The 922,746-nt window shown below is 44.6% G+C and carries 969 protein-coding genes, 4 tRNA genes, 1 other RNA gene, 69 pseudogenes, 1 CRISPR repeat array, 4 riboswitches and 4 other annotated features (2 of these 1052 only partly in view); of the genes and pseudogenes, 830 read left to right on the top strand and 213 right to left on the bottom strand.

Features of this window, described 5'->3' with window-relative positions:
- Window positions 1-6: the beginning of a hypothetical protein gene (locus BXP28_RS10525; protein ID WP_052304415.1), read on the bottom strand. 189 nt of this gene lie to the left of the window's left edge; the window shows 6 of its 195 coding nt (coding positions 1-6); it begins with the start codon at window positions 4-6; the stop codon falls past the left edge of the window.
- Between the two features lie 345 nt (window positions 7-351).
- Here BXP28_RS10525 and BXP28_RS25095 point away from each other — a divergent pair, with 345 nt between their 5' ends.
- The 3 genes from BXP28_RS25095 to BXP28_RS10510 all read left to right on the top strand — a co-directional run bounded on the left by BXP28_RS25095 (window position 352) and on the right by BXP28_RS10510 (window position 3,491).
- Complete coding sequence (locus BXP28_RS25095) at window positions 352-570, top strand: hypothetical protein (protein ID WP_077585035.1); 219 nt, start codon at window positions 352-354, stop codon at window positions 568-570.
- 501 nt (window positions 571-1,071) lie between these two features.
- Window positions 1,072-1,530: an integrase core domain-containing protein gene (locus BXP28_RS10515; RefSeq protein ID WP_051428005.1), complete on the top strand. Its 459-nt coding sequence runs from the start codon at window positions 1,072-1,074 to the stop codon at window positions 1,528-1,530.
- Window positions 1,531-2,267: 737 nt separating this feature from the next.
- Entirely contained in the window at window positions 2,268-3,491 is a 1,224-nt protein-coding gene (locus tag BXP28_RS10510; RefSeq protein ID WP_023483236.1) for an IS256 family transposase, read from the top strand.
- A 249-nt stretch (window positions 3,492-3,740) separates the two neighbouring features.
- Here BXP28_RS10510 and BXP28_RS10505 read toward each other — a convergent pair whose 3' ends face one another.
- Entirely contained in the window at window positions 3,741-4,685 is a 945-nt protein-coding gene (locus BXP28_RS10505; protein WP_036657613.1) for an L-lactate dehydrogenase, read from the bottom strand.
- A gap of 504 nt (window positions 4,686-5,189) precedes the next feature.
- Between BXP28_RS10505 and BXP28_RS10495 the strand changes: the two genes are divergently transcribed.
- Window positions 5,190-5,924: a class I SAM-dependent methyltransferase gene (locus BXP28_RS10495; RefSeq protein ID WP_023484957.1), complete on the top strand. Its 735-nt coding sequence runs from the start codon at window positions 5,190-5,192 to the stop codon at window positions 5,922-5,924.
- A gap of 9 nt (window positions 5,925-5,933) precedes the next feature.
- Complete coding sequence (locus BXP28_RS10490; RefSeq protein WP_023484956.1) at window positions 5,934-6,917, top strand: MBL fold metallo-hydrolase; 984 nt, start codon at window positions 5,934-5,936, stop codon at window positions 6,915-6,917.
- Window positions 6,918-7,168: 251 nt separating this feature from the next.
- Here BXP28_RS10490 and BXP28_RS10485 read toward each other — a convergent pair whose 3' ends face one another.
- The 3 genes from BXP28_RS10485 to BXP28_RS10475 are packed head-to-tail and all read right to left on the bottom strand — an operon-like array spanning window position 7,169 to window position 9,633.
- Window positions 7,169-8,410 carry a tyrosine-type recombinase/integrase gene (locus BXP28_RS10485; RefSeq protein WP_023484955.1) on the bottom strand — a complete coding sequence of 414 codons (1,242 nt, stop codon included), beginning with the start codon at window positions 8,408-8,410 and terminating at the stop codon, window positions 7,169-7,171.
- A gap of 54 nt (window positions 8,411-8,464) precedes the next feature.
- Window positions 8,465-8,944, bottom strand: a complete 480-nt coding sequence (locus tag BXP28_RS10480; protein WP_046655220.1) for a hypothetical protein — start codon at window positions 8,942-8,944, stop codon at window positions 8,465-8,467.
- Between the two features lie 5 nt (window positions 8,945-8,949).
- Entirely contained in the window at window positions 8,950-9,633 is a 684-nt protein-coding gene (locus BXP28_RS10475; protein ID WP_051428006.1) for a helix-turn-helix transcriptional regulator, read from the bottom strand.
- 110 nt (window positions 9,634-9,743) lie between these two features.
- Here BXP28_RS10475 and BXP28_RS10470 point away from each other — a divergent pair, with 110 nt between their 5' ends.
- The 68 genes and pseudogenes from BXP28_RS10470 (at window position 9,744) to BXP28_RS10150 (ending at window position 49,572) form a co-directional block, all read left to right on the top strand.
- Complete coding sequence (locus BXP28_RS10470; RefSeq protein WP_036656239.1) at window positions 9,744-9,980, top strand: helix-turn-helix transcriptional regulator; 237 nt, start codon at window positions 9,744-9,746, stop codon at window positions 9,978-9,980.
- Between the two features lie 225 nt (window positions 9,981-10,205).
- Window positions 10,206-11,030: a hypothetical protein gene (locus tag BXP28_RS10465; protein WP_023484953.1), complete on the top strand. Its 825-nt coding sequence runs from the start codon at window positions 10,206-10,208 to the stop codon at window positions 11,028-11,030.
- A 19-nt stretch (window positions 11,031-11,049) separates the two neighbouring features.
- Complete coding sequence (locus BXP28_RS10460) at window positions 11,050-11,439, top strand: hypothetical protein (protein WP_023484952.1); 390 nt, start codon at window positions 11,050-11,052, stop codon at window positions 11,437-11,439.
- Window positions 11,436-12,200 carry a Rha family transcriptional regulator gene (locus BXP28_RS10455; protein WP_023483804.1) on the top strand — a complete coding sequence of 255 codons (765 nt, stop codon included), beginning with the start codon at window positions 11,436-11,438 and terminating at the stop codon, window positions 12,198-12,200. Before BXP28_RS10460 ends, BXP28_RS10455 begins: the two co-directional genes overlap by 4 nt.
- Window positions 12,197-12,490, top strand: coding sequence for a helix-turn-helix domain-containing protein (locus BXP28_RS10450; protein WP_036656242.1), 294 nt, complete (start codon window positions 12,197-12,199; stop codon window positions 12,488-12,490). The genes BXP28_RS10455 and BXP28_RS10450 overlap by 4 nt, the downstream gene beginning before the upstream one ends.
- 15 nt (window positions 12,491-12,505) lie before the next feature.
- Window positions 12,506-13,144, top strand: coding sequence for a hypothetical protein (locus tag BXP28_RS10445; RefSeq protein WP_051428007.1), 639 nt, complete (start codon window positions 12,506-12,508; stop codon window positions 13,142-13,144).
- Between the two features lie 22 nt (window positions 13,145-13,166).
- The gene (locus BXP28_RS10440) at window positions 13,167-13,382 is read left to right on the top strand and encodes a hypothetical protein (protein ID WP_036656244.1); all 216 of its coding nucleotides are present in this window, start codon (window positions 13,167-13,169) and stop codon (window positions 13,380-13,382) included.
- Window positions 13,379-13,510, top strand: coding sequence for a hypothetical protein (locus BXP28_RS24205; protein ID WP_257125685.1), 132 nt, complete (start codon window positions 13,379-13,381; stop codon window positions 13,508-13,510). The genes BXP28_RS10440 and BXP28_RS24205 overlap by 4 nt, the downstream gene beginning before the upstream one ends.
- A complete protein-coding gene (locus BXP28_RS10435; protein WP_036656245.1) occupies window positions 13,507-13,764 on the top strand; it encodes a hypothetical protein in 258 nt (85 codons plus the stop codon). The genes BXP28_RS24205 and BXP28_RS10435 overlap by 4 nt, the downstream gene beginning before the upstream one ends.
- 7 nt (window positions 13,765-13,771) lie before the next feature.
- Window positions 13,772-13,915: a hypothetical protein gene (locus BXP28_RS10430; protein ID WP_155116250.1), complete on the top strand. Its 144-nt coding sequence runs from the start codon at window positions 13,772-13,774 to the stop codon at window positions 13,913-13,915.
- Window positions 13,899-14,171 carry a DUF7667 family protein gene (locus BXP28_RS23270; RefSeq protein ID WP_051428008.1) on the top strand — a complete coding sequence of 91 codons (273 nt, stop codon included), beginning with the start codon at window positions 13,899-13,901 and terminating at the stop codon, window positions 14,169-14,171. Before BXP28_RS10430 ends, BXP28_RS23270 begins: the two co-directional genes overlap by 17 nt.
- A gap of 22 nt (window positions 14,172-14,193) precedes the next feature.
- The gene (locus BXP28_RS10420) at window positions 14,194-14,412 is read left to right on the top strand and encodes a hypothetical protein (protein ID WP_036656248.1); all 219 of its coding nucleotides are present in this window, start codon (window positions 14,194-14,196) and stop codon (window positions 14,410-14,412) included.
- A gap of 34 nt (window positions 14,413-14,446) precedes the next feature.
- A complete protein-coding gene (locus BXP28_RS10415) occupies window positions 14,447-14,680 on the top strand; it encodes a hypothetical protein (protein ID WP_040931267.1) in 234 nt (77 codons plus the stop codon).
- A complete protein-coding gene (locus BXP28_RS10410) occupies window positions 14,673-14,861 on the top strand; it encodes a hypothetical protein (RefSeq protein ID WP_036656252.1) in 189 nt (62 codons plus the stop codon). Before BXP28_RS10415 ends, BXP28_RS10410 begins: the two co-directional genes overlap by 8 nt.
- A 15-nt stretch (window positions 14,862-14,876) precedes the next feature.
- Window positions 14,877-15,266: a hypothetical protein gene (locus BXP28_RS10405; protein WP_036656254.1), complete on the top strand. Its 390-nt coding sequence runs from the start codon at window positions 14,877-14,879 to the stop codon at window positions 15,264-15,266.
- A 5-nt stretch (window positions 15,267-15,271) separates the two neighbouring features.
- Complete coding sequence (locus tag BXP28_RS10400; protein ID WP_036656256.1) at window positions 15,272-15,511, top strand: hypothetical protein; 240 nt, start codon at window positions 15,272-15,274, stop codon at window positions 15,509-15,511.
- 14 nt (window positions 15,512-15,525) lie between these two features.
- The gene (locus tag BXP28_RS22735) at window positions 15,526-15,684 is read left to right on the top strand and encodes a hypothetical protein (RefSeq protein ID WP_155116251.1); all 159 of its coding nucleotides are present in this window, start codon (window positions 15,526-15,528) and stop codon (window positions 15,682-15,684) included.
- Between the two features lie 282 nt (window positions 15,685-15,966).
- On the top strand, window positions 15,967-16,182 hold the full coding sequence (locus BXP28_RS10395) for a hypothetical protein (protein ID WP_036656257.1): 216 nt from the start codon (window positions 15,967-15,969) through the stop codon (window positions 16,180-16,182).
- Between the two features lie 6 nt (window positions 16,183-16,188).
- Window positions 16,189-16,887, top strand: a complete 699-nt coding sequence (locus BXP28_RS10390) for a DNA cytosine methyltransferase (RefSeq protein WP_023484470.1) — start codon at window positions 16,189-16,191, stop codon at window positions 16,885-16,887.
- Between the two features lie 8 nt (window positions 16,888-16,895).
- A complete protein-coding gene (locus tag BXP28_RS10385; protein ID WP_036657628.1) occupies window positions 16,896-17,117 on the top strand; it encodes a hypothetical protein in 222 nt (73 codons plus the stop codon).
- An 18-nt stretch (window positions 17,118-17,135) separates the two neighbouring features.
- On the top strand, window positions 17,136-17,486 hold the full coding sequence (locus tag BXP28_RS10380) for a hypothetical protein (RefSeq protein ID WP_036656259.1): 351 nt from the start codon (window positions 17,136-17,138) through the stop codon (window positions 17,484-17,486).
- Window positions 17,483-17,737 (top strand): AbrB/MazE/SpoVT family DNA-binding domain-containing protein, encoded by a 255-nt coding sequence (locus BXP28_RS10375; RefSeq protein ID WP_023484469.1) that lies wholly within the window; start codon window positions 17,483-17,485, stop codon window positions 17,735-17,737. Before BXP28_RS10380 ends, BXP28_RS10375 begins: the two co-directional genes overlap by 4 nt.
- A gap of 142 nt (window positions 17,738-17,879) precedes the next feature.
- Window positions 17,880-18,071, top strand: a complete 192-nt coding sequence (locus BXP28_RS10370; RefSeq protein ID WP_036656261.1) for a hypothetical protein — start codon at window positions 17,880-17,882, stop codon at window positions 18,069-18,071.
- A 5-nt stretch (window positions 18,072-18,076) separates the two neighbouring features.
- The gene (locus tag BXP28_RS10365; protein WP_023484468.1) at window positions 18,077-18,463 is read left to right on the top strand and encodes a hypothetical protein; all 387 of its coding nucleotides are present in this window, start codon (window positions 18,077-18,079) and stop codon (window positions 18,461-18,463) included.
- Complete coding sequence (locus tag BXP28_RS10360) at window positions 18,460-19,647, top strand: DUF2800 domain-containing protein (protein ID WP_023484467.1); 1,188 nt, start codon at window positions 18,460-18,462, stop codon at window positions 19,645-19,647. The genes BXP28_RS10365 and BXP28_RS10360 overlap by 4 nt, the downstream gene beginning before the upstream one ends.
- Window positions 19,648-19,652: 5 nt before the next feature.
- Entirely contained in the window at window positions 19,653-20,252 is a 600-nt protein-coding gene (locus BXP28_RS10355; protein ID WP_023484466.1) for a DUF2815 family protein, read from the top strand.
- A 67-nt stretch (window positions 20,253-20,319) separates the two neighbouring features.
- Window positions 20,320-22,284, top strand: coding sequence for a DNA polymerase (locus tag BXP28_RS10350; protein ID WP_036656262.1), 1,965 nt, complete (start codon window positions 20,320-20,322; stop codon window positions 22,282-22,284).
- A gap of 17 nt (window positions 22,285-22,301) precedes the next feature.
- Window positions 22,302-22,484, top strand: a complete 183-nt coding sequence (locus BXP28_RS10345) for a DUF7167 family protein (RefSeq protein ID WP_036656265.1) — start codon at window positions 22,302-22,304, stop codon at window positions 22,482-22,484.
- 46 nt (window positions 22,485-22,530) lie between these two features.
- Entirely contained in the window at window positions 22,531-22,863 is a 333-nt protein-coding gene (locus BXP28_RS10340) for a hypothetical protein (RefSeq protein WP_036656266.1), read from the top strand.
- Window positions 22,864-23,084: 221 nt separating this feature from the next.
- Complete coding sequence (locus BXP28_RS10330) at window positions 23,085-23,471, top strand: YopX family protein (RefSeq protein WP_051428009.1); 387 nt, start codon at window positions 23,085-23,087, stop codon at window positions 23,469-23,471.
- Window positions 23,461-23,673 carry a hypothetical protein gene (locus BXP28_RS10325; protein ID WP_036656271.1) on the top strand — a complete coding sequence of 71 codons (213 nt, stop codon included), beginning with the start codon at window positions 23,461-23,463 and terminating at the stop codon, window positions 23,671-23,673. The genes BXP28_RS10330 and BXP28_RS10325 overlap by 11 nt, the downstream gene beginning before the upstream one ends.
- Window positions 23,670-23,828, top strand: coding sequence for a hypothetical protein (locus BXP28_RS22730; protein WP_158225724.1), 159 nt, complete (start codon window positions 23,670-23,672; stop codon window positions 23,826-23,828). The genes BXP28_RS10325 and BXP28_RS22730 overlap by 4 nt, the downstream gene beginning before the upstream one ends.
- Before the next feature lie 50 nt (window positions 23,829-23,878).
- A complete protein-coding gene (locus tag BXP28_RS10320) occupies window positions 23,879-24,079 on the top strand; it encodes a hypothetical protein (protein ID WP_036656273.1) in 201 nt (66 codons plus the stop codon).
- Window positions 24,080-24,093: 14 nt separating this feature from the next.
- Window positions 24,094-24,609 (top strand): hypothetical protein, encoded by a 516-nt coding sequence (locus tag BXP28_RS10315; protein WP_036656275.1) that lies wholly within the window; start codon window positions 24,094-24,096, stop codon window positions 24,607-24,609.
- Between the two features lie 21 nt (window positions 24,610-24,630).
- On the top strand, window positions 24,631-25,221 hold the full coding sequence (locus BXP28_RS10310) for a hypothetical protein (protein WP_036656278.1): 591 nt from the start codon (window positions 24,631-24,633) through the stop codon (window positions 25,219-25,221).
- A gap of 19 nt (window positions 25,222-25,240) precedes the next feature.
- Window positions 25,241-27,568 carry a virulence-associated E family protein gene (locus BXP28_RS10305; protein ID WP_023484463.1) on the top strand — a complete coding sequence of 776 codons (2,328 nt, stop codon included), beginning with the start codon at window positions 25,241-25,243 and terminating at the stop codon, window positions 27,566-27,568.
- Window positions 27,569-27,853: 285 nt separating this feature from the next.
- Window positions 27,854-28,132: a VRR-NUC domain-containing protein gene (locus tag BXP28_RS10300; RefSeq protein ID WP_036656280.1), complete on the top strand. Its 279-nt coding sequence runs from the start codon at window positions 27,854-27,856 to the stop codon at window positions 28,130-28,132.
- A complete protein-coding gene (locus BXP28_RS10295) occupies window positions 28,129-29,520 on the top strand; it encodes a DEAD/DEAH box helicase (protein ID WP_023484462.1) in 1,392 nt (463 codons plus the stop codon). The genes BXP28_RS10300 and BXP28_RS10295 overlap by 4 nt, the downstream gene beginning before the upstream one ends.
- A complete protein-coding gene (locus BXP28_RS10290; RefSeq protein ID WP_198963592.1) occupies window positions 29,510-29,764 on the top strand; it encodes a DUF3310 domain-containing protein in 255 nt (84 codons plus the stop codon). The genes BXP28_RS10295 and BXP28_RS10290 overlap by 11 nt, the downstream gene beginning before the upstream one ends.
- Window positions 29,730-30,353: an RNA polymerase subunit sigma-24 gene (locus tag BXP28_RS10285; protein ID WP_036656282.1), complete on the top strand. Its 624-nt coding sequence runs from the start codon at window positions 29,730-29,732 to the stop codon at window positions 30,351-30,353. The genes BXP28_RS10290 and BXP28_RS10285 overlap by 35 nt, the downstream gene beginning before the upstream one ends.
- Before the next feature lie 174 nt (window positions 30,354-30,527).
- On the top strand, window positions 30,528-30,734 hold the full coding sequence (locus BXP28_RS10280; RefSeq protein ID WP_036656285.1) for an Acb2/Tad1 domain-containing protein: 207 nt from the start codon (window positions 30,528-30,530) through the stop codon (window positions 30,732-30,734).
- Between the two features lie 63 nt (window positions 30,735-30,797).
- The gene (locus BXP28_RS10275; RefSeq protein ID WP_036656288.1) at window positions 30,798-31,022 is read left to right on the top strand and encodes a type II toxin-antitoxin system HicA family toxin; all 225 of its coding nucleotides are present in this window, start codon (window positions 30,798-30,800) and stop codon (window positions 31,020-31,022) included.
- A complete protein-coding gene (locus tag BXP28_RS10270) occupies window positions 31,012-31,422 on the top strand; it encodes a type II toxin-antitoxin system HicB family antitoxin (RefSeq protein WP_309555729.1) in 411 nt (136 codons plus the stop codon). The genes BXP28_RS10275 and BXP28_RS10270 overlap by 11 nt, the downstream gene beginning before the upstream one ends.
- 48 nt (window positions 31,423-31,470) lie before the next feature.
- The gene (locus BXP28_RS10265) at window positions 31,471-31,743 is read left to right on the top strand and encodes a hypothetical protein (protein ID WP_036656290.1); all 273 of its coding nucleotides are present in this window, start codon (window positions 31,471-31,473) and stop codon (window positions 31,741-31,743) included.
- A 233-nt stretch (window positions 31,744-31,976) separates the two neighbouring features.
- Window positions 31,977-32,327, top strand: coding sequence for a hypothetical protein (locus BXP28_RS10260; protein ID WP_023484460.1), 351 nt, complete (start codon window positions 31,977-31,979; stop codon window positions 32,325-32,327).
- Between the two features lie 11 nt (window positions 32,328-32,338).
- A complete protein-coding gene (locus tag BXP28_RS10255) occupies window positions 32,339-32,683 on the top strand; it encodes an HNH endonuclease (protein WP_036656294.1) in 345 nt (114 codons plus the stop codon).
- A gap of 103 nt (window positions 32,684-32,786) precedes the next feature.
- The gene (locus BXP28_RS10250; protein WP_023484127.1) at window positions 32,787-33,101 is read left to right on the top strand and encodes a P27 family phage terminase small subunit; all 315 of its coding nucleotides are present in this window, start codon (window positions 32,787-32,789) and stop codon (window positions 33,099-33,101) included.
- Window positions 33,079-34,806 carry a terminase large subunit gene (locus tag BXP28_RS10245; RefSeq protein ID WP_036656295.1) on the top strand — a complete coding sequence of 576 codons (1,728 nt, stop codon included), beginning with the start codon at window positions 33,079-33,081 and terminating at the stop codon, window positions 34,804-34,806. The genes BXP28_RS10250 and BXP28_RS10245 overlap by 23 nt, the downstream gene beginning before the upstream one ends.
- 32 nt (window positions 34,807-34,838) lie before the next feature.
- Window positions 34,839-36,056, top strand: a complete 1,218-nt coding sequence (locus BXP28_RS10240) for a phage portal protein (RefSeq protein ID WP_394804618.1) — start codon at window positions 34,839-34,841, stop codon at window positions 36,054-36,056.
- A complete protein-coding gene (locus BXP28_RS10235) occupies window positions 36,007-36,762 on the top strand; it encodes a head maturation protease, ClpP-related (protein WP_036656299.1) in 756 nt (251 codons plus the stop codon). The genes BXP28_RS10240 and BXP28_RS10235 overlap by 50 nt, the downstream gene beginning before the upstream one ends.
- Window positions 36,759-37,901 (top strand): phage major capsid protein, encoded by a 1,143-nt coding sequence (locus BXP28_RS10230; protein WP_023484582.1) that lies wholly within the window; start codon window positions 36,759-36,761, stop codon window positions 37,899-37,901. The genes BXP28_RS10235 and BXP28_RS10230 overlap by 4 nt, the downstream gene beginning before the upstream one ends.
- A 125-nt stretch (window positions 37,902-38,026) precedes the next feature.
- Window positions 38,027-38,290 carry a head-tail connector protein gene (locus BXP28_RS10225; RefSeq protein WP_036656301.1) on the top strand — a complete coding sequence of 88 codons (264 nt, stop codon included), beginning with the start codon at window positions 38,027-38,029 and terminating at the stop codon, window positions 38,288-38,290.
- Complete coding sequence (locus BXP28_RS10220; RefSeq protein WP_023484581.1) at window positions 38,287-38,607, top strand: phage head closure protein; 321 nt, start codon at window positions 38,287-38,289, stop codon at window positions 38,605-38,607. The genes BXP28_RS10225 and BXP28_RS10220 overlap by 4 nt, the downstream gene beginning before the upstream one ends.
- Window positions 38,604-38,996 (top strand): HK97-gp10 family putative phage morphogenesis protein, encoded by a 393-nt coding sequence (locus BXP28_RS10215; protein WP_036656302.1) that lies wholly within the window; start codon window positions 38,604-38,606, stop codon window positions 38,994-38,996. The genes BXP28_RS10220 and BXP28_RS10215 overlap by 4 nt, the downstream gene beginning before the upstream one ends.
- The gene (locus tag BXP28_RS10210) at window positions 38,993-39,322 is read left to right on the top strand and encodes a hypothetical protein (RefSeq protein ID WP_036656304.1); all 330 of its coding nucleotides are present in this window, start codon (window positions 38,993-38,995) and stop codon (window positions 39,320-39,322) included. The genes BXP28_RS10215 and BXP28_RS10210 overlap by 4 nt, the downstream gene beginning before the upstream one ends.
- Window positions 39,323-39,357: 35 nt before the next feature.
- Window positions 39,358-39,954: a major tail protein gene (locus BXP28_RS10205; RefSeq protein WP_046655268.1), complete on the top strand. Its 597-nt coding sequence runs from the start codon at window positions 39,358-39,360 to the stop codon at window positions 39,952-39,954.
- A 71-nt stretch (window positions 39,955-40,025) separates the two neighbouring features.
- Window positions 40,026-40,397, top strand: a complete 372-nt coding sequence (locus tag BXP28_RS10200) for a hypothetical protein (protein WP_023484578.1) — start codon at window positions 40,026-40,028, stop codon at window positions 40,395-40,397.
- A gap of 233 nt (window positions 40,398-40,630) precedes the next feature.
- Entirely contained in the window at window positions 40,631-41,062 is a 432-nt protein-coding gene (locus BXP28_RS10195) for a hypothetical protein (protein WP_077584888.1), read from the top strand.
- Window positions 41,008-44,334: a phage tail tape measure protein gene (locus BXP28_RS10190; protein ID WP_077584889.1), complete on the top strand. Its 3,327-nt coding sequence runs from the start codon at window positions 41,008-41,010 to the stop codon at window positions 44,332-44,334. The genes BXP28_RS10195 and BXP28_RS10190 overlap by 55 nt, the downstream gene beginning before the upstream one ends.
- A complete protein-coding gene (locus tag BXP28_RS10185) occupies window positions 44,335-45,201 on the top strand; it encodes a phage tail family protein (RefSeq protein ID WP_023484576.1) in 867 nt (288 codons plus the stop codon).
- Between the two features lie 2 nt (window positions 45,202-45,203).
- A complete protein-coding gene (locus tag BXP28_RS10180) occupies window positions 45,204-46,322 on the top strand; it encodes a siphovirus ReqiPepy6 Gp37-like family protein (protein ID WP_023484575.1) in 1,119 nt (372 codons plus the stop codon).
- A gap of 5 nt (window positions 46,323-46,327) precedes the next feature.
- Window positions 46,328-47,401 (top strand): hypothetical protein, encoded by a 1,074-nt coding sequence (locus BXP28_RS10175; protein WP_051428011.1) that lies wholly within the window; start codon window positions 46,328-46,330, stop codon window positions 47,399-47,401.
- Window positions 47,402-47,410: 9 nt separating this feature from the next.
- Entirely contained in the window at window positions 47,411-47,752 is a 342-nt protein-coding gene (locus BXP28_RS10170) for a YomQ N-terminal domain-containing protein (protein ID WP_036656307.1), read from the top strand.
- Window positions 47,749-47,910: a hypothetical protein gene (locus BXP28_RS23265; RefSeq protein WP_167552488.1), complete on the top strand. Its 162-nt coding sequence runs from the start codon at window positions 47,749-47,751 to the stop codon at window positions 47,908-47,910. The genes BXP28_RS10170 and BXP28_RS23265 overlap by 4 nt, the downstream gene beginning before the upstream one ends.
- Window positions 47,891-48,121 carry a BhlA/UviB family holin-like peptide gene (locus tag BXP28_RS10165; protein WP_036656310.1) on the top strand — a complete coding sequence of 77 codons (231 nt, stop codon included), beginning with the start codon at window positions 47,891-47,893 and terminating at the stop codon, window positions 48,119-48,121. The genes BXP28_RS23265 and BXP28_RS10165 overlap by 20 nt, the downstream gene beginning before the upstream one ends.
- Window positions 48,121-48,609 (top strand): annotated as a pseudogene (locus BXP28_RS10160) (peptidoglycan recognition protein family protein); the annotation flags it as partial. The gene BXP28_RS10165 and the pseudogene BXP28_RS10160, both read left to right, overlap by 1 nt.
- A gap of 400 nt (window positions 48,610-49,009) precedes the next feature.
- Window positions 49,010-49,249: a hypothetical protein gene (locus BXP28_RS10155; RefSeq protein WP_036656312.1), complete on the top strand. Its 240-nt coding sequence runs from the start codon at window positions 49,010-49,012 to the stop codon at window positions 49,247-49,249.
- A gap of 143 nt (window positions 49,250-49,392) precedes the next feature.
- Window positions 49,393-49,572 (top strand): hypothetical protein, encoded by a 180-nt coding sequence (locus BXP28_RS10150; protein ID WP_036656314.1) that lies wholly within the window; start codon window positions 49,393-49,395, stop codon window positions 49,570-49,572.
- 82 nt (window positions 49,573-49,654) lie between these two features.
- Here the strand turns inward: BXP28_RS10150 and BXP28_RS10145 are convergent, their stop codons facing one another.
- The 4 genes from BXP28_RS10145 to BXP28_RS10135 all read right to left on the bottom strand — a co-directional run bounded on the left by BXP28_RS10145 (window position 49,655) and on the right by BXP28_RS10135 (window position 50,661).
- Window positions 49,655-49,927, bottom strand: coding sequence for a hypothetical protein (locus BXP28_RS10145; RefSeq protein WP_036656316.1), 273 nt, complete (start codon window positions 49,925-49,927; stop codon window positions 49,655-49,657).
- A gap of 13 nt (window positions 49,928-49,940) precedes the next feature.
- On the bottom strand, window positions 49,941-50,213 hold the full coding sequence (locus BXP28_RS10140; RefSeq protein ID WP_036656319.1) for a hypothetical protein: 273 nt from the start codon (window positions 50,211-50,213) through the stop codon (window positions 49,941-49,943).
- Window positions 50,214-50,291: 78 nt separating this feature from the next.
- The gene (locus BXP28_RS22725; RefSeq protein ID WP_158225779.1) at window positions 50,292-50,465 is read right to left on the bottom strand and encodes a hypothetical protein; all 174 of its coding nucleotides are present in this window, start codon (window positions 50,463-50,465) and stop codon (window positions 50,292-50,294) included.
- Window positions 50,443-50,661: a hypothetical protein gene (locus tag BXP28_RS10135; protein WP_036656321.1), complete on the bottom strand. Its 219-nt coding sequence runs from the start codon at window positions 50,659-50,661 to the stop codon at window positions 50,443-50,445. The genes BXP28_RS22725 and BXP28_RS10135 overlap by 23 nt, the downstream gene beginning before the upstream one ends.
- A 413-nt stretch (window positions 50,662-51,074) precedes the next feature.
- Between BXP28_RS10135 and BXP28_RS10125 the strand changes: the two genes are divergently transcribed.
- Together BXP28_RS10125 and BXP28_RS10120 are read left to right on the top strand one after the other, a co-directional pair.
- Complete coding sequence (locus BXP28_RS10125) at window positions 51,075-51,227, top strand: Arc family DNA-binding protein (RefSeq protein WP_077585034.1); 153 nt, start codon at window positions 51,075-51,077, stop codon at window positions 51,225-51,227.
- 158 nt (window positions 51,228-51,385) lie between these two features.
- Window positions 51,386-51,472 carry a putative holin-like toxin gene (locus BXP28_RS10120; protein ID WP_077584997.1) on the top strand — a complete coding sequence of 29 codons (87 nt, stop codon included), beginning with the start codon at window positions 51,386-51,388 and terminating at the stop codon, window positions 51,470-51,472.
- Between the two features lie 323 nt (window positions 51,473-51,795).
- Here BXP28_RS10120 and BXP28_RS10115 read toward each other — a convergent pair whose 3' ends face one another.
- A complete protein-coding gene (locus BXP28_RS10115) occupies window positions 51,796-52,275 on the bottom strand; it encodes a hypothetical protein (protein WP_023483154.1) in 480 nt (159 codons plus the stop codon).
- 379 nt (window positions 52,276-52,654) lie between these two features.
- Here BXP28_RS10115 and BXP28_RS10110 point away from each other — a divergent pair, with 379 nt between their 5' ends.
- The 3 genes from BXP28_RS10110 to BXP28_RS10100 all read left to right on the top strand — a co-directional run bounded on the left by BXP28_RS10110 (window position 52,655) and on the right by BXP28_RS10100 (window position 53,959).
- Entirely contained in the window at window positions 52,655-53,236 is a 582-nt protein-coding gene (locus tag BXP28_RS10110; RefSeq protein WP_023485250.1) for a TetR/AcrR family transcriptional regulator, read from the top strand.
- 67 nt (window positions 53,237-53,303) lie between these two features.
- Entirely contained in the window at window positions 53,304-53,645 is a 342-nt protein-coding gene (locus BXP28_RS10105) for a DMT family transporter (protein WP_023485249.1), read from the top strand.
- Window positions 53,645-53,959 (top strand): DMT family transporter, encoded by a 315-nt coding sequence (locus tag BXP28_RS10100; RefSeq protein WP_023485248.1) that lies wholly within the window; start codon window positions 53,645-53,647, stop codon window positions 53,957-53,959. The genes BXP28_RS10105 and BXP28_RS10100 overlap by 1 nt, the downstream gene beginning before the upstream one ends.
- A 222-nt stretch (window positions 53,960-54,181) precedes the next feature.
- On the opposite strand, the gene BXP28_RS22720 is transcribed toward BXP28_RS10100, so the two are convergent.
- A complete protein-coding gene (locus BXP28_RS22720; protein ID WP_155116279.1) occupies window positions 54,182-54,349 on the bottom strand; it encodes a hypothetical protein in 168 nt (55 codons plus the stop codon).
- A 128-nt stretch (window positions 54,350-54,477) separates the two neighbouring features.
- On the opposite strand from BXP28_RS22720, the gene BXP28_RS10095 reads away from it, so the two are divergent.
- The 7 genes and pseudogenes from BXP28_RS10095 to BXP28_RS22715 all read left to right on the top strand — a co-directional run bounded on the left by BXP28_RS10095 (window position 54,478) and on the right by BXP28_RS22715 (window position 57,593).
- Window positions 54,478-54,660 (top strand): hypothetical protein, encoded by a 183-nt coding sequence (locus BXP28_RS10095; protein ID WP_226989752.1) that lies wholly within the window; start codon window positions 54,478-54,480, stop codon window positions 54,658-54,660.
- A gap of 24 nt (window positions 54,661-54,684) precedes the next feature.
- On the top strand, window positions 54,685-55,668 hold the full coding sequence (locus BXP28_RS10090; protein ID WP_152659182.1) for a hypothetical protein: 984 nt from the start codon (window positions 54,685-54,687) through the stop codon (window positions 55,666-55,668).
- Window positions 55,668-55,826, top strand: a complete 159-nt coding sequence (locus tag BXP28_RS23260; RefSeq protein WP_167552501.1) for a hypothetical protein — start codon at window positions 55,668-55,670, stop codon at window positions 55,824-55,826. The genes BXP28_RS10090 and BXP28_RS23260 overlap by 1 nt, the downstream gene beginning before the upstream one ends.
- A 155-nt stretch (window positions 55,827-55,981) precedes the next feature.
- Window positions 55,982-56,217: pseudogene (locus BXP28_RS10085) on the top strand (BhlA/UviB family holin-like peptide).
- Window positions 56,217-56,699: pseudogene (locus BXP28_RS10080) on the top strand (peptidoglycan recognition protein family protein); the annotation flags it as partial. The pseudogenes BXP28_RS10085 and BXP28_RS10080, both read left to right, overlap by 1 nt.
- A gap of 201 nt (window positions 56,700-56,900) precedes the next feature.
- A complete protein-coding gene (locus BXP28_RS10075; protein ID WP_024094803.1) occupies window positions 56,901-57,131 on the top strand; it encodes a hypothetical protein in 231 nt (76 codons plus the stop codon).
- Between the two features lie 285 nt (window positions 57,132-57,416).
- Window positions 57,417-57,593: a hypothetical protein gene (locus tag BXP28_RS22715; RefSeq protein ID WP_158225777.1), complete on the top strand. Its 177-nt coding sequence runs from the start codon at window positions 57,417-57,419 to the stop codon at window positions 57,591-57,593.
- A gap of 22 nt (window positions 57,594-57,615) precedes the next feature.
- Here BXP28_RS22715 and BXP28_RS10070 read toward each other — a convergent pair.
- A protein-coding gene (locus tag BXP28_RS10070; protein WP_104932612.1) for an IS630 family transposase occupies window positions 57,616-58,661 on the bottom strand; the annotation gives its coding sequence in 2 pieces (ribosomal slippage) (window positions 57,616-58,155 and window positions 58,158-58,661; 1,044 coding nt in all).
- A 116-nt stretch (window positions 58,662-58,777) separates the two neighbouring features.
- Here BXP28_RS10070 and BXP28_RS10065 point away from each other — a divergent pair.
- The 4 genes from BXP28_RS10065 to BXP28_RS10050 all read left to right on the top strand — a co-directional run bounded on the left by BXP28_RS10065 (window position 58,778) and on the right by BXP28_RS10050 (window position 61,011).
- Window positions 58,778-59,389, top strand: a complete 612-nt coding sequence (locus tag BXP28_RS10065) for a class I SAM-dependent methyltransferase (RefSeq protein ID WP_077585033.1) — start codon at window positions 58,778-58,780, stop codon at window positions 59,387-59,389.
- A 226-nt stretch (window positions 59,390-59,615) separates the two neighbouring features.
- Window positions 59,616-60,455 (top strand): ribonuclease domain-containing protein, encoded by an 840-nt coding sequence (locus BXP28_RS10060; RefSeq protein WP_051428012.1) that lies wholly within the window; start codon window positions 59,616-59,618, stop codon window positions 60,453-60,455.
- A gap of 13 nt (window positions 60,456-60,468) precedes the next feature.
- Window positions 60,469-60,741, top strand: a complete 273-nt coding sequence (locus tag BXP28_RS10055) for a barstar family protein (protein WP_023484983.1) — start codon at window positions 60,469-60,471, stop codon at window positions 60,739-60,741.
- 141 nt (window positions 60,742-60,882) lie between these two features.
- The gene (locus BXP28_RS10050; RefSeq protein WP_367869701.1) at window positions 60,883-61,011 is read left to right on the top strand and encodes a helix-turn-helix domain-containing protein; all 129 of its coding nucleotides are present in this window, start codon (window positions 60,883-60,885) and stop codon (window positions 61,009-61,011) included.
- A 101-nt stretch (window positions 61,012-61,112) separates the two neighbouring features.
- On the opposite strand, the gene BXP28_RS10045 is transcribed toward BXP28_RS10050, so the two are convergent.
- Window positions 61,113-61,586, bottom strand: a complete 474-nt coding sequence (locus BXP28_RS10045) for a hypothetical protein (RefSeq protein ID WP_036656340.1) — start codon at window positions 61,584-61,586, stop codon at window positions 61,113-61,115.
- Window positions 61,587-62,334: 748 nt separating this feature from the next.
- Here BXP28_RS10045 and BXP28_RS10040 point away from each other — a divergent pair.
- On the top strand, window positions 62,335-62,517 hold the full coding sequence (locus tag BXP28_RS10040; protein WP_036656341.1) for a hypothetical protein: 183 nt from the start codon (window positions 62,335-62,337) through the stop codon (window positions 62,515-62,517).
- 230 nt (window positions 62,518-62,747) lie between these two features.
- On the opposite strand, the gene BXP28_RS10035 is transcribed toward BXP28_RS10040, so the two are convergent.
- Both BXP28_RS10035 and BXP28_RS10030 read right to left on the bottom strand, forming a co-directional pair.
- The gene (locus tag BXP28_RS10035) at window positions 62,748-63,557 is read right to left on the bottom strand and encodes an MFS transporter (protein WP_023484303.1); all 810 of its coding nucleotides are present in this window, start codon (window positions 63,555-63,557) and stop codon (window positions 62,748-62,750) included.
- 111 nt (window positions 63,558-63,668) lie between these two features.
- Complete coding sequence (locus BXP28_RS10030; protein WP_036656345.1) at window positions 63,669-64,184, bottom strand: phosphatidylglycerophosphatase A family protein; 516 nt, start codon at window positions 64,182-64,184, stop codon at window positions 63,669-63,671.
- 236 nt (window positions 64,185-64,420) lie between these two features.
- Between BXP28_RS10030 and BXP28_RS10025 the strand changes: the two genes are divergently transcribed.
- The 3 genes from BXP28_RS10025 (at window position 64,421) to BXP28_RS10015 (ending at window position 67,162) form a co-directional block, all read left to right on the top strand.
- On the top strand, window positions 64,421-65,452 hold the full coding sequence (locus BXP28_RS10025; protein WP_023484301.1) for a GerMN domain-containing protein: 1,032 nt from the start codon (window positions 64,421-64,423) through the stop codon (window positions 65,450-65,452).
- Window positions 65,453-65,787: 335 nt separating this feature from the next.
- Window positions 65,788-66,543 carry a ribonuclease PH gene (gene rph / locus BXP28_RS10020; RefSeq protein ID WP_023484300.1) on the top strand — a complete coding sequence of 252 codons (756 nt, stop codon included), beginning with the start codon at window positions 65,788-65,790 and terminating at the stop codon, window positions 66,541-66,543.
- A complete protein-coding gene (locus BXP28_RS10015) occupies window positions 66,530-67,162 on the top strand; it encodes an XTP/dITP diphosphatase (protein ID WP_023484299.1) in 633 nt (210 codons plus the stop codon). The genes rph and BXP28_RS10015 overlap by 14 nt, the downstream gene beginning before the upstream one ends.
- A 67-nt stretch (window positions 67,163-67,229) precedes the next feature.
- Here BXP28_RS10015 and asnB read toward each other — a convergent pair whose 3' ends face one another.
- Window positions 67,230-69,074, bottom strand: a complete 1,845-nt coding sequence (asnB, locus tag BXP28_RS10010; protein WP_023484298.1) for an asparagine synthase (glutamine-hydrolyzing) — start codon at window positions 69,072-69,074, stop codon at window positions 67,230-67,232.
- A 288-nt stretch (window positions 69,075-69,362) separates the two neighbouring features.
- Between asnB and BXP28_RS10005 the strand changes: the two genes are divergently transcribed.
- From BXP28_RS10005 to ispG, 10 genes are all read left to right on the top strand, one after another.
- Window positions 69,363-69,716 (top strand): hypothetical protein, encoded by a 354-nt coding sequence (locus BXP28_RS10005; RefSeq protein ID WP_024094796.1) that lies wholly within the window; start codon window positions 69,363-69,365, stop codon window positions 69,714-69,716.
- A gap of 165 nt (window positions 69,717-69,881) precedes the next feature.
- Window positions 69,882-70,358, top strand: a complete 477-nt coding sequence (locus BXP28_RS10000) for a PH domain-containing protein (protein WP_036656348.1) — start codon at window positions 69,882-69,884, stop codon at window positions 70,356-70,358.
- Window positions 70,351-71,865 (top strand): PH domain-containing protein, encoded by a 1,515-nt coding sequence (locus BXP28_RS09995; RefSeq protein WP_024094794.1) that lies wholly within the window; start codon window positions 70,351-70,353, stop codon window positions 71,863-71,865. The genes BXP28_RS10000 and BXP28_RS09995 overlap by 8 nt, the downstream gene beginning before the upstream one ends.
- Window positions 71,866-71,919: 54 nt before the next feature.
- The gene (locus tag BXP28_RS09990; protein WP_024094793.1) at window positions 71,920-72,033 is read left to right on the top strand and encodes a DUF4023 family protein; all 114 of its coding nucleotides are present in this window, start codon (window positions 71,920-71,922) and stop codon (window positions 72,031-72,033) included.
- 226 nt (window positions 72,034-72,259) lie between these two features.
- Complete coding sequence (locus BXP28_RS09985) at window positions 72,260-73,480, top strand: CapA family protein (RefSeq protein ID WP_023484294.1); 1,221 nt, start codon at window positions 72,260-72,262, stop codon at window positions 73,478-73,480.
- Window positions 73,481-73,610: 130 nt separating this feature from the next.
- A complete protein-coding gene (locus BXP28_RS09980; RefSeq protein ID WP_046655164.1) occupies window positions 73,611-74,513 on the top strand; it encodes a hypothetical protein in 903 nt (300 codons plus the stop codon).
- A gap of 178 nt (window positions 74,514-74,691) precedes the next feature.
- Complete coding sequence (gene tig / locus BXP28_RS09975; protein WP_023484292.1) at window positions 74,692-75,993, top strand: trigger factor; 1,302 nt, start codon at window positions 74,692-74,694, stop codon at window positions 75,991-75,993.
- 164 nt (window positions 75,994-76,157) lie between these two features.
- The gene (gene clpP / locus BXP28_RS09970) at window positions 76,158-76,748 is read left to right on the top strand and encodes an ATP-dependent Clp endopeptidase proteolytic subunit ClpP (protein ID WP_036656352.1); all 591 of its coding nucleotides are present in this window, start codon (window positions 76,158-76,160) and stop codon (window positions 76,746-76,748) included.
- Window positions 76,749-76,763: 15 nt separating this feature from the next.
- Complete coding sequence (clpX, locus tag BXP28_RS09965) at window positions 76,764-78,023, top strand: ATP-dependent protease ATP-binding subunit ClpX (RefSeq protein ID WP_023484290.1); 1,260 nt, start codon at window positions 76,764-76,766, stop codon at window positions 78,021-78,023.
- Between the two features lie 104 nt (window positions 78,024-78,127).
- On the top strand, window positions 78,128-79,249 hold the full coding sequence (gene ispG, locus BXP28_RS09960) for a flavodoxin-dependent (E)-4-hydroxy-3-methylbut-2-enyl-diphosphate synthase (protein ID WP_023484289.1): 1,122 nt from the start codon (window positions 78,128-78,130) through the stop codon (window positions 79,247-79,249).
- 50 nt (window positions 79,250-79,299) lie between these two features.
- Here the strand turns inward: ispG and BXP28_RS09955 are convergent, their stop codons facing one another.
- Window positions 79,300-79,998, bottom strand: coding sequence for an N-acetylmuramoyl-L-alanine amidase family protein (locus BXP28_RS09955; RefSeq protein WP_024094789.1), 699 nt, complete (start codon window positions 79,996-79,998; stop codon window positions 79,300-79,302).
- 224 nt (window positions 79,999-80,222) lie between these two features.
- Between BXP28_RS09955 and lonB the strand changes: the two genes are divergently transcribed.
- The 18 genes and pseudogenes from lonB (at window position 80,223) to BXP28_RS24200 (ending at window position 100,793) form a co-directional block, all read left to right on the top strand.
- Window positions 80,223-81,941, top strand: coding sequence for an ATP-dependent protease LonB (lonB, locus tag BXP28_RS09950; RefSeq protein WP_046655163.1), 1,719 nt, complete (start codon window positions 80,223-80,225; stop codon window positions 81,939-81,941).
- 149 nt (window positions 81,942-82,090) lie between these two features.
- The gene (gene lon / locus BXP28_RS09945) at window positions 82,091-84,424 is read left to right on the top strand and encodes an endopeptidase La (protein WP_024094787.1); all 2,334 of its coding nucleotides are present in this window, start codon (window positions 82,091-82,093) and stop codon (window positions 84,422-84,424) included.
- An 18-nt stretch (window positions 84,425-84,442) separates the two neighbouring features.
- Entirely contained in the window at window positions 84,443-85,057 is a 615-nt protein-coding gene (yihA, locus tag BXP28_RS09940; protein WP_023484285.1) for a ribosome biogenesis GTP-binding protein YihA/YsxC, read from the top strand.
- 390 nt (window positions 85,058-85,447) lie between these two features.
- Complete coding sequence (locus BXP28_RS09935; RefSeq protein WP_023484284.1) at window positions 85,448-86,035, top strand: hypothetical protein; 588 nt, start codon at window positions 85,448-85,450, stop codon at window positions 86,033-86,035.
- A gap of 372 nt (window positions 86,036-86,407) precedes the next feature.
- On the top strand, window positions 86,408-86,791 hold the full coding sequence (speD, locus tag BXP28_RS09930; protein WP_036656356.1) for an adenosylmethionine decarboxylase: 384 nt from the start codon (window positions 86,408-86,410) through the stop codon (window positions 86,789-86,791).
- A 155-nt stretch (window positions 86,792-86,946) separates the two neighbouring features.
- On the top strand, window positions 86,947-87,480 hold the full coding sequence (locus BXP28_RS09925; protein WP_023484282.1) for a hypothetical protein: 534 nt from the start codon (window positions 86,947-86,949) through the stop codon (window positions 87,478-87,480).
- A 171-nt stretch (window positions 87,481-87,651) separates the two neighbouring features.
- Window positions 87,652-89,051, top strand: a pseudogene (hemA, locus tag BXP28_RS09920) (glutamyl-tRNA reductase).
- 31 nt (window positions 89,052-89,082) lie between these two features.
- Complete coding sequence (locus BXP28_RS09915) at window positions 89,083-89,925, top strand: cytochrome c biogenesis protein (RefSeq protein WP_023484280.1); 843 nt, start codon at window positions 89,083-89,085, stop codon at window positions 89,923-89,925.
- On the top strand, window positions 89,922-90,659 hold the full coding sequence (locus BXP28_RS09910) for a precorrin-2 dehydrogenase/sirohydrochlorin ferrochelatase family protein (RefSeq protein ID WP_051428016.1): 738 nt from the start codon (window positions 89,922-89,924) through the stop codon (window positions 90,657-90,659). Before BXP28_RS09915 ends, BXP28_RS09910 begins: the two co-directional genes overlap by 4 nt.
- A 48-nt stretch (window positions 90,660-90,707) precedes the next feature.
- A complete protein-coding gene (gene hemC, locus BXP28_RS09905) occupies window positions 90,708-91,652 on the top strand; it encodes a hydroxymethylbilane synthase (protein WP_023484278.1) in 945 nt (314 codons plus the stop codon).
- A gap of 16 nt (window positions 91,653-91,668) precedes the next feature.
- Window positions 91,669-93,219: a uroporphyrinogen-III C-methyltransferase gene (gene cobA, locus BXP28_RS09900; RefSeq protein ID WP_023484277.1), complete on the top strand. Its 1,551-nt coding sequence runs from the start codon at window positions 91,669-91,671 to the stop codon at window positions 93,217-93,219.
- 20 nt (window positions 93,220-93,239) lie between these two features.
- Window positions 93,240-94,235: a porphobilinogen synthase gene (gene hemB, locus BXP28_RS09895; RefSeq protein WP_024094779.1), complete on the top strand. Its 996-nt coding sequence runs from the start codon at window positions 93,240-93,242 to the stop codon at window positions 94,233-94,235.
- Window positions 94,236-94,436: 201 nt separating this feature from the next.
- Window positions 94,437-95,501: a uroporphyrinogen decarboxylase gene (gene hemE / locus BXP28_RS09890; RefSeq protein ID WP_040931466.1), complete on the top strand. Its 1,065-nt coding sequence runs from the start codon at window positions 94,437-94,439 to the stop codon at window positions 95,499-95,501.
- Window positions 95,498-96,427 (top strand): ferrochelatase, encoded by a 930-nt coding sequence (gene hemH, locus BXP28_RS09885; RefSeq protein WP_023484274.1) that lies wholly within the window; start codon window positions 95,498-95,500, stop codon window positions 96,425-96,427. The genes hemE and hemH overlap by 4 nt, the downstream gene beginning before the upstream one ends.
- 40 nt (window positions 96,428-96,467) lie before the next feature.
- Window positions 96,468-97,907, top strand: coding sequence for a protoporphyrinogen oxidase (gene hemG / locus BXP28_RS09880; RefSeq protein WP_036656358.1), 1,440 nt, complete (start codon window positions 96,468-96,470; stop codon window positions 97,905-97,907).
- Between the two features lie 62 nt (window positions 97,908-97,969).
- Window positions 97,970-99,271, top strand: coding sequence for a glutamate-1-semialdehyde 2,1-aminomutase (hemL, locus tag BXP28_RS09875; RefSeq protein ID WP_023484272.1), 1,302 nt, complete (start codon window positions 97,970-97,972; stop codon window positions 99,269-99,271).
- A gap of 244 nt (window positions 99,272-99,515) precedes the next feature.
- Window positions 99,516-100,471, top strand: a pseudogene (gene coaA, locus BXP28_RS09870) (type I pantothenate kinase).
- 79 nt (window positions 100,472-100,550) lie between these two features.
- Window positions 100,551-100,793, top strand: a complete 243-nt coding sequence (locus BXP28_RS24200) for a hypothetical protein (RefSeq protein WP_237089043.1) — start codon at window positions 100,551-100,553, stop codon at window positions 100,791-100,793.
- On the opposite strand, the gene BXP28_RS24195 is transcribed toward BXP28_RS24200, so the two are convergent.
- Entirely contained in the window at window positions 100,786-101,253 is a 468-nt protein-coding gene (locus BXP28_RS24195; RefSeq protein ID WP_257125684.1) for a phosphodiester glycosidase family protein, read from the bottom strand. The two genes, BXP28_RS24200 and BXP28_RS24195, sit on opposite strands and share 8 nt — an antisense overlap.
- Window positions 101,220-101,876, bottom strand: a complete 657-nt coding sequence (locus BXP28_RS24190; protein WP_257125683.1) for a hypothetical protein — start codon at window positions 101,874-101,876, stop codon at window positions 101,220-101,222. The genes BXP28_RS24195 and BXP28_RS24190 overlap by 34 nt, the downstream gene beginning before the upstream one ends.
- A gap of 303 nt (window positions 101,877-102,179) precedes the next feature.
- Here BXP28_RS24190 and BXP28_RS09860 point away from each other — a divergent pair, with 303 nt between their 5' ends.
- Window positions 102,180-102,623, top strand: coding sequence for an RluA family pseudouridine synthase (locus BXP28_RS09860; protein ID WP_313779487.1), 444 nt, complete (start codon window positions 102,180-102,182; stop codon window positions 102,621-102,623).
- A gap of 241 nt (window positions 102,624-102,864) precedes the next feature.
- Complete coding sequence (locus BXP28_RS09855) at window positions 102,865-104,001, top strand: LysM peptidoglycan-binding domain-containing protein (protein WP_023484268.1); 1,137 nt, start codon at window positions 102,865-102,867, stop codon at window positions 103,999-104,001.
- 63 nt (window positions 104,002-104,064) lie between these two features.
- On the opposite strand, the gene BXP28_RS25760 is transcribed toward BXP28_RS09855, so the two are convergent.
- Window positions 104,065-104,229 carry a YszA family small membrane protein gene (locus BXP28_RS25760; RefSeq protein ID WP_024094773.1) on the bottom strand — a complete coding sequence of 55 codons (165 nt, stop codon included), beginning with the start codon at window positions 104,227-104,229 and terminating at the stop codon, window positions 104,065-104,067.
- A gap of 190 nt (window positions 104,230-104,419) precedes the next feature.
- Window positions 104,420-104,689, top strand: a binding site (T-box leader).
- A 104-nt stretch (window positions 104,690-104,793) separates the two neighbouring features.
- Here BXP28_RS25760 and BXP28_RS09850 point away from each other — a divergent pair.
- From BXP28_RS09850 to murC, 3 genes are all read left to right on the top strand, one after another.
- Window positions 104,794-107,460, top strand: coding sequence for a valine--tRNA ligase (locus BXP28_RS09850; protein WP_036657666.1), 2,667 nt, complete (start codon window positions 104,794-104,796; stop codon window positions 107,458-107,460).
- A 71-nt stretch (window positions 107,461-107,531) separates the two neighbouring features.
- Window positions 107,532-108,905, top strand: a complete 1,374-nt coding sequence (locus BXP28_RS09845) for a bifunctional folylpolyglutamate synthase/dihydrofolate synthase (protein WP_023484266.1) — start codon at window positions 107,532-107,534, stop codon at window positions 108,903-108,905.
- A gap of 7 nt (window positions 108,906-108,912) precedes the next feature.
- The gene (gene murC / locus BXP28_RS09840) at window positions 108,913-110,301 is read left to right on the top strand and encodes a UDP-N-acetylmuramate--L-alanine ligase (protein ID WP_023484265.1); all 1,389 of its coding nucleotides are present in this window, start codon (window positions 108,913-108,915) and stop codon (window positions 110,299-110,301) included.
- 124 nt (window positions 110,302-110,425) lie between these two features.
- On the opposite strand, the gene BXP28_RS09835 is transcribed toward murC, so the two are convergent.
- Window positions 110,426-111,471, bottom strand: a protein-coding gene (locus tag BXP28_RS09835; protein WP_104932612.1) for an IS630 family transposase whose coding sequence is annotated in 2 segments (ribosomal slippage) — window positions 110,426-110,965 and window positions 110,968-111,471 — 1,044 coding nt in all. Because the reading frame shifts where the segments join, the coding sequence is not laid out codon by codon here.
- A gap of 119 nt (window positions 111,472-111,590) precedes the next feature.
- Here BXP28_RS09835 and BXP28_RS09830 point away from each other — a divergent pair.
- Entirely contained in the window at window positions 111,591-112,001 is a 411-nt protein-coding gene (locus BXP28_RS09830; protein WP_077585030.1) for a hypothetical protein, read from the top strand.
- A gap of 65 nt (window positions 112,002-112,066) precedes the next feature.
- Window positions 112,067-112,879: a hypothetical protein gene (locus BXP28_RS09825; protein ID WP_040932310.1), complete on the top strand. Its 813-nt coding sequence runs from the start codon at window positions 112,067-112,069 to the stop codon at window positions 112,877-112,879.
- A 100-nt stretch (window positions 112,880-112,979) separates the two neighbouring features.
- Here the strand turns inward: BXP28_RS09825 and BXP28_RS09820 are convergent, their stop codons facing one another.
- A complete protein-coding gene (locus BXP28_RS09820) occupies window positions 112,980-114,197 on the bottom strand; it encodes an N-acetylmuramoyl-L-alanine amidase (RefSeq protein WP_023482962.1) in 1,218 nt (405 codons plus the stop codon).
- Window positions 114,198-114,372: 175 nt separating this feature from the next.
- Between BXP28_RS09820 and BXP28_RS09815 the strand changes: the two genes are divergently transcribed.
- From BXP28_RS09815 to obgE, 18 genes are all read left to right on the top strand, one after another.
- Window positions 114,373-114,615 carry a DUF4321 domain-containing protein gene (locus BXP28_RS09815; RefSeq protein ID WP_036656363.1) on the top strand — a complete coding sequence of 81 codons (243 nt, stop codon included), beginning with the start codon at window positions 114,373-114,375 and terminating at the stop codon, window positions 114,613-114,615.
- A gap of 69 nt (window positions 114,616-114,684) precedes the next feature.
- A complete protein-coding gene (locus tag BXP28_RS09810) occupies window positions 114,685-115,281 on the top strand; it encodes a Maf family protein (RefSeq protein ID WP_023482963.1) in 597 nt (198 codons plus the stop codon).
- An 80-nt stretch (window positions 115,282-115,361) separates the two neighbouring features.
- On the top strand, window positions 115,362-115,793 hold the full coding sequence (locus BXP28_RS09805; protein WP_024094765.1) for an RrF2 family transcriptional regulator: 432 nt from the start codon (window positions 115,362-115,364) through the stop codon (window positions 115,791-115,793).
- Between the two features lie 485 nt (window positions 115,794-116,278).
- Window positions 116,279-116,968 (top strand): RadC family protein, encoded by a 690-nt coding sequence (gene radC, locus BXP28_RS09795; protein WP_046655088.1) that lies wholly within the window; start codon window positions 116,279-116,281, stop codon window positions 116,966-116,968.
- 66 nt (window positions 116,969-117,034) lie between these two features.
- Window positions 117,035-118,066, top strand: a complete 1,032-nt coding sequence (locus BXP28_RS09790; RefSeq protein WP_024094763.1) for a rod shape-determining protein — start codon at window positions 117,035-117,037, stop codon at window positions 118,064-118,066.
- 30 nt (window positions 118,067-118,096) lie between these two features.
- Window positions 118,097-118,966 carry a rod shape-determining protein MreC gene (mreC, locus tag BXP28_RS09785; protein WP_024094762.1) on the top strand — a complete coding sequence of 290 codons (870 nt, stop codon included), beginning with the start codon at window positions 118,097-118,099 and terminating at the stop codon, window positions 118,964-118,966.
- Entirely contained in the window at window positions 118,966-119,496 is a 531-nt protein-coding gene (gene mreD / locus BXP28_RS09780; RefSeq protein ID WP_051428017.1) for a rod shape-determining protein MreD, read from the top strand. The genes mreC and mreD overlap by 1 nt, the downstream gene beginning before the upstream one ends.
- A 69-nt stretch (window positions 119,497-119,565) precedes the next feature.
- Window positions 119,566-120,204: a septum site-determining protein MinC gene (minC, locus tag BXP28_RS09775; protein WP_023482969.1), complete on the top strand. Its 639-nt coding sequence runs from the start codon at window positions 119,566-119,568 to the stop codon at window positions 120,202-120,204.
- Window positions 120,205-120,301: 97 nt separating this feature from the next.
- Complete coding sequence (gene minD / locus BXP28_RS09770) at window positions 120,302-121,096, top strand: septum site-determining protein MinD (protein ID WP_023482970.1); 795 nt, start codon at window positions 120,302-120,304, stop codon at window positions 121,094-121,096.
- A gap of 12 nt (window positions 121,097-121,108) precedes the next feature.
- On the top strand, window positions 121,109-122,281 hold the full coding sequence (locus BXP28_RS09765; RefSeq protein WP_023482971.1) for an FtsW/RodA/SpoVE family cell cycle protein: 1,173 nt from the start codon (window positions 121,109-121,111) through the stop codon (window positions 122,279-122,281).
- A 128-nt stretch (window positions 122,282-122,409) separates the two neighbouring features.
- On the top strand, window positions 122,410-123,324 hold the full coding sequence (locus BXP28_RS09760; protein WP_023482972.1) for a M23 family metallopeptidase: 915 nt from the start codon (window positions 122,410-122,412) through the stop codon (window positions 123,322-123,324).
- Complete coding sequence (locus tag BXP28_RS09755) at window positions 123,317-124,192, top strand: M50 family metallopeptidase (protein ID WP_023482973.1); 876 nt, start codon at window positions 123,317-123,319, stop codon at window positions 124,190-124,192. Before BXP28_RS09760 ends, BXP28_RS09755 begins: the two co-directional genes overlap by 8 nt.
- Window positions 124,193-124,370: 178 nt before the next feature.
- Complete coding sequence (locus BXP28_RS09750) at window positions 124,371-124,700, top strand: ribonuclease E/G (RefSeq protein ID WP_023482974.1); 330 nt, start codon at window positions 124,371-124,373, stop codon at window positions 124,698-124,700.
- A 65-nt stretch (window positions 124,701-124,765) separates the two neighbouring features.
- Window positions 124,766-124,869, top strand: a sequence feature (ribosomal protein L21 leader region).
- 12 nt (window positions 124,870-124,881) lie between these two features.
- Window positions 124,882-125,193, top strand: coding sequence for a 50S ribosomal protein L21 (gene rplU / locus BXP28_RS09745; protein ID WP_023482975.1), 312 nt, complete (start codon window positions 124,882-124,884; stop codon window positions 125,191-125,193).
- Between the two features lie 15 nt (window positions 125,194-125,208).
- Window positions 125,209-125,556: a ribosomal-processing cysteine protease Prp gene (locus BXP28_RS09740; RefSeq protein ID WP_024094758.1), complete on the top strand. Its 348-nt coding sequence runs from the start codon at window positions 125,209-125,211 to the stop codon at window positions 125,554-125,556.
- Window positions 125,557-125,561: 5 nt separating this feature from the next.
- Entirely contained in the window at window positions 125,562-125,873 is a 312-nt protein-coding gene (gene rpmA, locus BXP28_RS09735) for a 50S ribosomal protein L27 (protein WP_024094757.1), read from the top strand.
- 218 nt (window positions 125,874-126,091) lie between these two features.
- A complete protein-coding gene (locus BXP28_RS09730) occupies window positions 126,092-126,856 on the top strand; it encodes a Spo0B domain-containing protein (RefSeq protein WP_051428018.1) in 765 nt (254 codons plus the stop codon).
- A gap of 9 nt (window positions 126,857-126,865) precedes the next feature.
- Window positions 126,866-128,167, top strand: a complete 1,302-nt coding sequence (gene obgE / locus BXP28_RS09725; RefSeq protein WP_023482978.1) for a GTPase ObgE — start codon at window positions 126,866-126,868, stop codon at window positions 128,165-128,167.
- Window positions 128,168-128,205: 38 nt separating this feature from the next.
- On the opposite strand, the pseudogene BXP28_RS09720 reads toward obgE, so the two are convergent.
- Window positions 128,206-129,574: pseudogene (locus BXP28_RS09720) on the bottom strand (aldehyde dehydrogenase).
- 73 nt (window positions 129,575-129,647) lie between these two features.
- Window positions 129,648-130,154 (bottom strand): NUDIX hydrolase, encoded by a 507-nt coding sequence (locus BXP28_RS09715; protein WP_036656373.1) that lies wholly within the window; start codon window positions 130,152-130,154, stop codon window positions 129,648-129,650.
- Between the two features lie 205 nt (window positions 130,155-130,359).
- Between BXP28_RS09715 and BXP28_RS09710 the strand changes: the two genes are divergently transcribed.
- The 14 genes and pseudogenes from BXP28_RS09710 (at window position 130,360) to yajC (ending at window position 144,104) form a co-directional block, all read left to right on the top strand.
- Entirely contained in the window at window positions 130,360-130,842 is a 483-nt protein-coding gene (locus tag BXP28_RS09710) for an ACT domain-containing protein (protein WP_023482981.1), read from the top strand.
- 24 nt (window positions 130,843-130,866) lie between these two features.
- Window positions 130,867-132,153 carry a homoserine dehydrogenase gene (locus BXP28_RS09705; protein WP_024094752.1) on the top strand — a complete coding sequence of 429 codons (1,287 nt, stop codon included), beginning with the start codon at window positions 130,867-130,869 and terminating at the stop codon, window positions 132,151-132,153.
- A 24-nt stretch (window positions 132,154-132,177) separates the two neighbouring features.
- A complete protein-coding gene (thrC, locus tag BXP28_RS09700; protein WP_036656376.1) occupies window positions 132,178-133,242 on the top strand; it encodes a threonine synthase in 1,065 nt (354 codons plus the stop codon).
- Window positions 133,243-133,311: 69 nt separating this feature from the next.
- The gene (gene thrB, locus BXP28_RS09695) at window positions 133,312-134,277 is read left to right on the top strand and encodes a homoserine kinase (protein WP_023482984.1); all 966 of its coding nucleotides are present in this window, start codon (window positions 133,312-133,314) and stop codon (window positions 134,275-134,277) included.
- On the top strand, window positions 134,274-135,140 hold the full coding sequence (gene pheA / locus BXP28_RS09690; RefSeq protein WP_023482985.1) for a prephenate dehydratase: 867 nt from the start codon (window positions 134,274-134,276) through the stop codon (window positions 135,138-135,140). Before thrB ends, pheA begins: the two co-directional genes overlap by 4 nt.
- 18 nt (window positions 135,141-135,158) lie before the next feature.
- Window positions 135,159-136,037, top strand: coding sequence for a branched-chain-amino-acid transaminase (ilvE, locus tag BXP28_RS09685; protein WP_023482986.1), 879 nt, complete (start codon window positions 135,159-135,161; stop codon window positions 136,035-136,037).
- A 171-nt stretch (window positions 136,038-136,208) separates the two neighbouring features.
- Window positions 136,209-138,086 carry a LysM peptidoglycan-binding domain-containing protein gene (locus tag BXP28_RS23510; protein WP_052304517.1) on the top strand — a complete coding sequence of 626 codons (1,878 nt, stop codon included), beginning with the start codon at window positions 136,209-136,211 and terminating at the stop codon, window positions 138,084-138,086.
- Between the two features lie 358 nt (window positions 138,087-138,444).
- Window positions 138,445-139,125 (top strand): BofC C-terminal domain-containing protein, encoded by a 681-nt coding sequence (locus BXP28_RS09675; protein ID WP_023482761.1) that lies wholly within the window; start codon window positions 138,445-138,447, stop codon window positions 139,123-139,125.
- 154 nt (window positions 139,126-139,279) lie between these two features.
- On the top strand, window positions 139,280-139,783 hold the full coding sequence (ruvC, locus tag BXP28_RS09670) for a crossover junction endodeoxyribonuclease RuvC (protein WP_036656380.1): 504 nt from the start codon (window positions 139,280-139,282) through the stop codon (window positions 139,781-139,783).
- On the top strand, window positions 139,780-140,403 hold the full coding sequence (gene ruvA / locus BXP28_RS09665; RefSeq protein ID WP_023482763.1) for a Holliday junction branch migration protein RuvA: 624 nt from the start codon (window positions 139,780-139,782) through the stop codon (window positions 140,401-140,403). The genes ruvC and ruvA overlap by 4 nt, the downstream gene beginning before the upstream one ends.
- An 18-nt stretch (window positions 140,404-140,421) precedes the next feature.
- Window positions 140,422-141,426: a Holliday junction branch migration DNA helicase RuvB gene (gene ruvB / locus BXP28_RS09660; RefSeq protein ID WP_023482764.1), complete on the top strand. Its 1,005-nt coding sequence runs from the start codon at window positions 140,422-140,424 to the stop codon at window positions 141,424-141,426.
- Between the two features lie 109 nt (window positions 141,427-141,535).
- Window positions 141,536-142,629 (top strand): annotated as a pseudogene (queA, locus tag BXP28_RS09655) (tRNA preQ1(34) S-adenosylmethionine ribosyltransferase-isomerase QueA).
- A gap of 5 nt (window positions 142,630-142,634) precedes the next feature.
- A complete protein-coding gene (gene tgt, locus BXP28_RS09650; RefSeq protein WP_024094745.1) occupies window positions 142,635-143,771 on the top strand; it encodes a tRNA guanosine(34) transglycosylase Tgt in 1,137 nt (378 codons plus the stop codon).
- A gap of 18 nt (window positions 143,772-143,789) precedes the next feature.
- Window positions 143,790-144,104: a preprotein translocase subunit YajC gene (gene yajC, locus BXP28_RS09645; protein WP_036656384.1), complete on the top strand. Its 315-nt coding sequence runs from the start codon at window positions 143,790-143,792 to the stop codon at window positions 144,102-144,104.
- Between the two features lie 252 nt (window positions 144,105-144,356).
- Here yajC and BXP28_RS09640 read toward each other — a convergent pair whose 3' ends face one another.
- Window positions 144,357-144,737, bottom strand: coding sequence for a TIGR04086 family membrane protein (locus BXP28_RS09640; RefSeq protein ID WP_023482768.1), 381 nt, complete (start codon window positions 144,735-144,737; stop codon window positions 144,357-144,359).
- 206 nt (window positions 144,738-144,943) lie between these two features.
- Here BXP28_RS09640 and BXP28_RS09635 point away from each other — a divergent pair, with 206 nt between their 5' ends.
- A complete protein-coding gene (locus BXP28_RS09635; RefSeq protein WP_023482769.1) occupies window positions 144,944-145,630 on the top strand; it encodes a DUF421 domain-containing protein in 687 nt (228 codons plus the stop codon).
- A 47-nt stretch (window positions 145,631-145,677) separates the two neighbouring features.
- Here the strand turns inward: BXP28_RS09635 and spoVB are convergent, their stop codons facing one another.
- On the bottom strand, window positions 145,678-147,243 hold the full coding sequence (gene spoVB / locus BXP28_RS09630; protein ID WP_023482770.1) for a stage V sporulation protein B: 1,566 nt from the start codon (window positions 147,241-147,243) through the stop codon (window positions 145,678-145,680).
- A gap of 159 nt (window positions 147,244-147,402) precedes the next feature.
- Between spoVB and BXP28_RS25565 the strand changes: the two genes are divergently transcribed.
- The 6 genes and pseudogenes from BXP28_RS25565 (at window position 147,403) to BXP28_RS09600 (ending at window position 154,052) form a co-directional block, all read left to right on the top strand.
- A complete protein-coding gene (locus BXP28_RS25565; RefSeq protein WP_023482771.1) occupies window positions 147,403-147,735 on the top strand; it encodes a post-transcriptional regulator in 333 nt (110 codons plus the stop codon).
- A gap of 109 nt (window positions 147,736-147,844) precedes the next feature.
- Window positions 147,845-149,076 (top strand): annotated as a pseudogene (gene secD / locus BXP28_RS09620) (protein translocase subunit SecD).
- Entirely contained in the window at window positions 149,066-150,046 is a 981-nt protein-coding gene (gene secF, locus BXP28_RS09615; protein WP_023482773.1) for a protein translocase subunit SecF, read from the top strand. Before secD ends, secF begins: the two are co-directional and overlap by 11 nt.
- A gap of 75 nt (window positions 150,047-150,121) precedes the next feature.
- Window positions 150,122-151,078 (top strand): cation diffusion facilitator family transporter, encoded by a 957-nt coding sequence (locus BXP28_RS09610; RefSeq protein ID WP_023482774.1) that lies wholly within the window; start codon window positions 150,122-150,124, stop codon window positions 151,076-151,078.
- Between the two features lie 23 nt (window positions 151,079-151,101).
- A complete protein-coding gene (gene recJ / locus BXP28_RS09605) occupies window positions 151,102-153,543 on the top strand; it encodes a single-stranded-DNA-specific exonuclease RecJ (protein WP_036656386.1) in 2,442 nt (813 codons plus the stop codon).
- Window positions 153,540-154,052: an adenine phosphoribosyltransferase gene (locus BXP28_RS09600; protein WP_023482777.1), complete on the top strand. Its 513-nt coding sequence runs from the start codon at window positions 153,540-153,542 to the stop codon at window positions 154,050-154,052. Before recJ ends, BXP28_RS09600 begins: the two co-directional genes overlap by 4 nt.
- A 66-nt stretch (window positions 154,053-154,118) precedes the next feature.
- Here BXP28_RS09600 and uraA read toward each other — a convergent pair whose 3' ends face one another.
- Window positions 154,119-155,384, bottom strand: a complete 1,266-nt coding sequence (uraA, locus tag BXP28_RS09595; RefSeq protein WP_023482778.1) for a uracil permease — start codon at window positions 155,382-155,384, stop codon at window positions 154,119-154,121.
- Window positions 155,385-155,615: 231 nt separating this feature from the next.
- On the opposite strand from uraA, the gene BXP28_RS09590 reads away from it, so the two are divergent.
- The 5 genes and pseudogenes from BXP28_RS09590 (at window position 155,616) to BXP28_RS09575 (ending at window position 162,253) form a co-directional block, all read left to right on the top strand.
- Window positions 155,616-157,802, top strand: a complete 2,187-nt coding sequence (locus BXP28_RS09590; RefSeq protein ID WP_077585028.1) for a RelA/SpoT family protein — start codon at window positions 155,616-155,618, stop codon at window positions 157,800-157,802.
- A 32-nt stretch (window positions 157,803-157,834) separates the two neighbouring features.
- Window positions 157,835-158,287, top strand: coding sequence for a D-aminoacyl-tRNA deacylase (gene dtd, locus BXP28_RS09585; protein ID WP_023482780.1), 453 nt, complete (start codon window positions 157,835-157,837; stop codon window positions 158,285-158,287).
- Between the two features lie 143 nt (window positions 158,288-158,430).
- Complete coding sequence (locus BXP28_RS22710; protein ID WP_158225731.1) at window positions 158,431-158,607, top strand: hypothetical protein; 177 nt, start codon at window positions 158,431-158,433, stop codon at window positions 158,605-158,607.
- Between the two features lie 123 nt (window positions 158,608-158,730).
- Window positions 158,731-160,263, top strand: coding sequence for a coproporphyrinogen III oxidase (locus BXP28_RS09580; RefSeq protein WP_023482781.1), 1,533 nt, complete (start codon window positions 158,731-158,733; stop codon window positions 160,261-160,263).
- An 86-nt stretch (window positions 160,264-160,349) separates the two neighbouring features.
- Window positions 160,350-162,253, top strand: a pseudogene (locus BXP28_RS09575) (FAD-dependent oxidoreductase).
- 58 nt (window positions 162,254-162,311) lie between these two features.
- On the opposite strand, the gene BXP28_RS09570 reads toward BXP28_RS09575, so the two are convergent.
- A complete protein-coding gene (locus tag BXP28_RS09570; RefSeq protein ID WP_023482783.1) occupies window positions 162,312-163,670 on the bottom strand; it encodes an MATE family efflux transporter in 1,359 nt (452 codons plus the stop codon).
- 523 nt (window positions 163,671-164,193) lie between these two features.
- Between BXP28_RS09570 and BXP28_RS09565 the strand changes: the two genes are divergently transcribed.
- From BXP28_RS09565 to BXP28_RS09545, 5 genes are all read left to right on the top strand, one after another.
- Window positions 164,194-164,499 (top strand): winged helix-turn-helix transcriptional regulator, encoded by a 306-nt coding sequence (locus tag BXP28_RS09565; protein ID WP_036656391.1) that lies wholly within the window; start codon window positions 164,194-164,196, stop codon window positions 164,497-164,499.
- Window positions 164,500-164,934: 435 nt separating this feature from the next.
- The gene (gene hisS / locus BXP28_RS09560) at window positions 164,935-166,209 is read left to right on the top strand and encodes a histidine--tRNA ligase (RefSeq protein ID WP_023482785.1); all 1,275 of its coding nucleotides are present in this window, start codon (window positions 164,935-164,937) and stop codon (window positions 166,207-166,209) included.
- A 14-nt stretch (window positions 166,210-166,223) separates the two neighbouring features.
- Window positions 166,224-168,011 (top strand): aspartate--tRNA ligase, encoded by a 1,788-nt coding sequence (gene aspS, locus BXP28_RS09555; RefSeq protein ID WP_023482786.1) that lies wholly within the window; start codon window positions 166,224-166,226, stop codon window positions 168,009-168,011.
- 85 nt (window positions 168,012-168,096) lie between these two features.
- Window positions 168,097-168,843: a tRNA threonylcarbamoyladenosine dehydratase gene (locus BXP28_RS09550; RefSeq protein WP_023482787.1), complete on the top strand. Its 747-nt coding sequence runs from the start codon at window positions 168,097-168,099 to the stop codon at window positions 168,841-168,843.
- A gap of 301 nt (window positions 168,844-169,144) precedes the next feature.
- Window positions 169,145-170,449 (top strand): replication-associated recombination protein A, encoded by a 1,305-nt coding sequence (locus BXP28_RS09545; protein ID WP_023482788.1) that lies wholly within the window; start codon window positions 169,145-169,147, stop codon window positions 170,447-170,449.
- A 153-nt stretch (window positions 170,450-170,602) separates the two neighbouring features.
- Here the strand turns inward: BXP28_RS09545 and mnmA are convergent, their stop codons facing one another.
- Complete coding sequence (gene mnmA, locus BXP28_RS09540) at window positions 170,603-171,697, bottom strand: tRNA 2-thiouridine(34) synthase MnmA (RefSeq protein ID WP_023482789.1); 1,095 nt, start codon at window positions 171,695-171,697, stop codon at window positions 170,603-170,605.
- A 252-nt stretch (window positions 171,698-171,949) separates the two neighbouring features.
- On the opposite strand from mnmA, the gene cymR reads away from it, so the two are divergent.
- The 18 genes and pseudogenes from cymR to BXP28_RS25560 form a co-directional block, all read left to right on the top strand.
- Window positions 171,950-172,369 carry a cysteine metabolism transcriptional regulator CymR gene (cymR, locus tag BXP28_RS09535; protein WP_036656394.1) on the top strand — a complete coding sequence of 140 codons (420 nt, stop codon included), beginning with the start codon at window positions 171,950-171,952 and terminating at the stop codon, window positions 172,367-172,369.
- A gap of 16 nt (window positions 172,370-172,385) precedes the next feature.
- Window positions 172,386-173,534, top strand: a complete 1,149-nt coding sequence (locus tag BXP28_RS09530; protein ID WP_023482791.1) for a cysteine desulfurase family protein — start codon at window positions 172,386-172,388, stop codon at window positions 173,532-173,534.
- 59 nt (window positions 173,535-173,593) lie between these two features.
- A complete protein-coding gene (locus BXP28_RS09525) occupies window positions 173,594-174,109 on the top strand; it encodes a PRC-barrel domain-containing protein (RefSeq protein ID WP_023482792.1) in 516 nt (171 codons plus the stop codon).
- 83 nt (window positions 174,110-174,192) lie between these two features.
- Window positions 174,193-174,387 (top strand): YrzR-like zinc ribbon domain, encoded by a 195-nt coding sequence (locus BXP28_RS09520; protein ID WP_023482793.1) that lies wholly within the window; start codon window positions 174,193-174,195, stop codon window positions 174,385-174,387.
- Between the two features lie 190 nt (window positions 174,388-174,577).
- Window positions 174,578-175,057, top strand: coding sequence for a MarR family winged helix-turn-helix transcriptional regulator (locus tag BXP28_RS09515; protein WP_024094726.1), 480 nt, complete (start codon window positions 174,578-174,580; stop codon window positions 175,055-175,057).
- An 86-nt stretch (window positions 175,058-175,143) separates the two neighbouring features.
- A complete protein-coding gene (locus BXP28_RS09510) occupies window positions 175,144-176,214 on the top strand; it encodes an AI-2E family transporter (RefSeq protein ID WP_036656396.1) in 1,071 nt (356 codons plus the stop codon).
- Window positions 176,215-176,567: 353 nt separating this feature from the next.
- Window positions 176,568-179,191 (top strand): annotated as a pseudogene (gene alaS / locus BXP28_RS09500) (alanine--tRNA ligase).
- Window positions 179,192-179,288: 97 nt separating this feature from the next.
- Complete coding sequence (locus tag BXP28_RS09495) at window positions 179,289-179,552, top strand: IreB family regulatory phosphoprotein (RefSeq protein ID WP_036656400.1); 264 nt, start codon at window positions 179,289-179,291, stop codon at window positions 179,550-179,552.
- A 20-nt stretch (window positions 179,553-179,572) separates the two neighbouring features.
- Window positions 179,573-179,983, top strand: a complete 411-nt coding sequence (gene ruvX / locus BXP28_RS09490) for a Holliday junction resolvase RuvX (protein WP_023482798.1) — start codon at window positions 179,573-179,575, stop codon at window positions 179,981-179,983.
- An 11-nt stretch (window positions 179,984-179,994) separates the two neighbouring features.
- Entirely contained in the window at window positions 179,995-180,303 is a 309-nt protein-coding gene (locus BXP28_RS09485; RefSeq protein ID WP_023482799.1) for a DUF1292 domain-containing protein, read from the top strand.
- Window positions 180,300-180,596, top strand: a complete 297-nt coding sequence (locus BXP28_RS09480; RefSeq protein ID WP_036656402.1) for a DUF1292 domain-containing protein — start codon at window positions 180,300-180,302, stop codon at window positions 180,594-180,596. Before BXP28_RS09485 ends, BXP28_RS09480 begins: the two co-directional genes overlap by 4 nt.
- 67 nt (window positions 180,597-180,663) lie before the next feature.
- Window positions 180,664-181,731, top strand: a complete 1,068-nt coding sequence (mltG, locus tag BXP28_RS09475) for an endolytic transglycosylase MltG (protein WP_226989747.1) — start codon at window positions 180,664-180,666, stop codon at window positions 181,729-181,731.
- 30 nt (window positions 181,732-181,761) lie between these two features.
- On the top strand, window positions 181,762-182,694 hold the full coding sequence (locus BXP28_RS09470) for a peptidase U32 family protein (RefSeq protein WP_023482801.1): 933 nt from the start codon (window positions 181,762-181,764) through the stop codon (window positions 182,692-182,694).
- Between the two features lie 55 nt (window positions 182,695-182,749).
- The gene (locus tag BXP28_RS09465) at window positions 182,750-184,051 is read left to right on the top strand and encodes a peptidase U32 family protein (protein WP_036656404.1); all 1,302 of its coding nucleotides are present in this window, start codon (window positions 182,750-182,752) and stop codon (window positions 184,049-184,051) included.
- Between the two features lie 213 nt (window positions 184,052-184,264).
- Entirely contained in the window at window positions 184,265-186,412 is a 2,148-nt protein-coding gene (locus BXP28_RS09460) for a methyl-accepting chemotaxis protein (RefSeq protein ID WP_077585026.1), read from the top strand.
- A 137-nt stretch (window positions 186,413-186,549) separates the two neighbouring features.
- Window positions 186,550-188,418, top strand: coding sequence for a peptidoglycan D,D-transpeptidase FtsI family protein (locus BXP28_RS09455; RefSeq protein WP_077585025.1), 1,869 nt, complete (start codon window positions 186,550-186,552; stop codon window positions 188,416-188,418).
- An 89-nt stretch (window positions 188,419-188,507) separates the two neighbouring features.
- The gene (locus BXP28_RS09450; RefSeq protein WP_023482805.1) at window positions 188,508-189,314 is read left to right on the top strand and encodes a lipoate--protein ligase family protein; all 807 of its coding nucleotides are present in this window, start codon (window positions 188,508-188,510) and stop codon (window positions 189,312-189,314) included.
- A 334-nt stretch (window positions 189,315-189,648) separates the two neighbouring features.
- Window positions 189,649-189,726, top strand: a pseudogene (locus tag BXP28_RS25560) (DsbA family oxidoreductase); the annotation flags it as partial.
- A gap of 6 nt (window positions 189,727-189,732) precedes the next feature.
- Here the strand turns inward: BXP28_RS25560 and BXP28_RS09445 are convergent.
- Window positions 189,733-190,778 (bottom strand): IS630 family transposase gene (locus tag BXP28_RS09445; protein ID WP_096761125.1). Its coding sequence is split into 2 segments (ribosomal slippage): window positions 189,733-190,272 and window positions 190,275-190,778, totalling 1,044 coding nucleotides; the frame shifts between segments, so codons are not numbered across the junction.
- A gap of 39 nt (window positions 190,779-190,817) precedes the next feature.
- Between BXP28_RS09445 and BXP28_RS09440 the strand changes: the two are divergent.
- From BXP28_RS09440 to BXP28_RS09425, 4 genes and pseudogenes are all read left to right on the top strand, one after another.
- A pseudogene (locus tag BXP28_RS09440) lies at window positions 190,818-191,449 on the top strand (DsbA family oxidoreductase).
- Between the two features lie 52 nt (window positions 191,450-191,501).
- A pseudogene (locus BXP28_RS09435) lies at window positions 191,502-191,630 on the top strand (nitroreductase family protein); the annotation flags it as partial.
- A 3-nt stretch (window positions 191,631-191,633) separates the two neighbouring features.
- Window positions 191,634-191,774 (top strand): annotated as a pseudogene (locus BXP28_RS23255) (nuclear transport factor 2 family protein); the annotation flags it as partial.
- Window positions 191,775-192,045: 271 nt separating this feature from the next.
- Window positions 192,046-195,063, top strand: coding sequence for a putative mucin/carbohydrate-binding domain-containing protein (locus tag BXP28_RS09425; RefSeq protein ID WP_158673681.1), 3,018 nt, complete (start codon window positions 192,046-192,048; stop codon window positions 195,061-195,063).
- 42 nt (window positions 195,064-195,105) lie between these two features.
- Here the strand turns inward: BXP28_RS09425 and BXP28_RS09420 are convergent, their stop codons facing one another.
- Entirely contained in the window at window positions 195,106-196,329 is a 1,224-nt protein-coding gene (locus tag BXP28_RS09420) for an IS256 family transposase (protein WP_023483236.1), read from the bottom strand.
- Window positions 196,330-196,484: 155 nt separating this feature from the next.
- Here BXP28_RS09420 and BXP28_RS09415 point away from each other — a divergent pair, with 155 nt between their 5' ends.
- Entirely contained in the window at window positions 196,485-197,099 is a 615-nt protein-coding gene (locus BXP28_RS09415) for a putative mucin/carbohydrate-binding domain-containing protein (RefSeq protein ID WP_077585024.1), read from the top strand.
- 645 nt (window positions 197,100-197,744) lie between these two features.
- Here BXP28_RS09415 and BXP28_RS09410 read toward each other — a convergent pair.
- Complete coding sequence (locus tag BXP28_RS09410) at window positions 197,745-198,473, bottom strand: alpha/beta hydrolase (protein ID WP_024093479.1); 729 nt, start codon at window positions 198,471-198,473, stop codon at window positions 197,745-197,747.
- 233 nt (window positions 198,474-198,706) lie between these two features.
- Between BXP28_RS09410 and pdhA (BXP28_RS09405) the strand changes: the two genes are divergently transcribed.
- The 6 genes from pdhA (BXP28_RS09405) (at window position 198,707) to BXP28_RS09380 (ending at window position 205,575) form a co-directional block, all read left to right on the top strand.
- Window positions 198,707-199,771 carry a pyruvate dehydrogenase (acetyl-transferring) E1 component subunit alpha gene (gene pdhA, locus BXP28_RS09405; protein WP_036656413.1) on the top strand — a complete coding sequence of 355 codons (1,065 nt, stop codon included), beginning with the start codon at window positions 198,707-198,709 and terminating at the stop codon, window positions 199,769-199,771.
- A gap of 49 nt (window positions 199,772-199,820) precedes the next feature.
- Window positions 199,821-200,801 (top strand): alpha-ketoacid dehydrogenase subunit beta, encoded by a 981-nt coding sequence (locus BXP28_RS09400; protein ID WP_023482753.1) that lies wholly within the window; start codon window positions 199,821-199,823, stop codon window positions 200,799-200,801.
- Between the two features lie 67 nt (window positions 200,802-200,868).
- A complete protein-coding gene (locus BXP28_RS09395) occupies window positions 200,869-202,167 on the top strand; it encodes a dihydrolipoamide acetyltransferase family protein (protein ID WP_036656417.1) in 1,299 nt (432 codons plus the stop codon).
- 4 nt (window positions 202,168-202,171) lie between these two features.
- The gene (gene lpdA / locus BXP28_RS09390; protein WP_023482751.1) at window positions 202,172-203,587 is read left to right on the top strand and encodes a dihydrolipoyl dehydrogenase; all 1,416 of its coding nucleotides are present in this window, start codon (window positions 202,172-202,174) and stop codon (window positions 203,585-203,587) included.
- 244 nt (window positions 203,588-203,831) lie between these two features.
- Window positions 203,832-204,572: a glycerophosphodiester phosphodiesterase gene (locus BXP28_RS09385; RefSeq protein ID WP_023482750.1), complete on the top strand. Its 741-nt coding sequence runs from the start codon at window positions 203,832-203,834 to the stop codon at window positions 204,570-204,572.
- Window positions 204,573-204,597: 25 nt separating this feature from the next.
- A complete protein-coding gene (locus BXP28_RS09380; protein WP_023482749.1) occupies window positions 204,598-205,575 on the top strand; it encodes a D-2-hydroxyacid dehydrogenase in 978 nt (325 codons plus the stop codon).
- On the opposite strand, the gene BXP28_RS09375 is transcribed toward BXP28_RS09380, so the two are convergent.
- Window positions 205,562-206,467 carry a diacylglycerol/lipid kinase family protein gene (locus tag BXP28_RS09375; protein WP_023482748.1) on the bottom strand — a complete coding sequence of 302 codons (906 nt, stop codon included), beginning with the start codon at window positions 206,465-206,467 and terminating at the stop codon, window positions 205,562-205,564. The two genes, BXP28_RS09380 and BXP28_RS09375, sit on opposite strands and share 14 nt — an antisense overlap.
- A gap of 375 nt (window positions 206,468-206,842) precedes the next feature.
- Between BXP28_RS09375 and BXP28_RS09370 the strand changes: the two genes are divergently transcribed.
- Window positions 206,843-207,163, top strand: coding sequence for an early set domain-containing protein (locus BXP28_RS09370; RefSeq protein WP_144029554.1), 321 nt, complete (start codon window positions 206,843-206,845; stop codon window positions 207,161-207,163).
- Window positions 207,163-208,785 (top strand): annotated as a pseudogene (locus tag BXP28_RS25085) (glycosyl hydrolase family 18 protein). Before BXP28_RS09370 ends, BXP28_RS25085 begins: the two are co-directional and overlap by 1 nt.
- A gap of 157 nt (window positions 208,786-208,942) precedes the next feature.
- Here the strand turns inward: BXP28_RS25085 and BXP28_RS22700 are convergent.
- On the bottom strand, window positions 208,943-209,278 hold the full coding sequence (locus BXP28_RS22700) for a transposase (RefSeq protein ID WP_104932553.1): 336 nt from the start codon (window positions 209,276-209,278) through the stop codon (window positions 208,943-208,945).
- A 17-nt stretch (window positions 209,279-209,295) separates the two neighbouring features.
- Window positions 209,296-209,808 carry a helix-turn-helix domain-containing protein gene (locus BXP28_RS22695; RefSeq protein WP_023484369.1) on the bottom strand — a complete coding sequence of 171 codons (513 nt, stop codon included), beginning with the start codon at window positions 209,806-209,808 and terminating at the stop codon, window positions 209,296-209,298.
- Between the two features lie 138 nt (window positions 209,809-209,946).
- Here BXP28_RS22695 and BXP28_RS09345 point away from each other — a divergent pair, with 138 nt between their 5' ends.
- From BXP28_RS09345 to nagZ, 9 genes are all read left to right on the top strand, one after another.
- Window positions 209,947-210,408, top strand: coding sequence for a hypothetical protein (locus tag BXP28_RS09345; protein WP_077585021.1), 462 nt, complete (start codon window positions 209,947-209,949; stop codon window positions 210,406-210,408).
- A gap of 61 nt (window positions 210,409-210,469) precedes the next feature.
- A complete protein-coding gene (locus tag BXP28_RS09340) occupies window positions 210,470-211,528 on the top strand; it encodes a hypothetical protein (protein ID WP_077585020.1) in 1,059 nt (352 codons plus the stop codon).
- 172 nt (window positions 211,529-211,700) lie between these two features.
- The gene (locus BXP28_RS09335) at window positions 211,701-212,744 is read left to right on the top strand and encodes an ABC transporter substrate-binding protein (RefSeq protein ID WP_023483808.1); all 1,044 of its coding nucleotides are present in this window, start codon (window positions 211,701-211,703) and stop codon (window positions 212,742-212,744) included.
- On the top strand, window positions 212,656-213,249 hold the full coding sequence (locus BXP28_RS09330) for a carbohydrate ABC transporter permease (RefSeq protein WP_309555798.1): 594 nt from the start codon (window positions 212,656-212,658) through the stop codon (window positions 213,247-213,249). The genes BXP28_RS09335 and BXP28_RS09330 overlap by 89 nt, the downstream gene beginning before the upstream one ends.
- 178 nt (window positions 213,250-213,427) lie before the next feature.
- Entirely contained in the window at window positions 213,428-213,892 is a 465-nt protein-coding gene (locus tag BXP28_RS25080) for a carbohydrate ABC transporter permease (protein ID WP_311795155.1), read from the top strand.
- 12 nt (window positions 213,893-213,904) lie between these two features.
- Entirely contained in the window at window positions 213,905-214,102 is a 198-nt protein-coding gene (locus tag BXP28_RS25075) for an ABC transporter permease family protein (protein WP_023483811.1), read from the top strand.
- Window positions 214,103-214,130: 28 nt separating this feature from the next.
- Window positions 214,131-214,526 (top strand): hypothetical protein, encoded by a 396-nt coding sequence (locus BXP28_RS09320; RefSeq protein WP_023483812.1) that lies wholly within the window; start codon window positions 214,131-214,133, stop codon window positions 214,524-214,526.
- A 39-nt stretch (window positions 214,527-214,565) separates the two neighbouring features.
- Window positions 214,566-214,880, top strand: a complete 315-nt coding sequence (locus tag BXP28_RS09315) for a helix-turn-helix transcriptional regulator (RefSeq protein ID WP_023483813.1) — start codon at window positions 214,566-214,568, stop codon at window positions 214,878-214,880.
- Complete coding sequence (gene nagZ, locus BXP28_RS09310; protein ID WP_023483814.1) at window positions 214,867-216,477, top strand: beta-N-acetylhexosaminidase; 1,611 nt, start codon at window positions 214,867-214,869, stop codon at window positions 216,475-216,477. Before BXP28_RS09315 ends, nagZ begins: the two co-directional genes overlap by 14 nt.
- Window positions 216,478-216,592: 115 nt before the next feature.
- Here the strand turns inward: nagZ and sda are convergent, their stop codons facing one another.
- Window positions 216,593-216,736, bottom strand: a complete 144-nt coding sequence (gene sda, locus BXP28_RS09305) for a sporulation histidine kinase inhibitor Sda (RefSeq protein ID WP_024093490.1) — start codon at window positions 216,734-216,736, stop codon at window positions 216,593-216,595.
- A gap of 340 nt (window positions 216,737-217,076) precedes the next feature.
- Here sda and BXP28_RS09300 point away from each other — a divergent pair, with 340 nt between their 5' ends.
- The 5 genes and pseudogenes from BXP28_RS09300 to nrdG all read left to right on the top strand — a co-directional run bounded on the left by BXP28_RS09300 (window position 217,077) and on the right by nrdG (window position 223,012).
- Window positions 217,077-217,742 (top strand): YjgB family protein, encoded by a 666-nt coding sequence (locus BXP28_RS09300; protein WP_051428023.1) that lies wholly within the window; start codon window positions 217,077-217,079, stop codon window positions 217,740-217,742.
- A gap of 195 nt (window positions 217,743-217,937) precedes the next feature.
- Entirely contained in the window at window positions 217,938-218,858 is a 921-nt protein-coding gene (locus BXP28_RS09295; RefSeq protein WP_036656425.1) for a cysteine hydrolase family protein, read from the top strand.
- Between the two features lie 83 nt (window positions 218,859-218,941).
- On the top strand, window positions 218,942-220,405 hold the full coding sequence (locus tag BXP28_RS09290; protein ID WP_077585018.1) for a nicotinate phosphoribosyltransferase: 1,464 nt from the start codon (window positions 218,942-218,944) through the stop codon (window positions 220,403-220,405).
- Between the two features lie 293 nt (window positions 220,406-220,698).
- A pseudogene (locus BXP28_RS09285) lies at window positions 220,699-222,560 on the top strand (anaerobic ribonucleoside triphosphate reductase).
- The gene (gene nrdG, locus BXP28_RS09280; protein WP_046655039.1) at window positions 222,509-223,012 is read left to right on the top strand and encodes an anaerobic ribonucleoside-triphosphate reductase activating protein; all 504 of its coding nucleotides are present in this window, start codon (window positions 222,509-222,511) and stop codon (window positions 223,010-223,012) included. The pseudogene BXP28_RS09285 and the gene nrdG overlap by 52 nt, the downstream one beginning before the upstream one ends.
- Window positions 223,013-223,158: 146 nt before the next feature.
- Here nrdG and BXP28_RS09275 read toward each other — a convergent pair.
- Window positions 223,159-224,114, bottom strand: a pseudogene (locus tag BXP28_RS09275) (MFS transporter).
- Window positions 224,115-224,300: 186 nt separating this feature from the next.
- On the opposite strand from BXP28_RS09275, the gene BXP28_RS09270 reads away from it, so the two are divergent.
- The 36 genes and pseudogenes from BXP28_RS09270 to BXP28_RS25545 form a co-directional block, all read left to right on the top strand.
- Complete coding sequence (locus BXP28_RS09270; protein ID WP_023483822.1) at window positions 224,301-225,029, top strand: NAD-dependent protein deacylase; 729 nt, start codon at window positions 224,301-224,303, stop codon at window positions 225,027-225,029.
- 736 nt (window positions 225,030-225,765) lie between these two features.
- Entirely contained in the window at window positions 225,766-227,028 is a 1,263-nt protein-coding gene (locus BXP28_RS09265; RefSeq protein ID WP_158225786.1) for an MFS transporter, read from the top strand.
- A gap of 53 nt (window positions 227,029-227,081) precedes the next feature.
- Complete coding sequence (locus tag BXP28_RS09260; RefSeq protein ID WP_051428024.1) at window positions 227,082-227,531, top strand: GtrA family protein; 450 nt, start codon at window positions 227,082-227,084, stop codon at window positions 227,529-227,531.
- A 229-nt stretch (window positions 227,532-227,760) separates the two neighbouring features.
- Window positions 227,761-227,958, top strand: a pseudogene (locus tag BXP28_RS09255) (RNA polymerase subunit sigma-70); the annotation flags it as partial.
- A 369-nt stretch (window positions 227,959-228,327) separates the two neighbouring features.
- Window positions 228,328-228,789, top strand: a complete 462-nt coding sequence (locus BXP28_RS09245) for an RNA-guided endonuclease InsQ/TnpB family protein (protein WP_051428025.1) — start codon at window positions 228,328-228,330, stop codon at window positions 228,787-228,789.
- A gap of 213 nt (window positions 228,790-229,002) precedes the next feature.
- Entirely contained in the window at window positions 229,003-229,230 is a 228-nt protein-coding gene (locus BXP28_RS22690) for a hypothetical protein (RefSeq protein ID WP_152532845.1), read from the top strand.
- Window positions 229,231-230,157: 927 nt separating this feature from the next.
- Window positions 230,158-230,892, top strand: a complete 735-nt coding sequence (locus tag BXP28_RS25555) for an ABC transporter substrate-binding protein (RefSeq protein ID WP_420898944.1) — start codon at window positions 230,158-230,160, stop codon at window positions 230,890-230,892.
- A complete protein-coding gene (locus BXP28_RS25060; RefSeq protein ID WP_309564044.1) occupies window positions 230,889-231,164 on the top strand; it encodes an ABC transporter substrate binding protein in 276 nt (91 codons plus the stop codon). The genes BXP28_RS25555 and BXP28_RS25060 overlap by 4 nt, the downstream gene beginning before the upstream one ends.
- A 78-nt stretch (window positions 231,165-231,242) precedes the next feature.
- Window positions 231,243-231,757: pseudogene (locus BXP28_RS09235) on the top strand (ABC transporter permease); the annotation flags it as partial.
- 17 nt (window positions 231,758-231,774) lie between these two features.
- Window positions 231,775-231,933 (top strand): hypothetical protein, encoded by a 159-nt coding sequence (locus tag BXP28_RS25550; protein ID WP_155116277.1) that lies wholly within the window; start codon window positions 231,775-231,777, stop codon window positions 231,931-231,933.
- Window positions 231,920-232,732 (top strand): annotated as a pseudogene (locus BXP28_RS09230) (ABC transporter ATP-binding protein). The gene BXP28_RS25550 and the pseudogene BXP28_RS09230 overlap by 14 nt, the downstream one beginning before the upstream one ends.
- An 89-nt stretch (window positions 232,733-232,821) precedes the next feature.
- Window positions 232,822-233,915: pseudogene (gene pdhA / locus BXP28_RS09225) on the top strand (pyruvate dehydrogenase (acetyl-transferring) E1 component subunit alpha).
- On the top strand, window positions 233,912-234,895 hold the full coding sequence (locus BXP28_RS09220) for an alpha-ketoacid dehydrogenase subunit beta (protein ID WP_036656433.1): 984 nt from the start codon (window positions 233,912-233,914) through the stop codon (window positions 234,893-234,895). Before pdhA (BXP28_RS09225) ends, BXP28_RS09220 begins: the two are co-directional and overlap by 4 nt.
- 28 nt (window positions 234,896-234,923) lie before the next feature.
- Window positions 234,924-236,255 carry a dihydrolipoamide acetyltransferase family protein gene (locus BXP28_RS09215; RefSeq protein WP_036656434.1) on the top strand — a complete coding sequence of 444 codons (1,332 nt, stop codon included), beginning with the start codon at window positions 234,924-234,926 and terminating at the stop codon, window positions 236,253-236,255.
- The gene (gene lpdA, locus BXP28_RS09210) at window positions 236,256-237,698 is read left to right on the top strand and encodes a dihydrolipoyl dehydrogenase (protein WP_023483833.1); all 1,443 of its coding nucleotides are present in this window, start codon (window positions 236,256-236,258) and stop codon (window positions 237,696-237,698) included.
- A complete protein-coding gene (gene paaA / locus BXP28_RS09205; RefSeq protein ID WP_036656437.1) occupies window positions 237,691-238,677 on the top strand; it encodes a 1,2-phenylacetyl-CoA epoxidase subunit PaaA in 987 nt (328 codons plus the stop codon). The genes lpdA (BXP28_RS09210) and paaA overlap by 8 nt, the downstream gene beginning before the upstream one ends.
- Window positions 238,674-239,015 carry a 1,2-phenylacetyl-CoA epoxidase subunit PaaB gene (paaB, locus tag BXP28_RS09200; protein WP_023483835.1) on the top strand — a complete coding sequence of 114 codons (342 nt, stop codon included), beginning with the start codon at window positions 238,674-238,676 and terminating at the stop codon, window positions 239,013-239,015. Before paaA ends, paaB begins: the two co-directional genes overlap by 4 nt.
- 6 nt (window positions 239,016-239,021) lie before the next feature.
- The gene (gene paaC, locus BXP28_RS09195; RefSeq protein ID WP_023483836.1) at window positions 239,022-239,855 is read left to right on the top strand and encodes a 1,2-phenylacetyl-CoA epoxidase subunit PaaC; all 834 of its coding nucleotides are present in this window, start codon (window positions 239,022-239,024) and stop codon (window positions 239,853-239,855) included.
- A gap of 13 nt (window positions 239,856-239,868) precedes the next feature.
- Window positions 239,869-240,360 carry a 1,2-phenylacetyl-CoA epoxidase subunit PaaD gene (gene paaD / locus BXP28_RS09190; protein ID WP_023483837.1) on the top strand — a complete coding sequence of 164 codons (492 nt, stop codon included), beginning with the start codon at window positions 239,869-239,871 and terminating at the stop codon, window positions 240,358-240,360.
- A 78-nt stretch (window positions 240,361-240,438) separates the two neighbouring features.
- Entirely contained in the window at window positions 240,439-241,899 is a 1,461-nt protein-coding gene (locus BXP28_RS09185) for an NAD-dependent succinate-semialdehyde dehydrogenase (RefSeq protein ID WP_077585016.1), read from the top strand.
- Between the two features lie 34 nt (window positions 241,900-241,933).
- Window positions 241,934-242,235: pseudogene (locus BXP28_RS09180) on the top strand (EthD family reductase).
- The gene (locus BXP28_RS24165; protein WP_257125680.1) at window positions 242,232-242,426 is read left to right on the top strand and encodes a PaaI family thioesterase; all 195 of its coding nucleotides are present in this window, start codon (window positions 242,232-242,234) and stop codon (window positions 242,424-242,426) included. Before BXP28_RS09180 ends, BXP28_RS24165 begins: the two are co-directional and overlap by 4 nt.
- Before the next feature lie 17 nt (window positions 242,427-242,443).
- Window positions 242,444-242,629 carry a PaaI family thioesterase gene (locus tag BXP28_RS24160; RefSeq protein ID WP_257125679.1) on the top strand — a complete coding sequence of 62 codons (186 nt, stop codon included), beginning with the start codon at window positions 242,444-242,446 and terminating at the stop codon, window positions 242,627-242,629.
- A gap of 36 nt (window positions 242,630-242,665) precedes the next feature.
- Window positions 242,666-243,452 (top strand): annotated as a pseudogene (locus BXP28_RS09170) (enoyl-CoA hydratase-related protein).
- Between the two features lie 11 nt (window positions 243,453-243,463).
- Window positions 243,464-244,819, top strand: a complete 1,356-nt coding sequence (locus BXP28_RS09165) for a phenylacetate--CoA ligase family protein (RefSeq protein ID WP_036656439.1) — start codon at window positions 243,464-243,466, stop codon at window positions 244,817-244,819.
- Window positions 244,816-245,589, top strand: coding sequence for an enoyl-CoA hydratase-related protein (locus BXP28_RS09160; RefSeq protein ID WP_036656441.1), 774 nt, complete (start codon window positions 244,816-244,818; stop codon window positions 245,587-245,589). Before BXP28_RS09165 ends, BXP28_RS09160 begins: the two co-directional genes overlap by 4 nt.
- Before the next feature lie 12 nt (window positions 245,590-245,601).
- Window positions 245,602-246,391, top strand: a pseudogene (locus tag BXP28_RS09155) (enoyl-CoA hydratase-related protein).
- 3 nt (window positions 246,392-246,394) lie between these two features.
- Complete coding sequence (locus tag BXP28_RS09150) at window positions 246,395-247,255, top strand: 3-hydroxyacyl-CoA dehydrogenase family protein (RefSeq protein WP_023483847.1); 861 nt, start codon at window positions 246,395-246,397, stop codon at window positions 247,253-247,255.
- Window positions 247,245-247,988, top strand: coding sequence for a 3-hydroxyacyl-CoA dehydrogenase family protein (locus BXP28_RS09145; RefSeq protein ID WP_023483848.1), 744 nt, complete (start codon window positions 247,245-247,247; stop codon window positions 247,986-247,988). The genes BXP28_RS09150 and BXP28_RS09145 overlap by 11 nt, the downstream gene beginning before the upstream one ends.
- Window positions 247,989-247,992: 4 nt before the next feature.
- Window positions 247,993-249,190, top strand: a pseudogene (locus BXP28_RS09140) (thiolase family protein).
- A gap of 62 nt (window positions 249,191-249,252) precedes the next feature.
- Complete coding sequence (locus BXP28_RS09135; protein WP_036656444.1) at window positions 249,253-249,684, top strand: thioesterase family protein; 432 nt, start codon at window positions 249,253-249,255, stop codon at window positions 249,682-249,684.
- Window positions 249,685-249,844: 160 nt separating this feature from the next.
- Window positions 249,845-250,680 (top strand): annotated as a pseudogene (gene paaX / locus BXP28_RS09130) (phenylacetic acid degradation operon negative regulatory protein PaaX).
- A gap of 459 nt (window positions 250,681-251,139) precedes the next feature.
- Window positions 251,140-251,343, top strand: coding sequence for a hypothetical protein (locus tag BXP28_RS22680; protein ID WP_144029700.1), 204 nt, complete (start codon window positions 251,140-251,142; stop codon window positions 251,341-251,343).
- Window positions 251,309-252,973, top strand: coding sequence for a hypothetical protein (locus BXP28_RS09125; protein WP_152532846.1), 1,665 nt, complete (start codon window positions 251,309-251,311; stop codon window positions 252,971-252,973). Before BXP28_RS22680 ends, BXP28_RS09125 begins: the two co-directional genes overlap by 35 nt.
- Window positions 252,974-252,987: 14 nt before the next feature.
- Entirely contained in the window at window positions 252,988-253,365 is a 378-nt protein-coding gene (locus tag BXP28_RS09120; protein WP_023483853.1) for a hypothetical protein, read from the top strand.
- 29 nt (window positions 253,366-253,394) lie between these two features.
- Window positions 253,395-253,674 (top strand): annotated as a pseudogene (locus tag BXP28_RS25545) (transposase); the annotation flags it as partial.
- Between the two features lie 210 nt (window positions 253,675-253,884).
- Here the strand turns inward: BXP28_RS25545 and BXP28_RS09115 are convergent.
- Window positions 253,885-255,225, bottom strand: a complete 1,341-nt coding sequence (locus tag BXP28_RS09115) for a TrkH family potassium uptake protein (RefSeq protein ID WP_023483854.1) — start codon at window positions 255,223-255,225, stop codon at window positions 253,885-253,887.
- 239 nt (window positions 255,226-255,464) lie between these two features.
- Here BXP28_RS09115 and BXP28_RS09110 point away from each other — a divergent pair, with 239 nt between their 5' ends.
- The 4 genes from BXP28_RS09110 to BXP28_RS09100 all read left to right on the top strand — a co-directional run bounded on the left by BXP28_RS09110 (window position 255,465) and on the right by BXP28_RS09100 (window position 258,627).
- Window positions 255,465-256,043, top strand: coding sequence for a hypothetical protein (locus tag BXP28_RS09110; RefSeq protein WP_077585015.1), 579 nt, complete (start codon window positions 255,465-255,467; stop codon window positions 256,041-256,043).
- Entirely contained in the window at window positions 255,938-256,774 is an 837-nt protein-coding gene (locus BXP28_RS09105; RefSeq protein ID WP_198041835.1) for a PASTA domain-containing protein, read from the top strand. Before BXP28_RS09110 ends, BXP28_RS09105 begins: the two co-directional genes overlap by 106 nt.
- Window positions 256,775-256,837: 63 nt before the next feature.
- Window positions 256,838-256,984, top strand: coding sequence for a hypothetical protein (locus BXP28_RS22670; protein WP_024093524.1), 147 nt, complete (start codon window positions 256,838-256,840; stop codon window positions 256,982-256,984).
- A gap of 32 nt (window positions 256,985-257,016) precedes the next feature.
- Window positions 257,017-258,627 carry a recombinase family protein gene (locus BXP28_RS09100; RefSeq protein WP_046655038.1) on the top strand — a complete coding sequence of 537 codons (1,611 nt, stop codon included), beginning with the start codon at window positions 257,017-257,019 and terminating at the stop codon, window positions 258,625-258,627.
- 89 nt (window positions 258,628-258,716) lie between these two features.
- Here BXP28_RS09100 and sigK read toward each other — a convergent pair whose 3' ends face one another.
- Window positions 258,717-259,262, bottom strand: a complete 546-nt coding sequence (gene sigK, locus BXP28_RS09095; RefSeq protein ID WP_023483857.1) for an RNA polymerase sporulation sigma factor SigK — start codon at window positions 259,260-259,262, stop codon at window positions 258,717-258,719.
- 273 nt (window positions 259,263-259,535) lie between these two features.
- A complete protein-coding gene (locus BXP28_RS09090; protein ID WP_036656451.1) occupies window positions 259,536-259,742 on the bottom strand; it encodes a DUF1657 domain-containing protein in 207 nt (68 codons plus the stop codon).
- A 165-nt stretch (window positions 259,743-259,907) separates the two neighbouring features.
- Here BXP28_RS09090 and BXP28_RS09085 point away from each other — a divergent pair, with 165 nt between their 5' ends.
- The 17 genes from BXP28_RS09085 to leuS all read left to right on the top strand — a co-directional run bounded on the left by BXP28_RS09085 (window position 259,908) and on the right by leuS (window position 276,576).
- Window positions 259,908-260,771: a DUF421 domain-containing protein gene (locus tag BXP28_RS09085; protein WP_023483858.1), complete on the top strand. Its 864-nt coding sequence runs from the start codon at window positions 259,908-259,910 to the stop codon at window positions 260,769-260,771.
- A gap of 31 nt (window positions 260,772-260,802) precedes the next feature.
- On the top strand, window positions 260,803-261,279 hold the full coding sequence (gene spoVAC, locus BXP28_RS09080) for a stage V sporulation protein AC (RefSeq protein ID WP_036656454.1): 477 nt from the start codon (window positions 260,803-260,805) through the stop codon (window positions 261,277-261,279).
- Between the two features lie 2 nt (window positions 261,280-261,281).
- Window positions 261,282-262,295 carry a stage V sporulation protein AD gene (gene spoVAD / locus BXP28_RS09075; RefSeq protein WP_023483860.1) on the top strand — a complete coding sequence of 338 codons (1,014 nt, stop codon included), beginning with the start codon at window positions 261,282-261,284 and terminating at the stop codon, window positions 262,293-262,295.
- A 12-nt stretch (window positions 262,296-262,307) separates the two neighbouring features.
- Window positions 262,308-262,658, top strand: a complete 351-nt coding sequence (gene spoVAE, locus BXP28_RS09070; RefSeq protein WP_036657721.1) for a stage V sporulation protein AE — start codon at window positions 262,308-262,310, stop codon at window positions 262,656-262,658.
- A 221-nt stretch (window positions 262,659-262,879) separates the two neighbouring features.
- On the top strand, window positions 262,880-263,845 hold the full coding sequence (locus tag BXP28_RS09065; protein WP_023483862.1) for an AAA family ATPase: 966 nt from the start codon (window positions 262,880-262,882) through the stop codon (window positions 263,843-263,845).
- A complete protein-coding gene (locus tag BXP28_RS09060) occupies window positions 263,842-265,098 on the top strand; it encodes a DUF58 domain-containing protein (RefSeq protein WP_023483863.1) in 1,257 nt (418 codons plus the stop codon). The genes BXP28_RS09065 and BXP28_RS09060 overlap by 4 nt, the downstream gene beginning before the upstream one ends.
- Entirely contained in the window at window positions 265,091-267,319 is a 2,229-nt protein-coding gene (locus BXP28_RS09055) for a transglutaminase TgpA family protein (RefSeq protein ID WP_046655037.1), read from the top strand. Before BXP28_RS09060 ends, BXP28_RS09055 begins: the two co-directional genes overlap by 8 nt.
- A 111-nt stretch (window positions 267,320-267,430) precedes the next feature.
- Window positions 267,431-267,928, top strand: coding sequence for a YqeG family HAD IIIA-type phosphatase (locus BXP28_RS09050; protein WP_023483865.1), 498 nt, complete (start codon window positions 267,431-267,433; stop codon window positions 267,926-267,928).
- A gap of 108 nt (window positions 267,929-268,036) precedes the next feature.
- Complete coding sequence (yqeH, locus tag BXP28_RS09045; protein ID WP_023483866.1) at window positions 268,037-269,149, top strand: ribosome biogenesis GTPase YqeH; 1,113 nt, start codon at window positions 268,037-268,039, stop codon at window positions 269,147-269,149.
- Between the two features lie 41 nt (window positions 269,150-269,190).
- A complete protein-coding gene (gene aroE, locus BXP28_RS09040; RefSeq protein WP_023483867.1) occupies window positions 269,191-270,051 on the top strand; it encodes a shikimate dehydrogenase in 861 nt (286 codons plus the stop codon).
- Window positions 270,052-270,064: 13 nt separating this feature from the next.
- Window positions 270,065-270,355 (top strand): ribosome assembly RNA-binding protein YhbY, encoded by a 291-nt coding sequence (gene yhbY, locus BXP28_RS09035; protein WP_023483868.1) that lies wholly within the window; start codon window positions 270,065-270,067, stop codon window positions 270,353-270,355.
- A 49-nt stretch (window positions 270,356-270,404) separates the two neighbouring features.
- Window positions 270,405-271,010, top strand: coding sequence for a nicotinate-nucleotide adenylyltransferase (locus tag BXP28_RS09030; RefSeq protein ID WP_023483869.1), 606 nt, complete (start codon window positions 270,405-270,407; stop codon window positions 271,008-271,010).
- Complete coding sequence (gene yqeK / locus BXP28_RS09025) at window positions 270,997-271,575, top strand: bis(5'-nucleosyl)-tetraphosphatase (symmetrical) YqeK (RefSeq protein ID WP_023483870.1); 579 nt, start codon at window positions 270,997-270,999, stop codon at window positions 271,573-271,575. The genes BXP28_RS09030 and yqeK overlap by 14 nt, the downstream gene beginning before the upstream one ends.
- A gap of 57 nt (window positions 271,576-271,632) precedes the next feature.
- A complete protein-coding gene (gene rsfS, locus BXP28_RS09020; protein WP_023483871.1) occupies window positions 271,633-271,980 on the top strand; it encodes a ribosome silencing factor in 348 nt (115 codons plus the stop codon).
- Complete coding sequence (locus tag BXP28_RS09015) at window positions 271,977-272,870, top strand: CvfB family protein (protein ID WP_023483872.1); 894 nt, start codon at window positions 271,977-271,979, stop codon at window positions 272,868-272,870. The genes rsfS and BXP28_RS09015 overlap by 4 nt, the downstream gene beginning before the upstream one ends.
- Window position 272,871: 1 nt before the next feature.
- A complete protein-coding gene (locus tag BXP28_RS09010; RefSeq protein WP_023483873.1) occupies window positions 272,872-273,666 on the top strand; it encodes a class I SAM-dependent DNA methyltransferase in 795 nt (264 codons plus the stop codon).
- 58 nt (window positions 273,667-273,724) lie between these two features.
- Window positions 273,725-273,970 (top strand) — a binding site (T-box leader).
- A 161-nt stretch (window positions 273,971-274,131) separates the two neighbouring features.
- Entirely contained in the window at window positions 274,132-276,576 is a 2,445-nt protein-coding gene (gene leuS, locus BXP28_RS09005; protein ID WP_023483874.1) for a leucine--tRNA ligase, read from the top strand.
- 3 nt (window positions 276,577-276,579) lie between these two features.
- On the opposite strand, the gene comER is transcribed toward leuS, so the two are convergent.
- Window positions 276,580-277,407, bottom strand: coding sequence for a late competence protein ComER (gene comER / locus BXP28_RS09000; protein WP_036656457.1), 828 nt, complete (start codon window positions 277,405-277,407; stop codon window positions 276,580-276,582).
- A 168-nt stretch (window positions 277,408-277,575) separates the two neighbouring features.
- Here comER and BXP28_RS08995 point away from each other — a divergent pair, with 168 nt between their 5' ends.
- The 4 genes from BXP28_RS08995 to BXP28_RS08980 all read left to right on the top strand — a co-directional run bounded on the left by BXP28_RS08995 (window position 277,576) and on the right by BXP28_RS08980 (window position 282,008).
- The gene (locus BXP28_RS08995) at window positions 277,576-278,109 is read left to right on the top strand and encodes a ComEA family DNA-binding protein (RefSeq protein ID WP_023483876.1); all 534 of its coding nucleotides are present in this window, start codon (window positions 277,576-277,578) and stop codon (window positions 278,107-278,109) included.
- Window positions 278,110-278,207: 98 nt separating this feature from the next.
- Window positions 278,208-279,500 (top strand): homocysteine synthase, encoded by a 1,293-nt coding sequence (locus BXP28_RS08990; protein WP_036656460.1) that lies wholly within the window; start codon window positions 278,208-278,210, stop codon window positions 279,498-279,500.
- Between the two features lie 25 nt (window positions 279,501-279,525).
- A complete protein-coding gene (locus BXP28_RS08985; protein ID WP_077585013.1) occupies window positions 279,526-280,020 on the top strand; it encodes a deoxycytidylate deaminase in 495 nt (164 codons plus the stop codon).
- 74 nt (window positions 280,021-280,094) lie between these two features.
- Window positions 280,095-282,008, top strand: coding sequence for a DNA internalization-related competence protein ComEC/Rec2 (locus BXP28_RS08980; RefSeq protein ID WP_051428029.1), 1,914 nt, complete (start codon window positions 280,095-280,097; stop codon window positions 282,006-282,008).
- 11 nt (window positions 282,009-282,019) lie between these two features.
- On the opposite strand, the gene BXP28_RS08975 is transcribed toward BXP28_RS08980, so the two are convergent.
- Complete coding sequence (locus tag BXP28_RS08975; protein ID WP_023483880.1) at window positions 282,020-283,252, bottom strand: tyrosine-type recombinase/integrase; 1,233 nt, start codon at window positions 283,250-283,252, stop codon at window positions 282,020-282,022.
- Between the two features lie 67 nt (window positions 283,253-283,319).
- A complete protein-coding gene (locus BXP28_RS08970) occupies window positions 283,320-284,045 on the bottom strand; it encodes a helix-turn-helix domain-containing protein (RefSeq protein ID WP_023483881.1) in 726 nt (241 codons plus the stop codon).
- 268 nt (window positions 284,046-284,313) lie between these two features.
- On the opposite strand from BXP28_RS08970, the pseudogene BXP28_RS24150 reads away from it, so the two are divergent.
- The 4 genes and pseudogenes from BXP28_RS24150 (at window position 284,314) to BXP28_RS08950 (ending at window position 285,962) form a co-directional block, all read left to right on the top strand.
- Window positions 284,314-284,529, top strand: a pseudogene (locus tag BXP28_RS24150) (helix-turn-helix domain-containing protein).
- A gap of 139 nt (window positions 284,530-284,668) precedes the next feature.
- Window positions 284,669-285,493, top strand: a complete 825-nt coding sequence (locus BXP28_RS08960; RefSeq protein WP_077585012.1) for a phage antirepressor KilAC domain-containing protein — start codon at window positions 284,669-284,671, stop codon at window positions 285,491-285,493.
- Complete coding sequence (locus BXP28_RS25055; protein WP_077585011.1) at window positions 285,426-285,686, top strand: helix-turn-helix domain-containing protein; 261 nt, start codon at window positions 285,426-285,428, stop codon at window positions 285,684-285,686. Before BXP28_RS08960 ends, BXP28_RS25055 begins: the two co-directional genes overlap by 68 nt.
- 15 nt (window positions 285,687-285,701) lie before the next feature.
- Entirely contained in the window at window positions 285,702-285,962 is a 261-nt protein-coding gene (locus BXP28_RS08950) for a hypothetical protein (protein ID WP_024093542.1), read from the top strand.
- Here BXP28_RS08950 and BXP28_RS08945 read toward each other — a convergent pair.
- Entirely contained in the window at window positions 285,939-286,196 is a 258-nt protein-coding gene (locus tag BXP28_RS08945; protein WP_036656462.1) for a hypothetical protein, read from the bottom strand. The two genes, BXP28_RS08950 and BXP28_RS08945, sit on opposite strands and share 24 nt — an antisense overlap.
- 99 nt (window positions 286,197-286,295) lie before the next feature.
- Here BXP28_RS08945 and BXP28_RS08940 point away from each other — a divergent pair, with 99 nt between their 5' ends.
- From BXP28_RS08940 to BXP28_RS08635, 68 genes and pseudogenes are all read left to right on the top strand, one after another.
- Window positions 286,296-286,673 (top strand): hypothetical protein, encoded by a 378-nt coding sequence (locus BXP28_RS08940; protein WP_042118685.1) that lies wholly within the window; start codon window positions 286,296-286,298, stop codon window positions 286,671-286,673.
- The gene (locus BXP28_RS08935; protein WP_036656465.1) at window positions 286,670-286,891 is read left to right on the top strand and encodes a hypothetical protein; all 222 of its coding nucleotides are present in this window, start codon (window positions 286,670-286,672) and stop codon (window positions 286,889-286,891) included. The genes BXP28_RS08940 and BXP28_RS08935 overlap by 4 nt, the downstream gene beginning before the upstream one ends.
- Window positions 286,892-287,028: 137 nt before the next feature.
- Window positions 287,029-287,262 (top strand): AbrB/MazE/SpoVT family DNA-binding domain-containing protein, encoded by a 234-nt coding sequence (locus BXP28_RS08930; protein ID WP_023485299.1) that lies wholly within the window; start codon window positions 287,029-287,031, stop codon window positions 287,260-287,262.
- 29 nt (window positions 287,263-287,291) lie between these two features.
- A complete protein-coding gene (locus tag BXP28_RS22660; RefSeq protein ID WP_155116273.1) occupies window positions 287,292-287,456 on the top strand; it encodes a hypothetical protein in 165 nt (54 codons plus the stop codon).
- Window positions 287,457-287,484: 28 nt separating this feature from the next.
- Window positions 287,485-288,240 (top strand): phage antirepressor, encoded by a 756-nt coding sequence (locus BXP28_RS08925; protein WP_024093547.1) that lies wholly within the window; start codon window positions 287,485-287,487, stop codon window positions 288,238-288,240.
- Window positions 288,237-288,545, top strand: coding sequence for a hypothetical protein (locus BXP28_RS08920; RefSeq protein ID WP_023485301.1), 309 nt, complete (start codon window positions 288,237-288,239; stop codon window positions 288,543-288,545). The genes BXP28_RS08925 and BXP28_RS08920 overlap by 4 nt, the downstream gene beginning before the upstream one ends.
- 35 nt (window positions 288,546-288,580) lie before the next feature.
- Window positions 288,581-288,769 carry a hypothetical protein gene (locus BXP28_RS08915; RefSeq protein ID WP_024093548.1) on the top strand — a complete coding sequence of 63 codons (189 nt, stop codon included), beginning with the start codon at window positions 288,581-288,583 and terminating at the stop codon, window positions 288,767-288,769.
- A complete protein-coding gene (locus BXP28_RS08910) occupies window positions 288,766-289,449 on the top strand; it encodes an ORF6N domain-containing protein (RefSeq protein ID WP_036656467.1) in 684 nt (227 codons plus the stop codon). The genes BXP28_RS08915 and BXP28_RS08910 overlap by 4 nt, the downstream gene beginning before the upstream one ends.
- A 165-nt stretch (window positions 289,450-289,614) precedes the next feature.
- Window positions 289,615-289,806 (top strand): hypothetical protein, encoded by a 192-nt coding sequence (locus BXP28_RS08905; RefSeq protein WP_036656470.1) that lies wholly within the window; start codon window positions 289,615-289,617, stop codon window positions 289,804-289,806.
- A 36-nt stretch (window positions 289,807-289,842) separates the two neighbouring features.
- Complete coding sequence (locus BXP28_RS08900) at window positions 289,843-290,106, top strand: hypothetical protein (protein WP_024093551.1); 264 nt, start codon at window positions 289,843-289,845, stop codon at window positions 290,104-290,106.
- A 7-nt stretch (window positions 290,107-290,113) separates the two neighbouring features.
- The gene (locus BXP28_RS08895; protein ID WP_023485303.1) at window positions 290,114-290,545 is read left to right on the top strand and encodes a hypothetical protein; all 432 of its coding nucleotides are present in this window, start codon (window positions 290,114-290,116) and stop codon (window positions 290,543-290,545) included.
- A complete protein-coding gene (yyaC, locus tag BXP28_RS08890; protein ID WP_024093553.1) occupies window positions 290,542-291,120 on the top strand; it encodes a spore protease YyaC in 579 nt (192 codons plus the stop codon). Before BXP28_RS08895 ends, yyaC begins: the two co-directional genes overlap by 4 nt.
- A 69-nt stretch (window positions 291,121-291,189) precedes the next feature.
- The gene (locus tag BXP28_RS08885; RefSeq protein WP_023485305.1) at window positions 291,190-292,818 is read left to right on the top strand and encodes an AAA family ATPase; all 1,629 of its coding nucleotides are present in this window, start codon (window positions 291,190-291,192) and stop codon (window positions 292,816-292,818) included.
- 3 nt (window positions 292,819-292,821) lie between these two features.
- Window positions 292,822-293,646, top strand: a complete 825-nt coding sequence (locus BXP28_RS08880; protein ID WP_023485306.1) for a hypothetical protein — start codon at window positions 292,822-292,824, stop codon at window positions 293,644-293,646.
- Window positions 293,627-294,439, top strand: coding sequence for a PD-(D/E)XK nuclease-like domain-containing protein (locus BXP28_RS08875; RefSeq protein WP_023485307.1), 813 nt, complete (start codon window positions 293,627-293,629; stop codon window positions 294,437-294,439). The genes BXP28_RS08880 and BXP28_RS08875 overlap by 20 nt, the downstream gene beginning before the upstream one ends.
- A gap of 15 nt (window positions 294,440-294,454) precedes the next feature.
- Window positions 294,455-294,787, top strand: a complete 333-nt coding sequence (locus BXP28_RS08870; protein WP_024093556.1) for a hypothetical protein — start codon at window positions 294,455-294,457, stop codon at window positions 294,785-294,787.
- Window positions 294,788-294,835: 48 nt separating this feature from the next.
- Window positions 294,836-295,723 carry a DnaD domain-containing protein gene (locus tag BXP28_RS08865; protein ID WP_024093557.1) on the top strand — a complete coding sequence of 296 codons (888 nt, stop codon included), beginning with the start codon at window positions 294,836-294,838 and terminating at the stop codon, window positions 295,721-295,723.
- A gap of 78 nt (window positions 295,724-295,801) precedes the next feature.
- On the top strand, window positions 295,802-296,248 hold the full coding sequence (locus BXP28_RS08860; RefSeq protein ID WP_257125678.1) for an ATP-binding protein: 447 nt from the start codon (window positions 295,802-295,804) through the stop codon (window positions 296,246-296,248).
- Window positions 296,249-296,257: 9 nt separating this feature from the next.
- Entirely contained in the window at window positions 296,258-296,434 is a 177-nt protein-coding gene (locus BXP28_RS24145) for a hypothetical protein (protein WP_023485474.1), read from the top strand.
- A gap of 118 nt (window positions 296,435-296,552) precedes the next feature.
- On the top strand, window positions 296,553-296,762 hold the full coding sequence (locus BXP28_RS08855) for a hypothetical protein (RefSeq protein WP_036656473.1): 210 nt from the start codon (window positions 296,553-296,555) through the stop codon (window positions 296,760-296,762).
- A gap of 1 nt (window position 296,763) precedes the next feature.
- Window positions 296,764-297,138: a RusA family crossover junction endodeoxyribonuclease gene (locus tag BXP28_RS08850; protein ID WP_036656474.1), complete on the top strand. Its 375-nt coding sequence runs from the start codon at window positions 296,764-296,766 to the stop codon at window positions 297,136-297,138.
- A gap of 61 nt (window positions 297,139-297,199) precedes the next feature.
- Window positions 297,200-297,307: a DUF8096 family protein gene (locus BXP28_RS25755; RefSeq protein ID WP_472462630.1), complete on the top strand. Its 108-nt coding sequence runs from the start codon at window positions 297,200-297,202 to the stop codon at window positions 297,305-297,307.
- 21 nt (window positions 297,308-297,328) lie between these two features.
- The gene (locus BXP28_RS08845; protein WP_024093562.1) at window positions 297,329-297,694 is read left to right on the top strand and encodes a hypothetical protein; all 366 of its coding nucleotides are present in this window, start codon (window positions 297,329-297,331) and stop codon (window positions 297,692-297,694) included.
- A gap of 14 nt (window positions 297,695-297,708) precedes the next feature.
- A complete protein-coding gene (locus tag BXP28_RS08840; RefSeq protein ID WP_023485190.1) occupies window positions 297,709-298,230 on the top strand; it encodes a phiTE_072 family protein in 522 nt (173 codons plus the stop codon).
- Between the two features lie 74 nt (window positions 298,231-298,304).
- On the top strand, window positions 298,305-298,970 hold the full coding sequence (locus BXP28_RS08835) for a DNA methyltransferase (protein ID WP_077585242.1): 666 nt from the start codon (window positions 298,305-298,307) through the stop codon (window positions 298,968-298,970).
- Window positions 298,971-299,063: 93 nt separating this feature from the next.
- A complete protein-coding gene (locus BXP28_RS08830; RefSeq protein WP_023485192.1) occupies window positions 299,064-299,372 on the top strand; it encodes a hypothetical protein in 309 nt (102 codons plus the stop codon).
- 462 nt (window positions 299,373-299,834) lie between these two features.
- Window positions 299,835-300,005, top strand: a complete 171-nt coding sequence (locus BXP28_RS22650; RefSeq protein ID WP_155116272.1) for a hypothetical protein — start codon at window positions 299,835-299,837, stop codon at window positions 300,003-300,005.
- Window positions 299,992-300,525, top strand: coding sequence for a sigma factor-like helix-turn-helix DNA-binding protein (locus BXP28_RS08820; RefSeq protein ID WP_077585010.1), 534 nt, complete (start codon window positions 299,992-299,994; stop codon window positions 300,523-300,525). Before BXP28_RS22650 ends, BXP28_RS08820 begins: the two co-directional genes overlap by 14 nt.
- Window positions 300,526-300,646: 121 nt before the next feature.
- Window positions 300,647-300,850, top strand: coding sequence for an Acb2/Tad1 domain-containing protein (locus BXP28_RS08815; RefSeq protein WP_024093566.1), 204 nt, complete (start codon window positions 300,647-300,649; stop codon window positions 300,848-300,850).
- 271 nt (window positions 300,851-301,121) lie between these two features.
- Window positions 301,122-301,289, top strand: a complete 168-nt coding sequence (locus BXP28_RS23585; RefSeq protein WP_158673683.1) for a hypothetical protein — start codon at window positions 301,122-301,124, stop codon at window positions 301,287-301,289.
- A gap of 58 nt (window positions 301,290-301,347) precedes the next feature.
- Window positions 301,348-302,088: a phage terminase small subunit gene (gene terS / locus BXP28_RS08805; protein ID WP_023485194.1), complete on the top strand. Its 741-nt coding sequence runs from the start codon at window positions 301,348-301,350 to the stop codon at window positions 302,086-302,088.
- On the top strand, window positions 302,081-303,352 hold the full coding sequence (locus BXP28_RS08800) for a PBSX family phage terminase large subunit (RefSeq protein WP_023485195.1): 1,272 nt from the start codon (window positions 302,081-302,083) through the stop codon (window positions 303,350-303,352). Before terS ends, BXP28_RS08800 begins: the two co-directional genes overlap by 8 nt.
- A 72-nt stretch (window positions 303,353-303,424) precedes the next feature.
- Complete coding sequence (locus BXP28_RS08795) at window positions 303,425-304,831, top strand: phage portal protein (RefSeq protein WP_235430650.1); 1,407 nt, start codon at window positions 303,425-303,427, stop codon at window positions 304,829-304,831.
- Window positions 304,828-305,847 carry a minor capsid protein gene (locus BXP28_RS08790; protein WP_023485197.1) on the top strand — a complete coding sequence of 340 codons (1,020 nt, stop codon included), beginning with the start codon at window positions 304,828-304,830 and terminating at the stop codon, window positions 305,845-305,847. Before BXP28_RS08795 ends, BXP28_RS08790 begins: the two co-directional genes overlap by 4 nt.
- A gap of 37 nt (window positions 305,848-305,884) precedes the next feature.
- Window positions 305,885-306,508: a phage scaffolding protein gene (locus tag BXP28_RS08785; protein ID WP_036656478.1), complete on the top strand. Its 624-nt coding sequence runs from the start codon at window positions 305,885-305,887 to the stop codon at window positions 306,506-306,508.
- A gap of 14 nt (window positions 306,509-306,522) precedes the next feature.
- Window positions 306,523-306,879 carry a hypothetical protein gene (locus BXP28_RS08780; protein WP_036656480.1) on the top strand — a complete coding sequence of 119 codons (357 nt, stop codon included), beginning with the start codon at window positions 306,523-306,525 and terminating at the stop codon, window positions 306,877-306,879.
- A 15-nt stretch (window positions 306,880-306,894) separates the two neighbouring features.
- Window positions 306,895-307,941, top strand: a complete 1,047-nt coding sequence (locus tag BXP28_RS08775; RefSeq protein ID WP_023485200.1) for a major capsid protein — start codon at window positions 306,895-306,897, stop codon at window positions 307,939-307,941.
- 11 nt (window positions 307,942-307,952) lie between these two features.
- The gene (locus tag BXP28_RS08770) at window positions 307,953-308,186 is read left to right on the top strand and encodes a DUF7210 family protein (protein ID WP_024094434.1); all 234 of its coding nucleotides are present in this window, start codon (window positions 307,953-307,955) and stop codon (window positions 308,184-308,186) included.
- On the top strand, window positions 308,167-308,541 hold the full coding sequence (locus BXP28_RS08765; protein WP_226989734.1) for a DNA-packaging protein: 375 nt from the start codon (window positions 308,167-308,169) through the stop codon (window positions 308,539-308,541). The genes BXP28_RS08770 and BXP28_RS08765 overlap by 20 nt, the downstream gene beginning before the upstream one ends.
- Window position 308,542: 1 nt before the next feature.
- Window positions 308,543-308,902: a hypothetical protein gene (locus BXP28_RS08760; RefSeq protein WP_023485201.1), complete on the top strand. Its 360-nt coding sequence runs from the start codon at window positions 308,543-308,545 to the stop codon at window positions 308,900-308,902.
- The gene (locus BXP28_RS08755) at window positions 308,902-309,312 is read left to right on the top strand and encodes an HK97 gp10 family phage protein (protein ID WP_023485202.1); all 411 of its coding nucleotides are present in this window, start codon (window positions 308,902-308,904) and stop codon (window positions 309,310-309,312) included. Before BXP28_RS08760 ends, BXP28_RS08755 begins: the two co-directional genes overlap by 1 nt.
- Window positions 309,309-309,719: a phage tail terminator family protein gene (locus tag BXP28_RS08750; RefSeq protein WP_023485203.1), complete on the top strand. Its 411-nt coding sequence runs from the start codon at window positions 309,309-309,311 to the stop codon at window positions 309,717-309,719. Before BXP28_RS08755 ends, BXP28_RS08750 begins: the two co-directional genes overlap by 4 nt.
- Window positions 309,712-309,894 (top strand): hypothetical protein, encoded by a 183-nt coding sequence (locus BXP28_RS08745; protein WP_036656485.1) that lies wholly within the window; start codon window positions 309,712-309,714, stop codon window positions 309,892-309,894. The genes BXP28_RS08750 and BXP28_RS08745 overlap by 8 nt, the downstream gene beginning before the upstream one ends.
- Window positions 309,895-311,226, top strand: a complete 1,332-nt coding sequence (locus BXP28_RS08740) for a phage tail sheath family protein (protein ID WP_023485204.1) — start codon at window positions 309,895-309,897, stop codon at window positions 311,224-311,226.
- 1 nt (window position 311,227) lies between these two features.
- A complete protein-coding gene (locus tag BXP28_RS25050; RefSeq protein WP_309556412.1) occupies window positions 311,228-311,425 on the top strand; it encodes a hypothetical protein in 198 nt (65 codons plus the stop codon).
- Window positions 311,359-311,691, top strand: a complete 333-nt coding sequence (locus BXP28_RS08735; RefSeq protein ID WP_309556483.1) for a phage tail tube protein — start codon at window positions 311,359-311,361, stop codon at window positions 311,689-311,691. The genes BXP28_RS25050 and BXP28_RS08735 overlap by 67 nt, the downstream gene beginning before the upstream one ends.
- Before the next feature lie 26 nt (window positions 311,692-311,717).
- Window positions 311,718-312,143, top strand: a complete 426-nt coding sequence (locus BXP28_RS08730; protein WP_023485206.1) for a phage tail assembly chaperone — start codon at window positions 311,718-311,720, stop codon at window positions 312,141-312,143.
- Complete coding sequence (locus tag BXP28_RS23245; protein ID WP_024094427.1) at window positions 312,143-312,313, top strand: hypothetical protein; 171 nt, start codon at window positions 312,143-312,145, stop codon at window positions 312,311-312,313. Before BXP28_RS08730 ends, BXP28_RS23245 begins: the two co-directional genes overlap by 1 nt.
- A gap of 53 nt (window positions 312,314-312,366) precedes the next feature.
- Window positions 312,367-314,475 carry a phage tail family protein gene (locus BXP28_RS08725; RefSeq protein WP_036656487.1) on the top strand — a complete coding sequence of 703 codons (2,109 nt, stop codon included), beginning with the start codon at window positions 312,367-312,369 and terminating at the stop codon, window positions 314,473-314,475.
- Complete coding sequence (locus BXP28_RS08720; RefSeq protein ID WP_023485208.1) at window positions 314,472-315,110, top strand: LysM peptidoglycan-binding domain-containing protein; 639 nt, start codon at window positions 314,472-314,474, stop codon at window positions 315,108-315,110. The genes BXP28_RS08725 and BXP28_RS08720 overlap by 4 nt, the downstream gene beginning before the upstream one ends.
- Before the next feature lie 4 nt (window positions 315,111-315,114).
- Entirely contained in the window at window positions 315,115-316,098 is a 984-nt protein-coding gene (locus BXP28_RS08715) for an XkdQ/YqbQ family protein (protein ID WP_023485209.1), read from the top strand.
- Window positions 316,098-316,340, top strand: coding sequence for a DUF2577 domain-containing protein (locus BXP28_RS08710; RefSeq protein WP_023485210.1), 243 nt, complete (start codon window positions 316,098-316,100; stop codon window positions 316,338-316,340). Before BXP28_RS08715 ends, BXP28_RS08710 begins: the two co-directional genes overlap by 1 nt.
- Before the next feature lie 2 nt (window positions 316,341-316,342).
- Complete coding sequence (locus BXP28_RS08705) at window positions 316,343-316,753, top strand: DUF2634 domain-containing protein (RefSeq protein WP_023485211.1); 411 nt, start codon at window positions 316,343-316,345, stop codon at window positions 316,751-316,753.
- Window positions 316,746-317,822, top strand: a complete 1,077-nt coding sequence (locus tag BXP28_RS08700; RefSeq protein ID WP_036656489.1) for a baseplate J/gp47 family protein — start codon at window positions 316,746-316,748, stop codon at window positions 317,820-317,822. Before BXP28_RS08705 ends, BXP28_RS08700 begins: the two co-directional genes overlap by 8 nt.
- The gene (locus BXP28_RS08695; protein WP_036656491.1) at window positions 317,815-318,396 is read left to right on the top strand and encodes a putative phage tail protein; all 582 of its coding nucleotides are present in this window, start codon (window positions 317,815-317,817) and stop codon (window positions 318,394-318,396) included. Before BXP28_RS08700 ends, BXP28_RS08695 begins: the two co-directional genes overlap by 8 nt.
- Window positions 318,393-318,671, top strand: a complete 279-nt coding sequence (locus BXP28_RS08690; protein ID WP_024094419.1) for a hypothetical protein — start codon at window positions 318,393-318,395, stop codon at window positions 318,669-318,671. Before BXP28_RS08695 ends, BXP28_RS08690 begins: the two co-directional genes overlap by 4 nt.
- A gap of 3 nt (window positions 318,672-318,674) precedes the next feature.
- Window positions 318,675-320,078: a Kelch repeat-containing protein gene (locus BXP28_RS08685; RefSeq protein WP_024094418.1), complete on the top strand. Its 1,404-nt coding sequence runs from the start codon at window positions 318,675-318,677 to the stop codon at window positions 320,076-320,078.
- A gap of 12 nt (window positions 320,079-320,090) precedes the next feature.
- A complete protein-coding gene (locus BXP28_RS08680; RefSeq protein WP_024094417.1) occupies window positions 320,091-320,486 on the top strand; it encodes a hypothetical protein in 396 nt (131 codons plus the stop codon).
- Window positions 320,479-320,637 (top strand): hypothetical protein, encoded by a 159-nt coding sequence (locus tag BXP28_RS22645; RefSeq protein WP_155116215.1) that lies wholly within the window; start codon window positions 320,479-320,481, stop codon window positions 320,635-320,637. The genes BXP28_RS08680 and BXP28_RS22645 overlap by 8 nt, the downstream gene beginning before the upstream one ends.
- A 34-nt stretch (window positions 320,638-320,671) precedes the next feature.
- Complete coding sequence (locus BXP28_RS08675; protein WP_036656495.1) at window positions 320,672-320,911, top strand: BhlA/UviB family holin-like peptide; 240 nt, start codon at window positions 320,672-320,674, stop codon at window positions 320,909-320,911.
- Window positions 320,911-321,408 (top strand): annotated as a pseudogene (locus BXP28_RS08670) (peptidoglycan recognition protein family protein); the annotation flags it as partial. The gene BXP28_RS08675 and the pseudogene BXP28_RS08670, both read left to right, overlap by 1 nt.
- 186 nt (window positions 321,409-321,594) lie before the next feature.
- Window positions 321,595-322,059 carry a Mom family adenine methylcarbamoylation protein gene (locus BXP28_RS08665; protein ID WP_024094413.1) on the top strand — a complete coding sequence of 155 codons (465 nt, stop codon included), beginning with the start codon at window positions 321,595-321,597 and terminating at the stop codon, window positions 322,057-322,059.
- Window positions 322,060-322,076: 17 nt separating this feature from the next.
- Complete coding sequence (locus BXP28_RS08660) at window positions 322,077-322,355, top strand: hypothetical protein (protein WP_024094412.1); 279 nt, start codon at window positions 322,077-322,079, stop codon at window positions 322,353-322,355.
- Between the two features lie 12 nt (window positions 322,356-322,367).
- Window positions 322,368-322,610 carry a hypothetical protein gene (locus BXP28_RS08655; protein ID WP_036656497.1) on the top strand — a complete coding sequence of 81 codons (243 nt, stop codon included), beginning with the start codon at window positions 322,368-322,370 and terminating at the stop codon, window positions 322,608-322,610.
- 312 nt (window positions 322,611-322,922) lie between these two features.
- A complete protein-coding gene (locus BXP28_RS08650) occupies window positions 322,923-324,035 on the top strand; it encodes an AAA family ATPase (RefSeq protein ID WP_023484264.1) in 1,113 nt (370 codons plus the stop codon).
- 19 nt (window positions 324,036-324,054) lie between these two features.
- On the top strand, window positions 324,055-326,334 hold the full coding sequence (locus BXP28_RS08645; protein WP_023484263.1) for a S8 family peptidase: 2,280 nt from the start codon (window positions 324,055-324,057) through the stop codon (window positions 326,332-326,334).
- Between the two features lie 254 nt (window positions 326,335-326,588).
- Window positions 326,589-327,656 carry a helix-turn-helix domain-containing protein gene (locus tag BXP28_RS08640; RefSeq protein ID WP_051428031.1) on the top strand — a complete coding sequence of 356 codons (1,068 nt, stop codon included), beginning with the start codon at window positions 326,589-326,591 and terminating at the stop codon, window positions 327,654-327,656.
- A 248-nt stretch (window positions 327,657-327,904) separates the two neighbouring features.
- Complete coding sequence (locus tag BXP28_RS08635; RefSeq protein ID WP_024094407.1) at window positions 327,905-328,387, top strand: Panacea domain-containing protein; 483 nt, start codon at window positions 327,905-327,907, stop codon at window positions 328,385-328,387.
- Window positions 328,388-328,588: 201 nt separating this feature from the next.
- On the opposite strand, the gene BXP28_RS08630 is transcribed toward BXP28_RS08635, so the two are convergent.
- From BXP28_RS08630 to BXP28_RS08620, 3 genes are all read right to left on the bottom strand, one after another.
- Window positions 328,589-329,140, bottom strand: a complete 552-nt coding sequence (locus BXP28_RS08630; protein WP_024094406.1) for a hypothetical protein — start codon at window positions 329,138-329,140, stop codon at window positions 328,589-328,591.
- 809 nt (window positions 329,141-329,949) lie between these two features.
- Complete coding sequence (locus BXP28_RS08625; RefSeq protein WP_023483534.1) at window positions 329,950-330,699, bottom strand: Panacea domain-containing protein; 750 nt, start codon at window positions 330,697-330,699, stop codon at window positions 329,950-329,952.
- A 2-nt stretch (window positions 330,700-330,701) separates the two neighbouring features.
- Window positions 330,702-331,463, bottom strand: coding sequence for a RelA/SpoT-related domain-containing protein (locus BXP28_RS08620; RefSeq protein WP_023483533.1), 762 nt, complete (start codon window positions 331,461-331,463; stop codon window positions 330,702-330,704).
- A gap of 749 nt (window positions 331,464-332,212) precedes the next feature.
- On the opposite strand from BXP28_RS08620, the gene BXP28_RS08610 reads away from it, so the two are divergent.
- From BXP28_RS08610 to holA, 9 genes and pseudogenes are all read left to right on the top strand, one after another.
- Complete coding sequence (locus BXP28_RS08610) at window positions 332,213-333,775, top strand: M4 family metallopeptidase (protein ID WP_077585009.1); 1,563 nt, start codon at window positions 332,213-332,215, stop codon at window positions 333,773-333,775.
- 1,367 nt (window positions 333,776-335,142) lie between these two features.
- A complete protein-coding gene (locus tag BXP28_RS08605) occupies window positions 335,143-335,487 on the top strand; it encodes a ComEC/Rec2 family competence protein (RefSeq protein ID WP_023483628.1) in 345 nt (114 codons plus the stop codon).
- Window positions 335,488-335,499: 12 nt separating this feature from the next.
- A complete protein-coding gene (locus BXP28_RS22640; protein WP_144029639.1) occupies window positions 335,500-335,781 on the top strand; it encodes a hypothetical protein in 282 nt (93 codons plus the stop codon).
- Window positions 335,782-335,894: 113 nt separating this feature from the next.
- Window positions 335,895-338,402 (top strand): FtsX-like permease family protein, encoded by a 2,508-nt coding sequence (locus tag BXP28_RS08600; RefSeq protein WP_023483629.1) that lies wholly within the window; start codon window positions 335,895-335,897, stop codon window positions 338,400-338,402.
- 11 nt (window positions 338,403-338,413) lie between these two features.
- On the top strand, window positions 338,414-339,088 hold the full coding sequence (locus BXP28_RS08595; RefSeq protein ID WP_024094571.1) for an ABC transporter ATP-binding protein: 675 nt from the start codon (window positions 338,414-338,416) through the stop codon (window positions 339,086-339,088).
- Window positions 339,089-339,612: 524 nt separating this feature from the next.
- A pseudogene (locus BXP28_RS08590) lies at window positions 339,613-340,166 on the top strand (RNA polymerase sigma factor).
- On the top strand, window positions 340,156-340,914 hold the full coding sequence (locus BXP28_RS08585; protein WP_036656505.1) for an anti-sigma factor family protein: 759 nt from the start codon (window positions 340,156-340,158) through the stop codon (window positions 340,912-340,914). Before BXP28_RS08590 ends, BXP28_RS08585 begins: the two are co-directional and overlap by 11 nt.
- A gap of 29 nt (window positions 340,915-340,943) precedes the next feature.
- Window positions 340,944-341,180: a hypothetical protein gene (locus BXP28_RS08580; protein WP_036656506.1), complete on the top strand. Its 237-nt coding sequence runs from the start codon at window positions 340,944-340,946 to the stop codon at window positions 341,178-341,180.
- 331 nt (window positions 341,181-341,511) lie between these two features.
- Window positions 341,512-342,537, top strand: a complete 1,026-nt coding sequence (gene holA / locus BXP28_RS08575) for a DNA polymerase III subunit delta (protein ID WP_036656508.1) — start codon at window positions 341,512-341,514, stop codon at window positions 342,535-342,537.
- Window positions 342,538-342,635: 98 nt separating this feature from the next.
- On the opposite strand, the gene rpsT is transcribed toward holA, so the two are convergent.
- Window positions 342,636-342,908 carry a 30S ribosomal protein S20 gene (rpsT, locus tag BXP28_RS08570; RefSeq protein WP_036656512.1) on the bottom strand — a complete coding sequence of 91 codons (273 nt, stop codon included), beginning with the start codon at window positions 342,906-342,908 and terminating at the stop codon, window positions 342,636-342,638.
- A gap of 185 nt (window positions 342,909-343,093) precedes the next feature.
- On the opposite strand from rpsT, the gene gpr reads away from it, so the two are divergent.
- The 18 genes and pseudogenes from gpr to BXP28_RS08480 all read left to right on the top strand — a co-directional run bounded on the left by gpr (window position 343,094) and on the right by BXP28_RS08480 (window position 360,577).
- Window positions 343,094-344,089 (top strand): GPR endopeptidase, encoded by a 996-nt coding sequence (gene gpr, locus BXP28_RS08565; protein WP_024094568.1) that lies wholly within the window; start codon window positions 343,094-343,096, stop codon window positions 344,087-344,089.
- A gap of 201 nt (window positions 344,090-344,290) precedes the next feature.
- Window positions 344,291-345,487: a stage II sporulation protein P gene (gene spoIIP, locus BXP28_RS08560; protein ID WP_036656515.1), complete on the top strand. Its 1,197-nt coding sequence runs from the start codon at window positions 344,291-344,293 to the stop codon at window positions 345,485-345,487.
- Window positions 345,488-345,523: 36 nt separating this feature from the next.
- Window positions 345,524-345,967, top strand: a complete 444-nt coding sequence (locus BXP28_RS08555) for a hypothetical protein (protein WP_023483637.1) — start codon at window positions 345,524-345,526, stop codon at window positions 345,965-345,967.
- Window positions 345,968-346,043: 76 nt separating this feature from the next.
- A complete protein-coding gene (gene lepA / locus BXP28_RS08550) occupies window positions 346,044-347,858 on the top strand; it encodes a translation elongation factor 4 (RefSeq protein ID WP_023483638.1) in 1,815 nt (604 codons plus the stop codon).
- 80 nt (window positions 347,859-347,938) lie between these two features.
- The gene (gene hemW, locus BXP28_RS08545) at window positions 347,939-349,090 is read left to right on the top strand and encodes a radical SAM family heme chaperone HemW (protein WP_023483639.1); all 1,152 of its coding nucleotides are present in this window, start codon (window positions 347,939-347,941) and stop codon (window positions 349,088-349,090) included.
- Window positions 349,091-349,232: 142 nt separating this feature from the next.
- Window positions 349,233-349,649, top strand: a complete 417-nt coding sequence (locus BXP28_RS08540) for an N-acetyltransferase (RefSeq protein ID WP_042119652.1) — start codon at window positions 349,233-349,235, stop codon at window positions 349,647-349,649.
- A gap of 95 nt (window positions 349,650-349,744) precedes the next feature.
- Window positions 349,745-350,185, top strand: coding sequence for a GNAT family N-acetyltransferase (locus BXP28_RS08535; protein WP_023483641.1), 441 nt, complete (start codon window positions 349,745-349,747; stop codon window positions 350,183-350,185).
- A gap of 43 nt (window positions 350,186-350,228) precedes the next feature.
- Window positions 350,229-351,260, top strand: a complete 1,032-nt coding sequence (gene hrcA / locus BXP28_RS08530; protein WP_024094564.1) for a heat-inducible transcriptional repressor HrcA — start codon at window positions 350,229-350,231, stop codon at window positions 351,258-351,260.
- Window positions 351,261-351,382: 122 nt separating this feature from the next.
- Window positions 351,383-351,982 (top strand): nucleotide exchange factor GrpE, encoded by a 600-nt coding sequence (gene grpE, locus BXP28_RS08525; RefSeq protein ID WP_023483643.1) that lies wholly within the window; start codon window positions 351,383-351,385, stop codon window positions 351,980-351,982.
- A 56-nt stretch (window positions 351,983-352,038) separates the two neighbouring features.
- Window positions 352,039-353,892, top strand: a complete 1,854-nt coding sequence (gene dnaK / locus BXP28_RS08520) for a molecular chaperone DnaK (protein ID WP_036654816.1) — start codon at window positions 352,039-352,041, stop codon at window positions 353,890-353,892.
- Window positions 353,893-354,047: 155 nt separating this feature from the next.
- Window positions 354,048-355,169, top strand: coding sequence for a molecular chaperone DnaJ (dnaJ, locus tag BXP28_RS08515; RefSeq protein ID WP_023483645.1), 1,122 nt, complete (start codon window positions 354,048-354,050; stop codon window positions 355,167-355,169).
- 150 nt (window positions 355,170-355,319) lie between these two features.
- Window positions 355,320-355,460, top strand: coding sequence for a YfhD family protein (locus BXP28_RS08510; protein ID WP_024094561.1), 141 nt, complete (start codon window positions 355,320-355,322; stop codon window positions 355,458-355,460).
- Between the two features lie 16 nt (window positions 355,461-355,476).
- Window positions 355,477-355,847: pseudogene (locus tag BXP28_RS08505) on the top strand (hypothetical protein).
- Window positions 355,848-356,062: 215 nt separating this feature from the next.
- Complete coding sequence (gene prmA / locus BXP28_RS08500; protein WP_036654815.1) at window positions 356,063-357,031, top strand: 50S ribosomal protein L11 methyltransferase; 969 nt, start codon at window positions 356,063-356,065, stop codon at window positions 357,029-357,031.
- Window positions 357,032-357,039: 8 nt separating this feature from the next.
- A complete protein-coding gene (locus tag BXP28_RS08495; RefSeq protein ID WP_023483648.1) occupies window positions 357,040-357,717 on the top strand; it encodes a site-2 protease family protein in 678 nt (225 codons plus the stop codon).
- Window positions 357,718-357,884: 167 nt separating this feature from the next.
- Entirely contained in the window at window positions 357,885-358,652 is a 768-nt protein-coding gene (locus BXP28_RS08490; RefSeq protein WP_024094559.1) for a 16S rRNA (uracil(1498)-N(3))-methyltransferase, read from the top strand.
- 2 nt (window positions 358,653-358,654) lie between these two features.
- Window positions 358,655-360,004, top strand: a complete 1,350-nt coding sequence (mtaB, locus tag BXP28_RS08485) for a tRNA (N(6)-L-threonylcarbamoyladenosine(37)-C(2))-methylthiotransferase MtaB (protein WP_036654813.1) — start codon at window positions 358,655-358,657, stop codon at window positions 360,002-360,004.
- Window positions 360,005-360,151: 147 nt separating this feature from the next.
- Entirely contained in the window at window positions 360,152-360,577 is a 426-nt protein-coding gene (locus BXP28_RS08480) for an NUDIX hydrolase (RefSeq protein ID WP_036656879.1), read from the top strand.
- Window positions 360,578-360,588: 11 nt separating this feature from the next.
- Here BXP28_RS08480 and BXP28_RS08475 read toward each other — a convergent pair whose 3' ends face one another.
- Window positions 360,589-361,647: a Na/Pi cotransporter family protein gene (locus BXP28_RS08475; RefSeq protein ID WP_024094556.1), complete on the bottom strand. Its 1,059-nt coding sequence runs from the start codon at window positions 361,645-361,647 to the stop codon at window positions 360,589-360,591.
- Window positions 361,648-361,776: 129 nt separating this feature from the next.
- Here BXP28_RS08475 and BXP28_RS08470 point away from each other — a divergent pair, with 129 nt between their 5' ends.
- Together BXP28_RS08470 and BXP28_RS08465 are read left to right on the top strand one after the other, a co-directional pair.
- On the top strand, window positions 361,777-363,141 hold the full coding sequence (locus tag BXP28_RS08470) for a class I SAM-dependent rRNA methyltransferase (protein WP_023483653.1): 1,365 nt from the start codon (window positions 361,777-361,779) through the stop codon (window positions 363,139-363,141).
- Window positions 363,142-363,232: 91 nt separating this feature from the next.
- Window positions 363,233-363,769: a GNAT family N-acetyltransferase gene (locus BXP28_RS08465; RefSeq protein WP_023483654.1), complete on the top strand. Its 537-nt coding sequence runs from the start codon at window positions 363,233-363,235 to the stop codon at window positions 363,767-363,769.
- Window positions 363,770-363,822: 53 nt separating this feature from the next.
- On the opposite strand, the gene BXP28_RS08460 is transcribed toward BXP28_RS08465, so the two are convergent.
- Window positions 363,823-364,089, bottom strand: a complete 267-nt coding sequence (locus tag BXP28_RS08460) for a hypothetical protein (protein WP_024094555.1) — start codon at window positions 364,087-364,089, stop codon at window positions 363,823-363,825.
- A gap of 273 nt (window positions 364,090-364,362) precedes the next feature.
- On the opposite strand from BXP28_RS08460, the gene BXP28_RS08455 reads away from it, so the two are divergent.
- From BXP28_RS08455 to BXP28_RS25040, 10 genes and pseudogenes are all read left to right on the top strand, one after another.
- Entirely contained in the window at window positions 364,363-365,091 is a 729-nt protein-coding gene (locus tag BXP28_RS08455; RefSeq protein WP_036654811.1) for a hypothetical protein, read from the top strand.
- A 46-nt stretch (window positions 365,092-365,137) separates the two neighbouring features.
- Window positions 365,138-365,689 carry a DinB family protein gene (locus BXP28_RS08450; RefSeq protein WP_036654810.1) on the top strand — a complete coding sequence of 184 codons (552 nt, stop codon included), beginning with the start codon at window positions 365,138-365,140 and terminating at the stop codon, window positions 365,687-365,689.
- Window positions 365,690-366,313: 624 nt separating this feature from the next.
- Window positions 366,314-369,916, top strand: coding sequence for a helicase-exonuclease AddAB subunit AddB (addB, locus tag BXP28_RS08445; protein ID WP_023483657.1), 3,603 nt, complete (start codon window positions 366,314-366,316; stop codon window positions 369,914-369,916).
- A pseudogene (gene addA, locus BXP28_RS24140) lies at window positions 369,894-374,067 on the top strand (helicase-exonuclease AddAB subunit AddA). Before addB ends, addA begins: the two are co-directional and overlap by 23 nt.
- Window positions 374,068-374,083: 16 nt before the next feature.
- Complete coding sequence (locus tag BXP28_RS08435; protein ID WP_024094548.1) at window positions 374,084-375,256, top strand: exonuclease SbcCD subunit D; 1,173 nt, start codon at window positions 374,084-374,086, stop codon at window positions 375,254-375,256.
- A 13-nt stretch (window positions 375,257-375,269) separates the two neighbouring features.
- Window positions 375,270-378,722, top strand: coding sequence for an AAA family ATPase (locus BXP28_RS08430; protein ID WP_023483660.1), 3,453 nt, complete (start codon window positions 375,270-375,272; stop codon window positions 378,720-378,722).
- Window positions 378,723-378,826: 104 nt separating this feature from the next.
- A complete protein-coding gene (locus BXP28_RS08425; RefSeq protein ID WP_024094546.1) occupies window positions 378,827-379,051 on the top strand; it encodes a hypothetical protein in 225 nt (74 codons plus the stop codon).
- A gap of 242 nt (window positions 379,052-379,293) precedes the next feature.
- Window positions 379,294-381,730, top strand: a pseudogene (gene nirB, locus BXP28_RS08420) (nitrite reductase large subunit NirB).
- Window positions 381,731-381,754: 24 nt separating this feature from the next.
- On the top strand, window positions 381,755-381,940 hold the full coding sequence (locus tag BXP28_RS25045; RefSeq protein WP_313779407.1) for a nitrite reductase (NAD(P)H) small subunit: 186 nt from the start codon (window positions 381,755-381,757) through the stop codon (window positions 381,938-381,940).
- Window positions 381,937-382,092: a Rieske (2Fe-2S) protein gene (locus BXP28_RS25040; protein WP_313779406.1), complete on the top strand. Its 156-nt coding sequence runs from the start codon at window positions 381,937-381,939 to the stop codon at window positions 382,090-382,092. The genes BXP28_RS25045 and BXP28_RS25040 overlap by 4 nt, the downstream gene beginning before the upstream one ends.
- 166 nt (window positions 382,093-382,258) lie before the next feature.
- Here BXP28_RS25040 and BXP28_RS08410 read toward each other — a convergent pair whose 3' ends face one another.
- Window positions 382,259-382,981: a Crp/Fnr family transcriptional regulator gene (locus BXP28_RS08410; protein WP_024094542.1), complete on the bottom strand. Its 723-nt coding sequence runs from the start codon at window positions 382,979-382,981 to the stop codon at window positions 382,259-382,261.
- Between the two features lie 220 nt (window positions 382,982-383,201).
- Between BXP28_RS08410 and mobA the strand changes: the two genes are divergently transcribed.
- On the top strand, window positions 383,202-383,813 hold the full coding sequence (gene mobA, locus BXP28_RS08405; protein ID WP_023483665.1) for a molybdenum cofactor guanylyltransferase: 612 nt from the start codon (window positions 383,202-383,204) through the stop codon (window positions 383,811-383,813).
- Window positions 383,814-383,955: 142 nt separating this feature from the next.
- On the opposite strand, the gene BXP28_RS08400 is transcribed toward mobA, so the two are convergent.
- Together BXP28_RS08400 and BXP28_RS08395 are read right to left on the bottom strand one after the other, a co-directional pair.
- Window positions 383,956-384,159 (bottom strand): hypothetical protein, encoded by a 204-nt coding sequence (locus tag BXP28_RS08400; protein WP_052752951.1) that lies wholly within the window; start codon window positions 384,157-384,159, stop codon window positions 383,956-383,958.
- Window positions 384,123-384,485 (bottom strand): hemerythrin domain-containing protein, encoded by a 363-nt coding sequence (locus tag BXP28_RS08395; RefSeq protein ID WP_023483666.1) that lies wholly within the window; start codon window positions 384,483-384,485, stop codon window positions 384,123-384,125. The genes BXP28_RS08400 and BXP28_RS08395 overlap by 37 nt, the downstream gene beginning before the upstream one ends.
- A 285-nt stretch (window positions 384,486-384,770) precedes the next feature.
- On the opposite strand from BXP28_RS08395, the pseudogene adhE reads away from it, so the two are divergent.
- The 7 genes and pseudogenes from adhE to BXP28_RS08360 all read left to right on the top strand — a co-directional run bounded on the left by adhE (window position 384,771) and on the right by BXP28_RS08360 (window position 395,604).
- A pseudogene (adhE, locus tag BXP28_RS08390) lies at window positions 384,771-387,382 on the top strand (bifunctional acetaldehyde-CoA/alcohol dehydrogenase).
- 125 nt (window positions 387,383-387,507) lie between these two features.
- Window positions 387,508-389,772 (top strand): formate C-acetyltransferase, encoded by a 2,265-nt coding sequence (pflB, locus tag BXP28_RS08385; RefSeq protein ID WP_023483670.1) that lies wholly within the window; start codon window positions 387,508-387,510, stop codon window positions 389,770-389,772.
- Between the two features lie 168 nt (window positions 389,773-389,940).
- Window positions 389,941-390,684 carry a pyruvate formate-lyase-activating protein gene (gene pflA, locus BXP28_RS08380; protein ID WP_036656873.1) on the top strand — a complete coding sequence of 248 codons (744 nt, stop codon included), beginning with the start codon at window positions 389,941-389,943 and terminating at the stop codon, window positions 390,682-390,684.
- Between the two features lie 247 nt (window positions 390,685-390,931).
- Entirely contained in the window at window positions 390,932-391,891 is a 960-nt protein-coding gene (locus tag BXP28_RS08375; protein ID WP_051427886.1) for a polysaccharide deacetylase family protein, read from the top strand.
- Window positions 391,892-392,086: 195 nt separating this feature from the next.
- Window positions 392,087-393,457 (top strand): hypothetical protein, encoded by a 1,371-nt coding sequence (locus tag BXP28_RS08370; protein WP_036654808.1) that lies wholly within the window; start codon window positions 392,087-392,089, stop codon window positions 393,455-393,457.
- Window positions 393,458-393,485: 28 nt separating this feature from the next.
- Window positions 393,486-394,196, top strand: coding sequence for a response regulator transcription factor (locus BXP28_RS08365; protein ID WP_036654806.1), 711 nt, complete (start codon window positions 393,486-393,488; stop codon window positions 394,194-394,196).
- Window positions 394,183-395,604 (top strand): sensor histidine kinase, encoded by a 1,422-nt coding sequence (locus BXP28_RS08360; protein ID WP_036654803.1) that lies wholly within the window; start codon window positions 394,183-394,185, stop codon window positions 395,602-395,604. The genes BXP28_RS08365 and BXP28_RS08360 overlap by 14 nt, the downstream gene beginning before the upstream one ends.
- Before the next feature lie 87 nt (window positions 395,605-395,691).
- On the opposite strand, the gene BXP28_RS08355 is transcribed toward BXP28_RS08360, so the two are convergent.
- Window positions 395,692-397,551 (bottom strand): FAD-dependent oxidoreductase, encoded by a 1,860-nt coding sequence (locus BXP28_RS08355; RefSeq protein WP_235430634.1) that lies wholly within the window; start codon window positions 397,549-397,551, stop codon window positions 395,692-395,694.
- Between the two features lie 473 nt (window positions 397,552-398,024).
- Here BXP28_RS08355 and BXP28_RS08350 point away from each other — a divergent pair, with 473 nt between their 5' ends.
- From BXP28_RS08350 to rnpB, 21 genes are all read left to right on the top strand, one after another.
- The gene (locus tag BXP28_RS08350) at window positions 398,025-398,360 is read left to right on the top strand and encodes a histidine triad nucleotide-binding protein (protein WP_077585241.1); all 336 of its coding nucleotides are present in this window, start codon (window positions 398,025-398,027) and stop codon (window positions 398,358-398,360) included.
- 154 nt (window positions 398,361-398,514) lie between these two features.
- Window positions 398,515-398,688 (top strand): 30S ribosomal protein S21, encoded by a 174-nt coding sequence (gene rpsU / locus BXP28_RS08345; RefSeq protein ID WP_024094532.1) that lies wholly within the window; start codon window positions 398,515-398,517, stop codon window positions 398,686-398,688.
- A gap of 14 nt (window positions 398,689-398,702) precedes the next feature.
- A complete protein-coding gene (locus BXP28_RS08340; RefSeq protein ID WP_023483678.1) occupies window positions 398,703-399,143 on the top strand; it encodes a GatB/YqeY domain-containing protein in 441 nt (146 codons plus the stop codon).
- Window positions 399,144-399,336: 193 nt separating this feature from the next.
- Window positions 399,337-399,618: a sporulation protein YqfC gene (gene yqfC / locus BXP28_RS08335; RefSeq protein ID WP_024094531.1), complete on the top strand. Its 282-nt coding sequence runs from the start codon at window positions 399,337-399,339 to the stop codon at window positions 399,616-399,618.
- 23 nt (window positions 399,619-399,641) lie between these two features.
- Window positions 399,642-400,820 carry a sporulation protein YqfD gene (yqfD, locus tag BXP28_RS08330; RefSeq protein ID WP_023483680.1) on the top strand — a complete coding sequence of 393 codons (1,179 nt, stop codon included), beginning with the start codon at window positions 399,642-399,644 and terminating at the stop codon, window positions 400,818-400,820.
- Between the two features lie 18 nt (window positions 400,821-400,838).
- Window positions 400,839-401,810, top strand: coding sequence for a PhoH family protein (locus BXP28_RS08325; RefSeq protein ID WP_036654800.1), 972 nt, complete (start codon window positions 400,839-400,841; stop codon window positions 401,808-401,810).
- Between the two features lie 38 nt (window positions 401,811-401,848).
- Window positions 401,849-404,089 carry an HD family phosphohydrolase gene (locus BXP28_RS08320; RefSeq protein WP_036656868.1) on the top strand — a complete coding sequence of 747 codons (2,241 nt, stop codon included), beginning with the start codon at window positions 401,849-401,851 and terminating at the stop codon, window positions 404,087-404,089.
- A gap of 91 nt (window positions 404,090-404,180) precedes the next feature.
- Entirely contained in the window at window positions 404,181-404,693 is a 513-nt protein-coding gene (ybeY, locus tag BXP28_RS08315) for an rRNA maturation RNase YbeY (RefSeq protein WP_023483683.1), read from the top strand.
- Window positions 404,690-405,406, top strand: a complete 717-nt coding sequence (locus BXP28_RS08310) for a diacylglycerol kinase family protein (RefSeq protein WP_023483684.1) — start codon at window positions 404,690-404,692, stop codon at window positions 405,404-405,406. The genes ybeY and BXP28_RS08310 overlap by 4 nt, the downstream gene beginning before the upstream one ends.
- Window positions 405,407-405,422: 16 nt before the next feature.
- Window positions 405,423-405,833 (top strand): cytidine deaminase, encoded by a 411-nt coding sequence (locus tag BXP28_RS08305; protein ID WP_023483685.1) that lies wholly within the window; start codon window positions 405,423-405,425, stop codon window positions 405,831-405,833.
- Between the two features lie 87 nt (window positions 405,834-405,920).
- Entirely contained in the window at window positions 405,921-406,823 is a 903-nt protein-coding gene (gene era, locus BXP28_RS08300) for a GTPase Era (protein ID WP_023483686.1), read from the top strand.
- 104 nt (window positions 406,824-406,927) lie between these two features.
- Entirely contained in the window at window positions 406,928-407,080 is a 153-nt protein-coding gene (locus tag BXP28_RS08295; protein ID WP_104932500.1) for a YqzL family protein, read from the top strand.
- A gap of 41 nt (window positions 407,081-407,121) precedes the next feature.
- Entirely contained in the window at window positions 407,122-407,874 is a 753-nt protein-coding gene (gene recO / locus BXP28_RS08290) for a DNA repair protein RecO (RefSeq protein ID WP_023483687.1), read from the top strand.
- 225 nt (window positions 407,875-408,099) lie between these two features.
- Window positions 408,100-408,927 (top strand): pyruvate, water dikinase regulatory protein, encoded by an 828-nt coding sequence (locus tag BXP28_RS08285; protein WP_023483688.1) that lies wholly within the window; start codon window positions 408,100-408,102, stop codon window positions 408,925-408,927.
- A gap of 81 nt (window positions 408,928-409,008) precedes the next feature.
- On the top strand, window positions 409,009-409,482 hold the full coding sequence (locus tag BXP28_RS08280) for a YaiI/YqxD family protein (RefSeq protein WP_023483689.1): 474 nt from the start codon (window positions 409,009-409,011) through the stop codon (window positions 409,480-409,482).
- A gap of 42 nt (window positions 409,483-409,524) precedes the next feature.
- Window positions 409,525-411,351: a DNA primase gene (gene dnaG / locus BXP28_RS08275; RefSeq protein WP_023483690.1), complete on the top strand. Its 1,827-nt coding sequence runs from the start codon at window positions 409,525-409,527 to the stop codon at window positions 411,349-411,351.
- Window positions 411,352-411,397: 46 nt separating this feature from the next.
- Window positions 411,398-412,525, top strand: coding sequence for an RNA polymerase sigma factor RpoD (gene rpoD / locus BXP28_RS08270; protein ID WP_036654798.1), 1,128 nt, complete (start codon window positions 411,398-411,400; stop codon window positions 412,523-412,525).
- Window positions 412,526-412,668: 143 nt separating this feature from the next.
- Window positions 412,669-413,499 carry a hypothetical protein gene (locus tag BXP28_RS08265; RefSeq protein WP_023483692.1) on the top strand — a complete coding sequence of 277 codons (831 nt, stop codon included), beginning with the start codon at window positions 412,669-412,671 and terminating at the stop codon, window positions 413,497-413,499.
- Window positions 413,500-413,502: 3 nt separating this feature from the next.
- On the top strand, window positions 413,503-414,261 hold the full coding sequence (locus BXP28_RS08260; protein WP_036654796.1) for a tRNA (adenine(22)-N(1))-methyltransferase: 759 nt from the start codon (window positions 413,503-413,505) through the stop codon (window positions 414,259-414,261).
- Window positions 414,237-415,352 carry a Nif3-like dinuclear metal center hexameric protein gene (locus BXP28_RS08255; protein WP_024094521.1) on the top strand — a complete coding sequence of 372 codons (1,116 nt, stop codon included), beginning with the start codon at window positions 414,237-414,239 and terminating at the stop codon, window positions 415,350-415,352. Before BXP28_RS08260 ends, BXP28_RS08255 begins: the two co-directional genes overlap by 25 nt.
- Before the next feature lie 72 nt (window positions 415,353-415,424).
- Window positions 415,425-415,836: RNase P RNA component class A (gene rnpB, locus BXP28_RS08250), an RNA gene on the top strand.
- Between the two features lie 129 nt (window positions 415,837-415,965).
- Here rnpB and BXP28_RS08245 read toward each other — a convergent pair.
- The gene (locus BXP28_RS08245; RefSeq protein WP_023483695.1) at window positions 415,966-417,801 is read right to left on the bottom strand and encodes a S8 family peptidase; all 1,836 of its coding nucleotides are present in this window, start codon (window positions 417,799-417,801) and stop codon (window positions 415,966-415,968) included.
- Between the two features lie 197 nt (window positions 417,802-417,998).
- Between BXP28_RS08245 and BXP28_RS08240 the strand changes: the two genes are divergently transcribed.
- The 14 genes from BXP28_RS08240 (at window position 417,999) to BXP28_RS08175 (ending at window position 429,478) form a co-directional block, all read left to right on the top strand.
- Window positions 417,999-418,499 carry a YpuI family protein gene (locus BXP28_RS08240; protein ID WP_024094520.1) on the top strand — a complete coding sequence of 167 codons (501 nt, stop codon included), beginning with the start codon at window positions 417,999-418,001 and terminating at the stop codon, window positions 418,497-418,499.
- A 183-nt stretch (window positions 418,500-418,682) separates the two neighbouring features.
- Complete coding sequence (locus BXP28_RS08235; RefSeq protein ID WP_024094519.1) at window positions 418,683-418,892, top strand: DUF1540 domain-containing protein; 210 nt, start codon at window positions 418,683-418,685, stop codon at window positions 418,890-418,892.
- A 33-nt stretch (window positions 418,893-418,925) separates the two neighbouring features.
- Window positions 418,926-419,231, top strand: a complete 306-nt coding sequence (locus BXP28_RS08230) for a hypothetical protein (protein ID WP_023483697.1) — start codon at window positions 418,926-418,928, stop codon at window positions 419,229-419,231.
- A gap of 143 nt (window positions 419,232-419,374) precedes the next feature.
- Window positions 419,375-420,298 carry an ABC transporter ATP-binding protein gene (locus BXP28_RS08225; RefSeq protein WP_023483698.1) on the top strand — a complete coding sequence of 308 codons (924 nt, stop codon included), beginning with the start codon at window positions 419,375-419,377 and terminating at the stop codon, window positions 420,296-420,298.
- Window positions 420,295-421,071: a DUF2705 family protein gene (locus BXP28_RS08220; RefSeq protein WP_036654794.1), complete on the top strand. Its 777-nt coding sequence runs from the start codon at window positions 420,295-420,297 to the stop codon at window positions 421,069-421,071. The genes BXP28_RS08225 and BXP28_RS08220 overlap by 4 nt, the downstream gene beginning before the upstream one ends.
- Window positions 421,072-421,192: 121 nt before the next feature.
- Entirely contained in the window at window positions 421,193-421,978 is a 786-nt protein-coding gene (locus BXP28_RS08215) for a lytic transglycosylase domain-containing protein (RefSeq protein WP_036654792.1), read from the top strand.
- A gap of 131 nt (window positions 421,979-422,109) precedes the next feature.
- On the top strand, window positions 422,110-423,282 hold the full coding sequence (locus BXP28_RS08210; protein WP_023483701.1) for a cysteine desulfurase family protein: 1,173 nt from the start codon (window positions 422,110-422,112) through the stop codon (window positions 423,280-423,282).
- Window positions 423,283-423,284: 2 nt separating this feature from the next.
- On the top strand, window positions 423,285-424,493 hold the full coding sequence (gene thiI / locus BXP28_RS08205; RefSeq protein WP_023483702.1) for a tRNA uracil 4-sulfurtransferase ThiI: 1,209 nt from the start codon (window positions 423,285-423,287) through the stop codon (window positions 424,491-424,493).
- A gap of 264 nt (window positions 424,494-424,757) precedes the next feature.
- On the top strand, window positions 424,758-425,429 hold the full coding sequence (locus tag BXP28_RS08200) for a TerC family protein (protein WP_023483703.1): 672 nt from the start codon (window positions 424,758-424,760) through the stop codon (window positions 425,427-425,429).
- A gap of 277 nt (window positions 425,430-425,706) precedes the next feature.
- Window positions 425,707-426,192: a hypothetical protein gene (locus tag BXP28_RS08195; protein WP_036654791.1), complete on the top strand. Its 486-nt coding sequence runs from the start codon at window positions 425,707-425,709 to the stop codon at window positions 426,190-426,192.
- 170 nt (window positions 426,193-426,362) lie between these two features.
- Window positions 426,363-428,204 carry a translational GTPase TypA gene (gene typA / locus BXP28_RS08190; RefSeq protein ID WP_024094514.1) on the top strand — a complete coding sequence of 614 codons (1,842 nt, stop codon included), beginning with the start codon at window positions 426,363-426,365 and terminating at the stop codon, window positions 428,202-428,204.
- A gap of 116 nt (window positions 428,205-428,320) precedes the next feature.
- Window positions 428,321-428,620 (top strand): YlaH-like family protein, encoded by a 300-nt coding sequence (locus tag BXP28_RS08185; protein ID WP_309556360.1) that lies wholly within the window; start codon window positions 428,321-428,323, stop codon window positions 428,618-428,620.
- 20 nt (window positions 428,621-428,640) lie between these two features.
- Entirely contained in the window at window positions 428,641-428,919 is a 279-nt protein-coding gene (locus BXP28_RS08180) for a hypothetical protein (RefSeq protein WP_024094512.1), read from the top strand.
- 106 nt (window positions 428,920-429,025) lie between these two features.
- Window positions 429,026-429,478, top strand: a complete 453-nt coding sequence (locus BXP28_RS08175) for a pyridoxamine 5'-phosphate oxidase family protein (RefSeq protein ID WP_023483706.1) — start codon at window positions 429,026-429,028, stop codon at window positions 429,476-429,478.
- Window positions 429,479-429,591: 113 nt separating this feature from the next.
- Here BXP28_RS08175 and BXP28_RS08170 read toward each other — a convergent pair whose 3' ends face one another.
- Window positions 429,592-430,152 (bottom strand): YhcN/YlaJ family sporulation lipoprotein, encoded by a 561-nt coding sequence (locus tag BXP28_RS08170; protein WP_023483707.1) that lies wholly within the window; start codon window positions 430,150-430,152, stop codon window positions 429,592-429,594.
- A 283-nt stretch (window positions 430,153-430,435) separates the two neighbouring features.
- Between BXP28_RS08170 and BXP28_RS08165 the strand changes: the two genes are divergently transcribed.
- Window positions 430,436-431,767: a PhoH family protein gene (locus BXP28_RS08165; RefSeq protein WP_023483708.1), complete on the top strand. Its 1,332-nt coding sequence runs from the start codon at window positions 430,436-430,438 to the stop codon at window positions 431,765-431,767.
- 317 nt (window positions 431,768-432,084) lie between these two features.
- On the opposite strand, the gene BXP28_RS08160 is transcribed toward BXP28_RS08165, so the two are convergent.
- Window positions 432,085-432,978 (bottom strand): coiled-coil domain-containing protein, encoded by an 894-nt coding sequence (locus BXP28_RS08160; protein WP_036654788.1) that lies wholly within the window; start codon window positions 432,976-432,978, stop codon window positions 432,085-432,087.
- 280 nt (window positions 432,979-433,258) lie between these two features.
- Here BXP28_RS08160 and BXP28_RS23240 point away from each other — a divergent pair, with 280 nt between their 5' ends.
- The gene (locus BXP28_RS23240; protein ID WP_167552498.1) at window positions 433,259-433,597 is read left to right on the top strand and encodes a class I SAM-dependent methyltransferase; all 339 of its coding nucleotides are present in this window, start codon (window positions 433,259-433,261) and stop codon (window positions 433,595-433,597) included.
- Complete coding sequence (locus tag BXP28_RS08155) at window positions 433,597-434,388, top strand: SAM-dependent methyltransferase (protein WP_257125677.1); 792 nt, start codon at window positions 433,597-433,599, stop codon at window positions 434,386-434,388. Before BXP28_RS23240 ends, BXP28_RS08155 begins: the two co-directional genes overlap by 1 nt.
- Before the next feature lie 69 nt (window positions 434,389-434,457).
- Here BXP28_RS08155 and BXP28_RS08150 read toward each other — a convergent pair whose 3' ends face one another.
- Window positions 434,458-434,691: a DUF2626 domain-containing protein gene (locus BXP28_RS08150; protein ID WP_036654785.1), complete on the bottom strand. Its 234-nt coding sequence runs from the start codon at window positions 434,689-434,691 to the stop codon at window positions 434,458-434,460.
- A 405-nt stretch (window positions 434,692-435,096) separates the two neighbouring features.
- Here BXP28_RS08150 and BXP28_RS08145 point away from each other — a divergent pair, with 405 nt between their 5' ends.
- The 10 genes from BXP28_RS08145 (at window position 435,097) to BXP28_RS08100 (ending at window position 446,395) form a co-directional block, all read left to right on the top strand.
- A complete protein-coding gene (locus BXP28_RS08145; RefSeq protein WP_023483712.1) occupies window positions 435,097-435,750 on the top strand; it encodes an RsfA family transcriptional regulator in 654 nt (217 codons plus the stop codon).
- 186 nt (window positions 435,751-435,936) lie between these two features.
- Window positions 435,937-436,881 carry a ketopantoate reductase family protein gene (locus BXP28_RS08140; RefSeq protein ID WP_023483713.1) on the top strand — a complete coding sequence of 315 codons (945 nt, stop codon included), beginning with the start codon at window positions 435,937-435,939 and terminating at the stop codon, window positions 436,879-436,881.
- Between the two features lie 11 nt (window positions 436,882-436,892).
- The gene (locus BXP28_RS08135; protein WP_023483714.1) at window positions 436,893-437,297 is read left to right on the top strand and encodes a DUF3397 domain-containing protein; all 405 of its coding nucleotides are present in this window, start codon (window positions 436,893-436,895) and stop codon (window positions 437,295-437,297) included.
- A gap of 372 nt (window positions 437,298-437,669) precedes the next feature.
- A complete protein-coding gene (locus BXP28_RS08130; RefSeq protein WP_023483715.1) occupies window positions 437,670-439,325 on the top strand; it encodes a peptide ABC transporter substrate-binding protein in 1,656 nt (551 codons plus the stop codon).
- A gap of 98 nt (window positions 439,326-439,423) precedes the next feature.
- Window positions 439,424-440,356 carry an ABC transporter permease gene (locus tag BXP28_RS08125; protein ID WP_036654781.1) on the top strand — a complete coding sequence of 311 codons (933 nt, stop codon included), beginning with the start codon at window positions 439,424-439,426 and terminating at the stop codon, window positions 440,354-440,356.
- A 2-nt stretch (window positions 440,357-440,358) separates the two neighbouring features.
- Window positions 440,359-441,294, top strand: coding sequence for an ABC transporter permease (locus tag BXP28_RS08120; protein ID WP_024094504.1), 936 nt, complete (start codon window positions 440,359-440,361; stop codon window positions 441,292-441,294).
- 14 nt (window positions 441,295-441,308) lie between these two features.
- Entirely contained in the window at window positions 441,309-442,346 is a 1,038-nt protein-coding gene (locus BXP28_RS08115; RefSeq protein WP_023483718.1) for an ABC transporter ATP-binding protein, read from the top strand.
- Window positions 442,339-443,298 carry an ABC transporter ATP-binding protein gene (locus tag BXP28_RS08110; protein ID WP_023483719.1) on the top strand — a complete coding sequence of 320 codons (960 nt, stop codon included), beginning with the start codon at window positions 442,339-442,341 and terminating at the stop codon, window positions 443,296-443,298. The genes BXP28_RS08115 and BXP28_RS08110 overlap by 8 nt, the downstream gene beginning before the upstream one ends.
- 174 nt (window positions 443,299-443,472) lie before the next feature.
- Window positions 443,473-445,110 carry a bacillithiol biosynthesis cysteine-adding enzyme BshC gene (gene bshC / locus BXP28_RS08105; RefSeq protein WP_036654779.1) on the top strand — a complete coding sequence of 546 codons (1,638 nt, stop codon included), beginning with the start codon at window positions 443,473-443,475 and terminating at the stop codon, window positions 445,108-445,110.
- A gap of 22 nt (window positions 445,111-445,132) precedes the next feature.
- Window positions 445,133-446,395, top strand: coding sequence for an adenosylhomocysteinase (locus BXP28_RS08100; protein WP_023483721.1), 1,263 nt, complete (start codon window positions 445,133-445,135; stop codon window positions 446,393-446,395).
- A gap of 65 nt (window positions 446,396-446,460) precedes the next feature.
- Here BXP28_RS08100 and BXP28_RS25035 read toward each other — a convergent pair whose 3' ends face one another.
- Together BXP28_RS25035 and BXP28_RS08095 are read right to left on the bottom strand one after the other, a co-directional pair.
- On the bottom strand, window positions 446,461-446,589 hold the full coding sequence (locus BXP28_RS25035) for an IS3 family transposase (protein ID WP_158225753.1): 129 nt from the start codon (window positions 446,587-446,589) through the stop codon (window positions 446,461-446,463).
- Window positions 446,570-447,145 carry an IS3 family transposase gene (locus BXP28_RS08095; protein WP_235430635.1) on the bottom strand — a complete coding sequence of 192 codons (576 nt, stop codon included), beginning with the start codon at window positions 447,143-447,145 and terminating at the stop codon, window positions 446,570-446,572. Before BXP28_RS08095 ends, BXP28_RS25035 begins: the two co-directional genes overlap by 20 nt.
- A 137-nt stretch (window positions 447,146-447,282) precedes the next feature.
- Between BXP28_RS08095 and BXP28_RS22620 the strand changes: the two genes are divergently transcribed.
- The 30 genes and pseudogenes from BXP28_RS22620 (at window position 447,283) to BXP28_RS07945 (ending at window position 478,881) form a co-directional block, all read left to right on the top strand.
- A complete protein-coding gene (locus tag BXP28_RS22620) occupies window positions 447,283-447,423 on the top strand; it encodes a hypothetical protein (RefSeq protein WP_144029665.1) in 141 nt (46 codons plus the stop codon).
- A 177-nt stretch (window positions 447,424-447,600) separates the two neighbouring features.
- Complete coding sequence (gene mraZ / locus BXP28_RS08090; RefSeq protein WP_036656856.1) at window positions 447,601-448,038, top strand: division/cell wall cluster transcriptional repressor MraZ; 438 nt, start codon at window positions 447,601-447,603, stop codon at window positions 448,036-448,038.
- 44 nt (window positions 448,039-448,082) lie between these two features.
- Window positions 448,083-449,036 (top strand): 16S rRNA (cytosine(1402)-N(4))-methyltransferase RsmH, encoded by a 954-nt coding sequence (gene rsmH / locus BXP28_RS08085; RefSeq protein WP_024094499.1) that lies wholly within the window; start codon window positions 448,083-448,085, stop codon window positions 449,034-449,036.
- An 11-nt stretch (window positions 449,037-449,047) separates the two neighbouring features.
- On the top strand, window positions 449,048-449,458 hold the full coding sequence (locus BXP28_RS08080) for a hypothetical protein (protein ID WP_023485598.1): 411 nt from the start codon (window positions 449,048-449,050) through the stop codon (window positions 449,456-449,458).
- 15 nt (window positions 449,459-449,473) lie between these two features.
- Window positions 449,474-451,576: pseudogene (locus BXP28_RS25030) on the top strand (penicillin-binding transpeptidase domain-containing protein); the annotation flags it as partial.
- Between the two features lie 32 nt (window positions 451,577-451,608).
- Window positions 451,609-451,764 carry a PASTA domain-containing protein gene (locus tag BXP28_RS25025; RefSeq protein WP_367869712.1) on the top strand — a complete coding sequence of 52 codons (156 nt, stop codon included), beginning with the start codon at window positions 451,609-451,611 and terminating at the stop codon, window positions 451,762-451,764.
- A gap of 75 nt (window positions 451,765-451,839) precedes the next feature.
- Window positions 451,840-453,795 carry a stage V sporulation protein D gene (locus BXP28_RS08065; protein ID WP_023485596.1) on the top strand — a complete coding sequence of 652 codons (1,956 nt, stop codon included), beginning with the start codon at window positions 451,840-451,842 and terminating at the stop codon, window positions 453,793-453,795.
- Window positions 453,796-453,875: 80 nt separating this feature from the next.
- The gene (locus BXP28_RS08060) at window positions 453,876-455,363 is read left to right on the top strand and encodes a UDP-N-acetylmuramoyl-L-alanyl-D-glutamate--2,6-diaminopimelate ligase (RefSeq protein ID WP_023485595.1); all 1,488 of its coding nucleotides are present in this window, start codon (window positions 453,876-453,878) and stop codon (window positions 455,361-455,363) included.
- Entirely contained in the window at window positions 455,360-456,760 is a 1,401-nt protein-coding gene (locus BXP28_RS08055) for a UDP-N-acetylmuramoyl-tripeptide--D-alanyl-D-alanine ligase (protein ID WP_036654772.1), read from the top strand. The genes BXP28_RS08060 and BXP28_RS08055 overlap by 4 nt, the downstream gene beginning before the upstream one ends.
- 169 nt (window positions 456,761-456,929) lie before the next feature.
- Window positions 456,930-457,892 carry a phospho-N-acetylmuramoyl-pentapeptide-transferase gene (gene mraY / locus BXP28_RS08050; protein WP_023485593.1) on the top strand — a complete coding sequence of 321 codons (963 nt, stop codon included), beginning with the start codon at window positions 456,930-456,932 and terminating at the stop codon, window positions 457,890-457,892.
- Window positions 457,893-459,284, top strand: coding sequence for a UDP-N-acetylmuramoyl-L-alanine--D-glutamate ligase (gene murD / locus BXP28_RS08045; protein WP_023485592.1), 1,392 nt, complete (start codon window positions 457,893-457,895; stop codon window positions 459,282-459,284).
- A gap of 139 nt (window positions 459,285-459,423) precedes the next feature.
- Window positions 459,424-460,520 (top strand): annotated as a pseudogene (gene spoVE, locus BXP28_RS08040) (stage V sporulation protein E).
- An 8-nt stretch (window positions 460,521-460,528) separates the two neighbouring features.
- The gene (gene murG / locus BXP28_RS08035) at window positions 460,529-461,647 is read left to right on the top strand and encodes an undecaprenyldiphospho-muramoylpentapeptide beta-N-acetylglucosaminyltransferase (RefSeq protein ID WP_023485590.1); all 1,119 of its coding nucleotides are present in this window, start codon (window positions 460,529-460,531) and stop codon (window positions 461,645-461,647) included.
- Between the two features lie 222 nt (window positions 461,648-461,869).
- Complete coding sequence (gene murB, locus BXP28_RS08030) at window positions 461,870-462,775, top strand: UDP-N-acetylmuramate dehydrogenase (protein WP_023485589.1); 906 nt, start codon at window positions 461,870-461,872, stop codon at window positions 462,773-462,775.
- 15 nt (window positions 462,776-462,790) lie between these two features.
- Entirely contained in the window at window positions 462,791-464,047 is a 1,257-nt protein-coding gene (gene murA, locus BXP28_RS08025; protein WP_023485588.1) for a UDP-N-acetylglucosamine 1-carboxyvinyltransferase, read from the top strand.
- A gap of 247 nt (window positions 464,048-464,294) precedes the next feature.
- Window positions 464,295-465,047 (top strand): cell division protein FtsQ/DivIB, encoded by a 753-nt coding sequence (locus tag BXP28_RS08020; protein ID WP_023485587.1) that lies wholly within the window; start codon window positions 464,295-464,297, stop codon window positions 465,045-465,047.
- Window positions 465,048-465,438: 391 nt separating this feature from the next.
- Complete coding sequence (ftsA, locus tag BXP28_RS08015; protein WP_036654770.1) at window positions 465,439-466,692, top strand: cell division protein FtsA; 1,254 nt, start codon at window positions 465,439-465,441, stop codon at window positions 466,690-466,692.
- 71 nt (window positions 466,693-466,763) lie between these two features.
- Window positions 466,764-467,888, top strand: a complete 1,125-nt coding sequence (gene ftsZ / locus BXP28_RS08010) for a cell division protein FtsZ (RefSeq protein WP_036654768.1) — start codon at window positions 466,764-466,766, stop codon at window positions 467,886-467,888.
- Between the two features lie 183 nt (window positions 467,889-468,071).
- Window positions 468,072-468,992 carry a sigma-E processing peptidase SpoIIGA gene (gene spoIIGA, locus BXP28_RS08005; RefSeq protein WP_023485584.1) on the top strand — a complete coding sequence of 307 codons (921 nt, stop codon included), beginning with the start codon at window positions 468,072-468,074 and terminating at the stop codon, window positions 468,990-468,992.
- Window positions 468,993-469,021: 29 nt separating this feature from the next.
- On the top strand, window positions 469,022-469,744 hold the full coding sequence (gene sigE / locus BXP28_RS08000; protein ID WP_024094492.1) for an RNA polymerase sporulation sigma factor SigE: 723 nt from the start codon (window positions 469,022-469,024) through the stop codon (window positions 469,742-469,744).
- A 433-nt stretch (window positions 469,745-470,177) separates the two neighbouring features.
- Window positions 470,178-470,960 carry an RNA polymerase sporulation sigma factor SigG gene (gene sigG / locus BXP28_RS07990; protein ID WP_024094491.1) on the top strand — a complete coding sequence of 261 codons (783 nt, stop codon included), beginning with the start codon at window positions 470,178-470,180 and terminating at the stop codon, window positions 470,958-470,960.
- Between the two features lie 185 nt (window positions 470,961-471,145).
- Window positions 471,146-471,448, top strand: coding sequence for a YlmC/YmxH family sporulation protein (locus tag BXP28_RS07985; RefSeq protein WP_036656851.1), 303 nt, complete (start codon window positions 471,146-471,148; stop codon window positions 471,446-471,448).
- Window positions 471,449-471,565: 117 nt separating this feature from the next.
- Window positions 471,566-472,435 carry a peptidoglycan editing factor PgeF gene (gene pgeF / locus BXP28_RS07980; protein WP_023485580.1) on the top strand — a complete coding sequence of 290 codons (870 nt, stop codon included), beginning with the start codon at window positions 471,566-471,568 and terminating at the stop codon, window positions 472,433-472,435.
- An 18-nt stretch (window positions 472,436-472,453) separates the two neighbouring features.
- A complete protein-coding gene (locus tag BXP28_RS07975) occupies window positions 472,454-473,137 on the top strand; it encodes a YggS family pyridoxal phosphate-dependent enzyme (protein ID WP_023485579.1) in 684 nt (227 codons plus the stop codon).
- Window positions 473,138-473,162: 25 nt separating this feature from the next.
- The gene (locus BXP28_RS07970) at window positions 473,163-473,594 is read left to right on the top strand and encodes a cell division protein SepF (protein ID WP_023485578.1); all 432 of its coding nucleotides are present in this window, start codon (window positions 473,163-473,165) and stop codon (window positions 473,592-473,594) included.
- A 93-nt stretch (window positions 473,595-473,687) separates the two neighbouring features.
- Window positions 473,688-473,912 carry a YggT family protein gene (locus BXP28_RS07965; RefSeq protein ID WP_042119643.1) on the top strand — a complete coding sequence of 75 codons (225 nt, stop codon included), beginning with the start codon at window positions 473,688-473,690 and terminating at the stop codon, window positions 473,910-473,912.
- A gap of 11 nt (window positions 473,913-473,923) precedes the next feature.
- Window positions 473,924-474,706: a YlmH family RNA-binding protein gene (locus tag BXP28_RS07960; RefSeq protein ID WP_023485576.1), complete on the top strand. Its 783-nt coding sequence runs from the start codon at window positions 473,924-473,926 to the stop codon at window positions 474,704-474,706.
- 110 nt (window positions 474,707-474,816) lie between these two features.
- Entirely contained in the window at window positions 474,817-475,320 is a 504-nt protein-coding gene (locus BXP28_RS07955; RefSeq protein ID WP_023485575.1) for a DivIVA domain-containing protein, read from the top strand.
- Between the two features lie 67 nt (window positions 475,321-475,387).
- Window positions 475,388-475,671: a binding site (T-box leader), on the top strand.
- Window positions 475,672-475,716: 45 nt separating this feature from the next.
- Window positions 475,717-478,485 carry an isoleucine--tRNA ligase gene (ileS, locus tag BXP28_RS07950; RefSeq protein ID WP_024094486.1) on the top strand — a complete coding sequence of 923 codons (2,769 nt, stop codon included), beginning with the start codon at window positions 475,717-475,719 and terminating at the stop codon, window positions 478,483-478,485.
- A 120-nt stretch (window positions 478,486-478,605) separates the two neighbouring features.
- Window positions 478,606-478,881: a DUF5665 domain-containing protein gene (locus BXP28_RS07945; RefSeq protein WP_374049676.1), complete on the top strand. Its 276-nt coding sequence runs from the start codon at window positions 478,606-478,608 to the stop codon at window positions 478,879-478,881.
- Window positions 478,882-478,892: 11 nt separating this feature from the next.
- Here the strand turns inward: BXP28_RS07945 and BXP28_RS07940 are convergent, their stop codons facing one another.
- Window positions 478,893-479,624 carry a TraR/DksA C4-type zinc finger protein gene (locus BXP28_RS07940; protein ID WP_024094484.1) on the bottom strand — a complete coding sequence of 244 codons (732 nt, stop codon included), beginning with the start codon at window positions 479,622-479,624 and terminating at the stop codon, window positions 478,893-478,895.
- Window positions 479,625-479,768: 144 nt separating this feature from the next.
- Between BXP28_RS07940 and lspA the strand changes: the two genes are divergently transcribed.
- The 10 genes from lspA (at window position 479,769) to pyrE (ending at window position 491,686) form a co-directional block, all read left to right on the top strand.
- Window positions 479,769-480,290: a signal peptidase II gene (lspA, locus tag BXP28_RS07935; protein ID WP_023485571.1), complete on the top strand. Its 522-nt coding sequence runs from the start codon at window positions 479,769-479,771 to the stop codon at window positions 480,288-480,290.
- On the top strand, window positions 480,280-481,215 hold the full coding sequence (locus BXP28_RS07930) for an RluA family pseudouridine synthase (RefSeq protein ID WP_023485570.1): 936 nt from the start codon (window positions 480,280-480,282) through the stop codon (window positions 481,213-481,215). Before lspA ends, BXP28_RS07930 begins: the two co-directional genes overlap by 11 nt.
- Window positions 481,216-481,369: 154 nt before the next feature.
- Entirely contained in the window at window positions 481,370-482,620 is a 1,251-nt protein-coding gene (locus BXP28_RS07925; RefSeq protein WP_023485569.1) for an LL-diaminopimelate aminotransferase, read from the top strand.
- A 341-nt stretch (window positions 482,621-482,961) separates the two neighbouring features.
- Complete coding sequence (gene pyrR, locus BXP28_RS07920) at window positions 482,962-483,507, top strand: bifunctional pyr operon transcriptional regulator/uracil phosphoribosyltransferase PyrR (protein WP_023485568.1); 546 nt, start codon at window positions 482,962-482,964, stop codon at window positions 483,505-483,507.
- A 52-nt stretch (window positions 483,508-483,559) separates the two neighbouring features.
- Complete coding sequence (locus tag BXP28_RS07915; RefSeq protein WP_206764681.1) at window positions 483,560-484,417, top strand: aspartate carbamoyltransferase catalytic subunit; 858 nt, start codon at window positions 483,560-483,562, stop codon at window positions 484,415-484,417.
- A gap of 52 nt (window positions 484,418-484,469) precedes the next feature.
- Entirely contained in the window at window positions 484,470-485,786 is a 1,317-nt protein-coding gene (pyrC, locus tag BXP28_RS07910) for a dihydroorotase (RefSeq protein ID WP_023485566.1), read from the top strand.
- A 22-nt stretch (window positions 485,787-485,808) separates the two neighbouring features.
- The gene (locus tag BXP28_RS07905) at window positions 485,809-486,966 is read left to right on the top strand and encodes a carbamoyl phosphate synthase small subunit (RefSeq protein ID WP_036656848.1); all 1,158 of its coding nucleotides are present in this window, start codon (window positions 485,809-485,811) and stop codon (window positions 486,964-486,966) included.
- Window positions 486,967-486,973: 7 nt separating this feature from the next.
- Window positions 486,974-490,183: a carbamoyl-phosphate synthase large subunit gene (gene carB, locus BXP28_RS07900; RefSeq protein ID WP_023485564.1), complete on the top strand. Its 3,210-nt coding sequence runs from the start codon at window positions 486,974-486,976 to the stop codon at window positions 490,181-490,183.
- 77 nt (window positions 490,184-490,260) lie between these two features.
- Entirely contained in the window at window positions 490,261-490,986 is a 726-nt protein-coding gene (gene pyrF / locus BXP28_RS07895) for an orotidine-5'-phosphate decarboxylase (RefSeq protein ID WP_023485563.1), read from the top strand.
- 49 nt (window positions 490,987-491,035) lie between these two features.
- Complete coding sequence (gene pyrE, locus BXP28_RS07890) at window positions 491,036-491,686, top strand: orotate phosphoribosyltransferase (protein WP_023485562.1); 651 nt, start codon at window positions 491,036-491,038, stop codon at window positions 491,684-491,686.
- A gap of 179 nt (window positions 491,687-491,865) precedes the next feature.
- On the opposite strand, the gene BXP28_RS07885 is transcribed toward pyrE, so the two are convergent.
- Window positions 491,866-493,239 carry a dipeptidase gene (locus tag BXP28_RS07885; RefSeq protein WP_023485561.1) on the bottom strand — a complete coding sequence of 458 codons (1,374 nt, stop codon included), beginning with the start codon at window positions 493,237-493,239 and terminating at the stop codon, window positions 491,866-491,868.
- A 368-nt stretch (window positions 493,240-493,607) separates the two neighbouring features.
- On the opposite strand from BXP28_RS07885, the gene BXP28_RS07880 reads away from it, so the two are divergent.
- Both BXP28_RS07880 and BXP28_RS07875 read left to right on the top strand, forming a co-directional pair.
- Window positions 493,608-494,189: an extracellular solute-binding protein gene (locus BXP28_RS07880; protein ID WP_077585003.1), complete on the top strand. Its 582-nt coding sequence runs from the start codon at window positions 493,608-493,610 to the stop codon at window positions 494,187-494,189.
- Window positions 494,186-495,085, top strand: a complete 900-nt coding sequence (locus tag BXP28_RS07875) for a type 2 periplasmic-binding domain-containing protein (protein ID WP_077585002.1) — start codon at window positions 494,186-494,188, stop codon at window positions 495,083-495,085. Before BXP28_RS07880 ends, BXP28_RS07875 begins: the two co-directional genes overlap by 4 nt.
- Before the next feature lie 146 nt (window positions 495,086-495,231).
- Here the strand turns inward: BXP28_RS07875 and BXP28_RS07870 are convergent, their stop codons facing one another.
- Window positions 495,232-495,744 carry a 2'-5' RNA ligase family protein gene (locus tag BXP28_RS07870; RefSeq protein ID WP_023485559.1) on the bottom strand — a complete coding sequence of 171 codons (513 nt, stop codon included), beginning with the start codon at window positions 495,742-495,744 and terminating at the stop codon, window positions 495,232-495,234.
- Window positions 495,745-495,987: 243 nt separating this feature from the next.
- Here BXP28_RS07870 and BXP28_RS07865 point away from each other — a divergent pair, with 243 nt between their 5' ends.
- The 8 genes from BXP28_RS07865 to BXP28_RS07835 all read left to right on the top strand — a co-directional run bounded on the left by BXP28_RS07865 (window position 495,988) and on the right by BXP28_RS07835 (window position 498,865).
- The gene (locus tag BXP28_RS07865; protein ID WP_024094475.1) at window positions 495,988-496,161 is read left to right on the top strand and encodes a hypothetical protein; all 174 of its coding nucleotides are present in this window, start codon (window positions 495,988-495,990) and stop codon (window positions 496,159-496,161) included.
- Window positions 496,162-496,263: 102 nt separating this feature from the next.
- Window positions 496,264-496,428, top strand: a complete 165-nt coding sequence (locus tag BXP28_RS23235) for a hypothetical protein (protein WP_024094474.1) — start codon at window positions 496,264-496,266, stop codon at window positions 496,426-496,428.
- A gap of 75 nt (window positions 496,429-496,503) precedes the next feature.
- Window positions 496,504-496,577 (top strand) — tRNA-Met (locus BXP28_RS07860).
- A 13-nt stretch (window positions 496,578-496,590) separates the two neighbouring features.
- A tRNA-Ile gene (locus BXP28_RS07855) sits at window positions 496,591-496,667 on the top strand.
- Between the two features lie 9 nt (window positions 496,668-496,676).
- A tRNA-Leu gene (locus BXP28_RS07850) sits at window positions 496,677-496,762 on the top strand.
- 323 nt (window positions 496,763-497,085) lie between these two features.
- Complete coding sequence (locus tag BXP28_RS07845) at window positions 497,086-498,042, top strand: alpha/beta hydrolase family protein (protein WP_024094473.1); 957 nt, start codon at window positions 497,086-497,088, stop codon at window positions 498,040-498,042.
- Between the two features lie 119 nt (window positions 498,043-498,161).
- Entirely contained in the window at window positions 498,162-498,689 is a 528-nt protein-coding gene (locus BXP28_RS07840; protein ID WP_023485556.1) for a hypothetical protein, read from the top strand.
- A gap of 103 nt (window positions 498,690-498,792) precedes the next feature.
- A tRNA-Val gene (locus BXP28_RS07835) sits at window positions 498,793-498,865 on the top strand.
- Between the two features lie 88 nt (window positions 498,866-498,953).
- Here BXP28_RS07835 and BXP28_RS24135 read toward each other — a convergent pair.
- From BXP28_RS24135 to BXP28_RS07815, 5 genes are all read right to left on the bottom strand, one after another.
- Window positions 498,954-499,643, bottom strand: coding sequence for a site-specific integrase (locus tag BXP28_RS24135; protein ID WP_226989738.1), 690 nt, complete (start codon window positions 499,641-499,643; stop codon window positions 498,954-498,956).
- Window positions 499,640-500,074, bottom strand: a complete 435-nt coding sequence (locus BXP28_RS24130) for an Arm DNA-binding domain-containing protein (protein WP_023485554.1) — start codon at window positions 500,072-500,074, stop codon at window positions 499,640-499,642. Before BXP28_RS24130 ends, BXP28_RS24135 begins: the two co-directional genes overlap by 4 nt.
- 125 nt (window positions 500,075-500,199) lie before the next feature.
- Complete coding sequence (locus BXP28_RS07825; protein ID WP_024094470.1) at window positions 500,200-500,616, bottom strand: ImmA/IrrE family metallo-endopeptidase; 417 nt, start codon at window positions 500,614-500,616, stop codon at window positions 500,200-500,202.
- Between the two features lie 31 nt (window positions 500,617-500,647).
- On the bottom strand, window positions 500,648-501,058 hold the full coding sequence (locus BXP28_RS07820; protein ID WP_024094469.1) for a helix-turn-helix domain-containing protein: 411 nt from the start codon (window positions 501,056-501,058) through the stop codon (window positions 500,648-500,650).
- A gap of 532 nt (window positions 501,059-501,590) precedes the next feature.
- Window positions 501,591-502,636, bottom strand: a protein-coding gene (locus BXP28_RS07815; protein WP_096761125.1) for an IS630 family transposase whose coding sequence is annotated in 2 segments (ribosomal slippage) — window positions 501,591-502,130 and window positions 502,133-502,636 — 1,044 coding nt in all. Because the reading frame shifts where the segments join, the coding sequence is not laid out codon by codon here.
- 593 nt (window positions 502,637-503,229) lie between these two features.
- Between BXP28_RS07815 and BXP28_RS07810 the strand changes: the two genes are divergently transcribed.
- A complete protein-coding gene (locus BXP28_RS07810) occupies window positions 503,230-503,730 on the top strand; it encodes a hypothetical protein (protein ID WP_036654758.1) in 501 nt (166 codons plus the stop codon).
- 336 nt (window positions 503,731-504,066) lie between these two features.
- Window positions 504,067-504,615 carry a hypothetical protein gene (locus BXP28_RS07805; RefSeq protein WP_036654757.1) on the top strand — a complete coding sequence of 183 codons (549 nt, stop codon included), beginning with the start codon at window positions 504,067-504,069 and terminating at the stop codon, window positions 504,613-504,615.
- A 336-nt stretch (window positions 504,616-504,951) separates the two neighbouring features.
- On the opposite strand, the gene BXP28_RS07795 is transcribed toward BXP28_RS07805, so the two are convergent.
- The 3 genes from BXP28_RS07795 to BXP28_RS07785 are packed head-to-tail and all read right to left on the bottom strand — an operon-like array spanning window position 504,952 to window position 505,625.
- Complete coding sequence (locus tag BXP28_RS07795; protein ID WP_036654753.1) at window positions 504,952-505,164, bottom strand: hypothetical protein; 213 nt, start codon at window positions 505,162-505,164, stop codon at window positions 504,952-504,954.
- A gap of 3 nt (window positions 505,165-505,167) precedes the next feature.
- Complete coding sequence (locus tag BXP28_RS07790) at window positions 505,168-505,437, bottom strand: hypothetical protein (protein WP_036654728.1); 270 nt, start codon at window positions 505,435-505,437, stop codon at window positions 505,168-505,170.
- Window positions 505,434-505,625, bottom strand: a complete 192-nt coding sequence (locus BXP28_RS07785) for a hypothetical protein (RefSeq protein ID WP_024094464.1) — start codon at window positions 505,623-505,625, stop codon at window positions 505,434-505,436. Before BXP28_RS07785 ends, BXP28_RS07790 begins: the two co-directional genes overlap by 4 nt.
- Before the next feature lie 496 nt (window positions 505,626-506,121).
- Between BXP28_RS07785 and BXP28_RS07780 the strand changes: the two genes are divergently transcribed.
- Window positions 506,122-506,343: a helix-turn-helix domain-containing protein gene (locus tag BXP28_RS07780; protein ID WP_024094463.1), complete on the top strand. Its 222-nt coding sequence runs from the start codon at window positions 506,122-506,124 to the stop codon at window positions 506,341-506,343.
- Between the two features lie 1,004 nt (window positions 506,344-507,347).
- Here the strand turns inward: BXP28_RS07780 and BXP28_RS07775 are convergent.
- Window positions 507,348-507,872 (bottom strand): hypothetical protein, encoded by a 525-nt coding sequence (locus tag BXP28_RS07775; protein ID WP_077585001.1) that lies wholly within the window; start codon window positions 507,870-507,872, stop codon window positions 507,348-507,350.
- A gap of 1,017 nt (window positions 507,873-508,889) precedes the next feature.
- Entirely contained in the window at window positions 508,890-509,279 is a 390-nt protein-coding gene (locus tag BXP28_RS07765; protein WP_023484756.1) for a hypothetical protein, read from the bottom strand.
- Between the two features lie 215 nt (window positions 509,280-509,494).
- On the opposite strand from BXP28_RS07765, the gene BXP28_RS07760 reads away from it, so the two are divergent.
- The 5 genes from BXP28_RS07760 to BXP28_RS22615 all read left to right on the top strand — a co-directional run bounded on the left by BXP28_RS07760 (window position 509,495) and on the right by BXP28_RS22615 (window position 513,371).
- Window positions 509,495-509,761: a hypothetical protein gene (locus BXP28_RS07760; protein WP_144029544.1), complete on the top strand. Its 267-nt coding sequence runs from the start codon at window positions 509,495-509,497 to the stop codon at window positions 509,759-509,761.
- 624 nt (window positions 509,762-510,385) lie between these two features.
- Window positions 510,386-510,514 (top strand): hypothetical protein, encoded by a 129-nt coding sequence (locus tag BXP28_RS24115; RefSeq protein ID WP_257125676.1) that lies wholly within the window; start codon window positions 510,386-510,388, stop codon window positions 510,512-510,514.
- 107 nt (window positions 510,515-510,621) lie between these two features.
- Window positions 510,622-511,995 carry a glycoside hydrolase family 10-like protein gene (locus tag BXP28_RS07755; protein WP_077585000.1) on the top strand — a complete coding sequence of 458 codons (1,374 nt, stop codon included), beginning with the start codon at window positions 510,622-510,624 and terminating at the stop codon, window positions 511,993-511,995.
- Window positions 511,996-512,690: 695 nt separating this feature from the next.
- Window positions 512,691-513,077, top strand: coding sequence for a hypothetical protein (locus BXP28_RS07750; protein WP_024094456.1), 387 nt, complete (start codon window positions 512,691-512,693; stop codon window positions 513,075-513,077).
- A gap of 126 nt (window positions 513,078-513,203) precedes the next feature.
- Window positions 513,204-513,371 carry a hypothetical protein gene (locus tag BXP28_RS22615; protein ID WP_155116365.1) on the top strand — a complete coding sequence of 56 codons (168 nt, stop codon included), beginning with the start codon at window positions 513,204-513,206 and terminating at the stop codon, window positions 513,369-513,371.
- Here the strand turns inward: BXP28_RS22615 and BXP28_RS07745 are convergent.
- The 5 genes from BXP28_RS07745 to BXP28_RS25750 all read right to left on the bottom strand — a co-directional run bounded on the left by BXP28_RS07745 (window position 513,359) and on the right by BXP28_RS25750 (window position 517,293).
- Window positions 513,359-514,690 carry an NCS2 family permease gene (locus BXP28_RS07745; RefSeq protein WP_394804670.1) on the bottom strand — a complete coding sequence of 444 codons (1,332 nt, stop codon included), beginning with the start codon at window positions 514,688-514,690 and terminating at the stop codon, window positions 513,359-513,361. The genes BXP28_RS22615 and BXP28_RS07745 overlap by 13 nt on opposite strands.
- 438 nt (window positions 514,691-515,128) lie before the next feature.
- On the bottom strand, window positions 515,129-515,362 hold the full coding sequence (locus BXP28_RS07740) for a hypothetical protein (RefSeq protein WP_036654752.1): 234 nt from the start codon (window positions 515,360-515,362) through the stop codon (window positions 515,129-515,131).
- A gap of 208 nt (window positions 515,363-515,570) precedes the next feature.
- A complete protein-coding gene (locus BXP28_RS07735; RefSeq protein ID WP_036654750.1) occupies window positions 515,571-515,855 on the bottom strand; it encodes a hypothetical protein in 285 nt (94 codons plus the stop codon).
- Window positions 515,856-516,539: 684 nt separating this feature from the next.
- Complete coding sequence (locus tag BXP28_RS07725; RefSeq protein ID WP_036654747.1) at window positions 516,540-516,746, bottom strand: hypothetical protein; 207 nt, start codon at window positions 516,744-516,746, stop codon at window positions 516,540-516,542.
- Window positions 516,747-517,116: 370 nt separating this feature from the next.
- On the bottom strand, window positions 517,117-517,293 hold the full coding sequence (locus tag BXP28_RS25750; protein ID WP_496543685.1) for a BLB8/JUQZ-1 family protein: 177 nt from the start codon (window positions 517,291-517,293) through the stop codon (window positions 517,117-517,119).
- A gap of 188 nt (window positions 517,294-517,481) precedes the next feature.
- On the opposite strand from BXP28_RS25750, the gene BXP28_RS07720 reads away from it, so the two are divergent.
- Window positions 517,482-518,579 (top strand): AI-2E family transporter, encoded by a 1,098-nt coding sequence (locus BXP28_RS07720; RefSeq protein ID WP_172423549.1) that lies wholly within the window; start codon window positions 517,482-517,484, stop codon window positions 518,577-518,579.
- A gap of 82 nt (window positions 518,580-518,661) precedes the next feature.
- Here BXP28_RS07720 and BXP28_RS07715 read toward each other — a convergent pair whose 3' ends face one another.
- Entirely contained in the window at window positions 518,662-519,027 is a 366-nt protein-coding gene (locus tag BXP28_RS07715) for a nitrous oxide-stimulated promoter family protein (protein ID WP_036654745.1), read from the bottom strand.
- Window positions 519,028-519,562: 535 nt separating this feature from the next.
- Between BXP28_RS07715 and BXP28_RS07710 the strand changes: the two genes are divergently transcribed.
- Window positions 519,563-519,934 carry a GNAT family N-acetyltransferase gene (locus BXP28_RS07710; RefSeq protein ID WP_023483574.1) on the top strand — a complete coding sequence of 124 codons (372 nt, stop codon included), beginning with the start codon at window positions 519,563-519,565 and terminating at the stop codon, window positions 519,932-519,934.
- A 74-nt stretch (window positions 519,935-520,008) separates the two neighbouring features.
- Entirely contained in the window at window positions 520,009-520,530 is a 522-nt protein-coding gene (locus BXP28_RS07705; protein ID WP_023483575.1) for a hypothetical protein, read from the top strand.
- A gap of 169 nt (window positions 520,531-520,699) precedes the next feature.
- Here BXP28_RS07705 and BXP28_RS22610 read toward each other — a convergent pair whose 3' ends face one another.
- From BXP28_RS22610 to BXP28_RS07685, 5 genes and pseudogenes are all read right to left on the bottom strand, one after another.
- A complete protein-coding gene (locus BXP28_RS22610) occupies window positions 520,700-520,837 on the bottom strand; it encodes a hypothetical protein (RefSeq protein ID WP_024094454.1) in 138 nt (45 codons plus the stop codon).
- A gap of 42 nt (window positions 520,838-520,879) precedes the next feature.
- A pseudogene (locus tag BXP28_RS07700) lies at window positions 520,880-521,723 on the bottom strand (ABC transporter ATP-binding protein).
- Window positions 521,716-522,684: pseudogene (locus tag BXP28_RS07695) on the bottom strand (ABC transporter ATP-binding protein). Before BXP28_RS07695 ends, BXP28_RS07700 begins: the two co-directional pseudogenes overlap by 8 nt.
- Window positions 522,633-523,040, bottom strand: a complete 408-nt coding sequence (locus BXP28_RS07690) for a hypothetical protein (RefSeq protein WP_023483578.1) — start codon at window positions 523,038-523,040, stop codon at window positions 522,633-522,635. Before BXP28_RS07690 ends, BXP28_RS07695 begins: the two are co-directional and overlap by 52 nt.
- Before the next feature lie 298 nt (window positions 523,041-523,338).
- Complete coding sequence (locus BXP28_RS07685; protein ID WP_023483579.1) at window positions 523,339-523,764, bottom strand: CBS domain-containing protein; 426 nt, start codon at window positions 523,762-523,764, stop codon at window positions 523,339-523,341.
- A gap of 155 nt (window positions 523,765-523,919) precedes the next feature.
- Between BXP28_RS07685 and BXP28_RS07680 the strand changes: the two genes are divergently transcribed.
- Window positions 523,920-524,372 (top strand): divergent PAP2 family protein, encoded by a 453-nt coding sequence (locus tag BXP28_RS07680; protein ID WP_023483580.1) that lies wholly within the window; start codon window positions 523,920-523,922, stop codon window positions 524,370-524,372.
- 357 nt (window positions 524,373-524,729) lie between these two features.
- Complete coding sequence (locus tag BXP28_RS07675) at window positions 524,730-525,173, top strand: GNAT family N-acetyltransferase (RefSeq protein WP_096761174.1); 444 nt, start codon at window positions 524,730-524,732, stop codon at window positions 525,171-525,173.
- Between the two features lie 5 nt (window positions 525,174-525,178).
- Here the strand turns inward: BXP28_RS07675 and BXP28_RS07670 are convergent, their stop codons facing one another.
- Window positions 525,179-526,807 (bottom strand): ATP-binding protein, encoded by a 1,629-nt coding sequence (locus tag BXP28_RS07670; RefSeq protein WP_024094452.1) that lies wholly within the window; start codon window positions 526,805-526,807, stop codon window positions 525,179-525,181.
- A 156-nt stretch (window positions 526,808-526,963) separates the two neighbouring features.
- On the opposite strand from BXP28_RS07670, the pseudogene BXP28_RS07665 reads away from it, so the two are divergent.
- Window positions 526,964-527,211 (top strand): annotated as a pseudogene (locus BXP28_RS07665) (DUF3892 domain-containing protein).
- A 130-nt stretch (window positions 527,212-527,341) separates the two neighbouring features.
- On the opposite strand, the gene BXP28_RS07660 reads toward BXP28_RS07665, so the two are convergent.
- The gene (locus tag BXP28_RS07660; protein WP_230460703.1) at window positions 527,342-528,088 is read right to left on the bottom strand and encodes an MBL fold metallo-hydrolase; all 747 of its coding nucleotides are present in this window, start codon (window positions 528,086-528,088) and stop codon (window positions 527,342-527,344) included.
- 176 nt (window positions 528,089-528,264) lie between these two features.
- Here BXP28_RS07660 and BXP28_RS07655 point away from each other — a divergent pair, with 176 nt between their 5' ends.
- Window positions 528,265-528,741 carry a CcdC family protein gene (locus BXP28_RS07655; RefSeq protein ID WP_036654742.1) on the top strand — a complete coding sequence of 159 codons (477 nt, stop codon included), beginning with the start codon at window positions 528,265-528,267 and terminating at the stop codon, window positions 528,739-528,741.
- A 6-nt stretch (window positions 528,742-528,747) separates the two neighbouring features.
- Here the strand turns inward: BXP28_RS07655 and BXP28_RS07650 are convergent, their stop codons facing one another.
- Window positions 528,748-528,930, bottom strand: coding sequence for an aspartyl-phosphate phosphatase Spo0E family protein (locus BXP28_RS07650; protein WP_036654741.1), 183 nt, complete (start codon window positions 528,928-528,930; stop codon window positions 528,748-528,750).
- Window positions 528,931-529,031: 101 nt separating this feature from the next.
- Here BXP28_RS07650 and BXP28_RS07645 point away from each other — a divergent pair, with 101 nt between their 5' ends.
- Entirely contained in the window at window positions 529,032-530,042 is a 1,011-nt protein-coding gene (locus BXP28_RS07645) for an alpha/beta hydrolase (protein WP_077584999.1), read from the top strand.
- Window positions 530,043-530,099: 57 nt separating this feature from the next.
- Entirely contained in the window at window positions 530,100-530,414 is a 315-nt protein-coding gene (locus tag BXP28_RS07640; RefSeq protein WP_023483587.1) for a DUF1292 domain-containing protein, read from the top strand.
- A 74-nt stretch (window positions 530,415-530,488) separates the two neighbouring features.
- Here BXP28_RS07640 and BXP28_RS07635 read toward each other — a convergent pair whose 3' ends face one another.
- Together BXP28_RS07635 and BXP28_RS07630 are read right to left on the bottom strand one after the other, a co-directional pair.
- Window positions 530,489-530,908: a DUF1885 family protein gene (locus BXP28_RS07635; protein ID WP_023483588.1), complete on the bottom strand. Its 420-nt coding sequence runs from the start codon at window positions 530,906-530,908 to the stop codon at window positions 530,489-530,491.
- 143 nt (window positions 530,909-531,051) lie between these two features.
- Entirely contained in the window at window positions 531,052-532,521 is a 1,470-nt protein-coding gene (locus BXP28_RS07630; RefSeq protein WP_036654739.1) for an aminotransferase class I/II-fold pyridoxal phosphate-dependent enzyme, read from the bottom strand.
- Between the two features lie 161 nt (window positions 532,522-532,682).
- Here BXP28_RS07630 and BXP28_RS07625 point away from each other — a divergent pair, with 161 nt between their 5' ends.
- A complete protein-coding gene (locus BXP28_RS07625; RefSeq protein WP_235430728.1) occupies window positions 532,683-533,966 on the top strand; it encodes an MFS transporter in 1,284 nt (427 codons plus the stop codon).
- A gap of 511 nt (window positions 533,967-534,477) precedes the next feature.
- Here BXP28_RS07625 and BXP28_RS07620 read toward each other — a convergent pair.
- Window positions 534,478-535,101, bottom strand: a complete 624-nt coding sequence (locus BXP28_RS07620) for a YktB family protein (RefSeq protein ID WP_023483591.1) — start codon at window positions 535,099-535,101, stop codon at window positions 534,478-534,480.
- Window positions 535,102-535,313: 212 nt separating this feature from the next.
- Here BXP28_RS07620 and BXP28_RS07615 point away from each other — a divergent pair, with 212 nt between their 5' ends.
- From BXP28_RS07615 to BXP28_RS07575, 10 genes are read left to right on the top strand one after another with little or no spacing between them, the layout of a single operon-like run.
- Entirely contained in the window at window positions 535,314-536,018 is a 705-nt protein-coding gene (locus tag BXP28_RS07615) for a GntR family transcriptional regulator (protein ID WP_023483592.1), read from the top strand.
- A gap of 14 nt (window positions 536,019-536,032) precedes the next feature.
- On the top strand, window positions 536,033-536,461 hold the full coding sequence (locus BXP28_RS07610) for a PTS sugar transporter subunit IIA (RefSeq protein WP_024094442.1): 429 nt from the start codon (window positions 536,033-536,035) through the stop codon (window positions 536,459-536,461).
- An 11-nt stretch (window positions 536,462-536,472) separates the two neighbouring features.
- Window positions 536,473-537,252 carry a PTS mannose/fructose/sorbose/N-acetylgalactosamine transporter subunit IIC gene (locus tag BXP28_RS07605; RefSeq protein WP_023483594.1) on the top strand — a complete coding sequence of 260 codons (780 nt, stop codon included), beginning with the start codon at window positions 536,473-536,475 and terminating at the stop codon, window positions 537,250-537,252.
- On the top strand, window positions 537,245-537,757 hold the full coding sequence (locus tag BXP28_RS24110) for a PTS system mannose/fructose/sorbose family transporter subunit IID (protein ID WP_257125675.1): 513 nt from the start codon (window positions 537,245-537,247) through the stop codon (window positions 537,755-537,757). Before BXP28_RS07605 ends, BXP28_RS24110 begins: the two co-directional genes overlap by 8 nt.
- Window positions 537,655-538,035, top strand: a complete 381-nt coding sequence (locus tag BXP28_RS24105; protein WP_257125674.1) for a PTS system mannose/fructose/sorbose family transporter subunit IID — start codon at window positions 537,655-537,657, stop codon at window positions 538,033-538,035. The genes BXP28_RS24110 and BXP28_RS24105 overlap by 103 nt, the downstream gene beginning before the upstream one ends.
- Before the next feature lie 13 nt (window positions 538,036-538,048).
- Entirely contained in the window at window positions 538,049-538,534 is a 486-nt protein-coding gene (locus BXP28_RS07595) for a PTS sugar transporter subunit IIB (RefSeq protein ID WP_023483596.1), read from the top strand.
- Window positions 538,535-538,553: 19 nt separating this feature from the next.
- Complete coding sequence (locus BXP28_RS07590; protein WP_023483597.1) at window positions 538,554-539,270, top strand: SIS domain-containing protein; 717 nt, start codon at window positions 538,554-538,556, stop codon at window positions 539,268-539,270.
- Window positions 539,271-539,283: 13 nt separating this feature from the next.
- A complete protein-coding gene (locus BXP28_RS07585) occupies window positions 539,284-540,456 on the top strand; it encodes a glycoside hydrolase family 88 protein (RefSeq protein WP_023483598.1) in 1,173 nt (390 codons plus the stop codon).
- Window positions 540,457-540,469: 13 nt separating this feature from the next.
- A complete protein-coding gene (locus BXP28_RS07580; RefSeq protein ID WP_023483599.1) occupies window positions 540,470-541,219 on the top strand; it encodes an SIS domain-containing protein in 750 nt (249 codons plus the stop codon).
- A gap of 12 nt (window positions 541,220-541,231) precedes the next feature.
- A complete protein-coding gene (locus BXP28_RS07575) occupies window positions 541,232-543,634 on the top strand; it encodes a polysaccharide lyase 8 family protein (protein ID WP_023483600.1) in 2,403 nt (800 codons plus the stop codon).
- Here BXP28_RS07575 and BXP28_RS07570 read toward each other — a convergent pair.
- Both BXP28_RS07570 and BXP28_RS07565 read right to left on the bottom strand, forming a co-directional pair.
- On the bottom strand, window positions 543,607-544,299 hold the full coding sequence (locus tag BXP28_RS07570; protein WP_046655202.1) for a response regulator: 693 nt from the start codon (window positions 544,297-544,299) through the stop codon (window positions 543,607-543,609). The two genes, BXP28_RS07575 and BXP28_RS07570, sit on opposite strands and share 28 nt — an antisense overlap.
- A 64-nt stretch (window positions 544,300-544,363) precedes the next feature.
- Window positions 544,364-544,573: a hypothetical protein gene (locus tag BXP28_RS07565; protein WP_036654735.1), complete on the bottom strand. Its 210-nt coding sequence runs from the start codon at window positions 544,571-544,573 to the stop codon at window positions 544,364-544,366.
- A 357-nt stretch (window positions 544,574-544,930) separates the two neighbouring features.
- Here BXP28_RS07565 and BXP28_RS07560 point away from each other — a divergent pair, with 357 nt between their 5' ends.
- The 3 genes from BXP28_RS07560 (at window position 544,931) to BXP28_RS07550 (ending at window position 546,274) form a co-directional block, all read left to right on the top strand.
- Window positions 544,931-545,290: an ABC transporter permease gene (locus BXP28_RS07560; RefSeq protein ID WP_077584998.1), complete on the top strand. Its 360-nt coding sequence runs from the start codon at window positions 544,931-544,933 to the stop codon at window positions 545,288-545,290.
- Window positions 545,291-545,295: 5 nt separating this feature from the next.
- Window positions 545,296-545,487 carry an ABC transporter permease gene (locus tag BXP28_RS07555; RefSeq protein WP_024093472.1) on the top strand — a complete coding sequence of 64 codons (192 nt, stop codon included), beginning with the start codon at window positions 545,296-545,298 and terminating at the stop codon, window positions 545,485-545,487.
- A 190-nt stretch (window positions 545,488-545,677) separates the two neighbouring features.
- Window positions 545,678-546,274, top strand: a complete 597-nt coding sequence (locus tag BXP28_RS07550; protein ID WP_024093473.1) for a YkzI domain-containing protein — start codon at window positions 545,678-545,680, stop codon at window positions 546,272-546,274.
- A 101-nt stretch (window positions 546,275-546,375) separates the two neighbouring features.
- Here the strand turns inward: BXP28_RS07550 and gbsB are convergent, their stop codons facing one another.
- Together gbsB and betB are read right to left on the bottom strand one after the other, a co-directional pair.
- Window positions 546,376-547,584, bottom strand: a complete 1,209-nt coding sequence (gbsB, locus tag BXP28_RS07545; protein ID WP_036654732.1) for a choline dehydrogenase — start codon at window positions 547,582-547,584, stop codon at window positions 546,376-546,378.
- A 19-nt stretch (window positions 547,585-547,603) separates the two neighbouring features.
- On the bottom strand, window positions 547,604-549,076 hold the full coding sequence (betB, locus tag BXP28_RS07540; RefSeq protein ID WP_023483604.1) for a betaine-aldehyde dehydrogenase: 1,473 nt from the start codon (window positions 549,074-549,076) through the stop codon (window positions 547,604-547,606).
- Window positions 549,077-549,423: 347 nt separating this feature from the next.
- Here betB and BXP28_RS07535 point away from each other — a divergent pair, with 347 nt between their 5' ends.
- The gene (locus tag BXP28_RS07535) at window positions 549,424-550,647 is read left to right on the top strand and encodes an IS256 family transposase (protein ID WP_023483236.1); all 1,224 of its coding nucleotides are present in this window, start codon (window positions 549,424-549,426) and stop codon (window positions 550,645-550,647) included.
- Window positions 550,648-550,692: 45 nt separating this feature from the next.
- Window positions 550,693-551,172, top strand: coding sequence for an ETX/MTX2 family pore-forming toxin (locus BXP28_RS07530; RefSeq protein WP_036654730.1), 480 nt, complete (start codon window positions 550,693-550,695; stop codon window positions 551,170-551,172).
- A gap of 567 nt (window positions 551,173-551,739) precedes the next feature.
- Here BXP28_RS07530 and BXP28_RS07525 read toward each other — a convergent pair.
- From BXP28_RS07525 to BXP28_RS24100, 3 genes are all read right to left on the bottom strand, one after another.
- Window positions 551,740-552,009: a hypothetical protein gene (locus tag BXP28_RS07525; protein ID WP_036654728.1), complete on the bottom strand. Its 270-nt coding sequence runs from the start codon at window positions 552,007-552,009 to the stop codon at window positions 551,740-551,742.
- The gene (locus BXP28_RS07520) at window positions 552,006-552,197 is read right to left on the bottom strand and encodes a hypothetical protein (RefSeq protein ID WP_024094464.1); all 192 of its coding nucleotides are present in this window, start codon (window positions 552,195-552,197) and stop codon (window positions 552,006-552,008) included. Before BXP28_RS07520 ends, BXP28_RS07525 begins: the two co-directional genes overlap by 4 nt.
- Window positions 552,198-552,385: 188 nt before the next feature.
- Window positions 552,386-552,514, bottom strand: coding sequence for a hypothetical protein (locus BXP28_RS24100; protein WP_257125673.1), 129 nt, complete (start codon window positions 552,512-552,514; stop codon window positions 552,386-552,388).
- 137 nt (window positions 552,515-552,651) lie between these two features.
- Between BXP28_RS24100 and BXP28_RS07515 the strand changes: the two genes are divergently transcribed.
- Window positions 552,652-552,867, top strand: coding sequence for a helix-turn-helix domain-containing protein (locus BXP28_RS07515; RefSeq protein ID WP_036654725.1), 216 nt, complete (start codon window positions 552,652-552,654; stop codon window positions 552,865-552,867).
- 154 nt (window positions 552,868-553,021) lie between these two features.
- On the top strand, window positions 553,022-553,108 hold the full coding sequence (locus BXP28_RS07510; protein WP_077584997.1) for a putative holin-like toxin: 87 nt from the start codon (window positions 553,022-553,024) through the stop codon (window positions 553,106-553,108).
- Window positions 553,109-553,328: 220 nt separating this feature from the next.
- On the opposite strand, the gene BXP28_RS07505 is transcribed toward BXP28_RS07510, so the two are convergent.
- Entirely contained in the window at window positions 553,329-553,784 is a 456-nt protein-coding gene (locus BXP28_RS07505; protein ID WP_036654721.1) for a hypothetical protein, read from the bottom strand.
- 605 nt (window positions 553,785-554,389) lie between these two features.
- On the opposite strand from BXP28_RS07505, the gene BXP28_RS23230 reads away from it, so the two are divergent.
- Window positions 554,390-554,725 carry a hypothetical protein gene (locus BXP28_RS23230; RefSeq protein ID WP_144029498.1) on the top strand — a complete coding sequence of 112 codons (336 nt, stop codon included), beginning with the start codon at window positions 554,390-554,392 and terminating at the stop codon, window positions 554,723-554,725.
- Window positions 554,676-555,197, top strand: coding sequence for an accessory gene regulator B family protein (locus tag BXP28_RS07495; protein WP_036654716.1), 522 nt, complete (start codon window positions 554,676-554,678; stop codon window positions 555,195-555,197). Before BXP28_RS23230 ends, BXP28_RS07495 begins: the two co-directional genes overlap by 50 nt.
- A 41-nt stretch (window positions 555,198-555,238) precedes the next feature.
- On the opposite strand, the gene BXP28_RS07490 is transcribed toward BXP28_RS07495, so the two are convergent.
- Window positions 555,239-556,284 (bottom strand): IS630 family transposase gene (locus tag BXP28_RS07490; RefSeq protein WP_096761125.1). Its coding sequence is split into 2 segments (ribosomal slippage): window positions 555,239-555,778 and window positions 555,781-556,284, totalling 1,044 coding nucleotides; the frame shifts between segments, so codons are not numbered across the junction.
- 209 nt (window positions 556,285-556,493) lie between these two features.
- On the opposite strand from BXP28_RS07490, the gene BXP28_RS07485 reads away from it, so the two are divergent.
- From BXP28_RS07485 to BXP28_RS07435, 11 genes and pseudogenes are all read left to right on the top strand, one after another.
- Window positions 556,494-556,880: a LytTR family transcriptional regulator DNA-binding domain-containing protein gene (locus BXP28_RS07485; RefSeq protein WP_023483042.1), complete on the top strand. Its 387-nt coding sequence runs from the start codon at window positions 556,494-556,496 to the stop codon at window positions 556,878-556,880.
- A 225-nt stretch (window positions 556,881-557,105) separates the two neighbouring features.
- Window positions 557,106-557,354 carry a hypothetical protein gene (locus BXP28_RS07480; RefSeq protein WP_152532816.1) on the top strand — a complete coding sequence of 83 codons (249 nt, stop codon included), beginning with the start codon at window positions 557,106-557,108 and terminating at the stop codon, window positions 557,352-557,354.
- A 103-nt stretch (window positions 557,355-557,457) separates the two neighbouring features.
- Window positions 557,458-557,763 (top strand): annotated as a pseudogene (locus tag BXP28_RS07475) (CpaF family protein); the annotation flags it as partial.
- A 72-nt stretch (window positions 557,764-557,835) separates the two neighbouring features.
- The gene (locus BXP28_RS24095; protein ID WP_077584996.1) at window positions 557,836-558,153 is read left to right on the top strand and encodes a hypothetical protein; all 318 of its coding nucleotides are present in this window, start codon (window positions 557,836-557,838) and stop codon (window positions 558,151-558,153) included.
- Window positions 558,150-558,749, top strand: a complete 600-nt coding sequence (locus BXP28_RS22600) for a type II secretion system F family protein (protein WP_257125672.1) — start codon at window positions 558,150-558,152, stop codon at window positions 558,747-558,749. The genes BXP28_RS24095 and BXP28_RS22600 overlap by 4 nt, the downstream gene beginning before the upstream one ends.
- Before the next feature lie 21 nt (window positions 558,750-558,770).
- On the top strand, window positions 558,771-559,622 hold the full coding sequence (locus BXP28_RS07460) for a type II secretion system F family protein (RefSeq protein ID WP_144029676.1): 852 nt from the start codon (window positions 558,771-558,773) through the stop codon (window positions 559,620-559,622).
- Window positions 559,623-559,651: 29 nt separating this feature from the next.
- Window positions 559,652-559,870, top strand: a complete 219-nt coding sequence (locus BXP28_RS07455) for a Flp1 family type IVb pilin (protein WP_036654710.1) — start codon at window positions 559,652-559,654, stop codon at window positions 559,868-559,870.
- A 68-nt stretch (window positions 559,871-559,938) separates the two neighbouring features.
- Window positions 559,939-560,877: a hypothetical protein gene (locus tag BXP28_RS07450; protein WP_051427880.1), complete on the top strand. Its 939-nt coding sequence runs from the start codon at window positions 559,939-559,941 to the stop codon at window positions 560,875-560,877.
- 11 nt (window positions 560,878-560,888) lie between these two features.
- Window positions 560,889-562,976: a hypothetical protein gene (locus BXP28_RS07445; protein ID WP_052304455.1), complete on the top strand. Its 2,088-nt coding sequence runs from the start codon at window positions 560,889-560,891 to the stop codon at window positions 562,974-562,976.
- A gap of 134 nt (window positions 562,977-563,110) precedes the next feature.
- Window positions 563,111-563,815, top strand: a complete 705-nt coding sequence (locus BXP28_RS07440; protein ID WP_023483047.1) for a TadE/TadG family type IV pilus assembly protein — start codon at window positions 563,111-563,113, stop codon at window positions 563,813-563,815.
- A gap of 7 nt (window positions 563,816-563,822) precedes the next feature.
- Window positions 563,823-564,290, top strand: coding sequence for an A24 family peptidase (locus tag BXP28_RS07435; protein ID WP_023483048.1), 468 nt, complete (start codon window positions 563,823-563,825; stop codon window positions 564,288-564,290).
- A gap of 67 nt (window positions 564,291-564,357) precedes the next feature.
- Here the strand turns inward: BXP28_RS07435 and BXP28_RS24090 are convergent, their stop codons facing one another.
- The 3 genes from BXP28_RS24090 to BXP28_RS07425 all read right to left on the bottom strand — a co-directional run bounded on the left by BXP28_RS24090 (window position 564,358) and on the right by BXP28_RS07425 (window position 566,320).
- On the bottom strand, window positions 564,358-564,945 hold the full coding sequence (locus BXP28_RS24090) for a site-specific integrase (protein ID WP_237087293.1): 588 nt from the start codon (window positions 564,943-564,945) through the stop codon (window positions 564,358-564,360).
- Window positions 564,946-565,080: 135 nt separating this feature from the next.
- On the bottom strand, window positions 565,081-565,581 hold the full coding sequence (locus tag BXP28_RS24085; RefSeq protein WP_237087281.1) for an N-terminal phage integrase SAM-like domain-containing protein: 501 nt from the start codon (window positions 565,579-565,581) through the stop codon (window positions 565,081-565,083).
- An 85-nt stretch (window positions 565,582-565,666) separates the two neighbouring features.
- Window positions 565,667-566,320: a LexA family protein gene (locus BXP28_RS07425; RefSeq protein WP_023483051.1), complete on the bottom strand. Its 654-nt coding sequence runs from the start codon at window positions 566,318-566,320 to the stop codon at window positions 565,667-565,669.
- 168 nt (window positions 566,321-566,488) lie between these two features.
- On the opposite strand from BXP28_RS07425, the gene BXP28_RS07420 reads away from it, so the two are divergent.
- The 38 genes from BXP28_RS07420 (at window position 566,489) to BXP28_RS07255 (ending at window position 588,439) form a co-directional block, all read left to right on the top strand.
- On the top strand, window positions 566,489-566,701 hold the full coding sequence (locus BXP28_RS07420) for a helix-turn-helix domain-containing protein (protein ID WP_036654705.1): 213 nt from the start codon (window positions 566,489-566,491) through the stop codon (window positions 566,699-566,701).
- 46 nt (window positions 566,702-566,747) lie between these two features.
- Entirely contained in the window at window positions 566,748-567,038 is a 291-nt protein-coding gene (locus BXP28_RS07415; RefSeq protein ID WP_036654702.1) for a helix-turn-helix domain-containing protein, read from the top strand.
- Between the two features lie 448 nt (window positions 567,039-567,486).
- A complete protein-coding gene (locus BXP28_RS07410) occupies window positions 567,487-568,113 on the top strand; it encodes a hypothetical protein (protein ID WP_023483052.1) in 627 nt (208 codons plus the stop codon).
- A 21-nt stretch (window positions 568,114-568,134) separates the two neighbouring features.
- Complete coding sequence (locus BXP28_RS22595; RefSeq protein ID WP_155116299.1) at window positions 568,135-568,311, top strand: hypothetical protein; 177 nt, start codon at window positions 568,135-568,137, stop codon at window positions 568,309-568,311.
- Entirely contained in the window at window positions 568,308-568,475 is a 168-nt protein-coding gene (locus BXP28_RS22590; RefSeq protein ID WP_155116298.1) for a hypothetical protein, read from the top strand. Before BXP28_RS22595 ends, BXP28_RS22590 begins: the two co-directional genes overlap by 4 nt.
- A 4-nt stretch (window positions 568,476-568,479) precedes the next feature.
- Window positions 568,480-568,881: a helix-turn-helix domain-containing protein gene (locus tag BXP28_RS07405; protein ID WP_237087282.1), complete on the top strand. Its 402-nt coding sequence runs from the start codon at window positions 568,480-568,482 to the stop codon at window positions 568,879-568,881.
- 238 nt (window positions 568,882-569,119) lie between these two features.
- Window positions 569,120-569,491: a hypothetical protein gene (locus BXP28_RS07400; protein ID WP_036654698.1), complete on the top strand. Its 372-nt coding sequence runs from the start codon at window positions 569,120-569,122 to the stop codon at window positions 569,489-569,491.
- 132 nt (window positions 569,492-569,623) lie between these two features.
- Window positions 569,624-569,926, top strand: a complete 303-nt coding sequence (locus BXP28_RS23225) for a hypothetical protein (protein WP_167552496.1) — start codon at window positions 569,624-569,626, stop codon at window positions 569,924-569,926.
- Complete coding sequence (locus tag BXP28_RS07390) at window positions 569,886-570,278, top strand: hypothetical protein (RefSeq protein WP_051427877.1); 393 nt, start codon at window positions 569,886-569,888, stop codon at window positions 570,276-570,278. The genes BXP28_RS23225 and BXP28_RS07390 overlap by 41 nt, the downstream gene beginning before the upstream one ends.
- A 16-nt stretch (window positions 570,279-570,294) precedes the next feature.
- Complete coding sequence (locus tag BXP28_RS22585; RefSeq protein WP_023483053.1) at window positions 570,295-571,137, top strand: DUF3102 domain-containing protein; 843 nt, start codon at window positions 570,295-570,297, stop codon at window positions 571,135-571,137.
- A 12-nt stretch (window positions 571,138-571,149) separates the two neighbouring features.
- Complete coding sequence (locus tag BXP28_RS24080; RefSeq protein WP_257125671.1) at window positions 571,150-571,272, top strand: hypothetical protein; 123 nt, start codon at window positions 571,150-571,152, stop codon at window positions 571,270-571,272.
- 2 nt (window positions 571,273-571,274) lie between these two features.
- Entirely contained in the window at window positions 571,275-571,802 is a 528-nt protein-coding gene (locus BXP28_RS07380) for a hypothetical protein (protein WP_036654695.1), read from the top strand.
- Between the two features lie 10 nt (window positions 571,803-571,812).
- Window positions 571,813-572,079 carry a hypothetical protein gene (locus BXP28_RS07375; RefSeq protein WP_036654693.1) on the top strand — a complete coding sequence of 89 codons (267 nt, stop codon included), beginning with the start codon at window positions 571,813-571,815 and terminating at the stop codon, window positions 572,077-572,079.
- Between the two features lie 7 nt (window positions 572,080-572,086).
- On the top strand, window positions 572,087-572,857 hold the full coding sequence (locus BXP28_RS07370; RefSeq protein WP_023483054.1) for a P-loop NTPase family protein: 771 nt from the start codon (window positions 572,087-572,089) through the stop codon (window positions 572,855-572,857).
- Window positions 572,854-574,230: an AAA family ATPase gene (locus tag BXP28_RS07365; protein WP_023483055.1), complete on the top strand. Its 1,377-nt coding sequence runs from the start codon at window positions 572,854-572,856 to the stop codon at window positions 574,228-574,230. Before BXP28_RS07370 ends, BXP28_RS07365 begins: the two co-directional genes overlap by 4 nt.
- A gap of 12 nt (window positions 574,231-574,242) precedes the next feature.
- Window positions 574,243-575,193: a toprim domain-containing protein gene (locus tag BXP28_RS07360; protein ID WP_051427876.1), complete on the top strand. Its 951-nt coding sequence runs from the start codon at window positions 574,243-574,245 to the stop codon at window positions 575,191-575,193.
- Window positions 575,194-575,245: 52 nt separating this feature from the next.
- Complete coding sequence (locus BXP28_RS07355) at window positions 575,246-575,809, top strand: hypothetical protein (protein ID WP_051427875.1); 564 nt, start codon at window positions 575,246-575,248, stop codon at window positions 575,807-575,809.
- 62 nt (window positions 575,810-575,871) lie between these two features.
- Entirely contained in the window at window positions 575,872-576,396 is a 525-nt protein-coding gene (locus tag BXP28_RS07350; protein WP_036654689.1) for a hypothetical protein, read from the top strand.
- A 93-nt stretch (window positions 576,397-576,489) separates the two neighbouring features.
- On the top strand, window positions 576,490-577,227 hold the full coding sequence (locus BXP28_RS07345) for a hypothetical protein (RefSeq protein WP_023483057.1): 738 nt from the start codon (window positions 576,490-576,492) through the stop codon (window positions 577,225-577,227).
- Between the two features lie 172 nt (window positions 577,228-577,399).
- The gene (locus BXP28_RS07340; RefSeq protein WP_036654686.1) at window positions 577,400-577,615 is read left to right on the top strand and encodes an Acb2/Tad1 domain-containing protein; all 216 of its coding nucleotides are present in this window, start codon (window positions 577,400-577,402) and stop codon (window positions 577,613-577,615) included.
- Between the two features lie 144 nt (window positions 577,616-577,759).
- A complete protein-coding gene (locus tag BXP28_RS07335) occupies window positions 577,760-578,173 on the top strand; it encodes a PDDEXK-like family protein (RefSeq protein WP_036654684.1) in 414 nt (137 codons plus the stop codon).
- 205 nt (window positions 578,174-578,378) lie between these two features.
- Window positions 578,379-579,188, top strand: coding sequence for a hypothetical protein (locus tag BXP28_RS07325; protein WP_023483058.1), 810 nt, complete (start codon window positions 578,379-578,381; stop codon window positions 579,186-579,188).
- A gap of 141 nt (window positions 579,189-579,329) precedes the next feature.
- Window positions 579,330-579,881, top strand: coding sequence for a 3'-5' exonuclease family protein (locus BXP28_RS24075; protein ID WP_023483059.1), 552 nt, complete (start codon window positions 579,330-579,332; stop codon window positions 579,879-579,881).
- A 111-nt stretch (window positions 579,882-579,992) separates the two neighbouring features.
- Window positions 579,993-580,985, top strand: coding sequence for a DNA polymerase (locus BXP28_RS24070; protein WP_237087294.1), 993 nt, complete (start codon window positions 579,993-579,995; stop codon window positions 580,983-580,985).
- Between the two features lies 1 nt (window position 580,986).
- Window positions 580,987-581,319, top strand: a complete 333-nt coding sequence (locus tag BXP28_RS07315; RefSeq protein WP_036654678.1) for a DUF7296 family protein — start codon at window positions 580,987-580,989, stop codon at window positions 581,317-581,319.
- Complete coding sequence (locus BXP28_RS07310; RefSeq protein WP_023483061.1) at window positions 581,309-582,475, top strand: DNA polymerase; 1,167 nt, start codon at window positions 581,309-581,311, stop codon at window positions 582,473-582,475. Before BXP28_RS07315 ends, BXP28_RS07310 begins: the two co-directional genes overlap by 11 nt.
- On the top strand, window positions 582,476-582,673 hold the full coding sequence (locus tag BXP28_RS07305; RefSeq protein ID WP_036654676.1) for a hypothetical protein: 198 nt from the start codon (window positions 582,476-582,478) through the stop codon (window positions 582,671-582,673).
- A complete protein-coding gene (locus BXP28_RS07300; RefSeq protein ID WP_023483062.1) occupies window positions 582,670-583,284 on the top strand; it encodes a 3'-5' exonuclease in 615 nt (204 codons plus the stop codon). The genes BXP28_RS07305 and BXP28_RS07300 overlap by 4 nt, the downstream gene beginning before the upstream one ends.
- A 32-nt stretch (window positions 583,285-583,316) precedes the next feature.
- On the top strand, window positions 583,317-584,288 hold the full coding sequence (locus BXP28_RS07295) for a hypothetical protein (protein ID WP_023483063.1): 972 nt from the start codon (window positions 583,317-583,319) through the stop codon (window positions 584,286-584,288).
- A 277-nt stretch (window positions 584,289-584,565) separates the two neighbouring features.
- On the top strand, window positions 584,566-584,796 hold the full coding sequence (locus BXP28_RS25020; protein ID WP_040931725.1) for a crossover junction endodeoxyribonuclease RuvC: 231 nt from the start codon (window positions 584,566-584,568) through the stop codon (window positions 584,794-584,796).
- A 78-nt stretch (window positions 584,797-584,874) separates the two neighbouring features.
- Window positions 584,875-585,372 carry a dUTP diphosphatase gene (locus BXP28_RS07285; RefSeq protein WP_052304451.1) on the top strand — a complete coding sequence of 166 codons (498 nt, stop codon included), beginning with the start codon at window positions 584,875-584,877 and terminating at the stop codon, window positions 585,370-585,372.
- 29 nt (window positions 585,373-585,401) lie between these two features.
- Window positions 585,402-585,563 (top strand): hypothetical protein, encoded by a 162-nt coding sequence (locus BXP28_RS22580; RefSeq protein WP_155116291.1) that lies wholly within the window; start codon window positions 585,402-585,404, stop codon window positions 585,561-585,563.
- A gap of 50 nt (window positions 585,564-585,613) precedes the next feature.
- Complete coding sequence (locus BXP28_RS07280) at window positions 585,614-585,835, top strand: hypothetical protein (RefSeq protein ID WP_036654670.1); 222 nt, start codon at window positions 585,614-585,616, stop codon at window positions 585,833-585,835.
- A gap of 14 nt (window positions 585,836-585,849) precedes the next feature.
- The gene (locus BXP28_RS07275) at window positions 585,850-586,239 is read left to right on the top strand and encodes a SprT-like domain-containing protein (RefSeq protein ID WP_051427871.1); all 390 of its coding nucleotides are present in this window, start codon (window positions 585,850-585,852) and stop codon (window positions 586,237-586,239) included.
- 1 nt (window position 586,240) lies between these two features.
- Complete coding sequence (locus BXP28_RS07270) at window positions 586,241-586,558, top strand: AbrB/MazE/SpoVT family DNA-binding domain-containing protein (protein ID WP_036654668.1); 318 nt, start codon at window positions 586,241-586,243, stop codon at window positions 586,556-586,558.
- Complete coding sequence (locus BXP28_RS07265) at window positions 586,552-587,016, top strand: Panacea domain-containing protein (RefSeq protein WP_036654666.1); 465 nt, start codon at window positions 586,552-586,554, stop codon at window positions 587,014-587,016. The genes BXP28_RS07270 and BXP28_RS07265 overlap by 7 nt, the downstream gene beginning before the upstream one ends.
- Window positions 587,017-587,019: 3 nt before the next feature.
- On the top strand, window positions 587,020-587,895 hold the full coding sequence (locus BXP28_RS07260) for a hypothetical protein (protein WP_023485387.1): 876 nt from the start codon (window positions 587,020-587,022) through the stop codon (window positions 587,893-587,895).
- Window positions 587,879-588,439: an AAA family ATPase gene (locus BXP28_RS07255; protein WP_036654664.1), complete on the top strand. Its 561-nt coding sequence runs from the start codon at window positions 587,879-587,881 to the stop codon at window positions 588,437-588,439. Before BXP28_RS07260 ends, BXP28_RS07255 begins: the two co-directional genes overlap by 17 nt.
- Here the strand turns inward: BXP28_RS07255 and BXP28_RS07250 are convergent.
- The gene (locus BXP28_RS07250; protein ID WP_077584993.1) at window positions 588,396-588,779 is read right to left on the bottom strand and encodes a hypothetical protein; all 384 of its coding nucleotides are present in this window, start codon (window positions 588,777-588,779) and stop codon (window positions 588,396-588,398) included. The genes BXP28_RS07255 and BXP28_RS07250 overlap by 44 nt on opposite strands.
- Before the next feature lie 126 nt (window positions 588,780-588,905).
- Here BXP28_RS07250 and BXP28_RS07245 point away from each other — a divergent pair, with 126 nt between their 5' ends.
- From BXP28_RS07245 to BXP28_RS07075, 34 genes and pseudogenes are all read left to right on the top strand, one after another.
- Window positions 588,906-590,072 (top strand): HsdM family class I SAM-dependent methyltransferase, encoded by a 1,167-nt coding sequence (locus BXP28_RS07245; protein WP_023485386.1) that lies wholly within the window; start codon window positions 588,906-588,908, stop codon window positions 590,070-590,072.
- A gap of 13 nt (window positions 590,073-590,085) precedes the next feature.
- Window positions 590,086-591,363 carry a DNA (cytosine-5-)-methyltransferase gene (gene dcm, locus BXP28_RS07240; protein WP_023485385.1) on the top strand — a complete coding sequence of 426 codons (1,278 nt, stop codon included), beginning with the start codon at window positions 590,086-590,088 and terminating at the stop codon, window positions 591,361-591,363.
- The gene (locus tag BXP28_RS07235) at window positions 591,351-591,758 is read left to right on the top strand and encodes a DUF134 domain-containing protein (RefSeq protein WP_051427870.1); all 408 of its coding nucleotides are present in this window, start codon (window positions 591,351-591,353) and stop codon (window positions 591,756-591,758) included. The genes dcm and BXP28_RS07235 overlap by 13 nt, the downstream gene beginning before the upstream one ends.
- Entirely contained in the window at window positions 591,748-592,200 is a 453-nt protein-coding gene (locus tag BXP28_RS07230) for a hypothetical protein (protein WP_051427869.1), read from the top strand. Before BXP28_RS07235 ends, BXP28_RS07230 begins: the two co-directional genes overlap by 11 nt.
- A gap of 1,196 nt (window positions 592,201-593,396) precedes the next feature.
- Window positions 593,397-593,789 (top strand): helix-turn-helix domain-containing protein, encoded by a 393-nt coding sequence (locus tag BXP28_RS07220; protein WP_036654658.1) that lies wholly within the window; start codon window positions 593,397-593,399, stop codon window positions 593,787-593,789.
- A gap of 296 nt (window positions 593,790-594,085) precedes the next feature.
- Window positions 594,086-595,309: an IS256 family transposase gene (locus BXP28_RS07215; RefSeq protein ID WP_023483236.1), complete on the top strand. Its 1,224-nt coding sequence runs from the start codon at window positions 594,086-594,088 to the stop codon at window positions 595,307-595,309.
- A gap of 180 nt (window positions 595,310-595,489) precedes the next feature.
- Window positions 595,490-595,708 (top strand): hypothetical protein, encoded by a 219-nt coding sequence (locus BXP28_RS07210; RefSeq protein WP_036654652.1) that lies wholly within the window; start codon window positions 595,490-595,492, stop codon window positions 595,706-595,708.
- On the top strand, window positions 595,698-595,865 hold the full coding sequence (locus BXP28_RS22575; protein ID WP_158225710.1) for a hypothetical protein: 168 nt from the start codon (window positions 595,698-595,700) through the stop codon (window positions 595,863-595,865). The genes BXP28_RS07210 and BXP28_RS22575 overlap by 11 nt, the downstream gene beginning before the upstream one ends.
- 1 nt (window position 595,866) lies before the next feature.
- Complete coding sequence (locus BXP28_RS07205; RefSeq protein ID WP_023484125.1) at window positions 595,867-596,286, top strand: hypothetical protein; 420 nt, start codon at window positions 595,867-595,869, stop codon at window positions 596,284-596,286.
- Window positions 596,276-596,665 (top strand): phBC6A51 family helix-turn-helix protein, encoded by a 390-nt coding sequence (locus BXP28_RS07200; RefSeq protein WP_023484124.1) that lies wholly within the window; start codon window positions 596,276-596,278, stop codon window positions 596,663-596,665. Before BXP28_RS07205 ends, BXP28_RS07200 begins: the two co-directional genes overlap by 11 nt.
- Before the next feature lie 891 nt (window positions 596,666-597,556).
- On the top strand, window positions 597,557-597,808 hold the full coding sequence (locus tag BXP28_RS07195) for a hypothetical protein (RefSeq protein WP_036654649.1): 252 nt from the start codon (window positions 597,557-597,559) through the stop codon (window positions 597,806-597,808).
- Window positions 597,809-598,095: 287 nt separating this feature from the next.
- Window positions 598,096-599,208, top strand: coding sequence for a hypothetical protein (locus BXP28_RS24065; RefSeq protein ID WP_235430726.1), 1,113 nt, complete (start codon window positions 598,096-598,098; stop codon window positions 599,206-599,208).
- 72 nt (window positions 599,209-599,280) lie between these two features.
- The gene (terL, locus tag BXP28_RS24060; RefSeq protein ID WP_023484122.1) at window positions 599,281-599,862 is read left to right on the top strand and encodes a phage terminase large subunit; all 582 of its coding nucleotides are present in this window, start codon (window positions 599,281-599,283) and stop codon (window positions 599,860-599,862) included.
- 8 nt (window positions 599,863-599,870) lie between these two features.
- Window positions 599,871-601,382 (top strand): phage portal protein, encoded by a 1,512-nt coding sequence (locus BXP28_RS07185; RefSeq protein WP_023484121.1) that lies wholly within the window; start codon window positions 599,871-599,873, stop codon window positions 601,380-601,382.
- Window positions 601,383-601,477: 95 nt separating this feature from the next.
- Window positions 601,478-602,242, top strand: a complete 765-nt coding sequence (locus BXP28_RS07180) for a phage minor capsid protein (RefSeq protein ID WP_317221666.1) — start codon at window positions 601,478-601,480, stop codon at window positions 602,240-602,242.
- Window positions 602,243-602,329: 87 nt separating this feature from the next.
- The gene (locus BXP28_RS07175) at window positions 602,330-602,983 is read left to right on the top strand and encodes a phage scaffolding protein (RefSeq protein ID WP_023484119.1); all 654 of its coding nucleotides are present in this window, start codon (window positions 602,330-602,332) and stop codon (window positions 602,981-602,983) included.
- A 55-nt stretch (window positions 602,984-603,038) separates the two neighbouring features.
- The gene (locus BXP28_RS07170; RefSeq protein WP_023484118.1) at window positions 603,039-603,974 is read left to right on the top strand and encodes a major capsid protein; all 936 of its coding nucleotides are present in this window, start codon (window positions 603,039-603,041) and stop codon (window positions 603,972-603,974) included.
- Window positions 603,975-603,988: 14 nt separating this feature from the next.
- Complete coding sequence (locus tag BXP28_RS07165; RefSeq protein ID WP_036654646.1) at window positions 603,989-604,372, top strand: hypothetical protein; 384 nt, start codon at window positions 603,989-603,991, stop codon at window positions 604,370-604,372.
- Window positions 604,373-604,705: a hypothetical protein gene (locus BXP28_RS07160; RefSeq protein ID WP_023484117.1), complete on the top strand. Its 333-nt coding sequence runs from the start codon at window positions 604,373-604,375 to the stop codon at window positions 604,703-604,705.
- Window positions 604,702-605,127, top strand: a complete 426-nt coding sequence (locus BXP28_RS07155; protein ID WP_036654643.1) for a hypothetical protein — start codon at window positions 604,702-604,704, stop codon at window positions 605,125-605,127. Before BXP28_RS07160 ends, BXP28_RS07155 begins: the two co-directional genes overlap by 4 nt.
- Complete coding sequence (locus BXP28_RS07150; protein WP_036654641.1) at window positions 605,124-605,498, top strand: minor capsid protein; 375 nt, start codon at window positions 605,124-605,126, stop codon at window positions 605,496-605,498. Before BXP28_RS07155 ends, BXP28_RS07150 begins: the two co-directional genes overlap by 4 nt.
- A 12-nt stretch (window positions 605,499-605,510) precedes the next feature.
- Complete coding sequence (locus tag BXP28_RS07145; RefSeq protein ID WP_036654638.1) at window positions 605,511-606,080, top strand: hypothetical protein; 570 nt, start codon at window positions 605,511-605,513, stop codon at window positions 606,078-606,080.
- Between the two features lie 66 nt (window positions 606,081-606,146).
- Window positions 606,147-606,404, top strand: a complete 258-nt coding sequence (locus tag BXP28_RS07140) for a hypothetical protein (RefSeq protein WP_036654636.1) — start codon at window positions 606,147-606,149, stop codon at window positions 606,402-606,404.
- 2 nt (window positions 606,405-606,406) lie between these two features.
- Window positions 606,407-606,784, top strand: a complete 378-nt coding sequence (locus BXP28_RS07135; protein ID WP_036654634.1) for a hypothetical protein — start codon at window positions 606,407-606,409, stop codon at window positions 606,782-606,784.
- Window positions 606,757-607,134 (top strand): hypothetical protein, encoded by a 378-nt coding sequence (locus BXP28_RS07130; RefSeq protein ID WP_036654632.1) that lies wholly within the window; start codon window positions 606,757-606,759, stop codon window positions 607,132-607,134. Before BXP28_RS07135 ends, BXP28_RS07130 begins: the two co-directional genes overlap by 28 nt.
- 27 nt (window positions 607,135-607,161) lie before the next feature.
- Window positions 607,162-608,529: pseudogene (locus BXP28_RS22565) on the top strand (phage tail tape measure protein).
- Window positions 608,445-609,386: a hypothetical protein gene (locus BXP28_RS07115; protein ID WP_158529819.1), complete on the top strand. Its 942-nt coding sequence runs from the start codon at window positions 608,445-608,447 to the stop codon at window positions 609,384-609,386. Before BXP28_RS22565 ends, BXP28_RS07115 begins: the two are co-directional and overlap by 85 nt.
- 143 nt (window positions 609,387-609,529) lie before the next feature.
- A complete protein-coding gene (locus BXP28_RS07110; RefSeq protein WP_077584990.1) occupies window positions 609,530-610,054 on the top strand; it encodes a hypothetical protein in 525 nt (174 codons plus the stop codon).
- 1 nt (window position 610,055) lies between these two features.
- Complete coding sequence (locus BXP28_RS07105) at window positions 610,056-611,513, top strand: distal tail protein Dit (RefSeq protein WP_023484113.1); 1,458 nt, start codon at window positions 610,056-610,058, stop codon at window positions 611,511-611,513.
- Window positions 611,504-612,553: pseudogene (locus tag BXP28_RS07100) on the top strand (phage tail spike protein); the annotation flags it as partial. The gene BXP28_RS07105 and the pseudogene BXP28_RS07100, both read left to right, overlap by 10 nt.
- Window positions 612,554-612,595: 42 nt before the next feature.
- Window positions 612,596-613,837 (top strand): hypothetical protein, encoded by a 1,242-nt coding sequence (locus BXP28_RS07095; RefSeq protein WP_257125699.1) that lies wholly within the window; start codon window positions 612,596-612,598, stop codon window positions 613,835-613,837.
- Complete coding sequence (locus BXP28_RS07090) at window positions 613,834-614,271, top strand: XkdW family protein (protein WP_158225709.1); 438 nt, start codon at window positions 613,834-613,836, stop codon at window positions 614,269-614,271. Before BXP28_RS07095 ends, BXP28_RS07090 begins: the two co-directional genes overlap by 4 nt.
- A 67-nt stretch (window positions 614,272-614,338) precedes the next feature.
- Window positions 614,339-614,674: a phage holin family protein gene (locus BXP28_RS07085; protein ID WP_367869699.1), complete on the top strand. Its 336-nt coding sequence runs from the start codon at window positions 614,339-614,341 to the stop codon at window positions 614,672-614,674.
- Window positions 614,667-615,471, top strand: a pseudogene (locus BXP28_RS07075) (N-acetylmuramoyl-L-alanine amidase family protein). Before BXP28_RS07085 ends, BXP28_RS07075 begins: the two are co-directional and overlap by 8 nt.
- Before the next feature lie 222 nt (window positions 615,472-615,693).
- On the opposite strand, the gene BXP28_RS07070 reads toward BXP28_RS07075, so the two are convergent.
- Window positions 615,694-615,969, bottom strand: coding sequence for a hypothetical protein (locus BXP28_RS07070; RefSeq protein ID WP_036654626.1), 276 nt, complete (start codon window positions 615,967-615,969; stop codon window positions 615,694-615,696).
- Between the two features lie 18 nt (window positions 615,970-615,987).
- Entirely contained in the window at window positions 615,988-617,001 is a 1,014-nt protein-coding gene (locus BXP28_RS07065; RefSeq protein ID WP_023484108.1) for a hypothetical protein, read from the bottom strand.
- A 139-nt stretch (window positions 617,002-617,140) separates the two neighbouring features.
- Between BXP28_RS07065 and BXP28_RS07060 the strand changes: the two genes are divergently transcribed.
- The gene (locus tag BXP28_RS07060) at window positions 617,141-617,386 is read left to right on the top strand and encodes a helix-turn-helix domain-containing protein (protein ID WP_046655200.1); all 246 of its coding nucleotides are present in this window, start codon (window positions 617,141-617,143) and stop codon (window positions 617,384-617,386) included.
- 415 nt (window positions 617,387-617,801) lie between these two features.
- On the opposite strand, the gene BXP28_RS07055 is transcribed toward BXP28_RS07060, so the two are convergent.
- From BXP28_RS07055 to BXP28_RS25745, 4 genes are all read right to left on the bottom strand, one after another.
- Window positions 617,802-618,152 carry a hypothetical protein gene (locus BXP28_RS07055; protein WP_036654623.1) on the bottom strand — a complete coding sequence of 117 codons (351 nt, stop codon included), beginning with the start codon at window positions 618,150-618,152 and terminating at the stop codon, window positions 617,802-617,804.
- 46 nt (window positions 618,153-618,198) lie between these two features.
- Window positions 618,199-618,624 (bottom strand): hypothetical protein, encoded by a 426-nt coding sequence (locus BXP28_RS07050; RefSeq protein WP_023484106.1) that lies wholly within the window; start codon window positions 618,622-618,624, stop codon window positions 618,199-618,201.
- A gap of 173 nt (window positions 618,625-618,797) precedes the next feature.
- Window positions 618,798-619,424: a coiled-coil domain-containing protein gene (locus BXP28_RS07045; protein ID WP_077584987.1), complete on the bottom strand. Its 627-nt coding sequence runs from the start codon at window positions 619,422-619,424 to the stop codon at window positions 618,798-618,800.
- Window positions 619,425-619,497: 73 nt separating this feature from the next.
- On the bottom strand, window positions 619,498-619,821 hold the full coding sequence (locus tag BXP28_RS25745; protein WP_479684928.1) for a YhjD family protein: 324 nt from the start codon (window positions 619,819-619,821) through the stop codon (window positions 619,498-619,500).
- Between the two features lie 374 nt (window positions 619,822-620,195).
- On the opposite strand from BXP28_RS25745, the gene BXP28_RS07035 reads away from it, so the two are divergent.
- From BXP28_RS07035 to kapB, 9 genes are all read left to right on the top strand, one after another.
- On the top strand, window positions 620,196-621,938 hold the full coding sequence (locus BXP28_RS07035; protein WP_046655198.1) for a DUF6382 and FHA domain-containing protein: 1,743 nt from the start codon (window positions 620,196-620,198) through the stop codon (window positions 621,936-621,938).
- 139 nt (window positions 621,939-622,077) lie between these two features.
- The gene (locus tag BXP28_RS07030; RefSeq protein ID WP_023483491.1) at window positions 622,078-623,634 is read left to right on the top strand and encodes an ABC-F family ATP-binding cassette domain-containing protein; all 1,557 of its coding nucleotides are present in this window, start codon (window positions 622,078-622,080) and stop codon (window positions 623,632-623,634) included.
- Window positions 623,635-623,659: 25 nt separating this feature from the next.
- Window positions 623,660-623,950 carry a Dabb family protein gene (locus BXP28_RS07025; RefSeq protein WP_036656764.1) on the top strand — a complete coding sequence of 97 codons (291 nt, stop codon included), beginning with the start codon at window positions 623,660-623,662 and terminating at the stop codon, window positions 623,948-623,950.
- A gap of 316 nt (window positions 623,951-624,266) precedes the next feature.
- Entirely contained in the window at window positions 624,267-625,310 is a 1,044-nt protein-coding gene (locus BXP28_RS07020; RefSeq protein ID WP_036654503.1) for a M42 family metallopeptidase, read from the top strand.
- Window positions 625,311-625,344: 34 nt separating this feature from the next.
- A complete protein-coding gene (locus BXP28_RS07015; protein WP_036654499.1) occupies window positions 625,345-627,258 on the top strand; it encodes an ABC-F family ATP-binding cassette domain-containing protein in 1,914 nt (637 codons plus the stop codon).
- A 30-nt stretch (window positions 627,259-627,288) separates the two neighbouring features.
- Complete coding sequence (locus tag BXP28_RS07010) at window positions 627,289-628,908, top strand: ABC-F family ATP-binding cassette domain-containing protein (RefSeq protein WP_036656763.1); 1,620 nt, start codon at window positions 627,289-627,291, stop codon at window positions 628,906-628,908.
- A gap of 82 nt (window positions 628,909-628,990) precedes the next feature.
- On the top strand, window positions 628,991-629,524 hold the full coding sequence (locus BXP28_RS07005) for a hypothetical protein (RefSeq protein WP_023483495.1): 534 nt from the start codon (window positions 628,991-628,993) through the stop codon (window positions 629,522-629,524).
- A gap of 22 nt (window positions 629,525-629,546) precedes the next feature.
- Window positions 629,547-629,885: a thioredoxin family protein gene (locus BXP28_RS07000; protein ID WP_023483496.1), complete on the top strand. Its 339-nt coding sequence runs from the start codon at window positions 629,547-629,549 to the stop codon at window positions 629,883-629,885.
- Window positions 629,886-629,963: 78 nt separating this feature from the next.
- Window positions 629,964-630,347 (top strand): kinase-associated lipoprotein KapB, encoded by a 384-nt coding sequence (gene kapB / locus BXP28_RS06995; protein ID WP_023483497.1) that lies wholly within the window; start codon window positions 629,964-629,966, stop codon window positions 630,345-630,347.
- 206 nt (window positions 630,348-630,553) lie between these two features.
- Here kapB and BXP28_RS24055 read toward each other — a convergent pair whose 3' ends face one another.
- From BXP28_RS24055 to BXP28_RS06960, 7 genes are all read right to left on the bottom strand, one after another.
- Window positions 630,554-631,006 (bottom strand): AAA family ATPase, encoded by a 453-nt coding sequence (locus BXP28_RS24055; protein ID WP_077584986.1) that lies wholly within the window; start codon window positions 631,004-631,006, stop codon window positions 630,554-630,556.
- The gene (locus BXP28_RS24050) at window positions 631,003-631,611 is read right to left on the bottom strand and encodes an ATP-binding cassette domain-containing protein (protein ID WP_023483499.1); all 609 of its coding nucleotides are present in this window, start codon (window positions 631,609-631,611) and stop codon (window positions 631,003-631,005) included. The genes BXP28_RS24055 and BXP28_RS24050 overlap by 4 nt, the downstream gene beginning before the upstream one ends.
- Window positions 631,612-631,672: 61 nt before the next feature.
- Complete coding sequence (locus BXP28_RS06980; RefSeq protein WP_023483500.1) at window positions 631,673-632,323, bottom strand: ABC-2 transporter permease; 651 nt, start codon at window positions 632,321-632,323, stop codon at window positions 631,673-631,675.
- Window positions 632,313-633,179, bottom strand: coding sequence for an ABC transporter ATP-binding protein (locus tag BXP28_RS06975; RefSeq protein WP_023483501.1), 867 nt, complete (start codon window positions 633,177-633,179; stop codon window positions 632,313-632,315). Before BXP28_RS06975 ends, BXP28_RS06980 begins: the two co-directional genes overlap by 11 nt.
- Entirely contained in the window at window positions 633,176-633,559 is a 384-nt protein-coding gene (locus tag BXP28_RS06970; protein WP_023483502.1) for a GntR family transcriptional regulator, read from the bottom strand. Before BXP28_RS06970 ends, BXP28_RS06975 begins: the two co-directional genes overlap by 4 nt.
- Window positions 633,560-634,024: 465 nt before the next feature.
- Window positions 634,025-634,207 carry a hypothetical protein gene (locus BXP28_RS06965; protein ID WP_051427858.1) on the bottom strand — a complete coding sequence of 61 codons (183 nt, stop codon included), beginning with the start codon at window positions 634,205-634,207 and terminating at the stop codon, window positions 634,025-634,027.
- Window positions 634,208-634,853: 646 nt separating this feature from the next.
- Window positions 634,854-636,077, bottom strand: coding sequence for an IS256 family transposase (locus BXP28_RS06960; protein ID WP_023483236.1), 1,224 nt, complete (start codon window positions 636,075-636,077; stop codon window positions 634,854-634,856).
- Window positions 636,078-636,221: 144 nt separating this feature from the next.
- On the opposite strand from BXP28_RS06960, the gene BXP28_RS06955 reads away from it, so the two are divergent.
- The 4 genes from BXP28_RS06955 (at window position 636,222) to BXP28_RS06940 (ending at window position 638,242) form a co-directional block, all read left to right on the top strand.
- The gene (locus BXP28_RS06955; protein ID WP_036654496.1) at window positions 636,222-636,458 is read left to right on the top strand and encodes a glycosyltransferase family 39 protein; all 237 of its coding nucleotides are present in this window, start codon (window positions 636,222-636,224) and stop codon (window positions 636,456-636,458) included.
- Window positions 636,459-636,530: 72 nt separating this feature from the next.
- A complete protein-coding gene (locus tag BXP28_RS06950) occupies window positions 636,531-637,007 on the top strand; it encodes a hypothetical protein (RefSeq protein WP_023483985.1) in 477 nt (158 codons plus the stop codon).
- Window positions 637,008-637,144: 137 nt separating this feature from the next.
- Complete coding sequence (locus tag BXP28_RS06945) at window positions 637,145-637,840, top strand: glycosyltransferase family 2 protein (RefSeq protein ID WP_023483986.1); 696 nt, start codon at window positions 637,145-637,147, stop codon at window positions 637,838-637,840.
- Between the two features lie 15 nt (window positions 637,841-637,855).
- On the top strand, window positions 637,856-638,242 hold the full coding sequence (locus tag BXP28_RS06940) for a DUF2304 domain-containing protein (protein WP_036654490.1): 387 nt from the start codon (window positions 637,856-637,858) through the stop codon (window positions 638,240-638,242).
- Between the two features lie 97 nt (window positions 638,243-638,339).
- Here the strand turns inward: BXP28_RS06940 and BXP28_RS06935 are convergent, their stop codons facing one another.
- Both BXP28_RS06935 and BXP28_RS06930 read right to left on the bottom strand, forming a co-directional pair.
- Window positions 638,340-638,639, bottom strand: coding sequence for a TIGR04104 family putative zinc finger protein (locus BXP28_RS06935; protein WP_036654488.1), 300 nt, complete (start codon window positions 638,637-638,639; stop codon window positions 638,340-638,342).
- 78 nt (window positions 638,640-638,717) lie between these two features.
- A complete protein-coding gene (locus BXP28_RS06930; protein ID WP_036654486.1) occupies window positions 638,718-638,936 on the bottom strand; it encodes a DUF2905 domain-containing protein in 219 nt (72 codons plus the stop codon).
- A gap of 106 nt (window positions 638,937-639,042) precedes the next feature.
- Between BXP28_RS06930 and BXP28_RS24045 the strand changes: the two genes are divergently transcribed.
- The 13 genes and pseudogenes from BXP28_RS24045 to BXP28_RS06865 all read left to right on the top strand — a co-directional run bounded on the left by BXP28_RS24045 (window position 639,043) and on the right by BXP28_RS06865 (window position 648,350).
- Entirely contained in the window at window positions 639,043-639,264 is a 222-nt protein-coding gene (locus tag BXP28_RS24045; protein ID WP_051427857.1) for a Gfo/Idh/MocA family protein, read from the top strand.
- A gap of 37 nt (window positions 639,265-639,301) precedes the next feature.
- Window positions 639,302-639,604: a hypothetical protein gene (locus BXP28_RS24040; protein WP_237703292.1), complete on the top strand. Its 303-nt coding sequence runs from the start codon at window positions 639,302-639,304 to the stop codon at window positions 639,602-639,604.
- A gap of 76 nt (window positions 639,605-639,680) precedes the next feature.
- Window positions 639,681-640,164 (top strand): annotated as a pseudogene (locus BXP28_RS06920) (trimeric intracellular cation channel family protein).
- Between the two features lie 156 nt (window positions 640,165-640,320).
- Window positions 640,321-640,506 (top strand): hypothetical protein, encoded by a 186-nt coding sequence (locus BXP28_RS06915; protein ID WP_024093861.1) that lies wholly within the window; start codon window positions 640,321-640,323, stop codon window positions 640,504-640,506.
- A gap of 657 nt (window positions 640,507-641,163) precedes the next feature.
- Window positions 641,164-641,370, top strand: a complete 207-nt coding sequence (locus tag BXP28_RS22560) for a hypothetical protein (RefSeq protein WP_144029517.1) — start codon at window positions 641,164-641,166, stop codon at window positions 641,368-641,370.
- Window positions 641,371-641,498: 128 nt separating this feature from the next.
- Window positions 641,499-641,834 carry an activator of nitric oxide reductase-like protein gene (locus BXP28_RS22555; protein ID WP_023483338.1) on the top strand — a complete coding sequence of 112 codons (336 nt, stop codon included), beginning with the start codon at window positions 641,499-641,501 and terminating at the stop codon, window positions 641,832-641,834.
- A 13-nt stretch (window positions 641,835-641,847) separates the two neighbouring features.
- Window positions 641,848-642,324, top strand: a complete 477-nt coding sequence (locus tag BXP28_RS06895) for an acyl-CoA thioesterase (RefSeq protein WP_023483339.1) — start codon at window positions 641,848-641,850, stop codon at window positions 642,322-642,324.
- A gap of 326 nt (window positions 642,325-642,650) precedes the next feature.
- A complete protein-coding gene (locus BXP28_RS06890) occupies window positions 642,651-643,760 on the top strand; it encodes a sulfate ABC transporter substrate-binding protein (RefSeq protein ID WP_023483340.1) in 1,110 nt (369 codons plus the stop codon).
- Window positions 643,761-643,816: 56 nt separating this feature from the next.
- Window positions 643,817-644,650 (top strand): sulfate ABC transporter permease subunit CysT, encoded by an 834-nt coding sequence (gene cysT, locus BXP28_RS06885; RefSeq protein ID WP_036654479.1) that lies wholly within the window; start codon window positions 643,817-643,819, stop codon window positions 644,648-644,650.
- Window positions 644,651-644,660: 10 nt separating this feature from the next.
- Entirely contained in the window at window positions 644,661-645,533 is an 873-nt protein-coding gene (cysW, locus tag BXP28_RS06880) for a sulfate ABC transporter permease subunit CysW (protein WP_023483342.1), read from the top strand.
- Between the two features lie 22 nt (window positions 645,534-645,555).
- Window positions 645,556-646,620, top strand: a complete 1,065-nt coding sequence (locus tag BXP28_RS06875) for an ABC transporter ATP-binding protein (protein WP_023483343.1) — start codon at window positions 645,556-645,558, stop codon at window positions 646,618-646,620.
- A gap of 36 nt (window positions 646,621-646,656) precedes the next feature.
- Window positions 646,657-646,863, top strand: coding sequence for a YezD family protein (locus BXP28_RS06870; protein WP_024093866.1), 207 nt, complete (start codon window positions 646,657-646,659; stop codon window positions 646,861-646,863).
- Window positions 646,864-647,007: 144 nt separating this feature from the next.
- Window positions 647,008-648,350: pseudogene (locus tag BXP28_RS06865) on the top strand (NCS2 family permease).
- Window positions 648,351-648,360: 10 nt separating this feature from the next.
- On the opposite strand, the gene BXP28_RS06860 reads toward BXP28_RS06865, so the two are convergent.
- The 6 genes and pseudogenes from BXP28_RS06860 to fadR form a co-directional block, all read right to left on the bottom strand.
- On the bottom strand, window positions 648,361-648,657 hold the full coding sequence (locus BXP28_RS06860) for a DUF2500 domain-containing protein (RefSeq protein WP_077584985.1): 297 nt from the start codon (window positions 648,655-648,657) through the stop codon (window positions 648,361-648,363).
- 251 nt (window positions 648,658-648,908) lie between these two features.
- Window positions 648,909-649,157 carry a substrate-binding domain-containing protein gene (locus BXP28_RS06855; RefSeq protein ID WP_023483345.1) on the bottom strand — a complete coding sequence of 83 codons (249 nt, stop codon included), beginning with the start codon at window positions 649,155-649,157 and terminating at the stop codon, window positions 648,909-648,911.
- Window positions 649,150-649,227: pseudogene (locus tag BXP28_RS06850) on the bottom strand (LacI family DNA-binding transcriptional regulator); the annotation flags it as partial. The gene BXP28_RS06855 and the pseudogene BXP28_RS06850, both read right to left, overlap by 8 nt.
- A gap of 638 nt (window positions 649,228-649,865) precedes the next feature.
- Window positions 649,866-650,843 (bottom strand): electron transfer flavoprotein subunit alpha/FixB family protein, encoded by a 978-nt coding sequence (locus BXP28_RS06845; protein ID WP_023483346.1) that lies wholly within the window; start codon window positions 650,841-650,843, stop codon window positions 649,866-649,868.
- A gap of 16 nt (window positions 650,844-650,859) precedes the next feature.
- Window positions 650,860-651,621 (bottom strand): electron transfer flavoprotein subunit beta/FixA family protein, encoded by a 762-nt coding sequence (locus BXP28_RS06840; RefSeq protein ID WP_023483347.1) that lies wholly within the window; start codon window positions 651,619-651,621, stop codon window positions 650,860-650,862.
- Between the two features lie 81 nt (window positions 651,622-651,702).
- Window positions 651,703-652,296 (bottom strand): fatty acid metabolism transcriptional regulator FadR, encoded by a 594-nt coding sequence (gene fadR / locus BXP28_RS06835; RefSeq protein ID WP_023483348.1) that lies wholly within the window; start codon window positions 652,294-652,296, stop codon window positions 651,703-651,705.
- 280 nt (window positions 652,297-652,576) lie between these two features.
- Here fadR and BXP28_RS06830 point away from each other — a divergent pair, with 280 nt between their 5' ends.
- The 11 genes from BXP28_RS06830 to BXP28_RS06780 all read left to right on the top strand — a co-directional run bounded on the left by BXP28_RS06830 (window position 652,577) and on the right by BXP28_RS06780 (window position 666,387).
- Window positions 652,577-654,748, top strand: a complete 2,172-nt coding sequence (locus BXP28_RS06830; protein ID WP_036656752.1) for a (Fe-S)-binding protein — start codon at window positions 652,577-652,579, stop codon at window positions 654,746-654,748.
- 88 nt (window positions 654,749-654,836) lie between these two features.
- On the top strand, window positions 654,837-657,233 hold the full coding sequence (locus tag BXP28_RS06825) for a 3-hydroxyacyl-CoA dehydrogenase/enoyl-CoA hydratase family protein (RefSeq protein WP_023483350.1): 2,397 nt from the start codon (window positions 654,837-654,839) through the stop codon (window positions 657,231-657,233).
- A gap of 68 nt (window positions 657,234-657,301) precedes the next feature.
- The gene (locus tag BXP28_RS06820) at window positions 657,302-658,486 is read left to right on the top strand and encodes an acetyl-CoA C-acyltransferase (protein WP_036654474.1); all 1,185 of its coding nucleotides are present in this window, start codon (window positions 657,302-657,304) and stop codon (window positions 658,484-658,486) included.
- Between the two features lie 61 nt (window positions 658,487-658,547).
- Window positions 658,548-660,326: an acyl-CoA dehydrogenase FadE gene (locus BXP28_RS06815; RefSeq protein ID WP_023483352.1), complete on the top strand. Its 1,779-nt coding sequence runs from the start codon at window positions 658,548-658,550 to the stop codon at window positions 660,324-660,326.
- Window positions 660,327-660,359: 33 nt separating this feature from the next.
- On the top strand, window positions 660,360-662,042 hold the full coding sequence (locus tag BXP28_RS06810) for a long-chain-fatty-acid--CoA ligase (RefSeq protein ID WP_036654471.1): 1,683 nt from the start codon (window positions 660,360-660,362) through the stop codon (window positions 662,040-662,042).
- 121 nt (window positions 662,043-662,163) lie between these two features.
- Window positions 662,164-662,595: a PaaI family thioesterase gene (locus BXP28_RS06805; protein WP_023483354.1), complete on the top strand. Its 432-nt coding sequence runs from the start codon at window positions 662,164-662,166 to the stop codon at window positions 662,593-662,595.
- 88 nt (window positions 662,596-662,683) lie between these two features.
- Complete coding sequence (ytxJ, locus tag BXP28_RS06800; protein ID WP_023483355.1) at window positions 662,684-663,025, top strand: bacillithiol system redox-active protein YtxJ; 342 nt, start codon at window positions 662,684-662,686, stop codon at window positions 663,023-663,025.
- A gap of 351 nt (window positions 663,026-663,376) precedes the next feature.
- A complete protein-coding gene (locus BXP28_RS06795) occupies window positions 663,377-664,105 on the top strand; it encodes an amino acid ABC transporter ATP-binding protein (RefSeq protein ID WP_036654468.1) in 729 nt (242 codons plus the stop codon).
- 22 nt (window positions 664,106-664,127) lie between these two features.
- Window positions 664,128-664,982 carry a transporter substrate-binding domain-containing protein gene (locus BXP28_RS06790; protein WP_023483357.1) on the top strand — a complete coding sequence of 285 codons (855 nt, stop codon included), beginning with the start codon at window positions 664,128-664,130 and terminating at the stop codon, window positions 664,980-664,982.
- Between the two features lie 73 nt (window positions 664,983-665,055).
- Entirely contained in the window at window positions 665,056-665,709 is a 654-nt protein-coding gene (locus BXP28_RS06785; RefSeq protein WP_023483358.1) for an amino acid ABC transporter permease, read from the top strand.
- Between the two features lie 24 nt (window positions 665,710-665,733).
- Window positions 665,734-666,387 (top strand): amino acid ABC transporter permease, encoded by a 654-nt coding sequence (locus tag BXP28_RS06780; RefSeq protein ID WP_036654464.1) that lies wholly within the window; start codon window positions 665,734-665,736, stop codon window positions 666,385-666,387.
- 86 nt (window positions 666,388-666,473) lie between these two features.
- Here BXP28_RS06780 and BXP28_RS06775 read toward each other — a convergent pair whose 3' ends face one another.
- On the bottom strand, window positions 666,474-667,649 hold the full coding sequence (locus BXP28_RS06775) for a M20 family metallopeptidase (RefSeq protein WP_036656750.1): 1,176 nt from the start codon (window positions 667,647-667,649) through the stop codon (window positions 666,474-666,476).
- 400 nt (window positions 667,650-668,049) lie between these two features.
- Window positions 668,050-668,688 carry a PAQR family membrane homeostasis protein TrhA gene (gene trhA / locus BXP28_RS06770; protein ID WP_024093878.1) on the bottom strand — a complete coding sequence of 213 codons (639 nt, stop codon included), beginning with the start codon at window positions 668,686-668,688 and terminating at the stop codon, window positions 668,050-668,052.
- 567 nt (window positions 668,689-669,255) lie between these two features.
- On the opposite strand from trhA, the gene BXP28_RS06765 reads away from it, so the two are divergent.
- The 27 genes and pseudogenes from BXP28_RS06765 to ung all read left to right on the top strand — a co-directional run bounded on the left by BXP28_RS06765 (window position 669,256) and on the right by ung (window position 701,636).
- Entirely contained in the window at window positions 669,256-670,053 is a 798-nt protein-coding gene (locus tag BXP28_RS06765) for a transporter substrate-binding domain-containing protein (RefSeq protein ID WP_023482517.1), read from the top strand.
- A gap of 123 nt (window positions 670,054-670,176) precedes the next feature.
- A complete protein-coding gene (locus tag BXP28_RS06760) occupies window positions 670,177-670,830 on the top strand; it encodes an amino acid ABC transporter permease (RefSeq protein ID WP_024093880.1) in 654 nt (217 codons plus the stop codon).
- Window positions 670,823-671,545 carry an amino acid ABC transporter ATP-binding protein gene (locus tag BXP28_RS06755; protein ID WP_023482519.1) on the top strand — a complete coding sequence of 241 codons (723 nt, stop codon included), beginning with the start codon at window positions 670,823-670,825 and terminating at the stop codon, window positions 671,543-671,545. Before BXP28_RS06760 ends, BXP28_RS06755 begins: the two co-directional genes overlap by 8 nt.
- 77 nt (window positions 671,546-671,622) lie before the next feature.
- Window positions 671,623-672,468 carry a DegV family protein gene (locus tag BXP28_RS06750; protein WP_023482520.1) on the top strand — a complete coding sequence of 282 codons (846 nt, stop codon included), beginning with the start codon at window positions 671,623-671,625 and terminating at the stop codon, window positions 672,466-672,468.
- An 83-nt stretch (window positions 672,469-672,551) separates the two neighbouring features.
- Window positions 672,552-673,391, top strand: a complete 840-nt coding sequence (locus BXP28_RS06745; RefSeq protein WP_036654460.1) for a DegV family protein — start codon at window positions 672,552-672,554, stop codon at window positions 673,389-673,391.
- A 141-nt stretch (window positions 673,392-673,532) separates the two neighbouring features.
- On the top strand, window positions 673,533-673,724 hold the full coding sequence (locus BXP28_RS06740; RefSeq protein WP_024093883.1) for an HTH domain-containing protein: 192 nt from the start codon (window positions 673,533-673,535) through the stop codon (window positions 673,722-673,724).
- Window positions 673,725-673,726: 2 nt separating this feature from the next.
- Window positions 673,727-673,945 carry a hypothetical protein gene (locus tag BXP28_RS06735; RefSeq protein ID WP_024093884.1) on the top strand — a complete coding sequence of 73 codons (219 nt, stop codon included), beginning with the start codon at window positions 673,727-673,729 and terminating at the stop codon, window positions 673,943-673,945.
- Window positions 673,921-674,334, top strand: a complete 414-nt coding sequence (locus BXP28_RS06730) for a PRD domain-containing protein (RefSeq protein WP_077584982.1) — start codon at window positions 673,921-673,923, stop codon at window positions 674,332-674,334. Before BXP28_RS06735 ends, BXP28_RS06730 begins: the two co-directional genes overlap by 25 nt.
- Before the next feature lie 21 nt (window positions 674,335-674,355).
- Window positions 674,356-674,748, top strand: coding sequence for a PRD domain-containing protein (locus tag BXP28_RS06725; protein WP_023482523.1), 393 nt, complete (start codon window positions 674,356-674,358; stop codon window positions 674,746-674,748).
- A gap of 151 nt (window positions 674,749-674,899) precedes the next feature.
- Window positions 674,900-675,622, top strand: coding sequence for a PTS sugar transporter subunit IIA (locus tag BXP28_RS06720; RefSeq protein ID WP_023482524.1), 723 nt, complete (start codon window positions 674,900-674,902; stop codon window positions 675,620-675,622).
- Window positions 675,619-675,909, top strand: a complete 291-nt coding sequence (locus tag BXP28_RS06715) for a PTS sugar transporter subunit IIB (RefSeq protein ID WP_024093887.1) — start codon at window positions 675,619-675,621, stop codon at window positions 675,907-675,909. Before BXP28_RS06720 ends, BXP28_RS06715 begins: the two co-directional genes overlap by 4 nt.
- Window positions 675,910-676,415: 506 nt before the next feature.
- Window positions 676,416-676,913: a metallophosphoesterase family protein gene (locus BXP28_RS06710; protein ID WP_023482525.1), complete on the top strand. Its 498-nt coding sequence runs from the start codon at window positions 676,416-676,418 to the stop codon at window positions 676,911-676,913.
- A gap of 179 nt (window positions 676,914-677,092) precedes the next feature.
- On the top strand, window positions 677,093-678,604 hold the full coding sequence (locus BXP28_RS06705; RefSeq protein WP_052304515.1) for a spore germination protein: 1,512 nt from the start codon (window positions 677,093-677,095) through the stop codon (window positions 678,602-678,604).
- A 14-nt stretch (window positions 678,605-678,618) separates the two neighbouring features.
- A complete protein-coding gene (locus BXP28_RS06700; RefSeq protein WP_023482527.1) occupies window positions 678,619-679,716 on the top strand; it encodes a GerAB/ArcD/ProY family transporter in 1,098 nt (365 codons plus the stop codon).
- Window positions 679,713-680,852, top strand: a complete 1,140-nt coding sequence (locus BXP28_RS06695) for a Ger(x)C family spore germination protein (protein ID WP_023482528.1) — start codon at window positions 679,713-679,715, stop codon at window positions 680,850-680,852. Before BXP28_RS06700 ends, BXP28_RS06695 begins: the two co-directional genes overlap by 4 nt.
- Window positions 680,853-681,463: 611 nt before the next feature.
- Entirely contained in the window at window positions 681,464-682,759 is a 1,296-nt protein-coding gene (locus tag BXP28_RS06690) for an L-cysteine desulfidase family protein (RefSeq protein ID WP_077584981.1), read from the top strand.
- A 51-nt stretch (window positions 682,760-682,810) separates the two neighbouring features.
- Window positions 682,811-684,214, top strand: a complete 1,404-nt coding sequence (locus BXP28_RS06685; protein WP_023482530.1) for an L-cystine transporter — start codon at window positions 682,811-682,813, stop codon at window positions 684,212-684,214.
- A gap of 27 nt (window positions 684,215-684,241) precedes the next feature.
- Window positions 684,242-685,576, top strand: a complete 1,335-nt coding sequence (locus BXP28_RS06680) for a CoA-disulfide reductase (protein ID WP_023482531.1) — start codon at window positions 684,242-684,244, stop codon at window positions 685,574-685,576.
- Between the two features lie 385 nt (window positions 685,577-685,961).
- Window positions 685,962-686,747: a 2,3-dihydro-2,3-dihydroxybenzoate dehydrogenase gene (locus BXP28_RS06675; RefSeq protein ID WP_023482532.1), complete on the top strand. Its 786-nt coding sequence runs from the start codon at window positions 685,962-685,964 to the stop codon at window positions 686,745-686,747.
- Between the two features lie 27 nt (window positions 686,748-686,774).
- A complete protein-coding gene (gene dhbC / locus BXP28_RS06670) occupies window positions 686,775-688,001 on the top strand; it encodes an isochorismate synthase DhbC (protein WP_036654449.1) in 1,227 nt (408 codons plus the stop codon).
- 19 nt (window positions 688,002-688,020) lie between these two features.
- Window positions 688,021-689,646, top strand: coding sequence for a (2,3-dihydroxybenzoyl)adenylate synthase (locus BXP28_RS06665; protein ID WP_036654448.1), 1,626 nt, complete (start codon window positions 688,021-688,023; stop codon window positions 689,644-689,646).
- 33 nt (window positions 689,647-689,679) lie between these two features.
- Entirely contained in the window at window positions 689,680-690,606 is a 927-nt protein-coding gene (locus BXP28_RS06660; protein WP_023482535.1) for an isochorismatase, read from the top strand.
- A gap of 5 nt (window positions 690,607-690,611) precedes the next feature.
- Window positions 690,612-697,774: pseudogene (locus BXP28_RS06655) on the top strand (amino acid adenylation domain-containing protein).
- Entirely contained in the window at window positions 697,774-697,974 is a 201-nt protein-coding gene (locus tag BXP28_RS06650; protein WP_023482537.1) for an MbtH family protein, read from the top strand. The pseudogene BXP28_RS06655 and the gene BXP28_RS06650 overlap by 1 nt, the downstream one beginning before the upstream one ends.
- A 28-nt stretch (window positions 697,975-698,002) precedes the next feature.
- Window positions 698,003-698,572, top strand: coding sequence for a hypothetical protein (locus tag BXP28_RS06645; protein WP_023482538.1), 570 nt, complete (start codon window positions 698,003-698,005; stop codon window positions 698,570-698,572).
- A gap of 140 nt (window positions 698,573-698,712) precedes the next feature.
- Window positions 698,713-700,980: a type IA DNA topoisomerase gene (locus BXP28_RS06640; protein ID WP_023482539.1), complete on the top strand. Its 2,268-nt coding sequence runs from the start codon at window positions 698,713-698,715 to the stop codon at window positions 700,978-700,980.
- Window positions 700,955-701,636: pseudogene (gene ung, locus BXP28_RS06635) on the top strand (uracil-DNA glycosylase). The gene BXP28_RS06640 and the pseudogene ung overlap by 26 nt, the downstream one beginning before the upstream one ends.
- Before the next feature lie 130 nt (window positions 701,637-701,766).
- On the opposite strand, the gene BXP28_RS06630 reads toward ung, so the two are convergent.
- Window positions 701,767-702,708, bottom strand: coding sequence for a zinc dependent phospholipase C family protein (locus BXP28_RS06630; RefSeq protein ID WP_077584980.1), 942 nt, complete (start codon window positions 702,706-702,708; stop codon window positions 701,767-701,769).
- 161 nt (window positions 702,709-702,869) lie between these two features.
- On the opposite strand from BXP28_RS06630, the gene BXP28_RS06625 reads away from it, so the two are divergent.
- Together BXP28_RS06625 and BXP28_RS06620 are read left to right on the top strand one after the other, a co-directional pair.
- A complete protein-coding gene (locus BXP28_RS06625) occupies window positions 702,870-703,196 on the top strand; it encodes a sensor histidine kinase (RefSeq protein ID WP_051427854.1) in 327 nt (108 codons plus the stop codon).
- A gap of 42 nt (window positions 703,197-703,238) precedes the next feature.
- Window positions 703,239-704,207 (top strand): ROK family protein, encoded by a 969-nt coding sequence (locus tag BXP28_RS06620; RefSeq protein ID WP_023482544.1) that lies wholly within the window; start codon window positions 703,239-703,241, stop codon window positions 704,205-704,207.
- Window positions 704,208-704,301: 94 nt separating this feature from the next.
- Here the strand turns inward: BXP28_RS06620 and BXP28_RS06615 are convergent, their stop codons facing one another.
- Complete coding sequence (locus BXP28_RS06615) at window positions 704,302-704,532, bottom strand: hypothetical protein (RefSeq protein WP_077584979.1); 231 nt, start codon at window positions 704,530-704,532, stop codon at window positions 704,302-704,304.
- Between the two features lie 189 nt (window positions 704,533-704,721).
- On the opposite strand from BXP28_RS06615, the gene BXP28_RS06610 reads away from it, so the two are divergent.
- On the top strand, window positions 704,722-705,798 hold the full coding sequence (locus tag BXP28_RS06610; protein WP_023482545.1) for a DUF3900 domain-containing protein: 1,077 nt from the start codon (window positions 704,722-704,724) through the stop codon (window positions 705,796-705,798).
- Between the two features lie 46 nt (window positions 705,799-705,844).
- Here BXP28_RS06610 and BXP28_RS06605 read toward each other — a convergent pair whose 3' ends face one another.
- Window positions 705,845-706,960: an aminopeptidase gene (locus BXP28_RS06605; protein WP_023482546.1), complete on the bottom strand. Its 1,116-nt coding sequence runs from the start codon at window positions 706,958-706,960 to the stop codon at window positions 705,845-705,847.
- 554 nt (window positions 706,961-707,514) lie between these two features.
- Between BXP28_RS06605 and BXP28_RS25015 the strand changes: the two genes are divergently transcribed.
- A complete protein-coding gene (locus BXP28_RS25015) occupies window positions 707,515-708,153 on the top strand; it encodes an MFS transporter (protein ID WP_367869711.1) in 639 nt (212 codons plus the stop codon).
- Window positions 708,105-708,716, top strand: coding sequence for an MFS transporter (locus tag BXP28_RS25010; RefSeq protein ID WP_367869710.1), 612 nt, complete (start codon window positions 708,105-708,107; stop codon window positions 708,714-708,716). Before BXP28_RS25015 ends, BXP28_RS25010 begins: the two co-directional genes overlap by 49 nt.
- 82 nt (window positions 708,717-708,798) lie before the next feature.
- Here BXP28_RS25010 and udk read toward each other — a convergent pair whose 3' ends face one another.
- Entirely contained in the window at window positions 708,799-709,425 is a 627-nt protein-coding gene (udk, locus tag BXP28_RS06595) for a uridine kinase (protein ID WP_023482548.1), read from the bottom strand.
- Window positions 709,426-709,603: 178 nt separating this feature from the next.
- Window positions 709,604-709,918 (bottom strand): hypothetical protein, encoded by a 315-nt coding sequence (locus BXP28_RS06590; protein ID WP_023482549.1) that lies wholly within the window; start codon window positions 709,916-709,918, stop codon window positions 709,604-709,606.
- Window positions 709,919-710,149: 231 nt separating this feature from the next.
- Between BXP28_RS06590 and BXP28_RS23215 the strand changes: the two genes are divergently transcribed.
- From BXP28_RS23215 to BXP28_RS06550, 8 genes and pseudogenes are all read left to right on the top strand, one after another.
- On the top strand, window positions 710,150-710,287 hold the full coding sequence (locus BXP28_RS23215) for a hypothetical protein (protein ID WP_167552492.1): 138 nt from the start codon (window positions 710,150-710,152) through the stop codon (window positions 710,285-710,287).
- A 187-nt stretch (window positions 710,288-710,474) separates the two neighbouring features.
- Complete coding sequence (locus BXP28_RS06580; RefSeq protein ID WP_036656740.1) at window positions 710,475-711,326, top strand: patatin-like phospholipase family protein; 852 nt, start codon at window positions 710,475-710,477, stop codon at window positions 711,324-711,326.
- A gap of 77 nt (window positions 711,327-711,403) precedes the next feature.
- Window positions 711,404-711,515, top strand: a riboswitch (TPP riboswitch).
- A gap of 83 nt (window positions 711,516-711,598) precedes the next feature.
- Window positions 711,599-712,628, top strand: a pseudogene (locus BXP28_RS06575) (ABC transporter substrate-binding protein).
- A 42-nt stretch (window positions 712,629-712,670) separates the two neighbouring features.
- Entirely contained in the window at window positions 712,671-712,961 is a 291-nt protein-coding gene (locus tag BXP28_RS06570) for a thiamine-binding protein (RefSeq protein ID WP_024093907.1), read from the top strand.
- A complete protein-coding gene (locus BXP28_RS06565; protein ID WP_024093908.1) occupies window positions 712,958-713,725 on the top strand; it encodes an ABC transporter permease in 768 nt (255 codons plus the stop codon). The genes BXP28_RS06570 and BXP28_RS06565 overlap by 4 nt, the downstream gene beginning before the upstream one ends.
- 11 nt (window positions 713,726-713,736) lie before the next feature.
- On the top strand, window positions 713,737-714,519 hold the full coding sequence (locus BXP28_RS06560) for an ABC transporter ATP-binding protein (RefSeq protein WP_024093909.1): 783 nt from the start codon (window positions 713,737-713,739) through the stop codon (window positions 714,517-714,519).
- A 4-nt stretch (window positions 714,520-714,523) separates the two neighbouring features.
- Window positions 714,524-715,309, top strand: a complete 786-nt coding sequence (locus tag BXP28_RS06555; protein WP_023482554.1) for a TatD family hydrolase — start codon at window positions 714,524-714,526, stop codon at window positions 715,307-715,309.
- A gap of 28 nt (window positions 715,310-715,337) precedes the next feature.
- Window positions 715,338-715,916 (top strand): DNA-3-methyladenine glycosylase I, encoded by a 579-nt coding sequence (locus BXP28_RS06550; protein ID WP_036654441.1) that lies wholly within the window; start codon window positions 715,338-715,340, stop codon window positions 715,914-715,916.
- 54 nt (window positions 715,917-715,970) lie between these two features.
- On the opposite strand, the gene BXP28_RS06545 is transcribed toward BXP28_RS06550, so the two are convergent.
- Complete coding sequence (locus BXP28_RS06545; protein ID WP_036654439.1) at window positions 715,971-716,270, bottom strand: hypothetical protein; 300 nt, start codon at window positions 716,268-716,270, stop codon at window positions 715,971-715,973.
- A gap of 139 nt (window positions 716,271-716,409) precedes the next feature.
- On the opposite strand from BXP28_RS06545, the gene BXP28_RS22550 reads away from it, so the two are divergent.
- Window positions 716,410-716,571, top strand: coding sequence for a hypothetical protein (locus tag BXP28_RS22550; RefSeq protein WP_024093912.1), 162 nt, complete (start codon window positions 716,410-716,412; stop codon window positions 716,569-716,571).
- 137 nt (window positions 716,572-716,708) lie between these two features.
- Here the strand turns inward: BXP28_RS22550 and BXP28_RS06540 are convergent, their stop codons facing one another.
- The 5 genes from BXP28_RS06540 to BXP28_RS06520 form a co-directional block, all read right to left on the bottom strand.
- Window positions 716,709-717,536 carry a MetQ/NlpA family ABC transporter substrate-binding protein gene (locus BXP28_RS06540; RefSeq protein ID WP_023482556.1) on the bottom strand — a complete coding sequence of 276 codons (828 nt, stop codon included), beginning with the start codon at window positions 717,534-717,536 and terminating at the stop codon, window positions 716,709-716,711.
- A gap of 68 nt (window positions 717,537-717,604) precedes the next feature.
- Window positions 717,605-718,264, bottom strand: a complete 660-nt coding sequence (locus tag BXP28_RS06535) for a methionine ABC transporter permease (RefSeq protein ID WP_023482557.1) — start codon at window positions 718,262-718,264, stop codon at window positions 717,605-717,607.
- A 3-nt stretch (window positions 718,265-718,267) separates the two neighbouring features.
- Complete coding sequence (locus BXP28_RS06530; protein WP_024093913.1) at window positions 718,268-719,272, bottom strand: methionine ABC transporter ATP-binding protein; 1,005 nt, start codon at window positions 719,270-719,272, stop codon at window positions 718,268-718,270.
- 81 nt (window positions 719,273-719,353) lie between these two features.
- Window positions 719,354-719,478, bottom strand: a riboswitch (SAM riboswitch).
- A 183-nt stretch (window positions 719,479-719,661) separates the two neighbouring features.
- Window positions 719,662-720,372, bottom strand: coding sequence for a DUF6483 family protein (locus BXP28_RS06525; protein ID WP_023482559.1), 711 nt, complete (start codon window positions 720,370-720,372; stop codon window positions 719,662-719,664).
- 6 nt (window positions 720,373-720,378) lie between these two features.
- The gene (locus tag BXP28_RS06520) at window positions 720,379-721,353 is read right to left on the bottom strand and encodes a YpdA family putative bacillithiol disulfide reductase (RefSeq protein ID WP_023482560.1); all 975 of its coding nucleotides are present in this window, start codon (window positions 721,351-721,353) and stop codon (window positions 720,379-720,381) included.
- Window positions 721,354-721,570: 217 nt separating this feature from the next.
- On the opposite strand from BXP28_RS06520, the gene BXP28_RS23210 reads away from it, so the two are divergent.
- From BXP28_RS23210 to BXP28_RS06480, 7 genes and pseudogenes are all read left to right on the top strand, one after another.
- Window positions 721,571-721,999 (top strand): GNAT family N-acetyltransferase, encoded by a 429-nt coding sequence (locus BXP28_RS23210; RefSeq protein ID WP_036654437.1) that lies wholly within the window; start codon window positions 721,571-721,573, stop codon window positions 721,997-721,999.
- 233 nt (window positions 722,000-722,232) lie between these two features.
- Window positions 722,233-722,559, top strand: coding sequence for an ATP-binding cassette domain-containing protein (locus tag BXP28_RS24035; protein ID WP_023482562.1), 327 nt, complete (start codon window positions 722,233-722,235; stop codon window positions 722,557-722,559).
- Window positions 722,560-722,663: 104 nt separating this feature from the next.
- Window positions 722,664-724,349, top strand: a complete 1,686-nt coding sequence (gene ilvD, locus BXP28_RS06505) for a dihydroxy-acid dehydratase (RefSeq protein ID WP_023482563.1) — start codon at window positions 722,664-722,666, stop codon at window positions 724,347-724,349.
- 170 nt (window positions 724,350-724,519) lie between these two features.
- Window positions 724,520-724,792, top strand: a pseudogene (locus BXP28_RS06500) (hypothetical protein); the annotation flags it as partial.
- A 273-nt stretch (window positions 724,793-725,065) separates the two neighbouring features.
- Window positions 725,066-725,302: a glutaredoxin family protein gene (locus BXP28_RS06495; RefSeq protein ID WP_036654434.1), complete on the top strand. Its 237-nt coding sequence runs from the start codon at window positions 725,066-725,068 to the stop codon at window positions 725,300-725,302.
- Between the two features lie 122 nt (window positions 725,303-725,424).
- Window positions 725,425-726,378, top strand: a complete 954-nt coding sequence (trxB, locus tag BXP28_RS06490; RefSeq protein ID WP_023482565.1) for a thioredoxin-disulfide reductase — start codon at window positions 725,425-725,427, stop codon at window positions 726,376-726,378.
- Window positions 726,379-726,731: 353 nt separating this feature from the next.
- Entirely contained in the window at window positions 726,732-727,550 is an 819-nt protein-coding gene (locus tag BXP28_RS06480) for a methyltransferase domain-containing protein (RefSeq protein WP_023482566.1), read from the top strand.
- 57 nt (window positions 727,551-727,607) lie between these two features.
- Here the strand turns inward: BXP28_RS06480 and BXP28_RS06475 are convergent, their stop codons facing one another.
- Genes BXP28_RS06475 through BXP28_RS06465 form a run of 4 tightly spaced genes read right to left on the bottom strand, consistent with a single transcriptional unit; the run spans window position 727,608 to window position 729,472 of the window.
- Complete coding sequence (locus BXP28_RS06475) at window positions 727,608-728,192, bottom strand: CBS domain-containing protein (RefSeq protein ID WP_023482567.1); 585 nt, start codon at window positions 728,190-728,192, stop codon at window positions 727,608-727,610.
- Complete coding sequence (locus BXP28_RS06470) at window positions 728,173-728,325, bottom strand: hypothetical protein (protein ID WP_230460850.1); 153 nt, start codon at window positions 728,323-728,325, stop codon at window positions 728,173-728,175. The genes BXP28_RS06475 and BXP28_RS06470 overlap by 20 nt, the downstream gene beginning before the upstream one ends.
- A 17-nt stretch (window positions 728,326-728,342) precedes the next feature.
- Window positions 728,343-728,486 carry a hypothetical protein gene (locus BXP28_RS22540; RefSeq protein ID WP_155116341.1) on the bottom strand — a complete coding sequence of 48 codons (144 nt, stop codon included), beginning with the start codon at window positions 728,484-728,486 and terminating at the stop codon, window positions 728,343-728,345.
- Window positions 728,483-729,472, bottom strand: a complete 990-nt coding sequence (locus BXP28_RS06465) for a LacI family DNA-binding transcriptional regulator (RefSeq protein WP_023482568.1) — start codon at window positions 729,470-729,472, stop codon at window positions 728,483-728,485. The genes BXP28_RS22540 and BXP28_RS06465 overlap by 4 nt, the downstream gene beginning before the upstream one ends.
- Window positions 729,473-729,708: 236 nt before the next feature.
- On the opposite strand from BXP28_RS06465, the gene BXP28_RS06460 reads away from it, so the two are divergent.
- From BXP28_RS06460 to BXP28_RS24030, 4 genes are all read left to right on the top strand, one after another.
- The gene (locus tag BXP28_RS06460) at window positions 729,709-730,521 is read left to right on the top strand and encodes a Cof-type HAD-IIB family hydrolase (RefSeq protein WP_024093924.1); all 813 of its coding nucleotides are present in this window, start codon (window positions 729,709-729,711) and stop codon (window positions 730,519-730,521) included.
- 321 nt (window positions 730,522-730,842) lie between these two features.
- A complete protein-coding gene (locus tag BXP28_RS06455) occupies window positions 730,843-731,160 on the top strand; it encodes a hypothetical protein (protein ID WP_077584975.1) in 318 nt (105 codons plus the stop codon).
- Window positions 731,161-731,261: 101 nt separating this feature from the next.
- A complete protein-coding gene (locus BXP28_RS06450; RefSeq protein ID WP_036654361.1) occupies window positions 731,262-731,462 on the top strand; it encodes a hypothetical protein in 201 nt (66 codons plus the stop codon).
- Window positions 731,463-731,488: 26 nt separating this feature from the next.
- Window positions 731,489-731,611, top strand: a complete 123-nt coding sequence (locus BXP28_RS24030) for a hypothetical protein (protein ID WP_257125670.1) — start codon at window positions 731,489-731,491, stop codon at window positions 731,609-731,611.
- 89 nt (window positions 731,612-731,700) lie between these two features.
- Here BXP28_RS24030 and BXP28_RS06445 read toward each other — a convergent pair whose 3' ends face one another.
- Both BXP28_RS06445 and BXP28_RS22535 read right to left on the bottom strand, forming a co-directional pair.
- Window positions 731,701-732,225 (bottom strand): hypothetical protein, encoded by a 525-nt coding sequence (locus tag BXP28_RS06445; protein WP_023485095.1) that lies wholly within the window; start codon window positions 732,223-732,225, stop codon window positions 731,701-731,703.
- Window positions 732,226-732,429: 204 nt separating this feature from the next.
- A complete protein-coding gene (locus BXP28_RS22535) occupies window positions 732,430-732,573 on the bottom strand; it encodes a DUF1796 family putative cysteine peptidase (RefSeq protein WP_024093927.1) in 144 nt (47 codons plus the stop codon).
- A gap of 296 nt (window positions 732,574-732,869) precedes the next feature.
- On the opposite strand from BXP28_RS22535, the gene BXP28_RS06440 reads away from it, so the two are divergent.
- Both BXP28_RS06440 and BXP28_RS06435 read left to right on the top strand, forming a co-directional pair.
- Entirely contained in the window at window positions 732,870-733,769 is a 900-nt protein-coding gene (locus BXP28_RS06440) for a TetR/AcrR family transcriptional regulator (RefSeq protein WP_036654358.1), read from the top strand.
- Window positions 733,770-733,812: 43 nt separating this feature from the next.
- The gene (locus tag BXP28_RS06435) at window positions 733,813-735,429 is read left to right on the top strand and encodes an MDR family MFS transporter (RefSeq protein WP_077584974.1); all 1,617 of its coding nucleotides are present in this window, start codon (window positions 733,813-733,815) and stop codon (window positions 735,427-735,429) included.
- Between the two features lie 182 nt (window positions 735,430-735,611).
- On the opposite strand, the gene BXP28_RS06430 is transcribed toward BXP28_RS06435, so the two are convergent.
- Window positions 735,612-736,157 (bottom strand): helix-turn-helix domain-containing protein, encoded by a 546-nt coding sequence (locus BXP28_RS06430; protein ID WP_024093930.1) that lies wholly within the window; start codon window positions 736,155-736,157, stop codon window positions 735,612-735,614.
- A gap of 152 nt (window positions 736,158-736,309) precedes the next feature.
- Here BXP28_RS06430 and dsdA point away from each other — a divergent pair, with 152 nt between their 5' ends.
- Complete coding sequence (gene dsdA / locus BXP28_RS06425; RefSeq protein ID WP_023485099.1) at window positions 736,310-737,671, top strand: D-serine ammonia-lyase; 1,362 nt, start codon at window positions 736,310-736,312, stop codon at window positions 737,669-737,671.
- A gap of 237 nt (window positions 737,672-737,908) precedes the next feature.
- Here dsdA and BXP28_RS06420 read toward each other — a convergent pair whose 3' ends face one another.
- Entirely contained in the window at window positions 737,909-739,750 is a 1,842-nt protein-coding gene (locus tag BXP28_RS06420) for an LTA synthase family protein (RefSeq protein WP_036654356.1), read from the bottom strand.
- A 195-nt stretch (window positions 739,751-739,945) separates the two neighbouring features.
- On the opposite strand from BXP28_RS06420, the gene BXP28_RS06415 reads away from it, so the two are divergent.
- The gene (locus BXP28_RS06415; RefSeq protein WP_051427846.1) at window positions 739,946-741,367 is read left to right on the top strand and encodes a basic amino acid/polyamine antiporter; all 1,422 of its coding nucleotides are present in this window, start codon (window positions 739,946-739,948) and stop codon (window positions 741,365-741,367) included.
- A 312-nt stretch (window positions 741,368-741,679) separates the two neighbouring features.
- Here BXP28_RS06415 and BXP28_RS06410 read toward each other — a convergent pair whose 3' ends face one another.
- Window positions 741,680-741,976 (bottom strand): hypothetical protein, encoded by a 297-nt coding sequence (locus tag BXP28_RS06410; protein WP_024093934.1) that lies wholly within the window; start codon window positions 741,974-741,976, stop codon window positions 741,680-741,682.
- 214 nt (window positions 741,977-742,190) lie between these two features.
- Here BXP28_RS06410 and BXP28_RS06405 point away from each other — a divergent pair, with 214 nt between their 5' ends.
- The 3 genes from BXP28_RS06405 (at window position 742,191) to BXP28_RS06400 (ending at window position 746,088) form a co-directional block, all read left to right on the top strand.
- Window positions 742,191-742,790 (top strand): DUF1049 domain-containing protein, encoded by a 600-nt coding sequence (locus BXP28_RS06405; RefSeq protein WP_036654354.1) that lies wholly within the window; start codon window positions 742,191-742,193, stop codon window positions 742,788-742,790.
- Between the two features lie 180 nt (window positions 742,791-742,970).
- A complete protein-coding gene (locus tag BXP28_RS23580; protein ID WP_024093936.1) occupies window positions 742,971-743,120 on the top strand; it encodes a hypothetical protein in 150 nt (49 codons plus the stop codon).
- A gap of 211 nt (window positions 743,121-743,331) precedes the next feature.
- Window positions 743,332-746,088 carry an endo-beta-N-acetylglucosaminidase gene (locus BXP28_RS06400; RefSeq protein ID WP_023485103.1) on the top strand — a complete coding sequence of 919 codons (2,757 nt, stop codon included), beginning with the start codon at window positions 743,332-743,334 and terminating at the stop codon, window positions 746,086-746,088.
- A 131-nt stretch (window positions 746,089-746,219) separates the two neighbouring features.
- On the opposite strand, the pseudogene ptsG reads toward BXP28_RS06400, so the two are convergent.
- Window positions 746,220-747,725 (bottom strand): annotated as a pseudogene (gene ptsG / locus BXP28_RS06395) (glucose-specific PTS transporter subunit IIBC); the annotation flags it as partial.
- 520 nt (window positions 747,726-748,245) lie between these two features.
- Between ptsG and BXP28_RS06390 the strand changes: the two are divergent.
- Complete coding sequence (locus tag BXP28_RS06390; RefSeq protein ID WP_024093939.1) at window positions 748,246-748,863, top strand: sterol desaturase family protein; 618 nt, start codon at window positions 748,246-748,248, stop codon at window positions 748,861-748,863.
- A 19-nt stretch (window positions 748,864-748,882) separates the two neighbouring features.
- Here BXP28_RS06390 and BXP28_RS06385 read toward each other — a convergent pair whose 3' ends face one another.
- From BXP28_RS06385 to serS, 3 genes are all read right to left on the bottom strand, one after another.
- Window positions 748,883-749,335, bottom strand: a complete 453-nt coding sequence (locus BXP28_RS06385) for a DUF441 domain-containing protein (protein WP_023485106.1) — start codon at window positions 749,333-749,335, stop codon at window positions 748,883-748,885.
- A gap of 116 nt (window positions 749,336-749,451) precedes the next feature.
- Window positions 749,452-751,083 (bottom strand): formate--tetrahydrofolate ligase, encoded by a 1,632-nt coding sequence (locus BXP28_RS06380; protein WP_077584973.1) that lies wholly within the window; start codon window positions 751,081-751,083, stop codon window positions 749,452-749,454.
- A 558-nt stretch (window positions 751,084-751,641) separates the two neighbouring features.
- A complete protein-coding gene (gene serS / locus BXP28_RS06375; RefSeq protein ID WP_024093941.1) occupies window positions 751,642-752,931 on the bottom strand; it encodes a serine--tRNA ligase in 1,290 nt (429 codons plus the stop codon).
- A 638-nt stretch (window positions 752,932-753,569) separates the two neighbouring features.
- A riboswitch (Lysine riboswitch) is annotated at window positions 753,570-753,759 on the top strand.
- Between the two features lie 109 nt (window positions 753,760-753,868).
- Between serS and BXP28_RS06365 the strand changes: the two genes are divergently transcribed.
- From BXP28_RS06365 to BXP28_RS06340, 7 genes are all read left to right on the top strand, one after another.
- Window positions 753,869-755,311 carry an amino acid permease gene (locus BXP28_RS06365; protein ID WP_412070813.1) on the top strand — a complete coding sequence of 481 codons (1,443 nt, stop codon included), beginning with the start codon at window positions 753,869-753,871 and terminating at the stop codon, window positions 755,309-755,311.
- Window positions 755,312-755,649: 338 nt separating this feature from the next.
- Entirely contained in the window at window positions 755,650-755,916 is a 267-nt protein-coding gene (locus tag BXP28_RS06360; RefSeq protein ID WP_077584971.1) for a YuzC family spore coat inner layer protein, read from the top strand.
- A gap of 387 nt (window positions 755,917-756,303) precedes the next feature.
- Window positions 756,304-756,927 carry a YhbD family protein gene (locus BXP28_RS06355; protein WP_036654351.1) on the top strand — a complete coding sequence of 208 codons (624 nt, stop codon included), beginning with the start codon at window positions 756,304-756,306 and terminating at the stop codon, window positions 756,925-756,927.
- A gap of 108 nt (window positions 756,928-757,035) precedes the next feature.
- Entirely contained in the window at window positions 757,036-757,254 is a 219-nt protein-coding gene (locus tag BXP28_RS06350; protein WP_023485112.1) for a hypothetical protein, read from the top strand.
- A 563-nt stretch (window positions 757,255-757,817) separates the two neighbouring features.
- Window positions 757,818-757,934 carry a hypothetical protein gene (locus BXP28_RS22525; RefSeq protein ID WP_024093945.1) on the top strand — a complete coding sequence of 39 codons (117 nt, stop codon included), beginning with the start codon at window positions 757,818-757,820 and terminating at the stop codon, window positions 757,932-757,934.
- A 128-nt stretch (window positions 757,935-758,062) separates the two neighbouring features.
- Window positions 758,063-758,959 (top strand): polysaccharide deacetylase family protein, encoded by an 897-nt coding sequence (locus BXP28_RS06345; protein WP_023485113.1) that lies wholly within the window; start codon window positions 758,063-758,065, stop codon window positions 758,957-758,959.
- A gap of 158 nt (window positions 758,960-759,117) precedes the next feature.
- The gene (locus BXP28_RS06340; RefSeq protein ID WP_023485114.1) at window positions 759,118-760,323 is read left to right on the top strand and encodes an MDR family MFS transporter; all 1,206 of its coding nucleotides are present in this window, start codon (window positions 759,118-759,120) and stop codon (window positions 760,321-760,323) included.
- A gap of 71 nt (window positions 760,324-760,394) precedes the next feature.
- On the opposite strand, the gene BXP28_RS06335 is transcribed toward BXP28_RS06340, so the two are convergent.
- From BXP28_RS06335 to BXP28_RS06310, 6 genes are all read right to left on the bottom strand, one after another.
- Window positions 760,395-761,066, bottom strand: a complete 672-nt coding sequence (locus tag BXP28_RS06335) for a YIP1 family protein (protein ID WP_023485115.1) — start codon at window positions 761,064-761,066, stop codon at window positions 760,395-760,397.
- A gap of 16 nt (window positions 761,067-761,082) precedes the next feature.
- A complete protein-coding gene (locus BXP28_RS06330; RefSeq protein WP_023485116.1) occupies window positions 761,083-761,406 on the bottom strand; it encodes a stage II sporulation protein M in 324 nt (107 codons plus the stop codon).
- Window positions 761,407-761,593: 187 nt separating this feature from the next.
- Window positions 761,594-761,800: a hypothetical protein gene (locus tag BXP28_RS06325; RefSeq protein WP_036654348.1), complete on the bottom strand. Its 207-nt coding sequence runs from the start codon at window positions 761,798-761,800 to the stop codon at window positions 761,594-761,596.
- The gene (locus BXP28_RS06320) at window positions 761,801-762,544 is read right to left on the bottom strand and encodes an ABC transporter ATP-binding protein (protein WP_024093950.1); all 744 of its coding nucleotides are present in this window, start codon (window positions 762,542-762,544) and stop codon (window positions 761,801-761,803) included.
- Window positions 762,541-764,229 carry a hypothetical protein gene (locus tag BXP28_RS06315; protein ID WP_023485118.1) on the bottom strand — a complete coding sequence of 563 codons (1,689 nt, stop codon included), beginning with the start codon at window positions 764,227-764,229 and terminating at the stop codon, window positions 762,541-762,543. Before BXP28_RS06315 ends, BXP28_RS06320 begins: the two co-directional genes overlap by 4 nt.
- 124 nt (window positions 764,230-764,353) lie before the next feature.
- Window positions 764,354-764,569 (bottom strand): uberolysin/carnocyclin family circular bacteriocin, encoded by a 216-nt coding sequence (locus BXP28_RS06310; protein WP_036654347.1) that lies wholly within the window; start codon window positions 764,567-764,569, stop codon window positions 764,354-764,356.
- 424 nt (window positions 764,570-764,993) lie between these two features.
- Between BXP28_RS06310 and BXP28_RS06305 the strand changes: the two genes are divergently transcribed.
- The 3 genes and pseudogenes from BXP28_RS06305 to pyrH form a co-directional block, all read left to right on the top strand.
- Window positions 764,994-765,428, top strand: a complete 435-nt coding sequence (locus BXP28_RS06305) for a MarR family winged helix-turn-helix transcriptional regulator (protein ID WP_023485119.1) — start codon at window positions 764,994-764,996, stop codon at window positions 765,426-765,428.
- A gap of 79 nt (window positions 765,429-765,507) precedes the next feature.
- Window positions 765,508-766,149 (top strand): YczE/YyaS/YitT family protein, encoded by a 642-nt coding sequence (locus BXP28_RS06300; RefSeq protein WP_237703253.1) that lies wholly within the window; start codon window positions 765,508-765,510, stop codon window positions 766,147-766,149.
- A 167-nt stretch (window positions 766,150-766,316) separates the two neighbouring features.
- Window positions 766,317-766,677: pseudogene (pyrH, locus tag BXP28_RS06295) on the top strand (UMP kinase); the annotation flags it as partial.
- Between the two features lie 114 nt (window positions 766,678-766,791).
- Here the strand turns inward: pyrH and BXP28_RS06290 are convergent.
- Window positions 766,792-767,529 (bottom strand): DUF1836 domain-containing protein, encoded by a 738-nt coding sequence (locus BXP28_RS06290; protein WP_023485122.1) that lies wholly within the window; start codon window positions 767,527-767,529, stop codon window positions 766,792-766,794.
- A 285-nt stretch (window positions 767,530-767,814) separates the two neighbouring features.
- Between BXP28_RS06290 and BXP28_RS06285 the strand changes: the two genes are divergently transcribed.
- The 7 genes from BXP28_RS06285 (at window position 767,815) to BXP28_RS06255 (ending at window position 774,140) form a co-directional block, all read left to right on the top strand.
- A complete protein-coding gene (locus BXP28_RS06285; protein ID WP_023485123.1) occupies window positions 767,815-769,104 on the top strand; it encodes a hemolysin family protein in 1,290 nt (429 codons plus the stop codon).
- A 432-nt stretch (window positions 769,105-769,536) separates the two neighbouring features.
- Window positions 769,537-770,439, top strand: coding sequence for a PhzF family phenazine biosynthesis protein (locus BXP28_RS06280; protein ID WP_077584968.1), 903 nt, complete (start codon window positions 769,537-769,539; stop codon window positions 770,437-770,439).
- Between the two features lie 180 nt (window positions 770,440-770,619).
- Window positions 770,620-771,222: a YdcF family protein gene (locus BXP28_RS06275; protein WP_036654343.1), complete on the top strand. Its 603-nt coding sequence runs from the start codon at window positions 770,620-770,622 to the stop codon at window positions 771,220-771,222.
- 84 nt (window positions 771,223-771,306) lie between these two features.
- Entirely contained in the window at window positions 771,307-771,759 is a 453-nt protein-coding gene (locus BXP28_RS06270) for a hypothetical protein (protein ID WP_036654340.1), read from the top strand.
- A gap of 129 nt (window positions 771,760-771,888) precedes the next feature.
- A complete protein-coding gene (locus BXP28_RS06265; protein WP_023485127.1) occupies window positions 771,889-772,575 on the top strand; it encodes a thioredoxin domain-containing protein in 687 nt (228 codons plus the stop codon).
- Between the two features lie 88 nt (window positions 772,576-772,663).
- Window positions 772,664-773,497: a sugar-phosphatase gene (yidA, locus tag BXP28_RS06260; protein WP_036654337.1), complete on the top strand. Its 834-nt coding sequence runs from the start codon at window positions 772,664-772,666 to the stop codon at window positions 773,495-773,497.
- A gap of 208 nt (window positions 773,498-773,705) precedes the next feature.
- On the top strand, window positions 773,706-774,140 hold the full coding sequence (locus BXP28_RS06255) for a GNAT family N-acetyltransferase (RefSeq protein ID WP_036654335.1): 435 nt from the start codon (window positions 773,706-773,708) through the stop codon (window positions 774,138-774,140).
- Between the two features lie 122 nt (window positions 774,141-774,262).
- On the opposite strand, the gene BXP28_RS23205 is transcribed toward BXP28_RS06255, so the two are convergent.
- The 3 genes from BXP28_RS23205 to BXP28_RS06240 form a co-directional block, all read right to left on the bottom strand.
- The gene (locus tag BXP28_RS23205; protein WP_024093962.1) at window positions 774,263-774,574 is read right to left on the bottom strand and encodes an IS3 family transposase; all 312 of its coding nucleotides are present in this window, start codon (window positions 774,572-774,574) and stop codon (window positions 774,263-774,265) included.
- A 161-nt stretch (window positions 774,575-774,735) separates the two neighbouring features.
- Entirely contained in the window at window positions 774,736-775,416 is a 681-nt protein-coding gene (locus BXP28_RS06245; RefSeq protein WP_036654089.1) for a helix-turn-helix domain-containing protein, read from the bottom strand.
- Window positions 775,417-775,514: 98 nt separating this feature from the next.
- A complete protein-coding gene (locus BXP28_RS06240; RefSeq protein ID WP_023483505.1) occupies window positions 775,515-776,546 on the bottom strand; it encodes a LacI family DNA-binding transcriptional regulator in 1,032 nt (343 codons plus the stop codon).
- A gap of 399 nt (window positions 776,547-776,945) precedes the next feature.
- Between BXP28_RS06240 and BXP28_RS06235 the strand changes: the two genes are divergently transcribed.
- From BXP28_RS06235 to BXP28_RS06225, 3 genes and pseudogenes are all read left to right on the top strand, one after another.
- Window positions 776,946-778,229 carry a sugar ABC transporter substrate-binding protein gene (locus BXP28_RS06235; RefSeq protein WP_024093965.1) on the top strand — a complete coding sequence of 428 codons (1,284 nt, stop codon included), beginning with the start codon at window positions 776,946-776,948 and terminating at the stop codon, window positions 778,227-778,229.
- Window positions 778,230-778,311: 82 nt separating this feature from the next.
- Window positions 778,312-779,554: pseudogene (locus BXP28_RS06230) on the top strand (carbohydrate ABC transporter permease).
- The gene (locus BXP28_RS06225; protein WP_023483509.1) at window positions 779,551-780,396 is read left to right on the top strand and encodes a sugar ABC transporter permease; all 846 of its coding nucleotides are present in this window, start codon (window positions 779,551-779,553) and stop codon (window positions 780,394-780,396) included. The pseudogene BXP28_RS06230 and the gene BXP28_RS06225 overlap by 4 nt, the downstream one beginning before the upstream one ends.
- A gap of 65 nt (window positions 780,397-780,461) precedes the next feature.
- Here the strand turns inward: BXP28_RS06225 and BXP28_RS06220 are convergent, their stop codons facing one another.
- The gene (locus BXP28_RS06220) at window positions 780,462-780,878 is read right to left on the bottom strand and encodes a DnaJ family domain-containing protein (RefSeq protein WP_023483510.1); all 417 of its coding nucleotides are present in this window, start codon (window positions 780,876-780,878) and stop codon (window positions 780,462-780,464) included.
- Window positions 780,879-781,077: 199 nt separating this feature from the next.
- Between BXP28_RS06220 and BXP28_RS06215 the strand changes: the two genes are divergently transcribed.
- From BXP28_RS06215 to hcp, 3 genes are all read left to right on the top strand, one after another.
- Complete coding sequence (locus BXP28_RS06215) at window positions 781,078-781,557, top strand: GNAT family N-acetyltransferase (protein ID WP_023483511.1); 480 nt, start codon at window positions 781,078-781,080, stop codon at window positions 781,555-781,557.
- Window positions 781,558-781,623: 66 nt separating this feature from the next.
- Window positions 781,624-782,697: an NAD(P)H-dependent flavin oxidoreductase gene (locus BXP28_RS06210; protein WP_024093968.1), complete on the top strand. Its 1,074-nt coding sequence runs from the start codon at window positions 781,624-781,626 to the stop codon at window positions 782,695-782,697.
- A 231-nt stretch (window positions 782,698-782,928) separates the two neighbouring features.
- Window positions 782,929-784,218, top strand: a complete 1,290-nt coding sequence (gene hcp, locus BXP28_RS06205) for a hydroxylamine reductase (protein ID WP_036654333.1) — start codon at window positions 782,929-782,931, stop codon at window positions 784,216-784,218.
- 117 nt (window positions 784,219-784,335) lie between these two features.
- On the opposite strand, the gene murB (BXP28_RS06200) is transcribed toward hcp, so the two are convergent.
- Together murB (BXP28_RS06200) and BXP28_RS06195 are read right to left on the bottom strand one after the other, a co-directional pair.
- Entirely contained in the window at window positions 784,336-785,259 is a 924-nt protein-coding gene (gene murB / locus BXP28_RS06200) for a UDP-N-acetylmuramate dehydrogenase (protein WP_036656704.1), read from the bottom strand.
- 215 nt (window positions 785,260-785,474) lie between these two features.
- On the bottom strand, window positions 785,475-785,699 hold the full coding sequence (locus BXP28_RS06195; protein WP_024093970.1) for a hypothetical protein: 225 nt from the start codon (window positions 785,697-785,699) through the stop codon (window positions 785,475-785,477).
- 488 nt (window positions 785,700-786,187) lie between these two features.
- Between BXP28_RS06195 and BXP28_RS06190 the strand changes: the two genes are divergently transcribed.
- Window positions 786,188-786,550, top strand: a complete 363-nt coding sequence (locus tag BXP28_RS06190) for a replication termination protein (protein ID WP_023483515.1) — start codon at window positions 786,188-786,190, stop codon at window positions 786,548-786,550.
- A gap of 36 nt (window positions 786,551-786,586) precedes the next feature.
- On the opposite strand, the gene hpaB is transcribed toward BXP28_RS06190, so the two are convergent.
- On the bottom strand, window positions 786,587-788,062 hold the full coding sequence (hpaB, locus tag BXP28_RS06185) for a 4-hydroxyphenylacetate 3-monooxygenase, oxygenase component (protein ID WP_023483516.1): 1,476 nt from the start codon (window positions 788,060-788,062) through the stop codon (window positions 786,587-786,589).
- Window positions 788,063-788,252: 190 nt separating this feature from the next.
- On the opposite strand from hpaB, the gene BXP28_RS06180 reads away from it, so the two are divergent.
- On the top strand, window positions 788,253-789,206 hold the full coding sequence (locus tag BXP28_RS06180; RefSeq protein WP_036654329.1) for a D-alanyl-D-alanine carboxypeptidase family protein: 954 nt from the start codon (window positions 788,253-788,255) through the stop codon (window positions 789,204-789,206).
- A 60-nt stretch (window positions 789,207-789,266) separates the two neighbouring features.
- Entirely contained in the window at window positions 789,267-789,458 is a 192-nt protein-coding gene (locus BXP28_RS22520; protein WP_144029525.1) for a hypothetical protein, read from the top strand.
- Between the two features lie 111 nt (window positions 789,459-789,569).
- Here the strand turns inward: BXP28_RS22520 and BXP28_RS06175 are convergent, their stop codons facing one another.
- From BXP28_RS06175 to pfkB, 3 genes are read right to left on the bottom strand one after another with little or no spacing between them, the layout of a single operon-like run.
- The gene (locus BXP28_RS06175) at window positions 789,570-790,448 is read right to left on the bottom strand and encodes a tagatose bisphosphate family class II aldolase (protein WP_023483518.1); all 879 of its coding nucleotides are present in this window, start codon (window positions 790,446-790,448) and stop codon (window positions 789,570-789,572) included.
- A 57-nt stretch (window positions 790,449-790,505) separates the two neighbouring features.
- Window positions 790,506-791,939, bottom strand: a complete 1,434-nt coding sequence (locus BXP28_RS06170) for a PTS fructose transporter subunit IIC (protein WP_023483519.1) — start codon at window positions 791,937-791,939, stop codon at window positions 790,506-790,508.
- Entirely contained in the window at window positions 791,939-792,868 is a 930-nt protein-coding gene (pfkB, locus tag BXP28_RS06165) for a 1-phosphofructokinase (RefSeq protein WP_024093975.1), read from the bottom strand. The genes BXP28_RS06170 and pfkB overlap by 1 nt, the downstream gene beginning before the upstream one ends.
- A 170-nt stretch (window positions 792,869-793,038) precedes the next feature.
- Between pfkB and BXP28_RS06160 the strand changes: the two genes are divergently transcribed.
- Together BXP28_RS06160 and BXP28_RS06155 are read left to right on the top strand one after the other, a co-directional pair.
- The gene (locus BXP28_RS06160; RefSeq protein WP_023483521.1) at window positions 793,039-793,821 is read left to right on the top strand and encodes a MurR/RpiR family transcriptional regulator; all 783 of its coding nucleotides are present in this window, start codon (window positions 793,039-793,041) and stop codon (window positions 793,819-793,821) included.
- 82 nt (window positions 793,822-793,903) lie between these two features.
- Window positions 793,904-794,461 carry an NUDIX hydrolase gene (locus BXP28_RS06155; protein ID WP_023483522.1) on the top strand — a complete coding sequence of 186 codons (558 nt, stop codon included), beginning with the start codon at window positions 793,904-793,906 and terminating at the stop codon, window positions 794,459-794,461.
- Here the strand turns inward: BXP28_RS06155 and BXP28_RS06150 are convergent.
- The 7 genes and pseudogenes from BXP28_RS06150 to BXP28_RS06115 all read right to left on the bottom strand — a co-directional run bounded on the left by BXP28_RS06150 (window position 794,456) and on the right by BXP28_RS06115 (window position 799,839).
- A complete protein-coding gene (locus BXP28_RS06150; RefSeq protein WP_024093977.1) occupies window positions 794,456-794,860 on the bottom strand; it encodes a DMT family transporter in 405 nt (134 codons plus the stop codon). The genes BXP28_RS06155 and BXP28_RS06150 overlap by 6 nt on opposite strands.
- Window positions 794,853-795,185: a DMT family transporter gene (locus BXP28_RS06145; protein WP_036654326.1), complete on the bottom strand. Its 333-nt coding sequence runs from the start codon at window positions 795,183-795,185 to the stop codon at window positions 794,853-794,855. The genes BXP28_RS06150 and BXP28_RS06145 overlap by 8 nt, the downstream gene beginning before the upstream one ends.
- A gap of 5 nt (window positions 795,186-795,190) precedes the next feature.
- Complete coding sequence (locus BXP28_RS06140; protein WP_036654324.1) at window positions 795,191-795,730, bottom strand: TetR/AcrR family transcriptional regulator; 540 nt, start codon at window positions 795,728-795,730, stop codon at window positions 795,191-795,193.
- Window positions 795,731-796,767: 1,037 nt separating this feature from the next.
- Window positions 796,768-797,526: a YheC/YheD family protein gene (locus BXP28_RS06130; protein ID WP_023483525.1), complete on the bottom strand. Its 759-nt coding sequence runs from the start codon at window positions 797,524-797,526 to the stop codon at window positions 796,768-796,770.
- Between the two features lie 368 nt (window positions 797,527-797,894).
- Window positions 797,895-798,950: pseudogene (locus BXP28_RS06125) on the bottom strand (site-specific integrase).
- A gap of 54 nt (window positions 798,951-799,004) precedes the next feature.
- On the bottom strand, window positions 799,005-799,529 hold the full coding sequence (locus tag BXP28_RS06120) for a helix-turn-helix domain-containing protein (protein ID WP_051427843.1): 525 nt from the start codon (window positions 799,527-799,529) through the stop codon (window positions 799,005-799,007).
- A gap of 139 nt (window positions 799,530-799,668) precedes the next feature.
- On the bottom strand, window positions 799,669-799,839 hold the full coding sequence (locus BXP28_RS06115; protein ID WP_158225778.1) for a helix-turn-helix domain-containing protein: 171 nt from the start codon (window positions 799,837-799,839) through the stop codon (window positions 799,669-799,671).
- A gap of 202 nt (window positions 799,840-800,041) precedes the next feature.
- On the opposite strand from BXP28_RS06115, the gene BXP28_RS06110 reads away from it, so the two are divergent.
- The 4 genes from BXP28_RS06110 to BXP28_RS25540 all read left to right on the top strand — a co-directional run bounded on the left by BXP28_RS06110 (window position 800,042) and on the right by BXP28_RS25540 (window position 803,688).
- Window positions 800,042-800,581, top strand: coding sequence for a hypothetical protein (locus tag BXP28_RS06110; protein WP_077584964.1), 540 nt, complete (start codon window positions 800,042-800,044; stop codon window positions 800,579-800,581).
- A gap of 2 nt (window positions 800,582-800,583) precedes the next feature.
- A complete protein-coding gene (locus BXP28_RS06105) occupies window positions 800,584-802,116 on the top strand; it encodes a S8 family serine peptidase (protein WP_077584963.1) in 1,533 nt (510 codons plus the stop codon).
- Between the two features lie 453 nt (window positions 802,117-802,569).
- Window positions 802,570-803,118 (top strand): hypothetical protein, encoded by a 549-nt coding sequence (locus BXP28_RS06100; protein WP_024093982.1) that lies wholly within the window; start codon window positions 802,570-802,572, stop codon window positions 803,116-803,118.
- A gap of 450 nt (window positions 803,119-803,568) precedes the next feature.
- Window positions 803,569-803,688, top strand: coding sequence for a YjcZ family sporulation protein (locus BXP28_RS25540; RefSeq protein WP_374049658.1), 120 nt, complete (start codon window positions 803,569-803,571; stop codon window positions 803,686-803,688).
- A gap of 74 nt (window positions 803,689-803,762) precedes the next feature.
- Here BXP28_RS25540 and BXP28_RS06090 read toward each other — a convergent pair whose 3' ends face one another.
- Together BXP28_RS06090 and BXP28_RS06085 are read right to left on the bottom strand one after the other, a co-directional pair.
- On the bottom strand, window positions 803,763-803,966 hold the full coding sequence (locus BXP28_RS06090) for a hypothetical protein (protein WP_024093984.1): 204 nt from the start codon (window positions 803,964-803,966) through the stop codon (window positions 803,763-803,765).
- Window positions 803,967-804,257: 291 nt separating this feature from the next.
- Window positions 804,258-805,670 carry a golvesin C-terminal-like domain-containing protein gene (locus BXP28_RS06085; RefSeq protein ID WP_046655016.1) on the bottom strand — a complete coding sequence of 471 codons (1,413 nt, stop codon included), beginning with the start codon at window positions 805,668-805,670 and terminating at the stop codon, window positions 804,258-804,260.
- A 791-nt stretch (window positions 805,671-806,461) separates the two neighbouring features.
- Here BXP28_RS06085 and BXP28_RS06080 point away from each other — a divergent pair.
- Window positions 806,462-806,704, top strand: a complete 243-nt coding sequence (locus BXP28_RS06080; protein ID WP_036654320.1) for a hypothetical protein — start codon at window positions 806,462-806,464, stop codon at window positions 806,702-806,704.
- Window positions 806,682-806,828 (top strand): NUDIX domain-containing protein, encoded by a 147-nt coding sequence (locus BXP28_RS25000; RefSeq protein ID WP_077584962.1) that lies wholly within the window; start codon window positions 806,682-806,684, stop codon window positions 806,826-806,828. The genes BXP28_RS06080 and BXP28_RS25000 overlap by 23 nt, the downstream gene beginning before the upstream one ends.
- A 221-nt stretch (window positions 806,829-807,049) precedes the next feature.
- On the opposite strand, the pseudogene BXP28_RS06070 reads toward BXP28_RS25000, so the two are convergent.
- A pseudogene (locus tag BXP28_RS06070) lies at window positions 807,050-807,331 on the bottom strand (MarR family winged helix-turn-helix transcriptional regulator); the annotation flags it as partial.
- Window positions 807,332-807,793: 462 nt separating this feature from the next.
- On the opposite strand from BXP28_RS06070, the gene BXP28_RS06065 reads away from it, so the two are divergent.
- From BXP28_RS06065 to cynS, 6 genes and pseudogenes are all read left to right on the top strand, one after another.
- Window positions 807,794-808,375: a TetR/AcrR family transcriptional regulator gene (locus BXP28_RS06065; RefSeq protein WP_023483537.1), complete on the top strand. Its 582-nt coding sequence runs from the start codon at window positions 807,794-807,796 to the stop codon at window positions 808,373-808,375.
- A gap of 94 nt (window positions 808,376-808,469) precedes the next feature.
- The gene (locus tag BXP28_RS06060; protein WP_023483538.1) at window positions 808,470-809,336 is read left to right on the top strand and encodes a substrate-binding periplasmic protein; all 867 of its coding nucleotides are present in this window, start codon (window positions 808,470-808,472) and stop codon (window positions 809,334-809,336) included.
- A gap of 36 nt (window positions 809,337-809,372) precedes the next feature.
- A pseudogene (locus tag BXP28_RS06055) lies at window positions 809,373-810,016 on the top strand (amino acid ABC transporter permease).
- 21 nt (window positions 810,017-810,037) lie between these two features.
- Window positions 810,038-810,784, top strand: coding sequence for an amino acid ABC transporter ATP-binding protein (locus BXP28_RS06050; RefSeq protein WP_023483541.1), 747 nt, complete (start codon window positions 810,038-810,040; stop codon window positions 810,782-810,784).
- A 44-nt stretch (window positions 810,785-810,828) separates the two neighbouring features.
- On the top strand, window positions 810,829-811,251 hold the full coding sequence (locus BXP28_RS06045; RefSeq protein ID WP_023483542.1) for an OsmC family protein: 423 nt from the start codon (window positions 810,829-810,831) through the stop codon (window positions 811,249-811,251).
- A gap of 83 nt (window positions 811,252-811,334) precedes the next feature.
- Window positions 811,335-811,745, top strand: a pseudogene (gene cynS, locus BXP28_RS06040) (cyanase); the annotation flags it as partial.
- Window positions 811,746-811,993: 248 nt separating this feature from the next.
- Here the strand turns inward: cynS and BXP28_RS06035 are convergent.
- Window positions 811,994-812,194, bottom strand: a pseudogene (locus tag BXP28_RS06035) (sterol desaturase family protein); the annotation flags it as partial.
- Between the two features lie 75 nt (window positions 812,195-812,269).
- On the opposite strand from BXP28_RS06035, the gene BXP28_RS06030 reads away from it, so the two are divergent.
- The 5 genes from BXP28_RS06030 (at window position 812,270) to BXP28_RS06010 (ending at window position 814,301) form a co-directional block, all read left to right on the top strand.
- Window positions 812,270-812,566 (top strand): hypothetical protein, encoded by a 297-nt coding sequence (locus BXP28_RS06030; protein ID WP_144029621.1) that lies wholly within the window; start codon window positions 812,270-812,272, stop codon window positions 812,564-812,566.
- Window positions 812,567-812,701: 135 nt separating this feature from the next.
- Window positions 812,702-813,094, top strand: coding sequence for a phosphotransferase (locus tag BXP28_RS06025; protein ID WP_077584961.1), 393 nt, complete (start codon window positions 812,702-812,704; stop codon window positions 813,092-813,094).
- A 211-nt stretch (window positions 813,095-813,305) separates the two neighbouring features.
- Complete coding sequence (locus tag BXP28_RS06020; protein ID WP_036654315.1) at window positions 813,306-813,491, top strand: hypothetical protein; 186 nt, start codon at window positions 813,306-813,308, stop codon at window positions 813,489-813,491.
- A gap of 161 nt (window positions 813,492-813,652) precedes the next feature.
- The gene (locus tag BXP28_RS06015; RefSeq protein WP_036654313.1) at window positions 813,653-814,078 is read left to right on the top strand and encodes a hypothetical protein; all 426 of its coding nucleotides are present in this window, start codon (window positions 813,653-813,655) and stop codon (window positions 814,076-814,078) included.
- Window positions 814,079-814,106: 28 nt separating this feature from the next.
- Window positions 814,107-814,301 (top strand): hypothetical protein, encoded by a 195-nt coding sequence (locus tag BXP28_RS06010; RefSeq protein ID WP_036654311.1) that lies wholly within the window; start codon window positions 814,107-814,109, stop codon window positions 814,299-814,301.
- 592 nt (window positions 814,302-814,893) lie between these two features.
- Window positions 814,894-815,262: a CRISPR direct-repeat array (repeat unit 32 nt; unit sequence GTCGCATCCTACGCGGATGCGTGGATTGAAAT).
- 350 nt (window positions 815,263-815,612) lie between these two features.
- Here the strand turns inward: BXP28_RS06010 and BXP28_RS06005 are convergent.
- Window positions 815,613-816,149, bottom strand: coding sequence for an O-methyltransferase (locus BXP28_RS06005; protein ID WP_257125669.1), 537 nt, complete (start codon window positions 816,147-816,149; stop codon window positions 815,613-815,615).
- Window positions 816,150-816,442: 293 nt separating this feature from the next.
- Between BXP28_RS06005 and BXP28_RS06000 the strand changes: the two genes are divergently transcribed.
- Entirely contained in the window at window positions 816,443-817,075 is a 633-nt protein-coding gene (locus BXP28_RS06000; protein ID WP_023483488.1) for a pyridoxamine 5'-phosphate oxidase family protein, read from the top strand.
- 992 nt (window positions 817,076-818,067) lie between these two features.
- Here BXP28_RS06000 and BXP28_RS05995 read toward each other — a convergent pair.
- From BXP28_RS05995 to BXP28_RS05970, 7 genes and pseudogenes are all read right to left on the bottom strand, one after another.
- Window positions 818,068-818,463, bottom strand: a complete 396-nt coding sequence (locus BXP28_RS05995) for an IS3 family transposase (protein WP_077584959.1) — start codon at window positions 818,461-818,463, stop codon at window positions 818,068-818,070.
- A gap of 120 nt (window positions 818,464-818,583) precedes the next feature.
- On the bottom strand, window positions 818,584-818,772 hold the full coding sequence (locus tag BXP28_RS24995; RefSeq protein WP_367869709.1) for a helix-turn-helix domain-containing protein: 189 nt from the start codon (window positions 818,770-818,772) through the stop codon (window positions 818,584-818,586).
- A gap of 176 nt (window positions 818,773-818,948) precedes the next feature.
- Window positions 818,949-819,269 (bottom strand): helix-turn-helix domain-containing protein, encoded by a 321-nt coding sequence (locus BXP28_RS05985; RefSeq protein ID WP_024093998.1) that lies wholly within the window; start codon window positions 819,267-819,269, stop codon window positions 818,949-818,951.
- Window positions 819,270-819,326: 57 nt separating this feature from the next.
- A complete protein-coding gene (locus BXP28_RS05980) occupies window positions 819,327-819,626 on the bottom strand; it encodes a helix-turn-helix domain-containing protein (protein ID WP_024093999.1) in 300 nt (99 codons plus the stop codon).
- Window positions 819,627-819,716: 90 nt separating this feature from the next.
- Complete coding sequence (locus BXP28_RS05975; protein WP_036654309.1) at window positions 819,717-820,460, bottom strand: MerR family transcriptional regulator; 744 nt, start codon at window positions 820,458-820,460, stop codon at window positions 819,717-819,719.
- Window positions 820,461-820,755: 295 nt separating this feature from the next.
- Window positions 820,756-821,112 carry a GIY-YIG nuclease family protein gene (locus tag BXP28_RS23435; protein WP_036656690.1) on the bottom strand — a complete coding sequence of 119 codons (357 nt, stop codon included), beginning with the start codon at window positions 821,110-821,112 and terminating at the stop codon, window positions 820,756-820,758.
- 20 nt (window positions 821,113-821,132) lie between these two features.
- Window positions 821,133-821,890 (bottom strand): annotated as a pseudogene (locus BXP28_RS05970) (DUF2087 domain-containing protein).
- A gap of 83 nt (window positions 821,891-821,973) precedes the next feature.
- Here BXP28_RS05970 and BXP28_RS24990 point away from each other — a divergent pair.
- From BXP28_RS24990 to BXP28_RS24020, 4 genes and pseudogenes are all read left to right on the top strand, one after another.
- A pseudogene (locus BXP28_RS24990) lies at window positions 821,974-822,286 on the top strand (helix-hairpin-helix domain-containing protein).
- A 192-nt stretch (window positions 822,287-822,478) separates the two neighbouring features.
- Window positions 822,479-822,931, top strand: coding sequence for an FUSC family protein (locus BXP28_RS05960; protein WP_077584956.1), 453 nt, complete (start codon window positions 822,479-822,481; stop codon window positions 822,929-822,931).
- Between the two features lie 257 nt (window positions 822,932-823,188).
- Entirely contained in the window at window positions 823,189-823,341 is a 153-nt protein-coding gene (locus tag BXP28_RS22515; protein ID WP_155116373.1) for a DUF6886 family protein, read from the top strand.
- Window positions 823,342-823,605: 264 nt separating this feature from the next.
- On the top strand, window positions 823,606-823,734 hold the full coding sequence (locus tag BXP28_RS24020) for a hypothetical protein (RefSeq protein ID WP_257125668.1): 129 nt from the start codon (window positions 823,606-823,608) through the stop codon (window positions 823,732-823,734).
- A gap of 23 nt (window positions 823,735-823,757) precedes the next feature.
- Here the strand turns inward: BXP28_RS24020 and BXP28_RS05950 are convergent, their stop codons facing one another.
- On the bottom strand, window positions 823,758-824,027 hold the full coding sequence (locus BXP28_RS05950) for a DUF3951 domain-containing protein (RefSeq protein ID WP_367869698.1): 270 nt from the start codon (window positions 824,025-824,027) through the stop codon (window positions 823,758-823,760).
- A 502-nt stretch (window positions 824,028-824,529) separates the two neighbouring features.
- Between BXP28_RS05950 and fdhF the strand changes: the two genes are divergently transcribed.
- The 20 genes and pseudogenes from fdhF to BXP28_RS05860 all read left to right on the top strand — a co-directional run bounded on the left by fdhF (window position 824,530) and on the right by BXP28_RS05860 (window position 840,410).
- Entirely contained in the window at window positions 824,530-827,478 is a 2,949-nt protein-coding gene (gene fdhF, locus BXP28_RS05945; RefSeq protein ID WP_023484253.1) for a formate dehydrogenase subunit alpha, read from the top strand.
- Window positions 827,479-827,480: 2 nt separating this feature from the next.
- Window positions 827,481-827,972 (top strand): helical membrane plugin domain-containing protein, encoded by a 492-nt coding sequence (locus tag BXP28_RS05940; RefSeq protein WP_023484252.1) that lies wholly within the window; start codon window positions 827,481-827,483, stop codon window positions 827,970-827,972.
- 16 nt (window positions 827,973-827,988) lie between these two features.
- On the top strand, window positions 827,989-828,792 hold the full coding sequence (gene fdhD / locus BXP28_RS05935) for a formate dehydrogenase accessory sulfurtransferase FdhD (protein ID WP_023484251.1): 804 nt from the start codon (window positions 827,989-827,991) through the stop codon (window positions 828,790-828,792).
- Between the two features lie 302 nt (window positions 828,793-829,094).
- A complete protein-coding gene (locus BXP28_RS05930; protein ID WP_024094004.1) occupies window positions 829,095-830,048 on the top strand; it encodes an ABC transporter permease in 954 nt (317 codons plus the stop codon).
- A complete protein-coding gene (locus BXP28_RS05925) occupies window positions 830,038-830,991 on the top strand; it encodes an iron chelate uptake ABC transporter family permease subunit (RefSeq protein WP_024094005.1) in 954 nt (317 codons plus the stop codon). The genes BXP28_RS05930 and BXP28_RS05925 overlap by 11 nt, the downstream gene beginning before the upstream one ends.
- Complete coding sequence (locus BXP28_RS05920; RefSeq protein WP_023484248.1) at window positions 830,985-831,743, top strand: iron ABC transporter ATP-binding protein; 759 nt, start codon at window positions 830,985-830,987, stop codon at window positions 831,741-831,743. Before BXP28_RS05925 ends, BXP28_RS05920 begins: the two co-directional genes overlap by 7 nt.
- A 126-nt stretch (window positions 831,744-831,869) precedes the next feature.
- Entirely contained in the window at window positions 831,870-832,787 is a 918-nt protein-coding gene (locus BXP28_RS05915) for a siderophore ABC transporter substrate-binding protein (RefSeq protein WP_023484247.1), read from the top strand.
- Between the two features lie 223 nt (window positions 832,788-833,010).
- On the top strand, window positions 833,011-833,268 hold the full coding sequence (locus BXP28_RS05910; protein ID WP_024094007.1) for a YqkE family protein: 258 nt from the start codon (window positions 833,011-833,013) through the stop codon (window positions 833,266-833,268).
- Window positions 833,269-833,298: 30 nt separating this feature from the next.
- The gene (locus tag BXP28_RS05905; RefSeq protein ID WP_046655018.1) at window positions 833,299-834,438 is read left to right on the top strand and encodes a lactonase family protein; all 1,140 of its coding nucleotides are present in this window, start codon (window positions 833,299-833,301) and stop codon (window positions 834,436-834,438) included.
- 137 nt (window positions 834,439-834,575) lie between these two features.
- Window positions 834,576-834,692, top strand: a pseudogene (locus tag BXP28_RS24015) (transposase); the annotation flags it as partial.
- A 26-nt stretch (window positions 834,693-834,718) separates the two neighbouring features.
- Window positions 834,719-834,874: a hypothetical protein gene (locus BXP28_RS24010; protein ID WP_162471813.1), complete on the top strand. Its 156-nt coding sequence runs from the start codon at window positions 834,719-834,721 to the stop codon at window positions 834,872-834,874.
- Between the two features lie 120 nt (window positions 834,875-834,994).
- Entirely contained in the window at window positions 834,995-835,309 is a 315-nt protein-coding gene (locus BXP28_RS05895; protein WP_023484245.1) for a metal-sulfur cluster assembly factor, read from the top strand.
- A gap of 158 nt (window positions 835,310-835,467) precedes the next feature.
- Window positions 835,468-835,947, top strand: coding sequence for a cysteine dioxygenase (locus BXP28_RS05890; protein WP_023484244.1), 480 nt, complete (start codon window positions 835,468-835,470; stop codon window positions 835,945-835,947).
- 156 nt (window positions 835,948-836,103) lie between these two features.
- Window positions 836,104-836,865, top strand: coding sequence for a 2,3-diphosphoglycerate-dependent phosphoglycerate mutase (gene gpmA, locus BXP28_RS05885; protein ID WP_023484243.1), 762 nt, complete (start codon window positions 836,104-836,106; stop codon window positions 836,863-836,865).
- 52 nt (window positions 836,866-836,917) lie between these two features.
- Complete coding sequence (locus BXP28_RS22505) at window positions 836,918-837,073, top strand: hypothetical protein (RefSeq protein ID WP_024094011.1); 156 nt, start codon at window positions 836,918-836,920, stop codon at window positions 837,071-837,073.
- Between the two features lie 17 nt (window positions 837,074-837,090).
- Window positions 837,091-837,756, top strand: coding sequence for a GTP pyrophosphokinase (locus tag BXP28_RS05880; protein ID WP_023484242.1), 666 nt, complete (start codon window positions 837,091-837,093; stop codon window positions 837,754-837,756).
- 145 nt (window positions 837,757-837,901) lie between these two features.
- Complete coding sequence (locus tag BXP28_RS05875) at window positions 837,902-838,315, top strand: BlaI/MecI/CopY family transcriptional regulator (protein WP_023484241.1); 414 nt, start codon at window positions 837,902-837,904, stop codon at window positions 838,313-838,315.
- A gap of 2 nt (window positions 838,316-838,317) precedes the next feature.
- Window positions 838,318-839,163 carry a M56 family metallopeptidase gene (locus tag BXP28_RS05870; RefSeq protein WP_023484240.1) on the top strand — a complete coding sequence of 282 codons (846 nt, stop codon included), beginning with the start codon at window positions 838,318-838,320 and terminating at the stop codon, window positions 839,161-839,163.
- 87 nt (window positions 839,164-839,250) lie between these two features.
- The gene (locus BXP28_RS05865; protein ID WP_023484239.1) at window positions 839,251-839,967 is read left to right on the top strand and encodes a DsbA family protein; all 717 of its coding nucleotides are present in this window, start codon (window positions 839,251-839,253) and stop codon (window positions 839,965-839,967) included.
- A gap of 8 nt (window positions 839,968-839,975) precedes the next feature.
- The gene (locus BXP28_RS05860; protein WP_024094013.1) at window positions 839,976-840,410 is read left to right on the top strand and encodes a disulfide oxidoreductase; all 435 of its coding nucleotides are present in this window, start codon (window positions 839,976-839,978) and stop codon (window positions 840,408-840,410) included.
- Between the two features lie 42 nt (window positions 840,411-840,452).
- On the opposite strand, the gene BXP28_RS05855 is transcribed toward BXP28_RS05860, so the two are convergent.
- The 3 genes and pseudogenes from BXP28_RS05855 to BXP28_RS05845 form a co-directional block, all read right to left on the bottom strand.
- Window positions 840,453-841,175, bottom strand: coding sequence for an SDR family oxidoreductase (locus BXP28_RS05855; RefSeq protein ID WP_023484237.1), 723 nt, complete (start codon window positions 841,173-841,175; stop codon window positions 840,453-840,455).
- Between the two features lie 104 nt (window positions 841,176-841,279).
- Window positions 841,280-841,402, bottom strand: coding sequence for an ATP-binding protein (locus tag BXP28_RS05850; protein ID WP_237087285.1), 123 nt, complete (start codon window positions 841,400-841,402; stop codon window positions 841,280-841,282).
- A gap of 216 nt (window positions 841,403-841,618) precedes the next feature.
- Window positions 841,619-842,014, bottom strand: a pseudogene (locus BXP28_RS05845) (winged helix-turn-helix domain-containing protein); the annotation flags it as partial.
- A gap of 181 nt (window positions 842,015-842,195) precedes the next feature.
- Here BXP28_RS05845 and BXP28_RS25535 point away from each other — a divergent pair.
- Both BXP28_RS25535 and BXP28_RS25530 read left to right on the top strand, forming a co-directional pair.
- A complete protein-coding gene (locus BXP28_RS25535) occupies window positions 842,196-842,381 on the top strand; it encodes an ABC transporter permease (RefSeq protein WP_024094014.1) in 186 nt (61 codons plus the stop codon).
- Window positions 842,382-842,432: 51 nt separating this feature from the next.
- Entirely contained in the window at window positions 842,433-842,765 is a 333-nt protein-coding gene (locus BXP28_RS25530; RefSeq protein ID WP_023484234.1) for an ABC transporter permease, read from the top strand.
- A gap of 35 nt (window positions 842,766-842,800) precedes the next feature.
- On the opposite strand, the gene BXP28_RS05835 is transcribed toward BXP28_RS25530, so the two are convergent.
- Window positions 842,801-843,256, bottom strand: a complete 456-nt coding sequence (locus tag BXP28_RS05835; RefSeq protein ID WP_023484233.1) for an Lrp/AsnC family transcriptional regulator — start codon at window positions 843,254-843,256, stop codon at window positions 842,801-842,803.
- Between the two features lie 181 nt (window positions 843,257-843,437).
- Here BXP28_RS05835 and BXP28_RS05830 point away from each other — a divergent pair, with 181 nt between their 5' ends.
- From BXP28_RS05830 to BXP28_RS05805, 6 genes are all read left to right on the top strand, one after another.
- Window positions 843,438-844,271 carry a sulfite exporter TauE/SafE family protein gene (locus tag BXP28_RS05830; protein ID WP_023484232.1) on the top strand — a complete coding sequence of 278 codons (834 nt, stop codon included), beginning with the start codon at window positions 843,438-843,440 and terminating at the stop codon, window positions 844,269-844,271.
- Window positions 844,268-844,663 (top strand): DUF1634 domain-containing protein, encoded by a 396-nt coding sequence (locus BXP28_RS05825; RefSeq protein ID WP_024094017.1) that lies wholly within the window; start codon window positions 844,268-844,270, stop codon window positions 844,661-844,663. The genes BXP28_RS05830 and BXP28_RS05825 overlap by 4 nt, the downstream gene beginning before the upstream one ends.
- Before the next feature lie 244 nt (window positions 844,664-844,907).
- A complete protein-coding gene (locus tag BXP28_RS05820; protein WP_235430636.1) occupies window positions 844,908-846,776 on the top strand; it encodes an FAD-dependent oxidoreductase in 1,869 nt (622 codons plus the stop codon).
- Between the two features lie 70 nt (window positions 846,777-846,846).
- Entirely contained in the window at window positions 846,847-848,364 is a 1,518-nt protein-coding gene (locus BXP28_RS05815) for a UDP-N-acetylmuramoyl-L-alanyl-D-glutamate--2,6-diaminopimelate ligase (protein ID WP_158529817.1), read from the top strand.
- Entirely contained in the window at window positions 848,351-848,881 is a 531-nt protein-coding gene (locus tag BXP28_RS05810) for a peptidoglycan bridge formation glycyltransferase FemA/FemB family protein (RefSeq protein WP_051427840.1), read from the top strand. Before BXP28_RS05815 ends, BXP28_RS05810 begins: the two co-directional genes overlap by 14 nt.
- On the top strand, window positions 848,878-849,576 hold the full coding sequence (locus BXP28_RS05805) for a lipid II:glycine glycyltransferase FemX (protein ID WP_051427839.1): 699 nt from the start codon (window positions 848,878-848,880) through the stop codon (window positions 849,574-849,576). The genes BXP28_RS05810 and BXP28_RS05805 overlap by 4 nt, the downstream gene beginning before the upstream one ends.
- Window positions 849,577-849,700: 124 nt before the next feature.
- Here BXP28_RS05805 and BXP28_RS05800 read toward each other — a convergent pair.
- A pseudogene (locus BXP28_RS05800) lies at window positions 849,701-849,835 on the bottom strand (ammonium transporter); the annotation flags it as partial.
- A 209-nt stretch (window positions 849,836-850,044) separates the two neighbouring features.
- Between BXP28_RS05800 and BXP28_RS05795 the strand changes: the two are divergent.
- From BXP28_RS05795 to wecB, 3 genes are all read left to right on the top strand, one after another.
- Entirely contained in the window at window positions 850,045-851,412 is a 1,368-nt protein-coding gene (locus BXP28_RS05795; RefSeq protein WP_023484228.1) for an amino acid permease, read from the top strand.
- A gap of 120 nt (window positions 851,413-851,532) precedes the next feature.
- Window positions 851,533-852,699 carry a nitric oxide synthase oxygenase gene (locus BXP28_RS05790; RefSeq protein ID WP_077584950.1) on the top strand — a complete coding sequence of 389 codons (1,167 nt, stop codon included), beginning with the start codon at window positions 851,533-851,535 and terminating at the stop codon, window positions 852,697-852,699.
- 958 nt (window positions 852,700-853,657) lie between these two features.
- Entirely contained in the window at window positions 853,658-854,818 is a 1,161-nt protein-coding gene (gene wecB, locus BXP28_RS05780; RefSeq protein WP_023484226.1) for a non-hydrolyzing UDP-N-acetylglucosamine 2-epimerase, read from the top strand.
- Between the two features lie 306 nt (window positions 854,819-855,124).
- Here wecB and BXP28_RS05775 read toward each other — a convergent pair whose 3' ends face one another.
- Together BXP28_RS05775 and BXP28_RS05770 are read right to left on the bottom strand one after the other, a co-directional pair.
- The gene (locus BXP28_RS05775; protein ID WP_023484225.1) at window positions 855,125-855,466 is read right to left on the bottom strand and encodes a hypothetical protein; all 342 of its coding nucleotides are present in this window, start codon (window positions 855,464-855,466) and stop codon (window positions 855,125-855,127) included.
- A gap of 54 nt (window positions 855,467-855,520) precedes the next feature.
- On the bottom strand, window positions 855,521-855,706 hold the full coding sequence (locus BXP28_RS05770; protein WP_036654294.1) for a hypothetical protein: 186 nt from the start codon (window positions 855,704-855,706) through the stop codon (window positions 855,521-855,523).
- Between the two features lie 653 nt (window positions 855,707-856,359).
- On the opposite strand from BXP28_RS05770, the gene BXP28_RS05765 reads away from it, so the two are divergent.
- Both BXP28_RS05765 and BXP28_RS05760 read left to right on the top strand, forming a co-directional pair.
- Window positions 856,360-857,016 (top strand): bis-aminopropyl spermidine synthase family protein, encoded by a 657-nt coding sequence (locus tag BXP28_RS05765; protein ID WP_023484224.1) that lies wholly within the window; start codon window positions 856,360-856,362, stop codon window positions 857,014-857,016.
- 257 nt (window positions 857,017-857,273) lie between these two features.
- Window positions 857,274-857,795: a methylated-DNA--[protein]-cysteine S-methyltransferase gene (locus BXP28_RS05760; RefSeq protein ID WP_036654291.1), complete on the top strand. Its 522-nt coding sequence runs from the start codon at window positions 857,274-857,276 to the stop codon at window positions 857,793-857,795.
- Here BXP28_RS05760 and BXP28_RS05755 read toward each other — a convergent pair.
- Window positions 857,792-859,591 carry a glycerophosphodiester phosphodiesterase gene (locus BXP28_RS05755; RefSeq protein ID WP_023484222.1) on the bottom strand — a complete coding sequence of 600 codons (1,800 nt, stop codon included), beginning with the start codon at window positions 859,589-859,591 and terminating at the stop codon, window positions 857,792-857,794. The genes BXP28_RS05760 and BXP28_RS05755 overlap by 4 nt on opposite strands.
- A gap of 309 nt (window positions 859,592-859,900) precedes the next feature.
- On the opposite strand from BXP28_RS05755, the gene BXP28_RS05750 reads away from it, so the two are divergent.
- The 4 genes from BXP28_RS05750 (at window position 859,901) to rodA (ending at window position 866,786) form a co-directional block, all read left to right on the top strand.
- Window positions 859,901-861,418, top strand: a complete 1,518-nt coding sequence (locus tag BXP28_RS05750; protein ID WP_036656678.1) for an extracellular solute-binding protein — start codon at window positions 859,901-859,903, stop codon at window positions 861,416-861,418.
- Window positions 861,419-861,427: 9 nt separating this feature from the next.
- Window positions 861,428-863,248 (top strand): cache domain-containing sensor histidine kinase, encoded by a 1,821-nt coding sequence (locus tag BXP28_RS05745; RefSeq protein WP_174567574.1) that lies wholly within the window; start codon window positions 861,428-861,430, stop codon window positions 863,246-863,248.
- Window positions 863,245-864,846, top strand: a complete 1,602-nt coding sequence (locus tag BXP28_RS05740; protein WP_023484219.1) for a response regulator transcription factor — start codon at window positions 863,245-863,247, stop codon at window positions 864,844-864,846. The genes BXP28_RS05745 and BXP28_RS05740 overlap by 4 nt, the downstream gene beginning before the upstream one ends.
- A gap of 302 nt (window positions 864,847-865,148) precedes the next feature.
- A riboswitch (M-box (ykoK) riboswitch) is annotated at window positions 865,149-865,321 on the top strand.
- A 307-nt stretch (window positions 865,322-865,628) separates the two neighbouring features.
- Complete coding sequence (gene rodA / locus BXP28_RS05735; RefSeq protein WP_024094024.1) at window positions 865,629-866,786, top strand: rod shape-determining protein RodA; 1,158 nt, start codon at window positions 865,629-865,631, stop codon at window positions 866,784-866,786.
- Here the strand turns inward: rodA and BXP28_RS05730 are convergent.
- Entirely contained in the window at window positions 866,766-867,416 is a 651-nt protein-coding gene (locus BXP28_RS05730) for a DUF1232 domain-containing protein (protein WP_023484218.1), read from the bottom strand. The two genes, rodA and BXP28_RS05730, sit on opposite strands and share 21 nt — an antisense overlap.
- Before the next feature lie 130 nt (window positions 867,417-867,546).
- On the opposite strand from BXP28_RS05730, the gene ytaF reads away from it, so the two are divergent.
- Entirely contained in the window at window positions 867,547-868,173 is a 627-nt protein-coding gene (ytaF, locus tag BXP28_RS05725) for a sporulation membrane protein YtaF (protein ID WP_023484217.1), read from the top strand.
- A gap of 152 nt (window positions 868,174-868,325) precedes the next feature.
- On the opposite strand, the pseudogene msrA reads toward ytaF, so the two are convergent.
- A pseudogene (gene msrA / locus BXP28_RS05720) lies at window positions 868,326-868,848 on the bottom strand (peptide-methionine (S)-S-oxide reductase MsrA).
- A 458-nt stretch (window positions 868,849-869,306) separates the two neighbouring features.
- Here msrA and treR point away from each other — a divergent pair.
- The 3 genes from treR (at window position 869,307) to treC (ending at window position 873,581) form a co-directional block, all read left to right on the top strand.
- Window positions 869,307-870,029, top strand: coding sequence for a trehalose operon repressor (gene treR, locus BXP28_RS05715; protein WP_023484215.1), 723 nt, complete (start codon window positions 869,307-869,309; stop codon window positions 870,027-870,029).
- 419 nt (window positions 870,030-870,448) lie between these two features.
- Complete coding sequence (gene treP, locus BXP28_RS05710) at window positions 870,449-871,882, top strand: PTS system trehalose-specific EIIBC component (protein ID WP_023484214.1); 1,434 nt, start codon at window positions 870,449-870,451, stop codon at window positions 871,880-871,882.
- A 16-nt stretch (window positions 871,883-871,898) separates the two neighbouring features.
- Entirely contained in the window at window positions 871,899-873,581 is a 1,683-nt protein-coding gene (gene treC, locus BXP28_RS05705; protein WP_023484213.1) for an alpha,alpha-phosphotrehalase, read from the top strand.
- Between the two features lie 312 nt (window positions 873,582-873,893).
- On the opposite strand, the gene BXP28_RS24005 is transcribed toward treC, so the two are convergent.
- Together BXP28_RS24005 and BXP28_RS24000 are read right to left on the bottom strand one after the other, a co-directional pair.
- Complete coding sequence (locus BXP28_RS24005) at window positions 873,894-874,301, bottom strand: thiamine pyrophosphate-dependent enzyme (protein WP_241466819.1); 408 nt, start codon at window positions 874,299-874,301, stop codon at window positions 873,894-873,896.
- Window positions 874,198-874,560, bottom strand: coding sequence for a hypothetical protein (locus BXP28_RS24000; RefSeq protein WP_051427837.1), 363 nt, complete (start codon window positions 874,558-874,560; stop codon window positions 874,198-874,200). The genes BXP28_RS24005 and BXP28_RS24000 overlap by 104 nt, the downstream gene beginning before the upstream one ends.
- On the opposite strand from BXP28_RS24000, the pseudogene BXP28_RS24985 reads away from it, so the two are divergent.
- Together BXP28_RS24985 and BXP28_RS05695 are read left to right on the top strand one after the other, a co-directional pair.
- Window positions 874,550-874,609, top strand: a pseudogene (locus BXP28_RS24985) (MarR family transcriptional regulator); the annotation flags it as partial. The gene BXP28_RS24000 and the pseudogene BXP28_RS24985 sit on opposite strands and share 11 nt — an antisense overlap.
- An 18-nt stretch (window positions 874,610-874,627) precedes the next feature.
- Window positions 874,628-874,822: a hypothetical protein gene (locus BXP28_RS05695; RefSeq protein ID WP_326110444.1), complete on the top strand. Its 195-nt coding sequence runs from the start codon at window positions 874,628-874,630 to the stop codon at window positions 874,820-874,822.
- 106 nt (window positions 874,823-874,928) lie between these two features.
- On the opposite strand, the pseudogene BXP28_RS05690 reads toward BXP28_RS05695, so the two are convergent.
- Window positions 874,929-875,893: pseudogene (locus BXP28_RS05690) on the bottom strand (IS3 family transposase); the annotation flags it as partial.
- A 364-nt stretch (window positions 875,894-876,257) separates the two neighbouring features.
- Here BXP28_RS05690 and BXP28_RS05685 point away from each other — a divergent pair.
- Both BXP28_RS05685 and BXP28_RS05680 read left to right on the top strand, forming a co-directional pair.
- Entirely contained in the window at window positions 876,258-877,847 is a 1,590-nt protein-coding gene (locus BXP28_RS05685; RefSeq protein WP_023484210.1) for a M4 family metallopeptidase, read from the top strand.
- 585 nt (window positions 877,848-878,432) lie between these two features.
- Window positions 878,433-878,816 (top strand): phosphatase PAP2 family protein, encoded by a 384-nt coding sequence (locus tag BXP28_RS05680; protein WP_311847774.1) that lies wholly within the window; start codon window positions 878,433-878,435, stop codon window positions 878,814-878,816.
- A gap of 95 nt (window positions 878,817-878,911) precedes the next feature.
- On the opposite strand, the pseudogene BXP28_RS05675 reads toward BXP28_RS05680, so the two are convergent.
- Window positions 878,912-879,813, bottom strand: a pseudogene (locus tag BXP28_RS05675) (SDR family oxidoreductase).
- Between the two features lie 453 nt (window positions 879,814-880,266).
- On the opposite strand from BXP28_RS05675, the gene rpoD (BXP28_RS05665) reads away from it, so the two are divergent.
- The gene (gene rpoD / locus BXP28_RS05665; RefSeq protein WP_036656673.1) at window positions 880,267-881,370 is read left to right on the top strand and encodes an RNA polymerase sigma factor RpoD; all 1,104 of its coding nucleotides are present in this window, start codon (window positions 880,267-880,269) and stop codon (window positions 881,368-881,370) included.
- Between the two features lie 85 nt (window positions 881,371-881,455).
- Here rpoD (BXP28_RS05665) and BXP28_RS05660 read toward each other — a convergent pair whose 3' ends face one another.
- The 6 genes from BXP28_RS05660 to BXP28_RS05640 form a co-directional block, all read right to left on the bottom strand.
- Window positions 881,456-881,878: a spore germination protein GerPE gene (locus BXP28_RS05660; protein WP_023484205.1), complete on the bottom strand. Its 423-nt coding sequence runs from the start codon at window positions 881,876-881,878 to the stop codon at window positions 881,456-881,458.
- Between the two features lie 7 nt (window positions 881,879-881,885).
- Window positions 881,886-882,065 carry a spore germination protein GerPD gene (locus BXP28_RS05655; RefSeq protein WP_023484204.1) on the bottom strand — a complete coding sequence of 60 codons (180 nt, stop codon included), beginning with the start codon at window positions 882,063-882,065 and terminating at the stop codon, window positions 881,886-881,888.
- 6 nt (window positions 882,066-882,071) lie between these two features.
- On the bottom strand, window positions 882,072-882,497 hold the full coding sequence (gene gerPC / locus BXP28_RS05650; protein ID WP_023484203.1) for a spore germination protein GerPC: 426 nt from the start codon (window positions 882,495-882,497) through the stop codon (window positions 882,072-882,074).
- A 4-nt stretch (window positions 882,498-882,501) separates the two neighbouring features.
- On the bottom strand, window positions 882,502-882,654 hold the full coding sequence (locus BXP28_RS22500; protein WP_155116314.1) for a hypothetical protein: 153 nt from the start codon (window positions 882,652-882,654) through the stop codon (window positions 882,502-882,504).
- Window positions 882,655-882,716: 62 nt separating this feature from the next.
- The gene (locus BXP28_RS05645; RefSeq protein ID WP_077584946.1) at window positions 882,717-882,959 is read right to left on the bottom strand and encodes a spore germination protein GerPB; all 243 of its coding nucleotides are present in this window, start codon (window positions 882,957-882,959) and stop codon (window positions 882,717-882,719) included.
- Complete coding sequence (locus tag BXP28_RS05640) at window positions 882,937-883,170, bottom strand: spore germination protein (protein WP_036654283.1); 234 nt, start codon at window positions 883,168-883,170, stop codon at window positions 882,937-882,939. The genes BXP28_RS05645 and BXP28_RS05640 overlap by 23 nt, the downstream gene beginning before the upstream one ends.
- A gap of 118 nt (window positions 883,171-883,288) precedes the next feature.
- On the opposite strand from BXP28_RS05640, the gene BXP28_RS05635 reads away from it, so the two are divergent.
- From BXP28_RS05635 to BXP28_RS05620, 3 genes are all read left to right on the top strand, one after another.
- On the top strand, window positions 883,289-883,729 hold the full coding sequence (locus BXP28_RS05635; RefSeq protein ID WP_023484201.1) for an Hsp20/alpha crystallin family protein: 441 nt from the start codon (window positions 883,289-883,291) through the stop codon (window positions 883,727-883,729).
- Between the two features lie 334 nt (window positions 883,730-884,063).
- Entirely contained in the window at window positions 884,064-884,768 is a 705-nt protein-coding gene (locus BXP28_RS05625; RefSeq protein ID WP_036654280.1) for a futalosine hydrolase, read from the top strand.
- A complete protein-coding gene (locus tag BXP28_RS05620) occupies window positions 884,765-885,595 on the top strand; it encodes a 1,4-dihydroxy-6-naphtoate synthase (RefSeq protein ID WP_023484199.1) in 831 nt (276 codons plus the stop codon). The genes BXP28_RS05625 and BXP28_RS05620 overlap by 4 nt, the downstream gene beginning before the upstream one ends.
- A 103-nt stretch (window positions 885,596-885,698) precedes the next feature.
- On the opposite strand, the gene BXP28_RS05615 is transcribed toward BXP28_RS05620, so the two are convergent.
- Window positions 885,699-886,769: a branched-chain amino acid aminotransferase gene (locus BXP28_RS05615; RefSeq protein ID WP_023484198.1), complete on the bottom strand. Its 1,071-nt coding sequence runs from the start codon at window positions 886,767-886,769 to the stop codon at window positions 885,699-885,701.
- Between the two features lie 124 nt (window positions 886,770-886,893).
- On the opposite strand from BXP28_RS05615, the gene BXP28_RS05610 reads away from it, so the two are divergent.
- Window positions 886,894-887,784, top strand: coding sequence for a LysR family transcriptional regulator (locus BXP28_RS05610; RefSeq protein ID WP_023484197.1), 891 nt, complete (start codon window positions 886,894-886,896; stop codon window positions 887,782-887,784).
- A 245-nt stretch (window positions 887,785-888,029) separates the two neighbouring features.
- Here BXP28_RS05610 and BXP28_RS05605 read toward each other — a convergent pair whose 3' ends face one another.
- The 3 genes from BXP28_RS05605 to BXP28_RS24980 form a co-directional block, all read right to left on the bottom strand.
- Window positions 888,030-888,368, bottom strand: a complete 339-nt coding sequence (locus BXP28_RS05605; RefSeq protein ID WP_023484196.1) for a hypothetical protein — start codon at window positions 888,366-888,368, stop codon at window positions 888,030-888,032.
- A 176-nt stretch (window positions 888,369-888,544) separates the two neighbouring features.
- Window positions 888,545-889,486 carry a glutaminase A gene (gene glsA, locus BXP28_RS05600; RefSeq protein ID WP_036654278.1) on the bottom strand — a complete coding sequence of 314 codons (942 nt, stop codon included), beginning with the start codon at window positions 889,484-889,486 and terminating at the stop codon, window positions 888,545-888,547.
- A gap of 865 nt (window positions 889,487-890,351) precedes the next feature.
- Window positions 890,352-890,435: a VOC family protein gene (locus BXP28_RS24980; protein ID WP_367869708.1), complete on the bottom strand. Its 84-nt coding sequence runs from the start codon at window positions 890,433-890,435 to the stop codon at window positions 890,352-890,354.
- Window positions 890,436-890,865: 430 nt separating this feature from the next.
- Between BXP28_RS24980 and BXP28_RS23995 the strand changes: the two genes are divergently transcribed.
- The 4 genes from BXP28_RS23995 to BXP28_RS05580 all read left to right on the top strand — a co-directional run bounded on the left by BXP28_RS23995 (window position 890,866) and on the right by BXP28_RS05580 (window position 894,399).
- Window positions 890,866-891,138 (top strand): histidine kinase dimerization/phospho-acceptor domain-containing protein, encoded by a 273-nt coding sequence (locus BXP28_RS23995; RefSeq protein WP_309556466.1) that lies wholly within the window; start codon window positions 890,866-890,868, stop codon window positions 891,136-891,138.
- Window positions 891,131-891,559 carry a sensor histidine kinase gene (locus BXP28_RS23990; protein WP_051427834.1) on the top strand — a complete coding sequence of 143 codons (429 nt, stop codon included), beginning with the start codon at window positions 891,131-891,133 and terminating at the stop codon, window positions 891,557-891,559. Before BXP28_RS23995 ends, BXP28_RS23990 begins: the two co-directional genes overlap by 8 nt.
- A gap of 77 nt (window positions 891,560-891,636) precedes the next feature.
- A complete protein-coding gene (locus BXP28_RS05585) occupies window positions 891,637-891,954 on the top strand; it encodes an FCD domain-containing protein (protein WP_051427833.1) in 318 nt (105 codons plus the stop codon).
- Window positions 891,955-892,503: 549 nt separating this feature from the next.
- Window positions 892,504-894,399 carry an FAD-dependent oxidoreductase gene (locus BXP28_RS05580; RefSeq protein ID WP_023484192.1) on the top strand — a complete coding sequence of 632 codons (1,896 nt, stop codon included), beginning with the start codon at window positions 892,504-892,506 and terminating at the stop codon, window positions 894,397-894,399.
- A gap of 423 nt (window positions 894,400-894,822) precedes the next feature.
- On the opposite strand, the gene BXP28_RS05575 is transcribed toward BXP28_RS05580, so the two are convergent.
- On the bottom strand, window positions 894,823-896,181 hold the full coding sequence (locus BXP28_RS05575) for an Nramp family divalent metal transporter (RefSeq protein WP_023484191.1): 1,359 nt from the start codon (window positions 896,179-896,181) through the stop codon (window positions 894,823-894,825).
- Window positions 896,182-896,763: 582 nt separating this feature from the next.
- Between BXP28_RS05575 and BXP28_RS05570 the strand changes: the two genes are divergently transcribed.
- Entirely contained in the window at window positions 896,764-897,540 is a 777-nt protein-coding gene (locus tag BXP28_RS05570; RefSeq protein WP_023484190.1) for an arylamine N-acetyltransferase, read from the top strand.
- 502 nt (window positions 897,541-898,042) lie between these two features.
- On the opposite strand, the pseudogene BXP28_RS05565 reads toward BXP28_RS05570, so the two are convergent.
- Window positions 898,043-898,519 (bottom strand): annotated as a pseudogene (locus tag BXP28_RS05565) (LysR family transcriptional regulator); the annotation flags it as partial.
- Window positions 898,520-898,721: 202 nt separating this feature from the next.
- On the opposite strand from BXP28_RS05565, the gene BXP28_RS05560 reads away from it, so the two are divergent.
- From BXP28_RS05560 to BXP28_RS05530, 7 genes and pseudogenes are all read left to right on the top strand, one after another.
- Window positions 898,722-899,312, top strand: coding sequence for an ankyrin repeat domain-containing protein (locus BXP28_RS05560; RefSeq protein WP_036656669.1), 591 nt, complete (start codon window positions 898,722-898,724; stop codon window positions 899,310-899,312).
- Window positions 899,313-899,378: 66 nt separating this feature from the next.
- A pseudogene (locus tag BXP28_RS23985) lies at window positions 899,379-899,603 on the top strand (deaminase); the annotation flags it as partial.
- 636 nt (window positions 899,604-900,239) lie between these two features.
- The gene (locus BXP28_RS05550) at window positions 900,240-901,067 is read left to right on the top strand and encodes a GNAT family N-acetyltransferase (RefSeq protein ID WP_023484187.1); all 828 of its coding nucleotides are present in this window, start codon (window positions 900,240-900,242) and stop codon (window positions 901,065-901,067) included.
- Window positions 901,068-901,159: 92 nt separating this feature from the next.
- Window positions 901,160-908,926, top strand: coding sequence for a hybrid non-ribosomal peptide synthetase/type I polyketide synthase (locus BXP28_RS05545; protein ID WP_023484186.1), 7,767 nt, complete (start codon window positions 901,160-901,162; stop codon window positions 908,924-908,926).
- 38 nt (window positions 908,927-908,964) lie between these two features.
- Window positions 908,965-912,966 carry a type I polyketide synthase gene (locus tag BXP28_RS05540; RefSeq protein ID WP_077584944.1) on the top strand — a complete coding sequence of 1,334 codons (4,002 nt, stop codon included), beginning with the start codon at window positions 908,965-908,967 and terminating at the stop codon, window positions 912,964-912,966.
- Between the two features lie 74 nt (window positions 912,967-913,040).
- The gene (locus tag BXP28_RS23980) at window positions 913,041-918,002 is read left to right on the top strand and encodes a non-ribosomal peptide synthetase (RefSeq protein ID WP_367869707.1); all 4,962 of its coding nucleotides are present in this window, start codon (window positions 913,041-913,043) and stop codon (window positions 918,000-918,002) included.
- A gap of 17 nt (window positions 918,003-918,019) precedes the next feature.
- On the top strand, window positions 918,020-922,746 hold the 5' portion of the coding sequence (locus BXP28_RS05530; protein ID WP_158529816.1) for a non-ribosomal peptide synthetase. The gene runs 568 nt beyond the window's last position; only the first 4,727 of its 5,295 coding nucleotides appear in the window; its start codon is at window positions 918,020-918,022; the stop codon falls past the right edge of the window.

Genomic DNA, 922,746 nt, shown 5'->3' with positions numbered 1-922,746 from the left:
TTTCATATTCTTTCTCCTTCGTTTAATTTTTAAGATTAACTCTCTTCCTTTAAGAGTTAAAGATTAGAACCTGTGGTTAATTTAAGGAAATTACTACATTCGATGAGGCTTTTCCATCATCAAATTGGTGGATATGTTTCAGTTTTTTGATAAATCCTCCTTTCGTTATAAATTTTAGACCTAATGATTTTAAAAAAAGCATATATATTTTCATCGATAAGTGAAATTTTTGTTGACAAAGTATGCAAAGGTTGCTTCCAGCGCTATAATAACACTATGGAAAAATGAAACCGATATACCTCAGAGTTTAAGACGAAGGTCGTGTTAGAGGTCCTTCGTGAGGAGCAGACTGTGAACGAGATCGCTGATAAATATGAACTAAGCCCGGTTCATGATCAGCCGGTGGAAATCGGAATTTCTGAACGTGCTTCTATGGTGTTCGAGAAAAAAAACAATGAAACGGACAAACTGAGAAAGGAGTACGAGAGCAAGAAAGAGCATCTGCAAAAGCTGGTCGGTCAGCTCACCGTGGAGATCGACTGGCTTAAAAAAAAATCTGGCCTTAAATGAACCTCTTGAAGCTCGAAAAGTGATGGTAGAACGCAATCATGCCGAAATCAACGTTAAGCGTCAAGCGGAAGAGTGAACAGGACAAGCATTTATCGCCATCACAAGGAACATTGTGAAAGCGAAGAAAACGTGCAGATTATGCATCGAATCGACGAAATATATATGGAGCACCCGTACTTCGGCTACCGATGTATGACACGATTCCTTCGAGATCAGGGCTTTGAGAAACTGGCTCTGAAGAGGCTGATAACCAGCCGCAAAGGCTGGTTCACATGGCGTAATCCGACCGAAAACCCGTACATTCTGCGATCAGAGAGAAAACGAATAATTGAGTCCAACTACAATGAAGTCGCCTTTGCTTTGAGCAACACTTAAATGGAGAGCCGGATGCGCTGAGAGGTGCACGTCCGGTTCGGGAAGGAGAGGCAGGAAAAATAGCTTGACTACGTCCTGTCTCTTACTTCACGTTGGGTAGCAGGTGAACACCGCTTCTTCTTCCTGATGAGCATCATAGATGTGTTTGATCGAGTGATTATCACGTATCACCATGGATTGTCCTGCGAGGCCAGGGATCTTGTTCAAATTACACAAGAGGCACTGATGAAGCGCCAGCTCTTTGACAAAGCAAATAAACCAGTAATCCGCTCAGACAATGGACCGCAATTCATCAGCCATCGATTTGCACAGGCCTGTGAGCGCTTCAAAATTGTCCACGAACGTATACCGCCGAAGACTCCTAACAAGAATGCTCATATCGAGTCTTTTCATGCCATTCTAGAGATAGAGTGTTATCAGCGTCACGAATTTGAAAGTTATAAGCAGGCGTATGAAATCGTTAGCGGCTTTATTCATAACTACAACCACAACCGCATCCACGGTAGCATCTACGACATGTCGCCTTACGAATACATGGATGCGGTCAGGAAAAAAGCTGTGGATTCAAAGACAATAAAGGTGTAAAACTCCAGAATAAATCGCAATTTGGAGAAATTTTATAAAATCAATTGAATAAGAGGTGCAGTGTCCACAATTAGGGAGTTTAACCGGTTCTGCACTTAGTACGACGCAGAAAGTAGCAACGAAGAATCTTGTTATGGCATTTATCGATCATGGAGCTGGGGAATTTGATCAAAGAACACATTAAGAACAAAATAACCGGTTCCTTGTACACTGATATTATCCCCTTTAGGTAGAGAGAATGACTCTTACTGCGTTAAGTTAGACAAATAATACAGGTCCGATTCAATTACCGGGCCTGTATTGATTTTATTGGGGTCATTCATATATGCTGTATATTGGTATTATTTACTTTATGTTTATCTTTATTTTGCTACTTATAGAGTTGCCAAATACAGACTTAGTAAATACAATTTCGAAGCAATTGGACTGTTAGCAATTGGTATAGTCCTTGTTATTATAGCTAAAACTTCATTGGGAATTACTTTAAGTGTCATAATTTTATCCATTCTCGTCGTAGCCATCATTATTTTCTTATTTATGCTATTTAGGCAAGGACGTTCTTCTTGAACCTCTGGTGATTTTATTAGGGTTACCATTGATCATGAAGACCATTATATAGTTGAGTCCGTATAATTGTGTAAAAAGCTAGGTTCCAAAAAATGAAAGGAGCCATATTCATAGCCCTCAGTTAGAATAATGTTGGGACACAAAATTCTAAATATACGAGGTGTTATGAAATGGCTCAATACCAGATTAACGTAGATTCGCAGCTTTTGCATCAACTATTTTTGGGAAATTCTCAGGATGCGGGTGTAGCCAAGCTGCTCGAGTCTGTACTGAACCAAGTCTTACAAGCACAGGTGAGTGAACAAGTGGAAGCAGATCGTTATGAACGAACAGAGAATCGAAAAGCGTACCGGAATGGATCGTATCCACATGGGCTGCATACGCGGGTGGGAACCATTACACTAAGTGTTCCGCGCATCCGTGGCGGGAAGTTCACGACAGAGCTCTTTAGTCGTTACCAGAGAAGTGAACAAGCGTTAATCTTAGCGATGATGGAAATGGTCGTAAACGGCGTCTCTACGCGTAAAGTCTCGCAAGTAACCGAAGAACTCTGCGGAACCGAGTTTTCTAAATCCACTGTTTCAGACCTTTGTAAGCGGCTGGATCCCATCGTAACTGCTTGGAATAATCGAAGCCTGGCAGACAGCCTCTTTCCGTTTGTTCTCGTAGATGCGATGTATCTCAAGGTCCGTGAAGACGGTCGTGTACGCTCACGAGGCATCATGATTGCCATTGGTGTAAACACCGAGGGCTATCGTGAAGTCCTTGGCCTGATGCTGGGTGACACAGAATCTGAAGCAAGCTGGAGTGAGTTTTTCAGCTCTCTAAAAGGACGTGGATTACGAGGTGTGGATCTCATTACCTCCGACGATCATGGCGGCCTTGTACGCGCGGTACGGCAGCAGCTGCAAGGGGTAACATGGCAGCGATGCCAGACTCACTTCACGCGAAATGTATTAGAAGCCTCACCCAAAGCCTTGAAGGATGAGATCCATGGCCGTCTACGGTCGATTCTAGATGCTCCTGATACTGGAACGGCAAGGTTTTTATTAAAACAGACCTTAGCGGCTTATGAAGATAAGGCGGGTAAGGCGATGGGCGTGCTGGAAAGCGGATTTGACGATGCTACCGCCGTCTTAATGCTGCCAGAGCGTTACCGAAAACGGCTGCGCACGACAAATAGCGTTGAGCGTCTCAACGAAGAGGTTAGACGCCGGGAACGTGTCATTCGCATCTTCCCAAACCGTGAATCCGTGATTCGTCTTATTGGTGCTCTATTGATGGAACAGGATGAAAAATGGGCAGCCGGCAAGAAATATCTCGACATGACCGAGTACATGGAATGGCGGAAGGATCGGCCAAAGTCCGATGCCAAAGTGACTCGCATTATGTAGCACAGTCTAGCTGAGGGAATTTACACACAAATTTGGACTTGATCCATTATATTCCTGAGGTACCGCCAGGAAAAACGAGAATTTAAAAATAATCAGCTTTGTGGAGACTCCAATGATCTGTCTAGGAATGATTCAAATACAAAGGGATGCCCCTAAAAGATAACTGCTTTAGGGGACATCCCGTATATTTGGACGATTTTGTCAACGGCGCGGATGGATTCTGTGCCGTAAGTGAAGCGGCTATAGCTTTTACAAGGAAAGGGAGCGGTTTGCTTTTTTCAGCACTTCGGCAGAGTGATGCAGCTTTTGCATCTCTTCATCGGATAGCTTAAGCTCAATAATTTCCCGCACGCCATTGCGGTTAATAATAGCCGGAACGCCGATGTATACGTCCTCCAGCCCATATTGGCCTTGAACCAGGGTAGATACGGAAAAGATCGAATTTTCATTACGCAAAATTGCCTTTGTTACGCGAACAAGGCCCATGGCGATTCCATAATAAGTCGCTCCTTTCCGGTCGATAATGTGATAGGCCGCATCTCTCACATTAACAAAGATCTTATCCAGATCCTCTTTGGAAGGGCCGTGTTCTTCCTTCACGAAGTCCATAATCGGGCGTCCCCCAATATTGGCATTGCTCCAGATGGGAAGTTCCGTATCCCCATGTTCCCCCATAATATAGGCGTGTACGCTTCGGGGATCAACATGGAAGGCGTCGCCAAGAAGAACGCGGAGACGTGCGCTGTCCAGGATGGTTCCGGACCCGATAACCCTCTCGGACGGAAGACCGGAAAATTTCCAGGACGCGTAAGACAGTGCATCGACTGGATTTGTGGCAATCAGAAACAGTCCGTTAAAGCCGCTTGCCATGACCTCCTCGATAATGCTTTTAAAGATACGGGAGTTTTTCTCGATAAGGTCCATACGTGTTTCTCCTGGAGCCTGATTAGCCCCTGCCGTAATCACAACCAGATCGGCATCTTTACAATCCTTGTAATCGCCGGCCCATATTCGCATGGAGGAGGAGAAGGGCAATCCATGGTTTAAATCCATCGCATCCCCTTCGGCTTTCTTGGTGTTTTTATCAATGATTACCAGTTCTTGGGTTACCTGCTGGTTCAAAAGGGCAAAAGCATAGCTGGCACCGACAAATCCGGAACCGATCAAGGCGACTCTTGTTACACGTTTTGTCATCATATTGTACACTCTCCATTACCATTAGATTTAATAGGTTCCCCCTGTTCACTTCGCATTTTCCATAATTCTATAATCTGTTTCAGTGATGCGTTTCAATCGAAATATGAAAAATGCCATGTAAAAAATCCTTTTACATTCCGGTTCGGACAAAAACCGGGGGTGTGAAACGGGTTCATCCTTTATTATTTTACTCAATGCGCGAAGATTTGTAAAAAAAAAATCACACAAGGAAAGGAAATTTTTTCTTTTACTTTCGTACATGATGAATCTGCTTTTGCTTGTTTCCTTTATTCTGGCCCTCAGAAAAGAAATTATGATGTTTATGATTGTTTTCAGGATGATAATCTGATTTAAATAAAAGTCTGATTAAGTGCATATTCCTGATTAAATAGAGCCGGGGAAAGCGGACGGAGTATTTTTTTCCCTTTTGCCGTGTGTTCATGTATGTAATAATAGGTGCAGGGAAAAGAGCATCAAGAAACGGATGGGGTGTGTTGAAGGTTGAGTACATGGTTTAAAGAAAGCTTCGGAAAAGATTATTTAATCGTATACAAACACCGCGACTTGCAGGGGGCTTATCACGAGGTTAAAAACATGATGGAATGGCTCCAGCTTCCTCAGGAATCGGAGGTGCTGGATTTGTGCTGCGGTATGGGCAGACACTCCGTGGCATTGGCGGATTTCGGATTTAAAGTTACAGGTCTTGATCTATCGGTGGTTCTCCTGGGGGAGGCAAAAAAACTGGATAAGGACAACAAAGTGGAATGGATTCATGCTGACATGAAAGAGATACCGCTGGAACGAAAATTTGATGCCGTGGTGAACTTGTTTACTTTATTCGGCTATTTTGAAAAAGACGAGGATAATTTTAAAGTGCTTTCCGAACTATCCCGCTTATTAATCCCGAACGGCAAGTTTATTGTCGACTTCTTAAACCCGCCTTATGTGGCGGAACATCTGGTGCCTTATTCGGAACGCTTCCAGGGGGACATGCTTATTGAAGAGTCACGGAGCATCGAAGAGGGTTTCGTGCGCAAAAGAATCGTGATTAAAGAACCTGGAGAAGCAAACCGCCATTACCTGGAGCAGGTAAAACTGTATGATTACGATTGGTTTGAAGATGCTTTTCACAAAGTGGGTCTTGAGGTGGAACAAGTGTATGGTACCTATGAGAATAATGTTTACGTCCCCGGCAAATCTCCGCGTATGATTTTTGTCGGACATAAGAAAGGGTGAGCGGTAACGATGGGAACCAAACAAACCCTGATTCCGATTGGTGAAAACAGATGGCAGGTCAAAGTGCCCTTGCCGTTCCCTCTCCGCTGGGTGAACAGCTATGTGTTTCGCGGCCGTGATGGATTTACGGTACTGGACCCCGGACTTCATACACCGGAATCCGAAGAGACCTGGGAATCCGCGATGGCAGAAATAGGGTTCCGCCCGGAGGACGTAGAACGAATTGTTCTTACCCACCATCATCCAGACCATTATGGGATGACAGGCTGGTTCCAGGAACGCTCCTCAGCCCCTGTTTTTCTGTCTGCTGCCGGCTGCCGGCAGGTACAGCTCCTGTGGGCCCCGGATCAGCCTATGACCCGGCTGACGGTTGAACTCTTTATCCGGCACGGGCTGGAGCCGGCGCTCCTGGAACCTATGACGAAGCACCTGGAGGGCTTCGTCCGGCATGTCTCCCCGCAGCCGCTGCTAACCCCGCTGCGGGAAGGCGAGACCGTGCGCCTTGGGGACAAGCCGTATGAAGCAATCCATACCCCGGGCCACGCCCTGGGGCATCTTTGCTTCTACGATGCTTCGGCGCACGAGATTTTCTGCGGCGACCATGTATTGCCGCAGATTTCGCCGAACGTGAGTTTCCTGCCCGCAGGGCTGGACAACAACCCGCTCGGCGCCTACCTCGGCAGCCTGCTGGAGATCAGCCGGCTGCCGGTCGCGATGGCTTATCCCGGCCATCGCGATCCCTTTGCGAAGTTCGGCAGTCGCTGCACCGAACTGATAGCCCACCACGAGCAGCGTCTTTCGCTTATGATGGGGCACCTGCGTGATCCGTTCACGGCCTATCAGCTATGCCGGATCGTCTTTGGAGAACGCCTTACGGTTCATCAGCTGCGGTTTGCCATGGCTGAGACCTTGGCCCATTTGGCAGTTCTGGCTGAAACAGGCCGGGCGGAAATGCTGGAACAGGGGGAACTGGTTACATTTGTCCGGAAATAAAAACGGCTGCACCTCAAATAAAGAAGGGGTCCACTTATTTCACTTTGCTTGAGCATTGTGGGAGAAAAAAAGAGAAGAACAAAGAAGAAGCAGGAAACCGTTGAGAGGCAAGGTATATTCCTGTTTCTTTGCATGGGAAAACGGATTGAACCCAAATAGGTTTACGATCCCTCTGCCGTATAATGAGGGAATCCTTATATATCAAGGTTTTTCGCCTCTTTTGGGGGCTTTATAGAAGTGGAACGTACGGTCTATTTTTGGGTTTTGGGGACGGATTGGGGGCGAATGTTATTTGGGGCAAACTTGTTAAACTTTTCCGCGGTGTCCCGACTTACTTTTTTCGTTACATGGGCATATATATCCGCTGTTGTTTGATGTTTTGAATGCCCAAGTCTTTGCTGTACTGCTTTCATTGATGCCCCAGCCTCAATTAGTAAAGTGGCACTGGAGTGCCGTAGGTCATGGAAGCGCACACGCTTCAAATTATGCCGTTTGGTAAAACCGTTCCACCATTCTGTAGGGTAGGTGTGATGAAACGGTTTTCCGAAGCCAGCATGAAAGACATACTGTCTGTCACCGCCACGCCATTTGTCGCCTACAGACAATTTTTCTTTTTTCCATTCGTACTCATGTACTTTTAGTTCATCCATATACCAATCAGGCATATCAACTATACGTTTGGAACTTTTGGATTTGGGGGCTTTTTCAACTGCTCGCCCATCTTTTGTCAACGAGATACTCTTATTTATTGACAATGTCATATTGTCGAAATCGACGTTTGACCACTCCAATGCCAATAATTCTCCTCTGCGAAACCCCCCGACCATGGAGCCTAAAATTAGCAACCTCCATCGTCTAGGCTCTTTGCTCAATGCAGCTATAGCTTCTCTGGCTTCGTCTTCATCATAAAAATCAAATTCGGTCTGTTCTACCTTAGGCTTCTTAACTCCGACAATCGGATTGGTTTTAATAAGTTGCCACTCCGTCGCCCGGTTGAAGATATTTTTAAGTACACGATGAATGTACTGAATAGTGCCGGGTGAAAGCTTACCACTTTTCCCGTCTTTACGTGCTTCCGGTTTACTGAGGTCATTAATAAAGGTTACGATGTGTAATGTCCTGATGTCTTCAAGGTTCTTATGCCCAAATACTGGCATGATGCGATTTTCAATGAAATGCATATACGTTTGGTACGTTAGAGGGGACAAGTTTTCTGTATTTGATGCATACTTAGGTTCCCACTCATTTTCAATGAATTGTCTTAAGGTCATTTTTTGTGGGGCAATATATTCCCCTGCCTCAACCTCGATTTTAAATTTGTGTAGCTCATCCTCTAAATATTCTCGCAGCTTCTTTTTGGTTTTCAGTAGCGCTTTGTCCTCAACAACAACTTTCCTTCTTAACCGATTACGGCTACCATCTTGGTTATATCCAAGATCAATTGTCAGCCGCCAAGTATTCTCTCCTCGTTTTTCAATGCTACCTTTTGCCATTTTAATTCCCTCCTAATGGAACATATGTTCTATTTTTATGTATAGTAAACAGCCTTACAACTGGAAAGCACCGTAAGTTATTTCATATGAGCGCTCAAATACGTTGAGTGGGTCGAAGTATATCATATACTGCTCGTACTGCGTACATACACCGTATTTATCTCGATAGTAGTCAATTGCGTTTTGTAAAAATTCTTCGGTTACACCTAGGTAATCAGCGATTTCATACCTGTTTGTTAAGCAGGCTTTATGGGCTTGTACAATTGCGGACAGTGGGACGAGCTTTCTATACCCCCAGCGCCTGCCAATCAATTCCTGTTTGCGCTTGCATAAATCGCACTGGTCGGTAATGTCACCAGCAGTGGTTTGCTCGTGACCGACCTCTTCGACTAAGACGCAGGCTTTTTCTGTGTTGGTTTCTATGTTTTTATTTATCCAAGCTATGCCATCACTATAAAGGCCCTTAATACCCGTAGGCATGATTACCTCAAATACTTTTATCCCTGTTTCCATAAGGAGTTTTTCGTAAAGCATTGTCATCAGCTCCGGTTCTTACGTTGAGATAAAACAAATTGTTTAAATTTTTCGAGTGTTTCTAACTCTTCCTCCGTCCACTCTTCCCCATCGTGATGTGCCGCTATGGTTTGGATATCTTCTTTGTATGAGTCGTTAAGAGCGTCCCGTTCCTGCGCCTTCTCGAAAGCAATCTGCTTATTGGCATCTCCATCAAAATGAGGGTGAATGGACTCATCCCACATGTTGTACTTAGCTAAAAATTCTGGAAATGACAAGCCGAAAACTTCCATAATTTTATCAAGTGTATGCTCCGGAACAGGTTTAAGATCCAGTTCATAGCTGGAAATTTGTCTTTGATTCTCGCCTACCTGCTTACCTAATTCTTTTTGTGTCATATCTTGGCTCTGTCTCTCTAATTTTATCGCCCACCCAATTTCAGATACTGCGCCCCCCTGATTGTCCTCAGGAGGAGTAACGAATTCGTCATTTCCTCCTCTCCCAAGTAAATAGTCAGCAGACACATTAAAAATATCAGCCAAATTGCGCAAAACATCGCTAGGAGGGGTGGAGCGCCCAGCCTCATAACTAGATACGGTAGCCCGGTTTTTCATTTTAAGTATTTCCGCCAATTCCTCTTGCGTGAGACCTTTTTCTTCGCGTAATTTTTTAATCCTTAACCCCATTTGTTTTTTCTCAAGATTATTCAACACAATCACCCTTCAAAAAAGATAACTAAATTAACCTCTTGACGATATTTTAGTTATCGCTTATACTAAAGGCGTGAACTAAAATACCGACAGAAAGGAGTGTAAATGTTTTGGAGAAATCGAGACGTCAACAGTTTCAAATTTTCCGTAAAAAGTACAACGTGTCCCAAAGAAAAGTTTCGATTGATCTCGGTGTTAGCGAAAGTCATATCCGCAATATAGAGAGCGGAAGAGGTAACCCAGATGTAATTCTTCTGTTTAAATTAGCTAAGTATTTTAATACTTCCCCTGAGGAGTTATTTCCTGACCTTGCAGCGGTGGAAGTAACTCGTATGACCCATCACTAATAATTATATAGCGCTATCTAAAATAACGCAAGTCTAATTAACGTTTTTTTGTAAAATTTCCCTGAAAAACTAAATTGGAAAATGAGACAACAACATCGGGCAAGTGAATGCACTTTTGGCATCAGGCGACTGGAAAATAGCTCATGAAAGAATTACAGAGTATGGTGAGCTCGAATTTATACTTTACAAAATGCAATGAAACAATCCTGAAAGCGAGGTAATCAAATGATTAATAGTAGCGCATTAATTGAAAGCAAAACATTACGTGAATCCGTAATCGACCGCACAGAGGTACTGGATAAAGTCAAGAAATTATCTATGTTGCCGGATGATGTGAATATCAGCGTAGAAATGGCGGCGAAATATTATGAAGTCGGAAAAGAAACAATTAACTCAGTAATTAAAGTCAATCGCAATGAATTGGAAAGTGACGGATTGAAAGTTTTAACTGGGGCTGAACTGATGTCTTTAAAAGACATGGGTGTAATTGGAAAAAACACAGCATCATTCACCATCATCCCGCGTCGAGCAGTCTTACGAATCGGTATGCTGCTGAGAGACAGTCAAGTCGCCCGATCAGTACGTGACCACTTACTTAATGTGGAGGCAGAACACAAAGCTAGCTATGACGATCCCGGGTTACTCCACTTCAAGAAAGAAGCTTATATGATCGAAATCGCAGCTAATGTTCTACGGCTCCCAGATAGCGGTAAGTTAAAACTTCTTCATGATTTCAACAAGCAACACTGTCTTCAAGTACCTTTGCCAGCTTACGCAGACGAACAAGTAACAGAATCTGCAACTGTACTACTCAAGAAACACAAAATTCCAATTGGGGCGGCGAAGTTTAACACTTTACTTATCAAACACGGTCTATTGGAAGAGAAGGAACGTCCCTCAAGTAACGGCGGGGTAAAGCTCTTTAAATCTCTGACGGACAAAGGGTTGGAATATGGGAAGAACATCATTAGTCCGCATAGTCCGAGAGAAACAGCACCTCATTACTTCGCAAATAAGTTTCCGGAATTGATTAAACAAGTGGGACTTTAAAGATAAGGAGAAACGGCTGATGCAAAACTTTTCCACCTGGCGTGAAAAACGCAGGGCAGCATTTGAAATGGAGAATCAGATCATGCAAGACAAATTAGCCCAAGGGGTAAACGGCGTAGAATGGCTAGTCATGCACGCTAAGATTACTCCTACGAAGGTGAAGAGTCTGGGCTATTGGTTGGAGTTTGTAAATGAAGTTGAGGAGATTGATCACGAAAGTGCCATGATCGACGCTCTTATTATGAATGCTGACACGTTCTATGAAAAATATGAGTTAAATTGGTGGATGAGCGTTGATGAGGCAATAACTTACCTAAGCATTCTTAAACTCCGTGATTATGATCAATATTTTAAATTCTTACAGAAATATGAGCACTCAAAAGAAGCGAAAAAGGAGGAGACAAAATGAATCAATTAGTCTTCATCGAAAACGGCAAAACAGTAACTGACAGCCTAACGGTTGCTGAGGTGTTTGGCAAGAGACATGCTGATGTATTACGGAGTATCCATAACCTAGAATGTAGCGATGATTTTAACGAACGCAATTTTGCGTCGGTTGATTACCTTGATGCAAAGGGCGAATCACGCAAAAAGGTTGTCATGAGCCAAGACGGCTTTTCATTCTTGGTCATGGGTTACACCGGAAAGGATGCGGCGCGTTTTAAAGAAATGTATATTGCAGAGTTTAACCGTATGCGCGAGCAACTCAGCAAGCCACCACAAACATCATTAGAAATCCTTCAAGCGTCCATTAATCAACTCGTTGAACAAGATCGCCGCTTAGCTGAGCATGATGCAAGGATTGAGGCAGTCGATCAGGATGTCAAGTCCATCCGTGAGGTTGTAGCACTGAATATTACTAACTGGCGTAAGGATGCCGCTAACTTGATAAAGCGCACAGCACAAGCCATGGGCGGATATGAACATATCAGACATTTACGTGAAGAGAGTTACCGTTTACTGGATGAAACCTTGGGCGTTTCTCTTGCAACACGATTAACTAATAAACGTCGTCGGTTGGCAGATGAAGGTGTCTGTAAGTCCAAACGGGATAAGCTCAATTACTTAGATGTGATCGCTGACGACAAAAAGCTTATCCATAGTTATGTGGCAATCGTGAAAGATATCGCCATTAAATACGGCGGGCTCAGACAAGATGATGTCTCATGACCACAGTAGAAAGAGCAATCGCCGATATGGTAGCAACTCAGGTAGCAGAAGCTGAGAAGCGTATCCTGGAACGACTGTCTATTCCAGAGGACAAAACCTTAACTTTCTCAGAAGCCTGCGAACATCTGCAAGTATCCGAACATATTTTACGTCAACTGTGCAGAGAAAAACGCATCCCACACCGTGTGATTGGTTCGGAAGGCAGTCGGAAGCCAAAGTATCTGTTTAGCACGGTTAGTCTGGATAGATGGGTTCGCGAGCAAGAAGCGCGAAATTATCAAACCAAATAAATGGAGGAATGCACAATGGGTTGCGATATCCATCTATTTGTCGAAAAGAATGTCAACGGAGTTTGGAATGCGATAAAGGGAGTTAATGAACCAAGAATCCAAGATTTTCATTCAATGTTGCAGAGATGTAAAAAACGTGGTGAAGGTACGTCACTCTGGGGTGAATGGATTAAAAAGGAGCAAGAGGGGACGTATGATTTTGTCGACATTCATAGGAACTACCGCCTCTACGCGGCTCTCGCTAATGTCCGAAACTATTACTACAACCGTGTCAAGCCGATATCAGAACCGCGGGGACTCCCTTCCGATGTGTCAACAGTGGTAAAAGAGAAAGCAGATGAGTGGGATGAAGCTCACGACCATTCTTATTTAACCGTAAAAGAGCTCTCCGAGTTTGATTGGGATCAGAAAATTTGTTTCGAAGGTTTCGTGGATGACGAACAATACTCGGAGTTTTTGAAAAACGGCGCTCCGACGTGGTGGTACCGTGACGAGAGCGAGTGGGGAGGGGTAACATTATGCAGGCTAATACAGTGGACAGAGACGCTTAAGGACTGCGTTGATACCTTTTACACTTGGTCTATCCCAAAGCTAATAGAGTTGGCTGACGGTGATTTGGAAAGTGTCCGTATCGTTTTCTGGTTTGATAATTAGTAAAGAAAGGAGCTGAAGTTGAATGAGTAAATCAGCTGAAAGTGTAACAGTTCTTGAAAGATTAAAAAGTGGGCGGGCATCCATCAATGAAGTTAGACAAGAATTTGACTTAACTGAATTGGGTGATGAAGAAGCTAATAGGCTACTATCTATGCAACTTAATCACATTAGTGATACGCAGATTTTGCTGGTGTTTGAAACTATGGGGGTATTACGGCAGCGGGAGTGTAAAACATGAGTAATTTGGTTGAAGAATTAATGAAATTATCAATGGAAGAACTCGAAGCCATTATCAATCAAAAAATAAAAGACGCTGAGATGAATTTCTCATTCCTTACAGAACCGAAAGGAGGTGAAGTTGAATGAATGAACCAAACCTTGCGTCTGTAAAAAGACATCTCGAACAACTCCGGGAACGTTTGACTACTTTAGACAACTATAAAGGATGGATCACCGTCAACACTGAGAATGGGACGAGAATTTTTGAAGATGTAGACAGTGAGTTGTTGGAGTTGATTAAAAGTGAAACTCAACAGAGCATAAAATTTTGTGAGTCGTGGCTGAAGGAGAACGAAAATGAACCAAAAACCGAACCCGTGGGTATGGACAGAAAAAGCTGAATCCAAGATGCCAGATAGAAAAGCTGGGGAATCGGTACCGATAGGATTCCTGATTGAAGGTAATGAAGAATATTTCCCGCGCCCGGAATGGATACAAAAAGGCTATGTAAAACGATTTGGGGGAGGTGAGAAAGTTGGAGAAGACGATTGAATACTGTTTCCACCCAGTGCATCAGAGATTGGCTCAACTGTATTTCAAGTACGGAAATCTCACCCAAATGTATGAAAATGCCTCAGTAGAAGAATTCCGAAACTTGGAAGAGAGCCTAAAACTAAATGCACATATGGTTAGGAAGCTTAATGAACTCAATAGTCTATCTCTTATTGCGTACCAAATAAATGACATGAATTGGCTTCATGAGATTTGCGGCAAGATCGAAAAACTTAAAGAATCATTTTTAGTTTAAACCGGGGGAGGGTGGAGAAACATTGAACTATTACTACAAACCTAAAAAACCAGTAAAGGCTAAGACAATAGTCCGTTGTGCTGGGTATTCCGTTGAACAACAGACTAAATCTGAGCAAGAAGAAAGATTTGGAGAAAGTAAGATGGTCTTGGAACTAACTTTCTTAAGCAACGATTACAGCCCTAATAAATTCGATAGTTTCATGAAGAAGTTTAGTGATTTTTTAGATAAAAACTACTAGATCCCAATGTGTGGGGGAGAAGGGAGGAAAGGGTATGAAGTGGCTTACTCCGAGATTTTTAGCAATTGTAATGTCTGTACTCACCATATGCGTTTTATTCTTTGGCATTCTGATAGACATACAAAGGATAAAGATCAATCTAAAGGACGAGGCGGAACTTAACTATCTTCATAGTGTGGTTGAAAAATTTGAACGCCATCCGAAGGTTCAAAAATACTTAGAAAATAATTGCTCTTGCGATTCGAAAGGAGAAATCAAAGATGGATAGCAATGGTCTATCAAAAGAAAAACTAGAATGGATGAAAGAAATCGGACTTAAGAAGTTTGAACACCCCATGAGGTATCACACACCGTTCGGACATCTATATTCCGAAGAGCACATAAGAAATACCCCGCTTGAGGAATTAAAAGCAGGGTATGAAAAAAAAAGCGCACCGCGAGATACCTGAAAGGAGAAAATGCACATGAATGAAAATGGCACAATCCATCTAAAGAAAAGCACTGCCTTTGAGGCAACTGGTGAAACAGTCGCCATTGAGATTACGGTAGAAAATAGTTCGCCGGAACGATTAAAGCTGATCAGTGAAACGGCAGATACTCTTTATGGAGAGTTGCGTCAGTATTTCAAACATGGTGAACTGCCTCCCCCAAAAGGAGGATCTAATATACCAAGGCCCGGGAAACATTTAAGAGAAATCCTCCTACATCTACAAGAGGTAACAGATGCCTTGCAATTTCACATTAGTAGAATTGGTCAGATAGATAATGCGACAAGTAAATGGCTCTTAGCTGATGACTTGGGTCAATTAAGACTGACAATCAGGAAGCTAGAAGCGGTTGTTAAAAGGAGGTGAAAGAGATGGATAAAGACATTGAAAAGGAATTGTGGGCCAAACTTGTTGATTTCGTAGAATTTGTAATTCGTTCGGCAACCGGAGAGGACTTGGAAGACCTTGAATTTGGTGTAGTCTATATGCTTCAAACAGCCAGATCGGCGGGTATGCCTACAGAAGTCATCTCCATTTTAGCAGATGTAGTACCAGAAGTTTACCAAAAGCTCAAAAAAGAACGGGAAGCTGCTTCTACCAAACTACAGTAAAGGAGTTGAACGAAATGGATAAACTAAAGTTGGAATTTGAGAAAGCCGTCACCCGAAGGATGAGAGAGATTCAGTCAGGGGAACTGGCAAAAGGTGAAATTAGACGTTCGCGCCTGATTTCTGCAATCGACGAAGAAGCTAAAGCGAGACTTCAGGCACGAAAGCTTAGTTAAGTTTGAATGTCAGAAATAAGGTTACACCAGAGGTAAAGGTTAGTTTTGATATCTCAAAATGGTAGGGAGGGGAAAGAGATGATCTGTCCTTTTTGCGGAGATGAAATGGAGCACTGGAACCAAGGAATCTATGAGTGTAAGGATTGTGAAGTTATGATTCCTGATGATATTGATGATGACTATGCGAGTGAAATTTGAAGTCAGCCTTGGATACTCAGCGCCAACATAGAAGATGAAGTGGAGATTGAGGCATACAAAACTACAGTTAAGGGGGTGAGAAGGTTGCTGAAAGTATGGCTGATTAGATTGGGGTCCCTCACCGATGTTGTATTGTATGACACTAAAGAGACGGCACTTAGTGCCCTAGCAGGGATGCTTTCCCATGATTCCGCGAGCAAGGTTAAGGGTATCTACGAAGTTAACCTAGAGCTAAAAACTATTGAGGAGTATGCACTTGGTCTGGAAAATATGAAGCTGACACTAAAAAAGAAAGGCTAAAGGGGTATGAAACCAAAATTATTGGATTTGTTTTGTAAAGCAGGCGGTTGTTCGGCAGGTTACGCTAGTGCTGGTTTTGAGGTTATTGGCGTGGATATCGAACCTCAGCCAAACTATCCATATGAATTCATTTGGGCAGATGCGTTTGAGATATTAAAAGATCATGAACTCATAGATGAATTTGATGTAATCCACGCAAGCCCTCCTTGCCAAGCACACAGCAAAGCTAGGGGGCTGTCTGAAGCAAGAAATGGCGGTAGATATGGTGATCATAAAGATTTGATACCTCAGACAAGAGAATTGCTAAAAGCATCTGGAAAGCCCTATATCATTGAGAATGTTTCGGGTTCACCATTAATAAACCCTATCAAACTTTTTGGCTCGCAATTTAAGAATCTATATACGCAGCGTGAAAGATGGTTTGAAAGTAATATTCCACTTAAAGAACCTGCTCAAGCACGAATAAAGATGAAAACTCCATCGGCAGGAAATGGGATAGGGGAAGATGGCAGTATCTCTATTTGCGGTAATGGTGGGGTTAGAGGACTAAAATCAAAACAAATTGTACTCTATTGGGGTTTCGCCATGGGCGGTATTGACTGGATGAGTAGGGAAGAGCTTGCAGAGGCCATACCTCCAGTCTATACAGAATTTATTGGTAAACAACTTAAAGAATACTTGTCACTAGTTTCTGAAAGGAGGTGAAAAATCAAATGTACGATTTCAAATCCGCTAGGCGGCGCATTGAGGATCTCAAGCTAATCTATCGTCAAAACAAAAAGCACCATGAAAAAGATGGCACTTGGGACTGGTGGATTACCGCCCAAATAGAAGAAATAGAAAAAGAAATCGAAGAAGCCCACAAATCTAGAACGGCTGTCCGCCAAGATGACCGTTCGAATGCAAACATTATTACATTAACTATACCACAATGAAAAGAGGTGCGCAACGAAATGAGATATGGAATTAAATTAGACGGGGTGCTTGAAGAAACGTATGACACTCCAGAGGAAGCTTATTATGCGGTTAGGTTTAGATATGGAGACACTGGGTTGTTTTATGAAGTCGTAGCAGTAACGTCGCTAGATGAGAAATTATGCAAATTGCAAGAGGAGTTAGAAGCTTACCGTAAACGGGAACTGAATTTAGAAGCTTATCTTAAACAGGAATTGAATCTTGTGAGCGCCTTAATGGAAATAAAGAGGGAACTCGCATGGGGAGACGCAGAATATGCGGTCTCAAAGGCTAATTGTCATATTGACAACATTCTTAAAGAATTGTGCGGGGGAGGTGTAAACCAATGAAAGCAACCGGAATTGTAAAGAAACTTGACCATTTAGGACGGGTAGTTATCCCGAAAGAACTTCGCGGCACTTTAGGCATTGGTGAAAAAGACGCTCTGGAAATCTATGTGGACGGTGAGCGCATTATATTGAAGAAATATAACCCGGGCTGCTATCTCTGTGGTGGAATTAGTGGCGATTTACAGACATTTTTTGATCGTAACATTTGTCAGAGTTGTATCACAGAGATAAAGAATCTGGTGATGATATGAGAGTTAAAGAAATGCTAATACCGAAAACCTGCATGGTATGTGGGCAGGACGCGCCGGATGAGTATTTGCAACCTTGTGGTAACGGTGAAGAAATTTGCCGTTACTGTGTAGATGACTTGGAAAGGGAGGTGAGCAACAACTGATGACTAAATGGAGACTAACTATGGTTAATGGTCGTGTCATAGAGCTTACTATGGGTGAGACGAACTACGTTAAACAGGCTCTTGAGTCTTTAAAGCATCCAGACACTTCAAGATGGATTATAGCTGACGAAGTAGCCATAAACTACGATCACGTTATGCTTATTGAGTTTATAAAATCAGAGGAGGAGTAAGAGAAATGGCAATTGAGATTAAGATTAACGCGGCTAATGCAGTAGAGTTGAAAAGGGATTTAGGCGCACTATTAAGTTTGGTAGATGGCGTACCAGTAACGGCACCAGCCGCCGTTGAAACTACTAAAGCAGCAGAAGAAAAACCGAAACGGCAGAAAAAACAAGTAGTCAAGCAGGAAGAAGTTAAGCAAGAAGAGGCCAAACAGCCTGATGAGCCCGCCGAAGTAGTCAGTACCTCCGAATTGTTATCCAAGGCCAAGGAAAAAGCAGAGCAAAGCACTGAGGCCAAAAAAGCTATTAAAGCTCTCATAAGTAAATTTGAAGTTAAGAACATAAGTACCATTCCAGAAGAGAAACGGGCTGAATTCCTAGCCGAGCTAGAGGCGCTATGAGTGGACACACGGAAAGAGCCCATGCGCTCCTAAGTGCATCCAGTTCAGCCCAGTGGATAGCCTGTCCGCCTAGTGCCAGATTAACGGAGGACATTCCAGATAAACGTAATAAGTACGCTGATGAAGGCACAGTGGCGCATGAACTAGCAGAACTAAAATTACGACGAAAAATAACGGTTTGTAACGCTAAACAGCGTAGAGAGATTGACCAGAAGATGGAGGAAATAAAGGCTAAAGAGTACTACTGCGCGGAGATGGAGAACTACATATCCGAGTATGTAGATCGAGTTGGTGGAATTTTTCTAGAACATAAAGCTAGATCCAATGAGGTTATCGTCTCTTTGGAGGAATCGATAGATTATAGCAAGTGGGTGCCAGAGGGTTTTGGTACAGGGGATGTTGTGCTCATCTCAGACGGGGTCGTAGAAGTCATAGACCTTAAATATGGAAAAGTGCCTGTATCCGCAATTGGTAACCCGCAAATAAGGCTGTATGCTCTGGGAGCCTGGGAGGCTTACAACTGGCTGTATGAGATCGATAAAGTGCGTATGACGATCGTTCAACCGCGGCTCGATAGCATCACCACAGAAGAGTTAACCGTGAAAGAGCTACTAGCGTGGGCGGAAGATGTGATCAAACCAGCGGCGAAATTGGCCTATGCCGGGGAGGGAGAATTTAAGCCCGGTGATCATTGCAGATGGTGCAAGGTAAAAGGCAATTGCCGGGCGAGAGCCGAGGAGAATATGAAAGCCGTGCAGCAAGAATTCCAGGACCCGGCTTTACTATCGGATGAAGAAATAGGTTCTACTCTCTTTGTTGCTCAGCAATTGAAAGCCTGGGCGAAGGATGTTGAAGACTACGCCAAGGAAAAAGCTCTCAGCGGGGAAAATATCCCGCAGTGGAAGCTAGTAGAAGGTAAGTCTAATCGCTTCATAACGGACAAAGGGAAAGCCATATCCAAGCTTGAAGCAGCTAAGATTGACCCTGATAAATACCTCAAGCCGCGAGAGCTTTTAGGCATAGGAGCACTTGAGAAACAGCTTGATAAAAAACAACTAAATAATCTGATAGGTGATCTAATCGTGAAACCACAAGGTAAGCCTACGTTGGTTCCGGAAACAGATCCAAGACCAGAATTTAATAGCTTAGAGCAAGAATTTGCAAACATGGATTGGGAGGACTGATAGAAATGACAATCGACAATCAAACAACAAAAGTAGTTACAGGGAAAGTACGACTTAACTATGCGAATATTTGGGAGCCAAAAGAAGGGGATAGCGGAGAAATGAAATATAGTGCGTGTATCCTGATCCCAAAAGAGGATAAAGAAACGCTGAGAAAAATTAAGGCAGCGACTGAGGCGGCCAAGGAATTGGGGAAAAGCAAATGGGGTGGCAAGATTCCAGCAAAGTGCAAAACGCCACTACGAGACGGCGACGAGGAGAGACCAGACGATGAGGCGTATGCCGAACACTATTTTCTAAATGCTTCTAGTTATTATAAGCCTCGTATCGCCAAACCTATCGGTAAGGGGTCTGACGGCAAAATGAAATTCGAGGAGATTACAGATAGCTCGGAATTATGGTCAGGCTGTTACGTTAGAGTAGCCCTCACTTTTAACGCATTCGATGTTAGTGGTAGCCGAGGGGTCAACGTATACCTTAACGACATTGTAAAAATACAAGACGGAGAGCGCTTAGGGGGTCGTCCTAGTCTGGAGGATGAATTTGCAGATGAGGAGTTTGACGACATCTACGATGATATCGATGACGAGGATTTTCTAGGTTAATAGGGGGCTCCATTGCCCCTTCTCTTAAAATACCGGAGGCGTAGTGCCAGGATACGAGAGGATACAAATGAAAATATTACAAATTGACCTTGAAACATATTCCAGTGTAGACCTGAAAGACTGCGGAGTATACCGATATGTAGAATCGCCGGATTTTGAGGTGCTCCTTTTTGCTTACGCCTATGATGATGATCCCGTGCAGGTGATCGACCTAACAGCCTTTGAGGATTTACCCGATCAGGTTGTCCATGATCTCACTGACCCAAATGTACTCAAGACTGCTTTTAATGCAGCGTTTGAACGGACTTGTATAAAGAAGCATTTTGGGATCAAATGCAATCCCAGTCAGTGGCGATGTACGGCTGTTTGGGCGCTGGCACTAGGGTTACCAGGTTATCTGGAGGGTGTGGCTGAGGTGCTGAAACTAGAAGCCCAGAAAGATACTCGCGGTAAGAACCTCATTAAATATTTTTCCGTCCCCTGTAAGCCCACAAAGGCAAATGGTGGGCGGACACGGAATCACCCACCACATCATGACATGGAGAAATGGGAGCAGTACAAAGCCTATAACATCCAGGATGTGGTGGTGGAACGAGAAGTGCGCCGCAAGCTGGAACGGTTTCCAGTCCCGCAACACGAATGGGACTTGTGGGCTCTTGACCAAAGAATCAATGACCGCGGTATCCAGCTTGACCCTACGTTGTTTAATCAAGCTATTGATTGTGCGGACCAGTATAAAACGGGTCTCCTACAAGAAGCAAAAGATATTACACAGCTTGAAAACCCTAATAGCCTAACGAAGCTAAAGGAATGGTTAGCCGAACAAGGACTAGAAACCCCAGACGGGTTGGGGAAAGAACATATGCCTACCTTGCTGGTTCAAGCGCCGGATGAAGATACCCGACGGGTATTACAGATTAGACAAGAGCTAGGTAAAACCAGCGTGGATAAGTACAACGCCATGGCACGCAGCATCTGCGCCGATGGTCGGGCTCGAGGTATCCTACAGTTTTGCGGGGCAAATCGAACTGGGCGCTGGGCAGGGAGGATTATACAGGTTCAAAACCTACCTCAAAACAAACTAAATGCGTTGTGGATGGCTAGAGAGGTGCTGAAAAGTGGTGATTTTGACCTGCTGGAGATGCTTTATGGAGCGTTACCATCCGTGCTTTCTCAGCTAATACGAACAGTCTTTATCCCATCACCGGGGTGCAGATTTATTGTCAGTGACTTCTCTGCGATTGAGGCCCGAATAATCGCTTGGCTCGCAGATGAACACTGGGTCCTGAATGTATTCCAGGACCATGGCAAGATTTACGAGGCAGCCGCGTCTCAGATGTTTAAAGTGCCCATGGAGACGATCGTAAAAGGTCATCCTAATTATGAGCTGCGGGCGAAAGGGAAAGTAGCAACGCTGGCCTGTGGTTATCAAGGCGGTCCCCCTGCACTCATCAAAATGGGCGCACTCAAAAGCGGCATTCCTGAGGAAGAATTGCCTGGTATTGTGAAGCGCTGGAGAAAAGCTAACCCGCGCATCGTCAAGCTCTGGTACGCCGCAGAGGAGGCGGCTTTGACAGCGGTAAGAGAGAAACGAACGGTACCTTTGGCACATGGGGTGAAGTACCGCTACAAGTCTGGAACCCTGTTCGCTGATCTACCGAGTGGTCGAAGTCTGGCTTATGTAAATCCCAGAATCAAGCCTGACCCTAATTTCGGTAAGGACGGACTTGTCTTTGACGGCATGGACCAGATCAAAAAGAAGTGGATGAGCCACCGGACATATGGCGGCCGACTGGTGGAGAATCTTGTTCAGGCGATTGCTAGGGATTGTCTGGCGGAAAGTCTGATGAGGCTGGACGCCGCGGAATACAGAACGGTGATGCATGTACATGACGAGGTGGTACTGGATGTGCCGATAGGTACGGGGTCTGTGGATCACGTAACGGGAATCATGAGTCAACCGATTGATTGGGCTCCCGGATTACCTCTATCGGCGGCCGGATTTGAGTGTGAGTTTTACCAAAAAGATTAATGGGGGATAGATGGTCTATGAAAATAAAATATAGGCTTAGTATCGGCTACCCAGCTGCATGTAGAGAAGATGAAATTGAAATTGATGATAAGGAATTGGCAGGGCTCAATGAAGAAGAGGCCGCAGATAGAATTTATGAGATTGTCAATGAACATGCTCAGGATTATATCTCTCTATCATGGGAAAAAGTAGACGAATAAAGGAGAGGGCACCAGCCTTCTCCCTACCATAAGGAGGTTAGGATTAATGAACGTTAAAGAAATCACCGAAAGACTTGAAATGATAGCGGATGTAGAATCACTTAAAACTATAAACTCCATTTACAGTGACAGAAGTGATTCTTTTGTATCAGTTAATAATGTAGAAGCACTAAGGCAGGCATCTGCTTTGCTAAATCCAAAACCAATACCAAAATCAGAATGGCATGAAGATCATGGTGCTGTCCTCTGGTGGAAGTTTCCGATTGTAGAACCCCCATATTCCGGATCCCCACTTGATGAAGATTGGCCGGGATATCATACTCACTGGACTCCATTTATAAGACCGGAAGTATGGGAAAGGGGTGCAGGGGATGAGTAAAGCAAGCAGTATACTTATCCCTATAAGTAAGTGTAGGTGTAACAATTGCGGAAAGCCATTTTTTGAATTAGTAGATCACAAATTAGAGCAATGCCCATGGTGTAATCAGGTATTCTCAGATTTATTTCCCAATATGGAGGAAATTTCTGAAAAATACAATTTGGTAATAGATCCACAGAATGGTGTGCCGAGCATTATGGTGTTAGGAGGAATGAGGACGGATGAATAGACCAATCAAGTTTCGTGCGTGCTTTTTACCAACACGTAAAATGTTTGATATGGAAGACTTGATCCACGAGGAATATCTACTAGATATGCTCACAATGGTCAATGGAAAAAGCAAAGAAGATTTCTCACCGCTGATGCAATTTACCGGATTTTATGACCGAAATGGCAAGGAAATATATGAGGGGGACATAGTAAAAATTAAAAATCATCCCTTTGACTATAGCGTCAAAATAGATGGATCATACAGGGTTAGCTACAGCGAAAATATGATAATATGCTGTGGTATTTGGTTACTGCATCGTGTGTTTCCTTACGTTTCGGTAATCGGGAACGTCTATCAAGATCCTCATTTGTTAGGAGGCAAGGAGGATGAGTCGTAAATCCGCTATTACTACACTGGAAAAGCGCATTGAGAAGCTTGTTCAGGACAATGGGAAATTGCAGTCAGAGTTAGAACAGGAACGATATCATGCTGAGGGCTTATCAAAAGTAAATGAAGTTCTGGCAAGGAAATACCGCGCTGAAAAGGCCCGTGCCGATGCAATGGCAAAATTTTTAAAAGAGGAGAGAGTAACGAAATGATATATGGAATTATAGATGGATCTGTTCTTATAGAAACGTACGAAACACCGGAAGAGGCGTATGAAGCAGCTAAGGTTGCATATGAAGCAACTGGCGATTTTTTTGGGGTCATTGCAGTTTCGAATAACGCTAAAGGAATTGCGGATAACGCGTAAGGAGGACGGACGATCTATTGTGATATTCAGAGGCAGAGAGGAGAGTCTACATGGTCAAAAATGGAACGAAACGAAGAACGATTGTGCCTAACCGGAACACCGAACCGAACGGAGAAGTGAACAGCGAAGTCATTACGTATACGCTCACACCAGAAGAGTTGGAAGAAGTAAAAGAACGAACTAAGCACTTAAATAAATACAACCGGAAAACCATGATAGACGTTCGTACAAAAACGAGGAGGAAAAGGTAAGGAGTTGACCGTAAATGAGCCATTATTTTTATATCACTCCAGAAGAATATGAAGAAGCCGCTAAGAACGGAGTATCGGCTAACAGGCTTGAATGTCGTATTCGTTACGAGGGTTGGTCAAAGGATAGAGCCATCCATACACCGCCTCGAAAACATAAGGATCGTAGTAAATGGGTTGAAATCGCTAAGCAGAATGGAATTAGCCGACAAGTATTCGATAATCGGTTAAGGTACGGTTGGTCTGAGGAGCAAGCTGCAACAGAACCGAAATGGACCACTGAACAATATAGACACCAACTAAAGAAACAGCGTGAAGCTAAGCGTAAATATCCTGTCGAACTCATCAAAAAGGCTGAAAACAATGGGATAAGCTATAAAACATTTCTATTCCGTGTGTCCTGTGGCTGGAGTTGGGAACGGGCTGCAACGGAACCCCTAGTGCCCAATGCCGAGAAAGGCCGCCGTGGGTTACGTACACTTCGTGAACGTTATGGGGATGTAAATGGACTTATATTTCAAAAGCGAAACTAAAAAACGGGAGGATTAAAGGAAATGGGTATAAAGAAGCATGAGTTGAAAGACTTCATAATGGGCAAAGTGGATCAGCGTAGAGAAGACATTTATAAATATGTAAGAGAGAAAATAGGAGCAGCATTCAGGCCTGTAGTTTACCGAAAGTTTAGCAGTGTGAGTGATGTGGAGCTGAGAGCCGAAGAGTTACATGCTGCTTTGACGCAATTATCAGAGAAACACGAGCAGCATGTCAGTTGGAGCATTAAACATATCATCTTCGACATTGATCGATATGTGCTGGGGTTTCGAGACGATATAGTGGACAGCGAAGCCGGGTATGCAACATGTAATTTACTACGTGAAGGAACTAATAAATTAATGGAAGAACTACAGCCACTCATGGGACAGTTGAAGGAAGAGTTAGCCTCTAAAATCAAAGATTACAAGGATCTAATTAAATTAAAAAAAGAGATTGCAGCCGTCATAAACACCTGTCATAACGGGGACAAGGCGTATAAAAGACTACTGGAGTTAGGAGTGGATTTGTCCGAATTTAAGGCCGCAAGCTCCAATCTTCCGGCTGTGGTAGCCCTATCGGTCAACCCTTGTGTACTAAACGGAGATTGCTAACGTGGAAGGGGCTTAGTCCATGCTAGAGTTAGATATTGCATTCGGCAAAAATCGATCAGATAAAAACTGGAAAAATGAATTCTTAACCTGGGATGAGTTTGTAGACCGCTTGCGCGAAGTCCGCCGCACAGGTGAAACCATGGCGGAATACAGCAAGATGGATAATATCAATAAAGCCAGAGTAAAGGATGGACCTGCCTTTGTAGGCGGGTTTATCCGTGGTGGTAGGCGCAAAAAGGAAAACCTAGAGACCCGTAGCCTCATTACGCTAGATGTAGATCAGGGAGATGAGAACTTTCTGTTTTGCTGTGATTTGGTGCTGGACGATACGGCATATGCGGTTTACACAACCCATAGCCACCGTCCCAAGAAGCCTAAGTATCGTTTAATCATCCCGACTGATAGAACCATGAATCCGGATGAGTATGCAGCTGTCAGCCGGAAAATAGCGGAGCAGATCGGTATGCAGTACTTTGACAAGACAACGTTTGATGTGCATCGGCTCATGTATTTGCCGTCATGTTCCAATGATGCAAAGCCTATCTTAGAGGTGTTTGAGGGTGAGCCGCTTGGAGTCGATGAGGTCTTGGGTGAATACCTTGATTGGAAAGATCCGCTTGAGTGGCCCCGGCATGAGTCTGACAAAGCTAAGCGACGTACAGCCGCCAAAATGGAGGATCCGAGGGCTAAACAAGGACTTGTAGGTGTCTTCTGCCGTTGCTATACGATCTCAGAGGCAATAGATGAGTTTTTACCAGGTGTATATGAGCCTACAGAGCAAGCAAACAGATACACCTACGTTGGGTCAAGCAGCTACGGAGGACTTGTGATCTATGATGACGACACCTTTGCCTACAGTCATCATGAGAGTGACCCGATCAGTGGACGAGAGGTAAATGCCTTTGATCTGGTTCGTATTCATAAATTTGGTCAATTGGATGATAAGGCTAGCGAGAAGACAAATATCACAAAGCTGCCAAGCTATACAGCCATGCGAGCTTTTGCTAATGAAGACAAGAAGGTCAAAAGAGAGAGGTGGGATGAACTATCTGAACATTGCGACAATATAAGTGAGGAAGAAGACGAAGATGACGATGCCTGGGTCGATAAGCTGAAAATGAACCAAAATACCGGGTATCCGCACGCTACGTCTGGCAATGTAGAACTGATCTTATCTCATGGCGAATGGAAAAAAGTGCTGGCGTATGATGCTTTCGGAAACACAGAAGTGGTGCGGAAAAAGTTACCGTGGAGGGAACGGGAAAGACCTTGGGAAGATTATGAACCTTGGCTGGCATCGGATGACAGACGGTTGCAGCATTGGTTTGGCAAAAAGTATGACATAAAAGCAGCCGGTATGATCCAAAACGCATTTACGGAGGTAGCGCATATGAATAAATTTCATCCGATTATTGAATATCTGGAAGCCCAGGATTGGGATGGAACGAAACGTATCGATACACTTTTCATCGATTATCTAGGGGCTGATAATACCCCCTATACCCGGGAAGTTACCCGAAAAATGCTGGTGGCTGCCGTAAAAAGGCTGTATGAACCCGGGTGCAAATTTGACTACATGCTGGTTCTGGTCGGCGCACAAGGCGCTGGTAAAAGCACGATTATTCAGAAATTAGCTATGCGCTGGTTTAGTGATTCACTCAAGACCTTTGATACCAAAGAGGCAGGGGAGCATCTTCAAAGTGCATGGATATTTGAGTTTGGGGAGTTAGCCGGAATGACTAAAGCTGAAGTAGATGAAATTAAGCAATTCATCACTAAACGTAGTGATAAGTATCGGGTAGCTTATGACCGGGTTATTACAGATTTCCCGAGGAAATGCGTGTTTTTTGGGTCTACGAATAACTGGGACTTTCTGAAAGACCCGACAGGAAACCGCCGTTTCTGGCCCGTATCAGTCAAGCCTGAACGTAGAACAAAGAACGTGTTTGAGGACCTCACAGAGCACGAAATAGGGCAAATATGGGCAGAGGCGCTGCAAGCCTACCGAAGAGGGGAACGGATTACACTGTCTCCAGAAGTGGAGAAAGAAGCGCCTGGTATCCAGGAAAGCCACATGGAAGAAGATCCGCGTTTTGGGATTATCCAGGAGTGGTTAGACTCACCTGCGCAGGACGAGTGGGCAGAGGAACCTACGTATAGGGAGCGTGTCTGTGCAACCCAAATACTAACCGAATGCCTTGGTCATCGTAAGGGGACAACCAGACCGTGGGAGTCAAAAGAAATTGTAAATATTATGCGCCGTATGCCTGGCTGGGAGGAAGCTAAAGGGCGTATTCGCATACCGGGTTATGGTATTCAGACCACATTTAAGCGTTGCAGTAAGTAGATTTTTTACTGCAACATTACTGCAACATACTGCAACAACTGCAACACCTGAGTGTATCAGTGTTGCAGTCGAAAAAAGCTTACTGCAACACCTTCTGCAACAACTCAAACCCAGTAATGGCACGGGTTCGGCGGTACTGTTGCAGATGTTGCAGTAAACCTCCTATATAGGAAAAAAATATATAAGAGCATATAACACATAATATTGAGCCCGTATGCTAAACGCAAAATGAGCGCATATACGTGTGCGTGAAGCATCACTGACACACACGAGGGAGGCAGGAGCATGTTAGAAAAACATCTGGAAAGGAAACTGACTAAAGAGATTAATGCGATCGGTGGACTTGCCCTCAAGTGGGTGGCTCCCGGTCATAGAGGGGTGCCCGACAGGATTATCATTCTGCCAGGTGGGCGGACGGCATTTGTGGAAATGAAAGCACCTGGAGGGCAACCAAGACCATTGCAAGTAAAGTGGCACAACACACTCAGGGGCTTAGGGCACACCGTAGCTGTCATCGATAGCCTCGAAGGGATAGAACGATTTGTGAAGAATGTGGCTGAATGAAGTACAAGCCGCACCAGTACCAAGAGTACGCAACTCAGAGGATCATTGAAACTCCTTATATCGCCCTTTTTTTGGAAATGGGGTTAGGCAAAACTGTCTCAACCTTAACGGCGATTGACCTTTTGCTACATGACTACTTTGACATTGACAAAGTGCTGGTGATCGCACCCTTACGGGTTGCAGAGGATACTTGGAGCCGAGAGGTTGAGAAATGGGACCACTTGCAGCATCTCAAGATCAGTAAAGTCTTAGGCAGTGCCGCACAGCGCAGAAAAGCACTTTCTGCCAAAGCAGATATCTACGTGATCAACCGGGAGAATGTCGAATGGCTTGTCAGCGAATTAGGGAATTCTTGGGACTTTGACACCGTGGTGATTGATGAGATTTCTAGCTTTAAGAACCATCAGTCAAAACGGTTCAGGGCGCTTCGCCGGGTCCGGCCAATGATAAAACGTGTCATCGGTCTTACAGGGACACCTGCACCAAACAGCTTAATGGATTTATGGGCACCTATATACCTCCTGGATCAGGGAGAGAGGCTAGGAAAGACGATTACGGGTTTCAGGGACCAATATTTCGTTCCTGGGGAACGTAGTGGACACATTGTCTACAAATGGCATGAGAAGAAAGAGGCGGAACAACGGATCTACGGAGCTATAAAAGATATTGCCGTCAGCATGAAAGCAGAGGACTGGCTGAAACTGCCTGAACGGATCGATCGAACGGTACCTATACGCCTGTCAGAAAAGGCGGCACAGCTATACAAAAAGCTGGAAAAGGAATTGCTGCTTGAGTTTGTAGATGCGGATGTAGTAGCTACGACCGCAGCCGCACTCAGTAACAAGCTTTTGCAAATGGCATCCGGCGCAGTATACGACGAAGAACGAGGAGTCAAGGAAATTCACGAGGCAAAGCTGGACGCGCTAGAGGACATTCTGGAAGCGTCACAGGGAAAACCCGTCATGGTGTTTTATAACTACAAGCATTCCCTGCAACGTGTCCAGCAACGCTTCCCACAAGCCCGAATTTTACGAAAAGGGAAAGAAGGAGTGCAGGATATTACCGATTGGAACACAAACAAAATCCCCCTTTTGCTGCTACACCCAAAAAGCGCAGGGCACGGTCTCAATTTGCAAGAGTCTAACTGCCAAACAGTTATTTGGTTTGATCAGATATGGAGCCTGGAGGAGTTTCAGCAGGCAAATGCCAGGGTGTACAGACAAGGGCAGACCAGAAAGATTGTCGTGATGCAGCTGGTCGCGGAGGGGACCATGGACGAGGAAGTCGTAGAGGCCATTGATAAAAAAGCGACTGGACAAGAGGAGTTAATGCAAGCGGTGAAAGCACGAATTGAACGGATTAAGGAGGCTGAAAAAAGTGCGAAATGATAAGGTGAACCCGTCTTACTATGTGAAAAATGGGATGAGCTGCCTGGATGCCATAAAAGCAATAACACAGGGGTTAGACGGGTTTGAGGGATTTTGCATAGGGAATGTGACCAAGTACACCTGGCGTTGGAAAGAGAAAAACGGCGTTGAGGATTTACGTAAGGCAAGGGAGTATTTAGATTTTCTGATTCTGGAGCAGGAGGAAGAACATGGTATCAAAACAGATCGAACAACAAGTGATTGAGCAACTGACAGGATACCGTGACATTGTAGGCCGTTTACGTGTCTTGGAGACATACAGCGTTGGTAACGGCATTACGGTTTCCCGGCTTAACGAGGATGACCACCTACAAGAGCTTCACCAAAAGCTGCGGGGCCTGCCGAGTTATATGTATCTCACGCCCTACGAGCAAAAATTAGAGACGGCTGCCAATGCCTATCTGGTTAGCCATCCTACGGGGACAAAGGCGCAATTACAAGCTGTAAGAAACTGCAATCCACTGGACGAGGAGGACGCTAAGAACCTTCGGGTTCTGCAAAATAAAATACGCAAAGTCATTAAAGCCCGAACGGGTGTGGTGGATGGATACGAGGCGATTCTTGAGCAGTTGGCGGAGTATCAAGATCTCCAGGCTGAAAAGACAAGAATCGATAGTGTGCTTCAAGTGATGGAGCAGCAGGAGTCCCATTTGGCAGACCTGCTTCGACTGAGATACATTGAGGGATGTGGTATTTCGAAAGCGACAAAAAAGATGAATATATCCCGGTCAACTTTATACAGATGGGTTCCGGAAGCGCTTGGAAAATATGCGAAGTTAATTGGGCTAAATTAATATTGAGACAAATACGAGACTTAAATGAGACGAAATTGAGACAAAGAAGAGACAAACTACCCCATTATTCCGTGTTATTATGATAGTATCAGGAGAATTGTAATAGAGGCGTAACTGGCTATGCTGTAGGGTGTACGGCAGTTGCGCCTATCTAAATTATCGGAGGTATAAAAAATGAGTAATCCACAAATCGAAAATAATTTTAAATATCATGCGCCAAAAGAGGGACAGCCTGAGAAATACACAGCTATTCGGGAAAAAGCGAAAGAACTTGCATACCTGATTGACGAACTTTGCCCGAACAGCAGGGAAAAATCGTTAGCTTTAACGAATCTGGAGCAAGCTGTGATGTGGGCGAATGCTGCAATAGCACGAAACTAATTTTTATAAACACCTCTTGATAAATAGTACCAAATATGATACTATAGTAACAGGAGGTGAGTGATGGCTAGGATAGACAAGATAGTGCAAAAAATGAAAAACCGCCCGAATGGGGTAAGGTTAGAGGAAATCATGACCGTACTAAATCATAACGGATACATACTGGTTAGAACGAAAGGTTCACACCACCACTTCCGAAATGAGCAAGGGGACTTGATTACCCTACCCAGGCAAAACCCACTCAAGGCGGCGTACGTCAGAGACGTACTCAAGAGGATTGGGAAGTAGCCGCTTCCCTTTCCTTACAAAACATTTTATCCTAGCCAAAACCAAAATGGCAAATAAAGATTTAGCTTATTACATGGCACTACCCTATACAATACAAATTAGACCTATTAAAGACGAGAGTGGCAGTTACTACTTTGCCACAGTAGCCGAATTAGACGGATGTCAGAGCCATGGCAACACAGTCCAAGAAGCCTATGCAATGATCCAAGAAGCTATGAGCGGATACATTGAGGTGAAGCTAGAACACGGTGACCCAATCCCGGAACCAACAGGGGAAGATGCGTACAGCGGAAGGTTTAATGTTCGTATACCTAAGACACTTCACCGACAGTTGGCAGAGAACGCTGAAAGAGAAGGTATATCATTAAATCAATATGTATTATACAAACTAAGCAAATGAGCTATGTCAAAAGGCATGGCTCATTTATGACAGTTTGGAGGTGTTCGTATGAAAGCAATATGCAATAAGGGATGTAATAAAGAGTTTTTCGCTGCGTTTAGAACAAAGAGATTAAAAAACGGAATAGAGAAAATATTCTTTACTTGTTCACAGTGTGGGGAGGAATATGTTTGCTATTATACAGATCCAGACATCAGACAGGATCAGAAAAGGCTTAGGTATCTTAGGTTAAAATCTAACAAAAAGGAACATGACGAATTACACCAAAAAATCAAGATGAAGATGGATGCGCTAAAAGCTAGGATGGGGTCACTCAGTTGAGTGGCTTTTTATTTTGGGTGAAAGGGTGGCTGACGTGGGTTTCATGACGGTAATAAGAGTCGTTTGCATGATAATTTTTATTATTTCTTTTATGTACCATTTAGCTGTGTCCTATAACAAATATCAGGCGAATGATGTTTTTAGGGCAATCTATCACATCCTTTTGGCTTTGTTTTGGGCTGTGATGTTCTTTATACAAATTGTAGTAAGCAAATAAAAGGGGAGAGTAGAACATGGAACACTTAATCAAGGGAATGCGAAAAACAATGGCTGAATTGAACGCTTGGCAAGATGCTAACCCTGATGTTCCTGAAGTTGTCGTACAGGCCATTGATCATTATTACATGGAAATGTGTAGGGCTATCGAAGAGGCTCAAAAGCCGCCCTTTGAAATTGGCGATGAAGTTGAATTGATCTCAAGCAGTTACGAAGACGGAGGACATTTTAGCGGAGATACAGGCATGGTGATTGATGTAAAGTCAGCCGAACTTCCGGGAGGGCACATGGAACACGATATTCGAGTTGATTGGGATAACGGGGCAGAAGAATGCTGGATGGGCGCAGAAGACTTTTGTAAAAGATGAGGAGTTAAGCTATGCCCAAAGGTAATCAAGAACAGGCTAGAACGTATGACAAGTACAAACGCAATAAAGAAGCCAGAGACTTTTACAACTCATCAGCATGGAAGAAGTGTAGGACGGCAGTCCTCATCAGAGATCATCACCTATGTCAGAAATGTCTGAAACAAAAGAAGATAACACAGGCGGATATGGTACATCATATCGTGCATCTTACAGATGACTGGAGTAAGGGTTTGGACATGGATAACTTAGAGAGTCTTTGCTTAAGTTGTCACAACGAAGAGCATGGTAATGGGGGAAAACAGGTTAGTAAGAAGATCAAGGTTCATATAGAAAAAGCGAATAGGGAGTATGTTTAGCATACCCCCCCACCCTTTTTCTAGGAGCTAAGAGCTTCCCTAAACCGACGGACCCCATCGTTCACACCAAATATAAATTTTCATGAAAGGGGGGTAACTTGAAATGGCAGTACCTACTTCAAAATTATTGAGAGAATATTTAGGAGAAGCTTATGAAGAATCGGATGAACAATTGATTCAGCTATATATTGAAACGCACCAGTTTTATCGGCGACTCCAAAAAGAAATCAAAAATTCAGAGCTTATGTATGAATATACCAATAAAGCAGGGGCCACAAATTTAGTGAAAAACCCCCTTTCAATCGAACTGACAAAGACTGTTCAAACACTGAATAACCTGTTGAAATCACTTGGATTAACGCCTGCTCAGCGCAAGAAAGTTGCAGGTGATGAAGATGATGACTTCGACGAATTCTAGTCTTCCGGGGGTCTTATCGCAACCTTCTTCCGAGTTATTGACGAATTGGTATGCTGAGCAGGTGGTACAAGGTCACATTTTGGCAAGCCATAAGGTGATGTTAGCTGGAAAAAGGCATTTAGATGATCTAAAAAGACAAGGAAGTAAGGACTTTCCCTATGTGTTCGATGAGGAAAAAGGCCATCGTCCCATTGTCTTTATAGAAAGGTTCTGTAAACCATCTAAGGGAAAGTTTAAACAGATGATCATGCAACCCTGGCAACATTTTATCCTTGGCAATCTGTATGGCTGGGTGCATAAAGAAACGGGATTAAGACGCTTTACAGAGGGTCTTATTTTTATTGCCAGAAAAAACGGAAAATCGGGTCTTGCATCTGGAATTTCTATTTATGGTTGCACAAAAGATGGCGAACGCGGGGCTGATGTGTATGTATTAGCCAATAGCATGAAACAGGTTCGCAAAACCATCTTTGATGAATGTAAGAAAATGATTAAGGCATCCCCTCAGCTTAAGAAAAAATTAAAAGCATTGAGGGATGTTATTGAATACGAGCAAACCAACTCAATCATTGAACCTCAGGCTTCTGATTCAGAAAAACTGGACGGATTAAACACGCACTTAGCCGTATTTGATGAGATTCATGAGTATAAAAATTACGATTTAATTAACATCATCAAGAACTCAACAGATACACGGGAACAGCCATTATTGCTTTATATTACGACTGCCGGCTATCAGCTAGACGGTCCCTTAGTGGATTATTATGAGCTTGGTGCAGATGTCCTTGAGGGCGTAGTTTCAGACGAACGTACTTTTTATTATATGGCTGAATTAGACAGCGAAGAAGAAATTGATAACCCCGAAATGTGGGGGAAAGCCAATCCTAACTTAGGGGTCACCTATGACCTTGAAAAGCTGAAAAATGCGTGGGAGAAAAGAAAAAACATTCCTGCTGAACGATCAGATATGATTGTCAAACGGTTCAATATTTTTGTAAAAGCAGATGAAATGTCTTTTATTGACTTCAACACGCTTAGGAAAAATAACAAGCATTTAGATATCGATTCCTTAAACGGGAAGACGGCTATAGGATCTTTTGACCTATCAGAGTCAGAGGACTTCACCTCAGCTTGCCTTGAATTTCCGCTGGATACGGGAGAAATATTCGTGTTGTCTCATTCCTGGATACCTCGAAAGAAAGTGCTGGCTAACAATGAGAAAATACCATACATGCAGTTTGTAGAAGATGGATCGTTAACGGTTTGTGAAGCCGAATATGTGGAGTTTGAGATGATTTATGACTGGTTCGTTAACCATTCCAAAACATTCAGTATTGAAAAGATCGCTTACGATAGGGCGAAGGCATTTCGTCTGGTTAAGGCTTTAGAATCCTACGGATTTCAAACCGAGATTGTCAGACAGGGAGCCGAGACACTAACCAAACCACTTTCCGACTTGAAAGAAATGTTTTACGACGGAAAAGTGATTACGAATGAAAATAAATTACTCAGATGGTATATCAACAACGTGAAATTGACTCAAGATAGTAATCGAAATTGGCGGCCAACGAAACAAAACAGATACCGGAAAATTGACGGTTTTGCAGCGTTATTAAATGCTCATGTTTTCGTCATGGAAAAGCTTGTAGCGCCGCAAGGGAATGGAAACATTGAATTTCTTTCTGTGGGTGATCTCTTTCATTGAGAGGGGGTGGAAATGTGAGATGGTTTGGAAAAATGAAATCTGCCATGAGAGGGGCTATATCAGGCTGGAAAGGCGGCTCCGGTGATTTCTCCACGTGGTTTGGGAGAAGGTTTTGGGGGATAGATAACACGAAACTGGCCACAAATGAAACCATATTTAGCGTGGTGAGCCGCCTTGCAAATGCGCTATCCTGTCTGCCACTGAAACTATACAAAGACTATGACATTCAGATGAATGAGATAGCGGATATGCTGATTCATCGCCCAAATCCCAATATGTCAGGGTTTGAATGGCTGAATAAAATGGAAGTATCCCGCAACGAAACAGGGAACGGCTATGCTGTGATTATGAGGGACATTAGGCTACAGCCTGAAGCTTTAATTCCGGTTGATCCGGTTTATGTTACGCCTATTCTCAATCAAGACGACGGTCATTTGTGGTATGAAGTACGGGGAATAGACGGAACGTATTATATCCATAACATGAACATGTTTCATGTGAAGCACATCACGGGTACGGCTCGCTGGAAAGGGATTAGTCCCATTGAGGTGCTGAAAAATACGTTGGAGTATGATAAGGCTGTCCAAGAATTTAGCCTGTCCGAAATGCAGAAGAAAGACAGTTTCATCCTGGAATATGGAGCAAACGTAGACACTGAAAAAAGACAGCGAATTGTGGATGATTTCAAGCGATTCTACAAAGAAAATGGCGGAATTTTGTTTCAGGAACCAGGGGTAACAGTGAAAAATATGGAGCGTAAGTATGTCGCTTCAGATACACTGGCTTCTGAAAAAATAACACGTTCGAGGGTCGCAAACGTGTTTAATTTACCAACAAGTTTTTTAAATGAAGATAGTCAAGGAAGTAATGCAGAGCAGATGATGATCCAGTTTGTCCAAATGACGTTAACGCCTACCGTTAGGCAGTATGAGCAGGAAATGAATCGAAAACTGCTCACGTCCGAAGAAAGACAAGCCGGATATTACTTCAAATTTAACCTTGGCGCACTATTACGCGGAGATACAGCGGCAAGGACGCAGTTTTATCAAATGATGCTCCGAAGTGCTGGGATGAAGCCAGATGAAGTCAGGATGTATGAGGATTTGCCACCAGAAGGCGGAAAGGCAGCTGAGCTTTGGATCTCCGGTGACATGTATCCATTAAACATGGATCCAGCAGAGCGAAAGGGGGTGAAAGAGCGTGGGGAAACCGAAAAAGAACACGTTTTGGAAGATGAAGATGTCAGCTGACGGTTCCAGTTCAGCGGACATATTTATTTATGGGGATATCGTTACCTATCAATGGGATGAAGTCGACACAAGTGCAACCTCTTTTAAAGAGGATTTAGATCGCCTGGGTGACCTATCGACGATCAACCTCTATATCAATTCACCTGGAGGGTCTGTTTTCGAAGGAATTGCTATACACAATATGCTGAAACGGCACAAGGCGAACGTACATGTTCATGTGGATGCTTTAGCCGCATCGATTGCCAGTGTCATTGCCATGGCAGGTGACACGATTTATATGCCTAAAAATAGCATGCTGATGATTCATAATCCTTGGATTTTTGCCTGGGGTAACGCCTCGGAAATGAGAAAAATAGCCGACGATCTGGACCGTATCGGCAATTCCAGCAAACAGGTGTATTTGCAAAAAGCAGGGGATAAATTATCCGATGAAAAGCTGCAGGACATGCTGGATGCGGAAACGTGGCTATCTGCCGATGAAGCTTTTGAATACGGCTTATGCGATGTAGTTCAGGAAGCTAATACGATGGCTGCATCTATAAGTGATGAATTCATAAATAGATACAAAAATGTTCCAAAACAGCTTATTTCACAGCAAAAAACACCTATTTCAGTGGGTGATATGGCAAAAAGACAACAAATTGCCGATGGAGCAAAGGAAAATGTGACTTATATCAATACAATCTTAGGAGGAATATTTGAATGAAAACATTGTACGAGCTTAAACAAAATCTAGTTACTGTTGGCCAACAGCTTAAAAAAGTAGAGGAGCAATTGGCTGAAAAAGCCATTGATCCTAATGCATCCATGGAAGATATTCAGGCTTTGCAAGGGTCTAAATCTGATTTAAAAATGAGGTTTGACGTTATTAAAGAACAACATGATGCACTTGAGGCTGAACAAAAGGCAAAATTGAAGGCTAATTTTGAAGCTAAAGACAATATCAATTCAGTTGATGATCCAAAGCAACGTGCTATTAAAGCAAAAGCCGAATTGATCCGTTCGGTTATGCGCGAACAATCTGTATCAATTGATGTTAGACAAGCATTAGGTGATAACGATACGACTGGCGGTAACAAGTTCTTGCCTAAAACGGTATCAACGGACATTTTGGTAGAGCCAACTGTAAAAAACCCGTTGCGTGAACTTTCATCCGTCACACAGATTACGAACTTGGAAATCCCCAAACTCCATTTCACACTGGATGACGATGACTTTATTGCGGACACCGAAACAGCAAAAGAAATGAAGGCAGATGGAGATACCGTTACCTTCGGACGAAATAAATTTAAGGTGCTTGCGGGCGTTTCTGAGACGGTCATCAATGGTTCAGATGCTAACTTGGTTTCGTACGTCGAGACAGCACTACAATCCGGTGTTGCCGCAAAAGAAAAGAAAGTAGCTTTCACAACGAATCCCAAAACAGGGGAAGAGCATATGTCTTTTTATAAATCTGGAATTAAAGAAATCGTGGCAGAAAATATGTTTGATGCCATTACCGATGCGATTGCGGATCTTCATGAGGATTACAGGGAAAATGCTAAAATCGTCATGCGTTACCAGGATTACAAGAACATTATCAAAGTCTTAGCGAATGGTAGCGCAACGTTGTATACGGCACAACCGGAACAAGTATTGGGTAAGCCGGTTGTGTTTTGTGACTCTGCTTCCAGTCCGATCATTGGCGATTTCAATTACTCTCATTTTAACTATAACTTAAATGCCCTTTACGACCGGGATAAGGACGTAAAAACAGGAATTGAACAGTTTGTGGTCACAGCGTGGTTTGATCACCAAATCAAATTGAAATCTGCATTCCGGATTGCTAAAGTTAAAACTCCCTAATCCGTCTCCGGGGGAACCGGAGAGACCAGACAAACCCGAACAGCCAGAACAACCGAAGAAGGAATTAGCGGAAGCTGAACCTGCTGGAACACCAAAGCCTAAGCGGCGTAAGGCGGATGATGTGAATGGGTAACATCTCTTTGGAAGAAGTGAAGGAATACCTTCGAATTGATGATGATGCCGGGGATCAAACGCTAAGTACGCTCCTGGAGTCAGCCAAAGAATATCTTGCAAATGCTGGAGTAAAAGAATCAAACAATTATTTATACAAGCTTGCCGTGATGGTGTGGGTCTCCATCTATTATGAAATGGATGATAGGACGCTGGATAAACTCAAACAATCGCTGCAAACGATGATTTTGCAATTGAGGGAAGTGCCTGCAACATGAATCCGGGAAAATTAAACCGCCGGATCACATTTCAAAAGCACGGTGAAACGACGAATGAAAACGGGTTTAAAACAGATGGCTGGGTGGATGTGCAGACGGTTTGGGCGTGCATCAAGACGCTGAAAGGGAAAGAATTTTATGAAGCCTCTACTACACAGAACCAAAATACAACACGGTTTATCATCCGGTATCGAAAAGGGCTTCACCCTGACATGAGGATCAAATATAATAACCGATATTTTGATATTGAAGCCATCATTAATGACGACGAAATGAATAAAACCCTGACGATACACGCCAAGGAGAGGGTACAATGAGCTTTCAAGTGTCTGGTATGGAGGAATTATTAGCCCAACTCCGCCATATGGGAGAAAAAGGAGACAAAATAAAAGAGCAGGCCGAGATGGAAGGTGCAAAAATCATGCAGCAAGCCATCAAGGAAGGTACTCCTATTGGTCCTCATACCAAACACGCTAGAGACCATGTAGAGATTGAAAAGATAGACGACGGCATGATAGTGGGCTACGGTGAAGAGCATTTTTACATGCTTTTTCTGGAAGCCGGGACATCTGAGCGATATACAAAAACAAAGAAATACAAAGGTAAAGTATCCGCAAGAGGAAATGTAGAGCGGATCTATAATAGCAACGAGAAAAAGGCACTGAAAGCTATGCAGGAGGCGGTGAAACGTGAGTTGAACCTATGACCATACAAAGTTTGATACTTAGCAAACTAAGGGAACTACCCGTTCCAGTGGCGTTTGAGACGCATTTTGAGAAAGAGAATATGTATGTGGTCTTTTTTATCAACGACGAACGCCCGCTGTTTTGTGCAGATGACGAAGAGCAACTGACCAAGTACTTTATCCAGGTTGATATCTGGTCAAAAGGGGATTACACGGAAATAGAGAAACAAGTTAAGCAGAAGATGCAGGAGCTGGGTGCCATACGGACAAGTGCGTTTGGTCTTTATGCTCCCGACATACAGATGTATCAAAAAGTCTTGCGTTTTGTGATGAGCATGCCTGCCTAGGCGTGCTTTTTATTTGTAAACAAGGGGGAACAACTATGGGAGTACCGATTGGGGTAAGGAATTTATATGTAGCCATCTTAAAAACCGATGATAAAAATGGTGCGACGTACGACAAACCCGTCCACCTGGCTAAAGCGGTTGAGATCAGCGTAAAACCGAATGTTTCATCCACCACGTTTTACGCGGATGACCAAGCATCTGAATCTGAATCCACATTGGCCGACATTGAAGTAGAGATTACGGTAGATCAAATTGGATCTAAAAACGCCGCCATGCTTCTGGGGGCTAAAGTGGATGAAAACGGAGTGCTGGTTTGGAACAGAGATGATCAAGCGCCATATGTTGCATTTGGCTATCAAGGATCTGAGTCCGGTAATGCACATACGTATGTGTGGCTCTTGAAAGGGAAGTTCGCTCTGCCAGAAGAGAGCAGAAAAACAAAAGGCGAATCCATCGAGTACCAACCTCCAAAACTTACCGCGAAATTCTTACCGCGTGATTATGACGGAGACTGGAAAAGAACCGTCAATAGCGGAGATGAAAATATACCAAAAACCGTAATAGAAACATGGTTTGATCAGGTTTATGAAAAGAAGAAGGTAGTACCGCCAGCAGGTGGAGGAACTAAATAGAATATTTTGTTAGGGGATAGGCATTCTTGCCTCCCCCCTTTTTTATTTTTTAAACATCGAAGGAGGAAGTTATGCCTACATTATCGGAAATTAAACGGCCAAAAGGGGTACAAATTGTCTTTGAGGGTGAAGAAAACCCACGTACTTTACTTTTTGACATGAATGCAATGTGTGTGCTCGAAGAAAGATTTGGAGATGCGTTAGCGGCTTTTAACAAAATGATTGGCGGCCAAGGTGAAGATGAAAACAAGCCCAACATCTCTTTTGTTACATTACGTGCATTACTTTTTGCTGGGCTTGCTCATGAAGATGAAGCGCTAACCGAACAGCAAGTAGGAGCCAAAATTGGTTTCGATAATATGTCTGAGTTAGCGGACAAAATTATAGAAGCCTTTAACCTAAGTATCCCTGGGGAACAACAAAATAGCGGAAAAAACCAGTAACGTCCCAAACCGATGAAAAGGTCGATTGGGACGTTTTATATTATTTCGTTACCGTCACTCTGCAAAAGAGTGATGACTTTTTTTGGAAAAGTACCCTGAAACAACTCAATATGCTCATGAGTGTGCACAGAAAACTAAACATGACAGAAGAAGAGCGGAAACAAGAAGAAGCGCGGGCACAAGAAAAACAAGTAGCCTATCATTACTTATTTTAGCGGCGAGGGGGTGAAACGTTGGGAACAGTCGGGAATTTGAATATTAAGGTGAATCTGGATGCGGTTAATTTCCAGAAGACTATTGAGCAGATTAATAGAGAGATGAAGCTGGTTGATGCTTCCTTTAAAAACGCAAGCAGCTCATCGAAAAATTTTGGAAATGCGCAAAATCAGCTAAGACTTAAAGCGGAACAGCTATCCAATTTGCTTGGTCTACAAAAGCAAAAGGTTTCCATGTTGGCGCAGTCTTACGAAAGAGCTAGAAAAGCCCAAGGCGATAACGCCAAAGAGACTCAAAACTATCTCACCCAGCTCCACAATGCGGAGGCCAGGCTAAATAAACTTCAAGGTGCGCTAGATGCAACGAATAAAAAAATAGCAGATAGTAACGGCAAATGGGCGCAGATGCGGGAAAAATGCAGTCTGTTGGGAAACGGATGGAGCAGCTAGGCGGCCAGCTACAAAGCGTTGGATCAAATCTCTCCATCGTGTTTGGAGCCACATTTGCAGGATCAGCCCTGGCGCTAAAATCCGTTGTAACTAATGCCGTGGAATTTGAGAGTGCTTTTGCAGGCGTGAGAAAAACGGTAGATGCGTCAGATGACGAGTTTAAAAAAATCGAAAAAAGCCTGTTTGACATGTCTGAGCAGATGCCCAGAAGTGCAACACAACTGGCGGAAATTGCTGAAGCTGGCGGACAGCTTGGTGTAAAGGCTAAAGATATTTCCAGCTTTACCAAAACGATTGCCATGATCGCAGACACGACAAACATCGCACAAGAACAGGCATCCATGGACTTCGCACGTATTGCAAATATCATGGAGCTACCTATCCCCAAACTGGAAAATCTGGCTAGTTCTGTAGTCTGGCTGGGTAACAACTTTGCGACTACGGAAACCGAAATTTTGGATTTTTCCATGCGGATTGCAGGTGCTGGGCGTGTGTTGGATATTCCTGCCGAAAAGATCATGGCCTTGTCTGCGCACTTCTCAAGCTTTGGTATTCGCGCCGAGGCTGGAGGCACAGCATTCAGCACGATCATGACCAAGATAAGTAACGCCGCCGCTAAAAATGGGGATGAACTGAAGCTGTGGGCAAAAATAGCTGGCATGTCAGCAGCGGAATTTAAGAAAAAGTTTAAAGAAGATGCCGCGGGAGCTTTTGCAGATGTCTCTAATGGTTTGGGTCGCATCAAAACAGAGGGCGGAGATTTAAATGCCGTTTTAGACGATCTGGGAATTAAGGAAGCTTTACAGATTGACCTAATGAAACGTACTGCCGGAAGTGGGGATTTACTGAAAGAAGCTTTGAATGGGGCATCTGAGGCATTTCAGGAGAACGTCGCCATGCAGAAGGAAGCGTCAACCCGGTATGAAACGACAAAATCGAAATTAATTATGATGAAAAACACGTTTCAGAATCTACAGACCGAGATTGGGGCTGCCCTGCTGCCGTTTGTCAGCAAATTGGCGGAGGCTTTTTCTGCTTTAGCTAAGAGATTTCAAGGCTTATCCCCATCGATGAAATCCTTTATCGCCGTTGCCCTCGTTGTGAGTTCGGCGATCCTGGGTATATTGGCCGCACTAGGAGCTGTGATGTTTTTCGTCGGTACGGCATTGAGCGGTTTTGGAGCCTTAACTAAGGCTTTGGTTAGCACAGAAAAGGGCACAAAAGCGGCAGGTTTAGGACTTTCTGCTATGTTTGGTCCTCTAGGTTTAATCAGTAGAGCGCTCATTACGCTCTTGCCGTTTATTATTAAATTTGTGGCGACCAACGAAACCTTGAAAAACGGCTTTACCCGTGCGTGGTCGGCCATTTCGAATGCAGTTAAACCCGCAACGGAGGCTATCGGAAACGCTCTTAGTAAATTGGCTCCAGTCTTTACCGGGATTCTAACCGGAATAGGGAATGCTTTGGGAAATGTAATTCCGGTTATAGTAGACGTTGTTTCTTCTCTTTCTAGCGGCGTGGCAAATGTTTTTAATGGGATGTCAAATGCTGCTGGAGGGGCGGGCAACCAATTAACAGGCATTTTTACAACCATAGGTAAGGTGTTAACAACAGCACTGTCGGCTATTGGAGTGGCCATTCAAGCTGTCATGCCCTTTTTTGGTGCTTTAGTTCAAGTGGGTGGATCTATACTAGAGGCGCTCAGTCCGGTATTCGACCAATTTGCCCAAATGTTTACGGAACTAGCACCAGAGTTTCAGAAGACAGGTCAGGTGATTGGGGAATCCTTTAGCAGTTTAGGTCCCGTGTTTGCTGAACTGGGTCAAGCGTTTGCAGAGTTGTTTTCAACCATCGGCACCCTGTTTGCGTCGGAATTGCCAGCCATACTTGAACTGGCAACGGGTTTGTTCAAAACGTTTGTGGAGACGGCAGTTCCGGCGTTTGCTGAAATCGGGAAAGTCATTGCGGAACTAGCGGCAACGGTTTTACCTATTTTTTTAGCCACATTTACCGCCATTTTCCCAATTATTATTGAGGTCATCCAAAGTGTCCTGCCCATTGCCATAGAGCTTTTCCAGTCCGTGATTACCGTGATTGCCCAAATTGCCCAGGCGGTTCTTCCTGTTTTGGTGCAGGTGATACAAACCGTGTTCCCAATCGTGTTAGAGGTCATTCAGGCAGCGATGGCGGTAATTATTCCGGTCATAGCGGCGATCGTTCCCGTTATCCTGAACATTACACAGGTTGTCATTCCGATTATCCTAGAGGTCGTGCAAGCCGTCTTTCCTGCGATCATGGAAATTATCCAAATGGTTATTCCCATCGTGATTGAAATCTTATCCGGTGTGGCTTCGCTTATCAAAAATGTGGTGGTGCCCGTCATTCAAACCATTTTGCAGATTGTACAGGCTGTGTTCCCTGCCGTGATGGGGATCATTAAAAATGTGATTGGGATTATTACAAACATTATCAAATTTTTTACCTCCATCCTTAAAGGCGACTGGTCGGGAGCCTGGGAGGCCATCAAGGGCATAACGGGTAATTTGCTAGGAATTATCAAGGGCATTATTTCCGGAGCCGTTGGAGCCGTCAAGGGAATCTGGAATGGCTTAAAAGATACCATTGTCAGACTGGCATCGGACATGTGGGACGGCGTATGCGAAATCATGGGATCTTTGAAAGATTTCATTGTTAAAATATGGGACGATGCTGTAGATTTCCTTAAAAATATTGATCTATTACAAATAGGTGAGGATATTATCATGGGGCTCATAAAAGGGATTGGAAACATGGCTAAAGGTGTGTGGGATGCAGTCACAGGAATAGGAGAGGGCATAGTTAAGGGGTTTAAGTCTTTCCTTGGTATCAACTCTCCCTCTAGGGTAATGGCTAAATTAGCTACAAGTATACCCGAGGGCGTGTCGAAAGGTATTAGGGATAGTGCCAATGTTGCCTATAAAGCAAACGATGAGCTAGGAAAGAAATTATACGACACCTCCAAACAATGGATGACGAAACGCCGCGATCTTGCTTTAAATAAAGGTGTTATGCATGTGCAGGCTAAATTGGTAGATCCACATAGCATTGCAAGTATAGTCAATAGCAATGCACGGTCAATTATGCCGAACAATAATATTAGTAATATTAAAAATTATAATAATACAACGAGCTTTCAGCCCAATGTTGTCATACAAGCTCAGGACTATTCGCAAGCTGAACGTAAACAAAGAAGAATGCTAACGGAGATAGCTTTAGAGTTGGGGATGAGGTAAGTGGAACAGGTCATATTTACAAATAGCAGGGGCGAATCTATTACATTTAGTAGGTTCGCTCCTTTTAAATTGGTTAGCCGCGTTTTTTCTGATGGGGTGCATTCCAAAGTCGTAACCCAAAGATCCCCTTATCAAGATGGGGTTACGTATGTGGATGGTCAGATCCAAGAACGGGGAATGCAGTTAGAATTCCTGATCGTTGCGGAAAATAAAAACCACATGGCGCAGTTAAGACGGAAAATTAGCTCTATATTCAATCCGAAATTAGGCATGGGTGAATTGGAGTGCCATGTATCTGATGGTATCAAACGAAAAGTAGATTGTGTGATTGAAATAGCTCCATCGTTTCCTAAGGAAAAAGAGACACGTACAACACGTGTACAGCCGTGCCTTGTTTCTCTTTTTTGCCCGTCCCCCTATTGGGTAGATACGTATACGACAAGCCGCCAAATGAGCTATGTCATGGGCGGCTATAAGTTTTCTCTTCGGCTGCCTGTGTCGTTTTCCAAACGCTCATTTCAACGTGGAGTCGTAAACGAAGGGGATGTGGAAACACCAGTGAAAATTGAATTTAAAGGGCCAGCTCAAAATCCTACGGTGTATAACCGAACCACGGGGGAATTCATCCGGGTTAAAAGGGATTTAAGTGAAAATGACATCTTGCATATTGATACTACATTCGGAAAGAAAAGAGTCGAAATTGTTCGCGCAAGCGGTAGGGTGGAGAATGCGTTTCACTACATCGATCTCGCCAGCTCCTTTTTTCAACTGGTGCCGGGTCCAAATACACTGGAATACAACAGCAACAACGATAGCTCAAAGACAAGAGTTACGGTTACGTATAAAAACCGATACGTGGGGGTGTAAGGATGGAGCCTATCAGACTCATAGACACGGATTTTAATCTTTTGGGAGAGGTGGACTCGTATACATCCCTGAAATGGATTCGCCGTTGGCATAAACCCGGTGAAGTCGAACTGCGCATTAATCCTTTCATGCAAAATGCGGATCAACTCCAGGAAGACGTGATCCTATTTAAAGCTAGTCGCCCGGAGGAAGCTGCTATTATCAAGCATAGGGAAATTACGCTAAATGAAGACGGGGCGGAGGAACTCATCATTAAGGGGAACCTGCTGGCTAGTCTAATTGGTCGACGCATTACGTATCCTCCCGAAGGAAAATCCCATGACTATTTTAATGCACCTATTGAAACTGTAATTAAACAAATCATTAAACATAATTGCGTAAATCCGGTTGACCAAGAACGTACCGTACCAGGACTAATTTGTGCGCCTGATCAGGGACGCGGGGAGAAAATCCAGTTTCAAACGCGATACAAGCCGCTAGGCGAAGAAGTAGAGAAACTTAGCCTGATGTCCCAAATGGGCTGGGAGGTATCGTTAGATATTGAAAGCCAGCGATATGTATTTGATATGTTAACCGGACGAAACCTAACGGCTGACCAGGATGTCCGCCCTCCTGCTATCTTTAGCACGGCGTATGACAACATTGAGAGCCAAAGCTATACCAATAGTGCGATAGGGTATAAAAACATAGCTGTGGTCGGTGGACAAGGCGAGGGAGAAGATCGGAAAATCGTTACGGTAGGTACATCAACAGGTCTAAATAGATATGAAATGTTTGTCGATGCCAGGGACGTTGGGACTCAAGAAGAGGGCTCAGAACCTCTCTCAGAAGAGCAGATAAAGACAATGCTGACGGATAGAGGACGTGAAAAATTGGCGGAAGTAAAACGGGTAGAGTCTCTCGAAGCCAAGATTCTAACCCAATCCAATCTCACCTACCGTAAGGATTACGATTTAGGGGATGTCGTGACTGTGCTAAACCGTCAGTGGGGGTTGACGATGAACACAAGAATTACAGAAGTAGCGGAAGTATATGAACCCTCCCAAGTTCGCATAGATGTTACTTTTGGTAACAGTATTCCGACACTAGCGGATGTAATAGGACGAAAACTAAGGAGTTGATGAGGTTGGCAGAAACCTACAGATTTTTTGATTCGACGGATACGGACGAGCGACTCTACTCGGCAGATGAATTTGCCGAGTATTTTCGACAAGTCCTAAGTGACGGCGTGTTTAACGGCGGCACAAATCTTAAGGTAGAAAGCACAGGTAAAAACATGGAAACCTATATTCAGCCAGGTTATGCCTGGTTGCAAGGATATCTATATGCCGTAAAGGATACGAAGCTAAACCTACAGCACCCTTATCCACATGCTACGCTGGATCGTATTGATCGGGTAGTTGTGCGTTTGGATAAACGACTAGAACATCGGTATTTAAAGGCTTTTGTTAAAGAAGGGACACCCTCGACTAGTCCCAGCCCTCCTGCATTAACACGTAACGACAACGTGTTTGAAATCAGCCTGGCGCAAGTGAAAATAGTAAAAGGTAAATCTTATATCGAAGCTTACCAAATAACAGATGAGAGGCTAAACAAAACTGTATGCGGCATTGTTAACTCCCTTATACAGGCCGATACTACCACTATTTTTAATCAATTTAAACATTGGTTTGACTCTCGAACCGCGGATTTTGAAAAAGAATGGAAAGACTGGCTGGAAGAAATGAAGGACAAGGGGGGCGGTAAATTTGGCGTAACATCCGTCAACGGTAAGACCGGGGATGTGATACTTATGGCCAAACATGTTGGAGCTCCAAGTATAAATGATCTTCGAGCATACGCCCTGAAAGGCGAACCCGCGGGGCAGTACACACCTACGTTTTTGAATGGTTGGTACGTACAAGCAGGCGAAGTTAAAGGGGTTTGTTATTACAAGGACCAATTTGGCTATGTCCACCTTTATGGCACTTGCTCAGGGACTAAAACTGAGTTTGGCACACCCCTGTTCAACCTCCCGGCTGGGTTTCGCCCAAGTGGTGTAATCCGCGTTGGTTGTCTGATGATCAACTTTGCAGACTACTCCAGATCTATTCAATTTCTGGGTGTGTATCCCAGTGGAGAGGTATTGGTAGAAAGTTATGGGCTACCCGGTTTTGTCTCGTTTACCATTTTCCCCTCCACATTTTACGGACAAAGGTAGGTGTTTGAGATGGATAAGATCATACAAGCCAGTCGAGTAGACAAAGCAGGTAAATATGTAGAGGCACTGGCACTCATAGAGAAAGACGGGAACTATTTTAATCTTTTGGATCAAGAGGTGCCCATAGATGATACTGTCGTATTTGATCCTTTACCCATGCCGATTTATACGCCTATTTGGGATTTTAAGGGAAAAGTCTGGAAAGAGGGACTTTCTGCTGAGGAAATTGATCAGATCAAAAATCGTCCTGACCCACCTGATCCGATGAAGGTCATAGAGAAACAGATCAAAGCTTTGCAAAAAGCACTAAATTATGTGCTTGTTGACCAAGAGGAGGCGAATGAGGAATGAAAAGTGAACTGTATCCCCACTTTTATTATTGCTGGTGTAACCAAACCGTAACCCCAAGGCAGTTGGAGCGAGCTGTGGAAAAAGGGTATATCACGGAAAAAGAGCGTAAAACGATATGTCAAGTGGAGGTGAGAGAGGATGGAAGACCAAATTTTTAATACAGCGCTAAATACCGGGATATTTGGTGCGCTGTTTATCTGGCTGCTTTTTACTACAATGAAGAAAAATGAAGTGCGGGAGAAGGAATATCAGAAGACCATTAGTGAGAACCAGCAAGTCATTCGGGAGCAAGCAAAGTCTTTTAGCCTTCTTTCAAGTGATATCGCGGAGATCAAAGGGATTCTAAAAGGAAACGGAGGTGCTGAATGATGGAAATTAGACAGATGTTAGTTGACCCAAGCAAATATGGTGTTAAATGCCCAAACAAGATGACACCAAAATATATTACGTTTCACAATACCTACAATGATGCTCCAGCGGAGAATGAGATTCGCTATATGATTGGAAACAACAGAGAAGTTAGCTTCCACGTTGCTGTGGACGATAAAGAAGCTGTTCAGGGCATTCCTTTTGATCGAAATGCATGGCATTGCGGAGATGGGAACGGAACAGGAAACCGTCAGTCCATCGGCGTAGAGATTTGTTATTCCAAGTCCGGCGGTAACCGATATTATAAGGCCGAGGACAATGCGGCTATTGTCATTGCCCAGCTTATGAAACAGTTTTGCATTCCTGTTGAGAATGTGGTTCCACATCAGCACTGGAGCCGTAAATACTGCCCGCACAGAATGTTAGATGAGGGAAGAGTGCCGAGTTTTATAGAACGTATTAAACAGGCATATGAAGGAGAGGAAGACATGAATAGAACATTACAACTGGAAGATTGGCAGTGGAAACAGCTTTTCGACAATATGGGGTTAGCCTGGAATGCAGGGAAGTTTACAGATTGGGGTTGGATGGTTAAGATCGAAAACCACACCCTTACCGTTGATGAATTGGTATGGCTGAATAACCACATTTTGGCGAGTAGTTTATAAGGTAGACGGCTATGAAAAATCAGATACACGTAGAGGTTAGCCGATCTACCGAGTTAGATAGGTGGATTGCGGAACGGCACTATCTATCAGGCTGATAACTGGTTTGTTCTGGGCGTTAGTAAATCGGGTAGGTGGAGTAACAGGCCCGGAAGGGAAGACCGAGATACGTCAGTAAAAAAGCGGTGGTGCAGAACACCATAAACGATTAGGAGTTTTCACTATGAATATAGAAATTACAGATGCTTTACTGGTTGCTGTTATCGTGGGTTTTGTAGAAATAGCGAAAGGAATGGGACTACCAGTTCGTCTGGCTCCCGTTCTTTCCGTTATCCTGGGCATCATAGCAGGTGTTGTTTACTTCCCAGGTGATGTGAAGACAAGCGTTATGTTTGGTATTATTTCTGGTCTTACTTCATGTGGGCTGTATAGTGCCGGTAAGAGCGCTGTAAAGAAGGGATAGTAACAGAAAATGCTCACTCAGTAACAAAAAACCATCGTATAGTAACAAAATCGTACTCATTACTAACAAATAACGTTGGATTAATAACAATAACGAAACTGAGTTCCTTTAAGGAATTAGCAAAAACTGGAGGGGTGAGCGCTGTGAGAAAAGAACTAAAAAGATTTATTCGTGATGGGGTATCTGAAACCTTGAAACATGAAAAGGCATTTGATGAAGAATTCTCAGAAGTATCAGATCGAATTCATGCAGGCAGGGAAGAGATGCGAAAAGCATCGGAGAATAGAAGAATTCAATTGCAACTGGGTAGACACCTCACTTAATAAATGGTATAATATGGGTGGTATATGCAAAACCTCCATTACAGAAAGAGCCTTGAGGTGTTTCCTCAAAGGCTCTTTTGAATTAAGCGGAACGCAGCTCTGCGTATTCATGTCTACTTATTAATGCTGGGCCGCCTTTTAGTTGCACAATACTACAATGTTTTCCTGAGGAGTCAAATACCTCAAGGTCGCCATCAAACTCTATTATTTGGTATCCATCGGGCAATATATAATCTTGAGGCTCTTCAAATTTTACGCCCTTCACATCAGGTTTTTTAATAGAGTACCCCTCTCCAAGGTCCCATCCATCTAAACCATCTGGGTTATACCATTTCCAAAGTCTAATTATTCCCAATTCTAACCCTCCCTTATTCCTCCAAATATTGAACTTCTTCCAGCAGTTCATCTATATCACCTTTTCGGATGACATACTCTCTGAGTTTTCTAAGAAAACTCAGCATGCCGTCTCTAGTGACTTCTACATATTGTACAGTTGCGGAATCTGTGATAATATGTAGAACTATTTTGCTTCCTAAATCTTCAATCTCTAACCGCAACAGAAGTTCGCAATTATTTAAAATCTCAGCAATTTGTAATGCGGATTTACCTCTGCTCTGATCAGCTTTATATGCGGTAGTCATTTTATTCACCCTCTCATATTTTTATGTGTGATGCGTGATCTTTCTTTTTATTGTAAATCCTTCCTATTCGGTTTTCCATTACTTGATTTTATCATAGGCGGTGACTAAATTACGTACCCGCGTAACAATCACCGCATCTGTATGGTCCGACCATAGCAAAAGCTTCAATATAACCACGAACATACTTTCAGGGGGTCCGTTAGAATCCCTAAGGTGATCAAGGTAATTTTCAACCGATCCAAAGTAACCCATTGTCGATTCCCTCCCGATAAGATGCTATCCATCTACCCCAATCGTCAACATCTTCCCTGTCGCAAAACGCCTCGGCGTCAGCCAGGTTTTCAAAGTCGTCAATCAGATAAAAATCATGAAAAACTGCATACGATTTGAAATCGTTGGAAAAGCCTTGGTAAATGATAAATCCGTTTCTTTTTTGAACAAGTTTCATTGTTCATTTCCTCCTTTAGAGGGGCCGAAGCCCCATGTTATTTATAATATTTTTTGGTGTGTATGTCTTGCCAGCCGTGCTCAAACACCAAAGACTTGCAGTATCTCCGTGCCCTCATTTCAGCCATTTTCCAACAGTTTGAGATGTTACAGGAGTGCCCATCTGCTTTAGCTTGGGCTTCATACCCCTGAATCTCACGTAGAGTACGATAAAATCCCTTGAATGCTACTTCTCTTTTCATTTCTTACGATACCTCCCGCGTTAACTCGCCAGCTTATTTTTGATGTCTTTTGTCATCTTATAGACGTCACATGCTAAATATAACACGACGTCATCATGACGTCAATATGTTTACAAAATAATTTTTTTTTAGTAATATGGTGGCGAAAAGACGTCAGAAGGATGTGAGTAGGATGGAGGAACAAAAGAGGTTTACACTAAGACTTGACTTAAACCTGTTCGAACGTATTAAAAAACAAGCCGAGATAAATAAACGATCTATAGCCAAGGAAATTGAGCATATGTTGGAACAACAATTTAAGCAAAACGAAGACAATACGGGTTAGATATCAAAAAACTCCCGCATATTTTCACGAAAAATAAAAAGCCCCGAAGGGCTGCGGACAATTTTAATAAAAGGTAATATGTGGTACAATGGTACAAGCAATAGTGGCTTACGTGGGCGGTCGGCGCATACCCCTTAATTAGAAAGGGGGTGACGCCAATGGAGACGTTTCAGGCTCTTCAATTAATGTTCCTATTCGGAATGTTTATTCTAGCGCTACTAACGTTTATCCAGAAAATGAAATAGATCGCCCTCGGTAAGGAAACGATCCATTTCGTTTGAAAACCCTTATAAGCCGACCGCTTATTGTGCGGCTGTTGCTGGCCGTAGACGTTCATAGCGTCTGCGGTCTTTTTTAGTATATGCCTAATATCATTATTTTAACATAAATTTATTTTAATTAACAAGTTTATGTGTTTTTCACGAAAAATAAAAAGCCCCGAAGGGCTTATTTAAACAATCCCCGCGCGGCATCTTTAAACCGGATCTATGTATAACCTGTCGTTTGATGCTTGTCCGGGTTGAGAGTGATTTCTTAATGCTTGGTTTACGTACACCAAATTTCATACCTAATCGATGGCCTTATCCATAACATCCTGGTACTTTTTAAACTGGTCTTCTTTCATCTCACCAGTCATTTGTAATAGAAAATTTCCTTTTGCGTATGTGTGTGAGAAAAACAAGGCACTTTGTTTACCCATATTATCGTATGCTTCTTTTACCTTGCTAAGCTCATCCTCTTTATCAAATAACATCACCCGTCCGCCAGCGTCTTCTCCTAATGAAGGGGTAAAGACTCTAATACCCTCTTTAGCCGTTTTCGGGATGATCCCGTAGTCTTGCGCTTCCATTTTTCTGATCTCCCCAACTTCAAGTCCTTCTTGTTTAAATTTTTCAGCCAGTTGTTGCGCCGTTGTTACCTTACTTTTGCTTTCTTTTGTAGGTGCTTCTGTTGCAGTCGGTTTGTTTGCCTCTTTAGATTTGTCCCCGCAAGCTGCCAATACCCCCACGAGTGCAACGATCATGGCAATACTTAAAAACTTCTTCATTATTCCAACTCCTTTTCAGAAAATCCAGATATAACCAGAATTTAGTTTACATCTTAAATGTTGTACAGGCAATAGAAAATTACAAATTTGGTATGTTTTTAATCTGCACACCCATGTCCCCATTGGGGACAAATTGGGGACGAAATGTACTCGGAATCACCATAATTCACTCGGATACGAACAGATACGAACAAGAAAAACCCTTATAAATCAAGGGTTTTAAAGATTCAGTCAGATATATTAGGGGCTCGGGTTCACCTTGCATGGGAAAACGGATTGCGGGTTAAAGAAAAAGTTGCGGCGGATAATCAGATATAGTACGATTTTTATATAAACTGATTATTAATCATTTTTGAATTCGGAGGGGAGGGAACATGCAGTGAACTATAAAAAAGAGGAAAAGTACCAGGCGATACTGCACGCTTCCATTGAGGTTATCCTGGAAAAAGGGTTTACCAAAACCTCCATATCGGAAATAACCAAAAGAGCGGGAGTCGCCCATGGGACCTTCTATATTTATTTCCAGGCGAAGAATGATCTTATTCCGGCTATAGCTGAGCTTATTCTGGAAAAGCTGTTCTCTGATATCAAAAGCCATGCTGCCGCAGGAGATACGATCTGGGAAAAAATTCAGGCTCTTATTGAAAGTACATTCACGATTACCCAATCGTTTCGTGAAGTTATTATCCTATGCTACTCAGGAGTTGCATTTAATCATTCATTTGAAAGATGGGAGCAAATCTATGCTCCTTATTATCAGTGGCTGGAGGGTGAGCTGCGAACAGCACAGGAACGGGGGGAAATCAGTGTAAAGATTACCGCCAACCTGGTAAAGATGATTATCAACTCTATAGAACAGGCGGCGGAGAACTACTACTTTACAGAAAACCATCAAAAAGAGCATGACGCAAAGGGGTTAAAGCAGGAGGTATTCTCGTTTATTCAGCGGGCGATCCGCTAATTTTTTTGGTTTAAAAATGATTCGTAATCAGTTATGTATATCTGGATTATTTGGAGGTTGATGCATCGTGGCATGGATCTTGGTTTTAGTTGCTGCGGTTTTGGAAATTGTTTGGGCATCGGGTTTGAAGTATGCGGAGACTTTTGTGGAATGGGCGGGAGTTTTTCTGCTGATCACAATTAGTTATGTACTGCTTATCCAGTCATACAAGCGAATACAGGTGGCAATTGCTTATACGGTTTTTGTCGGAATCGGGACAATAGGAACTTATGTCATGGGGATTTATCTGGGAGAACCTTTCTCCATTCCGCAGATTGTATTTCTGCTCATATTGCTAACCGGTATTATCGGCATGAAGTTATCTACCGGAGATAAGGATTCCGGTCACAAGAAGGCAGGTGTAGAGTAATGGCATGGTTTTATTTGATTTTAGCCGGACTTGAGGAGATCATAGCCGTTGTAGCGATGAAGTACGTGGACGGATTCAAGCGGAAAACGCCATTAATTATCATAGCGGCTGGCTTGGGTGTTTCCTTTTATTTTCTTACCCAGGCGATGCTGATCATTCCTTCAGGAGTGGCCTATGCGGTATGGGCAGGTGTAGGTTCCGTAGGTATCGTGCTCGTCAGATTTTTCTGGTTCAAAGAATCGTATTCCAGAACCCAGTTTCTTTTTCTGGCCCTCATTATTATCGGAATTATAGGCTTGCGTTTGACCACGTAGTAAAAAGAGGAGAACGTGTAGAGAAAGTAGGCGATGAATTTCATAGACTTTCCCGGCAGCCTGGGGCTTCTCCACCTTTTAAAAGACGGGGAAGCCCTTCATTTTTGTTTTTACAGGGAAACCGGGCTTTTCTTAAAGGGGAGAACAGCGTTTCCCCGGCCTTATGAAGAAATATCTTCCTGGGAAGTATTTTTTGCTGTTTCTTTATAAGTGATTCCATCGTCAAATTGACGGAACATCCAGTTTCCATCTTTTTATCCAAAAAATAGAGAAAATCGCAATTCCGCCAGTTAGAGCTGCCAGCAGAAGCATATAGGCGGAGATGCCGATCAAATCCAGGCAGGCCCCTGTTGCCAGCAGGGCGATCTGTACGACAAGCCGGTCTGCCATTTCTTTGAAGGAAAAAAAACGGCCTTGAATCCCCTCATGCAGCCTTTTCTGGAAAACCGTTTTCGGAGAAGGAAGGAAGGGTCGAGGAATGGTTTGAGTATGGGGGCAATCCGTTTCATTTCCGGGTTATGACAAACAATCCAGAGGTGACACAGGATAAGGCTATAGAGTTTTACCGGGCTGTGGAGTCTGTGAAGAGACTCAGCGCACGATTGGAAAAAGTGATCCTCTCCCAGACGGAAGAAATGTCGCTTTACGTTGGCTGCGTGCTTCATGTGGGAGAAAAAATGACAGTAAGGCAGGTGAATTAGATGGGCGCGTTTGGAGGCCTGTTGATGACAACAAAGGGCCGCAATTTGCAAGCCAAAGCTCAGACTGGCGTAGAGTTGAAATATACTCGTGTTGGCATTGGGGATGGGCAGCTCGCAGGACAGTCTATTATGACGCTAAACAAATTGATTAACGAAAAAAAGTCATTACCAATTACAAAGCTAAACATACAAACCGCAGGAAAAGCAGTTATAGGGACGGTGCTATCCAATCAAGAGGTGACAACAGGATTTTACTTTCGGGAAATAGAGTATATCCCTCCTGCAGGCGGAGCAGATATTGTTGAAAAATCCATTGACGTAATAGTCATAGTCGGTAACGCTCAAAACGTGACAGCGGAAATTGAAAGTTCCCTGATCCCCGTCAATTCCGTAAACGGCAAAACAGGGGATGTGGTGCTTGCTGCGGCTGATATCCAAACCGGAAGTGGCAAAGATGTTGAAACTACGATTAGCGAGCTTTTTACCTCTGTCAGTGATGGGAAAGACAAAGTTGCTAAGGCCATTACTGACCAAGGAGTGCCCGCGGTAAAAGAGGACACATTCACAGACTTAGCAACAAAGATAAAACAAATTAATACGGGGAAGAAATGGGCAGAGGGAACCATACCTAGGCGAAACCTAGACTATGGTGAAACTTATTATTTGGATATAAATGAATTAAATTTTAAACCAAAATTGATTCTGATCGAATATCGGGAAATGGAACTAGATGTCATTTCTGATGACAAGTATACATTTATGATGTACTCAGAAAATATGCTGGGGGAATTTACAAGAGAAATAATGAACACATCTAAAGTGCTACATTGGGCGAGTTTGTATGGAGGATTTACCGGGCGCTTAAAAGATCATGTATATCATATTAAGGAAACAAAAAAACCAATCTTAGAAGAAATTCAGACCATGACACCTGAGAAACAACAAGTGAAAGAAGTAGAAGATGCTTTATTATTAGCAAGCGATAAAGAAGCAGGAGGTATTTTATAATGGTAAACATGGTTGTAGTGAGAATTTGCGCCGATAGAATTGTAAACGGTGGTTTGAACCCGAAAACGAAAAAAACGTATGTGATAGAGGACATAACGAATCCAGATTACCGCTGTGCTGTGGAGGATTACATTTTGGAATATACAGAAGAAGTTTAATAGCGCTAAATGAGGCGCATTTTTTATTGCTCAAAAACAGGAGGGGACATATGGAAATGCAATTTTCATTGATAAGTGAAAAAATATATGCTCCTCTAGGAATTTTTAAAATTATAGTTGAAGTGTGATGAAAGAATTAACAGGGGGAACCATGAATGGAGGAACAAATTTTTAATACGGCGCTAAATAGATATTTGGTGCTTTGTTTATCTGGCTGCTGTTTACCACGATGAAGAAAAATGAAGTTCGGGAGAAGGAGTATCAAAAGACCATTAGTGAGAACCAGGAAGTCATCCGGGAGCAAGCTAAGTCTTTTAGCCTCTTTTCAAGTGATATTGCCGAGATCAAAGGGATTCTAAAAGGAAAACCCGGGGAAGGAGAAGCCCAATGATGGAAATCAGACAAATGTTAGTAGACCCAAGTAAATATGGCATTAAATGTCCGAATAAAATGGCACCGAAATATATTACGTTTCACAATACCTATAATGATGCCCCAGCAGAAAATGAGATTCGCTATATGATCGGGAACAATAACGAGGTTTCGTTCCACGTTGCTGTGGACGATAAAGAAGCTGTTCAGGGCATTCCTTTTGATCGAAATGCATGGCATTGCGGAGACGGGAACGGAACAGGGAACCGCCAATCTATCGGCGTAGAGATTTGTTACTCCAAGTCCGGCGGCAACCGCTATTACAAGGCCGAGGATAATGCGGCTATTGTCATTGCTCAACTTATGAAACAGTTTTGCATTCCTATTGGAAATGTGGTTCCGCACAAGCATTGGAACGGTAAATACTGCCCGCACAGAATGCTGGATGAGGGAAGAGTGCCAAGCTTTATAGAGAGGATTAAACAAGCATACAGCGAAGGAGAGGAAGAAGACATGAATAGAACCTTACAATTGGAAGATTGGCAGTGGAAACAACTCTATGTCAACATGGGGAAAGCCTGGAATGCAGGTAAATTTACAGACTGGAATTGGATGGTTAAGATTGAAAACCGTTGTCTTACCGTTGATGAGCTGGCATGGCTTAATAACCACATTTTGGCGAGCAGCCTTTAGGAGGACGCTATGAATATAGAAATCACAGATGCTGTCATTGTCGCGGTTATTGTCGGTCTTGTAGAAATGGCGAAAGGTATGGGACTCCCGGTTCGTCTGCCCCGGTTTTATCTGTTATCCTTGGTATCACGGCAGGTATTGCATATATGGCAGTATGGGACATTAAAACAGGCATTATGTATGGAATTATTTGTGGTCTTACTTCATGTGGGCTATATAGTGCCGGTAAAAGTGCAGTAAGAAGGAATAGTAATATACATCAACCTTCGAGGCGGGCTTTGATATGCTCCCCTTTAGGTAGGCAGATGAAATAATAAAAATCTGTTCTTGAAGGGGAGTGTTTTTATGTCTATAAGAGCCTATTCCAAAGACGAAAAATTTGAAATCTTGAAAGTGTGCAAGGCTGGTCATTATTCGATAATTTTTATTTTTAAATATTATTTTATTTATATTTTTTGAATCTCTTATATTAATTATGATATATTTTAAGAAGGACAGCAATAAATAATAAAGGAGTTAAAAATCTTGCTAACTAAGGAAAGTCAAACAATGTGTGCGGTTGCATTTATACGAGGATACTTATTGGGTGAAGAAAGATCAAAAAAATTAATAGAAAAATACAAAAGACAAGGAGAAAAAATTACTGAACAGATTAATAACGCAAATGGTGGAATGTTTACGAGAAATATTGCGACTATATAAGTTGAACGAAAGAAAATAGCAATCAAAGTCGCACGCACAGCCGGTCAATAATGGCATGAGGATGCTTCATGATTTCATCCATAAATTGCCCGACACGCAGACGGATTTCGGAAACGGCCGAATAGAATACGTTATTGATCACACTGGACTTGAGCCATTTCCAGAGTCCTTCTACGATATTTAACTGAGGGCTGTATGGAGGCAAGTACACAAGCTCAAGCCGATTTTTTTGCGCTTCCAGAAACGGCCGAAGCAGCTTTGCATGATGAATCCGGGCATTGTCCAAAACCAGAGCCAGTTTCCCTGTTGGATAAGTCGCCATGACCTTTTGAAGAAAGGAAAGAAACGTTTCAGCGGTGTACTGTTCATCTTCTTGCCAAACGATGTGTCCCGTTTCATAGTCAACCGTGGCCAGCAGTTTGACCCCACGATGCTTGCCCGTGGTTGGAATGATGCGTTGCTTCCCGCGAAGGAACCAGGTCTTCTGAATCGCCTGGTAGTCCCGGATCATCGACTCATCCTCGAACAGCAAGTGATCAATCTCCTCGTTCAGTAGCTTTTTTTCAGTTCAGGAAAGGTCGTTTCGGTGAAATGGCGTTGTTTCTTGGGATCTGCTGCTGCGAGCGTGTAGGTCGGTTTCGTATAGCTGAGCCCTAGCCGCTCCATGACCTTGGAAATGCCTCGGAGCGAATAGCAATGGCCCCATTCGCGTTCCACGTACGTGGCAATCAGTTCAAGCGTCCAGTTGTGCTTTGCCGTAAAGCCGACCTCATGGGGAACCGAATAGGCGACGGTTTGTTTCAAGCGATCCTGCTGCTGCTTCGTCAACCGAGTAGGAGCACCTGAGGAATGCTTGATTTGCAAGGCTCCCAGTCCACCGTTCTCGTACGTATGAATGTAACTGCTCACCGTCATTCGGTTTCGATTCAAAATGTCAGCGATCGCCTTCATGGATGTGCCTTTCAAATGCAAATAGATCGCTTGGTAGCGTTCATACATTCGGCGCTCTTTGGTTTGTTGCATGGCTGCCGTTACTTTTGCCAGTTCGGTATGTTTATCCATTGTCATCCCCACTTGTCTATTCTTGATCTGTTTCTTATTCGACAAATGGTTCCTTTTTCCTTGCCAAGGTTTGCTAAGAATATTGATTCAACTTATATAGAAACTACTATTTTAAAAATAAAATACATAAGAATAAAGATAAATTTGACCAACTACTCGTCTTAGGAATAGGATTAGATACCAAAGCTGATGTGATGGAAGAATTAGAAGGAAAACAAGTTTTTGGGTTGGATATAAGTGCCGATAATATAAGTAACATCTATGAAGAAGCTGACATGACGACAAAGTCGATTATTCTTAATTGTGATTTAACTAATTTAAAAAAAGAAAATGTACTTAAAAAACTCAAAGATGTAGGTTTTTCTTTAGAGAAAAAAACGTATATAATTTGGGAAGGTGGAACTTATTATATTGAAAATTCTAAAGTAAAGGATATAATTTCCTTTTGGTGCGAGTCAATAAATGTAGTAGGGATAAGTTTAGATTTTTTAAATGAGGATGTTTTTTATAATAAATCACATCCGAATAGGTTAGTTATTGAAAAAGTATTGGAGATATTAAAAAATTCAAAAGAACCTTGGGTTGGTTTTTTTACCCCTGCCAAATTAAAAGATTATTTTAGTTCTCTTGGATTTAAAGAAATAGAAGTCGTAATGCATGGTGATATTGAAAGTAAATTGTATGATAACCCAAAAGTAATAGAAGATCTCCTTTTCTTTATAACTGTATTTTGAGGCGATAGAACCCCTCAGACCCATGAATCAGGTCAATTGGCACCAATATTTATTGCCCTAATGAATAGAAGAACCTATTTCGGCCGCCCGGCAAATGCTGTAAGCATAATGAGGTGCTTATAGGTGACGGGATAGAGATGAAAGAAGCGTTGAAGAATAGAAGTCTTATTCAAAAAGTCGGGAGATTTTAACGAGAGAGTGGGCCTGTTTCAGGTTCACTCTTTTTTTGATTGTCGATACATACATTTTCCCAACGTGGATGGGCTACACTTTAACCAGTAGCGTACCTAAAAATGGTTTATCATCCATCGTCAGCAAAATGAACAAAGATGGAGCCATTATCTTTACAGATCAGGATGGGGCAGCCAGGGGAAAAGATACAAAAGGTGCATACGATAAAGAATCTAAAAGTTTGTGGGTTCAGATTAATCATGAAGGCCATAACCTAGAAAAGGATGCAGATAGAAAGACGTTATTTCATGAATTTGGACGTGCCCAAGATGAATTACTGTTTAAAAACCAATCCAAAAAAGAAAACTTTCAAAAGATATATGAGGTAGAAAAGAATAACATCACAATTGATGATTCTATAAAAAAGAATGCAGAAGAGTTTTTTGCCGGCGTGTTTAGTAACTTATTCTCACCTGACTCTAAAAAACGAGAACAAATACAAACAGAAGCACCAAAAACAAGTGAATTTATAAGAAATCTATATCAACACGCAACTGATTTTAATGGAGTTAAAAATTATTTAATACAATATAAGATACTTCCACTAAACTTCATTACAAAAGCTGAAGCTAGTAAACTGGGCTGGAAACCAGGAGTAGACTTGAATAAAGTTGCACCAGGTAAAAGTATTGGGGGGGATGTTTTTAAAAATCTTGAAGGGAAATTACCAAAGAAGGATGGAAGGACTTGGTACGAAGTAGATATCGATTTCAAGGATGGTAAACGGAGGGCAAAAAGGATTCTATTTGCAAACGATCGCGGTAATGAAGTTACATTAATATACAAGACGGAAGACCATTATAAGACATTTCAAAAATTGTACGAAAAAGAATAGGAGTTTGTTGAATATGCGTGAAATCATATTAGATGGAAAGAAAATAGAGAGTCCTGAGCACCTTCATACCACCTTGCAGGAAGCATTAGATTTACCGGGCTATTACGGTCATAATTTAGATGCTTTATGGGATAGTCTTACAGGGTTAATTGAGATGCCGCTGACAATCAGGTGGGTGCACTTTCAAGAAAGTGAAGAGAAACTTGGGGAATATAGCCGGCTTTTATTGGAACTTTTTCGGGATGCGGAAAGAGAGGTAGACGGCTTTCAATTGAAGATAGAATAAGAAAGAGCCGTTCAAATTAGTCGGGCATAACTGATATTCTTAATTCTATCAAAACTAGGAATCATGGACTAGACACGGAGTCATGTTTATAAACAAGATTTACGTAAGGCGCTTGGATTTGGTCCGTCTACTATTGCGAAGATGGGCAAAGGAGAATATGTATCACTAGAGGTAATAGATAAAATTTGTACGTATTTCGGCGTACCAGTTGAAGATGTTATTGAGCATATACCGGGCCCAGAGGAAAAAGAAAAGGCCACAGAGGCATAATGAAGTGACCCCAGAAAATTGTATAAACGAGAAAGAGCAGGAGGAACAAAGCCTTACCGCTCTTTTTTTATGCAAAATAAAAAGCCCCGAAGGGCTTAAAATCAGGATTGTGGAGTTTTAAATTTTGCTCTTAATTCATCATAACCCTTCTTTGCGTCTTCATTTTTTGAGTCAGGAGCGAGGGCCATTCCAATTTTATTGTCCATAATCAAAATAATTCTTTCCCCATCTTTTCCATCAAAGGCCTTTCCTTTAACAAGTACTGTGGTTCCCTTTTTTCCTGCTTTTTCATAATCAACCGACTCCAAGACTTCGGGGTTATTAAACATTTTTTCTTCAGGAGTCGCGCTTAGGCCCATTGTAAATAATTGCTTAATATCCGGGTGAACTTTCTCTTCAACAAACTTCTTCTTAGCTTCTACATCTTTACCGTTGTTATATACATTTATGTACTCCAGAGCAAGTTTTTCCTCGGCGCTTACTTCCTTTTCTTTCGGCTTTTCGGACTCTTTAGCAGATGCCTTAGGCTCCTGTTCTGTACTTGTAGACGCTTCTTTGCTCCCACAAGCTGCCAACACTCCTAAAAGAAACAAAAATCATGACAATGCTTAAAAACTTCTTCACCTTAACCTCTCCTTTTATTAAGTTATCACCAAATTAACCATCACCAGTTTACATCCTAAATCTGGAACAGGCAATACGAAATTATCTATTTCACATAAAATTTAAAACCGCTTGCAAAAACGAATAATACGGAAAAAGGCGGAATTCAGGTAAATACAAAAATTGTAACAATACGAAAATATGTGAATAAAACAGGGGCACTTTTTTGCATTTTATTTCAAATATATGCACGAAATGTATTATTTTGCGCGTTGAAACAATGAGAAAATAATTTCTATAATAGAAGTAGGAAAAGAAAGGAAGTGAGCAAATAATGAAAAGTGAATTTGTTTACATAGTCATACATGTAAGAACAGTTATTTGATTGGGCATTTTTTTGCAAACGGTTTTATTTCATATTTTATCCATAATTAATTAGAGGAAAAGTCGCATTTAGAAGTGGGGGAAGTAATGAACGTGGCATCAAATAACAATAGGGAGGGACATTACTTATCTTAGAACCAGTTGCAGGTATTTTGAAAACGATTTATTATCCGTTCAGAACTTCCTGGAGAGAATTCTGTTTTTGAGCTCGCAATATCATGAAACTACAATAAACAAGAGGTGAGTCAGATTAAAAAGCAAGTTGACTTATCAAATTTTTTTGAAATGGGCAAGGGTAATCTAGACGATGAAATGATACAGGAGAGTTATCGGAGGTTGGAGGAGAGAGCTAAGTATGATTTGTCAATGCAACTTATCAACCTAAAGAGAGCTAGAGCACTGGAAGGTGTAGAAAAGTCTAAAATTGACAAATTCAATAAATTGGACGTAATCACAAATGATATTGGATTAATACAAAGCTATTTAATAATCCTGATGGAAATGGGGTTTATAGAATAGAATCAGAACCATTTTTCAAAATATAATTGGTTAAAAATACAGAAAGAAGCCTCGGAGGTAGGGACTGACCCTATACGTCTCTGAGGCTCTTTATTTGTTTATTAACGGTAACAAAAAGGTAACGCAAGGTCATGAAACAGCGTAATTTTCCGTTAAAGATATTACAGTGTATAAAGCGAAAAACCATGATTTAGCGCGATTTTGTAACAATACGTTAAAGGAATTACATATTATCGCATTATCATGAGATTAAAGCCTGCCGTGAACCTTCTGATAAAAAGTCCCGCAATAAGAATGCTTGCCCCCTCTACCGTATAGATCCATCCCATTACATCCGGGGAATACTGAGCCCGGCTAAATGCCAGAACGAGCAGGTTAAATCCACCCAGAAACAGATTGATCGTAGAAGACATGATGATGCCCATAAGAACGGCAGGCTGTTTGGGAAGTATGGTAAAGACTTCACTGAACCGGATCTTTTCTTTATTCCTGCCGGTCTGCTGGCCTTCCCTGGAGGGAATCCGCACAAAGCATGTAATGATCGTCAGAATAAGAAAACCTCCGAGGCTGCCCAGATAAAGATCATTCAGAGATAGGCTGGCGACCATTATACCTCCCACCGCCGTACCGGTGATCCTGGAGATTGTGACAATGTTCATGTAAATCGTATTGGCTTGAAGCAGTTCCGTTTTATCGACGAGGACAGGCAAAGAAGTTCGTACGGTCGGAAAATAAACGGCACTGGTCACCTGGTTCAAGATCAGGGAGGCCATCATCCATGGAATAGAATCAAACGCCAAGGCCGGAAACATACAGACGGGAGACAGGCAGCGGAGCATACTGGAATAAATAAGGATCTTCCGCTTCTCCATCTTATCAATCCATTTCCCGGACAAGGGTAAAAAAAGAAGACTGGCTAAAACTCCGGACATCAGAATCAAAGACTTGATAAAATCAGAATCGATCAAATGATTCATAAATTGGAGATTCCCGATAATCCCGAGCCATATGCCTATACCGGAGATGACCTCGCCAATCATTAATAGAAGAAACGACTTTCGAAGCAGTAACAGACGACATCCCTCCTTTTTCCGTCAGCTTTCTATTATATCAGGAAAGCGGGAGGAGAAAGAGGAAAAGGGAGAGGCCCGTTATTCCCCTTTACTTTCAACCTCTTCCTGCTTGCGGTGGGCGATCCGGCTGCTTGCCGAAGCAGCGATTGCGCCTACTATATCATCAAGGAACGTATGCTTGTGTTCCCCATGCTTATCATTTAATTTTGTTAAAATTCCGGGTTTCATCTTGTCTATGTAACCGAAATTTGTAAAGCCTATGCTTCCATACACATTCACGATAGACAGGGCCAAAATCTCATCGCATCCATACAGGCTTTCATCGTTCTCAACCATTTCCTGAAGCGGTGACATTAGTTTCCCTTCCTCAGCCAGGATATCCAGTTGAATCCCCGTAAGCACGGCGTTTTGTACTTCCCTTTTTGCCAGAACGGCTTCAACGCTTTCCAGGCACTGTTCCATCTTTAATCCGGGTATATAGTCCTTTTGAAGAAAATAAGTCAGTTCGGCGATGTTTGAACAAGTGACTCCGCGCTTTTCTAGCCATTCTTTAGTCGCTCTGGCGACTTTTTTACTGTCCAGACTGTATGGCATGATCAGTTCCTCCTTTGATGCTTTTCTTTTTATGCTCCCGGACATGCCGTCCTTGACATTCTGAGCCCTAATTTTCCCAAGAACCATTTCTGTTATGAAAAAGAATAAGCTTTTCCGGGAAGGGGGACAAAAAGTCGGTCTAAATTGGACAACGTCCTTGTATACATAGTACTACCGGAAAGAGCAAAAATCACGTAAGGGAAATTGGATGGATCATTTAAAGGAGGGTGTACACAATGAAACAGAAGCGGTGGGTGCAGGGAGTTTTGGTGGTTAGCACGGTGGCTCTGTTAGCAGCCGGGTGTAGTGTTCCGGGTCTTACTGAAAAGAAACAGTCCATCGATGCGCCCCCGTCTAACTCTCAGGAGGCTAAGCTGGGTGAAGAGGACATTGTTACAGGCAAAACAGACGGAAAAAACGTGCAGGTTACGGTATATGCCAAAGATCCGAAGGGTATGGTTGTGCCCGTTACCTTAAACGTGCCCGAAACGAAACAAATAGCCAAATCTGCACTTGAATATATGGTGGATGGGGGACCGTCAGTTTCCTTACTTCCAAAGGGATTTACGGCTATTTTGCCGAAGGGAACCGAAATAAAACCTCTGGATGTAAATGATGAGAAAACGGCAACTGTTGATTTTAACAAAGCTTTTGCCGGCTACGACGGGAAAGACGAACGTAAAATTATGGAGGCCATTACTTGGACGCTAACCGGGTTTCCTTCCATTAAACAGGTGAAAATCCGTGTAGACGGAAAGGACTTGTCCGAGATGCCTGTAGCCAAGACCCCTATGGATGAACCTTTAAGCAGGGCGATGGGGATCAACCTCGAGAAGGCGGAAAGTGTAGATTACACGTATTCGCAACCGGTTACGTTGTATTTTACTGGGCAAACTGATACACAATACAAATATTACGTTCCGGTTACCCGTTTGGTTAAACGGTCCCAGGATGTGGCAAAAACGGTAATGGAGGAACTGAAAAAAGGCCCTGCTGGTCAAAAGGGACTGACGGCTGTACTCAGTGAACATACAAGAGTCGAAGAGGCCAAAGAGTCGGAGGAAGGACTGGTTACGGTTAACTTTTCAGGGGAGCTGCTTGGTGAAGATAAAAAAGTGCCGGAAGAGACCCTGCAGTCTGTTGTACTTTCCCTGACAGAAAATACGGGCGCGGCTAAAGTTCAAATTAAAGTAAATGGAGATGCCCAGGTGACCTCAACAGGCAAGCCTGTTTCCCGCCCTTCGCATGTCAATCCGGTTAAGATGTAACACCCCCACCCGTGTTTAAAGAGCAGAACGTGTATTTTAAGATTTTGCCTATAGTTTTTAGAGGGAGAGCGGGGCTCTCCCTTTTTAAAACATGAGTTCCCGCTTGCGGGGCAGCAAAATCTAGGAATGCACACCAGGGAATTTCCTGCGTACAAAGGAGAAGGCCGTTCTTAATTTGAACGGGTCTGTTTGACTTAAGGGGAAGCAATTCTTTTTTGTTATGATGCTTTTCCTAATACACTCTGATACAATAAGTAGGTCTACGACTCGGAAAGAGAAGTAAGAAGAAGGCTGCCCGAAAATGCGGGGCTGCCAAGCTACAGGAGGAAGTTGTTATGCGAGCGGATGGAAGACAACCGAACGAATTAAGGCCGGTACGGATAACCCCCAATTACAATAAACATGCGGAAGGCTCCGTACTGATTGAAGTAGGGGATACCAAGGTAATATGTACGGCAACAATCGAAGAAAGGGTTCCTCCCTTCCTCAAAAATGAGGGAAAGGGGTGGGTCACTGCGGAATACTCCATGCTCCCCCGCGCTACACAAGTACGCAATCAGAGGGAAGCATCCAAAGGGAAGCTTGGCGGGCGTACGATGGAAATTCAGCGGCTTATCGGGCGTGCTCTTCGTTCTGTCATCAATTTGGAGGCACTGGGAGAACGTTCGATTACCCTGGATTGTGATGTCATTCAAGCGGATGGAGGTACACGAACCACTTCCATAACCGGTGCTTTTATCGCGATGTCTTTGGCTATACATAAGCTCATGGAAGATAAAAAAATAACGGTAAACCCCATAACGGACTATCTCGCTTCCGTTAGTGTAGGAATCGTTCAGGGAGAAACTCTCCTTGACCTCATGTACACCGAGGATTCTCAGGCTCATGTGGATATGAACGTCGTAATGACCGGACGCGGGCATTTTGTGGAAGTGCAGGGTACCGGCGAAGAATCTCCATTTTCGAAGGATGACCTTGATCGGATGCTTGGACTTGCTGAAGAAGGGATTTTACGTTTGATTGAACTTCAGCGCGAAGCCTTAGGTGCAGCCGGGGAGACGATCGGAGTGAACAAGAATGCCGCAAACTGATGTTGTTGTCATAGCCACGGGGAATAAAGGCAAACTGAAGGAGTTTGCCCAATTCTTCGGCCGATTTGGCAAGGAAGTACGCAGTCTGGCCGATTATAGGAATTTGCCCGAGATCATCGAAGACGGGAATACTTTTGCGGAAAATGCACGCATCAAAGCGGAGCTTATTGCCCGGCATCTGAATGTGCCGACACTGGCGGACGACTCGGGATTGTGTGTGGACGTTCTTCACGGGGCTCCCGGAGTATACTCTGCTCGATTTGCCGGGGAACACGGTAACGATGAGGCTAACAACGCGAAACTATTGGCCGAGCTTACACGGGTTGTGCCGGAGGACAAGCGGCAACCACTCGGTAAAGCATCGCTTCTAAGTCCCGCACAGTTTGTATGCGCACTTTCTTTTGCGGAACCATCCGGGGAGGTACTCCATACGGAAGGGGTCTGTGAAGGATTTATCCTTAATGAACGCCGGGGGGAACATGGTTTCGGATATGATCCGCTATTTTATTTGCCGGATCTTGACAAGACCATGGCAGAACTTACGACTTTGGAAAAAAGCCTCATCAGTCACAGGGCGATTGCCCTAAAGCAGTTGGCCATACTATACGAAGCTTTGTAGCAATCCACTTCAACTCGCTCAAAGCTCCGCCGAAGGGCGGAGCTTTTTTATACCCTCCGGGTATAACTTACACGATTGATACTTTATATTTCCGCAGCCAAGTATCCACCTGGCCAAGGAAAGCGAACATTTGCGGCCCTGTCATGAGCTGTCCGAACCAGGGAAAGGAGAACTCGCTGACATCAGCATCCAGCATTTTGACAAGCCGGTCCTTATGGACGAAATCTTGTAGCGGTGAGGATGGATCGTGCATGATATCGCTTAACCACTCTCTTACCGCTTGTGTATAGGAAGGATTATGCGTTTTGGGGTAAGGACTTTTCTTGCGCATCAGGACATCATCCGGAAGAATGCCTTTCAAGGCTTTGCGGAGGATACCTTTTTCGCGTTTCCCGGTTGTCTTAATCTTCCAAGGGATGTTCCATACATACTGAACCAGTCTATGGTCACAGAACGGAACCCGAACCTCAAGGCCAACGGCCATGCTCATGCGGTCTTTGCGGTCCAATAGAGTAGGCATGAAGCGGGAAATATTTAGGTAAGACATTTCTCTCATCCGTTTTTGTTCTCGGTCTTCCCCCTCCAGGTGGGGAACTTCATCCAGTGCCTGATGATAGCGTTCCTGTACATACTCTTGCGGCCGGATCCAATCTACTAGATTTGGAGATAAAACGCTTATCCGCTGCGGGATAGTCAGTGACCAGGGGAAAGTATCCGCTTTAAGCGTTTCTTCACGGTGAAACCACGGATAACCGCCTAATATTTCATCAGCGGCTTCCCCGGAAATTGCGACGGTAGCTTGGCGTTTTATTTCACGGCAGAACAGGTAGAGTGAACTGTCTACATCAGCCATACCCGGCATATCTCGGGCATAGACTGCTTGCTTGAGCGATTCCACAAGCTCAGGTGTATCAAAATGAAAGGCTGTATGTCTGGTCCCCAGGAAATCCGACATTCTCTGGATCCAGGGAGAATCTGCATTGGGCTGAAAATGATTTTGCTTAAAGTATTTGTCGTTGTCTACGTAGTCTACGGAAAATGTACGCAGGGGATTCATTTCTGTTTGGGCGTAATGTTTGGCTGCGAGGGTCGAGAGTGCAGAAGAGTCCAGACCTCCAGAAAGCAAGGAACAGAGAGGAACATCCGAGATCAGCTGCCTTTGTACCGTATCCTGCAGCAATTCCCTTACATGATAAGCGGTTTCATCTACACTATCTGTGTGCGGCGAAGCTTCAAGCTTCCAATAGGCCCGCAAAGTCATGCCGTTTTGATCGTACTGTATCCAATGGCCCGGCTTTAATTCGCTGAGACCTTCATATATGCCATGACCCGGAGTACGTGCGGGCCCCAGGGCAAATATTTCTGCAAGTCCCTGTGCACCGATTCTAACCGGGAATTGAGGATGGGACAGGATGGCTTTAGGTTCTGAACCAAACAGCAGCATACCTTTCATCCGTGCGTAGAAAAGGGGCTTTACCCCGAGCCGGTCCCTCGCCAAAAAAAGCGACTGGTCTCTTTCACTCCAGATACCAAAGGCAAATATGCCGTTTAACCGGTCCACACAATCTTTTCCCCATTCTATATAGGAAGCAAGCAGCACTTCCGTATCACAGTCGGTTCGAAATACATGCCCCCGGGATTCCAGCTCTTTCCTTAACTCCCAAACGTTATAGATTTCCCCATTATAGGTGATGGTATACGTATGTTCCCCGGCTCTCCTAACCATGGGCTGCGCTCCGTTCTCGGGGTCCAGCACACTAAGGCGGCGGTGCCCCAAAGCGCAGTGGGGGGAGATCCATGTACCTGAAGCGTCAGGACCTCTGTGCGAGAGTGATTCAGACATGGTTTCGAGAATGGAGGAACTGCCAGTCAAGTCTTTATGCCAGTCAATCCATCCGGTTATTCCGCACATAGACTTCCTTCCCTTCTCAAATATAATTTCGAGTCCGCTTCTTCATTTCTGGCAAAGCAAAACGATGTTACAGGGTATGCATACACAAGGAATATGATGTCTGTCCACCCCCCTGCAACATTCCCGTCTATTTATACGTATATGAGTATAAGAGCGGAAGAAAACCGGCCCGGTTTTCCCGTATACCTGATTATGCAGGTAATTCCTTGTTTTTTTCAGATCATTTGTTACAATAAAGAGGTCTTTTTTATTCATAGGGCAGAAAATCAAACATATCGGGTGATAAAAATGAAGAGAAGGTACTCCACAGCGCAAATCGATTATCTGGGAGCCAAAGAACGTTTTTTGCATACAAGCAAACAAGCGGACAAAAAACTCGCAGAAATGAAGGAAAAGGGAAAAGAAATCGGCCAGGATGAAATGGAAGAAGCCATTGAAAAGAGCGGGTTTCATAAAGCCTACAATGATCTGATCCAGGCAGAGAACAGGCTGATCGAATGGTCTCATTTTTATATTAAAAACGAAACCGAGTATAAAGAACGCAAAGCGTCTTTTGAACAGCTGTTCAAGGAAGGTAAAAATCAACCGGAATCGCGTTCAATTCTAGTAGATATGGCCATGCATTTAAAGTATGAAGGATAGTTCTTTTCTGCATTTAAAGTCCATATATCATAGAGGATCAGACCAAAGTTGAAAAACTTGGGTCTTTTTTTAGTTTGATTCGTTTCAATAAGGAAGAATGGTGGAAGCAATCTCATAAAATACATTATGATTGTTTCAAAAGTACACAAGGAGGAACGATAGTTTATGTATCTACCATCAAAACGCTTGCATCCACACACTTTGAACGTAATGCGTTTGGCAGAAGCTATAGGATGGGGAATTGCAGTAGCGGCAGCTTTAGGATATCTGATACTCGCCTTCGTCAAAAACTGGCCGCTCTGGCCTGCCTGGATAGCTATTACTGTTTCTATTTTATTATTTGCTGTTTTTGTTTTTATTGCACCTTCAATTCGCATGCGCATTTTTGCTTATGAGGTGTTTGAGGAAGAAATACATATCCGCAAGGGGTTTATCACGATTACTTATATCACGATCCCGATGACCAAAGTACAGCATGTTGAAGTGAAGCGGGGACCTATTATGCGAAAATATAAACTGGCCTCGGTCAATATAATGACGGCTTCTTCTCATCAGTCCATACCCGGGCTTTCCAATGAGAATGCTGAACAGCTTAGACAGCAGATCGCCATACTGGCCCGAATAGGTGATGAGTATGAGTAACAAAGAGCGACGCAGCCATCCCATTCATATACTGGTCATGTGGTTTAACTGGCTGAAAGGCTTTCTGATCCCGCTCCTTATTCTGGGCCTTTCAGGCAATATTAGAAGACGGTTTTGGCTGCTGGCTCTTATTACAGGATTAGCCGTGATTGTCGGGCTGCTGACTTCCTTTCTTCAATGGAGAAGATTTACTTATCGTCTGGATGAGGATCAACTTTTGGTGCGAAAAGGGGTTTTTACCCAAGAAGAGAAATTCATTTCATTTTCCAAAATCCAGTCCGTGAATATGGAAGAAAGTTTATTTCACAGGATATACCGTCTTTGTTCTTTGCGAATAGAGACGGCAGGGGGAGAAAAGAAAGGCGATGCCGTACTCCCCGCTATTTCTTTGCAAGAAGCAGAGAGAATCCGTTCGGTTATATACGAAAAGAGGAGCCGGCAGGACGGTGAGGCAGTGGAGGAAAGAGGCAGGGAGTGTGGAGAAGAGAATGTGGGGCCGCTACCCGAGCAAAACCGGGAAAAGCAGCCTCCGCTCCTGACTCTGGGCCCCGAAGCTGTTCTGCTTCATGTATCCGGAAAGCAGCTGTTATATGCGGCTATGACTTCCGGTAATATTGGGCTTACCTTCGCTTTCCTTGGAGTAATTTATCAGACTTTTGACAAAGTTATTCCTGAAAAATGGCTCGGGGATGTTTTTCAGCAAATCACGCAATCTGGTTTCAGCGTTATTGCTCTGATCTGCTTGTTGCTTGGCGGGGCCGCATGGTTCATTTCTCTCGTGCTTTATTCCTTCAAATATTGGGGATTTAAAGTGTTAAAACGCGGTGATGAATTTGTCATTTCTTATGGTTTGGTAAATAAACATTCGCTTACTTTTCATCCTTCACGGGTTCAGGCGGTACAAATTGTCGAAGGGGTTCTCCGAAAGCCGTTTGGTTTTGCTTCCATACAGCTTGCTGTAATCAATGCCAAAAGCAATGAGAAAGTTATTTTGCACCCATTTATCCAGATAGAACATATGCCCGGATTCTTGCAAGAGGTGCTTCCGAAGTATGAGTGGTATCCTATTGAGAAAAAAGCTCCGAAGCAGTCCTTTTATTATTTTGTTAGATTCGGCATTCTTCTTTCGCTGGTTTTGGCGGCAGTACTCATTTACTTTTTCCCGGTGTACGGTTGGTTTGCTATAGCGTTACCTGTCCTCGACTGGTTTTGGGCAAAAGCCATGCAAAGAGGGGCAGGGCTTTCTATCAGGCCCGGCCAGCTCATTGCCCGTTCCCGGTTTTTGGCATTAAAAACAACACTAGTTCGCCGCAGGAATATTCAGCAGCTTTCTGTAACCAAAACCATTTTTCAGGACCGTAAAGGAATTGCAAACTTGAAAATCGGCATTAAAGGTGGATTAGCCTCATCAGAGATAGAAGTAGATTATTTGGCTAAAGAAGATGTGCAGCAGGCTTGGGACTGGTTTCAAAAGACGGCACCCATTGACAGGGGTCCCTTATTGTAGATTCGGGCATGCTAGAAAAGCAGTGTTATTTTATCTACACAGGAGGGCTCTATCATGGACAGCCATTTCATAAGCAAACTGCATGACAAGCAGCGAAAAGCTGAACGAAACGAGAGAACCCGAGGAAAAAACCATCCTGAGAATAAACTGCCGAATAAACAGCATTAAGGAGGGCATACAGATGGCTAAAAAGGGTAAGAAAAATAAGGGCACTAAGTATGTCAATCAAGCCGAATTCGCAGAAGAGGTGTTGGTGAAGAACGATAAACACCCGGCTCAGAATAATCCACGAGAGTAAGAGAAATAACACGGCATCCCAAAACAGCCCGTTACTTCTTGGTAAACGGGCTGTTTTCCATTATGCAATAAAATCTGTAAATAAAGGAGCTAATCCATGTTAAGAAAAAAACGCCCCTTGTTGATAGCGGCCGCATTATGCGTACTTCTAATTTTGGCCGTTGCAGGGGGATGGATCACTTTGCACGAACGAAACTCAGCTTCTGAATCTAACCATGAAAGCTCAGAGATACCGAATTATTCCCCGGATCCTTCTCCTTCAGCTTTACCTTCAGCCAGTCCTGTTCCCCGGGAGACCCGTGCCAAAATTACCTTGTCGGCGGTTGGAGATATCCTGATTCACGATTCTGTCTATAAAGATGCTTACAAAAAGGGACAGGGCAAGACCTATCACTTTGATCCTATGTTTGCCAGAGTGAAATCTCTGATGGAACAGGCAGACATCACGTTTGCCAATCAGGAGAGTATAGCTGGTGGAGCCGAGATAGGATTGTCCAGTTACCCGATGTTTAACAGTCCTTTTCAAATCAGTGACACTCTTCAGCAGGCAGGGGTAGATATTGTCTCTATGGCTAACAACCATACACTGGATCGAAAGGAACAAGCTATCCTGAATGCAATAGGATATTATGAAAAAATCGGCCTGCCTTATGTAGGAGCATATAAAGATGAGGAAGACAGAAACAAAATCAGAGTGTTGGAAAAAAACGGCGTGAAAGTCGCCTTCCTGGCATTTACTTATGGCACGAATGGCCTTACTGCTCCGCAGGGGAAAGAATATTTGGTGAATTACATCGATAAAGACAGGATCAGACAAGAAATCAGCAAAGCGAAACAGCAGGCTGATGTTGTCGTGTTGAGTCTCCATTTTGGTATTGAATATCAAATGAATCCAAATGAAGAACAAAAGGAGCTGGCTAAATTTGCTGTCAAGAAGGGAGCTGATATTATTTTAGGGCATCACCCCCATGTTTTACAGCCAGCGGAATGGGTTGAACGAGAGGACGGAACAAAAGGATTTGTTGTTTATTCCCTCGGCAATTTCTTGGCCGCACAAAAAGAGTTGGATACATTAATCGGAGGAATTCTGACTCTTCATATTGAAAAAATTGAACGGGGCGATAAGATTAGTATCTCCATACAGAACCCGTCTTTTATCCCTACTTATATTTCCTACAAAAACTGGAGGGAATACTCTGTCATTCCTATGGATCAACTAACAAACCGGGATCTTCAGGGGATTGAGCAAAAGAGGGAGCAGGTAAAGGGGCATATGGCCAAGTGGATGCCGGATCTTGCCTTCCCGCCTTCAGGATAATCGGGAACAATCACGTGAAAAACAGGGCTTCTTTTTTTAAAAAGATTCAGCAGGGTTTTGCTTTCCGGTACAGAATCCGTTACACTTGTCAAATAACTTTTATGGACTACGATCCTAAGGTGGGATTAGAATGAATCAACCCTTTCATAATGTGGTGCTGCATCCAAAAACGATCGAACGCTATGAAGAACAGCTCACTCTCTATTTGAAACAGGAACAATATAAGAAAGCTGTCGATTTGATCCGTTTTATGCTGCAGTTTCCCGAAATCAAGCAGGACAAGCTGGACCAGTGGCTGGCTCTGCAGCATTGGCTTGAAACGATGTTCCCGGAAACGGTAGCTGAAGAACCGGAAGACGAAGATATGACAGAACAGGAATTGCTTAGACAAAACATGGCGGCTAGAGCCAGTTCAGCCGGATATACAGATAAGCTGCTAAGCAAACTTACGGAGTCCAAAGACATGGGACAGCAACTGATAGCTTTGGAGCATCTAGCCTACTCCCAGGATGAAAGGGCCGGACAAACGGTCCAAGCTTGGCTTACCGGGGAAGAAAGACATCCTTTTTTGCAAGTGAAAGCTTTACAGACTTTAAAAGTCCAAGGTTTAAGGGGAACTATTATGCTGCGTAAAAACGGCCGGATCTATGAAGTACATATAGAAGATACTCCTTTAAAACAGGACGAATATCCGGTTCGGATGCAAGAAATGATAGAGCGGGTCAAACAAATGAGTGAGGCGGATAATCCGGACTTCGCTTACTTTGCTGAACAGACCTGGTTTGAATTTCTGGCATATGCTTATGCGACCCCTCTATATAACCGTCTCAAAGACAGTACTGAAACTGAGGTGGATGTTTGGGCGTCTGCACTTCATGTTTCCTTGCTTCAAAAGCTGTTTGGCCATGTGGATGAAGAAGAATTGCTTGAGAGGTACGGGATTACAACAGATCTTACCCTGCCATGGAAAAAAGCCTATCAAATTTTAAACGGATTTACCCAAACCTTCTATCCGAACAGAAACAGTTGGTAGAAAACACCGGAAAACTGCCTCATCTGCAAGATGACAAAGCCTCTTTTCTCTTGTTGAAAAGACAACGTTATATGTTATAATGGAATGGTTATAATGGCGGAAAAGACTGCTTATATGTACAGGCATTCCTGTACGTGACTAAAATAGCGATGGTACATTTTGGAGGGGAAAGCATAAAATGAAAGCAAGTTGGGAAAAAATAGAGAAGAACACAGCGGTTCTTGATATTGAAGTGGAAGAAAGCAAAGTGGCGGAAGCTTTGGATAAGGCTTTCAAGAAAGTCGTAAAAAAAGTTAATGTACCTGGATTCCGTAAGGGGAAAGTACCTCGCCAAATTTTTGAGAAAAAATTCGGTATTGACGTACTTTATCAAGACGCTTTGGATATCATTCTTCCTGAAGCTTACATGGAAGCTGTGAACGAGACCGGGATCGAACCTGTTGGACGTCCGGAAGTGGATGTGGAACAATTCGCTAAAGGTCAAACCCTGAAATTCAAAGTCACGGTAACTGTAAAGCCGGAAGTAAAGCTTGGCGAATACAAAGGGCTTGAAGTTCCTGCCGGGGAAACGGTGGTAACAGAAGAAGAAATCAAAGAAGAATTGGAACGTCTGCAGCAAAGACACGCTGAGCTTGAGGTGGCTGAAGAAGGCGCTGCGGCAGAGAACGGCAATATTACCGTTATTGACTTCGAAGGTTTCGTCGACGGTGAAGCATTTGAAGGCGGAAAAGCCGAAAAATATACACTTGAGCTTGGATCAGGCAGCTTTATCCCTGGTTTTGAGGAACAAGTGGTTGGCATGAAGAAAGATGAAGAGAAAGACATTGAAGCAACTTTCCCTGAAGATTACCATGCTGAAGAACTTAAAGGCAAAAAAGCCGTATTTAAAGTGAAACTGCACGATATCAAACGCAAAAACCTTCCTGAACTGGATGATGAATTTGCCAAAGATATCAGTGAATTCGATACATTGGAAGAATATAAAAAGGATCTGAAACAGAAACTGTCCGAAAAGAAAAACCAGGAACAACAAGCAAAAAGAGAAGCCGCAGTTGTGGAAAAAGCAGCCGCGAACGCTGAAGTTGACATTCCTGCGGAAATGATTGAAGCCGAACAGGACCAAATGGTTCAGGAATTTGAACGCCGCCTTGGCATGCAGGGAATGAACCTTGATCTGTACTTCCAGTTCTCCGGCCAAAACGTGGATACGCTGAAAGAGCAAATGAAAGAGGATGCTGAAAAGCGTGTGCGGAACAATCTTGTACTGGAAGCAATCGCAGAACAAGAAAACATCACCGCAAGTGATGAAAATGTCAATGCGGAAATCGAGAAGCTGGCCGAGTCTTATCAACGGACAGCTGAAGAAATCCGTTCCATCTTTGAAGCCAACGGCAGCCTGTCCAGCATGAAACAGGATCTGGCTATCCGCAAAACAGTGGACTTTTTACTCGAGAACAGCAAAACGGAAAAAGCTGAATAAGTTATCCTCACAGGATGAATGATAAAAAGAACAGGCACGTACACAAAAGCGTGCCTTTCTTTTACTCAAAAAACCCCAAGTACATAACCCCTGCCAGGAAAAAATGACTTTGCCCAACAAACATGTTAAAATGAGTATAAGTTTGTTTAAAAGGAGTTGGTCCAATGAGTCTGATCCCAATGGTTGTTGAACAAGAAGCCCGTGGCGAGCGCTCTTACGATATATATTCGCGTTTGCTTAAAGATCGAATCATTTTCATCGGCAGTGCAATCGATGACGATGTCGTCAATCTGGTCATTGCCCAACTGCTATTTTTATCGGCTCAGGATGCCGATAAGGATATCCATTTATACATTAATTCCCCTGGAGGTTCTGTTACGGCCGGACTGGGGATTTATGATACCATGCAGTACATCAAGCCCGATGTTTCCACAATTTGTGTAGGAATGGCTGCCAGTATGGGCTCCCTGCTTTTAACGGCAGGAGCTAAAGGGAAAAGATTCGCCCTTCCAAACAGTGAAGTAATGATTCATCAGCCGCTTGGCGGGGTCCGGGGCCAGGCAGCAGATATTAAGATCCATGCCGATTGGATTTTAAAAACAAGAAAGAAACTCAATGAGATATACGTTCATCATACAGGTCAAACGTACGACAAAATCGATAAGGACACTGACCGCGATAATTTCCTCAGTGCTTTGGATGCTAAGGAGTACGGATTGATTGATGAGGTTATCACTCGGAGCGACCTGAAATAATAAGGGAGTGATCCAATGTTCAAATTTAACGATGAAAAAGGTCAACTGAAGTGTTCATTTTGCGGAAAATCCCAGGATCAAGTCCGCAAATTAGTTGCCGGTCCAGGTGTCTATATTTGCGATGAATGTATAGAGCTTTGCACGGAAATCGTCGAAGAAGAGCTGGGTCATGAGGAAGGACTGGACCTTAAAGACATTCCGAAACCAAAAGAGATCTGCAGCATTCTTGACCAATATGTAATTGGTCAAGATCAGGCGAAAAAATCGCTTTCCGTTGCGGTTTACAACCATTACAAAAGGATCAATTCCCAAAGCAAACTGGAAGATGTAGAACTTCAAAAAAGCAATATCGTGCTTGTGGGTCCAACCGGAAGCGGGAAAACCCTGCTTGCCCAAACCATGGCCAAAATCCTGAATGTTCCCTTTGCCATTGCTGATGCTACTTCCTTGACAGAGGCAGGTTATGTAGGAGAGGACGTAGAGAATATTCTGCTTAAGTTGATTCAAGCGGCCGATTATGATGTGGAAAAAGCGGAACGCGGCATTATCTATATCGACGAAATTGATAAAGTGGCCCGTAAATCCGAAAATCCTTCGATTACCCGAGATGTTTCGGGTGAGGGGGTACAGCAGGCTCTTCTGAAAATTTTAGAAGGTACTGTTGCTTCCGTTCCGCCTCAAGGAGGACGTAAACATCCACATCAGGAGTTCATTCAAATTGATACAACCAATATCCTGTTTATTTGCGGTGGTGCATTTGACGGGTTGGAGCAGATCATCAAACGCAGAATCGGGAAGAAAGTTATCGGATTCAGTACAGACGGGGCTAAACTGGACTTGAAGCCCGGAGAATATCTGTCCATGGTACTGCCTGAAGACCTTCTCAAATTCGGTCTCATTCCTGAATTTGTTGGACGTCTTCCAGTAGTTTCTACTTTGGAACCTCTTGATGAGGCTGCTCTTGTCCGTATTCTCACTGAACCTAAGAATGCGCTTGTGAAGCAGTACCAAAAACTGCTGGAGATGGACAACGTGAAGCTTGAGTTTGAAAAAGAAGCTTTGGAAGCTATCTCTCAGGAAGCGATTAAGCGGAATACGGGTGCACGTGGTTTACGGGCTATTATTGAAAGCATCATGCTGGACGTGATGTTTGATGTGCCTACCCGTACCGATGTTACGGAATGCACGATTACGCAAGATGTGGTTGAAAAGAAACTTGCTCCGGTATTGACCACAAAAGAAAGCCAAGTAGGTAAACAAGAGGAAAGCGCATAAAGGGTGCTTTCCCCTGAATACAAATCTCCAAAAGCAACCTCCATCCGTTCATGGCTGTTTCAGAAAGCGGAGCGGAGGATGTTTTTGGTTAGGGAGAGACGTATATGTTTCACAGAAAAGAAACCGTTCCTGTCCGTGTCGGCAATTTAACGGTCGGTGGTAGTGATGAGGTTATCATTCAAAGCATGTGTACCACGAAGACAGCGGACGTACAAGCTACAATCGCAGAAATACATCGTCTCGAAGAGGCAGGGTGCCAGCTTGTCAGGGTAACGGTAAATAATGATGAAGCGGCTGATGCCATTAAAGAAATTAAAAAGCAGATTCATATTCCGCTCGTTGCAGATATTCATTTCAATTACAAACTGGCTTTAAAAGCCATTGAAAATGGCATCGATAAAGTCCGGATTAATCCAGGGAACATTGGCCGCCGCGAAAAAGTGGAAGCAGTAGTGAAAGCCTGCAAAGAAAAGGGCATTCCGATCCGGATCGGCGTGAATGCAGGTTCTCTTGAAAATCATCTTCTGGAGAAATACGGATATCCTACTCCGGATGCCATGGTAGAAAGTGCACTTTATCACATCCAAATATTGGAAGATTTAGACTTTCACGATATTATTGTATCCCTCAAAGCATCAGATGTCCCAATGGCAATCGAGGCTTACCGCAAGGCCGCTGAAGTCATCCGATATCCCCTTCATCTAGGGATTACAGAAGCCGGTACTTTATTTGCCGGGACGGTAAAAAGCTCAGCGGGTCTGGGTGCGCTGCTAAGTATGGGACTAGGATCTACCATAAGGATATCTCTCAGTGCTGATCCGGTGGAAGAAGTGAAGGTGGCCCGCGAATTACTGAAATCCTTCGGATTAATCACGAATGCGGCAACTTTGGTATCCTGTCCCACCTGCGGGCGGCTGGACATTGATTTGTTCTCTATTGCGAATGAAGTGGAAGAGTACATCTCCAAAATTAAGGTGCCGATAAAAGTTTCCGTATTGGGTTGTGCGGTTAATGGGCCAGGAGAAGCCAGAGAAGCTGATATTGGGATTGCTGGCGCCCGCGGTGAAGGATTGCTGTTCCGTTATGGAGAAATGATCCGCAAAGTGCCGGAAGCCGAGCTAGTAAACGAGTTGAAGAAAGAAATTGACCATATTGTCGATGCCTATGAACGGACAGGTGAGATACCTGGACGAAAACACCATTTGGAAAAAATGACGAATAAATAGGAAAAATCACGATTCCTTTCCGGGGTCGTGATTTTTTTGTAAAGGTGATATTAAGGATGGTTTAATACTTCCTTCAAATAACGGTCAATTCCTTTAACCAGAGCTTCGGCAATTTGTTTCTGTCCCTGTTCGCTGGTCATACGCTTGCGGTCTGTTTCATTCGTCAAGAACCCTACTTCCACTATTACCGCAGGACACTTTGTAAACTTCAGCAGGTAATATTTTTTTCCGTAGACAGACTTATTAGGAACCCCTGTTATTTGATTCAATTCTTTTTGCAAATAAGAGGAGAGAAGTTTGCTTTCGTCCTTTTTTTGGTGGAGGACGATAGCCCCGCTCTCATGCCGGTTTCGCGAAGAATTAGCATGAATGCTGACCAGAATTTTTACATTCATTTCGTTTGCAAGTTGTTTACGTTGGGCCAAATCCCGCAGGTGGCGGCTCCTGTTTTTAAGCCATCTGTTATCGTCACTAAGTGCATGATCATCCGACCGGTTCAGAATAACCCGAAATTTTTTGTCAATAAGCAGATCATAGGTTTTTTTGGCAATAGCCAAATTTATATCCTTCTCCAAAATGTCTCCATATACAGTACCCCCATCAATACCACCGTGTCCTGCATCCAGTACTATATCCGTATGGGGAAGAACCGGATTACGATTGTCATTAAAGCTGTAAGCCTCTGCCGGAGAAATCCAGTTACATATACAAATCAACATGGCGCATAAAATGGTACCAATTTTTTTCAAAATGATCATCCTTTTCTTTCTTTACTAATTCCATTTCAGAACGAGTTTCCAGCCTTTATGAAACGGATTCTGCTGTCAGAAGTATCTGTTTTAGGTTTCTTCTTTTGGACGCTGATCATTCTTTATTGATAAAAGTTTTTATTCTTCCCGGTTATTCCAGCTTGTGAAGGGGAATACTGCCATGTAGGAGATGTTGTTTATGGAAGTACAGGAGGGCTGAAGCCATGAGTCTAAGTATTATTTTAATGCTGGTCCAAGTCTTTTTTGCCATTGTTATAGGCTTGTATTTTTGGAATTTACTGCGCGGGCAGCAAACGAACCGATCCGCTATTGACCGGGAATCCCGCAAAGAAATGGAGAAACTGCGTAAACTGAGATCAATCACTTTAACCAAGCCGCTGGCGGAGAAAACCAGGCCGTCTTCTCTAGAAGACATAGTAGGGCAGAAAGAGGGGCTAAAAGCATTAAAGGCCGCTCTGTGCGGTCCCAATCCCCAGCATGTCCTAATATACGGTCCACCCGGAGTAGGAAAAACGGCAGCTGCCCGCGTTGTGCTTGAAGAAGCCAAGAAAAATATAAAATCCCCTTTCAGACAGGAAGCCAAATTCACTGAAATCGACGCCACAACCGCCCGTTTTGATGAGCGGGGTATTGCCGATCCTTTGATTGGCTCTGTCCATGATCCGATCTATCAGGGAGCAGGTGCAATGGGCGTAGCCGGTATTCCTCAGCCGAAGCCCGGAGCAGTTACGAAGGCTCACGGAGGCATTTTGTTCATTGATGAGATTGGTGAACTCCATCCGATCCAAATGAATAAATTATTGAAAGTACTTGAAGACCGCAAAGTTTTTTTGGAAAGTGCCTATTACAGTTCAGAGGATGTAAATATTCCAAGTTATATTCATGACATTTTCCAAAACGGACTTCCGGCAGATTTCCGGCTTGTAGGTGCTACCACCCGTACACCGGATGAAATTCCGCCTGCCATTCGTTCACGGTGCATGGAAATTTTTTTTCGTCCCTTACTGCCGGAAGAAATCGGGAGGATTGCGGAAAATGCTTTGGATAAGATCGGATTTCCACAAAACCCCGCTGCAGTTGAAGTTGTTAAGAAATACGCGACAAATGGGCGGGAAGCGGTCAATATCATACAACTGGCTGCCGGAATCGCCATGACAGAAAATATGGAGCAGGTTACGGCTGCACAAATTGAATGGGTTGTAAATAGTTCACAAATCTCACCTCGGCCGGAACGGAAAGTACCCCCGGAACCGCAAATTGGTTTCGTTAACGGGCTTGCCGTGTACGGTCCCAATCTGGGAATGCTTCTTGAAATCGAGGTTATAGCAATTAAAGCCGCCCGTCCCGGAGCCGGAATTTTTAACATTACCGGAGTAGTGGATGAGGAGGAAATGGGCGGAGGAGCAAGAACTATACGGCGTAAAAGTATGGCCAGAGGTTCCGTAGAAAATGTGCTTACCGTGCTGACACGTCTCGGAATGAGACCAAAAGATTTCAACCTCCATATTAACTTTCCCGGGGGAACGCCGATTGACGGACCTTCCGCCGGAATTTCTATGGCAACAGCAATTGCCTCGGCTATTTACCGGATTCCGGTGGATAACCGGTTAGCCATGACTGGCGAGATGAGCATCCACGGCAGGGTCAAACCCGTTGGAGGCGTGGTAGCCAAAGTGGAAGCTGCTTTACAGGCCGGGGCTACAAAAGTACTAATACCAAAAGAGAACTGGCAGGAACTGTTCAAAGATCTTCCGGGTGTGGAAGTGGTACCTGTAGACTCTGTCCAGGAAGTGCTGCAGTTATCCCTGGGGCTGGAATGTGAAGGTATAGAATGTCCGGACGACGAAATGGAACCAGATGCAGGGATTCCTTCCCAGCTGTCTATGCTGCATGCCAAGCCGAATAAGACACTGGAGTCTTAATCTAAAAGAGCGTATATGGGCCTGACAAACACATCCTGGATGATGGGCATTCAGGGTGTGTATTGGTGTTTTAAAGGCAATTTTGTTACAATAGTAACAACTATGATTACAACTTATGTATAGAGAGAAGTAAGTGGAGGTGTCGGAAGATGGGGTCGAACAAATTGAAGGTGAGACGGCTGCCTCTGCTCCCTTTGAGAGGTTTGCTTGTTTATCCTAGTATGGTGCTTCATCTCGATGTTGGACGGGAAAAATCCGTAAAAGCTCTTGAAAAAGCGATGGTCGATGATAGTATGATCCTGCTTTGTTCCCAGTCCGAAGTAAACATTGAGGAACCTAATACGGATGATATATATCGTATTGGCACCATTTCGAAGGTCAGACAAATGCTTAAATTACCAAACGGCACCATTCGCGTACTGGTTGAAGGAATAATGAGGGCAGAAGTGACCGAATATATGGCCAATGATGAGTTTTATGAAGTAACAGCCAAAGAACTTCCGGAAGAAAGCGGTGATGACCCGGAAATTGATGCTCTCATGCGTACCGTTTTAACACAGTTTGAGCACTACATCCAGTTGTCTAAAAAAGTAACCCCGGAGACGCTTGCCGCCGTATCTGATATTGATGATGCGGGAAGACTGGCTGATGTGATTAGCAGTCATTTGCCTCTCAAGATAAAAGACAAGCAGGAAGTGCTTGAAACTATAGATGTCGGGAAACGTCTGGAAAAGCTTCTTGCCATTTTAAATAATGAACGGGAAGTCCTGGAACTGGAACGCAAGATCAGTCAGAGGGTCAAGAAACAGATGGAGAAGACCCAGAAGGAATATTATTTGCGGGAACAAATGAAAGCGATCCAAAAAGAGCTGGGAGAGAAAGAAGGCCGTGCCGGAGAAGCCCAAGAATTAAGAGCCAAGCTTGAGGAAAAGCAAGTCCCGGAAAAAGTGGAAGACAAGATCGAAAAAGAAATTGACCGTTTGGAGAAAATGCCTTCCTCATCGGCTGAAGGCAGTGTAGTTCGGAATTATATTGATTGGCTTCTGTCTCTTCCATGGAACCAAAAAACACCAGATGATCTGGATATTCACAAGGCGGAAGAAATTCTGGACGCCGATCATTACGGGCTGGAGAAGCCGAAGGAAAGGGTTCTGGAATACCTTGCCGTCCAAAAATTGGTGCAAAAGCTGAAAGGGCCGATTTTATGTCTCGTGGGCCCTCCTGGAGTAGGTAAGACGTCCATAGCGAGATCTATCGCAAGATCCATGGGCCGTGAATTTGTCCGTATTTCTTTGGGAGGCGTTCGGGATGAGGCTGAGATCCGGGGACACCGGCGTACTTATGTCGGAGCTATGCCGGGAAGAATTATCCAGGGAATGAAGCAGGCCGGATCACTCAATCCTGTTTTCTTGCTGGACGAAATCGATAAAATGTCCATGGATTTTCGTGGGGACCCGTCAGCGGCTCTACTGGAAGTACTTGATCCGGAACAAAACAATACATTTAGTGATCATTTTATTGAAATTCCGTTCGACTTGTCTAATGTTATGTTCATCACAACTGCAAATGCTGTGCATAATATCCCCCGTCCCCTTCTTGACCGGATGGAAATGCTTTATATTCCGGGATATACGGAGATCGAAAAGCTTGAAATCTCCCGAAAATATTTGCTTCCGAAACAGCGCCGGGACCACGGGCTTCAAGAAAACCAGCTCACCGTAGGAGAGGATGCCCTAATGCAAATCATAAGGGGGTATACACGGGAAGCAGGAGTAAGAGGACTTGAACAGCAGTTGGCGAGCGTATGTCGTAAAGCAGCCAAGAAGATCGTATCTTACCCGGATTTGGAAGTGGAAGTGTCCAAAGGGGATTTGGATGATTATTTGGGTTCGCCGAAATTCAGATACAACCTTGCAGAAGAACAAGACCAGGTAGGTGCAGTAACCGGTCTTGCCTGGACAGAGGTAGGCGGGGATACGCTGACTATTGAGGTTACCATAATGGAGGGAAGCGGTAAGCTGACCTTGACCGGGAAACTTGGAGATGTTATGAAGGAATCCGCACAAGCCGCATTCAGTTATAGCCGTTCCAAAGCGAAAGAACTGAATATTGCTCCGGATTTTCATGAAAAATATGATATTCACATCCACATCCCGGAAGGGGCCATTCCTAAGGATGGGCCGTCTGCCGGAATTTCGATGTGTACAGCTTTAATCTCGGCGCTAACTCAAATCCCGGTATCCCGGGAAGTCGCAATGACAGGGGAAATTACACTCCGCGGAAGAGTACTGCCGATCGGCGGATTAAAGGAAAAAACCCTTGCTGCCCATCGTGCGGGGATACGAAAAGTAGTTATTCCAAAAGACAATGAGAAAGATATTCAAGACATTCCGGAAAGTGTCAGGGAAGAACTGGCCTTTTATCCGGTTTCTCATATGAATGAAGTTCTTAGGGAAGCGCTTGTTGAAAAAGTGGAAGTATAACGAAAGAGTGGGGAAAACATGAAGGTCAATGAAGCACAATTTGTGATCAGTGCGGTTGGACCTTCCCAATATCCAACGGATGCCTTGCCTGAGATTGCCCTGGCAGGGCGTTCTAATGTTGGGAAGTCTTCTTTGATTAACCGACTGATCAACCGGAAAAATTTAGCCCGGACTAGTTCGCAGCCAGGCAAAACACAAACGCTCAATTATTATCTGATTAATCAGGATTTGTATTTTGTAGACCTGCCGGGGTACGGGTATGCCAAAGTATCCAAAGCGAAACGGGCAGAGTGGGGAAAATTTATTGAGAACTATTTGCTCAAGCGGGAGCCTCTTAAGCTTGTGCTGCAGCTGATAGATTTAAGGCATCCTCCGACTAAAGACGATCAAGCGATGTACGCCTGGTTAAAACATCACAAACTGCCTGTTTGCGTTGTAACCACGAAAGCGGACAAAATCCCCAAAGGAAAATGGCAAAAGCATTGCAAGGTTATCAAAGAAACGTTAGAGTTTGAAAAATCAGACCATATGATTGTGTTTTCTTCGGAAACCGGCCAAGGCAAGGAGGAACTTTGGTCTTTTATTGAGAATAAAATCGGCTGGGAACAGCAGAAAACCGCCATTAAGGAATAATGGCGGTTTTTACTAACGCTGGATGATAAAATAGGTGAGCGGTACAACGAATGTATAAAATGCTAATTTAATTCATAATTATTCATTCCTATAAAAAGAAAGACAAGCTTAATGCAAATGTGAAAAACAGAGCATTTGAAAGAAGCGCATTAAACATTTTTAAAAAAGGTTACTAAACGAAGGAGAAGACAGCATAAATTAAGCAAAGATCAAGAGTTTTTTGTATATTCATTCAAAAAGCCGAGGAAAAAGGTGCGTTTTTTCTTGAAATTCGCCGGAATTTCGAGACCGGTTGAGAGGAATATTAAGGCTGGTTGTAGTATAATATGAGATGAGCATAAAACTCAAAATTTCTTCATGGCTTGAAAAAATAGAATTGAGGGATTTCCAATGGCACAGAGGTTAGCGACGGAATATGTCAAAACCCGCCTGCAATTAACGGAAGCCGAAATGTCTAAATTTATTCAAATGTTTACCGAGCAACAAGTTACCCTACAGGTCAAAGTACTGGATAAAGGACGTCAGGAGATTGTATTTCTGGACGATGCCGGCCAAGAAGTTGTCCTGTCATTTGAACAAATTGCCGGTCAGTATATCTGCCGAGATACCTACCGGTTCACGAGCATCCGGCTCGCCAATATCATGCGTAAAGCAATAGCTGAATTTAAAGGGGCTGCCGTTTCCAAACGGATCTTCCGTGGTTTCACCATGGTGTATTACTACCAGCAGGGGAAAGTAATTCAGATCAAGGAAGTAAAAGACGGTAATGAAAGGGTGGTCTTTGAACATAAAGATACCTTAGGGCAGCTGGAACTGCTGTATCAAAAAAATGAAATAGAACATGAGATACAGATGATTTATGAAGAGATTAACCGTCTTCTGGATTTACGCATCCATGTCCGTGAGAACGAAATCCATACCAAAATCGATAACCAGCTGAAAGAACTAACGCATCGGTTGTTTGTTTTAGAAGCATAAAGAAAATAAATTATGTTTGTTGGAAAAGGGACCGTCACTTACGGTTCTTTTTTGTTTCCTTAAACTGATCACCAAACAGACTAATGCCTAATAAAGTAAAAGGGCGGGATTCATAATCAATTTTATAAGTTTTGAAATTGATTCTTCATGACAAATCCAAAAAAAATATGCCAATTGTTTCTTCTTTTTTAAAAAGGTATTGCTTTTCTTCTCAACAAATGTTATTTTTAAGTTCGTTGAAAACAATATAGGAACCAGGATTCACTCAGGACATGTAATGTTGCGAGAGATTTTTCCCTCGGGAAGTGAATGACGTAGGTCCTAGCGGATGAAATCAAACCAATTTTATTCCTAGGAAGGGGGAACCGGAAGATGGAATACTCAACTTTCGGAAGACACGTTGCTGTAGATACTTGGGGAGTGGACTTCGACCTTTTGAACAATGCAGAATGGCTGCAATCTCAAATGGTGGAGGCTGCTGAAGTTTGTGGTGCAACCGTACTATCTGTTCAGTCCAAGCAATTCGAGCCACAAGGCGCTACTGTTTTGGTATTGCTGTCTGAAAGTCACTTATCCATTCATACTTATCCTGAGAGAGGATTCGCAGCATTGGATTGCTATACCTGTGGGGAGACTGTCGACCCCGGGTTGGCCATTGATTACATGGTTTCGGTTTTGAAGCCTGAGAAGGTTTACGCTAAGAAACTTGTCCGGGGTATGGGTGAGTTTCAAGTGGAAACACCGGTAGTAAAATAAGCAGAATTGACAAAATGAGAATAAGTGAATAACAAAGACATTTGCATATACAAGATTTTTAAAAACCACGGATAAATATATCTGTGGTTATTTGTTTTCTGCACCTCCCATACAATGTATACAGCAAGACAAGTTTAAGGGGGAGGGAGCAAACCATGCGAAAAAAAATAACTGGTCCTGTTATAAAAATAGTAGTGACCGTACTAATCTGCCTATGGCCGCTGTCGCAACTGTTTCATTTTTTTCAGGGGAAGGCAAATGAAAAGGATGCGGGGTATTTGCTTTTCCAAGTATCCCTGTTTCAGATGGAACTGCTGAACAGTTATCTGCAAGATCCAGGACGAATTGAACAGACGACCCAATTGGACCCGCTGAAACAAGTTCTGTATTCGGCTACTTATTCGCATGAAAGGCTGGTGGCTGCATTTGGAGAAAAGCATATTCCCTCCTTGCGGAGTCTCTCTGAACTGATGCAGGCCATTTTGCGAATGCAGATTGGAGGCGGGCGGGCATTGAAGAAGGAAGAAACGAGGGCACTTCAGGAAGCGGCCAAACTGTACGGAATTATGTATGAATCGTATCAAAAGCTGGTAAGTCCAAACGGCTCTCCTATATCTTCTAATGGAAAGGCTCTGTCCGAGGCAGATAATCAACTGGCGAAACTGCTTGAGAAAAAACTGCGCGAATAAATGGGAAAGGACAGGAATAAGGCTGAATATTGGTATAGACTGCCTTTGGGCCGAGCAAACTAGAAAGGATTCAGCAGGTCTTTCATAATTTATTCAAATAATTTGTCGGTAAAGTGCCCTGCCTATGATATAATGTGTAAGGTAATACAGACAAGAGGAGGTAGTGGATCTATGCACACGATCGTGGTCGGGTTGAACTACAAAACCGCTCCAGTAGAGACCAGAGAGCGATTTGCGTTTTCCAAAGAAGCGCTAACACAAGCTGTTCAGGAACTGCGGGAAACGAAAAGCATCCTCGAATGTGTTATTGTGGCCACATGCAACCGTACGGAGATATATGCTGTAGTTGACCGCGCGAATGTGGGAGCACATTATATCCGTAAATTCTTGGAACAAACGTTTGGAGTTCCTAAAGAGGAATTTCAGCAACATTTATATATAAAAGAAGACCGGGAAGCCTTTGCCCATTTATTTCGGGTAACGAGCGGTCTGGATTCTATGGTCATCGGGGAAACTCAGATTTTGGGGCAGGTGAAGGAGGCTTTCTTCTTGTCCCAATCCCTGAAGGCAACAGGTACTTATTTTAACACCTTGTTTAAACAGGCAGTGACTATGGCTAAGAAAGCTCACGCCGAGACAGGCATTGCTGATAATCCCGTATCTGTAAGTTACGCCGCCGTAGAGTTGGGGCGTCATATTTTTGGCCTATATACGAACAAAACTGTAATGATTATTGGTGCCGGCAAGATGAGTGAACTGACCGTGAAGCATTTGCATGCAGGCGGTGTTGGACAAATCTATGTCGTCAACCGGACTTTTGCTAAAGCAGCTGAACTGGCCGCCAAATTTGGGGGGTACCCGTCGCTGCCGATCAAATGCTGACAAAGATGGTCCATACGGATATTGTGATCAGTTCGACCGGTTCGAATGAATATATATTGACCAAATCACAAGTGGAACAGGTGATGGCTTCCCGCAGGAAGTCACGGCAGCTGTTCATGATGGATATTGCTGTCCCAAGGGACATAGACCCGGCTATCAGTGATATGCCGGAAGTTTTTCTATACGACATCGATGATTTGAATTCACTGGTGGAAACACACATGGAACAGCGGAAGAAAGCGGCTTTGGCCATTGAAGAGAGAATCCGGGCCGAAGTGGAGATTTTTGAACAGTGGATTAAAATGCTGGGGGTTAGCCCGGTTATTCACGCCCTTCAATCCAAAGCGCACTCAATCCATCAGGAAACTATGGCAAGTTTGATGAATAAGCTGCCTGATCTGACCGATCGTGAAAAGAAAATCATTCACAAATTAACGAAAAGCATAGTTAACCAGATGCTCCGTGACCCTATCCTGCGCATTAAGGAAATGGCCGCGGAACGGGATGGTAATGAAGCACTGGATCTCTTTACCCACATTTTTGCTCTTGAAGAATTACTAGAAGCAGAAAAGCATCCCGGACAGGCTGCTGTCGGGGTAATGCGGCAGGATGCCAAGGAAGAAGGCAAGTGGAAGGACGAGCTATCCAGAATCACGCTTGGACGGCTTGAAGCTTTAGCCCGTACATGATATTCTTCCAAATCGGATCGGGAGTGGTGCTATGATAAGCCCAAGCGTATTATACGATGCCATCCTCTACCTGTACGCCCTGAGCCTGCTGTTTTCCTTTTCCGATATTGCCCGGGCAAATCGGAATGCAAAACGGATGGGTACAGGGCTGCTTTCGTTTGTATGGGTGCTTCAAACTGCGTACCTGTGCAGCCGTCTTTATGATCATCGGGTTAGCTTTGTATTTTCCATGTTCGAAACCTTGTTTTTATTGTCCTGGCTTCTGGTCACCATTTCGTTTATTCTAAATCGTATTTTTCGTATAGATTTAGTCGTATATGTTGTAAACGTGCTAAGCTTTGCCGTTCTTGCACTCAATTTTTTTAGCACAACTAGCCCCTCTCCGTTGCTGCAAAGCTGGCACATAAAAGATGAGCTGCTGTTCATCCATGTTTCCATGGCCATAGGCAGCTATGCGGCTTTCACAACGGCGGCAGTATTTTCTGCTTTGTATCTGATTTTGTATAAGATGTTAAAGCGAAAGAACTGGAACCAGTTTATGAAGCGGATGCCGTCTTTGGAAAATCTGGAGACTTATGCGGTATATGCTGTTCTCGTCGGGACTCCGTTATTGCTGCTTTCCATTGTTTTGGGATGTGTATGGATAGCGCTCAGCGGGCATGATATGTATTTTTTTGATCCAAAAGTAATGAATTCCATCCTGGTTCTTGCCGCATACTCTTTTTATTTATATCGGTACCGTGTGCTTAAAGTTAGCGGTGGTAAGCTTGCTGTCTGGAATTTGGGGGCTTTTGGGTTTGTACTTTTAAATTTGGCAGTAACCAATGTTTATTCAAACTTTCATGACTGGTATGGAATGGGGGCCCCGCGATGACGGTATACCCGATAATGTTAAATGTTAAAGAAATGGTTTGCCTGATCGTGGGCGGGGGCCGTGTTGCCGAGCGGAAAGCATCCCACCTACTGGAAGCCGGAGCCGATGTGCTCTTGATTAGTCCTGAGCTATCTTCAGGTCTTAATGAGCTTGTAAATAAAGGGCGAATTCGTCTGGAACGGAGAAAATATGAAGAGGGGGATATACGCAGGTTTGAGCCTCTTCTTGTTTTTGCCGCTACGAATGAGCCGCGGGTGAATCAGGCCGTGATTGAAGAAGCCAGGCAAGCGGGAAAATTGGTGAATGCAGCTGATAATCCGGATGCCGGAAGCTTCTGTGTTCCGGCTGTATTGAAAAGGGGAAAGCTGGCAATAGCAGTTTCCACGGGAGGGGCAGGGCCTGCAGCTGCAGCCAGGATAAAGCGTGAACTCGCGGGAATGTATGGTCCGGAATATGAGACCTATCTGGATTTTTTGGGACAGTTCAGGAAATGGCTTCGGGAAAGAATACCCTCTTCTGAAGAACGGCATGAACTATTAAAAATAGTGCAGTCATGGCCCCTCGACTCAGTGATTGTAAACGGGCGGTTCGATTCATGGGTTCAAGGTTTTTACCGTCATTTGGACGAAGGGATATCCGGAGAAAACCTGGATCAGTATGCAGCGGCTACAGGCATCCAGTCTTTTATTGGAAGTTGCAGGACGGATTCTTGTCATACAAAAGAACATGGGTGAAACCGGTACATTCTTTAATTCAACTGAAGAAGGGATGGGAAAGACAGGATGCGCAAGATCGTGGTTGGAACGAGGCAAAGTGCTTTGGCGCTTACGCAAACCGGACAAGTGGTGGACGAGCTGCGAAAGAGGTGCCGGGAGGCAGGGCTTCAGGTGGAGTTTGAAATACGCAAGATTGTCACCAAAGGTGACCGAATTCTTGATGTTACTTTGTCCAAGGTTGGCGGTAAAGGGCTGTTTGTGAAGGAAATTGAGCAAGCTATGCTGAACGGGGAGATTGACCTGGCCGTTCACAGCATGAAAGATATGCCGTTTGAACTGCCGGAAGGACTGGTAATCGGAGCCATTCCGGAACGACAGGACCCTAGGGACTGTATCCTTACAAAAGGATATGTATCCCTGGATGAACTTCCCCAGGGAGCTCTTGTCGGAACTAGCTCGCTGCGGCGCGGCAGCCAGCTGCTGCATGCCCGTCCGGACCTTACGATTCGTTCGGTACGGGGAAATATTGATTCGAGGCTGCGCAAGCTCGAATCGGAAGGCTTCGATGCGATTGTACTGGCCTCAGCCGGCTTGCACCGGATGGGTTGGGAAGAACGCATCAGCGGCTATCTGCCGCCCGAACAGTGTCTCCCTGCCGTAGGCCAGGGAGCCCTCTGCATTGAGTGCCGGGGCGGCGATGCTTTCGTGCTGGATCTGCTGAAGCTGATCCAGCACGATGATACCGCGCTTGCGGTAAGAGCGGAGCGGGCCTTCCTGGGCCGCCTCAACGGCGGCTGTCAGGTCCCGCTTGGAGCTTTTGCAAGCGTGGACCACAGCGGCGGTACAGAGCCGCTGCTTACGCTCACAGCCATGGTCGGTTCTCCCGACGGCAGTAAGTTGCTTAAGGAGACGCGGCAGGGAACGCGTCCGGAAGAGCTCGGGCTTCAATTGGCTGATGCCCTGATTGGACGGGGAGCGGACAGGATACTGGCAGATGCTATGCATGAATAGATAGGAGAGGTGCAGGTTGGGGAAAGGGAAAGTTTACCTTGTCGGAGCGGGTCCGGGTGATCCAAAATTAATAACCCTGAAAGGTCTTGAAGCGATTCAAAAAGCGGATGTTATCGTTTATGACCGCCTTGCAAGTCCCAGGTTGCTCAAACATAGAAAGCCGGGGGCCGGAACTATCTTTGTCGGCAAGCATCCGGACAAGCATATGATGAAACAGGAGGACATCAACCGCCTCCTGGTTAATCTGGCTTTGGAAGGGAAGATAGTAGTAAGGCTGAAGGGAGGGGACCCCAGCATTTTCGGCCGTGTGGGGGAAGAAGCGGAACAGCTTAAGGAGCATCGGATTCCTTATGAAATGATCCCGGGCATAACATCGGCTATTGCAGTTCCGGCGTATGCGGGAATACCGGTGACCCATCGCGACTTCACCTCAACCTTTGCCATTGTTACCGGACATGAGTACCTGAACAAAACTTATAGCAAACTGGACTGGGAACATCTTGCCAAAGGGATTGGCACCATTGTATTTCTTATGGGTGTCGCCAATTTATCCAATATTTGCGAAAGGTTAATCAGCCACGGCAAGTCTCCGGATACTCCCGCTGCGATCATCTGCATGGGAACATGGATGGAACAGGAGACAATAACCGGAACGCTGAGGACAATCTCAGGCAAAGCACTGGAAGCCAATTTTACATCCCCCGCTGTTATTATTATCGGGGAAGTAGTCCGCCTTCGGGACAAGCTATCCTGGTTTGAGCAGAAACCGCTGTTTGGCAAACGGATTCTGGTGACCCGCGCACGCAGCCAGGCAAGTGAACTGGCGGCCAAGATCGAAGATCTGGGCGGTGAACCCGTAGAATTTCCCGTGATATCGTTGAGGGAGCCGTCCAGGCCGGAGGCTATCCGCGCCCTGGAACAAGCAGTGTCCTGCCTTGAACTTTATAATTGGATTCTTTTTACTAGCGTGAACGGAGTAGACTTTTTTTTCGAATATTTAACAAAACATCACATAGATATCCGGCGGCTGTACGGGGCAAAAATCGCGGCAGTAGGACCTGCTACGGCTGATGCATTACGCAACCGGGGATTGATTCCGGATTTTATCCCCCGGGAATTTGTGGCTGAAGGCCTTCTTGCCGGCTTGGAGGAGCATATCCGGTCTGGGCAGCATGTCCTTCTTCCCACCGCAAATATAGCACGTAAACTGCTGGAGGAAAACTTTTCCCGCAGAGGCGTACATGTCACTAAAGTGGATGTGTATGAAAATGTGCTTTCCACGGAAGGGGTGGAAGAAGTGCTGGAACTTCTCCGCGATGGAGCGCTTCATGCCGTCACTTTTACCAGTTCTTCCACAGTGAATAATTTGCTTGAAGCCCTGCGGCAGGCTGGGGCCGTAAACCCTCAGGAACTCCTTGCCCCGCTGGAACTTGTTTGTATAGGTCCCAAAACGGCTGAAACCCTGCATAAAAACGGGTTCTCCCGTTACCGGACAGCAGCAGAAGCTACAATTGATTCCCTGGTCGAGGCACTGCAGGCAGGTGCCGGATCCGATTCATTCTTTTAATAGAGAAGGAGGATATTATCATGACAACAACCTTTAAACGCCATCGCCGTCTTCGCAGTTCGGCCGCAATGAGAAACATGGTCCGGGAAACCAACCTTTCCGTCCATGACCTGATTCAGCCTATTTTCGTAACCCACGGGAAGAACATAAAGGAAGAAATCCCTTCAATGCCGGGAGTATTTCACTTCTCCCTGGACCGGCTTGAAGAAGAACTGAAAGAAATTGTCGAGCTTGGCCTTCCCGGTATTTTGTTATTCGGGGTACCGGAACATAAGGATGCTGCCGGTACTTCCGCTTATGAAGAGCATGGGATTGTCCAGGAAGCGACACGTCTGATCAAAAAGTATTATCCGGATCTGCTTGTGATTGCGGATACTTGCTTATGCCAATTCACAGATACCGGACACTGCGGCGTGGTTCATGTAGATCCTGCTACGCAAAAGGCGGACGTGGCTAACGACGAGTCGTTGGAACTGCTTGTCCAAACTGCTGTATCCCAGGCTAAGGCAGGAGCTGACATCATTGCCCCTTCCAACATGATGGACGGTTATGTGCAGGCGATCCGTTGCGGATTGGATGAAGCGGGTTTTGCCCATATTCCGATCATGGCATATTCCGTCAAATATTCCTCCGCTTTTTATGGTCCATTCCGTGATGCGGCTCATTCTACCCCGCAGTTTGGAGACCGTAAAACCTATCAAATGGATCCGGCCAATGTTCGGGAAGCATTGAGAGAAGCGGAAAGCGATGTTACCGAAGGAGCAGATTTTCTTATGGTGAAACCGGCTCTTGCTTATATGGACATCATCTCATTACTGAAACATAACTTTGACCTTCCGGTTGTAGCCTATAACGTCAGTGCCGAATACTCCATGGTAAAAGCGGCAGCCCTTCAAGGATGGATCGATGAAAAAGCCGTTGTTCTTGAAACGTTAATCGGATTTAAACGCGCAGGAAGCGACATCATACTCACTTACTTTGCCAAAGATGCCGCCCGCTGGCTGAGCGGGAAGTAACCAAAAGACAAGGTTCTAACGAATCCTCTCTCTTCTTAGGGAAGAAGGAGGATTCGTTTGTTTTACATGTCTACCGAACACTTGTGCATATTGTCATAGGATTTTCGGAAAGTTTCCAAGTGATTGGGCTATACCGCCCTTATAATAAGGAGATACTGGATAAAATCATCATCTGATAGGGGGGAAGACCGTGTGAAAGGCATGAATGATTTGTTCCTGCGGGCTTGCCGCAGAGAGTCTATAGATACCGTGCCCGTTTGGTATATGCGCCAGGCTGGCCGATATGATCCTGACTACCGGAAAATCAAGGAATCTTATACATTGCTGGAAATTTGCAGACAACCTGAACTGGCTGCAGAAGTAACGATGATGCCGGTAAAAAAACTGGGAGTAGATGCGGCAATTTTATACTCGGATATCATGAACCCGGTAGCTTCCTTAGGGGTGAAATTCGATATTGTCAAAAATATCGGTCCTGTTATCGAACATCCGTTGCGGACTTCAAAAGATGTGGAAACGCTTCGACCTATTGATGTGGATGGGGACCTGCCTCATATCATGGAGACAATCCGTATTTTGGACAGGGAATTGACGGTCCCTCTGATTACGTTTGCCGGGGCGCCATTTACTATCGCCAGTTATTTAATTGAAGGCCGCCCGTCGAAATCTTATATTCAAACCAAAACGATGATGTACAGCCAGCCTAAAGTCTGGTTTGCTCTGATGGAAAAATTAGGGAATATGATTATTGCTTATTTGAAAGCCCAAATCGCTAACGGAGCCAAGGCTATTCAGTTGTTTGACAGTTGGGTAGGGACTTTGTCTCCGGAGGACTTCTCCTTCTATGTACTACCAACTATCGAACGGATATTTGAGGATATCCAGGACCAGCCTGTACCGAAAATTTATTTTCCCGGAGTCAGTTCAGGGGAGCTGCTTCCGGTTCTTCGCCATCTCAAAGCAGACGTTATCGGCCTAGATTGGAGAGTATCTGTAGAAGAAGGGCGGAAAAGGCTGGATCATACCTTTGCCGTACAAGGGAATCTGGACCCGTATGTACTCACTGCCCCGATGCCGTTGATTCAAGCGAAGGCTAAGGCGATCATAGATCAAGGCATTCAGCGTCCGGGCTTTGTATTCAATCTGGGCCACGGGCTATTTCCTGAAGCCTCATTAGATAAATTGCGGGAACTTACGGATTTTGTGCATGAATATTCCCGAACCGCTATTGCCAAACAGTTGAAAGGAGAGGTACATCAACAATGACCAAACCTAAAACAGGCGTTCTCGTTATGTCATATGGAACGCCCGAAAGCCTTGAACAGATTGAAGCTTACTATACCCATATCAGAAGAGGAAACAAGCCGAGTCCGGAACAGCTGAAAGAATTGACCGACCGTTATAAAGCCATTGTCGGGGGAGTGTTCCCGTTAAGAGCCAATACGGATGAACAGGCGGCTGCTTTGGATGAGACGCTTAACCACCGTTATTCTGACCGGGAATTTGTATGTTATCAAGGTTTAAAACATGCTTACCCGTTTATTGAGGAAGGCGTGAAACAGATGGTGAAGGATGGAATAAAGGAAGCAGTTGCTGTAGTACTGGCCCCCCATTACTCTGTGATGAGTATAGGATCCTATATAAAGCGTGCCCGGGAAGCGGCAGAGAAGGAAGGGCTGGAGATTCGCTTTGTGGAAAGCTATCATCTTCATCCGGCATTAATTGAAGCATGGACGGCCAGGGTCAATGAGGGACTGGATAAGTTTGAAGATTCGGAAAAAGAAAAAGTTAAAGTGATCTTTACGGCGCACAGCCTACCGGAAAAAATCGTTGAAATGAATGATCCATACCCGGATCAGCTTCTTGCAACTTCTCATGCTATTGCGGAAAAGGCACAATTATCCCAATGGCAGTTTAGCTGGCAAAGCGCCGGGAGGACATCCGTATCATGGCTGGGGCCGGATATTTTGGATGTGCTTCGGACCCTTCATGAGGAAGAGAGGGTAGGAAATGTGCTAATATGCCCGATCGGTTTTGTTTCGGAACATCTTGAAATCTTGTATGACATCGATATTGAGTGCCAGGGATTGGCTAAAGATCTTGGCATGCATCTGGAGCGGACTGCTATGCTTGGAACCGACCCGCTTTACATGAAAACGCTAAGTGATGTCATTGTACAGCAGCTTGGATAAAAAGGGAATCGGGTAGCAGGAAAAAGGGAGGCAGGTATACATGAAGCAAAGACCAAAATTGCTCGTCGTCGGAGGAGGCATGACAGGTTTAAGCGCCGCCTTTTATCTTCAGCGTTACGCGGAAGAGGATGACGTCCCTGTCCAAATTATAGTTGCGGAAAAGACCGGAAAATTCGGAGGGAGAATTCATACTCTTCGCCGGGACGGGTTTGTATTTGAAAAAGGGCCTGATTCATTTCTGGCAAGAAAGACCCCTATTCTGGACTTGTCCAGGGAGTTGGAGCTTATGTCTGAACTGACAGGAACCAATCCTAAGGCCCAAAAGACCTATATTTTAAAAGAAAAGGAATTCCACTTAATTCCCCCGGGACTTGTTCTCGGGGTTCCTACCCAGTGGGCTCCGTTTTTGGCGAGCCGCCTGATTTCACCGGAAGGCAAACGGCGTGTTGCGGAGGATGTAACTTTGCCGGTGGGAAAAGAGAATGGGGATGAATCACTGGGTGATTTTCTTGAACGCAGGATGGGAAAGGAAATGCTTGAACATGTAGTTGAGCCGCTTCTTGCAGGAATCTATGCCGGGGATACTTACAAGCTCAGCCTGCAGGCTACGTTTCCCCAGTTCCAACAGGCCGAGAAGCATGCCGGAAGCCTTATTCTTGGAATGATGGAGAATCAAAAGAAAGCCAGAGCATCCGCTGCTCCGGAAGACATTCCCCAAGAAGCCTGTTCTTCGGCATTTTTAACGTTTACCGGCGGGCTTCAAGTGCTGATTGGAAAGCTTGAGCAAACGCTTCGGTCCCAGAATCATGTAGAACTAAGGGAGAACTGTGGAGTCTCATCGTTTGATAAGAGAAAAGATGGTTACCTGGTCCGGTTTGAAGATGGAAAAGAAGAGAAAGTGGACGGTATTGTACTAACTACACCCAACTTTCATTCCTGCGAGCTCTTAAGTTCCCTTCCGTCTGCAAAACCACTGCGTGACATCTCCTATGTTTCGGTAGCGAATGTTATTCTGGCCTTCGAGGAAGAAGAAATCAAACATGTGCTTGACGGAACGGGCTTTTTAGTTCCACGTAAGGAAGGGCGTACCATTACTGCCTGTACATGGACATCGGCGAAATGGCTGCATACTGCTCCGGAAGGAAAGGTACTGCTGCGATTTTATGTCGGCCGTTCAGGAGACGAAGGCTGGACCGAATGGAACGATGAGGAATTGGTTTCCCGTGTTAAAGAGGATCTTCATGATTTGATGGGAGTAACTGCTGAGCCTTTATTTTATGAGGTAACCCGGCTCTACAAGTCAATGCCCCAATACCCTGTCGGTCACCTGGATGCTATCCGGCGGCTTCGCCGGGATTTAAGGGAACATATGCCTGGTGTATTTGTCACTGGTGCCGGTTTTGAGGGAGTCGGGCTTCCGGATTGTATCAGGCAGGGAAGGGATACGGCTAAAGAACTGATCCACCACATTAAGGGGTAGAGCAGGCAGTCCAATTCATTATGTCTGTTCTCCAGTATTTTTAGTACAAAGGAGTTGGCAGTATGAGCACGAATCGCCTACGAATAGACAGGAAGTCGGCAGAGGCTTTTGAAGAAGCCAAGAAAGTGATCCCAGGCGGTGTGAATAGTCCTGTCCGAGCGTTTAAGTCCGTTGGGCTTACCCCTTTATATATTGATCATGCCAAGGGATCCAAAGTATATGATATAGACGGCAATGAATTTATAGATTACGTAGGGTCCTGGGGACCGCTTATTTTAGGACATGCCCACCCTGAAGTCATTGCCCAGATTCAGGATTACGCAGAAAAAGGAACCAGCTTTGGGGCCCCGACGCTGATTGAGACAGAAATGGCCCGGATTGTTACTGAACGCGTACCCTCCGTTGATATTGTGCGCATGGTGAATTCCGGAACGGAAGCGACCATGAGTGCTCTTCGCCTCGCCCGCGGCTATACCAAACGCAATAAGATTGTGAAATTCGAAGGAAGCTATCACGGCCATGCAGATTCTCTCCTGATTAAAGCGGGGTCCGGAGTGGCGACATTGGGACTTCCTGACAGTCCCGGTGTTCCTGAAAGTGTGGCGGTTAATACGATAACCGTACCCTATAACGACTTGGATACTTTAAAAGAAGTATTCCATACTTTCGGTGAAGATATTGCGGCAGTAATCGTTGAGCCGATAGCGGGGAATATGGGAGTGGTTCCGCCTCTGCCGGGATTTCTTCAAGGACTCCGCGATATTACGGAAAAGTACGGATCACTGCTTATTTTTGATGAGGTGATGACGGGTTTCCGCGTCCATTTGAATTGCGCCCAGGGTCTGTTCGGTATAACTCCTGACCTTACGTGTCTGGGGAAAGTGATCGGCGGAGGCCTTCCTGTAGGAGCTTATGGCGGGAAACGGGAAATTATGGAGAGAATTGCCCCAAGTGGTCCGATCTATCAGGCCGGTACATTATCGGGTAACCCGCTGGCTATGATCGCAGGTTATACTACCCTTCGTTTGCTTGGGGAGCCGGGTGTGTATGAAGAATTGGAGCGTAAATCGTCCAAATTAGAAGAGGGATTTGCCCAAAATGCCCGGGAAGCGGGAATTCCCTGCACAATTAACCGGGTTGGGTCCATGGTATGTCCATTCTTTACGGACCAGAGAGTGATTAATTATGAAACAGCCAAAACCTCTGATCTGAACCGCTTCACTTCCTATTTTGCCCGTATGCTGGATTATGGAGTATCTGCCGCTCCTTCCCAGTTTGAAGGGATGTTTGTATCGTTAGCTCATACGGATGAGGATATCGATGCCACAATCGAGGCTAACCGCCAGGCTTTGAAGAGATTATAACCAGCAAAAATAAACGCCGTTTCTCCGTCTCACGGGCGGGGGATCGGTGTTTATTAATGATTCATACCGGCATTATCTTTAGATGAGGGAAGGGCGTTCCGAACAGGGCTGCGAAGCCGTTTCTGCTCGAGCAAAAAATTCCTTTGGAATCCAGGAGGAGTTTTTTTACTTGATCTTGCTGCCGGAGTGAATTATATTGAAATCATTCGAATTTTGTCAGCGACCGGAAAGAGGTGTCCAGGCTTTGCCTACCCCATATACAAAAATTAACCGTTCTCCTTTCCTCAAACTAACCCGGGAGCATTTGGTAAACCTGTGCCGGAATGAAACGCCGGCCATGACTGAACAGGAATTAGCCAGGCTAACAGGGCTTAATGAAACTATATCACTGAAAGAAGTGAGGGAGGTTTATTTTCCGCTTTCCAAATTGATTCATCTTCATGTGAAAGCTTCCCAACAGCTGTATGTTGAGGCCAGCCGTTTTTTGCAGAGCCCCTCCCGGAAAGTTCCCTTTATTCTTGGTATTGCGGGGAGTGTAGCGGCCGGGAAGAGTACAACGGCTCGTGTACTTCAGCATTTACTTGCCGGTTTTCCGGAATATCTCCGTGTGGATTTGGTTACAACAGACGGCTTCCTGTTCCCTAATGAGGTGCTTGAAGCCAAAGGACTGCTCCGCCGCAAGGGCTTTCCCGAAAGCTATGACATCAAGCGGCTTCTTTGTTTTTTGGCGGATGTAAAGGCTGGTTTGAGTGAAGTCCGGTGTCCGGTATATTCCCATTTTGAATATAATATTGTCAAAGACCGGCATATTGTTGTCCAACAGCCTGATATACTGATTGTGGAAGGGCTGAATGTTCTTCAAGTAGGGGGGATCCCCAGGATCAGCGTCCCAGAGTGTTTGTATCCGACTTTTTCGATTATTCCATTTATGTGGATGCGCAGGAGGACCATATTGTCCGGTGGTTTCTGGAAAGATTTCTTATGCTTCGGACTACGGCGTTCCGCAACCCTGCGTCTTATTTCCGCCGATATGCAGATGTGACGGAAGATGAGGCTATCCGGGTGGCGAAGGAAATTTGGGAGACTATAAACGGAATTAACTTGAAAGAAAACATCCTCCCTACCAAAGGGAGAGCGGATTTAATCTTGACCAAAGGGTATGACCACTCTGTAGAACAGATCCAAATACGCAAACTGTAGTTAGTATAGCAAGAAGCAGGGAGAAAAACTCCCTGCTTCTTTTTTTATGAGACCGTTAACCCTGCGAAGGCTCTTCATTATGCGTTTCTGCGGGGGAGTAACCTGCTCCTTGCTTCCGCCTTGTCTGCAGTCTGGATTGGAGACGGGAGTTGTTGCAGGCGTCGGATTCAGTTTACTGCTGGGAACCGGAGTCTTCGCCGGAGCAGGACTTGGTTTTTCTGTAGAAGCCGGTTTTGATGTTCCGGTGCTACCACGTCCCGGTGTTTTTGTAAATTACTTTTTTTTCGGTTTTGATTTCTTGTTTGCCTGCTCTTTCAAATAGTCCGGATGATCATAGGCCCCCCCGGATCAATTTCCTTCAATCCTTCCCAAATGTTATGGACTTCTACATCTTTCGGGCGGTTAAAGATCAGGAACCCGCTTGGCAATCTGCGTTCGCCGTATCTGCTGGATGGTTGGGTAAGCAGTTTACGATCCTTTACCATTTCGGAAGAGGCTCCTCCATCTAAAAATCCGGCATTGATGCAGCCCTGTTCCAGCAGAAGGTCTTGTACCTCACGAAGTGTGGCTCCTACACTATGAGCCTGGCGGCCGTCAATCACTACGAAAATAACGGTTCCGTCTGCACGCTGTCCTAACGCAGTACGCGGAGCCCGTCCCCAACCCCCGTCTCCCTTCGTAATAAGCGGTTTTCCGTTGGCAATTACTCTTGGATAGAAAGAGACGGCTTCCGAAACCTTCATGGCTCTCAGTTGATCAATGGAATACTTCCCGATAACCAATGTGCCTTTATCTGTAAAGCCGACAATATGCTGGGGATATCTTCTTTCTGATCGTTATACAATACTTTTCCGCCGGACAAAATGGCTCCGATTGGAGCAAAGCCGTTACCCAGGCCGTCAGGATCAATAAACCCGCCTCCGTTTACGCCGGCAACAGCGCCGGTGCGTTCTACCATGGAAGTGATGCGTTCTCCCTCTCCTTTTTTTCCGGGAACCACTACTCGGATAGAGCGGGGGTCAAAAACGTACATCATTTTCCCTACCCAATAATCTCCCGAAATGTCAACTACTTTGACGAGTTGATCGATACTCTTGTTTTTATTGAAGGAGACGGCATTTAAATCTTGCTTTTCCTTGGCATTGCGGTCATTCATGTCGTGAATGGCTTGAACCATTTGATCCCGTTTTTCTGCGCCTACGAGAATCCAGGCCCACTCACGGTGCTGGGTTGTTATTACAGTTTTGGCCAAAAACTTCATGATGGATTGGCCGGGAGGAGTCATGTATAAGAAGGTAGATGTCAAAAAAGCTATGAAAGTAGTGACAAAGAGAGTTTTTTTTATACGTCCAAAATTCTGCCATTGCTGTTTAGTATTACTAAGAATTCTCAAAGAAATATTCAATTTGCTTCTCTCCTATATGTTCTGGTGGAATCATCTGATTTTTGTCTGGAAAGGCTATTTTCCTATGATAGCATACCAGGTTTAAATAGAGATTTCATTTTTGTTACAATAAGAATTGGAATAAGACATTGGATCAAGCAGTCCGGAAAGGAACGAAAGGCGACATGAAGCGATATTTTATTTTGGATGTTCCCATTGATTTATGGATCATGATAGGTGCATTTATCCTTTTCCTCGGGATAATCGTATGGAGAAGCAGACAAAGGGGAAGCAAACGATGATCAGCTGGACCAGAAAAGGTTCGTGGATGGAGGTCAAAATTCCGCACATCCCGCAGGAAGAAAGGGGCAAAGGTGCAGGGTCCGGCATATTCACAGACTTGATGCCGAAACAACGGGTGCTGTCTTATATGCGAAAAATGAATGGAGTCACCTGCTGCTGGACGAAGGCATGCGGCTAAAGACGGTCAGAAGGGAGTATGCGGCTTTGGCGGAAGGGTGTATCGAACCGACGGTAGGAGTCATAGATTTGCCAATCGGGCGTGACCGTCATCATAAGTCCAAAAGAAGAGTAACCCTTAAAGGACAACATGCTGTAACCCGCTATGCTGTAGCTGCACAGCTAGAACAGGCAGCACTGCTCCATTTAAGCTTGGAAACCGGACGTACTCATCAGATTCGCGTCCATCTTAGTCATATTGGCCATCCTCTTTTGGGGGATTCGCTATACGGGGGAATACCGCACTAATTTCCAGGCAGGCCCTGCACGGGGAGCGGATCTCTTTCTCTCACCCTATCACGGGGGAGGATTTGAGGATAGAAGCACCATGGCCGGGAGATTTTACCGCCTTATATGCAAAACTGAAGGCTGAGACGAAAATATAGTCATGCCGTCCTTTCTTTACCCATATAATGATACAGATATGAAGAAGCCAGTGGAGTCATTTGGAGGGATCGTAACGATCTCCTGAAGGGAGGACGTAAAACTTATGACGGATCAGCAAACAGGGCTTAGATTTGATATTTACGAACGTATCCATCTCGCCGAAGATGCTGCCGATATCCTTGAATTGGAAGATGTGGAGCTGATTCCACAAATCCAGGTGATGACGGCAGAGGATCAGGCCGTTTTGCAGGGAAATCTAATTCTTACAGGGAGTTACATAGGGGACGGAAATGAAGGGCAGCGCCATCTTGAACATTACATACCAGTAGAAATCTCATTGCCTTTGAACCGGATCAAGAGGGCCGACGATGTATTGGTTGAAATTGAAAATTTTGATATTGACTTGCTGTCTTCCCGGAGCCTTAATGTAACAGGAATACTGTCGCTTCATGGGGTTGAAGTACTTTCCCATCAGGAAGAGGAGGCCGATGTATGGCCCGAAGAAGAGGAACTTGTATTCATTCACCAGAATGATAACAGGCAAACCCCGCAAGGAGAAAAACCGGAATTTGCTCCTCTGCAGGAAGAACCGGTAACTCCCGAACGAAAGACGGAGGCAGTAAATCGGGAACCGGAAGAAAAGGCAGCCCCGCAGCAGGAGCGGATTAAAGAAGAGGAACAGTCCCCGGTTTCCTCCACGGGGCCTTCCAAGAATACTTCCTTTCTGCAAAAAGAGGTTCCGCAAAAAGAAGTGTTCCTATCAGCAGAACCTCAACCAGAAGAGTCTTCTGAGGAATTTCAACGGGAACCTACCGCGATTTCATTTGATTCTGTAGCCGAATCTGGTGAATTTGCTGTCCAAAAGGAGGAAGAAGAGAAAGCGGAAGAACCGAAGGAACTTAAGGTGGCCTTTTCGGGAAAACAACTTGATGATGCTGCAGGTTATGTCCATTCCAGTGGAGGGCAGTCTAATGAAAGGGAAGAGGACACCAATGGGGGAACGCAGCCGGATTTTGAAGATGAGGTTCCCCGTGCAGATGCTCTCGAATGGAAACGCCTGTTTGTAAATTCGGAATCTGAGCAGCCTTTCCGTAAAGTGAAAATGTGTATTGTACAAAAGGAGGAGACACTGGAAGACATAGCAAAAAAATATGACATCAATCTGCGTGAGCTTCAGCTTCATAACCGTCTGTCGGATCAGGAAGTATCCGCCGGGCAAATTTTATATATACCAAAGTAAAAGTTAAGCCCCGGGCATTGGGTTCCTCCAAACCGGGGCTTTGCGGGCTTCATTTTGATTGTTTCAATACACTTCGAAAAGAAAGCCCAGGTAAAACAAGAACAGGATAAACAGGAGAAATACATCGAAGCTGTTTGGTAGTATGAGTGTACGGATAAATTGAAGACAAATTATCGGAAACAAGACCCCACGGATCGTGTACCTGAATTTGTACCACCACTTTTGCATTGTCTGTTCCCACCTACTCCCTTGCTAATTTTTTCCGTGACTTTGATCAAAAAAAGGCTCATTGCTAGTTTATGACAGGGTCCGATATGGATATGCTGGTGATAAGCGATCCCGATCCATAAAAGATTGACTGGACAGGGGAATTCAGCTAGTATAAAATGTGGATTATATCCAGAGGGGATATTAAATGTTAAGAACGAAGAAGGGGAGTAGTAAGTAGGATAGCCCTTAAAGAGAGCGGAGCTGCTGCGCTGAGAAGTTCCGTAGGAAGCATCTTGCTGAAGTCACCCCGGAGTTGTAAACGTGAAGAGGATTTCTTTGAAAACCTTTAGCGCTTACCGGCCTGCAGCCGTTACCTGCTTGAAGTGTCAGGGTGAATCCGTTTTTTTAAGCAAGAAATGGGCGGTTTTCACACTGAAATGAAGGTGGTACCACGGAAGTCAGACCTTTCGTCCTTTGTGACGGAAGGTTTTTTTGATTGCAGGATGCCGTGTCCAATTAGCTGGTTGTATGCCGGAAAGCTATTCTTACAAGCAGGAAACAGAATGGAGGGTGTACGTCAGGATGACAGAAGCTAATGACAAACAAACCGTTTCGATGCCGACAACTTACGATCCTTCACAGGCGGAGAAAAAATGGTATGATTACTGGATTGAAAAAGGTTTTTTTAAAGCCGGGCAAAATCCGGAAAGGGAGCCTTATATGATCGTTATTCCTCCTCCAAACGTGACGGGGATGCTGCATATTGGGCATGCACTCGATTTCACTTTGCAGGATATTATTATCCGTGCTAAACGGATGCAGGGATATGATGCTTTATGGCTTCCCGGTTCCGACCATGCCGGTATTGCCACACAAACCAAAGTGGAACAGAAACTGAGAGAAGAGGGAGTAAGCCGGTATGATCTCGGGCGTGAAGCTTTCCTGGAGAAAGTATGGGACTGGAAAGAGTTATATGCCGGAACGATCCGGGAGCAATGGGGGAAAATGGGGCTTTCTCTGGACTTTTCCCGCGAACGCTTTACCCTGGATGAGGGGCTGTCCAAAGCTGTCAGGAAAGTATTCGTAAAACTGTATGATAAAGGTTTGATTTACCGCGGCAAATATATTATCAACTGGGACCCTGCTGCACGAACGGCTCTGTCCGACATTGAAGTGGAATACAAAGAAATACAAGGGAACTTGTACCATTTGGAATACCCGCTTAAAGACGGAAGCGGTTCAATTACTGTTGCCACTACCCGTCCTGAGACCATGCTGGGGGATGCGGCGGTAGCTGTACATCCGGAAGACGAACGTTATAAAGACATGGTTGGCAAGACGCTGGTTCTGCCAATCGTTGGCCGGGAGATTCCGGTAATTGCGGATGAGTACGTGGATAAAGAATTTGGGAGCGGAGCAGTTAAGATCACACCTGCCCATGATCCGAACGATTTTGAGGTAGGACACCGTCATAATCTGCCGCAAATTCTGGTGATGGATGAATCCGGTAAAATGAACGCGGAAGCAGGTCCTTATCAGGGCATGGATCGTTTTGTTTGCCGCAAAAAAATTGTGGCGGACTTGAAGGAACAAGGCGTGCTGATCCGCATTGAGGAGCATATTCATCAAGTAGGACACAGTGAGCGCAGCGGGGCGGTTGTTGAACCTTACTTGTCTACCCAATGGTTTGTTAAAATGAAACCGCTCGCCGAGAAAGCAATTGAAGTACAAAAGTCTGATAAAGGCGTACATTTTGTACCAGACCGGTTTGAGAAGATTTATTTGCATTGGATCGAAAATATCCGTGACTGGTGCATCTCCCGCCAATTATGGTGGGGGCATCGTATTCCGGCCTGGTATTGTAATTCCTGCGGGGAAGTAACAGTTTCCGGGGAAGACGTTACCTGCTGCCAGCATTGCCAAAGTAACGATATCCGGCAGGATGAAGATGTACTGGATACCTGGTTCAGCTCTGCCTTGTGGCCGTTTTCAACATTGGGCTGGCCGGAACAAACAGATGATCTTAAGCGTTACTTTCCGACCAACGTGCTGGTAACCGGTTATGACATTATTTATTTCTGGGTAGCCAGGATGATTTTTAGTAGTCTGGAATTCACCGGACAAATTCCATTTAAAGATGTTCTGGTTCACGGTCTTGTCCGGGATGCGGAAGGCCGCAAAATGTCCAAATCACTTGGCAACGGAATTGATCCTCTTGAGGTTATTAAGCAATACGGGGCCGATGCCATGCGCTATATGCTGTCTACCAGCAGTACCCCGGGGCAGGATCTCCGCTTCCGTTGGGAACGTGTAGAGCAGGCCCGTAACTTTGCGAATAAAATCTGGAATGCTTCCCGGTTTGCTTTGATGAATTTGGAAGGTTTCAATATGGAAGACCTGGATTTCGGCGGGGAACTGGGCACGTCTGACCGCTGGATTTTGCACCGTTTTAACGAAACTGCCCGTGACGTTACCCGGCTCCTGGACCAGTACGAGTTTGGGGAAACCGGCCGTCTTTTGTACAATTTTATTTGGGATGATTTATGCGACTGGTATATTGAATTCAGTAAGTTGTCTTTATATGGGGATGACGAGCAGGCCAAGAAGAAAACCCAGTCAGTCCTTGTATATGTTCTGGACCATACAATGCGCCTCATTCATCCGTTCATGCCGTTTATCAGTGAAGAGATCTGGCAGCATCTTCCTCATGAGGGAGAAACGATCACCAGAACAGCCTGGCCGCATCCGGATGACCGCTTTGAAGCGCCGGATGCCGTTCGCGAGATGGTACTTCTTATGGATTTGATTCGCGCTGTACGCAACATTCGTGCGGAAGTAAATGTCCCAATGAGCAAAAAAATTGAACTGCTGATCAAGCCTTCCGATGCGGAGAATCTGAACATTCTCCATAAGAATGAGGAATATGTCAGACGCTTCTGTAATACTTCTGTTCTGGAAATATCTGAAGCACTTGCTTCTCCGGATAAAGCGATGACAGCGGTAGTAACCGGTGCAGAGCTGTTCTTGCCGCTGGCAGGTCTTATCGATATCGCCCAGGAGATTGCACGCCTCGAAAAAGAGCTTCAAACCCTGCACGGGGAAGTGGCAAGAATCGAGAAGAAACTTGCGAATGAAGGATTTATGGCTAAGGCGCCTGAAAAAGTCATCGAAGAGGAAAAAGCGAAGCTGGCGGATTATTCCGAAAAACGTGATAAAGTAATTGCTCGGCTGGCAGAGCTGAAAGGATAATTTTATTCAAGACGAGTACAAGCACCTAACCAAACATTGTTTGGCATTCATATCATAAAGGGATGAAATCGATGGAAAACATATTCAACACACATTCCGCCCCTTTTCAGAAAGCAGAGGAAGCTGTGGAATGGATTGTCGGGCTGGTTCCCTTCGGGATCAAGCCGGGCCTGGCACGAATGGAGAGGTTTATGGAAATGCTTGGTCATCCTGAGCGCAGGCTGAAATTTATTCATGTGGCCGGTACGAACGGTAAAGGTTCGACCTGCGCCTTTTTGACAAGTGTACTCATGAACAGCGGATATGATGTCGGAACCTTTACCTCCCCTTATCTGGAGAAGTTTACGAACCGTATTCAATATAACGGGCAGGATATGGACGATCAGGTGCTTGTGCAGCTTGCGAATCGCCTGAAACCAATTGCTGAGGAAATGGCTTGTACGGAACTTGGTTCTCCGACCATGTTTGAAGTAAGCACGACTTTGGCAATATTGTATTATGCCACCGTTGCTTTTCCGGATTATGTCGTCTGGGAAACGGGGCTTGGCGGACGTCTAGATTGCACGAACATTGTGCATCCTGTTATAACCATAATTACGAATGTTGGATACGATCATACGGAGATATTAGGGGAGACACTGGCTGAAATCGCATCAGAAAAAGCAGGTATTATCAAGGCAGGAATTCCTGTGGTCTGCACGGCGGAAAAACCGGAAGCTGTTGAAGTTATAAGGGAGACAGCAAAAAATAACAAGTCTACTTTATATCTGCTTGGAAAGAGCTTTGATATTGCTTCCGGCATTTCGGCAGAGAACAGCCAGAAGTTTGACTTTGCAGGACCATTCCGCAAGCTTTCTCAAGTGAAGATAACCTTGAACGGGATTCACCAGATGAAGAATGCGGCTGCTGCTTTGATGGCTCTTGAAGTGTTGCGGCAGTACTATGCCCTGGTAGTGGAAGATGAGATTTTGTATGAGGCTATGGCAAAAACCTCCTGGGCCGGAAGAATGGAAATCATTTCGCAGCATCCCCGCATTCTGGCGGATGGTGCCCATAACCCGGAAGGGGCGGAGGCTCTGGTCCATACACTTAAAAGTGTGTATAAATTCAAAAAACTGCGTCTGATGATGGGAATGCTGGCTACAAAGAATCATACCGGATTTTTTCGGCATATACTCCCTATAGTGGATACTCTCATCCTTACCGAACCAGATTTCCATAAAAAAGAGGAAGCTGCCCATCTTGCCGAGTTGGCCCGTACATGGATGCTGGAAAGCGGCAGAGAAGTGGAACTTATAGTGGAACCTGATTGGAAACTAGCTTTGGAATTACTTAAACAAAAAACAGAGCAGGATGATCTGGCGGTTGTATCCGGTACGCTATACTTAATCTCCGATGTTCGTTCCTGGATTTTGTATCATTCCCACTCTGAAAAAGGATGGTGAGAACGGCATGAACACCTTAGATCAACATGTACATTTTATAGGAATTGGCGGATACGGTATGAGTGCCATCGCCAAGGTAATGCTGGAAATGGGTTATCAGGTATCGGGATCGGACCTTGCCCAGCAGGAACTGACTGAGAAGCTCATAGCAAAGGGAGCCCGGGTCTATCTGGGGCATGAAGCGAGCCATGTGGAAGGGGCGGATCTTGTTGTATATTCTACTGCACTTCCCAAAGATAATGTGGAAATAGTTGCGGCTGAAGCCCGAAACATTCCCATTTTGCACCGTTCCCAAATGCTGGCCAGGCTGATGAATGAACGCAAAGGGATTGCAGTTGCAGGAGCGCACGGAAAGACAACCACCTCCTCCATGATCGCACTAGTCATGGAAAAATGCGGGGCGGATCCTACTTATATTATCGGTGGAGAAATCATGAATATTGGCAGCAATGCCAAGGCTGGTACGGGTGAATATGTGGTAGCGGAAGCGGATGAAAGCGACGGTACTTTTTTACAGTACTACCCTACATTGGCGCTTGTTAACAACATTGAAGCGGATCACCTTGAGAATTACGGAGGCAATTTTGAAAATTTGAAAAAAGCCTATGCCCAGTTTCTCAGCCAAGTTAAACCCGGGGGCAAGGCCATTGTCTGCAAAGATGATGCTTACATCCGGGAAATGATCCCTTATGTGGAAAGCGAAGTTATTACTTACGGCATTGGATCGGATGCAGATTATCAAGCCGTTGACATACATCTTGGAGACCGGAAGGTTTCATTTTCCGTACTATATAAGGGAGAAAACCTGGGCAAGATCGAATTGTCCGTTCCGGGTAAACATAACGTGTGCAATGCTCTTGCCACTTTAATAATCTGCTTGGAAGCAGGCCTTACTTTCGATCAGGTAGCGGCTGCTATTCACGAATTCCATGGCGCTAAGCGCCGTTTCCAGGTAATGGGGGAAATAAACGACATCCTGATTATTGATGATTACGCACATCATCCTACAGAGATTTCGGCAACTATTTCCGCGGCCAAGGCAACAGGAAAACGGATTATAGTGGTGTTTCAACCCCAGCGTTATACCCGGACCTTCTTCCTGTTCGAGCAATTCAGCCGATGTTTCGGGGAGGCTGATGAAGTTATCATAACGGATATCTATTCCCCGGCAGGAGAGAAACAGATTGAAGGCGTAAGCTCTGCCAAACTGGTGGACATGATCCGTCAAAATAGCCATGCAAATGCAGAATATATGCCAAAGAGTGAGGATGTCCTTGCCCATTTGATCGACCATGTTAAACCGGGAGATCTGGTAATAACCATGGGGGCAGGAAATATATGGAGAGTTGCAGACACACTGGCCAAAACACTACAGCAGAAGCAATCCCAATTATAGAAACGATTTTAGCCTCTGGTTCTGAGCAGGCAGTTCTTTTAAGGGACTGCCTGTTTGTTATTCATATTTTGTCTCTCCTGCTCATAATCTACTACTATATAAGTTGAACGAAAGAAAATAGCAATCAAAGTCGCACGCACAGCCGGTCAATAATGGCATGAGGATGCTTCATGATTTCATCCATAAATTGCCCGACACGCAGACGGATTTCGGAAACGGCCGAATAGAATACGTTATTGATCACACTGGACTTGAGCCATTTCCAGAGTCCTTCTACGATATTTAACTGAGGGCTGTATGGAGGCAAGTACACAAGCTCAAGCCGATTTTTTTGCGCTTCCAGAAACGGCCGAAGCAGCTTTGCATGATGAATCCGGGCATTGTCCAAAACCAGAGCCAGTTTCCCTGTTGGATAAGTCGCCATGACCTTTTGAAGAAAGGAAAGAAACGTTTCAGCGGTGTACTGTTCATCTTCTTGCCAAACGATGTGTCCCGTTTCATAGTCAACCGTGGCCAGCAGTTTGACCCCACGATGCTTGCCCGTGGTTGGAATGATGCGTTGCTTCCCGCGAAGGAACCAGGTCTTCTGAATCGCCTGGTAGTCCCGGATCATCGACTCATCCTCGAACAGCAAGTGATCAATCTCCTCGTTCAGTAGCTTTTTTTCAGTTCAGGAAAGGTCGTTTCGGTGAAATGGCGTTGTTTCTTGGGATCTGCTGCTGCGAGCGTGTAGGTCGGTTTCGTATAGCTGAGCCCTAGCCGCTCCATGACCTTGGAAATGCCTCGGAGCGAATAGCAATGGCCCCATTCGCGTTCCACGTACGTGGCAATCAGTTCAAGCGTCCAGTTGTGCTTTGCCGTAAAGCCGACCTCATGGGGAACCGAATAGGCGACGGTTTGTTTCAAGCGATCCTGCTGCTGCTTCGTCAACCGAGTAGGAGCACCTGAGGAATGCTTGATTTGCAAGGCTCCCAGTCCACCGTTCTCGTACGTATGAATGTAACTGCTCACCGTCATTCGGTTTCGATTCAAAATGTCAGCGATCGCCTTCATGGATGTGCCTTTCAAATGCAAATAGATCGCTTGGTAGCGTTCATACATTCGGCGCTCTTTGGTTTGTTGCATGGCTGCCGTTACTTTTGCCAGTTCGGTATGTTTATCCATTGTCATCCCCACTTGTCTATTCTTGATCTGTTTCTTATTCGACAAATGGTTCCTTTTTCCTTGCCAAGGTTTGCTAAGAATATTGATTCAACTTATATAGTAGATGAAAAAAGGGAGAGAGAATAATGAGTAAAAGTAGAATTACGTTTCGTTTCGACCGAACCGGTGAACGGATTCCCCATAAACCTAAGCGTGAACAGCCAGTTATTCCTCTGGAAAAAGAAGAGTTTCATGTAGTTGAGGACGAAATACCTTTGGAATCCTCCTGGAATCCCGGTGAGAAAAGAGAGGAGGATTCCCATAGGCAGCCAGGCATGGAGACGGTGGAACATTTGTTTACGCCCCACCAGCTAAACGAGTTTACAACTGATTTTGGTGTTTATACGAGCCCTTTTGATGGAGAAACAAAAAGAGTAGAGCAAATTATCCGTGATTCCCAGAAAAAGAAAGAAATCCTTATGAGGAAGAGAAAGTACCTTTGGAGCCGGCGTATCCTTCGTATGAACACAGGATTGATGATGGGTTTGTGCCTTTAACGGGGACTTCTATTGTACGGAAAAAAAGAGGTTCACTTCCCTGGATGAAGGTGGGAGCGTCCGTTATGGGAGCAATATTGACCGGAGCGGCATTCGGTTTTTTTGTTCTATCCATGTTCTCAAGTTCAGAAGGAGATGCCAAGCAGAAAGTAACCCCGCCACCTGCTGCCGTTCAAGCCAATACTAAGCCGAAGAGTGAAGGGAAGGCGGAACCCGCAAGTGCATCTGCCGGAACCGGACAGGCTGCTGCGGTGAATATCCCGGCAAAAAGCTTCTCCTTTCTCCAGGGAGGCGTATTCAGTAATACCCAGGGCGCCCGGGCTGCTGAGGAAAAGTTGAAAAAAGAAGGTTTTGCCCCCGTATTGGATTCCGGTGAGAAAGTTACCGTTTTCGTCGGGTTTGCCCTTGAGAAAGAGGATGCGGTTAAGATCAGTCAGCTGGTGAAGGAGAAGAATGAGGATATCTATGTGAAAAACCTGGACATTCCGGCCATAAGCAAAGTGAAATGGAAAAACAATAAACCGGACCAATTGGCCGGGTTGCTGGCTCAAGGAGATAAAAATCTCCAGGCCATGAACAACCTTACGATTCTTCATTTGAAAGAGGCTGCTCCGGCAGCATTGGATCAGGCGACGATGAAAACCCTTCAGTCGGAGGCAGAAAAGTGGAAGAATCTATATACTGCTGCTACAGTGGGAATTCCGGCGGAAGGAAAAGGTGCGTTGGAAAAACTGAATGCCTCTCTCCAGACAGCGGTCCAGACGTTCGAGGAATATACCAAAAAACCAGACCGGGAAAGGTTATGGGCAGCTCAATCGGAACTTATGAAATATGTACTGGCGGAAAGGGAACTGGCGTCTGTCCTTTCAGCGGAATAAAAAAACGGATGGAGGATTTAAATCCTTCATCCGTTTTCTTATAAAACTATTTTGACTGGCTCTGATCCTTTTTTAAAAAAGGATATTCTGTCATCCTGTTTTAATTAGAGTAGTTATCCAGAAGAGCAGCGCTTTCGCCTCTCAGCATGTCCTTCTCAGGGGCAAAAGTAGTGGATGTAACTCCATTGATGATCCCTGTTTTTTTCAGGGTATTAATATATTTCTCCGCCCAGTAACCGCTAGACACATCAGTGAAAGGCTGGCTTGTTCCCGGAGTAGCGGGACCGGATTTTCCGGAAGCCTCTCTCAACAGCTGAAAGACGGTAGCCACTTCAGCACGGCTTATTGGCTTATCCGGTTCAATTTTGCCGTTTCCATAACCCGAAAGGATGTTTAGACGAATAGCCTGGGCGAGCTGGTTATAAGCCCAGTGATTCCGGGACAGGTCTGTAAAGCTATCCGGAGACGGGTTGTTTTTTCCCGGCAAGGGACTTAACTTGGAGAAATCAAAGACTTTGTTCATTAAGGCTACAAACTCCGCACGGGTAATGCTGTCATCCGGCCTGAACATGTTGTTGTATCCGCTGATCCAACCTTTCTTGTACATTCTTAGTACAGCGTCTCTGGACCAATGTCCCAATGTATCAGGGAACGTTACAGGTGCCAGTTTAGCGATGCCGTCCGCAATGGCGTTGGCCATTTGGGTTCGGCCTGTCGGACTTGCCAGCAGTTTGGCATCGTCCACATTGTCGATAAATGCGGTTTCCACTAAAGCGCTTGGTATCGTTCCTTTGCGGATGACATATGCCGCATCCGGTTTGATTTTCCGGTCTTTCGTCCCGATTTCAGTAACAAAAGTGGATTGGAGGCTTTGGGCCAACTGTTTGCTATACTCTGTCAAAGCTTCCATTTCCGGACTTGCCGGATAATCAGGTTGAGGAAAGGCCGCATCATAATAAAGGACTTCGGTTCCTTTGGCATTTCCATTGGCCCCTCCTACAGTAGAGTTTGCATGAATCGATACGAACAAATCCGCTAGCTGCCGGTTGGTGAAGCTTACCCGGTCTTGCAGGCTTACATATGTATCTGTTTCTCTCGTCATGGCAACTTCAATTCCTTTAGCCCGAAGCGCTTGACGGACTTTTAATCCTATGTCTAGCGTCACGTCCTTTTCCTTCAGGCCACTTACTCCAACCGCACCTGAATCTCTGCCTCCGTGTCCCGGGTCAATGACCACTTTCATGGCCAATGCCTGATAAGGGAACACCAGCAGAAAAACAGCCGAAAGCAGGAGCCATTTTTTCCAGTTTCTCTTCAATCATATCCCTCCCATTTTACATTGTACTTATAGAGCTTATTCCTTGCCAGGCGGAATTCCTGCCAAAAACAAGCTAAATTTGCCGGATTATAAAGAATTATGTCGAAATTCTCCCGTTGATGCAGTTTCTGTCTGCACGTATAATGGGAATACTATAAGGAGAGGGAATCCGGAAATGAAGAAAAATACCTTTACACTGGTACTCGTACTCATCATCGGGCTGATTACCGGAATCATTGTGGGGGAGTGGCTTGAGTCCATAAACGGGCCGACCTTTCTAACCGGGTCCGTGGATATCACCTGGCAGCCTAAAGGAGATTTTCAAGTTATTCAATATGATATTCTGCTTAGAATCAAGCTGAATCTGTGCAGCATTTTAGGCCTGGTCGGATCCTTTCTGATTTACCGGAAACTGTAGGCCGGGGTTTGACCGCTGCTTTTTCAGACATCATCCCATATTCGATATTCAGTAAGGAGGTTATACTAAATGCCGCCAACCTCTCTGTTAATTCTTGCTTCATCTTCACCCCGCAGGCAGGAACTGATCCGTTTCCTGCAGCTGCCGTTTATCGTACGTGCCAGTTATGCCAAGGAGGACACACCGGCAGGCATGTCCCCGCCGGATATCGTAGAGACCCTCTCTCTTCGCAAGGCTTCTGCCGTTGCTGAAGTCTGCAGGGCAGCCGGAGAATCCGGTATTGTCATCGGTTCTGACACAATTGTTGTGCTGGATGATACTGTGCTCGGAAAGCCATCGAATGAGCAGCATGCCTTCGAGATGCTGAAGGCCCTTCGGGGACGAAGCCATACGGTATACAGCGGTGTGGCCTGTATGGAAAGCAAGTCCGGCAGGTACCGTGTCGCTCACCGGAGAACAGCTGTCCGTATGAAGCAGCTGGAAGACGAACAGATCCGCAGGTACATCGCTACTGGAGAACCGCTGGATAAGGCAGGTTCTTATAGGATACAAGGTATAGGAGCTACACTGATTGAAAGTATCGAGGGAGACTACTTTAACGTGGTTGGATTGCCGATCTCCCTGCTGGCTGATATGCTGGGGGATTTTAGCATTCGCGTCCTGTGAATCAGAAGGGCAGCTTCATTGACGATCGATTACTGTTATTCTAAGATAACAGTAGATGCACGGGAATGGAGGGATTCCTCTTGAACAGTGAGTTTACCATTGCTGTCCACAGTCTGGTACTGCTATCCCATTTGCCGGGACAAATGGCTACCAGCGGAGAGATTGCTGCGAATGTTTGCACTCATGCGGCGCGTATCCGCAAAATTATGGGTATGCTCCGCAAAGCAGGATATGTTAAAACAAAGGAAGGCTTTGGAGGGGGATTTCTGCTGAATTGTGATCCGGATGCGGTTACCCTGGCAGATATTTACCGTGTCACCTCGGCGGGGTCCTTAAAACCGTATTGGTGTACAGGGGACAAGTCACAGTCTTGCCCGGTTTCCTCCAACATGCAGGATGTGATGAACCGGTTGTTCTGCGATGCAGAGAAACACATGGAGCAGTATTTGGCTGGGCGTACACTAGGTGATGTACTGCACGAGGTGAGATTTGAAGAAACGGACGGGCGATAATAACGGGAAAATCTCCAAAGCCCGCCCTTCCTTTGCGAGCCCCGTAAAGTCTTTAAGGCGGACTTTACAGGGCTTTTTTGAAAAGGCTTTGTTGTTGTGCCAGCGATAAAAATACGGAAATGGGGTCAAGTGATTGTGAAATTAACTCCATAAAAGGACAAGGCTAATTTTCTCCCACGAAGTACTGTATAACGGCCCCCCTATCTTCCGCACCGCCATGGCCCATCGAGCAACAACTGCGGCGGCATATCTCCTCCCACGAAACACGTCCAAGGTCTAAAGCCCTGCTTCGTGTGAAAAAGTCACAAAAAGAAAGTATAAACTACTCGTCCATATTTTCAGTGCGAAACAGCTTCGTTCCCGATAGGGCGATGGGAAGGGAAGGTATTATCCAATCTCACAAACTATCGAATTGAATCAGAAAATGATATAATGTATGAAAATATTGGTATTCGCACAAATTACATTTCGAAAGAGGGGAATTCATGGTATCATCAAGTGTCACCTTGCGTAATGTTCCGAGTGAAGACAGACCCAGGGAACGGATGCTGCAGTTTGGACCCCAGGTACTTAGCAATGCTGAACTTCTCGCCGTTCTTTTAAGGACCGGCACCCTTGCCGAGTCCGCCGTTCATCTCGCAGAACGTGTGCTTATAGACTGTGAAGGCATTCGGGGGCTTGTCGATGCCAGTATTGACCAGTTGACCCAGATCCGGGGCATAGGCACTGCCAAAGCTCTTCAAATCCAGGAAGGAATAGAGCTTGGCCGCCGAATTGCTAGAAGCACGCTTCCGGAAACTATGGTGATTCGTTCCCCGCGTGACGTGGCTGACTTGATGACTGAAGATTTACGGTATTTGCACAAAGAGCATTTTGTTTGCCTTTTTTTAAATACAAAAAATCAGGTTCTGGCTAAGGAGACGATGTCGATCGGCAGCTTGAACGCCTCCATCGTACACCCTCGCGAAGTATTCCGGGCTGCCATTAAGCGCAGCAGTGCTTCCATTATCTGCGTACACAACCATCCCAGCGGGAATCCAACCCCCAGCTTAGATGACATTGACATTACCCAAAGACTCATAGAAGCCGGTGCGATTATAGGCATAGACGTGCTGGACCATATCATTATTGGAGACAAGGCTTACGTAAGTTTGAAGGAACAAGGTTATATGTAATATAATAGACTCTATGTTCATGAACTGGACAACAAGATGGAGATCGGGAAAGGAGAAACAGGACATATGTTTGGTGGATTAACCAAAGATCTTGGAATTGATTTAGGTACTGCAAATACACTTGTTTATCTTAAAGGAAAAGGGATTATTGTCAGAGAACCTTCTGTAGTGGCTCTGCGTACAGATACCAAAAGTATTGAGGCAGTGGGAGATGCAGCCAAAAAAATGATTGGTCGTACCCCCGGCAATATCCGCGCCATTCGCCCGATGAAGGACGGGGTTATTGCAGATTTTGACACAACCGCTACCATGATTCGCTATTTTTTGCGACAGGCACAAAAGGACCGCTTTATGTTCCAGCGCCATCCCAACGTGATGGTATGTGTGCCCTCCGGCATTACTGCTGTTGAGCAGCGGGCTGTAGAGGATGCAACCAAGCAGGCCGGTGCGCGTGATGCCTTCACGATTGAAGAACCGTTTGCTGCAGCCATCGGGGCGGATTTACCTGTGTGGGAACCGACAGGCAGCATGGTCGTAGATATTGGCGGCGGTACAACCGAAGTGGCTGTTATTTCTCTGGGCGGTATCGTAACAAGCCGTTCTATCCGCGTTGCCGGTGATGAAATGGATGATGCGATTACACATTACATCAAACGCACCTATAACTTAATGATCGGAGAACGTACGGCAGAACTGCTTAAAATGGAAATTGCCTCGGCTCTTCCTATGGAACAGCCGCAGCAAATGGAAATACGGGGACGCGATCTGGTGACCGGTCTGCCGAAAACACTTGCCGTAACTTCGGATGAAATTACGGAAGCTTTGGGAGATACCATCAACAGCATCGTGGAAGCGGTCAAAGTGACGCTCGAAAAATGCCCTCCGGAACTGGCTGCTGACATTATGGACCGGGGTATTGTTCTGACCGGCGGGGGCGGATTGCTCCGCAACCTCGATAAGCTGCTTGCCAGAGAGACGGGAATGCCTGTTATGGTAGCCGATAACCCTCTGGACTGTGTAGCGATCGGTACTGGCCGCGCACTTGAAAACATTCATCTGTTCAAGCAAAAACCGTCCTCCACAAAGTATAGAAAATAAGACAGAGTGTGAGTTAGAAGGTGTTGGAATTTGTTTAAATTTATGGGGAACAAAAGGCTTATCGTCTTGCTGCTCGGTCTGATCTGCTTCTTTATTCTTATGGGCTTCACCCTGGTGAACAGATTTCAAGTCACATGGCCGGAAAAAGTATTTAAGGATTCCGTTTCCTGGGTGCAGGGGATTTTCTACAAACCGGCCGGTGCAGTTGCCGGATTCTTTGATGATCTGGGTGAATTGAAAACCATATATAAAGAAAATCAGGTGCTGAAACAGCAAGTGGTGAAATATGCGGAAGATACGCAGCGTTTGAATTTTCTTGAACAAAAAACCAAGCGCTTAGAGGAACTGCTAGAGTTCACGGAAGAACAAAAAAAGGTCAACAATTATAAGTATCACGCCGCGGAGGTTATAGCTTCCAGCAATGAAGCCTATAACAACACCGTTACCGTTAACCTTGGGGAGAAAGACGGAATCAAAACGGATATGGCAGTCATGACGGTAGACGGCCTGATAGGCCGGGTTATACGGGTATCCGGATTCACCTCTACGGTACAGCTGCTAACCAATGTAAGTGATACGGATATGAACTCAAAGGCCATTGCGGTTACAACAAAAAAGAGTCCTGATAGTGACAAGCCCGAATCATACGGAATTATAGAAAATTACGAAAATAACATGCTTGTCATGAACCGTGTGGAGAAAGACGATCCCATTCAGGAAGGGGATGAGGTTATCACCTCCGGTCTCGGACAGGTGTATCCTGCGGGTATCCGAGTGGGGAAAGTGGTTTCCAGAAAGCCGGGAGACTTGGGTGTGAACGATAAAGTACTGGTGGAACCTTATGCCAATTTTTCTCATATCCGGGAAGTCCTGATCGTTGAAGTTCCTGAGGTGAAATGATGTTCAACCGAAACCTGCTTTGGATGATACTGCTCGGTGTAATGATTTTAGAAGGTTCTTTGGTTCATTGGCTGATTCCAAGTGCGTGGCAAAAGCAAGTGTTTGTTTCTCCCAATATTTTGCTGATCGTAATTATGTATATCGGACTCTATAGACACCGCCACAGTGCGCTTGTACACGGTATTATATTTGGTTTGCTTCATGATTTACTATACTATGGCAACATGATCGGGGTATATGCATTTGGATTCGGACTTGTAGGTTATCTTGTCGGCCTCGTCAGCCGCCGTAAACCTCCTCTTATGGCCACCAGTCTTCTATTGATAGCTACTGGGGAACTTCTGTTTGAACTTAGCAATTATGGCCTGAATTATCTGTTTAATATTACCCATGTAGACTTCCGGTACGTACTTACGCATATTGTGCTGCCTAGTGTACTGTTTAATTTGCTGATTGCTCTTCTTCTATACATCCCGATGCGGAAACTGTTTGAGTACATAGGGACAGTACAGGAAGATCGTTTTCATTAAAATTTTCTCTTTCAGAAGGAGTTTGTCCTGTTGTAGCCGAATTGTAAGGGGTGGGAGGTTGGTACGTTTATGACTGCAGTCAAGCACCATGTTACGATTAAAGGAGTCAAAGACGGCCTAATCTTTCTTCTCGAAGATACGTGTGAATTTGAGGTTTTAGTTCAAGAGCTGAGGAACAAACTGGAACATACGCACCAGCAAATCTTGACCGGACCAATCGTACATGTTCATGTGAAACTCGGCAAGCGGAACGTAACGGAAGAAGAGAAAGAACAGATCAGAGCCATCATTGGCCAAAAAGGAAATTTACTAATTCAGTCCATAGAAAGAGACCCTGAAGTGGAGAAAAATGTCGGGCGTACCATAACGACAATGTGCGGCATTGTCCGCTCCGGTCAAACGGTCTACCACGACGGGGATCTTCTTTATATGGGAGATGTGAATCCGGGAGGAACGATACTCTGTACCGGAAATATTTATATTATGGGTTCTCTTAGGGGGATGGCCCATGCGGGGTTAGAAGGGGACGAAAATGCTATTATTGCTTCCTCTTACCTGAGGCCTACCCAGCTGAGAATTGCCCACCTGATTAGCCGTCCTCCAGACGAATGGGGCATTGAGGAAACCTCTATGGAGTTTGCTTATATTAAGGACGGCAAAATGGAAATTGACAAATTGAACCATTTTCACCGTTTAGGTCTGGTCTGATACGGGGTTGATCCGGCCAAGGAAGTTTGGCAGGAATTCGAATAAGACATAGCTTTAATGGTGATGATGGATGGTGTAAAGCTGGGGGAGTGAAAAAATGGGAGAGGCAATCGTGGTCACTTCAGGAAAGGGCGGCGTCGGAAAAACGACAACATCCGCCAACCTGGGCACATCCTTGGCCCTCCAAGGCAAAAAGGTGTGCATGTTAGATACCGATATCGGTCTGCGCAACCTGGATGTCGTAATGGGTCTTGAAAACCGGATTATCTATGATCTTGTTGATGTTGTAGAAGGACAATGCCGGCTGCAGCAGGCTTTGATCAAGGATAAGCGTTTTGAAGAACTGTACCTGCTTCCAGCTGCACAAACGAAGGACAAGCACTCAGTTTCTCCGGAAAGTGTCCGGGATATTGTGCTGGAGCTGAAAAAGGAATTTGAATTTGTTATCATCGATTGTCCCGCCGGAATTGAGCAAGGATTCAAAAATGCTGTTGCCGGGGCAGATCAGGCAATTGTAGTTACGACGCCGGAAAATGCCGCTGTCCGGGATGCCGACCGCATTATCGGATTACTTGAAAATAACAATATTCTCTCACCCAAATTAATTGTGAACCGAATCCGGAATAATATGGTCAAAAAGGGTGAGATGTTGGATGTGGATGAGATTTGTGCGGTACTCTCCATAGACCTGCTCGGTATTGTACCCGATGAGGAATATGTAATTAAAGCTGCTAATAGCGGGGAACCTACTGCCATGAATCCCAATTCAAAGGCTGCTATTGCTTACCGTAATATAGCAAGACGTATGCTGGGGGAAACAGTACCCCTGCAATCTTTGGAAGAAAAGCCAGGGATGTTTAAAAAAATGAAGAAGTTTCTCGGACTAGGATAGGATTGATTTCCCTTGCTTCATAAATTAAAAAGAATTGATGGCATTATTGTTACATTGCTTCTTTTGTTAATGACATTGAGTATTTTCATTGTTTACAGTGCCACGATTGATGATTCTTTCATTAATGTAAGTGTTTGGAAAAGCGTGACTTTTTGTCTGATTGGGATTGCGGCATTTCTTGTGGTCAGCCTAATCGATTACCGCTGGTTATTGAAATGGATCTGGTACCCGTATGGCGTTGCAACGGTTTTACTCGTTCTTGTTATGAAATTTGCTTCCAAAATCAATGGGGCTACAGGCTGGTTCAGTCTGCCCGGCGGGTTACAATTTCAGCCTGCCGAATTAATGAAACTCGTATTGATTCTGGCCTTGGCCCACTGGCTGGGAAGACGTCAGGGCGAGCCCCTTGGATTGGCGAGAGATCTCTTTCCTGCAGGGATTATTACATTTTTACCGTTTGTTATTGTGCTCATGCATCCGGATCTTGGAAATGCCATCATATATATCGTTATTTTGGTTGGTATTTTATGGATAGCCAATATTAGGATTTCACATGCTTTGGCCATTACTTTAATAATTGGAGGAATCCTGTTCACGGGAATATATATCTATGTTCAGTTTCATGATCAGATTAATGATTTTCTTAATCCAATTTTAAAGGAAGTAGGGATTTCTCACTGGCTCCAAAGGATTGATACGTTTCTCTTCCCGGATAAAGCTTCGCATAATGCAAGTTTCCAGTCTGTAAATGCCATTCAAGCGATTGGTTCGGGAGGATTAACGGGTGAAGGGTATTTGCAGGGGACGTCTATTCACAGCAACTTTATTCCACTTGCTTATTCCGATTCCATTTTTGTTATTATCGGGGAAGAGTTTGGTTTCCGGGGATCGGCTTTGCTGTTGATATTATATTTTGTTTTGATTTACCGTATGATTCTCATTGCTATTCAATGTAAAAACAAAGCTGGTTCCTACTTGGTGATCGGTGTTGTATCTATGTTCGTCTTTCAAATTTTCCAAAATATTGGAATGATGATCGGGGTAATGCCGATAACGGGAATTACGCTTCCATTTATTAGTTACGGAGGAACCTCACTCATGATTAACATGTTATCTATGGGACTGGTCATGAGTGTTCAACTCCATCCAACGCGGCTCGGTGATGAGGAATATATGGGAGATTAGAAGTCTGGCGGAAGTAACTGCCGGACTTTTTTTGTAGCCGCCTGTCCTCATATTTCGGACAACTTGTTCATACTTTGTAATATCTAAGCATTTGCAGGGTAAAGACGAGGTTCTGGGAGGACATTCGTATGGAACATAAGGATAAGTTAAAGGAACGGAGGCAGAAAAAACTGGAGGCCCTCAAACAGCAGGGAAGGAGACTGCCTTTTGAAGAAGAACCACCCTTTCCGCCATATCGGCAGGAAAACCGTGTATATGCTGATTTCAAGTCTGGCAGCCCTACACATCCTGCCGGAAATTCAGCACAGGAGAGTTCACAACAGATTCGGGAGGAACTTGAAAAATGGTCGGATCCTGAGTATGTATGGGAACAAAAATACCGCAGAGAGTTTTTAAGCCCTTCAGCCTATGAAACTGGGGAAGGACCGCGTGGCCCCTTCTTCCGTAAACAAATGATAAAACTTGCAATCAGTACGGTTCTGTTTGCTTCCATATGGGGGCTGTTCCAGATGCAGGGTCCATGGGCAGAGAAAGGACGGGAAGTGATCAAGACAAGTCTGACACAATCTTTTCAGTTTGATGTAGTAGCCGCTTGGTACCAGGAAAAATTTGATGGGGCCCCTTCTTTCCTGCCAACATTTCGTACCAGTAAGCAGGAAGCTGTTAAGGCGATTTCGCAGGAAAAGAGAACGTTTTATGTGCCTGTCAAAGGTAAGATCCAACTTCCCTTTACAGAAGAACATCCCGGTTTAGCCTTTCAAGTTCCATCAGGTAAATCTGTTTCCGCTTTGGATGCAGGACAGGTTACTTATGTTGGCGAAAAAGCAGAAACCGGCCTGACTGTGATCATCTGTCATTCGGGAGGAGTGGAATCGACGTACGGATTTTTACAAAAGACGGCAGTTGAACTGAATGACTGGATTAAAGGTGGGGAGAACGTAGGAGTATTGGGAGAGGCGGAAGGCGAAAAGCCCAATTTTTATTTCTCTATGGCCAAAGACGGCAAACCGATCAACCCATCGGATGTGATGAAATTTGATTAAATGGCAGGGAACGGCATACCGGTTTCATCCTTTATTCACCCTCGTATTATTGTTCTCTGTAATAACGGGTTTTTTTATAGAGGCTATCACTTTATTCGGAATAGTGCTTGTACATGAACTGGGCCATGTCGTTTGCGCCAAGGCGCTCGGATGGAGAGTGATGGAAGTCCAGCTTCTCCCCTTTGGCGGAGTTGCAGTTGTGGATGAGTGGGGAGGCGTCTCAGCGCGTGATGAACTTCTGGTAGCAGCGGCAGGGCCGCTTCAGCATGTTTGGATGATAGGGCTTGCATGGCTGGGGCAGCATATATCGGCTGATTCTTCGGGCTGGTGGAACTATTTTATCCAGGCCAATATCCTGATTGGCCTGTTTAATTTGCTTCCTGTCCTTCCATTGGATGGAGGGAAAATTTTACAAGGGCTGTTCAGCTATATCATGGCTTACGAGCAGGCAATCAGAATAACGATGCGGATCAGTTTTGGTTTGAGTTTGCTTATGATCGGATTTGCCTTATTTTTCGCGGCCCAAGGACAAATACACTTGAATTTGCTCATGATTGGAGCATTTCTTTTATATTCAAATTGGATGGGTTACCGGCATGTGCCCTACCAGTTTGTCCGTTTTCTGATGAAGCGGGGAGAACGAACCGAATTATTGATGAATAAAGGTGTTATGGCCCAGCCTTTGCTCGTCCGAAAGCAGCAGCCAATTAAAGATATTCTCAAGATGTTTATGAAAGAAAAATATCATTTTATTTATGTTATAGGGGATCAGGGCCAAATCCATGCCATTTTGCCTGAGCAGCGGCTGATTGATGCCTATTTCCATAACTCCAAGCCGGGGAGTGCAGTTTCCGATCTTTTCATGTAGAATATCGGAAAGAGAGGTGAAACTGGTATGCAGTTGGTCATACAATCAACTCAACAGTTAACTCAGGCAGTTCTGTTGAATCAGGGGATTCCCTTGGAATATGTTTTACAGCAGAATTCGGATATAACAAACAGCAGGAAACATATTTAAAGGGCGTGTAGTTCATATTCTTCCGGGAATGCAGGCAGCTTTTGTAGATATTGGATTAGAGAAAAACGCTTTTTTATACATAGATGATGTTCTTCCCGAAGGACTTGGAAAAAGGAAAGATTTCAAGCCTTCTATTGAGGAGGTACTAAAGCCTGATCAGACTTTGCTGGTACAGGTGATCAAGGAACCGGAGGGGAGAAAAGGAGCCAAGGTAAGTACTCATATCTCTCTGCCCGGCCGATGGATTGTGTACCTGCCTTACGCCGGGTATGTTGCCGTTTCCCGAAAAATAGCTCATGAGGATGAACGAAACAGACTGAAGCAAATAACTGAAACGTTCGGCAAAAAAAGAAAATAACCGGGTGATTCCGCTATTGCGTATTTGAATCAAGATATGCTACAATGTTATGGGTGTGTTGCTATGGCATGCTGTAATCGCACGGATCAGGTATAAGTGCACGAAGGCAGTACTGTAGTAAGGATTTCTGCTCTTTTGGCCACCTGTAACGGCGAGTCTGAGACATGAGGAGGTGCAACGGATGTACGCAATTATCGAAACTGGCGGAAAACAATACAAAGTTCAAGAAGGCGACGTGCTTTTGATTGAGAAGCTCGAAGTGAACGAAGGCGATGTAGTAACTTTTGACCGTGTACTGGCTGTATCCAAAGAGGATGGGCTTGTATTGGGAGCTCCTGTAGTGGATGGTGCTGCTGTTTCCGCTAAAGTGGAAAAGCAAGGCAAATCCCGCAAGATTCTCGTTTACAAATACAAAGCGAAAAAGAACTACCGTCGTAAGCAAGGACATCGTCAACCTTATACTAAAGTTGTGATTGACAAAATCCAGGCTTAAGTCCGGAGCTGAGAGATGATTTATATAACGATAGAGCGGCGATCTGAAGAAGAACCGGCGATAACCTCATATCGGGTAGAGGGACATGCTATGTATGCTGATCCTGGTAAGGATATTGTCTGTTCAGCGGTATCTGCTATTACAGTGGGAACCGTAAATTCGGTGGGAGTGCTGACAGGGCAGATACTCGGTGCGGAGATGGAAGAAGGATGGCTGGAAGTCATCGTTCCTTCGGATCTGCCTGATTCATCGGCTGCACAAGTTCAGCTGCTTCTTGAATCCATGGTCGTAATGCTTAGTTCAATCGAAGATAATTACGGTGATTATATAACACTACAAACAACCTATGGCAAAGGAGGTTGAAACCCATGTTACAACTTAATCTTCAGTTGTTCGCTTCCAAAAAGGGAGTGGGTTCCACCAAGAACGGTCGTGACAGTATTGCAAAACGTCTTGGCGTTAAGCGTGCTGACGGACAAGTGGTAACTGCAGGAAGCATTCTTGTTCGCCAACGCGGAACAAAGATTCATCCTGGTAACAACGTAGGCATCGGTTCGGACGATACACTTTTTGCAAAAGTGGAAGGTGTAGTGAAGTTCGAGCGCTGGGGACGTGACCGTAAGAAAGTGAGCGTATATCCAGTTGAATCCGCACCGGTTGCTGCAACCGTTGAAGCTTAATTAATGAGGTATAGCCCTGGCAGGCGAAAGGTTGCCAGGGCTTTTCTTTTGAGAAATTTTACACGAAACATACCATCCTGAAATAGGTTGATTCATTCTCCTTGTTAATAATGCAACATATCCGTCGAAATGGTATACTGAATGAATGTTGGGATGGATTCCCCGGCAGTAGGCCGAAGCCTGGAAGTATTAGATGAGGCTATGAAAGAGAGGATAGTATGAAGCAGTCGAATGATACCTTAAGATTGATTTACGGTCTTTTGGTGATTTGTCTCATTATGATGGTGGCTTTATCTTTAAATGTATGGTATCGGACTGGTCTTGGAGTGACCATGATTGCCCTTTTGTTTCTCGTTGTATATCTGCACAGGTTTGCTTCTGTGGAACGGTCAAAGTCCCAGCGAGAGGAAGCAGAGCTACATCATCAGCAGGAACTGCTTCACATTGTTCACCACCTCCGACATGATTGGATGAATGATGTGCAAATCATGTATAGCTATACGCAGCTTCAAAAGTATGATAAATTACATACCGCCATGGACAAGATAAATATGAAATTACAGCGTGAAAGTCTGCTGTCCAAGTTAGGCGATCCGGGAATTATTTCTTTCATATATGCGTACCGCGTTAACCGACAGGCCCCCTTTTCTTTGGAAGTTGAATTGGAAAAAGAGATTCAGCTCCGGCATGTTGATCCAAGTCCGGGATTAGTAGGAACTCAAATCAAAGAATGGATTCTCTGTTTTGGGGAAGCGGCTCTACAGACAAACAAAGAGGAGCTTAATTTTCTAAATCTGGAGATGGATGTAGAAGAAGGCGAGCTTCTTTTAGATTTTATTTATCGGGGAGACTATGAGAAAGCAAAATTACAGCAAATTCTGGAGCAAAAGCGGAGCCGATGGAAGGAAACGCGTATAGAACCGGCGGAATTTGACGATCATGAAGCGGCGGTAACAGTTCGGCTGCCCTACCGGAATAAATGAGGTGGAAAGATGTTTATAGATAAAGCAAAAATTTATGTAAAAGGCGGAGACGGCGGAGACGGCCTGATTGCCTTCAGGCGTGAAAAATATGTCCCCGAAGGCGGACCTGCGGGTGGAGACGGCGGAAATGGCGGAAATGTAATTTTTCGCGTGGATGAAGGACTTCGCACTCTGGTTGATTTCAGATATCAAAAGCATTTTAAGGCACAGCGTGGTGAAAAAGGTCGGAATAAGGCACAGCATGGTGCTAATGCCGAGCATATGATCGTAAGGGTTCCTCCAGGTACGGTTGTTATTGATGATGATACCATGGAGGTGATAGCTGACCTTACACGTCACGGACAGGAAGTGATTGTGGCGAAAGGCGGCCGTGGAGGCCGCGGCAATATGCGTTTTGCGACGCCCAAAAACTCAGCGCCCGAAATTGCGGAAAACGGGGAAGAAGGCCAGGAGCGATGGGTTGTGCTTGAACTCAAGGTGATGGCGGATGTTGGACTTGTCGGATTTCCGAGTGTAGGTAAATCCACACTTCTGTCTATAGTTTCAGGTGCTCGTCCTAAAATCGGAGCTTATCATTTTACTACGCTTACCCCCAATCTTGGTGTAGTGGATGTGGGAGATGGCCGGAGCTTTGTCATGGCGGATCTGCCGGGCCTGATCCAGGGAGCCCATGAAGGGGTCGGGCTGGGACATGAGTTTTTAAGGCATGTGGAACGTACGCGTGTCATTGCTCATGTTCTTGATATGGCAGCAACTGAAGGCAGAGATCCTTATGATGATTATCAAAAAATTAATGACGAACTTAAATTGTATAATGCCAAGCTGGAAGAACGCCCGCAAATTGTAGTCGCAAATAAAATGGACATGCCGGAAGCAGAGGAGCATTTGGAGCAGTTCAAGGCAAACCTTTCTAAGGCAGGAGATGAGGTAGAGATCGTACCGATCTCAGCAGTTTCCCGCAGCGGGGTACAGGTATTGATGTACAAAATTGCGGATCTGTTGGAGACCATTCCTGAAACGGCTCTCGTTGAAGAAATCAAAGAAGTGGAAGAAAGAAAGGTTTACCGTCTGGAGAAGAAAGACGAAAAAGATTTTACCATCCGCCGTGAGAATGATACGTTTGTAGTAGAGAGTGAAAGTCTTGAAAAGCTGATTAGGCGGACCAACTTCAGCTCTCAGGAAGGGGTCTTACGTTTTGTGCGCATATTGCGGAATATGGGGCTTGATCATGAGCTTCGCAAACGGGGAGCCGTTGATGGGATGACGATCCGGATTAACGATTACGAATTCGAGTTTGTAGAACATGAATAATAAAGGAAGGGCAGCTTAATCCTAAGCTGCCCTCTTTTCTATTTAAATATCATTTTCAAGAGCTTAAGACCGTTCCTCCGGTTCGGGTAGCGGAAGGGAAGGTCAAAACGGTTGGTCTGTTTCAAGACACTTTTATAGTGGGAGAACTGATCGAAACTGCTTTTTCCATGATAGCTTCCCATCCCGCTGTTCCCTGTTCCGCCAAAAGGAAGGTGGGGATTGACGATGTGCATGATCGTATCGTTCATGCATCCCCCTCCAAACGGAACACTGTCAATAAGGCGTTCTTGAATCAAGTTGGAAGTGGTAAAGGCGTACAGGGCAAGCGGCTTGGGACGTGCATTAACGGAGCGGATGACCTCCGATAAATCGGTATACGTAAGAATGGGAAGTACCGGCCCGAATATTTCCTCCTTCATAATAGGATCTTCCCAGGTTACTTGATCCAGCAAAGTAGGTTCAATAATGAGTCGTTCCCGGTCATATCGGCCGCCCTCAATCGTTTGTCCGGAACTCATTAGGTTTATAATCCTATCAAAATGCCGTTCATTAATGATTCTGGGGAATTGTTCGGGAGAATCGAAGGGCTGGCCGAACAGCTTCCTGATTTGCTTTTTCATTTCGTTTATCAAAGGCTCTTTGATACTGGCATGTGCGTAGAGATAGTCAGGGGCTACGCAGGTTTGCCCGGCATTAAGCAGTTTGCCCCATATGATGCGCTTAGCGGCTTTTTTTAAGTCGGCATCATCATGCACAATACAAGGACTTTTCCCCCAAGTTCCAATGTGACCGGAGTCAGGTGCTTGGAAGCAGCTTCCATGACGCTCTTTCCTACGGCAACACTACCGGTAAAAAAATACAATCAAAAGGTTCAGCGAGTAAAGCCTGGCTAGTTTCCAAAGTACCCTCCACAACCGTGATATACCCCGGATCGAAAGTTTCACTTATCATCCGTGCTATAATGCCGGACGTATGCGGGGCAAGTTCAGAAGGCTTTAATACGGCACAATTACCGGCTGCCATGGCGCCAATTAATGGGGCAATTGCAAGCTGAAACGGGTAATTCCAAGGGGCGATAATTAAAGCACGTCCGTACGGTTCCGGGTACCGATAACTTGATGCTCCCAAATGGGTAGAGGGAGTTTTAACTTTTTTCGGCTTGGTCCATTTCGGCAGCTGCTTTTGAGCAAGAGACAGTTCTTCCAGCAAAATGCCGATTTCAGAAGCAAAGGATTCGAACTCATTTTTATTCAGGTCAAGTTTGAGTGCCTCCATGATGGATGATTCGTATGCTTTAATGGCTGTTTTCAACTTTCGCAGCTGCTCCAGGCGAAACTCTGTTTGTTTGGTCGCACCGGTTTCGAAAAATGCCTGTTGCCGGTCAATGACAGCTTTTATGTTTGGCAAGGAAGAGACCTCCATTTCTATTGAACGGTATTCATTATGTAAAATTTGACAACATACTGATTTTAGATACTCCCTAAGTATAAAGCGGATCTTGAAGGGGAGTCCACTCCATATATGCGGTTTTGTCAGCTTTCCTTCGGGCAGTACCGAGCCAAAGGTACGGGGATGGGCCGTGTTTCCAATAATGTTTAAGCATTTCCTTGTAGACAAACGGGATTTCCCGCACAAACACCTTGTTACGCGGTATCCAAAATAAATCCCCTTCTTCTGTTGTTATGCTGGGTACGGCATCGGTTAACCCGGCATAAAAAAATTGCTGGCGCAGTTCCTGCTGATTGAGGCGTATAAGTATGTATTGAAGCCGGAATTGCTTAATCTGATTTTCCTCAATACCTGTTTCTTCTTGAATTTCCCGCAGACAGGCTGCCCTTGGATTTCGGATTTCCCCAGGCTCTACATGCCCGCCTACTGCCCCCCACATTCCCGGAGACAACGTACGGGAAGGCGAGCGTTTCATCATAAGCAGATCCCCCTGTTTATTAAAGAGCATGGCGGCAGCTAATAATCTTAAGGCGATCAACAGCGGCATCTCCTTTTTTCTTTGATATTATCAGGACAGGACTAAACAATCCTCTTGTATGTACCAAGTCCAGCTTACCATACGGTATTTTGGCCAGGCAATAAAGAGAAACTTTCCGTATTTGACTATTGCCGAAATACTTCCCCTACAGTATAATGTCCTCTATATGTGTACATGAGTATATCTCGAAAGGACGTAAAACGAAATGGGGACAAACAAAAAGGAAGGGAAACAGGTGCCGGAGGGTGAAATGTATTACCTAGTACATGAAGATATCCTGCCTGAGGCCGTTGTTAAAACAATGAGCGCCAAAGAATTGATTTTAAAAGGTGAAGCAAAAACCATTCATGAAGCGGTGGAATGTGTAGGGCTAAGCCGAAGTGCTTTTTATAAGTACAAGGACGGGATACATCCTGTTCATAAATTAATCCGTGAGCGCATCATAACCATATCTCTGGATTTAGAACACCGGTCAGGGATGCTTTCCAAGGTCTTGTCCATGATTGCCAATCATCAAGGAAATGTGTTGACCATTCATCAAACGATTCCTTTGCAAGGACTAGCTAGTGTGATTTTGTCTGTAGAGACCTCTCAGATGGGAGAAAAGGAAAATATGCTTCTGCATCATCTGGAGAAGCAGGAGGGCGTTAAACGTGTGACCGTCATCGGCCAAGGCGGTTCTGTATAACATATACAAGTGGAGGGAAGAAGCATGAAACCAATTAAAGTGGGTTTATTGGGGTTAGGAACTGTAGGAACCGGAGTGGTACGAATTGTGGAAGGACACCAGGAGGATTTGCAATGGCAGACGGGTTCCATAATTGAAATAGAACGCATTTTGGTACAGGACCACAGTAAGGAAAGAAGTATCCCTGTGGATATAGATAAACTGACGGAAGATCCGTGGGAAGTTATAGGGCATCCGGAAATTGATGTAATCGTAGAAGTTATGGGTGGTGTGGAACATACTAAGGATTATGTTCTTGCAGCACTTGAGAAGGGAAAGCACATTGTAACGGCTAATAAGGACTTAATGGCTTTATATGGCCGTGAAATTATGGAGAAAGCGTCCCGGCATGGTTGTGATGTGTTTTATGAAGCCAGTGTAGCTGGCGGTATTCCAATTATTCGAACTTTAATAGAAGGGTTTTCCTCTGACCGGATTACAAAAATTATGGGCATCGTTAACGGCACTACGAATTACATATTATCGAAAATGAGTGCAGAAGGTGCCGCCTATGAAGATGTCCTGAAGGAAGCCCAGCAGTTGGGCTACGCGGAGGCTGATCCCACGTCTGATGTGGAAGGACTGGACGCGGCGCGCAAGATGACTATCCTTAGCACGCTAGGATTTCATGCGGGTATTGAACTCTTCGATGTAAAAGTCAAAGGAATCAGCGAAGTGACAAAGGAAGACATCGCTTATAGCAAACAGTTAGGCTATGAAGTGAAGCTGTTGGGAATCGCTGAGCAGCAGGAAGGGTATATTGCTGTTAGTGTACAACCTACAATGGTAAAAAAATCCCACCCCCTTTCATCCGTGAACGGAGTATTTAACGCGGTATACGTGTATGGGGAGGCGGTTGGAGAAACGATGTTCTTCGGTCCGGGTGCAGGTGAAATGCCTACTGCGACATCTGTTGTAGCCGATTTGGTCGCGGTAGTGCGCAACCATAATTTGAATATCAATGGAAGAAGAACAGCAAGCCCGTACAAAGAAAAGAAACTGAAGACTGATGACCAGATCGTCTACAAAAGCTTTATCCTTCTTCATGTGGATGATGAAGCGGGTGTATTGTCGCAAATTACGCAAGTGTTCGCCAAATATGGAGTAAGCTTGGAATCTGTCCTCCAGCATTCGAATCCTTCCAATCCGAAAGCTGAAATTATCATAATTACGCATGATGCCGATCAGGCCAGCCTGAACAAGGTATTGAAAGAATTTGAAAACCTAAGTGTCATTGAAGAAATTAAGAGTGTTTACCGGGTAGAAGGATAAATCATAAAGAGAGAGGCGACTGTAATGAGATATATGGGTCTATTGGAAGATTATGCTGCTTACTTGCCGGTGAATGAACGTACTCCCAAATTGACACTCCATGAAGGGAATACACCGTTAATAGAAGCTAAAAAACTATCAGAACAATTGGAACTTCATATTTATTTGAAATACGAAGGATTAAACCCTACGGGTTCCTTTAAAGACCGGGGCATGGTGATGGCCGTAGCGAAGGCAGTGGAGGAAGGCAGCAATACAATAATGTGTGCCTCTACGGGCAACACATCAGCAGCTGCGGCAGCATATGCGGCCAGGGCAAACCTGAATTGCATTGTTCTCATTCCAAATAATAACATAGCACTTGGCAAGCTGGCCCAGGCGGTTATTTATGGTGCAAAAGTCATCGCCATCGAAGGCAACTTCGACCGTGCGTTGGAAATTGTAAGAGACATTACTACCAAGCATCCGATTACTCTTGTAAATTCGGTGAATCCTTATCGGATTGAAGGTCAAAAAACAGCGGCTTTTGAAGTATGTGACCAATTAGGTAAAGCACCGGATTATCTGGCTATTCCTGTAGGAAACGCAGGAAATATCACGGCCTACTGGAAAGGATTTAAGGAATATCATGAGGCCGGGCGTTCTTCCTCCCTTCCAAAAATGATCGGATTTGAAGCGGAAGGGGCTATGGCAATTGTCAAAGGGGAGCCGATCCGTGAACCTGAAACTATTGCAACAGCAATTCGTATAGGCAATCCGGCAAGCTGGGATGGAGCTGTCCGTGCAGCTGAGGAATCTGGGGGAAGCATAGATTATGTAACCGATAATGAAATCCTGGCAGCCTATAAATTGCTTGCTTCAGAGGAAGGCGTATTTGCTGAGCCTGCTTCAGCGGCTTCTTTAGCCGGTGTGATCAAGAGAAAACAGCATGGTTATTTTAAGAACGGGGAAACAGTAGTATGCGTCTTGACTGGGAACGGACTTAAGGACCCTAATGTGGCCCTAAATAGTGTTCAAGTGGAGCCGATTTTTGTGCCGGATACTGAAGAGGATGTTATGAAAGCTATTCAGCTGCTTGATAGCAATTAAAGCTTAAAGCCTTGTTCTGGAGTATTGGATAGAGAATAGACTGGCGAACGATAGGAGTGACACAGCCGGATGAAACAAACTGTATGGATTCAGGTGCCCGCAAGTACGGCCAATCTCGGCCCCGGGTTTGACTCTCTGGGGATGGCATTGAATTTATATGCCTGGATCGGAATGGGCTTTACAGATAGAACAGAAATTCACGTTTATGGTAACCATTTGGAGGGAATTCTGACAGATAAAAGCAATCTCATTTATAAAGTGGCCCAGCAAGTATTCAAAAAGGCCGGGCTGCCTGAGCAGGAGCTGTACATTGAAATGGCCAGTGATATTCCTCTGACCCGGGGGCTTGGGAGCAGTGCCTCGGCTATTGTTGGAGCATTGTACGCCGCAAATACCTTAATAGGGTACAAGCTTTCCCGGGATGAACTATTCCAAATGGCCTCGAAGCTGGAACAGCATCCCGATAATGTCGGTGCCTCTTTGTTCGGCGGTATTATTGCGGCCTACTGGGACGGAGAACGGGCGGAGTATATCCGTTTGCATCCTCACGAACAACTCGAAGCGCTTGTTGCTATTCCAGATTTTCAGCTTTCTACAAGTAAGGCGCGGAATGTCTTACCCACGGAAATCAGGATGAAAGAAGCTGTTTTTAACATCGGGCATGCTTCCCTGCTTGTAGCTGCTTTGGCCACCGGGAATCTGCCGATGATTCGCCACGCAATGAAAGATTGCCTGCACCAGCCTTATCGCGCCCCCCTTATCCCGGGTATGGAGCGGATTCTGCGTGAAGCGGTTGACCACGGTGCCCTAGGGGCTGCACTCAGTGGTGCTGGACCGACTATGTTGGCCCTGGTAGACACCCGCAGCGAGCAAAAAGAGGAACTTGAACAGTTCCTGCTTGAAATCTTTACCCATGAAGGTGTAACCGCAAAGACACTCTGGCTTTTTCCTGACCTTGCGGGAGTGCAGGAACTTAAAGAACGCCCCAATAAGTTAGCAGAGGCGGACCGGATGAAGGAGGCCGGAAATCAATGAAACGTGTAGCCTTGCTTGGCCCCGGGACTTTCTCCGAGGAGTCGGTACGTTATTTTATGAAAGACCAGGATATTGAATACGTCCCGTACAAAATTATTTCGGATGTATTTATCTCAACAGCGAGCGGGGAAACCGATTATAGTGTTATCCCTATCGAAAATACAATCGAAGGATCAGTTAGCCTTCATTTGGATTGGCTTGTACATGAGGTGGATCTGCCTATTCAAGCAGAATGGGTGTATCCTATTGATATGTGCTTAATCGGAGCAAGTTCACTTGCACAGGAAAAGGAGTTTGATGTGACCAAGCTGGCCAAGGTAGTATCACATCCTGTTGCAATCGCTCAATGCCGGCAATTTTTGCTGGATTATCTTGCTCACGCTGAAGTCGAGCAGGTCAGCTCAACAGCTGAAGGGGCCAGACTTGTTGAACAATGGAATGATCCGCAGGTTGCGGCTATCGGCACTTTGCAGGCAGCGAGGCTATATCATCTTCCTGTCTTGGCTTCACAAATCCAGGACCATCAGGAAAATTGTACAAGGTTTGCTCTGATTGGCAAGGAACCGCTTAAAGCGTTCCGGTCTCTGAAGGGAATTGTCAAAACGACGATTTTGATTACACTCCCCGAAGACTACCCTGGGGCGTTGCATCAAGTGCTGTCTGCTTTTTCCTGGAGAAGAATCAACTTAACAAGAATTGAATCCAGACCGACCAAGAAAAAATTGGGGAACTATTATTTTTTCATTGACTTGGAAGGCTCAGCGGAATCGGTACTTATCGCATCAGCTTTTCAGGAAATAGAAGCCATTGGCTGTCAAGTCAGGCTTTTAGGATCTTATTTTAGCTATACTATCGAAACATAATTATGGAGGTGGGATACCATGACGCAATGGATTTATATGAATGGAAAATACGTAACAAAAGAACAGGCACAAGTTTCAGTTTATGATCACGGTTACTTATACGGTGACGGCATCTTTGAAGGTATCAGGGTATATAATGGTAACATCTTCCGTTGCAAAGAACACCTGGACCGTTTATATGACTCCGCTAAATCAATTATGCTGAACATTCCCTTAAGCTATCAGCAGATGCAGGATGCCCTGGTTGAAACAATCCAACGCAATGAATTAAAAGACGGCTACATCCGTTTGATTGTTTCCCGGGGACCCGGAGACCTGGGACTTGATCCGACACGGTCCCCAAAGGCAAGTGTTGTGATTATTGTAGAACAGCTGTCTATTTATCCGGAAGAAGCGTATGTGAACGGGCTGAATACCATCTCCGTATCCACCCGACGTAATATACCGGATGCGATCAATCCCAAAATTAAATCTCTGAACTATCTGAATAATATTCTTGTTAAAATTCAGTCTAACCTTTCCGGTGTTGGAGAGGCGATCATGGTCAACTCACAAGGGTTTGTAGCTGAAGGTTCCTCCGATAATATCTTTATTATCAAACGTGGCATAGTATATACTCCCCCTTGCTATTGTGGCGCTCTTGAAGGGATTACAAGAGGCGCGATTATGGATATTTGTAAACGGGAAGGAATCGAACTACGGGAAGAACCGTTTACCATGCATGATGTTTATGTGGCAGATGAAGTTTTTTTCACTGGTACAGCCGCTGAAGTGATTGCCGTCCGCCAAGTAGACGGCCGTGTAATCGGGGAAGGAAAAGCGGGACCGATTACTACGAAATTACTTAAATCTTTCCGAGAAATTGTTGAAATCGAAGGCGTAAAGGTATACGAATAATAGGTCCTACGGTTTTTTAACTTGTCTGTCTCTTATCCGGTGAACGCGGATAAGAGATTTTTTTATTTTAAAGATGTCAAATGCCTAGAACCTGCATAAAATGTACTGTCATGCTGATACGGCACATGGATGGGCATTTTTGCATAATGATTATGAAGGAGGTTGTAGGCGTTGAAAATCCATATGGTAAAAAAAGGGGAATCCCTTTATAGTATCGCCCAGAAATACAACGTAAATCTGGATACGCTGATTGAGGCTAATCCGCAGATTGCCGATCCGAATAAGATTGACGTTAGAATGAAAGTGAAGATTCCAAGTGCCCCTGCTCCAGCTGAACTGAGCGAACCTTCTCACTATGCGCATAAGCATATTGTCAAGCAGGGAGATACCCTCTGGAAACTTTCGAAAGCTTGGGGAATTCCTCTGAAGGCTTTGATAGATGCCAATCCCCAGTTAAAGAACCCCAACATCTTATTGACGGGGCAAACCGTGTATATTCCTAAACCGGGTGGAGAAGGGGAGGAAGGTAAAAAGAATACGGCTCCGATTCCCCATGGCCCGGGAGGGAAGAAAAGTACGGCTCCAATTGAAAAAATGGAGGAAGAAGTCCCTGCGATGCCTCCTGAACCTGAAGCTGCCCCCATTGTGTTTGAAGTAGACGTGGAGGTTGAAAAAGAGGAGACGCTGGTCATAGAAAAAAAGGTGGAGCCGGAACCAATCGTTGTAGAGGAACCCTGCCCTCCGGAACCCTGTCCGCCCGAGCCAATTGTTGTAGAGGAACCCTGCCCTCCGGAACCTTGTCCGCCCGAGCCAATTGTTGTGGAGGAACCCTGCCCTCCGGAACCCTGTCCGCCCGAGCCAATTGTTGTGGAGGAACCCTGCCCTCCGGAACCCTGCGAACCAAGTTTTGTTGAGCCCTGTCTTCCGGAACCCGGAGTACAATTTGGGCAAGCGGAAATCAAGGAATCTTCAGACGATGATTTCTGGATGCCAATGCTCCCTCATGTAGAGCTTCCACCGATGGATCCTCTTTATGGGAAGGAAGAAATAAAGACTGAGGCAGTGTATCCGTTCAGCCAATTTCAAGTTCCTGCAACTCCGGTAATGGCTCCTTATCAGGCACAGATGTCTGCCCCAGTTTGGGAAGGTGCTGAAATGCCCCAAAGCTGGGCGATGCAGGAGACACAAATGGAAACTTATATGCCCATGCAAGAACTTCATTATCCGTATCCGACGGTTATGCCTTCCCCTTACTATCCGGTAGTTTATGAGAAAAAGGACTGTGGTTGCGGCTGCGGTGACAAGAAGAAAAAGGAGTATACCGGGAAATGGGAAGAACCTGGCTATCTGGAGTATGAAAAACCGGCAGATAGTCATCATAAATACCCGGCGCAACAAGAGCACGCTTATGATCAACATAAATATCCGGTGTATTATGAGCACGCTTATGATCAACATAAATATCCGGCGAAACATGAGGATGCTTATGGTCACCATAAATACCCGATGTATTATGAGCACGCTTATGATCAACATAAATATCCGGCGAAACATGAGGATGCTTATGATCTCCATAAATACCCGGTACATTATGAACACGCTTATGGTCACCATAAATACCCGATGTATTATGAGTACGCTTATGATCATCATAAATATCCGGTTGCTTACTCAGTTCCTTGTTATCCCTTTTATCAGCCATCTGGCTTCCCCGCGTACCCAATGCAGCCATACAGCTGGGATATGAGGGAATATGGCATATCACCTGTACTCGGCCAACAGGAAATGGCCTATCCTCCTGCTTTTGAAGCTCCTTCATTTCCGAGGGTAGATACAGAAGGGAAAGATGAAGCTTATATCCACCGTTATAAAGAAGAGGAAAATCAGGAAGCAGGCAGTGTCAATATCCGGAAAGCGGATAACAAGAAGACAAGAAAACCATCAGGCCGTTCCAAGAAGGTAGGTATCTCCTCTTCTTCAAAGAAAAAGTCAGGCAGAAACCCGTTTCAAGAGCCAGTACGGGAAAACATGCCCTGGATTAATTACTAAATTATTCGATTTTCCGGTAAAGCAAATGCTGCTGCTTTATCTTGTTTACCAACCAACCGCTTATTTTTAACGTGAGAGTAACGATTTTACCGTTACCTCACGTCATTTTTTATTTAGGATGAATCAATTTCATAACTTAGATTTTCACCCGAACGGGTACAAGATATAGTTAAATCTGGACCGTATTTATCTATATCTTCTCTACTAAGCGCTCACCAGTTGTATTATGAAATTGATTCAGGATAAGAAAATTTAGCCTTCCTTTACTTTGTTTTTCGGGGTGAAACTATTCGCCAGAATAAAAAAACGGAACTTCGGGCAAGATTAAACAAACACTCTGTGCTGAAAAGAATGGAAGGTGATCGTTTTGAATAATCTGTGGAAGCAGCTTAAGAAAAAATGGAAACTGAGACGCAGAAGGTTTAAATTCGGTGTATTCCTTCTTTTGGCTGGGGTATGCCTGATTATGTATAACCAGTTCGGTCTCCATGTACAAGATGTTTTGCTACCCCAATCCGGTAAACAATCTGAGGAGTTAAGCGAAGGGGACAAGCAGCAAAAGAAAATCTTGCTTGAAATCGAGAAATCCGGGCTTGATAGAGAAACGATTATACGTAAGCATTATATCTGCGGTGAAGAGGAGCAAAGGATTGGCAAGAAAAAGGCAGAGGAAATCATCAAGCTTCATCAAAGCCATCCCGATTGGCAGATGCTGATTGGAGAGAACGGAAATGTTTTGTTCACTCAGGATATTGAAGACCTGTCTCCCGCATGTAAGCAAAACGCCTATTTTGGAATTGACCAGCAAGGAAACTTCTCTCTGTTTGAAGGAGAGCCCAAGAAGGAACAGGTCCTCCGTACCTTCTTTCAATTAAACATCCACTCTCTGGAGAGCAGTCTTCCTAAGGAAACGGTTGACCAGCTTTATGAGGGGATTCGTGTGAAAGACGTGGCAGAATATAACAGCGTATTATCCACATTTGGGGACTATGCTGTAGAAGAAACGGAAAAAGTAATGTCCCCCGCCGGACATCCCTGATGTAATCTGGAGATTAAAAAATCACCTCCTGTATTCACTAAAAGAGAGAAGCAGAAAGCAAGAAAGCTTCTCTTTTTTGTTTGGCTTTGTCCAATAATCTGCTATAATGACTAATGACACATATGTTCGCTTTTTGGGATAGGGGAGTAAGGTTGTGCGAATTTTAGGAATTGACCCTGGCATAGCCATAGTGGGCTTCGGTTTTATTGATAAAGTGAGTAGCAGGCTTGTTCCTGTTCAATACGGAAGCATTCAGACGGAGGCATATACAGACCCGGGACTTCGACTCAAGCAAGTGTATGAGGCTACCGGGGAGCTGTTGGACAAATACAAGCCGGACGCGGTTGCTTTCGAGAAATTATTTTTTAACCGTAACGTGACTACAGCTTTTTCTGTTGGTCAGGCGAGAGGGGTTATGATTTTGGCATCGGTCCAAAGAGGCCTGCCCATTGCTGAATATACACCTCTTCAAGTGAAACAGGCTGTAGTTGGATATGGAAAAGCGGAGAAAAAACAGGTTCAGGAAATGGTCAGAATGTTTTTGAAGCTATCTGCTGTACCTAAACCGGATGACGTTGCGGACGCGCTCGCGGTGGCCATTTGTCATGCCCATTCTTCGTCTTTGCAAGCAAAATTAAATGAGGTATATAAACGATGATTGATTATTTGCGAGGCCAATTAGCTGTTCGGGAAATGGATTATGTAGTCATAGATGTACACGGTGTGGGATATCAGGTATTTTGTTCAAATCCATTCGGTATTTCTGCCCGGGAAGGCGAGGAAGTAACCTTATTTATTCATTATCATGTCCGTGAGGATGCACACTTACTGTTCGGTTTTACAACAAGAGAGGAACAGACGCTTTTCCGCAAGCTGATAGAGGTTTCAGGTATTGGCCCGAAAGTGGCTCTCGGAATTCTGACAGGGGGGAGGCCCGATGCGGTCATTGCTGCCATACAGCAGGAAAATGTGGGCTTCCTGACAAAACTGCCGGGAATCGGGAAAAAAACAGCACAGCGTATCATTTTGGATTTGAAAGATAAACTGGGGTTATTGCCGGCATCTATTGTGGATGAAGTTGCAGTTCTAACCGCTGAGGCAGAAAGAAACTCGATGGAAGGATGCTGGGCAGAAGCTAAGCAAGCCCTGCTTGCCCTTGGGTATACGGAGACGGAAGCTGACCGTACCTGGCATCTCATACAGAAAGATGTGAAGCCGGCTGATCCGGTGGATACCGTTACCAAGCTTGCATTAAAAGCCTTGTTCCAAGGGTTGTAGCTAGAGGAGGACATCCGTATGGATGATCGAATTATCTCTGCCAATTTAATGATGGAAGATCAGCAGATGGAGCTAAGCCTCCGGCCTCGTTATTTGGCGGAATATATTGGACAGACACAAGCCAAAGAAAATATGAAGGTTTATATAGAAGCAGCCAAGATGAGACAGGAAGCATTGGATCACGTGCTGCTTTACGGCCCCCCGGGTCTTGGGAAAACCACACTTTCCACCATCATTGCCAACGAACTTGGTGTTAATATACGGACCACCTCAGGACCGGCGATAGAGCGCCCTGGTGATCTAGCGGCCATTCTTACGAATTTGCAGGAAAACGACGTGCTTTTTATTGATGAAATTCACCGTCTGCATCGTACCGTTGAGGAAGTGCTTTATCCGGCGATGGAGGATTTTGCCCTGGATATTATTATCGGGAAGGGACCAAGTGCCCGTTCGGTAAGGCTGGACCTGCCGCCGTTTACCCTTATTGGGGCTACCACTAGGATTGGGCTGCTTTCCGCTCCATTGCGCGATCGTTTTGGAGTTGTTAGCCGTTTGGAGTATTATACGGTAGATGAGCTTGCCTTCATTGTAACGCGTGCCGCAGACATATTAAATGTACAAATAGTCGGGGAAGCCGCACAGGAAATCGGAAGGAGAGCCAGAGGTACACCGCGGATTGCCAACCGTCTGCTTAAACGTGTCAGAGACTTCGCACAAGTACGCGGAGACGGAATTATCTCGCTGGATATAGCCAAAGCAGCATTGAAACTCATCCAGGTAGATGATTTGGGACTGGATGAGATTGATCATAAAATGCTGCGGGCAATCATTCTCAGCTTCCGTGGAGGCCCGGTTGGACTTGATACCATTGCAGCCACTATCGGAGAGGAGAGCCAGACTATCGAGGAAGTATACGAGCCTTACCTTTTGCAGATCGGCTTCCTGCAGCGGACTCCGCGCGGGAGAATGGCCACCCTTCAGGCTTATGACCATCTCGGATTACCTAGACCGGAATCTAAGTGAAAAAAGTAAGTTCGGTAACGGTTTTTCGCACCGGGACCATTTGAATTTGTAAGAATGGACGGGTATACTAAACACAAACTATTTTGCTTACAAGGAATGATTTCATAACATGGATGTAGAATCTTTTGATTTTGAGCTTCCGGAAGAACTAATTGCCCAAACCCCTCTTTCTGACCGGACGCAATCCAGATTAATGACTTTGAACAAAGAGACCGGAGAAATCGGACATCATACATTCAAGGACTTGGCGGATTATTTGAAAGCCGGGGATTTGCTCGTACTGAACGATACACGGGTAATTCCAGCCCGGCTTTTTGGTTTAAAAAAAGATACAGGGGCCAAAGTAGAACTTCTTCTTCTGAAAGACCTAGGTGACAATCGCTGGGAAGCCCTTGTCCGCCCGGGTAAAAAAATAAAGACAGGAGCGGAACTTGTATTTGGTACCCAAGCAGAAGCCGATGAGCCGGTTTTGTCTGCAATTGTTGAAGAAGAAGGGGAGATGGGGGCAAGAATAGTCCGGTTTTCTTACCGGGGTATATTTAATGAAATTCTCGATAGACTGGGAGAAATGCCTCTGCCGCCGTATATAAAAGAACAGTTGAATGACAGAGAAAGATACCAAACGGTTTTTGCAAAACATGCCGGGTCTGCGGCGGCCCCAACGGCAGGGCTCCACTTTACGGAGGAATTTCTGGAGGGGCTAAGGGGTCAAGGAGTACGCATCGCCTTTATTACCCTTCATGTCGGACTCGGTACTTTCCGTCCGGTATCGGTTGACCGGGTAGAAGATCATAATATACATGCGGAATATTACATTCTTTCCGAAGAAACAGCCCGTTTGGTGAATGAAACCCGTGCTCAGGGGGGCGGGTTATTGCAGTGGGCACTACCTCGGCACGTACTTTGGAAACCGCCGCGGGATTAAGCCATTCCCAGGGATATATCGATGGGGAAGGAAGAACGCTTCTCCACGCATGCAGCGGATGGACCAGCATTTTTATATATCCGGGGTACGAGTTTCGGGCAGTGGATGGATTATTGACAAATTTTCATTTGCCTAAATCGACCTTGCTGATGCTGGTCAGTGCTTTGGCTTCAAGAAAGTATATCCTGCATGCTTATGCGGAAGCTGTCAAAAACCGTTACCGGTTTTTCAGTTTTGGAGACGCCATGTTTATATATTCCAATCAGAGTAGGAAGTGAGATTATTGCCAGCAGTCAAATATGAGCATATTAAAACATGCAAACAGTCCGGAGCCCGGCTTGGACGGGTTCATACTCCACATGGAGTTATTGAAACCCCCATTTTTATGCCTGTGGGAACTTTGGCGACCGTAAAAACGATGAGTCCGGAAGAATTAAAAGAAATGAACGCACAAATTATACTTAGTAACACATACCACCTCTTTCTTCGGCCAGGACATGATATCGTGAAGGCAGCAGGGGGACTGCACAAATTTATGAATTGGGACCGTCCCATATTAACTGATAGTGGTGGATTTCAGGTTTTCAGCTTGAGTGATATCCGAAAAATAACCGAAGAGGGAGTTGCTTTCCGTTCCCATTTGAATGGAGATAAGCTGTTTATTTCCCCTGAAAAAGCAATGGAAATTCAAAATGCCCTCGGTTCAGACATTATGATGGCTTTTGATGAATGCGCCCCTTACCCAGCTGATTACGAGTATGTTAAACAGTCCATGGAACGCACAACCCGGTGGGCTGAACGCTGTCTGCAGGCCCATAAACGTCCTGAAGACCAGGCTTTATTCGGAATTGTTCAAGGAGGAATGTACCGGGACTTAAGGGAAGAAAGTGCGAAGCAGTTGACTTCCATTGATTTCCCGGGGTATGCTATTGGTGGACTTAGTGTAGGCGAGCCCAAGCACCTGATGTATGAGGTATTGGATTACACCACACCGCTGCTTCCAACGAACAAACCTAGATACTTAATGGGGGTAGGATCTCCTGACGCGCTGATTGAAGGCTCTATTCGCGGAGTAGACATGTTTGATTGTGTATTGCCTACCCGAATCGCGCGCAATGGTACTGTCATGACCAGTTCAGGACGTCTGGTGGTTCGCAACGCGAAGTATGCAGAGGATTTTGGCCCGCTTGATCCAGAATGCTCCTGTTATACATGTAAACATTACAGCCGTGCATATATCCGCCATCTGATTAAAGCGGACGAAACTTTCGGCATCCGGCTGACAACGTATCATAACCTTCACTTCCTGCTTGATCTTATGCGTCAAGTCAGGGAAGCGATACGTGAAGATCGTTTACTGGACTTCCGGGATGAGTTTTTTGCAAAGTATGGTCTTTTTGACAATGAGAAAGGATTCTAGAAAGGAGGAAATCATTTAATGATGCAACTTGCTGCTGCACAGCAAGCAGGCGGAATGGGATTTTTGTTTACTTACGGTCCGCTTATTCTTATGTTTGTTGTGCTGTATTTCTTGCTGATCCGTCCTCAGCAGAAAAGACAGAAAGCACGTAATTTGATGCTGTCTAATCTTAAAAAAGGGGACAAGGTAGTTACGATCGGAGGACTGCACGGTTCTATCGTGGAAATTACAGACGATGTAGTAGTTCTTCGTGTGAATGACACCACTAAGTTAACCTTTGACCGCGGTTCCGTGAATACCGTAGTAAACAGCACAGTATCTGACAAGGAATAAATGTGTTGGCAGATAAGACCAGCAACAGGTTTTACAATGGTCTTATTATGGATGCAACTTGCTTGTCCGTATAAAAAAACAGGTGTACTCAAAAGAGATACCTGTTTTTTTAATCTCCGGCATTACGCTGCTTTAGGAGATCATAATGAACCTGGAGAATATTAAATAGGGTACGTCACCTCTGAAAATGGAAGAAAATAAACATTTCAAAGTTCTGTCATTATATCACAACACGCCGTTCCATGCGGTGAATTATTTTTTGGTGTTGACTCCGAGCATGCCTCCTATGCAACCGGCGAGCATGCAGCAGGCCAGCATGATGAAGGAGCGCAGGCTAAGATGAATATTTAAAGCCAGAAATCCAATAATCCACATGAGAATACAGTAAATACCGGACAATAGCAAACCGTAATACCAGCCCTTCCGGCCGGCTTTTTTACCTGCGGTCCAGCCTCCAATAAACATAGAGATTAAATAGTTTAAAAAACTGTAGGTACCAAGAGATGATTCCTCGGCACTGCTCATCCACACAAACAGGGATGAAAGTATTGTAATCACAAGCATGGTCAGGCAAGATGCCAAGAGACCGCTGAGAAGAGGAGATGAGAAGCGGAACCGGCTTCCTTTTTCCATAAGTTCCAAATAAATCCCGTCCTTTCTATCATGAATATATTCACCTTATTGCTTTCATTGTATGGGTCAAATGCCATATATAGTACAAGTTCGAACGGGAATGGAATAGCTGCCAAGAATTATGCAAGAGAAGAGTGGTATGTGCCCTATGGAAGGAGGTGACACTACCTGAAGACATACACATAACTGGGTGGGAGGCAGCTTATATGGATATTTGGATCATTTTTTTGAGGACGGTGCTGATCTATTTTGTAGTGTTCATTATGCTTCGGATAATGGGCAAACGAGAGATTGGAAAATTGTCACTCTTCGATCTGGTTATCTCCATTATGATTGCTGAAATCGCGGTATTTGTGCTTGAGGATTCAGCCAAACCTTTAATAACGGGGCTTGTGCCGATGCTGACACTGGTATTGATCCAACTGGGAGTGGCTTATTTGACATTAAAAAATGAGAGTATCCGGCGGTTATTCGATGGTAAACCGAGTGTGCTTATCAACAAGGGCAAGCTGGATAGGGAAGAGATGAAAAAACAGAGATATAACCTGGACGATTTAATTGTACAGCTTCGTCAACAACGGGTCATGAACGTTGGGGATGTAGAATTTGCTATATTGGAACCTTCAGGCAAGCTGAGTGTTTTTGAAAAACAAAGTATACACCAAAAAGGAGACGATGAAGAGTTCAATTCCTGCACCCCCAAGATCCGTTATGCGGGTCTGCCGGTTCCGCTTATTATGGACGGCAAAGTACAGGATGGTAACCTGGCTGAAATTGGACAAACCCGTTTCTGGCTAAAAAAAGAGCTTCAGGAAAAAGGCGTTGAAGATTTTAAAGATGTATTCTACTGCAGTGTAGACCATAAGGGACAGTTGTACATTGACCGTAAATAGCATACTTAACCTTTAGATGCTTCTAACATTTTCAGGTTATGGTGTGTTCATTTGATCAGATTCTTCCCCATATGAAGAATACGCGAGAAATCGCGGACATGAAGTAAACCCAAGGCAATGAGGGCGAGAAGATAAAGCACAAGTCCCAGAGAAGCGGAAAGAAGAAAAAGGACAAACAGTTTTTGACCCGCGAAAGCCAGAGTACTTAAATAGATACCTGACCCTGTTAACAGCATGGACAGCCCTACTTTCAGAAAATCGCCTCCTTCCAGGGTAAACCTGACCGTTTTCATGACGGTTGCAGCATGAAGAAGAGTAACCAAGACAATGTTGATGTTGATTGCCATTATGGCACCTAGAATGCCCATTTCGGGCCTACTGGCCAGAAAATAGATGAGCCCTAGCTTAACAATCGAGCCGACCAGGGTATTCACCAGAGCATTTCCGGGCTTATCCAAAGCCTGGAGGGCCGCTTGAAGGGGGGCCTGAAGATAAATAAAAAGGGCAATAGGAGCCATCATTTTCAACATCACTGCAATATTGGGATCTTTGTACATAAGGGAACAGATCGGTTCCGCCAGAACAAACATTAGAACAGCAAAAGGTGCCCCTGTTATCAGAGCAAGCCTTAATGCCTGGTTTAATCGTTTATGGATAGTGACGGTATCTTTTCGTGCCAGTGCAGCACTGAGAGAGGGGATAAGCGATACGGATAGTGAGTTTGTCAGGGCACTGGGAAGCAATAAAATAGGCAGAATCATTCCTTGCAAAACCCCGTACTGGGCGGTAGCTACACTGGTTGAAATCCCTGCCAGGAGCAGGCTTTGTGTAAGAAGAATGGATTCAAACAAATAAGAAGTTGCACCAACCAGTTTGCTTAGGGTAACCGGAATGGAAATCCGGAGAATTTTGCGTAAATTGGATAGCCGGTTTCCGGTCTGGCTGGTACCGATATGTGCCTTCAAACCCCCGCCTTCGCGCTGTTTCTTGTTATTATAATGAAAGATTAGAACAAGCATTCCGCAAACCTCACCGGTCAGTACCCCGACCATAGCACCCGCCGCAGCCATAGGAATGCCGTAAGGAAGCATCAGGTAGGCAAAGATAAGAACAAATACAATTCGGACCATAGTCTCTACAGTTTGTGAAATGGCAGTCGGAATCATATTTTGTTTTCCTTGAAAATAGCCTCTGAAAACGGAAGATACCGCAGCCATCGGAATAATTGGAGTCATACAGAGAAAAGTCTCATAAACCCGTGAATCCGTTAAAATATGGGTGGAAATCCATTTGGCGCTGATAAGACAAAGTAAAGTGAACAAAGCTGCGAGCAGCATGGACAGAGCCAGGGAAATCTTAAGTATGCTTCGGCTTCTTTTCTCATTGTGTTCCGCCTCTGCTTCCGCCACCAGTTTTGCAACTGCAAGAGGAATTCCGCCAGTTATTAGGGTAAGAATGACAATTAAGAACGGCCAGCCCATCTGGTAGAGACCTACTCCTTCTGCTCCGATGACACGCGGGAGCGTCATGCGCGGAATGAACCCGAGAATACGGTTTAAAATGCCTGCCGCAAGCAAAATTAACGTTCCTTTAAGAAAACTCTGTTTGGTCATTGTTCATTCCATCCCCCTAGTCCCGGTATACTTATGGATATGCGGGGGTAGTCCAAGCTCATGCAAACATTTTGTCCAGGCGATTTCAGGTTTAGCAGGAAAAAGGAAATCGTAAAGCGAATACTCAATACAGGATGATAACAGTTAGGAGGGGACAGGATGAATCCGGATGAAAAAAAGGCAGCAGGGCCCGATCAAAATGAAGCCTCACAGCAAGCAGAGGCAACTAAAGATGATCAGGAGGACGTTTACCTTTCTGACGAAGAATGGAACGATATGATCCAATTCTTAAGCGCAAGTAAAGTAGAAGAATTTAAGCTGATCGGTTACGAACATGTGACGGTAGATGAGATTTGGGAGTGCATTAGCGACAAATATAAGAAGCCCGGAATTCCTCCCCTGCATCAGGTTGTCAACGATATCTTATCCTTAAAGGCTACCCAATTTATGAACTGGCTGACGATAAACGCCTATAAACAGCCCTATTTTTGACCGGATAGGGCTGTTTGTTTTGTGAGTGTCCGTATAGCGGCCAAATTGACTCGTTTTTAAGCGGTAGTTATAATAGGAATATTGAGTATGGAAGGGAGAAAGGCAAGAGATGGACTGGAAGAGAATCTCGATTTTTTTTATGACCATCCTCGTAACACTGGCAATTGTGTTATGGACAAGTCCTAATCTGGTCAAACAGATACGGCTCGGATTGGATTTAAAAGGCGGTTTTGAAATTTTATACGTAGCCAGCCCGCTTGAAGAAGGGAAACCGGTTACCAAAGAATCTCTTAAGGAAACCGCGAAAAGCCTGGAAAAACGGGCTGATGCTATAGGTATTGCCGAGCCTGAGATCACGACGGAGGGAAACGACCGGATTCGTGTTAGACTGGCTGGCGTAGAGAATGAAGAACAGGTCAGGGAGATTATCAAAAAGCCGGCTGACCTTACATTCCGGGGCCGGACGGCACAGTGGAGCTTAACGGCAGTGATTTTGTTGAAAACGGGGCAGCCGTGGGCTTTGATAATTTAAACAAACCAATGGTTCAGGTGAAAGTAAAAGACAAGGACAAGCTGAAGAAAGTAACGGAAAAGTTACTTCAGAAACCTTTGGCTATTTACTTGGATGATAAACAATTGTCAGCGCCGGTTGTACAATCGGTCATTTCGGAAGGAACGGCTACCATTTCCGGAAACTATACAGTTCAGGAGGCTAATGAGCTCAGGGATACGATTAACCTTGGAGCAATGCCGCTGAAACTGACGGAAAAGTACACGCAGTCCGTGGGAGCAACGCTTGGACAACAATCCATGAAACAGACCGTTGAAGCCGGAATTATCGGTGCTACTGTCATCCTGTTGTTTATGGTTCTGTATTACCGTGTACCGGGACTGATTGCCGCTTTCACGTTGATTTCTTATATATGGCTGATGCTCCTGGTCTTTAATCTTATTCATGCAACGTTAACCCTTCCGGGTATTGCAGCCCTCGTACTCGGAATCGGAATGGCGGTTGATGCCAACATTATTACGTATGAGAGAATTAAGGAAGAGATCCGCAGCGGCAAGAGCATCCTGTCTTCCGTAAAAGCAGGGTCCAAACACTCCCTTCGTACAATTATGGACGCCAATATCACAAACCTGATTGCCGGTATCGTGCTTTATTACATCGGAAACGGGGCTATCCGGGGATTTGCCCTGACACACATGCTCAGTATTGGGGTCAGTATATTGACTAACGTTGTTTTGTCGCGCTTTCTGCTTCACCTGCTGATCCGCGGGAAATTGGCCAAGAAGCCGTCCTATTTCGGTGTGAAGGAGGCGGAAATTCGTGAGCTCTGAGAAGAAAAAAAAAGAAATCAGAAAGATTCCGGGTCATCATGCAATTCATGATGCGGATAATATCAAATTCGATTTTGTCAATCACCGTAAAATCTTTTTTTGGATTTCCACAATCATCATAGTTATCGGGGTCATTGTCCTTTTTTGGAAGCAAATGAACTTTGGGGTAGACTTTAAAGCAGGAACGTCCATGGACATTAATGTCGGACAATCCATAACTCAAGAGCAGGCCAAAGATGTGTTTGCCAAATCAGCTGTAGACCCTCAGCCGGCTGCCGTATCAGTAGGGGGAGAAGGCAACCAGCGAATCTCTGCCCGTTTTGATAAAGATTTGCCGGACGCGGATATTAAGAAGATTCAGGCTGCGTTCAAAGAAGCCTATGGAGACAAGGTATCTCAGGAAGTTAATACAGTCTCCCCAGAGATTGCCCAGGAAATGGGGATTAAAGCAATTATTGCCGTGCTGATTGCGTCCGTTTTTATCAGCATTTATGTAAGTATCCGCTTTGAGTGGCGTTTTGCTCTGGCAGCAATCATTGCCATATTACACGATGCCATGATCGTAATCTGTATGTTTGCCATTTTCCGCTTCGAAGTGGATTTGCCTTTCGTGGCGGCGGTAATGACAACAGTCGGATACTCTATTAATGATAAAATTGTTATCTTTGACCGGATTCGCGAGAATATGCGTTTTTCCAAGCTCAAAACCGAGCAGGACGTGGTATACCTTGTCAATCATAGCATCTGGTCTACGATGGCCCGTAGTATCAATACAGTTGTGACGGTGCTGTTTGCAGCGCTTTGCCTGTTCATATTCGGCAGTGAGTCGATCAAACTGTTTGCACTGGCCAAACTGATCGGACTGGCTAGCGGTGCCTACTCTTCCATTTGCATTGCAAGCCCGCTGTGGTTCATGTTTAAGCGGAAATCACTTGGTTCTAAACCAAAGGTCGCATCAGTAAAACAATAATAGCAGGGCCGCGTGAATTTTTCCGCGGCTTTGCCTTTTCGTTAGAGCCCAACATTTTCATAGGGAAGTGTCGAGATGACAGACGTACGTTTTTCGAAAGCAGATTTTGCCGCATGGATGGGAGTCATAGGGAATGTGGGATTGGCTGCTTTAAAAGGCGTCGTAGGCTTCATGTCCGGCAGTTTGGCTTTGGTGGCAGATGCAGTTCATTCCGCAGCGGATGTAGCCGGGTCTGTGGCTGTGTTGAAAATTTCCAGAAGTGCAAGAATGCCGAAAGAGGACGCAAACTCCCGATATTCTCAAAAAGCAGCCATCATCGTTCCCGTTCTTTTCTCGGTTATGTTAATGATTGTGGGATTGGAATTGTCTCTTCTTGCTATTAAAACAATTGCAAGGGGAGTTCAAGCGCCGCCTGGACGAATGGCGCTGGTTGTTATTGTTTTGTCGATTGTATTGAAAGAAGCCTTGTTCCGCTACAGATTCAGAACGGGAACACAGCCGGTTGCAGGCTCCATTTGGAGCAGTACCTGGTCATATCGTTCCGATGTATATTCTTCCTTGACAGCTTTCGCCGGGATCGGAGTTTCCCTCCTTGGGGAAATGTACAATAAGTCCTGGTTGTATATGCTTGATCCTATGGCAGGTTTAATTGTTGCCCTGTTTATTATTCATATGGGATTTCGTCTGATTATTGAGCTTATTCATAACACAATTGATCAGATGATGCAGCAGGAAGATACAGAGGTGTTTATTGAAGTTGTCCACCAGACAAAAGGAGTCATTACAGTGGATGACCTCAAAACAAGAGAACAGGGACATTATGTTATTTTGGAAGTGAAAATTTCCGTAAACCCGAAAATATCCGTACTAGAGGGGCATGACATTGCCCAACATGTGAAAAAGCAGGTTATGAGGAAATTCAGTCATGTTTCGGATGTCATCGTGCAGGTTAATCCTTATGATGTCGGCTTTCCGTACAGGCAGCAAGATGTAAAGTCCTCAGTCGATGATTATCCGACCCTGCTGCACTAGATGATGGTTTAGGAGGAACAACGTTGCTTCATTCCAAAGCAAGATGGCAGACTGGCTGTGCAGAATCCTCCGTTGTCCAAAAGCTGGCGGAGGCTCACCATCTGGATACTCTGACAGCCCGGCTGCTGGCGCTTCGGGGCATTACGACCCCTGAAGCGGCAGAGTCATTTTTACATAGCAGACAGGACGGATTTCACGACCCTTTTTTGATGAAGGATATGAAAAAAGCCGTGGACCGGATCCGTCTTGCTGTGGAACATAAGGAATTTATCCGAATATATGGGGATTATGACGCTGACGGTGTTACCAGTACCTCATTAGTCATGTTTTTACTTCGAAAAATAAAAGCGCGTTTTGATTACTACATTCCCCATCGAGTTCGTGAAGGTTATGGATTAAACAGGCAAGCCGTTGAAAAGGCGGCTGAAGACGGCGTAGATTTGATTATTACCGTTGATACTGGTGTAAGCGCTGTGGAACAAGTAACTTATATTCAGGAACTGGGTATGGACGTCATTGTGACGGATCACCATGAGCCGCCGGACATTTCGCCTCAACCGCTGGCTTTGGTCAATCCCAAGCAAGCGGATTGTCCCTATCCTTTTAAGCATTTGGCAGGTGTCGGGGTGGCTTTCAAGCTTGCCCACGCTTTGCTGGACAGAGTGCCGGAAGAATTATTGGAACTGGTGGCAATTGGTACGGTAGCGGATCTGATGCCCTTTCATGGGGAAAACCGCACAATCGTCAAAATGGGGCTCAAACGCATGCAGCAATCCGCTTTTCCGGGTATACGGGCTTTGCTGAAAATAGCTGGAATCGAGAGTCAGCAGGTTACCTCTACCCATCTTGGCTTTGCCGTCGGCCCACGGCTTAACGCAAGCGGCAGGCTGGGTTCGGCCAATAATTCTGTAGAACTGTTGATTACCGGAGATTCCGGACGGGCAAATGAACTTGCCCAGCTTCTGGATGAGCTCAACCAGGAGAGACAGCGGATTGTTCGGGAAATAAATGAAGAAGCCCTGGCTATTGCAGCAGAGCAGGTCCAAAAGGGAAATACGTTTCTGGTCGTGGCTAAACCAGACTGGAACGAAGGAGTAATCGGCATTGTCGCATCTAAAATCGTAGAAACCTATTATCGGCCTACCATTGTATTCAGCATGAACGACGAAAGCGGTCTTGCCAAAGGATCTGCCCGTTCTATAGAAAGTTTTGATATGTACGAAAATTTGACGGCATGCAGGGAACTGCTGGAGCATTTCGGGGGGCATCGGTCTGCTGCCGGAATGACTATAAAACAGGAGCATATTGATGCACTTCATCGTCAGCTGGATCATCAGGCCAAGGCTTTACTGGGGCCTGATGATCTGGTTCCTGTGATCCGGGCGGATGCGGCCTGTCACCTTAAGGATGTTCCGCTCGGCTGGATTGAACAGCTCCAAAAGCTGGAACCTTTTGGAGCGAGTAATCCGTCGCCGCAGTTTATTGTAGAGAATCTGCGGTTGACGGATCTGCGGCTTCTTGGCAGGGACAAGAAGCATATGAAACTGGTGCTTTCCGAGAGCCAGGGAGAAAGCACCGTCCAAATCGAGGCGCTGGGATTCGGTAAAGCTCACCTTAGTGAGCTGATTTCCCCGACGGCGCGCCTAGATGTTCTGGGTGAGCTGGGCATCAACGAATGGAACGGCATCCGCCGCCCCCAGCTCACCCTGAAGGATCTCCGGATCACGGAGATCCAGCTGTTTGACTGGCGCGGCACGGCCGATGCCGCCGCCAGGATGGACAGCCTCAAAGCCGCGCTTGCCGCGTCCGAAGGCTGTCCTGACATGCCGGCGGTCGTGGCATTCGCCGGGATGCATCATCATGCGCTCCCGCAGCGCATGGATGCCCTTGGCTGCCCGTTGTGGATATGGCGGGCAGGACGCGGCCTTAAGCCGGCCAATGAGCGGGCTCAGGGACTTGTCTTCGGGCAGATGGCTGACATTGTGCTGTATTCCCTGCCAACCACCCTGGGGGCCGTGGAACAGGTACTTGCCCAGGCGGAGTGCCTAGAGCGGTGCTATGCAATGTTTAAGGACGAGAGATCCTCTGCAGAAACAGGTATGCCTAGCCGGGATCAGTTCAAACTGGTTTACGGTTCGGTATTGAAACAGGGAAGCTGGGACGTGAAGGATCAGCGACTGATGACCTTATTCAGCCGTCGAAGCGGATTATCTCCGGCCATGATTGAATTCATGCTGACTGTCTTTGGAGAGCTTGGGTTCATTCAGGAACATGAAGGAAGGTACGTCCCGGTGCCTTCTCCAGCCAAACAAGATTTATCCAAATCCGCGAGCTATCAGGAGAGGATGAAACTGACCGAAGTTGAACAGTTTTGTTTCTATTCATCAGCTTCTGAGCTTCATCAGTGGCTGCTGAAACAGCGGATGGAAACCAGTAAAGAAGTATTGGAGGAAACAACGAAATGAATTTCAAAGACTACATCCGGGTGATTCCCGATTTCCCTCAACCGGGGGTACGTTTCAAGGATATCACTACCTTGCTTCGGGACGGTAAAGTATATAAAGAGGCCATTGACGAGCTTGCCGGGCTGGTAAAAGAACTTAACATCGATGTCATTGCAGGACCGGAGGCGAGAGGTTTTGTGGTAGGAGCTCCGTTGGCTTATGCCCTTGGAGTGGGATTTGCCCCCATCCGGAAAAGCGGTAAGCTTCCGGGAGAAACGGTTGAGGCTGATTATTCTCTGGAGTACGGTAAAGACAAGTTGGCAATGCATAAGGATGCCATTCAGCCGGGACAGCGTGTGCTGATTGCTGATGATTTACTTGCGACTGGAGGAACGATCCAGACGTCAATTAACCTGGTGAAACAGCTGGGGGGAGAAGTAATAGGCGCGGCTTTCATGATCGAACTGTCTTATTTGAACGGCCGTGAGAAACTTGGAGATATTCCTACCTTTACATTGATGGAATATTAAAACCATTATAGTAAAGCCACTTTTTCGCGGTTGGCGGAAAAGTGGCTTTTTCCAAAAAGGTCATGATTATTCGTTGGACCACTTTAGTTTATCAATGATGTTGAAGAACAATCCTAACAGAATGGCAATCACGGTGGCCAAAGCCATTCCTTTCATTTCAAAGTTGCCCCATTTGAAGGCCGCTCCACTAATTCCGATAATGAGAACAACAGCTGTCAAAATCAGATTTTTCGGGTTGGAATAATCTACTTTGGCTTCAACCAGCATGCGGACCCCGGAACCGGCGATAACTCCAAACAGGAGGATGGATACCCCTCCCATAACCGGGACAGGAATCGTCTGAATCAGGGCGGCCAGTTTGCCGACAAAGGAGAGGACAATGGCCATCACTGCGGCACCGCCAATGATCCATATGGAGTAGACGCGCGTTAAGGCAAGGACGCCGATGTTCTCACCGTAAGTAGTATTGGGAGTAGAACCTACGAAGGAAGAAATAACAGTGGATACTCCATTGCCCAATAAAGACCGGTCCAATCCGGGATCTTTGGATAAATCCTTCCCTACGATGTTGCTGGTCACAATTAAATGTCCGATATGTTCAGCTACGACAACAAGGGCGGCCGGTACAATTATAGCGATGGAAGACCAATCCCACTTCATTATATAGAAGGTAGGCAGATCAAACCATTTGGCTTCCCGAACGATGGAAAAGTCCACAATGCCCAAAAAAGCGGCAAGTGCATATCCTACAATAATAGAGATAAGGATAGGGATGATTTTCATAAAGCCCCGGAACATTACGTTGCCGACAACGGCCGTTAACAGTGTCACTAAGGATACGGCTATTACTTTCGGATCAGGTGACCAGCCTTCCGTACCCGCAGAAGCTACGAATCCGGCCATGTTAGCGGCAGTCGGTGCAAGTTCAAGTCCGATAACGGCAACAATAGCTCCCATGGCTGCCGGAGGGAATACTATCTCAATCCAGCCGGTGCCCACAGCCTTGACTAGCAGTCCGATAAGGCAGAAAACCAGACCCACTACAAGAAAACCTGAAAGTGCGGCTTCATAACTGCGCGTCGAGATAACGATCAGAACGGGTGAAATAAAGGCAAAGCTGGAACCTAAATAAGCCGGGATTCTTCCCTTGCAAAGGAAAATATAAATAAGGGTCCCAATCCCGTTCATAAGCAGGCAAATGGCCGGGTTTATTTGTAAAAGCATCGGAACAAGCACCGTTGATCCGAACATCGCGAAAAGGTGCTGCAGACTTAAAGGAATACTCTGTAAAAAAGGCAATCTTTCGTCTACCTGGATAACGCGGTCTTTCATGTATGAATATTCCTCCTTCAATTTGTATGGAATGTACGGAAAAAAGTCCTTAGGACAATATAATCAAAAATGCGAAATTCGTCTATCCTTATTTTTCGATTTTCGCATGTTTTTGTAGAAGTTTGTTGAAAAAAAGTCCATTTTGTCTTCAATGCGCGGACAAAGAGTTGACGTAACGCCCACCATACAGGCATAATGGATTAAAATCACTAATAAGGAATGGATCAATCCATGGGAATTGAACAGCTACTTGAAAAAGCGGCGAGTTTTATAAAAAAAGAGGAATTACAGCGAATTCAAGAGGCGTTCGAATTTGCCGAGCGGGCCCACCATGGACAAATTCGCAAGTCAGGAGAGCCTTACATCTTGCATCCGCTGGCAGTGGCTGAAATCTTGGTGGATATGGGAATGGATCCCACCTCCATTATTGCGGCCCTGCTTCATGATGTCGTGGAAGATACCACCGTTTCTTTGGAAGCTGTTGAACAAAAGTTCGGCCATACCTGCGCCATGCTTGTTGACGGGCTTACCAAGCTGGAAAGAATCAAATTTAAGTCCAAGGAAGAACAGCAGAACGAGAACTACCGGAAAATGTTCGTTGCTATGGCGCAGGATATCCGGGTTATTTTAATCAAATTGGCCGACCGTCTTCATAATATGCGCACACTTAAATATCAGTCGGAAGAAAGTCAGCGGCGCATTGCCTACGAAACCCTTGAGATCTATTGTCCCATTGCTCATCGTCTTGGAATTTCCGCTATTAAATGGGAAATGGAAGACATTGCTCTTCGGTATCTCAATCCCCAGCAGTATTACCGGATTGTCAATCTCATGCAGAAAAAGCGCGCGGAACGGGAGCAATATATTGAAGACGTTATCGCTAAGATGAAAGAAAAACTGAAGGAAATGGGAATTGAAGGAGATATCTCCGGCCGCCCTAAGCATATTTACAGCATTTACAGGAAGATGACGGTACGCAATAAACAGTTCAACGAGATTTATGATCTGATGGCTCTTCGTGTCCTTGTGGACAATATCAAGGATTGTTATGCCGCACTGGGGATTATTCATACCTTGTGGCGTCCAATGCCCGGGCGTTTTAAGGATTATATCGCTATGCCCAAAACTAATATGTATCAGTCTCTGCATACAACAGTAATTGGACCCAAAGGTGAGCCCCTCGAGGTGCAAATTCGCATCTGGGACATGCATCGAACAGCAGAGTACGGGATTGCGGCCCACTGGGCATACAAAGAGGGAACGACCGTTCCCAATAATTCGTTTACCGATAAAATGAACTGGTTCCGAGAAATTCTGGAACTGCAAAAGGAAACCTCTGATGCCGCTGAGTTTATGGAATTCATGAGGATGGATTTCTTTACGGACTTTGTTTTTGTTTTTACGCCCAAAGGGGAAGTTATTGAGTTGCCGGCCGGATCTGTACCGCTGGATTTTGCTTACCGGATTCATACTGAAGTTGGAAACCGGACGATTGGAGCAAAAGTCAATGGGCGTATTGTTCCCTTAGATCATCAGCTCAATACAGGAGATATTGTTGAGATCCTAACCTCCAAGCATTCGTACGGCCCAAGTCAGGATTGGCTTAAAATTGCCCAGTCTTCCCATGCCCGGAGCAAAATCAAACAGTGGTTCAAAAAAGAGAAACGGGAAGAAAACGTCCTGAAAGGTCGGGATGCGATTGAACGGGAACTGAAACGCCTGGGTCTCGACCCTTCGGCCTTTATGACGGATGATCAGCTGCAGGAAGCCGCCAAGAAGTTTGCTTTTAATGATATTGATGATATGATGTCTGCAATCGGGTTCGGAGGTATAACGGCCGCCCAAATATGCACAAAGCTGACCGAGAAAATGCGGAGGGAAGCGGAAGAGGCAAATGCTCTTGAACTCACTAACGAGATCAAAGAGGTCAAAAGTGCCTCTCAGGAACAGCGGAAGAACAGACCTGTCAGCGGAGTCAGGGTTAAGGGAGTGGATAACGTACTCGTTCGTTTTGCCCGCTGTTGTAATCCTGTCCCAGGAGACCAGATTGTCGGCTATATTACACGTGGACGAGGTGTAACTGTTCACCGTAGCGATTGTCCGAATGTGGATTTAAATAATCCTGAGGAAATGAACCGTCTGATTGAAGTGGAATGGGCGGATGCTTGTGAATCCAACTTCCAGGTTGAGATTGAGATAACCGGTCATGACCGCCGGGGTCTGCTGAATGAAGTGCTTCAGGTCGTATCCGAAAGCAAAACTATGATTGCGGCTGTTTCCGGGCGCTCAGATAAAAATAAACTGGCCATGATTCATATGACGATCCTGATCCGGAACCGGGAGCATCTGCATTCGGTAGTGGAAAAAATTAAACGAATCCAGGATGTCTATTCTGTTCAAAGAATCATGCAGACATAAAGCCAGGTGTTGTTTTAGGAGGAAATTCGGAGATGAAAGTGGTAGTACAGCGAAGTAAAGAAGCTAAAGTAACGGTGGACGGGGAAACTGTCGGCCGTATTGAACGTGGTCTTGTACTTTTAGTCGGCGTAACTCATGAAGACACTGAAGAGGATGCCCGCTATTTGGCGGATAAAATTGCAGGTCTCCGTATTTTTGAGGATGACTCCGGGAGGATGAATGTATCGGTCCAGGATATCGGCGGACAAATATTGTCTATTTCCCAGTTCACTTTATATGGGGACTGCCGCAAGGGCAAGCGGCCTAATTTCATGGCTGCGGCCAAGCCGGAACAGGCAGATCCTTTATATGAGGCTTTTAACCGGAGACTGCGTGAACACGGTCTTCTGGTAGAGACAGGGGTCTTTGGAGCTATGATGGATGTGGATTTGATAAACTGGGGGCCAGTCACTTTGATTATAGAAAGCAAGTGCGTTCCTGAATGACAGGGAGATTGCCGCTAGAGGGTTAGACAAAAACTCTGCGGAAAGAAAGTTATCCGTTAGAGCCTGAATCCGTCTATGCTTGGATAAGGGAATGGCCGGGAAGCCAAACTATAGGCAATCCACCAAAAGGAGACCTGTAGTCGATGAGTGTGTCTCAAAAACACCGTAAACATATCTTAGGTGAGCATCAGCTTCTCCATTTATCCAGGGCCGAAGCAATGGTTTGGCAAACCCATTCCGGCGACAGCGATTTAACAGGAGAACCCAGCTTCGATAAACAAGCCGTAAAATCCGTTTCTTCTCCCGTCCGGTATAAGTAAGGCCGAGCGGGGCAGGGAACGGATTTTTTAAAATTAAGAAATTGAGCTGAACCTGGCATGGAGAATAAAAGTTTAGTAGAATGATAGTGCTCTTCCAAAGCATAATGGTATGGAGGTTTCCCATTGAAAATTTATGTGCAGCAAATAGGTTTTTCCGATTATACGACCGAGTTTTATAATACATGCCGTCTTTTTTACGAACAGGTGGAATTGGTTTATGAGCAAGAGCAGGCTCAGGACGCTGATCTTTATGTTAGTGTGGAGCTTCTTGTTTCAGCGGACAGAGGAGACATTGCAGTCAAAGCCTGTCTTACTCACCTGTCTGAAAATAAAATATGGTGTCAGGAAGCAGTAAGACGTCATAATGAAACATGGGAAGATCCAAGACGAATAGAACGAAGGGCTATTTTATCAGCTCTGTTGCAAGTGTTTCAGGAAGCTACTGGCCTCGAACAGCCTTGGGGTATCCTGACGGGGGTCCGTCCGACAAAACTTGCCCACAATCTGCTTATGAAAGAAGGTAAGGAGAAAACCAGACAGTTTCTCAAGGAGCATTATCTGGTAACCCGCCCAAAGGCCGATTTGTTAATGGATATTGCGGAACGGCAGCTTAAAGTTATCCCCGATTTATTTCATCTTGATCATGAAGTCAGCCTGTATATCGGCATTCCGTTTTGCCCCACCAAATGTGCATACTGTACATTTCCCGCTTACGATATCCAGGGGAATAACGGATCAGTTCATGCTTTTTTGGAAGGATTACATGAGGAAATACGGCTAACAGGGGAATGGCTTAAACGACATGGAATGGGAATCACCACAATATATTGGGGAGGCGGTACGCCTACAAGCCTCGAAGCAGAAGATATGGATGCCTTGTTCCGCACAATGCAGAAGCATCTCCCCCAAATGGATAAAGTCAGGGAACTGACAGTGGAAGCAGGCCGTCCTGATACGATTACACCCGATAAACTGGAAGTTATGAAAAGGTGGGACGTAGACCGGATCAGCATCAATCCGCAAAGTTTCACACAGCTTACATTGGATACCATTGGGCGTCATCACACCGTAAAAGAAACCGTGGACAAATTCAAATTATCCAGACAACTAGGCATGAATAATATCAATATGGACTTGATTATTGGTCTGCCGGGTGAAGGGGTGGCGGAACTGGAGGGAACGCTGGAAGAGACGGCTAAACTGCTCCCCGAATCATTGACGGTACATACGCTGTCTTTTAAAAGAGCCTCCAAAATGACAAAACAGAGAGACCAATATGAAGTGGTGGGCCGACGGGAGATAGCTGTCATGATGCAGAAGGCTGTAGAATGGACAAAACAGCACCAGTATGTACCGTATTATTTATATCGTCAGAAAAATATACTTGGCAATCTGGAAAATGTGGGATATTCTTTGGAAGGAAAAGAAAGCTTGTACAACATCGTAATGATGGAGGAGCGTCAGACCATTTTAGGACTGGGGTGCGGGGCCATAAGTAAAATTTTGTTCCCCGAAGCGGAAGGAAAGCCAAGGCGCATCGAAAGATTCCCTAACCCGAAAGAGCCAAGTGTATATAATGACTCATGGAAGCATTACGTGCTTAAGAAGCATGAACTTCTGGACCAGGCTTACAGTAAAAATAGGAGACAGGAATAACTTGGACAGAAATTATTAACTTTTAAGGCAGGTGTACTTATTTGAGTGAACAGAAAACGAAACATAAAGGAAAGTCCAGAATCTGGATGTTGTGGACTTTGGCTGTGCTTATTGCAGCCGCAGCGGGAGCGGGCATTTTTGCTTACTGGAAGTACAAGCAGTCGAAGCCGCATGTCGGAAAACCCCAGCAAAAAATTGAAGTGAAATCTACAGCTTCGATCCAAGACAATTATGATGTTATCGTGGTGGGTACTGACCCGGAAGGGGTATCTGCCGCCATTTCCGCGGCCCGCAATGGACAGAAAACTTTGCTGGTGGACGGAAGGAACCGTGATGTACTGGGGGGCTAATGACGCTCGGATGGCTCAACAGTATCGATATGAACTATGCTCCCGGCAAAAACTCTGTCCTGGGTAAGCGGGAGGTTTTAAACAAAGGAATCTTTTCCGAATGGTATAATAAGATCGAAGGAGATTCGTTTGATGTCACTTCAGCAGCGAATGCTTTTTACGAGCTGGTGAAAAATGAATCCAATATCGACCTTTTAATGAAAACAAGATCCATTGTTCCTGTACTTGGGGAAGGGAAAAACGGTAACAGCAAGATTGAAGGTATTAAAGTAGTGAAAGAAGACGGAAGTGAGCGGATGATCGGCACAAGTGCCGTTATTGATGCTACCCAAGATGGGGATATCATGGCGGAAGCCGGCGTTCCGTATACTTACGGCTTGGAGGATGTAGGAAATAAGGAAGCGAAGATGGCCGTTACCCTGGTTTTCCGTTTAAAGAATGTGACGCCCGATGTGTGGAAACAGATTGAAAAGCGTCTGAACGGCGACAATGACCCGGGAACCGGCGCTAATGAAGTAAGTGCATGGGGGTACAAGGAGTTATCCAACTATCCGGCTGTGAATAAAGACAGGGTCAAAATGCGCGGGCTGAATATTGGCCGTCAAAATGATAATACAGCTCTGATTAATGCCCTGCAAATCTTCCATATTGACGGGGCTGATCCTAAAGCAAGAGAAGAGGCTTTCCAAGTTGGAAAAGAAGAAATTCCTCACGTGGTTGATTTTATGAAGAAAAACTACCCTGAATTTAAAAACGTGGAGCTTGATGAGACAGCCCCGGAACTGTATATTCGCGAAACGCGCCATATGCAGGGAGAGTACCGGCTTACGATTACCGACGTGCTGGAGAACAAAGATCAGTGGGATCGGGTGGCTTTCGGTTCTTATCCGGTGGACATTCAAAGACTGAGCCCGAATGATGCGGGAACGGTGGTATGTGCTCCGAAACAGTATGCCATCCCTTTCCGCAGTCTGGTTCCTCTTAAAGTAGACGGGCTCCTTGTGGTGGGGCGTGCGGCAAGCTATAATTCCCTTCCTCATGGAAGCGCCCGTGTTATTCCTGTAGGAATGGCGGAAGGTCAAGCGGCCGGAGTGGCAGCAAAACTGGCGAAGGAAAGCAATATGAGCTTTCGCGAACTGTCCGCGTCCAAAGAAGCGGTCGCCAAGATGCAGGATATACTGAATAAGCAGGGCATGGTATTGAAACCATTCTCCTTGGAACCGCAGGCTTTTATGAAGTATAAACAGTATGAGGGCCTGAAAGCCGTCATATCTCTTGGACTTGTTGCCGGGGGATATAAGAATGAATTTAACCTGGACCAAAAATCAAATGCCAAACGAATGGTGAATTTGACGGAAGGATCTAAAAAAATGGATCCGGGTACTTTTAAAGGAGACGCTTCTTCCGCGATTAAAGGCATGGAGACACCTGAGAAGACCCCGCTATCATTAGATCAGGCATCCTTTACTATAACAGAAGCTTTAGGTTTAAAAGTGCCTAAAGAAGCCGCCCGGGAGGAGCTTATCAAAAACGGGCTTTTGACGGAAGCAACAATCGGAACCATCCAGGATAAAGAAAATCTTACAAACGGGGACACTTACATGATGATTAAAGATATAAAACAGGTACTAAAACCCTGAATAAACCGGAAAACGGCCTTGGAGCAGAATCAGCTCAAGGGCCGTTTTAAAATTTAAACTAGGGCTGGGAATGCTGCTTGATTTTGTATTGTTTTCGGATGAGGCGGCAACCCAGGCACAAAGACCCGACTCCCAGACCCGTTATGAGACCAAGCCAATATCCGAATGCTTCCATACTTGTATAATTGGCTAACAGATAGTCGCTAGGAAGGCCAATAATCCAATATGAGAACAAGGCTACTATGAATGAGACATTTACATCTTTATAGCCGCGGAGTGCGCCTTGTGTAGGAGTAGCCACTGCATCAAACAGCTGGAAGAAAATCGCGTAGTACAGGAATTGCTGCCCCAGTTCAATCACAGAAAGATCACTGGAATATATGGATGCAACCTGTTTGTTAAAGATAAGCAACAGAAGAGCAGTCATACAAGCCATGCCTATGGCAATGCCTATCCCCAAATAACTATATTTCCGGGCATCGAGATAGCGCTTCGCCCCCACTTCAAAACCGACTACAATAGTCAGTGTCATGGATATACTGAGCGGTACCATGTACAGAAAAGAAGAAAAATTCAGGGCTACCTGGTGGGCTGCAATAGTAACTGTATCATACTGGCTCATGAGCAAGGTGACAGCGGCAAAAATACTGGATTCAAAGAAAATGGCAAACCCGATTGGCACCCCGATTTTAAGCAGTTCCTTCCAGGCTATAATTGAAATTTTATACCATTTATAAAGAACACGATAATCCGAGAACGGCTGATTGTGATGTACGATATGAAGGACGAGCAAAGCCATAAACCAATACGTTATGGCAGTGGCATAACCGGCACCGACACCTCCTAACCTGGGAAACCCCAGATGTCCGTAGATCAGCAGATAATTAAGTATGATATTCACCGGCAGGGAAAGCAAAGAGATCACCATTGTAACCCTGGTTTGTCCTAAAGCGTCTATAAAACAACGGAATACGGTATAAACAAATAAAGGGATAATTCCCAGTGCAATGGCTTTCAAATAACGAAAAGCAATATCATGAACATCTGCTTCAAGCTGCATCCCGTTTAAAATAGGCTTAAGCCCCAACAGGCCGGCCAGTAAAATTATAATAGCCAAAGCAATGGCCAGGTAAGTACCCTGTATAATGGTAAAAGGTGCTTTATCCTTTTTGCCCGCACCAATATATTGGGCGACGATAGGAGTTACGGAAAGCATAATTCCGGTTAATCCGGTCATAACCGGCATCCAAATACTGGAGCCGATCGCAACGCCTGCCAGGTCACGGGCACTGGCATGCCCGGACATCACCGTATCGAAAAAAGTCATGGCATACATGGAAAGCTGGGTAACCAATATAGGAAGCAAAATGATAAGAAACTGTTTCGTTTTTTGTTTAAGAGTATACGTTTGATTCATTGTTTAATTTCCATCCTATCTTGATCCTCCCTTGTCCCCTATAGGACATGATGTATCCTTGTTGTGTAGCATATCGACTGGACGGTATAGTCGTTAAGCTATTTTTTGCTTTTTTATAATCTGTTTTTGTAATGGACCTGTAATCTGTTTTTCATTTGTCCTTAATGTTCATTGACTATAATAAGTATTGACCCCCTTTAAAATAAATCTTTTTACAGCCTGTGAACGAAGTTTCGCAGGTTTTTCTTTTTGGGCAAAAAAAGACAGCCCTTTAATCATTATGAGGAGCTGCCGGAGAATTTCAGTTATTTTTTACGCTTTTGTTATACTGCTGTATTTTTTCTGAAATGGTTTTGGAAATATGATCCAGAGCTTCTTTCGGTGTTTTTTTATTTGTTAAGGTTCCTCTATAGCTCCTTCCACAATCTGCCTTGCTTCAGGAATGGGTTAAAATTACTCTCCATAGCTTACTTTTCTTAAGCTGCTATGGTATGATATAAAGAGAATAAGGAGATGATTGAACATGCATGACTTTTCATTATGTCCTAGATTTGAACATGCTTTCGAAATATTGGGAAAGCGCTGGACAGGTCTAATCATTCGAGTCTTGCTAAGCGGTCCAAAGCGTTTTAAAGATATATCGGATGTCATACCGGGAATGAGTGACCGGATGCTCTCAGAGAGGTTCAAGGAACTGGAAGCAGCGGATATCGTTGTCCGCAAAGTATATCCCGAGACACCTGTCCGAATTGAGTATGAACTGACTGAAAAAGGAAAGGCATTAAGGCCGGTTATGGATGAATTGCAGAAGTGGGCAGAAAAATGGTAGTCTGTTTTGAAGATGTCTTGACTTTTTGAAAACTGGCAGGTACACTATTTTCAAAGTACATGGAAAATTCCTTTGATTCGATGAAGGGATAAAGTAATTTGGACCCGCATAACCAGAGAGGGAGGCCGTAGGCTGCAAGCTTCCTTATGACGGACGGATGAAAAGACCTCCCTGAGAACATGCGGCAAACCGTCTTATGAATGAAGACCAAGTAGCCGTTATGCGTAAACGGGCGTTAACCGTATGAAAGCGGAGCCAGGGGATACCCTGTTCCGGAATGTGGGTGGCACCACGGGTGATTCGCAATTGATATGATCTCTCGTCCCACGGCTTTGGCCGTGGACGGGGGATTTTTTTATACCCTCTGAACCCGGCATAGGATTTTCTGTATTGACAAAAACAGAATTAGATAAAATTGGTGGGAGGTTGAGAAAGGTGAGCATTCAAAAACCTAAAGGAACCCAGGATATTATACCGGGTCAGGTTGAGAAGTGGCAGAGGCTCGAAAAACTGGCCGGAAATATATGCCGCAGATTCGGGTATCGGGAAATCCGCAGCCCGATCTTTGAGCATACGGAACTTTTCTCCAGAGGAGTGGGGGAAACGACAGATATCGTGGAAAAGGAAATGTACACGTTTGAGGACAAAGGGAAACGAAACATTTCGCTTAGGCCGGAAGGGACGGCCGGTGTGGTTCGGGCGTACATAGAAAATAAATTGTACGGAGAACCGGATTTAACCAAATTATATTATTTCGGCCCGATGTTCCGGTACGAACAGCCCCAGTCCGGACGGAACCGCCAGTTCCACCAGTTTGGTGTAGAAGCCATAGGTTCTGCTGATCCGGGTCTTGATGCCGAAGCTATTGCGCTCGGGTTTACCTTTTTGCGGGAAATTGGACTAAAGGATGTCCGTATTGAAATTAATTCAGTCGGAACTCCGGCTGTCCGCAGTGTTTACAGAGAGAAAATCCGAGAATTCTTTGCACCGGTTAAGGATAAGCTCTGCAAAGACTGTCAATCCAGATACGACCGTAATCCGATGCGGATCCTTGATTGTAAAATCGATCAGAAGTACGGGGAAGGTGCTCCGTCGATATTGGATTATCTGGATGAGGAATGTTCTGTTCATTTTGAAACCGTAAAATCTATGCTGACGGATATGGAGATCCCTTTCGACGTGAATCACCGGATGGTCCGCGGCCTGGACTATTATACCCATACTGCCTTTGAATATAAGGCGGCAGGTATCGGTGCAATTGATACAGTAGGTGGAGGCGGACGGTATAATGGTCTCGTCGGGGAAATTGGCGGTCAGGATCAGCCTGGTGTCGGTTTTGCCCTTGGCGTTGAGCGTATTCTGCTCTTGCTTGAAGCTCAGGGGGTGGAATTTGCCAAACCGGAAAGCCTGGATTTGTATGTTATCGGACTCGGTGAAGCTGCTGAGAGAGCCATAGTCAAACTCGTACATCAATTGAGGCTTGAAGGGCTTTCAACAGAAAAAGACTATCAGGGCCGCAAAATCAAAGCTCAAATGAAATCCGCAGACCGCCTTCATGCCGCTTATGTGGCCATTTTGGGAGATGATGAGCTGGAACGCGGTGAAATTACCGTTAAACACATGGCTACCGGCGAACAGGAGACGCTTCCTCTTGAGGGATTTTCACAAGCCATGAAGAAAAAAATCAACAAAGCTACGACCGGAGAATAGAGGAGGACAATTCTATGATGTATAAAACAGCCAATTGCGGCGATATAACCAAACAAAATATTGGAGAAACCGTGATATTAAATGGGTGGGTACAACGCCGCAGAGACTTGGGCGGAGTACTGTTCATTGATCTTCGTGACCGCAGCGGCATCGTTCAGATCGTATTCAACCCTGCTTATTCGGGTGATGCTCTGGAGGTGGCAGACCGCGCACGCAATGAATACGTGCTTGCCGTTAAAGGAACTGTAGTTGAACGCTCTGAGGAAACGGTTAACCCTAACATTCCTAACGGGGATATCGAGGTACACATCACCGAAATTGAAGTGATGAATACGGCAAAAAACCCGCCGTTCTTCATTGAAGATGGAATAGACATTGATGAGTCTCTCCGGCTGAAATACAGATATCTGGACCTTCGCCGTCCGGAAATGCAAAAGACACTGATGCTCCGTGCCAAAGTGGTCAAAATTTTCCGCGATTATTTGGACGAACAAGGGTTTATTGATATAGAGACTCCGATTTTGACAAAAAGTACTCCGGAGGGTGCCCGTGATTACCTCGTACCAAGCCGTGTTCATCCGGGCGAATTTTTTGCTCTGCCTCAATCACCCCAGCAGTTTAAGCAGCTTCTGATGGTGTCGGGGGTTGAGCGCTACTATCAGATCGCCCGCTGCTTCCGGGATGAGGATCTTCGCGCAGACCGCCAGCCGGAATTTACCCAGGTGGATATCGAGACTTCCTTCCTGTCCCAGGACCAGCTTCTGGACATGATGGAAGAACTAATGGTCAAACTGGTAAGGGAAACAGTAGGAGTGGAAGTGTCCCGGCCGTTCCAGCGCCTTACTTATGCAGAAGCCATGGACAAATACGGCTCTGATAAGCCGGATCTTCGTTTCGGTATGGAACTGGTGGATCTTTCCGGCTTGCTTGCTGACTCTGAAGCAAAAGTGTTTTCTGCAGCCCTGAAAACCGGCGGGGAAGTAAAAGCGCTGAATGCCAAAGGATGCGGAACATGGAGCCGTAAAGAAATCGATGATCTGGCACCGTTTGCTATGCGTTATGGGGCCAAGGGGCTTGCCTGGATTCAAATCAAGGAAGGCCAGATGAAAGGGCCTATCGTGAAGTTTATGAGCGAGGAGGAACAGACCGCTATTCGTGAACGTTTGAGGGCCGAAGAGGGAGACCTTCTGTTATTCTCTGCAGATACGAAGAAAATCGTGGCAGATGTACTGGGAAACTTGCGTTTGAAGATCGGCCGTCGACTTGGTCTGATTGATGATAGTATATTTAAATTTGCCTGGGTAGTAGACTTCCCGCTGCTTGGTTATGACGAAGAGCAAAAACGCTATGTAGCCGAACACCATCCGTTCACCCGTCCGAAAGATGAGGACCTCGACTTGTTTGATAGTGATCCGGGTCAAATCCGGGGACAGGCCTACGATCTGGTATTGAATGGTTATGAAGTGGGAGGCGGATCGCAGCGTATTTTCAAGCGTGACGTTCAGGAGAAAATGTTTAAAGCTCTTGGATTCTCCCAGGAGGAAGCAAAAGATAAATTCGGCTATTTGTTGGATGCCTTTGAATACGGTACTCCTCCGCATGGTGGCATCGCATTCGGTTTTGACCGTCTGGTGATGCTCCTTGCAGGTCGTTCCAATCTCCGTGAGACGATTGCCTTTCCAAAAACAGCAAGTGCAACCTGCCTGTTGATGGATGCTCCTGGAGAAGTGGACGCCGGGCAGTTGGAACAGCTCTCCATCAAAATAATGGGGAAACGCAAAAAAGAAAACGAAGAAGCCTGACATAAAAATAATCCAAAAAAGGTAAGAGAGGACCCTTAAGTGGTCCTTTTCTGCCCAAAGTAGAAAGAAGAAGGAGGAACTGTGCATGCTGCATCAATTCTCCCGTACCGAGCTTGCCATCGGGCCGGAGGGACTGGAAATTATGAAAAATAGCACAGTGGCGGTTCTTGGAATCGGCGGGGTCGGCTCCATTGCAGCCGAAGCATTGGCGCGTACCGGTATCGGAAGACTTATTCTCATTGATAAAGACGTGGTGGATATCACGAATGTCAACCGGCAAATTCATGCCCTTACCACAACAGTAGGGCAGCCCAAAACGGAGCTGATGAAAGACCGAATCAAACTAATCAATCCCGAATGTGATGTCATCACCCTCCAGATGTTCTATACGGAGGAAACGTACGAGAAACTGTTCGCATACGATCTGGATTATGTGCTGGATGCCTCTGACACGATCAGTTACAAAATTCATCTGATCAAGCAGTGTCTGGCCCGGAAAATTCCGGTCATCTCCTGTATGGGAGCAGCTAATAAGATGGACCCGACCAAGTTTCAAATTGCCGATATTTCAAAGACGGCCATGGACCCTATTGCCAGGGTTATCCGGCAAAAACTGCGTAAGGAAGGGATTCATAAAGGGGTTAAGGTAGTTTTTTCAACCGAAGAACCCATAAAACCCCGGCAGGATGTAACTCAAAAAATCGTCCCCGAGAATGCTCCGGAGATTCGAAAAGCCAAGCAGCCTCCAGCAAGCAATGCCTTTGTTCCGCCTGTAGCCGGATTAATCATGGTAAGTGCGGCTGTAAGGGATTTGATAAAATCCCTTACCTAGGCAAAATAAATGATAGGCAGAACCGAAGCTTTTTCCAGAAATGGAAAAGGCTTTTTTGATGTGGAAAAGCTTATCAAGGGGAGAGAGCCTGTTCTGACTGGATCAAGTATCTTTAATTAACAGAAGAAGGACTTCGTGTTGCAATCATTGTGAGTCTGGATTGGACTGAGTTTTATGTCTGTTTTGCCGGACAGCTATTCAATATGTTACAGGTGCTTTCGAAAGGGAGATCCATGACAAACCAGGCCAGGAAAGGTATAATAAATAGATATACTTCCGAAAAAAGGCAGGGATAGACCACATGGATTTATTCAGTTACGCGGAAGAACAGCGCGGAGAAAACAAGCTGCTGGCAGACCGGATGAGACCAACCGGACTGGATGAATATATAGGCCAGGAGCATATTGTCGGTCCGGGGAAGCTGCTTCGCAGAGCGATTGAGGCGGATCAGGTAACTTCTATCTTGTTATACGGTCCCCCGGGAACCGGGAAAACTACACTCGCAAACATCATTTCAAAAAGGACTCAGGGCCAATTTGTAAAGCTGAACGCTGTAGATGCTTCCGTGAAGGATGTCCGGGAAGTAATTGAACAGGCCAAACAGACAAAGGCTCTGTACGGACGGAAGACGATTTTGTTCCTGGATGAGGTGCACCGTTTCAACAGTGCCCGCCAGGATGCTCTGCTGCCCGCCGTTGAGCAGGGCATCATCGTATTCATCGGCGCGACGACAGAGAACCCGTTTCACTACGTGAACGGGGCTCTGTTGTCGCGCTCGACGCTGTTTCAGCTCAGGGCGTTGACGCCTGAGCATGCTCTGCTCGCGATGCGGCGGGCGCTGGCCGACCGCGAGCGGGGCCTCGGCTTCATGGATATTGAAGCCGAGGACGAGGCTCTCGCGCATATAGCCCGCACGGCGAATGGGGACATTCGCCGTGCGCTCAATGCGCTCGAGCTGGCGGCGCTGACGACGGCGCCGCAGGGGGACGGCTCGATTCACATTACGCTGGAGGTAGCGGAGGAATCGATTCGCCGTCCCACTGTGAAAGCGGACGAATCCACGCAGTATGACGTATTGTCCTCTTTCCACAAGAGCTTGCGCGGCTCCAGTGACGCCGCCTTGTTCTGGTTTCTCTACGCGGTAGAGAAACTGGGCATGGACCCGATGACCTTCATCCGCAGGCTGGTAGTCGCCTGCAGCGAGGACATCGGGCTGGCCAATCCACAGGCCATGGTCCAGGCTGTTTCAGCGATGGATGCCTATCATAAAATCGGTTGGCCTGAGTCGAAATATATTATTTCCCAGGCAATCCTGTTCGCTGTGGAAAGCCCCAAATCCAACTCGATTCCAGTGGCGATTTTCAAAGCTATGGAGGCTATGAACCGTATTGGCTCCGCGGAAGTCCCCCTTCATTTAAGGGATGCCCACTACAGTGGTGCAGAGAAACTGGGACATATTGGATATAAATATCCCCATGATTATCCGCACCATTTTGTCGAACAGCAGTATTTGCCGGACAAGCTGAAGAATGAGCAGTTCTTCATTGCTTCTGAGCAGGGCATGGAAGCGAAGATGAGGATTAATCAGATGAAGAGACGTAAATAAACTAACTATTCAATAAAAAAGAACAACGGCGTAGGAGCATAGTCCATACGCCGTTGTTGCTATTGAAAACCGGTGCCGAAAAATTCATCATACCCGATTTGGAACGCAAGAATCACCAACTGCTTTTATGATTTAACTTCCATTTTGCAAAGATCAATATTTAACTTTGTGCAGTTGATCGATTATCCCGCCCCCAAGGCAAACTTCTCCATCATAGAATACAACAGATTGTCCTGGAGTTACGGCTTTTTGCGGTTCATCAAAGATGACTTCACAGGTGTTATCCGCCCCCATAGTCAGCGTGACACCCTGATCCGGCTGGCGGTAGCGGAATTTGGCAGTGCAGCGGTATTGGCCTTCCGGTTTAACCGGGCTGATCCAATTCACATCCGTCGCAGACAGGCCTGTTGAGTACAGGCTGGGATGCTTCTCCCCTTGAACCACATACAAAATATTGTTTTGCAGGTCTTTATCTGCCACAAACCACGGCTCCCCGGTACCGGACCCGCCGATGCCCAAACCTTGCCGCTGTCCGAGGGTATAGTACATAAGACCATCGTGCCGGCCTTTTACTTCTCCTTCCAATGTGCGCATTTCTCCCGGTTTGGCAGGCAAATAATTGCTCAAAAACTCTTTGAAGTTGCGTTCACCGATAAAGCAAACCCCTGTACTGTCTTTCTTTTTGGCGGTAGCCAGTCCGGCTTCTTCCGCGAGCTTTCTTACCTCCGGTTTCGGCAGGTGCCCGATCGGAAACATGGCCTTGGATAATTGAAACTGGTTCAGGGCATGCAGGAAATAGGTCTGATCCTTATTGGGATCATTTCCTCTAAGGAGCACATATTCTCCGTTTCTTTCCTCTACACGTGCATAATGGCCGGTTGCAATATAATCCCCGCCCAGATCCAGGCCTTTTTGCAGGAACTCACCGAATTTAATCTCCCTGTTGCACATTACGTCCGGGTTCGGGGTCCGTCCGCGCTTATATTCATTCAGGAAGTAAGAGAATACTTTCTCCATATATTGCTTTTCAAAATTGACTGTATAAAAGGGTATGCCGACTTGGTCACAGACCCGTCTGACGTCCTCCGCATCCTCTTCAGCTGTGCAGTGGCCAAATTCAACCGTATCGTCCCAGTTCTTCATGAATACACCGATGACATCATAGCCTTGCTCCTTTAGCAAAAGAGCGGATACAGACGAATCTACGCCGCCCGACATGCCCAGAATAATACGTTTGTTTGCATTCATAGCTGTCGGTTCCTTTCTTTGATTTTGCAGGATGTATTTCTATTATACCTGTCTCCTGAAAAAAATTAAAATAATTCATAAGTCATCCTGTACTATTATAAAATTGATTCATGATTATGTCATTCTTTTGTAACCCAATAAAGGCGTTTTGTGTTAACATAAAGGAATATACGGAAGTTATGAATGGTTTTACATGAATGAGGATACCCTTGAGAATAAAAAAGAATAGAATAGGGTAAATGAGGTGCTATTTTGAAGATTTCGACCAAAGGCCGCTATGGGCTAACGATTATGATGGAGCTTGCCGCTCGTTACGGTGAAGGTCCGACCTCGCTGAAGAGCATAGCGGAGAAGCATCAGTTATCAGAGCATTATTTGGAACAACTGGTGGCTCCTTTAAGAAATGCAGGATTGGTCAAGAGTATCCGTGGTGCTTATGGCGGATATATTTTGTCCCGGCCTGCCGAACAGATCACAACTGGACAGATTATCCGTGTACTTGAAGGACCTATCAGCCCAGTTGATTTCGAAGAAGAAGACGACCCGGCTAAACGGGATTTATGGATACGTATAAGAGACAGTATTGCCCAAGTTTTGGATTCTACTACTCTGGCATCACTCATTTCTTATGAGGATGAGGGCAAAACCGACAATTATATGTTCTATATTTAGAACTCAGGTGAACGATATGGAATTGATGTATCTGGATCATGCAGCTACCACGCCTTTGCATCCGCAGGTGCTGGAGGCTATGATGCCTTATTTAACTGAAAATTTCGGGAATCCTTCAAGCATACATCATTTCGGCAGAGCGGCGCGTTCTGCTATTCACCGTTCCAGGGATGCTATGGCGGAACTCCTCGGATGTCATCCTTCCGAACTGATTTTTACCAGTGGCGGGACGGAAAGCAATAACGCAGCTTTGTTCGGAGTTATATTTGCTGAACAGGACAAGCCCGGCAAGCATGTGATTACAACACAAATGGAACACCATGCTATCCTGCATCCGGCAGAACAGCTGGAAAAACTGGGGGTAGAAGTAACTTATGTACCGGTTGACAGAGAAGGTCTTGTTCACCCGGAACATATTGAGGCTGCGATTCGTCCCGGTACGGTACTTATCAGTGTTATGATGGTGAACAATGAGGTTGGGACTATCCAGCCTATCAAGGAAATAGGTGAACTTGCCCGGCGACATGGTATTTATATACATGTGGATGCGGTCCAGGCCCTGGGAAAACTTGACCTGAACCTTTCAGAAATACCGGTCGATTTGATGTCTTTTTCAGGGCATAAGATTTACGGACCCAAAGGGATTGGCCTGCTGTATGCGGCAAAGGGAACCAAATTTTCTCCCCTGCTTACGGGTGGCGCCCAAGAACGTAATAAGAGGGCAGGTACTGAGCATGTAGCGGGGATTGTCGGTTTTGCCGAAGCATTAAAACTTATATCTGAAAAACGGGCTTCGTTTTGGAGTAGTTGTGAAGATTTTCGCAAGGTAATGACCGATCATTTTCTTCGTGAATTAAGCAGTGATGGATTTGTAGAAAATGGTCATTCTGTACAAAGAGTTCCTCATATTTTAAATGTCAGTTTCCCGGGTATGGAGACTGAAACATTGCTTATGGATCTGGACCTTGAAGGGATTGCCGCATCCAGCGGTTCTGCTTGCAGCTCCGGTTCCCTGGAACTGTCTCATGTACTCCGTGCTATGGATCTTCCAGAAACTGTTATGGGTTCTGCCGTGCGTTTCAGTTTCGGTTTGGGGAATTCTATAGAAAATATTCATACGGCTGCCCAAAAAACTGCAACCATCGTAAAACGAATACGTAAATAAGTGACATGGGCTGACCGCATGGGAAAAGTTCCTGGATAAAAAGGAGGTAAGAATTCCTTTTGCGCAAAGCTCTTGATTTGATCGGCCTGCCTGTCATGGATGTCAGTACGGGGAAAAAGCTCGGTACGGCCAAGGATTTTGGCCTGGATGAAGATTGGAATGTCTGCCTGGTAGTGCTAGAGTCTAAAAGCTGGCTTGCCGATACGAAATATATTCGTGTGTCGGATGTACTTGCTTTTGGTCAAGATGCTGTAACGGTCTCCCATTCGGGGGTTGTTCGTTCGGCAGAGGAAGAAGTTCTGCCTCATTCCGTCATTCTGATGGGACAATCTCCTTTAAGAGGCCTTCCGGTAATGACGGTGAACGGACAACAGCTTGGCAGACTGGAAGACGTTTATTTCCATGAAAATGTGGGTACAAAAGTAGTAGGTTTGGAACTGACAGAAGGTTTTATTTCTGATCTGAGGGAGGGGCGCAGGTGGCTCCCTCTTCCGGACGAGATGAAAATTGGTGAGGATGCCATTATTGTGCCTGTCCAATCTAATAAGGAAGTAAAACAGATGAATCTGACATAAATCAGCATGTTGCACCGAAAGCATGCCGCATGCGTCAAACTGTAATCGAAACGATATTTTTTAAAAGAATAGGGTGAAATGACATGCGTTGTCCAAATTGTAACTCCAAAGATATCGGCAAAATCGGATCTCACCAGTTTTATTGCTGGGGTTGTTTTATTGAACTTAATGTGAATGGAGATAAAATGTCGGTATATCAAGTTGAAGAAGATGGAACGCTCAGTTCGCTGGACGATTTGTTCTTTGATGAAGAAATGCCGCATATACATGCCAATTGATAAGAGGAAACAGAATTTGCCGTCTTAAGGATGCCCGCAAATTCAAATAAACAGAGGACACCGTTTTGGAAGGTAACTTTCGAAGCGGTGTCTTTTTTCGAATAAATGAAAGAATATAGTAGGAATTTACTAAACACATGGTATAATTATACTAGGACTTTTAGACTATTACTGAAAATGAGGTTATACTATGTCTCAAGACTACGATCATGTTAAACAACCGGCGAAGATAAAATTATCAGAAAATACCTCAAAACTTGTAGCTCAATTATTGGATACGCTGCGGTTTATGGGGAGTACCTTCAAAAATCTGCAACCGGATATTACCCTGCCCCAATTTCAAGCTTTAGTACTTATTCACCGTATGGGCAGATGCTATGTTAGTGATATTGCCAATCATTTGCTGATTACTTTAGCTACATCGACGAGACTTCTTGATTCTTTGGAACAAAAAGGATACATAAAAAGGGATCGCAATCATTCGGGCGACCGCCGATACGTAATGATTTACATGACTCAGCAAGGCCAGGATATGTTTGAAAAATTAGTGGAAGATCATTTGCAGATGATGGATAAATGGTTTACCAAGGCTTTTACAACAGGGGAAAAAGAGACGTTTATCCTTTTATTCCGAAAGCTGCTTGATGCCAGAAATTCTGCTGTAATATAAGCCCTCCTTAAAGATCGGTGGGTTAATTGGTACAGGTTGTACATATACTATCTGTATCAATGCTTTCACGCGGGGTGAGTGAAAAGATGCAGCAATTTTGGAAACAGCGATGGTTTGCGGTCTTGGTTTATGCTCTTCTTAGTTTATTCGTGATTTATATGCTTCTGCAGGTATCGCCTGTCTTCTCTGGCCTTTATAAGTTTTTAAAAGCTGTTCTTGCCCCTTTTATTATTGCTGTTATTATTTCTTACATATTAAACCCGGTAGTCAATCTCTTGAACGGGCGCAAGGTCCCAAGGGCGGTTGCCGTACTAATGATTTATTTAGTTTTTTTCACGTCTCTATGGGTTGTCATCATGAATGTGACTCCCGTCTTTGTGAAGCAGTTAGGAGAATTGAATGAGCACATGCCGCAGTTGACAATGCGGGCAGAATCGCTTATGCAGGGGCTCAGCGACCATCCTTTATTACCGCCTAGTGTCCGGGCAGGGATTCAGGATGCTCTGTTCAAACTGCAACATATCATTTCAGAACGGATCACGAAGTCCGTTGAAAGCATTGGCAGCACGATCAATATGCTCTTTATCGCTTTTATTATTCCTTTCCTTGCTTTCTACATGCTGAAAGATTTTCAGCTTATGGAGAAGGCCGTACTGGCCATTGTTCCCCGTTCACACCGCAAGCATATCATTAAGGTACTGGTCGATATTGATACGGCACTCGGTAACTATATACGGGGTCAACTGCTGGTATGTTTTATCATTGGCATATTGGCTTATATTGGATACTGGGTTATTGGTATGCCTTATGCCCTGTTGCTGGCAACCGTAGTTGCGATATTCAACATCATTCCCTATCTGGGACCCTTTTTCGGGGCGGCACCTGCTTTGGTCGTTGCGGCGACAGTCTCATTCAAAATGGTCCTGCTTGTGGCTGTCATTAATCTCATAGTACAAATTCTTGAAGGCAATTTTATATCCCCCCAAGTCGTGGGCAGAACTCTTCATATGCATCCGCTCCTGATTATTTTTGCTCTGCTTGTAGGCGGGGAAGCGGCGGGGATTGTTGGTCTTATCCTGGCTGTTCCTGTCTTTGCCGTATTTAAAGTAATTCTGCAGCATCTGAGCCTGTATTATATTAACCGAAAAACGGTTTAGTACAGTTGACAGTCTTCAAGCGGCTGTTTATAATTTGCGTATCGCATATTTTGAAAAACGTTGAAGAAATCAAGTAGGCCTCCATTTCAGTTTGCAGAGAGAAGGTTCCTTTTCCGGATTTGGAAATTGGCTGAAAGAACCTTTATCTGAACGGTTGCCGAAATGCTGCTTTCGGAGTGCGGTAACCCCGCCGGAAGGACCCGTTATCGTCCACACAAGGAGATTGTCTGCCGTTTTTTTGGGGCATGAAAGACAATAACCAGGGTGGTACCGCGAATTCATTTCGTCCCTGCTGTGTTAGGGGCGTTTTTTTGTTTGCTGGAATCAATATGGAAAAGGTTGGAGGGAATTTTATGAAAGCTAGTGAAATACGTTCCAAATGGTTAAATTTCTTTGCAAGCAAGGGACATAAAGTTGAGCCCAGTGCTTCTCTTGTACCTCATAACGATGCTTCCCTGCTTTGGATCAATGCGGGTATGGCCCCGTTAAAGCCGTATTTTGACGGAAGGATTATTCCGGAAAACCCCAGAATCGTCAATGCCCAAAAATGCATCCGAACGAACGATATTGAAAACGTGGGAAAAACACGGAGACACCATACGTTCTTTGAGATGCTTGGAAATTTCTCCATAGGGGATTACTTTAAAGAGCAAGCCATTACCTGGGCATGGGAATTCCTGACGGACCCGAAATGGATCGGGTTTGAACCGGAGCGGATTTCCGTAACGGTTTATAAAGAAGACCAAGAAGCCTTTGATTTATGGCATAACAAGATTGGCCTCCCTGAAGAACGCATTTATAAGCTTGGTGATGATAACTTCTGGGGTATCGGGAAGGTCCTTGCGGTCCGTGTACGGAGATTTTTTATGACCGCGGTGAGGCATACGGGGATCTGAGTGATCCGGAGTGCTGGCCGGGTGGAGAGAATGAACGGTTCCTGGAAGTATGGAACCTGGTTTTCTCACAGTTTAATCACAACAAAGACGGCAGCTATACTCCGCTTCCCAGCAAGAATATTGATACAGGTGCAGGACTGGAACGGTTTGCTGCCATCCTGCAAAATGTAGACTCGAACTTTGATACGGATTTGTTTCAGCCTATGATTCAAAAGACTTGTGGATTGGCTAAAGTGTCTTACAAAGAGAAAGAAGAAACAGATATTGCGCTCAAGGTGATCGCGGACCATATCCGTACTGTTGCTTTCTCGGTGGGGGACGGAGTTCTTCCTTCCAACGAAGGCAGGGGGTATGTAATTCGCAGACTTCTCCGCCGTGCTGTCCGTTACGGAAAAGTATTGGGAATGGATAAACCGTTCATGTATCAGCTTGTGCCTGCCCTATGTGATGTAATGGGCATGTATTACACCGAGATTGTAGAGAAGCAAGAGTTCATTGAGAAAATCATCCGGACAGAAGAAGAACGTTTCCACGAAACGCTTTCGGACGGTCTTGAGATTCTTAGCCATCTGGTTGCAGAAGCCCGCAAAAAAGGCATGACTCAAATCGGGGGACAGGATGCCTTTAAACTGTACGATACTTACGGCTTTCCGATTGACCTTACGGAAGACTTTGCCGCGGAACAGGGAATGACGGTGGACAAGGAAGGCTTTGAGGCTTCTATGCAGGAACAAAGAGAACGGGCAAGGGCAGCCAGACAGGATACGGACAGCATGAATGTACAGGGCGGCCCGCTGGCTGATTTTACGGATAAAAGCGAATTTGTTGGATATAATGATTTGGTAGTTCCTGCTAAAATAATTGCTCTCATGCATAACAACACAATGGTCGATATAGTAAATGAGGGTGAGATTTGCCAGGTCGTTTTAGACCGGACTCCGTTTTATGCGGAAAGCGGCGGACAAGTCAGTGATAAAGGAACGATTCGATACGGGGAAACCCTGCTTCGGGTGGAAGAAGTGGGCAAGGCCCCCCATGGTCAGCATGTTCATACCGTTCTGGTGGAAAAAGGGACTGCCCGGGTGGGGGCAGAAACAGAAGCTTCTGTAGACCCTTCCCTCCGCGGCGACATTGTAAAAAATCATACGGCCACTCATCTGCTGCACAAAGCATTAAATGAAGTACTAGGCGAACACGTGAATCAGGCTGGATCTCTGGTTGCTCAGCAGCGGTTGCGTTTTGACTTTTCCCATTTTGGTTCCATCACGGAGGAAGAACTGCAGGAAGTGGAACGGAAGGTCAATGAGCAGATTTGGCAAAATATTCCGGTTATTATCAAACTCATGCCGATTGATGAAGCTAAAGCAATGGGAGCCATGGCTTTATTCGGCGAGAAATACGGGAAAGTAGTCCGTGTTGTTCGTGTGGGCGATTACAGCTTGGAACTTTGCGGAGGCTGTCACGTTGCTAATACGGCCGAGATAGGCCAGTTCAAGATCGTCAGTGAGTCCGGCATCGGTTCCGGAGTAAGACGGATTGAAGCTGTCGCTGGAAAACATGCCTATACGTATATGGAAGATCAGATCCGGCTTTTGAAGGAAACGGCTGTTTTGCTGAAGTCTAAAGTAGCGGACGTGCCTAAACGGGTGGATAGTATACTCAGTCAAATGAAAGAATTGAACCGGGAAATTGAATCTCTCCGTTCCAAACTAAGCCATATTGAAGCCGGATCTTTAACAGATCAGATTAAGGAAGTTGGGGGAATCAAGCTGCTGGCTGCCGAAGTAAATGCGGCGGATATGGATTCCCTGAGGCAATTGGCGGACGAGATGAAGGCGCAGATTGGTTCGGGTGTTATTGTTTTGGGGGCTGCTTCGGGTCAAAAAGTAAACCTGGTAGCAGCTGTTACACAGGATTTGACGAAGAAAGGACTTCACGCCGGCCAGATTGTTAAAGCGGCGGCTTCTATCTGCGGTGGCGGAGGAGGCGGGCGCCCCGATATGGCTCAAGCGGGAGGAAAAGACCCGTCCAAGTTGAAAGAAGCATTACTGTATGTGGAAACATACATCCAGCAAGGCTAAAAAAGCAAACAAAATCTTATTTTTCTCTTATATAACAGGAATTTTTATGCATCTAAAGAATATATGACAATAGACTGTTCATTGGGGGGTGCTGGTGATGGATTTTATGGACAAAACAGTGAAGTTCAAAGTCAAAGCTGATGAAATTGAAACATCACCCAGAGAAGTGATTCTCGCGGTATACGATGCTTTGCAGGAAAAAGGATATAATCCGATCAACCAGATTGTCGGATATTTATTATCTGGAGACCCTGCATACATTCCGCGGCATAACAATGCTCGAAGCCTCATCCGCAAGAGAGAACGTGACGAACTGATTGAAGAACTTGTCCGTCATTATCTCAAGGAGAATAAACAATAACCACCGGCAAGGAGTACGGAATGAGAAAAATGGGACTAGACTATGGGGACCGGACCATTGGGGTGGCGGTTAGCGACTTGCTCGGACTTACCGCCCAAGGCGTGGAAGTAATCCGCCGTAAAAAGCAGGAGGAAGACCTTGCGAGGATAGGTGAACTGATCCGAGAATATGAAGTCAGTGAACTGGTGGTCGGATTGCCGAAAAACATGAACGGTACCATTGGCCCCCGCGGCGAACTCTGTCAGGAATTTGCCGGCCTGTTAAAACGGCAATTTGGGCTTCCGGTTCATCTTTGGGATGAACGGCTCACGACCGTATCAGCTACGCGTACTTTACTTGAGGCAGATGTCAGCCGTAAAAAGCGTAAGCAGGTTGTCGATAAAATGGCAGCGGCTCTCATATTGCAAGGCTATATGGATTCTAAAGGATGAGGTGAAGAGATATGACCCAGGAACACGATCAAAACGAGTTGGAAGAAGAACGCGAAATTATCTATATTCCGGATGAAGAGGGCAACGAAGAAGAATTTGAAGTCATCATGAAATTTCAGCCGGATGATTCAGATAAGAAATATATTATGGTAGCGCCGGTAGAGGAAGATGAAGAGGATGCCGGTATGGTTTATACTTTCCGTTACGAGGAAGATGAAAACGGAGAAGATTACAAGCTTTATCCGATTGAAGAGGACAGCGACGAATGGGATATGATTGAGGAAGTCTTCAATACCTTTATGGAGGAGGACGAAGCGTGAAGGTCACCCCCAGCTCCGTGTTGCGGAATACGTTTGGACATGATATCATGTTATTTGATGGACAGGGACAATCCACTGAGTACCGTCTGATCACGGAGTTCAATGTGAATGAGCAGCCTTACGCAGTTCTTCAGTCGGAAGAACTGCGTAAAGAGAAGGATTTTGCGGTTTTTCGGGTAACTTTGGATGAGCAGGGTGAACCCATGCTTGAGCACATTGAAGATGACGATGAGTGGGAGACAGTTTCTGAGATTTTTGACGAAATGTCGTTTCCTGAACATGACGAATGGTAAAAGAATGAACGAGCGGACTTGTTCCGCTCTTTTTATTGTTCGCGTGTGGAATAAAGGAGGAACGCTGGTGAGTGTGAACCAAACGTATCGACCAAGGAGCAAAGCGAAGAAAATATGGCTCAGCTTTTTAGCGCTTGTCATGATTGTAGTTGCGGGTTCCGTTTTTTATGTAATAAATGCCCTAAAACCTCTGGAGCCATCGGATGAAACCAAACGTATTGAAATTCAACTGGGAGACGGTATTAAAACTTTGGGAAATAAACTGGAACAGGCCGGGCTTATCAAAGACGGTACTTTATTTTACTATTATTCCAAGCTGAAGGGGCTCGGAGGAAATATAAAGGCAGGGGAGTATGAGTTAAAACCGGGGCTTACCTATGAAGCCATTTTGGACAAGTTTACCAAAGGGGACGTTATGAAAAACAGCCGGTTCACTGTGCCCGAAGGGTATACGATCGACCAGATTGCGGAAAAGCTGAAAGAAACGGGAGTTATTAGCGAAGAAGAGTTCCTCGGCAAGGTGGAAAAAGCAGGGGTTGAGCCGCTTACATCCGCTATTCCCGCAGATATTCCGCTAAAACACCGTCTGGAAGGTTATTTGTTCCCGACGACGTATGAGCTGAAGAAAGATATCACGGCAGACAGCCTGATTGATTCCATGCTTTCCACAATGGATAAAAAATTAAAAGAGATTCCCGGATTTAATCAGGAAACACTGGCTAAACTGGGTGTAAACCAGCATCAGCTGCTCACTGTTGCTTCTTTAATTGAGAGGGAAGTGGTAGTGGATGCGGAACGCCCATTGGTTGCCGGAGTCATTTATAACCGTTTGAGCAAAGGAATGCCCCTGCAAATTGATGCAACAATTCAGTATGCACTGGGCAAACAAAAAGAACGCCTGATGGAATCCGACTTAAATATTGATAGTCCTTATAATACGTATACCCATAAAGGACTTCCTCCGGGACCCATTGCAAGCCCCAGTGAGGCATCCATAAAGGCTGCGCTGAACCCGGAAGCAAGCCAATATTTTTATTATGTAACGAAAAAAGACGGATCAGGTGCACATCTATTTGCTGAAACATACGAACAGCATAAGAAAAATATTGAGGAAAGCAAGAAAAACGTAAAATAATAAAGTCATCATTTCGAAGAAGGTGAAGACATGAGCAAAAAACCGGAGCTGCTGGTTACCGCCGGTTCTTTCGAAGAGTTGAAAAGATATATAGAAGCCGGTGCAGATGCCGTGGCCGTCGGGGAAGAAACATACGGCCTGCGCCTTCCCGGAAATATGGTTGTGAAAGATTTGGAACAGGCTGTGCCCTGGGCTCATGAACACGGAGCCAAAATATATGGGGTAGTTAATCATTTGTTTGATAATGAACGGGCCAATATGCTGGATGCCTATCTGATCCGTCTTCATGAATTGAAGGTAGATGGCGTTGTCTTTGGGGACCCTGCTGTCATTATGGCGATTCAGGAGAATAATCTGAATTTGCCACTGCACTGGAATACGGAAATGACCACTACTAATTATGAAACAGCCAATTATTGGGGAAAACAGGGAGCAGTCAGAGCTGTATTAGCCAGAGAGTTGAATCTGGAGGAAGTCCTTGAATTTAAAAAGCACGCTAAAGTAGAGGTTCAGGTTCAAGTACATGGGATGACGAATATTTATCATTCCAAACGGGATTTGCTGCATGTGTATGCTTCCCATCAGGGAAAGAATGCGTCTCATTTGGATACGTCTAAGGAGCGGGGGCTTTTCCTGATTGAACATGAACGCAGGGAAGAGAAATTGCCGGTGTATGAGGACAGCAACGGTACCCATGTAATGAGTTCGGATGATATCTGTATGCTGGAGGACTTGCATGAGCTTCTGGCAGGGGAAATAGACAGCCTCAAGATTGAGTGTCTGCTGAAAAGCCCCGAATATAACGAAACGGTTATCCGGAGCTATCGGGCGGCTATTGACTCTTATGCCCAGGATCCTGAAAGTTATGTATTCAAGGAGGAGTGGCTGGAACAGATTCAACAACTGCAAGATCCGGATCGTGAACTAACTTTCGGCTTTTTCTATAAAGAGCAAGTGTATTGATATCGATAGTTTGCATATATCCAAAATCGAAGAAACAGCAAAGGGGTGACACAGGATGTCAACGCTAGTGGAAGCCCGTGCCCGGGCTAAAAGGGTCAGACTGGAAAAGCCGGAGCTTCTTGCTCCGGGCGGAAGTCTGGAAAAATTGAAATTTGCCGTTCATTACGGAGCAGATGCTGTATATATTGGAGGACAAAAGTACGGCCTTCGTTCCAATGCGGATAATTTTACGTTCGAGGAAATGAAGGAAGGCGTTGAATTTGCCCGCAAATACGGGGCGAAGGTAATGGTCACTACCAACATCTATGCCCATAATGAGGATATTGAGGGGCTGGAAGATTATCTTCGCCGTTTGGAGGACGTCGGCATTCATGCCATTATTGTTGCGGATCCGCTTATCATGCAGACTGCACGGCGTGTAGCTCCTAAGCTTGAACTGCATGTCAGCACACAACAATCCATAACGAATTGGCGGACGGCTAAATATTGGAAAAACCAAGGAGCTGACCGCGTTGTATTGGCCCGTGAAGTCAGCATGAACGATATTAATGAGATCAAGCAAAAGGTTGACGTGGAAGTGGAAGCCTTCATCCATGGAGCGATGTGCAGTTCCTACTCAGGCCGGTGTGTGCTGTCCAATCATTTTACTGACCGGGATTCTAACCGTGGGGGCTGTTGCCAATCCTGCCGCTGGAAATATGATTTGTATGCAAAAGAACAGTTGAACGGAGCTCGTCTTGCATCCGATATTCCTTTATTCGATGAGGAAGATGATCCTTTTATGATGAGCGCTAAAGACCTTTGTATGATCGAACATATTCCGGACATGATTGAGTCGGGTGTGGACAGTTTCAAAATCGAGGGAAGGATGAAGAGTCTTCACTATGTAGCTACTGTGGTAGGAGCTTACCGCAAAGCAATTGACGCTTATTTTGATAATTCTGAGACTTACAGCCTCAACCAGGCCCGGCAGGACGAGATTTACAAAGCGGCGAACCGGCCTTTAAATACGGGTTTTTTCTACGACCGGCCAGGTCACGAAGACCATATATTTGGACCTGAGGACAAAGCTGTCCTGTTCGATTTTGCCGGAGTAGTCATGGATTATGATCCGGATACTCAAATTGCAACTATCCAACAGCGGAATCACTTTAAACCCGGACAGGAAGTAGAGTTTTACGGGCCGGGCGGAACCAGTTTCAAGCAAACGGTCGGGACTATCCATGACGAGGAGGGGGAACTGTTATCTGCCGCAAGGCACCCTCTTCAGATGATCAAAATGAAAGTGGATTTCCCTGTACAAAAATGGGACATGATGCGTAAGCGAACCGGAGCTCCGGCTTCCTTGTTCCGTTAAAGAAAAAGCTTTCCGGCTTAAGGGCCGGGAAGCTTTTTTTGAAGATTGCAGGTCTTAAAGAGGGGGCGGGAAAAGGTGTATAGGAAAATGCTGCAAAATAAGCTGTCATTTTTTACAAAGGAAAAGGCTTGATTTCAGGCGAATGACTTACCGATAATAGAATACAGGCCCTTTGGCCTAAGTATATTTACATAACTGATGGTGGTGAATGTATTGAATAAAAAGATCTCGGATCTGGCCGACAGTTTAAAGCAGTACATAAAAAGGGGGAGCTTGGGCTTCGGCCGAAAACATGAGGACAACAGGGGGACCGGACAAAAAAAGAAAATTCGCTTTGTCAGCCCGGCCCGCTCCGTCAGCATGAAATTGTTTCTGGTCTTTTTTATCAGTATTTTGTTTTTTGTTTTAGCCGTGGGGACATTGTCTTATATCATCTCCCAGGGTGTCATCCAGGATAAAGTAAGCAATGCATCCGAACAGACCATTGTACAAGCTTCCGAGAAGCTGGATGTTGTGTTTAATACATACGATGAACTTTCCTTGCAATTATTCATGGACAAAGAAATCCAGAAAGGACTTACTGCTGCCCAAAAGGCAGAAAACAGCAGCTATGAGATGCTGGAAATATCGAGGGATCTGAATGAGAGATTGAATCTGGTTCTTTTCTCCAATAAATCATTAAGAGGCATCGCTTTATTTGATAAGGACGGCAGACCCATTACTTCCACCGGCATCAGTGTAGGCACTGCGGAGAAGCAGACATACAGCGAAGAGCCTTGGTATAAACAGGCTGTAGAGAATAACGGGCAGGCAACCTGGGCAATAACCCGGCCTAAAGGTTACTTTAGCAACTCCCCTGCTTTTGCCCTCAGCCGTTCCTTAAGAGATACCAGTACAAATAATGTCATCGGGCTCATCATGCTTGAGATTGGTGTAGATGTACTGGACCGTCAACTGGAAGGACTGAATCTTGGGGATAATGGTATTGTTCAACTGACAGATATGGAAGGAAATATCGCCTATTCTGCAGATAAAGAAATGATCGGCAAGAAGACGGATTTCAAGATTCCGGAGAAGGACACTAACAAATCTTCGGCATCTTTCCTTACTGACAATAACGAGGAACAGGTTATGTTCAGCCGTCTTCACGTATCCAAATGGCTCATGTTTGGGGCACTGCCCGTATCTGCACTTGTCAAAGATGCCGGTATTATTCTTAACGTGACAATTATCATGGCTGTAATTGGGGCAGCCTTAGCTGGTTTAATCGGCTGGATAGTTGCCAGAATGTTAGGCAAGCCTTTACAAAATGTAAGAAGGCTGATGCGGGATGGGGCCGGAGGGAACCTTACGGTTCGGGCCAATTATAAGTCCAGGGATGAAATCGGCCAGCTTGGACAAAGCTTTGACGAAATGATGAGCCAGATTACGGAGCTTGTCCAGCAAACCAGCCGTTCTGCCCAGGAGGTTCTGAGCACCTCGGGTGAGTTAGCTCATGCATCCAAAGTAACAGCTGCTTCAGCAAAGGAAATCGGTGTTGCAACAGGAGAAATTTCCAATGGCGCCGGCGGATTGGCTGCAGAATCGGAACGGGGTAACGAGCTTTCCCATAATATCGGAAAACAGATGCAGCAAGTCATTGAGGCCAATCTTGAAATGGGGACGGCCGCCGCAGGTGTACGCAGCGCCAGTGAGCAAGGGACCCGGCATATGAAGAACCTCCGTACAAAGACAAATGCAGCAGAAGAAACCGTACGAAATATGTTAAATAAAGTGGTTATGCTTAATGACAATACAAGATCGATCCGCAAAATTTTGGATATGCTTCATAACATTACAAAGCAGACTAATATTTTGTCCTTGAACGCAACAATCGAGGCAGCCAGAGCCGGAGCAGCCGGTAAAGGCTTTATGGTTGTAGCCGATGAAATCAGGGGGCTGGCTGAACAATCCAAACAATCCATTGATGTGGTTGCTGGTATTACCCGTTCGATCGAAAATGAAATTGATGAAACGGTTTCCACATTAACGGCTGCTTATCCTGTTTTCCAGGAGCAGGCGGAATCTGTGAAGAAAGCGGATGCGATATTCCAGCAGGTTCAGCAGCAGATGGTGGCATTCATTGAGCAGTTGGATACTGTCAGCTCGTCTATTCACGAGCTGGATGAATCCCAGGCTGTACTCTCCGATGCTATGACCAATGTCAGTGCTGTGGCAGAGGAATCACTAGCTACTTCGGAGGAAGTGGCTTCCCTAAGTACAGAGCAGCTAAATATCAGTGAGGGATTGGTTGATTTATCTGATAAACTGGAGCAGCTCTCCAATTCCCTGAAGGATTCGTTAAGCAAATTTAAAGTATAATAGTTCTAAGTAAGCTTTAGTATGTCCGGCTTGTCTTCAAATAGAAGAGAAGCCGGCTTTTTCTGTATACATGGGAAAAGAAGGAAGGGGGTATACTAAACAAACAGTTCGAGCTATTGGCTGAAAGAGGGAGACTCTTGAATAGACATCAATCATCTTGGCAATCTGAACAGCATAGCAAGAGAAGGTGCAAAAAGAATCCGGTTTTGATGTACCGTTCCTTTCTAGTCTTGATGGGGTTATGTTTCTTGTTCGCAGTCCTGGTTATGCGCCTTGGTTGGATACAGCTTCTGGCTGCCCGTAATCTCACTTCATCCGGTATAGATTTGATAGAGCAATCAGTTTGGCAGCGGCAGCGCGGTCTGGTTCTGGATACGGGAAGGGGAGAAATTACGGATAGGGCCGGCCGGACGTTTACAGGCAGACCCGTCATGGCACTACTTGTTTTCCCGCTGCGCATTGACGAATCAAAATGGGAAGAGCCTACCCAAAAGCTGCTCAAATTGTTGAAAATCCGTCAGGAAGATTGGAAACGGTTTATTAAAGAGTTGAAAGAACCGTCTTTCTGGACACGACATATATCAGATGGGTCGGCAAATAACGGATTTTTTCCGGTAGAACTGACTAAGGAACAAGCCGAGGCTGTTCGGGAATCGGGACTTCCTCATATTAAGGCTATTCCGTATACACGCAGGTACCCGGCTTTAAGTTTAGCGAGACAGGTTATTGGATTTATCGGCCAGAACCCCCAAAAGCTGTCTGCTCTGTATCCGGATCAGGCCAGGGAGGGAAAGTTGGATTTAAAAGCCCGAATCGGAGGCTCAGGAATTGAAAAGGCATTTGAACCTTGGCTTCGGGGGATAGGCCAAACCTCCCTTTCTTATTTTATCGATGGAAAAGAACGTCCTCTGCAAGGACTGAATATGAGAGTAATTGCTCCGGAAACTTCCTACTATCCTTTGCAGGTAAGAACAACATTGGATCAGCCTGTTCAGGAAATTATTGAGAAAGAAATGGACCGCTTGCATATTAAAATGGGTTCTGTAGTAGTTTTGGATGCTTCAAATGCGGATATTTTTGCTATGGCAAGCCGGCCTAACTTTAATCAGGAACATGTTCAGCCTGATCAGGACGGCTGGAAAAATCATGCGGTCAAAGCGATTGCCCCGGGTTCCGTCTTCAAGACAGTTATGGCAGCGGCATCCCTGGAGAAAGAGGTTGTATCCCCAGACGAAACCTTTTTCTGCAGAGGAGATTACGGAAAATACGGCTTCACTTGTTGGAATCATGCCGGACATGGCGAACTAACCCTTAAGGAAGGATTTGCTTCTTCCTGTAATCTAGTGTTTGCCGAACTATCCAAACGCCTTAGTGCAGATGAGATTGACCGGACAGCACAACGGATGGGGCTTCTCAAGAAGGTAGGATGGAGCGGAAAAACGGGGATCGCAGACAGGGAAGTGTCTCAGGTGGATGGAGAGGAAGCTGGCCAATTATTTGCGGAAGGAACTCAAAAAGAAGAAGAGGGAGTTCTTATGCAAACTTCTATCGGACAAAGGGATGTTAAAATCTCTCCTCTTCAGGCAGCCAACATGATTGTAACCCTTTTGCACCATGGGGAAGTTAGATCTCCGCGCCTGGTCCAGGATATCCGGTTTCGTGACGGCACTCTCCGGGAAGTATTTAAACCTCGCGTTCTAAAAGCCCGAAGAGACGGAATATCTTTCAGAACCAGCAAATTCCTGTTGGAAAGCATGCGTGAAGTTGTACTTAAAGGAACGGGAAAAGCTCTTAGGGATGCCAAATGGCAGCTTGCCGGCAAATCAGGAACAGCGCAAGTCAGACAGGCAGGAAAGGAAACTGTTAATCAATGGTTTGTCGGTTTCGGCCCTTACCATCATGCCAGATATGCTGTGGCTGTTGTGGTGGAGGGAGAGTCGCCGGATGCTCCGAATAAAGCAATCCCCCTGTTTAAAAAAACAATGAATATTCTGGCGGATACTTAGAAGCGATAAGAAGATGCGTTGCGGCTCTGAATTGAATCCCGTACAATAGTTTTAGGTTACTAGAGAGAAAGGATAAGAGGGGATCATTCATGGCCAAAACCATCACATTGCCGGACGAATGGATCTGGCTTGAACATACTTATGCACATCATACACCTGTTCTTACTCCGTTTGCCCTTGAAGAACTGATGATGAAGGAAGTAGGCCTGACGGGAAAAGCCATGATTCATATATGGCGTCATCCGCGGGCTTTTGTCATGGGGCTCAGGGACAGCAAACTTCCATTTGCCAAAGAAGCTAAGCAGGAACTGGAAGGGAAGGGTTTTCAGACAGCTGTGCGAAACTCTGGCGGGGCTGCTGTACCACTCGACCTTGGAGTGGTGAATATTACGATAATGCTCCCCAAACCTCAGGGAGCTATTGATTTTCATGACGACTTCGAGCGGATGTTCCTTTTGATCCGAGATGCGTTGGCCGCTCATTCCTCTGAGGTGGCCAAAGGGGAGGTCACAGGCTCCTTTTGCCCAGGAGACTACGACCTTAGTATCGGCGGCCGCAAGTTTTGCGGCATAGCCCAGCGCAGGCAATCGAAGGCTCTGGCGGTACAGGCTTTCAACATTGTAGAAGGTACGGGAGGAGATAAAGCTGCCTTGGCAAGAGCATTCTATGACAAGGCAGCGGCAGGAGCGGATACTGGAGCATATCCGCTGGTAGCCCTTGACCAGATGGCCAGCCTATCTGATTGTCTCGGGCCGATCGAATCAGCCGTATTTACTCGTTGTATCCGGCAGCGCCTGGAAGCAGGACATGTGACAGACGCTTCTGCTTCCGATTTCGTAAAGCCGGAAGAGGTAGCCGACATGGTGTCAGCCTTGACACAGCGTTATGGAATTTAACCTGGTCAAGATTGACTGGTAAGGTTATGCGGATTACTAGGTTTAGGAGCTTCGCTTGAGTTGTAAAAGGTATGACTTTATACGGCTTGAACGGGGCTTTTTGTCTATAATCCTTCCAAAAAACTGCAATACAGATTAGGCAGGTTAAAACTGAAAAAAGGGTTTTAGTTGTAACTATAATGGTTACATATGAGGCCATATATAATATGTGTACGGAGTGCTATTCTCTATATTGAGGATACCCATTTTTTTTATCTTTTGTTGTAACTTGTTTGATTATAACTAAGGGCGAATGATACAAAGGAAAGGAGAATGACATATTTAGACTGTAAAAATTAAAGCTTATTCCGATTTTATATGTCCGTTTTGTTTTTTGGGAAAAGGCCCGCTATATAAGTTGAACGAAAGAAAATAGCAATCAAAGTCGCACGCACAGCCGGTCAATAATGGCATGAGGATGCTTCATGATTTCATCCATAAATTGCCCGACACGCAGACGGATTTCGGAAACGGCCGAATAGAATACGTTATTGATCACACTGGACTTGAGCCATTTCCAGAGTCCTTCTACGATATTTAACTGAGGGCTGTATGGAGGCAAGTACACAAGCTCAAGCCGATTTTTTTGCGCTTCCAGAAACGGCCGAAGCAGCTTTGCATGATGAATCCGGGCATTGTCCAAAACCAGAGCCAGTTTCCCTGTTGGATAAGTCGCCATGACCTTTTGAAGAAAGGAAAGAAACGTTTCAGCGGTGTACTGTTCATCTTCTTGCCAAACGATGTGTCCCGTTTCATAGTCAACCGTGGCCAGCAGTTTGACCCCACGATGCTTGCCCGTGGTTGGAATGATGCGTTGCTTCCCGCGAAGGAACCAGGTCTTCTGAATCGCCTGGTAGTCCCGGATCATCGACTCATCCTCGAACAGCAAGTGATCAATCTCCTCGTTCAGTAGCTTTTTTTCAGTTCAGGAAAGGTCGTTTCGGTGAAATGGCGTTGTTTCTTGGGATCTGCTGCTGCGAGCGTGTAGGTCGGTTTCGTATAGCTGAGCCCTAGCCGCTCCATGACCTTGGAAATGCCTCGGAGCGAATAGCAATGGCCCCAGTCGCGTTCCACGTACGTGGCAATCAGTTCAAGCGTCCAGTTGTGCTTTGCCGTAAAGCCGACCTCATGGGGAACCGAATAGGCGACGGTTTGTTTCAAGCGATCCTGCTGCTGCTTCGTCAACCGAGTAGGAGCACCTGAGGAATGCTTGATTTGCAAGGCTCCCAGTCCACCGTTCTCGTACGTATGAATGTAACTGCTCACCGTCATTCGGTTTCGATTCAAAATGTCAGCGATCGCCTTCATGGATGTGCCTTTCAAATGCAAATAGATCGCTTGGTAGCGTTCATACATTCGGCGCTCTTTGGTTTGTTGCATGGCTGCCGTTACTTTTGCCAGTTCGGTATGTTTATCCATTGTCATCCCCACTTGTCTATTCTTGATCTGTTTCTTATTCGACAAATGGTTCCTTTTTCCTTGCCAAGGTTTGCTAAGAATATTGATTCAACTTATATAGATGAGATCGTCAAGGAAAAAGATGTAGAAGTAGAATGGATGCCATTTGAATTGCGGCCTGTTTCATACCCAAAAATTGACCCATGGCAGGAACCTGACAAGCTAAGTTCGTGGGAGGCTTTTATTCTTCCAACTGCCGAAAAATTTGGAGTTGAAATGCGCTTGCCTCGTGTATCCCCCCATCCGTATACACATCTGGCTTTTGAAGGTTATCAGTTTGCAAGGGAACATGGGAAAGGAAATGAGTTTCATCACAGAGTATTTACCGCATTTTTCCAAGAGGAACAAAATATTGAGGACATCGAAGTACTGACAGCATTGGCTGGTGAAGTGGGACTTTCCAAAGACGCATTTAAGGAAGCACTGGAATCGAGAAAGTACCGGGAAATGCACCAGGAGGCTCTAAAGGATGCCTGCGAAGCACAGATTACGGCTGTTCCAACGTTTATTATCGGGGAAGAAGTGATTCAAGGCTGGCCAGCAAAGAACGACTAGCTAAAGCTATTGACCGGGAACTGGAGGAAAAGGAAACAATCGAATTGGCAGGAATGCAATGCAGTATTGACGGATATTGCTAATGCAGGTTTTTACAACAATTAATTTAATTAAAAACCAATTGGAGGAATAAAAATGTCACTAACTACAACGAATCTGAAAGATGCTATCATCAACCGCCGTTCAATCCGTAAAGTAAAAAAGAATCCAGCCATTACTAAAGAGAAAATCAATGAAATAGCAAAAACAGCTCTGCATGCACCATAAGGTATTTATTCAGGAACGTATAAAAAAACAGGAAAAGCATTTCAGGCTGATTTTGTGCATGTTTGGAAACTCGATAGCGGAAAAATTGTAAAGTTTAAACAGTATGTGGATAGCCATATTGTGCAAAAGGTTATGGAATAACCCCCCTAATAAGGGGTTTATTTTTTATTTAGACCGATTCATCTGGTCAAGGTTTTTCCTTCCTTTTAGCAAATTCATTAATGAACTGCCCACCACCTATGCTAACGCTTAAAGGTGGTTTTTTCATCCATGGGTGAAATATAATATACTTTTTTGATTATTTTTAAAGGTATACTTTGTAATTGAAAGGAGGGCGATGATACGCACCATTAAAAGCGGTTACATAATTTATACGAATCTCAAAACAAAAATGAAAACAGGAGAAGAAAACATGAATAAAACAACATTAACAAAACCAGAGATCAGTTTTATGGCCATTTCCGATACGCATGCCCCCAATGATATTAAGATTAAAAACGCCCTTAATGACGCCATCCAAAATAATGTGGATGTAATATTCCTAACCGGAGACCTGGTGGAGATCGCCTATGAGTCCAATTATGAATCTTTTATAAAGGCAATGAATTCAGTTCCTCATCCGAAAACGTATTATGCCTTAGGAAATCACGATGTACGATGGCTTTCTGGTGATTTTGACGAAGCAAAAGAAAAATTCCTCAAATATACAGGCATGCCTGGTGTCTATTATGACAAATGGATTAACGGATATCATTTTATCGTTTTGGGTACAGAAAAAGCTCTTAAAGATCAAGCGGACTTTTCAGACAAACAGCTGGCTTGGCTGGAAGCCAAATTAGCGGAAGACACTGATCCAAACAAACCGATCTTTGTGTTCAACCACACGCCGTTATTCAATACGGTTCCCGATTCTTACTGGGAAGGTTACCAACCGGGAGGAGATGACGGGATCATTCAGGATGAACAGGTCAAGAACATCTTGGCTAATTACCCTCAAACGGTTTTTATTAGTGGACATACGCATTTCTCCATCAAAGAGAAAGATAATTTGTTTCATGCACCGTTTGGTCATATGATTAATGACGGCGCTGTCGTGATAAATGAGGGCCTTATTTTCAATGTGTACAAAGGCAAAATTGAAATTAAAGGAAGAAACCTTGATGCTCATATGGACATTGCAAACTGGGACATTTTTTTTAATCAATCCGTTCAATTTTTAGGTTTAGGTGATAGTCAATTTGCTGAATTAAGGACAAATTTAAATCAGCAGCAAGCAGTGTTTCACGTGACTAATAAAAATCCGCATGCGTATTATGCTAATGAAAAATATGCTGAGATTCAAGTGTTAGATGAAAATAAAAAAGTTATTTTTAACAAAGAAATTCAAGGAACGAATGTTTCCATCGGTCAAGATACTATTCCTTTAAAAGAAGGATACACCATTAAAATATATCATGCGGAAACGAGAACTCGTTTAAAAAGTCTTGATTCCAATTTGATCAACCAAAATAATAACGAGAATACATTTTTAGTAACAAAAAATGGATTGATAAATACATCAGTCAAGCAATCAGTTCAATTTTTAGGTTTAGGTGATAGTCAATTTGCTGACTTAAGGACAAATTTAAATCAGCAGCAAGCAGTGTTTCGTGTGACTAATAAAAATCCGCATACGTATTATGCTAATGAAAAATATGCTGAGATTCAAGTGTTAGATGAAAATAAAAAAGTTATTTTTAACAAAGAAATTCAAGGAACGAATGTTTCCATCGGTCAAGATACTATTCCTTTAAAAGAAGGATACACCATTAAAATATATCATGCAGAAACAAGAACTCGTTTAAAAAGTCCTGATTTTAATTTGATTAATTCGAAAAGTAATGACAATATGTTTATAATGACCAAAAATGGATTAATAAATACACTAACTCCAGTGCAGAAAAAAAGTATACATCATTTAGTGGCTCCTACCTGGATATTTAATGCTGGAATCAGTAAAGGGAAATATCATGACAGACAAGACTTAGGGGTGATTCTTCAACCACAAGCCACCATCCGGATTCGGCAAGTGAATCCCCATTTTAAAGACAAACTAACGGTGCGCTTATTAAATGATGATAGACTTACAGAAAAAAAGGAAGGGGTCACTTCCGAGTGGTCCACTATTCAAGCAGATGCTATTTCTGTGCCATTTATTGATACGCCTTATGGGGACCAAAATGCTGAAGTGGAATATACCATTGAAGGAAAACAAATTCCATTACCTATTTATCAACCATGTGGCAATAAAATGGAATTTTTCCAACAATGGGATAAAGAACAAGCTGGCTTTGCCCTAGTACAAGGTCCAAGTTTTCAATTGCTAGTGCCCGCAAAAGATAAAGAAGCTCTCCGAAATTTAAAAGAGTTTAAATCTATTGATGAATTAATTCAATATTATGAAGAAATTTTTCAATTATTTAATGATATGATCGGTTTAGAGGACACGGATACCGGAACAAATAAGATGAGTCAAAATAGGTATTTTTTAAAGGCGGATGCTCATGGAGCCGGCGGGGCTTATTACTCGCATGATTATACAGCGAATAGCTATGCTACCGTTGATATGTGGCTCAAAAAAAATAATTGGGGACCCCTTCATGAAATAGCCCATGGTTATCAAGCAGCGTTTGACAATAAAGGGATGTATACTGGAGAAGTTTCAAATAATCTTTTTGGAGTTCAACATCAGTATAGTAAAAATGGAAAAGATGCGGATAAAATAGGCTGGCTATTTGATTATGGGAAAAAAGAAAGTGTGGAAAAGAATTTATATCAAGCCATTATAAAAGAAGGGAAAGGCTATACAGAGGTAGATGATCTTCGTTTCCAACTTATTCTATTAACAATGTTAAAACAAAAAGCTGGGAATGAAGCCTTTACCCACTTATATCGAGAATATCGTAAATTAGCGAATCAGGAAGGCTTTGATGCTAATAAATATCCACTTCCAGATTTAATGAATCGCTATTATGGGGAAACAAGTGGCTATGATTTTACGCCTGTTCTGCAAAAATGGAAACTTTATACAGATAGAATACAGGCAGAAATTAATCGTTCAAAAGGCTACAAAGCCACAGCTTCCCTTGCGGATATCGTCTCAGAATCCCAATTATCGAATGCAAGGAAACTTGTAGATAAAGACATTTTAATTAATTCTAACTTTGAAATGGTAGATAATCAGCAAATTGCTCCTTTAGGATTAAAAGGATCGGTAAAGATTCAATTAAATATTGATGATATCAACCAATTGAAGGGACAAGATTTATTATTAAAAGAAGGAAGTAAAGTTGTAAAAAGGATAGCAATTACTGGAAAAGAGCTAACGGTTCAAGATGTTCCAAATGGCGTGTACACTATTGAGATTCCAACTGGAAGAGAAGCAAGATGATCAAGTCCAAATTTGTGTGTAAATTCCCTCAGCTAGACTGTGCTACATAATGCGAGTCACTTTGGCATCGGACTTTGGCCGATCCTTCCGCCATTCCATGTACTCGGTCATGTCGAGATATTTCTTGCCGGCTGCCCATTTTTCATCCTGTTCCATCAATAGAGCACCAATAAGACGAATCACGGATTCACGGTTTGGGAAGATGCGAATGACACGTTCCCGGCGTCTAACCTCTTCGTTGAGACGCTCAACGCTATTTGTCGTGCGCAGCCGTTTTCGGTAACGCTCTGGCAGCATTAAGACGGCGGTAGCATCGTCAAATCCGCTTTCCAGCACGCCCATCGCCTTACCCGCCTTATCTTCATAAGCCGCTAAGGTCTGTTTTAATAAAAACCTTGCCGTTCCAGTATCAGGAGCATCTAGAATCGACCGTAGACGGCCATGGATCTCATCCTTCAAGGCTTTGGGTGAGGCTTCTAATACATTTCGCGTGAAGTGAGTCTGGCATCGCTGCCATGTTACCCCTTGCAGCTGCTGCCGTACCGCGCGTACAAGGCCGCCATGATCGTCGGAGGTAATGAGATCCACACCTCGTAATCCACGTCCTTTTAGAGAGCTGAAAAACTCACTCCAGCTTGCTTCAGATTCTGTGTCACCCAGCATCAGGCCAAGGACTTCACGATAGCCCTCGGTGTTTACACCAATGGCAATCATGATGCCTCGTGAGCGTACACGACCGTCTTCACGGACCTTGAGATACATCGCATCTACGAGAACAAACGGAAAGAGGCTGTCTGCCAGGCTTCGATTATTCCAAGCAGTTACGATGGGATCCAGCCGCTTACAAAGGTCTGAAACAGTGGATTTAGAAAACTCGGTTCCGCAGAGTTCTTCGGTTACTTGCGAGACTTTACGCGTAGAGACGCCGTTTACGACCATTTCCATCATCGCTAAGATTAACGCTTGTTCACTTCTCTGGTAACGACTAAAGAGCTCTGTCGTGAACTTCCCGCCACGGATGCGCGGAACACTTAGTGTAATGGTTCCCACCCGCGTATGCAGCCCATGTGGATACGATCCATTCCGGTACGCTTTTCGATTCTCTGTTCGTTCATAACGATCTGCTTCCACTTGTTCACTCACCTGTGCTTGTAAGACTTGGTTCAGTACAGACTCGAGCAGCTTGGCTACACCCGCATCCTGAGAATTTCCCAAAAATAGTTGATGTAAAAGCTGCGAATCTACGTTAATCTGGTATTGAGCCATTTCATAACACCTCGTATATTTAGAATTTTGTGTCCCAACATTATTCTAACTGAGGGCTATGAATATGGCTCCTTTCATTTTTTGGAACCTAGCTTTTTACACAATTATACGGACTCAACTAAGCAAGATATAGTGTAGATAAGCATTATCTTTATATTAAAGAAAAAGAAAACCATCTAACTTTAAAAATTGAAAGAATTCAACATAGTGATTTAGTTAATTCATCGTTTCAATTTTTAGGTTTAGGTGATGATCCATTCGCTGAATTAAGGACAAATCTAAATCAGCAGCAAGCTGTGTTTCATATAACCTCTAAAAATCCTCATACTTATTATGCGAATAAAAAATATGCGGGGATTCAAGTGTTCGATGAAAATAAAAAAGTCATTTTTGATAAAGAAATTGAAGGAACAAATGTTCCTACTGGTCAAGAGGATATTCCTTTAAAAGAAGCATATACGATCAAAATATTTCATGCAGAAACGGGAAACCGTTTAAAAAGTGATGATTCTAACTTGATTAACACGAAAAGCAATGAGAATACATTTGTAGTAACCAAATATGGGTTAGAAAATACATCATTAAAAAACAATGCCGAAGATGATTTGTTGAAAAAAATTGATCAAGCAGCAGAAAGAATTTTAGCAAATAAAGAAATTCTAGAGTCCGCTGTATCTGAAATGAAAGATCAGCTTTGGGTTGCCATCCAATCATTATCTAACAACAATAGAGAGATCTACTTGGAAAAATATCAATCGATTTTTAAGTAAACCGGCAATGAACTAATAATTTGGTAGCAAAAATGCGGCGAGGATTATGTTTTTTATTATCCTAGGGCGTGTTTTCAAACCTAAAGTAGCCAGATCATAATGGAAGCCAGCTTTAAAAAGACCGTAAAGGTACAGGTGAACTGTGATCCGTTTTATGGATAGTTAGAAAAGGACCTTTATTGCTAGGCAGTCAAGAGATGACTTCTGAATTCGTCAGGAGTCACCTCATTTTATGTCCATTGAAAGCGCTCTGAGTTGTAGTAAGTGATATGAATCCGGATAGTTTTTTTGGAACCGATCGACAAATTGCTCCCTTTGAATGTTCTGGCAATCTTGTCTGGAGACCTAGTCTTTGATAAGGAAGAGGTCTTCGTGATCTATTCCAGTGACAATTGCATTTGCAGGCTATGACGGTGCTGGTAAAAGCACGATGGTCAAAAAATAAAACAGTGGTTGATGGACCAAGGGTACAATTAGATAAGCTGACAGAAGTACTTGGCTTACCAGGAGGATACTATTATGAGTATCCTTGCAGAGTGTTTTTACAAAAATAGAGTGGCCAAACCCCGAATGGAATCTTTTTTATACCTCTTTTTTACTGTCTACTTAACGGGGCAATGACCAGTCAGCACGTTCTTTTTCGTATCACCCGAGAAAATGTCGAAGTGCGGCGGGAATTTCCTTCTGCCAAAACCCCCACAGATGCTTCCCTGGTTTTTCTTCATAGAATAACCGGGTTCCCTTTTGTTTCAAGAGTTCATGTGTCAGACGGTTTTCCTCAAGGAAATTAAAGGTACCATGGTCTGTCTCAACGGCAAGCTCATCCAGGCCTATAATCATATAGAGATTCAGCCATGACAGATCACCCGAAGCGGCCAGCTGTTGCCGGGTGATTTCATAAAATGCGCCGGAGAAGGATAGCACGTTGGAAAAAAGGTCAGGATAATCTAAGGCAAGGTGAAGCGAGACTGTTCCGCCGAGCGAATCCCCCGCAACAATCCGTTCATCTTTCGTCTGCCTGATCGAATATTTTTCTTCAATATACGGGAGCAGTTCGCTGGTGAAGAATTGCAAGTAGGCCTGGTGTTTATTTCCGTTGCGGGAGTATTCCGCCGTGCGGGTTGCAAGTTTGACATCCACACCGACAATAATGGCCGGCTCCAGACTATCATCAAAAATCGCCTGATTCATACTAGTAGCGATTCTTCCGAAGTTAAAAAATTGCTCGCCGTCCTGACAGTAAATCACCGGATACGATAACAGTTCATTGTAACCAGGGGGAAGGTATACACGTAATGATCTGGTTTCTTGTAGATATTCGGAGTGAAGTTCTTCCTTGAGTATGGTGCGTTTGTAGTATTTGGAATCTGTCATAAAGGGCCCTTCCTTTCAGGTGAAATATCAATTGTGTATTATAATAGAGAAAGCGTTTTACAGAGAACTGTATTATATCATTGGAATAACTGTAATACTATCTTTCTATATTATATATCATATTTATCAAGTAAAGAGATGTACATTTTTAAAAAACAGGTATATAATAATAACTATAATAGAAAATGATTTTTCTCACTGATATGAAATCCATATATGAGGTGAAACAAACAATGAGTAAGCCGTACGAAGTAAGCTCAGAGAATGTTCAGCCGTTGACGATTATCGCTCCGGACGGAACAGTAGTAAACGAAGAGAAAATGCCTAAGCTAAGTGACGACCAGCTCAAAGAATTAATGAGACGCATGGTCTTTACTCGCGTTTGGGATGAAAGAGCCATTAACCTGGGCCGTCAAGGCCGTCTTGGTTTTTATGCACCGGTGTCCGGACAAGAAGCCAGCATGATTGGTAGTGAGTTTGCACTGAATAAAGAAGACTTTATCTGTCCGGGTTACCGGGATATACCGCAAATTGTATGGCATGGTCTTCCTATGTACCAAGCTTTCCTCTACTCCCGTGGACATCAGCATGGCGGCCAAATTCCGGATGATGTGAACGTACTGATGCCGCAGATCATCATCGGCGCTCAAATCCTTCATGCAACAGGTGTTGCTATGGCGTTTAAGAAGAAAGGCGAAAAACGTGTAGCCATTACTTACACAGGTGATGGCGGAAGCTCCGAAGGCGACTTCTACGAAGGTCTGAACTTCGCGGGTGCGTTCAAATTGCCTGCGATCTATATGGTACAAAACAATGGTTATGCCATTACCACTCCATTCTCCAAACAAACCGCGGCCCAGTCTATTGCGCATAAAGCTCTGGCTACTGGTATCCGTGGTGTTCAAGTGGATGGTATGGACGTTCTGGCTGTATATGCGGCTGTTCACGAGGCGGCTGAAAAAGCGCGCAACGGTGAAGGTGCCACTCTTATTGAATCCCTGACTTATCGCTTTAAGCCGCATTCCATGGCTGACGATACTTCCAAATACCGTACGAAAGATGAAGAAGGCGAATGGGCACCGAAGGATCCGATTGTCCGTTTCCGCAACTTCATGACTGCTAAAGGCCTGTGGAGTGAAGAGGAAGAAGCCAAAGTTAAAGAAGAGGCGAAAGCAACGGTTGCCGAGCAAATCAAAAAAGCGGAGCAGACGGAAAAAATGACCGTTGCCGGTCTGATTGATTCCATGTTCGAAACTACGCCCAAACATCTCGAAGAGCAAAAAGCACAATTCTCCTAAGCTTGTTTGAGCTAGGGAACTATTCAAGAAACGGGAGGCAATAAAAGTCATGGCACAAATGACGATGATTCAAGCGATTAAAGACGCTATGCGCGTTGAATTGGAAAGAGATAAAAATGTCCTGCTGTTCGGCGAAGACGTTGGACATGTAGGCGGAGTGTTCCGGGCAACTGAAGGCCTGCAAAAAGAATTTGGTGAAGAGCGCGTATTCGATACACCTCTTGCAGAGTCTGCCATTGCCGGTTTGGCGGTTGGTATGGCTACTCAAGGTTTCCGCCCGGTTGCCGAAATTCAATTCGTCGGTTTCATCTATGAAGCTCTTGATCAAATGCTGGTTCAAGCAGCCCGTATGCGTTACCGTTCCGGCGGCAAATATCATGCGCCTATCGTATTCCGTACGCCTTTTGGCGGCGGTGTTAAAGCAGCAGAACTTCATACAGATTCCCTGGAAGGTTTGGTAACCCAAACTCCGGGTATTAAAGTAGTAATTCCGTCCAATCCTTATGACGCAAAAGGGCTCTTGATCGCTGCAATTCGCGATAACGACCCGGTTTTCTTCATGGAGCACCTGAACCTGTACCGCTCCTTCCGCCAAGAAGTTCCAGAAGGTGAATATACCGTAGAACTGGGCAAAGCGAATATCGTTCGTGAAGGTACAGACGCTACCATTATCACCTACGGTGCTATGGTTCATACTTCCCTGAAAGCAGCGGAAGAAATCGAGAAAGCACGGGGCGCCAAGCTCGAAGTAATTGACCTGCGTACCATTTCACCGATTGATATCGATACTATTTTGGAATCTGTTAAGAAAACCAATCGTGCCATTGTCGTACAAGAAGCTCAAAAATCAGCTGGTGTAGCCGCCGAAGTGATCGCTCAAATTAATGAAAAAGGAATCCTTCATCTGGAAGCACCGGTAATGCGTGTTACTCCTCCTGATACGGTATATCCGTTTGCTCAAATTGAGGACATCTGGCTCCCGACACCAGCCCGCATTGTGGATGGTTTGAACAAAGTGCTGGATTTCTAATACAGAAAAACTGAATCAATACATTTGGTTTTCCAATCTTAATAAGACCAGTAGGAGGTTGTTTTCTTTGGCTCGTTTTGAATACAAATTCCCGGAGCTTGGTGAAGGGATTCATGAAGGCGAAATTGTTGCATTACACATGAAGCCCGGTGACCAGGTCGATGATGACACCATTTTGATGGAGGTACAAAACGACAAAGCGGTTGTTGAAGTGCCATGTCCGGTAGTGGGCAAAATTCTGGAAGTAAAAGTAAAAGAAGGTCAAGTATGTACAGTAGGAGAACCGGTAGCTGTTATCGAGGCGGAAGGAGACATTCCTGAAGCAGAAGAAGTTCCTAATGCTTCCGGTGCTCCAGAGGCTGCTGCTGAGCAACCTTCCAACGCTCCGTCTAGCGAGCTTCCTGATACAAAGCATCCATCAGTTCAAGTCGCTCCGTCTGTGAATAAGGAAGATGTACTGGCCACACCGAGCGTACGCAAACTGGCCCGTGAAAAAGGCGTGAATATTGCGGAAGTTCCGGCTACCGGCAAAAACGGAAAAGTAACCCGTGAAGATGTGTTGGCCTTCGCAGAAGGTGGCGCTCCTGCTGCTCCTGCCGAGCAACAGGCAAAAGCCGAAAAACCTGCAGAGGCCCCAAAAGCAGCGGCAGCAGCTGGCGAATATCGTCCGGAAGAACGCGTACCGTTCAAAGGTATCCGTAAAGTGATTGCTAATGCTATGGTGAAATCCAAGCATACTGCACCTCATGTTACACTGATGGATGAAGTGGATGTAACAGAACTGGTTGCGCTTCGTAAAAAATGGAAACCATATGCTGAGAAAAAAGGTACGAAGCTTACTTACCTTCCATTTATCGTGAAAGCCCTAATCTCGGCATGTCGTGAATTCCCTGTTATGAATGCTATGATCGATGAAGAAAGCCAGGAAATTGTATACAAAAAATATTACAACATCGGTATTGCAACCGATACGGACAACGGTCTTCTTGTTCCGGTTATCCATGATGCAGAACGTAAAAACCTGTGGATGATTGCCGATTCCATTAGAGATCTGGCTGCCCGCGGACGCGAAGGAAAACTGGCTTCTAATGAAATGAAAGGAAGCACCATTTCCATCACCAACATCGGTTCCGCAGGCGGTATGTTCTTTACTCCGGTCATCAACTTCCCTGAAGTTGCGATCCTGGGTACGGGACGTATTTCCGAGAAACCGGTTGTAAAAGACGGCGAGATTGTAGTTGCCCCTGTAATGGCGTTGTCTCTGAGCTTTGACCACCGCATTGTTGACGGTGCTACCGCTCAGCATTTTATGAATCACATTAAGCAGCTTCTGAACAATCCTGAACTGCTGATTATGGAGGGTTAAGCAAATGGTAGTAGGAGATGCCTCTTTAGATATTGATGTTCTGGTTATTGGTGCGGGTCCCGGCGGTTATGTTGCCGCCATCCGTGCCGCCCAGCTGGGAAAAAGCGTATTGATTGTTGACAAGTCGGAATGGGGAGGCGTATGTCTGAACCGCGGATGTATCCCATCCAAAGCGCTGATCTCCGCAGCCCATAACTACGAAACGATGTCTCATTCCGAATCTATGGGAATTTCTGCAGAAGGCGTAAAAGTGGACTTTGGCAAGGTGCAGGAATGGAAAAATTCCGTAGTGAAAAAGCTGACAGGCGGCGTATCCTCTTTGCTTAAAGGCAATAAAGTGCAAATGTTCCAAGGTGAGGCTATGTTCATCAATGAGCATGAAGCGCGTGTCTTCAACGAGCATGAAGCTCCCCGCTACCGGTTCAAACATTGCATTATTGCAACGGGTTCCCGCCCGATCGAGCTTAAACCATTCCCGTTTGGAGGAAGAATTCTTTCTTCGACGGAAGCTCTTCAGTTGAAAGAAATTCCAAAGAGCATGGTGGTTATTGGCGGCGGTTATATTGGTATCGAACTTGGCCAAACTTTTGCGAAATTCGGTACGAAAGTAACCGTCCTGGAAGGCTCTGAAACGATCCTTCCAGGTTTTGAAAAAGACCTTTCCAAGCTTGTTGCGAAGAACCTGAAAAAGCTGAATGTGGAAATTTATACAGAAGCTATGGCTCAGAGCTCCGAGCAAACGGATAAGGATGTCACTGTAACCTTCACAGTAAAAGGTGAGGAGAAGAAAGTGACGGCGGATTATGTTCTGGTTACGGTAGGACGCCGTCCAAATACGGACGGGGAACTCGGCCTTGACCTGATCAACGTGAAGATGACCGAACGCGGTCTGATTGAAGTTGACAAACAAGGCAGAACCAGCATTCCGCACATCTTCGCAATCGGGGATATCGTTCCTGGTGCTGCTTTGGCCCATAAAGCTTCCTATGAAGGTAAAGTGGCTGCCGAAGCCATCGCCGGTATGCCTAGCGAAGTTGATTACAAGGCTATCCCGGCCGTTGTATTCTCCGATCCGGAAATTGCCAGCGTAGGCTTGAACGAAACCGAGGCCAAAGCTAAGGGAATCAATGTGGCAACAGGTAAATTCCCTTACGCGGCTAACGGCCGTGCCCTTTCCCTGAACGCTACTGACGGTTTTGTGAAAGTCGTAGCGAACAAGGATACGGGTATCGTTCTGGGCTGTCAAATTGTCGGACCGGAAGCTTCCAACTTGATTGCTGAGCTTGGTCTTGCAATTGAAATGGGAGCAGCCCTGGAGGATATCGCATTAACTATTCATGCGCATCCGACTCTTGGGGAAATCGTGATGGAAGCTGCCGAAGGGGCGCTGGGCCATCCGATTCACATGATGGGTAAATAAGCTTTTGCTTTAACCCTTCGTAAGTTCATTTGCTTCAAATCTATTTTCTGATTTTTTCTGACACGAATTTGGCATTTTCAAGGAAATCTTGAAAATGCCCTTTTTTTATGAATCAGCCAAGAACATTAGTGATTTCAATCGTCAATCAGGGCGGAACAAGGTTTGTTGAAAATTCCTTGGTATAACAGGCAGAATGACCTATAATTTTGCTTGAGAGCTTATATGCGGTGAGAGGAGCAAACCTATGAAGAAACCGTTGGTCATTGGCCATAGAGGCTCCTCCGGCGAAGGGCCGGAGAATACGCTGGCCTCGTTTGCACTTGCAATAGAGCAGGGATGTGATGGGGTTGAACTCGATATCCATGTAACCCTTGACGGGCACCTTGTTGTCTGTCATGATTTTAGACTGGACCGGACCACAGACCGGAAAGGTACTATCGCCAGACTCACTTTGGAAGAAATTCGAAAAGCGGATGCGGGTTCCTGGTTTTCAGGAAGATTTAGGGGAGAGAGGGTCCCTCTTTTAGTTGAAGTTCTAGATTTGATTCCGGATGACAGATTTATAAATGTGGAAATTAAGCATTCGTACGGGGGGAGGGCCGAGGCCGGACTGGTGGAACTGCTCCGGCGGCGGAAAGCACTGGACCGGGTAATTGTATCCTCTTTTGACCATCATTGTATGGTTAGATTGAAACGGCTGGAGCCACTTGTGAAAGTTGGTCTTTTATATGAAGCCAATTTATTCAGCCATGCCGAATATGCCGGACAAGCTCCAATTCAGGTCTATTCATTGCATCCTGCTTTTCATGTGTTGACGGAAGAGGCTGTAAAGGAGGCTTTGGAAGCCGGTTACCCCATGTACGTATACACAGTGAATGAACCTGAGTATATGAGACTTGTTTGGAAGGCAGGGGTGTCCGGAATTATTACGAATTACCCCGCCATATTAAGAGGAATATTAGAAGAGGACAGAATGGGTTCATAAGAAAAAGCATCAGGAGGGTTTTACAGTGAAAATAGTAGTACTTGACGGATATGCACTCAATCCTGGAGATCTTAGCTGGGACGGGGTGAAACCGCTGGCAGAGGATATTCAAGTCTATGACCGTACCAAAACGGAAGATATCGTGGAAAGAGCCAGGGAAGCGGACCTTATTCTCACAAACAAAACGCCATTGGCCGCAGAAACATTAAAACAGCTTCCCAAGCTGCGTTACATTGGAGTCCTGGCCACAGGTTATAATATCGTGGATGTGGAAGCGGCAGCCGCTCAAGACATTATTGTAACCAATATTCCTTCTTATAGCACTCAAGCAGTAGCCCAGTTGGTTTTTGCGCTAATTCTGGAATTTTGTCATAATGTTAAGTTACATAGTGATGCAGTTAAGGGAGGGGAGTGGGCTTCCAGTGCAGACTTTTCCTTTACTAAAGCCCCGTTGGTGGAACTATCAGGAAAAACAATGGGTATTATCGGCTATGGAAGCATAGGAAAGGCCGCCGCACAACTTGCTGAGGCTTTTGGCATGAACGTTATTGCAGCTGGCAGTGGACGGCCCAATCCTTCTGCAGACCGCCCGTTAGTGAGTAAGGAAGAAGTATTTAAACAGGCGGATTTTATTTCTTTGCATTGCCCGCTTACGGAAAGTACAAAAGGGATGATTTCAAAAGAAGCAATACGCTTAATGAAGCCTAATGCGATTTTAATTAATACGGCAAGAGGCGGCCTGATCGTTGATCAGGATCTGGCAGATGCCCTGAATGAAGGAATAATAGCGGGAGCCGGATTAGATGTTTTGACAATGGAACCGCCTGAGCCTGATAATCCTCTTCTGAAAGCCCCCAATTGCTTGATTACCCCTCACATTGCCTGGGCTACAAAAGAAGCCAGAGCGAGACTGATGAAGCTTGCAGCAGAGAATATTGCAGCTTATCAAAAAGGTCGGCCGATTCATGTTGTAAACAAGTCGTTTCTGGCTAAGAGGGTTTAATAACGGTCAGGACCCCCGGCAGGATCGAAATGGCCAACGGAAAAGCGCGGTCCATCTCACCATCTACTTGAACGAGCAGAGGGCGGTCTGCAGAGATCTGAATATGCTTGCCTTCATAGAAAGACACTGCCGGATGGTGAACATGTTTGCCGGAATAAACGGATAAGAGTGCCGTAATCAGGGTCCATCTCCGCTTGCTGCTGATGACGAAGATATCAAAAGTGCCATCATCCGGAACCGCATGGGGGCAAATTTTCATTGAGCCGCCGTAATACGGAATATTGGTCGTTGCCGTAAGCCACATGTTAGGGATGGCAACCGTCTTACCGTCAATATTAAGGTATACTGTACAGGGTTTGTACAAAAAGAGTTGCCGGATGATGGAAATCAGATAAGAGAGTTTGCCCAGTCCGATCCGGTTCAGCCATTTTTTATAAGAAGCCTCATTGGTCATTTTAACGATCTCCGCATCTACTCCAGTACCAAAGCTATTGACGGCCGTCCGTGTTTCCGTTGCGAGCATATCGATTTTAACGGAATGGCCTTCCAGGATAACTTCCAAAGCTTCCAGAGGTTTTATCGGAATCGAATGAGCCCTGGCAAAATCATTGCCTGTTCCGGCTGGAATAACGCCGAGCAGGCTTTTTTTATGTTCATTCTCTTTGATAAGGGCGGAAGTTACTTCATGGATTGTTCCGTCTCCTCCTACAGCTACCACAGTGCGGCATCCTTCCCCTATTAATTGGCAGGTAAGCCCGGCAGCCTGGCCCGGACCTGTAGTTATTTTGTATAGAAAAGGAATTTGTTTTCTTTGTAAAGTTTCCTTAACAAGAGTCCAGTATTTGCTGCCTGCTCCATGGCCGGACTCCGGATTCACAATAAATCCTAACATGCCTCTTCTCCTTCCACTGCCTGGCTTTCTGCGAAACGGGGTAGAGAATTCTCCCCTTGTATGATGGAAATATACCCCTAGGCGGAAGACGGGATTTGGAAATAAAATGTATCTATATCGATTATGCCAATAGAACATTGAGTTGTAAACGGAAATGTCGAAAAAACAGTAAAGTTGCCCAAAAAAGGAAAACGCTTACTTTGTGGAAAGGAGGTGAATTTGTTTACTGGCAGCGTGCCTTATATGAATTGTGAACCATCGATCTAAAGAAAGGAGGGGTTCTAAAAAGTTCCGGCAAAAGCTACAGCTTAGTCATAGTCTCATTTCTGAATCCATCTGCAAAATGTATACGGAAATGAACGGATGTGCAAAGTGATGAAAAAGAAACGGCTCGCCTATTTCAGATTAGGGATTATATTTATTCTTTTGGCTTCTTTATACGGAGGTCAGGTATTTGCCGAAGCTTCCGGGAAGCCAGGGACGCCTGTTTTGAGCCAGGATAAATATGAGGGGCAAAACAGTTATACCATCACCATGAACATGTGGTGGGGACAGAACGGAACCACCTGGAAGCTATACGAGAACGGTCAGCTCGTTCATGAAGTTTCCCTGACGGACAACTCTCCTAAGCCCAAACCGCTTCCAAAACGTTCAGCGGGAAAGCCCCGGGCAAATATGTATACACAGCGGAATTAATCAATTCTTTTGGAACTACTGCAACATCCTCCGCTCTAACTTATACAGTCACCCAGACAGGAGGCGGAGGAACACCTACGCCAACACCTACTCCTGGACCAACTCCAACACCAGGCCCTGATAATGAGGCGCCAACGGCTCCTACAGGCCTAACCGTAACCGGCCAGACTTCTACAACAGTCAGCCTTTCCTGGAAAGCATCTACCGATAATGTAGGCGTAACCGGTTATGATATTTTTCAGGGATCAACCTTAGTTGGAACCACGGCCAACACCTCTTTTACGGTAACAGGTTTAACTGCGAATACATCCTATACTTTTACAGTGAAAGCAAAAGACGCGGCAGGCAACCTGTCTGCTTCAAGCAATGCGGTCACGATTAAAACGAGCGAACAGCCGGGACCTTCAACAGGTAAGAAAATTGTAGGCTACTATACGGAATGGTCTGTATATTCGGGACATAACAACTATTATGTAAGCGATATTCCCTGGGATAAAGTTACGCACATTAACTATGCCTTTGCCAAACCGGCGGCTGACGGTACAATCGGGGTGTTCGACTCCTGGGCAGCTACGGAAATGTCATTTCCCGGAGATACGTGGGATCAGCCCCTGAGAGGAAACTTTAATCAGCTTAACAAGTATAAGAAACAGCATCCGAACGTAAAAGTTCTGATTTCCATCGGCGGCTGGACGCTTTCCGGTAACTTCTCGGATATTGCCGCATCCGGCAAAACGGGAAAGATTCGCGAACAGTTCACTAGAGTTCATCCGCAAGTATGGATTTGACGGGGTAGATATTGATTGGGAATATCCGGGTCAGCCGGGAGATGAGAAAACCAATAACAAATATAGGCCTGAAGACAAACAGAACTTTACTCTTCTGCTTGCCAAAGTAAGGGAGAAGCTGGACGCGGCAAGTAAGGCGGATGGCCGGGAAAATGACAAATACCAGCTTACGATTGCGGCTCCGGCAGGGCCTGCTGCAATCAGTACACAAGATCCGGGTGCTTATGCCAAATACCTGGATCACGTGAATATCATGACATATGATTACCATGGGTCCTGGGGGAATATACCAATCATCAATCAGCCGTTTATAAGAATCCGGATGATCCTAATCCGCCGGATATTGCCGATAATTTCAATATCGATGCCACGGCGGCCAAATTCGAACAGCTTGGGATGCCTAAAGAAAAAATTATTATTGGAACGCCTTATTATTCGAGAGGATGGATGGGTGTAGATGATAAAACGGGGACAAACGGGCTGTTTGCCAAAGCTGTACCGGGTCCCAGTAAAGGACCTTGCGGAATATGGGACGATGCCTCACAAGGAGAGTGCGGGGGACAAAATCCGTTCTATTATATTAAGTCAAACATGGAGACCAATTCGAGCTTTGTAAAATACCGGGACCCGGCCTCGAAAGCACCTTGGCTTTATAGCCGCTCAAAGAAAGAAATGTACACGTACGAAGATGAAGAGTCACTTGCCTTTAAGGCGGATTATATTAACAGCAAAGGATACGGTGGTGCCATTATTTGGGAACTGTCGGGAGATGCTCCGTCTAAAGGAAGTACTCTAACCACGATTTTGTATAATAAATTGCTGGCAGGCAAGTAACCCCGCCGTACAATAAAAGCTCCGGGGTTTCCCCGGGGCTTTTTGCAGATATGCTTTACTTTTTATTAGAGGGAAAAGTTTTACTATATAAGTTGAACGAAAGAAAATAGCAATCAAAGTCGCACGCACAGCCGGTCAATAATGGCATGAGGATGCTTCATGATTTCATCCATAAATTGCCCGACACGCAGACGGATTTCGGAAACGGCCGAAGCAGCTTTGCATGATGAATCCGGGCATTGTCCAAAACCAGAGCCAGTTTCCCTGTTGGATAAGTCGCCAAGACCTTTTGAAGAAAGGAAAGAAACGTTTCAGCGGTGTACTGCTCATCTTCTTGCCAAACGATGTGTCCCGTTTCATAGTCAACCGTGGCCAGCAGTTTGACCCCACGATGCTTGCCCGTGGTTGGAATGATGCGTTGCTTCCCGCGAAGGAACCAGGTCTTCTGAATCGCCTGGTAGTCCCGGATCATCGACTCATCCTCGAACAGCAAGTGATCAATCTCCTCGTTCAGTAGCTTTTTTTCAGTTCAGGAAAGGTCGTTTCGGTGAAATGGCGTTGTTTCTTGGGATCTGCTGCTGCGAGCGTGTAGGTCGGTTTCGTATAGCTGAGCCCTAGCCGCTCCATGACCTTGGAAATGCCTCGGAGCGAATAGCAATGGCCCCAGTCGCGTTCCACGTACGTGGCAATCAGTTCAAGCGTCCAGTTGTGCTTTGCCGTAAAGCCGACCTCATGGGGAACCGAATAGGCGACGGTTTGTTTCAAGCGATCCTGCTGCTGCTTCGTCAACCGAGTAGGAGCACCTGAGGAATGCTTGATTTGCAAGGCTCCCAGTCCACCGTTCTCGTACGTATGAATGTAACTGCTCACCGTCATTCGGTTTCGATTCAAAATGTCAGCGATCGCCTTCATGGATGTGCCTTTCAAATGCAAATAGATCGCTTGGTAGCGTTCATACATTCGGCGCTCTTTGGTTTGTTGCATGGCTGCCGTTACTTTTGCCAGTTCGGTATGTTTATCCATTGTCATCCCCACTTGTCTATTCTTGATCTGTTTCTTATTCGACAAATGGTTCCTTTTCCCTTATTATATATAATATACCAATATTTCCTATATAAAGGTCGAAAATGAAAAAATTACTTAAAGAGTATTTGTATCACAATGACACTTGCCGTAGCTTTATCTACAACTGCTCTTGCAAGTGAAGCAGGACCAAATCTGAAAGCTACATATGAAAACAGCGAGACAGAAAGACAACAGTCTAGCGTTGAATTCGGTCAAATTGCAAATACAGAAGGGGGAATCTCAGCTAGAAGTTATGAGACTATGGCTACGGGGGAATCTCTTATCTACAAAACACCTGCCGTAACCCCAACATTAATAGGTACTGGCAGTACAACTCCAAAGAACTGGAAATATTCGACAACTGCAAAAAACGGACTTTTTTTGTTTAATGGAGGATGGGTAGGTAAAGCAATTGGTCAAAAAGGTCTTGGAACGCCTGGTAAAAGTTCTTCTGCTTCTTCAATTATCTATACTCCTGGAATATGGAGATCTATTACAAACCATTCAGTAGCGTACTCATTTAGAATATTTTATGCTGAATCAGCTAAAAATCTATAGAATCAGTTTAGCATAAAATAGATGGTATTATATACCATCTATTTTATTTTGAGGGGGAAACATGACTAAGATCAAATTTTTCTTGGGATTTATCGTAATGTTGAGCATAGGATGGATGATATACTTCAATAATACTTCCCAACAAGAGGAGAGTCCTATTAACGTGAAAGAACTAACGAAAGACGATGTGACTATTGTTAGCAATAATAATAAGAATCTAAATGAATTTAACACGATAGAGAACGCTGATACGTCTACGGTCTATACACTTGGTCTAGATTTTATTCCGGATCAGAATGAAATAAGTATGGAAGAAGATTATATTACTCCTTATCTTTTATTAAAAAACGGGAGTTCTGATGTAATCAGAGGTACGTATGTTATTGAAAGCGGAAAAGAAGGAAACAAAATTTCTTTGGTTGCCTTACAAGGGCTACAGAACGCGAAAATTAGACCCCGGAACTCTGAAGAGTGGTGTTCTTCTTTAATTGTCCTTTATGAAAAAAATTCTCAAACAGAAGTGGACATTGAAATAAGCTGGGATTCTAACCAAAGCCAGAAAGATTTATTTATTATTCCATTGGATCATGGTATGAATAATTATCATAACGATTCTTTTATCGGATCGGCACGGGCTCCTGTATTCTTAAATAAACCAGACATTTCCAAAGAACTGATCGACAAGCAGTCATCTCTAATTCAAAAGGATTTACCTCAAAATAGATATCCAAATGCAAGATTGGCAGATGGAGACAAGCAAATTATTCATACTGTCTTTGACAATGGCAAAACTTACTTGACGAAACCGTTTACGTATTTAAAACTGGAGTCCGTACCTTATGATGATACCATTTCTCTGCTGCTAATTGACGAAACAGGGAAGATCGATGTATTGGAAAAAGAGCTGCAAATTAAAGCAGGCAAAGAAACGTATGTGGACTTGTCGAAAATTCCTAGTATTCTTGAAACAGCTGATAAGAAGAAATACATATTTTTGGCTAATAACTTCAATGAAGAAAGTCTCGCGGATTTTAAAGCTGTTGAACAAAACAAGAAGCCCTTTTTTACAACGTTCCATATCCTGATTGAATTATTTCCGCAGCAGCAACTAAAGAAATAATCATGGCCTTATAGTGCCGTGATAATAATATAATGCGGTATGCCTCGGGGTATGTTTATATCTCACTAGAGAATTTTATCCCCAAATTATGGAAATAAAGACCTGACGTAAAATGGCCAGGGCCCCTATAATCAAAGGTGTAAACATTTAAAGGATATAGGGAGGTCCAAGTATGAAAAAAAGTGTTGTAACTGTCCTTGCATCCGTGTTCGTACTTTCAAGCGTACTTGTCGGCTGCAGCAAGGAAGATCCGAAAGCGTCCAGCGCCCCATCAGGATCACCCGCGGCATCCGGCAAACAAATTACGATGAAGCTTCGGCATACCCAAATTAAAGAAAATGCAGCCAAGACGAAAGCAAGAATCGAGAAGGCTGTAAAAGAAACGGAGGGGAAAGTTCCGGGGCTTACGATTGAACTTGAAGGTGTTGACGAAGTAGTAAACCGTGATACGAAGATGAAGGCGGAATTCGCGTCCGGCCAACCACCGGAAATTTTCGAATTATTCGGGGGAACAGACACTAAAAACTACGCTAAAACAGGTAAACTGCTTGACCTTACGCCAATCATTGAAGAACTGGGCCTGAAAGACAAGTTTTACAATCTGTCCGAGTTTACAGTAGACGGCAATATATACGGACTGCCCAGAGCAGGTTTTGTCGAAGGTATTTTCTACAACAAAAAGATTTTTGCTGATAATGGATTAGAGGTTCCGAGAACTTGGAAAGAGTTCGAAGATCTTTGCCAGAAGTTAAAAGAGAAAGGAATTACCCCTTTTGCGCTGGGAGCTGCCGAGGGCTGGGTAATCAACATGATGCCAAATACGCTGTGGGTTTGTACGGCTGGTGTGGACATTGTGGAAAATATCGCTGCCGGCAAAGCCAAGTGGAATGATCCGGACGTAGTGAAAGGGTTCCAAATCTTTGACGATCTGTTGAAGAAAGAGTACTTCACCAAAAATGCAATTGGATTGAAATACGATGCCATGCAAGCCAGCTTTGCCCAAGGTCAGGCGGCTATGTCCTTTGATGGCGGATGGGTGCAAAGCACTTATGCAAACAAAGAAAAATCCAAAATTGTGGATGACTTAGGATTTTTCATACTTCCTAATATTGATGGCGGCAAAGGAAATGATTCCGTCAACGCTTCCTACTGTCTTTTTACCCAGTATTCTATCTACAGCTGTTGTAGGGGTACTGTGGATTTATGTAGTCTATAACAATGACATCGGATTATTAAACAAAATCTTGATCGGTCTGGGTCTGGATGATTGGATTCTCCCTTGGCTTGCTGATGAGCGTACAGCGATGCTGTCCATTTTGTTAACGAACGCCTGGCAGTGGACGGGATTTTATATTGTACTTGTGCTAGCAGCCATTTTTTCTATTCCGCGTGATGTATATGAAGCGGCTGACATTGACGGGGCGACCGGTTTTCAAAAAGCGCTTTTCATCACTGTACCCCTGATCCGTCCTATTCTTACCGTAGTCATTTTGCTGTCCATTGTTGGAGCCATGAAGGCTTTGGATATTGTCATGGTAATGACTAACGGAGGCCCTGCCGGAATGACTGACGTAATGGCTACCTACATGTACAGGGTAGGTTTCAAAAATAATGAGTACGGTTATGCCAACACAATCGGTTTACTGATCTTCATCTTCACGTTGGTCATCACACTGATCAATCACTTTATTTCGAAAAAATTAGGGGAAGTGGAGAACTAGATGGCTAAGACATATCGTAAATGAATCTTGATTCATATTGTCCTATGGTTGTACGTGATTGTAACGCTATACCCGCTTCTCTGGGCATTCAACAATTCTTTTAAGCTGCATGTGGATATCATTTCCCATCCGTTTGCCCTTCCAACCGGAGAATTGTTTACCCTAAAAAACTACATTGATGCCTGGAAAACTTCTCATATTTGATACGTATTTTTTCAATAGCCTGTATGTCAGCCTTGTAGCTAGTACAGTATGTATTGTTTTAGCTTCCATGGTTTCCTATGCGGTTACCCGGATGAGATACAAAAAGTTAAATAAAATCGTCATGGGCGTCCTCCTTCTGGCCCTTATGGTTCCGGGTGGTGCCCTGCTCGTTCCGTTGTATACGTTTATTTTGAACTTCGATTTCTTAGGTTTGAAAATATATGACACGCGGGGATCTTTGATTTTACCTTATATTGCTTTTGGTATATCATTATCTGTGGTAATCATTTCCGCGTTTATCAAATCCATTCCTAGCGAACTGGAGGAAGCGGGAATCATGGATGGCCTGTCCGTTTACGGGCTGTTTTGGAGAATCGTGCTTCCGCTTTGCGGTCCGGCATTGGTTACCGTATTCATTATTAATTTCCTGGGCAATTAGAATGAGTTTATTATGGCTTATCTCCTTGTATCCAAGGAGAAACTGAGAACGCTGCCGGTAGGTATGGTCGCGTTCCGGGATGCTTTAAACGCTAACTATGGCGGAATGTTTGCAGCAACTATGTACAGCATAATTCCAGTTGCCATTATTTACGCATTCTTGCAAAATAAAATCATAGAAGGTTTAACTGCGGGAAGTGTGAAAGGCTAATGGCTTACAGTTAAAAGGGGAAAGAATTATGATGAATCTTAGAAAAAAAGTTTTTATAGCTTTCTTGGCATTCATTATCTTTCCTCTTATTGCCATAGGGATTGTAACCTATTTTCTTGTTCAGCACACGCTTCAGGAGAAATACTCCGAGCAGTCTGAACTGATTATTAAATCCATCGGTCGAAACATTTCCTCCATTATCAAAGAAGCGAATTACTATTCAGATTATTGGATGCTTGGAGACAGTATACAAAGGACATTGAGCCGTGCTGAAAGTATTGACACGGACATGGAGATCCATTCCCTGCTTCGGCAGACTTTTTTGTCCTATTCACCTATATCTTCAGTGGCTATATATAAAATGGATGGGTCTATGTCGAGCAGCAGATTGCATGCACTCAAGCATGACAAGAAAGCCCAGTGAGATGCTGATGCTGAGTGCAAAAGATTTTATCACAAGCATTTGGCGGATGATTTTGGCGTAGAAGAGATCTCAGATCATTTGGGCATCAGCTGCAGCTACTTCAGCCTGTTATTCAAACAGCACTATAACGAAACTTTCCTGGAATATTTGACCAGACAGAGAATGGAATTAGCGAAGTCTTTACTGGTTATGACGGACAAAAGTATAACCCAAATCGGGAAGAGGGCGGGGTACTCCGAAAGATGGTACTTTACAAGAGTCTTCTACAAATATACAGGCATGGCCCCTACTGAATACCGGGATAAACATATGGAAATTTCAGAAAGAAGGGATCATCATCATGCTTCAACATGAAAAACTGACTTTACAGCATAAAATCGGTCAAATGGTAATGTGCGGATTTGAATCACGGGTTCCTGACGAACAGATCGAAACGCTGATCACAAAGTACAAGCTGGGCAACGTCATTTATTTCCGCCGGAATCTGGATACGCCTCTCCAAGTGTTTCGGCTATCTTCCAAATTACAGGAACTGGCAGAGAAGGAAGTAGGCATACCGTTGTTGATTTCCATTGACCAAGAGGGCGGAATGGTAAACCGGACTCATGAAGGCGTTGTGGGGATGCCGGGGAATATGACACTCGGTGCGCTCCGGGATCCGCAAGCAGCGTATGATTCTGCTTATGTCAGTGCGGAGGAACTCCGGGCGATCGGGATTAATATGAATTTCGCCCCTTGTCTGGATGTGAACAATAATCCGGACAATCCGGTTATAGGAGTAAGATCTTATGGGGAAACGGCCGAACTCGTCAGTAAGCTGGGAGTGGAGGCAATGAAAGGGTATCAGGACGGAGGAGTAGCTGCAACCATTAAGCACTTTCCCGGACACGGGGATACACAAGCGGATTCTCACCATGCCCTGCCTCTTATTCCGCATCCGGCCAGGCGTCTCAGAGAACTGGAACTGGTTCCCTTTCAGAAAGCGATTAATGCCGGTGCAGATGCTGTGATGTCCGCTCATGTCATATTCCCGGCTCTGGAACCGGAACATCTGCCGTCTACCTTATCCAGGCAGGTGATGACCCGATTACTTCGGGAGGAAATGGGCTTTGATGGAGTCATCACGACGGATTGTCTGGAGATGAAGGCTATTGATGATCACTATGGTGTTGCTGAAGGTGCGGTAAAAGCCATTGAAGCAGGAGTTGATCTGGTGCTTGTAAGCCATACCCTTACAAAGCAGGTGGCGGCCATCGGGGCCATTTTGCAAGCGTTGGAATCAGGCCGTCTTACAGAGGAACGGATTGATGAGTCAGTAGACCGCATTTTACGGTTAAAACAAAAGTTGAAACTGGAACGGGACAGCTTGTCGGAGGAGCGTGTCCGCCGGACGGTTGGAACTTTGAAACATCAGAAACTTGCTGAACGGCTTTATGAACGCAGCATCACAGTTGTAAAGGATGAAGGGCTTCTGCCGCTCGACAAGCAGGCCAAGACTCTGGCCGTTTGGACAGAAGTGCGCACCGGAACGGAGATTGATGAGGTGATTGCCCAACAAGGTACCCTGGGGGCATATTTGTCGGAACGGATGGGCAACGTACAGGAGATACGAATTGGTACTGAGCCTACGGATGATGAGCGGCAAAAGGTTTTGGAAGCGGCTTCACTTGCGGAACAGATTATCTTTGTCAGCTACAACGCTTCCTTTGTCCCGCAGCAGCTCGGTCTGATCAAGAGCCTGGAAGAGGTCCGTGACCGGTTTATCGTTATTGCCGGGCGAAACCCGTTTGATCTGAAAGATCTTCCGACAGTGAAAACATTCGTTGCCTGCTATGAAAACAGGCCAATGGCTATGCAAGCCGCGGCTAAGGTACTGACCGGTGAAACCGCCCCTACAGGCCGTCTTCCGGTTAGTATAACTGCCGATTATCCTATCGGTAGCTGCTGCTAAGCTTGTAACGGTATAAGAATCAGGCTGTCCCTTATAAAAAGGACAGCCTTCGTGTTATTAATGAAATATTTCGCGGAACTTAACCGCTTAAAGACCTTGGTCTGTTTTTTCTGTCTTAGGCGCAGAGGTTTCTTCGCTTCAATTCGGCTCCGAGCTGTTTCAGGAACTCGGAAGAGAGCCTTAACCGAAGGGCCTGCGTATAGCATTCTTTTAACTGCTGGTCATTTAATACAAGCAGAGCGTTCTTATAACCTAACATACTTGTCCACCTTACTCCTATCCGTAAACTTTCTAAATTAAATTTTACAGTATTTAGAAAATGTTTTCAGCGAAAAGGTAATTTCGCAAGTGCGCAAAATTTGGCGCAAGTTTGTGCAGAATAGCGCTTTAAGGGAAATATTACTTGATTCCTGTTGATACTTGAGAGAAAATAAGCCATAAAGGGTAATAATCCGAAGAAATTTGGTAAACTTTTGGTTAAGAATTTGTTTCAGCCACTATTTTTTTGTAACTGGTTTGTTATTTTTTTTTTCACTCTGTTTGTTATGGTAGGAATACAATCGAAGAACTGTTTTTTTTAACAAAAGGAGTGTAATAATTTGAGACGTATCTCCAAACACCTTATGGTGCCTGTATTTTCGGCAGGTATCGTCCTTTTAGCATCCTGTAGTTCTCAGCCGTTGGGGATATCCGCTTCATCTTCGGTACCTGCTACATCGGCTCCGGTTGAATCGGCAGTACCGTCGGAGCAGAATTCACCTGCTTCAGAACCGTCCGCATCAGTATCACCTTTGGGCTTGAACGATGCAGAGGTATCCTCTACACCGGAAGATACCAAGCCGACTGTAACTGTACAACCCCAGCCCAAGCTGGAACAGGTTTCTCCTTCTCCGGAGCCAAAAATCTTTTCCTCGGAACAGACTTATTTGCAGGAGATTATGGAGAATGCCCGGAAGGGTAAGGTCCGTTCGTCGGAATTTACGGCAAGAAACACCCAAATTGACCAGATTGAGGCCAAGCTTGGCAAGCCAACTTCCTTTACCCAGGCCGGATACGGATATTACGCTTCTTATGGAAGACAAAGTCTTGCCTTTGGCTATAATATGGAAACAGGTGTCGTATTTGATGTCCGCTCTTATGAGAAAAAGCTGAAAAACCTGACACTTTCCATGATTAAAAAAGAATTGGGCGAACCTACGGATATCCGTAAATATAAAGATAAAAATCATGATGATACGATTTATGTATATCAAGCGGGAGAATAGTATGAGCTTAAATTCATTATCCCTCCCAATACCGGAAGGGTAGACCATATATCCGTGTTCAGTCAATCCAGTGTCCGATAATTTTGCAATCAGGTCTGGTACTTCAGCGGTTCCTGAGATACAATACGATTAAGAATGAATAGAGTGGACATGTCCGGAGAGGACGTGTCCCCTTTACGTATACGGAGGGTAAGGATGAAGACAACACTTAGCCAGATAGTGGACCTGTCACGGATCGGACAGCGGGAAGGAAAAAAGCTGAACGAAGTCTTGCAGCTCGCAGCATCTGAACAGCTTGATCCGTCATCGGCCAATGAACAAAAGGTCCTTTTGCTCCTTATTGATTTTCAAAGGGACTTTATGGAACAGGGGGAACTGGGCGTTCCTGGTTCCCATAAGGATGTAGAACAAGTTATCCGGTTGATTTATGAAAAAATGGAAAATATAACACGGATCTCCTTTTCACTGGATACCCATCAGCCTTACCAAATTTTCCATCCGGTCTGGTGGATAAACAGGGAAGGGAAGTACCCTGAGCCCTACACCATAATTACGGCTGAAGATGTGGCTAAGGGAAGATGGCTCGCCTCCAATCCGCTGGATCAGAAGAAAAGTGAACAGTATGTACGGGAATTGGAACGGGCAAGCAAAAAGGCTCTTTGTATATGGCCCTATCATTGTCTGGAGGGAACAGACGGACATGCTTTGGAAAGCCAGCTTTCCAACTTGCTTCAATTTTATTCTGTGGCAAGGCATTCTCCGCTTACGTGTTTAGTGAAGGGGAAAGACCCTTACAGTGAAATGTACGGTATCATCAGACCGGAGGTTGATCGCGGGGCTTACAGCAGCGGGCTGCTTGATATGCTTCCCGATTTTGATAAAATCTGGGTGGCCGGTGAAGCCAAATCCCATTGCGTGCTGGAATCAGTCCGGCAAATCTGTGAGCATTACCCGGACAGACCGGAAGTGACACAGAAAATGATCATATTGGAAGATTGCATGAGCTGCATTCCCGGTTTTGAAGAGGAAACAGAACGTTTATTTGACCATATGCAAAAAGATTACGGCTTTCAAAGAAGTTCTGCACAGGAACTGATGAATAAAAGGTTGCAGTAAATTAGCCATTTGCATCGATTTTTTAAAATACAGACAGCATTCAGCCATAGGAACAGCGGCTGAACGGGATAGGTGGGACAACGATGTCATACGAACATTTGACGCTACATACGGACAAATATCAGATAAATATGATGTATGCCCATTGGATAAATGGGACGCATAACAAGAGGGTGGTTTATGAGGCTTATTTCCGGAAGCTGCCTTTTGGTAATGGTTATGCTGTTTTTGCGGGATTGGAACGGATTATTCATTATATCCGTTCTCTGCGTTTTGATGAAGAATCCCTTGCTTATTTGGCCAAACAGGAAGAAAATTACGATCCCCGGTTTTTGGAGGAACTGAAGCAGTTCCGGTTTACAGGGGATATTTATTCTGTGGAAGAAGGCAGCCTGGTATTTGCGAGCGAGCCTTTAATCCGTGTAGAAGGAAGAGTATTTGAAGCCCAATTGATAGAGACGGCAATGCTTAATTTCATGAATTACCAGACTCTCATTGCCACCAAAGCATCCCGTATCAGGATGGTTTCCCCGGAAGACGTATTTCTGGAGTTTGGTTCCCGGCGCGCCCAGGAGGCAGATGCTGCTGTTTGGGGAGCCAGGGCAGCTTATATTGCAGGGTTCGATGCCACCTCTAATATGCGGGCAGGGATGCTGTTCGGCATTCCGGCCAAGGGAACCCATGCCCATTCTTGGGTACAGAACCATGATTCCGAGGAGGAGGCCTTCCGCAGATATGCTGAAGCTTTGCCGGATCAGGTGACCCTGTTGGTCGACACATACGATACCATCCGCAGTGGCGTACCAAACGCGATAAAGATTGCCAAAGAGATGGAGGAAAAAGGAAAACGCATGAACGGCATTCGCCTTGATAGCGGAGACCTTGCCTACCTTTCTGTCCAGGCACGTAAAATGCTGGATGAAGCCGGACTGGATTATGTCAAAATTGTAGCGTCAAATGACCTGGACGAAAATACCATTCTCGATTTGAAAGCACAGGGTTCCCGAATTGATATATGGGGGGTCGGAACCCAACTGATAACGGCGGCAGACCAGCCATCGCTCGGAGGAGTATATAAAATTGTAGCCCGGGAAGAAAACGGGCACATGATTCCAACTATCAAGATCTCGGGAAATCCGGAAAAGGTAACGACACCTGGGTTGAAAGATCTGTACCGGATTATAAACCGTCAGACCGGCAAAGCGGAGGCGGATTATATTACACTGCAGGAGGAAGAGGATGTGAAGGAGGGACGGAAGATTAAACTGTTTGATCCCGTTCATCCCTACATTTATAAATATGTAGAGAATTATGAGGCGGTCGGACTACTCAAACCAATTTTCCTGAAAGGGGAGCAGGTATACGAATGCCCGTCTATTGAACAAATTAGAAGCTATCATAAGGAGCAGCTGAGGATGTTTTGGCCGGAGTATTTACGTAAATTGAATCCTGAGAAATACCCGGTTGATCTCAGTATTAAAGCCTGGGATTTAAAAATGAGGCTGCTTCGGGAATATAGGGATGGAAACGGCCATCCGTTTTATTAACAATGAGAAGATCCTTGCGTCTTTTTCTTGAAAAAAGGCGTAAGGATTTTTTATTGAAGGAAGAGGTTCTCTTTTTCCACTTCTGGCTTCACTATCCCCCTTGGTTCAGAAAAAACATAAGTGTTTTAAGGGCAAATATCAAACCCTGATGACTGAGCATCAAATAAAGGCAAGACCAAGAATCAACTAAAGGTGAACTTGAAACAGTGTGCGATAGATCACTCCTTTATTATTCTCTGTCTTTTATAATACATATAGTATCTAAATGACAAATACATACTATATATAGTGTTATGTTGAGGAGAGGAATGAGTAAGGTGTTCAGGTTGATAGAGACTTTGGATGATATTGTGCAGGTGAAAGATCAGGATGTCCTTCAGGAGAATGCAAACGTTGATGGACGTTCTCCAATGGGGATGATGGGGAAAATTAGCAGCGAAAGCGCCAGATACTATGCGATGGAGCGTCTTCTTTCTCCCGAGGTGAAAAAAGCCATTGAGGAAAACATCATTTATCCGCACGATCTGGATTTTTATGCTTCAGGTACTACTACATGCTGCCAGATTCCTCTCGGAAAGCTGCTGCGGGGAGGATTCAATACCGGGCACGGGCACATGCGCGAACCCCAAGATATCAAAAGTGCAATGGCGCTTGCTTCCATTATTCTGCAGGCTAACCAGAACCAGCAGCATGGCGGACAATCCTATCCGATGTTTGATTATGATCTGGCTCCTTATGTAAGGAGAACCTTTGAAAGAAAAATTAGACTGCTGAAATCTCTTCCTCTAGATAATTCGTTTAACTATAAGGCAGAGGCATGGAGGATGACTGAGCAGGATGTATACCAGGCATGCGAAGCGTTTATCCATAATGCGAATTCCATGCATTCGCGGGGGGAGGTCAGGTTCCCTTTATTTCGGTCAACTACGGTATGGATACTTCAAAGGAAGGACGAATACTGATCCGGCAGTTTCTGCTTGCCACCCAAGCGGGACTCGGCAGGGGAGAGACCCCGATCTTTCCGATTCAGATTTTCAAGGTAAAGCAAGGGGTTAATTTTGAGCCTGGAACTCCCAATTATGACCTGTACCAGTTAGCACTTGAGACAACAGCCAAACGTCTTTTTCCGAATTTCGCTTTTGTAGATGCGCCATTTAATGCCCAGTACTATAATGGTACACCTGAGAGTGAGATTTGCTATATGGGCTGCCGAACCCGGGTTATGGGAAATCTTCATGGGGAGGAGACGGCCATCGGGCGGGGAAATTTATCTTTTACCTCGGTTAACCTGGTTAAAATGGCCCTCCTCTCAGCTAACGAGAAAGAGTTTTTCCGTTTGCTGGACCGTTATGTTGATATAGCTATCCGCCAGCTCCTGGAGCGGCTTAGTTATCAGTCACGCAAGAAAGCGGGTGACTTCGCTTTCCTTTACGGTCAAGGCTCCTGGCGGGGAGGTGAGGCAGCACATCCCGAGGATGACTTGATGAAGCTGCTGAAGCAGGGGACTCTCAGTGTCGGCTTTATCGGATTAGCCGAAGCACTCACCGTCCTGCGAGGTGAACACCACGGACAATCCCCTGATTCCCAGGAGCTCGGACTGAGGATTGTCCGTACTATGCGGGAGAAGATGGATCAGGCTGCGAAGCAGCACCATCTCAACTTTTCCCTGATTGCCACGCCGGCTGAAGGACTATCCGGCAAATTCACCCGGCGGGATCGTAAAGAGTTCGGCATCATCACGGGCGTCACCGACCGGGAGTACTATACGAACTCGTTCCATGTACCGGTGTACTGCCCGATCCGGATTGCAGACAAGATCCGGATCGAGGGTCCTTACCACGAGCTGTGCAATGCCGGCCACATCACGTATGTCGAAGTGGATGGAAGCTTACGGGCCAACATACAAGCATTGGATCAGATCGTACGGTTGATGGCTGCATCCGGAATCGGGTACGGGTCCGTCAATCATCCTGTTGATCGCTGCAGGAAATGCGGGTACAGCGGGCTTATTGAGCAGTCTTGTCCCGCCTGCGGAGAGCCTGACGGACAAGGAATTGAACGAATTCGCCGGATAACCGGATATTTGGTAGGTGATATGAACAAATGGAATACAGCGAAACGGGCCGAGGAACGCCAGAGGGTGAAGCACAAGTAAGAATACTTAATATTCTGTATGATAGTGTAGTAGACGGTGAAGGACTTCGTACGGTCCTTTTCTTCAGCGGCTGCCCGCATCATTGTCCGGGCTGCCATAACCCTCATTCCTGGAGTCCGCAAGGCGGGAAAGTGATGAAGGTGTGGGAAGTGGTAGAGCAGGCATTGCTCAACCCGATCAACGAGGTTACCTTGTCTGGTGGAGATCCGTTTTATCAGGCGGAGACGGTAAGACACGTCGCCAAAATCCTCAAAACAAATGGTAAGAACCTATGGGCCTATACCGGCTATACCTTGGAATTTATTCAGGATCGGGGAAGCATTGCAATGAAGGAATTGCTCTCTTATTGTGATGTCCTGGTAGACGGAGGGTTTGAGCTGGAACTTCGTGATCCTACTCTCCCGTTCCGGGGAAGCTCTAATCAGCGTATTCATCGGCTGGGAACATGGTAAAACCCACATGATAGGGGCGTGTTTTTGGTTTGGAATCCCGGCGCGCGTCGGGGCTCCGCACGGCGGTGGCCAGACCCCATGCAGATTCCCGGTGCGTTTGCGGTACGCCATCAAGTTATGGCCGGAGTTTCGGATGAAAAAGCTAATTATATATTTTCTGTAGTTTCAGGTGTCTTTACTTTAAAATGGATCAGAAGTCCGACTGCGACTAGAACCATCAGCGAACCCAGAGCAATACGGCCGCCTAATTGGCCGTAATCCTTAAGAGCGTAGGTAATGGAGCCGTAAAGGAGCGGGCCCACTATGGAAGATACTTTGCCGGAGAAGGCAAAAAGTCCAAAAAACTGTCCCCGTTTCTCAGGAGGAGAGAGCTGGACAATCAGTGTACGGGAAGTTACCCACATAGCTCCCATAGATATGCCATAAATGCTTCCTGCGGCCCGGAATAAACCTTCTGAAATATAAACGGTGGCCGCAATGATCGCTGCAATTAGCAGAACAGCTACTACACTGACTGCTTTTTTGGCACCGATCCGGCGGGTAATAAAACCGAAAATAAACGATCCGATGATACTGCTTACAGTTGATACCAAATACAGAATAAGAAACTTTCCGTCTGAAAAACCAACGATGGAGGTTGCATTAATGAGCTATTGTAGAAAAATTTGGCGAACATAAAGAATAGCAAAACACCCACCAGAGACAGCGGAATTTGAAATAAAGCGCTATTACTGTTCCATAAAGCGGACAAGCCCATCATAGCTGTACTGAAAACAGCGAGCAGCGTAAACGGAACGAGGAAGGCTTTCTTCTTCCCGGTACGGTCGATCCATACTCCAAACAACGGAGAAAGAATTACCAGAAAAAAGGGAGAGATGGCATTGGTATAAGCGATAAACGTCTGGGCGAGATTGTTTAGTGTTTCGCTTCCTCCGATGGCCTGTTTCATGTAGAAGGGAAAGAAGATAGTCACAATATTGGAAGAGAATATCGTATTGGCAAAGTCATACAAAGCCCAAGCGAGAATCGGGGTAGCCAGGAATAGGGAAATCCCTTTTCTTGTAATAGGCTGCGAGGAAACCACCGGATCTGTTTGTTCCATACATCCACCTACCTTTGGTAAATTAACAAAACATTCACTTCTTGTACAAATTTATTCTATCTGCCCTACGGCAATTCCTGTTTAAAAAATACAGTTAGGTCTTATCCTGTTGATTTTTATTTTCCATAGGGCAAATTAGGTGTATGATGATATGGAAAATGAGGTAGAAAAGGAGTGGACCCACAAATGGCAAATTCACAATTCCAGTCCTTGATCGATGAAGGAGAACGGATCGTCTTTTTTGGCGGGGCCGGTACTTCAACGGAAAGCGGCATTCCCGACTTTCGTTCGGCCGCCGGACTGTACCAGAAGCGGCATCATTTTGAATATCCTCCAGAGGTTATGTTAAGCCGAAGTTTTTTTCAGAAGCATACTGAGGAATTCTACTCTTTTTATTATGAGGCCATGTTGCATCCGGATGCTTGTCCGAATGCGGCTCATCTAACTTTAGCCAAATTGGAGGAAGCGGGCAAACTATCCGCAATAATTACCCAGAATATAGACGGGCTTCATCAAAAAGCAGGAAGCAAGTGTGTACTGGAGCTTCATGGTTCTGTTCACCTCAACACTTGTCTGGATTGCGGCCGTATTTATGGCCTTGAACATATTCTGGAAGCGGAAGGGAAAGTGCCTGTATGTAAGGATTGCGGGGGAATAGTGAAACCGGATGTTGTACTGTATGAAGACAGCCTCGACTTCCATGTGATTGAGCAAGCAGCTTTGGAGCTTTCCCGGGCAGATGTTGTGATTGTTGGAGGAACTTCTTTAACTGTACAGCCTGCTGCCTCGCTGATTCAGGCATATACAGGGCCGAATTTGGTTTTAATGAACAGGACACCTACCCATATGGATCATTTGGCGAAGCTTGTGCTCAGAGAACCGATGGGAGAACTGTTTAGTGCATTGACTATATAACGAGATCAAGATTCATTATGAAAAATATGGGGCTGTCCCAAAAGTCGATTTGTGATGTTTGATTCCCACTTAAAGTTAAATTTCAGGTAAAAAAGAACCTCCATCTTCACTTTGTCAGTGGATTTGGAGGTTCTATAGTTTGGAGTTTGGGACTGGATCATTCATGCGAACACTTATAGGACAGTCCCGTCTTTTTTTATGACAGGCATGATTTGTAATATTTATTTTTTCTGTTGAATGGTAGTCTATACAGCTTTACAATAAAACTCATTCTCCTCCCCTGGTTATATTCGAATACAGATAATCCGTCTTAAGGCCGACGGAAAAATACATCTATTGCCTGAGTATTAGATGTGGCTAAAAACGGACGATTAGAATATTTTGATCTGATATAATGCAACCAGAGGTAACTTACGATGGAGGACGCACATGAGATTTCGAGATTTTCATCGTAACCTAAGAATCCGTTTATGGGCGATATTATTCCGTAACATGCCAGAAGCTCCTACCTGCCCGTATACGGTTTTGTCTATAAGGGAGCAATGATGATCAGCCGGCTTTTTGTCATCATTGGCGGATGGCTGCCCAGTTTCTGGATGGCATCCTTATCACCGGAACGGGGCTCATCGGGATGGGACTTTTTTACCGGATCTACACGGGACTCACAATCCGTAAAAAGAGAATGCTGACTCAGGAGGTTCAGGTCTGAAGACGAAACAAAAGGTGGATGCTTATTATGATGGATTTATTTAGAAACGCAAATTTTGTACGCTTATTCATTGCGACGATGGCTTCCCAACTGGGTACAATGGTCGGTAATATGGCTTTCGCCTTTTACTTGCTCAACCGGTTCAGTTCACAGCCTTCCTATGCGACTATAGCGGAACTCATGTATACTTTGCCGACCCTGTTTGTATTTCTTATCGTGGGTATGGCGGCAGACAGATTCCACCGCAAACACATTGCGGAATATTCGGACTGGATCAGGGCGGGACTTACTATTATACTTATGCTCTCTATCGCCAAAGACTGGGTCGTATTTTCCTTCTTAATCTTATTTCTCCGCAGTGCAGTCGCTAAATTTTTCGGACCTGCTGAAGCGGCTATGATTCAAGGGATCTTAACCCCGGAGCAGTATGCTCAGGCTGCAGGGTTGAACCAATTACTATTTGGCATTTTTAATATCTTTGGTGTGAGTCTGGGGGCGGCTGCTTATTTAACTTTGGGCATTCAGGGAGCGATTATGCTGGATGGGGTCAGTTTTATCATCTCCGCCCTATTGATCCGTTTCTGCAAGATTCCCAGGGAGGTTTCCCTGCCCAACGGGGCTTCAAAGATAAGGGATTTAACATGGCATTTGTTTGTAGGGGACTTTAAAGAGGGGATGCGCTATGTGTTTCATTACAAACTGCTGCTGACCCTGCTGTTCGGATTTTTTATCTTTGGTTTTATCAACGGCGGGTTCGCGGTTCTCCCGATGTTTACGATGAAATATAACCTTGCTCCGGACCAATTCGAAAAATTTTCCTCAATCTTTTCTATCTTTTTGGGGGTGGGGATTATTATCGGAAGTTTCGGAGGAGCACTTCTCGTGAAAAAATGGAACATGCACACTATTCTTATAGCGGGATTACTATCCGTTGGTTTAATGGTTCTCGTTCTTTCTTTTATTCAACATGTCTGGGTTTACTTAATTCTTGTTCTGATAATTGGCATTCTTCTTGCCCCTGTCAATGTCGCCATAGGAGGATGGATGCCGCAAATTATCCATCCCACCCATATGGGAAGGGTCAATGCCCTCACCGAACCGGCCATGCTGCTGGCCCAGTCTGCGACCTTGTTTCTAATAGCCTGGTTATATCCCCGGCTAATCAATCTTCAGGTCATTTATTACGGGATAGGCGGTTTTCTGGTGTTGGTTTCCCTTTACTTTCTATTTGTGCTTCCCCGCATGGTAAAGCGACATGAAGTAAATGAACATACAACCTTATCATCATGAGTTGGTGAAAACGAAAAGACCGACTTGGCTCACTAAAGGTGAATTATGCTATAATGAGTCAGAAAGTAGGGATGCGAATGAAGAACTTTCGGGAATTGCGAACTTTTATGACATTTGCCCTGGTGGGAATTATGAATACGCTGATCGACTGGGGGATTTTCTGGTTTACATACAGTTTGGCCGGAATGCATTATCTGGTTGCCCAGACGCTTGCTTACGCTTGCGGGATGATAAACAGTTATGTGCTAAATAAATCCTGGACGTTTAAAGTGAAGAACAAGGCAAATCCTGTAGAGACAGGAAAATTTTTGGCTGTAAATCTGATTTGTCTGTGCCTGTCCTATTTACTGCTTTACGGATGGAATTCTTTTGTCGGCGAATATATGTTAATCGGTAAGGCTGTTGTTACAGCCGTACTCATGGTGCTGAATTACCTTCTCAATAAACAGTGGGTATTCAAGACAAATGAAGAATCCGTAAACATACAAAATGATTGGGAATAAATTCAGAGAACCCTCATGATTGTGATCAAAGCAGACATGAGGGTTTCGTATTTCCTCTATTTGGGCATACAGGCACTTTGCGCCCAGACCCGGCATACAATATAACACTCGCTACATAAAAACCTTCGCATATAAAAATCTTGCCATGCCGTAGTAATTTTACTGCCTTTAAGCGGGGTTAACATCCGCATCAGATTTCTTGTCTATACAATCATAGGAGGTGGCGCCCGTGCCCGGCATATTTACAGCGTTTGCTTTGTTTTTCAAGGAATTAATGCTGCTCGTATCATATGTCAAAAACAATGCATTTCCTCAGCCTCTTACTGAGGAGGAGGAAGAGAGACACCTGCGCCAAATGGCAGAGGGAAATTCGATGTCCCGCAATCTGCTGATTGAGCATAACCTGCGGCTTGTAGCACACATTGTCAACACATTATGAACACGAAACGATGTCAGGAAACGGCGCGGTTTGTTTGCAGCGGTCGGTTCATGCGGTGAGGGTGGACGAGCCATCGAAGTGGATAAAAGGTGGTTCCGAAGAGGCTGAAGAATTAAGCGAGGTCATTGAAGAAGGGTTTAATGAAATTTATTTTCGGATACCGCAACGGGAATCGGATGAAGGGTACACGGATATGGTTGATTTTACAGAAACGATTGAAGATAAAATGTTACGATCAACTTTGATGCACATATTGAGCGGCGACTCCTTAATAAATTGTGTTTTGACAATGGGAGCATTACAGGTGACTAGGTGCGTGTCGCTTTCGTATACCGTCTTTACCCAACGAGAGAGCAGATGCGAACCATACACTTTACTCTCGAACGTTGCCGTTTGCTTTACAATCGGCTCCTAGAAGAGCGTATCCTTGCGTACAAGACGGAAGGCAAGAGCTTAAACTACGATCAAGCCAATACGTTCAATGAAAGAAAACAGCATATTCCTGCCTTAAAACAGGTTCACTCTCAAGTCCTTCAGGATGTGGCTAAACGACTAGATAAGGCTTTTCAAGCATTTTTTCGCCGTGTTAAGCATAGGGAAACACCCGGCTTTCCCCGGTTTAAACCACAGCAACAGTATGATTCTTTTACATACCCACAAGGCGGACATGCCATCAAGGGTAACAAAGTTCGTTTGTCCAAGATTGGAGACGTAAAGACTAAACTGCACCGTCAGCCTCAAGGAAAGATCAAAACCTGTACCATAACCGTTAAAAACGGGAAATATTACGCTTGCTTTTCTTTTGAAGTAGATCCGTAACAACTTCCTGTTTCTGATGAAAAAGTAGGTATTGATCTTGGCTTGTTGCATTTTGCAGTTACTTCAGACAGCACAACGTTTGAGGCACCAAAGCAACTGCGAAGAAACGAAATGTCGTCTTAAACAGCTCCTAACGGTCTGTAACACGCAAGAAACGCGGTTTCTAATCGCAGAAAGAAGGCTGTTCACATTCTGGCCAATTTGCATGAAAAGGTGGCGAATCAGTATAAGGATCATGCACATAAGGTTTCCCGACAACTGGTAGATCGTTACGGCTTCACCTTTGAACATCTCAATGTGCAAGGGATGGTCAAGAATCGTCACCTGTCCAAGAGCATTGCGGATGCAGTCTGGAGTCAGCTTGTCCAATTCACCACGTACAAGGCTCGCTCGACAAGTTCTACTATAACCACCAATTTGGTGGGAAATGTAGGGGTTTAATTCTACTAACCTAACTGTATAACCAAAGATCGGAATGACGGAACCATGTTTCCCGAAACGATCTCGTCAATACTCCTGCGTGCGTTATGGGTGACAGCTCTTAGGGTTCGAAGACAGGTGGAGTCGGCAGAAAGAGGCTATAGCCACTCAGAAAGAGAAAGGTATGCCTACTGATATGCCGGGCGGCTGAAAAACTGACTATGGTGAGAATGTCTGAAAGGACTGACGAACTGCCGAATTTACACATAAATCTTGACAGACCCATGACTCCTGATGAATTCAGTAATTACCTCATTGCTGCTTAAATCTCAAGGACTCTTTTTATTAATGTTCACTTTTAGGGTCACAGTTCATACCGTTCAAGGTCTCTTTCGCCTTTTTAAATCCGATTTTGGTTATTTATTTCCCGTTTTCTAGAACATTTCAATTTATCGCATTTGCAGGGTTTTATTTTTTTATGGGGCAGAAAATAGAATTGTTATTTTAGTTTTGTCTATAACTTTTATCACATTTTCAATTTCAAATTGATCCAAATATTGACATTATATATGACGTGGTGTTATTTTAACGTTAAAATAACGCAATAAACAAAAAACGTATTATGAATTTTGCGTAACTATCCTCTCAATGAGAAAAACATGGTTTTACATTCCCCATCATGATTTCTACATGATTCACACATCCTTTATGCAATCAGCATCCCGTACCCGGTCAGAAAATCAATTCACACATTAACGCACTTAATTATGACCATTGTTCATTTGAACATCGCCAAATCCTTCCGTTTTTCTTTTTTGAATTTCAACTAAAAACAAACGAAGATTTCCCGTATGGTTGCAGGAACTTCCAGATAACTCGCTGATATTTTTAATACACATTTTGAAAGCGCAAACAATAATGATTCAATTTGTAAAGGAGCGAGCTTGGATGAAACAATTTTTTTCGATTCTCACCATCTGTTCTTTTCTGTTGCTGGCAGCGTGCGGAACAGGACCTGCGGCGGCAGACAAGAAAAAGGGGGAACAAAACGGGAACAAAGTGGTCAAAATTGGAATCGCGCAGTTTGCCGAGCATCCTTCACTGGATACGGCAAAAGCGGGATTTCTGCAGGCGCTGAAAGATGCCGGCTACCAGGAAAATGTAAATTTGCAATTGGATATGCATAATGCTCAAGGAGACATGAACAATAACATGACCATTGCGCAGAAGCTTGTAGGGGACAGAAACGACCTCATCTTGGCGATTGCAACACCTGCAACACTGGCGGTTGCGAAAGTAACAAAAAGACATTCCCGTCCTGTTCACGGCCGTAACCGATCCTGTTGCTTCCAAATTGGTTCAAAGTCTGGAGAAGCCGGGAGGAAACGTAACGGGCACGCGGGATACGAACCCGGAAGCAGTAAAGAAGACGATGGAAACGATAAAGAAATTTTTTCCCGAGGCCAGAAGACTAGGAGTGATATACAACTCCGAGAGCAAAACCCTGTTGTCAACATGGCCAACGTCAAGCAGGTGATGCAAAGCGGTGGTTTGGATCTTGTTGAGGTAACTGTCACGAACAGTTCGGAAGTGAAACAGGCTGCCGATTCTTTGGTGGGCCGAGCGGATATCATCTATTTGCCTACGGACAATACTGTTATTTCGGTACTAACTCGGTCATAGCGCTAGCAAACGATAAGGATATTCCGCTCTTCTCCGAGACTAGCGAATCCGTCGGGCAGGGTGCTTTTGCATCAGTAGGTTTTAGGTACTACGATTTGGGTTATACGACGGGCAAGATGGCGGAAGAGGTGCTGAAGGGAGTATCACCGACAAACATTCCTGTCCGATTCTCCGAGAAGCTTGACCTCATGATCAATCCAAAAGCAGCGGTGGAACAAGGAATTACGTTAACGGAAGAGATGAAGCAAGGCGCAATCCTGGTTGAGAAATAAATCTGTTCTATTTTAGGGGGATGCTATTGTGCTATATGCGCTAACGGTTCAGTTGAAGCAGGGGTCATTTACGCATTGATGGCTCTGGGCGTTTACTTGACGTTTCGGATTCTCGATTTTCCGGACTTAACCGTCGATGGCAGCTTTGCCACCGGCGGAGCCGTAGCGGCTGTCATGATTACCAATGGGTATTCCCCGATACTCGCGACGTTGTGTGCGTTATTGGCGGGCAGTATTGCGGGCAGCGTAACCGGCATACTTCATATGAAGGGGAAAATCAATACATTGTTGGCAGGAATCATTTCGATGATTGCCTTGTATTCGATCAATTTGCGGATTATGGGAAGGTGAATACGCCGCTGTTGGGTGCGGACACAGTGTTCACGAAAATTACATTCTTCCTGTCCAGTGTGCAGCCGCTCTCGATTTTGGCAGCCGTAGGGATATTTGTTTTGTTAATCAAATGGGCAATTGACTGGTTTCTGGATACAGAAATCGGCTTGGCCATTCGCGCAACCGGCGACAATACGAAGATGATCCGCAGCTTTTTCGCTAATACCGACAACATGAAAATAATAGGGCTGAGCGTATCCGCATCGGGCTTGATCCGATGGATTTGAAGCTGCTGACAGCCATTATTGTGGTAGTTGCACTAGTATCTTCACAGATGATTGATACTTGGAAAGACAGAAGAATAAGAACCTCGAAGGAGGATCCGCTGACCGCAGCTGATCAAGGGGCAAGGGGGGAAAGCCGTGCTGAAACTTAAAGGGATCCGTAAGGTATTTAACCGCAGGACAGTAAACGTAAAGGTGGCTTTGAATGAGATTGATCTGAAGCTTCGTCCGGGTGATTTCGTGACAATTATCGGTTCAAACGGAGCTGGCAAGTCTACGCTCATGAATATTATCTCCGGGGGAATGGCGCCGGATCACGGAACGATCGAGATTGATAGCGAGATGGTGACAGGCCTTTCAGAATACGCCGTGTTAAGTTTTTATAGAACGCGCACGAAAGATCGGGCGCGTATTCCAAGACACGATGGCCTGGAACAGCGCCGATGATGACGATTGAAGAGAACTTGGCTGTCGCTTTCTCGCGTGACAAGAGGCGTACCTTGCACAAGGGCGTGAATAAGAAGCGCAAGGAGCTTTTTCGTGAATTTCTGGTATCCCTGCATCTTGGGCTGGAACATCGGCTGACAGCAAAGGTGGGATTGTTGTCGGGGGGCGAGAGGCAGGCACTCAGTCTGCTCATGGCAACGCTTACACAGCCAAAGGTGCTGCTGTTAGATGAACATACGGCGGCCCTTGACCCGGCACGGGCGCAGCTCATTGCGAAGCTTACCAAGGAAGTGGTAGAGCGTTCCAAGTTTACTACACTGATGGTTACCCACAATATGCAGCAGGCCATTGAACTGGGCAACCGTTTGATCATGATGGATGCGGGTCAAAATTATTCTGGATGTGACGGAAGAGGAAAAGAAGAACTTGACGATCGAAGATTTATTGAAGAAGTTCGCCATGTTGAAGGGAGCAGCCAGCGACCGGTTGCTTTTGGCTAATTGAACAAAGATGAACGGAAGCAGAAGGGAGAGGTAGGAATGATTCAAAGTCAGGGACAGTCTTTAACCCCGCTTGTCAAGGAAAAGGAAGAAATGGCGATGAAACATGACAAGCTGCACGGGTTGCAGGAGCCGTATCAGGTTCTGAAGCCGGATGGAGAGCTTCGCCATAGAATCGGGGGGAAGTTGACGAGGCTCTGATGATAAAAATGTACGAGAACATGATGCACGTACGGATGTTCGATCGGAAGGCAGTCAATCTGCAAAGACAAGGCAGAATCGGCACCTATGCTCCATATGAAGGGCAGGAGGCAGCACAAGTCGGCAGCGCAATGGCACTCTCCCCGGAAGATTGGTTGTTCCCCAGTTATCGCGATCACGCCGCAACTATTACGCATGGGCAATCGCTCAGTCGTGTTCTTTTGTATTGGATGGGGCACATGGAAGGCTCTGTCAGTCCGGAAGGTCTGAAAATCATGCCGCCGTGTGTTCCGATTGCCACTCAGCTTGTGCATGCTGTAGGAACATCATGGGCCGCAAAGCTGAAGGGGGAGAAGCAGGCCAGCATTGCTTATTTTGGTGAAGGAGCAACCTCGGAAGGTGATTTCCATGAGGCGTTGAACTTTGCCGGGGTATACCAAACCGCCACCATCTTTTTCTGCCAGAACAACGGTTATGCAATTAGCGTGCCATTTCACGCCCAATCTGCTTCCAGGACGATTGCCCAACGTGCGGCCGCCTACGATATAGTAGGGGTACGTGTAGACGGCAACGACATATTTGCCGTATGGCTGACGGTCCGTGAAGCGATTAAGCGGGGGTTGGCCGGCGGCGGTCCAACTCTGGTAGAGGCAGTCACGTTCCGGTACGGGGCACATACAACGAGTGACGATCCGAGGAAATATCGGGACCAGGAGCGCCTTGCCTCGGAGTGGCGGGAACAACGAGATCCCGTGCATCGTTTGCGTTTGTTTCTTCAGAAAAGGGGCTTATGGAACGAGAAGGACGAGGAACGGATGCTGGAGAGGCTTACCGGTCTGATCGAAGATGCGGTTAGCGAAGCGGAGAGCTATCCCAAGTCCCGGCCCGCAGATATGTTCAAACATGTATTCGCTGATGTGCCGTGGTCTATAGACGAGCAGCAGAAACAAAGCGGCCTTTGTATGGAAAGGGAAGGTGAATCATGAGTCGCAGTTTGACTATATTGCAAGCGGTAACCGAAGCGCTGGACCAAAAACTGGCCCATGACCATCGCGTTGTTCTGTTGGGGGAAGACATCGGCGTCAATGGCGGTGTATTTCGGGCAACAGACGGACTGTTCGTTAAGTATGGTGAAGAACGGGTGCTCGACACGCCACTGGCCGAATCTGGCATTATCGGTTCGGCTATCGGGTTTGCACTGAACGGCTTGCTTCCTGTAATTGAAATTCAGTTTCTGGCCTTCATATATCCAGGCTTTGAACAACTTGTTTCACATGCGGCCAGGATGCGCTATCGAACCCGGGGGCAGTTCAGCGTTCCTATAGTCATAAGAACACCTTACGGCACAGGAATCCGCGGTCCCGAGCTTCATTCGGATAGTATCGAAGCATTCTTTGTTCATACGCCCGGGATTAAAGTGGCCGTGCCAAGCAATCCATATGATGCAAAAGGCTTGTTGATCAGTGCAATTGAAGATCCTGATCCGGTCATTTTCCTGGAGCCTGCCCAGATCTACCGCGCTTTCAAGACTAAGGTCCCCGAAGATATGTATCGTGTTCCGTTGGGGAAAGCAAGCATTGTCCAGGAAGGTAACGATGTAACAATTATTTCGTGGGGAGCCATGATGCGCGTAGCGCTTACGGCGGCACAGCAGATGGAACGGGAAAACGGCTGGTCATGTGAAGTGATCGACTTGCGTTCGCTTTATCCTCTTGATAGGGATACGATTGTCGCATCCGTCCAGAAAACCGGACGTGCTCTCATTGTCCACGAAGCGCATAAGACGGCCGGTGTCGGGGCGGAAATTATTTCGTTAATCAATGAGGAAGCGTTAATGTACCTGCGGGCTCCGGTAAAGAGAATTACCGGATTTGATGTTCCGGTTCCGCAGTTTTCACTCGAAAATTTTTACGTTCCAACGGTAAAACGGGTTAAGGATGGAATCGCAGATACGATCCGGTTCTGACCTGTTTATGGAGGAGGAAAGAATGCGAATGATGGAATTCAAGCTCCCCGATGTGGGAGAGGGCATTCATGAAGGAGAAATCGGCAAATGGCTAATTAAGGAAGGTGAACAGGTCAATTGCGATCAGCCTATTGTTGAGGTGATGACGGATAAGGTGAACGCGGAATTAACCGCCCCGGCAAAAGGCGTAGTCCGAAGGCTGATGTTTGCCGAAGGGGATAAGGTCGAAGTGGGGCAGGTGCTATTTCTTCTTGACGTGGAGGAACACGAAACATTGGGGAGGACAGGGGAGGCGGAGCAGGCTGCAACTGCATCTCCGCCCGCTTCACCGCCGGCAGGAGAATCAAGCTTTGCTCCCGTTCATACACCGAGACGTGTACGGGCTGCGCCTTATGTTCGCCAGCTTGCACGGCAGCTCAAAATAGATATAGAGCAGGTGACGGTAAGCGGGGCGGATGGCCGCATCTCCGAAGAAGATCTGAGACGTTATGCGGATAGCAGGGAAACTGCTGAACCGGTAGTTCCGGCATTGGCATCCGAAGCGGCGGAATCAGATCACAACGGGTCTGCTGGCGGGTCCAAGCTGCTGTATTCTCCCCCTGAGGCTAAGGGAAACTTCGTAAACGCGACTCATATGAACAGCGAAGCGCCATCTTGTGCTGAGGAGCGAATCCCGCTGAGGGGCGTGCGCCTGAAAATCGCCGAACGAATGGTTAAAGCCGTAACGGTTATCCCTCATGTCACGCAAGTGGATGAACTGGAAGCAGATGCGCTTCAAGCTCTGCGGGAACGTCTGCAGTCGATTGCTGCTGAGCGGCAATTGAAGTTGACTTACCTGCCGTTTTTTATCAAGGCACTGATTATCGCGCTCAAGGAATTTCCGGTTTTCAATGCCTCGCTTGATGACGAGAGAAAGGAAATCCTGCTGAAGCGTTACTATCATATTGGAATTGCGGTAGATACGCCGGACGGATTGATCGTCCCCGTCATCCGGCATGCGGACCGTAAGACGGTCTTTCAATTGGCAGAAGAAATCTCCCAATTAACGATGCAGGCATGGGAAGGAAAACTCACTCTGAATCAGATAACGGGCGGCACCTTTACGATTAGCAACGTCGGGCCGATCGGCAGCCTACTGGCGACCCCGATCATCAATCATCCTGAAGCAGCCATTCTGACACTGCATAAGATGGAACCGCGCATGGTTGTACGAAACAGGGAGGGGGTTATTAGGCTGATGATGAACATGGCGTTATCGTTCGACCACAGAATAATCGACGGTGCGGATGCAATCCGTTTTACCAATCGCATGAGGCAGCTGCTTGAGAATCCTGATTTGCTATGGGCGGAGATGATCTAGATGGTAGTCGGTGAGATTGCAATAGAAACGGATGTTGTTGTTATTGGCGGGGGACCGGGAGGCTATACGGCAGCTATTCGGCTAGGACAGCTGGGGAAATCCGTCGTGTTGGTGGAAAAAGATGAACTGGGCGGTGTCTGCCTCAATTCGGGATGTATTCCATCCAAAGCGTTGATTCACGCGGCCGGTCTGTTCTATGACATGAAAACAGCGGCAAAAATGGGGGTTCGGGCGGAGGGAGAAAGGATTGCTTTTGATTTTCCCGCCTGGCAAGAGTGGAAATCCGGTATAGTTGGCAGGCTGCGGAGCGGGGTCAAGCAATTGTGCGCCGCAAGCGGTGTGACCACCGTAAAGGGAATCGCTGTTTTCTTATCTGCCGACCGCCTTGGGGTGGAAACGGAGTCAGGCTTTGAAACCTATAAATTCCGGCAGGCTATTATTGCCACAGGTTCACGGCCATACCTTCCTTCGTTCGCGGAATCGGGTAATCCGCGCATCCTGACTTCTACGGATGTATTGGATTGGAGACAACTTCCCGATAGCCTGGCGATTGTGGGAAGCGGCTATATCGGCATCGAATTGGGCATGGCTTTGGCCAAACTGGGCTGCCGGGTTACGCTCCTTGAGCGGGAGGGACGAATTCTTCCGCTCGTAGATGCCGGCCTCTCTGAAGAAGTTATGAGACGTGCGCACAAGCTGGGCATTACCATCAAGACATCGGCGGCGGTGCGCATTGCCGTCGCACATGAAGATCATGTTGAACTCCATGTGGAATCACAGCAAAACGGAGAGGAGGTCATTGTCAGCGACAAGGTGCTGGTGACGATCGGGCGAACCCCGAATACGGAGGAGATCGGTTTAAGCCAAGCAGGTGTAATCATGGATGAATGCGGCTATGTGAAGGTAGATGCAGAATGCCGTACCAACATAAGTCATATCTTCGCGATTGGTGATATTACACCTGGCCCAGCTCTAGCCCATCGCGCCGCAAAGCAGGGGACGGTTGCCGCAGAGGTGATAGGAGGATTGCCGAGCGCCATGGATTCACCGTATGTTCCGTACGTTATTTTCTCTGATCCGCAGGTTGCCGGAGTCGGGCTTACGAGTGAGGAGGCAAAACGGCAGGGAATAAAGGTGAAGACAGGGCGGTTCCCTTTCCGGGCCAACGGGTATGCGCTTGCTGCAGGGAAGACGGAAGGTTTCACGGAAGCGGTCGTCGATGCGGACTCTCATCTGCTGCTTGGCATGCACGCGGTAGGTGCGGATGCCAGCAACCTGATCAGCCAAGGTGTGCTGGCACTCGAATTATCAGCTAAGGCAGAAGACTTGGCCCTTGCGGTGCATCCTCACCCCACACTCAGCGAAGGCTGGCTGGAAGCTGCAGCCGCGGCCCTTGGGCATGCCATACACATCGTTAACGAAAGGAGGCAGGGGCATGATTAACCGAATGGACACGGTTAGAATGCGGGAAGATGAGCGATTGGCGGAATTCCTGGAGCGCATTGACCGGGGAGAGAAAATAGAGGCTGACGATTGGATGCCCGATAATTACCGCAACCAGCTGATTAAGCTTATATCGATGCATGGCGTAAGCGAAATTATGGGAGCGCTGCCTGAGAAGGAATGGGTGCCGAAAGCTCCAACCCTGCGGCGCAAATTGGCGATTATGGCCAAGGTGCAGGATGAGATGGGGCATGGACAGCTGCTGCTCCGTGTTGCGGAGGACCTCATGGCACCGCTTGGCAAAAATCGGGAAAATCTGCTGCAGGCTCTATTCTTAGGCAGGCTGAAATTTCACAACGTTTTTCATATGGAGGCTCCCACGTGGGCGGATGCCGGTGTTATAGCCTGGCTTGTGGACGGAGCGGCTATTATTACTCAGACAATGTCACTGGACACCTCCTATGCGCCTTATGCCCGCGCTCTCCAACGCATTTGCGCCGAAGAGAAGTTCCATGCCCAGCATGGAGAAAGCATTGTGCTTGAGCTGGCCGAAGGGACTCCGGCACAACGGCAAATGCTGCAAGATGCCGTAAATCGCTGGTGGCCTTCTCTGCTGATGTTCTTCGGCCCGCCGGAAGGTGGCACCATCTCCAGCAATCAGCAGTTGAACATGCGCTACAAAATTCGCTCGCAGACGAATGAAGAATTGCGGCAGGCTTTTTTTCATAAATATGTAAAACGCATTTATCATCTTGGCTTAACTCTTCCGGACGATACAATCCGTTATGACGAAGCAAAGGGGATTTGGCATTATCAGCAGCCGGACTGGGAGGAGTTCGTGCAGATTGTGCAGGGGAACGGGCCCTGTTCAGCGCAGCGGCTGCGGCTGCGAAGGACATCTTACGAAGAGGCAAAGTGGGTGCGTGATGCAATGCTGGCTATACCACGCACACAATATGCGGCAGGAGGAAGATCATGAACAGCGCACATGAAAAACAGTTTTCCGTATATGAGGTGTTCAGTCAGAAAAATCCGGGTTCTGGCTTTGTACACCAGTTCAGCTTGCTTGCCCCGAACCATGAAGCCGCGCTGCTGATGGCGCGGGAAAACTTTATGCGCCGTGAATCCTGCAGCAATATCTGGGTTATAAACCGCGAGGACATTCACGGATTATCCCCCGAAGAGCGCAAGAGCCTGGAGCGTTTGGACAATAAAAGCTACCGTGAGACAAGAGGATACGGCAATGTACAATCCAAATGGCGCCGGCACAAAGAAGCGTATGAGAACAAAATGGTTATGGAGCAGAAAGGGGTCTAGGCTAGCATGTCGGAAGTTATATATGTAGAGACGGCGGAAGAGGCAAAGCGCAATCCTGAATATAAACATGCTTTGGAGGACTTGCTATTACAAATTGCAGACGATGATTATATTTTGTCTTACCGGGGATCGGAATGGCTGGGGCTGGCTCCCCATATCGAAGAAGATGTCGCCTTCTCATCCATGTCGCAGGACATGATGGGGCATGCGGTAATGCTGTATGAAATGCTGGAGGAGCTGGGAACCGGCAATGCGGACGACCTGGCACACATGCGCGACCCGGATGGATTCCGCAATTCGGTTCTTGTCGAGCGCCCGAACGGGCCGGGGGATTATGCGGATCAGCCGCACTATGACTGGGCTTACGCGATAGTTCGCTGCTTGCTGTACGGTATTTTCAAGCAAATCCGGCTGGAAGCTCTGACCCGGTGTTCCTATGTGCCGCTGGCGCAGACTGCGAGAAAAATGCAAGGCGAGCACCACTATCATATGCGGTATTGGCATTCGTGGTTTCAACGGCTGGCCCTCAGCACAGACGATGCGCGGAGTAAATTAACTGCGGCATTGCAACAGGCCTGGAACGACATCGGCGATTTGTTTTTACTTGGCAGATTGTCCGCTTCTATTGTTAGATTTGGTCTGATTGAGGGTGAGGATATTTTATCAGAACGGTGGATTGCCGATGCACGGAGCATGTTTGCGTCCGCACAAATCGATTGGCCGGGGGATTGGGGTATTCCCAAACAAAACGGACGCGAAGGGCAGCATACCAATGACCTGGTGAAAGCCGTCACCACAATGGCGGAGGTATACCGGCTGGACCCTGCTGCCAGTTGGTAAAGGGGGACCGGCTATGGTACATGATACACCGGTATTGCAAATAGAACGGATCTGGGAACTTCTGCAGGATGTCAAAGATCCGGAGATTCCCGCCGTCAGCATGATAGAAATGGGCATGATCCACAAGGCGACGGTCATGGAAGGAGTCGTTACTATCGAGGTATTGCCCACCTTTATTGGCTGCCCTGCCCTGGAGATAATGAAAAACAACATTTGCGAGAAGCTGGATTCAATTGATGGCGTACGCGAGGTTAAGGTCAACTTCGTGAGGCGGCCCATATGGACATCCGACCGCATTAATGATGAAGGACGGGAAAAGCTGCGTTCATTCGGTATCGTTCCGCCTCCGCGCGGCTGCAGGCCGGGTGAGACTTGGGAAATATGCTGCCCTTATTGTGATTCGCCGTATACCCGGCTGGACAATTTGTTCGGGCCGGCGGCTTGCCGAAGCATTTTATATTGCAGTCAATGTAAAAATCCGTTTGAAGCGCTGAAAGCAACCTGAATGTTCATAATCAGACAGAGCTTATCAAAACCTCTGATCATCCATGCATGACAGAGAGTATCGGGAGGGAAGGGAACTATGGAAAAAAGCATGCAAACAGTGTCAGTAAAGTCGATGTTCATCAACGGAGGGTGGGTGCAGGCGGAAGGCAAAGATACGCTGCACGTCATTAACCCCGCAACAGGCGAGGAAGTAGGGGTTGTCAGCTATGGTGACGCGAGAGATGCCAAGCTCGCCATTGAGGCGGCACATCAGGCATTCAAGGGCTGGTCCCGCTTGACCGCACGCGAGCGTTCAAAATATTTGCATAATCTTTACGAATTGGTTCGCAGCCATCGTGACGAGCTGTCCGGTATCATTTCGGCGGAGATGGGCAAACCTTTTCGTGAAGCCAAGGGAGAGGTACTGGGGGCGGCCGACAACTTTATGTGGTATGCGGAAGAAGCGAAACGGGTATATGGAGAAACGATCCCGTCTTCAGTGCCGAACAAGCGAATCGTAGTTAACCGCCAGCCTGTCGGTGTCGTCGGAGCTATCACCCCGTGGAACTTTCCTGCCAACATGGTAGCCCGGAAGATTGCGCCGGCACTGGCAGCCGGCTGTACCGTTGTTCTGAAACCTGCGGAAAGCACTCCATTAAGTGCGATTCGGCTGTTTGAACTGATTGAGCAAGCGGGTTTCCCTAAAGGAGTCGCTAACCTGGTCATCGGCAATCCGGAATCTGTGGGGCAGGAACTGACCGAAAACCCGAAAGTGCGTAAAATCACCTTTACCGGTTCAACGCGTGTAGGCAAGCTTCTGATGGAAGGGGCAGCCAATAACATCAAGCGGGTCAGCCTTGAACTGGGCGGCCACGCGCCATTCATTATTTTCGATGATGCGGATTTGGATGCGGCCGTCGAGGGGTTGTTCGAGAGCAAGTTTCGTAATTCCGGGCAGATGTGTATCTGTACGAACCGACTATACGTACACGAATCGGTAGCGGATACCTTCAGCGGGAAACTGATTGAACGGCTGAAAAAAGCGAAAGTGGGCGACGGCCGCGGCAAGGACACAGAAATCGGGCCGCTTATCAACGAGCGTTCGCTCAATAAAGTGCTCCGTCATATTCAGGATGCTAAAGATAAAGGCGGCCGGGTCCTGTATGGCGGCAATCGGTTAACCGAGGGCGAATATGGCAGAGGCTTCTACTGCGAACCGACCGTGGTTACAGATGTAACCAAGGAGATGGACATTGCGGTCGAAGAAACGTTTGGTCCGGTTGTGCCAATTATACCGTTTACGGACGAAGCGGAGGTCATCGCGATGGCGAACGATACATCGTATGGATTGGCGGCATACGTATACACGCAGAACAACAGCCGTTGTTTTAGGATGGCTGAAGAGTTGGAATATGGAATAATCGGGATTAACGACGGTTCACCGACACAAACCCAGGCCCCATTCGGTGGCTGGAAGGAAAGCGGAATCGGCCGTGAAGGCGGTCGCCATGGACTGGAAGCGTTCTTGGAAACGAAGTTTATTTCATTCGGAATATAAAAAAATATTTAGGTTTTATAAGGAGGAATTTACAATGGTCAAATTGATAGCTATATACCGTAAGCCGGAAGATATGGAAGCCTTTAATCAGCATTACTTCAACACGCATGCACCGCTAGCGGCTAAGATGCCGGGCCTTTTAAAGATGGAAGTGGGGAAAATATATGGTTCACCTGGGGAGAGAGCGATCTGTACCTGATTGCCGAAATGTATTTTGAATCGAAGGAAGCCTTGAAGGCAGCACTATCTTCTCCGGAGGGCTGGGCATCCGGAAAGGATCTTATGGGATTCGCCGGCAAAGTGGTAACGATGCATATGGCGGAGGTTCATGAGTGAGCCGTTCGTTTAACCGCAACCGATTCAATGATCTTCTCGGCATGACAGTTATGCAGCTGAATGACAATGGCTGTGTGATGCAGATGAAAATAAGACCCGAATTCCATAACAGTATCGAAGGTATTGTCCATGGAGGCGTCACTAACGCATTGGCTGACGCTGCCATGGGGCATGCTGCTGCGCCCCGGTAGACGGGGTGCAGCAGTGTGTGACCGTTGAAAGCAAAATCAATTACTTATCCCCGGCTAAAGGGGAATTGCTCATCGCCGATGCCAAGGTGCTGAGGCGCGGAAGCAAGCTGATTGTGACGGAAGCAAGGATTACTTGCGACGGGAAGCTCGTCGCGGTTACTTCAGGGACATATGTGCGCGTCCAATTGAATCGGCGGGAATAAATCTCGTAATACGGGTAGCGGAAGGATAGTGAGAATATGGAGCAATCAACAGTCAAGTTGGAGCAGGCCGGGCCGGTTGCGATCATAACGCTAAACCGGCCGGACGAACTGAACGCCTTTAATTACGCCGCATTGGTCCGTCTCGGCGTGATTGTCGAGGAGATCCGGCAGAATCCGAGGCATATTCGTGCGGTCATCGTTACGGGGGCAGGTCGGGCCTTTAGTGCGGGGGCTGACCTGAAAGAGCGGCGAACGCTGAAGGAGCAGCAGGTGCGCCGGAATGTTCGTACGATCCGCAATGTGTTCACTGCGGTGGAATAGCTTCCTCAGCCGACCATCGCCGCGATAAACGGGTATGCCTTCGGCGGCGGTTTCGAATTAGCACTCGCTTGTGATTTCCGTTATGCTGTCCGGGATGCAAGAATGGGTCTCACCGAGGTGAGCCTCGGTATTATTCCCGGTGCGGGCGGAACACAGCGTCTGCCGAGACTTATTGGTCCGGCAAGAGCCAAAGAGCTCATTTTGACCGCCCGTAAAATCACCGCTGTGGAAGCGCTTCATTTAGGGCTTCTGAACGGGGTGGCGGATGAGGCGGACCAGCTCCGGCGGATGGCATTGGCATTGGCGGACGAAATTACCGCCAACGCGCCGCTTGCGGTTTATCAAGCGAAATACGCAATTGACCGGGGAGGCGGGCATTGATCTGTACAATGGCTTGGAGCTTGAGGCCCAAGCCTATGAATTGATCATCCCGACGAAGGATCGGGCAGAGGCTCTGGCTGCTTTTGCGCAGAAACGAAAGCCCGTTTTCCGCGGGGAGTAGGGGGGAAGTGCGTGATATTCAATGTCGAAATGGAAACGGTACCACGTGAGCAGCTGCAGGTGCTTCAATTAGAGAGACTACGGAGAACGGTCAAGCGGGCGTACTATAATGTGCCCTTTCATCGGACGGCGTTGGATCGGTGCGGTCTTACGCCGGACGATATTCAGTCTCAGGATGACTTGAAGCGTCTTCCATTCATGCGGAAGTCCGATTTGCGTAAACACTATCCTTTCGGCTTATTTTCGGCAAGGATGAAAGAAATAGTACGCCTGCACGGTTCATCGGGCACAAAGGGAAAGCCTGTCGTCGTGGGTTATACGAAACAGGATATTGAAACCTGGGCCGAGATTGTCGCCCGCGCGATTTGCTGTGCCGGCGGCAGGCCAGGGGATATCTTTCACAACGCTTATGGCTATGGATTGTTTACGGGAGGACTCGGTCTTCATTACGGCATAGAACGTTTGGGTGCAGTGGCTGTGCCCGTATCCGGGGGGAATACGTACAGGCAAATTATGCTCATTCAGGATTTCAAGCCGCGTGGACTATCGGGCACACCGTCTTATATCTTAAATCTCGTCGAGGAAATGAGAAAGCAGGGAATTAATACACGCGAAACGAGTATTGAGTACGGTATTTTCGGATCGGAGCCATGGTCGGAGGAGATGCGCAGCCATTTAGAGGATGCTCTCGGTATCAAGGCGCTCGATATTTATGGCCTTAGCGAGGTACTGGGCCCAGGGGTCGCGATCGAATGCTGCGAGGCGCAGGATGGTTTGCATATTGCCGAGGATCATTTTCTGGCGGAAGTTATCGACCGTGAGACGGGTGAGACGCTGCCGTTCGGAAAAGAAGGAGAGCTTGTGTTCACATCGCTGACGAAAGAGGCTTTTCCGGTCATTCGTTATCGTACAGGTGACATTGCATCACTCGACCCCGGTCTTTGCAAATGCGGCCGTACAACCATGCGGATGTCACGAGTTAAGGGAAGAGTGGACGACATGCTTATTATTCGCGGTGTCAACGTTTTCCCGACTGAGCTGGAGGCGGTGCTCCTGAGTTTCGACCAGCTTGCTCCTCACTATCAGGTAGCCATTGAACGCGACAACGCCCTTGACCGTTTTGAGGTTCATTGCGAAGTTACACCCGAATACAGGAACAGGGTAGGGGGAGTTGAGGAAAACAAGGAGGTAGCTGAATTGGTCAAGGACATGGGAAAAGCGATCAAAAGCTCGCTTGGCGTCTCGGTTGTACTGCATGTGAACGAACCGAACAATATTGCCCGCAGCGAAGGAAAAGCAGTCCGCATCGTCGATAATCGAAGACGGTCGGCAGCCATTCAAGAAGGAAAAGGGGGGGAAGCGGGATGACGAGGCGCTATATCCAGCTATCGTCTGAGGGGAATGTTGCCATTATTCGTCTTAATCGTCCGAAAGTGCTTAATGCCCTGAACCGGGAGCTTATGCAAGAACTCGTTACAGAACTTGAGAGAATGGACGTGGACGATACTATCAGAGCTATTGTGATTACGGGAACCGATCAGGCTTTTGCCGCCGGGGCAGATATTACGGAAATGGCCGGTGAATCGGCAGTGTCCATGCTGCTGAATCGGCAGTTTGCCGTATGGGATTGTATCGGAGGCATTTCGAAACCTATCATTGCCGCAGTAAGCGGACATGTGCTCGGCGGGGGATGCGAGTTAATGATGAGCTGCGATTTAGTTGTGGCCTCGGAAACGGCACGGTTCGGCCAGCCGGAGATTAAGCTGGGTGTGATGCCTGGCGCCGGAGGGACGCAGAGGCTGACCAAAGCGGTAGGAACGCGCAAGGCGATGGAACTGCTTCTGACCGGGGATACAATGACATCGGAAGAAGCGCTTCGGTACGGTTTGGTCAATAAGGTAGCACCTGTCGAACTCTACTTCAGGGAGGCTTTGAAGCTGGCAAAGCGCATTGCGGCCCAGCCGCCGCTCTCCGTTCGCCTGATTAAACAGGCCGTCCGTAAAGCACAGGATCATCCGCTTGCGGACGGATTAGATTATGAGCGCCAATGCTTTCATCTGTTATTTGCCAGTGACGATCAGAAGGAAGGTATGCAGGCTTTTATGGAAAAACGAAGTCCTCTATTCAGGGGCAGGTAGGAGGCTTGGACGATGTATGAGACGATTCTGTACGAAATATCCGGGAGCGTGGCTCAATTGACGATGAACCGGCCGGATAAGTACAACGCCTTTACCGGGCAGATGCTTGAGGAAATGTCCAGCGCATTGAAAAAAGCGGCAAGAGACGAGGAGGTCCGGTGTATTCTCCTGACGGGGGCAGGCAAGGCATTTAACGCGGGGCAGGATTTGGGCGATGTGCTGGGAGCGGATACACAAGAAACTGCTTCGAGTCACGGGGAAGTACTTCGCAAACGTTACAATCCGCTCATTATGCAGATATGCAAAATGGAAAAACCGGTTATTGCCGTGATCAATGGCGCTGCTGCAGGTGCGGGCATGAGCATTGCTCTGGCTTGTGACCTGCGCATCATGTCAGAGAAGGCTTATTTTGTAAATGCGTTCGTCAGATCGGTCTTGTTCCCGACTCGGGGGCTGTTACTTCTTGCCACGCCTTGTCGGCTTGGGCAAGGCGATGGAACTGTCCATAACCGGGGAACGCATCTCGGCGGAAGAGGCCTATCGTATTGGTCTGGCCAATCGTGTATGCTCTGCGGAGCAGTTCTCTGCTGAGGCCGGACAACTGGCGGCCAAGTTGGCCCAGATGCCGACGCGCGCTATCGGACTCATCAAACGAACGATGCATAAAGGACTGGACATGAGTCTGGCGCAGGTGCTGGAATATGAAGCGTACGCTCAGGAAATTGCCGGAAATACAGAAGACCACAGGGAAGGAATACAAGCTTTTTTGGAAAAGCGGCTTCCTTTGTTCAAGGGGGTATAGCTCATGGCGGATACTTATCCGGTTGGCGTAGTCGGTGCAGGCACGATGGGAGACGGCATTGCCCTTGTTTGCGCAAGGCAGGGATACCGCGTTTATTTGCACGACATTAAGCAGGAGATGCTGGATAAAGCCCAATTATATATCGCTTCCATACTAAACAAAGATGCTGCGAAAGGAAGAATATCAGAACAGGAGCGGCATGAAACGTACGAACGTGTCACACCAGTCCAAGATATTGCCTTGCTCGGAAAATGTGATATCGTCATCGAGGCGGTGCCCGAGAAGCCGGAGCTGAAACGGGTAATTTTTACCCGGCTAACGGAACTGTGCCGAAGCGACGCGCTGTTGTTGAGCAATACGTCGTCCCTCTCGATTACAGAGATTGCAGGCGGTTTGATCTATCCCGAACGCATTATTGGTTTCCACTTTTTTAACCCTGCACCCGTTATGCCCCTAATTGAAATCATTCGCGGACACAGGTCGGGAGAAGAGGCAATAGAGGCCGCCTGCCGGTTCGCCCGGGAATTGGGCAAGACGCCCGTTCTGGCCGAAGATTCGCCTGGCTTCATTGTGAACCGTGTGGCCCGTCCCTACTATAATGAGGCGCTGCGTATCATGAATGACCGCATAGCCGGCGTGGAGCAGATTGACCGCATCATGAAGCAGGCCGGCGGCTTTAAGATGGGACCGTTTGAGCTGCAGGATCTGATCGGAATCGATATTAACTATGCTACTACGGAATCTGTCTATACCCGATTTTTCCATGAGAGCCGTTTTAAGCCGAGCCGTATCCAACAGCGGATGATACAGGCCGGGAGCTTGGGCAGAAAGTCTGGGGAGGGTTATTATCCATATGACAAGTAACGCGGTTTTGCTGGCCGGGTCCGGACCCTTGAACACAGAAATGCCTGTTCTTCTGGAGAAAAACGGATATTGGGCCGTATCATTGGCGGAAACGGAGAATAGCGGTTCCCGAATTCAGTTTAAGTATGCGATAGAAATGAGCAATTCTGATTTAGGGGAGAAGCAGGCTACTATACGAAAAATGGAGCGACTGTTGGAACCGGGCGTCCCGATATTTACCACCTCTCTTGCCATTACGGCAACGGAGATAGCCGCATGGGCACGGAGGCCGGAACGGGTATGCGGTTTCGGCACGTTTGCTCCGCTGGAGGAACGGGATCTCATAGAGGTGGCTCCTGCCCTTCAGACGTCAGCCCATACACTGAACCAGGGAGAAGCCTTCTTCCGCTCCCTGGGTAAAAATGTGGAAATCGTTCAAGACGAGACGGGTCTGGTATTCCCCCGTATTCTTTCCTTGCTTGTGAACGAAGCAGCCTTTGCCTTAATGGAAGGAACTGCATCTGCTGCAGATATTGATACCGCTATGAAGCTGGGAACAGGTTATCCGTTCGGTCCGTTCGAATGGGCGGACCGCATCGGGTTGGATGATGTCCTGGCGGTGATTCGCGGATTGCATCGCGATTTGGGAGAAGAACGCTATCGGCCTGCGCCGTTGCTCCGCAAGCTGGTGCTGGCGGGCAGGGTAGGTTTGCGAAGCGGCCAAGGGTTCTATTCATATGACGATGGAGGTTGAAGATATGGGGACGCCCGTAATTATTGATGCAGTGCGGACACCAATCGGACGGTACGGAGGAGCGCTTAAAAACGTACGCGCCGATGATCTGGGAGCTTTGGTCATTCGGCGGCTGCTGGAGCGGAATCCGGTCGACCCTGAGCGGATTAGTGGCGTAATCTTTGGCTGTGCCAACCAAGCGGGGGAGGATTGCCGCAATGTCGCGAGGATGACACTGCTGCTTGCCGGAATGCCGGTACAAGTACCAGGCGTAACCGTGAATCGCCTTTGCGGCTCAGGCATGGAGGCTGTCAATCAGAGCGCCTATGCGATTATTGCGGGAGCCGGCCATGCTTATATTGGCGGCGGAACGGAAAGCATGACGCGTGCCCCGCTCGTGATGTTGAAGCCGGAAGCGGCTTTTCAGCGGGGTCATCAGCATATATACGATACCACTTTGGGGTGGAGAATGACCAATGACAAGCTAGCCGCCGTTTACCCCCCATCAGCTTGGGAGAAACCGCAGAAAACGTCGCAGAGCAATACGGTGTTAGCCGGGAGGAACAGGATGAGTTCGCGCTTTCCAGCCAACGGAAGTATGCCGAAGCCCACGCGGCAGGAAAATTCGCGGATGAAATTGTTTCGGTGGAAATTACCGGACGAAAAGGCGAGATTTCGTTATTCGAACAAGATGAGCATCCCCGTCCAGGAACGTCACCGGAGCAGCTGCAGAGGTTGAAGCCGGCCTTCAAGCAAGGGGGAACCGTCACAGCCGGAAATTCCTCCGGCCTTAATGACGGAGCCGCAGCACTGCTTATTCTGGAGCAGGAGACAGCACAGTCACTCGGGCTGCGGCCGCGCGCGAGGGTAGTAGCTTCTGCGGTTGCAGGTGTCGATCCGGCCGTCATGGGAATCGGACCCGTCCCGGCTACACGTAAGGTATTGAAGATGTCCGGATTATCAATCGGGGAAATCGACTTGTTCGAGATCAATGAAGCATTTGCCGCACAGGTCATTGCTAGCGTTCGCGAATTAAACATCGATCCCGACCGGGTGAATGTCAATGGGGGGCTATCGCACTTGGCCATCCGCTTGGATGCAGCGGTGCGAGGATACTGACGACCTTGCTCCATGAGATGGAACGCAGGGATGCCCGTTATGGGCTGGCCGCGATGTGTATTGGCGTTGGGCAAGGTATTGCCACAATTATCGAGCGTGTATAACGAATATATAAAGATGCCTATAAGCGCGGGTTTACAAAAACCCCGGTAGGGAGGGAAGCGACATGAAGCCAGGGTTGCGTCCAGGTGCTGCCGTATCATTTGACGTTACAGTGACATCCGACATGCGGCCTGCTTTTGATGGAAAGGTAGTACACGAAGTGATGTCCACGGTCATGATGATTTACTACATGGAGAAGGCAGGGCGCGAGATGATTGTACCATTCCTCGAAGAGGGGGAAGAAGGATCGGGATATGCCCTTGACATCAAACACGTCGGACCGGCTGTGGTAGGGCAAACCGTGACATTCCGTGCCGTTTGTTCTGAGGTTTCGCCGAAGCGCGTTATTTGCCATGTTACTGCCGAGACGGAGTATAATCCGGTCGGGACAGGGTCGTTTACACAAGCGATTTTCGATAAAAAAGCGGTTACACAGCGGTTCATGGAATTGAGCCAAAAGGTGGAAAATCGGCAAAAGGCTGAAAAGCAGCACTAGACGCGTATTACAGGAAGTTTTCCGTTACCCAGTGGTTCGATAAGCCATTCGGCTGCTGAAATCGGCGGCAAAGAGCGTTTTACTCCAAAGGCTTATGTGATACAATTTGACAAGATAATATTTGCCAAATATAGATGAATCAAACTAGGAGTGGGTGAACGTGAGGCCGCAATCCATGCTGTTTACCATTTACGGTGGTACGTCCGGCATTACGGCAGTGAAATTTGGGTCGGAAGCCTGACCTGTTTAATGGGTGAATTCGGTTTGACCGAACAGGCGGTCCGTGCCGCTATTTCGCGCATGCTGCGTCAGGGATGGCTGGAATCGCTTAAGGTAGGGAATCGCAGCTATTACTCGATGTCTCCCCGCGGAAAGAAGCGTCTGGACGAGGCAGCAGCGCGCATTTACAAGCAGGAGACCGACAAGTGGAACGGTAAATGGTGCATTGCCAGTTATAACATTCCCGAGAAACAGCGGGGAATGCGGGATCAATTGCGCAAAGAGCTGGCCTGGCTCGGATTTGGCATGTTAACAACGAGTACGTGGATTAGTCCGAACGACCTTGCCGATAGAGTAAAGGAGATTGTGGAATCACACGGCATTACCGATCATGTGGAAATTTTCCGGGCTGACCATGTCGCGTGGAGTGAGCCTAGACAGCTGGTGCAGAAATGTTGGAACATTGAGGATATCAATGCCGCATACGCTGAGTTTATCGACGAATACCGGCCGGGTTATGACAGTCTGCTAAGCAAAATGGAGAAAGGGCAGTCAGTTCCAGATGGCTATTGCTTCGTGGAAAAGACCAAGCTGGTCCACCAGTACCGGAAGTTTCTGTTCATAGACCCCGATTTCCCCGAAGAGCTGCTTCCGGAGGTTTGGCTCGGCAAGGAAGCGGATCAGTTATTCCAGAACTACTATGATTTGCTGCACCCTGGAGCCAGCCGTTTTTTTGAACAAGTATATGAATCTTCTCCCGATGGGCTTCGGTCTTGAGCCGATTAGGCTTTGGTGGAGAATCTCCTTCTTGTACAAGAGAGGATCAAAGTAAGTACACAGCGTTTTAGTTTTTTCGCAAGCTTCATGAACCTCCTACTTCTGTGCTTTAAAGTGAGTTTGCATTTACAGGTTAATGAAGGGGGTTATCACGAGTTCCCCATCCATTACGGATGAGGGACTTTTTTTATTCTGATATTCATAGAGAGAAGTACATCCAACTATATTCCCGAAAAAAGATGATGTAATGTTGGTTATATAAGTTAATGTCGATTATTTCATAAGGGGAGCGGATACATGGGGAATAAGCGGGGTATCGAAGCTAAAATATGAACGATTTTGGGAAGATTAGAGAGCTGCCCTAGCTTGCCAATTGAAGGAGCTTTTCTTTTGATTGGCGTTGTTATTTTTAGTATTACAGGGCTATTTTGGGATAATTTAGGGAGGATCCATTACAGCATGGCAACTACAAACATCGGATTTGATGGTGAGCATCTGCGGAAGCAAGGTTACGAAGTGGTAGATAAACGACCGAATGGGAGAGTGCTCTGGGTCGTGGGCGGCTGTAAATTTAAGGAGGAACTATGGAAATATAAAGATCATGGCTTGTATTTTCGATTTGCCCGAAATGGCAGTAATTCAACCCAAAAACGGTCAGCCTGATTTTTACTTGGAAAAAATGTTTCAACAAAACGATGGATTCCTTACGCAAAAGGAAGAGGAGCCTGAACGGAAAGAAGGATTATGGCCGGCACCTTTAGTAGAGAACTCCGAAGCCACTGACGAAACCTTGCCTCCCGGTTCTATTGTCGTAGGTGGCTCCTCACCCGTGAACCAACCTGAAAAAACAGGTCTTTGTTCTTCTCAAGAGCTGCATGCAGATCGGATTTCAAGGGATGAAACGAATGAAAGTAAATGTACTACAGCGAAAAATACAATATGGATTCCTGAGCATCTGAAACAACAGCAGATTCAGGGCTTTGCTTCTGCTAGACTGGTTGATTTGTCTGATAAGTTTGGGGCTAAGACGTTTGGTGACTGGAATGAGGGAAGGCTGCTTCAATTATATGAAGAGAAGCCTAAATTGCTTCATGATATTTTGGTTCATTTGTGGTTTTTTGGCTTTCAATTTAAAGGCAAGCTCGGAAGGTTTCTGAAGTTGCAACACGAACACGGAGGGAAGCAGATTGGCCGTTTGCAGGAGGATATTATGTTAAATGAAATTCTTGCTCCAAATGTATGCCTTCTGCTTCAACGGTTTGGTATAACGGTATCTGCACAACTCAGCAGTATTCCCATTTCATCATTAGCTTGGTTATTACGTGGACGGCATGAAGAAACAGTTGCCCGCCTTAAGAATATTGAACAAAAGGAGAAGAAAACAGAGGTTAGTTCATCTTCGGTTTCTACAGAGATGGTTTTTAGAATGAACGGACAACAAATTATTTTGCCGAGTCATTTATGCGATACACCGATTGGAGAATTACCGTTTCAAGGGTGCAATGTATTACTAAACGGGATCAAAAAGGAGTGGAATATCTCTTATCTTGGAGAGCTTCCTGGAGATTTATTCCTATTGCGAAGCAGAATAAAGGGAGTCGGACCAACGGCGATAGCCAAATTTTTTACACAGTTAAAGAAACTTGTGGGAATGAATGGGGACTATCCAGGATGCAAGCAAACTTCCATGATCTATATGTCAGGCAGTATGGCTCAGGTAAGGGAGACGGGTAGAATAAATTGGCAGGAAGAGGAGTTCGTCTTAACAGAGAACGAATATCATTTTAGTCTTGATGAAACGATCTTTACAGGTATGCCTAGATTGATATTAGAACTTCACTATTCTGGTATAAAGACAGTCGGGCAGTTGCCTTATCAATTCGAAAAGCTTCTGACTTATGATGGGGTGGGCCGGACTGCTGTTCAAAAATTTTATATGCAGCTCTGTAAATTGCTTATATACAGACAACAGCTGGAAGATGAAGCTGCTTGGCGGCAGATGAATCATGAAGAACGTATGACCCAAGCGATCGGACAAGCGATACAAGATTGGCAAGCATGGCTTCAGGGAATGATGAAGAGTTATATAAGAGAGCGTAATCAGCCGGTTTCGATAGAAGAGTTAAAGGAGGAATTTGTTACTCGTCGGGGCTGGAAAAGTTTTACTGTGGATTATAATTTGACAACAGATTCTGATTTTGTTCGTGTTGATTTTGGCGTTATAGGTTTAAGAGATTTTTATATGCTTCAAGAAGTTGACTTACAGCAATTATATGACCAGCTGCGCAACTAACAGATAAACATCCTGTGATTCATATTAACCTGTTATTCGAAGAGATGAAGGAATTTTTGCTCTATGATTTGATGCAGGTGGAAAAAGATGTTGAATTCAAATTTATCCGATATCCGCTAGTGGCACTTGCCAATCAAGATTGGGAGGAACTTAACCTATATACGGTTACGGAACAATATATATTAGAACAAGGTGTAGAGGTTCCACGGGAACAGGTCTGGCACTGGTTAACTGAAGAGTTAGGCGCGCGAGAAGCAACTTTGGATTTAGTTTTGGCCAATTCCAAGGACATCTTTTTTTATACTCGCGGCCAATACGGAGAGTATATTCATCGGATAAACCTCGAATGGACAGAAGAAAAGGAAAATCAATTGTTGGACTGGGTAGGATGAAACGGATGAAGGGCAACTTGTGAAGCTTATACCCGTATAAGCTCACGACACGTGCAGGTATGCTTACTCTCAACTCCCACGCATTCGGGACGGCAAGTTCTCTACCGATTTATTTACCCGTTATCAACGAAGCGAACAAGCCTTTGTATTAGACTTAATGGGGATGGCCTGTGAATATTGACTCTACTCGTAAATTACTCAAATCACGGAGGAGTTGTGTGGAGCAGATATCATCTCATCGTACTTGCTTGGAGCAATCGTCCGCTTGGTGACAGCCAGTTTCCGTTTGTATTGGTAGATGCCATGTACGAATACCCAGGGTTCGTATCCACGTTTTGATACACGGTTGGTTACAGGAAACCGCACAAGCCATTGTGAGAAGGGCAGGCATTGAACTGCCTCATCCGTATCCGGTAACCAAAATACGCTAAAATAATCCCCCTGCCTAACCTGGTTCAGGGGGATTTTAAAGTGGAGTCTGACCACCCGTCGTGCAGAAAGAAGCAGATCGCGGCCCTTTTATCCAATTATTATTTTTCCTTCCGGATATCGGTACAAATCCTTTCTCTTTTTGGACTGAATAGCATAAGCTAAGGTGACGGGTCCCAACCTGCCCGCAAACATTAGCACTACAAACAGTATTTTACCAAATAGAGATAAGTCCTGACTAAGGCCCATGCTGAACCCTACCGTACCGAATGCGGATACAACTTCAAATAAAATGACCAGAAAGTCCTTTCCCTCAGTAGTTGATAGAATCATGGTAGATGCCACGATCAGCATCAGAGATATTAAGGTTACTGTAATGGCCTTGTAAATCTGGTTTTTGGACAGACGATGCCGGAAAAGGACGACATCTTCTTTACCCCGGAGCATGGTGATCACAGAGACAACAAGAATGGCAAACGTGGTTACTTTTATTCCTCCCCCGGTTGAACCCGGAGCAGCTCCGATAAACATCATGACCACCATGAAGAACTGGGTGGCCTGCCTCATCTCGGTAATATCCAGTGTACTTGTTCCGGAAGAACGGAGGCTGGCTGACTGGAAGAAGGAGGCAAGGATCCGGTTTCCTCCATCAAGTGATCCTAACGTCCGTGAATTGGTAAACTCACAGATGAGAATGACGACCGTTCCCAAAAACAGCAAAATGCCGGATGTGGCAAGCACCACTTTACTATGTAAAGAGAGCCTCCGCGTTTTGGGGTATTCGATCAGATCGGACATGACAATAAATCCGATTCCGCCAAGTAAAATCAGAAATACGGAAAGGACATTCATGAACACGTCATTTACATAGGGAGTCAGACTCTGAAACTCCCCAAAGAGATCAAATCCGGCATTGTTAAAGAAAGAGATCGCATGAAAGAAACCATAGTACAGAGCCTTGCTAAACGGCATTTCCAGTGACCAGCGGAAAGCAAACAGCAGAGCGGCCGTCAGTTCTATACAGACAGAGTACATGACCACTTTGCGGATTAATCGTACAATGCCTTCCACTTTGTTCTGGTTCATCGATTCTTTCAAAATAAGCCTTTCTCTTAACGTCACTTTCTTTCTAAGCACGGTGGCAATCCATGTAGTAGTTGTCATAAAGCCAATTCCGCCCAGCTGAAATAACATCAAAATGACAACCTGTCCAAAAGTGCTGAAATGGGTACCGGTATCCAGAACGACAAGACCGGTTACGCAGGTAGCCGATGCAGCCGTGAACAAGGCGTTAAGAAAACCGATAGAGATTCCTTTCGCGGATGCATCAGGCAGAGCTAATAAAATGGTGCCAATGGTAATAATTAAAGCAAATCCTACTACTAAAAACTGTTGAGGGCTTAAATAGGCCCTTTTGAATCTGAGTCTCAAACTATCATCTCTTTCTTACGGTATTCATAATTTGCTCAGTACCACTCTACAATAAATCGGACCTTTCTTCAAAGTATTCCCGAAAGAATTGAAATGTAAGAAAACGACTTTTGATTATTGACCCAAATTCCTTCATAATGTCAGCATGGGGCTTTTGCAAAAAAAAGTCCGAAATTGGTCGCCGATTGCGAATCAAATTGGGGAGAACCGCCGTATTAATAAAGAGGAGGGATTGCAGAATGGACATACGCATCGATGATCGCTATCTGCTCTTCAAAGCGATTCAACCTCTAGAGGATGGAGTCTTGTACAATGGACAGGACTTATTTTTAAAAAGAGATGTATTTCTTTATTTGCTGGATAAAAAAGGGGAAGTCGACTCGAAAGAATTTGGACAAAGTTTTGGTCAAGCCTCCAGGTTTACAAATGAACATTTTTTTCATATTTTAAACGCCGGGGTTACAGGCAGCCATATCTATGTCGTATTTAAAGCATACAACGGAAATCCCTTAGCCAAAAGTATTCACCAGCATACCTTACGTTCTCTGGAGATTTTGACAGCTGTTTTTGAGCTGGGCAAGAGCATGCAGGATGCCATGGAGGAGCAGATTTACGGGTTTTCCGTAACTGCGGATAACATTTGGCTTACCGAAGACAAGCAATTAAAAATTATGAATTACTGGTCGGGGGCGAACAGGGCCAGACAGGCTCATTGGGGCTTAGTAACCTGCTGTATCAACTGTTTACTTATTCAAGGGCGATTCCGCCGGATCAGGAAACTTACGAGTCCAATATTCTTCCTACCCTTCAGGGTCTGAGGGCAGATCAACGTGAAGCTTTGCTCGCAACCATCCGCCGGGTTTTCCGTGGAGAGCATTCCTTATCTTCCTTCGTATTGAGCCTGAGGGAAATTTTGTTGGTATCTGTGTCGGTGGAGCAACCCACTGTTCCGGTATTTATGGAGGAGCCCAAAAAGGAAAGGCCTGCCCAGAAGTATGATCCCAAAGAGTGGGAAGAAGTTGAGGTGGAGGATGAGGAGGATGAAGAGGAGGAGTACGAAGCCGTTCCTCCTGTTAGCAAAAAGCAGAAAGGAAAACCGAAAAGGCAGTTTAACACCCTCAAAATCCTGTTTATCATTTTAGTATTTTGTGTCGTGTTTGTCCTGGTATTTGCCTTTCTTCTCAGCAATCCTTTTTCTAAGCCGAATAAGACAGGATTTTCATCAACATCCTCTTCAGCATCGCCGACGGAATCGGTTCAGCCAAGCGCGAAGCCAACCAATAACGGGAAAGCAAATCCTGCTTCATCTGCCACACCGACGCCAACTCCGGCTAATTCGCAAACGGCAGCTGGCACTGTTCCCAATTTGATAGGCATGACCAAGCAGGAAGCGGAGAAAGCGGCGATTGCGGCCGGGCTTCGTTATAAATTCGTGATCGAACCGAGTGATCAGCCGGACGGAACTGTGTTTAAGCAGGACCCGGCACCGGGTACACCTGCGAAAAAAGGGGACTCGGTTTCCTTCACAGTAAGCAAGAATAATCAATAATAAGAGCATAAGTAAGACTAGGACGAACCACCGGATGAATACAGTAGGAGTAGAGGTGATGCGATGGCCAAAGTGGACTATGAGCTGATTATCAAAGCGGCCGATATTCCGGGTACTGATGCATACGCTCCAGATCCTGCTGTGAAGGAGGTGGCTAACCGGATTCTGGATAATCTAATACTCTCTTGGATGCAGACAGCCGACAAATAGTCGGCTGTTTTTATCGCTAAGGAGGAATGCAGATGCATGCTGCCATCTATGTGCGTGTCTCAACAGGGTTGCAGGCTGTAGAAGGAACGAGTCTTGAGACCCAGCTGGATTATTGTCTCCGCAAAGCCTTTGAGCTTGGCATTTCCCAAAATGACATTCATATTTATCGGGAGGAGGGCGCAAGCGGTGAGGATCTGGACCGTCCTGCTCTCAACCGGCTTCGCCAGGATGTAGCTTCCGGGACCTTTTCTGTCCTGATCTTGACTCATCCTGACCGCCTGACGAGGGATTTAACAGATAAACTGTTTATATGCCGGGAGCTGGAAAGCCGGAATATCCGGCTTGTTTTTGTGGACACGGAATATAAAAACACGCCGGAGGGACAGCTTTTTTTTAATTTAATGAGTGTGATTGCACAGTATGAATTGTCCCTAATCAAGAAAAGAACAGTACGCGGACGGCTGAAAGCCGTGGAGAAAGAAAATAAAATCATGCCGATGAGAACGGCTCCTTACGGTTATGACATTATAGGGAGTAAACTTGTCATCAATGAAGAAGAAGCGCGTTTTGTCCGGTACATTTATGAATGGTATGTCCATCAGCGGTGGACCATTCGTCAAATCGGGGAGAAACTGGTTGAGCTGGGGGCTATCCCGAAACGTAAAGAAAGCCGGTCCTGGAGCGCTAGCTCGATTCAGCGAATTTTAACTTCTGAAATTTATATCGGGCGCTATTATTACAACCGAAGAAAAACGGGCAAAGTGAAAGGGCAAAAGACTCCCTCCGGATCAAACAGGAAATTGCTGGAATGGCGGAAAGAAGAGGACTGGATAAGAGTGGAAGTTCCCGCTATAATAGACACCGGGATATATGAACAGGCTATGCAGCAAAGACAGCGTAACCGTAAAAAATCCGGACATGTCAAAGAATCTTATTTGCTGAGGGGCCTTATCCGGTGCGGGGAATGCGGCCGGTCCTGGCAGGCAACCAGTTATTCCGGAAGAGCGGACCCAATGAGCGGAGCAAAGAAAAAATACTTGTGTTACCGGTGTCCGAATAAGACTCCAGCGACTTTCGGAACAACCAGGCTTATATGTACTGCCCCTTCCTTAAAGGCTGAATGGCTGGACCAGAATGTATGGAAGAGCGTTCTTGTTCTTTTGACAGATTTTACCTATATTCATAACCGCCTTTGTGAACAGGAGGAAGGGATCAGACGTGAATTGGCCGGGAAAAAAGCGGCACTTCAGGAGCAATTCAAACAAACCGACCAAGAACTTGACAGAATCAAATGGATGTTTCAAAAAAATGTACTGACAGAAGAAGAACTCCTGCGGGGAACTGCGGAGCTGAATAAACGCAATAAAGAATTAGCTAAAGAAATTGAAATAGCCGTGAAGCAGGAAAAGCAGGTTCTTCAAAGATTAGAAAACAGGAACGAAATAAACCGTACCGCTTCGGAAATTGCTGCGTGGATTTGCCAAAAGGAATGGCCGGTTGGCGAGAAGAGAAAAATTGTAGAATTACTCGTTGAGGAAATTGTTATCACGGTAAAAGGGAAGAGAGTTTATGTATCAGTCAAAGGCCCGCTTGGAGAGCTGTTACGCAAGAAACAAACTAAGGTTAAACAAGAAGTGAACTGAAATAAATATGAACGGCAGGTCGGGGAGCAATCCCCGGCTTTCGTTAATGAAACAGGCTTCTGCAGTATACAGAAGCCGGACGGAATCTTTTATTTTTTTGTTTTGTAAAATTCATGATAAAGCTTCATTAGAGCTCTTTTTTCAATACGTGATACATAAGATCTTGAGATACCCAGTTCACAGGCGATTTCACGCTGAGTTCTCTCCTCTCCTCCATACTCCAGGCCAAACCTGCCTTTAATCACTTCTTGTTCCCGCTCGTCTAATATATCCAGATTCCGGTAGATTTTGCTTTTTTCTATTTTAAGCTGAACCTTATCTACGACCTCATCCACCTCTGTTCCCAGAATATCGATGAGTGTTATTTCATTTCCCTCTTTATCTGTTCCAATGGGGTCGTGGAGGGACACATCCTTTCTGGTCTTTTTCAGAGACCTAAGATGCATGAGGATTTCATTTTCTATGCACCTTGCGGCAAAGGTAGCCAGTTTGGTTCCTTTATTCGGAGAAAAACTTTCTATGGCTTTAATCAGCCCAATCGTGCCTATAGAAATTAAATCTTCCAGGTCTTCTCCGGTATTGTCAAACTTCTTGATGTTATGAACACGATCCGGTGTAAAAAGGCCGGATATCATATACTAAGGCACTCACCCATATGCACTGCTATGCATAAAGTATAAAGCAAATTAATTCAGTTTTACAGATGTATGAACAAGATATTCCAAGCTTACGGCTGAAATTGGCCATTAATGCCGGCAATCTGGAGGTTTCCATGTCAAAAACGTCGGTTACAATTACAATTCTGGTGCTGTTTCTTTTGCTGGTCATTGTATTATGGATATGGGTTTAAGGCGGGGAACGGCCTCTTTTTGAGACTGATCAGGGATCAAAAACAGGCCGTTTTTTTTTTACATACCTTTATATTGAGGCTCTTCGTTTTCCAGTTCAGCCACACGGGAATTTACTTGATCAACCACTTGTTGAGTCGTTTGGGCAGCTTCCGTGAATAATTGTTTAGCCGCTTGATTCTGAGTGTTAAGAGCGAAGGATTCCAAGCTGGCTTGAGCGCTTTTTAAAGAAGCCAGACACACTTTTACCTGAGATGCTACAGTCATGTTATTCACCTCTTTCTGCACATGTTTAATTATCATCTTCTGCGTAAAGGTTACCCATTTGTGTTTTTTTTATGTTGGAAGAAAAAGGATGGTTTTAATTTCGCTAACCCATTATTTTTTGGTACATCCTACTCTAAAGAGTGCAATAGAAAGGGGAGCAACAAAATGGCGGATTGGATTACAATTGTTATTCGATCGCTGGGTGCTATCGCCATGCTTTTTATCATAACCCGGATTTTGGGGAAAAAGCAGATTTCACAGCTTACTTTTTTTGAATACATTACCGGGATCACATTAGGAGAACTGGCAGGCTTTATTTCTACAGATATTGAGAACAATTATTTTCTCGGGGCATTGGCTCTGTTTGTTTGGTTTTTGGTGCCCTTTCTGCTAGAAATGACCACTCTAAAGAGTAAAAAACTCCGGGAATGGTTTGACGGGAAAGGAACCGTTCTGATCAAAGAGGGAAAAATACTCGAAGATAATCTGAAGAAAGAACGTTATACCGCAGATGAACTTCTGGAACAGCTGCGTACCAAAAATGTCTTTAAAGTGCAGGATGTTGAGTTTGCTGTTCTGGAAGCCAGTGGTGACGTTAGTGTAATGCTGAAAAGGGAAAATCAGCCGCTCACCCCAAAAGATATGATGATAAAGCCGTACCCTGAAAAAGAACCTCAAGCGGTAATTATTGATGGGAAAGTTGTCAAAGAAGCCATGGCAAATTCCGGCTATTCAATTGAATGGCTGATGACAGAACTGGAGAAAATAGGTGTACCCTTAAATAATGTGTTTTTAGGCCAGGTCGATTCTAACGGCTCTTTATATGTGGATTTATATGATGACCTTCTTCAGGTACCTGTTCCTCAAGAAAAAGAGGTATTATTGGCAACACTGAAAAAATGTCAGGCTGATCTGGAGATGTTCAGCTTATCCACTCAAAACCGCAGCGCAAAATATTCTTATCAGGGGAGTGCGGCGCGAATAAAAAAAGTACTGAAGCAGTTAACGCCGGCAATTAAACGGATGTAAGCTGTAAAAGTTCATCATGGAGGAATTAAAAATGGCGGGCAGCAAAAAGCATAAAAAACATACGATAATTCAACAGGAATATCAGCAATTTGCCAAAAAAAAGGAACCTAAGAGACCAGTCTTGGCAAATTGCCTGAAAGCCTTTTTGGTTGGCGGTCTAATCAGTATAATTGGACAAGCGCTGATGAATACGTTCAAGCATTTAGGTTTTGATGAAGAGAAAGCCGCCAATCCTACGGTTGCGGTTTTAATTCTGATCTCCGTCATCCTTACCTGTTTTGGTGTTTATGACAAAATTGCTCAATGGGCAGGGGCGGGAACGGCTGTGCCGGTTACGGGTTTCGCTAATTCAATGTGTTCGGCAGCATTGGAACACCGCAGTGAAGGACTTGTTCTTGGAGTAGGCGGCAATATGTTTAAACTGGCCGGTTCCGTCATTGTTTTCGGGACCACCGCTACTTTTTTAGTAGGCATTGTCTATTTTATTTTCGGCATTAGGGGGCATTGACCATGCTAAAGGGACATCAAAGCTGGTTGTTTGAGAATAAACCGGTTATTTTATCCACGGCAACGGTTGTTGGTCCAGAAGAGGGCGCAGGTCCTCTGGCGAGAGATTTTGACGTTATCCATGAGGATATGACGTTAGGACAAACCAGTTGGGAAAAGGCAGAGAAAAAGCTCATGGAAGAGGCCGCCAACCTGGCTATCAAAAAATCTGGAGTAAATAAAGGCAGCATTCAATTTTACCTTGGCGGGGACTTGTTGAACCAGATCATATCCAACAGTTTTGCGGCAAGAACACTTGCAATTCCTTACATAGGTATTTTTGGGGCCTGCTCCACTTCCATGGAGGGGCTTGCCTTAGCCTCCCTGATAGTCAACGCGGGGGCAGCTGACCATGCTATGTGCGGAACCTGCAGCCATAATTGTACAGTTGAGAAACAATTCCGCTATCCGACTGAATACGGGTCCCAGAAACCCCCCACTGCCCAATACACTGTAACAGGTGCCGGTGCCGCCATCGTGGGCCGCACTGGAGAAGGGCCGGTTGTCACCGGAGCAACAATCGGAAAGGTTATGGATATGGGAATCACAGACCCGTTCAATATGGGTGCTGCCATGTCTCCGGCGGCTGCGGATACCCTTCAGGCTCATTTTAGAGACTTTCAGAGAGAACCGGGATACTACGATTTAATTGTGACAGGGGATTTAGCTGCTGTAGGTTATGATATTACGAAAGGTTTGCTGAAAAAACACAAGGTTCCGATGGAACAGACCACCTTTAAGGATTGCGGGCTAATGGTGTTTGACCGTGAAAAACAGGGAGTGCAAGCCGGAGGAAGCGGCTGTGGATGTTCGGCAGTAGTTAGTTACGGTCATATTATGAAGCAGCTTAAAGAAGGTAAATTGCGTCGTGTGCTGGTTGTGGCTACGGGAGCTTTACTGTCTCCCTTGTCTTATCAGCAGGGGGAAAGCATCCCTTGTATCGCCCATGCGGTTGCCATTGAGAATGAAAGGAGCTGATAATTAATGATTATGCATTTTGTCTGGGCTTTTTTGGTTGGTGGAGCGATCTGCGTAATCGGCCAGCTGCTGATGGATGTTTGCAAACTGACACCGGCTCATACCATGGCAGCGCTTGTTGTGAGTGGGGCTGTATTGGACGGGCTCGGATTATATGAGCCTTTAATAAAGTTTGCAGGAGCGGGAGCCACCGTTCCAATCACCAGTTTTGGCAATTCCCTTGTCCATGGTGCTTTGAAGGAGCTGAACGAACACGGCTGGATCGGTATTATTACCGGAATCTTCGAAGTAACAAGTGCGGGAATATCAGCTGCTATTATTTTTTCCTTTCTGGCAGCTTTATTTGTCCGGCCTAAAGGTTAAGAAGATGCCGTACTTCAAAAAGGAACATTGCTTATTTAATTATAAACGTTTCTGCTTGGCTGGGGAGCTAGACTCCGCAGCCTTTTTTGGATTTTTCTAAACATAGATTCGCTTAAAAAAATTGGTTGTACGAAATTTGCGGTTTCCTGTCGGTTTCCTGTAAGATACAAGTAAGTGTTATTTGCTTATATTGTTTGAATAGGTGAGGAGGATTTTGGCTGATGTCTGTAACTTCAGACTCCTTTGTTGATTTTATAATGAAGATAAAATCAAACCTGGAAACATGTATCATGGGTAAAGATAAAGAAATCACCCTCTTGCTTATAGCCCTGTTTGGAGGAGGGCATGTGCTTCTTGAGGATGTACCCGGCACAGGTAAAACAATGCTTGTCAAATCTTTGGCCAAATCCATTCACGGGGAGTTCCGGCGTATCCAGTGTAATCCCGACCTGCTCCCGACTGATATTACCGGCGTTTCCATTTATCATCCTAAACAGGAAACATTTCTGTTCCGTCCGGGACCCATCATGACGCATATTTTACTGGTTGATGAAATTAACCGCGCAACAACCAAAACTCAATCGGCGTTGTTGGAGGCCATGGAAGAGCACCATGTTACTGTTGACGGACAGATACACGAACTTCCGAATCCATTTCTTCTTCTTGCTACTCAGAACCCGATAGATTTTGAAGGAACTTATCAGCTGCCCGAGGCCCAGTTGGACCGGTTTATGATGAAATTCTCTCTCGGGTACCCTGACAAGGATACAGAAATGAAAATGCTGGCTTCCCAGGTTTCCCATAATCCGCTTGATGATATTTCTGCGGTTGTGAATGTAGAAGATATTCTTGTAATCCGCAGGAAAGTTCGGGAGATATTCCTGAGCCGGCAGGTCAGCAATTATCTCGTTGATATTACAAGACTGACACGTGAACACAAAGGTTTATACCTGGGTGCCAGTCCAAGGGGCACTCTGGCGCTTATGCATGCGTCCAAAGCCTATGCGTTCTTACAGGGCAGGGACTACGTGCTTCCTGATGATGTGAAATGGCTTGTTCCTTATGTGCTGGGCCACCGGATTATTTTAAATACGGAAGCCCGAATGGAAGGCGCTACAGTTGATTCAGTGCTTGCTAAAATTATGGAGCAGATTCCTGTGCCGGTTCGTCTGGAGAACCCGCGATGAAAGCTGGGGCTAAGCTAAAACAAAGCTCCCGTGGACAGCGGAGATCCATTCTGACCCTTCTTTTGATTTTTGGATCGAGTCTTTTGTTTTTGTTGCTTCAGGGAGGGAAATTGGCTTCCATGCTCTTTGCGGTCGTTTCCATTATCATAGCGTATCTGCTTCTTGGATATTGGAGCGGAATCCGCCATGTAAAAGCTGAACGTTTTACTAGAGGCAGCCGGGAGAAAGTACTGCAAGCGGGACAGTCATTAACTGTCAGCTTAAAGGTTCATGTCCCGGGAATCTGGCCTATTCCGTATGTTCTGATTCAAGAAACGCTTATCCGCAATAACGGCAATAACGGTAACAATTGGGTTATGGATGCGTCTTTGGTCCTGAACTGGAGCCGCAATGGGGAAGTAACCTTCACAACAGCTCCCTTAAAAAGGGGGGTCTATCAGTTTACTCCTACCGAATTTGTGACGGAAGATATCTTTGGTCTTTTTCAGCATAAGGGAACAGTACAGCTGCCCGGACAATTAATGGTAATGCCGGAGACCGTTTATTTGAAGGATTGGGTTTACCCTTCGCAGGTTCACAAGGGTAACCTTTATCATGCGAATCAGAATCGTCATTTAAAAGAAACGACCCAGATTAACGGAGTACGCGAATATATCCACGGGGACCGTTTGTCCCGCATTCATTGGAATGCGACGGCCAAGACAGGAACCTGGAAATCCAAGGAATACGAAAGGGAGTCTCTTCCCAAATTTATCATTGTGCTCGACCGCAGACAGCAGTCTTACAAAGACGAAGCGGACTTTGAACTGGCGGTGTCCACAGCCGCCTCCTTGATTCAATTTGCAGAAAGAAACAGGCAGGCAGTCGGGCTTTTGTCTGAGGGTACAGCTTCGTATTATGCCGAACCTTCAACAGGGAAGGGGCATTATTCCGAATTGAACCGCCATCTTGCAGCTGCCGAGGCAGACGGTTCTTTTCCTTTACTTGAAGCTATGCAAAGGAAAAGTAACATTTGGTCACCAGGTATGCTGGTGATAATCATATCTGCCCAGGCTGACGCTTCCACCTTGCAGGTGGCGAATTGGTCAAAACAGGAAAAAATGGTTCCCTCCTACATGTGCAACCGTACCCGTCCAACCGTTTCGGTAAATCAATGGATAAGAGAAATGCGCATGCAAGGTATATCGGCCTACGGATTAACCAGCCTGCAAGAGCTGCCAAACACGCTTAGGGGGGTGAAACAATATGCCTGACCCTCGTAGAACCCCTTCGGGTTGGTTGCCACAAAGTCTTATGGCCATTTTAACTTTTTTGTACCTGCTTCAATTTGTACTCTGGATCCGTAAGGAAGACAATTGGTGGCTTCCTGAAACTGCCCTTGCCGTTACTTTAACGCTTATCATTATGTTAACCATTTACATGGTACCAAAACTTGGTCTAACATTCCGTAATGCCATACAGCTTATATTGACGGGCATAATGCTGATCTGGTTAACCATGGGGTTATTTGAGAAATACGATTTACCGGCTTATTGGACGCTATCAGTCAAGTTGGCCTATATCCAGTTTTATTTTTTGCTTTGGTTTGTTCTGGCAACGTGGTGGGTTTTCAATATTGTCATGTGGATGACTAAAAGCAAATTTACAATTGGCCTGCTTGCTTTTATTGGCATTCTTATTTTTGGTATCAGGGACTCATTCAGTAATTTATATTTATGGAAACATGTTGGAGTTTTGCTTTTTTGCGTACTTTCCATGTTGGTGATCCGGCATTTACACGAGTTTAAAAAGCGGGCTCCGGAAAGCTGGAAACAGTTAAAACGCTCCCCGGGTCCGGTTATCGTTCCGTTTTTGATTCTTCTTATACTATCGCTAACAATTGGTACATTAGCTCCTTCCATTAATCCCGTACTTACAGATCCATATACGGTCTGGAAAAGATATAAAGGAGAAGCGGTTTCCGCATTTGGTAACCCTGAAGACCAAAGCAATCTATCCCCGGAAACGCCATTAAGTAACGTGCTAAGTTCCGTATCTGGCTATAGCAGGGATGACAGTAAACTTGGCGGAAGCTTCCGTTTTGATTACACACCTATTATGACTGTTCAAACGAATTACAGGGGATACTGGAGAGGGGAAACGAGATCCCTGTATAATGGGGAAGGCTGGGAAAAAGATCCTATCGAACAAAAAGCTTTACTTACAGATGTTTCTAAAAACACTACTTTGGCAAAAGATCCGAAATGGGACATGTCCAAGCTCAAGACCAGAGAAGTAACGCAGACCGTAACAATGCTGAACAATACCACATATCCCGTTTTGTTCGCGGCTTACAGGCCGGTTAAAGTGGTAAGTATGGAAAGTCCGTTCAGTTTTATCAAATGGTCCGCAAATCAAAGTGAACTGAGAATGAAACAGGATGAGATCTATCCGTCCACTTACGAAATCGTTTCTGAAGTGCCCCTGCTGGATGTTGACGGACTAAGGCAAGTAGATTTTGAGCAGTTGAACCCAAACACTGTAAGCAATTATTTGCAGTTGCCTTCCGGGTTACCGGGGAGGGTTAAACAGCTTGCACTGGACATTACTAAAAATGAACCTAACATTTATGATAAGGTGAAGCGGATCGAACAATATTTATCCACCACTTATCCGTACACGAATACACCTAATGAAAATAAACGGCAAAGTAATGATTTTGTAGATGGGTTCCTGTTTGAAGTCAAGGAAGGCTATTGTGATTATTTTTCATCATCCATGGTAGTGCTTACCCGTTCTCTTGGAATTCCGGCACGATGGGTTAAGGGGTATGCTTCCGGTACAAATCCTAGCCAGATGAATACGGATGATGGGGTTAGATTCCGCATGGACTCAAATGCGGCTGGAGAATATACCGTAAGAAATTCAGATGCCCATTCCTGGGTGGAGGTTTATTTTCCCGGCTATGGATGGATTCCATTTGAACCGACTTCCGGATTTACTTTACCTTACAGTGCAGCACCTGAGGAATCTCCCAAGGAGGCTCAGGCAACATCTGCTCCGTTGCCTACACCGCAGCCCGTACAAAATTCGTCCAAGAATTACTCGGCTGTATATGTAACGCTTGGTATTTTGGCTGGCGCAGTTGCGGCATCGTATCTCTTTATCTTGCTGGGAGGCCCAAATTGGGTCAAGAGAAAACTGAACCCGATGTATGGAGCCTCTGCGGATCAAAAGCTAATTCACGATATCCATAAACTAATGAAGTTATATAAGAAAAAAGGCTACAGACACGAGCCTTATGAAACAATTCGTGAAACCGTGAAACGATGGGGAGAGGAAGAACCGGAAATGAAGCCTTATTGGGATAGTCTGCTGACCCTGTTTGAAAAGGCAACCTATAGTCCGCACCAATTAAACCGTGTTGATGAAGAAAAAGCACATGCCAATATTCAGAAGTTGTATGCGTACATCAAGAGCAGGAAAAGAGGGTAGACCGGGGAAACGACTCCCCCAAGAACACTGTTTCGGTTTGCTTTGCAACAAATTGAACAACTGTGGTATAGTTTCGTATAGATTAGCATCATGCTTGGGGTGAAAGGTTGAATGAAAAAGCTAGTACCGCGGCTTTCCGTACAAAGCATTTACCAGATTGATCTGGAGAAGCTTTGGAGGCAAGGAATCCGCGGGATTATCACGGATTTGGATAATACCTTGGTCGGAGCCAAAGATCCTCATGCCACACCGGAATTGGCAGATTGGCTGGGACATGTCAAACAATTAGGGTTTCAAGTCGTCATTGTTTCCAATAACCGTGAAATGAGAGTATCCACATTTGCCGCTCCGCTCTCTATTCCGTTTATTTTTGCCGCACGAAAACCGCGTAATGTGGCCTTTCACAGGGCCCTGAAGATGATGAATCTTCGACCGGAGCAGACTTCGGTTATTGGGGATCAGCTTTTGACGGACGTACTTGGCGGGAACCGTTTGGGCCTGTACACGATTTTAGTTCAGCCTATTTCACTTGCGGATGAAGGCTTCTTTACGAGGATTAACAGAAGAATTGAAAAAATAGCCCGCATTTTTATGAAAGATCATCAGTAATGGCGGAACCTGACTATCTAGTCGGGCTCCGCTTTCTTGGCATGGCCTTGAGATAGAAAGTAGATGCAATCAAGTTTTTTTGCTGGCGCAAAAACTTAAGGAGGATTTATGAACAAAGAAGTATTAAAATGTTCTGGGTGCGGAATCAGACTACAAATTGAAGACCCCGGTAAACTGGGTTATACCCCTGTGGAGGCGTTTCAGAAGGAACCTGTTATCTGCCAGCGCTGCTACCGGATCAAACATTATAATGAAGCCTCTGCGATTACCCTGGAGCAGGATGATTTTTTGAAACTTCTTGGCAATATCGGATACACCCGTTCTCTTGTCGTACATATTATCGACATCTTTGATTTTGAGGGCAGTCTGATCAGTGCCCTTCCACGATTTGTCGGAAGAAATCCTATTTTACTCGTTGTAAATAAAATCGATCTGCTTCCCAAAGTGACGAATTTAAATAAAATTGTAAACTGGGTGCAAAAGCAGGCGAAGGAATTAGGACTTAAAGTAGTGGATGTGGTGCTGTGCAGCGCTAAGAAAAATACCGGATTTGATCGGGTGCTTTCCGCTCTGCAGAAATATAAAAATGACGGAGATATCTATGTGGTAGGAGCTGCAAATGTAGGAAAGTCCAGCCTGATCAACCGTTTAATCCGGGATTACAGCGATTTAGAGTCGGAACTTACCACTTCACAATACCCGGGAACGACATTGGATGTTGTTAAAATTCCTCTGGAAGACGGGACATTCATTATTGATACACCCGGAATTGTTTATTCGCACCGGATGACGGAAATTGTATCTAAAAGAACATTAAAAGCCCTTATGCCAGACAAACCGGTCAAGCCGGCTGTTTATCAACTTAATGATGGACAGACTTTATTCTTCGGAGCTTTTGCCCGGATGGATTTTACGGCAGGCGAACGCCAATCCTTTACATGTTTTATATCCAATTCGATCAAGATCCACCGGACAAAAATAGAAAAAGCAGACGAACTATTTGCTGGGCACAAGGGCGAAATGCTCGCTCCTCCAACCAATGAAGAGCTGGTTCATATGCCTCCTCTGGTTAACCATTCTATAAGGATTCCAAAGGGCAAAAAAAATGATGTCGTTATTTCCGGGCTAGGATGGATAAAAGTAAACGGAACCTTTGGGGCAGATCTGATAGTGCATGCTCCCAAAGGCATTAAGGTTATCGTAAGAGAGTCTCTAATATAACTGAGACAACCGAAATTTTACAGCCGGAGGGGGAAACCGTTATGACAAGCTGGCAAATTGACAGCCAGACCAGACTGTTTGGTGTTATGGGAAATCCTGTCTTCCATTCTAAATCACCGGTGATGATGAACCGGGCTTTTCGGGAAACGGGTTTTAACGGAATATATACCGCCTTTCATGTTCAACCGGATGACCTGGGGAAAGCCATTGCCGGTCTCAGGGCAGTACAGGTTGGGGGTCTAAATGTGACAATCCCCCACAAAGTAGAAGTAATACGCTATCTGGATGATGTGGATGAAAGTGCCACAATGATTGGTGCTGTAAATACGATTATCAATGAAAATGGGAAACTGACCGGGTACAATACCGACGGGATTGGCTATGTGAGAGCCTTAAAGGAAGAAACCGGTTTTGATCCTTCAGGAAAAACGATCCTGCTGCTTGGAGCCGGGGGCGCTGCGCGTGGCGTTGCCTACGCTCTGGCTAAATCTGGGGCTGCCTGTATTTGCATAGCCAACCGGACAGTGGAAAAAGCGGAGCAGCTGGCCTCTTTTCTTTCCCCGTATACCAAAACGAAAGGCATGGGGCTCAGCGAAATTGGAAATCTTATGGATAATGTACATTTGATTGTGAATACCACTTCGGCAGGCATGGCCCCGAATGAAGATGAAGTTCCATATACACTTACTGCAGTACCACCAGGATTTGTAGCCAGTGACCTTATTTATAATCCTATGAAAACCGCCTTTCTCAAACAGGCATCCAAACTTGGAGCCATTGTCCACAGCGGACTTGGCATGTTCATTTACCAGGGGGCTTACGCCTTTGAGTATTGGACCTGCCAAAAAGCTCCGGTTCAAGCAATGAGAGAAGCGGTACTTCAATCATTAAAACTGAATTGAGGAATCTAGACTAATGCTGACAGGAAAACAAAAAAGATATTTACGTTCAATGGCCCATCACCTGAATCCTATTTTTCAAATTGGTAAAGGAGGGGTTAATGATCAACTGATTACCCATATTAAAGAAGCCCTGGAAACAAGAGAACTGATCAAGGTTTCTATTTTGAATAACAATGATGAGGACAGGAATGAACTTGCGCAGGAAATTTCCGGGCGCTCCGGAGCGGAATTGGTTCAGGTCATCGGAAAAACGATTGTCCTGTATAAAGAATCGGTGAACCATAAGGAAATTGAACTTCCTTAAAACGTAAAGAGAAATTTCGCCGGGAAAGATCCTTTAAAGGGGGGATAAGATGGGCGGATATTATAAGCGAATCGGCATCATGGGCGGTACCTTTGATCCGATCCATACCGGCCATCTGGTAGCCGCGGAAAGCGCCAAACATGGAGCAGTTCTGGATGAAGTATGGTTTATGCCTGTCTATGTACCTCCTCATAAGTCCCATGCCCCGGAAGCTTCTCCAGAGGAAAGAATGGAAATGGTGAGGTTGGCTGTGGAGCCTGTAAACTACTTTCGTTCCTGTGATTATGAAATGCAAAAGGGCGGGGTTTCGTACAGCTATGATACCGTTTGTGAACTGAAGAGAATGTACCCGGACAGCAAGTTTTCATATATTATTGGAGCCGATATGGTTGAATATTTGCCCAAATGGCACAAAATTAATGAACTGGCACGGATGATTACCTTTATCGGACTCAGGAGGCCGGGCTTTTCGGATGATCTTTCCATACTTCCTGCAGACCTGAGGCAGGCGGTAACGATAGTTCCTATGCCTCTGCTGGATATTTCATCCACTCAGATAAGACAACGGATTAAACGGAAAGATTCCGTTCGTTTCCTGGTACCGGACTCTGTCTATCAACATATGAAAGGGATGGGGCTTTATGAACCGGACTGAAATTATAGAGGCTGTTAAGGAGCAGATGCCTGAGCGAAGGTGGAAGCATACCCTTGGTGTTCGGGATACGGCTGTCATACTTGCTGGACGTTTTGGGGAAGACAAGGACAAAGCTGATCTTGCGGCCATTCTTCACGATGTCTGCAAATATTGGACGATTCAGGATCAGGAAGCCATTATCAGGGAGAATAATCTCCCACAGGATTTGCTTCATTATGACAAACAGCTTCTGCATTCTCATGCGGGGGCTTATGTGGCGGAAATCCGTTTTGGCATAAAAGATGAAGACATTCTGAATGCCATCCGGTTTCATACTTCAGGAAGAGAGCAAATGAGCAAGCTTGAAAAAATAATTTGTCTGGCCGATTATATGGAACCGGGGAGAGATTTTCCCGGGGTGGACAAAATCCGAAAGCTGGCGGAAACCAGCTTGGAAGAGGCGCTGATCGCCGGTTTTGATTCCACGATATCCTTTCTCATTCAGCAGGGTAAAAAGATCTATCCGCTGACCGTGCTTACCCGCAACAGTTTGCTGGATGAAATAAGAGGAAAGAGCAGTTCATGAATGCTTATATGTGATAAAGTGATAAATACAACAGTGAATTATTAGGAGGATGATGGAATGAGTGTAACTCCGGAAAAGGTTATGACCAGGTTGGTTCAAGCCGTAGAAGATAAAAAAGCGATGGATGTGGTGACTCTGGATCTGAGAGGAATCTCCCTGATTGCGGATTATTTCGTAATTTGCCACGGGAATTCCGATACACAAGTACAGGCTATCGCCACTGAAGCCAAAAAATTGGCCGATGAGCTGGGGATACCTGTAAAAGGATTGGAAGGGTTTGATAATGCCCGCTGGGTATTGATCGATCTGGGTGATGTAATTCTCCACGTATTCCATAGGGACGAGAGGGAGTATTACAACATTGAACGCCTTTGGTCCGATGCGAAAGTAGTGGAGCGGGTATGAATTTGCATGCAGGAATGATCATTTCTTTGGAAATAGCAAGGGAAGTATCTCCTTATGGATATTTCCTGACCAATGGCAATCAGGATGTTCTGCTGCATTACAGTGAAATTACCGGAGAAATCAAGGTTGGGGATCAGGTGGAAGTGTTTTTATACCACGATACGGAAAACCGCCTGTCTGCTACAATGAAGCGTCCGGATATCCTCCTTGGAGAAGTAGGCCTTCTGGAAGTGGTGGATCGTCACCCGAGATTCGGGGCTTTTTTGGAGATGGGACTGGGACGCAATCTGCTGCTCCCGGTACGGGAAATGCCGGATGCCCCGGAGTTGAGACCCCATGTAGGGGATAAGGTTTTTGTTAAAATGGATCTGGACAAACAGGGACGTTTGATTGCCAAAGCGGCAACGGAAAAAGATCTTGCTCCCCTCTGTTTCAGGGCTCCGGCTTCATGGAAGAATACCCGCGTTCAGGCCCGCGTGTATAAGCCGCTGAAAATGGGTACTTTTGTAGTTTGTGATGGCGGGGTAGTCGGATTTGGGGTCATTGGATTCCTTCCTTCCCAGGAACGGATTCATCAGCTAAGAATGGGGGAAGAAGTTGAACTCCGGGTTACCTTTGTCCGGGAGGAGGACGGCCGTGTAAACCTTTCCATGAGAGAACCCAAGGAAAAAGGACGCGAAACCGATGCCGAAATTTTGCTATCCTACCTGAAAGAACGCCCTAATGGAGCCATGCCCTATTCGGACCAGACTCCTGCAGATATCATAAGCAGCCGTTTTCAAATGAGCAAGTCCGCTTTTAAAAGGGCACTCGGTAAGCTGATGAACGTAGGTCACGTTTATCAAAAGGAAAATTGGACTTATCTGAAGGGTTCCCCGGATGAGAAATAGCATGGCTTACGGAAAAATGGCCGCTGTCTACGACCGGCTGATGGATGATATGCCCTATGCTGAATGGGTGAGCCTTGCCCAAGAGGCCTGGAACCATTACTGTATTCATCCCTGCCATATCGTCGATTTAGGGTGTGGGACGGGAAATATAACGATTCCCCTTGCTTCATCCGGTTACCGGATAACGGGTATAGATATTTCGGAGGAAATGCTCGCTATTGCGGCATGCAAAGGGGAAATTGCTTTTGGCAAAAGTCCCCGTTCCTTGCTTACATGGAGCCGGCAGGACATGAGAAAATGGACACTGCCCGATCAAGTGGATTCCGTTATTTCTTTTTGTGACTGTTTCAGCTATTTGCTGAAGGAAGAGGAACTTCTTGAGACATTCCGGCGGTGTTTTGAAGGACTGCAAAGCGGAGGGGCTCTTCTTTTTGATGTTCATACGATCCGGCAATTTGAGGATTATATGGAAGAACAGCCGTTCATGCTTGACGATGAAGACGTATCCTATATTTGGAGCTCTGAATATGATGGCGCCAAAGGCCTGATTACTCATAATTTGAGTCTTTTTGTACGGAAGGAAGGAGCAAGGGGAGAGCAGCAGAAAGAACATGGAGCTTTGCCTTTGTATGTGAAAATTACTGAGACCCACCGGCAGAGGGCTTACAGAACGGATTGGATACTGCAAGCTCTGAGGCAGACAGGATTTGTGAACCTTCTTCTGGGAGGCGATTTTGAGTGGGGATCCTATTCAGAGGAGACCCGGAGGCTGTTTGTGGCGGCCCAAAAACCGTGAAAGAAGTCCCCGGCTTGACAAAGAGGCTTGATTTTTCTATAATTTCCCTAAGTATATAGGACTGGCGAAGAGAAGGAATAGTAGCTGGCAAGCATCTTTTTCCAGAGAGTCTGCGGTCAGTGTAAGCAGACAGGTGCTCCAGACGAACTCACCTTTGAGCTTGATGGTGAAGACACTGCCTTTGTTGAGGCAGGTACTTAGCCGGAACGCTACCCTGCGTTACAGGGCAGAGTGGACATGGGCAAAGCATGCTCCGTGTCAACTAGGGTGGTACCACGGGAAACACAGGCCTCTCGTCCCTAGCTAATCCAGCTAGGGCGGGAGGTTTTTTGCTTCATAGAAATAAAGGGGAGATGCATGAAGACCCGACCTTTCACAATTGGAAACGCCTCCTGTCTTTTAAGACGGTTGAGCCGTTTCCTCAACCTTGTTATTGCTTGGATTTCATAAAGGAGGAAGACAACGATGGCGCACAGCAAAGAACAAAATGGCTACAATCCGAATGTCATAGAGCCGAAATGGCAGGCATATTGGGAGGAAAACAAAACATTCAGGACAGAGGAACAGTCCGGTAAACCGAAATTTTATGCCCTGGATATGTTCCCTTATCCTTCCGGAGCAGGTCTGCACGTGGGTCACCCTGAAGGGTACACGGCTACGGATATTTTATCCCGCTACAAACGAATGAGAGGCTACAATGTCCTTCATCCGATGGGATGGGATGCTTTCGGCCTTCCCGCCGAGCAGCATGCGCTGGATACCGGAGAACACCCGCGTGATATTACGGTTAAAAACATCAATACGTTTCGCAGACAAATTAAATCACTCGGATTTTCCTATGATTGGGATCGCGAAATAAGCACAACCGATCCGAATTACTATAAATGGACCCAATGGATTTTTATTCAACTTTACAAAAAGGGTCTGGCTTATGTGGACGAGATACCTGTCAACTGGTGTGAAGCTCTTGGTACGGTATTGGCTAATGAAGAGGTCATTGACGGAAAAAGCGAGCGTGGAGGCCATCCGGTTATCCGTAAACCGATGCGACAGTGGGTACTTAAAATCACGGAATATGCGGAGCGTTTGCTGGATGATCTGGAGGAACTGGACTGGCCTGAGAGCCTTAAAGATATGCAGCGGAATTGGATCGGGAAATCCAAGGGGGCGGAAGTTACCTTTGACATTGAGGGCCATGACCGGAAGATAACCGTCTTTACAACGCGTCCTGACACTCTGTTTGGGGCTACCTATTGTGTACTTGCTCCAGAACATGAACTTATCAAGGTTATTACAACCAGAGACCAGCAGAAAGCAGTGCGTGACTATCAGGAGAAAGCAGCCCGAAAGAGTGACTTGGAGCGTACTGATTTGGCTAAAGATAAAACCGGAGTATTTACCGGAGCCTATGCGATTAATCCGGTCAATGGTGCCAAGCTGCCGATTTGGATTGCTGATTACGTATTATCCAGCTACGGCACCGGAGCCATTATGGCTGTACCGGCCCATGACCAGCGGGACTGGGAATTTGCGAAACAATATGATCTGCCGATCATTGAAGTGCTGGAAGGCGGAGATGTGGAAAAAGAAGCCTTTGATGGTGACGGATTGCACATTAATTCCGGATTCCTAGATAGTTTGAATAAAGAAGAGGGCATTGCCCGCATGATTGAATGGCTCGAGAAAGAGGGCAAAGGACGGGAGAAAGTAACCTACCGGCTTAGAGACTGGCTGTTCAGCCGCCAGCGTTACTGGGGAGAGCCGATTCCTATTCTTCATCTGGAAGACGGCACCATAAAAACTGTTCCGGAGGATCAGCTTCCTCTGCTTCTTCCTGATGTGGATCACATCAAACCGTCCGGTACGGGTGAATCTCCACTGGCCAATGTGACGGATTGGGTAAATATGGTGGACCCGGAGACCGGTATGAAAGCACGGCGCGAGACCAATACAATGCCGCAATGGGCAGGAAGCTGCTGGTATTATTTGCGGTATATTGATCCTCATAACGACAAGGAGCTTTGTTCTTTTGAGAAGCAGATGGAATGGCTTCCTGTAGACCTCTACATTGGAGGAGTCGAGCACGCTGTTCTTCATCTGCTTTATGCCCGTTTCTGGCACAAGGTTCTGTATGATCTTGGTATAGTCACAACGAAGGAGCCGTTCCATAAACTCGTTAACCAAGGCATGATCCTGGGTGAAAACATGGAGAAAATGAGCAAATCACGCGGTAATGTGGTAAACCCTGATGTCATCGTGGATGAATACGGTGCGGATACTCTTCGCCTGTACGAAATGTTCATGGGACCTCTTGAAGTGACAAAGCCATGGAATACCAACGGGGTAGAAGGGGCTCACCGTTTCTTAAACCGTATCTGGAGACTTTTCATAAATGACAGCGGGGAACTAAGCGGGAAGATCAGTAAAACGGAGAAGAACGGAAGTGATTCCTTCAAGCGGGTTTGGCATAAAACCGTCAAGAAAGTAACCGAAGATATGGAAGCTTTGCGTTTTAATACGGCGATCAGCCAATTGATGATTTTTGTCAATGAAGCGTACAAAACCGATGTGCTGCCGTACGAAGCCATGAAGGATTTTGTCCAAATGCTGTCTCCGATTGCCCCTCACATAGCTGAAGAGTTATGGGAAAAACTGGGCGGGGAAAGTACAGTTTCTTACGAGCCTTGGCCTTCTTATGAAGAAGCCTGGACGGTAGAGAATGAAGTAGAGATCGTAGTACAGGTCAATGGCAAGATCGTCGAACGCATCAAGATTGCCCAGAATACGGACAAAGCCGAAATGGAGTCTATCGCCAAGGGACTGGACAAAGTGAAGCAAGCCTGCGAAGGCAAAACGATCCGCAAAGTGATCGCCGTGCCCGGCAAGCTGGTAAACATTGTAGCCAATTAAGTTTTACTGTTTTTCTTTGAAGAGATACTCTACCTTTGCGAGATCCTCTTCATATTTATCATGAGTGATGCGAACGAGCTGGTGGAATATATTCCCTAGCTCGCTTTCCATCATGTGGAGGGCCTTGGCGGTTATACCGCCCGGAACGGACACGCGCTTCTGCAGTTCAAAAGGAGTAAATCCTCCACTGGTCAGAAGCATGCCTGTTCCAAGGGTCATCTCATTCGCCAAAATTGTGGCATGTTCAGGCGGAATGCCTGTCATTTCAACCGCAGCATCAATCCATTTCTGCAGGAAAAAAGCGAGAAAAGCCGGTCCGCAGCTCGCAAGGTCTGAACTTACTCTCGTATATTCCTCCTCTACACAAACCGGTGAGCCGATCTGGCTGATCAGGTTTTCAAATTGCTCTTTATCCTCGGGAAGCACTCGTTGACCATACATGCACAAGACGCTACCACTTAATGTGTAATTCGTAATGCTTGGAATCATTTTGATAATCTTGCAGGTCAGCAGATTTTCCAAATGCTTCAGCAGTACGGCGCTTGTGATGGAAACAACGGTTTGAGACGGGTGAAGTCCCTGTTGAATCTCATCCACCACCTGTTTATATTCAAGGGGCTTTACACAAATAAAAATAACATCGCTTTGTTTCACCAGCTCTTTATTAGAAGGGGATACCTTCAATCCTGGATAAGAATTAGCGAGACTGCTGGCTTTACTTATAGTCCGGTTCGCCAATATAATCTGGTCCGGGTTTAACGCTTTTGAGCGAACAAACGCCTCTACCAGGATGCTCCCCATACTACCTGTACCTATAAATCCCGTTCTCATGACGGCTTCCCTCCTCATCCTAGTCCGACGCATCATCAAGAAAATGGGGTCAACGTTGTTCTCATGTATATGTACGGTCAGAATGGATTATGTCAACGAACGGTCTCCTATTAAGCAGTACTTCGGGTTATGTTTTTTTGCCAATTACATACAATTCGAGAGGGAAGGATGGTTTATGAATTGAAGGTAAAGCTGGATAAAAAGTGGCTGGCGGCCGGTATAGGTTTTATGATCATGATTAGTTTGGCCTGGTTATTTTGGAAAACGTCAAGCGGTACGGCAGGACATCAGTTGATGTCCTTAAATAAAGAGATGGAAGGGAGGCTTCAAAGGCAAAAACAGCCTGAGACACAGGGAAATACAGCTTCAGCTTCGCCCGTCCAGCAAGAAAGCAAAACACCATCACCTGATTTAGCTTCGCCTGCGGGACAGATTGCAGAAACATCACCAGTTTCAACTATAGATCCCGTACCGGCAAAGGAAGAAAGCAACAAAGCAGGAAAAAAGACAGTCAATATAAACACAGCCACGGAACAGCAACTGATAGAACTTCCCGGAATAGGGAAAAGCAAAGCCAAGGCGATACTGGCATACAGGCAGCAGAAAGGCACTTTTCGTTCTATCCGTGAATTGCTTGAGGTAAAGGGAATCGGCGAGAAAATGCTGGCCAAGCTCATCCCTTATATGCGTCTTAATAACTGATCATTCTCTCTTTTCAATTCTGGATAAATGTGAGAGAATGGAAGCAACTGTTTGAATCTTCAAATAAATTTTAGTGGGAAGAAAGAGGAGGAATGGTCATGACGGAAGAACGTAAATTTGCGCTCGAAACCCTTGCGGTTCATGCAGGGCAGGATTTGGATTCAAGTACGCTTTCAAGGGCAGTTCCCTTGTATCAAACGACTTCATACGGATTCCGGGATACCGACCATGCCGCGGATTTATTTGGACTTAAGGAATTTGGAAATATTTACACCAGGATCATGAATCCGACGACAGATGTATTTGAAAAACGTGTAGCCGCTTTGGAAGGAGCCCCTGCTGCACTCGCCACGGCTTCAGGTCAGGCTGCCATCACTTATGCCATATTAAATATTGCCGGCTCAGGGGATGAGATTGTTTCGTCCAGCAGTCTTTATGGCGGTACATATAATTTGTTCTCTAATACTCTGGCTAAACTCGGGATTCGTGTCCGGTTTGTAGATGTTTCAAAACCGGATAATTTCAGAGAAGCGATCACGAATAAAACAAAAGCTATTTTTGCAGAAGTCATAGGCAATCCTCAAGGGAAAGTTCTGGATATTGAAAAAGTGGCAGCCATTGCCCATGAGCACGGGATTCCCCTGATTGTAGACAATACGTTCCCGAGCCCTTATCTTCTACGGCCAATTGAACACGGTGCCGACATTGTCGTTCATTCCGCAACCAAATTCATTGGAGGACATGGTACTTCCATCGGGGGCATTATAGTAGACGGAGGGAAATTCGACTGGAAAGCCAGCGGCAAATTTCCCGGACTGACTGAACCTGATCCAAGCTATGACGGACTTGTCTACACAGAGGCGGTGGGCCCGATTGCTTATATCACGAAAGCAAGGGTGCAACTGTTGCGGGACATGGGGGCAACGATCTCTCCGTTCAACTCATTCCTTCTGCTTCAGGGACTGGAGACTCTTCATTTACGCATGGAAAGACACAGCCGGAATGCTCTTCAGGTCGCACAGTTTTTGGAAGGGCATGAAGCGGTAGAATGGGTAAGCTACGCCGGACTGGAAAGTCATGAATCTTACAATCTCGCCCAAAAATATTTACCGAAGGGCCAGGGGGCCATCCTGACGTTTGAGATTAAAGGAGGCGTTGAAGCAGGGAAAAAGCTGATTCACTCTGTAAAACTGTTCTCCCATTTAGCCAATGTGGGAGATTCCAAGTCTCTAATTATTCACCCGGCAAGCACTACTCACCTGCAGCTTAACGCTGAAGAACAGTTGTCTGCAGGTGTTACTCCGGGAATGATCCGTTTGTCTATCGGCACGGAATTTATCGACGATATTCTATTTGATTTAAAACAGGCCATTGAAGCAAGTCAAGCCTAATATCTACAGCCGGGAGTTTACTGCAATGACAGAACGAAAAGATTGGGACACTTATTTCATGGACATCGCCTATATGGCATCGACCCGTTCCCAGTGCAGCAGGAGACATGTAGGTGCTGTTCTGGTTAAAGGAAAGAAACTGCTGGGCACCGCTTATAACGGAGCACCTATGGGAGTTCCGGACTGCTCGGAGGCCGGTTGTATGCTGGTGGAGGAATATGAGCTGAAAGTGGTGGACGGCAAGGAAGAAATGATCCGCAAGCAGCGCTGTATCCGTACGATCCATGCGGAACAAAATTTACTGCTTTTCACTGACCGGGAAGACCGGGAAGGTGCCACTGTTTATGTAACGGACCAGCCTTGCTGGACGTGTGCAAATATGCTGGCCAACAGTGGAGCAACTGAGATCGTGTATCATCGCCCCTATCCGAAGGATATGAAGAAAGTAACAGAGCTAATGCAGAGCCGGGGTATGGTTTTCAGGCAGTTGGATGGCTACACACCCCGGCTGGTACCGTAAGTGAAGTAGTCAATTAAACCAATTTTGAGGAAGAACCTCTTTTTGTATTACACAAAAAGGGGTTCTTTTTTTGTTTGCAGGAAAGGGGTTTTTATGAAACAGCGCCCGATTGTTGCGCTTGCGGTGTTATGGGCAGCGGGCTATGCCGTCGCCCGCTGCCTGCCGGACGGCTCGCTCGGCACCGCCTCGAGCCTGATCATGGCCGCCTTGGCTGCAGCGGCGGCAACCTGCATGAACGTGTGCAGGTTTCTGTTAGGCTGCTCCGTGAGGAGGAGCAGCAAACGGCCGCCGCATGGAAGCGCGGGGACAGGCTCGCGCTGCACGGGACGCTGCGGGAGCCGGGGGCTGCCCGCAACTTCGGCGGCTTCGACTATCGCAGCCACCTGAGGCAGCAGCACATTCACTGGCTCCTCACTCTCAAAGGAACAGAAGGTGTCCAGGTCTCTTCTGTTCCTTTCCAGTGGAGCCCTGTTCAACTGCTGAGATGGAATGACGCATTGCGTGATTTTCTTAAAAACCGGATAAACGAGTTATTCCGGCCAGAATATACGGGTTTGATGAAAGCTATGCTGATCGGATGGAAAGAAGAGATAGATCTTGAACAGTACGGACAATTTTCGGATCTTGGGCTGACTCATATCATGGCTATTTCCGGATTGCATGTCGGCGTATTTATTGGAAGTTTGCTTTGGGTATTGAAACGGCTTGGATGGTCGAGGGAACTTTATCTTCTGACCGGCATTTTGTTTCTGCCTTTATATATGCTGCTTACGGGAGCTGCCCCCTCAACGGTCCGGGCGGGAATTATGGGCATGGTAGGCCTTCATGCAGTGAGGAAAGGAATCCGAAGTGATGCCCTTCATGCCGTTGCGCTTGTCGCATGGATCATGCTTGTATGGGAGCCTGAGTATTTGCTGGATATAGGGTTCCAGCTATCCTTTCTGGTCACGATTGGTCTGATCGTCCTGGTTCCCCGGGTAAGTACACTGCTGCCAATACCGGCTGTATCCTTACGCAATACCATTGCCATGACTTTTGTGGCCCAGGCCGTTTCTTTTCCTGTCACCATCTACTATTTTAATCAGTTTTCCCTGCTTTCCTGGCTGGCGAATGCCTTGCTTGTTCCCGTATTCAGCATGATCAGTTTTCCGGCGGGTTTAGCCGCTTTGGCGGCAGGCATTATCTGGATTCCCCTTGGAAAGATTGCAGCCGTGGTTGCCGAGATAGGTAATTGGCTGGCCTTTAAAACGATTGCCTTTCTTACCATGACAGGGGGGTGGGTGACCATCTGGCCGTCACCTTCCCTCTGGTGGATAATGGCTTATTCAGCTCTTGCCATTCTTTTGTATGGGGCAATAAACCAGTGGATAAGCGTTAAAAAAGCGGCCTCAGCCCGGGATGCTTTCCTCCGGTTTGAAGCTGGCCGCTTTGTCTGGTTTCGTACATCTGCCGAAGCTTTGAGAGTTGTGATCTTTTGCCTGCTTTCCTTTGCCCTTCTGCTGATCACCGGCTACGGCCCCGCTTTTTTTCCCAGAACAGCTACAGTGAACATGATTGATGTGGGTCAAGGTGACAGCTTGTTGATCCGTACTTCAGGAGGCGCAACGCTGCTCGTGGACGGGGGAGGGGCTATGACATTCCAAAAACCGGGCGAAGCGTGGAAAACACGAAAAAATCCTTACGAAGTTGGCAAAAAACTGCTGGTTCCTCTGCTCAAGAAAAAAGGCATTCATCAGCTTGATTATGTGATTTTAACTCATCAGGACACGGATCACAGCAAAGGGCTGCAGGCCGTAGTGGAGGAGATTCCTGTCAAGAGGTTCATTTTTAACGGAACATTCAAGGCAAATGCGGATAATGAAAAATTGTTTTCCACAATCTTGGAAAAACGAATCCCCCTAATCGAGGGGATGATAAATGTTATGCATAAGATAAGGGGAAGTATAAAACCCTATTATAACAAGGTTTTTTTAATTCCCTTTCTGTAAAAAATTGGTTACTAATTATAGGTTGGGGACGAATTGGGGACGTGGTTTTTAGGAGCGAATTTATCGAACTTCTCTGCTGTCTCTCGACTGACTTTCTTTGTGATGTGGGCGTATATATCGGCAGTTGTCTGGTGCTTAGAATGACCTAAACGTTCTTGTATGGCTTTCATCGAAGCTCCAGCCTCAATAAGTAAGGTGGCACTGGAATGCCGTAGGTCATGGAATCGCACACGCTTCAAATTATGTCGCTTGATAAATTCACCCCACCATTGAGTAGGATAGGTATGGTAAAGAGGTTTTCCGAATCCAGCGTGAAATACATACTGTTTGTCACCTCCACGCCATTTGTCGCCCACGAACAATTTTTCTTTTTTCCATTCATGCTTGTGTATTTTTAGTTCATCCATATACCATTCAGGCATATCAACTATGCGTATAGAACTTTTAGACTTAGGTTCCTTTTCGACCGCATGTCCATCTACCGTCAAGGATATACTCTTGTTTATTGATAATGTCATATTATCGAAATCGACATCTGTCCACTCCAATGCCAATAATTCTCCTCGGCGGAAACCACCAATCATTGACCCTAAAATGAAAAGTCTCCATGTTCTTGGTTCTTTGTCCAACGCGGAGATTACTTCCTGTGCCTCAACCTCATCATAAAAGTGAATTTCCGGTCGCCCTACTTTAGGTTTCTTCACCCCTATAATTGGATTCACTTTAATCAGTCCCCATTCCTTCGCCCGTTCCAGAATGTTTTTCAGAACACGATAAATATACTGAATAGTCCCGTTAGATAACCTTCCTTCTTTCCCGTCTTTACGCGCCCCGGGTTTACCGAGATCATCAATAAAGGTTACAACGTGCAGTGTTTTTATATCTCCAAGATGTTTATGACCCAAAGATGGGCTAATGTGAGTATCAAAATGTGATACATAATTTCTAAACGTCAAAGGAGATAAGTTTTCTGTTTTTGATGCATATTTTGGAATCCATTCATCCTGAACGAATTGATCTAAGGTCATTTTTTGTGGAACAATGTACTCCCCAGCTTCAACTTCAATTTTAAACTTGTGCAACTCCGTTTCTAGAAACTCCCGTAACTTTTTGGTTGTTTTTATTAAAGCTTGGTCTTCTACTCTTACGGTTTTAGTTCTTTTTACACGTTTACCTTTTGAATCGTAACCTACCTCTACAACAAGCCGCCATGAATTAGTGCCGCGTTTTTCAATGGATGCCACGTTATTTCCTCCTTATCAAACTATGTTCTGTTAAAGTGTATATTAAACAGCCTCAGGGGCAGGATGGCTATCTATCGTTTTTAGCGAGGATTATTTTCATTGCAATTTTTATTTGTTCTATTTGTTCTTTTGTTAAGGTGCCAGTATATCCAATTGTACGTGCAGCTAATTTTAGTACGTCCTCTTCTTCTAAGCTCTCCAAAACCATGTCAAAAACGGTAGTTCCTATGGATTTAAGAGCTTCGTCAGCTTGTCCAATGACCCCAGCTTCTTTTTTTAGTTTTTCTGTATCACACGTTTCGTCAAAATTGGCTCCAATATTAACCTCAAAATCGATATTCTTAGAATCCTTTTCTATCGTAGTACTTGGTTCGTCATAATTAGGGAAAGGAGGTTCTTGCCTGGCAAGTGCTGCTCTTAACACTCCTGGATTAAGACCGATGACATCCGCGATTTTGCCAACGACTTCATAGTCGCCTTCATCTGGTTTAATATCATCTATCCCCTCCAAATACCGTATTGTAGTTCCTGTTCTCTTCGCTAATTCGTTATAAGTCATGTTCATGGTCCCCAACCGCTCAGCTATCAATGCACTAACTGAATCACCTGTTAACCTATCCACGGAAATACCCATAGCTTCTGCAATCTTTTCAATAACAGAAAGAGAAGGGTTATAGCGATTTTTTTCCACATCCGATAAATACATCCTTGAAATACCAGCGTTCTCAGCTACCTCCTTTTGTGTATACCTCAATGCCTTTCTGATGTTTTTTATCCTATCTCCGATTTTCATAATACTACCTCCCACATAAATGACGGTCAACCCATCTTATTTATCAAGTATAAACTAATAAAAGATAGGTATTCAAGCGATAAAAGAAAGATATTCTTAGAAAAAGTGGTAAAAAGCACATAAAACAAGGAGTTTTCTAATTATTTCGGCGGAAAACGGTCAAATAACTCTAAAATAGGGGGTATATTATACTTTACATTAAATAAAGGTATAGTTTATTATAGAAAGCGTAAGGACGGAATAACTTTACATTTTAATAAAGGTGGTGATGGATATGACAAATAAAAAAGCGATAGGCTTAGCCGTAAAAAAAGCTCGTAAAAATAAAGGACTAACACAGGCTCAAGTTGCTACTAAATCAGGGTTGTCGAGAACGTAAATTTGTGACGTTGAAAACGGAAGATACTGTCCGAGTGTTGATTCGCTTCTTAAAATCGCCGGTGCACTTGGAGTAACGGCTGACTACGTTCTTGGAAGTTTGTAGGACCACTGACTTCGTAGAAGTGAATGCACTTTTGGCATCAGGCGACTGGAAGATAGCTCATGAAAGGATTACAGAGTATGGTGAGCTCGAATTTATACTTTACAAAATGCAATAAAACAATCCTGAAAGGAGTGTCGAAATGAGTCAATTAATCCCAACACATTCAAATGAAAATGGTAACTTACTTGTAAGTGGTCGTGATTTACATGAATTTTTAGAAGTTGGTACTCGATACAACGACTGGTTTAAAAGAATGGTGGAATATGGATTTGTTGAGAATGTGGACTACATTGAAGTTACTCAAAAAAGAGTAACATCGCACGGTCGGGAACATGACATGGTTGACCACCACATCAAAATCGAAATGGCAAAAGAAATCTCCATGATTCAACGGAATGACAAAGGTAAGCAGGCAAGGCAATACTTTTTAGACCTTGAACGGAAGTGGAACAGCCCGGAAATGGTCATCAAACGAGCCCATGAATATCTTGAACAGAAAGTAGCCGCTCTAACAACAGATAAGTTTGTTCTAACCCAACAGGTAAATGAATTACAACCGAAAGCATCCTATTATGACATGGTGCTTCAGAACAAATCGCTGTTGTCCGTTTCCAAGATCGCCAAAGACTACGGAATGAGTGCTATAGCTTTCAATCAAAAGCTACATGAATTAAAAGTGCAGTATAAGCAAGGAGACATCTGGCTGCTCTACGCGAAGTACCAAGACAAAGGATATACACAAACCACCACTCACGTAATCGACGCAGAGAAGTCGAAAGTAAATACGAAATGGACTCAAAAAGGAAGACTCTTTATCTATGATTTGCTTAAGAAAGAGGGAATCCTTCCGGTCATCGAAAGGGAGTCTGACCGCAGTAGAAAAAGCAATCGCCGATATGGTAGCGGCTCAAGTAGCAGAAGCGGAAAAACGCATCCTGGAACGATTGTCTATTCCAGAAGATAAAACTCTAACATTTAACGAAGCTTGCGAACATCTACGGATATCCGACTATACTCTACGCCAATTGTGCAGAGAAAAACGCATCCCGCATAGAGTTATCGGTTCGGAAGGCAGTAGGAAGCCAAAGTATTTGTTTAGCACGGTTAGTTTGGATAGGTGGGCCAAAGAAGAAGAGAAACGGAATTATCGTTTATAAAAGGAGCTGAAGGAAATGAATCAAGGTAACAAGGCAATGAACATTACGAAAGTGTTAGACGACTACATTGGATCTGAGGTTTCGAAGACGGGAAGTAGAGAGGAGCAAAAACAACTAATGTGTAAGTTGCTTCTTGAAGAGTTGAAGAACGCAAGTGCAGAAGAACTGCTTCCGTTTTTTAGGGGCTTGGATCTAAAAAAATGGGAACGACAAGTTGTGGTAACCCTATCGTTCCCAGTGGATATTACTTGGTCAACCTTCCTTGATGTAACTTAATCCTTTTGTTGTGAGTTCATATCGAATGGGTTTGGCAATAGCTAAAAATACGTCGTCCTCATCAGGATCAAAATCATCAGTGGTGATATATCCCTCATCTTCAAGATGTCGAATTGCTTCGGAAAAGTACATCCAGTCATCTCCATTTTTACACTGGTGCCAAGTTTCGGAATTACCGTGTTTGTTGTAATTCTCAAATGCTTTCTCCAATAATTCGATTTTGAATTTGTTCATGGAGCTCTCCTCCTTCCTTCTAGTTAATTGGTAAGTATGGACAACTACCAATATTCTACAGGAGAGGTCAAAAATCCTACCAAAAAGGAGCAGAAGGAAATGAATGAAAAAACCAAGCCGAACAGCAAGTTTGAAATAGGCGATTTCGCCATGCTACAGGGAGGACAAAAAATTGTAGAAATAGTAAACAAGACGTTTCCGGAAAACTATGGAAAGTGGAGATATGACATCTGCTACCTAGACATTGACAAGGTAAAAAATACGGTATCTGGCAATAGGAGAATACACTTGTGCGAAGAAGAACATCTCGAAACTGTGACTGATCCCCACCTGTTACTTCTAATAAAGAAATATGAGTTTGAAAGCAAAATACAGCATATCAAAGCTGAGCTAAATTGTTTAGAAACGGGTGTAGAAAAAATTGAATATGCCCTTGATATCATTACGCCAAAATCAGAGGAGAGAGCAAGAAAATGAATGAAATAGAATCTATAAAAAGACATCTCGAACAACTCAAGTCACAGCTTACTAAAATCAACAGTTATCACGGATGGCTCTATGTGTGGACTCAAGATAAAACGATGGTTTTTATGGATTTCGCCCTAGACAGTGAACTACGGGCGCTAATAAAAAGGAAACTCGAAGACAGCATAAAATTTTGTGAAGAACGGCTGAAGGAGCATGAAAATGAATAAATCAGCATCTGTAAAAAACGACTTGAACGTCTCAAGTGGCTCGATGAAGCGAATGCCTATAGTGAAGCTTTATGCAAAGTATACAAGCATTAATAGATTGTAATTTAGGTCTAGAACCAAAAGGGAGGATATGTTCAATGAAAGAAACTGGAATTGTAAGAAAAGTTGATGAATTAGGACGGTTAGTAATCCCGAAAGAACTTCGCGACACCCTGGATATAAGTGAAGGAGAGCCGCTTGATATCTTTGTCGATGAGAATAAAGTAATCCTTCACAAGTATAACCCCGGTTGCACGATTTGCAGATCAATAGAGGATCTTATTCGTGGTCCCCAAGGAAAGCCGGTTTGTCGTAGTTGTTTGGAAGAATGATTTAAAAATTGAAATAGGAGGTGAGAAACATGTTTACCGAACAAGCTAAGCAGATTGTTGAACATCAGATTGAGTTACTTGCACAAACGAACGAATCGTTGAAGGACAACCCTGAGCAATTAAGGAAAAATGCAGAAACGATCATTGCACTGATCAATTTCAGGCTACCAATTGATAGGAAGTTTGATCTTTGATTTAAAAAACGGAAAGGAAACTAATCACATGAATCAATTACAAGTGTTTAACTTCACTGGGAAAGATGTTCGGGTGGTTGTGAAAGACGGGCATCCGTGGTGGGTTGCAAAGGATGTATCAGAACTTTTAGGCTTTCGCATGGCAAGCGATTTTACAAGGACTTTGGATGATGATGAAAAGGATACGCAGATTGTACGTACCCCCGGAGGAAATCAAGAAGTAACCATTATCAATGAATCTGGTCTGTATAGTGCAATACTCAAAAGCCGCAAACCCGAAGCCAAGCAATTTAAGCGTTGGGTTACACACGAAGTGCTGCCGGCTATTCGCAAAACAGGCATGTATGCGACTGACGAACTCTTAGATGATCCAGAATTGCTCATACAAGCGGTGACAAAGCTAAAAGAAGAACGTGAAGTAAGGCGGCAGCTTGAAGCCCAAGTGAAATCAGATAGACCCAAGGTATTGTTTGCTGATTCTGTAACAGCCAGTCCAACATCCATACTGGTAGGCGAGCTGGCAAAGATGTTGAAACAAAACGGCTTCGATATAGGAGAAAAAAGGCTCTTTGAATGGATGCGCAAACAGGGCTATTTAATTAAACGAAAAGGAACGGACCGCAACATACCGACACAACGGGCAATGGAAATGGGACTGTTTGAGATCAAGGAAACCGCAGTCACTCACAGTGACGGACATGTCGCCATTAATAAAACATCTAAAGTAACAGGCAAAGGACAGGTTTATTTCATTAATAAGTTTAAGGAAGGGGCTACAGCATGAAAGCAATTCAAGAAATCATTCACCCACGTAACAAGTTAGAAGATGTATCAGATTTCTTTCGCGCAATCGAGGATGTATGTATTGGTTTAGAAGCCGAATCTTTTGATCACGTGGAAGCTACAGTGTGCATTTTAAAAATTGTAGAACATTTTTACAGCAAGAAGGCCGCCAAAGAAATGACGACCAATCTCGCAATTCATTTAGATTCTTATGAAGCGTTACCTAGCATTGAGGTTCTAGCTCAGACACTAAAAGAACAATTTGAGCATTCTTGTGCAACAGGTGGTACAAGAAATCGACGTTAGCCTGCAATACAAAAAAACAGGAAAGGAACATCAAAATGAAACAATTACAAGAACAAAGAGTCAGGGAAATTGTGCAGGAGGAATCGGAGAAAAGAGAGGCTACCTCTGTAACGTTAACCCCAAAAATTACAATGTCTCTTGATGCTTCAATAGAAAAGATTATCGAAAAAATCCTTGCTAAATTTGAGGAAGCTAAAGAAGAAGCAGAAAGGAGCTATACATGAGTTCATTACAAGTGATCATCCATAACAATCAACGTGTACTCACTACAGCCCAATTATCAGAATCCTTCGGAACTGAAACCAAGATTATCAGCAAGAACTTTGAACGAAATGAAGAGCGCTATACAGAAGGGAAACACTATTATATTTTACAAGGCCAAGAACTCAAGAATTTTAAAGCCACTCGTCAAATTGACGACAACCTTAAATTTGCACCTATTCTCTACCTTTGGACAGAAAAGGGTGCATGGATGCATGCTAAGTCGCTTAATACAGATCGGGCTTGGGAAGCCTACGAAATGTTAGTAGACGAATATTACCGTATCAAGGATGTACCGACTCTTTCCGCAAATGAAGCGATTGCCATCGCTTTGCAACAGACCGCCGAAATGATGAATAAGCTTCCGGAAATTGAGTTCAAGATTGAAAACGTTGAACGTAAGTTAGATACCCAGATCACCCTGGACTCTGGTCAACAATACCGGTTGCAAAAGGCAGTCAGGAAAAAGGTATATAGCATTGAACCGGATAAAGAAGCGCGGAAACCTCTGTTTAGAGAATTGAATGGTGAAATCAGGGATCGTTGGCAAGCGCCCAGCGTTAGGGACGTTCTGAAGAAAGATTATTCTGCTGTAATCCGGTATGTGGAAGCATGGGTACCAAAGAAAGGAGAAATTGCATGAATACATTAAAAAGGCTTGTGGAAAAGAAGCCTGAAATGTCTTATCCGTATATAGTGGGCCGCATTAAGAACATCGTTGAATTACCAATATGCGACGAAACGAAGGTCACCGTAATAAAGGAGTTATTATTCACTTTTGAACGAGAGCTAGACGGGAGGGCTTCACTTGAAGGCGAAAAGCATTGTGCTAATAACCGGGGATGAATATACAGATGTTGAAATAAGGCCGGTTCAGGAGGGAATCTTGCCCAAAGAAATGGATGCCATGATCGCCTTATCATTGGGCAAGAAAACGGTCTACATCAATGCGGCTATGGTCGTTTCACTTCAGTTAGAACCTGAATTATCAGTTTTGTGATTGTTTGAAAGAATCATTTGAAAGGAGGAGATAAAGTTGAAAGTTTGGCTGATTAGATTGGAATCCCTCACAGGGGGCGGCGATAGGGTTGTATCGTATGGCACTAAAGAGGAGGTACTTAATGACTTAAGGGAATGGTACCTCTCTTATAGTAGAAGACACGCCAGAAGCTCTACCACGTTCTCCGCGAGCTCGGGAAGGATTAAGGGTGTATACGAAGTTAACCTTGAGCTAAAAACTATTGAGGAGTATGCACATGGTCTGGAAAATATGAGACTGACTCTAAAAAAGAAAGGTTAAAAGGGGCATGAAACGATTAAGCTGGTTGAAAGCACGAAAATTGAAAAAATTGGGATACTTCAAACTTCCCAAAACAGGTTATCCATGGATAGGCACATCGTATACTTGGGCAAGAATTTGGGATGATGGGAAAGTGATGCCGTATTCGGATGAGTATCTAGCAACTACATCCATCTACCAAATAGCTTTTAATAATTTAGATGCAACCAAAGATAACGAGACACCCGCAAAGCAAAGTCCTAATGAGAGAGAGGAGAAAGACCAAATGAATCTAGCCACTATGCTTGTGAAAAAAACGGGATTAAAATCAGGTCCAGCCTATGCAAGCGATATCATGAAAGGCTATGAAGTACGAAGTAAGGCAGCTGATTTCCGAGCCCAGGAAACCATCCGGGAAACCACCCAGCGCATTCTTGACGAAACAAGGGGACCAGCATGAGAAAAAGGGTAGAAAGGTTAGCAAGAAAATTGGATACATTGATTCCGGTCGAGACAGAGGACATCGTTATCATATGTATTGGTACAGATCGCTCAACAGGCGACAGCTTTGGTCCATTAGTGGGAAGCTATTTAAGAAAACGTGGGATGAAACAAGTAATAGGGACATTGAAAGATCCTGTACATGCTATGAATCTTACGGAAGCTATAGAGTCAACAAAGGGGAAGTTCATCATTGCGGTTGATGCCTGCCTGGGTAGGGAATCTAGTGTAGGGGAAATTCAGACCGCGGCCGGACCTTTACAGCCGGGAGCAGGAGTAGACAAAAAACTGCCGCCAGTAGGAGATATACACATCAAAGGAATCGTGAATATCGGTGGTTACATGGAATATTTGGTTTTACAATGCACAAGATTAGCGCTCGTTGACGAGATGGCGAGGATTACCGGAAAAGCATTATTCAAGGTGATGAAGTCTCGCAGATATCAAGAGAACGTAAAGAGACTCGTTGCCGCGGCTGCTGAGAGCATTACTGAAAAAAGGACAATTGTTGGTAGCACAACAATTGCCAAATAAAAAAAACAAAATTCACCGAAATCATAGCATAAATCCAGAAAAAATCAAGAACTGGAGGATTCATATAGGATGCATATTAAAAAAATTGAAATCAAGAACTGGCTCGGAATTAAAGAACTGCTTTTCAGTCCGGGCAAGATGAATAAGGTATCGGGTGATTCTGGCACTGGAAAGACAAGTTTCATAGAAGCTCTTGAAAAGATATTCACGAATAAGAACCGCCGGACAGAAGTCATTCGACACGATGCGGGCGAGGCGGAATTGTTTGTCGAACTTGACGATGGATTACAGACAACCAGAAAAATACGGTCCGAGAAAGCCGACTATCTCAAGGTTAAACATGAATCTAAAGCAGTCAGTAGTACCGAGGCATTCCTTCGCAAATTGATTAACGGAGACATTTTCAGACCAATTGAGTTTGTGCAAAAGAATGCCAAAGAGCAAACAGAAATCATCCTCAATATGCTCCAAATTGACTGGACCGTAGACGATATCAAAGCCTGGTTTGGCGAGGTGCCCGAGGCGGACTATCAGCTACATATTCTTCAGATTCTCAAACAAATTGAAACGGGCTACTATGCGGAACGGGAATCGATCAACCGTGAAATTAATTTGCTTCGGGCAAATATTGAGGGAATCAAACGTGACCTTCCTTCTAACTACGATGGGGAAGAATGGCGCGAAGTAAACTTGCAGGAGCTTTATAAGAAGCTATCAGATGCGGAAGAGTCCAACAAACGACTAGAAGAGGCGCAGACACTCATTGACGGTTTATCCTTGCGTATTGACGATATCAAGCGTCGTATGGCGAATGCATCTGAAGAAAAGCGTCTGGACTACAGCCGGCAGCGCGACATGCTGAAATCATCCATAACACGCTTGGAGGATCATATTCAGCGGGAGCAGGCCCATGTAGATGATGCAGACCAAAGAGTGATGGAAGTATCGGCGCGGCTTGATCATGAACTTGAACAAGCGATCGAGAGATTGAAACTTCAGTACCAAGCAAAAAAGCAGGCGGCACGCGAAGAAATTCAAATGGCATCGGAACAATCCCGTGTTTTCATTGCGGAATACAAGGAACAGATTGCTGAAAAACGGGCTACGTTGGGAAGCCTCGATGAACATGAACGAAAGGATTTAGAGAAGATCACAGACCAAGAAGCGAACCTGATTGCCTCAGAACAAGCGAAAACAGGCAATGCTCAGGAAGTTGTCGCAAATACGGTATGGGTCGATACCGCGCCTTTGAAGGAGGCTGCTGACCATGCGGCGAGCATGAAAGAATACCTTCGTGAGTGGGAACGGATGAACGACATCATACGTGAAAAATTGACACCGAAAGAAGAACGAAGTGTAGAACTGACTTCCAAGATCAAAAGAGCCCGCGAACTCCCTAAGGAACTGCTCAAGACTGCCGCACTGCCGGTTGATGGTTTGTCTGTAGATGAGCAGGGACGGATCCGAATCCATGATACGTTGATTGATGGCTTGTCTGAAGGGGAATCCTTGGAGTTTGCTTTTAAACTCGCAAAAGCCCAAGCAGGACCGTTAAAAGTTATATGCGTCGACGGGTGGCAGAACCTTGGCAGCAAACAAAGGGACATTATTGAGGTGGCCAAAACAGACGACTATCAATATTTCGTTTTAGAAACAGTAGATGGTCAGGACTTGAACATTGAAATTGTGGAGGGTTAAGGGATGGAATTAATCACACATGAAAACATGATGCAACGTAGGGAGTCTGGACCTCCAGCAGAAGCCTTAGTTTCACGACAGGCACAAGAAGTACAGGCGGCGGTCTTTATGGCAAAGAAATTCCCACGTGATGAATACATGGCATACGACAGACTGATGAAATCCTGTGAACGGGTTTCATTGGCAGAAAGTGCGTTGTACGAATATCCAAGGGGCGGCCAGAAAATATCTGGCCCATCCATCCGGCTTGCTGAAGCCATTGCGCAAGCTTGGGGGAACATGGATTTTGGTGTCATTGAATTGGAGCAACGAAATGGCTCATCCAGCATGATGGCGTATGCCTGGGATCTTGAAAATAATACAAGGCAGACCAAGATTTTCACGGTCAAACATGAGCGAAAAGCCAGGGGGAAGCTGGATGCACTACATGACCCCCGCGATATTTACGAGATGACGGCCAACCAAGGGGCTCGTAGAGTCCGTTCATGCATCCTCGCAGTGATTCCGGGTGATGTGGTAGAGGCAGCCGTTGAGAAGTGCAAACAAACGCTTAAGAACGGATACAAAGAACCGCTGGAGGATAGAATTCGGAAGATGATCAGCGCGTTCCGGGAAGAATTTCAAGTCAGCAAAGAGATGATAGAACAATTTATTGGTTGTGCAGTAGAAGCTTTCACTGATAACGATTTTGTACGGCTACGGAGCGTGTATAAATCTCTCCGCGATCATATGGCCAAACGGGAAGACTATTTCGATATTCCAAAGCCAAAGAGCGAAACGGATTCCCCTTTGAATCGGGAGGAAGAGAATGAAGCTAACCAAGAGTAATTACTTTAGCCTCGAAGCCAACCGTCACTATATGTCTGTAAGCCAATTCAAGAGTTTCCTGCCCGCGTTTGGGGGCTGTGAAGCTCAGGCAATGGCTAAAATCAATGGGGAGTATGAACAAACCTCAAGAACGGCTTTTATGGAAGGACATTATGTACATGCCTGGAACGAGGGAACGTTGGATGAATTTAAGGCTAACAATCCAGACCTTTACAGCAGCAGGGGGGCGACAGCAGGGCAGTTAAAGTCCAACTTCCAGCACTGTAACAAAATGATCGAAGTGCTGGAGAATGATCCGCTTGTCACGAAGGCGCTGGCCGGGCAAAAAGAAGTCATCATGACCGCTGATTTGTTTGGCTTACCATGGAAAGTCATGCTAGATAGCTATCAACCAGAAGTGGGCATCTTTGCAGACCTAAAAACTCTCAAAGAGATAGCTGGAAAGTGGTGGAACAAAGAAGCGCAATGCTATGAAAACTTTCTCGATCACTATGGCTACACCGTTCAGATGGCCGTATATGCAGAGATCGAGAAACGCCATACTGGGCGTAAGCAATGGCTTATCCCACATATGGTCATTGTGAACAAACAGGACCCACCAGACCATGAAATCATCTATTTTGACTACGACGTAATAGAAGCAAGTCTGCAAGTTGTACGAAATAATATCGAAAGAGTCAAGGAAGTAAAGGCAGGTCTGACCGAACCTGTCCGGTGTGAGAAGTGCGATTACTGCAGGTCTACAAAAGTAATTAAACAGATCAAGCATTTTGCGGAACTCAGTCTGTATTAAGGAGTTGGTGATACGATGAGCCTACCTTTCAGACCTTACCCAAAATCGGAACAAGTAAAAAGTAAACGAGTAAAATTTACGCAAAAACAGATGGGGGATATTAGCCCATCTGTGGACGCGAAACTAAAAGAACGCAGCCAAGGTGTTTGTGAATGCTGCGGTGCAGCAAGAGCTACAGACCGTGCTCATATTACAAGCAGAGGAAAGCTAACTCATAAAACGAAAGTGACAGATCTCCTACACCTGTGCCGGGATTGTCACGCTTTTTTAGACGGGACACCCGAAGGTGAACGGTCGAAGAGAGTAATAAAAGCTTGTATAGAGGCTGTAATAAAGGATTTGACATGACCGAAAGAAAGCATTTTGTGAAGCAGAGTAAAAGAGGAGGAATTAAAAATGGCTTGGATAGAGAGTCACCAGGAGCTTGCTAGACATCCAAAGACAAAAAGGTTTGCGAGATTGCTGGGGGTTTCGCTACCGGCAGCAGTAGGCCATCTTCACTTCTTCTGGTGGTGGGCAATGGATTATGCCCAAGATGGCAGTCTATCCAAGTACGAAGCTGAAGATATCGCAGACGCTTGCGAATGGGATGGAGATTCCGAAACGCTCATGAAGGCATTGCATCATGCTGGTTTTGTGGATAGTGACATGACCATACATGACTGGTCAGAGTACGCGGGACGGCTCATTGAAAAGCGCGAGCAAAACAAGGAACGCAAACGGAAGTCACGTGCCAAGAAGAATGAAGAGCAAGAGACTCAAGGTACAGATCACGAAGATGTCACGCGCCCGTCACACGGACAAACGGAACCGTCACGTGAACAAGTAAGTGACGACTCCGTGAGTCACAGGGCTACCGAACCTAACCTAACCATACCTAACCTAAAACATAGTGGTGGTGTTAATAAAGAGCGCGACGAGCCTTTTGGGAAGGCCTATGAATCCGTGGAGAAATATTTTGGCGTTGCTGTCAATCCTGTACAGCTTAGCAAGCTTGAAAACCTCGTCAAGATGGGCATAGAACCGGAAGTGGTGGAACAGGCTGCCGTGCTAACCAGAGAGGTGGGAAAGGATATCCGGTACTTCTGGGGGATTCTTGAGAATTGTTCGCAGCGCGGGATTTTGACTTATGCCGCATTCGCAGAGGATCAAGCGCGCAGAAGGGAGGGACAGCATGCAAAGTCTAAGGGAAGCCCTGGCGGGATTCGACCTGGAAAAAATAAAGCAGCGAGCGGAGGAGCTGAAAGTGAGTTCGCCTATCTCGCAAAAGCCGGTAGAAGCTAATTACGCCTGTCACAAGTGCAAAGACGAGTTCGGCTATTTTAAAAAATCCCCCAGATCGTGAACGGGGAGGAATGGCTCATGGACGTTTGGGTCACCTGCGATTGTGTCGAAAAGAGAAGACTGCAGCGACTGTTTCAAGCATCCGCCATAACAGACGAGTTTGCCAAGAAGACGTTTGATAACTTCGAGTTGGGCCAAGTACACGAGATTGTCCGGGAAGCCTACGCGGTAGCGTGTGAATACGTCAGGGACTTTGACAAGCTCCGGAATCAGAGGAGTAACAGCATTGCGTTGCTGGGTCGCCCAGGGGCTGGGAAGACACACCTGCTTATGGCAGTGGCAAATAACCTCCTAGCGAGAGGAATCGGAGTGGTCTACTTTCCCTACGTTGAGGGATTTAACGAGCTTAGAAAAGACTTGGACCAGTTAGACGAGCGTGTGAGGAGGCTGCAACAGGCAGAAGTGCTTTTCATAGACGACCTGTTCAAGGGCCGTAGCGAGCCAACCGAATGGCAGAAAGAATAGCTCTTCGCCATGATCAATTACCGGAACCTCCAGAAATTGCCCATGCTGATCAGTTCCGAACGCAACTTTGCACAGATGGTGGAGATTGACGAAGCGATTGGCAGCAGACTCCGCGATATGGCCCGCGGGATGACGGTGACCATTATCGGCAATAAAGATTTAAATTACCGGATGAGGGAGGGCTGACATGAACGGGCAGATCGATGACTACGAACTCTTTGACAAAGACTTTGAGGAATTTTTACGCCGCGGCATAGAGCAGTACCAGGCAGACAAACAAGAGCTGGAAGAGGAGTAAACCACCATGAACAAAATAATCATTTGCGAGGATATAGATTTCATGTGGACTTTGACGGACATAAAACGCATTAAACAGATGTGGGAACAGGGAATGAGTGTAGATGACATGTCCAAATCTGTATCTAGGGATCCGGACGAAGTTGCCATACTCATCATGGAGTTGTTTCGGCATGGAGAGATAAAAGACCGCCCAAGAGGAGCGAGGGGGAACTAGCATGAACAGATTGGTCTTGGAAGGTTTGGTGCCGAGCGTCAACCACATGTACCGGAATGCTTACAAAGGCAAAAGAGCGGTTAGGGTACTCAGTCAAGAAGCGCGGGAATGGTACGAAGAAACGGTCATTTTAGCTTCAGACTGGCGGAAGAAAAACGGATGGCAAACGGCAGGAGGTAAAGTCATTGTTCGCTTGTGGTTCTACTTTCCGGACAGAAGGAGACGGGATACACATAACGGACTTAAAATTCTTTTGGACGCTTTGGAGGATGCTAGATTTTACGATGATGACAAACATGCGTTACCACAGGTCATGGATTATGGCATCGACAGGGAGCGTCCAAGGGTCGAAATAGAGCTTGAAAGACATGAGTAGGTATAAATGGTAATCCAAGAAGGAAAACCCCGCAGAAAGGACGATATATGCATTAAAACGCATGCCCGGAAGATGCTCGGAATGTGCAGGATGGAAATTCAAGCTCCGGTATGAAAATAGCGAGTTAATCCGGTTATGTACCGGTTGTGGTTCCAAGGTAAAAGTTTAGGCAAAAAAGGAGTGATCAACAATGAAATCTTTTGAATCTATTTACAAGGCAGTTAGATTTATCAAGTCGGAATTACCAAATGTAGAAGAAACGGATCAACTGTATTTGATGATGAACACATACACTTCATCGCTGTATGTGACAGAAGATAAAGATGTATTAGAAAAAATCATTGAGCAAGATTGGTGTGACTGTGGATGTGATACAGAACCAGATAGTCACGTAGAAGATTATAAGATTTGGGCTTATGAGATAGCTGAAAATGCAAATAGATGGGAGAGACTGTATAGAAATTACAAGCCAACCCTCCTTTCGAAAAGACACATCAGGGGACAAAAAAACCCAGTCGGAGAAGTTATTGCAAGCTTTACGGTGTCAAGATGGTAGGGAGGGGATAGAACATGTACACCAAGGAAATAAAGCATTGGCGCTACGATATTCCCCAGATTGATGGGGAAGGATGGGGCACGTTTTTGCTTGATGAAACAGGGATGTTCGCTGCGGTAACTGATTATGGGAATTGTGCTTACAAATGGCCTCATAGTGGATGTGAAGACTTTCGCCATTTTTTTGCGCAAGAAAGGACAAATTGGGGATATTTCCTCCCTAAGTTGTTTTATGAGTTAAAGGAATATGATGGGGATGAAACTCTTCAACGGATAAAAGAATACATCATAAGTTGTCGGAGAGATGGGACTTTTACCAGAGAAAAAGCTAGACAAGAGTGGGATCTGTTGGAACGTCATGATTGGCTTTATGGTGATTTTGAATTTGCTTATTGGTATGATGAAACATCCATATCTGATGCGGAAGAGTTCTATATAAGAGGGTATCCGAGTTCTGCTCTAGCTTTTGTTAACAAGCTATTGCCAAGGCTTTCGAAAGCTATACGAGAAGAGTTAGCGAGGGAGGGGATAGAGTGAAAGGACTCCTGAACCAGATTATACACGCGGACTGTTTTGATATATTCCCGGAAATTCCAGACGGATCGGTAGATATGATTTTATGTGATTTACCTTATGAAACAACCCAAAACGAATGGGATGTGGGATTGCCACTTGACCTGCTATGGAGCCATTATAAACGAATCATTAAACAAAACGGGGCTATACTTCTAACAGCTCAGCCGCCTTTCGACAAAGTTTTAGGAATGAGCAATATTAATATGCTCCGGTACGAATGGATTTGGGTGAAAAACAATCCTACGGGCTTCTTGAATGCTAACAAAATGCCACTCAAATCCCATGAGAACATACTTGTTTTTTATAGGCGATTGCCGACATATAACCCACAGAAGACACAGGGGCATCCTCCCGTAAACCACTATAAAAAGCTTTCGAGTGACGGAAGTAATTACGGCAATACAAAAGTAGGAATAGAGGGTGGAGGACAAACGGATCGCTTTCCAACGGACGTTTTATACTTTCAACGAGATCAAAAACGTTTCCATCCAACACAAAAACCAGTAGCTTTATTTGAATACCTAATAAAAACATACACAAATGAAGGCGCTCTAGTAGTTGATAATTGTGCGGGAGTCGCAACAACAGCAGTGGCAGCTATAAAAAATAAACGGAATTTCATAGCAATCGAGAAAGAAGAAAAGTGGGTCAAGATCGGGAAGCAACGCCTTCAAAATGTGCAGTTAGTAATGAATTTATAAGTTTGAGGGAGGGGATAGAGCATGCAACAAACTATTGGGAGGAATAAAGGAGAGGGCACCAGCCTTCTCCCTACCAAAAGGAGTTGAAACCGGATGAATGTTTACAAAATCAATAATTTATATATTGCTGCCAAGGATGCAGATAGCGCGTTGGGTTGCTATATAGATGAGACAGACGGGATGAGTGATATTTTTTTAGGAAAAATGAAAGAAGGGGATGAGTATCAGGTTACGATCTCAATCAAGCGCTTGACATCTCAAGAAATAAGCACAAAGACGGTAGAGTGCTGCTGGTACGGTTGTGAAGAATGCGAAGATAAAGATGATCACATTTATTATTCGTATCAGGAATTAATAGATCAGGCGAAGGAATTTCCACGCATGCTTGCAAAGGAGGAATGAGACCGGATGTTCATAGCAAAAAAAAGAGTTTGACCGGTCTTTAGTCGGAAAAGCCGTTTATATCTCCGGACGGGATATTTTAGGATATGAATGGGACGCACTTGCTTTAGTAAAAAAAGTAAGTGAAGACACTATGACAGTAGTATTAGATACAACTGAGGTAGAAACTTTATCCATAGATGACTTCGAGCATGGGCTAAATATGGAAGTATGGGAAAGGGGTGCAGGGGATGAGTAAAGCAAGCAATATGCCAATTCCTACAAGTAAGTGCAGGTGTAACAATTGTGGGAAGCCATTCTATGAATTAGTCAATCACAAACTAAAACAATGTCCATGGTGTAATCAGGTATTCTCAGATCTAAATTTATTTCCCAATATGGAGGAAATTTCTGAAAAATACAATTTGGTAATAGATCCACAGAATGGTGTGCCGAGCATTATGGTGTTAGGGGGTACAGAGGATGAATCATGAGCCTGTTATCATTGCACTGGAGCTGCGCATAGAAGAACTCAAGAGAAAGTACAAAGATGAAAAAGCCCGTGCCGATGCAGCGGAGGGTGAACTAAAACGCCTCAAAGAAAAATTGGAAAAGTTGGTTCATGAGTACATTGGACCAGATGACAACAAATGAACTGTTCGTAAGAGATTACCGTATAAGGAGTGATGAATTTTTGCAGGATCTAATTCAAGAATATAAGGATACAAGAAAGTCACTTCTTTCGGCTCGAGAACAATCAGAGGATAAAGCAGAAAGATGCATAATCAGTGAGATGATATCAGACTGTGAGTTTGTAATTGAATGGCTGAAAAAGGGACGGAGACCTGGGAATATAAGAGGTATAGAACGCCGGGCAGCTTACCAGCGAGAAAAGTTAATAGATCCCTTAAAACTTCAAGCTTTTGCTTTTAAAAGCACAGCCGGCAGCGCTTCTAATTTATCTGATTGGGAAAAATATAAAATAGAGGATGCATTATCCATATTATCCCATAGAGAAAGGGAATGTTATGTGATGGCTCATGGAGAATGTTTTTCCTTTAGTGAAATTGCTGGATTCCTGGGCATAAGTAAAAGCAGCGTGGAGAAGTACGTGGAGCGTGCACAGAAGAAAATTTTTCATGATTTAAATAGCAGTTTATTCCTTGTAGGATAAAAGTGGTTGATTTTGTCATACGATTTCCACCTATATATGACAGCATAAAACTACTGATCAAAAGAGGGGACCAGAAATATTTGGCAACCTCTCTTTTTTATTTTAATTTAGGAGGTAAAACATGAACCAACAAATAGAAAACAACTTTAAATACCACGCACCAAAAGAAGGACAGACCCAGAAATATACAGCAATCCGAGGAAAAGCGGAGGAGCTTGCCCATCTGATTGACGAGAGTTGCCCGAACAGCCGGGAAAAGTCACTGGCCCTAACAAATTTAGAGCAAGCAGTGATGTGGGCGAACGCTGCCATCGCAAGGAATTAAATTATACGGTCACTCAGTGGAGTGGCTTTTTATTTTGGAATGAGGAGTGGTGGCGTGGATTTCATGACGGTAGTAAGGGTTATTTGCATGATAATTTTGGGCACTCTTTCGATGTACGAATTTTATGGTTCCCATACCAGATATCAAGCGAATGATATTTCTGGGGCAATCTATCACATCCTGCTGGCTTTGTTTTGGGCTGTGTGGCTCCTCATTCAGGCTGTATTGGGTAAGTGAGCTTTTTTTACGATGATTTTTTGGAGGTGGGCACATGATCGCTTTAGCTTGGATACTGGCAGTGCTTTACTCACTCAACACCGGGTTAAGGGTTGCGGGAATTATTTGGGGTAAAGATGCTAGCATTAGGGTAGCCAATGCTATAATTGCTAGCATGACAGGATTAGTCGTATACTTCATGATTGCGTTCTTAAGGATGTAAGATTCATTTTTCACAAAACAAACTCAATACAAATTGGGAGGTGGGTGAGGTGAAATAGATGGCAAGAGCGAGAAGTCCGAACCGAGATAAGGCTTTGAAGATTTGGCTTAAACGTTCTGGTAACATAACAAACCGAGAAATAGCTGAAATGCTGGGGGAGAAAGAAAAGACCATCAGCAACTGGAAAAGTAGGGATAAGTGGAATGTAGTACTACAAACAGGTGAATGTAGTACTACAAAAACTGAGCCAAAAGGCGGTGCTCCAGAAGGAAACAAAAACGCTGTGGGAAATCGTGGAGGCGCGCCTCCTAGAAAAAATGCTAACGCCGTAACGCATGGTTTCTTTCGAAAGTACTTTCCCGAGGAAACGATGGAGATCATGGAGCAGATTTCAGAACGTTCTCCGCTTGACCTGCTTTGGGATCAAATCACCATACAGTATACAGCCATTGTCCGGGCACAGCGGATTATGTTTGTTCGCGATCAAGAAGATGAAACGCGAGTGTTGAAGAAAGACAGTAGCAGTGATAATTTCTTTGAACAAGAATGGGAGTATCAGCACGCTTGGGATAAACAAGCTACGTTTCTGCAAGCCCAATCTAGGGCTATGTCTACCCTGAGAAGTTTAATCAAACAGTACGAAGAAATGATTCGAGTTGGGCAGGGGGATGAGGAACAACGGCTCCGCATTCACAAATTGAAAGGCGAGATCGCATTGCTTGAACAAAAAGCAACCAAGGATCATGACAAGCCTATTGAAATCAGGATTAAACGTGCAAGGATGAGGCCGGATGATTGAAAAAGAGGTTAACCCTCACTTTGAAGATTTCCTTTTCGATTGGCATCACAAGTTTTATTTCCTTGTCGGTGGATACGGATCTTCTAAGAGTTACCACGTAGCATTAAAACTGGTGTTAAAGCTGCTGAACGAGAAACGGACGGCTTTGGTTGTTCGTGAGGTATACGATACTCATAGAGACTCTACGTATTCGCTATTAGAGGAAATCATAACGGATTTGGGACTGGATGGGACTGTAAGACCTATAACGTCCCCCATGCAAATACGATTTCCTAATGGTAGCAAGATCATATTCAAAGGTATGGATAAGCCGGCTAAACTTAAGTCGATTCATAATGTATCTATTGTGTGGATTGAAGAGTGTTCCGAAGTTAAATATGAAGGTTTTAAGGAGCTTCTTGGACGTTTGCGGCATCCTGCCTTGGACTTGCATATGTTGCTATCTACGAATCCGGTAGGTGAGGATAACTGGACATTCAAACACTTTTTCAAAGACGAATTAAAGAACCACATTGTGCTTGAAGACACAGATTTATACGAAAAACGGACCATTGTCAAAAACGATACCTTTTATCATCATTCAACAGCTGAAGATAACTTATTCTTACCTAAAAGTTATGTTGCCCAACTGGATGAACTAAAAGCCTATGACCCAGACCTTTACCGAATTGCGAGGGAAGGTCGTTTTGGTGTGAACGGAGTGAGAGTTTTGCCTCAATTTGAGGTAGCTTCTCATGAGGAAGTCATAGAAGCAATTTCACGTATACGAAAGCCGATTGAGCGAACTGGAATGGATTTTGGATTTGAGGATTCCTATAACGCTGTGGTTCGGCTGGCTGTAGATCACGAACAAAAAATTCTCTATATCTACTGGGAATATTATAAGAATCAGATGACCGATGACCGGACAGCCGAAGCATTACAAGAGTTTGCAAGAACGAAAGAACTCATAAAAGCAGATAGTGCTGAGCCCAAGACCATACGGTATTTCAGGCAAAAAGGCTTTAATATGCGTCCGGCAAAGAAGTTCCCAGGTTCTCGATTGCAGTATACAAAGAAGATAAAACGATTTAAAAAGATTATTTGCTCTGAGAAATGCCCGAACACGATCAGAGAACTTAAATATTTAACCTATAAGACAGATAAAAACGGCAGAATCCTACCGGATGAGTTCAATATTGATCCTCATACGTTTTCTGCCATTTGGTATGCACTAGATGATTACGAGGTAGCCGATCTAAAAAGTGGCTATTCATTTGAGTAGGAAAGGAGGAAAACCATGTCACCGGAAATGCAAGAAATCACAAACATACTGCGGGATGGAGCTAAGGCAAGAATGTCCTTGGAACAAATCATTCAAGTGGAAATGGGCGCGTGGAAAACGTCCGAAAAAAGAAAGTGGATGATGACCGGGGAGCGCTACTATAAAAATAAAACAGACATATTAAAGCGCGAACGAACCGCCATTGGGGAAAATGGATGTAAAGAAATAGTGGGGAACCTGGCCAATAATAAACTGGTTAATGGTTTTGTTCGCAAACTCGTTGATCAAAAGGTGGGGTATCTCTTATCAAAGCCCATGAGTATACAAACGAGCAATGAGGAGTATTTAGAACTGCTTACGGACTTTTTCGGAAGTCCGTTACTTCGGCTGATCAAAAATATTGGAAAAGAGAGCATCAACAAAGGAATTGCTTGGGTACATCCCTACTATGACATGGAGGGAAACCTATTATTCGCAAAGATCCCGTCAGAACAATGCATCCCCCTTTGGCGAGATGCCGCACATACTGAACTGGATGCCATGATAAGGACGTATGAGGTAGAGGTCTACGAAGGCTCACGGCGAACTACTGTTACAAAGGTAGAATGGTGGGATAGTTACGGCGTAAAAAGGTATGTGTTACAAGGCTCTCTTGTACCCGATGTGGAGGCAGGTGCTGAAGATTCCCATTTTCAATTCGTCGGCCAGGGTGAAACCGAAAAACCGATGAACTGGGAGCGTGTTCCGTTTGTAGCGTTCAAGTATAACGATGAAGAACAGCCACTTGTAGAATTGATCAAATCGTTAGTCGATGATTACGACGAAAGAAAATCTGATCACACCAACAACCTGGAAGACTTGCCCGATAGTATTTATGTTGTAAAAGGATTTGGTGGCACAGAGTCAGGGGAAATCCGAAAGAATTTATCTACATTCCGTATTATCAAAATTGATGATACTGAAGCAAACTCTGGTGTTGATACGATTTCTTTACCAATTGATACAGAAGCCTATGAAACACACATGAACCGAAACCGAAAAGACATCTATGAATTTGGGCGTGGTGTGGATACCCAATCTGAAAAATTTGGAGGAGATAAAAGCGGTGTTGCATTGCGCTTTTTATATGCAGATCTGGACATGGATGCGAACATCCTTGAAACAGAATTTCAAGCATCCCTGGAACAGTTGTTATGGTTTATTAATGCCCATATTTACAACACAACGGGGAAAGACTTTACTGGTGAGTCCGTGGATTTCATTTTTAACCGTGACATTTTAATCAACGAGACGGAAGCTATTAGCAATGCGAAAGATAGCCAGGGTGTGATCTCAGATGAGACAATTGTAGCCAACCATCCATGGGTAACAAATGCCCAAGATGAGTTACAACGCCTCAAGAGTGAAAAAGAAGAAGACATGAAGCGATTTGAGGAACAATCTTATCCTGGCTTGCAGCCGGAGGGTGAACCTGAATGAAGTCTCAGGAGTATTGGAGAAAACGTTCCGAGGAACTAGGATTGAGGCAGTTTAGAAAAGCAGATAGCTATGTGAACCGGCTCCAAAAGGAGTATGCGAAGGCTTGGAACTCTATGCAAAGGGACATCGAGACATTTTATATGAGGTTCGCAGATAACAATGAAATCAGCTACGCAGAAGCAAAAAAGCTCCTAGATGCAGGGGAATTGAAAGAGTTCAAAATGACATTAGAGGAATTCACTGAGAAAGCCAAAAACAACGCTGATCACCGGTGGACAAAGGAGTTAAACAATGTCTATTACAGGACCCGCATCAGCCGTTTGGAAGCCTTGCAGATCCAACTCAGGCATCAGATAGAAATATTGTCAGAGGGGACTAAGAGAGGCACGGGCGGCCTGCTGAGTGATACCTATACGGATACGTATCATAGAACGCTTTATGAAATCCAAAAAGGGACCGGCATTGGTGTTACATTTGCTAAAATTGATTCCGAGGCTGCCGGGAAAATCATATCGAATAAGTGGTTGAGCGCTAATTACAGTGAAAGAATATGGGCAAATAAAGCCAAATTGATCCGGGAACTGGATACTAATCTAGCACAGTCTCTAATCAGGGGAGACAACGTAAATAAGACGGCTCGTACACTATCCGAAAGGATGCAGGTATCCTTTTTGAATGCAGCAAGACTTGTTCAGACAGAAAGCGCACATATAACAAGTCAAGCTACGTTTGATTCGTATAAGGCAAGTGGTGTGGTTGAAAAATACGAATTCTTGGCTACCTTAGACCGAAGGACATCTAAAGTATGCCGTCATATGGATGGAAAGGTGTTTTTGCTTTCTGAAAAGAAAGAAGGAGTAAACTTTCCACCTCTGCATCCACGCTGCCGAAGTACCACGGTAGCGTTTTTTGATGATGATGTAGGTGTTAGAGCAGCAAAGGGCAAGAACGGGAAGACCTACTATGTTCCCGGCGATTTGAACTATGAAGAATGGTATAAACAATTTGTCGAATAACCGGACACGACCGGGTAAAAAGTGAGGAGTTATGTATATGGAATGGTTGGAAAAATTACTTGAAGGCAAAGGCTTGACCGATGAACAGATTCAATTAATTGCGGGAGGTGTTGAGGAAAACTATAAAGGGCATATTCCAAAACATCGCTTCGATGAAGTCAATGAAGCTAAGAAGCAGTTGGAGACTGAGATCAAGGATCGGGACAAACAATTGTCTGAATTGCAAAAAACAGTTGGGGATAATCAGTCGCTTCAAGATCAAATTGCTAAACTGCAAGATGAAAACAAAAAGAAAGAAGCAGAGTACCAAACAAAAATCAAAGATTTGTCCGTTACTAACGCTATCAAGTTAGCTTTGAACGGTCAGGTACACGATGAAGAACTAGTTGCCGGACTTCTGGATAAAACAAAATTGGAGTTGGATGAATCGGGAGCTTTAAAAGGACTCGATGACCAGGTGAAAGTCCTGCAGGAAAGCAAGGCTTTTTTGTTTGTCCAAAACGATCAGACATCGCCAAGATTTAAAGGAGCAAGTCCTGCCGATGGCGTGGATGGTAAAGGCGGCGAAGGCGGCCATGACGGAGACTTTGGTAAACGAGTCGCCGATTTCGCGAAAAGCAATGAAGGCTTAGAGAAAGCCAGATTATCTTATTTTGAGTAATGGAGGTTGGGTTCATGAAATTCGTTGAAACGAAGTTTAGCAATAAAAAAGACATCCTAAAATTCCCTGATCACTATGTCGCTGTTGCGGTTACGCTAGACGATGCAGGGGTAGAGGCAAATTCCGAGGGCAAAAAAATAATCCCTGCCGGTACTATTCTGGGAGGTGGAGTTCTTCAGGATACTTCTAAACTTGCCAAAAAAGCAAGTGGGGCGGAAGCAGAGGGAGTTCTTATGAATGATACTGACGTAACCTATGGTCCCGCATCAGGAGCTATGATCATTCATGGCTTCATCGATTCGGCCAAAATTCCCACACCGCCGGATGACGCAACAAAAGCAGTCTTAAACCAAATCACATTTTTAGCCTAAGGAAGGATGATAAACATGCCAAATATTTTTGATCTTGTAAACGCGAAGAATATTGCAACCTATTACCTTGCAACCCCTTCAAACGCCATTCCATATTTGGGAGGAACGCTGTTTCCGCCGAAGAAACAACTTGGGTTAGACCTGAGTTGGATAAAGGGTTCCCGTGGGCTGCCCGTTGCCTTAATGCCGTCTGAATTTGATTCAAAGGCAACTCTGCGGGATCGCATCGGATTTAGCAAAATTGATACGGAGATGCCGTTTTTCCGCGAGGCCATGAGAATTGGCGAGAAAGATCGGCAGGAGTTAAATAAACTAGCCGCATCGCAAAATGAGGCACTGATTATGCCTGTCATTAATGCTATTTACGATGACGTGACAACACTCATTAACGGTGCTCAAGTCGTCCCCGAACGGATGATTATGCAGTTACTTTCATCCGGAAAAATTGAAATTGAAGCCAATAGACTAGCGTACAAATATGACTACAAAATGCCAAGTGGCCACAAAATCACATTAACGACCGACACAGACAAATGGAGTCATCCGGAAGCCGACATTGTTGGGGATATTAAAACGTGGCAGGACACAGTAGAGGATGATACAGGAGTGCGTCCGACAAACGCCATTTGTACCCGCAAAACATGGAACTACATCCTACAAAACGTAGCCATTCGTAAAGACATGAATCCGTTAGGCGGGCAAAATATTATCATGACGGACGCCATGATGAAACAATACCTGGAAACGAAACTGGGCGTTAAAATATCCGTCTATAACAAAAAGTTTGCTTTGCAAGACGGAAGCATGCACTTGTTTTACCCTGATGGCTACTTTACCCTAATTCCGGATGGTACATTAGGCAATACGTACTACGGCACAACGCCGGAAGAATCTGACCTGATGACCGGAAGCACTGTGGCAAATGTGTCCATTGTCAATACGGGCGTAGCAATCACCACTATTAAGGAGCCACATCCGGTGAACGTTGAAACCATTGTTTCCGAGATTGTCCTGCCTTCGTTTGAAACCATTGACCAAATCTTTATTGCTAAAGTGGTCTAGGAGGGAACAAGATGGCTAAAAAACCGGATCAGACAGAGGCAGATAAGAAGCAATTAACGGCAAAAAAAGCGCAATCGCAAAAAGAACAATACGTGAAGGTGCAATGGGTTACAAATGTGAAATACCGAGGCAACATCTATTATGCGGGACAGCGAACTGATGTTCGAGACGATGATTATAGCACTCTTGTAAATGAGAAGGTCATTCGTTTAGAGGAGGGACAAGATGAGCATGTCAGGGAATGACATCCTAGCAATCGTAAAGCTTCGCCTTGGCCTCCCTGATGAGTTCGACGCATTGGTCCTATCCTACGTGAAGGAAATCGGGGAGCGCATTCTTCATTATTGCAATATTAAAGTTATCCCCGCAGCTTTACATGAGGTGTGGACCTCCATGGTGATCGATATACTGCGAATTGAGCAGCCGAAACTTCCGGGAATCGAAGAAACGAACGGGACAGCCGAGAATATTAAGATTGGGGACACCTCCATCAGTCCGGCGAATAGCTCCAGCGTGACGAACGCATCAAAAAAAGTAATGGAGTCCATCGTCACCAACTACCGGGTAGATTTAAACCCGTACAGGAAAATGAGGTGGTAGCATGGCCAGCTATACTAGGCATCGTAAAACAATTGAAAAAATGTATGAAGACCAGGCTACGATTAGCGGTTTCCGGGAAGTAACGAAGCCCAATGGAAGTACGAATCTTGCACCAGTGGTGGTTTATGAGAATCAACCTTGCCGGATATCCCAAAAAGCCCTAGGTGCAAATAATCAGAAAGATGCTCAGAACAATATCGCCTATGAGACCAAGTTGTTCATTTCACCTGAATTAGAGCTCCACCAAGGGGATGTGGTAGAAATAAAACGCGGTGCATTAAGCAGAGAGTATACTGCCGGTGAGCCATTCGTGTACCCAACCCACCAGGAAGTATCCTTACAAAGAAAGGGTTATGCCTAATGGCCAAATGGGGAGATGTAGACTTTTCAGAGCTTACGAAGTTTACTAAGAATCTTGAAAAAGCGTCCAATAGTGATCTGATTGGGCGCTTTATTTCGGACTTTTTGATTGAAATGGCGATGCGGGCAGATAGAAAGATCAAAAAACGCACGCCTGTAGGCAAGACTGGACAACTAAGGCGAAACTGGAAAGTGGGAAGTGTACAGAAGATGGGGAATGAGTATGTCGTAGAAATATCTAATGAAACCCATTACGGCTCGTTTGTAGAGTACGGGCATCGGACCAGAGACCTGAAAGGATGGGTGGAAGGTCGATTTATGATTACCATTTCCATGAAAGAGATCGAAAGGGAGCTGCCTAAGTACCTTGAAAAAAGGTTCACAAAATTCCTCGAAGGGCTGATAGGATGAATCAAGTTAAAGATGGAGTTATCCGGAAGTTAAAGACGCTATACCCGGATGAGAAGGTTTCCGATGAGAAGATCCGGCAAGGGTTAGAGAATGTTCGCTTCTTCGTCAAGGTACTGGATACAGCGCAGAATAGGGAGTTAGACCGCCGCTATAAGCGATGTGTCTTCTTGGATATCCATTACTTTGCTTCATCCTATGAAGAGGCGTACGAGGTAGCAGAGACGCTCTATGAAGGCATGGAGTATATACAAGTTGGGGAACACACAGTCCGGGGAACCGGGATGAGAAGCGAGATTGTGGACGATGTTTTACATTTTTTCATTTCATTTGATTACCATGTCATCAAACCAAAAGCGCCTGGCACAAAGCTGCAAGGATTAGAGCAGGAGGGAATTATCCGTGAGTAAAATGAAACAAGCCGTAAAGCCGGCTGTCTTCAGCAAGGAGCAATTCCTTGAATCCAAACAATTTAAAACAATAGAAAAAGATATTTTGTCCATTGTTTTAAAAGAGGACAGGGCTTATACAATCGAACAAGCAAAGGAAATGATCAAGGAACTACTTGAGAGGGAGGTTCGTTAAATGGCAGGCGGAACTTGGGAGAACCAGAACAAAGTAAGACCGGGAGTATATATAAATACAGCGTCCGAACGAAAGTCTATGACGGCAGTTGGGGAACGCGGCACCGTTGCAATTCCACTTACGCTAGGCTGGGGACAGGCAAAAGAGGTCCTAACCATTCATGTTGGAGACGATGTAAAAGAGCTTCTGGGGTACGATATCACGGCACCAGAGATGTTATTGCTTAGGGAAGCATTCAAACGGGCTAAGACAGTAAAACTATACCGGTTAGCTAATGGAGTAAAGGCTCAGGGAAACATTGGGGATATCACATTGGAGGCTAAATACAGCGGTATCCGTGGCAATGATATTAAAGTCAGCATAGAGGCGAATATAGATGACCCAACAAAGTTTAAGGTGAGGACCTTCGTGGCCAATGAGGAAGTACACAGGCAAGTGGCTTCTACTGCTGGGGACTTGGTTTCGAATGATTGGGTTCATTTCGAAGCAAAAACGCCCGATGCCGCCTTAACAGAAACAGCAGGAGTCCCCCTGACGGGTGGTGCAGACGGAAATGCCTCCTACCAAGATTATGTAGACTTCTTGACGGCAATCGATGCCCACGAATTCAATGCGATCTCCATCCCTTATGAAGGGCAGGAGAGCCATAAGTTAAACCCTCTTGTTCTCGCTCAGATAAAGCGCTGGAGGGAAGAGGAAGGCAGAAAGGTACAAGTAGTAGTTGCCAACTACAGAGCCGATTACGAGGGTGTTATCACCGTTAAAAACGGTGTCGTTTTGGAGGATGGAATAAAACTGGATTCGGCTCAAGCTACGGTGTGGACGGCAGCCGCCACAGCTTCGGCAGGGGCGAACGAATCCCTCACCTACCAGTCTTATGAGGGTGCGGTGGATGCAAATCCACGTTTGACAAATAAGCAGATTGAAGAGGCGCTAACAGCCGGAGAATTTGTCTTCGTTTATAACAATAATCGCGTGATCGTAGAGCAGGACATTAATAGTTTTGTCTCCTACACAGAGAAAAAGCGTAAACACTTTTCCAAGAACCGGGTCATTCGTACGCTGGATGGCATTGCTAATGACAGCAAACGAATATATGAAACCCAGTATATTGGCAAAGTAGATAACAACGCGGATGGCAGAAACCTATTTAAACAAGAACTCATTCGGCTGCTGGAGTTGTATCAAGGTATGAACGCAGTGCAGAACTTCGATGCCCAAAAAGACGTAACCGTAGAACCCGGCAAGGAATCAGACAGTGTGACGGTGGACGTGTATATCCAGCCGGTGGATGCCATCGAAAAAATCTATATGCAAGTAGAGGTGAAATGATATGTCTTGGATGAAAGCAGCAGATGCCATTTCCGGACAGGAAGGGCGAGCCTATGCAACCATCAAGGGAAGAGCAGAAGAAATGTTTTACGTAAAAAGCATTGAGGTGACCGCCAAAAAAATAAAAAGGAAATTCGTACACTGGGAAAACGTGGCGACCAGCACAAAGCGAATGGATGGTCAGGCGAGGGGAAAATGACCCTTTATTATGTCACCACAACATTCCGCCAGCTTATGCTGGATTATATCAAAACGGGAAAAGATACCTACTTTGATATCATGATCACCAATGAGGACCCGGCATCTGAAATAGGAGCCCAAACCGTCATTTTAAAGAACGTCAACTTAGACGAAGTGATCATAGCTAAACTGGATATAGAGGGTGATGCTTTAGACGAAGAAGTCAGCTTCACCTTCGACGATGTAGATATTATCGATTCGTTCAAAAAACCAACCCTATACTAATTTTAAAAAAAGGAGACTGAAAAACAATGAGTGGAGGATTACAAGCATTTTTTGCCCAAGAGGCTGGCGAAGCCATTACGGAGAAGGTCGTGGTATCCGATCGGTTTAAAGATAAGGACGGAAAACCTGTACCGTGGGAAATCCGCAGCATGACGGAAGCCGAGAATGAAGAGATCCGCAAGTCTGCAACAAGAAAAGTAAAATCCAAAAATGGCATGTATACGACAGAAACCAATAATGAGCTTTACTTGGCGAAACTGGCGGTAGCTAGTGTTGTTTTCCCAGATTTAAAGAATGTGGAACTGCAGCAGTCCTATGGAACATTGGGGGCCGAAAACCTCTTACGCAGGATGCTGCTTCCTGGGGAGTATGCGAATCTGATTGAAAAAGTACAGGAGATCAACGGCTTTGATAAAGACATCGAAGATCTAAAAGAAGAAATAAAAAACTAATGGAAGAGGGCGATGGTGAGACGAATTATGCTTACTACGCCCTCCATGAACTTCATATTTTGCCACATGAGTTAGTCAAAATGTCGCGCTTCGAAAAAGCCGCCATCTACAAGATGATTGATATGCGCGTGAAAGAAGAGAAGAAATTGCGAGACAAAATGAAAGAATAACAGTGGGTAAGGCGCTCTTATAGAGTGCCTTTCTCTACTTAGGGGGGTGAAGTATGGCAACTGTAGCAGCATCACTCAAAATCTTTGATGCCTTTTCTAACCCATTTCAAAACTTTGCTCGAGGTGCGAAATCCGCTGACTCCGCATTACAAAAATTGCAGGCCGCCGCCAATCGTACTCATAACATGAAGGCTTCCTTAGATGTCAGCGGGGTGATCAGTAGAAATACGGCAGCGCAGTCCAAATTCAACCATCAGCTTCAGGACGGCACGAATAAAGCCCATAATCTCACCAAAAGCATCAAATCCATTGCTGCGGCATATGTAGGCCTTGAAGCTGCGAAAAAAGTGTGGAATGCCACGATCGGCGGGGCCATGGAACAGCAGAAGATGGAGGATATGTTCAAGGCTAGAACAGGGGATTCTGAAGTCGGGAAAGCGATGTTTGAAAAGTTCAAAGGCAATGCGATTAAAGCTGGGGTGGATGTCAAGGAGGCGTTAACCGGCGCACTCTCTTTCTTTTCTACTACAAAGAACAGTGGCCAGATTCAAGAATTAAACATGATCGCCAAACAGCTCAACGCCTTTGATACTGCCGGAAATGGGCTTGCTGGGGCGGTTTTCTCTGTAAAGGAAGCCTTATCGGGGGATATTGTATCTCTTTCTGAACGGTTTAATATTGGGAAAGCAAAAATCAGAAGCACGGGACTAGTTGAAAAAGCCAAAAAAGGCGACATAGACGGATTTATCCAATCCTTTCAAAAGCTTTTAGAACTTGAAAGCATGGGGAAAGATGCCTTTAACCGCATGCTGGATGGACCGGCATATAAATGGAAAATGCTCTTAAACAATTTAAAAAACATGTTTGCCGATGCCGGGAGATGGGCGGTTCAAGCGTTCATGCCGCTGATTAATTTATTTAATCAAATCATACAGAGTCAGGGGATTCAAACCTTTTTTGTCATCCTTGGCTCTTTGCTGTATGGAATTGCGGTTGCGATAGGCTGGATAGGCAATAATGTCATTTGGCTGTTTGATGTGATCGCTCCCTATGCTTCGGCCATCCTAGCTTTTTTTGCTATTTTAGCTTTGCAATATGTTCCGGCGCTCATTGCTTCTTTACTACAGTTAGGGCAAGTTGTGTTGGGGGTTATGCTTAAATTTCTGTTCACTAACCCAATATTATTCGGCATTGCCTTAGCTATAGGGGTAATCATTGCGGTTCTTATTCTTTTCGGGGTTACGGCGCAGGAAATACTAGGTTTTGTTGCTGGATTATTCGGCTCCTTTTTTGCCTTTTTTCATAACGGTTTTGCCTTAATGTGGAATAGGGTCGTATCGTTCGCTGAGTTTTTGGTGAATGTCTTTATTGATCCTGTATACGCAGTGAAGAACTATTTTTACAATATGGCGGTAGACTTTGGCAAATACATGGTCAATATGATTCGAAGTGCAGAAGATTTTGCCGGGGTATTTACAAAGGTGATCTTTGAGGCTATCAATATAGCACTTAGAGCCTTTAACTTGTTTGCGCAAGGGCTCAATATGGTTTTGGGCACCAAATTTAAGTCAGTAGGGCTTCTTGATACCGAGAACCCCCATGCCCTTTCAGATAGGGTGCAGGGTGTTATAGATAGCATTCCGAAGCCCACAAGTGATAAAGATGTTGTGGATTTTTCAAAATATAAAATGGAACAGTGGAACCTAAAAGATTCGTTTGATACGGGTTATGGAAAAGGTTTTGATTTTACCAATAAACTCAAAGATGGCTTCAAAATGCCCGGATATGATCCAGATGATATCCTCAACAAATGGGATGCGAAGGCAGGGAAAATGGCTCCTATTTCCGATGATGATAAAAAGAAGAAGCCGAAAATGCCCAAGGCACCTAAACAGCCAAAGGTGAAAATGCCGAAGTCACTTAAGAAAGTGGACAAAGTCGGAAAGATCGAAGATCAAGTAGATATCTCAAGTGAGGATCTGAAAGTCATGCGGGAGCTGGCAGAGATGAAAAGTATCCAGAATTTCGTTACGCTAACTCCGACAGTTAATGTCAAGACAGGAGATATCCGAGAAGGCTATACGCTTGATGAGATCATTGATCGGCTCACAGATAAACTTCAAAGTGACATCGTTGCAAGCGCTCAGGGGGTGTATGGATGAGAACGGGGATCTGGCTCAGTTATAACAACCAGGAGGAAGGATTCAAGCTCCCCGTAAATCCTGAGAATATTGAAATCAGTGGGGGAAATAACGGGAAGACCTACAGTGCGGTAGGGTTAGGAGAAATCAATGTGATCAAAGAGTTAAGGCTTCGTGACATCAAGTTCGAGAGCATTTTTCCGGCCATGAATTATCCCTTTGTCGAAAAGGACGCGGTACTCCTGGAACCCTCCCACTATGTGGGCTACTTAGAAAAATGGCTCACCAAAATCCACCCTATCCGGTTTATCTATGTCGGAGATACAATAGATATCAATTTGGCCATGTCCATTGAAGAGTTCACCTACAAGGAAGTAGCAGGATCTCCGGGAGATATTGAATATTCACTGAGTCTGAAGGAATACCTTTTCTACGAGGCTAACCGGGCTATTATTACCAGTAACGGGGTACAGGTGGACACGGGGCGGCCGGATGAGCGAGAATCCAAAACGACACATAAGGTTTTACCCGGCGAAACCCTCTTCCGCATCGCCCAGAAGCATGGCACCACACTGAAGGAACTTCAAAACATGAACAACATGACGGATGAACAAGTCAAGAAATTGAAAGTTGGATCCGTCATAAGGTTAAGGTGAGGTCATGAAAAAAAGCGTTAAAGAAATCCTGATGAACAGCAAGAAGCGCGGGATCATCTGGGAAATCTCTGAACTCGTAACGGAGATCACTTATAAGACATCCCGGATCGGAAAGCCGGCTGAATTAAATATATCTTGTATCAAAAAGGGGTTGTATCAGAATGCTATTTTTGGTTTTGAAAATGGGGATGTCATCCGGTTCCGCATGAACGGTGTAAACCTATTCTACGGTTACATTTTTAAAATTAGCAGCGGAGCAGATGAACAGGTTACACTCACTTGTTATGATCAAACGCGTTACTTAAATTCAAATGACACCTATGTATTTAAGGGTATGACAGCTACCGATGTGATCCGGCGTATTGCGGGGGATTTGCAGCTTTCTGTTGGTTACTTAGATAATACCGGTTATGTCCTCCCACCCATGGCTGAAGACGACAAAAAGCTTATGGACATCATTTGCAAAGCTTTAGATACAACACTCATCGCTACGCACCGAAACTATGTTTTTTACGATGATTTCGGTAAATTGACACTCAGAAATATTAATGACATGAGGGTAGATGCCGTAATAGGGGATAAAAGCTTCATGACGGATTACGACTATGAAAGGTCCATTGATGGCGAGACATACAACCGGGTGAAAGTGGTTCAGGACAACAAAGAAACGAAACGCAGAGATGTCTATATAGCTCAAGACAGTGCCAATATAGCCAAGTGGGGAAGGCTCCAACTCTTTCGAAAGATCGATGAGAAACTAAACAGCGCTCAAGCACAGGAAATCATGAATAACCTCATTGAGTTGCACAACCGGGAGCAAAGAAAAATCCGGATTGATGCGATTGGAGACTTGCGAATCCGTGCAGGGTGTTTTATTCCCATTGTCATCAAGGAATTGGAGATCAAACAATATTTCCTAATTGATGAGTGCACGCACAAATTTGAGGGAGAAGACCATACGATGACGTTAGATTTGAAGGTGATATAATGCTGAACATTATTAAGCAGGCTGCTCTTGGTGCTGTCGATACGTCGAATCCCGTTGCTATTCTATTTGGAGAAATAAACAAAACGAGTCCTCTTGAGGTAAACGTCGATCAGCGTTTTGCTCTCACAGAGGATTTTTTCATTGTGCTGGATCAGGCCAAGGAATTATCTGTGGGAGATAGGATAGCTTTGCTTCGCGTCCAAGGCGGGCATAGCTATGTGATACTTGGAAAGGTGGTGTAACCATGCTTCCTACCGGATCCATTTTAGCGCCCGATGACACCATTCAAATCACGCAGCAGCCAAGCAAGACCTACAAAATAGATTTTGAACAGAAACGAGTAACGGGAACCGTAGACGGTCTAGAATCCGTAAAGCAGTCTGTAAAGAAAATCCTGTGTACATCCCGTTTCGAACACCTCATATACAGCGATAGGTATGGAAGCGATATAAAACCATTGATTGGGAAAACTCCTGGGCTTGTACAGTCCGATCTTAAAAGACGCATTTCCGAAGCACTTATGCAGGATGACCGAATAAAAGAAGTAGGAAACTTTAGATTTGATTCGTCTGGTGACTCTACTACTGTCTCCTTTACTATAACGAGTGTTTTTGGGGTGATCAATGAAGTACAGGAGGTGAAGGAAATTGTATGAGGAACAAACCTTTGAAGCGATCATGAAGAGAATGCTGGACAGGGTTTCGGGTGACGTAGATAAACGGGAAGGCAGCGTGATTTATGATGCCCTGGCCCCTATTGCTTTTTCATTAGCTGAAGCTTACGCAGATTTGGATATAAACTGGAAGCTATCTTCAGCCAGTACAGCCTCCGGAGAGTATTTGGAATGGAACACCTCAGACTTTGGGGTTACGCGGGAGCCGGCTACAAAAGCAAAAAGGAAAGGTGTCTTTGAAGATACAAACAGTCATCCTAAAGACATACCCGTAGGCAGCCGTTTTAGTATTGAAAAGGTGACCTATAAGGCGATAAAGAAACTAGCTATAGGCGAATACGTCTTAGAGTCGGAAGTACCTGGAGAGATAGGAAATAAGCATTTTGGCAAGCTGTTGCCGATTGATTTTATCGAGGGTTTGGCAAGCGCAGAATTAACTGACATTATCGTCCCCGGAGAAGATGAAGAGGATGATGAAAGTCTAAGGAAAAGGTATTTCGACCAGCTCAATGAAAAGCCGTTTGGCGGAAATATCCCCGATTATCAACGGAAGTTAAAATCTATAAACGGGGTTGGGGGAGTAAAGATATTTCCGTCCTGGAAAGGTGGCGGTACGGTCAAGTGTACGATTATCGCGAGTGATTTTAATCCGCCTTCCCCCCAACTGGTGGAGGATATTCAGACGGAGATTGACCCGGTGGAGAATGCCGGAAAGGGCATCGGCTGGGCTCCCATTGGACATGCCGTAACCATTGCTCCGGTTCACCCCGTTACAGTCGAGGTGAGTACGACTCTGGTATTGAACCGGGGAGTTACCGTGGGACAAATCCGGGAGGAATTGGACAACGTAATATCCGAGTATTTGCTTGCTTTGCGGAAAGGCTGGGAAATTGAGGACAAGCTTATTGTCCGGGTGAGCCAGCTGGAGGCGCGTATCCTGACCGTAAGCGGCGTAGCAGACATAGCGGGAACACAGCTAAACGGAGCTGCCGGCAATCTGGAACTTGGCAGCGAGGAAGTCCCTTTATTTGGGGGTGTTCAGATTGTCTAAACTCATCGATATGCTGCCGGCTTACTACCGAGAGATCAAGGAATTCCAAGAGCTTATGAAAACGATGGACGAAGAGGCTAGGTTGTTTCAAATTGAAATCGAGAGGCTATTAAACAATCAATTTGTCCTCCGTTCAGACGAAGTGGCCACTAAACGCCGGGAAAATGAGCTCAGTATCCAAGCAGATCCACAGGAAGAAAGTCTAGACTTCCGGCGGAAGCGTATCGTTAACCGGTATTCGACTAAGCCTCCTTTTACCATCCGGTATTTGCAGGAAAGACTTGATTTTCTGCTTGGTAAAGGTCGAGCAACAGCCAGCGTGGACCCTCAAAAGTTTATTTTAAAGGTCAATACTAAAATCAATGATGCTGCGGTATTTCGGGAAGTGGAACACACCATCCATACCATTAAGCCGGCTAACCTAGTCTACAACCAAGAAACCTCCCTGCAGGACGGCATAGGGATTGGGGAGCATATTTACAAGTCTACCTTGACCCGTAAGACAAAACTTGGATCATGGAAACTTGGCCGGGTTCCATTCGCAGAGAGAGGCAAGGAGGAACTGGTGAAATGATTGCTACAGCTTTTTTAAATGAGGTTGCAGGGTATGCCGCGGATCGAATAGGAAAAGTGGTCCTGAACGGTGAATATGAAGTTGAAAACGTTCAGAAGACGCTTAATGAGCACGTAATTAATCTTGAGTATATGGTGCCCAAGGGAGCAGTTGAAAACATTCATACCATTGAAGTAAAAGCAACGGACGGTGGGTTGATTAGTAAAAATGAGGTCTTTATCCCGATTACTTCAGATACCGTGATCAAACAAACCTTATTTGTGGAGGAGGTGTAACCCTTGTCATATGTACCTAAATTAAATTGGAAACTGGATGATACAGTGACTGAGAAGGATTTTAACCGGATTGAAGGCGGGATCAAAGAAACGTTAGATAAGTACAAAGATGTTGAAACTACGATTAGCGAGCTTTTTACCTCTGTCAGTAATGGGAAAGAACAAGTTGCTAAGGCCATTACTGACCAAGGAGTGCCCGCGGTAAAAGAAGACCCATTTAAAGACTTAGCAGCGAAAATTAGAAGCATTGATAACGGCAATATCCCTATATATGTACAACCTACAGAGCCGACAAACAAAACGGGGTTTTGGATACAGGATGAGCAAAATGAAATTGAACATGTTGTGTATACAGATGTTTTTTCTGAATCTGGTGAATGGACAACGGGGAAAGACATGCCAACGGCGAGAAGTGGTCTAACATCAAGCGTAGTAGGAGATAAAGTCTATGTCATAGGCGGGCATGATGGTCTTAACAGTCTAAGCAAACTAGAGATTTACGACACAACCACAAATACATGGACATCAGGCAAAGACATGCCGACGGGAAGGGATGATCTAACCTCAAGTGCTGTAGGGAATAAGATTTACGTTATAGGTGGGTATAATGGTGATAATCTAAGCAAACTAGAAATCTATGACACAACTACAAACACATGGGCAGCAGGCACAAACATGCCAACAGCAAGGAAAAAATTAACCTCAGGAGTAATAGGGGATAGAATCTATGTAATAGGTGGAAATTATGATAACGACCACAACAAACTAGAGATTTACGACACAACCACAAATACATGGACAAAGGGCGCAAACATGCCAACTGGAAGGTATGCTCTAACGTCAGGTGTGGTAGGGAATAGAATTTATGCAATAGGCGGCCATAATAGGGGTGGAGGTAATCCTAACAAACTAGAAATTTACGACGTAACCACAAACACATGGACAAAGGGCAAAGACATGCCAACGGGGAGGACTTATCTAACCTCAAGTGCGGTAGGAAATAAAATCTATGTAATAGGTGGATCTATTGTTCACAAAGAATTAGAGATTTACGACACAACCACAAATACATGGACAAAGGGCGCAAACATGCCAACTGGAAGGGGTTCTCTAACCTCAAGCGCAGTGGGGGGTAGAATCTATACAATAGGTGGTTGGGGTGGTAATAGTTATCTAAGCAAACTAGAGATCTATAGTATTACACCAGAACGGTATCCTTCTAACTCCTTGGTATTTAAAAACGGGACAGCAAAGGATGTAAATATCCCTAATAAAACAAAATTAGGCATTAAGTACAGCCAACGGATACAATTTAATTCTGCCTATTACTTTAACAAGTTGGCGGAATTGGTCTATAAGCCCATTTATTTTGGCAATGGTCAAACGTGGACAAGAATTCTGAACTAGGAGGATGTAAGCATGGAATATATCATTTGGGACAAAAAAGAAAGCATTAACGGAGTTCCTGCGAAGAAAGTATTAGAATCTAATCCGCATTGGGAGGATGCAGACCTGATTCTCATTATCGAAAACGGCAGGATCACGCGAATTGAAGACATTCAAATCATTAACGCGAACGCTGGTGGCAACCTCTTTGACAAGAACGACAGCTTAGAGGTAAAAGCCCAAAAGGTATTTGACCATATTGTAAAAGAGCGTGAGGAGCAGGAGAACTCCGAAAGCCATCCAGATTCTCCAGTGCCTGAGCAGCGAATTCGTGACCTGGAAGAAGCTCTAAACAAGCAAAAGGAAGATATGGACAAAGCCATCATGGAGCTGACGTTTGCGTTAGGAGGTGCTAAGAAAGATGTTTAATGAAGATAGTATCTGTGTGGACGTTTGGTGTAGAGCCGTAGTGACTGGAGTACATCCATATAGCGTTGTTCCGGATCTGTACAATCTGCGGGAAGAGGTCAGCAAGAAGCTTGAGAAAATGGAAGAGAAATCAGTTAGCGCCAAAAAATAAGGCGCATTTTTTATGCGAAAAAACAGGAGGGACTATGGAAGACCAAATCTTTAATACAGCGCTAAATACCGGGATATTTGGCGTTTTGTTTATCTGGCTGCTGTTTACAACGATGAAGAAAAATGAAGTGCGGGAGAAGGAGTATCAAAAGACCATTAGCGAGAACCAGGAAGTTATCCGAGAGCAAGCAAAGTCTTTTAGCCTTCTTTCAAGTGATATTGCCGAGATTAAAGGGATTCTAAAAGGAAAACCTGGGGAAGGAGAAGCCCAATGATGGAAATCAGAGAAATGCTAGTAGACCCAAGTAAATATGGCGTTAAATGCCCAAACAAGATGACACCAAAATATATTACGTTTCACAATACGGCTAATGATGCGCCTGCAGAAAATGAGATCCGTTATATGATCGGGAATAATAATGAGGTTTCGTTCCACGTTGCTGTGGACGATATGGAAGCTGTTCAGGGCATTCCTTTTGATCGAAATGCCTGGCATTGCGGTGATGGGAACGGAACAGGAAACCGTCAATCCATTGGCGTAGAAATTTGCTATTCCAAGTCCGGCGGCGGCCGATATTACAAAGCAGAAGATAATGCGGCTATTATCATTGCTCAGCTTATGAAACAGTTTTGTATTCCTATTGGAAATGTGGTTCCGCACCAGCATTGGAGTGGTAAATACTGTCCGCACAGAATGTTAGATGAGGGAAGAGTGCCAAGCTTTATAGAGCGAATTAAACAAGCATATGAAGGAGAGGAAGACGACATGAATAGAACCTTACAACTGGAAGACTGGCAGTGGAAACAGCTTTTTGACAATATGGGGTTAGCCTGGAATGCAGGGAAGTTTACTGATTGGGGTTGGATGGTTAAGATCGAAAACCACACCCTTACTGTTGATGAATTGGTATGGCTCAATAACCACATTTTGGTGAGTGGGCTTATAAGGTAGATGGTTATGAAAAACCGGATATCGTTGGAGGTGAGCCATTCGACTAAACTCGATAAGTGGATTGCAGGACGACACTATTTGAAATCCACACCAGCTGGAGCAAGGCTGCGCTTATGGATTCTGGACGATCAGGGGAATCGAATAGGGGCAATGATGTGGGGGCGACCCGTTGCAAGAAACTTGGAACAGACATCTTTGCTCGAACTCACAAGAATGTACCTCATTGATGATACGATTCCAAACGCAGAATCTAAGGCTCTCTCGCTTGCGAGGAAGTACATCCGTAAACACTTTCCTGATGTAAAGGGACTAGTCGCTTATTCGAGTACCGGGCAGGGACACGAAGGAATCATATACAAAGCTGATAATTGGTTTATGTTTGGCTTAACCAAGTCGGGTAAATGGTCAAATCGAGACGGTCGCACTGATAGAGACACGTCAGGAAAAGTACGGTGGTGCAGGTCACCATAAACGATTAGGAGGATGCAATGAAAAAGTATCGTAAAAAGCCTGTTGTAGTATCGGCAGGTCGGTGGTGGAAGGCGGGAGATGTGCCTGATGCCCAAATACGGGAACTTGATCATGACGGGGTTTGCAAAAATATTTGTAGAGTATGTGGAAATTCCATATCTATGCATGGACAATGTAAAACGTTAGAGGGGCATCACATCGTCTGCCCAGGTGATTACATCATTCGAGGCGTTAAGGGAGAGTACTATCCATGCAAGCCGGATATTTTCACTGAGACTTATGAACTTGTGGAATAAGGGGAGGACGCTATGAATATAGAAATTACAGATGCTTTACTGGTTGCTGTTATCGTGGGTTTTGTAGAAATATCGAAAAGGATGGGGTTACCCGTTCGTTTGGCTCCCGTTCTGTCCGTTATCCTGGGCATCATAGCAGGCGTTGTTTACTTCCCAGGTGATGTGAAGACGAGCGTTATGTTTGGTATTATTTCTGGTCTTACTTCATGCGGGCTATATAGTGCTGGTAAGAGTGCAGTAAAGAAAGAACAATAAACATAGTTAAACCCGCGGGCTTTGATATGCTCCCCTTTAGGTAGACAGATGAATGAAGGGGAACATATCACTTTGGCTTGCGGGTTATTTTGCGCTAAGTCTAAGCACAAGTATTTTGTTTTGGTCCACCTTTGAAAGATATCTTATGAATTCTTCATTCAGTCTTTTTTGGGATGGTGATGACTTCGATTAATTTAGATTTCATTCGAATTATTTTTTTATAGCAGAGGAATCGAATAAACTTGACCAAGAACATTTATATTATATATAATTAAACCATTCGATAAACGAGGAAGGAAATGGTGAAATCGAATGAATGCTGTTTTGAAGCAATTACCATCCCTTATTAGAGCTTCACTTGACGGTGATAAAAGAACTGTTGAATTGTCGGTTCTGTCGATCATTAGGAAGATAAAAAAAGAAAATCCACTTTTATCTTCAGAGCTGGCTGAAATTATTACAACTTATAATGCTGGAGCTCCTTTAACAAGATCAATGGGTATTGAGCCTCCTCCTGTCGATAAGGATTCTTTTATGTCTTTAGTAAAGATAAGTGACTACTCAACTTTTGATCAAACTGTTATTTTAAACGAACAGATTGATAAGTCCATTCGACGTTTTTTAAAAGAAAGAGAGCTTATGACAAAGCTAATAGCTAATGGTATTAAACCACCAAATAGTATACTGTTTTACGGGCCACCTGGAGTTGGAAAAACTTTATTGACTAAATATGTAGCACATTGTCTGTCTTTACCTTTAATTACTTTAGATTTATCATCGGCAATCTCGAGTTATTTGGGCAAAACAGGTCAAAATTTAAAAAAAATTCTAGATTACGGGAAAAATAGTCCATCTATTCTTCTCCTTGATGAATTTGATGCTGTTGCAAAAAGAAGAGATGATCCTTCTGATTTAGGGGAGTTGAAAAGAATTGTTAATGTTCTGTTGAAGGAGTTGGAGGAGTGGCCGGCACATTCCATCATTGTTGGTGCAACGAATCATCCGGAGTTCCTAGATAAAGCTATTTGGAGACGGTTTGACTTGAAAATAGAAATACCATTTCCGAATGAGGAGCAAAGGTTTCAACTATGGAAGTTTTATCTTAATAAAGAAATTGTTGAAATCGAAGATTCACTTATAAGAGCTGTTGCAAAAGTTATTCAACAAATTAGCCCTTCAGATATTAAACAAATTTGCGACCATGTGTTGCGTCAAGTTATTGTGGAAGAATCTGATCCTATAAAGTCACTCATAACACGACTTAAAGAAACACATAGTGGAGATAATTCAAGTTTTAATAAAGTTATGACAACTGCGCTCAAAGAAACATACGGGGGTAAGTTGTCCCAAGCCAAAATAGCAACTTTGTTAGGAATCAGTCCATCTACGGTCAATCATCATTTGAAGAAGTCGATTAAAAAATAATTTTGGAAAGGGGATAAACATGACCGACAAACAAAAAAGAGATTACCTACCTATTTTAGGTAATGGTGAGCAAATGATTGAACCGATTAAAAAAAAGATGAGGGGGGGTGAAAAGCCATATCCAAGAAGTTATGATGAAGCTAAAAATAGAATAAAAAGACAATTAGAAGAGATACAGGGACACATTAAAGAAATACCAGAAGAGAACAGAATGGACGAAATAGTTCTGACATTAAGGCTTAACGAAGATTTTCTAGCGAAAACATACATTCCGGACACATTTTTCAAAAAGACAAGATTTGAAAATATTGGCTCTAGACGTTGGGTTTTTGAGAAGGATTCTAAAATGAAATACAGTAAAATGCATTTTGTAAAGGTTGATCAAGAATCATTATCTTCCCTCCAGCAAATTCTTGACTCTACTGGTAATGCTTTGACTAAAAGTTTCAAAAATGATATTCGAAAAATTGAAGAGTTCTCGCTTTTAAGGAATGATGAAATAATTCAAGGTTTTGACGACGATTGGATGGAAGGAACTGTAGAGTTTGTTCTCCATCCTTATGGTCATGAGAATGAAGAGATGATTGAAAAGTTTAAACGAAATCTAATATCACTCGGGGTCAAGGGGAATACTATTAAACTTAAAACCTATGATGGTGGACCTACTTTTGTAAGTGCACTCGTCAATAGAAAGGTTATAAATAATATTGCAAACTTTAACCCATTAAGAACAGTTCATCCACTAAAAATCAATTTTTTTCCTGAATTAAGAGGATCCTTTACTGACCATAACTTACTCTTGCCTCCTTTAGGCGAAAACATTTCACAAATAAAGGTAGGAGTTTTTGATGGAGGTATCAATCCTACCCATCCTTTTTTAGCTAAGTTCAGTAAAGAGAATAAGGCAGTTAGTTCAAATGCGACAAAAGAAGGAATCAAACATGGGACAGCGGTGGCCGGGGTCGTTTTATACGGAGATTTAAATCAATATGAAGCAAATTCGCATTTAGATGACCCAGTTTTGTTTGTTGAAAGTTTTCGAGTACTGCCTTTAAGTGATCCGAAAGATTTTGATCTATACGAAGCCATTGAATTTATAGAACAAGTTGTTCCAAATAGACATGACATTGATGTTTATAATTTATCATTTGGACCAACAGGTCCAATATTTGATGATGAAATTTCAAGATTTACATATGCATTGGATACATTAGCTTGGAATTACCAGAAACTTTTTGTTGTGGCTGTTGGGAATGATGGAGAAGCACCTTCACCTTATAACAGGGTACAGGCTCCAGCAGATTTAGTTAATGGATTAGGTGTAGGGGCGTATACTTTTAATTATGATACTGCTGAACGAATCAGAGCTAGCTACAGTTGTATTGGTGATGGAAGAGAGGGATGCAAGGTAAAGCCTGACGTCTGCGCTTTTGGAGGAGATAGTCGATATCCTATTCACCTTATAAATTCTTCAGATTCTAAAGAGAAATTGCTTTCTGCTGGCACAAGTTATTCGGCTCCAATTATATCAAGTAAGGCAGCAGAAATTTTAGGAAGGTGTAGCCGATTTACACCACTAGTAGCTAGGGCATTATTAATACATACAGCTCAGAACCCGAACAGAGTAGATAATAGTATTGGTTATGGAATTATTGATCAAAGTGTTGATGAAATTTTAAAGTGTGACAAAAATCACGTAAATATTATATATACTAATTCAATGAATCCTACAGGTATGGCAAAGCTTCCGATACCGTTGCCTTTAAATAGTTCAATAACTTCTAATGTGAATTTTTCATGGACAATTGCAACTTTATCTAAGGCAAATGCTTTACATGTAGAAGATTACACTGAATCTACAATTGAGGACACCTTCTATCCACATGATAAAAAATACAATTTCACTAAAAAAGATTGTAAAATTGAAACTTTTCATATTGTTGAAGATAAAGATAAAATTCAAGAATTTTTATCTAATGGATACCAACAATCATTACTGCCTAAATCCGCTGATACCACAAAATACAAAACTGAATCAGAAAAAAGAAACGAACTAAAATGGGATACAGTGGTAAAAAGATGGAAAAACATGAGAGCATCTTCGTTGGAAAATCCATTTTTGGTTCTTCATGGAATTGGGAGAAATGGAAGTATTGACAGAATTGACTATGCTGTTATTGTTACAATCAGTATCCCTAAATACAAAGATAACCTATACGAGGAGATTTTAAATGAATTTAAAGTTTTGGAGCCAATAGAAATAAGAAGTAGAAATGAAGTCTTGACTTCAATAAGATAACATTTGAGATTGGAAGATGATTGATAAACGGTTAATCAACGAAAGCCGTTTCACATTAACAAGGTATCTAAATTGCTCCTTTACTTACAGTAGAGGACTAACAAAGGTTTCGGCTCGCTGAACCCATTAATCAGCGGCCATACGAACCAGTCACTTGGCTGGTTTTTTGTTTGCTTTTATCCTACAATAAAGCAAGGAAACATTTCCAAGTACATTGATTGATTTTAAAAATTTCACAAAAGAGGTGGAGGATCTTGGAGGCAAGTAATCGCTTTTCCAAGTTTATTCCTGATCGTCTTATTGAGGCCAGAGAAGCTAGGGGGTTTACTTTAACGGATCTAGCGAACATCGTTGAAATATCACATCAGGCAATATCTAAATATGAAAAAGAAAAAGCTACCCCGAATCATGATACACTTGAGAAGCTTTCTGATGCATTACATGTTCCTGTCACCTACTTTTATAAAAGTTATCCTAAGAAAGTTGATGGTGTCATTTATTTTAGAAGTATGGCAATGGCTACTCGAAAATCAAAGAACATCCATCTTCATAAGATTAGTTGGATTAAGGAAATTCATAAATACCTGGAACAATATTTCAATTTTCCAAAATTGAATGTTCCGCAGTTTATAACAAGACAAGAATATTACCCAACCCCTTTTGAAGAGATCGATCAGATTGCTATGGAAGTTCGCAAACTCTGGAATTTGGGGAATGGCTCAATCAGTAATGTGGTGTTGCTTTTAGAAAAAGCTGGCATCATTGTATCTCGGGCTCCTTCTTCTTCATATAAAATCGATGCTTGTTCGATTTGGGAGCCAGATGAGCGGCCATATGTTCTTTTAAGCAACGATAAAACATCTTCAAGGTCTAGATTCGATATTGCCCATGAACTTGGTCACCTCATATTGCATTCGAAATTAAAAAAAAGCGAGTTTAATAAAAAAGAAAACTACAAGCTAATAGAAAAAGAGGATCATCGATTTGCGAGCGCATTTTTATTACCTGCTCCCAGTTTCGGTAGCGAGATAGTATCAACGTCAATCGAACATTTTATCTCATTAAAAAAGCGTTGGAAAGTATCCATTCAAGCTATGGCATATAGGGCTAACTCGTTAGGTATCCTCAGTGAACATCAGCATATTTATATAAGAAAGAAATTAGCGAAAAATAATCAATTAATTAAGGAACCTTTAGATGGAGGAAATGAACTACCTTTCGAAGAGCCTTCAGCACTTAAACAAGCAATTGAAGCTTTAGTGAATCATAAAATTAAGAATATGCCCTGCTGGATATACTGGCAAGGCATATTTTCAACTTAACCACCGTACTATCCATATTATTGTACTTCCCCTATATCCCCTCTCATCTATTCCTAAGCTACAGAAGTATGAATACATCTTATGAAGTTCCATTGCAGTTTTTATTGTTCTTTGACACAAGCGATCTGGTTGCAAAAACGGGTACATTATAGCAGAATGGTTGCAAAAGCATAAAGAGGTGGGAAGGGTAAATGAGTAAGTGGTGGTAATCCATGAAAAAAATTTTTTCTTCAAGAAGATGAGTGAAAATGATACAAACAGAAGAAAGAGCAAAAACAATTCAGGAACCAACCGTCCATGATGTGGCAAAAGCATTTCTTCGCTTGGAATCAATGACTCCAAAAAAGTTGCAAAAGCTATGCTACTATGCCTACTCTTTTTATCTTGCTATTTATGAGAAAAAGTTGTTTGATGACAATTTTGAGGCTTGGGTTCATGGACCTGTGAATCCTCAACTGTATACTGAATATCGAGAATATGGTTGGCAAGAGATACCTCAGGAAATCAATTACCCAAATTCCATTATGAAAAATGAACGAGTAAGGGAAATAATTGAAGAAGTATACGAATCATACGGACATCTGGATGGTAGCCAATTAGAGTATTTAACACGTCAAGAAGATCCTTGGAAAAATGCTAGGAACCGGTTACAGCCGTATGAATCTTCAAGAAATGTTATTGATGATGAAGATATTCGTAGTTATTATGTTGGACTCTTGAGAAATTGCTAAAGAAAGATTAAAAAAACTCTTGACAAAAGCTCTTTGCAACCATCTCACCCAAAAACCCTTGTTTTTGCAACCAGTAGAAACCTTACTTAAGTACAATATGGATGGTAAAGCACCATTACAGAAAGAGCCTTTGAGGAAGTACCTCAAGGCTCTCAGACTGTCGACAGGACGGAAGTCCTGCCTGTTCTAATTTAACTATGGTTAAAACAGTTTATTTAATTTGAACGTGATTTTTATACCCTGGTTCTCAAACGTAACATGCTTTACCTTAACGAATTCCAGAAGATGGCCATTCGGTCCGATGGACATAGACGGGAGTTTAACAGAACTTAGCGGAAGATGAATGCTGCGAATTTTTGCGTCTTTAGGAATGAGTTTTAAAGTACCGTCTTGCCATTCCATTGTATACCAGATATTTATACCTGCGGGAATAGTATCTTTATAGAGCAGATTAATGTCTCCTTCCAGTTCATTTCCGTTCAGCTTGAAATCAGCCCCGGTTATTCTGACATCAGGTCTTACATTCGGAAGTTTTGCAATCTCCTTTTTTGCCAATTGGTTAATTTCATCACTTGATAATACAAGTTCTGTGTTTAAATCTTTGACCATATCTATTATTTTAGATTTCAGAAAAATGTCCTGATAACGAAGGTCCAGCTCTTTTTGGGGTTTCACGTACCAATAAATGCCTGCTCCAATAAGGATAATAAGCAAAATAAGAATCAATAAAGTCCAAAATATTTTTTTCAGCATACCGTGCATCCTTTCTTCTATGAATCTTACGAACATTCCCCTAAAGAAAAAGAGAGCCACGTTGGTAATTATTTACCTTCGTGGATCTCTTTTTATGAACATTGGAAAATGTCCATGCGCACCTTCACCTTCACAAATAGAATGGTAACATACTTTATCTCTGCTGACAAGATTTAACCTGCTTAAAGTAGGTGGGTGTAAATGGTAGAAATGAATTGTTTGTTTATAAATTTTCAATTAAAACTTAACATATGTCTTGACAAAAGCTCTTTGCAACCATCTCACCCAAAAACCCGTGTTTTTGCAACCAGGTAGTTACCAAGGAGAATCCGTTGTTTTTTATGACGGACTTTTCATGCATCAACCATACATTGTCAGCATATTATGGTATCACCACCCTTAGACTTCCCCTTTGAGTCCAGGACGGAATTCTTCGTCGTAGGGTGGTACTTCTGGCAAGCAGGAAATAGGCCGCACGGTTTTTCGCTTAACATCCGGGATTGGACACAAAAGCGATGCCGTGACGGCCTATTTTTTATTCCACAGGTTATTTGTATAAACCATACCGATTCCTCTACGGTAAGACTTTCGATTTTACCCCAGTCCAAGAATAGCCCTTTTGTCTAATAAGACACCTTTTCTGCTACCTACAAGCACCTCTTTATGATTTTGCAACCATTCTCCAATTAAGAGCTAATTTTTGCGACCAGATCGTTTGTGTTTTTAGAAACGGAAAAAAGAGCCTTGAGGTGCTTCCTCAAGACTCTTTCTACACGATTCAAATCCACGTTGCACCAGGTAGGTGCCTGCTACTGAACAAATTTATGGTATCTCTTGATCAATTCATCCGTAATTTCATAATTCATTCCTTTTACATAAACCCTTTTCCAAGGGCCTCCTACTTGATGTGTTTTTTTAACAAGTTCTCCTGCTGAATATGACTCGTATTTATCTAGGACCTTTAATATGAATCCAACCGCATAAATACCATGCTCAGAAGATGCTACTCTCATGAAAGAAGGTGTAACGGCGAATTCATCCGTATAAATACAAAAATACTCATCTTCTTTATAATCAATTTCAGAAGAACCATGAACCTTATATTTATGAAAAACCTCTTCTACCACTGGGCCGTATTCAAATGCTACAATTGGTTCTTTGAATAACTTTTTGCCTGTAGCCAGTAAAAAATCTGCATATACATAGTATAACAGCTTCTGCAATTTTAAATGTGATACTTGTACAGTGGATACTATAAATTTAGCTACATCATAGGCCTTTAATTCCTGATCTTCTGCTATAAGCCTAACAAATTTTTCTATATCAGTCGTTACAAAAACATCCTCGAAAAATGAATCTTTTTCTACGACTGATCGCCAAGTAACAGAATCTGTAGCAATTTTGTGAATGCCTAATTGAGCATCACTATATTTTTCCTCGACTCTACTCATAAATTGCTTTATCAAAGCTTTGTCAAGTTTCCCCTCTGAAGCATAATGCCAGCCGATACGCATTCCTTTTACATAGTTACTCATTATTGCTACAAAGTGAAATGCCATGTTCAAACACCTCCTTCATGTTCTTTTGAATTTTTATATGTATTAGGCCATTTTATGTACTCGCGTTTACTTTTATGTGTTTTATGTAATTGTTCATTTTCCTTCTCATGCGCTTTATTCCATATTTGAAGTTCCCAAGGAAAAGCTTGATTATTAACATAAAAATAAATATGAGTACCTCGATAACCCTCAATGGATCTATTTTCTATTTTTATTTTATGAGTCGACTTTATTTTTTGATACAAGTCATTGAATTTATTACAATTGTAGTCAAATCCGCCAATTAATATTCTGATTCCCAATAAATCATTCAAACACTTGTTTATTGGAACTTTCCCTTCCTCTTTTTTTCCTGTCTTATAAAAAATCAATTTATGCATTATTGATTCCATTTGTTTCACTCTCATGCGCAAATGCAAATCGGCATAATCATATTCCAATTCAGTTTCAACAATGAAGGCTCTAAGCATCTCATGATAATTTTGGACTAAAGAATAAAAATCCTCTTTGACAATATTAAGTCCATCTTCAAAGGTATCCCTAACCAACTGTTTCTTCATATTTATTAACCGGTTTCTACATTCTTTTAAATATTCATTTGAGAATTCTCCATGTATATCACTAATTTCAGTTATCAAGTGTATTATAGGTTTGTAATCAATGCTTATAATAGTTCCTAACCGCTGACTGAAATCCATCCTTTTTAACCACCACCAAACAATTGTTGTACTTTTGCCCGTACTCTTTTGCTGCTCTTTAGCCATCAGTTAGGACTCTAGCATAATAATTAATTAAGGTTTAAGCTATCTTCGATATCTTAAACTTATAAAACACTTCTACACGCCTCAATAGAACTCCTTCTAAATTAGCGAAATATTTAACAAAAATTTCTATGTTTTTTGAAAAATGCGCAGGCCAGAACCCACGGATTCTCTTACTGCAACCTCTTTATGTTTTTACAACTGGAGTTGAATCGAAATACAAAAAAAGCGCCAAAATTAACTTCCTAGGCGCTCGCGGCTTAATGTACAAAGAAATAGCTCCCCAAAGAGCCATTATGAAAATGTTCGATGGGAAACCAACAATTCCTATATAAAGTAGCATATCTTACGCCGCCTTACAAGTCACAGCCCTTTTCTAAAAGAGGCTCAAACAGTCCAATCAGTACCTAGATCTTATCATACAATGATATTGAGCCTAAAGGAAAGGAGTGTTATGAGTGGGCCAAGTATACGGAAATGGAGCTTCATGTGGAGGTTACGGAGGATTCACAAGTACATCAGCTATTTTAGTCTTGTTTATTCTATTGGTCATTATTTCACGTTCTATATGGTGGTAGGGATCTTTAAAGTAAAAAGATCACGAAGGCAGACGTAAAGTTGCCTTCGTGATCTTATTTTTGTGTGAAAAGCCCGAACAGTTTTTGGCATTCTGACATAGCATAATGTAATTTCTTGTTAATTATTTCAATGGGATTCATTTTGGTTAAAAAAACTTTTAGGGAGAGGATTAAGTGAAAAAACTACTACTGACATTTTTAGCGGGGTTCTTTCTTATAGGGACTTCCTTAAGCGCTGGAGCAGCAGAGCCAGGCGATGAATTACCTGCTAAAGTTATTGCTGCTGAAAGTTGGGAACCTACGCCTGGAACGCCTGAAGAGGAAATAATTTGGGAGTTTCTTCTTAACAAAGAAAAGGAACTGGATATTAGTTCTGGTGAACTTCGGAATCAACTCCGTATTATCAAGAAGGAAACTCATCCTAAAGCAGGAACGGTTCATTACAAACTGAAACAATATATACATGACATTCCCGTGTATGGCGCTGAACAAACCATTCATATAAATAAAAAAGGGAAAATCACCTGTTTACTTGGTAATCTGCTCCCAAGCCAACATCAAAGCTTTTTGCCAGTAGAGGCTAAGCCCCAAATAAGTCCAACTGATGCTATTCAAGTCGCACAAAAAGACGCTGAAAACCAAATCGGAAATATTGGCAAACCTGCAACGGATCCCAAAGCTGATATCTATGTATATTTGCATCAAGGCAAGGCGTGGTTAGTCTATATGACAGAAATGAATACAATTGATCCCAAACCTTTTCGTACACGTTATTTTATCAATGCAAAGGATGGTAGTATCGTGAACAAATATAGCCTACTAGAACAGGCTACAGGAACAGGAACGGGTGTTTTGGGCGACACAAAAACATTTGAAACCAAACAAGTTGGAGCTCAGTTTCAACTCTATGATACGACGCGTGGTAACGGTATAAAAACATACACAGCACTTAACTCATATTTCCTTCCGGGATTTCTTGTAACCAGTAGAAACAATAATAATTGGACAGATGCAGCTGCTGTGGACGCTCATGCCTATGCTGAAAAGGTTTATGATTTCTACAAACACAAATTTAACAGAGATAGCCTAGATGGCGAAGGAATGCAGATTAAATCAACAGTTCATTTAGGCTTGAATTACAATAATGCTTTTTGGAATGGGGAACAAATTGCTTATGGAGATGGTGATGGAGTTAACTTTCGGGCATTCTCTTCAGATTTAGGTGTAATTGGTCATGAATTAACTCATGGCGTTACCCAGTATACGGCAAATTTAGAATATCGAAATGAACCTGGGGCGCTTAATGAATCTATATCCGATATTATGGGCAACTCTATCAAAAACAAAGGATGGCTAATAGGAGAAGATGTGTCGGTAAAAGGAGAAGCTTTTCGTTCCATGCAAGACCCAACACGTTATGATCAACCGGATTCGTACGAGGATCTGTACACAGGTCCATTTGATAATGGAGGAGTCCATATCAACAGTGGAATTAATAACAAAGCCTTCTATTTGCTCGCAGAAGGAGGAACTCATAGAGGGGTAATAGTGTCTGGCATAGGTAGGGATGAAGCAGTCGAAATATATTACCATGCACTTACTCATTATTTGACACCATATGCTAATTTCTCAACTATGAGGGTTGCAGCTATACAAGCAGCAAAAGATTTATTTGGAGATAATTCAAATGAGGCTAAATCAGTAAATAAAGCCTATGATGCTGTTGGGGTTCAGTAATTGCGAAAAATTCTAATAATAAAAGATCACGATGGAGTAATTTTGCCAACGTGATCTTTTTCATGGATGATATTGGGCCCCAACTTACCGGAAGCCATCGAGAAAAAATGCTCAGAAGTTGGTGGGAAAACCAACGATTCCAATAAAAACATAGCATAACCCCATTCCACTTTACAAGTGGAAAATATATCCTAAAACTGAATGCTAAGATGAAATGGATAAATGTCCTTAAGGAGATGGAATAAAAAGGTGATAACCTTGAAGATTTCTTTCGGCTTTATACATAATTTGGAAAAAGCAGAAACTAGAAGTTTCAACATTTATCTGTTTTGTTCTCGTTTTGGTATAAATTGATTGTTGTATCAATAATTGAACCACTTTTATAATGGATATATATAGAAAAGAAAGGGAGTGATGCATGATGGATTGTGAAGTTATTCACCTAGTACATAAGTTTGAGTGAATGATTTGAAAGCGGTGTTCTAACCATTAATTTAACTAGAAGTGGGGGAAGTAATGAACGTGGCATCAACAAATATAACAATAGGGAGGGACATTACTTATCTTAGAACCAATTGCAGGTATTTTGTAAACGATTTATTTAAAGGTTATCCGTTCAGAACTTCCTAGAGCGAGTTCACAATATCATGAAACTAAAATAAACAAGAGGTGAGTCAGATTAAAAAGCAAGTTGACTTATCAAAATTGTATTTAGAGATCGGTAAAGATGCCAATAAGGGGAGTTGTCCAACTATGGTAAAGGAAATTTTAGAACCGTCAATTCAATCTCGCATTTATCAGTTGCGTGATGAATATGAAAAGAATAACCAGTCTGTTCTAAGATTTGAAAAAAAGGTTCAAAGACCTTATGAAGTATATCCCTGACAATGAAATAGATAATTATTTTGAACTTGAAGAGATGTTTCACGTCAAGTCTAAAGCGATTGAATTAGCTTACAGAGCAGCAGTGGATGAAATTTTAACGCTCAAGTAAATTGAAACGGAGCAACCCGCTTATATGAGGTTGCTCCGTTGTATTAATGTTTGAGATATATAGTTTCGACTCTCATTGAGGGCGAATTGGGGACGAATTGGGGACGAAATGTACTCGGAATCACCATAATTCACTCGGATACGAACAGACGCGAACAAGAAAAACCCTTATAAATCAAGGGTTTTAAAGATGTAGATAGTTATATTAGGGGCTCGGGTTCACCCTAATCGGGGGGACGGAAGGGATATCGATTCCTATAGACCGGAACACTTTTCTTCAGATCCTGTATCCTCCTGCCCGGGAAAATAAGCCGCCGGCTGAAGATGAAGAAATTCCGCTTGAAAAGGATCAAAACGCAAAATCAGTTGTCTTTTTGCTCTATCTGGAGGGAACGAAATGGTTATTCACCGGAGACATGGGGAAAGAGGAGGAAAGGGAATTGCTGCAACAGCCCGAGCTGCTCCCTGAGAAAGAGGTGGACGTACTCAAAGTAGCCCATCATGGCAGTAAAACCTCGACCTCACCAGAATGGCTGGATTATTGGAAACCCAAACTTGCCTTGATTTCCGCAGGCGTAAATAACCGGTACGGACACCCTTCACCGGATATTCTGGAAAGGTTGGAACAGAGACAAATACCGGTTCTGCGCACGGATCTGCTTGGGGAAGTAGAGGTGCAAGTAAAGAATGGGAATATAAGCTATAGAAACAAAATGTAAGCGAAAGAGGAAATGAAATATAAGTATTTATATTCACTTTATATGGGTTTTATAGTAATATGTAGTCAACATTATGCTAAATTTGGTGGAAGTTGGTATGGCGGAGTTTACCCTCCCTTTTACGTTGCCACTCTGAATGTAGGAGAAGGAATAACTAAATATGACTATATTGGGTCTAATAAATCACATACATGGTATCATTTTTACTCCTCATCAGGAACAAAATACCCTGCTTTATATGTTGGTTCCGGTGGTTATTCAACTACTGCCGGTGCAGTAGTAACAGTAAGATAGAAACGAAGATAGGAGACGTTGGTCTCCTATTTTATATTCCAGAATCCATTTCATAAACCAACTGGTGAGCGTTTAATTTCTCTAATTACATTTTCATATCGGAGTGCATATTCATGTTCAAGTTTCTGTTCTTGTTGCATCGTAAAGGGAAATGGAATTTTTTCATATCTGTTTTGCTTTTAGGCTGTTTATTCGGCTCCATCCCGTTTGCATATAATAGTCTGCATTCCAGCAAAGTTGCTCTAAGCGAGTCTATTCATAAATATAGCCGCGGAAGCTATGACATTCTGGTCAGGCATCCGGAAGCACGTTCAGATATTGAACAGAAAAAAGGGATAGTAGAAGAAAATTATTTAACAGGAGGAATAGGGGGAATTAGTTTAGCCCAGTACAAAAAAATAACTGATATTCCCGATGTGGAAGTGGCTGCACCTGTATCCGTGTTAGGCTTTTTTACCAACGATTCCGGAGGGATAAAGGTTGAGCTGCCAAGTGTGAAAGAAAACACCTGGGTTACTTCCATAAAAATATCAAATGAAACGGGACTTCCGGATTCATATAAACAGGTTTTGGATACACATGTAGTGAATATTCCTTTAAGTGATCCTCCAATCATGCCTAACAGGTCGATGGGTTTTATGGAAGAGGACGGAAAAAAGTTCATTAATTTCACCCTGCCAACAAACTACAATCTACTCGTAGCAGTAGACCCTGAACAAGAAGATAAGCTAACCGCCCAAAAAATGAATATTACAGATAGATTGGGAACTGAAAAATCAACTAAACTTCCCCCGTCTATCCCTCTTCTAATTAATGAAGATAGTGATGTTTCGATGCAGGCATTATTCGAAGTTAGAAAATCAACTAAATCCGAGGAGGAGTGGAAACAACAATTTAGGCAGATGAAAGACCTGTCTGAAGTAAATAAGTTTTTAGAGCATGACTTAAAAAATCCGCCAATATTGAAAGAAAAGTTTGATTTGTCTAAAGAGTTACAGCCTTTTCGCATAAGTCGCCTTGACCTTGATCAAAAAGGCAACTTGCAAAAAACTTTCGGGGGCATCAATTCCTCTTTAGATACATCGGTTTACTATTTAACAGACCGTCTGAACTATGAAGAAGCCGGTAAAGGTGAAAATTACGACTTCCTATTAAAACCGAAGGATGGAAAATACAGACCTCTTATCAAAAAAGAGATGGCCGTCCGGGGTGGCTTGCCTGAAGAGAGAAGTTTTGATTATCAAATCACAGGCACGTATAGCGGAAAGAGTATAGGCAATTCCGACCTGGACCCGAGCCCGCTGGGGATATATTCCTTTTCCCCGGTCTATCTTGTACTTGATCAAGACGGCAACAAACAAAATATTGAACTGAAAAAAGATCTGACCCCGGATACTTTCCTGCCCATCCAAGCAAGCGCGATAACAAATTTATCAAATATAGAGCTATTAAAAGGCGAGACACCTATTGACGCTATACGTGTTCGGGTAAAAGATATCGGTGGATATGATTCTCAAACAGAAGCAAAAATAAAAAAAGTCGCCAAAAGCATTTATGAACTTACAGGACTTCATACAGATATTGTGGCCGGTGCCTCAAAAAAACAGATGCATGTAAAAATACCGGAAACGAGCGACTTTCCAAACGTAGGCATTGTCAAAGAAATATGGACTACTTTAGGCGTTGCGGCCTCCATAACAAAGTCGATGGATTATGTCTCCTTATTTATTATGCTTAGCTTATTTTTGCTTACGGCTGTCTTTGCAGTGGTACATACACGGAGCTTGTTGACGGTAAGGAGAAAGGAATATTCTGTATTGCTGGGAATTGGATGGACAATGAGAGATTTGAAGAAGATGCTGGCTCTAGAATGGGGGATAAAACTGGTCGGCGGTTTAAGCTTATCTGTTTTAGTTCTGATTTTTTTGCATCAGTCCGTAAGTATTGCTTGGGAAAGCGTACTATATATCCAATTCATTATCGTTATATGGATTTTTGCTTCCATCTGGTACCAACTATTTAAAATCAACAAGCAAGATGTACAAGTTGGAGTTGAGAAGGAATGGAAAAAGAAACACGTTGCCCTTTCTTCCGTTTTTGGGCTTGCATGGGGGAATTTTAAATCACAACTGGCGTATACGGGGTACATTGTGCTTTCATTAGCTGCTTCTTTAGGTACGATTCTGTTTTTACTCAATATGCTTTTTGGTACAAGAAAAAATGTTCAAACGACTTTTTTAGGTGAAGCGGTCAACTTAAATATGTTTGGTTTTCATCTGTTTATCCTGGTCGCTTTAGTTGTTTTAATTTTATTCAACTTATTTGAACATGCAGCAGGTTTAATTGGCAAAAGAAAAAATGAAATTGTTATTTTGAATCGGGTTGGTTGGACCAACCGGTCGATCAGAAAGTTGTTATTCATAGAGTTTTCTCTTACCTATTTCCTTGGCTTTTCCATTTCGCTTTTTTTGGGTTTGGGTGTTTTCCGTATTTTTTATACTGATTTTCCTATTCCTATTTACGCCCAAATCCTTTGCATGGCCATATTCATGTCCATTTTTCTTCTTATAGGATTTTATTATCTGTTATTGAAAATCAATAAGCTGAACAGACATATATAGCGGAGGATGTTATGACGAATGAACATATTGTTTCCATGCATAAACTTTTCAAATCATATTCTTTAGCTAAACAACAAGTAGAGGTGCTTAAAGACATCTCGTTATTGATAACTCGAAATACTATGGTTTCCATTATGGGTCCTTCCGGATCGGGGAAAACAACACTGCTTTCAATTATGGGTCTTCAAACCAGCCCTTCTGAAGGGGATATTTATATAGATGGGGAACTAATATCGGATTCTAATAGGCAAACCATACGACAAAAGTATATAGGCTTTTCTTTTCAATCTCCGCATTTATTACCACAGTTATCGGCACTACACAATGTATGTTTGCCGTTGGTTCCTCTAAAAACAACATTCTCTAAAGAAAAACGTGCAGCTGAAATGTTGGATAAAGTAGGATTATCCCATAGAATTCACCATCTGCCTTCGGAACTTTCAGGTGGAGAACAACAAAGGGTAGCGGTTGCACGGGCACTTATCCATTCACCTCAATTATTAATCTGCGATGAACCAACAGGAAATCTGGACAGTACCACCAGAGACTCGGTCATACATTTATTAACGGAAATAAAAAATGAGGGGATGACGATTGTCTTATCTACACATGATCCTGAAGTGGCAGATCAATGTGATCTCTGTTTTAACATGAAAGACGGCAACATTCAGACTGTACAACCATAAACGGCTCTCTTTAAACGTTCTCACATATGTAGAATAATTCTCGCCCGTAAAACCGTAACCCAAGAGATGGATACTTGAAAAAGTGTCCTCCCTTGGGTTCTTTATGTTTTAGCTCTCTATTAATCTGTCAGGATTGCGGCAATAAGTCAGATTAAAAAAATGGAGTCTAACTTCTTTGGGTCTTTAGTAGGTGTGTAAGTCTTTAAACATTTGCCGACAATTTCCGATATTAATAGAGAACCTGAATTAAAAAAAGATGACAAAAACCGAAGAAATACGACAAAAAAATACTAAATTTATGGTATGATAGATTCCGCTATAGGGAATTTTTCATATATCCATGAAAGAAAGTTAACTCTTTCGGCCCAGTTGTTTGACAAATTACCTAACTTCCTGACAGTTATCTTTTTTACCGGGTATATCCAAAGTCGGAAAACCAAGATTTTTTTTCTTCATATTAATAGATGGTTGCAACCTTCAATGCTTAACAAGCGTCTGTAAAGGTGCAGGAGAGGGGGAGCAGCGTGGTACCGCCTGAAGTCATAAGAGAAGCCCAATCCGGCAATCAGGAAGCACTCGTTAGCCTGCTGCGAGAGATTGAAACCTATGTTTATCGTACAGCCTACTATTTGCTTGGCAATGAACAGGATGCACTGGATGCTTCTCAAGAAGTGCTCATCCGTATTTATTCGAAAATCGGTTCTTATGAGGAAAAAGCCCAGTTTAAGACGTGGGTTCAACGTATCGTTACGAATATTTGTATTGATAAGTTCAGAAAGGCCAAGCCTACTGTATCCATTGAAGAGCATGATCTTCATTTTATGTGCGACAGGAATGTAGAAGATGAAGTAATGAATGCTTACCTTATAGAAGACATAAGAAAGCTATACATAAATTGCCGGATCATCATCGTTCTGTGGTAGTACTGCGGTATTTAAACGGTTTTTCCTATCATGAAATAGCAAATCGTCTCGGATTGCCTTTAAATACGGTCAAATCCTATCTCTTCCGCTCCAGACAACAATTGCAGGTTTTCCTGCAAGATTATCAGAGGGGAGGCATCCAGGATGAGGTGTAATGAGGCTGTATCTTTCATGCAGGAAGATTTGGATCATCATTTGAGCCCGGTTCAGCGGGAAAAGCTCCTCCTGCATATCGAGCAGTGTTCTTCCTGTATGGAGTTATATTGGCGTTTAAAACTGCTTGAGAAGGACATCGCACCTTTGCCACAAATCAAACCGCCTTACAGCCTGGTTGATCGGGTTCTTCCGAAACTGCCTTTTCCTGATTCAACAGGTTCCAGAGCAGCTATTGTTAGGCCCCTTCAAAAAAGCTCCAAACAATTAGACAGACAATTCCGTTTTTGTAAGCGAAGATTCCGTCGTTACGGTCTGGGGATCGTGGCAACGGTATTTGGTTTTTGTATGGTTTCGCTTGGTTTTACTGTATCTTCCTTGCAGACCGAGGGCGCTGTGGATGCAGGAGAGATATTTATAACAGCCGAGCAAAGTGAAACTGAACCGGTACAACCGCCTTCTGAGCAGAACATGCTTATGGAAGAAAAACCATCCAGTCAGCAGAAAGTGGAACCTGTTCACGTTGAGCCTGTGAAAGCGGAGAAGAAGGATGATGGACCTAATGTGAAGGGGAGGTCCAACAGAGTCCCAAAGAAACTGTTTCCAAGCCAAACCGGGAAAAACCATCATCCCAACCTGCTGCGAAACCGTCAAAGCCTAAAGAGGACCCCGCACCGGATAAAACTGAGCCTGAGACCCCTCCGGTTCAGCCCCAACCTGACAAAGACGAGGTCAATAAGCAAATTGTAGGCAAATTTCAGGAGATAAACCAGAATCAGTTGAAAACCGGGGACGGTCAACTGATTGCATCTAACGAGAATCAAAAAGTTATAATCCGCAATGCCGACAAGACGATTGTTTATTCTTCTTCCTTTCAATGGAAACAAGATGATGTAGTGCTACTGGTCGGATGGAATGGCAACAACAGCTTCACTTATGAAGTGGCAAGCGGTAACCTAACTCAAAAGTTTGTGATTCAAATCCAAGATAAAGTAGAACAACCGGTAAATTCATAAAGATGAACCATTTCAGAGTTTTTGCGTATACTGTATGGTAAGAAAGGAACTGAGTTGGACACTCACCGGCGTTTTGGTTTCTAGAGCCAAGCCGCTGGTGTTCAAATAAATGCTGTTCCGCCTTCGTACGGGCAAAAGCTCGAGGTTTTTCCATAAGATAAGATGGCTGATTCCTGCCTGAATCTGATTCCTTGTAAACAGGGGCGTATCTTATCTTATAAGCGGGAAACTCTTCCGTGTTTCCTTTACCCCGGCAAAGGGATTGCGTCAAGCCGACAGGTTTTGACGTAATCCCTTTGCTGTTGGTAAGATGAAAAAAAGAGGTGAAGGTATGGACTATAAGGATGCATTGAAGCAAATCGGCAAAGGGGATTTCGCCCCGGTTTATCTCTGCTACGGGACAGAACCTTATTTAATTGACCAATTTATAGGTAAACTCACTGAGGCGCTGATAGACCCTGATCAACGGGAATTTGCCGTCAGTAAATTTGATTTAACCGAAACCCCCGTTCAGGATATCATTGCTGATGCCGAAACGCTGCCGTTTATGGCTCCGCGTAAGCTGGTATATGTGCAGCGGTCGGCTTTGTTTACGGCGGCCAAAGAAAATAACAAGCTTGATCATGATCTGGACAAACTTACCGCATACATGAAAGCTCCTGTTGATTACACCGTTCTGGTTTTCCGCGTGGATGCGGAAAAGCTGGATGAGCGGAAAAAAATTGTTAAACTGGTCAAGCAAAACGGAGTGATCGTACCCTGCGCTCCTTTATCTGTTGATCATCTTCAGGCATGGATAAAAAAGCAGGCGACGGAAGCAAAATTTACATTCAGTCCTGAAGCGGTCGAACAGCTTATTGTATATACGGACGGACATCTTCAGTCCATCTCCAAAGAAATAGCAAAGCTTTCTTTATATGTGGGAAAAGGCGGGACCGTCACGGGAGAATTGATTGATCAGATGGTCCCAAGAACGGCGGAACAAAATGTCTTCATGCTGGTTGAGCATGTGGTTCAAAAGCGGATGAACAAAGCATTTGATCTGCTGGAAGATTTGATCAGGCAAAAAGAAGAGCCAATTAAACTGGTCATGCTGATCGCCAGACAATACCGGATTATGCTGCAGGTGAAAGCATTGAGTAAACAAGGGTATTCCCATCAGCAAACCGCCTCCCAGATTGGATTGCATCCCTATGCGGTAAAAATTGCGGATCAGCAGGGCAAAACGTATTCGGAAGAACAGCTCAGCCAGGTTATTTCAGCCCTCGCGGATTTGGATTACCAAATGAAAACCGGGCAGGTGGACAAAACGATGGGGCTTCACTTCTTTCTCTTAAAGCAAGCCGCCGGGTTTTAAAGGAGACATAAAATCTGATTTTATAACTTCATATACGGAACAGCTCCGCCGTTTTTAAAAACGGCGGAGCTGTTCTCTCATGGTTATGTTTTGAAAAATTATGCTTGTGCAACCAACTCGTTGAGCTTTTTAGCCAGGCGAGATTTTTTGCGGTTAGCAACATTTTTATGGATTAATCCTTTAGACGCTGCTTTATCCAACTTTTTGGAAGCAACGACGAAAGCTTCTTTAGCAGAATCAACGTTATTGCTTGCAACAACGGTTTCAAAAGCTTTTATCGCAGTGCGAAGATCGGATTTTTGAGAGGCGTTGCGAAGACGGCGCTTATCGCTCACCTTTACTCTTTTGATCGCGGATTTGATGTTTGGCATGACATTCACCTCCTACTTCAAGTAAGGCGTTCAACGTTTCATTTGTTGACAACTTTAGATATTCTACCACGCAGTATTAGAAAAAGCAATAGGTTGGCCGGGGTTGGAGCGTTCCCCTATGCATAAGAAATCACTATTTTTCAAACAATATCAGGTATCTGAGATTGAGAGGAGCTTAAAGACAAATGGATTTAGGCGCTTATTCCGTGCGTACGGATTTGGCTCTAGAGGCAAGAGACATGGCTTCAAAAGCAAGGGGCTCCAACCTGCCGGGTGTACTTACAGATTCCTATCACGAGAATGGAATCAATATCACCATGATCGAAATTACTTCCCAGGAAGGTGCCCAGGCTATGGGAAAACTCCCGGGACATTATATTACGCTGGAAGTACCCGGCCTTCGCAGGCAGGATACAGAGGTTCAGGATAAGGTAGCAACGAAATTTGCCCAATTGTTCGAACAATTCCTTGCTAAGCGGGGAATTCCCAAAAATGCCAAGGTACTGATTATTGGGCTGGGAAACTGGAATGTTACACCCGACGCCCTAGGGCCTCTTGTTGTGGAAAATGTGATGATTACGCGGCATTATTTCGAACTTATGCCGGATCAGGTGGAGCCGGGCTATCGTCCGGTCAGTGCAATGGCCCCAGGTGTCCTCGGAATAACCGGGATGGAAAGCGGTGAGATTGTGCAGGGGATTGTGGATAAATCAAAGCCCGATCTGGTCATTGCCGTGGATGCTTTGGCCTCCCGGGCACTTGAGAGGGTCAATACTACTATTCAGATAGCCGATACAGGAATTCACCCCGGTTCCGGTATCGGGAACAAGCGCATGGGCCTGACAGAAGAAACCCTTGGGGTTCCCGTGATTGCTATCGGTGTTCCTACGGTTGTCTATGCTTCAACAGTAGTCAACAGTGCCATCGACATGATACAAAAACATTTTCATTCCCAGACCCGGCAAGCGGGCCAAATCATGGGACTGCTTGATCAAATGACAGACGATGAGCGGCTGATGCTTGTGAAAGAGGTACTTAGTCCGCTTGGACACGATCTGCTCGTTACCCCCAAGGAAATTGACCAGTTCATTGAGGATATTGCCAATGTCATTGCCAGCGGACTGAATGCTGCTCTCCATGAGGCAATTGATACAAATAATGTGGCTGCCTATACGCACTGACAAGTTAATAGGAAAGTTCACCTAGGCTGAAGCCCCCTCTTTTAAAGGGAGGCTTTTTTGTCCTTAAGCCCGGATTCTATTTTTCTAGCAAAACGGGAGTTCTAGCTTCTCTTTCTTTTTCATAGAGTGTAATAGATGAAAGACGGGGCGTTATGTTTTGCATCCTGCTTGTACGGCACAAGCGTTGTAGGAGGAAAAGAGATGAAAAGAATTGCGGTAATCAACATGAGCAAAGTACGGAAAATGATGCTTGAAGCCAGTCTGATTACGAAAGTCGGTATATACCTCAGCTTTTTTACCTTGGGCCTGTTCCTGGCTCTGGGGACAGGCAGTGTGGTGCAGAGCAAGATAGCTACAACTCCTCTCGATTCGATGAAAGGTCTCGCCGCTTCTGTTTCTAATGAGTTTTTTTTGGATATGCTGGGACTAGAGGTTCCCCATTTAAATCAGGAAGATCAATACACATTTTCACCGCGTCATGTTATGGGATTTGCTTTCCGGTTTATAACGAATATCAACCCGGCAGACCCCAAAAGTTTCCTTTCCCAGGAGCTTCCCGGCCTTGGGGGTGACCAATCCATTGTACTTCATCAGGGACAAGCTGCCGATAATAGCCCGCCTGTCGATTTGATGCCTTCTTCAGATGTGGTACAAGGGGAACCGGATTCATCCGCTCAACCCGTACCTACTCTGGAACCGACACCTGCTCCGACGCCTGAACCGGCCGCCAATCAGGAGCCTCCTAAAATCACCAGGAATGTGGCATTTGTATATCAGACGCACAGCAATGAGTCTTATTTACCTGAACTAAAGGGGATAGATAATCCCGATAAGGCCTATGACAGCAAGATAAACGTTACACTGGTAGGCAAAAAACTTGCGGAACAGCTTGAGAAAAACGGGGTAGGATCGATTCATTCCGAGACAATTTATCCTAATGTTGTCAAAGGATTCAAGTATCCGTTTTCCTATAAATATTCCCTGAAGACTCTTGAAGAGGCAGCCACAGCTCATCCTGATTTAACTTATTATTTTGACATCCACCGGGATTCCCAGCCCAGGGATAAAACAACGGTAACGATAGACGGTAAGGATTATGCACAGGTGTATTTTATTATCGGAGGAAAAAATCCGAAATGGAAGGCGAATGAACAGTTTGCCTCTCAGATTCACCAGGCTCTGGATAAAAAGTACCCGGGCATCTCCAAAGGTATCCATGCCAAAACGGAGACAAATTCTAATGGTATTTATAATCAAAACTTTTCTCCCAACAGCATTCTTATCGAGATAGGCGGACCCTACAATACACTGGAAGAATCCTACAGGACAGCATCGTATTTAAGTGAAGCCATCTCACAGGTAATTTTGAATGCGGAAAAAGTAAGCGGCGGTTCGTAAGGAAAGACGGATCAATGCTATTAAGGAGGGGCAGGCATGATTCACTATAACCGTTTACTGATTTTCAGCCTGATATTATGTTTCTGCATTTTTCTTGGTATTGAACTGGCTACGAAGGGGATGAATGAAATTCAGGGACCATCGGTGAGAGCTGATAAGCGTACCGACAATACAGTGAAGTCCGCCCCGCCGGAGGTAGAGGGAAAACCCAGGATGACTGAGGAAGAAATCAGGGAGGATGAACGAAAAAAAGTGCTTCGGGCCCTGCTGGATGGTCAGTTTGACCAAAAAGGAACACCCCGTAAGGAAGCCGGAAAAGATAAGGAAACCCCGGCCGGTTCTAAAGCTTCACCCCCTCTGGAAGGTAAAAAGACAGGCGGTATGAACCAGGTAGGAAACCATATCGGCGATATGCTCACAAATGTGGCACAGAAAGGAATAAGCTCCGTTGTATCCCTGTTTGATTCGATCTTTCGATAAGAACGGATAAAATAATTGATGACATCCCTTCCTGTTGATATAATAAATGGTATTGTATGTTTAGTGGGGGTAAGGCATGACGGACATTCATGAAAGACAACAACAAATTCGCAACTTTTCCATTATCGCTCATATCGACCATGGCAAGTCCACACTCGCTGACCGGATTCTGGAATATACCGGAGCACTTTCCTCTAGGGAAATGCAGCAGCAAGTTCTGGACCAGATGGATCTGGAGCGGGAAAGAGGAATTACGATCAAGCTTCAGGCAGTGCGCCTGAATTACAAGGCCGATGACGGCCAGGAATATATTCTGAATCTGATTGATACGCCGGGACATGTCGATTTCACGTATGAAGTATCCCGAAGCTTGGCTGCCTGTGAAGGGGCTCTCCTTGTTGTAGATGCTGCCCAGGGAATTGAGGCACAGACGCTTGCTAACGTTTATCTGGCACTGGATAATGATCTTGAGATACTGCCTGTGATTAATAAAATCGACTTGCCGAGTGCAGATCCTGAACGGGTCAAGCAGGAAATTGAAGATGTTATCGGTCTTGATGCAAGCGATGCGGTTCTTGCTTCCGCAAAGGCCGGTATCGGGATTAAAGAAATCTTGGAGCAGGTTTGCACAAAAGTTCCGGCCCCCGAAGGTGATCCGGACAAACCTTTAAAAGCGTTGATCTTTGACTCTCACTATGACCCGTATAAAGGAGTTATTGTTTATGTCCGGGTAATGGATGGAGCGATCAAGGCCGGTACCAAAATAAAATTTATGGCAACGGATAAAACGTTCGAAGTCATCGAAGTTGGCGCTTTTATGCCGAGAATGACCATTATCGACCAATTGAATGTCGGAGATGTAGGATTTATTGTGGCGGGTATCAAGAATGTGGGAGACACCCGTGTGGGGGATACCGTTACGGAAGCTAAAAACCCTGCACCTGAGCCGCTGCCGGGGTACCGCAAAATCAACCCGATGGTATTCTGTGGTTTATATCCGATTGAGACCTCTGATTACAATGATCTGCGGGAAGCCCTGCAAAAACTGGAATTGAATGATGCTTCCCTTAGTTATGAACCTGAGACATCCTCTGCTCTGGGGTTTGGATTCCGCTGCGGATTTTTGGGGCTGCTCCATATGGAGATCATTCAGGAAAGAATCGAACGGGAATTTAATATCCCGCTGATTACAACGGCTCCAAGTGTTGTTTTCAAAGTTACTATGACCAGCGGAGAGGTACTGGAAATCGATAATCCTTCGAATATGCCAGACCCTCAAAAAATCGAATATATTGAAGAACCTTATGTGAAAGCTTCCATTATTGTACCGAACGATTTTGTCGGAGCTATTATGGAATTGTGCCAAGGCAAACGCGGGGAGTTTTTAAATATGGAATATTTGGATACTAACCGTGTTACGCTTACCTATGACATTCCGCTTTCCGAAATTGTGTATGACTTCTTTGATCAGCTAAAATCAAGTACCAAAGGATATGCTTCCTTCGATTACGACCTTTCCGGCTATAAAAAATCCAATCTGGTAAAGATGGATATTCTGCTGAACGGGGAGCAAGTGGATGCATTATCTTTCATTGTCCATCGCGACCGGGCTTACCACCGGGGGAAAATCCTGTGCGAAAAGCTTAAAGAACTTATTCCGCGCCAGATGTTCGAGGTTCCTGTGCAGGCGGCAATCGGTCAAAAAATAGTGGCCCGCGAAACCGTAAAAGCGATGCGCAAAAACGTGCTTGCCAAGTGCTACGGCGGTGATATTTCCCGGAAAAGGAAATTGCTTGAGAAGCAGAAAGAAGGGAAGAAGCGCATGAAGCAGGTCGGTAGTGTCGAGGTACCTCAGGAAGCCTTTATGGCGGTTCTGAAAATAGACGATTGATAAAGAAGAACAATCAGCAGCTAAACAGGAGCGACATAAGCTCCTGTTTTTGTTAAAAGAAAAGAAAGGACGTAACATCCATGGCCCAGACGCATCCGGCACCAAAAGCTGTTTATATACACATTCCGTTTTGTACAAACAAATGCTATTACTGTGATTTCAATTCTTTTGTCCTAAAAGGACAACCTGTACATGATTATCTGGATGCCATGGAGCGGGAAATGGAGCGGACAGTACTTGAATATCCTCCTGGTACTATAGAAACGGTTTTTGTCGGTGGAGGTACGCCTACCGTATTGCTTCCGGACCAGATGGAACGATTCTTGGAAATGGTTCATACCTATTTTCCTATTGATGAGCAAACCGAGTTTTCCATGGAAGCTAATCCGGGAACCACTGACCTGGAAAAGCTTCAAGTGATGCATAGTGGCGGAGTTAACCGGCTTAGTTTCGGTGTGCAATCTTTTAACAACGGGCTGCTTACGAAAATTGGCCGGATTCATAATACGGATGATGTATACCGAAGTATCGAAAACGCCCATAAGGCGGGATTTGCTAATATCTCTATTGATCTTATGTTCGGATTGCCGGATCAAACAGTAGAAATGATGGAAGACACTCTGAAAAAAGCATTGGAGCTGCATTTGCACCATTATTCGATATACAGCTTGAAAGTGGAAGAAAATACCCTTTTTCATACCCTGTATCATAAAGATCAGCTTCCTCTGCCAAGTGAAAATGAGGAACTGGCCATGTTCCAGCTTATCATGGATAAATTAACGGAAGAAGGATTTATTCACTACGAAATTTCCAATTTTGCCAAGTCGGGCTATGAGAGCAGACACAATAAGATGTATTGGCACAATCAAAGCTATTATGGAATCGGGGCTGGTGCCCACGGCTATGTGAACAGAATGCGGCATATCAATATCAAAGGTGTTCAGCCTTATATTGACGCGACGCGAAGCGGCCGTCCCATTCTATCTCAGGAGATTGTCCCGGAACAGGAAGCAATGGAAGATTTCATGATGGTTGGACTTAGACTTCTGGAAGGCGTGTCCAGGGATGATTTTTACAATCAGTTCGGAACTGACCTGGAAGGGCGCTTTGGGCAGACCATCCGGCAGTTGGAGCAAAAAGGGCTCCTGGAACAAAGCGAGAAAGGGTATCGGTTATCGAAACAGGGGCTTTTTCTTGGAAATGAAGTGTTTGCCGCTTTTATCCGGATATAAAGATGATTCAGCCATGTTGAAAAACCATCTTGTACGTTTATTCATAATGTTGTATATTTATACGAAATAAAGTGAATGCGGACGAATGGTGGGATAAAGCGTGATTACTTGCAGAAAAGCGGAAAAGAAAGATATAGATTCCATGTTTGAATTGATAGAAAGTTATGCAGACAAAGGTATCATGCTGTCAAGATCCCGGAAAATCCTTCTTCAGCAGCTTGATACCTTTGTGGTTGCTGTGGAGGAGGATAAAGTAATCGGTTGTGGCTCATTAATGCGGCTTGGTGATGATCTTGTGGAAATCCGCTCTTTGGGGGTAGCCGATGACAAGAAGGGCAGGGGAATTGGGCGCCGGTTGGTAGAATCCCTTCTGGAGGAAGCATCCAGGCAGCGAATCCCCAAAGTTATGGCCCTTACTTATGAAGTACCTTTCTTTTTGCGCAGCGGGTTCTATATTGCTTCGAAGGAGATCTTTCCGGAGAAGGTGTGGACTGACTGTATTCATTGCAAAAAACAGCATTGCTGTGACGAAATAGCTGTATTAAAGCAGCTGGATTGACTTGACAACAGACCTTAGGGTCTGTTATTTTTGTTATATGGTTTAGCACTCACTAAAGTTGAGTGCTAACGAAAACAACGTAAGGGGTTATTTCCTTGACAGAGAAACAGCAGGCGTTGATTCGTTATGCAGGACCTGGAGACTTGTCTGTATGTTCAGAATGGGACGATGGTCTGGCTTTATCGCTTCTGGAATATAAGCTCGCTAATAAGGACATTATTCTGGCTGAACGGAACGGCAATCTTGTGGGATATATGCGGCTGGAACATCTCTGGTCCAATGTACCTTATATGGGACTGATTCAAATCAGCCCTGTTTTCAGAAACCGTGGAATCGGCTCAGAACTGGTCCGGTTTGCCTGCGGCCAGTTGATTAAACAGGGGCATTCTTATCTGTACAGTTCATCGCAGGTGAACGAAGAGGAGCCACAGGCTTGGCACCGCAAGGTAGGGTTTGAAGAATGCGGGCTGATTGCCGGTGTGAATGAAGGCGGCATTGGAGAAGTGTTTTTTAGGCTGAAACTAGGGCAAAATTAGCTTGTCCCTACACAGCAACCATGATAAAGGAGGGGACTTTCGAATGTTGTCGGAACGTCAGCGTATGATCTTGAGCGCTATTGTTGAGGATTATATCCGTTCCGCGGAACCGATTGGATCCCGCAGCATTTCCAAAAGGGACGACGTATCATATAGTCCCGCAACAATCCGAAATGAAATGTCAGACCTTGAAGAGATGGGATATCTGGAACAGCCGCATACTTCTGCGGGCCGCATTCCCTCTCATAAAGGATATAGATATTATGTGGACCATCTGGTTCGCGAGGGTAATTTAAGTTCTCATGAACTGGATGTCGTTAAAATGTTTTTTGCAGGGAAAGTCCAGGAGATGGAATCGGTTATCCAGCATGTGGCAGGCGTTTTGTCAGGATTAACTAATTACACCTCTATTGTATTGGGACCGGAAGTGTTTAGCAGTACACTGAAACACCTGCAAATTATTCCTATCAATATTCATACTGCTGTTGCTATTATGATAACCAATACCGGACATGTAGAAAACAAAACCGTTACTATTCCGGAAGGCATGTCTTTTAGTGATATTGAGAAAGTTGTCAATGTGCTGAACGACAAACTCAAAAATGTACCTTTGATTGAGTTTAAGTCAAAGCTTTACAGCGAAGTCTCTTCTGAGCTTGCCAAAGTAACCGCCGGGTATACAGAATGGCTTTCTATGATAGAAGGGGTTTTGCAAAATGATGAAACAAACCGCATCTATGTCAGTGGTGCCACGAATATGCTGATGCAGCCTGAATTTAAAGATGTGGATAAGGTCAAGACTATTCTGGATTTATTTGAAGAGACACGGATTTTACTTCAGGTGGTGGCCCCTTCTCAAAGCGGCATCCAGATCAAAATCGGAGCCGAAAACAGTGTAGAAGCCATGAATGACTGCAGTCTGATCACAGCTTCATATTCGATTGGCGACCAGATGCTGGGAACTATCGGTATTTTGGGGCCTACCCGAATGGAATATGCCAAAGTTATCCGGCTCCTTGATCATATTTCCAAAAATATGGCTTTAGAGCTTACCAAATGGTATGAACATTTATGACTGCATGATGCAGGTTAAATGATAATAAGCTGGCAAGAGCCAGGGAGACGCCATTATTCGTGATGATACGGCGTCTCTTATTCCTGCACGGCAGGAAAGTATATCAAGGAGGTGAATAGCAGTTGACTAACGGACATCAAAAAGATAATGAATCCGCACAAGAACCTGTATATGAGAAGCAGGAACAGACTACAGACACACAGGTAGAAGAACCTAAAAATGATGCTGCAGAGTCCGTTTCTGAAAGCCCAGATTCTGAAGAAAATGCATGCGTTAAAGAGTTAGAAGAACTGCGTGAACAAGTAAAGGAACACCAAGAGAGATATCTGCGTGTGCAGGCTGACTTTGACAATTTCCGCCGCCGGTCCAGACTGGAGAAAGAAGATTTTGCGAAGTATGCTTCTATAAAACTGATCGAATCTCTTCTGCCGGTGATTGATAATTTTGATAGAGCACTGCAGTCCAGCAAAGATACCAAGGATTTTGATGCTTTAGCCAAAGGAATCGAGATGGTCTACCGCCAATTGGATCAGGTACTTACCCAGGAGGGCCTGTCGCCTATTGAAGCTGTCGGGGAACTGTTTAATCCTGAATTCCATCAGGCGATCATGCAGGTTGAATCCGAGGACCATGAAGAAGGCATTATTGTTGAGGAAGTCCAAAAGGGCTACATGCTCAAGGACAAAGTCATCCGTCCTTCCATGGTCAAAGTGAGCGGCTAAGTCTGACTCTATTACGAAATAAGAAATTTTAACTACAAGGAGGCATCCTAACTACTATGAGCAAAGTAATTGGTATTGACTTAGGAACAACAAACTCTTGCGTTGCCGTGATGGAAGGCGGCGAAGCAGTTGTTATTCCGAATGCGGAAGGGAACCGTACAACCCCATCCGTTGTAGGATTTAAAAAAGACGGGGAGCGCGTTGTAGGTGAAACTGCAAAACGTCAAGCGATCACCAATCCGGAACGTACCGTCATTTCTGTAAAACGTCATATGGGAACAAACCATAAAGAAGTGATTGATGGCAAAGAATATTCTCCACAAGAAATTTCTGCAATGATCCTTCAAAAACTGAAAGCCGATGCTGAAGCTTATCTGGGTACAACTGTTACCCAGGCAGTTATCACGGTACCGGCTTACTTCAATGATAGCCAGCGTCAAGCAACAAAAGATGCGGGAAAGATTGCTGGTCTGGAAGTGCTTCGTATTGTGAATGAGCCAACGGCTGCGGCACTTGCCTATGGACTTGAGAAAGCTGAAGACCAGACCATTCTCGTGTATGACCTTGGAGGCGGTACATTCGACGTATCTATCCTGGAACTGGGAGACGGCTTCTTCGAAGTGAAAGCTACAAGCGGGGATAATAACCTCGGCGGTGATGACTTTGACCAAGTGATCATGGACTACCTGGTTGCCGAGTTCAAAAAAGAACAGGGCATCGATCTGAGCAAAGATAAAGCAGCTGTACAGCGTTTGAAAGATGCAGCCGAGAAAGCTAAGAAAGAACTTTCCGGTGTGCTGACTACAGCAATCTCTCTGCCGTTTATTACGGTTGTGGATGGCGTTCCTCAACACTTGGAGGTCAACCTTACCCGTGCCAAATTTGAGGAGCTTTCCGCAGGTCTTGTTGAAAGAACGCTGGGGCCAACCTGTCAAGCGCTGAGCGATTCCGGTCTTTCGGCTAATGAAATTGATAAAATCGTTCTGGTTGGCGGTTCTACCCGTATTCCTGCGGTTGTGGAAGCTATCAAAAAGCTGACGGGCAAAGAGCCGCATAAAGGGGTAAACCCTGATGAAGTAGTAGCCTTGGGTGCAGCTGTCCAGGCCGGTGTTCTGACAGGAGACGTGAAAGACGTTGTCCTTCTGGACGTAACACCGCTTTCTCTTGGTATTGAAACTGCAGGCGGCGTATTCACGAAAATGATCGAACGCAATACGACGATCCCTACAAGCAAATCTCAAATCTTCTCTACTTATGCGGATAATCAAACAAGTGTAGAAATTCACGTTCTACAAGGTGAGCGGGCTATGGCGAAAGATAATAAAACGCTCGGCCGCTTTATGTTAGGGGATATCCCGCCAGCTCCTCGTGGAGTTCCGCAAATCGAGGTTACCTTCGATATCGATGCCAACGGTATTGTGAATGTATCTGCTTTGGATAAAGGGACCGGCAAGAGCCAGAAAATCACCATCACTTCCTCAAGCGGCTTAACTGACGAGGAAATTGATAAAATGATGAAAGATGCGGAATCCCATGCCGAAGAGGACCGTAAACGTAAAGAACTGGTAGAAGTTCGTAACCAGGCGGACCAACTGGTATATACAGTAGATAAAACGATTAAGGATCTTGGTGACAAAGTAGATCAGGCTGAGATCGACAAGGCTAATGCTGCCAAGGAGAAAGTAAAACAAGCGCTGGAAAGCGATAACCTTGATAACATCAAAAAAGCTACGGAGGAATTGACTGAAGTCGTTCAACAGCTTTCCGTAAAATTATATGAGCAGGCGGCTCAAGCTCAGCAGGGTACACAAGCAGGCGCGGAAGGCGATGCTGATGCAGGCAAAGCTAAAGCGGACAACGTGGTGGATGCCGACTACGAAGTAGTTGACGAAGATAAAGACAAAAAGTAAGATAAGCCGATTACACTTGCTGATTCGCAAAAGTCAAAGCCGTGGGGATTTAGAGCATACTCCGGCTTTGACTTTCCCTTTGTTCAAATAGAAAGCAAATATAGGCCGTTGTTTTTTACAGATTAGCACTCATTCGGAAATATGGGGGTGGAAATTTGAGCAAGAAAGATTATTATGAAGTACTGGGTGTCAGCAAGAATGCTTCCCAGGAGGAAATTAAAAAAGCCTATCGGAAGCTGGCCCAACAGTATCATCCCGACGTTAACAAAGCTGCCGATGCTGAGGAGAAGTTTAAAGAGGCGAAGGAAGCCTATGATGTACTTAGTGATAACCAGAAAAGGGCTACGTATGACCAGTTTGGACATGTAGATCCGAATCAGGGCATGGGCGGTTTTGGCGGCGGAGCTGATTTTGGTGGCTTCGGCGATATCTTTGATATGTTTTTTGGCGGTGGAGGTTCTTCCCGAAGAAATCCTAACGGCCCGCAGCGAGGAAGCGATTTGCAGTACACTATGACCATTGAGTTTAAGGAAGCGGTATTCGGCAAAGAAACGGATATTCAAATTCCTCGCACAGAATCCTGCGATACCTGCCACGGAACGGGAGCTAAACCCGGTACTCATCCGGAAACGTGTTCCGTCTGTCATGGAAGCGGTCAGCAGGAGGTTGTTCAGAATACACCTTTTGGGCGAATTGTGAACCGCAGAGCTTGTTCGGCATGTAATGGGCAGGGGCAGATTATCAAAGATAAGTGCCCGACTTGTTCCGGAACAGGAAAGGTACGCAAAAAGCGTAAAATTCATATCAAAATTCCTGCCGGGGTCGATGATGGTGCCCAGTTAAGGGTTTCCGGCGAAGGAGAAGGAGGTCTTCGCGGAGGACCGCCTGGTGATCTATACGTTGTTATCCGGGTAAACCCGCACGATTTCTTTGAGCGGGAAGGGGATGACATTTATTGTGAAGTGCCGTTGACTTTCACACAGGCTGCCCTTGGGGATGAGATTGAGATTCCTACCTTGACTGAAAAGGTAAAACTCAAAATTCCGGCAGGCACACAAACCGATACCTACTTCCGCTTAAAAGGAAAAGGAGTTCCTCGCTTGCGCGGATATGGTCAGGGTGACCAACATGTTAAAGTGGTGGTTGTTACCCCGACCAATCTGAAAGAAGAGCAAAAGGAGCTGCTTCGCGAATTTGGGAAATTGAATGGGGAACATACCCATGAGCAGCAGAAAACCATTTTCGAAAGAATGAAGAAAGCGTTTCTGGGTGACTAGCAATGCTTAACACAATATGCTAAGAAACAAGGCTGCTTGAACTATCCAACGGATGTTCAGGCAGCCTTGTTTCTTTGTGGTCGCATACTTTTTGAAACGATAAGCCACACTATGATCTATCAACATTTTCCAAATAGGAGGAATCAGATAATGACTGAGGAACAGCAGCACCAGTCCGATAAATTGCCTATTGCCAAAAACGAGGATGTGGAATTTAACACCGAGCTTGCGGACCGTGATGATCTTGTTGCAGTCAGAAGGGCGGAAGCGGCAGACCATAGGCAAGAATAAAGGAGGACAAAAAGTGATGGCAGAGAAAAATATTCTGGCCTATTTCAATACCCCGAGCAAGCTAAAGAAGTAGCATCGAAGTTAAATGCTTTAAGGGCAGAGGATGTACAAATTGACCGGTTCGGGCGCTATCCCGGTGTAGGTGTGGATGATGTGATGAACCCTATAACGGGAAATTTCAGCAGCTTGGGTAATCTGACCCTGGGAGCCAACTTCGCTAATCGCAGCTCTGCCATTATGGCTGCTGCGGATACGAGTGCAAGCGGGATGAGTGATGGGGGACAAGGCGGACCCAACGGGAAAGACATTTTACTCACAGCCGTTGTGGATGAATCTATCCATGAACAAGCCTTGCAAATCATCCGGGATTCCGGCGGAATAGTATAAGATTAAGCTTGTTTATTTCTGAAAGCTCTTTTCCCTAAAGGGATAAGAGCTTTTTTCTATAGATAATAGAGCGGGGGATGGTTTTATCCGCCATCGCTTGCTGCAGAACTGTTGTAACGCAGCAAAAAAGTATAGTAGAATATGGAGTGAATGTTTTTTGAGGTATCCTCCTTTTCAAAGGGATGTATGCCTTAGAATTGAAGGAGGACAGGACGTTGCTTTGGCATGAAATTACCATTTATACAACAGAAGAAGCCACGGAGATGATTTCTTCTTTTTTTCACGAACTTGGAGCCGGCGGAGTTTCCATCGAGGAGTCCGGCACACTGGACAAAAAACGGGATACGACGTACGGGGTACTGTACGACAAACCGTTCAATGATATCCCGGAAGGCCGTGCGGAAGTAAAGGGGTATTTTGCAGAGGGGCATGATTTCAATAGGATCATGGATGAACTCAAGCAATCGGTAGAGCGGCTCAGTACTTTTGGCATCGATACGGGAAATCCCATTTTTTCTATCCGACAAGTAGATGACGAGAGCTGGGCAAACGAGTGGAAAAAATATTTCAAGCCGATACGTGTAACAAAACGTTTAACGATTAAGCCAACCTGGGAAGAATATGAGCCGTCTACGGATGAGATCATTCTGGAATTGGACCCGGGGATGGCATTTGGTACAGGTACGCACGCAACCACATCTTTATGCCTGAAAATATTGGAACAAGTGGTCCGGGGCGGAGAGGATGTCATAGATGTGGGAACCGGATCAGGCATTTTGTCAATAGCCGCAGCCAAACTCGGCGCAGAACATGTTCTCGCGATCGATCTCGACCCGGTGGCCGTAAAAAGTGCGGGGGAGAATAGTAAATTAAATGGTATGCAGTCCCGTATCATGGTCAGACAAAGCGATTTGCTGGGGATACTTGAACATTCGGAGAAGCGGGATGAGCTGAATGTAAAAATGCCCGTACAAATTGTAGTAGCGAACATTTTGGCAGAGATTATTCTGCTTTTTGTGGAAGATGTTTATCAGGTACTCGAACCAGGGGGGCTGTATATTGTCTCCGGTGTGATCAGAGCCAAACAAGCCGTGGTGGAAGATGCTTTGAAACGGGCAGGCTTTGAAATCGTAGAAATACATACAGAAGAAGATTGGGTAGCTCTCGTTGCCAGAAAGATGTAGGTGAATACATGTCCTCTTTAGAAAGTATATTCAGATTTCCGATTGATCAGCTTCCTTTTATTGTGCTGGTCCTGATTATTGCACTGACTGTGCATGAATTTTCACATGCGTTTTTTGCATACAAATTCGGTGATTCTACGCCTAAGGAAATGGGAAGGGTCACACTGAATCCCGTTTCCCATATCAGTTTGCTGGGAATGCTGTTGTTTGTGATTGCCGGAATCGGTTGGGCCAGACCGGTCATGATTAACCGGAGCAATTTTAAGCAGCCCAGGCTGATGGGGATCATTGTAAGTTTTGTGGGCCCGTTCAGCAATTTTGTTTTGGGGTTTCTCGGCGCTGTGATTTATGCGGCTTCCATTAAATACGGCTGGACGGACGGATGGTCCAGCGGGGCTGCAACAGCTTTACACGTATTCCTGCAGTATTTCATCATGATGAACGTTCTCTTGTTTGTGTTAAACCTGATTCCGCTTCCTCCGCTTGACGGATACCGGATTTTGGAGGATCTGCTCCCGCTCCGCGCCAGGATGGAGCTGCAAAAGGTAGAGCATTGGGGATTTTATATTATTTTGGTTCTTGTTTTTATCCCCCCATTATATAAGATCACAATCGGGCCAATTCTCGGTCTGTCTACGCCCATTATTCAGCAGTTCGTCATCATAGCCAATAAGCTGTTTTTCTGAGAAATGATTGTTAGGGTGTGAAGCAATATCATTCGGAACAGGACGAAGAAGTTGTTTCTGCCCGCTTTTTTGTAAAATAATGGAATGTGTGTAGATTTTCAATTTTAAACACTGTATGATGAAAGGTGCATGATTTTCACCCGAAACAGTAGAAAGTAGAGGTGCACATGCAGCGTTACTTTATACCTAAAGAGCAGTTTGGGAGCACGTCTGTCCGTATTGAAGGCGACGATGCACATCATTTAGTCCGGGTAATGAGAGCGCAGGCTGGGAACAAGATCATCGTCAGCGATGGACTAAGCCGTGAAGCACTTGCCCAAATTACCGAAGTGGACAAAGCTGTTGTTACCGCAGCTATTATAGAAGAGAGGCCGATGACGGCTGAACCGCGAATACAAGTATGGGTTGCACAGAGCCTGCCAAAAGCGGATAAGATGGAAACTGTCATCCAAAAAGGAACGGAAATCGGGGCAGCCCGGTTTCTTCCTTTTGTTTCAGAGCGTACCGTGGTCCAATATGATGCCAAGAAGGAAACGAAACGCACCCAGCGCTGGCAAAAGATCGCCAAAGAGGCGGCCGAACAGGCTCACCGCAACCGGATTCCGGTAGTTGAAGGGGTACATTCATGGAAACAGATTCTGGAACAAGCGGCCCGTATGGACGCAGCCTGGATCTGTTACGAGAAAGAGGATAGCCTTCAAATCAGGGACGCGCTTTTTCAGGCGGATGCTCTTAAGAGGAACGACGATAAACCGGTTCGGATCATGCTGATAGTTGGGCCGGAGGGCGGATTCACGGAAAAAGAAATAGAGCAGGCGGAAGAGTCAGGATGCCGGTCCATTGGGCTTGGCACACGGATTCTCCGTACAGAAACGGCAGCCATGGTAGGGCTAACTTGCATTTTATACGAGACAGGTGAGATAGGAGGAAAATAAAGATGCCAACAGTGGCGTTTCATACACTTGGCTGCAAAGTGAACTTCTATGATACGGAAGCTATCTGGCAGCTGTTTAAAGCAGAAGGATATGAACAAACCGATTTTGAAAAAACAGCGGATGTATATGTCATTAATACATGCACAGTAACCAATACCGGCGATAAAAAGAGCCGGCAAATGATCCGCAGAGCGGTACGCCGCAACCCGGATGCGATTATTGCCGTGACCGGCTGCTACGCGCAGACCTCTCCGGCCGAAATTATGGAGATTCCGGGTGTGGATCTAGTAATCGGTACACAGGACCGGGAGAAGATCGTTCCTTATGTGAAGCAGATTGAATCAGAACGTCAGCCGATTAATGCGGTACGAAACATAATGAAAACACGGCAGTTCGAGGAACTGGACGTGCCTGATTTTGCCGACAGGACCCGGGCATTTCTGAAAATTCAAGAGGGCTGCAACAATTTTTGCACTTTTTGTATTATTCCGTGGTCCCGCGGTCTGATGAGAAGCAGGGACCCCAAAAGTGTGGTGCAGCAAGCCCATATGCTGGTGGATGCCGGTTATAAAGAAATCGTACTGACGGGTATCCATACTGGCGGTTACGGGGAGGATATGGAAGATTACAGCCTGGCTAAGCTGCTCTGGGATTTGGACAAGGTGGACGGGCTGGAACGGATCCGCATCAGTTCGATCGAGGCGAGTCAAATAACGGACGAAGTATTGGAAGTGCTGAATGCCTCGGACAAAATGTGCCGCCATCTTCACATCCCTCTTCAGGCAGGGGATGACCGTGTACTTAAGCGGATGCGCAGAAAGTATACAACGGAAGAATACGGGCGCAAAATAGAACTGATTCACAAGGCAATGCCGGGGGTAGCCATCACCACCGATGTGATTGTCGGTTTCCCGGGAGAAACCGAAGAAATGTTTGAGAATAGCTACCGCTTTATGGAGCAAATGAAATATTCCGAAATGCATGTCTTCCCTTATTCGAAGCGGACCGGTACACCGGCAGCACGGATGGAAGACCAGATTGATGAGGAAATCAAGAATGCCCGTGTTCACAGGCTGATTGATCTCTCTGAACGGATGCAGCTGGATTACGCCAGACAGCATGAAGGGCAGGCACTGGAAGTAATACCCGAGCGCGAATATAAGGGGGCTGAAGGAAGCGGCCTTGTAATGGGGTATTCGGACAACTACATTCAGCTTGTATTTGAAGGTTCCGAGCAACTGATCGGTCAGATATGCCGGGTCAAATTGACCGAACCGGGTATAAATGAAAGCCGCGGACAGCTGGTCAGAGTATTGAAAGAGATGTCACCGTCCAAGGCTGTTAACCTGTAATAAATGTAAGGAGAAAAAGGATTTCATTTCCTTGGGAAGGAAATGGAATCCTTTGTTTAAAAGTAATGCATGAGAGTTGCATGGTTTCTTTTCTTTCGTCCCAAACAGGATGAGGAAAAAATTCCGTTTGATCAGGAGGAGAATACGATGAAGGAAATTTCCGCAGGAGGCGTTGTCTTTACTCATACTGGGGACGGTCTTCGGATCCAGATGATCCAGGACCGCTTTGGGAAGATGACGCTTGCTAAGGGAAAGAGGGAAGCGGGAGAAACCATCAGGCAGACCGCCGTCCGGGAAATACGGGAAGAGACCGGCATTCAGGTGAGGCTGGTGGAACCACTGCAGGTGGTTACGTACGAATATGTCCTGCCTTCCAAGATAACTGTAAACAAAGAGGTCCATTATTTCCTGGCAGAAGCGGAAAAAGGGATACTGAAAGCCCAGATTGAAGAGATCGGAAGTGTATCATGGCTTACGCCGCAGGTAGCTTGGAGCAAGCAGCTGGAGGCAGGATACGACAATAATGACGCTGTAATGAGGCTGGCCTTGAACAAGCTGGGGATTGAAGTATGAAGACTCCAATCCTACTTGTGCGAATCAGGCCCTCCGAGGGTCTTGAGCCGTTTGGAGTAACATAGCGGTAGGGCAAGAACGGAACAGACGATATTAAAGACTGTCTGGGAGCGGGCAAGCTGGGCGGAGGGGTCGTCCGTCATCCAGGAAATGAACTGATAAAGTTCCCGAAGGAAAGGATAGAACAGTAAAGCCCCGCCCAGATTCAGCGTTATATGTGCCCAGGCTACAAAAGAGCCTGCCCGGGTACCGCCAAGACTTGCGAGCCATGCGGTGGAACAGGTGCCTATATTGGCACCGAGCATTACCGCCATACCGAGCTCCGGAGAAACGGTACTTGTGGCAGCCAGGCCCATGGCCAGGGCAATCACGGCAGTGCTGCTGTGGATAAGGGCGGTTATGACCGTTCCGGCCATAACTCCCCAAATCAGGCTTTGCTCGGCATGCTCCATAAACCAGGTGAACATCCCCTGGTTCTGCAGGGCAGGACCGACGTTTTGCATGATGCGGATACCCATCAGCACCATCGCAAATCCGGCAGCTGCAAGCGACCCGAAGCGAACGCTTCGTATCCAGCTCCGGCTGCCGGAGTGATCCGCCTGGCGGGGGACCGGCAGCCCGGAATCGGGCCATGCTAAGGCAGGCTTGCGGTTTCCGCCCGGTGCCTCCGTGGTTCGGGGAACAGGGCCGGCCAGCCAGCTTGCCATCCAGACGGCACTGGAAACGAGCAGCAGCGGTACACCGTAGCTGCTGATGTTCAGCCCGAGCAGTTCGGTAGTCAGACAGGTTCCGATGTTCGTGCCAAGGATAATACCGAGCGTGCTGCCGAAGCTCATAACACCTGCATTGACCATACTGATCGTAAGTACGGTCACCGCTCCGCTGCTTTGCAGCAGGGCAGTCATAACCATACCGGTAATAAGTCCGTATACCGGGGTTTTAGTAAAGGTTTGCAATACGCGTGACAAGGAAGGACCCGCCCATTGCTGCAGGGCGAGCTCCATTGTCTTCATGCCTATCATAAATATGCACACGCCGGCAAGAATGGGAAGGATAATCGTCGTGAGCAAAGCTGGCAGGGCTCCTTTCCTTTTTGTTCAATGGGTCTGTTTTTAAAATATATGAAATAAAGAAGACAGGCATGACAAGCCGGAAGGCTAAGATAAGATTGTGGAAGAGATAGCTAAGGAGGAAAATTGGTGGCAACCGTTTATTTACATAAAAAAAGAAAAAAGCGCCTGGAGCAGGGGCATCCCTGGATTTTCAGCGGCGAGATTGAACGGATAGAAGGTGAGCCCGCTCCGGGAGATATTGTTTCCATCCATTCTCACTCAGGCCAGTACTTGGCGTCCGGATACTACAACCCGGCCTCACGGATTACAGTAAGGGTGGTTTCCTATAAACCTTTGGAACAGATGGATACCACCTTCTTTACCGAACGGATCAGACAGTGTATGGAACACCGCCGGAGGTTTCTGCCCGGTACGGATTCTTATCGGCTCATTTACGGGGAAGCGGATTTTCTTCCGGGATTAATTGTTGACAAGTTTGCCGATGTGCTTGTCGTGCAGTTTTTGACACTGGGAATGGATATCCGCAAAAAATCCGTCGTGGACGCTCTTGTACAGGTTGTAGGGCCGTCCGGCATTTATGAACGCAGTGATGTACCTGTCAGGGAACTGGAGGAACTGGAGCAGAGCAAAGGGGTTTTATACGGTGAATGCCCTAGGCACGTACGCATTCTTGAAAACGGGCTACATTTGGAAGTAGACATTTGGGAAGGACAGAAAACGGGTTACTTCTTTGATCAGCGGGACAACCGGGCCTCGATAGCGCCACTCATGAAAGGATGGGGAGGCCGGAGCGGAATTGCGCTATGTAAAATGGAGGTGGACGGGAAAGAGCAAGAAGTGCCCGTAAATAAGAACGGGAAGATCGTCCAGTTCCCGTATTGGGACGGTGCCACCGTACTTGAATGCTTCTCCCATACAGGAAGTTTTACCTTAAACGCTTGCAAATACGGGGCTAAGAAAGTAACTTGTCTGGATATTTCCGAACACGCTATTCAAAGTGCCAGAACCAATGTGGGCCTGAACGGGTTTGAAGACCGTGTTGAGTTCGTCGTGGCGGATGCGTTCCAGTATTTGCGTGAACAGGTACACGGGCTGGACCAGCGTAAGGCACGTGCGGAAGCTTCTGAACGGAAAGTGGATACTTCTGTACCTCTTTCCGGAGGGCGAACCTGGGATGTGGTAATTCTGGATCCGCCGGCCTTTGCCAAAACAAAGGGGGCCGTAGAGAGTGCCTGCCGTGGATACAAAGATATCAATCTGCATGGGATGAAGCTTGTCAATGAAGGCGGCTACCTGGTAACGGCCAGTTGTTCCTACCATATGAAGCCGGAGTTGTTTCTGGAAACAATTCACGCTGCAGCTGCGGATGCCAGGAAAATTTTGCGCCTGGTTGAATTCCGTGCGGCCGGAAGTGATCATCCGCGGATTCTTGGCGTAGATGAAGGTAACTATCTGAAATTTGCCATTTTTGAAGTGAGGAGCAGGACATAATCACAAAAAAAGGAAATCAGAAGATACCTTTTGTTTTTTGATCAAAATAATGCAACCTTGATGCGGCGCCATTTTATGGAGGTTCAAACTAATGCATATCCAAACACAAATCAATGGTAACAAAATCGAAATTATACAGGCTGGCAGCTCGGATAAATCCGTTATCCGGAATCTGATGCAGCTCTATCAGTATGAATCTACTGACTATTCAGGGGACGATCCGGATCAACATGGTTATTTTGATTACCCGTATCTGGATCATTATTGGACGGAAGAAGGCCAAATGGAAGAGAGAAGACTGCCCCTGCTTCTGAAAGTAAACGGGAATCTGGCAGGTTTTATCTTAATTAACAATCATACCGTTTATTTGGAACAGGGTGAGGATACCTATACAATTGCCGAATTTTTTGTATTGAAAAAATGGAGAAAACAAGGAATCGGCCGTGAGGCAGCCTGCCAGCTTTTCCGCAGGTTCAAGGGAACATGGGAAATCAGGGCAGAAGGGGATAACAATCCTGCCCATACGTTCTGGCGCAAGGTGATTCACGGGTTCGCCCAAGGAAATTATAAAGAAGTGAATTCGCCAGGCTGGGATGGCCCTATTCAAATTTTTCATGTGAAGAATTAACATATAAAAACTACCCGGGGGATTTCTACCGGGTAGTTTTTATATGTTTCCCGTTAATGGTTTTCCATTCTCTTTTTATTAATCAGAAGCAGGGCAAGAGAAGAAGCGATCATAAAATAAGGGACTATTTGTTTAAACAACAGCCATGCATCTGAATGTTCGAAGTAATGCAAAGGAATAAAAAAAATGGCGGCACCCGCTAAAGTTGGTAATATAGCTACAGCATTATTCAGCTTTTCATTAGTGGAGGGATATTTTGTGCATTTCATAACCGGATAAAGAAGAGAAAAGACAATGAGAAATAAAACTAGGGCGATCATTTATTTTCCTCCTTACTTTTTATTAAAATTGTACCAATAAAAGGTTTTTTTTTCAAGGTGCCAATATATTATTAGACCTGTACATCTGAAATTCAATTTTTGTACTCACTGATTCCATTTCATAAAACAACAGGTAAGCGTTTAATTGAGAAGATGTAGATAAATAGACCTGCCTTTAGAATGAATTGATATATTGACCATTTCCAAGTTAAATGTTATATAGTTACTTATATGGTTTATTTAACCAGAAAAATAACATTGGAGGTATTTAGCATGTGCAGAAAGATAGTCATTATTTTTTCGCTGATTACATTACTGGTTTTAACAGGATGGTCTGCTGAGAACAACAATCAAGTAAGTGCAGATGAATTGAAGGATATAGAAGCATTTCAACAAAAAGTAAGTGAATATCAACTCAAATCTAAAGAATTGGATGATGAAACCAAACTTAAGCTGATGCAAACAGTTAAAACTAATATTGATAATGGTACATTAAAGACAATTTTTCCATTAGGTTATTTAGATTTTTCAAAATCAAATGCGAAAGAATACAATGGTTCTCAGTATTTTATTCAAATACCGACAAAGTCTGATGCCGGATATGCGGTATTTACGTCGTTAACTGTTTCAATCGATTTTAATTTCAACATAGACAAAGGATATGATTTAATAGTAACAGAAAAGGATAATAGCTACCATTTAGAAAGTTATGTAAATGGAGATAAAGTAGATACAACTGATGTAGCTAAAATTGAAGAAATACAGGAAGCAGAAAAGAGTGTGTCTAATATATTTGGAGTTAACATAGCTTATGCAGGCTATATTAACGATGTAAACAATTGCTTAGCTAGATTTGGTGTTTCTAGAGGTTTATTGGCTATAGTTTCTGCAGCTTGCGGCTTAGTTTGTATTGGAACAATAGGTGCTGGGTGTTTATCTTGTTATGGAGCTTATTTGGCGGTAGACGGCGGTATTATTGTAGGTTGTTTAACTAATCCTTAAGTTATTTCATACAGCTTTTTTGTGACAACTTATTGGAGGAGAAACCATGACCCCGATAATCACGCTATCTCAACTTGGGACGTTCCTGTCATTTAACCGGGAGAAATTAATGGATGCTCTTTCTTTATTTTCGCCGGATCAAAGAACACTCACAGAAAAGAAGGAAGGCTGGAATCCGGTACAAATTGTGGAACACATCGGCATCATCGACAATTACGTAGTCAATAAAGTGGCAGATATGCTGAAAAACGCCCCTCTGTATCCCCCAGAAGAGGAAGATCAGAAGCTGATAGATGTGATGCCTTTATTTAAGGAGAACGGCATCATCGGCAGTAAGATCACGGCCCCTTCGAATACAATCCCGACAGGGCAGGTGAACTATGAGGAAGGGTTGCACCGGTTAACAGAGAGCTTGAATGACTTATTGGCCTTTTTTCCAGAACTGGCTGACAGGCAGACGAATTTTATCATAGACCGGCATCCCCTTGGGGTAGATTTGAATGTGTGCCAGTGGATTCATTTCACAGCTGTTCATGAGTGGGCCCATGTGAACCAGATCAAATGCATTGCCAAAGTAAACGGACTTCTTGCCGTTTAAAGAACGGATCGCCTAACCTTAGGCGGTTCTTTTTTTGCAAGATAACAAAGTATAGCTTTTCCATCCCTATTCTTATTGAAGCATAAAACGGGGCCGCCGGTGAAAAGGCCATATCTGTTTTGGAAGGCAATCCTTCTATTTGCCCTTAGCTTCATTATCCCCTTTGTTCAGTAGATTCCTTTTCTAGTAAGATAGATTCCTTGTTTTTCTGATTTTTAGACGGCTTCCTTTCGTGAATGTTCCGTCAAGATTCCAAACGCCTGCTTTCCCGGCGAGCGTTGCGTTCCTGCACGGTGGGGGTACTCCTCATGATGAATGCCAGAATATTCTCGGATTACAGGTATGGGCACTCTTCTCCTGACAGTAGGGGAGAGTGGAACTAGAGGATTTGGTAAGATACCGTCTATAGACCCTAGGCTGGATAAGAAATAGAATGCTCAAGTCCCGGACACATTGAAACAATGTTGTTCTTCTTTTAGCCCTATACTGTGTTAGAATAGAAAACAGGAGGATAGCGAACATGCTTTCCTCTTTTGAAAAAGAATTTGGTACATTTTTCAGTATGGACACATTCATTCCCAGATGGTTTAGTATAAGACAGTAAAAGAAACGGAGTCGTTTATTATGTCCATTCGATTCGTTATAGGCCGTGCGGGACACGGTAAGACCCGGTATTGTCTGGATGAGATACGGAATAGTCTAAAGCAAAAACCGGAAGGCGATCCGCTGATTTATCTTGTTCCGGATCAGGCTACTTTCCAGGCAGAGCTGGAATTGGTTTCCTCAGATAACCTGTCCGGAATGATCCGGGCACAGGTGCTCAGTTTTCACAGGTTGGCCTGGAGGGTCATGCAGGAAGAGGGCGGAATTGCCAGACTGCCTGTTGATGAGACCGGAAAGAAACTGCTGCTTCATAAATTGCTGCACGAGCAGGAAAAACAATTAGTTTATTTCCAATCTACATATGAACAATTGGGCTTTGTAGACCATTTGAACCGCTTGTTTACGGAGTGGAAGAGATACTGTGTCACTCCTGAAGAATTAGGTGAATATATCGGCCGGCTTGACGGCCAAAATTCTTCATTAGTCCTACAGCAAAAACTGCAGGACCTTCATCATTTGTACGGAGCTTTTGAGTCCAGACTTTCAGGTGAATATCTGGATGGCGAAGACACTCTTTCCCTGCTTGCTGAGCAAATTCCGCAATCCTCCTTTATCCGGTCGGCGACGTTCTGGATGGATGGTTTTCACGGTTTCACCCCTCAGGAACTCAGGGTTGTGGAAGCTTTGATGAAGACCAGCCGGGGCGTAACTGTTACGCTGACATTGGATCGCCCTTATTATGCGGGAGAACGCCCGGACGAACTGGATCTGTTTTATCCGACCGGTAAAACAATGAGCAGTCTTCAAGAGCTTTTAGATCAAGCCAATATAGGTCCTGCGGAATTGATTCACCTGCAGCCGAAGAAAGCTCCAAGATATGAACATACAACCATGCTGGCTTATCTGGAACAACATTACGACAAACGTATTGGAATTGGTGTATGTACGTATTCATCTGATGAAGACAAAGAAAGTCCGCTGCAAATAAGGGCTGCCGTTAACCGCCGGGCTGAAGTGGAAGGAACAGCGAGAGAAATTCTTCACCTTGTCCGGGAACAAGGGGCACGTTGGCGAGATGTAGCTGTACTGGTGCGTAATATGGAAGAATACCGTGAGCTTATCGCCACCACATTCAGTGATTACGGAATCCCGCACTTTTTTGATCAAAAACGCAGTGTGTTCCATCATCCTCTTTCAGAATATCTCCGTTCCGCTTTAGAAGTGATATCCCGTAACTGGAGATATGAAGCTGTTTTCCGATGTGTGAAAACAGACTTCTTGCTTCCATGGCCCCTGCCGGTTGAACCGGATAGTGAGGGAGAAAAGTTGCTAAAAGAACGGGAGGCCATCAGGGAACAACGCAGACTGCTTGACCGGCTGGAAAATTATGCGCTTGCTTTTGGTATCCAAGGCCGGGACTGGACGGAAACAAAACCTTGGGACAAGCTGTTCAAGGTTTCACTGGAAGATGAAGACAGTGAGGTGGTGAAGCAGAGGGAATCCAGGGAACTGGAACAGCTGAACCGTACCCGGAATCAAATTGCCGAACCGCTTCTTGCTCTGCAAAAGCGAATGGCCCGGGCCAAAACAGTAAAGCAAAGATGTGAAGCCTTATACCGTTTGCTGCTGGATACTCACGTTCCGGAACGGTTGGAATCTTGGAGCATGAATTGCGTGCTGGAGGGAAAACCCGAGAAAGCAAGAGAACATGCTCAGCTTTGGGACAGCGTTATTCAAATGCTGGATCAGATGGTTGAAATGATGGGTGAGGAAGTATTATCCCTTGATTTATTCGCGAAACTGGTGGATACAGGGCTTGAAAGCATCCAGATGGGGCTGGTACCGCCTTCTCTTGATCAGGTTCTGGTCGGAAGTATGGACCGTACCCGTTCAACCCGTATCAAGTATGCGGTTGTTTTAGGTGTCAATGAGGGAGTGATACCCGCTGCTGTTCCTGAAGACGGTGTACTGACGGAACCGGAACGTGAACTTTTGCTGGATTCAGGTGTTCCTATGGCGGACGGCGGACGGCGCAAGCTCTTGGATGAGCAGTTCATCATCTACTCTGCCCTCTCGGTTCCAAGCGAAAAGCTCATACTCAGCTATGCTCTTGCAGATGAGGAGGGAAAATCCCTGCTCCCTTCCGAACTGGTTAAACAGCTGCGGAATTTATTTCCGGATGTCAAGGAAGAGCTAGTACTTACTGAACCGGGAGTGCTTATGGATAGTGCCGAACATCTGCCTTTCCTTGCACATCCGGAGAGAGTGCTATCTTATTTGGCTGTACAGCTGAAACAATGGATGCGGGGAACGGCAATTGCCAGCATATGGTGGGAAGTATACAACTGGTTTGCCCGGCAGCCGGAGTGGAGAAGGAGACTCTCGGTCATGGATGATTCCCTGTTATTTACTAATAAAGAACAGAAGCTTCCGGAATCTACAAGCCGTCTTCTTTATGGCCAGAAGCTCAGGGCGAGTGTTTCCAGAATGGAGCGTTATGCGGCTTGTCCCTTTTCCCATTTTGCGTCGTACGGGCTCCGTCTTCAGGAAAGAAAAATTTATCGTCTGGAGGCACCGGATATTGGCCAATTATTTCATGCGGCACTAAGCCAGTTTGCCAACCAGCTCCGTACCGAACAGGTAGAGTGGGCCGGACTTACACCCGAAGAGTGCGGGCGGCGTTCTTCCCTGGTTATGGATCAGCTTGCTCCCAGGCTTCAGGGGGAAATTTTGCTCAGCTCTAAGCGTTATCACTATATAGCCAGCAAACTGAAACAAGTGGTAACCAAAGCTGCCGTAGTCCTGGGAGAGCATGCCAAGCGGGGAGAGTTTAAACCATTAGGGATGGAAATTGATTTTGGGCCCGGAAAGGATCTTCCGCCTCTTGTTTTTCAATTGGATAATGGGTGCACCATGGAAATTATCGGGCGTATTGACCGGGTAGATCAGGCAGAGGGAAGCGAGGGACTTCTGCTGCGTGTTATTGACTATAAATCCAGTGCTGCATCGTTGAACCTGGCTGAAGTGTATTATGGTTTATCGCTGCAGATGCTTACTTATTTGGATGTGATTATTACCCACGCCAAAACCTGGCTTGGAATTCCGGCAACCCCGGCTGGTGTCCTCTATTTTCATGTCCATAACCCGATTTTACAGCAGAAAAACCGGATTACTTCTCAGGATGCACAAAAAGAGCTGATGAAGCGGTTTAAAATGAGAGGGTTATTAATGGCCGATCCGCAAATAATCGGGAAAATGGATCATGTACTGAAGGAAAAGAACGGGCATTCCGAACTTCTTCCTGTTGCGATGAAGGCGGACGGAAGTTTTTATAAATCATCAGCAGTGGCAACAGAGAACCAATGGTCTACTCTCCGTGAATTTGTCAGGGGAAAAGTGGATCAAATCGGAACAGGCATCACGGAAGGCGCTGTGGACATAGCTCCTTACCGCATGGGTACACAGCATGCCTGCCAATTTTGCCCTTACAAATCGGTCTGTCAGTTTGATCCGCTTTTTGAAGGAAATGAATATCACGTGCTGAAGCCTGCTTCAAAGGAAAAAATATGGAGGATTATAGAAATGGAGGGTGAGGGAAATCATGGAAAACCGGACGGGTTCTGATCAGTCACCAACAGTTTTTTCCGTTGCTCCTGTTCCCAAACCGCCGGGAAGCACCTGGACCGATGACCAGTGGAACGCTATAACAGGAAAAGGAAAGAACATGCTAATTGCTGCCGCAGCCGGTTCAGGGAAAACCGCTGTACTTGTGGAACGGATCATTCGGCGGATATCGGATGAACGTGAACCTGTAGATGTGGACCGGCTGCTTGTTGCCACCTTTACCAAAGCGGCTGCATCTGAAATGAAAGAACGGATTCGTGAAGCACTGGAGAAGGAACTTCTCAAAAGACCTCAATCACCTCATCTGCGCAGGCAGCTTGCCTTAATGGGGCGTGCCAATATAACGACCCTGCACTCGTTCTGTCTGGATGTAATCCGTCGTCATTTTGCATCCATTCATCTTGACCCGGTTTTTAGGATTTCGGGCGAGACGGAAACTGAACTGATGAGGCAGGATGTCCTGGAAGAATTGATGGAGGAATATTATGAAAACAGCGCTGAAGACAGTCCTTTCTGGAAACTGGTCGACAGCTTTGGGGGCGAACACAGTGATTCGGGGCTCGTGAGACTTGTGCAAAAACTTTACGATGAATCCCGAAGCCATCCCTGGCCAGATTACTGGTTGAAGGAAATGGCCGACTTATTCGGACCTCCTTCCCCGGTTTACCCTGAATCTGATCAGGAACCGGACCATATGGCTCTTTCCGAAATCCGCCTGGGAATGGATGAAGCTGCAGCGGCTGTCGAAAAGGCCGGGCTTTACCCGGTCAGGGTAACTGAAAACCGTGAGACACAAGCAAAAGAAAAACCGGAAACTGAAACCCGCCGGGAGGGGCCCGACCTCAGTTTGTGGCAGCAGAGCATTCTGCACGATGTACTGCTGGAACTCAAAGGAGCAAAAAATCTGTTACAGCAGGCTAAACTTTGGACAGAGGCTCCTGGAGGCCCTTTACCATACCTTGCGACATTGGACAGCGACCTGGAATTGATTAATACCTTGCTGGAAGCGGCTGAAAACAGTTGGGAAGCCGCTTACCGGGCTTTTCAAACAGCTGTATTCGGCAAATTAAAACCATGCAGGGGGACGATCTGGATAAAGAGCTGCAGGAAGCAGTCAAACAGGCCCGGAATGAAGTCAAGGATGCCGTCTTTCGGATCAAGGAAGAGATTTTCACAAGAACACAGGAAGAATATAAGGATGAGTTGAAACGGACAGCACCCGTTCTCCATCATCTGGTCAGGCTTGTGATTGACTTTGCAGAACGCTATCAACAGTCAAAAGAGGATAAGGGCCTGGTAGATTTTGCTGATCTGGAGCACTATTGTCTGGCTATCTTACGTTCGGAGGAGTCTACCCCGGAACGGATGATACCCTCTTCTGCCGCGCTTGATTACCAGGAACAATTTGCTGAGGTGCTTCTGGATGAATATCAGGACACAAACCGTGTGCAGGAGTCTATTGTATCCCTGATAAGCAAAGAAGCTCCGGGCAACCGGTTTATGGTCGGGGATGTCAAACAAAGTATTTACCGTTTCCGCCTTGCCGAGCCGGGTCTTTTTCTCAGCAAGTATAAATCTTATACCACATCCGGAGAAGGCGAAGGAAAGCGTGTCGATTTGGCACGAAATTTCCGCAGCCGGCGCCAGGTTGTGGATGCTGTCAACTTTCTGTTTAGGCAAATCATGCAGGAATCGGTCGGGGAAATTGCTTATGATATCCGGGCTGAACTGGTCACTGGAGCTAATTATCCTGAGACTGGTCAGGACTTATCCGTGGAAATGATGCTGGTTGACCGTTCTGCGGAGGAACAGGATGAATTTACCGCAAAAGGCTTTGGGGAAGATGAGGCGGAACCGGAAATGGCCTCCGAGCCTGCGGCCAGTCTGGAATTCGAGGCAGCCGAGTTGGAGACCGCACAGCTAGAAGCAAGGGCGATTGCCCTCAAGATCAGACGGCTTCTTGGGACGGAGGAGGGAGTTCGGCCGTTTCAGGTATTTGACAAACGGACTGGGGAGCTTAGACCAGCTACCTTCCGGGATATTGTGATTCTGCTCCGGGCAACCCAGCAATGGGCCCCTGTTCTGATGGAGGAGTTGAAACAGCAGGGAATCCCTGCATATGCCGACCTGAATACCGGCTATTTTTCGGCAACAGAAGTGGAAATTATGCTTTCATTATTAAAAACGATTGATAACCCGGCCCAGGATATCCCTTTTGCGGCTGTACTCCGCTCTCCCGTCGTGCAGTTGAATGCCGATGACTTGGCACAGATCCGGATTGCCGGCCCGGGACTTTCCTTTTATGACGCCGCTTATTTGTATGCTAATGGCCAGACAGCGGAAGGGGCTTTGTCCCAGGCGATCCAGCCCGCTGTTTCCTGGTCCTTCAAGCCTGAAGTGCAGCAAAAGCTTCTTTTGTTCCTGGACCGGCTTGAATCCTGGCGTTCGGAAGCCCGGCAAGGTGCCCTCGCCGATTTGATATGGAATATTTACAGGGAAACCGGATTTTATGACTATGTGGGGGGCATGCCGGGGGGACTTCAGCGCCAGGCCAACCTCAGGGCGCTATACGATCGTGCCAGACAGTACGAGAGTACTTCTCTGCGGGGGCTATTCCGCTTTCTTAGATTTGTGGAAAGAATGAAGGAAACCGGGGGAGATTTAGGAACAGCGCGTTCGCTGGGCGAACAGGAGGATGTCGTCCGGATTATGTCCATTCACAAAAGCAAAGGACTTGAATTTCCGGTAGTTTTTGTAGCCGGGCTTGCCAAAATATTCAACCAGAGGGATACTTCCGGTTCCTTCCTCATTCATAAAGAGCTTGGATTCGGTCCCAAATATTTGGATCCCGATCTTCGGGTAAGTTATCCTACTCTGCCCATGCTGGCTATACGGAGACGGATGAAGCTGGAGCTTTTGGCGGAAGAAATGCGTGTACTATATGTGGCTCTTACCCGGGCCCGCGAAAAACTGTTTTTGCTGGGAACGGTGAAATCGGCAGACAAGCTGTTATCCTCATGGAGCCGGTATTTAGGGCTGGGGACATGGTCTCTCCCGGACGATGAAGTGGCCAGGGCCCGCAGTTATTTGGATTGGATCGGGCCTTCTCTAATCCGGCACCGGGATGCAGAAGGATGGCGTAAACGGATCGGCCTGGAGGGAGCGAAGCTTTCGCCTTCCCTGGCGGGTGACCCTCTGTCTGGTCGTTCACAATACTTTCCCCATCCCTGCTCTCGCAAAATTTGGCCGAAGAACTCAAGGCGGACCTGCAGCAGGATCGGCTTGAATCTCTCCGGAGCGGCCGTGAAGTTCAGCTACTTGCCGAGCAATGGAGAAAGACACTGGACGAGCGGCTTTACTGGAAGTATCCGTTCGAGGCCGCTGCCCATGTGTTTGCCAAAACCTCTGTTTCGGAAATGAAACAGAGGAATGAACATGGCCTTAACAGCAGAGAAGGGGCAGTTCCGGCCATAGATTGGGATATTGTACAAACAGGCAGCGGCATTTTGCTGCCGTTGGGTATGCGGCCACAGGTAAGGAAGGACAGGAAAATGTCACCTCAAGCTGTACCTGGGACTATCCAAACATCGTTGAAAAAAAGACCGCGGTTTATGGAAGAAAAGAAACCGACCCCTGCAGAAAGAGGGTCGGTAGTGCACGCGGTGATGCAAAACATGCCTCTACATGAAACGCCGACCTTATCTTCCGTCCGCCAAACACTGGATAAAATGCTAAGACTAGAGCTTCTGACAACTGCTCAATGTGAAACGGTACCGGAAGAGGAGATATTGCAATTTTTCCAGACATCGGTAGGAAAACGGATGGTGAAAGCAGACTGGGTCAAAAGAGAAGTCCCGTTCAGTCTTGGGCTCCCTGCCCCGGAAGTATATCCGGACATCGGCTATAATGGCGCCAGGGATATAGTACTGATACAAGGTATCATTGACTGCCTGTTTGAGGATGAAGAGGGACTCGTGATGCTGGATTACAAGACGGATGCGGTATGGCAGAATGATCTTGAAAAACTGAAGGACCGATACCGGCTCCAGCTGCAATTATACGCAAGAGCGGTGGAAGAAATATGGAAACGGGCGCCCAGGCAGAAATATTTATATTTCTTTGACGGGGCCCATATCGTTGAATTGGAGTAAGATGGGGGAATAAATGATGCGGATTTTACATACCGGAGACTGGCATTTCGGCCGTACTTTGGAAGGACGAAGCCGGTTTGCGGAACAGGAACAGTTTATGGACGAACTGGTGGATATTGTGAAGGACCAACAGATTGATCTGATTTTACTGGCCGGAGATGTGTACGATTCGGTCAATCCTCCGGCGGCCGCTGAAAGATTGTTTTATGAAGGCCTATCCCGGCTGGCGGATGGGGGAGAAAGATACATCCGTGTCATAGCGGGTAATCATGATCATCCCGAACGGTTGGCTGCATCAGCTCCGCTTGTATCCAAGCAAAATATCCGGCTGCTCGGATTACCTGTCCACGATACCGAAACCTTTGTTATCCCGCGAACAGGGGAAGAGGCGATCCTGTACTCGCTGCCTTATCCTTCCGAATCCAGGCTCCAGGAAGTACTCTCGGACAATTTGGAAGAGGAAGTTCTCCGAAGTGCTTATTCGGACAGGGTGGCCAATCTGATCCGTCGCCAGGCAGAGGCTTTTCGGCCTGATACAGTAAACCTTCTGATGAGCCATATTTATGTGCTTGGAGGATTGGAGTCAGATTCGGAACGACCTATTCAGGTAGGAGGAGCCTACACGGTGGACACATCCGCTTTGGATGTGGGAGCCCATTATACAGCGCTCGGACATCTTCACCGGTCACAGAATGTTAAGGCTAATTCCCCAATCCGTTACTGCGGCTCACCTCTTGCTTACAGCTTTTCTGAAGCGGGTCAGGCGAAATCGGTAACCGTTTTTGAAGCTATCCCGGGCCAGCCTGTCCAGCCGGAAGAAATTTTTCTAAGCAGCGGAAAACCGCTGGTGAAATGGAAGGCCAGGGAGGGAGTTGCCGAAGTTTACCGCTGGCTGGAAGAGGGCAAGGATGAACGGGCGTGGATTGATCTGGAGATCCATTTGACATCCGCCATGTCCATGGAGGATATTCAAAAGCTGCGTAAAGCTCGGGAAGGGCTGATTCATATCCGGCCCTTTTATACCACAGAGAGTCAGCCGGATATCTTGAAGAAGCCGGAATCTTTGCCCATAGATGAAATGTTTCGCAGGTTCTACGCGAGGCAGACAGGCGGAGCCGTACCGGAACCGGAGCTGATTCACCTATTTATGGAGCTATTGAACGAATCTGCGGAAATAGCGGAAGAGTAAGGAGGCAGGACAAATGCGTCCCATTACATTAACTTTATCGGGGCTGCAAAGTTACCGGGAAAAGCAGGAAGTGGACTTTACACGGCTTTGCGATGCGGGGGTGTTCGGGATTTTCGGTCCAACAGGCAGCGGAAAATCGACCCTTCTCGATGCGATAACACTTGCTCTGTACGGAAAAGTGGAGCGGGCATCTTCCGGTACTCAAGGCATCATGAATCAGGCGGAAAATTCCCTTGCAGTTTCCTTCATTTTTGAACTGTCTCATGCAGGAGGTTCGACAAGATACCGGGTAGAACGGCAATTCAAGCGGGGGTCGGGGGTTTCGGCGACCGGGGTAGTCAGCCGCCTTATTCTGGAAGATCCCCATAATCCAGAGAACAGCACTGTTCTGGCGGACAAAGCAACAGAAGTTACCCAGCAGGTACAGGATATTCTGGGGCTTTCCATGCAGGACTTTACCAGAGCCGTGGTATTGCCGCAGGGAAAGTTTGCAGAATTTCTGTCACTGACCGGCAAAGACCGGAGACAAATGCTGCAGCGGCTGTTCCACTTGGAACTGTACGGGGATCAGCTTACCGTAAAAATCAGTCTAAGAATGAAAGAAGCCGAACAACGGCTGAAAGAGTTATCGGCAGAACAGCAGGGGTTAGGAGATGCTTCAGAGGAAGCGCTGAAGAAAGCCGAAAAAGAACTGGTCCTCGCCCAATGTGAGGGCGGCAGGCTGAAGAGGGAACTTGGACAGGGTGAACAGGAGTACGAGGAACAAAAGCAGGTATGGCAGTGGGTGAAGGATAGGGAACGGGTTTTGGAAGAGCGGGATAAATTGGCGGAAAATGAAGATAAAATCCGGGAGAAAGAAGTAAAGGTCCGTCTCGCAGGAGAAGCGGATAGGCTTCTCCCCTATTTGACACGCCAGGAAAAATCAGCCCGACTGGTAACGGATCAGCGCACGCAGCTTCAGGCATCATGCGAACGATTGGAATATTCGACAGCACGGGAGAAGGCAGCCAGACGTTTCATGGAACAGTGCCAGGCCGAACTGCAAGAACGGGAATACCCTCTTCTGAAGAAGCTGGAGAAACTGCAGGAAGCCCTTCAATTAGAGAAGGAACTGGATGAATTAAAGAAACAAATGGATACTCTTAAAGCGCAGGAGGCCTTGGCCAGGGATGAAGCTTCTAAAACCGCCTCTGAACTGCAAACCGGAATAGGCCGGAGGCAGAAGGGACTGGAGAAGCAGGCCGCACTTAAAGAAGAACTCAGACAGACCGAAGTACCCTTTGAAGAAAGCAGGCGTATTCAGTCGGCTTACAGCGAAAGTATCCATGTAAAAGAGGAGGAACGCCTGGTCCTTGAGCAGGAAGAAGAGGCACGGAAGCATCGAAAGTTTGCCGACCAGGCTGAACAGACATGGAAAATGGCCGAGGAAAAATTTCAAGCAATTGGCCAGGACCTGCTGAAAGCTTTGCCCGAAGTAGCAAGGCAACTGCACGGAAGTTCCCTTTCCGTCAAGAAGTCGGGGCATCTGCTGGAACAGGCCGGCAACCTGCTCGAATCTTATAAACAGAAACTGAAACAAGAGGAGCGGCAGTCTTTGGCAGCTGTTCTCGCAGAGGAACTACGTGAAGGTTGTGCTTGTCCGGTTTGCGGATCAATGTCCCATCCGTCCCCTGCCCATTATGAATCCACTTTGAACGGGATCAAGGAATGGGAAGCAAAGATAGTCAAAGTGGAGGAACTACGTGAAAGTTTACGCGGGCTGAACCAGGCGTTCGGGCAACAGGAAGCATTCTGGTCCGGGCTGTCCCGGCAATGGCTGGAACTGCTTCCGGAAACGGCGGCCTCTTATTGGCAGGAAACGGCAACGGCAATAGAGGGGAATCTTGTAGGGGAGATGCTGAAAGACAGTCTTGAACCGGATGGGCAAATAGAACAAATCGGCCTGATTACTTCATCGCTTCAAGAGGAGCTTCTGCAAATGGTCCATTCCCGGCAGGAAAAGGAACAGCAGACTGCTTTATTCAAAAAGGATCTATCCCTATTTCAGCAGCAAGCCGGGGAGATATCATCCAGATATAAACTGGCTGTTGAACGGGCCGAGAGTGAAGAATCCAGGCTTAGAGAACGGAAGGAGCGGCTGAATCAACTCGTCATCTTATGGAACGAAAGCTATCCCGGCCTTTCAATGGGCGAGATCGCTGAACAGATGAAATTGCTCTCGGACAAAGAAGAGAAGGCGGCTGAACTTAGGAGCCGGCTGGATAAGAGTGTTCCGTTCCTGGAGCAGTTGGAGCGGGATATTGAAGAATGGCGATCCCGTGCGGCTGAACTTGACAAAACAGTGCTCCAGCTGCAAACACGTCTGGAAGGCCAGCAGCAGCTCGCTGAGGCCAAGGCGGTCGAGCTTCGTTCCCGCGTTGGCGAAGCGGATGCGCCATCGCTTATCCGGCAAGCTGAGGAGCAGTTGAGCACTTTGCGTGAGCAAGAGCAGCAGGCAAAGCAATCTCAGGAAGCTGCGCTTGAAGGGCTACAGCAGGCTGCCCGCGAGCACAGTGCGGCCGAACGGGGGCTTGCCGCGGCTGAACAGCAGCTCAAGGAAGCGCAGCAAGCCTTCGCGGAGGTATTGGCCGAGTTGGGGTTCGCAGAAGAGAAGTCTGTGAAAGCTGCGGTTCTAGCCAAGGAGCAGCAGCTTGAATGGCAGGAACTGATAGAGAGGTACCGTGAACATGAGCGTGAACTTCGGCTCCAGTTGCGCGAGTTGGACGGGAAGCTTCTGGGACGAACGATGAGTTCGGAGCAATGGGCGGCGGCCGAGCGGCAGATGCGTGAAATCAGGGAACGGTATGAGGTTGCGTTAACCGATCTAGCCAAAGCTGAGTACACCGTTCAGGATCTGCGCACGAGGCATGAACAATGGGTAAAGCTGGAGCAGCATCGGGCGGATACCGCGGTTAAGTACAAACGACTCAGCAAGCTGCAATCGGTATGTAAAGGTAATGCTTTCGTCGAATTTTTGGCAGAGGAGCAGCTTGTGCAGGTAAGCAGGGCGGCTTCCGACCGGCTGGGTCAACTGACGCGGCAGCGCTATGCGATTGAAGTTGATTCAGGAGGGGGATTTATTATGAGGGATGATGGGGCTGGCGGAGTACGGCGTCCTGTCAGCACCCTCTCAGGAGGCGAAACGTTCCTGACTTCACTCGCTTTAGCCCTGGCTTTATCAGCGCAAATTCAGCTCAAAGGGCAATATCCGCTCGAGTTCTTTTTCCTGGATGAAGGGTTCGGTACGCTGGACCCGGAACTCCTTGATATGGTGGTTACGGCTTTGGAAAAACTGCATACGGACAAGTTGTCTGTAGGAGTGATCAGCCACGTGCCTGAACTAAGAGCCAGACTTGCGAGAAAGCTCGTAATTCATCCTGCCGAACCCTTGGGAAGGGGCAGTCGGATCGAACTGGAAGTCCTGTAACAGCTTGGCACCAGATGTTAAAAATCCGCCACTTTTTTCACCGCTATTTTCGTTTATGATAGGAGCATGATGACAACTGAGGACAGACTTAAGAGGTGAAACTAGTGGGAACTATAACTATAACGACGGATATGGAATTGTTTGCAGCGGCGCTTCTTCAACATAAGGTGAGTGTTTGGGCCAAACAAAACGGGCGCTGTCTGACTTTGCTCGATAAAGACGGATTCGTGGAAAAGATTACTCCGGACATGGTAAAAGTAAGATATCCCCAAAAGCAGTGCTCCGAATATTATTTGCGCTGTGAATTTGTGTTTCAGGTCCATAGCTGATTATTGTGATTATAATCCATTCACATCCACCTATCTTTCCAGGCAGTCTGATATTATTCATCAGACTGCCATTTTTCATGTGCGTAGAATCACATTTTTCCAAGGGTGTGACATTTGTTGCTTCTGGGTGATGGAAGAGACTTCTATACTTAGGGTAGAAAAATTCGACTATGAAAAAGTGTCCAAATTCAGTTGTGAAACTGTTCACTTGGAAAACCAAGAGAAAGGTAGGATAGTTCAACATGCCGAATAAACAAAAGCGTAAAAAATGGCTTGTCATCGGAAACGGAATGGCCGGAATGAATACAGTAGAACAGGTAATAAAACTGGCCCCGGACCTGTATGACATCACGGTAATAGGAAGCGAACCATACCCAAATTATAACCGGATTCAACTTTCTTATGTGTTGGAAGGGAGCAAAACGGTTGAGGATATCGTACTTAACGATTATGACTGGTATAAAAACAACAATATTGATCTGCACACGGGAAGAACAGCCGAACACATCGACCGCGAAAAAAAGCTGGTGCGGGATAACCTGGGAACTGCCTATCCTTATGATATCTTACTGCTGGCGACAGGGTCTAACCCGTTTATTTTGCCTGTTCCCGGAACAGATCTTGAAGGGGTGGTCGGCTTCAGGGATATTTCCGACTGCAACCGCATGATGGAAGCCGCAAAAACCTACCGGAAAGCGGCCGTGATTGGAGGCGGACTGCTTGGCCTTGAAGCGGCAAAAGGGCTAAGCAAGCTCGGAATGGAGGTAACGGTTGTCCATCTTTTTGATGAACTGATGGAGCGTCAGTTGGACCCGGTTGCGTCCACTCTGTTAAAAGCGGAACTGGAGGAACAGGGGCTTCGTTTTGCCACAGGGAAGCAGACGGAGGCTTTAACCGGAACAGACCGGGTACAGGGCATTCGTTTTACGGACGGTACAGAACTTGCTGCCGATTTCGTGGTGATGGCTGTCGGTATCCGGCCGAATACTGCACTGGCCAAGGCAAGCGGGCTGGAAGTAAACAGGGGCATTATTGTGAATGATGTGATGCAAACTTCAGACCCTGCCATATATGCCGTAGGAGAATGCAATGAGCACCGGGGGGGTATGTTACGGCCTGGTCGCCCCTTTATTTGAGCAGGGTCAGGTACTGGCTAAACATCTGTGTGGCATAGAAACACCGGGCTATGCTGGAACTGTTCTTTCCACCAAATTGAAAATATCCGGCGTGGACGTATTTTCCGCGGGTGAATTTATGGATAAGCCGGGCATGACGGTAGTCAAAATGCAGGATGATTGGCGCCGAATTTATAAGAAAATATTACTGCGGGATAACAAGATTGTCGGAGGAGTTTTATTTGGTGACAATTCGGAAGCGCCACGCCTTCAGCAGTGGATTCGTACCGGCGCTGAAATGACAGACGCTATCTATGCTTCTGTTATGGGGATGGCTTTGGAAGCCGACCCGGGCAGTGGGGTAGCCGGGATGCCGGATGAAGAAATCGTTTGCGGCTGCAATGGGGTAACCAAAGGTGCTATTGTGGCGGCGATCAGGGATAATGGGCTGACATCGGTCGATGAGATTAAATCCTGTACCGGAGCATGCCGCTCGTGCGGAGGCTGTAAGCCGGTGGTTGAACAAATATTACAGCATACACTTGGTGACCAGTATGATACAGCAGCTTCAGCAAACGGGATTTGCAGCTGTACAGATAAGAGCCGGGACGAGATTGTAGCAGCCATCCGGGAAAAAGAACTAAAAACAATCCAGGATGTGATGCAGACTTTGGACTGGAAAGAGGAAGAGGGTTGTTCCAAATGCCGCCCTGCACTCAATTATTATTTGACCATGCTTTGGCCCGCAGAATATCAGGATGAGAAGGTATCCCGCTTTGTCAATGAGAGGATGCACGCAAATATTAATAAAGACGGTACCTATACGGTTGTTCCCCGCATGTATGGCGGCGTAACTTCACCGGATGAACTGCTCCGCATTGCGGAAGTGGCAAAAAAGTATGAAGTTCCTTGTGTCAAGATGACAGGCGGGCAGAGGCTTGATCTGATAGGGGTTAAGAAAGAAGATTTGCCGAAAGTATGGGAAGAAATCGATATGCCATCCGGCTATGCCTATGCCAAATCTCTTCGGACGGTCAAAACCTGTGTGGGAGCTGCTTACTGCCGGTTCGGCACAGTAGATTCCATGGGAATGGGAGCCAGGCTGGAGCGAAAAATGGAACGGCTGGATATGCCGGCGAAAGTGAAGCTCGCTGTCAATGGCTGTCCGCGCAATTGTGCGGAATCCTGCACGAAAGACGTTGGTATAGTTGGAAACGATGGAGGATGGGAAATTTACGTCGGAGGCAACGGGGGAATTAAACCTCGATTAGCTGACCTGATGGCGAAAGTTAAAACGGATGAAGAAGTAGTGGAAGTAACTCAGGGCTTTATACAATATTACAGGGAACAAGCGAACTATCTGGAACGGACCTCGGAATTTGTAGAGCGGATCGGATTGTCTAAGATCATAAAGGAAGTCGTTGACAACCGTGAGCAGAGATTGAAGCTGGTTGCACGTATGGAACTTGCCTTAAGTCAGGTAAAGGATCCATGGAAAGAAGTCATTGATTCCGGAAAAACCCGTAAGGATTTATATGAGCATGCCGTATTTCCGCAGTTCTGATCAAGATTGAAAGGAGTCGAGGATATGACGACGCATACTTCCTATTCTTTTGTAGAAGCAGGAACTTTGCAAGACTATATGCCCCGTCTGGAAAAAATCGTTCATATTGGACAAAAGGAGATTGCCGTATTCCGTTTAAGTGATGATCGGGTGTTTGCCCTGAATAATCAAAGCCCTCATAAAAAAGGGGGCCTCTTTGTGAAGGAATGATTTCAGGACATTATTTATTTGACCCTCTTTACGACTGGAAAATTGATTTAACAACCGGACTCGTACAAGCCCCCGATTCTGGACAGGTGCGGACTTACCCGGTTCTGGTAGAAGATAATAAAGTGAGGATTGGGTTCCCGGCAGAAACCTGAAGTTTGCGGATTAAGGACAAAGCTGCTTAAATCGGGTCAAACCTAAAAAAGGGGAGGCCCGGTTTCAGGCGGCTTTTTTTCGTATATTAGAAGGAGGCTTGGACTTCCGTAAGCCCATTAAAAAACGGTATCCTGAAAAGAAGGATACCGTTTTTGTGAGCGGACATCAAATCCGGCAAACGTCCAAGGGACAATTTTCACAATGACAAATTTGCTTAAGCTGTTCGATGTCCTTAATGAGAATGTAGCCTCCCTTCATTTCAAGAGCGTCTTTCTTTTTCAGATCACCGAACATGCGGTTTACACTTTCCCGGGTAGCCCCAATCATATCGGACAATTCAGAATGGGTAAGCTTTTTCGTGATTTTGATCGCATCCCCCTCTTTTTTGCCGAACGAATTTGAAAGGCGGATCAGTGTGGAACAGAGAGCACCCGGTTTCCCGTACATCATCATATCGCGGAATTTGGTCTGGGTTAGCCGATGCATAAGACCCATCCATTTCATAAATTCAATCGCAAGTTCCCCATGCTGCCAAATCAGCACTTCAAGATCCTGCTGCTGGACAACTCCTACGACACATTCTTCTATGGCTTCTGCTGTGAAAGCATGGCGGGACTGTTCGTATGGATCGATCTGCCCCAGCATATCGCCGTCCTGGAACATGTACAGGAGAAGTTCTTTTCCTTCATCAGTGGACTTGGTGACTTTCACACGGCCGCTTTTTATATAGTAAAGCTTATCGGCGACATCCCCTTCCCAGAAGAGGTAGGCACCAGGCTGAATTTTCTGTTCATACATAATCTCTTGGATTTTGGATAAGTTTGATTCCGTGAAACAGTTAGTATTTCTAGGTATATACTCGCATGTACAGGTTTGTCTCTCTTCCATCCGATATACCCTCCTTTAACATAATCTGTAAGTTTCACCGATATTATTACCTTTATTATATAGCATAGATCATACCTCAATTGTGACATTGATCACATTTTTAATCCCTGTACAGGCAGTTGACAAGAAATTGTGATATATTTTACAGAATTGTGCAGCTCTGTTTGGCTATACTGGGTGTAAATTTTAGTAATTATGCCTCGGAAGGGAGGGCAGCACAATGCTGAGTGGTGTTATCTTGGCCGGAGGGCCAAGCCGCAGGATGCAGAGTGTCGAGAAGGGATTACTGCCCATTAATCAGGAAAATCTGGTTCAGCGGCAAATTCGTTTGATGAAAGAGGTTTGTTCCGAAATTATTCTGGTTACGAATTCACCGCGCAAATATTTGCCTGTCTTGGGCAGTTCTGTCCGTATTATTACCGATTACATATCGGGTAATGGTCCTCTTTGCGGTATGCATGCAGCTTTCTCTTTATGCAAAAATGACCTCTTGTGGGTTGTCGGCTGTGATATGCCTTTCATCTCTCCAAAAGCTGTTCAGGTAATGCTGGAGAAGCATAGGACCAATCTATGGGATGCCATTATTCCTTTTATCCATAATAAGTATCATATGCTTCATGGTATATATCGCAAGCAGGTACTTAGAAGTATCTCTTCCTGCATAGAACAGGAGGAGTACGATTGTGAACAGCTTCTCCGATTGCTTCATATTAGAAGTATCGATGAGAGCTCCTTTCTTGCTGAAGGAGTAGATAACAGTTTTGTCGAGTCCATAAATACAAAGGAAGATTATATCCGCATCACCGACATGCTGCAAAGTGTACCCCATTGATGCATCGTTACATGGTTCAAACTTTAGCTTGCTCTCTTAAAGATTAGTTTATTAGTTATGTTATAAAGGTAAGAAAAAGCGAAGAAATCCTGCCTCCCGCGAAGAACCATTCTTCGCTTTTTTCATTGTACGTACATACCTGTCAGGAGTAAAAATGTTCTATATCAGTCAGCATTTGTTCAGACAACGGAAAAACCCATTCTTTTTCTTTCCGGATAAACTCCGTCAAAATGAAGTAAGTCTGCTGGACGTGTGATACTGCTTTCTTGGCTGTACATTCCTTCACAGATTCATCAGGAAGTTCCGCTACTATATCAATAAAATGCTGAAAATTGTCCATCGCCATTCTATATTCCTGCCGCATAACGGAGGTTGGCCCATTTTATCTCCCGTGTACAAATCAACAACCGGGTATAAAGTGGCCTCTTCCTTTTTGTTATGACGCATAAATCGGAAACGGAATTGTTCCACCAAATCTTTCAGACCTTCCAGTTTTACGGACCAATCCGGCACCTGTTCATCATACCCGATGCTTCTTGCCACAGCATGCAGTTCCTGAAGCTTAAGCAAGAGTTCATGATGTTCCTGCTTCATTTCCTCTAAAGATTCAGAAAGATGAACGTAAGGATCCATGACCTGCAATTCAGGGTTCCCGCACAAAGCTTGGTTCATAATTCTATCCTCCAGTCGTTTTCTATTATGTCGGCCATCATACCCGGCCTGTTTTTCTGATAAACATTTAGAGGGCTCCATATTAAAAGGCAGCAAAATTTAAGAAATAGCATAGAGAACAGGCTTAAGTATGTGAAAACAATCACAATTTATAAGAAAAAATTACCCTGCCTTAAAATACCTTAAATGAAGTTTTTGAGTCTATGATAAATGTCATAGTGAAAAAATACACAAAGTTTTAGACTAAGGGTGTCAGAAAAAATCGGATAAATGGAGGCGGAGCGAATGGCAGTTCAAACCAAAACAAATAAAAAAGAACTAACTGCACAGGAGCAAGTAAACCGACTGGTAGAAAACGCGCAAAAAGCCCATGAAGCGTTCATGGCGTATGATCAGCAACAGATTGATACCATTGTTCAGGAAATGGCGCTTGCCGGTTTGGACCAGCATATGGTCTTGGCCAAAATGGCTGTTGAAGAAACCGGGCGCGGTGTATATGAAGACAAAATTACAAAAAAACATTTTTGCAACTGAGTACATTCACAATTACATCAAGTATAACAAAACCGTCGGCGTGATCGAAGACAATGAGTTCGACAGCTACCAAAGTATTGCGGAACCTGTCGGGATTATTGCAGGTGTCACACCCGTAACGAATCCGACATCCACCACAATATTTAAAGCTTTGATCGCAATTAAAACCCGCAATCCCATTATTTTCGCTTTTCATCCTTCTGCTCAAAAATGCAGTGCGCAAGCGGCTAAGATATTGGCTGACGCGGCTGTCAAGTTCGGTGCTCCGGAACACTGTATTCAATGGATCGAAAATCCGTCCATGGAGGCAACCGGGGCCTTGATGAATCATCCGGGTGTAGCATTAGTTCTGGCTACCGGTGGTGCGGGAATGGTGAAATCCGCATACAGCACGGGTAAACCTGCTCTTGGCGTCGGTCCGGGTAATGTGCCTTGCTTTATCGAAAAATCGGCGGATCTGAATCAGGCGGTTAACGATTTGATCCTGTCCAAAACTTTTGATAATGGTATGATCTGCGCTTCCGAACAAGCGGTAATTATTGAGGAGCCCATCTTTGCCCAAGTGAAGCAAATGATGACTGCTCAGGGCTGTTACTTCTTGTCAAAAGAGGAGACAGAGAAATTAACCCGCCATGCTATGAATACGGAAAAATGTGCTGTGAACCCGGATATTGTCGGCCAGCCAGCCGTTAAAATTGCTCAGCTTGCCGGTATTCAAGTTCCGGAAGGAACCAAAATTCTGGTTGCGGAGCTGCAAGGGGTAGGACCTAAATATCCGCTTTCCGCCGAGAAATTGAGCCCGGTCCTCGCATGTTATAAAGTGAAGAACGCGGCCCAAGGTATCGAACGGGCAGCTGAAGTGGTTAACTTCGGAGGACTCGGACACTCGTCGGTCATTCATTCGAATAACGAGGAGATTATCAGCCAGTTTGCAAACAAGCTGAAAACATGCCGGATCATGGTAAATGCACCTTCCACTCATGGAGCCATCGGGGATATTTACAATTCCAATATTCCGTCACTGACTCTGGGCTGCGGATCTTACGGCAGAAATTCCACGTCTTCCAATGTAACGGCTGTTAACCTCATCAATGTGAAAAGGGTGGCGCGACGAACTGTGAATATGCAGTGGTTTAAAGTTCCTAACAAAATTTACTTTGAAAAAAATGCAGTATTTGGCCAAAATGCCGGATATCAGCCGTGTGGTTATTGTTACAGATCCTATGATGGTAAAGCTTGGCTATGTTGATCGAGTGGAGCACTATCTTCGTCAGCGCCGTAATCCGGTAGCTATCGAAGTACTCTACGATGTTGAACCGAATCCGTCCGTTGAGACTGTAGAACGCGGCACACAAATGATGAACAGCTTCCAGCCTGACTGCATCATTGCACTTGGCGGCGGTTCTTCCATGGATGCTGCTAAAGGAATGTGGTTGTTCTATGAATACCCGGATGTAACCTTCCATAGTTTGAAACAAAAATTCTTGGATATCCGCAAACGTACTTTTAAATATCCGAAACTTGGCCAAAAAGCTAAATTCGTAGCGATTCCAACCACTTCAGGAACAGGTTCCGAAGTCACTTCGTTTGCTGTTATCACAGATAAAAAGAATGGAAATACGAAATATCCGTTAGCAGACTATGAGCTTACACCTGATGTAGCAATTGTCGATCCCGAGTATGTTTATTCACTTCCGAAAACAGCAGTTGCTGATACGGGAATGGATGTGCTGACTCACGCTATCGAAGCGTACGTCTCCGTTATGGCCAATGATTATACAGACGGACTTGCTATCAAAGCCATTCAACTGGTATTTGAAAACCTGGAAAAATCAGAGCTGACAGGAGACAAGGTTGCCCGTGAAAAAATGCATAATGCTTCGACAATTGCAGGGATGGCATTCGCTAATGCGTTCTTGGGCATCAACCACAGCTTGGCTCACAAATGGGGCGGACAGTACCATACCGCACATGGACGTACCAATGCAATCCTGATGCCGCACGTGATCCGTTACAATGCGAAGAAACCGGCGAAATTCTCTTCGTTCCCGAAATACGATCACTTTAAAGCAGATGAGCGATATGCGGAAATTGCCCGTGTGCTTGGCCTTCCGGCTGGCACTACTGAAGAAGGGGTAAACAGCCTGATTCAAGCTATCCGCAAACTTAACAAAACCCTCGCTATTCCGGAATCTTTCCAACAGCAGGAGCCTAACATCGATCCGAAAGATTTTGAATCCCGTGTGGAATATTTGGCCGACCGTGCTTTTGAAGATCAATGTACAACGGCAAACCCCAAAATGCCGCTTGTATCCGAGCTTGTTGAAGTATACCGCAATGCTTTCTATGGCCTATTCGAATAAATAGAGATAAAGCAATTCTAAGATAACAAAGAGAGGGCGGGGGCTCACAGTCGGTGCCCCTGTCCTCCCATCTATAGCTGGCTCCTATTGCAGGCATTTCCCAAACAAATTAGGAGGTCATCCAAATGGCTATTGAAGAAAAAGAAGTAAAACAAGTTTCTCAGGATGCTTGGCGTTCGTTTAAAAAAGGTACCTGGATGAAAGAAATCGATGTGAATAACTTCATCGAAGAAAACATCACACCTTACCATGGCAATGAAGATTTCCTTGCCGGCGCCACAGAGAATACGGCAAAACTTTGGAAAATCGTTTCCGAGTTAACCAAAAAAGAACGTGAAAACGGCGGGGTTCTGGATGTTGATGTCAACACTCCTTCCACCATTACTTCCCATGCACCGGGCTTTTTGGACAAAGAGCTGGAAAAAGTGGTAGGGGTTCAAACCGATGAGCCTTTCAAACGCTCCATCCAGCCATTCGGCGGCATCAAAATGATGAAGGATGCCTGTGATGCCTATGGATTTAAACTTCCGGAAGAAATCATCCACTTGTTTACGGAAATCCGCAAAACCCATAATCAGGGTGTCTTTGATGCCTATACCCCTGAAATGAGAGCAGCGCGCAGATCCGGTATCATTACTGGACTTCCCGATGCCTATGGCCGTGGGCGGATTATTGGTGACTATCGTCGCGTAGCTTTATACGGGCTAGATCAGTTGATTCAATTCAAAAAAGAGGACTTGGCTCAACTTGAAGTGGATATGATGACGGCTGATGTTATCCGCGACCGGGAAGAAATTTCTGAACAAATCCGTGCCCTTGGCGAACTGAAGCAAATGGCTGCTTCGTACGGTTTCGACATTTCCAAACCGGCAAACAATGCCCAGGAAGCTTTCCAATGGCTGTACTTTGCTTACCTGGCAGCTATTAAAGAGCAGAACGGGGCAGCCATGAGTCTTGGCCGTGTATCTTCTTTCCTGGACATCTATGTGGAGCGTGACCTGAAAGAAGGCTTACTGACGGAAGAGCAGGCCCAAGAGCTGGTGGATCATTTCGTTATGAAACTCCGTATCGTGAAATTCCTGCGTACACCGGATTATAATGAATTGTTCAGCGGTGATCCTACCTGGGTAACGGAATCCATCGGTGGTATGTCTTTGAGCGGAGAGACCCGCGTAACCCGCAACTCTTTCCGGTTCTTGCATACCCTGTACAACCTTGGTCCGGCACCGGAGCCAAACTTGACTGTCCTTTGGTCCACTAAGCTTCCAGAAGCTTTCAAGAAATATTGTACGAAAGTATCTATTGAAACAAGCTCCATCCAATACGAAAACGATGATCTGATGCGTCCGCATTATGGTGATGATTATGGTATTGCCTGCTGCGTATCCGCCATGCGCATTGGTAAGCAAATGCAGTTCTTCGGAGCAAGAGCCAATTTGGCGAAATGCTTGCTGTACGCGATTAATGGAGGTAAGGATGAGAAATCCGGCGTGCAAGTGGCGCCTCAATTCATACCAATTACTTCAGAAGTACTGGATTACGAAGAAGTGATCGGGAAGTATCATCAAATGATGGAATGGCTGGCTAAGCTCTATGTGAATACATTGAATATTATTCACTACATGCACGATAAATACTGCTATGAGCGAATTGAGATGGCCCTGCATGACCGCGAAATTCTGCGTACTATGGCCTGCGGGGTGGCAGGATTGTCCGTAGTGGCTGATTCTCTCAGTGCGATCAAATATGCTAAAGTCCGCCCGATCCGCAACGAGCAGGGAATCGCGGTTGATTTTGAGATAGAAGGCGAATTCCCGATGTACGGCAATAATGATGACCGTGTAGACAGCATTGCGGTTGAAATCGTCGAAACTTTCATGAACATGATCCGCAAACATCATACGTACCGCAACTCGCTGCCAACACAATCGATTTTGACTATTACTTCGAACGTAGTGTACGGCAAGAAAACGGGGACTACTCCAGATGGACGTAAAGCAGGAGAACCGTTTGCACCCGGGGCTAACCCGATGCATGGACGCGACAAGAAAGGGGCACTGGCTTCTCTCAGCTCAGTAGCTAAACTTCCTTACGACTACAGTCTGGACGGTATCTCCAATACGTTCTCCATTGTACCAAAAGCACTGGGTAAAGAATTGAATGACCGCAGATCCAATCTGGTATCGATGATGGACGGATATTTTGGCAGCGGTGCTCACCATTTGAACGTGAACGTCTTTGACCGTGAACAGCTGATTGATGCTATGGAACATCCGGAAAACTACCCTCAGTTAACCATTCGCGTATCCGGATATGCCGTCAACTTCATCAAACTGACCAAAGAACAGCAACTTGATGTCATTAACCGTACTTTCCATGGTTCGATGTAACTTTGAAAACCAGGCAAATATAGCAGCATGACAAACAGCTGAAGCCCTGCTGCCCGCTGCCAGGCAAGGGCAGCGGGCTTCAGTCATGTTTGGAACAGAATCAAAAGGCTGTCCGAGCTGGCATGCTATGTGAGGTTGGCAGGCTGCCGCAGAAAGGGCGTGAACAGCATGAAAGGTAGAATTCATTCAATTGAAACGTTCGGTACCGTTGACGGGCCGGGTATCCGATTTGTGCTTTTTTTACAGGGTTGTGCACTGCAGTGCCAATTTTGTCACAATGCCGATACTTGGGATACCGGGGGCGGCAAGGTAATGGAGGTTGAGGAAATTCTAGCAGAGATTGAATCTTACTTGCCTTATTACAGAAGCTCGAATGGCGGAATTACCGTAACAGGAGGGGAACCAACTCTTCAGGCTCATTTTGTGGCTGAATTATTCAAAGCCTGTAAATCCCGTTTTCAACTTCATACTACCCTGGACTCTTCCGGTTTTTGTGAAATTGACAATGTGCAGGATCTGATGGATGTTACTGATCTGGTTCTGCTTGATTTAAAAATCATAGATCGAGAGAAACATATCCGGTTGACAAGCCAGCCGAATGACCGTATTTTAAAAACGGCGAAATGGCTTTCGGATCATGATAAAAAAATGTGGATCCGTCATGTACTGATCCCCGGTGTTACGGATGCAGAAGAAGATCTGCGCAAGCTGGGCGAATTCATGGGCACATTAAAGGGAATTGAGAAGTTTGAAATTCTGCCCTATCACCAAATGGGAGTATACAAGTGGGAAATGCTTGGACGCGAATATCCGCTAAAAGGAGTCGAGTCCCCTACAGAGGAAGAAGTTCAAAGGGCCTATGCCATCGTTAATGAAGCCCGTGAATCCGTGACCGGAACGCTTCAAGTTTAAAACATATCTTGGGCCTTGATAAAAAAGCCGTGGAATCTTACCGACTCCGCGGCTTTCGTTATGGCCAGGGTACACTTTCCTGTAATCACTTTGTAACGACTTAAAGTGCGGCGTCCATTAGTATAAAGGAGATCTAAATTTGCTTGTCGAATAGTAGAAATAATAAGAAGGAATGGTCAGTTAACCAAACTTAGATTCACTCGCGCGTAACTTCATTCCGACAAAAGAATGGAAAGAAGAGATTACTGTGAAAAAATTCATGCAGTTTCGTTACCTGGTGGTATTGGTCTTTCTTATACTTATTGGATATTTGGGCGGAACGGCCATTTTCATGACATCGAATAATCAGTCCAAGGCGACTTCTGACCCGAAGCCGGCCGCTACAGAAGCTGCGGGTACTCCTTCGGCTGAGCCCACCCAAAGTCCTGCCGCAGGGAAGAACAATCAGGAAATAGCTCCGGAGCCTTCTCCATCACTAGCGGCATCACCAAGTGCGGCAGCAGCACCAACACCAAGCGTGACACCAACATCAACACCAAACGCGGGATCAACACAAACTCCTGAACCGTCACCTGTACCGGGAACTGCGGTTGCAAGCGGAGTTGTAAACCAGGTTAAAACAAGCCAAAAACTGGTGGCCCTTACGTTTGATGATGGACCCGACGGGAAGTATACCCCGAAGATTTTAGATATTTTAAAACAGTACAATGTCAAAGGTACTTTCTATATGGTAGGCACACAAGCGGAAAAATTCCCTGATGTCATCAAACGGATTAAGGATAAAGGTCACGGAATCGGTAATCATTCCTGGAGCCATCCGCAAATGCCCAAGCTGAAGGAGCCTGATATGCTGAGCCAGATTCAAAAAACCGACGATGCCATTGCAGCAGCCATAGGAACACCGGCTACAACCTTCCGTCCGCCATATGGAGCCACCAACAAGACTTTGGAAGCGATGCTTAATCAACGGAGGCAAAGCGTTGTGAACTGGTCTGTCGATACACGGGATTGGGCCGGAACTCCGCCGCAGAATATGATTCAGAACGTGAAAACCCATACCGTCCCGGGCGGAATTATTCTGATGCACAGTTTTGGAAACAAATATGTTCCTAATACGATAGCGGCTCTTCCGGAAATGATCACCTATTTGCAGCAAAACGGTTATGAGCTTGTAACGGTAGACCAACTGCTCAGTGCCAAAGAGTAAACTGTAAAAGCCTTCTCTATACCGCAAGCCGGTTAGGGCGGGCTTTTCCTCAAAACAGGATCTTAATCTTTTATTGTCTTTTTCCGGAAATGATTACCTACGGTGGAGGTAAAGCCATTTCTTTTATTTATGAGGAGAATCCGATAAACTTAGTTTATATTAACTTGGAAACAGTCTATAGAAAAGGAGAATCTTATGTGGCAACGAGTAAAACTTGCAGTTAGTTTATTTCTCCTTCTCGGCTTGACAACGGGATGCGGACTAATGGTCTCGCCGGTGGATCTGTTGAAGGCTCCTTCTGTCAGCTCCGACCGGAAAGATTTGAAAGAGGCTGTACAATTCTATTTGCCTGTTGGGGCCAAGTTGACCGTTGTTCCCTTTGAGAATGGGGATCAGCAGAGTTCGATTATGGAGATGGATATGGATCACGACGGCAATAAAGAGGCCGCTGCTTTCTATAAACTGGAAAAGAATTCCGTTCAGCAGCTAGGCATTTTAATATTAAAGCAAAAGGACGGCTTATGGACAAAAATTGACGGAATACAAGACGCCGGTATGGATATTGATTTCGTCAAATTTGTAGATGTAAAAGGGGACGGAACCCAGCAAATGTTTGTTGGCTGGAGCGGGGGTGAAAAGCTGAACAAGGAAATGTACATTTACTCTCTCAATAATGAAAAGCTCAATCAAATTAGCAAGCTTTCCTATAACAGTATTGCTATCGGCAATTTGGGGGAAGATTCATCCCCTCAACTGGTAGTCCTGAATGCGGATGCTGATTCCGGAGAAGCAACCGCCGCAGTTTACGGTTTCAGGGGGGGAGCTCCTGTACTGCTGGACAAGAAAATCGTGGCAAAAGGCATCACCAGCATCGAAAAAACGGTAATCGGCCAGGGCCTGCCCAAGAAGAACACGATGTTTATTGAATATAAGTTCAATAACTCTTTTTACTACACCGAAATATTATATCTGGAAAATAAAAAAATACAGACAGTATTTAGCGATATGACGGGCCGGGGCAAGCACACCTGTAAAGATTATCGGGCATTCAGTGAAGACGTGAACGGAGACGGGATTATCAAAATTCCGATTCCCGAGCCTTCTCCCTTTGCCAAGACTGCATCCACAAACAAGTATCTGAATAAATGGTATCAGTGGGAAGGAAAAGAAAATTTGAAGCTTGTTTTTCAAAATTATTCTGATTCCCAGATTGGCTACCGTTTTGATTTTCCGGATGAATGGCTCGATAAAATTGCGCTGGACCGGCTGAAGAATAAGGATACGGAAGGATTCTCCGTCTTGTATTACGTTCCGGGGATGGAAGAACGGATTGAACTGGTTAATTTCCGGTATTACAAGACAGAGGATTGGCAGCAGGAGTCGGAGAAGCTGGAGGATAAGGGCATCAGCTATGTGATTATTGGAAGAAATAACGGCATGGTTATTACGGCCTCCGTTCCGGAAAAAACTCCTCCTTTGAAAGGCCAGTCTCTGCAGCAATACAACAAGTTGAAAGTAACCACGAAAGATTTGCAAGAAAAGATAAAACTTAGACAAATCAAATGAATTCAGAGAGATCGTGAGGGAAAACGGCATGAAAGTACTCATACTGGAAGATGAAGAAGCTATCCGCGGATTTGTCCGCATTAATCTGAAAAGAAAAGGCATAGAGGTTGTGGAAGCGGAAACCGGGGAGGAGGCCATTGCCCTGATAGAGAAGGATTCAGATATTCAGATTGCTATTTTGGACGTCATGCTCCCTACAGAAATGGGCGGGTTTGATGTATGTGAGCAACTGCGTGTTAAATATCCCAGGATGGGGATAATCATGCTGACCGCCAAATCCCAGGATACAGATAAGGTTTTGGGACTTGAACTTGGGGCGGATGATTATATATCCAAACCTTTCAGCCCGGTTGAACTGGTTGCCAGAATCAATGCCTTGAACAGGCGGCTTCAGCCCGTAGCGGAGGCGGATGAGAAGAACATCCTGGAGGCAGGACCGTTTATCATTCACCTCGATGAGCGCAAATTAACAAAGAACGGTAAGGAAATAGACCTCACGCCGACTGAATTTGCAATTGTGAGGATGTTCCTGGAGAATCCGAACAAAAGCATTAGCCGGGATGAAATTCTGGATGAAGTATGGGGCCGTCATTTTATAGGAGATTTTAAAATCGTTGATGTAAATATCCGCCGTATCCGGCAAAAGATCGAAAAGAACCCGTCCAAACCGGTTTATATTGAAACTGTATGGGGAAATGGATATTTATGGAAGAGGGATAAGGCGCTTGAACTCCATTAAAAGCAGGATTCTCTGGTATTTTATGATTACCATCCTCTTTGTGGTGATGACGCTCGGAGGGTTTTTTATATTGACGATAACCCAGTATTACTACGGTTCTGTCACGCAAATTTTAAGTGAGCGGTCTAACATGGCAGTTTCCTACTATAATAAGTATTTGTCCAAATCCAATTTGTCCAAATCCAATTTGTCCAAATCCACTTTGCAGGACAAGGTGCATTCCCTGCTGGAATTCATTTCCCGTGATGATTTCACCAAGATTGAATTTCTGGATACATCAGGTAAGTTGATTCTGGATTCTTACGGGCTTATTTCAAGTAAAATCATAGATTCCCCTGATGTGAAAAAAGCCCTGAAAGGAGAAGCAGAAAGCTCGATCGGCAAAAATCCGGAAACCGGGGAGCGCATTTTGTCTTTGTCCAATCCGCTTAAAGAGGGTGACAAAATCGTCGGTGTTATCCGCTACTCTACTTCAGTGGACAATATTGACAAAACGGTACGTAACATTACCATCGTTGCCATTTTCATTGTGGTTCTGGTTGTTTTTGTATCCTTAGCGGTCAGTTATTTGCTGGCTAAGCGTATAGTCAGGCCTCTTCAGGAGGTGACTCATGCAGCTAAAGAAATGGCCCTTGGGAATTTTGATACGAAGGCTGAGAAGCATCATGAGGATGAAGTCGGGCACCTTGCAGATACACTGAACTTTATGGCTGATGAGATTCAGAAGAACGATAAGCTGAAAAATGAATTTATTTCTTCGATTTCCCATGAACTCCGAACCCCTTTGACCTCCATTAAAGGCTGGTCGGAAACACTCGTTTCAGGGGAATTTCAGGATCCCGAAGAAACCCGGCTTGGAATCAATATCATTTCCAAGGAAACAGACAGGTTAATCGGGCTTGTTGAGGATTTGCTGGATTTCTCCAAGCTGCAATCCGGCAACTTGAAAATATCGATGATCAAGCTGAAACTGAACCCTCTGGTAAAAGAGATAGGCGCCCAATTTGGGGCCAGTTGTGCTCGCAAACAAATCCGTCTTGAAGTGCAGGCGGAAGAGGAGCCAATCCATATCATGGGTGACGGAAACCGGATTAAGCAGATCCTTATCAACTCCATTGATAATGCCATGAAGTTTACACCACAGGGCGGAGTGATAACGGTTAGCCTCAAACAGGAAGGAAAAGAGGCTTTGATAACCGTACAGGATACGGGAGAAGGGATACCTCCCGAGATTCTGAAGCATGTTACGGAGAAGTTCTTTAAAGGAACATCCCGGCAGGGGAACGGTCTTGGATTATCCATCTGCAAAGAGCTCACCGAACTGCAGGGCGGTAAAATGACAATAGAGAGTGTATTTGGGGAGGGGACAACCATAACTATCCGGTTCCCTCTAGTTTCGCCTGAATAACTTGGACAACAAAAAAGCACGGTGACCTCCGGTCCGTGCTTTTTTGTGATGTTGTTCTTTATTCAGCAAAATGTAATAAACGTTTTTTCAGACATGAACGGCATGAAGCTCCTTCACTTCGTTCAGAATGAATTTTGCCACCTGACGGGCGCTGGAGAAGGCACGCTCTGCAAGCTCGCCTTTCCCGGAGCAGCCGTCTCCACAGAAATAAAATGGCACGTTTTCAATCCGATTTGGAAGAAGTTCATTGCTATCAATATTCTTTACACTGGTGACCATCGCCTTTTTGGATACCCTTTTGACTTCCGTGGCTTCCCGCCAGCCGGGGTAGTACGTATCGAAGAGATGTTCCATCTGGCGGGTTTTCCGCTCCAGGTATGCCTTTCGTTCTTCCTCGCTGTCAAAGTGATCGTTAAGGTAAGCAATCCCTTGAAGCAGTTGTCCTCCTTCCGGAACCAGCGTATGGTCCGTAGCAGACACATCCGTAATAAACATTTTATTGTCCATGTCGCTTATATAGTGGAACGGACGATTTACGACGTGTTTGAAACCGAGATCATACACCATAACTTCAGTAGCCGTATTGGTTTCATAGGGGGCCAGAAATGGTTCCCAGGCGGTTCCTTTAAGCAGTTTGACAACCTGTTGGACAGGCATGGCAAACACAATTTTATCGAAAGTTTGTTCCCCTTTTTTCGTTTTTAATATATATTGTCTTTGCTCGTAGCGGATTTCATCGATACCTTCCTTAAGACGGATGTTCCATCTGCCGGATTGAGTGATTTTTTCCTGAAGCTGGTTAGTAATAATAGCCCAACTCCCCAAAATATAGTTTACCGGTTTGGAAGACAGGAAAAGGTTATGATAATATTCGCTAATCACGGCCCCGGGTACCTTACGGGCTTCTTCCGGGGTGATAAAGAAATTGGAGCATACGAGGTGTTCCCACAGTTCTTTTACGTCCTCATCAGCTTCTGACTCAGCCAGATAATCGCCCAGAGTCGCATAGTTTTTCAATTGATGGATGTGCGCGATAATGGCGGCAACCTCTCCGACGAATTTGACTTTTTGCATCGTTTTCAGCAAATCCGTTTTCATGATATTTATAAAATCCAAGGGGGCGGGAGTAAGCTGTCCATGTTTGGCATACATGACCTTGCGCTTATCCACCTGCTTGGACGGAATGGCCAGATTCAGTTCTTTCTCCAGAGGGGTAATAGTATGGCGATCGATGCCATAAATGGCATGAGCTCCATAGTTCAACGTAAATCCGGCTTTTTCATAAGTGAATGCGCGACCCCCGAGCTGAGGGCTCCGTTCAAATAAAACACCTTCAATCCCTTTATGTTCGGATAAATAGGCAGCAGCCGTAAGTCCTGCAAGTCCGCCGCCAATAATCGCTACCTTCATGTTTGCTTCCTCCTTAGAAACGGGTTCAAGTTGAAAAGTTGACCAAACATCCTCAGTGCATAGCCCGGGCCACGTATAAGCAAGCTGTCTCTTTACCCTAGGCAAAAGCGGCTGGTCCGGACCCCTGCACCATTCCAGGACAGTTCCTGCAAAACTGTCCGCCAGCGTTTCCGCCTGTTCCCGGTTTCCGAGTTTTTCACTTATACTGCTGATGAGATGTCGTCTCTTCTTAAGTTCCAAATCCCGGATAATTCCTTCCTGCAAACCCAAAGCTACCAAACTTCTTACCAGGTTTTTCCTGGGTTCCAGATACAGGGCGATGGTTACGAAAACCCGGTTGATATGCCCTTGCAAAGAGACCTCATGATTTCTGTCTTCCTCTCTCCATACCTGGATGAGGGAGATTTCGGCCCGGGTGATTTCTCCGATGATTTCTTCTTTACTGCTGAAGTAATGATAAAACGTCCCTTTCGAAGTACCCGTAGCGGCAATAATGTCATCAACGGAAACGTTTTCATACCCATCTTTTAAAAACATCCGCAAAGCGGACTCCATCAATTCATTTCGTTTTCGTCGCGTGGAGGCTCTCATCAGGACGTTTAATTACCTCCTTTAATTGGTTTCCATTTTTAGTATATTCTAATTTAGACTAATAGTCTACAAATAAATAACCATTTTTATTATTCAGATGGAAAGAGACCAGAAAAATGTACCGGATGAGCAGATTGTGGCGTCGGACGCGAGAAAGAAAAAGCAGCCGATGGAAAGACGCCGTGTCTCTCTAAAAGAGGCGGAAGAGTATTAGCAAACGGATAAAGTATAGGAGTCTGTGAGAGGGATTCCATTTAGGATAAAGAATTCTCTTTTAGGCTTTCTTATTTTATTTTCCCAGAATATCCGATATGATAAGAATAACAGCAAGTTTATAATCCTTAAGGAGACTGTGCCTTTTCAACGGAATTATGCAAAATGGCCAAAGAATGATAAACAAAGGAAAGGGGTATTTAATGATGGATTGTATTTTTTGCAAGATTGTTAGCGGTGATATTCCGTCCAAAAAAGTGTATGAAGATAAGCAGGTGATTGCCTTTCATGATATTCGGCCGGCAGCACCTGTACATATTCTGGTCATTCCCAAAAAACATATTGCTTCCATGAACGAGGTAGAAGAAGGAGATTGGGGTTTAATTGGAGCCATGCATAAAGCTGCTCAGCAAATTGCCCGGGAAGTCGGGATTGCAGACAACGGATACCGGCTTATAAACAACTGTGGAAAAGACGGCGGTCAGGAAGTATTCCACATCCACTACCACCTGCTGGGGGAACGAAAATGTCAACGCTCTTAGCCCGTTGATGCGTTCCTTGTCTTAACATTCCGGAAGGGAAATATAAGCTTTGTTTGCAAAGGGAGTCAGGTTGACACTGGGTTTTAATTTAACATATAATGAAGTTTGATGAACCGCTTTGTTTGGACGGTCTGTTCGGAGGGAGGGAAAACTGGTGTCAGAAACTCGAGTTCGCAAGAATGAAACTATAGATGCTGCACTTCGTCGCTTTAAGCGTTCCATCGCGAAAGATGGGGTACTAGCAGAAATTAAAAAACGCAAACACTATGAGAAGCCTAGCGTAAAGCGCAAGAAGAAGTCAGAGGCAGCTCGGAAGAGAAAGTTCTAGGAGGCAGGCAAGTCATGAGCTTAAGCGAACGTTTGAACGAAGATATGAAACAAGCGATGAAGAGTCAGGACAAGTTTAAACTCTCCGTAATCCGTATGGTCAAAGCTTCGATCAAGAACCTCGAGATCGATCAGCATAAAACCTTAGATGACAATGAAGTACTTGACGTTCTTAGTCGTGAGATCAAACAACGCAAAGATTCCCTCCAAGAATTTAAACAAGCCGGCCGGGACGACCTGGTACAAAAACTGGAGGCAGAAATTGCGATTCTGATGGAGTACATGCCGCAGCAATTATCCGAGGAAGAAATAAAAGTTATTGTACAACAGACTATCCAAGAAGTTGGTGCTACCTCGAAAGCGGACATGGGTAAAGTCATGGGTGCATTGATGCCGAAAGTGAAGGGACGTGCTGACGGGAAGCTGGTTAACCAGCTGGTTCAGCAATCTCTATAACCTTACTAAACAGCTAAGCCGTGAAGGGCAATCTGCCTTTCACGGCTTTTTCCTGTTCACCTCTGCCGCCCCCTTCTAATCTATTGCTGCTTTCATATTTACCCCCTCCGGCGCATATGTTTGTATTAACGTCTGTTCGGAAGAGCTGCCACGTCATATAAGCTGAAGAGGAAGAGGAGGGATCGCGAAAAGCATGAGCCGCATAACCCGCAAAATCAACGAATTTACTGCTAAACTTCTCGATCTCCCTCAAGATGTTGTCCATGACATTCCCCGTATCACCATGATCGGGAATATCCAGCTTTATGTGGAAAATCACCGGGGGGTACTGCATTTTTCAAGCGACTGCCTAAAGCTGGAGCTGACAACCGGCACTGTGGAAGTTCTGGGACAAAATCTTGTCATACGCGCTATTTTACCGGATGAAGTATTCATAGAAGGTACTATAGAAGATATCAAATATCGAACGTCCTAGTATCGGGGCAAGGAGGAAGCAGTATGCAGGCGAAGATGATTTCCTGGCTGCAGGGATATGTGAGCATAGAGATTCGGGGGAAAAGGATTGAGGCGTTTTTAAATGAAGCCATGGCGGCCAAGATGAGTATATGGGATATTCAATTCAATGGAGAACATATTCTTACGCTGTTTATTTTAGTTCGTGATTTTTTTCGGCTTCGTCCCCTTTTAAAGCGGACAGGCTGTAAACTTCATGTGAAAGAAAGATTCGGCCTTCCGTTCGCCACTCGTGTCATGCTCCAGAGGAAATGGTTCGCCGTGGGGCTGCTGAGTTTTATAGCGGGCTTATATCTGCTCTCATCGCTTGTCTGGTCCGTTACTGTTGAGGGGAATGAGAAAATACCTAAAGAACAAATTTTGTCCGCGGCCGCGAAGCAGGGGGTTCACCGCTTTCAATGGAAATTTAAACTGGGAGATTCCAATGAACTGGCTTCCAAACTGCAATCTTCTCTTCCGGGGGTTTCCTGGATCGGGGTGGAACTGCATGGGACAAGGCTAACGATCAAAGTTGTGGAGGCCAAGCTCCCTGAAAAAAAGAAAGACCAAACTCCCAAACATATTATTGCAGGAAAAAATGCTGTAATAACCGAAATATTAGCTAAAAAAGGGAAGCCTCAAGTACGTCCCGGTTCGTATGTAAAGAAGGGAAGTATTTTAATTTCCGGTCTTATAGGGGATGAAGCCAATCAGGCCCAGGTAACAGCTGAAGGTACCGTCAAGGGTCTTGTATGGTACGAATCGGATATTGAGTCGCCACTTACCAGAACCTATCAAATATATACGGGAGAAAGTAAAGATAAAGATTACCTGGTAATAGGGAACCGGGGCCTCCAGTTAACAGGGTATGGAAAAAATCCGTTTAAACAATCTGAAACCGTCCCCCGCTTTTCCGTGTTAACCATTAAAAACTGGAAGCTTCCTTTTGGCTGGCTGAATGAAAAAGTCATGGAGACGAAACTGGTTGAAGAACCAGTTAAATTGGAAGACGCCAAAAAGACCGGATTGGAACAGGCAAGAACCAAATTGTTAACCGGAGCAGGAAAGGATGCCCGGATTGTCAGTGAAAAAATTTTGCATGAGAAAACAGAGAGTGGTAAAGTTTATATGAAAGTACATTTTGAAGTAGAACAGTATATGATGGAAGAACAACCTATTGGATAACAAGGAGATTGAGGCCTGTTGGTAGATCACGCACAGACTAGCAAAATCAGTTTGAACAATGCTGGGGAAGCACTTGCCTTATTCGGTCCCCAGGACAAATTTATACATTTAATTGAACGGGAAACTCATGCACATATTTTTACGAGGGACGCCGAATTGACTATCAGCGGTGATACAAAGAATGTTCGGATTGCAGAACATTTGTTTGAAGTGCTGCTGGAGTTGGTGCGAAATCAGTACATGTTGACAGAACGTGATGTACATTACGCAGTCGAGTTGGCCAGACAGATGAAAGCGGACCAGCTTCTCGACCTGTTTAAGGGGGAGATTGCCTATACCGCAAAAGGAAAGCCCATCCGGATCAAAACGATTGGCCAGAAGCAGTATGTGGAATCGATTAAGAATAAAGATATTGTATTCGGCATTGGTCCGGCAGGGACAGGGAAAACCTACTTGGCTGTTGTGCTGGCCGTCACCGCCCTTAAAGAGGGCCGGATCAAGAGAATTGTGCTCACCCGGCCGGCTGTCGAGGCAGGGGAGAGTCTGGGTTTTCTGCCCGGGGATCTCCAGGAAAAAGTTGACCCCTATTTACGGCCATTGTATGATGCTCTTAATGATGTACTGGGACCTGAACAAGTGGCCAAATCTCTTGAACGTGGGCTGATTGAGATTGCCCCCCTCGCCTACATGCGGGGACGCACATTAGACGATTCGTTTATTATTCTGGACGAGGCGCAAAATACGACGCCTGAACAGATGAAAATGTTTTTGACCCGTCTTGGATTCGGTTCTAAGATGGTGATTACAGGAGATATTACGCAGATTGACTTGCCTCGGGGCAAAACATCCGGACTTGTTGAGTCGGAACGCATTCTGAGAGACATTGAGGAAATCGGATTCACTTATTTTGCCGACCAGGACGTTGTGCGTCATTCTTTAGTTCAGAAAATTATCGTCGCTTATCAGGAAAATCAGGAAAGACACGGTTGATTACTGTGGACGACCATGCTAGAGAGGATGACCGTCTGATGAAGAAGGAAGAAAGCCATACCCGGACCGCAAAATCAATTTTTTCCGCGAATGCAGGTTGGAAGACAAGCAAAGGCGTACGCTTCTTGCTGTATTTTATTTTGTCTTTGCTGATGTACTTGGCCTTGTTTTCTAAAATGGTTCCGCAAACCTATAATATCAGGCTTGGACAGGTCAGCGAGAAAACCATCTATGCGCCCAGACAAATTGAAAATGCGGTTGAGACGGAAAAGGCTAAAGAAGAGGCTGCAAAGAAACAGGGGCCTGTCTATAAATATGTCAATTTGAAAAATGATACCGTCGTAGATGCGATATATGATAAAATCCTGCAAATCAATGCGGACAATGAAGTTAATTTTGATGAAAAGGTAAGTATGTACCGCAGTGTAATCCCGCAGATCATAACCAATATGCAGGAATCTACTATTAAGGGTGTCCGTGATAAGGACAATGACGAACTGATTCAGGAAATGACCGCTAAAGTGAATGATCAGCAATATCGCATACCCGAAGATGTCTACTATAAAATACCGCGTTTAAGCAAGGAGGATATTTCCTCTATGCTGCCTATTACCCGGGATATTGTCAGCAGGCTTATGAGTGACCAGGTGACAGAGGCCCAGAGTGCCCGGGCCAAAGTGGCGGAGCTTGTTAACAGTTCCGAACTGACGAAGAACACACAGAGGGAACTAGTTGCGGAATTTGCACGTGCAGTAATAACACCGAACAAATTTTTTGACCAGAAAGCGACGGACGAAGCGAAGGCTCAGGCCCGCGAAAAAGTGGAGCCGGTCTATATCAAAAAAGATGACGTTTTGGTGAGTGAAGGAGAGGTTGTTTCCGAAGAGATCTACCAACGTCTGAAAAATCTTGATATGCTTAGCGAAAAAGCTAACTATTGGCCTCATTTCGGTCTGGCTGTCTTTGTCGCCTTTCTCTCCAGCATGTTGTATTTGTATATTCGGCAGGGAAATTTAACATTGAAATCGAACAATTCTCCACTGCTTATGCTGGTCATTATTTACACGCTCAATTTGATTGGAATGAAAGTCATTGCGCTGGGGCAAAATCTGGAATATCCTTATATCGGCTTCCTTACTCCTGTAGCGGTGGGAAGCATGCTCATTGCTATTCTGGTAAATTATTCGCTCGCCATGTTCAGCACGGTCATTTTCAGTATATTAATGAGCATTATATTTAATGCGGAACGTTTACAACTGATGGATTACCGATACGGCATAGTTGCGCTTGTTGTCGGTTTTACGGCCGTGTTTGCCATCCACAAAGCCAGCCATCGCGGAACTATTTTGAGAGCCGGAATCCTGACTTCATTGCTTTCCTGTCTAATGATCTTCTCAGTATTGGCCATGGAAGACCATCTTACTCGGAAAGATTTAATGTTTTCCTTGTCTTTTGGGGTTTCAGGAGGCATTTTATCCGCTGTTTTTGTGATCGGTCTCCTGCCGTTTTTGGAGGGTGCTTTCGGCATTTTATCGCCTCTTAAGCTGGTGGAACTTTCGAACCCGAACCATCCGCTTCTGCGTAAGCTTCTAACTGAAACGCCGGGTACGTACCATCACAGCATCATGGTAGGCAATCTTGCTGAAGCTGCTGCTGAATCAATTGGGGCTGACGGGTTGCTTTGCCGGGTCGGTTCTTATTATCATGATATTGGAAAGACCAAGCGGCCGAGCTATTTTATCGAGAATCAAAACAATATGGAGAATCCGCATGACAAGATTGATCCGGCCTTAAGCAAAACTATTATTACCGCACATCCAAGAGATGGTGTGGAGATGCTGAAAGAATATAATATCCCGAAAGCCATAAGGGATATTGCCGAACAGCATCATGGGACAACACTGCTAGCTTATTTTTACCACAAAGCTCGGAAACAGGCAGAAGAAGAGGGCTTGGAAATCAAGGAAGAAGATTTTCGTTACGAAGGGCCTAAAGCCCAGTCTAAAGAGGCTGCGGTTGTAGGAGTCGCCGACTGTGTGGAAGCGGCTGTCCGTTCGCTGCGCAACCCTACTATTGAACAAATTGACTCCATGGTGCGCAAGATTATCAAGTCCCGTCTGGATGACGGACAATTTAACGAATGTGATTTAACGCTTAAAGAGCTTGATACCATTGCAAAAACTTTAAATGAAACCCTACTCGGCATCTTTCATTCAAGGATTGAATATCCGAGCGATGATAAGCCTCAATCATCTGATGCAGGAGAGGCGAAAGCTTAGTGTAAAGGATAGACCTATCTGGAAGAGGATAGGTCTATCGTGCCCGTGAAGCATGACCTAAGACTAAAAAACGGGAAAGGAGGGGAATTGAATGCCATTGCGATTGGACTGGACGAACGAGCAAGAAGTACTGGACATGAAGCAGGAATGGATAGATCGTCTCGAACAGCTTCTTGCCCTGGCCGGCAAGGAAGAAGGAATCGAAGATGGGGAAGTTACACTGACGTTTGTGAATAATGATATGATTCATGAGTTAAACCGCCAGTATCGCGGAATTGACCGGCCGACAGATGTGCTCTCCTTTGCCATGCAGGAAATGGGCGAGGACGAGTTGATAATCAGTTATGGTGAGCTGGATGAGGACGGGATAGAAGCGGTACTTGAAGATAAAATAGTAGAGCCGCTTGGCGATATTATTATCTCTATCCCCAAGACGATAGAACAAGCAGAAGAGTATGGTCATTCCTTCGAACGGGAATTGGGTTTTCTATTTGTTCACGGCTTCCTTCATCTGGTCGGTTACGATCATCAAACTGAGGATGAGGAGAAGAAAATGTTTGCTAAGCAAGAACTTATTTTATCACAGGCAGGACTTCTGCGGTGAATACGGTAAAGCGGTGGATCCGGGGATTCGGTTATGCCTACGAAGGAATCCTTTATGCTCTGTTAACCCAGCGCAATATGAAATTCCACTTTACAGCCGCTTTTCTGGTTATACTAGTATCGCTTCTTTTGCGGTTAAGTAATATGAAGTGGATACTGATTTATATGAGCATATTGCTGGTTATAGCTTTGGAACTCGTGAATACTGCCATTGAAAAAACAATCGATTTAGTCACACCCGAGTATCATCCGCTTACAAAAGTGGCAAAGGATACTGCAGCGGGTGCAGTTCTGGCAGTATCCATATTGGCCATGTTAACAGGAACGGCAGTTTTGGGAAAGGCTATATGGGAACGAATCGAAACAGGATTCACCTCTTGTCAAAAACTGGATTTGGGGGAAGCCGGCGGTCTCGTTTTGCTGTCTTGGCTAATTCTTTGTATGTGGGATGCTTTTGCCGTTTCGAAACAGGGGCGCAGCATGGAATTGCCTCGTCCCCACGGATTTTGCGGAATTGGAGTATCCCTATCTGTCGTGCTTGGTTTGTACACGGTTTCGTGGCCATGGACAGGAATGGCCCTTATTATTACTGCAATTATTCAGTGTTCTATTCCCTGGCTGAGACGGACCCTTGCCTGGAAGACTTGTTTGTTCGGCATACTGGCCGGATTAATTGTTCCCCTGGGAGGGTATTGGCTAACGATTATGTTATAGGAAGGATGAGATATTCATGGACGTCAAACAATTAATGGAACTGGCAAAAGAAGTTAGAGAAAAAGCTTATACACCCTATTCTCATTTTAAGGTAGGAGCGGCTCTTCTAGCGAAGGACGGACGGGTTCATCTTGGCTGTAACGTGGAAAATGCGGCTTTTGGCCCGACCAACTGCGCGGAGCGGACAGCCGCCTTTCGGGCTATTGCGGACGGATACGAGCCGGGTTCTTTTCAGGCTATTGCCGTGATTGGGGATACAGAAGGACCAATTTCACCTTGTGGAGTATGCCGCCAGGTCCTAGTTGAGCTTTGCGGTCCGGATATGCCCGTATACATGGGGAATTTAAAAGGTAACTTTACAGAATGTACTGTAAAGGATTTGCTTCCCGGAGCTTTTTCACCCAAAGATGTACAACCGGAAGATTAAGCCCGCAATTTGTTTTTGCTTTAGTAAAAACTTAAAGCCAACGCTTACGAAGTGTTTTTGCTTTAGCAAAAACTTTAGGAGGAAAATATGACCAACAAAAAAGGATTTAAATCTGGATTTGTCGCCTTGATCGGCCGGCCGAATGTGGGCAAATCCACGCTCATGAATCAAGTGATTGGCCAAAAAATAGCTATTATGTCGGACAAGCCCCAGACAACGCGGAACAAAATACACGGTGTCTATACTACTGAACATGCCCAGATTGTATTTTTGGACACACCCGGAATACATAAGCCTCAATCCAAACTGGGTGATTACATGATGAAGGTGGCCCATAGTACACTGGCAGAAGTTGACGCCATTTTGTTTCTGGTTGATGTGGCCGAAGGCATTGGGGGCGGGGACCGTTTCATTATAGAACAATTAAAATCAGTCCAGACCCCTGTGATTCTTGTTCTCAATAAGATTGACAAGGTACATCCGGAAGATCTGCTCCCGGTGATCTCGACTTATAAAGAGCTGTACCCGTTTACCGAAATTGTTCCGGTTTCAGCTCTTCAGGGCAACAATGTAACTACCATGCTGGAACAAATAACAAAGTATCTGGAGGAGGGGCCTCAATATTATCCTGCCGATCAGGTAACTGATCATCCGGAACAATTCGTTGTCGCAGAATTAATCAGGGAGAAAATTCTGCACTTGACGAGAGAGGAAATTCCTCATTCCATTGCTGTTACTATTGAAGACATACGTGTCGAAGAAAACGGTGTAGTCCGAATTTCTGCCGTTATTTTTGTGGAAAGAGACTCCCAAAAAGGTATTATAATTGGGAAACAAGGAGCCTTGCTCAAGCAGATCGGACAGCAGGCACGCCATGACATCGAGGCCCTGCTTGGGACTAAGACTTTTCTGGAACTTTGGGTTAAAGTAAAGAAAGATTGGCGCAATCAAGAGAGAGTGCTCCGTGATTTAGGTTTTCGAAACGATTAATATAGCTTCTCTACCAGTTATTTCAACGCATATTCTTCCGGGTCTGGTACATCCTAATCCATATCATCAGTTAGTCATTACTGTTTGGAGAGGATGATCAACAATTGAGAAGCTTTTCATGGAATTATTTTTGGCTATCGGGGGATGTAGATGCGTATCTGCTCTTCAAAGAAATTGCAGGCAGTCAGGAAGCGGAATCTCCCCGGGAAGCATCTGAGGAGAGAAACGACGAGCAAGCATTAGAATCGTTCATGTAAGGGATAAGGCCGGCCGCACGGGAGAGGAAAGGAAGACGGTCATGCTGTATCGAATCGAAGGAATTATTTTGCGAACCGTAGATTACGGGGAAGGAAATAAGATCATTACTGTCCTTACACAAGCCGGAAAAGTAGGGCTTATGGCCAGAGGAGCCAAAAAAGTTAAAAGCCGGTTAAGTGCCGTAACCCAATTGCTGATATACGGGGAGTTTGTCTTCTTTAAACAAAGCGGCATGGGCACATTGAATCATGCTGATATAATCGAGCCTTATCATCGATTGCGGGAAGATATCTATTTATCCGCCTATGCCTCTTACCTGGTGGAAATGGTGGACAAGATGCTTCCGGAAGGGGAGGCGAACATATATTTGTTCGAGCAGCTCAAATCCGCGCTTAAAACCATGGAAGAAGGCAAGGACCCGCAAATCGTAGTGCATATTTTTGAAATGGCCATGCTTGCTTCGGCAGGCTATTCTCCTGTTATGGATGTTTGTGTCTCCTGCGGATCTGTTGATGGGGACATGATGTTCAGTTCGCTGATGGGAGGCATACTTTGTCCGGGATGTACACATAAGGATCCACAGAAGATCCGTATTTCAGAAAATACACGAAAACTGCTTCGGCTTTTTACCGGGATGGATATTCGCAGGCTCGGAAATGTTACGGTAAAAGAAGAAACCAGGCAGCAGCTTAAAACATGCATGAGAGCTTATATGGACACCCACGTGGGCGTCCAGTGGAAAGCAAGAAAAGTACTTGATCAGTTGGACAAATACGATTTCAAAAAGAATTGACAAACCTCTCCTTCACAAGTAAAATAACTCAAGGAAAATAATTAGCAAGGAATAAGGTAGAATCGAAGGTAGCTATCTCGTCCCTGTGTCTTATCGTGGCATGGGAGGCGGGATGTTTTTATGTTTGCGAGGGTGTTAAATCTGTTTCGCCCGAAACAAGCCCTGCCGTTTACCTTGAGTCTGACTGGTTAAGATGTAATTACATAATGAAAGGAACGCTTAGGTATGAGTTCTTCAGAAGCTGCTGCTACCGTATTAGTGATATCAGATTCAGTTGGCGAAACCGCAGAATCTGTTGCCCGGGCAGCTACCATGCAGTTTTATCCTCTTCGAATCCGCATGCTGCGGATATCGTTTGTACATGACCGAAGCAGCATTGACCGGATTGTTCAGGAAGCAAGTAAATCCAATACTATTATTGTATATACAATTGTGGTTCCTGAACTGAAACAATACTTAACGGAATGTGCTTCACAGCATCAAGTGATTCATATTGATCTCCTCGGACCGATAGTTGATACCATCAGCAAGGTGGTTGGTCAGGAACCGAACCGTAAAATTGGAATGACTCACCGATTGGACGAACAGTATTTTAAGAAAGTAGAGGCCGTTGAATTTGCGGTTAAATATGATGACGGTCGGGATTTTAGTGGAATCTGCCAGGCTGATATTGTGCTTGTTGGTGTTTCCCGGACATCTAAAACCCCGTTATCCATGTATTTGGCCCATAAAGGATACAAATGTGCCAATGTGCCGATTGTTCCTGAAATGCAGCCTCCTACAGAAATATTTTCTGTGCCTAAAGAAAAGGTAATCGGTCTGCTTATTGATCCGGTTAAGCTTAACGCAATCCGTAAAGAAAGACTTCGTACCCTTGGCCTTGCTGCAAATGCAACTTATGCCAATGAGGAACGCATAAAAAAGGAGCTGGATTATGCTCATGACTTGCTGCAAAAAATAGGCTGTAAAGTGATTGATGTATCAAACAGGGCCGTGGAAGAAACGGCAAGCCTAATCTTGGAGCATATCCATAAACGGAATATTCCTTTTTAATGAAAACAGCAGGATTTTTTTCTTCTTCATCGTATATAATATTACGGAAGTGGAGTACGAGAAAATCGGAGGGCCGGTCTGATGAATGTTTCATGTACTATTGTCGTTGATGCCGATGCATGTCCGGTTAAACAGGAAATTATTCTGGCAGCCAAACGGTTTGATGTACCGGTTCTGATGGTAGCTTCTTTTGACCACAGAATTGAACTTCCACAGAATGAACGGATACAGGTTGTACAGGTGGACCGCTCTTCTCAGTCTGCCGATTTATATATAGCCAATCATATGAAGAACGGAGACATATTAGTAACCCAGGATTATGGATTGGCCGCTCTGGGGCTGGCTAAAGGCGTATATGCCCTCTCAAACCGGGGGAAGCCTTACAAGGATGGCTCCATTGATTTTTTACTGGAACGGCGTCATGAACAAGGGAAATTAAGGCGTGGAGGGAAGCATACGAAAGGCCCTAAACCCTTTTCAGATGAGGACAGAAGGCATTTTCTACAAAGTTTGACAAAACTTTTGCTTTCTTTGCAGGAGAATGTCGTCCGTTAGCGAATAGTATTACGTGTCCTATTGGAAATGAAGGTGAATAGGATGAGAGTAGGACGTATTCCGGAAGAAGTGATAGAAGCTGTCCTTAAGCATCATGACATAGCGGATGTTGTAGGCAAATATGTTCACTTAACCAAGCAGGGACATTATCTGAAAGGATTGTGTCCGTTTCACTCCGAAAATACGCCGTCTTTTACCGTAACGCCTGAACGGCAAATTTATCATTGCTTTGGCTGCGGTGCCGGCGGGGGCATCATTAAGTTTCTTCGGGAAATAGAAGGTTATTCTTTTGCGGAAGCCGTCAACCATTTGGCAGAGGAAGCGGGTATTCCCATTACATGGGAAACGGCAGACCCTGTTCAAACCAAACAGCAGCAGGAACGGACTGAAGTCATAAAAGCTCATGATCATGCCGCAAAAGTATACCAATATATTTTGAAAAACACCGAACAGGGGAAACAGGCACTGGACTATCTCAGGTCACGCGGTATTGCCGATAAGCTGATTGATAGATTTCAGATCGGGTATGCCCCGGCCAGAATGGACACACTTGTCCGTCAATTAGAACGCAATCAGTTTTCTCTTTCCTTAATGGAAAAGGGTGGTTTAATTTCGATTAAATCGGATAAAAACGGGTATATAGACCGTTTTCGCGACCGTATTATGTTCCCGCTGCATGATTTTCATGGGAAAATCATCGCTTTTGCAGGAAGAGCGCTTGGAGATGTCAAACCTAAATATATGAACAGTCCCGAATCGATCTTGTTCAATAAAAGCCGGAGTATTTACAATCTTCATCATGCTAGGGCTGAGGCCAGAAAAAGCGGAGAGATAGTGCTTCTTGAGGGTTATATGGATGTGATTAAAGCGTGGGAAGCAGGAATAACCAATGCTGTTGCCACAATGGGTACGGCCTTAACTCCGGAACAATCCGAAATTCTCAAGCGGAATGCCGACCGCGTAATTGTTTGCTATGATGGAGATCCCGCGGGTCAAAATGCTGCGTATAAGTCCATACCTATTCTTGAGAAGAGCGGCTGTGCTGTGAAAGTGGCTATGATTCCGGAAGGCAAAGACCCGGATGAGTATATTACTGCTTACGGACCTGAACGCTTTGTAAGGCAAATTGTGGAACAGGCTGTACCAGCCATGAAATACAAGCTGCTTTTTATTCGCAAAAACTTCAAACTGCACAATGAATTTGACAAACTACGCTACCTCAAAACTGCGACCAAGATGATCGCCGCACTTCATTCGCCTATAGACCGGGAACATTATCTTAAGCAATTATCCTCTGATTTTGATACATCCCTGGAAAGTCTTAAGCAGGATGTGGCGGCAATTCGGTTTGATCTTGAAAAAAAGCAGAGTTTAAGGGATAATAAAGAGTTTCTGTGGAATAATGTTAGGAATAATGGGAACCGGGTACAAAAGAGCCCTTCATTATTCCCGGCTTATCATAATGCCGAAAGGCAGCTGCTGGCTATCATGATGCATGACCCGGAAGTTTGCCGATATGTACAGGAACAGGTCGGAGACGAATTTAACGTAGAGGATCATGCCGTATTAGCCGCGTATTTATATGCCTATTATTCACAATACGCTGAGCCGAACTTGGGACGGTATATGGCTATGCTTGAAGATACTAACCTTGAGAATCTGGCCAGCTCTATAGCTCTAATAGGGGCGAAACATGGTTTGAATGATAAAGTCATAGATGATTATATCAGGGAAATAAAAAAATACCCCAGGCAGCAGGAAATTAAACAAAAGAAGGAAGAGATGCGGCAAGCGGAACTAAGTGGTGATCCGCTCAGGGCTGCACAAATATTGAGTGAAATAATAGCCCTAGAGAAACAGCTGAAGTAAGTGGAAGGAAAGCCCTGCGAAAGTCTAGGGAGGAGGGAGTTGGATTATGGCGAACGATCAACATACAGAACTAGAGACAGAGTTGACGCTAGAGCAAGTTAAAGATCAATTGATTGAATTGGGAAAGAAACGCTCCTCGCTGACGTATAAAGAGATTATGGACCGCCTTGCTCCATATGATCAGGATGCAGAGCAGATTGATGATTTTTTTGAACACTTGTCTGAAATGGGAATTGACGTCGGCAATGAAAATGACGATGATGAAGATAACATTCGTCCCGGCAATACAGATAATGAGGATGAAGATTTCAACTTTGAGGATGATCTGACACTGCCTCCGGGTATCAAAATCAATGATCCGGTTAGAATGTATCTGAAGGAAATCGGCCGTGTTCCTTTATTGTCCGCAGAAGATGAGGTAGAACTTGCCAAACGGATTGAGCAAGGGGATGAGGAGGCCAAACGCCGTCTTACCGAAGCTAACCTGCGCCTCGTTGTAAGTATCGCTAAACGTTATGTCGGACGCGGCATGCTATTCCTTGATCTCATTCAGGAAGGTAACATGGGGCTTATTAAAGCGGTAGAGAAGTTCGATCATACCAAAGGATACAAATTTAGCACCTATGCCACATGGTGGATCCGTCAGGCTATCACCCGTGCCATTGCGGACCAAGCCAGAACGATCCGGATACCGGTTCATATGGTGGAAACGATCAACAAATTGATTCGTGTATCCAGACAGCTTCTCCAGGAACTGGGACGCGAACCGACTCCGGAAGAAATTGCTAAGGAAATGGAACTTAGTACGGACAAAGTACGTGAAATCATGAAAATAGCCCAGGAACCTGTTTCTTTGGAAACGCCTATTGGGGAAGAAGACGACTCTCATTTAGGAGATTTTATCGAAGATCAGGAAGCCCTGGCTCCAGCAGATGCAGCTGCCTATGAACTATTGAAGGAACAACTGGAAGACGTGCTGGACACCCTGACAGAGCGGGAAGAGAATGTTCTTCGTCTCCGGTTTGGACTGGATGATGGCCGGACCCGTACTCTGGAAGAAGTAGGAAAAGTATTCGGAGTAACCCGTGAGCGGATTCGTCAGATTGAAGCCAAAGCCCTCCGGAAACTAAGACACCCTAGCCGAAGCAAAAGGCTGAAAGATTTTCTCGAATAGAAGCCCTGCCGCCTCGCTGGAAAGCGGGGCTCTTTTTTGTTGATTCTGACTATCAGAGACTTCCCCAAAATGACCCGATAAACCGAAACTTTCTAATAAAAACCCGGTTATAAACCGATACAGATAATGGGAAGGTGAAGCGGATGAACGAACAAAAAAGACAATGGATAACTGAAGAGATCGAGCACTGGGAAAAAAGCAATTTGCTGCCGGACAAATATTGCCGATTTCTGATGAATCTGTATAAAGAAGATTCTGTACAGGATAAAAAATGGCTCGGACTTTCTATAAACAATTGGGCTTGCAGCCGGTTCTTCTATTGGACAGCAGCCTTCTTTCTCATAAGCCTGTTCGGTTCAATTCTTCTTAATTTTAACCCTTTTGGCATTTCATTGCAAATTGGTATTTCCTTATTTTTTATTGTATGCTTGTATGGAACAGGTATCTACATAAGAAAGAGATCTGATTCGGCAGCTAGGCTGCTTTGCTTACTGGCAACCTTGACACTTGTCCTCTTCGGCCCTTACCTGTTTTCCTTTATGGAAGGCGACGTTTTTTTGTTTAACCTAATTTACCTGCTGGGCTGCTGTGTATTCGTCCTGCTTGTGGGATGGTTTTTTCACTGGATCTGGTTTCAATATGCTGCCTGGATCGGTTTTTCTATTATATATGGGCGGTTTCTTCTTTGGCTGAAGCCGGGCATATCTGCTGGTATTTTTGAAATGGCGTGGATTCCGGCAAGTCTTATTTTCATTTGGCTGGGGTGGATCATTCATAGTGTGAACAGAATTGGGGCACGATCCTTTTGGTGGGCCGGTATAACCTTGTTTTTTATTCCTGAACTGTATACAGCTGCAGCCGGTGGAACGGAAGATTGGAGACTGGGAATAACAATGATATTCCTGATTAAAATGGTTTTGGCAACTATAATACTTTATGGGTATAGAAAAAAATGGATAGAATGGATTGCTTAAATTATGGTGAAATTATCGAATCGTTTGCGTATGATTGCAGACCGTGTGCCTGTTGGCAGCAAGCTGGCGGACATAGGCTCCGATCATGCCTTGCTGCCTGCTTATCTGGTTAAGCAAGGCATCACGCCTTTTGCTGTTGCTGGAGAAGTGAACCAAGGTCCACGTGAGGCGGCTGAGAATCAAGTAAAGGAAGCAGGATTATCTTCACAGATTGAAGTTCGGCTTGGTGATGGTCTTGAGGTCCTTTCACCTGGAGAAGTCGATACCGTGACAATAGCCGGCATGGGGGGCAGCTTGATTGTCTCTATTCTGGATGCAGGAAAAGAGAAATTGTTGAATGTCTCAACCCTAGTTCTTCAGCCAAACGTTGCGGAAGACAAGGTGAGGGCCTGGCTCGATGCGGAAGGCTGGTTCCTTGCAGAGGAAACTATTCTCAAAGAGGATGGAAAAATATATGAAATATTAACGGCCCGGCATCCTCAAGCTTGGGATCATCCGGAAAATTTATATAAGAGCAGGAGATTAAAGGCGGACCTGGTATTAAACAAGCCGGAACTTCTCTGCCTCGGTCCTTATTTTGTGGAGAATCCTTCTCCGGTCTGGTTTGAGAAATGGACTAAGGAAATCAGCAAACTGGAAAAAATCGCAGGACAAGTGAATCAATCAGACCTCGAAGCAGCCAGACAAAAACAGCAAGCTATGGTTAAAAAAATTGCCAAGCTCAAGGAGGTACTTGCATGTTTGCAAAAGGACAGACTGTAATTCAAAAATTTGAACAATTTGCTCCCAAGCATTTTGCCGTTCCTGACGATAAAATCGGCCTGCAGCTGGGCACTTTGAATAAGGAAATCAAACATATTCTGGTGGCCTTGGATGTTACGGAGGAAGTAGTTGATGAAGCAATCCGAAACAAGGCAGACCTTATTATCGCCCACCACGCCATTATTTTCAGACCGCTTTCTCATCTGCAAACCGATACTCCTGCGGGACGAATATATGAAAAGTGTATCAAACACGATATCGCCATTTATATTGCCCATACAAACCTGGACGTTGCCGAAGGCGGGATCAACGACATGATGGCGGATGCGCTTGGTCTAACGGATACGACACATTTAGAGGAAGTGCATACAGATAATTTAAAAAAGCTGGTTGTATTTGTTCCCGTTTCCCATCATAAGCAGGTCAGAGATGCTATTCTTCATGCCGGTGCCGGATGGATAGGGGCATATAGTCATTGCAGTTTTAATATACCGGGAACCGGAACGTTTCTTCCCCAGGATGGTGCTGATCCATTCATTGGAAAGCAGGGGAAAATGGAAGAGACGGATGAAATAAGAATCGAAACGGTTGTACCGGTTTCCATCCAGCGCAAAGTTGTTCAAGCTATGTTGAAGGCCCATCCTTACGAGGAAGTGGCTTATGATTTATACCCGATGGATCTTAAGGGAAGAACGTTTGGACTTGGCCGAACAGGCAAACTGCCTGGGAAGGTGACTTTGGCGGAACTTGCGGAGAAAACTAAAGCTGCATTTGGGGTTCCGGCCGTCCGGGTTGTGGGAGATTTGAACCAGACAGTATATAAAGCGGCTGTACTGGGCGGATCAGGCGGCAGGTATGTCCGTCATGCGAGTTTTGCTGGTGCAGACGTTCTGATTACAGGGGACATTGATTATCACACCGCTATTGATGCCAAGGCGGCAGGAATATGTTTGATTGATGTCGGGCATAATGTCGAGAAAATTATGAAGAAGCCTGTAGCGAAATATTTAACGGATATTATGGCAGCAAACAAATATAAGACTATCGTTACGGCTTCAGAAGTTCACACAGAGCCTTTCCAATTTATTTAAGAAGCGGCAATCCTGGTAACGATTCGCTGTTGTTTTTCATAAGGATTCCTTGTATACTAGCAAATGAGATCGAAAGTTTGACAGACAATCGCTGGCGGCTTTACAGCCGCGAGAGGAAAGTCCGGGCTCCATAGGGCAGGGTGCTGGATAACGTCCAGTCAGCGCGAGCTGAAGGATAGTGCCACAGAAATGGACCGCCGATGGCAGGATTGTTAAACCTGCACAGGCAAGGGTGGAACCGTGGTGTAAGAGACCACGAGGGGTGCAGGTGACTGTACTCCTGGTAAACCCCACTTGGAGCAAGACCTAAGAGGGACGCAGACCGCATGAAGCGGTAGTCTTTGCCCGAGACGCGTTTGGGTTGGTCGCTTGAGCTGTGCAGTAATGTACAGCCTAGATAGATGATTGTCGCTTCAACGGTGGGAGGGGTCGCTCCCGTTATACCACTGGAAGTACAGAACCCGGCTTACGGCAAACTTTCGTCAAGCGAAAATAAGAAAACCGGACCGCCTTATGCAGAAGCAGAGGGCGGTTTTTGGATGTTTCAAATTAATTTATATTTGTGTTAAAAAAGGGAACAGCTTAAAACGAAAGAAGCGGTTCCTTTTTTAGTCTATTTACTACTTTCGTATGCTGCCCGTACAGCCTTGCCCACATCGATCAGTCCATAGCCAAAGTAAGTGTCTTTTCCTGGTGTTCCTATGTCCTTCGCTGTCTTTCGCATAATATTCATTACCTGGACATTAGTCAGTTTCGGATTAGTGGCCCGGATTAAACCAGCCAGACCTGCAACGTGCGGAGTAGCCATGGATGTGCCGGAAAGAGCAGCATACTGATTGGAAGGATAGGTACTGGCTATACTTACTCCAGGAGCAGCCACATCAATATAATCGCCATAATTGGAGAAAGCGGCTTTTAATTTCTGGGAATCGGTCGCAGATACGGCTAGTACTTCAGGATAAGCCGCTGGATATCCGGGTTGTTCAGTATTGTCGTTTCCGCTGGCGGCAATAAGCACGACATCCTTATCATAGGCGTACCGGATGGCGTCATGGAGAAACATGGAGCTCGCATAGTTTCCAAGACTCAGGTTTATGACCTTGGCACCGTGATCTGCTGCCCAAATAATTCCCTGGGCTACGGCATAGGTACTTCCTGCCCCCGAAGAATCAAGTACTTTAACAGGCATAATACAGTTATACCAGGACATGCCCGCAACACCAAGCTGATTGTTTGTTTCTGCTGATATAACTCCGGCCACATGGGTGCCGTGGCCTACATCATCTTGCGGAGGCTGGTCGGGATTCACAATATTGGTACCCGGAACGAGATGTCCTTTTAAATCGGGATGATTTAAGTCCACTCCTGTATCCACAACAGCTACAATCAAATCCTTGGACCCTTTATTATAGGACCAGGAGGATTCTGTTTCAATCAGTGGAAGATTCCATTGATATTGCTTATACAAAGTATCGTTTGGAATATTCTCAGCGGCAACCGGTTCCTCAGTCATTTCTTTAGGATTCTGGCGGAAAGGCCAAGGGAATAAAGAGAAGGATGACGGTTTTAATTTCTCATTAGTTACATAAATATAATGCGGCTCAACATACTCTACATTCCAGGCTTTAAAATAATCCATCAGTTGTTTGGCTTCCTTGTGTTCGGATTCAAAAATATAGGAATAACCTATTTTCCGGATCACTTTCGCATGGAGATCTTGTTGAATTTGTTTGATCTCTTTGTCTGAAGGAGGCCGTCTGAATTTTACTACCACTTCGTCACGTTCATAATGACTGGTCCCGGCATTTTTCTCGGGATGATCCACCTGTTTTTGCTGTAAAGTTTCGCTTTCGACTGTTTCTATCTTCCATTTAGGCTGATTAGGGAAAGGCTCAAGGCGTAAATTTTTTCTTTGATGAGAAGCCACCTGCTGTAAAATATTTTGCTTAACAACTGCTACCAGAATATGACTCTTGTCTGAGGACGGAATTCCTAATACGGTATAAGGCCCTTGGGCCGTATCAATCCGCGGAGAGTAAAATGTTTCTCCCTGTTCGGCAGCCTTTTTAGCTTTTTCTATGAAAGGACGTGTTTGTTTCTCGGCGTCCTGTTCCAGCTTTCCAACTGTAATAGCCTGATCCGTTCTGGTTCCCTTCGGGGTCCAAAGCAATTTTCCCATCTGCGGAAGAGACCGGGCCATATCCTGTAACCGGGTTTTGGCTTGATCACGGTTGGCTCCGGAAAGTAAAGGCATTGTTTGCTGCAAATGCATGGCGCACTGGTTGCGGCACAGTTGTTCCGTTAGCTGAACGTCCTGGGAAAGCAGCTGTTCTTTCATCTTCAACTCGTTAGCGGGAGTCGCCGCCTTGTCCGTTCCGGGAGAGCAGCCTTGCATGAGCAAAGAGCTTGTAAGAACAGCTGCGGCAGCAAGAGATAGGAAGCGGCGCATATGCAACCCTCCTTTGGTAAAGTGATACGTTTATGTTTGGAAGGTGCAGGTTGTTTTATGAGATGAAGCTTTTGGACAGATAGATGGATATTACTTTTATTGTGAAATTGTGGTACCATGAGAAAGAAAATGAAGCTCCCAGATAATTGGGATAAGAGAAAAAGTGTTTGTGCGCAATCTTGAGGAGGTCTATGGTTATGGCTATGTTTGATGTAAAAAACAATTGTGAAACAGCCCGTACAAAATTAAAAGAAGCAATTGCAAAGCTGGAGTTATTCTTGAACCAGCATGCCCTATCCCAACTAAATACAGAAAATGACCCCGCAATGGATGAATTTTACCGTGGTTATTTGCAGGATATGCGTCAATTGCTTGTTTTTGGTGAAGTGGCTTACGAGAAGCTCGGAGTCAGCCTACGCCGCCCTAATTTCAATGTGGAATACTCAGAACGCGTTTTATATGAGGTATATCATAACTGTGTAAACGGTTTTTATTATCCCAAAAACGAATGTTATTCCGAAGACGGGAGATATGCTTATACAGGGCAAGATGCGATCCGTTTCCGCAAAAAACCTTCACGTGATGTACGTGACCTAACCATTGAATTATCCAAAATATTCGAAGAGCTTCGCGAAGACCTTGCTTATTATGAGACAGACTATATAACTCAACGGCGCATGCAGGGAGAGCGGGTATAAAAAAGGCGGAAGGTTTTGGTTTACGACCAATAACGATGAACATCAAAGAGTTTGTACCGGCAGTCTGTTGGATGCCTGGGAAGGCATCTTTTTTATGCATTCATGAGCCATTATTTAGTCCTAAAACCGCGGTATAACCCTCTTCGTCATCGGGAATCTTGAGAATAAAGGAGGGATTCATTCATGCCAGAAGTTAAATGTTCCGTCTCTAACTGTACTTATTGGGGAGAAGGAAATAATTGTAAGGCGGATGCTATTATGATTGAAATTGATGAACATGCTGATGCCGATTTTCATGCCGAGTTTGGCGGGGAAGAATTTGATTCCGAACATAAGGACAAAGCTCTTAATGTAAGAAATACCTGCTGTCATACCTTTACTCGTAAATCTTAACTAAACAAAGCCAAGCGGGAGGAACAGCTCTGCATGAAAAAGACCAGCCATTTTCTTCGTAGGCAGCGTGAAAAAGAAGAGGAGAATTCAGCGGAGCTGTCGCCCGATTGGGAGCATTCCACCGCCGCGTCTAATTCCGGGACTTCAGTTGGGATTATCGGTTTTCTGACTGGGATTATATCTTTGTTTTGTTTTCCGGCTGTGCTCGGCCCCTTTACTATTCTTTGCGGCTTTATGTCGTTCTTGCAAGGGAGAAGGGCACTTGGATTTTGGACCATGCTGCTTGGAATCATATCGTTACTTGGTTATATTATGTATAAGACTTATATTCAGTCCTGACTAACAAAACTTCCTAAATTTGAAACGTCCCAGTCGTATGCCTTATCTTAATGTGTGAAACTGCTTGTTTGTTTTTACGTAAAAGGCTAGAATTCAATCAGGGCAAGAGGAGAAAACAACGAAACAGAAATGGAGGAGAATGAATGTCAGATCCGATTGTTGTTTTAGAAAATGTCTCAAAAACTATCGGCGGCAAACCGATTATCAATAATTTGTCATTTTCCGTTCAGCGGGGAGAAGTATATGGATTCCTCGGACCTAATGGTTCCGGTAAGACCACAACCATCCGGATGATGGTTGGACTGATTTCCATGACCAAAGGAAAAATTTATATTGGCGGGCACAGTATCCGAACTGAACGGAGTAAAGCATTAGAGCATGTAGGAGCCATTGTAGAAAATCCCGAACTCTATGGATATATGAGCGGTTGGAAAAATCTTCTACATTTTGCGAGAATGGCAGCCCGTCCTGTAAGGGAAGAACGGATAAGGGAAATTATAGAATTAGTGGATTTAAAGGATGCCATACATAACAAAGTAAAAACGTATTCTTTGGGTATGCGCCAACGCCTTGGGATTGCACAGGCACTTCTGCATGATCCTTCCATCCTAATACTTGATGAACCTACCAACGGTTTAGATCCGGCTGGTATTCGTGAGTTAAGAGATTACTTGCGTAATTTAGCTAAAGAACACAATATTGCGATTGTGGTTTCCAGTCATCTGCTTTCTGAAGTTGAACTGATGTGCGACCGCGTGTTAATTATTCAAAAGGGCTCCTTTGTAGGGGAAAGAACAATTAAGGGGGAAGAAGCCCTTATCCAAACGGCCTTACCTATTGAGTTTGAAGTGCAGGATGCCAGCCGGGCAGCCCGTCTGTTCGAGGGAAAATACAAAGTAACCCAGACAGGGCCTAATCATTTTGTTCTGGAACTGGAAAAACAGCAAATTCCTAACGTTATTTCAACATTAGTAAATTCAGGGTTATCAATCTATCAGGTCCATACAAAAACAGAAAGCTTAGAAGATATATTCCTGGCCATGACTAAAGGAGGAGAGCAATCATGAAATTTGTTTCATTAATGCGCAACGAAATGATGAAGATTAACAGCAAGAAAACGACACTCTCCTTTCTCATTTTCCTGGCTGTTATTACTTTGATGATGGCTATTCCGATTAAAATCTGGGGAGGTACGTTTGTTGATAGCCTGAATTATCTCGGTTTTACTACTCTTGTTTCCAAAATATGCGATTCTTTTATTATCATTTATGCGATTGTGCTCGGATGTCAGGTTATTACAGAGGAATATAAGGATGGAACCATCAAGCAGCTTCTCATTCGTCCGGCATCCCGTACAAGTGTACTTCTATCCAAATATTTGTCCGTCTTGATTATGATTTTCGCGGCTGTATTGTTTATGACGGTTTTTGCTATACTCACCGGGGCCGTTTTTTTCCAGACTCAATCTGTTTCGGATAGTCCCGAATTGTCTGCAGTTTTAAAAATGATTATATATACCTTGCCCGGTACCTTTTTTATTTCCACTCTGGCTTTTTTTGTGGCTGTTGCATTTAAAAGTACTCCACTTGCTATTAGCGTAGCCGTCGTAGCCCATTTCCTGGGTTCGGGAATAACTATGCTGATTGCTAAGAAAACATGGGCCAAATATGTCATTTATAACAATATGGATTGGTCTGTATATGATAAATCCATTAATCCGGATGCTTTGCCTCCGTTTCCGGGGATGACTCTAGATTTTTCTGTTAGTATATGGTTAGCTTATATGCTTGGATTGCTTGTTGCCGGTTTTCTTATCTTTAACAAACGGGATATTCTGTAGAATTTAAATCGAATCCATTTCCATAAAACAACATAATGAAATTGATTCAATCCTATAACAATTTGCTGCTTATTTTCCGATAATAATAGGGAAATATAAACAGTATCGGGAAGGAAAAGCTATGAACGTTGATCCAAGAATAATACGGGGATATCTGAAACTGCAAACAATGCAGAGTGAAACTTCTGTTGATAATAGGTATGGTTTGATTCCAACTAAAGATAATACCGGATTTTCCAGGATCCTTGAATCCGCCCTTCAAAATAATGAAGATACTGATTCAGCGGCGCAAGCATACCTATTAACAGGGGGAATGCCGTCACAAGGCGGAAGCAGTATGAAGGAGCTGAATGCCCTTATTGCAAAGGCAGAGTCAGGTTTGCGGTACAAACCGGCTCAGGAAAAAGCCTCTGCTGCCATTGGAACTTCAACGGTGTGGAATGGGAAAGTCGATGCTCCTCACCCTTCTGGAGGGAAAATGGGCAAGACTACTCCATATGATTCCATCATCAGGGAAGCCAGCCGTGAGACAGGAGTGGAAGAAAGCTTGATTAAAGCCATAATATACAGGGAATCTTCTTTTAATCCAAATACTGTCTCGAGCGCCGGTGCTAAAGGCCTGATGCAGCTTATGGACTTTACCTCAAAAGCGGAGGGAGTAAGCAATCCTTTTGACCCGAAGCAGAATATTTTAGCCGGCACACGTCACCTGTCCCACTTTCTAAAAACCTATAACGGAAATTTGCTGGTTGCCTTGGCTGCATATAATGCGGGGCCGACAAGAGTGAACAGACTCGGTATTAAAACGGATAAAGATCTAATGGCTAATTTGCATAAGCTGCCGAAAGAAACTCAGAACTATATTGGCCGGGTTATGGATTCCAAAAAGTATTATGAAACGGTATAATAGACACAAAAGGAAAGCCTCCGGGCTTTCTTTTTTATTGAAAGAGTCTCTACATCCACATTTGGGGATAATGAGTTTGACCAAGAATTGATTTTCATTTTAGCAATTTGTAACGAAAGGAACTGACCGGCATGCTTTATCTGGATTACGCCGCTACAACACCTCCATATCCTGAAGTGGTTAAGACTATTATGGAAGTGATGACTAATCATTATGGAAATCCTTCTTCTTTGCATCGTTTCGGAATGGAGGCAGAGCGGCTGGTACAAAAAGCAAAAGAAGTAATTGGCAGTATCTTACAGGTACAGCCAAGCAGCATTATTTTTACCTCAGGCGGAACAGAAAGTAATAATTTGGCCATAAAAGGAACGGCCTACCAATATCAAAACCGCGGGCGCCATCTGATTACGACAGAACTTGAGCACGCTTCTGTTTCCGGGCCTTTTGCCCAGCTGGAAGGTGAAGGGTTCCAGGTTACTTATCTCCCTGTAGATGGGACGGGGCAAGTTAACCTTGAAGAACTGCACAAAGCTATTACACCGGAAACGATTCTTGTTAGTGTGATGCATGTTAACAACGAGATGGGCCGGATTCAGCCCATTGCCGATATTGGCCGGATGCTTGAGAAGTATCCGACTATTCTTTTCCATGTTGACGCGGTACAGGGGATGGGAAAGCTGCCGATTTTCCCGAAGGCGATGGGCATCGACATGCTCAGTGCTTCGGCCCATAAATTCCGCGGGCCTAAAGGTACCGGATTTCTGTACTGCCGTTCCGGAATCCGGTTGAAGCCGCTCTTGGCCGGAGGGGGCCAGGAACATGGAATCCGGTCGGGCACTGAGAATGTGCCGCTGATAGTTGGGATGGCCCGGGCCCTGCGAATGTCAATGGAGGGGTTGGAGCAAAAGCATGCTCATAAATGCCGGATGAGGGATTTAATCCGGAAAGGGATCGCTTCGATTCCTGTCCTCCAGCTTACCGGGCCGGATGATCCGGATAGAATCGGGATGGCTCCGCATATTGTTCATTTCAGCTTTCCCGGAATGAAGTCGGAGGTAGTTGTACATGCTTTGGAAGAAAGACGCATATACATTTCTAGTAAGTCTGCCTGCTCATCCGGGGAAGCGGAACCAAGCAGGGTACTTATGGCTATGGGACTTGACCGGAAAAGGGCACAAAGCGGTCTCCGCGTCAGTTTTTCTGATAATCTGACGGAACAGGATGTCAAGACTTTTGTGCAAGCATTGAAGGAAGTTACCGCTGAATTGATATCTGCAATTGGCACCATGAAAAAGGGGGAATAAGCATGCAGCCAGAATTGATTGTAGTCCGTCTCGGCGAGCTTACTTTAAAAGGAAAAAATCGCATGAGATTTGAAAATAAAATATTGTCTCAATTGCAAAATGTACTTCAGGATTATCCGGATTGTGTCATAAGTCGTGAATACGGACGGGTATATGTGCACCTGCACGTTACGGACTACCGTTCAGTTGCCAACCAGGTCAAACAAGTTTTTGGAGTGGAATCTTTTTGTCCGGCATATCAATCGGAACTTGACCTGGAAGCGATCCGGAAAAAGGCTTTGATTATTGCCAAGGGACAGCCTCATGTGCCTACCACTTTTAAGGTTTACGTTCGCCGAGTGAATAAAATGTTTCCCTACGGTTCCCATGAGATGAATCACTTGGTAGGAGGATATGTCCTACAGGCTTGCCCCTGGTTGAAAGTAGATGTTCATCATCCTGAGCTGGAACTTCGGATAGAAATTAGAGAACAGGGGGCTCTTCTGTATACGTATTCTGAAATGGAGGAAGCTGCCGGGGGATTCCCTTTGGGCATGAGCGGAAAAGGAATGCTTCTGCTTTCGGGCGGCATTGATAGTCCGGTAGCCGGATGGATGGCGATGCGCCGGGGACTGGAGATTGAAGCGGTACATTTTCACAGTTATCCATATACTAGTGAACGTGCAAAACAGAAGGTCATTGAGCTTGCACGTATCCTTTCCAGATATGGGGGCATTATTAAACTTCATCTTGTGCCTTTTACGGAAATTCAAACACGAATACACCAGGAGTACAGAGAAAATTTGCTGATTACCATTTATCGACGCTGCATGTACCGGATTGCTGAAAAACTGGCTGAGAAACGGAAAGCACTTGCATTAGTTACAGGAGAAAGCTTGGGACAAGTAGCCAGTCAGACCTTGACAAGTATGAATGTTATCGGCAGGGTAGTAGAAATGCCAATTATTCAACCTCTGGTGACATTGGATAAAAAAGAAATTGTGAAGGTAGCCCAGGAAATCGGCACGTTCGAGACTTCAATTCTTCCCTATGAGGATTGCTGTACAATTTTCATGCCAAAATCACCAAGTACAAAACCTAATCTAAAATTAATAGAAACAATCGAAAAGGGAATGCCTTGGCTGCCGGAATTGATCGACCGTGCTGTGGAAGAGACAGAAATGATCGTTTTAAAACCGGAAAAAACGGAGCAATTGGATCATTTATTTTAAATATAGAAATTCCAAGTTCGTATGATACTGATTGTTTTAGTGGATGTAGTATTCTTGGATAATTCCCTTACTTGCTGAAATGGTACTGTATAATGATCATAATGATTCACAATCAATATATGGTTCAATTTAATGATTAAATCGAATTATCAATAAGGTCCGTTAAAAGGCTGTTGTATTCACTTCGGGATAAGACCCTTGACAGATAGAAGAACCCGGAGATGAGCAGGGCATGCCATTTCATAAAACAAGGGGGATGGGGGAATGCTGGATCAGATTGTATTATTTATTGAGATCTTACTGATCAATTTAGTCCTGAGCGGTGATAATGCCGTTGTTATAGCCATGGCCAGCAAAGATCTTCCTGCCAGGGAACAGAAGCAGGCGGTATGGTGGGGAGCTTTCGGTGCAATTGCCCTTAGGCTGCTGCTCATACTTGTAGCTGTAACCATGTTACAGATTCCGTATATCCAGGCAGTCGGATCATTCTTACTGCTCTGGATTGCTTTTAAATTACTGCTGGTACAAGATGGCATATCCGAAATCCGTCAGGCGCCAACTTTAATGAAAGCTATCTGGACTATTATCGTGGCCGATTTTATAATGAGCCTCGATAATGTTCTGGCCATTGCGGCGATGGCAGATAATCAGGTAGGTATTATTATGCTGGGAATCGGTCTCAGCATTCCAATCATTATATGGGGCAGCACATTTGTTATGAAGCTGTTGTCCCGCTTCCCTGTAGTTGTCTTTATCGGGTCTGGTATTCTGGGTTATACGGCAGGAGAAATGTTCATTAGTGATGTAAAAGTTGCCGCTTGGCTACCGCCAGGCAAACCTCACTGGGTGCTCCCGGTATTAGCTGCAATTTCCGTTATAGCTGCCGGTTTAACCAAACGTGTCTGGGTTCAGCTTACAAAAAAATCTACCATGTGATTTCTATACAAAATAGCGCCCATACGTTAATCTCTCAAAAATAACCATGGGAAAAGGGTTGCTTCTTATGTCTATTTAGGAAAATTATGACAATATTCACATAGGATAAAAGAAGAAATTTGAGGGGGTTAATGGAAATATGGCGAAATGGCATGAAAGATGGAAAGGCTCAGCTAGTATTTTTCTTTTTTTTAAGCTAAACTAACGGTAGGTGCCGTTTTATCGGATGAATACATGGAAAAAGAATGACGGATAGGGTAAGGGAGTGAAGAAAAGAATGAACAAACGAAACATATCTGCAGGACTCATTCTAATTGTAATCGCACTTGTGCTGCTGCTTGGAAAAGTAGGTGTAATCGGCTGGATCGGATCGGTCTTTTGGCCTGTTCTGGCGCTGCTGCTTCCAGGGATTATTTTGCACTTGCTGTACTTCAATAAAATACTGCCGCCAGGGGTGCTTGTTCCTGGAGGGATTCTGATTACTTACTCCCTCCTGTTTCTGATTACCAATTTGTTTGGTTACCAGACCTTGCAGGTGCTCTGGCCGGCTTTTATTTTCGGTTTTGCCGTAGGAATTTATGAGCTTTATTATTTTGAACCGAACGCGGATAAAGGATTATTTCGCATTGCGATTATTCTTGCACTCGCGAGTGCCGCACTGCTTATCGTTACATTATTGTTTAGCCTCAGCATTTATCTTATTGTGTTTCTGCTGTTAATTGCAGGGGTCGCCCTTCTGCTGTGGAAACCAAAAGCCTGGTAAAAAGAGATCATTTTCAAAAAAGCATATTGTCTTTTATGAAGAGATTTCTTGCTTTTCGGCTGAAATTCAAGTACAATAATATACATGTCAAGCGTCGGCGTTCAGCCCGGCGCTTCTTTTGTGGATATTTTTGACTAGTTTGCCTAAGAAGAGGAGAGAGACTCACAGCTATGCATGCCAGAGATAAAATAAAAAACATTGCTATTATTGCTCACGTTGACCATGGAAAAACTACCCTGGTGGACAAACTGCTCCAACAATCTGGTACTTTCCGTGAAAATGAAACCGTACAGGAACGCGCCATGGACTCCAATGACTTGGAAAGAGAACGCGGAATTACCATTTTGGCCAAAAATACAGCTGTTCACTACAAGGATTATCTGGTTAACATTGTAGATACACCAGGTCATGCTGACTTCGGAGGAGAAGTTGAACGGATTATGAAAATGGTGGATGGTGTCCTTCTTGTAGTGGATGCTTTTGAGGGGACTATGCCGCAAACTAAATTTGTTCTCCGCAAGGCTCTTGAACAAAACTTAACCCCGATTGTTGTAGTCAATAAGATTGACCGTCCCAATGCCAGACCCCTCGAAGTTATTGACGAGGTATTGGAACTGTTTATTGAGCTCGAAGCCAGTGACGAGCAGCTTGACTTTCCGGTAGTATACGCATCTGCTCTTCAAGGAACAGCCAGCCTGGATCCGAATAAGCAGGATGAGCATATGTCTGCTTTGTACGAGACCATAGTAAATCACATTCCATCCCCAAAAGAACCCGTAGACCAGCCTTTACAATTTTTGGTCACACTAATGGACTATAATGAATATTTAGGACGCATCGGGATCGGCCGTGTTAACCGTGGAGTTATCAGACAAGGACAATCCGTTGCTGTTATGACTCGTGAAGGCGGCATAAAGCAGGCACGTATCGAAAAACTGTTCGGTTTCCAAGGCCTGAAAAGAGTGGAAATCAAGGAGGCAGGGGCCGGAGATATTGTAGCTATTTCCGGAATTAAAGATATCAATATCGGAGAAACGATCGCAGATCCTGAAAAATCGGAAGCCCTTCCTGTTCTTAAGATTGACGAGCCCACTTTACAGATGACTTTTCTTGTGAATAACAGTCCTTTCGCCGGCCGAGAGGGAAAATGGGTGACCTCCCGCAAACTTCGCGAACGGCTTATGAAAGAACTGGAGACGGATGTAAGTCTCCGGGTGGAAGATACGGATTCGCCGGACGCTTTTATCGTTTCGGGACGGGGAGAACTTCACCTTGGCATCTTGATCGAAAACATGCGCCGCGAAGGTTTTGAGCTTCAAGTTTCAAAGCCGGAAGTAATTATTAAGGAAGTCGACGGCAAAAAAATGGAGCCAATTGAACGTCTGATTATTGACGTTCCGGAGGATAGCATGGGTGCAGTAATGGAAAGCCTGGGTACCCGTAAAGCCGAGATGGTCAATATGATTAACAACGGTAGCGGTAATGTACGGCTGGAATTTCTAATTCCCGCACGCGGCCTGATCGGATACAGGACTTCCTTCCTGACACTAACCCGGGGATACGGGGTACTGAACCACGCCTTTGACAGCTATGGGCCTTTTGCAGGTTCCGGTGTAGGCGGAAGACATGATGGGGTTCTGGTCTCGATGGAGAACGGGGTTGCGACCACTTATGGTATCCTGTCCATTGAAGACCGTGGAACACTCTTCGTTACACCAGGTACAGAGGTCTATGAGGGAATGATTGTCGGGGAACATAACCGGGATAATGACATCGTGGTTAATATCTGCAAAGAGAAACAACTAACGAATGTGCGCTCTGCCACCAAGGAAGAAACCGTGAAGATGAAAACACCGCGCCTGTATTCCCTCGAGCAGGCTCTCGAATATTTGAACGATGATGAATATTGTGAAATTACTCCGAGTTCTATCCGTCTCCGCAAAAAGATTTTAAATAAAAATGAACGTGAACGCGCCGAGAAACACCGCAAAAATGCGGAAAAAAGTGTATAATAAAGAAGGACAAGGGAAGTGTGGATGAATGACCGAAGCATTTCCCTTTTTTTCACCCTTTAAATCCACATTATGTTGAATTAGATCAAATATTTGGAAAGCGGGGCTTGCTTATTATGCCGGAATCCATGTATGACTGGTTTGCTGAATACCCTTACCTGTCTTTTCTGCTTATTTATGTGATGATTGCGTTTGTTTACAATAAAGTGTTCCGTACCCGAAGACTTCCCCTGTTGAAGGCACTGATTGTTTATGTTTTACTAGGGGTAGGGACAGCAATTTTACTCTTCTTTCAAATAATAGTCAAACTTCCTATCATCCCGTGCGTTGCTTTAGCCATATTTCTCATGTTTCTTGTACGGGTCCGTTATTTTGTGGAAGAACGAAGAAAAAAACAGAAAGATCAGATGTCTTAATCCGGGAGGGAACGGTAAACGTGAAATTGCAAGATGCTCTACTCAATTGGCTTCAGATATACATTGTAGCTGAAGCAAGGCCGGATGATGGAGCAGCTGTCCAAACGAAGCAGTTTTTTGAACAGATTCTTCAGGAAGACCATCATTTGACGGAATTTCATGTGGCTTTGAAAGACGAAGAATACATACAAGTGGATTATGTGCGGGATGGGGAATTATTCTCACAGCAGTTTGACCGTGCTTTTTCCGAGCAGCTGCTTATAGACATCAATTCCAATCCCAAATACTCAGATGAATAACAAGAAACAATTGACTAAATCGGGCGACATAACGGGCCCCTTTTGCCAGTACAATACAATAGAGGCTAAAGGGCCGGCTATTTTCTAATAAGGAGGAACCAGAAACATGAATAAATCGATGACAGAACTTAATGAACAACTGACACAGCATTTGCAGAAAGAAAATGTAGTATTCTTACATACACTTGATCATGAAAGCGGTGCTCCCACATCTAATGCCATCTCCTGGGTTCATGCGATGAGCCCTACTTTGGTGCGCTTTGCCCTGGATGGGAGGTCCCGCCTCATAGACAATATCAAGAAGCAGGATCAGGTAACCCTGACAGTTATCGCAGGCGGTACGGTATATGCGATTTACGGGAAAGCAAAAATGGTCTCAGAATCTTTGGAGGATGTTCCCTTTAAGCTGGCCGCGGTTGACCTTCATGTCGAAATGGTGCGGAATGTCATGTATTATGGCGGCCGCATCTCAGTGGAACCGGAATATGAAAAAACGTATGACAAACGTGCGGCTGAAAAGCTGGACGGACAAGTATTTTCTGCGATAAAAAAAGCCTGACAGCTATAAAGCTGTTCAGGCTTTTTCAATATTATTTTGCATAATTCTTCAAAACGGTAAGAGGGATATTCAAAGTTCCAATCGAATTGTGCAAAATCTGCCTTCGAGGAGAGCTACTGGGCAGCACTGCCAGGGGATGCAGGGTCTTGTGGAGTACTATTCATATTGGTATTTGGCGCAATTTGCGTATCTCTTGGAAGTTGCGGCATAATCCGTCCGACAATGTCGGACAGTTCAGTAGTGAATCCCGTAATAGGCCGCCCTTTTCGGGTTTCTTCCAAAATATTACTGATCCTCTTATTCACATCGGCATCTGCTGTAACAACAGAGTTAGCTCCGTACGGATCTTTTTTTAATGCTTCCGCTACGGAGAACTTGACGGAACCTACCTGCGACCGCTTCATATCTTCCTTGATGTCAATTCCAACGATGGCGGTCCGGCCAAAAACAACACAGCGGGCTTTTTGAACATTAGGATTACTTTTAGCGATTTGTTCCAGTCTTGTGGCAATTTGGGCATTATTCAAAGACGCTTTGTCCTGAGGAGCGGTTTGTTGAACCTTTATCTGCTGCTGATTTACATTGGGGCGGGGGGCGGCTCCCTTATTTGCAGTCGCACATCCTGCCACGAGAACACTGAGTCCGAGAATGCTTGTGATCCAAATTGATTTCATAAGCAGTTAATTCCTTTCTTTTTCTTAAAATATTGGTGATTTCCTTGATGTTTAATTCCGTGATTTTTTCAAAAGATAAGAACTAATCATTTCTTTGCTTTTGGGTTACTTTCAATATCTCCAAATGATTCCCTAAGCTTAACCAACAGATTTGCCTGCAAATAGGACAATAACCTTTTCTGCCTGCCATTTTTTCAGATATCTTACTTGTAGTGTACCCCCGCTTTCCAAGCGTATGTGCATTACCAGAATCTAGCGAACAAATTTGTGGAGGGATAGCGAATTGAAAAAAATCTTTGTCCTGGATACGAATGTGCTGCTGCAGGATCCCAATGCGATTTACGCTTTTGAAGATAATGAAGTGATCATTCCCGCAATAGTGTTAGAAGAAGTGGACAGTAAGAAGCGCAACGCTGACGAGCTTGGCCGAAATGCGAGACATGTATCCCGTATATTAGACGAATTAAGGAATCTGGGGAAATTATACGAAGGAATTCCTCTTAAACATGGCGGAATAATAAAAGTGGAATTAAATCACCGAAGCTTTTCCAAGATGCAGGATACTTTTATGGAAATTACTAATGATAACCGGATTCTGGCTGTTGCATTGAATTATCAACGGGAACAGGAATCCGGGGAACATCCCAGGCCTGTTATTCTGGTCAGCAAAGATACGCTTGTCCGGATTAAAGCGGATGTTTTGGGACTTACCGCGCAGGACTACTTGACGGACCGGGTAGTGAAGGACACGGATATGTACAGAGGTTACGTGCATGTGAATGTGCATCCTTCTATTATTGATGAATTTTATACGTACCGCTTTTTAAACATTCAGTCTTTACCCGGCTGCTATCAGTTTGTTCCTAATCAGTTTGTCATTTTAAAGGACGAGTTAGGTACTTCCAAATCGGCTCTTCTCCAGATTAGCCATGACGGCAAACGGCTGGAACCGTTATTTATCAGCGGAGACCCCATATGGGGAATTGGAGCACGCAATGCCCATCAAAGAATGGCCCTTGAACTTCTGCTTGATGATGAAATCCCTCTTGTAACTTTGGCTGGAAAAGCAGGTACAGGCAAAACTTTGCTAACTCTGGCGGCAGGGCTGCTAAAGGTTGAAGATGAACGTAAATATAAAAAACTGCTGATCGCAAGACCTGTTGTGCCAATGGGAAAAGACATCGGGTATTTACCGGGAGAAAAAGAGGAAAAATTAAGACCTTGGATGCAGCCTATCTACGATAACCTGGAGTATCTTTTTGACACCAAAAAACCCGGTGATATTGAGAAAGTACTGGCGGGTCTTGGCAGTATACAGGTAGAGGCATTAACATATATTAGAGGAAGGTCTATCCCAGGGCAATTTATCATCATTGATGAGGCGCAGAATTTATCCAAACATGAAGTGAAAACCATTGTTTCACGAGCCGGGGAGGGAAGCAAGATCGTTCTTTTAGGGGATCCGAACCAGATCGATCATCCATACCTGGATGCATTCAGTAACGGGCTTACGTATGTGATTGAGAAATTTAAAGGGCAACCGTTAGGTGGCCATGTTACCCTGGAAAAAGGAGAAAGATCCCGCCTGGCCCAGCTGGCTGCCGATTTACTTTAAACAAACAAAAACCGGGCTCAAAGCTCCGGTTCAGGCTGCCCAAGATAAGAGCGCCGGAAGCAAAAACCTTTTTATATCGGACATACTTTGTCTATACGCTCACCGGAGCCAAAGCTCCGGTTTTTTGCTGTCTATAAAGAAAATTTGAAATTAAGATTCAGCATTCCATCCGATACTTTCACGTCCGAAACCTTGATGAAGGAAACCATCAGCTTAGGATAAAATCCAAGATCAAAATCTTCCTCTAACGTTCTTCGGGTGGAAAGTGGAAGGGAGTATCCGTTGAAGACCAAATCTTCCAGATGAAAGGCAATGACCTATTCCCCCGAATCTTCTTCCAGCTTATAGGTTCCCTTGATTGTCATCTGGACATCTTTATCTTTGCCTTCTGCTACAACTTGGTTTTCCTTGAATCGGAAAGTCAGATGGGAAAATAAATTGTTTTTGGAGCGCAGAAAATTATTCAAATTACTGTCTGTGAGCTCGAATTGAGTACTGAATCCATTTAGTTTCAGATGTTTACTGCGGTCTTGCGTAACCAGCTCAGGCAGGTCTTTCATGGTTCTTGCGAGTTCTTTGAAATAAGTCTTGAACAGGGGAAGTCCCTCTGTCTCCCATTTCTTATTAAGCTGCCCGATTTGTTCCTCCAACTCTTTTTGCATACCGCTGTTTTTCAGCAGTAATTCCAGTTCCTGCTGTTTGGCCAGAAGTTCTTTTTTTTGCGCCAGGTACCGCTGTCTGGTTTCTTCCAGTTTTAATTTGGCTTTCTGCTGATTTTTACTGGTATTGGTAAGCTCTCGGACATCATCCGCATAATCCGACAATATTTTGTCCTGACGCTTGAAAATTTGCCGGATGTACCTGTACCGAATGAAAGCATTCTGGAAGGAATCAGCCTCAAGCACCGCCTGCCATAGGGAAGTCTGACCTCCCATATAATAAGCCTTAACTACCTTTTTGGCCCTCTCTCTCGTTATTTTGATATCCTTTTGTTTTTGTTCTATCTTGTTGTCAGTGGCGGAAATTTCCTGCTCTAGTTTTTCGTCCTGTTCAACCAGCCGTTCCAGCTCGCGGTCGATTTCATAAATTGTCAGCCCCTTTTGAAATACTTCCGAAGAGCCCATTTTGGCTGCTGCTGTTGAATATCCTGAAAAAAGAGACGGTAGAATCAAAAATATACAGATCCAGCGAATTCGTAAACACAATCTCATATGTACACGGTCCCCCCCCCCGGTCCGATTCCCGCTATTTCATATGTATTAAGACAGGGGCAAAAAAATGAACGGCACGTCCAACCAGATCCGGAGCAAAACCAATACCTGATAAAAATAAACTAGGCAACCCGGCCTCTCTTTTGTTAAGGTGATGATGAAAGGAAAAAAACGGAAGCTGGAATTCCGATACTTTGGGTAACAGCATTTTCTTTTATAATACCACTCCGGAAGGAGATCGGGGTTTAAAAATGAAAAATCAAATTTGGAGAGAGTGCAAATGAGTCCACTTTATTCGGGGACGGAAACGTCCCCGTTAACCGGTATTCTTCGTGACATGATTGAAAAGACGGTGGAACGGGCTATCCGCTTTGAAACCTATATGTCCCTATGTTTATATCATGAGACTTATGGTTACTATCGGACCAGCACCAAAAAAATCGGACGGGAGGGTGATTTTTACACAAGTTCTTATGTCGAGACGAGCATGGGAGAATGTCTGGCTGCTTATATGCTCTCTTACTGGTCCGAGTGTTCAGGCAGCTCCGCCGGTCCGCTCCATGTGGTGGAGTGGGGGGAGGAGAAGGAAAGCTTGCAGCCCATACGCTGGATGCCCTGATGAGAGCGGATAAGCAGATTTATCATCGTGTCCGGTATACGATGATTGAGACGAGCGGCTATCACCGTTCCATCCAGAAAAGCATGCTGGCTGCCCATGAAAACCGTCTCAGGTTTATGACGGAGGAGGAGTGGCTTGCGGCACCGCCGCATCCGGGAAGCATCGTGCTTGCCAACGAACTGCTTGATGCGTTCCCGGTATACCGCCTGCGCTGTGACCAGGGTACCCTCCAAGAGGGCTGGGTCACGTGGGATAGGCAGGCGCAGGCTTTCGCAGAGCGGTGGATGCCGCTTTGCGACCCGCGGCTTCACGCCTATCTGCAACAGGCAGGCGTGAAGCTTGCGGAGGGCCAGGTTGCGGAAGTCAACCTGGCGGGTCCGGCGTGGCTGGAACGCATCGCCGGTGCATTGCTGCGGGGGCGGATGGTGCTCATCGACTACGGCGATACCGCCGAAGAACTGTACGCCCCCCACCGTATGCGCGGGAGCCTGATGTGCTACCGCCGCCACCAGGCACATGACAACTTCTTCCTGTTCCCCGGAGAACAGGACATCACGAGTCATGTTGATTTTTCCGCCTGCCTTCGTACTCTAGAAGAGGCAGGTTACCGGACCCGCCTGATGACGCAGCGGGAGTTTATGGTCGAGCATGGAATTCTCGACCGGCTGCAAAATCATACCTACCGGGACCCGTTCAGCCCGGTAGCACGGCAAAACCGTGCTATCCGGCAGCTGCTGCTTAGCAACGGGATGGGTGAACTGTTCAAAGTAATAACCGCTGCCAAAGTGTAGAATTTCAGCACAAAATGAGATCCGGCTTTCAAAACCGGATCTCATTTCCCGATGTAACGGCTATTTTGCTTAAGCAAGAGGCATTTTGAAGACTGACCAGTAAGTAAAGCCTAGGAAGGCGATGACCATATATCCCCAAAACACCAGTATGTAGGTGCGTTCAGACAGTTTTAAGTAGCCCAGAAGGACAAATATCACGGTTTGGAAGAAGAAAATAAGGGACATTGCCATCATATCTCCGGCCAAACTCATCAGGGCAATAACCAAAGTCCAAAAACCGAGTACCCGAAACATACGATCCATCTTTGCACCCCCCTCTCTCTCACCGAACTGCAAATTTTTTCTATTCCCAATTATACCCTTGTTAAAATGAAATTGTAAACCAGCATTTTGCATATATTCATAAAATATTTCAAATGAAGCTCTATATGGTCTGAAAAATGTGACGAAAATAAATAAATGTTAGCTGAAGATGGAAGACTTTCTTTTTCTTTGTACAGGGAGGTATGAGCCGCCGAAAAAATGGAAATACCAAATAGTATCAAATAGATTCTATGAAATCTAGTATGAGCATAGAAATAACAGTAATGGTGTGATTATATCCGCATTCCGTGGCTGTTCTCCTGTCCCTCGGGAGACGGCTGATGGATTTTCACAAATGAACACAAGTAACAATGCCCTTGTAGGAACTGATTAGGAGGATTGACGATGTCTGCAATTAGACAGGACGCCTGGAGCGAAGAAGATGATTTAATGTTAGCTGAGGTTACCCTGCGCCATATTAGGGAGGGAAGTACTCAGTTAGCCGCATTTGAAGAAGTAGGAGAACGCATAGGCCGTACGGCCGCAGCCTGCGGATTCCGCTGGAACAGCTTTGTCCGCAAAAAATACGAAGCGGCTATTCAGATAGCTAAAGCCCAGCGGCAGAAAAAGTCCCACTACAAAAAGCATGCCGCCATGTCTACTATTTCTAGCATGTCTATGGCAACAGCCGAACCTGTAGAAGGAACAGCGGGCAAACATGATGTAATGATGGAAGAAGCCATGTCGATTGAAGCTGTAATCCGGTTTTTGCGGCAATGGAAAAATACTTCACAGGAGCTAATGCGAAGTTTCAAAAACATGGAAAGACAGCTTCAGGAAAAGCAGGAGGAACTTGAACGGTACCGCAGAGAAAACGAAAGGCTCAGCAAGCAGGTAAACGAAGTGGAAACCGATTATCGGGTAGTTAACGATGACTACAAAGCTTTGATCCAGATTATGGACCGTGCGAGAAAAATGGCTTTCTTGGTAGAAGAAGATGAGGAAAGCAAGCCGCGTTTTAAAATGGACGCGAATGGTAACTTAGAAAGAATAGATTAGGTTATCCGGAAAATCCTAGATCACGCGAATGAAGGTTTTCGCTGTTTTAGGATTTTTTGCATTTTCCAGAACATGTCTTGTAAAATAAGCGAATTATTCTTATCATTAAAATCAAATTTCATCGTCGGGATTTTCGAGAACTTGATATAATAAAACTTTAAAGCATTGCAAAGGCAGAGTGCAAATATGGTGAAGATACAGATTGTCGGAGCAGGTTCTTTGGGACTTTTATTTGCGGGAAAGCTTGCCGCAAGCTGCACAGTTGAACTGGTGACACGCAGAAAAGAGCAGGCTGCCCTTCTCCGAAAGGATGGGCTCCAGTTAAAGGGGCAAGCACCTGTTTATGAGGGCGAGCATCTTCGTTTCGTCTCATTTGAGGAGAAGAAAAAAGGGACGGGGCTCCAAAAGCCGTTTGATTATCAGCTTCTTACGGTAAAACAAACGGCTATTCAGGACGAACTCATCTCTTTTTTAGCAGCCTGGTTGTCCCCGCACACAACCGTTGTTTGTTTCCAGAATGGAATAGGCCATGAGGAACGCCTATTATCAGGAATTCCTTCCTCTCAACTTCTGCTGGCTGTAACGGCCCAGGGGGCCAGAAAGCATTCCGATACCATGGTGGAGCATACGGGGAACGGCTGGACCTATATCGGAGGAGCCCGCAAGGGGAATCAGCAAAATCAGGAAAAAAATATAAAGCGTTTACAAAAAATCTTGAAAAAAGAAGGAATTGAACTTTTGGTGTCGAACAACATTTATGAAAAGATATGGAATAAACTGCTGATCAATTCCGTAATCAACCCCGTAACTGCCATTCTTGGTGTTCCCAATGGCGATCTGCTTCATTCTGAACCCGCCCTTAAGCTTATGAGTTCTTTGTATAAGGAAGGTCTTCTGTGTGCGAAGGCTGAACGTATACCTGTTCAAGAGAATATGTGGGAGCAAATTCTTTCGGTTTGCCAGAATACTTCTTCCAATTTATCTTCCATGCTGCAGGACAGGCTTGGTGCCAGGCAGACAGAGATTGAGTATATTAACGGAAGTTTGCTGCGCATCGGAAGAAAGTACGGTTTTCACTTGCCGGTGAATGAAACTATATATCAGCTTATACGAGCTTTAGAACCAAAGTAGGTGATGGCCCTGTGGAAACATTATGGGACTGGCTGACAAGCTTATATGCCGTTATGGCAGTGCTGCCGTTCCTGTCCTTTTTTGTATTCTGGCTGATTTTGTATGGTGTGTCCAAAAAGAAAAAAACGGCGACGAAGCTTTCAGCAGATATAACTACTTTTCTGCTGATCGGCTCCGTATATTCGCTGTGGAATCGTCTTTTTAACAGTTCATTTGGCCTTTGGCTGGCGCTGCTGTTTGTTTTAGTCTCATTTGGTCTTATTGGAGGCTACCAGAACAGGCAGCATGGGAAGGCGGATTTTTCCAAGGTGGCCCGTATTTCATGGAGAATCAGCTTTCTATGCTTCACAGTCTTGTATGCGGCTCTTCTCATATGGAATATTGGCAAGAGTCTATTGGCGGGCTCCGTTTCATAACATAAAAAATATGACTTTTCATAAAGTGAAGTAAGGGTTTTCATAACATAAAGGTGAAAAAGGGGAAAATTCTTTTGTATTTTTCAAAAAATTCGTATAGATTTTATTAACCTCTGGTTGTATAATAAAAAATTAAATAACCGTATAAATATAAATCTATTAGCTTATCCCGCTAGATTAGAGAATTTTTACTAATTTTTTTGTAGACATTATCCCGCCTTGTGTTATAATACTTTACATAAAAAAGTTGTTTTGGAACTTGTGTCAGGAAAGGTAACAAAGGGTTAGTGGTGTGAGGTTGATGGTGGAGATCAATACGAAACGCCTTAACCATATAGAAAAAAGTAACATCTATTTTAGAGGAGGGCTCAAATGAAAGCGAAAAAATGGCTATCGTCAGCTATGGTGCTTACCCTTGTAGGCGGTCTGGCTGCAGGTTGCGGTAGTGGAAATGACAGCAAGGGGGCAGGCGATGGAAGTGGAAGCTCCAAGCCTCAGGAAATCAACATTAACTACTCTGCGGAACCTCCTATACTGGATAGTTCCAAAGGGACTGCGCAAGCGGCCTTTACCATACTCAATGCTTTTAATGAAGGTTTGTACCGTGCAGATAAAGATGGCAAGATGCAGCCTGCTCTGGCTGCGGGAGAGCCTGAAATTTCCGAAGATAAACTCACTTATACAATCAAAATCCGTGACGACGCTAAGTGGAGTGACGGTGAGCCTGTGAAGGCACAGGATTTTGTTTATTCTTACAGACGGACCGTTGAACCTAGCACGAAAGCACAGTATGCGTTCATGGTGGCCTGGATCAAAGGCGGAAGCGATGTCATGAAGGCGGAGACTCCTGAAGAAGTTAAAGCCAAACAGGAAGCTATGGGCGTGAAAGCTATTGACGACAAAACGCTTGAAATTACACTGGAGAAACCGGTTGTTTTCTTCAAGGACCTGCTTGCATTCCCGCTCTTCTTCCCGCAAAGACAAGATTATGTTGAGAAATATGGCGACAAGTACGGAGCCGATTTCGACAAAATTATCGGAGCCGGTCCGTTCAAACTGACTGCCTGGGATCATGAAGCTAAGCTGATCCTGGAGAAGAACGACAAATACTGGGATGCTAACAACGTAAAGCTGACCAAAGCAACTGTCAATATTGTAAAAGACCAGAACTCCAGCTTGAACATGTATGAAACAAATGCTGCAGATGTAACTATTCTTAAAGGCGAAGCTTACGAAAGTTATAAAGACAAGCCTGACCTGAAACTGAAAAAAGAGCTGACTAATGCATACATCATGTTCCAAACTAAAAATGAGGCATTGAAAAATCAGAAAATTCGCCAAGCGCTGGATATGGCCATTGACAGACAGGCGTTTGTGGATACGGTTTTGAAGGACGGGTCCAAGCCTTCCACCGGATTTGTGCCTTTCGGAACCAACGATGGTAATGGTCAGGAATTCCGTAAAACGGCCGGCGATACCCAGCCAAAACCGGACAAAGAAAAAGCAAAACAACTTCTTGAAGAAGGCTTGAAAGAGGCCGGGCTATCCTCCATGCCAACACTTAAACTTATGGGTGACGATACGGAAACTGCGAAGAAATCGCTTGAATTCCTGGTTGCACAGTGGAGCGAAAATTTGGGGATTAAGGTTGAAACTGAGCCGGTTCCACATGCACTTCGTCTGGAGAAGTCCAAAAACCACGATTTTGACATGGTTCTAGCCCTGTGGGGTGCCGATTACAATGATCCGATGTCCTTCCTCGATCTGTGGATTACCGGAAGTGATTTCAATGAAATCGGTTGGAGCAATCCGAAATATGACGAATTGATCAAGCAGGCTAGTGTTGAATTAGATCCAGCCGAGCGTGCGCAGCAATTCGTTGATGCAGAGAAAATTCTGATGGAAGAAATGCCTCTGTCTCCACTATACTTCCGTACACAGCCATATGCGGTAAAAGAGAACATTGAAGGCCTTCTGCTGCCGGGATTAGGTATGGAGTGGGATCTGAAGTATACTTCTGTAAAGTAATAAGTAAATTACATGATTGATTGGAAGGGGACGCTCGCACCTCGTGAGAACGTCCCCTTCTGATTCCTGATTTTATACACACTAAGGGAGGGGCCCATGTGTCCAGATATATTCTGCGCAGATTGATTTATGCGCTCATTACATTATGGCTCATCATCTCACTCACGTTCGTCCTGATGCACAACCTGCCCGGTGATCCATTTGGTGAGAATGCCAACAAGCTGCCTAAACAGCAGAAGGAACTGTTGCTCAAGCAATACGGGCTTGACAAACCAATGTGGGAGCAATATCTCATCTACATGAAAAAAGCGGTCCAGGGTGACTTTGGCGTATCCTACCAGTTCCCGGCCAAATCGGTTACTGACATTATCAAACAAGCTTTCCCTAATTCCTTGGAACTTGGGCTTTATTCGATTGTGATTTCGATTTTTTTCGGTTTATTGCTAGGCATCATTGCCGCCTTGAGACATAATAAGTGGCAGGATTATAGTGCCATGTTCCTCGCAGTGGTGGGAATATCTATTCCATCTTTTGTGTTGGGGCCATTGCTTGCTTATTTCATCGGTGTGAAACTGGAATGGCTGCCTGTAGCCTTGTGGAACGGGCCCAAGTTTAAAATCCTTCCTTCTATCGCGCTATCTTTCGGTACGATCGCTATCCTGGCCAGGATGATGAGGACTTCCATGCTGGACGTGCTCAATATGGATTATATTAAAACAGCCAAGGCCAAAGGACTTGCTCAACCGGCTGTCATTGTGAAACACGCAATCCGGAATGCAATTCTTCCGGTAGTTACGATTATCGGTCCCATTTTCGTCAACATTATTACAGGTACTCTAGTAGTTGAACAAATCTTTGCAATTCCCGGATTGGGTAAACACTTTGTGAACTCCATCTCTACTAATGATTATTCCATGATCTGTGGTTTGACCATCTTTTATTCTGCCATACTAATTGTTGTTATTCTTGTAACAGATTTGCTTTATGGTTTGGTAGATCCTGGAATCAGACTCGGGAAAGGCGGGAAGTAAGCATGCAAACACCAGTAACATCTGATACAACTTCAACAAACAGGTTTGCCCCGGCTTCCAGAGAAAAGCTGGAAAGTGAACAAATTGTCAGGCCTTCACAAACGTTCTGGCAAGATGCTTGGCGACGACTTAAGAAAAACAGACTGGCTATGGCCGGCTTAATCATATTGATTACTCTTACATTATTTGCCATCATCGCTCCTATGATTTCCGGGTACGAGGCAGATATCCAAGATTTGACGGCAAAAAACCAAACCCCAAGCTCAGACCACTGGTTCGGAACTGATGATTTCGGGCGTGATTTATGGACTCGTGTCTGGTGGGGGACCCGCGTATCTTTATTTATTGGGATTGTAGCTGCTATTCTTGATTTGATTATCGGTGTTATCTATGGTGGTATATCCGGATATTACGGAGGCAAGATCGATAACATTATGCAGCGTTTCATTGAAATTATTTATTCTATTCCTTATCTTCTCATTACTGTACTGATGATCATGGTTATGGGTGCCGGCATATGGACGATTATCATCGCTTATTCCATTACCGGCTGGGTTGGAATGGCGCGTCTTGTCCGTGGTCAAGTACTGGCGCTGAAAGAGCAGGAGTATGTCCTTGCGTCCAAAACACTAGGTGCAAGCTCCTGGCGTATTATAATGAAGAACCTGATTCCCAATGCAATGGCCATCATTATCGTACAAATTACTTTTGTCGTACCGTCCGCTATTTTTGCCGAGGCCTTCCTTAGCTTTATCGGACTGGGACTTCGTCCGCCTGATGCTTCACTCGGCTCGCTGCTTTCCGACGGTGCGAACTCCATGCGCTACTTCCCGCACCGCCTGCTTTTCCCGACAGCTATTTTCAGCTTAGTACTCTTAAGCTTTAACCTGCTGGGTGACGGTCTTCGTGATGCGCTGGATCCAAGAATGAGAAAATAAGGGGGAGGACCAACATGAGTAAACAAAAAGAGACCATTCTTGATGTCAAAGATTTACGGGTATCCTTCCAACATCATGCAGGCGAAATTCAAGCGGTACGCGGTGTTTCGTTTCATTTGAATAAGGGAGAGGTCCTGGCGATTGTTGGTGAATCAGGATGCGGTAAGTCCGTAAGGGCTCAAACCTTGATGAGGCTGAACCCGTCTCCGCCAACGATCATCAAAAGCGGTTCGATTTTGTTCGATGGTGATACTGAGATTACGGAATTAAGTGAAAAGCAAATGCAGAAAATCAGGGGTTCCGAGATCGGTATGATCTTCCAGGACCCGATGACTTCTCTTAATCCGACAATGACTGTAGGCAAACAGATAGCCGAGACACTGATCAAGCACCAGAATATGTCAAAATTGGATGCGATGAAAAAAGCGGTTGATATGCTGAAGTTAGTAGGCATCTCCAATCCGGAAGGCCGTGTGAAACAATATCCGCACGAATTATCCGGAGGGATGAGACAAAGGGTCATGATCGCAATTGCCCTTGCCTGCTCGCCAAAGCTTCTCATTGCTGATGAACCGACCACGGCACTTGATGTGACCATTCAGGCGCAGATCATCGATTTGATGAAGAAATTATCCGAAACAGTAGATTCTGCAATTATTCTGATCACCCATGATCTGGGTGTTGTGGCTGAGATGGCTCAGCGTGTTCTTGTTATGTATGCGGGAATGGTTGTAGAACAAGGCACACTGGATGAAATTTTCTATGACCCCCGTCATCCGTATACTTGGGGGCTGCTCAAATCAGTCCCTCGCCTGGATACGCAGCATGACGAAGACCTTGTTCCAATCCCGGGAACCCCTCCGGATTTGTTTGCTCCTCCCAAGGGATGCCCATTTGCGGCCAGATGCCCTTATGCCATGGAAGTGTGCGTGAACGAGTTCCCTGAATATACGGAGCTTTCAGATCATCATACAGCTGCCTGCTGGCTGCTGCATCCTGATGCTCCAAAAGTGGAACGTCCGATTGAACTAGGAGGGAAGGTCCATGTCTGAACAACCGATTCTGCAAGTCCGTGAAATGAAAAAACACTTCGTAGTGGGGTCGGGGAAAGTCCTAAAAGCAGTGGACAACTTCTCGATTGACATTAAACGCGGCGAAACGTTTGGTCTTGTTGGAGAGTCGGGCTGCGGTAAATCCACAGCCGGACGAACTATTATTAATCTGTATAAAGCCACTTCCGGAGAAGTTCTTTTCAACGGAGAGAACGTTCATACATTGTCCGGAAAAAAACTGAAACAATTTAACCGTAATATGCAAATGGTGTTTCAGGATCCGTACGCTTCCTTGAACCCGAGAATGTCTGTCGGCAACATCATTGCGGAAGGACTGGACATTCATGGACTGGCTTCCGGGTCCAAGCGTAAACAGCGGGTAGCCGAATTACTGCATGCAGTTGGTTTGAATGAGGAACATGCTAGCCGGTTTCCGCATGAATTCTCCGGTGGCCAGCGGCAGCGGATCGGAATTGCCCGTGCGCTTGCCATCGATCCGCAGTTTATTATTGCGGATGAACCGATTTCCGCTCTTGATGTGTCGGTACAAGCCCAAGTAGTAAACTTGTTCCGGGATCTGCAAAGAGAACACGGGCTTACTTATTTGTTTATTGCCCATGACCTGGCGATGGTGAAACACATCTCTGACCGGATTGGCGTGATGTACCTCGGACATCTGGTAGAGGTAACAACTTCGGAAGCTCTTTATGCGAAGCCGCTCCATCCTTATACTGCCTCACTTCTTTCGGCTATTCCGATTCCGGACCCGGAAATTGAACGGACAAGAGAAAAAATTATTCTGGAAGGCGAAGTGCCAAGTCCATTAAATCCGCCAAGCGGCTGCCCCTTCCGGACGCGCTGCCCGAAAGCGATGGAAGAATGTGCTCTATCTATGCCGCCGATGAAAGAAGTGGAACCAGGCCATTTTGTGGCTTGTCATCTTCATAATTGAATGAAAACCCGTCCGCAAGGGCGGGTTTTTTTAAAACTGTGGGCTACTTCCCGAATATCAGGATACTAAGCAGCATAGGGTACATAGCGGAAACTTTGACGATTTTCCTTATCCTGTGTACAATTAAAAGGAAGAAACTTATTTATTTATATTAAATAGGAGGCGGCTAGGATCTTGAAATGGGAAGCATTTCATTGGACACAAAGCCAGCCTTTAGCCGAGGATTACAACCATCACTTTACTCGTGTGCAGGAGTTATATGATTTTAATCCATGGGAAGAAGGCAGCTTGCAGCGCCGGGCAGACTGGGTCCGCTCTTCCGGAACCGCACAAGCGGACCGTGCTGCACTGATTCAGGCGCTTAAGGAATACAACCACAGATTGAATCAGCCGCCGGAAGCCCTGAGAGCCGTCGAAGCGTTGGAGTCTCCAGATGCGTTGGCTGTTGTAGGAGGTCAGCAGGCAGGGCTCTTCGGCGGTCCACTGCTCGTTCTGTATAAAGCCATCACGATTTTGCAAGTTGCAAAACAGGCAGCAGACCAGCTCAGTTGTCCGGTTATTCCGGTTTTTTGGATAGCCGGAGAAGATCATGACTGGGATGAGGCGAATCATATGTATTATTTTGGACATAATCTTACTCTGCAGAAAATCCGGCTTAACGGGAGGAAAAATGTAAGAACCTCAGTTAGCAGGACTGTTGTTACTTCCAGTGACTGGATGAAAGCACTTCGCCAGCTTGACCACTCGTTAATGGATAGCCCGCATAAAGGGGAACTGCTGCTGGAGATCTCGAACACGCTGGAAGATGATCCTTCATTAAGCCTTGCTTTTGGGCGCTGGATGTCAAAGCTGTTCGGAAAATATGGGCTTGTTCTTACGGACTCGGATGATCCGAACTTGCGCAAGCTGGAAAGTCCCTTTTTTGAGAAGCTGATATCCCGCAATACGGAACTTCGCAGCGCTCTGAAAAACGGGGAGGACCGGGTGAAAGCCCTGGGATATCATCCCCAGGTTTCCATTGAAGAAAATCAGGCCCACTTGTTTTTGTTTCATGAAGATACGGGTGAAAGGCAGCTTTTATTTAAAGACGGAGAAATTTTCACCGATAAACGCGGTTTTCTGAAGTATTCGCCGAACCATCTGGGAGACCTGGCCTTTTGTTCACCCGAGCGGTTTAGCAACAATGTGATGACAAGACCGCTTATGCAGGAATTTTTATTTCCTGTGCTGTGTACTGTGCTGGGTGGGGCAGAAATTGCTTACTGGGGATTAACAAGGGAAGCCTTCCATTTGTTTGGTATGAAATTGCCCATACTAATCCCGCGTGCGGGTGTTACTTTAGTGACCGATTCTGTACATAAATGGATGAAAACCCATGCAATCCGTAAAGAAGACATCATGGCAGGATTGGAGGCGCGTAAAGAAGAATGGTTAAGAGAGCAACGCCCTGTGGACTATCCAGGTCATTTTGAAAAGGTAAGAAGACAGTTCAAAGAGATATATGATCCTCTTCTGGACTCGATTTCGGCTATTAATAAAGGATTAAAAACGCTGGGTGAAATCAATATGGATCATATTCTCAAGCAGGTCCGTTACTTGGAGGAAAAGACAGAGCAGGCCCACCGGACTAAATACGATAAAGCAATTCGGCAATGGGAACGTCTCACACAAAGCTTGACGCCCATGGGTAAACCGCAGGAGCGTGTGTTGAATGCCTGTGCCTTCCTGAATCAATATGGAAACGCTTGGCTTAACGATTTGGTAGAAACACAATTGCCGCTTGGCGGCAAGCATAGTGTTTACTATATTTAGTCTATAGGGAGGAGATTCATCCATGAATACTGTGGAAAGAAGTATTGTCAAAGACATGTCATTGGCGCGGGAGGGGCATTTAAAAATTGATTGGGTCAGGGCTCATATGCCTGTACTCAATCGAATCCGCGAGCAGTTTGAGAAAGAACTGCCTTTTCAAGGACTGAAAGTAGTGATTTCCCTGCATCTGGAGGCCAAAACGGCTTATCTTGCCAAGGTAATTAAAGCTGGGGGTGCAGAGGTGGCAATAACGGGAAGCAACCCTCTTTCCACACAGGATGATGTTTGTGCAGCTTTGGTTGAGGATGGCATTACCGTATACGCCAAGTATAATCCGGAACCGGCAGAATATAAGTCCCTGCTCATGAAAACGCTGGAAACCAAACCGGATTTAATCATTGACGACGGCGGAGATCTTATTTCCATCCTGCATTCCGAAAGACAAGACCTGCTTGAAGGTATCCGCGGAGGCGCGGAAGAGACAACAACGGGTATCCTCCGGTTAAAAGCCATGGAAAAAGAAGGGCAGCTGCAATTTCCGATGGTAGCTGTGAATGATGCTTACTGCAAGTACTTATTTGATAATCGTTATGGTACCGGGCAATCGGTATTTGACGGAATTAACCGGACAACTAACCTGGTGGTAGCTGGTAAAACAGTTGTCGTTGCAGGATATGGCTGGTGCGGAAAAGGGGTAGCTATGCGGGCCAAAGGCCTAGGCGCCCAAGTGGTGGTTACGGAAGTGGATGCCATTAAAGCGGTTGAGGCCTACATGGACGGATTCACTGTACTGCCGATGAAAGAAGCCGCCAAGATTGGCGATTACTTTATCACCGTAACCGGTAACCGGGATATTATTACCAGGGAAGACTACGAGGTAATGAAAGAAGGGGCCATTCTCTCCAATGCCGGACATTTCGATGTAGAAGTGAATAAAGAGGATCTGGAGGCTCTTGCCTCTTCTAAACGAACCGTGCGTAAAAACATTGAGGAATATCAGTTGAAAAATGGCAAGAAAGTCTACTTGCTGGCTGAAGGACGTCTGGTGAATCTGGCCGCTGGAGACGGGCACCCCGCAGAGATCATGGATATGACGTTTGCCCTTCAGGCTATGGGACTCAAGTACATCAATGAACACTATAAGGAGATCGGAGGCAAGGTCATCAACGTGCCGTATGAAATCGACGAGAAAGTTGCACGGATGAAATTGGAATCCCTCGGCATCTCCCTCGATAGCTTAAGCGAAGCCCAAAAACAGTATTTGGACAGCTGGAAAGAAGAATAGATGAGGCAATAAAAACCCTGCTGGAAATGGTCAAGACCCCATTTTGTAGACATTGAAAAAAGACCCTAGGCGGCAAGCTGGCGTCGGTACTCAACCGGCGTCAGCTTCTTTAATTTTCGTTGTGGTCGGCTTTGGTTGTAAAAATGAATATATTCCTCAATTCGTCTTTGTGCCTCATCCAAACTTCGTATCATAAAGGTAGAGCCCTTCCGTTTTGAGATGCGAGAAGAAGCTCTCCATCGAGGCGTTTTCATAACAATTGCCTCTGCGAGACATGCTGATTTGAGCGCCGACCTTTCGCAGCATATCGTGGTAAGGGTAAGACGTGTACTGGAATCCTTGGTCACTGTGAACGATCAGTCCAGTCACGTCTTTCGCCGTTTCAAAGGCTTTTGTAAACGTTTGGAGGACAAGCTGATTATCGTTACGAAGGCTCATGTGGTAAGCCACAATCTCATTATTGTACAAGTCCTTAATAGCCGACACGTACAGCCAGGTATCTGCCACACGGTACTGGGTGACATCGGTCACCCATTTTTGATGAAGTGCATCCGCTGTAAAATCGCGCTGCAGCATATTCTCTGCAACTCGGCCTCCTATAGAGGAACTATAGTTACAGCGATGCTTACGGCGAATGCGGGAACGCAATCCCATTTCTTGCATGAGACGCAGCACCTTCTTATGGTTGATCCACACTCCGTGGTCTTGCAGCAGAAATAGCTGGGTTTGCTGATATCCATATGTACTGATATTGGCTTTGGCCGTTTGTAGTCTGATAGCCTGTATTATTGCCGGAGGAGACCAAAGCAGGGGCCGCCGGGGTGAAAGAAATCGCCGAAAGACCCAAGGAAGGTGCCTAAACGGGAGAAAAAGACGAACGTTCTCAGGTGAATAGGGAGACCGGAACCGAGTTTGTAGAAGGATATAATCAGAAACTGATTTACACAGCTAGTTTGAATTTGGAAGTCCGGGATTATGGGGAGGGGGCCGATCAAGTTAAAAATACGGTTAAAGAAGGGGGCGGGTAAAAGTACTCCTCTGAACACAGATTCGTAATCCTGCTTATCGCAGGAGATAATTGTGTCTGAATTGTGACAGGAATAAAAAAAAGAAGAAAACCTACTTCCTTTAGCAGGATTTTTTGTGTGGGTGGAGAACATGTAATGTCATGTGGAGGAAAGTGGGGAAAAGGGGGGAACCAATTCATGTTCATGGGGGAATATCAACATAGCATTGATGAGAAAGGCCGATTGATCATTCCCGCCAAGTTTCGTGAATCCCTTGGAGCTTCCTTTGTCATTACCCGCGGCCTCGACAACTGTTTGTTTGTCTATCCTAAGTCTGAATGGGCGGTTCTGGAGCAAAAGTTAAAGTCACTGCCTCTGATGAAAGCAGATGCCAGGGCTTTTACACGTTTCTTTTTCTCAGGAGCTACAGAAAGCGAATTGGATAAACAAGGAAGGGTCAATATTGCGAAAAATCTCGCCCAGTATGCTAAGCTGGAAAAAGATTGCGTAGTCATCGGGGTTTCCAACCGCGTTGAGATTTGGAGCAGGGAGATATGGGAAAACTACTTCCAAACATCTGAGCAATCTTTTAATGAAATTGCCGAGAAGTTGGTCGATTTTGATTTTGACTTGTAAAAACATCAGGATAGTGCCCGCTACGAACTTAGGAGGAAATTGCTTTGTTTCACCATATCACTGTATTAAAAGAAGAAGCAGTTGAAGGACTGGACATAAAACCGGATGGACTTTATGTTGATTGCACGCTGGGAGGAGCTGGCCACAGTGTCAGGATTGCATCCCAATTAAGCAAGGAAGGGCTCCTTCTTGCCTTGGATCAGGATGCTTCTGCTCTTGCCAATGCCCAAAACGTGCTGGCAGAGTATGAAGATCGTGTCCGTATCGTAAAGACTAACTTTCGGGAATTGAAACATGTTTTACAGTTAGAGCCAAGAACTGTGAAAAACGGAACTCCCCAGGTGGATGGCATTTTATTTGATTTAGGTGTATCTTCCCCTCAACTTGATGAGGCAGAGCGGGGATTCAGCTACAATCATGATGCTGAACTCGATATGCGGATGGACCGTTCCTCGCCGCTTACAGCCAAAACGATCGTGAATGAATGGGCTCCCGAAGAAATCGCACGTATTTTGTTTGTATACGGGGAAGAAAAATTTTCGAGAAAAATCGCTTCCTCGATTGTAAAGGCAAGGGAGAACAAAACGATTGAGACGACCGGGGAACTTGTGGAGATTATTAAGCAAGCTATTCCGGCTGCGGCAAGAAGAAGCGGTCCTCACCCTGCCAAAAGGAGTTTTCAAGCGCTTCGGATTGCTGTGAATGATGAATTGGGAGCTTTTGAAAATGCCCTGGAACAGGCTATAGAATGTCTGGCTCCCGGAGGGAGAGTAGCAGTCATTACCTTTCACTCCTTGGAGGATCGTATTTGCAAGCAAATGTTTGCGAAATTTGTCGGAAAATGTACCTGTCCTCCGGACTTTCCAATGTGTGTTTGTAATAACAAAGGTATCTTAAAATTAGTAAACCGAAAACCAATAACAGCTTCTGAAAAGGAGCTTGCATACAATCCGCGTGCCCGATCCGCCAAATTGCGTATCGCAGAGAAGTTAAGTTAAGGAGGGGAACCATGGCAAGATACATTCAGGGAAATTTAGCCGTTGAACCGCAGCGCAAGCAGCAAGAAAAGAAGGTTCAGTACCGCGAAACCAAAAAAGTCGTATACCGCAAAAAACCACTTCCTATGAAGGAAAAGCTCCTTTATCTGACCATTGTAACAATTGGCGCCGCAATTGCATCTATCATCGTATGGCAGTATGTATCGATTTACCAACTGAATCGGGCCATGGTCAACAAACAGAGTGAAATCAAGAAGATTGAAGTGGAAAATACCGGATTGAATCAGCAATATCTCGTGCTCGTTAGTCCTGAACGGCTGAAGGCTGAAGCGAAAAAACGCGGATTCAGTCCTCAAAATACGAATCAGACCACGCATGTCCCAGTCGATAAATCGGCAACTGATAATCAGAAGAATAACTAGATTGGGGGTGGAAAGATGCTAAAAAAAATTAGAATGCGTTCTTTAATAATAGGGGGCTTTTTTACCCTATTTTTTCTTGTATTAATAGGCAGACTTTTTTATGTCCAGGTGATCCAGGCGGATTGGCTGACTGCTAAAGCAGCAGGCCAATGGAATTCCACTGAAACACTTGCCGCCAATAGAGGAATGATTATGGACCGGAATGATAAGACTCTGGCTGAAGATACGCTGGCCTATTCTATTGCCGTCAATCCGAGGGACATTAAAAAACTGGATGTTCTGGATGAAGTCGTAAGCGGTTTGACCAAGATTCTGGGCTCTGAAAATGGGAATAACGAAAATTTGGAAAAAAAGATCCGGGAAACGGCAACGAAAGAGAAACCAAAAGATGAAAATGCCCAGGCTGCCAATTCGTCTACCGATACAAAGTCGACGGCCGGAGAAAACTATGATTACTTGCTAGCCCAGGTGGAGCTCAGGCCGGAAGGAATGCAGCTTGACAGCGTCAAGGCCAAGCAAGTTCAGGATCTAATCGCGTCAATCAAGCAGCATTTGACTGAACGTGATTCAAAGACCTATCCGAAAAATAAAGTTCAAAAGGAATCGGTTGGTATTACCGTGATGGAAAGCACAAAACGGTTTTACCCTAATAAATCCCTGGCTGCCCACATTATCGGTTATATTAACCGTGAAGGTACGCCACAGATGGGGCTTGAACAGCAGGAGGATGAAATTTTGAAGGGAATTCCGGGCAAGCTTAATCTCCAGACGGATTTAAAGGGAGTCGAGGCTCCGGGCAACAGTCAAAAGATCCTCCAGGAGCCGGTGGATGGTAAAAACATCCGCCTGACTATTGACAATAACATTCAGTTCTATGTGGAAGACGCCCTGAGCGAGGCATACAAAAAATACAAGCCGAAGAGTTTGTCCGCCATTGTTGCTGATGTGAACACAATGGAAATTTTGGGCATGGCCAGTTATCCGAATTTTAACCCGAACGAATTCTACAAGACGGACGGAAAAAAAGGTGAATTTGTCAACAACGCCATTCAGTCTGTATACGAACCGGGTTCTACATTTAAGGCGGTGACCCTGGCGGCTTCAATTCAAGAGAACCTGTTTAAGCCTAGCGATTACTATCACTCGGGAAGCATCAAAATTGGTGATACTCTAATTAAGGACCACAATAATGGAGCAGGCTGGGGGACATTACCTATCTAGAGGGTCTAAAGCGCTCCAGTAACGTTGCCTTTGTTAAAATCGGTCAGCAACTGGGGATGGAAAAACAGCTCCAGTATGTCAAGAACTTCGGATTCGGGGAAAAAACAGGACTCGATCTTGCCGGCGAAAAAAAGGGGAAAGTCATTCCGGAAAGAGACATTGAGTACGCTACGATGTCTTTCGGGCAAGGCCCTATTACCACAACCGCAATTCAGCAGTTAACGGCTTACGCTGCAATAGTAAATGGCGGGAAGCTTATGCAGCCGCACATCATTAAAGATATTGTAGACCCTAAAACGGGACAGCCGGTGCAAAGCTTTGAACCTGTACTAAAAGGAGAACCCATTTCGGCGGAAACTTCCAAAAAAGCGGGAGAATACCTGGAGCAGGTTGTGTCTGATCAAAAAATTGGAACAGGCCGGCACGTATATCTGGACGATTACCGGGTAGGCGGAAAAACGGGAACGGCGCAAAAAGTAATCAACGGTTCCTACGCCGGGGGGAATAAATATGTCGTTTCTTTTATCGGTCATGCGCCTGTAGAAAATCCGCAGGTAGCTATCATTATCATAGCTGACGAACCACAGTTACAAAACTATACGGAAGCTGGCGATGTAACCTCTAAGCCATTCAAAAGCATCATGTACCAGACATTAAAATATTTGCAGGTTCCTTCTTCTAACTCCAAGCCAGCTAACACGGAGGACCAGAACGGGCCCCTTACGGTAACCATGCCTGATCTTAACGGCAAAACCGTTCCGGAAGCCAAGAAAATCACAGAGGAACAGGGATTGAACGTTACGTTCCTGGGTGAGGGTGACAAGGTACAAAAGCAATTACCGGACCCGGGTGTACAGGTTCAGCCCTCCCAGCGCATTTATGCTGCTCTGTCTCCTATAGACAACATAGCTGTCCCCGATCTTAAAGGCTTGTCTTTCCGGGAAGCAGCTGAAATTGCCTCCTTCTTGAATGTGAAGGTGATTCCGAAAGGAGAGGGGTTTGTCGTATCGCAATCTTTGGAAGGCGAAGGAACAACCCGCATATTGAAACTCAAGCTGCAGCCCCTTACCCAGGTCAAGCAATAGCTTGTTCTATCTCTCTCAGACGTTGAATACTCTTGTTATGAACGAGTCTGACTTGTCTGGGAGGAGGAACAAGCTATGAAACGGGTATCCAGTGTGATGGTAAGGCACAGGCTGTTTGTTGCCTTGCTTCTCGGGACGCTAACCTTTATTGCTTTACTGGTAAGGCTGGCATACGTCCAGTTATGGAAAGGACAGGAACTGGCCGAACGAGCCGAAGACTCCTGGCGCCGGAACATTCCTTTTGCGGCTAACCGGGGTGAAATCTGGGATCGCAATGGAACGCGCCTTACGTATAATGTCAGTACCCCTTCAGTGATGGCCATACCGGCTCAGCTGAAAGATCCGAAGGCAGCAGCAGCCAAGCTTGCCCAAGTGCTGGAGGGTTCAGAGGAGACCATCTACAAGCAAATTACCAAACGGCAATCCATTAACAAGGTTTCTCCTGCAGGGCGAAAAATTACTCAGGAGAAGGCGCTTGAAATCAAAAATCTGAACATACCCGGTATTGTAGTAGCTGAAGATAACAAGCGTTATTATCCGTTCGGATCTCTCGCCGGGCATATTCTCGGCTTTACGGGTATTGATAACCAGGGACTAACCGGTGTGGAAGCCAAGTATGACAAACTGTTGACAGGCTTGCCAGGCAGTGTTTCCTATTTGGCTGATGCGGCAGGAAGGCAGATGCCCGGTTCAACGGATGAGTATGTCAAACCAAAGGACGGATTAAATCTCCAGCTAACCATTGACCAGCATTTGCAATCCGTTCTGGAACGTGAACTTGATCAAGCTATGGTGAAACATCAGGCTCAGAACATTCTTGCTATTATGATGGACCCGAATACTGGGGAAGTGCTGGCGATGGGCAGCAGGCCGGGATATGAGCCGGCCCGTTACAAGGAATACGACAGTGAAATTTATAACCGTAATCTGCCGATTTGGAAAACTTACGAACCGGGGTCTACCTTTAAAATCATTACCCTTGCGTCAGCTTTGCAGGAGAAAAAGGTCGATTTGAAGAACGAACAATTCTTTGACCCTGGTGCCATTGAAGTAGGGGGAGCACGTCTTCGATGCTGGAAGAAGGGGGGCCATGGCAGTGAAACCTTCCTGCAGGTGGTGGAGAATTCATGCAACCCGGGGTTTGTTGTGCTGGGACAACGTCTGGGAAAAGAGAGCTTATTTGATTACATTCAGCGTTTTGGCTTTGGTAAACGGACAGGCATTGACCTGGCCGGGGAAGAAAATGGTATTTTGTTCAAGCCTTCCCGGGTTGGTCCCGTCGAACTGGCCACCACTGCTTTTGGCCAAGGGGTTTCCGTGACCCCTATCCAGCAGATAACGGCCGTGTCGGCAGCCGTTAATGGGGGCAAGCTGTTCAAACCCCATGTAGCTAAAGCCTGGATAAATCCCGAATCCGGGCAAGTGGTGGATACCATCCAGCCTGAACTTGTCCGCAATGTAATTTCGGAAGAGACATCCAAGCAGGTCAGAGAAGCTCTGGAAAGTGTTGTAGCTAAAGGAACCGGGCGGAATGCCTTTATTGACGGTTACAGGGTAGGCGGGAAGACCGGGACAGCACAAAAGGTTATAAACGGCCGGTATTCACCGGATGAGCATATCGTCTCCTTTATCGGATTTGCTCCGGCAAATAATCCGAAAATTGTGGTTTATGCGGCAGTAGATGATCCGCAAGGAATTCAATTCGGAGGTCTGGTGGCAGCTCCGATTGTCAAAAATATAATGGAGGATGCGCTTCACTATATGAAAGTGCAGCCTAGCAAGGATCAGTTAAACAAAGATTACAGGCTTGGTGAAAAACCCGTCGTTGAGGTGCCTAATCTGGTTGGGGCAACGGTTCAGGACATTTACGAGGACCTGAATTCCGATTTTAATCTGGTAAAGTCAGGATCTGGAAATGTAGTTGTCAGCCAGGCACCCAAACCGGGTACGAGAGTAGACCGGGGCTCCACGATTCGTGTATACTTATCTAATCCGACAAAACCAGATGGTAGTGAAAATAAATCTCCCTAATCGGAGAACTGCTTTTTGACTATCCGCTTTTGTCAATACTATCTTAGTGAATTGCAGAATAAACGGGAGGCGACAAACGCATGCAACTGAATGAATTTGCATCGCTGCTAAAAACGAGCCAAATTGTGGGGGACGAAACGGTGGAGGTATCCGGCGTCCAGATCGATTCCCGGAAAATTAAACGAGGAGACTTATTTATTTGTATTTCAGGTCTTGTAAGTGACGGGCATGATTTTGCTGGAAAGGCTGTGGACAATGGGGCAGTTGCCTTAGTTGTTGAGCGAAGGCTCGATGTGAATGTTCCGCAAATCCTGGTTAAGGAGACCAGACATGCGATGGCTCTCTTTGCTGCTCATTTTTACGGCTATCCGGCTCATGATATGAAAATCATTGGAGTAACCGGAACCAATGGCAAAACGACGACTACGTATTTAATTGAACAAATTCTTAGAGATCAAGGCTTTATAACCGGGCTGATGGGAACGATTCAGGTGAAAATCGGATCCGAATACTACGGGGTAGAACGAACTACCCAGGAAGCGTTGGATATACAAAAAAATCTGGCTGCCATGCGCGAAAAAGACACGGATTATTGCGTGATGGAAGTATCCAGCCATGCCTTGGATTTCGGTCGTGTAAAAGGGATTCCTTTCCGTTCCGGCGTGTTTACCAACTTAACCCAGGACCATTTGGATTATCATAAAACGATGGATAACTACCGGCTCGCCAAAGCCCAGCTTTTTTCCAGAATGGGAAATGATTTCGTCCAAGATGAAAAACAGCGCAGTTACGCCATTTTAAACGTGGATGATGAAGCCAGCGAAACTTTTCAAAGGTTAACCAGTGCCGAAGTTATCACATATGGCATAGAAAAGGAATGTGACGTTAGAGCATCCAATATCCGTATTACGGCCGAGGGAACAGAATTTACTTTAACTACTTTTGAAGGTACGGAAAACATCCGGATGAAGCTTGTTGGCAAATTTAACGTATATAACGCCTTGGGAGCGATTGCGGCAACACTTGCAGAAGGCATTTCCTTGGAAGCAATTAAGAAAAGTCTGGCAGAGGTTGATTCCGTTCCGGGCCGTATGGAAGTGGTAAGTGAGGGCCAGGATTATCTTGTACTGGTTGATTATGCCCATACACCGGATGGACTTGAAAATGCCCTATCAACGGTAAAGGAATTCGCAGAAGGACATGTATATTGCGTCTTTGGATGCGGAGGAGACAGGGACCGGACCAAACGCCCTCTTATGGGGAAGGTAACGGCCAAATACAGCGATCATTTGTTTGTAACATCCGATAATCCCCGTACTGAAGATCCAGCTGCTATTTTGGAAGATATTGTTCCCGGAATCGTAGAGGCCGGGCTATCCGAGGACCGTTTCGAGCTTATAGTGGACAGACGCCTGGCTATACAAAAAGCTATTGAAGTGGCAAGCCCGAAAGATGTAGTATTGATAGCGGGTAAAGGCCATGAAACTTACCAGGATATCATGAATGTGAAACATGATTTTGATGACCGCCTGGTGGCGAAGGAAGCAATAAGGAGCAAACAAAAATGATGAATCGATCGCTAACCCAAATAGCCAGAATGGCAGGGGGCACTCTTCGTGTAAACCAGGAGCATGCCGATGCCATTTCGATACAAGGCGTTTCCATAGATACCAGGAGTCTTCGTCCCGGTAATCTTTTCGTCCCTCTGCCGGGAAATCATATAGACGGTCATGAACATGTAGCGGCCGCACTGTCCAAAGAGGCGGCTGCCGCTTTTTGGAAAAGGGGCTATCCCAATCCACCCGAAGATGCGGTTCTTATTTTTGTTGATGATCCGCTTAAAGCTCTTCAGAGGCTTTCACGGCAGTATAGGGAGCAGTGCGGGGCAAAAATTATTGGAATCACAGGAAGCAACGGGAAAACGACCACCAAGGACCTTGTGGCCTCGGTGCTGGGAACTACGTACCGGGTGCATAAAACACAAGGAAACCTGAACAATCATATCGGGTTGCCTTTAACGCTCCTGCAAATCGGTGAAGACACGGAAGTAGCCGTTATTGAGATGGGCATGAGTGGGCGAGGTGAGATTGAGTTGCTTTCTGAATTAGCGCAGCCGGATATGGCCATTATCACCATGATTGGCGACGCCCACTTGCTCCAGCTAGGGTCCAGAGAAGAAATTGCCCGTGCAAAAACGGAAATACTCGGAGGTCTCCAAGATGGAGGTTTATTTATTTCCAACGGGGATGAACCCCTGATAGATTTTGTACTGCCTGAAATAAAAAAGCCTGAAGAAATGCGCCGGGTCTCATTTGGACAAAAGTCTACGAACAATATATATCCGGTGGACATTCAGATTGGGAATGACGGATCTTCTTTTAGATTACAGGACTCTGATACCGAGTTTTATATCCCCCTGCTCGGTCTGCATAATGTGATGAACGCTTTGGCTGCTGTCACAGCTGGCCGGGAACTTGAAGTATCTGACGAAAAGATTGCACAGGGGCTGAGAGATGTTCAGCTTTCCGGTATGCGAATTGAAAAGCGGAAGGCAGAATCAGGTTTTACGGTCCTTAATGATGCCTATAACGCAAGTCCCGCAGCCACAAAAGCGGTCTTGTCACTAATGAAGCAGCTTAAAGGATATCGCCACAAATATGTGGTCCTGGCGGATATGCTAGAGCTTGGAGAATTGGAGGAGCAGTTCCACCGGGAAATTGGAGGAATAGCAGCAAATCTGGCTGAGCAGGGCGAATTAAGCGGCATCTATACTTATGGTCCGCTGGGGCGGTATATAGCAGAGGAAGCCAAGGCCAGATTTCCGCTGGTGAATACTTACTGGTTCGAGGACAAACAGGCCATGGCCAATGCTCTGAAGGAAGTTATCCATCCGGAAGATGTCGTTCTGGTTAAAGCTTCGCGGGGCATGAAACTGGAAGATGTAGTAAATTTTTTATTGGCTTAATACAATAAGAATAGGTGGGGATAAGCTGTCCACCTGATTTGTATATGCCTCCCCCGTGTCCCTGCGGTCGGGGGTATCCGGGGAATAGAGGCTTGCTGCCTTCTGGCAGCGACAGGCTGCTCTGGGAAGAAGCTTCCCTTGGAGAGAAGCTTTTAGGAGGAAATGAACAGTGGAATTAAAAGTAGTTTTATTAACCATGGGAGTCGCCTTTGTTCTTGCACTGATTATGGGGCCTCTCTTTATTCCTATTTTACGGAGAATGAAATTCGGCCAGCAAGTCCGAACAGAGGGGCCGAAAGCCCATTTGAAGAAGCAAGGTACACCGACTATGGGCGGTATTATTATCATGCTTGCTTTGGCGCTGGCCTCCTTGCGTTTTGCCGAGTTTGACATACAGCTTCTCATTTTGCTGATTGCCACTCTTGGTTACGGACTTATCGGTTTCCTGGACGATTACATCAAAATTGTGTTTAAACGTTCACTTGGTTTAACAGCCAAACAAAAACTGGCAGGACAACTGCTGGTCTCCCTTATTGTTTGTGTGCTTCTGGTGAAGTCAGGGTATAGTACGGAAATACACATTCCTTTTGCAGATATTTCATTTAACCTCGGCTGGTTTTACTTCCCGTGCATGGTTATTCTTATGCTTGGGGCCTCCAACGCTGTCAATTTCACGGACGGTCTGGATGGGCTTCTTGCCGGAACAAGCGCCATCGCCTTTGGGGCATATACCATCATCGCGATGAATAATACCCAACCGGACGTAGCCATCTTCTCTGCTGCTATGGTGGGGGCCGTTTTAGGATTTTTGGTTTTTAACGCGCATCCAGCCAAGGTATTTATGGGAGATACAGGCTCTCTTGGAATAGGCGGAGGTCTGGTGGCCGTGGCTGTGCTAACCAAAGCGGAACTGGTGCTGGCTATTATTGGCGGTATATTTTTGATTGAAATACTATCGGTAGTTATCCAGGTGGTTTCGTTTAAGACAAGAGGCAAAAGGGTGTTTAAAATGAGTCCGATTCATCATCACTTTGAACTGGTTGGCTGGTCAGAGTGGCGGGTGGTCATTACCTTTTGGACCGTAGGTCTGGTGTTTGCCGCATTAGGACTAATAATCAACGAGGTGTTATAGATGAAAGTTCCTCAGGAATATTCCGGAGAAGAAGTTGTTATCCTGGGTTTAGCCAGAAGCGGGGTGGCTGCTGCCAAGCTGTTTCATGAAATGGGTGCTACGGTCACCGTTAATGATAAAAAGGAACGAGAGGAATGTCCCGAAGCTGAAGAATTGGAGGCTTTGGGTATTTCTGTAGTTTGCGGAGGACATCCATCCAGCCTGATTCATGATCAGGTATCTTTAGTGGTTAAAAACCCCGGAATTCCCTATACAGCTCTACCGGTTCAATGGGCGATTGATCGCCACATAGAGATCGTTACCGAGGTAGAAGTGGCTTATCGCATGAGCAAGGCGCCAATTATAGGCATAACGGGCTCCAATGGAAAAACGACGACAACCACTTTGGTGGGCAAAATGCTTGAGGAGGCTGAACTATCACCGGTGGTGGCGGGAAATATTGGCCGGGCACTTAGTGAAGCTGCCCTTGACGCTAACGAAACGGATAGGCTTGTAGTGGAGCTTAGCAGCTTCCAGCTTAAAGGGACCACGGATTTTCGGCCACATATTGCCTGTCTGCTCAACGTATATGAAACCCATCTGGATTACCACGGAAGTATGGAAGATTATGTCGCTTCTAAAGCCAAGCTGTTTGCAAACCAAACGCAGGAAGATACTGCAGTCATCAACTGGGACGACCCAGTCTGCCGATCCCTTGTTCCAACGATCAAAGCCGGGCTTATGCCGTTTTCCATGAAAGAAAAACTTTTGCCCGGGGTTTATCTGGACGAGCATCAAAAGATTGTATTTACGGATCGCAGTGGAGCTACTCATACGATACTGCCTGCCAAAGAGCTGGGGATTAGAGGCAGCCACAATATAGAAAATGCACTTGCTGCGTCGGCAATTGCTTTGTGTGCGGGGGTAAACATTTCTAACATTGCCGGTGTTTTAAAACTTTTTCGGGGAGTGGAACACCGTCTCGAATATGTAGGGACTTACCACAATCTGGAGTTTTACAATGATTCAAAAGCGACCAATCCTGCTGCCACCATCAAATCGATTGAAGCTTTTGAACAGCCGCTTGTGCTAATTGCAGGGGGGCTCGACAGGGGTTCAGATTATCGGGAGCTTATCCCTGTACTCCAGGAACGGGTGAAAGCTCTTGTTACACTGGGCCAGACCGGTGAAAAAATTCAGCGTGCTGCCGAACAGGCAGGATTGACAAGAAGAAAAAGCGTCGATACTGCTAAAGGTGTGCAAGAAGCCATAGCGGAGGCTGTCGAACTCGCTGCCCTGCTGGCTGAACCTGGGGACACCGTTTTGCTTTCACCGGCCTGTGCCAGTTGGGACATGTTTTCCTCCTTTGAAGAGAGGGGGAGCATGTTTAAAGAATCCGTGCATAACCTTTAAATAGGGTGCAGGTAAGCCTGCCAAGCTTAATTGCATGCAAAAGCACGGACGAGCCGTTCAGCAAGTATCGTCAGGAAGCAAAGCATTGGACCGTACAGGCCTGTTTGCACCCTTAAACATTAGGTAAGAGGTGTCTAAAATGGGAAAAGCACGGTCTGCCCCGGATGTATGGATATTGATTTCCACATTGCTTCTGCTTACAATTGGTGTCGTAATGGTATACAGTGCAAGCGCCGTTATTGCCTATCATGAATTTGGTGACTATTTTTATTATTTGAAGCGGCAGCTTCTTTTTGCCGTTCTCGGTATTATCGCCATGTTCTTCACAATGAATATGGATTATCATGTATGGAAGAAGTATGCGAAAATCGGCCTTATCATTTGTTTCGCTCTGCTGATTATCGTGCTGATTCCCGGTATTGGAGTAATCCGCGGGGGGCAAGAAGCTGGCTTGGTATCGGTTCCTTTGGGATCCAGCCTTCCGAATTTATGAAAATGGGGATGATCCTGTTTCTGGCCAAATTATTATCTGATCAGCAATCGCAGATCACGTCTTTTACGAAAGGGTTGCTCCCGCCGCTGGTCCTTGTAGGCGTTGCCTTCGGCCTTATTATGCTACAGCCTGATCTCGGTACAGGTGCGGTGATGGTAGGAGCTTCCCTGCTTGTTATTTTTACAGCAGGAGCCAGAATCCTTCATCTATCATTTCTGGCAATTGGCGGAATAGCCGGGTTTGTAGGCCTGATTCTTGCAGCTCCTTACAGGCTGCAGCGAATCACTGCTTTTCTGGATCCTTGGCAGGATCCTTTGGGTGCAGGCTACCAGGCAATTCAATCGCTTTACGCCATAGGCCCTGGAGGCCTGGTCGGGTTAGGGCTTGGGATGAGCCGGCAAAAATACAGCTACCTGCCCGAGCCCCAGACGGACTTCATCTTTTCCATCATTGCCGAAGAACTGGGTTTTATAGGCGGTATGGTAGTCTTGCTATTATTTTTAATTCTGGTATGGAGAGGAATGAGAACAGCCATAACAGCACCGGATACGTTCAGCAGCCTGGTGGCTGTAGGAATAGTCGGGATGGTCGCCGTACAGGTTATCATTAATATCGGTGTAGTTATTGGTCTTATGCCGGTTACGGGAATTACTCTTCCCTTAATTAGTGCGGGCGGGTCTTCTCTTACGCTAATGCTAACCTCCATAGGTATACTATTAAATATTTCCCGTTACGCGAGGTGACTTGATCAGTGCGTGTCGTTCTTAGCGGAGGAGGAACCGGAGGACATGTATATCCTGCTTTGGCAGTTGCCGAGCAGTGCCTTCAGGTGGATACCGACTCCCAGTTTCTTTATATTGGGACTAATTCAGGTCTTGAACGAGATATTGTGGAGAAGTCGAAGCTGGAAATGCCCTTTGAGGCCATTGATATCAGAGGGTTCAGAAGAAAGCTGGTTTCTCTTGATAACATAAAAACTGTGATGAAGTTCTTAAAAGGGGTCAACCGTTCTAAAGAACTGTTAAGGAATTTTAAACCGGATATTGTAATCGGGACAGGCGGCTATGTATGCGGACCGGTTTTATATGCGGCTGCCAAACTGGGCGTTCCTACCCTTATTCATGAACAAAACGCCATTGCAGGACTTACAAACAAGTTTTTAAGCAGGTATGCAAACTCAGTACTTGTCAGCTTTAAAGGAACTGAATCTATTTTTTCTAAAGCCGGGCACGTACTATATTCGGGTAATCCGCGCGCCACTTCAGTGGTCAATGCGGATCCGGAAGAAGGGTACCAGTCCCTCGGCATCCGCCCCGGAACTCAGATTGTTTTAGTGGTTGGGGGAAGCCGCGGGGCAAAAGCTATTAACCGGGCCATGATCGAAATGGCCTCCCTCGTAAACAAGCTTTCCGATATACAATTTATTTTTGTTACAGGTGCTCCATATTACGAAGAGACTCGGGACGCAATATCAGCGTTCTCTCCCGACATTCCGAATTTGGCCGTGCTTCCTTACGTGCACAATATGCCTGAGGTTTTGGCCGCGACTTCCCTGGTCATCAACCGTGCGGGAGCGTCCACTATAGCCGAAATTACGGCTCTTGGCCTGCCATCGATCCTTATTCCGTCCCCAAATGTAACAGGCAATCACCAGGAGTATAATGCCCGCCAACTTTCGGATCAAGGAGCAGCCGAACTGATACTTGAGAAAGATTTAAGCGGTGCAAGCCTTTTTGAGAAAATCTCCGATATTATGCAAAACCCGATCCGGGCCGAGCACATGTCTATTCAAGCCAAAAAATTAGGCGAACCTGAATCAGCCATGCTGATTGTCAAAGAAATGCAGCGTTTATTGAAAAATTCATTTTAGCCAGTCCAATCGCCCAAAGAAGCCCGTTTCCAGGTGTAAGCTTTGGGCGATTGTCACACTCTTTTTCCCTGAAACATAGACTACACTATAACCGTGACAGATACCTAAGGTGGAGGGGAAAAGAATGAAAAGGACTGTTCCTGAGGAAGTTCCCAAATCCAAAATTCATGCATCGCAAAGGGTGTAGAATTTTCCCTTTAGTTCTGTGAAGGAGGTTTTCCCATGCAACAAGTCATCGCTGACTTGCAGGAGGCGGATGCCGGCGAAATTTGCCCGGATGAAGTCTTGGCGCCTTATACAACATGGAAAATTGGCGGCCCGGCAGACGTACTGGTCATTCCGGAAAGTAAAGAGGAACTGGCTGCGGCAATTGCAGTACTGCATCGGCACCGAACTCCATGGATGATTCTAGGGAGAGGGTCGAATCTGCTGGTCTGCGACAAAGGTATCCGGGGTGCCGTCATTAAACTGGGCAATTCGTTCGATACAGTGCGCCTTGAAAATCATCTGATATATGCAGATGCTGCTTATTCGATCATTAAGCTATCCGTGATGGCCGGCAAGGCAGGATTGACTGGACTGGAGTTCGCTGGAGGAATTCCCGGTTCTGTGGGAGGAGCCGTTTACATGAACGCAGGAGCCCATGGGTCTGATGTGTCACGCATTCTTAAGCAGGCTGATGTCATCTTGGACACAGGGGAATTAGTAACTATGCAACAGGAAGACTTGCAATATGCCTATCGCCATTCCATACTCCATACATTACCTGGAATCGTAACGGAGGCGGTATTTGAGCTGGAGCCTGGTGACCGCAAGGAAATTGCGGCTGCTCTTGCTGCCTACAAAGACCGCCGGCTGCGCACTCAGCCTCTTGGGCTGGCCTGTGCGGGTAGTGTATTCCGCAATCCTGATAAACATTATGCAGCCAAGCTGATTGAAGAGTCAGGGCTTAAAGGTACGAGTGTGGGCGGAGCGGAGATATCTCCACTGCATGCTAATTTCATTGTGAACACCGGGAATGCGACAGCCGAGGACGTTCTCACCCTTATCCAAAAAATCCAGCAAACCGTATGGGATCATCACGGAATTGGCTTGGAGCCTGAAGTATTGGTGGTGGGTGAACGGTAAATCGGAGGTGAGACATTGGAGAAGTTGGTTATCGAAGGTGGCCGACCTCTTTCGGGAGCCATCCAGATACATGGGGCCAAGAACGCTGCACTGCCCATTCTTGCGGCAAGTTTGATGGCAAGTGGGGTACACACTCTTCACAATGTTCCGGAACTGCTCGATATCGAGGTCATGCTGAGTATTGTAGAGGCACTCGGTTGCCGGGTGGAACAGCGAGGAAACACCGTTACCTTGGATACAACGTCTATCCATTCCTATCATATTCCTGATGATCTCATGAAATTGATGCGCTCTTCCATCTTTCTGATGGGTCCTCTGCTTGCCCGCTTCGGCAGCGTGCAGCTTTATCATCCGGGGGGTTGTGCGATTGGCGAAAGGAAAATTGATTTTCATTTAAGAGGATTACAGGAGCTTGGAGTCGAAATTGAAGAATCAGGAAATAGGATTATATGCAAAGCGGATAGATTGCAAGGAGCCGATATCATGTTGGATTTCCCTAGTGTAGGGGCTACGGAAAATCTCATGATGGCCGCTGCCATGGCTGAGGGGGTAACCACTATATTTAACGCGGCCAGAGAGCCTGAAATTCAGGACTTACAGCATTTCTTGAATAAAATGGGAGCAGAAATTATAGGAGCCGGCACGGATACCATCACCATTAAGGGAGTTCAGGAACTCAGGGCGTGCTCATACAGGATTATTCCTGACCGTATTGTAGCAGGCACTTTTTTAGTAGCAGCAGCAGCTACTAAGGGAACCGTTTCAATCGAGGGAGCCAACCCTGTTCATCTTACTTCATTAATGCATGTACTGAAACGGACCGGAGCCCAGCTCACAGTCCGTGATGACCTTATTCAAGTGAGTGCCCCTTACCGCCCCAAGGCGGTAGAACGAATTGTGACAGCTCCTTACCCTTCTTTTCCGACAGATCTGCAATCGCAGATTATGGTACTGCTTTCCCTTACGGACGGTCATAGCATTATAAAAGAAACCATATTTGAGGGAAGGTTCAAGCATGTGGATGAGCTATGCCGGATGGGGGCTGATATCCGGGTAGACTTGAATTCGGCATTTATCCACGGGGTTCCGCGACTCTACGGAGCCACGGTAGAGGCTACGGATTTACGTGCCGGTGCTGCTCTCATTATTGCGGGATTAGCTGCACACGGTACTACGGTTGTTGAACAGGTACACCATGTAGACCGGGGGTATGATAGAATCGAGCTGATGCTGAAGAAGCTGGGTGCCCAGATCTACCGAATCTCGGAATAAAAGGATAAAATACTTATAGAAATATCCCTTCCTGTCCTTCAGGAGGGGATGTAAGCTTTTACTAAAGCAATTTTCATATATTCCCAAGAATATGAAAGGGACAGCATATATGGATCAAAATGGCCCAGCTCTTTTAAAAATAAGGTTGCTGTTCGTGTTTCAATCCAATTCCGCAAAATGATACTATCGAATAAGGAGAAGGTTAGTAGTTCAAACTTATAAGAGAATAGATGGTAGGTGGTATGTTATGACGGATTCCAAAGTTCCGGCTCTGCCTAAGCAAAAAACCAAAAAAGAAAAATCCAGCAAAAAGCTGCTCCTGATTCTGTTTTTATTTTTCATCACGGTACTCGTTGTTTTATTCTTCCAGTCGTCTTTAAGCCGCATTACCGAGGTTCATATTAAGGGGAACCGGAATTTGACGTTGGAACAAATCGAACAGGCTTCTGGAGTCAGCAAGGGGGATCATTACTTTTTGACACTGTCCAAAAAAGTGGAGGAGAACGTAGCTAAACTTCCGACAGTGGCGTCTGTGAAAGTTACCAAAAGATTCCCCGGAGAACTTACGATAGAAATTAAAGAGTTTTCCAAGGTGGGTTATACTATTGATCAGGACGGTAATAAACAAATGGTGATGGAAAACGGGGTAAGGCTGCCCGCAGAAGAAACCAACCAGATGTTGGACAGGCCTATTTTGACCGGGTGGTCGGAGACGGATTCGCATTATCAGGAATTATGTAAAGTATTAGGGGGACTCTCTGAAAGTGATCTTGAGGATATTTCAGAAATCCGGCCTGATCCAATGACCGCCTACCCCGACGGCATTAAATTATTCCCTGCCGTGAAATTAGGAGCAAAAGTTGAGATTATTACAACCATAGGGTTTCTTCCCGAAAAGGCAAGCTATATTGGGCCTTTCGTGAAAAGTTGGAAAGAGGAAAATAATGTAAGCAGCGGTGTGATTAAAATGCTGGAGAGCGATTCCGGGAAGGCAATTTAAAATGTCATCATGTAAAAGCCGGTTTAGAACATGAAAAAGAGGAAATCTCATCTGAAAAAATGAATGTCTAGTAACCGATAAAAAATAGTGTTGCGGGCAAATTTATGGTATTCTTATAGAGAATCTTTATTTCAATAAAAGAAAACACAAATTTCCTTTAACCTGTGTCTATTTCATACCATGGCTGGACTTTGATTATTGTCTTCTATTCCAAGCGTTGAGCACTAGCATTTTAAGACAGCGAAGCGGCTTCCATTTGCTTCACGTCTGGTAAACTATGGCACTCAAATTTGTTGTAGAAAAAAGAGGGAAACTAGCAATTCTGTTGAATATGTAGTGGAGCAGTTATCAGTGAAAATGAAAATGTTAGGAGTAACAGGAGGTGCCAAGGTTGAGCAGCAGTGACATCATTGTTAGTTTGGACATCGGTACATCCAAAGTCCGCGCTATTATTGGTGAAGTAAATAACGGCACCATTAATATAATTGGAGTTGGGTCTGCCGACTCTGAAGGTATTCGAAAGGGAGCCATTGTAGACATTGATCAGACCGTATCCTCGATCCGGGCAGCGGTTGATCATGCGGAAAGAATGGTTGGCTTGCAAATATCCGAAGTCTATGTTGGAATTACAGGCAATCATATTGCCCTGCAGACTAGTCACGGTGTAGTCGCTGTATCCAATGAAGACCGTGAAATCGGTGAGGAAGACATTGAACGCGTGAATCAGGCTGCACGTGTTATAGCCCTTCCTCCGGAGCGCGAGATTATTGGGATCGTACCTAAACAATATATTGTAGACGGACAAGAGGGGATTCAGGATCCCCGGGGAATGATTGGTGTCCGTCTGGAAGTAGAAGCAACAATTATTACGGGAGCAAAAACAGGTATACATAATTTGCTCCGAGTAGTGGAGAAATCAGGGTTAAAGGTATCAGGACTGATCCTGATGTCTTTGGCAGCCGGACAATTGGCCCTATCCAAAGATGAAAAGCAGATTGGAACTGTTCTCGTGGATGTGGGGGCCGGAACAACAACCATCTCCGTATTTGATCAAGGCAGCTTGGTAGCTACCTCGACCCTTCCAATCGGAGGAGATTTTATTACGACTGACATCTCCATAGGTCTCCGAACTCAAATGGATATTGCCGAAAAAATCAAGCTCAAATTCGGCTGTGCTTCGATAGCAGATTCAGCCCCTGATCAAATGTTTAAAGTAAACCGTATTGGCAGCAACGTTGATAAGGAATTTTCCCAGGTAGATCTTGCGAATATCGTTGAACCGCGTGTCCAGGAAATCTTTCAGCTGATTCGCGGGGAGGTTCACCGGATGGGCTATTCCGACCTTGCCGGAGGATACGTGCTGACAGGCGGTACAGTTAATTTGCCGGCCACATTGGTAATTGCCCAGGAAGAGCTGGCAGCTACTGTGCGCATTGCCACTCCGGATTATATCGGCGTCCGGGACCCTGCCTATACAAGCGGGGTTGGAATTATTCAATTTGTTATCAAATATATCCGTAACCGACCGGCTTCCCTGAATAAAAAACAGCCAATTAAGGCTGCGGCCTCCAAATCGGGCAGTCAGGAAAAAGAAGGCGAAGGTTTTTTTGATAGGGTTAAAAATTTCTTGAAGGAATTTATTTAACATCACAGTTGGAGCACGGAAGCTCCCGTTAGCAGCTAACGGAATGTTAAGTTAGGGGGATAATGACCGCTATGTTTGAATTTGATCTTGAAATGGACCAGCTGGCACAAATAAAAGTCATTGGCGTCGGAGGTGGCGGTAGCAACGCTGTTAACCGGATGATTGAAAATAATGTCCAGGGCGTTGAATTTATTACTGTGAACACCGATGCTCAAGCTTTGCACTTTGCCAAATCCGAACACAAATTGCAGATTGGGGACAAGCTTACCCGGGGCCTTGGAGCCGGAGCGAATCCTGAGGTTGGAAAGAAAGCTGCGGAAGAATCCCGCGAATTAATTATGAATACCCTCCGTGGTGCTGATATGGTATTTGTTACCGCAGGGATGGGCGGAGGAACAGGAACCGGCGCTGCTCCAGTTATTGCAGAGATCGCTAAGGAATGCGGTGCTCTTACGGTCGGTGTCGTAACCCGGCCATTTACCTTCGAAGGGCGCAAGCGAGCAATGCAGGCTGAGCAGGGGATTGCCTCGCTCAAAGAAAAAGTCGATACTTTAATCGTTATCCCTAATGACCGTTTGCTGGAGATCGTGGACAAAAAGACTCCGATGCTCGAAGCGTTCAGCCAAGCGGATAACGTACTTCGCCAAGGGGTACAGGGGATTTCCGATCTAATTGCCGTTCCCGGACTTATTAACCTTGATTTTGCCGATGTAAAGACGATCATGACGGAACGCGGTTCGGCCCTAATGGGAATTGGGGTTGCCACAGGTGAAGACCGTGCTGCGGAAGCCGCAAGAAAAGCCATCAGCAGTCCGCTTCTTGAAACTTCCATCGAGGGCGCACGCGGTGTTTTAATGAATATTACAGGCGGTACAAGCCTTAGCCTCTATGAAGTTAATGAAGCTGCGGATATCGTAGCATCTGCAGCTGACTTGGAAGTAAATATGATCTTCGGTGCTGTAATCAATGAAGAATACAAGGATGAGATTTCGGTAACCGTCATCGCAACGGGATTTGACCATAGTCCTTCATCGGGACCAGCAGCAAACCGCCGTCCGGCTCCTCAGCAGCAAGCGGAGAAACCAGCGGCTGAACATAAAAGTACACCGCCTCGTTCAATCCATAATCCGCCAAGTGCTGATCAATTGGATATTCCTACTTTTCTCCGTAATCGTGGAAGACATACGGATAAATAAGATAGGTCAATCTTATATGGCCGTAAAGAGAGTTCCTTAGGGACTCTCTTTTTTCTATTTCTCTGCAAAAGAGACATTCTACCAGTATGCGACAAAAAAAGAAGCTCATCCCTTGCAGGATTAGACAGACTTTGGATAAGGGATTATTTATACTAATCTCAATCACGGGAGGTGAGAGGGAAGATGATCGTCTATATGGATCTCATTTTCCTTGTGAACTTCCTATTGGATGGGGCCATTTTAGTCGGCACAGCCCGTACAAGAAAGCTGCCGGTCGTTTGGTGGCGATTGCTTTTTTCTGCAGGGATTGGCGCATGTTATGTTTTGCTGCTGTTCGTACCGGCATTATCGTTTTTGTTTACCTTTTTAATGAAGGGCGCAATTTCACTTTTGATGTTATGGATCGCATTTGGTTTTATTTCTCTTGAGCAGTATATGCGCAATGCCGGAACCTTCTACCTCATTTCTTTTGCAGCAGCAGGGGGCATTTACGGGATTCATTATTTTTTGCAGAGTGCCCCGGAATTTTGGAATGGCATCTGGTTTAATCGTACTGGAGGAATCAGGGTTTATTCAGAGATGGGTCTTCTGTTTGTACTGACCGTTTTTGGAGGATTGCTCCTGCTGTTCAAAACGGTTTTTAACGGTGCAAAACGAAAAGAGGAAATATCCGTACACCTTGCTCAAGTGGAAGTAAGAATCGGAGAGTCTGTGATGGTATGTACAGGCCTGGTGGATACAGGAAATCAACTTTATGATCCGTTAACCCGGACCCCTGTTATGGTTATGGAAGCAGGTGAGTGGGGGGACCAGTTGCCATCCGGTTGGCTGAAGCTCATTCAAACTTTGGAAGTGGAGCAAATTGTTTCTGCTATGGGTGAACAAGATTTCGCCTGGCAGGACCGGCTTAGGCTGGTGCCTTACCGTGGCGTAAACCGGAGTACCCAGTTTATGCTGGCCATTAAACCCGATAAGGTGGTGATCACTTATAACGAGAATGTATGGGAGAGCAAAAAAGTATTGGTCGGACTAGATGGAGGGTCATTATGCAATGATGGGTCGTACCAAGCCATTATCCATCCGGCGCTTGTTGCGGCCAGCTAGGGAAAGGTTATGACTAGGAGGAAGCTGATATGCTCTTGAAGTGGAAATTAATGCTGCAAATTTATTATTACCGGCTGTTGATTTTATTTGGTCTTAAAGGTCAGGAGATCTATTACATAGGAGGAAGTGAGGCTCTTCCGCCTCCTTTGACCCGTGAAGAAGAAGAATATCTTCTTGGCAAACTCCCGTCAGGAGATGCGGCTATACGCGCCATGCTGATTGAGCGTAATCTTCGCTTGGTCGTTTATATAGCAAGAAAGTTCGAGAATACGGGCATCAATATTGAAGATCTTGTATCCATCGGTGCTATAGGACTAATCAAGGCCGTAAACACGTTTGATCCGGAAAAGAAAATTAAGCTGGCCACATATGCCTCCAGGTGTATTGAAAACGAAATTTTGATGTATCTCCGCAGAAACAGCAAGATCCGTACGGAGGTTTCCTTTGATGAACCTCTGAATATTGACTGGGATGGAAATGAACTTCTATTGTCCGACGTGCTTGGGACGGAGAATGATACCATTTATCGGAATATTGAGGAGCAGGTAGACCGCAAATTGCTTCATAAAGCGCTTGACAAGCTTACGGAACGGGAACGGGTTATCATGGAACTTAGATTCGGCCTGCAGGATGGGGAAGAAAAAACTCAAAAGGACGTGGCAGATCTCCTTGGAATCTCCCAATCTTACATTTCAAGATTGGAGAAAAGAATCATCAAACGCCTCCGCAAAGAATTCAATAAAATGGTATAGCTAATTTTATATAAGAGGAAAGGGATTTACCGGTTTTAGGCCCCTGTGAGAGTTTTGAAAACGCGGAGGAGTTCTCCGCTTTTTTGTTTTCCGTAGAACCCACGTAAAAGAATAAAGGAGGCCGAATATTGTGATTATATCCGTATAAAAGAGGACGGCCCATGTGGTTATCCACTCCACATGGGCCAAGAAAAGGTTATCCGTAATTTCTCCCAGCGCGGGAAAAATAGTTGTGAACCTGATCGTTCACAGGGCTATTATATCGTATATCAAATAGTATATACAAGTCCTATTAAAGAAGATATATAAATTGAGTATATAATACTATATATATGAGTCTTTTTTCATGTTTGTGGAATAGGAAATAGTACGCATAAAAAAACTTCTCCCGGAGATAATGAACATTAATGTTTCTCCTTGGGAGGTAATCACGGTGACCCGAAATAAAGTCGAGATATGTGGTGTTGATACCGCCAAACTGCCTGTTCTGACAAATACGGAAATGCGCGAATTATTCGCTTTGCTGCAAACGAAAAATGAACGAGCGGCAAGAGAGAAATTGGTGAATGGCAATCTCAGGCTAGTCCTGAGCGTTATTCAACGCTTTAATAACCGTGGGGAATTTGTGGATGATTTATTTCAAGTTGGCTGTATCGGCTTAATGAAAGCCATAGACAATTTTGACCTGAGCCAGAACGTGAAATTCTCCACCTATGCTGTTCCCATGATTATTGGGGAGATAAGGCGGTACTTAAGGGACAATAATCCGATCAGGGTATCGCGCTCGCTTCGGGATATTGCCTACAAGGCACTTCAAGTCAGGGATCAACTGACTAACCGCAATTCCCGTGAACCTACAATTTATGAAATATCCGAAGTGTTAAATGTGCCGAAAGAGGACGTGGTTTTTGCGCTCGATGCCATTCAGGACCCTGTATCCTTGTTTGAACCCATCTATCATGACGGGGGAGATCCGATTTACGTGATGGACCAGATCAGCGATGAACGGAATAAGGATCTTTTTTGGATTGAAGGAATTGCCTTGAGGGAAGCCATGAGAAAACTTGGTTCCAGAGAGAAAATGATCTTATCAATGCGCTTTTTTGAAGGAAAGACCCAAATGGAAGTAGCAGATGAAATCGGAATTTCTCAGGCTCAAGTATCCAGGCTGGAAAAATCGGCTATTAACCAGATGCAAAAGCATGTAAAAACTTAATAACAACCGGGCCGCCGCGAAGCCTAATTGGCTTGGCGGCTTTTTTGTTATAGTCTTTGAGAGAAACAGAGTAAATACGCTTAGGGTACCTTGGGGACTTTTTTATGCCTTCAGGACATTTTGACCAGGCTGCACATATACTAACTAACAAGGATGAAAATTTAAAGATGCGTGGTGATCCCTCCATGAAAATTTCCGACTTTCAAACCAAAGATGTCATCAATATTGTGGATGGAAAGAAGCTGGGGCAGGTCAGCGATCTGGAGCTGGACCTTCGGCAGGGGCGCATCGATTCACTTGTCGTACCAAGCCAGGGGCGGTTTTTGGGCTTGTTCGGCAGCAATGCGGAGGTTGTTATACCGTGGAAAAATATTGTCAAAATCGGAGCAGATGTAGTTCTTGTGAAGCTGGAGGAATCCCGTCAATACAGGACCAATGATGAAAGTGAAACTACCGCAGTGGATTACGGGCGAACATATCGGTCATAAGCCAGCAGACAGCCGCGTTCCTTTTTGCAAGGAACGCCCGGACTGTCCCCTGACAGGTCTTTTATGATAAACTGGGGTAAATTTCACCTACTCGTGTTGGGCAGAAGGAGGACAAGCATGGAACCATTTGTTGCTTATGAACGGCAGGGGGAACCCTCCTTATTTTTTCTGGAGCGCTGGATGAAGGATTTTCCCGAATTGACAGCAGGTTTTACTTCCCGCAGAGGTGGGGTCAGCCATCATCCGTTTGAATCATTTAATATCGGGCTTCATGTCCAAGACAGACCTGAAGATGTGATACATAACCGGCAGCTGCTCGCCAAGACTATAAATATGCCATTCGATGCACTTACGTTTGGCGAACAGGTTCATGGCAGCAAGGTTGCCGTGGTTACTGATGAAGATAGGGGAAAAGGACGTCTTTCCAGAAAAGAGGCTATCCAGGACAAAGATGCGTTTATCACAAATGAATCTAATTTGGTTTTGTGTGCATTATATGCGGACTGTGTCCCTCTTTTCTTTTTTGACCCTGTAAAGAAAGCAATGGGCATTGCGCATGCCGGATGGAAAGGTACAGCTTTGAATATTGCTTCAGCAACGGTAAAAGCTATGAATGAACAATTTGGCACAAAACCCGAGGATCTGTTGGGGGCTGTGGGACCCTCTATTGGAGCCTGCTGCTATGAAGTGAACGATGCGGTGCTCGATCAAGTGAAAAAAGCACTGGGTGAACAGCGGGCTAAACCGGAAACGGTTGGACTTATCATTCAAGAGCAGGAAAAAGGAACTTATCAGTTGAATTTGCAAGAATGCAATCGTTTTTTTATGCAGAAAGCAGGAATTTTGTCGTCCCGTATCGAAGTAACTCAGTTATGTACCAGTTGCTCTAATGAGTGGTTTTTTTCACACCGTAAAGAACAAGGTAAAACAGGAAGAATGGCAGCTTGGATCGCGTTAAGAACGGATGATCCAACTAAATTGGAATAAGAGTGAAAGGAGATCCCTATGCAGCTGCAAGCAAGAATAAGTCAAGTTGGTAAACGCATAGAAGATGCATGCAGACGAAGCGGGAGAGATCCTGAAGATGTGCAGGTCATCGCTGTAACCAAATACGTATCACTTTCTGCCACTGAGCAAGTCCTGGAGCATGGTCTTACCCACATCGGGGAAAACCGCTGGCAAGATGCAAAAGGAAAATGGGAGAAACTCGGTTCGCAAGGAACATGGCACTTTATCGGACATTTACAGACGAATAAAGTGAAGGATGTTATTGGCAAGTTTGCCTATATTCATTCCTTAGACCGGATGTCCCTTGCACTGGAAATAAATAAGCAAGCCGAAAAGTTGCAAATCGTTGTCCCCTGCTTTATACAAATCAACGTTTCAGGGGAAGAGTCCAAATACGGCATGCAGCCTGAAGATCTGTTTTCTTTTGCGGAACAAGTAAAACCGCTGAAGTACATCCGCATTGTGGGCTTAATGACCATGGCACCTTACGAAACACAACCGGAGCAAACTAGACCGGTATTCACCGGACTCCGGAACCTGAGAGACGAGCTGAATGAGCGAAAAGTGCTTCCCTATGAAGTAAAAGAACTTTCTATGGGAATGTCGAACGATTTTGAAGTCGCTATTGAGGAAGGAGCTACATGGGTCCGCCTCGGTTCGGTTTTAGTTGGAAAAGAATAAGAAAAACCAAAGGAGGAAAGCATTCATGGGTGTTATGAACAGAGTCATGAATTTTCTTGGGCTGCAGGAAGAGGAAGAAGTTATTGAGCGTGAGCCTGTCAAAGATAAAAATGGAACTGAGGAGAGCGAAACACACGTGCAAGAACCCCTTAATAAACAGCACAAAGGTAATGTAGTCAGCATTCATTCGCAAAAAAATACGAGAGTTGTCCTGCAGGAGCCCCGTTCTTTTGACGATTCACAGGAAATTGCGGATCATCTTCGCAGCAGAAAATCCGTCATCGTTAACTTGCAGCGTGTCCGACCGGAGCAAGCCATGCGTATCTTTGATTTTTTGAATGGAACTGTGTATGCTTTAAATGGCTCCATCTCCAAGCTGGGCCCTAATATCTTTCTTTGCGCGCCTGATTCTGTCGAGATTCAAGGTTCTATTTCTGACTTGATGAGTGAGGGATAAGGGTGGCGTGAGGGAATCTCAGAGGTGAAGGATTTGGATTTAGAATATTCGATTATTACAACAATAGGATTGCTATCACGGATTTATTTTTATATGATTATTTTCTATGTCCTGCTTTCCTGGGTACCCAATGCGCGGGAGAGCTACATAGGGGAACTGTTGGGTAAAATTGTTGAACCTTACCTGAGCATTTTCCGCCGTTTTATTCCGCCGCTCAGCATTTTGGATATTTCACCAATTGTTGCGATTATTGCTTTTAATTTTGTAGTATCCGGGTTGATTGTGGTCGTACGCTTTTTGTTTGATTTATTCACCTGAGGTGTTGACTTGTGAATTATGACGTATACGCCCATTTTCACCCGGACGAGCGGACTTTTGTGGATAAGGCAATAGACAGGGTGGAACAGGCCGCTTATCAGCATAAATTGAAAAAAACGGATTTCCTTGATCCAAGGCAAGCTTATATCCTGTCTACTTTGGTCAATCGCAACGGCGATGTGCATATGAAACTTGATGGAGGATATAAGGATGCCGAAAGAAAAAGGGCCATGATTGCACCTGATTACCGCCCGTTGGAAGATGAAGAAATGGGGATTTCCGTGCTTTCCTTGTCTTCCCCGGATAACAAATTGGATGAATTGGACCATGGAGATTTCATGGGGGCTATTTTAGGACTTGGCATAAAACGTGATAAAATCGGGGATATTTTTGTCATCCCGGGAGGGTGCCACTGTCTGGCAGCTTCAGAAGTTGCGGATTTTCTCCGGCTGCATATCAACCAGGTCCATCGCGTGCGGGTTCATTCTGAGGTTCTGACGGCGGATGCTTTGAAGACAATGCCCGTGCAGCTGAAAGAGCATGCCTTCACGGTTGCTTCCTTACGGTTGGATGCCATTGTCTGTGATGTGTACCGCTTGAGCCGGGCGAAAGCCCAGATTCCTATCCAAGCCGGCAGGTGCAGAATTAACTGGAAACCGGCTGGAGATCCGAGTACTCTCTTGAAAAAGGGAGATGTCGTTTCGCTGAAAGGATTCGGACGGTTCCGGGTCTTGGAAGTGGAAGGGATAACGAAGAAAGGGAGAATCCGGATCAGAGTAGGGAAATATGCTTGAATGATCGTTTTTTCATGATTGTTGCAGGATTAAGAAGATGAATGTCGAATACATGAGCATGAAGAGCCGGAAATGATCTGGTTTCGTGCGATTACTTTAGGAGGTGCAGTATGCCGCTTACGCCGTTGGATATTCATAATAAAGAATTTGCACGGTCCTTTCGTGGTTATGATGAAGATCAGGTCAATGAATTTTTGGATCAGATCATCAAGGACTATGAATTGCTGATCCGCGACAATAAAGAACTGCAAAATCAGGTATTAGCCTTACAGGAGAGGCTTGACCACTTTGTCAATCTGGAGGAAACGCTCAGCAAAACGATTATTGTAGCTCAGGAGACTGCAGATGAAGTGAAAAACAACTCCAAAAAGGAAGCACAGCTTATTCTGAAGGAAGCGGAAAAAAATGCAGACCGTATTATCAACGAGTCTCTCGCCAAGGCACGCAAAGTTGCTTTGGAAACGGAGGAATTAAAGAAACAAGCTTCCATCTACCGGACACGTTTCCGGACTTTGCTTGAGGCCCAACTCGAAATTTTGAATGATGGCGGATGGGACACTCTGGAATCAGAAATTGCAAAGCTGGAACTGCCCGTGGAGAAGGCCAATGTATAGCCTCCGCAATGAGTAGGCTTATTGACTATATAGGCTCAATTCGGTATACTCCTGTTAACTGAATCGTGTGAAAGCAATGACTGGGCCGAGTAATCCGGGTTCTGTGGAGTCAGCGAGTTGGGAGATGGTGTGAGCCCAACCTCCGCATCGGATGAAAATCCCCCAGGAGTATCTCTTGAACCATACAGTAGAGATGATCGGGTCATTCCGTTATCGATGTTATGAGTGAGAATCAGGGAAGGCAGGCTTTAGTTCATCAGGGGCATTTTCAGCTATCTTTTGAACAAAGGGCACTTTGTCTTCTTAGGTTCTAACAAGGGTGGTACCGCGAGTCAACTTCTCGTCCCTTCAGGGATGGAGGAGTTTTTTTTATTTTCATAGAAGGAGTGAACAACGTTGGATTATGGAAAAACACTACAGCTTCTCAAAACAGATTTTCCGATGAGAGGCAACCTCCCGACGGCCGAGCCAAAGATGCAGGAGCGTTGGAAGGATATGGACATCTATAATAAGGTTAAGAAGCATCAAGAAGGAAAACCGAAATTTATTCTGCATGACGGGCCTCCCTATGCGAATGGAGATATCCATATCGGACATGCTTTAAATAAACTGCTGAAAGATTTCATTATCCGTTTCAAAACGATGCAGGGCTATGATGCTCCATATGTTCCCGGATGGGATACACATGGTCTGCCAATCGAGCAGGCAATTGCCAACAGTGGTAAAGTAGACCGTAAGCAAATGAGTGTACCGGAATTCCGTGAGTACTGTAAAGAGTATGCCATGAAATGGGTAGAGAAACAAAAAGAACAATTCATTCGTCTGGGAGTAAGAGGAGACTGGGAACATCCTTATATTACTCTTCAACCTGAGTATGAAGCTGAACAAATCCGGTTATTCGGGAAAATGGTACGTAAAGGATATATCTATAAAGGGCTTAAACCCGTATATTGGTCACCATCTTCTGAGAGTGCTCTGGCTGAGGCCGAGATTGAGTATAGGGAAAAAACCTCCCTATCTGTTTATGTGGCTTTTGATGTGAAGGACGGTAAAGGAAAACTTCCTGAAGATGCTGCGGTAATCATCTGGACGACCACACCTTGGACGCTTCCGGCTAACCTGGGAATAAGTGTCCATCCGGATTTTGATTACGCTGTGATACAAGTACAAGGCAGAAAATATGTTCTTGCTCAAGGACTGCTTGAAGCGGCAGCTAAAGAAATGGAATGGACGGATTACCAGGTGCTATCCACAGTTAAAGGGAAAGAACTGGAATATGCCGTATGCAAACATCCATTCTATGACCGGGATTCACTGGTCATGAATGGTGAGCATGTAACACTGGAATCCGGAACCGGTTGTGTTCATACAGCTCCCGGACACGGGGAAGACGATTTTATTATCGGACAAAAATACGGCATTGGAGTGCTTAGCCCGGTCGATGACAGGGGCCATATGACAGCCGAAGCCCCTGGTTATGAGGGCCTGTTTTATGAAAAAGCCAACAAGCTGATTGTGGAAGAACTGAAACAAAACGGGCACTTGCTTGCAGTTAACAGTATCCGGCACCAATATCCGCATGACTGGCGGACCAAAAAACCGGTTATATTCCGTGCCACAGAGCAATGGTTTGCTTCAGTTGATAAATTCCGTGAAAAAATGCTGGAGGAAATCAAGGAAGTCAAATGGACGCCATCATGGGGGGAAGTCCGTCTTCATAACATGATTGCTGACCGCGGGGACTGGTGTATTTCCCGTCAACGGGCATGGGGTGTTCCGATTCCGATTTTTTATTGCCGCAGCTGTAATCACCATCTGGTTAATGAAGCCACTACCCAGCATGTAGCGGATATTTTCGCCAAGGAAGGCTCCAATGCCTGGTTTATCAAGGGTGCAAAGGAACTCCTTCCAGAAGGAACGGTTTGCCCGAATTGCGGACATGAGGAATTTACCAAAGAAAAAGACATTATGGATGTTTGGTTTGACTCCGGTTCCAGCCATGCGGCTGTCCTGGGTCAACGCAATGAACTGAGTTGGCCGGCTGATCTGTATCTGGAAGGATCGGACCAGTACCGCGGTTGGTTTAACTCTTCTCTGATTACCGGAGTGGCGGTTAAAGAGGAGGCCCCTTACAAGGGAGTCCTAAGCCATGGCTTTACTTTGGACGGAGAAGGCCGTAAAATGTCCAAATCCATCGGGAATACGATCGATCCGAACCAAGTCTGTGAGAAACTTGGAGCAGATATTTTGCGCTTGTGGGTAGCTTCTGTAGATTATCAACAGGATCACCGGGTTTCGGATAAAATTTTGAATCAAATAACCGAAGTGTACCGGAAAATCCGTAACACCTTACGCTTTTTACTGGGGAATTTGAGCTATTTTAATCCTGTGACTGATAAAGTGCCTGTGGAACAGATGGAGGAATTGGACCGTTATGCCTATATCCGATTGAACAGAATGATCGAAAAAGTGGTGCGGGCCTATGATGCATACGAATTCCACCTGGTTTATCAGACGATCCATCATTTCTGTGCGGTAGAGATGAGCTCCTTCTATCTGGATATTATCAAAGACCGTTTATATGCAAACAGTCCGGACGATCCGGCAAGGAAAGCTTCACAAACTGTTATGTATGAAACCCTGCTTGCCATCACAAAACTGATCGCTCCAATCCTTCCGCATACAGCTGATGAGGTATGGAGTTATATTCCAGAAGTATCGGAGGAAAGTGTACAGCTTGCAATTCTGCCGGAGGTTAATTCATCGGTATATTCAAACGGTTTGGAGGAAAAATGGTCTGAATTCCTGGGAATTCGTGACGATGTACTGAAAGCTCTGGAAGACGCCCGGAAACAAAAAGTGATTGGAAATTCTCTGAGTGCAGCAGTACATCTATATCCGGATCAGAAAACGTATGAATTGTTAACAAATCTGAAGGATCTGGATCAGCTTTTCATCGTTTCGGCTGTTACTCTCCATCAGCCGGGAACGGAAACACCGGAAGAAGCTCATTCCTTTAATAAATTGTCGGTACAAGTGATTGTCGCGGAAGGGGAAAAATGTGAACGATGCTGGATAGTTACACCCGAAGTGGGGGAAAATGAGAAGCATCCTACCCTCTGCAAGCGATGCAGTTACGTGATTGAACAAAGTGGAGTAGAGTAATAAGGAAAAACGAGCTTTTCTGTTTCTTTTGCGGAAATCAGTCAAGCTCGTTTGTCCTGCCCAGGAGGGTTGCCTGTGAAACCGGATCAAGAGGACCAAAATCGCAAGCTTCTACAGAACATCGATGAAAAAATAACGGAACTTGCAAAAAACATCGAACGGACCCAAATTGCCGATTACATGGAACTTCTGAATAGTCCGCGAAAATTGATAAAAAGAAATATTATTGCCGGTATCTCCAGAGGAGTAGGTATTGCCATCGGCTTTACTTTTTTTGCCGGTACTATTTTGTATTTGCTTCAATTACTCGGGGCCTTGAATCTTCCTATCATTGGCGATTATATTGCCGAGATTGTCAGATATGTCCAATTTCAGCTGGAGGGACACCGGTTTTAAAAGTAAAACAATTACTCCAAATCCTCGAGATATTCAGGTTCAAGAAGCGCTTCCCCTTCTCCTCCCTGGATATATTCTTTGTAGGCCTTGTTGCGGACAACCGATACATGTGAACCGAACATATCTGTTGCCAGAAAACTTTCAAAGGTTTCAACATAACCGTCGTTTTCATCGGCTTCCACATACATGTCATCATAGCTGGTCACTTCCCTGTCTTCCGCCATGGCCGGAGTATTGGAATTACCCCAGCTTTCAACAATTTGCCAGGCGTCTTCCCCGTCAAACTGATTTTGGTCATCCCTTTCGTCCAGGCTCGTACGGCCAAATGGAGGAGCCAGTACTTGTTCCTCTACCGGCCTGCGGGCCGAGACATTAGGATCGGGAACGTGATTAATGCAGTACATCGTAGTCGGAATCGCTTCAAGACGTTCATAAGGAATAGGCTCATGGCAATAAAAACAGAGGCCGTATTTGCCTTTTTCTATTCTTTCCAGGGCAATTTGAATCTGATCCAGCTGGTGTTCGGCACTTTCAAGGAGGGCGACATCCTTTTCCCGTTCGTACAGCTCGGTGGCAAGGTCGCCTGGATGATTATCATAAGAAGAAAGTTCACCGGTATTTTCACCTAATGATGAAGCGAGGCCAAAACGGTTATCGGATTCTAAATGTTTGGTTAAGTCTTTTTTTTCTAAAAGAAGCTGCTGCCTGATCTTGCCGATCTGATCAGCAGTTAAATGATTCATGAACAAATCACTCCCTTCCGCAATTCCTGTTTGTAGGGTTTGCAAGGGGCGGCTTTTTTAACTAGGTAAATCCTTGTAGGCCGATATCGTAAGCAGATGCTTACGAAGTGTTTTTGCTATGCAAAACCTTTAGGGGGGATGAGGATGAAGGCAGTAAAATATGCTGTAGTTGCACTGGCTGTGTTTATTATTGACCAGTTGACAAAACTATGGGTAGTAAAAACAATTCCTCTACAGGATTATGTGCCCGTTTTGGGTGAATTTTTCGGGTTCACTTCCCATAGAAATACAGGAGCGGCGTTTGGCATTCTGGAAAATCAGCGGTGGTTTTTTATCGTAATTACAATCATTATTGTAGTTGGAATCGTAATTTATCTCAGAAGTACAATCCGCGAAAACAAGAAACTTTTATCATTTGCCCTTTCTCTGCTGCTTGGAGGTGCACTGGGCAATTTTATTGACCGTGCCGTTTCGGGTGAAGTTGTGGACTTTTTTCAGGTACATTTCCAATTTTCCCTGTTCGGGCAAGAAATCGACTATATTTACCCCATTTTCAATGTGGCAGATTGTACCATTGTTATAGGAGTGGCGTTGATTTTCCTGGATGCCATTTTATCCTGGTTAAAAGAACGAAAGGGACAAAAGGTTGCTCAACATGAAGAATGAACATATAGAACTGGATGGCTTTGAGGATTGGATAGCTGGTGAAGAGCATGCGGGCGAACGGATTGATAAATTTGTTTCTGAATGTCTGGATGGCGTATCAAGAACTCAAATTCAGCAGTGGATCAAGGAAGGGCATATATCCGTCAATGAAAAGCAAGTCAAACCAAATTATAAATTGGCGGAAGGGGACAGAATAAAACTGAATATTCCTGATCCGGAACAAGTAGATATCCGGCCCGAACCTATTCCGCTCGATATTTATTATGAAGACAAAGACGTTATTGTCGTCAATAAACCAAGGGGGATGGTTGTCCACCCGGCTCCCGGGCATTCATCCGGCACACTCGTCAATGCCTTGATGTACCATTGCAAGGATTTATCAGGAATTAATGGGGAAATGCGGCCGGGGATTGTACACCGGATTGATAAGGATACATCCGGGCTTATTATGGCAGCCAAACATGACAAAGCCCATGCTAGTCTTGCTGACCAGCTAAAGGAACATTCGGTAACACGCAAATATTTGGCTCTCGTTCAGGGCAACCTAGCTCATGAACAAGGTACCGTTGAGGCGCCAATTGGCCGGGACCCTAAAGACCGTAAGCTTTATACTGTTACGGAGAAGAACAGTAAAGAAGCCGTTACCCACTTTGTTGTCATGGAACGATTTGGGGACTATACACTGACCGAGCTGAAACTGGAGACCGGCAGAACACATCAGATTCGCGTTCATATGAAATTCATTGGTCATCCTCTTGTCGGAGATCCTGCGTATGGAAAAAGCAAAAAAGAATGGATAAGGGGACAAGCTCTTCATGCGGCAGTACTCGGATTCAAACATCCGATGACAAGGGAGTATCTGGAATTCGAAGCACCCCTTCCTGAGGACATGAAGCAACTGATTCATTCTCTCCGAAATCGGTAGTTTTTGAACAAGTATCAGTCAAATCATGCAAAAGTTTAACCGAAAACTCCATTCTCCCGTCCCGGATAATTTTTTATCCTAAAGATAGGAAGCCTGATCGATACTCCAGCCTGCAGATTGGGCTTTCCTATTTTTAAAAAGGAGTAAAAATCGTATGACGGAACATAATGAAAGCTATATTCAACAACTTTTTGCAGAACGAATCGGCGGTGCCAACTATGGAAAAGGCACGGCTATTTATAAATTTGAGAAGATAAAACGGGCTAAAGCAGCTGCACGTCAGGAACATCCGGATACGGAACTCATTGATATGGGGGTCGGTGAGCCTGATGAGATGGCCGAATCCGGCATCGTAGCGAAACTTGCGGAAGAAGCTGCGAAGCCGGAAAATCGCGGCTATGCAGATAATGGAATTCAAGATTTCAAAGATGCCGCCGCCCGATATCTAAAGAATGTATTTAGTGTGGATGGAATTGATCCTGAAACGGAAGTACTGCACTCCATCGGTACCAAACCGGCCTTGGCTATGCTTCCTTCCTGCTTCATCAATCCTGGGGATGTTACCATTATGACAGTTCCTGGCTATCCTGTTTTGGGTACCCATACCAAATATCTAGGCGGGGAAGTATACAATGTTACGCTGACTAAGGAAAATCAGTTCCTGCCGGATTTATCGGCTATTCCCGAGTCAATTTGCAGAAGGGCAAAATTATTTTACTTAAACTATCCCAATAATCCTACGGGAGCGAGTGCAACGAGAGAGTTTTTCGAAGATGTGGTGGCTTTTGCCAAAAAGTATGATATTGTCATCATTCATGATGCCCCTTATGCGGCATTGACTTATGACGGAAGAAAGCCGTTAAGTTTCATGTCCGTTCCCGGGGCGAAAGAAGTGGGTGTTGAACTTCATTCTTTATCCAAATCATACAACATGACGGGATGGAGAATCGGATTTGTTGCCGGGAATCCGCTTATTGTCAAAGTATTCGGTGATGTGAAAGATAACAATGATTCCGGCCAGTTTATTGCCATTCAGAAGGCTGCTGCCTACGGGTTGGATCATCCTGAAATTACAGAAAAAATTGCTGAAAAATATTCCCGGCGCCATGACATGCTGGTTGCTGCTTTAAATGAAGTCGGTTTTTCAGCTGAAAAACCTCAAGGTTCCTTCTTCCTCTATGTTGAGGCTCCGAAAGGAATCAAAGGGGAGGGGCGGTTTGAAACAGCCGAGGATTTTTCCCAGTACCTGATTCGCGAGAAATTGATTTCCACTGTTCCGTGGGATGATGCGGGACATTTCGTCCGGTTTTCCGTTACCTTCGCCGCTGATGGAGTGGAGGAAGAAAAAAGAGTCATTAAGGAGATCAAGCGCCGTTTAACTGATGTACAATTTGAATGGAAATAAAAAGCTTGACTTTAAAAACGTGTAAAGTCATAATAATCGTCAAGTGAATAAGTACCTTTAACAGACAGTCCAGAGAGGCTGGCAAGGTAAACGACGATAAGAGTACTCATCAGCATGCGTGCTGGTGAATACCCTGAAGGGCACGCTGTGCCTATCAGGGGAGCTGCTCCATATATTTTCGTGTGCACATAAGAGTGTAAAACTCCTTGCCGCCAGGGCAAGGAGTTTTTTTGTTAAGGAAACAAATGATCTAAAAACGGTATCGTTCCTACGAGTTCGACAAAGCCGTTTCTGCTTATGTCCGTTCTCTGCGACAAAGGGAAAAGGAGGCACTCGCCAAGATGTTGGAAAATAAGCATACCATTATGGATGAAATGGGAATCAGAAGGGCACTGACCAGGATCGCCCATGAAATTCTGGAAAAAAACAAAGGAGTAGAAGATTGCATTATCATCGGTATCCGTACCCGCGGCATTTATCTGGCGGAACGTGTAGCCCTCCGCATTCAGGAAATAGAGGGTGTGCCGGTTCCAGTTGGAGAACTGGATATCACTTCCTACCGGGATGACCGGATGAAGGTAGAATCGATGGAAACGATGATGAAGGGGGAAACGCTCCGAATTCAAGATAAAACCGTCATTCTTTTTGATGATGTCCTGTTTACGGGACGAACTGTAAGAGCAGCGATGGATGCACTAATTGATCATGGCAGACCACGGATGATTCAACTTGCCGTACTGCTTGACAGAGGACACCGGGAGCTGCCCATCCGCCCCGATTATGTTGGCAAAAACGTACCTACATCCAGACATGAAAAAGTCGTTGTAAATTTAAGCGAGATTGACAACCAAGACGAGGTCGTCATCATTCAACAGAGGGGGAATTAACGTGAGCGCTGTGCAAACTTTATCCGCAAAGCATTTGATTGGACTTAGAGGAATGAGTCGCGGGGAACTCACAAGCATTTTGGACCGGGCTGCTTACTGGGAGGACCATCCGGTTAAAGTAAGCAAGCAGTTGGAAGGGAAATTTGCGGCCAACCTGTTTTTTGAAAATAGTACGAGAACCCGTTTTTCCTTCGAAGTAGCCGAAAAAAGACTGGGTATGCAGGTCCTCAACTTTTCATCCTCCCAATCCAGCGTGCAAAAGGGAGAGAGCATCTATGACACCCTACGCACACTTGAATCCATAGGCAGCGACGTTGGAATCATTCGGCTGACGCCAGTCGGACTGCTGCCGGAATTGGCGGAAAAGATGCATATCCCTCTCATTAATGCGGGTGACGGCAATAATGAACACCCTACTCAGGCGCTGCTTGATCTTTACACAATGCGAAAGCATTTTGGAACTTTGCGGGGGTTGACGGTCTCAATTATCGGTGATATCAAATACAGCCGGGTAGCCCGTTCTAATCTTTGGGCTCTGCGGGAGCTGGGTGCCCGTGTCCAATTCTGCGCACCCGAGATGATGCAGTCGCTCGAGCTTAGCGGGTACGCACCTTACGTCAGTATGGAGGAAGCCCTGAAAGCGGATGTGGTGATGCTGCTGCGTGTCCAGCTGGAACGGCATCCTTCCCAGCTGTTTGGCTCAAGCGAAGATTACCGGAAGCATTATGGACTCACAAAGGAAAGAATGGAACAGATGAGCAGCCACTCGATCATCATGCATCCTGCCCCGGTTAATCGGAACGTGGAATTGGATGATGAACTGGTCGAATGTCCCAAATCCAAGATTTTCACCCAAATTGTCCATGGAGTTCCCATCCGGATGGCGGTAATCGAAAGGGCATTAAACTAAACAAAGAAAGAAGCAGATTTATTCATTACAGACTACTTTTAGGAGGAGAAACATGGGTACATGGATCATCAACGGATTAATTGCACAAGGGACGGAAGTACCGCATATATCCGGAGAAAAACCGGTGAACGAACACCTTTACATTGAAAATGGCAAGCTTGCTGGTATTATGCTGGCCTCTGAGGGTCTTCCTGAATTGTCGGGCCACAACGTCATTGATGCCGCAGGAAAACTAGTTGCTCCCGGATTGATCGACATGCATGTACACCTCCGAGAGCCTGGTTTTGAACATAAAGAAACCATTGCAACGGGTACCCGTTCTGCGGCAAAAGGCGGTTTTACAACCATCGCCTGCATGCCCAACACTAAGCCCGTTATCGATACGGCTGAAACCGTCCGTTTGATTTATGATAAGGCCGAACAAGAGGGCAGCGGTGTCCGCGTCCTTCCGTATGGATCCATCACGGTGAGGGAGCTTTGCCGGGAATTGACGGAGTTTGAGGATTTAAAAAAAGCGGGGGTCATTGGCTTCACCGATGATGGTGTGGGTATCCAAAGCGCGCAGATGATGAAAGATGCCATGAACTTGGCTAAATCACTGGATATGCCTGTAATTGCCCACTGTGAAGACGATACCCTGGTAGTAGGAGCACCCGTGACAGAAGGATCCTTTGCGAAAAAGCACGGATTGAAAGGGATACCTAATGAATCCGAAGCCATTCATGTGGGACGTGATATTCTGCTTGCGGAGGCAACCGGCGTACACTATCACGTCTGTCATGTAAGTACTGAACAATCCGTCCGGCTTATCCGCCAGGCAAAGCAGCTCGGCATTCATGTTACGGCTGAGGTTTGCCCTCACCACCTGATCTTATCAGAAGAAGACATCCCAGGACTAGATGCAAATTGGAAAATGAACCCGCCGCTTCGTTCTCCAAGAGATGTGGAGGCTTTGCTTGAGGCGGTGGAGGACGGTACGATCGACATTATTGTAACGGACCATGCTCCTCACAGTCAGGAAGAAAAAGCAAAGGGTATGCAGCATGCACCCTTTGGTATCGTGGGACTCGAAACAGCTTTTCCTTTAATGTACACCAGGTTTGTGGAAACCGGCAGATGGAGCTTATCCTTCCTCCTGGACAAAATGACGGCAAAACCCGCAGAAGTGTTTGGGCTGAAATCCGGCAAAATTGAAATAGGTCAAGATGCGGATATAACCATTATTGATCTGGAGAGTGAACATCCAGTTAATCCGGAACAATTTTTGTCAAAAAGCAAAAATACTCCTTTTGCAGGTTGGAAGCTAAAAGGATGGCCGGTACTTACTATGGTGGGAGGCACCACCGTTTGGTCTGATGGCAATCTCTAAGGAAAGCGGAGGAGGAGAAGACATGAAAGCAAGACTACTACTTGAAGATGGCACGATCTTTACAGGCAAAGCCTTCGGCAGTGAAGGCGAGTCCGTTGGCGAGGTCGTTTTTAATACAGGAATCACCGGTTACCAGGAAGTTCTTTCAGATCCGTCGTACTGTGGACAAATCGTAACTATGACTTACCCGCTGATTGGCAATTATGGTATAAATCGGGATGACTTTGAATCAATCCGCCCTTACATTCATGGATTTGTCGTTAGACATCATGAAGAGGTCCCCAGTAACTGGAGAGCGGAATATACACTAGACCAGCTTTTAAAAGAATACGGAATTATCGGTATCAGTGAAATTGACACACGGATGCTGACAAGAAAAATCCGGCATCATGGTGTGATGAAGGCCCTGCTTACAACATCCGATACTTCGAATGCAGAGCTGTTTGAACGCCTTCACGGGGCCCGGCTTATGCGGGATCAATTATCCAGAGTATCTACCTCTCATATTTACCACGCTCCCGGGTCTAAAGAACGGGTCGTATTAATGGATTTTGGAGCCAAAAATAATATTGTCAAAGAACTGACCAAGCGCGGATGTGAAGTCGTGGTGGTTCCTCATGATACAACAGCAGATCAAATACGGAGATTAAACCCGGACGGAATCCTCCTGTCCAACGGGCCCGGGGATCCGAAAGATGTTCCTTATGCCGTAGAAGCTGTGAGCCAGCTACTGGGTGATTACCCTCTGTTCGGCATCTGTCTCGGTCATCAATTGTTTGCCCTTGCCTGTGGGGCAGACACGGAAAAGCTGAAATTCGGCCATCGTGGCGGCAATCATCCGGTTAAGGAACTGGAAACGGGGCGCTGCTATATTACTTCGCAGAACCATGGATATTCGGTCAAAGAGGACAGTATTCAAGGGACTGGACTCATTGTTACACACATCAATAACAATGACCGCACAATCGAGGGACTGAAGCACAGCAAGTTTGATGCCTTCTCTGTTCAATATCATCCGGAAGCGGCACCGGGGCCGTTTGACTCAGGATACCTGTTTGACCAATTTATCGACATGATCCATACCTTTCAGGAATCCCGTCCCGGGGAATCCAGACAAGCCCGGATGCTTGCGGAATGGGAAAAGAAAAACCGGATAACAGAAACATCTGCGAAAGGATAACTTCACTATGCCCAAAAATAAAGGTTTTAAAAAAATTTTGGTGATCGGTTCCGGACCGATCGTCATTGGCCAGGCGGCAGAATTTGATTACGCCGGCACACAGGCTTGCGAAGCATTAAAAGAAGAAGGCATGGAAGTCGTTCTCATCAACAGTAATCCGGCCACCATTATGACAGATACGAATATGGCCGACAAGGTATATATTGAACCGATCACGCCAGAGTTCATTACACAAATTATCCGCCAGGAACAGCCTGACGGCCTCCTTCCGACACTGGGAGGGCAGACTGGTCTTAATATGGCGGTAGAATTGGCTAAAATGGGCGTGCTTGAAAGAGAAAATGTCAGGCTTCTGGGCACACAGCTGGATGCAATTGAAAGGGCTGAGGACCGGGATTTGTTCCGGGAACTGATGAAAGAATTGGAGCAGCCGGTACCGGAAAGTACAATCGTGACTACCGTGGAAGAAGCCGTTAACTTTGCAGGAGAAATCGGCTATCCGATTATCGTCCGTCCCGCTTACACATTGGGAGGAACAGGTGGAGGTATATGCGGTACTGAGGAAGAATTAATGGAAGTAGTATCTTCCGGTATCCGGTACAGTCCTATTGGGCAATGTCTCGTTGAAAAGAGCATCGCCGGTATGAAGGAAGTTGAATATGAAGTAATGAGGGATAAACACGATAACTGCATTGTCGTTTGTAATATGGAGAACCTTGACCCTGTCGGCGTTCATACAGGGGACAGCATCGTAGTCGCCCCAAGTCAGACTTTATCCGACCGGGAATATCAAATGCTGAGATCGGCATCCCTGAAAATTATCCGAGCTTTGAATATTGAGGGCGGGTGTAACGTACAGTTTGCTCTGGACCCGCAAAGTTATCAATATTATGTTATTGAAGTGAATCCCCGGGTTAGCCGGTCATCTGCCCTGGCTTCCAAAGCGACCGGATATCCAATCGCCAAAATGGCGGCCAAGATTGCCATCGGGTATACGCTTGATGAACTTATGAACCCGGTGACCGGACAAACCTATGCCTGTTTTGAGCCGACGCTGGATTACGTTGTGTCCAAAATCCCGCGCTGGCCGTTTGATAAGTTTACATCAGCCAACCGGAAACTGGGAACACAGATGAAAGCAACAGGGGAAGTTATGGCGATTGGCCGTTCCTTTGAGGAATCCATCCATAAAGCTGTTCGTTCCCTGGAAATTGGTGTGCATCGTCTATCGCTCAAGGAAACAGACCAGCAATCTAGGGAAGATTTGGAACAAAAACTCCAGAAACCGGATGATGAACGTCTTTTCCTTCTGGCTGAAGCTTTCCGTAGAGGATATACCATTCAACAGCTTCAGAACCTTACAAAAATCGACTGGTGGTTTCTGCATAAGCTGGAGGGCATGATCCGTTTTGAAGAACGGATAGCATCGGGTGAGTTGAGTCAGAAACTCCTCTATGAAGCCAAACGTTTGGGTTTCACAGACCGGGCTATTGCTGAAATCCGCAGTCTAAAGGGGTTAACCTCTTATACAGCTGAATCAGAAGTAAGGGCATACCGGCAGGAATTAAACCTAAAGCCTGTCTATAAGATGGTGGATACTTGTGCTGCCGAGTTTGAAGTGGCCACTCCTTACTATTATTCAACCTATGAAACCGAGGATGAGGTTCTGGATAACGGGAAAGAAAAAGTGATTGTGCTCGGTTCCGGACCGATTCGTATCGGGCAGGGAATCGAGTTCGACTATTCCACAGTTCACGCGGTCTGGGCTATACAATCTGCTGGTTATGAAGCGGTCATCATAAACAACAACCCGGAGACGGTATCCACAGACTTCAGTACTTCAGACCGGCTATATTTTGAGCCTTTATATCTGGAAGATGTTCTGAATGTTATCGAAAGGGAAAAGCCCATTGGTGTAATCGTTCAGTTCGGCGGCCAGACAGCTATTAATCTGGCAGAACCTTTGGCCAAAGCCGGAGTTCGCATACTTGGGACCGATCTGAAAAACATCGATCGGGCAGAAAACCGTAAGGAGTTCGAGGCTCTCCTGACGGCCTTGGATATTGCACAGCCTCCGGGTGGAACAGTAACCAATGTAGACGAGGCAGTCGGAACAGCTTCCCAATTTGGTTATCCGGTTCTGGTCCGGCCTTCCTATGTACTTGGCGGACGTGCGATGGAAATTGTTTATTCGGATGAAGAACTCTTGAGCTATATGGAATATGCTGTGAAAATAAATCCGGAACACCCCGTCCTAATTGACCGTTATATGCTCGGCAAGGAAGTGGAAGTGGATGCCATCTGTGACAAAGAAACGGTTCTAATTCCGGGAATCATGGAACATGTAGAAAGAGCCGGAGTACACTCGGGTGACTCCATTGCGGTTTATCCTCCACAAACCTTATCAGATGACATTAAGCGTAAAATTGTGGAGATTACGACGAAAATAGCCAAAGGCCTTGAAATTGTCGGGCTGGTAAACATTCAATTCGTTATATTCCAAGATAAAGTGTACGTCATCGAAGTGAACCCGCGCTCCTCTCGGACGGTACCTTTCCTGAGCAAAGTGACCAATATTCCAATGGCCAATGTGGCGACACGGGTGATCCTGGGTGAAAAATTGGCTGACCTAGGCTATGAAAGCGGACTTTATCCGGAAGACAAGTTTGTCTCGGTCAAAGTTCCGGTCTTCTCCTTTGCCAAACTGAGACGGGTAGATACAACTCTTGGCCCGGAAATGAAATCCACCGGAGAAGTAATGGGGCGTGATGTGAATTTTGAAAAGGCGTTATATAAAGGCCTGATTGGTTCCGGAATGAAGATTCCGTCAGCAGGCACCATCATCGCCACAGTAGCGGATAAAGATAAAGAGGAAGCGGTCCGAATCTTCAGCGGGTTCTATCGTTTAGGTTACAAGATCATCGCTATTGGCGGAACAGCGCAAGCCTTAGAAGAAGCAGGACTACCTGTAAGAACCGTTAATAAGCTAAGTGAAGGTTCTCCAAACATCCTGGACTTGATCAGAAACGGTGAAGCACATATTGTCGTCAACACGCTGACCAAGGGAAAGGAGCCTCAGCGTGACGGATTCCGTATCCGGAGAGAAGCGGTGGAGAACGGAATTGTGTGTATGACGTCGCTGGATACCGTATCCGCTCTTCTGCACATGCTGGAGGCTATCCATTTCTCATCGAGGGCTATGCCTGTAAAAGCTTAAGCTGAAAAAAGGCATCGGTTAGGCTGTTATTTTCGCCAACCCGGTGCCTTTTTAAGAGATAATAAGGGGGAGAACTTATGAGCTCACGGGAACAGTTGGCTGAAAAGATAATGGTCGCTTTGGATTATCCAACGGCCGAAAAGGCGGAACAGCTCATTCAGCAGCTTAAAGGAATTCCTTGCTACATGAAAGTAGGAATGCAGCTGTTTTATGCAGAAGGTCCCGGTATTGTGGTACAGTTAAAAGAGCAGGGATACAAAGTATTTTTGGATCTAAAGCTTCATGACATTCCAAATACGGTAAAAGGTACGGCGGAAAGTCTTACCCGGCTGGGAATTGACATGTTTAATGTGCATGCCGGCGGCGGACGTGCTATGATGGAAGCGGCCAGGGAAGGAATGGAGCGGGCTCTGGGAAGCGGTCAAACGAGGCCTTGGTTCATTGGGGTCACTCAGTTAACAAGTACCAGCCGTGAAGTTTTAAATAAGGAAATCGGAATTGAGGGAACGGTCGAGGAAGCGGTAATTCATTATGCTGGGCTGGCAAGAAAAGCCGGGTTAGATGGTGTTGTGGCTTCACCGCTGGAAGTGGCCTACCTCAAAGAAACGTTCGGCCCCTCGATTCTTACCGTAACCCCAGGCATTCGCCCCAGGGGAACTGCAATTGGTGACCAGACGCGTATCATGACACCGGAAGAGGCAATACATGCCGGGACGGATTATATGGTTATCGGAAGGCCGATAACAGCAGCACCAGAGCCAAGAGCAGCAATGGAGAACATCTTGGATTCCCTCTTGGACTGATTTACTTTCATCAGAGAGCGGGAACAATGAATTAGGAGTGATTTGAAACATGAAAACTTTAGACAAAATCGCCGAACATATTGCAACTTCTTTATTAGACATTGAAGCGGTAACGCTCCGTCCGCACAATCCATTCACCTGGACCTCAGGCATCCAGTCCCCTATTTATTGCGACAATAGGCTGACTATGTCCCATCCTGAGATCAGGGGAGCTATAGCGGATGGATTTACTGCGCTCATTTCAGAAAAGTTCCCGGAAGTAGAGGCTATTGCCGGGACAGCAACGGCAGGCATTCCGCATGCGGCCTGGGTATCGGAGCGGCTGAATCTTCCCATGATTTATGTGCGGGATAAGGCGAAAGGCCACGGGAAAGAAAATCAAATCGAAGGCATGCTTAAGCCGGGGCAGAAAGTTGTTGTTATCGAGGATTTAATCTCAACGGGCGGAAGCAGTATTAAGGCTGGAGAAGCCATCCGAGCTTCCGGAGGAGAATCCCTTGGAGTTACGGCTATTTTTTCATATCAGCTGGAGAGGGCTGTTCAAGCTTTTGCACAAGCAAATCTTCCTTTATACACACTAACCAATTACACCATCCTGCTTGATGTGGCGGTTAAAAAAGGATATATTCAGGAACAGGACCTGGAACAATTACAGGCTTGGCGGAAGAATCCGTCTTCTTATGGCATAAGGCAAGCCTGAGATCGATAACCCCGACCAAGAGAAAAGGCTTGGCCATCCATAAGGAGGCGAAGCCTTTTCTCTTGGTACATTATATTCTTACTCTGTGACCCTGCGTCCCATTATGAATTCTTCAAATCCGAACCGTTTAAAAAGCTTGATACTGGGAACATTGTGCCCAAAAATGAAACCGAGCAGTCTTACTCCGCGTTCCGGATTTTTTCCCAATAGGTAAAGATGGATTCGGCACCCAGGCGGAAGTTTTCCAAATCGAAATTTTCATTAGGGGCATGCAGGTTTTCTCCGGGGAGGCCAAATCCCATTAAAACGACCGGGGCACTTAATGTTTTGCTGAATACATCAACAATCGGGATAGAGCCTCCGCTGCGAGTGTAGGAAGTTTTTTCACCGAATACTTCTTCCAGGGCTTCAGCAGCTTTTACCATCAGCGGGTGATCGATCGGACTTAGGAACGGGTTTCCTTTGAGCTTCCGAATCATATTCACTTTAACGCCTTTGGGTTGGTTCTTCCGAATATGCTCTTCTATGCAATTCATGACCTGTTCGGGGTTCTGATCGGGTACGAGGCGGCAAGCTACTTTAGCTTTAGCTTCAGCCGGAATAATAGGCTTAATGCCTTCTCCCTGAAAGCCCCCTGTAATGGAGGTGATTTCAAAAGTAGGACGGGCGGTTGTCCGCTCTATGTAGGTAAATCCCTGTTCACCGGTTAGCGCTTCCAGGTCCAGTTCTTTCCTGACTTGCTCATCACTGTGGGGAAGGCGGGAAAGTGCCTCCTTCTCTTTTGCGGAAAGCTCCAATACATCCTTGTACATGCCTTCTACTGCGATTTTTCCATCAGGAGTATGGAAGGAAGCCATAAGTTCAGTGAGTGCATGAATCGCATTGGGAACTCCGCCGCCATATAGGCCGGAGTGCAGGTCCGTATTGGCTCCACGCACCTCGATCTCAAACGCTGCCAAACCTCTCATTGCGTATTCCAGAGATGGCTTGCCTTTATCCAGCATGGCGTTGTCAGAAACCATGATAAAGTCGGCTGCCAGCAATTCTTTATTTGCCTGAACGAACGGAGCCAGGGAGGGGCTTGCCACTTCCTCTTCGCCCTCAATACAAAATTTTACGTTTATTGGCAATTGACCCAAGATATTGATCAGAGCTTCCACGGCTTTTACATAAATAAAAACCTGCCCCTTGTCATCAGTTGCCCCCCGTGCATACAGCTTGCCACCGCGAACTTCAGGTTCAAATGGAGGATTAAGCCAGGCTTCCAGCGGCTCTGCCGGCTGCACATCATAATGTCCATACACCAAAACCGTTGGTTGTCCGGGTGCATGCAGCCAGTCCGCATAGACAATCGGGTGGCCCTCTGTCGGCATTATTTGTACATGTTCCATTCCCGCGGTTTTAAGTGAGGAGGCCAGCCATTGTGCGCAGGCCTCAATATCAGGCTTATGCAGGGAAACGGCACTGATACTCGGAATTCGAAGGAATTGTTTAAGTTCCTCCAGATGACGCTCCTGATGCTGCACCATATATTGGTGAAGGTGTTCATTCATTATGGAAATTCTCCTTTTATTCGTTTTAATTAAGATTTTACCACAGGATCAAGGTCATGTCCTATTTTCACATGAACAAATGGTATACATTGGCTGAACCTTTCTTGCAGGACTTTTTACAAATGTAAGCGAACTATTTAGGCAAAACTTTTAAGGGCAATATAGGACCTCATTCATAAATATATAGTAGGAAAAAAGGAGTTTGTTCCTAGAAAAAACAATAATATCGCTTATGGATCATTTAACTTCCTCATAGTATACTGATTACTTGAGACTATTCCAAAACAGCACAAAAACAGGTGTTAAAACAGAGAAAAGCATATACATCTTGCGGAAATCAGCACCTAAATCGTTGGAGGTACACACGAATGAGGAAATGGAAAAATAAAATTTTGGCTGCTGCCCTGACTTTCTCCCTGATGGTCCCGGTATTGAGCGGATGTTTCAAGTCGGACTCTTCAAGTGAGGATGAGCAGACGCTGCGTATAGCCACTACACTTGGTTTTGGTGCCGATGCAGAAATTTTCCGTCTGCAGTATACAGAACTCTTTGAATATGCCCATCCGAATACGCGGATTGAGCTGATCCCAATAGGAGAAGAACGAAGCGGCGGGCAGCTTGCTGCTGAATCAGAACTGGAAAAAAACCGTCAGGATTCCCTGTTGAAATTAAAAGAGCTCATGCAAGGGGATCATCCTCCCGATGTGGTGATGGTCAATTACGACCAGCTCCCTGAATTAATTAAGGAAAACCGTCTTTTGGAGCTTGATGCCAAGTTGAAAAAAGATAAGTTCAGCCTCTCAGGGCTGGCTGACCCGGTAGTTAAGGGGATAAGACAAGTTGGTAATGGAAGCTTGTTTGCCCTAGCGCCTACTTTTTCTTCAAGCGCCCTGATATATAATAAAAAATATTCGATGAAGCTGGTATACCTTATCCCAAAAATAATATGAACTGGGAAGAGACTTTTGAGCTTGCAAAAAAGGTAACAACAGGAGAAGGGGAGGACAAAAAGTATGGCTTTTTCTTCAGCACACAGTCGCAAACTGACTTGTTCAGCGGTATGCTTTTATATACAGCTCCGCTGCAAATGAGAATGTATGATGAGCAAGGAACGAAGATGACAGTAGATACGGATGAATGGGAAAAATCGTGGAACACCATTCTGGAATTAAATAAAGCAGGAGTTTTGCCAAATCCTTTAAATATGACGCAAGATCAAAAAAATATGGCGTTTTATGATTTTATTTCCGGTAAGTTAGCTATGGGAATAGTCACCTACAGCCAAATCAACCAGATTGCCCAGGCAAATAAGCAAGTTATCGGCCAGCAGTCCAATAATCAAAAAACAACCGGAAATAAAGCAAAATCTGTATCACCGATTGAATGGGATGTGGTTTCTCTGCCTGTTCATCCGGGTACATCTAAATGGACGCCCAACTTGAATTTAAACGGCGTTATGGGAATAAATAACAGAAGTTCTAAACAAAAACTCGCGCTTCAATATCTGGAGTTTGTCAACGGAGAAGAATGGGCTAGGTTGAGATCCAAAAACAGCTATAACTTAATGGCCCAAAAGAAATATAATAAACCCAAAGACGGGCTGAATTATAACATAGATGCATTTATTCAAGGAGTTCCGGTACCACCTTCAGATTATAAACTGCAACAGGAAAAACCTAACATTAATATGGTTCAGGGAATGGGACGAAAACAATTTCTGGAAGTTCTTCAAGGCAACATTGGGACAAGGGAGGCCCTGAAGGAATGGCAGGCTTCCGGCAATGCCTTTCTGCAAAAACTGAAAAACGATCCGAAAGCTGTGCATGAAGCTAACGAAGTAAAGTAAAAGAAACTGTTGACTTATTTGTTTGAATTTACATTTGATTATTTCAACTGGCTGACATACACCTATAAAAATAGGCCGGGTTCCTTCTATTTTAACAGAAAACGATCACCTTCTCTTAAGATGGTGATCGTTTTCTGTTGATCCGTTTAACCTCTAAGTATAAAGGTTTGATGAATGTTCCATGAGGCCTCTCCTTCACGGACAAACAGATGAATTTCATCCACAGGGGAAGTATAATCAACCGGTTTCTTGCGCAAACTTGCCAGTACGTCATGCAATTCATCACTATCCATTTTCTGTCCAATGGTGATATGAGGGTTGTAAACGTAAGGCCGCTGTTGTTCCCCAAGTACTCCCGAGTTAATGGCCATGTGTAAATCGGTTACCGGTTTCGGATCGGATAAGGCTAAGTAGATCACGTTGTTTACCGGGTAAAAGGAAGAAAAACGATTGAAGTGAATAGAGAAAGGTGCCCAGTTTTTTGTTACTTCTTCTAAATGCAGGGAGGCCTGCTCCAGTTTGTCCGAACTCCAGTCCTCTTTCTCACGAATGGTTAGATGAGGCGCAATAACACTGTAGTATGGATCAAAGCGCTTTCGATAGCTGTTTACAAAATCACGGACTTCTTTGGATGGATGAATGGCGATTCCAAACTGCATACAAAAGATCCCTCCCTTATAGATTATTCCTTTTGTCTGTATTATATCTTTTTTCAGGGGCAAGTCACAAGAACCGCTTTTTTCTTGCTGCCCGAAACCAAACCCTCAGCTTGTTCATATACTGCTAACACCAGAGCTGCGGCGTAAGGATCACAAGGGGAGTGATTGGCATGAAAAGACGGGTTCACGGTGTAGAAATACAGAAAGCTGTTTTAGGCTTTATTGCAGCAAAGAGGAGTGGAGTTGGAGCAAATCGCTGAAATTGTATACGCTATGCAGTCTCCCTTTTATCCTGATATTTCGATGGAAGCCTGTTTAAGTTCCGTCAATGCGGTTTTGGAAAAGCGGGAACTTCAGCACGCCTTGCTGGTAGGAATAGAATTAGACCGCCTCGCTGAGCAAAAACGCCTATCATGAGAGACATGGAGGACAATTCCATGGAAGATGAGCCTTAATAGGGCGGATTTATGGATATACTAATTATGTAAGAAAATGCTGAGTTCATGGAGTGAGCCCAACATGAATTGGATTTATTGTGCGAAATTATACAATACTAAATTCCAGGCTGGGTGTCTGGCTAAACGTATGGAAGAAGACTGGTGGATATACGGGTATACATGTCCGAGAGAAATTGAAGTGTTCCGTTCACGCAGAGGAAGATTCGGTGTAAGATATTTCCTGTGATTTAGGTATTGACTTAACCTATGTACATGATGTATAGTTATTTTTGTCGCTGCGAATACAGCAACTTAATAATAACGCGGGGTGGAGCAGTTCGGTAGCTCGTCGGGCTCATAACCCGAAGGTCGCAGGTTCAAATCCTGTCCCCGCAATTCATGTACATAGGGGCCCTTAGCTCAGTTGGTTAGAGCAGTCGGCTCATAACCGATTGGTCGGGGGTTCGAGTCCCTCAGGGCCCACCACTAAAACAAGCCGGGGTGGCGGAATTGGCAGACGCACAGGACTTAAAATCCTGGGATGGGTGACCATCGTACGGGTTCAAGTCCCGTCCTCGGCAGTTATCTAAAAAAAGGTTTGTTATTATTTTTCATTTGAAAAGTAATAGCAAACCTTTTTTGCTAGAATCTTTCTAGGAGATTGTTGGCAAGCGAAGTATTTGATATAATAAAACAGGAACATTTGTTTGTAAGTCCGGGGCATGGGTGTATGAAAATGGGACATACGGCACAGGAGATATAAGCAATAAAAATCATCACAGTTCCGGCCTATGGTCATAACATATAGACAGGTATTTTTGGGAATCTTCACATAATAGCTCTATTTACTGTGTTAGAATGGGAATATATGGTTTTGGGCAAAAAAGGCCGGGAGGGATTAAACATGTCTATTTCATTTCAAATTCTGCTTGAGGAAGAACGGATAATTCGCGGAGATTTTTTTCCATCTGCTAATTTAACCCGAGGTATTCTAATCATTTGCCATGGTTTCAAAGGGTTTAAAGATTGGGGCATGTTTCCTTATGCCGCAAGGAAGATCGCACAGGAAGTCGATGTGGTTACTTTCAATTTTTCCTACAATGGTGTGGGAGAGAACTTGACGGAATTTACAGAACTTGAGAAGTTCGCGCATAATACATACACCCGTGAACTTGAAGATATCAACTCGGTAGTAACATTATTTTCCAATCACGAGGATGTAAAAAATACACTGCTGGATCAGCAATCCGCAGGGAGAGGCGAGCCTGTTGTATTCCATTCCTGTGAATCAGGCCTTCATGCTCCCGTTGCGGGTTCTTCAAGCCTTCCTCTATTTCTTTTGGGACACAGCAGAGGAGGCGGAGTCAGTATTATTTATGCACTGGATCATGGTACGGAGATCGCAGGGGTGATCAGTTGGAACGGAATTACGAATGTGGATCTATTTAGCCCCAAGATCAAAGAGGAGATGAGGACTAAAGGGCGTTCATCTGTACAAAATGCAAGAACCCGTCAGGAACTGCCGCTGGATGTAGAGATTCTCCATGATATGGAAAGAAACAAGGAGCGATTTGATATCTACTCCAGAATTCGAGACATTCAAGTACCTTTGCTATTAATACAAGGGACGAAAGATGCACTGCATTTGCGGGAAGGCTCCGAACGTTTGGTTAAATTAAATCGGGCGGTTAACTGGGTCCAAATCGAAGAGGGGAATCATACTTTTAATACGGTCCACCCTTTTAAAGGGACGACTAAGCCTCTGGAAAAGGCCATTGACGAAACCTTGGCTTTTATCCGGAAGAAGCTGGAAGATTGGAAGATACAAGCAAAATCTGAATCTAAAACCGATACCGGTTAACTGGTATCCAGCGAAATAACCAAATATTGGTTTGCTAATTTTTACAATATCTTATATATTAGTGTCTGTTATGTTAACGAAAATTGTATCATGATTAAGTAAACAAAAGGAGAGGCACTATGTTAAAGAAAGCGACGGCAGGAGTTATGATCGCAGCTTTATTAGTGACGGGTGCAGCTTGTTCCAAAGCTAACGACTCGTCTGCAACAAGCAGTCCTCAATCTACTCAGGCGGCAGCCAAAGATAATCAGGGAAAAGTAAACAATAAAGCGTATTTGGATGCCCGCTTGGCGGAAGAGAAAGTCAATACTTTGTTCCATGAGAAAAAAGTGGATAACAATCCAGTATTGAACCCGGCTTATGGAGATAAGCAAAGAGCGGTGGATTTCCTCGGCAAATACTATGATACCGCACTTGCAAATCAAATTGTGGATCATTATCTGACTGACCAAAAACAAGGCGAAGCGATTGTGGTAAAAACAGATAAGTTTTTCCAACCTTCGATCATCGAAAACAAGAAAGAAGACATCAAGTTTGATGATAAATCCAATGCCGATGAAGTAACCTTCACTACAAAGGATAACCTGACCTATGTAATGAAAAAGAAGGGTGATACCTTCATAGTTATGAATGTGGAGAAGAAATAGGCATGATGCTGAAGGCTTTCCAAAGTGGAAAGCCTTTTTATAAAAATGAATCGTTGACAAACAGGCTATTTCTTGATAAGATACAAATTGTCTCTAATAATTTGACCTGATAGCTCAGCCGGGAGAGCGCTATCTTGACAGGGTAGAGGTCGTGGGTTCGATCCCCGCTCAGGTCATTGTTTAAACCCTTATTCTATAAGGGTTTTTTAGAACAATGGTCTTCTGCAAAAGCCCATTGCTCACAAATTGCTCACCTTTAGTCAGCTAAAGTCCTTTTTTAAGGGCAGATTCAAAAATATCCGCAGCATCTTTTTGCATATCAGGAAGTACGTATGAGTAGATATCCATTGTGATTCCTACTCGACCATGACCGAGTCGTTCAGAAACAACTTTGGGGTGCTGCCCAAGTTGTAACATAATTGTGGCATGAGTATGGCGTAAGTCATGAAAGCGGATATTAGGTAGCTCCAGCGCTTCACATCGTTTATGAAAAACGTTTTGAAGTGTCCTTGGGGCTATTGGTCTACCGTCCTCATGACAACATACTAGATCATGATTTTGGTATTCAGGACCGTGTTGGACCATATTTTTATTAACCCAGTGTTTATGTTTCTTGAGGGCGCTTATCACTTCTTGTGAGAGCGCTATTTGCCGTTTGGCATTTTTTGTTTTTGGTTCCTGGAATATTAGACCCATCTTAGTCTTCGTAAGTGCTTGTCTAATACTTGCCTTTCCTGTTTTTAAATCTACATCCTTCCAACGTAATCCTAGGATTTCTCCCCGTCTCATCCCTGTATATAGGGCCAAAATGAATGCAATTCTATACTGATCCGCGGGTACATTGTCAAGAAATTTCCTTACTTCATCCATACTCCATGTTACAATATCCCTTCTCTCAAATTTTGGGGCGTCAACGTTTTCCATTACATTTTTAGAAATGAATTGCCACTTCACCGCTCTTTTAAAAGCAGAGCGTAGAAGTGAATGAAAACTGTGTTATACTCCTGTGATAAGCCTTTTTCATTCAGTTCTACATAAAATTTCGAAATTTGATGCGGTGTTATTTTTTGGATTTCATATTTACCTAGGGCCGGAATGATTCTCTTTGTGATAAGAACTTCTCTCAAATCGTAACTTGTTTGACGCATATTCGGTTTAGCATAGTCTTTTAGCCACAAAAGTAAATACTCTTCTAATGTCATTCTCTTTTCTTCAACGTATTGCCCTTTATTAATTTGATTAATTAACTCATTACAGGCAGCTTGTGCTTCTGCTTTTGTCCGGAAGCCTGATTTTGTTTTCTGTTTTCTCTTTCCATTTTCATCGAAACCCACATCAACAATATAAGACCATTTAGTTCCACGTTTTTTAATTGAACCTTTCACTCTTTTTCTCCTTCCGTAATTAATTATTTATATAAACATGCTTGAAGAGCATGAAGTTTTATGAAATGGGAACATATGTTCGATATAAAGACATGATGATCCCAATAAATTTATGTATAGACATGTTAGTAGTAAATTTTCATTTTTTCAGGGATTCCGTTTTTCTGAAAAACAGAACTTAAAGTTTCACCATTTTCAAACTCATAGTTAGAAAGGATTAGGTAGATCGCAAAATGATGAGCTTCCCGCTCATACTTATTTGCCACAAAGAAAGTATGCCTTATAATAAAGTAGTGACTTATTTCTTTGTGAAGAACAATGTGGCCAAGTTCATGAGTGCAGATAAATTTCTCTTCCTGTGTACCTTTCAGATTATAATCTAGGAGTATGAATTTTCTTCGTAAAACCCTCAGACAATATCCTTTGACACCTTCAGGAAGATCAACATATCTGATATGGACGTTTAATAGGCTCGCTAATTCGAATGGACAATTTGTTTTATGTTTGCGGTACAGATAATTGATTTTTTTTCGAATTCTCACTCGTCTGCCCTCCTAGTTGTAGGAACCCGCGTTAATCAGTTTTTTTCTTTTTTCTATTTTTGTATGCTTCTTTGTTCATTTGTTTTGCTTCCCAGAATACCGCTTCAACTATGCCGATCATCTTAGCTCGATCTTCAGGGGAAAATTCAATTCCATCATAATAAAGCACATCCGGATCTTCTAACATTTTCTTGAGGTCGCGTTTATCTTTTGTAGTTGCCCAGGATGGCACCGCTTCTTTTTCTTTTTCATAACCCAGCAGATAATCAGGACTTACATTATAAAACTCTGCAAGTTTATGAAGCATGTCATGCCGCGGTTTGGCTATTTCATTTTCCCAAGAATTGTACCGAGCTCTTTTTATGCCAAGTTTTTCAGCCACCTCATATTGACTTAAACCCTTTGATTCTCTAAGTTGAATAAGCGTTTTACCAAAGCTCATAAAATAACCTCCAAAAAATTATCCATTACCCCCTTGACGGATAATTAAATTATCCGATCACAAAGCTATCCAAGAGCTGTTGACCGCCTTTGTGAAATGACTCCAGAGGAATTATTGACAGTCATGTCCGTTTACTCTTTTACTTTTTACGGATATACTATGTATATAAAGCCTGCGCATATTGTGCGCACAAAGTGTTTATACTATCTATATTCTATAGCAAAAAGACAAAACGTGTTGCCTCACGCTTTTTCTTTGATACAATCAGTTGCCTTTTGATAGTCAAATTCATTTTTTAGAAACAGTCGCTTTAAAATATCCTTGGCCGGGATTAAAGCGACTGTTTTTGTTACCGCTATTTTTGTATAAACTCCACTACAATGGTTTTGAAAACCCATTCAATAAAGAGCTTAAAAAAATCGCCCACGCGTTCACCTCCTTTCTAACCTTTTAAGAATAGAAAGAAAATGATAGACGCCTACAACTGATTGTTACTTCTATTCTATATAAGTTGAACGAAAGAAAATAGCAATCAAAGTCGCACGCACAGCCGGTCAATAATGGCATGAGGATGCTTCATGATTTCATCCATAAATTGCCCGACACGCAGACGGATTTCGGAAACGGCCGAATAGAATACGTTATTGATCACACTGGACTTGAGCCATTTCCAGAGTCCTTCTACGATATTTAACTGAGGGCTGTATGGAGGCAAGTACACAAGCTCAAGCCGATTTTTTTGCGCTTCCAGAAACGGCCGAAGCAGCTTTGCATGATGAATCCGGGCATTGTCCAAAACCAGAGCCAGTTTCCCTGTTGGATAAGTCGCCATGACCTTTTGAAGAAAGGAAAGAAACGTTTCAGCGGTGTACTGTTCATCTTCTTGCCAAACGATGTGTCCCGTTTCATAGTCAACCGTGGCCAGCAGTTTGACCCCACGATGCTTGCCCGTGGTTGGAATGATGCGTTGCTTCCCGCGAAGGAACCAGGTCTTCTGAATCGCCTGGTAGTCCCGGATCATCGACTCATCCTCGAACAGCAAGTGATCAATCTCCTCGTTCAGTAGCTTTTTTTCAGTTCAGGAAAGGTCGTTTCGGTGAAATGGCGTTGTTTCTTGGGATCTGCTGCTGCGAGCGTGTAGGTCGGTTTCGTATAGCTGAGCCCTAGCCGCTCCATGACCTTGGAAATGCCTCGGAGCGAATAGCAATGGCCCCAGTCGCGTTCCACGTACGTGGCAATCAGTTCAAGCGTCCAGTTGTGCTTTGCCGTAAAGCCGACCTCATGGGGAACCGAATAGGCGACGGTTTGTTTCAAGCGATCCTGCTGCTGCTTCGTCAACCGAGTAGGAGCACCTGAGGAATGCTTGATTTGCAAGGCTCCCAGTCCACCGTTCTCGTACGTATGAATGTAACTGCTCACCGTCATTCGGTTTCGATTCAAAATGTCAGCGATCGCCTTCATGGATGTGCCTTTCAAATGCAAATAGATCGCTTGGTAGCGTTCATACATTCGGCGCTCTTTGGTTTGTTGCATGGCTGCCGTTACTTTTGCCAGTTCGGTATGTTTATCCATTGTCATCCCCACTTGTCTATTCTTGATCTGTTTCTTATTCGACAAATGGTTCCTTTTTCCTTGCCAAGGTTTGCTAAGAATATTGATTCAACTTATATAGCACGACTTTCGATATATGCAATATTATCCAAAAAAAGTATTTGCACATTAAACTCGCAAGCATAAGTCTGCGGGTCTGTTTCTATTATGGCTCCTGCTTAACCCTTTAACTTCAAATGGTAGTAGATTCACTATATTCTCTAGAACGGATAAATGAATTCAGGCTTTCTCATGTCTGATTTTTAGTTTGCCATCAGTTGTTCCCTCTAGAATTGTGTCTCCCGCCTAAGAGGTGCTTATAAGCGTCGGGAAAGAGATGCGAAAAGCGTCGAAGAATAGACGGCTTGTTCGAAGATGATTTTAACACACATTATAATTAATGAAAGGTGTACAGTGTCACAACTAAGCAAATAAATTTAAAAAAAGCATTAAGTGCTCAGAATTACCTATTAAAAATTAATAGACTAAAAAACACTTTCATTTAAAAGGAATATATACTACAATATGGAATTAAAGGGAGATAATTAAATTTTCTCCTAATAAATATTGGAGGTTGTTCTATGAAAAAGATAATAGCATCAATGGCGCTGGTGGGAATGTTAGCTGGTAGTAGTGCAGCAGGGGCGATTCATGCAAACCCGTTAAATCAAACGGAGAAAATCCCGGTTGAAAGTAACCACTATACTTCAAAGATAGTCGTAGAAGATAATTTTACAAGTTGGGAAAGTAGTATTTTTAATCGGCTTATTCCAGAAACATCCATCATAAATAATGGAACCTTGACACTTAAATACCCGAACTATGAGCTGCTTACTGAGGTTTATACTGATTATGTAAAAGTTGAAGCTGGGAAAAAATATAAAATAACGTTAAAGAATGTTGAAGGTAATGTGTTGGTTGCTGCAATGGGACTAGACTATTTAAATGAATGGGAAGATAAAAATAATCAAGGAAATAACATCACTCATGTTTTTACAGCTAAAGAATCCACAGTTGCCTTCGCTTTAAGGGGTATCCCAGAGGTTTCTTTACAAGGTTTTGTAGTTGAACAAATTGATTAAAGCATCAATTTAATCAGCAATACTCTTTTTCTAAGGTAATGCACAAAAATAACATACTCTAAACTTCCTACACCCATAAAAAAGAAGATCACGAAGACATTAATTAGCCATCGTGATCTTCTTTTCTGCGAATTGGAAAAATGTTCATTTGCACACATCAATAGAATGGTAACATACTTTATCCCTGCTGACAAGAATTAAAAGACATTCAAACAAGAAGGCAATAATGAGGTGCTTGTAAAATAACTAGAAAAAATTAAATTGACTTAAATAACCTTAAATAGTAATATATAGAAGCGGTCCTTCGCGTTATCTTATATTGAGGAGATGGTAAACATGTATTTGTTAAATTGGGGAAAAAGAAAGAGCGTTATTCTATCTATGGCATTTCTCATGGCCTTGACCTCTTTTGTGAGTATAGGCTTAAAACCTGTTGCAGCAGCTGAAAAGAGTGATTCACAAACAGAGTTGGTTGCTCTGGTGGTAAAAGATAACTTGGAAAGAACCGGAGATTTATTGAAGATAAAAGACAAGCAAAAACTTAAGCAAGCTTTAGAAGCAAACAATTTAGAACTTTCTGTACAAGATATTCAATCACAAGTAGATAATTTCAATACCATGTTACTCGGATTGCAAGGACAGGATAAAAAAGAGCAATTACTTAAAGCATTACAAGAAGTTGAAAATGAGATTATAAAAGCGGAACGTGCTGCAGGCGTAAGGACACTTGGGTGTTCTGACGTATTAGGAGGAATAGGTTGGGCACATTCATTTGCAAATGGAGTATTTGGAGTTTTATTAAAGGTACCTAGTCCTCTTGGTTTAGGAGTCTCAGCGGGCATTGGAGCTGCATACTATCTGGGTAGTTTAGCTTGTCCAAAATAAAGTGGTTGCAAATGAAGATTTTTAAAAAATACGAATTAACTATCTTGCAATTAGTACCGTTGATCATTTTGTCTTCCCCAATAACATCAAATTTTAGCAGAAGTATTCCTATTTATGTTTCAGTTGTTTTATTCATTACTGCTCTTAATGTTTACATGGAAACCTTGTTAAACAAAAGACACACGCGGGAACAAAAAGCAGTTTGGTTCCTTGCAACATTTCCGTTTAATTTTTGCATTGTACTTTTGTATATGATTTATCTTGGTTAGTAAGGAACCAAACTTGAAGCACGCAATAGAAAGAGCACTCAGGATGATTTTCCTAGGCGCTCTTTTGTTACTTTTTACCATCTACTGGTAAGTTAAATAATTTGCAGGTTTCCAGAATATCCTTCAAAAGACTGCGGCATACGCCCACTTGCGCCTCGTCGTGAGTATTTTCAAAAAACTCTATCCTACTTTTGATTTCTACAACCCGTCCGATAAGTGCACAGCTAATTACATTTACCTGGGTGGGTGTAAATACTTCATATGGATCAATTTTCTCCATTCCTTATTCCTCCCCCTGAACTTCTTCCAGCAGTTCATCTATATCTTCTTTGTTTGTGACATACTCTCTGAGTTTTGTTAGAAAACTCAACATGCCGTCCCTAGTGATTTCTGTATATTGGACTGTCGCGCTGTCAGTAATTACGTGTAATACTACCTTGTTCATCTGATTTTCAATTTCGAGGTTTAGAAGCATTTCACATGTGTTCAAGATCTCCGCGATCTGCGCCACTGACTTTCCACGGCTTTGGTTCACTTTTAAAATGGTGTTCATTTATCTTGTCCCCCCTTAACCAGGTCATATGCTTTAACCAGGTTTTTTACTCTTTGTACAATCACTACATCCGAATGGTCTGACCATAAAAGTAAACGCAAAATGATTACAAACATGTTTTCAGGTGAACCCTTACATTCCGACAGATGGTCGTAATAGTTACGTACCGATCCCAGGTAATCTCCCATTCCTTATCCCCTCCACTTACAACCGGCTTATTTATTCCGAACTACTCTAATCAGCGTAACAATACTAAGTACAAAAGCTGATAAGGCAACGATCCATGTAATTATGTTCATGTCTATTACCTCCATTTATTTTTTACCGCTATTGTGTTAAGATTGGGGTGGAGGGGAAAGCATCCCCTCCGAGGAACCTTTTAACGTTTGCGTGCGAAGCGTCGTTTGCGGGTTCCTTTTTTCTTTTTCTCCTGTCGGCTGTTAAGGTTAAGTATTATTGCCGTGCTAAGTTGAACTAATGCCGTCAGGAAAAGTACCCAATCTCTTGCATCCAAACATTTTCACCCTTTCTGGAAGTAGGTGTATGATCAATTTGTTAATCAATATGATCAACTTCCTATACATAATATAAACCTTTTTGATTAACATATCAATAGAAATAACCAAGATATTGAACAAATTTATTAACTTTGTTATTATTGGGTTTGAAAAAGGGGGTGTTAGTTTGATCGTCAATAAATTAAGTGAGGTAATGGGTCGTAAGCGATTAAAGATATCTGATGTGGTGGAAAAAACAGGGCTTGCTCGTAACACTGTGACTGAGCTTTATCATGGGAGAGCAAAGAGGGTGGATCTTGAAACGTTGGACAAGCTTTGCAAGGCTTTGGGATGTCCGTTAGAAGACATTTTGATCTATATAGACGAGGAAAAGACCACAGAGGGCTAATGATATGCTCCCATCATTGTAGAATAGAAGTTTTTTGTTTTTCTACTGTCTACTATGATGGGAGCATATCAAAATGCTGTGGCGGTTTTTTGTTGGTTTTGATTTTCGCGTTTTTGGTTGTAGGCAAGATTGTCAAGGGGTACTGAGGAAAAAATTAAAAAAAGCTCTTACAAAAGCTCTTTGCAACCATCTCACCCAAAAACCCTTGTTTTTGCAACCGAGTAGTTGCCAAAGAAAATCCGTTGTTTTTTATGTTCTCATGCTCAACCATACATTGTCAGCATATTGTGGTTATCACCACCCCTAAACTTCCCTTTGAGTGATGAACGGAATTCTGCGTCGTGGGGTGGTACTTCTGGCAAGCAGGAAATAGGCCGCACGGTTTTTCGCTTAGCATCCGGATTGGACACAAAAGCGAAGCCGTGACGGCCTATTTTCAATTATACAGGCTATTGCCGTAAATATGTTATTAACCATGCCAATTTGTCTAAAGGGTGTGGCTTTTCGAGAAAGGCACCTTTTCTGCCGACTACAAGCATCCCTTTATTATTTTGCAACCATCTAATTTTTGCAACCGAACTTTTTATGTCAAGAAAAAAACCAGCCAAATGACTGGTTCGTATGGCCGATGATTAATGGGTTCAGCGGCTAAAAACAAAAGTTCTAAATATACCTACCCAAAGATTCGCTGATGATACTTTCAATGATTCTATAGTGATACAAAAAATTTAGAAAATTATTTATTCTCCATAAGGTCAGGTAATGAAAAATTTTCCTTCGCTTCCTCTATCTTCCTTTCAATAATTTCTTGAAGTTCGTCCATTTCTAGTTTCATTAATTCTTCAACCATCTCGATTACCTCCTTATTACTAATATGAAGGGCCCTTATAAAGAAGTGCCGATTGGTGGAATATCCTTGTGGTTGTCGCCATTCATATTTATCTTATGCTCTAATTGCGTTTTTTGCAACTCCATTTGTTCTAATTCCAAACGATCTTTCCACTTCATGTATAAGCCGACAACGTTTTTGTAAGGTGCCCCTTGTTCCTTAATGCAGATAGCAATAAATGCTCGCGTTCAATCATTTTACAGTACTCTTTAGCTATTGGGGTATAAACCAATTTGTCAACTGCCAATCCTTCTAATATGCCAAGACTAAAAAATTCAAGTTCATTAAATAACTGGATTAAACCTGAATCTTGCTGTACAATGACTTCTATTCTTGATTCTTTGTCTAAGTTCTCAATTGAAATATTGAACTCTCCATTAATTAAATAAGAAGTATCTTTTCTTTTAGGAATTTCGGCTCTAAATTTTCTCAAGTATTCGTCATAAGCAGGAATAAATTTCCTTGCAAAGTAAGCTAAAACTTCGATGCTTTTTTCCACAGATGCTCTACGATTTTTATCCACCATGTCTTTTTTTAACAATTTCAATTGCTTAACCCCTATAATTATACTAAGGGACAACAATATGCCACAGAAATAATATCCGATTTCTAATCCTTCTTTTAATGTCGACCAATCCATTTTCTCACCTCTACATCAAAGTTCGACAACAAAGAGGTTTTTCCTTCAAAAATAAGTAATTATTTGTATGTAAATGTCATTTTCCTGATAGTAGGACAGTTACCCCATAAGAATTCTTGATAATGCTCCTATCTAACAAAGAAGATCCGTGAAAGCCGCGGATTATTCTTGAATCGCAATACAAAAAGAGCGCTCAGAATTAACTTCCTAGGCGCTCGCGGCTTAATGTGCAAAAAAATAGCTCCCAAAGCAGGGAGCTATCATGAAAATGTTCGGTGAGGAAATCAACAATTCCTATATAAGAGTAGCACTCTTAACGCCACCTTCCAAGCCCATGAAGCCCGTTTCTAAAACAGGCTCCAACAGTCCAAGCGTCGTTTGATCTCTGTCATAAGATATATTGAGCTTAAAGGGAGGAGTGTTCTTATATGAGTTCATCTTGTGGAGGATACGGCGGTTCATGTTACGGAGGGTTGTTCACGAATACGGGAACCATTTTAGTCCTGTTTATTTTATTGGTTATTGTTTCTCGGACCTTTTTGTATTAAACAAGTGTGGGAGAAATAGGATAACCTGTCTTTATGGCAGGTTATTTTTGTGCAAAATAAAAAGCCCCTAAAGGGCTTATTTAAACAACCTTTTAATCATATTCCAGAAGCTTACTGTAGTTTTATTGTATACTTTGTTTTTTAAAGCTCTTTTAAGATTGCGTATTGCCCCATATCCCCGCGGCATTTTTATACCAGCTCGGTGGACAATCTGTCTCTTTATGCTCGTTCTGGCTGCTATGCTCTTTTTGACACTTGGTTTTCTCATTCCAAATTTCATTTAGCAGCCCGTCCTTTTACTTGAGCTTAAGTTCTACTTCGTACGTTTTTGATTCGCCGTCCAGATCAACGTCACCGCCGACATGGCCTCTCCATTCAAGCTTTATCCATTCGACGTCCGAAGCTTTACTATTTTTTAAATACCAGACTACATTACCACTTTTTTTTACGCCCTTATCAAGCTCGCCGCCTATGTGGTCCGTGCCACCAAAAAAGGTGTCTCAATTTGTTCGCCCGTTGATGTAACAAGCCGAGCTTGATCTGGGTATGTTGTAAATTTTCCGTCCGTAGTGTTATGTAGATTTATTTTAATTCCAACAGCCGAAGCATCCATTTTTGATGGGTCATCTTTCTGGGGTGCCTTATCGCTTACAACAACTTTTTCTATTTCAGTTTTAAGCCCTTTAAAATCATCAGTCCACTTTGCGTTTTCATAGTATGTCCAGATATCTTTCTTATCTTTTGATGGTGCCCCTGTTGCAGCCGGTTCTTTTTTGCTTGCTTCCGTAGATTTATCTCCACAGGCTGCTAATACCCCCATTAATGAAATAATCATGACCATGCTTAAAAACTTTTTCATTACTTCATCTCCTTTTAAAAATATCCAGAAGTAACCAGTTTAACTTAAAATTAATATACGGGACAAGCATTAAATTTGTTTCAACTTGTAGTACGCAAGTTATTTGTTTTATAATAAGAACAAATGTTCTTGTGAAAGGTCTGATCTGAATGCTGTCTGACTTAGAAAGAAAGACACTCCGCATTTTGTATAACTTCTCAAAATTGAACCGCAGGATGCCTAACATCAAGGAACTGGAAAAGAAGACAGGCGCCCGAGAGGTTAATATATTCAATGCCTTAGATGGTTTGCAAAAACAGGGTTATATCGAATGGCAGCGGCGAGATACACAATCCATAAAAATCATAACCGCCTGGGAAGAGCAGCCCAAAGAAGAGCCTTTGAGGAAGTACCTCAAGGCTCTTTTTATTGCTCACGAACTTAAAAAAAACAACGGAGGTATCGAACCTAAATTAGCCCAAAATCGCCATTTTTTAGACTGATTAAACACAAAAGACTATAAAATCATCAATGAACTAAATTGACAGGGTAGAGGTCGTGGGTTCGATCCCCGCTCAGGTCATAGAAGTCCCTGTATATCAAGGGCTTTTTTTATTTTCTTGATAATGGATTCATCTAGCCAAATCATGACTTGGGGACGGAAATTTTGGAGGAGCAAATTGATGGGCTAATATGATTTTCAATATGATGCATATATGTTTTGTATGCCAGGGGAGACACAAATTTCCGTTTTTGACGCATACTTAGGGACCCATTCATTTTGAATAAATTGGTTTAATGTCATTTTTTGAGGGGCGATATATACTCTGACTCAACTTCAATTTTGAAATTATAGAGCTGTTCGTTAAGATATTCTCTTGGCTTTTAGTTGTTTTCAATAATGCTTGACACTAGCATTGGGAGGTAAGAAAGATGTTTAACAAGGACAGTATTTGTGTAGACGTTTGGTGTAGAGCGGTAGTTACTGGGGTGTATCCATACAGTGAAGTCCCTGACCTGCACAATCTCCGGGAATAATCGGCAAAAAGCTTGGGAAAATGAAAGAAGAATCAGTCAACGCCAAATAATAAGGCGTTATTTTTATGCTCAAAAACAGGAGGGGACATATGGCGCAAGTAGGAAAATGGGCTGTGGCGGCAGGGGGTATAACCGTTTCGTACTTTTTCGGAGGGTGGGGGGCTGCGCTGGATATATTCCGTTGGCAGTTATTCTTAATTACCTTACGGGAAGGGTAACTGGTTTTATTGAAGGAGGATTGAATTTCATTGATAGGTGAAAATATGTATGCTTTTTTAGGCATATTTAAAGCTATATTTAAAGTAAAACTTGAAAGGAGAAAAACATGAATAGAGCAATAGAATCTAGTTTAAACGGAAATGAGGGAGAGCAAAACTGGATACGGCAGCTTCGAGGTACGTGGATTTCCACAGTTTTTAATATTGACTGGCCTTCCCGTAAAGGATTGCCTTCCGAACAGCAGAAACAAGAATTTATTCAAATTCTGGATGACGTGAAACAGATGGGGATGAATGCGGTTGTTGTACAGGTTAGACCGATGGCCGATGCATTTTATCCTTCAGAATATGCACCCTGGTCGGAATATTTGACTGGTACACAAGGGAAATCACCCGGATATGATCCTCTGGCCTTTATGGTAGAAGAGGCACACAAGCGTAATCTGGAATTCCATGCCTGGTTTAACCCTTACCGGATCAGTACCCAGTCCAGTCTGGACAAGCTATCTGCGAATCATCCTGCACGCCAGCATCCCGATTGGGTTGTTACATACGGGGGCAGGCTTTACTTTAACCCCGGTCTGCCTGAAGTGAAACAATACATAACGAATAGCGTGCTGGAAGTTGTCCGCAATTATGATATTGATTCTGTTCATTTGGACGATTACTTCTATCCTTACCCGGTCAGCGGGGAAGAATTCCCCGATGATGCCGCATTCCGTACATACGGAAACGGGTTCGGCAGCAAAGCGGATTGGCGCAGGGACAATGTGAACCAATTGGTAAAAGATTTGTCCCATGAGATTAAATGGGCGAAAACATATGTCAAATTCGGCATCAGCCCCTTTGGGGTATGGCGCAACAAGTCATCCGACCCGAACGGTTCAGATACAAGAGCGCTAAGCAGTTACGAGGCCCAGTTTGCCGATACACGCAAATGGGTGAAGGAAGAATGGCTCGACTATATTGCTCCGCAGGTATACTGGAGCTTTGATTTCTCCGCTGCCCAATACAACAAAGTGACCGACTGGTGGATCGAGCAAACACAAGGGAAAAATGTGCATCTGTATATAGGTCACGCTGCTTATAAGGTCGGTGATGATAAAGATCCGGCGTGGAACAATCCGGATGAAATACCAAACCAGATCAAGTACAATACGGAACGGTTTAATCAAGTGAAAGTAAGCGTGTTCTTCAGCTACAAAGATCTGAAAAGCAACCGGCTTGGCATCCGGGACCGCCTAATCCAGGATCTTTACCGTTGTCCTGCACTTATACCTGCCATGCCTTGGATTGAAACCATGAACAGAACATTACAATTAACAGACTGGCAGTGGAAACAGCTCTATGACAATATGGGGGAAGCCTGGAATGCAGGAAAGTTTACCGATTGGGGCTGGATGGTCAAGATTGAAAACCATACCCTTACCGTTGACGAATTCGCATGGCTGAATAACCACATTTTGGTGAATAGCCTGTAGGAGGTCAATATACTGGTGTGTATTATTGCTGTGATAGATGTGATCTTGTTGAAATAGCAAAAGGAATCAGACTGCCAGTTCGGCTGGTTCCGGTTCTTTCCGTTATCCGGGGTATCACCTACCCTTTTATAATTATTTTCCTCTTAACTTCTTGGTGGTTGAATAATAGACGTCTTTGGTTTCGTACCTGACTATATGCTTGGGAATTGGGACGCAATGGTGTTGGTTTATGATTTCAATAGTGTGAACGATTGGCACTTCTATACTGCGGCGGATCGAAAATCTCTTTTGCCGGAGGGCAGCAATGTCCTCCATTAAAAGGACCAAAGTTTCTTTTTTAAGTGTCCAAGTTTACTCATGGGCATCTACCTCCTTTTATAGTATTCATTATATAGTATGCGGGGAGGGGGACTTCTTTTTTGCTTGGACAAAAGAACACCCAGACTGTTTTCAAACTTTTGTTTCTTGTTTTTGAGGGTTCTTGATTTTGCTAAATGATTGATCCTTGGCAAGAAAATGTTGTTTTGGGAGCTTAAGAGTTAAGATACAAAAAGGAGAAACAAAATGGAACAGGGGAGATCTTTTAGTATATTATTTGTTACAATAATGTCAACTATTAGTAAATATAGAGGAGATTTATAATATTATATAGAAGTATAGTAGAGTACCTAAAAAATACAAGGAGGATCATAACTATGATCACAAAGAAGACGTTAGTAGTTGTAGCAACCTCTCTTACATTAGGTTTAGGATTTACGGCAGGAGTTACTCCCACTTTTGCACAATCAGACGACTCTCAAAGTCCGATATCTTCTATTGAAAAACAGGATCAAATTCAATTTACGGGATACATCACTTCCATTGATGATGTGTATGCAACGGTTGTAAATGCCTCAACAAAAGAAGAAGCTATGCAAGGAAATTGGGTAGATTTAGTCAATCAAAATAAAGTATTACTTGTTCCTGTTCCACAAAACGAAAAATTGATGGTTGGGGATAAAGTAAATGTCTTTTATCAAGTAGCGACTATGTCAATTCCACCAATTGCTTCACCTATTACTATCGAAAAAATATCTGAGTAATTCATGTAATAAAATTCAAGAGTCCAGCCTTACATAGGCGATCTCATTTATCGTAATCCGTTGATTTCTGATATAGTTTTAGATCTCAAACTCATAAGTTGTCATCGTGAAAAAGGCACCGAATCTTTGGCAACCAAAAAAGGATTAGTTAACTTTACTAAACTGTATTGCCAATGGATGAAAAGCGAATCGCTTATCGCAGATGTAACGGTTCGGAAGAAATACCAAAAAGCCCGCCCGAACGCCAGTGCGTCCAAGGCGGGTTTACATGGTTGTCTTACTTACATCGTCTGAAGCACAAAGTGCATGACGAACAAAAGCGAAATGATATAGAACAGGGGCTTCACTTCTCGCCATTTACCAACCGCGATATGGAATAGCGCATAGCTGATGAAGCCGATCGCGATGCCGTCCACAATGCTGTGCATGAGCGGAATGAACGCGATGATAAAGAAGGCGGGAAGACCTTCTTCCATCCGTTCGAAGGAAATGTGGCGAACTGCGGGCATCATCAAGCCGCCAATGAAAATTAGGATCGGCGCTACAGCCTGATCCGGGACGAGCGTGATGACAGGCATTGCAATAAATGAAAGCAAGAATAGTGTTCCCGTTGCGATTGAGGCCCAACCTGTTCTTCCTCCGGCAGAGATGCCGGCAGCCGCTTCTACGGTCGATACAGTTGGACTCGTGCCGAAGATTCCACTCAGAATGACGGTGAGCGAAGTGGCCTGAGTTACACGTTTGAAGCGCTCCGTCCTTCCGCTCATTTTCAATTGGGCATTAATAAGTCCGACATTCTCGAACACGATGACGAGCGTCAGCGAGAAGACCGCGATAACCAAGGTCGTAATTGATGCACCTTTCACCGATAACTGGCCGAACAAATCCCCATAGGAGGACCAGGAGGAGCCCCCGACGCCTGTTGCTGCCTTCGAAGGCACAGCTTTGAACAGATAGGCAAGTGCCGATCCTCCGATAATGGCCAGCAGCAAGTTGCCTGGAACCTTACGGATGTACAGGATGCACGTTAGTGCCAAAGTGGCAAGCGTCACAAGCACACCCGGATCGGCGAACGATTGCACGGCAATCACCGAAGATCGGTCCGATGCAATAACGCCGCCTTTATGCAAGCCGATGAGAACCAGCATCAGACCGATACCGACCGAGATTGCTTCTTGAAGGGAGGCGGGGATGGCCGTCCGCAGTTTCTCGACGAGAGAGGTCATGCTGATGGCAAAAAAACAAATACCGGACATCATGACGGCGGCCAACGCTTGTTGCCATGTCAAGCCCATGCCCTGGACGAGCGTGTACGTGAACATCGCATTAATCCCCATCCCCGGCACAATTACCAAGGGGGCATTGCCCCACAAGCCCATAATAAAGCAGCCAATTGCTGACGCGAGGATCGTTGCGATAATACCAGCTTCCTGGGGAATACCGGCATCCGCCAATATCGATGAATTGACAATAATAATGTAGACTGCCGCAAAAAAAGATACAGTACCAGCTAACAGCTCCCGCCGCCAATCGCTTGGGATGAGGCGGGTAGCCGAATTAGGTGAAGTCATTTCCTTTTCATGTGATGATGTCTGTTTCTCTTGGTGGTCCAATGAAATACCTACTTTCCATTGCAGCCCCTCACCCAACCCTTTCAATTGTTGAAATATAGACGGCATAAAGCCGTTATGCGCTTTATTGTAACACATTTGGAAATGAAATATAAAACTTTCGTATGATTCAGAAGCGTAAAGAAAGAGTAAGGAGGAAACGTACAATCAATTCAGATTATAAAGGCTTGGGAAGAGCCTCCGAAAAATATGTACAATCTCCAATATTCGGAAGGGCTTTTCGATGGACAAACGAATAGGCAAACATACTAAAAAATGCACGGAGCATAGCTATGAACCAATACGACTTGGATGTGTTTGGTAAAGGCCACGAGTACATGACTGGGGGATGGATTGGGGACGGAATTTTTAAGGAGCAAATGAATCAAACTTCACGTCCTAATAAAAGGCCTTGAGGAACACCTCAGGGCCCTTTTATAATCATTTTCTTTTTGACTTCTTGCTTCCTGAACAGCATACGTCTTTGGTTTCGTACCTGACTATATGCTTGGGGATGGGAATGCAATGGTGCTGGTTTATGATTTCAATAGTGTGAACGATTGGTACTTCTTGGGGATGATAGAAATTTTTAAAGAAATACTGCGGCGGATCGTAAATCTCTTTTGCCGGAGGGCAGCAATTTCCTCCAAAAAAAGGACCAAATTCGTTACTCATGGGCATCTACCTCCTTTTATAGTATTCGTTATATAGTATGCAGGGGACTTCTTTTATGCTTGGACAAAAGAACATCCAGGACTGTTTTTAAACTTTTGTTATTTTCGCCTTTGGGGCCCCGAAAGTGCTACATAAAGTCCGTCTTGAAGTATATCCGACTAGGGGAGAAAAAGAAAATTCCCCAGTCAAATGACCGGGGAACGGGGCATTAGTAATTATTGTAAATGAAACCTTCATAAGTAACCGCACAACTAAGTTTGTCACAATTAACTCTTTTTGCTACTAAGTTTCCAGTCCAACCAAAACCATTGTCGTAATAAATTTCCGTTGGATAATAACCATAGGTGTACCTTTTAACGACACTGGCCCATTTTTTTGGAGTTTCAGAATTTGCATTACTACTTGCTTGGACACTATGGGCAAAAGCACTTGAGGAAATAGATAGTACCATAACAACTGCCAGAAGTAATATGGATAATTTTTTTCTAAACATATTCACACCTCCTTTTATGTAATATATTTACAATTTTAATTTATAAACTGGATGATGTCAAAGTATATTTAGAGCAAACCATAAGAGATGGGTGTCATAGAAGGGTTGTATGTATCGATTAAAGTATTTTCTAGCCACCAAAGGATTAATCACGGAAAAGGGGAAACGTTGGTTGAGAGCTTAAAGATTAAAGATACAAAAAAGAGAAGCAAATGGAACAACAGGGGATGTCTATCAGTATATTATTTCGACAACAATGTTAACTTTGGTACATATAAAGGGAGTTAAGATTATTATATAGAGGCTCACACCCGCTTTTGCACATTCAAAATGAATCTTCGCTGAAGAGTACTTCTATCTCATCTGCCAGCAAACAGAAACAATCACCTTTCACCGGGTATATCATTTCTGTTTGTGACAAGTATATGAAAGTTGCAGATGCCCCCACAAAAGAAGAAGCTTTGGAAGGAAACTGGAGAGATCTAGTGGATCAGGGTAAGATATTAACAGTCCCTGTTCCAGAAAATGAAATATACATAATAGGAGAGAAAAGTAAATGTCTATTTCATGGCTATGACTGCGTCACTTCCCCCCATTGCAATTACACCTACAATTGAAAAAATATTGGATTAAATCTATGTAAAGAAATTGCTATAGACCCAGCCTTCATTTAAGGGCTGGGTTTTAGTTATGCCGTGGGGCGTATGTAACTTGGTTGACTTGAGACCGGTTTGGGATAATCAGATTTAGAGTCCGAATCTGCGGACGAAATTGCGGCGACTTCTTGATCAGTGAACTCGCTCCAACAGGAATATCTTCAAGCTTAGCCTCTGGTATTTGAGGTAACACAGGTGTTGCATCAATTCCGTTTTTGGGAAAGTATTGAGTCACATTCACTAACCTCCAGTTCAGCCTGGTAAATGATGTCTTCTAAAAATTTCTTTAAATCCTTATCACCTGCGTGATATTGATACAAACGATTAGCAGAAACAGGCCGTCTGCGCATGAGTATACAAAGTACAGTCCTAAAATTTAAATAAAATAAAGGAGTGAGCATATACAGAGGGTAAATAAACGTATGCATTATGAGTAAAGTATATAAGTACGGAAACTGCACCCGGAAAAAAACCGTTTCATGGGAAGGAATATTGTTTATGATAACTGTGAGCTGTCTGGACTAAAAGAATGGGATATAGAAGATTATTACATATGGAAGGAAGAGGAACAAAAAGGAACGATAGGAACCGAATTAGTGAAAAAATCATACAAAGAGTGATTCAGCTGTTAGTATTACATGAAAATAATGTGTCCAGTAATGGTTTCCGTTTTGGTCATAAGCATAGATAGTTGCATCCCCTGGTTTTAGTCCGGTAACTCTACCGTAAGAATCGAGGGATACTATACCAGCTCCAGAAACAAGGCGCCATGACGAACCCATTAAATAGGTAGAATAAGAAACTTTAAGATCTTCAATTCTTTTAAATATTTATTCTAACAATTCAATAGAGAAATTCTTTTCTAGAAGAACAAAGGCACTTTATGATATGTTACTAAAGGGATCTTTTCTTGAAAATCCAGAATTTATAAACACAAAAAGTCATTTTAAAAGGGAAGATGGTGGCTGATTTGCCTCAAAGTAGATTTTTTCGAACCTGCTATGGGATTATAGCCCTACTGCTGATTATTTTTCTGGTCTCCAAGGTCAGTTTTTTATTTAATCCTTTAATCAAAATGTTCAATATTCTGGTCGTCCCTTTTATCATTGCCGGATTCTTCTATTATCTGCTGCGCCCTCTAGTAAATTATTTGACGAAGAAGCATGTAAACAGGACGGCATCCATTCTGCTGATCTATCTGATTTTGGCTATATTGACAGTACTGTTTTCCATGGTGGGTTGGCCAACACTCCGGACTCAGATGGAACATTTTGTGCATAGCGTGCCCCAGATGGTAGAAGCCTTTAAAGAACAGATTAGACAGTTGCAGCAAAACCGGGTATTTTCTATGTTTGCCCAAAATGAATCCGACATTTCAACCAAAATGTCCGACTATTTGGATAAAGGAATAACAGCGGCTTCAAATTATGTAACCGGTTTGGTATCCGTGGTTACCAACTTTGTAATGATCGTTGCAACGGTTCCGATTATTTTATATTACATGCTGAAAGAAAGTGACCACATTCCTGATTCTATTCTTGCTGCTATTCCCCAGAAATATCGGCGAGACGGAGAGCAAACCCTGGAAGAAATCGACTCTGCCTTAAGCGGATTTATCGTGGGCCGGGTTATAATCACAGGGCTCCTTGGCGTTATGTTGTATATCGGATTTTTGCTGATTGGCCTGCCTTATTCGCTTCTTCTTACAGTGGTCTCTACTGTATTGAATCTAATCCCTTATATAGGATCAATCCTGGGAGCAATTCCCGTTCTCATTGTCGCTTTTATTCATTCTCCATCCATGGCCTTATGGTCTATGATTGTAGTCATCATTGCCCAACAAATTGAAAGTAATTTGCTGTCTCCGCACATCTACGGAAAACGATTAGATATTCATCCTTTAACAACTATTGTTTTATTGCTTGTGGCAGGAGACATTGGAGGGATCTTAGGTGTTATTCTAGCGATCCCCGGATATATGGTGGCCAAAATTATTATCGTACGTGCTTACCACTTATTTTTTGCAGGGAAGGTGGAAGAAATAGCGGATCAACCAGATAAAAAATAGCCGGAGAAATAACGGAAGGACCAGTTTAAAAAATCTAAAAAAATGGAAGCTGATTAACTTGGATATTTTCAATATTGAGGGTTTAGTATTTGTCATTTATTTTTGGTTTCGTTTGTAATCCATCAACAGCATGAAACAAAACAAGAAGAGGATGCTTAAGGATTAGGCGCGGACCTGAGTAAGCCATGACGAGTTTAATTTGTTTACGCTTATCAGGTTTATAGCAATGAATAGGGCATTTGGTGCAGGTGGTCTTACCTTCACCGAACCTGCAATAAGAAAGACGTTGATGGGCATAAGCCAGCAGTTCCCGGCATTCGTTACAAAGTTCTCCGCCTGCATAGATATCATGGTAATGACCTTTACAAAACAGCTCCACCATATACCTTACAGTCCTTTTTTCTCTTAGGATTCGGGGGCCGTCATGGGCAGCAGAAGGGCAACTCATTTTATCTCTCCTTGCAAATAAGCTGTAATACTAAACTCTTCCTTAATGTTACGTAACTTCAATGTAACCGGCAGTGAGAAGAGTAACAGTAAGCTGAATTTTTTTATTTATTTGGATTGGAAGATTTATTTAATTCTGATCTATCAGCAGATCATTGGGAAGTAGATATAAAAATAGATAGATGGTTTTGATGATAGTAAGAACAGTATTATTGGCTGTATGGCAAAAGGGGAATTGTATAGATGAAAAATGAAGAAGGAATGAGCCTCCTTCTTCATAGTTTAACCATTAGACTACGCGTCTTTTATGATGTTTTTTGCATTCAACTAAAACTTTCTGGCCTGGTTTAAGGACAACTTTAATAACTTTATGATGATGATGATGTTTTGACATCGCACGATCACCTCCCTCACTAATTTTAAGTTATGTTAGATTATGAAGTATTGTGATTTTTTAGATGAAAGCGTGTTTGGGTTTAGACTGGAGCTGTAATAAATAGGCTAATTAAGAGTGGATAGGAGATAGAGACATAGAGATGGAATGGAAATTGAAACCATTTGGAGAGCTAACCAAGATCGAACTTTATAGGATTCTTCAGCTTCGGTCAGCTGTATTTGTAGTTGAGCAAAAATGCGTTTACCAGGATTTGGATGGATATGATTTTGAGAAGGAAGCTGCATTTGGCCGGATAATCGTAGATCCTGCTGAAAGAAAAGGGGGAATTGGACGGGATTTAGTCAGTAAATCTTTAGAGATTCTCATTAGGGAGTGGGAAGAAAAACGTATTAAAATTCAAGCCCAAGTTTATGTAAAGCACTTTTACGGATCTTACGGATTTAAGGAAATAACCGAAGAATATTTGGAAGACGGAATTCCTCATGTGGATATGTTTCTTACAGTGGAATAATGATACAGGTGAGCATGAGTAATTTATCCCTTTGTAGTTCATCCTAAAAACAAGATGAAAAGCGGAGGGACCACATGATTAAAACACAGGAAGTAAAACAGCAAATTGAGGAACTTACTCAGCAAAACGATATGTTGCTAAATGAACTAGAACAAGTAAAAAGAATGATAATTGAGGACCGTCGGCATGGTATGAAAAATGGGCAGGGAAGCAATTCCGGTCCTTCCAACTCCGGGGGAAACAGCCAGGGAAACGGGCAAAGTTCCGGCGACTCTCAATGTCAGGGACAAAACCAAAATCAGAACCAGAACCAGCAGAAGTCACAGCAGGGGCAAAATCAGGATTCATCTAATAACTCCGTGTCGGATCTTGCCAACGAACTCCTTAAAATTAAGGATATGGTAAACTGTCTGGAGCAGAAAACAACTCAATATGTTTCCAGCCAGTCAAACAGCAGCGGATCTCTTAGTAAGGAAGATGTGGTGAATTTGGTATTAACTCTGATGAATGGAATGATTGACTGGGCTAGCGAGTATGTAGAGCAAGCCTGTCAGCAGAATGGGGCTGGGAACAATTCAAACGGAAACTCCCAATAAAAACGGTTATATCATTGTAAAAACAGGAAAGAGCCGTACTTAGCTAGACAACTATGTTACGGCTCTTTTACGTTTTGTCAGGATTCTGACTGATGCCGGATGGAAATAGCTAATGCCTGTTCCCAAAACCAGGCCGCTGCTTTTTGTTCCATGGGCGGTGTGATTGTCTTTACTGGTAAGTACTTCCCTGATCGGCAGACCATCCTTCTGCCAAGGCGGTCATACTTTCTTCGGATGATAAACCCCCTTCTCTCAGTAATAGTACTAAGATTCCAACAGGCTGGGGAAGTTGAACGGTTATAGTCATGATCTATGAATTCCTCCTTTATGTCTTTTAACATACCCGTGATTAAACAAGATGACAAGCTACAAAATGGCGTCCTCCCACATCGCGGAAGGAGGGTACCTCCTGCTTGCATATATCCATGGCGAACGGGCACCGGGTATGAAACTTGCAGCCCTTAGGAGGATTAGAGGGGCTGGGAATATCCCCGGTAAGTACAATGCATTATGGTAGAACAGAGGTGCTCTACTACACTCAGATCATGGGATATAAATAAATACGTTAGATCCTGTTGTTCCTGCAGTTCACTGAATAGATTGATAATCTGGGCCTGGATAGAGACATCAAGGGCAGAAACAGGTTCGTCTGCTACTATAAAATCAGGGTTCAGAATCATTGCTCTGGCAATACATATCCTCTGCCGTTGGCCGCCGGAAAACTCATGAGGATAACGGTCAATATGGTGGGAAGCAAGACCGCATATATCAAGAACTTCCATAACGCCTTCTCGTGCTTCTTTTTTCGTGGCCAGACCATGGTCCACCAGTGCTTCTCCGATAGCATCCCCGACAGGAATTCTCGGGTTTAATGAATTGTACGGGTCTTGGAAGATAAGCTGCATACCGGGCCTATACTGCCGCAGCTTTTTTTTGGACAGCTGATGGATATTCATTCCTTTGTAGAAGACCGTTCCCCCGGTTGGATTATATAATCGCACTATTGTGCGTCCGATTGTACTCTTTCCGCTACCTGATTCGCCTACAAGACCGAAGGTCTCCCCTTTACGGATCATGAACGAAACATCATCTACCGCTTTGATATCCCCGATTTTTCTTCCAAAAACTCCTCCGCGGACCGGGAAATATTTTTTTAGGTGCTCAACTGCCACTAATGTTTCTGAATCAGGCATGTACATGTTCCTCCTCATACAGCCAGCAGGCTGCCTGATGTCCTTCGGTAATCTCTTTAAGCGGAGGCTGCTGTTGCCGGCACAATTGGAAACAGTGTTAATAACGGTCATGAAAATGGCAGGAGTCCCTAAGGTTGACCAGATTCGGAACCTGGCCGGGTATAGAGTAGAGCCTTCTCAAGTTCTGCCGGATAACTGGTTTGGATTTCAACAGTCCTTTGGTATAAGGATGTTGAGGAGAACGGAACAATTCGTATACAGAGGCTTGTTCTACAATTTTTCCTGCATACATGACGATGACATAGTCGGCCATTTCTGCAACAACTCCAAGATCGTGGGTTATAAGCAGAATGGAAGTGCTTGATTTCTCCTTAATTTGGCGGAGAAGATCAAGAATCTGGGCCTGAATTGTTACATCCAAAGCAGTAGTTGGCTCATCCGCAATCAAAAGCTGGGGTTCGTTGCTTAGAGCGATGGCAATCATAATCCGCTGCAGCATTCCTCCGCTTAGTTCATGGGGATAGGAGGCGGCGATTTCCCGGCCCCCAGGTATTCCTACTTGCTTAATTAGTTCGACGGCTTTGGCCAAGGCTTGTTTTTTACTTATCAATTGGTGCTCAATCAAAGGCTCCATAATCTGTTCGCCTATGGTCAGAACCGGATTGAGAGACGACATGGGTTCCTGAAAAATCATCGCTATGTCATTGCCGCGAAGACGCTGCATATCCTTTTCCGTCGCTTGCAAAAGGTCCTGGCCTTTAAACTTGATGGTTCCGCCGGTAATTTTACCGGGACTTTGTACAAGTCTCATCAACGACAGGGCAGTTACACTTTTCCCGCAACCGGATTCCCCCACAATACAAACGGTTTCGCCTTTTTGTATATGAAAGCTGACATCATTCACGGCTTTTACCGTTCCTGCTTCCGATTCAAAGATCGTATGCAATCCGAGATGTCCCATTTCTCGGCCAGTCTCGGGTAAGGCTTCCCGTCTTTATCCAAATCTACAAGGGATGCAAATATAGGGTCTGAGGCATTTCCATCATAGCCGTTGTGATAGAAATAAGGATTAAAGACACCTTCCGGAGTAGTTAACCCGGAAACAACTGTATCCTTACGGTTTTGAGCTGCAGCGGGACTCTTGGATACGTTCGCGGCAGGAGTCCGTCCGTCAGGGACAACCGGAAAATTCTGTTTTTGTTCGGGGCTTCCGCTTGCCCGGGATACCGCATTGTTTTTATTATCCGTACTGCAACCTGCTAACACCAGGGCCCCTGCCAGAATAAATGTACTGCCTTTTATCCAATGTTTCTTCATAGGAACCTCCCTTTTAACATGTAGGAAAATAAATATAAACATTCCATTACACATAAAACCTATTTGTTAAGTAGGAATTAAGAACTGATTTTATTATAATTTCGAATGGGGATTCTGTAAACAAAAATTTTCCAGAAAGAGTCTCCGCCTACGCGGGTTCCCAATTTTCTGGCGGCTAATCAAAGGGGGAGTGCATATGAAATGATCCCGAAAATATTAAGGCCCTCCCAGCTTCATACAGGAAGCGGAGGGCTGGCAAGTATGTTATATGATTTGATTTTGGGCTATAAGAAGGCTTTTATTTTCCGGAAATGCCGGAAGACTGAAACATCTGCTTGGAGCAGTATTCTATAATGTCACTTCTTCTTACGATTCCGATAAATTTATCTGCGTCATCCACAATAGGTACAAAGTTTTGAGTTTTGGCAAGATCGATCAGGTCTTCCATATTGGAAAAAATGTGGACGGGCCTGTTTTTTATGCGTAGCGGCACTTCAGATAATTGGTGTCTGTGAGCGTTCTCGAACGTGATATCTTTAGAATTTTTAAGGAACCATAAAAGATCTCCTTCTGTCACCGTTCCCATATACTTGCCGTCATCGCTCAATACAGGCACTGCTGTATAACGGTGGTATTCCATGCGTTCTAAGGTTTGTCTAAGGGTGGCATTTACGTTGGTAGTAACTACTTCCTGCTTAGGCAGTAAAAAAAATGCGATATTCATACATCAAACTCCTTTTGTATACAAGTTGATGGGATGCGGACAGCTTCTCAGGGCTATGTTCGCATCTAAATAAGTAAGTCACCCTACCTGCTATTATACAATATCTTTTGCATAGAAACGAATGGGCGGGAGGATGATAACCTAGAGGTGAGGATATGAATAAATCTTTGCTTACGGCCTTAACTGGCTTTGGAACAGCACAACTTCTAAAGATACCTTGGAAATTTGCACAGACAGGCGATTGGGATTTGTCGGAGTTGGTTCGTCCGGGCGGCATGCCAAGTTCCCACTCGGCCGGTGTTGCTTCACTCGCGACTTACTTGGCGCTCCGGAATGGGGTGACTTCCTCCGAATTTGCACTCGGGGCCATTTTTGGACTTATCGTCATGTATGATGCCATGGGCGTACGACTTGAAGCAGGTGAAATTGCTAAAGAAGTCAATGCACTGGATGTTCAGGTGGAAAAGCTTGCAGGTCTTCATCCGGGCCAGTACCATTTAAGAAGAGATAAGCAATTAAGGGAACGGATTGGACATTTACCTGTTGAAGTGCTTGGAGGAAGCCTTCTTGGTATCCTTATTGGCTGGATCAGCCACAAGCTTGATTAGGCCGAAAGAAAAGGAGGAACCATAGAGGTTTCTCCTTTTGTATGCCCTTCGTTTTTAAGCGTTTCCATGGATGAAATCAAAGTATCGAAAAACTATTGTGCATTGCATGGATTTTAATAAAACGATATTGGGCAAAAGGGAGAGGCGTGCCGTTATAGGATAAAATGGTAACAACTCCAAAAGCATTTCTGCTTTATTTTATGCTCAAATTTATTAAATCGGAACGGTGAAATCCTTGTATCAAGCTCCCTAATGCATATAGGACTCTTTTGTTCCGGATTCAGGTTCCGGCAAAATAGACAATCTTTGCGTAATGCGCTATCATGTATGCTTGTATATTAAGCTCGAAGGGAGACAATCTGCATGAAATTTATACGTGTTGAATCCATGGAACAATTAGAGGCCTGCCTCGTGATCAGACGGGAAGTTTTTGTAAGCGAACAACAGGTCCTGCTTGAAGAAGAATTTGACGATTTTGATCATACACCCGAGTCTTGCCATCATGTGCTGATTGAGATAGACGGAGACTATGCGGGAGCGGCAAGATGGAGAGCCTATGATTCCAGTACCGCCAAGCTTCAGCGTATCGCTGTTAGGAAGAAATACAGAGGACAGGGACTGGGCCGTGTTCTTGTTCTTGGAATGGAGGATCAGGCCCATGATGCAGGCTATGAGTATGCGGTGCTGGATGCTCAGTGCCAAGCAGAAAAATTTTATCAAAAACTGGGTTATGAGACTCTTCCTATTGAACCTTTTTATGACGCGGGGATTCTGCACGTTCGCATGGCAAAAGCCCTATGAATTCATTAACTTGATGAACCAGATCCGAGAGGAAGCAGAGATGAGGGATGCCCTTCTGCAATCGGAAATGTAATGATAAATTTGGTACCGTTTTCGGGGAAGCTCTCTACTTCCATCGTTCCTCCGTGATCCTGAACGATCTTATGGCAGATAGAAAGGCCGAGACCGGTACCTGTTTCTTTTGTTGTATAAAAAGGAGTAAAGATTTTTTCCACTCTATCTTGGGGAATGCCTGTTCCCGTATCTTCCACCTCCAAAACGACATCTTCTTTCAGACGGGAAAGGCGAAGCGTAACTTTTCCCTTTTTTTGCATGGCTTCATAGGCATTTTTAATTAAATTCATCAGCATCTGAACGATTTTATCCTCGTCCATCAAAACATAAGCATCTTCAGCGGGAGCCTGATATACGACTTCATGACCGAGTTTTGTTCCTTCTGCACTAGTTAGCCAGATGACCCTCAATATACAGCTGTGTAGAGAATGAATACGGAATTGGATAGCATGGGGCTTGGAAAACTGGAGAAATTCTGATGTCAGCTCACTCATCCTTTTGATTTCATCCATGATCAGCTCATACCAGTTCCTGATGTTGTACTCATTTTCCTTGGCAATCTGAAGAAAACCTTTAACAGTCGTAAGGGGATTGCGGATTTCATGAGCCATCCCGGAAGCAAGCTCCCCCACAACTCTTAGTTTTTCTGTTCTTAGGAGATGCTCTTCCTTTTTCAGCCATTTATCCCTCTTTCTTTGATATAACTGATGTTCCGCCTCCAATACCAGATCATCCTTAGTAGAGCCGTCATCCGGGTAGCAGGCAATACCATAGGTCACACCGATTCCGGTCAAATTAGGTAAAATGTAATCAAGATACTGCTGTACAGAGGAGACTGCTGTTTCCTTGTTGTCATAGGTAAATGCAACCGCAAACTCGTCCCCTCCATACCTGGCAATAATTTCTGCTTCACTAAATAAAATGTTCAGCAAATCGGCAATTTGTTTCAGCATTGTATCTACAGCCTGGAATCCCTTTGTGTTGTTCATCGTCTTTAGATCTGTACAATCAATAATAACAAGAAGGGCACTTTTTGTATTTTCCAGCAGCTGTGAGAGCCGCTTATGGCATTCCTCGTAATTCCAAAGACCAGTCAAGGTATCGTGGGTAATCAACATATTGCGCTCCCGGTTAAGCGTCTCGGCAGACTGTGCCAACCTCACTATTTTTTTTGAAATGGTAATAACACAGATAAAATTAAGAATATAGAAGACGATAGTGACAGGAAGTTGAAGCGAAAGAAGATCTGAAGTTTGCATGCAGATCATAATATAACTATTCAAGTAGGCCGTATATAATACAATTCTGAATTTCCGGTTTCGGTAGGTATAGTAATCTTGGGCGATCGTCAATAAATACAAGGTCAGGCTCCAATCCAACTGACTGGCATAATGAAGCCCGCACAAAGCAGTAAGTCTGATAAGAGCATAAAGCGGTTCATACGGAGACTTAACAACCAGGGTGTAAAGAAAAATGAAAAGGGAACTAATCATTAGAAGGGGAGACTCTGAGTATCCATAGATCAGGGAGATGAATGTCATAACGAGGGCGTAAAGGGAGCAAACTGCTTGGAAGGGCATCAGTTCAAATCCTCCGTTTCATACACTTTATCACAAAAATTACATTTCTCTGTACAAAAGCCAAATCCTTTCTTGCAAGAAAAAAATTCCGTAATTTCATTGTGATAAACCTTTTACCGAATAGTTTTCCAACTGCCGAACATACTATAGCTAATCTTGGAAAAGGGAGGAAACTCTGTGGAACGTGAAACAATCGTTGCTGTGCAAAAAAATGGAGACGGTGATTTGACTGCATTTAAAACTTCAACCGGACGCGTGCTCGATTACAGCCAGGCTCTGGCTGAAGTGCAGAATGGAAATATTGCCGGTGTAAATGCGTTTAAAGGAAGAGATGGGGAACTTATCTTCGTGGTGATGCTGATGGAGACCCGACGAACAATTTGGATAATCTCCCGATGTTTTGAATGATACCCAAAGCCGGACTCTCGAAGTCCGGCTTTTTTTGCGAACATGCTGAAGTAATCTTTCGCAGGATCCGGAATGTTTGGCGCCTTCTAAAAAGACAATGAATCGTTTTTCCTGATCCTTACAATTTCAAATATCAAATTCATAAGTTTGATGCTGCTCTATGAAGGTCATTCTGCCTGTCCGGCCAACATAATCTTGTTTATTATCTCCATAGTGCATTAAATAAACCCGGGACTGTATTTCTTCCGGAAGAGTGAGCAGTTCTTCGAGTGTAGCATGTACGGCTCCAGGAGGGGTAAATTGGCAGTCATGCAGAATATAACGGATATTTCTTTCCTTGACCATTTCCTTGATCAGCAATTCAGGTGTGAATACCATATCAGCACTGTAGAACATCTGATTATTTATTACAAGGGAATAACTTGGCTTATGCGGGATATGCCGGGTACGAATCAGTTCGATTTGAAGGTCTGGCGCCAGTTGAAACGGCTTTCTCTCTTCCAGGACATGGACATGGAAGTAATCCTCAAGCTGTGTTAATCCGTCACCGATATTTTCCATACCGCCTTTGAGCACATGTTCCCATACAGCTTCGCGCAAAGAAGAGGCGATATACAGATGGGGCTTTCGGGCATTTTCGAAACGCATCCGGAAACCGAATTCCTCCAGTCCTCCCGCATGGTCCGAATGGAGGTGGGTGATCAAAATAGCATTGATCTGATCAATAAAGACTCCTACCTCGTGCATAGCTCGCAGTGCGGAGTTTCCGCAGTCGACGAGAAGTGTAAATCCGGAGGGGGCAGTAAAAAGGGCATTATTGTTGTAGTAACGTTTGGCAAATGCGCTGCCAGTGCCTAACATATACAGCTTCACAGATGTCGGCCTCACTTTCCTGACATGTTAAAATATACTTAACAGCTTAGCAGGTTTACTCTTGTATGTATGCTAAGCAATGCTATAATAATCAATATAAAGTAAAATCAATTTCATAATACCATAAGTTGGCGGTGAAATTGATTACTAGCAAACAAGAGATAGGAGGAGCTACCGTGACATCGTATCTACATGTAGCTTCTTTGCTCGGTTCCTTGGGAGCGGCCTTGATGGTAATTTTGATTAGGGTCCGGGCTACCAAAAAACCGACGAACGCAAAGAAAATTATTATGCCACCCGTAGGGATGAGCACAGGATTCTTGATGTTTATAGCTCCCTTTACGAGAATACCAGTAACATGGGGGCTGCTTGCTTTTGCAGTAGGGGCCATATTTTTCTCTTACCCGCTGATCCGGACATCCCGATTCTATAAAATAAACGATGAGGTATACCTGCACCGGTCCAAAGCCTTTATCTTCATCTTATTGATACTGCTTGCCATCCGCATGGCGATGCATACCTATATTGAAGAATTCGTGACTTTACCGCAAACAGGGGCCATTTTCTTCCTGCTTGCCTTCGGTATGCTGCTCCCTTGGCGGTTGGTCATGTATCTGCAATACCGGAAACTATTGAAACAAGAGTCCGCATAAGAGGAATTAGGAAGGCTGTCCGAAGTAGGACGGCTCTTCTTTCATCATTTTTACGATCAGCTTATCCAGTTTTTCGCTGAGTTCCAATACCTTGGGATGGTGAAAATTATACTGGTTCTCTTCAGCAGCGTGCTTTAACTGTACTTTTAGCTGTTCAATCTCCCTATCCAACTCGCACGAGCCAGTCAAGCATTACACCTCCTAAAGATTACTAGCTTGTCTATTAGTTTACATGTCCAAGAAAGGAATTACAAATTTCCATTATCCTTGCTAAAGGAGTCAATAGGTCTATGTGGTGGTGGTTGTGGTGGTTGTGGTTATTCTTATTTGTTCTAATTGTTTTAATAGCCTGCTGTTCAGGAATTACTCTTTATGTCGGCTGGCAGCTTACTCATCCGAAACGGAAAACGGTGGACGATTCCCCGGACCGTTACGGTCTTACATATGAACCCATTTCATTTGCAAGCAGGTCTAAAGATGTACGTTTGCAAGGATGGTTTATCCCAGCTTTGACTCCGCCCGCCAAGATGACTTTGATCCTGGCTCACGGATATGCCGGAACGAGGTTGGAATTAGGGCTTCCTATGCTTGCATTTGCCAAAGATCTGATCTCTGAAGAATTCCAGGTGGTGATGTTCGATTTCCGGAATTGCGGTGAATCCGAAGGAACCATGACAACCGTGGGGTACCATGAGAAACAGGATCTGCTGGGAGCCATAGATTGGGTAAAGGAGAAGGAGCCTTCACAGCCTATCGGACTTATTGGATATTCGATGGGTGCAGCCACTTCTATTCTGGCTGCCGGAGAAGAGCCTGATGTAATGGGAGTCGTTGCTGACAGCCCGTTTCACAGGTTAACCCCTTATGTCAGGGATAATCTTCCTGTTTGGTCGGGGCTTCCCCATTTTCCTTTTACAGCGCTCATTCTCAGGCTTCTGCCGCCTATCATGAAGGTCAGCCCTGATGATGTGGATGTGCAAGCGGCTGCCGAGCGTATTTACCCTAGACCCATATTGTTTATACACAGTGAACATGATGAGGCAATTCCGTACACGGAAAGTAAAAGAATGTTCGAATGCCATTCTGATATGTTTTCATACTGGCAGACCTCCGGAGCTCAGCATGTTGGGTCCTATGCTAAGTCCCCACAGTTATATGTCGGCAAAGTTAAACGTTTTTTTAATCATATTTTGGAAGAAAATGAAAAGAATAATCGAAGAGGACCGATTACCCCTTGCCATGATAAAACAGCTAAAGAAACTGAAATTCCTTACAGGACTGAGTTTGACCTGCCTGGATGAACATGGTACGATACATGGGTAATAAGTAATAAACCTACATGAAATGAGGTTCGAGTCATGAGCGAACATAATCACGACAACTGCGGCTGTGGCCACGATCACAACCATGACCATGATCATGAAGACGGTGTAATCATCTTTACGGATGAGAATGATGTAGAACGTGAGATGGAACTGATCTACATGTTTGAGGACGGAAATCAGCAATACGCCGTTTTATTAGAACGAAACAATCCGGAAGAAGGAGCGGTTATTTTCCGCTATGATGAAGAAGGGGACGAATCCTTCCTTACCGGGATTGAAAGCCAGGAAGAATGGGACCGTGTAGTAACCATTTATAACCAAATTCTTGAAGAAGAGAATGCGGAGTGAGATTTTGCCATTTCAAACGCCCTTCCCGAAAAGGAAGGGCGTTTCAAGCATGTAAAGCATCTGAATCAAGACTGTTATTTACGTGGTTGAAAGTGCATAGTGCGTCCATTAAACAGCTTTAATTGTGCTTTTAGATGGCGGGCCAAAAACTTGCCGAATTCGTTTCCCTTAGATTTGTCCCCGGGAGTGCAATCATCAGGAAGGACAATCTGTACAAAGGAGCGATCCTCCCCATCCGCCTGTTCGCGGCCTACTCCAAATACGATATGCTTGTACAAAAAGTTCGTTCCTTTTAAATAAAACCACTGATCTTTGGCTTCCTGCTTAGTTTCAATCGTATATGGGAAACCAGCATCCGCATAGTCCCAGTTCAACTGCTGGGCTGTTTTGGTGAGTTGGTCCAGGTAATAAAGCAGTTTTTCCTTAAGCTCCTCCGGCGAAAGGGAAGAGACCGCAGAAGTCGGGGCAAAATAGATAAAAGCGCTTTGACTCATGTCGAATACACCGCCTCCATCTGTGGTTGTGATTACCATTTTATGTAGATTATGATACCACTACGCCGTCTTGATTGGCAACCGCTTTCAGGATTATTAAAAAGAAGAGAAACCGGTAGTTTCCGGTTCCTTACGGATTTCTTTTAGAAAATCGCTTCAGTTTCGACGATTACTTTTACGTTTCTGCAGCTCCTGTCTTCCGGTCCCTTAACGGGCAGACCCACATCGACATGTTCGGTGATATAATCGATATTTTCCTGGGATATGACCTCCCCCGGTAGAAGAATAGGGATTCCTGGGGGATATACATAGATGAATTCGGCGATAATACGTCCCGCGGATTCCTTGAAGGGGACAATTTCCGTATCTCCATAAAAAGCATTCCGGGGTGTAAGGGAAAGCTGAGGGATCTCCGGGATCTTAATAATCAACTCGTTAGCTGTATTTTTCTTATAGTAACTTTCCGCCAGTTCAGTCAATGCTTTAAGCAGTATGTCAATGTTCTCATCGGTATCACCGGGGGTAATTAAGCAAAGAATGTTATACATATCGCTGAGCTCGACCTCTATATTGTAATGATCACGCAGCCAATTCTCGACGTCATATCCGGTTAATCCAAGATGGCGGACGTGAATGGTAACTTTCGTAGGGTCGTAATAAAAGGTAGCTTCCGAGCCGAGAATTTCTTCTCCGAAACAGTACAAACCCGGTATTTCATTTATGGCTTGTCTTGCTTTTTGAGCCAGCTTAGTGGTACGTTCTGCTAAGTTATGACCGTGAAGAGCCAGCTGCCGCCTTGCTGTATCCAGGGAAGCCAGAAGGATATAAGAAGTCGAGGTGGTAGTTAGCATGCTCATAATAGTCTGAATGCGTTTGTGATTTACTCTTGGGCCTTGCACATTCAATACTGAACTTTGGGTTAAAGAACCGCCGAGCTTATGAACACTGGTAGCAGCCATATCAGCCCCCGCTTGCATAGCGGACATCGGCAACTGGTCGTGAAAATGAATTAGCACACCATGGGCCTCGTCTACAAGAACAGGTATATCGTAGCTGTGGACAAGTTCTACAATTTCCTCCAAATGAGTGACTACTCCATAATAAGTTGGATTGATAACCAGCACGGCTTTTGCATCCGGATGTTTTTCAAGAGCCCGCTTGAGTGAACGGGTTGTTATTCCATGGTCAATACCAAGATTTTCATCACGGACCGGCTGAATAAAGATCGGTTTTACCCCGGCAAAAATAATTGCTGCCATAATGGATTTATGAACATTACGGGGGACGATAATCTTATCGCCTTCATTGCAGACGGACATAATCATGGTCATAATAGCACCGCTTGTCCCCTGTACTGAGAAGTAGGTATGATCAGCGCCGAATGCGTCCGCTGCCAACTTCTGAGCTTCCTCTATAACACCGGACGGTTGATGCAAGTCATCAAGGGGTGCTATATTAATGAGATCTATGGACAAGGCTTGCTTGCCCATAAAAGCCCGAAATTCCGGGTCCATGCCTACTCCTGTCTTATGGCCGGGGATGTGGAATTGTATCGGTCTCTTCTCCGCATGCCGTTTTAATGCGGAAAACAGGGGAGTGCGATGATGATCCATCTGAACATCTCTTCCCTTCTATTTGGATTCAAAAAATTAAAACAAAGAAGAGTATATCAAATTAGCACAGACATGCAAGCGTTTTTGAAAAATAGTTTGTTCCATTTTCGTAAAAGATAAAAAAGTAAGGCTAAAAACAGGGATATAGAGGAGGACCTTAAGTGCAGACAGAAACAATGGAGGGAAGAAGAAAAGTATTTTCCCCATTTGTGATTCAGCTTTTGATGATTATGTTTATTGTGGAATTCGTTAAAGGGGCCCTTTTGCTCACTATTTTGCCGATTTATATGAAAACAATTCTTGGAGCTTCCGCTTTTATTGTAGGGTGGACACTGGCTGCCCAATATATAGGGGATAATGCGTTCCGGACCCCTGTCGGTTGGTTTATCGATAAATTCGGATACCGTATTAGCATGCTTACGGGGGTCATATGTACATTCGGATCTGTGGTGATGATGGCTACTCTTACCCAATATGGATGGATTATTCTGGCTTGTGCTCTGTTGGGTATCGGGACGGCTCCTCTTTGGCCCGCTGTTATTTCAGGGACTACTGAAGTAGCGGGGGAGAAAGCCAAAGGTGTAGTAATGAGCGTGGTCTATATGGCTTGGCTCTCAGGAACAGGTCTTGGGCCGGTTATTATCAACTTTTTCATTTCGGATAACTCTTATACAAAGGCTTTTTGGCTCCTGCTCATCAGCATGGGGCTTGTAGTCTTGATTGCATTCTTCCTGCCGAACCAGATCAGGAAAAACGTGATCTCGAAAAATGATGTAGAGTTTGCAGAAAGTCTCACCCAGAGTGCTCCAAAAACAGGTACCGGTAAAAGATGGGAGCGAGTACGGCAATACCTGGGAGAAGTAAAAAGAGATATGAACAAGATGGCAGTAAGCCGCTTGTTATTTCCCGCCATGTTTATTCAAACATTTGCTTTGGGGATTCTTACACCTATTCTCACGATTTATGCCAGAGAAATCTTGCATCTGTCACCGAACCAGTATAGTCTTTTTCTGGTAGTGGGAGGAGGGGTCATTGTTTTGCTGCTGATGCCTGTCGGAAAGCTTGTGGACAAATTTGGTACAACATGGTTCTTAACTGCCGGTTTAATCATCAGCTCCGCTTCATTAATGGCTATTACGTTTATGCCAAACATGACTCTGATTTATGTTCTTGTCATTGCACTAGGCCTTGGCTACGCAATGATTATTCCGTCGTGGAATGCCCTGATAGCAAGTGCAGTTCCTCCCGAGAAAAGAGGGGTAGTTTGGGGGTTTTTTCTTACGATTGAAGGATTAGGGATGATTGTCGGCCCGATTATTTCCGGTAAGTTATGGGATCTGTTTAACTATCATGTCCCTTTCATTACCAGCGGGTTTTCACTGCTTGTTCTTTTAATCCTGGGGTGGAGGATTTCCTCCAAACAGACAAGGCTTTCTGCGGCATAATACCCTTTTTGTTGATAATTAACAACTAAGTGTTCCATCTGGACAAAAATCCGTGAAGCTCCATGATGAACAAACGTTTTTTTCAATTCAGGCTGAAAAGGGATTTCTTGAATCCCGTTTTGGCCAAAAAAAAGCTGCCCCTATCGAGCAGCGTTCATACGGAAGTTTACGATGGTTATTGCATGAATGAATTCCCTTAGAATAAACATGACGTATCTGATTGACGGTTCCAACAGGACGTCAAGGCGCTATGCTCTAAACATTCAATTTCATACACATGACTCAAATTCATCATCAAGATATGGCTGCGCAGCTGCAGTGAAGTCTTACCGCGCAAGCAGGTATCATAGTCAGATTGGCAGCCCTCCCTTCAGATTATTCCTATTGATCAATGACGGGTTATTCATTGACAAGCTCATTGTACAACCAAATTCTGATTCAAACTTTAAAATAACCTTAGGATAACCTAAATTTTTTCTGAAGACTAAGCCCAATAGGAAGGGAAAATGGGCTAAAAAGCAAGTTTATACAGCGGCATGAGCTGTTCAAAAATCATCTTTGCTGTTTCCATAAAACGCTCACCGTCCTGAAGTACAGGATCATGAACAGCAAAATGGCGGCCAATAAGTAATTCCGCTTTCTTTACATCCCGGAAACGGACAAGCGCCTGTTCATATGCTTCCTGATCAAGGTCTCCGGCGCGTACTGCATCTTTCTTCATATGGTCGAAAGACAAAACATAATCCTCCGGTATCTGGCGGCGTACGTCATCCAAATGTTGAAGGAATGATGAAGCTATTTTTTTCTTATCAGGGAGCTCATAAATAAAGGCAAGCCAGACAAAAACATGATCGTCAAAAAGCCCGATCTGAAAGTGGGGGTGCTGTTTATATCCCCGTTTGTTATGGCAAAAGGCCATCCAGGTATCTTTGGGCGGATTGACCGTACGCCTTGCATGCTTGGCAATATGAACAAACATTTCATTTCCTGCCATCATGGCCAGGTCATCACAAAGCAGTTCCCCAAGCTCCTTGAATTTAGGCTGAATCCTCTCCCGGATGGCCTTCATTCTTTCATCTAAACCTTCTATGGTGAATGTATCAAAATCGGAAGGGGTAAACCCGGAAAATGTCATATTCCTCATCCTTTGCATATCTAAATTGAAGTTGTCCAAGACAGGAGTCTTACTAAACTTTATGTAATATTTATCATAACATATCTCCAGCCGAATTTGGAAAGAGAGGAGGCAATACGATTAAAAAAACGCTTGCACAATCAAAAATGATATGCTACTATTTTTTTATCAACTTAATATATTAACCTATTAACATATAAAGGGGTGATAAAGTGACGATTCCCAAGTATCAGCAAATCAAGCAAAGCCTTCTCTATAAGATTAAAAATGGCCAGTTTCAGCCTGGAGATAAATTTTACAGTGAAGCTGAATTGAGAAAGGAATATAACGTCAGCGCAATTACGGTTATTAGGGCTGTTCAGGAACTGACAAATGAGGGTTACCTCGTCCGCTATCAGGGAAAAGGAACTTATGTTTCAAAGGCCAGAATAGGGAAAATCGTTAAGTTTACAGAACGGGAAAAATATAGCGACAAATCAGAGTCCGTTCAAGTATTGCAGCTTGAAAAGATAGCGGATCCAAGAATATCCAAGGAACTAAAGCTTCCGGCAAAAACCCCTTTTTATCTGATTAAGCGGCTTCGGCTTATTGACGGCATGCCGTTTATCCTTCAGCATTCCTATGTGCCGCTTGAGTTTATTAAAGAAGAAGACACGCTTGACCCGTCTGCTTTTACTTCTGTGTATGAGAAAATCCGAGAATATACGGGCATTAATTTGTTTCAGGCTAATTCCGAAGAATTGACGGAGATTTGTTTCCCTACACCGAAGGAAGAAAGTGAATTGCTTCAGATCGGCATTAACGAACCTTCCGCTTTTGTAAGGCGGCATACTTATCTTTTTGACGGCAGAGTTGCTGAATATATAGAAAGCTATAAGCGGTGGGATTATTTCAGCGTCAAAATTGAATCTGTATGAAGAGTGGTGGAGACATGAATGTTTTAGTTGTTTCACATGAAGGCATGGCAAGCGGTCTTGTAAAAGCGGTTCGGATGATCATTGGCCCGCAAGAACAGCTTTTTTGGCTGGAATTGACAGAAGAAGGGGGGGTACTGCCTTTTGCTGCTGAATTAGAAGCCAGATTAAATAGCTGGCAGAAGTCAGGACAATCCGGACTTCTATTTACCGACCTGCTTGGGGGAACTCCTATGAACCAGGCTATGGCGGTAACTACAAAACTGGACCTTACTAAGAAGGTCAAAATTATAAGCGGATATAATTTAGCAATAGTTTTGGAAGCGCTATCTATAGAGGATACTTCGTTTGAAAATGTGGATATAAACCAGTTGTTGGAAGCAGGAAAACAAGGAATTGCATACCCTGAACCGGGGGCTTCATTGGCACATGATTTAGATGAATAGGAGCTGTGAACATGACAACGATTGAATGGTGGCAAATTCTTCTTTTGACTCTCTATTCAGCATTTGCGATTTATGACGGCAATAATACAACGTTTGGATTTGTTAAACCGACGATGGCAGGTTTTTTTGCAGGACTTGTTTTAGGGGATATCCAAACAGGAATGATTGTCGGAGGTACTTTAAACTTGCTGGTTCTTGGCGTAGGAAATTTTGGCGGAGCATCCATTCCGGATTATATGACCGGAGCGTTGCTTGGAACTACCTTTGCGGTTTTAAGCGGTAAGGGGGCCGAGTTTGGGGCAACACTGGCGATCCCAATCGGATTGCTGATGGTACAGCTTGATGTTTTTGCACGTTTCACCAATACCTTTTTCCAGCATCGTGCCGAGAAATTAGTGGAAAGCGGCAATTTGAAAAAAGCGTCCCGGATGAACTTGTGGGGACTGGTTCCGACCTCCCTTTCCAGAATGATTCCCGTATTCCTTGCACTGGTATTCGGATCGGCATTTGTCCAGCAAATTGTGGAGGGTATTCCGGCCTGGTTAATGAGCGGTTTGCAGACGGCGGGTAAGATTTTGCCGGCACTTGGTATTGCCATCCTGCTTCGCTATTTGCCTGTGAAAGCGAATTTCGCGTTTCTGATTATCGGTTTTTTCATCGCTGCTTATTTAAAAGTATCTGTATTGGGGGCGGCACTGGTCGGGCTTGCACTGGCGATGATTTTCTTCCAAATGTTCAGTAAGGAGAAAGAAGAAGCACTGACAGGAAGCGGAGGTATGGGCGATGAGTAAAGTGTTGGACCGGGGTCTGAATAAATCTTTCTGGCGCTGGTATTTTTTCGGGCAGGCCGGCTGGAACTACGAGAAAATGCAGGGTCTCGGCTATTATTACAGTATGTACCCCATGTTGGAATCGGTTTATAAGGACGAGGAAGAAAAGAAAGAGGCGGCAATGAATCACCTTCAGTTTTTTAATACAAATAACTCAACCGCACCGGTTATCCTTGGAGTTAACACAGCACTGGAAAAAGAAAAAGGAATCGCTGCAAAGGATACAATCACTTCGCTGAAGACTGGGATGATGGGACCGCTTGCCGGCATCGGGGATACATTGTTTTTTGTTATTCCGACCACGATTATCGGATCGATCGCTTCATATTTGGCACTAAAGGGAAATCCTGCGGGACTTGTTCTGTGGATATTATTCGGAATATTCAGACTCATATTTATGCGAATCTTCGCCTGGGGGGGTACCGGGAAGGAGTTAAACTGGTTAGCGAGTTCGGAGGCAAACTGAAGAAAATCACCAAAGCGGCAAATATCCTCGGGATTACCGTTGTTGGTGCCTTGATTCCTACGGTCATTAAAGCGAATTTTGCTTATGAGTTCCAAAATGGAGATGTGAAGCTAAAGGTTCAGGATTTAGCGGATCAGATTATGCCTGCTTTTGCACCCGTATTAATCGTGTTTCTTACCTACTGGCTGCTTGGAAGGAAGAAAATGAATTCTACCCGGGTCATTTTTATTCTGATTTTATTTGGAATTATCGCTTATAATTTAAAAATTCTAGCATAAGAGGTGTGAAATAATGGAAGGAATCGTTCACATTCGTATTGATGACAGGCTTATCCATGGACAGGTTGCAACACGTTGGGCTACCGGCCTTAAAGTAAACCGCATCATGGTTATTGACGATGAGGTAGCGGCAAATGAGAATGAGAAAGCCATTTTACGAATGGCCGCACCGTCCAGTGTCAACACTTCCATTCTTGGATTTGAAAAAGCGGTTGCTAATCTCCAAAACGGCAATTACAGAGGGCAGCGTGTCTTACTGATTGTGAAAACACCAGAAATTTTAGCAAATATGATGGAGCGTGGCCTGAAATTCCCACAGGTCAATATTGGAAATATGTCCAACCGTCCCGGAACCAAACAAATAAAAAAATCCGTCAGCATGACTTCATCAGAAGTTTCATCCATCGAATTACTGATGAGTCAAGGTGTTAAAGTCACCGCTAAGATGGTACCGGACGAACCGGACACAGACATCGAAGTATTTTTAAGGAAAATTTAAGGAATATAAGAGTATAACCATGAGGTATGTTGAAACGTTTTATGAGAATATAGATACCATTTTAAAACAAATTCGCACCACACAGCAGGAAACAATCGGGCAGGCTGCTGAGATTGTTGCTGAAACTGTAGAGAAAGGGGGCATTATCCAATCTTTCGGTTCCGGCCATTCCTTTTCGGCTGCTATAGAAGTGGCTGGAAGAGCAGGGGGATTCGTAAACTCCAAAGCAATAAAAGAGTTTTATGGAATTAACGGCTGGTTTGAGGTAATTGAAGGCGTCGGGGAAACGTTTATCCGGCTTGTAGACCGGAGGAAAGAGGATTGCTTTATTTTCATCTCCAATTCAGGCAAAAATCCTTTGCACATAGATATGGCCCAATATGTAAAAGAGAAAGGGAACAAATTGATTGCGGTGACCAATTTGAACGAATCCAGTCAGGCGAAAAGTTTGCATTCAAGCGGAAAAAAGCTGTACGAATTAGCCGATGTCGTCCTGGATAACTGCGGGGAACCCGGCGATTGTTCCATTAACATTGAAAAATATGGCATCAAGGTTGGTCCGACATCTGCCATCGCAGCGGCGTATTTGCTTGACAGCGTGATATTGCAGGCCATCGAGATTTTGGTGGACAAAGGAATCGAACCGCCGATCATGAAAAGTGCTAACGTAGAGTACGGCAGAACCTATAATGACCAGTTGATGGAAAAATACAAAGATCGTCTGCAACGTGTGTAAGGGGGCAAACAGGATGATATATACAAAAGCCGCTTGGGAAGAAACGTTTCGGCATAACCATCTCGGTCAAATAGCTATTCGGGAGGAGCTTGACTGGATTTGCGGAAAGCTGGGGCGGCAGCTTGAAAAATTCGGAAACCGTTTTCCATCCTCATGTGCCACTAACGGGAAATACCGCCTAAAGGACAATGATGACTGGACGAACGGGTTTTGGACAGGCATGCTATGGATGGCGTATGAATATTCAAAAGACAATACGTTTCGCGATAGGGCATTGCAGAATATCCAAAGTTTTCAGCAACGCCTGGAGCTCAATCTTGTACTGGATCATCATGACATCGGTTTCCTTTATACCCTTTCCGTTGGTGCCGGGCACAAAATAATGCAGGATCCTATGCTTTTGAAGGTACTGGTAGCCGCTGCTGAAAAGCTGGCTGCCCGCTATCAGGAAAAAGGCCGTTTTATTCAGGCATGGGGCAGGCTGGACGATCCCAATGAATACCGGCTAATTGTAGATTCATTGATGAACCTGCCGCTATTGTTCTATACCAGTGATAAGACGGGAGTCCCCAAATATCGCGAAATTGCGGAGAGTCATTTCCGCACACTTATCAGCACGATTGTCCGGGAAGATGCGTCTACATATCATACCTTTTTCTTTCATCCTGAAAACGGGATGCCTGCTTATGGGGCAACGCACCAGGGATATAGCGACAATTCGTGCTGGGCGCGGGGACAAGCCTGGGCGGTAGCAGGTCTGCCGCTGGTTTACCGCTACAGTCCCTATGATCAATTTGCTGTACTTTACGAAGACATCGCCAACTATTTTTTAACTCATTTACCTGACGATATTGTGCCTTATTGGGATCTGTCTTTTGATGCGGGCAGTAATGAACCGCGCGATACTTCAGCACTTGCAATTGCGGTATGCGGGCTTTTGGAAACAGCGGCGTTCTCTAAGGGGGCGTATCGTGAAAAACTGGTGAGAGTAAGTATCGGAATGCTTTCTGTTTTACGGAATGGATGGACTTCCAAAGAACATCCTGACATGGAGGGAATATTGCTTCATGGCATCTATGCTTATGCGGAAGGAAAAGGTATGGACGAACCAAATTTATGGGGCGACTATTTCTATATGGAAGCTTTGTACAGGCTGTACAATCCGGCGTGGAAAACGTATTGGTGAGGAGGAAAGTGATATGCTGCAGCAATATTTTACAAAAGTTCAGGAATTGTTGGATGTTGTGCTGGCAGAAGAACAGCAGCAGATGAAGAAGACTGGCGATCTGCTGGCAAAAACTATCGAAAATGATGGTGTAATATATATGTTTGGCAGCGGGCATTCCCATATTTTAACAGAAGAAGTATTTTATCGGGCCGGAGGACTTGCACCTGTTTATCCGATCTTAATTGAGCCGCTTATGCTGCACCTCGGAGCAGCCGCATCTTCACAAAATGAGCGAAAGAATGATTATGTCCGTTCTCACCTTGAGGGCTATCCGATTTCGGATAGAGATGCTTTGATCGTCATATCAACGTCAGGGCTCAATCCGGTCCCGGTTGATGTAGCCTTGTTTGCCCGGGAACGGGGAGCAATTGTAATAGCTATAACCAGTACGGTTTATGCTGCCACCCAACACTCCCGCCACAAAGCAGGCTTATTCTTAAAAGATGCCGCAGATATTGTGCTGGATAATCATGTGCCTGAGGGGGATGCTGTATTGGGACTGCCGGAAACGTTAATCAAGTTCGCTTCAGTCTCATCCATTGTCGGTATTGCCATGATTCAAGGAATGCTGGCTGAATGCATTTCCAAACTATCTGCTAACAATGCTGACATTCCAGTATTTAAAAGCGGGAATGTAACCGGGGCAGATGATTATAACAGTCGCTTGCTGGAACAATTCTCCGAAAAAATCCCTTTGCTTACGGAAAACATGGAAATATAAGGGGGTGAGTGTATGAAAAAACTGGGCATCTCCGTATTGCTTATACTGGTGATTTTCTCCGGTTCGTATCAGGGGAAATGGACTAAGGCAGAACCAATTCCGGACAACGAAAAAGCTTTATTGAACTGGCACGTATATTTAACCGGTGAAAAATTGGGACCGCAGGACACGGATTTATCCGCATTAATCGGGCAGAAGGAGGAAGAACTTCAAAACAAAGAAGGGACAGGAATTTGGGATACGATAGTCAAAGGTGAAGCAAATTCTTACTTATGGGGTAAGTATCAAAACTGGAAAACCAACTCTGCGGATATAACGGGAACGATTCAGGCGATCGAAAAAATGGCTGTACTGTACAACACTCAGGACTCCAAATACTATCATGATGCGGCACTCAAACAAGATATTTTATATGCGTTGGAGTGGTTTTACAGCAACATGTTTAATGAAAGCGTATCCAAAACATACGGAAACTGGTGGGATTGGGAAATCGGCGCTCCGCAAAGTTACAATAACACTTTAGTCCTGATGAAAAACGTATTAACGTCAGATACAGTAGGAAAATACCTTCGCGCTGTAGACTGGTTTGTTCCTAATCCGAATTACCGGCTTAACGGCATTAAAGAAACAGGGGCCAACTTATTGGACAAATGTCTGGTTGTTACAATCCGCGGCCTGCTGGAAAATAATACAGCTAAAATCACACTCGGGACAAGTTCTGCCGGAAGTGCCTACAATAAAGTGACCAGTGGAGACGGTTTTTACGAGGACGGCTCTTTTATCCAGCATAACTACGTGCCCTATACAGGCGGGTACGGGGAAGTGCTGCTTTCGAGAACTGCGGACTTGTTTGAGCTGCTTGAAGGAACGGCCTTTCTCTCACAGCTATCCGGTGTGGATCTCATTTATGATTATATCCCGGTGACTTATATGCCGTCTTTGTACGGTGGGGCAAGCATGGACATGACAAAAGGACGGGGCATTTCCAGAGAGTTTACCAACGATCGTTTAACCGGGCGCAATTTGCTTTACGAAATCTATATCATTTCAAGACAACACAGTAATATAAACTTCCGCCAGACCTATGCCGGCTTTGTTAAAAATGCCATTCTTTCCGATACAGCTTTTGCCAATTATTATGAAGGTTTATCCATTCATAAAGCCCAAATATTAAAGTCGCTTGTAGCGGATCGTTCAATTGAACCACTACCCGACAACCGTGATCAAAATGTAATGATGAGTGCAATGTCGCAAATGTTTCATCAAAAAAGCGATTTTGCCGTAGGAATCAGCATGTTCTCGAAGAAAATCAGTGCATTTGAGTATGGAAACGGTGAAAACAAAAAGGGCTGGTATACCGGAGCAGGGGCGCTTTATCTCTACAATGGCGATCAAACCCAATTTAGCGAAGATTACTGGCCAACCGTTGATATGATGCGTTTGCCGGGAATAACAACAGATCATAAAGAAGGTACGCTCACAGGTTGGAAAAATTATGCCAATACAAAATCATGGACCGGAGGAGTCTCCGATGGAAAAAATGGCTCTGCCAGTATGTACTACTCCATGTCTGGTGTAACGGGCAGCTCACTTGAAGCGAAGAAATCGTGGTTTTTGCTCGATGATAAGATCGTGGCACTGGGAGCGGGAATAAATTCGAAGGAAGCCCGGAATACCGAAACGATCGTGGATAACCGCAAACTTGAAAAAGATGGGGGTAATTTGGTTCAAGTTAACGGTACCCCCCTTCTATCTGGTGATAGCAAGACGTTATCCGCGGTGAAATGGGCCCATCTAGGAAGTCCAAAACATTACGGAGAGATCGGTTATGTTTTTCCGGAAGAGACAACCATACAGGCGGAAAAAGAAAAACGGCAAGGGAAATGGTCAGATTTAAGGGATGGCAGCTCTTCCAGTAGAGTAAGCAATTACTTCGCAACGTTTGCCATTCCACACGGCACACAACCAAGCGGGGCTGCCTATTCCTATATTCTTTTGCCCAACAAAAGTGCAGAGGAAACAGAAAAATACGCCAACTCGCCTGATATCACAATCATCGCGAATACACCGAAGCAGCAGGCGGTCAAGGATCATTCCGCAAATTTATGGATCGGCAACTTCCATGAAAAAGGGCGGCTTGGACAGGTCGAAGCGATGACACGCGGGGCAATCATGGTCAAGAACAAAGACGGTGGTTTGGAGTTGACATTTTCTGATCCAATGCGTGAGCAATCCCAATTAGTCTTTACATTACATGGATACACGGGTATAACTGTATCGGATTCCAATCCCGCCATATCAATCAGTGAGCATAGCTCCGGACAATCCGTTACTTTTACAATTAACACAGCAGCAAAAGACGGCCGTTCATATTATCTGAAAGTGAATTATATGAACTCCCTGTCTGAATTATGAGGAAAAGAGGCCTGCTGTTTCAAGTGAAATAATGCAATTTGCGTACGGTCCCGCAGGGAGAATTTGTCTAAGATCCCGGATATATAATTTTTTACTGTTTCTTCACTCAGAAATAAAGTCCCGGCAATTTCCTTGTTGGAAAGACCCTCGGAGATTTTCTCAACAATAGCCTGCTCCGCCTTTGTAAGCCCATATTGGTCCAAGGTTTGCAAAAAAGGGGTAGGCGCTTGTATGTACCCGGTTAATTTTTTGGAAATATCCGGATGAATCAGCCAGTTTCCCTGATATACGGTTTTTATACCATGTACAATCTGTTCTGGCGGAACATTTTTGAGGAGATAGCCGCAGGCACCGTTCCGCAGGGCTTCGATAATAAATTCATCATCATCAAAAGTAGCCAGTACCAGAATTTTGATGGAAGGGAATTGTTCATGAATCCGTTTGGTTCCCTCAACACCGTCGCATTCAGGCATTCTGTTATCCATCAGAATTACGTCCGCTTCATTACCTTCCATCAGCCATTTTAGCGCTTCTGCACCATTTTCGCAGGTGCCCATCACGTTCAGTTCTTCCTGCATCCCCAAAAGCATCCTCAGGCTTTCCCTGTCATGCAGAGCCCGGGAGATGCGTCTCCTTTCCTCTGCCTGGGCTGTTTTTTCAACCATTTTAGCGTAATCGACAAGCTGCCTGCGTGCTTCATCCAATTCGTAATGTTTACGGCGCAGTTCATCATAGAGAGAATCCGTCTTTTTTTATTTGGGAGGTTGTACTTAGCTGATGAATCAGCATGAAGGTCAGCAAAAACAAAAAATTGACCGTAAGGATTACGGGTAAGGACTGATCCAGCGCGGCAATGTTAGCAATGGCCATATGCAAAAGAAATAAGGGCCTGCTTATTTCGGAAGGTTTTAATCCATACATGAAAAGACTGGTTATCATGCAAAAATAAACCCCCATAAGAATAAAACAGTATGGCCGAATAGACCATTTCGACTGATAAGTATAGAATCGCCAAGGAAAGTGGCTTAACATATCTATACAGGACAGCTATAGCGAGCAGTAAAAGTACTTGAAACGTGTACAGTTTCGGGTCTTTATAGTTTTCTATATTTATCACAGATTATGAGGGTCGGGCTGGTCAGTCTGGTGCTTATTCTGCTGTCCATGCTTGCATACCGGAGGGGGGTTATCATGAATAGTTGGCATATTGCTGTGCAGCTGCTGCTTACTACGTGGACCAAGACGGTACAGCCAGTTCCCAATTGCTTGTTAAAGAATTATCATTGAAACAGGGATTTGCTTTTAGGTAACAGTACCGTATCTCTTATTTTGGATGACCGCAAGCAAAAAACGATGGCCCGGATGTTTACAGCCCCGGTACGGTCTTCCGAGATTGCCTTGGGCAATTTTCTAGGAGGCTGGCTGGTAGGCACTTTGCAAATTGCACTTATATTAGTTATGACCATGTACGTCTTAAAGGTTGATTTGAACATCTCGTTCCTGGATCAGTTTATCGTAATGGAATGCTTTCTATTGACAGCACTAGGGCTTGCAAGCACCGTTGCCGGGCTAATCCGGAATATGAATAATGTGGGAGTCGCAAATATGCTGATTATTATTCCTAGCTTTATGCTGGGGGGTGTTTCTAGCCGGTGAGCATTATGCCGGACTTTATGCAAAAGGTAGCCAACTTCATCCCCCAATATTGGGCAATCGATGCCTTCACACGCTTATCTGAAGGCCAGAGACTCGGCGATGTTGGCCTAAACCTTGCTATTCTTGGTTTATTTGCTGTCATTCTGATTTCCTTCGGGTCTGTCATTTTAAAACCGGGGGATACAAGGGCGGCTTGATCCGGTATCTTTGAATACGGGTGTTTCCTCTTCTGAAAAGGAGGGAAGCATCCGCCTTTTTTAGCTTCAGGTTCAAAAAAATGGCAATATCCAAGTTGCTAATTCATATTATTCATAATAAGATAAAATAAACGAATAAGTTGTCTGAACATTCTGTAAAAGATGTAGATTCTTCATGGAGGCGAGGGCCGTGAGTAAAAATCATGAGGTGGAATACTGCAATTTGGAATTGCGATTTGACCGTCGGCTCATTCGCAATTTCATCAAAACTCTCATACAGGAAGGGTACTCTCTATATTGGAACGAAAATGATCACCAGTTCATTGTATCTATCCGGTCAGGTCGTAAACTTGTCAAGCTGAAGTTTGAGCGCATTGGCCAAAAATTTAAAATTGTCGGCAACTATTCGTTTAAAGATGAGAAGCTGGCCGAGATGATGGAGAAGTTGATTGAAGATACGAGGGGCCATGCTATTGTAAAAAGATTTAAGGATAGACAGATTCTTATAGAGAATATTATGTTTGGAGAGATCATCCGTACGGTGGAGATTTGCGGAATCGAACACAAGGTGCTGTATGAGAAAGAACCGTTCGTCACCGTCGAGGAAATGATACAGGCTTTTCGTTCCAGCCGGGCTGAGGAACGCATTCCCATGCTGAGGCTGGAACTCGACTATGAACTTGCCAGTCTTTTCGAAGCAATGCAAAACGGGGATGAGAAAGGTGCAGCCGCCAGCAAAGAAAAGCTTGAGCTGCTGCGGCAGGAAATGCTGCTGCTGGAGATGTAGATGAATATCAATAGCGTGCTTCTCCAAACAGGGGATAACGCAAATTTTCCCCAAATATCCAAAGAAAGCTCCGCTGTTTTGCAGCAGGAGCTTTTTTCATTTTACACTGTTTTAGGTATTAAATTGAAGCAGCGTTTATAAATCCAATTGTACGCTTTCTCATTTAAATCTCTTGGATTTCCGACCGTTTGCGGATCCTTCATGGCTTCTTTTGATAAGCGGTCAATCATGTCAGGAGAGACTCCCTGTTCTTCGAGGTTGGGAATTTCTAAGTCTTCGACAAGCTCATACATCCAGTTAACCGAATCTTTAGCGGCTTCTTCTACTGTCATACCGTTTGTGTCAATACCAAATGCTTTTGCAATCCGGGCAAATTTTTCAGGGTATCCTTTCCAGTTATACTCCATAACCGGTCCCATCATGGCGGCAACACACTGACCGTGGGCAACAGGAATGATTCCGCCCAACGTCTGGCTCATCGCATGGGCAGCGCCTGCAGATTCACTGCCGTAAGAAAGACCGGCAAGCATCGCAGCCTGAGCCATTCCATATCTCGCCTCCAAGTCTTGACCATCCGCAAAGGCCCGGCGGATATAATGCGCGCCGTATTCGATTGCCAAAAGTGCCACAGCGTCGGTTATCGGCTGGGCAAATTTCATTGTATAACACTCGATTGCGTGAGCCAGAGCATCAACTCCTGTCATAGCGGTTACATGGGGGGGCATGGATATATGTAATTCAGGATCAATGATCGTCAAATGGGCAGCAATCAGAGGGCCGCCAGTATTAAATTTATACTTGCGCTCTTCGTCCGTGATGACTGCCCATTGTGTAACCTCCGAGCCGGTACCGGCTGTCGTTGGAATTGTAACTAATGGGGGAATTCGGTTCACAAGCGGCTTCTTACCTTCTGCCGCTTCGTAATCAAGTACTGACCCCTCATGAACCACTTCTACTCCGATAGCTTTTGCCGTATCCATGGAGCTTCCTCCTCCAACTGCCACAAGGCCATTACAGCCTTCTTCAGCATAGAGTTTAGAACCTTCTGCGACTAAACGTACAGGGGGATTAGGTTCCACTTTTTGAAAGAGGATAACTTGAATGCCGGCTTTTTGCAGTGATTCGACAACAGGATTTACCACACCTGCGTTGTAAATCCCGGGGTCTGTGACAAGAAGCACTTTTGTTATTCCAAGCGTTTTTGCTTCATTGCCAACATAGTGCACGGCTCCTATTCCATGCTTAATGACAGTAGGGATTTCAAATGTATGCAATTTGGTCATCGTCTCCACTTTCATATTTAGTGTCATGAAGATATCCTCCTTATATTTAAGGTTTAAACCAATTCACAGCTTCAGGCTTTGTATTTCGGTAAATATGTTTGACTTCCGTATATTCCTCAAGGCCAATTCGACCTAACTCACGGCCAATGCCGGATTGCTTGTATCCTCCCCAGGGGGCCTGTGCGAAGTATGGATGAAAATCATTAATCCAAACGGTGCCAAGTCTCAATTTGGCTGCGACCCGTTCAGCTTTGTCTATATGCCGGGACCATACTGCTCCGGCTAAGCCATAGATCGAATCGTTGGCTAGGGCTGCAGCTTCTTCCTCTGAACGGAATTTTTCCACAGTTATGACAGGTCCGAATATTTCTTCCTGTACAATTCTCATATCCGATGTACATCTGGAGAAAATGGTAGGGAGGTAAAAAAATCCGTTTTGCAAATCCGGATCTTCAGGCCGCTTTCCTCCAATTTCCAGTTTAGCCCCTTCTTGAATACCGACTTCCACATACTTTTCTACTTTTTCCCGGTGTTCTGCAGAAATTAGCGGACCGCTTTGAGTATCCTCGTGGAATCCGTTGCCCAGCTTGATTTTCTTAGTACGATTTATAAGTTCAGCCAGAAATTGATCATGTATGGATTCCTCAAGAAGTAGGCGTGAGCCTGCAGAGCAAACCTGCCCCGCATGGAAGAAGACGGCATTTAACGCTTGATCGACCGCAACTTCCAGGTCGGCGTCTTGAAAAACAATATTGGGGTTTTTTCCGCCAAGCTCCAGGGAGATTTTTTTTACATTTTCACTTGCCGCTTTCATGATTTGCTTCCCTGTTTCTATCCCGCCGGTGAAAGAAATGAAATCGACGTTCTTATTTCTTGCTAATTCGTCTCCAACAGTTGAACCAGGTCCAAGTACAAGGTTTGCGACTCCTGCCGGTATTCCCGCTTCTTCCATAAGCTCGAATAACTTGATGGTTGTGAGCGGAGTGATTTCACTTGGCTTTACAACAATTGTATTTCCGGCAGCCAAGGCGGGGGCAATTTTCCAGCTCGCCTGCAGTAGCGGATAGTTCCAGGGTGTAATTTGTCCGCATACGCCAATCGGTTCCCTGACCAGAATACTTTTTGAGTTTGGAATCGGTGAGGAAAGAACCTCGCCTCCATCTTTGTCTGCAAGACCGGCATAATACTGGAATACATTCGCGATATCATCCATATCAGCCTTACTTTCTGCAAGTGTTTTACCCGTATTCAGCGATTCCAGTTTGGCTAGCTCATTATGGTCCCGCCTAATCAATTCAGCGATTCTCAATACCAGTTTACCTCGGTCAAGTCCGGACATAGAAGACCACTTGCCATCCTCAAATGCCCGCCTTGCAGCTGCAATGGCCGCAAGAGCGTCTTCCCGGTCCCCTTCACAAATGCTTTGGATGATTTCTTGATTGAAGGGGTTGATAATGGAACGGGTTCGGCCATGCTTAGCATTCTTCCACTTTCCATCAATGAAAAGTGTTGGTTTCATTTAAAAACAACCTCCTCACTCAATGTAAAGATTGTTAAATAAAAATTTAATGTTTAGAATAAAATTAACATGACTTTTGCAGTGTGTCAAAGAGAAAACATGCCTTCACATCCATCTTATAAATCAGATTGCCATTTCTTGAACATTTATTTTTGACATTTTTCATTCTTCCATTAAGATTAAAATAAAAACATAAATCAATTTTATAATGTAGATTTCCATCCGAAAGTTGAGTCCGTATAATTGTGTAAAAAGCTAGGTTCCAAAAAATGAAAGGAGCCATATTCATAGCCCTCAGTTAGAATAATGTTGGGACACAAAATTCTAAATATACGAGGTGTTATGAAATGGCTCAATACCAGATTAACGTAGATTCGCAGCTTTTGCATCAACTATTTTTGGGAAATTCTCAGGATGCGGGTGTAGCCAAGCTGCTCGAGTCTGTACTGAACCAAGTCTTACAAGCACAGGTGAGTGAACAAGTGGAAGCAGATCGTTATGAACGAACAGAGAATCGAAAAGCGTACCGGAATGGATCGTATCCACATGGGCTGCATACGCGGGTGGGAACCATTACACTAAGTGTTCCGCGCATCCGTGGCGGGAAGTTCACGACAGAGCTCTTTAGTCGTTACCAGAGAAGTGAACAAGCGTTAATCTTAGCGATGATGGAAATGGTCGTAAACGGCGTCTCTACGCGTAAAGTCTCGCAAGTAACCGAAGAACTCTGCGGAACCGAGTTTTCTAAATCCACTGTTTCAGACCTTTGTAAGCGGCTGGATCCCATCGTAACTGCTTGGAATAATCGAAGCCTGGCAGACAGCCTCTTTCCGTTTGTTCTCGTAGATGCGATGTATCTCAAGGTCCGTGAAGACGGTCGTGTACGCTCACGAGGCATCATGATTGCCATTGGTGTAAACACCGAGGGCTATCGTGAAGTCCTTGGCCTGATGCTGGGTGACACAGAATCTGAAGCAAGCTGGAGTGAGTTTTTCAGCTCTCTAAAAGGACGTGGATTACGAGGTGTGGATCTCATTACCTCCGACGATCATGGCGGCCTTGTACGCGCGGTACGGCAGCAGCTGCAAGGGGTAACATGGCAGCGATGCCAGACTCACTTCACGCGAAATGTATTAGAAGCCTCACCCAAAGCCTTGAAGGATGAGATCCATGGCCGTCTACGGTCGATTCTAGATGCTCCTGATACTGGAACGGCAAGGTTTTTATTAAAACAGACCTTAGCGGCTTATGAAGATAAGGCGGGTAAGGCGATGGGCGTGCTGGAAAGCGGATTTGACGATGCTACCGCCGTCTTAATGCTGCCAGAGCGTTACCGAAAACGGCTGCGCACGACAAATAGCGTTGAGCGTCTCAACGAAGAGGTTAGACGCCGGGAACGTGTCATTCGCATCTTCCCAAACCGTGAATCCGTGATTCGTCTTATTGGTGCTCTATTGATGGAACAGGATGAAAAATGGGCAGCCGGCAAGAAATATCTCGACATGACCGAGTACATGGAATGGCGGAAGGATCGGCCAAAGTCCGATGCCAAAGTGACTCGCATTATGTAGCACAGTCTAGCTGAGGGAATTTACACACAAATTTGGACTTGATCTTTGATTGCTGAAGCAGGTATAGAAATAAATACAAAATATAATTTCTCTAAAACAGGGAGTGATACACATAGTGAAACTGTAACATATTCAATTCCTCAGCAGAAGATTAAAGTCCCAGGGAACACTACTGCAGTGGTTTCTGTACATTTAAAGACTGTGGAGACTACCGGTAAAGTTGATCTAGCTACCAGATATAGCGGCGATATGGTCTTTGAGGGTGCGAGAATAGGGGTTAAATGGGATATGGAGAGGATTCCATTAAATACATGGACGTACTATGTAAAAAAGAATATTCCAGGTTTGAACAAATATTTAGCTCTTGAAGATAACACTAAAAATATTTTATTAAAAGGGGAAGGTTCATACAAAGTAAAATATGGTACAATAGCTGAGGTGAATGTAGAATTTGTTAGTCATAATGGAAAATTAATGGATAATGGCTATACTTTCGAAGTAGTTCCGGAGATCGTAAAAAAATAAGAGCAAGTACTAAAACAATTTATTGTTTTATAAAAAATGAGGGTTTACTTTCTTTTGCCAGGCTGTCGATACTTTTTCGGCAGCCTAAAAACTGTCTTTATGTCAGGTTATTTTTTTATGGCTCTCTTTTGTGCTAGCTACTGCAATACTTGTTCAAATTGTTGGTTGTGATTTTCGCGTTTTTTTAGTGAAATGGTTGTAGGCAAGATTGTCAAAAAAATTAAAAAAACTCTTGACAAAAGCTCTTTGCAACCATCTCACCCAAAAACCCTTGTTTTTGCAACCAGACTTTAAGCGGTAATACAAATAAAGAGTACCCAGGATTAATTTCCCAGGTACTCTTTTGTTATTTTTTACTTGCTATATCTACTGGTAAGTTAAATAATTCGCAGGTTTCCAGAGTATCCTTCAAAAGTTCGAGGCATGCGCCCACTTGCGCCTCGTCGTGGGTATTTTCAAAAAACTCTATCCTATTTTTGATTTCTACAACCCGTCCGATAAGTGCACAGCTAATTACATTACCTGGGTGGGTGTAAATACTTCATATGGATCAATTTTCTCCATTCCTTATTCCTCCCCCTGAACTTCTTCCAGCAGTTCATCTATATCTTCTTTGTTTGTGACATACTCTCTGAGTTTTGTTAGAAAACTCAACATGCCGTCCCTAGTGATTTCTGTATATTGGACTGTCGCGCTGTCAGTAATTACGTGTAATACTACCTTGTTCATCTGATTTTCAATTTCGAGGTTTAGAAGCATTTCACATGTGTTCAAGATCTCCGCGATCTGCGCCACTGACTTTCCACGGCTTTGGTTCACTTTTAAAATGGTGTTCATTTATCTTGTCCCCCCTTAACCAGGTCATATGCTTTAACCAGATTTTTTACTCTTTGTACAATCACTACATCCGAATGGTCTGACCATAAAAGTAAACGCAAAATGATTACAAACATGTTTTCAGGTGAACCCTTACATTCCGACAGATGGTCGTAATAGTTACGTACCGATCCCAGGTAATCTCCCATTCCCTTATTCCCTCCATTTAAACCGGCTTATTTATTCCGAAGTGTCCGAACTAATCCGATTAAACTGAGAAGTAAAGCTAATAAGGCAACGATCCATGTAATTGTGTCCATGCATATTACCTCCATTTATTTTTTACCGCTATTGTGTTAAGATTGGGGTGGAGGGGAAAGCATCCCCTCCAGGGAACCTATTTACGTTTGCGTGGGTCGCGGCGTTTTTTGGTTCCTTTTTTCTTTTTCTCCCGGCGGTTAATGATAAGTGCTGTGTAAAGTTGTATTATAGCCGTCAGGAGAAGTACCCAATCTCTTGCTTCCAAACATTTTCACCTCCATTCTGTTTTTGACACTAAATTCGTGTCATCCACATTTATAATATACCATGACTCTATATTAGAGTCAATAGTTATTTGACACATTTTTCGCGTCGATATATATTTGAATTAGAGGTGGTTATATGAAAGAGATACATTCAAATCTAAAGAGTATTGCAGATAAAAATGGAAGATCAATAAGGCAAATAGCGAAGGATATTGATTATCGTTTTGAGTCTATAAGACAGCTATATAATAATGAGTCAAAGCATTATCCGAAAGAACTATTAACAAAGCTATGTAATTACTTCAACTGTGAAATTGGGGAGCTTTTGGTTTTAAAAGAAGATGACGAATAACCTGTCTATGGGGCAGGTTATTTTTGTGCAAAATAAAAAGCCCCGAAGGGCTGGGCTGCGGACAATTTTAATAAAAGGTAATATGTAGTACAATGGTACAAGCAATAGTGGCTTACGTGGGCGGTCGGCATCACCTCGGAAAGGAGGTGATGCTATGGAGACGTTTCAGGCTCTTCAATTAATGTTCTTATTTGGAATGTTTATTCTAGCGCTTTTAACGTTTATCCAGAAAATGAAATAGATCGCCCACGCTAAGGAAACGATCTATTTCGTTTGTAAACCTTATTAAGCCGACCGCCTAGTAGCGCGGCTATTGCCAGACCGTGGACGATACCAGCGTCTGCGGTCTTTTTTAGTGTATGTCTAATACCATTATTTTAACACATGTTTATTTTATTTAACAAGTTTATGTGTTTTGTGCAAAATAAAAAGCCCCGAAGGGCTTTACTGTCTACTACTTATTATGTTTGTTCAATTGGTGTTTTAAAAGCAGACCTTAATTTCTCGTAGTTTTTATTTTCGTCTTTCGCATTAGGGAAAAGTTCCATTCCCATTTTATCACCGATAAACACAACAATCCTTTCACTATCAATGCCATCAGAATTTTTCCCTTTCACAAGAACTGCGGTTCCTTTCTTTTCAGAATCCTCAAGATCAATCGATTCCAGAACCTCAGGATCTTTCAAAATTCTTTCTTTCTGATTATTAACTTTCAAAGCTAGTAAAAATAATGGTTTGCTTTCAGGAAGACAGTTTTCTTCTACGAATTTGTTTTTAGCTTCTTTGTCAGTACCGTTATTAAATATGTTTATGTAGTCAAGAACAAGCTGTTCTTTAGCGTTTAATGTCTTTCCATTACAAGCGGACAATACCCCCACCAATAAAATAACTATGAGTATACTTAAAAACTTCCTCACCACTTCATCTCCTTTTTAATGATCCAAATATAACCAAGATCTAGTTTACATCTTAAAGAGGGTACAAGTAATAAAAAATTACAAATTTGGGAGTGTATTCAGCTTTCCGGCGAAATTTTTTAAGTATTGGTCAATATAGAACCTAGCCTAAAAATAAAAAGCGATTTACGATACAGAGACTTGCGGGTATAATTATAAATAAAACGGTTACATGTTAGGAAGGTGTGGGTTTGGCCTCTTTGGTTTATCTAGTGATAGGGATATTTGATGCTTTAGCAATGCTAGTTCTAATTTTAAAGTTGTATAGGATTCCTATTATGAGATACGGCTTTAAGATACTTGTGTTCGCTTTTTTCATATCTATCTTCTCTTACTTCATGCGGGTTGTATTTGGAGTTGCCCAATTTGATTTACCGTTACAATATGTACTTTTTGTTTTATTTTTGAGGTATTCAATTCAGATTAAGATCCACTACTCTGCTTTTATTGCAGGAACCGGGATAACGGCATATACCAGCTTGCAACTTGTGATCTATTATATATATACCCATATAGGAATGATTGATATATCAGTCCTTTATCAGAATTCCGGGATGGCAGTACTTATGATTCAATTAACTTCAATTTTAACTACTTACTTGATTTCTTATATTTTAAAGCTATTTAATTTAGGATTTTCTATTGTTATTATGCCGCCTCATGAATTCTCAATAAGAGAAGACTATCTTTCGGAAGAAAATCGGCAGCTACTTATAAGTGTTATTGTTTCAATATTCACAATATCATTAACTGTTTTTTTGTTATATAGAGCAAAGGCATTAACGCTGATTATAGTAGCGGTAGCAAGTTTTTGTATATCTTATTACTTTTCTTATAGAAGGGAGAGGTGGGATGATAGAAAGTATATCCAGGAGTATATCAAGAAAGATAAAGCAGAGTGACCCAGAAGGTAACGTAAGCGTTGAGGTTATGGAGTATGCAATAGGAGTTAAATTGAATTTGTTCCTTACAATTCTGTTGACTTCATTGTTGGGTTTGATGACGAACGAGCTTTATAATTCTTTATTAGCTCTGACGTCATTCGCTATACTGAGAAGGTTTTCTGGCGGCTTACATATGAAATCTTTGACAATGTGCGCTGTTGCTTCTTCTTTGCTTTTTATAATGATTGCACATATTCATATAAATAACATGGCGATTATAATATTAACCGCTATAAATACTGTAATATTCTTGCTGTTTTCTCCAAACACAATTGAAGAAGTAAATCCTTCAAAGTTGGACCCATACTTGAAACTAATTTCTACACTTATAGTTTTATCTAGTCTAATTTTGATGTCATCGACGGTTACCCTTGCTTTTGTAGCACAAGGGATATTGATTTTACCATTTCATAAAGGGGGTGAACATTAATGAAACAATTACTATATAAGTTGAACGAAAGAAAATAGCAATCAAAGTCGCACGCACAGCCGGTCAATAATGGCATGAGGATGCTTCATGATTTCATCCATAAATTGCCCGACACGCAGACGGATTTCGGAAACGGCCGAATAGAATACGTTATTGATCACACTGGACTTGAGCCATTTCCAGAGTCCTTCTACGATATTTAACTGAGGGCTGTATGGAGGCAAGTACACAAGCTCAAGCCGATTTTTTTGCGCTTCCAGAAACGGCCGAAGCAGCTTTGCATGATGAATCCGGGCATTGTCCAAAACCAGAGCCAGTTTCCCTGTTGGATAAGTCGCCATGACCTTTTGAAGAAAGGAAAGAAACGTTTCAGCGGTGTACTGTTCATCTTCTTGCCAAACGATGTGTCCCGTTTCATAGTCAACCGTGGCCAGCAGTTTGACCCCACGATGCTTGCCCGTGGTTGGAATGATGCGTTGCTTCCCGCGAAGGAACCAGGTCTTCTGAATCGCCTGGTAGTCCCGGATCATCGACTCATCCTCGAACAGCAAGTGATCAATCTCCTCGTTCAGTAGCTTTTTTTCAGTTCAGGAAAGGTCGTTTCGGTGAAATGGCGTTGTTTCTTGGGATCTGCTGCTGCGAGCGTGTAGGTCGGTTTCGTATAGCTGAGCCCTAGCCGCTCCATGACCTTGGAAATGCCTCGGAGCGAATAGCAATGGCCCCAGTCGCGTTCCACGTACGTGGCAATCAGTTCAAGCGTCCAGTTGTGCTTTGCCGTAAAGCCGACCTCATGGGGAACCGAATAGGCGACGGTTTGTTTCAAGCGATCCTGCTGCTGCTTCGTCAACCGAGTAGGAGCACCTGAGGAATGCTTGATTTGCAAGGCTCCCAGTCCACCGTTCTCGTACGTATGAATGTAACTGCTCACCGTCATTCGGTTTCGATTCAAAATGTCAGCGATCGCCTTCATGGATGTGCCTTTCAAATGCAAATAGATCGCTTGGTAGCGTTCATACATTCGGCGCTCTTTGGTTTGTTGCATGGCTGCCGTTACTTTTGCCAGTTCGGTATGTTTATCCATTGTCATCCCCACTTGTCTATTCTTGATCTGTTTCTTATTCGACAAATGGTTCCTTTTTCCTTGCCAAGGTTTGCTAAGAATATTGATTCAACTTATATAGCAAGAAAAATCTCTAAATATCTCGAGTCCAGCGCTAAGAAATTATCAGTAAGTAGGAAATCCGTTATTGGTGCCAAACCATTACCAGAGCAACTAAAAGAAGAGAAGTAATTATCATGAAAGAAAATTATGAAATCTTTGGAGTGAAAGTTGTAGGTGAAAAAGAGTATGGGGAGCATGAATTTTTTTCTATTGAAGATATCTATTTCATAGACATTTGGTCTCCCAAGAAGAACTACCATGTTCCTCGTATTCATACAAAAGACGGGACTTATACTGTTCCGTTAACATTGGAAGCGTTTAAGAAAGGTTTTTCTTGTTTTTCTCATTTTGTTCAATTGGATAATGGCAATTTGGTAAATATAAAACAAATAGAGCGAGTGGTTGAGACAGCATACGCTACTACAGTTCATTTCAAGAATTGCAAGGAGAGCGCGAATGTTTCAAGGAATAAGAAGCACATAATCACTCATATACTTGATCGCGATAGGAGACCTAAATAAGGGTCTTCTTTTTTTTAGTCATACAATAAAATCTCCCAAATGTCAAGAAAAATCGATACTAGTATCGATTTTTGTTCTTTGTTCGACATGTATCGACAAAATCCTAATTTTGGATGAGTTATAGTTATTTTGTAAGTAATTTTCCGAAAGAGGTGAATGAAACAAAACTATCTATGTTTTGTTTGTTAAACGTATTACATCATACAACTTGGGGAGTTGATTAACTTGATGGATAAATGGTTAGAACCGGCTATTGAAAACAGAGTGGAATATGTGGTTAGTACATACGAAAAAGAATTCGAAGAGGAATATGAAAAGTTTTTAAAAATTATTATTAATTTAAAGGCTCAGACCAATGAGGGTGACCGGTATTTATTAGTTGAGCTAGAGGACCTATATATTAAACAAAGTATGTTGGCTTGTTCTTTTGCATATAAGTTTGGTTTAGATGATGGAATGGAACTGATGAGATGAAATGATTAAGCAAAAAGAACCTCGTTTATTCTCTCTAACTGAGGTTCTTTTTTTGTTTCGATTGGTTTGTTATAAAAATTATATGCATTTTGTAACTTACGATTCATTATCAACAGGACACGCGAACTCAGGCAGGGACATGCTGAGCAGATTGGAGACGATGGTACTGAGCGGAGCTTCTCTTCCAATTGAGGTTATCCGCAAGCAGATCTGTTCTGCTCTTGATATTCTGATCCACTTGTCCAGATTAAGGGATGGCTCTAGAAGAGTTACCGAGGTCAATGAAATAGCTGGTATGCGCAACGGAGAAATTGAGATGAATCCTTTATTTCGTTTTGAAGAGAAGGGGGAAACAGAGGATGGGCGGGTTGTAGGGAATCTTGTTTCCACCGGCTGCAAGTTTATTTAAACGGAAAAGCTGAAGGCTGCCGGACTCAAGCTTCCAGCTTGCATGATGGGGAAAGGAGGGGAATGAATAAACATGAATACCATCCTGCTGGCTCTTGGAATAGGGGGGATGATCTTTGTGGCCTCGCTAATCGCCGAAAATAAACGTAAACAAATTGGAAAAGAACGGGCTGTCCCTGCTAAACCTTATTATCACGGACAGCTAGGGGAAAAATCAGAAAAGAAGCCAAAAGACGTCTTTTCTGGTCTCACTGACTATAATCATTATGCAATGAGCTCAAAACAAAAGATTCTTACTATTTTGGTAGCAGGAACGATACTGGGCATTGTGGGTTTTATCTTTTATAACCAAATCATCATGGCCTTTTTATTTGCTGCCGGGGATGCTTGACACCCAAGTACCGTAACATCACATTAATGAGAAGACGCAAAGAGGAAATGAACCAGCAATTTAAACAGGCCCTTCAATGTTTGTCCACCTCGCTGAGCGCAGGGAAATCCGTTGAGAATGCATTTCGAGACACATTACAGGATTTGGAGCTCCTTTATCCTGATCCATCTGCCATGATTGTTCAGGAATTCGGGGTTATGGTAAGAAGGCTTGATAACGGAGAGCCGATTGAAGCATGCATTCTTGGATTTGCAGAACGGGCAGGACTGGAGGATATTACGAATTTTGCGGATGTATTTATCACATGCAAACGCACGGGAGGAAATCTGATTGAGGTTATCCGCAGAACTTCGCATTTAATAAGTGAAAAACTTCAAATTGTTCAGGAAATCTCTGTAATGGTAGCACAAAAAAAATTTGAATCCAAAATTATGCTGACCGCACCAGTCGCCATTATAGGGATTTTATGTTTTAGCTCGCCGGATTATATGAAGCCTTTATACGAGGGCGCTGGCCGTCTTATTATGACGATTGGGCTGACTGTACTGTTCCTTTGCTTATGGATTACGAAAAAAATCATGGATATCAAGGTATAAGAGCATGTGGATTCTGATGGTTTGTTTCATTGGTTTGGGTATCGGCTTTATCTCTTTTCATTCATACGGAAAACCGAGATTTACGGAGCTGGAGCGGGAATTGGCCTATCCCTTAGATGCAGATTAACTGCCCCCGCATTTTTAATTATTGTTGAGAAAGGAAAGCTATTAGACAGATTTTCCTATTTACATGTCCGTTTGATGCAGTTGATATCCGGTGTATACGGTCCCAGACAGCAGGCTATCCGAACCAAATATTATGCGGTAGAAATGCTGTCTCTCTCATTTATTGTATTGGCGGGATTTATCTTACTTGGATTAGTTTCGGGAGAAGGACCTGTGCTAGTTATATTCGGTTTGGCGGGAGCAGGAATCACCCCTGCCCTTCTCTTTCGTACTCTTGATCAAAAACTGAAGAAAAAGAAACACTCCATTCTGATTGAGCTTCCGGAATTTCTAAACAAGATCATTCTGCTTGTGGATGCGGGTGAGACAGTTCAAGCTTCTTTTATTCGTTGTATTGATGACCGGGCAGAGAAACCATTAAGTCCGCTGCAGGCAGAGCTTATAAAATGCAAGCGGGAATTACTGATGAATGTTTCTCTAAATAAATCATTAGGGGAATTAACCAGAAGATGCTCAATGCAGGAAATCTCCATGTTCACGACTACAGTTTTGCTGAACTATAAACGAGGCGGTCACGATTTAACAGTTGCATTAAGAAATTTGTCCAAGGATTTATGGGAAAGGAGAAAAGCTGTATCCCGCATTCTGGGGGAGGAAGCTTCTTCTAAGCTGGTGTTCCCCATGGCACTTATTTTTTTGATCGTTATTGTGATTGTCGCTGCCCCTGCCATGATGATGATGGGATGAGAAAAGAATAATTGGAAAGGATGAAGCAAATGACAAAGTGGAAACCGGCATGGAAAAAATTCTGGAAGGATGAATCGGGAATAGGTACCCTGGAAATCATTCTGATCGTAGCGGTTTTGATCCTTATTGCCTTCCTGTTTCGGGGTTGGATCATAAGTTGGGTAAACAAGCTGCTTGGTAATGCGAATGACCGCTTGAATGATTCCCCCACTTCACCCTGCACGCCGTCCGCCCATCAGAAATGTTAGTTCTATATAAAAAAAGACAGAACAGAAGAGGAAATACCCTTATTAAGGAGGAAACCGGGAGCTTCACCATGGAAGCTGCACTCTTATTTCCGCTTATCCTTCTCTCTATAGTCTGTTTATTGTTTTTTGGAGTCTTTAGTTATCAAAACGTATATGTAAGGCAGGCTGCTGAGGTGGCTGCTGAAAGGGCAGCTTTCGTATGGGATAACAGCCATAAAGATCCCCGCTCCGGTCATTATGGATTAGGCCAGCATGACGGACTGTACTGGAGAATCAAAGAGGGGGCCTCCTTTTTATTTGATTGGTTGACGGGCAGGGAAAATGCGAAGGTTGATGTCCGGGAAGCGAGCACAAAGGGTGGCAGTGGTCCTTCAGGAAAGCTCATCCAAGCAGCTACACAGGTTCCGGAGGGGCTGAGGGGGTCTTTATCATACAGGCAGTCATTATTTACAAAGGAAGTTCAGGTCGAACTGCAAAAGCCTCTTAAGTCCCCGGTTTTTTTATCTGCCTGGCTTACATTGGAAGAAGCGGAAGGGAAAGCAGTAAACCGGATGGTTGACCCGGTAGAATTCATACGAACTATTGATACTACGAGAAATTATATTCCGGATATCAAAAATAAAGTGTCAAAAAGCGAAGCCAGGTCCCTACTAAAAGAACCTGCCGATGTGGACATTCCTGATACAAAAACAATTACCAGCGCCAATGATGCTGCGACCTATGTACGGACTTTGGTCAGCGGAAAAGAAAGAAAGGATTTCAAAACTCCCTCCGGCCAGATCAGGTATATTGACGCTTTGGATGCGAATGGCATAGCACACCAAGCCTTTTATACAACGAACAAAACGAATCTACCGGAGCAAATGAAGAAAGATGTGGAACTTTTGCAAACAGGCCAAATAAAAGGAGTCGTATGGCACATATTCAAAAAAGACACGGCAGGACTAACTCCAGCTTTAAGGCAGGAACTTGAAAATAACGGAATTGTCCTGAGATTTTACGATTAAGGAGGCGGGCAGTGGGGTCATTTTGGCAAAACCGCAGGGGCTCAGTTTCGGTGTACATCATTCTTTTACTGGTACCCGTCTTTTTCTTTCAGGCTGTTCTGATTGATTTTGCCAGAGTGAAAGCGGCACAGAAAGAATCCGAACAGGCTTTGAAGGCGGGTTTACGTTCTGTCCTTTCCGCCTTTCAGCCTGATGTGCAAACCTATGGGCTTTATGGGATTGGCATCTCTCAAGAGGACTCTCTCAAACTTTACCGAAACGTCCTGGACAATAATTTATCCGGAAACTTGAAGGCGGAAGGTTTCCGTATTTTGGATACCAGAACGGAAAACGCGACTTCTTTGCTCCCGATGTACACGCTGGTGAATCACACTGTTTTAAAAAGACAGATTTTAGAGGAGATGAAAATTCGGGCTCCTATCGAGTTTGGATTGGAAATCAAGGAGAAGTGGATCAAGACAGGAGCGGACAAGTTGATGAAACAAGGCTCGGTCTTTTCCAAAGAAGCCGGAAAAATAGAAAAGCTGCTGGAAAAGCGTGAAGAACTGATGGATAAAACCCGGAAAAAATTCATCAAGCTGTATGAGAAAATCAAGGAAAGACACGCTTATTATAAAAAACGGATGAATGAACTTGGCAGCATGGCGGATGAGCTTGGGATCCATACTGTAGACAGCTTGAAGCAAGAGGTACAAAGCGTCCGTGATAGCATCCGGAGACTGCAAGAGGAAGCGGACAAAATCGACGGGCGAATGGAATCGATCCGGGATGCTGCGGAAACGGCCAAGGAAGAGTGGGAGCATTTAGACAAAAGCAAAGAACAGATTTCAAAAGATCTTACAGAAGCACAGCAGAAATTAAGCAGCTTTGAACATTTATTCGAGGTTGCCGTCCAATACTTTGCTGCGATTCAGATTATTAAAGGGGAGGTGAAGCAAGACGAAAAGCAAATCCATGAACTTCAAGAAGAGCTCCAGCCTATTCTGACTGATGCAAAGAAAGCCAACGACGAATTAAATGGAGAGTTGCAAAAAGTGAAAGATGCCTATAAGGGAAGTTCTGAAGAGCTTCCGGTGAGCCAGGTGTTTGGGCATATTTTGATTTTGAGCGAAGAAGATTTTCACAGCTACCAGACAGGTGTAGCTTCTATCGATGCTCTTTTCAGCGGATTTCAGACCAAGGTTTTGGATACGGACGTTTACCGTTCATCAGAAGCGGCTGATGTTCATGAGAAGAATCAGGCTGTTTTGAAGCAAGCTGAACACGTACATAAACAACAGAATAAAGTAGAGGGTACAAGGCAAAAGAAACGGGAGGAAGTAAACAGTCAGAAAAAAGAGCAAAAAGAAAAGATAAGCGAGGTACTGGCACAGCTAAAATCCGTTATGAACGGAGGATGTACCGATCCGGGAGAAAAGGGGCCTTTTCATAATGACGGGGCATACAAACAGCTGGAGGGTGAGAATGGATTGTTCAGAAAGTACATGAATCTAAACGGGACGGAAGCATTATCCGGGAATGGGGTAGCCTATGAACTGGACAATCCCGTTATATCCGGCCATAAGTCCATGGACTTGCTTGGCAAATTGGCGGATGTTTTACAAAGCGGGCGCGATGAATGGTTTGTGAATGAATTTGCCCTTACTAGGTTTAACTACCGTACTTTAGACCTGGAAACGAAATCCAAACATGCTCTAACTGATCCCTCAAGGCACGTACTAGCAGGCCAGGAAGCAGAATATCTGCTGTACGGATTTTCATCCTGCAAAGCAAATATTTCGACTGCTTACGCGGAAATGTTCTCTATCCGTATGGCCATCCGGACACTGGAGGCTCTAATGGAGGCTAAGAACGAATTATTTCAGCTTGGTTCTCCCTTACTCGTATTATTGGTCAGTGCGGCTCAGGGCGCAGTTAAGGCGTTTGAAGATATGAAACAGCTGATTGAAGGAAAAGAAGTTGAAATCTCATCCAAAATTACAGGCTCTTTCTTCACTTTTACTTATAAAGACTATTTGCGGCTCTTTTTCTTTATTCATAGCAATGACATAAAGCTGATGTCCCGCATGCAGAGTCTGATTGAAATGAATACGAAGTAGGATCTTGCTAAATTAACTACATATGTCCAGGGGAACACAGCCTCTTCATTAAAATTGTGGTTTATGCCGGGTCTGATGAAAGTCTTTGAGGTTACAGGTCTCACTTCTTGTGAAGTAAAGGGGACTAGATGCGAATGGAAACAAACCGCAGAACTATCGTATTAACGCTAAGACTATTATGGGCATGGAGAAAAAGAGCGGAGGGAAGCATGGTAGTTGAGGCTTCACTTCTTCTGCCTTTTTTCTTGGTATTTGTTTTTCTTTTAATTACACTGGTCCGTATTCATATTGCCGAAATGGCCCTGCAAACAGCCGTCTCTGAAACAACGAAACAGTTTGCGGCACATATGTACCCCGTTGAGCTCATCTATAAAGGCGTGAAGGGTAAGGTGGAAAACAGCAATGCAGCAGCAAATTGGGAAGATATCAAAAGGAAAATTGAAGAGGCGAAGGACAAGCTGGATGGTGCGGAAGAATTTATCGGGCAGTTCGAAGCTTATATACCCGATCCTTTGGTCGCGGTTTTGGGATATGTCAAACAAATCCGGGAACAAGCTGATCGACTTAAGAAAGACGGAAAAGAGGCTATTCGGGATAAGATAATTGATCCTGCCGTACAAACTGTTTTTACTTCAGTCTTATACGACATGGCAGATCAAAGCGTACTTCAGAAAGACCGGTTAACCGTAACCGGTGTGAACTTTCCGGATTTTGGGGATCGTTCAGATTCGCTTATGGAAATCGAAGCGGAATATATTTACTATCTTTCTCTGCCGTTTATTCAAAAAGAAATTGTATTGAAACGAAAAGCCAGTGAACGGGCTTGGCTGGGAGCATAGGAGGAATATGATACAAGAAGCGTGTTTACTTGTGATTATTTGTACAGCTTTTGTTTCAGACATAAGGACTTCAGCCATTCCTAACTATATTACAATAGGTGGCCTGGCAACAGGCGTTATTTTCCAGGCGGCGGTATATGGCATGACCGGCCTTTTCCAGGCGATCACTGCTACGGCAACTGGTTTTTTACTTCTTCTCTTGCTTTATATGTTCGGCGCTTTAGGGGCAGGGGACGTGAAGCTGTTTGCTGCGGTCGGGGCTTGGTCGAGCATTCCGTTTGTCCTGTCGAGTATGATGTATTCCCTGCTTTATGCGGGTTTTATAGGTCTTGGTATCTTACTATGGAGACGGGAATTAACCCGGCGTTTTTTCGGATTAGTAATGTGGTTTTTCCGGGCGATTTTGTTAAGAGACAAATATGTAATAAAAGGCCTGAAACAGTTGCAGCATATCCGGGTACAAATCACTCCTTAAAATCCTTGATTTATTAAGGATTTAAAAAGGACATTGGCGGACTTGGGGACGAATTGGGGACGAAAAATTAATTTTCTTGTTTCTTGAGAGATATGATACTCTCAAACTTATCGGCCGCAGCTTTGTCTGCTGTTCTGAGTAAGTGACCGTAAGTGTTCATGGTTGTTGTAATATTTCCGTGACCGAGCCGCTCAGAGATGACTTTGGCATGGACGCCCTGATTGATTAGCAAAGTAGCTGAGGTATGGCGTAGATCGTGAAAACGTATATACCTCAGACCGTGCCTTTTAACAAATAGACGGAACCAGAAAGAAGGTCGTTCATGGTGGAACGGTCTCCCGTCAAGGTGGGAAAATATAAAGTTACGCTGGTTACCTTCTACGTCTACGCACCCCTTCCAAGATTCCCCAAGATTCTCCTTTTCCCTAATACAGTAATAGTAATAATCTTTCAATTCATCTAAAACAGAAGAGGGGAGCGCAACGTTTCGCCTAGACCTCTCGGTCTTGGGACTTTTAATTATTACCTTTCCTTTCTCCGAATGAGTGAGGCTTTGTTCAATACTGACAACACCGTTTTTCCAGTCGACATGCTTCCACTCTAACCCGAGCAACTCACCTCGCCGCATTCCTGTTGTCAGAGCGAGCGTAATCATTATGCGCCAGTGGTATGGTTCCTTCTGTAACGCTCCAAGAAGTTGTTCTACCTCAAGCTCATCGTATGGCATGTTTATTTTAGACTGAACTTTTGGTTTTTTGACGCTGGCTGAGGGGTTGCTCTTTATCAGGTTTCACTCCACAGCTCGTGTAAGAACATTTGTAATAATTTTATGATCGTATTGGATAGTGCTAGACGAAAGCCCGCCTTTTTTCCTATCCCCTCTTACCCCATCCTTTTCCAGAGAGTGTATATAATTTACAATGTGAATCGGCCTGATCTCGTTCAGCCGCAAATGGCCAAATGTTGGTATGATTCTATTTTTTAGATTTTGTTCATATACATGCAGCGTGCGGTGGGATAAGTGCTTGGTCGCATATTTTTCCCTCCATTCTTCTACAAACGTCGCGAACGTCATCTTTTCAGGGGATATATATGCGCCCGATTCAACTTCAATTTTAAACTTGTGTAATTCCGTCTCAAGAAAGTCCCGCAATTTCTTAGTTGTCCTCAGCAAGGATTGATCTTCCACTCTTACAGTTTTAGTTCTTTTAATACGCTTACCGTTAGGGCTATGTCCTGCTTCAACAATAAGTCGCCATGAGTTGTTACCACGTTTCTCTATAGATGCCATTTCTTTTTACTCCTTTCGAAAAACGGCCTTGCGTAATATTTTCTTCTATAGAAAAGAGCGACTATTATAAATCGCTCTTTTCATCTCAATCTGAATCAACCACATACACGACAACTTTACCATGAATCTTAATTTCCGATATGTTTCCATACGATACTAGGTAATCCGTGAAACTTGGGTCTGTAGAATCCGGTCTGAAAATTACCCTACTGTTCACTTTATCGTTATAAAATCGTTTAACAGAGTATTCGTTCCCATTACTGTATATAACTATGTCACCGTTGTTAAGTTCAGAAAGTTCGATGTTTTTGACAACTATCAACGAGTTATGAGGAATCACCTTATTCATGGATTCCCCGTTTACTCTCATGATGTAAATGTCTTCTGATCCAGCCCATTTTCCCATCATGTCATCCGGCAAGGTTATCGTCTCCACGTTGTCTTCCGTGATGGTATTGACCTCTATCGGTTGACCAGCCGATATAGATATTGGGTAAAAGGGATAATCGGATGTTTTCAGCATACATGAATTGGATTTCTCAAGCCCAAGGATATAATCAGAACTGACTTTAAAAAATTCACTAAGTCGTTTGATGTCTTTTCCTTTCGGGAAATTGTCCCCGCTTTCCCATTTAGTAATAGTAGTGTAGGTCTTTAACCCTAAAATGTTGGCTAGTTGCTGCTGGGTTAGTCCCCTTTGTTCTCTTAACAACTTAATAATCTCACCAGTAGTACTCATCGTCTCACCTCCTTTAACTAAGTATACTTAATATATGATAATAAATCAACAGAACTCAGAGGCATCTATTGTATAACATAAAAAAGTGATAATAAATCATAAAAAGGGTTGAAACATGATTTATTATCATGTAAAATATAACCATAGTACGAAAAAGGCGGTGGATATATGGTAACAATTGCAGAATTAAGAGCTAGAAATGGAAAGATGACTCAAACTGAGCTGGCAAAGAAGATTGGAACTTCTCAGACAACAATCAGTGCTTGGGAAAAAGACATAAGTGTCATTTCAGCTCCGCATCTTAGAAGATTGTGCTTGTTTTTTAATGTGAGTGCCGATGACTTACTGGGAATTGATTTAATGGTTAAAAAATGTATGTGACATGATTTATAATCATAAACGCTTAGGGAAAGGAGTTTGAGGCATCATGACCGCTGTAGAAAAAGCAATCGTCGACATTATAGCGGCTCAAGTAGCGGAAGCCGAGAAACGTATTCTCGAACGACTATCCGCCGCAACAGGTCGCACACTGACTTTTACGGAAGCGTGTGAGTATCTACGAATATCTGAATACACTCTACGCCAACTATGCCGAGAAAAACGAATCCCACATCGGATAATCGGCTCGGAAGGCAGCAAGAAACCGCGGTACCTGTTTAGTACCGTCAGTCTGGATCGATGGGTCCGCGAGCAAGAGGAACGGAATTATCGTTTATGAAAGGATGATCACGAAAATGAATAAAATTACAGCCGCCGGGTATGGCCCGTTAATCAAACGTGAAGGAGTGCTTTACAGGGTAATTAGATAAGTATCGGAAGTAGGAAGGTCAGGGTTATAAGATATAGTTAAAGGTTCGCAAGTAATTTTATGTAAATCACTGAGCGCGGGTATTAAACGACTGAATTCTTCCTTATCAATCTTAATCCTAAAATGACTATTTAGAGTTTGTAACAAATCGTTATCGCTTGTTCGGGATCGGCGATACTGGCGTTCTTTATTTCATCTAATGCGGCCAATACCTTAGACGCTATCTCAATCATACAGTGGCCTCCTTTCTATATAAAGATTATAAACCTATATTATCAGGAAACGGGATTTATTGGAAGAGGTGTAGGGAACAGCCGGCTGGCACAAGTAAATAAAATTAAAAATTGGAGGAATGTAAATGGGATGCGATATTCATCTGTTTGTTGAGAAGAAGGTCAACGGGGCTTGGAAGGTGTTAAAGGGGATTAATGAACCGAGAATCCAAGATCTTTGCTCAACGTTGCAGAAAGCCAAAGAACGTGGGGCGGATACATTATGGCTAGAGGATTGGATTAAAGAAGAGAAAGAGGGAACGTGTGATTTTGTCAACATTCCTAGAAACTATCGCCTCTATGCCGCTCTTGCTAATGTCCGAAACTATGACAGGATAACGCCGATATCAACACCGCGGGGACTCCCTTCCGATATGTCAAGGGTAGTATACGAACAAGAAAATGAATGGTACTGGGGTCATGATCATTCTTGGTTAACCGCAAAGGAGCTATCCGAGTTTGATTGGAATCAAAAGATTAAGTTTGAAGGCTTTGTTGATGACGAGCAATACTCGGAGTTTTTGGAAAACGGCGTTCCGACGTGGTGGCACTTTGAACAGCGTAGTTGGGGAAAGCCATACAAACACATACAGTGGACAGAGACGCTTAAGGACTGCGTTGATACCTTTTACACTTGGTCTATCCCAAAGTTAATAGAGTTGGCTGACGGTGATTTGGAAAGTGTTCGTATCGTTTTCTGGTTCGATAACTAAAAAGAAGAAAGGAGTAATCGCATGAGTCGATGGCAAAGGTTAGCGGAAATGGACCTTATAAATTTGTTTCCGTATATAGTCGGCAGGATCGAGGGCATCGTCGAATCACAACTAGCCGACGACAACACTAAAATTAACGAAATTAAAAAGATTTTACTCGCTCTTAACGAAGAACTAGACGGGAGGTATTCCGAATGAATCTATCGACAATGCTCCGGGAATCCGCCGGAAAGACATCCGGCGTAGTCTACGCAACCGGCATAATGAAAGGCCGCGAAGTACTACGCATGGTCGCGGACTGCCGGGCGCAGGAAACGATCCGCGAAACGACATCCCGAATCCTTAGCGAAGGGAGGCGATAAGGCTTTGAACAACAATTTAATGTCGGTCGAAAGTCAGACGGAATACTCGATTACATCCGGCCAGACGGAAACGCGGATTTTCATAAAGTTTTATGTGGAGGCGGTGCGTTCGGGCATGGTCGCAGATATCGGTCCCGAACGGCTGCAAACGCTAATCGTACTGGCGTCATATATGAACGAAAAGGGCGAATGCTACCCCACGCAGGAGATGATCGCAAAGTCACTCGGGATTTCCCGGGAGAGTGCAACCCGTAGGATACGTTCCCTTCGAAAATACAAATGGAAGGGGCGGAACTTGATCGAGGTAAAGAGAACGAGGGACCCGCAGACGCAAGCGTGGGCAAATACGATATATACGATTCTGCCCGTTAGTAACCTCGGAATCTTCGATGGCGACCGTAAGTGACGCAAACGTCACGTAGCGGGCGTCACGTGGCCGACGTCACACTAAGAAGAACTATATAAACAAGAACTATATTAACTAGAACCATAAACATTACGCTGCGTCACTTCGTTCCTCGCGGTCGATGCCAAAATATATACCTAAACATATATTGATGCATCGATTTGAGAAGAACCTGAAAGGTTATTCGAAGAAGGCAAAACAAACGGACGCGACGGGCGGCCTAAAGGAGGCGTACGGCTTGGAAGATATCTGGGACATTGACGACTGGGTAGAAGAAGCGACTATACAGAAGGTTTATACGTTTTCTCCTAAGGATGTTGCGACCGCTTTAGGACTTCCTCTGCACGTTACTGCTGAAAGATTATTTCAACTTGTCAACCGTGGAAAAGTCACCTCACATTTCGAAGTACGCTGCCCAATCTGTTTTTCGGCGACACCCGTAGACCTCGAGATACTGGCCGCTGACCCGACATGTGCGTGTGGTGAGCACGTATACGAAGTTACTCCCGAGTTGATTTACGTGTTTTTTAAAATCAGACCCGAGTATATCAACTGGGTACAGAAACAGAACGAAAATTACCGAGGAATTAGACGATTTACTAACCGTTAGTATTATCCGTCCACCTCAGCGAGAAAATCGATAATTTCCCGAAAGGAGGCCGTTAAAATGGCGAGTAAAAAGATCGACATCCGCCTGACCGAAAACTTCCGCCTTCGAGCGGACGATCGGAACTTTATTATCATGGAACGAAGATTCACTGATCCAACGAGGTCCCCGAACTGGGAGGGCCTTAAGAAAAACGGAAAGTCACCCGAACCGCGGGAGACTTGGCGGGATTCCGGTTACTACAAGTTAGGCCAATTCGGACTAATGGCAGCGATAGAAGACGTCATTATCCGAGAGGGTAATAACCGAGGTAGTGCCGTAGGTAGCTTGGGCCAGTTGCTTGCGGAATACCAGAGAATTGCTGACGAAGTTCGCGACACTATCGGGACTAATTGGCATGAGTTGGGGGTGCCTCGGTATTTTGGTAGCGAAAATTAAGTCAGATGACTGGCGGAACCTTCCAATCGAGAAATGGAACGTCCGCACCGTTCATGCTTATTTTATCGAGATGAACCGCGAACTATACGACGCGGAATACGTACCTATGCGAAACTGGAAATTTGAGCAGGGCGTGATCAAGCGGAATCTGAAATCATACGGACCAGAAGTCTTACAGAAGGTATTCGATCGGGCATTCCGGGAGTACCGGCCATCCCGGAAGTACCCGATCCTGACGGCAGGGTTTGTACTATCGTATATGGCCGGGCGGATACTCCCGCAGGTGCTGGCGGCGGAGAAGAAGACTGAGGAGCAGGAAACGGATATATCGGAGCTATCATCGTGGCTCTAGAAGGAGGCGTAGACAAATGACAAAGGTAGCGGAAAAACAGACCGGGGAGTTATCGTCGGACCTCGCAACCCTGACGGCAGAGATAAACGCTTATAAACGAGTTGCGGGTGAGGCCATATTCGAAATTGGTCGACGATTAAAGCATGTAAGAAGGGAAAAACTCGCCGAAGAACGTGGCGGTTGGAATACTTGGTGTGAAAACGACTTGGGGATGTCTCGACGTTATGCAAATATGTTTGTGAGAGTTACCGACGAATTATCCGAAAGTGGGAAGACGTCTTCCCATTTGGGAGTTGAAATGTTGTATCAAATCGCAACACTCCCGCCAGAGGAGCGCACCAAGCCGCACACAATCCCATCAACCGGTCAGACGAAAACGGTCGAGGACATGACCGTGCGTGAACTCCGAGAAGTCAAGGCGGCACTTAAAGCCGAGGAGAAAGCACGGAAAGAGGCCGATGAACGAACCGAAGCAATCCGGGATACGCTAGAGGCGATCCGGCAGCAGCCGCCTAAAACGGAATACGTGCCCGACCCTAGGGTTAGCGACCGGCTAAAACGGTATGAGGCAAAATACGGAGACATTGACGGTATCGTCACCGATAGGATATCGAATCATACCGAGGTTGACGGTGCAGCTGCACAATTTGCTGACGATGTCCAGACGTTTCTCCTGAACTACGCCCACCTGACCACGTTTAAGGCATCATTTACGGGAATTTCCGATGAAGCTTACGAGAATTACGTAACAAGCCTCGACGCGCTAAAAGAGTTTATTAACGGGATGCAGCGAGTCTTGGACGGGGCGCCTAGGGGCAAAGCGGAAGTGATTGATATTAATGACGTTAGGGTGATGTAAGGAGGTTATGGCGTGGAGAAGAAGCAACTGACGGTGGAGGAACTAATGAAATTGGAAATGGACGAACTTCAAGAAATAATTGAAAACAACATAAAAGAAGCAGAAGTACTACTCAATATCATTAGGAGGGTTTAAATGTGGAAATTGCAAAGCTAGTCTTAAATCGGAATGGGAAATTTGCAATCGAATTTGATACGAATCAAGAGGTGCTTAACGTACTCGCGCCGATTGTTTCACAAATTTTTTCTACTCAACAACTGGCTGACACAAGCAAATTACGGGCCATCAAGAGGGGAACCGTACCCAAAACAGATAATATACAATTGCGTCTTGCCCAGCCGAAAACACCGCAATTAAGGCTAACTCCGAGGCAAGAGAGGGAATTAGAAACCCTTTGGTTAGACATAAGGTCGGCAGTTGAGTATTTCTGGAAGCTATGTCGGACTAACCGGAAGCAGGAGTCAAAAAGCCGAGTCTACAAAGAACTGTTCGACGAGTTCGAAGAAGTCACGGGATACAGAGCCAAACGGAAAATGACGTTAGGCAGGGTTGATCCGAGAAGTTTGGTACTGAATACGCTTATCCGAGAAGGAAAAGGTCCGGAGTTTCTGTCCTTCGTACGATCAAAGGCACGTGTATTTAACTCGGAATTAATCCGCATATAGGAGGCGCTGTATGAAAACTAAAGCCTATGTCGTAGACGCTTGGCAATTTAAAATTGGATTTTGCAAAGGCGGCATATGGACCTCCTTGCCAATGTCAGATGATGAGCTAACGAATTTCATGGAGCGTCTGCGAGAGATGGGAATATTCGACCCGATAGTGATGGTGTACGATGCATCGGCCCTCTACAAAAAGACGATAAAATCGCTTTGGACGGAGGACACCCGGCTTAGATTAGTCGAGTTGAATAATTTTTTGCTCGAATTAGAAGGAGGGTGATCTTAAGTTGTCTCATTCAAAAAACTGCATCCTGCGGCAACATTGCAAAAACGCTGACACCGACTTGTGCAATCGTATGTGTTCCTATTACGTCGGGCTCCATGGTTATAATGGCTTGGGCGGCCGGTACGGAGCAGCGAACATACCGACAGAGTACCAATTCATTACGCTTACCTCGTCTCCGGCCCGCGAGGTTCAAGCGAAGATATACGATTTCCTGAAGAGTTACGTAGGCACCTTTCCCCGTCAGTTTGAGGCTGATGCCGAGCCGATCAAATCGCTGTATCTGCGCTCCCATACGACAGGGACCGGAAAGACAACGACAGCCTGCGCAATCGCAACGGAATACCTTATCTGTCACTACATCGGGAGCCTCCGTCGGGGACGGCAGCCACTGGAAAGGCCAGTCTATTTCCTCGATGTAAACGCATGGCAAAACGACTACAACGAGTTCAACCGGAGGAATATACCTGAACACATCGGGGAGGCCGCATCTGCCCGGTATTACGCCGCTCAAAAGCACGCAATGGAGGTACCGCTTGCTGTATTAGACGATATCGGAGTCCGGGACTCTACGGAGGCATTCCGCGGGGACCTCCATCGGCTGATCAATACGCGGGTAACGGCCGGCCTTCCGACTGTATATACCTCAAATATTCCGCTGGCCGATCTAAACGAGGTATTCCGGGAGCCATCACCTCGGCTTGTCGACCGCATACGGGATAGGTGCGCAGAACTAATATTTGTCGGCGAAAGCAAAAGGGGGTTAAGACGGTGAGTGTACACGGTGAGCAACTGCTTTCAAAAATAGTGGATACAAACGACGTTCTGGCTCTTAAGAAGTACGGGATCGAACGTTACCACTTTGCAACAGAACCAGAGTGGGCCGCCTATGACTTTATCGTCAGGTATGCGAGCAAAAATGGAGGGAACGCGCCGAGCTATGCGACGTATGTCTCTGCTTGCCCTGATGTGACGTATATACCGGACGTGTCGGACAGCTACGAGTACCTAACTTGGGAGCTAAAGGATCGTGCCGGAAAGAAAATGGTAGCCGACTTGTTCAATCCGACAAAGGGTAAGCGAACCTCTGAAGTCGAGGAGAAATTCTCGGAGCTATCGTTTGATGAGTTTGTTGCATGGTTTACAAAGGAGTCCGACCGCATAAAGGAGACGCTTAACGTCGGAACCGGCACAAAAATAGGCCGTACGCTGGACGAAATGTCCGCGGACTTTCTACGGGAATATAAGCGCAGAGAAGCCGGTAAATCGTTCCGGCTATGGAAAACCCCTTTTGAGGCGTTAGACCGGGAAATTGGCGGGTTTTACAGCGGGGATATCTACGGAATCATGGCGGAGTCTGGCCGGGGGAAGACGTATCTACTCATCGCGATTGTAGATAAGCTGCTCCGGCAGGGCGCGAGTGTCCTCGTCAAGTCCTACGAAGTCAAAGAATACGTTTGGCTGGCTCGGCTTATCTCAGTTGCGACTGCGGTAGATGGGCTCTTTAAGGACGAGGAGACACAGACACCACTGGGGATTCCGAACAAAGCCATTCTATCGGGAAAGCTAGAGGATTTCGTCCGGGAGAACTTTGAGGACGTCGTATCCAAGCTGGCCGACTACTATCCCGGGAAGCTCTACTTTCAGGGGAAAGGTGGCTCCGAGCTTACGCGAACCCTCGATGATCTCGAGCGTGAGTTACAAACGACTAAAGTTGACGTAGTAATTCTAGACCCATTCTACGGTTTGTCCGACGTATACGGACGAAACGCAAACAAAACGGCAGGTGGTGCGGCTGAGTATGCGGCCTCCCGGTTCGAGAGGATTGTCGGGGAAAATGATGTCGTCGGATTCTACAGTATCCAGGTGACCGTGGAAAAGAAACGGCTTGACGAGGAGGAGCAGCGGGAGCTAAAGACTCCCAAACGCGATCAGGTTAAGACGACCAAACGACTCTTAGACATTGCAACGGTTCTGCTCGGGTTTGACTCTATAGAAAAAGAGGGTATAGCCGCATTGGGCATAGAGAAGGGGCGAAATGGCGGCGAGGACTTCCGGCTGGACCTTGTGGCACTACTAGATTACGGAGTCCTGCGGGAGTACCCAAAAGCCGAGGAGGCCGCGGAGCAGTTTACAGGAGTTTTCTAGGAGGTGGCCGGATTGTATATCGATGTGCTATACGAATTAGAGCAATTTGACTGGCGAAACGTCCGGCCAGCAGTCGATAGCTTTATCGCAAGTTCGCCGTTTCGCACGGATGATGATACTCCGTCATTCTTCGTAGACCTTCGGGAGGACTCCGATTATTACGGTTGCTGGCATGACTTTGGCGGCACTGACCCGGAATGGACCAGCGGAAATTTTACGAAGCTTCTATCGTTTCTGATGGACGTTTCTTACAGAGAAGCAGACGAATATTTGCGGCGTAAATACGAAAATGACGAACAACAAGAAACACCCGTCCTTAGGCGCGTTAGATTATCGGCAGAAAGGCCGAGAAAGCCGGTACTCCACGTCGGTCTACTTGAGGAATACCGCCATGACCATCCGTATTTAGCATCCCGTTGTATCACCGCAGGTGTCCAACGGGAAATGCAGACGGGGTACTGTCCAAGCAAAAATGCCGTTACCATTCCGTGGTTTGGTCCAAACGGGCAGTTACTCAATATCAAGTACCGCAGCGTAACCGGAAAGAAATTTTGGTACGTGAAAGGTGGGCGTCCCATTAAGGAGCTCGTATACGGCATCGACTATATCTACCGGCATCGTTGCCGGCGGGCTGCGATCGTGGAGGCCGAGATCGATGCGCTGACGCTTATGAGTGCGGGCGTTCCTGCGGTTGCTGCCGGTGGAGGTGTGATTAACAAGGAGAAGGCGGCTGTAATTATACGAAGCCCAATTGAGGAAATTTTCGTTATGTCCGATCATGACGACGTTGGGCAGGCGCTTAAGCGAGAGGTTATCCGTATGCTAGGCGGGGACTTGCGCGTCGGAGTTGCGGGGTTTCCCAAACGTTATAAGGACGTGAACGAGGTGGCTCAGGCTGAGGGATTGCAGAAATTAAGGGAATATTTCGAGCGAAGAAAATTATGTAAAAAATTTTTAAGTTAATGTTACACTTTAGCGATTTTATGATGGTATATAAATAGGAGGGAAAAACGGGTTGGATAAGAGCAAACTGAATACTTTGGCACTTAAGGCAAAACTCGGATGTGAAGAATCTCTCTGGAAAATAAAGGCGGAATTAATTGGCGAAATTCATAAAATGTCAAACCACAATTGGCACAGCATACGAAACGAAGCCAAATTCGAAGAATCATGCTTCACGAGGATAGACAGTGCGGTTAGGGCTTTTGATCCTAGAAAAGGAAATTTCTATAACCTAGCAATGTTTAAGATAAATAGTTGTTTGAAGGAATCGCGTAAGAGATTTAGTGAGACTCCTGTAGTTATCTCTTTATCCGAAAAACGCTCAGAGATTGAGCTTGAGTCGACGGTAATAGATGACTCAGCAGTTATCGATGATGGATTGATGGTTAACGAGAAAATCGCCCTCTTAGCGGAAGGCGATCCTCGAAAGGAGATGATACTAAAGCTATGGGCAAGTGGTATTGATGAGACGAAGTACATCGCAAGGGTGATAGCCAAAAATTGCGGAGGTAAGATTTCATCAAACCGGACGTACACCCATCGCTTCAGGGCTAGATGTCGAAAGGCACTAGCGTAAGTATCAATTCATTGTAATTATATTCCATATTAAAAGATTTGTCAACGTTTGAGGTGATTCGGATGAAAATCGAGGTTACGCATCATGCGGTCGAAAAGGCGGTGACATCTCTACGAATCAACCGGAAAATTGCCAATGAGTGGGTACGATCCAACGTCAAGAAGGCCCGGTACATCGCCGATATCATCGCAGAAGACGGCACCCCATCGAGATTATTTGCAGGCGGAGGGGTACTATTCATCCTTGCGCAGGACAACGACATTGTCATAACGCTTTACCCCGGAGACAATCCCATAAATATCATACGACAAAAAGTCGAATCTGTGACGCAAAAAGAACTACGCAAAGTTGAACGAAAAGAACGAAGGCATCAACGAGAAGCTAAAATCGCTAAACTCGAACTGGCCGTCGAGCGAGCCGCGTGCTTGCTCCGGGCTGAAAAGACCCGTAGCCAGTCTGTGAAACTCGCGATGGCCGCCCGGGTGGCCGCGATCGACCAATACATTGAGCAACTTGACCACGATCTTGCGGAGGTTCAGGCCGAAAAGCGCCGCGTGGCCAAGGCCGTTGCTGCCTACATGATATAGTTTGCGTTTCAGCCGCTGGGCATCTCGGCAGGTGCCCGGTTGCGGACGCGCAAACGCGAAGTCCGACGATAATTAACGAAAAGGAGCGATTGAATGGGAGTACGTGAATGGCTTAAAGAGCGTGAAGAAGAACGCAAGAAACGGGCTAACGGCGGCAACGACGGCCTGCCGGAAGGTGTAACAAGGTATGTACGTCTTGGTTCTGAGCTGGCTGACGGCAAGGTGTTTGCGTTGCTTGCCGGCCCTGACGATTGGTATTTCTATCATGTCCATGAAGACGGGGATTTTGCAACACGAACAACTTTCGTCAAAAAGCATACATGCCTACACTCCCCGAAAGATGTCGGAGCAGACTTCGGAGAGTTTGCGAAAAGAAATCCGAGTGTTTGTCTGTCGTGTAGGGCCAATGCTAAACGTAAATTGTACTTTATGGTCCCGGTCTATGACTTCGAGTATAGGACGTGGCGAATCCTCGACCTTAAGGAATTTCACGCGATGAACCTAATCGATGACTACGACAAGCTGGAGAAGGCAGCCAAGAAGTTTGCGAAGGATTATACACTTGTCGGGGACGTCGTACTCATCCAGAAAACATCCGATGGAAAATCCTACTCGCTCACCTCGGCAGATATCGATGAAGAGATTCTGGTGGAAGCACAAAAGTTTATCGGAACAGATGAAATAAAGTATGCGGAGCTAGCTAATTTCCGAGATGAAGAAGACATTCGGAAAATCCTTGAAGAGGCTGCTGAATTCGATGACAGTAAGGTCGACGTGTACGTTTTACGTGAGCGGTTCACTGAGCCTGACGATGTTGATCCGAAGTTTTAGGATGTTGGATTTTTTGAAACTTTACGTAGCGGAGTTCGTTTTCACATTCTTAGTGTTGTCTTTGTTTTTTGGGTTTTTCTTAGCTATTTCTTTCGGGATTTGGAAGATAGCTGCCATAGCAGTAGTAGCAGTTATTGCTCATAAAGCAGAGAGATTATAAGGGGGACATTGAATGCATCAACAAATTGAAAATAGTTTTAAATATCATTCACCAAAGCCGGGACAGCCCGAAAAATATACAGAATTACGAGAAGAGGCGAAAGAACTCGCATACCTGATTAATGAAATTTGCCCGAACAGCCGGGAAAAATCGTTAGCCATAACGAATTTGGAGCAAGTTGTTATGTGGGCAAACGCTTCTATCGCAAGGAATGAGGTGTCTGAATGAACTTTCGAGAAATGTGGGAAGCCGCCCTGTTTGCAACAGTTGTTGGGGGTACGATGATGGCTATATCTGCCGCTTGGATACTATTGCTATCTTGGCTTAAGGTAGTTATATCCTAACAAAAAGCAATAAGGAGGCGATAACAACTTGGCGCATTACAGCGAACAACGGGGAAAGGCATCACAGCTAGCCGCAAAACTCGCGCTAGTATCATCCGGCTGGGTCGTAGCTGAGCCGGAAACAGAAGAGCCGTATGACCTCATCGGGCGCGATCCGGTCAACGGCGAGTGGTACACATTCCAAGTCAAGACGATTCGCAAACGGTATGACCGCGGGGGTGACCTCGTCGTCTATGCAAAAAAGAATAACGGCGAGCCATATTCGAAGTCCGACGCTGACTATATCGTTGGCGTACTGGGGGAAGAAGACGAGTCGCCGCGCGTATTTTACTTTGTGAACCGCGGGATCGGTGAGTACTGGGCGTCAGAAGCACGGGCAGCAGCACGCTGGCAAGAGTTGCCACTGGCATTTGACCGGGAGCTGGTCGCGTGCCCGAGCTAGATCGGTTTAACCCCGACGACACGGACCCAATCGTTGCATCATGTGCGAGCTGTGATGGCGAGATTTACGAGGGAGACAGCGTTGTGTTAACGACTGAGGGAGATTTCGTCCACGATGAGTGCTTTGCGGCATTCGCAAGGGAGACTTACCGGAGTGCTAGCGGAACGATTGACGCCAATGGGCGGATAATTTGAGGAGGGTTCGTATGGGTAAATTACGTGAGATTAACGGTGGAGTGTTTCGCGAAGTTGATGGATCACCTGACGTAGGAGACTTTATAGTTTACGACGAAGTCCCCGCACATAGTTACTACCTCACTGCGGGTAAACCGTATGAGGTCATAGAGACTGGTTATCACGATGGGAACTATGTCTTAATCGAAGATGACGAAAACGAGGAGTATAACGCAATTAATGATGACTTCACTGTCTTGAAACGGGTAAGCCAAGCGGGGGCTCTTCAGTATTTACTAGACCAACGCAAAGCCGAGGTCACCGAGCTTGAGAAGAGGCTAGAAGAAGAGGTTGGTCGACGACTAAAGGTCGGTGATTACGCGAAAATCATAGAGGTATACCCCTGCGATTCTTCCTACGGGGCTGCTGTCGGAGATATCGTACAGGTAACCCATACTGATTATAGCGATGTGCCATATAAATGTAAGGGACCTAAATATGAGTGTTGGTTTTGCACCCGGCAACTAAAGCGAGCCACAGACGAAGAGGTAGCGGCAGCCAAGCAGGAAGAAAAGTGGGCGAAGATCGGTCGGAAGGTCAACGAGTTTAAGGTTGGGGACATCGTACGATATGAATATAAATCGAAAAATAATAACGCGATAGGAAGGAGTGGATTTTCCGGAATTCTCGCGGAGATCGACGATACTAGGCTTGGTTTCAAGCGTAAGATTGACCTTGTACATCTGGTAAAACCATCGTTTGTAGACGATGATCACGACACTTGGGCGAAGCTTGGGGACGTTGCCCTCGTTGTGACCGTCGAAAACCGCATTGACCAATAGGAGGCGGTAACCACGAAATTCAAACTTACGCTCAACACACGCTCTCCGACGGACACCTCCCGAATAAAAGAGGCGGTACAAAAACGCAAAGCCGCTGGGGTCGCTGAAACACCCGAAGAAGCATTCGAGCGAATCGGCGCGATGGCCCTTACGCCCAAGCAACGTATGCAACTTGACGCCGCATTTGTCGCATTCAGGTCCGGAGAGATAGGCAGTCTTCGGACCGACGGCAAGCGGTGGACCAAGGGCGATATGCTCGCGGCAGGGGCGCGGATTTTGCAAAAGCGTAAGGAGGCCGAGAGGGAGCGGCGGATCGAAGAGGTGCTTGCATCAAAGCCTGAGAATTTCCACATCCTCACGCATGATTCGGAGCTGCCAGCGTTTGTTGAGCGGCTTCGAACGGAGTGTAAACGGCAGATGACGGAATGGGCTGGAAAATACGACTTTCTCGGCGTGAAATCGATGACGGCAGGCGACTTTGAGGGTACTGGGGTCGATTCGTATATTGACTTAAGTATCGGGTTTTCGATCTGGCTGCCGTTGCTGGGCGAGGGCTATTACCTTCCGTATGGGCATGTAGATATGCGGGGAGTCGAGGGCTTCGAGTTTTTAAATGATACTTTCGCTTTCAAGATCGGTGACCCACAACTCACGCGCTCGAAGGTGCTGGGCGCAATCAAGCCGTATCTATGACAGCCAATCCACGGCAAAACGTTTCATATGGGGTCCGCCCGGTATGATTTGCACGTTGCTCAAAACGACGGTTACGAAATCCGTGGATGCGTGTGGGATACGTTGGATGCGATGCACCTCCTCAACGAGCACGAGGAAAAGTACGGGTTAAAAATACTCGTAGAAAAATACGGCAAATATTTTGGCATCCCCGGTCCCATTTATACGTTTGAGGATTTGTTTGGCAACGGATCACCTGCGCCTTTTAGTGTGGAGCTTGTCGGCATCTATGCTATCAAGGACGTCCTGTACAGCTGGAAACTCTGCGAGTGGCAAATGGAGATGATGCGTAAGTCACCCGGCCGGCTGCTCGAGTGTTACGCCGAGATCGACTCTAAACTCCCCGAAGTTGACGTATTTATGGCTCGATGCGGCTTTGAGATCGATTTGGACGGTCTAAAGGCGCTGGAAGCCGAGTTTGAACCAGCACTTGAGCAGGCTAAACGTGACGTGATAGAGACATACGGCATAAACGACGAGTTTATCTGTAAGATGGATCGGACGCTCAGCGCTAAAAAGATTGCAAAGTGGACTGAAGCTCAGAAAGCGCGAATTAAACGATGGGAGGACAGCGTCAAAAAGCAGCAAAGGATTATCGAGGAGTGCGAGTCTGTGGGCAAAACGGGACTGAAGAAGTATCGGGACGCAAAGGAAAGGCTTCTGAAATTATACGCAGAAAAGCCGGCCCCTGCCGTCGAGGAGCACGCGCCCAGGTACGTTACCGAGTTTTCGATCACTAACGGCAATCACCTCGCGTATCTAATCTACGATCACCTTGGCATTGAGGATGTAACTCCTAAGTTTAAACGTGGCAAAGAGCGGTCAACCGCATCAGAAGTGATGGAGGAGTATTACGAGACGGAGACTGCGTTAAAGCCACTAGCGACCGTTGCAGTCTACGAAAAGCTATTAAATACGTATATCCGGAAGATACCACATGCACTTGAGGCGGACGGACGGCTGCACTCGGAATTTAAGGCCGGGGGAACTGCAACGGGTAGGTATAGTTCTAGCGGGTATAAAGGGAGGCCAATCGACGTTTTAGACGAGTTCAAGGAGGGATAAAATGTACTTTACCTTTTATCAAAGTAATCCCGGAGGCTTTACTATTGTAAATGATTCTGTATGTGACGTTGTAATAATTGAAACTGATACGGCAGATCAAGCAAACAAAAAAGCCGAGGAAATTGGTATTTATTTTGATGGGTGTTCTACTGGGAATGACTGCCCTTGTTGTGGAGACAGGTGGGATGCACAATACAGTGACGACAAAGGAACAGAAGAACCGGAATTATACGGGGTACCCGTGTACGAGGTTAAGAGTGGTCTTTTCCGTAGTCAGGCGTACATCTATCATCTAGACGGGACGAAAGAGGTCGTAAATTTCCGTGATAACTGACGACAATTACCACACAGTAGTCCGAAAACTCATCACCAGCAACGAAAAAGTTCCGAAAGGCACGAATCTCCAAAACCTCCCGGCAAAGGGCGCTGGTGTCCGTGTACGTAATTGCTTTATTCCACGCAAGGGCTTTACGTTTATAGGCGCAGACCTCGGTCAGATCCAGCCGCGCATCATGGCGCACATCATGTACGTAAAGTACGGAGATAACTCCATGCGCCAGATTTTCGTGGACGGCGTGGACTTGTATACAAAAATGGCGATGATGACCTTCGGGCTGCCTGAGCAAGTGTGCCTCGATAAGGCATGGTACGATCCCGTTAGTGGTCAAGGTGGGTTTGGGGGAGAGCCGCCGGCGACCGCATATTACCCTCGTAAAATGATGAAAACGGGACAACTAGCGGTGAGTTACGACCAATCACCGCGGGCGTTTGCGAAAAAGATGAACGTTACTGAGGACGTTGCGCACATGTTTTTCGAAAACTTCGACGAGACTTTTCCGTCATTTAAACCGATGGTTAAGGACTATCGAGAGATGATGAAACGGGATGGTTATGTCGAGACTCTGTTCGGTCGAAAACGGCGTTTTCCCGATTTTAACGAAGTCGCCGCGTTTGTAAAACGAAATGAGCAACGGTTGTACCGGCTTTACTCGGAACGTAAAAGGCTACAAAATATTACCAACCCGAGGGATGCTGACCGAAAGAGATTGACCGCAGTGCAAGACGAGATCGACATCCTTTCTGCAAAGCGAGGGCTTGTCGGGTACTGGATCAGAGCCGCCTTTAACGCGGTCATCCAAGGTACCGGTGCCGATATCCTAAAACTGATCGGCATTCGAAATGCGGCAGTGTGCCGGGAACGTGGATGGGAAATGAATGCATCGATCCACGACGAGATCAAAAACTCAATTCCGAACGATCAGTTCACGGCGGAAACGATCGATCTAATCAACGAGATTATGATGAAAACGGTCGAGCTAAGTGTTCCACTCGTAACGGATACGGTTATTGAGCCCTGCTGGATGCAGACCTACAAGCCGGAAGAATGGGACTTCGCAGGCTGCCGGCCGATCATAGAGAAATACGACGAAAAGGGCCGAGTGTATGACGATTATGACGAACGGCTACAGGCCGCGAAAGGAGTTGCATAGATGTACTACGTAATTATGATCGATGATATTCCGTATATGAAAGAAGGTTGCTATATCCCGACATATGAAACGGTGGATGCTGCGGAAAAATGGGCGAGGAAGTTGTCGACATTTGGGGGCTACCGGAATAGCAAGATCGAAGTCACTCGGGCTACCTTTAAGCCTATTACGACAGTTAGTGAGGGGCTGCGCAAATGAGAGAAATATACACGGTGTTTGACCTAGAAACAACCGGACTCGACCCGACGAAAGATCAGATTACGGAGATAGCCGCAATCCGCACTGATCTAATCCGGGAGTATGGCCGGCTTGACGTTCGTATCACGAAAAATTCCGGCACTAAGTTGACACCGGAAATTATAAATCTGACCGGAATCAACGAAAGCATGATGCGAGGAGGTATTCCCGAAGAACTCGCAATTCCACTGCTTGCGTGCTTTATGAGTGGCTCTATAGTGGTCGCCCACCATGCACCTTTTGACTTATCGTTTCTTGCACGGTATCTAGTTGAGCCAAGTTCTTTTGTTTGTACTCGGGTGCTTTCGAAGTTGGTAGAGCCGGGTGAATCAGCGAGTCTTGCCGCAGTTGCTGAGCGTAGAGGTATAGAGTTAACCGGGCACCACCGCGCTATGGCTGACGTGGAGGCAACGGTGAAAATATTCCAGCAACTTAAGGCAGAAGCCGATGCGCTGGGAATACGATATTACAACGTCCTCATCAACGACGAGAAACGGCCGCTGACTTACATTCCAAAGCTCGCGAAAGTCATTGATAAAACAAAGGGGGAGATCGTATCTCGCAAGCAATAGCAGACCAGATCGCAAAGGATTTTGTAACGTATATGGACGGTTGGCACGCAAGGCCCGAGGTATTTGACGATGAGCTCGATGCACAGCTCCATGAATGGTATGCCAACGATCTCAAGTATAAAAAAGTGTGGCCACCGAGAGACGTGCCGTATTTCTCCCCTTCTAGCTCAAACTCGGACCCGAGGGAACTATACCAGAAGATAAACGGAGCTAAAAGAGACGTTGTACAAAAGCCTCCGTATCAAGGCCGTTGGCAACGAATTGGAACTGCGATTGGGGACGTAATTCAACGCGATATACTCATCGCAGAAAGACACCTCGACAACCCGGTATTCAGGTTTGAAAAAAATGTAGATAGAACGCCCATGTTTGAGGAGTTTGCGAAGAAATCTCACGTTATTACTCACCTAAATAAGAAGTTTGCCTTATACGGAACCTGCGACGGTATCTTGCTTTATACATCCAAAGACGGTGAGACCGTCCGAGTCGGGCTCGAAATTAAATCAAAACAGACGACATACTCGCAAACATCGCTTTACTCCATGCGGGAGCCGAAAGATGACCACGTCAAGCAGACGGTTTGTTACTCCATCATGTATGACGTAGATTATTACATCCTTTTCTACGTCAACGCCTCAAAGAAAGGCTGGAACATGTCGGATGAAGATTACGCAAAAAGCCCTGATATACGGGCGTTTGGGATTTACATTACCGACACCATGAGAAGTGACGTTTTAGATACATTCGCAGGTGTACTTGAGCACATAAGTAAAGGAATACCCCCGGCTCTGGACATCGAAAAATGGACATTTAACAACTATAAGCGAGCATGCGCACTCTCTCTTACCGACGAAGAAGTAGACGACATAAAACGAAAGTCTGACCGTATGCTCCGCAGCTCTCTGCCGGACTGGAAAAAGTCGGTTTATCGGGATTGTGTCGAGTATATCACGACTGTCAGATCGGAGGTGACTGAGACTGCCCAAGAAGAGACAGCAAGCTGAACGTTATCTCGGTCTAGACTTATCGCTTCGTGGTCCGGGATTTGCGGACATTGCCATCAAAGACCGGAAGCCTACCTTAATACGATCCGCACACTTTAAAACGACGACCGGTGAGACGCGCGTCCAGTCATATGAGGCGATCGAATCATTCGCATATCTCTTTGTCCGGGAGCAGACGAAGTCAGGTGCGGCCCCATATGCCAGCATAATCCGGGAGGCATGGCCCCCTGCGAGAAACTACGAAAACAACGACAAGGTTCACGGAGCATGGTCGGCAGTGGACCGGGCCCTCGAGCGATTTGGCCAACACGTCACCGACCATCTCTCTCCGTCCACAGTAAAGCGAATTGTGGCCGGGAACGGAAAAGCCGAAAAGGAGGACGTAGCCGAAGAAGTGCGCAAGCTGCTCGGCCTTCCTCTAGACCACGTTTTCGCTAGTGACGATGAGAGTGATGCCTGCGCCGTTGTGCTTGCGTGGCTCATACAAAACGGAGTGATCGACACATGACGCTGGAGGATTACGTTCATACCCTTGAGTACCTAATCGCAGATTTGCAGAGGTGCATCGACATAAAAGAGCGTGATCTTGATCTGTATCGTAAAAGGCTTGACGAGTATAGGCTGGAATTGGAGGAGATCAGATATAAATACCGTAATCACGAAAAACAACGGAAGTAGGCAACTCCCTTTTGACGAGCCGAGGTTACTTGCGTTTATCCAGTCGGCAACCCGTCGATATCCTCATTTGGATACGGCGGAATATACCGAAAGTCTCATCGAAACCATTACGTCAAAGCAAGAGTTCCCGGCCGAAAAGATCACGCACGAAGCGATCCTTAAAGCTTTAGACAACGTCGGCCTACCTGACTCAGACTATCGCGGGGAAGTACAGCTTATGTTTGAGAACACATTAACAAAGCTTGCCCATTTAAATGTAAAGTTGGCTAGTTATCTAATCCAAAAAGGCGATCGTCTGGCGCAAGGTATCATTGCCCCGGTAGAGCGTGCGAAGTTTACCGTTGTTGATGAGCTTAGCGATACAACGCGCGGAGCAGGCGGATTCGGACATACGGGGGTACAGTAAGTCTTAATAAACCAAATGGAGGTAGCGAAATGATATACGGAATTAAGGTAGATGATTATATTTTGGCAACGTACGATACACCTGAAGAAGCGTATGAAGCAGCTAAGTTTGGATATGAATATTTATGGTTGACCAGTGAAGAATCATGTAAAAGCTGGAGATGTGAAACTTGCTGGGGGAAGGGGCATTAATATAGCGTCGCACTAGGAAGTGACGCAGCGATAAGGAGGAATGAGAACGGATGTTTTCAGCGAAAAAAGAGTTTGAACAGTCTTTAATCGGAAATGCCGTTTATATCTCCGGTTATGACAAAGATGGATATGAATGGGACGCACTTGCTTTAGTAAAAAAAGTAAGTGAAGACACTATGACAGTAGTATTGGATACAGGTGATATAGAGGTTGTACACATAGATGATTTTGATGCCGGGTTAAAAATGGAAGTAGTGTGGGAAAGGGAATAGAGGAGGTCGAATAGATGTCGGACGCTGGCGATATGACTCTAGAAGAGCTTTACGATCATGCAAATAGACTGTGCCGTAAACACTGGGCGACCGAGTATACGGGGAAAATCGAATTGGTTAACCGAGACTGGAAACGTCGCATTGGCTACTTTACAGGTTACGACGACGGAACGACTGTACTACGATTTAGCAGAAAAGTAAACGCAAGTCTGCCGATATCGGAAGTCCTTGATACGTTATTACACGAGCTTGTACACTGGTACCTATTTACGCAAGGCCTACCGTGTGGGGACGGAGACGAAGATTTTGTCAAAGAGGCCCTGCGCGTGGGGGCTCCGATTAGTGGTACAAGAGAGGCGCAACGTGCAGCGTACCAATATAAAAAATATACGGAGGAATCTTAGTATGAAAATTACGTTTACACACGGGGAAGATTGGAATATTTGGGTTATCGTAAACCGAAAGACTGGTGGTTGTATGGCAGCAGGCAAGTCTGCATATCGAACCGAAGGAACTGCAAAGTGGGCACTGTCTTACTGGAGCAACCGGCTTAAGCGAAACCGTGAGGATTATGTAATTATCGAGTTAACTGGCGAGGATATGTTACAGCTACTTAGGCGTAAATCGGCTCCGACACTCGACGAACTCTGCGCAAGTATCAACGACGAAAACCGCCATGAGGGGATTGATTTCGGTGAGCCTGTCGGGGAGGAAATATGGTAACTATATACGAAGTAGCAAAGTACTTCATCAAATATGCAAACTCTAGGCGTGAACTCCTATGTCATCTTAAATTGCAGAAACTATGTTACTATGCACAAGCATGGTACTTGGCTTTCTTTGGTGAATCTATGTTTGATGATGAATTTGAAGCCTGGGTTCACGGTCCAGTAAACTACAAACTTTACCTTGATTATAAGAAATTTGGTTGGAGCCCAATTAAAGAGAACACAGAAGGTTTTCAGGAAGATTCCATCTTTGATGATAACCAGCTACACGTTTTAGACCAAGTTTGGGAGAGGTATGGTCGACTTGATGTGAAGGTGTTAGAAGCTTTAACCCACGGCGAAGACCCTTGGAAGAAAGCACGAATGTTGTTGGAAAATGACCCATATTCACCTGCAATCATCGTGAAAGACGATATGATGTCGTTTTATAGAGGAAAAATTAAGGAGGAATAGGGCATGGAGAACGTAAAATACCGGAAGGTTAAACGAGCTGCTAAGGTAGGAGAAAAGATTCGGGCAGTTGATGCGAAGCCGTACTGGGGGCGTTACTACGAGAATGGGGATAAGTTTGAAGTTATTAAAACTTGTGCTAATGGTGTCTTGTGTAGGCGTATCGGCGACGAGGACGAGGAGGGGCGGTTGTACACTCTCTGGAGTAGTGAATACGTAGTCCTTGAGCCAATCGAAGAACCCGATGAAATTTCCGACATCAAGAACGAAATGGAGCGTCTCACTGGCGAGCTAGCAACGTTGGCCCTCCGCGTATCAAAACTGGAGGAGCCGAAATCGCCGCAGGAAATCCGTGATGAGATCGTCGCAAAGGCGAAGACTGATATTGAGGGACTTGCGATAAACGAATACGGGTATGTTCACTTTATAAGACATTTTACGGATAGTAACCCTCCGTTTTATAGAGTAAGACACTTCGGCGCTTCATTCGCAGAGTATATTGTTAATCGCAGAAAGAAGACGGTAGTATGCCTGCTTCGTAGTGCCTTTAAAAAGGAGATTTACGCAAGAGGCATTGCAAAATGCGCACCCGGAGACGTATTCAACTCGCACATCGGTCGAGCCATTGCACTCAGGCGTGCACTGGGGCTAGAGGTGCCTGCGGAATATCTGAGCGTGCCGAATCCTACGGAGATACGTGAAGGGGATATCGTTGGGTATACCCATCCGTTAATACCACTAGTATACGCAGCCGAGGTGGTAGATCACAACTCGTGGTTTATTAGCGGTAGTCGTATGTATCTAGGTGTAGACTATGCGAGGGGAAGACGGATAATCGACGACTCACGCGAGGAGGGCGCGCTTGATGCCTACCTTGCCTAACATTGCCCTCACCGGCAAGCTTCGCGCAGGAAAGGACACCGTCGCCGAATACCTAATCGAGAGATGCGGATACGCCCGTTATGCTTTCGGCGACGGTGTAAAGGACGATTTCCACCGCGATAATCCCGCTGTTCCCCGCCATCCGAAGCCGCGCGCTGCGTATCAAGAGCACGGCCAGACGATGCGGGAGAGATACGGGCATGACGTATGGGTCGTCCGCACAATGAGCCAGATCGCCGCCAGAAAAGACGGCAGGCCTATCGTCATTACGGACGTGAGGCAGCCAAATGAGCTAATCTGGGTCAAATCGTCGGGGTACGTCGTAATTCGCGTCAATGCAACGGATGGCCTGCGAATCCTGCGGGCTGTCGAGTCAAGAGACCACTTTCACTATGCGGACTTGATGCACGAAACGGAGAAGCATATCGACAGCTTCGCCGTTGATTACGAGATCGACAACAATGGCGATCTGTTCGACTTATACGAACAGATCGACGATATCATTGTCCGCGCCCGTCGGGAGCATCGTAACCATCTCGTTTAAACATCAACCAGCCTTGGTACTTGCCGTCGTAATAGTACCGGGCGGTATCGGCGGGAATGCCGAACTTATCATAAAACCTACGGGCCCAGCCGTAATGACGTGTACGATCGAACAAAACTGGGTTAGCGTCGGGCGCTTTGATCACGTCTTCCTTACCGAGTGCGATGCGTTTATTCGCTTTGTCGTACCCGACGTAAAGCTTAATCGGCATGTCCCGGCAACTTAGCATGTCGATTAAGCCGGCACTCAGGCGCAGGCGGCCGTGTACATCTGTGCTGACGTATGGCTCACCGCTGCGGGCGCCATCATTCGCCCACACTTCGATTTCAACCTTTGGCATTTTGAACACCCCATTAATAAACGATTTTACAACGATTATAACACGTAAATACAAGCGATGTAAACGAAAGGGGAGATTACCGTAGGAAAAGCCGACAGAAAACGCTGGGCAGCTAACGTTAAATCGATGGAGATCGTTGCCAAAAACCCCGAGGACGTTACGCCGGAAGATATCGATTTTTTACGTCAGAATTATACTTCAATGGGCGGTCTGTTACCGAAAGGATTTAACGGAGGTGCGTTCTTTACGCCGACCCATGTAGCCCGATTTATGGTCGGAGTCATACGAAATTTATACGAAGGATTCCCGGAAAATATGCGTGTTTTAGAGCCGTCCGTAGGTTCAGGCGTATTTCTAGAGCACTTGCCGCCCGACGCCGAAATAACGGCGCTTGAGATAGACGAGACAAGCGCAAGGGTTACGCAGCTAATCTACCCACACGCTGATGTTATCCTCGGTAATGCACTCGATCACGACCGGCGCGATTACTACGATCTCGTCATCGGTAATCCGCCATACGGGGAAACGGTCGAAACGGAAAAAGAGTACCTAACGCTATCAAAAAAGAAGGGAATATATCGGGGGAAATCGGAGGCTGCGTTTATAGAGTTGGCTATTAGAGCAGCTAGGCCGGGCGGATACATTGCGTTTATTCTTCCTACGGGAATTTCGTTCGCCGGTCACGCCAAAAAAGTCCGTAAATTAATGTACGAAACGTGCTGGCAGGTCGCTACTATCATGCTGCCGGGAGAAACGTTTATGCACACGGGCACGACAATCCCGACGCAAATTATCATCCTACGTAAGGCGCCGCCGGGCACGCCGTTAATTGAGACGGTCACCAAGCGTTGGGCAAGTAATTTTCGTCGAGGTGGTCTAGAGGATATTTCAGGGTACGGCGGTAGGTTTCTGGCCGGCCAGACTCCTGCATATTTCGCAAAAATAACTGATATCGGCTGGGATGCGAAAGGCAAAACGACAGATAAATGGGGCGACGGCAAGACGCAGCTCGACGATTTGTTAGGCGATTTCAAAGGAACGTTGATACGCGATAATCTATACCCGCATATGCCATCATGGCACACGACAAAGGACTGCGAAGGCTTTTTCTTTTCGCACGGGAATGATACGTGCGATGGCTTGAGTGATGCTGAAAGGACATATCCCGAAGGGCCATATCACTGGAATGAGCTCACGCTAGGAGCCGGTGAGGAGACCGTCGTAGGCGGCGTAGAATGGTCGACGAGTGATTTCAGTTGGCAAGACGCAATTGTAGAAAATTGGGCGAGCTAAAGGAGGCGGTTAATTGTTCACATACGTTGAGCTATTCGCGGGCATCGGAGGATTTCGATCAGCACTCGATCAATTAGGCGGAATTTGCACATTTGCATCAGAGATTGATAAATTCGCGACAATCTCGTATCGAGCAATGTACGATGGTGCGCCCGAGTTGCACGGTGACATTACGAAGATTGACGCAAAGGACGTGCCAGAGCACGATCTGCTTGTCGGAGGGTTCCCGTGTCAAGCGTTTTCGGTGGCCGGGCAACGTAAAGGGTTTGGGGATACTAGAGGGACTTTATTTTTCGAAATAGCTCGTATAGCTCGAGCGAAAAGGCCGAAATTAATGTTTCTTGAAAACGTAAAAGGTTTGTTGTCACACGATAAGGGGCGGACGCTCGACATCATGGTTCAAACGTTAAATGACATCGGGTACGCAGTTGACTTTTCGATACTAAATAGTAAATTTTACGGAGTCCCGCAGAGCCGTGAACGAGTATTTATCGTATGCTCCCGCGATGTTGAGCCCGAGGCATGGAGTATAGAAGGTAACGGGGTTCTTGCGAAGGCAAAACGGAGACTGCAAGCGATGGGGGCACGTACATTTAATTTTGATTGGCCGAAGAACGGCGAGGTCATGACCAGACTTAGGGACATCCTAGAGCCGGAAGTAGACGAGAAGTATTACCTAAGCCCTGATAAAACATTGAAACTGTCGGAGGAAATTAGCTCCAAATCAGATTCGGTACGTGTAGTCGGCCGTCTAGCCGAGGTTAACGGTCATGATATCTGTAAACGTGTGTACTCGGCGGAAAGTGTAGCTCCAACAATTCCGACCGGCTCCAGTGGGAATACAACGCCGAAAATTCTACAGCGACCTCGGGGCAGAAACTCATCTGGTAGAGTTTACGACGTTGCCCCTACGCTTACAACAAGCGCATACGAACACAACAACTATGTTCTTGAGAAATTTACTGTTATTCAGAAAACGCACAGTACAACTACAACCGTAAAATACGACGAGACTGGGACCTTACAGGCAGCGAGGCTAGACAAGGTGCCACAAGTAGTTACGGAATCAACTTCTCGGTATCGAATCCGCAAGCTCACACCGCGCGAGTGCTGGCGGCTCCAAGGATTTACAGACGATCAATTAGACAAAGCCCGGTCCGCAGGCGTTAGTGACTCGCAGTTATATAAACAAGCAGGCAATGCTGTAACCGTCAATGTTACACATGCAATAGCTCAACGATTAGTACCGATGATTAAAAGCCAAGAGGAGGTAACCGAATGGGTAGTGTAAAAATCGATATCCACGAGAAAGACCGTAAGTACACGCAAACCTACGCACTAAACACGCCTAAGGGAGTCGCAAGGCTCCTGCGGGACAGGTACCGGATTGCTGAGCGCAGGTTTAAAGGCGACACGGCGGCATCCGATATACTTATCGATTTATCCAGCGCGATTGAGTCGGCAGGACTGACGCAAAGGCAAGCGGAGGCCCTTGCGTTGGTCCACGGGAAATGGCAGCTTACACATCAAGAGGCCGCAAAAGTTATGGGTGTAGGCAGGCGGTCAGTCACTCAGTTTGTGAACGAGGTTTACGGCAAATTAGCGGCAATTTATAAGCGATGGAATTACGGAGAGATCATCGTAGAATACACCGAGACGGAAGGGGAACGAGATATTGAACGATAGAATAACATTCTGCGAGGCAGTAACGGACATAATCGAGAAGAATATTTCCGATAGATCAGAGAGAATTAGTGAGGTAGAAGCGCTGACCGATGCGTATGTAGATTCTACGGGAGGGACGCCAGAGCCTTTGCAGTTAGAGAGATTGGCCGATTACTTGCTGCTGGAAGAGCTAAACAATAACTATTCCGACAAAGTAACGCAAACTGAGTACCCGTTCTTCTCAGAACGTCAACTAGACCGCAGACACAAAAAAGAAACTACGGTAAAAGCTGAGGAGTATATTGGTATGGATGGGCGGAACCACAAGGCAGGCAAGCGCCGAAAACGTAACAAGTGGGAAACATCTTTCATAGACAAGAATGCAAAAATACTCAATGCGGAACGTAAGGCACAATATCGAAAAGACACGGCACCCGGTCCTATATCTACTTATTATATATAAAACAAAAGCCACCCTATGCGGTGGTTTTTATCTATATGTGTTGACAAATGTATGTTCATTTGTTATTATATTTGTAGAGGGTACGGGAAACGTACTCCAGAAAGGAGGATGTACGGTTGGTCAACTTAGAAAAATACTTACCCCTTATTGCCACAGGTCTTGCCTGCATCGGTGCTTACTTAAACTACCAAACAGCTAAGATAAATCATAGGACGGCAATAAGAAAACCTGCTCCGTGGGCAAGACGGAACAGGCGGGTCAGAAATCGAAGGTAAGCGGAGGGCTTCGGCCCTTCCTACCTCCAACCGTATTATATGCTTATCGTACCCTCTATTATGTATATAGTCAAGTTTTCTCGGAAGGAGGAACCGACGTGGATATAGTCGAGTTACTAACTTGTGGAGTGCTTGCACTTACTGCGTATTTTGTTATTATGACTATAATAACGATAGCAAAAACCAGAAAGTGAAGTGAAACGGTGGATAGAGAACAATTAGTGAATTTTATCCTCTCCAACGTCATGTCTCCAGATGACGTGCGCGAAGAGTGCAACATATCTAGACAAAGATTGAACGATTTAAATAAGGCCGGCCGTATTTCTCCGATAAAAAATATCGGTAAGGCCGGTTTGTATCTACGTCAAGATGTCGAACGACTCCGGAAAGAGCTTAAGGAAAACGCCAAATACAAGTCCAATGTCTATAAATAAAATAAAAATAATTTACGTGTGATACCTCCAAAATAGCCCGTTAGCTGGTCATAGTATATGACGGAAGAAATAGACGCCCATTGCGGCGTCTTTTTGCGTTGCTCTTACTTATAGTCTGAGCCTACAAAGGTTTCGTGCCGCTAAACCCATTAATCAGCGCTCTATGCGTAGCGTAAGCTCGGACACGATCGCAGGTACTCCGAAACAGCTTGCGTCATTAGTCCTATGCTGCCTACGCCAGATAATACCAACGATAAAGGAGTCGGATTGAAGTGAAAAACGATTACCTATACTGCTACTCGCCGTCAATGTTTCATTTCTTGCGATCCCGCGGACATCGGTATATCTGCGTCGGGATAAACGAGAAGACAGGCGGTAAGTTCTGGCTATTTGAAAAAGCCGACGTGGTGAGTCGATCCCTCGATCTGTACGACGAGTCTAAGCAACCGAAGTAACGTTTAATCCCATGGAGTGGAGTGTGGAGTATATGACTAAGAAACCTTTCGCGCCCGTCGACAATTATGTCGAAGTACATCGGGCGCTTTTTACGTTATACACCCGGTTACCCGACTTCAAGGCTCAGCACGTTTTGATGTACATGTATCTCTGTGACAGGTATAACGTCCAATACGGATATGCGTATCCAACTCAAGCGCAAATGTGCGAGGACATGGGAATAGGCGTTAATATGCCGGGACAATTAGCTAAAACGCTAAAGAAATACGGACTCATTGACTATAAACGACCAGCACTCGGAGCTAATTACGTTTACTACGTTAAGGCACCGGTTACAGACCAAGAGGAGTTTTACCGTAAATATCCCGAGGCTAATCGAGGTAATTCCGGTTCTGACTCGGAGGATTTAACCGCATGGCTTTAGTATAGTAAAGCTTATTCACGAAATTCGTGGCTCATATTCACGGAAATCGTGATTATTACCCACGGAAATCGTGTACTATAAAGATTTATATTATAAAGATTTATAAATAAAGACTTATAAAAACATTAACACTGCGTAAGTCTCTTCGTTCCTTACTTGTGTAAATAGATAATACCAGTTGAGTCCGTATAATTGTGTAAAAAGCTAGGTTCCAAAAAATGAAAGGAGCCATATTCATAGCCCTCAGTTAGAATAATGTTGGGACACAAAATTCTAAATATACGAGGTGTTATGAAATGGCTCAATACCAGATTAACGTAGATTCGCAGCTTTTGCATCAACTATTTTTGGGAAATTCTCAGGATGCGGGTGTAGCCAAGCTGCTCGAGTCTGTACTGAACCAAGTCTTACAAGCACAGGTGAGTGAACAAGTGGAAGCAGATCGTTATGAACGAACAGAGAATCGAAAAGCGTACCGGAATGGATCGTATCCACATGGGCTGCATACGCGGGTGGGAACCATTACACTAAGTGTTCCGCGCATCCGTGGCGGGAAGTTCACGACAGAGCTCTTTAGTCGTTACCAGAGAAGTGAACAAGCGTTAATCTTAGCGATGATGGAAATGGTCGTAAACGGCGTCTCTACGCGTAAAGTCTCGCAAGTAACCGAAGAACTCTGCGGAACCGAGTTTTCTAAATCCACTGTTTCAGACCTTTGTAAGCGGCTGGATCCCATCGTAACTGCTTGGAATAATCGAAGCCTGGCAGACAGCCTCTTTCCGTTTGTTCTCGTAGATGCGATGTATCTCAAGGTCCGTGAAGACGGTCGTGTACGCTCACGAGGCATCATGATTGCCATTGGTGTAAACACCGAGGGCTATCGTGAAGTCCTTGGCCTGATGCTGGGTGACACAGAATCTGAAGCAAGCTGGAGTGAGTTTTTCAGCTCTCTAAAAGGACGTGGATTACGAGGTGTGGATCTCATTACCTCCGACGATCATGGCGGCCTTGTACGCGCGGTACGGCAGCAGCTGCAAGGGGTAACATGGCAGCGATGCCAGACTCACTTCACGCGAAATGTATTAGAAGCCTCACCCAAAGCCTTGAAGGATGAGATCCATGGCCGTCTACGGTCGATTCTAGATGCTCCTGATACTGGAACGGCAAGGTTTTTATTAAAACAGACCTTAGCGGCTTATGAAGATAAGGCGGGTAAGGCGATGGGCGTGCTGGAAAGCGGATTTGACGATGCTACCGCCGTCTTAATGCTGCCAGAGCGTTACCGAAAACGGCTGCGCACGACAAATAGCGTTGAGCGTCTCAACGAAGAGGTTAGACGCCGGGAACGTGTCATTCGCATCTTCCCAAACCGTGAATCCGTGATTCGTCTTATTGGTGCTCTATTGATGGAACAGGATGAAAAATGGGCAGCCGGCAAGAAATATCTCGACATGACCGAGTACATGGAATGGCGGAAGGATCGGCCAAAGTCCGATGCCAAAGTGACTCGCATTATGTAGCACAGTCTAGCTGAGGGAATTTACACACAAATTTGGACTTGATCGATAATACCCTTATCATCGATCTTTAAAAGATAAGTAATAGACGAGGAAGGATAACTATTACCAAGACACGGAGCGCTAGCGACGGGTCGAAGGTCGCAAGGAGCGAAGCGACGTAGCGATAAGGAGGTCTTTACCATGTACGTAACTATATTCGCAATCATTACCGCAATTGCCGGTGGTATAGTCATATATGCACTTTACTATGATACTCGCAATTACCGGCAATTCATGAAGGTGATGACGGAATCAGAACGCAGGATGCGGGAATTTGACGATGAGTACGAAGAAGTATCCGATCGTATTGCGGAAGGACGAGAGGGAATGAAACGGGGGAAACGATTATATGACCGTTAGACTATCCTACTTGGAAAACGATGATCTGATTGTATGTGGCGATGACATCCTCTACAAACAAGGGGCAATTGCGCTTGTTAAACGGGGACTACAAGAGCCGATGTTTACGCTAAAGGGCTATGTTCAGGTCGATATAGATTACGAGGAGGAGCATTAATATGGCGTACCATTTTATCGCATTAGAGGGTGTTGGCGACCGCCGTATCGCTTGGCATTATGCATCCGAGGGGAAGCTTGATAAGGAGACGCTTAGGGCGTTTGTGGCGAAAGCTAAAGGTATGACTGGCGGTATTCATAAAATCCAAACCGACTCTACATCTTGGCAGTCAGTTGTGGATAGGGACTCGTATTTTGCCGATGTACTTGTTACCCGAGATGCGGATGAGTTTATCCGTAAGTGCCGGCTTTTAGATAGATTACGGTACTTACAAAGATGGGTCGATGATATGAGCGGGTTTACGGGCTTTTATATACAGCGTGATCTGGCTGATGCAAAACGCGAAATACGAGAGATAGAAAAAGAACTGTACCACAGAGGCGGAGTTATACGAAAGGAGGACGGTAATCATGACGTTTAAAAAATTGTTAAGCACGGAGCAATATACGGCAATCGGCTATTTAGCGTTGCCAAAGAAAGGCGGAAAGACATACGCAGAGATTGCCGAGATATGCGGGGTGCATCCGAACACAATAGGCAACTGGCGTAAGGATCAGATGTTCGAGGCGGAGCTTAAGCGTCAGATGGTCCGCAACAGTCAGGAGAAGTTGCCGGAGTTAATCGATAGCCTGACGGAGATTGCTATCCGGGATGGTAACGCAGCAATGGCTAAGCTTGCGCTACAGATTAACGGTATGCTGACCGACCGGATCGAGGTTGAAACGACCGGGCCGGACCAAGTCGATGTGGAGGCGTTGAACCAGCGGCTGGCTGCGTTCAAAGACCGCCGTACACAGTAGGGGGATTAGACGGGCAGTAATATGTAGGGCTGCGTTGTAACTATGTGTGTTACAGTGGGATTGAGACGATCGGCTTTCGTTGACCAATCGTAACCGGGTCGATTACATCCCTTGCGCAGTCCTGACGGAAGGTCCTCCGAAACTTTTCAGAAACCAACCGCGCGGACCCGATTCAGTCCCCGTATACTTATTCACCCGCATACAGTGCCGGGTATATACTGCCGCACATAATTCGGCTTTTGTACAGATGTTTATCTTCAGCGAACGATAGTATAAAGCCAGTGCTGACGCGGCATTGCGGCTGTCGTGCGAACGTATCATCGTTCATTTGTCGATTGAATATTTCGTTAAACACAAGATTTTGTGTTTTGCGTTCTTATTTCGTAAGGCTTTCGATGCATAAACGATGCATGAAACGGGGGCTGCGTGAACCCAATCCGACAAGGAGGGCACCCACCCCCAAGGGCCCCTATCGAGGGGCTGCGTCTCGTGCCGGAAAAATCCGCGCATCAAAAATAACGTTTGGGTTTGCCCGTCACGGCAACGCTTATGCACCGGGCCCTGTTCCGATACATAAGCGAAGTCTGTGCGGACGAACCAACCACGCAACGACAGCTACCCCACCGCTTAAAGGAGTGAAAACGAGGTGGCACTAATATAATATGCGGTATCAGATCGCTGTTGCTTGGCTAACGAAAACTAGGCGGGGAGGACGGCCGCATGGACGAAACCGATGCGCTTATGGTCGTCGGCATATCCTTGCATAACGAAAAATCACCGAGAAATTAGACGATTAGCCATCGAAACGACCAAATATATTACCTAGGCTTGAAAATCGATAATTTCTCGTAAATTTCCCGTAAATAATTGACGTTTGGAGGTCGGGTTATCGTGGAACAGGTAGAAAGTGCACAGGCGTATATCAAAAGAGCGCTAGAAGAGAAGATTCGGAAAGATATCGAAGCAATCGCATATTCACTTCTGCGAGAAGGGCAGCGTTTTAGGGTTGAGGAAGGGAACGCGTATAAGTACTGCGGAATTCTCGAACACCAGATTGATGGAGAACTGATAGATAAATGGTACGGAGACTCTAAAACTCAAGTTTACTTAGATTTTATCGGGGAACATTTCAGCGATGAATAAATTACATGTAGCTGCATCGGTGCTCATCGGCATTTTTATAATTGCGTTTGCGGCGGTACTTATTTTCGCTATCCGTTTAGCGGGCTTATCGCCGGGAGACACCGCATTATTAATCATCGTCTATGCCTTGACTATTTTGTCGGCAATACGGGGGCTGCGGTGGTTACGATAAATCAACGGGAAATTAGCCGTTTTCCCTTGCGGAAGACCAAACGGTCGACCTGAGCGTGAAACACGGTAATTTCCCGTGATTTTTCCGTTAAAAATCAATGATTGGAGGCGATGCCGTGACGTGGACCGGCACCGAGTGGCTAAAACGAGAGAAACGCGAGGAACTCATACGCAAGTACACCGAGCTGATCGACGCTATGGCCGCGAATCAGAATCGGCTTACTGAAAGTGAGCTCGCTGAACTTGACGAGTATCTAACGGAGCTTGAGCGGTTGGAGCGTATCCACCGGGGCGAGCGTAATCTACTCTATTTTGCGTGGGAATACTTTTCGGAAACGAGAAACCCGGGCAATCCGGGCAACTGGGATAGCTTTGAGCTGGAAGATGTAGCGGATGCTCCGCAATTTCACAAAGAAATCTGCGATGAAATGAATCGTATCTCGTATGTCAAGAGGAACGGCAAGGTAGCGGTAGCCGCGCCGCGATCCCATGCTAAATCAACGTATCTATCAAAGGCGAACCCTTTGCATGAGATCGTCTACCGGCTACGAAAGTATATCATCGTCATCTCGGAGACCCCGACAGTTTCCAGCGCGAACCTAGAATGGATCGCGAACCAGCTAAAGCATAACGAGAAGCTACGGAAGGACTTTGGTCCGTTGCTCCACCCTAAACAGCAGATGAACCCGAGGGATAATACGTCCGAGTTTGTTGCGTGGGAGCCGATGGAGGATGATAGACAGCATCAAATATGCAAGGTTGAGGCGGCCTCAACGGGGCAAGCTCTTCGTGGACGAAACTGGAACGGAGTGCGCCCAGACTTGGTTATCTGTGACGATCTCGAAGATAAACGGAATACGAACACAGAGCAATTACGGCAAGAACTGTTTGACTGGTTTACGAAGGTTGTCGTGCCTCTCGGAGACCCTGCCGGCAAGAAGACAGCGATTATCTATATGGGTACCGTCGTGCACGTGGACGCTCTCTTAATCAAGGTTATGAAGCGTACTGACTTTAAGACAAAGCGGTACAAGGCGCTTATTGAGGAACCTAATCAAACTGACCTGTGGGAGAAATGCCGGTCGATTTATCTTGACCCCGAAAGGCCGGAAGACGAGCGAGCAGAGGCGGCGGAAGCTTTTTACCTCGAACACAAATCCGAAATGGACGAGGGAGCCGTCGTACTATGGCCGGAAGTTCAGCCGCTGTGGAAATTGATGCGTTGGTAGTGGGATAACGGATCGCGCGCCTTTAACACGGAGTACCAAAACAACCCGATCGACGAAGAAAGCGCGATATTCGTGCCGGAGAAATTTCGTTATTACGACGAATCCGACATCTACGATCAGTACGGCCGCACGATCCCGATGGACCTATACGCATTTTGGGACATTGCGCAAGGCAAAAACAGGCGCAGCGACTACAATGCAATTGTTACGATTGGCCGATGCCGGCGGACCGGTGTCCTCTACGTCCTTGATGCGTGGGCCCAGAAGTGTCAGGCGCACGTTGCGCTCAAGGTGGCGGTAGAGAAGATCATCGAATATGAGCATCGGGTCTTTGTCGTCGAGACTGTCGGGGCTCAATTCGACATGTATCGACAGATTCAAGAGGAGTTATCGCGGCTCAAGATATACCGGACAAGAATAAAATCTTTCTCGTCCAAAACGAAAAAAGAAGAACGCATCGAATCACTGGAGCCGCTCATTGAGAGTGGTTTTTTACGTTTCAACCGGTCCCACCGATTGCTGCTCGAACAGATGGAACAGTTTCCGGGAGGTACACACGATGACCTGCCGGACGCACTGGCCGGAGCTGTCGATATTGCAGGTGGAAAGAGGCGGCGTAAGAAGTCCTATTATAAAAAACCACCGGGACTATAAGGAGGTGAGTGAGACTGAAAGATATATTCGCCGTTGGCGAGTACTTCCCGACGGAACAAAAGAGGCATAAGAAACGGATCGAACGATACAAAGAGAACCAGAAACTGTTTAAAGGCGCTCACTACGATGTATTCGAGCGCGTGCATCAGCGGCTGACTCAGTCCCAGAGGGATACCGTATATATTACCGCAAACTTTCCTGGGCTCATCTGCAAAAAGTCAGCGGATTTTCTGTTTGGAGAAACGCCGACATTTTCGGCCGGCAACGGAAAGGACCACTCGCCAGAGCAGGAGACGATTGAACGGCTGGTACAAGAGAACCGATTGCACATTATCAACTACGAGAGTGCTTTAGGCAATGCATACCGAGGTGACGCATTTTACAAAGTCCGTTACAGCCAGCATTATGACGGATTTTTAGACGAATCCATCGATCCGTATCGGGTTATCATCGAGCAACAAAAAGCCGAATATGTATTCCCGGAGCCGCTACCGACCAATGAAAATCTAATCTTTGCGTACCATATTGCTTATCCCGTCTTGTTCGAGCGTGATGGAAAGGACGACTGGCAATTATTCGTCGAGAGTCACTACCCGGGACTGATTAAATACCGCAAACTCCGTATGGAGCCTATCACGTATAACGTGGATAACAAAGTCAAGCAGTGGCGCATATATGCCGAGATACCGCCAAAAGAAGGCGAAAAGCGAGAAGTAACAACGGGAGTGCCGTTTCCACTTGTTGTTCACGTCCCAAACTATGGGACTGACGAATCTTGGGAAGGAATTGACGATCTCTCGGAGCATAAAGCTATATTTGACGAGATCGATAATCGGCTGTCTCAAATCGCAAATATCCTCGACAAGCACGCGGACCCGGCGATGGCAATACCAACCGGCTCACTAGAAGAAGATGACGACGGCCAGCCAATATTTCGCGCCGGGCGAGATAAAATTTTTGAGGTAGATAAAGACGAAACCTTTACCCCTAAATACATCACATGGGACGGGCAGCTCATGGCCGCATTTAAAGAGCTTGAAACGCTGCTCGATTTCCTACTCACAACGGCAGAGCTCCCGCCTGTTGCGCTTGGCCGGGATAATTCGGGAACGAGCCATACGTCAGGGGCTGCGGTCAAGTTTCGGATGAATTCGCTGCTTGCCAAGATCAACCGTAAGCGCCAGTACTATGCGGAAGGGCTTGCGAAAGTCTTATACATCGCGCAACTACTGGAACATGCGCAGGCACCGGGACGGCTTAACTACGAGCCTACCGTACCGAAAATCCAGTTTAAGGACGGCCTACCGGACGATGAACTCGAAATGGCAAACCTGACGAGCATACGGACCGGTGGAAAACCGACCCTGTCGCAGAAAACAGCACTGATGAGGCTCGATGACATGACCGAGGAGCAGGCGGAGGCGGAGCTTGAGCGTATCCGGCGTGAGGAAAGGGAGGAAATGCCTGTCGATTCCAGTATTTTTAACGAATCCAAAGATGTCGAGGAAGAAACTGAATGAGCCACATACCAGAACCAAGTTACGATTACGACGTCGACGAACTAGTCAACGCATACAAACGGGCGCTCCAGAAAGTCCGAAATGAGCTGAACGGAATGGAACTCGTCGGCATGCGGCGGGCTATCGTACTCACGACGATACGAAAAATTGAGCGTATTCTAGCTGATTTAGTAGACGAATCGGACAGTTGGATAGAGGAGAATATCCCGAAGGCGGCCGCTGACGGTGTTATAAAAACGCTTATTGCCCTTGAAATCGTAGAGACGGTCGAGGAAGCGATCAAGGCCGTAAAATTAAGCAAAATCAGCGAAAACATGGTCGCAGCAGCCATAGCTGACACGCAGGCAGACGTTTTGGCCGTGACCCAGAACGTTGAGAGAAAAGTCAGATCGGCTATCAAAAAGGCCTATGCGGATTCAGTCCGCGAGAACATGGCCGCAGGAATCAACGGCCGGCGTACGATATCCCGGGATGCACTCGACAGGATGCGGCAGGAGCTTGGGAAATCGTTGGATTCCGGTATCATCGACGCAGCCGGGCGCAGATGGCGGCCCGATACCTATGTCGAGATGCTAACGCGCACCAAGATGATGAATACGTACCGGGAAGCGACGACGATATCCGCACTGGAGCGAGATGTGCAGTATGCAATCATATCCCGGCACGGCGCAACTGACTCATGTAGCAATTGGGAAGGAAAAATCATTAAGCTCACGGCTGAGGCACCCGGTCCCTATCCGACGTATGATCAGCTTCGGGCAACCAAAGAGATATTTCATCCGCATTGCAAGCACACTTTTACGCCTATCCGAAGCGCTAGGCGGTACGAAGACGGAGAAGATGATCCCGACGAGTCATAAACGCTCGTCTTTTCGTATGCCTTACGGAACGGCTTTAAACTTCCGGAAACTACGCACTACGCGGTGCTAAAACGCGGGAGGTAAACAATGGAGAAAACGTATAGACTGCCTTTAAACCTGCAACTATTCGCAGAAGGCGAAGGCGGCGAAGGTGGCGAAGGTGGCGAAGGTGGCGGAGAGCAAACGAAGGGAGAGGAGACGACAAAAACATTTACGCAAGAAGAGCTAGACAAAATCGTAGCTGATCGGCTGGCACGGGAGCGAAAAAAGGCTGAAAAATACAGCGATTACGACGATATTAAAACGAAACTCACTGAATACGAAAGACTTGCCGAGGAAAAACGTCTAGCCGATCTATCCGAGCAAGAACGATTGGCCGAGGCGGCTAAGAAGCACGAAGAAGAAAAACAAGCACTGGCGTCAGAGTTAGAGAAGGTGCGTGGCGAAATCGAGAAAGAACGCATCACCAACGAGTTTATTAAGGCCGCAACCGGCAAAGTAGCATACGTCGACGCTGCGCTAAAACTAGTCGATCTGTCTACCGTCAAGGTGGAAGACGGAAAAGTAACCGGTATGGACGAAGTGGTCGACGGCTTGCTGAAGGCTAATCCGTTTCTTGCGAACAAACCACAGCAACCGATTGGCGGCGGCACGAATCCAAGCGGAGACTCGGCACAGGTGGATACAAAAGATATGAACCCGTTCCAACTGCTCAAAATGGGCTACGGAACAAAGGCTTAACAGACGCTTAACCAGAGCGTCTTTTTATTTTCCCAAAAACAAGGAGGAATTTCACATGGCATTAACTCTCCCAGAAGCAGCTAAATTATCAACAGATACGCTACAGAAAGGTGTAATTGAAACATTTGCCCGAAGCTCCGCAGTGTTAGAGATGCTGCCGTTTATGGACATCGTTGGAAACTCTTACCGCTATAACCAAGAGGCAGTGTTGCCCGGAGTTGGTTTCCGTGGAGTGAATGAGGGATACCAAGAGTCCACTGGTGTAGTTAACCAATTATCCGAGGGACTCGTAATTGCCGGTGGTGATGTGGACGTCGACCGTTTTATCGTCCAAACTCGCGGTAATGTCAACGACCAGCGCGCAATCCAAACGCAAATGAAAACGAAAGCACTAGCACTAACTTGGACCAAAACGTTTTTCAAGGGCGATGTTGCACAAGACCCGAAAAGCTTTGACGGTCTACAAAAACGTTTGACCGGCAAACAGGTCATTGATGGTAAATCAGGAGAGCTTACAATTACGATGCTAGACGAATTAATCGATGCTGTAGAGGGTCAACCCGACGTTATCTACAGCAATAAAACGATGAGACGCGAAATTAAGCGTGTAATCCAAGATCACCACGGATACACGGAAAGTGAGTACGATAAGTATGGTCGCCCAGTTATATCCTACGGCGGCATTCCAATTAGATTTATCGAAACCGACGCTCAAGGAAATGAGATTATCGGTTTTGACGAGACAGGCAATGCCACATCACTTTATGCCGTGAGATTTGGACCTGAACAGTATGTGTCCGGACTGCAAAACGGTACGATCAACGTCCGTGACCTCGGTGAACTTAATGAGAAACCCTGCTACCGGACTCGTATCGAATGGTATTCTGCGATGGCTGTATTCCACCCACGCGCCGCTGCCCGGTTGTCTGGCGTAATCAAAAAAGATGGAGGTTCGGGGGCGCCTAAACCCGCTGCAAAAGCCTCCAAATAAGGAGGTAGGTCGTAATGACCGTAAATATAAACGCTGCTGACGAGTATATCACAGCGAACTGTATAGACGTGCAGGACTGGCTAGAAAGCGATACGGAGAGGAAAAAAAGATTAATAACCGTCTCGGCAGATACGCTTTCTAGGCGGTACCCTCGCCTCACTATACCGGACAATGCGGTATACGAGTTTGCAAATGTGCTTTCTGTCAAGTTTAACGATACGTACAGGCACGCATCGAACGGTGTCCAATCCTATTCAGTTACGGGAGTAGCGACGTTTTCCTTTTACCCGGTGGAGAAAGACGTCAACCAAATGGTGACGCAAAAAGTACTCGACTTAATCGGCGACGAGAACGATGTGGACCTGCGGCTTCGTCGTGTCGGAATGGGGGTGCGATAGATGCCGTTAATTCCGATGCGGCAGACGCTGCACGTCGAACGCGGTTCCGGCGAGTTGGACAAATGGGGTAACCCGAAGCCGGGCGCATCCACCGAGTACAAATGCCGGGCTGACGAGGGGCTGTTCGTCACTGACGACATGCAAGCGAGAGTAACCGGGAAATCCGAAGTCGCTAACGTCAAGTTTCTTCTCGATAGACTCGCAGATATCCGGCCGGATGATCATCTCAAGTACGTAAACGAGCTCGGGAAGAAATATGAAGGGCGTCCGAAAAAAGTCCGTGTGTTGCGGGACATTGGCGGAAAGGCGCTGCTTACGGAGGTGCTGCTATGAGCCTCGACTTTGATATCAGTGATTTCCTCGCGAAGACGCAAGCGAGCGTAACCAGCGTCATGCAAGCTGGAAAGGCCGGGATGCAGGACTCGGTGGATGATCTGGCCCGGATCGGTACCGACATCGCTCCGATCGACAAGGGAACGCTCAGACGAACGGTTGATACGAAAGTGAAAGCATCTAAAGACAGTGTCGTCGGGGAGGTATCGTTCTCGGCGGTGGAAACCTCGAAGCGTGGCCGGTTTAACTATGCTCTCTGGACTCACGAAATGACATATAAACTCGGGGAGCAATCGCAGGCGGCTCCGGGAGTAGACGGATACAGCGTCGGCAACAAGTACCTGTCGCGTCCTTTGTACGGAGAGCAGTCGAAATACTGGAAATGGGTTGCGGACTCTATTCGGGGGAGGATCGGCCGGTGAAGATACAAGAACTGATCGCGTGGATCGAGCAGAGAGCGCCCGGCACCTACTTTCCGTTTATGTTTCCGACTACTGGGCCTGATGCCTGTTCGGTAGTGACGCTCCAAGCCGGTGGTGCGAAAGATCGTGACACGGGCGTAAGTTTCCCAGCATTTCAGGTCCTTGTCCGCGGGGCTGCGCGTGACTTCGAAGAGACCGAAGCAAGAGCTTACGCCATTTTTAACACAATAGCAAATCGCAAGGAACAACGAATAGGAGCCGAATCGGTGGTCGTGATCTACCCCGTCGGCTCCGTTCCTTTTTTCATCGGGATTGACGAGGTCCAGCGGCCAATCTTCTCGATGAATTTTAACTTAATCATTCGGCCATAAGGAGGCAAATATATGGAAAAAATGTTTAAACTCCCGCTCGGTCCTGCAATTGTAGAGTTCGGCACCGGTGATGACAAAGTCATATTTGATATCACAAAAGGCGGCATCGTGTTCACGGCTAATACGGAAACTAAGGATGTCACCGTTGACCAGTACGGGAAAACACCGACGGACAAGATTATCGAGAGCCGGACTGCAAAGGTAACAGTACCCTTCGCCCTATACGACCTAGACAGACTAGCTAAAGTAATGCCAAACGCAACCTATGTCTCTTCAGGGGAGGGTCCAAACGCCAAGAAAAAGATAGAGGTAACGGTATCCACAGGGTTTAGCCTCTCATCCATAGCTAAACCACTAGTGATTAAGCCGATTGATCCAAACGCTACGGCTAACGACTGGATTACGATTTTTCGAGCGGTACCAACCGCAGACCCAGAATACACTTACGATAGCGACAAAGAGCGAATAGTAAAGATTGAGTTCGAGGGTCTCGCATACCTCTCCAAAGGCGGTAAACTCTACGTCATGGGGGACGAAACGGCAACCCCAGCAGCGGCAGGCAAAGCAGTATCAGGAAAGTAAAACAAAACGGGAGGGCGCTTGCTCTCCCTTTCATAAAAAGATGAGAGGTTAGGAGGAGCATATTAAATGGAACACGAGAGGGAACTTGAACCGTTTTTACCAACCTTACCTGAATTAATTGAAATGGACTTGCACAGTGAGTTTAGGAGTTGGGTTACTGAAGCACGCCACGTAATACCAAAAAGAAAGATGGAAAGAGACCCGCTATTTCATTTGAAAAATCAAATCTCCGAAATCCTTAACGAATGGAAATCTGATGCCGAAAAGGAAAGCGAAATATTAGATAAAATCCTTACGTACCACCTCAAATATGAACGGAGGTAGACATGCGCGAATTGATTAAAAAAGCGATGCGGCGGACTGACGTTGTCAAGCTCGGCAAGCATCAGGTAAAAATCGCAAAGATTACACCGGCAAAGTGGCGGCCATTGGTCGAGAGTATCCAAGTATTACCGCAACTGATTGCAAACGTAGCATTTGCACCGCCCGATGATTTCGCCGTCTATGCGCTACAGGCATCTGAGGTGGCGCTTGACGATCTGCTACTCACCGTCTCAATCCTAAGCGGAATTGACGTGGAAGAGCTCGAAAATGAAGCCGGGATTGATGAGATCGTAGACTACATCGTCCATGTATACGAGCACAACAATATTGACGACCTAGTAAAAAACGTGAAATGCCTCCTGCCGATGCCGATCGAGTAAGCACGGAAATCGAAGATGGCGGAGGCGATCCGATATACACAATCGATGATTTTCTCCGGGATTGTGCGGTCACGCTCGGCGTCCCGCAGAAGGTCGTCGAAGACGAATACTACATCCTCGATCTGCCCGACATACTCGCCAAAACACGGGAATATCGGGCGGCGGAAGAGCTACGGCGGATGCAGATGTTACTTGCTGCAAGTGGGCGTCAGCTCCCGGAGGAGGAATACAAACGATATATTATTGCGATGCAAAAGGCGGCCGGCATCAATGAAGCTGACGAAGAACAACGATTTAGCCGCGAAAGAATGGATGAACTACGAGCCTTTACCGACAAATACATGCGGTAGGGCTCTTTTTTGAAAGGAGCTGAACGCATGGCGATGGCAGTCGGTGGGGCTGCAAACGGTGGGGAAATTCGGGCTCGAATGCTACTCGACATGAAGGACTTTTCGCAGAAAATGGAACGTGCGCGAAAAGAAATGAAAGATACGAAAGAAAAGTCGAAGAAAACGAAGGAATCGATAGAGAAGATGGGCAAGGGCGCGACTGTGGCCGGTGCGGCTATGGTCGGCGGATTCGTAGCAGTCGTCAAGCAGGCGGCTGATTTCGAACAGCAGATGTCAAAGGTAAAAGCGATATCTGGCGCAACGGGTGATGACTTTCAACGTCTGAACGAAACTGCGCGGCATCTTGGGGCGGTCACGAAGTTTACGGCAACACAAGCTGGGGAAGGGATGGAATATCTCGCCCTTGCCGGCTGGAAGACGAATGATATTATCTCCGCCATGCCCGGAATGCTGGACCTTGCGGCGGCCGGTGCGCTAGACCTCGGCCGTGCTGCGGATATCGTGTCCGATACCATGCAGGCGTTCGGGCTCGATGCGAGTACGGCAACACATGCAGCTGACGTATTTGCTTACGCACAGGCCAACGCAAATACGAACGTAGAGCAAATGGGAGAGGCGATGAAATAATTGAGCCCGATTGCTCATGCGCTGGGCTGGTCATTGGAGGAATCTTCGGCGGCTACGATGAGTCTAGCGAACAGCGGACTAAAAGGATCAATTGCTGGTCAGGCGTTTGCGTCGTCACTTACTCGTTTGGCGAAACCGACGAAGCGAATGGCCGGCCTCATGAAAAAGACGGGTATGGAGTTTTTTGATGCGCAAGGCAAGATGAAAAGTATGCCGGAACTCGTTGCAGAGATAGAAAAGGGAACTAAGGGCATGACGGAACAGCAACGATCGGCGGCACTGTCGATACTCTTCGGGGCTGAGGCGTATAAACACTGGGCAATTCTCCTCGACACTGGTTCCGGAAAACTCAAGGATATGACGAAAAATCTACAGAACTGCGACGGAACCGCGGAGCAAATGTCCAAAACAATGATCGATAACCTCTACGGGTCCATAGAAATCTTTAAATCGGGCGTGAGCGAGGTTGCGATCAAACTCGGTAACCACTTTATACCGTCTATCCGTAAGGGCGTTGACGCGCTGACCAAGTTTGTAGAGGGCCTCGGAAAAATCGATCCAAACAAGGTTGAGATATTCGTAAAGGTTGCCGGTACTGCGGTCGGAATTCTCGCGGTTGCAGGGGCCGTTACTAAACTAGCAGGGGCGTTCCGTGCTTTAGTGTTGGGCATGGGCCCGATCGGGTGGGTAATTGCGGGGTATCTGCACTTGGGGCTGCTTTTGTCGGCTATAAGACGGCATCGGAACAGGCGGCAAAAGTTGATTTAACTCACGCAAAAGAGCTACAAGACAAAGCTAAGACTGTGCGGGATTTAACTACCGAATACGACTCTATGCGTAACCTTATTAATCTCACTAATCCTGAGCTTATGCTTTACCGGGACTTGATGCGGGATGCGCAGATGAACACAGACCCGGAAAAAATTAAGCATTACACGGATCGCATGGAAGACTTAGAGAAGAAGAGCGGACTTTCAAGGGAAGAGTTGGAGAAATTTTTTAAGATCAACGACGATTTAATCCAGCTCTTGTCTAACGCAGAGGTAGCGATTACCAAACACGGAGATGCGATGCTAGAGTCGAGCAAGTCGGCCAAAAAATATGCCGAAGAACTGGACGAGGCAGTCAGGAACGCTCTCCGCCAAGAAACAATCAAGGCGGACACGAACTATAAAAAGCACGCCAAAGAATACAAGGCTGCAATTGACGATGCAAATAAGTCTGTCACAAGTCTGAATGATGCGTTAATCAAGAGGGCAGGGCTCGAATACGACATCAAAACGCTAGAAGAGACTCAGCAAAGATTACGGGAGCAAGGAAACGAATCCGCCGTACGGAGTTACGACCAGCTCATAAAACGTAAGAAAGACGAACTGGGGCTCGCCGAGAAGCAGATCGACAGAGAAAACGAAAAGCTGAAGAAATCACTCGACGCTGTTGGTCCTAAACGTGAAGCGTTGGATTTAGACCGAAAGGCATACGACGAGCTTGTTAAAGCTACGTTGGCACAAGTCGGACTAAATGGTAAGGCTGAAGAGGGCGTAAAGCAAATAGACGAAAAGCTTAAAAAACTCCAAGAAGAGCGGAAACAACTCGATGAAATAAAGAAAAACAAGGGAAGTTAACCGATTCACAGCAAAAACAACTAGAGAACCTAGACAAAGATATCGAAAAGCACAAAAACGTCAAGAGCGAGCTTGAGGGGATCATATCCAAACAAAATACCGTCAACTCGAAAATATCCGAAGCAACCAGCTACGGACAAAACATGACGAAAGTCCTGTCAGAGACTGCGATAAAGAAAATCCAATTTACCGGAAACGGCATAGAGGATGCTAAAGCGTTAAACAGCGAGCTACTAAAGGAAATTCATAAGAAAGTACTTGTACGGTACGACAATATCCTAGAGGCAACTATGCCGACACAATTTAAGCCGAGTAATGTTAGCCGTCACGAAGGCGGAACGCTCCCGAAACTCCATGCCGGAGGCTCGCCAATGTTTTCCTTCGGGAACGCACCGAAAGCCCACGAAATAGACGTTCGACTTCTGCGGAATGAGATGGTCTTGACTGAAGCGCAGCAGGCGAACCTTTTTGCGCTTATTAAAAACTTCGATTCGCTTGCGCGGAAAGCTTCGGCAACGATCCGCGAAGGAGAAGACGAGCCAAGGCATGATCAAACGACTATACAAATCGGTCAGCTCGTCGTCAGGGAGGAAATGGACATTTACCGGGTTGCCGAAAAGTTAGACCGAATTAAGCGTCAAAAAGACCGAAGTAAGGGGGTGCGCTGACATGTCCGGATTTACTTTTAACGGGAACCATTCCTCGGGGTATTTTATTGTCAACCGAGTGGGCAGAACGATGCTCCCGAATATATCCCCGAAGCTGCTCACGATCCCAAACAGGCCTGGAGCGTATGACTTCGGGAGCGAGATCGGAATGCGGGAGTTTAGCGTAGACGTTACGATTATACAAACATCGCCGGGATTGCTCGTCTCCATGCTCCGCATCATTTCGGATTGGTTATGTACGGATAAGGCGGCTCCACTCATGTTTGACGATGAACCCGGCAAAACGTATTACGCCAAGATTTCCGGGGATACACAGATCGATACGCTTGTCTCGATGGGTACCGGTACAATCAAATTCGTCTGCCCGGACCCATATGCATATGGCGCTAGAAAGACGCTACTACTTCCCGGACCATCAAGCGCTGTTACAAACGCAGGGCTAGCCGATACGTATCCGGTTATTACCGCAAAATTTACGAAATCGACTCCGTATTTTGCCATTGGAAACGGGAAACAAAACGTGATTCTCGGTACGGCTCCGACGATTGGCAAGCCGACAGTACCGCAGCAGGAAGTGGTTTTACATGCGGATGGTACAACGTTGGACGGATGGCAGACGGGAAATAGCACGGATGATTTTGACGGGGACAACCGGATCGCCGGTAAGTTTATCGTATTTGGTGGTTACGCATTAAAAGCGGTGGAATACGGATCGAAGGACTCTCCGGCTTGGCACGGACCGGCAATACGAAGGGCGCTACCCGAGCCGTTGCAGGATTTTACGGTAACTGCCATCGTGGAGCAGGATTCGACGGAAAACCACCAGATCGGGCGTGTCGGATTTAACCTCATCGATCAAAACGGTGCGAACTTCGGCTTGATGTTTATGAACGATAATAGCCAGTCGGTCATGAACGGCATTTGTCATTGTCGGATTGGGCCAAACGGCGGGGGTGTCGGCTTGTATTACGATGAGCCGGGTTGGCACGCCTATACCAACAAATCTATGTATCTGAGCCTTTCCCGGATTGGTCAAACGTGGACCATGTACGTAACTCAAAAAGACTTAAAGACGGGCAAAACGTACTGGGGGCTGACAAAAACGTGGGTTGACGTAGAGGGTAAGTTTAGCAAGTTTAAGCTTGCTGCGCTCCAGCTTGCCGCATACCAGTACCAACTGTACGAACCGGTATACGGGCAGTTTATCCACTACGCGACTGTGTACAAAGAAAATAAAGTCGATCCCGAGAAGCAAACGCCAATTATCGCGGAAAAAGATGATGTGATCGAGATAGACTGCGAAAAGGGCTCCGTGACGAAAAACGGACTACCCGCGTTTTGGCTCCTTGACCCAGCCAGCGACTTTTTCCCACTCAAGCACGGCCAGAACAATCTTGCATATACCACGACGGACCCAACGGCTCAGGTAACATTAACACATCGTGAAAGGTGGTTGTAGACGTGATATACATCTTAGACAGGTTTGCCCGAAACGTCGTCGCGGTACTGACGAATTCAAGCCCGAAGGCGTGCCCATACTGGGACGATGCACACGTCGAGCAACTCGATACCGGATATCTAAGCTATTCATTCCGATGTCCCGCCGATCATCTGACGGCGGAGTTTTTGCGTCCCGAGAATCATGTCTTGATACGGGACCTTGACGGCATCTATATCCTATTCCAGATTAAAACCGTAGAGGACGCTATAGACAATGGCCAGCATACGAAAAGAGTGCAGGCCGAAAACGCAGCAGTCGGCGATTTATACGGTACCATCATTCGCCCGACTGTACAAAACGGTATCACCGCCCGGCAGGCGCTGACATATGCGCTGCAAGCAAGCGGATGGCTACCGGGCCAAATCGACTGGCAAGGAATCGCGACGTTTGACTGGCAGGATTACCCGACGGCACTCGCCGCCATCCAAGATATTGGCCGTAAGTTTTCGGGCGAGCTTAGATTTCGCGTCGAGTTTGCGAATGGTGCGGTTGGCAATCGGTACGTCGATCTGACCAAGCGCGGGCGAGTGACGGGCGCCCGTTTTGACTACGGCCGGAATATGCGCGGGATCAAGCGGACCGAGGACAGCTCCGATATGGTGACTGCGCTTATCGGTATTGGAAAAGCCGACGAAAACGGGGTTCGGATGACGTTTACCACGCAAAAGTGGGACGAAACCGACGAACATCCGGCAAAGCCGATTGGGTAGGACTTTATCGCAGACCCAGACGCGTTGCAAAAGTGGGGGCGTGCGGATGGCCGCCACATAATCGGTGTGTTTGAGGATAACAACGCAGATAATCCACTTGCTCTTATGCGTAATACGTGGGAGGAGCTTAAGAAACGGAACCGGCCGCGCCTCACCTACGAACTTGACGCTGTCCTACTCGAATCCCTGACCGGGTATGAGCATACAAAGGTAAGGCTCGGGGATACCATCGTCGTAAAGGATATGAGCTTTGTCCCGTATCTGGCCGTCGAAGCTCGCGTTATCGAGCTGGTCCGCAGCTACGCCGATCCGTCGCAAGACAAGGTGACATTGGGCGAGTTTAAGCCTCTCGACATTCAGAGTAACGAGTTAATACGGAGGCTTTCCGATATCATTTCGCGGAATTCCGGCAAGTGGGAAGCTATTGGCGACGGTGAGCAAATTTACAAGGGTCCGACACCGCCCGCCAACCCCGCGAAAGATACGATTTGGTTGGATACATCAGTAGAGCCGAACGTATTCAGACGCTATGACGGTAAAACTTGGGTTGCGACAAGTCCGACCAAGCCGGGAGATATCGGGGCTGAAACGCCGCAGGGCGCGCAAGACAAGGCGAACAAAGTCAAGGACGACGTAGCTAACGGGAGGATCAGCATTCCTGCGGACTCCCTAAAAGGGATCATGGACGTTGCCCGGACAAAAATCCGGCAAGGCTCGAATATGTACTGGGATTCAGGTGGCCTCGTCATGGTCAATCCGAAGAATGCTAACGAGCGTGTGCGGCTGTCATCCGGTGGCATCGGCGTAAGTACCAACGGCGGGGCATCGTACCAAACGGCCATGACCGGTGCTGGAGTCGTGGCCGAGCGGATTGTCGGAAACGTAATCTCGGGAGTCACGCTGTCCGGCGTAAACCTAACCACATCCAAGGACATCCGCGTCGGCAACAGGATTTACCTCGGCACTGCGGGAGGCGGCGAAAAGAGCCTAGTTTTTAACGAGAACCGAGGCGTTGGGATATACGGAGGCGGCGGACAATATGGCTCGGATATATCCTTACAGGGAAACGGCTTAAACCTCCGTGTAGATCGTGTGTTTTTCGGACGCAATGCAAAAACGGAGTATACGCAGGACCGGTTCACGCTCCGGAACAACTCGCAGGCATCTGCGGTTTTGAGCTCAAGGCAGCGACTCGGACCAAAGTCATGGACGAGGGTAAATTTCAACGAAGCGTATGCGGATAACTGGAACGAGTTTAACCGGTCCGCAAACCGGTTTGTCGTAGGTATGGACGGTACTTACCTCGTACAGTTGTCACTCGGGTTCAATCTTGAGGATACACATAACGGGCCGCATCGGGTATCCATGGCCGTATATAAAAACGGAACAGAATACTCTCAGGTATTTTACACCACCTACGCAAATGACATTTTGATAGCTACGGGTACCTGTATTATATACGGAGCCAAGCGCGGCGACTACATCGAGGGACATGCGTATACCACTAGCCTGAGCGCGTATATCTCGGCAGATTCAAAAATATCCGCAATGAAAATATGGCGATTGGGGTGAGGAAGATAGAACGATTTAACATAGCTTTGGCTATCACGGGACTTTTCCCCGAAGCGGATTCATCGCGTGATTTTATCGTTATGGATGATGGGTATGGGAATCAATGGATTGCCGAGTGGCATCTGGACGCTCCGATTCCAACAAAAGAAGAGTTGCGGGAAGGGTACAAAAAATACCTCGAGGCGGAAGCGAAGAAACCAAGGCCGGCGAGCCTAAAGGAGCTCCGATTAGAAAAAGACCTCGCAATCGTGGAGATTACTCGGGCGCTGGCGGGAAATACGCGGGATGCATTTACGAAGGAGTCCAGTGTCGTCGGTACGTGGCTCCGGCAGATAAAGCAAGAAACGGCAACGATCGAGGATGTACCGGACTTTTATAATCTGCGTGAAGTGGTTTCGAAATTTATAGAGGAGGATGGATTGTGGAACGTATAGACACCGCATTAAAAACAGGGGTTGCAAGTGTAGGCGGCCTCACATCTTTTTTGTTTGGGGCTGGCCGATGTTACTACAAGTATTACTCGTAATGGTTATCGTGGATTATGCGACCGGCTTAATGGCCGCCGGAACGCAGGGAGGTCTCAAAAGCGAGGTCGGCCTAAAGGGGATTGCCCGCAAGGTATTTATCTTTTTTATCGTGGCCGTTGCGCATCAGATCGATCTCATTCTCGGCAATCAGCACATGATCCGGGATGCTACGCTGTTTTTCTACGTGGCCAATGAACTGCTGTCGATAATTGAGAATGGTGGTAGGCTCGGCGTACCGCTGCCTGACGTAATCAAGCAGGCGGTGGGCGTATTAAAAGGAAAAACAGAAGGGGGAAACAAGAATGAGTAAACTATGCTTAGATTTTGGTCACGGAGGGAAGGATTCTGGAGCAGTTGGGCACGGGATGAAGGAGAAGGACATCGTGCTGGACGTTGGTCTAAGAACGCATAAGATATTAACTAACGCCGGGATTGACGTCCTGCTCACGCGCTCAGATGATACCTTCGTTGGGCTGTCTGACCGGGCCAGAAAAGCGAACAGCTGGGGCGCAGATTTATTCGTCTCTCTCCACAACAATTCGGGCGGCAGTCCATAGCGAAGTAGCTCCGCTGTTCCGACGTGACCGAGGCATGAAACAAGCAAACCTAGCTGTATTGCGGGAAACAAGGATGCCGGCGTGTCTACTGGAACTTGGGTTTATCGATAATGCCGAAGATGCAGCCGACTTGGCGCGGGATGACTTCCGAGACAAACTGGCCGTGGCTATTGCAAACGGAATCTTGAAAGCATTCGGTATGGGAACGGTTAGTCATCAGGGGGCAGGGCGGCCGGTTGACGCGGGGATTGCCGAGAACGTGATTAATTCGTTTCTGGTCAAGGGGCGGTACGATGCCCACGCCGCAGGAAATACGCAATCCCGTGACTGGATTCGTCTTTGCGAGGACGAACTTCGGGCATCTGCGGGCTTGCACCCGGCAGGACCGGGCAGACCGCTTAACCCGGATATTGCTCAAAACGTGATTAATTCGTTTCTGGGACCGGGTTGGAAGGACGCGGACGAGGCGGGAAATACGGAGTCGCGCGACTGGATTCATCACTGTGCGAATGAGCTGCGGAAGGCGTCGGGGTTGCCGACGGAGGATTGACGGGTGGACCCGCAGGCGACGGGGCTTGCGAGTCCTCTTTATTTGCACATTTCCGTATCCTTCGTTGCTTTGGAAAAACTCTTGCACCACACTCAGAGCCTGTGTTATAATTCAATTGTCGCACACCACTTGGTGAGCGTGGTTTGAAACATACATTTCCATTTGGAAAGAGCGAAACCTACCTTTAGGACGAAGATAGGTTTCGCTCTTTTTTCAGGGATATCAATCCATGTGCTGCACTTCTTCCAGCAGTTCATCTATATCTTCTTTATTCACGGCATGCTCCTTAAGTTTACTTAAGAACTTTAACATGCCTTCCTTAGTTGCTTCTCCGTACACCACAGTTGCAGTGTCGGTTGTTACAAGTAAAGCTAAATTGCTCCCCCGAATTTCAATTTCCAGCCGCAGAAGCATTTCACCGGTGTTCAGGATGTCAGCAATTTGTAACGCTGACATCCTCCGGTTTTGGTTTGCTTTGTAAATAGTATTAGATGACATCTCATTCATCCTCTCTTTTTAGGTTATCTCTATATCTTGCGCTTCTTCTAGGGCTTTTTCTATGGATTTTTTGTGAGTTTCTTCTGACGCATTACGCGCAAGGGCTTTGAGAAACTCAATCATACCCTTTTTGTCCGCCTCGAAGTATTCGAGGTCGTATCTGTAGGGGCCTCCCGATAGGTACACAGATGAACCCCACTCTGTACCTATTTTTATTTTACACCGTTCCTCTTTCGAGAAACGTTCAAATCTTTCTGCCTCTGATGTTTCTATTTTAGATAAGATTTCTAGGAATTTGTTTGCAATCACATTTCTATATTCTTCTATGCGTTCCTGATCGTCTATGCCTACCGGCTCTAGGTGATCAGAATTAAACTCAATCTTCTTCACATCCCTCCAATGCTCAAATTCGTCTGCCCTGTCTAGGATGTAACAATCCCATCGCTCTGGTCCATCATGGAATCCATCGCTACCCTTACAGGTATAATCCGTGTATGAGTTTAATTTAACGGTACTGCCTGCTGGCAGTTTTACATCAGAATCTTCATACTCGACAGTAGTCCGGGCATATGCCCCTACTTTCTGCCATCTGGCTCTTTCGAGCCTCTTTTCTAAATAATTAATTTGGGCTTTTAAGCCCTCGATTGTCAGCTGTAATACACTACGACGCTGATAATCATAGATTTCATCCATCTCCTTAACGATGCGATCGATCTCGCATTGCCTGTTGAAGATCATAAACTCTAGCGCGCCGGGGTATTTATCATCTAGCTTCATGACAAAAGTAATTCTTTCGTCGTAAAGGTCATAGAAATCTTCTCCATATAACGAGAAGTAATCTAGATTACCCTCGTCGTCAAACTCGACGCTATATATGGAATACGCTTTTTCTGGGTTGTCATCTAGAATCATCCAAAATGAATCTAGGTTTTTTATTTCTTGTTTCACCATTTCTTTATCGAGGACCTTGTAAACGGCCCCATCCCCTAATTCGATTAATTCCCCTACTTTTAAATCCATAATTTTTTTCATTTTCAATTCCTCCTTGTTATTGGTACGCTTAACGTTCCGACTATAACTATAATAACATGGTACGCAGGACGTGTCAAATGTTTTTTGGAACTTTTTACGTACCGGGTTTTATGTTATATTAATGGGGAGGAGGTGCGTAATGAGAAAGCTAACCGTACGTATAAAACTAGCTGATTTATTAAAAGAGCATGGCATGTCTAACCGGGAATTAAGCCGCCTGACGGGGATACGACACCCGTCCGTGAACGAAATGTGTCTGAATAAAACGCAACGGCTACCGTTAGAAAATCTGGCGGCCATTTGCGAGGTTCTGGGTGTCGGAATAACCGATGTACTGGAGCTGGTGGACGCGGAAACCGAAAATGAAAAGACCACGGGGGAATAACGTGGTCTTAATCATGGTGCGGGAACAATCCGCAAGTTTTTTACTGTTGCGGTGCGTTCTTTGCTTGTTTTCTTCTGCGCCACTCCCGGCGTTTCTGATTCCGCGCCGGATTGATAGTATCCTTGTTAGCAGTGTAATACTCTAGGCTTGTCCGCCTATCATGCTCAGCCGCGTGAATAGGCTGGCAGTCTGGGCAGAAGCGTTGGAGTCCCGCATTAACTACGTACGACTTGCCGCAACGCTCGCATGTGTCTGTACTCCCTAACGCTCTGGTTGCTCCTTGGCGTTTCCGGCGCTTGTATTCTACGTAGGTTTTCCTAGTACGTTCTGCCCGGCACGTCGGACAGTAGTACGCGCGTGGTCCGCCTTGAAAAGAGGCTTGGCACTGTCTGCATGTTCGATCTTGGAGCATCGCCTACACTCCTAGCGATTCTATCACTGCGATTCTCTCAGCCGCGCTCCAGCCTTCGACTTTGCGAGACAATGTTTCTCGCTCTTCCGGTGTCCCTGTAGCGGCATCCACAATGGATTTTGGCATATATTTTACGGTCACTGGTGATAGCGTTGATCCGCAAACTACCTCACCCAAAATCATTTTTTCAATATCGGAGAGTTCTGGGACGGGCGTCAGTTTCATGATAATGTCGAATCTTTCGACTATATCTCCTAAACGAGCCGAAAACTTTCCTTCTCTGCCGTTAGCTTTTCCACATTCTTTCGCCAACTTCTCCAGCGGCTGGTTCATCCAAACTGTTTTTCTTGCCATTTCAATTTCCTCCTTATTTTTAAGGAGAGCCGAAGCCCTCCGGATTTTAGAATATCTTTGCAATTACTACAGCGTCCTCGATAACGATTTCGCCGTAATCGGCGTCCGAATGGTTGCGGACGTTGTTGCCTGCAATTACGTAGCAATGCTCCGTTAAAAAGCATCTTCTACAGTCTTCTTGCTCCGCGTCCCAAGCAGAATATTCGTAGGTGTTTTCGTGGGCCATGTCCCACGCAGACGTTCCATCCAACTTCTCCATTTCCCAGTATTCGTCTGTCCCATAGTCCGGGAATTCCCGCTCATCCTCGCGATCGGCGTTATGGCGGCTGCATTCGCAAATTTCGCCGATCTCACGTTCCTTGTCTTCAAATCGAAGACCGATGAACTCGTAACCCGTTTCCCAATTGTCTGGAGTTCTTACATTTGCTTCATAAATCTCTTTTACTTTTCGGTACATCTCAACAATATTCATTGTTTTTTCCTCCTTGTCGCTGCGCTATGCCAGCGATCTCAGTTTGGTAAGTTATTCCCTTACCTTGATTCTATTGTATCATAACTACGTACTTATGGCAATACTTATGGAAATACTTATGACAATACTTATTTTTGTGCAAAATAAAAAGCCCCGAAGGGCTTTACTATGCATCACTCAACCGGCGTGAACTTAAACGATGCGTGACAGTCTAAGGTGTCGCCGTTATCGATACTCGTTACGTACTCTGCGACGCCGTGGTTACCGCCGGCTACTATGGTATTAGCTTTAAGCTCCCCTGACGCTGACGTTACGATAAAATTACTTCCCTCACGGCCTGCTTTCGTCACCTTATAACGACCTGCCGGGATATCCTTACCTCCGGTTAACTTGCCAGCGGGTAAAACGATAGGGGCATCTTTCTTCTCCTTAATCGCGGACTCTATTTTGTCTAATTCGGCTTTCTTTTCGCCGGCTAACTTTTCGTATTTTTCGGCTTCTTTCTGGTACCTATCCGCATCGCTTTTCCGTGTATTAGCTTGATCGATTACGATCTGTGCTCCTTTAAACTTATCTTCGATCTTTTTGTATTCATCTGATGCTTGTTTAAGTTTGGCGTTTGCATCTTCGGTTTCTTTTTGGACGTTCGCAATCGTTAAGGCCTTGCCGTTTAATTCGTGGCTTGCGCTGGACCTTCCTATGTAAAAAAAGACAAGACCAATCACTATAAAGAGTAAAGCAAACCCCACGATCCCAGCTTGTTTTTTAGTGAAACGGTTAACCTTTATTTCTTCCTTCAATTCCATCTCCTCCATATATATCCATTTGAACATATACTATATTAGCACAAATATCCATAGATTCCCATGCTTTTTACACAATATTACTCGGTCCCTTTCGCAGCTCCTGTATATCCTCTCCGAGATATTTCCGCATTTCGACTTCGACCTCGCTCCGCAGATGGCTCATGAGCAGACGCATGGACCCGGTATATCCCCGACAAGTATAGCCGCAACTAAGATCGGATGCCGACCTCTCTACGTCATAAACCTTTATTCCGTTAGCCCGGAAATACTTGCGGACTTTTGTTAGGTCATCGTTAATGTATTCGATTCCCCGATTGATCCTTTCGACATATGGATCGGGTGTTTTAAGTACCTCGCGCAAGGTCTTTGCGTCGCGCTCAAATACGGACATGACGAGAGGGAGGACGAGGTACTTTTTGATCAGCGTTAGTTCGTCGTGTGTTGCGGCGGGCATGGCGGCGGCTCCTTTCGGATGGAACGTTTGTTCTCTATATTATACACTGCGTTTTAGAAATAATCATCTGGCAATCATTTTGTCCCCGTTGGGGACGAATTGGGGACAAAATCTACTCGGATTCACCATAATTCACTCGGATGAGAACAGATACGAACAAGAAAAACCCTTATAAATCAAGGGTTTTTAAGATTTACTCTTATTTAATTAGGGGAGAAATGTTACATATCCGGTTTCCTTTCATGTATGCGGTGCTTCCGGGCATTTTAACGGCTTTTGTGGAGCTGAAATGGCTGTAAGGAGGGGATGATTTGATCCGGAAGGTGTACGGCCTGCATTATGAATTTATTCAACAGCGGGGCCATTTTATGGTTCTAAGCAAGACAGCAGGATTGAAGAAAGAGGATGTTATACAAGTGGAACTGTATATGGCGAACAAGCAGACCATTCCCCATCTGCTGCCTTTCCGTCTGGAGGAGACAGATGGAGTTGCCAAGCTGGTATACGATGTGACTTCCAAAAGAATGCTTTCCCATACGCTAAAGACAGAGCCTTTAAAAGCAGAGGAATTGCTGGAATTTCTTTCCCGATTAACATCCATCCTCATAGAGAGCGGCAATTACATGTTAAGGGAAGAGTCTTTTTTGCTGGAAGACCGGTTTATGTTTATAGGTAAACAATTCAAAGAATTGTTTTTAACCTATGTGCCTGTCAGGCAACATTCACCCGTTCCGGTGAAGCGCCAGATCCAGCTGTTTCTTGAATCATTGCTGCAAAAATGTATTCTTGACAATCATTCCCTTTTTACCCCATTGCTCCATTACTGTACAGCGGAAGATTTTTACTTAAAAGGATTCAAAGAGTTGGCCGGACATTTGCTTGAACAGGCAGGAAACAGTCCTAATGTACTAAAAGGCGGAGAAAATCAGGGGGGAAGAAGGTTATCCCCCGATTTCGAACAGGTAATGAGCGAGGAGAAATCTATCCCGCAAATCAAAGAAGACGGCACCCCTGTCTTTAGATGGATCGGAGGAACGGGGGACGGGGAAGAAAGAGATGATAGTGGACAAAGTTATGCAGAGGCCGCAGTCTCCCATAACCGGGAAATTGAGCGTAATTCCATACCAGACCCCTGGGGGCAGCGGGACCCTGGTGAAGACTCTATATCCTGGCAGGATGCAGATAAGCTCCTTGAGGAAGATTCCGTTCATTTTTCTAAAAGAACCGTTTTTATTATTTATACGGCAGCATCAGTTATCATTATCCTTTTTTGGAAAATATACCTGGACCGTCAGGAAGAGGCGCTATTGTATATTGCCGGGGGCGTGACCTTATTTTTACCCGCTGCCATCTATGCTTTATTGCTTTGGCTGGCCGAGCGGGAGCCCGATGAAGCAGGGGATGCCTGGCCAACAGAGATGCAACCATGGGGAAACCGGAAGCCGGAGAAAGGATTATTCACTAATCATCCGGAAATTGTACAGAGTCCGACGGGTTATGCTGTTCAAGACAGTACAGAGGATGAGAGGAGAAACTTTTTTTCAAAAATGAAGTTATCTGTCTCCAGAAAAGCGAAGGAAACTGAACCGGCCATGAGCGAAAGTAATTTGCCGCCTCAAACCCTGAAGGAACATTACGCCTTTCTAAGTCAAAAGACAACTTTATTAACCGCGTCAAAGGATGACGCTACTGTTCCCTTCCAGCCGGCCTCCAATCCTTTTCATTTAGCCGGCTCCCATATGGCAGGCCCTGCAGATAAGCCGCCTTTCTTAGAGGTTTATAAAGATGGACAAAGGTCGGTTATTTTTATGGAAAAGGACTCCTTGACGGTCGGAAGGGGAGAAAAAGGGGTGGACTATCGGGAAGATCAGCCTGGAATCTCACGCATCCATTTCGAAATCACCAGGGAAGCAGAACGATTCATGATCAAGGATACAGGTTCAAGTAACGGGACCTTCCTGAACGGAGAGCCCCTGATTCCTTATCAAAGTTACCCGCTGAAGGAAGGCGACAAAATCCGGGTCCTTCAAATGGAATACATTTTTTTTGTTTGATGTGGGGTAACACTTTGGTTACTTTTCAAAACGGGAATGAAAATTATGTTTATTTTTTCTGTTTTCTGTACCTCCTTCCAATGCTATAATGTATTCTTATGATAGCTTGATTTATGGATAAAGGGGTATTTGAACTGACATGAGTCTGTTGACGGTTGAAGACCTGAGCCATTCGTTCGGTGACAGGGTTTTATTCAAGAATGTATCGTTCCGTCTGCTTGCGGGTGAGCACGTAGGTTTAGTAGGTGCCAACGGAGTGGGGAAATCCACATTAATGAACATTTTAACAGGCCAGCTTCTGAAGGATCAGGGAAAGGTCGAATGGACACCAAGAGTGGAATACGGCTATTTGGACCAGCATACCAGGCTGACTCCAGGCAAAACAATCCGGGATGTTTTAAAGGATGCTTTTCTTCCTTTGTTTGAACAAGAACGGGAATTGATAGAGATTACGAATAAAATGGCAGATGCTTCTCCGGAAGAATTGGAAGTATTGCTGGAACAAATGGGGGACATTCAGGAACAGCTGGATAACGGCGGTTTCTATATGATTGATGTGAAAGTGGAAGAGATGGCCAACGGTCTCGGGCTGAATGCAATAGGTCTTGACCGAAATGTAGAAGCATTAAGCGGCGGGCAGCGTACGAAGGTGCTGCTTGCCAAGCTGCTGCTGCAAAAGCCGAAGGTGCTGCTGCTGGATGAGCCTACCAACTATTTGGATGTTGAGCATATCGCCTGGCTCACCAATTATTTGAAAGAGTACCCGCATGCGTTTATTTTGATTTCCCATGATACCGAATTTATGAACAAGGTGGTAAATGTGATTTACCATCTGGAATTCACCAGGCTGACACGCTATTCAGCTAACTACGAGAAGTTCCTGCAAATGGCTGAGATCAATAAAAACCAGCATATTGAAGCTTTTGAAAAACAGCAGGAATATATCAAGAAGCAGGAAGACTTCATCCAGCGTAACAAAGCACGATATTCCACTTCCGGGCGGGCAAAGAGCAGGCAGAAACAGCTGGACCGGATTGAACGAATCGATCGTCCGGAAACAGCGGCAAAACCTATCTTCGTATTCAAGGAATCACGCGCCAGCGGTAAGAGTGTCTTTGAGGCGAAGGACCTGGAGATCGGATATGATTATCCACTTCTTCCCAAATTGAATGTCACTATTGAACGCGGGGACAAGATTGCAGTAGTAGGCTGTAACGGGGTAGGTAAATCTACTTTGCTAAAAACGATGCTGGGTAAAATCAAACCTTATAGCGGCACGGTTTATAGAGGGGATTTTTTGTATCCGGCCTATTTTGAACAGGAAGTCAAGGCGGGAAACCGAACACCAATTGACGAAGTATGGGATGAATTTCCGCATATGAATCAGCACGAGGTTCGGGCAGCATTAGCCCGCTGCGGCCTTAAGAACGAGCACATCACCCGGCAGATGAACATGCTGAGCGGGGGAGAACAGGCAAAAGTCCGCCTGTGTAAGCTTCTAATGAATGAAAGCAACTGGATTTTGTTTGACGAGCCGACTAACCATCTTGATGTGGCGGCGAAGGAAGAATTGCGGCGTGCGTTGAAACAATACAAAGGGACGGTTGTTCTGGTTTGCCACGAACCGGAGTTTTACGAGGACTGGGTGACCAAAGTCTGGGATGTAGAGCAATGGTCCTCCCAAACCGTGAAGTAAATTTAACCGAAGGAGAGTGTTGAATCTGCTGACTCACATTGTATTTTTCAAATTGAAAGACCGCAGTCCGGAAGCTGTGGAACGGACAGCAGAAGTACTGAGAAATATGAAAGGACGTATTCCCGAACTGCTGGACATTGAAGTAGGGAAGGACATTGTTCATTCCGAACGCTCATATGATCTCGCGCTTGTTACAAAGTTTAAGTCCTTATCCGATATGAATGCTTACCAGGCTCATCCTGTTCATCAGGGCGTTCTAGCCCATATGAGAGAAGTACTGGACAGCCCTTCCGTTTGTGTGGACTATGAGGGATAAGCTATCCGGCATAACCATTCTTCTGAGTGGAGCTTCTCCCAAAGGGTTTGGAAATATGCTTGAGAAACCCGCTTCACCTTGAAAGGATTAGATTAGAATTGGATTCAGGTTTGAAAAACACAGGAAAACAGTGTAGTATCCAAAGGAGAGAGGCTGCACTGTTTTTGTGTATTAAGTAATAAATCAGCAATGCAGGCGAAAAATTTTTGCGGATCCTCAAAAAAGGAATAAGGCAGTTTTTTAAGATTCGCCTCATGTTATGATGGGTGGCTTTTTTTGTGCAACTTGCGGTTGGAACGAGAAAGGAAGGATTACCTTGACATTTTCAATGAATGAATCTTATATATTGGATATTCTCGGTAAGCTGCTGAATACCCCAAGTCCAAGCGGTTACTGCCAAAAGATCATGAAAACAGTCCAGGAGGAAGCCGAGAATCTGGGTTATACCTTTGTATTGACTAATAAGGGATGCGGAATCATTACGATTCCGGGCCAATCCGGCTCCAGAACGATTGGAGTTTCGGGTCATGTGGATACGCTTGGTGCCATGGTACGTTCCGTAACATCCTCTGGAAGATTAAAATTGACTTCCGTAGGCGGGTTCATGATGGGGGCTATCGAGAATGAATACTGTAAAATCCATACGCGGGGCGGACAAATCTATGAGGGTACAATTTTGACTATAGAACCTTCAGTGCACGTGTTTCCAAAATCCAGGGAACTGGAACGGGTTGAGAAAAACATGGAAGTCCGGCTGGATGAACTTGTTCATTCCAAGGAAGATGTAGAAACCCTGGGCATTCGTACCGGGGACTTTATCTCTTTTGACCCGCGTGTGGTGATCAGGGAGAACGGCTTTATCAAATCCCGCCATCTGGATGATAAAGCCAGTATGGCTGCAATTTTTGGACTGCTGGAGCTGTTTAAGCGGCAAGATATCAAGCCAGCTTACACCGTTAAAGTTATTATAACTACGTATGAGGAAGTCGGTCATGGTGCTTCTTACCTGCCTTCAGATGTCAATGAACTAATCGCTGTGGACATGGGAGCCGTGGGGGATGATTTAAACTGTACGGAACAGGATGTTTCGATCTGCGCCAAAGACTCATCCGGACCTTATGACTATCATATGACTTCCAAGATGATAGAACTTGCGGAAGGGCTCGGTATCCGATTTGCCGTTGATATTTACCCGCATTACAACTCGGACGCTTCCGCGGCTTTGAGGGGAGGCCAGAATATACGGGCGGCTCTGATTGGACCGGGGGTTCACGCCTCTCACGGCATGGAGCGCACGCATAAAGAGGCTGTAGTGAACACCGCCATATTGCTGGCTGCTTACTTAACCGATCCGGCTTAAGCGGCCGGACCGCCATGTGAAGGAGAAAACAACCATGAGTCTGTTAACTGCAGAACATATCACGAAAACATACGGCGAAAAAGTGCTGTTCAAAGATATATTCTTTGTGATCAATGAAAAGGAACGGATCGGACTCATCGGCGTGAACGGTACCGGGAAGTCCACACTGCTTAAACTGCTGGCCGGCCTTGAAACGGCTGATGCGGGAAAGCTGAATCACGCGGGAGATTTCCGGGTGGATTATTTACCCCAGCAGCCTGAGTTTGACGAGACTTCCACGGTGCTGGAGCAGGTGTTTTACTGTAATTCACCTATTATGCAGACGCTGAGGGAATATGAGCAGGCGCTCTCGGAACTGGAAGCGGACCCAAGCGATGAAAGCAATCAGGCCCGCCTGTTCCGGGTCCAGCAGCAAATGGACGTGGTCGGTGCATGGGAGGCCGGTACGGTGGCGAAGACGGTATTGACCAAACTTGGCATTACCGATTTCACTAAACCCGTAGCCAAGCTGTCCGGCGGTCAGCGTAAACGAGTGGCCATGGCCCGAGTTCTCATTCAGCCCGCTGATCTGCTGATCCTTGATGAGCCGACGAACCACATTGATAATGAAACGGCCTTGTGGCTGGAAGAGTATCTCGGCAAGTGGAAGGGCGCTTTGCTGCTGGTTACACATGACCGATATTTTCTGGACAGGGTAACGAACAAGATTTTTGAGCTGGATCACGGACAGATATACAGTTACGATGGCAATTATGAGGTGTTTCTGGAGAAGAAAGCGGAACGGCTGGAGAGGGAAGCGGCCAGCGAACTGAAGCGGCAAAATCTCCTCCGCCGGGAACTGACCTGGCTGCGCCGGGGGGCGAAAGCACGGACTACAAAACAAAAAGCCCGTGTGGAACGTGCCGAAACTTTGCGGGACCAGAAGACGCAGGGACCAACCGATAAGCTGGACATGGCCCTGGCAGGCAGCAGGCTTGGTAGAATGATTATTGAGCTTCATGATGTAAGCAAAGCTATAAACGGGAAAACGCTATTTGAAGGCTTGAATTATGCTGTTGTAAGGGGAGACCGCATTGGGATTATTGGCCGTAATGGTGCAGGCAAATCAACCCTTCTCAATATGTTGGCCGGGGAGATTGGGCCGGATAATGGTTCCATAGAAGTAGGACAAACGGTAAAGATAGCCTATTATCGGCAGGAAATTGCCGAAATGGATGATACACAGCGCGTAATTGATTACATTAAAGAAGCGGCGGAAGTTATCCGCACGACTGATGGAAGTACGGTAACAGCTGCCCAAATGCTGGAGAGATTTCTGTTTCCCGGACATCTACAGTGGACTCCGATCGGCAAGCTTTCCGGAGGAGAAAAACGCCGTTTATACCTGCTGCGTACTTTGATGGGAGAGCCGAACGTATTATTGCTTGATGAACCGACGAATGACCTGGACATTCAGACGCTGGCTATTCTGGAAGATTATCTGGAGCATTTTCCGGGAGCTGTGATCACGGTCTCGCACGACCGTTATTTCCTGGACCGTACGGCAAATCATCTGTTTGCCTTGGAGGGAAATGGGGAAGTAAACCACTTCTACGGCACTTATTCCGATTATATGGAACATAAAAAAATGCAAGATGCTCTATTAATCCAGGGGTCAAAATCTTCCAAAGAAGCTCCGGCAGGCAAACCGGTTTCTGAAAAATCCAAACCAAAGAAGTTGTCTTACAATGAGCAGAAAGAATGGGACAGTATTGAAGAGCGCATTACGGAGCTGGAGGAACGGGCCGACAAGCTGAAAAGTGAAATTGAAGCGGCCGGAAGTGATTTTGCCAAGGTACAGCAGCTGTTTGAAGAGCAGCAGGAGGTGGCTTCGGAGTTGGAGACAGCACTTGAAAGGTGGACGTATTTGTCCGAACTGGTGGAAGAAATCGAGCGCAATAAACGTTGAATGAATATAGAAAGGGTATGGATGCGTACAATGATTACAGTAACGGGTGTAACTTTAAGATACGGAAAGCGGGCTTTATTTGAAGACGTGAACATTAAATTCACGCCCGGCAACTGCTATGGTTTGATTGGAGCAAATGGAGCGGGTAAATCCACATTTCTCAAAATCTTATCCGGCGAAATTGAACCTAATAAAGGTGAAGTGAGTATTGCTCCCGGTGAACGTCTGGCCGTACTCAGGCAGAATCATTTTGAATTCGATGAATGTGAAGTATTGAAAACTGTTATAATGGGCCATACGCGCCTGTACGAAATCATGGTAGAAAAAGACGTTCTCTATAGCAAACCGGATTTCTCTGAGGAGGACGGAATCCGTGCCGGCGAGTTGGAGGGGGAATTTGCCGAGTTGGATGGCTGGCAGGCGGAGTCTGATGCCGCAGAATTGTTAATCGGGCTTGGCATTCCTAAAGAGCTTCACGAACAGAAAATGAAAGATTTGAGCGGTAACGAAAAAGTGCGTGTACTATTGGCCCAGGCTTTGTTTGGAACACCGAACATTCTTCTGCTTGACGAGCCTACGAACCATTTGGATATTGAATCAATCCGATGGCTGGAGAACTTCCTGGCCAAATTTGAAGGCACTGTGATTGTGGTATCTCACGATCGTCACTTCCTGAACCAGGTTTGCACACATATTGCTGATATTGACTTTGGAAAAATACAGCTTTACGTTGGCAACTATGATTTCTGGTACGAATCCAGTCAGCTGGCCCTTAAACTGGCGAGAGAGCAAAACAAAAAAACAGAAGAGAAGCGGAAGGAATTGGAAACCTTCATTGCGCGTTTTAGTGCTAATGCTTCCAAATCCAAGCAGGCGACTTCCCGTAAGAAGCAGCTGGAGAAGCTTACATTAGAAGATATTAGGCCGTCCAACCGGAAGTACCCTTACATTAATTTCAAGCCTGAACGTGAAGCCGGGAAACAGTTGCTGGCTGTGGAGAGCATCAGCAAAACCATTGAAGGTGAAAAAGTGCTGAACAATATCAGTTTTACCGTCAATAAAGGGGACAAGATCGCTTTTGTTGGTCCTTACGGACATGCCAAATCGACTCTTTTCGATATTGTAATGGGTGAACAGGAAGCGGATGAAGGCACTTACACATGGGGAGTAACTACTTCACAAGCCTATTTTCCAAAAGATAACTCTGCTTATTTTGAAGGAGTCGATTTAAATCTGGTAGGATGGCTCCGGCAATATTCCAAGGATCAGGATGAGACTTTCCTCCGCGGATTTCTTGGACGCATGCTGTTTTCAGGTGAAGAAGCGCTTAAAAAAGCCAGTGTTCTTTCGGGGGGAGAAAAAGTTCGCTGTATGCTGGCTAAAATGATGCTGGAAGCTGCAAATGTATTGGTAATGGATGAACCCACCAACCATTTGGACCTGGAATCCATCACTGCATTGAATAACGGTTTGGTAGACTTTGACGGGACCCTGCTATTCGTTTCTCATGACCATCAATTTATTCAGACCATTGCCAACCGGATTATTGAAATTACTCCGAATGGAATGATTGACCGGATGATGTCTTATGATGAATACCTGGATAATGAGGAAATCAAGCAGCTTCGTCAGCAGCTTTATGCTGAATAAAACCATCAAAAGATAAAGGAAAACATGAGAGGTACGGGATATATTCTGGTACCTCTTCCAAGGCAGAAAGGAGACAGCAGGCATGTTTGACCCTACCATTTACGACAACTTGAAAGTCGTGCTGGAAGGAGCGGTATATGAATATGACCTTAAGGGGCAGATTCAGATCGCAGACCGCAAAGATGTGATTGATATAGCCGTTATGTCCCGCACTTATTCTATTTACTTCCAACAAGCCGGAGCGGAAGAAGGTGCTCCCTTGGCAGGACTTACCCTCCATGCCCCCATTGCTGATCTGGCTGCCGAACTGTTGGAACGTGATGGAGTAACGCCGGGCTGCGAACTTCACGTGACTTTTGAATTGGACGTGCCCGAACCGGAAATCGCTTGCCCTATCATAGAGAATCGGTTGAAACATTTGTGGGAAAACCGTCCGCAAATTTCTCAACGGGTTTCCTATCTGCATGGGGGGAATAAGGGGTATAACATTCTGGTGACCCTTGAGTTTAACCGTAAAATTGATGAGTCCAATATCGAAGACGTGTCCGCGGTTCTTTCCTATACGTGCCTTTCTCTGGAATGGTTCACGGATTGGAAAGGTCAGCTGCCCCGCTGATGTAAGGCTGAGGTAGGATCTTATGGCAGGAATGATAGAGGTAAGAGCGGAGGATATTCCCCGGTTGCTTCAAGAGACGGAAGGCCCCTTTGTGTTATATCTGTATTCACCTTTATGCGGTACCTGCTCATTGGCTTCCCAAATGCTAAATATCGTGATTCAAACATCGGCCTCGCTCCCTGTCTTCAAATGTGATGTATTGCTTGCACCTGATTTATGCCAGGATTGGCATATTGAAACTATTCCTTGCCTTGTTTTTTACAGCCGGAACAAAACAGGCCATAGAATAACAAGAATGGAATCAGTGGATTTGTTATTCCGGGAATTTAAAAAATGGAAAGAACAGCAGAGCACAGGATAACGAACCATTTTAAACAAAAAATAAAGCTGGTGCTTACGAAGTATTTTTGCTATCGCAAAAATTGGAGGAGGAATAAAAATGTCATTCTCAATAGGTGATCGGGTCGTCTTTTTCTATAAGAGCGGTAAATATATTGGAGAAATTGCGGATCAGCCGGGACTGACAAAACTTCCGGTTCGGGTGCTTGCTGTTTTGAAGCATCCTGCCCAGGGAGATATTCACTATCCGGGCCAGGTGGATGTTTCCATGTTCCATCAAAGAAAAGCTTTGGCTTATCAAGAAATAGCGGCTGTACCTCCTCAGGTTATCCAACCCTTTGATGGCGATATTCCGGACTATGAAGAGTCACTCGAAGCTGCTCTGAATAAAGAAATTACAAAACTGGAAGGAAAGCAGGATGCCTATGCAAGGCAGGCTCTTACCGAATTAAGCGAATTAAAGAAAGAATACTTTGGGACCTAAATAAAACCGGACCGGCTCCTGTAAAACAAAGCGGCACCGTATCCATCCTGTTTTAACAAGAATGGCACGGTGCCGTTATTTTGTGTTTATTCATGAAACATCTTGTTTTGCGAAGATACGTATAGAAATGGTACAAGACAAACCTTAAACGAGGAGAGCAAATAAAAGGGTCGGCAGTGTCCAAGCTGAATAACCTGCTGATTCGTTTAAAATCTGACGCTTCTTTTGGTCAAAAGAAGCGAAGGGCTGATCTTAAAAACATGGCTTTCTTCACTCAGAAGCGAAACAATGAATTCTCCCAGCATTCCAAGACTGCTCATGGCAACCCCGATTACTACATCCCGATCAAGCAGATGGGCAGGCCCTTTAATGAGGGCATAATTTTCTTCAATAATGTTCCTCTCTTCACTAAAAACTAAATTTCCCTGATGAATAAACGTAATATAATCAGCTATCCTGTCCAGGTCTGCGGTAATGTGAGTGGAAAATAATACGGTCTTACTCTCATCCTGAATAAGGTTTGAAAGCAAATCCAAAAGCTCACGCCGGAAGATAGGATCGAGTCCTGCCGTCGGTTCGTCCATGATAAGCAGATCGGCATGATGGGAGAGGGCAATGGCCAGACTAAACTTCATTTTCATCCCTTTGGATAATTTCATAATGATTTTTTTCTCCGGCAGTTCAAACGATCGGAGATATGATACGTATCCTCGTCCCAATTATCATAAAAGGGTGCGATAATTTGTTTCATTTTTTTCAAGCTCAAATGATCATAATAACGGCTTGCATCTGCTACATACCCGATCCTTTGTTTGATTTCCTTGCCGTGCTGTTCAAGCGGTTTTCCAAAAAAGCTGATGCTTCCCGAGTCCGGCTTTACCATGTCCAAAATAAGCTTAATCAGGGTGCTTTTTCCTGCTCCATTAGGTCCGATGAGCCCTGTAACGAATCCTTGACTGACTTGAAAAGAAACAGGTTTAAAAGCAAAGTCATGAAACGTCTTGCTGCGGATCATTTCCCTGTTGTTTCCGGAAACAAAAGAACCTTTGCCTACCATGGACTCTATGAATCCCGATTTTTCCAGTTCTTCGTAAGCCCGTTTTGTTGTAATGACGCTAACCTGAAGATCCTTAGCCAGCTGACGGATAGAAGGCAGGGGTTGTCCGGGACTAAGTTTCCGTTCATAATGGCTTTGCGGATTTGTTCCGCAATTTGGGCATATATAGGCGTGTCCGAATTTACAATAACAATATTCATAAGTCACCAGCCATTGTAATAGTATTTAGAATCGCATAAAAAAAGCTGATGTTCTTATTGAAAAGACATCAGCTAAGGTCCTTTTTTGCATAAATTTTCAGGGATACAAACATGGAAATAAAACCGATAACGAACGAAATTAAACAAGGAACCCATGCCCGAATGGCCTGCGGAAACGGTAATGTGGTGTTAAGACTGACAGGATGAGACTGTAACCATTTTATAAGAACAGGAAGAATGAAGGGTGTTAAAAAGACGAAAACAAATGATATCAGTCTTGTTTTGTCATAACCGAATTTAAATTGAACCGGAATTAGTATTCCGAAAAATATACTGAGAACTAAAAAGGTTATCCCGAAAGTATGAATGTTTAGCCTCTCCATGGACGACGGAGCGATAGACACTGTAATGATATGGATAATAACGCTGCAAATGAAAAGCACAAAAATAAAAAGATATTTTGCTTTTACAAATGCGTTTCGTGTATATGGAGTCGCACAAATCAGGGCGGCCCCTTTATATTTATCTTCAAATTTGGAAACATACATGAACAAAATATACTCCATAATGATTACCGTTAAAAGAAAGCCGATAAATCCACTGCTGCTAAATTCCAATTTTGAAGAGAGGTACAGAGGGGCCGCGGTAGTAAAAATGAGCATAATGAACAAATACTTTTTCACCAGGATCAAATCTTTTTTTACAAGGTTAATTAGCATTTATATTCCCCCTGACATAGGCCAGTATAACATCCTCAATCGTAGGCCTTTCCGTCAATATATCGGGTATTAATTGGCGCAATTCCGTTTTTTTATTGGTGATTCCTTCAAAACCGTATTGGGACTGGCGTAATGTTATAAATAATTTTTTTGTTTTTTCATTAATAAACTGATTATCCCCTTTTACCAGTGCGTGTGTATCCAGCAGTTCATCTTTTTCTGCATTAAATAAGATTCTCCCATTATCAATTAAGATGAGCATATCGGCGATTTTGTCCAAATCCGAGGTGATATGAGTGGAAAAAAATACACTTCTCCCCTCCTCATTCATAAAATCGAGTAGAATATCCATTAGTTCACTCCTCACTAATGGATCGAGGCCGCTTGTCGGCTCATCCATAATCAACAGATCCGCATGATGGGAGAGGGCTAAAGCGACGGCGTATTTCATCCGCATGCCTTTTGATAAGGTGGCAATTTTCTGATCCAATTTTAAATCAAACCGTTTTATATATTGCAAAAAAATAGAATCGTCCCAGTCGGTATAGGCGGGGGCGATCACACTTTTCATCTCTTTCAATGTCATCTCCTCGTAGAAATAGCCTTCATCCATAACGAAACCGATCCGGTTTTTCAATTTTCTTTCATGATGATCCATATCCTTGCCTAAAAATCTGATGCTCCCGGATTCCTTCAAAATGAGGCCGAGGATTGCTTTGATCGTGGTCGTTTTCCCGGAACCGTTAATACCAATAAAGCCCGTAATACAACCTTCCTTTAATGAAAAAGTGACATCATTTAAACAAAAATGGTCGAAAGTCTTATGCAAACCCTTTGCTTCTAAAATTAGGTTCATGTTCCATCCTCCTCTTCAAAAAGTAAATCCAGCATCGAATGAAGATCCTCTATTTGTATTCCCAAAAGACGAGCCATTTGGCAGACTTCTGCTAGTTTGACCTCCACCATGTTTCGCTTGGACTCCAGAAGTAACTCGAAGTTTTCCGGCGCGACATAAGATCCTTTGCCGACTTTAGTGATGATAAATCCCTCGGCTTCCAATTCGGCATATACTCTTTTAGTGGTCAGCACACTCACATGCAGATCATTAGCTAATGAACGAATGGAAGATAATTGATCACCTTCTTTCAATTCACGGTTAAAAATGGAAGTCTTAATCTGATCTTTTATCTGCTGATATAAAGGCTGATCTGATACAGAATCCAAGATTATTTTCATAAACAACCTCTTTTTAATAACTGTTATGTTATGTAATACACACCATACACACCATGCACAATTAGTAGTATAAAACAATTCCATAGAAATAACAAGATGCCCCGAATCCGAAGAAAAACAATAAAATAGAATTATGTGAAATAATTCACATATTATGATTATATTTACACTCATAAGAGTGTTAGGGAGAGCATAAGTTTAACCAAAATAAATGGTCTTAAAACATCATGACCCATTTATGAGATAAAAAAAGGAGATGGAAGAGATGAGCAGATGGTTAAGAGAAACAGATAAAGGCAAGAAGAAAAACTATGTTATTCGCGGATGATGGTACCTGAATCCCTGGATTATATCAGCTATCCGCTCCTGTTTTCCCAAAAACTGATCCGGATTGACAAAAAAAGAAACACCATTACTATATGTAACAGTGTTTCATGTTAGAAGGGGTTTGATGATGTTTTAGGATTAAATATCATGTTTCAAGGCAATAAAAGCATTTGAAAGCAGTCCTAGACCAATCCCGATTGTTGCACTAAGGATCCCGCCGAGGATAAGGTGGCTAGTGAGAAAACCTATTCCCAAACCCACCGATACTCCTAAAAATAAAAATGCTGCATAAAATAAGCCGATAGCCTCATATTTACCCATAATAATCACCTTCGTTTCATTAATATCAAGATAATGTAACAATGTTACGTTTGTTACTGTAATAATGTTGCATCATATATGCAATCCCATTTCCTGTATCAGAGCTGCTTTTTAGGATTGGATAACTTTTTATGTATAAACCTGTGAGAAGACAGGTTGCATATATCCATTGGGAACAGTAGAACTTATGGCTTTTTTGATTATAGGGAAGAGAAAAAAATAAAGTAGAAATATGGTTTGATAACTTTAGTAAAATTAAGTAGAATTAGTTAAGGGGAGAGATACCAAGTTAAAGAAAGCAGTTACGGGCTATTCGCGGCTTTTAATAGTTTCCGGAACTTGCTTTAAACCGTATTGCATCCAGTTTACGGATAATAGGATTTTCTCGGAAAATAATTCCACTTTTATTAATCCAATTTTGAATCGGATTTCTATTTTGTACGAGTTGATCCGTTTATCCGAATTAAACATTAATTTAGTTTTGTGAAAGAACATGAAGAAGGAGATTATGACCGCTGTATTATGTCTTGAATGAAACGTATCAGCCCGTTACAGGGGATCAAAAAAACTATACGACCATGACCGTCCGGATGATTGAAGATGATCAAGTCCAAATTTGTGTGTAAATTCCCTCAGCTAGACTGTGCTACATAATGCGAGTCACTTTGGCATCGGACTTTGGCCGATCCTTCCGCCATTCCATGTACTCGGTCATGTCGAGATATTTCTTGCCGGCTGCCCATTTTTCATCCTGTTCCATCAATAGAGCACCAATAAGACGAATCACGGATTCACGGTTTGGGAAGATGCGAATGACACGTTCCCGGCGTCTAACCTCTTCGTTGAGACGCTCAACGCTATTTGTCGTGCGCAGCCGTTTTCGGTAACGCTCTGGCAGCATTAAGACGGCGGTAGCATCGTCAAATCCGCTTTCCAGCACGCCCATCGCCTTACCCGCCTTATCTTCATAAGCCGCTAAGGTCTGTTTTAATAAAAACCTTGCCGTTCCAGTATCAGGAGCATCTAGAATCGACCGTAGACGGCCATGGATCTCATCCTTCAAGGCTTTGGGTGAGGCTTCTAATACATTTCGCGTGAAGTGAGTCTGGCATCGCTGCCATGTTACCCCTTGCAGCTGCTGCCGTACCGCGCGTACAAGGCCGCCATGATCGTCGGAGGTAATGAGATCCACACCTCGTAATCCACGTCCTTTTAGAGAGCTGAAAAACTCACTCCAGCTTGCTTCAGATTCTGTGTCACCCAGCATCAGGCCAAGGACTTCACGATAGCCCTCGGTGTTTACACCAATGGCAATCATGATGCCTCGTGAGCGTACACGACCGTCTTCACGGACCTTGAGATACATCGCATCTACGAGAACAAACGGAAAGAGGCTGTCTGCCAGGCTTCGATTATTCCAAGCAGTTACGATGGGATCCAGCCGCTTACAAAGGTCTGAAACAGTGGATTTAGAAAACTCGGTTCCGCAGAGTTCTTCGGTTACTTGCGAGACTTTACGCGTAGAGACGCCGTTTACGACCATTTCCATCATCGCTAAGATTAACGCTTGTTCACTTCTCTGGTAACGACTAAAGAGCTCTGTCGTGAACTTCCCGCCACGGATGCGCGGAACACTTAGTGTAATGGTTCCCACCCGCGTATGTAGCCCATGTGGATACGATCCATTCCGGTACGCTTTTCGATTCTCTGTTCGTTCATAACGATCTGCTTCCACTTGTTCACTCACCTGTGCTTGTAAGACTTGGTTCAGTACAGACTCGAGCAGCTTGGCTACACCCGCATCCTGAGAATTTCCCAAAAATAGTTGATGCAAAAGCTGCGAATCTACGTTAATCTGGTATTGAGCCATTTCATAACACCTCGTATATTTAGAATTTTGTGTCCCAACATTATTCTAACTGAGGGCTATGAATATGGCTCCTTTCATTTTTTGGAACCTAGCTTTTTACACAATTATACGGACTCAACTATTGAAGATGGGGTTTACGGTTATATGGATACGAAACCGGACACACATGTAACCCCTGGTTTTCCGATGTTTTTGTATGTTGTGTTTAAAATCTTTGGTTACAGCAATATTCTCTATACTCATATGATCGTAAGGGTCATTCAGACCTTTATCAGTTTGGGTGCCATTGCTTTTATCTATTTAATAGGAAAAAGGCTGTTCAATCGTCCTACTGGATGGATAGCCGCTTTGTTCGCCGCTTTTTACGGCACGTATGTATGACTTCCCTAATTTTAACGGAGACTCTCTTTCTGACCTGCTTTATGGGACTGGTGTATATGCAGGTACGTTCATATGGGAACTATTGACTGGAGCAAAGTGAACTACGATGACGAGTTTGGGGAAGGCCTGAGAAGAATCAAGCAGGGATTTAAGGAAAACCCGTGGCTATGGATCCGCTGGTTCACGGTAGGTAAGTTTAAAGATATGTTCATTCATCGTATTTACCTCGGTCCGTATCCGAATTTTATGGGGAAAGTTTATGGAATCTTTCTGAAATATATCCATCTCTTCCTTGTATATGCAGGAATTTCTTTTAGTATGATCGGCATGTTCATCAATAAATCGGTCCGTTTCCTGGCTGTCAGCTTTCTGATTATGCTGGGTATGGCGCTGCTCTTTATTTCAAAGGCTCGTTATACGGTTCCAATGATGCTTTATCTGATGATTACTACAGCGTCCGTGATTGTCTGGGCAGGACGATGGGCAACAGGACGTTTTACAAGAAGGAGAGCTCGAAGAAACCAAATGGTCGGGGTAAGTTATCAATAAATAAAATATGCAAAAAAGAACACCTGCTCCTTTGTTTGGGGAACAGGTGTTGTGAGCATGTAGACATTATTTTTACGGTAAAAATGACAAAGGTCATCCTAGGAATCATTGCTTTTATAGTGTAAAGGAGATTGAACATGCCAGAAGAAAGTAAAGTGCTCATCATTATACCGGCTTATAATGAAGAGGATTCGATTGAAAAAACGGTTGAGAGCGTCATTCAGAACTCTTCCTACGATTATATTGTCATCAATGACGGCTCGAAGGACAGGACACCCCAAATTTTAAATGAACGCCAGTTCAACTGTCTTCATCTTCCTGTAAACATGGGGATCGGGGCCAGCATGCAGACCGGATACAAATATGCTTACCGGCATCATTATGATTACGCTATTCAGCTTGATGCAGACGGACAGCATGATCCAAAGGATCTGGATAAGCTGGTTGCAGAAATAAAGAAGTCCCAGTATGACTTGGTCATCGGTTCCTGGTTTGTAGAGAAGAGCTCTTACAAGGGCAGTGTTTCCCGCCGCATCGGCATTTATTATTTTTATTTGCTGATCCGGCTTTTGACAGGGAATAAAATTACAGATCCGACGTCAGGATACCGGATTGTAAACCGCAAGATCATTAAGGAATTCTCCCAGTATTATCCCATTGATTACCCGGAAGTAGAGATTTTGGTCAGCATGGCCCGCAAAAAATACCGTATCAAAGAAATCAGTGTCGAGATGAAAAACCGGCAGGGCGGGGTCTCCTCTATTAATTTCATGAGATCGGTTTACTACATGCTGAAGGTTACCTTATTTTCCATTATACGGAGAAGTTTCTAGGAAGGGGTTTATACATTGATTCGAGCTATCAGCATTGGAGTAGCTGTCATTTTTCTGCTCCAAATTTTTTACTACACAAGCAAACACAGGCTAAGGGACCGTTATGCCTTCTTATGGATGATGATCGGCCTCTTGGGCCTTGCCACGGCTATTGCGATCCCTTTGCTTAACAAACTGGCTTCCAAGATCGGCGTGGCCTATATGCCCGCACTTGTGTTCCTCATCGTGATCATTGTGGCGCTTAGCTTATTGGTGCATACGACGACGGTATTATCCAAACACCAGGAGATCATTAAAATTCTGGTTCAGGAAAATGCGTATATGAACAAGGAAATCAAGGATTTAAAGGCTAAGGTAGAACAACAGGAACGACAAGTAATTTCCACAAACCGCAAGATTTAGCCTACCGGTTTGTGCAGTATATTGAAATTCATAGATTTTGAAATAATAAATCTGCTTAACAAGTCTGCCGGTCAAGGCAGACTTGTTTTAGCTTTCTTCATCTAAATGGATCTTCCTTGTCTGTAAATTCAGCCAGAAAAGGCAGGAGACAGGCAACAAGAAAAGCCGCTGCGGATAAAATCAATACATATAGAAGGGTTGGGACTTTCAAGTATGTAACAAGGACCAGAGCAGCTGGAATAATTGCCGTTAAATAGGTCGTTTTTTTCCTTGACTTTGCAGTAAAGTATTGCTTTTTCCCGTAGTCAGGACAATGGAGATACATCTTTGGAATGAGCATGTTTGCCAGCAGCTTGCCCCAACTCCATTTATAAGCACAATGGGTACATTCAGTCATGAAGAACTCCTTTCTTAAGTACCAGATCTGACTCTTTCATATTAAGGCACAGGACAAAAGGAAACAAATAAAAATAACTTACCTGAACAGCCGAATAACATACAGGATTAGAGAAATAATCACGCTTAGCACTATACAGGTAACGATGGGAAAATAAAATGTAAAGTTTTCCTTCTTTACCACAATATCCCCGGGTAATTTGCCAATAGGCAGCCATCGCCCGGCCAGCAGCCAGATTCCGCCGATCACAATCAGGATAATGCCAAGCGTAATAAGTAATTTGGGGAGTTGAAACATAATACTTAGCTCCTTTGGATGTGTTTACTTATAGTATAGACAAAAATAGGGCGAACACCAAAAATACATATACCTTGATTTTTTTGTGTAAAAGGCGGTGAAAGCTTTGCAGGCAGGAAAGCATGTTCTGCTGGAAAAACCGATGGCCCTGAATGCGGAAGCCGCCAAAGAGATTGTAAGAGCGGAACGGAAAGCGGGAAAGGTCCTGATGATACCGCATACCATGCGCTGGGAACCGCATGCCCTTCAGGTCAAAGAGCAGCTTGATAAGGGGGACTGGGGAACATGGTTTACCAAAAAAATAAATCCGGAGGCGGCCTATTATTGATATCGGCGTTCATATGCTGGATTTAAGCTTGTATTTGATGGGCAATCCAAAACCAGTATCTGTATATGGTTCTACCTATGCCGAATTCGGGCCAAAGCGTAAAGGGATCGGAACCTGGGGAACTCTGGACTGGAGCGGTTTTTATAATGTTGAGGATCTGGCTTCAGCCATGATCAAGATGGAAGACGGCAGTACTTTGACGCTGGAAGTGAGCTGGGCTGCCCATACCGATATGAATAATGAGCCGTCATTTTCTGGATTGTATCCAAAGTGGAAGCCAGCCTATCACCTCCGTAATGACGGGATATACAAACAATCTGATTTTGGAAGCGATTTATGAATCATCCGGACCGGACAAGAAATTAAGCTGGATTGGATGATTTAGGATCTATACATGAAAAAATGGGGTTGCATCCGTGAACTGGGAATGGCTGAATATTATTGGAACGTTTTCTTTCGCCATCAGTGGAGCTATTGTTGTGATGGAGGAAGATTATGATATTTTGGGGGCTATGTGATGGGGCTGGTTACCGCCTTCGGCGGTGGGTGATTCGGAATCTGCTTATTGGAGTACCGGTAACAACTTTATGGGAACAGGGCGGTGAATGCGGGCCTGCCGCTGAGTGCCGTAATAGTTGCGGTAACAGGGAAAGGAGGGGTATGATCCGGGATATACTGGCGGGAAGGAAACCGCTTGTACTCCGTTCCGAGATATATGCCGTGCGGGTGATGCTGGGTGGACTAGAAGTGGGACTCGGCTTGGGACAATCCAGGCTAGCCATCCTTCTCTTATTTGTACCCATTGTGACTTTTCGTATGCTGTCCGTTTTTTATCAATGGAGGCTCCCCAAAAGATCAATGAACAAGAAAAAGCACAATAACCGCACTGAAACTTATTAATTGGCAGGAAAAATACAAGCCATGGCTTAACTGGCTCCTTTACTTGTTCTTGCGGACGGATAAAGGTTTTTTTATACGTTCATGCGGCTTTAGCATAAGAACGGGGAAGGAGGGGATAAACTAATCAAAGACCATTGGTAAAATGAGGTGATATGCATGAACAGAGAAGATTACGGATTTGCCAAACTTCCTCGTGAAGCCCTGCTTGAAATGCAAGACCTGGAAAAACGGTTGAAGGACGAAACAGGAAAGGAAGTAACCCTGATCGCCTATACACAAGGCCAGGAGCATGATCTTGACCGTACGGCAATGGGAGCAAATTCGGATTATGAATGTTTTTAAAATTACCAATTTCATTATTACAATTATTATTAGGCACAACAAAACGTGATTACACAAGGAAGTAACGATGTTGTCTCTGCGGATATGGTTGCAATACCTTAACGGGCTAAATCAGAGTAACTTTTGTCAGGATTATGGACACCGGCTTCACTATGCTTCTATGCCGCAAGGGAAACGGCTGTGGTATAATAAAAGAAAGCAAACTCCGGGTGCTGATTGCTGCTCGGAGCTTTCTTTTTGCAAAGGATGGTAGAAAGGAAACAGGTCATCATGTCACTAACATTCAAATAAGAACTTGAATACTGGCAGTTGCCGGAACAAATGATTAGAGAAATCATGGATTTCCTATATATCGATGAAATTAATATGGCCAAGCCGGAAACCCTGCGGGGAGCGGGTCGATTCTTTTGTCCGCATGCAGCTTTTGGATCTGGCGCGAACCCTAACCCGAGACTCCGGTCTGGTATTATTCCGTATATTTGCGCAGGGAAAATAAAATAACCATCAGTCAATTTTGGCGGGATTTGAAAAAAACGGATCAAGTGGCGGGCATGAAAAGTGACATCCGGGGCGGAACCAGAGCAGGTTCAGAAGAAGTCGGGACCATCCGAACGGATGGTAACCTGGCACCGGGAGACTTAGGATACAGACCCCGGAATGTTGCGTTTTGAACTGGAACGAGGTACGCGTACGGAAGCTTTGGGTGGTGTACTCCGTGAATCGGATTCGGCAGACCAGCACTTTCCATCGTACAAGGAAGGTCTTCTCTTCCAACAAAAGGCCAGAGATTCCTTCCGCCGAAGAAGTTCTCCGGCTGGTCCAAGGAGGCTTCGCAGCCAAAGAGGAAACCGGTACGATCAATAGTCTGGGCACGGTTGAATATTTGCCGGTCCGCCGGCCATCTTCGGCCGAAAAAGAAAAGTACCGCGCCATGGAACAACGCGTGAACCCTTTTTTACTACGCAAGCTGAAAAAAAACGATTCAGCTTGTGATGGAGCAGAAGAAGACGGCTCCGCGCAGCGGCCCTACTCTGCTGCAGTTGGAGCCGCAGCAGCGCATTCTCCTCGTATTCACCGACGGAGAGCCGTCTGCCTCCGATTACCATGAGGGAGGGATTCACGATACATATCAGGCCGTGCAGGAGGTACGGCGCCAAGGTATCGAGGTGATTGGCGTATTCCTTGCCAGCGGTGAAGTACATGAGACCCAGCGGAATACGTTGACTAACATCTACGGGCGCCAAAGCGTAGTTGTCCCGCACGTGGAACAGCTGGCGGATTATTTGACTCCGCTGATACGCAGGCTGCTTCTGAAGGCAATTCATTAGGAGGTTTATACAGATGGAAGCAAAAACAGTAAGTCAATCCAGATCCATCATGACGGAAATTATTTTTCCTAAGGATACGAATTACCATGGAACCGTCTTTGGCGGAATGATGATGCAGTGCATTGACAAGATCGCTACGATAGCCTGCATGAGACACTGCCGGAAAGGAGTAGTCACGGCTTCGAGCGACAGCCTTGATTTTCTCGCTCCGGTCCGGTTAGGAGAATCCTTGCAGATTGAAGCTTTTGTCACCTGGACTCATCGCAGCTCGATGGAGGTCTATGTTAAAGCGACTGCAGAAAATCTGCTCACCGGCGAAATCCGCAATACCGCTACCTCCTTCTTGACTTTTGTTGCAGTGGACGAGGACGGACGGCCTGTGCCTGTACCCCCGATTATCCCGGAAACGGAGGAAGAGAAGCGCCTGCATGAAACGGCCCCGGTACGGTATGAGGCCAGGAAACGCCGTAAAGTACAAGCGGGAACATAAACGGCATCTTGTACATGATAGGGTCAGCCGGTGATAAAGACCCAAAAAAATCTTCAATGTTGTAGGGCACAATCCCAGTTTGCTGAATAGAATAAAAGCGGGCAATAGAAGAACAGAGCAGGCTTGCTCTGTTTTTTTCAAAATTTTCCTTTTTACAAAACAACCCAAAAACAGAATTGACACCCCCGGATGACAGTGCTAAACTATCTCTAAGTTCAAAACATAGTAATTATATAGTAATAATGGGTTTAGTCCGCCGGATATCCGGAGACCTTGCAGGATCTTTGAGAACCTTGAAATAACCACTTGAAAGGGGTACTTCAGAAATGTCCGATTCTTCAAACCCGCATGATCATTTTTCTAAAAACAAGCGAAAGCGCATATCTTTCCGGTCCGTCTTGTTTCTTATTCTTACCGTCTCTTTGACCGCTGTATTGGCGGGATGCGGGGGCTCTGATTCTTCCGGGAACAGCGCTTCGGCAGACAAGGGAAAATCTATCGAACTTTTAAATGTCTCTTATGATCCTACCCGCGAACTATACCAAAAATATAACGATGCCTTTACCAAGTATTACAAAGAAAAAACGGGCCAAACCGTCACGATCAAACAGTCACATGGAGGTTCAGGCAAACAAGCCCGTTCCGTTGTGGATGGTCTGCAGGCTGATGTGGTGACATTGGCTCTGGCTTATGACATAGATTCTCTGCAAAAGGCCGGACTGATTCAGGATAAATGGCAGACAAAACTGGAGAATAACAGCACGCCCTATACATCTACAATCGTGTTCTTGGTCCACAAGGGGAATCCGAAAGGGATCAAGGATTGGGATGACCTTGTCAAGCCCGGCATAGAAGTAATCACACCTAACCCGAAAACATCCGGAGGAGCCAGATGGAACTATTTGGCCGCTTGGGGCTATGCCCTGAAAAAGAACAACAATGACGAGGCAAAAGCAAAGCAATTTGTTACCAGCCTGTACAAAAATGTCCCCGTATTGGATTCAGGTGCCCGTGATGCTACGAATACTTTTGCCCAACGACAGCTCGGGGACGTCCTGATTGCCTGGGAAAATGAAGCTTATCTGTCCTTAAAAGAACTGGGCAAAGAGAAATTCGAGATTATTACCCCTTCGATTAGTGTTCTCGCGGAACCTCCCGTTGCCATCGTCGATAAAATCATAGACAAAAAAGGTACCAGGGAGGCAGCGAAAGCTTATCTGGATTATTTGTACAGTGAAGAAGGCCAAACCATTGCCGCAGAGAATTATTACCGGCCCCGCCTGGAATCAGTGGCACAGAAATTTGCCGATCAATTCCAAAAAATCGAGATGTTCACCATAGACGATCCAATGTTCGGCGGATGGCAGGAAACACAGAAGAAACATTTTGCGGATGGCGGCCTGTTTGATCAAATTTATCAACCATCCGGGAAATAACTAGAGCCACGAAGCTTCCCGGCAGACTACGGTTCCAACCGAAGGAGACTGGATATATGGCAGCGAAACGACCGAAGCGGGTTTTACCCGGGTTTTCCCTCACATTGGGATACACATGGATATATCTGGCTATTCTTGTGCTCATTCCCCTCTCGATGCTAATTTGGAAAACGGCGGGGATGGGGTGGCCGGAGTTCTGGTCAACCGTTACTAATGAGCGGGTGATCGCCTCCTACAAACTTAGTTTTGGCGCTTCCCTGGCTGCAGGTCTGATCAATACGGTTTTTGGGTTTATTGTAGCCTGGGTGCTCGTAAGGTACAATTTTCCCGGCAAACGGATCATTGATTCACTGGTAGATCTCCCATTCGCTCTTCCGACGGCCGTTGCCGGTATTGCCCTGACTACTCTGTATGCTCCTAACGGCTGGATCGGTTCGATTCTTCAGTCAGCAGGAATCAAGGCGGCCTATACACCCATTGGGATCATGATTGCCCTTGTTTTTATCGGCATCCCCTTTGTAGTAAGGACAGTACAGCCCGTATTACAGGAATTGGAGCAGGATACGGAAGAAGCTGCTGCTCTTCTGGGGGCGTATCGGTTAAGGACATTTATCAAGGTGATCTTTCCTCAGGTTCTCCCGGCTCTTCTGACCGGATTTACTTTGGCTTTTGCCAGGGCAATCGGGGAATACGGATCAGTGGTCTTCATTTCCGGCAACATGCCGATGAAGACAGAGATTGCACCACTTCTGATTATGACCAAACTGGAGCAGTTTGACTATCAGGGTGCAACGGCTATCGCCCTGGTAATGCTGGTCATTTCTTTCGTATTGCTTCTTCTGACTAATTATTTGCAGTGGCGGATCCGGCGTCCGCTTGCAGCGGAATAGGAGGCAAGATATGGCAGGTTCTATTTCCGTTCAGTCTTCCACCTCTCCAGCAAAACCGAAATCCCGGGCTAGACAGGAAGGCTGGATAATCAAATGTTTGCTTATTAGTATAGCGGTTTGTTTTGTGGTACTTATGATCGTTCTTCCTCTCATCACTGTATTTGCTGAAGCTTTTCAACAGGGGGCTTCTGTATATTGGGCCTCCCTTCGGGACTCCGATGCGGCAGCTGCCATAAGGTTGACCCTGCTTGCCGCTTTAGCATCGGTGCCGCTGAATACCTTGTTTGGGGTATCGGCAGCATGGCTGATCAGCAAACACAGATTCCGGGGCAAACAGCTGCTGCTCACTCTGATTGATCTTCCATTTGCCGTTTCTCCCGTTATAGCCGGGTTTGTATTTATTTTGCTATTTGGCACAAGCGGCCTGCTTGGCAATTGGCTGCTTGATCATGATATGAAGATAGTATTTGCTTTTCCGGGAATTGTACTGGCGACCTTGTTTGTGACATTTCCTTTTGTTGCGAGGGAACTGATTCCCTTGATGCAGTCCCAGGGAACCGCCGAAGAAGAAGCTGCTGCGACTTTAGGGGCCAGAGGCTGGAAAATGTTCTGGAGCGTAACTCTTCCGAATATAAAATGGGGACTTCTTTACGGTATTATACTCTGCAACGCAAGGGCAATGGGGGAGTTTGGGGCTGTTTCCGTAGTATCCGGGCATATCAGGGGGATAACGAATACGATTCCTCTGCATGTTCAGATTTTATATAACGAGTATAAATTTTCTGCCGCTTTTGCGGTAGCTTCCCTGCTTGTTTTTTTGGCTGTGATCACTCTTATTGTCAAGGCCGTGGCTGAATGGAAGTTTAAAAAAGGGTCCGAGTGAATGGTGAAAGGAGGAGGCAGACATGAGGGCGCTATCTGTTGAACATATTTATAAGCAATTCGGTACCTATGCGGCAGTTCATGATGTCAGCTTTCAAGTGGAAGCGGGACGTCTCGTAGGACTGCTGGGACCAAGCGGCAGTGGGAAGACTACCCTGCTTAGGCTTATTGCCGGGCTAGAGACTCCGGATGGGGGAAGCATCGCATTTGTCGGACAGCAGGTGAATGATTTGCCGCCGCAAAAGAGGCAAATTGGCTTTGTTTTTCAGCAATATGCCTTATTTAAACATATGACAGTATTTGAAAATGTAGCTTTTGGGCTAAAGGTGCTTAAAAAGAAAAAGCCCTTTGTTGAATCCCGTGTCCAAGAACTGTTGGAGCAAACAGGCTTAACCGATCTGGGCAGGCGGTATCCGCATGAACTTTCCGGGGGACAAAGGCAGAGGGTGGCTTTTGCAAGAGCTATTGCGCCTGAGCCTAAGCTGCTTTTGCTGGATGAGCCGTTTGCCGCTATCGACGCCAAGGTTCGGAAAGAACTTAGAGCATGGTTAAGGGATATGATTAACCGTATCGGCATAACCACTCTATTTGTTACTCATGATCAGGAGGAAGCAGTCGAGGTTGCAGATGAATTGCTGATTCTTCATCAAGGGAAGCTGGAGCAGCAGGGAACGCCCCGGGAAATTTATTCACAGCCTGCAACCGAATTTGTAGCCGGCTTTATTGGAGAATCTACCAAGATTTCTGAACCTGCGGCATTCCTGGGTTATGAGGAAGCTTCAGCCGCCGATTCCGCAATCATCCGCCCTGAATTCGTGGAGATTTTTACTACGCAAGAGACGCTTTCTGCATCCGGTATGGATATAGGAACGGTGAAAAACAGTTATTTCAGGGGAACAGCCTGGCTTATTGAACTTGAAGTACAGGGTCAGCAGTTGTTTGCTTACCGCTCCCAAGAGAAGAAAGAGTTGCTTAAAGGAGACCCTGTCCGGGTTTTCATTCACCGTATGTATGTTCAGCAGGGAGAGGGCATGACCGTACTGGAGCATGGATCAAAACATAATACTGCAATTGCAGCTTCCGTCTAAGGATGCCGCTTAATAAGTTTGGGGAGGGGAAAAACAATGGCAAAGCCGTTGCAGCTGGATGATCTTTGGATAAATCGCATCATTCAAAGCGTTAACGGATTGGAGTATGGTACGGTGCATATCATCGTACATGATGGCAGGGTAACCCAGATTGAACGAACTGAGAGAAGAAGATTCGATAATCCTGAGCAGCAAACTGCCAAGCAGCTTAGACTTGCGGACAAGGATCGTAAAAAATCATAATACAATCAATTTCATGCTGATTTGTTTTGGGCCGGTAATCTGCTGGATGCCGGCTTTTATGCTGAAACCGGCTTTCGATTATGCTACAATCAATTGTTGGACAAACTTGTTAAAGATAACGAATGAGGGCGCATCCGGGATTGAATGTCAAGGTACGCCCAAGTGAAAGGAACTTTTGATGTGAGCAGATGGGAAACATGGTTTCAATTGAAAGAACGCGGTACAACTTGGACTACAGAGATACTTGCCGGATGTACAACCTTTATGACCATGGTATTTATTCTGGTAGTCAACCCGGCAATTTTAAGTGATGCCGGAATGGATTTCAACGGGGTCTACGTGGCTACGGTCCTGGTAACTCTGATTTCAACTTTGATTATCGCCCTTTTCGGGAATTTTCCTTTTGTTATTGCCCCTGGTATGGGAATCAATGCTTTTTTTGCCTATAGTGTGGTCAAAGCTCAAGGCATCCCATGGCAAACTGCCCTGGGTTCGGTATTTCTGGCGGGAACGGTTTTTTTGGTGCTTGCCTTAACCCGCTATCGCCGTTTTCTGCTGGATGCGATTCCGCAAAGCTTGAAATATGCCATAACGGCCGGAACCGGCTTGTTTATCTGTTTTGTGGGACTGCAGAACGCCAAGCTGGTCATATCTTCACCTGATACACTTGTAACTTTAGGCAATCTTCGGGAACCGGGAACCCTGCTTTCCATAATTGGACTTGCCGTGACTTTACTGCTGATGACCTACCGGATAAGAGGGGCGCTGTTTCTGGGATGATCGTTACCTCTGTCTTAGCGTGGATAATGGGGCTGATGCAGCTTCCTTCGCATTTTCTGTCTATTCCCAGCGGATTAGCTCATACGGCTTTGCAATTAGATATAGACGGCGTATTTAATTATGACATGCTTGCGGTTACCTTTACCTTTCTTCTTATTTCCGTTTTTGAAACGACCGGAACAATGGTCAGCCTGGCTGAGCAGGCGGGATTGATGAAGGAAGGCAGATTTCCGCATTCCCGAAGCGCACTGCTGGCCAACGCTGTAGGAGTGACAAGCGGGGCTTTACTCGGGACCAGTCCTATCACAACTCTTGTAGAATCCGGATCGGGTATTGCCGCAGGCGGAAGAACAGGCCTTACTCCGATTGTAACCTGCATCCTGCTGGTCATTACGATGTTTTTTGCCCCGGTAGCCGAGACACTGGCAAGCACTCCTTTTGTAACGGCTCCGGCTTTGGTTATTGTCGGGTTCAGTATGTTGGAGGAGATGGTTCACGTGGAATGGAAGAGTTTCGAAGAAGCTTTCCCTTCTTTTTTGGTCATGGTTACTATGCCTCTAACTTATAGTGTGTCCTCGGCAATCGGCATCGGATTTATCGTATATGTACTGTTGAAACTTTTCAGGGGAAAAGCAAAAGAAGTACATCCCGCCCTGTACTTCTTCGCCTTGTTTTTCTTTATTCAGCTTGGATTTATCCATTCATAATGAAGCATGTTCAGATGGAAGCCGAGACTTGGCTCGACCGTTCAAAACGGTGGAACCGGTTCCCCTGGAAGGTAAGTCTTCCCCAGTCTCCTTCCGCAAGCTGGCCGAACTCCGTACCTTGGATACGCATCTCAATCCGGTCTCCGCTCTCCACCTCAAAGGTGACGAAATAGGACGTATCCGTGTTATGGTGCATGTGGCCGTCCTGGTTGTGTGTTTGGCTTGTAGTATGGTGACGTTTGGATACAACGTAAGCATCCACCGTCAGCAGGGGCTGTTTATTGGTATAGGACCATTCCCGGTACATGCGGAACCCGGTTATGGCAATAATGACGGCAACTACGGTAACATGATAGAGAACATGTTTTCCATGACATCAAAGTTCATTTTAGCCTTGTTCTCCTTTCTAGACTTGCTACCTGTATGGTACATTTTACGCAGGTTCGCCCCGAAACTTGCCATCAGGCTGACAAGTTAAAGAAAAAGGACAAGGCTTTTTTGAAGAAGGATTTTTTTGAAAGCGGTAACTTTTTTTGTTTGGTATAAACTAACAGGCGGTTATTTGGCTGAGCTGCAGCTTTCGCGGATAATTAATTCGGAGGGGATGATGACTTTTTTGGTGATGGTCCGTTTTTTGATGATCCGTTCGAGCAGCAGGTCAAGCGCAGTTTCGCCAATAAATTCGCTGTAAAGTTTAATGGTAGTTAAGGAAGGGGAAACATATCTGGCAATCGTGATGTCATTAAAACCGATGACGCTAATATCATCCGGCACTTTAAGTCCCGCATCCTGAATCGCCCTGGTCATTATTAAGAACCCGGGATACAGTTGATATGGAAACGTGTGCCAGTTCGGCAATATCCTTCAAGGTGGCCATTGTTATCAACTCCATTGTTTACTTCGGTGAAGGATTGATGTGTTGCTATTGTTATCTTATTATACAAGGGATTGGTCTGGACTAATAGTCCCACTTAAGATAAAGAAGCCTGCTATCAAGAGATAACAGGCAACTTCCTAAAGGGAATAAGTCAATAAATGCTGAATGCAAATGCATATGTTATAATTTAGGGAAAATAAACAAAGGGGAAAGTACATGACGGCAGAACGTTTTTTATTATTTCTAGGGGGATGGTTATCAGTTTTTTTCCTTTAACATTGTTTAAAAATCCATATTTACAATTAGCTTTAATTATTGTACTTTTTGGATATATAGCTTGGCTAGAAAGATTGCATTATCGACAGCAATACAGGTAATGATTCTAACGCTTCTTATAGCTTTTTTTCTATACTTCTATACGATATTGTACGACAACCCGCAATGTAAGAGACAATTTTTAGTGGCCGGCCTCTAGTTCTGTGTATTGGCAATAAAGATGAAATAGGTATTGGTTCTTGAAATCTTGGGTAAACCGGTAAACTTTACTGAAGAAATGAACAAAAAAAGATGAGTAACGCAATATACATTTTGCGTTACTCATCAAGTCGGTTGGGTATTTACCTAATTCTATAAAAGGGTTAGTTCGACGGGCTGGCTTGTTTAAATTCCTCAATCAGGAGGGGGACTACTTCAAACAGGTCTCCTACAATACCATAGTCAGCTACTTTAAAAATCGGTGCCTCCGGATCTTTATTAATTGCAATGATAACCTTGGACTGGCTCATGCCGGCCAAATGCTGGATGGCTCCACTGATTCCGCAGGCGATGTAAAGTTCCGGTGTTACTACTTTACCGGTTTGCCCGATTTGCAGTGAATAATCACAATATCCCGCATCGCAGGCCCCACGGGAAGCTCCTACGGCCCCTCCAAGAATATCTGCCAGTTCCTCCAATGGTTTGAAACCGTCTGCACTTTTAACGCCCCGACCGCCTGAGACTACCACTTTAGCTTCTGAAAGGTCAATTTTTCCGGATGTCTTTTTGATCACGTCCTGAATAACTGTCTTCAGGGAAGGTGCGGAGTAGGAGGTTTCCACAAGTTCCCCTTTAGCATCTGCCGGTTCAGCTGCCGGTATATTATTAGGGCGTACCGTTACCACGTATGGACCGTTCTGGAATACTTTTGTTTCAAAGGCTTTTCCGGCGTAAATCGGGCGGGTATAGAAAACCTGATCCCCTTCCCAGCGGATGGATGTTACATCCGATAGTTGTCCTGCATCCAGCAATGCGGCTATCATTGGGGCCAGATCTTTCCCGATTGCAGTATGTCCCGTATAAATGGCATCCGGCTGTACCTGATCAAGCACAGTCTGTATGGCTGTCAAATAAGCTTCCGGATTGTAATGCTCCAGGCTTGCATCATCCAGTGCATAGACTTTGTTAGCCCCATAGCGGGACAACTCGTCGGCCAAACTGGTGATGCCGTTGCCCAAAAGGGCTGCTGTTACTGTGTCCCCTTCGACCGCCGATTCCTTGGCAGCCTTGATCGTTTCCAGGGAAACCTGGCGAAGTTTACCGTCTTTTGCCTCTGCAATTACTAAAAAGGTTTTTGCCATGATCCATACGCCTCCTTTATATAACTTTCGCTTCGCTGCGAAGAAGCTGCACAAGTTCTTTAACCTGATCCGGCGTTTCTCCACTTAGTATTCTGCCGGCTTTTCTCTCAGGGGGAAGGGTAAGTTCGGTTCGTTCTGTTTTAGCAGCAGGTGGATCAAGCTCCAGATCGTCCAGATTCAGCTCCGTTAGCGGTTTCTTTTTTGCCTTCATAATTCCCTGCAGGGAAGGATAACGGGGCTCATTCAATCCTTGCTGGGCAGTGAAAACAGCCGGCAGGGCTACCTGAACTACTTCCAAATCGCCCTCGGCATCTCTTTCAGCTGTCGCATGGGAACCCGAAACCGTTATCTTAGTAATGGAAGAGACATGGGGAATGCCCAGTAAATTAGCAACCCGAATAGCTACTTGCCCAGCTCCATTATCAACAGAGAAGTTACCTCCGATAATGAGGTCGGCTTGTTGACTGGACAGATAACCGTGAAGTACTTTGGAAACGGCATTCTCATCGGCGGGGATACGTTCGTCATTGATCAGAACGGCTTCATCAGCACCCATGGCCAATCCCGTACGAAGCGCTTCAATCGTCCGGTCCGGGCCGACAGAGACAAGTGTTACTTTTCCTCCATGCTCATCCCGAAGTGTGATCGCTTCTTCCACAGCATATTCATCATAAGGGTTGATAACGAATTTTGCCCCTTCTTCATCAATGCTGCCTCCGCTTATGATCACTTTTTCCTCCGTGTCAAAAGTTTGTTTAAGCAGAACATAAATATTCATCCATACTATCCCCTTTCCTTAATCTGATATTGTTTTGATTGATCTTATGCAGATTCTGGAAGTTAAGCAGGTACTGTGAAATTAGGAAGCCGATTTTTCAATACCCCGCAGGAAAAACTGTACAGTGCCCTCTACCTGATCGGACAAAGAATATTTGCGCCCTGAGACAAGCCAGGAAGTGACGACTTCATCCATGGCTCCGAAGATGAGGGAGCGGGTTAGCTTGACATCCAGATCGGGACGGAATACCTCTTCCTCAATACCTTTAAGAAGCAATTGCTCGATTAGTACTATATATGGCTTTACTGCTTTTCCGATTTCCCTGCGAAGCTCCAGAGAGCTTTGGCGAAGCTCAATTTGAGTTACAAAAGCCAGATCGACGTCTTGTTCCAGCTCGGTATAATGAATGCGGCATATATGATAAAGGGCCTGCTTCATATCCGTCGAGGTTTCGATCGACTGGTTGAATTTGCTTACCAGCTCACCTAGTTTTTCCCGGAAGAGACTGATAAGGATATCCTCCTTTCTTTTGAAATATAAATAAATGGTACCGTCTGCAACGCCGGCTGCCTTTGCAATCTTCGAAACTTGGGATCGGTGAAATCCATGCTCGGCAAAGACTTTGAGCGCAGCGTCCAGAATTAATTGATATTTTTCCCTTTTTTTACTTGTCATGGAATCACCTCGGTGTTAAAATACGATTATACATGAATGAATACTCATTCATTTTTTCTACAGATATCATAAAATACATCCTACGCATTGTCAACATTTGGAATGAGGAAGAATCCATTCTTAAGTGAAGCAGCTTGCGTCAGGCACCAGGGTAAAGCATCTTTCATGTATCGGCATAAGGTTCGAATGGAATATGCTTTTTTGTATACACTGTGCGAAAGCGCTTCATATCATTTTCAAAAGGGCAATGTTTTATAGGGATGGAAAGGAGCTGATACAAATGCTGGGGCCGACTCTTACCTTTCTTGTATTTTTCCTTCTGACCGGTTCCGGGCTGTATTTCTTCTACAAGGCGGTTTACCACAGATATCTGTACTTGAAGCTGGGGAAGCCGGCTGATCTGCGTAAAGAAGCAAAAGACCGGCTGAAGGTATTTTTGGTCCAGGTGTTCGGCCAGACAAAGCTGCTGAAGGACCGCAAAAGCGGAATTATGCACGTGGTGATTTTTTATGGCTTTATTATTTTGCAGTTTGGCGCACTGGATTTGATTTGGAAGGGGCTTACGGGCAATGCGATTCCGTTTCCGGGTTATGAAGCTTTCGGCTTTTTTCAGGAATTGACGGTATTGCTGATTGTTGCAGCTATGGGTTACGCCACTTACCGGAGGTACGGGGAGAAGCTGAAGCGTCTCAAACGCGGGTGGAAGCCCAGTATCGTAGTATTTTTTATTTTCTTTCTGATGTTGTCTGTTGTGTTCAGTCTCGGCTTTGAAAGAGTCGAACACGGGCTTGCCGCATCCGTATGGGCACCGATTTCCTCCTTATTTGCAGCGGGATTTGGCTGGATGTCTCCGGAAGGTGTACATATAGCCTTTATGATTTCCTGGTGGGCACACTTGATTATTCTGCTCTCTTTTCTTGTGTATGTGCCTCAATCCAAGCATTTTCATATAATAACCGCACCGATTAACATTTTACTTCGTAAAACAGAACCTGTTGGACGTCTGTCCAAACTGGATCTGGAAGATGAGGAGGCAGAATCATTCGGTATCGGCAGGATTGAAGATTTTACACAGAAACAAATGCTTGATTTTTATTCGTGCGTAGAGTGCGGACGCTGTACCAATGTTTGTCCTGCATCGAATACCGGCAAGTTGTTATCTCCGATGCATCTTATTGTCAAGCTTCGCGATCACCTGATTGACAAAGGGTCTTCCATAACGAAGAAGTCCCCATGGGTTCCTGCCTTTGCTTTTTCAGATAAGGGTTCCCATGTGATGAAAGTAGGGGAGGAGCATCAGCTCCCGGATATTTGGCAGGATTCTGAAGTGACGAATATTGCCCACACGATGAACACTCAAAAACATTCCTGGACGGTTTCAGATAAGAATGCTGAAGACGTGGAATTGCTGGGCGATGTAATGACTGATGATGAGATTTGGTCATGTACGACATGCCGGAACTGTGAGGATCAATGTCCGGTAGGGAATGAGCACGTGGATAAAATAATTGATCTGCGCCGACATCTGGTATTGATGCAAGGCAGCATGCCGAACGACGGACAGCGGGCTTTGCAGAATATCGAACGTCAGAGCAACCCTTGGGGCATAAACCGCAGAGAGCGTGACAAGTGGGTGAAAGAAGTAGACCCGGATGGCGAACTTCGGGTGCCGGCAGTGAAAGAAAATCCTGATTTTGAATATTTGTATTTTGTCGGTTCCATGGGTTCTTTCGACAACCGCAGCCGGAAGGTTTCCAAAGCCTTCGTCAGGCTGATGAACCAAGCAGGCGTTAATTTCGCTATTCTCGGCAATGAGGAAAAGAACTCCGGGGATACTCCCCGCCGGATGGGCAATGAATTTTTATTCCAGCAGCTGTGTATGGAGAATATCTCCGTATTTGAAAAGTATGGAGTGAAAAAAATCGTCACAGCATGCCCGCATACGTATAACACACTCAAAAACGAGTATCCCGATTTTGGCTTGGAGGCCAAAGTGATTCACCATACAGAGCTTTTGGATAAGCTTGTGGAGCAGGGGAAACTGGTGCCCCGATATGAGGTGAAGGAACGCATTACTTACCACGATTCCTGTTATCTTGGCAGATATAACGGCATTTACGAACAGCCACGCAACGTTCTCCGGTCGATCCCTGGGGTGGAGCTTGTGGAAATGGAAAGGACCCGGGAAAACGGCATGTGCTGCGGAGCCGGAGGCGGCATGATGTGGATGGAGGAAACAGCCGGAAAAAGGGTAAATCTGGCCCGGACCGAACAGGCTCTTGCCGTAAATCCAACTGTAATCAGTTCAGCCTGCCCATACTGTCTTACCATGATGGAAGACGGCACGAAGATGAAGGAATTGGAAGAGCAGATTCAGACGAAAGACATTGCTGAACTGTTGGAGCAGGCTGTCTTCGGCACAGTCAAAAAAGAAGTGGCTGTTGTCCACTGACAAATGTGCCATATATTTTTTTGAAAGCAGAAGAAAGGGATTCCCAACTTAAACTATTGATGATGGAATAAATAGGAGGTTATACGACATGGTGAAAACAATTCGAAAAGCGGCTATCATCGGTTCCGGAGTTATGGGCTCTGCCATTTCCGCCCATTTGGCGGGAGCAGGCATACCAAGCCTGCTTTTGGACATCGTACCCAAGGCCCCTACGGACCAGGAGGCGGCAAAAGGCCTTACACTCCAGCATCCGCAAGTAAGAAACCGCTTGGCTACAGAGGCCATTGCCCGGCTGAAAAAAACGAATCCGGCACCGCTCTACAGCGAGGCTTTTGCCAGCCGGATCACACCGGGAAATTTGGAAGATGATCTCGGGAAGCTGTCTGAAGTGGACTGGATTATCGAAGTTATTGTTGAAAATCTGGCCGTGAAGCAGCAGCTTTTTGCCAACATCGAAAAAGTCTGGAAGGCAGGGACGATTGTCAGCTCCAATACATCCGGCATATCTATCAATGATATGGTCAAGGATCGTTCAGAGGAGTTTCAGTCTCACTTCCTGGGGACTCATTTCTTTAATCCGCCCCGCTATATGAAACTCCTGGAAATAATCCCAGGCAAACATACAGATCCTGAAATAGTCGGATTTATGGGCGATTTCTGTGAACGCAAACTGGGCAAAGGGGTTGTAACAGCGAAGGATACTCCTAACTTTATCGCCAACCGGATTGGCACATACGGACTATTGGTGACCTTGCAGGCCATGAAGGAAGGAGAATTTACCGTAGAAGAAATCGATGCGGTGACGGGGCCGGCTATGGGACGCCCCAAGAGCGCGACCTTCCGCACGCTGGATCTAGTAGGACTCGATACGTTTGTACATGTGGCCAACAATGTATATGAAAATGTGGAGGGTGAGAAGGAAAAAGCTGTATTCGCCGTTCCGGACATCCTGAAAGAAATGGTACAAAAAGGCTGGATCGGGGAGAAGCAGGGACAAGGGTTTTATAAAAAGGTCAAGAACGAACAGGGCAAAGAAATACAGGCCATAGAACTGAACACGATGGAGTATGCCAAAGCAGGAAAAGTATCCTCAGGTTCCCTGCAAGCAGCCAAACAGGTAAAGGGCGCAGCCAAAAAGATCAAAGCGTTAGTCCAAACGGGCGACAAATACTCGGATTTGGCCTGGGATATTTTAAAACCGGTTTTGATTTATTCTGCCGAGAAGTTGGGCGAGATCGCAGATACGGTCGTGGACATCGATAATGCAATGAAATGGGGATTCAACTGGGATTTAGGACCGTTTGAAACGTGGGATGCCATCGGGTTAGTCAAATCGGTGGAACGGATGGAGAAGGAAGGTGAAACCGTCCCGGACTGGGTTAAGGAATGGATAGCTTCCGGTCATACCTCGTTTTATGAGAAAAAGGAAAGTGGACTGTTCTACTATCACAAAAATGAATTTAAAGGAATAGAGACAAAACCCGAAATCATCTCCCTCAAGGCGCTGAAGGAGAGAAACAAAACGATTCTGTCCAACAGCGGTGCCAGTCTCATTGATCTTGGTGATGGGGTGGCTTGCCTGGAATTCCACTCTCCAAATAATGCCATTGGGGAAGACATTCTCAGCATGATCAATAAAAGCGTGGAGGAAGTCCGCCAAAATTATAGAGGTCTTGTCGTTGCCAACGAAGGGAAACATTTCTGTGTGGGTGCGAACCTGATGCTGATGCTGATGGAAGCACAGGACAAGGAATGGGATGAGCTCGACTTTATCATCCGGTCGTTCCAAAATACAATGATGAATCTAAAGTGGCTGGAAAAACCGGTAGTTGCGGCACCTCACCGGATGACGCTCGGAGGCGGAGTGGAAGCTTGCATTCCGGCTGACCGCATTTTATTCTCCGCTGAAACTTACTTTGGACTTGTTGAAGTGGGTGTCGGTCTGATTCCGGCAGGGGGAGGCTGTAAGGAGATGGCCCTGCGAACAAGCAGCCGGGCAATCAGCCCTGAAATTGACCTCCAGCCCATGATTAACCACTATTTTGAAACGATTGGTATGGCTAAAGTTTCAACCAGCGGTTTTGACACAAAGCGGCTCGGTTACATGAGGGAGACGGATGCGGTAATTCTGAATGAAGAGTTCCGAATTTACGAAGCTAAACAAGCGGTACTGGCTATGGATCAATCGGGGTATACTCCGCCGTTGAAAGAAAAGATCCGTATCGTCGGACGTGACGGCAAGGCCGTCCTGCAAGCCGGAATCAACGGAATGAGAGAGGGCGGATACATCTCGGAACACGATCAGAAGATTGCCAATAAATTAGCCCACATTCTGGCAGGCGGGGATCTCCCGGCGGGTACTTTTGTTACAGAGCAGTTTTTGCTTGATCTGGAACGTGAAGCTTTCCTCAGTCTCTGCGGAGAGCCGAAGACCCAACAGCGGATGCAGCATATGCTTTCCAAAGGAAAAGCGCTCCGCAATTAGATGGATGAGACAACTATTAATATAGGTTGAAAGACGAATTTGATTATTCATTCGAAGAGGTGACCAAGATGAGAGAAGCCGTTATCGTGTCTTTAGCAAGAACAGCGGTAGGGAAGGCGAAGAAAGGAAGCCTGTCCCAAACCCGCGCGGAAGATATGGGTAAGGTAGTGTTGGAGGAAGTCGTTCGGAGAGCCCCTGGCTTGCAGAAAGGGGATGTGGAAGACATTATCATTGGCTGCGCCATGCCGGAAGGGGAACAGGGGCTCAATTTCGCCCGTACTATGTCCCTGTATGCGGGATTCCCTGTCACAGTGCCTGCGCTTACCGTGAACCGGTTTTGCTCTTCCGGTTTACAGGCCATCGCTTTTGCTGCCGAACGCGTTATGCTCGGTCATGCCGATGTGATGATCGCCGGGGGTGTGGAAAGCATGAGCCATGTGCCCATGACCGGGTTCAAGATAGCCCCTCATCCCGTCCTGGTAGAAAAAATGCCGGAAGTATACATGTCAATGGGGCATACTGCGGAACAAGTGGCCAACCGTTTTGGCATTAGCAGGGAAGATCAGGACACCTTTGCCTTACGAAGCCATCAAAAAGCGGCGGCTGCTATAGAAGCAGGCCGTTTTAAGGAAGAGATTGTTCCGCTGCTTACAACACTTAGCGGAATGGACGAAAACGGCAAAGTATGGAGCAAGGAAATTGTTTTTGATACGGATGAAGGAGTGCGCAAAAATACCAGCATGGAGGTGCTTGGCCGCCTGAAACCATCCTTCTCTCTGAAGGGAAGCGTTACAGCGGGAAATTCCTCCCAGACAAGTGATGGTGCGGCGGCTGCCGTATTGATGAGCAGGGAGAAGGCCGAAGAGCTTGGTCTAAAACCGCTGGCTGCTTTCCGCTCCTTTGCTCTCGGTGGCGTGGACCCGGCCATTATGGGAGTCGGTCCCATTGAAGCAATCCCGAAAGCACTTCGCCTGGCAGGGGTAAGTCTGGAGGACATCAAGCTTTTCGAGCTGAATGAAGCTTTTGCCTCCCAGTGCCTTCAGGTTATCCGGGAATTGAAGCTGAACGAGGATCTGGTCAACGTCAATGGAGGCGCGATTGCGCTGGGTCATCCGCTAGGCTGTACAGGGGCGAAATTGACGGTCAGCCTCGTCCATGAGCTGCGCCGCCGGGGAGGCGGACTGGGCGTCGTATCGATGTGTATCGGCGGTGGCATGGGAGCAGCAGGTGTTTTAGAAGTGTTTTCGGAATAAAGGCATTGTCTGGTTCATTCCGTTCATATAACTTTATCAAACAATAAGGAGAGGGTTTGCCATGATCGAAACGAAAATTGCTGGCGGAAGCTTTGTTTTGGATGACATTGATTCGGAACTTGTTGTAACGCCGGAGGATTTCAATGAAGAACAGCGTATGATTTTGCAGACGACGGTTGATTTTCTGGAAGGGGAAGTTCTTCCGAAAGATGAGGAAATTGAAAAGCTCGATTATGAATTAACGCTGGACCTGTTGAAAAAAGCAGGAGAACTCGGATTGCTGAGTGCGGATGTGCCGGAAGAGTATGACGGTCTTGGCCTGGATAAGGTGAGCTCCACCATTATCAGTGAAACATTGGCAAGAGCCGCTTCATTCGGATTATCCGTAGGTGCACACGTTGGAATCGGTACTCTTCCTATTGTCTTTTTCGGTACACCTGAACAAAAGAAAAAATATCTTCCCCAGCTGGCTACAGGCGAGAAAATCGCAGCCTACTGCCTGACGGAACCAGCTTCGGGTTCAGACGCCCTTGGTGCGAAAACAACGGCTAAGCTGTCGGAAGACGGCCAGCATTACATTTTGAACGGTTCTAAAATCTTTATTACCAATGCAGGGTTTGCGGACATCTTCATCGTATATGCGAAAGTGGACGGTAAAGACTTCAGTGCGTTTATCGTAGAAAAAGAGATGCCCGGTTTTTCACTGGGACCTGAAGAGAAGAAGATGGGAATTAAGGGTTCTTCCACTCGCCCTCTTTATTTCGAGGACTGCAAAGTACCTGTTGAGAATTTGCTCGGTGAAGTGGGCCGGGGCCATATTATTGCGTTCAACATTTTGAACATTGGGAGATTCAAACTCGGTGCGGGCTGCTTGGGCGGAGCAAAAGAGGCTATCGAGCATAGCGTAAAGTATGCAAATACCCGCAAGCAATTTGGAACCGAAATATCTTCTTTCCCTCTCATCGGCAAAAAGCTGGCGGATATGAATATCCGTACCTTCGTGGCGGAAAGTATGGTTTATCGGACCTCCGGGCTTATTGACCACATTCTCAAGGACCTTGACCACAGCAGCCCTGACGCCGGCAAGCAGTCCGCCAAAGGAATTGCTGAATATGCCTTGGAATGTTCTATTAATAAGGTATTTGCTTCCGAAGTACTGGATTTTGTTGCGGATGAAGCGGTACAAATTCATGGAGGATACGGTTTTACCCAGGAATATAAGGTGGAACGTATCTATAGGGATTCCAGAATCAACCGTATTTTTGAAGGAACCAATGAGATTAACCGTATGCTAATTCCGGGTACTCTACTCAAGAAAGCAATGAAAGGGGAACTTCCTCTTCTGCAGAAGGTACAGAGTCTGCAAAGCGAAATGATGAGCATGACTCCGGGGTCTCAATCTTTCGAAGGAACACTGGAGCAGGAATCCCATCTGCTTGCCCAGGCGAAAAAGCTGTTCCTCATGGTTGGCGGAATGGCAGTGCAGAAGTTACAGGCGAATATTGAGAAGGAACAGGAGATGCTGAGCAACCTGGCCGATTTGATGATTGAAATTTATGCGATGGAAAGTGTCCTGCTCCGTACGAAGAAACTGATTGCACGCCAAGGGGAAGACAAAGCGAAGAATGCGATTCAAATGACGGAAGTTTATTTGCACGAGGCATTTGCCAAAATTGAAGCAATTGCCAAGCAATGCCTTGTCATGGTAGAAGAAGGGGATATGCTGCGGACCGGGCTGTCTATGGTGAAGAGATTGACGCGCACTTCTCCGATCAACACGATAAGCCTGAAAAGGGAGATTGCACAGCGAGTCATTCAAGCGGAAAAATATGTGGTCTAAGCGGTTTGTAAACCCTGGAAGGGATGATCGTGTATGAATACGGAAAGGCCTTGGCATTCACATTACCCGAGTGAGACTGCCACGACTTACGAGTATCCCAAACATAATTTGGCAAAGTTATTGATTTCCTCGGCGGAGGAATTCCCCAAGAAGGATGCTCTATATTTCATGGGAAAGAAAATGACCTACGAGGAACTGCTGGAAGAATGTTACCGGTTTGCAAACGGATTAATCGGTCTTGGTATACGCAAAGGGGAACGCATTGCCATTATGCTTCCGAACAGTCCGCAGTCCATCATCGCTTACTACGGTGCTCTGCTGATTGGTGCCATTGTGGTTCAGACCAATCCTCTGTATATGGAGCGTGAGCTGGAGCACCAGCTAGTGGACTCCGGATCGGTAGCTATCGTGGTATTGGATATGGTACTGGAGCGTGTACAGAATGTATGGCCCAAGACCAAACTCAAGCATGTGATTGTCACGGGAGTGAAAGATTACCTGCCTTTTCCCAAAAATCTGTTATTCACCCTGAAAGCCAAAAAGGAGGGCACCTTAGCAAAGGTGCCCCAGGGAGAAGGCATTTTTTCTTTTAAAGAACTGATTGCGGCTTCACCGAATATAGCCGTCTATGAGGAAGTGGATGCGGAGAATGATTTGGCTCTTCTTCAATATACAGGTGGAACAACCGGTTTATCCAAAGGGGTTATGCTGACGCATTATAACCTACTGGCAAACGCTGTCCAAATCAACAATTGGTTTTACAGGGCAGTTCCGGGAGAGGAAGTCTTTCTGGCGGCTTTGCCTTTTTTCCATGTGTTTGGCATGACCGTTCTGATGAACCAGTCTGTGTCCATCGCAGGCAAGCTGGTAATTGTGCCCAAGTTTGATGTTGATCTTGTTTTGAAAACGATTACGAAGATGCGTCCCACGCTCTTTCCCGGGGCACCAACTATGTACATTTCCTTGATCAACCATGCAAAGATTGAAGATTATGATCTGTCATCCATCAATGTATGTGTCAGCGGTTCAGCTGCACTTCCCCTTGAGGTCCAGGAACGCTTTGAGCAGCTGAGCGGGGGACGGCTTATTGAAGGGTACGGGTTGACGGAGTCTTCTCCGGTCGCTCATGTGAACCCGATCTGGGAAAAAAGGAAGCTTGGGTCCATTGGCATTCCAGTACCTGATACCGACGCCAAAATCGTTGACCCTGTTACGGCGGAAGAACTTCCGGTCGGTGAAATCGGGGAACTTATTATCAAGGGTCCTCAGGTAATGAAGGGGTACTGGAACCGCGATGAGGAGACCCGTCAGACATTACGGGACGGCTGGCTGTTTACAGGAGACATGGGAACCATGGATGAGGATGGATATTTCTTCATCGTGGACAGGAAGAAAGATATGATAATCGCAAGCGGATTCAATATTTATCCCAGAGAGATTGAAGAGGTCCTGTATGAACATCCGCATGTGAAAGAGGCTATCGTGGCAGGAGTTCCGGATCCTTACAGGGGAGAAACAGTCAAAGCCTTCATCGTGCCGCGTGAGGGAGCTCCTATCAGCAAGGAGGAGCTGAACAAATGGTGCCGGGAACGGCTGGCTGCCTATAAAGTTCCCCGAATGTACGAATTCAGGGACTCCCTGCCAAAGACACTGGTTGGAAAAGTACTCCGTCGCAGGCTCCTGGAGGAAGAAATGGAAAATCAAAAAATGGGTTGATGGATCTATCATAAGTCCATTTTTGAAATAAGCCCCGAAAGGGGCTTTTTTTCCGGACTGTGATAGAATAGTAACAAACCTAACAGAAGCACCAGATTTCAGCAGGAAGGAGAGTTGACGGATGGAAAACGGGAATCCGGGCGGAATTCACATCCCGGAAGCGATCATGCAGAGAATGATGAAAGCAGCGGAAGGTACATTCTGGGATCACCTAGGCTGCGAACTTGTGGAAGTCAATTCCGAAGGCGTAAAAATACGGTTGGACGCCAAAAAAAAGCATTTGAATCTGATTGGCATCGTCCATGGAGGAGTGACTTCCTCCCTGCTGGATAATGCCATGGGAATGGCTGTGATGCTGGCAAGGCCGAAGGATAAGGTAGTCACGACAAACTTGAATGCGCATTTTGTTTCACCCTTAAAAGAAGGCCCTCTGTTTGTAACGGCCGAGGTGGTTCATGAATCCCGTAAAATAATCACCGCAACAGGGCGGGTAACGGATGAGTACGGGGATCTGGGAACTATGGGGATGGGCAGCTTTCGCATCATCGACTGATGGACATTCCCGGGTCACTTTCCTATAATAAATCTAGTAAATTCATGTCCGGAAGAAATACGGAAAAAGTGAAAAGGAGAGTTGAACCATGACAGCGTGGAAGGAGATTAGCGAAATCCAGGAATGGAATGATCTGTTTGCCCATTCAGATGAGCAACCTTTTGTCATTCTCAAGCATAGCACTACATGTCCCGTGAGTGCCAGCGCTCTTGAAGAATATGAGGAGTATCTGTCCGGAAGACCCAATGAGCAAGTGAAGTATTATCTGGTAAAGGTGATTGAATCACGTCCTGTCTCCAATCAGATTGCCGGGGATCTAAAGGTGAAGCACGAATCCCCGCAGATTATTTATGTAAAAGATAAGGCTTCTTATTGGAACACTTCCCACTGGTCTATTACCAAAAAACATATGGCGGCTGTTTTGGATTAAACCAGGTTAAAGCCATTGACAGCTCAACGATTTTTAAGTACCGGTAACCACAGTTACCGGTACTTTTTTTATAAAAATAAGTAGAAGATCAGGATGAAATAAGATATACTTGAAAATAAAACCATGGGGATATATGGAATTGTTAGGCTGAATTTATCAGGGATCATGGATAAAAAAGAAAATCAGAATTCTATAATAAATCCATTCCCGATTTCCGAAAATAGACTTTTTATGAAAAAATGGCTTAAATTACAAAAATATTGTCAAGGAGTTTTAACCCATGTATGATTTCTTTATAAAATATGAATGAGTGTTCAGTTTTCTACTTTATACGGCAACAAGGGGGATTCTATGATTAAATTTGCCAGGGTCAATAAATATTTTGGCCAATTCCATGTACTGAAAGACATAAACCTGGAGATTAAGCAAGGGGAGGTTGTTGTGGTCATCGGGCCTTCGGGTTCCGGAAAGAGTACGATGCTGCGCTGCATCAATCGTCTCGAAACCATAAACGATGGAGAATTGATTGTAGACGGAATCAAAGTGAATGATCGAAAAACCAACATTAACGAACTGCGCAAACACGTAGGGATGGTGTTCCAACATTTTAACCTGTATCCTCATAAAAAAGTCATTGATAACATTACGTTAGCTCCGCGCAAAGTCTTGGGAATTTCCGAAGCGGAGGCTAAAAAAACAGCCAGGATGTATCTGGAAAAGGTGGGGATACCAGAGAAAGCCGACAGCTATCCTTCCCAGCTTTCCGGTGGTCAGCAGCAGCGCGTAGCCATTGCCAGAGGTCTTGCTATGAAGCCGAAAATCATGTTGTTTGACGAACCAACATCCGCGTTGGACCCGGAGATGATTGGAGAAGTTCTTGATGTCATGAAAGCCCTTGCAAAAGAAGGGATGACAATGGTTGTCGTTACGCACGAGATGGGATTTGCCAAGGAAGTGGCAGACCGGGTCATTTTTATGGATCAGGGCCAGATTGTAGAAGATGCCTTGCCGGCTGATTTTTTTGCGAAGCCGCGTGAAGAGCGTGCCCGCGTTTTTCTCAGCCGTTTACTTAATCATTAATAGAGAGAAAGGGGATTCTTATATGAAGAAGAAATCATTCAAGATTATGGTACTTTTTCTGCTGGTGGCTTTAGCCCTTGTTGGCTGTGGAGGCAAGAAGGAAGGGGAAGCCGGGGCGAGCAGTTCACCGTCGGGCAAAAGCGGGGGAGAAACCGCTGCCGGAGGAACGTTCCAAAAAATCAAGGAACGCGGAAAACTGATTGTAGGTGTCAAATATGACACGAACTTATTCGGATTAAAAGACCCGGCTTCAGGTGAAGTCACCGGTTATGATGTTGATTTTGCCAAGGCCTTGGCAAAAAAATTTCTGGGTGATGAAAATAAACTGGAGTTAGAAGAAGTGAACTCCAAAACCCGTATCCCGATGTTAGACAACGGGGAGATTGATGCCATTATTGCTACAATGACCATCTCGGAGGAGAGAAAGAAGCAGGTAGATTTTTCTGATGTATATTTTAAGGCGGGCCAATCCTTACTTGTGAAGAAGGGCAGTCCGATTAAAGGCATCGGCGACATCAGGAAAGGAACCAAGGTTTTGACTGCGAAGGGAGCCACTTCCGGAAAGAATATCAAAGAAAAGGCGGAAGGCGTGCAGGTGCTGGAGTATGAAAACTATCAGGAGGCTTTCAATGCATTGAAAGCGGGTAAGGGGGATGCACTGACTACAGATAACTCCATTTTGTATGGCATGGTCAAGCAAGACCCGAATTTCGAGGTAGTTGGAGAGCCATTCACGGACGAACCTTACGGTATTGCAGTCAAGAAAGGGGAAGCCGAATTTCTCAAAGAAGTGAATGGCCTGCTCAAAGAAATGCAATCCAACGGGGAAGCAGACAAAATTTATGAGAAATGGATTGGAGAAAAGCCGAAAAAATAGTCTGAAATCGGGATGAGCGTCTGGTTTTGCTCATCCCGTTCAGTTCATACAGAAAAGAGGCGAGAATGACAAAATGCTGGATATAAATATCTTGACAGATCATCTGGATTTGTACATGGAAGGGTTTGGAAACACCGTCAAGGCCAGTTTGCTCGCTCTTGCCGGCAGTTTTGTTCTTGGCGTGATCTTTGCCGTTATGCGTATTTCTACTTTTCGGCTGCTTCGTATTATAGGAACGGCTTATGTGGAATTTTTCCGGAATATTCCCCTGCTTCTAATTGTCATGTTCTTTTATCTCGGTTCAGGCAATTTGGGCTTGAATTTGGATGGTTTTGAGGCTGGAACTATAGGACTTGCCATTTACACCTCTGCTTTTATAGCAGAAGCCATACGTGCCGGTATTCTGGCCGTTCCTAAAGGACAAGTAGAAGCAGGAAGATCTTCCGGGCTCACCTATTTGCAAACAATGCAGTATATTGTGCTGCTTCAAGCCATTAAGATTGTAATCCCTCCTCTCGGCAACCAGTTTTTGAATCTGATTAAGAATTCTTCCGTTCTTGGGGTGGTTGCCGGCTTGGATTTGATGTATTTTGGGGATTTGATAAACTCTGAAACATTTAAAGTTTTTGGAACTTATATTTTCGTGGCGATGTTTTATCTTCTGCTGACCATTCCTTTGAGCCTAATCATAAGCATTTTGGAACGGAGATTAGCTCGGAATTATTAAGAGGAAGCTTAGGGGTGATTGTACTTGAATTTTGAGGGTGTTTTTGCAAGTGGCAACTTCTCTTTTTTGATGGAAGGATTCGGCATTACCCTATGGATGGCTGCGGTTTCCATTGTACTCAGCTTTATCATCGGCAGTATCCTGGGCATTTTGAGATATACCCGGATCCCGGTTGTCTCCCAACTTGTACTCCTATGGGTCGAGATGATCCGGAATTTGCCGCTGCTGCTGATTATTTTCTTTGTCCGCTTTGCCCTACCCGAAGTCGGGATTAAATTTGATGTTATTACATCGGCCATCATTGCCCTTACTGTATTTGAATCTGCGATGATTTCAGAAATTATCCGTGGCGGACTCAATTCCATAGAAAAAGGGCAGATTGAAGCGGCACGTTCTTCCGGTCTGACCTATATCCAGACTCTCTGGCACATCATTTTTCCCCAAGCGGTCAAAAGGATGGTACCTCCAACAGTCAGCCAGTTCATTTCATTGCTTAAGGATACTTCTCTGGCCGTCATCATCTCGGCACCGGACTTAATGCGGAATGTCGAGATTGTAACGGCACAAAACAGCAATTATGTTATACCGGTCTTTGTTTTTGCAGCTATTCTGTATTTTGTTGTCAATTATATACTGTCGGTTATGGCCAAGCGCTTCGAATTGCGCAGGGTCCATTGATTGCCGGTTCGTAAAAAAAGCCTCTCCGGAGGAGGAAAACAGATACCCGTTTTCCGGCCGGGAGAGGCTTCCCATTTAAAATCCGGTTACGATCCTTGTGTCTTGGCGTTTTCAAATTCTTCTTTTATCCTCTTAAGCAATTCCGGATTGGTGAGTACGTCACAGGCAGTTGCGGCCAAAACTTTTGCAGAGAAGATCATCCCCTCGAAGGCCCGGTCATGCATGGCCAGATCCCGGAATTCTTTGGAATGAAGCAGGTGCTTTTCATCGATCACTTTTACATAAGGATGAATGGCCGGACATCGCGTAGATACATTCCCGAGATCCAAAGAACCATGATCCTTGCCAACCTGAATGGACTCTTCCGGGATCCCCATTTCAATCAAGTTGTTGGTGAAAATATCGGACAGCGTATAGTTGGTTCTTAGTTCATCATACGAGTATTCATAATTGGCGACTTCCAGAGAACAGCCTGTTTGCAGAGCAGCTCCCTCCGCGCAGCGGATCACCTTCTGGACGACTTCATCGGTATAAGGGCGGCTTCCGGAACGAATATAGAACTGTGCGACTGCATAGTCAGGAATAATATTGGCTGCTGTTCCCCCTTCCGTGATAACCCCATGGATGCGGACATCACTTTTTAGCTGCTGGCGCAGGGCATTAATGGAATTGAATAATTGAATAACCGCATCAAGCGCATTAATGCCGTCATAAGGAGATGCTGCGGCATGGGCAGCCCGTCCCCGATATGCAAACTGAAGGGCGTCCATTGCGAGGGATTCACCTGATTTTTCATAAGCGTAATAAGGGTGTGCCATCATGGCGAAATCTGCATCGTCAAAAAGGCCGGCAGCGGCCATTGGGACTTTGGCGCCTTTAGTTTCTTCAGCAGGTGTACCATAGACCCGGATCGTACCTCCAATATCGTCAATGACTGCTTTTAGTCCGACCGCAGCCCCAATGCTCATCATGCAAATCAGATGATGCCCGCATGCGTGGCCGACTTCGGGAAGGGCATCATACTCAGCTATAAGGGCGACTGTGGGCCCCGGCTTACTGGAGGAATAGTTGGCCAGGAATGAGGTAGGAATGTCCAGAATTCCCCTTTCTACTTGAAAACCTTGTGCTTCCAATTCTTTGGTCAGTACGGCAGCTGCTTTAAACTCTTCATGTCCAAGTTCAGGGTTCTCTCCGATATATTTGGAAATTTGGATGAAGTTTTTCGCATTTGCATTAATAGTCTCGAAAATCCTGGTTTTCATAAAGGCCTGATCTCCTTTTTTATTCGTTATCATGATTTCTATCCTCAATTTATCTATAATTGTAACGGCATAACCGGTTGGGATACAATGGAGTTGGAAAAATCAAGTGAAAGAGGAGCAGAATGAGAAGTTTAAACTCCAGGATATGGAAAGTTGGCGGAGAAAGATGAATTTGGAAGTATAGTCATACCTTCTAGCTGCGTAAAAGAATGGAACAAGGCACGTCCGGAAAAAGAAGTTTGCTAAATAGAAAAAAGCTTGCCTATCCTTAAAACTACTGATTGTTTGGGGCTTCCCGGGGATAGCAAGCTTTTTAATAAGATTTAGTTTTTGCAATAATCCGGTATCCGGTTAAATATAAAACAAGCGTGCGAAACTTGTCAGATAAAAAAAGTGTATTTCAGCGGGGAAAAGGTACTACATAAAATAAGACGGCGAAAAAGTGGCACACACTGCCTGCCAGAACAAAAAGATGCCAGATAGCATGGTGGAAGGGGACACGCCTCCATACATAGAAAATAGTTCCTACTGTATAGAGGATACCACCGGAAACAAGCCAGATCATACCTCCTGCGGTTAATTGCTGAGCCAGCGGTTTTATTGCAAAAATGATGAGCCATCCCATGGCAATGTACAGAAGAGTAGAAAGTACAATAAACTTTTTGCAATAAAAAATCTTAAATACAATACCGGCAAGCGCAAGGGCCCAAATTATGCTGAACAGGGTCCAGCCGATTGTTCCTCTAAGGCTGACAAGCAGAAAAGGAGTATATGTACCTGCAATCAGGACGTATATGGCTGAGTGGTCCATAATCTCAAAAATGTCTTTAGCCGGCTTGTAAGTAATGCTGTGGACTAGTGTGGAGCATAGATATAATAAAATTAATGAAGCTCCGAATATGCTGACACTGACAATATGCCAGGCATCCCCGTACTGGACGGAATAAAAAAGGAGAGCGGCTAATGCGCCGATACTTAGCAAAACACCGATACCATGACTGATGGCATTGGCAATTTCTTCACGGATGCTGTACTCCATAATCAATCTCCTTTCTACTTACAACAACGTATGCAGCTTAATGGGCTGAGGGTTACCTTAATTCAGCGAAAAGGCCGCCGGTTAAAAGAACAGTGAAATCATCTTTTCCTGTTTCTAATACATGAGACGTAACCGGGCGTATAATCCCTTCAAAATTCGTCTTCTTTTTTGAGAGCTTGGGAGGAGTAAAAAATGGATTCAGAATTGACGCTGAAAGACTTATCCATTGTATATTTGCATAATTATGCGCATATTCATAGAATTCGTTGTATAAAAAACTTTTTCCTTTGAATATGATTGCATATTATTAGAGTTTCGTTTATGATAATACAAGTTCTTTTATAAACTGAATCAAATTCATAAAACAACTGGTGAGCGTTTAATGGAGAAGATGTAGATAAATACGCTGCAGATTTATATCTTGCACCAGTTCGGATGGAAATCCAAGTTATGAAATGGATTCAACAATCATGGGTGTTCCTGATAGAGAAAATGGATTCACCCGGGGGGAACTTTCGAATAGCAACCTAATTATAGAAAAGAAAAAATAGAGGGGAAGGTCTCATTATGAAAAAACTTGCTGCGTCCGTGTTATCACTAGTACTAGCAGGAAGTCTCATCGCAGGCTGCGGACAAAAGGACAAAAATGCGGGTGATGCCGCTTCTACTGCCGCTCCAAACGGAAAATTAGTGCTTGCTACAAGTGCGGATTATCCTCCTTATGAATTTCATAAGCTGGTAGACGGTAAAGATTCCATTATTGGGTTTGATATTGAAATAGCAAAAGAAATAGCCAAAGATATGGGAAAAGAGCTGGAAGTAAAAGATATGAGATATGATGCGCTTCTCGCCGCTCTTCAATCCGGGACTGCGGATATTGTCATTGCAGGGATGACACCAACTCCGGAACGCCAGAAAAATGTGGATTTCTCCGATATTTACTATACTGCTCAACATGCGGTAGTAACTTTGGAAGAAAACAAAGATAAATATAAAAATCCTGAGGATTTAAAAGGAAAGAAAATTGTGATCCAAAAAGGATCGATTCAGGAAGAAATTGCTAAACGAATTGAGGGTGCTGATCTCCAGGAACTGGGCAAAATCGGTGACTTGATTCAAGAGTTGAAAAATAAAAGAGCCGATGCGTCCATTATTGAAAAACCGGTGGCTGCCAATTATGTAAAAGCGAACAAGGGTCTTGCTATTACCGATTTAACCTTACAGGCTGAAGATACGGGATCAGCTGTCGCCATCAAAAAAGGGAATAAGGAATTAGTGGACCAGGTGAACAAAACGTTAAAACGCCTGAAAGACGAGAAGAAGATGGATCAGTTTATTGAAGAAGCGACCAAACAGTCTGAGTAATTTGTTTCCTGTATGTGAGCAGAAAATAGCGGATATCCTCCGCTATTTTCTGTTTTTGCGGTATCTTAGAGAATAAAGGAATATAAGGATAAAATTCCTAAGCTGAAGAAAGGAAGTTGTATAATGGATTTGGATTTTTCGTTTTTGGCCACATATTGGCCGATGTTCCTGAAAGGTGCCGGATACACACTGGTTCTGGCGTTCTTCACCGTTATTTGCGGTACGATTCTTGGCATTTTCATATGTTTGATGCGGATTTCCAAGATTAAGATCGTGAAAGGAATTGCTGCTGCTTATATTGAATTTCTGCGGGGTACACCTCTTCTTGTCCAGCTATATATTATTTACTTCGCACTGCCTCAATTTGGTATAAGCCTTCCGGGCATGGTTTCGGGGATTGCCGCTTTGACATTGAATAGTGCGGCTTATGTGGCAGAAATTTTCCGTGCGGGAATTGAATCCATAGATAAAGGACAAATGGAAGCGGCCCGTTCTCTGGGAATGACTCATAATATGGCTATGAAATTAATTATAATTCCGCAAGCGATCCGCAACATTTTGCCTGCCCTCGGAAATGAATTCATTGTGATCATTAAGGAATCCTCCATCGTATCCATTGTCGGCATAACCGACCTGATGTTCAATGCCGATACCGTCAGAGGGGTTACTTACAAAGCTTTCGAACCACTTATCGTCGCAGCGGTTGTTTACTTTATTATGACATTTACGCTGTCGAAGCTGCTGGGTAAGTTTGAAAGGAGAATAAAACGTGCTTAAAATAAACAATCTTCATAAATATTTTGGCAAGCTTGAGGTTTTAAAAGGTGTCCATACCGAGATCAGGCAAGGGGAAGTCGTGGTTGTGATCGGGCCGAGCGGATCCGGTAAAAGCACATTTCTCCGGTGTTTGAATATGCTTGAAACCCCGACCGACGGGGAAATTATTTTTGAAGGCATCCCCATAACAAGCAAAGAGACAAATATCAATAAACTGAGACAAAAGATGGGCATGGTATTTCAGCAGTTTAACCTGTTCCCCCATTTGTTCATTCTGCAAAATATTACGCTCGCCCCGCGCAAGCTGAAAAATATTCCCATTGATGAAGCAAATGAAACCGCCTATGATTTATTACGTAAAGTAGGGCTGGAGGATAAAGCAAACAGTTATCCCGACCAGTTGTCAGGCGGTCAGAAACAGCGGATTGCGATTGCCCGTGCCCTGGCCATGTCCCCTGACGTTATGCTGTTCGATGAACCAACTTCCGCACTTGACCCTGAAATGGTTGGGGAAGTTTTGGAGGTTATGAAAGATTTGGCCAGAAGCGGAATGACAATGGTCGTGGTTACGCACGAGATGGGTTTCGCCAAAGAAGTAGGAGACCGTGTACTTTTTATGGACGGCGGTTTTATTGTGGAAGAGGGAACACCGGAAGAGATCTTTTCGCATCCGAAACATGAGCGTACCCAAAGCTTCCTGAGCAAAGTCCTTTAGAACAAAAAGACTGCTTTAGGTTCCCGTATTCTTACGGAACGGGCTACATAGAGATTATAAGGTCAGGAGGATTTTTCATGGCGATTAAAATTTTCGCTGACAGCACAAGTGATTTACCACCAGAGATTATAGAGAAATACGGGATCGGAATTATTCCGCTTTATGTGGTATTTGATGATCAATCTTACAAAGATGGAGTGGATTTGACTACTCCGGAACTGTATAAGCTAGTGGATCGGACGAAGAAGCTTCCCAAGACGGCAGCGCCTTCGCCGGCAGATTTTGAAGCGAGCTTTAAGCCTTACATTGAACAAGGAGACCACATTGTGTACATCTCCCTGTCGTCGAAGCTTTCTTCCACCATGCAAAATGCGGTTATTGCAGCCGGTCTGTTTCCGGAGGGCAGAGTTACCGTAGTGGATTCCCTTAATTTGTCCACCGGTATCGGTTTACTGGTACTCAAAGCAGCCAGATTGGCGGAAGCCGGGCTTTCGGCGCACGATATTGAGCAGCAAATCAGGGAACTGGTCCCTAAAGTGGAGACGGAATTTGTCATTGATACACTGGATTATCTTTATATGGGCGGCCGCTGCTCGGGAATGCAAAATTTTATTGGAAGTCTGCTGAAAATCCGTCCGGTTATCAAGGTAGTAGATGGCGGCATGATTATGGCCTACAAAGTGAGGGGGAAAAGAGAAAAGGCATTGGATCAAATGCTCCAGAATGCACTTAAGGAAGTCCCTAATATGGATACCGAGATCATAGGTGTGACCCACTCTATGTCCGAAGAAGATGCCAAGATGCTGAAAGAAAAACTGGCGGAGAAAACAAACGCCAAAGAAATTCTGCTTTCCAAAGCGGGCTGTGTGATTTCCAGTCATTGCGGTCCTAATACCGTTGGTATTTTGTATATTAAAAAATAAAACATACCCGCATAATTTTCCGAGCAGGCAAATCCGTTCAGGAATTATGTGAACATGTTAAAAAAAAGCGAGTGATTTTATTCATGACAATTAAACTGATTACGGACGGAAGTTCCGATTTGCCAAAAAAACTGGTCGAAGAAATGGGGATTACGGTTGTTCCGCTTTCCGTACATTTTTCCGGAGAAGAGTTTACATCCGACATGGACATGGAGCTGTTCTACCATAAAATGAAAACGGAAAAAGAACTGCCCAAAACATCCAGCCCATCTCCTTATCAATTCGTTCAAGAATATGTACAGGCAGGTGATCGGGACATTCTTGTACTTGCGCTTTCCTCTTCACTCAGCAGTACGTATCAGCATGCTAAGATGGCCAAACAAATGTTTGAAGAAGAGGGGCATAAAAACCGTATAGTTGTCATGGATACGAGAACGACTTCCGTCGGCCTCGGCCTCCTTGTTTACCGCGTCGCCAAGATGATCAAAGACGGAATGAGTTTTGACCAGATTGTAGGCAAGGCTGGCGAGATGATTTCCGATACTATCCCTACTTATTTCTGTCTGGATACGCTTGAAAATGTTGTAAAGGGAGGAAGACTCGATCGGGTACGTGGTGCTGTTGCTTCAGTGTTGAATATTAAGCTTTTGATGAAGGGAAGTACGGAAGGCACACTTGAGATTATCGAGAAAGTACGGGGCCGTCAGAATGCTATGAAAAGGCTGATCGAAAAAGTGACGGAAAAAACGCATGATTTCGAGAAAGCGATTCTCGGTATTGCCCATAGCAATTGTGAGGAACGGGCTAAATCCATAATAGAGCAAATTGTTCAAAAAGCCCCGTTCCGCAAGGTTATCATCTCCGATATGGGTCCTGTTATTGGCACTTATGCCGGAGAAGGCGGTATTGTGATCAGTTATTAGATTCAGCAAGCTTCGACATATAGCCCCCGGGACAACTTGTTCCAGGGGTTTTTCTATAATCTAAACATTTGCTATACTTAGTAAAACTATAAATCTTATTATAAAAGTATTGTCATGCCAGGCACCAGTGGAGGATTGTACATGTTAAGCAGCAGACAGCAGCAAATTCTTCAGCAGCTTATAGAAACTGCCAGTTACCTGCCCATCGAGACTTTCACAGACAAATATCAGATTTCATCCAGAACGGTGAGGCATGATCTCCTGGTGATTGAGGAGTGGCTGAGACAATTTGATATTTCGTGGGAACGCAGCAAAAAAGAAGGGTCCGCTTAATTTTGAAACCGCTTCAGAAAAGGCTTTTGCTAGAACAGATTGCCAAGAGGCCTGAGTATTTGAACGGGGAACAAAGAGTGCATCTGATGTGCAAGCAGCTTCTCCAGCAAAACAAAACCAATATGCTTGCCTGGATGGATGAATTAAAATCAGCCGGAATACATTACTCCAGGACATTCAAGAAGTACAAGGCTGGATGGAGCAGAGAAAGCTGCAGATGAAGAAATCGCGGGGAGAACTTAGCATCCTGGGAAATGAGCTGGATAAACGAACGGCTTATCTGGAACTCGCCCGGAAGGACTTATCGGAAGAACGGATGCTTCAATTTTTATTACTGGAGCCAAGCGGTCGGTCTATTGACATGAAAGGGTGGAACCAGTGGTTTCCAAATGAAGATATTTATTTTGTTATTGATGTTGTGAGATGCCTTGAAACAAACCTTCATATTGAATTTTCGGGCGGCTCGCACTCTGCACTGATATTGCATATTCTCATGGCGATGGAGAGACTTAAGCGGCAGTTTGCCATACAGATGGACAGAGATAGTCTTCTTGAATTACGAAAGACCAAAGAGTATAACATTGTGAAAACGGTTGCAATCCCTCGGTAGAACACTTACTTCCATATTCAGGTGCCGGAAGAAGAAACCGGATATATCACCCGGCACATTTTGGGGGCTCAAAGAGAGCATGAATCCGATGAAGAAAATACAAACTGGATGAGGCTGTCCAAAGAACCGATCTACCGGGTTGAAAAGGAACTGGGGCATCCTTTGCAGCTAACGGAGCAGGTTATGCACGGGCTTGGGGTACATTTGAAACCGGCGATGTATAGGGCAAAATTTAACATCCAGACAGACAATCCATTGCTGCATCAGCTGGAAGAAGAGTACGGAGACTTGTTTGAACTAGTGGCCGGCGTAGTGGAGCGTATAATGAAACCGAAAGGGGTATCCTTTAGCCGGGAAGAGGTTGGTTATATCGTCCTTCATATTTGTGCAGGGCTAAGTCCGACGGTACAGTGAAAGAAAAAGCGGGTAGCTCTTGTATGCAGCTCGGGTCTTGGAACATCAGCACTGCTGCAGCGGAGAATGGAAACGTTATTTCCTGGTGTTCAAGTGATAGGAAAGTATTCGTTTAAAGAGTTGAAAGCTTTAACATTTCAATCAAGCAGACTTGCTGCTAACCGCTATTGAACTGACAGTACCCATTCCGATCCCGGTTATCCGGGTATCACCTTTGCTTTCAGCCGAAGATCAGGAGAAGATCGCAGCTTTTCTTGGCCAGCCTGTTATTTCCCAGGATACAGGAGCGGATACGATCCAGACGGTAAACCGGATTATGCGGGTGGTAGATCAGCATGCCGTTATCCAGGACCGGAACCGTCTTCTTGAGGAACTCCTTCTGCTGTTTGAAGGAGGAAACTCACATGAAGATAATGTACCTGCTCTTACGGAATTGCTTCCTCTTCGTTCCATCTGCCTTGCAGCTAATCCCGGAAGCTGGGAAGATGCCATGCGTAAAGGGAATGCCCTGCTAAGAGAACGAGGGCTGACAAGCATGCAATATGAAGAAAAATTAATTGAAATGGTGCGCACACAAAAACATCACTTTATTATCAGCGAAGGTGCTGTATTTCCTCATGCTTCAATGGAAGATGGCGTATATCAAACGGGGCTTAGCCTGATTACGTTTAAGGAGCTCTTGCCTTTCGGCCCCTCGGGGCATCCTGTATGGCTTATGATAACATTGGCGGCTGCCGATAAACAAAGACATATTAAAGCTTTATCTACCTTGCTGGATATTCTGAATGATCCAGAGCTTGTAGCTAAAGTGAAAACGGTTAACCAGGCCGAACTATTGTGGCAATGGATGAAAGGAAAGGAGGGACATCCATGATCCGTTTTCTTGTTGTTTGTACCAACGGGTTGGGGACAAGCCTGATGATTCGTCTCAATCTTCAAACTGTTTTGGCTGAAATAGGCCTGCCGGAGGATATTGAGCATACCGATGTATCCTCTGTGCATTTATACCAGCCGGAAGTTATTATCGGTGACGACTCTGTTGTGGATTCCATCCGGGGCCGGACGGAAGCTGAGCTGATTTCATTAGCTCATGTTGCGGACCGCGCCGAGCTGAAACAGGCTATTCTTTCAAGCACTTCCATTCAACATGTCTTGAAGTAAGAAGGGGTATGTATGAACTTTACACAACTAATGAACAAAGGACTGTTTGGCTTTCCAGCTGTTCATGAAGGTAAGAAGCCTGATCCGCTGTTCTTGTCAGCAGGGCTAACGTCTGAATGTGTCCTTGCCTGAGCCCCTGCAATAGTCTTAATAAGGGATTGAATTTGATTATCTTCTGTCAGTCTGGCTATACGTATCTTATCCCCGCTTCGGAATACGGGAACGGCCAGCCGCTCAGTTTATCCGGAATCCTCTCCTTGATTTTATTAGTGAAAAACGGTTTTTTAGCCTGACCAGTTACCTACTAAGAATAAATTTATGTAAGCCAAATAAGGTGACAAATAAAAAATATATCACAGATCGAGTCATGGAATCAAGGAGAAAGTAGTTGGCTTTCATCTATTGCGGCTTGTTATAATAAGTAGAAATGCCAGGGGTCACCAAATGATCCGTTATAAAAAGCCATGATACATCCAGGGTAATTCATACTTAAGGAGGAATGCGGCGTGCGTGTAGGCATCGTTTCAGATACACATTTATACGGGAAAAGGACAGGCCTTCCAGGTGCTCTCATTGAAGGTCTTCAGGGAGTGGAACTGATTCTTCATGCGGGGGACTGGATATCTGTAGAGATTGTAGAGGCTATGGAGAAGATCGCTCCGGTGGAATCTGTTGCAGGAAACAATGACGGTTTGGACATTATTGAAAGGTTCGGACGCCAAAAAATGCTGGAACTGGCCGGATACAGAATCGGTCTTATCCATGGGGACGGCTACCGGGGGACTACGGAACAGCGGGCGTTTCAAGCTTTTTCCCAAGACAAGCCTGATGCAGTGATATTTGGCCATTCACACATTCCTTATATGGAGAAGAGGGAAGGAATCCTGTTGTTCAATCCCGGATCACCGACGGACAAACGGCGCCAGCCCAGGTATTCGTTTGGAATCATGGAACTGGGCAGCACCATGGAAGCCTGGCATGTATATTTTGACAGTAAAGAATAAACGCATGGGGCAAGGCATTTGCCCATAGGTTAGCAGCTTCTGCCGGTATATCAGCAGAAGCTTTTTTGTATTTTGTTTTGTTGTTAAGCCAAAATCTTATCCTCTTGTTTTTAGTAATGAATAAAAAGGACCAATTCTACCACAATAAAGAAAAGATCCTTTAATTTGGGGGAACCAAGATGTGGGATATGTTACTGAAAAAGAAAAAGAAAAAGAAAAGGGTGCAAAGTAGTCCGGAATATTTTTCCGGCTCTATTCCTTCTTCTCCAATTACCACGGATATTATATTTAACAGGGATTTTATTTTGGATGCGGTATGCCGCAGCGATGATGTACGGACGAGAGATACAATATGGAATCAGAAGAAAGCCGTTTTGATTTATGTGGACAACCTGGTAGAGAAAAAAATGCTTCAGGACAAAGTTCTTGAGCCCCTTCAGACGTCACAAGCCACTTCTTTGCCCGAGGCCGTCCCTGTCGCTGTACTGGTTCGAGTGACCGATTTTAAGGATGCGGTAACGAAGCTGATTCGAGGCTATGCCCTTCTTTTGATTGATCAGGAAGCCGCCATTTATTGTTCCAACGTTAGTAAAACCAAGGGACGGACAATTGAGGAACCGGGAAATGAGCAAATTATCCGGGGGTCTCATGAAGGATTTGTTGAAAATGTAGACCTAAATCTGTACCTGGTGCGCCTTCGCATTCAAAACCCTAATCTGGTAGTAAAGTATCACAGCGTATCCGAAACAGCACCCAGAAATGTCAGCCTTCTATATATCAATGGCTTAACAAATCCAAAGATTGTACAGCTAGTGGAACAAAAACTGAAGACGATTCGAGTCGATTTTGCTGCTGCTCCAGGAACCCTTCAGGATTACCTGGACGAAAATCCCGCCTCTTTGTTTCCACAGTTTATTTTAACGGAGAGACCGGATAGGGTTGCGGCCCATTTGATGGAGGGAAGGGTTGCCCTGCTTATGCAGGGAAGTGCATCGGCTCTGATTCTTCCCGTTACCTTTTTTACTTTTTTTCAATCTCCGGATGATTACAACAGCCGTTGGATGCAGGGTTCTTTTTTTCGGATTTTAAGATTTATCAGCTTCTGGCTGGCGACAACGCTTCCCGCTTTTTATATTTCGGTAGTTTCTTATCAGTATGAAATTATTCCCATCGATTTGACGTATATCATCAAAAGTTCACTGGAAAACATTCCTTTCCCCCCCATTATAGAAGCCTTGTTTATGGTAGTTGTACTGGAATTGCTAAAAGAAGCGGCGATCAGGCTGCCGAAATCTATTGCCCAAACAATCGGTATTGTTGGAGGTTTGGTCATTGGTACGGCCGTAGTGCAAGCGAGCTTTGTATCCAATGCGATGATTATCGTCATTGCACTCACTGCGATATCTTCGTTTTGTGTTCCCATGGCTGAAATGGGCAGCTCACTCCGGCTTATTTCTTTTCCTATGATGCTGGGAGCTACGCTCTTCGGATTTTTGGGGATTGCCTTCTGCTTTATAATTCTCATTATGCATCTTTGCAAAATGCAAAATTATGGATCTCCTTACTTCTATCCGCTGGCGCCTTTACGCATAGCAAGGCTGAAAGATGCCCTGGTCCGATTTCCCCAATGGACAATGAAAAAACGTTCAAACGATGCCCTTCCTCAAGAAAGATTAAATGAGAGAGAATAAAGTGGTGGCTCCTTATGACCGATAAGCTTACGATAACGAAAATTCAATTGGTATTTCTGCTTTTTCAAACGCAAATTGGCATCAGAGTGCTTGAGCTGTCTTATGATCTGCATAAGAAAGTAGGGATCAGCGGCTGGATTTCCGTTATTTTGACAGGTATTGCCGTACAGCTGATCCTAACGGTTATGTATTTTCTTTGCATCCGGTTCCCGAAAGAATCCTTGTACGAATTTATGGTTCACATTGTGGGAAAAAAGATTGCCATCCTACTGGCATTCGCTTACGTAGCCCACTTTACTCTTAATGCGACATCGGTTCTGTCAGGAGGCATTATGCGCTTACAAGCCTGGGCTTATCCTTTAACACCGCCATGGGCAATCGGACTGCTATTTTTGATCATTATGTTATATTTTTGCGGTCAGAATCTGCGGGTAATTGCGCAGTTCGACGGTCTGGTTTCCATTTTATTTGTACTATTAGTTGTTCTTTTGATTTGGGGATTGGAAGATTCAGATATAAGATATATCTTTCCATTGTTTGATTCAGGCTGGACCAAGATTTTTAAAGGGATTAAACCTGCATGGTTTGCTTTTACCGGTATGGAGATCTTCTTGCTCAGTTATATGCTTGTTGATGACAAAAAAGGGGTATACAAATTTTTAACCTTCGAAAATGTGTTAGTTACCTTGTTCTATACCTTTGTGGTCTTGGTTTGCTCGCTGTCTCTGACACCTAACCAAAGCTTGCAGGTAACTACCCCGGTTTTATTCCTTCTCAAATCTTTGGGTACGATGATTATTGAAAGAATTGACTTGATCTTCATGTCCATATGGTTAATTTCCTTGGCAAGTACCATAATCAGCTATATATACGGCGCTTCCAGGGGACTTCAGCATATTTTTAACGCCGGGAATCGAACCCAGGATTATGTGCTATACACCTCAGCCATTGCCTTTTTGTTTAGCCTGTATTTGGACAATGAACAAAAACAGGACATTTTAAACTCGGTTCTGATCACAGAAAATTTTGTTTTCATCGCGGTCATCCCGCTGCTTCTCCTTATAGGAACCCTGGTTGGGAAAAAAAGGGGAAAGGGGGATGGTACAATATGAAATATATTCGGATAGTCGGTCTTTTGACGGTATCGGCCATATTACTGGCAGGGTGCTGGGATCAAAAGCTTCTTAGGGACGTACGGCTAGTATATGGCTTCTCGTTCGATGCCGGAAAAGACGGGTTATTGAAAATCGGAGCGGCTATCCGGGAAAATCCGCCTTCCACGCAAGGTCCGGTAACACCGGAGAGCGATGTCAAAACAGTGGAGGGCAAGAATGTTCTGGATGGACGTGCCCAATTGGACCATCAAGTGGCAGGAAACTACAAGGCTACCAAGGCACAGGTGTTCTTAATTGGGGATGAATTGGCCAAGAAAGATATCTATTCTTTATTTAGCCAATATTACCGGATGGCGGACAGCCCTTTGAATGCCAAAGTAGCCATCGTAAAAGGGGAAGCTCATGATATTATTAAAATGCGCCGCATCGGAACTATGCTCGTTAGTGAGTACTTGTTTAAGTTAATCAAGACTGCTGAAAAAAACGTCATGGTTCCGCACACAAATATGATGATGATTTTTAAATATACCATTGACCCGAGTGTCAGTTTGTTTTTGCCCCATGTTGCTTATAACAAGAAGAAAAATGAAGTAAAGCTGGATGGCCTCGCTTTGATGGATGGCAGAAAGTTTAGCGGTACTGTATTGGATATCGATGAATCCAATATGTGCATGCTGATGTACAATAAGAAAGGTAAAATCAACGCGCTAACCATTAAAGTGTCGGATGAAGACAATAGACTCCCGCTGCGAAACTATCTTACTGTCAATGTGGACCGGTTACACCGCAAAATTCGTATCCAGCCTGTTGAAGGAGAGTATCCTCTTCAGGTAAAGCTTGATCTTGAACTGGACGTAAAAGTATGGGAATATCCGAAGGACAGGTTGGACAACCCCGAGGTTAGAAAGATGTTAGATGAACAATTAAACGAGGAATTAACAAAGAGGGCTGAGAAAGTTATAAAGAAACTCCAGAAATCGCGCTGTGACATCTTTGGCATTGCCAGAGAACTTATCGCTTATCATCCGGAACTTTGGAACAAAGTGAAGGATGAATGGGAAACCGTTTTTTCTAATATAACCTTTAAACCACAGGTCCATGCCAGAATCGCATACAAGGGAAGCACCAATTAAGGAGTAAAAATTAAAAATATATATTAAACATTAAACAAATCAATTTCATAAAATAACTGGCGGGCATAGTTAAATACGCTTCAGATTTATCTATATCTTGTACCCGTTGGGTAGAAATCTAAAGTTATGAATGGATGTCTTTTCCATTGCTAACGGAAAAAAACTATGTTAATGTGTAGATAAAGTATTATGTAATAATATATTATTATTACATAATGAATTAAGAGAAATTAAGATATTTTCCTGGTTAAATTTCTAAAAGTCTTTGTGGAAGCGTTTTCTTTTGAGGGGATTTATTTCTAAAGCAACATATCTGATTCCTGAACAGCTTGTAAGGGAGGGGAAAAAACAAGAGTTGGAAATCAAGAATGGGTGAGAAAACATTAAATTATAGTGAGAGGAAAAACCAATGGGTGTCGTGCACTGGGAGAGCCGCTTATGTATTGTATGGAGAGGTTTTTTGCGACGGAACTTGTTATTTTTACCATGGATATTTGGGCTTCCACGGGTTCCATTTAAGGCCAGATTTTTTTGAGTCAGTCGACCTCTACGGTGAACCTGCCTACCAGAGATTTATTAGTACAATTTCAATTAATAAAAGGAGGCAACCGATGTCAACTTTGAATAAGCATATGATGAATATGTTACAACAAGAACTTATTATTTCACTTGGATGTACTGAACCAGTAGCGATTGCATGGGCTGCTGCAGTAGGAAGAAGGCATGTGAAAGGCAAGATGACAGCCCTTGAGGTCAATATCAGCCCGAATGTCATGAAGAATGCGATGGCTGTTGGAATCCCTGGGATGAAGCAAACGGGAATTGACTTTGTCGCTGCTTTGGGAGCGATTGCAGGGGATGCGGACGGCAAATTGGAAGTGCTGAAACAAGTACCTCGAGGGGCAGAACAGGACGCAGCAGCTTTTGTAGACGCGGGCCATGTCAAGATCACATTGGCAGATACACCGAAGAAACTATACATTGAACTCACCGTACACAGTAAGGATGAGATTGCCAAAGTGATCATTGAGGACGTACATACGAACATTACTCGAATTGAAGTAAACAATACTGTTTTTTTTGAAAAATATTGTGAAAAAAATCACGATAAAACGGAAGAAGATGATAGTGAACAAGTTAAGTTATCGCTGGCAGACATCTATCAATTCATTCAAGAGGTTCCACTTGATGAGTTGGAGCCGGTCAAGCAAAGTATTACTCTGAATAGTGCGATTTGCTCGGAGGGACTAAAAAATAGCTACGGGTTACAAGTGGGCAAAATTTTAAAGGAAAACGTGGGCAAAGGTCTATTATCAGATGATCTCATTACCCATGCGATGGCGCTTACATCGGCAGGTTCCGATGCTCGAATGGCAGGCATTATGATGCCGGTCATATTGAACTCGGGCAGCGGCAATCAAGGGATCGCAGTTACGATGCCGGCCGTTGCTGTGGCGGAGAGATTAGGCATTACGGAAGAGAAGCTAGTCCGAGCGGTAACATTCAGCCATTTACTGGCAATCTGGATTAAAACCAAGTTTGGAAGGTTGTCAGCCTTATGTGGTGTGACGGTAGCCGGGGCTAGTGCAGCAGCAGCTATTACGTATCTATTCGATGGCGACCTGCAACAGATCTCTTATGCGATGCAGAATTCGATAGGGAATGTCACGGGTATGTTATGTGATGGCGCTAAGGCGGGCTGTGCGATGAAGGTGTCGACCTGTACAGGAGCTGCGGTACAATCCGCATTACTCGCTTCATCGGGACTCCGGGTACCCGGTACGAACGGTATTATCAAGGAAGATCTCGAGGAGACAATCGATAATTTCTGCCGTCTTGGTAATGAAGGATCATTGAAGTTGGATGAACTGGTACTAGACATAATGATGAACAAGAAGAGTCAATAACGGAACAGTTCAGCAAGACCAGGGAATACCAAGAAATCAGGAGGAATTGTAATGGATACCATGTTACTAATTATTTTGAACATTGTCGTAATGCTTGTTATGGTAGGAGTACTCTACTACATGCAATCGAAATTCGTCTCATTCTCGAAGCGCGTATTTACAGGGCTTGGAATGGGGATTATGTTCGGACTCATCCTACAATTTGTCTATGATCCATCTTCCGAGGTTATCAAGATGTCAACCGATTGGTTCAACATCATTGGTAACGGTTACGTTAGTTTTCTAAAAATGATCATCATGCCGCTCATTATGGTATCGATTATCTCCGCGATTGCGAACTTGAAGTCCTCGAAGGGCCTAGGTAAAATGTCAGCGATCATTATCGGTATTCTTATCTTTACAACGATGATCTCTGCAGTTGTCGGTATTACGTCAGCGAATATCTTCGGTCTAAATGCAGAACAAATTCAAGCTGGCGAAGCAGAGCACAAGCGTGGCGAATTAATGGAGAACCAATTGGATAAAGTAAAAGATTTGACGATTCCACAAAAAGTACTTCAGTTTATCCCGGAAAATCCATTCAAGGATATGACGGGGGCGCGTTCGACTTCAACACTTGGTGTGGTTATCTTCTCCGCCTTTATCGGGGTTGCAGCTTTGCAAATTCGTCGTAAGAAGCCTGTGCATGCGGAAATGTTCCAGAAGATGACAAATGCAGTTTATGCGGTCGTGATGCGGATTGTAACCTTAATTTTACGATTAACGCCTTATGGCGTACTTGCACTCATGACGAATACGATCGCCAAGACAAATATAAAAGGTATCATAAACTTATCGTCGTTTGTTATGGCCTCTTATGTTGCTATTATCATTATATTCATCATTCATTTGATTTTGGTCTCTCTTGTAGGCTTGAACCCATTCACATTTGTGAAGAAGATTTTCCCAACACTAACATTTGCGTTCACAGCCCGTACAAGTGCGGGCGCGATTCCACTCAATGTTGAAGCACAGACGAAGCATCTTGGTGTACCGGATGGGATTGCGAATTTCGCAGCTTCTTTAGGGGCTTCAATTGGTCAGAATGGTTGTGCAGGGATTTATCCGGCCATGTTGGCAGTGATGATCGCTCCAACCGTAGGTATCAATCCACTGGATCCGTTCTTCATTATTCAGCTTGTTGTTATCGTTGCGATCAGTTCCTTCGGTGTAGCTGGTGTCGGGGGTGGGGCAACGTTCGCAGCCTTGATCGTATTGTCCGCAATGAACATGCCGGTCGGTCTGGCAGGATTGCTGATTTCTATTGAGCCGTTAATCGATATGGGTCGTACAGCGCTTAACGTGAGTGGTTCGATGACTGCGGGTACGGTAACAGCAAAAATGTTGGGTGAAATGGATCTAAGTACGTATAATGACATAGAAACACTGAGTGCGAATGCAACGGAAAGGGATTAAAATAGATCGAAAAATAGGAGGCTGACTATGAGAATCATCATTATAGGTGGAGTTGCGGCAGGGATGAGTGCAGCGGCAAAAGCAAGACGAATGGATCGGGAAGCAGACATTGTCGTCTACGAAATGACGGAAGAAGTATCGTTCGGCGCATGCGGCTTGCCATATTTTGTAGGGGATTTCTTCGAAGATCCGAACCGGATGATTGCACGTACGAAAGAGCAATTCGAGCAGACAGGCATTCCAGTCTTCACGAAACATCAGGTGGTTGCTGTGGATCCGGATCAGAAAACACTTCAAGTGAGGAATATGGCAACAGGTGAAGAATTCGGAGATTATTACGATAAAATGATGATTGCGACAGGCGCTCGGGCAGTCATTCCGCCTTTCTGCAACCGTGAGCTTAACAATATTTTCACCTTGAAAAGTATGGCAGACGGGCGTGCGTTGAAAGCTGCCGCCCTCAAGGAAGAGCATAAACAGATTGTAGTCATCGGTGCAGGGTATATTGGTGTTGAAGTTGTCGAGGCGATGAAGGCATTGGGTAAGAATGTTCGGCTGATTCAACTCGATGCTAGAGTACTTCCGGATTCCTTCGATGAAGAAATTACGAAAAGAATGGAAGCTGAGCTTGTGGCTCATGGGGTACAACTGCACTTGAATGAGAGCGTCAAAGGGTTCGTGGGTGAGCATATGGTGGAAGGAGTCGAGACAGATTACGGCAGTTATCAAGCGGATCTCGTGGTAGTGGCGACAGGTGTGCGTCCGAACACGGAGTTCTTGAAGGAGACGGGCGTTGAAATGTTAGACAATGGCGCGTTGATCATTAATGCTCATGGTGAAACTTCTTTACCAGATATTTATGCGGCAGGTGATTGTGCCTCGGTACATCATCTGATTAAGGGGCGACCGGTATACATTCCGCTCGCGACGACGGCGAATAAGATTGGCCGGATTGTCGGTGAAAACTTAGCAGGACAGAAAAGTGAGTTCAGGGGAACGCTTGGTTCTGCCTGTGTGAAAGTGATGGATCTGGAAGCAGGTCGAACTGGAATTTCAGAGCGGGAAGCTAAGCAAATGGGTATTCCATACAAGACGGTCACGATTCTAGATAAGAACCAGACGAATTATTATCCGGGCCAATCAGATATTCATGTGAAATTGATCTACCATGCGGAGACGAAAGTCATTCTCGGGGGTCAGATTATTGGGAAGAATGGCGCTGTACTGCGGGTAGATGTACTCGCTTCAGCGATCTACTCTAAGATGACGACGGAAGAGCTGGGTATGCTTGATCTGTGTTATGCGCCGCCTTTTGCAAGAACATGGGATGTGCTCAATACAGCCGGAAATGTAGCGAAATAAGATGAAGGGCTAAGGGGCAACGTTTCATCCGGTCTTCAAAAAGGACAAACTGGATCGTATCATTACTGATCAGTCCAGTCTTGCCTTTGAGCAAATGAAACAAACATTGCAGTAGATCCAAAACATCTACATGATATTCCTTGGTCCATACCTTATAACAATCCTGTAGTTAAAAGACAACTTTCCTTGATGGTAAGGAAAGCTGTCTTTTATTTACGATTTGGATGTATCTTTAGTACCCGTACGTAATCCTAGTTATTCCGGTAAAAGAAAAAACATTGACAGCCATATTGATAATGATTATCATTATCAATATGGCGAGAGAGATAATCACTCTTAATACAATAATTGTTAGTATTTTAGTCAAGGGGAAAGGACTGATGAAATGGGCCTTAAAGGGTTTCAAGGTAAGATAGCTCTGGTAACTGGAGCTGCCCAAGGTATCGGAGAAACAGTGGCGCGTGAACTGGTTGAGTCAGGTGTACAAGTTGCAGCTGTAGATAAGAAGGTTGGTTTGCTTAATGAACTTGTGAACGATTTAACAACCCAAGGGGGACGTGTAAAAGCATTTCCAATAGATGTAAGTGATAGTAGAGCTGTGGATTCAACTGTAAATCAGATTGAAAATGAAATGGGTCCCATTGAAATTCTGGTTAATATTGCCGGAGTTCTTCATGTAGGCCCGATTGATTCTTTAAGCGACGCAGATTGGGACGAAGTTTTTTCAGTTAATTCCAATGGTGTTTTTTACGTATCCCGTTCTGTAAGCCGGCGCATGATGTCCCGCCGGACGGGTTCAATCATAACCGTAGGCTCGAATGCTGCATCTGTGCCAAGAATGCATATGGCCGCCTATGCATCCTCCAAAGCAGCTGCCACCATGTTTACGAAGTGTCTCGGTCTGGAATTAGCCGAGTACGGCATTCGTTGCAATTTGGTTTCTCCTGGTTCGACAGAGACAGAGATGCAGCGGTTGCTTTGGGGCGATGGGAATGGGGCGGAAAAAATGATTGCCGGGTCGCAGAGCACGTACCGGGTAGGAATTCCGCTCAAAAAGTTGGCACTACCCTCGGATATTGCAGCTGCGGTGCTTTTTTTGGCTTCAGACCAAGCCCGTCATATTACCATGCATAACTTGTGTGTTGATGGCGGGGCTACTCTAGGAGTCTAATCCATTTATCAGGAGGTTATGAAAACGATGGATCATACAGTTTCTTTAGAAGAATCGGCAATAAAGTTATTAAATGAATACAAGGCCGGTTCTTCATTCTTTCTGGCTTCACCTTATCAAACTTTACTTGCAAAAGGGACTTATGCCACCGTATCGCATACTAGGCTAGAAAATCTATCAGAGCTTGTTACGGCTGTATTGGGTAACGCTGAACAAGCAGGCCATAGAAATCCGGTTGTTGTCGGAGCGGTACCGTTCGATCAAACAAATCCTGTACAACTTGTAGTGCCTGAAGAGATTCGCTGGGCGGTACCGTTACAATTTGATTCTATTAATGAATTGCAACATTCAGTAATGTCTACATATGAAATAAAGGCTGTTCCCGAACCTGCGGAGTATGTACGAGGTGTGGAAAAAGGAGTGGCGCGTATAAAGGGTGGCGATCTTAGCAAAATCGTTTTATCCAGGTCCTTGAAACTAAGTTCATCGAAAACCATTGATATCCCCCGGTTACTTCGCAACCTGGCCCGGCAGAATAGTCAAGGCTACACCTTTGCTGTAGATTTGCCTGAGTATGAATTAGATAAAGGGGATATAAGTTTCATTTCCAAGACGCAATCACATCGGACATTAATTGGAGCAAGTCCTGAACTGCTTGTTTCCCGAAGCGGGTTGCAGGTGGTATCCAATCCATTAGCCGGATCCAGGCCCCGGAGCAAGGATGCTAACGAGGATAAGAGAAGGGCACAAGAATTGCTCTCTTCCGCAAAGGATAGGCATGAGCATGCTGTGGTTGTCGAAGCCGTTGCCGCTGCACTCAGACCTTATTGCCGCATATTGGATGTTCCGGCAGAACCGTCCTTAATTCACACTGAGACTATGTGGCATCTGTCCACCGAAATCAAGGGAGAACTTGCTGACCCCGCAACTTCGGTATTTGAACTGGCAGCCTCACTTCATCCGACTCCTGCTGTTTGTGGGTCGCCAACTGAAGCGGCACGGGCAGCTATCAGAGAAATTGAACCATTCGATCGTGGTTTTTTCACTGGAATGATTGGCTGGTGTGATTCCAACGGAGACGGTGAGTGGGTAGTTTCAATCCGTTGTGCAGAAGTTCTGGAACGTTCACTTCGCCTGTTTGCCGGAGCCGGAGTCGTTTCCGAATCAAGAGCTGAAGATGAGCTTGCGGAGACATCAGCTAAGTTTCGTACGATGCTTCTTGCTATGGGGTTGAACAATGAGCAGCTGGAATAAAGTTTGGAGGGATGCATGGATGTTACCTGAATGCCCTACTTGGCCTGAAGAATTTGCAAAATTATACCGGAAGGAGGGTTGTTGGAGAGGAGAGACATTCGGAGGAATGTTGCGGGAACGGGCTGCAAGACATCGTGAACGCATTGCCGTTACCTGCGGAAAAAAACAATTGAGTTATGGTGAACTTGATACAAGGGCGGACCGTTTAACTGCCGGTTTTCACAAACTGGGAATAAAACAAATGGACCGGGTAGTAGTTCAACTGCCGAATATTATAGAATTTTTCGAAATCTGTTTTGCCTTGTTCCGGATAGGAGCCCTTCCTATCTTTGCTCTGCCTTCACACCGCAGCAGCGAGATTGCTTATTTTTGCGAGTTTTCTGAAGCGAAAGCTTACATTATAACGGACAAACATGTAGGGTTTGACTTCCGCAAGCTGGCCAGGCAGGTTCAAGAAAGGGTTCCGTCCCTGCAGTCTGTAATTGTGGCAGGCGAACCAGAAGAATTTATGGGACTTAGTGAACTCCATATGGATCCTGCTTATCAGCCGGAAGTAAAAGCCAGTGATGTTGCTTTTCTTCAATTGTCCGGCGGAACGACCGGTTTGCCGAAATTAATTCCAAGAACTCATGACGACTACATCTATAGTCTTCGAGTAAGTGCTGAAATCTGTAAACTTAATCAGGAAAGTATATATCTTGCGGTTCTTCCGGTTGCGCATAACTACCCGCTTAGTTCACCCGGTGTACTAGGTACATTGTATGCAGGAGGCAGAGTTGTCCTGGCCTCGGGTGCCAGTCCCGATGAGGCGTTTCCCCTAATTGAAAAGGAACGTGTCACGATTACGGCACTTGTACCACCCCTTGCTTTAATATGGTTGGAGGCCGCATCATCACGTAGTGATGATTTATCAAGTCTGCAAGTTTTACAGGTCGGCGGAGCAAAATTCAGTAGGGAAACGGCTCGCCGTGTACGTCCGACTTTTGGCTGCACTTTGCAGCAAGTTTTTGGAATGGCCGAAGGATTAGTTAACTATACCCGATTGGACGATCCTGAAAATATTATTATCCATACTCAGGGAAGACCAATGTCTGAATATGACGAAATCCGTATAGTTGATGAGGAGGACCGCGATGTCGAACCCGGACAAATCGGACATTTATTAACCCGCGGACCTTATACGATACGAGGTTATTACAAAGCTGAAGAACATAACGTTAAGTCATTTACTTCCGACGGCTTCTATCGTACAGGCGATCTTGTCAAAGTGAACGAACTGGGCTACCTGATTGTAGAAGGGCGATCCAAAGATCAAATCAATCGTGGTGGTGAAAAAGTCGCGGCTGAAGAAGTTGAAAATCATCTTTTGGCTCACACTGCCGTGCATGATGTGGCAATCGTGTCTATGCCCGACGAGTATCTTGGGGAACGATCATGTGCTTTTGTTATACCGCGCGGTCACGCTCCAGGTGAGGGAGAGCTTAAAACCTTTCTGAAAGAGCGCGGGTTGGCTGCATACAAGATTCCGGACCGGATTGAGTTCATTGCTTCTTTTCCAAAGACCGGTGTAGGAAAAGTAAGCAAAAAAGAATTGCGCAAGGTGATTGCTGCAAAACTGATGGCTACGAATCAATTGCATAAATAAAACTAAATTTATTTGACGCAAGGAAGTGATAAGATGGCTATTCCCGCCATTTCGGCATATTCAATGCCTTCTATATCGGATTTACCAAATAATAAGGTAACGTGGAAAGCTGACCCAAAACGTTCGGTTCTTCTCATTCATGATATGCAGGAGTATTTCCTGGATGCATATCGTACAGGGGAGTCACCGAAGGTGGAACTCATTGAAAACATCCAATTTTTAAGGAATCAATGCAAGCAGTTTGGCATCCCTGTAATTTATACAGCACAGCCTGGGGGCCAGACACTTCAACAACGGGGTCTATTGCAGGATTTCTGGGGGCCGGGAATTCCTGACGGTCCGTATAAGAAAAGAATTGTCGAAGAACTCAGCCCTGATGAGAATGATATCTTTCTTACAAAGTGGAGATACAGTGCCTTCAAAAAGACGAACCTTTTGGACATCTTACATGAACATGGCCGCGATCAGCTTATCATTTGTGGAGTTTATGCTCATATCGGGTGCCTTTTAACAGCATGCGATGCATTCATGGAGGGAATAGAACCATTTTTCGTTGCTGATGCAGTTACCGATTTTTCATTGGATCATCATAAGATGGCTATGAAGTATGCCTCTGAACGGTGTGCGGTTACTACGACAACACACCTTCTTTTCAAAGAGCAAAAAAGTTCGCAAGCTTCGGTAAAAAAGGATTGCAGCCTGACACTGGAACTTGTGCGTAAACAGGTTGCCGAACTTCTATATGAATCACTAGAAGGTATCTCGGACTATGAAGATCTTATTCATAGAGGTCTCGATTCAGTTAGAATCATGAGCTTAGTGGAAAAATGGCGTCTTATTGGCGCAGATATTACCTTTGCCCGGTTGGCTGAACGTCCTACGATATCCGACTGGTGGAGTCTGTTGTCCTCACAGGCACAAAGCACAATGTCACAAACAGATTACGTGATAAAGGGGTAATACTAATGCCTAAAGGTCAAGTGGTTCGTCATTCGTTGTCAGGTGCACAATCAGGCATTTGGTTTGCACAACAACTGGATCCGGACAATCCCATTTTTAATACGGGTGAATATATCGAGATTCAGGGACCAGTGGATCCGAACATGTTTGAATTAGCTGTCCGAAAGGTTGTAGCGGAAGCTGAAGCATTACACGTTCACTTTGAAGAAAATGAGGATGAATTATGGCAAATGATTGATTCTTCCCGTGAATTTTATTTTCATTTTATTGATGTAAGTTCAGAAAAAAGTCCGGAAGAAACAGCAAGATCGTGGATGAAGGACGATTTATCAAAGCCGGTTAATCTTAAAACTGACAAACTTTTCACCGAGGCGCTTTTTCGGGTAGCTCCAGATTGTTTTTTCTGGTATCAGCGCATCCATCACATCGCAATAGACGGCTATGGTCTTTCCCTTTTGGCGCAACGGGTAGCAAAAATTTATTCTGCACTTGTCCATAATCGTTCTTATGATGAGAGAGCCTTTGGTTCTCTCGAACTGATTATGAAAGAAGAAGCGGACTATCGTGCATCCGGGCAATTTCAAAGGGACCGGGATTTTTGGTTAGGGCGATTCTCTGATCAACCGGAGGTTATAAGTCTGTCCGGTCGGGTACATCGAACGTCTGATGAATTCTTACGTCATACAGCGTACTTATCTGCTTCAAATACAGAACGTCTTAAAGAAACAGCAGGAAGACTTCGGGCAAATTGGCCTGATATAATCATTGCGGCAGCCGGCATCTATCTTCACAAGTTAATAGGGGAACAGGATATCATCCTCGGACTTCCCATGATGGGACGATTAGGTTCAGCGTCCATTCATACTCCCGCTATGGTAATGAATTTACTGCCGCTCCGTTTGTCCATAAGTACCGGTATTACTCTTGAAGAACTTGTGCGTCAAGTTTCCAAGGAGATTTATGAAATGCGCCATCACCAGAAATACCGGCATGAGGAATTACGCCGTGAGCTTAAACTGATTGGAGAAAATCAAAGGTTGTTCGGTCCGGTCATTAATGTGATGCCATTTGATTATGATCTCAGTTTTGCCGGATATCGCGGTATTACGCATAATCTTTCGACAGGACCGGTTGATGACCTTTCCATTCAGGTTTACCACAGATATGATGGCAACGGATTAAGGATTGATCTGGACGCGAATCCAGCGGTTTATAACGAAGAAGAATTGCTTATTCATAAAAAACGATTTATAGGTTTTCTGGAAAATATAGCGCTTGCTGAGCCTAATCTGCCCATTGGAAAAACGGATTTCCTGCTCCAGGAGGAACGCCGTAAGGTATTAGTTGAATGGAATCGGACGGCTGAGGAAAAGACGATGGTAAGCCTTCCGGAATTAATTCAAGTCCAAGCTGCCCGCAATCCTGATTCTGCTGCGGTGGGTTGTGAAAATGTTTGGCTCAGCTATAAAGAATTGAATGAGCAGGCGAATCGGCTTGCCCATTTATTAATTGCCAGAGGAGTGGGGTACAGCCATTTTGTTGGGTTGGCATTTCCACGATCCGTGGAGATGGTTGTGGCAATGCTGGCCGTTCTGAAGACCGGAGCAGCATATATACCTATGGATCCGGATTATCCGTCAGACCGAATTACTTATATACTGTCTGATGCTCAGCCCGCTTATGTGATTACAAGTTCATCAGTTTCAGCCGAGTTTCCTGACGGCTGTATTATACCGAGGATTGTATTGGACGACCCCAAAACAATGAATTCATTGAAAAGCTGCCCTATTACTAATTTGGATTATAGCCAATCTTCGCTTGTAAACCCTGCCTATACGATCTATACTTCTGGGTCCACAGGCAAACCTAAGGGCGTTGTTGTTTCAATGAAAAGTTTAAGCCATTTTTTATTGGCGATGCGCGATCAATTATTACTTAATGAACAGGATGGTCTGCTGGCTGTTACTACGTTTGCATTTGATATTTCAGCCTTGGAAGTTTATCTTCCGCTTATCTGCGGTGCCAGTGTGATCATTGCCGGGAAGGAAACCATCCAGGATCCGTCTGTTTTAACAGGCATGATTCGAAAAGATCATATTACCATTATGCAAGCAACACCGACTCTCTGGCATTCGCTTGTGGCCAGTCATCCGGAAAGGCTTCGAGGATTCAGAGTTCTGGTCGGCGGAGAAGCTCTTCCGCTTAATCTTTTGTCCCGGCTGCAAAGCTTGGGTTGTCAAATTACAAATCTGTTTGGTCCGACTGAAACGACAATTTGGTCAACTATTGCGAACATTAACCGGGATCAAACAGGGACACCTCCAATTGGCAAGCCGATCTCAAATACGCAGGTTTATGTGTTGGATTCGGACTTACAGCCTGTTCCTCCAGGTATTGTTGGAGAACTGTATATAGCCGGTATCGGGTTAGCAACCGGATACTTTAGACAACCCGGTTTGACAGCTGAACGTTTTGTTGCAAATCCTTATGGAGCACCAGGCACACGCATGTATCGTACTGGCGATCTTGTCCGTTGGCGTGCGGACGGTTCGTTAGATTATATAGGACGTACGGATTATCAAACCAAGATTCGCGGTTTTCGCATTGAATTGGGGGAAATTGAGAGCGTATTTAATCAACATCCAGATGTTGAGCAAGTGGCAGTAGCAGTTCATAAAGATCGCCATGGAGACAAGTGTTTGGCAGCCTATGTCGTACCTGGCCCAAAGGGGGATCTGGATTTAGCTGAACTGCGGCGGTATGCATCGGAAAGTTTAACATATTATATGGTACCTTCGTTCATTATGACAGCCACTGAGCTGCCGACAACACCGAATGGAAAGATAGACCGTAAGGCTTTACCGGCGCCCGATTTCAATAGGGTTGTTACAGATCGGGCACCGAGAACTTCAAGAGAAGAAATCCTGTGTGAACTCTTTGCTGAAGTTCTCGGTCTTTCACGCATTGGAATAGATGACAGTTTCTTTGAATTAGGAGGTCATTCTCTTCTTGCTTCACGTTTAATGGGCCGCATTCGTGACACACTTGGAGTTAGCTTAGGGATCGGCAAACTTTTTGAGAATCCTACCGTTGCCGGACTTGTAAAGCAGCTGGATCGTGCACACAGTTTGCGCCCGCCTATCCGGAAGGCCACCCGCCCGTCAAAGGTTCCGCTTTCTTTTGCACAACGCCGTTTATGGTTCCTTCACTGTTTAGAAGGACCCAGCCCAACTTATAATATTCCGGTTGTAATTCGTTTATTTGGAGAATTAAACCAAAAGGCCTTACAGGATGCTTTTTGTGATGTAGTGGCTAGGCATGAGACACTGAGAACTATTTTTCCGGATGTACTTGGCACGTCATATCAGCAGATTCTTGAACCTATTCAAGCCCGTCCTAAATTAATGGTTACTCCTATAACTGAATCGGAAATTTCCAAGGCTCTTACCGAAGCAGTCCGGTATAATTTTGATCTTGCAGTGGAACCGGCAATCCGGGTTCAGCTTTTTAAAATAAAACCAAATGAATTTATACTGCTTGTATTGCTGCATCATATCGTGGGAGATGGATGGTCTTTAAAGCCGCTGATGCGAGACATTGCTATTGCTTATACAGCCCGTTCTCAAGGCACGAATGTACAGTGGTCACCACTACCCGTACAATATGCTGATTATGCACTTTGGCAGCAAGATCTGTTGGGGGATGAGATGAATCCTGATAGCCTTGTTTCCCGGCAGCTTGACTTTTGGAAACAGGCGTTAAAGGATCTGCCTGATCAGTTGGAGATTCCTGCTGATTATTCACGTCCCATTGAAGCGAGCTATCGTGGTGAAACGATTGATTTTATTGTCGAGCCAAACTTGCATAGACGTCTATTGGAACTTGCCCGTCAAAACGGTGTCAGCTTGTTTATGGTTTTACAGTCGGGGCTTGCGGCATTACTTACCCGTTTAGGAGCTGGAACTGATATTCCTGTAGGCAGCCCTATTGCGGGACGTAATGACGAATCGCTTGGGGAAATTGTAGGTTTGTTTATTAACACACTTGTATTACGTACAAATACATCTGGAGACCCTGATTTCAGGGAATTATTAAGCAGAGTACGTGAAGTTAATTTGGCCGCCTATGAACATCAGGATGTGCCGTTTGAACGCTTGGTTGAGGTATTAAATCCGGTTAGATCCCGAAATAGACACCCGCTGTTTCAAATTATGTTAGCACTCCAGAATACACCGGAAGCTGCATTGAATTTGCCTGGTATGAAAACCAGTTTAGAGATAAGAAGTGTGGGTGCTGCGAAATTTGATCTTACTCTGGAACTTCGTGAACATAACAAAGCGGACGGGACGCCTAGTGGTCTATCCGGATTCATTGAATACAGTACCGATTTATTTAAGCGGGATACGGTTCAAAAAATGGCCGTACGTTTCATTCAATTACTGGAGGCTGCAGCAGAAAACCCCGATCAACCTATTGGACGCCTGGATCTCTTGACATCAGAAGAACGCCAAGCCATGCTTCCGGCATGGAATCAAACTTTTCAACCAATACCCGAGGCAACTTTGCCGGTATTGTTCGAAAACCGGGTAAGACAAAATCCGCATGCTACAGCAGCAGTATTTGAGGGTGTATCTCTAAGCTACGAAGAGCTCAACAAGAAAGCCAATAAATTGGCACATCTGTTGATTGCCAAAGGGGTCGGACCAGACCAATTAGTAGCTTTGGCATTGCCAAGATCACTAGAGACGGTTGTCAGTGTATTGGCCGTTTTAAAAGCAGGAGCAGCCTATTTGCCTATAGATCCTGATTATCCATCTGACCGTATCTCTTTTATGTTTAGCGATGCCCGGCCTGTCTGCATGATTACGAATACACAAATAGCAGCTAAATTAAGCGATAGTACCCGGACGCTGCAACTTGTAACTAATGCTCCTGAAACACTTGAAGAATTAAGCAGCTATTCTGAGATGAATCCGACTGATGCGGATCGAATGGAGCCTTTGCAGCCTTTACATGCAGCGTATGTGATTTACACTTCCGGTTCAACCGGCAGACCAAAAGGTGTATGGATACCTCATCAAAATGTTGTTCGGCTTTTTGGTGCAACAGATCACTGGTTTCAATTTCATTCGAAAGATGTTTGGACCCTGTTTCATTCTTATGCCTTCGATTTCTCAGTCTGGGAGATTTGGGGTCCGCTCTTGCATGGCGGGCGTCTTGTTGTGGTACCGCATGCGATCAGCCGGTCTCCTGAAGATTTCCTGAAACTGCTTGTACATGAGAAGGTAACTGTGCTGAACCAGACACCATCTGCATTTTATCAACTTATGCAAGCAGACCGGGATCACTTTGAACTTGGGCAGAAGCTTTCTTTGCGTTTTGTCATTTTCGGTGGGGAAGCACTTGAATTGAGCCGTTTAGAGGATTGGTATCGCCGTCATCCGGAAAATGCTCCACGGTTAATCAATATGTATGGCATTACAGAAACAACTGTACATGTCAGTTACTTGGAGCTGAATCGGGAAATTACATCTCTTAAGGCGAATAGTTTAATTGGCTGGGGAATACCGGATCTTAATCTCTATGTGCTGGATGAGTATTTACAGCCGGTCCCGCCAGGTGTAACTGGAGAATTGTATGTAGCTGGAGGCGGATTAGCACGTGGTTATTTAGGTCGTCCGGGATTAACAGCTGAACGTTTTGTTGCCGATCCGTATGGAAAACCTGGAACCAGAATGTATCGTACAGGAGATTTGGCGCGTTGGCGTACAGACGGTTCGCTAGACTATATGGGACGTACAGACCATCAGATTAAAATCCGGGGATTCCGCATTGAACTCGGTGAGATTGAAGCTGTAATTGTCCGGCATCCTCACGTTGAGCAGACAGCTGTTGTTGTTCGTGAAGATCAGCCTGGTGATAAACGGCTGGTTGCTTATATTGTACCAACTCCGAGAGTTAGTATAGAGCCGGCTGAGCTGCGGCAATATGTTGGACAAAGTGTACCGGATTACATGATTCCGTATGCTTTTGTCCTGATAGAAAGATTGCCGTTAACCCCAAATGGCAAGCTGGATCGAAAGGCATTACCGGCACCAGAATATATTCTGGCTGGTTCAAATAGGGGACCGAGAACCCCGCAAGAGGAGATTCTGTGTGATTTGTTTGCAGAAATCCTCCTTGTGTCCCGCATCGGCATCGACGACGGTTTCTTTGATCTCGGGGGGCATTCCATTCTTGCCGTTCAATTGATGCGCCGTATTCGTGAAGCACTTGGAGTGGAACTAAGCATTGGCAATCTGTTTGAAGCACCTACGGTTGCCGGCCTTGCTGAAAGGCTGGAGATGGGATCAAGCCAAAGTGCACTGAACGTGCTGCTGCCTCTTAGAACGGGCGGAGAGGGGCTTCCGCTGTTTTGTGTACACCCGGCTGGCGGACTCAGCTGGTGCTATGGGGGGCTGATGAAATCTTTGGGAACAGATTATCCAATTTATGGATTGCAGGCACGCGGTATTGCAAGACGGGAAGAATTTCCTGAGACTTTAGACGAGATGGCTGCGGATTATATCCGCCACATTCGCACCGTTCAGCCCCACGGTCCTTACAACCTATTAGGTTGGTCTCTTGGGGGAAACGTTGCCCACGCAATGGCGACTCAGCTGCAAAATCAAGGTGAAGAGATAGCCCTTCTTGTTATGCTGGATGCATATCCAAATCATTTTTTACCTATTAAAGAAGCGCCAGATGAGCAAGAAGCACTTATCGCATTGCTTGCATTAGGAGGATATAATCCGGATAGTATGGGGGGGGACCGCTGGATATTTCTAATGCGATTGATATACTTCGCCGGGATGGCAGTGCACTGGCCAGTCTTGACGAGGAGACCATTCTGAATCTTAAAGAAACCTATGTGAATTCAGTCCGTCTTTTAAGTGCTTATGCTCCAAAATTATTTCACGGGAATCTTTTATTTTTTAGGTCTACCATAATACCGGATTGGTTTGATCCAATTTCTCCAGATTCATGGCTAACTTATATAGACGGGAATATGGAACAATATGATATTGATTGCCGGCACAAAGATTTGTGCCAGCCCGGACCCCTGACTGAAATTGGACAGGTTCTGGCTAGCAAATTGCAAGGAATAAAGAAAGGGGAAATGGAGTGATGATGAATCCTTTTGAGAACGCAGACAGCACATATAAGGTGTTAATGAATGGGGAAGGCCAGTATTCTCTCTGGCCCGCTTTTATAGAAGTACCGGCCGGATGGAGTATAGTCCATGAACAAGATAGTCGTCAGGCCTGCCTGGATTATATTGAATTGCATTGGAATAATATGGAGCCAAATCAGCTTATAACGAAGTAGCTGTCATCAGATAAAAGAGGTGTTCATCATGTCAGTTTTGGAAACCAGAAAAAAAGAGCGTGCTGATACCGGAACGTCTAAAAGCATGGAGGAGCTGCTGTTTTCTAAAAGTGAACCAACTGTATTGGTACTGGAAAAGATGTTGGAAGATACGATTCAACTAAAGGTAGCCGGGCAAAAGTGGATTGACCGAACATGGATTCCGAAAGAAGCAAGAAATTTTTTTAATACAAATGGCACTTTTCTTTACAGGTTGTCCTCCATCCATTATAAAGGGAAGGTACTTTCTGAAAGTTTAGCTTTTGCGGATGTATCCCTGTTACAAGAAAAGATGATTGAAAAATTGGAAACAGGAAATATTCCTATAGATAAATTAGTTCAGCAAATAGAAACAAGGAGAAATATTCTGTATCAAGGTTATCAACCTTCCGGAAATATACTTGCACTATTTGACGGATTTTCATTAAAATCCAGCATTTTTCCTACAGTAAAATATCAGATCTTACAAAATTTAAAATGTATATTTTATATATGCGAAATTTTTCATGCAGATAACCTATATAACTTATTATATAAATGTCCTTATATAAAAGGATAAAAATGAAATGAGATACCCGCTTTCTTCCAGGGAAGCGGGTTTTCGCCATGCGTTTGTATAAAACTCTCTTTTTCGGCATAATGGAATTTAGTAGAATAGAATGATAGTTTTGTGTTTTGTGAAAAGAGGGTACTTGACCTATGAAAACGCTAGTGATTGCCGAAAAACCGGACATGGGGCGGAATATTGCTTCCGTTATTGAGCCAGGGGCGCAAAATAAACGAACTTACTTGGAAGGCCAAACCTATATTATCACATGGGCAATTGGACATTTGATTGAACTTGCGGAACCGGATCTGTACGACCCTAAATATAAAAAATGGAATCTGTATGATTTACCCATCATTCCCGAAATATTCCGTCTTGTTCCGAACAGGAAAACAAAGGACCAGTTGAAAGTGATTGCAGAACTTTCAAAACGCTGCAACCTTTTGATTAACGCCTGCGACGCGGGGCGGGAAGGGCAGCATATTTTCTCTTTAATCCAACGGCATTTAAAGCTCCGCCAGCCGGTTAAAAGGCTCTGGATATCCGATCTAACCAGTGAAACGATCAAACAAGGGTTTGAGCAATTAAGAGACGGGGGAGAATACGAGAATTTGACCAAGGCAGCCAGGGCCCGAAGTGAAGCAGACTGGCTGATTGGAATGAACGGGTCACGTGCTTTTACAACGAGACACAATGTTCTTCTTTCAGTGGGGAGGGTACAGACACCTGTTCTTGCTCTCGTGTACGATCGGCAAAAAGAAATTGAGGCTTTTTCATCTCTTACTTTTTATGAAGTTAAAGCGGCATTTCAGCAGGATCAAACCATTTATCAGGGAGTTTGGCAAGGAGAACGGATTACCAGCAAGGAGCAGGCAGAGAGAATTGCGGCCAAAGTACGGGAGAAATCCGGTTCAATCCGGAAATATGAAGTTAAGGAAACGAAGGAATATGCGTTCAAACTTTTTGATCTGACGCTTTTGCAGCGGGAAGCGAACTCCAAATACAGCTTTCCGGCAAAAAAGACTCTTGATCTTGCACAGGCTTTATATGAAAAGCATAAAGTCATTACTTACCCGAGGACAAATTCCAACTATGTGACGGAGGCTAATATCCCGGAGATGCACAAAGCGTTATCTTCCCTGGAGCACACTCCTTACAGGCCCTTTGTTCAAGGAGCAGACCGAAACCGGGTACATACCCGTAACAAACATATTTGTAATCCATCCAGGGTGGAGGATCATCATGCGATTTTGCCGACATCCAGGAAGGCAGGAAACCTGAGTGCGGACGAACAGAAGCTCTATGACTTGATTGTACGCCGGTTCTTGTCCCATTTCTATCCTCCGGCCGAGTATAAGGTGCATACGGTGCTTACGGAGGTGGAGCAGGAAACGTTCAAGACAACCATCAAACAGCTTCTGTCTTTGGGCTGGAAAGAACTCTATGCAGACCATCAGAAGCAAAAGAAGAGGGCAAACGAGGAACAGGAGGAAGAGGAGGAAACTAGTGAGTCCTTTTCTCTGGATTCTTCCCGCGGGGTTTTTTGCAAACAAGCTGAGGCAAAGGAAAAACAGACCCAGCCTCCCAAAGCATATACCGAGGGAACCCTGCTTAAAGCAATGGAAAGTGCGGGCAAGCAGATTGAAGATGAAGAGCTCAGGGATGTGATGAAAGAGTCGGGGCTTGGTACTCCGGCGACCCGAGCTGCTACCATTGAAAGGTTAAAAAAGGTGGGTTATTTGTCCATGAAGGGGAAAAAGATTGAAATTACCCAAAAAGGCAGGACTGCTATAGAACTCATACGCGGTGCCGGGGTACAATTGCTTACTTCACCGGAAATGACCGGACAGTGGGAAAAGCGGCTTAATGAGATAGCAAGGGGTCAGGCTTCGGATAATACCTTTATGAAAAATGTAGAGAAATTTGCTGCCATGATTGTACAACAGGTGAAGATGCAGCCGAAAGCAGATAGGGTTTCATTTGGCATAAAGGAAGATACCGGTAAAAGTACCGGAAGGAAAAAGGCGGGCAAATCAAACGTAACGGTACGTTCTGTACCGGCTAAAATAGACCCGCAAGCAAGTAATCCCCAACCGGGTTCAATTGGAACCTGTCCGCGGGAAGGCTGTGGGGGAACTATTTTTATGGGCAAGAAAGGGTACGGATGTTCTCATTACAAAGATGGATGCGGATTCGTTATCTGGAAAAACAGTTTCGGGCGGTCACTGACTGACACACAGGTCAAGATGCTCACCCAAAAAGGCAGGACACGCAAAATGAAGCTCAGTACACCAGGAGGTAAAGAAGTAGAGGGGAAACTGGTGCTGCTGGACCGTGAAACGGGCAAGCTTGGCATAGAGACCTGGACGAAAGAGAGTAGGGGGAGTAAGACAAATGGCAAAGCAGATTTTAAACAATGACTGGCAAGACAAACTCGGGGAAGAATTCACTAAGCCCTATTATTTGAAATTGCGGGAATTTCTAAAACAAGAATATACCTCACATACAATTTATCCGGGTCCATATGATATTTTTAATGCGCTGCACCATACTCCATTCCATAAGGTGAAAGTCGTGATTTTGGGGCAAGATCCATATCATGGACCGGATCAGGCGCACGGGCTCAGTTTTTCTGTTAAACCGGGCGTAAGAACACCGCCTTCACTTCAAAATATATATAAAGAACTGCATGACGACCTTGGCTGCTTTATTCCCGAATAACGGCTATCTATTAAAGTGGGCCAACCAGGGAGTACTGATGCTCAACACCGTTCTTACCGTGAGGGAGGGACAGGCGAATTCCCATAAGGGAAAAGGTTGGGAGAACTTTACAGATAAAGTGATTACCACACTTAATGAGAAAGAAACTCCGGTGGTATTTTTGCTATGGGGAAGTCATGCCCAGTCCAAAGCTGCCTTGATTCATAACAAGCATCATTATATGCTGAGAGCACCTCATCCCAGCCAATTATCCGCTCACAGAGGGTTTTTGGGGTGCAGACATTTCTCTAAAGCCAATGAAATTCTTCGTCAGAACGGACTTTCAGAACTGGATTGGCAGATAGAGAACCGATAGCTATTTTATTTGGGAGAATTTGTTTGCACACTCAGGATGTATATTCCTGGACGGAAAATATACACTGAGTGTGCAGGCTAAGAAGTTCAAATCATATAAGAAAGGTAAAAAAGTCTTTTGCTCAGCAAGCTTAAATCATAGGCTGGACATATTTGATTTTAAGGTTCAGGTCGCAAGGTTTGCCGGTTTCATACGACAAGTTACCAAGCTCTTTTTTGAATACGGATTCCGCTTCTTCATAGCCGGGCGAGGATGCATGGGTTTGCAGCCAGCGGAAAGCTGCTGAAACTGTCCTCGTGCCATCTCTGGTTGCTTTATCCCAAAGATCCCATACGCTTTCTGTATAGCGTTCGTTCGGATCAGTCGGACAGTTCCATTCCTCATGTTGTTCGTTCAAATAATCCAAGGGTTCCAGCTTCCGTTTGTAAACAAAAGGCTCTATTTGTTTGAATGTGAGCCAGGTTTTGATGCCGGTCGGGTCGTGGAACAACTTGAGGGCCTTAATCATTTGGCAGTAAGCTTCCTCCCAATGGCAGGGTTTGATTCCCTCTTGTGTTCCGGGATAATAAAGCCCGGTCAACTGGTACAAAGACTCCGCTATACCGGAAGGCAGGGCAGGACCTACATAGATTTGTTTCCAGACAGGATTTTTATACGTTTCCAATCCCCGCTTTTTCCGGACGATACAGGTATCCATAATCACTTCGAAGTTTTGATGTTTCCATTTGCCGAAGCCGCTTTTATAGAATACATACGGGTGCAGGTTCCGGTCCAGAATATGGTGGGTTAAAAAACCAATGGCATAAAGAAGCAGGGGGTCTGAAAGCGGGAGTCCTTTAACGCGGGCCAGCATATCCCACAAAAAAGGGCCGCAATGTTTGGTATGCAGCAGGTTGCCGGTTTTGGACAGTTTGTCTTTCTGCCAAGGCCAGAAATGATGGTAAAACAAAAAGTCCGGTCCCTGGCATCCCAGGTTAAATACATTCCTCGTACGGTCATCCAGCAGTTCTTTATGCCTCAGATGCTGCAGAAGCTCCTGCCCGAATATCAAATGTGCCCAAACATTAGGCATATGAAAATTCCTCCTGATCATCAGAGTGTGATCCTTATTCTTTCGCCAGACAGGGAAATAACCCTTTTTCAGCAGGATTCATTCCCAGTTTGTCGAATGTATAGAATCAAATTGCAACCATTTCGATGCATGGATGCAAAGGCGGGGTGTATGCGGCGGTTATGTCAATAAGTGCAAAAAAGGCGGATAAACAAAACAAGATGATAAGCGGCGGCTTTCATGCTGATGGCACTATTGAAGTAGAAGTGACATTGCGGGAACAGGATGTTGTTATTAGCTGCACGGATCATGGCGTGGGAATCCCGCCCGAAAAAATCCCCAAACTGGGAGAGCCTTTTTTCACAACCAAAGAGAAAGGCACGGGTCTTGGCCTTATGATGTGCCATCAAATCATGGAGGCCCATCAAGGTTCAATGAAAATAGAAAGCCAGGTCGGCAAAGGTACTAGGGTAGAATTATGTCTTCCGGTTTTGCCAACATCAATGTGAGCAGGTAACCGTAACTTAAAACATAAGAGAGGAAGATACCAAATGAAGTATTGGGCAGGCATCGATTTAGGCGGAACGAACATTGTTTGCGGACTTGTAGATGAGGACTTGAACCTGCTGGGCAAACTGAAGCAGCCGACAGAAGCGGCAAAGGGGAGCGGGTTTGTTCTTGAACGAATGGCAGCTATGGTCAAACAACTGCTGGAAGAAACAGGTATCCCTCTTAATGAACTGCAGGGGGTTGGGATCGGTTGTCCCGGATTTATTAATCCTGAAGATGGAGTGTGCATGTTTGCCGGTAACCTGGGATGGAGAGATCTGCCTGTAGCCCATCTTTTATCGGCAAAGCTTCAAGTGCCTGTATTTATTGACAATGACGTGAGGATGTATGTGTTTGGCGAGGCAGCGGCAGGGGCAGCCAGAGGGTATAAGCATCTCCTGGGCATTACACTGGGGACCGGGTTGGCTGCTGCCATGGTCAATACAAGACATTTATATTATGGTGGCGGTTACATGGCGGGTGAACTGGGACATATCCATATGGAAGGCGAACACAGGAAGTGCGGATGCGGAATGTCAGGCTGCCTGGAAACGGTTGCTTCCGCTACAGGTATTGTCAAGCAGGTGCAGGAGGTTGTCCGTACTGGAGCAACGAGTGTTTTGCAGGAGTGGCTAAAGGATGAGAAGCTTGATGCTCTTACCTCAGCTGATGTTTCCAAAGCTTATGACGCAGGGGATGCGGTTGCAGTACAAGTAATGCAGCATACCGGAACCTTGCTGGGAAGAGGTCTTGCTTATGCAGTTACACTTTACAGTCCAGATGCTTTAATTATTGGAGGAGGCGCTGCATTGGCTGGGGAGCGACTGTTCAAGCCAATGAGAGAGGAGCTGAAGCTTAAAGTATACCCGGGATACTGGGAACGGCTTCATATTCATCAAGGAGAGCTGATCGATGACGGAGGCGTTATTGGAAGTGCAGCCTTTGCCAAATCACAAGTGCAGCCAATATAACCGTTCATATCTTATAAGAAATAAATCTAATCTTATAAAAAGCCAGGAAGTTTCAGACTTCCCGGCTTTTTTATGTCGAGATACTCAGTTGTTATCAGAATTTGACACTAAACTCATTCAGGTCCCTCGGGTACACTCGGTCTGACGAATCGGGACACGAACAACGGATATGGACATGGGTCGGGGTATATTTGGTAATTTTACCTGAATCCACTTTCACATAGACGTCATGCTCATCCATCGACCAAACATAGACATCGGTTTGAACTAACGCTGCTGCGAATAATTCTATGTCTGTATCTAACAACTTCGTTCCATGAATCATTATTGTGCACCTCAATATTTATATTTATTCATTATTGTTTGCTGTATTATAATAGACACTTAGGCATCCACGTTTGTTACGCCGGATAGAAATATTTTTAATAAAAAAGAGGTTTATTTTTGTCGTTATTTTGAATAAGGGGAAAATTACCATGAATTAAGTAAAAACGGGAGGATTTTAACAAAAATTATGGAAATTAAAGTGCGATTTATTTCCTTTTTTGTCATACAATTGAACAAAGAAGAAGCCCAGGGGAAAGGCTGTAAACATTATCAGACACTGGACAGTAATACTTATCCCGGGAGCAGTCTGCAAATGTTTCTGGACGGGGAATTTGCCCGCATAGTGAAAAGGAAGGTGGAACGGAACCCCCGTTCCGAACAAGTGCCGACAAAAATCGGTCATTTTATTGTTGAGCCCGGTTATGAATTGGATACTAACCCAAACTATAATTTGTTCTATCGGCTTCAACAGGCCGTAACATTGGAACAGTTTCTTGATAATAGTGAAGCCTTGGCCCAGGCTTATATGAATACAAGTGCCGTAAGAGGAGGAGCCCTCATTATAGTAAATGCCACTCTTCCTAAAGTTACGGATATTCCATTTGTATTTATACTCAAATGCGACTTTGAGCCGAAAATAGCCAGAATAACGGATGAGGCAAGTTTGCTGCATGAAGTTGAAATGGCGATTAACGCCAAAAATATGAAGTCGATCCAATATCCTTATCTGACAGAAGAGGGATTTCTTGAAGATTGGGAAGTGAAAATTCATCAGTCTTCCCATGCCCGTTATTTTGAGGACTTCCTAAAATTTGTTGAGTATGAACGGACAATGCCGGAAATTATGCAGGACCAGATGATGACCATTGTACAGCATCACTTTGAGGAGTATTGGCAAGGGGATGAATCCCAAAGGCAGCAGGAAGAGCACGAATTTGAGCTTTGGGCGGCCAGTGAGAAGAGGGAGCTTCAGGAGAAATGGTCGGAAGAACAGGTGATGGAAGCTTCACAGCAGCTTATCCAGCAAAAGCCGGACCTTCATTTGCAGTTCAAACTGGATCAATTGAACGTGAAGGGAAAACTGGAAGACTTCGGGAAGAACATTCACTTTGCCAAATTAGGAGACCGGTATGTAGTACTGCTGGAAGGGAACGATCTTCAGTTTGACCATCATCTCTCTCCGGTGGAGCTATTGAAACCCGATAAAATTGAAGAAGTATTGAATCGGGTAAAGAATCGTATAGATAATTATTCCGTAGACTAATCGTCAAAAAGACACATGCCCTCAAAGGACATGTGTCTTTAACAGCTTATACTAGATTTTCAGGATTAAGTCCCTCCAGTTCTTTGATGACAAAACGCCCGTCTTTCCGGATCAGCACATCATCAAAATAAATTTCACCGCCGCCATAGTCAGGGCGCTGGATTAATACCATATCCCAATGAACCGAAGAACGGTTGGAATTATCCGCGATTTTATAAGCCTGCCCCGGGGTGAAATGAAGGGAGCCGTCAATTTTTTCATCGAACAGGATGTCCTTCATCGGATGATGGATATGCGGGTTAACTCCGATAGCAAATTCCCCAATGAAACGGGCACCTTCGTCCGTATCCAGGATTTCGTTGAGCCGCGGAGTATTGCTGCTTGTAGCTTCAACAATTTTTCCATTTTCAAAGCGAAGGACTACATTTTCAAAGGAAGAACCTGAATAAACCGTTGGAGTATTGTAGCTGATTACTCCGTTAACAGAATCGATTACCGGAGCCGTATATACTTCTCCATCCGGAATGTTTCTTTTCCCGCAGCATTTGATAGCCGGGATTCCTTTAATAGAGAACGTCAGATCGGTACCAGGAGATATAATACGCACTTTATTTGTCCGCTCCATCAGTTCGACGAGAGGGTCCATTGCTTTTTCCATTTTGCTATAATCCAAATTACACACATTGAAATAAAAATCTTCGAACGCATCTGTACTGGTGTTGGCCAATTGGGCCATTGATCCGTTAGGGTAGCGCATGATGCACCATTTTGTATTATTCACACGTTCATTCGTTACGGGACGCTGGTATAAGGACATAAACATTTTCATCTTTTCTTCGGGAACGTCTGAAGTTTCCGTTACATTCTCACCGCTTCTTACCCCGACATAAGCGTCCATTTTTCGCATGCGTTCCAGTTCAATCTCGGCCATGCGCTTGAATTGTTCTTCTGTTCCGTTCATGATTAATTTACGGGTAACGGCCGCATCGCGGAATTCCAGGAACGGAAAGGCACCAACAGCCTGTACTTCTTCAATAAAACACTTCGCAAGCTCATTATCTTTTAGACCAATCAACTCGATCAAAATATTTTCACCTGGCTGAAGCTCGGTAGAGTAACGGATAATGTTCTTTGCGAATATTTCCAGTCTCGGATCTCTCATTACGGCTTTGCTCCTTTATGTAAAATAAGCAGATTGAATCCATTTCACAGAACGGCTTCTTTCCGGAACCGGTGCAAGAAGGTATGGATAAATCCGAACCGGATTTATCATGCAATGTCCATCGGCAGTTTTATGTGAAGGATTCAGCTACCCACTTCATTTCATTATACCCCAATTTGAGTTTGGCATGAAGACTTGGGAGACAGGCCCGGCATAGCTGACATAACTGAAACGAAAAAAATATACCCCGATGGACATATCTTTGCAGTTTCTGACAGATAAATATGCGGGTCCATATTTTCTTCTTTTGGATGATTATACGCATCCCATTTCTCGAAGTATCAAGATTTTACACAATGGATCAAAAAGCTGCGGCTAGTCATCGAAGAACGGTACGGTGAGCCTCTCCCGCCGGGTTTAAAAGCCTGGGAACACCGCATTGAAAGGATACAATTGACCTAGGGTAGGTTTATTGGGTAAAATCGTTCAAGTGGCCTCATATAAAGACAGAGAATGAGGATGTTCAGCAAGGGGGAACAATAACTTTGAACAAAATGATGAAGCCAATTGCGGAACCTTTCCGGATGCCCGTCATTTTATTGACTGTAGTTGTTGCGGGACTAAGCCAAGGACTGCTGCTGCCGCTTTTGACAATTCTACTTGAAGATGCCGGAGTCTCCTCCGGTATAAATGGTTTTAATGCGGCCGGGATGTATATCGGAAGCTTCTTAGCCATGTTTGTCGTTGAAAAACCGATCCGCCGTTTTGGATATAAACGTGTCTTGATTGCCGGTCTTTTACTGGATTTTTTCGCTACTCTCAGTTTTCCTTTCTGGACAAACATTTGGGTCTGGTTCTTGCTGCGCTTTCTTGTCGGTATAGGAAACAGCTCCCTGCATTTTTCGGCTCAGCTTTGGATATTGACCAGCTGTCCCGAACATAAAAAAGGAAGTTATATTTCATTTTACGGCATGGCCTACGGAATCGGTTTCTGTATCGGACCTGCGGGCATTAATTTGCTGCAGTTTGGGCAATGGGCACCTTTTGCGGCTGTATTGTCTTTTTATGCCGGGGTTCTGTTTTTGCTGCTGAAACTTCCGGAAGAAAAGGGAGCCTCAGCGGAGATTCAAAAAAGGAACAAAGTATTCAAAAACGCTATACCCAAACGCTGCGGATTGCGTGGTTCGCTTTAATACCGGCATTTCTTTACGGTTTTATGGAAGCTGTTCTGAACAGCAACTTTGCTTTGTATGGGCTGAGAATAGGCTTGGATGAATCCGCACTTTCCCTGCTTCTTCCAGTCATCGGTATTGGTGGGCTTGCCTTGCAGCTGCCACTAGGCATGCTGAGCGACCGGATAGGAAGAAAAAAGGTACTTCTGGCGGCGGGGATTATCGGCGGCCTTTGCTTCCTGCTGGTTCCACTGGCCGGGGGGAACGTGTGGCTTATCGGGTTATGTCTTTTCGTTGCAGGCGGTCTGGTCGGTTCCTTCTTTTCTTTGGGTCTGGCTTATGCGTCTGATCTGCTGCCAAAAGTATTGCTGCCTACTGCAAATGTAATTGCCTCCATCAATCATAGTTTGGGCAGTGTGGCAGGACCAAATCTCGGTGGACTTAGTATCCAGTATATCTCGCTTAGCAGTTTATTCTGGATGCTGGGAGGCATCTATTTGATCTTTGCTTTTGCGGAGATATGGTTTAAAGGAAAAAAAGAATCCGTACAGCAAGAGGTTCCGTCTACTCATTTGTCTATGTAAAAAAGCCTGAAGGCCTTTGGAGGCCTTCGGCTTTTTATAATTTCATGACCGCCTGCTGAACAGGACGGCGATTCATTTCTTGCTAAGATGTAGGAACAAAGTTGTTTAAATACCGTTCAGTCAGGGAAGTCAGCATGCTGATGCCGATTTTATTTTCTCCGCCTTCCGGTATGATAATGTCAGCATATTTTTTGGACGGTTCGATAAAAGCATCATGCATCGGTTTGACCGTATTCAGATATTGATCATGAACGGACTCCAGTGAACGGCCCCGTTCTTTCATATCTCTTACAATTCTGCGAAGAATGCGAACATCCGGATCCGTATCCATAAATACTTTTATGTTCAATTCTTCACGAAGGTGGTCATCGGTCAAAACATGAATACCTTCTACAAGAACAATAGGTTTAACATTAATATGGATGGTTTCCGATGAGCGGGCATGTTTGGTAAAACCATAAACAGGAATCTGTACGGCCTTTCCCTGGCGCAATTGTTTCAGATGCTGAAGCAAGAGATCGTTTTCAAAAGCGCTTGGATGGTCGTAATTGATTTTTTCCCGTTCTTCAAAGCTAAGTTCGGCGTGGTCCAAATAATAATTGTCCTGACATATAAGAGTGACATTATCCGCACCCAGCTTAGTTATAATAGAACGGGCCACGCTGGATTTACCAGAACCGGTCCCACCGGCTATACCAATAACTAACATGTAAAAAGAGGCCTCCCTGCAAGTGATCCTAGTATTCCTGAATAGTTTACCATAAACCGGTCAGTTCTCAAAGGTATTAAAAACCGGTTTTTCAGGTCCGGAAATGCCGCATAGGCCACGGCAGGAAGGTAGCTTGATCAAGTCTTGTTGCAAGCTGTGGCCGCCTGCGGATGATTGCTTAACGTACTTGTTTTGGCGTGTGAACTTCCTCCGACATATCCAGATCCTGTATAGCCTGGCGAGTCTGCCCGATAGTTTGTTTGAGTTGTTGACCGTATTTTTCCGGATCGAACGAATTCAGCTGCTGGTAGGATTCCGTTATCCGGCGTTTGGCTGTGCCAAGCTCGGCCTGCGCTTTTTGAATCAGAACGGGATCGGCTTTTATAACTGCAGTTTGAAGATCATGCTCCGCTTTCTGGGCGGCTAGAATGGCCTGATCCGCTTCATCTACGGCCCTTTGTATGTACATTTGGTGCTGCTGGCTTTCAACCATATCTGTCGGCTCCTTTTATAATGATTTTATCTTAAAATGTGTTAAAATAAAGTGTTTCATACCTCAGGGAAATGGGTAGTAATGGATGTATTTTCCGGGAAATCGCAAAAAAGTCATAATATCCGAAAGTTCAACGTTTTTTTACAAGATAAGTTTCTTGATCTATCAGTCCCGATTCTTTCTGTATCCTTTCTTACGGTTTTGAGAAAAGTAAAGGTGGAGGTGAACTGCATGCCGCATCATGAAGCTAAAAAAATGAATAATCAGCAAAATAAATCAAGAATGAAAGAAGAAACTGTTTCATTAAATGAAAGAAGGGAAAAGCAATTTCCACCGACCTTAAACAATGTCCCGAAACAGGAAAGCTAATTTGAAAACCCTTGATTTACAAGGGTTTTCGGATTGGGGATTTAGATATTTAGCAGGTGAAAGTTTTGCTTTAAACCGGAGGTATGCACTTTAAATCCTTGGAAGGCCTTTGGCCTATTTCCTTGGTTCAAATGCCGCCGAAGCAATAACTTTTGCCATTTTCAATAGAATGGCAGGTGTTGGCGAAATGGAATCTGTAGGTTTGGTTTTGGAAGGCGGAGGAATGAGGGGGGTTTATACAGCAGGAGTACTTGAGTTTTTTATTGAGAACGATTTTTATACCCCTTATGTTATCGGAGTATCTGCGGGAGCCTGTAATGCTACATCTTATATTGCCAGGCAAATGGGCCGCAACCGGAAAGTGACAGTTGATTATGTGCGTGATCCGAGATATTTGAGTTACCGTAATTTATGGAGAGAAAAAAGTATTTTCGGCATGAACTTTATTTTTAATAAACTTCCGAATGAGCTGGAACCTTTTGACTTTGAGTCTTTTTATTCTTCCGAGCAAAACTTCGTTGTAGGGACAACAGATGCCCATACAGGTGAACCGGTCTTTTTTTCAAAAAAAGAAACAGGAGAACAAACATTGCAGATCGTCCAGGCTTCCAGCAGCTTGCCTTTTTTGTCCCAGCCCGTTAAATATGGGGGGCGTGTCTTGTTTGATGGTGGAGTATCAGCTCCAATACCGATTCTGCAATCTGAAAAAGACGGAAACAAGAAGCATGTGGTGGTATTGACCCGGCCTGCAGGTTACAGGAAAAAACCGGCAAATGGACGATGGCTGGCCAAACGGTTTTATCCTGAATATTCAGGGCTGGTACAGGCATTAGCCAACCGGGCCCGGGTTTATAATGAAACTTTAGAATACATTCAGGAACAGGAAGATAAGGGAAATGTGTTTGTTTTCCGGCCATCAGTACCGGTCCATGTAGGACGCACGGAGAAAGATCCGAGGAAACTATCCGCCCTGTTTGAAGTAGGATATAAAGATGCCAAACGGCAATTCGGGGCTTTAAAGGAATGGGTCCGTTCATAATTAACGGCATGAATTAACGGTAGACAAAATGACGCTTTATGCTATAATGTACGAAGTAATCACATCACACACAATTCCATACAACTCTGGGGGGCTGGAATTGGCCGGCTGAGATTGTATCCCATGAAGATACTGACCCTTTAACCTGATCTGGGTAATGCCAGCGTAGGAAATTTTACATGAACCTGTATTCATGTGTCTCTGTACAATAACGCCAAGCTTCCGGATCGGGGAGCTTTTTTTGTTGTAGTTGTCAGGAGGAGAACAAGAACATGAAGAACAACACTAGCAAATGGCTGGGGACTGCCCTGCTCGCTGTGATTATAGGCCTTACAGGGTGTTCAAGCGGCAAAAGTGGACAGGGAGCATCTTCCCAGCCGAGTCCGGAGGCAGGCGCCCTCGAAAAAGTAAAAGTGGTGCTGGATTGGACGCCTAATACGAATCATACCGGACTATATGTTGCAAAGGAAAAAGGATATTTTAAAGAACAAGGGCTTGATGTCGATATTATTCCCCCGGGGCGGGGGAGCGGATACGATGATAGCATCAGGCAGTGTCCCTTTTGGCATCAGCATTCAGGAGTCTATTACACAAGCGCGTACTCAAGGGGTTCCTATTGTATCCCTGGCTGCTATTATCCAGCATAATACTTCAGGCTTTGCCGCCCCGGCCGGAAAAAATATTAAATCGCCAAAAGATTTTGAAGGCAAAACCTACGGCGGCTTTGGCGCGCCTTCGGAAAAAGCGGTGATAGATTCCATTATGCGCAAAGAGAATGCGGATATTGAAAAAGTAAAGATTGTTAATATTGGAGAAGCCGATTATTTTACAGCAACGAAACGGGACATTGATTTTGCCTGGATCTTTTATGCCTGGACCGGAATTGAAGCAGAGCTTAAAAATGAGCCTCTTGATATGATTTACGTTAATAAATATTCGGAGAAACTGGATTATTATACCCCGGTTATTGCCACGAATGAAGATATGATCAAGAACAAGCCGGAGACCGTGAAAAAGTTTATGACAGCCGTATCCCAAGGATACCAGTTCGCCATAGATAAACCGGAAGAAGCAGCGGATATCCTGCTGAAGTGTGTACCCGATCTGGATAAAGAGCTGGTACAGAAAAGTCAAAAATGGCTGAGCCCGCGTTATCAGGATGATGCTCCGCGCTGGGGTGAACAAAAATTGTCTGTATGGCAGAACTATTCGGATTGGATGGTTGAAAACAAGCTGCTGGAAAAACCGCTTGAAGCGGAGAAAGCCTTCACGAATGACTTTTTACCGGCCGCGTCCAAATAATCATGACATTGCGGCAAATCTTGGAGAGGAGACAAAAACAAGATGGCAAATGCACTGCTTAGTATACAAATACTGCCCAAGACTCCGGGCGGGGAAAATGTGATTCCTTATGTGGATCGGGCAATCCAGGTCATTCAGGAATCAGGTGTAAAGTTTGAAGTTCATCCGCTGGAAACAACGATGGAGGGAGAATTACGGGAACTTCTGGCCATCGTGGAGCAAATGAATCAGGCCATGATTGAAATGGGAAGCCCCAATGTAATTTCCCAGATCAAAATTTACTACAACCCTGAGGGGACTTCTATGGCGAAGCTTACGGAGAAGTACAGATGAAATCCTCAGCATGGACAGAAATGTGGAGAAAAGGATGGCCGCCCGTTGGGACAGTCATCCTTCTGCTGTTCCTATGGCAGGCTGCTGTTTCCTGGTTTGGTATTGAGTCGTTCATGTTACCCGGGCCTCTTCAGATCGTAACGGAACTTTGGGACCAGTTGCCAAGAATTAGCGGTCATCTATCCTTTACACTGGAAATTACCTTGATCGGTTTTGCTATTGGAACCTCCACGGGTATTATCCTGGCCTGCATCTTGCATCTGATTCCCGGGGTGAAACAGGCATTCTATCCGCTTTTATTGCTTTCACAAAACATTCCTATGATTGCACTGGCTCCGCTTTTGATGATCTGGTTCGGCTTTGGTCTTCTTCCTAAAGTTATCGTCATTACGCTGGTCTGTTTTTTTCCGATTGCTGTCTCTGCAATGGATGGATTTGCCCAGGCTGACCGGAGTATCATGAATTATATGAAAATGATCGGAGCAAGCAAACTTCAGTTATTTACCAAAGTGGAGTTTCCCGGTGCTCTGCCTTCTCTGTTTTCCGGCGTCAAAATATCCGCTACCTATAGCATTATGGGAGCAGTCATTGCAGAGTGGCTCGGATCCGACAAGGGTATCGGGGTCTACATGCTTCTGGCTAAGTCTTCCTTCCGGACGGACCGGGTTTTTGTATCGATGTTTATCATTGTAATTTTAAGTATGCTATTGTTTAGCCTGATTTTACTTCTTGAACGTTTTATGTTCAGATGGAAACGGAAATAGGGGGCGGTAAGATGACTATAAAAAAACTGGAACTGGTTCACTTAACCAAAACGTTTACTCAGGAAAAAAACGAGCGGACTGTGTTAAAAGATATCTCCCTTCATGTGAATGAAGGGGAGTTCGTCTCTCTCATAGGTCCTTCGGGGAGCGGCAAAAGTACACTGTTTCATATAATAGGAGGGCTGATCCCCCCTTCCTCCGGAGAAGTGAAGCTGGAAGGAAAGACGGTAACCGGGCAAAAGGGGCTAATCAGTTATATGCCCCAGCAAGCCTCTTTACTTCCCTGGAGAACAATTGAGCAAAATGTGATTATGGCTCTGGAGGTTTCCGGTAAACCTGCCTCAGCTTCATTGGAGAAGGCAAGGGCCTGGTTGAAGCGGGCGGGGCTTTCCGGCTATGAAAATTCTTACCCGCATGTACTGTCAGGCGGTATGCAGCAGCGCGTATCATTCTTAAGAGCTTTGCTTAGCGAGCAGGAGCTGATGTGTCTGGATGAGCCGTTTGGTGCCCTGGATGCTTTGACCAGACAGGATATGCAGGAGTGGCTGCTCCACCTGTGGGAAGAAAATAAACGCTCGGTTCTCTTTGTTACCCACAGCATTGAAGAAGCTCTTTATTTATCGGACCGGATTTATTTGCTCAGCAAAAAGCCAACTATTGTACTGGAGGAAATCCGGGTTCCGTTTGACAGGCCCCGCCGGGAAGAAGTGCAATTGGACTCTCTTTTTCTTCAGCTGAAACAGGATATTTACAGGCAGATGAAGTCTCAGCAGGCAATCGGAGCGGGAGGATAAGTCCATGCACGTTATAGATGCACACATTCATCTTGATTTGTACAAAGAAGAAGAACGGGCACAGCTGCTTTCCATCCTGGGTCCCGGAGTACGGGGAATGATCACTGTATCTATGAACCTCGTTTCCTGCAAAATGAATCAAACCCTGGCCAGGCAATTTCCGGGCCTTATTTTCCCGGCATACGGATATCATCCTGAACAAGCTATCCCGGGGACGGCAGAGGAACAGGAACTGTTTAAATGGATTGAGGCTAATCATAACGGGATGGCCGCAGTTGGAGAAGTAGGCCTTCCCTATTACAATAGAAAAGAAGCCGAAAGTAAGGGGGAGCCGTTTGCTTTGATTCCTTATATAAATCTGTTGGAAAAGTTCGTTTGGCTGGCCAAGAAGCTGGATAAGCCTATCGTTTTGCATGCCGTATATGAGGATGCAGCCATTGCTGTAGATCTTCTGGAAATGTATCGGTGGAAGAAAGCTCATTTTCACTGGTTCAAAGGGAATGAGCAAATTACGGACCGGATGGTTGAAAACGGCTATCTCTTTTCAGTCACACCGGATATGGTCTACGCAGAAGAGATTCAAAATTTGGTGAGACAGGTACCTTTAGAGCAGTTAATGGTAGAGACGGATGGCCCTTGGCCCTTTGAAGGACCATTCGAGGGCCGGATGACGCATCCTGACATGATTGGAGAATCCGTTCTATGTATGGCTGGAATCAAGAAAAAGCCCGTCAGTGAAACGGCCGATGTCCTGTTGAACAATACAATCAGATTTTACCGGCTGGCATAGAAATGATTTCGGCAAGGAGGGACATGGATTGAACCGATGCGAATGGGTAACGTCAGATCCTCTTTATTTGTGTTACCATGATGAGGAATGGGGGGTACCCGTTAAGGATGACCGGAAACTTTTTGAACTTCTTGTGCTGGAAGGGGCTCAGGCCGGATTGAGCTGGCTTACGGTCCTCAAAAAAAGGGAAAATTACCGTGAAGCTTTTTACGGATTTGATGTGGACAAAGTATCTGCAATGACGGAAAGGGATGTTATACGCCTTAAGGGGAACGAAGGAATCATCCGTAACGAACGAAAAATCCGCTCCGCTATACAAAATGCACAGAAAGTTAAGGAACTGCAGCAAGTTTATGGGTCATTCAGCTCTTATATCTGGGGTTTTGTGGGCGGAGAAGTGATTCAAAATGTTTGGAAATCTCATAAGGAAGTGCCCGCCTCTACACTTCTGTCTGATAAGATAAGCAAAGAACTGAAGCGGCAGGGATTCTCTTTTGTGGGAAGTACTATCTGCTACTCGTTCATGCAGGCAGCCGGAATGGTAAATGACCACATCATTTCCTGCTTCAGACATAAGGAATGCGGGGAGTTACCCGGAACAAAATAAACAAAGAGAGAGTTGCTTTAATCTGCAACCTGAAAAAATCCTGCAGGATGCCCATTAGGCATACTGCAGGATTTTTTCTTCCAGGCTGACCCGGATAAATTCGATCCGCTTCCGGATATAAAAGTCAAGCACGGCTCCGCTAAGATCACGTGGGGAGACACGTTGATTGGTATGATTATCTATGATTGTAACCGATCCATCGGGGCAAAAACGAAAGGTGAGATCTTGCCAGTCGTTCTCCATGTCATCCATCATCTGTTCCACTTGTTCCGGATGCAAATGCTCGCTGCCAGACAGTACCTTCTTCACCCAATAATCTCTCTCAATGAAGCGATAATTACGACATGTATTCACAGCAGCAAACCTCCTTATATGAGAACGTTTGTTTGGTTTAATTATACCAAACATCTGTTCGAATTGGAAGTATTTTCAGGACAAAAAGATTCGTGTAGAGATGGAAAGGGAAAAGAATTAAAAGAAGGAGTCGCCTGGGATGGAGAAGCTGAAAATAGGTGTCATCGGTTCAGGCTCAATTTCTCAGATGTATTTGCAGTCCTATGTCAACAATGAGTATGCGGATCTTGTTACCGTCAGTGATTTGAACGGTAAGAGGGAACGGCCAAAATCCTGCCCGAAGATATCAGAATGGCCGTAGAGTTTATTAAAGGTTTCCGGTAATGATACCGGCATTCAGTTCAAGGAGCTCTTTTATAAAAAACCAATACTCCCCCTTCTCGTAAGAGAGGGGAGGTATTGGTTTTCAATCTGCTGGAGCAAGTGTTGATTGAGAATTTAGAAAGCCGGGAGGATTTGTCCCTTATATTTATCTTCGATGAATTTCTTCGCATCTTCGGAGTTCAAGGCATTAGCAAGCTTTTTAATCGCTTCTGAATCTTTGTTGTCTTCACGGGCTACAAGAATGTTAGCGTATGGAGAATCTTTATCCTCTATTAAAAGAGCATCTTTACCCGGATCCAATTTAGCCTGAAGCGCATAGTTAGTATTAATCAGAGCAAGGTCCACTTCATCTACTACACGCGGCAGCATGGCTGCTTCCATTTCTTTGAAATTCAGATTTTTCTTGTTTTCCGTAATATCTTTTACTGTGCCGCTGATGCCAACGCCGTCTTTCAGCTTAATCAGACCATTTTTCTCAAGCAGGGCAAGTGCGCGTCCCAGGTTAGTGGCGTCATTCGGAATGGCAACATTTGCGCCGTCTTTCAGTTCACTGATATTTTTAATTTTTTTGGAGTAGGCGCCAAAAGGTTCAATATGAACAGGAACAACTTTAACCAGCTTTGTCCCTTTTTGTTTATTGAAATCATCCAGATATGGTGTGTGCTGATAGAAGTTGGCATCCAATTGTTTTTCATCTAACTGGACGTTAGGCTGCACATAATCGTTGAACTCTTTCACATCCAACTCAACGCCTTCGGCTTTCAATTTGTCTTTTACAGCATTTAAAATTTCAGCATGGGGATTTGAAGTAGCCCCTACAACCAGCTTTGTGGTAGAGGAAGAACTTCCTTCTTGAGAATTGTTAGCCTCGTCTTTCTTGCCGCATGCGCTTAGACCTATGGCTAAAATGAATGTTAATGCAAGCAGAATGGCTTTTTTCATGTTGAACCCTCCTATTTTTCTTTTAATCAATGATTGAATCAATTGAAATTGATTCGGCTTCTATTTGTTTACTTGCGGCTGAAGCGAAGAACTAATCGGTCTCCGATCATCTGCAAAATTTGAACCAGAATTAACAAGATGACGATCGTGACAAGCATGACGGCCGTATCAAAGCGCTGGTAGCCGTATCTGATTGCCAGGTCCCCAAGTCCTCCGCCACCGATTAATCCGGCCATAGCGGTGTAGGAAACAAGCGAGACAGTAGTTATGGTGATGCCTGCAATAAGTCCTGATAAAGATTCGGGCAGAAGCACCCGGAAAATAATCTGACGGTAGGATGCTCCCATCGATTGGGCGGCTTCGATTACTCCCCGGTCTACTTCACGCAGTGAGGTCTCGACCAGACGGGCGAAGAAAGGAGCCGCAGCAACAACTAGCGGAGGAATGGTTCCTTGTACGTCGATTGATTTTCCAACCAGTATTTTGGTCAAAGGGATCATGGCGATCATTAAGATGACAAAAGGAACCGAACGCAAAATATTGACAACGACCGAAAGAATCGAATAGATGAAACGGTTTTGCAGGAAGTTGCCCTTCGACGTAATATAAAGGAGTATTCCTAACGGGAGTCCGATGATGAATGTGAACAGGATGGATATTCCCAGCATAGTCATCGTCTGTACCGTAGCTTTACTTATCTCATCCCATTGAATATGGCTGAAATCCATTTCTTATAGCACCTCCACTTCCAGGCCACGGTCGCGCAAAGTGTGAATAGTAGCTTCACGGGCCTCCAGGCTTCCATCCAGGCGGACAAACAATTGGCCATAGGGTGTATCTTTCATTTTGGAGATTGTACCATGCAAAATTGAGAATGCAGCCCCGGATTGCTGAACGGCATCTGACAGGATCGGGGCATAAGTGGATTCTCCAAGAAAGTTAATCTTGATAAATGCGGATAATTCCAAATTCGCCTCTTCCCGGTGAAAGTCAACCGGATCGGAGATTTGCTCAATAAATTGTTTGGTAACGGGATGCTGCGGTTTCAGGAACACTTCCACAACAGCCCCCTGCTCAACGAGACGCCCGTCATGAATAACAGCAACACGGTCGCAGATTGAACGGATTACGTGCATTTCATGAGTAATCAGGACGATGGTTAAATGCAGTTTCTTGTTGATATCCAGCAGCAAATTCAAAATCGAATTCGTAGTTTGCGGGTCCAGGGCAGAGGTAGCTTCGTCACAAAGAAGCACCTTTGGATCGTTGGCAAGAGCTCTGGCAATCCCCACACGCTGCTTTTGGCCACCGGACAGTTGGGACGGATACTTGTTTCCTTGTCCTGTAAGCCCGACCAGATCAAGCAATTCGTTCACTTTTTTCTGAATGACTGTTTTGGGTGTTTTGGCCAGCTTAAGGGGAAATGCTATATTATCGGCAACCGTAGCGGAAGAAAGCAGATTGAAATGCTGAAAGATCATTCCGATTTTTCTGCGCTCCTGCTGAAGCTTGGCTGTTGGAAGCTCGATTAGGTCAACGCCGTCTACGATAACCTTGCCTGAAGAGGGCTTTTCCAATAAATTAATGGTGCGCACCAGGGTACTTTTACCGGCACCCGAATGGCCGATAATCCCGAATATTTCTCCCCGGTTTACTTCCATATCTATACCATGAAGGGCATGCGTCATGTTTTTCCCGTTCTGATATGTTTTAACAATTTGGTTCAGTTTGATCATGCTTATCACCTGCTTCTTGGGGTAAAAATAAAGCCCTTTTTGTGCAGAGACAAAAAGGGCTGTGTGAACGATAGACCACTTTTCTCATCTGCCAGAACATCCGGTTCTGAAGGAATTGGCACCATGACATTCAAGCGGTTATAACCAGCCTTGAATCGGTTGCCGGGCTTCATCGGGCCTTGTCCCTCCGCCTCTCTTGATAAGAATAGGTATGAAATTAAAAAGCTATTCATTTCTTTCAATGCCGCTTGGCATGATTGGAGTATACCCCATTGTGTTAAGCTCGTCAATCCCTTTTTCAAAAAAACCGATTAATTTAGTGGGGATTTATATTTCCGGAATTGCGTGAAAACGCATACATAGTAAAACGAAGAAATGACGCCGGGAACTCAGGTTCCTGGCGTTTCCTCTTCAGATAAGGGTGCAGAGGTCTCCGGAGGGGTGGAATGCCGTTCCTTCCATGTTTGCAACCCGTCTTTGACTTCTTCAATGGGCAAACCGCCGGATTCAAGAAGTTCCTCAGGCAATCCAAGCAGTCTCTCGTAAAAATGAAAACCTAATTGGCCGGTATCTTTCTCTCCGGCTTCAAGCAAATCATATAGGGCATTTTCGGCGAGGTCGTAATGCCCTAAGTCTACATAGTATTTATGTAAAAGAAGCAAAGTAGGGGAAGGAAGCCGGAATGACCTTAATCTGCTGACAAGCTCTTGTACAGCAGAAGGATAATCTATGACTTTCGGATCTGCCCCCAGTTCATGGGATTTAAGCAGCAAATACAAGGATTTCATCCGGCTGCTAAGGCCTTCCTTCCCGTTTCCCAGTTCCTCCAGAATATCCCCGCGTTCTTTCAATATGATACCGGCAGCCGCGAGGCGGTCCGGTTCAATCGAACCTCCTGTGCTGATCATTTGGATCATATTGTCCTCGGGTAGAGAACTGAGCAGTCTGGCCCCCGGCATATGAAGCCCGGAAAGAAGCTCTTCAAGGTTTTGCAGCGCTTCCTGCTGCTTGCGTTCTTTTCTCAGTTTGGCGATAACAGTTCCGATCATTTGCGACATTTCTTCAATCATTCGCACCAAATAATCTTTTCGCTGGAACATAAAAATTCAACCGTCTCCTCCCGACAAATGATTTACAATGTATTTGCCGTGCAGTCTTCCGGTTTCGATAAAAACTTCATTGGCATTTTTACCGGAAGCGATGACACCTGCAATATAAAGCCCCTTTACATTCGTTTCCATTGTCTGCGGGTTATATACAGGGATAAATCCTTCTTCATCCAGATCTACACCGGCTTCGGCCAGCATGGTTCGATCAGGTCTGAAACCCGTTAGGGCCAGGACAAAATCGTTGGCAATCTGTACTTCTCCTTGAGGAGAACGGACGATAACTGTAGCTTCTTCTATGCGGGTAACACAAGATTCAAACAGCATATGGATACGTCCCTTGTTCAGCATGCTTTCATAAATCGGTTTAACCCAAGGCTTGATATTGGAGGAAAGCTCACTGCCCCTATAGACAACAGTAACTTCTGCACCCGCTTTCAACAGATCCAGAGCAGCATCCACTGCTGAGTTATTGCCTCCGATAATTGTCACCTTCATTCCTGTGTAAGGATGGGCCTCTTCGTAATAATGAGTAACTTTATCCAGCTCTTCCTCGGGGATACCAAGCATACTCGGATAATCAAAATAGCCTGTGGAAACGACCACATTTTTGGCCTGATAGACTCCTTTTTTTCTTCCGCGCTTAATTGTATGCAGATCAAAACCATAATCTTTCTTTACAATAGATACCACTTCTTCATAAGAATGAATGCGTATATTTTCATGTGAAGCTACATTACGGTAATAGACCAGCGCTTCCTGCCGGTAAGGTTTATCATTGGGGGTAGAGAAAGGAATCCCTCCGATTTCTAGTAACTCCGGACTGCTGAAAAATTGGAGATTGGTTGGATATCGGTAGATGGAGTACGCCATACAATGCTTTTCAATGACCAGCGGGTTAAACTGTTTTCGCTGAAGTTCCACTGCTGCGGATAATCCACAAGGGCCTGCTCCAATGATGATGACCTCTTCCATGGTGATCCTCCTTTTAGGTCGGTTCGATTACAACTCCCATAGTACAGCAAAACCTGTTTTTTTGCCAAATCAAAGACTATTGTCTTGTCATTGGGAAACACTAGGAAAAGGAAATCGTTATTGGCCAAGGCAACCGTTTCGTACAGCCGCATTCTTGGCTGTTGCCGAAGTGCCTGCAAAAGTCTATAATCTTTTTATATCAAGTATGGAGGTATCGATGTATATTCAGATGTTGGAAGAAAATAAGGAACAAACGAAGGAGACGATTCTGCGTCATCTGCGCGACTTTAATAAGCGGCATGTGCCTTCCCAAATTTTTCAGCAGTTTCGTGAAGTGGTTCTGGCTGCCAAGGATGATACAGGGTTGTTAGTAGGAGGACTCTTGGGACGCATTTGCTTTGACTGGCTGGAGATTGACATTTTAGCACTTGATGAGCAAGTTCGCGGTCAGGGAATTGGTTCACGTCTGCTTCAGGCTGCTGAAGAAGAAGCAATGAAAAATCAATGCAAATTCATGAAACTTGATACATTCAGCTTTCAGGCACCCGACTTTTATATCAAGCATGGCTTTGAAGTTTTCGGTCAGATCGAGGATGTGGCAGGAGGCTATACCCATTACTATTTGATAAAAAAATTGAGGGATTAACTCATCCATGACAATAAAGAACTTCAATCCATAAGCGGGCTGGAGAAGCTGAAATTAAAGAAAGAATGGTTTTTTCTGGAGGAAAAACCGGTTCTGAATCTGAGAAAAACAGCAGTAAAAAATGTTCTGAGCGGCCGATTTTACCAAACGCCGGTATGGCGGCTTCTTACCCGCACAACACCACGAGATGAACATGTAATGGCGATGGATTACCTGGAGCAGGTCGGCCTCTATTGGATAAAGCTTATAAGAAAGTAGAAGAACTGAGTGGCGGGGAACGGCAGCGTGTAGCTATTGCAAGAGCTTTGGTCCAGGGGGCGAGAGTGATTTTCGCAGACGAACCGTTTTCCGGACTGGACCCTAGGTCAACAGAACAAATCATGAAAGATTTTCAGTATCTTGCGCAAAAGGTGAAAGTTACGGTTTTGTGCAGTCTTCATAACGTGGAACTGGCCGAACGATTTGCAACCAGGATGTGGGGAATCCGTGACGGGAAGCTTGTTATGGATGTTGCCGGACGAAAGCTGACGGTTTTGGAGAAAAATAAAATATTTAGCTAACACTTTTTGCTTGTCCGTGGTACAATCTAGTTTAATGCATTGAATCGTTACTAGATTAAATCAATATCACAGAATGGAAAACATTACCGGGGAGGGTTACAACCATGGGAAAGACAAAAATGAGAAGCGATATGATAAAAAAAGGCTTTGACCGTGCCCCTCATCGCAGTTTGCTACGGGCAGCAGGAGTAAAAGAAGAAGATTTCGACAAACCTTTTATTGCTGTTTGCAATTCATATGTTGATATTATTCCGGGTCATGTTCATCTTCAAGAATTCGGTAAATTGGTAAAAGAGGCGATACGTGAAGCCGGTGGTGTTCCTTTTGAATTTAATACGATCGGGGTGGACGACGGGATTGCCATGGGTCATATCGGAATGCGATATTCACTGCCAAGCCGGGAGATTATTGCCGATGCCCTTGAAACTGTAGTAGCGGCACACTGGTTTGACGGAATGGTTTGTATTCCTAATTGTGATAAAATCACTCCCGGCATGATGATGGGAGCTCTCCGCGTGAATATCCCTACTATTTTTGTAAGCGGTGGACCAATGAAAGCCGGTAAAGACAAGAACGGTAAGTCCATTTCACTATCTTCTGTATTTGAAGGTGTAGGAGCTTACCAGGCCGGCAAGATTGATGCATCTGGTCTTGAAGAGCTGGAACAATACGGATGCCCGACGTGCGGCTCTTGCTCCGGCATGTTCACGGCTAACTCGATGAACTGTCTGGCTGAAGGTCTCGGTCTTGCCCTTCCGGGTAATGGAACGATTCTGGCCGTTTCGGAAGACCGCAAGCAGTTTGTAAACGATTCGGCCAAACAATTGATGGAGCTGATCAAGCTGGATATCAAGCCGCGGGATATTGTAACGGCAGAAGCCATTGACAATGCGTTTGCACTGGATATGGCCATGGGCGGCTCAACAAATACCGTGCTTCATACCCTCGCTCTGGCCCATGAGGCGGAAGTGGAGTATCCGATTGAGCGGATCAATAAAGTGGCCAAACGGGTACCGCACCTGGCCAAAATTGCCCCGGCTTCCGATTATCATATCGAGGACGTACATGAAGCGGGCGGCGTAAGTGCCATCATTCATGAACTGCTAAAGCGGGAAGGTATCCTGCATGGAGATTGTATCACAGTAACAGGAAAAACCCTGAAAGAGATCGTTGCGGGTTATGAAATCCGCAATAAGGACGTCATTCGCCCAATGGATAATCCACATAATGAACAGGGTGGTTTGTCTGTCCTGTTTGGAAATCTGGCACCACAAGGCGGCATCATAAAAGTCGGTGCTGTTGATCCTTCCGTAGGAAGTTCCTTTACAGGGCCGGCCATTTGTTTTGATTCTCAGGATGACGCTCTTTACGGCATTGCGAACGGAAAAGTTAAAGAGGGTCATGTAGTGATTATTCGGTATGAAGGGCCTAAAGGCGGACCGGGAATGCCGGAGATGCTGGCCCCTACTTCCCAGATTGTCGGTATGGGACTTGGCGCCAAAGTAGCACTCATCACTGACGGCCGTTTCTCAGGGGCTTCCCGTGGCATCAGCATCGGCCATGTTTCTCCCGAAGCTGCAGAAGGCGGACCTATTGCCTTTGTACAGAACGGGGATATCGTGAACATCGATCTGGCAAACCGTACCTTGAACCTGCAAATATCCGAAGAAGAATTCGCCGCTAGAAAGCAGCAATGGAAAGGCTTTGAACCGAAAGTGAAAACCGGCTATCTCGCCAGGTACTCAAAGCTTGTTACATCGGCGAGCACGGGCGGGGTTATGAAAATCTGATCTAAAATTCATACAGGGCGCTTCTCTATACAGGAGGCGCTCTTTTTATTATTTATCAATTAATATTTGGATGAAGAGGGGGATATAGGTAGGAATGTCCGGAGTAACTCCAAACTTATACTTATCCTGAAGCCGTTTTTCAATTAACGAAAGCCGGATTTTCTCTAGACCTTATACAAGTCGGCAAAACATTGGAAAGTACTTTGGAGGGAAAGGTAACAGTCCGTAATGTAACTAAAGAACTTGTTTTTCCCGTTAGTATACAAATGACTAATGACAGTTGGATTCTATCCGGAAAACAATCGGTCACTCTTTATGACTTCGGGCTTCATTATTTGCACGAAGCCAAGGATATTGACATTTCGTTCTCTATTTGGTTTCGCCCACAGGAGATTAATGAATGGAAGGGTTCCCCGATACCTGCTGAAGCACCGGGCAAATAGTTTATAGTGGATTTTATTTAATGAATCAAACTATGGTAGAATAGGAGCATAGAAAAAACAGAAATTACATAAAACAGATGGCAGAGTGCTCAACATTAGCGTGTCTGATGAATTGCTCATTTTAACAGTTTGGATGATCCTTGTAAAATGTGACAAAATTATAAAAGGCTTATTTCCTTCTTCATTCGGGTCTTTACAAATCCGTCATTATATATAATAATTATAAATAAATAATTATTATATATAATGGCCGGCTGTAAAGGAGTGATAGAGATGGCCAAGCCGAATGTAATTGTGTATTCCAGCACTCACTGCACATACTGTAACCAAGTCAAGCAGTTTCTGGACAGTAAGGGAGTAGTATTTGAAGAACGCAATGTGGATACCAATGAGCGATTTGCCGGAGAACTGTATAATATGGGAATGCGCTCCGTACCTGTCACCGTTATTGGCAGTAAAAAGATAGTAGGTATGAACCCGACTGCCATTGGTCAGGCGCTGGAGGATTAACTTCGTTTTTTGTCCAAGGATAAATTTCCCAATCATTTTATTGGAAAAAAGGATTGGACGGGTAATAAAGAAGAAAAAATTTAAATCTACTATTAATTTCTCTCTTCAAGGAGGCAATCAGTATGTACAAATCCATTATCGTAGGAACAGGACCAGCCGGCTTGACGGCAGCCATTTACTTAGCGAGAGCAAACATGAATCTTTTGGTTATTGAAGGTCCGGAGCCGGGCGGACAACTCACAACGACTACGGAAGTGGAGAACTTCCCGGGATTCCCCCAAGGTATTATGGGCCCGGAATTAATGGATAGTATGCGCAAGCAGGCAGAGCGCTTTGGAGCCGAATTCCGCACGGGCTGGGTCAATTCAGTGAATTTGTCTGAAAGACCGTTTAAGTTGTCTGTGGAAGGCCTTGGCGAGCTTATTACAGAGACGCTGATTATTTCCACTGGTGCATCCGCCAAGTATTTAGGAATTTTGAACGAAAAAGAAAATGTCGGACGGGGTGTCAGCACCTGTGCCACTTGTGACGGATTTTTCTTCCGCGGTAAAAAAATTATCGTGGTAGGAGGAGGCGACTCCGCTATGGAAGAAGCCAACTTCTTAACCCGTTTTGCCACAGAGGTACGTGTTGTACACCGCCGTAATGAACTCAGAGCTTCGAAGATCATGCAGGACCGCGCAAAAGAAAATGAAAAAATCGTATGGAGCCTGAACCGAACTCCGCTTGAAGTAGTGGCTGGTGATAGAGGGGTAACGGGTCTAAAAGTGAAAAATAATCAGACCGGTGAAGAAGAATTGCTTGAAACCGACGGTATTTTTGTCGCTATCGGCCATACACCCAATACCAAATTCCTCGGAGGCCAAATCGAAACCGACGATCACGGATATATTGTTGTAAAACCGGGCACGACCGAAACAAATACTCCGGGGGTTTTCGCTTGTGGCGACGTACAGGATACCAAGTACCGCCAAGCTATTACAGCAGCAGGAAGCGGTTGTATGGCAGCCATGGACTGTGAGAAATATCTGGAAGGCCATAGCACCCAAGATTGGAGTAAGACACTAAACGCTTAACGAATATTGAAAAAGCTGGCAAGTTATAACTTGTCAGCTTTTTTTATAATAACCGCAAGAGGCTTGCATCAAGATTTAGAAATGTCAATCGCTCAGGCTGCTGTTTAAAGGAGGACATTTATGCCACTTATTGATTGGCCTGTTTCGCAGCTTACAATCATCTGGGCTGTGAGAAGGAACTGGCTTTTCTGCCCGACTTCGGTCACGAAGTGCTTCCTGTCCCAGCTTGATTGATGGCTCTTATCAAAAAATGCCTTTAACCGAGTCAATGGACTAATTTCTTTTCTTACCCATACCATTCGATGACGACTTCCATAAGGTGTATTAAACCAGGTGGGAATGAGGGGAGAAATATGCGTGTAGACTTGGGCTGCGGTCTTCAAAAGCATCCTGACACATGGGGCCTTGATAAAGTGGAATATTCGGGAGTAGATGCGGTATGTGATTTCAACAAGGGAATCCCGCTTGAAGATCAATCAGTGGATTTTTTGCTGGCTGCACATTCGTTGCAATATGCTAATGATTTAATGTTCGTTATGGAAGAAATCTACCGGGTTTGCAAACATAAAGCTGTTGTTTGTATCCTGGCGCCTTATGCAAATAACGGCTATCATCAGGCAAATCCGTACTACCGGTACTTGTTTAATGAACATACACCCCGTTATCTGACAAGAGATATATATGAAGTTGCTGAATACGGTTATAAGAAAGAGCCGTTATCGGCTTTTAACCCGAATCCTTCTTTAATCATTGATTTCCGGTTAATCCGACAGGAATTTTTTTATATGCCGGAATATGCAACTCCTCTGTATGAAGAGGAAGACCGTATCATTCTCAGACAATCCCAGTTGAATGTTGTAGATGAAATTATGTTTCATTTTGCTGTTATTAAAGAACCTATTTCCAAAGAAGAACTGGGTGAAATGTCGCGGCGAAACTTGGAAGAACCTGTTGCAGCAACCTTCAAACGGGATAGCGGCCATTCAGGGGAGCTTTTGAAAATAGAACAGCAGGAGTCACCAGCAAGGGAAGAATCCGTTCCCCTTCACCGTACCCGGGCTGCTGCATGGGGTTCATTAAAACCATCAGGTAAACAACGGGGAAAACGAAGATCATTCCATACGAGACAACACCGGCGGAAAAGAGAACGTGTACAAAAACGGATGGAATGAGCTTTTGTAACGGTGCCCGGGCTTTGGTTCCGGGCATTTCCCTATAAGGATCAGAAATCATCCGATGAAACCCCGGAATAATGGGAACCGGCCGGGAAGCATACCAAGAAAAAGAAGAAGAATAAGCCAGGGAAGACGGCGTTTTGCCGCACTAAAGGAGCTTGTATGAAAATCTATATCTTTGCCGGAAGCCGCAAATTTCCCAATATCTTCGTTGGTTTCTTCTATCATAACGTCGATTACGTCATCGACCGTAACAATTCCCGCCAAATGATCCTGCTCGTCTACAACAGGGACCGAAAGCAGATCATATTTCTGGAAGATGCTGGCCACCTCTTCCTGATCCATATGGGGAGGTACCGAAATAACACGCTGATACATTAAGTCTTCGACGAGGTCATCTGAGTCTGCCAGTACGAGATCGCGATGTGACAAAAAACCGATAAGCCTGCGATCTTTGTCCACCACATAAAAATAGTAAATATGCTTGGTGATTTCCGCGAATACTTTTAATTTAGCCACGGCTTCTCTCACTGTAAACGAACGTGGAATCCATACATACCGGTTGGTCATCAAACCTCCGGCTGTATCCGGAGGATACTCCATAAGTTCAGTTACGGATTTAGATTCCTCTTGCTTCATAAGTGAAATTTTCCATTTCGTTCAGCACGTTGGCCGATTCCCTGACTCCGATCCGCTGAAAAATATCCAACTGTAAAGCAACATCGACTTCCTCGATCAGACTCACTAATTGGGAAGTAGTCAATTGATGCAGCAGGATTTGCTGGTCTTCTACCGGAATATGTTGATATAAAAAGGCAAGGTCGTACGGTTGGATATGACGGAGGTAACCTTTAAGTTCCTCCTGACCTGGCGGTGAAGAATTTCGATAAAACGGGAAACCGCTTCTTCATCTGTTTTTTTGTGTTGTGTCATGTTCTCACATCCTTTTGGCCGCGATGTATAAAGCTGAATTTCAATTCAGCTTTTACCGGTTCCGCTGTTTCTTCTTTCAAGTGGTGGTATAAAATCTCAAAAGCACGGCGTCCTATATCTGAGATGGGATTATTCACAGTCGGAAGCTGCAATAGCTCCCCTATGTACTGAAAGTCAAAACCAAAAATGAATAAATCCTCAGGAACGCGGATTCCTGCGTGTCTGGCCTGTGTAAGAATGCCTGAAGCAACCTCATCCCCGGCCACGAGGATAGCAGTCGGTCTATCCTTGAGCCCGCATATATGGTTGACGACACGAACGCCGTCCTGGTGGTATAAACAACCCCGAAAAATCCATTCCTCACGGACAGGTTCTCCAATTGAGGCCAAAGCATCCCTGTATGCTTTTTCCCGTTTTTTGCTGTTATAACTGGTACTACGGTTAATACAGTACCCTATTTTTCTATGTCCGGTACCAATTAAGTAATCCATTCCCGCCTTGAAGCTTTCATAGTGATTGATATAAGCGGCTGAAACCGGGAACTGCCCGGGATCATCACAGGCTACAATCGGGCCGTGCTCCGTGTAAGGGGTGATTTCCTCCCAAGAGATTGTTTTCGAACATATGATAATACCGTCAATTTGCTTCATTTTCAGAAGATGCAGGACGTTTCGTTCTTCATCCGGATTATAATCGGTCTGAAACAAAATCAGCTGAAAACCATATTTCAATGCCAGGTCGGCAATACCTGCAAGCAAATAATTGAAATGAGAATTCGTTATGTAAGGAATAATAACTCCGATTAAATTGGTTTTGCCCTTGACCAGATGTACGGCATTTAAATTACGGGCATAGTTTAAATCCTTGACGGCTTTAAGCACAGCCTCTCTTTTTTCCCGGCTTACATAAGGATGGCCGTTCAATACTCTGGAGACAGTAGTTACCGAAACTCCCGCCGCTATGGCAATCTGTTTGATATTGGCCATAGTATCTTCTCTCCTTGTTCATGAGCTACCTGTATTTTAGCAAAAAAAAGGGGGGAAAACACTTGCCCTGAAATGCTTTTCATATTTTACAATGAAAACTGTAGCGTAAAGTCGTTTTAAAAAAAGGACTGAAACGCTGCCTATGAACAAACAGAGGTCCGATTTCCGGCGTTACCTAACGGAATTCTCCCAAGGGCGTGACGGAAACGGACCCCATAAATCATAAGGGGGTAGACATGGAGAAACAGATTGTATTTTTCGATGTAGACGGTACGCTGCTTCATCATGAGGACCGTAAGATTCCTGAATCAGCCAAGCAAGCCATTCATGAATTGCAGCAGAAAGGAATTTCCACCGTTATTTCTACGGGACGAATCCCGGCCTATTTTAGTTCCATTCGCAAGGAACTTCGTATAGATTCCTATATTTCTATAAATGGGCAGTATGTAGTTTATGAAGGAGAAGTAATTTATGACAATCCCATTGCGCTTGAACATTTGGAAGAGCTTGCAGGGGAGGCATTTTCCCGGAATCACGCAGTAGCTTTCTGCAGCAGCAAAGGCATTGGAACGAAAGATTTGGGGCATCCTCACATCGTGACAAGTTTCGGTGAACTGCTGATGGAGTATCCTGTTATCCATTCGCGGTACTATAAAGAACATGCCATTTATCAGGCGCTTCTATTCTGTACAGAAGACGAGGAGCATGTATACCGGGAACGATTTCCCCAGTTTGATTTTGTACGCTGGCATGAGGTCGCAATGGACGTGCTTCCCAAAGGCTGTTCCAAAGCTAAAGGAATCGAGATTATGCTGGATAAGCTTAATATCCCCGCCCAGCATGCCTATGCGTTTGGAGACGGACGTAATGATATTGAAATGCTTTCTCTTGTAGGGCATGGTATCGCGATGGGAAATGCGGTTCCTGAGCTGAAGAGGGTAGCAGATTATGTGACTGCCCCGATCGGAGAAGACGGTATCCGTAAAGGGCTTAAGGCTATGGGACTGATTGATAACGGGGAAAAAAAGGTTCCAGAGCCTGCTATATAGACAGGGCAGGAGGCTATCCCAGAGAAAGGTAAATGATTTCTCTATCAGAATGGATAGCCTCTTATTTATATTGGGAATAGATTTAAGGAAAGCCCCGTCTACTAACCCTTTATAGAGAAAACTTTCTGTTTAATAAACCTCACAATTTTTGCTGATGCAGTACCGTCACCAAACGGGTTATTGGCTTGAGCTATCTGCTTATATGCTGCTTGATCCGTTAAACAATTCTAGTTGATCTCATCATTTTTCGAAGAGTCGGTTCCTCGTACAGGTTTCTTTCATAAACTATAGTAATTTCGACCCAAAAAAGGAGTGAGACCTTTGACAAATCATCAGGATGAGTCCTGTCTCCAAGAAGAAATCAAACGCCCGGGAGGGGGGATACAACTAGGATTGTTTTTAAGGTGGGGATTTGGCCGCCTATCATGGGGCAAAAGATTGAGAAGGTTAGAGCACAAGGTAGATAAGCTGGAGAAGGATCTGCTCCGGGTTACCGGTCAAGTCGCTGACCTGACAGTAAGGGCGGATGCGCTTGAAGGCCATCTTCGTCAGATTGCCGAAATTTTGCGGACAAAAGGTGGACGGGCAGTCGTCTTTCAAACTACCGGGGAGAAATTGCCGGTATTGTTATTGAAGTAGGAGAAGACTATGTAAAACTAAGTGAACCGACAGGGGATCTAGTACTCATTCCTCTTCAAAATATTCTAACTTTCTCAGACGAAGAATAGGGGGGAATTATAGTGAGACTTAGTCAGGCATTACGTTCTTATATAGGATCGGACGTGGAAGTGTTCCAATCTAATCAGTTTTTGGAAGGCCGTCTGATTGATTCGCAAGAAGATTATATTATTGTTAAAGTGTCTCACCCGGGTTATACGCAACCGTTTATAAACGTAACCGTCGCAGAGAGAAATGTGGGATTTATCCGGGTTTTGAAATAAGGGGAGAAGGTATAGGAGGTGGACAGATGAAAAGATGCGGGTTTTCCAGCCTGCAAATGGCGTGTGACATCCAGGGATACGGTTTCTTGAAGTGTCTGTTCAAGCGGAACAGAGGCCAGAAAGGTGACTGGCGGCTGCCTGGCAAATGAGACTTCCGTCCGTACCCACGGTTATTCTGTAGCTTGCAGAATCAGTTCCGCAGCTGGATTCACGGCAGGAGGCAAAGTAAGACGGAAGTCTAAATAGGCTTTAACGAATGTTCCGGGCAACGGGTTCTTCGTTTGGAAGAGACACTGATACTCTCCCGAAGGTTTGCTGCCAATGAGAGGAAAATCCTGGGATAAATTTCAAGAGAAAAGCTGCTGGCACTATATGTGGGAATCTTCGGCACAGGACCGCAAGAAGAACTGAAACCTGGAAAATGTCTGGGCACATACTGGCTTCGTTTTTTCACTTGTTTACCTCTTATGCTGTAAGCTTTTCTTACTTCATTTATGAAGCTTTCAGGAGTATCGGCAAGACGTACATAAGGCTGCAGCTTGCGGACTTCGGGCAGATTAGTGGAAACAACAGGTTTTCTTTTGAACGGAATCAGACAGACATCTATTTGTTCCAGCAATGCCGGAAGCTGTTCATAATTTTGATAGCCTATCAGTTCCGCATTAGAGTTAAATTGTCTTTTATTTTCCCTTAGATCCAAATAAAAAGTGAGATGTCTATGTGAGGCAAACTGGCTCATCAGTTGTTGAGGCCGCTGCTTCATAAAGCCTCAATCAATAGTAGGCGGATAGATGACGATTCCCATAACAATCTCCTTTCTATAAAGGTGTGGTAGTTTAAGCAGTCAAATGAATTTCTTTCAGAATCAGACTCCAGGCTCCAAAGTCTCCCCACCAGTCAGATCCCTTTAGCATATGAGCATACAGATCCGGGGATGCGGACAGCCTCGATAACCAGGCGGATCAGCTCAATAAGTGTCAGGAAAGTTAAACCAATCCAGCAGACCTGCAAAAGAACGCAGCTTGTACATCCGAAGCTGGTATGCGACCTGACAGTTATATCCTAGACTCAGAATAGCCGCATAGGATCGTTGAATGTCTTTAAGTTCCATTGGTTTCTCCTCCTATGTTTACTTAGAAAAGATCATACGGCAGGTAAAATCAAATTCTGTATTCATGCCAATATATGTAACGGTTTTTCTACGGAAACGGCGCTTGTCCGGCTGCCTTTTTATTTTCATAGTTTTGTTGAGAGAGAGCGAGATTCTTTCAGGATTTTTGTACTGTAAACTGAAGGATATTTTCCTCACAAGAAACAGCTTGAAAAGTTGATGGGCTCAAGGTATAATAACTTCTGACCTTCTGGTCATATCGCGAACCCATCAGTTAGAGGAAGGGGGATTATTGCTTGGCAGAACGTATGACCGAAAAGAAAAAGCAAATTATTCTTGCTGCTATGAAACTTTTTTCATTAAACGGGTTTAACAATACATCCATGCAGGAGATAGCCGAAACATGTGAAATGTCCAAGGGGAGCTTGTATACGTATTTTAAATCAAAGGAAGAGCTTCTTCTCAGCATGATGCAATTTTTCTCACAACAAATTTGGGATCGCATAATGTTGATTCAACACGAGCCTAAACTGACGGAAAAAGAAAAATTTTCGAAACAAATTGAAGTTCATATGCAGCATTTCGTTGAGTTCCGGGAAATTAATATGAAGCAAATTTTTAACAGCGTTGGGCGGTCTAATGAGAACATTGCTAATTACATCCGGAATATGAACTATGAAATGCTGCACTGGCTGGAAAAACGCATGATTGATATGTATGGGAAGGAACTGGAGCCTTACAAGGCGGATTGCGCCATGTTCTTTGGAGGGTTATTCTCCACGTATTTTACTTTGATCCTGATGGAGAACATTAAAATTCCCGTAAAGAAAATCATATCGTCCTTTTTAAGACTTCTGGATTATATGGTAGGCGGTATTCTTGCAACGAAGCCGGATCCGCTGCTGACTCCGGAAACCTGGCCGAATTATGCCGGCGGCCTTTGCGGAAACAACTATGAGAAAGATCATCCTCTCGTACTGATCAAGCAGATGCAGCATCAGCTGGAAAAAAGAGGTATAGACTCGCCCGACGGCCTGGCTTCAGAATCTTTAAAATGGCTAGAGGAAGAATTCAGACAAATGGAACCCCGGCAAGTCATTATCAAAGGCATGATAGCCAATCTGAGAGAGTTTCGGGAACTGGAACCAAAATTGAGGCGGCTGTGTGATTTGGTTAAGGAAATGCCGACCAGCTGAAGGAGATAACAGAGAAAGAAGAAAAAGGAGAGATCGCATACGTATGAGTGAAATTCAACAAACAAAAGGAATAAACAAACGGCTTGTGCTGGCGGGTCTGATCATCGGCATGTTCTTCAGCAGCCTTGAACAGACAGTAGTAGGTACGGCTATGCCTACCATAATTAAAGATTTAGACGGTTTTTCCATCTTTGCATGGGTAACTACAGCATATATGATCACATCTACCACGATAATCCCGATTGTGGGCAAATTATCCGACCTGTTTGGCAGGCGAATGATGTACTTGATCGGTACGGTCATCTTTGTGGTCGGGTCCATGCTGTGTGCAACTGCGACAAGTATGGAACAGCTCGTTATTTACCGTGGTATCCAGGGTTTGGGCGGCGGTATGATCATGCCCTTGTCCCAAACGATTATTGGTGATATTTTTACGGCAGAGCAAAGAGCCAGATGGCAAGGAGTATTCGGTGCGATTTTTGGACTCAGCTCTGTATTTGGTCCGTTTGTAGGCGGATTTATTGTTGACCATGTAAGTTGGCATTGGATATTCTCCATCAATGCTCCGTTCGGACTTTTGTCCGCCCTGCTGATCCTCTTTGGCATGAAGCATGAAATTACAGCAAAAAGCCAAGGAAAAGTGAATATCGATTATCTTGGCATTTTGACACTTGTTACCGGGCTTGTTCTTTTTCTTCTTGGCATTACATTTGCCGGGGATAAATTCGCCTGGGCCTCTACGGAAAGCTATCTGATTTTCGGCGGTTCGTTGCTGTTTATTCTATTATTCATCTTAGCAGAATTGAAAGCGGCGGAACCTATTATCGATATGGGACTATTTAAAAATCGCGTATTCACCTCGGTAAACCTGCTGGGTTTTGTTCTTGGCCTTGGCATGTTCGGTGCAATTATGTTCGTGCCGCTGTTTATGCAGGGAATTTTAGGAGTAAGTCCGACAGCAGCCGGTTCAACCATGACTCCTATGATGATTGCTTTAATTCTGGCGAGTGTGATTGGCGGACAATTACTACTAAGATTCACCTACCGGACCATATTATTTATCGGTATGCCGATAGCATCTTTAGGCTTTTTCCTGATGAGTACGCTGGGCATTGATACGGCTTCCCTGACCGTTTATTCCTTTATGATCGTGATGGGTTTGGGAATGGGGCTTGTTATGCCGACGCTCACTATTGCCGTGCAGAATGAATTTCCGAGAAATCAGCTGGGTGCGGTAACCTCTGCAACTACGTTCTTCCGGTCAATTGGCGGAACTATCGGTGTTACCGTTCTGAACGTAGTCATGAATCATAATCTGAAGGTGAACATGACGGATACCCTGGCTACTCCGGATGTTACCGGAAATCCGATGATGTCCGGCGCCCTGAGCCAAATCGGGACGGATTCCGATAAAATGTTTGGCGTTATGCTCAATCCGCAGCTTCTGGGCGATAAACTGCCTGCGGATATCGTCCATAACATCGTGACTACCGTAAAGTCCGCCTGGGTGCATTCTTTCTCTACGGTATTCCTTGTAGGATTAATCTTCGTGGCAATCGGTGTGCTGATCACCCTGACAGTAGGAAAGGGACGCATTAAACGGGATAAAAAGGAATCGGAGGCAAGCCGGGTCCATGAAAGTAAAGAAGTGCAAACCTAGACGATAAAAGTCTGATAGTAAAAAGGAGCCTATTCCAAAAGTAGATTTTCTACTTGAGGGGGCTCCCTTTTTTATAAAGAAGACCTGTTTATTTGAAAGAACACAATTACAAACGAGAAATTGGGATTTAATTATTAAACAATTGCGCCCGATTGTGGAATAACATTTTACATTTATCTACATTAAAACGCGGGTGGGGTAACTGAAAATAATATAACTGCATTTTGACTAAAATTGTTTTCCCATTTATGTTTTAAATTTGCTGGTATTTTCACACTATCACCAGCTTCCAATAGATATTCTTCTTCATCTAAATACACCCTAATTTTTCCTTCTAAAATAAATGCTACTTCCTCTCCTCTATGTGCTAGAAGTTTCTCTGATGAAGAAGTATTCGGAGGAACATTCATAATCGCCGTTGCCAGATTACCCGTAAAATCAGGAGACAATAACTCATAAGACAAATTATCAATGATCATTTTCTTACGTTTACTGGACCTTACGATTAAATCATCCGTATTTGTTTCTTCAAGTAAAAAACTAAAAGTTGGAACATCAAGGGTTTTAGCTAAGACCTTTAGAGTTTGAATAGAAGGATTCGCCAAACCTCGTTCAATTTGGCTTAACATTGAAGGTGTAATTTCAGCTAATTTTGCTAACTCTCTACTACTCAATCCTTTAGCTTTTCTATATTTTTCAACTTTCTTACCAATGTCTATATTTTCCATAATCAAATACTCCTTAATGGAATGTTAAATTTAATTTAAAAAAAGTAAATACAAATTAACATAAAGGTCATTGTGTGTTAAACTGTATTTAAATTTATTTAATTATAATTCATTACACAACTTGCTACAAGAAAATTAGGAGGATCAGACAAATGAAGGAGATTGAGAGCAAAGATATACGAACATGCAAAGACCAAAAACCTTTACTAAACAAGCTCATTTCGATGGAGGAAGTATTTTGGATCAATCCTAATATCGAAAAATTCCAGACAGGAATTAAAAAACCCCCCCTTATTCAAGATGATGTAAGGGATGCAGAGGAAAGGTTGAAACGTTTTGCCCCATATATCGCCAAGGTTTTCCCAGAAACCCAAAAGATGAATGGTATCATAGAATCTCCCTTAGTGGGAATTCCTACCATGAAACGATCCTTAGAACAGGATTATCAACAACCTATATTAGGCGAATTATTGCTAAAGTGTGATAGTCACCTTCCTATATCAGGGTCTATAAAAGCAAGAGGAGGGATTTATGAAGTTCTCAAACATGCAGAAGAGTTAGCTTTTCAACATCAATTGTTAACAATTCAAGATGACTATTCTATTTTAGATAGTGATAGGTTTCGAACATTCTTCTCACAATATTCAATTGCAGTAGGCTCGACTGGAAATTTAGGACTTAGTATAGGCATCATGAGTGCAAAGTTAGGTTTTAATGTGATTGTTCATATGTCAGCTGATGCAAAACACTGGAAAAAAAATTTGCTTCGAAACAAAAATGTTAAGGTTATTGAATATGAAGCTGATTACAGTAAAGCAGTAGAAGAAGGTCGAATCCAAGCAAATGGAGACCCTACATGTTATTTTGTGGATGATGAAAATTCTCATGACCTATTTTTAGGATACGCAGTGGCAGCGTCTCGATTGAAAAAACAATTAGAAGGATTAAAGATAACAATAGATGAAAATCATCCTTTGTTTGTTTATCTTCCATGTGGGGTAGGTGGTGGTCCTGGAGGCATAGCTTTTGGTTTGAAGTTATTGTATCAAGACTATGTTCACTGTTTCTTTGCAGAACCTACCCATTCTCCATGTATGTTACTTGGTTTAATAACTGGACTTCATGATGAAATTTCTGTACAAGATGTTGGTATCGACAATGTAACAGATGCGGATGGACTTGCGGTAGGGAAGCCATCTGGATTTGTGGGTAAAACTATAGAACCTTTTTTAAGCGGTAATTATACGGTTAGCGATGAACAGTTGTATAAGTTGCTAAAGGAACTAGTCGATACAGAGGGGATTCATTTAGAACCTTCTGCACTAGCAGGCATGATAGGACCAATTAAATTATGTAAAGAGGGAGTCGATTATTTACTGAAGCATCATTTAACGGAAAAAATGAGTAAGGGTACACATATTATTTGGGGGACAGGTGGAAGTATGGTTCCTGAAGAAGTGATGACCCAATATTATCAAAAAGGGCTGAAATTAGCGTTAGAGAAACAGAAGTAAATTAACACGGGGGTAGTTGAACCCCGTGTTTTATATTTGAAATTTCTTATCTTATTAAAATATCCTTCCATTAGTTTATGTACAAATCTTTACAATCTCTTCTAAACATTCATATCGATATCCAATTTTCTTTAAAGGTATTGTTCCACAAACTGGCCATGGCTAAAGGTTTTAAACAACAGTAATGCAAGGTATTTTTCTCAATTTTCCTGGTTAGGAGATGGAATTCTCTTCTTGTCAGAATCCTTCCGGATGATATTTAAAATAATTGGTCTCATGAATCAGGTCGGCAATCTCAAAGGTTTGCTTGGCATGATTTTTTTCCTCTTCGGAGGAAGGAGTGCCTATAATTGTGCCATTATTTAAGATTGTATAATTTTTGGTTGTTTTGAGCAGATTTTTGCCCATAATGGTGGATTTGAATTCCTTATCATCCACACCCAGCAAATAAGCGAGTGTTGGCATGGTATCCGCCTGTCCGCCAATTGTCGGGATAGTTTCTCCCTGACTTCCTTTGCTGTAGACAAGGAAGGGAAGTTTATGCGTATTCGGACGCCATTCTTCCTTTTCCATCTTAATTTTGTTCACTTTGCTCTGGTAAAACTTATGCACGCCGCCATGGTCTCCATAGATAGCTACAACGGTTTTATCCAGAAGACCATCCTGTTCCAGTCTGTCCAGAAATAATCCAATTTGCCGGTCCGTGTAATTCACGGCTTGAAAATAAGCACCCAGAATAGTTTCTTCGAATTCTTTATCGAGCTTGAGCCCCTTTTCCTTCTCAGGAATTCCGAATGCGGCATGGCTTGTCAAGGTGACAAAATGCATTAGGAAAGGCTGTGGGACATTAGCCAACTTTTGATTCATCTGTCTCATATAAGAACCGTCCGACAAGCCCAGGCCAATTGTTTCATCCACATTGAATTCCCGCAAATCCCAGCTTGTCTGGAATCCGAAGTTACGGTGGGCTTCCATCCAGTTCCAGTTCCCGGCCCGTTCCGGGTGTGACGAGTAAGTGTGATAGCCGATCCCTTCAAATAACTTAGGAAGTGATAGATAAGTATTGGTAGGATAGCGGTAAAAGTTTGTGCCTTTACGTACCGGAAAAGTCGATGTAATGGTTGTCAAATCGCCATCCGAGCTTGTTCCGTTATTAACATGCTCATAATAGTTAGTGAAGTTTAAACTATTTCCAAGCAAGCGATTCAGGTTGGGGGTAATTTCCTGGCCATTTACAGTTTGGTTAAGCACAAAATCTTCCAAAGATTCAACCTGAATCATGATCAGGTTTTTCCCCTTGTACATCCCCTTATACTTGTTATCCGGGAGGTCGTCCTGATTTTGCTTCAGCCATGTCTGAATTTTCTTTTCATCCTCCTGGGTCAGCTTATATTCCTTTGCCTCCCCAAAAAGGCGGATCGCGTCGTAAAAATGATAGCCGATCGGAGACATGTTGGATATTGACTGGTAAGGTACCCAGCACATCCGCAGGAAAATCATATCTTCTTTAGTATTTTTAACATCAATCCGGTAATGGTCATATCCCACATAAGCGGAAGCGAGCATCATCAGAGCGAGTCCCAAGATGGGCTTTCTGTGAACACTCCGGTATAGCTTTTTTTTGCGGAAAGAAAGATATAATAGGACAAGAAAATCGGCAAGAAATAATAAATCAATGGGTCTTATGTAGGTCCAAAGATTGAGCTCAAGCGGGTTGAACCCGGTCGGGTGTAACAAAAAACGTATGGATAAAAACGCACCATAAGCCCGATAATACACCAGGTCCCAAAAGAGCATAAGGCTGACAGCCAAGTTATACCCCAAGTAATACCACCAGCGCATCCTATTTTTGAACAGTAGGCCTATTGCGGCAAAAAAAACAATAAACATCAAATGGGAGCCGATGGGCGCATTTCCGTAAAAGGTAGTGGAGGGCCTGATCCCGGCTGAATCGGGAGAATGAAGGGCTGCCAAAAGCAGCAGAGATTTCACCCAAATAATAATGGCCGTATAAAAAAACAGGCCGTCCCAGTTCCAGGAACGAAGCGGTCTAATGCGAATCTTATTTCGGAAAGACAATGGCTGATTCACCTCTGTTTCAAACAATTCCGCGATAAACGGCACTTAACATTGTACCATTATTTGCTATTGAACGGGTAATGGAAAAATATAACTTCCTTAAAGTCCGGTTCTTTGTTGCTCTACCAGAGTAAAAGGTTTATACTAATCCATTGTATTAGTCAAAATTAACAGCAGCAAGGAGCTTATTTAACTATGATGTTGCAGGATCGAAAACTGGGCTTTTTGGCCCTTGTCTCCCTTGTAGTAGGTTCCATGATCGGAGGGGGTATTTTCAGCATGCCGGGAGATATGGCACAAGAAGCCAATTCGGGGGCTGTGTTGGTCGCCTGGCTGATTACGGGGCTTGGTGTCATTATGCTCGCGTTAACTTTTCAAAACCTGGCAGACCGGTATCCCCATCTCGACAACGGGATTTATAGCTATGCCAAAGAAGGATTCGGCCAATTCATTGGCTTTTTGAGTGCATGGGGGTACTGGCTGGCCAACATGCTGACTATAGTAGCGAGTTCCATTCTACTATTCAGCGCATTATCCTACTTTTTTCCTGTTTTTGAAGATGGGAATAATCTGATTTCTATCGCTTGTGCTTCGGTTTTGATCTGGATGCTTCATATTTTTTTGCTTCGCGGACTCAACGAAGCGGCGGTAGTGAACGGACTGATTACATTAGCCAAGCTTATTCCGATTGGAGTTTTTATTGTAATTTTGTTTGCCGCATTTCAACTGGATACGTTCCGGTTTCGCTTTTGGGGAAGTGATACATTTGACTGGAGTGTAGTTGGGGGCCAGGTGAACAAAACCATGCTGATAACCGTTTGGGCATTCCTGGGCATTGAAGGGGCTGTCGTTTTTTCCGGAAGGGCAAGAAGAAGAAAGGATGTTGGCAAGGCAACGGTGATGGGGCTGCTGGGTACCCTGATTATTTATATGCTTGTCTCTTTGTTGTCTTACGGCATATTCCCAAGAGAGCAGCTTGCCGGACTCCGAACGCCATCCATGGCATATGTTCTGGAGCATGTACTGGGGCCGTGGGGGGCGGCACTAATTAATATTGGTCTTATCATTTCCCTGTTTGGACTGGTGATAGGAATGTCCTTACTATCAGCAGAAACACTGTTCGTTGCAGCAAAAGATCGCGTGCTTCCCAAGTGGGCGGCCTATGAAAATAAAAATGGAACCCCTGCCGGGTCATTTTGGATCACTACCTTATCGGTCCAGGTTGTCCTGCTTTTCGTAATCTTTATGGGCTCGACGTATCAGACTATCTACCAGGTGACAACAACAGCCATCCTGCTCCCGTATTTGTTTTCAACAGCTTATCTGGTCAAATCCTGTTTGAAAGCTTCAGGGAGGAAAAAGGCAGCCAATGGCGGAAAAGGGCTGGTTTTCGGGCTGTTTTCCTCTATTTATGCAGGCTACCTGTTATATGCGGCAGGATTTCATAATCTGCTTTATGCTTCTGTACTTTATGGTGCCGGACTAATTCTGTTCTTTCGGGTTTACCGTCAGGACGGCGGCAAATCCATTCACTATTCCAAAACGGATGCTCTGCTGACTTTCTTGATTCTATTGATGTGTTTATACTGCTTACTGTCCTTCGCAGGTTTCTTCTAACTGTAAGGGAAAATCAAGGTTAATATAAAAAACAGGTACTGCGATGCTGCAGTCCTGTGAGCGTGTAGACAAAGTATGTCCGGTATAAAAAGGTAAAAGTTTTTGCTTCCGGCGCTCTTAATTCCAGGGAATCTGAATGATAGTATGGATCGTTATTCCCCGGAATTAAAGGCGCACGCTACCCGCTCTTCAGACAAAAACTTTTACCTGTAACGTTGCATTCAAAGACTTTCTCGACAGCCAGAAGTTACTGCAATGCTGCAGTCCTGCTTGTTTTAAGAGCGCGGCGGAAAAACAAGGCTTTTGCCGTTCTTAATGCGGCTTAATAAAATTGGCTACAATTGATTTTAGCTCATTGTCTGTATCCGGTTTATGCTTGCCGTCACCCATATCCGTGATGCGGATTTTATAAGGTTCCGAAGTGTTTTTGCTGACAAATACGACTCCGCTCCAATCATTCTCGTCCAGTTCCACATCATAGCCAAACTGTTTAAACATTTTCTGCAAATCAGTGGCGGTTACTTCCTTTTCTTTATCCGTAAAAACAAGACCTTTTAAAGATTTCGTCTCATTCTTCCTAATCACCGTAAATTGAATATTATGTTCCATGAGCTATCCTCCAAGTTGTCGGTACTTTCTCTATCATCATAACATAACCATAAATCGCAGCATTGAACCTAAAACGAAAAAAATGTGAAAAACATTTTAGGAAAAGAGGTGTAGGCAAACCGGAGTATTTACTCCGGAGCCCGTTTATGGTACAATAAATACTATGGTTATGGAGGTTCGGCAATTTATTATCAAATAAAGGGGGAAACCGTTTATGAAATCAACAAGTCGTGCGAAACTGATCAAAATCTTATCCCTCATGTTATTTATAGCCGTGGGAATTGGAATTATTGTGATGATGCTTATGTTTATCCAGCACCTGAATCATAAACAGCAAATGTTTGCACAAAACCAAAGAGTGGAGCAAATGCAGCAGAAAGATAAAGAGACTGACGGGGCCGAAGATCCGAAAGGGGAGCCTGATACGGATGCAAAAGCCGAAGATCAGAATAAAGAGGCTGAGCAAAAAACTGAAAAGAATAGGAGTACGGCAAAGTCCGGTACCAAAGGGAATATGGATGCACAGAAGACTTCCGCCAATACTTCTGCCGGGCAGTCTGAGCACCTGAAGAGGCTGATCCAGCTGGAGAAGGAATTTCAGGAAGTAACGAAACAATTTAACGGGAAAAAACAAAAAGGTCTCTCAAAAGAAAAAACGGAAGAGTTGAAGGCCCGTCTGGAGGAGGCCAAGGAAAGTCTTAAATCCATCGAGGAAGCAACCAAGAAAGGTGAGAACTGGAAGAAAGGCATCGAAAAGAAGCTGGAAAATTTCGACCAACTCATCGAAGATTGGTTCAGAAAACAGACAGGATAAAGTTAGCAGAAGAATAAAGCTAGCAGAGTGACAAGGAGCTATAGGGCTCTTTTTTGATTTGCGGCAGGATACATCGAACACGACGATCGGGACGACTCTTGTCGTGAAGGAAGTGACCCGCCGTCCGGTTGTGGACCCGTACGGCAGTTTCTATAAGCATCGGCACCCGGAAGGATTCGGATGCCGGGCGGTGCCAGCAATACGGGAGCGGACTGGGTAAGCGCAGAGTATGCCGGTGCCGATCTGAACGCGCCAGGGATTTCCGTATTGGAAATGACAGAGATCGGCCTTAGATGGCACCATATGAATATAGCAGGTCATGTGAAATAAACCAAACACAAAGCTCCCTTCTGGTGCCGGATTTTATCCCGGTCAGCAAAGTGGGGCTTTTATAATGGAAAGAACCAAATTTGTCCAGAGCCAAAAGTCCCGATTATGACCTGGGACATTTTGCCCTTTTCTTGCGTAAACGTTTTCGTATATACTGAATGAGTAAATAAAACCGCTATCATACATTTTTGTTTCGAGGAGGGAGCTATTAATGAAACGGTCCATGAAAAAGAAATGGAAAGTGATTGTCAGTACTGCAATACTTGCTGCCGCTTTCACCGGCTTTGCCAGCCAGACGGAAGCCGCACAGCCCCATTCGTCTTACTGGTATCCGGACAGTTTGTTGAAGTGGGATCCAAAGCAGGACAAAGATGCTGATTTCAATAAGGGAACCGTGAAGCTGCAAAAGCGGACAAAAGGGTTCAATCAGGTCAATCCGAATGCATTAGCCGATCCGAAAGTGGTAGCGCTTGCTGCCATGAATCCAAGCACAAGCGGTACACCTTCGCAAGGGTCGGATAAATTCAACATTTATGCATTCAACAATTGGCAATACATAGATAAACTTGTAATGTGGGGGGGATCTGCCGGCGAAGGTCTCATCGTTCCTCCCAGTGCGGACGTCATCGACGCTGCCCATAAAAATGGCGTTCCTGTTCTTGGAACCGTTTTTCTGCCGCAAACCGAGCATGGCGGTAAGATCGCCTGGATGAGGGAACTGATTCAAAAAGATGACAAGGGTTGTTTTCCTGTGGCGGACAAGCTGCTTGAAGCCGCTGCTTATTACGGATTTGACGGATGGTTTATCAATCAGGAGACCCAGGGAGCCACACGGGAAGACGCTGCACAAATGCAGGAATTCCTGACTTATCTGCAAAATAAAAAACCGGAAAATATGGAAATTCTATGGTACGATTCCATGATCGATACCGGACAGGTTGCATGGCAGGGGGCACTGACAAATAGAAACCGGATGTTCTTCCAAAATGGAGGACAGCAAGTGGCAGATGGCATGTTTATTGACTTTAGATGGCAGTACGGCGCCACTGCGTTTCAACAATCGCCGGAAGCCGCAAAAAGATTGGGACGTAGTCCTTATGACCTGTTTGCGGGAATTGACGTGGAGGCAAACGGGTATAACACGAAGATTAACTGTCCGGTTCTGTTCCCGAAAGGGAAGAAAGCGACAACCTCACTCGGTATTTACCGACCGGACTGGGCTTTTAACAGTTCAAAAACATTTGAGGAATACATGGAAAAAGAACAGATCTTCTGGGCGGGAGCTCAGAAAAATCCGGCACTTGCCGCATTGCCTGAGGGAGCCGATCCTAAAGGCTGGAGCGGGATTGCCCACTACATTAACGACCAGAGTGCAGTTACAGGGACTCCGTTTATTACCCACTTTAATACGGGGAACGGAAAACTTTTTGCCGTTGATGGGGAAGTAGTCCGTGACAAAGAGTGGAATAACCGGAGTCTTCAGGATGTGCTTCCTAGCTGGAGGTGGATTGCGGAGAGCGACGGAACTGCCTTAAAGCCCGATTTTGACTGGTCTAAAGCTTATTTTGGGGGCAGTTCTCTAAAAGTGAAGGGGGACTTAAGCCCGGCGCATCCAACCAAAGTGAAGCTTTACAAAGCGGATCTTTCTGTACAGGACGATACGGCCATATCCCTTGTTTATCAAACCAACAGTGATAAGAGCACTATCAAAGTGGGAGTATCTTTCTCCGATGAACCGGACACCTTCACCTATCTGGATTTAAAACCCGGGAAGGACAAGAATGGTTGGAAGCAGGGTGCTGTGGATTTAAGCCCGTATGCAGGTAAGAAAGTGGCGGCATTATCACTGGAGTTCGGCAGCAGCGGGGAGATTAGGGATTTCCAGGCGAATATTGGGGAACTTGCCATCGAAAATAGGACGGAACAGCCGGCTTCTTTGCCTGCAGTGAGCGGCTTGAATATTCGTGAAACGGAGTTTACAGAAGGAATCTATGGGGATGGAAGGCTGGAGTGGAATAAACTTTCAGGTGACGATGTTCTGTACTATCAGGTATATCGCGTTAAGCCGGATCATACCCGTGAATACATTGGAGCAACTCCAAATAATGTGTACTATGTTCCGCAGATGAAAAGGACCGGAAAAGAAGCATCTACAGTATTAGAGGTTGTACCTGTAAACAGGTCTTATCGGCAGGGGGAAAAAACCAGTGTAAAATTCGACTGGCCGGCATACCCGAAGCCGACCGCAAAGTTCTCTGCGGAGAAAACCCTGATAGCCCCTGGGGAAAGTGTGACGTTTCGGAATGAGTCCTCAGAGGTTACGGAAAGCGTAGAATGGAGTTTCCCAGGGGCCCGGCCTGAAACCAGTACCGAAGAAAATCCTTCAGTTGCGTTCCCTAACGAAGGCACTTACACAGTTACCTTAAGGGCAAAAAATAGCGAAGGTGAAGACGTTGCAACAAAAAAAGAATTCATTACGGTCACCAAAGAAGCGGCCGGTGGTGTTGGCGATCTGGCTTTGAACAAGCAGGCGACAGCAAGTTCGTTTGTTAATGACAGGGAAGCACCGAAATTTGCTCTGGATGGAAATGATAAAACGAAATGGTGTGCCGTCGGCGATGGACCGCATTGGCTAACCGTTGATCTGGGCTCTACCCGCAAGGTTAGCGGATTTGTAGTTAAACATGCCGAAGCCGGCGGAGAAGCTGCGGCGTTTAATACAAGAGATTTTGAAATTTCGGTCAGCCTGGACGGGAAAAACTGGACGCAGGTTGTAGATGTGAAAGGCAACACGCTGGGAACCAGTAAACATTCCATTGCACTTACCGAAGCCAGATACGTGAAACTGAATGTAACCAAACCTACCCAGGGAGGGGATACCGCAGCACGTATTTACGGTTTTGAGGTTCATGGGCTTAAAGCTCCGGTTCCGACATTTACTGATATCCAGGATCACTGGGCTAGGTAAAACAGAACCTCCATCTCCACTTTGTTAGTGGATTTGGAGGTTCTATCGTTTGGAAAGGTACTTCCGGGAATTCGTCCGGGTAACTTACCGATAGCTGGAGGAATCCTGAATCAATGAAATCACAATTTTTGCATGAGTTCTTTCATTTGGGATTTAATTGTATCAGACCGTGTACCGAAGATGGCCTGAATGTTGTTGCCCACTTCAAGCACCCCGGCAGCCCCGAGCTCTTTAAGCCTTTCTTTATTGACTTCACCTACGTTGTTCACCTGTATGCGGAGACGGGTAATGCAGGCGTCCAGGGAAGAAATATTCTTCCCGCCTCCGAAAGCCTCCAGGATTTGAGCCGGCAGCTCATTATTGTCTCCAGCTCCCGCTTTGGCATTCTCTGCTTCTTCAGGCTCCCGTCCGGGTGTTTTCAAATCGAATTTACGAATGACAAAACGGAACATGAAATAGTAGATGACCGCTATGACAAGCCCTACCGGTATGACGAGCCACCAGGCGGTACGGTTGGGAATGACGCCGAATAAGATGAAGTCGATGATACCGCCGGAGAAAGTCATCCCGATTTTGACATTCAGGAGCTGCATAGTCATAAAGGACAATCCCGCGAATACAGCATGGATGGCAAAAAGCAACGGAGCCACGAAAAGGAAAGCAAATTCGATAGGTTCAGTGATTCCCGTCAGGAAGGATGTTAGAGCGGCCGACCCCATAATACCGGCAACCAGTTTTTTCTTTTCGGGTTTTGCTTCATGGTACATGGCAAGGGCGGCAGCCGGAAGCCCGAACATCATAAACGGGAACTTCCCGGTCATAAAGGTACCTGCCGTTAAAGTAGCCCCGTCCTTAATCTGCTCGAAAAAGATTTTCTGGTCTCCCTGAACCAGTTGTCCCGCTTTATTTAAATATTGTCCGAATTCAAACCAGAAAGGGGAATAGAAAATATGATGCAGGCCAAAGGGGATCAGGGAACGTTCAATAACCCCGAAAATAAAGGCAGATAATGTCGGGTTAGAATCCACCATGCTGTGGGAAAATGTGTTTAATCCGCTTTGGGCATACGGCCAGAGAAATACCATGATGATTCCCACTAACAGGGAAGCGGCCGCCGTGACGATAGGGACGAACCGTTTTCCTGCAAAAAATCCCAAGTAAGACGGCAGCTCGATTTTGAAAAACCTCCGGTACAGATAGGCGGCAAGAATCCCTATAATGATTCCCCCGAATACCCCTGTCTGGAGAGTGTCAATCCCAAGTACATTGGCATAGGCCATATTCCCTTCAACCAGGGCGGGAGTAACCCCGAGAATAGTCCCCATGGTTACATTCATGATGAAATAGCCAACAATGGCCGCAAGACCGGCCACACCTTCCCCTTCAGCAAGACCAACTGCCACTCCGACAGCAAACAGCAAAGATAAATTGTTGAACACAATACTTCCCGAATTTTCCATTACGCTGGCTAGACCCTGGATGACGGGTGTTTGAAAAAAAGGAGCGAGTTGCAAAAAGTCGGGATTATGGAGCAGGTTGCCGAAAGCAAGTAGAATTCCCGCTGCAGGCAAAATAGCGACAGGCAGCATTAATGCTTTTCCGACCTTTTGGAGCAAGCCGAATAATTTTTTGAACATATAGATTCTCCTCGTATAGTATATGTATGAACATTTTGCAAAACCTGAGATTCGTCTGAAAGCAACCAAAGAGAAAGTAGCTTGCCGATCTCCAAGAACCGTTTTTCTTAGAGACCATAAAAATTCCACCCCAAGGAGAGAGTGCCGATTGTCTTCAGCAATCTTAAATTTAATGCGCTTTCAAAATGGAAAATTACAAAATGATCTTAGTTAAATTATAACATGATTTTCCGAAAAAAGTATGTGATTAATTTCATATATAATTTTCAGAACACCGGCAGTTCGGCATCTAATAGAACCCAAGAAAATTCTTCCCTGCCTCTGAAACTATGGCAAAATTAAATTGCAGGAAAGCAAGAGTGCAATACCGGTTTTAAACAAGCACTATACCAGGATTTTATGGAAGCAAACGGGAGGTCGGACAGTAAGTTTGAATAAAACATCTGAAGGGAGAATAGAAATTTGGGATAGTACAAATGAAAGCTTCCCTATATACTAATAAAGAAAGGGGGGCGGAGAATTGAAAGCTTACTTAAAAGAATTCTGGACAGACAAAAGAGTCATGTTTATTAGTTTGATGTTTATAATCTACAGTTGTTCGGCTTTATTCACGCCATATGAACCGTGGTCCTGGACAGCTGTTATAGGAGGAGTGGTCTTTTTCTTCTTCCTTGAATATTTTGTTCACCGCTTTGTGCTTCACGGGTTTTTCGCCAAAATAATGCCTAAAGCCCATGTTGGCCATGATGCCCATCATCATGATCCGCTGAATATGACTTTCCTGCTGACACCCAACCAATATAATGTACCTTATCATTTTTTGCTCTGGGTTGTTTTTTCTTTAGCGTTCAGGTCTTTTCATCTGGGAAGTTCCGTTATGGCCGGGTTTACGGCATATCATTTATATTATGAATGGAGTCATTTTGTTTCGCACCGTCCCATTCAGCCTATTACACCATGGGGCAAATGGATGAAGAAGTTTCATCTGCTGCATCACTACAAGAATGACAAGCACTGGTTCGGGGTGACTCATCCGGTGTTGGACTCTGTTTTCGGTACAGACCCCTCACAGAACGAAATAGAAAAAACAGTCACCACCCCAGTGAAAAAGGATTCGAAACAAGGTAATGCAAATTAAAACAAATTCATGCAATGTATCATGATTGTCCGATAATTAATGACAGGATCCCGGCTGCAATTAAAGGTCCGACCGGTACTCCTCCGAACAAGGCAACTCCGAGAATGGTTCCGATCAGCAGCCCGGCTACAATAGTAGGCTGGTTGGACATCAGGGTTACACCTCTTCCTCCGAGAAAAGCTACAAGCATGCCTACCGCAACAGCCAGGAGGGATTTCCAATGAATAAAGGAATGGAGAACCGTTTCCATCGTGATTTTCCCGCTTGCTATGGGGGACATAACACCGATGGTCAAAATGACGATCCCTACAGTCAAACCGTATTTTTCTATCCAGGGAAACCTTTGATGCAGATTTGTGATTCGCAGCAGCAGCAGTACAATCATGGCGATGGAAACGGTCGTGTTGTTGCTGAAAAGGCCCAGTGCCGCAAGTAATAGCAGCAGCAAAGCCGGCATATCAATATGGCTCATAGTTACAGCTCCTTGTGATAGTTAAGATGAAGCCCTGAACGGTTCTACCGCTTCAGGCTTTTTTGAAAGCTAAGAACAGGTGATTTTTCGAAAACTGTCCTTACTTTTCGTGTTTGTTAAAACAATCCATGGATAGTTCCCTTCCCGTCAATATCCAGTTGTTCGGCTGAAGGGCGTTTAGGCAGGGCGGGCATAGTCATAATTTGTCCCATCATGACCACTATAAAACCCGCACCTGCGGACAATTTAATTTCCCGGACATGCATCTCAAAGTCTACCGGTGCACCAAGCAGCTTTGGATTATCCGAAAATGAATATTGGGTTTTGGCTATACAGACCGGAAGATGGCTGAGGCCAAGCTCCTCGATTTGCCGGATGGATTTTTCCGCCGATTGGCTATAGGTAACGGTTTTCCCCCTATAGATCTTCCTGACAATTTGTTCGATCTTGGATGGGATCGAATCCCCGTCTTCATAAGTGAATGAAAGTTTCCCGGACTGACCCTCGGTCAATTCAATGATCTTGCGAGCCAGCTCCGCTCCTCCTTCACCGCCCAATTCCCACACTTTGGAAACAGCAGCCTCTACTCTAAATTCCCTGCACAGCTGAAGGAAAGCTTCTACTTCTTCTTCTGTATCTGTATAAAAATGGTTTAAAGCGACAACCAGTGGAATACTGAATTGGCTGATATTTCCAATATGACGCTTTAAATTTTCGAATCCGTGCCTGACGGCTTCCTGGTTTTCCAAATGAAGTTCCTGCTTCGGCACGCCAGCATTATATTTGAGCGCTTTAATTGTAGCGACAATTACCGCAGCTTGAGGAGTCAGCCCGGATTTCCGGCACTTGATGTTGAAAAATTTTTCGGCGCCAAGATCGGCACCGAATCCCGCTTCAGTACACACGTAGTCAGCCAGTTTCAAGGCAAGGCGGGTACCGATAATGCTGCTGCACCCATGGGCGATGTTGCCGAAGGGGCCTCCGTGTATGATAGCCGGTGTTTCTTTAATGGTTTGCACGAGATTAGGGTGAATGGCATCTTTTAGAAGAACGGTCATGGCTCTCTCTGCTTTCAGCTGGCTTACAGTAACAGGTTTTCCATCAAAAGTATAGGCTACAATCATTTCGCCAATTTTCTTCTTGAGATTCGTGATTGACTCGCACAAGCAGAGGATGGCCATAATTTCGGAAGCTACTGTGATCATAAAGCCGTCTTCCCGGGTCATTCCGCCTGTGTCACCTAAACCGATAACAATCTGCCGCAAGGAACGGTCATTCATGTCCACGGCTCTTTTCCAGACGATTTTCTTAGGATTAATTCCGAGTTCATTGCCGTGATGAATGTGGTTATCAATCATAGAGGAGAGCAGATTATGGGCGGCTGTTATTGCGTGCATATCCCCGGTGAAATGAAGGTTAATGTCCTCCATCGGAATCACTTGAGAACGTCCGCTTCCCGTAGCTCCGCCCTTTATTCCCATACAAGGACCAAGAGAAGGCTCACGAAGTGCTGCAATCGCAGAATGACCTAATTTGTTGATCGCCTGGGAGAGACCAATAGTAGTCAGTGTCTTGCCTTCTCCAGCAGGTGTAGGATTCATAGCCGTAACCAGGATAAGCTTTCCGTCCTGGCGTTTTTTTGTTCGTTCCCATAAATCTGCGGAAAGCTTGGCTTTATACTTGCCGTATAAATCAAGTTCACCTTCACGTATACCTAATGCTGCAGCAATGGATTGAATGTTTTTCATGTCCGGCTCCTTTTCTTGACTAAGTATGTATAGTTTTGTCTTTTCTTAAAGAACGGGGAAGCGGCTGAAGGCTTAACCTGACAGGAAGCTCTCATAATTCAAGCCTCTACTGCTCATTGTACCTAAAGTTGTTCCAAAAATTAAGCGCAACATTTTTTTATTCTAAAAATGGTATATACGATTTTCGAAAATGAAGCATACTGGGATTTATGCAAAAAAATGCAGGAAAGAGGAGGAGAAATGCATGTAAAACTTAATTCAAGCAAAACATTTTACAGAATAGTCTCGATGTTTCTGGTTTTTATAAATGAGCCGAGAACACTAGTGATTTCAATTGTGAGATGAATCGGTTTCGGATAAGGCGTGTCTCTAGACACCGACATATGGTGAATTCTCGTGACTTTTAGTCATGAGAGAACTATTAGTGTTTTTACAGATACTGCTTTTAGTTTAAAATCGGGCGAAGGGATCGATAATCTTCCCTTCGCCCGATTTCTATTTTATCAGCATAACCCGTCATTTCCCCAATCTGTTTATGGGTCGTCTGATGCTTTTGATCTAGTCAAATTTCGGTGCTCTCAGTTCTTTTCGGCCGCCCATGTATGGGCGGAGAGCAGGCGGAAGATAGACCGATCCATCTTCTCTCTGGTGATTTTCGAGAAGAGGGATTAATATTCTCGGCGAAGCTACCGCGGTATTGTTCAATGTATGGCAATACTCTAAATTACCTCTTTCATCCCGGTAGCGGATATTGGAACGGCGTGATTGGAAATCATGAAGATTTGAAGACGAGTGGGTCTCACCGTAATCTCCGCGACTAGGCATCCAAGTCTCAATATCATACTGTTTATATGTTTTTTGCGACATATCTCCTGTACAGACAGCGACCACACGGTAGGGGAGTTCCAGCATCTGCAGTAATTCCTCGGCATTTGCCGTAATTTCCTGTAGAACCGATTCGGATTCGTCCCGATCATTTCGGCAGAAAACTACTTGTTCGACTTTGGCAAACTGATGAACACGGTAAAGTCCGCGTACGTCTTTACCTGCTGCCCCGACTTCTTTACGGAAACAGTAAGTTGCGGCAGCCAAACGGATCGGTTCGGTTACATCCACAATATCACCGCTGAAGCAGGAAACCAGTGATACCTCCGAAGTGCCCGCAAGAAACTTATCCTCATTGCGGATGGAGAAAGTCTGTTCCCGGCCGAGTGGGAAATAACCCGTATTTTGAAGGGATTCTTCCCGTACCAGGACAGGTACATCCATCAGGGTAAAGTTTTTGCGAAGCAATAAATCAATGGCAAGCTGCTGTACGGCACGGTGGAGTAAAACCCCATCTCCTTTTAATACATAATTGCGGCTGCCTGCCATCTTGACCCCTCTTGGTAAATCAAACAAATCTAGATTTTTTCCAAGAACGACATGATCCTGAATCTCAAAAGGGAATTTGACAGGTTTCTCCCAATATCGGACAGGGACATTATCCGCGTCCGATTTCCCGACAGGAGTATCCGGGGAGACGATGTTCGGAACGAGCAGCATCATTTCGTCAAATGCGGATTGGACCCGTCTAAGTTCCTGTTCGGAATCTGCTAATCTGGTTTGAAGCTGTTTGGATTCAGCTTTGCACTGCTCCGCCTCTTCATTTTTTTTCTGTACCAGCAGCATGGGAATCTGTTTGGCTAATTCGTTCCGCTGTTTGCGGATGCTTTCCACATGGACCAGCAACCGACTTCTTTCCTCATCCAGTTTCAGCAGGTCGTAAATACTTAGGGAAATGTTTTTATTATCCGCTATTTCTTGCAGCAACTGTGCCTTCTCACGAATAAATCGAATGTCTAACATGGTCAGCTCCTTCCTTTTTCTAGACAAAAAGCGCCCTCATCTTTTTGGGACGAGGGCGCTTTTGCTCGCGGTGCCACCCAAATTGATTAGCCCGAAGGCTAATCCGCTTGGTTCCACGTTAACGGATGGTACCGGTTTATTTAGGGGACGAAGCCTCTGTCCGTCCTTGTCATAAACGTCTCCGAGTTGGATGCTCTTCATCGACATGATGGCATTATGTATATATGTCATTATAACCAATTTAACAAGAGTTAACAATACAAAAAAGACACAAAGGTCCAGGCCACCTTCATGTCTTATCCAAGTGCGGTCCAGCTAACACAAGGAAGGAAATTTGTTGTACTTTCACATCGAAAAGGAGGTTTCATTATTGCTTTGGATTCGTCATTTATCCAAATTCAACCAGAGATCAGCTTAAAACGGTTTACAAAGGCTAGTTATCAGTGAGATGTGAGAAGTATTAGTTTAGCTGTTGACCTTAAGATAAGTATGCCCTAAGAAGAGTTATCTTTGGTTACATTCTGGAAACAAATTATTATCGGAGTCATCTCCTAAAATCTTTCATTGAACATTAGCAGTTTTTTATATATACTGGTTTATCATAAACGAATAGTAATTCAATCCTCATCATAATCAGCGGATGAGGTAGAGGTCGCGATTTTCATAAGTAGGTTATAGGAGACGCAGGGTAGGTCAATGACTATAACAGAAAGGGAAAATCGCCGAAGTTTCTTCCGGTTACTCTGGCCGAAGGGACTGGGGCTGTATCCGAATAGGAACAGAACTGTCACGTTTGTCACCCGGCAAACGTGGGGAGCTATCTTCATGGAAGGTATGATGCGGGGTTGTTAAAATTACCGCCGGGATATCTTGCAGGCGGTATTTTTTTATGCAGATGTAAATATGATTTTCGATCAATGTAAGGAGTATGTCCATTATGTCTAATGAATTAATTCGCGGGTTAACAGCCCGGCATTTAACGATGATCTCGCTCGGCGGTTCCATCGGTACGGGACTGTTTTTGGCCAGTGGAGGCGCTATCAGCCAGGCTGGCCCCGGCGGAGCCTTGTTGGCTTATGCCGCAATCGGTATTATGGTTTATTTTTTAATGACAAGCTTAGGGGAACTTGCGGCTTATATGCCAGTCCCGAGATCTTTCAGCACCTATGCAACCAAATTTGTCGATCCGTCCCTTGGGTTTGCCTTGGGCTGGAATTATTGGTACAACTGGGCAATCACAATCGCTGCGGAATTATCAGCAGCGACCCTGATTATGAAGTACTGGTTCCCGGATAGCTCTTCCTTTCTATGGAGTGCTTTATTTCTTGCTTTGATGTACGGACTTAACCGTTTGTCTGTCCGTGTTTATGGCGAGTCAGAGTATTGGTTTGCCATTATTAAAGTGGTTACAGTCATTATTTTTATCATCATCGGAATTCTAATGATATTTGGCATTTTAGGTGGTGAGTATGTGGGGTTTTCTAACCTGACGATCGGAGATGCTCCATTTCATGGCGGATTTTTCGCTATGCTTGGCGTGTTTATGGCTGCCGGTTTTTCATTTCAGGGTACAGAACTGATCGGAGTTGCCGCAGGTGAGAGTGAACATCCTGAGAAAAACATTCCCCGTGCCATCAAACAAATCTTTTGGCGGATTCTTCTATTTTACATTCTGGCCATTTTTATCATCGGGATATTGATTCCTTATACGAGTCCAAATTTGGTCCATGCTGATGTGAATGCTATTTCAATGAGTCCGTTTACGCTGGTTTTTCAAAAAGCCGGATTTGCCTTCGCTGCTGCAGTAATGAACGCGGTCATCCTGACTTCAGTTTTATCCGCCGGTAACTCCGGAATGTATGCTTCTACACGGATTTTATGGGTACTAGCCAAAGAAGGCAAAGCCCCTAAATTTCTTGGAAAGCTTAACAAGAAAGGGGTTCCGGTTTATGCCCTGCTGTTGACCGCTATGGTCGGCATGCTCGCTTTTCTTTCCTCCGGATTCGGAGATGGGCAGGTTTATGTATGGCTGCTGAATGCTTCGGGCATGTCTGGATTTATTGCTTGGCTGGGGATCGCCATAAGTCATTACCGCTTTAGAAAAGCCTATGTTGCTCAAGGGTACAACGTCGGGGAACTGCCTTACCGGGCCAAACTGTTTCCGTTCGGACCTTTTTTTGCCTTTATCCTTTGTATGATCGTGATTATTGGGCAAAGCTACACTGCTTTTGAAAATGGTACTGTAGACTGGACAGCTTTACTTGCAGCCTATATCGGCATTCCATTATTCCTGATTGTCTGGCTCGGCTATAAATTCACGAAGAAAACCAAAATTGTACCTTTGGAAGAATGTGAAATAGTAAGCAGGAAAGAGAAATAGAGTTGGTAACAGGGCTTTCTCGAAAAGGTGGTCTAATTCCAGAAATTAGGTCGTTCAGACCTCCAACCGCCATGCAGCGGGACAGGGAGTCTTTTTTTATCCACCTAAAATGCTGCGCTGCATAATCACAAGCTGCCCAGAGGCAGCATATGGTATATCAAATGGTATCCGCCCGATAGAAGGTCCGCAAGTTGAGTTACATGACTCGTTTGATATACCCGTTTATTTATCATTATCCGCTCCCTTATTCAGCTCCGCAAAATGTTTGCAGGTGTCGGTATTTACATATAAATCAGCGACAATCGCCCCAATATCCGCCAATAAATACGGAGATGATCATGCAATCTGCCAAAACAATTAAAATTCTGCTCAGAGACGCGAATCAGGTTATGAATAAAATCTCCGAGTCTCCGGCCTTTTCTAAAAAATTGATGGAAGCAGCCCAAACGGGAAAAAGCAGTGAAGTGAACAGGTTGATTCAGACAACAGGAATTAGCTCAAGAGCTGATTCCAGCTATACACCGGATGGGCTTCATATCGTGATTAGACCTGAAGAAAAAGAACTGTCATGCTGTATACTTAAGATTGGTCTGCGCTGGATGTGAGTTTCAAGCCCTTGAATGAAGGGCAGTTCCTGTATATTTTTTTCCAGGCCGTAAAACACTATGGTTCCAAAAGGGGATGAAACCATGTGTGAACGGCTTTTTCTTGATGCAAAGATACAGGATCTCCGGCAATCCTTTGATATTGGACAACTTCCGGATTGTCCTCTTATACCCGAAGGTGAAACCGACTGAACAAGTAACGGCTATTCGGATGGTAAAAGGCATTTATAAGATTTAGGATTTTCTAATTAGCAAACTCTTTCTGAATGTAAGAAGGAGTTTTTTTATTTAAGGAACGTTTTGGCGTTATTTTCCGACGGCTTGGCTAAGCATTTATTTACAACGTAACAATGTTATGTTACATTATTTTTGAAGGAGGAGAAATCCATGGACTCAGACCTTATTTCAAAAAAAGAACTGCTGGACCTGGCAGATATCTCCTATGGCCAATTGTACAGATGGAAACGGAAAGCTTTGATTCCGGAAGACTGGTTTATCCGGAAATCCACTTTTACCGGACAGGAAACTTTTTTCCCGAAGGATAAAATATTGCCGCGCATTGAGAAAATCAAAGAAATGAAAGATAATTTGTCTCTTGATGAGTTGGCGGATATGTTTTCTCCCCGGCCCTCAGATTTAAATCTGAATAAAGAGCAATTTTTAAACCGTAATATTGTTTCATTAGAGGTGCTGGAACGTTACGCAACCCGTACCGGGACGCCAGGGGAGTACTCTTTCTTTCAAGTATTTCAAATGTACATCCTGAACCGGTTGCTGAAAACAGGAGAAATCACCTTAGCTGAAGGGGAGACGTTACTTGATCTGTTCTTATCACAGTCCCCGGAAGGCATCCAAAAAGGGGAATTGCTTTTGATCCGCAAAATGGGGATTTCCGTTTTTCTTCTAACTCTGGAGGCTGACCAAATAATAGTAGAACAAGGAGCGAAAGTAAGAGTAAAACTTTCTTTACATGAATGTGTGGAAACCCTGAAAGGGGAATTAATGAAATAGACTATCGGCGGGCTGCTGAATGCGGGTACAATTGATATCAGTCTTCATGCCCATTGCTCAGCCAGGGAAATTGGGGGCGAGAGTATCACGATTCAGCGTAAAACGGGCATGAAGGTTGTTGACAAACTGACGAGAAACCTGTTTGCATCCAAGCTGAAAGCGGAAGTAATCGAGGGAGATACAATTTATCTGGAAAATACCAAGGCGGATATAGTCAGAGGTAACCGCATTGTGATCGGGCAGGGCTGCGAGATTCGGTTGATCGAATTTAAAGAGCATTTTGAAGCGGATAAATCCGCAAAAATCGGAAACAGTACACGTCTTTAAAGTATGGGAAATATTTCGCTGCTTTTTCTTGTTTTCCTGATAGCCAAAAACGGAATACAGACCATTGCTATTTGCAGATGGCGGACGGCCGCCCGTCATTCCGAATCCATGTGATAGTAAAGGGGGAATTGCAAGAAGAGCTGACCGCTATCTCCGAAAAGGCAATCAAGCAAAAGGCCCAAGAGAAAATCAGACAGGAAATTTATGAGACGTACCGGAAAGGGATGGAAAAATAAACCGATGTTTATTCTTTGGCCCATCTATGGTACAGATCCGATAATCATTCATGGAAACAAATGAAGCCGCAGGAAAGAGAGGAAGCCATCCGTAATTTGAAGGTTGAAGATATTCCTGTTGATGTGAAGCTCATTCACACGGAATGACTAAATTAAGGACCCCCTGAGCACCTTGCCCGGGGGTTTGTACATGAATAAGAATGTAATACAAAAGTTGTATACCTGTTCCGTCTTATGCATGATTTCCGCAACTTCTATTTTTTATAAGATCAAATCAAATAAGAAGAAGGAGGAAATGATCAGGATGGATAAAAAAATCAGGTAGTGATGATATCAGGAGCATCGCGCGGTTTAGGCCGTGCCTTAACACTGGCTTTTGCAGCCAAAGGAGCGAAGCTGGCCATTGCAGCGAGGGGGGAGAAGGCATTAGTACCTGTGGCATGAATCGGCGACTTGCATTATTTTATGAAGTTTACTAGAATTATACCTTTATATGCGGTTTTTTAGAGGAAAAAATCACCTGATGGCGAAATATGTTTATAACATCAAGTTCAAGTAAGGGTGGTTATTTCTTGAAAACTAAAGCATGGAGTGGGGCCATCCGCCTTACGGCTATAACAGCAGTATTCGCAGTTTTGTTAGTAACAGCAGCTTGCGGGATGACCGTATCCCAAGATACTACAAAGAAGGAAAAACGGGCTCTTGTACTCATGTATCACCATGTCGTCAAGGATGAGGAAACAGCGCTTTTAAATGACGCCACCATCACAGTCGGACAGCTCCGCGACCATTTGATTGCATTACGGCATGCAGGTTATAATGTTATTCCAATGTCTGATTTTGTGGAGATGATGGAAGGAGGCAGAGGAGTCCCGGAAAAGTCTGTTGTTCTTACCTTTGATGATGGTTACGAGTCCTTTTATACCCTGGTTTATCCCCTTTTAAAAGAAATGGGGATGACTGCAAGCAATTTCGTTGTAGGTTATTCCTCTGATATGTATAACCCGGAAGCTTATCCGCATTTGAGCTGGGAACAGATGAAGGAGATGAAGAAGGACGGAATGAGCTTTTACAGCCATACGTATAATCTTCATCACAAGCATAACACCTCCAAGGAAGGAGACCCGAAGCCTGCGCTTACGATTGCCAAATATATGCCGAATAAGCAGCGTAGTGAAGACGCGAACGAATATATTCGGCGGGTCAAGACAGACTTGTCATTTATGGAAAAACGATTGAAAGAGGAACTGGGAGAGCAAATCAGCCTCCTGGCGTTACCTTACGGATATATAAATGAACAGGTGCTAACCGTTGGACAAGAACTTGGGATCAAACTGTTCTTTCTGACAGAGGAAGGCATCAATCATGCAGATCAAAAAGAAATTTACCGCATAAATGCCGGTAATCCGCATATTACTTCCGGACAGCTGATAGAGCGGATGGCACAATTCGAAAAAAATGAAACATGAAATATGAAGTCGCGCTGATCGTGGGCGTGACTTTTTCTTTTTAGTAAAATGAAACTGAAAAAAGGTCTTTCTTTTTCATACGGGGGCTATATATAATGGAGGGAGTGCGTTCCGAATGGAAAGAGATGAGAGGATAAAATCACACAGGAGGTGGTTTTATGCCTAAAAAGTTATGGCTGTTAGTAATGGGAATGTTTATAAATGTTACGGGCGCATCTTTTATTTGGCCGCTCAATACTATTTATATCCACTATCATTTGGGGAAGGCATTGGCCGTTGCCGGATTTGTCCTGACTTTGAATTCATTTGCTTCTGTCGTCGGAAGCCTGCTTGGAGGGTATTTATTTGACAGGATCGGCAGTTACCGGACAGTCGTCCAGGGCGTTGTCCTGACTCTTGCGGCCGCCACGGTATTGGCTTTTAATCACGACTGGTGGTTTTATGTAGTCTGTTTGATTGTAATGGGATTGGGTTCCGGAATGGTTGTTCCTTCCATATATGCTTCAGCCGGGTTGATTTGGCCCAGTGGAGGAAGCAAGACGTTCGCCGCGATCTATGTTGCCCAAAATGCCGGTGTAGCGCTTGGCTCTGCACTCGGGGGATATATCGCTTCATATTCATTCGACTATATATTCTGGGGAAATGCCGCTGTCTATGCCTTATTTACTTTGCTGGTGGTGTTTACATTCAAACGTTTTCCAACGTCCACAGGTCCAGTCGGCAAAGAAAAAAGAGGTTTGATAAAAACAAAGCTCACCTCGTCCTTTAAAGCTCTGTTGATTATCTGCGGGGCTTATATTTTGTGCTGGCTAGCCTACACACAGTGGCAGGCAACGATTTCGGTGCATATGCAAAGCCTGTCCATCGACCTGAAAAAATACAGCCTGCTTTGGACAATCAACGGGATTCTGATTGTATTCGGCCAGCCGGTCATGACCGCACTCATACCCAAAATAATTTCATCACTTAAAAAACAAATTATTTTAGGTATCCTGGTTTTTATTGCTTCCTTTGGAATCTTGCTGGTTGCCAGGGAATTCAAAATATTCCTCGTGGCCATGATTATTATTTCCTTAGGCGAAATGCTTGTGTGGCCTGCCATTCCAACCATTGCAAATAAACTGGCCCCGGAGAATAGACTGGGAATGTACCAGGGAGTGGTGAACAGCGCAGGAACCATCGGTAAAATGCTGGGACCGCTTCTGGGCGGAATTCTGGTGGATCTTTATAACATCTATGTTTTATTTATCCTGCTCATCGCACTTTTGTTCGTTTCAATCCTTATTGCCGGTATTTATGACCGAGGATTAAAAAAACGCTCTTCCATATCCGCAACCACAACCTCCAGCGGTCCAGATGCCTAAAACTGTCCCTTATAAGCAGACATGGTGAGCTGTCTACTTATAGGGGATCTTTACTTACAGACCAGTTTGGACTAAACTAACAAAAGTTGAAGAGCCGGGATAGAGATGGTGGTACAAAACCAAATAAAACCTAGGGTGAATACACCCCTTCTTCTTGTTTCTTTTGGAGATAAAAAATAAATGCCGATTCCCCAAAGAACTGCGCTCCAAATCCCAAATAAATTAAAAGATGATAAAAATTTAATTGTTAAGGGATCTGAAACAAAATAGAACAAATGTTCCAAATTTGCCGGAGAACCTTTTATTTGTCCATTTGTAATCCATCCCCCTATTGCGGTTGTCATCGTATTGAGTAACATCGGGATATAACAAAATAAGCCTACTAAGAACATTTGTCGAAACGATACACGAATCTTCATTACTCTTAAAGCAACCGTATAAATCCCGGCGTTTATCACTGTCCAAACGGTTGGACCCAAAAAGGATATGACAATTAATAAAATAATCATGAGAGTTTTAAGAGCCGTATACAAATTTGGATCGGATAAATCCACTCCCAGCATCATTTGCAATTGATCCGCATCAAAAAATACGATTGGCACGGTAGTGAATAGAACAGAAAGCAAGGTAACAAAAAATAATGGTTTTAAACTGTTCTGACAGCATTTTATTTTCTCCATCACCAGACGGGGGTTAAAAAGGATATAGCCGTGGTCTTTAAATGCAATCGTACGATTTTCCATGTAAATATAAGCTCCTCTATTGCTTAATAAAATAAGGTGTAATATAAGCTTCCACAATACCAGCGCAAATCAACAAGATAACAACCAGCGACAGCAGCTTTAGTACTAATTTAAAGTCCTTGATTTCCAGTAATTTTCCACCTTTTAGAAATCTAACGAACACTTGTATGGAATAAAGACCGATGACTCCACCTAGGATCATGGCAGGAATCTCGAATATTCCATGCGGTATAATTCTAATGAAAGCACTGAAAAAGGTAGAGGACGTGCCAATTCCATAAAGAGAGGCCCCAAGCACAAACCCATTCATAAAAAGAACATACATCGTCGAAATCTCCATCGTAAACAATCCGCTTATAAAAAAACCATGCTTTTGAAATTATGGATGATATAAGTATAGGGATTTGTGGAAAGGGAGAGAGCAATCGGATTTAACTGTAAGTAGGGTCCTGCAAAAAAACCAATACATGTTGATAAAAAATAAATCATACATGAAATAAGGAGCAAGATTCGAATGTACTTTATTTCTACTTGGCGGATAATTTCTTTTTTAACCAACCTACAATAGGATCAACAATTAATACGATGGCGTAAGACGTTCCAAACAGTGCCATTCCCATAATAAAAAGGGAGGCATCATTCCCTTTCTGATACCACTGGATATCACCATAAATACCGATAAAAGCGAAAATAAAAATCAATGAGATTTGGTTTACTACCTGTTTGCCTCTCATTTAGTTCCCCCCATTCTCAGAAGTAATACTCAAAAATGCCTCTTCCAGGGAATTCCCATGTTGGGCACTATGTTTTAATTCTTGAACAGAGCCAGTGAAGATCAACTGCCCTTGACGAATAACCACAATTCGATCACAGATGCTCTCCACGATATCGAGCCGATGAGAGGATAATAATATCCCTGCTCCATGATTGGTTCGAACCAAATGAACCAAGAAATCTTTCATTTCCTTGGTTGATTGGGCATCAAACCCAGTCATGGGTTCGTCTAAAACAAGAGCGGGCGGTTGATGAAGCAGTCCGGTTATCATGGATACTTTTTGTTTCATTCCATGAGATAAGTGCTTAATAAGCTTATGGCGGTTGTCTTTTAGTTTCAGCATGTCAAGTAAAGGTTCGGAAATAGTATGGATCTGTGCCGTAGATAAGTGGTGTAATTTACCAATAAACACAATGTATTCTTGTACGGTCAACATGTTGTACAGGATCGGATCCGCAGGAACATAACCGACTGGCTTCGGCTTACACAGATCCGAAATTTGGGTTCCCGATAATAAAACTTTCCCTTGTACAGGCTGAAATAAGCCTGCGATGCAATTCATGATGGTCGTTTTTCCCGATCCGTTGTGACCCAAGAGACCCACAATTTCATTTGATTTTACGTGAAAAGTTATATCTTTCACAGCCAGATCTTTTGTACCCGCATATTGATAAGATATTCCGTAAACTTCAATTGGATTCAAAACTTCCATCCTTTCCACCAAGGTATTCGATACAACAATAAAAGTATGGATATCCATACAGAACTAAACAAAATAATGATACATAAGATGCAGATATAATATTGATTTGGGCTTAGTGCATTTGTATACAGGTAAACAGCGGCTACCGCAATTGAAATCATACATCCAAATTCATACACACGCAAAAACAGGGACTCCAATAGAACAGCTTTAGAGGATGTACCTATTCTCGTTTCATGATCCCAATTAAATTTAGGAAAAATGGCGCTGCTAACAATAAAACTTAAAGAATGGGTCATGGTAATCAATAAACTGCTGCAAAGTGAATAAAGAAACAAAGTTACTTCTATACGAAACATCAAGGACAGTAAGATTGTTACAGAGGTTATAACTCCCCCTACAAATAGACTATGCAGAATCAATTTTGATTTCATGAAAACAGCCGGGGAACGTAAATAAAGCAATAGAGTAGAGATCATACGGCCTTCAGCATCTATACTTGTTATCCGGGAAATGATGTTTCCGGCAAATGTAGAAAAAATAAATTCCATCGCAATAATGGCGGATAAGGATACAGTCTGGGAATGAAATAATTCTGAATTTCGAAGTGCCCCCAAAGTTCCCAAAAACGCCATAAACATAGACAAGAACTGTCCAACTGGAGTCATAAGTGTTCGCTTATCCCGCCAAACGATGATCAGATCTTTCATTATTAATAGCAGCCAATTGGGCATATTGGGGGTTTCAAGAAGCCTTAAACCACTCGAATAATCACGATTCACATATCTTGTCGTAAGCTGGGATTTTACATACAGGATCCGGTTAAACCCGATTACAAGTGTAACAAAAGTGATCAGTAAACTAAAAAGCAAGAGCAGGAAATAAAATTCCTTCCCTGTAATTAGCCACTGAGTAGGAAAGGACAACTTATGGAACAGGTTCAAGTGCTCACTTTGCAGAGACTGCCAAGACCAAGCAGGTGTATGGGTTTGGATAAAAAGAATTGTGACTATGTAGCTGCCTATACCAATGAAAATATATTTACCTAAAGCTAGTACGTGTAGATGCTGAAACCAATAGGTCTGCCCCCTTTGTTTTTTGGTTGATTTCACGAGAAACATGATAATCATACTGAGGTTCCTCAGCAATAAGATCAGAACAAGTAGTAACCCGAAATCAATCGTGAACCACTGTAGAGGAATCTTGATTGAATAAACGGAATTCCAGGCCAATGAAATTCCGATCAGGATGGGATAAATGAATAACCATACACTTAGAAAGAAGACATCTATTAACTTGGCAGTAAGTATTAGAATAAAATGAATTCCTTGTGCCAAGTATAGGGTACTATCATGTGAGTAAAAGGCTCTTGCATAATTATGTTTATAGTCACGAAACAACAACACCCAAAATAAAAGAAAGAAAACGATCATAAACAACGCTTCCAAAGTACTCCGGGCAGGGACCCATTCCAGAGACAGGGTGTAGGAAAAAATACCTTTGGATATATAGAAGGAAAAGGCCCCTAGTGTAAAAGGAAACAAAAACAACAAAAGCTTAGCATAAACAAGTCGGGAATCAGTCAGTGCTATAAAGTGATCCAGTAACCACCGGTAATGAAGCATATGCTGATAGTAAACAATGCGTACAAGGTTAGAAATGATAAACCCTCCAGTTAATTTCATCCTTAAAGCTGCTTTGTCTCATATTGAACCTCTTATGACTAATAGTCACGAGATTCTTAGTAATATCGGATAATGACGTGTCAAGAGACACGCCTTATCCGAAACCGATTCATAAATCAAACAATTACCAAGCTATTGCTGCTGTTTCCCCTAAATCTTTTACTTTTTTCTTTACAAGAAGGGCCAAAGCCGCATATCCCATACCGAGGATTCCACCACCTGCTACAATAATAGAGACAATTCCCCAAATGGATGCACCAGCATTGACAGCGTCAATTACTTTGCTTGCACTTTGCCAACTAATATTCATTGTTGAAACTAAATCTAACACTTCTCCCATGACAAACACCTCTCATACAAATTTTTTAAAAAAAATTATCTGTTTCATAATATAGTAAAAAATGGGATATTGTCAAGCGTAGAAACATAGATTTATTTTTTCCTATACTTGGATTTAGGAGTGGAGAATAGATGACATCAGGGGAGTAGAAAGCGGCAGCTAATATCCGCAGTGGTACTTAGAGGGAAAAAGTCTCACCCTTGATACGGACAAGGAGGACATTATTTTTCAGCTTAAGGACGAAGAAGAACATTCTTGATGAACCTTTGTGGGGACATTGTTTATATAATAGATAATTATACTCATTGGGAACGCTATCCGCCGGAGATGGCTGTTCCTTTTTTGTTTGTATTGACAGGATAACCGGTCTTTTATATACTTAGCTAAGTAACTAATATGCGGAAGAGAGAAGGGATTCCAATCCATGATTTACGGCCATACAGTAAACCGGACCGCAAGAAAGTTCTCTAAATATTTAAACGAACTCCTTGATCCTCTTGGACTGTTCAGCTCCCAATGGGGAGTTATTTTATGTTTACACGACAGGGGACCTTGTTCACAAACGGAACTATGCGAATATTTATCTGTTGAAGCTCCAACAATGACCCGGACACTTGCAAGGCTGGAAAAGATCGGCTATGTGGAGCGACGGAGAGCAAAAGACCGCAGGGCCTATCATGTCAGCTTAACGCCGCATGCCATGGAAATGCTGGGAGTCTGGACCCAGGCTTCGGAAATGACTGAGTCGATTGCTCTTAAGGGAATTGATGACAAAGACTTAGAAGTGTTTAATAAAGTACTGGATCAAATGAACCGGAATTTAGACCGGCAATTTGCAAAAGTCCCTAAAGAAACTTGAAAAGGTAAGAGAAACGGTCAAAATGTTTGATTTGACAATCAAAATAAAGAATTATAGAAAGAGGCGCTGGAAATTGAGAGTGGAGAATAGACGAGATCAGGGGAGTAGAACGGTTTGGAAAATAACCTTTCAGAGGTATGCTTTGTATGTTGTGGGAATCTTTGTACTGGCCTTTGGGTCAGCCGCTATGATTCAGGCCAATTTAGGTGTGTCTTCCTGGGATGTGCTTCATATCGGCATGACGAACTGGACTCCGCTATCGATTGGAACGTGGGTACAAATTGTCGGGCTGCTTATGTTAGGGGGATCGTCCTGGCTGGACCGGACTTGGCCCCAACTTGGAAGTATTGTCAATATTGTTCTGGTCGGCTTTTTCCTAAACTGGATTCTGGGCCTGCATCTGATTCCAACCGTACAATTGCTGTGGGAAAGAGGACTCTTGCTTGTTGCCGGTATTCTTTGCATGGGTTTTGGATCAGGTATGTATGTAGCATCCAATATAGGGGCAGGCCCGCGGGATGGTATGACGCTGGTTCTGGCGCAAAAGTTTGGGCTTTCCATCCGTTTAGTGCGGACCCTATTAGAATTAACGGCCCTCACGATCGGCTGGATTGCGGGCGTGCCGGTTGCGGCAGGTACGTTTATATCGGTATTTCTTATCGGTCCGGTGATGCAGGCATCGCTCGCTTTTTGGAGAAGGAGACTTGTTCATGACTCATGATCAGCTTAAAAGTTTGCCTTTTTCAGCAATATCACAAAAGCGAACCGGGTAAAGGGGCATATAAGTTCCGAACTTTCAAAACTGGGAAACTGGATATCCAACAGGAGGAGAATCAAGGATGAATCAAGTTGTATTCGTGAAGAGACCGGATACATATGCGGGAAGCCGGTGTGCTGAAATCCAAAACGGAAAAGGAAGTCAGAGTCATGTCGGCGATGCCCGTCAATACGGTAGCCGAGCCCTATATCCGGCTGCGGTCGACTCATCATTTGGAAAAGGGCTATATTGTTATTTTCGCAGGTGGAAACGGCCAGCCTTATGTAACCACAGATTATCCTTCGGTTCCGGAATCTGAAGGTCATGGATCAATCGGCCTTTATTCTGGCAAGAGAATACAAACTCCCGATTCATGTGTTTGACTTTGACCAGACCGGATCTATGAAAGCCATTTGTGAAGGAAATCATGTCGGGACGTTTATAGGAGAAAATACAGCGGTGGAATATGCGGAAAGTACAATAGTTACCTAATGTTTTCGATATATTCGATTATACGGTTTTCCTCAACACGTTCATTCCGGTACGAAAGATGGCCGAAACTTTACAAAAGATGAGGCTGAAGGCGCCTCATCTTTTATGCTTTTTTCAACCTTTATCCTTATGCAAATGCTGCAGGAACAAAGTGGCATTTATGTACTGCTTAGCCAAATGTTGATAGAAAGCAGTTTGTATAGATATTACTCCGATCATAATCATGTTGCGTACGGCCTCCTTTTGCTCCTCATTCAGATGAACAAGAGAATGAACGAACCGGTCAGCTTTATTCCGGATGACTTGCTCCATATGCTGGGTTTTATCCGTTTCTATTTCTTCTGCCATATTTGCATAAATTGCGTAAATGTCAACAGGCTCCAGCAAATCGTCTTCATCCGTCCGAAAATCTCCGAAAACTGCCCGGAACAAGCCGCGTATCGATTCAAAATCCAAATTTGTTTTGAAATCCTCGATCATAAACAGCAGGGCGATTTGGTTGACACAATATTTTCTGCCTTTTTTATTTTTCACCAACATCTCTTTGAAATCCCTTTTCACCCAATTTTGGACGGAAGTAATAGAGAACGTCGTATATTCAATTTGATTGCCCAGAGCTACAATATCATGCAAGGACAAATGATGTACGGGTTGTGTTTTGATCAGTTTGGTAAAAATAGAAGGAAGGGCAGTGGAAACAAACGCTGCAAAAGAAGTCCCCGCCTCCAGATCCTGTTGATGGCGGCTTGCCCACGCCTGCTGAAGAACCTGCAAGGGAGTTTTTTCTGAGTGTCCCTGCAGACAACGGAGCAATCCGGATATTTCTTTACGCGTCAATGTGAATGTTTCCATCTTGATCACCTCACTTTAAGCCTTCTGCATATGCCTACATCTTAAATACAGTACGAGCGATTGTCAAAAGCGCAAAACAAACGTGCGGAGTTTCGTTTAACTGCTAAACATGCCCAGATCGGCCGATGGGGGATTTTTTGAAGCATAGAGAAATTTGTCAGGTAAAGGAATTAATCATAAAATAAGTTCTTAAGAACTAATCAAAAGTTCTAACATCAGCGTTTTGCTGCCCCTGGAGTCTATGAAATCAGGCAAAATGCTAAATAATTAAAGGATGGTTGATGAATGGGTGTTAATTTGATTATGGTCGCTATTTTAATTTTGTTAACGGCTTTTTTTGTGGCGACGGAATTTGCGATTGTAAGACTGCGTTCAAGTCGGGTAGACCAGATGGTGTTTGAAGGCAAAAAAAATGCAGTAGCTGTTCAGAAGGTGACGGGCAACCTGGACGAATACTTATCCGCTTGTCAACTGGGGATTACGATCACGGCCTTGGGTCTTGGCTGGCTGGGAGAACCGACTGTTGAAAAACTGCTTCACCCTTTATTTGGCATCCTGCATTTGTCCGGAAACTGGACCCGTATTCTCTCTTTTCTGATTTCATTCATATTAGTAACTTACCTTCATGTGGTATTGGGAGAGCTGGCCCCTAAGACGATTGCCATTCAAAAAGCCGAGCAGATCAGTTTATTAACGGCCAAACCTATTATTTATTTTTATAAAATTCTTTATCCGTTCATTTGGCTCCTTAACGGCTCCGCAAATCTGCTGATTAAATTGTTTGGCTTAAAGCCAGTGAGCGAACATGAAGAAGCCCATTCGGAAGAAGAAATCCGCATTATTTTATCTGAAAGTTACGAGAGCGGTAAAATCAACAAAACCGAATTCGGTTATGTAAACAGAATTTTTACATTCGATGAACTGCTCGCCAAGGAAATCATGGTACCCCGGACGGATATGGTCTGCCTGTTTACGAACCATTCCCTGAAGGAAAACATGGATACCATCCGGCAGGAACAGTATACACGTTTTCCGGTAGCAGAAGGCAGTAAGGACAACATTATCGGGATGGTCAATACGAAACAATTTTTTCTGAACTACGATCCTCAAAAGCCGTTTGATTTTAAATCTTTGATTCATCCGATTCTCATGGTGCCTGATGTCATGCCGGTTAAATCACTGCTTAAGAAAATGCAGCAGGAACGCGTGCATATCGCCTTGCTGCTTGATGAATATGGCGGCACGGCCGGACTGATAACCATTGAGGATATTTTGGAAGAAATCGTAGGCGAAATCCGTGATGAATTTGACGAAGATGAGCCTCAGGAGATTGAACAAATCAATGAAACCACTTATCTGGTGGACGGAAAGGTATCGCTTGACCGGATTCAGCCTTTGTTCGGAGTCGAATTTGATGCGGAAGAAGTGGATACCATTGGCGGCTGGCTGTACAGCCAGAATCAATTTCTTAAAGAAAATGTCGGCTGGACATACGGTCATCTAACCTTTACTATCCGGGAACGTGACAAAAACCGGATCCGCAAGATTGAAATCCGGACTAGCCAAACTAAATAAAGTGAAAGCCGCTGACATACTGAAATGCACCTCCAATTGTTAGTTGCATCCAACAATTGGGGTGCAGTTCATACACAGCGGCTTTTATCATTGAATTTAAACAGCAATAATTTCCCCCATGTGCTCCAAAAAGGCAACGGCCAAGGTTTCTTGTCTCATGAATTTCTAACTCTTTCTCCACCTCATCCCAGAATAAAGCCGCATAATGGCGGGCATCCCCATAGACGGCGATATTGTAGGCATTCCCGTTGAGCTCGATTTTCTTATGGGGAACAGGTATATTTTACCGAATCTATTCAAGGTTGAAATATGTGCATTCATATCCCAATATATGGTATTATAAAAAAGCATTACTTTTATTATGCCGTGCAGAAGGGCAGGCGAATACTATCAGGAAATAAGCTGAATTACATACAGGATGAGGGTGACTGGATGAAGAAAGTACGTGTTTATCATTATGATGCTTTTAGTGTTATTTCGAACAAGGGTAACCCGGCAGGGGTAGTCTTGCATGCAGACGGTTTGTGCGCAGAGGATATGCAGCAAATTGCCCGCCAGGTGGGCTTTAACGAAACTTCGTTTGTGCTGAAATCTGATGTGGCCTCGTTTCGTTTTCGTTATTTTACACCGGGCCATGAGATGGACTTGTGCGGTCATGCAACGGTTGCTACAGTCTTCTGCCTCAAACATCAAGGGCTGCTTCCTGAAGTGGAAGAATTATCCGTTGAGACGAAAGCGGGAATACTGAAAATCAGGGTTTCCGATACCGAGCAGGGGTTTTTTATCCATATGCAGCAGGCTGAACCGAAATTTATCCCGTATGAAGGTTCTATCGATGCCTTAGCCGGGCTCATGGGGCTTACAGCCGATCATATCGACCCCGCTTATCCCGTTGTTTACGGAAGTACAGGCATATGGACACTGCTGGTGCCCATCCGTAGTCTTGAAACTTTTAACATGATCAAACCTGATAACGTGAGATTTCCACAAGTGCTCATACAGAAACAGTCTGTATCTTTGCATCCGTTTTGCTTACATACGTACGATCCCAAAGCGGATCTGCATGCCCGCCATTTTTCCTCTCCTCAATCGGGCATTGTCGAAGATGCAGTTACGGGAACGGCCGCAGGAGTCTTGGGCGCTTATTATCAAACTTTCCTACAGAGTCACCAAGAGGAAGTCCGTTTGATTGTTGAACAGGGACAGGAAATGAACCGTGAAGGAAGGGTATACGTCTATGTCAGAAAAGAACAAGGGCACCTTCATGTAGAAATTTCAGGGACGGCTGTCTATGTTAAAGAATTTATGCTAGAGTATGAGGAATATAGCTTCTGAAAGAAGCAGGGAACGGCATCCGGCGAAGGAATTGCCGTTTCTTTTTTGAACTTACGGGTTCAATTGGTAACTTTATCTACATCCGCTTTGTCATTCAGGCGCTTGTTCCTTATAGTTTAGAGAAAAATGAGGTAAACTGGAAAGAGAATCATAGATTGCGTGAGAAGGGAGGGAGTGCAAATGCTATTATCGCAAATGGATGCCGAATGTCTGTCTCGTGAAGATATGACAAGGCTTCTGTTCCATCAAATAAAGGATGACGGCCGGCAGGGAGATTGCATTTTTGTATTTGGCTCCCAGCGGAGTCTGGCATACCGTGTCCCTAAGGCAATTGAACTTTATAAACAGGGCAGAGCCGGAAAAATACTGTTTTCCGGAGGCAATCAATGGGAAGGGCAGGAAGATGTTGAAGCACTCGTCATGAAACAGGGAGCTATAAATGAAGGGATACCGGAGACGGATATCATTACGGAGATACGGTCTACAAGTACCAGAGAGAATGTTCTCAGCTCCTTGCTTGAACTGGACCGTGCTATGGGACTGCACCGCCTGAAGCGTATTCTTATAGTCACAACTGCTTTTCATATGCGAAGGTGTTATCTAAACATGAGAACTTATATGCCGGAATGGATTGAATATTCTCTTTGTCCGGTTGATGATAGAAAGACTCGCGAAGACAACTGGTTCCTTCATGAAACAGGGATCCAAAGAGTGACCGATGAGTGCCGGAACCTTATTCACTGTGTACAATCAGGAAAACTTCAGGATGAAGAAATGGATTAGAGACAACTTTTTCTTTTCATAATTGCCGGACTTCTGCATAAGATGGTACTATCGCAATTCCCATTCGTCAGGGGAGGGTGGTCCTTGCAGAAACCGTCCAGATCTTCAAAAATATTCATTGCACTTTTATTTTTGTTTGTCATTGTGGCTACTTTATTAGCAGCTGCCAGTGTGAACCTGCTGGTTATTGTTGTATTGTCCAAGCTCTATCCTGATGATGTAAGTGTGGGAGGGGCTATGTCCGGTATGGTGTTTTCAATTGGGATGCTATTTATTTTCCGGCTGTTTATTCTGGCAGGGTCTTTATTTGAACTTGGTACACAGATCTGGTTTAAACGCTCTCTTTTCTGGAGAGGTCTTGTCAATGCGGGACTGTGTTACGGATTTACATGGCTTTATATTATTCTGCTGGCCGGAGCGGTTCAAGGAATCCATTTTTCTTTGTTCGGTACGGCACTTTATGCTCTGTTATATACCCTGTTGTTTGAATTGATCGAACTCGCTGCTCCCCGTAGGCTTAGATGGAGAAAAAAATAATTACCGGCAATCCGAATCCCACTTGAGGGATTCTTTTTTGAGAAAAACCTCCTTGATTTTTTTCTATTCTTTCATTTATAGTAATACCGCCTTGATAGAAAGAGTATGAGAATACAAAGGAGATCGTGGATGAATAAGAAGCAGACAGGGATTTTGCTCGTCATCATTGTATTTGTAGTTTTAATTACCTCCATTTTCTTTATTCAGCAGGCTTCGGAGAAAAAAGGAGATACCTTTCCCGATCTGGATACCGCCAAAGTGGACAAGGTTCCCGAGGATTTTGATTATGCGAATCAGCCTGTAATAGGCAATAGGGAGGCACCGGTTAAAATCGTGGAATTTACGGATTACAAATGTCCATCATGCAAAAAATGGACCGAGACAGTACTTCCTAAGTTAGATCAGGACTATATTCAGTCGGGAAAGGCCGCTGTATACGTACTTGACTACCCGTTTCTGGGACCGGACTCCAATCTGGCTGCCCTTGCCGGAGAAACTCTTTATCAGCAAAACCATGAGTTTTTTGAAACCTATCATAAGCTAATGATGGAAAAACAAAAAAATGAGAAGTCAAATTGGGCAACCAAAGATTTCCTTCTGAATTTGGTGAAAGAAGGAATTCCAGGGGCAGACCTGCAGCAGTTTGAGAAAGACCTGGATGCAGGGACGTATTTGCAGCAGATGAAAAAAGACAAAGAGATCGGAAAACGGTTGGCTATTCCCGGTACCCCGACCATTTATGTGAACGGCCTTCCCGCCGAAAACGCCGATTATGAAACTGTGAAGGCATTAATTGAACAAGAGCTGGCCAAGTGAAGATCTGCCCGGCATCTTTACGGAATAGCCTGACTTGTTAATAGTTAAGGGGATCATCAAGAACTTCACAGGGGGACAGCTGAAGAATATGTACAAATTAATTGCAGTCGATATGGACGGAACTTTACTGGGAGACAATCATGCTATTTCAGAGGCTTCCAAAAAAGCGATCCAAGAGGCCAGGGAACAAGGAGTTCAGGTTGTGCTTGCGACCGGCCGCCCGCTGGTCGGAATTGAGAAATTTCTGGAGGAATTGGACCTGATTTCTGAACAGAATTATGCCATCTGCTATAACGGATCGGTTGTTCAAAACACCGGGACAGGCGAAGTGATTGCCAAACAAATTTTAAACGGCCAGGATTTGCATCAGTTGTATGGGCTTAGCTTGGAACTTGGAGTGAATATTCACGCTTTTTCCCGGAGCGGTCTTATTACACCCAAGGCATCAAAATATACCCGGCATGAAGCCGATCTGAACGGAATAGATTTTCAGGTAGCAGACTTTAAGAAAATTGGGGCGGATGAGGACATTATCAAAATTATGTTTGTTGATGAGGAAGAGAGACTAAGTCGTGCCATCTCCCGATTACCGCAATCCGTGAAAGAGGCCTATACGATTGTTCAGAGTTCTCCCTTTTTTCTGGAGTTTTTAAATAAACGGGCACATAAGGGTGAAGGAGTCAAAAAGCTTGCCGAGCATCTTGGCATTTCGAGGGAAGAGATTATTTGCGTGGGTGATGCCGGAAATGATCTGCACATGATTGAATATGCAGGATTAGGTGTGGCCATGGGAAATGCCTTTAATGAAATTAAGCATGCAGCTAATTTCATTACAAAAACCAACAATGAAGATGGTGTAGCTCATGTGATGGAAACCTTTATACTGGGAAATAAAGGAAAATGCAGTGCCTCGGCAGAGTAACCTGAAGATACGAACAATCGCCGATTCTCTGAACATTTATTGAGAATCGGCGAGTTTTTGTGCCAATGAATAACCATATATCGGGCCGCAATTCTTCGGTAGGCGTCATTGTAAGAGGGAATTTGGAATCAATAAACAAGCATTTGGTTTTCCGGGCAAATCCGTGTACAATGTAAAAACGTAAATAAGCATGAAAGGGCGATACAATGTGCTTGAACGGATTCAATCTGACCGGCTAAATCAGCCGGATATCCTGGAACTTCTGTCTTATTCGGTATTCCCTTCTTCCGGAGCTATGGGAAAGGCGGTAGCCCTGTATAAGGATCAGGCCGAGTTTGAATTGTATGGATATAAAGAAGGGGAAGTATACATAGGAATTATTGGATTCCAAATGGATCATGCAGGAAATCTGGCGATTCATCATCTTGCTGTAGATCCCGAATACAGACAGATGGGGTACGGAAGGGGCCAAATCCTTGAAATTCTTGCACTTAAAAAGCCGGTAACCCTGACAGCGGAAACGGACGAGGATGCAGTTGAATTTTACCGCAATATTGGTTTTTCCATCTCCAGTCTGGGAGAGTTATATCCTGGTACCGAACGGTTCCGATGTGTGTATGAAGCGGAGCCGGAAATAGAATAAATCTACCTGATAGAGGGAATATCATCCAAGCGGATACAAGCCCACAGAGAAACTTGAAGTGCCCCCTGTCAAGTAGACAGTGTAAAAAAACAAAAACAGTTAGTTTGTTTCCCTCAGTTCTGTTAAATTGAACTGAGGGTTTTACGACCATTCCCATACTTCAATTCTGTGACATCTGTGCACCACTTTAAATTGGGAGAGTCCGCGTGAAACTCGCGGTTCATCACATTTTCAGCCACATGTATTGCAGAGGATTTCACGTAATTCGGTCGTTTCCTGCGAATCACCGCTTTTAATTCAAGAGCGCGCATGATTCGATAATAACGTTTTTTGTTGTAACTCTTTTTGAGTTTCCGGTTCAATTGTGTGCGGATTTGACGATAACCAAGTACACCCTTTCTCTTGTCATAGCGAAGTTTCACTTCCTTGGCCAATGAAAGGATTTCAAGTTCCCTGATAGATGGTTTCCATTTTAGCCATTTATAATAGGCAGATCGAGCGACTCCGGCTAGCTTGCACAGCTTCGTGACGGCATAGCCTTTCTCAGCGTGCAGTTCTTGGATAGCTTGATACCAGTCTGCATGTCGGACTAACGTTAGCGTGTATGTCGTCGCCGGATCTCTGCCAACTTTTTTGCCAGAGCGTTCTCCATTTCTAAATACTCGTTCCGTGCTTCTAATTCTTTGATCCGAAGCTTGAGTCGTTCATGATCATCCAACTCTTCCGCAGGCTTGTTACGACCGCGATTGTCCTTGAGGGCTTCCTCACCGCCAGATTTATATTTACGAACCCATGCGTACACCTGTGAATAAGAAACATCATATTTCTCCATGGATTTCTGATAATCCAGATCGTTTGCGATCGTATACTGTGCAATTTCAATGCGTTCTTCGAAAGTGGTTTTACGTCCTTTGTTCATACGAGATACTTTACGAGTAGATTTTATTTCTACCCCATTAGTATACTTGGAGATCCATCTCGTCAAAACACTTTTACTAGAAATATGATACTTCTTTGTCGCCTCTCGTATAGAATGACTACCGGATAATACATCTCTGATTGCAGCCAGCTGCAGATCCTCTGAGTAAGCTTTACATCCTCTGGATTCCTTTAATCCGTCAAGACCATCTGCTTTATACTTCCTTACCCAATCTGTTACCGTGTTTTTGTCTATTCCCAGCTGTTTCGCCTCATAACTTGGGTTTGTCTCATTCTGAAGACATCGCTTTACGACACGTAGCTTTACCTCTAAAGAAGTTGGACTCCTTTTGGACATTGTAAAAACTCCCATCATTGTAGAGTAGATGTTTTTGTTTTTTCTACTGTCTACTATGAGGGGAGCATATCAACTTAACATGTGGGCCTCTTCTTTTATTATTGTTTAGACTGAACAGGTGATAGAGAGGATTCCCTGACAATCAAACGGTGAGGGACGATAAAACGGTTCTGATTAAACGGTTCTCCCCGGATATAGCGGATTAGTGTCTGAGAAGCCGTATGGCCGATCTGATAAATGCCGATATCCACGGAACTGATAGGGGGATGAGAAAGCTCAGACATGGTTAGGTTATTAAAGCTGATGATGCCCAGGTCTTTAGGAACTTCATAACCTAATTCACCCAGACCGTGAAGTACTCCAATAGCAACCAGGTCATCTATGACGACAAGAGCAGTAGGGCGTTCCGGCAAACTCATGAAAAAGGACATGGCCCTATAACCGCTTTCTTGCAGAAATTCCCCCTCTACAATCCACTCCGGCCGTGTTTTTATTCCTTCTTCTTTCATAGCCATCTGATATCCGGACAAACGGTCTTTTGAAACGAATAGATCAGGCGGACCACTGACAAAACCGATGCGCTGATGCCCCTGGGAAATCAAGTGGCGGGTGGCATCATAAGCAGCCTGGATATTATCATTATCTACGGACAAAATATCCGGATAATCTTCATTGCGGCCTATCAGAACAAAAGGGAAGCCTCGTTCCGTCAAAAAAGAAATAACCGGATCATGTTTACGGGAATGAAGCAAAATAAGGCCGTCTACACGGTGACTGTTAACAAGTCTTGTAACCGCATCTAATTCAGGATGTTCTCTAGAACCGGCTGTCATAAGAACATCATATCCGGCACGCGCCGCTTGGGTTACAATTCTCCGGATAATCTCAGCAAAAAACAGGTTTAAAAATAATTCCTCTGCCGGTCTGGGCAGGATAAGTCCCAGTGTGGAGGTTGTTTTGGAAACCAGACTTTTGGCCATCACGTTAGGGTGATATCCCAATTCCTCTATAACTTCCCGCACTCGTTGAGCCGTTTTCGGACTAATGCGGGGATACCCGGATAATACCCTGGAAACGGTTGAAGGGGATACCCCGGCTTTTTTGGCTACATCAATAATGGTGACAGCCATATTTTGACCTCCTTGAGAGTACGGTTAGGCGGCACAGATTCATGCAAACGTTTGTGCTCTGTGATGCCTGCATAATATCTTCATGGTAGCTCATTCGATGAGTAGTTGTAAAGTATGCTTACTTACAATGAAAGAAGGCGCATATAAAAGGGGCAAAAGTTAGATACGGTGAGAAACAGTAAGAAAAACGTTGATTAAGATAGCCAAAGCATGAAAAAGACTTCAAAATCTACAATACAAACGTTTTTACAAAAAGAAAGCCGATCATGTATGATCAACTTAGGTATGAAGCGCTTACAGTTGGTTTTGTCTCTTCTAAAACATCATGCGGTTGACTTCTTTGAATACAGGAGAGAAAACGTTTGCGTTCCTAATTAATTAGGGGAAGGGGTCAATTGCATGAAATGGGGAAAAAGTACGGCTGTTTTATTGGCGCTTACAATGAGTTTGTCGTTAGCTGCCTGCACGCCAAAAAAGGCTGCCAATCAGGCGGATTCTTCGCCGGCGCAAGGGGCACAAACTCAAAGTGAACTTCAGCCGGAAGCAGGGGCTAAACTCATCATATGGGAGAGCAAGGAAGAAAAAACATTCACCGAACAGATTGCCAAGAAGTTTACTGAAAAATATCATGTAGAAATTCAAATTGATGAATTATCACCTACCGATCAGGTAACCCGTCTATTAACCGATGGTCCTACGGGCCTTGCGGCTGACGTGGTAATTTTCCCCCATGACCAGCTCGGAAGAGCCGCGACCGCTAATCTGGTACTTCCTAATGACGTATTTGGAGATAAAACGAAACAGGAGAATACGGAAATAGCGGTACAAGGAGTGACCTACGGCGGCAAAATGTACGGCTACCCGAGGGCAGCAGAAACTTATGCACTTTATTACAATAAAGATCTTGTTAAAGAAGCGCCGAAATCGTTCGAAGATGTGGTTAGTTTCGGTAAAACCTATATGGACAAGGAAAACAATAAATATGGCTTGATGTGGGAAACCGGGAATTTCTACTTTAATTATCCGTTCTTCGCCTCTACCGGAGGGTATGTGTTCGGTAAAAATGGAACAGACAAAAATGATATTGGTTTAAATAACGAGGGGTCACTTGAGGGAATGAAAACTTACATTAGCCTTAAGGAAATTCTGCCGGTTAATACTGGTGACATTAATCCGGATATTAAGCGCGGATTGTTTACCTCCGGCGATGTTGCCATGGATATCAATGGCCCTTGGGAGCTGGCAGGATATAAGAAAGCGCTCGGAGACAAGCTTGGAATTACACCAGTTCCGACAATCGGCGGTAAACCGGCTGTTTCCTTCTCTGGTATCAAAGCCTGGTATGTAAATGCTTACTCCAAGTATCCGAATGCGGCAAAATTGTTTGCACGGTTTGCTTCCGACAAGGAAGCCCAGCTTCTGCTGAACAAAACGGTAGGTTCAGTACCAGCCAACAAGGAGGCCCTGGAAAATGCACAAATTAAGAACGATCCGTATGTTTCAGCTTTTGCCGAGCAGTTCAAAAATTCACAGCCGATGCCATCCAACCCGGAAACCAGCAATGTATGGAATCCAATGGGCGCTGCATTTGCTGAAATCTGGAACAATAACAAAGATGTAAAGTCTTCACTGGATAATGCTGTGAAGCAGATGAAGGATCTTAATAACGGGGCAGTAAAGTAACCCTGAAACTGGTAAGCAGGCCAACACCGGTTAACTCTCCCGGTGTGCGGCTCATATTAGGGAGAGGAGCCGGAAGAAAAGAATGACTCGATACCGTACCACAGCGACCGTATTGTCTTGTTTAAGCTTTGGCATGGGACAGTTATACAATAAGCAGTTTGTGAAGGGCCTCTTCTTATTTACAATAGAAGTGCTGGGCCTATGGTATTTATACGAGAATCTGGTGACCGCGGTTTGGGGTATTACCACATTAGGAGAAACGGCTAGCTTTATCGGAACCGTAGACGGAGTATCCAAATTAATACCTGGGGACCACTCTATATTCCTGCTGATTCAAGGGCTTATCACGCTCCTTTTTCTGCTTGTCTTTATCCTTATTTATGCGATGAACATTAAGGACGCATACAAGGTAGGAAAAACAAGGGAAGGGGGGATAAAGCCGAATAATATCAAAGAATCGGTCCGGTACATCATGGATAAGAAATTTGCCCAGGCTTTTCTGGCTATACCGGCTATCGGAGTTTTGTTTTTTACCGTCATGCCGATTATTTTCATGATTCTGCTGGCTTTTACCAACTATTCCTTGCCGGACCACATTCCTCCCGCGAAGCTGGTTAATTGGGTCGGCCTGCAGACATTCCGGGACCTCGTTCAGCTTAAATCCTGGAGCCATACTTTTTACGGTGTCCTGACCTGGACGATTATATGGGCAATCTTGTCCACTGTCACGACATATTTCGGCGGTTTTCTGGTTGCTTTGCTTGTGCAGCAGAAGGATATCAGGTTTAAAGCATTCTGGAGAACGATCTTTATTATTCCTTCAGTATTTATCTTATTTCGGACTCGGGCAGCTCCCTTGGTTGACAGATCCGTTTTGGGCGAAAGTAACCGTCATTATTGTCAACATGTGGGTCGGAATTCCCGTTTCTATGATTCTAATTATGGGTGTGCTTACTACCATCTCCAATGATTTATATGAAGCGGCCGAGATTGATGGGGCTACCGGCTTTCAAAAATTTAAAATGATTACTCTTCCGATGGTTTTATTTACTACAGCACCGATTCTGATTATGCAGTTTGCAGGTAACATTAACAACTTTAATGCTATTTTTCTACTAACGAACGGATCGCCTGAGGTAGGGGACTACCAGTATGCCGGCGCCACGGACCTGCTTGTAACCTGGCTGTATAAGCTTACTCTGGATCAAAACCGTTTTAATATGGCTTCCGCCATTGGTATTATCATCTTCCTGATAATTGCATCGTTTTCTATCTGGAATTACCGCAGAACCCGATCGTTTAAAGAGGAGGATATGATCCAATGAAATCGAAATCTGCCAAAAAAGGCTTTCGTCTTACGCTCAGCTACATTCTGCTTACAGGAATAGCTATCTGCTGCTTGTATCCGGCACTTTGGGTCATTTTCTCTTCTTTTCGGCCCGGTAAATCTTTGTACAGCAAGTCATTGATTCCCGAAAGTTTTACCTTGGATCATTTTAAGGAACTATTCACCTCAGACAGTTTCCTGTTTGGCCAGTGGTACATGAACACACTTAAGATCTCTGTCATCACCATGATAATAGGTGTTACGCTGACCCTTCTTACCGGATATGCGTTATCGAGATTCCGCTTTAGGGGACGTAAAACTGCCATGTCCACCATATTGATTTTGGGTATGTTTCCCGGCTTTATGAGTATGATTGCGATATTCATTCTGCTGAAGGAGCTAGGGCTGCTGGATACTCATTTTGCTCTAATCCTCGTATATTCGGCTGGAGCCCCATTGATGGGAAGTTTTTTGGTCAAAGGTTTTTTTGATGCAATCCCCCGCAGTCTGGATGAAGCAGCCAAAATGGACGGGGCCACAAATATGATGATTTTTACACGAATTATCCTGCCTCTTTCCAAGCCGATGCTCGCATATGTGGCTCTCACTCAATTTGTCGGCCCTTGGGTGGATTTTATTTTCGCGAGGCTGGTGCTCAGGAGCAGGGAAAATTGGACGGTAGCTGTCGGATTATATGACCAAATCAACAATTTTCAAAACAGCAACTTTACCATCTTTGCTGCGGCTGCTGTACTGATTGCGGTACCGATTACGCTGCTCTTTATGTTTCTGCAAAAACTGCTTGTAGAAGGTTTGACAGCTGGAGCGAGCAAAGGGTGAGATGATAAAAATATAGAAGAAAAAAGCTGACTGTAGCTGCCGGATTAGGCGGCTCGGCCGGCTTTTTATTTTCTTTCCGAACGGAATGGGGGCAGGTTATCGGTTTTTTTCCCTTTCAACCGGTTCTCTATCTTGGAACGATACCTGTTCCATGTAGGCGAAATTGTTCCGCCCCGCTGCTCCATTAGCATTTGCAAACGAAGCTGTTTGGCATTCAAGCGTTTCTGAAGTTCGTGGCGTTCCGATGAATCCTGGCAAAGTACGATCAATTCTTCCAGGGATACCATCTCTTTGTGCAGCTGCATTTCTTCCGGAAGGTGACCGGAGTTTTTCAAAATCTTATAAGCCAGGCGCAAATCTTCCGGTACCGATGACCAGTTTTCAAGCACCAGAGGCTTTCCCTGGCCCGGCAAATTGTCCATTTCGCCCTTTTGGATGGCTTCCTGTATTTTTTGCTCCGCGATCATTGAAAAAACATCCATTGTATTCTCCTTTAAATAAGTAAATAGGATTGAAACACTTGTTCCGAAACGATAGATCTCTACAAATAGTATATCATTATCTAAACCTGGAATTGTTCTTTATGTTCAGATTGAGTAAAATAAGAATAATCCGGCTTTACTTATTTTGGCAACCCGTACTAAACTTATATATGGACGTGATAGGATGTGCCTGCCGAAAATGCAAGCAGGAATGGAAGTATCTAACCGGGACGGACTGCATATTCGAAAAGCTTCCGGTGAAAACTGGCGGAGTATTGCCGCACTATCTGTTTCCGGCAAACAGCAGTCTTATATTGAAAGTAATGCTTATTCCCTGGCCGAATCAGTATTTGAGCCTAATTGGTGCTCAGTAGGCCTTTATGACGGGGAAACTTTGGTCGGATTTGCTATGTACGGAACAGGTCCGGAGCAGAAGGAGGTCTGGCTGGACAGGTTTATGATTGATTCGCGTTTTCAGGGACAGGGATATGCCAGGCGTTTCCTTCCCGTGCTTATTGGCTGTATCAAGAATCAGTACGAATGTGATGCCATCTATTTGAGCGTGACGGAAGATAACGGCCGGGCGCAGAAGCTGTACGGGCAATTCGGGTTCAAGAAAAACGGGGAAATCGATGATACCGGTCTTATTGTTGGCGTGGTCATGGTGCTGCAGGTCTGATCAGCATCCCATTAACAGGGATGAAAGAAAAGAATAAGGGATGAGAAGAGGGAGGGGTTATAAAAAATGGCACTTCACTTACATACCGCATTGTGTGAACAACTAGGCATACATTATCCGATTGTGCAGGCCGGGATGGCTGGAGGACCGACTACGGCAGCCTTAGTGGCTGCTGTTTCTGAAGCAGGCGGCTTGGGTACTCTAGGGGCTGCTTATATGGAACCAAAAGCCATCAGGGAGACAATCCGGGAAATCCGCAGGCTGACAAACCGGCCTTTTGCTGTTAATTTATTTGCTGTATCCATGGAGGATGATTTAAGCCGCATAGATGAAGTCCAACGTATGCTGCATTCTCTTAGGGAACAATTGGGTATTTCTCAAGGCGCGCTTCATTTTTCAACACCGGATCCTTTTTCCGAGCAGTTTCAGATCTTACTGGAAGAACAGGTGCCGGTCATTAGCACAGCATTTGGTGTACTCAATGACGAGGCCATGCGGCTGGCTAAACAAGAGAAGCGGACTGTGATTGCGATGGTCACTTCAGTAAATGAGGCGCTGATGGCAGAAGAGCAGGGGGCGGATATACTTGTGGCTCAAGGAAGCGATGCGGGCGGGCACCGGGGCACTTTCTCACTTGAGAATTATGCCTATGGTGTTAACGTGGGGACGTTTTCCCTTGTACCTCAAGTTGTGGACGCTGTTCAAGTCCCGGTTATTGCGGCAGGCGGCATTATGGATGGGCGGGGGCTTGCTGCGGCTCTTGCCCTTGGTGCACAAGCAGTGCAGTTGGGAACGCGCTTTCTGGCAGCAGTCGAATCTGGAGCTCATCCGGCTTATAAGCAGGCCCTCCTTGAAAGCACGGAAGAAAGCACCGTTATAACGAAGGCGTTTTCAGGACGGCCGGCCAGAGGAATCCGGAATGCCTTTATCCGCCATGTAGAGCAATCGGGCATAGCTCCGCTCCCTTTTCCAAGCCAAAATACTGCAACAGGGGATATCCGGAAGGAAGCGGCACGGCAAAACAACCCGGAGTACATGCCCTTATGGGCCGGTCAAGCAACACGTTTGTTGAAGGCGGACACAAAAGCATCAGACATTGTACAGGAAATTATGCAAGAGGCAGCATCCATTCTCAATTGACGCATGAAAATTAACATATGCTTAAGAGAATTGCTGACCAAAATGGAAGCGGTATCTGAAAGCCTCCTCCAATATACGAAACTCTATCGGAAATATGTATGGAGGAAATGTGACACAGTACTAATTTTTTTCTTGAAATGTGATTGTAAACACACGGGTACCTTCTGGCGGAGCTGTATAGTAACTCTTACCTGGTTGCTTTTCAAATCCCGTTACAGGAGGTATCGTTTTATGTTTTGTTATCAATGTGAACAGACACCTAGCGGCGGCTGCACCGTCATGGGCGTATGCGGAAAAAACGAGGATATAGCGAGTTTGCAGGATACGATCATCTTTGGATTAAAAGGTGTGGCTGCCTATGCAACACACGCACGCCAGCTTGGCTACACGGATCCGTTCGTAGACCAAGTTACACACGAAGCTTTATACATGACCTTAACCAATTCCAACTTTAACCTGCAGGAACACTTGGACATGGCAATGAAGGTAGGGGAGGCGACTGTACGGGTTATGGATTTGCTGGACCGTGCCCATACAGATTATCTGGGCATTCCTAATCCTGTACAGGTTTCCCAAAACAAAATAGAAGGAAAATGCATCGTGGTTACCGGCCACAACTTGTTTGCACTTGAGCAGCTTCTCAAACAAACGGAAGGCAAGGGCATTCATGTATATACACATTCCGAGATGCTTCCTGCACACGGATATCCGAAACTCAACAAGTATCCCCATTTAAAAGGTAACATCGGGAAAGCCTGGTATGACCAGCGCCGTTTGTTTGAGGAATTCCCGGGTGCCATTTTGGCCACAACCAACTGTGTAATGCCGATTAAAGGCACATATGCCGATCGCTTCTTCTCTTACGAGGTAGCGGGTCTTGAAGGAGTTACCAAAATCAGCGGCAATGACTTCTCACCTTTGATCGAACGGGCTCTGGAACTGCCTGAGGCACATATTGAATCCGAGCAAACTTTAATGACTGGATACCATCATGAAACCGTACTGGGCTTGGCTCCGGAGATTGTTGAAGCCGTTCGGTCGGGGAAAATCCGCCATTTCTTTGTGATTGCAGGCTGTGATGCTCCCGGCAAAGGCGGAAATTATTATCGGGAATTGGCTACCCGGCTTCCTGCGGATATAGTAATCCTTACTACTTCCTGCGGGAAATTCAGGTTCAATGATGTCGATTACGGATTAGTTCCGGGTACCGATATTCCAAGGTACATTGATCTGGGACAATGCAATAATTCAGGTTCTACAGTTAAGATTGCACTTGCACTCGCGGATGCTTTCGGTTGTTCAGTTAATGAATTGCCGGTCAGCATCGTACTCTCCTGGTTCGAGCAAAAAGCAGTGGCCATTCTCCTCGGACTGTTCAGCCTGGGAATCCGGGACATCCGAATTGGCCCTAAACCGCCGGAATTCCTGACCGAAGGAGTCATGAACGTACTGGTAAATGCTTTTGGGCTCAAACTCATTGGAGACGTTCAGGAAGACATGAACATCATGCTTGCAAGATAAGAGTAAGCAGTAAAAATGCACCATAATTAATTATGGTGCATTTTTTTCAAAAGAGAAGACAAGGTCAAGCTTAAGTTTCAGTCTTTTCCGGCAAAAAAAAATCTCTGTCTTTACCCTTTAGGCCTGTTCCTTATCCTCCCCGATAATTTTTACTTCCGTTTCCAGATCTACGCCAAACTTTTCTTTCACCGTATTTTGTACAAGCCTGATCAGATTAGTGTAATCCTTGGCAGTGGCGTTATCTATATTCACGATAAATCCGGCATGTTTCCGGGATACTTCTGCTCCTCCAATCCGGGTTCCTTGCAGCCCGCTGTCTTGAATTAGTTTCCCGGCAAAGTGATTGGGCGGACGCTTGAAGACACTTCCGCAAGAAGGGTATTCAAGCGGCTGTTTGGATTCCCTCAGAAAGGTAAGTTCATCCATCTTGGCCTTAATCGCCGCCGGATTGGAAGGTGTCAGCCCGAAAGTGGCTTCCAAAGCAATATAGCGTTTTTCCGCAATGGCGCTTTTCCGGTAGCTGAGGGCCAGGTCTTCTTTGGTCAGCTGCAGCAACTCTCCCTCTGAAGTCAGGACAAGTGCACTTTTTAGGACATCGGAAATTTCTCCGCCATAGGCACCGGCATTCATGAACAGGGCACCGCCTACTGAACCCGGAATTCCGCAGGCGAATTCCAGTCCGCTCAGATGCTGCTTAAGGGCGGCACTGGAGACGTCGATAATAGCTGCTCCGCTTTGAGCGGTTATGGCATGCACACCCGGATTTATTTTATTCAGTTTCATCAGACTCAGGACAATGCCGCGAATGCCTCCGTCCCGTACAATCAGATTGGAGCCGTTTCCGATCAAAGTAACAGGGAGGTCATGGTTTCGGGCATAGCGGATTAACTGTCCCGCTGCTTCATAGGTAGGCGGAGTGATGAAAAGATCCGCGGTGCCTCCGGTTTTTGTATACGTAAAGAGCTTAAGGGATTCATCTATTTTTATATCTTCAGGAGATAAAAATTGCAAGAGATCTTCATAGGTCTTCTTCTTGTCAATCATAAGGTTCCACCTTTTTTCTAATTCAAAATTCCTTTTTATTATAGTAGGTTTATGCGGAATGAGCAAAGTGGTAAGCTTTATATTCGCGAAAATAACACTTTATGCCCATCACAATACCTTATAGAAGCATTTAAGACTATGACAAAAGCTATTTCCATCTTCATTATTAAGGCAAAAAAAGAGACCGCCCAATCGGCGGCCTTATATGCTTCCTAAAGATACCCAAACCCACATGGATCGACCAGCACATCCCTTTCCGAATAAGTATAAACGGGACGGGGGACCGGAACCAGATGGTGGCGGCGAATAACTTCAATAGGGTGAACGACAGGAACCGGTACAGGGTGGTAACAGTTTTTGCATATTTTCAGAGGAGGACAGAAAACAGGCGATACTTTACAATGATGGGGATGGTGATAATGGTGGCGGTAAGGCATGCTTATCAACTCCTTTTTGGTCTTTGTACAGTATATAGGGAAGGGGAATCGGGGGATTGTACATTTGTCCTGTGACCCCTTTATTTTTTCCTATGGGACAAGGCTATTCGTCTGATTTCAAGCCATTCGCGGATATTAAGGGTTGATGACTGGGGGTACATAAAAGCAGATTGGGCATGGGGCTGCGGTGCTATCCAAGGGCCTCTGCTCTATTCAATATGCCCGGATAACATGAAAAGCCTGCTTAGATTGCATGTTGATCTGGCTAATGTAGTTTCACGGAAATCTATTTTTTCAATCAAGCTTTATATTTGTCTATTTATCTAAATACAATATATGAAAAATTCATAATAGTTATATAACCGGCCGCGTTTCGTTTATTTTTCTTTTTCCTTCTACTTGAAAACGAACTTATATTCAAGTACTCTCAAAATAAAGAAAAAAATGGGCAAAAACAAATAGACTATAAAAAGCTGGAGGTAGGTTAAATGGGGTTTCTGCTGGCACAGCGAGCTTTTATTAAAATATACCTGCTGACTATGATTGAGCAAAACAGGGGATATGGTTATCAAATGCTGGAAGAGCTTAAAGAGGCTTTTGCTCCTTACGGATATAAGCCCCCGCAGTCTGAAATCTATAGAGCGCTCCACGAACTTGTGGCAGATGGTATCTTATATCGTACCAAGAAATTGAAGGGAACCGATCCGAGCACGGATTTTCAGGAAATTGTCCTGTACCATTTTACGGATGGAGGCAAGGAAAAGGCCCGTTTATACAAAAAACAGGTCAAGCAGGACCTCGACCGCAGTATCTCGATTCTGCATAAAGCTTTGAAAGACAATTACACGTAAAAAGAGGATTGGTACTTTAGCCAATCCTTCACATTTTTATGTTTCGTCCGTATTCTTTTTCCGTTGGTTCAGAAAGTTTTTTACTTTTTGCAGGCAGATCTCTTTGTATCCGTAGCTTTGATAAAAGCGGTTCGTGACTGTAAAGGTATTACCGAAGAAAAAACGTTCATACAAAGCTTCCCTTCCTCCAAATGAACTTGCACTCAGCTCCCAGGCAAGCCGGAACAGGGCGGTATTCTCTTTAGCCGCAGAGCCGAGTCCCCGCAAATATTTGCTTAAGTCCGCCGAAACCGGTGAGGAATAATCATTCTCACTAGGAATCATGATGATGCCACTTGCGCCCAGCAGTTGTACAATTTCCAGCATTCTCGGAAAAACTTTAGGGAATAGGTTGCTTGCAGCTGTCAAAGGAGCAGGATCGGGTACCATCGTACCCCACTGGTCCAAGCTCGCGTTAACTTCTGAAGCAATAAGGAACGATTTTAATGATTCCAGTGTCAGCATAACTTCAGCTGCCTTCTCAAGAACATGAAGGTGGCCTTCAATTTCCAGAACCTCAATCAGGTATTGGATTGTACCAAGGACAAATTCGGTTTTGGCAATATTTTTGCAGATAATCTGATGGTTGACGTGCGTATGAAAGTGGCTGTCTTTAAACATGCGGAAGACCATAATCTGATCCCCGCATATAAATACACGGTCCCAAGGAACAAGCACATGGTCAAAGACAACCAGCGTATCCATTTCCTCGTACCGGGAACTTAGCGGGAAATTAAACGAAGAATCTCCCAGAACTAGACTTTGCCTGCAAATAAATGAGATCCCTTTAAGGTTGTTCGGCACAGCGAACATAAAAGCATAAGGGCTATTCTCATTGGTTCCCGGTGCTGGGGATGGATACACCAAAAGTTCATCGGCCGTAACCCCTTGGGTCGCAAGCAGAAAAGCGCCGGATACAATGATTCCCTCACTGGTTTTCTCTAAAATGCGTGCAGTTACCGCTTCTTCACCCAAGAATGTCAAAGTGTCTCCATACCGGCTGATTTGCGGCTGGATAAAAACATGAGATAGGGTAATGTCGTGATCACGGCAGTAAGCATAGTATTGTTTCAAATTCTCGGCAAACTGCGGATGATGTTCGTTTAGTACATCTGCAGCTGAATAAAAGGACATCATGGCAGTGTTCATATAATCAGGAGCCCGTCCAAGAAAACCGTGATGAACATTTGCCCATATCTCCATCATCGTCCTCCGGGTGATTAAATCCTCTCTTGTCTTCGGACGCAAAAATGACATGCCGACGGGCTGGCCTGTATCGGGAGATTCATAGGACATAACCGGTTTAAGTTTTTCCTGATGCTGCAAGTCATATAAAGCGGCTTGCGTTTTCATGACACCCCGAAACGCCGTATGTTTGGAGATTTTACCCTTAACAGGTTTCCCGTCCAGCCAGACGCAGGGTTTCGCTTGATTAATTCCGTCTATATACTGCTGTCCTGTTTTCATAGACATTGGGATAACCACCTTTTTTGTGATATCTGTAAAATATGCGCCGAAGAAAACCGCTGCGAGTAGTAAGCACCTACTTGTTTACCTATTTTGTTATAACTTTTTTAAGGGAATGTTCAGCTTTTATTCAAGGTTTGGAAATTTCCCTGTCAATATAAAAATAACAGCCGCCCTGTGTATGGAGGATTTTTGTATGAAGCGTAAAAAGAAGAAACGCGGTTTTGGCCTGATTTTATTGGTCTGTATACTTATGGGAGGAGCATGGGCTGCTGCAAATTGGGGCCATAGTAAAACGCTGGCAAAGTCGGCCTGGAACTATGTGACCACCTCTTCCAGTAACCGGAGCTTTGCCTTGAATGAAATTGCCGGGGAAGCGGCCTTTGTTATGGACCTGGATTCGGGTGAGACACTTTTTTATAAAAACGAAAACAAAAAAATGTATCCGGCCAGTACGACAAAAATTTTGTCTGCTCTAGTGGCGTTGGAAAAAGGTAACCCGAATGATGTCATTACAGTGGGGGATGAAGTGAATCTGAAGACGGCCGGGGAAAGTTCAGCCGGCCTTGTACAAGGACAGAAGCTTAAACTTCGTGATCTGATTGCCGGTATGATGCTGCCTTCCGGGAATGATGCGGCTCGCACAGTTTCCAGATATGTGGCCAACCGGGATAAAGGCAAAAACATCTCGGCGGATGAAGCCAATGTTTATTTCGCCGGATTAATGAATAAAAAAGCCAAGGAAATTGGGGCAACGAAGTCCCATTTCGTAAATTCCCATGGCCTTCATGATCCGGAGCATTATTCTACTGTACATGACATGGCGCTTATCGCCAAGGAAGCCATGAAGAATGAATTATTCCGGAATATTGTGAGCAAGGAATCTTATACGACGGCGGCAGCTAAACCAGCCCAAACTTATGTGAACCGGAACAAATTGCTGCTTCAGGATAACCCGGTCTATTACAGCGGAGTAAATGGAATCAAAACGGGTTTTACGGATGAAGCAGGCTATTGCCTGGTTTCTTCTGCAAGGAAGAACGGGAAAAATCTGATTTCGGTTGTCTTTCATTCCGGCAGGGACAACGTATGGACAGATTCCCAAAAACTCCTGGATTATGGATTTGATAAGTTGATGGTCCAAAAGTAAGCAAAGGTGAAATTGTCATTCCTGCTTTTTTCTGTTACTATTTGGGGGAATGGATGCAGGATGGAGACGATAATAAATATGAGCGGGAAGTGGACAACCCTTTGTTTGGTTATACTTGGGCTGGTTTCTTTCTTTGTGCTGCTTATGGGCTTTCAGGCAGGCCTTGTATCTTTGGCGGCCCCTGTGGTATGTATTATGCTTGCAATCGTACTGGAGGAACGCAGGCGTAAACGGCAGAATAAGGGAAAGTAGCTCCCTGTAAGGAGGAGCAGCGCTGAAAACAAGAACTTTTTTCCTTTATCAGACATACTTTCTTTATACGAAAAAGAGGCGGTTTCCCGCCTCTTTTTTGTCTTCACCGGATCAGTACCGGCCTTCACTCATGCACATCTGAATCTTTTCCGCAACGACCTGTTTCATAGCTTGTTTTGCAGGGGCCATATATTTACGGGGGTCATTCGCTTCAGGATGTTCCATCAAATATTGCCTTAAGGCACCCGAAAAAGGTATTTTCAGCTCAGTTGCTATGTTGACTTTGCAGCATCCAAGCCCGATACAGCGCCGCACGTCGGCAGCCGGAATACCGGAAGCTCCATGCAGAACAAGGGGAATATCCACTATCTTCCGGATGTCGGCAAGCCGTTCAAAATCCAGCTTTGGTTCGGATTTGTACAGCCCATGGGCCGTGCCGATCGCAACAGCTAATGAATCGATCCCGGTTTGCTCAACAAAGGTTTGAGCAGAAGCCGGATCTGTGTAAAAGGAATCGGCTACATCCACAACCAGGTCATCTTCCTGACCGCCCAGCCTTCCGAGTTCAGCTTCAACGGTAGCATCATGGGCATGGGCATATTCTACTACCTCATTTACAATTGCAATATTATCCTGAAATGGATGGTGGGAAGCGTCAATCATGACCGACCGGGTGCCCAATTCGACAGATGCCTGTATATCTTCGAGTGTCTCATGGTGATCAAGATGCAGAGCAATCGGTACAGTGCTTCTGCGTGCAGCTGCTTCCACGATAGCTTGTATATAGTCTCTTCCTCCGTAGTTGAAGGTACCCGGTGTTGCAGCCAGGATAACAGGGGACCTTAACTCTTCGGCCGTCTCCACGATAACCTGGATGGTTTCCAGATTGTGAATGTTAAATGCCGGAACAGCGTACTGATGCTGCTGGGCATGAAGAAGCATGTGTTTCGTGTTTTGAACGGTACGGATTTGTTGAACTTGATTAGTCATGAGCAGGACCTACTTTCTGTATGATTTCTCTTTAAACTCTAATCCCGATGGTTCTGGTTAAGCCTTTCCTGATGCGGTTGATAACTGCTTGTTTTTCTCATAAGAGCGTTTGCGGGAGAATCCGTAAAGGACAGCTCCAATCAGGGAACCTGCCAAAATGGCGATGACCCATTGAAATGCTCCGTTCACGACAGGGAGAATAAGGAATCCGCCATGAGGCGCCGGGACCTGAATTTTCATCAGATATGTGAGAATAGCTGAAATGGAGCAGCTGACCATAAGTACCGGAATGACAACGATCGGATTTTTGGCCGCAAAAGGAATAGCGCCTTCCGTAATATGGGTGGAGCCTAGAATGAAGTTAACCAGACCGGCATTTCTTTCCTGTGCATCAAAATATTTTCTAAAGAATACGGTTGCAAAAGCGATAACCAGCGGAGGTGTGATACAAGCAGCCGATACACCCGCCATAAAATACATATTTCCTTCAGCAAGCAATGCCGTACCGGTGACATAAGCGGCTTTATTTACCGGACCTCCCATGTCAAAGGCGCACATTGAGCCAACAATCAATCCCAGTAAAACCGGGTTGGCATCCTGGAAACCGGACAAAAAGTTTTTCAGTGATTCATTGATACCATTCATCGGCTCTACAATCCAGAACATCAACAAGGCAATGAATAAAATACCGAAGACCGGATAAAGAAAGATTGATTTAAGTCCGTCTAGGGACTGGGGGAGCTTCTTAAATGCTTTGGATAACAGGTAGACGGTAAATCCGCCCAGGAAACCGGCAACAATTCCTCCGAGGAAACCGGCCCCTCCAGTGTTTGCAATCATACCTCCGACAAAACCGACAACAAGTCCGGGACGTTTACCAATAGATTCGGCTATGAAAGCGGCCAGGACGGGAACCATTAATCCGAAGGCAACTTGTCCGGCTTTCATCAGAAATGCGGCTGTCTGATTATATGTTTCATGGTTGGGATCCGCGGAGTGAATCCCGAACAGAAATGAAAGGGCAATCAGTACTCCCCCGCCCACCACAAAAGGAAGCATGTAGGAGACACCATTCATGATATGCTTATAGATTTGGCGTCCGAAGGATGAGGAATCGGGTGTCGCATCCTCTTGAACTTGTACGCTTTGAGCGGGGAACGAGGCTGATTTATAAGGCTTGCCTTTTCCGTCAAGGATCGTTTGAATCAATTGCTCAGCGCCTTTAATGGCCTTGGCTACAGGGACATCAACAGCAGGTTTGCCGATAAAACGGTCTGCCTGGACATCCTTATCCGCGGCGATAATAACACCGTCCGCTTCTTGAATTTCCTTAGTGGTAATCTCATTCTCCACTCCCACTTGGCCGTGGGTTTCCACTTTTATTTCCACATCCAGCTTTTTTGCAGCCCGTTTTAAGGCTTCTTCAGCCATAAACGTATGGGCAATTCCAGTAGGGCAACCTGTAACAGCAATAATTTTTTTCTTAGCCATTAGACTCTCTCCTTTGAATGATGTACAAATAGTTGAATGTCGTTCATTAAGAATGGCACATCATGAAAATTGGTAAGTCCTTTGGAAAAAGCGGTGGAAGCTCCAGCTGCCGAGGCAAAGCGAAGGGCTGCTTCCTCTTTTTCTCCTGATAATAATTTGGCTATGAAGCTGGCTAAAAGAGTGTCTCCGGCACAAGCGGTATTCACCACCTCCCCTTGAACGGAAGAGACCTCAATTACTTTATCCTTATTGATAAAGACCGAGCCCTGGTCTCCCCTGGATATTAAAATCTGCCGAGCTCCTTTCTCCAGCATTTGCTTGCCGCGTCTTATAAGCTCCTCTTTCGACAAAGACGATTGGCCAAACCAACTGCTGAGTTCTTCATCGTTAGGTTTAATGAGATAAGGGTGATAAGGCAGGCAATCCAGTACTTTTTGCGAGCTGATATCCAGAATTAGTTTAATTCCCCGTTCATAGGAGATCTTTGCAATATCCACATAAACGCTATCACTCATGCCAAGCGGAAGACTGCCGGATACAAAAAGAAGGCTTCCTTCCGGAATGCTGCGGATTTTATCAAGCATAGCCGTTGTTTTAGCAGGCCGGATAACCGGTCCGCGATTGACAATTTTAAACTCTTCAGGACCGTGGACAAAGACATTCACTCTTGTTATGCCGTCCACCTCAATAAAATCGGTCTGAACCCCTTTTTTTCTCAGCTCATCTTGTATATAATGTCCGGTGAACCCGGCAATGAAGCCAAGAGCTGTACTTTGTATGCCAAGCATGTTCAGCACGAAGGAAATGTTGATTCCTTTTCCGTTTGCCTGGTAATCTTCATCATTAGTGCGGTTTACTATATTTGGTTTTAAATCCTCAAGAGCCACAAATAAGTCGATGGCGGGATTTAAAGTGCAGGTATAAATCAAGATGTTCCCCCCCTTGCTTAAGACTGTTTTTCTATTGCCGCTTGCTGCACTTTTATTATGGCACAGCCTGGAGAAGCTATGTTTACAGGGTGTGTAAATGTTTACATCACCAAAATCGCAAGGTAGTACCTACACATACAAACATAAGGAAAAGGGGCCAAAGAAGAGGTATGCAGAATCCCATTTTTCAAATACCGCCGGAGACTTACCAGCAGCTCAGCGACTCGGAACGCCATCTATTGGATTTTATCTATAAGAATCTGCCCCGCATGAGCGAACTGTCCATTCTTAAACTGAGCGAAGAGGCGAGTGTTTCGACTGCAACCATTGTTCGGCTGATGAAGAAGCTGGGGTTTGATGGATATACATCATTTAAATACAGCATTAAAAACAACAGTCATGCAATGGAAGATGAGCCGATTAAAGCATCGGTGGATACACAAATTCGGGAAGCGATCCGAAAAAATGAACTAGAAGTGATCCAGACTATTCAAATGCTGGATACCCGCCAGCTGGAAAAGGCGATTCAGGAGATTTACAAGGCGAGCAAAGTATACGTATTTGCCAGGGGTTTTTCTGAATTCATTGGAACAGAACTGACAGTAAAGCTGCAGTTAATGGGTAAAAATTGTGAAATGCACAACGATCCTAACATTATCCGCGTTATCTCCCGGAAGCTGGTCAAAGACGATGTGGTACTGTTTGTTTCTCTAAACGGGGAGACCGGTGAACTGGTGGAGGCCTGCAAAAATTTCAAAATTAAGGAGATTCCGACCATCACCCTGACCACCCGGATCGATTCCAGCCTGGCCAGGCTTTCTGACATAGTCATTGTCGGTTACAAGGGGGAACAGTCCTTTTTTCCGGAATATGAAGTCCGTTCCAGACTTCCGCTGCATGTATTATCGCGGGTGCTGCTGGACGCTTATGTCATTCGACTGAATAACCATTAAACATCATTTTAGTCTCCTTTGGACAAAAAGTGACGGGAACAAAAATTTTTACCATCCTTAAAATGATGGAGAGGATAGAGCTATGATTACATACAATATTTGTTTTATCAGAAGAGGCGATCAAATTCTGCTTTTAAACCGGCAAAAGTCTTCCTGGATGGGAGCCTGGAATGGTATTGGCGGGAAAATTGAGCAGGGGGAAAGCCCTGTGGAATCAGTAAGAAGAGAAGTATTAGAGGAAACAGGTCTTTTCCTGCAGCCGGATAAATTTGAATGTAAGGGTTTGGTCACTTGGCTTGGTGATGACCGGAAATTGGGAGGGATGTACCTGTATAAAGCTTGTCTGGATAAGTCCGTTACTTATGAAACGCCGCTAAAAACAAGAGAGGGAATACTCGATTGGAAAGATATAACCTGGATTCTCCATCCGGAGAATAGGGGGGTAGCTGTGAATATTCCGGAATATCTTCCATATTTGCTTGAAGAGAAGGGATGCTTTATCCATCATTGCAACTTTAGGGGTTACCAGCTTGTGAATGTTAATTCCAGACCTGTTTCGCCGGAAATAGAGACAGATAAGAACTTGCTGGAACAGGAATTGCTGGATATCGCAGGAGTGAACGGACAGAGGGGCTTATAACCCGTCTGCCCGTGGAGATCCCGGTGAAGCCTGGTCTTCATCCGGCCCTTTTTCTTTGGATTTATTCAAAAAAAATACTCCGCCAATAATGAACAAAAGACCGAAGACAGCTATGACATTTAATGACTCCCGAAAAACAACAACACTGATTAGAGCGGTCAATGCCGTTCCGGCTCCTGCCCAAGTAGCATAGGCCAAACTCATGGATAAGTAGCGAAGGCAAAGGCTCAGGCAGTAAAAAGCAATGCTAAACCCAGCTATTATCCCCAAAGTCGGAAGGAAAACGGTAAAACCATCCGAGAATTTAAGCATAGTAGTCCCAAAGACTTCAGATATGATGGAGCACGTTAGAAATAAATAGCCAAATAAAGAACGTTTTTGAGCAGGATGTTTATCCATGAGAAGCAACCCCCGAAAGATTTAAAATAAAAACTCCACAGACAATGAGGACAAGACCTAGGAGAGACCGCTTGGTCAGCGACTCTTTAAAGAAAAAATAATCTACCAGAACGGTCAGCGACGTCCCGAGACCTGCCCAGGTGGCATATGCGAGATTAAGAGGTAAATAAGTTAAAGACTTGGAAAAGAAGTAAAAGGCGGAACCATACCCGAATACAACCAGGACAGCAGGCAGCCATTTCGTAAATCCTTTAGATAATTTCAACATGGTGGCTCCAAACATTTCTAAGGTAAGCGATACTGCTAAAGTTAGATATCCTATCATGATGTTCAGTTCTCCTTAGATAATCGAATCAATTCTTCAAGCACTTTTGACCGCATGTAAGGCTCCAGAGGATCTAATCCAAACAATTCGGAAAACCATAGCCCGTCAGAGGCCAACCGGATTAGATTGCTTTTTAATGGATCAATTCCATCATCTTCGAGCCTTTTCCGTAAATGGCCGTAAGTCTGCTTTAAAGGTTCGAGCGAATCAGGAGAAGTGGCAATACCCGCCAGCAAAGCGGGGAAAATATCTTTGTCCCCCTCCACTTGATTGAAGGTTTCAATGGCATATGCCCGGGACCAATTCCCCCGGGATTCCTTATCCTGACGGCTTAGGGCTTCTACATTCTTCAAGTACTTTTCATCCATGTGAGTAATCATTTCTTGGATCAGGGCTTCTTTGCTCGGAAAATGATAAAGCAGTCCTCCTTTACTTACCCTCGCTTCTTTGGCTACAGCGTCTAAAGTTAAATGTACGGCTCCGAGTTCCTTAACAATGCGGCAGGCCGCATCCAGAATATGCTGGCGCTTGGATGGGGCAGACATCAATAATTCCTCCTTGAAAAATAAATCAAACATAGTATACCGTCTGGACGGTAGATAATCAATGGAAATTTATGTAGTGTTTATTCTTCCCGAAAAGAGGCGATAGTTTGAATGAGAGATCTCATAAATAAGTGGTCGATTTTGAAGGGAACCGTTTACGGGCATGCATGCGGAACCTTATTTGATGCTTGTCATTGTCAGAAAAAAATTGAACAAGATGTGAATAATTGTTGAACTTTTCGTGAATTTAGAATAAAATAGAAACAGAGGATATATATGGTATAAATGGAACAAGTGCCTAATGATAAATTGAGGTGAGCTATCAATGAAACGTCTCCCTTATTACCAATGAACCGTACTTGTATTTTGTTCTCCGCTGCCATTTTTGTACCAAAACTACTATACAAATATCTGGTTCTATACACTGGTATTTGCTCTTCCTTTGCTTGCTTTGACTACCCGGATGTTTCTGATGGGGGCTGCCTTGTCAATGGCGGTTTCCTTTAGTCTGGCTGCAATGTTTCCGGAACCTTTCTCGGCTTTTCATTCTTCTGCGTTTGAGGCTTGGGTAATTGCCGCATTTTTGTCTCTGATGTTTGTTATGTTTCAATTTTTCGTATACTTATGTAAACTACTTTTCATCGCTGTATTAGACCATCATAGGCGTCTTGTCTGATCCAGGGGATCGGAAGAAGGTTATATCTGGTTATACAGATTTAAAAAAGATGGAATACCCTTTGGGCTTCCGTCTTTTTTAAATATAGAGGGTACTTGGGATTTTATAAAAACCCCCATTATCGTTCGGCAAATGCTGTATTAGTAATCGTGCCAAATTGATTTCTATATGGCAATTATTTTGGGTTCCATACTAATAATAGATTCACGCCAACATTTTACTTTTGAAATGTTGGCGTGAATCTAAAAAAGACAGAACCGGAGGGATCACTTAGCCATACTCTTTAGTAAGAGGGTTCACCGCATGTTCCGGTTTCGTGATTCTAATAAAAGTGGAGATTCACACCAATTCCGGAGAACTTTTATTTATTATTATAAGCTTTGGAATATAGCTTCATTGTTTTATAAATGGACTTATCTTTTAGAATTTTAAATCCGTAAATAGCAGGGAGGGTATTTACTTCCAATATCCATGGGTGATGATCTGTATCCACCGCAATGTCCACGCCGATTTCTTTTAAATTGGGATATTTGGTCTGAAGTTGCTTTGCACATTTTACTCCTATTTTCTTGATAAATGTAATAAAACTATGTTTTTCTTTTGGCATATGCTTAGCTAATAATTTTTCCACCGGAACAGCCTTTCCGCCGCTTTTCACGTTAGTTACGGCTCTTTTCGGATCCGCAGTTCGTCCAATAACACCCGTTGCTTCCCAGTTTTCGGATGGACTCAATTGGACCATGACACGCAGGTCAAATGGAACACCTTTATAACGGAGCATATAAATTCCTTTTTGAATCAGGAACTGTCTGGAATAAGCTTTTAGATGGCCTTCGATTGCATCGCTTAGTTCATCGAATGTTTCGCATTGGTGAACGTTTTTCTTATAGTGATACTTGTACGTTACGATTGGTCCGTTTAATTGCTCTGCCCGGATTATCCCTTTGCCTCCATACCCTTTCTCCGGCTTAATGTAAACCATTCCATATTGCTCCAGCATCTCCTCAAGCTTATCTTTACTGTACTTAAAAGTGGCAGGAAGATATTTTTTCAACAGTTTCTCGTCAAGTAGAATCTTATGTTTTTCCCATTTGCTTGCTATACGCTTTCTATGGTTCATCCCTTTACCTCCCTGAAGATAGATGTCATAGCATATGCGGTATTGGTCTATATCGTATGTGCGTCTGTCATGGGCCTAAGATTCTAAGTGGATTATAAAGCGGAATATTTCCCTTAAGTGCTGCCTGCTAAACCCGGGGAAATCGGTTATTTCCTTACTTAAAGGCTGAGCACTAGCGCCCATAAAGCAGAACCTTTGCCGAATGAAGGGATTTCCTATAACAATCTAAAAGGCTCCCGGGTCAGGTACATGTGGAGTGTGCAGTTTTCCTGATTTATAAAGGTTTCTAATGGGGTGTAATTTTGCTTGAGGACGAATTGGGGACGAAAGAATCCTAATAAAAACGGCACGTGGGCAGTGTGTCGTTTTTATTGCTTTCCGTTGGATTTTCTGAAAAAAAGTACATTCTCGAACTTGTTGGCAGCTTCCTTATCAGCTGATTGAAGAGCGTGGCCGTATACGTTCATGGTGGTGGTTAGGCTGGCATGGCCCAGGCGCTCAGATATGATTTTTGCATGCACTCCCTGGTTGATAAGCAGGGTGCCGATGTGTGACGCAGATCGTGAAAGCGAATATGGCGCAGGTTATTCTTTTTCAGAAATTCTTCCACGACTGAATCAGGTAAAGAGATTGTTCTTTTGGATTTTTTGGTTTTAGGTTCTATGATAATCGGCTTGCCGTTTAAGGCCATCGTAATGCTCTGTTTAACGTCAATTGTTCCTTTCTCCAGGTTAACGTGCCCCCACTCGAGGCCGACCAGTTCGCCTCGGCGCAAACCGGTTGTCGGGGCTAACGTGATCATTATTCGCCAATTTTTCTAAGGCCTGGAACAATTCTGCGACTTCATTTTCATCGTAGACCTCAACCTCTTTATGTGCGACTTTCGGCCTTTTCACCTCTGCGACTGGATTCCCTTTGATGATTTTCCACTCGTTCGCCCGCGAAAAAATGTTTTTCAGAACGCGGTACACATAATGGATTGTTCCAGAAGCAAGTTTTCCATCCTTACCGTCTAAACGGTCACCTTCGTTCAGATCGGTCAGAAATTGTACAATGTGAAACGGTTTGATCTGATCCAGACGCTTACTTCCGAAAACAGGTAAAATTCGTAGGTTAATAAATCGCATGTGAACGGCTAACGTTTTAGGGCTTAATTCTTTTACGGCGTATTTGGTTCGCCAATCTTCGACAAAGACCCCAAATGTCATTTTCTCAGGAGCAATATATTCCCCTGCCTCAACTTCAATTTTAAATTTGTGCAACTCCGTCTCCAGATATTCTCTAAGCTTCTTCGTTGTCCTCAATAAAGCTTGGTCTTCCACTCTTATAGTTCGGGTTCTTTTTACACGTTTACCCTTAGAATCGTATCCTACCTCTACTATAAGTCGCCATGAGTTTGTACCACGTTTTTCAATGGATGCCATTTTAGTTCCTTCCTAATGGAACGTATGTTCTGTTTTTATGTATAGTAAACAGCCTTACAGCTGGAAAGCGCCAAAAGATAATACGGGTTCAATTACGTTGAGTGGGTCAAAGTAAATTAAATATTGTTCATGCTGTGTGCATACACCGTATTTATCCCGGTAATAGTCAATTGCATCTTGTAAAAACTCTTCTGTCACGCCTAGGTAATCAGCGATCTCATACCTATTTCGTAGGCAGGCTTTGTGGGCTTGTACAATTGCGGACAGTGGGATGAGCTTTCTATACCCCCATCGCCTACCAGTCAATTCCTGTTTGCGTTTACATAAATTTGATTGGTCGGTAATGTTACCAGCAGCAGTTTGCTCGAAAGCAATCTGCTTATCCACATCTCTATCAAAATGGGAGTGAATGGGCTCATCCCACATGTTGTACTTAGCTAAAAATTCCGGGAACGACAAACCGAAAACTTCCATGATTTTATCAAGTGTATGCTCCGGAACAGGTTTAAGATCCAGTTCATAGCTGGAAATTTGTCTTTGATTCTCGTCTACCTGCTTACCTAATTCTTTTTGTGTCATATCTTGGCTCTGTCTCCCTAATTTTATCGCCCACCCAATTTCAGATACCGAGCCGCTGGATTATTCTCTGATGGAGTAACGGATTCGTCAGTTTCCCCTCTCCCAAGTAAATAGTCGGCAGACACATCAAAAATATCAGCTAAATTGCGCAGAACATCACTAGGAGGAATAGAACGCCCAGCTCATAACTGGATACGGTAGCCCGGTTTTTCATCTTAAGCATTTCCGCCAATTCATCTTGCGTAAGGCCTTTTTCTTCACGTAATTTTTTAATCCTTAGTCCCATTTGTTTTTTCTCAAGATTATTCAACATTATCACCTTTCAGAAAATTTTCATCAATGGGTGAAAAACTCTATGCTTTTTTAGACATTTTTAAAGTTATATTTTAAGTGTAAACGAAAGGAGGATTGATTTTTATGTAGGCACTAAAATGATTAGTCTTACATAGCAATAGGAAATTTAAAGGGATTTATTTGTAATTATATGAAAAGAAAACGAAGGAGAAGAAAAAATGAATAGTAGAACATTAACAGAACAAGATGAATATACCAACCTTATTGTAAAGTTTAAGGATGAGGTACTACAATCTACACCTCTAGTTTTAGAAGAAGAGAATATCTTGACCCAAGGTCATGTTGATTTTTTTAGTGACTTTTCTGGCTTGGAATTTAATCGTCTCATTTTTACAGTATCACCGGAAGATATAATTCAAGATTTGAAAACCTATAACCTACCCAAAGATTTGAGTTTATTTCATTATTATTCGATACAAGTTTCAAAAGATCAAGGAGATCCTCAGTCTATTGTGGACAGACTCAAACAATCTCCTTTTGTTGAAACGGCCTACATTGAAATGCCCCATGTTGAATTTGAAGGGTCGGATTCAGTTATTCCAAAGGACGATCTAACGAAACATGGGGATGTATACGCTCAACCTGATCGTAATCCTCTATTCAAAAAAAAAGGGTACCTAAAAGCTGCCCCCATGGAATTGATGCCCGATATGCATGGACTATACCTGGAGGGGAAGGGGAAGGGATTACCTTTGTAGATATGGAAAATGGTTGGCTGCTGGATCATGAAGATCTAGTCGATCAGCAAATTACGCTCGTTACAGGCAGTATTAACCTTATTGACCAAGCAAGCCACGGTACTGCTGTTTTAGGAGAAGTTGTAGGAACTGATAATGAAATAGGTATTATTGGAGCTTCACCAAAAGCACGACCAAAAGTAACATCTACAACAAGAGCCAATGGCGTAGGAAGCATGGTCGATGCCATTGTAAGTGCAGTGCATGAGATGACCCCTGGGGATGTTCTTCTACTGGAAATGCAAGTTACGCCAGGAGGTGTCTTGGTTCCAATAGAATATGATCAAGATAAATTTGATGCCATTAAATATGCGGTAAATAAAGGTATTACAGTTGTGGAAGCAGGAGCAAATGGAAGTGTAAACCTGGATACTTTTACAAAGGACGGGAAGTATATTTTCAATCGAAACAGCCCAGATTTTAAAGATTCCGGTGCCATTATGGTAGGTGCAGGATCATCAGATACTTCTCATAATCGTTTATGGTTCTCTAATTACGGTAGCCGAATTGATGTGTATGCATGGGGTCAAAATGTAACCACCACAACCTCCAATGATAAGTATCCAAGTATAAAAAATTTATACACGGATGGCTTTAATGGAACCTCCAGTGCCTCTCCCATCATTGCAGGAGCAGCAGTGAACCTACAAGGGATTGCAAAAGCAAAGTTAGGAAAACCATTCACACCCAAGGAGGTAAGAGACCTGTTAAGTGACCAAGAAACAGGGACGCCATCGAATAACCCGTCTTCTGACAAAATAGGGGTTATGCCTGATCTAAAAGCGATTTTAAATAAATTAGGATTTACCCCAGCAACCTCAATAGTTTTACAAGCGACAGACATCCAAACCGATCGTGTGACTTTAAAGTGGAGTCCTTATGATTTTGATGAGAATCAAGAGCCAAAATATAACGTGTATTGCAATGGTGTTTTAGTACAAGGAGTTTTTGATCCGTTTACTACAATAAATCATTTACAACCCAATACCGAGTACACATTTAAAATTGCAGCTGCTGACGACAATTGGAACGTTTTGCAATTTAGTAATGAAATCAAGGTAAAAACAAAGCAAAATGAAGAAGAACTTAATGAAGTACAAATTGTAACTGCTTTAAATGATACAAGTGTTGTAGATTTAAATAGAAGTGATAGTGAGGTTACACTATGGAGTAATCATGGTGGGGATAATCAAAAATGGAAATTTGTATATGATAGAGATGCCTATCAAATAAAAAGTGTAAGTGATAAAAATCTAGTACTGGCTTGGAATGCTATCCCAAATTCCAAACAGGTTTTTGCTACACCTAATGAATATAAAGAAGAGCATTATTGGATCCTGGAAGCTACACGGGACGGCTATTACATTATTAAAAATAAAAAAGATCCGACTTTAGTATTGGATGTAGCAGATTATGAAACAGAAAATGGTTCAAAGATTATTGTATATAAACAAAATAATGGTAAAAATCAAAAATTTAAATTGAGAAAAGTATAAATGATTCTGGCATCTTTTTGGATGAATTCACTGCATTTATTTAGTTAATTTTATTTCGGCCGACCAGCAAATGCTGCGGCGGTTTTTATTGGTTGTGATTTTCACGTTTATTTAGTGAATTGGTTGTAGGCAAGATTGTCAATAAAAAATCAAAAAAGTTCTTGACAAAAGCTTTTTGCAACCATCTTACCCAAAAACCCATGTTTTTGCAACCAGTAGATACCTTACTTAATAATTGGTATAATATGGGTGTGAAGAAGCACCGCAGAAAGAGCCTTTGAGGAAGCACCTCAAGGCTCTTTTTATCTTTCTTGTCACATCGTTAATTTAAACTGCAAGAGATTTGGTTTTGTTGAATATACATTTTAAAGCGAATGAAAAAAACCATTGACTCACTATATCCATATATGTAAAATTAAGGGATAAAAATTATTTTTTAAGGAGATGGTGAGAATGTATCTGGTTAGATGGGGAAAAACAAAAAGCATTATTTTATCTATGGTATTTCTTATGGCCTTGACCTCTTTTATGAGTCTAGGTTTAAATCCCGTTGTAGCCGCTGAAAGAAGTGATTCACAAACAGAGTTGGTTGCGATTGTAGTAAAAGATAACTTGGAAAGAATCGGCGATTTGTTGAAGGTAAAAGATAAGCAAAAACTTAAGCAAGATCTGGAAGAGAACAATTTAGAACTTTCTGTACAAGATATTCAATCACAAGTAGATAATTTCAATACCATGTTACTTGGATTACAAGGACAAGATAAAAAAGAACAGTTGCTTAAAGCTTTACAGGAAGTTGAAAATGAGATTGTGAAAGCGGAACAAGCTGCAGGCGTAAGGACACTTGGGTGTTCTGCAGTTTTAGGAGGAATAGGGTTAGCCCACTCAACTGGATACTCAGTTCTAGCATATGCATTAGGAGTATCTGGTCCCCTTGGTATAGGAGTTGCAGCAGGAGCTGGAGCATTATATTATTTAGGTAGTTTAGCTTGTCCTAATTAAAGGTGGAGAAAATGGGTATTCTTAAGAAGTATGAATTATCTTTCACACAATTATTTTTTCTGATTTTTTTCTCTTACCTCATAACGTCAAGATTTACAAGTAATATACCTAGATATGTTTTAGTTGTTCTATTCATCACTGTACTTAACATTTACATGGAAACCTTGTTCAATAAAAAACATACACGAGAACAAAAAGCGATTTGGTTCACTGTAGCTACACTGCCCTTTAATGTATGTATTGTATTTTTGTATATAATTTATTTTGCTTAGCACAAGCAATACAAAAAGAGCGCTCAGGGTTAATCTCCTAGATGCTCGCGGGCAATGTACAAAGAAATAGCTCCCTTACAAGTCCACAGCCCTTTTCTAAAACAGGCTCCAACAGTCCAATCAAGACCTGGCTCTTATCATACAATGATATTGAGCCTAAAAGAATGGAGTGTTACTCGTGAGCTCATCTTGTGGAGGATACGGCGGTTCATGTTACGGAGGGTTGTTCACGAATACAGGAGCTATTTTAGTCCTGTTCATTTTATTGGTTATTGTTTCTCGGACCTTTTTGTATTAAACAAGTGTGGGAGAAATAGGATAACCTGCCTTTGTGGCAGGTTATTTTTGTCAAAATAAAAAGCCCCGAAGGGCTTATTTAAATAACTTCTTAATCATACCCCAGAAACTTACTGTTGTTTTGTTATAGACTTTATTTCGGGCTGCTTTTTTAGGATTCCTTACAGCGCCATATCCCCACGGCATCTTTATACCTGCCCGATGGACCGCCTGGCGGTTAATGCTTGTCCGGGTGGATATTGATTTCTTGATGCTTGGCTTACGTACTCCAAATTTCATATGATGGCCGTCCTTTCTAATCAATTACCTTTTCCATAACCTCAGTACAATTCTAAGGTATGAGAGCTAAAAAGCAATACCTTTCCTTTATTTTTTTTGTGAAAGATTCCCTCCCCATTGGGGACAAATTGGGGACGGAATGTACTCGGAATCACCATAAATCACTCGGATACGAACAGATGCGAACAAGAAAAACCCTTATAGATCAAGGGTTTTTAAGATGTACGTAGATATATTAGGGGTGGTTGCGCTCCCGGGTCAGGAGTCTTTTTTATTACCGTTTTACTATCCTCACAGATCTGCCAATACGTATCCAGCCGCCGATGTCCATCTCGATACTCCGATCAAGTTCTCGTCTCCTGCTGACAAGGTAAATGCACCGATGTGGTTCCATTTGCCGCCGTTCTGTGTCTGGTCAACCCGGACGGTCTGATTACCGATAGTTGTCTTGATAATAAAAGGGGTGGAAGGGTTATATCCGCTGTTTGCCGGCCACCAGGCATAAACGTTATAAGTACCGGCTGATGGAACATTGACTTTAAACCAGGCGACATCACTGATTTGCATATTAGGAGCAGCAAATGCATAATCAGCACCGTAACGTTGTGCACTCCAGTTTGAAGTGCCCCAATTGGAGCTGGCAGTAAAGCGCCCGGACGTGGCGTTATCGACTGTAACTGATACCGTGGACGGATTAACTAAAGACATGTAATAATTCCAATCCCAATTAGGTCCAGGATCAGTATGGTCATTTCCGGGAATTTCAGGGTGTCCCTGAATGTGGGCACGGTCTTTAGGTATGCCGTATTTGTCGCACAAATAAGGAGTCAGTTTAGCAGAGGAACGGTACATGGTATCCGTATACCAAGAGGGATTATCAATATATCCTTCGTGTTCTATTCCAATGGAATAAGAGTTGGCTTCTCTGGCGTGATAGGCAATGTCTTTATCTCGCACCATTTGGGTAATATCCCCGTCAGAAGGCCGATCTGCTGTTCGGTAATTTCCACTGTATGCCGGTACCCAGTGCGCTTCTGGATAATCCGTAGACAAGACAGAAAAGCTGTTATCCTGAACGGATTCATATTCTCCGCGGTTTGGTATTACGGCAATGGGCTGAATGAACATATCTGAATCATCTATCACAAGAGAGACGCCCCGGTTCATGATACGGTATATTTCATCGGCATATTCCCTTGCTAATCGTTTGTCAACAATACTACTGTATTTTGCGGTTGCAGTGTACCAGTCGGCAAGTGAGGCGGGCAGCTTACCCCCATGTTCGTCTTTGGCGATATCCGCAAGCACAGCTGCTGCACCAAGGATATTCTGCTCCTTATCCTTTTGAAGAACAGATGGGGAAGTGTCCAGCAAGCGGCTTGCTTGCAAGAGAGTCTGATTCTCCGGATTATCGGCCAGATGCATGATTCCGAAGCTGTTCATTTGACTTGGAAGTCCGCCATGATCGTCCCACCTCGTTTCTGCATAACCCACAGCCAGAAGAAGTTTAAGAGGAACCTGATAAGTTTCTGAGGCAGTTACAAAATACTGATACAGCGGCCCCGGCTTGTAACGCTGATCAGGCTTGGCGGCTGAAACAGCTCCGCGGTAAACCGAAGCAGTTGACAAACAAAGAACAAGAACCAAAAAAGGAATGGTTACCAGTCTTAACCATTTGCTGGCGGTTAAATATTCATGTTTCATCACAGATCCCTCACTTTTCAGTTTTATAGAGACCACTAACTACATCCATTCCGGTTACAACTATCGACGTCAAACAGCACCTCCTTTAATAAATGAGATGGAATCATCATTTTATAGAAACAACACCTCTCCCATTGATCAAATAAAAGGCAAAATCAGCGGAGAAACTTAAACTGAAAGGAAGAAACAAGAATCATATCAGAGAAGAATAAATCTACGAAGGTGAAGAAGAAGGAGAAAGGCGGCAGTGTTAATTACAATTTTACGAATATTAGGAAAATTAGCATTAGTTAAATATTCATAAACGTGATTGTTTTTACACCAATAGTTCAATCATTTTGAACCTAAGGTGCGATCAGTCAGACAAATGACGATAAATAGCCAAAAAATATCGTTAAAACCGCTGCATGGAACAGTTTGCCGTATGATAAAATGGAAAAGTAATGAGACGCAGTATTGCCTGGGTACGACCTGCTGGAATGCCTTCAGAATGGGCAATACGAATGTGTTTTTCGGTAATGGACAATGACATTTTCAACAGATGAACTGCCGGCAGACGCCAGCTAGTAAGGGTTTCAGATTCTTATATATGGGTTAGTTGCCAGAACAATTGCTCGGCAACCGGTTTGTCCGGGTTTCCCGGCTGCAGAATAGTATCCTGCTTCTCGTATGACATTTTATAAATAGTCTTGCGGATGTGGAATTTTATGGTAAAATGTAAAAAGTAAGGTAAAATAATTCGAAATAAGGGAAAGTTTACATTTTATCATATTATAATAGGAGGAATCATGATGCATAGGGAACAGATAGGTGCCAAGCAAACGGATGAGGGAATGTGGCTTGGCAGTCCGGAAAAGGAAACAGAGGCTGATCCGAAACGAATAACATTTGATGATCTGCTATGCCGCTTTGATACGGAATCTGAGAGGAAAAAAAACAAAAACGGGCACTCGCAACGCATCCGCTGGGGAAGACGGGTTTGTACACTTCTTTCTGCTGTACTAATACTAGGTGCAGTCTGTATTATTAGGTGAAGTCAATGAACGGAGAGAATGGGAACTTCCAGGTGGAAGGATAGAATACGGAGAACAGCCGGAAGAAACAGTGAAGAGGGAAATCAGGGAGGAACTGGGTCTTGAGGTGACGGTCATTTTCTGAAGCATGCCTGGTTGTTTGAAGTGCTTCCTGGTAAACACGTTTTTATTGTCGCTTATTTATGTGAACCATCAGAAGGGAATATCGGGATCAGCGAGGAACATCTTGCCTACGCTGCTCTTTATACTAAAGAAAAAGAGTCCTGAATTTGGACTTTTTTTCTTATTTTTAAATGTAAAATTCCAAAGAACTCTTTTATCTCTGATATCAAAGATCATTTTTGCTCAAGTAGGATTCATCTGTTGCAAAGAGGACAACAAGTTATTATGAATGCGTAATAATAATTGAATCTCATCTTTTGAAAGGTTTTCTAATGCGGCTGCCATTGCCCTATACGAAGAGGCATTTTTAATAGATTTTTGAACTGCTTTTTCTCCACTAAGAGTTACTTTCAAATTAACTTCTCTACGATCTTCCTGTGATTGTTTTCTTTCTATTAACCCTAAATTTACTAAGCCGTCTACACTCATACTTACTGTGCTTTTTGGAATTATAAGTTGTTCTGTATTATGGATGGAACATCCTGTACCAGAGTTTGGAATGAAGTCTTTTTAGTTGCCGGAGGGGAATGGATGGAATAAGATTAGAATTCTTATGGAATCCCGTTATTTTTGAGTGTGTTTCCAATTAGAGTTAATCTCTCCAATGAACATGCAGTTCAGACAATTTTGTACTGGATCAGTCGATTAAATGGTATACGCGGCATCTCTCTTTTCAATGAATGATTAAATTAATCTTATAATAATTTGGCTAAGACACTTACCTGCGGAGGTGCCTTGTTTTTATGTTTAACGGAAACTTTCAATCTTTCAATGAAAATGATTTTCTACTAAATTTTTACTTGACAAAAGCCGACTTATCCAATAGGATTTAATTATATTGACTGACTGACGAATCAATCAAGGGGGAGCGGGATTTCACATTCAGACCAGGATCCCAAGCTGAACAGCGAACGAAGAAGTCAGATCATGCAAGTTGCCTTGAAGCGATTTGCGACCGGCGGTTTTCATGCTACGAAAATTTCAGATATAGTGGCAGAGGTTGGAGTAGCGCAGGGAACATTTTATTGGTACTTCAAAAGCAAGGAAGCTATTGCACTTGAGCTTATTCAAGAAGGACAGGCAAAACTGCTTGAGGTTATTGCTCAAGGCTATCGCCGGCAGGCAGGTACTATCCAGGACATGGTCCATGCTTCTGAAGACTTGTTAACCCGTTTATTCCAGTTTGCTGAAGCCAACCGTTATTTAATGGAAATGATGCTGGGAGGGACTTCAGCCAGTGAGGCAGTCCGGAAAGCCATAGGAGACACGCGTATTGCTATGGAGAATGCCTTTGTTCTAAATATTCAGCGGGCGAAGGAACTGGGAATGCTTCCGGATACGATAGATCCTCAGGTGAGGGCTGCTTTTCTGATGAGCCTGATTGAGGGCGTTATTTCACGCTGGCTGTTCAGTTCACCTTTGCCAGGGAACGGCATTCAGCAGATGAGTGCACAGAAACTAGCTTCTGAAACCGCGAGGTTTGAATTTTTTGGACTGTTAGGGATTTAAGTGTTCAAGTGTCCGCAATTTTTGAATTATATGGATTCTTGTGGGAAAAGTGGAGACATTAATACGAGTTACATAAATAAGGAGAGAACCCGACATGAAAAATAAACCAAGAAAATCGCTTATCCTAGTTCTTGCCGCCTTTTTGCTGGTTGCATTGGCACTTAGCGGATGCGGGTCTTCAGCCAGGGATCAGGCAGGCAGTACTCCGGGGGTTTCTGACAATACAGGAAATAAAAACAGCAGAACGCTGGAACAAATTAAGCAATCCGGTGTGCTGAAGGTCGGAATTATGGGAATTTATGCACCGTATAACTTTTTGAACGATAAAAAGGAAATGGATGGTTTTGATGCTGATATAGCCAAAGAAATCGCGAAAAAAATGGGTCTTAAAGCGGAGTTTGTCAGCCAGGAATTTTCCGGGATGATCGCCGGTTTACAGGCAGGGAAGTTCGATACGGTTATCAGCCAGATGACCATAACGGAAGATCGCCAAAAGCAAATGGACTTTACTGAACCCTATATTACCAATCAGGTGAAAGTCATTGTGAAACAGGACAACAACAGCATTACCAAACTGGAAGATTTCAAAGGCAAAAATATTGGGGTTGGACTTGGCACAAATGACGAGGCTTATCTCCGCAATGAGGCACTGCCTAAAGTAGGGAACTTCACTATTAAGACTTACGATGATGTCATTACTTCCCTGCAGGATCTGAACAACGGAAGAATTGATGCAACCATTAACAATATGTATGCTCTGAAACCAATCGTAGAAAAGAACGGATTTAAGATAAAAGTCGTTGGAGAGGCAGTCAAATCAGATAAGGCCGCTATTGCAGTGACCAAAGGGAATACGGAGCTGCGGGATGCCCTGAATCAGGCACTAAAAGATTTGAAAGCTGACGGGACTTATAAAACTATTTTCACAAAATGGTTTGGTGAAGAACCTCCGGCTGAATAATGATACCAGGATAGGGAGAAGGGAATTCGGCAGGTTATGAGTCTTGTTCTTGAAAATATACCTTTCTTATTGAAAGGTGCTTACTATACACTATTAATCACTGTTGTGTCCATGTTTTTCGGTCTGATCATTGGAGTAGTGGTTGCCATCGCCAGAATAAAGGGAAACCGTCCCATTCAATGGCTTGCGCGTGCTTACGTATCTATTATACGGGGCACGCCTGCTCTTGTTCAGATTTTTATTGTCTATTACGGACTGGTTGATTACGGAATTGCCTTAAGCTCATTAACTCGGCTTTTGTTGCACTCAGTATCAATGTCGGTGCTTACCTGTCCGAAACCTTCCGGGGAGCCATTCTTTCCATTCCGAAAGGGCAGACAGAGGCAGCCTATGCAGCCGGAATGACTTCCTGGCAGGCGATGCGCAGGATTATACTGCCCCAGGCGGCTCGAGTGGCAATTCCGCCAATGGGGAATACCTTTATTGGCATGCTGAAAGAAACCTCACTCGTTTCCTCCATTGCAGTTACCGAGCTGCTTCGATCGGCACAGCTTATGATTGCCCAGTATTATGTAAATATGCCTTTCTATATCGGAATTGCTGTTATGTATTGGGTGATGAGTACGGTTTTCTCCTCCATATTGGGAGCGATTGAAAAGCGGTTAGCTAAAGCATATTGAGGGCAAGGAGTGAGAAGACCCATGATTCAAACAGCCGGATTAACCAAATCCTTTCAGGACACAGTTGTGTTGAAAGACATCAATTTGCAAGTCAAACAGAATGAAATTGTCGTTCTGCTCGGTCCGAGCGGTTCAGGGAAAAGTACGCTGCTACGCTGCATCAACGGACTTGAAGAGTTGAGCGGCGGTACTGTTGAAGTCAACGGCATTCATATAGACGCTAAAATGCCGGCCCGTCAGCGGAGGGCACGCATTCTGGAGATCCGCCGGGAAACCGGGATGGTATTTCAGCAATTTAATTTATATCCGCATAAGACTGCATTAGGGAACGTTATCGAATCATTGTTGGTGGTAAAAAAGATGCGGAGAGAGGAAGCTCTAAAAATCGGCGAACAATTGTTGGACCGGGTGGGACTTGCTGACAAGAAGGATGTGTATCCTTCCCGCCTTTCCGGAGGTCAGCAGCAGCGGGTCGCTATAGCACGTGCGCTGGCAATGGAACCCAAAATCATGCTCTTTGATGAGCCAACCTCCGCACTTGACCCCGAACTTGTGGGTGAGGTACTGGATGTCATGCAGCAATTGGCAAAAGACGGCATGACCATGCTTGTTGTAACACACGAAATGAAGTTTGCCAGGAAAGTAGCGGACCGCATAGTCTTTATGGATGCAGGAATTATTGTAGAGGAAGCCGATCCAGACGCGTTCTTTGAAAGTCCGCAAAGCGAAAGAGCAAGGAAATTTCTGAAAATACTGGATCATGAATAACCATAATGACTCTTACCTCACAGGAGAAAAGGGGGAAATCAAATATGAAAGTAACGACAACCTGGCAAGGAAAACGGGCCTTTACTTCGGTTGGGCCTTCCGGATACAGCGTCACTATGGACGCAACGGCTGCTTACGGCGGAGACGGCAAAGGGGCCACTCCTATGGAACTGATTCTTGCAGGTCTTGCCGGCTGCATGGGGATCGACATCACCATGATTTTACGTTCGACGCTGGATACTATTCAAAGTATTGAGATTGAAGCGGAAGGAACCCGTGATGAGGAACCGCCTAAAGGGTTTACGGCTATAGATCTTGTTTTTAAAATCAATGGGGATGTTCCCGATCATCGTATCTGGAGAGCCATTGAATTGGGAAAAGAAAAATACTGTGCTGTTTCGGACTCTCTCAAAGCAGATATCCGTTACAAGCTCATTTTGAATGGTAAAGAAGCAGTGAAGCCTTAATTTTTCAAAAGTCGGGTCAACCGGATCGCCGGGGCCCGTCTTTTTTTTGTCTAACAGTTTAGCAAACCGGGGAATGGAGATTCGAGGCCAAGAGGAAATTAGGATTAAAGTGGGCGGATATCGCGAAAGTCATTGACCGCTCGGAGGCATGGACGGCCTCGGCATTATTAGGACAAGCTACACTTTCCAATGAAGAAGCAGAACAAGTAGCTTCTCTTCTGGAGCTTGATCAGGGGGTTGCCGAGTGCTTAACAGAGGTACCTTACCGGGGGACGGCTATTCAGATGCCGCCTACAGATCCGCTTCTTTATCGTTTTTATGAAATACTCTTAGTTTACGGTCCCGGAATGAAAGAAATTATTCATGAAAAATTTGGTGATGGCATTATGTCTGCAATTGACTTCGAGATGGATATTAAACGGGTCCCGGATCCGAAAGGTGACCGCGTACTGATGATGCTAAACGGAAAATTCCTCCCTTACAAAAAGTTTTAGCGGCATGTGCTATGATAAGCGGGAAGAGGCTGTTTAAGCCTCTTCAGGCTTTCATTTCTTTCACGGGTTCCGGGCAGCGGCTTGGAGGGATCCCCCACCGGACTATACAGACAATTTCTATGTGAAGTGGGTTTCTTGACAAGCTCCAGAGGCTATTAAGCCTCTCCTTATTATTAACGGATGCTAATAGCCGGAAAATTGGACGTTTGGGTCTCCAGGACCAGATCTCTTGCCCCCAGATCCCGCGCTCATTCCAATTTTTCCATATTCCGCGTTGTCCCGCTTTTCTCCACCTCTTTCCCGTCTTTGTACGTATGGAGAGTCAAATCAAATACAGGATTAGTTACACCATACCAATATTGCTCATTTTTAAAATGATGCCATAAGTGCATTCTCTTCATCCACCTGCCCCAGGGAGTCGCGGGTTGAATCGGCCGGTGGGCAACATAAGGGCCTTCCGTCTGTCAACGGACAAAGGGGATTTTTTGGTAAAGCCCTTTTCCCGAAGAAAGACAGGGCCAAAATTGACAACAAGAGAGCAAATTACCCGTCTCTCTTCTTATATCCAAAAATTAAAGGAAAGCGGATATCCTCACTTGCCCAATTGGCTGGTTACAAAATCAGGCCAATATTGGGTCTCTCATAATGGCAGGCCCTACTATATGACGGACTGGGTTGAAGGCAGCGGCATCCAAAGCGAGGAGGATTACGAAAATCTCGGCAGGGCCTTGGCGACTCTTCACAACAATTGCAAGGACTCTCTTCCTTCCATGTCCCGGTATACCTATAAGCAAACCAAGTTGTTTAAACTGCAAGATTAGCTCTTTCGCCTCCAGTTATTAACTATCCGGCGAAATAAAAGCAAGGGGAAATGGTTCAGAGAGCATGGGGGACTTTGCATTGAACTGGCCAACAAATCATGGAGCATCCTAAGGAAACCGGAAACGAAACAGATCATGGAAGAGGAAATCAATCATCCCGCATTAATTCATGGGGATGTCACCTTGCCTAACATCATTATTCATCCAAGCAGACCATTCCTGATCGACTGGGATCTGCTAAGAATGGGTTCAACCTACTACGAAACCGCCAAAACCTTGCTAAATACAACTAATTTTGATCCGGCAAATATCTCTGCTCTAATAAAGGGTTACGAACAAATAAAAGGGTTGACTCCGGCTGAACGATTGCTCATAAGCGCTTTTTTTCTCCTTCCTGTCGAGGCATGGAGATCAGCCCGGAGGATTGCGTCAGGCAGGCGTTCGCCGGTTTTTCATATTTTGAGCCGAACATGGGAGAAAAACTTGGTGCCATACGATGGGTGGATGAATGGGCACGGCAATAATTAATACCATATTTTGTTATATTCATACTCCCTTTTAAATTCAAATGAGAATAAATACATAAAATTCATATTGTACATTTTATGTATTTATATGGTAAATTAAGTATATGCTAATCTAGTTTGCTTTTAACCATCATCCCTCTTTTCAAGATTAGGGGGTGTTAAAAATAAGTAGAGTTTTCTATTATCTTTTAAAAGGTTTTGGTGAAGTGAATATGAAAGCCTATATTTCTGTTGGACATAAAGCAGCCATCTTCTTAATTGGTCTAAGTATTTTAGTAGGTTTTATTTATGGTTTTGTTTTCGAAGATACAGATCAAATCAAAACAATAGGTTTTGATGGATTGAATGTCCTTGAAACTTTTTTCCAAATTTTTCCCATAATTTTATCATTGGTTTAATCATTATATTTTGCTCTATCTTCTTCTATATTGTATCTGCAATTCCTGTAATAGCTACGTATTTTGTTTTTGGAGAAAGTTTTGCAATTATTTTAAAGGAAAAAGGACTTATTGCAGCAATAAGTACATACCCTCATTTCCTCCCGGAAACACTTTCCACCATGTTATTACTCTCAATAGCATTTGTTATTTCTGCAAAAATGTTAAAAATTGTATTTAAAAATGAATCCATTCTAAAGAACAAAAAAAAGATTTTAAAAACCTATCTTGTTTCTAATGTGTTGTTGATTTTTGCTGCTTTCATTGAAGCTTTGAAAATTGGAGATAGAAAATTGATAAATGAAATATATTTTGTCTCTATTGGGTCAAAGCTGATTTTCTCGACAGTAGCAGTTCTTACTTTAATTTCAGCAACATCTTGGAATTTTATATTTGCAAGTGTAGGTGCAATTATCTTATACATTATTTATTTTTTTGCTAATAAACAAAACACTATCTCAGAACGAACTAGAAAAGTAATCGCAAGAGGTGATGAATGTCTCCGAATTTATTCTTATGGTAGCCGAGGCTTTATGCCTTGTCTATAAATCATATTAACTTCGAGGGGGTGATAATATGTTTGAATTAATTGCAAGTGGTATTTCTGCAGAAAATGCTGCTCAAGTAATTAATGCAGTTTTTAACGGTTTATCTATCGTGTCGGCCTTATCTCTTTGTGCTGGAATTGCAGGTGGTGCAGCATGGTTTTTATCTAATGGAATAGGGTACATGATAAAATGGGCTGGTAAAAAGACAATCATTGACTGGTAATTAACCATAAAACAAGGGATTACCAAACTCAATGATAATCCCTTAAATCCCTTGTTTTATTTTATTTATTCATCAATTTCAATGCATATATGGATTCAGAGGTTTTGGAGGTCTTATGAATGTTCCCAAAAAGCTTTTTTATATATTGCAATACCTAGTTCTTTTTATAAAAAAGCATTATCGACTTCATTTTTCAAAAAAAATGAGATTTTTCAGTGACGAATTTACTTATTACCTACTAACATTTGCAGAATGTTAAGCACATGCTTCACTTTGTCAGAAACTTTTTTTAAATGCGCGTTCCCTTTAACCATTTTTTGGTATCCACTATTCTTGAAATATGTTCTTCTTCTCCTTTTATTCATCTCCTACCTTTATAAAGTGAAGGAATTCAAAATCCTGCCTATTAGAACATGGATGCATAAAGTGTTTATTAAAGATGCGTTATTTGAGTTAAATGGAATCATCCTGATTCTAATCAACTTAGTCATATTATTAGAAATTAAGGTTTTAGCTATTCTCCTGTTGCTTTTTATTTCTCAGGCTTGGATGGGCTTTTTCCAGAGCGCGACGTGCGTCAATACGAGTCAATGTCGCATCCTACGCGGATGCGTGGATTGAAATTATGACCGGGTATCTGCTGTTGCAGAAGCCGAAGGGTGTCGCATCCTACGCGGATACGTGGATTGAAATACGGTATGAATCGTAAGTCGCCTGACTCACGATATGGTCGCATCCTACGCGGATGCGTGGATTGAAATCGTTCTGTGGCCAGTGTCATATGGCGACAGGCGAATGTCGCATCCTACGCGGATGCGTGGATTGAAATAAAAACCCCGATTATGTGGCGGCCGTCCGCACGCGTCGCATCCTACGCGGATGCGTGGATTGAAATCATGAAGTAATTGCAGTTTCGAACAACGCTAAAGGTCGCATCCCATGTGGATGCGTGGATTGAAATTATAGGTGTCACAATACCAGTCGTATCGTAAATTTCTAGTCGCATCCTACGTGGAATGCATGGATTGAAACTTCCGATAAATCCTACTCAAAATGCTCTTTTTGGTTGTATTTGATTTTACTTAAAATGGACCGGCCTTGCCTAAAATAGGTTGCTTCAGTTTTCTGTTTTATCTCAGATCGAGCCGGCCACTTATGCTAGAAAAACGTTTTCACCTGAAGGGAAATTTATCAATTCAACATAAATCTTGAAAGACCTAAGTAGGGGATAGGACATGGTCTACAAACTGTTTCACAAATTATTATTTTGGAAAGAAAAAAGCCGAATAATCAGTTCCCCACTTTTACAACTCAAAGAACAAACCCGTCATATCCTTTTATACCTACAGTTTGAATAGCAGTTGAATCTATATGTGACTCTTCATATGACAAATCAATAAATTGACGAACCTCATGCACATTTATGTCATCACTGTTATTCTCAATTACATCTTCATTGTGTACATTATCCCCAATAATTAATAACCGTACCTGGTCTGGAAAGCCAAGGGCCCATTTCAGATAGTAGGGGTTATTAAGTTTATCAGCATCAATAAAGATTAGGTCAAAATCAGAGAACCCTCTTCCCTTAAGGGTTGGCAATGTTTCGAGTGCAGGATCTGTAATGACTTCAATTTTATAATCTAACCCGGCGTTTCTTATGTTTTCTTCAGCTACTTTTGTATGCTTGGGATCAAATTCAAGTGTGATGAGTTGTCCATCTTCAGGTAAGGTACGAGCCAGCCAAATACTACTATACTCTCCAAGAGTTCCGTTTCCAAAATATCCCTTGAGCCTTTCATCTTTGCAAGTAAGTAAAGCAACTTCCCTTGATTGGGTGAAACTCAATAGCAGGCAAATCTGCTTCTGCATTTGCTTTCAGTAGTGCATTCATACTTTCTGACATTTCCATAATCCCCCTTGTCGAGTTTTCGTCAATAATAGTATTATGTATGTTTATATGACTCTTAATTATTTACCTTTTTGTTTAAATGATCTCTTAGCTAATTTTAACCGTAAATTTCCTCTAGAAGTAAGATCAATGATATGTTATCTAAATGATGTTATGTTACGATGGTACATACAACGAATAACAACGCAACAGCGGACTTGACAAGAATAAAACCAGAAAGGAAAAAGTCATGAATCTTTGTTTCCAGGATGTTTTAACTGAGGAGAAGCAGGTTAGGGAGTTGATTGGGAATTCCAGTGAAGTGGCAAAGCACAAATCCATACACCATATAGATTCATACTGTCGTGAATTTATTGCGAAGACGCCCCTAATATTTATTTCAACCTCAGACAAAGAAGGCAATTGTGATGTATCGCCACGCGGGGATGCTGCGGGTTTTGTGCTGGTTTTAGATGATAAGCATCTCGTTATTCCGGAACGGCCGGGGAACCGACGTATAGACTCAGTCCGCAACATTTTGTCGAGTCCCAGGATTGGTCTCATTTTTTTAATTCCTGGTCTGGAAGAGACACTTCGTATTAATGGTCGGGCATGCATAACAAAAAATCCCGAACTGATGAACCGCATGCAAGCGAGGGAAAAAACGCCTTTACTGGGTATTGGAGTTGAAGTGGAAGAGTGCTATGTCCATTGCGCTAAAGCTTTCAAACGCTCGCAAACCTGGGAGGCAGGTTCATGGTTGAATCAAGACCTGCTCCCTAAAGTTTCCAAAATGTTGGTTGCTCATGTAAATCGTGAAGATTTTACGGAAGAAATAATTGCCAAGGGACTTAAGGAAAGCTACGAGAAAAGGCTTTATTAGCGGGAATGCTAGTTTAACCATATTACATTTATTTTTTGAGGCATATTGACTAATAAATGAATAGGGAAGGTGATGGGAGGGCATTTGAATTGTGGAATTGGGTTTTCCATAGAGGTAAATATATGCCATGTTGGATATTTCTCGCGCTAGTAATGGAAGCTGATATGGGGTATTATGGAAGTGAAAAGGAGTGTACTTCTGTAATTGGACATTTGTAACTGACAAATGTTTTCATAAGCAGGTGATAGGGTAGATATTACGTCAATCGATATTAAGGCTAACGGGTGTAAAAGAAGTAATTGATTTGGAAGGTCTATTCATTTTCTAGTGCGAATGTATAGTGCACATGAAAATCCCGGGAGATTCGCACCATTATTTCACCAAAAATATACAAATATCTGGATATAGGTATATTTGATTGTAATAAATTTGAATCAAAAAATCATTGTTTGAATGATTTAATCAAAAAAATGTTCAATTTTGATTGTTTTGTTCAAATTTCGCTGTCGCATCCTACGCGGATGCGTGGATTGAAATACATCATCTGAAACACCCTCAGGAAACAATTCCTGTCGCATCCTACGCGGATGCGTGGATTGAAATAACAATTACAAATATGCAACTGAAGCAGATGTAAATGTCGCATCCTACGCGGATGCGTGGATTGAAATCATCATCAAAATACAAACCGAATTGATTGCTATTCCCGTCGCATCCTACGCGGATGCGTGGATTGAAATGGATAATTTCCGAAAGGTTATTTTGGTTTTCAATGTCGCATCCTACGCGGATGCGTGGATTGAAATCAATTAAGCCGACCGCCATATAGCGCGGCTATGTCGCATCCTACGCGAATAGTTGAATTGCAAATAAAAACTAGAGGCTTTGACCACTATCAACTGTGCCGTGCGATCGGACGGAACGACGCGAAAAGGCATCCTATTTTGTGAACTGCACCCTGTCAAGTAGACAGTACAAATAATAAAAATTAGTTAAGCGGCCTTGATCCTGAATTCCATCGGACTAAGGCCGTTTAATTTCGCTTGTAATCGCTCGTAATTGTAAAAGTAAATGTAAGCCTCAATGTCCCTTTCGAGATCTTCAAAGGTATGGTAAGTATGCAAATAATACTTCTCACATTTTAGGGCTCCCCAGAAGGATTCCATGGGGCCATTATCGATACATCTGCCAACTTGAGACATGCTCTGCATGATGTTTCCTTTCTCCAGGATCTTTTTGAATTTTTGCGAGGTATATTGAAAGCCCCGGTCACTATGCAGCATGGGCCTGCTGCCCGATGCCGCTTGTATCGCCTTGTTGACGGTTTGAAACACGAGGCCATTATTGTTGGAGTGCCCGAAAACGTAAGACAGCAATCGTATTGCCATAGAAGTCTAAAACGGCGCTTAAATACGCCTTTTGACCGTGACCATATTTGAATTCCGTTACCATCCGTTACCCATTTCTCATTCGGCTTTGTCGCAGCGAATTCACGGTTCAACAGGTTCTCAGCCACGTGCTGAGGAGTTGACGATGCATATTTCTTTCGACTTCTGCGAATCACCGACTGAATGCCTCTTTAGCTTCATGAGGCGCTGGATGCATTTGTGGTTAATCCGCTGCTGTGTTTCTCTGCATATGTGAAGCGTTAATCTGTGGTACCCGTAGATACCTCCTACCTTCTCATAGAGCGCCATCATCGCTTCTGTGAGCATGCGGTTTTCCTGTTCACGTACACTGGGCTTACGTTTTAGCCATTTGTAATAGCTTGATCGCGGAATCTCCACAATTTCACACAGCGTTTTTATGCTGAATTTCCCGTCTTGCAGAATCGTTTGTATGGCGAGATAGATATTTTTTTGACGTACTTGACTTAGCGTCCCCTTCTTTCGAGTTCCTCTAACTTTTTTAAGAGTGCATTCTCCGCTCGTAGACGTTCAATTTCTGCCTCCATCTTCTTCATCGCAAGCTTCTGGCGGTCGGCGTCGGTTAATTCTTCTTCTGCCTTCTTACGTCCTCGGCCATCCTGTAGCGCTTCTTGCCCACCGTCCTGATATTTCTTCACCCACTGGTATACCTGTTGGCAGGAAGCCTGATACTGCTCCGCTGTCTTCCTATAGTCCTGGTTATGTGTCAGACAATATTGAACAATCTCCAACCGTTCCTGCCAGGTTGTCTTACGTCCCTTCGTCATAGCCTTTGCTCCCCCTTGATAGGTCTTTAAGCTGCTATGACTATTATACTTCTTCACCTAGTTCGATAGCTGTGTTCTGCTCGCAATCTTGTATTTATGAATGATGTCGCATTGGGATAATTCCCCCTTAAGGTAATCCAACACCGCCTGAAGCTTAAGTTCTGCAGAATAGCTGCGGTTCTTTGTTCGAACTTCTAGTCCTTCCAAACCATAGACGTCATATCGGCGTCGCCATTTCACCAGGGTTGATTTCGATATCCCATACTTATACGCCACGCCCATAAGACCAAGCTCACCACTTTCGATTTCTTCGATCATGGCGAATTTCTCCTTCGCGTTGTACTGGACTTTAGACATAAGAAATGCTCCCTTCATAGTAGCAGGTTTTTATTATTTCACCTGTCTACTATGAGGGGAGCATATCATTGTTTAGGATGCCTTTTTTTCTCACTTTACCGCATAAGATTCCGCAGCGGTAAAAAGATAATATGCCAGACCTGTCTGCCTTGACTCCATTATATTGCGATGAAAGTCATCATCCAGGAAAAACCGGGCTTGTAAAGCAAAATCTTCAGCGCTTGTGGCATGAACATTCTGATTCAGAAAATCAATATGTTCCCTGATCAAGCCCCTAACGGTTTCGTCGTCAAATTTCATTCCGGCTTTGAGAGCTTTGGCCATTTCCTCCATAAAACGATCCGCCCGGGAAGCCTTTTCGTTCATATCTTTAACATCTATTGGCCTGTCTTCAAGAATATCCAAACCATAAGTCTCTTTCAAATATTCTTTGTGCTCGGCTAAGGCATTTTTCCATTTTTGTTCGCTTTCAAACCCTTTGAACATGCTTGATTGATCCATAACTTCTCCTTTCACGACAGATTCTATTGATTCGTCCAATGTTTGTATCAGGCGATCCAGTCTCTGTTTTCGGGCTAAGAGAAGGTCCTTCTGGTCGGACAAAATACCCAACCGCGATTCGCCTTCAAGAAGCTGTTTAATCTTCTCCAATGGAAAATCAAGCTCCCTGTAAAATAAAATCTGCTGCAAACGCTCCAGTTCTTTTACACCATACAAGCGGTATCCCGCTTCACTGATCTCGTATGGAAGCAAAAGCTCTATCTTATGATAATGATGTAGAGTCTTTACAGTTACTTGTGATAAGGCTGCGACCTCTTTTACCGTGTAGAGCAGTATTCTTACCTCCTTTCCTTTTATAGCGTAGGGGCTCCCCTAAGGTCAGGGTCAAGGGCAATTTGACTTTCTTTTGAAATTCTAAGAAGACCAGGGTTGGGGTACTGGTCTTTGTCACATAGAGGAAACTGAACCTGCGCTTCCTCTGCTGTTTTTAGTTCCATGAATAAACTTTTCAAAACCCGGTGATCTGGCAGATGATTTGAAGATCAACAACCAACAAAACTCCTTTTGAAGTTATCTTTCCTCTATGCCGGGATTATCGTTGTCATAGGCTTGCCGGATGCGCCTTCCGTTAGTTATACCCTTTTTCCCCGTAAGGTTGAACCTGCCCAAGCCATTTGTCTTTCAGCTTTTTCAACTCATCTTTTATATCCACATACTCGTTCTCGGTTTTTTTAAGCTCTTCCAGGACCTCGAAAACAAAAGCATCCTCACCGAATTCCTTCCATTCTTGCTGGAGGGACCGATTATTATGCGTTCCCATATTCAGCATAAACTTTTCTCCGTTTAACGTTTTTAAGTTCAAGGTCGAATCTATAAAAAGCTTGCCGTTCATTGTATTTCTGATCTGATAGACGGCAGCCCGTTTCTTGAGTTCTTTATAAGCCTGCTGCAATTCGGCTCTGTGCTCTTTATTTATTCTGCTCATCTGGCTTTTCATCCTTTCGGTTAGTCTTTCTTCCAATATTGGCTTCCGTCCGGTTTTCTGTCCAAAAATCTGTATTCAATCAGGTAACGCCTTAGTATCGCATAATCCTCGTAAGCGGCCGCAAGAATCCTATTCACTTCTTTTTCCGTATAAATCTTCCCACTCTCAAAACGCTTGATCATTTCTTTTAACACAACCAGCTTGTGTTTTTCCTGAAGAGACCTAAAGCTGGTCAAAGGTCCGTCCGTTCCTTCGGGAAAATACTTGTGAAGCAATTTTTCGTTCTCTTCCTTCGTGATGTTGTAACGGTCATCTACCATTTTCGCTGAGGGGTCAAGGGGACAAACTCCGGAGCATGGCGGTCTTTCTCTTTAAGCAGCTCCATCATGGTAAGAAATACTTTGGCCTGCCGTTCTTTCTCTTTCAGAACAAAACGGTGATTCCGAATGGTCGAGACGCTGCCGATTCCGAGTTCCTGCTGGATTTGGCTATCATTTTTCCCTTGATAAAAGAGGCGAAGAAGACTACTTTGGTGATCTGTCAGACCGGTCAGCTTCTTATCCAGCTGGATCAGATAATCAAATACCGATCCGTGGGTATGTTCAATATGAAGGCGGGTGAACCTCTCCGCTTCATAGAAAATACCGTATTCCTGATAGATAACTCCTTTTTCAACTGCTCTCCCGCATAGAATACATACAAAATGGGTTTCCAGTTCCCTATAACCTTGTTTCAATTCCTTCAGAGAAGAGCCCCAAAACAAGTCCGGATTTTCCAAAATAAACACATCCTTATTACGTCTTATAATATATAGATAATATATCAAATCGTTTGTTTTGCGTCAAATTTTCCAGCTGACTTTTGATTCGTGCTGTACATCATTTCTTATGTATCCTTATTCCGTCAATTGGTCCTGAGTTTGCGAAGGATCTGATTGCTTTAGGGTATTATTCAGTCGAACAATTAAAAGGAAAGAATGGTGCCGATCTGGTGATTGATCTTGAAAAAAACCGGGTTACCAAGTAGATTCTGTGTAGAGGACCAATTCCGTTTAGTAGTCTATTATGCCAATAATCCTGAAAGTAATAAAAAATGGTGGGACTTTACAGAAGAAAGAAAACATTACAGGGAAACCAACGGATACCCTTCAGATAGACCCGGGCAGGAAAAGTAGTCATACATATTTGGATAGGCGGTATCCTCCTTTATAGAGGATCTTTTCATGTTTTTGAGGCAGAAGATAAAGACTTTAACCCGGAAAATATGGTAAGATGACAAAGGTTTCTTTTAGGGAGTGCAGAACCAAAATATAGATGAACCAGCTATTATAGGCATTAGAGAAACTATCTGAGATGAGGATAACTATATGCACAAAACTGCAACCATATATCAATCTTTCATCACTTTTCTTCATAAAATCGGTTTTAGCATGCTTGTTTTTAAAACAGCATTGGCTGCTGCCATATCATGGTGGATTGCTTTGCTATTTACTCCAGAATATCCGCCATATCTTGCTCCGATAGCCGCTGTATTAATTGTGAATATAACCGTAGCCAGTACTCTGATTAAAGCATTCTACCGAATAGTTGGGGTTATCTACGGAGTACTAATCAATCTGCTCATCGGCTCCTTGGTTTCTAACAGCACCATTGCCATTTTCCTAAGCGTACTTCTGGGAACGGCGTTAACATCCGCTTTCCGGTTGAACAATCAGATTGTGTCCCAAGTCGGTGTCAGCGCTGTGATGGCTTTGGCCTTTTTGAAAACCCCCTATTACGGATGGGGCGGATTGCGGAGACGATTCTTGGCTGTCTTGTAGCCATATTAGTAAACGTAGTTATAGCTCCGTCTAATAATCTGCCAAAGGCTGCAAGAAGTATCCGTAAATTAAGCGAAATTTCTTCTAATCAAATCCATTAGTACTTTGAATGAGGCGGGAGCCATATTAAATGACCTGAACCGGATTTTGCGGGAGGTATCTGCAGGCCAACTGGTCAAGACGGGAAAAGAATACTGAGCGCTTAGCCAATATAAAGGAGGAAGCCTGTTGCTTTATAAGGAAAAAAGCCTCTCGTCATGGAACCTCTCAACGATTTGCTGGGACAGCTTGCAAAAGAGCCTAATATTGAACTCAGATTTACCCCCAACTTGCCTCCTCTCAAAGAGAGGATCATTTCTTCCAACCTGGATTTCTCTATTATCCGTTTTCGCCATGCAAAGCCGCTGTAAATCTTTCGAAACGATCTTGAACCGGCAAGAGAATTAGACTTCACATTAATGTAGAAGGGAAAGTAAGCAAGTAAGCGATCTGATTAGCTCGGAGTAACAAATTTTCTTATGTATACCGATATATACATAAAATGGTACATTTGATCGGACGGTGGAGTAGGGGGATTTGATATTCGTAGAGCTCATAAACATCTATACGTGGGGATCGCTTTTTCTATTTTATTAATCCTATTAAACAGTATGTTGATTATAGGATTTACCCATTTGTTTGTCAGAACGGTTAACCTTCTGATTACCATTGGATTCTCCATTGGTCTGGGGTATCTTATCCGGGAATTACTTGACCGGCAACAGTCTTACAAGGAAATTTCAGAAGACCATGATTCTGCCTGACGTGAGTCATTTTTGATTCATTTTTACGTTTTACCTTTGTTATCATCCTTGGCCATATCTTCTTCCTTTTCTTCTTTTTCTTCATGAAATTCAACATTGGATTGTCCGGTGATGTAATCGAACGGGGTATAGGAATTGGAAGGCAGTTCTTTGTTCTTGATGATTTTAAAGGTTATGACCGCTATAAGCACAATCAGAGCAAAGGCAAAAAGAAAACAGCATGGCAACTTCCATATTTTCAATCCTTTCATATTCCATCTTACACAGACGCCAATGGATAAAGAAAGTTTCAATAAACAAACTACTGGCCAGAGACTAAAGTGTTAAAATAGCGGGGTTTAATATACGCAGTGTTGAAATAGTCCTTTTTTGACTTATTTTCTCGGGTTTTGCGCTTGCCCGGGAAATGGGAGATGGGTTGATCTTCAGCCCTTATACTTAAAAAACCACGATATTATCTGTATGGGGGACTTAAACCCAAAAGGTATAAGGCCGGTATGCTGGCTTATCGAACCTTTACTTTAGAAATCCCGGACTCTATGAAGCTATTATGAAGGCTCCGGAAGCTCATGATACCGAGTGGCAAAGAGCTTCTTCCGCTATTGACCCTGAAGAAATAAATCTAGTTTCCAGCTTCCTCCATCTGGTATAATAAGACTTGGACATTGAACCTGTTAGTCCGGTAAGCTGCCATAAACAAATTTGCAATATACCTTTGCGCGATTTGTTTTGTGGTGGTTCTTTTTCCTGTTTAACGGGTAAGTATTTAAAAAGGCATCTGGAGGTTGAATAGACATGGAAACGGTAAAATTTCAATTGAATGGCGAAGAGCATGAAACAGCTGAAGGAACCCGGATTCTGGATTTTCTTCTGGAATTGGGTAAGGATCACCCTCACATTTGTTACTCTCCCATAACGGGACCGATTCAAAGCTGTGATACCTGTATGTGCGAAGCTGACGGGAAGCTAGTCCGTGCCTGCTCTACGACTTTGAAGCCCGGTATGAGAATTCGGACGTCTTCGGAAAAAGCCCAAATTGCCCAAAAAGAGGCCATGGACCGAATTCTGGAAAATCATATGCTTTACTGCACGGTCTGTGATAATAACAATGGAAATTGCAAAGTACATAATACTACGGAAATGCTGGGGATTGAACATCAGTCCCGGCCGTTTCGTCCAAAAGGATATAAGAAGGATATGTCGAATCCGTTCTACCGGTACGATCCGGACCAGTGTATTCTCTGTGGACGCTGCGTTGAAGCGTGTCAGGATCTTCAGGTGAATGAAACACTGAGCATTGATTGGGAACGGGAAATTCCCCGAGTGATTTGGGACGACGACAAAGCCATAAACGAATCCTCCTGTGTTTCATGCGGTCACTGTGTGACGGTGTGTCCTTGCAATGCGCTCATGGAAAAAACCATGCTGGGTGAGGCCGGTTTTCTGACCGGTATGAGCGAGGGTTTGATGAATCCCATGATCGATTTGGTCAAAGCGGTGGAACCGGGTTACAGCGGTATTTTTGCTGTTTCGGAGATGGAAGCTGCCTTGCGGGAGACCCGGACGAAAAAAACGAAGACCGTATGTACGTTTTGCGGTGTAGGATGCAGCTTTGAAGTATGGACAAAAGACCGCGTTATCCTCAAGATCGAACCTAACGAGCAGGCCCCTGTCAACTCCATTTCCACCTGTGTCAAAGGTAAGTTCGGTTGGGATTTTGTGAATAGTGACCAGCGCTTAACTGCCCCACTGATCCGCCGGGGGGACCAATTCGCACCTGCCGGTTGGGATGAAGCTATTGATTACATTGCCGAAAGGCTAGGCAGGATCAAAGAAGAATATGGGGGAAATGCCCTGTCTTTTGTGGCTTCCTCGAAGACTACTAACGAAGATACATATTTAATGCAAAAACTGGCCCGGCAAGTGTTCGAAACCAATAATGTGGACAATTGTTCCCGCTATTGCCAGTCCCCGGCTTCTGACGGACTGCAAAATACAGTAGGATACGGCGGAGATTCCGCAACCATCCGGGATATCGAACAAGCAGGGCTTGTGATCATTGTGGGCGCTAATTCCGCGGAAGCGCATCCCGTGCTGGCAACCCGGGTCAAACGGGCTCATAAACTGCGTGGACAGAAACTGATTGTCGCCGATTTGCGCAAACACGAGATGGCAGAGCGCGCTGACTTATTCATACGTCCTAAACAGGGGACTGATTTTGTATGGCTTACGGCTTTGGCCAAATATATACTGGATCAGGGCTGGCATGATGAGGCATTCTTACGGGAAAGAGTAAACAACCGGGAAGAATACGAACAAATGATTGAGAAATACACGATCAGCTATGCGGAAAAGATTACGGGAATTCCCGGGGAACAGCTGATTCAAACTGCCAAAATGATATGCGAGGCGAGCGGGACCTGCATTTTATGGGGAATGGGGGTTACGCAAAATGTAGGCGGCTCCCATACTTCTGCAGCCATATCTAATCTGCTTCTGGTAACAGGCAATTATGGCCGCACCGGCACAGGAGCCTATCCGCTGCGGGGACACAATAACGTGCAGGGAGCTTGTGACATGGGGGCTTTACCGCAGTGGCTCCCGGGCTATCAGAAACTTGCCGACGACGAAGTGAGACAAAAATTTGAAAAAGCATACGGAGTCCGCATTTCTCCCGAACCGGGGCTTACTAACGTAGGTATGGTTGAAGCTATCCATGAAGGCCGGTTAAAAGGAATGTATCTGATGGGCGAAGATATGGTTTGGGTGGATTCAAATTCGAATAATGTCCAAGAAGCACTCGTCAAACTTGATTTCTTCGTGGTTCAGGATGTTTTCTTAACGAAAACCGCCCAATTTGCAGATGTAGTGCTCCCGGCTTGTCCGTCACTTGAAAAAGACGGTACTTTTACCAATACGGAACGGCGCATTCAGAGGCTGTATAGAGCTTTGGAGCCACTGGGCGATTCGAAGCCGGACTGGTGGATCATACAGCAGCTTGCCAACCGGATGGGGGCAAATTGGGCATATAAGCATCCGGGTGATGTAATGGATGAAATCGCCAGTCTCGTCCCTACTTTCGCCGGAGTTCGCTATTCCAGGCTGGAGCACTGGAACAGTCAGCACTGGCCGGTGCGGGAAGATGGTACGGATGAGCCTCTTCTTTATACACAACGGTTTAACTTCCCTGACGGGAAAGCCCGTTTGTCAACAGCCGAGTACATTCCACCTGTCGGATATCCGTCTGATTTTGATTTAATCGTCAACAACGGCCGTCTGCTTGAGCATTTCCACGAAACCAATTTGACGGGAAAATCCAAAGGGATCAACTATAAACTTCCGAGCGTGTTTGTGGAAATATCATCCGAACTGGCGGGAAAAAGAGGACTTGAAGACGGTTCGCTTGTCAGGCTGGTTTCTCCGTACGGGTCTATCAAATTGCATGTTCTGGTCACGGATCGTGTAGAAGGCAATCATATTTATGTTCCAATGCATTCCCATAGCCACGAAAATGCAATCAATATCCTTTCAGGAAATGCGGTTGATATGAAGACCAGTACGCCGGCGTACAAACAAACACGTGCAAGAATGGAGATCATTCAAAAAGAAGGGATCAGTCCGCTTCCCAGGCACAATCATCGTTTTGCCAGACGCCGCCCGCAGACCGGAGTTCAGGTTGAACGAAAATGGGAGCGTCAAGATTATGAACCGATTGCGGATGTTAATGTGAATGGAGGACAATAATCATGGCAAAATCAATTACAACAATTACAGAGCCGGTTCTTTCCGAAAAGGAAGCAAACGAAAAGGCTTGGGCGGAGGTCCTGGAAGAACTTTCCCGGAATTCCGAGGGGCTTCGTTCCTATATCCGTCTGCTGCAGGAGCTTCATGAAAGCGGAATTATGGATACCATGAAAGCGGCTCTTCAATCTAAGGAAGAATTGGCCAAAGTTATTGTGAAAGAAATGAATAAGCCGAACAATACGAACACGATTAATAATTTGATGGCTATGGCCGGTACTCTTTCCATGTTGGATTCAGACGTTGTCAAGAAAATGGCAAGCAGCGTATCAACAGGGTTTCATAAAGCCCGGGAAGAAAATCAAACAGAGGAAAAAATCGGACTCTTTGATCTGATGAAAGCATTAAAAGACCCTGACATTAATCGTGCAGTCCGTTTTGGTCTGAATTTCCTCAAGGGAATGGGCCAAAGTTTGGGTGAAAAAGGTGAAAAGTGAACCAGACTGGAGCCATGTGGGACTGCCTGTACAAATAACCCGCAGAATTCTCCGTGTACAGGGGAATGAGGCAGAAAAGACAGAGGATCAGATTGTGACAGAGTATCCCTTAACTCTTGTCTTGAATGACCGTGAATTTGCTACTCTTGTTTGTACACCTGAACATCTGGAGGAACTGGTTGCAGGGTTTTTATGTTCGGAAGGCGCCATCTCCGGATTTGAAGATATCGACGATCTGGCAATTGATGAAAATACGGGGTTTGCCTATATTAAAGCCGCACAGACCCGCCCGTTTTATGAGCAGTTTCATTCGAAACGCGTGATTTCTTCCTGCTGCGGGAAGAGCAGACAAAGCTTTTATTTCCACAATGACCGGCATACAGTGAAAAAGATTCCTGAATCTGGCCTGTCTATAAGAGTAGAAGAATGCTTTAGGTTGATGGAGCAGATGCAGGAGGCAGCCCGGACCTTCCGGCTAACAGGGGGGGTACATAATGCGGCTTTATGTGACAGGAAGGGCGTTCTTCTCTTCCGCATGGATATCGGAAGGCATAATGCCCTGGACAAAATCTATGGACATTGCCTGATGCATCAAATTCCGCTTCACGACAAAATCATGGTATTCAGCGGCCGCCTTTCTTCGGAAGTGCTGCTCAAAACAGCAAGGATCGGGTGCGGGATAGTCTTGTCCAAGTCCGCTCCGACACAGCTTGCCCTTGATCTGGCGGAAGAACTGAATATCACTACTGTCGGTTTTCTCCGGCATCATACGTTCAATATTTATACGGGACTTAAGCGAATCGAGCTGGGGCATATATAATAAAGAAAAGAATTTCAAAAAGATAGAAGCTGTCCAAAAAGTAGATTACTACTTAATGGAACAGCTTCTTTTTATAACCAGCACTTTTTTCAAATGGTGTATTGACGGATCGGGAAGGAGCATGTATATTAAAATGTGTTGATAATGATTCTCAGTATCAACCTAGATCATACATACTGAGCCTAAAAGATAAGATAATTTCCTTGAATGTCTTATCTTTATCGTAAAAGTACCATTTTTATTTTTTTGGTACTGCTTCAGGGGAGCGTGTCTAAAGGTATGGTCTGCACGGGGGTGGATTTATGAAACTACGATACCTTTTCATAGCGCTTGTTATCTTATCTTTCGCCTCCGTTTTCATCGGGGTAAAAGAAGTTTCCCCGATGGATATGCTTCATCTGGGGGAAGAACAGGTCCAGGTTATTCTTATTAGCCGGATTCCCCGTCTGGTCAGTATTATCATCGCGGGAGTCAGTATGAGCATTAGCGGTCTTATCATGCAGCAGATCAGCCGCAACAAATTTGTCTCGCCGACTACGGCCGGAACGATGGACTTCGCCAGGCTGGGTATTCTCGTTTCGATTATGCTGTTCACCACGGCCAGTCCACTGGTGAAGATGCTTGTAGCTTTCATCTTTGCTTTGCTGGGGACGTTATTGTTCATGAAAATCCTTAAACGGATCAGGTTCAAGGATACGATCTTTATCCCGCTTGTCGGCATCATGTTCGGGAATGTTGTAAGCTCGATCACAACTTTCTTTGCTTACAAATATGACTTGATTCAGAATATCAATGCATGGCTTCAGGGTGATTTCTCAATGATCATTAAAGGGAGGTACGAGCTTTTATATCTTAGTATTCCTATTGTGATCATTGCCTTTCTCTATGCCAACAAGTTTACTGTGGCGGGAATGGGAGAAGATTTCTCCAAAAACTTGGGTGTAAACTATAACCGGGTTGTCAATGTTGGGCTCGTGATCGTAGCACTGGTCTCCGCAGTGGTAATCCTGACTGTAGGTACTATTCCGTTTCTTGGCTTGATTATTCCGAATATCGTTTCGATCTACAGGGGAGATAATCTGAGAAACAGTCTTCCCCACACAGCATTGCTTGGAGCGGTGTTCGTTCTTTTCTGTGACATTCTAGGCCGGATTATCATTTTCCCGTATGAGGTATCTATAAGTGTTACGGTCGGAGTGATCGGAAGCATCATCTTCCTTTACTTACTATTTAGGAGAAACGCTTATGCATCATAGAAGAATGTTAGGGATTCTGGCCGGACTAGCGCTTATTTTAATCGCGGTATTCATGCTGATCAAGGTGAACAGCAATAATTGGGATTATGTGATCCCCAAAAGAAGTTTCAAAATAGCAGCTATTGTTCTTACGGGAAGCGCAATAGCGTATTCTTCTCTGGTGTTTCAGACGATCACTAACAACCGGATTCTGACGCCAAGCATTATGGGGCTGGATTCCCTATACATGCTGATACAGACGTTCGTTGTGTTTGTCTTTGGTTCTTCTCATCTGGCCATGGCAAATAAGAATATGAACTTCCTGATATCGGTAGGGTTAATGATCCTGTTTGCAGCGGTTCTTTTCAAAATTTTGTTTCGAAGAGACGGGAACAATATTTATTTCCTTTTGCTGGTCGGGATTATTTTCGGAGGCTTGTTCCAAAGCTTTTCCTCCTTTATGCAAATGCTGATTGATCCGAATGAATTTCAGATTGTCCAAGACAAAATGTTTGCCAGCTTCAATAATATCAATACTGATATTTTGCTTATTGCCGTAATTGGAATGTTTCTTGTTGCCGCTTATGTTTTCCGGTATACCAAAATGCTGGATGTGCTGTCTCTTGGAAGGGAACATGCCGTGAATCTCGGGATTCCTTACGACAAAATTGTCAAAAGAATGCTGATTATCGTTGCCATTCTGGTTTCCATATCGACGGCTTTAGTTGGCCCGATTACTTTTCTCGGGTTGCTGGTGGTCAATGTGACAAGAGAATTCCTCAAAACGTATCAGCATAAATTCCTGATTCCCGGGTCCGTTCTGATCAGCATCATAGCTTTGGTTGGAGGGCAGCTCATCGTGGAAAGGGTATTTACCTTCAACACTACACTTAGCGTTATTGTCAACTTTGTTGGGGGAATTTACTTTATTTATCTGCTCTTAAAGGAGAATAAGGCATGGTAGAAGTTAGAAACGTATCCAAACAATACGGGAATAAAAAGGTCGTGGATCAGATCTCTCTTGAGGTTCCTAAAGGGAAAATCACATCCTTTATCGGTCCTAACGGGGCCGGGAAAAGCACCTTGCTATCCATGATCAGCCGGCTCATAAACAAAGATTCGGGAGAAATTCTCATAGCAGGCAAAGAAATCAGCGAATGGAAAAGTAATGAACTTGCCAAGACCATGTCCATTCTTAAACAATCCAATCATATTAACATCCGCCTGACGGTCAGGGAATTGGTCAGCTTTGGCAGATTTCCGTATTCTCAAGGGAATTTGACAGGGGAAGATGAGAACTATGTGGATGAAGCTATCCGTTACATGGAATTGGAAGAGTTCCAGAACCGGTACTTGGACCAGTTAAGCGGGGGACAGAGTCAGAGGGCTTTTATAGCGATGGTCATTGCCCAAAACACGGAGTATATTTTTCTGGATGAGCCTTTGAATAATCTGGATATGAAACATTCCGTGCAGATTATGAAGGTGCTGCGGAGACTGGTTGATGAGCTGGGGAAAACCGTCATCATTGTCATTCATGATATCAACTTCGCCTCGTGCTATTCAGATTATATAGTGGCACTAAAGGATGGAAGGGTTATTAAAGAAGGCCCTACAACAGAAATTATGGATCCTCGGACTCTTAAGGAGATCTACGACATGGATATCCGCATCGAGGAAATTGAAGGCAAGCAGATTGGTATTTATTTTACTTAACAGAATCAATTTCATAAAACACTTCGGATGCAAATCCAGGTTATGAAATGAATTCAATAGAATAATTTAAAAATATGATGGGGTGAGTCTTATGAAAAAAAGATTATCATTGTAGTTGCTGTATTGATGCTGGCTATAGTGGTAGCGGCCTGCGGAACAAAAAATACGGATGAGAAAGCAGCCGGGTCTGCTTCTCCCAAAGAAGAGACGACAGTAAAAATCAAGCATAAACTGGGTGAAATAGATGTAAAGAAAAACCCGAAAAAAGTTGTGGTATTCGATTTTGGCGCACTGGATACCCTGGATAAATTGGGCGTGGAAGTAACGGGTGTGCCGCAAAAGAGCATTCCTTCCTACCTGGACAAATATAAGGATTCCAAGTATCAAAACGTTGGGGGATTAAAAGAGCCCGACTTTGAAAAAATTAACGAAATCAAACCGGATTTGATTATTATTTCCGGCAGACAGCAGGATTCTTACAAACAATTTACTGAGATTGCACCTACCATTTACTCCGGTGTTGATACGGACAAATACATGGATTCCTTCAAAGAAAATGTAAAGACTCTGGCTCAAATTTTCGGAAAAGAGTCCGAAGCTGAGAAGGAACTGAAAGCAATCGATGACAGCATTAAACAACTGAATGAGAAAGCGTCGGCATCCGGCAAAAACGGTCTCATTATTCTGGCTAATGACGGAAAAGTCAGTACCTATGGTCCTAAATCCAGATTTGGTATCATCCATGACGTATTTGGCGTAAAAGCCGTTGATGATAAAATTGAAGTATCCACTCACGGACAAAGCGCATCTTTTGAATATATGGCTGAAAAAAATCCCGATTATCTATTTGTCATTGATAGAGGGGCTGTAGTAGGCGGGAAGTCTTCTGCCAAACAAGTAGTTGAGAATGAAATGATCAAAACAACAAAAGCTTATAAGGAAAATCACGTGGTTTATCTGGATCCTAATTACTGGTACCTTTCCGGCGGCGGCCTGATCTCCGTTTCCGAAATGGTGAAAGAAGTAGGAGCTGCGTTCAAGTAAGATGTATGAAGAGGCTGTCCTGAAGCAGGTTCTCTGCTTTAGGATAGCCTCTTCTCTTTTCAAGCGAATTCAGTTTGTCCGTGTTTTAGGATGGAATATTCCGGCTGTAATCCGCCAGAGGCATACCGACACTATTCATCCTAACATTTTTGAACCCGGTCCTTTTTGATTTTTTTTGCTATGAAGACCTGCTATAATGAAATGGAAACTGAGGTGAATGCACATGGCTAAGAAAAAGAAGGTTCATTCGTCTAAACCAGTCCAAACTGAAAAACAAGCCACATTAAAAGATCTGCTTAGCCCGGAGATACAGGAAAAGCTGAAAGCACAGGCCCAGGAAATGAAGGCGGAAGAGGAGCAAAAGAAAGCTGCTCAAAAAAAACAGGCGGAGGAAGCCCGTAAAGCCGAACAAAAGCGTCTGGATAACGATTTTGAATATTTACTCAACAACAGCAAGATCGACTGGAAATCCTTTAAATGAGCGTTGAGTGAAGGAGTGGAGATGAATCCAATGAACAAAAACGGGAAACAATTGTTCGTATTTGTCGGCTCCTATGCCGAACCGAACGAAGCAGGAATAAAGGTTTATGCTTTTCATAAAGAAAACGGTACCTTGACTTTACTGGATGAAGTTTACGGGCTTAAAAACCCGACATTTTTAAATATAGACGCACCAAACCGGAGACTCTACTCTATTGCCGAAACGGTAATAGGGGAAGGAAAAAAGGCCGGAGAGGCAGCCGCTTTTTCTATTGATCCGGAAATGGGGAGACTGACTGAGCTCAATCGTGTTCTGACTACGGATGCCACCACTTGTCATATTCAAAGAGATGAGGCTAACCGATATTTGGTGGTGGCGAGTTACCACGGGGGAAAAGTCGGGCTAGTTTCCCTGTCTGAAGACGGACGCGTCGGAGAACTGCTGGATGTTCAGCAGCACGTGGGGCACGGATCAAATCCCGAACGGCAGGACCGGCCGCATCCGCACTCTTCATTTTTCAGTCCGGATGAGCGTTATTTGTTCGTACCTGATCTGGGGATTGACCGGATCTGTACATATACCATTGATTCGGACCGCCATGTTCTTCAGCTTCATGGGGAGACGAAAACCCATCCAGGCGCCGGGCCCCGTCATATGACGTTTCACCCGAACGGCCGCTATGCTTATGTGATTAATGAGGTAGATTCCACTATCACGGCCTTCCGGTATGCGGCGAATACGGGAGAGCTGCGGGAGATTGCCACCATATCCACAATTCCTGAAGAGTTTGCAGGTGAAAATACTTGCGCAGAAATTGTAACATCCAGGGACGGACGATTTCTATATGGATCAAACCGCGGACATGACAGTATCGCCGTTTATGCTATCAACGAACAAACAGGAGCTTTAACGTTGGTGGAGCACGTCTCGACGGAGGGGGAACATCCCCGGCATTTTGCACTGATACCTGACGGCACACACATGATCGTAGCTAATAGAGATACCAACAACATTGTGACATTCTGCGTGGATCAGGAAACGGGCAAGCTAAAATCAACAGGACATTCCGTAAGCACTTCGAAGCCCGTTTGCATACAGCCTTTTTATCTTTTAGCCGAGAATACTCTCGACTTCAATCGTGTAGATAAATCGGCTTCGGTTAAGGTGTAACATTAGGTACGTTAATTGACCGGCAAATATTGATGTAAATTCCATTATAAACACTTCTGTTAATGTCTAACATATATGTCAAGATAATGAAGAGGTGTTTTTTCTTATGTCAGACTACATTTGATGAAAATGATGCAGGAATTGCAGAAATGGAATCAGATAAAGACCATATCCATTTACTTATTGAATGCAAGCCGCAACACTATATACCTAATATCGTTAAAGCTAACCATGCTATTTCATCCCTGGTTCCAATGCAGCCATCCAGAGATACTTGGTCTTGGCTCTTTCTGTATTGGTCATGTATGTACTGGTGCAGCTGGAAGAGCAAACGGAAAAAGAGGAGGCTGCAGAAACGGTGACACAGGAGGAAACGGCTACTTCATACAAGACGGTAAGTATAAAGAAAAAGCGGCCCGTAAGCCGCTTTTTCTGAAATTTTTACCCGCTAATTTCGCAAATAGTGATTCGGATCACAAGTCATAGGGTCTAATAAGGGTAACATAGTAATGAGAATCATTCTCAATTTATGTTGGTTTAACAAAGGAGGAACATCATGGAAGACTCCAGAACAGCACTGCTGATGGAGAAATTGGAAGAAGTAGTAGACCCTGATTTGCAAATAGATATCGTCAACCTTGGACTTATTTACAGTATAGACTTTCCGGATGAGGATTACTGCCATATCCGGATGACCATGACGTCTATGGGGTGTCCGCACACGGGGACAATTGTTGCTGAAGTGAAATATTTGGCTGAACAGACTTTTCCGGAATTAAATGAAGTGCAGGTGGAATTGGTCTGGAGTCCGCCATGGACTAAGGACAGGCTTAGCAGCCTGGCCCGGTATGCACTAGGCGTTCATATGTAACTTTGCTGACCGAAGGGGCTATCCAAACCAAATTCCGTGAGAGGGATAAGCGGGGAGTGCCCTTTTTCTAATTACTTATTGGACCGGAGGCGAATAAAATAATTTATAAGAAAAATTTATTAAATGATTAAATAAAACTAATGAATGGGAGAGTATGCATGAACCGCATTGAAATGATTAAACAAGCGTTGTGCGATCTGACATCCACAGATGTAGCTTCACCTAAACAGTTACAGGCCATCATGCAAGGAATGGATTTATCGCTCGGCGGGTTTGAGCCTTATGTTGAAGAGCCCGACTGTTTACCTTACGGAAGAACCACATTGTACCAGAGTAAAGCAGTTGAAGCCGTTTTGATCCATTTGCCGTCAGGTACAGAGACACTCATTCACGATCACGGCTCGTCCGTAGGCTGTTCATTGCTGCTCGAAGGAAGACTGATGAATCGCTTTTTCCGTCTGCAAGACGATGGCTTCCCTTACTTGGCTGGTGAAACCGACATCCCGCAAGAGAGCTATTATTTTGCCCCTGAGAAACAGATTCATCAGCTTCGCAATGCCGGTCCGTCCCGTGTAGTGGCTTTTCATATTTATGCTCCGGCGCCTGAAGGTGTAAAATCGTACTCCCTACCAGAATAGTTTCAAGGCCGGCCTTCTATCATTCCGGGTAAGCAGTTTGACGCCTTGAGGCAGTAGTGATATTTTTGTAATAAGGAAAGAAATTTTACTTAAGGAAATTATAGCATTTGTTCTTTTTTTCATGAACATGATGATAGGCATGCGGGAGGGATAACTATGTATAAACTGGTACTTTTAAGGCATGGAGAAAGTGAATGGAATGAGCAAAACCGTTTTACAGGCTGGACGGATGTGGATTTGACGACAAAAGGGGAACAAGAAGCGATAGAAGCCGGCGTTATTTTACAGGAACAGGGATATGTATTTGACAGAGCCTATACTTCTGTATTGAAACGGGCCATTAAAACGCTGTACCATGTTTTGGACGAAATGAATCTGTTATGGATTCCCGTGCATAAATCGTGGAAATTGAATGAAAGGCATTATGGGGCGCTTCAGGGACTGAACAAGGCGGAAACGGCAGCCCGGTATGGGGAAAAGCAGGTTCACCTGTGGAGAAGAAGCTACGATATTTTACCGCCAGAGCTGAGTAGAGAAGACCACCGATACGCGCGCTTCGACCCCAGATACAAAGATGTAGAGGCAGAGGAACTGCCCCTGGCCGAGAGTCTAAAAGAAACGGTAGAGCGGGTTGTTCCATTCTACGAAAAAGAGATTGTGTCCCGTATTCAGTGTGGAGAAAAAATATTGATTGCAGCACACGGAAACAGCTTGCGGGCATTGGTGAAACATCTTGACAACATGGGGGATGAGGAAGTGCTGAAGCTGAATATTCCAACCGGAATTCCGCTGGTGTATGAATTTGATGACAAATTGAATCCCATCAGGCATTATTATCTGGGCAATCCAAATAAAATTCAAAGCCGCATTGAAGCAGTTGAGGATCAGGGGAAGAAAAAAACAGTCTCACAATCATAAACAAGAGAACATATATCATTTTCTTGTGCCGCCTTAAGGGGGCGGTTTTTGTATGGATAACTGTACATTTTCAAAAGTATTTCTAAATCAAAACGGACCAGTCCTTCAACGTACCGGGCATAAGGCAACACGTTTATTTATCCTGACCGGAACGGCGGATTTGAATTTCTTAGCTGATCGTGCTACGGTTGATGAAGCGAGACTATAACATAAAGGAAAATAGCTATGATACAAAATGTGAAACTGCCGTTGAATGGAACAGAACTAATCGAAGCTTTAGTTAATGATTGGGGTGGATTTTTACGGGAGTACCGAATGGCGCTTAATGAGTTGACCAGCGATTTTCAAATCGTCGATCTGGAATGGAAGACCAAATACGGTTATTCTCCCATTGAACATCTTAAAAGCAGGATGAAGACCCCTGTTTCACTTATTAAAAAAATGCAAAAACGGGGCCTGTCCTTTGACCGGGAAAGCATACGGGCAAACATTCATGATATCGTCGGCATTCGCATCGTAACCAGCTTTATTGAAGACGTTTATATGTTAAAGGAACATATTGAACAAAGAGAAGATATACGCGTAATCAGGGTGAAAGACTATATCAAGGAACCGAAGCCGAGCGGGTATAAAAGCCTTCATTTAGTAGTGGAGACACAAATTATTTTATCAAGCGGAGTCATTTGGGTGCCGGCTGAAATCCAGATCCGGACATCCGCCATGGATTTCTGGGCTTCTACAGAGCATAAGCTGAATTATAAATACCAGGGGGAAAATGTGCCTGATACAGATCAGAAACAGTTATATAATCTGGCCAAAGCGGCTTCCCTGCTTGATCAGGAAATGTCTGTACTCCGGAACCGCTTGTTGGAACGGGAAACCCTATCATAATTCTATGTGGGCAATTTCCGGGTGAAGCGGATTTCTAGACAAGCTCAACCAGCAGCAGCGCTGCTGGTTTTTTGTATAAGAAAAAAGGTCTAGGATTGACTTTTATGCCCAGTCACACTACACTCTATAGTGAGGTGGACGAGCAGTGAAAATCCAGCATTTTAAGTACAGGGAATCAGGGTTAAACCGTTTTTTTGGCTCTCTCGAAGCTCAGATCATGGATATCCTTTGGGAAAATCAGTCTATGACGATAAAAGATACCCAGCAGAGACTGCAGCAAGTTAAACCTGTTAACTTCAATACTGTCATGACTGTAATGAACCGTTTGGTAGAGAAGGGAGTCCTGGAAAAACAGCAAACGGACAGGTCTTACAGGTACCGTCCTATTTTGACGAGAGAAGCCTTTATGGAGACCCAATCCAAAGAGCTCACTCATGAGATGTTTGAAGAGTTTGGCCAACTGGCAGTCAGTCATATGCTGGATGCCATTGAGGATGCAGATCCCGAGCTACTCCGCAAGCTTGAACAAAAAGTCAAAGAGCTTAAGAAGGGTATGTAGTTATGTGGGAAAAACGGTCAAGAAGAATTTTTATCTTCTGTTCGGTGATCGCTTCCGTATTGATTCTCCAAATGGCAGTTTATTTGCACCATCTGTTTTGGGGAGGTACAGCCGTACATAATTTGTTTCATGTTTGTCATTTGGCTATCCAGTCGATCGGCTTAGCCTGGATGGATGTCGTGCTGAATGCCCTGCTTATCCAAACCGTCTTTTTATTGTTTTGGTTCCTGGGCAGGCACTTATTTGCATCCGCTGTTTTCTCACACAGATTACGCCTTTACAAAGACAAACGGTTAAGTGAAGAGTTGAACCGGTTATTCGCTGGAGGAAGGCCGGTCTTTGTGGTAATCCATAGTCCCGGACCCATTGCTATGTCGGCAGGGATAATTCGGAGAAGGATAGTTCTTTCTACGGGATTACTGGAGATGCTGGATCATGATGAGCGGGATGCAGTGATTCAGCATGAACTTTGCCATCACCATAACAGGGACCCGCTTAAGATGTTTGTGCTTGGACTGTTTGCGGGGATTATGTGGTATTTACCCGTGCTTAAGGTTGGTTACAACCAGTACAAGGTAGTACGGGAGGTAATTGCGGACAAGTATGCAATTGGAAAGACAGGGGCAACCGCCGGGTTGGAAAGTGCCCTTTTGAAACTGCTGCAAGCACGGGCGGTACTTACGGCATCCTGCTCTCATGTTTCTTTTGCCGATAATGCCATCAATTTTCGTATCCGCCAACTCATCGAACCGCAAGCGGTTCTGCCTCCAGATATTCCGGTTTTTCCGATGATCCTTTCCGGACAAGTTCTGGCAGTTTTGTGCGTCATGTTTGGAATTGTACTCTAACCGATTATCATAATCCAACTCGGATGGAAATCTAAGTTATGAATGGATTCAACCGCTGCTATTTTTATTTAAGAGAGAGGGAATAATTTGAGCAAATCGACGAATAAATCCAAATTGAAGGAACAGAAAAAGCAGGAGAAAATCAGACAGCAGACCAGGCAGGCCCGTATGAGAAAAGTGATGTGGCTTACGGCTTTTGCACTTATCGTGATCGTCTTTATCGCTGCTTTAGCCTGGCCTAAATCTACAAAGGAAGCTTCGTTCAACTACGAGAATCTTCCGGTACTTGGAGACCCGAATGCTCCGGTGAAAATTGTTGAATTCGGGGATTTTAAATGTCCGGCTTGCATGTACTTTAATCAGGATGTCAAACCCAAGATCCAGAAGGATTTTATAGATCAGGGCAAAGTGGCTTTTTACTTCATCAATTATACGATTATTGGACCGGATTCGGAAACGGCAGCTATCGCCGCACAGTCCGTATTCCATCAGAATAAGGATGAATATTGGAAGTATTTCGAATCGATCTATAAGAATCAGCAGGACGAGAACAAAACGTGGGCCACACCTGAATTTCTGGTCGAGCTGGCCAAGAAGGAAGGTATCCAAGTCGATTACGACAAATTAAAGCAGGATATTGAAAACAAAACATATGTAAATGAAGTGAAGGAACAATACAACGTAGCGCAGAATAATAAAGTAAACAGCACTCCTACGATATTTATCAACGGAAAACAATCCAAAGATCTCTTTAAGTATGAAGTAGTCAAAAAAGAAATTGAAGATGCCCTTCAAGGAAAATAAGGAGGACTATGACATTTATAACGTTTTGCCGTAGATATTGCCTTTATCTGTCCTGGGTTGTCTCGCTTGTGGCGGTAAGCGGAAGCTTGTTTCTAAGTGAAGTGATCGGTTATGAACCTTGCAGGCTTTGCTGGTTCCAACGGATTTTTATGTATCCGCTCGTCTTCCTTCTGGGGATAGCCTGCTACAAAAACGACAGGACAATCATACCGTATATCCTTCCTTTAAGCGTGGTCGGAGGAAGTATATCCCTCTATCATTATATGGAACAAAAGGTGCCCGGAATGGCCAAAATCCTGCCTTGCAGTGCCGGTGTTCCTTGTAATGAAGACTATTTGAACTGGCTCGGGTTTATTACCATTCCTTTTATGGCTCTAATTGCGTTTATTTTGATTACTTGCCTGCTGTGGATAGGTAAAAAAAAGCCGGAAGATGAGAGTTAATATAAAAATCAGCCCGCTTCCGTAAAGCGGGCTGATTTTTAATTAAAGGGATGATAGCGGATAACCTCCGTCTACGGCGAGTACCGTTCCCGTAATATAAGGGTTCGTCATCAGAAAAACAAACGCATCCGCAATTTCATTGGCATGTCCGATCCTGGGAACGGGAAGGGCCTCAGACACAGAGCGGAAATATTCCTCTTTCCGGTCATTCGGCATCGATCCGTAAAGCGGGGTATCAATGATCCCGGGTGATACCACATTAACCCTGATGGGGGCAAGTTCCAAGGCAAGAGCGCGGGCAAGAGCTTCCAAACCACCATTGATCGTGGACAAAATGGAGGTACCTATGGAAGGCTTTCGGGACAGAACGCCTGTACAGAAAGTGATAGAACCATCCTGGTTTAAATAAGGCGCTCCATATCTGGCTGAAAAATATTGGCCCCAATATTTCACATCGAATGTTCTTTTGGCATCCGCAGGTTCAAGCTCCAGAAAATTTCCGGTAGGTCCTCCGGCTGCTGTCGAGATCAAATGGTCAAAAGGGCCGATCTGATCAAAAAAAGCTTTGACCTTATGTTCGTGTGCTACATCCAATTCTAAGGCTTCAACACTTCCTTGGATGGTTTTCTTGGCTTCTTCCAGCTTTTCTTTGGAACGGCTTGCAATGACCACACTGGCCCCTTCTTTCGCAGCTGTTTGTGCAGTAGCCAGTCCCATTCCGGAGCTTCCTCCAAGTACAATAACTTTCTTACCTTGTAACTTCATGGGATTCTCTCCTTAAGAGTGATTTCATCTTCTATCAAAAGAATATCACTTGAGCTTTCTTGTAATCAACTCAAACGATGCAGAGAATGTTCAGAAAGGGAACATCATGCTTTTTCGCCGCCTAGCGGAAACCATACCATAAAAATACTGCCGTGACCCAATTTGCTATGGACAGTTATCTGTCCTCCGTGATGTTCAACAATGGACTTGACAATGCTAAGACCCAAACCTGCTCCCCCGTGAATGCGGGACCGTGATGTGAGGCATCCGCTACAAATCGGCGCATTTGTTCTTTAGCCTCTCTCTCCGCCTGAAAGGAATGCTCTAGGCGCTCAAGCATGTCGTTGAACGAACGGGAAAGGCGGTCAATTTCCTACTGGCCTGCATTTTCAAAGAGGAAGGGTGCAAAGCGTGTTTAATCATGCAGCACTTCCATCGCCTTTTCATTTCACATCAATCCGATAACCGGTACCGCGTATTGTCCGGATAACCCTGTGTTTACAGTCTCCAAGTTTTTCCTTCAAGGACCTTATGTAAACTTCCACAATATTTTCATCACCTACAAAGTCATATCCCCAGACTTTATCCAATATCAAGGCTTTACTCAGCACAATTCCATGATTGATCAGAAGAAAGGAAAGCAGTTGATACTCGGTTGGGGAAAGCTCCAGCACTGCTTCCTCATACGTAATTTCTTTGCGGAGATCATTGATACGGAACGGCCCCATAGATATCTCTTCCAGGAAATGAGGAAACTGATTGCGGATTCTCGCCTGGATTCTGGCCAGAAGCTCTTGGAAACTGAATGGCTTGATCATATAATCATCCGCACCTTCAGTCTAAGGTTATGGAGCTTATCCTCCAATTAAATGCGGCTGGCAATACCATAGTACTGATTACCCACGATCCGCAGATTGCCGGCTTTGCCAAAAGGGTAATTTCCATAAGCGACGGGAAGATTGCGGACGACTGTCGAAATACGGAAAGGCACTCCGCTCCCGGCAAGGGGGAGATACACTTATGAGAAGCCTGGAAGTTATAGCAATGGCGTTTCGGACGATACTCAGAAAGCCGCTTCGAACCTTGCTTACAATGCTGGGGGTCATTATCAGGGTCTGTTCCGTTGTCACGCTTGTCTCAATTGGAAGGGGGACAAGCGACCAGATTGAAAAACAGTATGAGAGCATGGGACCAACTTGCTGGTAGCCAACCTTATGGGAAACGGAAGGGCTTACACAACTAAATTACAACGAACTGATGGAGCTTGAGCTTCTCCCTGAGTTCCAGTCCATTTCGCCAACGGTTACGAAATCCGATTCGCATGTAAAAGTGGAGGGAACGGATAAAACATATACTGTTATCGGGACAAATGACCGTTATAAAGACATGATGAAAATCGAGTTGGACAAAGGAAGGTTTCTTGCTCCTGCCGATGTGGAATACCGGAATCAGGTGGCAGCGATTGGAAGTAATGTGGCCAGAACTTATTTTGGAAACCGTAATCCGGTTGGACAACCGAAACAAAAAGCCAGCTCTGTATCTTTAAAGGCTGGCTTCTTATGTTCTGCCTTGCAGATGCGGAATTTCTGAAGCGGGCAAGCCATTTCTTCCCGGCTTTTTCTCTGTTAAATCAACATTCCACCACGTTCCTTATACCTCGCTATCAACACTTCACTTTGAACCGATGTAATCCCTTCGATCTTCTGAAGCTTTTTCATCATTTTCCCGGCATGGGTGGAGTCATCCAATAAAGCATGCACATGAAGATGAGGCTTGCCGCTCATCTGATAGATATTTGTGATTTCCTCGGCTGCAGTTAATTGTTCAATGACCTGGTGCAAATGAATCCATTCCACTTCAATATCGAAATACATCGATAGCATTTTTCCGGCTTTTAACGGATTGACCACAATAGTAAACTTGTCAATAATCCCATCCTCAACGAGATGATGAACTCTTTCCCTTAATGCTGCACGGGTCAGGCCTATCAGTCTTCCCAGCTCCGCATGGCTTAATCGCCCGTTTTCCGATAGAAGCTTAATAATCTGTGTGTCCGTTTCATCCAAATGCTTAAATTCCATAGTCGGCCCCTTTCTGAAGAGGAAGTCTGTTTTTATTATTAAATTATATACAATGTATAGTTTTTATTCAAATTTGGATATCGGAAGTATAATATCTACATATACATACGGTATAATTGATGATAGAATCTAAAATTGGGCAAAGTACATTTAAGTAGAGAAGGAGGAGAGACAAGTGACCATGTGGGCTTTGGAAATATTGTTAATTTCCGTTTTGGTCGGAGTAGTCGGTTCCGTATTGGGACTCGGGGGCGGAATTATTGTAACGCCGGCTCTAACCTTGTTGTTCGGTGTTGATATTAAGCATGCGATCGGCGCCAGCATTATTTCTGTAATTGCTACCTCAAGCGGCTCCGCTATAGCTTATATACGGGACCAAATTACGAATGTACGCGTAGGCATGTTCCTTGAGATCGCAACAACAATAGGAGCCGTAACAGGGGCGATTATTGGCGGATTAATAGCTCCAGGGGCTTTATATGTGATTTTTGGCCTGCTGCTGCTTTATTCGGCTTTGGCTATGATCAAGAAGGGGAAGGACGAACTTCCGGCAGAAGTACCCTTACATCCTGTTGCAGAAAAACTGAAACTGCATAATCACTACTACGATAAAGCTCTTCAACAGAACGTTTCCTACAATGTGGACAACGTTTATGGGGGATTTGGCGTCATGTATGGGGCCGGTATCATTTCGGGACTTCTCGGCATTGGCAGCGGAAGCTTTAAAGTGATGGCCATGGATGTATTTATGAAGCTTCCCTTAAAAGTATCAAGTGCAACGAGCAATTTCATGATGGGGGTAACAGCAGCTGCCAGTGCAGGTATTTATCTTTTCAGGGGGGACATTGACCCGGGTATCTCTGCTCCGGTGGCTCTGGGGGTCTTAATCGGAGCCACGGTTGGCACCAGAATCATGCAGCGTCTAAAGAGCAAGACGATACGAAAGCTCTTTATTCCTATTCTCATCTATGTATCCATTCAAATGATCCTACAAGCATGGGGGATAAAACTATGAAGGAACCTAAAATGAAAACTTCACCGCCCTCTCAGGAAGCCGAAGAGCTTGCAGCTGTTGAACTGGTCGTGAGCCGTTTTTTGCGTGCAGGTGTTGTGCTCAGTGCAGTTGTCATTGGGACAGGTCTGCTTATGTTTCTTATAACCGACAGCAGCGGTTACCCGGACGCTGTTTTTCCAACCGGATTAATTGAAATTGTACAGGGATTGATGGCTCTCAAACCGTATGGAATTATCTTGACGGGATTGTTTTTACTAATTTTAACTCCTGTTCTGCGGGTAGCTGTTTCACTGCTCGTTTTCTGGAAGCAGAGAGATTGGATGTACATGGGGATTACTACTGTTGTACTAGGTATTCTCATTATCAGTTTTTTTATCGGCAGGGCAGGATAATCGACATATGAAAATAAAACTTTTTGCATCTGAAATCAGTCTCATTATAATGGGCTGATTTTTTTTGAAATAATTTCAAAATACCATTTTTTTTAAAACAATTTAGATACCATTCACTATATAATTAGATTTGGACATTAAATAAAGCAATGCTGGGCTCAAGGATAGAGGTGTATTAGGTTTGCGGAAATGGTTGTCTATAAGTTTAGTTATCCTCTTTTGCATAAGTGCGGTGGGAGGGTGGTTGTACCTGCATCATAAAAATGACTCGTCTAAGTCTAAGACCCGGTCCGAATCGATCAAGGACGGTCTTGTCCAAGTAATGTCAAGCAGTCATCTTCAGGATAACTATGATGTTATCGTTGTCGGTACAGACCCGGAAGGCATAAGCGCTGCTTTGTCTTCCGCAAGAAACGGTCTGAAGACACTATTAGTAGACGGTAGAAACCGGGACAGGCTGGGAGGCCTGATGACGATTGGGTGGCTCAATACCATTGATATGGACCGGTTGCCGGCCAAATCTTCCGAGAAATCCCCCGAGATTTTAAATAAAGGTATTTTTCTGGAATGGTACAGCCAGATAGAAGGTGATTCCTTTGATGTCATTACAGCAGCCAACGTTTTCTATCAAATGATACGAAACGAGCCTAACCTTGACCTGCTGATGAAAGTGAAATCTATTGATCCGTTGACAGGAAAAGGGAAGGACGCAAGACCGAAAGTAGAAGGCATAAAAGTGGTGAAAGAAAACGGGGAGGAAGCGGTTATCAGCTCTCCAACGGTTATTGACGCTACTCAGGACGGAGACATTATGGCACAAGCCGGTGTTCCTTATACATATGGAAGAGAAGATCTGGGTGATAGGGAATCAAGAATGGCCGTCACGGCGGTCTTCAGACTGAAACATGTTACTCCGGAGGTATGGAAGCAAATTCAAGACCGCTTCAACAAAAATGATAACCCCGAAACAGGGGACAATGAGGAAAGCGCATGGGGATTCATTGATTTCAATGATTATCAGCCTATAAATCAGAGGCGTGTAAAAATGCGGGGTTTAAAAATTAGTAGGCAAAAAAATGATAAGGTTTTAATCAATGGTATGCAAATCTTTCATATCGATGGCGCAGACCCGGGAAAAAGAGCAGAGGCTTTTCAAATTGCCAGGAGTGAAGTTCCTCATGTGCTACAATATTTGAAGGAGCATTACCCGGAATTTAAAAATGTGGAACCGGATGGCATAGCGCCTGAATTATATGTCCGTGAAACCAGGCATATGCAGGGTGAATACCGGTTGTCAATTCTTGATATTTTGGAAAACAAAGACCAGTGGGACCGGGTAGCTTTTGGTTCCTGCCCGGTAGACATTCAACATCTTCATGCAGAGGACTCAGCCGCGGTGGCTTGCAGCCCCCGGCAATATGCGATTCCTTTCCGCAGCCTTGTTCCGATCCAAATGAACGGACTGCTTGTTGTTGGCAGGGCCGCAAGTTACCATTCGCTTGCCCATGGAAGCGCCAGGGTTATTCCTGTCGGTATGGCAGAAGGCCAATCGGCAGGTGCAGCAGCGAAGATTGCCAAGGAACAGAACATTACATTTCACGAACTGTCAGCTTCAAGAGAAATGATTGACAAACTTCATGAACTGCTGCAGCGTCAAGGAATGGATCTGAAACCATTTAAGCACCCTTCGTCTCCTTTCATGAAGCATAGACAGTATGAGGGATTAAAAGTTGCCGTCTCTCTAGGACTTGCTGACGGAGGCTGCAGCAATAATTTCCATCTGGATGAGACTTCTAACCCGTTTCGTATGGCCCAACTGGTTAAAAGGGCCGGTTTTATACAAAAAGAAGGATGGAAACAAGATCCCATGACGGCTCTTCAAAATATAGAGAAACCGGAAGAGACGGCCTTAACCCTGGATCAGGCTGCTTATACCATTACACAAGCTCTTGGCATACCATCGACCCTTAAACAGGCCAGAACGGAATTAGAAAAGGCCGGCATACTTTCAAATGAGTCTGAAGATACCATTTTGAATAAAGAAAAGATGACAATAGGCGACATGTACATGCTTCTAAAGGATTTGAAAAACGGCATTGAGACAAGGTATTAATGAGATAAAGTATGAAATAGTTTTGGTTTGGTATATTCGAAGTAAATTGAACTATTATCGAAAGGAATGAATGAATGTTTTGAAACTTTCTCAGCTAACCCAGGATTTATTAGTAAAAAGAATGATAGGAAACCCGGATACGGAAATAACAGGAATAAAATCTTATTCCGGTTCCGTCACGCCGGGTGATTTGTTTATATGTGTCCCCGGTGTCCTTGCAGACGGACACGATTATGTGAACGAGGCCATACAACGCGGCTGTGCAGCATTGATGGCAGAAAAAAAGGTAGAACGTCTGGAAGGAAGCATACCTTGCATTGTCGTACCAGATACCCGCAGAGCGATGGCCGTACTCGCGGATGCCTACTATGGGCATCCCTCCAATGCAATGAACCTGATTGGAGTTACCGGTACTAACGGGAAAACAACCACCACTCATATGATTGAACATATTTTCCATCATACCGGCCATAAGACAGGTCTAATCGGTACCGTTTCAATGAAATTGGGGTCATACATAGAAAAAACGGAAAATACCACTCCGGAGAGTCTTGTGCTGCAAAGCATGCTTAAACGTATGGCCGATCGGGAAGCGAAGTATGCCGTTCTCGAAGTATCCTCCCATGCATTAAGAATGGGTAGGGTAAGGGGCTGCAATTTTAAAACGGCAGTATTCACGAATCTGTCCCATGACCATTTGGATTATCATTCAAGCATGGATCAATACTTGGAGGATAAATCTATACTGTTTGGGCAGTTGGGTAATTCATACGGTTCTTTGCCTAAAGTGGCTATTCTGAATGCCGATGATCCTTTTTCAAAGAAACTTGCAGCCAAAACGTCGGCACAAGTAATCCACTACGGGATTGATCAGCCGTCCGATGTTAGAGCAAGTGAGATCAGGATGAACCAGGAATCCACCTCATTCTGGCTGGATACTTATCTTGGAAGTACATGGATTCACCTTAATGTCGTTGGCATCTTTAATGTTTATAATGCCCTTGCCGCCATTGCTGTTTCTCTGGTTGAGGGAATTCCGCTGGAGGATATTAAACAGCGTCTGGAGGGTTTTAAAGGAGTAAAGGGCAGATTCCAGGCGATTGAAACTGGTCAGGATTTTCAGGTTATTATTGACTACGCTCATAATCCCGACGGGCTGGAGAAGGTGATTTCCACAGCCAGAGCCATTACTAAAGGCAAGATTATTGCTTTGATAGGATGCGAAGGAGACCGGGATAAAGCCAAAAGGCCGATTATGGCAGCGAAAGCGGCGATACTGGCAGATAAGGCCATTTTGACATCGGACAACCCCAGATCCGAAAGGTCGGAAAGCATTTTGGAAGATATGGTCCGGGGACTGGATAATGCGGGGTTAAGCCGGTGTGAAACGATAACAAGCCGAAAAGATGCCATCCATCGAGCTCTTGAACTGGCTAAAACCGGCGACTGTGTATTGATTTTGGGCAAAGGGCACGAGACGCAGCAGATTTTCAAAGACCATCAAATTCCATTTGACGATGCTGAAATCGCGATGCATTGGCTCGAAAGCAAAAAGCTACAAGGGAGATGGCGGAATGAAGTATGTTAACCATCTGGAAACTGAAACATTTGCCCGTTTTGTACACGGATTCGAGCAGGCCCATTTTATGCAAACGCCTGAATGGGGAGAGATGAAATCTCCCTCCGGTTGGGTATCCCGCAGAATCGGCATCGAGCATCAGGGGGAACTTGTTGGAGCGTCCCTGCTGCTAATTCGCAGGCTTCCCCTAATCAGATATAGCATCATGTATGCCCCAAGGGGATTTATGGTTGATTTTACCAACCGGGAAGCTCTTCAGGTTATGACGGAAGGAATCAAAGCCCTTGGGAAAAAGCAAAGGTCTATCTTTTTAAAAGTGGATCCGGAACTGATTGCCAGAGCTAAAGATATATCTGGCTCTTCTGAACCCGACCAAACGGCATCCTTACCCTATAAACCGAATGAGATTATCCGTGGCATGGAAGAACTCGGCTACCGGCATCAAGGCGATGAACTTAATTTTGACGGTGTCCAGCCCCGTTTTCAACTCGCGTTTCTCTGCTTCCGGAAGAAGAAGAAATCATGAAAGGGTTTCATGCCAAAACTCAATACAACATCAGGCTGTCAGCAAGAAAGGGGGTTGAAATTGTAAAGGGGGCAGAAGCGGATATTGATACGTTTACCCGGATCATGGAAGTAACGGGAAAAAGGGACGGGTTTGTAACCAGGGACGAGGAATATTTCAAAAGGCTGTACCGTATTCTTAAGCCGAAGGGAATAGTCGAGCTGTACCTGGCTAAAATTAATCCGGTTAAGGCTATAGCCCATCTGCAGAAGCAACTGGATGATACGCAAAGACAGCTGAACCGTTTGGATAAAACAGAGGGCCGGGAAAAAGACCCCGTTAAATCCGGGGAACGGGCCGCCAAAAAAGAAACGCTGCAAAAAAAGCTGTTAAGAGATACCAATGTTTTGCAATCCATGGAGCAAATGGCGAAAGAGCATCCAGACGGTCTCGTCGTATCCGGGGCAATAGAAGCTTTCGCCGAAAAGAGCTCCTGGTACGTATACGGGGCCAGTGATAATGTATTCCGTGATTACATGCCAAACTATCTGATTCAGTGGGAAATGATGAAGGAAGCTAAAAAAAGAGGATGTACGATGTATGACTTTGGCGGCATATCCGGGGATCTCTCACCTGATAATCCTCTTTGGGGTCTTTATAAGTTCAAAAAAGGCTTTGGCGGACAATTTCTGGAGTTTATCGGAGAATTCAACTAGAAAAAACTGTCTTTCGGCGGGCTGTTAAAAAGATCAAGATAAAGGAAAGAGCTTGGGTAATGACCAAGCTCTTAATTTATGTATGTCACAGACGAAAGGGCATTTTCAAACAATTTTATACTAAAAACATCACAACGCCCGATATAAGTCCGATTACGACGGCAGCCCAAGGTTCCACATAGGCACAAGAAGCCGTGATAGCAACAAGGCCGGCGAGTGTACCATTCAAAATACTCGGTATATCTGCTTTACCGTTCAATACCCAGTTAACGTTTGGCAGCAGTAGATTAGAGTTAAGAAGAATGCCAACTTTTCTTATCTTTTAAAACAGCTGTTCCAAACGTTTTTTTGTTGTGGAATTTTTCACTTATGCAGGAGGAAATGATAATCGGAGATAGAATAGTATTTTTTAGCAATTCACCAATTTAAAGGTTAGGAATGGCCAACATGATAGAGGAGGAGACATGAATGAGCAGCAACAAATCAACAACAGAATTGCACCGAGGGCTGGAAGAACGGCATATTACCCTTATGTCTCTTGGGGCCGCAATAGGAGTAGGCTTATTCCTGGGGTCAGGCAAAGCCATTCAATTGGCTGGACCGGGAATTTTGCTGGCTTATGCCTTCAGTGGGCTTGTCATGTTTTTCATTATGAGGGCATTGGGGGAAATGGCAATCCAAAAACCGGTTGCCGGTTCATTCAGCAGGTATGCCAGAGAATATCTGGGGCCGCTGCCCGGTTTCTTGACAGGATGGAACTATTGGTTTCTTTGGATCGTGACATGTATGGCGGAAATAACTGCTGTAGGTGTTTATATGGAGTACTGGTTCCCGGGCGTCCCTCGCTGGATTTGGGCACTTGCCGCTCTTGTCATCATGACCATAGTGAATTTCCTTGCTGTCAAAGCGTATGGGGAACTGGAGTTTTGGTTTGCCCTGATCAAAATTGTAACCATTATCTTTATGATCTTTATTGGCCTTGGAATGATTGTCTTCGGTATAGGGAATGGCGGAATCGCGATAGGGATCCGTAATTTGTGGGAACATGGAGGATTATTTCCGAACGGAGTCAGCGGAGTTCTGTTATCTTTGCAAATGGTTTTGTTTGCTTTTCTCGGGATTGAGATGATTGGAGTCACTGCTGGGGAAGTTAAAAATCCGGAAAAATCCTTATCCAGGGCAATCGATAATGTATTCTGGCGGATTCTGATCTTCTATGTGGGGGCATTGTTTGTTGTATTATCCATTTATCCCTGGAACGAGGTCGGGTTAAAAGGCAGTCCCTTTGTGCTCATGTTTGATCAGATCGGTATTCCGGCTGCAGCAGGCATTATCAACTTTGTCGTTCTTACAGCGGCCCTTTCCTCTTGCAACAGCGGAATTTTCAGTACAAGCCGGATGCTATTTAATCTGGCTGAGCAAGGGGAAGCCCCGAAGCGGGTGAACCGGTTGACCAAAGGAGGCGTACCGGGCCGGGCAGTCGTTATTTCGGCCATAGCTTTATTAATTGGCGTTTTGCTTAATTACGTGGTACCGGAAGATGTATTTACTTGGGTTACCAGCATAGCTACATTTGGAGCTATCTGGACCTGGGCCATTATTTTGGTTTCGCAGATTAAGTATAGAAAACAATTGAAAGCCGCAGAACAAAACAAACTAAAATATAAGATGCCTTTATTTCCCTTCTCCTCTTATCTGTCCCTGGCTTTCCTGGTTTTCTGTGTTTGCTTAATGGCTTATGCCCCTGATACCCGTGTGTCAGTTATTGTAGGGCCACTCTGGTTTTTGCTCCTGATCTGTTTCTATTACGGAAAGGGCTATCATAGGAGGAAATAAGGAAACGCTAAAGTCTGTCCCGTCATAAAACGTTCATAAAAATCCCTGGATTCAGACAAAAATACCCGATATCATGAACCATATGAAGCAATGCATGCAGCAGAAGGCAGGGAAACATCTATGACGAAAGAACGGGATGTCATTTTTGAAGAATCAGCATCTTTTATTCGTGAAAGTTATTCGGAGCTCGGGAAAAGTGAGAAGGAAACCCGGCAACGGCTCCGGGAGATCAGGCAAAGCATTGAAGCGACCGGAACGTACTCCCACAATGCGGAAGAACTTGAATACGGGGCTAAAGTTGCCTGGAGAAACAACAGCAGATGTATTGGCAGGCTCTTTTGGCAAACGTTACATATATTCGACCAAAGGCAGTTGAAAACGGAAAAAGAGATAGCGGAAGCTCTCTTTGGCCATATAGATTACGCAACAAACGGCGGCAATATTCGCCCGGCCATTACATTTTTTGCTCCTGAGCAGGAAGACCGCAATATTCGCATCTGGAATCATCAATTGATTCGTTATGCCGGCTACAAGACAGCGACCGGAATTGTAGGGGACCCGGCTTCCGTGGATTTCACCAGACAATGCCAGAGGCTTGGGTGGCATGGTCAGGGGACACCGTTTGATGTGTTACCCTTGGTCATTCAGGTCAATGGACAAGAGCCGCAATGGTTCAAAATACCAGAGGAGCTCATTTTAGAGATTCCTCTTACCCACCCTGATATCAAGGATTTTTCCAAACTGAAGTTAAGGTGGTACGCGGTCCCTATCATCTCGGATATGAAGCTGGAGATCGGGGGAATTTCCTATACTGCCGCACCTTTTAACGGCTGGTACATGGAAACCGAGATCGGAGCCCGCAATTTGGCTGATACGAAAAGATATAATCAGCTGCCCGGGGTAGCTGATTTGATGGGGCTGGACCGCAGTACAAATACATCGCTTTGGAAGGACCGGGCTATGGTGGAGCTGAATGCGGCGGTTCTCCACTCTTACAAACAGTACGGGGTCAGTATAGTCGATCATCATACAGCTTCAGAACAATTTATGCGGTTTGTTTCCCGGGAAGAAGAGAAGGGGCGTATGGTGAACGGAAGATGGTCCTGGCTTATTCCGCCGCTGTCTCCTTCAGCTTCTCCTGTGTGGCACCGATCCTTTGAAGAAGTTCACCTAAAACCGGGCTATTTTTATCAGGAATGCCCTTATGAGAAAGAATCGCCGCATGAGCCTGATACATCCGGTGAAGATTTTACAGCACACACTCCAAAAAGCTGTCCGTTTCATTGAAACGGAGTAATCAGGTGGAAAAAACTTATATTCTTTTTCAATTTGAGACAAGAATTTGTATGCTTAAACGTATATTAAGTTTAAATGATATATATGAGCGTGTAGACAAAGCATGTCCGATATAAAAAGGTAAAAGTTTTTGCTTCCGCCGCTTAATTCCAGGGGATCTGAATGTAGTATGGATCGTGTTTCCCGGAGTTAAAGGTGCACGCTATCGCTCACCAGCCAAAAACTTTTACCTGTAAACTTTGTTGAAAGTGCAGGTCTGTCCATTTTACATTCAAACCACTTAATAGCCCTCAATTACTAGTCGATTGTCTAGTTTCTAGGCCAAAAACGAAATTGCTCAAATAAAAATGTATGGAAATAGTATAATACGTATGTGCGCCAATTTTACATAAAAAAGCGATAAAATAAATATTTTTCTTGACTGGAATTATAAGGATCAATACTATTGAAATAGTATTGTCTTTTCTTGTGTAGCGGTGGTAACCCGGATCTGCTGGTGGGACCGGCAGTACTGTAGCTCAAGGACTCGCTGCCAGAGGCGCATTTGTTGCACTTTTGGATAAAGATAAGAATAAGGTGTTTCAAATCGAAAGTGATCCAAGCGGATGTTGGCAATAGCGAAGAAGTGGAGGCAACGGTAAAAGCCATTCAGGAATCTATGGGGACTGATGAAAGAGGCATGTGCGGGTTCCCCGGAGGCATTCAGATTAGGAATATTTTTTCTAGTATCTGAACAGGCAAAACACATTACAGTACATGATTTGTGTATATGCGGAGCTACGTTGGGCGTATAACTGCGAAAATATCAATTTATATTTAATTTTTATGGTGAGAGTCTGGAATGTTGCCTTTGTTTAAGACCACCCTTACGTCCCCATTATATCGTATATAGTGTAATAAGCTTCTAAAGAAGCAATCAATCTATTATCTCAGTCAGGAAGGTTTAAATATGAATAATACGCGTAAAAAAATAATGGTCATATTCGGAACCAGACCGGAAGCTAGCAAAATGTGCCCGGTAATAAAGGAGCTTAAATGCTATTCAGATTGGTTTGAAACCAAAATTGTAGTTACAGGACAGCATCGTGAACAATTGGATCAGGTTCTGCAAGGCTTTGGTCTTGTTCCCGATATTGATCTAAACATTATGAAACCAAATCAATCCCTGTCTTATATTACAAGTTCTGCTTTGTTAGGATTGGATGAAATTTTGAATGATGAGAAACCTGATTTGATTCTAGTTCATGGGGATACTCAAACATCGATGGTAGGAGCGCTTGCAGGTTTTTTTCACAAAATCCCGGTTGGTCATGTTGAGGCTGGTCTTCGCTCAAACAATAAATTCTCGCCATGGCCAGAGGAAGTAAACCGAAAAGTTGTCGACACAGTATCAGATTTATTGTTTGCTCCGACAACAGTTGGCAAATTAAATTTAATTCGGGAAGGCTACGATGCAAAACAAATCTTTGTAACGGGCCAAACGGCTGTGGATGCCGCGGCACAAACGTATGAAGAACGTTACTCTTTTAAAGAGTGCAAATTAAATGATTTAGACGTTAAAAACTCACGCATTATTACTGTTACTGCTCACCGTAGAGAAAATTATGGAGAGCCAATGAGACAAATATTTCAAGCCATCAAAAAAATTGCAGACAACAATGTAAATATAAAGATCGTTTACCCGATGCACAGAAGTCCAATTGTAAGAGAACTTGCAATCTCCATCCTGGGCGGTCACGAGCGCATTCTTTTGCTAGATCCGTTGGATTATTCGGATATGATTAACCTTTTGTCGTGCTCATCCTTTATTTTGAGTGATTCGGGTGGATTGCAAGAAGAGGCTGCGGTCTTTAACAAACCGTTAATTCTGATGCGTGATACGACAGAGCGCCAGGAGGCAGTTGACTCTGGAGCAGTTGTTCTTGTTGGAACCGATGAGAGAAAGATTGTTGAATTAGCCAATAAACTGCTTTTCGAGAAAGAGTTTTATGAAAAAATGGCAAACAGCAAAAATCCATTTGGTGATGGAAAAGCTTCACATCGAATTGCACAAATTATTTGTCATTATTTTGGTTTTATCCATGAGCTTCCAGAGGAGTTTGATGTTTAAAACTGTAAGATTTAAGTGAATGCCGGAATGAACAAAGTAATTGGAAATAAATTCCGGTTGACTCCCCGAACAAGGGGATGGCATGTCCTAAGTCCAATCTCTATAAACAAGAGTTCAGTACTGACATTACCGGTCTCATAAGCAACAGATAATGTACCAAAACAATCGTTTGGATGTTTCCGGAGGAAGAAATTAAGGCTGTGCTTGCGGAGCAGCCGGGCCTGGCTGCCAAATGGGACTATGAATACGGAGACCGTACAACAGGCAAAGCGCCTTGAACATTCGTCAAGGCGCTTTGCCTATTTCCTATTGATATCTGTTCTGATAACCGGTTTGAGCAGCATCAGTGTGATAGTGCTGGCCCGCAGTTACGGTTTGGGTTGTTTGCACAGTTTGTTGCAGCTGGTGGCAAAGATGAGAGGCTTGCTGCATTTGCTGCATGGCCAACTGGTGGCCTTGCAGGGCAGTCTGGATAATTTGTACAGCCTGATGCTCCCTTTGTGCCAACTCCTGAAGCCGGATTGCATTTTGCTGTTCTTGTTGAAGCAATTGCTGATACATTCCCGAGGCGCGCTGTGTCTGGTCCATCAATTGATGGATAATCTGATCGCACTGCTGGACCTGCTGGGTTATGGATGTGTTATACATAGCCGTCCTCCTTATAACTATTTTGGATACGGTGGTATTATGTGGTAATTGCATTTATTTTATACACGACATTGATGTGCTGATTTCAACAAGGGTTTCCTCTTCTGGCAAGGAGATTAGTTTATAGATCTTATCTTGTTCAATGTGATACATGCATTCACTTTCGGATCGGGACAGGTACCCGATAGTCTGATCAAAGGTGAATGTTTCAAGAACCTTGAGACTTATCGTTTGATCCATGGCAAAACCTCCTGTTTTCCGCTAATAAAGGGTATCTTCTTAATTTTACCATAAAGAAGGCTGCTTTGTCTTTTGCTATCTTGCTCTTTCTTTCATGATGGATAAGTTGTTTTTTCCCGGTTTTATTTTATAATATACACAATTTACATATTGAGGGGATGTCTTGATGTCCGCGTTTGTTCTTAACTAATCAAATTGAATAGGTTAACCCGCTGAATCCATTACACAAAACTGTTGATGGACTGTACTAATTTGGATGGAAAATCTGAGTAATGATATAGATTCCACTGTTTTTTTAAAAAGCCGCTTTTATGTGGTTTCTTTAGGTATGCCTAAGGAAGGGTTAACCAATTAGTTAAGAACACGGGCTTCCATCTATAGATATGATTGCGACTGTCGTGTTTTTGCACGGTTTTGTTTTTATCATGGATCAAAAGACAGGAGATGAACTCGGTGTTCACTTCTGTCTTTTTTTTATGGATCGGGGATGCTCTGCAAGTGTTTCAAACCCGTCCTCAGGTTGATGTACAAATAGATCAATCCAAATGCACACCAGTCTGAACAGGGCCGTTCTGTGTCTCAAACATTATGCCTTGATCGGAAAGCGGATTCTCTAAGTAGGGGACGATGATCTGGTTAGTATTTCACTGGGATTGCTTCTAAAACAATTATTTCCGGATGGGATTCTTACGCAAACGGAGATCCATGTTACCGATATAGATGACCGTTTCCTGGATTATATCCGCATGCTGGCAGAACAGGAAGGATTACCGGTCCGGTGTCACCATCATGATCTTAGAGAGCCCTTTTTCGGGGAGATCGATAACAGGTATGATTGTTTCTTCACAGATCCGCCTTATACGATGGAAGGAATGTCTTTGTTTGTTTCCAGAGGAATTAGCGCATTGAAGCATGAGAAGGGGCTGCCTGTTTTTTTATCCTATTCCCATAAATCACCGGACTTTATGCTTGCCATGCAGAGGGAGTTCGTACAGATGGGACTTATGACCAAAGAAGTTATTCCCCATTTCAATAAATATGAAGGGGCAGAAATAATCGCCAACCAGGGGCAGATGATTATACTAAACACAACTGATTTGACCAAACCATCCATTAGCGATTCGTTCAGGGAAGCGATATATACAGGAGAGAAAAAGCGGACGCTGCGTTTATACGAGTGCAAGACTTGCAATCAGCAGGTTGCCGTCGGGGCCGCCGGAGAAGTACCTACCATCGAGGCCCTTCAAAACCGGGGATGCTCCAACTGCAAGCAGGATATCTTTGAACTGGTCGTGAGAAAAATCGGTTAAAAACTTGTAAGGATACCGGAACTTTTGCATTCTTGCTTTTCCATTCCGGTGTCCTTACATGTTTGCTTGTCAGAAGGTATACTGGTTTTATAAAGGGCATGAACTTCTGAACGAAAGGTATGGGCTTATGAACAAGTGAAAATTTTCGCCTTTGCAAACGGTGCAAACCGGACGCTCATAAGCTTCCTGAGGATGTACGCCAACCGAGTATCGGCAGTGTAAATCCGGAGAAATGAATATAAATGGAGGGATTAGCTATGGAAAACAACCGTCTTAGCTATATTTATTGGACCCATTTGAATAGGGGAAACTGGAATTTGCATTTGGCCGCAACTTCAAAGGGCCTCTGTTATGTAGAGTCCGGAGATTCGTCCTGGGAAGGGCTGCAGCGCTGGGCTGAAATGCGCCTCCCCCATTCGCAATTAAAACGGGACGATAACCGGATGAACCGGTATAAAGAACAGTTCATTCAGTATTTGGAGAGGGAAAGGAGCGATTTTACATTTCCCCTGGATCTGCATGGAACGCCATTTCAGCTTACGGTTTGGAAGGCGCTTCAAGAGCTCTCTTACGCATCTACTTATGCCTATTCCGACATTGCCGAACTGATTCGGAGACCGGGCGCGGCACGTGCTGTTGGGGCAGCAATTGGAGCCAATCCTGTCCTTATTGCCATTCCCTGCCACCGTGTCATCGGCAAAAATCGGACGCTGACAGGTTATAGGGGAGGACTGAAAATGAAGACAGATTTACTGCAGCTTGAAAAGAGCCGGTCCTAGGGGAGTTCCCGATTGACCGGTTCTTTTAAATCCCGGATAACAGCACGGGCTTCTGCTGTTATATCCGTAATGATTCCATCTACTCCGAGCGTATAATATCGCTCCACCGCTTCTTCCGTATTGATGGTCCAGACAAAAATCGGTTTTCCTGCCAGCTTTGCAGAGGCAATCCGCCGGGCATTGACAAACGATTCTTCCACCACGTAAAAATCGGCATTGAAGCGGCCCAGATCAGCAAAGGTGGCAAAGATGATATAACCCACCTTTAGCTCCGGAACCAACTTCTTGACCTGCCCAACCAGGTCATATTCCAGGCTTTGTACGATTATCCTGTTGTTCTCCACATGATGACGGCGCAATGTTTCAACGAAAGTATCTACGTAATTATGTTCATAACCATGTGTTTTAAGTTCAATATTCAGTTTAATTCTCTTCGGCAGCTTATCAAGCACTTCGTCCAATGAGGGGATTTTTCCTGAAAAGCCGCCCTGTTTTAACGTAATCTGCTGCAATTCTTCTAAAGTTAAATCATACACGTTTACATTTTTTCCGGATAACCGCTTCAGATTTTGATCGTGAATGACAGCTAATTTTCCGTCTCCAGTTTGCAGCACATCCAATTCGATGTAGTCAGCTCCGGCCCGGATAGCACCTTCGAAAGCTTCCATAGTATTTTCAATTCCGGAACGAACGTCCCCGCGATGGGCCATGATTAGCCAATCTTCCTGCTGTTCCCCCCAATCCGTCCATACGGCAGCTATTCCCCAGCCTAGTACAAGCACCAGCCCGGAAGTCAATAGCTTATTGACATGACGGCGTACGAAGCTCTTGTTCCTTTCCTGACCTTCCTTCACTTCCTTGTCTACGGATTTTAAAGGAACTTGTATATCCTTTTGGTCCGCATATCTGGCATATAAGCAGGTAATCACCGTAGTAAAAAGTGGAGTGGAGAGAAGCGTAAGCCCATAAAATGCGCTGCTGAAAGCAAAGTTGATTTCCAGTGTGGAAAATTCTCTTTTATAAAAAGTGATACCGGCCATCACAGTACCTATCAGCAAGATAATGGTGATGAACAATAAGAAAAGGGAAACGAACAGCCATTCGAGTACGGTCCGGATCAATACCCATTTGCTTTCCCAGAAAAGACGGATGCTCTTACGAAAGACTTTCGAAAATTTACTGAACGGTTCCAGAACAAGAATAGGCAAGGCATAGATAAACAGAATATTTAAAATGACAACGCAGGCAAGAAAAAGAGTCAGTGCAAGTGTTCCTAAGGTTGTTTTACTGAGTTCCCCCGTAATAAAACCGGGAATCCGAAGCCCGGGTAATAGAGATGCTCCAATCCCCTCACTGAAAAGGGGGAATAAAAGAATTAAATAAAAGGCTCCGCCAATAAAGCCAAGGCCCCATAATTTAGGAAAACGGGTAACCACCAGCAAAAGGATAGATTTGATACTTATTCTTGTTCGTTGAATGCCGTAATAAGCCAAATAGATAAGTACAGCGAATTCCGCATAGATCAGGACAAAGGCAAAAGGACAGAGAATCAGCAAGCTTAATAGACCGTATGGACTGATCAGAAAACGCAGCAGGTCCTGGTTTGCGACAGCCTGAAAACCGCCCAGAGCAAGAATTTTATGGAACATAACAAAAAAAAACGGGCCAAATAAGGTTATTGTAAGAAGTTTGAATACAAATTCAAAAAGAAGAAAAGAGCGCCCCGAATATTTCCAAACTTGTATCACTTCGCGTGTCATGCGGAAAAAACGGGGGTGTTGTGAAGTTTGTTTCATCGGCAGACATCCTAAATTTTTGTTTAAGTAGCAATTTGTTTTTTGGAATAGTTAACCATAATAGTATTTCCATTATAAGCTTTTACTGACTGTTTACTCAATGTTTAAGCGTGTTTAGGCGACAAAACTATGAATTTTATATAAAAACAGGTACAAAAAATGAATATAAAAGCAATAAATAGTCATAAAAAGAATAAATATGGTATTATATACATGAAAAAGTTTTTGGAATATGCGGTTTCATTGATTCATTCTATGTTCATAGGAAGGAGGATGACAACTATACTTGGTCAGAAGAGAGCTGCCTTTATGAATGGCAGACATTTGACTCGAATTATTCGGCTCATTGTGTATTATTGTAGTGTGATCGGCTTGTTATCGTCATGTGCAGGTTCCAAGGACACATTGCATCGGGGAATGCCGGAAAAAGCTGCGGGAAAAGAACCTGTCTCCATTCTTGTGAAGAGTCTCGGCTTCACTTTTCCTGAGGGACTAAGCGAGAATCAAAACCCCTATTTGGAATACATAGAGGATCATACAAATTTGAAAGTGGATGTCCGTATTCTTCCGTCTACAGGCTACGAGAAAGCATTGGACAACATCATTTCATCCGATAATACTCCTGATATGATCAATGCCGCCTCTGAAATTTGGATTGCCAACCAGGTGAAAGAACAGAGGCTAAAACCGCTGGACGAGTGGATAGACCGTTACGGCCCTGATTTAAAAAAGCATATTCCCGGTTCCGTCTGGAACAAGGTCCGGATTGACGGGAAAATCTATGGGATTCCGAGCCAAAATCTAATCAAAGGATTGGAACTGATGTATGTCCGGAAAGATTGGCTGGACCGGTTGGGACTTGAACCGCCAGTTACGATTGAGGAATACGAGAAAGTCATTGAAGCTTTTGCCACCCAGGATCCTAACGGCAGCGGTGAACAGGATACATACGGACTATCAATGATGCACAGTCTTTACCGGTCAGCCCCCTTTTTTGGTGCATTCGGAATTCAATTAAATCAATGGACGGAAAGAGACGGGAAATTAGTATATTCGAATACTCTCCCGGAGATGAAGGAAGCGTTGGCTTTTTTCGCAAAGCTCTATAAAAACAAGTGGCTGGATCCTGATTTTCCAATGAACAATAACAGCGCGTTTGCACAAAAAATTGAGGAAGGGAAAATAGGGCTTTTTTCTGCAACCTGGTATGATACTCGCGGTCCTATAGACAAAAATATAGAAAAAGAACCTCATGCCGAATGGATTCCTCTTGAATATCCTACAGGAAAAAAAGGGCAGAAGGGAGTTTACGCCACTGTTCCGGTCCAATCTTATCAGGTCATCCCTGCTAACAGCAAACATGGGGAAGCAGTCATTCGAATGCTGAATTTTATTGCGGGAGAAGGAAGACATACCTTAATATTCGGATTTGAAAATGAGGTGTGGAAACGTCTAAACGGGGAAATTGTAACTGATTTCAAAGAACATGATAAACATTTGTACAGGGAAATGTTTACTTCCTTGGTACAAGTGGCCGATCCTCTTCTGAAAACAAGATTGCATTCATATGGCAAACATTTCCGATTGTATGAAAATCTGCAAATCATTGAACAGAATTTGATCGAGAATCTTTATACTGGTCCCCCTACTCCATCCATGGAGTCAAATATGTCTGTTTTGAATAGTTTACAAGGTGTTTTTACGAAGATCATCGTAGGGGCGGTACCTTTGGACGAATTTGACCGTTATGTGGAGGAGTGGAAAGAAAAAGGGGGAGATGCCATAACACGGGAAGTGAATGAGTGGTATCAGGGATTAAACAAATGAGGTTTTATGATGAGATTTTTCCGATGGCTGTATAACCAATATATTCGCAGCACCCAAATTCGCCTAACCAGTTCCTTTCTGCTCGTTTTACTTCCCCTGGTTTTTGTCAGTTTATATGCCAATGACCGTTCCAGGCAGATCGTACTGGACCAGACTTTGTCACAGGCCCAGAATAATTTGGACTCGCAAGCTGCCCATATGGATTTAACCTTGAAAAATGTGGAAGAACTTTCGAGAATGATTGCTTTGGATAAAACATTATTGCAAATGCTGGATCAGGCCGGGCCTGAACTGACCCCGCAAAGCATTATCCAATTCACGGAAATACTTAACCGGCTGTGGCATGTTACTTCTATCAGCCAGATACTGTCTGAAATTTCCGTCTATCATGCTAAATCGGGTACAGTCGTCTCGACCAAAAACGGAGCAAAAAGAATAACACTGGCAGATCAGAAGGAAGTATATGAACAACTAGCTTTGTCCAGTGGAATCGGAGGAACTTATGTACTCCCAAGCCAGAAAATCATGAAGGATACGACTTTCCGTGAACTGTCAGGCTCTGAAATGGTGTCCCTGGTGCGAACCATGGATTTATCCGCCTGGAGTAAGCATTCTAATCTTCTCATCGTTACCTTAAACAAAAAGAAGCTTAACGAATTAATCCTGTCGGCTTTGCCTTCAGCAGGAACTCATCTGTATTTATTTGAAAAGGACGGTAACATTATAACCGGATCGGACCAGCCGGATAGCGGCACGGGATTCATAAATGTGAAAAAAGAAGGGATGCTTCGGATTCAGGCTGAGCTGCCTTCTTATAAATGGTCTCTTGTGATGCTCCAACCGGAACAGGAAATTTACGGACAAACCGGTGTTGTCAGAACGTATACGTATCTTATTATAGTCATAAGTGTTTTGCTTTCCCTTATTTTATCCTGGTGGGTTTTTATCAGGATTGCCTCTCCCCTTGACAGGCTTTCATACGGAATGAAAGAACTGAGTTCCGGGAATTATGATCTGAGGCTGGATACAACACGGAAAGATGAGTTCGGCTATCTGATGAAAACTTATAACAAGATGGCCCGTCATCAGAAACATTTAATTGAAGATTATTATGAGCAGCAATTAAGGCTTGCCAACACGGAATTAAAGTTTCTCCAATCGCAGATCAATCCCCACTTTTTATACAATACCCTGGACTCCATTTACTGGATGGCAAAAAATTACGAGGCGGAGGAGATCAGCGAGATGGTTCTGAATTTATCCCGTTTTTTTCGTCTTAGCTTAAATAAGGGCAAGGAAGCTTTTACGGTTGAGGAAACAATCTCTCACCTTCATTATTACATAAGAGTTCAGCAAATCCGCTTCTTGGACAGCTTTACGGTCTCTTATCAGATCCAGGAGGAAAGCAAGACCATTCCTGTTTACAAACTGCTTTTGCAGCCGTTAGTTGAGAACGCACTGCTTCATGGACTGGAGAGAAAACAGGAGGGAGGAGAACTGATCATCTCCTCTTATCTGGAGGAAGAATATCTCGTTTTGTCAGTCCAAGATAACGGGGATGGAATAAACCGGGAGCGGCTGGATTATATTCAGCAGGAGCTTGGCTCACTGGCACAAAACAAGGCAGCCATTCTTCATGACATGGAGCGGACGATCCAAGATTTATATGGTCTGCGAAACGTCTTAATCCGGCTTAAAATGATGTATGGCCCAAAAGCAGATTTGCAGTTAGAAAGCGAAGAAGGCGTGGAAACCCGGATAACCCTCTTTATTCCTCTTGATTCGTGTAAGAGCGAATTCATTATGGATGGGAAGGAGCGATTAGCATGAACCTGTTGATTGTGGAAGACGAGCCCCGATTACGAAGCAGCCTGGCTCATCATATTCCGTGGTCAGATCATGGGATAGAGGTGGTTGGACTTGCGGCCAACGGAAATGAGGCTTTGAAATATGTGGGACGGAAAAAAACGGATATTTTGCTCCTGGATATTCAAATCCCGGGGATGGACGGACTTACTCTGCTTAAGACAATATTAGAGAAAGATAAGCTTCTTATTACAGTTATTTTAAGTGGCCATGATAATTTTGCATACGCCCAGACAGCCCTTGAACTTGGCGTCTTCAAATATCTGCTGAAGCCGGCCGGGGATCGCGAAATCCTGCAGGCGGTGCTTGGAGCAGCGGAGGAGCTTCGCAGAATCATGGAAAAGAGAAATAATATGGCTGTTTTGCAGCAAAAATGGAAGGAGAATCTGCCTGCTCTTCAAAATAATGCCTTTATTCAAATCCTTCAGGGCTGTTATGGGGCTGCGGAACGGGAACAATTGAACAGGGAGCTAAGCTTGAATCTTAGCAGGGAGAACCAGTACGCGGTTGCCGTTATTGATATAGACCAAGCAGTGGATCAAGAACCGGGTACCAACAATGTTAATAGCCCCCCAAAGAGATACAAACTTATGAGTGTAGCGAAGGAATGGATGGATACAGAATCATGCAGAGTATGCAGTGATGCCTTCGGGATGACCATTCTTCTTTTTACCGCGCCGAAAAATGAAGGGAGTGGGGACTTTATCCTAGGTGTACATTCCACTACTTCAAAGCTATTGTCAATTATTCAGCAAAGCCTGAAGGTGACGGCTAGTGCGGGAATCAGCAGTAAAGCAGGTGAATTGGACAGCTTGCATGAATTATATAAGGAAGCTTGCAGGGCACTCCAGAGCCGGAAGATTTATGGGGGTGGTATTGCCTTTCCGTACCAGGGTGTCCGAAGCTCGCCCGCCGATAATCCTGCTATTTCATTTCCCTATGAAAAAGAACTGGAAATAGCTCTTTATACTATGGATAAAAGCCGTGCTCTTCAAGTTCTGGAATCTGTATGGAGAGATAGTCAGAGCATGCTGAACGGATTGGAAGCTGTCCATGAGCAGGTGATGTATTTCTCCAGTTTCTTAATCCGGTTCATTCATAAGCAAGGATGGCGGATTCAAGAAGTAGTAGGGAAACATGCGGTCTTTTTTCAAAATATTCATCTTCTGAAAACACCCGATCATATTTATAATTGGCTTGAGGACTCCATTCGCAGCATTGTGGCCTACGGACATAGTCAAGGGAAAACCGTACGTCACCAGACGGTAAAAACCATCCTTGAACTAGTAGAGAGGGAGATAGACCAGGATCTGACTTTGGATACGGTGGCGGACAGACTGTATGTGAATGCTTCTTATCTTAGCCGCCTGTTTAAGCAGGAAACGGGCAAAACCTTTACCCAGCATGTGCTGGGGAGAAAGATGGAGCAGGCAAGAATGTGTCTGATGGAAGGCTGCCAAGTTCAGGAAACGGCCTATCAGCTTGGTTATAAGGATGTGAGTTATTTTATCAAGGTATTCCGTAAGTATTGGGGGACGACACCCGGATGTATCAAGGCATAGCCTTGGAAGACAAAAGTCACAAAAAAAGTAATGAAACCCCTATCAGTTGTAATAGGCTGATCGAGAGGATTCTTCCTTAGTGAATTACATGTTGATAGACGGGAGCAGACGTTATTTATATGAGAAAAGCCCTGTTGGAGGAGCTTCTCGGCGATTTGGCGGATGCCGGACAAAAAGGGAACAGGGATTCAGGTTAACGGCAAGCAGGTCTCCGTTCTGGCGAACCCGAAGGGGAAGTGACTTGAAATAGGTATTTCGTTTCAGTAAAATAGTATCTAATGCATGATAGTATAAAAAACAAAAGATATCCTCGTTAGGTGAGGCTCCTATACAAACAAAAGCCACTGCCCGGAAATATCGAGAGATACCTACGGGTAGAACAGAAATTGTCGGATTAAGGCTTTTTCTAAGGTGGCTAAGAGATGCTTCTACTCTTTACGTTGTATAGTGCTAAAACCAGACCAGGGGGAACGGACAGGCTTTTTTGTGTACCTCTGGAGTTTTTCCGGGGGTTTTTTGATGAAAAGAGGAGGAATAGCTATGAAAGGTCACTCGTGTAATAGCGCTAATCATATTCGGAAATCCGCCGGGAGGGAAAGTTTTGTTTGTCCCGATATTCTTCAAGCTCTAACCCATCATGCCCTTGTTTTAACAGGTAATGCGGAAAGTATGATTTGTTCTTAAATAACGGTGACAAGTCCGAATAAAGCAGGAAAACTCCGCCAAACGGATGGGAGTTTTTTGTTGCCTACAATCATTTGTACAGAGATGAGGGTTACACCATGATTCGCAAATTGAAAAAAATTGATCCTGTCATTATGTTCATTCTCGGTTGTTTTATTTTTTTTAGCACGCTTGTCATTTATAGTGCTGCTACCGGGGGCAATTTTGGTAATCTGCACATAAATAACATAATTTTATATGCTGCATCTTTTATTCCTTTTATTGTAGTTGCCTTTACAGATTACCGGATTATCATCCATTCTTTTTCTTATTTGTTTTATACTATCGGAATTGGACTTTTGCTTTTAGTTCAGGTAATGGGACAATCTATAAATGGTTCAAAACGGTGGATCGGAATCGGGAGTTTTCAGTTTCAGCCATCCGAACTTATGAAAATACTACTAATACTTGTGCTGGCTCATGTTTTGAGCAGGAGGGAAGGGCAGCCATTAAGGTTTATTAAGGATATTATCCCCCTAGGAGTCCTGGCTATTATCCCTTTTTACCAGATATTCAAGCAGCCCGATCTTGGAACGGCGTTAGTCCTGGTTTCTATTTGTTTAGGAATGATTTGGATAGGAAATTTAAAGGTGGCACACCTGGCTTTAGGGGCAGCTCTTTTAACCGTGATCATCAGCGGCATCATCCTTCTACATTCAAGCAACCCGGAATTGTTGTCCAAATTCGTAAAACCCCATCAAATGGATCGTATTCAAACCTTTTTAGATCCTTCCAGTAATCCAGATAAGAGCTGGCATGTTCGCAATTCTATCATAGCAATAGGAACAGGTGAACTGTATGGGAAAGGGTATCTACAGGGCAGCTACGTTCAGGGAGGATTCGTTCCCTATGATTATTCAGATTCTATTTTTGTAGTCATAGGAGAGGAGTTTGGATTTGTAGGTTCATCGATCCTTTTAATGCTTTACATGATTTTCATCTACAGGATGATCCAGATTGCCATACAATGTAAGGATCTCTCCGGTACTTACTTGATAGTAGGTATTATTTCCATGTTCACATTTCAAATATTTGAGAATATAGCAATGCACATTGGTATACTTCCATTAACGGGCATATCCCTTCCTTTCATTAGTTATGGTGGCAGTTCCCTGTTTACCAATATGATTGCAATGGGATTAGTAATGAGCGTAAGGATTCACCATGATCAGCCTCTATTATGGGAGGGTTTCCGTTTACGAAGACTCCTCGGATAATCGGTTGCGCACCATTTGGACGGCGATGGCATCATCCAGATAACCAATAGGGAAGACGTAATCGGGAATAATGTCAGCGGACAAAATAAAATAAAGCAGAGCACTGCCCGCAATTGCCCTTGTATCTTGCGAAACTTCCCGGGAACAAAATAATTCGTGCATCTGCCTTAATTCGTCTATGAACGGCCCCGAACCATTGACTTTCTCTACTTTTGAGGAGAATTCATTATGGATAACCCGCTGGCCTTCTTCCGTTAAGGCATACTGCTCGTATTTAAAAAGTTCCTTCTGAACGAGTTCGGTTGTAAGCTCATAATCAAAGAAATTAGAGGACTGAAGCACTTCCTTAATTCTGTTAATGGAAGTATGGATTCCAATTTCTGTACTGGTCTTATTAGTTCCAACATCATAACCGGCAGCTTGGAATAACCGTTCTACAGGGACTCCAAGATGCAGGGCGAAGACTTTTAAATGGTCCGGCTTAGCTGCCTGTTTGCCATTCACTATCCGTGAAATTGTTGCTGTATCTATACCGGTTAAGGCACTAAGCTTTCTCATGGACAAGGAACGTTCCTTCAAGAGTGCTTTTATGGTGGAACCAAGATCAGGATTATTCCAGTTTTTGTTCATTCATCTTCACTCCTTCAATGAAATGGACTTGACTGTTGAAGAAATCTCAACATTTTAAGAAACGGCCAGGCACTTTTTTCAACACACTCAATATGATGATATTACAAAAAGAGCAAAGGAGTGAATCATCATGACATGGCTGATTGTTGCGGGTTTTGCAATATCTTCAAGTCTGGATAACTTGGGTGTAGGTATTTCTTACGGCATTCGCAAGATTCACATCGGATTTGTTTCAAATCTAATTATTGCGGTTATCTGTTTTCTCTTTAGTGAAATCGGGATTTTAGGTGGCCAATGGTTATCTAGGGTGCTTCCTGGTATATTCCCTGCCTTGGTTGGAGCATTTCTACTTTTTATTATTGGGATCCGTATCATGTTATTAGCCGTCCCCCGGAAACAGCAAAAAGCTGATCTGGAAAAGGAGACTTCGGCACTTAGCGTGAAAGGAATACTGCAAAACCCGGAAAGAGCCGATACTAATAAGTCGGGAGATATTGGATACGGAGAGTCTATTCTTTTGGGGGTAGCGCTCTCAGCAAATGCGGTTACTAATGGTGTTGGGGCTGGGTTGCTAGGATTATCACCTCTTGCGATTTCCTTAACCGCATCAATAGGAAGTTTTGTTACAGTCTGGGTAGGAGTAGCCGTCGGGAAAAGAGCAGCTGGAATCCGTATTGGATCATTCAGTCTGGGACAGTTTGGAACCTTATTAAGCGGGGTTATTTTAATTTTCATTGCCATCAACGCAATCTTTTAAAGGCAACAGCCGAAAATAAGGCTACTCGTCAATAGATTATGCTGAATGAATTCTATTATGACGAAGTAGAGGAATCTAAAAAAACCAAAAGCGTGGCATGACGCTTTTGGTTTTAGCTTTTAAAATTTATCAAATTACTGTGTAACTATTATTTAAAGATCATGCCAATGTTTATTGATGTAAGCATTCCCTGCCCGATTTTTCCCTGTCTTCCTCGTAATGCTTTGGTTGTTTCTTATGATAATTTTGATGATACTCCTCAGCGGGGTAGAAAGGCCGGGCAGCTGTAATTTCGGTTACGATAGGTTTATTGAAGCGGCCGCTCTGCTCCAGTCTTAGTTTGGATTGAAGTGCAAGCTCACGCTGTTTTTCGTTGTGGTAATATATGGCGGTGAGGTATTGCGGGCCCCTGTCATGGAATTGCCCCTCCGCATCAGTAGGGTCGATCTGCTGCCAAAACAGTTCCAGCAGCCGTTCATAAGGAAATAACTCCGGATCAAACGTGATCTGAACGGCTTCGGCATGTCCGGTTGTACCGGTTTTGACTTCTTCGTACGTGGGACTTTCCTTGGTTCCCCCTGTATAACCCGATAAGATCCCATGAATCCCGGGAAGCTCTTCAAAGGGGGTCACCATGCACCAAAAACAACCCCCTGCAAATGTGGCTTTCTCCATTCGTTTTTATCTCCTCTGCCTGATTAGTATCTCTAAAGATCTTATTTTAACTATACAATGGATAAACGGAGAGGGCAAACGAGTTCCTTTATGCCAGAATATCAGTGGAGTATAACAGGCTTCTTGTTTTCGTTCAACCAATAAATAGAAGTTGGAAATACTTTTACCCCAACTTTTTTGGCTTTCTCGATTCATTGATGATCACTGGTATCACGATGAACTTCGATCAGCAAATGTAAACTGGAAGCGCCTCCGATAAATACCCCCACATTCGTCTTTATATTGGTCATTCCATTTAACAAAAAATTAGAAAGGTAATAAAAACCATAGCTATCATTATATGAAAAATGATCTTGATAGCAAATTATGGAATAGCCGGCTTGACGAATCGGAATAATAAGTTAACATGAGAACTGGACAGGATTTATTTTGGACAGAAATTATGGGGGATTTTTTACATGAAACAGCAAATAAACAAACGCTATATGGCCATTTATGAAGATATCAAAGAAAAAATACTTTCAGGTGAATTCGGACCTGGACATAAACTGCCTTCGGAACATGAATTTTGCAGCATCTATAAGACAAGCCGGGGAACGATACGGAGTGCCTTGGATCTTTTAGTTGAAGAAGGTATGGTTAACCGGCATCCGGGCAAAGGGGTTTACGTTCTGGAAAGGAATGCTATTACATTTTCATTTGGCGGACTGGTCAGTTTTAAAGAAGCCAGCGAAAATAACGGTCAGTCTTTTGTCACTTTAGTACCGTTCTTTACGGAGATGATCATTACACAGGAACTTCATGACAAAACCCGACTGCCGCTGGGGGAAGAAGTCTATTGCTTGCATAGAATACGTGAGCTTGATGGAGAGCGTATCATTTTCGACATCAATTACTTCCTGAAAGAAAAACTGACCGGATTAACAGAAGATATAGCGAAGGACTCTATCTATGAATATATGGAACAGCAATTAGGGCTTAAAATCGGATTTTCCCAACGAATTATTCAGGTTGAACCGGTCACGGTCAAGGATCGTGAATACCTGGATATGGAATCTTACGGATTTGTTGCCGTGGTTAAAAACTTCGTCCATTTATCCGATGGGACATTATTTGAATATACTGAATCGCGCCACCACCCGGAACGATTCATTTTTACCGATTTTGCCCGCCGCCGTTAGGCGGTTTTTTTGTTCGCAAATTTCGGAGAGCGTGTATTACTTCCAGCAGCACAAATTATCTGTGTCAATTTCCTGGTTCCACTCTCCCCCTCGTTCAGAAAAGCAATCCTGCTAAGCCGGTAATGAGATTTGAGTATATTGAAAGGTTTGGTTTAAAAGCTTAATTCAAGAACTTGGTTCAGAGTTTGCTTCAAGAGCTTTGTTCAAGCCCCCATACCTCTTCCTGAATAAAGGGGATGTTGACGCTAGGGTGATGTAAGAAAGATCAATGGCAAGGGACAGAATAGAACAAGGGAGAAAGTTTGACATTTTTATTAACTGTTTTGGACTTGTCTAGACAAGTGTTTACAAACTTGTCTAGACAGGCTATAATGATATCGTCAATCAGAAAGGAAGCGATTCCATAAGGAGGTTACATCATGGCTGTCAACCAGCAGTCCGTTGCTAAGATTTTGGAAGCAGTAGGGGGGAAAGATAATATTGCTGCGGTAACCCACTGCGTTACACGCTTAAGATTTGCACTGCAAGATGAATCGGTTATAAACCAAAAAAGCTTGGAAATTAACGAATTAGTAAAGGGTTCTTTTTCCTCAAACGGCCAATTTCAAGTTATTATCGGACCGGGTATTGTAGAGAAAGTTTATGCGGAATTACTTCATCAGACCGGCGGTGAACGCGCTTCCAAAGAAGATATCAAGAATGTTGCCGCACAGAAAATGAATCCGCTTCAACGCGCCATTAAGACATTGGCGGATATCTTCATTCCCATTTTGCCGGCAATCGTAACGGCAGGTTTATTAATGGGGCTTCATAATATCTTAACAGGAAAAGGAATTTTCTTTGCGGATCAATCGCTGATTGAAGTGTACAATCAGTGGCAGGGATTTGCTGAAATCATCAATCTGATTGCGAATACTTCCTTTGTCTTTCTGCCTGGCCTGATCGGCTGGTCTGCCGTAAAAAAATTCGGAGGCAGCCAACTTCTGGGAATTGTTCTGGGACTTATGCTGATTCACCCTGATTTGCTGAACGCTTGGTCATACGGGGATGCTGTTGCCAACGGTACTGTCCCTCACTGGAACCTTTTTGGCCTGCAAATTGAAAAAATAGGGTATCAGGGACAGGTACTGCCAGTTCTCATCGCCGCATTTTGTCTGGCTAAAATTGAAATCTTCTTAAACAAAAGAGTCCCGGACTCATTTAAATTGCTGCTTGTTGCTCCAATTACTTTACTGCTTACCGGTTTTTTATCTTTTATCGTTATCGGCCCTCTGACATTTGCAATTGGGAACCTTATTACATCGGCATTTGTAAGTATCTTCGAACACGCTTCTGTAGTTGGCGGACTCATTTACGGCAGCCTGTATCCGCTGCTGGTAGTAACCGGCATGCACCATGCTTTCCTGGCTGTGGATCTGCAGCTTATTGCCAGCACAGGCAGTACATTTCTATGGCCGATACTGGCTTTGTCCAATATCGCACAAGGATCAGCCGCCCTTGCGGTTATGTTTATATCCAGGGATGAGAAACTTAAAGGAATGTCAATAACTTCTGCTGTATCTGCTTATCTCGGCATTACCGAACCGGCCATGTTTGGAGTGAACTTGCGGCTTCGTTATCCGTTCATCGCCGCTATGATTGGTTCGGCAACCGGAGCGGTGTGTATCACAGCATTTAAAGTTCAGGCAGCATCCATTGGTGTAGGTGGCCTTCCAGGGTTTTTATCTATCTTCCCGAAACAGTGGGGACCTTTCTTCATCGGGATGATCCTGGCTCTGGTTGTTCCGTTTATCATCACTTATCTCATCGGAAAAACAAGAAAACAGACGATAACGGGGAATAATAGGGAATAAGGAGATTAGCTACAATATGAAACAAGAATGGTGGAAGAAATCCGTTATTTATCAGATCTATCCCAAAAGTTTCAAAGATACAAATGGTGATGGAATTGGTGATTTGCAGGGAATTATCGACAAGTTGGACTATTTGAAAGAACTGGGTGTTGAGGTGATTTGGCTTACTCCCATCTATGAATCTCCGCAGAAAGATAACGGATATGATATTAGTGATTATTATCGTATTCAACCTGAATACGGAACAATGGAAACCTTTGAAGAACTCCTCAGACAAGCTCATCTTAGAGGAATCAAAATCATCATGGATATTGTCGTAAACCACACTTCAACGGATCATGCCTGGTTTATTGAAGCGTCCAGCAGTAAAGACAGTCCTCTCCGGGACTACTATATCTGGAAAAACCCGGCAGACGGCGGAGTCCCTAATAACTGGAAGTCTAAATTTGGCGGCAGTGCCTGGGCATTCGATGAACGTACAGGGCAATATTACCTGCATTTGTTCGATGAGTCCCAAGCTGATTTGAACTGGGAAAATCCGGAACTAAGAGAACGCATTTACGATATGATGCGATTCTGGCTGGACAAAGGGGTGGACGGATTCCGCCTGGATGTGATTAACCTTTTATCGAAAGACCAGCGTTATCCGAATGATACTCTGGAGAAGGCCACGGATGATGGCAGGAAGTATTATACGGACGGACCGCGTATACACGAATACTTAAAAGAGATGAATGAAAGGGTATTTTCCCGGTATCCGAATCTCTTAACAGTAGGAGAAATGTCCTCCACTTCTATAGAGCACTGTATCCGGTATACGAATCCGGAAGAAAAAGAACTGAGTATGGTATTCAATTTCCATCACTTGAAAGTAGATTACCCGGAAGGGAAGAAGTGGGTAGCCGCTGAGTTTGATTTCCTTCAATTAAAGCGGATTTTGAGCGAATGGCAGCAGGGCATGCAAGCAGGAGATGGATGGAATGCACTCTTCTGGTGTAACCATGACCAGCCGAGGGTTGTATCCCGATTCGGTAATGATGGGAATTATCATCGGGAGTCAGCGAAAATGCTGGCAACAACATTACACTTGATGCAGGGAACTCCATATATTTATCAAGGTGAAGAAATCGGAATGACAAACCCGTACTTCAGCAACATTGATGATTACCGGGATGTGGAATCTATTAATGCCTACCGTCTGCTCATAAAGCAGGGAGTTAAAGAAACGGAAGTCATGGCTGCGCTTCAACAAAAATCAAGAGACAATTCCCGCACACCTATGCAATGGGATGATACCGAGCAGGGAGGGTTTACAAATGGAGAACCTTGGATCAAGCTGGCTCCTTCGTTCTCATCCGTGAACGTTAAGAACGAGTTAAATGATCCGGACTCTATTTTTCATCATTACCGCAATTTGATTCAGCTGCGCAAAGAATATGATATTATTGCCTACGGCGACTACAATTTACTGCTTGCGGACCACCCTGAGCTTTTCGCTTATGTCCGAAGTTTTGGTAAAGAAAGGCTGCTGGTCGTAAGTAACTTTTCGAGCCGAACAACGTCATTTACTCCTCCTGAAGGATTGGATGCTGGAAAAGAGACAACATTGTTAATCAGTAATTATCCCGATACAAATGAATACTTAAGCGAGTTCGTTCTTCGTCCTTACGAATCGGCAGCTTATTATTGCAGAGACTGATTGCCGCTTTGTTATAAAGATTATCAAACCGCAAAGCCGGGAAAACAAGAGGTTCCTTTCCGTTCAATCATGGACTGGATTCTCTTAGCCGAGAAAGATTGCCCTGATCCGGTTTCTTTAGTTGTAGAGTTGACAAGGGAAGGCGTTCGGCGTGCCCAGTTGTTTACCTATTGAAACAGCTTGGCTATGAGGTAAGCATGGAGGATCTTTATATATAACATTCCTATTGCTAAGATATATAATAAGCTATACAGAAAACCTACGGATCTAATCAGTATCAGGTTTATTGCAAATGAAGGGAAATAACAACACTTAATAATCATTTTGGGCGGCGAACATTTTGCCCAGGTCAACAAGCAGTTCAGGTGCATCCATGGCATCCATTCGAACTTCCAAAAACATCAGCTTATTCGAATTTTTCGCTTGGACCAAGGCGTCATCCAGTTCTTTTTCATTCTGAATCCGGATACTTACACAGTCGTTTTGCACGCCCAAAACTTCGGGAAGGCGGTGATATTGCCACATGTAAATATCGTTATAAGCCTGATCTGCACCATGGATAGCACGTTCAACCGTATATCCGTTATTGTTAATTAGGATAATAACAGGTTTCAGCTTATGCTTCATCAATGTCGATAGCTCTTGAGCATTCAATAGGAAGGAGCCGTCCCCAATTATAAGAATGTGACGGCGTTCGGGCGAAGCCAGGCAAGTGCCCAGAAGTGCCGGCAGGGTATACCCCGATAGATCCCCACAGCGGCTGTCCAACAAATGTAATATATTCCGGTAAAGGGACGGTAGATACTCCGAAGAAAGCCGTGCCCTGTTCGGCTAATAACACATCGCCTTTATCCAGGAACTGGCCAAGTCTCTCCCAGAAACGTTTTTGAGTAACAGGTCCTGAGGAAGAGGGGTTAAATTTCGGCTTTCCGGCAACTTCCCGTTCGTAGAGCGATTGACAGCCCGGAATCAGTGTCAATGCCCTGCTGAAGACGCTTGAAGTAACGAAACAGGCGCTGCATGCTCCAATGAAGCAGCTTACCGAAATGGGTTACATCATAAGTGAGCCATCTGCTTCCGATCGTCGGGTTCGAGAGCTTTATTTAACGGAAAAGGGAAAGAAACTGGAGAAAAAGTTAAGTGATGTTCAAAGAAAAAAGATGGAGGCTGTGTTTCAGAAACTGGGATGGGACCATGAGATTGTTTGGAGAGAGGTTATGGAGGAAATAGCTAAAGGCTAGCACTATTGATAAACCTAAAGGATCAACCCGCAGAATTTTGGCTCATTCCTGATAAATAGACTGCTGTTGATGAAGTGACCCCTAAAAGTTAGACACGGTTAGTTCATTAGGCAACTTGTTGGGTTTGAGTTCGATATTGTATCGGACTCAAACCTTTTAATTTTGCCTTTATACGTTTGTTATTATAGTAATCGATATATTTCTCTAGTTTTTCTTTAAAATGCTCTATACTTTTAAATTCTTTTAAGTAGAGAAATTCAGATTTCATCAGACCGAAGAAATTCTCTATCACTGAATTGTCGTAACAGTTGCCTTTTCGAGACATACTTTGTATGATGCCTCTTTCTTTCAGAGCATGGCAGTATTGTTTCATTTGATAATGCCAGCCTTGATCTGAATGCATCAGGAGCCGATGATCTTCAGGTAAGCGTTCGAAAGCTTGTTCTAACCTCTCTGAAACAAGGGAATAGGTTGGACGCGAGCCTATTGTATACGTAATGATCTCTCGGTTAAACAAATCTAATACAGGTGATAGATACAGTTTTTCTCCAAATAATTTAAATTCTGTGATATCTGTCACCCATTTTTCATACGGTTTTGTCGCTGTAAATTGGCGATTCAAAATATTAGGCGCTATCTTACCAATTCCCCCTTTATATGACTTATATTTTTTCATATGAACAAGACATGTTAAACCCAATTCTTTCATGATTCGCTGTACTTTTTTATGATTCACTTTTTGTCCACGATTCATTAATTCATCACGAATACGGCGATAACCATATCGCCCCTCATGTTCTTCATAAATCGCTTGTATGGCTTGTTTTACATCGGCATCTGGATCAGGGCGATTCATTTGTTTGACCAAATGATAATAGGTACTGCGTGGAGTACCTGCTAGCTTTACTAAATCGTTCACCGGAAATTCATGCCTTAATTCATAGACGACTTGTGCTTTGTCTTGTTTGGTGATTTTTCCTTGTTTTGAACTAAGGCATTCAACTTTTTTAAATAGGCATTTTCCATTTCAAGCTGCTTAATACGTGTTTCTAGTGCTTCTACCGACCCTTTAAATTGATGAGCAATTGTTTGAAACGAAGCTTTTCCTCCGAGATAAGCTAAAACTGCCTTTAATTTTAGTTCTACACTGTATTTTGCCATATAAAAACTGCACCTCCCATTGTTAGATGTGTCTAACAAATGGGGTGCAGTTCATTGACGGTAGTCTATTTTTTTTCTGTTTTTTTAAAATCTAGTATTCCATTTATGTAAGTTTATGGTAATATATATGTAATTCATAGTTCCCCCATCTTAATAATACCAGATTGATAGATTGACTGATAAGAGGGAGAACGGAAAGGAGGAGATGATCTTCTTTACGCTTGCATGAAAATCTCATTATGCAAGAAAAACCAATTTGATAGGAGGAAAATGAATGAAGAAGACACTGGTAACTATTCTGGCAGGAGCATTTTTGGTAGGAACGTCATTGTCCGCAGGGGCAGCAGGAGTAGCAGGAGCAGAAGACCCTAACCGTGAACTTGCCCCCAAAACTATTGTAGGCGAGAATTGGAATCCGCCGTCCGGTGCTTCTGAAGAAGAAGCTATCTGGAAGTACCTGTCCAACAAAGAAGAAAAATTGGATATCAGTAAGGAAGAAATTAAAGACCAGCTAAAGATTGTCAAGAAGGAAAAAGATTCAAAATCGGGAACATCGCATTACAAGCTCAAACAATATATCCAAGGCATTCCGGTTTATGGAGCTGACCAGACCGTCCACTTTAATAAAGAAGGAGAGATTACCTCCCTGATCGGAAGCGTACTCCCGAGTGATTATCAGAACCTGCTGCCAAGCGGGACTAAACCCCAAATAAGCCCCACAGAAGCCATCCAGGCTGCCGAAAAAGATGCGGAGAAGCAAATCGGAAAGCTCGGTAAACCTGAAGCAGCTCCCAAAGCTGACTTGAATGTTTACCTAGATAAAGGGAAAGCCTTCCTGGTATACGTTACAGAGGTCAATGTACTCGAGCCTCAAGCGCTGCGTACCCGCTATTTTATTAATGCCCAGGATGGAAGTATTGTAAGCAAATACAGTTTGCTTGATCACGCCACAGGCACAGGAACCGGTGTACTGGGTGACAAAAAATCGTTTATTACCACAAAATCCGGTTCTACCTTCCAGTTAAGCGATACTACTCGCGGAAACGGCATCAAAACGTACTCCGCCTCCAACCGCTATACTCTTCCCGGACTTCTTTTAACCAATACTAACAATGATAATTGGACAGATGGGGCTGCTGTGGACGCACACACCTATGCCGAAACCGTCTATGACTTCTATAAAAATAAATTCAACCGCAACAGCCTGGACGGCAAGGGGCTGCAAATCAAGTCCACTGTTCACTATGGCGTTAAATACAATAATGCCTTCTGGAACGGGCAGCAAATCGTATTCGGAGACGGTGATGGAAAAACCTTTATTCCCTTCTCCGGAGACCTGGATGTGGTAGGCCATGAATTGACTCACGGAGTTACAGAACATACGGCCAATTTGGAATATGAGAACGAATCCGGAGCATTGAATGAATCCATTTCGGATATTATCGGCAATGCGATCAAAGGCAAAGGATGGCTTATTGGAGAAGACGTGTATACGCCGAATATTCCGGAGGATGCTCTCCGTTCCTTAGAGGACCCAACACTTTATGGTCAGCCGGACCATTACAGCAATCGTTACAAAGGACCTTCGGATAATGGCGGCGTTCACACTAATAGCGGAATTAACAATAAAGCCTACTATCTGCTCGCTCAAGGAGGAACTCATAAAGGTATAACTATCGATGGCATCGGGCGGGATAATGCGGTGAATATCTACTACCATGCACTTGTTTACTATTTAACTCCCAATTCAAATTTCTCGGCTATGAGGGCCGCTGCTATCCAGTCTGCAACGGATTTGTTCGGAGCTGATTCCAGTGAAGTCGATTCCGTGAATAAAGCTTATGACGCCGTTGGAGTCAAATAAATTCCTTTTACTTCTGTATTAACCGTATAGTGAAAGTATAAGTATGCCGCTCCTTTTTGATAAAAAGGGGCGGTTTTTTCCAAATTTCTAAGATATCATTTCGATTAACTTAAAATGAGGGAAAGTATCTTTCCGATGATTTCGTTAGTGACAGGATAGATGGAGGATTTTTCTTACTGAAGTAACCATTCTTGCGAATAAACGTAATAAGGGTTCAATACAATGACTTTATCAATAAACGAATAATCGTGGTTGAAAATTAGGCCGTCAGATTGAAAGTTCGTTGAATCTCCATATTTTCTTTGCGTCAACTTTTAGGTTAAGATAAGAATACCATGTTTGGCCCAACCATGCTATAAAAAATAATTAACAGTCCCGGTATAAAATGATTTTAGAGAAGCCTTTAACAGCAAGAAAAGGAGGGACTCACCTTGAGACAAAATTATGCGGACTGGCTTTATAGGCAGGATGTGCGACTGTTTTTCTGGTTTAACCATAGACTGAACTTCTCGGCATTGGATCGTGTTTTAGGTATGCTTACCCATCTTGGAGGAGCGTTCTTTACCATTCTCATGACATTTTCGGTTGCTCTATTCGCCCCTGAATCCTGGAGCAGGGCGGGGGGGGCAGGCCCTGATTTCTCTAACGGTAAGTCATCTTCTCGCTGTTGGATTAAAGAGAAAGTTTAAGCGTATCCGGCCTTATCTTGCTTTAGAACAAGTGAATACGGCCAAGACAATGCTTAAGGACCCGTCTTTCCCTTCCGGACATACTACAGCTATTTTTTCTATTATCACGCCCTTTCTGTTTATGACTGGCTGGTTTTCCCTGGTACTTCTCGTTCTAGCCATTTTGGTGGGCATGTCCAGGGTGTACTTGGGGCATCACTATCCTTCGGATTGTTTGGTAGGCTCTTTCCTTGGTACAGTAAGTGCGCTGCTGGTTGTTATGATGACTGGATGGTGGTAAAGCAGCCATCAAAAAAAGGCGCTTACCTTATAAAATAGGGAAGCGTCTTTTTTTGTAAGGGGATAAATCCAATTCACGATCTGACATCATCCGGTTCAAGCAATAAAAGCACCACCGTTTATATGCAGAGTTTCTCCGGTTACATAACGGGAATCATCACTTGCTAAATATACATAAGCGGGTGCTAGCTCAAAGGGCTGTCCCGCTCGTTTCATAGGAGTATCCGTCCCAAATACGGCGACACGCTCTGCCGGGAAGCTGGAGACAGTCAATGGTGTCCAGATAGGGCCTGGTGCCACAGCATTAACCCGGATTCCGTCCTCTACAAGTGACATTGCCAAAGATCGGGTAAAAGATACAATGGCTCCTTTGGTGGAGGAATAATCAATAAGCGTTTTTTCTCCCCGGAAAGCGGTAACGGAAGCCGTATTAATGATGGAATCACCTGCTTTCAGATGTGGCAGTGCTGCCTGTGTCATGAAAAAAAGGAGAAGATATTGGTACGAAATGTATGCTCCAGTTGCTCCTCCGATATATCCATCAGGCTTTCCTGGGGGTATTGAACCCCTACATTATTAACTAGAATATCAAGTCTGCCGAAAAATTCCATCGTTTTTGTTATTGCTGAACAGCACGCTGCCTTTGAACGAAGATCCAAGCGTAAATTCAGGCATCGTCTTCCTAATTGTTCAATCTTTCTCCGCGTTTCCACCGCATCGGCATCTTCATAAAGATAGACGATTGTTACATCGGCACCTTCCTTGGCAAAAGCGACAGCAGTAGCCCTTCCAATCCCGCTATCCCCTCCAGTAATGACCGCAACCCGTCCAGAAAGCTTATTACTCCCTCTATAAGAAGGATTTTCATATATCGGTCTTGGAGACATGATATATTCCAGGCCGGGCTGGATATCCTGATGCTGAGGCGGAAAAGCGACTGGCTTTTCTTCACATTTAGTTTTCGAACCTAAATAAGGATATAACGGATATGTGTCCATATTGAACCTCCGAATCGTGATAATAGCCTATAGAACCACAATATGCTCTTCGGGCAAAAGGGGTTCCATTCTGAGATCAATCTCCTTTAGAAGGGAATATGACATTAGCTGCTCAATCAGGTTTTTGCATGGCAGATTATGCACAGCCTTTTTTCAGTGACCGTGGTCCTCGGATCGCGGTCATCCTTTTTGGCATTATCCAATCCCGGATACCTTCCGGAATTTCTTCTGTACACCGTTCTAAACATGAAAAAACCTTCCCGCAAAGCAGGAAGGCAAGAGGCATAAGTTGAACTCCTAATAAAATTATGTTAAAATCACGTATACGAAACAATTTTACACTAATATAATATAACATACCGCAACCTTTTTGTCAACTACAAAAGAAGGGGTCGATCCAACAAAAAGAAAACATTTTTTCGGGGAATTTTTTATGGGAGGATGGAGCTGAACATGGCGAATGAAGATGGGAAAGTAGAGACTAGACTTACGCTTGAAAGGGCGAAGGAACAATTAATCGAATCAGGAAAACAACACTCCTCGCTGACTTATAAAGAGATCATAGAGAAGCTCGCCCCTTTTGATCAAGAGCCGGAACAAATCGATGAATTTTTCGAATTGCTTGCCGAGCTTGGCATTGAAGTGGAAAATGAAACAGATGATAATCCTGAACCCGGGAACCAAACAAAAGGTTCTTTGGACGAGGATGATCTGACGCTGCCGGCAGGTAGTCTCAATGATTCCGTACGGATGTACTTAAAAGAGATTGGACGTGTTCACCTTCTTACAGCCGATGATGAAATCGAACTTGCCAAACGGATTATGGAAGGTGACGAGGAAGCGAAACAGAGATTAGCTGAGGCCAACCTGCGCCTAGTTGTCAGCATAGCCAGGCGGTATGTGGGACGCGGTATGCTGTTCCTGGATCTGATTCAAGAAGGTAACATGGGACTAATGAAAGCAGTAGAGAAATTTGACTATACTAAGGGATATAAGTTCAGTACCTATGCAACCTGGTGGATTCGGCAAGCGATTACGCGTGCCATTGCAGACCAGGCCAGAACGATTCGAATCCCGGTTCATATGGTAGAAACCATCAATAAACTGATCCGCGTTTCCAGACAACTCCTCCTAGAACTCGGGCGCGAACCAACCCCTGAAGAAATTGCCAAGGAAATGGAACTCTCCACAGATAAAGTGAGAGAAATCATGAAAATTTCCCAGGAGCCGGTTTCACTTGAAACACCGATCGGGGAAGAAAATGACTCCAATCTTGGAGATTTTATCGAAGATCAGGACGCATTGGCTCCGGCGGACGCTGCTTCATACGAATTGTTAAAAGAACAGCTGGAGCACGTCTTGGATACATTAACCGAACGGGAGGAGAACGTATTACGCCTCCGGTTTGGGCTTGAAGATGGGCGTTCGCGCACGCTTGAAGAAGTGGGAAAAGTGTTCGGTGTTACCCGTGAACGGATCAGGCAGATTGAGGCGAAAGCCCTTCGGAAACTAAGACACCCAAGCAGAAGTAAGAGATTAAAGGACTTTTTAGACTAACCATCGAAAAAATAAAAAACGATCGCTGTCCTTCAATGACGCGATCGTTTTTTTCATTGTCTAATTATCATTCGTGTAACACCTGTTATTTAACCGGCGGCTTTGGGATTATAATCACACCTTTGTATCTTTTTAAAGAAGGAGGCGCATCCACAAACTGCCTGATATTTACGATACGGCTCTCCAAATCCATGCGATGGTTGCTTCCCACCTGAAAGGAAGCGGAAGTTGAAATGCTGTTAACTTTGATTTGCCCCACTTTAATGCGGGGGGAAAGATTCAGCACCTCTTGCTCGAGATTTTCATCCAAAGGAATAGTGGGAATCTTTTTGGAGAAAACCTTATAGTCCGAGAAATTTCCTTCATCTTCGATAAAAACGGGAACTTCACGATGTAAAGCAAATACATTGCTCTTGGCCCCGATTCGTCCAGTATCCCCACAAATGAATGTGGAACTGTTATCTATATTATTTATGAGGATATTAGTTACACATGAAATTCGTTTCATGACTGTTTTATATAGGGGAAGCCAAGGGGACCAGCGGGCCTGTCAGAACGGATTCGGGAGGAGTATCAAAGGCCGAACTGCATGTAATGACCTGGCTGTCTCCCACAAGTAAAACGGAAGAACTCGCAACTCCGATAACTTTTATTTTGTTTACATAAATATCTTTATTAATAACAGTTAACTTCATTTCCTATCACCCTCCTTGTTTAAATGTTTTACTGATGTATTGTTCCACTGCCGTGTCAATATCGTGCTTAACCTTTTCAAAAACGGACATTTTCACACTTTCCTCATCTATCTGGTCTGCTTTTTGGTTTTCGTCTGATACGGCATGCATATAATAGCGGATTCTTTCATCGAGCTGTTGGTGAATATCCGTTAAGATGGCAGGGGTTATTTCACTTGCATCCGCCTGGTGTGCCTCACTCCATTTGCGTATTTTCTCGGGTACTTGTTCATAAAGATAACGGATTAGCTGTTGATGAATATGCGAATTCCCGTTATCCCGGATGTTCATCTGATCGAGAGGTTGCCCGTTAACAGTGAGGTCGTCTAACGATTTGCCTCCGTTCGGTGTAAGGCCGATGTTTAATGTGCCATCCAGTCTTTCGATCTTCAATTGGTCAAAATGGTATTCTATCTATGCTTGTCGGATTGCGTTGCTTGATGTTATCTATATCGGATTGCAATTGGGACAAGCGATCATCCAGCAACAGAGTTTTTTCCAAAAGCCACTGAATCTGGAAAATAAGCTGCTGATAGCTGTAATAATCCATCTGTGTTCCCTCCTTAACACATTATATGGAGGAAAAAAGGACACATACTGGAAACTTCATTTTTATCGAAGCGGCGGCAATGGAACCATAGGGGAGTACGGCAAGTGGGAGGCATCTTGGCCGAATTGCGGGGCTGGCGCAGTAAATCCTCCTGTATTGTATATATTGGAAAGAGATTTAATGACTCCCGCAGTTCCGATATGAAATACAGAAGAGTTGCTGATCACTTCAATCCGTATCTGATGAATTGTAATCGTCTGATTCACAGTAAATGAGCTGAGATTACACGATTTGTTGTCTGCCATCACTATCCACCACATCCGGGTCATTGGTATTTGTGCTGCTGGCCTGGTTATATCTGATAATCGTACCGATCTCATCCCCTGTTACAAAAGAGTTGGCTCCTGCATAAGATTTTGTGCTACTGCTGAGTATAATTGAAGCTGAATCACCGATCTGGACATTGGAGCTTGGGCCGACACTGTTAATTTTAATATTTCCGACAATTGAAGGCATCGCTCCCCCTCCTGTAAACATAATGCTCTTTATCATTGTATGTAGACTTTTATCCCAGGGTCACTCCAATTTCCTTTACCGCATAAAATAAGTATGGGAAGATGAAAGGAGGGCTACTATGGACAAGGGAAGAATTGGGGAGCATGACTGGGTCTTGCAGGATCCGTTTTTTCAAAATAAATTTCCTTTTAATGACCTAGGCAATCCGCTTGATTTGGATCCGGCAAAAGTAGAAAATTACGTGAAGAATGTGATTCGGCAGGCTAAGGAGGGAAGCCGTGAGGTTCCCTGTGATGTTTTTGAACTGCATAACGATTTGGTTGCAAGGATGAAAATCCCGAAGCAGGTTCACATTGAAGATTTGTCCGTTTCTTTAAACAACAATCAAATTAAAATAGAAGGATGGCCAGGCCAGGATGAAGGGAAATTGATATCATTGCCTGCTTCTATTATCCCTCACAAGAGCAAGGCTTCATTCAAAGAAGGATATTTGCAAATTAAAATGCCCAAGATGAGGAATGGTAACTTTCATGAATTGCAAATACGCCATCTGAAATAACTTGGACTCCGATTTCTTGATCTTTTCCGGGATTGAAAGGTATAATAAGAACAAAGGTAACTGTCAGGGATAGCTGAAAAATATGATTTCCATCAGAGGACTATCCGAAGAGGGAAATCGTCAACCGCAAGAGAATGGCATAAGGGCTTGCATGAAATAATCTACGTGCAGGTTGAATTTGGGGTAGACCATGTTTTGAACGCACTCGTCCCTTCGGATGAAGTGTGTTTTTTCATTTCTATGCAAGTGCCGGTGAGACCAGATTCCAAAAAAAGTTTTGCCGGAGGAAGAGGGAACGCCGTAGGCCGAAAAAAAGGGGGAAGTGGGTAGGGTTATGAATGCTGAAGAAAATAGGGGAACTTGTCCGACAGCGAATGGTCGTGAACAGGAACCTTCAGAGAGGATACTCGTAATGACTGCTGTAGAGGCGGAAAGGGAAGCAGTCCTTCAGGGGCTTCAAGACACGAAAGGATTTGATGTTATTCTGGCGGGAGTTGGTCCGGCCATGGCTGCAGCCCGCACAGCAAAAGCCCTTTCAAGCGGGAACTATAAACTGGTTATAAGCGCCGGAATCGGGGGCGGATTTCCAGGCAAGGCCGGGATAGGGGATATTGTGATTGCTGGTGAGATCATTGCTGCTGATTTGGGAGCTGAGACACAGGAAGGTTTCAGCATCTTGGAGGAATTAGGCTTCGGTTCATCCTGCATCCAGACTAATGACATGCTGGTATCCAGAATAGCTGAAACGTTCAATGGAGCCGGATTACCTGTACATATTGGTCCAGTACTTACAGTCTCTACGGCAACAGGTACTTCAGATTCCGCATTGGCACTGGCCGCACGGATAGAAGGGGCTGCGGCTGAGGCTATGGAAGGATATGGGGTAGCTGCCGCTGCCCAGGACCAGGGCGTACCCGTCCTTGAAATTCGCTCTGTCTCCAACATGGTTGGCCCCCGTGATAAGAGTGCGTGGCGCATAAAAGAAGCTTTGGCTGCTTTATCATCAGCCAGTTCTGTCTTACGGGAGGTGTTAAGATGAGGATTGCTTTTTCCCCTTGTCCTAATGATACGTTTGTTTTCCATGCCTGGGTACACGGATTGATCCCCGGAGCGCCTAAACTGGATGTTACTTATGCAGACATCGATATTACCAACCACCTGGCAACCCGCTCAGACGGCCCGGAGGTACTAAAGATCTCTTATGCGGCTTTGCCTTGGGTTCTGTCCGAATACGCCCTGTTACCGTGCGGGGGAGCCCTTGGGCGGGGGTGCGGGCCGCTTATACTAACTAAAGACGGTACGAAAGACCCGTCCGTTTTGTCTGGAAGAAGGATCGCTGTACCCAGTGAGCGTTCAACTGCCTATCTGCTGTTCAGGCTTTGGACCTCCCGGCATGTACCGGGAGGTATAGGCGAGATTGTTGTGATGCCGTTTGACCAAATTATGCCTGCCGTACGTGACGGCGAAATAGATGCGGGACTGGTTATTCATGAAGCCCGCTTTACTTATTCTTCCTATGGACTCACGCTGCTTGCCGATTTGGGGAGCTGGTGGGAGGAAGATACCGGTCTGCCGATTCCGCTCGGAGCTATCATTGCACGGCGTTCTTTGGATTTGGAATCCATAGCAGAGTGGACCCGTTCTTCTGTTGAGTATGCATGGGCCCATCCGGAACAATGCCAGAACTATGTGATGAGTCACGCTCAGGAATTGTCAGTTGAAGTCGCGAAAGCTCATATTGATCTTTATGTAAACCACTTTACTGGACATTTAGGTGAGGACGGTTATGCTGCTGTAACCTCTTTACTTGAGCATGCAGCGAAAGAAGGGCTTGTGCCGGAAATAGATCCGGCGTTACTGCGGTAATGAATAATGATACTATGCTTATACAGAAAGACCTTCAATTTCACCTGCATGGTAAAAATTGGAGGTCTTTTCTCTCTTATTTTGGAAATGCCCTATTATATATTTATTGAACTTCCATCATCCAGTTAAACGGGTCTGGTACTCTTCCTGTCTGGATGCCGGTCAGTGTATCATAGAGCCTGGCCGTCAACTCGCCGGTTTTTCCGCTGCCGATAACCAGTTTCTCTTCTCTCCAGCACAGTTCACCAACGGGAGAAATAACGGCAGCCGTTCCTGTGCCGAATGCTTCTTCCAGCGTGTGATTGCGGATGGCTTCATACAGTTCATCGATGGAAATGAGCCTTTCTTCAACTGGTACTCCCCAATGCTGAAGCAGCTCCATAATCGAACGTCTGGTTATTCCATCGAGAATACTGCCAGTTAAAGCCGGAGTCACTACGGTACCATTTATTTTAAAAAAGACATTCATGCTGCCTACTTCTTCAATATATTTTCGATGAACTCCATCCAGCCAAAGTACCTGAGAATATCCTTCCGCAGAAGCATGCTCCTGTGCCTTTAATCCCGCAGCGTAATTTCCTGCTGTCTTTGCATTTCCGACACCGCCTTTTACAGCACGTACATAATCCGGTTCTACGAAGATGCTGACAGGTTGAATACCTTCTTCATAGTAAGAACCCACAGGCGAAAGAATGATAATAAACTGATAATGAGTGGATGGGGAGACCCCCAGAGCCGGCTGGGTAGAAATAATGAAAGGGCGGATATATAAGGAAGTGCCCTCTTCTTCAGGTATCCAATCCTGATCGATGGAAATGAGCTGTTTCAGAGCTTGAAGAGCTAAATGCTCGTCCAGATGGGGAATACTCAGACGCTCATTCGAATGGTTGAGGCGCTGAAAATTGCTTTGGGGACGAAACAACAAAATCTGTTTATCATTGGTTTTATATGCTTTTAAGCCCTCAAATACCGTTTGCCCGTAATGGAAGACCTTTGCTGCCGGATCAAGACTGATTGGCTGGTAAGGCACAATTCGGGGATTATGCCAGCCGGTTCCGGCTTCGTAATCCATGATAAACATATGATCTGTAAAAAACTTCCCGAAGCCCAATTGATCAGCCGCAGGTTTTTGCTTTTTATGCTTTGAATATTCAATGTGAATGGAAAAATCCATAGCCACACATTTCCTGACGTAATTGTGTTTTATGAATTGAATGGTATCATGTGCTTATATGTAAGAGAAGTACCTGTTTTATGGGTTAACCATACCTTTTGGGTATATATGAAGGAGGAATAAAATGGATGTCCGGCAGCTGCGCTATTTTCTGGCCATAGCTAAAGAAAGCCAAATCACCCGTGCAGCCAAATCGCTGAATATGGAGCAGCCTCCGTTAAGCCGCCAGCTTAAACTAATGGAGCAGGAGCTTCAAGTAACTTTATTTGAACGGGAAGGAAGAAGATTGAGGCTTACACCTGCAGGGGAACGGCTGCGTCAAAGAGCTGAGAGCATTATTTTACAATTGAATGAAACGGTAAAAGAAGTAAAAGAGATTGAAGAAGGGGTTCAGGGTACGCTTTCCATTGGGTCGGCGGTTTCCTGTGTATCTTTGCTTCCTTCTAAAATAGATCTTTTCAGACAGAGATACCCACAGGTTACGTTTACAATCACAGAAGGGGACCATATTATTCTGGGAGAACAGCTAGAGAGAAGAAATATCGAAATGATCGTAGCCCGTCTTCCTTTTGAAGCTGCCTCCAAGACGATGCTCTATTCCGTTCTCCCGCTGCCTTCAGATCCGTTTGTGGCTGTGATTCCGAGTTCTTGGAGTTCTGAACCCGCACAACAGATGATTCGGATGTGTGAATTGGCTGATTTTCCTTTCCTGGCTTTAAAAACAGACCAGACAACAGGGATGAATCAAAAAGTCGTCAATGAGTGCAGACTCCATGGATTTGAGCCTCAAATTATATGCGAATGTTCCAGTGTGGCGATGATCCTGGCCCTCGTAGCGTCCGGAATTGGTGTAACTGTTATGCCTAAATCCGTTATGGAGTCCTTTCTACTGCCGAACATCAAGACGTTGAACATTACTGATATGAAGCTTCAGTCGGAGGTAGGTATTTTATGGTTGAAGGACCGCTTTCTTTCAAAAAATGCCCGGCATTTTATAGAGGTATTTTCTGAATAAAGTGAATACAAGGTTGGGAATCCGGCAATCAATTAACCGTATAAGTATGTATGCGAACCGGTTCAGCATTGGTGCAGTCAGGAATTGGCCCCCTTCCAAAAGGAAGAGGGGCCGTTTTCTTTTATGGCTTACGGCTTTCCCTATAAAGGCATCTTATTCATCCTGGTAGTTCAGACAAAAAGTTTTGAATGTTATTCAGTTCTTCTGTTGTATATTTTGAAAAAATCCGAAAGTGTTTTTCCTCATTAATAAGTGTGTATTTCATATTGTGCTACAAGATAGCCATTGCGATTATAAACATCAATATAAACACTTCCTGAAGTGAAGTTTTGAACTTTACCCTTGTAGGAGACACTCCATTCTCCTTTACTTCTTTCAGTAAAGAAGTATTCGTAGCCCTCATCATATACCAATTGATAAGAACTGCCCTCAGGTATATGAACAACATTCGGAGTCCCGAGTGTCGCCATATTTGAAGAGGTGCTTTTACTTGACAGGTCTTGGGCATTCGCACCTTCTACAGCAAAACCGCCCAACAATGCTGCCCCAACTGCCGCGAGTACAAGAGTTTTTCTAAGAAACATTTTTCCATCTCCAATCTATAAATAGGATATATTACAAATCATATAATAATATAGAGAGGAAGATAAACGAACCAAATATTGTTATTATATCATGTATTTACCTTTAAAAAGCAAAAAATCCTATTTTTAAGTTTGGAACGAGTTAGCGGCTACAGGAAGCCGCTATGCTTTTAAGATTAAAACATGCTCCAATCCAATTCATTGGCAATCGTCTGGAGCAAATGGACTCCGGGAACACTGTTTCCTTTATCATTCAGGGAAGGACTGATAACCCCGATGCCGCAACGGCCGGGGACAAGTGTCATGATACCGCCGGATACACCACTTTTGGCCGGCAGACCGACGCGAATAGCGAATTCGCCGGAAGCGTTATACATTCCGCAGGTAATCATGAACGTTTTCGCGATCTGTACAAACCTTCGGGGAATGAGTTCCTCACCGGTTGAAGGATCCTTGCCATTCAATGCCAGCACCAGTGCCATTCTGGCTACATGACGGCAGGACACTTCTACGGAACAATGCTTGAAATAAACTTCCAGTACATCTTCCACATCGTCAGTTAACACCTGATTATCCTTAAGGAAATAGGCTAGTGAACGGTTGCGGTGGGCTGTGGCAGATTCGGAGCGGTAAACGGTTTCGTTATAGGTTAACGAAGGATCATCGGTTAGCTTGCGAAAAAAAGCGAGAATTCGTTCTATTTTTTCCTCTGGGGCTTTACCCTGAATGAGTGACGATATGACAATGGCCCCAGCGTTAATTAGCGGATTGAACGGAATGCCGGGTTCAACCAGCTCCAGTTTGAGCATGGAGTTAAAGTCGTCACCGGTCGGTTCCATCCCGACTTTGCGAAATACGCCTTCTTCTCCTTGATCAATCAAAGCAAGCAGAAGTGTAAATACTTTCGAAATACTTTGCATGGTGAACGAAAGGCCGTGGTCGCCTGCTGACATCTCCCGCAAGTTTTTGTCCATTATAGTGATTCCAAGTGCATGAGCTGGAGTATGCGCTAATTCGGGGATGTAGGAAGCGGGGCATCCTAGGGCTGTTTGTTTTCGGCTCATTTCCAGCCATTCAGGAAGGCGTTCGCCCAGCAGGTTTAATTCGGATTCGTTCATTTTTAAGTTAACCTCCATAAGTTCGTCTTATCTAAGAATAGGATTTGCGGGTGGCAAAAATAAACCAGGTACCTCCTAGAAGTATGCACCTCTTTGTGTACTGTTCATAACTGAAAAATTTCTAATAATAACTCAAACCTGACTAAACGGAGCCCTGGATTCCGGTAGATTACCGTTTTTTTCCGGAGCTGGCGTGGAAGGAACCACATAGGGTGTTTAACCGGGGAAAGATTAAATATCCATTTAAAGAGAAATTTTGTTCAATACTGAATCAGCATCTTTCCTGGTTACTACTTTTTTACTTACGGTACTGACTGATTTAGTAACTGCTGTTGAAGCAGGGCTAGTTTGGGCTGTTTTTTGTTTGTCAAACGAATGAGTGACATGCTTAACGTTGCAAAAGTTCTGCCTGATCCTCAAATAGCGGTCTTTACCGTAAAATAGTAGGATTGAGTATCCTTAACGAAAAGGCAGTGAGGAACATGTTTGCCGGGAAAATAATCTTAAAACCGCTTAGCTATCATAGAAACCATAGCTGCATCGATCCCTATTCCGCTAATAGCCATGTAATGAGGATTTAGCAGGCATGAAATTGACACTGCTGTCCGGTCCAGGGCATCTACCATTTTTTTCTGTCAGGGCCCGAAGAAAGCACATCTTTTAATGTCTGAAGACTATAGACAGGCATAAATCCAAGTTCCCTGAGAAAACCGGAATTTCATTCTCGGCCAGCACTGGAATGCCGAAAGTCCGGGTTAAATGATCTATAATATCGAAATGCTCAAGTTCCAGATAACCAGGGATAAAGAAAATTTTTCCTTCTTCAATACCGCCCGATAATCCGACGCTAATGACCCGGATTGTCTCATATTGATGAATCAGTTTTGATCGGATTGACGTATTTATCGCTGGCTTTACCTTGAAATACTCTGGAGTAAAACTCCTTCATAACCTCTAAATCTTTGATCCAAACTGCTACATGATGAATATGCACTGAATCTCATCCATCCAGTCTAAATTGGCTTGTTGCGCACACAATGAGATACAATTTAAAACACTTTTAAAAGTATATTTAATAATAACCATCATAGCAGGCAGTTCTATGGATTGGAAGAGTTATTTAGAGGGACTTAGAAGTTCATCACAGTTAACGCAGTAGAAAGTAGAATTATAGATTCCATTTCGACAGCTCTTATTTCATGATATGGAGGAGATTACTTTTGGGCTGAAAGAAATTGCCAAGGGAAATCTCACTTACAAAATTCCTATAGGTCCGCAGACGAACTAGGAACCATTGCCTCGATAGTGTGAATCAGATGGCCAGCCAACTTAAAAAATCTATTGAGGAAGAACGAAATTAGGAAAAAACAAAGAACGATCTGATTACTGGAGTTTCACACGACCTGCGGACTCCGCTCACTTCCATTTTAGGGTACCTCGAGTTAATTGAAAATGACGGCTACAAGGATGAAGTGGAATTCCGTTACTATACCAAGATTGCTTACGATAAAACGATCAAATTAAAAAAGCTGATTGATGACCTTTTTGATTATACTTCACTTCACAGCAAAGGGCCTGAATTTAAGATGACCAGGATCAATATCAACGGGCTAACTCAAGCAGATTGCGGAAGAATTTGTGCCAATGCTTAGCGGTGCTGGCATGACCTATCGGATGACAACTGCGGATGATAAGCTGTACGTTGCTGCGGATGCGAACCATCTCGTACGGGTTTATGAGAATTTGATCTCCAATGCTATACGTTACGGCAGCGAAAGTAAATATGTAGACATCCGGACAGAAAGGGAAAATAACGAAGTAATCGTAAAAATTATCAATTATGGTGCTCCTATCGAGGAGGACGATTTGCCGTATCTGTTTGAACGGTTTTACCGCGCAGAAAAGTCAAGGTCCTCGAAAACAGGGGGGACGGGGCTTGGACCTGCAATTGCCAAAAGCATCATTGACATACATGGCGGCCGTATCAATGTCCGGAGCAGTAAAGAGGAGACTGTATTCGAGACCAAACTTCCTGTTTTTGCAGAAGACCGTATTTCTAAGTTGGAGGAATAAACTTGAAATCGTGAGAACTTTCACCCGCATATATTTGAACGATCTGGACCGTGTACTGCCTTTTTATGAAAAGTTATATGGGACAGAGCCAGGCTCTGAAAGACGGGGAACGTTTGTTGGCTCTTGAGGCTGATAGCGACTTTCACTCTGTTTATATCGTTCTTTCCCATAATGATGAGCTTCAGCGGATATTATCAGGGATTAAACAAAAATTAAAGCGTTTGGAACTGTTTTATTTTGAAAAAGCTCAGGATGCTCATCTTTCTTGGGAAGAACATCAGCGGATTATCGACACCTTAAGGCAACGAGATCTCCGGCAAGCATTAGACGCCATCAAATATAACTGGACATCCAGTTTTTCACGAATTCAATCTAAGGCTCAAGACGGGTCGTAAATATAGGTCATATGAGGTCATGACTGATGGGCAGATACGAATGGTCTGCTCGTCAGTTGTGATTAGGCAAATCTAGAAAAAGCCCCGGAAGAATGCTTGCATGTTTTTTCTGGAGCAGCTCGCCCGGAATTTCACAAAAAAGGACTTTCGTCCCGGTATACTCCTTTGCGTCAAAATGACATATCACTCGTGATACTAACGTTCCAGAGGGCATCATGATAATCCGGGTTTGAATTGTTTATAATTACCTATTAATGAAAATATTTCAGTAAATACGTCCTATGGAAATATTTTCTATCATTAGGTATCCTGTCTAGTATCTGTCTGTTTTAAACATTAAAATATCAAGCAGCAATTTTTTGTATAAAGGGAGGCTAAAGACGATTAAACAGGATATGTGAATCTTAGAATTCTTAACGTTTATCAAGAGAAACTTTACATAAGTGATCACAAACCCGAACTTTATTTATTTCATTTATTTTAGAAAAAAGAAAAATCTCTAGATTAGGGGTGTTGGTTTTGCGCAAGTGGACGTTACTTTTGACAATAATGATCGTTGTCCTTATTACAGCCGGCGGAAGCTGGTTACTCTTCAAGGAAAAAAAGAACGGGTCAGTTAAGACCGCAAAACCGTTTGAACAGAAGAAGGCTCAAGTAGAGTCCACGGATAACCTTGAGAACCAATACGATCTCATCGTAGTGGGGACAGATCCAGAAGGAGTCAGTGCTGCTGTCTCAGCGGCCCGCAACGGACAGAAGACATTGCTTATTGATGGCAAGGAGCGGGAAGTATTGGGAGGATTAATGACAATTGGCTGGCTAAACAGTCTTGATATGAACTATGCCCGTGGAGGCAAGGCGGCCGCAGGAAAAAAACCTGAAGTTTTAAATAAAGGGATTTTCTCTGAATGGTTTAGCAAGATAGAAGGCGATTCTTTTGATATTACAACAGCGGCTGATGCCTTCTACGATCTTGTGAAGAAGGAAGACAATATTGACTTGTACATGAAAGCAAAATCTATCTCCCCGGTTTTGGAGGAAGGCAAAAACGGGAATAAACGAGTGTCTGGCGTTAAAATTATAAATAAGAACGGAAAGGAACAGACTATACAAGCAAATGCTGTCATCGACGCTACCCAGGATGGGGACATCATGGCAGAAGCGGGAGTGCCTTTTACATATGGCCTAGAGGACGTCGGGAACAAAGAAGCTAAAATGGTTGTTACCCTGGTATTCCGTTTGAAAAATGCAACTCCGGATGTATGGGAGCAGATAAAAAAACGTCTGAATCATGATGACGATCCAAATACAGGGGCAAATGAAGTTAGTGCTTGGGGTTATCACAAGATGAACGAATACCCTGCGGTGAATAAAGACAGGGTAAAGATGCGGGGACTCAATATCGGACGGCAAAATAATCAAACTATACTGATCAATGCCCTCCAAATCTTCGATGTTGACGGACTTAATCCGAAGGAGAAGGAAGAGGCATTTCAAATTGCAAAAGAAGAGATTCCCCATGTACTCAAGTATATGAAAGAAAACTTCCCTGAGTTTACGAATCTCGAACTGGACGGTACGGCCCCGGAACTGTATGTGCGGGAAACCCGTCATATGCAAGGGGAATACCGCCTGACGAGTACTGATGTACTGGAAAATAAAGATCAATGGGACCGTATAGCCATCGGATCTTATCCGGTTGATATTCAGCGTCTTCGTCCAGATGATCCAGTGATTATTGTATATCGGCCTCAGCAGTATTCTATTCCTTTCCGCAGTCTGATTCCCAAACAGGTGGACGGTCTACTTGTTGTGGGTCGGTCCGCCAGTTATGATTCTGTGCCACACGGCAGTGCACGAGTAATTCCGACTGGTATGGCGGAAGGAGAAGCGGCCGGCGTAGCGGTTAGATTGGCTAATGAAAAAGGCATGACATTCCGTGAGATGTCCGCTTCCAAAGAAACAGTTGCCCAAATGCAGGATATGTTGAATAAGCAAGGCATGGAATTATATCCTTTTCAAATTGAGCCTGCCGATTTTATGAAGCATAGACAGTATGAAGGCTTAAAAACAGCTGTATCCCTTATGCTTGCTACAGGAGGCTACTCGAACGAATTCCAGCTCGACGAAAAGTCCAATGACAAGCGTATGGCCGATTTAGTAAATGGGGCTAAAAAAATGAAAAGGGAAGCTTTCTCCGGTGATGCCGGTTCAGCTATTCAGAAAATGGAAGAACCCGAAAAAACCCCGTTAACCTTGGCCCAGGCTACTTATACGATTACCCAGGCTCTTGGACTTCCTTCTTCAAAAGGGGAAGCACAATCAGAACTTGAAGAAAGAGGCATGCTTACCAAAGAAACCTTGGCTACCATCAAAGATAAAAAGAACCTGACATACGGGGATAGCTATATGTTAATCAAAGATTTAAAGAATGGTTTAAAATAAGCACTGACATCCACCATACCATTTTTTCCGTAATATAGAAAAAGGCTGCTTTATGGCCTTTTTTTATTGAATTCCTTTTTTATATCGGTTGCTGCTGGCATATTGTTTATAGTTGGGTTTCAGATTTTTATATGGATATCCAAACCTTCAGATGAGTGCTGCGGGATAACTGATTGAACTGTACGAGCTTGTGTTTCTTGTGAAAAACAACGAAACGCCCAGCATTATGAGACTGCCTCCAATGATTTGAGGTCCTATCATATTTTCCCCAAGCAAGAAGTAGACCAATACAATAGCAAAAACGGGTTCGCCGATAATCGCTTGGAAAAATATTTGACAACTGCCTTATCTGGACGACAATAAATAAGGCAGCCTGAACGTTATTCTCATTCAGACTGCCTATACCCCATAGGATGACGAGTTTTACCCCAGGTCTTGGCCTGTTAATAAAATATACCCGACCAGGAAAACATTTAATGCCACAATGACAGCTGTGGACACCCAGGCTAATACTTTAATCCACATAGGGTTGGTGAATTCCCCCATTTTTCTTTTATCACTTGTAAACAATACGAGTGGAATAACGGCAAATGGCAATTGCAAACTGAGAACCACCTGACTCCATAAGAGGAGTTCACCTGTTCCCTTGGAACCGGCGATCCAGGTGACGATAAAAGCAGGCACGACGGCAATCAATCGTGTAATCATTCTACGGAGCCAAGGTGTGATACGTAAATTCACGAAACCTTCCATTACAATTTGGCCGGTTAGTGTCCCGGTAATCGTAGAATTTTGTCCTGAAGCCAGAAGGGCGACTGCAAATAAGGTACTGGCAATACCAACTCCGAGAGTCGGACTTAGTAATTCATAGGCTCCTTCAATTTCTGATACGTCAAGACCGGTGCCAAAGAAGGCAGCAGCCCCGAGAATCAAAATGGCGGAATTAACGAAGAAGGCCAAGGTTAGGGAAAGAGTGGAATCCAGTACAGAAAACTTCACTGCTTCTTTCCGTCCTTCTCTTGTTCGTTTGTACTGCCTTGTTTGGACAATGGATGAGTGCAAATAAAGATTGTGAGGCATCACGGTTGCACCCAATATTCCAAGTGAAATAAACAACATGTCGGGGTTCGTTATAATTTCAGCTTTAGGCAAATATCCGCCTAACAGGGCAGATACCTGCGGTTTGGATATGATAACTTCAAAAACGAAAACGAAAAATATAGTGGCCATCAACACAATAACGATCGATTCGATAATCCGGAATCCTTTTTTCTGCAAAAGCAGCAAAAGTAATACATCCACAGTAGTGATTAATATACCAAATAAAAGCGGGATTCCAAATAATAGATTAAGTGCAATAGCAGAACCTATTACTTCAGCTAAATCCGTGGCGATTATTGCAAGCTCAGTTAAGATCCATAGGACTATCGCTGATTTTTTTCCCACAGCATCTCTGGTGGCTTGAGCCAGATCCCGCCCCGTTACAATACCAAGTTTAGCGGATAATGATTGGAGCAGCATGGCAATTAAATTAGATACTAGAATTACGAATAACAAGGTATATCCAAACCGGGCTCCCCCGGCAATAGATGTAGCCCAGTTACCAGGATCGACATAGCCGACGGCTACAAGAGAGCCGGGCCCTGCAAAAGCGAAGAATTTCCTCCAAAATCCCGCGTTGCCGGGAACCTTAACAGAGTTGTTTACTTCCTCCAGACTTATATTTGAACTGCGCCGCAGCCATCCGGAATGTTCTTTATTTTGTTCAAGCTGACTATGCATTGTTTTCCCTCCTAATACGCAACTAAGATGCAGACATTGATGATTTAATAATTGTTTCCCTAAGTAAACATTTTTGTTTATAGATAAATATTATTCCTAATCACAACTAATTGCAAGATAAAATTTTTTCACCAAAACTTAAAGCTGCTGGGATTTCCCGACAGCCTAACCGTTTTATAACGGATTGTTTATTTTTATGGCAAGATCATCTCTTATTCCGGTTTGACCAGAATCTTTGGCGGTAGAAACATTTGTTTAGGTTACATGAAACAGAGCTTGCTGCTGATCTAAATCTGTCCTTAATTCAGCGAATGGATCATCACCTAAACCTAAAAATTGAAACGATGAATTAACTAAATCACTATGTTGAATTCTTTCAAATTTTAAAGTTACAACACAAGTGGGTTGAACTTTCGTCTTATTCACCGTATATTCCGTTACCAGTATTTGGTTTAAATGATATAATGGATTAGTGAACCGGGACAGGATAATAAATTGAACATTTACTAAATCAACGTAAAAATAAAACATTCTTGAGTTGATCGATGAAAGCCACAAATTTATCTAAGGAGGGATAATTCTATGAGTGCGAATGAGATTGTCGATAGATTTTTGAACTACTTAGAGGTTTCAAGGAGAGACATTGATATTTCCTTGCTGAATGATCTTATTAGAAATCATCAATTAAAAGTCAGATGGGAGAACGTAACGAAAATTTTGGACTATGAACGTGGTTATTTAACGAATGAATTTCTTCCCCCCGTTGAGAAATACTTTAATCGAATCATGAATGACGGATATGGCGGTGCTTGCTGGACAATATCTACAGGATTTTATTGGCTTTTAAAACAGCTGGGGTTTCATGTCCATTATCTGTACATGGAACCCGGCCATCTGTGTTTACGTGTTGATCTGGATCAGCCATACTATGTGGACGTTGGTTATTGTGCTCCCTTGTTCCAGGCCTATCCAATATTTGTGTCGTTTGTCGCAAGCGATAACAGGGAAACTTTTGAATATACAGTTTCCACAGACGGGATAAAAATTGTAAGAACTCCGGGACCAACTAAAACACTAAATACGAATCCGGTTCAACTTGAACATATGCGGCCCCTCATAATTAAATCAAATGATTGGAGCACATCGTCCTTCCTCAAAGATATTCTGATTTTTGGATACATTGGCAACATTCCTGCCTCACTAACAAACAATACATTGAAACAATATTTTCCGGGCGAAAAAATAAAAAAAGAATTGAATACAGAAGAGCTTGAATATTGGATAACCAAACGCTTTAATATGAATTATGAACTCTATAAGGAAGCTATCAACATCTTTAACAGAAGAAGAAATAAATGAATTTTCATGATGGAGGGTGACTTTGGATATTAAAAAACCATTATTGCTGCGATTGCTGAGAGATTACAAAGAGATGCCCTTGGACTCTGTAAGAAATGATAATCTTGATATGCTGAATTCAATTACAGTATAAAGAGGGTGGGACAAATCTGCCTTCTTTTTTGTATTTTTTATATAATGAAATAAAACATATAAGATCAGGAAATTACTGTTCATGGTTTGCATAGTTCAGCATTTTTCACCACCGTGCAAAAGAATGTTGGTATCGCGAGCGGTCTCTTTCGTCTCTTTTGTGATTCTTTCCGTTTACTAAAAACATAGGCAGATAGCCTGTGTCAGACTATCGATAAAAGTCATCGACAGCTTTTTTACGAAAATACTCCAACCATTCACCGCATTCATATAGTTTCATCTAAGTGTAGTTTTTTTGATTAAATTTATAAAATTTTGAGCACTCTTAGATAAGTAATGATTCTTTAACCATATTAATCCGACTGAGGCAAAGGTGAATAACTGAAAAATGATCCAGCTCTAGTGGCATACGAATGATCGCCAGTTCTACAACCCGGTCTCTCACTAATTTACAAAGCTGAGCTGATTCATTTTGTTGAACTTTATAAGTAACCTTAGGATATTGTTTTTGAAATTGAAGAAGGATTTCAGGTAACTCGACTACCGAAAACGTATTGATGCCAATCGTTAGTTTTCCATTTACCCCCATTCTGACTTCCTTAACTTCCATTTTGGCCTCTTCCATTAAAAGGTCCATCTGCAAGTCATATTTATATAAGACTTTCCCTGCTTCCGTTATTTCTAAAAATTTTCCGCTTCTCTCTACTAATTTTGAGCCGAGTTCCTCTTCCATTGTTTTCAAATGTTGGCTTAATGGCGGTTGAGAGATATGCAGTCTTTCAGCAGCAGCAGAAATTTTCCTTTCCTCCACAATGGCTATAAAATATCGCAGTTGTCTTATATCCATGTCGAAACTCCTTTTTATATATGGAAAACTTAAGCAAATCTTATTTTTTTTGTATTATCCATGTTAGTTATCCATATGTTAGCATACTTGTATAGAAAGAAAAAGGAGCATGAATCGTCTCTACATGATTTTATTTGTTGTTATTTTGTTTACCGGGTGCCATACGATTTCCAACTCGCAGAGAGAAAAGAAGGTGGAAATGATGAACGATGAATTGATCTTTTTGGCGGAAAAAGGAGATACTGAAAACGTTCTAAACCTGCTTAATGACGGAGCAGACATCAATGCAACGGATGGACATGGGAGAACAGCCGTTATGGCAGCGACTTATAACAACAAGGTAGATACGGTAAAGGTACTTATCCTAAAGGGGGCGGATATTAACATTCGTGATAACAACTTAGATAACGTACTCTTATATGCTGGTGCCGAAGGATTGCTCGAAATCGTAAAACTGGCGATTGATGCAGGTGCTGATACAAAAATTACGAACCGGTTTGGGGGTACGGCTCTCATCCCTGCTTCAGAACGGGGGCACGTAGATATCGTTAAAGAACTTCTTACTCATTCGGATATTGATGTAAACCATGTTAATAATTTATATTGGACGGCATTATTGGAAGCGGTAATTCTAGGCGATGGAGGAGAGAATTATCAAAAAATCATACAACTGTTGGTCGATCATGGTGCTGATGTCCATATTGGTGATAGAGATGGGATACCTCCTTTGAAACATGCTCAAAAACGTGGATTTCAAGAAATTGAAAGTATATTAAAAAAATCGGGGGCATAATTAATTAAAAAAACTGTATTTGTAAAGCAGTGTTTGGGATTGGATAATATATTTTTTACTTGAGGTGAAGTTTCAAGATGGGTAGATGAACGGCCATTAGCACGATAGCTCTACTTTATTTCCGGTGGGAAAATACCACTTAATCATGAAGGAGAACAAATTTGGCCGCAAGTTGGGGACGATGCAAACATCGTGTTTGTTGAAGCATCTTGTTCTGCTGAAGCCATTGCTAGAAGATCGAGACGAGTAGCTACGTTATTCAAAGGAAAATTTGTTCCAGGCTCATTGTAATCTAATAATTAATTCCTCCCTGTAATTGAATCCATTTTATCAGTCAGACATATCTAGTATTTAACTTCTATTGAAAAAAATATTAAATATACACAATTTGACAATAAAAAAGTGGCGAGATAAAATGGTAATAAGCATGTTACAGTTTGATCCATGTATCCTACCCTCTCAAAGGGAATTGATAGAAAATATACATCCAGATTAAGTAATACGCTTTTTTTGATATTATAATCTATTGATGGGCAATCGTTGTTACGGCACGTTGTTCTATTTGATAGAGGATAATAGGTTTCTTCCCTCCTGTTTAGTGCAAATGTTATTTTGCATGAAAGGGCGAAGCATGCCATTTTTTATGTTTGTAGATTTTTCCTTTTTCAAGAGAGGTCCGAAATAGAGTGGAATGATTAGGCTGTCGACAAAGTTTTTGAACTCATGACTTACAGGTAAAAGGTATTAGCTATAGATCGAAGGCGCCTTTCATTCCGGGAATGACCATATATTTTCTTTGTAGATTCCCCGGAATGAACAGCGCCGGAAGTAAAACCTTTTACCTCTACATACTTTGTCAATACGATCGAATGATATGTTTGATAAAAAGGTTTTGGAAAGTAATTAATTAAAAATTGAGGTGGAAGCATGCTGTATCTATTGGATAAATCGGATTATCCCAAAGTAAAGCATTTAGTCAGGACGAAAGAGGAAAAGAGTGATGTGCCTCTCAATGCAGTGATTAACGGAACGAATGTAGGAAATATTTATGTAGATGATCCTGATCACCCCAAAGCAGCTTTGGTAGATGCCGTAGGAACTACTTGTTTTTTAATTGGTGATGCCAGTAGTCCAGTGTTTGGGGAACATTTAAAGGATTGCATTGAAAATCAACTGAAAGATCAATGTCTGGAAAGTGGGGGCAGTTACTTTATCGCCACATTGTTTGATAAAGAATGGGAAAAGGTTCTGGAAAATGCCATCTCTCACAGGGAATATGAACCGGATTATGAGTTCTACCATGAATTTGACAAAGATAAATTTAACAAAGTAAAGAGCAATTACCGCTCTCTGACGAATGAGTATACCATTAAAAGAATGGATAAAGAATTGATTCAAAATGATTCAGATGACACGCTGCGTTCCTGTCTAAGTGATTTTTGGGATTCAATTGATGATTTTTTGACAAAAGGTGTCGGTTTTTGCGTTATTAAAGATGAACAAGTGATTAGTTCATGCTTCACCTGCTACGTAGATGGAAACAATCATGAGATTTCGGTTGAAACCTATGATGAAGAGGAACAGAATAAAGGGCTTGCAACAAAAGCATGTGAAGTCTACTTGGAATATTGCATAGAGAACGGAATTACACCTCATTGGTCAACATTTGAAACGAATGTGGAGTCAGTAAACCTGGCAAGTAAGCTGGGATTTGAATATAGGTTTAAACTTAAAACCTATGAATTTGAATATTAACGAAATCTGGCAAGATTTCAGTTTCGTCAACGCTGCCACCTGACGCAAGTCGGGTGGCAGTTCCTGCTCTAATTTAGAAAGGAAGGGTTGGCATGAGGAAAATCAATAAAAGTGAAGTAGAAGATATCATCAGCTTAACTCCTGTTCAAGAAGGAATGCTGTTTCATTATTTACAGGACCCGGACTCGGAAGATTACCATGAGCAGCTATGCATGAATATATCCGGCTGTATTGATCTGGATATGTTTCAGGCCGCTTGGAACGTGGTCATCAGAACCAATGAAATGTTAAGAACCATATTCAGATGGGAACAGGTCAAGCAGCCTGTTCAAATTGTCCTCAAAGAACACGGGCTGCATATGAGATTCGTGGACATTGAGCAGGAAACACCCAGTCAGCAAGCCTCTATCTTAGCAAAAGAAAAACGTAAAGATCTGCAACAAAAATTCAATTTGCAGGATGTTCCTTTTCGCATTAGCTTATTTAAACAAGACGTCAATACATATACCATGCTCGTAAGCAATCATCACATACTTTATGACGGTTGGAGCAATGCAATTATCCTCAAGGAATTTTTCACAGCTTATGATCACTTATCCCAGCAAAAAGAAATCATGGGCAAACCAAAAACAAAATTCAAAGAGTTTATCAAATGGTTACAGAGCCATGATGAGAGCAAAGAAAAAGCGTTTTGGCAGGAGTATTTAAAAGATATAGAAGAAAGCAGACCTTTGTCGATAACAAGAAAAAACAGCTTATCCGAACGAGTTATTGATTATGAAAAAATAGGGTTTTCTGCTGAAACAAAACGTGAATTGGAATCGTTTGCGGCCGAACATGAACTGACCCTGGCCTCCATATTCTTCAGCGCATGGGGAATTCTGCTGCAGAGATATAAGAACAGCGAAGATATCCTGTTTGGTACTACCGTTTCAGGAAGACCTTCCAGCCTAAGAGGTTGTGAGGATATAGTCGGTTTATTCATTAATACGATTCCCCTGCGGGTAACTTACCTGGACGGAATAAGCATTTTGGAATTCCTGAAAAGAACGAACAAAGATATGCAAGCACGGGAGGAGTATGAGCATACTTCAATCGTAAATATTAAAGAATACGGTAAATTCAAACATACATCAGAGCTTTTTGATACGGTAATGGTAATTGAAAATTATCCGCTTGATCAGAGGCTTACGTCCCGTTATGGACAGCTTAATATAGATTCTTATTCTTCAGTTGAACAAACAAACTATAATCTGTTGATTTCATTGGAAATTCATGATGATATCCGGGTGGATGTAAGCTACAATACCGGCCTTTATGAACAGCCATTCATAGCGAAAATGCTGAAGCATTTTAGAAACATAGTTCTTGGCATGGTTCGTTATCCGGAGAATTTTCTGTCTGACATTGAAATCATCTCTGAGAACGAAAAATCGCAAATTCTCGACGAGTTCAATAATACCAACTCGGAATATATCCGGGACAAAACGGTACACGAATGGTTCGAGGAGCAGGTTCAAAAGACTCCCCATCATATTGCCGTAGTATGCGGGGATGAGCAAATTACTTACAGAGAATTAAATGAAAGAGCCAATCGCCTTGCCCATTTGCTGCGCAACAAAGGGGTGGAGGGGGATACCATTGTTGGGCTCATGATGGAGCGATCCATTGAATTGGTTACAGCAATTATCGGTATTTTGAAAGCTGGAGGCGCCTATCTGCCAATTGACCCTAGCTATCCATCCAACCGGATTTCATATATGCTGCAGGATAGCAAGGCCCAAGTTCTTATAGTAGACCATAAAGCGGACAAGATGGATTATGGTATAGATATTGTTGATATCCATCAACCGGATATTGAATTCCTCCCAAGCAATAATCTGCCTATTGAGATTACGGATAGCCATCTGGTATATGTTCTTTATACTTCCGGTTCTACCGGCAAACCAAAAGGAGTTTTGATAGAACACCGAAATCTTGTCAATTTGCTTATATGGTACATCAATAATCATGGAATTGAAGAAAAAACGCACATTCCATTCATGACGAATTATGTATTTGATCCAAGCGCAGAGCAAATCTTTGCTCCATTAATCCGGGGAGGAACTGTTTACTGTATCAAACAGGAACTTTTATTCAATACGGAACAATTTTTAAATTATCTACAACAGCACGAATTAGGCTTGATCGATGTAACGCCAGTTTTGCTGCGGGAACTCTTGTACGATAAAAAGAATGACATTGGGTTAAAGAGAGTGATTGCCGGCGGTGAAAGACTGGATAATCAGCTCAAAAACCAAATAATCAAAAACGGATTTACCCTATACAATGGGTATGGTCCTACTGAAACAACAGTAGAGGTGATATTTACTAAATGTGAGCTTGATAGGGATGTTGTTTTAGGAAAACCGATTGATAATGTCAACATATATATCCTGCATAAGCACGATGAGCTGCAGCCAGTTGGTGTTGTGGGCGAATTATGTATTGCCGGTCCTGCAGTGGGTCGTGGCTATCTAAATAAGCCTGAGCTCACAAAACAAAGGTTTGTTTCCGATCCGTTTTGTCCCGAGCAGCGGATGTTTCGTACCGGTGATTTAGCGAGATGGCTCCCGGACGGAAGTATTGAGTATATGGGCAGACAGGATGATCAAGTCAAGATTAACGGGGTCAGAATTGAATTGCAAGAGATTGAATCCAGTCTGCTCAAGCATCCGCAAATCAAAGACGCTATTGTTGTTCTAAGAGAAAATAAACAAGGGGAGAAATATGCAGCCGCCTATTGTGTAAGTGAGGGCATTGATTTAAGCCACGATGAAATAAAGGATTTTTTGAGAAATATACTGCCGGATAACATGATCCCATCCTGTTTTGTCCTGATGGAAAAATTGCCGCTATTGCCAAGCGGAAAAGTAGACCGGGCAGCACTGCCTGAACCAAAGGGATTTGTAAGCAACCGGGCGAAACTGTATATCGAACCTGAAAAAGAGCTGGAGAAAGCCATTGCTCAGATTTGGAAGGAAGCGCTTGGCATTGAGCAGGTGGGACTCCATGATAACTTTTTTGATATTGGCGGTAATTCACTAAAATTAATCCGTGTTTATGGAAGATTACAAGCGCTTACCTCTAAAGAAGTAACAATTGCCGACATGTTTGCTAACCCGACGGTAAGCACGCTATCTGATTTTTTATCGGGAAAGGATCAGGATAAAGGAGAAAACGAGAGTCTTCCGGCACCTGAAAGTACACCGGGAATGGAAATTGCGGTAATCGGAATGGCCGGAAGGTTTCCTGGAGCGGGAAGTGTTGATGAATTTTGGTCCAACTTGAAAAACGAGGTAGAATCCATCCAGTTATACTCGGATCATGAACTAAGACAGCTTGGTATCAATTCTGAGATGCTTGATAATCCCGCGTTTGTGAAGACGGCGGGCGGAATATTACAGGATAAGGATTGCTTTGACGCTTCTTTTTTTGGCTACTCTTCGAAAGAAGCGGAACTTATGGACCCGCAAATGAGACTGTTGCACGAGTGTGTATGGGAAGCACTTGAGCATTCCGGATATAATCCCGAAAGTTATCCCGGTAAGATCGGGCTTTACGCAGGGGCATCGGATGATTTTTACTGGACGTCGCTGATATCGAATAATACGACTTCTTCTATCGATCAATATAAAGCGGCCATCTTGACGAGAAAAGATTTCTTATGCACGAATATATCTTATAAATTGAACTTGAGAGGACCAAGCTATACGGTGCAAACAGGATGTTCCACTTCCCTTGTTGCGATTGTAAATGCTTATCAGGCTTTGCAAGGCGGAGATTGCCACATGGCTGTAGCAGGGGGGGTAACCATTTACCCTGAACCGATAGCCGGATATGTTTTTCAAGACGGCATGATTTTCTCTCCTGACGGACATTGCCGGGCTTTTGACGAGAAAGCACAAGGAACCGTCCCGGGAGAAGGAGTGGGAGTGGTCGTACTCAAACGACTCCAGGCCGCTATCGAAGACGGGGATTACATTCACGCTGTAATTAAGGGTGTTGCAACGAATAATGACGGGTATCGAAAGGTCGGATTTACAGCACCCAGCATTGAAGGACAGACAGAAGTGATTCAGGCCGCACATAGGATGGCGGAAGTGGAGGCAGAAAGCATTGCTTACGTGGAAGCCCACGGGACCGCTACGACATTGGGCGATCCTGTCGAACTTGAGGCATTGAGGAGAGCTTTTCATTCGGAACATACCGGGTTTTGCGCAATCGGGTCGGTTAAAACCAACATCGGTCATCTCGATGCGGCAGCTGGTGTGGCTGGATTTATAAAAACCGTACTTGCACTTAAACATAGGGAAATCCCGGCGAGTTTACATTTCCATAATCCGACTCCGAAATTTGATTTCAGCAACAGCCCATTTTATGTGAATTCGTCTACATCGGAATGGAAGCATGACAAATATCCGATGCGGGCAGGAGTCAGTTCTTTTGGAATCGGGGGAACCAACGCCCATATCGTATTGGAAGAAGCTGTTCATGCCCTGTCTGCCGGAAAAAATGAATTATGCTTAATTCCATTGTCTGCTCGTACGGAAGAAGCACTTGATTTGATGAGCGCCAATCTTGCGGAATTTGTAAAGGAAAATCCTGCTGTTAGTCTTTCCCATGTGGCATACACATTACAAACCGGAAGAAAAGCGTTTAGGTACCGGAAAACGATCGTTTGCTCAACTCATGATGAAGCGGCAAGCCTGCTGACTTCCCAAGGAATACCGGGTACCTTTACGGCAAAAGCCAAAGAGAACCCTCCGGTTGTTTTTATGTTCCCGGGCCAAGGTTCGCAGCACGTCAAAATGGGATTTGAACTATACGGGCATGAACCTGCTTTCCATGAAGAGATGGACCGTTGCTTTGACATTTTAAACGAATTAGGGGCCGCTGCCATTAAGGATATTCTTTATCCAAAACTGGAAACGGAGCAGGCAGCTGAACAAATCATTCAAACGGAAATTGCACAACCGGCGATATTTATCATTGAGTATGCCCTGGCGCGTTTACTGATGAAACGGGGGATTTCTCCTTCCGCTATGATTGGGCATAGTCTGGGAGAGTATGTTGCGGCATGCATTTCAGGTGTGCTCTCTTTGGAAGACGCTCTACGGCTCGTTACGGCAAGAGGAAAATGGATACAGGAGATGCGAACAGGTTCTATGCTCAGCGTTCCGCTTTCCAAAGAAGAAGTGGAGCCTCTTCTCAATGAGAATATATCGATTGCCGCAGTAAATGCACCGGCCCAATGTGTCATTTCCGGGGACGAATTGTTGATTGATCAGTTAGAGAAACAATTGACAGACCAAGGTCATACTGTAAAACGGCTCAGAACGTCGCATGCATTCCATTCTAAATTAATGGACCCGGTGTTGGAGAGATTTAAAGCCGAGATGCAGAAAATTCGCCTTAATCCGCCGCAAATTCCTTATATATCCAATGTGACAGGCACCTGGATTACAGCGGAGGAAGCGACAGACCCGAATTATTGGGTGAAACACCTCCGGGAAACAGTATATTTTGATCAGGGGATTTGTGAATTACTGGATTTGCAGGAAGCTATTTTCATCGAAACAGGGCCGGGCAGAACGCTAACATCATGGGTCAACCGCCGGAAGAAAGGGAAAGCGGGGCAAACGGCCGTCAGCATGTCGGATAATTCGCAGGCCGCTTACTTGGACCGCCATCACCTACTGTCAGCATTAGGGAAATTGTGGTCTCTTGGGATAAACTTGAATTGGAATGAGCTTTATAAAGATTCTGAAAAGATGTTTCGTATACCTCTTCCTACGTATCCATTCGAACGTAAACGTTATTGGCCTAAAGATACGCCAAAAGCTGCAAAGTTGGAAAATCAAATGATGGAACGTACAAGTTTGGAGAAAAAACAGGAAATTTCCGATTGGTTTTATATGCCTTCCTGGGAACGTTCAGCAACCCATCATTATAATGGCGATGAGAAAGCAGTAACCTGCTGGCTGATTTTTGCAGATGGGCCGGGCATTGGAGAATACATGGCGGAAAGGCTGAAAAAAGATCATAGGCACGTAATAACAGTCGATATTGGAACCGGATTCAGAAAAATCAGTGAACAAGAGTATGTTATGGACCCGGGTATTCCAGCAAATTATCAGGCTTTGTTCAGCGAACTTCAGGCCAGCGGCAGGTTTCCTGACCGGATCATCCATTTATGGAGCATCTCCAGCAGTAGTACAAGCCAATTGACCGTATCGCAACTACAGCTGGCACAGGATGCAGGATTTTACAGCTGCATGTACATCGCACAATCGATTGGACTTCTAAAAGTTACAAAGCAGATCAGAATGGCAGTAATCACAAGTAATATGCAGGATGTGACCGGGGAAGAGGCGTTAAATCCGGAACAAGCAACGGTATTGGGGTTTGTGAAAATATGCCCGCTTGAATACGCGAATATTAGCTGCCAAAGTATTGATATAACAACTAATATAGAGACTCCTGACTTGATTGAACGAATACTTGGGGATATTTCCGCACCGCAACCCGATTTGATGATAGCCTATCGTGGCTCATACCGCTGGACTCCATTATATAAGCAGGTACAGCTGGACAATAACGGATTATCGGCAGAGCGTCTTAAAGAAAATGGAGTCTATTTGATTACGGGAGGAATGGGCGGTATCGGATTTGCAATGGCGCAGCATCTTTCGAAACGCATTCGGGCGAATTACGTCCTGTTGGGACGCTCCCCATTCCCGGACCGGCAATCGTGGTCCGATTACCTGACTGCTCGGGACGCACATGAAAGTACAATTAAAAAGATTCGCGGAATCCAGGGGATGGAGGAGAACGGATCAGAAGTGATGATCGTAAGTGCCGATCTTTCTTGTTCTGAACAGATGGAGGAGGCAATCGCCCGAATTAGAGCCCGATTTGGAAAAATCAATGGGGTTATTCATGCTGCCGGCATTGCGGACTACGAAGGCATTATTCAAAACCGCACAAAGGAGATGAGTGAGAAAATACTTGCCCCAAAAGTAAAAGGAACGCTCATTCTCGATTCATTGTTGGAGGATGAGGAACTGGACTTCCTTGTTCTGTTCTCATCCAATGGCAACATGTCCTACCATTATAAATTCGGGCAGGTCAGCTACAATGCGGCAAACGAATTTCTGGACGCCTATGCAAACTATAAACGGGCTTCAAGCAAAGCGTACACTGTTTCGATTAACTGGTGCGACTGGAAGGACGTCGGCATGTCGGTGGAAGCAGCTGAAAAGTGGGGGGAACGGTTGAAAACGGATACCCAAACGTTGCTGAAAGCTGCCATAACTATATCCGAAGGGATGGATGTAATAAATTACGTACTATCCAGCTTGCTATCCAGAGTCATAGTTTCGCCAGTGGACTTACAGGCAGAGATAGCGTTTGAAGAAGCAAGTTTCCTGAAGATGGTGAAAGATCAGGAAACTTATTCCCTGAAAGAGCAGGGGGCTGAAACAGACCGCCATATGCCTGCCAAAACAGGTGAAATTCAAAACACGCTGATTTCAATCTGGACGGACCTGCTTGGAGATGAGGAGATCGGAATTCATGATAATGTCTTTGATCTGGGAGCAAATTCGTTGGATATGATTCAGGCCAACAGCAGATTGAAAGCGATTATGAAGCAGGACATTCCGATTGTAACCATGTATACGTATCCAACCATTCATACGCTTGCAGAGCATTTAACACGCGGCGAAGAAGCAGAGCAAAAACCGAAAGAAGATAAGCTGAATAAACAAAAATCCATTATGAATAAGACACTAGCCAAGCTAAAAAGCCATTCGTGAACAGAACAATCTATTTTGCCATTTGACGGAGGGAAAATATGAGCCATACCAATGGACTAGAAATTGCCGTGATCGGCATGGCGTGCCGGTTCCCGGGAGCCAAAAATATCGATGAATATTGGAATAATCTCGTTAACGGCACTGAATCCATCTCTTTTTTTTCAAATGAAGAACTTAGAGAGGCAGGAGTGGACCCGGAACTGCTAAACAACCCGAATTACGTCAAAGCTAAAGGATTTATTGAGGACATCGAATATTTCGATGCCTCTTTTTTTCATTATTCTTCAAGAGAAGCGGAAATCATGGATCCCCAAATCAGACTGCTGCTTGAATGTTCATGGGAAGCTATGGAACATGCCGGATATACCCCTAACAAATATGAAGAGGACATCGGGTTTTACGCCGGAGCCTCAAGCAACTTTAATTGGCCCCCTCTGGCTTCTTATTTTACCGCTAATCTAAGTTCTGAAGGTTTTGAGGCAGGTACGTTAGCGTATAAAGATGCAATAGGCACACTGATATCCTATAAGTTGAATTTGAAAGGGCCAAGTTTTGCCATGTATTCCGCATGCTCGACTTCTTTGGCCTCAATTCATCAGGCGTGCCGGGGGTTGCTGCTGGGAGAGTGCTCTATGGCGCTAGCCGGCGGAGTGTGTGTAAGTTTTCCTAAGAAAAACGGTTACCTTTACCAGGAAGGGATGATCGAATCACCGGATGGGCATTGCCGCTCCTTCGATGCGAAAGCGGAAGGATCCGTTTTTGGAAATGGAGCGGGAATAGTCGTACTGAAAAGTCTTGAAAATGCTTTGGCTGACGGGGATACCATTCATGCCGTTATTAAGGCGACAGCTATGAACAATGACGGTTCAAGGAAAGTGGGATACACGGCTCCAAGCGTCGAGGGTCAGGCTGAAGTCATTCGCAAAGCTCTGCATCTGGCAGAAATAGAAACTGAAAGCATTAGCTATATCGAAGCGCACGGTTCTGGCACGAGCATGGGTGATCCGATTGAAATTAAAGCTTTGGAAAAAGCTTTCGAGCTTGACGGAAAAAGGATTTGTGCCGTAGGCTCCGTCAAGTCCAATGTAGGCCATCTTGATACAGCTTCCGGTGTCGCAGGTTTTATTAAAACAGTATTGTCTTTGAAAAATAAAAAACTTCCTCCCAGTCTGCACTTTGAAACGCCAAATCCGGAGATTGATTTTGAGAATAGCCCTTTCTATGTTAATCATAAATTAACCGAGTGGAAAAACGGGAAATATCCTTTGCGGGCAGGTGTGAGTTCCTTTGGCTTGGGCGGGACAAATGTCCACGTTATCCTTGAGGAAGCTCCCGCAGCGGGTGAACGCTCACATGGAAGAACAGACAAATTATTGGTCTTGTCTGCTAAGTCATCAGAAGCTCTAGATCAGGCTGCAGACAATCTGGCTTTCTGTCTTGAGAGGAATCCGGAAATTGACCTGGGAGATGCTGCGTATACGCTTCAGGTTGGCAGAGATGTGTTCCCGTACCGGGCCGCAATTGTCTGCGAAAATAGGGAGGAGGCAGTTGCCAATCTGAAGTTACTCCGGGAAAGCACATCTTTTCGTTATCATTCCAAGGAAAACAAGAAACAAGTGGTGTTCATGTTCTCTGGCCAAAGTTCCCAGTATGTCAATATGGGACTTGAGCTTTACCGGAGCGAACCTGTATTTCGGGAGGCAATGGATGAATGCTTTGAGATATTTCATTCCTTAACCGGATATAGTTTGAAGGATACCCTTTATCCGAAAAAAAATATGGACAAAGCAAAAGAGAACATAAATCGGACGGAAATTGCACAACCTGTCCTGTTTGTATTCGAGTATGCGCTGGCAAAATTGCTGATAAACTGGGGGATTCGGCCAAGTGCTGTGATCGGGTACAGTTTTGGAGAATACGCGGCGGCTTGTCTTGGGGGTGTGTTTTCTCTGCGGGATGCATGCTCTCTTGTGATACACAGAGGGAAGCTGATGCAGTCCCTGCCTAAAGGGGCCATGCTTAGCGTTCCACTGCCGGAGCAAGAACTCAGGCCGTTTTTAGAGGAAGGAATTTCTATTGCCGTAGTGAATCATCCTGCGTGTATTGTTTCGGGTTCGGAAGAGGCTATCGAACGGTTTGAAGATAAGATGAAGCAGCAAAAACTCCTCTGCATGAGGCTTAATTCAAATCACGCCGGCCATTCGGCAATGATGGAATCTGTCGTTGATGTTTTCGAACGCGGTCTGCAGACCACTCATTTACATAAACCAACTGTACCGTACATTTCGGGTATGACCGGCAAAGAGGCGGATGATCGGGAACTATCCCATTACCGGTATTGGGTGAGGCATTTGGTCGAGCCCGTCCGGTTTTCCGAAGGCATTGCAGATTTGTCCAACCAAGGCGATTATGTGTTCATCGAAATTGGTCCGGGACGTGATTTGTCCACAATTGCAAGGCGCTATATCGAAGATAAGTCCAGTCACATTGTGAACCTTGTCCAGCCACAAACGCGCAAAATGTCTGACAACCGTTACCTGCTGAAACAGTTGGGCAAGTTATGGCTCTTCGGTGTAGGAATCAACTGGAATACTTACCATGCCGGAGAAATAAGACAGAGAATACCGCTCCCGACCTATCCATTCGAGAAAAAGTACTATTGGCCGGATGTGCATCAGATCAAACGGGCCAGGGAGAAGACATGGATGGAAGACGGAAAGCGGAAAAGCTTATCGCCAAGCGATTGGTTCTACCTTCCGCTTTGGAAGCAGTCCATATCACCGCAAAACAAACACGGACAAGCTGAAACCGGGACTTGTTATCTGTTGTTTATGGATGAATACGGTATCGGGACGGCACTTTCCGAATTGATACGTGCGGATGGCAGTGAAGTACTCCATGTGAGATTAGGCAGTGCATTTGAGAAGAGGGAAGACAAAGAATATATCATCAATCCGCATAGTGAAAGTGACTACCTCCTTTTAATGAAAAGTATCAGAGAGACGGGACGTGCCATTCATAAAATCATTCATCTATGCAGTCTTAACCGGGAAAGGGAAGCTCTTCAGCGGTTGACCGACTCCCAAACAAGAGGTTATTACAGTGTACTGCATTTGGTGAAGGCCGCGTTAAACGTATTTATGGCAGAAAAACTTCAGATACATGTCATTGCAAATAACATTCATGAAGTAATTGGAACGGAACAACTGTACCCCGAACACAGTACCATTCTTGGGCCATGTAAGGTTATACCACAAGAGTATACTAATATTAGCTGTAGAATAATCGATATTGAAATGGCAGAACTGCCAGATCCGAAACTGATTGATCAGCTTAAAGAGGAATTTCATAACCTTGGACCGGAACCTGTCGTATGCCTGCGCGGCGGAAAAAGATGGCTGAAATATTATGAACAAGTTCGGCTGGACAAGACTGTGGAAACAGCATCCAAGCTGAAGCAGAACGGAGTTTATGTCATTACCGGCGGTACAGGCGGAATAGGGCTCGAACTAGCTGCCCATTTGGCGAAAACAAGGACAGCCAAACTGGCTCTTATCCATCGTTCTTTTTTCCCTGAACGGGAAGATTGGGAAAACTGGTTGAGTACCCATAAACATGAGGAGCCCACTAGCGTTAAAATCCGTAAACTCATGGAAATTGAGAGATTCGCTGGAGGACTGGTACTGGAACAGGCTGATGTTTCGGATATGAAGCAGATGGGTTTGGCGGTTAAAAGAATTGAAGAAAAATTTGAACGTATAAACGGAGTTATCCATGCCGCGGGTACACTTTCAAATGATGCCTTTCATTCGGTAACCGAAACAGGAAAGCAGCAAAGCGAACAGCAATTTAGAACCAAGCTTTATGGAACGGTTGTACTGGAAAATATGTTCAAGGAAAAAGATTTGGATTTTTGCTTACTGATGTCATCTATTTCGTCCGTTTTGGGGGGCTGGGACATACCGCTTACTGTGCAGCGAATACTTTCCTTGATGCATATGCTGTCAATCAAAACCGGAATCCTGGCGCTTGCTGGTTAAGTATTAACTGGGACGGCTGGATCGTTACTAAGAATGAAGACGGCGTATGGGGTGAAATTTGGGAAGAGACTGCCATGACACCGGCCGAAGGGGTGGAGGCCTTTGAAAAGGTACTTACTTTGGCTTCAGTAGGACACGCAGTCAACTCCACCGCGGCATTGCAGTCGAGAATTGACGCCTGGTCCATGCCGGAAGAGTCCAAACGGCTGGATATGACTAAAAAGTCTGCCACACAGGTCGTGCGATCCGATTTATCTACAACTTATATTGCGCCTCAGAATGAGACCCAGCAATCGATCATAGACATATTCCAGAAGATTCTGGGAATCAGCGGGATTGGTATACAAGATGATTTTTTGGAAATGGGCGGGGACTCCTTAAAAGCTATAACCGTACTTTCCACCATACGTCAGCAATTTAATACGGATATTCCGCTGAAAGACTTTTTTAACAACCTGACAGGGGAATCCATCGCTGCCTTGATTATGGAAAAATCTTTAAGCAGCAAGACACACACTATGGAATTGGCACCGGTCGACAAGAAGCCGCAATATCCGGTTTCCTCGGCACAGAAGAGGATGTATCTGCTGGATCAGATCAATCCCGACAGCACTTTGTATAATACAACGATACTGAAGAATGTAAATCATACGGTGAACAAAGAGCTGTTAGAGCAGGTATTTAGGACCTTAATTGACCGGCATGAAAGCTTGCGGACCGCGTTTCTTGTCATAGATGACGTTCCGCATCAACGAATACATGAATCAGTATCTTTTTCCGTTCAGGAATGGAATATGTCTGGTCGCCCGGACAGCATTCAGGAGGTTGTAAGGGGGTTTGTTAAACCCTTTAATTTGGAAAAGGCCCCCCTCTTAAGAGTCGGCCTGATTCATACAGGAGAACAGAAAAATATTGTCGTCATCGATATTCACCATATCATTACTGACCTGCTCTCGATGGATCTGTTGCAACGGGACTTTCACACTTTATTGAACGGTAAAAAACTGAATCCCTTGCCGCTTCAATACAAGGATTACGCCGTATGGATAAATAGTGAAGAATATAAAAACCGGCTTCAGCCGCATAAGAGCTACTGGTTATCCAAATTCAGCGATAAGTCTCCATTATTAAATCTTCCTACTGATTTCCCGCGCGGTAAGGTCAAAACCTATGAGGGAAGCGTCCTTACTTTTGAATGCGGGGAGGAAGAAACCGGTTTATTGAGACAGATGGCAAGGGAGCAGAATGCAACCTTATTTATGATCCTGCTTACCGCTTTTAATGTCATGCTGTTCCGGTTGACAGGACAAACGGATATCGTTGTCGGTGTGCCTACTGCCGGCAGGAACTACAAAGATTTGGAGAATATCCTCGGTTTGTTCGTTAATACGCTACCGATAAGAAACGGTCCTTCCAAAGAAAAAACGTTCCACCAGCTGTTGAATGAAATCAAGACGAACACTTTGGAGGCTTTTGAACATCAGGAATATCCGTTTGAAGATATGGTGGAACATATCGTAGTCGAACGGGATACCGGGCGCAATCCGGTGTTTGACGTCATGTTCAATCTCCTTGACCGCAGAGAAGATGAAGGACTGGATGAAGATCATATAACCGAGAAAAAATACAATCTCAACTCCACATCGAAATTCGATCTGAGTCTGACTGTAAGAGAAGCAAAGAACAAACTTTTCTTTGAGTTCGAATACAGTACGGAACTTTTCAAAGAAAGTACCATTGATAAATACAAGGATTACTATCAGCGTATTCTTATGTCGGCGATGCAAAACGGAAAATCGGCCATTTCCGATATGAAGATCGTTCCAAAACATGAACTGAGCCTTAAATATGAAAAGTTAAATGCGACTAATGTGACATATCCCGGGCATATGACGGTATACAACTTGGTTGATGAACGGGCACGCCGGCATCCGGAAAAAATAGCACTTTGGTTTGAGGGCAAAGAAATGACATATGCCGAGCTGCAGGAAAAATCCAATCAGCTAGCCCATTCACTGCGAAATTCCGGAATTTCTAGAGGCTCCATTGTCGGAATCATGCTGGAGCATTCATTTGAAGCGGTGACCGCCATATTGGCCATAATGAAAACAGGAGCAGCTTATCTGCCAATTGATCCGGAATATCCGAAGGAACGTATTAACTTTTTACTGAAAGACAGCCGAACTCAGATTCTACTTGTTTCCGGACGCACATCGGGTAAGTACAACTTCAACGGCCAGGTACTGAATGTGGAGGACAAGCACCTATACGATGCCCCGCCGACTGCGCTAGACCTGGAAGTAGCGCCGGAAGATCCTGTATATATGATTTATACGTCGGGTTCCACAGGAAAACCCAAAGGTGTGGTCATTTCCCATAAATCGTTAATGAACCATATTAACTGGGCGACTCGCGTTTACATGAAGGAAGAGGAGGAGTTCAGCTGCCCGCTTTACTCGTCCCTTTCGTTTGATTTAACGGTGACTTCTTTATTCGCCCCGCTTGCAACCGGAAACAAGATGGTCATTTATAAGGGCGGAAATAAGGAAATGGTGATCCAGAAAATATTGGAAGATGATCTGGTTCATATCATCAAATTAACACCTACTCATTTGAAATTGATTAAGGAATTGGGAATTCGGTCGTCTAACATACGAACGTTTGTCGTCAATGGAGAATTAATGCGCACTACGTTGGCAAGGGATATCTACCGGTTGTTTGACGGAAATGCAGTCATTTATAACGAATACGGGCCAACGGAAGCGACAGTAGGATGTACTATCCATAGATATGATTTTGATAAAGATGATCAAATTTCCGTTCCGATCGGAACACCTGTTGATAACGCCAAGATTTATTTGCTTGACGATAGCATGCAGCTCGTTCCTGAAGGGATACCCGGAGAAATCTATATTTCCGGTGATGGTGTGGCTTTAGGCTACTTGTATCGCAACGAACTGACCCGGGAAAAGTTCCTCACAGACCCATTTGAGCCAGAACGCATGATGTATAAGACAGGCGATACAGCCCGTTTGCTCGATGATGGAAAGTTGGAGTTTTTGGGAAGACAGGATCATCAGGTCAAAATCCGCGGTTTCCGAATCGAATTGGGGGAAATTACAAAGGCTCTGGAATCGTTTGAACCAATTAAAGAGGGAATTGTAATCGCGAGGGAGAACGGAGCAGTTGAGCAACTGGACGATAAATATCTCTGCGCATATTTTGTCACAAAACAATTGCCGGAAAAGGAGCCCAATCTGATTCAGGAAATCAAAGAGCATCTGGCCAAACAACTGCCGTCCTATTTAGTTCCGCAATATTTCATGAGACTTGACGAGTTCCCGGTAACACCTAACGGAAAGCTGGATATGAATAGACTGCCGGTACCTAACATGCAAGTGGGTCATCATTTTACCGCAGCTGAAAGTGACGGGGAAAAGGTTCTGGCGGAAATATGGGCCGGTATCTTAAACAGAAGTATCGAGACTCTGTCCATTGATTCGAGCTTCTTTGAAATGGGCGGGCATTCACTCAAAGCCGCCATTATGGCTTCGCGCATTCATAAGAGATTGAACATAAAAGTTCCGATGATTGAGATTTTTAACCGCCCTACTATAAGAGAACTGGCAAAGTATATGAAAGAAGTGGAAAGTGAAGCATATGAACCTATTCCCCGGGTTCCGGAACAGGTGTTTTACGATTTGTCTTCCGCACAACGTAAGTTGTATTTCTTGCAACAAATGAACCCTAATGACACAAGTTACAATTTACCGATGTTTTGGGAGATGACCGGAAGCTTTAATCGTAGGCAATTTGAAGAAGCTTTCCAACACCTTTTAATGAGACATGAAAGCCTGCGGACGTATTTCGTTTTGTTAAACGGGGAGCCGTATCAGAAACTGCAACATTCGGCTGTACTTGAAATCGAATACCATGATGTTTCCTCAGAGAGGAATCCTCAAGTTGCAGCAGAACGGATCATAAATGAATTTGTAAGACCTTTTGATTTGACTGAGGTTCCGTTAAGAGTTGGACTTGTTGAGCTCAATACGAATAGCCGCATTCTCATGGTTGATATTCATCATATCATTACGGACGGCGTATCCATGGGAATATTGGCTCAGGATTTTATGGCCTTGTTCGCAGGAAAATCCTTGCCGGAGATAAAAGTAAGGTACCGCGATTATGCAGCATGGTACAAACAGTTGTGCGCACCCGACAAAATGAAGAAACAAGAGATGTACTGGCAGGGAATATTCGACGGTGAACTTCCGGTTCTAAACCTGCCTACAGATTTTCAACGTCCGGCAGTGAGAAGTTTTGAAGGAGATCAAATTGGTTTTAGCATTCCTGAAGACATTACACAAAAATTGAAGAAGCTGGCTTTGGAAGAAGATGCAACATTGTTTATTGTGCTTTTGGCCGTATATTATATCCTGCTTTCCAAATTAAGCGGACAGGATGATATCATTGTCGGCACGGATACGGCGGGGCGGGAGCATGTTGACCTCCATGATGTGATCGGCAATTTCGCTAACACACTGGCCCTGCGTAATTTTCCGCAAGAAATGCTTTCTTTTAACGAATTCTTGGCAGAGGTAAGAAAGCGGCTTCTTGAAGCATATGAAAATCAGGATTTCCAATTCGAGGATTTGGTCGATAAGGTGGTTGTTCAAAGAGACCTTAGCCGACATCCGCTTTTTGATGTTATGTTCGGTTTTTTGATCAGCGACATGGAGGATTTGTCGATGAGCGGATTAACCATGCGGGCGTATCCTTATGATAAAAAAACATCCATCTTTGATCTTGTTCTACAGGGATACGAAAGTAACCAGGACATTGTATTTCAAATGGAATACAGTTCAACGCTGTTTGCACGCAATACGGTGGAAACATTTATCAGATGTTTCAACGAGATTATCGAACAAATCATTGATAACAGGCACCTTAAAATTTCGGATATAAGGGTGACCCATAGACTTCGCTCTGCAAATGCAGACAAGTTTAATCTTTTGGAAGGGGAGTTCAGTTTTTGAATGAGAGGAAAGAGTCCATGAAAACAAAAGCATACTCCATTCATAAGGCTATTGCCGCCAATCAACAAATCAAAGAAAGAAATTACTGGCTAGAGCAACTATCAGGGGAGCCGCCGTTAGAAGGCTTCCCTGCTCAAGGGTTAAGTTCTGTTTTCAGTAATCAAATGAATTCATCAGTCCATTTTCAAATTGACGATCATGCGGCAGGTAGACTCATAACCCTTGCCAATCATTCTGATGCGAGACTTCATGTCATTCTGCTTACTTCCTTGTATATTTTGTTGTTCAAATATACCGGAAATGAAGATATCGTCATGGGTTCACCCATCTACCGCCAGGAAGGAATAGACGGCGAATTTATTAATACGATGCTGCCGCTGAGAACCCGGGTAGAAGCGGGAATGAGTTTTAAAGAGCTGCTGCTTCAGGTAAGACAGATTGTTGCCGATGCGGTGGAACACCAGAACTTTCCTATCGATCTGCTGTTTGACCAACTCCGGGAAGAAAACCAAACGGCAGATACCTCCTTGTACAGCACGGTTGTGATGCTGGAAAATATTCATGACAAGCGGTATCTGGACGCGGTTGCTTACAGGATGCTGTTCCATTTCGTGAGAGAGGATACGGGCATCCGGGGAACGGTTCATTTTGACCCGGACCGTTATACGGAGCCGGCGGTCAAGCGAATCATCAGTCACTTTACCCATCTGCTCGGACAGGCGCTCTTGCAGGTGGGAGCTGACATACGGGAGCTCGGCATTCTCCCGGAGCAGGAGCGCTCCCAAATCCTGCTGGAGTTTAACGGCAAGCGCGGCTATTTCCCTCCAGATGCCGCGGTCAGCCAGCTCATCGAAGAGCAGGTACAGAAGACGCCGGACGCCGTAGCCGTCCAATGCGGAGAACACACCCTGACCTACCGGGAGCTTAATGAGCAGGCGAACCGGCTGGCCTGGCTGCTCAAGGAAAAAGGCAGCGGCCCGGATAAGCTCGCAGCGGTACTGTGCGAGCGGTCTATCCCGATGCTGGTCGGCATTCTGGGCCTGTTCAAGGCCGGAGGGGCTTACGTGCCGATTGATGCGGCCTACCCGATGGAACGGATTCGTACGATGCTATCGGATTCCGGGGCGTCCATCGTCCTGACCGTCTCGGCTGTGTTTGCCGGGTCGGATGAGATGTACCGCGGCATCGTAGCCGGCACATCGGTAGAACATATCGTATACCTGGACCGGCTGAAGCAGACTGAACAGGACGAAGCCCTGTTCCGGACGGAGAGGGCGGTATCGCTGCTTGAGCGGGGCGAATCCATCGTGCCGGGTCCGGAAATGGCGCTTTGTTCCGGCAACAAAACGCTTGCGTATGAGGTATACAGGGAACGCACCGGACAGCTTGCCGGTTTTCTTAAGAATCGTCTCGGTAACCAAAGAGATGGTGCGGGTGTGCTGCTGGACGATTCACTTGACAAGCTGGTTGCGTTCTCGGCGCTGCAGCGTTTAGATCTGGGCTATACGGTCCTGGATGCGATGAATCCGGCCGGGCAGCTGCAGGACAGCGGCACCTCCTTCCTTGTCACAACGAGCCGTTATGTGGATGAAGTGGACCGGCTGCTGTGGGAGAGCGAATCCCTTCAAGGTTATGTCCTGCTGGATGAGTATGATGCTGCAAGCAGCGAAAAGCAGCTGCAGATGAGAAACATCTGGGAAGCCGTTGCGGAAGAAACAAGCGAAGCGCTCAACGATTACGGCTGGAGCAGCAGCTATGGCGGGAAAGCGTTCAGCCTTGAGGAGATGCAGGAATACATCGGCAACTTCCAGACGAAGCTGAAACCGCATCTTACGAAGGAATCGAAGGTACTAGAAGTCGGGTGCGGACATGGTCTGCTGCTGTTCCATCTGGCGCCTGATGTAAAGGAATACGTTGCAACCGATCTATCCGGTACGATCATCGAACGGAACCGGGAGAGGGCAAGGCGGGAAGGGTTATCCCATGTAAAGCTCAGGCAGGCGGCCGCCTCGGAGATCGGGGGTATAGGAGAGTCTGATTTTGACGTCATTGTGATGAGCAGCGTCGTTCATTACTTCCCGAATACGTTGTACCTGGAAGAAGTGATACGAAGTGCAATCGGCCTGCTGAAAGAAGAAGGAATCCTCTATCTGGATGATTTGCTGGATCACCGGAAAAAGGGGGAATTGGCAGAGTCGACGGCGGCCTACAAAGAGGCCAACCCGGGTGTTCCGGTCAAAACAAGCTGGGATGAAGATTTGTTTGTGGATGAGAGCTTCTTTCAGGATCTGCAGCAGAAGTATCCGGAAATCTGCGGCTGGGAAAGCAGCCGGAAGCTGGGTACCATCGACAACGAGCTGACCCGGTTCCGGTATGACGTGATGCTGAGAGTGAACAAGAAGCATGCCAGGGAAGAGAATCGGCGTCCTTCATTATCTGTGCAAAAGGGCAGATATACATGGAAGAATGTGCGGTACTGTGCGTCATGTAAGGATCTGGAGCACCTTCTTGAAACCCGGGGAATAGAGAAGCTGGGAACGGTTGTGGACCAGTCGGCCATTGCGGCTATGCCTGCGGATAATCCGCCGGGGGTCAACAAACCGGAAGATCTTTGCTATGTGATCTACACATCAGGGTCAACAGGCCGGCCGAAGGGTGCGATGGTGGAGCACCGTGGCATGCTGAATCACCTGTATGCCAAAATCCATGACTTCCGGATAACCGGGGACAGCGTCATTGCCCAGAATGCGTCGCACTGCTTCGATATATCGGTCTGGCAGTTTTTCTCGGCCCTGGTGACAGGGGGCAAGGTGGTAATCTACCCGAATGAGCTGACCCTGGATGCGGAGGCGTTCATCGACCACATCCAGCAGGACGGCGTGACGATCCTGGAGGTTGTGCCGTCCTATTTGTCCGTGCTGTTGGAGCATCTGGAGCCGGAGCAGACCGGTCTGGAGAAGCTTGAGCTGCTGGTTGTGACGGGGGAAGCGTTGAAGCCGAACCTGGTGGGCAGATGGTTCGGGAAATATCCCGGAATCCGGATGACCAATGCTTACGGCCCGACCGAGGCATCGGATGACATCACCCATTACCTGATGGAGCAGGATCCGGGAAGAGTCATGTTGCCTGTAGGAAGCCCGGTACAGAACATGACGATCTACATTGTAGATGAAGCAGGGGAGTTATGCCCGGTTGGCGTGAAGGGAGAAATATGGGTAGCAGGGATAGGAGTAGGCCGCGGGTATTTGAATCAGGAGGAGAAGACAAGAGAGGCGTTCACGGAAGACCCGTTTGCCAAAGAGCCGGGAGTACGGCTGTACAAGACGGGAGATATAGGCCGGTGGCTGGAAGATGGGAACATCGAGTTTCTGGGGAGAAAGGATGACCAGGTCAAAATACGGGGCTACCGGATTGAAATTGGGGAAGTGGAGAACAGACTTAGCGAGATAGCCGGCATTAAGGAAGCAGTGGTGACGGTACGGGGCGGAGAGAAGACCGGGAAGTACCTGTGTGCTTATGTAACGGGGGAAGAGAAGATAGACACGGAGAAGGTGAAGCAGGAGCTTGGCAGAAGCCTGCCGGACTACATGGTACCGGAGTATGTGGTGGAGATGGAGAAGCTGCCGCTGACGAGGAACGGGAAAGTAGACCGCAAAGCGCTGCCGGCACCGGAGAAGCAAGGGGAAGGAAGCGTCAGCTACGAAGCGCCGGTTAGCGGTATTGAGAAGAAGCTGGCCGAGATTTGGGGCGAGGTACTGGATATAGACCGTGTAGGAGTAAACGATAATTTCTTTGAACGGGGAGGACACTCTCTGAAAGTAACCAGATTAGTAGCCCAGATACATAAACAAACAAATGTTCGGTTGTCATATAAAGATGTATTTGAAAGACCGACAATCCGCTTACTGGCTGAATGTATGGGCAAGGCAGAGCAGCATAAATTCCGGGTGATTAAACCGGCGCCTGAGGCGGCATTTTATCCGTTGTCTTCAGAACAAAAGCGAATGTTTATTCAGCAGCAAATTTATCCGGAAAGTACGAGCTATAATATTTCACTGGTTTACCATGTTGAAGGCCCTTTGAATAAAGCGAAAATTAAAGATGCATTTAACAGATTAATTCAAAGGCATGAAAGCTTGCGAACTTGTTTTACACTGGTTGAAGATAATCCTGTTCAGAGGGTACTTGATCATACAGAGATCGATCTAAGTGAAACTGTCTGCGAGGAGGAACAGATCGAAGAGGCCATCCATAGCTTTATAAGGCCGTTCCATTTAGAGCAAGCGCCTTTGTTCAGAGTAGGGTTTATCAAGCAAAGCAGCAAAAATCATATTCTGATGATTGATATGCATCATATTATTTCCGACGGGATGTCTGTTGATCTTATAGCAGCTGATTTTTTCGACCTTTATGCCGGTGTGGAACTGCCAAAGCTGCCTATCCAATACAAAGACTACGTTGTATGGCAAAACGAAAAAGAGTACAAAGAGGAGGTTCAGAAACAAGAGGACTACTGGATGGAAGTCTTCGAAAAGGATGTCTCTCCGTTAGAGCTGCCCAATGATTTTAAAAGGAACATGGGTGTATTGGAATCAGAGGCAAGCATCGCGAGTTTTGTAATAGACAAAGACCTGACCGGAAAAGTAAGGGATTTTGCTGTGTGTAAAAATAGTTCGTTATTTGTATTACTGCTGGCCGTTTATAATGTGATTCTGTCCAAATGCTGCGCTCAAGAAGATATTGT

Source organism: Paenibacillus larvae subsp. larvae (assembly GCF_002003265.1).
Classification (GTDB): domain Bacteria; phylum Bacillota; class Bacilli; order Paenibacillales; family NBRC-103111; genus Paenibacillus_H; species Paenibacillus_H larvae.
The sequence above is the reverse complement of the archived record's forward strand: the minus strand, read 5'-3'. Positions and strand labels throughout refer to the sequence as shown.

Excerpts from the sequence above, each read along its gene's own strand:
- cysW (WP_023483342.1), top strand. The coding sequence starts at position 644,661 with ATGGCAGGTTCTATTTCCGTTCAGTCTTCCACCTCTCCAGCAAAACCG.
- BXP28_RS07030 (WP_023483491.1), top strand. The coding sequence starts at position 622,078 with ATGAGTCTGTTGACGGTTGAAGACCTGAGCCATTCGTTCGGTGACAGG.
- BXP28_RS22525 (WP_024093945.1), top strand. The coding sequence starts at position 757,818 with ATGATATCAGGAGCATCGCGCGGTTTAGGCCGTGCCTTAACACTGGCT.
- BXP28_RS07265 (WP_036654666.1), top strand. The coding sequence starts at position 586,552 with ATGGTAACTATATACGAAGTAGCAAAGTACTTCATCAAATATGCAAAC.
- BXP28_RS22720 (WP_155116279.1), bottom strand. The coding sequence starts at position 54,349 with ATGGCAGACCGGCTTGTCGTACAGATCGCCCTGCTGGCAACAGGGGCC.
- BXP28_RS06665 (WP_036654448.1), top strand. The coding sequence starts at position 688,021 with ATGTTACCTGAATGCCCTACTTGGCCTGAAGAATTTGCAAAATTATAC.
- BXP28_RS22500 (WP_155116314.1), bottom strand. The coding sequence starts at position 882,654 with ATGGATTATTACAGCTATCAGCAGCTTATTTTCCAGATTCAGTGGCTT.
- BXP28_RS07715 (WP_036654745.1), bottom strand. The coding sequence starts at position 519,027 with ATGAGTTGCCCTTCTGCTGCCCATGACGGCCCCCGAATCCTAAGAGAA.
- BXP28_RS09265 (WP_158225786.1), top strand. The coding sequence starts at position 225,766 with ATGATGGATTTATTTAGAAACGCAAATTTTGTACGCTTATTCATTGCG.
- BXP28_RS23980 (WP_367869707.1), top strand. The coding sequence starts at position 913,041 with ATGACACCGGCCGAAGGGGTGGAGGCCTTTGAAAAGGTACTTACTTTG.
- BXP28_RS08145 (WP_023483712.1), top strand. The coding sequence starts at position 435,097 with ATGTCTGCAATTAGACAGGACGCCTGGAGCGAAGAAGATGATTTAATG.
- BXP28_RS10025 (WP_023484301.1), top strand. The coding sequence starts at position 64,421 with ATGAAACAGAAGCGGTGGGTGCAGGGAGTTTTGGTGGTTAGCACGGTG.
- BXP28_RS09510 (WP_036656396.1), top strand. The coding sequence starts at position 175,144 with ATGCAGCAATTTTGGAAACAGCGATGGTTTGCGGTCTTGGTTTATGCT.
- BXP28_RS09335 (WP_023483808.1), top strand. The coding sequence starts at position 211,701 with ATGAAAAAAAGTGTTGTAACTGTCCTTGCATCCGTGTTCGTACTTTCA.
- murC (WP_023484265.1), top strand. The coding sequence starts at position 108,913 with ATGAACACCTTAGATCAACATGTACATTTTATAGGAATTGGCGGATAC.
- BXP28_RS10365 (WP_023484468.1), top strand. The coding sequence starts at position 18,077 with ATGGCAATTGAGATTAAGATTAACGCGGCTAATGCAGTAGAGTTGAAA.
- rsfS (WP_023483871.1), top strand. The coding sequence starts at position 271,633 with ATGAGTGTAACTCCGGAAAAGGTTATGACCAGGTTGGTTCAAGCCGTA.
- BXP28_RS08225 (WP_023483698.1), top strand. The coding sequence starts at position 419,375 with ATGTCAGATCCGATTGTTGTTTTAGAAAATGTCTCAAAAACTATCGGC.
- BXP28_RS24090 (WP_237087293.1), bottom strand. The coding sequence starts at position 564,945 with ATGATTACGCTCGCTCTGACAACAGGAATGCGGCGAGGTGAGTTGCTC.
- BXP28_RS07585 (WP_023483598.1), top strand. The coding sequence starts at position 539,284 with ATGATATATACAAAAGCCGCTTGGGAAGAAACGTTTCGGCATAACCAT.
- BXP28_RS06695 (WP_023482528.1), top strand. The coding sequence starts at position 679,713 with ATGAAATATATTCGGATAGTCGGTCTTTTGACGGTATCGGCCATATTA.
- BXP28_RS05575 (WP_023484191.1), bottom strand. The coding sequence starts at position 896,181 with ATGCATAGTCAGCTTGAACAAAATAAAGAACATTCCGGATGGCTGCGG.
- BXP28_RS07145 (WP_036654638.1), top strand. The coding sequence starts at position 605,511 with ATGGAAAAAATGTTTAAACTCCCGCTCGGTCCTGCAATTGTAGAGTTC.
- BXP28_RS08780 (WP_036656480.1), top strand. The coding sequence starts at position 306,523 with ATGAAATTCGTTGAAACGAAGTTTAGCAATAAAAAAGACATCCTAAAA.
- minC (WP_023482969.1), top strand. The coding sequence starts at position 119,566 with ATGACTGCAGTCAAGCACCATGTTACGATTAAAGGAGTCAAAGACGGC.
- BXP28_RS08600 (WP_023483629.1), top strand. The coding sequence starts at position 335,895 with ATGTTCAAGTTTCTGTTCTTGTTGCATCGTAAAGGGAAATGGAATTTT.
- thiI (WP_023483702.1), top strand. The coding sequence starts at position 423,285 with ATGCAGCCAGAATTGATTGTAGTCCGTCTCGGCGAGCTTACTTTAAAA.
- BXP28_RS06650 (WP_023482537.1), top strand. The coding sequence starts at position 697,774 with ATGATGAATCCTTTTGAGAACGCAGACAGCACATATAAGGTGTTAATG.
- paaA (WP_036656437.1), top strand. The coding sequence starts at position 237,691 with ATGATTAACCGAATGGACACGGTTAGAATGCGGGAAGATGAGCGATTG.
- BXP28_RS06955 (WP_036654496.1), top strand. The coding sequence starts at position 636,222 with ATGGATACGAAACCGGACACACATGTAACCCCTGGTTTTCCGATGTTT.
- BXP28_RS08650 (WP_023484264.1), top strand. The coding sequence starts at position 322,923 with ATGAATGCTGTTTTGAAGCAATTACCATCCCTTATTAGAGCTTCACTT.
- rpoD (WP_036656673.1), top strand. The coding sequence starts at position 880,267 with ATGGCGAATGAAGATGGGAAAGTAGAGACTAGACTTACGCTTGAAAGG.
- ytaF (WP_023484217.1), top strand. The coding sequence starts at position 867,547 with ATGACATGGCTGATTGTTGCGGGTTTTGCAATATCTTCAAGTCTGGAT.
- BXP28_RS08875 (WP_023485307.1), top strand. The coding sequence starts at position 293,627 with ATGAAGCTAACCAAGAGTAATTACTTTAGCCTCGAAGCCAACCGTCAC.
- BXP28_RS07575 (WP_023483600.1), top strand. The coding sequence starts at position 541,232 with ATGAAAAAACTGGGCATCTCCGTATTGCTTATACTGGTGATTTTCTCC.
- paaC (WP_023483836.1), top strand. The coding sequence starts at position 239,022 with ATGTCGGAAGTTATATATGTAGAGACGGCGGAAGAGGCAAAGCGCAAT.
- BXP28_RS09090 (WP_036656451.1), bottom strand. The coding sequence starts at position 259,742 with ATGACTGTAGCATCTCAGGTAAAAGTGTGTCTGGCTTCTTTAAAAAGC.
- BXP28_RS25750 (WP_496543685.1), bottom strand. The coding sequence starts at position 517,293 with ATGGGTTCGTCATGGCGCCTTGTTTCTGGAGCTGGTATAGTATCCCTC.
- BXP28_RS06480 (WP_023482566.1), top strand. The coding sequence starts at position 726,732 with ATGCGTGTAGACTTGGGCTGCGGTCTTCAAAAGCATCCTGACACATGG.
- BXP28_RS07885 (WP_023485561.1), bottom strand. The coding sequence starts at position 493,239 with ATGAATGAACACCTTCACCAATATATGGTGCAGCATCAGGAGCGTCAT.
- BXP28_RS07840 (WP_023485556.1), top strand. The coding sequence starts at position 498,162 with ATGTTAAAGAAAGCGACGGCAGGAGTTATGATCGCAGCTTTATTAGTG.
- BXP28_RS08725 (WP_036656487.1), top strand. The coding sequence starts at position 312,367 with ATGGCAACTGTAGCAGCATCACTCAAAATCTTTGATGCCTTTTCTAAC.
- BXP28_RS25755 (WP_472462630.1), top strand. The coding sequence starts at position 297,200 with ATGCCCGGAAGATGCTCGGAATGTGCAGGATGGAAATTCAAGCTCCGG.
- BXP28_RS07790 (WP_036654728.1), bottom strand. The coding sequence starts at position 505,437 with ATGAACACCATTTTAAAAGTGAACCAAAGCCGTGGAAAGTCAGTGGCG.
- BXP28_RS06930 (WP_036654486.1), bottom strand. The coding sequence starts at position 638,936 with ATGTTTCAACTCCCCAAATTACTTATTACGCTTGGCATTATCCTGATT.
- BXP28_RS10505 (WP_036657613.1), bottom strand. The coding sequence starts at position 4,685 with ATGACAAAACGTGTAACAAGAGTCGCCTTGATCGGTTCCGGATTTGTC.
- BXP28_RS10450 (WP_036656242.1), top strand. The coding sequence starts at position 12,197 with ATGACCACAGTAGAAAGAGCAATCGCCGATATGGTAGCAACTCAGGTA.
- BXP28_RS06170 (WP_023483519.1), bottom strand. The coding sequence starts at position 791,939 with ATGGCTAAGAAAAAAATTATTGCTGTTACAGGTTGCCCTACTGGAATT.
- BXP28_RS25015 (WP_367869711.1), top strand. The coding sequence starts at position 707,515 with ATGATGAAGCCAATTGCGGAACCTTTCCGGATGCCCGTCATTTTATTG.
- BXP28_RS10490 (WP_023484956.1), top strand. The coding sequence starts at position 5,934 with ATGGGAACCAAACAAACCCTGATTCCGATTGGTGAAAACAGATGGCAG.
- BXP28_RS06895 (WP_023483339.1), top strand. The coding sequence starts at position 641,848 with ATGGAAGCAAAAACAGTAAGTCAATCCAGATCCATCATGACGGAAATT.
- BXP28_RS06680 (WP_023482531.1), top strand. The coding sequence starts at position 684,242 with ATGAGAATCATCATTATAGGTGGAGTTGCGGCAGGGATGAGTGCAGCG.
- BXP28_RS08320 (WP_036656868.1), top strand. The coding sequence starts at position 401,849 with ATGAAGAAGGAAGAAAGCCATACCCGGACCGCAAAATCAATTTTTTCC.
- addB (WP_023483657.1), top strand. The coding sequence starts at position 366,314 with ATGTCCATTCGATTCGTTATAGGCCGTGCGGGACACGGTAAGACCCGG.
- BXP28_RS06640 (WP_023482539.1), top strand. The coding sequence starts at position 698,713 with ATGAAAACGCTAGTGATTGCCGAAAAACCGGACATGGGGCGGAATATT.
- BXP28_RS09640 (WP_023482768.1), bottom strand. The coding sequence starts at position 144,737 with ATGGAAAAAGGAAGCCGGTTCCGCTTCTCATCTCCTCTTCTCAGCGGT.
- BXP28_RS09810 (WP_023482963.1), top strand. The coding sequence starts at position 114,685 with ATGCCGCCAACCTCTCTGTTAATTCTTGCTTCATCTTCACCCCGCAGG.
- kapB (WP_023483497.1), top strand. The coding sequence starts at position 629,964 with ATGTCATTCTCAATAGGTGATCGGGTCGTCTTTTTCTATAAGAGCGGT.
- BXP28_RS10120 (WP_077584997.1), top strand. The coding sequence starts at position 51,386 with ATGGAGACGTTTCAGGCTCTTCAATTAATGTTCCTATTCGGAATGTTT.
- BXP28_RS06875 (WP_023483343.1), top strand. The coding sequence starts at position 645,556 with ATGAGGGCGCTATCTGTTGAACATATTTATAAGCAATTCGGTACCTAT.
- BXP28_RS09830 (WP_077585030.1), top strand. The coding sequence starts at position 111,591 with ATGAGTAAAAGTAGAATTACGTTTCGTTTCGACCGAACCGGTGAACGG.
- BXP28_RS25535 (WP_024094014.1), top strand. The coding sequence starts at position 842,196 with ATGAGAAGCCTGGAAGTTATAGCAATGGCGTTTCGGACGATACTCAGA.
- BXP28_RS07305 (WP_036654676.1), top strand. The coding sequence starts at position 582,476 with ATGTACTACGTAATTATGATCGATGATATTCCGTATATGAAAGAAGGT.
- BXP28_RS22660 (WP_155116273.1), top strand. The coding sequence starts at position 287,292 with ATGTTTACCGAACAAGCTAAGCAGATTGTTGAACATCAGATTGAGTTA.
- BXP28_RS07760 (WP_144029544.1), top strand. The coding sequence starts at position 509,495 with ATGCCTAACATCAAGGAACTGGAAAAGAAGACAGGCGCCCGAGAGGTT.
- BXP28_RS06740 (WP_024093883.1), top strand. The coding sequence starts at position 673,533 with ATGTTAAGCAGCAGACAGCAGCAAATTCTTCAGCAGCTTATAGAAACT.
- BXP28_RS09450 (WP_023482805.1), top strand. The coding sequence starts at position 188,508 with ATGGCCAAAACCATCACATTGCCGGACGAATGGATCTGGCTTGAACAT.
- BXP28_RS07110 (WP_077584990.1), top strand. The coding sequence starts at position 609,530 with ATGACGAAAGTCCTGTCAGAGACTGCGATAAAGAAAATCCAATTTACC.
- BXP28_RS06245 (WP_036654089.1), bottom strand. The coding sequence starts at position 775,416 with ATGTCCAAAAGGAGTCCAACTTCTTTAGAGGTAAAGCTACGTGTCGTA.
- BXP28_RS07705 (WP_023483575.1), top strand. The coding sequence starts at position 520,009 with ATGATTAAAACACAGGAAGTAAAACAGCAAATTGAGGAACTTACTCAG.
- BXP28_RS08435 (WP_024094548.1), top strand. The coding sequence starts at position 374,084 with ATGCGGATTTTACATACCGGAGACTGGCATTTCGGCCGTACTTTGGAA.
- BXP28_RS07525 (WP_036654728.1), bottom strand. The coding sequence starts at position 552,009 with ATGAACACCATTTTAAAAGTGAACCAAAGCCGTGGAAAGTCAGTGGCG.
- serS (WP_024093941.1), bottom strand. The coding sequence starts at position 752,931 with ATGTTAGACATTCGATTTATTCGTGAGAAGGCACAGTTGCTGCAAGAA.
- BXP28_RS10445 (WP_051428007.1), top strand. The coding sequence starts at position 12,506 with ATGGGTTGCGATATCCATCTATTTGTCGAAAAGAATGTCAACGGAGTT.
- BXP28_RS06340 (WP_023485114.1), top strand. The coding sequence starts at position 759,118 with ATGCCTAAAAAGTTATGGCTGTTAGTAATGGGAATGTTTATAAATGTT.
- BXP28_RS10035 (WP_023484303.1), bottom strand. The coding sequence starts at position 63,557 with ATGATTGGCGAGGTCATCTCCGGTATAGGCATATGGCTCGGGATTATC.
- BXP28_RS09370 (WP_144029554.1), top strand. The coding sequence starts at position 206,843 with ATGAAAAAGAAACGGCTCGCCTATTTCAGATTAGGGATTATATTTATT.
- BXP28_RS10380 (WP_036656259.1), top strand. The coding sequence starts at position 17,136 with ATGAGATATGGAATTAAATTAGACGGGGTGCTTGAAGAAACGTATGAC.
- BXP28_RS08845 (WP_024093562.1), top strand. The coding sequence starts at position 297,329 with ATGAAATCTTTTGAATCTATTTACAAGGCAGTTAGATTTATCAAGTCG.
- BXP28_RS08755 (WP_023485202.1), top strand. The coding sequence starts at position 308,902 with ATGGCCAAATGGGGAGATGTAGACTTTTCAGAGCTTACGAAGTTTACT.
- BXP28_RS09990 (WP_024094793.1), top strand. The coding sequence starts at position 71,920 with ATGGACAGCCATTTCATAAGCAAACTGCATGACAAGCAGCGAAAAGCT.
- BXP28_RS22640 (WP_144029639.1), top strand. The coding sequence starts at position 335,500 with ATGAAATATAAGTATTTATATTCACTTTATATGGGTTTTATAGTAATA.
- BXP28_RS07580 (WP_023483599.1), top strand. The coding sequence starts at position 540,470 with ATGCTGCAGCAATATTTTACAAAAGTTCAGGAATTGTTGGATGTTGTG.
- BXP28_RS05635 (WP_023484201.1), top strand. The coding sequence starts at position 883,289 with ATGGACAAGGGAAGAATTGGGGAGCATGACTGGGTCTTGCAGGATCCG.
- hemC (WP_023484278.1), top strand. The coding sequence starts at position 90,708 with ATGCGCAAGATCGTGGTTGGAACGAGGCAAAGTGCTTTGGCGCTTACG.
- BXP28_RS08060 (WP_023485595.1), top strand. The coding sequence starts at position 453,876 with ATGCAACTGAATGAATTTGCATCGCTGCTAAAAACGAGCCAAATTGTG.
- BXP28_RS09705 (WP_024094752.1), top strand. The coding sequence starts at position 130,867 with ATGAAACCAATTAAAGTGGGTTTATTGGGGTTAGGAACTGTAGGAACC.
- BXP28_RS06355 (WP_036654351.1), top strand. The coding sequence starts at position 756,304 with ATGGACTCAGACCTTATTTCAAAAAAAGAACTGCTGGACCTGGCAGAT.
- BXP28_RS05770 (WP_036654294.1), bottom strand. The coding sequence starts at position 855,706 with ATGGATCAAACGATAAGTCTCAAGGTTCTTGAAACATTCACCTTTGAT.
- BXP28_RS25530 (WP_023484234.1), top strand. The coding sequence starts at position 842,433 with ATGGAGCTTGAGCTTCTCCCTGAGTTCCAGTCCATTTCGCCAACGGTT.
- BXP28_RS10245 (WP_036656295.1), top strand. The coding sequence starts at position 33,079 with ATGATGACTTCGACGAATTCTAGTCTTCCGGGGGTCTTATCGCAACCT.
- BXP28_RS10285 (WP_036656282.1), top strand. The coding sequence starts at position 29,730 with ATGGTATCAAAACAGATCGAACAACAAGTGATTGAGCAACTGACAGGA.
- BXP28_RS09925 (WP_023484282.1), top strand. The coding sequence starts at position 86,947 with ATGCGAAAAAAAATAACTGGTCCTGTTATAAAAATAGTAGTGACCGTA.
- BXP28_RS07325 (WP_023483058.1), top strand. The coding sequence starts at position 578,379 with ATGGGTAAATTACGTGAGATTAACGGTGGAGTGTTTCGCGAAGTTGAT.
- BXP28_RS07375 (WP_036654693.1), top strand. The coding sequence starts at position 571,813 with ATGAAAACTAAAGCCTATGTCGTAGACGCTTGGCAATTTAAAATTGGA.
- BXP28_RS06215 (WP_023483511.1), top strand. The coding sequence starts at position 781,078 with ATGCAAGCAGGAATGGAAGTATCTAACCGGGACGGACTGCATATTCGA.
- BXP28_RS05805 (WP_051427839.1), top strand. The coding sequence starts at position 848,878 with ATGAAAGGGTTTCATGCCAAAACTCAATACAACATCAGGCTGTCAGCA.
- fdhF (WP_023484253.1), top strand. The coding sequence starts at position 824,530 with ATGGAAACGGTAAAATTTCAATTGAATGGCGAAGAGCATGAAACAGCT.
- BXP28_RS06945 (WP_023483986.1), top strand. The coding sequence starts at position 637,145 with ATGCCAGAAGAAAGTAAAGTGCTCATCATTATACCGGCTTATAATGAA.
- BXP28_RS09185 (WP_077585016.1), top strand. The coding sequence starts at position 240,439 with ATGGAAAAAAGCATGCAAACAGTGTCAGTAAAGTCGATGTTCATCAAC.
- BXP28_RS06840 (WP_023483347.1), bottom strand. The coding sequence starts at position 651,621 with ATGAATATTTATGTTCTGCTTAAACAAACTTTTGACACGGAGGAAAAA.
- BXP28_RS08800 (WP_023485195.1), top strand. The coding sequence starts at position 302,081 with ATGATTGAAAAAGAGGTTAACCCTCACTTTGAAGATTTCCTTTTCGAT.
- BXP28_RS09790 (WP_024094763.1), top strand. The coding sequence starts at position 117,035 with ATGTTTGGTGGATTAACCAAAGATCTTGGAATTGATTTAGGTACTGCA.
- BXP28_RS07415 (WP_036654702.1), top strand. The coding sequence starts at position 566,748 with ATGACCGCTGTAGAAAAAGCAATCGTCGACATTATAGCGGCTCAAGTA.
- BXP28_RS06410 (WP_024093934.1), bottom strand. The coding sequence starts at position 741,976 with ATGGAACATAATATTCAATTTACGGTGATTAGGAAGAATGAGACGAAA.
- BXP28_RS05740 (WP_023484219.1), top strand. The coding sequence starts at position 863,245 with ATGAACCTGTTGATTGTGGAAGACGAGCCCCGATTACGAAGCAGCCTG.
- BXP28_RS06265 (WP_023485127.1), top strand. The coding sequence starts at position 771,889 with ATGAATAAGAAGCAGACAGGGATTTTGCTCGTCATCATTGTATTTGTA.
- BXP28_RS09015 (WP_023483872.1), top strand. The coding sequence starts at position 271,977 with ATGAATTTGCATGCAGGAATGATCATTTCTTTGGAAATAGCAAGGGAA.
- BXP28_RS25760 (WP_024094773.1), bottom strand. The coding sequence starts at position 104,229 with ATGCAAAAGTGGTGGTACAAATTCAGGTACACGATCCGTGGGGTCTTG.
- ruvB (WP_023482764.1), top strand. The coding sequence starts at position 140,422 with ATGGATGATCGAATTATCTCTGCCAATTTAATGATGGAAGATCAGCAG.
- BXP28_RS08480 (WP_036656879.1), top strand. The coding sequence starts at position 360,152 with ATGAAGGAAATTTCCGCAGGAGGCGTTGTCTTTACTCATACTGGGGAC.
- BXP28_RS24200 (WP_237089043.1), top strand. The coding sequence starts at position 100,551 with ATGCGTTTCTGCGGGGGAGTAACCTGCTCCTTGCTTCCGCCTTGTCTG.
- BXP28_RS10075 (WP_024094803.1), top strand. The coding sequence starts at position 56,901 with ATGAATATAGAAATCACAGATGCTGTCATTGTCGCGGTTATTGTCGGT.
- mnmA (WP_023482789.1), bottom strand. The coding sequence starts at position 171,697 with ATGAATGCAAACAAACGTATTATTCTGGGCATGTCGGGCGGCGTAGAT.
- BXP28_RS07130 (WP_036654632.1), top strand. The coding sequence starts at position 606,757 with ATGCCTCCTGCCGATGCCGATCGAGTAAGCACGGAAATCGAAGATGGC.
- BXP28_RS06530 (WP_024093913.1), bottom strand. The coding sequence starts at position 719,272 with ATGATCAAACTGAACCAAATTGTTAAAACATATCAGAACGGGAAAAAC.
- BXP28_RS07050 (WP_023484106.1), bottom strand. The coding sequence starts at position 618,624 with ATGAATATTGTTGAGATGTACCGAAAAGTAAAAGAGATTTATGAAGCA.
- treR (WP_023484215.1), top strand. The coding sequence starts at position 869,307 with ATGAAACAGCAAATAAACAAACGCTATATGGCCATTTATGAAGATATC.
- BXP28_RS06325 (WP_036654348.1), bottom strand. The coding sequence starts at position 761,800 with ATGAGAGGCAAACAGGTAGTAAACCAAATCTCATTGATTTTTATTTTC.
- BXP28_RS08510 (WP_024094561.1), top strand. The coding sequence starts at position 355,320 with ATGACTGAGGAACAGCAGCACCAGTCCGATAAATTGCCTATTGCCAAA.
- BXP28_RS10300 (WP_036656280.1), top strand. The coding sequence starts at position 27,854 with ATGTTAGAAAAACATCTGGAAAGGAAACTGACTAAAGAGATTAATGCG.
- BXP28_RS05645 (WP_077584946.1), bottom strand. The coding sequence starts at position 882,959 with ATGGCAGACAACAAATCGTGTAATCTCAGCTCATTTACTGTGAATCAG.
- BXP28_RS24110 (WP_257125675.1), top strand. The coding sequence starts at position 537,245 with ATGAGTAAAGTGTTGGACCGGGGTCTGAATAAATCTTTCTGGCGCTGG.
- BXP28_RS06085 (WP_046655016.1), bottom strand. The coding sequence starts at position 805,670 with ATGAAACATGAATATTTAACCGCCAGCAAATGGTTAAGACTGGTAACC.
- BXP28_RS07985 (WP_036656851.1), top strand. The coding sequence starts at position 471,146 with ATGAAAATTTCCGACTTTCAAACCAAAGATGTCATCAATATTGTGGAT.
- BXP28_RS05540 (WP_077584944.1), top strand. The coding sequence starts at position 908,965 with ATGAGCCATACCAATGGACTAGAAATTGCCGTGATCGGCATGGCGTGC.
- BXP28_RS06290 (WP_023485122.1), bottom strand. The coding sequence starts at position 767,529 with ATGGAAACATTCACATTGACGCGTAAAGAAATATCCGGATTGCTCCGT.
- BXP28_RS07735 (WP_036654750.1), bottom strand. The coding sequence starts at position 515,855 with ATGTTTAGAAAAAAATTATCCATATTACTTCTGGCAGTTGTTATGGTA.
- BXP28_RS09750 (WP_023482974.1), top strand. The coding sequence starts at position 124,371 with ATGCAGGCAGCTTTTGTAGATATTGGATTAGAGAAAAACGCTTTTTTA.
- BXP28_RS07785 (WP_024094464.1), bottom strand. The coding sequence starts at position 505,625 with ATGGGAGATTACCTGGGATCGGTACGTAACTATTACGACCATCTGTCG.
- BXP28_RS06705 (WP_052304515.1), top strand. The coding sequence starts at position 677,093 with ATGTGGGATATGTTACTGAAAAAGAAAAAGAAAAAGAAAAGGGTGCAA.
- BXP28_RS08350 (WP_077585241.1), top strand. The coding sequence starts at position 398,025 with ATGGATTGTATTTTTTGCAAGATTGTTAGCGGTGATATTCCGTCCAAA.
- BXP28_RS05920 (WP_023484248.1), top strand. The coding sequence starts at position 830,985 with ATGGTAGAAGTTAGAAACGTATCCAAACAATACGGGAATAAAAAGGTC.
- BXP28_RS08820 (WP_077585010.1), top strand. The coding sequence starts at position 299,992 with ATGACAACAAATGAACTGTTCGTAAGAGATTACCGTATAAGGAGTGAT.
- BXP28_RS07605 (WP_023483594.1), top strand. The coding sequence starts at position 536,473 with ATGACAACGATTGAATGGTGGCAAATTCTTCTTTTGACTCTCTATTCA.
- BXP28_RS07640 (WP_023483587.1), top strand. The coding sequence starts at position 530,100 with ATGAGCGAACATAATCACGACAACTGCGGCTGTGGCCACGATCACAAC.
- BXP28_RS22645 (WP_155116215.1), top strand. The coding sequence starts at position 320,479 with ATGTTTAATGAAGATAGTATCTGTGTGGACGTTTGGTGTAGAGCCGTA.
- BXP28_RS06645 (WP_023482538.1), top strand. The coding sequence starts at position 698,003 with ATGTCAGTTTTGGAAACCAGAAAAAAAGAGCGTGCTGATACCGGAACG.
- BXP28_RS06240 (WP_023483505.1), bottom strand. The coding sequence starts at position 776,546 with ATGGCTGTCACCATTATTGATGTAGCCAAAAAAGCCGGGGTATCCCCT.
- BXP28_RS07595 (WP_023483596.1), top strand. The coding sequence starts at position 538,049 with ATGGAAGGAATCGTTCACATTCGTATTGATGACAGGCTTATCCATGGA.
- BXP28_RS10000 (WP_036656348.1), top strand. The coding sequence starts at position 69,882 with ATGTATCTACCATCAAAACGCTTGCATCCACACACTTTGAACGTAATG.
- BXP28_RS07495 (WP_036654716.1), top strand. The coding sequence starts at position 554,676 with ATGATAGAAAGTATATCCAGGAGTATATCAAGAAAGATAAAGCAGAGT.
- BXP28_RS08150 (WP_036654785.1), bottom strand. The coding sequence starts at position 434,691 with ATGGATCGTATGTTTCGGGTACTCGGTTTTTGGACTTTGGTTATTGCC.
- BXP28_RS06335 (WP_023485115.1), bottom strand. The coding sequence starts at position 761,066 with ATGGAAAATCGTACGATTGCATTTAAAGACCACGGCTATATCCTTTTT.
- BXP28_RS09465 (WP_036656404.1), top strand. The coding sequence starts at position 182,750 with ATGTCAACGCTAGTGGAAGCCCGTGCCCGGGCTAAAAGGGTCAGACTG.
- BXP28_RS22725 (WP_158225779.1), bottom strand. The coding sequence starts at position 50,465 with ATGGGTTACTTTGGATCGGTTGAAAATTACCTTGATCACCTTAGGGAT.
- BXP28_RS06495 (WP_036654434.1), top strand. The coding sequence starts at position 725,066 with ATGGCCAAGCCGAATGTAATTGTGTATTCCAGCACTCACTGCACATAC.
- BXP28_RS07220 (WP_036654658.1), top strand. The coding sequence starts at position 593,397 with ATGACTAAGAAACCTTTCGCGCCCGTCGACAATTATGTCGAAGTACAT.
- ytxJ (WP_023483355.1), top strand. The coding sequence starts at position 662,684 with ATGACAGCGTGGAAGGAGATTAGCGAAATCCAGGAATGGAATGATCTG.
- BXP28_RS09520 (WP_023482793.1), top strand. The coding sequence starts at position 174,193 with ATGCGTTGTCCAAATTGTAACTCCAAAGATATCGGCAAAATCGGATCT.
- BXP28_RS07350 (WP_036654689.1), top strand. The coding sequence starts at position 575,872 with ATGAAAATCGAGGTTACGCATCATGCGGTCGAAAAGGCGGTGACATCT.
- BXP28_RS07065 (WP_023484108.1), bottom strand. The coding sequence starts at position 617,001 with ATGAAAAAAATTATGGATTTAAAAGTAGGGGAATTAATCGAATTAGGG.
- BXP28_RS06415 (WP_051427846.1), top strand. The coding sequence starts at position 739,946 with ATGATGTTGCAGGATCGAAAACTGGGCTTTTTGGCCCTTGTCTCCCTT.
- BXP28_RS10275 (WP_036656288.1), top strand. The coding sequence starts at position 30,798 with ATGGCTAGGATAGACAAGATAGTGCAAAAAATGAAAAACCGCCCGAAT.
- BXP28_RS06020 (WP_036654315.1), top strand. The coding sequence starts at position 813,306 with ATGAAAGCCTATATTTCTGTTGGACATAAAGCAGCCATCTTCTTAATT.
- BXP28_RS05960 (WP_077584956.1), top strand. The coding sequence starts at position 822,479 with ATGCACAAAACTGCAACCATATATCAATCTTTCATCACTTTTCTTCAT.
- BXP28_RS22730 (WP_158225724.1), top strand. The coding sequence starts at position 23,670 with ATGATATATGGAATTATAGATGGATCTGTTCTTATAGAAACGTACGAA.
- mtaB (WP_036654813.1), top strand. The coding sequence starts at position 358,655 with ATGCCAACAGTGGCGTTTCATACACTTGGCTGCAAAGTGAACTTCTAT.
- BXP28_RS10215 (WP_036656302.1), top strand. The coding sequence starts at position 38,604 with ATGAGCTTTCAAGTGTCTGGTATGGAGGAATTATTAGCCCAACTCCGC.
- BXP28_RS22575 (WP_158225710.1), top strand. The coding sequence starts at position 595,698 with ATGACCGTTAGACTATCCTACTTGGAAAACGATGATCTGATTGTATGT.
- BXP28_RS09470 (WP_023482801.1), top strand. The coding sequence starts at position 181,762 with ATGAGCAAAAAACCGGAGCTGCTGGTTACCGCCGGTTCTTTCGAAGAG.
- BXP28_RS08760 (WP_023485201.1), top strand. The coding sequence starts at position 308,543 with ATGGCCAGCTATACTAGGCATCGTAAAACAATTGAAAAAATGTATGAA.
- BXP28_RS08255 (WP_024094521.1), top strand. The coding sequence starts at position 414,237 with ATGTTTGCAAAAGGACAGACTGTAATTCAAAAATTTGAACAATTTGCT.
- BXP28_RS08945 (WP_036656462.1), bottom strand. The coding sequence starts at position 286,196 with ATGAACAAATTCAAAATCGAATTATTGGAGAAAGCATTTGAGAATTAC.
- gbsB (WP_036654732.1), bottom strand. The coding sequence starts at position 547,584 with ATGACACTAAATATGAAAGTGGAGACGATGACCAAATTGCATACATTT.
- radC (WP_046655088.1), top strand. The coding sequence starts at position 116,279 with ATGGTATCATCAAGTGTCACCTTGCGTAATGTTCCGAGTGAAGACAGA.
- terS (WP_023485194.1), top strand. The coding sequence starts at position 301,348 with ATGGCAAGAGCGAGAAGTCCGAACCGAGATAAGGCTTTGAAGATTTGG.
- aspS (WP_023482786.1), top strand. The coding sequence starts at position 166,224 with ATGATGTATAAAACAGCCAATTGCGGCGATATAACCAAACAAAATATT.
- BXP28_RS08365 (WP_036654806.1), top strand. The coding sequence starts at position 393,486 with ATGAAAGTACTCATACTGGAAGATGAAGAAGCTATCCGCGGATTTGTC.
- lspA (WP_023485571.1), top strand. The coding sequence starts at position 479,769 with ATGAAGGCAGTAAAATATGCTGTAGTTGCACTGGCTGTGTTTATTATT.
- BXP28_RS07870 (WP_023485559.1), bottom strand. The coding sequence starts at position 495,744 with ATGCAGTTTGGAATCGCCATTCATCCATCCAAAGAAGTCCGTGATTTT.
- BXP28_RS07765 (WP_023484756.1), bottom strand. The coding sequence starts at position 509,279 with ATGAAAAAGTTTTTAAGCATGGTCATGATTATTTCATTAATGGGGGTA.
- BXP28_RS10260 (WP_023484460.1), top strand. The coding sequence starts at position 31,977 with ATGGAACACTTAATCAAGGGAATGCGAAAAACAATGGCTGAATTGAAC.
- BXP28_RS10115 (WP_023483154.1), bottom strand. The coding sequence starts at position 52,275 with ATGAAGAAGTTTTTAAGTATTGCCATGATCGTTGCACTCGTGGGGGTA.
- BXP28_RS10485 (WP_023484955.1), bottom strand. The coding sequence starts at position 8,410 with ATGGCAAAAGGTAGCATTGAAAAACGAGGAGAGAATACTTGGCGGCTG.
- BXP28_RS06060 (WP_023483538.1), top strand. The coding sequence starts at position 808,470 with ATGAAAAATAAACCAAGAAAATCGCTTATCCTAGTTCTTGCCGCCTTT.
- BXP28_RS06105 (WP_077584963.1), top strand. The coding sequence starts at position 800,584 with ATGGAAAATGGTTGGCTGCTGGATCATGAAGATCTAGTCGATCAGCAA.
- BXP28_RS22680 (WP_144029700.1), top strand. The coding sequence starts at position 251,140 with ATGGCAACTACAAACATCGGATTTGATGGTGAGCATCTGCGGAAGCAA.
- BXP28_RS06660 (WP_023482535.1), top strand. The coding sequence starts at position 689,680 with ATGGCTATTCCCGCCATTTCGGCATATTCAATGCCTTCTATATCGGAT.
- BXP28_RS08790 (WP_023485197.1), top strand. The coding sequence starts at position 304,828 with ATGAAGTCTCAGGAGTATTGGAGAAAACGTTCCGAGGAACTAGGATTG.
- typA (WP_024094514.1), top strand. The coding sequence starts at position 426,363 with ATGCATGCCAGAGATAAAATAAAAAACATTGCTATTATTGCTCACGTT.
- BXP28_RS08925 (WP_024093547.1), top strand. The coding sequence starts at position 287,485 with ATGAATCAATTACAAGTGTTTAACTTCACTGGGAAAGATGTTCGGGTG.
- BXP28_RS08140 (WP_023483713.1), top strand. The coding sequence starts at position 435,937 with ATGGTGAAGATACAGATTGTCGGAGCAGGTTCTTTGGGACTTTTATTT.
- BXP28_RS25045 (WP_313779407.1), top strand. The coding sequence starts at position 381,755 with ATGACGACGCATACTTCCTATTCTTTTGTAGAAGCAGGAACTTTGCAA.
- hemG (WP_036656358.1), top strand. The coding sequence starts at position 96,468 with ATGAAGCAAAGACCAAAATTGCTCGTCGTCGGAGGAGGCATGACAGGT.
- BXP28_RS09980 (WP_046655164.1), top strand. The coding sequence starts at position 73,611 with ATGAATCAACCCTTTCATAATGTGGTGCTGCATCCAAAAACGATCGAA.
- BXP28_RS06615 (WP_077584979.1), bottom strand. The coding sequence starts at position 704,532 with ATGATTCATGGAACGAAGTTGTTAGATACAGACATAGAATTATTCGCA.
- yyaC (WP_024093553.1), top strand. The coding sequence starts at position 290,542 with ATGAGAAAAAGGGTAGAAAGGTTAGCAAGAAAATTGGATACATTGATT.
- BXP28_RS08935 (WP_036656465.1), top strand. The coding sequence starts at position 286,670 with ATGAATGAAATAGAATCTATAAAAAGACATCTCGAACAACTCAAGTCA.
- BXP28_RS23265 (WP_167552488.1), top strand. The coding sequence starts at position 47,749 with ATGAAAAGTGAACTGTATCCCCACTTTTATTATTGCTGGTGTAACCAA.
- BXP28_RS07740 (WP_036654752.1), bottom strand. The coding sequence starts at position 515,362 with ATGAGTAACGAATTTGGTCCTTTTTTTGGAGGAAATTGCTGCCCTCCG.
- BXP28_RS24075 (WP_023483059.1), top strand. The coding sequence starts at position 579,330 with ATGGCCCTTACGCCCAAGCAACGTATGCAACTTGACGCCGCATTTGTC.
- BXP28_RS06380 (WP_077584973.1), bottom strand. The coding sequence starts at position 751,083 with ATGAAAAACATTCAATCCATTGCTGCAGCATTAGGTATACGTGAAGGT.
- thrC (WP_036656376.1), top strand. The coding sequence starts at position 132,178 with ATGAGATATATGGGTCTATTGGAAGATTATGCTGCTTACTTGCCGGTG.
- BXP28_RS10375 (WP_023484469.1), top strand. The coding sequence starts at position 17,483 with ATGAAAGCAACCGGAATTGTAAAGAAACTTGACCATTTAGGACGGGTA.
- BXP28_RS10255 (WP_036656294.1), top strand. The coding sequence starts at position 32,339 with ATGCCCAAAGGTAATCAAGAACAGGCTAGAACGTATGACAAGTACAAA.
- BXP28_RS06000 (WP_023483488.1), top strand. The coding sequence starts at position 816,443 with ATGAATCTTTGTTTCCAGGATGTTTTAACTGAGGAGAAGCAGGTTAGG.
- BXP28_RS10015 (WP_023484299.1), top strand. The coding sequence starts at position 66,530 with ATGCCGCAAACTGATGTTGTTGTCATAGCCACGGGGAATAAAGGCAAA.
- BXP28_RS05940 (WP_023484252.1), top strand. The coding sequence starts at position 827,481 with ATGGCAAAATCAATTACAACAATTACAGAGCCGGTTCTTTCCGAAAAG.
- pheA (WP_023482985.1), top strand. The coding sequence starts at position 134,274 with ATGAAACGTGTAGCCTTGCTTGGCCCCGGGACTTTCTCCGAGGAGTCG.
- BXP28_RS09330 (WP_309555798.1), top strand. The coding sequence starts at position 212,656 with ATGATTCCGTCAACGCTTCCTACTGTCTTTTTACCCAGTATTCTATCT.
- minD (WP_023482970.1), top strand. The coding sequence starts at position 120,302 with ATGGGAGAGGCAATCGTGGTCACTTCAGGAAAGGGCGGCGTCGGAAAA.
- BXP28_RS23210 (WP_036654437.1), top strand. The coding sequence starts at position 721,571 with ATGTATATTCAGATGTTGGAAGAAAATAAGGAACAAACGAAGGAGACG.
- BXP28_RS05825 (WP_024094017.1), top strand. The coding sequence starts at position 844,268 with ATGAAGGAACCTAAAATGAAAACTTCACCGCCCTCTCAGGAAGCCGAA.
- BXP28_RS10355 (WP_023484466.1), top strand. The coding sequence starts at position 19,653 with ATGACAATCGACAATCAAACAACAAAAGTAGTTACAGGGAAAGTACGA.
- BXP28_RS08065 (WP_023485596.1), top strand. The coding sequence starts at position 451,840 with ATGAAACGGGTATCCAGTGTGATGGTAAGGCACAGGCTGTTTGTTGCC.
- BXP28_RS08815 (WP_024093566.1), top strand. The coding sequence starts at position 300,647 with ATGAACCAACAAATAGAAAACAACTTTAAATACCACGCACCAAAAGAA.
- dhbC (WP_036654449.1), top strand. The coding sequence starts at position 686,775 with ATGGATCATACAGTTTCTTTAGAAGAATCGGCAATAAAGTTATTAAAT.
- BXP28_RS06845 (WP_023483346.1), bottom strand. The coding sequence starts at position 650,843 with ATGGCAAAAACCTTTTTAGTAATTGCAGAGGCAAAAGACGGTAAACTT.
- BXP28_RS08675 (WP_036656495.1), top strand. The coding sequence starts at position 320,672 with ATGGAAGACCAAATCTTTAATACAGCGCTAAATACCGGGATATTTGGC.
- BXP28_RS10310 (WP_036656278.1), top strand. The coding sequence starts at position 24,631 with ATGGGTATAAAGAAGCATGAGTTGAAAGACTTCATAATGGGCAAAGTG.
- BXP28_RS09270 (WP_023483822.1), top strand. The coding sequence starts at position 224,301 with ATGGCAAATTCACAATTCCAGTCCTTGATCGATGAAGGAGAACGGATC.
- BXP28_RS07260 (WP_023485387.1), top strand. The coding sequence starts at position 587,020 with ATGGAGAACGTAAAATACCGGAAGGTTAAACGAGCTGCTAAGGTAGGA.
- BXP28_RS06950 (WP_023483985.1), top strand. The coding sequence starts at position 636,531 with ATGGGAACTATTGACTGGAGCAAAGTGAACTACGATGACGAGTTTGGG.
- sda (WP_024093490.1), bottom strand. The coding sequence starts at position 216,736 with ATGTTAGGTTATAAGAACGCTCTGCTTGTATTAAATGACCAGCAGTTA.
- BXP28_RS08750 (WP_023485203.1), top strand. The coding sequence starts at position 309,309 with ATGAATCAAGTTAAAGATGGAGTTATCCGGAAGTTAAAGACGCTATAC.
- BXP28_RS07160 (WP_023484117.1), top strand. The coding sequence starts at position 604,373 with ATGCCGTTAATTCCGATGCGGCAGACGCTGCACGTCGAACGCGGTTCC.
- BXP28_RS07940 (WP_024094484.1), bottom strand. The coding sequence starts at position 479,624 with ATGAATCATTTAACTGCTGATCAGATCGGCAAGATCAGGCAGCAGCTT.
- BXP28_RS08620 (WP_023483533.1), bottom strand. The coding sequence starts at position 331,463 with ATGGCTAAAGAGCAGCAAAAGAGTACGGGCAAAAGTACAACAATTGTT.
- BXP28_RS08740 (WP_023485204.1), top strand. The coding sequence starts at position 309,895 with ATGGCAGGCGGAACTTGGGAGAACCAGAACAAAGTAAGACCGGGAGTA.
- BXP28_RS10190 (WP_077584889.1), top strand. The coding sequence starts at position 41,008 with ATGGGCGCAGATGCGGGAAAAATGCAGTCTGTTGGGAAACGGATGGAG.
- trxB (WP_023482565.1), top strand. The coding sequence starts at position 725,425 with ATGTACAAATCCATTATCGTAGGAACAGGACCAGCCGGCTTGACGGCA.
- BXP28_RS08595 (WP_024094571.1), top strand. The coding sequence starts at position 338,414 with ATGACGAATGAACATATTGTTTCCATGCATAAACTTTTCAAATCATAT.
- BXP28_RS23245 (WP_024094427.1), top strand. The coding sequence starts at position 312,143 with ATGGAAGAGGGCGATGGTGAGACGAATTATGCTTACTACGCCCTCCAT.
- BXP28_RS07180 (WP_317221666.1), top strand. The coding sequence starts at position 601,478 with ATGGAACTCGTCGGCATGCGGCGGGCTATCGTACTCACGACGATACGA.
- BXP28_RS08285 (WP_023483688.1), top strand. The coding sequence starts at position 408,100 with ATGAGTTCTTCAGAAGCTGCTGCTACCGTATTAGTGATATCAGATTCA.
- BXP28_RS08630 (WP_024094406.1), bottom strand. The coding sequence starts at position 329,140 with ATGCTGAAAAAAATATTTTGGACTTTATTGATTCTTATTTTGCTTATT.
- leuS (WP_023483874.1), top strand. The coding sequence starts at position 274,132 with ATGGCGCACAGCAAAGAACAAAATGGCTACAATCCGAATGTCATAGAG.
- BXP28_RS08915 (WP_024093548.1), top strand. The coding sequence starts at position 288,581 with ATGAAACAATTACAAGAACAAAGAGTCAGGGAAATTGTGCAGGAGGAA.
- BXP28_RS07970 (WP_023485578.1), top strand. The coding sequence starts at position 473,163 with ATGGGTGTTATGAACAGAGTCATGAATTTTCTTGGGCTGCAGGAAGAG.
- BXP28_RS08280 (WP_023483689.1), top strand. The coding sequence starts at position 409,009 with ATGAATGTTTCATGTACTATTGTCGTTGATGCCGATGCATGTCCGGTT.
- BXP28_RS08245 (WP_023483695.1), bottom strand. The coding sequence starts at position 417,801 with ATGCGCCGCTTCCTATCTCTTGCTGCCGCAGCTGTTCTTACAAGCTCT.
- BXP28_RS08395 (WP_023483666.1), bottom strand. The coding sequence starts at position 384,485 with ATGAACCAAGCTTTGTGCGGGAACCCTGAATTGCAGGTCATGGATCCT.
- BXP28_RS08710 (WP_023485210.1), top strand. The coding sequence starts at position 316,098 with ATGCTGAACATTATTAAGCAGGCTGCTCTTGGTGCTGTCGATACGTCG.
- BXP28_RS05870 (WP_023484240.1), top strand. The coding sequence starts at position 838,318 with ATGTGGGAAAAACGGTCAAGAAGAATTTTTATCTTCTGTTCGGTGATC.
- pdhA (WP_036656413.1), top strand. The coding sequence starts at position 198,707 with ATGAGTAAGCCGTACGAAGTAAGCTCAGAGAATGTTCAGCCGTTGACG.
- BXP28_RS06775 (WP_036656750.1), bottom strand. The coding sequence starts at position 667,649 with ATGAAAACCAGGATTTTCGAGACTATTAATGCAAATGCGAAAAACTTC.
- BXP28_RS06145 (WP_036654326.1), bottom strand. The coding sequence starts at position 795,185 with ATGATAGGATATCTAACTTTAGCAGTATCGCTTACCTTAGAAATGTTT.
- BXP28_RS07005 (WP_023483495.1), top strand. The coding sequence starts at position 628,991 with ATGTTTGACCCTACCATTTACGACAACTTGAAAGTCGTGCTGGAAGGA.
- era (WP_023483686.1), top strand. The coding sequence starts at position 405,921 with ATGACCAACAAAAAAGGATTTAAATCTGGATTTGTCGCCTTGATCGGC.
- BXP28_RS06745 (WP_036654460.1), top strand. The coding sequence starts at position 672,552 with ATGACAATTAAACTGATTACGGACGGAAGTTCCGATTTGCCAAAAAAA.
- BXP28_RS24115 (WP_257125676.1), top strand. The coding sequence starts at position 510,386 with ATGGCGCAAGTAGGAAAATGGGCTGTGGCGGCAGGGGGTATAACCGTT.
- BXP28_RS06975 (WP_023483501.1), bottom strand. The coding sequence starts at position 633,179 with ATGAACCTAATTTTAGAAGCAAAGGGTTTGCATAAGACTTTCGACCAT.
- BXP28_RS24055 (WP_077584986.1), bottom strand. The coding sequence starts at position 631,006 with ATGAAATTATCCAAAGGGATGAAAATGAAGTTTAGTCTGGCCATTGCC.
- BXP28_RS06685 (WP_023482530.1), top strand. The coding sequence starts at position 682,811 with ATGGATACCATGTTACTAATTATTTTGAACATTGTCGTAATGCTTGTT.
- BXP28_RS07205 (WP_023484125.1), top strand. The coding sequence starts at position 595,867 with ATGGCGTACCATTTTATCGCATTAGAGGGTGTTGGCGACCGCCGTATC.
- BXP28_RS06080 (WP_036654320.1), top strand. The coding sequence starts at position 806,462 with ATGCATAGGGAACAGATAGGTGCCAAGCAAACGGATGAGGGAATGTGG.
- BXP28_RS25555 (WP_420898944.1), top strand. The coding sequence starts at position 230,158 with ATGAAACAATTTTTTTCGATTCTCACCATCTGTTCTTTTCTGTTGCTG.
- ybeY (WP_023483683.1), top strand. The coding sequence starts at position 404,181 with ATGCCATTGCGATTGGACTGGACGAACGAGCAAGAAGTACTGGACATG.
- BXP28_RS07755 (WP_077585000.1), top strand. The coding sequence starts at position 510,622 with ATGAATAGAGCAATAGAATCTAGTTTAAACGGAAATGAGGGAGAGCAA.
- BXP28_RS09010 (WP_023483873.1), top strand. The coding sequence starts at position 272,872 with ATGGCTTACGGAAAAATGGCCGCTGTCTACGACCGGCTGATGGATGAT.
- BXP28_RS08970 (WP_023483881.1), bottom strand. The coding sequence starts at position 284,045 with ATGAAAATCGGAGATAGGATAAAAAACATCAGAAAGGCATTGAGGTAT.
- BXP28_RS22590 (WP_155116298.1), top strand. The coding sequence starts at position 568,308 with ATGAATCTATCGACAATGCTCCGGGAATCCGCCGGAAAGACATCCGGC.
- BXP28_RS05925 (WP_024094005.1), top strand. The coding sequence starts at position 830,038 with ATGCATCATAGAAGAATGTTAGGGATTCTGGCCGGACTAGCGCTTATT.
- trhA (WP_024093878.1), bottom strand. The coding sequence starts at position 668,688 with ATGGAGTACAGCATCCGTGAAGAAATTGCCAATGCCATCAGTCATGGT.
- BXP28_RS08215 (WP_036654792.1), top strand. The coding sequence starts at position 421,193 with ATGAACGTTGATCCAAGAATAATACGGGGATATCTGAAACTGCAAACA.
- BXP28_RS06700 (WP_023482527.1), top strand. The coding sequence starts at position 678,619 with ATGACCGATAAGCTTACGATAACGAAAATTCAATTGGTATTTCTGCTT.
- BXP28_RS24030 (WP_257125670.1), top strand. The coding sequence starts at position 731,489 with ATGAAAAGATGCGGGTTTTCCAGCCTGCAAATGGCGTGTGACATCCAG.
- BXP28_RS06330 (WP_023485116.1), bottom strand. The coding sequence starts at position 761,406 with ATGGAGATTTCGACGATGTATGTTCTTTTTATGAATGGGTTTGTGCTT.
- BXP28_RS08210 (WP_023483701.1), top strand. The coding sequence starts at position 422,110 with ATGCTTTATCTGGATTACGCCGCTACAACACCTCCATATCCTGAAGTG.
- yihA (WP_023484285.1), top strand. The coding sequence starts at position 84,443 with ATGAAGGTCAATGAAGCACAATTTGTGATCAGTGCGGTTGGACCTTCC.
- murD (WP_023485592.1), top strand. The coding sequence starts at position 457,893 with ATGAAAGTTCCTCAGGAATATTCCGGAGAAGAAGTTGTTATCCTGGGT.
- betB (WP_023483604.1), bottom strand. The coding sequence starts at position 549,076 with ATGAAACCAACACTTTTCATTGATGGAAAGTGGAAGAATGCTAAGCAT.
- BXP28_RS09545 (WP_023482788.1), top strand. The coding sequence starts at position 169,145 with ATGGATTTATTCAGTTACGCGGAAGAACAGCGCGGAGAAAACAAGCTG.
- BXP28_RS09515 (WP_024094726.1), top strand. The coding sequence starts at position 174,578 with ATGTCTCAAGACTACGATCATGTTAAACAACCGGCGAAGATAAAATTA.
- BXP28_RS08885 (WP_023485305.1), top strand. The coding sequence starts at position 291,190 with ATGCATATTAAAAAAATTGAAATCAAGAACTGGCTCGGAATTAAAGAA.
- BXP28_RS05910 (WP_024094007.1), top strand. The coding sequence starts at position 833,011 with ATGGCTAAGAAAAAGAAGGTTCATTCGTCTAAACCAGTCCAAACTGAA.
- BXP28_RS22550 (WP_024093912.1), top strand. The coding sequence starts at position 716,410 with ATGGAGAAGCTGAAAATAGGTGTCATCGGTTCAGGCTCAATTTCTCAG.
- BXP28_RS09295 (WP_036656425.1), top strand. The coding sequence starts at position 217,938 with ATGAAGACAACACTTAGCCAGATAGTGGACCTGTCACGGATCGGACAG.
- BXP28_RS06460 (WP_024093924.1), top strand. The coding sequence starts at position 729,709 with ATGGAGAAACAGATTGTATTTTTCGATGTAGACGGTACGCTGCTTCAT.
- BXP28_RS06100 (WP_024093982.1), top strand. The coding sequence starts at position 802,570 with ATGTATCTGGTTAGATGGGGAAAAACAAAAAGCATTATTTTATCTATG.
- BXP28_RS08110 (WP_023483719.1), top strand. The coding sequence starts at position 442,339 with ATGTCTGAACAACCGATTCTGCAAGTCCGTGAAATGAAAAAACACTTC.
- BXP28_RS05660 (WP_023484205.1), bottom strand. The coding sequence starts at position 881,878 with ATGAAACGAATTTCATGTGTAACTAATATCCTCATAAATAATATAGAT.
- BXP28_RS25075 (WP_023483811.1), top strand. The coding sequence starts at position 213,905 with ATGGCTTATCTCCTTGTATCCAAGGAGAAACTGAGAACGCTGCCGGTA.
- asnB (WP_023484298.1), bottom strand. The coding sequence starts at position 69,074 with ATGTGCGGAATAACCGGATGGATTGACTGGCATAAAGACTTGACTGGC.
- BXP28_RS22735 (WP_155116251.1), top strand. The coding sequence starts at position 15,526 with ATGGATAAACTAAAGTTGGAATTTGAGAAAGCCGTCACCCGAAGGATG.
- BXP28_RS08785 (WP_036656478.1), top strand. The coding sequence starts at position 305,885 with ATGGAATGGTTGGAAAAATTACTTGAAGGCAAAGGCTTGACCGATGAA.
- BXP28_RS09125 (WP_152532846.1), top strand. The coding sequence starts at position 251,309 with ATGGCAGTAATTCAACCCAAAAACGGTCAGCCTGATTTTTACTTGGAA.
- BXP28_RS07215 (WP_023483236.1), top strand. The coding sequence starts at position 594,086 with ATGGCTCAATACCAGATTAACGTAGATTCGCAGCTTTTGCATCAACTA.
- BXP28_RS06120 (WP_051427843.1), bottom strand. The coding sequence starts at position 799,529 with ATGACACAAAAAGAATTAGGTAAGCAGGTAGACGAGAATCAAAGACAA.
- BXP28_RS06140 (WP_036654324.1), bottom strand. The coding sequence starts at position 795,730 with ATGTCTGCCCCATCCAAGCGCCAGCATATTCTGGATGCGGCCTGCCGC.
- BXP28_RS10385 (WP_036657628.1), top strand. The coding sequence starts at position 16,896 with ATGTACGATTTCAAATCCGCTAGGCGGCGCATTGAGGATCTCAAGCTA.
- BXP28_RS06360 (WP_077584971.1), top strand. The coding sequence starts at position 755,650 with ATGCAATCTGCCAAAACAATTAAAATTCTGCTCAGAGACGCGAATCAG.
- BXP28_RS08705 (WP_023485211.1), top strand. The coding sequence starts at position 316,343 with ATGCTTCCTACCGGATCCATTTTAGCGCCCGATGACACCATTCAAATC.
- BXP28_RS08450 (WP_036654810.1), top strand. The coding sequence starts at position 365,138 with ATGACCCCGATAATCACGCTATCTCAACTTGGGACGTTCCTGTCATTT.
- yqeH (WP_023483866.1), top strand. The coding sequence starts at position 268,037 with ATGAACAAAGAAGTATTAAAATGTTCTGGGTGCGGAATCAGACTACAA.
- BXP28_RS09855 (WP_023484268.1), top strand. The coding sequence starts at position 102,865 with ATGACGGATCAGCAAACAGGGCTTAGATTTGATATTTACGAACGTATC.
- BXP28_RS07845 (WP_024094473.1), top strand. The coding sequence starts at position 497,086 with ATGTCTATTTCATTTCAAATTCTGCTTGAGGAAGAACGGATAATTCGC.
- BXP28_RS09425 (WP_158673681.1), top strand. The coding sequence starts at position 192,046 with ATGAATAAAACAACATTAACAAAACCAGAGATCAGTTTTATGGCCATT.
- BXP28_RS08170 (WP_023483707.1), bottom strand. The coding sequence starts at position 430,152 with ATGAAATCAATTTGGATCACAAGCATTCTCGGACTCAGTGTTCTCGTG.
- BXP28_RS10360 (WP_023484467.1), top strand. The coding sequence starts at position 18,460 with ATGAGTGGACACACGGAAAGAGCCCATGCGCTCCTAAGTGCATCCAGT.
- BXP28_RS10095 (WP_226989752.1), top strand. The coding sequence starts at position 54,478 with ATGACAAACAATCCAGAGGTGACACAGGATAAGGCTATAGAGTTTTAC.
- BXP28_RS05830 (WP_023484232.1), top strand. The coding sequence starts at position 843,438 with ATGTGGGCTTTGGAAATATTGTTAATTTCCGTTTTGGTCGGAGTAGTC.
- rpoD (WP_036654798.1), top strand. The coding sequence starts at position 411,398 with ATGGCGAACGATCAACATACAGAACTAGAGACAGAGTTGACGCTAGAG.
- BXP28_RS08625 (WP_023483534.1), bottom strand. The coding sequence starts at position 330,699 with ATGGCATTTCACTTTGTAGCAATAATGAGTAACTATGTAAAAGGAATG.
- BXP28_RS25565 (WP_023482771.1), top strand. The coding sequence starts at position 147,403 with ATGAATCCGGATGAAAAAAAGGCAGCAGGGCCCGATCAAAATGAAGCC.
- BXP28_RS09050 (WP_023483865.1), top strand. The coding sequence starts at position 267,431 with ATGAAAAAGCTAGTACCGCGGCTTTCCGTACAAAGCATTTACCAGATT.
- BXP28_RS06160 (WP_023483521.1), top strand. The coding sequence starts at position 793,039 with ATGCAGAATCCCATTTTTCAAATACCGCCGGAGACTTACCAGCAGCTC.
- hemB (WP_024094779.1), top strand. The coding sequence starts at position 93,240 with ATGACAACAACCTTTAAACGCCATCGCCGTCTTCGCAGTTCGGCCGCA.
- BXP28_RS07685 (WP_023483579.1), bottom strand. The coding sequence starts at position 523,764 with ATGAATATCGCATTTTTTTTACTGCCTAAGCAGGAAGTAGTTACTACC.
- BXP28_RS22540 (WP_155116341.1), bottom strand. The coding sequence starts at position 728,486 with ATGACACAACACAAAAAAACAGATGAAGAAGCGGTTTCCCGTTTTATC.
- BXP28_RS07425 (WP_023483051.1), bottom strand. The coding sequence starts at position 566,320 with ATGAGTACTACTGGTGAGATTATTAAGTTGTTAAGAGAACAAAGGGGA.
- obgE (WP_023482978.1), top strand. The coding sequence starts at position 126,866 with ATGTTTATAGATAAAGCAAAAATTTATGTAAAAGGCGGAGACGGCGGA.
- BXP28_RS08690 (WP_024094419.1), top strand. The coding sequence starts at position 318,393 with ATGATTGCTACAGCTTTTTTAAATGAGGTTGCAGGGTATGCCGCGGAT.
- BXP28_RS10125 (WP_077585034.1), top strand. The coding sequence starts at position 51,075 with ATGGAGGAACAAAAGAGGTTTACACTAAGACTTGACTTAAACCTGTTC.
- rodA (WP_024094024.1), top strand. The coding sequence starts at position 865,629 with ATGATTCGCAAATTGAAAAAAATTGATCCTGTCATTATGTTCATTCTC.
- BXP28_RS23435 (WP_036656690.1), bottom strand. The coding sequence starts at position 821,112 with ATGAGCAGAATAAATAAAGAGCACAGAGCCGAATTGCAGCAGGCTTAT.
- paaB (WP_023483835.1), top strand. The coding sequence starts at position 238,674 with ATGAACAGCGCACATGAAAAACAGTTTTCCGTATATGAGGTGTTCAGT.
- BXP28_RS08230 (WP_023483697.1), top strand. The coding sequence starts at position 418,926 with ATGAAAAAGACCAGCCATTTTCTTCGTAGGCAGCGTGAAAAAGAAGAG.
- yhbY (WP_023483868.1), top strand. The coding sequence starts at position 270,065 with ATGCTGACAGGAAAACAAAAAAGATATTTACGTTCAATGGCCCATCAC.
- clpP (WP_036656352.1), top strand. The coding sequence starts at position 76,158 with ATGAGTCTGATCCCAATGGTTGTTGAACAAGAAGCCCGTGGCGAGCGC.
- BXP28_RS07975 (WP_023485579.1), top strand. The coding sequence starts at position 472,454 with ATGCAGCTGCAAGCAAGAATAAGTCAAGTTGGTAAACGCATAGAAGAT.
- BXP28_RS07250 (WP_077584993.1), bottom strand. The coding sequence starts at position 588,779 with ATGCCAAAGGTTGAAATCGAAGTGTGGGCGAATGATGGCGCCCGCAGC.
- BXP28_RS09345 (WP_077585021.1), top strand. The coding sequence starts at position 209,947 with ATGACACTTGCCGTAGCTTTATCTACAACTGCTCTTGCAAGTGAAGCA.
- BXP28_RS06605 (WP_023482546.1), bottom strand. The coding sequence starts at position 706,960 with ATGAGAGATCCGAGACTGGAAATATTCGCAAAGAACATTATCCGTTAC.
- BXP28_RS07875 (WP_077585002.1), top strand. The coding sequence starts at position 494,186 with ATGAACTGGGAAGAGACTTTTGAGCTTGCAAAAAAGGTAACAACAGGA.
- BXP28_RS07810 (WP_036654758.1), top strand. The coding sequence starts at position 503,230 with ATGAAAAAGATAATAGCATCAATGGCGCTGGTGGGAATGTTAGCTGGT.
- BXP28_RS05730 (WP_023484218.1), bottom strand. The coding sequence starts at position 867,416 with ATGAACAAAAACTGGAATAATCCTGATCTTGGTTCCACCATAAAAGCA.
- paaD (WP_023483837.1), top strand. The coding sequence starts at position 239,869 with ATGGTACATGATACACCGGTATTGCAAATAGAACGGATCTGGGAACTT.
- BXP28_RS10340 (WP_036656266.1), top strand. The coding sequence starts at position 22,531 with ATGAACGTTAAAGAAATCACCGAAAGACTTGAAATGATAGCGGATGTA.
- pflA (WP_036656873.1), top strand. The coding sequence starts at position 389,941 with ATGAAAGGTAGAATTCATTCAATTGAAACGTTCGGTACCGTTGACGGG.
- tig (WP_023484292.1), top strand. The coding sequence starts at position 74,692 with ATGAAAGCAAGTTGGGAAAAAATAGAGAAGAACACAGCGGTTCTTGAT.
- lonB (WP_046655163.1), top strand. The coding sequence starts at position 80,223 with ATGAGTCTAAGTATTATTTTAATGCTGGTCCAAGTCTTTTTTGCCATT.
- BXP28_RS06855 (WP_023483345.1), bottom strand. The coding sequence starts at position 649,157 with ATGACCAGGGCGATTCAGGATGCGGGACTTAAAGTGCCGGATGATATT.
- BXP28_RS10155 (WP_036656312.1), top strand. The coding sequence starts at position 49,010 with ATGAATATAGAAATTACAGATGCTTTACTGGTTGCTGTTATCGTGGGT.
- dnaG (WP_023483690.1), top strand. The coding sequence starts at position 409,525 with ATGAGAGTAGGACGTATTCCGGAAGAAGTGATAGAAGCTGTCCTTAAG.
- ruvA (WP_023482763.1), top strand. The coding sequence starts at position 139,780 with ATGATTGATTATTTGCGAGGCCAATTAGCTGTTCGGGAAATGGATTAT.
- BXP28_RS08730 (WP_023485206.1), top strand. The coding sequence starts at position 311,718 with ATGAGTGGAGGATTACAAGCATTTTTTGCCCAAGAGGCTGGCGAAGCC.
- BXP28_RS05745 (WP_174567574.1), top strand. The coding sequence starts at position 861,428 with ATGAGATTTTTCCGATGGCTGTATAACCAATATATTCGCAGCACCCAA.
- BXP28_RS06590 (WP_023482549.1), bottom strand. The coding sequence starts at position 709,918 with ATGGTTGAAAGCCAGCAGCACCAAATGTACATACAAAGGGCCGTAGAT.
- BXP28_RS08200 (WP_023483703.1), top strand. The coding sequence starts at position 424,758 with ATGCTGGATCAGATTGTATTATTTATTGAGATCTTACTGATCAATTTA.
- BXP28_RS07275 (WP_051427871.1), top strand. The coding sequence starts at position 585,850 with ATGTCGGACGCTGGCGATATGACTCTAGAAGAGCTTTACGATCATGCA.
- BXP28_RS05545 (WP_023484186.1), top strand. The coding sequence starts at position 901,160 with ATGAGGAAAATCAATAAAAGTGAAGTAGAAGATATCATCAGCTTAACT.
- BXP28_RS08195 (WP_036654791.1), top strand. The coding sequence starts at position 425,707 with ATGAACAAACGAAACATATCTGCAGGACTCATTCTAATTGTAATCGCA.
- BXP28_RS23580 (WP_024093936.1), top strand. The coding sequence starts at position 742,971 with ATGCCGGGCGGTGCCAGCAATACGGGAGCGGACTGGGTAAGCGCAGAG.
- BXP28_RS08645 (WP_023484263.1), top strand. The coding sequence starts at position 324,055 with ATGACCGACAAACAAAAAAGAGATTACCTACCTATTTTAGGTAATGGT.
- ispG (WP_023484289.1), top strand. The coding sequence starts at position 78,128 with ATGTTTCACAGAAAAGAAACCGTTCCTGTCCGTGTCGGCAATTTAACG.
- BXP28_RS07270 (WP_036654668.1), top strand. The coding sequence starts at position 586,241 with ATGAAAATTACGTTTACACACGGGGAAGATTGGAATATTTGGGTTATC.
- BXP28_RS22555 (WP_023483338.1), top strand. The coding sequence starts at position 641,499 with ATGGAGCAGAAGAAGACGGCTCCGCGCAGCGGCCCTACTCTGCTGCAG.
- yqfD (WP_023483680.1), top strand. The coding sequence starts at position 399,642 with ATGCAGGCGAAGATGATTTCCTGGCTGCAGGGATATGTGAGCATAGAG.
- BXP28_RS10345 (WP_036656265.1), top strand. The coding sequence starts at position 22,302 with ATGAAAATAAAATATAGGCTTAGTATCGGCTACCCAGCTGCATGTAGA.
- BXP28_RS05695 (WP_326110444.1), top strand. The coding sequence starts at position 874,628 with ATGGGTTACATCATAAGTGAGCCATCTGCTTCCGATCGTCGGGTTCGA.
- lpdA (WP_023483833.1), top strand. The coding sequence starts at position 236,256 with ATGGTAGTCGGTGAGATTGCAATAGAAACGGATGTTGTTGTTATTGGC.
- recO (WP_023483687.1), top strand. The coding sequence starts at position 407,122 with ATGCTGTATCGAATCGAAGGAATTATTTTGCGAACCGTAGATTACGGG.
- BXP28_RS06825 (WP_023483350.1), top strand. The coding sequence starts at position 654,837 with ATGGTGAAAACAATTCGAAAAGCGGCTATCATCGGTTCCGGAGTTATG.
- BXP28_RS08985 (WP_077585013.1), top strand. The coding sequence starts at position 279,526 with ATGACAGAACGAAAAGATTGGGACACTTATTTCATGGACATCGCCTAT.
- uraA (WP_023482778.1), bottom strand. The coding sequence starts at position 155,384 with ATGAAAGACCGCGTTATCCAGGTAGACGAAAGATTGCCTTTTTTACAG.
- BXP28_RS07515 (WP_036654725.1), top strand. The coding sequence starts at position 552,652 with ATGAAAGAGATACATTCAAATCTAAAGAGTATTGCAGATAAAAATGGA.
- dnaK (WP_036654816.1), top strand. The coding sequence starts at position 352,039 with ATGAGCAAAGTAATTGGTATTGACTTAGGAACAACAAACTCTTGCGTT.
- BXP28_RS10140 (WP_036656319.1), bottom strand. The coding sequence starts at position 50,213 with ATGACTACCGCATATAAAGCTGATCAGAGCAGAGGTAAATCCGCATTA.
- BXP28_RS24040 (WP_237703292.1), top strand. The coding sequence starts at position 639,302 with ATGGGCAATCCAAAACCAGTATCTGTATATGGTTCTACCTATGCCGAA.
- BXP28_RS23990 (WP_051427834.1), top strand. The coding sequence starts at position 891,131 with ATGCTTAGCGGTGCTGGCATGACCTATCGGATGACAACTGCGGATGAT.
- mraZ (WP_036656856.1), top strand. The coding sequence starts at position 447,601 with ATGTTCATGGGGGAATATCAACATAGCATTGATGAGAAAGGCCGATTG.
- BXP28_RS07925 (WP_023485569.1), top strand. The coding sequence starts at position 481,370 with ATGACGGAACATAATGAAAGCTATATTCAACAACTTTTTGCAGAACGA.
- BXP28_RS06385 (WP_023485106.1), bottom strand. The coding sequence starts at position 749,335 with ATGAGCCATATTGATATGCCGGCTTTGCTGCTGCTATTACTTGCGGCA.
- hrcA (WP_024094564.1), top strand. The coding sequence starts at position 350,229 with ATGTTGTCGGAACGTCAGCGTATGATCTTGAGCGCTATTGTTGAGGAT.
- BXP28_RS08775 (WP_023485200.1), top strand. The coding sequence starts at position 306,895 with ATGCCAAATATTTTTGATCTTGTAAACGCGAAGAATATTGCAACCTAT.
- BXP28_RS08555 (WP_023483637.1), top strand. The coding sequence starts at position 345,524 with ATGATTCACTATAACCGTTTACTGATTTTCAGCCTGATATTATGTTTC.
- BXP28_RS09385 (WP_023482750.1), top strand. The coding sequence starts at position 203,832 with ATGAAGAAACCGTTGGTCATTGGCCATAGAGGCTCCTCCGGCGAAGGG.
- BXP28_RS06305 (WP_023485119.1), top strand. The coding sequence starts at position 764,994 with ATGATTTACGGCCATACAGTAAACCGGACCGCAAGAAAGTTCTCTAAA.
- BXP28_RS09710 (WP_023482981.1), top strand. The coding sequence starts at position 130,360 with ATGGGGACAAACAAAAAGGAAGGGAAACAGGTGCCGGAGGGTGAAATG.
- BXP28_RS10415 (WP_040931267.1), top strand. The coding sequence starts at position 14,447 with ATGAAGTGGCTTACTCCGAGATTTTTAGCAATTGTAATGTCTGTACTC.
- BXP28_RS05930 (WP_024094004.1), top strand. The coding sequence starts at position 829,095 with ATGAAACTACGATACCTTTTCATAGCGCTTGTTATCTTATCTTTCGCC.
- BXP28_RS22650 (WP_155116272.1), top strand. The coding sequence starts at position 299,835 with ATGAATCATGAGCCTGTTATCATTGCACTGGAGCTGCGCATAGAAGAA.
- BXP28_RS10405 (WP_036656254.1), top strand. The coding sequence starts at position 14,877 with ATGAATGAAAATGGCACAATCCATCTAAAGAAAAGCACTGCCTTTGAG.
- BXP28_RS08880 (WP_023485306.1), top strand. The coding sequence starts at position 292,822 with ATGGAATTAATCACACATGAAAACATGATGCAACGTAGGGAGTCTGGA.
- BXP28_RS05580 (WP_023484192.1), top strand. The coding sequence starts at position 892,504 with ATGATCGTTGTCCTTATTACAGCCGGCGGAAGCTGGTTACTCTTCAAG.
- BXP28_RS06820 (WP_036654474.1), top strand. The coding sequence starts at position 657,302 with ATGAGAGAAGCCGTTATCGTGTCTTTAGCAAGAACAGCGGTAGGGAAG.
- BXP28_RS06790 (WP_023483357.1), top strand. The coding sequence starts at position 664,128 with ATGAAGAAGAAATCATTCAAGATTATGGTACTTTTTCTGCTGGTGGCT.
- BXP28_RS24095 (WP_077584996.1), top strand. The coding sequence starts at position 557,836 with ATGAATACCATCCTGCTGGCTCTTGGAATAGGGGGGATGATCTTTGTG.
- BXP28_RS07450 (WP_051427880.1), top strand. The coding sequence starts at position 559,939 with ATGGAAGCTGCACTCTTATTTCCGCTTATCCTTCTCTCTATAGTCTGT.
- BXP28_RS09135 (WP_036656444.1), top strand. The coding sequence starts at position 249,253 with ATGAAGCCAGGGTTGCGTCCAGGTGCTGCCGTATCATTTGACGTTACA.
- BXP28_RS09995 (WP_024094794.1), top strand. The coding sequence starts at position 70,351 with ATGAGTAACAAAGAGCGACGCAGCCATCCCATTCATATACTGGTCATG.
- BXP28_RS09915 (WP_023484280.1), top strand. The coding sequence starts at position 89,083 with ATGATAAGCCCAAGCGTATTATACGATGCCATCCTCTACCTGTACGCC.
- BXP28_RS10220 (WP_023484581.1), top strand. The coding sequence starts at position 38,287 with ATGAATCCGGGAAAATTAAACCGCCGGATCACATTTCAAAAGCACGGT.
- gpmA (WP_023484243.1), top strand. The coding sequence starts at position 836,104 with ATGTATAAACTGGTACTTTTAAGGCATGGAGAAAGTGAATGGAATGAG.
- BXP28_RS05855 (WP_023484237.1), bottom strand. The coding sequence starts at position 841,175 with ATGAAGTTACAAGGTAAGAAAGTTATTGTACTTGGAGGAAGCTCCGGA.
- yidA (WP_036654337.1), top strand. The coding sequence starts at position 772,664 with ATGTACAAATTAATTGCAGTCGATATGGACGGAACTTTACTGGGAGAC.
- BXP28_RS05915 (WP_023484247.1), top strand. The coding sequence starts at position 831,870 with ATGCTGGCTATAGTGGTAGCGGCCTGCGGAACAAAAAATACGGATGAG.
- BXP28_RS07905 (WP_036656848.1), top strand. The coding sequence starts at position 485,809 with ATGAAAGCAAGACTACTACTTGAAGATGGCACGATCTTTACAGGCAAA.
- BXP28_RS10170 (WP_036656307.1), top strand. The coding sequence starts at position 47,411 with ATGGATAAGATCATACAAGCCAGTCGAGTAGACAAAGCAGGTAAATAT.
- BXP28_RS07435 (WP_023483048.1), top strand. The coding sequence starts at position 563,823 with ATGATACAAGAAGCGTGTTTACTTGTGATTATTTGTACAGCTTTTGTT.
- BXP28_RS08635 (WP_024094407.1), top strand. The coding sequence starts at position 327,905 with ATGATACAAACAGAAGAAAGAGCAAAAACAATTCAGGAACCAACCGTC.
- thrB (WP_023482984.1), top strand. The coding sequence starts at position 133,312 with ATGAAACAAACTGTATGGATTCAGGTGCCCGCAAGTACGGCCAATCTC.
- BXP28_RS06045 (WP_023483542.1), top strand. The coding sequence starts at position 810,829 with ATGAAAGTAACGACAACCTGGCAAGGAAAACGGGCCTTTACTTCGGTT.
- BXP28_RS09610 (WP_023482774.1), top strand. The coding sequence starts at position 150,122 with ATGACAGACGTACGTTTTTCGAAAGCAGATTTTGCCGCATGGATGGGA.
- BXP28_RS10350 (WP_036656262.1), top strand. The coding sequence starts at position 20,320 with ATGAAAATATTACAAATTGACCTTGAAACATATTCCAGTGTAGACCTG.
- BXP28_RS10295 (WP_023484462.1), top strand. The coding sequence starts at position 28,129 with ATGAAGTACAAGCCGCACCAGTACCAAGAGTACGCAACTCAGAGGATC.
- BXP28_RS09985 (WP_023484294.1), top strand. The coding sequence starts at position 72,260 with ATGTTAAGAAAAAAACGCCCCTTGTTGATAGCGGCCGCATTATGCGTA.
- BXP28_RS08920 (WP_023485301.1), top strand. The coding sequence starts at position 288,237 with ATGAAAGCAATTCAAGAAATCATTCACCCACGTAACAAGTTAGAAGAT.
- BXP28_RS08895 (WP_023485303.1), top strand. The coding sequence starts at position 290,114 with ATGAAACGATTAAGCTGGTTGAAAGCACGAAAATTGAAAAAATTGGGA.
- BXP28_RS10205 (WP_046655268.1), top strand. The coding sequence starts at position 39,358 with ATGGGAGTACCGATTGGGGTAAGGAATTTATATGTAGCCATCTTAAAA.
- holA (WP_036656508.1), top strand. The coding sequence starts at position 341,512 with ATGGACTATAAGGATGCATTGAAGCAAATCGGCAAAGGGGATTTCGCC.
- BXP28_RS08715 (WP_023485209.1), top strand. The coding sequence starts at position 315,115 with ATGAAAAAAAGCGTTAAAGAAATCCTGATGAACAGCAAGAAGCGCGGG.
- BXP28_RS05615 (WP_023484198.1), bottom strand. The coding sequence starts at position 886,769 with ATGGATTTTTCCATTCACATTGAATATTCAAAGCATAAAAAGCAAAAA.
- BXP28_RS08115 (WP_023483718.1), top strand. The coding sequence starts at position 441,309 with ATGAGTAAACAAAAAGAGACCATTCTTGATGTCAAAGATTTACGGGTA.
- BXP28_RS07455 (WP_036654710.1), top strand. The coding sequence starts at position 559,652 with ATGACAAAGTGGAAACCGGCATGGAAAAAATTCTGGAAGGATGAATCG.
- BXP28_RS05860 (WP_024094013.1), top strand. The coding sequence starts at position 839,976 with ATGACATTTATAACGTTTTGCCGTAGATATTGCCTTTATCTGTCCTGG.
- hemE (WP_040931466.1), top strand. The coding sequence starts at position 94,437 with ATGAATGATTTGTTCCTGCGGGCTTGCCGCAGAGAGTCTATAGATACC.
- BXP28_RS06625 (WP_051427854.1), top strand. The coding sequence starts at position 702,870 with ATGTCAATAAGTGCAAAAAAGGCGGATAAACAAAACAAGATGATAAGC.
- udk (WP_023482548.1), bottom strand. The coding sequence starts at position 709,425 with ATGTTAGTTATTGGTATAGCCGGTGGGACCGGTTCTGGTAAATCCAGC.
- pyrE (WP_023485562.1), top strand. The coding sequence starts at position 491,036 with ATGAAAACTTTAGACAAAATCGCCGAACATATTGCAACTTCTTTATTA.
- BXP28_RS22520 (WP_144029525.1), top strand. The coding sequence starts at position 789,267 with ATGGAGACGATAATAAATATGAGCGGGAAGTGGACAACCCTTTGTTTG.
- hemW (WP_023483639.1), top strand. The coding sequence starts at position 347,939 with ATGGCCCAGACGCATCCGGCACCAAAAGCTGTTTATATACACATTCCG.
- pyrF (WP_023485563.1), top strand. The coding sequence starts at position 490,261 with ATGAGCTCACGGGAACAGTTGGCTGAAAAGATAATGGTCGCTTTGGAT.
- BXP28_RS06405 (WP_036654354.1), top strand. The coding sequence starts at position 742,191 with ATGAAATCAACAAGTCGTGCGAAACTGATCAAAATCTTATCCCTCATG.
- BXP28_RS07930 (WP_023485570.1), top strand. The coding sequence starts at position 480,280 with ATGAAGAATGAACATATAGAACTGGATGGCTTTGAGGATTGGATAGCT.
- yajC (WP_036656384.1), top strand. The coding sequence starts at position 143,790 with ATGATGCAACTTGCTGCTGCACAGCAAGCAGGCGGAATGGGATTTTTG.
- BXP28_RS09375 (WP_023482748.1), bottom strand. The coding sequence starts at position 206,467 with ATGTTAGGATTTATTGTGAATCCGGAGTCCGGCCATGGAGCAGGCAGC.
- BXP28_RS22670 (WP_024093524.1), top strand. The coding sequence starts at position 256,838 with ATGGCCAAAGTGGACTATGAGCTGATTATCAAAGCGGCCGATATTCCG.
- BXP28_RS07140 (WP_036654636.1), top strand. The coding sequence starts at position 606,147 with ATGGAACACGAGAGGGAACTTGAACCGTTTTTACCAACCTTACCTGAA.
- BXP28_RS06965 (WP_051427858.1), bottom strand. The coding sequence starts at position 634,207 with ATGGGTAAATATGAGGCTATCGGCTTATTTTATGCAGCATTTTTATTT.
- BXP28_RS10315 (WP_036656275.1), top strand. The coding sequence starts at position 24,094 with ATGAGCCATTATTTTTATATCACTCCAGAAGAATATGAAGAAGCCGCT.
- BXP28_RS10390 (WP_023484470.1), top strand. The coding sequence starts at position 16,189 with ATGAAACCAAAATTATTGGATTTGTTTTGTAAAGCAGGCGGTTGTTCG.
- mobA (WP_023483665.1), top strand. The coding sequence starts at position 383,202 with ATGCTGAGTGGTGTTATCTTGGCCGGAGGGCCAAGCCGCAGGATGCAG.
- treP (WP_023484214.1), top strand. The coding sequence starts at position 870,449 with ATGGCTGTCAACCAGCAGTCCGTTGCTAAGATTTTGGAAGCAGTAGGG.
- hemH (WP_023484274.1), top strand. The coding sequence starts at position 95,498 with ATGACCAAACCTAAAACAGGCGTTCTCGTTATGTCATATGGAACGCCC.
- BXP28_RS07135 (WP_036654634.1), top strand. The coding sequence starts at position 606,407 with ATGCGCGAATTGATTAAAAAAGCGATGCGGCGGACTGACGTTGTCAAG.
- sigE (WP_024094492.1), top strand. The coding sequence starts at position 469,022 with ATGCTCTTGAAGTGGAAATTAATGCTGCAAATTTATTATTACCGGCTG.
- speD (WP_036656356.1), top strand. The coding sequence starts at position 86,408 with ATGGAATACTCAACTTTCGGAAGACACGTTGCTGTAGATACTTGGGGA.
- BXP28_RS09100 (WP_046655038.1), top strand. The coding sequence starts at position 257,017 with ATGCATGCTGCCATCTATGTGCGTGTCTCAACAGGGTTGCAGGCTGTA.
- BXP28_RS10305 (WP_023484463.1), top strand. The coding sequence starts at position 25,241 with ATGCTAGAGTTAGATATTGCATTCGGCAAAAATCGATCAGATAAAAAC.
- BXP28_RS06150 (WP_024093977.1), bottom strand. The coding sequence starts at position 794,860 with ATGGATAAACATCCTGCTCAAAAACGTTCTTTATTTGGCTATTTATTT.
- BXP28_RS05605 (WP_023484196.1), bottom strand. The coding sequence starts at position 888,368 with ATGTTTCTTAGAAAAACTCTTGTACTCGCGGCAGTTGGGGCAGCATTG.
- aroE (WP_023483867.1), top strand. The coding sequence starts at position 269,191 with ATGACAAGCTGGCAAATTGACAGCCAGACCAGACTGTTTGGTGTTATG.
- BXP28_RS07210 (WP_036654652.1), top strand. The coding sequence starts at position 595,490 with ATGTACGTAACTATATTCGCAATCATTACCGCAATTGCCGGTGGTATA.
- BXP28_RS05980 (WP_024093999.1), bottom strand. The coding sequence starts at position 819,626 with ATGTCTAAAGTCCAGTACAACGCGAAGGAGAAATTCGCCATGATCGAA.
- BXP28_RS07965 (WP_042119643.1), top strand. The coding sequence starts at position 473,688 with ATGATTATTTTCTATGTCCTGCTTTCCTGGGTACCCAATGCGCGGGAG.
- BXP28_RS22610 (WP_024094454.1), bottom strand. The coding sequence starts at position 520,837 with ATGACTATAACCGTTCAACTTCCCCAGCCTGTTGGAATCTTAGTACTA.
- BXP28_RS10100 (WP_023485248.1), top strand. The coding sequence starts at position 53,645 with ATGGCATGGTTTTATTTGATTTTAGCCGGACTTGAGGAGATCATAGCC.
- BXP28_RS22535 (WP_024093927.1), bottom strand. The coding sequence starts at position 732,573 with ATGGAACTTAAAGACATTCAACGATCCTATGCGGCTATTCTGAGTCTA.
- BXP28_RS06365 (WP_412070813.1), top strand. The coding sequence starts at position 753,869 with ATGTCTAATGAATTAATTCGCGGGTTAACAGCCCGGCATTTAACGATG.
- BXP28_RS08430 (WP_023483660.1), top strand. The coding sequence starts at position 375,270 with ATGCGTCCCATTACATTAACTTTATCGGGGCTGCAAAGTTACCGGGAA.
- BXP28_RS07105 (WP_023484113.1), top strand. The coding sequence starts at position 610,056 with ATGTCCGGATTTACTTTTAACGGGAACCATTCCTCGGGGTATTTTATT.
- BXP28_RS06175 (WP_023483518.1), bottom strand. The coding sequence starts at position 790,448 with ATGACTAATCAAGTTCAACAAATCCGTACCGTTCAAAACACGAAACAC.
- treC (WP_023484213.1), top strand. The coding sequence starts at position 871,899 with ATGAAACAAGAATGGTGGAAGAAATCCGTTATTTATCAGATCTATCCC.
- BXP28_RS09220 (WP_036656433.1), top strand. The coding sequence starts at position 233,912 with ATGAGTCGCAGTTTGACTATATTGCAAGCGGTAACCGAAGCGCTGGAC.
- BXP28_RS09215 (WP_036656434.1), top strand. The coding sequence starts at position 234,924 with ATGATGGAATTCAAGCTCCCCGATGTGGGAGAGGGCATTCATGAAGGA.
- dtd (WP_023482780.1), top strand. The coding sequence starts at position 157,835 with ATGAAAGTGGTAGTACAGCGAAGTAAAGAAGCTAAAGTAACGGTGGAC.
- BXP28_RS08870 (WP_024093556.1), top strand. The coding sequence starts at position 294,455 with ATGAGCCTACCTTTCAGACCTTACCCAAAATCGGAACAAGTAAAAAGT.
- BXP28_RS23230 (WP_144029498.1), top strand. The coding sequence starts at position 554,390 with ATGATTCAATTAACTTCAATTTTAACTACTTACTTGATTTCTTATATT.
- BXP28_RS10050 (WP_367869701.1), top strand. The coding sequence starts at position 60,883 with ATGGGCAAAGGAGAATATGTATCACTAGAGGTAATAGATAAAATTTGT.
- BXP28_RS07750 (WP_024094456.1), top strand. The coding sequence starts at position 512,691 with ATGATCACAAAGAAGACGTTAGTAGTTGTAGCAACCTCTCTTACATTA.
- BXP28_RS06275 (WP_036654343.1), top strand. The coding sequence starts at position 770,620 with ATGCTATTATCGCAAATGGATGCCGAATGTCTGTCTCGTGAAGATATG.
- BXP28_RS10200 (WP_023484578.1), top strand. The coding sequence starts at position 40,026 with ATGCCTACATTATCGGAAATTAAACGGCCAAAAGGGGTACAAATTGTC.
- BXP28_RS08840 (WP_023485190.1), top strand. The coding sequence starts at position 297,709 with ATGTACACCAAGGAAATAAAGCATTGGCGCTACGATATTCCCCAGATT.
- BXP28_RS25550 (WP_155116277.1), top strand. The coding sequence starts at position 231,775 with ATGGATTTGAAGCTGCTGACAGCCATTATTGTGGTAGTTGCACTAGTA.
- BXP28_RS07070 (WP_036654626.1), bottom strand. The coding sequence starts at position 615,969 with ATGTCATCTAATACTATTTACAAAGCAAACCAAAACCGGAGGATGTCA.
- BXP28_RS08260 (WP_036654796.1), top strand. The coding sequence starts at position 413,503 with ATGGTGAAATTATCGAATCGTTTGCGTATGATTGCAGACCGTGTGCCT.
- BXP28_RS10370 (WP_036656261.1), top strand. The coding sequence starts at position 17,880 with ATGACTAAATGGAGACTAACTATGGTTAATGGTCGTGTCATAGAGCTT.
- mreD (WP_051428017.1), top strand. The coding sequence starts at position 118,966 with ATGTTCAACCGAAACCTGCTTTGGATGATACTGCTCGGTGTAATGATT.
- BXP28_RS09600 (WP_023482777.1), top strand. The coding sequence starts at position 153,540 with ATGAATTTCAAAGACTACATCCGGGTGATTCCCGATTTCCCTCAACCG.
- BXP28_RS06195 (WP_024093970.1), bottom strand. The coding sequence starts at position 785,699 with ATGCCTTACCGCCACCATTATCACCATCCCCATCATTGTAAAGTATCG.
- ftsZ (WP_036654768.1), top strand. The coding sequence starts at position 466,764 with ATGTTTGAATTTGATCTTGAAATGGACCAGCTGGCACAAATAAAAGTC.
- BXP28_RS10055 (WP_023484983.1), top strand. The coding sequence starts at position 60,469 with ATGCGTGAAATCATATTAGATGGAAAGAAAATAGAGAGTCCTGAGCAC.
- BXP28_RS06890 (WP_023483340.1), top strand. The coding sequence starts at position 642,651 with ATGTCCGATTCTTCAAACCCGCATGATCATTTTTCTAAAAACAAGCGA.
- BXP28_RS22580 (WP_155116291.1), top strand. The coding sequence starts at position 585,402 with ATGATATACGGAATTAAGGTAGATGATTATATTTTGGCAACGTACGAT.
- pyrC (WP_023485566.1), top strand. The coding sequence starts at position 484,470 with ATGGGTACATGGATCATCAACGGATTAATTGCACAAGGGACGGAAGTA.
- BXP28_RS06970 (WP_023483502.1), bottom strand. The coding sequence starts at position 633,559 with ATGAAAATAATCTTGGATTCTGTATCAGATCAGCCTTTATATCAGCAG.
- BXP28_RS07055 (WP_036654623.1), bottom strand. The coding sequence starts at position 618,152 with ATGGCAAGAAAAACAGTTTGGATGAACCAGCCGCTGGAGAAGTTGGCG.
- BXP28_RS08080 (WP_023485598.1), top strand. The coding sequence starts at position 449,048 with ATGGCAAGATACATTCAGGGAAATTTAGCCGTTGAACCGCAGCGCAAG.
- BXP28_RS08160 (WP_036654788.1), bottom strand. The coding sequence starts at position 432,978 with ATGAGATTGTGTTTACGAATTCGCTGGATCTGTATATTTTTGATTCTA.
- BXP28_RS23235 (WP_024094474.1), top strand. The coding sequence starts at position 496,264 with ATGAATTGGATTTATTGTGCGAAATTATACAATACTAAATTCCAGGCT.
- BXP28_RS23585 (WP_158673683.1), top strand. The coding sequence starts at position 301,122 with ATGATCGCTTTAGCTTGGATACTGGCAGTGCTTTACTCACTCAACACC.
- BXP28_RS06980 (WP_023483500.1), bottom strand. The coding sequence starts at position 632,323 with ATGCTAATTAACCTTGTAAAAAAAGATTTGATCCTGGTGAAAAAGTAT.
- spoVAE (WP_036657721.1), top strand. The coding sequence starts at position 262,308 with ATGCATTTTGTCTGGGCTTTTTTGGTTGGTGGAGCGATCTGCGTAATC.
- BXP28_RS06870 (WP_024093866.1), top strand. The coding sequence starts at position 646,657 with ATGGCAAAGCCGTTGCAGCTGGATGATCTTTGGATAAATCGCATCATT.
- BXP28_RS06285 (WP_023485123.1), top strand. The coding sequence starts at position 767,815 with ATGGGTGTTAATTTGATTATGGTCGCTATTTTAATTTTGTTAACGGCT.
- BXP28_RS08990 (WP_036656460.1), top strand. The coding sequence starts at position 278,208 with ATGACGGAAGAACGTAAATTTGCGCTCGAAACCCTTGCGGTTCATGCA.
- BXP28_RS09420 (WP_023483236.1), bottom strand. The coding sequence starts at position 196,329 with ATGGCTCAATACCAGATTAACGTAGATTCGCAGCTTTTACATCAACTA.
- BXP28_RS10400 (WP_036656256.1), top strand. The coding sequence starts at position 15,272 with ATGGATAAAGACATTGAAAAGGAATTGTGGGCCAAACTTGTTGATTTC.
- BXP28_RS06025 (WP_077584961.1), top strand. The coding sequence starts at position 812,702 with ATGGAAGAGGAAATCAATCATCCCGCATTAATTCATGGGGATGTCACC.
- yqeK (WP_023483870.1), top strand. The coding sequence starts at position 270,997 with ATGAACCGGACTGAAATTATAGAGGCTGTTAAGGAGCAGATGCCTGAG.
- BXP28_RS08720 (WP_023485208.1), top strand. The coding sequence starts at position 314,472 with ATGAGAACGGGGATCTGGCTCAGTTATAACAACCAGGAGGAAGGATTC.
- BXP28_RS24980 (WP_367869708.1), bottom strand. The coding sequence starts at position 890,435 with ATGAAGGAGTTTTACTCCAGAGTATTTCAAGGTAAAGCCAGCGATAAA.
- BXP28_RS07680 (WP_023483580.1), top strand. The coding sequence starts at position 523,920 with ATGAATAAATCTTTGCTTACGGCCTTAACTGGCTTTGGAACAGCACAA.
- lon (WP_024094787.1), top strand. The coding sequence starts at position 82,091 with ATGGGGTCGAACAAATTGAAGGTGAGACGGCTGCCTCTGCTCCCTTTG.
- BXP28_RS22710 (WP_158225731.1), top strand. The coding sequence starts at position 158,431 with ATGAGTGTGTCTCAAAAACACCGTAAACATATCTTAGGTGAGCATCAG.
- BXP28_RS08370 (WP_036654808.1), top strand. The coding sequence starts at position 392,087 with ATGTGGCAACGAGTAAAACTTGCAGTTAGTTTATTTCTCCTTCTCGGC.
- BXP28_RS08910 (WP_036656467.1), top strand. The coding sequence starts at position 288,766 with ATGAGTTCATTACAAGTGATCATCCATAACAATCAACGTGTACTCACT.
- BXP28_RS10250 (WP_023484127.1), top strand. The coding sequence starts at position 32,787 with ATGGCAGTACCTACTTCAAAATTATTGAGAGAATATTTAGGAGAAGCT.
- BXP28_RS06435 (WP_077584974.1), top strand. The coding sequence starts at position 733,813 with ATGAGTGAAATTCAACAAACAAAAGGAATAAACAAACGGCTTGTGCTG.
- BXP28_RS09815 (WP_036656363.1), top strand. The coding sequence starts at position 114,373 with ATGAAGAAAAATACCTTTACACTGGTACTCGTACTCATCATCGGGCTG.
- hpaB (WP_023483516.1), bottom strand. The coding sequence starts at position 788,062 with ATGTCTATGAAAACAGGACAGCAGTATATAGACGGAATTAATCAAGCG.
- BXP28_RS09290 (WP_077585018.1), top strand. The coding sequence starts at position 218,942 with ATGTCATACGAACATTTGACGCTACATACGGACAAATATCAGATAAAT.
- BXP28_RS09410 (WP_024093479.1), bottom strand. The coding sequence starts at position 198,473 with ATGACAGATTCCAAATACTACAAACGCACCATACTCAAGGAAGAACTT.
- spoVB (WP_023482770.1), bottom strand. The coding sequence starts at position 147,243 with ATGACCAAACAGAGTTTTCTTAAAGGAACGTTAATTTTGCTTGCGGCA.
- ilvD (WP_023482563.1), top strand. The coding sequence starts at position 722,664 with ATGGGAAAGACAAAAATGAGAAGCGATATGATAAAAAAAGGCTTTGAC.
- BXP28_RS22695 (WP_023484369.1), bottom strand. The coding sequence starts at position 209,808 with ATGGATAAACATACCGAACTGGCAAAAGTAACGGCAGCCATGCAACAA.
- BXP28_RS06810 (WP_036654471.1), top strand. The coding sequence starts at position 660,360 with ATGAATACGGAAAGGCCTTGGCATTCACATTACCCGAGTGAGACTGCC.
- nrdG (WP_046655039.1), top strand. The coding sequence starts at position 222,509 with ATGGAATACAGCGAAACGGGCCGAGGAACGCCAGAGGGTGAAGCACAA.
- BXP28_RS08490 (WP_024094559.1), top strand. The coding sequence starts at position 357,885 with ATGCAGCGTTACTTTATACCTAAAGAGCAGTTTGGGAGCACGTCTGTC.
- BXP28_RS06805 (WP_023483354.1), top strand. The coding sequence starts at position 662,164 with ATGGAAAACGGGAATCCGGGCGGAATTCACATCCCGGAAGCGATCATG.
- BXP28_RS09495 (WP_036656400.1), top strand. The coding sequence starts at position 179,289 with ATGGATTTTATGGACAAAACAGTGAAGTTCAAAGTCAAAGCTGATGAA.
- BXP28_RS06180 (WP_036654329.1), top strand. The coding sequence starts at position 788,253 with ATGAAGCGTAAAAAGAAGAAACGCGGTTTTGGCCTGATTTTATTGGTC.
- BXP28_RS06570 (WP_024093907.1), top strand. The coding sequence starts at position 712,671 with ATGGCAAATGCACTGCTTAGTATACAAATACTGCCCAAGACTCCGGGC.
- BXP28_RS06555 (WP_023482554.1), top strand. The coding sequence starts at position 714,524 with ATGCACGTTATAGATGCACACATTCATCTTGATTTGTACAAAGAAGAA.
- BXP28_RS07520 (WP_024094464.1), bottom strand. The coding sequence starts at position 552,197 with ATGGGAGATTACCTGGGATCGGTACGTAACTATTACGACCATCTGTCG.
- BXP28_RS22515 (WP_155116373.1), top strand. The coding sequence starts at position 823,189 with ATGGAACCTCTCAACGATTTGCTGGGACAGCTTGCAAAAGAGCCTAAT.
- BXP28_RS10320 (WP_036656273.1), top strand. The coding sequence starts at position 23,879 with ATGGTCAAAAATGGAACGAAACGAAGAACGATTGTGCCTAACCGGAAC.
- BXP28_RS09160 (WP_036656441.1), top strand. The coding sequence starts at position 244,816 with ATGACGAGGCGCTATATCCAGCTATCGTCTGAGGGGAATGTTGCCATT.
- BXP28_RS06430 (WP_024093930.1), bottom strand. The coding sequence starts at position 736,157 with ATGGAAAATATAGACATTGGTAAGAAAGTTGAAAAATATAGAAAAGCT.
- BXP28_RS08455 (WP_036654811.1), top strand. The coding sequence starts at position 364,363 with ATGTGCAGAAAGATAGTCATTATTTTTTCGCTGATTACATTACTGGTT.
- BXP28_RS09530 (WP_023482791.1), top strand. The coding sequence starts at position 172,386 with ATGGAATTGATGTATCTGGATCATGCAGCTACCACGCCTTTGCATCCG.
- BXP28_RS10280 (WP_036656285.1), top strand. The coding sequence starts at position 30,528 with ATGAGTAATCCACAAATCGAAAATAATTTTAAATATCATGCGCCAAAA.
- BXP28_RS06155 (WP_023483522.1), top strand. The coding sequence starts at position 793,904 with ATGATTACATACAATATTTGTTTTATCAGAAGAGGCGATCAAATTCTG.
- BXP28_RS08120 (WP_024094504.1), top strand. The coding sequence starts at position 440,359 with ATGCAAACACCAGTAACATCTGATACAACTTCAACAAACAGGTTTGCC.
- fadR (WP_023483348.1), bottom strand. The coding sequence starts at position 652,296 with ATGACAAGTAAAAAAAGGGAAAAATATCAATTAATTCTGGACGCTGCG.
- BXP28_RS05995 (WP_077584959.1), bottom strand. The coding sequence starts at position 818,463 with ATGGCAATACGATTGCTGTCTTACGTTTTCGGGCACTCCAACAATAAT.
- BXP28_RS06860 (WP_077584985.1), bottom strand. The coding sequence starts at position 648,657 with ATGTACCGGGAATGGTCCTATACCAATAAACAGCCCCTGCTGACGGTG.
- BXP28_RS07630 (WP_036654739.1), bottom strand. The coding sequence starts at position 532,521 with ATGGATCATCATCGCACTCCCCTGTTTTCCGCATTAAAACGGCATGCG.
- BXP28_RS08410 (WP_024094542.1), bottom strand. The coding sequence starts at position 382,981 with ATGGAAGAGAGACAAACCTGTACATGCGAGTATATACCTAGAAATACT.
- BXP28_RS07690 (WP_023483578.1), bottom strand. The coding sequence starts at position 523,040 with ATGAAGAAACATTGGATAAAAGGCAGTACATTTATTCTGGCAGGGGCC.
- BXP28_RS25035 (WP_158225753.1), bottom strand. The coding sequence starts at position 446,589 with ATGATACGAAGTTTGGATGAGGCACAAAGACGAATTGAGGAATATATT.
- ruvX (WP_023482798.1), top strand. The coding sequence starts at position 179,573 with ATGAGAAAAATGGGACTAGACTATGGGGACCGGACCATTGGGGTGGCG.
- BXP28_RS07155 (WP_036654643.1), top strand. The coding sequence starts at position 604,702 with ATGAGCCTCGACTTTGATATCAGTGATTTCCTCGCGAAGACGCAAGCG.
- BXP28_RS09635 (WP_023482769.1), top strand. The coding sequence starts at position 144,944 with ATGGATATTTGGATCATTTTTTTGAGGACGGTGCTGATCTATTTTGTA.
- BXP28_RS08850 (WP_036656474.1), top strand. The coding sequence starts at position 296,764 with ATGAACAGATTGGTCTTGGAAGGTTTGGTGCCGAGCGTCAACCACATG.
- BXP28_RS05640 (WP_036654283.1), bottom strand. The coding sequence starts at position 883,170 with ATGCCTTCAATTGTCGGAAATATTAAAATTAACAGTGTCGGCCCAAGC.
- BXP28_RS10440 (WP_036656244.1), top strand. The coding sequence starts at position 13,167 with ATGAGTAAATCAGCTGAAAGTGTAACAGTTCTTGAAAGATTAAAAAGT.
- BXP28_RS06310 (WP_036654347.1), bottom strand. The coding sequence starts at position 764,569 with ATGGGAGAAGTGTTAGATTTAGTTTCAACAATGAATATTAGTTGGCAA.
- BXP28_RS24085 (WP_237087281.1), bottom strand. The coding sequence starts at position 565,581 with ATGGCATCTATAGAGAAACGTGGTAACAACTCATGGCGACTTATTGTT.
- BXP28_RS09845 (WP_023484266.1), top strand. The coding sequence starts at position 107,532 with ATGGAAAACATATTCAACACACATTCCGCCCCTTTTCAGAAAGCAGAG.
- BXP28_RS06445 (WP_023485095.1), bottom strand. The coding sequence starts at position 732,225 with ATGAAGCAGCGGCCTCAACAACTGATGAGCCAGTTTGCCTCACATAGA.
- BXP28_RS09730 (WP_051428018.1), top strand. The coding sequence starts at position 126,092 with ATGAAGCAGTCGAATGATACCTTAAGATTGATTTACGGTCTTTTGGTG.
- rpsT (WP_036656512.1), bottom strand. The coding sequence starts at position 342,908 with ATGCCAAACATCAAATCCGCGATCAAAAGAGTAAAGGTGAGCGATAAG.
- BXP28_RS10005 (WP_024094796.1), top strand. The coding sequence starts at position 69,363 with ATGAAGAGAAGGTACTCCACAGCGCAAATCGATTATCTGGGAGCCAAA.
- rplU (WP_023482975.1), top strand. The coding sequence starts at position 124,882 with ATGTACGCAATTATCGAAACTGGCGGAAAACAATACAAAGTTCAAGAA.
- BXP28_RS06715 (WP_024093887.1), top strand. The coding sequence starts at position 675,619 with ATGATCCGTTTTCTTGTTGTTTGTACCAACGGGTTGGGGACAAGCCTG.
- BXP28_RS05610 (WP_023484197.1), top strand. The coding sequence starts at position 886,894 with ATGGATGTCCGGCAGCTGCGCTATTTTCTGGCCATAGCTAAAGAAAGC.
- BXP28_RS09485 (WP_023482799.1), top strand. The coding sequence starts at position 179,995 with ATGACCCAGGAACACGATCAAAACGAGTTGGAAGAAGAACGCGAAATT.
- BXP28_RS09565 (WP_036656391.1), top strand. The coding sequence starts at position 164,194 with ATGCATGACTTTTCATTATGTCCTAGATTTGAACATGCTTTCGAAATA.
- BXP28_RS06630 (WP_077584980.1), bottom strand. The coding sequence starts at position 702,708 with ATGCCTAATGTTTGGGCACATTTGATATTCGGGCAGGAGCTTCTGCAG.
- BXP28_RS08995 (WP_023483876.1), top strand. The coding sequence starts at position 277,576 with ATGGTTTATGAATTGAAGGTAAAGCTGGATAAAAAGTGGCTGGCGGCC.
- BXP28_RS10210 (WP_036656304.1), top strand. The coding sequence starts at position 38,993 with ATGACCATACAAAGTTTGATACTTAGCAAACTAAGGGAACTACCCGTT.
- BXP28_RS09570 (WP_023482783.1), bottom strand. The coding sequence starts at position 163,670 with ATGAATCAAACGTATACTCTTAAACAAAAAACGAAACAGTTTCTTATC.
- BXP28_RS08960 (WP_077585012.1), top strand. The coding sequence starts at position 284,669 with ATGAGTCAATTAATCCCAACACATTCAAATGAAAATGGTAACTTACTT.
- hemL (WP_023484272.1), top strand. The coding sequence starts at position 97,970 with ATGAGCACGAATCGCCTACGAATAGACAGGAAGTCGGCAGAGGCTTTT.
- BXP28_RS06935 (WP_036654488.1), bottom strand. The coding sequence starts at position 638,639 with ATGACTGAATGTACCCATTGTGCTTATAAATGGAGTTGGGGCAAGCTG.
- BXP28_RS09030 (WP_023483869.1), top strand. The coding sequence starts at position 270,405 with ATGGGCGGATATTATAAGCGAATCGGCATCATGGGCGGTACCTTTGAT.
- clpX (WP_023484290.1), top strand. The coding sequence starts at position 76,764 with ATGTTCAAATTTAACGATGAAAAAGGTCAACTGAAGTGTTCATTTTGC.
- BXP28_RS10225 (WP_036656301.1), top strand. The coding sequence starts at position 38,027 with ATGGGTAACATCTCTTTGGAAGAAGTGAAGGAATACCTTCGAATTGAT.
- rph (WP_023484300.1), top strand. The coding sequence starts at position 65,788 with ATGCGAGCGGATGGAAGACAACCGAACGAATTAAGGCCGGTACGGATA.
- spoIIGA (WP_023485584.1), top strand. The coding sequence starts at position 468,072 with ATGATCGTCTATATGGATCTCATTTTCCTTGTGAACTTCCTATTGGAT.
- BXP28_RS05890 (WP_023484244.1), top strand. The coding sequence starts at position 835,468 with ATGAACCGCATTGAAATGATTAAACAAGCGTTGTGCGATCTGACATCC.
- BXP28_RS08660 (WP_024094412.1), top strand. The coding sequence starts at position 322,077 with ATGAAAAAGTATCGTAAAAAGCCTGTTGTAGTATCGGCAGGTCGGTGG.
- BXP28_RS06010 (WP_036654311.1), top strand. The coding sequence starts at position 814,107 with ATGTTTGAATTAATTGCAAGTGGTATTTCTGCAGAAAATGCTGCTCAA.
- BXP28_RS09340 (WP_077585020.1), top strand. The coding sequence starts at position 210,470 with ATGACTAAGATCAAATTTTTCTTGGGATTTATCGTAATGTTGAGCATA.
- BXP28_RS24205 (WP_257125685.1), top strand. The coding sequence starts at position 13,379 with ATGAGTAATTTGGTTGAAGAATTAATGAAATTATCAATGGAAGAACTC.
- BXP28_RS07440 (WP_023483047.1), top strand. The coding sequence starts at position 563,111 with ATGGAAACAAACCGCAGAACTATCGTATTAACGCTAAGACTATTATGG.
- BXP28_RS06750 (WP_023482520.1), top strand. The coding sequence starts at position 671,623 with ATGGCGATTAAAATTTTCGCTGACAGCACAAGTGATTTACCACCAGAG.
- BXP28_RS07060 (WP_046655200.1), top strand. The coding sequence starts at position 617,141 with ATGAGAAAGCTAACCGTACGTATAAAACTAGCTGATTTATTAAAAGAG.
- BXP28_RS07340 (WP_036654686.1), top strand. The coding sequence starts at position 577,400 with ATGCATCAACAAATTGAAAATAGTTTTAAATATCATTCACCAAAGCCG.
- BXP28_RS07535 (WP_023483236.1), top strand. The coding sequence starts at position 549,424 with ATGGCTCAATACCAGATTAACGTAGATTCGCAGCTTTTGCATCAACTA.
- BXP28_RS10165 (WP_036656310.1), top strand. The coding sequence starts at position 47,891 with ATGGAAGACCAAATTTTTAATACAGCGCTAAATACCGGGATATTTGGT.
- BXP28_RS25080 (WP_311795155.1), top strand. The coding sequence starts at position 213,428 with ATGCCTGGAAAACTTCTCATATTTGATACGTATTTTTTCAATAGCCTG.
- BXP28_RS07015 (WP_036654499.1), top strand. The coding sequence starts at position 625,345 with ATGAGTCTGTTAACTGCAGAACATATCACGAAAACATACGGCGAAAAA.
- BXP28_RS09150 (WP_023483847.1), top strand. The coding sequence starts at position 246,395 with ATGGCGGATACTTATCCGGTTGGCGTAGTCGGTGCAGGCACGATGGGA.
- pflB (WP_023483670.1), top strand. The coding sequence starts at position 387,508 with ATGGCTATTGAAGAAAAAGAAGTAAAACAAGTTTCTCAGGATGCTTGG.
- BXP28_RS10180 (WP_023484575.1), top strand. The coding sequence starts at position 45,204 with ATGGAGCCTATCAGACTCATAGACACGGATTTTAATCTTTTGGGAGAG.
- BXP28_RS08235 (WP_024094519.1), top strand. The coding sequence starts at position 418,683 with ATGCCAGAAGTTAAATGTTCCGTCTCTAACTGTACTTATTGGGGAGAA.
- BXP28_RS08305 (WP_023483685.1), top strand. The coding sequence starts at position 405,423 with ATGGACGTCAAACAATTAATGGAACTGGCAAAAGAAGTTAGAGAAAAA.
- BXP28_RS09145 (WP_023483848.1), top strand. The coding sequence starts at position 247,245 with ATGACAAGTAACGCGGTTTTGCTGGCCGGGTCCGGACCCTTGAACACA.
- BXP28_RS05790 (WP_077584950.1), top strand. The coding sequence starts at position 851,533 with ATGACGAAAGAACGGGATGTCATTTTTGAAGAATCAGCATCTTTTATT.
- BXP28_RS24070 (WP_237087294.1), top strand. The coding sequence starts at position 579,993 with ATGCACCTCCTCAACGAGCACGAGGAAAAGTACGGGTTAAAAATACTC.
- BXP28_RS07165 (WP_036654646.1), top strand. The coding sequence starts at position 603,989 with ATGACCGTAAATATAAACGCTGCTGACGAGTATATCACAGCGAACTGT.
- BXP28_RS07345 (WP_023483057.1), top strand. The coding sequence starts at position 576,490 with ATGGGAGTACGTGAATGGCTTAAAGAGCGTGAAGAAGAACGCAAGAAA.
- BXP28_RS06795 (WP_036654468.1), top strand. The coding sequence starts at position 663,377 with ATGATTAAATTTGCCAGGGTCAATAAATATTTTGGCCAATTCCATGTA.
- BXP28_RS06760 (WP_024093880.1), top strand. The coding sequence starts at position 670,177 with ATGGATTTGGATTTTTCGTTTTTGGCCACATATTGGCCGATGTTCCTG.
- BXP28_RS09320 (WP_023483812.1), top strand. The coding sequence starts at position 214,131 with ATGATGAATCTTAGAAAAAAAGTTTTTATAGCTTTCTTGGCATTCATT.
- spoVAD (WP_023483860.1), top strand. The coding sequence starts at position 261,282 with ATGCTAAAGGGACATCAAAGCTGGTTGTTTGAGAATAAACCGGTTATT.
- BXP28_RS10230 (WP_023484582.1), top strand. The coding sequence starts at position 36,759 with ATGAAAACATTGTACGAGCTTAAACAAAATCTAGTTACTGTTGGCCAA.
- BXP28_RS06540 (WP_023482556.1), bottom strand. The coding sequence starts at position 717,536 with ATGAAAAAAGCCATTCTGCTTGCATTAACATTCATTTTAGCCATAGGT.
- BXP28_RS05760 (WP_036654291.1), top strand. The coding sequence starts at position 857,274 with ATGGAAAACAACCGTCTTAGCTATATTTATTGGACCCATTTGAATAGG.
- BXP28_RS07245 (WP_023485386.1), top strand. The coding sequence starts at position 588,906 with ATGGAGATCGTTGCCAAAAACCCCGAGGACGTTACGCCGGAAGATATC.
- BXP28_RS08220 (WP_036654794.1), top strand. The coding sequence starts at position 420,295 with ATGAAATTTGTTTCATTAATGCGCAACGAAATGATGAAGATTAACAGC.
- BXP28_RS08265 (WP_023483692.1), top strand. The coding sequence starts at position 412,669 with ATGAACGAACAAAAAAGACAATGGATAACTGAAGAGATCGAGCACTGG.
- BXP28_RS08240 (WP_024094520.1), top strand. The coding sequence starts at position 417,999 with ATGGCTATGTTTGATGTAAAAAACAATTGTGAAACAGCCCGTACAAAA.
- BXP28_RS05985 (WP_024093998.1), bottom strand. The coding sequence starts at position 819,269 with ATGACGAAGGGACGTAAGACAACCTGGCAGGAACGGTTGGAGATTGTT.
- BXP28_RS10330 (WP_051428009.1), top strand. The coding sequence starts at position 23,085 with ATGAATAGACCAATCAAGTTTCGTGCGTGCTTTTTACCAACACGTAAA.
- BXP28_RS06520 (WP_023482560.1), bottom strand. The coding sequence starts at position 721,353 with ATGGAAGAGGTCATCATCATTGGAGCAGGCCCTTGTGGATTATCCGCA.
- BXP28_RS10325 (WP_036656271.1), top strand. The coding sequence starts at position 23,461 with ATGAGTCGTAAATCCGCTATTACTACACTGGAAAAGCGCATTGAGAAG.
- spoIIP (WP_036656515.1), top strand. The coding sequence starts at position 344,291 with ATGAAAAGAATTGCGGTAATCAACATGAGCAAAGTACGGAAAATGATG.
- yqfC (WP_024094531.1), top strand. The coding sequence starts at position 399,337 with ATGAGCCGCATAACCCGCAAAATCAACGAATTTACTGCTAAACTTCTC.
- BXP28_RS09935 (WP_023484284.1), top strand. The coding sequence starts at position 85,448 with ATGGCACAGAGGTTAGCGACGGAATATGTCAAAACCCGCCTGCAATTA.
- BXP28_RS08680 (WP_024094417.1), top strand. The coding sequence starts at position 320,091 with ATGGAATATATCATTTGGGACAAAAAAGAAAGCATTAACGGAGTTCCT.
- BXP28_RS08835 (WP_077585242.1), top strand. The coding sequence starts at position 298,305 with ATGATTTTATGTGATTTACCTTATGAAACAACCCAAAACGAATGGGAT.
- BXP28_RS08585 (WP_036656505.1), top strand. The coding sequence starts at position 340,156 with ATGAGGTGTAATGAGGCTGTATCTTTCATGCAGGAAGATTTGGATCAT.
- BXP28_RS10030 (WP_036656345.1), bottom strand. The coding sequence starts at position 64,184 with ATGCCATACAGTCTGGACAGTAAAAAAGTCGCCAGAGCGACTAAAGAA.
- BXP28_RS06815 (WP_023483352.1), top strand. The coding sequence starts at position 658,548 with ATGATCGAAACGAAAATTGCTGGCGGAAGCTTTGTTTTGGATGACATT.
- BXP28_RS22560 (WP_144029517.1), top strand. The coding sequence starts at position 641,164 with ATGTTGCGTTTTGAACTGGAACGAGGTACGCGTACGGAAGCTTTGGGT.
- BXP28_RS08930 (WP_023485299.1), top strand. The coding sequence starts at position 287,029 with ATGAAAGAAACTGGAATTGTAAGAAAAGTTGATGAATTAGGACGGTTA.
- BXP28_RS22505 (WP_024094011.1), top strand. The coding sequence starts at position 836,918 with ATGGATAACTGTACATTTTCAAAAGTATTTCTAAATCAAAACGGACCA.
- BXP28_RS09065 (WP_023483862.1), top strand. The coding sequence starts at position 262,880 with ATGTCTGTAACTTCAGACTCCTTTGTTGATTTTATAATGAAGATAAAA.
- BXP28_RS06475 (WP_023482567.1), bottom strand. The coding sequence starts at position 728,192 with ATGAAGCAAGAGGAATCTAAATCCGTAACTGAACTTATGGAGTATCCT.
- BXP28_RS08055 (WP_036654772.1), top strand. The coding sequence starts at position 455,360 with ATGATGAATCGATCGCTAACCCAAATAGCCAGAATGGCAGGGGGCACT.
- BXP28_RS06610 (WP_023482545.1), top strand. The coding sequence starts at position 704,722 with ATGGAAATTAAAGTGCGATTTATTTCCTTTTTTGTCATACAATTGAAC.
- BXP28_RS10265 (WP_036656290.1), top strand. The coding sequence starts at position 31,471 with ATGAAAGCAATATGCAATAAGGGATGTAATAAAGAGTTTTTCGCTGCG.
- BXP28_RS06690 (WP_077584981.1), top strand. The coding sequence starts at position 681,464 with ATGTCAACTTTGAATAAGCATATGATGAATATGTTACAACAAGAACTT.
- BXP28_RS09110 (WP_077585015.1), top strand. The coding sequence starts at position 255,465 with ATGGACATACGCATCGATGATCGCTATCTGCTCTTCAAAGCGATTCAA.
- BXP28_RS06730 (WP_077584982.1), top strand. The coding sequence starts at position 673,921 with ATGGAGCAGAGAAAGCTGCAGATGAAGAAATCGCGGGGAGAACTTAGC.
- BXP28_RS05625 (WP_036654280.1), top strand. The coding sequence starts at position 884,064 with ATGAATGCTGAAGAAAATAGGGGAACTTGTCCGACAGCGAATGGTCGT.
- pyrR (WP_023485568.1), top strand. The coding sequence starts at position 482,962 with ATGTTGGAAAATAAGCATACCATTATGGATGAAATGGGAATCAGAAGG.
- BXP28_RS06915 (WP_024093861.1), top strand. The coding sequence starts at position 640,321 with ATGAACAGAGAAGATTACGGATTTGCCAAACTTCCTCGTGAAGCCCTG.
- BXP28_RS07085 (WP_367869699.1), top strand. The coding sequence starts at position 614,339 with ATGTTACTACAAGTATTACTCGTAATGGTTATCGTGGATTATGCGACC.
- BXP28_RS05685 (WP_023484210.1), top strand. The coding sequence starts at position 876,258 with ATGAAGAAGACACTGGTAACTATTCTGGCAGGAGCATTTTTGGTAGGA.
- carB (WP_023485564.1), top strand. The coding sequence starts at position 486,974 with ATGCCCAAAAATAAAGGTTTTAAAAAAATTTTGGTGATCGGTTCCGGA.
- cysT (WP_036654479.1), top strand. The coding sequence starts at position 643,817 with ATGGCAGCGAAACGACCGAAGCGGGTTTTACCCGGGTTTTCCCTCACA.
- BXP28_RS08665 (WP_024094413.1), top strand. The coding sequence starts at position 321,595 with ATGAAAAACCGGATATCGTTGGAGGTGAGCCATTCGACTAAACTCGAT.
- BXP28_RS22585 (WP_023483053.1), top strand. The coding sequence starts at position 570,295 with ATGACAAAGGTAGCGGAAAAACAGACCGGGGAGTTATCGTCGGACCTC.
- BXP28_RS07645 (WP_077584999.1), top strand. The coding sequence starts at position 529,032 with ATGTGGTGGTGGTTGTGGTGGTTGTGGTTATTCTTATTTGTTCTAATT.
- murB (WP_023485589.1), top strand. The coding sequence starts at position 461,870 with ATGCAACAAGTCATCGCTGACTTGCAGGAGGCGGATGCCGGCGAAATT.
- BXP28_RS06560 (WP_024093909.1), top strand. The coding sequence starts at position 713,737 with ATGACTATAAAAAAACTGGAACTGGTTCACTTAACCAAAACGTTTACT.
- BXP28_RS07670 (WP_024094452.1), bottom strand. The coding sequence starts at position 526,807 with ATGCCCTTCCAAGCAGTTTGCTCCCTTTACGCCCTCGTTATGACATTC.
- BXP28_RS06830 (WP_036656752.1), top strand. The coding sequence starts at position 652,577 with ATGCTGGGGCCGACTCTTACCTTTCTTGTATTTTTCCTTCTGACCGGT.
- BXP28_RS05655 (WP_023484204.1), bottom strand. The coding sequence starts at position 882,065 with ATGAAGTTAACTGTTATTAATAAAGATATTTATGTAAACAAAATAAAA.
- BXP28_RS07485 (WP_023483042.1), top strand. The coding sequence starts at position 556,494 with ATGAAAGAAAATTATGAAATCTTTGGAGTGAAAGTTGTAGGTGAAAAA.
- BXP28_RS08830 (WP_023485192.1), top strand. The coding sequence starts at position 299,064 with ATGAATGTTTACAAAATCAATAATTTATATATTGCTGCCAAGGATGCA.
- BXP28_RS07955 (WP_023485575.1), top strand. The coding sequence starts at position 474,817 with ATGCCGCTTACGCCGTTGGATATTCATAATAAAGAATTTGCACGGTCC.
- BXP28_RS06580 (WP_036656740.1), top strand. The coding sequence starts at position 710,475 with ATGGAATCTGTAGGTTTGGTTTTGGAAGGCGGAGGAATGAGGGGGGTT.
- BXP28_RS10455 (WP_023483804.1), top strand. The coding sequence starts at position 11,436 with ATGAATCAATTAGTCTTCATCGAAAACGGCAAAACAGTAACTGACAGC.
- BXP28_RS07795 (WP_036654753.1), bottom strand. The coding sequence starts at position 505,164 with ATGGAGAAAATTGATCCATATGAAGTATTTACACCCACCCAGGTAAAT.
- BXP28_RS08855 (WP_036656473.1), top strand. The coding sequence starts at position 296,553 with ATGAACAAAATAATCATTTGCGAGGATATAGATTTCATGTGGACTTTG.
- BXP28_RS06675 (WP_023482532.1), top strand. The coding sequence starts at position 685,962 with ATGGGCCTTAAAGGGTTTCAAGGTAAGATAGCTCTGGTAACTGGAGCT.
- BXP28_RS07805 (WP_036654757.1), top strand. The coding sequence starts at position 504,067 with ATGTATTTGTTAAATTGGGGAAAAAGAAAGAGCGTTATTCTATCTATG.
- BXP28_RS10430 (WP_155116250.1), top strand. The coding sequence starts at position 13,772 with ATGCCAGATAGAAAAGCTGGGGAATCGGTACCGATAGGATTCCTGATT.
- BXP28_RS09260 (WP_051428024.1), top strand. The coding sequence starts at position 227,082 with ATGAGTCAGAAAGTAGGGATGCGAATGAAGAACTTTCGGGAATTGCGA.
- BXP28_RS07315 (WP_036654678.1), top strand. The coding sequence starts at position 580,987 with ATGTACTTTACCTTTTATCAAAGTAATCCCGGAGGCTTTACTATTGTA.
- BXP28_RS06065 (WP_023483537.1), top strand. The coding sequence starts at position 807,794 with ATGCAAGTTGCCTTGAAGCGATTTGCGACCGGCGGTTTTCATGCTACG.
- BXP28_RS07590 (WP_023483597.1), top strand. The coding sequence starts at position 538,554 with ATGAGGTATGTTGAAACGTTTTATGAGAATATAGATACCATTTTAAAA.
- BXP28_RS07295 (WP_023483063.1), top strand. The coding sequence starts at position 583,317 with ATGGACGGTTGGCACGCAAGGCCCGAGGTATTTGACGATGAGCTCGAT.
- BXP28_RS05775 (WP_023484225.1), bottom strand. The coding sequence starts at position 855,466 with ATGTATAACACATCCATAACCCAGCAGGTCCAGCAGTGCGATCAGATT.
- BXP28_RS05620 (WP_023484199.1), top strand. The coding sequence starts at position 884,765 with ATGAGGATTGCTTTTTCCCCTTGTCCTAATGATACGTTTGTTTTCCAT.
- rpmA (WP_024094757.1), top strand. The coding sequence starts at position 125,562 with ATGTTACAACTTAATCTTCAGTTGTTCGCTTCCAAAAAGGGAGTGGGT.
- BXP28_RS07255 (WP_036654664.1), top strand. The coding sequence starts at position 587,879 with ATGCCTACCTTGCCTAACATTGCCCTCACCGGCAAGCTTCGCGCAGGA.
- BXP28_RS06225 (WP_023483509.1), top strand. The coding sequence starts at position 779,551 with ATGAAATCGAAATCTGCCAAAAAAGGCTTTCGTCTTACGCTCAGCTAC.
- BXP28_RS07010 (WP_036656763.1), top strand. The coding sequence starts at position 627,289 with ATGATTACAGTAACGGGTGTAACTTTAAGATACGGAAAGCGGGCTTTA.
- BXP28_RS07915 (WP_206764681.1), top strand. The coding sequence starts at position 483,560 with ATGAGTCGCGGGGAACTCACAAGCATTTTGGACCGGGCTGCTTACTGG.
- BXP28_RS08770 (WP_024094434.1), top strand. The coding sequence starts at position 307,953 with ATGGCTAAAAAACCGGATCAGACAGAGGCAGATAAGAAGCAATTAACG.
- BXP28_RS09060 (WP_023483863.1), top strand. The coding sequence starts at position 263,842 with ATGAAAGCTGGGGCTAAGCTAAAACAAAGCTCCCGTGGACAGCGGAGA.
- BXP28_RS05560 (WP_036656669.1), top strand. The coding sequence starts at position 898,722 with ATGAACGATGAATTGATCTTTTTGGCGGAAAAAGGAGATACTGAAAAC.
- BXP28_RS09085 (WP_023483858.1), top strand. The coding sequence starts at position 259,908 with ATGGCGGATTGGATTACAATTGTTATTCGATCGCTGGGTGCTATCGCC.
- BXP28_RS08155 (WP_257125677.1), top strand. The coding sequence starts at position 433,597 with ATGAGAGCGGATAAGCAGATTTATCATCGTGTCCGGTATACGATGATT.
- BXP28_RS09740 (WP_024094758.1), top strand. The coding sequence starts at position 125,209 with ATGATTTATATAACGATAGAGCGGCGATCTGAAGAAGAACCGGCGATA.
- BXP28_RS23240 (WP_167552498.1), top strand. The coding sequence starts at position 433,259 with ATGAGTCCACTTTATTCGGGGACGGAAACGTCCCCGTTAACCGGTATT.
- BXP28_RS06785 (WP_023483358.1), top strand. The coding sequence starts at position 665,056 with ATGCTGGATATAAATATCTTGACAGATCATCTGGATTTGTACATGGAA.
- BXP28_RS07570 (WP_046655202.1), bottom strand. The coding sequence starts at position 544,299 with ATGGTTGAAAAAACAGCCCAGGCAGAGGAAAGGAGACGCATCTCCCGG.
- BXP28_RS07410 (WP_023483052.1), top strand. The coding sequence starts at position 567,487 with ATGGGATGCGATATTCATCTGTTTGTTGAGAAGAAGGTCAACGGGGCT.
- BXP28_RS23225 (WP_167552496.1), top strand. The coding sequence starts at position 569,624 with ATGGAACGAAGATTCACTGATCCAACGAGGTCCCCGAACTGGGAGGGC.
- BXP28_RS07280 (WP_036654670.1), top strand. The coding sequence starts at position 585,614 with ATGTTTTCAGCGAAAAAAGAGTTTGAACAGTCTTTAATCGGAAATGCC.
- BXP28_RS06050 (WP_023483541.1), top strand. The coding sequence starts at position 810,038 with ATGATTCAAACAGCCGGATTAACCAAATCCTTTCAGGACACAGTTGTG.
- BXP28_RS09550 (WP_023482787.1), top strand. The coding sequence starts at position 168,097 with ATGCTGCATCAATTCTCCCGTACCGAGCTTGCCATCGGGCCGGAGGGA.
- lepA (WP_023483638.1), top strand. The coding sequence starts at position 346,044 with ATGACGGACATTCATGAAAGACAACAACAAATTCGCAACTTTTCCATT.
- BXP28_RS05880 (WP_023484242.1), top strand. The coding sequence starts at position 837,091 with ATGATACAAAATGTGAAACTGCCGTTGAATGGAACAGAACTAATCGAA.
- BXP28_RS06315 (WP_023485118.1), bottom strand. The coding sequence starts at position 764,229 with ATGAAATTAACTGGAGGGTTTATCATTTCTAACCTTGTACGCATTGTT.
- BXP28_RS09910 (WP_051428016.1), top strand. The coding sequence starts at position 89,922 with ATGACGGTATACCCGATAATGTTAAATGTTAAAGAAATGGTTTGCCTG.
- BXP28_RS07200 (WP_023484124.1), top strand. The coding sequence starts at position 596,276 with ATGACGTTTAAAAAATTGTTAAGCACGGAGCAATATACGGCAATCGGC.
- BXP28_RS06235 (WP_024093965.1), top strand. The coding sequence starts at position 776,946 with ATGAAATGGGGAAAAAGTACGGCTGTTTTATTGGCGCTTACAATGAGT.
- BXP28_RS05905 (WP_046655018.1), top strand. The coding sequence starts at position 833,299 with ATGAACAAAAACGGGAAACAATTGTTCGTATTTGTCGGCTCCTATGCC.
- BXP28_RS06400 (WP_023485103.1), top strand. The coding sequence starts at position 743,332 with ATGAAACGGTCCATGAAAAAGAAATGGAAAGTGATTGTCAGTACTGCA.
- dsdA (WP_023485099.1), top strand. The coding sequence starts at position 736,310 with ATGAAGGAGATTGAGAGCAAAGATATACGAACATGCAAAGACCAAAAA.
- BXP28_RS07390 (WP_051427877.1), top strand. The coding sequence starts at position 569,886 with ATGAGTTGGGGGTGCCTCGGTATTTTGGTAGCGAAAATTAAGTCAGAT.
- BXP28_RS10465 (WP_023484953.1), top strand. The coding sequence starts at position 10,206 with ATGATTAATAGTAGCGCATTAATTGAAAGCAAAACATTACGTGAATCC.
- BXP28_RS10480 (WP_046655220.1), bottom strand. The coding sequence starts at position 8,944 with ATGCTTTACGAAAAACTCCTTATGGAAACAGGGATAAAAGTATTTGAG.
- BXP28_RS08865 (WP_024093557.1), top strand. The coding sequence starts at position 294,836 with ATGGCTTGGATAGAGAGTCACCAGGAGCTTGCTAGACATCCAAAGACA.
- BXP28_RS09850 (WP_036657666.1), top strand. The coding sequence starts at position 104,794 with ATGACAGAAGCTAATGACAAACAAACCGTTTCGATGCCGACAACTTAC.
- BXP28_RS06620 (WP_023482544.1), top strand. The coding sequence starts at position 703,239 with ATGAAGTATTGGGCAGGCATCGATTTAGGCGGAACGAACATTGTTTGC.
- BXP28_RS08495 (WP_023483648.1), top strand. The coding sequence starts at position 357,040 with ATGTCCTCTTTAGAAAGTATATTCAGATTTCCGATTGATCAGCTTCCT.
- BXP28_RS08465 (WP_023483654.1), top strand. The coding sequence starts at position 363,233 with ATGCATATCCAAACACAAATCAATGGTAACAAAATCGAAATTATACAG.
- BXP28_RS23260 (WP_167552501.1), top strand. The coding sequence starts at position 55,668 with ATGGTAAACATGGTTGTAGTGAGAATTTGCGCCGATAGAATTGTAAAC.
- BXP28_RS08100 (WP_023483721.1), top strand. The coding sequence starts at position 445,133 with ATGAATACTGTGGAAAGAAGTATTGTCAAAGACATGTCATTGGCGCGG.
- BXP28_RS05895 (WP_023484245.1), top strand. The coding sequence starts at position 834,995 with ATGGAAGACTCCAGAACAGCACTGCTGATGGAGAAATTGGAAGAAGTA.
- BXP28_RS07420 (WP_036654705.1), top strand. The coding sequence starts at position 566,489 with ATGGTAACAATTGCAGAATTAAGAGCTAGAAATGGAAAGATGACTCAA.
- BXP28_RS08765 (WP_226989734.1), top strand. The coding sequence starts at position 308,167 with ATGAGCATGTCAGGGAATGACATCCTAGCAATCGTAAAGCTTCGCCTT.
- BXP28_RS08340 (WP_023483678.1), top strand. The coding sequence starts at position 398,703 with ATGAGCTTAAGCGAACGTTTGAACGAAGATATGAAACAAGCGATGAAG.
- BXP28_RS06350 (WP_023485112.1), top strand. The coding sequence starts at position 757,036 with ATGAAGGTTGTTGACAAACTGACGAGAAACCTGTTTGCATCCAAGCTG.
- BXP28_RS06535 (WP_023482557.1), bottom strand. The coding sequence starts at position 718,264 with ATGGATTTCAGCCATATTCAATGGGATGAGATAAGTAAAGCTACGGTA.
- BXP28_RS09760 (WP_023482972.1), top strand. The coding sequence starts at position 122,410 with ATGGAACATAAGGATAAGTTAAAGGAACGGAGGCAGAAAAAACTGGAG.
- BXP28_RS07635 (WP_023483588.1), bottom strand. The coding sequence starts at position 530,908 with ATGAGTCAAAGCGCTTTTATCTATTTTGCCCCGACTTCTGCGGTCTCT.
- gpr (WP_024094568.1), top strand. The coding sequence starts at position 343,094 with ATGGATTTAGGCGCTTATTCCGTGCGTACGGATTTGGCTCTAGAGGCA.
- BXP28_RS06210 (WP_024093968.1), top strand. The coding sequence starts at position 781,624 with ATGGCACTTCACTTACATACCGCATTGTGTGAACAACTAGGCATACAT.
- BXP28_RS07300 (WP_023483062.1), top strand. The coding sequence starts at position 582,670 with ATGAGAGAAATATACACGGTGTTTGACCTAGAAACAACCGGACTCGAC.
- ilvE (WP_023482986.1), top strand. The coding sequence starts at position 135,159 with ATGACGCAATGGATTTATATGAATGGAAAATACGTAACAAAAGAACAG.
- spoVAC (WP_036656454.1), top strand. The coding sequence starts at position 260,803 with ATGGCGGGCAGCAAAAAGCATAAAAAACATACGATAATTCAACAGGAA.
- BXP28_RS07710 (WP_023483574.1), top strand. The coding sequence starts at position 519,563 with ATGGAATGGAAATTGAAACCATTTGGAGAGCTAACCAAGATCGAACTT.
- BXP28_RS08400 (WP_052752951.1), bottom strand. The coding sequence starts at position 384,159 with ATGGCGATGGACAATTTTCAGCATTTTATTGATATAGTAGCGGAACTT.
- BXP28_RS07170 (WP_023484118.1), top strand. The coding sequence starts at position 603,039 with ATGGCATTAACTCTCCCAGAAGCAGCTAAATTATCAACAGATACGCTA.
- BXP28_RS08460 (WP_024094555.1), bottom strand. The coding sequence starts at position 364,089 with ATGATCGCCCTAGTTTTATTTCTCATTGTCTTTTCTCTTCTTTATCCG.
- BXP28_RS25055 (WP_077585011.1), top strand. The coding sequence starts at position 285,426 with ATGGTAGCGGCTCAAGTAGCAGAAGCGGAAAAACGCATCCTGGAACGA.
- BXP28_RS08655 (WP_036656497.1), top strand. The coding sequence starts at position 322,368 with ATGAATATAGAAATTACAGATGCTTTACTGGTTGCTGTTATCGTGGGT.
- BXP28_RS10510 (WP_023483236.1), top strand. The coding sequence starts at position 2,268 with ATGGCTCAATACCAGATTAACGTAGATTCGCAGCTTTTGCATCAACTA.
- nagZ (WP_023483814.1), top strand. The coding sequence starts at position 214,867 with ATGCTTCAACATGAAAAACTGACTTTACAGCATAAAATCGGTCAAATG.
- BXP28_RS07000 (WP_023483496.1), top strand. The coding sequence starts at position 629,547 with ATGGCAGGAATGATAGAGGTAAGAGCGGAGGATATTCCCCGGTTGCTT.
- BXP28_RS07775 (WP_077585001.1), bottom strand. The coding sequence starts at position 507,872 with ATGGATTGGTCGACATTAAAAGAAGGATTAGAAATCGGATATTATTTC.
- BXP28_RS09245 (WP_051428025.1), top strand. The coding sequence starts at position 228,328 with ATGCGAACCATACACTTTACTCTCGAACGTTGCCGTTTGCTTTACAAT.
- BXP28_RS07620 (WP_023483591.1), bottom strand. The coding sequence starts at position 535,101 with ATGACATTTTCCGGGTTTACCCCTTCCGATTTTGATACATTCACCATA.
- BXP28_RS08795 (WP_235430650.1), top strand. The coding sequence starts at position 303,425 with ATGTCCTTGGAACAAATCATTCAAGTGGAAATGGGCGCGTGGAAAACG.
- BXP28_RS06280 (WP_077584968.1), top strand. The coding sequence starts at position 769,537 with ATGAAGAAAGTACGTGTTTATCATTATGATGCTTTTAGTGTTATTTCG.
- BXP28_RS06765 (WP_023482517.1), top strand. The coding sequence starts at position 669,256 with ATGAAAAAACTTGCTGCGTCCGTGTTATCACTAGTACTAGCAGGAAGT.
- hcp (WP_036654333.1), top strand. The coding sequence starts at position 782,929 with ATGTTTTGTTATCAATGTGAACAGACACCTAGCGGCGGCTGCACCGTC.
- BXP28_RS06110 (WP_077584964.1), top strand. The coding sequence starts at position 800,042 with ATGAATAGTAGAACATTAACAGAACAAGATGAATATACCAACCTTATT.
- BXP28_RS08175 (WP_023483706.1), top strand. The coding sequence starts at position 429,026 with ATGAATAAATCGATGACAGAACTTAATGAACAACTGACACAGCATTTG.
- BXP28_RS08020 (WP_023485587.1), top strand. The coding sequence starts at position 464,295 with ATGACGGATTCCAAAGTTCCGGCTCTGCCTAAGCAAAAAACCAAAAAA.
- BXP28_RS10460 (WP_023484952.1), top strand. The coding sequence starts at position 11,050 with ATGCAAAACTTTTCCACCTGGCGTGAAAAACGCAGGGCAGCATTTGAA.
- BXP28_RS23215 (WP_167552492.1), top strand. The coding sequence starts at position 710,150 with ATGCCGCATCATGAAGCTAAAAAAATGAATAATCAGCAAAATAAATCA.
- BXP28_RS08130 (WP_023483715.1), top strand. The coding sequence starts at position 437,670 with ATGAAAGCGAAAAAATGGCTATCGTCAGCTATGGTGCTTACCCTTGTA.
- BXP28_RS05550 (WP_023484187.1), top strand. The coding sequence starts at position 900,240 with ATGCTGTATCTATTGGATAAATCGGATTATCCCAAAGTAAAGCATTTA.
- BXP28_RS09825 (WP_040932310.1), top strand. The coding sequence starts at position 112,067 with ATGGGAGCAATATTGACCGGAGCGGCATTCGGTTTTTTTGTTCTATCC.
- BXP28_RS07820 (WP_024094469.1), bottom strand. The coding sequence starts at position 501,058 with ATGAGCTTTGGTAAAACGCTTATTCAACTTAGAGAATCAAAGGGTTTA.
- BXP28_RS24995 (WP_367869709.1), bottom strand. The coding sequence starts at position 818,772 with ATGGCGCTCTATGAGAAGGTAGGAGGTATCTACGGGTACCACAGATTA.
- sigK (WP_023483857.1), bottom strand. The coding sequence starts at position 259,262 with ATGATATCCGGCCTTTTTACACCGGATCGTGTTCATAACATCAAGAAG.
- glsA (WP_036654278.1), bottom strand. The coding sequence starts at position 889,486 with ATGAACGAATCCGAATTAAACCTGCTGGGCGAACGCCTTCCTGAATGG.
- BXP28_RS10090 (WP_152659182.1), top strand. The coding sequence starts at position 54,685 with ATGACAACAAAGGGCCGCAATTTGCAAGCCAAAGCTCAGACTGGCGTA.
- BXP28_RS24145 (WP_023485474.1), top strand. The coding sequence starts at position 296,258 with ATGATCAATTACCGGAACCTCCAGAAATTGCCCATGCTGATCAGTTCC.
- BXP28_RS08185 (WP_309556360.1), top strand. The coding sequence starts at position 428,321 with ATGCCGGAATCCATGTATGACTGGTTTGCTGAATACCCTTACCTGTCT.
- BXP28_RS08940 (WP_042118685.1), top strand. The coding sequence starts at position 286,296 with ATGAATGAAAAAACCAAGCCGAACAGCAAGTTTGAAATAGGCGATTTC.
- BXP28_RS05585 (WP_051427833.1), top strand. The coding sequence starts at position 891,637 with ATGGGACAGAGCCAGGCTCTGAAAGACGGGGAACGTTTGTTGGCTCTT.
- BXP28_RS09400 (WP_023482753.1), top strand. The coding sequence starts at position 199,821 with ATGGCACAAATGACGATGATTCAAGCGATTAAAGACGCTATGCGCGTT.
- BXP28_RS06960 (WP_023483236.1), bottom strand. The coding sequence starts at position 636,077 with ATGGCTCAATACCAGATTAACGTAGATTCGCAGCTTTTGCATCAACTA.
- lpdA (WP_023482751.1), top strand. The coding sequence starts at position 202,172 with ATGGTAGTAGGAGATGCCTCTTTAGATATTGATGTTCTGGTTATTGGT.
- BXP28_RS05795 (WP_023484228.1), top strand. The coding sequence starts at position 850,045 with ATGAGCAGCAACAAATCAACAACAGAATTGCACCGAGGGCTGGAAGAA.
- BXP28_RS25745 (WP_479684928.1), bottom strand. The coding sequence starts at position 619,821 with ATGTCCGTATTTGAGCGCGACGCAAAGACCTTGCGCGAGGTACTTAAA.
- BXP28_RS08860 (WP_257125678.1), top strand. The coding sequence starts at position 295,802 with ATGGACGTTTGGGTCACCTGCGATTGTGTCGAAAAGAGAAGACTGCAG.
- BXP28_RS09055 (WP_046655037.1), top strand. The coding sequence starts at position 265,091 with ATGCCTGACCCTCGTAGAACCCCTTCGGGTTGGTTGCCACAAAGTCTT.
- BXP28_RS06015 (WP_036654313.1), top strand. The coding sequence starts at position 813,653 with ATGTTATTACTCTCAATAGCATTTGTTATTTCTGCAAAAATGTTAAAA.
- BXP28_RS08355 (WP_235430634.1), bottom strand. The coding sequence starts at position 397,551 with ATGTTTTTAAAAGATGGGTATGAAAACGTTTCCGTTGATGACATTATT.
- BXP28_RS06525 (WP_023482559.1), bottom strand. The coding sequence starts at position 720,372 with ATGTTCCAGCGAAAAGATTATTTGGTGCGAATGATTGAAGAAATGTCG.
- BXP28_RS07235 (WP_051427870.1), top strand. The coding sequence starts at position 591,351 with ATGGGTAGTGTAAAAATCGATATCCACGAGAAAGACCGTAAGTACACG.
- BXP28_RS22595 (WP_155116299.1), top strand. The coding sequence starts at position 568,135 with ATGAGTCGATGGCAAAGGTTAGCGGAAATGGACCTTATAAATTTGTTT.
- BXP28_RS25050 (WP_309556412.1), top strand. The coding sequence starts at position 311,228 with ATGTCTTGGATGAAAGCAGCAGATGCCATTTCCGGACAGGAAGGGCGA.
- comER (WP_036656457.1), bottom strand. The coding sequence starts at position 277,407 with ATGAGAACGGGATTTATAGGTACAGGTAGTATGGGGAGCATCCTGGTA.
- BXP28_RS05835 (WP_023484233.1), bottom strand. The coding sequence starts at position 843,256 with ATGGAATTTAAGCATTTGGATGAAACGGACACACAGATTATTAAGCTT.
- BXP28_RS10435 (WP_036656245.1), top strand. The coding sequence starts at position 13,507 with ATGAATGAACCAAACCTTGCGTCTGTAAAAAGACATCTCGAACAACTC.
- BXP28_RS07880 (WP_077585003.1), top strand. The coding sequence starts at position 493,608 with ATGAGGAAATGGAAAAATAAAATTTTGGCTGCTGCCCTGACTTTCTCC.
- BXP28_RS25040 (WP_313779406.1), top strand. The coding sequence starts at position 381,937 with ATGATTTCAGGACATTATTTATTTGACCCTCTTTACGACTGGAAAATT.
- BXP28_RS08950 (WP_024093542.1), top strand. The coding sequence starts at position 285,702 with ATGAATCAAGGTAACAAGGCAATGAACATTACGAAAGTGTTAGACGAC.
- BXP28_RS05750 (WP_036656678.1), top strand. The coding sequence starts at position 859,901 with ATGAATGGCAGACATTTGACTCGAATTATTCGGCTCATTGTGTATTAT.
- BXP28_RS05755 (WP_023484222.1), bottom strand. The coding sequence starts at position 859,591 with ATGAAACAAACTTCACAACACCCCCGTTTTTTCCGCATGACACGCGAA.
- BXP28_RS07555 (WP_024093472.1), top strand. The coding sequence starts at position 545,296 with ATGCCGGACTTTATGCAAAAGGTAGCCAACTTCATCCCCCAATATTGG.
- BXP28_RS05570 (WP_023484190.1), top strand. The coding sequence starts at position 896,764 with ATGAGTGCGAATGAGATTGTCGATAGATTTTTGAACTACTTAGAGGTT.
- BXP28_RS06220 (WP_023483510.1), bottom strand. The coding sequence starts at position 780,878 with ATGGATGTTTTTTCAATGATCGCGGAGCAAAAAATACAGGAAGCCATC.
- BXP28_RS07510 (WP_077584997.1), top strand. The coding sequence starts at position 553,022 with ATGGAGACGTTTCAGGCTCTTCAATTAATGTTCTTATTTGGAATGTTT.
- BXP28_RS07175 (WP_023484119.1), top strand. The coding sequence starts at position 602,330 with ATGGAGAAAACGTATAGACTGCCTTTAAACCTGCAACTATTCGCAGAA.
- BXP28_RS10240 (WP_394804618.1), top strand. The coding sequence starts at position 34,839 with ATGAAATCTGCCATGAGAGGGGCTATATCAGGCTGGAAAGGCGGCTCC.
- BXP28_RS07610 (WP_024094442.1), top strand. The coding sequence starts at position 536,033 with ATGAATGTTTTAGTTGTTTCACATGAAGGCATGGCAAGCGGTCTTGTA.
- BXP28_RS06090 (WP_024093984.1), bottom strand. The coding sequence starts at position 803,966 with ATGAAATTTGGAGTACGTAAGCCAAGCATCAAGAAATCAATATCCACC.
- BXP28_RS05810 (WP_051427840.1), top strand. The coding sequence starts at position 848,351 with ATGAAGTATGTTAACCATCTGGAAACTGAAACATTTGCCCGTTTTGTA.
- BXP28_RS05815 (WP_158529817.1), top strand. The coding sequence starts at position 846,847 with ATGAATGTTTTGAAACTTTCTCAGCTAACCCAGGATTTATTAGTAAAA.
- BXP28_RS10135 (WP_036656321.1), bottom strand. The coding sequence starts at position 50,661 with ATGAAACTTGTTCAAAAAAGAAACGGATTTATCATTTACCAAGGCTTT.
- BXP28_RS07565 (WP_036654735.1), bottom strand. The coding sequence starts at position 544,573 with ATGATAACCAGTCTTTTCATGTATGGATTAAAACCTTCCGAAATAAGC.
- BXP28_RS08540 (WP_042119652.1), top strand. The coding sequence starts at position 349,233 with ATGTTTGAATTGATAGAAAGTTATGCAGACAAAGGTATCATGCTGTCA.
- BXP28_RS06465 (WP_023482568.1), bottom strand. The coding sequence starts at position 729,472 with ATGGCCAATATCAAACAGATTGCCATAGCGGCGGGAGTTTCGGTAACT.
- BXP28_RS06565 (WP_024093908.1), top strand. The coding sequence starts at position 712,958 with ATGAAATCCTCAGCATGGACAGAAATGTGGAGAAAAGGATGGCCGCCC.
- BXP28_RS06130 (WP_023483525.1), bottom strand. The coding sequence starts at position 797,526 with ATGAACCATAGAAAGCGTATAGCAAGCAAATGGGAAAAACATAAGATT.
- wecB (WP_023484226.1), top strand. The coding sequence starts at position 853,658 with ATGAATAATACGCGTAAAAAAATAATGGTCATATTCGGAACCAGACCG.
- BXP28_RS10410 (WP_036656252.1), top strand. The coding sequence starts at position 14,673 with ATGGATAGCAATGGTCTATCAAAAGAAAAACTAGAATGGATGAAAGAA.
- BXP28_RS10515 (WP_051428005.1), top strand. The coding sequence starts at position 1,072 with ATGAGCATCATAGATGTGTTTGATCGAGTGATTATCACGTATCACCAT.
- BXP28_RS06190 (WP_023483515.1), top strand. The coding sequence starts at position 786,188 with ATGGGGTTTCTGCTGGCACAGCGAGCTTTTATTAAAATATACCTGCTG.
- BXP28_RS09590 (WP_077585028.1), top strand. The coding sequence starts at position 155,616 with ATGGGAATTGAACAGCTACTTGAAAAAGCGGCGAGTTTTATAAAAAAA.
- pgeF (WP_023485580.1), top strand. The coding sequence starts at position 471,566 with ATGGAACCATTTGTTGCTTATGAACGGCAGGGGGAACCCTCCTTATTT.